This is a genomic window from Actinomadura xylanilytica, from assembly GCF_030283145.1.
Classification (GTDB): domain Bacteria; phylum Actinomycetota; class Actinomycetes; order Streptosporangiales; family Streptosporangiaceae; genus Spirillospora; species Spirillospora xylanilytica.
The window spans coordinates 112,256-1,018,911 of sequence record NZ_JASNWE010000002.1; the positions used below are offsets into that span (position 1 = coordinate 112,256).

The 906,656-nt window shown below is 71.7% G+C and carries 839 protein-coding genes, 13 tRNA genes, 1 other RNA gene, 10 pseudogenes and 2 riboswitches (2 of these 865 running past the window's edge); of the genes and pseudogenes, 380 read left to right on the forward strand and 483 right to left on the reverse strand.

The genetic code is table 11. The features are described from left to right. Window positions 1-230, forward strand: the end of a protein-coding gene (locus QP090_RS11620) for a Pycsar system effector family protein (protein ID WP_285938756.1). Its footprint begins 241 nt before the window's first position; 230 of the gene's 471 nt are visible here — the last part of the coding sequence; its start codon lies off the left edge, out of view; it ends in the stop codon at window positions 228-230. 52 nt (window positions 231-282) lie between these two features. On the opposite strand, the gene QP090_RS11625 is transcribed toward QP090_RS11620, so the two are convergent. After that, complete coding sequence (locus tag QP090_RS11625; protein ID WP_285938757.1) at window positions 283-1,026, reverse strand: Crp/Fnr family transcriptional regulator; 744 nt, start codon at window positions 1,024-1,026, stop codon at window positions 283-285. Window positions 1,027-1,241: 215 nt separating this feature from the next. On the opposite strand from QP090_RS11625, the gene QP090_RS11630 reads away from it, so the two are divergent. Beyond that, a complete protein-coding gene (locus tag QP090_RS11630; protein WP_285938758.1) occupies window positions 1,242-2,258 on the forward strand; it encodes a TerC family protein in 1,017 nt (338 codons plus the stop codon). Between the two features lies 1 nt (window position 2,259). Here QP090_RS11630 and QP090_RS11635 read toward each other — a convergent pair whose 3' ends face one another. The 3 genes from QP090_RS11635 to QP090_RS11645 form a co-directional block, all read right to left on the reverse strand. Beyond that, window positions 2,260-3,639: a purple acid phosphatase family protein gene (locus QP090_RS11635; RefSeq protein ID WP_285938759.1), complete on the reverse strand. Its 1,380-nt coding sequence runs from the start codon at window positions 3,637-3,639 to the stop codon at window positions 2,260-2,262. Between the two features lie 80 nt (window positions 3,640-3,719). Next, complete coding sequence (locus QP090_RS11640) at window positions 3,720-4,214, reverse strand: cupin domain-containing protein (protein ID WP_285938760.1); 495 nt, start codon at window positions 4,212-4,214, stop codon at window positions 3,720-3,722. Between the two features lie 28 nt (window positions 4,215-4,242). Further along, a complete protein-coding gene (locus QP090_RS11645; RefSeq protein ID WP_285938761.1) occupies window positions 4,243-4,614 on the reverse strand; it encodes a DUF4267 domain-containing protein in 372 nt (123 codons plus the stop codon). Window positions 4,615-4,701: 87 nt separating this feature from the next. Here QP090_RS11645 and QP090_RS11650 point away from each other — a divergent pair, with 87 nt between their 5' ends. Continuing rightward, window positions 4,702-5,274 (forward strand): TetR/AcrR family transcriptional regulator, encoded by a 573-nt coding sequence (locus QP090_RS11650; protein ID WP_285938762.1) that lies wholly within the window; start codon window positions 4,702-4,704, stop codon window positions 5,272-5,274. Between the two features lie 145 nt (window positions 5,275-5,419). Here QP090_RS11650 and QP090_RS11655 read toward each other — a convergent pair whose 3' ends face one another. Further along, the gene (locus QP090_RS11655; protein WP_285938763.1) at window positions 5,420-5,959 is read right to left on the reverse strand and encodes a putative immunity protein; all 540 of its coding nucleotides are present in this window, start codon (window positions 5,957-5,959) and stop codon (window positions 5,420-5,422) included. Between the two features lie 319 nt (window positions 5,960-6,278). On the opposite strand from QP090_RS11655, the gene QP090_RS11660 reads away from it, so the two are divergent. Beyond that, entirely contained in the window at window positions 6,279-6,641 is a 363-nt protein-coding gene (locus tag QP090_RS11660) for a hypothetical protein (RefSeq protein WP_285938764.1), read from the forward strand. Between the two features lie 179 nt (window positions 6,642-6,820). Here the strand turns inward: QP090_RS11660 and QP090_RS11665 are convergent, their stop codons facing one another. After that, window positions 6,821-7,555 (reverse strand): type 1 glutamine amidotransferase, encoded by a 735-nt coding sequence (locus tag QP090_RS11665; protein WP_285938765.1) that lies wholly within the window; start codon window positions 7,553-7,555, stop codon window positions 6,821-6,823. Next, the gene (locus QP090_RS11670; RefSeq protein ID WP_285938766.1) at window positions 7,545-8,795 is read right to left on the reverse strand and encodes a MurT ligase domain-containing protein; all 1,251 of its coding nucleotides are present in this window, start codon (window positions 8,793-8,795) and stop codon (window positions 7,545-7,547) included. The genes QP090_RS11665 and QP090_RS11670 overlap by 11 nt, the downstream gene beginning before the upstream one ends. Before the next feature lie 477 nt (window positions 8,796-9,272). Between QP090_RS11670 and QP090_RS11675 the strand changes: the two genes are divergently transcribed. Together QP090_RS11675 and QP090_RS11680 are read left to right on the forward strand one after the other, a co-directional pair. Beyond that, the gene (locus QP090_RS11675) at window positions 9,273-10,757 is read left to right on the forward strand and encodes a hypothetical protein (protein ID WP_285938767.1); all 1,485 of its coding nucleotides are present in this window, start codon (window positions 9,273-9,275) and stop codon (window positions 10,755-10,757) included. Window positions 10,758-10,894: 137 nt separating this feature from the next. After that, the gene (locus QP090_RS11680) at window positions 10,895-11,893 is read left to right on the forward strand and encodes a hypothetical protein (RefSeq protein ID WP_285938768.1); all 999 of its coding nucleotides are present in this window, start codon (window positions 10,895-10,897) and stop codon (window positions 11,891-11,893) included. A gap of 598 nt (window positions 11,894-12,491) precedes the next feature. Here QP090_RS11680 and QP090_RS11685 read toward each other — a convergent pair. Continuing rightward, entirely contained in the window at window positions 12,492-15,494 is a 3,003-nt protein-coding gene (locus tag QP090_RS11685; protein ID WP_285938769.1) for an ATP-binding protein, read from the reverse strand. A 169-nt stretch (window positions 15,495-15,663) separates the two neighbouring features. Beyond that, window positions 15,664-17,931 (reverse strand): hypothetical protein, encoded by a 2,268-nt coding sequence (locus tag QP090_RS11690; protein ID WP_285938770.1) that lies wholly within the window; start codon window positions 17,929-17,931, stop codon window positions 15,664-15,666. 420 nt (window positions 17,932-18,351) lie between these two features. On the opposite strand from QP090_RS11690, the gene QP090_RS11695 reads away from it, so the two are divergent. Together QP090_RS11695 and QP090_RS11700 are read left to right on the forward strand one after the other, a co-directional pair. Further along, window positions 18,352-19,473 carry an alpha/beta hydrolase gene (locus QP090_RS11695; protein ID WP_285938771.1) on the forward strand — a complete coding sequence of 374 codons (1,122 nt, stop codon included), beginning with the start codon at window positions 18,352-18,354 and terminating at the stop codon, window positions 19,471-19,473. Between the two features lie 16 nt (window positions 19,474-19,489). Then, a complete protein-coding gene (locus QP090_RS11700) occupies window positions 19,490-21,163 on the forward strand; it encodes an RICIN domain-containing protein (RefSeq protein WP_285938772.1) in 1,674 nt (557 codons plus the stop codon). Between the two features lie 96 nt (window positions 21,164-21,259). Here QP090_RS11700 and QP090_RS11705 read toward each other — a convergent pair whose 3' ends face one another. From QP090_RS11705 to glf, 7 genes are all read right to left on the reverse strand, one after another. Beyond that, window positions 21,260-22,753 (reverse strand): sulfatase family protein, encoded by a 1,494-nt coding sequence (locus QP090_RS11705; RefSeq protein ID WP_285938773.1) that lies wholly within the window; start codon window positions 22,751-22,753, stop codon window positions 21,260-21,262. A gap of 70 nt (window positions 22,754-22,823) precedes the next feature. Continuing rightward, a complete protein-coding gene (locus tag QP090_RS11710; protein WP_285938774.1) occupies window positions 22,824-23,900 on the reverse strand; it encodes an acyltransferase family protein in 1,077 nt (358 codons plus the stop codon). Window positions 23,901-24,007: 107 nt separating this feature from the next. Continuing rightward, window positions 24,008-25,180, reverse strand: coding sequence for an acyltransferase family protein (locus QP090_RS11715; RefSeq protein ID WP_285938775.1), 1,173 nt, complete (start codon window positions 25,178-25,180; stop codon window positions 24,008-24,010). After that, window positions 25,177-26,067, reverse strand: a complete 891-nt coding sequence (locus QP090_RS11720; RefSeq protein WP_285938776.1) for an ABC transporter ATP-binding protein — start codon at window positions 26,065-26,067, stop codon at window positions 25,177-25,179. The genes QP090_RS11715 and QP090_RS11720 overlap by 4 nt, the downstream gene beginning before the upstream one ends. Before the next feature lie 2 nt (window positions 26,068-26,069). Then, on the reverse strand, window positions 26,070-26,984 hold the full coding sequence (locus QP090_RS11725) for an ABC transporter permease (RefSeq protein WP_285938777.1): 915 nt from the start codon (window positions 26,982-26,984) through the stop codon (window positions 26,070-26,072). Further along, a complete protein-coding gene (locus QP090_RS11730; RefSeq protein WP_285938778.1) occupies window positions 26,981-29,551 on the reverse strand; it encodes a glycosyltransferase in 2,571 nt (856 codons plus the stop codon). Before QP090_RS11730 ends, QP090_RS11725 begins: the two co-directional genes overlap by 4 nt. After that, the gene (gene glf / locus QP090_RS11735; RefSeq protein ID WP_285938779.1) at window positions 29,548-30,741 is read right to left on the reverse strand and encodes a UDP-galactopyranose mutase; all 1,194 of its coding nucleotides are present in this window, start codon (window positions 30,739-30,741) and stop codon (window positions 29,548-29,550) included. Before glf ends, QP090_RS11730 begins: the two co-directional genes overlap by 4 nt. A 229-nt stretch (window positions 30,742-30,970) precedes the next feature. Here glf and QP090_RS11740 point away from each other — a divergent pair, with 229 nt between their 5' ends. From QP090_RS11740 to QP090_RS11750, 3 genes are read left to right on the forward strand one after another with little or no spacing between them, the layout of a single operon-like run. After that, window positions 30,971-32,332 (forward strand): hypothetical protein, encoded by a 1,362-nt coding sequence (locus QP090_RS11740; protein ID WP_285938780.1) that lies wholly within the window; start codon window positions 30,971-30,973, stop codon window positions 32,330-32,332. Further along, the gene (locus tag QP090_RS11745) at window positions 32,329-33,276 is read left to right on the forward strand and encodes a glycosyltransferase (RefSeq protein WP_285938781.1); all 948 of its coding nucleotides are present in this window, start codon (window positions 32,329-32,331) and stop codon (window positions 33,274-33,276) included. The genes QP090_RS11740 and QP090_RS11745 overlap by 4 nt, the downstream gene beginning before the upstream one ends. A gap of 36 nt (window positions 33,277-33,312) precedes the next feature. Further along, complete coding sequence (locus tag QP090_RS11750) at window positions 33,313-36,681, forward strand: sialidase family protein (protein WP_285938782.1); 3,369 nt, start codon at window positions 33,313-33,315, stop codon at window positions 36,679-36,681. Between the two features lie 114 nt (window positions 36,682-36,795). On the opposite strand, the gene QP090_RS11755 is transcribed toward QP090_RS11750, so the two are convergent. Continuing rightward, window positions 36,796-37,788 (reverse strand): glycosyltransferase, encoded by a 993-nt coding sequence (locus QP090_RS11755; protein WP_285938783.1) that lies wholly within the window; start codon window positions 37,786-37,788, stop codon window positions 36,796-36,798. A gap of 286 nt (window positions 37,789-38,074) precedes the next feature. Then, on the reverse strand, window positions 38,075-39,526 hold the full coding sequence (locus QP090_RS11760) for an LCP family protein (RefSeq protein WP_285938784.1): 1,452 nt from the start codon (window positions 39,524-39,526) through the stop codon (window positions 38,075-38,077). Between the two features lie 110 nt (window positions 39,527-39,636). On the opposite strand from QP090_RS11760, the gene QP090_RS11765 reads away from it, so the two are divergent. From QP090_RS11765 to QP090_RS11785, 5 genes are all read left to right on the forward strand, one after another. Further along, entirely contained in the window at window positions 39,637-40,587 is a 951-nt protein-coding gene (locus tag QP090_RS11765) for a DUF6177 family protein (protein WP_285938785.1), read from the forward strand. A gap of 46 nt (window positions 40,588-40,633) precedes the next feature. Next, complete coding sequence (locus QP090_RS11770) at window positions 40,634-42,046, forward strand: DUF1266 domain-containing protein (RefSeq protein WP_285938786.1); 1,413 nt, start codon at window positions 40,634-40,636, stop codon at window positions 42,044-42,046. Between the two features lie 174 nt (window positions 42,047-42,220). Then, window positions 42,221-42,598 carry a hypothetical protein gene (locus tag QP090_RS11775; protein WP_285938787.1) on the forward strand — a complete coding sequence of 126 codons (378 nt, stop codon included), beginning with the start codon at window positions 42,221-42,223 and terminating at the stop codon, window positions 42,596-42,598. Then, a complete protein-coding gene (locus QP090_RS11780) occupies window positions 42,598-43,521 on the forward strand; it encodes a hypothetical protein (RefSeq protein ID WP_285938788.1) in 924 nt (307 codons plus the stop codon). Before QP090_RS11775 ends, QP090_RS11780 begins: the two co-directional genes overlap by 1 nt. Before the next feature lie 19 nt (window positions 43,522-43,540). After that, window positions 43,541-43,978, forward strand: coding sequence for a YbaB/EbfC family nucleoid-associated protein (locus QP090_RS11785; RefSeq protein ID WP_285938789.1), 438 nt, complete (start codon window positions 43,541-43,543; stop codon window positions 43,976-43,978). A gap of 12 nt (window positions 43,979-43,990) precedes the next feature. On the opposite strand, the gene QP090_RS11790 is transcribed toward QP090_RS11785, so the two are convergent. Both QP090_RS11790 and QP090_RS11795 read right to left on the reverse strand, forming a co-directional pair. Continuing rightward, the gene (locus QP090_RS11790; RefSeq protein ID WP_285938790.1) at window positions 43,991-44,497 is read right to left on the reverse strand and encodes a hypothetical protein; all 507 of its coding nucleotides are present in this window, start codon (window positions 44,495-44,497) and stop codon (window positions 43,991-43,993) included. Further along, window positions 44,494-46,095, reverse strand: a complete 1,602-nt coding sequence (locus QP090_RS11795; RefSeq protein ID WP_285938791.1) for a MinD/ParA family ATP-binding protein — start codon at window positions 46,093-46,095, stop codon at window positions 44,494-44,496. The genes QP090_RS11790 and QP090_RS11795 overlap by 4 nt, the downstream gene beginning before the upstream one ends. 491 nt (window positions 46,096-46,586) lie before the next feature. Between QP090_RS11795 and QP090_RS11800 the strand changes: the two genes are divergently transcribed. Both QP090_RS11800 and QP090_RS11805 read left to right on the forward strand, forming a co-directional pair. Beyond that, window positions 46,587-47,255, forward strand: a complete 669-nt coding sequence (locus QP090_RS11800; protein ID WP_285938792.1) for a hypothetical protein — start codon at window positions 46,587-46,589, stop codon at window positions 47,253-47,255. 136 nt (window positions 47,256-47,391) lie between these two features. Further along, window positions 47,392-47,877 carry a WXG100-like domain-containing protein gene (locus tag QP090_RS11805; RefSeq protein ID WP_349666486.1) on the forward strand — a complete coding sequence of 162 codons (486 nt, stop codon included), beginning with the start codon at window positions 47,392-47,394 and terminating at the stop codon, window positions 47,875-47,877. Window positions 47,878-47,922: 45 nt separating this feature from the next. Here QP090_RS11805 and QP090_RS11810 read toward each other — a convergent pair whose 3' ends face one another. The 11 genes from QP090_RS11810 to QP090_RS11860 all read right to left on the reverse strand — a co-directional run bounded on the left by QP090_RS11810 (window position 47,923) and on the right by QP090_RS11860 (window position 57,490). Next, window positions 47,923-48,318, reverse strand: coding sequence for a hypothetical protein (locus QP090_RS11810; protein ID WP_285938794.1), 396 nt, complete (start codon window positions 48,316-48,318; stop codon window positions 47,923-47,925). A gap of 170 nt (window positions 48,319-48,488) precedes the next feature. Beyond that, window positions 48,489-49,796 carry a S8 family serine peptidase gene (locus QP090_RS11815; protein ID WP_285938795.1) on the reverse strand — a complete coding sequence of 436 codons (1,308 nt, stop codon included), beginning with the start codon at window positions 49,794-49,796 and terminating at the stop codon, window positions 48,489-48,491. A gap of 97 nt (window positions 49,797-49,893) precedes the next feature. Further along, window positions 49,894-51,156, reverse strand: coding sequence for a WXG100 family type VII secretion target (locus QP090_RS11820; protein ID WP_285938796.1), 1,263 nt, complete (start codon window positions 51,154-51,156; stop codon window positions 49,894-49,896). 259 nt (window positions 51,157-51,415) lie between these two features. Beyond that, window positions 51,416-51,859 carry a DUF2563 family protein gene (locus tag QP090_RS11825; RefSeq protein WP_285938797.1) on the reverse strand — a complete coding sequence of 148 codons (444 nt, stop codon included), beginning with the start codon at window positions 51,857-51,859 and terminating at the stop codon, window positions 51,416-51,418. 135 nt (window positions 51,860-51,994) lie between these two features. Further along, a complete protein-coding gene (locus tag QP090_RS11830) occupies window positions 51,995-52,282 on the reverse strand; it encodes a WXG100 family type VII secretion target (protein ID WP_285938798.1) in 288 nt (95 codons plus the stop codon). A gap of 40 nt (window positions 52,283-52,322) precedes the next feature. Further along, on the reverse strand, window positions 52,323-52,598 hold the full coding sequence (locus QP090_RS11835; RefSeq protein ID WP_285938799.1) for a WXG100 family type VII secretion target: 276 nt from the start codon (window positions 52,596-52,598) through the stop codon (window positions 52,323-52,325). 318 nt (window positions 52,599-52,916) lie between these two features. Further along, a complete protein-coding gene (locus tag QP090_RS11840; protein ID WP_285938800.1) occupies window positions 52,917-53,207 on the reverse strand; it encodes a WXG100 family type VII secretion target in 291 nt (96 codons plus the stop codon). Between the two features lie 78 nt (window positions 53,208-53,285). Next, a complete protein-coding gene (gene eccB / locus QP090_RS11845) occupies window positions 53,286-54,728 on the reverse strand; it encodes a type VII secretion protein EccB (protein WP_285938801.1) in 1,443 nt (480 codons plus the stop codon). A gap of 33 nt (window positions 54,729-54,761) precedes the next feature. Next, a complete protein-coding gene (gene eccD / locus QP090_RS11850) occupies window positions 54,762-56,159 on the reverse strand; it encodes a type VII secretion integral membrane protein EccD (protein WP_285938802.1) in 1,398 nt (465 codons plus the stop codon). A gap of 555 nt (window positions 56,160-56,714) precedes the next feature. Next, complete coding sequence (locus QP090_RS11855; protein WP_285938803.1) at window positions 56,715-57,047, reverse strand: WXG100 family type VII secretion target; 333 nt, start codon at window positions 57,045-57,047, stop codon at window positions 56,715-56,717. Then, the gene (locus tag QP090_RS11860) at window positions 57,044-57,490 is read right to left on the reverse strand and encodes a YbaB/EbfC family nucleoid-associated protein (RefSeq protein WP_285938804.1); all 447 of its coding nucleotides are present in this window, start codon (window positions 57,488-57,490) and stop codon (window positions 57,044-57,046) included. Before QP090_RS11860 ends, QP090_RS11855 begins: the two co-directional genes overlap by 4 nt. Before the next feature lie 331 nt (window positions 57,491-57,821). Between QP090_RS11860 and eccCa the strand changes: the two genes are divergently transcribed. Both eccCa and QP090_RS11870 read left to right on the forward strand, forming a co-directional pair. Beyond that, window positions 57,822-61,793, forward strand: a complete 3,972-nt coding sequence (gene eccCa, locus QP090_RS11865) for a type VII secretion protein EccCa (RefSeq protein WP_285938805.1) — start codon at window positions 57,822-57,824, stop codon at window positions 61,791-61,793. Window positions 61,794-61,797: 4 nt separating this feature from the next. Next, entirely contained in the window at window positions 61,798-62,277 is a 480-nt protein-coding gene (locus QP090_RS11870) for a YbaB/EbfC family nucleoid-associated protein (protein WP_285938806.1), read from the forward strand. A gap of 52 nt (window positions 62,278-62,329) precedes the next feature. On the opposite strand, the gene QP090_RS11875 is transcribed toward QP090_RS11870, so the two are convergent. From QP090_RS11875 to QP090_RS11890, 4 genes are read right to left on the reverse strand one after another with little or no spacing between them, the layout of a single operon-like run. After that, on the reverse strand, window positions 62,330-62,965 hold the full coding sequence (locus tag QP090_RS11875; protein ID WP_285938807.1) for an LURP-one-related/scramblase family protein: 636 nt from the start codon (window positions 62,963-62,965) through the stop codon (window positions 62,330-62,332). A 3-nt stretch (window positions 62,966-62,968) separates the two neighbouring features. Beyond that, complete coding sequence (locus QP090_RS11880) at window positions 62,969-63,598, reverse strand: hypothetical protein (protein WP_285938808.1); 630 nt, start codon at window positions 63,596-63,598, stop codon at window positions 62,969-62,971. 25 nt (window positions 63,599-63,623) lie between these two features. After that, window positions 63,624-64,862: a hypothetical protein gene (locus QP090_RS11885; protein WP_285938809.1), complete on the reverse strand. Its 1,239-nt coding sequence runs from the start codon at window positions 64,860-64,862 to the stop codon at window positions 63,624-63,626. Window positions 64,863-64,910: 48 nt separating this feature from the next. Further along, entirely contained in the window at window positions 64,911-65,219 is a 309-nt protein-coding gene (locus QP090_RS11890; protein ID WP_285938810.1) for a hypothetical protein, read from the reverse strand. A gap of 189 nt (window positions 65,220-65,408) precedes the next feature. On the opposite strand from QP090_RS11890, the gene QP090_RS11895 reads away from it, so the two are divergent. Further along, window positions 65,409-66,584, forward strand: coding sequence for a S8 family peptidase (locus QP090_RS11895; RefSeq protein WP_285938811.1), 1,176 nt, complete (start codon window positions 65,409-65,411; stop codon window positions 66,582-66,584). Between the two features lie 262 nt (window positions 66,585-66,846). Here the strand turns inward: QP090_RS11895 and QP090_RS11900 are convergent, their stop codons facing one another. Both QP090_RS11900 and QP090_RS11905 read right to left on the reverse strand, forming a co-directional pair. Continuing rightward, window positions 66,847-68,058, reverse strand: a complete 1,212-nt coding sequence (locus QP090_RS11900; protein ID WP_285938812.1) for a hypothetical protein — start codon at window positions 68,056-68,058, stop codon at window positions 66,847-66,849. A gap of 37 nt (window positions 68,059-68,095) precedes the next feature. Beyond that, window positions 68,096-68,398 (reverse strand): hypothetical protein, encoded by a 303-nt coding sequence (locus QP090_RS11905; RefSeq protein ID WP_285938813.1) that lies wholly within the window; start codon window positions 68,396-68,398, stop codon window positions 68,096-68,098. Window positions 68,399-68,622: 224 nt separating this feature from the next. On the opposite strand from QP090_RS11905, the gene QP090_RS11910 reads away from it, so the two are divergent. Further along, the gene (locus tag QP090_RS11910; protein ID WP_285938814.1) at window positions 68,623-68,955 is read left to right on the forward strand and encodes a hypothetical protein; all 333 of its coding nucleotides are present in this window, start codon (window positions 68,623-68,625) and stop codon (window positions 68,953-68,955) included. A 96-nt stretch (window positions 68,956-69,051) separates the two neighbouring features. Here QP090_RS11910 and QP090_RS11915 read toward each other — a convergent pair whose 3' ends face one another. From QP090_RS11915 to QP090_RS11950, 9 genes are all read right to left on the reverse strand, one after another. Beyond that, a complete protein-coding gene (locus tag QP090_RS11915; protein ID WP_285938815.1) occupies window positions 69,052-69,360 on the reverse strand; it encodes a DUF1416 domain-containing protein in 309 nt (102 codons plus the stop codon). 75 nt (window positions 69,361-69,435) lie between these two features. Further along, window positions 69,436-70,275, reverse strand: a complete 840-nt coding sequence (locus QP090_RS11920; RefSeq protein ID WP_285938816.1) for a sulfurtransferase — start codon at window positions 70,273-70,275, stop codon at window positions 69,436-69,438. Next, entirely contained in the window at window positions 70,272-70,709 is a 438-nt protein-coding gene (locus QP090_RS11925; RefSeq protein WP_285938817.1) for a DUF4395 domain-containing protein, read from the reverse strand. The genes QP090_RS11920 and QP090_RS11925 overlap by 4 nt, the downstream gene beginning before the upstream one ends. Window positions 70,710-70,787: 78 nt before the next feature. Continuing rightward, window positions 70,788-70,853 carry a putative leader peptide gene (locus tag QP090_RS37635; protein WP_373293669.1) on the reverse strand — a complete coding sequence of 22 codons (66 nt, stop codon included), beginning with the start codon at window positions 70,851-70,853 and terminating at the stop codon, window positions 70,788-70,790. 116 nt (window positions 70,854-70,969) lie between these two features. Beyond that, window positions 70,970-71,392: a TlpA family protein disulfide reductase gene (locus QP090_RS11930; RefSeq protein WP_285938818.1), complete on the reverse strand. Its 423-nt coding sequence runs from the start codon at window positions 71,390-71,392 to the stop codon at window positions 70,970-70,972. Window positions 71,393-71,439: 47 nt separating this feature from the next. Continuing rightward, on the reverse strand, window positions 71,440-72,186 hold the full coding sequence (locus QP090_RS11935; RefSeq protein WP_285938819.1) for an anti-sigma factor family protein: 747 nt from the start codon (window positions 72,184-72,186) through the stop codon (window positions 71,440-71,442). Continuing rightward, on the reverse strand, window positions 72,183-72,698 hold the full coding sequence (locus QP090_RS11940) for a sigma-70 family RNA polymerase sigma factor (protein ID WP_285938820.1): 516 nt from the start codon (window positions 72,696-72,698) through the stop codon (window positions 72,183-72,185). The genes QP090_RS11935 and QP090_RS11940 overlap by 4 nt, the downstream gene beginning before the upstream one ends. A gap of 93 nt (window positions 72,699-72,791) precedes the next feature. Beyond that, the gene (locus QP090_RS11945) at window positions 72,792-73,493 is read right to left on the reverse strand and encodes an LmeA family phospholipid-binding protein (RefSeq protein ID WP_285938821.1); all 702 of its coding nucleotides are present in this window, start codon (window positions 73,491-73,493) and stop codon (window positions 72,792-72,794) included. Between the two features lie 123 nt (window positions 73,494-73,616). After that, window positions 73,617-73,877 (reverse strand): MoaD/ThiS family protein, encoded by a 261-nt coding sequence (locus QP090_RS11950; RefSeq protein ID WP_285938822.1) that lies wholly within the window; start codon window positions 73,875-73,877, stop codon window positions 73,617-73,619. Between the two features lie 225 nt (window positions 73,878-74,102). Here QP090_RS11950 and QP090_RS11955 point away from each other — a divergent pair, with 225 nt between their 5' ends. Then, window positions 74,103-74,819, forward strand: coding sequence for a winged helix-turn-helix transcriptional regulator (locus QP090_RS11955; RefSeq protein ID WP_285938823.1), 717 nt, complete (start codon window positions 74,103-74,105; stop codon window positions 74,817-74,819). Between the two features lie 553 nt (window positions 74,820-75,372). On the opposite strand, the gene QP090_RS11960 is transcribed toward QP090_RS11955, so the two are convergent. Then, the gene (locus tag QP090_RS11960; protein WP_285938824.1) at window positions 75,373-75,693 is read right to left on the reverse strand and encodes a hypothetical protein; all 321 of its coding nucleotides are present in this window, start codon (window positions 75,691-75,693) and stop codon (window positions 75,373-75,375) included. Window positions 75,694-75,794: 101 nt separating this feature from the next. Between QP090_RS11960 and QP090_RS11965 the strand changes: the two genes are divergently transcribed. The 4 genes from QP090_RS11965 to QP090_RS11980 all read left to right on the forward strand — a co-directional run bounded on the left by QP090_RS11965 (window position 75,795) and on the right by QP090_RS11980 (window position 77,877). Then, a complete protein-coding gene (locus tag QP090_RS11965) occupies window positions 75,795-76,607 on the forward strand; it encodes a helix-turn-helix domain-containing protein (RefSeq protein WP_285938825.1) in 813 nt (270 codons plus the stop codon). Next, window positions 76,604-76,786, forward strand: coding sequence for a DUF397 domain-containing protein (locus QP090_RS11970; RefSeq protein WP_285938826.1), 183 nt, complete (start codon window positions 76,604-76,606; stop codon window positions 76,784-76,786). Before QP090_RS11965 ends, QP090_RS11970 begins: the two co-directional genes overlap by 4 nt. A 357-nt stretch (window positions 76,787-77,143) precedes the next feature. Continuing rightward, complete coding sequence (locus QP090_RS11975; protein ID WP_285938827.1) at window positions 77,144-77,470, forward strand: hypothetical protein; 327 nt, start codon at window positions 77,144-77,146, stop codon at window positions 77,468-77,470. A 110-nt stretch (window positions 77,471-77,580) separates the two neighbouring features. After that, entirely contained in the window at window positions 77,581-77,877 is a 297-nt protein-coding gene (locus tag QP090_RS11980; protein ID WP_285938828.1) for a hypothetical protein, read from the forward strand. A 50-nt stretch (window positions 77,878-77,927) separates the two neighbouring features. Here the strand turns inward: QP090_RS11980 and QP090_RS11985 are convergent, their stop codons facing one another. From QP090_RS11985 to mshD, 8 genes are all read right to left on the reverse strand, one after another. Further along, window positions 77,928-78,977 (reverse strand): CU044_5270 family protein, encoded by a 1,050-nt coding sequence (locus tag QP090_RS11985; RefSeq protein ID WP_285938829.1) that lies wholly within the window; start codon window positions 78,975-78,977, stop codon window positions 77,928-77,930. Next, complete coding sequence (locus QP090_RS11990) at window positions 78,977-79,582, reverse strand: RNA polymerase sigma factor (protein WP_285938830.1); 606 nt, start codon at window positions 79,580-79,582, stop codon at window positions 78,977-78,979. Before QP090_RS11990 ends, QP090_RS11985 begins: the two co-directional genes overlap by 1 nt. Before the next feature lie 247 nt (window positions 79,583-79,829). Then, window positions 79,830-80,285 (reverse strand): hypothetical protein, encoded by a 456-nt coding sequence (locus QP090_RS11995; protein WP_285938831.1) that lies wholly within the window; start codon window positions 80,283-80,285, stop codon window positions 79,830-79,832. Between the two features lie 386 nt (window positions 80,286-80,671). Continuing rightward, the gene (gene pstB, locus QP090_RS12000; RefSeq protein WP_285938832.1) at window positions 80,672-81,448 is read right to left on the reverse strand and encodes a phosphate ABC transporter ATP-binding protein PstB; all 777 of its coding nucleotides are present in this window, start codon (window positions 81,446-81,448) and stop codon (window positions 80,672-80,674) included. Window positions 81,449-81,508: 60 nt separating this feature from the next. Then, window positions 81,509-82,414: a phosphate ABC transporter permease PstA gene (pstA, locus tag QP090_RS12005; RefSeq protein WP_285940063.1), complete on the reverse strand. Its 906-nt coding sequence runs from the start codon at window positions 82,412-82,414 to the stop codon at window positions 81,509-81,511. A gap of 5 nt (window positions 82,415-82,419) precedes the next feature. Further along, window positions 82,420-83,436 (reverse strand): phosphate ABC transporter permease subunit PstC, encoded by a 1,017-nt coding sequence (pstC, locus tag QP090_RS12010; RefSeq protein WP_432763051.1) that lies wholly within the window; start codon window positions 83,434-83,436, stop codon window positions 82,420-82,422. A 56-nt stretch (window positions 83,437-83,492) separates the two neighbouring features. Next, on the reverse strand, window positions 83,493-84,599 hold the full coding sequence (gene pstS, locus QP090_RS12015; protein ID WP_285938833.1) for a phosphate ABC transporter substrate-binding protein PstS: 1,107 nt from the start codon (window positions 84,597-84,599) through the stop codon (window positions 83,493-83,495). Window positions 84,600-85,020: 421 nt separating this feature from the next. Continuing rightward, on the reverse strand, window positions 85,021-85,914 hold the full coding sequence (gene mshD / locus QP090_RS12020; RefSeq protein ID WP_285938834.1) for a mycothiol synthase: 894 nt from the start codon (window positions 85,912-85,914) through the stop codon (window positions 85,021-85,023). A gap of 126 nt (window positions 85,915-86,040) precedes the next feature. Here mshD and QP090_RS12025 point away from each other — a divergent pair, with 126 nt between their 5' ends. Continuing rightward, entirely contained in the window at window positions 86,041-87,717 is a 1,677-nt protein-coding gene (locus QP090_RS12025) for a bifunctional metallophosphatase/5'-nucleotidase (RefSeq protein WP_285938835.1), read from the forward strand. Between the two features lie 103 nt (window positions 87,718-87,820). On the opposite strand, the gene QP090_RS12030 is transcribed toward QP090_RS12025, so the two are convergent. From QP090_RS12030 to QP090_RS12050, 5 genes are all read right to left on the reverse strand, one after another. Next, window positions 87,821-88,987, reverse strand: a complete 1,167-nt coding sequence (locus QP090_RS12030; protein ID WP_432763034.1) for an inorganic phosphate transporter — start codon at window positions 88,985-88,987, stop codon at window positions 87,821-87,823. After that, window positions 88,984-89,601 carry a DUF47 domain-containing protein gene (locus QP090_RS12035; RefSeq protein ID WP_285938836.1) on the reverse strand — a complete coding sequence of 206 codons (618 nt, stop codon included), beginning with the start codon at window positions 89,599-89,601 and terminating at the stop codon, window positions 88,984-88,986. Before QP090_RS12035 ends, QP090_RS12030 begins: the two co-directional genes overlap by 4 nt. A gap of 634 nt (window positions 89,602-90,235) precedes the next feature. Beyond that, entirely contained in the window at window positions 90,236-90,421 is a 186-nt protein-coding gene (locus tag QP090_RS12040; protein ID WP_285938837.1) for a hypothetical protein, read from the reverse strand. 179 nt (window positions 90,422-90,600) lie between these two features. Then, window positions 90,601-94,728 carry a hypothetical protein gene (locus tag QP090_RS12045; RefSeq protein WP_285938838.1) on the reverse strand — a complete coding sequence of 1,376 codons (4,128 nt, stop codon included), beginning with the start codon at window positions 94,726-94,728 and terminating at the stop codon, window positions 90,601-90,603. 202 nt (window positions 94,729-94,930) lie between these two features. Then, window positions 94,931-95,452, reverse strand: a complete 522-nt coding sequence (locus tag QP090_RS12050; protein ID WP_285938839.1) for a gamma carbonic anhydrase family protein — start codon at window positions 95,450-95,452, stop codon at window positions 94,931-94,933. 227 nt (window positions 95,453-95,679) lie between these two features. Here QP090_RS12050 and QP090_RS12055 point away from each other — a divergent pair, with 227 nt between their 5' ends. Together QP090_RS12055 and def are read left to right on the forward strand one after the other, a co-directional pair. After that, a complete protein-coding gene (locus QP090_RS12055) occupies window positions 95,680-96,933 on the forward strand; it encodes a coiled-coil domain-containing protein (RefSeq protein ID WP_285938840.1) in 1,254 nt (417 codons plus the stop codon). A gap of 129 nt (window positions 96,934-97,062) precedes the next feature. Continuing rightward, window positions 97,063-97,614, forward strand: coding sequence for a peptide deformylase (def, locus tag QP090_RS12060; protein WP_285938841.1), 552 nt, complete (start codon window positions 97,063-97,065; stop codon window positions 97,612-97,614). Between the two features lie 15 nt (window positions 97,615-97,629). Here def and arfB read toward each other — a convergent pair whose 3' ends face one another. Next, window positions 97,630-98,058 carry an alternative ribosome rescue aminoacyl-tRNA hydrolase ArfB gene (arfB, locus tag QP090_RS12065; RefSeq protein WP_285938842.1) on the reverse strand — a complete coding sequence of 143 codons (429 nt, stop codon included), beginning with the start codon at window positions 98,056-98,058 and terminating at the stop codon, window positions 97,630-97,632. 150 nt (window positions 98,059-98,208) lie between these two features. On the opposite strand from arfB, the gene QP090_RS12070 reads away from it, so the two are divergent. Both QP090_RS12070 and QP090_RS12075 read left to right on the forward strand, forming a co-directional pair. Then, the gene (locus QP090_RS12070; RefSeq protein WP_285938843.1) at window positions 98,209-99,411 is read left to right on the forward strand and encodes a N(5)-(carboxyethyl)ornithine synthase; all 1,203 of its coding nucleotides are present in this window, start codon (window positions 98,209-98,211) and stop codon (window positions 99,409-99,411) included. 60 nt (window positions 99,412-99,471) lie between these two features. Further along, window positions 99,472-100,329: an oxygenase MpaB family protein gene (locus tag QP090_RS12075; protein WP_285938844.1), complete on the forward strand. Its 858-nt coding sequence runs from the start codon at window positions 99,472-99,474 to the stop codon at window positions 100,327-100,329. A gap of 288 nt (window positions 100,330-100,617) precedes the next feature. On the opposite strand, the gene QP090_RS12080 is transcribed toward QP090_RS12075, so the two are convergent. From QP090_RS12080 to QP090_RS12090, 3 genes are all read right to left on the reverse strand, one after another. Further along, window positions 100,618-101,547, reverse strand: coding sequence for a S1C family serine protease (locus QP090_RS12080; RefSeq protein ID WP_285938845.1), 930 nt, complete (start codon window positions 101,545-101,547; stop codon window positions 100,618-100,620). A 544-nt stretch (window positions 101,548-102,091) separates the two neighbouring features. Then, window positions 102,092-103,579 carry a sensor histidine kinase gene (locus QP090_RS12085; RefSeq protein WP_285938846.1) on the reverse strand — a complete coding sequence of 496 codons (1,488 nt, stop codon included), beginning with the start codon at window positions 103,577-103,579 and terminating at the stop codon, window positions 102,092-102,094. A gap of 11 nt (window positions 103,580-103,590) precedes the next feature. Continuing rightward, entirely contained in the window at window positions 103,591-104,322 is a 732-nt protein-coding gene (locus QP090_RS12090) for a response regulator transcription factor (RefSeq protein ID WP_285938847.1), read from the reverse strand. Between the two features lie 33 nt (window positions 104,323-104,355). On the opposite strand from QP090_RS12090, the gene QP090_RS12095 reads away from it, so the two are divergent. Together QP090_RS12095 and QP090_RS12100 are read left to right on the forward strand one after the other, a co-directional pair. Beyond that, entirely contained in the window at window positions 104,356-104,562 is a 207-nt protein-coding gene (locus QP090_RS12095) for a hypothetical protein (RefSeq protein ID WP_285938848.1), read from the forward strand. Between the two features lie 305 nt (window positions 104,563-104,867). Next, window positions 104,868-105,362 carry a hypothetical protein gene (locus QP090_RS12100; protein ID WP_285938849.1) on the forward strand — a complete coding sequence of 165 codons (495 nt, stop codon included), beginning with the start codon at window positions 104,868-104,870 and terminating at the stop codon, window positions 105,360-105,362. Between the two features lie 83 nt (window positions 105,363-105,445). On the opposite strand, the gene QP090_RS12105 is transcribed toward QP090_RS12100, so the two are convergent. Next, window positions 105,446-106,726, reverse strand: coding sequence for an NsdA family TPR-like regulatory protein (locus QP090_RS12105; RefSeq protein WP_285938850.1), 1,281 nt, complete (start codon window positions 106,724-106,726; stop codon window positions 105,446-105,448). Between the two features lie 153 nt (window positions 106,727-106,879). Between QP090_RS12105 and QP090_RS12110 the strand changes: the two genes are divergently transcribed. Beyond that, the gene (locus QP090_RS12110; RefSeq protein ID WP_285938851.1) at window positions 106,880-107,137 is read left to right on the forward strand and encodes a hypothetical protein; all 258 of its coding nucleotides are present in this window, start codon (window positions 106,880-106,882) and stop codon (window positions 107,135-107,137) included. Between the two features lie 646 nt (window positions 107,138-107,783). Here QP090_RS12110 and QP090_RS12115 read toward each other — a convergent pair. The 5 genes from QP090_RS12115 to QP090_RS12135 form a co-directional block, all read right to left on the reverse strand. Further along, window positions 107,784-109,055, reverse strand: coding sequence for a phage major capsid protein (locus tag QP090_RS12115; RefSeq protein ID WP_285938852.1), 1,272 nt, complete (start codon window positions 109,053-109,055; stop codon window positions 107,784-107,786). 204 nt (window positions 109,056-109,259) lie between these two features. Beyond that, window positions 109,260-109,517, reverse strand: a complete 258-nt coding sequence (locus tag QP090_RS12120; RefSeq protein ID WP_285938853.1) for a hypothetical protein — start codon at window positions 109,515-109,517, stop codon at window positions 109,260-109,262. A 45-nt stretch (window positions 109,518-109,562) separates the two neighbouring features. Beyond that, window positions 109,563-110,873, reverse strand: a complete 1,311-nt coding sequence (locus QP090_RS12125; RefSeq protein WP_285938854.1) for a DUF3631 domain-containing protein — start codon at window positions 110,871-110,873, stop codon at window positions 109,563-109,565. Next, window positions 110,870-111,295: a hypothetical protein gene (locus tag QP090_RS12130; protein WP_285938855.1), complete on the reverse strand. Its 426-nt coding sequence runs from the start codon at window positions 111,293-111,295 to the stop codon at window positions 110,870-110,872. Before QP090_RS12130 ends, QP090_RS12125 begins: the two co-directional genes overlap by 4 nt. Further along, window positions 111,295-111,489 (reverse strand): helix-turn-helix transcriptional regulator, encoded by a 195-nt coding sequence (locus tag QP090_RS12135; RefSeq protein ID WP_285938856.1) that lies wholly within the window; start codon window positions 111,487-111,489, stop codon window positions 111,295-111,297. The genes QP090_RS12130 and QP090_RS12135 overlap by 1 nt, the downstream gene beginning before the upstream one ends. A gap of 106 nt (window positions 111,490-111,595) precedes the next feature. On the opposite strand from QP090_RS12135, the gene QP090_RS12140 reads away from it, so the two are divergent. Continuing rightward, on the forward strand, window positions 111,596-112,219 hold the full coding sequence (locus QP090_RS12140) for a helix-turn-helix domain-containing protein (RefSeq protein WP_285938857.1): 624 nt from the start codon (window positions 111,596-111,598) through the stop codon (window positions 112,217-112,219). Then, complete coding sequence (locus tag QP090_RS12145) at window positions 112,206-113,615, forward strand: tyrosine-type recombinase/integrase (RefSeq protein ID WP_285938858.1); 1,410 nt, start codon at window positions 112,206-112,208, stop codon at window positions 113,613-113,615. The genes QP090_RS12140 and QP090_RS12145 overlap by 14 nt, the downstream gene beginning before the upstream one ends. A gap of 37 nt (window positions 113,616-113,652) precedes the next feature. On the opposite strand, the gene QP090_RS12150 is transcribed toward QP090_RS12145, so the two are convergent. The 6 genes from QP090_RS12150 to QP090_RS12175 all read right to left on the reverse strand — a co-directional run bounded on the left by QP090_RS12150 (window position 113,653) and on the right by QP090_RS12175 (window position 118,865). Then, window positions 113,653-114,726, reverse strand: a complete 1,074-nt coding sequence (locus QP090_RS12150) for a hypothetical protein (RefSeq protein ID WP_285938859.1) — start codon at window positions 114,724-114,726, stop codon at window positions 113,653-113,655. Window positions 114,727-114,876: 150 nt separating this feature from the next. Continuing rightward, window positions 114,877-115,641 carry a crotonase/enoyl-CoA hydratase family protein gene (locus QP090_RS12155; RefSeq protein WP_285938860.1) on the reverse strand — a complete coding sequence of 255 codons (765 nt, stop codon included), beginning with the start codon at window positions 115,639-115,641 and terminating at the stop codon, window positions 114,877-114,879. Window positions 115,642-115,649: 8 nt separating this feature from the next. Next, window positions 115,650-116,423, reverse strand: coding sequence for an SDR family oxidoreductase (locus tag QP090_RS12160; protein ID WP_285938861.1), 774 nt, complete (start codon window positions 116,421-116,423; stop codon window positions 115,650-115,652). Window positions 116,424-116,511: 88 nt separating this feature from the next. Continuing rightward, entirely contained in the window at window positions 116,512-116,823 is a 312-nt protein-coding gene (locus QP090_RS12165) for a DUF6191 domain-containing protein (protein ID WP_285938862.1), read from the reverse strand. Between the two features lie 134 nt (window positions 116,824-116,957). After that, window positions 116,958-117,344 (reverse strand): SCO5389 family protein, encoded by a 387-nt coding sequence (locus tag QP090_RS12170; RefSeq protein ID WP_285938863.1) that lies wholly within the window; start codon window positions 117,342-117,344, stop codon window positions 116,958-116,960. A 96-nt stretch (window positions 117,345-117,440) separates the two neighbouring features. Beyond that, window positions 117,441-118,865: a glycoside hydrolase family 1 protein gene (locus QP090_RS12175; RefSeq protein WP_285938864.1), complete on the reverse strand. Its 1,425-nt coding sequence runs from the start codon at window positions 118,863-118,865 to the stop codon at window positions 117,441-117,443. A 975-nt stretch (window positions 118,866-119,840) separates the two neighbouring features. Between QP090_RS12175 and QP090_RS12180 the strand changes: the two genes are divergently transcribed. Next, on the forward strand, window positions 119,841-120,296 hold the full coding sequence (locus QP090_RS12180; protein WP_285938865.1) for a C40 family peptidase: 456 nt from the start codon (window positions 119,841-119,843) through the stop codon (window positions 120,294-120,296). A 566-nt stretch (window positions 120,297-120,862) separates the two neighbouring features. Further along, entirely contained in the window at window positions 120,863-121,375 is a 513-nt protein-coding gene (locus QP090_RS12185) for a C40 family peptidase (protein ID WP_285938866.1), read from the forward strand. 182 nt (window positions 121,376-121,557) lie between these two features. Here the strand turns inward: QP090_RS12185 and QP090_RS12190 are convergent, their stop codons facing one another. Continuing rightward, the gene (locus QP090_RS12190) at window positions 121,558-122,634 is read right to left on the reverse strand and encodes an alkene reductase (RefSeq protein ID WP_285938867.1); all 1,077 of its coding nucleotides are present in this window, start codon (window positions 122,632-122,634) and stop codon (window positions 121,558-121,560) included. A gap of 101 nt (window positions 122,635-122,735) precedes the next feature. Between QP090_RS12190 and QP090_RS12195 the strand changes: the two genes are divergently transcribed. Both QP090_RS12195 and QP090_RS12200 read left to right on the forward strand, forming a co-directional pair. Then, on the forward strand, window positions 122,736-125,567 hold the full coding sequence (locus QP090_RS12195) for an AAA family ATPase (RefSeq protein ID WP_285938868.1): 2,832 nt from the start codon (window positions 122,736-122,738) through the stop codon (window positions 125,565-125,567). Continuing rightward, window positions 125,545-126,444 carry an ADP-ribosylglycohydrolase family protein gene (locus tag QP090_RS12200; RefSeq protein WP_285938869.1) on the forward strand — a complete coding sequence of 300 codons (900 nt, stop codon included), beginning with the start codon at window positions 125,545-125,547 and terminating at the stop codon, window positions 126,442-126,444. Before QP090_RS12195 ends, QP090_RS12200 begins: the two co-directional genes overlap by 23 nt. Window positions 126,445-126,496: 52 nt before the next feature. Here the strand turns inward: QP090_RS12200 and QP090_RS12205 are convergent, their stop codons facing one another. The 3 genes from QP090_RS12205 to QP090_RS12215 form a co-directional block, all read right to left on the reverse strand. Beyond that, on the reverse strand, window positions 126,497-127,609 hold the full coding sequence (locus QP090_RS12205) for a PP2C family protein-serine/threonine phosphatase (protein ID WP_285938870.1): 1,113 nt from the start codon (window positions 127,607-127,609) through the stop codon (window positions 126,497-126,499). A gap of 346 nt (window positions 127,610-127,955) precedes the next feature. Continuing rightward, a complete protein-coding gene (locus QP090_RS12210; protein ID WP_285938871.1) occupies window positions 127,956-128,666 on the reverse strand; it encodes a dienelactone hydrolase family protein in 711 nt (236 codons plus the stop codon). A gap of 2 nt (window positions 128,667-128,668) precedes the next feature. After that, window positions 128,669-129,082: a PaaI family thioesterase gene (locus tag QP090_RS12215; RefSeq protein WP_285938872.1), complete on the reverse strand. Its 414-nt coding sequence runs from the start codon at window positions 129,080-129,082 to the stop codon at window positions 128,669-128,671. A gap of 24 nt (window positions 129,083-129,106) precedes the next feature. Here QP090_RS12215 and QP090_RS12220 point away from each other — a divergent pair, with 24 nt between their 5' ends. Beyond that, entirely contained in the window at window positions 129,107-130,420 is a 1,314-nt protein-coding gene (locus QP090_RS12220; RefSeq protein WP_285938873.1) for a cytochrome P450, read from the forward strand. On the opposite strand, the gene QP090_RS12225 is transcribed toward QP090_RS12220, so the two are convergent. Beyond that, the gene (locus QP090_RS12225; protein WP_285938874.1) at window positions 130,393-131,415 is read right to left on the reverse strand and encodes a hypothetical protein; all 1,023 of its coding nucleotides are present in this window, start codon (window positions 131,413-131,415) and stop codon (window positions 130,393-130,395) included. The two genes, QP090_RS12220 and QP090_RS12225, sit on opposite strands and share 28 nt — an antisense overlap. A 116-nt stretch (window positions 131,416-131,531) precedes the next feature. Between QP090_RS12225 and QP090_RS12230 the strand changes: the two genes are divergently transcribed. Next, entirely contained in the window at window positions 131,532-132,377 is an 846-nt protein-coding gene (locus QP090_RS12230; protein ID WP_285938875.1) for a hypothetical protein, read from the forward strand. A gap of 131 nt (window positions 132,378-132,508) precedes the next feature. After that, window positions 132,509-132,584, forward strand: a tRNA-Lys gene (locus QP090_RS12235). A gap of 502 nt (window positions 132,585-133,086) precedes the next feature. On the opposite strand, the gene QP090_RS12240 is transcribed toward QP090_RS12235, so the two are convergent. Then, window positions 133,087-133,314, reverse strand: coding sequence for a hypothetical protein (locus tag QP090_RS12240; RefSeq protein ID WP_285938876.1), 228 nt, complete (start codon window positions 133,312-133,314; stop codon window positions 133,087-133,089). Window positions 133,315-134,326: 1,012 nt separating this feature from the next. Here QP090_RS12240 and QP090_RS12245 point away from each other — a divergent pair. The 3 genes from QP090_RS12245 to QP090_RS12255 all read left to right on the forward strand — a co-directional run bounded on the left by QP090_RS12245 (window position 134,327) and on the right by QP090_RS12255 (window position 136,770). Continuing rightward, window positions 134,327-134,740 carry a hypothetical protein gene (locus QP090_RS12245; protein WP_285938877.1) on the forward strand — a complete coding sequence of 138 codons (414 nt, stop codon included), beginning with the start codon at window positions 134,327-134,329 and terminating at the stop codon, window positions 134,738-134,740. A 108-nt stretch (window positions 134,741-134,848) separates the two neighbouring features. Continuing rightward, a complete protein-coding gene (locus QP090_RS12250) occupies window positions 134,849-136,003 on the forward strand; it encodes an MGDG synthase family glycosyltransferase (RefSeq protein WP_285938878.1) in 1,155 nt (384 codons plus the stop codon). After that, window positions 136,000-136,770 carry a polysaccharide deacetylase family protein gene (locus QP090_RS12255; protein ID WP_285938879.1) on the forward strand — a complete coding sequence of 257 codons (771 nt, stop codon included), beginning with the start codon at window positions 136,000-136,002 and terminating at the stop codon, window positions 136,768-136,770. The genes QP090_RS12250 and QP090_RS12255 overlap by 4 nt, the downstream gene beginning before the upstream one ends. Before the next feature lie 95 nt (window positions 136,771-136,865). On the opposite strand, the gene QP090_RS12260 is transcribed toward QP090_RS12255, so the two are convergent. Further along, window positions 136,866-137,045: a hypothetical protein gene (locus QP090_RS12260; protein ID WP_285938880.1), complete on the reverse strand. Its 180-nt coding sequence runs from the start codon at window positions 137,043-137,045 to the stop codon at window positions 136,866-136,868. A 1,177-nt stretch (window positions 137,046-138,222) separates the two neighbouring features. Here QP090_RS12260 and QP090_RS12265 point away from each other — a divergent pair. The 7 genes and pseudogenes from QP090_RS12265 to QP090_RS37525 all read left to right on the forward strand — a co-directional run. Further along, window positions 138,223-138,360 carry a hypothetical protein gene (locus QP090_RS12265; protein WP_285938881.1) on the forward strand — a complete coding sequence of 46 codons (138 nt, stop codon included), beginning with the start codon at window positions 138,223-138,225 and terminating at the stop codon, window positions 138,358-138,360. Between the two features lie 158 nt (window positions 138,361-138,518). Then, the gene (locus QP090_RS37640) at window positions 138,519-138,956 is read left to right on the forward strand and encodes a glutamate ligase domain-containing protein (RefSeq protein WP_285938882.1); all 438 of its coding nucleotides are present in this window, start codon (window positions 138,519-138,521) and stop codon (window positions 138,954-138,956) included. Between the two features lie 164 nt (window positions 138,957-139,120). After that, the gene (locus QP090_RS12275) at window positions 139,121-140,170 is read left to right on the forward strand and encodes a D-isomer specific 2-hydroxyacid dehydrogenase family protein (RefSeq protein ID WP_285938883.1); all 1,050 of its coding nucleotides are present in this window, start codon (window positions 139,121-139,123) and stop codon (window positions 140,168-140,170) included. Then, window positions 140,167-141,207 carry a D-alanine--(R)-lactate ligase VanO gene (gene vanO / locus QP090_RS12280; RefSeq protein WP_285938884.1) on the forward strand — a complete coding sequence of 347 codons (1,041 nt, stop codon included), beginning with the start codon at window positions 140,167-140,169 and terminating at the stop codon, window positions 141,205-141,207. The genes QP090_RS12275 and vanO overlap by 4 nt, the downstream gene beginning before the upstream one ends. After that, window positions 141,204-141,812, forward strand: a complete 609-nt coding sequence (vanX, locus tag QP090_RS12285; RefSeq protein ID WP_285938885.1) for a D-Ala-D-Ala dipeptidase VanX — start codon at window positions 141,204-141,206, stop codon at window positions 141,810-141,812. The genes vanO and vanX overlap by 4 nt, the downstream gene beginning before the upstream one ends. 34 nt (window positions 141,813-141,846) lie before the next feature. After that, entirely contained in the window at window positions 141,847-142,455 is a 609-nt protein-coding gene (locus QP090_RS12290) for a peptidase (protein WP_285938886.1), read from the forward strand. Between the two features lie 483 nt (window positions 142,456-142,938). Then, a pseudogene (locus tag QP090_RS37525) lies at window positions 142,939-143,163 on the forward strand (glycosyltransferase); the annotation flags it as partial. Between the two features lie 135 nt (window positions 143,164-143,298). Here QP090_RS37525 and QP090_RS12295 read toward each other — a convergent pair. The 3 genes from QP090_RS12295 to QP090_RS12305 form a co-directional block, all read right to left on the reverse strand. Then, window positions 143,299-144,381, reverse strand: coding sequence for a sensor histidine kinase (locus QP090_RS12295; RefSeq protein ID WP_285938887.1), 1,083 nt, complete (start codon window positions 144,379-144,381; stop codon window positions 143,299-143,301). 10 nt (window positions 144,382-144,391) lie between these two features. Then, window positions 144,392-145,087 carry a response regulator transcription factor gene (locus tag QP090_RS12300; RefSeq protein ID WP_285938888.1) on the reverse strand — a complete coding sequence of 232 codons (696 nt, stop codon included), beginning with the start codon at window positions 145,085-145,087 and terminating at the stop codon, window positions 144,392-144,394. A 773-nt stretch (window positions 145,088-145,860) separates the two neighbouring features. Continuing rightward, window positions 145,861-147,156: an aspartyl protease family protein gene (locus QP090_RS12305; RefSeq protein ID WP_285938889.1), complete on the reverse strand. Its 1,296-nt coding sequence runs from the start codon at window positions 147,154-147,156 to the stop codon at window positions 145,861-145,863. Window positions 147,157-147,975: 819 nt separating this feature from the next. Between QP090_RS12305 and QP090_RS12310 the strand changes: the two genes are divergently transcribed. Continuing rightward, window positions 147,976-148,146 carry a hypothetical protein gene (locus QP090_RS12310; RefSeq protein WP_285938890.1) on the forward strand — a complete coding sequence of 57 codons (171 nt, stop codon included), beginning with the start codon at window positions 147,976-147,978 and terminating at the stop codon, window positions 148,144-148,146. 97 nt (window positions 148,147-148,243) lie between these two features. Next, complete coding sequence (locus QP090_RS12315) at window positions 148,244-148,741, forward strand: hypothetical protein (RefSeq protein ID WP_285938891.1); 498 nt, start codon at window positions 148,244-148,246, stop codon at window positions 148,739-148,741. 37 nt (window positions 148,742-148,778) lie between these two features. Here the strand turns inward: QP090_RS12315 and QP090_RS12320 are convergent. Continuing rightward, a pseudogene (locus tag QP090_RS12320) lies at window positions 148,779-149,550 on the reverse strand (transposase family protein). 709 nt (window positions 149,551-150,259) lie between these two features. Between QP090_RS12320 and QP090_RS12325 the strand changes: the two are divergent. Beyond that, a complete protein-coding gene (locus QP090_RS12325) occupies window positions 150,260-151,885 on the forward strand; it encodes a serine/threonine-protein kinase (protein WP_285938892.1) in 1,626 nt (541 codons plus the stop codon). Between the two features lie 107 nt (window positions 151,886-151,992). Here the strand turns inward: QP090_RS12325 and QP090_RS12330 are convergent, their stop codons facing one another. Then, complete coding sequence (locus QP090_RS12330; protein WP_285938893.1) at window positions 151,993-152,244, reverse strand: hypothetical protein; 252 nt, start codon at window positions 152,242-152,244, stop codon at window positions 151,993-151,995. Between the two features lie 371 nt (window positions 152,245-152,615). On the opposite strand from QP090_RS12330, the gene QP090_RS12340 reads away from it, so the two are divergent. The 9 genes from QP090_RS12340 (at window position 152,616) to QP090_RS12380 (ending at window position 161,926) form a co-directional block, all read left to right on the forward strand. Further along, complete coding sequence (locus QP090_RS12340) at window positions 152,616-153,350, forward strand: class I SAM-dependent methyltransferase (RefSeq protein ID WP_285938894.1); 735 nt, start codon at window positions 152,616-152,618, stop codon at window positions 153,348-153,350. 909 nt (window positions 153,351-154,259) lie between these two features. Then, complete coding sequence (locus tag QP090_RS12345) at window positions 154,260-154,928, forward strand: hypothetical protein (RefSeq protein ID WP_285938895.1); 669 nt, start codon at window positions 154,260-154,262, stop codon at window positions 154,926-154,928. A gap of 178 nt (window positions 154,929-155,106) precedes the next feature. Next, a complete protein-coding gene (locus QP090_RS12350) occupies window positions 155,107-155,820 on the forward strand; it encodes an SCO family protein (RefSeq protein ID WP_285938896.1) in 714 nt (237 codons plus the stop codon). After that, on the forward strand, window positions 155,817-156,275 hold the full coding sequence (locus QP090_RS12355) for a copper chaperone PCu(A)C (RefSeq protein ID WP_285938897.1): 459 nt from the start codon (window positions 155,817-155,819) through the stop codon (window positions 156,273-156,275). Before QP090_RS12350 ends, QP090_RS12355 begins: the two co-directional genes overlap by 4 nt. A 78-nt stretch (window positions 156,276-156,353) precedes the next feature. Next, entirely contained in the window at window positions 156,354-157,595 is a 1,242-nt protein-coding gene (efeB, locus tag QP090_RS12360) for an iron uptake transporter deferrochelatase/peroxidase subunit (RefSeq protein WP_285938898.1), read from the forward strand. Window positions 157,596-158,105: 510 nt separating this feature from the next. Continuing rightward, window positions 158,106-158,309 carry a hypothetical protein gene (locus QP090_RS12365; RefSeq protein ID WP_285938899.1) on the forward strand — a complete coding sequence of 68 codons (204 nt, stop codon included), beginning with the start codon at window positions 158,106-158,108 and terminating at the stop codon, window positions 158,307-158,309. 71 nt (window positions 158,310-158,380) lie between these two features. Next, window positions 158,381-158,701 (forward strand): hypothetical protein, encoded by a 321-nt coding sequence (locus tag QP090_RS12370; protein ID WP_285938900.1) that lies wholly within the window; start codon window positions 158,381-158,383, stop codon window positions 158,699-158,701. Window positions 158,702-158,777: 76 nt separating this feature from the next. Beyond that, a complete protein-coding gene (locus QP090_RS12375; RefSeq protein WP_285938901.1) occupies window positions 158,778-159,488 on the forward strand; it encodes a hypothetical protein in 711 nt (236 codons plus the stop codon). Between the two features lie 395 nt (window positions 159,489-159,883). Beyond that, window positions 159,884-161,926, forward strand: a complete 2,043-nt coding sequence (locus tag QP090_RS12380) for a sensor histidine kinase (protein WP_285938902.1) — start codon at window positions 159,884-159,886, stop codon at window positions 161,924-161,926. A gap of 26 nt (window positions 161,927-161,952) precedes the next feature. On the opposite strand, the gene QP090_RS12385 is transcribed toward QP090_RS12380, so the two are convergent. Beyond that, entirely contained in the window at window positions 161,953-162,312 is a 360-nt protein-coding gene (locus tag QP090_RS12385) for a response regulator (protein WP_285938903.1), read from the reverse strand. Between the two features lie 246 nt (window positions 162,313-162,558). Between QP090_RS12385 and QP090_RS12390 the strand changes: the two genes are divergently transcribed. Continuing rightward, complete coding sequence (locus QP090_RS12390) at window positions 162,559-163,254, forward strand: response regulator transcription factor (protein ID WP_285938904.1); 696 nt, start codon at window positions 162,559-162,561, stop codon at window positions 163,252-163,254. On the opposite strand, the gene QP090_RS12395 is transcribed toward QP090_RS12390, so the two are convergent. After that, on the reverse strand, window positions 163,226-163,963 hold the full coding sequence (locus tag QP090_RS12395; RefSeq protein WP_285938905.1) for a hypothetical protein: 738 nt from the start codon (window positions 163,961-163,963) through the stop codon (window positions 163,226-163,228). The genes QP090_RS12390 and QP090_RS12395 overlap by 29 nt on opposite strands. Window positions 163,964-165,256: 1,293 nt before the next feature. On the opposite strand from QP090_RS12395, the gene QP090_RS12400 reads away from it, so the two are divergent. Beyond that, entirely contained in the window at window positions 165,257-166,153 is an 897-nt protein-coding gene (locus QP090_RS12400; protein ID WP_285938906.1) for a sigma-70 family RNA polymerase sigma factor, read from the forward strand. Window positions 166,154-166,388: 235 nt separating this feature from the next. On the opposite strand, the gene QP090_RS12405 is transcribed toward QP090_RS12400, so the two are convergent. The 7 genes from QP090_RS12405 to QP090_RS12435 form a co-directional block, all read right to left on the reverse strand. Continuing rightward, window positions 166,389-166,742 (reverse strand): hypothetical protein, encoded by a 354-nt coding sequence (locus QP090_RS12405; protein ID WP_285938907.1) that lies wholly within the window; start codon window positions 166,740-166,742, stop codon window positions 166,389-166,391. 325 nt (window positions 166,743-167,067) lie between these two features. Further along, a complete protein-coding gene (locus QP090_RS12410) occupies window positions 167,068-168,639 on the reverse strand; it encodes an ATP/GTP-binding protein (RefSeq protein ID WP_285938908.1) in 1,572 nt (523 codons plus the stop codon). Further along, window positions 168,636-170,117 carry an SCO6880 family protein gene (locus QP090_RS12415; protein ID WP_285938909.1) on the reverse strand — a complete coding sequence of 494 codons (1,482 nt, stop codon included), beginning with the start codon at window positions 170,115-170,117 and terminating at the stop codon, window positions 168,636-168,638. The genes QP090_RS12410 and QP090_RS12415 overlap by 4 nt, the downstream gene beginning before the upstream one ends. 37 nt (window positions 170,118-170,154) lie before the next feature. Continuing rightward, window positions 170,155-171,537, reverse strand: a complete 1,383-nt coding sequence (locus QP090_RS12420; RefSeq protein ID WP_285938910.1) for a hypothetical protein — start codon at window positions 171,535-171,537, stop codon at window positions 170,155-170,157. 67 nt (window positions 171,538-171,604) lie between these two features. Then, window positions 171,605-172,744, reverse strand: a complete 1,140-nt coding sequence (locus tag QP090_RS12425; RefSeq protein ID WP_285938911.1) for a hypothetical protein — start codon at window positions 172,742-172,744, stop codon at window positions 171,605-171,607. After that, on the reverse strand, window positions 172,744-173,070 hold the full coding sequence (locus tag QP090_RS12430; RefSeq protein WP_285938912.1) for a hypothetical protein: 327 nt from the start codon (window positions 173,068-173,070) through the stop codon (window positions 172,744-172,746). Before QP090_RS12430 ends, QP090_RS12425 begins: the two co-directional genes overlap by 1 nt. Window positions 173,071-173,607: 537 nt before the next feature. Further along, entirely contained in the window at window positions 173,608-174,240 is a 633-nt protein-coding gene (locus QP090_RS12435) for a DUF6668 family protein (protein ID WP_285938913.1), read from the reverse strand. 289 nt (window positions 174,241-174,529) lie between these two features. On the opposite strand from QP090_RS12435, the gene QP090_RS12440 reads away from it, so the two are divergent. From QP090_RS12440 to QP090_RS12460, 5 genes are all read left to right on the forward strand, one after another. Beyond that, window positions 174,530-175,768: a lytic transglycosylase domain-containing protein gene (locus tag QP090_RS12440; RefSeq protein ID WP_285938914.1), complete on the forward strand. Its 1,239-nt coding sequence runs from the start codon at window positions 174,530-174,532 to the stop codon at window positions 175,766-175,768. A 52-nt stretch (window positions 175,769-175,820) separates the two neighbouring features. Further along, window positions 175,821-176,405 carry a hypothetical protein gene (locus QP090_RS12445; RefSeq protein ID WP_285938915.1) on the forward strand — a complete coding sequence of 195 codons (585 nt, stop codon included), beginning with the start codon at window positions 175,821-175,823 and terminating at the stop codon, window positions 176,403-176,405. A gap of 143 nt (window positions 176,406-176,548) precedes the next feature. After that, the gene (locus QP090_RS12450) at window positions 176,549-178,351 is read left to right on the forward strand and encodes a type IV secretory system conjugative DNA transfer family protein (RefSeq protein ID WP_285938916.1); all 1,803 of its coding nucleotides are present in this window, start codon (window positions 176,549-176,551) and stop codon (window positions 178,349-178,351) included. Between the two features lie 171 nt (window positions 178,352-178,522). Further along, on the forward strand, window positions 178,523-179,719 hold the full coding sequence (locus tag QP090_RS12455) for a hypothetical protein (protein ID WP_285938917.1): 1,197 nt from the start codon (window positions 178,523-178,525) through the stop codon (window positions 179,717-179,719). Next, entirely contained in the window at window positions 179,719-181,230 is a 1,512-nt protein-coding gene (locus QP090_RS12460; protein WP_285938918.1) for a hypothetical protein, read from the forward strand. The genes QP090_RS12455 and QP090_RS12460 overlap by 1 nt, the downstream gene beginning before the upstream one ends. Here QP090_RS12460 and QP090_RS12465 read toward each other — a convergent pair. From QP090_RS12465 to QP090_RS12490, 6 genes are all read right to left on the reverse strand, one after another. After that, window positions 181,206-183,422: a transglutaminase domain-containing protein gene (locus QP090_RS12465; protein WP_285938919.1), complete on the reverse strand. Its 2,217-nt coding sequence runs from the start codon at window positions 183,420-183,422 to the stop codon at window positions 181,206-181,208. The two genes, QP090_RS12460 and QP090_RS12465, sit on opposite strands and share 25 nt — an antisense overlap. Next, complete coding sequence (locus QP090_RS12470; RefSeq protein WP_285938920.1) at window positions 183,419-184,558, reverse strand: DUF58 domain-containing protein; 1,140 nt, start codon at window positions 184,556-184,558, stop codon at window positions 183,419-183,421. Before QP090_RS12470 ends, QP090_RS12465 begins: the two co-directional genes overlap by 4 nt. A gap of 4 nt (window positions 184,559-184,562) precedes the next feature. Next, window positions 184,563-185,543, reverse strand: a complete 981-nt coding sequence (locus QP090_RS12475) for an AAA family ATPase (protein ID WP_285940066.1) — start codon at window positions 185,541-185,543, stop codon at window positions 184,563-184,565. Between the two features lie 21 nt (window positions 185,544-185,564). Beyond that, window positions 185,565-187,415: a hypothetical protein gene (locus QP090_RS12480; RefSeq protein WP_285938921.1), complete on the reverse strand. Its 1,851-nt coding sequence runs from the start codon at window positions 187,413-187,415 to the stop codon at window positions 185,565-185,567. A gap of 334 nt (window positions 187,416-187,749) precedes the next feature. Then, window positions 187,750-188,568: a hypothetical protein gene (locus QP090_RS12485; RefSeq protein WP_285938922.1), complete on the reverse strand. Its 819-nt coding sequence runs from the start codon at window positions 188,566-188,568 to the stop codon at window positions 187,750-187,752. Continuing rightward, window positions 188,568-189,116 (reverse strand): RNA polymerase sigma factor, encoded by a 549-nt coding sequence (locus tag QP090_RS12490; RefSeq protein WP_285938923.1) that lies wholly within the window; start codon window positions 189,114-189,116, stop codon window positions 188,568-188,570. Before QP090_RS12490 ends, QP090_RS12485 begins: the two co-directional genes overlap by 1 nt. Window positions 189,117-189,454: 338 nt before the next feature. Here QP090_RS12490 and QP090_RS12495 point away from each other — a divergent pair, with 338 nt between their 5' ends. Continuing rightward, window positions 189,455-192,964, forward strand: a complete 3,510-nt coding sequence (locus QP090_RS12495) for a WD40 repeat domain-containing serine/threonine protein kinase (RefSeq protein ID WP_285938924.1) — start codon at window positions 189,455-189,457, stop codon at window positions 192,962-192,964. Between the two features lie 33 nt (window positions 192,965-192,997). On the opposite strand, the gene QP090_RS12500 is transcribed toward QP090_RS12495, so the two are convergent. The 3 genes from QP090_RS12500 to QP090_RS12510 all read right to left on the reverse strand — a co-directional run bounded on the left by QP090_RS12500 (window position 192,998) and on the right by QP090_RS12510 (window position 195,917). Continuing rightward, a complete protein-coding gene (locus tag QP090_RS12500; protein WP_285938925.1) occupies window positions 192,998-193,408 on the reverse strand; it encodes an RICIN domain-containing protein in 411 nt (136 codons plus the stop codon). Between the two features lie 210 nt (window positions 193,409-193,618). Beyond that, window positions 193,619-194,746 (reverse strand): ROK family protein, encoded by a 1,128-nt coding sequence (locus QP090_RS12505; protein WP_285938926.1) that lies wholly within the window; start codon window positions 194,744-194,746, stop codon window positions 193,619-193,621. Then, on the reverse strand, window positions 194,733-195,917 hold the full coding sequence (locus QP090_RS12510) for an ROK family transcriptional regulator (RefSeq protein WP_285938927.1): 1,185 nt from the start codon (window positions 195,915-195,917) through the stop codon (window positions 194,733-194,735). The genes QP090_RS12505 and QP090_RS12510 overlap by 14 nt, the downstream gene beginning before the upstream one ends. Window positions 195,918-196,172: 255 nt before the next feature. On the opposite strand from QP090_RS12510, the gene QP090_RS12515 reads away from it, so the two are divergent. Together QP090_RS12515 and QP090_RS12520 are read left to right on the forward strand one after the other, a co-directional pair. Then, complete coding sequence (locus QP090_RS12515; RefSeq protein ID WP_285938928.1) at window positions 196,173-197,744, forward strand: carboxylesterase/lipase family protein; 1,572 nt, start codon at window positions 196,173-196,175, stop codon at window positions 197,742-197,744. 26 nt (window positions 197,745-197,770) lie between these two features. Beyond that, window positions 197,771-200,215, forward strand: coding sequence for a glycoside hydrolase family 3 C-terminal domain-containing protein (locus QP090_RS12520; RefSeq protein WP_285938929.1), 2,445 nt, complete (start codon window positions 197,771-197,773; stop codon window positions 200,213-200,215). 78 nt (window positions 200,216-200,293) lie between these two features. On the opposite strand, the gene QP090_RS12525 is transcribed toward QP090_RS12520, so the two are convergent. Genes QP090_RS12525 through QP090_RS12540 form a run of 4 tightly spaced genes read right to left on the reverse strand, consistent with a single transcriptional unit; the run spans window position 200,294 to window position 204,299 of the window. After that, a complete protein-coding gene (locus QP090_RS12525; protein ID WP_285938930.1) occupies window positions 200,294-201,085 on the reverse strand; it encodes an enoyl-CoA hydratase/isomerase family protein in 792 nt (263 codons plus the stop codon). Beyond that, window positions 201,078-202,190, reverse strand: a complete 1,113-nt coding sequence (locus tag QP090_RS12530; protein WP_285938931.1) for a TIGR03617 family F420-dependent LLM class oxidoreductase — start codon at window positions 202,188-202,190, stop codon at window positions 201,078-201,080. Before QP090_RS12530 ends, QP090_RS12525 begins: the two co-directional genes overlap by 8 nt. Then, window positions 202,187-203,182 (reverse strand): phosphotransferase family protein, encoded by a 996-nt coding sequence (locus QP090_RS12535; protein ID WP_285938932.1) that lies wholly within the window; start codon window positions 203,180-203,182, stop codon window positions 202,187-202,189. Before QP090_RS12535 ends, QP090_RS12530 begins: the two co-directional genes overlap by 4 nt. A 1-nt stretch (window position 203,183) precedes the next feature. Next, window positions 203,184-204,299 (reverse strand): Rv3169 family protein, encoded by a 1,116-nt coding sequence (locus QP090_RS12540; protein WP_285938933.1) that lies wholly within the window; start codon window positions 204,297-204,299, stop codon window positions 203,184-203,186. Window positions 204,300-204,392: 93 nt separating this feature from the next. Here QP090_RS12540 and QP090_RS12545 point away from each other — a divergent pair, with 93 nt between their 5' ends. After that, the gene (locus QP090_RS12545; RefSeq protein ID WP_285938934.1) at window positions 204,393-204,986 is read left to right on the forward strand and encodes a TetR/AcrR family transcriptional regulator; all 594 of its coding nucleotides are present in this window, start codon (window positions 204,393-204,395) and stop codon (window positions 204,984-204,986) included. A 161-nt stretch (window positions 204,987-205,147) separates the two neighbouring features. Here the strand turns inward: QP090_RS12545 and QP090_RS12550 are convergent, their stop codons facing one another. The 10 genes from QP090_RS12550 to QP090_RS12595 form a co-directional block, all read right to left on the reverse strand. After that, window positions 205,148-205,270 carry a hypothetical protein gene (locus tag QP090_RS12550; protein ID WP_285938935.1) on the reverse strand — a complete coding sequence of 41 codons (123 nt, stop codon included), beginning with the start codon at window positions 205,268-205,270 and terminating at the stop codon, window positions 205,148-205,150. Window positions 205,271-205,320: 50 nt separating this feature from the next. After that, a complete protein-coding gene (locus QP090_RS12555; RefSeq protein ID WP_285938936.1) occupies window positions 205,321-205,959 on the reverse strand; it encodes a S1 family peptidase in 639 nt (212 codons plus the stop codon). Window positions 205,960-206,139: 180 nt separating this feature from the next. Continuing rightward, window positions 206,140-207,630 (reverse strand): aldehyde dehydrogenase (NADP(+)), encoded by a 1,491-nt coding sequence (locus tag QP090_RS12560; RefSeq protein ID WP_285938937.1) that lies wholly within the window; start codon window positions 207,628-207,630, stop codon window positions 206,140-206,142. Further along, window positions 207,627-208,508, reverse strand: coding sequence for a fumarylacetoacetate hydrolase family protein (locus QP090_RS12565; RefSeq protein ID WP_285938938.1), 882 nt, complete (start codon window positions 208,506-208,508; stop codon window positions 207,627-207,629). Before QP090_RS12565 ends, QP090_RS12560 begins: the two co-directional genes overlap by 4 nt. Continuing rightward, window positions 208,505-209,389, reverse strand: a complete 885-nt coding sequence (locus tag QP090_RS12570; protein WP_285938939.1) for an SMP-30/gluconolactonase/LRE family protein — start codon at window positions 209,387-209,389, stop codon at window positions 208,505-208,507. Before QP090_RS12570 ends, QP090_RS12565 begins: the two co-directional genes overlap by 4 nt. Continuing rightward, window positions 209,386-210,426 (reverse strand): zinc-dependent alcohol dehydrogenase, encoded by a 1,041-nt coding sequence (locus tag QP090_RS12575; protein WP_285938940.1) that lies wholly within the window; start codon window positions 210,424-210,426, stop codon window positions 209,386-209,388. The genes QP090_RS12570 and QP090_RS12575 overlap by 4 nt, the downstream gene beginning before the upstream one ends. Next, window positions 210,423-211,616, reverse strand: coding sequence for a mandelate racemase/muconate lactonizing enzyme family protein (locus QP090_RS12580; protein ID WP_285938941.1), 1,194 nt, complete (start codon window positions 211,614-211,616; stop codon window positions 210,423-210,425). The genes QP090_RS12575 and QP090_RS12580 overlap by 4 nt, the downstream gene beginning before the upstream one ends. Before the next feature lie 31 nt (window positions 211,617-211,647). Then, window positions 211,648-212,682 (reverse strand): substrate-binding domain-containing protein, encoded by a 1,035-nt coding sequence (locus tag QP090_RS12585; protein WP_285938942.1) that lies wholly within the window; start codon window positions 212,680-212,682, stop codon window positions 211,648-211,650. Window positions 212,683-212,715: 33 nt separating this feature from the next. Continuing rightward, entirely contained in the window at window positions 212,716-213,732 is a 1,017-nt protein-coding gene (locus tag QP090_RS12590) for an ABC transporter permease (RefSeq protein ID WP_285938943.1), read from the reverse strand. Further along, the gene (locus QP090_RS12595; RefSeq protein ID WP_285938944.1) at window positions 213,729-214,499 is read right to left on the reverse strand and encodes an ATP-binding cassette domain-containing protein; all 771 of its coding nucleotides are present in this window, start codon (window positions 214,497-214,499) and stop codon (window positions 213,729-213,731) included. The genes QP090_RS12590 and QP090_RS12595 overlap by 4 nt, the downstream gene beginning before the upstream one ends. 186 nt (window positions 214,500-214,685) lie before the next feature. Here QP090_RS12595 and QP090_RS12600 point away from each other — a divergent pair, with 186 nt between their 5' ends. The 5 genes from QP090_RS12600 to QP090_RS12620 all read left to right on the forward strand — a co-directional run bounded on the left by QP090_RS12600 (window position 214,686) and on the right by QP090_RS12620 (window position 219,464). Continuing rightward, window positions 214,686-215,441 carry an SDR family NAD(P)-dependent oxidoreductase gene (locus QP090_RS12600; protein ID WP_285938945.1) on the forward strand — a complete coding sequence of 252 codons (756 nt, stop codon included), beginning with the start codon at window positions 214,686-214,688 and terminating at the stop codon, window positions 215,439-215,441. Between the two features lie 50 nt (window positions 215,442-215,491). Then, entirely contained in the window at window positions 215,492-216,259 is a 768-nt protein-coding gene (locus tag QP090_RS12605) for a FadR/GntR family transcriptional regulator (RefSeq protein WP_285938946.1), read from the forward strand. A gap of 452 nt (window positions 216,260-216,711) precedes the next feature. Beyond that, entirely contained in the window at window positions 216,712-217,554 is an 843-nt protein-coding gene (locus tag QP090_RS12610) for a peptidoglycan-binding domain-containing protein (RefSeq protein WP_285938947.1), read from the forward strand. A 41-nt stretch (window positions 217,555-217,595) separates the two neighbouring features. Beyond that, window positions 217,596-218,483, forward strand: a complete 888-nt coding sequence (locus tag QP090_RS12615) for a peptidase inhibitor family I36 protein (RefSeq protein WP_285938948.1) — start codon at window positions 217,596-217,598, stop codon at window positions 218,481-218,483. Between the two features lie 33 nt (window positions 218,484-218,516). Continuing rightward, complete coding sequence (locus QP090_RS12620; RefSeq protein ID WP_285938949.1) at window positions 218,517-219,464, forward strand: SpoIID/LytB domain-containing protein; 948 nt, start codon at window positions 218,517-218,519, stop codon at window positions 219,462-219,464. A gap of 53 nt (window positions 219,465-219,517) precedes the next feature. Here QP090_RS12620 and QP090_RS12625 read toward each other — a convergent pair whose 3' ends face one another. After that, window positions 219,518-220,069, reverse strand: a complete 552-nt coding sequence (locus QP090_RS12625) for an NBR1-Ig-like domain-containing protein (protein ID WP_285938950.1) — start codon at window positions 220,067-220,069, stop codon at window positions 219,518-219,520. Between the two features lie 43 nt (window positions 220,070-220,112). Between QP090_RS12625 and QP090_RS12630 the strand changes: the two genes are divergently transcribed. Further along, on the forward strand, window positions 220,113-220,580 hold the full coding sequence (locus QP090_RS12630) for a hypothetical protein (RefSeq protein WP_285938951.1): 468 nt from the start codon (window positions 220,113-220,115) through the stop codon (window positions 220,578-220,580). 285 nt (window positions 220,581-220,865) lie between these two features. On the opposite strand, the gene QP090_RS12635 is transcribed toward QP090_RS12630, so the two are convergent. From QP090_RS12635 to QP090_RS12655, 5 genes are all read right to left on the reverse strand, one after another. Beyond that, the gene (locus QP090_RS12635) at window positions 220,866-222,005 is read right to left on the reverse strand and encodes a CU044_5270 family protein (protein WP_285938952.1); all 1,140 of its coding nucleotides are present in this window, start codon (window positions 222,003-222,005) and stop codon (window positions 220,866-220,868) included. Beyond that, on the reverse strand, window positions 221,998-222,555 hold the full coding sequence (locus QP090_RS12640; protein ID WP_285938953.1) for an RNA polymerase sigma factor: 558 nt from the start codon (window positions 222,553-222,555) through the stop codon (window positions 221,998-222,000). The genes QP090_RS12635 and QP090_RS12640 overlap by 8 nt, the downstream gene beginning before the upstream one ends. A 105-nt stretch (window positions 222,556-222,660) precedes the next feature. Continuing rightward, entirely contained in the window at window positions 222,661-222,924 is a 264-nt protein-coding gene (locus QP090_RS12645) for a hypothetical protein (RefSeq protein WP_285938954.1), read from the reverse strand. A 138-nt stretch (window positions 222,925-223,062) separates the two neighbouring features. Further along, window positions 223,063-224,790 carry a S8 family serine peptidase gene (locus QP090_RS12650; protein ID WP_285940067.1) on the reverse strand — a complete coding sequence of 576 codons (1,728 nt, stop codon included), beginning with the start codon at window positions 224,788-224,790 and terminating at the stop codon, window positions 223,063-223,065. Next, complete coding sequence (locus QP090_RS12655; RefSeq protein WP_285938955.1) at window positions 224,790-224,978, reverse strand: hypothetical protein; 189 nt, start codon at window positions 224,976-224,978, stop codon at window positions 224,790-224,792. Before QP090_RS12655 ends, QP090_RS12650 begins: the two co-directional genes overlap by 1 nt. A 536-nt stretch (window positions 224,979-225,514) precedes the next feature. On the opposite strand from QP090_RS12655, the gene QP090_RS12660 reads away from it, so the two are divergent. The 4 genes from QP090_RS12660 to QP090_RS12675 all read left to right on the forward strand — a co-directional run bounded on the left by QP090_RS12660 (window position 225,515) and on the right by QP090_RS12675 (window position 229,452). Next, window positions 225,515-226,120, forward strand: coding sequence for a hypothetical protein (locus QP090_RS12660; RefSeq protein WP_285938956.1), 606 nt, complete (start codon window positions 225,515-225,517; stop codon window positions 226,118-226,120). A 285-nt stretch (window positions 226,121-226,405) separates the two neighbouring features. Next, on the forward strand, window positions 226,406-227,578 hold the full coding sequence (locus QP090_RS12665; RefSeq protein WP_285938957.1) for a Cmx/CmrA family chloramphenicol efflux MFS transporter: 1,173 nt from the start codon (window positions 226,406-226,408) through the stop codon (window positions 227,576-227,578). Between the two features lie 63 nt (window positions 227,579-227,641). Beyond that, complete coding sequence (locus QP090_RS12670; RefSeq protein WP_285938958.1) at window positions 227,642-228,796, forward strand: sensor histidine kinase; 1,155 nt, start codon at window positions 227,642-227,644, stop codon at window positions 228,794-228,796. Further along, a complete protein-coding gene (locus QP090_RS12675; protein WP_285940068.1) occupies window positions 228,793-229,452 on the forward strand; it encodes a response regulator in 660 nt (219 codons plus the stop codon). The genes QP090_RS12670 and QP090_RS12675 overlap by 4 nt, the downstream gene beginning before the upstream one ends. Here QP090_RS12675 and QP090_RS12680 read toward each other — a convergent pair. After that, window positions 229,445-230,935: an MFS transporter gene (locus QP090_RS12680; protein WP_285938959.1), complete on the reverse strand. Its 1,491-nt coding sequence runs from the start codon at window positions 230,933-230,935 to the stop codon at window positions 229,445-229,447. The two genes, QP090_RS12675 and QP090_RS12680, sit on opposite strands and share 8 nt — an antisense overlap. Before the next feature lie 25 nt (window positions 230,936-230,960). Here QP090_RS12680 and QP090_RS12685 point away from each other — a divergent pair, with 25 nt between their 5' ends. Then, a complete protein-coding gene (locus QP090_RS12685) occupies window positions 230,961-231,410 on the forward strand; it encodes a MerR family transcriptional regulator (RefSeq protein WP_285938960.1) in 450 nt (149 codons plus the stop codon). Between the two features lie 46 nt (window positions 231,411-231,456). On the opposite strand, the gene QP090_RS12690 is transcribed toward QP090_RS12685, so the two are convergent. From QP090_RS12690 to QP090_RS12720, 7 genes are all read right to left on the reverse strand, one after another. Continuing rightward, window positions 231,457-233,157, reverse strand: coding sequence for an ABC transporter ATP-binding protein (locus QP090_RS12690; protein ID WP_285938961.1), 1,701 nt, complete (start codon window positions 233,155-233,157; stop codon window positions 231,457-231,459). A 48-nt stretch (window positions 233,158-233,205) separates the two neighbouring features. Next, on the reverse strand, window positions 233,206-234,993 hold the full coding sequence (locus tag QP090_RS12695; protein WP_285938962.1) for an ABC transporter ATP-binding protein: 1,788 nt from the start codon (window positions 234,991-234,993) through the stop codon (window positions 233,206-233,208). Window positions 234,994-234,997: 4 nt separating this feature from the next. Next, window positions 234,998-236,047 (reverse strand): iron-siderophore ABC transporter substrate-binding protein, encoded by a 1,050-nt coding sequence (locus tag QP090_RS12700; protein WP_285938963.1) that lies wholly within the window; start codon window positions 236,045-236,047, stop codon window positions 234,998-235,000. 84 nt (window positions 236,048-236,131) lie between these two features. Next, complete coding sequence (locus QP090_RS12705) at window positions 236,132-237,016, reverse strand: ABC transporter ATP-binding protein (RefSeq protein ID WP_432763035.1); 885 nt, start codon at window positions 237,014-237,016, stop codon at window positions 236,132-236,134. A 31-nt stretch (window positions 237,017-237,047) separates the two neighbouring features. Continuing rightward, window positions 237,048-238,118: a FecCD family ABC transporter permease gene (locus QP090_RS12710; RefSeq protein ID WP_285938964.1), complete on the reverse strand. Its 1,071-nt coding sequence runs from the start codon at window positions 238,116-238,118 to the stop codon at window positions 237,048-237,050. Next, complete coding sequence (locus QP090_RS12715) at window positions 238,115-239,170, reverse strand: FecCD family ABC transporter permease (RefSeq protein WP_285938965.1); 1,056 nt, start codon at window positions 239,168-239,170, stop codon at window positions 238,115-238,117. The genes QP090_RS12710 and QP090_RS12715 overlap by 4 nt, the downstream gene beginning before the upstream one ends. Window positions 239,171-239,423: 253 nt before the next feature. After that, entirely contained in the window at window positions 239,424-240,512 is a 1,089-nt protein-coding gene (locus QP090_RS12720; RefSeq protein ID WP_285938966.1) for an FAD-dependent oxidoreductase, read from the reverse strand. Window positions 240,513-240,562: 50 nt separating this feature from the next. Here QP090_RS12720 and QP090_RS12725 point away from each other — a divergent pair, with 50 nt between their 5' ends. Further along, window positions 240,563-241,126, forward strand: coding sequence for a TetR/AcrR family transcriptional regulator (locus QP090_RS12725; protein WP_285938967.1), 564 nt, complete (start codon window positions 240,563-240,565; stop codon window positions 241,124-241,126). A 12-nt stretch (window positions 241,127-241,138) separates the two neighbouring features. On the opposite strand, the gene QP090_RS12730 is transcribed toward QP090_RS12725, so the two are convergent. Further along, window positions 241,139-242,896, reverse strand: a complete 1,758-nt coding sequence (locus QP090_RS12730) for a serine/threonine-protein kinase (RefSeq protein ID WP_285938968.1) — start codon at window positions 242,894-242,896, stop codon at window positions 241,139-241,141. A 240-nt stretch (window positions 242,897-243,136) separates the two neighbouring features. On the opposite strand from QP090_RS12730, the gene QP090_RS12735 reads away from it, so the two are divergent. After that, window positions 243,137-243,646 carry a hypothetical protein gene (locus QP090_RS12735; protein WP_285938969.1) on the forward strand — a complete coding sequence of 170 codons (510 nt, stop codon included), beginning with the start codon at window positions 243,137-243,139 and terminating at the stop codon, window positions 243,644-243,646. Window positions 243,647-243,670: 24 nt separating this feature from the next. On the opposite strand, the gene QP090_RS12740 is transcribed toward QP090_RS12735, so the two are convergent. Continuing rightward, window positions 243,671-245,308 carry a TerD family protein gene (locus tag QP090_RS12740; protein WP_285938970.1) on the reverse strand — a complete coding sequence of 546 codons (1,638 nt, stop codon included), beginning with the start codon at window positions 245,306-245,308 and terminating at the stop codon, window positions 243,671-243,673. Window positions 245,309-245,314: 6 nt separating this feature from the next. Beyond that, on the reverse strand, window positions 245,315-245,884 hold the full coding sequence (locus QP090_RS12745) for a TerD family protein (protein ID WP_285938971.1): 570 nt from the start codon (window positions 245,882-245,884) through the stop codon (window positions 245,315-245,317). 223 nt (window positions 245,885-246,107) lie between these two features. On the opposite strand from QP090_RS12745, the gene QP090_RS12750 reads away from it, so the two are divergent. After that, window positions 246,108-246,839 carry a TetR/AcrR family transcriptional regulator gene (locus QP090_RS12750; RefSeq protein WP_285938972.1) on the forward strand — a complete coding sequence of 244 codons (732 nt, stop codon included), beginning with the start codon at window positions 246,108-246,110 and terminating at the stop codon, window positions 246,837-246,839. Between the two features lie 18 nt (window positions 246,840-246,857). Here QP090_RS12750 and QP090_RS12755 read toward each other — a convergent pair whose 3' ends face one another. Continuing rightward, window positions 246,858-248,888 (reverse strand): ligand-binding sensor domain-containing protein, encoded by a 2,031-nt coding sequence (locus tag QP090_RS12755; protein ID WP_285938973.1) that lies wholly within the window; start codon window positions 248,886-248,888, stop codon window positions 246,858-246,860. Window positions 248,889-249,075: 187 nt separating this feature from the next. Here QP090_RS12755 and QP090_RS12760 point away from each other — a divergent pair, with 187 nt between their 5' ends. Continuing rightward, entirely contained in the window at window positions 249,076-251,037 is a 1,962-nt protein-coding gene (locus QP090_RS12760) for a hypothetical protein (protein ID WP_285938974.1), read from the forward strand. A gap of 97 nt (window positions 251,038-251,134) precedes the next feature. Here QP090_RS12760 and QP090_RS12765 read toward each other — a convergent pair whose 3' ends face one another. Continuing rightward, window positions 251,135-251,986 carry a nitronate monooxygenase gene (locus QP090_RS12765; protein WP_285938975.1) on the reverse strand — a complete coding sequence of 284 codons (852 nt, stop codon included), beginning with the start codon at window positions 251,984-251,986 and terminating at the stop codon, window positions 251,135-251,137. Window positions 251,987-252,079: 93 nt separating this feature from the next. On the opposite strand from QP090_RS12765, the gene hemC reads away from it, so the two are divergent. Beyond that, window positions 252,080-253,069 (forward strand): hydroxymethylbilane synthase, encoded by a 990-nt coding sequence (hemC, locus tag QP090_RS12770; protein WP_285938976.1) that lies wholly within the window; start codon window positions 252,080-252,082, stop codon window positions 253,067-253,069. Window positions 253,070-253,129: 60 nt separating this feature from the next. Next, window positions 253,130-253,555 carry a VOC family protein gene (locus tag QP090_RS12775; RefSeq protein WP_285940070.1) on the forward strand — a complete coding sequence of 142 codons (426 nt, stop codon included), beginning with the start codon at window positions 253,130-253,132 and terminating at the stop codon, window positions 253,553-253,555. Window positions 253,556-253,603: 48 nt separating this feature from the next. Here QP090_RS12775 and QP090_RS12780 read toward each other — a convergent pair whose 3' ends face one another. Next, window positions 253,604-253,804, reverse strand: coding sequence for a DUF397 domain-containing protein (locus tag QP090_RS12780; protein WP_285938977.1), 201 nt, complete (start codon window positions 253,802-253,804; stop codon window positions 253,604-253,606). Beyond that, entirely contained in the window at window positions 253,801-254,694 is an 894-nt protein-coding gene (locus QP090_RS12785; protein WP_349666487.1) for a helix-turn-helix domain-containing protein, read from the reverse strand. The genes QP090_RS12780 and QP090_RS12785 overlap by 4 nt, the downstream gene beginning before the upstream one ends. Before the next feature lie 682 nt (window positions 254,695-255,376). Between QP090_RS12785 and QP090_RS12790 the strand changes: the two genes are divergently transcribed. Both QP090_RS12790 and QP090_RS12795 read left to right on the forward strand, forming a co-directional pair. Then, window positions 255,377-255,694, forward strand: coding sequence for a hypothetical protein (locus QP090_RS12790; protein WP_285938978.1), 318 nt, complete (start codon window positions 255,377-255,379; stop codon window positions 255,692-255,694). Further along, window positions 255,691-256,017 carry a hypothetical protein gene (locus QP090_RS12795; RefSeq protein WP_285938979.1) on the forward strand — a complete coding sequence of 109 codons (327 nt, stop codon included), beginning with the start codon at window positions 255,691-255,693 and terminating at the stop codon, window positions 256,015-256,017. Before QP090_RS12790 ends, QP090_RS12795 begins: the two co-directional genes overlap by 4 nt. Before the next feature lie 84 nt (window positions 256,018-256,101). Here the strand turns inward: QP090_RS12795 and QP090_RS12800 are convergent, their stop codons facing one another. The 4 genes from QP090_RS12800 to QP090_RS12815 form a co-directional block, all read right to left on the reverse strand. Further along, entirely contained in the window at window positions 256,102-256,479 is a 378-nt protein-coding gene (locus tag QP090_RS12800; protein ID WP_285938980.1) for a VOC family protein, read from the reverse strand. 139 nt (window positions 256,480-256,618) lie between these two features. Beyond that, complete coding sequence (locus QP090_RS12805) at window positions 256,619-257,368, reverse strand: WD40 repeat domain-containing protein (RefSeq protein WP_349666495.1); 750 nt, start codon at window positions 257,366-257,368, stop codon at window positions 256,619-256,621. A gap of 78 nt (window positions 257,369-257,446) precedes the next feature. Then, the gene (locus tag QP090_RS12810) at window positions 257,447-258,229 is read right to left on the reverse strand and encodes an RNA ligase family protein (RefSeq protein ID WP_285938982.1); all 783 of its coding nucleotides are present in this window, start codon (window positions 258,227-258,229) and stop codon (window positions 257,447-257,449) included. A 92-nt stretch (window positions 258,230-258,321) separates the two neighbouring features. Then, complete coding sequence (locus QP090_RS12815) at window positions 258,322-259,071, reverse strand: protein-L-isoaspartate O-methyltransferase family protein (RefSeq protein ID WP_285938983.1); 750 nt, start codon at window positions 259,069-259,071, stop codon at window positions 258,322-258,324. Between the two features lie 312 nt (window positions 259,072-259,383). Between QP090_RS12815 and QP090_RS12820 the strand changes: the two genes are divergently transcribed. Continuing rightward, window positions 259,384-259,812 (forward strand): Fur family transcriptional regulator, encoded by a 429-nt coding sequence (locus QP090_RS12820; protein ID WP_285938984.1) that lies wholly within the window; start codon window positions 259,384-259,386, stop codon window positions 259,810-259,812. Window positions 259,813-259,859: 47 nt separating this feature from the next. Here QP090_RS12820 and katG read toward each other — a convergent pair whose 3' ends face one another. Together katG and QP090_RS12830 are read right to left on the reverse strand one after the other, a co-directional pair. After that, on the reverse strand, window positions 259,860-262,091 hold the full coding sequence (katG, locus tag QP090_RS12825; RefSeq protein WP_285938985.1) for a catalase/peroxidase HPI: 2,232 nt from the start codon (window positions 262,089-262,091) through the stop codon (window positions 259,860-259,862). A gap of 30 nt (window positions 262,092-262,121) precedes the next feature. Next, window positions 262,122-262,553 carry a Fur family transcriptional regulator gene (locus QP090_RS12830; RefSeq protein ID WP_285938986.1) on the reverse strand — a complete coding sequence of 144 codons (432 nt, stop codon included), beginning with the start codon at window positions 262,551-262,553 and terminating at the stop codon, window positions 262,122-262,124. A 234-nt stretch (window positions 262,554-262,787) separates the two neighbouring features. On the opposite strand from QP090_RS12830, the pseudogene QP090_RS37645 reads away from it, so the two are divergent. From QP090_RS37645 to QP090_RS12860, 7 genes and pseudogenes are all read left to right on the forward strand, one after another. Further along, window positions 262,788-262,883 (forward strand): annotated as a pseudogene (locus QP090_RS37645) (hypothetical protein); the annotation flags it as partial. Then, window positions 262,850-262,996 (forward strand): hypothetical protein, encoded by a 147-nt coding sequence (locus QP090_RS12835; RefSeq protein ID WP_285938987.1) that lies wholly within the window; start codon window positions 262,850-262,852, stop codon window positions 262,994-262,996. The pseudogene QP090_RS37645 and the gene QP090_RS12835, both read left to right, overlap by 34 nt. 81 nt (window positions 262,997-263,077) lie before the next feature. After that, the gene (locus QP090_RS12840) at window positions 263,078-264,466 is read left to right on the forward strand and encodes a serine/threonine-protein kinase (protein ID WP_285938988.1); all 1,389 of its coding nucleotides are present in this window, start codon (window positions 263,078-263,080) and stop codon (window positions 264,464-264,466) included. A 162-nt stretch (window positions 264,467-264,628) separates the two neighbouring features. Beyond that, a complete protein-coding gene (locus tag QP090_RS12845; protein ID WP_285938989.1) occupies window positions 264,629-265,093 on the forward strand; it encodes a DUF6069 family protein in 465 nt (154 codons plus the stop codon). A gap of 346 nt (window positions 265,094-265,439) precedes the next feature. After that, window positions 265,440-266,612 carry a cytochrome P450 gene (locus tag QP090_RS12850; RefSeq protein ID WP_285938990.1) on the forward strand — a complete coding sequence of 391 codons (1,173 nt, stop codon included), beginning with the start codon at window positions 265,440-265,442 and terminating at the stop codon, window positions 266,610-266,612. Further along, window positions 266,609-267,343 (forward strand): class I SAM-dependent methyltransferase, encoded by a 735-nt coding sequence (locus QP090_RS12855; RefSeq protein WP_285938991.1) that lies wholly within the window; start codon window positions 266,609-266,611, stop codon window positions 267,341-267,343. Before QP090_RS12850 ends, QP090_RS12855 begins: the two co-directional genes overlap by 4 nt. Before the next feature lie 168 nt (window positions 267,344-267,511). After that, complete coding sequence (locus QP090_RS12860; RefSeq protein ID WP_285938992.1) at window positions 267,512-269,134, forward strand: FAD-dependent oxidoreductase; 1,623 nt, start codon at window positions 267,512-267,514, stop codon at window positions 269,132-269,134. A 21-nt stretch (window positions 269,135-269,155) separates the two neighbouring features. Here QP090_RS12860 and QP090_RS12865 read toward each other — a convergent pair whose 3' ends face one another. Further along, window positions 269,156-270,226 carry a polyprenyl synthetase family protein gene (locus tag QP090_RS12865; RefSeq protein ID WP_285938993.1) on the reverse strand — a complete coding sequence of 357 codons (1,071 nt, stop codon included), beginning with the start codon at window positions 270,224-270,226 and terminating at the stop codon, window positions 269,156-269,158. 319 nt (window positions 270,227-270,545) lie between these two features. Between QP090_RS12865 and QP090_RS12870 the strand changes: the two genes are divergently transcribed. From QP090_RS12870 to QP090_RS12890, 5 genes are all read left to right on the forward strand, one after another. Then, entirely contained in the window at window positions 270,546-271,055 is a 510-nt protein-coding gene (locus QP090_RS12870) for a hypothetical protein (RefSeq protein ID WP_285938994.1), read from the forward strand. Between the two features lie 123 nt (window positions 271,056-271,178). Then, window positions 271,179-271,823, forward strand: coding sequence for a TetR/AcrR family transcriptional regulator (locus tag QP090_RS12875; protein ID WP_285938995.1), 645 nt, complete (start codon window positions 271,179-271,181; stop codon window positions 271,821-271,823). 69 nt (window positions 271,824-271,892) lie between these two features. Further along, on the forward strand, window positions 271,893-272,729 hold the full coding sequence (locus QP090_RS12880; RefSeq protein ID WP_285938996.1) for a patatin-like phospholipase family protein: 837 nt from the start codon (window positions 271,893-271,895) through the stop codon (window positions 272,727-272,729). A 1-nt stretch (window position 272,730) separates the two neighbouring features. After that, entirely contained in the window at window positions 272,731-273,759 is a 1,029-nt protein-coding gene (locus tag QP090_RS12885; protein WP_285938997.1) for a 1-acyl-sn-glycerol-3-phosphate acyltransferase, read from the forward strand. 81 nt (window positions 273,760-273,840) lie between these two features. Then, window positions 273,841-274,653: an SAM-dependent methyltransferase gene (locus tag QP090_RS12890; RefSeq protein ID WP_285938998.1), complete on the forward strand. Its 813-nt coding sequence runs from the start codon at window positions 273,841-273,843 to the stop codon at window positions 274,651-274,653. A 189-nt stretch (window positions 274,654-274,842) separates the two neighbouring features. On the opposite strand, the gene QP090_RS12895 is transcribed toward QP090_RS12890, so the two are convergent. After that, window positions 274,843-275,457, reverse strand: a complete 615-nt coding sequence (locus QP090_RS12895) for a TetR/AcrR family transcriptional regulator (RefSeq protein WP_329519180.1) — start codon at window positions 275,455-275,457, stop codon at window positions 274,843-274,845. A gap of 183 nt (window positions 275,458-275,640) precedes the next feature. Here QP090_RS12895 and QP090_RS12900 point away from each other — a divergent pair, with 183 nt between their 5' ends. Together QP090_RS12900 and fabG are read left to right on the forward strand one after the other, a co-directional pair. Continuing rightward, on the forward strand, window positions 275,641-276,789 hold the full coding sequence (locus QP090_RS12900; protein WP_285938999.1) for an acyl-CoA dehydrogenase family protein: 1,149 nt from the start codon (window positions 275,641-275,643) through the stop codon (window positions 276,787-276,789). A gap of 26 nt (window positions 276,790-276,815) precedes the next feature. Further along, window positions 276,816-277,547 (forward strand): 3-oxoacyl-ACP reductase FabG, encoded by a 732-nt coding sequence (gene fabG / locus QP090_RS12905; protein ID WP_285939000.1) that lies wholly within the window; start codon window positions 276,816-276,818, stop codon window positions 277,545-277,547. Between the two features lie 35 nt (window positions 277,548-277,582). Here the strand turns inward: fabG and QP090_RS12910 are convergent, their stop codons facing one another. From QP090_RS12910 to QP090_RS12920, 3 genes are read right to left on the reverse strand one after another with little or no spacing between them, the layout of a single operon-like run. After that, window positions 277,583-278,560 carry a phosphotransferase family protein gene (locus QP090_RS12910; RefSeq protein ID WP_285940073.1) on the reverse strand — a complete coding sequence of 326 codons (978 nt, stop codon included), beginning with the start codon at window positions 278,558-278,560 and terminating at the stop codon, window positions 277,583-277,585. Beyond that, window positions 278,490-280,175, reverse strand: coding sequence for a glycosyltransferase (locus QP090_RS12915; protein ID WP_285939001.1), 1,686 nt, complete (start codon window positions 280,173-280,175; stop codon window positions 278,490-278,492). Before QP090_RS12915 ends, QP090_RS12910 begins: the two co-directional genes overlap by 71 nt. A 32-nt stretch (window positions 280,176-280,207) precedes the next feature. After that, window positions 280,208-280,411 carry a hypothetical protein gene (locus QP090_RS12920; protein ID WP_285940116.1) on the reverse strand — a complete coding sequence of 68 codons (204 nt, stop codon included), beginning with the start codon at window positions 280,409-280,411 and terminating at the stop codon, window positions 280,208-280,210. On the opposite strand from QP090_RS12920, the gene QP090_RS12925 reads away from it, so the two are divergent. Continuing rightward, complete coding sequence (locus tag QP090_RS12925) at window positions 280,328-281,329, forward strand: UDP-glucuronic acid decarboxylase family protein (RefSeq protein WP_285940074.1); 1,002 nt, start codon at window positions 280,328-280,330, stop codon at window positions 281,327-281,329. The genes QP090_RS12920 and QP090_RS12925 overlap by 84 nt on opposite strands. 50 nt (window positions 281,330-281,379) lie before the next feature. Here the strand turns inward: QP090_RS12925 and QP090_RS12930 are convergent, their stop codons facing one another. After that, window positions 281,380-282,606, reverse strand: a complete 1,227-nt coding sequence (locus QP090_RS12930; RefSeq protein WP_285939002.1) for a sensor histidine kinase — start codon at window positions 282,604-282,606, stop codon at window positions 281,380-281,382. Window positions 282,607-282,813: 207 nt separating this feature from the next. Between QP090_RS12930 and QP090_RS12935 the strand changes: the two genes are divergently transcribed. Then, window positions 282,814-283,545 carry an ABC transporter ATP-binding protein gene (locus tag QP090_RS12935; RefSeq protein ID WP_285939003.1) on the forward strand — a complete coding sequence of 244 codons (732 nt, stop codon included), beginning with the start codon at window positions 282,814-282,816 and terminating at the stop codon, window positions 283,543-283,545. Then, entirely contained in the window at window positions 283,542-285,983 is a 2,442-nt protein-coding gene (locus QP090_RS12940; protein WP_285939004.1) for an ABC transporter permease, read from the forward strand. Before QP090_RS12935 ends, QP090_RS12940 begins: the two co-directional genes overlap by 4 nt. A gap of 75 nt (window positions 285,984-286,058) precedes the next feature. Here QP090_RS12940 and QP090_RS12945 read toward each other — a convergent pair whose 3' ends face one another. Next, window positions 286,059-287,360, reverse strand: a complete 1,302-nt coding sequence (locus QP090_RS12945) for an alpha/beta hydrolase family protein (RefSeq protein WP_285939005.1) — start codon at window positions 287,358-287,360, stop codon at window positions 286,059-286,061. Window positions 287,361-287,739: 379 nt separating this feature from the next. Here QP090_RS12945 and QP090_RS12950 point away from each other — a divergent pair, with 379 nt between their 5' ends. After that, complete coding sequence (locus tag QP090_RS12950) at window positions 287,740-288,432, forward strand: hypothetical protein (RefSeq protein ID WP_285939006.1); 693 nt, start codon at window positions 287,740-287,742, stop codon at window positions 288,430-288,432. A gap of 59 nt (window positions 288,433-288,491) precedes the next feature. On the opposite strand, the gene QP090_RS12955 is transcribed toward QP090_RS12950, so the two are convergent. The 3 genes from QP090_RS12955 to QP090_RS12965 all read right to left on the reverse strand — a co-directional run bounded on the left by QP090_RS12955 (window position 288,492) and on the right by QP090_RS12965 (window position 291,962). Further along, window positions 288,492-289,334 carry an ABC transporter permease gene (locus tag QP090_RS12955; RefSeq protein WP_285939007.1) on the reverse strand — a complete coding sequence of 281 codons (843 nt, stop codon included), beginning with the start codon at window positions 289,332-289,334 and terminating at the stop codon, window positions 288,492-288,494. After that, window positions 289,331-290,260 (reverse strand): ABC transporter ATP-binding protein, encoded by a 930-nt coding sequence (locus tag QP090_RS12960; protein WP_285939008.1) that lies wholly within the window; start codon window positions 290,258-290,260, stop codon window positions 289,331-289,333. The genes QP090_RS12955 and QP090_RS12960 overlap by 4 nt, the downstream gene beginning before the upstream one ends. A gap of 409 nt (window positions 290,261-290,669) precedes the next feature. After that, the gene (locus QP090_RS12965) at window positions 290,670-291,962 is read right to left on the reverse strand and encodes an alpha/beta fold hydrolase (RefSeq protein WP_285939009.1); all 1,293 of its coding nucleotides are present in this window, start codon (window positions 291,960-291,962) and stop codon (window positions 290,670-290,672) included. 406 nt (window positions 291,963-292,368) lie between these two features. On the opposite strand from QP090_RS12965, the gene QP090_RS12970 reads away from it, so the two are divergent. The 4 genes from QP090_RS12970 (at window position 292,369) to QP090_RS12985 (ending at window position 298,643) form a co-directional block, all read left to right on the forward strand. Next, on the forward strand, window positions 292,369-293,628 hold the full coding sequence (locus tag QP090_RS12970) for a sensor histidine kinase (protein ID WP_285939010.1): 1,260 nt from the start codon (window positions 292,369-292,371) through the stop codon (window positions 293,626-293,628). Continuing rightward, window positions 293,613-294,260: a response regulator transcription factor gene (locus tag QP090_RS12975; protein ID WP_285939011.1), complete on the forward strand. Its 648-nt coding sequence runs from the start codon at window positions 293,613-293,615 to the stop codon at window positions 294,258-294,260. Before QP090_RS12970 ends, QP090_RS12975 begins: the two co-directional genes overlap by 16 nt. Window positions 294,261-294,323: 63 nt before the next feature. Further along, complete coding sequence (locus QP090_RS12980; RefSeq protein WP_285939012.1) at window positions 294,324-295,190, forward strand: GbsR/MarR family transcriptional regulator; 867 nt, start codon at window positions 294,324-294,326, stop codon at window positions 295,188-295,190. Between the two features lie 159 nt (window positions 295,191-295,349). Then, window positions 295,350-298,643, forward strand: a complete 3,294-nt coding sequence (locus QP090_RS12985) for a DUF4132 domain-containing protein (RefSeq protein ID WP_285939013.1) — start codon at window positions 295,350-295,352, stop codon at window positions 298,641-298,643. Here the strand turns inward: QP090_RS12985 and QP090_RS12990 are convergent. Further along, complete coding sequence (locus tag QP090_RS12990; RefSeq protein ID WP_285939014.1) at window positions 298,612-299,754, reverse strand: MFS transporter; 1,143 nt, start codon at window positions 299,752-299,754, stop codon at window positions 298,612-298,614. The genes QP090_RS12985 and QP090_RS12990 overlap by 32 nt on opposite strands. Window positions 299,755-300,263: 509 nt before the next feature. On the opposite strand from QP090_RS12990, the gene QP090_RS12995 reads away from it, so the two are divergent. Then, complete coding sequence (locus QP090_RS12995; RefSeq protein WP_285939015.1) at window positions 300,264-302,606, forward strand: MFS transporter; 2,343 nt, start codon at window positions 300,264-300,266, stop codon at window positions 302,604-302,606. A gap of 132 nt (window positions 302,607-302,738) precedes the next feature. Here QP090_RS12995 and QP090_RS13000 read toward each other — a convergent pair whose 3' ends face one another. After that, a complete protein-coding gene (locus tag QP090_RS13000; protein ID WP_285939016.1) occupies window positions 302,739-303,488 on the reverse strand; it encodes an isocitrate lyase/PEP mutase family protein in 750 nt (249 codons plus the stop codon). A 161-nt stretch (window positions 303,489-303,649) separates the two neighbouring features. Here QP090_RS13000 and QP090_RS13005 point away from each other — a divergent pair, with 161 nt between their 5' ends. The 4 genes from QP090_RS13005 to QP090_RS13020 all read left to right on the forward strand — a co-directional run bounded on the left by QP090_RS13005 (window position 303,650) and on the right by QP090_RS13020 (window position 308,069). Then, window positions 303,650-304,687 carry an alpha/beta hydrolase gene (locus QP090_RS13005; RefSeq protein ID WP_285939017.1) on the forward strand — a complete coding sequence of 346 codons (1,038 nt, stop codon included), beginning with the start codon at window positions 303,650-303,652 and terminating at the stop codon, window positions 304,685-304,687. 375 nt (window positions 304,688-305,062) lie between these two features. After that, a complete protein-coding gene (locus QP090_RS13010) occupies window positions 305,063-306,712 on the forward strand; it encodes a M4 family metallopeptidase (protein WP_285939018.1) in 1,650 nt (549 codons plus the stop codon). Between the two features lie 69 nt (window positions 306,713-306,781). Next, entirely contained in the window at window positions 306,782-307,738 is a 957-nt protein-coding gene (locus tag QP090_RS13015; RefSeq protein WP_285939019.1) for a M28 family metallopeptidase, read from the forward strand. A gap of 115 nt (window positions 307,739-307,853) precedes the next feature. After that, window positions 307,854-308,069 (forward strand): DUF2277 domain-containing protein, encoded by a 216-nt coding sequence (locus QP090_RS13020; protein ID WP_285939020.1) that lies wholly within the window; start codon window positions 307,854-307,856, stop codon window positions 308,067-308,069. A gap of 13 nt (window positions 308,070-308,082) precedes the next feature. Here the strand turns inward: QP090_RS13020 and QP090_RS13025 are convergent, their stop codons facing one another. The 3 genes from QP090_RS13025 to QP090_RS13035 all read right to left on the reverse strand — a co-directional run bounded on the left by QP090_RS13025 (window position 308,083) and on the right by QP090_RS13035 (window position 310,884). Further along, window positions 308,083-309,105, reverse strand: a complete 1,023-nt coding sequence (locus tag QP090_RS13025) for a hypothetical protein (protein ID WP_285939021.1) — start codon at window positions 309,103-309,105, stop codon at window positions 308,083-308,085. A gap of 76 nt (window positions 309,106-309,181) precedes the next feature. Next, a complete protein-coding gene (locus QP090_RS13030; protein ID WP_285939022.1) occupies window positions 309,182-309,784 on the reverse strand; it encodes a hypothetical protein in 603 nt (200 codons plus the stop codon). 80 nt (window positions 309,785-309,864) lie between these two features. Continuing rightward, window positions 309,865-310,884: an aspartate-semialdehyde dehydrogenase gene (locus tag QP090_RS13035; RefSeq protein ID WP_285939023.1), complete on the reverse strand. Its 1,020-nt coding sequence runs from the start codon at window positions 310,882-310,884 to the stop codon at window positions 309,865-309,867. A 225-nt stretch (window positions 310,885-311,109) separates the two neighbouring features. Between QP090_RS13035 and QP090_RS13040 the strand changes: the two genes are divergently transcribed. Beyond that, window positions 311,110-311,424, forward strand: coding sequence for a PspC domain-containing protein (locus tag QP090_RS13040; RefSeq protein WP_285939024.1), 315 nt, complete (start codon window positions 311,110-311,112; stop codon window positions 311,422-311,424). Window positions 311,425-311,428: 4 nt separating this feature from the next. Here the strand turns inward: QP090_RS13040 and QP090_RS13045 are convergent, their stop codons facing one another. Together QP090_RS13045 and QP090_RS13050 are read right to left on the reverse strand one after the other, a co-directional pair. Then, window positions 311,429-313,018, reverse strand: coding sequence for an MFS transporter (locus tag QP090_RS13045; RefSeq protein WP_285939025.1), 1,590 nt, complete (start codon window positions 313,016-313,018; stop codon window positions 311,429-311,431). Between the two features lie 193 nt (window positions 313,019-313,211). Next, window positions 313,212-313,553 (reverse strand): metallopeptidase family protein, encoded by a 342-nt coding sequence (locus QP090_RS13050; protein WP_285939026.1) that lies wholly within the window; start codon window positions 313,551-313,553, stop codon window positions 313,212-313,214. Window positions 313,554-313,585: 32 nt separating this feature from the next. Here QP090_RS13050 and QP090_RS13055 point away from each other — a divergent pair, with 32 nt between their 5' ends. The 4 genes from QP090_RS13055 (at window position 313,586) to QP090_RS13070 (ending at window position 316,206) form a co-directional block, all read left to right on the forward strand. Then, window positions 313,586-315,154 (forward strand): metallophosphoesterase family protein, encoded by a 1,569-nt coding sequence (locus tag QP090_RS13055; RefSeq protein WP_285939027.1) that lies wholly within the window; start codon window positions 313,586-313,588, stop codon window positions 315,152-315,154. 70 nt (window positions 315,155-315,224) lie between these two features. Next, window positions 315,225-315,300 (forward strand) — tRNA-Glu (locus QP090_RS13060). 22 nt (window positions 315,301-315,322) lie between these two features. Beyond that, window positions 315,323-315,796 (forward strand): hypothetical protein, encoded by a 474-nt coding sequence (locus tag QP090_RS13065; RefSeq protein WP_285939028.1) that lies wholly within the window; start codon window positions 315,323-315,325, stop codon window positions 315,794-315,796. A 77-nt stretch (window positions 315,797-315,873) separates the two neighbouring features. Continuing rightward, window positions 315,874-316,206 carry a hypothetical protein gene (locus QP090_RS13070; protein WP_285939029.1) on the forward strand — a complete coding sequence of 111 codons (333 nt, stop codon included), beginning with the start codon at window positions 315,874-315,876 and terminating at the stop codon, window positions 316,204-316,206. A 257-nt stretch (window positions 316,207-316,463) separates the two neighbouring features. On the opposite strand, the gene QP090_RS13075 is transcribed toward QP090_RS13070, so the two are convergent. Both QP090_RS13075 and QP090_RS13080 read right to left on the reverse strand, forming a co-directional pair. Then, window positions 316,464-316,994, reverse strand: coding sequence for a pyridoxamine 5'-phosphate oxidase family protein (locus QP090_RS13075; protein WP_285939030.1), 531 nt, complete (start codon window positions 316,992-316,994; stop codon window positions 316,464-316,466). A 609-nt stretch (window positions 316,995-317,603) separates the two neighbouring features. After that, window positions 317,604-317,795 carry a hypothetical protein gene (locus QP090_RS13080; protein WP_285939031.1) on the reverse strand — a complete coding sequence of 64 codons (192 nt, stop codon included), beginning with the start codon at window positions 317,793-317,795 and terminating at the stop codon, window positions 317,604-317,606. A 245-nt stretch (window positions 317,796-318,040) separates the two neighbouring features. On the opposite strand from QP090_RS13080, the gene QP090_RS13085 reads away from it, so the two are divergent. Next, complete coding sequence (locus tag QP090_RS13085; RefSeq protein WP_285939032.1) at window positions 318,041-319,225, forward strand: helix-turn-helix domain-containing protein; 1,185 nt, start codon at window positions 318,041-318,043, stop codon at window positions 319,223-319,225. Window positions 319,226-319,415: 190 nt separating this feature from the next. Here the strand turns inward: QP090_RS13085 and QP090_RS13090 are convergent, their stop codons facing one another. Next, complete coding sequence (locus QP090_RS13090) at window positions 319,416-320,330, reverse strand: SDR family NAD(P)-dependent oxidoreductase (protein WP_285939033.1); 915 nt, start codon at window positions 320,328-320,330, stop codon at window positions 319,416-319,418. A gap of 105 nt (window positions 320,331-320,435) precedes the next feature. On the opposite strand from QP090_RS13090, the gene QP090_RS13095 reads away from it, so the two are divergent. Together QP090_RS13095 and QP090_RS13100 are read left to right on the forward strand one after the other, a co-directional pair. Next, the gene (locus QP090_RS13095; protein WP_285939034.1) at window positions 320,436-321,008 is read left to right on the forward strand and encodes a TetR/AcrR family transcriptional regulator; all 573 of its coding nucleotides are present in this window, start codon (window positions 320,436-320,438) and stop codon (window positions 321,006-321,008) included. 281 nt (window positions 321,009-321,289) lie between these two features. Then, a complete protein-coding gene (locus QP090_RS13100; RefSeq protein WP_285939035.1) occupies window positions 321,290-321,703 on the forward strand; it encodes a hypothetical protein in 414 nt (137 codons plus the stop codon). A 31-nt stretch (window positions 321,704-321,734) separates the two neighbouring features. Here the strand turns inward: QP090_RS13100 and QP090_RS13105 are convergent, their stop codons facing one another. From QP090_RS13105 to QP090_RS13145, 9 genes are all read right to left on the reverse strand, one after another. Continuing rightward, window positions 321,735-322,952, reverse strand: a complete 1,218-nt coding sequence (locus QP090_RS13105; RefSeq protein WP_285939036.1) for a TerD family protein — start codon at window positions 322,950-322,952, stop codon at window positions 321,735-321,737. Next, window positions 322,952-323,077 (reverse strand): hypothetical protein, encoded by a 126-nt coding sequence (locus QP090_RS13110; RefSeq protein WP_285939037.1) that lies wholly within the window; start codon window positions 323,075-323,077, stop codon window positions 322,952-322,954. Before QP090_RS13110 ends, QP090_RS13105 begins: the two co-directional genes overlap by 1 nt. A 22-nt stretch (window positions 323,078-323,099) precedes the next feature. After that, window positions 323,100-324,731 (reverse strand): TRAFAC clade GTPase domain-containing protein, encoded by a 1,632-nt coding sequence (locus tag QP090_RS13115; protein WP_285939038.1) that lies wholly within the window; start codon window positions 324,729-324,731, stop codon window positions 323,100-323,102. A gap of 74 nt (window positions 324,732-324,805) precedes the next feature. Next, window positions 324,806-327,301 carry a GTPase-associated protein 1-related protein gene (locus QP090_RS13120; RefSeq protein WP_285939039.1) on the reverse strand — a complete coding sequence of 832 codons (2,496 nt, stop codon included), beginning with the start codon at window positions 327,299-327,301 and terminating at the stop codon, window positions 324,806-324,808. Window position 327,302: 1 nt separating this feature from the next. Beyond that, a complete protein-coding gene (locus tag QP090_RS13125; protein WP_285939040.1) occupies window positions 327,303-328,508 on the reverse strand; it encodes a TRAFAC clade GTPase domain-containing protein in 1,206 nt (401 codons plus the stop codon). Window positions 328,509-328,514: 6 nt separating this feature from the next. Beyond that, window positions 328,515-331,367: a SaeA-related protein gene (locus QP090_RS13130; RefSeq protein WP_285939041.1), complete on the reverse strand. Its 2,853-nt coding sequence runs from the start codon at window positions 331,365-331,367 to the stop codon at window positions 328,515-328,517. Between the two features lie 28 nt (window positions 331,368-331,395). Next, complete coding sequence (locus QP090_RS13135; protein ID WP_285939042.1) at window positions 331,396-333,027, reverse strand: Hsp70 family protein; 1,632 nt, start codon at window positions 333,025-333,027, stop codon at window positions 331,396-331,398. A gap of 83 nt (window positions 333,028-333,110) precedes the next feature. Further along, the gene (gene grpE, locus QP090_RS13140) at window positions 333,111-333,728 is read right to left on the reverse strand and encodes a nucleotide exchange factor GrpE (RefSeq protein ID WP_285939043.1); all 618 of its coding nucleotides are present in this window, start codon (window positions 333,726-333,728) and stop codon (window positions 333,111-333,113) included. A gap of 249 nt (window positions 333,729-333,977) precedes the next feature. Beyond that, entirely contained in the window at window positions 333,978-337,364 is a 3,387-nt protein-coding gene (locus tag QP090_RS13145) for a DUF4132 domain-containing protein (protein WP_285939044.1), read from the reverse strand. Between the two features lie 129 nt (window positions 337,365-337,493). On the opposite strand from QP090_RS13145, the gene QP090_RS13150 reads away from it, so the two are divergent. Together QP090_RS13150 and QP090_RS13155 are read left to right on the forward strand one after the other, a co-directional pair. Next, window positions 337,494-338,741, forward strand: coding sequence for a DUF6745 domain-containing protein (locus QP090_RS13150; protein ID WP_285939045.1), 1,248 nt, complete (start codon window positions 337,494-337,496; stop codon window positions 338,739-338,741). A gap of 50 nt (window positions 338,742-338,791) precedes the next feature. Further along, a complete protein-coding gene (locus QP090_RS13155) occupies window positions 338,792-339,262 on the forward strand; it encodes a DUF8820 family protein (protein ID WP_285939046.1) in 471 nt (156 codons plus the stop codon). 18 nt (window positions 339,263-339,280) lie between these two features. Here QP090_RS13155 and gad read toward each other — a convergent pair whose 3' ends face one another. The 3 genes from gad to QP090_RS13170 all read right to left on the reverse strand — a co-directional run bounded on the left by gad (window position 339,281) and on the right by QP090_RS13170 (window position 342,703). Beyond that, complete coding sequence (gad, locus tag QP090_RS13160) at window positions 339,281-340,750, reverse strand: glutamate decarboxylase (protein ID WP_285939047.1); 1,470 nt, start codon at window positions 340,748-340,750, stop codon at window positions 339,281-339,283. 117 nt (window positions 340,751-340,867) lie between these two features. Further along, a complete protein-coding gene (locus QP090_RS13165; RefSeq protein WP_285939048.1) occupies window positions 340,868-341,755 on the reverse strand; it encodes a helix-turn-helix domain-containing protein in 888 nt (295 codons plus the stop codon). A gap of 135 nt (window positions 341,756-341,890) precedes the next feature. Continuing rightward, a complete protein-coding gene (locus QP090_RS13170) occupies window positions 341,891-342,703 on the reverse strand; it encodes an SAM-dependent methyltransferase (protein WP_285939049.1) in 813 nt (270 codons plus the stop codon). A gap of 440 nt (window positions 342,704-343,143) precedes the next feature. Here QP090_RS13170 and QP090_RS13175 point away from each other — a divergent pair, with 440 nt between their 5' ends. From QP090_RS13175 to QP090_RS13185, 3 genes are all read left to right on the forward strand, one after another. Beyond that, window positions 343,144-343,812 carry a pentapeptide repeat-containing protein gene (locus tag QP090_RS13175; protein ID WP_285939050.1) on the forward strand — a complete coding sequence of 223 codons (669 nt, stop codon included), beginning with the start codon at window positions 343,144-343,146 and terminating at the stop codon, window positions 343,810-343,812. Window positions 343,813-343,920: 108 nt separating this feature from the next. Next, window positions 343,921-344,544, forward strand: coding sequence for an alpha-ketoglutarate-dependent dioxygenase AlkB (locus QP090_RS13180; RefSeq protein ID WP_285939051.1), 624 nt, complete (start codon window positions 343,921-343,923; stop codon window positions 344,542-344,544). A 276-nt stretch (window positions 344,545-344,820) separates the two neighbouring features. After that, complete coding sequence (locus QP090_RS13185; protein ID WP_285939052.1) at window positions 344,821-345,543, forward strand: maleylpyruvate isomerase family mycothiol-dependent enzyme; 723 nt, start codon at window positions 344,821-344,823, stop codon at window positions 345,541-345,543. A gap of 50 nt (window positions 345,544-345,593) precedes the next feature. Here the strand turns inward: QP090_RS13185 and QP090_RS13190 are convergent, their stop codons facing one another. The 6 genes from QP090_RS13190 to QP090_RS13215 all read right to left on the reverse strand — a co-directional run bounded on the left by QP090_RS13190 (window position 345,594) and on the right by QP090_RS13215 (window position 353,415). Next, window positions 345,594-347,126 carry an alpha/beta hydrolase gene (locus QP090_RS13190; protein ID WP_285939053.1) on the reverse strand — a complete coding sequence of 511 codons (1,533 nt, stop codon included), beginning with the start codon at window positions 347,124-347,126 and terminating at the stop codon, window positions 345,594-345,596. A gap of 355 nt (window positions 347,127-347,481) precedes the next feature. Further along, window positions 347,482-347,985: a GNAT family N-acetyltransferase gene (locus QP090_RS13195; RefSeq protein WP_285939054.1), complete on the reverse strand. Its 504-nt coding sequence runs from the start codon at window positions 347,983-347,985 to the stop codon at window positions 347,482-347,484. Between the two features lie 204 nt (window positions 347,986-348,189). Next, window positions 348,190-351,042 (reverse strand): FAD-binding and (Fe-S)-binding domain-containing protein, encoded by a 2,853-nt coding sequence (locus QP090_RS13200; protein WP_285939055.1) that lies wholly within the window; start codon window positions 351,040-351,042, stop codon window positions 348,190-348,192. 63 nt (window positions 351,043-351,105) lie between these two features. Next, window positions 351,106-351,501, reverse strand: a complete 396-nt coding sequence (locus QP090_RS13205; protein WP_285939056.1) for an esterase/lipase family protein — start codon at window positions 351,499-351,501, stop codon at window positions 351,106-351,108. 456 nt (window positions 351,502-351,957) lie between these two features. Then, on the reverse strand, window positions 351,958-352,170 hold the full coding sequence (locus QP090_RS13210; protein WP_285939057.1) for a DUF397 domain-containing protein: 213 nt from the start codon (window positions 352,168-352,170) through the stop codon (window positions 351,958-351,960). A 396-nt stretch (window positions 352,171-352,566) separates the two neighbouring features. Next, window positions 352,567-353,415, reverse strand: a complete 849-nt coding sequence (locus tag QP090_RS13215; protein ID WP_285939058.1) for a helix-turn-helix domain-containing protein — start codon at window positions 353,413-353,415, stop codon at window positions 352,567-352,569. An 877-nt stretch (window positions 353,416-354,292) separates the two neighbouring features. Between QP090_RS13215 and QP090_RS13220 the strand changes: the two genes are divergently transcribed. Next, window positions 354,293-355,915, forward strand: coding sequence for a cyclic nucleotide-binding domain-containing protein (locus QP090_RS13220; protein WP_285939059.1), 1,623 nt, complete (start codon window positions 354,293-354,295; stop codon window positions 355,913-355,915). Window positions 355,916-355,985: 70 nt separating this feature from the next. Here the strand turns inward: QP090_RS13220 and QP090_RS13225 are convergent, their stop codons facing one another. The 3 genes from QP090_RS13225 to QP090_RS13235 form a co-directional block, all read right to left on the reverse strand. After that, entirely contained in the window at window positions 355,986-357,299 is a 1,314-nt protein-coding gene (locus tag QP090_RS13225; RefSeq protein WP_285940075.1) for a sensor histidine kinase, read from the reverse strand. Between the two features lie 217 nt (window positions 357,300-357,516). Next, the gene (locus tag QP090_RS13230; protein ID WP_285940076.1) at window positions 357,517-358,512 is read right to left on the reverse strand and encodes a glycerophosphodiester phosphodiesterase; all 996 of its coding nucleotides are present in this window, start codon (window positions 358,510-358,512) and stop codon (window positions 357,517-357,519) included. Window positions 358,513-358,647: 135 nt separating this feature from the next. Further along, window positions 358,648-360,435 carry an adenylate/guanylate cyclase domain-containing protein gene (locus QP090_RS13235; protein ID WP_285939060.1) on the reverse strand — a complete coding sequence of 596 codons (1,788 nt, stop codon included), beginning with the start codon at window positions 360,433-360,435 and terminating at the stop codon, window positions 358,648-358,650. Between the two features lie 582 nt (window positions 360,436-361,017). Here QP090_RS13235 and abc-f point away from each other — a divergent pair. Further along, window positions 361,018-362,643, forward strand: coding sequence for a ribosomal protection-like ABC-F family protein (gene abc-f / locus QP090_RS13240; RefSeq protein ID WP_285939061.1), 1,626 nt, complete (start codon window positions 361,018-361,020; stop codon window positions 362,641-362,643). Between the two features lie 52 nt (window positions 362,644-362,695). Here the strand turns inward: abc-f and QP090_RS13245 are convergent, their stop codons facing one another. Then, window positions 362,696-364,117 carry an amino acid permease gene (locus QP090_RS13245; RefSeq protein ID WP_285939062.1) on the reverse strand — a complete coding sequence of 474 codons (1,422 nt, stop codon included), beginning with the start codon at window positions 364,115-364,117 and terminating at the stop codon, window positions 362,696-362,698. 342 nt (window positions 364,118-364,459) lie between these two features. Here QP090_RS13245 and QP090_RS13250 point away from each other — a divergent pair. Further along, a tRNA-Asp gene (locus QP090_RS13250) sits at window positions 364,460-364,537 on the forward strand. A 21-nt stretch (window positions 364,538-364,558) separates the two neighbouring features. Beyond that, window positions 364,559-364,632 (forward strand) — tRNA-Phe (locus QP090_RS13255). 126 nt (window positions 364,633-364,758) lie between these two features. Here the strand turns inward: QP090_RS13255 and QP090_RS13260 are convergent. Continuing rightward, window positions 364,759-364,890: a hypothetical protein gene (locus QP090_RS13260; protein WP_285939063.1), complete on the reverse strand. Its 132-nt coding sequence runs from the start codon at window positions 364,888-364,890 to the stop codon at window positions 364,759-364,761. 923 nt (window positions 364,891-365,813) lie between these two features. Here QP090_RS13260 and QP090_RS13265 point away from each other — a divergent pair. From QP090_RS13265 to QP090_RS13285, 4 genes are all read left to right on the forward strand, one after another. Next, window positions 365,814-366,167, forward strand: a complete 354-nt coding sequence (locus QP090_RS13265; protein ID WP_285939064.1) for a hypothetical protein — start codon at window positions 365,814-365,816, stop codon at window positions 366,165-366,167. 534 nt (window positions 366,168-366,701) lie between these two features. Further along, a complete protein-coding gene (locus QP090_RS13270) occupies window positions 366,702-367,142 on the forward strand; it encodes a hypothetical protein (protein WP_285939065.1) in 441 nt (146 codons plus the stop codon). Window positions 367,143-368,126: 984 nt separating this feature from the next. Beyond that, window positions 368,127-368,294: a hypothetical protein gene (locus QP090_RS13280; RefSeq protein WP_285939067.1), complete on the forward strand. Its 168-nt coding sequence runs from the start codon at window positions 368,127-368,129 to the stop codon at window positions 368,292-368,294. Between the two features lie 59 nt (window positions 368,295-368,353). After that, window positions 368,354-369,136, forward strand: a complete 783-nt coding sequence (locus QP090_RS13285) for a hypothetical protein (protein WP_285939068.1) — start codon at window positions 368,354-368,356, stop codon at window positions 369,134-369,136. Here the strand turns inward: QP090_RS13285 and QP090_RS13290 are convergent. Continuing rightward, the gene (locus tag QP090_RS13290) at window positions 369,071-369,421 is read right to left on the reverse strand and encodes an RNA polymerase sigma factor (RefSeq protein WP_285939069.1); all 351 of its coding nucleotides are present in this window, start codon (window positions 369,419-369,421) and stop codon (window positions 369,071-369,073) included. The genes QP090_RS13285 and QP090_RS13290 overlap by 66 nt on opposite strands. A gap of 147 nt (window positions 369,422-369,568) precedes the next feature. On the opposite strand from QP090_RS13290, the gene QP090_RS13295 reads away from it, so the two are divergent. Further along, window positions 369,569-370,111: an SMI1/KNR4 family protein gene (locus QP090_RS13295; protein WP_285939071.1), complete on the forward strand. Its 543-nt coding sequence runs from the start codon at window positions 369,569-369,571 to the stop codon at window positions 370,109-370,111. Window positions 370,112-370,918: 807 nt separating this feature from the next. Here the strand turns inward: QP090_RS13295 and QP090_RS13300 are convergent. Next, window positions 370,919-371,284 carry a tyrosine-type recombinase/integrase gene (locus tag QP090_RS13300; protein WP_285939072.1) on the reverse strand — a complete coding sequence of 122 codons (366 nt, stop codon included), beginning with the start codon at window positions 371,282-371,284 and terminating at the stop codon, window positions 370,919-370,921. Window positions 371,285-371,781: 497 nt separating this feature from the next. On the opposite strand from QP090_RS13300, the gene QP090_RS13305 reads away from it, so the two are divergent. Continuing rightward, window positions 371,782-372,621: an SDR family NAD(P)-dependent oxidoreductase gene (locus QP090_RS13305; protein WP_285939074.1), complete on the forward strand. Its 840-nt coding sequence runs from the start codon at window positions 371,782-371,784 to the stop codon at window positions 372,619-372,621. A 1,933-nt stretch (window positions 372,622-374,554) separates the two neighbouring features. Here the strand turns inward: QP090_RS13305 and QP090_RS13310 are convergent. Then, complete coding sequence (locus QP090_RS13310) at window positions 374,555-374,932, reverse strand: cupin domain-containing protein (protein WP_285939076.1); 378 nt, start codon at window positions 374,930-374,932, stop codon at window positions 374,555-374,557. A gap of 59 nt (window positions 374,933-374,991) precedes the next feature. On the opposite strand from QP090_RS13310, the gene QP090_RS13315 reads away from it, so the two are divergent. Next, window positions 374,992-375,474 (forward strand): MarR family winged helix-turn-helix transcriptional regulator, encoded by a 483-nt coding sequence (locus QP090_RS13315; RefSeq protein WP_285939078.1) that lies wholly within the window; start codon window positions 374,992-374,994, stop codon window positions 375,472-375,474. A 433-nt stretch (window positions 375,475-375,907) separates the two neighbouring features. Here the strand turns inward: QP090_RS13315 and QP090_RS13320 are convergent, their stop codons facing one another. After that, window positions 375,908-376,486 carry a TetR family transcriptional regulator gene (locus QP090_RS13320; protein WP_285939080.1) on the reverse strand — a complete coding sequence of 193 codons (579 nt, stop codon included), beginning with the start codon at window positions 376,484-376,486 and terminating at the stop codon, window positions 375,908-375,910. Window positions 376,487-376,698: 212 nt separating this feature from the next. On the opposite strand from QP090_RS13320, the gene QP090_RS13325 reads away from it, so the two are divergent. Both QP090_RS13325 and QP090_RS13330 read left to right on the forward strand, forming a co-directional pair. Beyond that, window positions 376,699-377,688: a VOC family protein gene (locus tag QP090_RS13325; protein WP_285939082.1), complete on the forward strand. Its 990-nt coding sequence runs from the start codon at window positions 376,699-376,701 to the stop codon at window positions 377,686-377,688. 122 nt (window positions 377,689-377,810) lie between these two features. Next, window positions 377,811-378,605: an IclR family transcriptional regulator gene (locus QP090_RS13330; protein WP_285939084.1), complete on the forward strand. Its 795-nt coding sequence runs from the start codon at window positions 377,811-377,813 to the stop codon at window positions 378,603-378,605. A gap of 6 nt (window positions 378,606-378,611) precedes the next feature. On the opposite strand, the gene hcaB is transcribed toward QP090_RS13330, so the two are convergent. From hcaB to phtC, 5 genes are read right to left on the reverse strand one after another with little or no spacing between them, the layout of a single operon-like run. After that, complete coding sequence (gene hcaB / locus QP090_RS13335) at window positions 378,612-379,382, reverse strand: 3-(cis-5,6-dihydroxycyclohexa-1,3-dien-1-yl)propanoate dehydrogenase (protein WP_285939085.1); 771 nt, start codon at window positions 379,380-379,382, stop codon at window positions 378,612-378,614. Then, window positions 379,382-379,576: a hypothetical protein gene (locus QP090_RS13340; protein WP_285939087.1), complete on the reverse strand. Its 195-nt coding sequence runs from the start codon at window positions 379,574-379,576 to the stop codon at window positions 379,382-379,384. The genes hcaB and QP090_RS13340 overlap by 1 nt, the downstream gene beginning before the upstream one ends. Before the next feature lie 9 nt (window positions 379,577-379,585). Then, a complete protein-coding gene (locus QP090_RS13345; protein ID WP_285939088.1) occupies window positions 379,586-380,098 on the reverse strand; it encodes a 3-phenylpropionate/cinnamic acid dioxygenase subunit beta in 513 nt (170 codons plus the stop codon). Further along, window positions 380,095-381,459 (reverse strand): Rieske 2Fe-2S domain-containing protein, encoded by a 1,365-nt coding sequence (locus tag QP090_RS13350; RefSeq protein WP_285939090.1) that lies wholly within the window; start codon window positions 381,457-381,459, stop codon window positions 380,095-380,097. Before QP090_RS13350 ends, QP090_RS13345 begins: the two co-directional genes overlap by 4 nt. After that, on the reverse strand, window positions 381,456-382,256 hold the full coding sequence (gene phtC / locus QP090_RS13355; RefSeq protein ID WP_285939091.1) for a 3,4-dihydroxyphthalate decarboxylase: 801 nt from the start codon (window positions 382,254-382,256) through the stop codon (window positions 381,456-381,458). Before phtC ends, QP090_RS13350 begins: the two co-directional genes overlap by 4 nt. A gap of 111 nt (window positions 382,257-382,367) precedes the next feature. Here phtC and QP090_RS13360 point away from each other — a divergent pair, with 111 nt between their 5' ends. Genes QP090_RS13360 through QP090_RS13370 form a run of 3 tightly spaced genes read left to right on the forward strand, consistent with a single transcriptional unit; the run spans window position 382,368 to window position 385,263 of the window. Next, complete coding sequence (locus QP090_RS13360) at window positions 382,368-383,882, forward strand: class I adenylate-forming enzyme family protein (protein WP_285939093.1); 1,515 nt, start codon at window positions 382,368-382,370, stop codon at window positions 383,880-383,882. Continuing rightward, a complete protein-coding gene (locus QP090_RS13365) occupies window positions 383,879-384,865 on the forward strand; it encodes an LLM class flavin-dependent oxidoreductase (protein WP_285939095.1) in 987 nt (328 codons plus the stop codon). The genes QP090_RS13360 and QP090_RS13365 overlap by 4 nt, the downstream gene beginning before the upstream one ends. A 14-nt stretch (window positions 384,866-384,879) precedes the next feature. Next, window positions 384,880-385,263 carry a nuclear transport factor 2 family protein gene (locus tag QP090_RS13370; RefSeq protein ID WP_285939097.1) on the forward strand — a complete coding sequence of 128 codons (384 nt, stop codon included), beginning with the start codon at window positions 384,880-384,882 and terminating at the stop codon, window positions 385,261-385,263. Between the two features lie 497 nt (window positions 385,264-385,760). Here the strand turns inward: QP090_RS13370 and QP090_RS13375 are convergent, their stop codons facing one another. From QP090_RS13375 to QP090_RS13420, 10 genes and pseudogenes are all read right to left on the reverse strand, one after another. Beyond that, window positions 385,761-387,701 (reverse strand): DUF8189 domain-containing protein, encoded by a 1,941-nt coding sequence (locus QP090_RS13375; protein ID WP_349666488.1) that lies wholly within the window; start codon window positions 387,699-387,701, stop codon window positions 385,761-385,763. Between the two features lie 207 nt (window positions 387,702-387,908). Continuing rightward, window positions 387,909-388,781, reverse strand: a complete 873-nt coding sequence (locus QP090_RS13380) for a CU044_5270 family protein (RefSeq protein WP_285939099.1) — start codon at window positions 388,779-388,781, stop codon at window positions 387,909-387,911. Continuing rightward, window positions 388,729-389,259: an RNA polymerase sigma factor gene (locus tag QP090_RS13385; protein ID WP_285939101.1), complete on the reverse strand. Its 531-nt coding sequence runs from the start codon at window positions 389,257-389,259 to the stop codon at window positions 388,729-388,731. The genes QP090_RS13380 and QP090_RS13385 overlap by 53 nt, the downstream gene beginning before the upstream one ends. Before the next feature lie 269 nt (window positions 389,260-389,528). After that, the gene (locus QP090_RS37530; RefSeq protein ID WP_349666489.1) at window positions 389,529-389,765 is read right to left on the reverse strand and encodes a VOC family protein; all 237 of its coding nucleotides are present in this window, start codon (window positions 389,763-389,765) and stop codon (window positions 389,529-389,531) included. A 15-nt stretch (window positions 389,766-389,780) separates the two neighbouring features. Next, entirely contained in the window at window positions 389,781-390,479 is a 699-nt protein-coding gene (locus QP090_RS13395; protein ID WP_285939102.1) for a hypothetical protein, read from the reverse strand. A 79-nt stretch (window positions 390,480-390,558) separates the two neighbouring features. Continuing rightward, window positions 390,559-392,046 carry an SMI1/KNR4 family protein gene (locus QP090_RS13400; protein WP_285939104.1) on the reverse strand — a complete coding sequence of 496 codons (1,488 nt, stop codon included), beginning with the start codon at window positions 392,044-392,046 and terminating at the stop codon, window positions 390,559-390,561. Between the two features lie 77 nt (window positions 392,047-392,123). Beyond that, window positions 392,124-392,672, reverse strand: coding sequence for a YciI family protein (locus QP090_RS13405; protein ID WP_285939106.1), 549 nt, complete (start codon window positions 392,670-392,672; stop codon window positions 392,124-392,126). A gap of 456 nt (window positions 392,673-393,128) precedes the next feature. Further along, a pseudogene (locus tag QP090_RS13410) lies at window positions 393,129-393,278 on the reverse strand (FAD-dependent oxidoreductase); the annotation flags it as partial. A gap of 128 nt (window positions 393,279-393,406) precedes the next feature. Then, on the reverse strand, window positions 393,407-393,856 hold the full coding sequence (locus QP090_RS13415) for a hypothetical protein (protein WP_285939108.1): 450 nt from the start codon (window positions 393,854-393,856) through the stop codon (window positions 393,407-393,409). A 52-nt stretch (window positions 393,857-393,908) separates the two neighbouring features. Next, window positions 393,909-394,859 carry a helix-turn-helix domain-containing protein gene (locus QP090_RS13420; RefSeq protein ID WP_285939109.1) on the reverse strand — a complete coding sequence of 317 codons (951 nt, stop codon included), beginning with the start codon at window positions 394,857-394,859 and terminating at the stop codon, window positions 393,909-393,911. 70 nt (window positions 394,860-394,929) lie between these two features. Here QP090_RS13420 and QP090_RS13425 point away from each other — a divergent pair, with 70 nt between their 5' ends. From QP090_RS13425 to QP090_RS13435, 3 genes are all read left to right on the forward strand, one after another. Next, entirely contained in the window at window positions 394,930-395,262 is a 333-nt protein-coding gene (locus QP090_RS13425) for a cupin domain-containing protein (RefSeq protein WP_285939110.1), read from the forward strand. A 165-nt stretch (window positions 395,263-395,427) separates the two neighbouring features. Then, the gene (locus QP090_RS13430; protein WP_285939111.1) at window positions 395,428-395,793 is read left to right on the forward strand and encodes a peptidase inhibitor family I36 protein; all 366 of its coding nucleotides are present in this window, start codon (window positions 395,428-395,430) and stop codon (window positions 395,791-395,793) included. Between the two features lie 117 nt (window positions 395,794-395,910). Continuing rightward, complete coding sequence (locus QP090_RS13435; RefSeq protein WP_285939113.1) at window positions 395,911-396,525, forward strand: DUF2238 domain-containing protein; 615 nt, start codon at window positions 395,911-395,913, stop codon at window positions 396,523-396,525. 12 nt (window positions 396,526-396,537) lie between these two features. On the opposite strand, the gene QP090_RS13440 is transcribed toward QP090_RS13435, so the two are convergent. Then, window positions 396,538-399,882: a DUF4132 domain-containing protein gene (locus tag QP090_RS13440; protein ID WP_285939114.1), complete on the reverse strand. Its 3,345-nt coding sequence runs from the start codon at window positions 399,880-399,882 to the stop codon at window positions 396,538-396,540. Window positions 399,883-400,112: 230 nt separating this feature from the next. Between QP090_RS13440 and QP090_RS13445 the strand changes: the two genes are divergently transcribed. Then, window positions 400,113-402,164 carry a TerD family protein gene (locus QP090_RS13445; RefSeq protein WP_285939115.1) on the forward strand — a complete coding sequence of 684 codons (2,052 nt, stop codon included), beginning with the start codon at window positions 400,113-400,115 and terminating at the stop codon, window positions 402,162-402,164. A gap of 20 nt (window positions 402,165-402,184) precedes the next feature. Here QP090_RS13445 and QP090_RS13450 read toward each other — a convergent pair whose 3' ends face one another. After that, window positions 402,185-403,051: a hypothetical protein gene (locus tag QP090_RS13450; protein WP_285939117.1), complete on the reverse strand. Its 867-nt coding sequence runs from the start codon at window positions 403,049-403,051 to the stop codon at window positions 402,185-402,187. Window positions 403,052-403,262: 211 nt separating this feature from the next. Between QP090_RS13450 and QP090_RS13455 the strand changes: the two genes are divergently transcribed. From QP090_RS13455 to QP090_RS13475, 5 genes are all read left to right on the forward strand, one after another. Beyond that, window positions 403,263-404,378: a M20 family metallopeptidase gene (locus tag QP090_RS13455; RefSeq protein ID WP_285939118.1), complete on the forward strand. Its 1,116-nt coding sequence runs from the start codon at window positions 403,263-403,265 to the stop codon at window positions 404,376-404,378. After that, window positions 404,375-405,160 (forward strand): GNAT family N-acetyltransferase, encoded by a 786-nt coding sequence (locus QP090_RS13460; protein WP_285939119.1) that lies wholly within the window; start codon window positions 404,375-404,377, stop codon window positions 405,158-405,160. Before QP090_RS13455 ends, QP090_RS13460 begins: the two co-directional genes overlap by 4 nt. Further along, complete coding sequence (menC, locus tag QP090_RS13465; RefSeq protein WP_285939120.1) at window positions 405,157-406,257, forward strand: o-succinylbenzoate synthase; 1,101 nt, start codon at window positions 405,157-405,159, stop codon at window positions 406,255-406,257. The genes QP090_RS13460 and menC overlap by 4 nt, the downstream gene beginning before the upstream one ends. A gap of 269 nt (window positions 406,258-406,526) precedes the next feature. Beyond that, window positions 406,527-407,738: a L,D-transpeptidase gene (locus QP090_RS13470; protein ID WP_285939121.1), complete on the forward strand. Its 1,212-nt coding sequence runs from the start codon at window positions 406,527-406,529 to the stop codon at window positions 407,736-407,738. A gap of 118 nt (window positions 407,739-407,856) precedes the next feature. Beyond that, complete coding sequence (locus QP090_RS13475) at window positions 407,857-408,681, forward strand: acyl-CoA thioesterase (protein ID WP_285939123.1); 825 nt, start codon at window positions 407,857-407,859, stop codon at window positions 408,679-408,681. Between the two features lie 54 nt (window positions 408,682-408,735). Here the strand turns inward: QP090_RS13475 and QP090_RS13480 are convergent, their stop codons facing one another. Then, on the reverse strand, window positions 408,736-410,004 hold the full coding sequence (locus QP090_RS13480; RefSeq protein ID WP_285939125.1) for a YncE family protein: 1,269 nt from the start codon (window positions 410,002-410,004) through the stop codon (window positions 408,736-408,738). 105 nt (window positions 410,005-410,109) lie between these two features. Further along, the gene (locus QP090_RS13485) at window positions 410,110-410,559 is read right to left on the reverse strand and encodes an ATP-binding protein (protein ID WP_349666496.1); all 450 of its coding nucleotides are present in this window, start codon (window positions 410,557-410,559) and stop codon (window positions 410,110-410,112) included. A 108-nt stretch (window positions 410,560-410,667) separates the two neighbouring features. On the opposite strand from QP090_RS13485, the gene QP090_RS13490 reads away from it, so the two are divergent. Together QP090_RS13490 and QP090_RS13495 are read left to right on the forward strand one after the other, a co-directional pair. After that, a complete protein-coding gene (locus QP090_RS13490; protein WP_285939127.1) occupies window positions 410,668-411,477 on the forward strand; it encodes a helix-turn-helix domain-containing protein in 810 nt (269 codons plus the stop codon). Further along, window positions 411,474-411,659, forward strand: coding sequence for a DUF397 domain-containing protein (locus QP090_RS13495; RefSeq protein ID WP_285939128.1), 186 nt, complete (start codon window positions 411,474-411,476; stop codon window positions 411,657-411,659). The genes QP090_RS13490 and QP090_RS13495 overlap by 4 nt, the downstream gene beginning before the upstream one ends. 85 nt (window positions 411,660-411,744) lie before the next feature. On the opposite strand, the gene QP090_RS13500 is transcribed toward QP090_RS13495, so the two are convergent. Further along, complete coding sequence (locus tag QP090_RS13500; RefSeq protein WP_285939129.1) at window positions 411,745-412,644, reverse strand: LysR substrate-binding domain-containing protein; 900 nt, start codon at window positions 412,642-412,644, stop codon at window positions 411,745-411,747. Window positions 412,645-412,783: 139 nt separating this feature from the next. On the opposite strand from QP090_RS13500, the gene QP090_RS13505 reads away from it, so the two are divergent. The 3 genes from QP090_RS13505 (at window position 412,784) to QP090_RS13515 (ending at window position 415,379) form a co-directional block, all read left to right on the forward strand. Further along, window positions 412,784-413,260 (forward strand): hypothetical protein, encoded by a 477-nt coding sequence (locus tag QP090_RS13505; protein ID WP_285939131.1) that lies wholly within the window; start codon window positions 412,784-412,786, stop codon window positions 413,258-413,260. Continuing rightward, window positions 413,253-414,914, forward strand: a complete 1,662-nt coding sequence (locus QP090_RS13510) for a multicopper oxidase family protein (RefSeq protein WP_285939132.1) — start codon at window positions 413,253-413,255, stop codon at window positions 414,912-414,914. Before QP090_RS13505 ends, QP090_RS13510 begins: the two co-directional genes overlap by 8 nt. Window positions 414,915-415,163: 249 nt before the next feature. Next, window positions 415,164-415,379, forward strand: coding sequence for a hypothetical protein (locus tag QP090_RS13515; RefSeq protein WP_285939133.1), 216 nt, complete (start codon window positions 415,164-415,166; stop codon window positions 415,377-415,379). A gap of 108 nt (window positions 415,380-415,487) precedes the next feature. On the opposite strand, the gene QP090_RS13520 is transcribed toward QP090_RS13515, so the two are convergent. The 3 genes from QP090_RS13520 to QP090_RS13530 all read right to left on the reverse strand — a co-directional run bounded on the left by QP090_RS13520 (window position 415,488) and on the right by QP090_RS13530 (window position 417,837). Continuing rightward, window positions 415,488-416,333 carry an LLM class flavin-dependent oxidoreductase gene (locus QP090_RS13520; RefSeq protein WP_285939135.1) on the reverse strand — a complete coding sequence of 282 codons (846 nt, stop codon included), beginning with the start codon at window positions 416,331-416,333 and terminating at the stop codon, window positions 415,488-415,490. A gap of 160 nt (window positions 416,334-416,493) precedes the next feature. Then, on the reverse strand, window positions 416,494-416,892 hold the full coding sequence (locus QP090_RS13525; RefSeq protein ID WP_285939137.1) for a hypothetical protein: 399 nt from the start codon (window positions 416,890-416,892) through the stop codon (window positions 416,494-416,496). 60 nt (window positions 416,893-416,952) lie between these two features. Further along, window positions 416,953-417,837: an SCO6745 family protein gene (locus QP090_RS13530; RefSeq protein ID WP_285939139.1), complete on the reverse strand. Its 885-nt coding sequence runs from the start codon at window positions 417,835-417,837 to the stop codon at window positions 416,953-416,955. Between the two features lie 155 nt (window positions 417,838-417,992). Between QP090_RS13530 and QP090_RS13535 the strand changes: the two genes are divergently transcribed. From QP090_RS13535 to QP090_RS13545, 3 genes are all read left to right on the forward strand, one after another. Beyond that, complete coding sequence (locus QP090_RS13535; RefSeq protein WP_285939141.1) at window positions 417,993-419,408, forward strand: sensor histidine kinase; 1,416 nt, start codon at window positions 417,993-417,995, stop codon at window positions 419,406-419,408. A 111-nt stretch (window positions 419,409-419,519) separates the two neighbouring features. Then, complete coding sequence (locus QP090_RS13540; RefSeq protein ID WP_285939142.1) at window positions 419,520-420,380, forward strand: arylamine N-acetyltransferase family protein; 861 nt, start codon at window positions 419,520-419,522, stop codon at window positions 420,378-420,380. Between the two features lie 132 nt (window positions 420,381-420,512). After that, window positions 420,513-422,147 carry a CYTH and CHAD domain-containing protein gene (locus tag QP090_RS13545; RefSeq protein WP_285939143.1) on the forward strand — a complete coding sequence of 545 codons (1,635 nt, stop codon included), beginning with the start codon at window positions 420,513-420,515 and terminating at the stop codon, window positions 422,145-422,147. An 11-nt stretch (window positions 422,148-422,158) separates the two neighbouring features. On the opposite strand, the gene QP090_RS13550 is transcribed toward QP090_RS13545, so the two are convergent. From QP090_RS13550 to QP090_RS13570, 5 genes are all read right to left on the reverse strand, one after another. After that, entirely contained in the window at window positions 422,159-423,082 is a 924-nt protein-coding gene (locus QP090_RS13550; RefSeq protein WP_285939144.1) for an NUDIX hydrolase, read from the reverse strand. After that, complete coding sequence (locus QP090_RS13555) at window positions 423,075-425,162, reverse strand: RNA degradosome polyphosphate kinase (protein WP_285939145.1); 2,088 nt, start codon at window positions 425,160-425,162, stop codon at window positions 423,075-423,077. The genes QP090_RS13550 and QP090_RS13555 overlap by 8 nt, the downstream gene beginning before the upstream one ends. 120 nt (window positions 425,163-425,282) lie before the next feature. Next, window positions 425,283-425,831, reverse strand: a complete 549-nt coding sequence (locus tag QP090_RS13560) for a TetR/AcrR family transcriptional regulator (RefSeq protein ID WP_285939146.1) — start codon at window positions 425,829-425,831, stop codon at window positions 425,283-425,285. After that, on the reverse strand, window positions 425,831-426,997 hold the full coding sequence (locus tag QP090_RS13565; protein ID WP_285939147.1) for an acyl-CoA dehydrogenase family protein: 1,167 nt from the start codon (window positions 426,995-426,997) through the stop codon (window positions 425,831-425,833). The genes QP090_RS13560 and QP090_RS13565 overlap by 1 nt, the downstream gene beginning before the upstream one ends. Before the next feature lie 72 nt (window positions 426,998-427,069). After that, a complete protein-coding gene (locus QP090_RS13570) occupies window positions 427,070-427,624 on the reverse strand; it encodes a hypothetical protein (protein ID WP_285939148.1) in 555 nt (184 codons plus the stop codon). A gap of 140 nt (window positions 427,625-427,764) precedes the next feature. Here QP090_RS13570 and QP090_RS13575 point away from each other — a divergent pair, with 140 nt between their 5' ends. Next, complete coding sequence (locus tag QP090_RS13575; RefSeq protein WP_285939149.1) at window positions 427,765-429,330, forward strand: pentapeptide repeat-containing protein; 1,566 nt, start codon at window positions 427,765-427,767, stop codon at window positions 429,328-429,330. A 390-nt stretch (window positions 429,331-429,720) separates the two neighbouring features. After that, window positions 429,721-429,918 carry a hypothetical protein gene (locus tag QP090_RS13580; protein WP_285939150.1) on the forward strand — a complete coding sequence of 66 codons (198 nt, stop codon included), beginning with the start codon at window positions 429,721-429,723 and terminating at the stop codon, window positions 429,916-429,918. A gap of 97 nt (window positions 429,919-430,015) precedes the next feature. Here the strand turns inward: QP090_RS13580 and QP090_RS13585 are convergent, their stop codons facing one another. The 3 genes from QP090_RS13585 to QP090_RS13595 all read right to left on the reverse strand — a co-directional run bounded on the left by QP090_RS13585 (window position 430,016) and on the right by QP090_RS13595 (window position 432,319). Further along, a complete protein-coding gene (locus QP090_RS13585; RefSeq protein ID WP_285939151.1) occupies window positions 430,016-431,206 on the reverse strand; it encodes a CU044_5270 family protein in 1,191 nt (396 codons plus the stop codon). Next, entirely contained in the window at window positions 431,203-431,787 is a 585-nt protein-coding gene (locus tag QP090_RS13590) for an RNA polymerase sigma factor (protein ID WP_285939152.1), read from the reverse strand. The genes QP090_RS13585 and QP090_RS13590 overlap by 4 nt, the downstream gene beginning before the upstream one ends. A 112-nt stretch (window positions 431,788-431,899) precedes the next feature. Then, the gene (locus tag QP090_RS13595; RefSeq protein WP_285939153.1) at window positions 431,900-432,319 is read right to left on the reverse strand and encodes an STAS domain-containing protein; all 420 of its coding nucleotides are present in this window, start codon (window positions 432,317-432,319) and stop codon (window positions 431,900-431,902) included. A 309-nt stretch (window positions 432,320-432,628) separates the two neighbouring features. Here QP090_RS13595 and QP090_RS13600 point away from each other — a divergent pair, with 309 nt between their 5' ends. Together QP090_RS13600 and QP090_RS13605 are read left to right on the forward strand one after the other, a co-directional pair. Then, window positions 432,629-433,429 carry a L,D-transpeptidase gene (locus QP090_RS13600; protein WP_285939155.1) on the forward strand — a complete coding sequence of 267 codons (801 nt, stop codon included), beginning with the start codon at window positions 432,629-432,631 and terminating at the stop codon, window positions 433,427-433,429. Between the two features lie 67 nt (window positions 433,430-433,496). After that, entirely contained in the window at window positions 433,497-434,207 is a 711-nt protein-coding gene (locus tag QP090_RS13605) for a choice-of-anchor P family protein (protein WP_285939156.1), read from the forward strand. 77 nt (window positions 434,208-434,284) lie between these two features. On the opposite strand, the gene QP090_RS13610 is transcribed toward QP090_RS13605, so the two are convergent. The 19 genes from QP090_RS13610 to QP090_RS13700 all read right to left on the reverse strand — a co-directional run bounded on the left by QP090_RS13610 (window position 434,285) and on the right by QP090_RS13700 (window position 457,010). Next, window positions 434,285-434,683 carry an ATP-binding protein gene (locus tag QP090_RS13610; RefSeq protein WP_285939158.1) on the reverse strand — a complete coding sequence of 133 codons (399 nt, stop codon included), beginning with the start codon at window positions 434,681-434,683 and terminating at the stop codon, window positions 434,285-434,287. A gap of 395 nt (window positions 434,684-435,078) precedes the next feature. Then, entirely contained in the window at window positions 435,079-435,201 is a 123-nt protein-coding gene (locus tag QP090_RS13615; protein ID WP_285939159.1) for a hypothetical protein, read from the reverse strand. After that, the gene (locus QP090_RS13620) at window positions 435,177-435,374 is read right to left on the reverse strand and encodes a hypothetical protein (RefSeq protein ID WP_285939160.1); all 198 of its coding nucleotides are present in this window, start codon (window positions 435,372-435,374) and stop codon (window positions 435,177-435,179) included. The genes QP090_RS13615 and QP090_RS13620 overlap by 25 nt, the downstream gene beginning before the upstream one ends. Before the next feature lie 36 nt (window positions 435,375-435,410). Continuing rightward, the gene (locus QP090_RS13625) at window positions 435,411-435,986 is read right to left on the reverse strand and encodes a class E sortase (RefSeq protein WP_285939161.1); all 576 of its coding nucleotides are present in this window, start codon (window positions 435,984-435,986) and stop codon (window positions 435,411-435,413) included. A 203-nt stretch (window positions 435,987-436,189) separates the two neighbouring features. Beyond that, on the reverse strand, window positions 436,190-437,224 hold the full coding sequence (locus QP090_RS13630) for a chaplin family protein (protein WP_285939163.1): 1,035 nt from the start codon (window positions 437,222-437,224) through the stop codon (window positions 436,190-436,192). Between the two features lie 230 nt (window positions 437,225-437,454). Then, window positions 437,455-438,408 carry a hypothetical protein gene (locus QP090_RS13635; RefSeq protein WP_285939165.1) on the reverse strand — a complete coding sequence of 318 codons (954 nt, stop codon included), beginning with the start codon at window positions 438,406-438,408 and terminating at the stop codon, window positions 437,455-437,457. A gap of 280 nt (window positions 438,409-438,688) precedes the next feature. Further along, window positions 438,689-439,960: an NAD(P)-binding domain-containing protein gene (locus QP090_RS13640; RefSeq protein ID WP_285939166.1), complete on the reverse strand. Its 1,272-nt coding sequence runs from the start codon at window positions 439,958-439,960 to the stop codon at window positions 438,689-438,691. Next, window positions 439,957-441,375 carry a carboxylate--amine ligase gene (locus QP090_RS13645; RefSeq protein WP_285939167.1) on the reverse strand — a complete coding sequence of 473 codons (1,419 nt, stop codon included), beginning with the start codon at window positions 441,373-441,375 and terminating at the stop codon, window positions 439,957-439,959. The genes QP090_RS13640 and QP090_RS13645 overlap by 4 nt, the downstream gene beginning before the upstream one ends. Before the next feature lie 214 nt (window positions 441,376-441,589). After that, window positions 441,590-442,777 carry a glycosyltransferase gene (locus tag QP090_RS13650; RefSeq protein WP_285939168.1) on the reverse strand — a complete coding sequence of 396 codons (1,188 nt, stop codon included), beginning with the start codon at window positions 442,775-442,777 and terminating at the stop codon, window positions 441,590-441,592. Further along, entirely contained in the window at window positions 442,774-444,069 is a 1,296-nt protein-coding gene (locus tag QP090_RS13655; protein WP_285939169.1) for a GNAT family N-acetyltransferase, read from the reverse strand. Before QP090_RS13655 ends, QP090_RS13650 begins: the two co-directional genes overlap by 4 nt. Then, window positions 444,066-444,662, reverse strand: coding sequence for a hypothetical protein (locus QP090_RS13660; RefSeq protein WP_285939170.1), 597 nt, complete (start codon window positions 444,660-444,662; stop codon window positions 444,066-444,068). Before QP090_RS13660 ends, QP090_RS13655 begins: the two co-directional genes overlap by 4 nt. Continuing rightward, window positions 444,649-445,956 carry a glycosyltransferase gene (locus QP090_RS13665; RefSeq protein WP_285939172.1) on the reverse strand — a complete coding sequence of 436 codons (1,308 nt, stop codon included), beginning with the start codon at window positions 445,954-445,956 and terminating at the stop codon, window positions 444,649-444,651. The genes QP090_RS13660 and QP090_RS13665 overlap by 14 nt, the downstream gene beginning before the upstream one ends. Continuing rightward, window positions 445,953-446,681, reverse strand: coding sequence for a polysaccharide deacetylase family protein (locus tag QP090_RS13670; protein WP_285939173.1), 729 nt, complete (start codon window positions 446,679-446,681; stop codon window positions 445,953-445,955). Before QP090_RS13670 ends, QP090_RS13665 begins: the two co-directional genes overlap by 4 nt. A 5-nt stretch (window positions 446,682-446,686) precedes the next feature. Continuing rightward, a complete protein-coding gene (locus tag QP090_RS13675) occupies window positions 446,687-448,270 on the reverse strand; it encodes a lipid II flippase MurJ (RefSeq protein ID WP_285939174.1) in 1,584 nt (527 codons plus the stop codon). After that, complete coding sequence (locus QP090_RS13680; protein WP_285939175.1) at window positions 448,257-449,786, reverse strand: O-antigen ligase family protein; 1,530 nt, start codon at window positions 449,784-449,786, stop codon at window positions 448,257-448,259. The genes QP090_RS13675 and QP090_RS13680 overlap by 14 nt, the downstream gene beginning before the upstream one ends. Beyond that, entirely contained in the window at window positions 449,783-451,315 is a 1,533-nt protein-coding gene (locus QP090_RS13685) for an exopolysaccharide biosynthesis polyprenyl glycosylphosphotransferase (protein WP_285939176.1), read from the reverse strand. Before QP090_RS13685 ends, QP090_RS13680 begins: the two co-directional genes overlap by 4 nt. 266 nt (window positions 451,316-451,581) lie before the next feature. Next, window positions 451,582-452,034 (reverse strand): hypothetical protein, encoded by a 453-nt coding sequence (locus tag QP090_RS13690; RefSeq protein WP_285939177.1) that lies wholly within the window; start codon window positions 452,032-452,034, stop codon window positions 451,582-451,584. An 82-nt stretch (window positions 452,035-452,116) separates the two neighbouring features. Beyond that, complete coding sequence (locus QP090_RS13695) at window positions 452,117-455,782, reverse strand: bifunctional glycosyltransferase/CDP-glycerol:glycerophosphate glycerophosphotransferase (protein WP_285939178.1); 3,666 nt, start codon at window positions 455,780-455,782, stop codon at window positions 452,117-452,119. Window positions 455,783-455,864: 82 nt separating this feature from the next. Next, window positions 455,865-457,010: a glycosyltransferase gene (locus tag QP090_RS13700; RefSeq protein ID WP_285939180.1), complete on the reverse strand. Its 1,146-nt coding sequence runs from the start codon at window positions 457,008-457,010 to the stop codon at window positions 455,865-455,867. A gap of 245 nt (window positions 457,011-457,255) precedes the next feature. Between QP090_RS13700 and QP090_RS13705 the strand changes: the two genes are divergently transcribed. Then, window positions 457,256-458,182: a hypothetical protein gene (locus tag QP090_RS13705; RefSeq protein ID WP_285939181.1), complete on the forward strand. Its 927-nt coding sequence runs from the start codon at window positions 457,256-457,258 to the stop codon at window positions 458,180-458,182. Continuing rightward, a complete protein-coding gene (locus QP090_RS13710; protein ID WP_285939183.1) occupies window positions 458,179-460,731 on the forward strand; it encodes a stealth conserved region 3 domain-containing protein in 2,553 nt (850 codons plus the stop codon). The genes QP090_RS13705 and QP090_RS13710 overlap by 4 nt, the downstream gene beginning before the upstream one ends. On the opposite strand, the gene QP090_RS13715 is transcribed toward QP090_RS13710, so the two are convergent. The 9 genes from QP090_RS13715 to QP090_RS13755 all read right to left on the reverse strand — a co-directional run bounded on the left by QP090_RS13715 (window position 460,653) and on the right by QP090_RS13755 (window position 472,160). Next, window positions 460,653-462,230 carry a glycosyltransferase family 39 protein gene (locus QP090_RS13715; protein ID WP_285939184.1) on the reverse strand — a complete coding sequence of 526 codons (1,578 nt, stop codon included), beginning with the start codon at window positions 462,228-462,230 and terminating at the stop codon, window positions 460,653-460,655. The two genes, QP090_RS13710 and QP090_RS13715, sit on opposite strands and share 79 nt — an antisense overlap. Beyond that, window positions 462,227-463,933: a bifunctional glycosyltransferase/CDP-glycerol:glycerophosphate glycerophosphotransferase gene (locus QP090_RS13720; protein WP_285939185.1), complete on the reverse strand. Its 1,707-nt coding sequence runs from the start codon at window positions 463,931-463,933 to the stop codon at window positions 462,227-462,229. The genes QP090_RS13715 and QP090_RS13720 overlap by 4 nt, the downstream gene beginning before the upstream one ends. A gap of 171 nt (window positions 463,934-464,104) precedes the next feature. Continuing rightward, entirely contained in the window at window positions 464,105-465,907 is a 1,803-nt protein-coding gene (gene asnB, locus QP090_RS13725; RefSeq protein WP_285939186.1) for an asparagine synthase (glutamine-hydrolyzing), read from the reverse strand. 104 nt (window positions 465,908-466,011) lie between these two features. Further along, window positions 466,012-467,136: a zinc-dependent alcohol dehydrogenase family protein gene (locus QP090_RS13730; RefSeq protein WP_285939187.1), complete on the reverse strand. Its 1,125-nt coding sequence runs from the start codon at window positions 467,134-467,136 to the stop codon at window positions 466,012-466,014. After that, window positions 467,133-467,549, reverse strand: coding sequence for an acyl-CoA thioesterase (locus QP090_RS13735; protein WP_285939188.1), 417 nt, complete (start codon window positions 467,547-467,549; stop codon window positions 467,133-467,135). The genes QP090_RS13730 and QP090_RS13735 overlap by 4 nt, the downstream gene beginning before the upstream one ends. A gap of 150 nt (window positions 467,550-467,699) precedes the next feature. Beyond that, a complete protein-coding gene (locus tag QP090_RS13740; protein ID WP_285939190.1) occupies window positions 467,700-468,311 on the reverse strand; it encodes a superoxide dismutase in 612 nt (203 codons plus the stop codon). A 135-nt stretch (window positions 468,312-468,446) separates the two neighbouring features. After that, a complete protein-coding gene (locus QP090_RS13745) occupies window positions 468,447-468,599 on the reverse strand; it encodes a hypothetical protein (RefSeq protein WP_285939191.1) in 153 nt (50 codons plus the stop codon). A 151-nt stretch (window positions 468,600-468,750) separates the two neighbouring features. Next, window positions 468,751-469,773: a ribonucleotide-diphosphate reductase subunit beta gene (locus QP090_RS13750; protein WP_285939192.1), complete on the reverse strand. Its 1,023-nt coding sequence runs from the start codon at window positions 469,771-469,773 to the stop codon at window positions 468,751-468,753. After that, window positions 469,770-472,160, reverse strand: a complete 2,391-nt coding sequence (locus QP090_RS13755) for a ribonucleoside-diphosphate reductase subunit alpha (RefSeq protein ID WP_285939194.1) — start codon at window positions 472,158-472,160, stop codon at window positions 469,770-469,772. Before QP090_RS13755 ends, QP090_RS13750 begins: the two co-directional genes overlap by 4 nt. A 94-nt stretch (window positions 472,161-472,254) precedes the next feature. Continuing rightward, a riboswitch (cobalamin riboswitch) is annotated at window positions 472,255-472,480 on the reverse strand. A 107-nt stretch (window positions 472,481-472,587) separates the two neighbouring features. Between QP090_RS13755 and QP090_RS13760 the strand changes: the two genes are divergently transcribed. The 10 genes from QP090_RS13760 (at window position 472,588) to QP090_RS13805 (ending at window position 482,458) form a co-directional block, all read left to right on the forward strand. Continuing rightward, window positions 472,588-473,187, forward strand: a complete 600-nt coding sequence (locus tag QP090_RS13760) for an MFS transporter (protein WP_285939195.1) — start codon at window positions 472,588-472,590, stop codon at window positions 473,185-473,187. 79 nt (window positions 473,188-473,266) lie between these two features. Next, the gene (locus QP090_RS13765) at window positions 473,267-474,025 is read left to right on the forward strand and encodes a YcnI family copper-binding membrane protein (RefSeq protein ID WP_285939196.1); all 759 of its coding nucleotides are present in this window, start codon (window positions 473,267-473,269) and stop codon (window positions 474,023-474,025) included. After that, window positions 474,022-474,609, forward strand: a complete 588-nt coding sequence (locus QP090_RS13770) for a copper resistance CopC family protein (RefSeq protein ID WP_285939197.1) — start codon at window positions 474,022-474,024, stop codon at window positions 474,607-474,609. Before QP090_RS13765 ends, QP090_RS13770 begins: the two co-directional genes overlap by 4 nt. A gap of 340 nt (window positions 474,610-474,949) precedes the next feature. Continuing rightward, window positions 474,950-475,834, forward strand: a complete 885-nt coding sequence (locus QP090_RS13775) for an isocitrate lyase/PEP mutase family protein (RefSeq protein ID WP_285939198.1) — start codon at window positions 474,950-474,952, stop codon at window positions 475,832-475,834. 54 nt (window positions 475,835-475,888) lie between these two features. Beyond that, a complete protein-coding gene (locus tag QP090_RS13780) occupies window positions 475,889-476,902 on the forward strand; it encodes a bile acid:sodium symporter family protein (protein ID WP_285939199.1) in 1,014 nt (337 codons plus the stop codon). 38 nt (window positions 476,903-476,940) lie between these two features. Beyond that, entirely contained in the window at window positions 476,941-477,276 is a 336-nt protein-coding gene (locus QP090_RS13785) for a hypothetical protein (RefSeq protein WP_285939200.1), read from the forward strand. A 151-nt stretch (window positions 477,277-477,427) separates the two neighbouring features. After that, complete coding sequence (locus QP090_RS13790) at window positions 477,428-478,039, forward strand: TetR/AcrR family transcriptional regulator (RefSeq protein WP_285939202.1); 612 nt, start codon at window positions 477,428-477,430, stop codon at window positions 478,037-478,039. Window positions 478,040-478,131: 92 nt separating this feature from the next. After that, complete coding sequence (locus QP090_RS13795; protein WP_285939204.1) at window positions 478,132-479,814, forward strand: AMP-binding protein; 1,683 nt, start codon at window positions 478,132-478,134, stop codon at window positions 479,812-479,814. Then, window positions 479,811-481,463, forward strand: a complete 1,653-nt coding sequence (locus tag QP090_RS13800) for an AMP-binding protein (protein WP_285939206.1) — start codon at window positions 479,811-479,813, stop codon at window positions 481,461-481,463. Before QP090_RS13795 ends, QP090_RS13800 begins: the two co-directional genes overlap by 4 nt. A gap of 77 nt (window positions 481,464-481,540) precedes the next feature. Continuing rightward, a complete protein-coding gene (locus tag QP090_RS13805) occupies window positions 481,541-482,458 on the forward strand; it encodes a helix-turn-helix transcriptional regulator (protein WP_285939207.1) in 918 nt (305 codons plus the stop codon). A 79-nt stretch (window positions 482,459-482,537) separates the two neighbouring features. Here QP090_RS13805 and QP090_RS13810 read toward each other — a convergent pair whose 3' ends face one another. The 3 genes from QP090_RS13810 to QP090_RS13820 form a co-directional block, all read right to left on the reverse strand. Beyond that, window positions 482,538-483,965, reverse strand: coding sequence for a GntP family permease (locus QP090_RS13810; protein WP_285939208.1), 1,428 nt, complete (start codon window positions 483,963-483,965; stop codon window positions 482,538-482,540). Between the two features lie 111 nt (window positions 483,966-484,076). Then, window positions 484,077-485,666 (reverse strand): N-acyl-D-amino-acid deacylase family protein, encoded by a 1,590-nt coding sequence (locus QP090_RS13815; protein ID WP_285939209.1) that lies wholly within the window; start codon window positions 485,664-485,666, stop codon window positions 484,077-484,079. Further along, complete coding sequence (locus QP090_RS13820; protein ID WP_285939211.1) at window positions 485,666-486,958, reverse strand: alanine racemase; 1,293 nt, start codon at window positions 486,956-486,958, stop codon at window positions 485,666-485,668. The genes QP090_RS13815 and QP090_RS13820 overlap by 1 nt, the downstream gene beginning before the upstream one ends. Window positions 486,959-487,094: 136 nt before the next feature. On the opposite strand from QP090_RS13820, the gene QP090_RS13825 reads away from it, so the two are divergent. Genes QP090_RS13825 through QP090_RS13835 form a run of 3 tightly spaced genes read left to right on the forward strand, consistent with a single transcriptional unit; the run spans window position 487,095 to window position 489,261 of the window. Next, entirely contained in the window at window positions 487,095-488,108 is a 1,014-nt protein-coding gene (locus QP090_RS13825) for a sugar kinase (RefSeq protein WP_285939212.1), read from the forward strand. Next, complete coding sequence (locus QP090_RS13830; RefSeq protein ID WP_285939214.1) at window positions 488,105-488,848, forward strand: IclR family transcriptional regulator; 744 nt, start codon at window positions 488,105-488,107, stop codon at window positions 488,846-488,848. The genes QP090_RS13825 and QP090_RS13830 overlap by 4 nt, the downstream gene beginning before the upstream one ends. An 8-nt stretch (window positions 488,849-488,856) precedes the next feature. Next, on the forward strand, window positions 488,857-489,261 hold the full coding sequence (locus QP090_RS13835; RefSeq protein ID WP_285939216.1) for a RidA family protein: 405 nt from the start codon (window positions 488,857-488,859) through the stop codon (window positions 489,259-489,261). 85 nt (window positions 489,262-489,346) lie between these two features. Here the strand turns inward: QP090_RS13835 and QP090_RS13840 are convergent, their stop codons facing one another. Then, window positions 489,347-490,090 carry an ABC transporter permease gene (locus tag QP090_RS13840; protein WP_285939218.1) on the reverse strand — a complete coding sequence of 248 codons (744 nt, stop codon included), beginning with the start codon at window positions 490,088-490,090 and terminating at the stop codon, window positions 489,347-489,349. A gap of 95 nt (window positions 490,091-490,185) precedes the next feature. Here QP090_RS13840 and QP090_RS13845 point away from each other — a divergent pair, with 95 nt between their 5' ends. The 4 genes from QP090_RS13845 (at window position 490,186) to QP090_RS13860 (ending at window position 494,107) form a co-directional block, all read left to right on the forward strand. Next, window positions 490,186-491,031, forward strand: coding sequence for a polysaccharide deacetylase family protein (locus QP090_RS13845; protein ID WP_285939220.1), 846 nt, complete (start codon window positions 490,186-490,188; stop codon window positions 491,029-491,031). 130 nt (window positions 491,032-491,161) lie between these two features. Continuing rightward, entirely contained in the window at window positions 491,162-492,475 is a 1,314-nt protein-coding gene (locus tag QP090_RS13850; RefSeq protein WP_285939222.1) for a sensor histidine kinase, read from the forward strand. Further along, the gene (locus QP090_RS13855) at window positions 492,439-493,083 is read left to right on the forward strand and encodes a response regulator transcription factor (protein ID WP_285939224.1); all 645 of its coding nucleotides are present in this window, start codon (window positions 492,439-492,441) and stop codon (window positions 493,081-493,083) included. The genes QP090_RS13850 and QP090_RS13855 overlap by 37 nt, the downstream gene beginning before the upstream one ends. Window positions 493,084-493,159: 76 nt before the next feature. Next, window positions 493,160-494,107, forward strand: coding sequence for a hypothetical protein (locus tag QP090_RS13860; RefSeq protein WP_285939226.1), 948 nt, complete (start codon window positions 493,160-493,162; stop codon window positions 494,105-494,107). A 29-nt stretch (window positions 494,108-494,136) separates the two neighbouring features. On the opposite strand, the gene QP090_RS13865 is transcribed toward QP090_RS13860, so the two are convergent. Then, a complete protein-coding gene (locus QP090_RS13865) occupies window positions 494,137-494,919 on the reverse strand; it encodes an enoyl-CoA hydratase/isomerase family protein (protein ID WP_285939227.1) in 783 nt (260 codons plus the stop codon). A 193-nt stretch (window positions 494,920-495,112) separates the two neighbouring features. Between QP090_RS13865 and QP090_RS13870 the strand changes: the two genes are divergently transcribed. Next, window positions 495,113-495,847, forward strand: coding sequence for a PEP/pyruvate-binding domain-containing protein (locus tag QP090_RS13870; RefSeq protein WP_285939229.1), 735 nt, complete (start codon window positions 495,113-495,115; stop codon window positions 495,845-495,847). Window positions 495,848-496,061: 214 nt separating this feature from the next. Here the strand turns inward: QP090_RS13870 and QP090_RS13875 are convergent, their stop codons facing one another. Further along, on the reverse strand, window positions 496,062-496,292 hold the full coding sequence (locus tag QP090_RS13875; RefSeq protein ID WP_285939231.1) for a hypothetical protein: 231 nt from the start codon (window positions 496,290-496,292) through the stop codon (window positions 496,062-496,064). A gap of 428 nt (window positions 496,293-496,720) precedes the next feature. Here QP090_RS13875 and rho point away from each other — a divergent pair. Then, window positions 496,721-497,887, forward strand: a pseudogene (gene rho, locus QP090_RS13880) (transcription termination factor Rho); the annotation flags it as partial. 4 nt (window positions 497,888-497,891) lie between these two features. On the opposite strand, the gene QP090_RS13885 reads toward rho, so the two are convergent. Further along, window positions 497,892-499,688 carry a serine/threonine-protein kinase gene (locus tag QP090_RS13885; RefSeq protein WP_349666490.1) on the reverse strand — a complete coding sequence of 599 codons (1,797 nt, stop codon included), beginning with the start codon at window positions 499,686-499,688 and terminating at the stop codon, window positions 497,892-497,894. Window positions 499,689-499,736: 48 nt separating this feature from the next. Further along, entirely contained in the window at window positions 499,737-501,317 is a 1,581-nt protein-coding gene (locus tag QP090_RS13890; protein WP_285939234.1) for an acyl-CoA synthetase, read from the reverse strand. A gap of 224 nt (window positions 501,318-501,541) precedes the next feature. On the opposite strand from QP090_RS13890, the gene sigE reads away from it, so the two are divergent. Continuing rightward, window positions 501,542-502,072 carry an RNA polymerase sigma factor SigE gene (sigE, locus tag QP090_RS13895; RefSeq protein ID WP_285940079.1) on the forward strand — a complete coding sequence of 177 codons (531 nt, stop codon included), beginning with the start codon at window positions 501,542-501,544 and terminating at the stop codon, window positions 502,070-502,072. A gap of 53 nt (window positions 502,073-502,125) precedes the next feature. Here the strand turns inward: sigE and QP090_RS13900 are convergent, their stop codons facing one another. Both QP090_RS13900 and QP090_RS13905 read right to left on the reverse strand, forming a co-directional pair. Beyond that, complete coding sequence (locus QP090_RS13900; RefSeq protein WP_285939235.1) at window positions 502,126-502,959, reverse strand: phosphoribosylaminoimidazolesuccinocarboxamide synthase; 834 nt, start codon at window positions 502,957-502,959, stop codon at window positions 502,126-502,128. A 213-nt stretch (window positions 502,960-503,172) separates the two neighbouring features. Beyond that, window positions 503,173-503,772, reverse strand: coding sequence for a TetR/AcrR family transcriptional regulator (locus QP090_RS13905; protein WP_285939237.1), 600 nt, complete (start codon window positions 503,770-503,772; stop codon window positions 503,173-503,175). Window positions 503,773-503,899: 127 nt separating this feature from the next. Between QP090_RS13905 and QP090_RS13910 the strand changes: the two genes are divergently transcribed. After that, window positions 503,900-504,721, forward strand: coding sequence for an SDR family NAD(P)-dependent oxidoreductase (locus tag QP090_RS13910; RefSeq protein ID WP_285939238.1), 822 nt, complete (start codon window positions 503,900-503,902; stop codon window positions 504,719-504,721). A 97-nt stretch (window positions 504,722-504,818) separates the two neighbouring features. Continuing rightward, window positions 504,819-506,918, forward strand: coding sequence for a WD40 repeat domain-containing protein (locus QP090_RS13915; protein ID WP_285939240.1), 2,100 nt, complete (start codon window positions 504,819-504,821; stop codon window positions 506,916-506,918). Here QP090_RS13915 and QP090_RS13920 read toward each other — a convergent pair. Next, window positions 506,897-507,109, reverse strand: coding sequence for a UTRA domain-containing protein (locus QP090_RS13920; protein WP_285939241.1), 213 nt, complete (start codon window positions 507,107-507,109; stop codon window positions 506,897-506,899). The genes QP090_RS13915 and QP090_RS13920 overlap by 22 nt on opposite strands. On the opposite strand from QP090_RS13920, the gene QP090_RS13925 reads away from it, so the two are divergent. Then, entirely contained in the window at window positions 507,092-507,223 is a 132-nt protein-coding gene (locus QP090_RS13925; RefSeq protein WP_285939242.1) for a hypothetical protein, read from the forward strand. The genes QP090_RS13920 and QP090_RS13925 overlap by 18 nt on opposite strands. Here the strand turns inward: QP090_RS13925 and QP090_RS13930 are convergent. Then, the gene (locus QP090_RS13930; protein ID WP_285939243.1) at window positions 507,198-507,563 is read right to left on the reverse strand and encodes a nuclear transport factor 2 family protein; all 366 of its coding nucleotides are present in this window, start codon (window positions 507,561-507,563) and stop codon (window positions 507,198-507,200) included. The two genes, QP090_RS13925 and QP090_RS13930, sit on opposite strands and share 26 nt — an antisense overlap. A gap of 127 nt (window positions 507,564-507,690) precedes the next feature. Here QP090_RS13930 and QP090_RS13935 point away from each other — a divergent pair, with 127 nt between their 5' ends. Continuing rightward, the gene (locus tag QP090_RS13935) at window positions 507,691-508,017 is read left to right on the forward strand and encodes a hypothetical protein (protein ID WP_285939244.1); all 327 of its coding nucleotides are present in this window, start codon (window positions 507,691-507,693) and stop codon (window positions 508,015-508,017) included. Between the two features lie 98 nt (window positions 508,018-508,115). Here the strand turns inward: QP090_RS13935 and QP090_RS13940 are convergent, their stop codons facing one another. Then, window positions 508,116-508,247: a hypothetical protein gene (locus QP090_RS13940; RefSeq protein WP_285939245.1), complete on the reverse strand. Its 132-nt coding sequence runs from the start codon at window positions 508,245-508,247 to the stop codon at window positions 508,116-508,118. On the opposite strand from QP090_RS13940, the gene QP090_RS13945 reads away from it, so the two are divergent. From QP090_RS13945 to QP090_RS13955, 3 genes are all read left to right on the forward strand, one after another. Then, window positions 508,246-508,641 carry a hypothetical protein gene (locus QP090_RS13945; RefSeq protein ID WP_285939246.1) on the forward strand — a complete coding sequence of 132 codons (396 nt, stop codon included), beginning with the start codon at window positions 508,246-508,248 and terminating at the stop codon, window positions 508,639-508,641. The genes QP090_RS13940 and QP090_RS13945 overlap by 2 nt on opposite strands. A 163-nt stretch (window positions 508,642-508,804) precedes the next feature. Beyond that, the gene (locus QP090_RS13950; RefSeq protein WP_285939247.1) at window positions 508,805-509,335 is read left to right on the forward strand and encodes a hypothetical protein; all 531 of its coding nucleotides are present in this window, start codon (window positions 508,805-508,807) and stop codon (window positions 509,333-509,335) included. A gap of 689 nt (window positions 509,336-510,024) precedes the next feature. Further along, window positions 510,025-510,537: a hypothetical protein gene (locus tag QP090_RS13955; RefSeq protein ID WP_285939248.1), complete on the forward strand. Its 513-nt coding sequence runs from the start codon at window positions 510,025-510,027 to the stop codon at window positions 510,535-510,537. A 79-nt stretch (window positions 510,538-510,616) separates the two neighbouring features. On the opposite strand, the gene QP090_RS13960 is transcribed toward QP090_RS13955, so the two are convergent. Then, complete coding sequence (locus QP090_RS13960; RefSeq protein ID WP_285939249.1) at window positions 510,617-512,272, reverse strand: acyl-CoA synthetase; 1,656 nt, start codon at window positions 512,270-512,272, stop codon at window positions 510,617-510,619. A 419-nt stretch (window positions 512,273-512,691) separates the two neighbouring features. Beyond that, complete coding sequence (locus QP090_RS13965; RefSeq protein WP_285939250.1) at window positions 512,692-512,862, reverse strand: DUF397 domain-containing protein; 171 nt, start codon at window positions 512,860-512,862, stop codon at window positions 512,692-512,694. A gap of 8 nt (window positions 512,863-512,870) precedes the next feature. Here QP090_RS13965 and QP090_RS13970 point away from each other — a divergent pair, with 8 nt between their 5' ends. Further along, window positions 512,871-512,993, forward strand: coding sequence for a hypothetical protein (locus tag QP090_RS13970; protein WP_285939251.1), 123 nt, complete (start codon window positions 512,871-512,873; stop codon window positions 512,991-512,993). Window positions 512,994-514,025: 1,032 nt separating this feature from the next. Here QP090_RS13970 and QP090_RS13975 read toward each other — a convergent pair. Both QP090_RS13975 and QP090_RS13980 read right to left on the reverse strand, forming a co-directional pair. Then, window positions 514,026-514,547, reverse strand: a complete 522-nt coding sequence (locus QP090_RS13975) for a recombinase family protein (RefSeq protein WP_285939252.1) — start codon at window positions 514,545-514,547, stop codon at window positions 514,026-514,028. A gap of 458 nt (window positions 514,548-515,005) precedes the next feature. Beyond that, window positions 515,006-515,620, reverse strand: coding sequence for a TetR/AcrR family transcriptional regulator (locus tag QP090_RS13980; RefSeq protein WP_285939254.1), 615 nt, complete (start codon window positions 515,618-515,620; stop codon window positions 515,006-515,008). Window positions 515,621-515,767: 147 nt separating this feature from the next. Here QP090_RS13980 and QP090_RS13985 point away from each other — a divergent pair, with 147 nt between their 5' ends. After that, window positions 515,768-516,316 carry a YceI family protein gene (locus tag QP090_RS13985; RefSeq protein WP_285939256.1) on the forward strand — a complete coding sequence of 183 codons (549 nt, stop codon included), beginning with the start codon at window positions 515,768-515,770 and terminating at the stop codon, window positions 516,314-516,316. Between the two features lie 297 nt (window positions 516,317-516,613). Here QP090_RS13985 and QP090_RS13990 read toward each other — a convergent pair whose 3' ends face one another. After that, window positions 516,614-517,960, reverse strand: a complete 1,347-nt coding sequence (locus QP090_RS13990) for a sensor histidine kinase (protein ID WP_285939258.1) — start codon at window positions 517,958-517,960, stop codon at window positions 516,614-516,616. 229 nt (window positions 517,961-518,189) lie between these two features. Between QP090_RS13990 and QP090_RS13995 the strand changes: the two genes are divergently transcribed. The 4 genes from QP090_RS13995 to QP090_RS14010 all read left to right on the forward strand — a co-directional run bounded on the left by QP090_RS13995 (window position 518,190) and on the right by QP090_RS14010 (window position 523,159). Next, the gene (locus tag QP090_RS13995; protein WP_285939259.1) at window positions 518,190-519,671 is read left to right on the forward strand and encodes a glutamate-cysteine ligase family protein; all 1,482 of its coding nucleotides are present in this window, start codon (window positions 518,190-518,192) and stop codon (window positions 519,669-519,671) included. An 88-nt stretch (window positions 519,672-519,759) separates the two neighbouring features. Next, window positions 519,760-520,446, forward strand: a complete 687-nt coding sequence (locus QP090_RS14000) for a response regulator transcription factor (RefSeq protein WP_285939260.1) — start codon at window positions 519,760-519,762, stop codon at window positions 520,444-520,446. Continuing rightward, on the forward strand, window positions 520,443-521,531 hold the full coding sequence (locus QP090_RS14005) for a sensor histidine kinase (RefSeq protein WP_285939262.1): 1,089 nt from the start codon (window positions 520,443-520,445) through the stop codon (window positions 521,529-521,531). The genes QP090_RS14000 and QP090_RS14005 overlap by 4 nt, the downstream gene beginning before the upstream one ends. After that, window positions 521,528-523,159 (forward strand): DUF4153 domain-containing protein, encoded by a 1,632-nt coding sequence (locus QP090_RS14010; RefSeq protein WP_285939263.1) that lies wholly within the window; start codon window positions 521,528-521,530, stop codon window positions 523,157-523,159. Before QP090_RS14005 ends, QP090_RS14010 begins: the two co-directional genes overlap by 4 nt. 39 nt (window positions 523,160-523,198) lie before the next feature. Here QP090_RS14010 and QP090_RS14015 read toward each other — a convergent pair whose 3' ends face one another. The 5 genes from QP090_RS14015 to QP090_RS14035 form a co-directional block, all read right to left on the reverse strand. Next, window positions 523,199-524,470, reverse strand: a complete 1,272-nt coding sequence (locus QP090_RS14015) for a PucR-like N-terminal domain-containing protein (protein ID WP_285939264.1) — start codon at window positions 524,468-524,470, stop codon at window positions 523,199-523,201. A 534-nt stretch (window positions 524,471-525,004) separates the two neighbouring features. Continuing rightward, entirely contained in the window at window positions 525,005-525,964 is a 960-nt protein-coding gene (locus QP090_RS14020; RefSeq protein ID WP_285939265.1) for a hypothetical protein, read from the reverse strand. After that, a complete protein-coding gene (locus QP090_RS14025; protein ID WP_285939266.1) occupies window positions 525,961-526,299 on the reverse strand; it encodes a PadR family transcriptional regulator in 339 nt (112 codons plus the stop codon). Before QP090_RS14025 ends, QP090_RS14020 begins: the two co-directional genes overlap by 4 nt. Before the next feature lie 150 nt (window positions 526,300-526,449). Next, on the reverse strand, window positions 526,450-527,784 hold the full coding sequence (gene ccrA, locus QP090_RS14030) for a crotonyl-CoA carboxylase/reductase (protein WP_285939267.1): 1,335 nt from the start codon (window positions 527,782-527,784) through the stop codon (window positions 526,450-526,452). Between the two features lie 37 nt (window positions 527,785-527,821). Further along, window positions 527,822-534,529 (reverse strand): type I polyketide synthase, encoded by a 6,708-nt coding sequence (locus QP090_RS14035; protein ID WP_285939268.1) that lies wholly within the window; start codon window positions 534,527-534,529, stop codon window positions 527,822-527,824. A 319-nt stretch (window positions 534,530-534,848) separates the two neighbouring features. On the opposite strand from QP090_RS14035, the gene QP090_RS14040 reads away from it, so the two are divergent. The 3 genes from QP090_RS14040 (at window position 534,849) to QP090_RS14050 (ending at window position 538,749) form a co-directional block, all read left to right on the forward strand. Next, complete coding sequence (locus QP090_RS14040; protein WP_285939269.1) at window positions 534,849-536,540, forward strand: MFS transporter; 1,692 nt, start codon at window positions 534,849-534,851, stop codon at window positions 536,538-536,540. A gap of 28 nt (window positions 536,541-536,568) precedes the next feature. Beyond that, window positions 536,569-537,810 carry a glycosyltransferase gene (locus QP090_RS14045; protein ID WP_285939270.1) on the forward strand — a complete coding sequence of 414 codons (1,242 nt, stop codon included), beginning with the start codon at window positions 536,569-536,571 and terminating at the stop codon, window positions 537,808-537,810. Window positions 537,811-537,873: 63 nt separating this feature from the next. Then, on the forward strand, window positions 537,874-538,749 hold the full coding sequence (locus QP090_RS14050) for an alpha/beta fold hydrolase (protein WP_285939272.1): 876 nt from the start codon (window positions 537,874-537,876) through the stop codon (window positions 538,747-538,749). Between the two features lie 139 nt (window positions 538,750-538,888). On the opposite strand, the gene QP090_RS14055 is transcribed toward QP090_RS14050, so the two are convergent. From QP090_RS14055 to QP090_RS14070, 4 genes are all read right to left on the reverse strand, one after another. Next, a complete protein-coding gene (locus QP090_RS14055) occupies window positions 538,889-539,923 on the reverse strand; it encodes an alpha/beta hydrolase (protein WP_285939273.1) in 1,035 nt (344 codons plus the stop codon). After that, on the reverse strand, window positions 539,913-542,573 hold the full coding sequence (locus tag QP090_RS14060; RefSeq protein WP_285939274.1) for an MMPL family transporter: 2,661 nt from the start codon (window positions 542,571-542,573) through the stop codon (window positions 539,913-539,915). Before QP090_RS14060 ends, QP090_RS14055 begins: the two co-directional genes overlap by 11 nt. 59 nt (window positions 542,574-542,632) lie before the next feature. Beyond that, on the reverse strand, window positions 542,633-544,423 hold the full coding sequence (locus QP090_RS14065) for a fatty acyl-AMP ligase (protein ID WP_285939276.1): 1,791 nt from the start codon (window positions 544,421-544,423) through the stop codon (window positions 542,633-542,635). A 334-nt stretch (window positions 544,424-544,757) separates the two neighbouring features. Then, complete coding sequence (locus tag QP090_RS14070) at window positions 544,758-546,377, reverse strand: hypothetical protein (protein ID WP_285939278.1); 1,620 nt, start codon at window positions 546,375-546,377, stop codon at window positions 544,758-544,760. 191 nt (window positions 546,378-546,568) lie between these two features. Between QP090_RS14070 and QP090_RS14075 the strand changes: the two genes are divergently transcribed. After that, window positions 546,569-547,318, forward strand: a complete 750-nt coding sequence (locus QP090_RS14075) for an IclR family transcriptional regulator (RefSeq protein ID WP_285939280.1) — start codon at window positions 546,569-546,571, stop codon at window positions 547,316-547,318. Between the two features lie 34 nt (window positions 547,319-547,352). Here the strand turns inward: QP090_RS14075 and QP090_RS14080 are convergent, their stop codons facing one another. Further along, window positions 547,353-547,715 carry a YkvA family protein gene (locus tag QP090_RS14080; RefSeq protein WP_285939282.1) on the reverse strand — a complete coding sequence of 121 codons (363 nt, stop codon included), beginning with the start codon at window positions 547,713-547,715 and terminating at the stop codon, window positions 547,353-547,355. A 313-nt stretch (window positions 547,716-548,028) separates the two neighbouring features. Here QP090_RS14080 and QP090_RS14085 point away from each other — a divergent pair, with 313 nt between their 5' ends. Next, the gene (locus tag QP090_RS14085) at window positions 548,029-549,093 is read left to right on the forward strand and encodes an alpha/beta hydrolase family protein (protein ID WP_285939284.1); all 1,065 of its coding nucleotides are present in this window, start codon (window positions 548,029-548,031) and stop codon (window positions 549,091-549,093) included. A 79-nt stretch (window positions 549,094-549,172) separates the two neighbouring features. Here the strand turns inward: QP090_RS14085 and QP090_RS14090 are convergent, their stop codons facing one another. The 3 genes from QP090_RS14090 to QP090_RS14100 all read right to left on the reverse strand — a co-directional run bounded on the left by QP090_RS14090 (window position 549,173) and on the right by QP090_RS14100 (window position 552,306). Continuing rightward, window positions 549,173-549,805, reverse strand: a complete 633-nt coding sequence (locus QP090_RS14090; RefSeq protein ID WP_285939285.1) for a septal ring lytic transglycosylase RlpA family protein — start codon at window positions 549,803-549,805, stop codon at window positions 549,173-549,175. A gap of 556 nt (window positions 549,806-550,361) precedes the next feature. Further along, entirely contained in the window at window positions 550,362-550,733 is a 372-nt protein-coding gene (locus QP090_RS14095; RefSeq protein ID WP_285939286.1) for a hypothetical protein, read from the reverse strand. 460 nt (window positions 550,734-551,193) lie between these two features. Further along, window positions 551,194-552,306 (reverse strand): ferritin-like domain-containing protein, encoded by a 1,113-nt coding sequence (locus QP090_RS14100; RefSeq protein WP_285939287.1) that lies wholly within the window; start codon window positions 552,304-552,306, stop codon window positions 551,194-551,196. 243 nt (window positions 552,307-552,549) lie between these two features. On the opposite strand from QP090_RS14100, the gene QP090_RS14105 reads away from it, so the two are divergent. The 3 genes from QP090_RS14105 to QP090_RS14115 are packed head-to-tail and all read left to right on the forward strand — an operon-like array spanning window position 552,550 to window position 555,367. Next, on the forward strand, window positions 552,550-553,725 hold the full coding sequence (locus tag QP090_RS14105) for a sensor histidine kinase (protein WP_285939288.1): 1,176 nt from the start codon (window positions 552,550-552,552) through the stop codon (window positions 553,723-553,725). Next, window positions 553,722-554,327, forward strand: a complete 606-nt coding sequence (locus QP090_RS14110; RefSeq protein ID WP_285939289.1) for a response regulator transcription factor — start codon at window positions 553,722-553,724, stop codon at window positions 554,325-554,327. Before QP090_RS14105 ends, QP090_RS14110 begins: the two co-directional genes overlap by 4 nt. Further along, window positions 554,324-555,367, forward strand: a complete 1,044-nt coding sequence (locus QP090_RS14115; protein ID WP_285939290.1) for a CE1 family esterase — start codon at window positions 554,324-554,326, stop codon at window positions 555,365-555,367. Before QP090_RS14110 ends, QP090_RS14115 begins: the two co-directional genes overlap by 4 nt. A gap of 28 nt (window positions 555,368-555,395) precedes the next feature. On the opposite strand, the gene QP090_RS14120 is transcribed toward QP090_RS14115, so the two are convergent. After that, window positions 555,396-555,995, reverse strand: coding sequence for an LURP-one-related family protein (locus QP090_RS14120; protein ID WP_285939291.1), 600 nt, complete (start codon window positions 555,993-555,995; stop codon window positions 555,396-555,398). Between the two features lie 77 nt (window positions 555,996-556,072). After that, complete coding sequence (locus tag QP090_RS14125; RefSeq protein WP_285939292.1) at window positions 556,073-556,696, reverse strand: TetR/AcrR family transcriptional regulator; 624 nt, start codon at window positions 556,694-556,696, stop codon at window positions 556,073-556,075. A 120-nt stretch (window positions 556,697-556,816) separates the two neighbouring features. Between QP090_RS14125 and QP090_RS14130 the strand changes: the two genes are divergently transcribed. Then, the gene (locus QP090_RS14130; RefSeq protein ID WP_285939293.1) at window positions 556,817-558,145 is read left to right on the forward strand and encodes a GH1 family beta-glucosidase; all 1,329 of its coding nucleotides are present in this window, start codon (window positions 556,817-556,819) and stop codon (window positions 558,143-558,145) included. 12 nt (window positions 558,146-558,157) lie between these two features. Here the strand turns inward: QP090_RS14130 and QP090_RS14135 are convergent, their stop codons facing one another. Both QP090_RS14135 and QP090_RS14140 read right to left on the reverse strand, forming a co-directional pair. Beyond that, a complete protein-coding gene (locus QP090_RS14135; RefSeq protein ID WP_285939294.1) occupies window positions 558,158-558,823 on the reverse strand; it encodes a response regulator in 666 nt (221 codons plus the stop codon). Between the two features lie 55 nt (window positions 558,824-558,878). Further along, entirely contained in the window at window positions 558,879-561,092 is a 2,214-nt protein-coding gene (locus QP090_RS14140) for an MMPL family transporter (protein ID WP_285939295.1), read from the reverse strand. A 225-nt stretch (window positions 561,093-561,317) separates the two neighbouring features. On the opposite strand from QP090_RS14140, the gene QP090_RS14145 reads away from it, so the two are divergent. The 3 genes from QP090_RS14145 to QP090_RS14155 all read left to right on the forward strand — a co-directional run bounded on the left by QP090_RS14145 (window position 561,318) and on the right by QP090_RS14155 (window position 564,217). Beyond that, window positions 561,318-562,571 carry a lipase family protein gene (locus tag QP090_RS14145; RefSeq protein ID WP_285939297.1) on the forward strand — a complete coding sequence of 418 codons (1,254 nt, stop codon included), beginning with the start codon at window positions 561,318-561,320 and terminating at the stop codon, window positions 562,569-562,571. Window positions 562,572-562,682: 111 nt separating this feature from the next. Further along, window positions 562,683-563,891, forward strand: a complete 1,209-nt coding sequence (locus QP090_RS14150; RefSeq protein WP_285939298.1) for a helix-turn-helix domain-containing protein — start codon at window positions 562,683-562,685, stop codon at window positions 563,889-563,891. Between the two features lie 59 nt (window positions 563,892-563,950). Then, window positions 563,951-564,217: a hypothetical protein gene (locus QP090_RS14155; RefSeq protein WP_285939299.1), complete on the forward strand. Its 267-nt coding sequence runs from the start codon at window positions 563,951-563,953 to the stop codon at window positions 564,215-564,217. A 336-nt stretch (window positions 564,218-564,553) separates the two neighbouring features. Here QP090_RS14155 and QP090_RS14160 read toward each other — a convergent pair whose 3' ends face one another. Further along, complete coding sequence (locus QP090_RS14160; protein WP_285939301.1) at window positions 564,554-565,231, reverse strand: YoaK family protein; 678 nt, start codon at window positions 565,229-565,231, stop codon at window positions 564,554-564,556. A gap of 225 nt (window positions 565,232-565,456) precedes the next feature. Between QP090_RS14160 and QP090_RS14165 the strand changes: the two genes are divergently transcribed. After that, on the forward strand, window positions 565,457-566,005 hold the full coding sequence (locus QP090_RS14165; protein WP_285939302.1) for a GNAT family N-acetyltransferase: 549 nt from the start codon (window positions 565,457-565,459) through the stop codon (window positions 566,003-566,005). A gap of 63 nt (window positions 566,006-566,068) precedes the next feature. Here the strand turns inward: QP090_RS14165 and QP090_RS14170 are convergent, their stop codons facing one another. The 4 genes from QP090_RS14170 to QP090_RS14185 form a co-directional block, all read right to left on the reverse strand. After that, a complete protein-coding gene (locus tag QP090_RS14170) occupies window positions 566,069-566,635 on the reverse strand; it encodes a GNAT family N-acetyltransferase (protein WP_285939303.1) in 567 nt (188 codons plus the stop codon). 85 nt (window positions 566,636-566,720) lie between these two features. Continuing rightward, on the reverse strand, window positions 566,721-567,269 hold the full coding sequence (locus QP090_RS14175) for a GyrI-like domain-containing protein (protein ID WP_285939305.1): 549 nt from the start codon (window positions 567,267-567,269) through the stop codon (window positions 566,721-566,723). Next, window positions 567,266-568,039: a MerR family transcriptional regulator gene (locus tag QP090_RS14180; protein WP_285939306.1), complete on the reverse strand. Its 774-nt coding sequence runs from the start codon at window positions 568,037-568,039 to the stop codon at window positions 567,266-567,268. Before QP090_RS14180 ends, QP090_RS14175 begins: the two co-directional genes overlap by 4 nt. A gap of 38 nt (window positions 568,040-568,077) precedes the next feature. Next, window positions 568,078-569,175, reverse strand: a complete 1,098-nt coding sequence (locus tag QP090_RS14185) for a CapA family protein (protein ID WP_285939308.1) — start codon at window positions 569,173-569,175, stop codon at window positions 568,078-568,080. A 199-nt stretch (window positions 569,176-569,374) separates the two neighbouring features. Here QP090_RS14185 and QP090_RS14190 point away from each other — a divergent pair, with 199 nt between their 5' ends. Together QP090_RS14190 and QP090_RS14195 are read left to right on the forward strand one after the other, a co-directional pair. Beyond that, window positions 569,375-569,821 (forward strand): Fur family transcriptional regulator, encoded by a 447-nt coding sequence (locus QP090_RS14190; RefSeq protein ID WP_285939309.1) that lies wholly within the window; start codon window positions 569,375-569,377, stop codon window positions 569,819-569,821. A 47-nt stretch (window positions 569,822-569,868) separates the two neighbouring features. Next, a complete protein-coding gene (locus tag QP090_RS14195) occupies window positions 569,869-571,323 on the forward strand; it encodes a catalase (protein ID WP_285939310.1) in 1,455 nt (484 codons plus the stop codon). A 46-nt stretch (window positions 571,324-571,369) separates the two neighbouring features. Here QP090_RS14195 and QP090_RS14200 read toward each other — a convergent pair whose 3' ends face one another. The 5 genes from QP090_RS14200 to QP090_RS14220 all read right to left on the reverse strand — a co-directional run bounded on the left by QP090_RS14200 (window position 571,370) and on the right by QP090_RS14220 (window position 577,537). Then, a complete protein-coding gene (locus QP090_RS14200; protein ID WP_285939311.1) occupies window positions 571,370-572,281 on the reverse strand; it encodes an aminoglycoside phosphotransferase family protein in 912 nt (303 codons plus the stop codon). A 12-nt stretch (window positions 572,282-572,293) separates the two neighbouring features. Continuing rightward, window positions 572,294-573,433: an aminotransferase class V-fold PLP-dependent enzyme gene (locus QP090_RS14205; RefSeq protein WP_285939312.1), complete on the reverse strand. Its 1,140-nt coding sequence runs from the start codon at window positions 573,431-573,433 to the stop codon at window positions 572,294-572,296. Between the two features lie 7 nt (window positions 573,434-573,440). Continuing rightward, window positions 573,441-575,846: an ATP-binding protein gene (locus tag QP090_RS14210; protein WP_285939314.1), complete on the reverse strand. Its 2,406-nt coding sequence runs from the start codon at window positions 575,844-575,846 to the stop codon at window positions 573,441-573,443. A gap of 203 nt (window positions 575,847-576,049) precedes the next feature. Beyond that, complete coding sequence (locus tag QP090_RS14215) at window positions 576,050-577,078, reverse strand: SPFH domain-containing protein (RefSeq protein WP_285939317.1); 1,029 nt, start codon at window positions 577,076-577,078, stop codon at window positions 576,050-576,052. 9 nt (window positions 577,079-577,087) lie between these two features. Beyond that, window positions 577,088-577,537: an NfeD family protein gene (locus tag QP090_RS14220; protein WP_285939318.1), complete on the reverse strand. Its 450-nt coding sequence runs from the start codon at window positions 577,535-577,537 to the stop codon at window positions 577,088-577,090. Window positions 577,538-577,697: 160 nt separating this feature from the next. Here QP090_RS14220 and QP090_RS14225 point away from each other — a divergent pair, with 160 nt between their 5' ends. Next, window positions 577,698-580,004, forward strand: a complete 2,307-nt coding sequence (locus QP090_RS14225) for a molybdopterin oxidoreductase family protein (protein WP_285939319.1) — start codon at window positions 577,698-577,700, stop codon at window positions 580,002-580,004. A gap of 103 nt (window positions 580,005-580,107) precedes the next feature. On the opposite strand, the gene QP090_RS14230 is transcribed toward QP090_RS14225, so the two are convergent. Next, entirely contained in the window at window positions 580,108-580,446 is a 339-nt protein-coding gene (locus tag QP090_RS14230; protein WP_285939320.1) for a hypothetical protein, read from the reverse strand. A gap of 295 nt (window positions 580,447-580,741) precedes the next feature. On the opposite strand from QP090_RS14230, the gene QP090_RS14235 reads away from it, so the two are divergent. Then, entirely contained in the window at window positions 580,742-581,662 is a 921-nt protein-coding gene (locus QP090_RS14235) for a Rieske (2Fe-2S) protein (protein WP_285939321.1), read from the forward strand. A 39-nt stretch (window positions 581,663-581,701) separates the two neighbouring features. On the opposite strand, the gene QP090_RS14240 is transcribed toward QP090_RS14235, so the two are convergent. The 3 genes from QP090_RS14240 to QP090_RS14250 form a co-directional block, all read right to left on the reverse strand. Next, the gene (locus tag QP090_RS14240; protein WP_285939322.1) at window positions 581,702-581,962 is read right to left on the reverse strand and encodes a DUF8836 family protein; all 261 of its coding nucleotides are present in this window, start codon (window positions 581,960-581,962) and stop codon (window positions 581,702-581,704) included. Window positions 581,963-582,051: 89 nt separating this feature from the next. After that, window positions 582,052-582,822 (reverse strand): sulfite exporter TauE/SafE family protein, encoded by a 771-nt coding sequence (locus QP090_RS14245; protein WP_285939324.1) that lies wholly within the window; start codon window positions 582,820-582,822, stop codon window positions 582,052-582,054. Window positions 582,823-583,001: 179 nt separating this feature from the next. Further along, window positions 583,002-583,793, reverse strand: a complete 792-nt coding sequence (locus QP090_RS14250) for an ABC transporter ATP-binding protein (RefSeq protein WP_285939326.1) — start codon at window positions 583,791-583,793, stop codon at window positions 583,002-583,004. 162 nt (window positions 583,794-583,955) lie between these two features. Between QP090_RS14250 and QP090_RS14255 the strand changes: the two genes are divergently transcribed. Beyond that, the gene (locus QP090_RS14255) at window positions 583,956-584,747 is read left to right on the forward strand and encodes an Rv1486c family protein (RefSeq protein ID WP_285939327.1); all 792 of its coding nucleotides are present in this window, start codon (window positions 583,956-583,958) and stop codon (window positions 584,745-584,747) included. Between the two features lie 60 nt (window positions 584,748-584,807). On the opposite strand, the gene QP090_RS14260 is transcribed toward QP090_RS14255, so the two are convergent. The 5 genes from QP090_RS14260 to QP090_RS14280 all read right to left on the reverse strand — a co-directional run bounded on the left by QP090_RS14260 (window position 584,808) and on the right by QP090_RS14280 (window position 589,274). Then, a complete protein-coding gene (locus QP090_RS14260) occupies window positions 584,808-585,554 on the reverse strand; it encodes an RDD family protein (RefSeq protein WP_285939328.1) in 747 nt (248 codons plus the stop codon). An 87-nt stretch (window positions 585,555-585,641) separates the two neighbouring features. Then, window positions 585,642-586,091 (reverse strand): DUF2752 domain-containing protein, encoded by a 450-nt coding sequence (locus QP090_RS14265; protein WP_285939330.1) that lies wholly within the window; start codon window positions 586,089-586,091, stop codon window positions 585,642-585,644. Window positions 586,092-586,527: 436 nt separating this feature from the next. After that, window positions 586,528-587,319, reverse strand: coding sequence for a PP2C family protein-serine/threonine phosphatase (locus QP090_RS14270; RefSeq protein WP_285939331.1), 792 nt, complete (start codon window positions 587,317-587,319; stop codon window positions 586,528-586,530). A gap of 36 nt (window positions 587,320-587,355) precedes the next feature. Then, on the reverse strand, window positions 587,356-588,024 hold the full coding sequence (locus QP090_RS14275; RefSeq protein ID WP_285939332.1) for a response regulator: 669 nt from the start codon (window positions 588,022-588,024) through the stop codon (window positions 587,356-587,358). Then, the gene (locus QP090_RS14280) at window positions 588,021-589,274 is read right to left on the reverse strand and encodes a GAF domain-containing sensor histidine kinase (protein ID WP_285939333.1); all 1,254 of its coding nucleotides are present in this window, start codon (window positions 589,272-589,274) and stop codon (window positions 588,021-588,023) included. The genes QP090_RS14275 and QP090_RS14280 overlap by 4 nt, the downstream gene beginning before the upstream one ends. A 214-nt stretch (window positions 589,275-589,488) precedes the next feature. Between QP090_RS14280 and QP090_RS14285 the strand changes: the two genes are divergently transcribed. The 5 genes from QP090_RS14285 (at window position 589,489) to QP090_RS14305 (ending at window position 595,976) form a co-directional block, all read left to right on the forward strand. After that, window positions 589,489-589,704 (forward strand): SDR family NAD(P)-dependent oxidoreductase, encoded by a 216-nt coding sequence (locus QP090_RS14285; protein ID WP_285939334.1) that lies wholly within the window; start codon window positions 589,489-589,491, stop codon window positions 589,702-589,704. After that, on the forward strand, window positions 589,704-591,152 hold the full coding sequence (locus tag QP090_RS14290) for an MFS transporter (RefSeq protein ID WP_285939336.1): 1,449 nt from the start codon (window positions 589,704-589,706) through the stop codon (window positions 591,150-591,152). Before QP090_RS14285 ends, QP090_RS14290 begins: the two co-directional genes overlap by 1 nt. Next, window positions 591,145-592,188, forward strand: a complete 1,044-nt coding sequence (locus QP090_RS14295; RefSeq protein WP_285939337.1) for an S-adenosylmethionine:tRNA ribosyltransferase-isomerase — start codon at window positions 591,145-591,147, stop codon at window positions 592,186-592,188. The genes QP090_RS14290 and QP090_RS14295 overlap by 8 nt, the downstream gene beginning before the upstream one ends. A gap of 160 nt (window positions 592,189-592,348) precedes the next feature. Then, entirely contained in the window at window positions 592,349-593,557 is a 1,209-nt protein-coding gene (gene serB / locus QP090_RS14300) for a phosphoserine phosphatase SerB (protein WP_285939338.1), read from the forward strand. A gap of 169 nt (window positions 593,558-593,726) precedes the next feature. Next, window positions 593,727-595,976 (forward strand): FUSC family protein, encoded by a 2,250-nt coding sequence (locus tag QP090_RS14305; RefSeq protein WP_285939339.1) that lies wholly within the window; start codon window positions 593,727-593,729, stop codon window positions 595,974-595,976. Between the two features lie 41 nt (window positions 595,977-596,017). Here QP090_RS14305 and QP090_RS14310 read toward each other — a convergent pair whose 3' ends face one another. The 5 genes and pseudogenes from QP090_RS14310 to QP090_RS14330 all read right to left on the reverse strand — a co-directional run bounded on the left by QP090_RS14310 (window position 596,018) and on the right by QP090_RS14330 (window position 601,202). Continuing rightward, window positions 596,018-596,497 carry a SixA phosphatase family protein gene (locus QP090_RS14310; protein ID WP_285939340.1) on the reverse strand — a complete coding sequence of 160 codons (480 nt, stop codon included), beginning with the start codon at window positions 596,495-596,497 and terminating at the stop codon, window positions 596,018-596,020. 294 nt (window positions 596,498-596,791) lie between these two features. Next, a complete protein-coding gene (locus tag QP090_RS14315; RefSeq protein ID WP_285939341.1) occupies window positions 596,792-599,320 on the reverse strand; it encodes a sodium-translocating pyrophosphatase in 2,529 nt (842 codons plus the stop codon). Window positions 599,321-600,230: 910 nt separating this feature from the next. Further along, window positions 600,231-600,335 (reverse strand): annotated as a pseudogene (locus tag QP090_RS14320) (daunorubicin/doxorubicin resistance ABC transporter ATP-binding protein DrrA); the annotation flags it as partial. Between the two features lie 58 nt (window positions 600,336-600,393). Beyond that, complete coding sequence (locus QP090_RS14325; RefSeq protein WP_285939342.1) at window positions 600,394-600,834, reverse strand: ATP-binding protein; 441 nt, start codon at window positions 600,832-600,834, stop codon at window positions 600,394-600,396. 14 nt (window positions 600,835-600,848) lie between these two features. Then, the gene (locus QP090_RS14330; RefSeq protein ID WP_285939343.1) at window positions 600,849-601,202 is read right to left on the reverse strand and encodes an STAS domain-containing protein; all 354 of its coding nucleotides are present in this window, start codon (window positions 601,200-601,202) and stop codon (window positions 600,849-600,851) included. 251 nt (window positions 601,203-601,453) lie between these two features. Between QP090_RS14330 and QP090_RS14335 the strand changes: the two genes are divergently transcribed. Beyond that, entirely contained in the window at window positions 601,454-603,772 is a 2,319-nt protein-coding gene (locus QP090_RS14335) for a DEAD/DEAH box helicase (RefSeq protein ID WP_285939344.1), read from the forward strand. Here QP090_RS14335 and QP090_RS14340 read toward each other — a convergent pair whose 3' ends face one another. The 11 genes from QP090_RS14340 to QP090_RS14385 all read right to left on the reverse strand — a co-directional run bounded on the left by QP090_RS14340 (window position 603,773) and on the right by QP090_RS14385 (window position 615,029). Continuing rightward, window positions 603,773-604,147, reverse strand: coding sequence for a hypothetical protein (locus QP090_RS14340; RefSeq protein WP_285939345.1), 375 nt, complete (start codon window positions 604,145-604,147; stop codon window positions 603,773-603,775). Between the two features lie 344 nt (window positions 604,148-604,491). Further along, the gene (locus QP090_RS14345; RefSeq protein ID WP_285939346.1) at window positions 604,492-605,781 is read right to left on the reverse strand and encodes a hypothetical protein; all 1,290 of its coding nucleotides are present in this window, start codon (window positions 605,779-605,781) and stop codon (window positions 604,492-604,494) included. A 245-nt stretch (window positions 605,782-606,026) separates the two neighbouring features. After that, entirely contained in the window at window positions 606,027-606,599 is a 573-nt protein-coding gene (locus tag QP090_RS37650; protein ID WP_432763036.1) for an Rv3654c family TadE-like protein, read from the reverse strand. Then, window positions 606,547-606,921: a TadE family type IV pilus minor pilin gene (locus QP090_RS14350; protein ID WP_285939348.1), complete on the reverse strand. Its 375-nt coding sequence runs from the start codon at window positions 606,919-606,921 to the stop codon at window positions 606,547-606,549. The genes QP090_RS37650 and QP090_RS14350 overlap by 53 nt, the downstream gene beginning before the upstream one ends. Next, complete coding sequence (locus QP090_RS14355; protein WP_285939349.1) at window positions 606,918-607,112, reverse strand: DUF4244 domain-containing protein; 195 nt, start codon at window positions 607,110-607,112, stop codon at window positions 606,918-606,920. The genes QP090_RS14350 and QP090_RS14355 overlap by 4 nt, the downstream gene beginning before the upstream one ends. A gap of 112 nt (window positions 607,113-607,224) precedes the next feature. After that, a complete protein-coding gene (locus QP090_RS14360; protein ID WP_285939350.1) occupies window positions 607,225-607,869 on the reverse strand; it encodes a type II secretion system F family protein in 645 nt (214 codons plus the stop codon). A gap of 920 nt (window positions 607,870-608,789) precedes the next feature. After that, complete coding sequence (locus QP090_RS14365) at window positions 608,790-609,542, reverse strand: type II secretion system F family protein (RefSeq protein ID WP_285939351.1); 753 nt, start codon at window positions 609,540-609,542, stop codon at window positions 608,790-608,792. Next, window positions 609,539-610,717, reverse strand: a complete 1,179-nt coding sequence (locus tag QP090_RS14370) for a TadA family conjugal transfer-associated ATPase (RefSeq protein WP_285939352.1) — start codon at window positions 610,715-610,717, stop codon at window positions 609,539-609,541. Before QP090_RS14370 ends, QP090_RS14365 begins: the two co-directional genes overlap by 4 nt. A 34-nt stretch (window positions 610,718-610,751) precedes the next feature. Then, complete coding sequence (gene ssd / locus QP090_RS14375; protein WP_285939353.1) at window positions 610,752-611,828, reverse strand: septum site-determining protein Ssd; 1,077 nt, start codon at window positions 611,826-611,828, stop codon at window positions 610,752-610,754. A gap of 1,733 nt (window positions 611,829-613,561) precedes the next feature. Continuing rightward, on the reverse strand, window positions 613,562-614,182 hold the full coding sequence (locus QP090_RS14380) for a pentapeptide repeat-containing protein (protein WP_285939354.1): 621 nt from the start codon (window positions 614,180-614,182) through the stop codon (window positions 613,562-613,564). 49 nt (window positions 614,183-614,231) lie between these two features. Next, window positions 614,232-615,029, reverse strand: coding sequence for a Fic family protein (locus QP090_RS14385; RefSeq protein ID WP_285939355.1), 798 nt, complete (start codon window positions 615,027-615,029; stop codon window positions 614,232-614,234). Window positions 615,030-615,618: 589 nt separating this feature from the next. Here QP090_RS14385 and acs point away from each other — a divergent pair. From acs to QP090_RS14410, 5 genes are all read left to right on the forward strand, one after another. Next, entirely contained in the window at window positions 615,619-617,586 is a 1,968-nt protein-coding gene (acs, locus tag QP090_RS14390; protein ID WP_285939357.1) for an acetate--CoA ligase, read from the forward strand. A 320-nt stretch (window positions 617,587-617,906) separates the two neighbouring features. Then, window positions 617,907-619,139 (forward strand): Na+/H+ antiporter NhaA, encoded by a 1,233-nt coding sequence (gene nhaA, locus QP090_RS14395; protein WP_285939358.1) that lies wholly within the window; start codon window positions 617,907-617,909, stop codon window positions 619,137-619,139. A gap of 162 nt (window positions 619,140-619,301) precedes the next feature. Continuing rightward, on the forward strand, window positions 619,302-619,733 hold the full coding sequence (locus QP090_RS14400; RefSeq protein WP_285939359.1) for a phage holin family protein: 432 nt from the start codon (window positions 619,302-619,304) through the stop codon (window positions 619,731-619,733). Between the two features lie 5 nt (window positions 619,734-619,738). Further along, entirely contained in the window at window positions 619,739-620,662 is a 924-nt protein-coding gene (locus tag QP090_RS14405; protein WP_285939360.1) for an alpha/beta fold hydrolase, read from the forward strand. 214 nt (window positions 620,663-620,876) lie between these two features. Continuing rightward, window positions 620,877-621,248 carry a DUF309 domain-containing protein gene (locus QP090_RS14410; protein ID WP_349666491.1) on the forward strand — a complete coding sequence of 124 codons (372 nt, stop codon included), beginning with the start codon at window positions 620,877-620,879 and terminating at the stop codon, window positions 621,246-621,248. Between the two features lie 17 nt (window positions 621,249-621,265). Here the strand turns inward: QP090_RS14410 and QP090_RS14415 are convergent, their stop codons facing one another. From QP090_RS14415 to nth, 3 genes are all read right to left on the reverse strand, one after another. After that, window positions 621,266-622,462 (reverse strand): MarP family serine protease, encoded by a 1,197-nt coding sequence (locus tag QP090_RS14415; protein ID WP_285939362.1) that lies wholly within the window; start codon window positions 622,460-622,462, stop codon window positions 621,266-621,268. A gap of 226 nt (window positions 622,463-622,688) precedes the next feature. Continuing rightward, window positions 622,689-623,285 carry an NUDIX hydrolase gene (locus QP090_RS14420; protein ID WP_285940080.1) on the reverse strand — a complete coding sequence of 199 codons (597 nt, stop codon included), beginning with the start codon at window positions 623,283-623,285 and terminating at the stop codon, window positions 622,689-622,691. 175 nt (window positions 623,286-623,460) lie between these two features. Further along, entirely contained in the window at window positions 623,461-624,207 is a 747-nt protein-coding gene (gene nth / locus QP090_RS14425; protein ID WP_285939363.1) for an endonuclease III, read from the reverse strand. A 112-nt stretch (window positions 624,208-624,319) separates the two neighbouring features. Between nth and QP090_RS14430 the strand changes: the two genes are divergently transcribed. After that, on the forward strand, window positions 624,320-625,006 hold the full coding sequence (locus tag QP090_RS14430) for a Crp/Fnr family transcriptional regulator (protein ID WP_067450375.1): 687 nt from the start codon (window positions 624,320-624,322) through the stop codon (window positions 625,004-625,006). Window positions 625,007-625,100: 94 nt separating this feature from the next. Here the strand turns inward: QP090_RS14430 and QP090_RS14435 are convergent, their stop codons facing one another. From QP090_RS14435 to QP090_RS14460, 6 genes are all read right to left on the reverse strand, one after another. Beyond that, entirely contained in the window at window positions 625,101-626,036 is a 936-nt protein-coding gene (locus tag QP090_RS14435) for an MBL fold metallo-hydrolase (protein WP_285939364.1), read from the reverse strand. A gap of 7 nt (window positions 626,037-626,043) precedes the next feature. Further along, window positions 626,044-626,907: an NUDIX hydrolase gene (locus QP090_RS14440; RefSeq protein ID WP_285939365.1), complete on the reverse strand. Its 864-nt coding sequence runs from the start codon at window positions 626,905-626,907 to the stop codon at window positions 626,044-626,046. A 131-nt stretch (window positions 626,908-627,038) separates the two neighbouring features. Further along, window positions 627,039-627,500 (reverse strand): RidA family protein, encoded by a 462-nt coding sequence (locus QP090_RS14445; RefSeq protein WP_285939367.1) that lies wholly within the window; start codon window positions 627,498-627,500, stop codon window positions 627,039-627,041. A gap of 183 nt (window positions 627,501-627,683) precedes the next feature. After that, window positions 627,684-627,845, reverse strand: coding sequence for a Sp36 family protein (sp36, locus tag QP090_RS14450; RefSeq protein WP_285939368.1), 162 nt, complete (start codon window positions 627,843-627,845; stop codon window positions 627,684-627,686). Between the two features lie 108 nt (window positions 627,846-627,953). Continuing rightward, the gene (locus QP090_RS14455) at window positions 627,954-628,388 is read right to left on the reverse strand and encodes a winged helix-turn-helix transcriptional regulator (protein ID WP_285939369.1); all 435 of its coding nucleotides are present in this window, start codon (window positions 628,386-628,388) and stop codon (window positions 627,954-627,956) included. Between the two features lie 235 nt (window positions 628,389-628,623). After that, a complete protein-coding gene (locus tag QP090_RS14460) occupies window positions 628,624-629,145 on the reverse strand; it encodes a MarR family winged helix-turn-helix transcriptional regulator (protein ID WP_285939370.1) in 522 nt (173 codons plus the stop codon). A gap of 84 nt (window positions 629,146-629,229) precedes the next feature. Here QP090_RS14460 and QP090_RS14465 point away from each other — a divergent pair, with 84 nt between their 5' ends. Continuing rightward, complete coding sequence (locus tag QP090_RS14465; RefSeq protein WP_285939371.1) at window positions 629,230-630,432, forward strand: MFS transporter; 1,203 nt, start codon at window positions 629,230-629,232, stop codon at window positions 630,430-630,432. 166 nt (window positions 630,433-630,598) lie between these two features. Here QP090_RS14465 and QP090_RS14470 read toward each other — a convergent pair whose 3' ends face one another. Beyond that, window positions 630,599-631,666 carry a slipin family protein gene (locus tag QP090_RS14470; protein WP_285939372.1) on the reverse strand — a complete coding sequence of 356 codons (1,068 nt, stop codon included), beginning with the start codon at window positions 631,664-631,666 and terminating at the stop codon, window positions 630,599-630,601. 216 nt (window positions 631,667-631,882) lie between these two features. Here QP090_RS14470 and bagA point away from each other — a divergent pair, with 216 nt between their 5' ends. Beyond that, window positions 631,883-632,878 (forward strand): ATPase BagA, encoded by a 996-nt coding sequence (gene bagA, locus QP090_RS14475; protein ID WP_285939373.1) that lies wholly within the window; start codon window positions 631,883-631,885, stop codon window positions 632,876-632,878. 64 nt (window positions 632,879-632,942) lie between these two features. Then, window positions 632,943-634,100 (forward strand): ATPase BagB, encoded by a 1,158-nt coding sequence (bagB, locus tag QP090_RS14480; protein ID WP_285939374.1) that lies wholly within the window; start codon window positions 632,943-632,945, stop codon window positions 634,098-634,100. 328 nt (window positions 634,101-634,428) lie between these two features. On the opposite strand, the gene QP090_RS14485 is transcribed toward bagB, so the two are convergent. Continuing rightward, the gene (locus tag QP090_RS14485; RefSeq protein ID WP_285939375.1) at window positions 634,429-634,740 is read right to left on the reverse strand and encodes a WhiB family transcriptional regulator; all 312 of its coding nucleotides are present in this window, start codon (window positions 634,738-634,740) and stop codon (window positions 634,429-634,431) included. 470 nt (window positions 634,741-635,210) lie between these two features. On the opposite strand from QP090_RS14485, the gene QP090_RS14490 reads away from it, so the two are divergent. Further along, the gene (locus QP090_RS14490; protein ID WP_285939376.1) at window positions 635,211-637,496 is read left to right on the forward strand and encodes a penicillin-binding protein; all 2,286 of its coding nucleotides are present in this window, start codon (window positions 635,211-635,213) and stop codon (window positions 637,494-637,496) included. A gap of 116 nt (window positions 637,497-637,612) precedes the next feature. On the opposite strand, the gene QP090_RS14495 is transcribed toward QP090_RS14490, so the two are convergent. Next, the gene (locus QP090_RS14495) at window positions 637,613-638,068 is read right to left on the reverse strand and encodes a GatB/YqeY domain-containing protein (protein WP_285939377.1); all 456 of its coding nucleotides are present in this window, start codon (window positions 638,066-638,068) and stop codon (window positions 637,613-637,615) included. Window positions 638,069-638,185: 117 nt separating this feature from the next. Between QP090_RS14495 and QP090_RS14500 the strand changes: the two genes are divergently transcribed. From QP090_RS14500 to QP090_RS14510, 3 genes are all read left to right on the forward strand, one after another. Beyond that, window positions 638,186-639,082: a metallophosphoesterase gene (locus QP090_RS14500; protein WP_285939378.1), complete on the forward strand. Its 897-nt coding sequence runs from the start codon at window positions 638,186-638,188 to the stop codon at window positions 639,080-639,082. Continuing rightward, on the forward strand, window positions 639,079-639,744 hold the full coding sequence (locus QP090_RS14505; RefSeq protein WP_285939379.1) for a class I SAM-dependent methyltransferase: 666 nt from the start codon (window positions 639,079-639,081) through the stop codon (window positions 639,742-639,744). Before QP090_RS14500 ends, QP090_RS14505 begins: the two co-directional genes overlap by 4 nt. Before the next feature lie 47 nt (window positions 639,745-639,791). After that, window positions 639,792-639,865: transfer RNA gene (locus QP090_RS14510), tRNA-Pro, on the forward strand. A 156-nt stretch (window positions 639,866-640,021) separates the two neighbouring features. Here QP090_RS14510 and QP090_RS14515 read toward each other — a convergent pair. Next, entirely contained in the window at window positions 640,022-640,423 is a 402-nt protein-coding gene (locus QP090_RS14515) for a hypothetical protein (protein ID WP_285939380.1), read from the reverse strand. A 138-nt stretch (window positions 640,424-640,561) separates the two neighbouring features. Between QP090_RS14515 and QP090_RS14520 the strand changes: the two genes are divergently transcribed. After that, on the forward strand, window positions 640,562-640,915 hold the full coding sequence (locus QP090_RS14520) for a hypothetical protein (RefSeq protein ID WP_285939382.1): 354 nt from the start codon (window positions 640,562-640,564) through the stop codon (window positions 640,913-640,915). A gap of 236 nt (window positions 640,916-641,151) precedes the next feature. Here the strand turns inward: QP090_RS14520 and QP090_RS14525 are convergent, their stop codons facing one another. Continuing rightward, the gene (locus tag QP090_RS14525) at window positions 641,152-641,325 is read right to left on the reverse strand and encodes an OsmC family protein (RefSeq protein WP_285939383.1); all 174 of its coding nucleotides are present in this window, start codon (window positions 641,323-641,325) and stop codon (window positions 641,152-641,154) included. A 175-nt stretch (window positions 641,326-641,500) separates the two neighbouring features. Here QP090_RS14525 and QP090_RS14530 point away from each other — a divergent pair, with 175 nt between their 5' ends. Then, on the forward strand, window positions 641,501-641,680 hold the full coding sequence (locus QP090_RS14530) for a DUF1737 domain-containing protein (RefSeq protein ID WP_285939384.1): 180 nt from the start codon (window positions 641,501-641,503) through the stop codon (window positions 641,678-641,680). 117 nt (window positions 641,681-641,797) lie between these two features. On the opposite strand, the gene QP090_RS14535 is transcribed toward QP090_RS14530, so the two are convergent. Then, window positions 641,798-642,517, reverse strand: a complete 720-nt coding sequence (locus QP090_RS14535) for a hypothetical protein (RefSeq protein WP_285939385.1) — start codon at window positions 642,515-642,517, stop codon at window positions 641,798-641,800. Window positions 642,518-643,201: 684 nt separating this feature from the next. Between QP090_RS14535 and QP090_RS14540 the strand changes: the two genes are divergently transcribed. The 3 genes from QP090_RS14540 (at window position 643,202) to QP090_RS14550 (ending at window position 646,218) form a co-directional block, all read left to right on the forward strand. Then, window positions 643,202-643,960 (forward strand): ABC transporter ATP-binding protein, encoded by a 759-nt coding sequence (locus QP090_RS14540; protein ID WP_285939386.1) that lies wholly within the window; start codon window positions 643,202-643,204, stop codon window positions 643,958-643,960. An 11-nt stretch (window positions 643,961-643,971) separates the two neighbouring features. Continuing rightward, a complete protein-coding gene (locus QP090_RS14545) occupies window positions 643,972-645,894 on the forward strand; it encodes an FtsX-like permease family protein (protein WP_349666497.1) in 1,923 nt (640 codons plus the stop codon). 159 nt (window positions 645,895-646,053) lie between these two features. Then, a complete protein-coding gene (locus tag QP090_RS14550; RefSeq protein WP_285939389.1) occupies window positions 646,054-646,218 on the forward strand; it encodes a hypothetical protein in 165 nt (54 codons plus the stop codon). A gap of 165 nt (window positions 646,219-646,383) precedes the next feature. Here QP090_RS14550 and QP090_RS14555 read toward each other — a convergent pair whose 3' ends face one another. After that, window positions 646,384-646,605: a hypothetical protein gene (locus QP090_RS14555; RefSeq protein WP_285939390.1), complete on the reverse strand. Its 222-nt coding sequence runs from the start codon at window positions 646,603-646,605 to the stop codon at window positions 646,384-646,386. Between the two features lie 123 nt (window positions 646,606-646,728). Between QP090_RS14555 and QP090_RS14560 the strand changes: the two genes are divergently transcribed. The 3 genes from QP090_RS14560 (at window position 646,729) to QP090_RS14570 (ending at window position 650,220) form a co-directional block, all read left to right on the forward strand. After that, window positions 646,729-647,490 carry a MerR family transcriptional regulator gene (locus tag QP090_RS14560; RefSeq protein WP_285939391.1) on the forward strand — a complete coding sequence of 254 codons (762 nt, stop codon included), beginning with the start codon at window positions 646,729-646,731 and terminating at the stop codon, window positions 647,488-647,490. 64 nt (window positions 647,491-647,554) lie between these two features. Beyond that, a complete protein-coding gene (locus tag QP090_RS14565) occupies window positions 647,555-649,351 on the forward strand; it encodes a prolyl oligopeptidase family serine peptidase (protein WP_285939392.1) in 1,797 nt (598 codons plus the stop codon). Window positions 649,352-649,647: 296 nt separating this feature from the next. After that, window positions 649,648-650,220 carry a hypothetical protein gene (locus tag QP090_RS14570; RefSeq protein WP_285939393.1) on the forward strand — a complete coding sequence of 191 codons (573 nt, stop codon included), beginning with the start codon at window positions 649,648-649,650 and terminating at the stop codon, window positions 650,218-650,220. Window positions 650,221-650,225: 5 nt separating this feature from the next. Here QP090_RS14570 and QP090_RS14575 read toward each other — a convergent pair whose 3' ends face one another. After that, window positions 650,226-650,894: a TetR/AcrR family transcriptional regulator gene (locus tag QP090_RS14575; protein ID WP_285939394.1), complete on the reverse strand. Its 669-nt coding sequence runs from the start codon at window positions 650,892-650,894 to the stop codon at window positions 650,226-650,228. A 98-nt stretch (window positions 650,895-650,992) separates the two neighbouring features. Here QP090_RS14575 and QP090_RS14580 point away from each other — a divergent pair, with 98 nt between their 5' ends. Continuing rightward, window positions 650,993-651,412 (forward strand): nuclear transport factor 2 family protein, encoded by a 420-nt coding sequence (locus QP090_RS14580; RefSeq protein WP_285939395.1) that lies wholly within the window; start codon window positions 650,993-650,995, stop codon window positions 651,410-651,412. A 118-nt stretch (window positions 651,413-651,530) separates the two neighbouring features. Here QP090_RS14580 and QP090_RS14585 read toward each other — a convergent pair whose 3' ends face one another. The 7 genes from QP090_RS14585 to ffs form a co-directional block, all read right to left on the reverse strand. Continuing rightward, on the reverse strand, window positions 651,531-652,805 hold the full coding sequence (locus QP090_RS14585; protein ID WP_285939396.1) for an aspartate kinase: 1,275 nt from the start codon (window positions 652,803-652,805) through the stop codon (window positions 651,531-651,533). Between the two features lie 87 nt (window positions 652,806-652,892). Beyond that, complete coding sequence (locus QP090_RS14590; protein ID WP_285939397.1) at window positions 652,893-654,068, reverse strand: hypothetical protein; 1,176 nt, start codon at window positions 654,066-654,068, stop codon at window positions 652,893-652,895. A gap of 40 nt (window positions 654,069-654,108) precedes the next feature. Continuing rightward, a complete protein-coding gene (locus QP090_RS14595) occupies window positions 654,109-654,660 on the reverse strand; it encodes a DUF5063 domain-containing protein (RefSeq protein ID WP_285939398.1) in 552 nt (183 codons plus the stop codon). After that, complete coding sequence (gene recR, locus QP090_RS14600) at window positions 654,653-655,252, reverse strand: recombination mediator RecR (protein WP_285939399.1); 600 nt, start codon at window positions 655,250-655,252, stop codon at window positions 654,653-654,655. Before recR ends, QP090_RS14595 begins: the two co-directional genes overlap by 8 nt. 349 nt (window positions 655,253-655,601) lie before the next feature. Then, window positions 655,602-655,988, reverse strand: a complete 387-nt coding sequence (locus QP090_RS14605; protein WP_432763052.1) for a YbaB/EbfC family nucleoid-associated protein — start codon at window positions 655,986-655,988, stop codon at window positions 655,602-655,604. 164 nt (window positions 655,989-656,152) lie between these two features. Further along, complete coding sequence (locus QP090_RS14610; protein WP_285939401.1) at window positions 656,153-658,411, reverse strand: DNA polymerase III subunit gamma and tau; 2,259 nt, start codon at window positions 658,409-658,411, stop codon at window positions 656,153-656,155. 38 nt (window positions 658,412-658,449) lie between these two features. Continuing rightward, an RNA gene (ffs, locus tag QP090_RS14615) (signal recognition particle sRNA small type) lies at window positions 658,450-658,545 on the reverse strand. Between the two features lie 58 nt (window positions 658,546-658,603). Here ffs and QP090_RS14620 point away from each other — a divergent pair. The 4 genes from QP090_RS14620 (at window position 658,604) to QP090_RS14635 (ending at window position 659,595) form a co-directional block, all read left to right on the forward strand. Further along, the gene (locus tag QP090_RS14620; RefSeq protein WP_285939402.1) at window positions 658,604-658,960 is read left to right on the forward strand and encodes a DUF952 domain-containing protein; all 357 of its coding nucleotides are present in this window, start codon (window positions 658,604-658,606) and stop codon (window positions 658,958-658,960) included. Between the two features lie 10 nt (window positions 658,961-658,970). Next, window positions 658,971-659,055 (forward strand) — tRNA-Ser (locus QP090_RS14625). A 34-nt stretch (window positions 659,056-659,089) separates the two neighbouring features. Continuing rightward, a complete protein-coding gene (locus QP090_RS14630; protein WP_285940081.1) occupies window positions 659,090-659,269 on the forward strand; it encodes a neutral zinc metallopeptidase in 180 nt (59 codons plus the stop codon). Next, window positions 659,266-659,595 (forward strand): type II toxin-antitoxin system VapB family antitoxin, encoded by a 330-nt coding sequence (locus tag QP090_RS14635; protein WP_285939403.1) that lies wholly within the window; start codon window positions 659,266-659,268, stop codon window positions 659,593-659,595. The genes QP090_RS14630 and QP090_RS14635 overlap by 4 nt, the downstream gene beginning before the upstream one ends. A 3-nt stretch (window positions 659,596-659,598) precedes the next feature. On the opposite strand, the gene QP090_RS14640 is transcribed toward QP090_RS14635, so the two are convergent. From QP090_RS14640 to upp, 7 genes and pseudogenes are all read right to left on the reverse strand, one after another. Beyond that, complete coding sequence (locus tag QP090_RS14640) at window positions 659,599-660,918, reverse strand: CynX/NimT family MFS transporter (protein WP_285939404.1); 1,320 nt, start codon at window positions 660,916-660,918, stop codon at window positions 659,599-659,601. Window positions 660,919-661,193: 275 nt separating this feature from the next. Then, a pseudogene (locus QP090_RS14645) lies at window positions 661,194-661,856 on the reverse strand (FadR/GntR family transcriptional regulator); the annotation flags it as partial. Window positions 661,857-661,995: 139 nt separating this feature from the next. Then, window positions 661,996-663,483, reverse strand: coding sequence for a helix-turn-helix domain-containing protein (locus tag QP090_RS14650; RefSeq protein WP_285939407.1), 1,488 nt, complete (start codon window positions 663,481-663,483; stop codon window positions 661,996-661,998). A 410-nt stretch (window positions 663,484-663,893) separates the two neighbouring features. Beyond that, the gene (locus QP090_RS14655; RefSeq protein ID WP_285939408.1) at window positions 663,894-664,412 is read right to left on the reverse strand and encodes a PH domain-containing protein; all 519 of its coding nucleotides are present in this window, start codon (window positions 664,410-664,412) and stop codon (window positions 663,894-663,896) included. A 7-nt stretch (window positions 664,413-664,419) separates the two neighbouring features. Next, window positions 664,420-664,578 (reverse strand): hypothetical protein, encoded by a 159-nt coding sequence (locus QP090_RS14660; protein ID WP_285939410.1) that lies wholly within the window; start codon window positions 664,576-664,578, stop codon window positions 664,420-664,422. A gap of 82 nt (window positions 664,579-664,660) precedes the next feature. Then, window positions 664,661-664,921, reverse strand: a complete 261-nt coding sequence (locus tag QP090_RS14665) for a hypothetical protein (protein WP_285939411.1) — start codon at window positions 664,919-664,921, stop codon at window positions 664,661-664,663. Between the two features lie 189 nt (window positions 664,922-665,110). After that, window positions 665,111-665,749: a uracil phosphoribosyltransferase gene (gene upp, locus QP090_RS14670; protein ID WP_285939412.1), complete on the reverse strand. Its 639-nt coding sequence runs from the start codon at window positions 665,747-665,749 to the stop codon at window positions 665,111-665,113. 84 nt (window positions 665,750-665,833) lie between these two features. On the opposite strand from upp, the gene QP090_RS14675 reads away from it, so the two are divergent. The 5 genes from QP090_RS14675 to QP090_RS14695 all read left to right on the forward strand — a co-directional run bounded on the left by QP090_RS14675 (window position 665,834) and on the right by QP090_RS14695 (window position 668,058). Beyond that, on the forward strand, window positions 665,834-666,220 hold the full coding sequence (locus tag QP090_RS14675; protein WP_285939413.1) for a hypothetical protein: 387 nt from the start codon (window positions 665,834-665,836) through the stop codon (window positions 666,218-666,220). Window positions 666,221-666,428: 208 nt separating this feature from the next. Further along, entirely contained in the window at window positions 666,429-666,914 is a 486-nt protein-coding gene (locus QP090_RS14680; protein WP_285939414.1) for a tRNA adenosine deaminase-associated protein, read from the forward strand. A gap of 55 nt (window positions 666,915-666,969) precedes the next feature. Next, the gene (locus QP090_RS14685) at window positions 666,970-667,407 is read left to right on the forward strand and encodes a tRNA adenosine deaminase-associated protein (RefSeq protein WP_285939415.1); all 438 of its coding nucleotides are present in this window, start codon (window positions 666,970-666,972) and stop codon (window positions 667,405-667,407) included. A 118-nt stretch (window positions 667,408-667,525) separates the two neighbouring features. Continuing rightward, window positions 667,526-667,963 carry a tRNA adenosine(34) deaminase TadA gene (gene tadA / locus QP090_RS14690; protein WP_285940082.1) on the forward strand — a complete coding sequence of 146 codons (438 nt, stop codon included), beginning with the start codon at window positions 667,526-667,528 and terminating at the stop codon, window positions 667,961-667,963. A gap of 10 nt (window positions 667,964-667,973) precedes the next feature. Then, a tRNA-Ser gene (locus tag QP090_RS14695) sits at window positions 667,974-668,058 on the forward strand. Between the two features lie 86 nt (window positions 668,059-668,144). Here the strand turns inward: QP090_RS14695 and QP090_RS14700 are convergent. Together QP090_RS14700 and QP090_RS14705 are read right to left on the reverse strand one after the other, a co-directional pair. Beyond that, entirely contained in the window at window positions 668,145-669,032 is an 888-nt protein-coding gene (locus tag QP090_RS14700; RefSeq protein ID WP_285939416.1) for an EamA family transporter, read from the reverse strand. After that, on the reverse strand, window positions 669,029-669,700 hold the full coding sequence (locus tag QP090_RS14705; RefSeq protein ID WP_285939417.1) for a B3/B4 domain-containing protein: 672 nt from the start codon (window positions 669,698-669,700) through the stop codon (window positions 669,029-669,031). The genes QP090_RS14700 and QP090_RS14705 overlap by 4 nt, the downstream gene beginning before the upstream one ends. A gap of 182 nt (window positions 669,701-669,882) precedes the next feature. On the opposite strand from QP090_RS14705, the gene QP090_RS14710 reads away from it, so the two are divergent. After that, window positions 669,883-670,446 (forward strand): helix-turn-helix domain-containing protein, encoded by a 564-nt coding sequence (locus QP090_RS14710; RefSeq protein WP_285939419.1) that lies wholly within the window; start codon window positions 669,883-669,885, stop codon window positions 670,444-670,446. Between the two features lie 96 nt (window positions 670,447-670,542). Here QP090_RS14710 and dnaN (QP090_RS14715) read toward each other — a convergent pair whose 3' ends face one another. From dnaN (QP090_RS14715) to QP090_RS14730, 4 genes are all read right to left on the reverse strand, one after another. Next, complete coding sequence (dnaN, locus tag QP090_RS14715; protein WP_285939420.1) at window positions 670,543-671,679, reverse strand: DNA polymerase III subunit beta; 1,137 nt, start codon at window positions 671,677-671,679, stop codon at window positions 670,543-670,545. 152 nt (window positions 671,680-671,831) lie between these two features. Continuing rightward, entirely contained in the window at window positions 671,832-672,377 is a 546-nt protein-coding gene (locus tag QP090_RS14720) for a methylated-DNA--[protein]-cysteine S-methyltransferase (protein WP_285939421.1), read from the reverse strand. Between the two features lie 15 nt (window positions 672,378-672,392). Then, window positions 672,393-673,865, reverse strand: coding sequence for a DNA-3-methyladenine glycosylase 2 family protein (locus QP090_RS14725; protein ID WP_285939422.1), 1,473 nt, complete (start codon window positions 673,863-673,865; stop codon window positions 672,393-672,395). Between the two features lie 50 nt (window positions 673,866-673,915). After that, window positions 673,916-675,055, reverse strand: a complete 1,140-nt coding sequence (locus tag QP090_RS14730) for a DMT family transporter (RefSeq protein WP_285939423.1) — start codon at window positions 675,053-675,055, stop codon at window positions 673,916-673,918. Between the two features lie 200 nt (window positions 675,056-675,255). Between QP090_RS14730 and QP090_RS14735 the strand changes: the two genes are divergently transcribed. Next, window positions 675,256-675,621, forward strand: a complete 366-nt coding sequence (locus QP090_RS14735) for a nuclear transport factor 2 family protein (protein ID WP_285939424.1) — start codon at window positions 675,256-675,258, stop codon at window positions 675,619-675,621. A gap of 135 nt (window positions 675,622-675,756) precedes the next feature. On the opposite strand, the gene QP090_RS14740 is transcribed toward QP090_RS14735, so the two are convergent. After that, window positions 675,757-676,554: an SDR family NAD(P)-dependent oxidoreductase gene (locus QP090_RS14740; RefSeq protein ID WP_285939425.1), complete on the reverse strand. Its 798-nt coding sequence runs from the start codon at window positions 676,552-676,554 to the stop codon at window positions 675,757-675,759. A 24-nt stretch (window positions 676,555-676,578) separates the two neighbouring features. Next, window positions 676,579-678,003 (reverse strand): MFS transporter, encoded by a 1,425-nt coding sequence (locus tag QP090_RS14745; RefSeq protein WP_285939427.1) that lies wholly within the window; start codon window positions 678,001-678,003, stop codon window positions 676,579-676,581. Window positions 678,004-678,119: 116 nt separating this feature from the next. Between QP090_RS14745 and QP090_RS14750 the strand changes: the two genes are divergently transcribed. Then, a complete protein-coding gene (locus QP090_RS14750; protein ID WP_285939429.1) occupies window positions 678,120-679,004 on the forward strand; it encodes a helix-turn-helix domain-containing protein in 885 nt (294 codons plus the stop codon). Between the two features lie 90 nt (window positions 679,005-679,094). Continuing rightward, window positions 679,095-680,249, forward strand: a complete 1,155-nt coding sequence (locus QP090_RS14755; RefSeq protein WP_285939430.1) for a methyltransferase — start codon at window positions 679,095-679,097, stop codon at window positions 680,247-680,249. Between the two features lie 67 nt (window positions 680,250-680,316). On the opposite strand, the gene QP090_RS14760 is transcribed toward QP090_RS14755, so the two are convergent. Further along, the gene (locus QP090_RS14760) at window positions 680,317-680,868 is read right to left on the reverse strand and encodes an Imm21 family immunity protein (protein WP_285939432.1); all 552 of its coding nucleotides are present in this window, start codon (window positions 680,866-680,868) and stop codon (window positions 680,317-680,319) included. Between the two features lie 299 nt (window positions 680,869-681,167). On the opposite strand from QP090_RS14760, the gene QP090_RS14765 reads away from it, so the two are divergent. Continuing rightward, window positions 681,168-681,362 carry a hypothetical protein gene (locus QP090_RS14765; RefSeq protein ID WP_285939433.1) on the forward strand — a complete coding sequence of 65 codons (195 nt, stop codon included), beginning with the start codon at window positions 681,168-681,170 and terminating at the stop codon, window positions 681,360-681,362. A gap of 30 nt (window positions 681,363-681,392) precedes the next feature. Here QP090_RS14765 and QP090_RS14770 read toward each other — a convergent pair whose 3' ends face one another. The 3 genes from QP090_RS14770 to QP090_RS14780 form a co-directional block, all read right to left on the reverse strand. Then, the gene (locus QP090_RS14770; protein WP_285939434.1) at window positions 681,393-683,831 is read right to left on the reverse strand and encodes an FtsX-like permease family protein; all 2,439 of its coding nucleotides are present in this window, start codon (window positions 683,829-683,831) and stop codon (window positions 681,393-681,395) included. After that, entirely contained in the window at window positions 683,825-684,643 is an 819-nt protein-coding gene (locus QP090_RS14775) for an ABC transporter ATP-binding protein (RefSeq protein WP_432763037.1), read from the reverse strand. Before QP090_RS14775 ends, QP090_RS14770 begins: the two co-directional genes overlap by 7 nt. Window positions 684,644-685,086: 443 nt before the next feature. After that, complete coding sequence (locus tag QP090_RS14780; protein WP_285939435.1) at window positions 685,087-688,809, reverse strand: replicative DNA helicase; 3,723 nt, start codon at window positions 688,807-688,809, stop codon at window positions 685,087-685,089. A gap of 352 nt (window positions 688,810-689,161) precedes the next feature. Between QP090_RS14780 and QP090_RS14785 the strand changes: the two genes are divergently transcribed. Then, the gene (locus QP090_RS14785; RefSeq protein ID WP_285939436.1) at window positions 689,162-690,496 is read left to right on the forward strand and encodes an MATE family efflux transporter; all 1,335 of its coding nucleotides are present in this window, start codon (window positions 689,162-689,164) and stop codon (window positions 690,494-690,496) included. Window positions 690,497-690,646: 150 nt separating this feature from the next. Here the strand turns inward: QP090_RS14785 and QP090_RS14790 are convergent, their stop codons facing one another. Next, window positions 690,647-691,210, reverse strand: a complete 564-nt coding sequence (locus QP090_RS14790; RefSeq protein ID WP_285939437.1) for a GNAT family N-acetyltransferase — start codon at window positions 691,208-691,210, stop codon at window positions 690,647-690,649. 58 nt (window positions 691,211-691,268) lie between these two features. On the opposite strand from QP090_RS14790, the gene QP090_RS14795 reads away from it, so the two are divergent. Continuing rightward, window positions 691,269-691,457, forward strand: coding sequence for a hypothetical protein (locus tag QP090_RS14795; protein WP_285939438.1), 189 nt, complete (start codon window positions 691,269-691,271; stop codon window positions 691,455-691,457). A 49-nt stretch (window positions 691,458-691,506) separates the two neighbouring features. Here QP090_RS14795 and QP090_RS14800 read toward each other — a convergent pair whose 3' ends face one another. From QP090_RS14800 to QP090_RS14825, 6 genes are all read right to left on the reverse strand, one after another. Further along, window positions 691,507-692,445, reverse strand: a complete 939-nt coding sequence (locus tag QP090_RS14800) for a peptidoglycan recognition protein family protein (protein ID WP_285939439.1) — start codon at window positions 692,443-692,445, stop codon at window positions 691,507-691,509. Between the two features lie 158 nt (window positions 692,446-692,603). Then, window positions 692,604-693,050 (reverse strand): 50S ribosomal protein L9, encoded by a 447-nt coding sequence (gene rplI / locus QP090_RS14805; protein WP_285939440.1) that lies wholly within the window; start codon window positions 693,048-693,050, stop codon window positions 692,604-692,606. A 14-nt stretch (window positions 693,051-693,064) separates the two neighbouring features. After that, window positions 693,065-693,301: a 30S ribosomal protein S18 gene (gene rpsR / locus QP090_RS14810; RefSeq protein ID WP_019631633.1), complete on the reverse strand. Its 237-nt coding sequence runs from the start codon at window positions 693,299-693,301 to the stop codon at window positions 693,065-693,067. A 67-nt stretch (window positions 693,302-693,368) separates the two neighbouring features. After that, window positions 693,369-693,956 carry a single-stranded DNA-binding protein gene (locus QP090_RS14815; protein ID WP_285939441.1) on the reverse strand — a complete coding sequence of 196 codons (588 nt, stop codon included), beginning with the start codon at window positions 693,954-693,956 and terminating at the stop codon, window positions 693,369-693,371. A gap of 38 nt (window positions 693,957-693,994) precedes the next feature. Then, complete coding sequence (gene rpsF / locus QP090_RS14820; RefSeq protein WP_285939443.1) at window positions 693,995-694,285, reverse strand: 30S ribosomal protein S6; 291 nt, start codon at window positions 694,283-694,285, stop codon at window positions 693,995-693,997. A 208-nt stretch (window positions 694,286-694,493) separates the two neighbouring features. Next, complete coding sequence (locus QP090_RS14825) at window positions 694,494-694,658, reverse strand: hypothetical protein (RefSeq protein WP_285939444.1); 165 nt, start codon at window positions 694,656-694,658, stop codon at window positions 694,494-694,496. Between the two features lie 220 nt (window positions 694,659-694,878). On the opposite strand from QP090_RS14825, the gene QP090_RS14830 reads away from it, so the two are divergent. The 3 genes from QP090_RS14830 (at window position 694,879) to QP090_RS14840 (ending at window position 696,769) form a co-directional block, all read left to right on the forward strand. Then, window positions 694,879-695,184 (forward strand): hypothetical protein, encoded by a 306-nt coding sequence (locus tag QP090_RS14830; RefSeq protein WP_285939445.1) that lies wholly within the window; start codon window positions 694,879-694,881, stop codon window positions 695,182-695,184. Window positions 695,185-695,223: 39 nt separating this feature from the next. Next, entirely contained in the window at window positions 695,224-695,994 is a 771-nt protein-coding gene (locus QP090_RS14835) for a deoxyribonuclease IV (protein WP_285939446.1), read from the forward strand. Between the two features lie 376 nt (window positions 695,995-696,370). After that, window positions 696,371-696,769, forward strand: a complete 399-nt coding sequence (locus QP090_RS14840) for a DUF4190 domain-containing protein (protein WP_285939447.1) — start codon at window positions 696,371-696,373, stop codon at window positions 696,767-696,769. Window positions 696,770-696,774: 5 nt separating this feature from the next. On the opposite strand, the gene QP090_RS14845 is transcribed toward QP090_RS14840, so the two are convergent. The 4 genes from QP090_RS14845 to QP090_RS14860 all read right to left on the reverse strand — a co-directional run bounded on the left by QP090_RS14845 (window position 696,775) and on the right by QP090_RS14860 (window position 704,413). Continuing rightward, window positions 696,775-697,242 carry a barstar family protein gene (locus tag QP090_RS14845; protein ID WP_285939448.1) on the reverse strand — a complete coding sequence of 156 codons (468 nt, stop codon included), beginning with the start codon at window positions 697,240-697,242 and terminating at the stop codon, window positions 696,775-696,777. A 382-nt stretch (window positions 697,243-697,624) separates the two neighbouring features. Continuing rightward, window positions 697,625-699,091: a glycosyltransferase family 87 protein gene (locus QP090_RS14850; protein WP_285939449.1), complete on the reverse strand. Its 1,467-nt coding sequence runs from the start codon at window positions 699,089-699,091 to the stop codon at window positions 697,625-697,627. Between the two features lie 175 nt (window positions 699,092-699,266). After that, complete coding sequence (locus QP090_RS14855; protein WP_285939450.1) at window positions 699,267-701,699, reverse strand: transglycosylase domain-containing protein; 2,433 nt, start codon at window positions 701,697-701,699, stop codon at window positions 699,267-699,269. Between the two features lie 488 nt (window positions 701,700-702,187). After that, entirely contained in the window at window positions 702,188-704,413 is a 2,226-nt protein-coding gene (locus QP090_RS14860) for a transglycosylase domain-containing protein (protein WP_285939451.1), read from the reverse strand. 1,111 nt (window positions 704,414-705,524) lie between these two features. Between QP090_RS14860 and QP090_RS14865 the strand changes: the two genes are divergently transcribed. The 4 genes from QP090_RS14865 to QP090_RS14880 all read left to right on the forward strand — a co-directional run bounded on the left by QP090_RS14865 (window position 705,525) and on the right by QP090_RS14880 (window position 710,560). After that, on the forward strand, window positions 705,525-706,148 hold the full coding sequence (locus QP090_RS14865; RefSeq protein ID WP_285939452.1) for a PadR family transcriptional regulator: 624 nt from the start codon (window positions 705,525-705,527) through the stop codon (window positions 706,146-706,148). Window positions 706,149-706,197: 49 nt separating this feature from the next. After that, window positions 706,198-707,277 (forward strand): inositol-3-phosphate synthase, encoded by a 1,080-nt coding sequence (locus QP090_RS14870; protein WP_285939453.1) that lies wholly within the window; start codon window positions 706,198-706,200, stop codon window positions 707,275-707,277. A 183-nt stretch (window positions 707,278-707,460) separates the two neighbouring features. After that, the gene (locus tag QP090_RS14875) at window positions 707,461-709,233 is read left to right on the forward strand and encodes an ABC transporter substrate-binding protein (RefSeq protein ID WP_285939454.1); all 1,773 of its coding nucleotides are present in this window, start codon (window positions 707,461-707,463) and stop codon (window positions 709,231-709,233) included. Window positions 709,234-709,267: 34 nt separating this feature from the next. Then, window positions 709,268-710,560, forward strand: coding sequence for an MFS transporter (locus QP090_RS14880; protein WP_285939455.1), 1,293 nt, complete (start codon window positions 709,268-709,270; stop codon window positions 710,558-710,560). A 69-nt stretch (window positions 710,561-710,629) separates the two neighbouring features. Here the strand turns inward: QP090_RS14880 and QP090_RS14885 are convergent, their stop codons facing one another. Next, the gene (locus QP090_RS14885; protein ID WP_285939456.1) at window positions 710,630-711,946 is read right to left on the reverse strand and encodes an adenosylmethionine--8-amino-7-oxononanoate transaminase; all 1,317 of its coding nucleotides are present in this window, start codon (window positions 711,944-711,946) and stop codon (window positions 710,630-710,632) included. Beyond that, on the reverse strand, window positions 711,943-713,571 hold the full coding sequence (locus QP090_RS14890) for a CCA tRNA nucleotidyltransferase (protein WP_285939457.1): 1,629 nt from the start codon (window positions 713,569-713,571) through the stop codon (window positions 711,943-711,945). Before QP090_RS14890 ends, QP090_RS14885 begins: the two co-directional genes overlap by 4 nt. A 310-nt stretch (window positions 713,572-713,881) precedes the next feature. On the opposite strand from QP090_RS14890, the gene QP090_RS14895 reads away from it, so the two are divergent. The 6 genes from QP090_RS14895 to QP090_RS14920 all read left to right on the forward strand — a co-directional run bounded on the left by QP090_RS14895 (window position 713,882) and on the right by QP090_RS14920 (window position 722,304). After that, window positions 713,882-714,373, forward strand: a complete 492-nt coding sequence (locus QP090_RS14895) for an aminoacyl-tRNA deacylase (protein ID WP_285939458.1) — start codon at window positions 713,882-713,884, stop codon at window positions 714,371-714,373. 137 nt (window positions 714,374-714,510) lie between these two features. Then, complete coding sequence (locus QP090_RS14900; RefSeq protein ID WP_285939459.1) at window positions 714,511-717,069, forward strand: DUF6049 family protein; 2,559 nt, start codon at window positions 714,511-714,513, stop codon at window positions 717,067-717,069. 124 nt (window positions 717,070-717,193) lie between these two features. Further along, on the forward strand, window positions 717,194-718,786 hold the full coding sequence (gene murJ, locus QP090_RS14905) for a murein biosynthesis integral membrane protein MurJ (protein WP_432763038.1): 1,593 nt from the start codon (window positions 717,194-717,196) through the stop codon (window positions 718,784-718,786). A 243-nt stretch (window positions 718,787-719,029) separates the two neighbouring features. After that, window positions 719,030-720,682, forward strand: coding sequence for a protein kinase family protein (locus QP090_RS14910; RefSeq protein ID WP_285939460.1), 1,653 nt, complete (start codon window positions 719,030-719,032; stop codon window positions 720,680-720,682). A 213-nt stretch (window positions 720,683-720,895) separates the two neighbouring features. After that, window positions 720,896-721,519: an RNA polymerase sigma factor SigM gene (gene sigM, locus QP090_RS14915; RefSeq protein WP_285939461.1), complete on the forward strand. Its 624-nt coding sequence runs from the start codon at window positions 720,896-720,898 to the stop codon at window positions 721,517-721,519. Beyond that, a complete protein-coding gene (locus tag QP090_RS14920; protein ID WP_285939462.1) occupies window positions 721,516-722,304 on the forward strand; it encodes an anti-sigma factor family protein in 789 nt (262 codons plus the stop codon). Before sigM ends, QP090_RS14920 begins: the two co-directional genes overlap by 4 nt. Before the next feature lie 124 nt (window positions 722,305-722,428). Here the strand turns inward: QP090_RS14920 and QP090_RS14925 are convergent, their stop codons facing one another. After that, on the reverse strand, window positions 722,429-722,998 hold the full coding sequence (locus QP090_RS14925) for a dienelactone hydrolase family protein (RefSeq protein WP_285939463.1): 570 nt from the start codon (window positions 722,996-722,998) through the stop codon (window positions 722,429-722,431). Window positions 722,999-723,210: 212 nt separating this feature from the next. Here QP090_RS14925 and trxB point away from each other — a divergent pair, with 212 nt between their 5' ends. Together trxB and trxA are read left to right on the forward strand one after the other, a co-directional pair. Beyond that, window positions 723,211-724,188: a thioredoxin-disulfide reductase gene (gene trxB, locus QP090_RS14930; RefSeq protein WP_285939464.1), complete on the forward strand. Its 978-nt coding sequence runs from the start codon at window positions 723,211-723,213 to the stop codon at window positions 724,186-724,188. Between the two features lie 83 nt (window positions 724,189-724,271). After that, a complete protein-coding gene (trxA, locus tag QP090_RS14935) occupies window positions 724,272-724,586 on the forward strand; it encodes a thioredoxin (protein ID WP_285939465.1) in 315 nt (104 codons plus the stop codon). 134 nt (window positions 724,587-724,720) lie between these two features. On the opposite strand, the gene QP090_RS14940 is transcribed toward trxA, so the two are convergent. Continuing rightward, window positions 724,721-725,338 (reverse strand): GNAT family N-acetyltransferase, encoded by a 618-nt coding sequence (locus QP090_RS14940; RefSeq protein ID WP_285939466.1) that lies wholly within the window; start codon window positions 725,336-725,338, stop codon window positions 724,721-724,723. A gap of 393 nt (window positions 725,339-725,731) precedes the next feature. On the opposite strand from QP090_RS14940, the gene QP090_RS14945 reads away from it, so the two are divergent. Together QP090_RS14945 and QP090_RS14950 are read left to right on the forward strand one after the other, a co-directional pair. Continuing rightward, window positions 725,732-726,964 carry an aminotransferase-like domain-containing protein gene (locus tag QP090_RS14945; RefSeq protein WP_285940085.1) on the forward strand — a complete coding sequence of 411 codons (1,233 nt, stop codon included), beginning with the start codon at window positions 725,732-725,734 and terminating at the stop codon, window positions 726,962-726,964. A gap of 78 nt (window positions 726,965-727,042) precedes the next feature. After that, complete coding sequence (locus tag QP090_RS14950; protein ID WP_285939467.1) at window positions 727,043-727,984, forward strand: D-alanine--D-alanine ligase family protein; 942 nt, start codon at window positions 727,043-727,045, stop codon at window positions 727,982-727,984. Between the two features lie 1,543 nt (window positions 727,985-729,527). Here the strand turns inward: QP090_RS14950 and QP090_RS14955 are convergent. Both QP090_RS14955 and QP090_RS14960 read right to left on the reverse strand, forming a co-directional pair. Continuing rightward, window positions 729,528-730,506 (reverse strand): annotated as a pseudogene (locus QP090_RS14955) (IS481 family transposase). Window positions 730,507-730,593: 87 nt separating this feature from the next. Further along, a complete protein-coding gene (locus QP090_RS14960; RefSeq protein ID WP_285939468.1) occupies window positions 730,594-730,959 on the reverse strand; it encodes a VOC family protein in 366 nt (121 codons plus the stop codon). A 95-nt stretch (window positions 730,960-731,054) separates the two neighbouring features. On the opposite strand from QP090_RS14960, the gene QP090_RS14965 reads away from it, so the two are divergent. Beyond that, window positions 731,055-732,020 carry a helix-turn-helix transcriptional regulator gene (locus QP090_RS14965; protein ID WP_285939469.1) on the forward strand — a complete coding sequence of 322 codons (966 nt, stop codon included), beginning with the start codon at window positions 731,055-731,057 and terminating at the stop codon, window positions 732,018-732,020. A gap of 698 nt (window positions 732,021-732,718) precedes the next feature. On the opposite strand, the gene QP090_RS14970 is transcribed toward QP090_RS14965, so the two are convergent. The 3 genes from QP090_RS14970 to rsmG form a co-directional block, all read right to left on the reverse strand. Next, entirely contained in the window at window positions 732,719-733,741 is a 1,023-nt protein-coding gene (locus tag QP090_RS14970) for a ParB/RepB/Spo0J family partition protein (RefSeq protein ID WP_285939470.1), read from the reverse strand. Continuing rightward, on the reverse strand, window positions 733,738-734,559 hold the full coding sequence (locus QP090_RS14975) for a ParA family protein (RefSeq protein ID WP_285940086.1): 822 nt from the start codon (window positions 734,557-734,559) through the stop codon (window positions 733,738-733,740). The genes QP090_RS14970 and QP090_RS14975 overlap by 4 nt, the downstream gene beginning before the upstream one ends. Before the next feature lie 365 nt (window positions 734,560-734,924). After that, window positions 734,925-735,575: a 16S rRNA (guanine(527)-N(7))-methyltransferase RsmG gene (gene rsmG / locus QP090_RS14980; RefSeq protein ID WP_285939471.1), complete on the reverse strand. Its 651-nt coding sequence runs from the start codon at window positions 735,573-735,575 to the stop codon at window positions 734,925-734,927. 212 nt (window positions 735,576-735,787) lie between these two features. Between rsmG and QP090_RS14985 the strand changes: the two genes are divergently transcribed. Next, entirely contained in the window at window positions 735,788-736,210 is a 423-nt protein-coding gene (locus tag QP090_RS14985) for a DUF6458 family protein (RefSeq protein ID WP_285939472.1), read from the forward strand. 170 nt (window positions 736,211-736,380) lie between these two features. Here the strand turns inward: QP090_RS14985 and QP090_RS14990 are convergent, their stop codons facing one another. From QP090_RS14990 to rpmH, 5 genes are read right to left on the reverse strand one after another with little or no spacing between them, the layout of a single operon-like run. Next, a complete protein-coding gene (locus QP090_RS14990; protein WP_285939473.1) occupies window positions 736,381-736,866 on the reverse strand; it encodes a Jag family protein in 486 nt (161 codons plus the stop codon). 36 nt (window positions 736,867-736,902) lie between these two features. Further along, complete coding sequence (yidC, locus tag QP090_RS14995; protein ID WP_285939474.1) at window positions 736,903-737,853, reverse strand: membrane protein insertase YidC; 951 nt, start codon at window positions 737,851-737,853, stop codon at window positions 736,903-736,905. Continuing rightward, on the reverse strand, window positions 737,846-738,181 hold the full coding sequence (gene yidD, locus QP090_RS15000) for a membrane protein insertion efficiency factor YidD (RefSeq protein WP_285939475.1): 336 nt from the start codon (window positions 738,179-738,181) through the stop codon (window positions 737,846-737,848). Before yidD ends, yidC begins: the two co-directional genes overlap by 8 nt. Before the next feature lie 20 nt (window positions 738,182-738,201). Beyond that, the gene (gene rnpA / locus QP090_RS15005) at window positions 738,202-738,594 is read right to left on the reverse strand and encodes a ribonuclease P protein component (RefSeq protein ID WP_285939476.1); all 393 of its coding nucleotides are present in this window, start codon (window positions 738,592-738,594) and stop codon (window positions 738,202-738,204) included. Window positions 738,595-738,606: 12 nt separating this feature from the next. Beyond that, window positions 738,607-738,744 carry a 50S ribosomal protein L34 gene (gene rpmH / locus QP090_RS15010; RefSeq protein ID WP_285939477.1) on the reverse strand — a complete coding sequence of 46 codons (138 nt, stop codon included), beginning with the start codon at window positions 738,742-738,744 and terminating at the stop codon, window positions 738,607-738,609. Between the two features lie 661 nt (window positions 738,745-739,405). Here rpmH and dnaA point away from each other — a divergent pair. From dnaA to gyrA, 7 genes are all read left to right on the forward strand, one after another. After that, window positions 739,406-741,889, forward strand: a complete 2,484-nt coding sequence (dnaA, locus tag QP090_RS15015; protein WP_285939478.1) for a chromosomal replication initiator protein DnaA — start codon at window positions 739,406-739,408, stop codon at window positions 741,887-741,889. A gap of 682 nt (window positions 741,890-742,571) precedes the next feature. Then, on the forward strand, window positions 742,572-743,705 hold the full coding sequence (dnaN, locus tag QP090_RS15020; protein ID WP_285939479.1) for a DNA polymerase III subunit beta: 1,134 nt from the start codon (window positions 742,572-742,574) through the stop codon (window positions 743,703-743,705). Window positions 743,706-743,827: 122 nt separating this feature from the next. Beyond that, complete coding sequence (gnd, locus tag QP090_RS15025) at window positions 743,828-744,748, forward strand: phosphogluconate dehydrogenase (NAD(+)-dependent, decarboxylating) (protein WP_285939480.1); 921 nt, start codon at window positions 743,828-743,830, stop codon at window positions 744,746-744,748. A gap of 193 nt (window positions 744,749-744,941) precedes the next feature. After that, a complete protein-coding gene (recF, locus tag QP090_RS15030; protein WP_285939481.1) occupies window positions 744,942-746,105 on the forward strand; it encodes a DNA replication/repair protein RecF in 1,164 nt (387 codons plus the stop codon). Between the two features lie 116 nt (window positions 746,106-746,221). Beyond that, window positions 746,222-746,740, forward strand: a complete 519-nt coding sequence (locus QP090_RS15035) for a DciA family protein (protein ID WP_285939482.1) — start codon at window positions 746,222-746,224, stop codon at window positions 746,738-746,740. 457 nt (window positions 746,741-747,197) lie between these two features. Next, on the forward strand, window positions 747,198-749,135 hold the full coding sequence (gene gyrB, locus QP090_RS15040; protein WP_285939483.1) for a DNA topoisomerase (ATP-hydrolyzing) subunit B: 1,938 nt from the start codon (window positions 747,198-747,200) through the stop codon (window positions 749,133-749,135). 52 nt (window positions 749,136-749,187) lie between these two features. Beyond that, window positions 749,188-751,704 carry a DNA gyrase subunit A gene (gene gyrA / locus QP090_RS15045; protein ID WP_285939484.1) on the forward strand — a complete coding sequence of 839 codons (2,517 nt, stop codon included), beginning with the start codon at window positions 749,188-749,190 and terminating at the stop codon, window positions 751,702-751,704. A gap of 14 nt (window positions 751,705-751,718) precedes the next feature. On the opposite strand, the gene QP090_RS15050 is transcribed toward gyrA, so the two are convergent. Next, window positions 751,719-752,528 carry an ICP22 family protein gene (locus QP090_RS15050; protein WP_285939485.1) on the reverse strand — a complete coding sequence of 270 codons (810 nt, stop codon included), beginning with the start codon at window positions 752,526-752,528 and terminating at the stop codon, window positions 751,719-751,721. Here QP090_RS15050 and QP090_RS15055 point away from each other — a divergent pair. Both QP090_RS15055 and QP090_RS15060 read left to right on the forward strand, forming a co-directional pair. Then, the gene (locus QP090_RS15055; RefSeq protein ID WP_329518958.1) at window positions 752,521-753,093 is read left to right on the forward strand and encodes a DUF3566 domain-containing protein; all 573 of its coding nucleotides are present in this window, start codon (window positions 752,521-752,523) and stop codon (window positions 753,091-753,093) included. The genes QP090_RS15050 and QP090_RS15055 overlap by 8 nt on opposite strands. A 91-nt stretch (window positions 753,094-753,184) precedes the next feature. Next, a tRNA-Ile gene (locus QP090_RS15060) sits at window positions 753,185-753,261 on the forward strand. Window positions 753,262-753,414: 153 nt separating this feature from the next. On the opposite strand, the gene QP090_RS15065 is transcribed toward QP090_RS15060, so the two are convergent. Further along, on the reverse strand, window positions 753,415-754,056 hold the full coding sequence (locus QP090_RS15065) for a class I SAM-dependent methyltransferase (RefSeq protein ID WP_285939486.1): 642 nt from the start codon (window positions 754,054-754,056) through the stop codon (window positions 753,415-753,417). Window positions 754,057-754,062: 6 nt separating this feature from the next. Then, window positions 754,063-754,419, reverse strand: a complete 357-nt coding sequence (locus QP090_RS37655) for an SUMF1/EgtB/PvdO family nonheme iron enzyme (RefSeq protein ID WP_432763053.1) — start codon at window positions 754,417-754,419, stop codon at window positions 754,063-754,065. 434 nt (window positions 754,420-754,853) lie between these two features. Between QP090_RS37655 and QP090_RS15070 the strand changes: the two genes are divergently transcribed. The 7 genes from QP090_RS15070 to QP090_RS15100 all read left to right on the forward strand — a co-directional run bounded on the left by QP090_RS15070 (window position 754,854) and on the right by QP090_RS15100 (window position 759,820). Then, window positions 754,854-755,786, forward strand: coding sequence for a Gfo/Idh/MocA family protein (locus QP090_RS15070; protein ID WP_285939487.1), 933 nt, complete (start codon window positions 754,854-754,856; stop codon window positions 755,784-755,786). 161 nt (window positions 755,787-755,947) lie between these two features. Next, complete coding sequence (locus QP090_RS15075) at window positions 755,948-756,187, forward strand: DUF6343 family protein (protein ID WP_285939488.1); 240 nt, start codon at window positions 755,948-755,950, stop codon at window positions 756,185-756,187. Window positions 756,188-756,332: 145 nt separating this feature from the next. After that, window positions 756,333-756,983: a hypothetical protein gene (locus QP090_RS15080; RefSeq protein WP_285939489.1), complete on the forward strand. Its 651-nt coding sequence runs from the start codon at window positions 756,333-756,335 to the stop codon at window positions 756,981-756,983. A 65-nt stretch (window positions 756,984-757,048) separates the two neighbouring features. Then, window positions 757,049-757,756 carry a bleomycin resistance protein gene (locus QP090_RS15085; RefSeq protein WP_285939490.1) on the forward strand — a complete coding sequence of 236 codons (708 nt, stop codon included), beginning with the start codon at window positions 757,049-757,051 and terminating at the stop codon, window positions 757,754-757,756. A gap of 118 nt (window positions 757,757-757,874) precedes the next feature. Next, window positions 757,875-758,441: a hypothetical protein gene (locus QP090_RS15090; RefSeq protein WP_285939491.1), complete on the forward strand. Its 567-nt coding sequence runs from the start codon at window positions 757,875-757,877 to the stop codon at window positions 758,439-758,441. Between the two features lie 97 nt (window positions 758,442-758,538). Next, window positions 758,539-759,126, forward strand: coding sequence for a short chain dehydrogenase (locus QP090_RS15095; protein ID WP_285939492.1), 588 nt, complete (start codon window positions 758,539-758,541; stop codon window positions 759,124-759,126). Window positions 759,127-759,133: 7 nt separating this feature from the next. After that, window positions 759,134-759,820: a TetR/AcrR family transcriptional regulator gene (locus QP090_RS15100; RefSeq protein ID WP_285939493.1), complete on the forward strand. Its 687-nt coding sequence runs from the start codon at window positions 759,134-759,136 to the stop codon at window positions 759,818-759,820. Between the two features lie 567 nt (window positions 759,821-760,387). Here QP090_RS15100 and QP090_RS15105 read toward each other — a convergent pair. Both QP090_RS15105 and QP090_RS15110 read right to left on the reverse strand, forming a co-directional pair. After that, window positions 760,388-760,738, reverse strand: a complete 351-nt coding sequence (locus QP090_RS15105) for a VOC family protein (protein WP_285939494.1) — start codon at window positions 760,736-760,738, stop codon at window positions 760,388-760,390. A gap of 64 nt (window positions 760,739-760,802) precedes the next feature. Next, window positions 760,803-761,282: pseudogene (locus QP090_RS15110) on the reverse strand (methyltransferase domain-containing protein); the annotation flags it as partial. 5 nt (window positions 761,283-761,287) lie between these two features. On the opposite strand from QP090_RS15110, the gene QP090_RS15115 reads away from it, so the two are divergent. Beyond that, the gene (locus QP090_RS15115) at window positions 761,288-761,701 is read left to right on the forward strand and encodes a MerR family transcriptional regulator (RefSeq protein WP_285940087.1); all 414 of its coding nucleotides are present in this window, start codon (window positions 761,288-761,290) and stop codon (window positions 761,699-761,701) included. Window positions 761,702-761,788: 87 nt separating this feature from the next. Further along, a complete protein-coding gene (locus QP090_RS15120; RefSeq protein ID WP_285939495.1) occupies window positions 761,789-762,022 on the forward strand; it encodes a hypothetical protein in 234 nt (77 codons plus the stop codon). Between the two features lie 62 nt (window positions 762,023-762,084). Here the strand turns inward: QP090_RS15120 and QP090_RS15125 are convergent, their stop codons facing one another. The 10 genes from QP090_RS15125 to QP090_RS15170 form a co-directional block, all read right to left on the reverse strand. After that, window positions 762,085-762,561, reverse strand: coding sequence for an HIT family protein (locus tag QP090_RS15125; protein ID WP_285939496.1), 477 nt, complete (start codon window positions 762,559-762,561; stop codon window positions 762,085-762,087). Beyond that, on the reverse strand, window positions 762,558-762,812 hold the full coding sequence (locus tag QP090_RS15130; protein WP_285939497.1) for a hypothetical protein: 255 nt from the start codon (window positions 762,810-762,812) through the stop codon (window positions 762,558-762,560). The genes QP090_RS15125 and QP090_RS15130 overlap by 4 nt, the downstream gene beginning before the upstream one ends. A gap of 518 nt (window positions 762,813-763,330) precedes the next feature. Next, a complete protein-coding gene (locus QP090_RS15135; protein ID WP_285939498.1) occupies window positions 763,331-764,566 on the reverse strand; it encodes an RNA polymerase sigma factor in 1,236 nt (411 codons plus the stop codon). Beyond that, window positions 764,563-764,886 (reverse strand): YciI family protein, encoded by a 324-nt coding sequence (locus tag QP090_RS15140; RefSeq protein ID WP_285939499.1) that lies wholly within the window; start codon window positions 764,884-764,886, stop codon window positions 764,563-764,565. The genes QP090_RS15135 and QP090_RS15140 overlap by 4 nt, the downstream gene beginning before the upstream one ends. Window positions 764,887-764,939: 53 nt before the next feature. Continuing rightward, a complete protein-coding gene (locus QP090_RS15145; RefSeq protein ID WP_285939500.1) occupies window positions 764,940-765,548 on the reverse strand; it encodes a dihydrofolate reductase family protein in 609 nt (202 codons plus the stop codon). Between the two features lie 171 nt (window positions 765,549-765,719). Continuing rightward, window positions 765,720-765,971, reverse strand: a complete 252-nt coding sequence (locus QP090_RS15150) for a hypothetical protein (protein ID WP_285939501.1) — start codon at window positions 765,969-765,971, stop codon at window positions 765,720-765,722. Window positions 765,972-766,465: 494 nt separating this feature from the next. Further along, window positions 766,466-767,044, reverse strand: a complete 579-nt coding sequence (locus QP090_RS15155; RefSeq protein ID WP_285939502.1) for a M64 family metallopeptidase — start codon at window positions 767,042-767,044, stop codon at window positions 766,466-766,468. Between the two features lie 162 nt (window positions 767,045-767,206). After that, window positions 767,207-768,076: an aldo/keto reductase gene (locus QP090_RS15160; RefSeq protein ID WP_285939503.1), complete on the reverse strand. Its 870-nt coding sequence runs from the start codon at window positions 768,074-768,076 to the stop codon at window positions 767,207-767,209. Window positions 768,077-768,130: 54 nt separating this feature from the next. Then, window positions 768,131-768,829, reverse strand: a complete 699-nt coding sequence (locus QP090_RS15165; protein ID WP_432763039.1) for an SDR family NAD(P)-dependent oxidoreductase — start codon at window positions 768,827-768,829, stop codon at window positions 768,131-768,133. 137 nt (window positions 768,830-768,966) lie between these two features. Further along, a complete protein-coding gene (locus QP090_RS15170; RefSeq protein WP_285939504.1) occupies window positions 768,967-769,182 on the reverse strand; it encodes a hypothetical protein in 216 nt (71 codons plus the stop codon). A 215-nt stretch (window positions 769,183-769,397) separates the two neighbouring features. Here QP090_RS15170 and QP090_RS15175 point away from each other — a divergent pair, with 215 nt between their 5' ends. After that, window positions 769,398-769,517 carry a DLW-39 family protein gene (locus QP090_RS15175; RefSeq protein WP_211238580.1) on the forward strand — a complete coding sequence of 40 codons (120 nt, stop codon included), beginning with the start codon at window positions 769,398-769,400 and terminating at the stop codon, window positions 769,515-769,517. Window positions 769,518-769,756: 239 nt separating this feature from the next. Next, window positions 769,757-769,829 (forward strand) — tRNA-Ala (locus QP090_RS15180). 57 nt (window positions 769,830-769,886) lie between these two features. Here the strand turns inward: QP090_RS15180 and QP090_RS15185 are convergent. Beyond that, window positions 769,887-770,843, reverse strand: a complete 957-nt coding sequence (locus tag QP090_RS15185) for a PrsW family intramembrane metalloprotease (RefSeq protein WP_285939505.1) — start codon at window positions 770,841-770,843, stop codon at window positions 769,887-769,889. Between the two features lie 71 nt (window positions 770,844-770,914). Next, entirely contained in the window at window positions 770,915-771,109 is a 195-nt protein-coding gene (locus QP090_RS15190) for a hypothetical protein (protein ID WP_285939506.1), read from the reverse strand. A 312-nt stretch (window positions 771,110-771,421) separates the two neighbouring features. Between QP090_RS15190 and QP090_RS15195 the strand changes: the two genes are divergently transcribed. Beyond that, window positions 771,422-773,005 carry a DEAD/DEAH box helicase gene (locus QP090_RS15195; protein WP_432763040.1) on the forward strand — a complete coding sequence of 528 codons (1,584 nt, stop codon included), beginning with the start codon at window positions 771,422-771,424 and terminating at the stop codon, window positions 773,003-773,005. A 162-nt stretch (window positions 773,006-773,167) separates the two neighbouring features. On the opposite strand, the gene QP090_RS15200 is transcribed toward QP090_RS15195, so the two are convergent. Together QP090_RS15200 and QP090_RS15205 are read right to left on the reverse strand one after the other, a co-directional pair. Continuing rightward, window positions 773,168-774,073: an acyltransferase gene (locus tag QP090_RS15200; protein ID WP_285939507.1), complete on the reverse strand. Its 906-nt coding sequence runs from the start codon at window positions 774,071-774,073 to the stop codon at window positions 773,168-773,170. 105 nt (window positions 774,074-774,178) lie between these two features. Continuing rightward, a complete protein-coding gene (locus tag QP090_RS15205; RefSeq protein WP_285939508.1) occupies window positions 774,179-774,673 on the reverse strand; it encodes a hypothetical protein in 495 nt (164 codons plus the stop codon). A 160-nt stretch (window positions 774,674-774,833) separates the two neighbouring features. Between QP090_RS15205 and QP090_RS15210 the strand changes: the two genes are divergently transcribed. Continuing rightward, window positions 774,834-775,358: a peptidylprolyl isomerase gene (locus tag QP090_RS15210; protein WP_285939509.1), complete on the forward strand. Its 525-nt coding sequence runs from the start codon at window positions 774,834-774,836 to the stop codon at window positions 775,356-775,358. 47 nt (window positions 775,359-775,405) lie between these two features. After that, window positions 775,406-776,383 carry a rhomboid family intramembrane serine protease gene (locus QP090_RS15215; protein ID WP_285939510.1) on the forward strand — a complete coding sequence of 326 codons (978 nt, stop codon included), beginning with the start codon at window positions 775,406-775,408 and terminating at the stop codon, window positions 776,381-776,383. 201 nt (window positions 776,384-776,584) lie between these two features. Here the strand turns inward: QP090_RS15215 and QP090_RS15220 are convergent, their stop codons facing one another. Further along, on the reverse strand, window positions 776,585-776,893 hold the full coding sequence (locus QP090_RS15220; protein WP_432763041.1) for a cell division protein CrgA: 309 nt from the start codon (window positions 776,891-776,893) through the stop codon (window positions 776,585-776,587). Window positions 776,894-776,976: 83 nt separating this feature from the next. On the opposite strand from QP090_RS15220, the gene QP090_RS15225 reads away from it, so the two are divergent. Genes QP090_RS15225 through QP090_RS15235 form a run of 3 tightly spaced genes read left to right on the forward strand, consistent with a single transcriptional unit; the run spans window position 776,977 to window position 778,543 of the window. Continuing rightward, window positions 776,977-777,681, forward strand: coding sequence for a DUF881 domain-containing protein (locus tag QP090_RS15225; protein ID WP_285939512.1), 705 nt, complete (start codon window positions 776,977-776,979; stop codon window positions 777,679-777,681). Window positions 777,682-777,711: 30 nt separating this feature from the next. Then, window positions 777,712-778,338, forward strand: a complete 627-nt coding sequence (locus tag QP090_RS15230; protein ID WP_285940090.1) for a class E sortase — start codon at window positions 777,712-777,714, stop codon at window positions 778,336-778,338. Between the two features lie 10 nt (window positions 778,339-778,348). After that, window positions 778,349-778,543: a hypothetical protein gene (locus tag QP090_RS15235; RefSeq protein ID WP_285939513.1), complete on the forward strand. Its 195-nt coding sequence runs from the start codon at window positions 778,349-778,351 to the stop codon at window positions 778,541-778,543. Between the two features lie 274 nt (window positions 778,544-778,817). On the opposite strand, the gene pknB is transcribed toward QP090_RS15235, so the two are convergent. The 7 genes from pknB to QP090_RS15270 form a co-directional block, all read right to left on the reverse strand. Continuing rightward, complete coding sequence (gene pknB / locus QP090_RS15240) at window positions 778,818-780,620, reverse strand: Stk1 family PASTA domain-containing Ser/Thr kinase (RefSeq protein WP_285939514.1); 1,803 nt, start codon at window positions 780,618-780,620, stop codon at window positions 778,818-778,820. Window positions 780,621-780,642: 22 nt separating this feature from the next. Next, window positions 780,643-782,154: a serine/threonine-protein kinase gene (locus QP090_RS15245; RefSeq protein WP_285939515.1), complete on the reverse strand. Its 1,512-nt coding sequence runs from the start codon at window positions 782,152-782,154 to the stop codon at window positions 780,643-780,645. After that, complete coding sequence (locus tag QP090_RS15250; protein ID WP_285939516.1) at window positions 782,151-783,629, reverse strand: penicillin-binding transpeptidase domain-containing protein; 1,479 nt, start codon at window positions 783,627-783,629, stop codon at window positions 782,151-782,153. Before QP090_RS15250 ends, QP090_RS15245 begins: the two co-directional genes overlap by 4 nt. 158 nt (window positions 783,630-783,787) lie before the next feature. Further along, window positions 783,788-785,446: an FtsW/RodA/SpoVE family cell cycle protein gene (locus QP090_RS15255; protein WP_285939517.1), complete on the reverse strand. Its 1,659-nt coding sequence runs from the start codon at window positions 785,444-785,446 to the stop codon at window positions 783,788-783,790. Continuing rightward, the gene (locus QP090_RS15260) at window positions 785,447-787,045 is read right to left on the reverse strand and encodes a Stp1/IreP family PP2C-type Ser/Thr phosphatase (RefSeq protein ID WP_285939518.1); all 1,599 of its coding nucleotides are present in this window, start codon (window positions 787,043-787,045) and stop codon (window positions 785,447-785,449) included. Continuing rightward, window positions 787,042-787,536 (reverse strand): FHA domain-containing protein FhaB/FipA, encoded by a 495-nt coding sequence (locus QP090_RS15265; RefSeq protein ID WP_285939519.1) that lies wholly within the window; start codon window positions 787,534-787,536, stop codon window positions 787,042-787,044. The genes QP090_RS15260 and QP090_RS15265 overlap by 4 nt, the downstream gene beginning before the upstream one ends. Window positions 787,537-787,547: 11 nt before the next feature. Continuing rightward, window positions 787,548-788,303, reverse strand: a complete 756-nt coding sequence (locus QP090_RS15270) for an FHA domain-containing protein (protein WP_285939520.1) — start codon at window positions 788,301-788,303, stop codon at window positions 787,548-787,550. Window positions 788,304-788,429: 126 nt separating this feature from the next. On the opposite strand from QP090_RS15270, the gene QP090_RS15275 reads away from it, so the two are divergent. After that, window positions 788,430-788,512: transfer RNA gene (locus QP090_RS15275), tRNA-Leu, on the forward strand. 614 nt (window positions 788,513-789,126) lie between these two features. On the opposite strand, the gene QP090_RS15280 is transcribed toward QP090_RS15275, so the two are convergent. The 3 genes from QP090_RS15280 to QP090_RS15290 are packed head-to-tail and all read right to left on the reverse strand — an operon-like array spanning window position 789,127 to window position 791,752. After that, window positions 789,127-789,942 (reverse strand): FAD:protein FMN transferase, encoded by an 816-nt coding sequence (locus QP090_RS15280; protein ID WP_285939521.1) that lies wholly within the window; start codon window positions 789,940-789,942, stop codon window positions 789,127-789,129. Next, the gene (locus QP090_RS15285; RefSeq protein WP_285939522.1) at window positions 789,935-790,369 is read right to left on the reverse strand and encodes an FMN-binding protein; all 435 of its coding nucleotides are present in this window, start codon (window positions 790,367-790,369) and stop codon (window positions 789,935-789,937) included. Before QP090_RS15285 ends, QP090_RS15280 begins: the two co-directional genes overlap by 8 nt. 9 nt (window positions 790,370-790,378) lie before the next feature. Beyond that, entirely contained in the window at window positions 790,379-791,752 is a 1,374-nt protein-coding gene (locus QP090_RS15290; RefSeq protein ID WP_285939523.1) for a ferredoxin reductase family protein, read from the reverse strand. A gap of 164 nt (window positions 791,753-791,916) precedes the next feature. Here QP090_RS15290 and QP090_RS15295 point away from each other — a divergent pair, with 164 nt between their 5' ends. After that, window positions 791,917-792,666, forward strand: coding sequence for a response regulator transcription factor (locus QP090_RS15295; RefSeq protein WP_285939524.1), 750 nt, complete (start codon window positions 791,917-791,919; stop codon window positions 792,664-792,666). Between the two features lie 250 nt (window positions 792,667-792,916). Here QP090_RS15295 and QP090_RS15300 read toward each other — a convergent pair whose 3' ends face one another. From QP090_RS15300 to QP090_RS15315, 4 genes are all read right to left on the reverse strand, one after another. Further along, entirely contained in the window at window positions 792,917-793,402 is a 486-nt protein-coding gene (locus QP090_RS15300) for a hypothetical protein (protein ID WP_285939525.1), read from the reverse strand. Between the two features lie 291 nt (window positions 793,403-793,693). Further along, window positions 793,694-794,467: an ABC transporter permease gene (locus QP090_RS15305; RefSeq protein ID WP_285939526.1), complete on the reverse strand. Its 774-nt coding sequence runs from the start codon at window positions 794,465-794,467 to the stop codon at window positions 793,694-793,696. Further along, complete coding sequence (locus QP090_RS15310; RefSeq protein ID WP_285939527.1) at window positions 794,464-795,411, reverse strand: ATP-binding cassette domain-containing protein; 948 nt, start codon at window positions 795,409-795,411, stop codon at window positions 794,464-794,466. The genes QP090_RS15305 and QP090_RS15310 overlap by 4 nt, the downstream gene beginning before the upstream one ends. 28 nt (window positions 795,412-795,439) lie before the next feature. Further along, entirely contained in the window at window positions 795,440-796,102 is a 663-nt protein-coding gene (locus QP090_RS15315; protein WP_285939528.1) for a DUF4097 family beta strand repeat-containing protein, read from the reverse strand. Between the two features lie 221 nt (window positions 796,103-796,323). Here QP090_RS15315 and QP090_RS15320 point away from each other — a divergent pair, with 221 nt between their 5' ends. Next, entirely contained in the window at window positions 796,324-797,079 is a 756-nt protein-coding gene (locus QP090_RS15320; protein WP_285939529.1) for a GbsR/MarR family transcriptional regulator, read from the forward strand. Window positions 797,080-797,118: 39 nt separating this feature from the next. On the opposite strand, the gene QP090_RS15325 is transcribed toward QP090_RS15320, so the two are convergent. Then, the gene (locus tag QP090_RS15325; protein WP_432763042.1) at window positions 797,119-797,481 is read right to left on the reverse strand and encodes a metalloregulator ArsR/SmtB family transcription factor; all 363 of its coding nucleotides are present in this window, start codon (window positions 797,479-797,481) and stop codon (window positions 797,119-797,121) included. 157 nt (window positions 797,482-797,638) lie between these two features. Between QP090_RS15325 and QP090_RS15330 the strand changes: the two genes are divergently transcribed. From QP090_RS15330 to QP090_RS37535, 9 genes are all read left to right on the forward strand, one after another. Then, window positions 797,639-799,171, forward strand: coding sequence for an FAD-dependent oxidoreductase (locus QP090_RS15330; RefSeq protein WP_285939530.1), 1,533 nt, complete (start codon window positions 797,639-797,641; stop codon window positions 799,169-799,171). A gap of 150 nt (window positions 799,172-799,321) precedes the next feature. Further along, window positions 799,322-799,633, forward strand: coding sequence for an ArsR/SmtB family transcription factor (locus tag QP090_RS15335; RefSeq protein WP_285939531.1), 312 nt, complete (start codon window positions 799,322-799,324; stop codon window positions 799,631-799,633). After that, window positions 799,630-800,736, forward strand: a complete 1,107-nt coding sequence (arsB, locus tag QP090_RS15340; RefSeq protein WP_285939532.1) for an ACR3 family arsenite efflux transporter — start codon at window positions 799,630-799,632, stop codon at window positions 800,734-800,736. The genes QP090_RS15335 and arsB overlap by 4 nt, the downstream gene beginning before the upstream one ends. Window positions 800,737-800,818: 82 nt before the next feature. Then, a complete protein-coding gene (locus QP090_RS15345) occupies window positions 800,819-801,232 on the forward strand; it encodes an arsenate reductase ArsC (protein WP_285939533.1) in 414 nt (137 codons plus the stop codon). A gap of 447 nt (window positions 801,233-801,679) precedes the next feature. After that, window positions 801,680-802,051 (forward strand): DurN family substrate-assisted peptide maturase, encoded by a 372-nt coding sequence (locus tag QP090_RS15350; protein WP_285939534.1) that lies wholly within the window; start codon window positions 801,680-801,682, stop codon window positions 802,049-802,051. 23 nt (window positions 802,052-802,074) lie between these two features. Then, window positions 802,075-802,317 (forward strand): cinnamycin family lantibiotic, encoded by a 243-nt coding sequence (locus QP090_RS15355; protein WP_285939535.1) that lies wholly within the window; start codon window positions 802,075-802,077, stop codon window positions 802,315-802,317. A gap of 111 nt (window positions 802,318-802,428) precedes the next feature. Continuing rightward, a complete protein-coding gene (locus QP090_RS15360) occupies window positions 802,429-805,641 on the forward strand; it encodes a type 2 lanthipeptide synthetase LanM family protein (protein WP_285939536.1) in 3,213 nt (1,070 codons plus the stop codon). 15 nt (window positions 805,642-805,656) lie between these two features. Then, window positions 805,657-806,547, forward strand: coding sequence for a Nif11-like leader peptide family natural product precursor (locus QP090_RS15365; protein WP_285939537.1), 891 nt, complete (start codon window positions 805,657-805,659; stop codon window positions 806,545-806,547). Further along, window positions 806,544-808,433, forward strand: coding sequence for an ATP-binding cassette domain-containing protein (locus QP090_RS37535; RefSeq protein WP_329518910.1), 1,890 nt, complete (start codon window positions 806,544-806,546; stop codon window positions 808,431-808,433). Before QP090_RS15365 ends, QP090_RS37535 begins: the two co-directional genes overlap by 4 nt. A 47-nt stretch (window positions 808,434-808,480) precedes the next feature. On the opposite strand, the gene QP090_RS15380 is transcribed toward QP090_RS37535, so the two are convergent. Next, the gene (locus QP090_RS15380) at window positions 808,481-809,812 is read right to left on the reverse strand and encodes a carotenoid oxygenase family protein (RefSeq protein WP_285939538.1); all 1,332 of its coding nucleotides are present in this window, start codon (window positions 809,810-809,812) and stop codon (window positions 808,481-808,483) included. A gap of 60 nt (window positions 809,813-809,872) precedes the next feature. Between QP090_RS15380 and QP090_RS15385 the strand changes: the two genes are divergently transcribed. Continuing rightward, on the forward strand, window positions 809,873-810,403 hold the full coding sequence (locus tag QP090_RS15385; RefSeq protein ID WP_285939539.1) for a PadR family transcriptional regulator: 531 nt from the start codon (window positions 809,873-809,875) through the stop codon (window positions 810,401-810,403). A gap of 119 nt (window positions 810,404-810,522) precedes the next feature. Here QP090_RS15385 and QP090_RS15390 read toward each other — a convergent pair whose 3' ends face one another. Next, a complete protein-coding gene (locus QP090_RS15390) occupies window positions 810,523-812,076 on the reverse strand; it encodes an MFS transporter (RefSeq protein ID WP_285939540.1) in 1,554 nt (517 codons plus the stop codon). Between QP090_RS15390 and QP090_RS15395 the strand changes: the two genes are divergently transcribed. Then, a complete protein-coding gene (locus tag QP090_RS15395; protein WP_285939541.1) occupies window positions 812,075-812,593 on the forward strand; it encodes a MarR family winged helix-turn-helix transcriptional regulator in 519 nt (172 codons plus the stop codon). The two genes, QP090_RS15390 and QP090_RS15395, sit on opposite strands and share 2 nt — an antisense overlap. Before the next feature lie 39 nt (window positions 812,594-812,632). On the opposite strand, the gene QP090_RS15400 is transcribed toward QP090_RS15395, so the two are convergent. From QP090_RS15400 to QP090_RS15420, 5 genes are all read right to left on the reverse strand, one after another. Beyond that, the gene (locus tag QP090_RS15400; RefSeq protein ID WP_285939542.1) at window positions 812,633-813,280 is read right to left on the reverse strand and encodes a restriction endonuclease; all 648 of its coding nucleotides are present in this window, start codon (window positions 813,278-813,280) and stop codon (window positions 812,633-812,635) included. An 845-nt stretch (window positions 813,281-814,125) separates the two neighbouring features. Further along, entirely contained in the window at window positions 814,126-815,088 is a 963-nt protein-coding gene (locus QP090_RS15405) for an alpha/beta hydrolase (RefSeq protein WP_285940093.1), read from the reverse strand. A gap of 125 nt (window positions 815,089-815,213) precedes the next feature. Then, complete coding sequence (locus tag QP090_RS15410) at window positions 815,214-816,641, reverse strand: WGR domain-containing protein (protein WP_285939543.1); 1,428 nt, start codon at window positions 816,639-816,641, stop codon at window positions 815,214-815,216. Between the two features lie 148 nt (window positions 816,642-816,789). Next, window positions 816,790-817,632 (reverse strand): efflux permease Rv1217c-related protein, encoded by an 843-nt coding sequence (locus tag QP090_RS15415; protein ID WP_285939544.1) that lies wholly within the window; start codon window positions 817,630-817,632, stop codon window positions 816,790-816,792. A 31-nt stretch (window positions 817,633-817,663) separates the two neighbouring features. Then, window positions 817,664-818,557 carry an ABC transporter ATP-binding protein gene (locus QP090_RS15420; protein ID WP_285939545.1) on the reverse strand — a complete coding sequence of 298 codons (894 nt, stop codon included), beginning with the start codon at window positions 818,555-818,557 and terminating at the stop codon, window positions 817,664-817,666. An 85-nt stretch (window positions 818,558-818,642) separates the two neighbouring features. Here QP090_RS15420 and QP090_RS15425 point away from each other — a divergent pair, with 85 nt between their 5' ends. Then, window positions 818,643-819,107, forward strand: a complete 465-nt coding sequence (locus QP090_RS15425; RefSeq protein WP_285939546.1) for a GbsR/MarR family transcriptional regulator — start codon at window positions 818,643-818,645, stop codon at window positions 819,105-819,107. On the opposite strand, the gene QP090_RS15430 is transcribed toward QP090_RS15425, so the two are convergent. Genes QP090_RS15430 through QP090_RS15445 form a run of 4 tightly spaced genes read right to left on the reverse strand, consistent with a single transcriptional unit; the run spans window position 819,104 to window position 822,414 of the window. Continuing rightward, the gene (locus tag QP090_RS15430) at window positions 819,104-819,934 is read right to left on the reverse strand and encodes a class I SAM-dependent methyltransferase (RefSeq protein ID WP_285939547.1); all 831 of its coding nucleotides are present in this window, start codon (window positions 819,932-819,934) and stop codon (window positions 819,104-819,106) included. The two genes, QP090_RS15425 and QP090_RS15430, sit on opposite strands and share 4 nt — an antisense overlap. Further along, complete coding sequence (locus QP090_RS15435) at window positions 819,934-821,013, reverse strand: glycosyltransferase family 4 protein (protein WP_285939548.1); 1,080 nt, start codon at window positions 821,011-821,013, stop codon at window positions 819,934-819,936. Before QP090_RS15435 ends, QP090_RS15430 begins: the two co-directional genes overlap by 1 nt. Then, window positions 821,010-821,408 (reverse strand): 6-pyruvoyl trahydropterin synthase family protein, encoded by a 399-nt coding sequence (locus tag QP090_RS15440; RefSeq protein ID WP_285939549.1) that lies wholly within the window; start codon window positions 821,406-821,408, stop codon window positions 821,010-821,012. The genes QP090_RS15435 and QP090_RS15440 overlap by 4 nt, the downstream gene beginning before the upstream one ends. A gap of 25 nt (window positions 821,409-821,433) precedes the next feature. Then, a complete protein-coding gene (locus tag QP090_RS15445; RefSeq protein ID WP_285939550.1) occupies window positions 821,434-822,414 on the reverse strand; it encodes a zinc-dependent alcohol dehydrogenase in 981 nt (326 codons plus the stop codon). A 272-nt stretch (window positions 822,415-822,686) separates the two neighbouring features. On the opposite strand from QP090_RS15445, the gene QP090_RS15450 reads away from it, so the two are divergent. Continuing rightward, the gene (locus QP090_RS15450) at window positions 822,687-823,493 is read left to right on the forward strand and encodes an SDR family NAD(P)-dependent oxidoreductase (protein ID WP_285939551.1); all 807 of its coding nucleotides are present in this window, start codon (window positions 822,687-822,689) and stop codon (window positions 823,491-823,493) included. Window positions 823,494-823,626: 133 nt separating this feature from the next. Here QP090_RS15450 and QP090_RS15455 read toward each other — a convergent pair whose 3' ends face one another. The 5 genes from QP090_RS15455 to QP090_RS15475 form a co-directional block, all read right to left on the reverse strand. Then, entirely contained in the window at window positions 823,627-824,211 is a 585-nt protein-coding gene (locus QP090_RS15455; RefSeq protein WP_285939552.1) for an NADPH-dependent FMN reductase, read from the reverse strand. 231 nt (window positions 824,212-824,442) lie between these two features. After that, entirely contained in the window at window positions 824,443-825,102 is a 660-nt protein-coding gene (locus QP090_RS15460) for an O-methyltransferase (protein WP_285939553.1), read from the reverse strand. 98 nt (window positions 825,103-825,200) lie between these two features. Further along, window positions 825,201-826,094, reverse strand: coding sequence for a GNAT family N-acetyltransferase (locus QP090_RS15465; protein WP_285939554.1), 894 nt, complete (start codon window positions 826,092-826,094; stop codon window positions 825,201-825,203). Between the two features lie 9 nt (window positions 826,095-826,103). Beyond that, window positions 826,104-826,700 (reverse strand): hypothetical protein, encoded by a 597-nt coding sequence (locus QP090_RS15470; RefSeq protein WP_285939555.1) that lies wholly within the window; start codon window positions 826,698-826,700, stop codon window positions 826,104-826,106. Next, entirely contained in the window at window positions 826,697-827,344 is a 648-nt protein-coding gene (locus tag QP090_RS15475; protein WP_432763043.1) for an RNA polymerase sigma factor, read from the reverse strand. The genes QP090_RS15470 and QP090_RS15475 overlap by 4 nt, the downstream gene beginning before the upstream one ends. A gap of 331 nt (window positions 827,345-827,675) precedes the next feature. Here QP090_RS15475 and QP090_RS15480 point away from each other — a divergent pair, with 331 nt between their 5' ends. Further along, complete coding sequence (locus tag QP090_RS15480) at window positions 827,676-828,287, forward strand: TenA family protein (protein ID WP_285939557.1); 612 nt, start codon at window positions 827,676-827,678, stop codon at window positions 828,285-828,287. 95 nt (window positions 828,288-828,382) lie between these two features. Next, on the forward strand, window positions 828,383-829,513 hold the full coding sequence (locus tag QP090_RS15485) for a hypothetical protein (RefSeq protein ID WP_285939558.1): 1,131 nt from the start codon (window positions 828,383-828,385) through the stop codon (window positions 829,511-829,513). A 184-nt stretch (window positions 829,514-829,697) separates the two neighbouring features. On the opposite strand, the gene QP090_RS15490 is transcribed toward QP090_RS15485, so the two are convergent. The 4 genes from QP090_RS15490 to QP090_RS15505 all read right to left on the reverse strand — a co-directional run bounded on the left by QP090_RS15490 (window position 829,698) and on the right by QP090_RS15505 (window position 834,333). Beyond that, complete coding sequence (locus QP090_RS15490; RefSeq protein ID WP_285939559.1) at window positions 829,698-830,477, reverse strand: DUF8832 domain-containing protein; 780 nt, start codon at window positions 830,475-830,477, stop codon at window positions 829,698-829,700. A 232-nt stretch (window positions 830,478-830,709) separates the two neighbouring features. Continuing rightward, on the reverse strand, window positions 830,710-833,052 hold the full coding sequence (locus QP090_RS15495) for a heavy metal translocating P-type ATPase (protein WP_285939560.1): 2,343 nt from the start codon (window positions 833,050-833,052) through the stop codon (window positions 830,710-830,712). A 95-nt stretch (window positions 833,053-833,147) separates the two neighbouring features. Next, window positions 833,148-834,119 (reverse strand): DUF8832 domain-containing protein, encoded by a 972-nt coding sequence (locus QP090_RS15500; protein WP_285939561.1) that lies wholly within the window; start codon window positions 834,117-834,119, stop codon window positions 833,148-833,150. A gap of 7 nt (window positions 834,120-834,126) precedes the next feature. Then, window positions 834,127-834,333: a heavy-metal-associated domain-containing protein gene (locus QP090_RS15505; protein ID WP_285939562.1), complete on the reverse strand. Its 207-nt coding sequence runs from the start codon at window positions 834,331-834,333 to the stop codon at window positions 834,127-834,129. 200 nt (window positions 834,334-834,533) lie between these two features. On the opposite strand from QP090_RS15505, the gene QP090_RS15510 reads away from it, so the two are divergent. Both QP090_RS15510 and QP090_RS15515 read left to right on the forward strand, forming a co-directional pair. Next, window positions 834,534-835,760: an NAD(P)/FAD-dependent oxidoreductase gene (locus QP090_RS15510; RefSeq protein ID WP_285939563.1), complete on the forward strand. Its 1,227-nt coding sequence runs from the start codon at window positions 834,534-834,536 to the stop codon at window positions 835,758-835,760. A gap of 187 nt (window positions 835,761-835,947) precedes the next feature. Beyond that, window positions 835,948-836,811 (forward strand): Fpg/Nei family DNA glycosylase, encoded by an 864-nt coding sequence (locus tag QP090_RS15515; RefSeq protein ID WP_285939564.1) that lies wholly within the window; start codon window positions 835,948-835,950, stop codon window positions 836,809-836,811. A gap of 145 nt (window positions 836,812-836,956) precedes the next feature. On the opposite strand, the gene QP090_RS15520 is transcribed toward QP090_RS15515, so the two are convergent. Beyond that, entirely contained in the window at window positions 836,957-837,421 is a 465-nt protein-coding gene (locus tag QP090_RS15520) for an SSI family serine proteinase inhibitor (RefSeq protein WP_285939565.1), read from the reverse strand. Window positions 837,422-837,467: 46 nt separating this feature from the next. On the opposite strand from QP090_RS15520, the gene QP090_RS15525 reads away from it, so the two are divergent. The 4 genes from QP090_RS15525 (at window position 837,468) to QP090_RS15540 (ending at window position 842,363) form a co-directional block, all read left to right on the forward strand. Further along, the gene (locus QP090_RS15525; protein ID WP_285939566.1) at window positions 837,468-837,806 is read left to right on the forward strand and encodes a rhodanese-like domain-containing protein; all 339 of its coding nucleotides are present in this window, start codon (window positions 837,468-837,470) and stop codon (window positions 837,804-837,806) included. A gap of 112 nt (window positions 837,807-837,918) precedes the next feature. Further along, a riboswitch (TPP riboswitch) is annotated at window positions 837,919-838,033 on the forward strand. Next, complete coding sequence (locus tag QP090_RS15530; protein ID WP_285939567.1) at window positions 838,026-839,363, forward strand: purine-cytosine permease family protein; 1,338 nt, start codon at window positions 838,026-838,028, stop codon at window positions 839,361-839,363. (Overlaps the previous riboswitch by 8 nt.) 93 nt (window positions 839,364-839,456) lie before the next feature. Continuing rightward, the gene (locus tag QP090_RS15535; protein WP_432763044.1) at window positions 839,457-841,391 is read left to right on the forward strand and encodes a sensor histidine kinase; all 1,935 of its coding nucleotides are present in this window, start codon (window positions 839,457-839,459) and stop codon (window positions 841,389-841,391) included. A 423-nt stretch (window positions 841,392-841,814) separates the two neighbouring features. Continuing rightward, complete coding sequence (locus QP090_RS15540; protein ID WP_285939569.1) at window positions 841,815-842,363, forward strand: ATP-binding protein; 549 nt, start codon at window positions 841,815-841,817, stop codon at window positions 842,361-842,363. A gap of 156 nt (window positions 842,364-842,519) precedes the next feature. Here QP090_RS15540 and QP090_RS15545 read toward each other — a convergent pair whose 3' ends face one another. After that, window positions 842,520-843,731, reverse strand: coding sequence for an arginine deiminase (locus QP090_RS15545; protein ID WP_285939570.1), 1,212 nt, complete (start codon window positions 843,729-843,731; stop codon window positions 842,520-842,522). A 372-nt stretch (window positions 843,732-844,103) separates the two neighbouring features. Here QP090_RS15545 and tuf point away from each other — a divergent pair, with 372 nt between their 5' ends. Both tuf and QP090_RS15555 read left to right on the forward strand, forming a co-directional pair. After that, on the forward strand, window positions 844,104-845,285 hold the full coding sequence (tuf, locus tag QP090_RS15550) for an elongation factor Tu (RefSeq protein ID WP_285939571.1): 1,182 nt from the start codon (window positions 844,104-844,106) through the stop codon (window positions 845,283-845,285). A gap of 201 nt (window positions 845,286-845,486) precedes the next feature. Next, a complete protein-coding gene (locus QP090_RS15555) occupies window positions 845,487-846,419 on the forward strand; it encodes an endonuclease/exonuclease/phosphatase family protein (protein WP_285939572.1) in 933 nt (310 codons plus the stop codon). Window positions 846,420-846,433: 14 nt separating this feature from the next. Here QP090_RS15555 and QP090_RS15560 read toward each other — a convergent pair whose 3' ends face one another. The 3 genes from QP090_RS15560 to QP090_RS15570 form a co-directional block, all read right to left on the reverse strand. Then, window positions 846,434-846,604 carry a hypothetical protein gene (locus tag QP090_RS15560; RefSeq protein WP_285939573.1) on the reverse strand — a complete coding sequence of 57 codons (171 nt, stop codon included), beginning with the start codon at window positions 846,602-846,604 and terminating at the stop codon, window positions 846,434-846,436. Window positions 846,605-846,791: 187 nt separating this feature from the next. Then, window positions 846,792-847,256: a hypothetical protein gene (locus QP090_RS15565; RefSeq protein WP_285939574.1), complete on the reverse strand. Its 465-nt coding sequence runs from the start codon at window positions 847,254-847,256 to the stop codon at window positions 846,792-846,794. 252 nt (window positions 847,257-847,508) lie between these two features. After that, complete coding sequence (locus QP090_RS15570) at window positions 847,509-847,880, reverse strand: hypothetical protein (protein ID WP_285939575.1); 372 nt, start codon at window positions 847,878-847,880, stop codon at window positions 847,509-847,511. 391 nt (window positions 847,881-848,271) lie between these two features. Here QP090_RS15570 and QP090_RS15575 point away from each other — a divergent pair, with 391 nt between their 5' ends. From QP090_RS15575 to mptB, 3 genes are all read left to right on the forward strand, one after another. Beyond that, window positions 848,272-848,607, forward strand: coding sequence for an STAS domain-containing protein (locus tag QP090_RS15575; protein WP_285939576.1), 336 nt, complete (start codon window positions 848,272-848,274; stop codon window positions 848,605-848,607). Window positions 848,608-848,817: 210 nt separating this feature from the next. Then, window positions 848,818-849,552, forward strand: a complete 735-nt coding sequence (locus QP090_RS15580; RefSeq protein WP_285939577.1) for a glycosyltransferase family 2 protein — start codon at window positions 848,818-848,820, stop codon at window positions 849,550-849,552. 98 nt (window positions 849,553-849,650) lie between these two features. Next, window positions 849,651-851,234, forward strand: a complete 1,584-nt coding sequence (mptB, locus tag QP090_RS15585) for a polyprenol phosphomannose-dependent alpha 1,6 mannosyltransferase MptB (protein ID WP_285939578.1) — start codon at window positions 849,651-849,653, stop codon at window positions 851,232-851,234. Here the strand turns inward: mptB and QP090_RS15590 are convergent. After that, entirely contained in the window at window positions 851,116-853,371 is a 2,256-nt protein-coding gene (locus QP090_RS15590) for a hypothetical protein (protein WP_285939579.1), read from the reverse strand. The two genes, mptB and QP090_RS15590, sit on opposite strands and share 119 nt — an antisense overlap. Before the next feature lie 166 nt (window positions 853,372-853,537). Between QP090_RS15590 and QP090_RS15595 the strand changes: the two genes are divergently transcribed. The 5 genes from QP090_RS15595 (at window position 853,538) to serS (ending at window position 858,697) form a co-directional block, all read left to right on the forward strand. Then, complete coding sequence (locus QP090_RS15595) at window positions 853,538-854,947, forward strand: glycosyltransferase 87 family protein (RefSeq protein ID WP_285939580.1); 1,410 nt, start codon at window positions 853,538-853,540, stop codon at window positions 854,945-854,947. Continuing rightward, on the forward strand, window positions 854,947-855,402 hold the full coding sequence (locus QP090_RS15600; protein WP_285940094.1) for a DUF4446 family protein: 456 nt from the start codon (window positions 854,947-854,949) through the stop codon (window positions 855,400-855,402). The genes QP090_RS15595 and QP090_RS15600 overlap by 1 nt, the downstream gene beginning before the upstream one ends. Window positions 855,403-855,539: 137 nt before the next feature. Further along, window positions 855,540-856,478, forward strand: coding sequence for a prephenate dehydratase (pheA, locus tag QP090_RS15605; RefSeq protein WP_285939581.1), 939 nt, complete (start codon window positions 855,540-855,542; stop codon window positions 856,476-856,478). Window positions 856,479-856,551: 73 nt separating this feature from the next. Next, entirely contained in the window at window positions 856,552-857,358 is an 807-nt protein-coding gene (locus QP090_RS15610) for a class I SAM-dependent methyltransferase (protein ID WP_285939582.1), read from the forward strand. Between the two features lie 79 nt (window positions 857,359-857,437). Next, complete coding sequence (serS, locus tag QP090_RS15615; RefSeq protein ID WP_285939583.1) at window positions 857,438-858,697, forward strand: serine--tRNA ligase; 1,260 nt, start codon at window positions 857,438-857,440, stop codon at window positions 858,695-858,697. 81 nt (window positions 858,698-858,778) lie between these two features. On the opposite strand, the gene QP090_RS15620 is transcribed toward serS, so the two are convergent. Continuing rightward, window positions 858,779-859,759, reverse strand: a complete 981-nt coding sequence (locus QP090_RS15620) for a tyrosine-protein phosphatase (RefSeq protein WP_285939584.1) — start codon at window positions 859,757-859,759, stop codon at window positions 858,779-858,781. A gap of 249 nt (window positions 859,760-860,008) precedes the next feature. Here QP090_RS15620 and QP090_RS15625 point away from each other — a divergent pair, with 249 nt between their 5' ends. Beyond that, window positions 860,009-860,815: an HAD family hydrolase gene (locus QP090_RS15625; RefSeq protein WP_285939585.1), complete on the forward strand. Its 807-nt coding sequence runs from the start codon at window positions 860,009-860,011 to the stop codon at window positions 860,813-860,815. A 129-nt stretch (window positions 860,816-860,944) separates the two neighbouring features. Here QP090_RS15625 and QP090_RS15630 read toward each other — a convergent pair whose 3' ends face one another. Continuing rightward, entirely contained in the window at window positions 860,945-861,487 is a 543-nt protein-coding gene (locus QP090_RS15630) for a bacterial proteasome activator family protein (protein ID WP_285939586.1), read from the reverse strand. Between the two features lie 13 nt (window positions 861,488-861,500). Next, entirely contained in the window at window positions 861,501-862,454 is a 954-nt protein-coding gene (locus tag QP090_RS15635) for an NAD(P)H-quinone oxidoreductase (protein WP_285939587.1), read from the reverse strand. A gap of 219 nt (window positions 862,455-862,673) precedes the next feature. Here QP090_RS15635 and QP090_RS15640 point away from each other — a divergent pair, with 219 nt between their 5' ends. The 4 genes from QP090_RS15640 to QP090_RS15655 all read left to right on the forward strand — a co-directional run bounded on the left by QP090_RS15640 (window position 862,674) and on the right by QP090_RS15655 (window position 865,983). Beyond that, the gene (locus tag QP090_RS15640) at window positions 862,674-865,037 is read left to right on the forward strand and encodes a MinD/ParA family ATP-binding protein (RefSeq protein WP_285939588.1); all 2,364 of its coding nucleotides are present in this window, start codon (window positions 862,674-862,676) and stop codon (window positions 865,035-865,037) included. A gap of 73 nt (window positions 865,038-865,110) precedes the next feature. After that, window positions 865,111-865,482: a cupin domain-containing protein gene (locus QP090_RS15645; RefSeq protein WP_285939589.1), complete on the forward strand. Its 372-nt coding sequence runs from the start codon at window positions 865,111-865,113 to the stop codon at window positions 865,480-865,482. Window positions 865,483-865,566: 84 nt separating this feature from the next. Next, window positions 865,567-865,658, forward strand: a tRNA-Ser gene (locus QP090_RS15650). A 157-nt stretch (window positions 865,659-865,815) separates the two neighbouring features. Continuing rightward, a complete protein-coding gene (locus tag QP090_RS15655) occupies window positions 865,816-865,983 on the forward strand; it encodes a hypothetical protein (protein WP_285939590.1) in 168 nt (55 codons plus the stop codon). Between the two features lie 42 nt (window positions 865,984-866,025). On the opposite strand, the gene QP090_RS15660 is transcribed toward QP090_RS15655, so the two are convergent. Beyond that, window positions 866,026-866,793 (reverse strand): M15 family metallopeptidase, encoded by a 768-nt coding sequence (locus tag QP090_RS15660; RefSeq protein ID WP_285939591.1) that lies wholly within the window; start codon window positions 866,791-866,793, stop codon window positions 866,026-866,028. A gap of 161 nt (window positions 866,794-866,954) precedes the next feature. On the opposite strand from QP090_RS15660, the gene QP090_RS15665 reads away from it, so the two are divergent. Beyond that, window positions 866,955-867,383, forward strand: a complete 429-nt coding sequence (locus tag QP090_RS15665) for a hypothetical protein (RefSeq protein ID WP_285939592.1) — start codon at window positions 866,955-866,957, stop codon at window positions 867,381-867,383. Window positions 867,384-867,432: 49 nt separating this feature from the next. Here QP090_RS15665 and QP090_RS15670 read toward each other — a convergent pair whose 3' ends face one another. Further along, window positions 867,433-867,891, reverse strand: coding sequence for a MarR family winged helix-turn-helix transcriptional regulator (locus QP090_RS15670; RefSeq protein ID WP_285939593.1), 459 nt, complete (start codon window positions 867,889-867,891; stop codon window positions 867,433-867,435). Between the two features lie 205 nt (window positions 867,892-868,096). Here QP090_RS15670 and QP090_RS15675 point away from each other — a divergent pair, with 205 nt between their 5' ends. Then, window positions 868,097-869,107, forward strand: a complete 1,011-nt coding sequence (locus QP090_RS15675; RefSeq protein ID WP_285939594.1) for a pirin family protein — start codon at window positions 868,097-868,099, stop codon at window positions 869,105-869,107. Window positions 869,108-869,363: 256 nt separating this feature from the next. Further along, a complete protein-coding gene (locus QP090_RS15680; RefSeq protein WP_285939595.1) occupies window positions 869,364-870,560 on the forward strand; it encodes a DUF8462 domain-containing protein in 1,197 nt (398 codons plus the stop codon). Between the two features lie 255 nt (window positions 870,561-870,815). Here the strand turns inward: QP090_RS15680 and QP090_RS15685 are convergent, their stop codons facing one another. Together QP090_RS15685 and QP090_RS15690 are read right to left on the reverse strand one after the other, a co-directional pair. Beyond that, entirely contained in the window at window positions 870,816-871,766 is a 951-nt protein-coding gene (locus QP090_RS15685) for a MauE/DoxX family redox-associated membrane protein (RefSeq protein ID WP_285939596.1), read from the reverse strand. Between the two features lie 2 nt (window positions 871,767-871,768). Further along, a complete protein-coding gene (locus tag QP090_RS15690; protein ID WP_285939597.1) occupies window positions 871,769-872,788 on the reverse strand; it encodes a hypothetical protein in 1,020 nt (339 codons plus the stop codon). A gap of 306 nt (window positions 872,789-873,094) precedes the next feature. On the opposite strand from QP090_RS15690, the gene QP090_RS15695 reads away from it, so the two are divergent. Then, complete coding sequence (locus tag QP090_RS15695) at window positions 873,095-873,682, forward strand: SigE family RNA polymerase sigma factor (protein WP_285939598.1); 588 nt, start codon at window positions 873,095-873,097, stop codon at window positions 873,680-873,682. Window positions 873,683-873,816: 134 nt separating this feature from the next. Here the strand turns inward: QP090_RS15695 and QP090_RS15700 are convergent, their stop codons facing one another. After that, window positions 873,817-873,966: a hypothetical protein gene (locus QP090_RS15700; RefSeq protein WP_285939599.1), complete on the reverse strand. Its 150-nt coding sequence runs from the start codon at window positions 873,964-873,966 to the stop codon at window positions 873,817-873,819. Between the two features lie 114 nt (window positions 873,967-874,080). Here QP090_RS15700 and QP090_RS15705 point away from each other — a divergent pair, with 114 nt between their 5' ends. After that, window positions 874,081-875,838, forward strand: a complete 1,758-nt coding sequence (locus tag QP090_RS15705; protein ID WP_285939600.1) for an RNA polymerase sigma factor — start codon at window positions 874,081-874,083, stop codon at window positions 875,836-875,838. A 2-nt stretch (window positions 875,839-875,840) separates the two neighbouring features. Here QP090_RS15705 and QP090_RS15710 read toward each other — a convergent pair whose 3' ends face one another. Then, window positions 875,841-876,647 (reverse strand): MerR family transcriptional regulator, encoded by an 807-nt coding sequence (locus QP090_RS15710; protein ID WP_285939601.1) that lies wholly within the window; start codon window positions 876,645-876,647, stop codon window positions 875,841-875,843. 66 nt (window positions 876,648-876,713) lie between these two features. Here QP090_RS15710 and QP090_RS15715 point away from each other — a divergent pair, with 66 nt between their 5' ends. Together QP090_RS15715 and QP090_RS15720 are read left to right on the forward strand one after the other, a co-directional pair. Next, entirely contained in the window at window positions 876,714-877,754 is a 1,041-nt protein-coding gene (locus QP090_RS15715; protein ID WP_285939602.1) for an adenylate/guanylate cyclase domain-containing protein, read from the forward strand. A gap of 123 nt (window positions 877,755-877,877) precedes the next feature. Next, a complete protein-coding gene (locus QP090_RS15720) occupies window positions 877,878-878,282 on the forward strand; it encodes a hypothetical protein (protein WP_285939603.1) in 405 nt (134 codons plus the stop codon). Window positions 878,283-878,842: 560 nt separating this feature from the next. Here QP090_RS15720 and QP090_RS15725 read toward each other — a convergent pair. Beyond that, a tRNA-Ser gene (locus QP090_RS15725) sits at window positions 878,843-878,935 on the reverse strand. 315 nt (window positions 878,936-879,250) lie between these two features. On the opposite strand from QP090_RS15725, the gene QP090_RS15730 reads away from it, so the two are divergent. From QP090_RS15730 to QP090_RS15735, 3 genes and pseudogenes are all read left to right on the forward strand, one after another. Continuing rightward, window positions 879,251-879,326 (forward strand) — tRNA-Arg (locus QP090_RS15730). Window positions 879,327-879,509: 183 nt separating this feature from the next. Then, a pseudogene (locus tag QP090_RS37660) lies at window positions 879,510-879,725 on the forward strand (hypothetical protein); the annotation flags it as partial. A gap of 37 nt (window positions 879,726-879,762) precedes the next feature. Then, window positions 879,763-880,113 (forward strand): tyrosine-type recombinase/integrase, encoded by a 351-nt coding sequence (locus QP090_RS15735; protein ID WP_285940095.1) that lies wholly within the window; start codon window positions 879,763-879,765, stop codon window positions 880,111-880,113. Here the strand turns inward: QP090_RS15735 and QP090_RS15740 are convergent. Both QP090_RS15740 and QP090_RS15745 read right to left on the reverse strand, forming a co-directional pair. Continuing rightward, a complete protein-coding gene (locus QP090_RS15740; protein ID WP_285939604.1) occupies window positions 880,110-880,907 on the reverse strand; it encodes a hypothetical protein in 798 nt (265 codons plus the stop codon). The two genes, QP090_RS15735 and QP090_RS15740, sit on opposite strands and share 4 nt — an antisense overlap. A gap of 44 nt (window positions 880,908-880,951) precedes the next feature. Next, entirely contained in the window at window positions 880,952-881,131 is a 180-nt protein-coding gene (locus QP090_RS15745) for a hypothetical protein (protein ID WP_285939605.1), read from the reverse strand. Window positions 881,132-881,359: 228 nt separating this feature from the next. On the opposite strand from QP090_RS15745, the gene QP090_RS15750 reads away from it, so the two are divergent. Continuing rightward, window positions 881,360-881,653, forward strand: coding sequence for a hypothetical protein (locus QP090_RS15750; protein WP_285939606.1), 294 nt, complete (start codon window positions 881,360-881,362; stop codon window positions 881,651-881,653). Window positions 881,654-881,940: 287 nt separating this feature from the next. Here QP090_RS15750 and QP090_RS15755 read toward each other — a convergent pair whose 3' ends face one another. The 3 genes from QP090_RS15755 to QP090_RS15765 all read right to left on the reverse strand — a co-directional run bounded on the left by QP090_RS15755 (window position 881,941) and on the right by QP090_RS15765 (window position 883,706). Next, entirely contained in the window at window positions 881,941-882,096 is a 156-nt protein-coding gene (locus tag QP090_RS15755; protein ID WP_285939607.1) for a hypothetical protein, read from the reverse strand. 219 nt (window positions 882,097-882,315) lie between these two features. Further along, complete coding sequence (locus QP090_RS15760) at window positions 882,316-883,473, reverse strand: methyltransferase domain-containing protein (RefSeq protein ID WP_285939608.1); 1,158 nt, start codon at window positions 883,471-883,473, stop codon at window positions 882,316-882,318. A 5-nt stretch (window positions 883,474-883,478) separates the two neighbouring features. Then, window positions 883,479-883,706 (reverse strand): SPASM domain-containing protein, encoded by a 228-nt coding sequence (locus QP090_RS15765; RefSeq protein ID WP_285939609.1) that lies wholly within the window; start codon window positions 883,704-883,706, stop codon window positions 883,479-883,481. Between QP090_RS15765 and QP090_RS15770 the strand changes: the two genes are divergently transcribed. From QP090_RS15770 to QP090_RS15780, 3 genes are all read left to right on the forward strand, one after another. Continuing rightward, a complete protein-coding gene (locus QP090_RS15770; protein WP_285939610.1) occupies window positions 883,701-883,877 on the forward strand; it encodes a hypothetical protein in 177 nt (58 codons plus the stop codon). The genes QP090_RS15765 and QP090_RS15770 overlap by 6 nt on opposite strands. Before the next feature lie 491 nt (window positions 883,878-884,368). Continuing rightward, window positions 884,369-884,956, forward strand: a complete 588-nt coding sequence (locus tag QP090_RS15775; RefSeq protein ID WP_285939611.1) for a P-loop nucleotide/nucleoside kinase family protein — start codon at window positions 884,369-884,371, stop codon at window positions 884,954-884,956. Next, window positions 884,953-885,504, forward strand: a complete 552-nt coding sequence (locus QP090_RS15780) for a nucleoside/nucleotide kinase family protein (RefSeq protein ID WP_285939612.1) — start codon at window positions 884,953-884,955, stop codon at window positions 885,502-885,504. Before QP090_RS15775 ends, QP090_RS15780 begins: the two co-directional genes overlap by 4 nt. 13 nt (window positions 885,505-885,517) lie before the next feature. Here the strand turns inward: QP090_RS15780 and QP090_RS15785 are convergent, their stop codons facing one another. Together QP090_RS15785 and QP090_RS15790 are read right to left on the reverse strand one after the other, a co-directional pair. Then, window positions 885,518-885,877 carry a hypothetical protein gene (locus QP090_RS15785; RefSeq protein WP_285939613.1) on the reverse strand — a complete coding sequence of 120 codons (360 nt, stop codon included), beginning with the start codon at window positions 885,875-885,877 and terminating at the stop codon, window positions 885,518-885,520. 76 nt (window positions 885,878-885,953) lie between these two features. Next, the gene (locus QP090_RS15790) at window positions 885,954-886,199 is read right to left on the reverse strand and encodes a hypothetical protein (protein WP_285939614.1); all 246 of its coding nucleotides are present in this window, start codon (window positions 886,197-886,199) and stop codon (window positions 885,954-885,956) included. A 329-nt stretch (window positions 886,200-886,528) separates the two neighbouring features. Here QP090_RS15790 and QP090_RS15795 point away from each other — a divergent pair, with 329 nt between their 5' ends. Then, window positions 886,529-886,876, forward strand: coding sequence for a P-loop nucleotide/nucleoside kinase family protein (locus QP090_RS15795; RefSeq protein WP_285939615.1), 348 nt, complete (start codon window positions 886,529-886,531; stop codon window positions 886,874-886,876). Window positions 886,877-887,150: 274 nt separating this feature from the next. After that, window positions 887,151-888,374: a cation:proton antiporter gene (locus QP090_RS15800; protein WP_285939616.1), complete on the forward strand. Its 1,224-nt coding sequence runs from the start codon at window positions 887,151-887,153 to the stop codon at window positions 888,372-888,374. A gap of 400 nt (window positions 888,375-888,774) precedes the next feature. On the opposite strand, the gene QP090_RS15805 is transcribed toward QP090_RS15800, so the two are convergent. Both QP090_RS15805 and QP090_RS15810 read right to left on the reverse strand, forming a co-directional pair. Next, on the reverse strand, window positions 888,775-889,149 hold the full coding sequence (locus tag QP090_RS15805; protein ID WP_285939617.1) for a hypothetical protein: 375 nt from the start codon (window positions 889,147-889,149) through the stop codon (window positions 888,775-888,777). 332 nt (window positions 889,150-889,481) lie between these two features. Further along, complete coding sequence (locus QP090_RS15810; protein ID WP_285939618.1) at window positions 889,482-890,078, reverse strand: hypothetical protein; 597 nt, start codon at window positions 890,076-890,078, stop codon at window positions 889,482-889,484. Between the two features lie 370 nt (window positions 890,079-890,448). Here QP090_RS15810 and QP090_RS15815 point away from each other — a divergent pair, with 370 nt between their 5' ends. Beyond that, complete coding sequence (locus QP090_RS15815) at window positions 890,449-891,024, forward strand: GNAT family N-acetyltransferase (protein ID WP_285939619.1); 576 nt, start codon at window positions 890,449-890,451, stop codon at window positions 891,022-891,024. Window positions 891,025-891,046: 22 nt separating this feature from the next. Here QP090_RS15815 and QP090_RS15820 read toward each other — a convergent pair whose 3' ends face one another. Further along, window positions 891,047-891,178 carry a hypothetical protein gene (locus tag QP090_RS15820; protein ID WP_285939620.1) on the reverse strand — a complete coding sequence of 44 codons (132 nt, stop codon included), beginning with the start codon at window positions 891,176-891,178 and terminating at the stop codon, window positions 891,047-891,049. 531 nt (window positions 891,179-891,709) lie between these two features. On the opposite strand from QP090_RS15820, the gene QP090_RS15825 reads away from it, so the two are divergent. Further along, window positions 891,710-892,702, forward strand: coding sequence for a WD40 repeat domain-containing protein (locus tag QP090_RS15825; protein WP_285939621.1), 993 nt, complete (start codon window positions 891,710-891,712; stop codon window positions 892,700-892,702). Between the two features lie 144 nt (window positions 892,703-892,846). Further along, complete coding sequence (locus tag QP090_RS15830; protein ID WP_285939622.1) at window positions 892,847-892,993, forward strand: hypothetical protein; 147 nt, start codon at window positions 892,847-892,849, stop codon at window positions 892,991-892,993. Between the two features lie 71 nt (window positions 892,994-893,064). Here the strand turns inward: QP090_RS15830 and QP090_RS15835 are convergent, their stop codons facing one another. The 3 genes from QP090_RS15835 to QP090_RS15845 form a co-directional block, all read right to left on the reverse strand. Beyond that, the gene (locus QP090_RS15835; protein ID WP_285939623.1) at window positions 893,065-893,673 is read right to left on the reverse strand and encodes a hypothetical protein; all 609 of its coding nucleotides are present in this window, start codon (window positions 893,671-893,673) and stop codon (window positions 893,065-893,067) included. A 114-nt stretch (window positions 893,674-893,787) separates the two neighbouring features. After that, complete coding sequence (locus QP090_RS15840; RefSeq protein ID WP_285939624.1) at window positions 893,788-894,432, reverse strand: response regulator transcription factor; 645 nt, start codon at window positions 894,430-894,432, stop codon at window positions 893,788-893,790. After that, on the reverse strand, window positions 894,420-895,574 hold the full coding sequence (locus QP090_RS15845; protein ID WP_285939625.1) for a sensor histidine kinase: 1,155 nt from the start codon (window positions 895,572-895,574) through the stop codon (window positions 894,420-894,422). The genes QP090_RS15840 and QP090_RS15845 overlap by 13 nt, the downstream gene beginning before the upstream one ends. A 211-nt stretch (window positions 895,575-895,785) precedes the next feature. On the opposite strand from QP090_RS15845, the gene QP090_RS15850 reads away from it, so the two are divergent. Next, the gene (locus QP090_RS15850; protein WP_285939626.1) at window positions 895,786-896,913 is read left to right on the forward strand and encodes a serine hydrolase domain-containing protein; all 1,128 of its coding nucleotides are present in this window, start codon (window positions 895,786-895,788) and stop codon (window positions 896,911-896,913) included. A 154-nt stretch (window positions 896,914-897,067) separates the two neighbouring features. Next, a complete protein-coding gene (locus QP090_RS15855) occupies window positions 897,068-897,823 on the forward strand; it encodes a DUF6928 family protein (protein ID WP_285939627.1) in 756 nt (251 codons plus the stop codon). On the opposite strand, the gene QP090_RS15860 is transcribed toward QP090_RS15855, so the two are convergent. The 5 genes from QP090_RS15860 to QP090_RS15880 form a co-directional block, all read right to left on the reverse strand. Further along, window positions 897,797-897,958 (reverse strand): NUDIX hydrolase, encoded by a 162-nt coding sequence (locus QP090_RS15860; protein ID WP_285939628.1) that lies wholly within the window; start codon window positions 897,956-897,958, stop codon window positions 897,797-897,799. The two genes, QP090_RS15855 and QP090_RS15860, sit on opposite strands and share 27 nt — an antisense overlap. Window positions 897,959-898,046: 88 nt before the next feature. Continuing rightward, window positions 898,047-898,688, reverse strand: a complete 642-nt coding sequence (locus QP090_RS15865) for a GNAT family N-acetyltransferase (RefSeq protein WP_285939629.1) — start codon at window positions 898,686-898,688, stop codon at window positions 898,047-898,049. Beyond that, complete coding sequence (locus QP090_RS15870) at window positions 898,685-899,725, reverse strand: TY-Chap domain-containing protein (protein WP_285939630.1); 1,041 nt, start codon at window positions 899,723-899,725, stop codon at window positions 898,685-898,687. Before QP090_RS15870 ends, QP090_RS15865 begins: the two co-directional genes overlap by 4 nt. A 166-nt stretch (window positions 899,726-899,891) precedes the next feature. Further along, window positions 899,892-900,419: a DUF6939 family protein gene (locus QP090_RS15875; protein WP_285939631.1), complete on the reverse strand. Its 528-nt coding sequence runs from the start codon at window positions 900,417-900,419 to the stop codon at window positions 899,892-899,894. 224 nt (window positions 900,420-900,643) lie between these two features. Then, window positions 900,644-901,147 (reverse strand): hypothetical protein, encoded by a 504-nt coding sequence (locus QP090_RS15880; protein WP_285939632.1) that lies wholly within the window; start codon window positions 901,145-901,147, stop codon window positions 900,644-900,646. Between the two features lie 283 nt (window positions 901,148-901,430). Here QP090_RS15880 and QP090_RS15885 point away from each other — a divergent pair, with 283 nt between their 5' ends. From QP090_RS15885 to QP090_RS15895, 3 genes are all read left to right on the forward strand, one after another. After that, a complete protein-coding gene (locus tag QP090_RS15885) occupies window positions 901,431-901,904 on the forward strand; it encodes a carboxymuconolactone decarboxylase family protein (RefSeq protein WP_285939633.1) in 474 nt (157 codons plus the stop codon). A gap of 120 nt (window positions 901,905-902,024) precedes the next feature. Then, on the forward strand, window positions 902,025-902,606 hold the full coding sequence (locus QP090_RS15890; protein WP_285939634.1) for a suppressor of fused domain protein: 582 nt from the start codon (window positions 902,025-902,027) through the stop codon (window positions 902,604-902,606). 56 nt (window positions 902,607-902,662) lie between these two features. After that, the gene (locus tag QP090_RS15895; RefSeq protein WP_285939635.1) at window positions 902,663-903,136 is read left to right on the forward strand and encodes a GNAT family N-acetyltransferase; all 474 of its coding nucleotides are present in this window, start codon (window positions 902,663-902,665) and stop codon (window positions 903,134-903,136) included. 26 nt (window positions 903,137-903,162) lie between these two features. On the opposite strand, the gene QP090_RS15900 is transcribed toward QP090_RS15895, so the two are convergent. Together QP090_RS15900 and QP090_RS15905 are read right to left on the reverse strand one after the other, a co-directional pair. After that, entirely contained in the window at window positions 903,163-904,698 is a 1,536-nt protein-coding gene (locus tag QP090_RS15900) for an SMI1/KNR4 family protein (protein WP_285939636.1), read from the reverse strand. 96 nt (window positions 904,699-904,794) lie between these two features. Continuing rightward, window positions 904,795-905,502 carry a spermidine synthase family protein gene (locus QP090_RS15905; protein ID WP_285939637.1) on the reverse strand — a complete coding sequence of 236 codons (708 nt, stop codon included), beginning with the start codon at window positions 905,500-905,502 and terminating at the stop codon, window positions 904,795-904,797. A 146-nt stretch (window positions 905,503-905,648) separates the two neighbouring features. Between QP090_RS15905 and QP090_RS15910 the strand changes: the two genes are divergently transcribed. Further along, on the forward strand, window positions 905,649-906,221 hold the full coding sequence (locus tag QP090_RS15910; protein ID WP_285939638.1) for a dihydrofolate reductase family protein: 573 nt from the start codon (window positions 905,649-905,651) through the stop codon (window positions 906,219-906,221). A 9-nt stretch (window positions 906,222-906,230) separates the two neighbouring features. Here QP090_RS15910 and QP090_RS15915 read toward each other — a convergent pair whose 3' ends face one another. After that, a protein-coding gene (locus tag QP090_RS15915) for a GNAT family N-acetyltransferase (RefSeq protein ID WP_285939639.1) crosses the window boundary here: on the reverse strand, window positions 906,231-906,656 show its 3' portion. Its footprint extends 216 nt past the window's final position; 426 of the gene's 642 nt are visible here — the last part of the coding sequence; its start codon lies beyond the right edge, outside the window — the gene reads right to left on this strand; its stop codon occupies window positions 906,231-906,233.

Sequence of the window (906,656 nt, forward strand, 5' to 3'; positions counted from 1 at the left end):
GCCCCCGGCTGCACGGGCCGCGGCGGTACAGCCGGTTCGCCATCGCCTGCCTCACCGGCGACGCGGAGCCGCCCGCGTCCGCCGACCCGGCGTCCGAGCGCGCGGAGGCGTGGGCCATGATCCGGCTGCTCGCCGACCTGGCCCGGGCCAAGCACGCGAAGGTGGCCCGGGCCGTCCCCTGGACCGCGGCGATGCTGGTCGCCGGCCTGGGCACGATCATCGTCCGCTGACCGCCCGTCCTCCCGTCCTCCCGTCCTCCCGTCCTGGCCGGGAGGACGGGTGTCAGGAATCGGCGGACGGGTGCCGCGGGGGCAGTTCGGCGAACGCGCGCAGCCGGTCGGGCGTCAGGATCGTGACGGCCCGGTACTTGGACAGCACGTACCCCTCGTCGCGAAACCTGCGCATGGCCTGGCCGACGGCGTCCTCCCCCGCGCCGATCAGCTTGCCGAGCTCGGGCTGGGACAGCCGCACCCCGAGCTCGCGCCCCTCGGCGACGTCGCGGCCGTGCCGGTCGGCGAGCTCCACGATGATCCGGGCCAGCCGGATCGGGACGTCGTACCCCACGAACTCCAGCCGCCGCCGATTGGCCCAGTCGAGCCGGTCGGCCATCATCGCGGCGATCGCCTGCCACGCCTCCGGATGGCGATTGAGGAACGCCAGGAACATCTCCCGCGGAAGCGGATGCGCGAGAATTGGCGTGCAGGTCACCACGGTGGCATTGCGCGGAGTCGCCCGGATCGCGGCGACCTCCCCGATCACGTCGCCGCCGACCCTGATTCCGAGCATGCTCTCGCTGCCGTTCTCCAGCGTCGCGATCACTTTCACGCAGGCGGACGACGCCGGGCCGGTCGAGCGCAGCAGGAACGCCTGCATGCCCGGTTCGCCCTGGCGGACGAGGGTGGTCCCGGCCGGATAGCGCACCGGCGGGACCAGCTCCAGAAGGTCCTTGCGCGGCTTGTCGCCGAGGCTGGCGAAGAAGGTTCCCGAAGACCAGTAGGACGTTCTCTCAGATGCAGGGCCGGCCACGGCTAGACCTCCGTACGACCTCATTTCGCCGGATTCAAACACTAGCGGAGGCGGCCCCTCCGGGGGTTGCCGCGTAATGTCACCGACACGTTTCCCTTGCCCGGACATGATGCTTTCGAAAAGTGCGCGGCGGCCCGTCCCCGACCCCGGTTGATCTTCTATGGAACGGACATGACCAGGACCGACGTCCCGTTCCGGAGAGGGGGCCACCCGGCATGGTCGAGATACCCGTGTGGGCCTGGCCCGCGACGGTCGGCCTGATCCTCGTGCTGTTCGCGTTCGACCTGGTGACCGCGGTGCGGCGCCCGCACGCCGTCGGGATCCGCGAGGCCGCGTTCTGGTCGGTCTTCTACATCGTGGTGGCCCTGCTGTTCGGGCTCGCGGTGCTGTGGCTGATCGGCTCGGAGCCCGGGACGGAGTACTTCGCCGGATGGGTGGTCGAGAAGAGCCTGTCGATCGACAACCTGTTCGTCTTCGTCATCATCATGTCCCGGTTCGAGGTGCCTCGGGAGTACCAGCAGAAGACGCTGCTGTTCGGGATCGCGGCGGCGCTCCTGCTGCGCACGGTCTTCATCGCGGTCGGCGCGGCGGCGATCAACGCGTTCTCCTTCACCTTCCTGTTCTTCGGGCTGGCGCTGCTGTGGACGGCGGTGCAGCTCGTGCGGCACCGCAACGAGCAGCCCGACGTCGAGGACACCTGGCTCGTCCGTCGCGCGCGCAGGATCCTCCCGATGAGCACCGGCTTCCACGGTGGGCGGATGCTCGCGCACGAGGACGGCCGGCGCGTGATGACACCGTTGCTGCTGGTGTTCATCGCCATCGGCAGCACCGACCTGCTCTTCGCGCTCGACTCCATCCCGGCGGTGTTCGGCGTGACCAGCGAGCCGTTCATCGTGTTCTCCGCTAACGCCTTCGCGCTGCTGGGGCTGCGCGCGCTGTTCTTCCTCATCGAGGGCCTGCTGGAACGCCTTGTCTACCTGTCGATCGGGCTCTCCGTCATCCTGGCGTTCATCGGGGTCAAGCTGATCCTGCTGTTCCTGCACAAGGACGTCAGCGCCTCGATCCCCGAGATACCCACGCCGCTGTCACTCCTCGTGATCCTGCTCATCCTGGCCGCCACCACCGTCGCCAGCCTGCTGCGCGTGCGGGCCCACCCGGACGAGCGCGCCCAGGCCGGTTCCCTGCGGAAGTCGCGCCGGGAACGTCCGGAACAGGAAGAGCAGAAGCGGTGAGCTACCCGCCTACGCCCGACAGGTCCCGGACGACCACACTGTTACGGTCGGCCACCCGGTTCCCCAGTGAGAGCTGCGGCCAGAGTCCCGAGAGCTCCTGCCTACTGCGTTCACTCCACTCCCGGGCCGGATCGCTGCGCGTCTTGTAGAAGTTCAGCGCGTACCCGCCCGAGTAGAGGCGCAGCAGCGTGAACCCGCCCGGATACTCCTTGACCGCGCCGACCTCCTGCTGGACGACCCGGGGCGCCGCCGGGAACACCGAACGCTGATTGCGGTGCGTGTGCCCCGCGTGGTGCAGGAACACGCCTGGTGTCCCCCGGTACGCCCCCAGAATCGACAGAGACTGGCCCGCGTCCAGCGACTGCCCACCCGTGACGGCCAGCGGCGCGTTCTCCACGAACAGCGGATGGTGGCCGAACACGACCGTCGGCCGGTCGCGGTCGGCTTTCAGCTCGGCGTCGAACCAGGCGAGCTGCTCCCGCGACAGCCCGCCCGCGTCGCCCCCGTTCCCCGGCTTGTCGTAGGTGTCGAGCCCGATCACGCGCAGTCCGTCCAGGTCGTGCGAGAAGTAGCTGGGCCTGCCGTCGAAGAACGCGTCGCCGAAGCAGTCCCGCCCCTGCCACCGTCCCGGGCTGCACGAGCCGCCCTCGTGCGCCCTGTCGTGGTTGCCGCGCGCCACCAGGTAGTCCTCGCCGTACGTCCCGAACCCGTCGAGCAGGGCCTTGGCGCGTCCCAGATCGTCCACCCCCGCCTCGGCCGCCACGTCGCCCGCCGCGAGCAGCCGGGACGCGCCGCGCCGCCTGGCGTCCGCGACCAGCGCCTCAGCCATGAGCTCCGGGTAGGGCGGATGCCCGGGAACCTGCTCGATCCCCTTGATCCATGGCAGTTGCCCTACGAGTCCCGCCACCGTCTCGCCCAAGTGCAGGTCGTTGCAGAGCGCGACCGAGAACAGGAACCGTCCGGGCGGCGGCTGCGGTGTGGTGAACGCGAACACGCCGTCCCCTAGAGGCGTTCCCGCCGACTGTCCCGCCGCCAGCGCCGTGGCACTGGCGGGCCGCCCCCGCGAGCAAGCCTGGTAGTAGTACGTGCGCCCCGGCTCGAGTCCGGTCAGCTCCGCGTAGTGGTAGGGCGTGCTGCCCCCGAACGCCCGCTGGTCGAGCCGTCCGGGACGCGTCCCGTAGCGGACCTCGCCGTCAGCCGGTACGGGCTTCATCCGTCCCAGCCCGTCATCGGTACCGGCGGCCCCGGTGTACCAGGTGAGGATCGCACTGGTCTCGGTCAGCGTGACCAGCTCCAGATTCACCGGCCGCACCGCCTCGTCCGCGTGCGCGCGATCGGGGAGGACCAGCGCCGCCCCCGCGACCACCGCGCTCCAGCGCATCAGCTCCCGACGGCTGGGCCCGCAACAGATCATGCGCGCAGCGTCCCAGCGGCCGGAGCACTCTGCCAGGCCCAAAGACGTCAGGGCCTGGCGTCGTCCCAAGCGGTGCTGCTGCGGAAGTAGGTGTCATAGAGCTCCTGGACTTCCAGCAGGCTCTCCGGCGGCACCTTCCCGTAGGCGATGCGCTCCAGGTGGCGGAAGTACTCGAACCGCTCCACACCGGGGGTGATGACGATGAGGAGATCGGCGTCCTCACCCGGGGCGGCGGCGAAGGCGTGCGCGAGGCCGGGCGGAACGATGACCAGGTCACCTTGCTCGGCGGTGACGACCTGCTCACCTGACAGCAACTGCGCCATGCCGTCCAGCACGTAGAAGAGCTCCGCCGAATTGGAGTGGTGGTGCGGCTTGGCGCCGTCGGCGCCGTTCACGAGGCTGACCCGCTGGGTGGAGAGCGCGCCCCCGGTCGAACTGCTGTCGGCCAGCAGCCGGATGGTGGTCGGCGCCCGGCCGATCACCTCGGCCTCGGCGGAACGGACGATCACGGACTCGTCGAAATCCGGTGCGATCAAAGACATCTGCGTGGCTCCTTGCTGGTTCGGATTCTCAGACGGCGAAGAGGAGGGCGGCGCTGATGAGCAGCGCCACGGCGGTGGCGAAGTGGATGCCGAAGGCAACGGCCTTGGTGCCCCCGTGGCGCAGGACGATGACGGTGTCGCCAAGCGGGAGGAGGGCGACGACCAGCATGAACCATGCCTCGGCCTGGGCGTCCGCGAAGGCCAGCAGCACCAGGCCGAGGAGGCCGAAGGTCGCGTCGCGCAGGCCCTTGATCGTCAGGTAGGCCGCGTCCCCGTCTTCCTTGGCCGGAACACCGTATCCGGCGGCGGCGGCACGCGGCACCGCAAAGAACCGCAGGCCGATGAAGACGCAGAAGAGGTTGAGCACGATGGCCAGGCCGTAGGCGATGGGGGTGAGCATGGTGTCTCCAGGTGCTAGCGGTGCTAGGAACGAGATCGACACTAACATGCCAACGACAGGAGCGCTAGCGATGCTAGATTCGATGCCATGTCGATTCAGGAGCGCCGGGAGCGCGAGCGGGCGGAACGGGAAAGATCGATCGTCACGGCCGCGATGGAGCTGGCCGAGGCCGAGGGCTGGGACGCGGTGACCACGCGGCGCCTCGCCGCGCGGATCGAGTACAGCCAGCCGGTGCTCTACAGCCACTTCAAGGGCAAGGGCGCCATCATGGCCGCGGTCGCGGTCGAGGGTTGTGCCGACCTCGCCGCCGACCTGCGCGCGGCCCGCACCGCGGCGACCGGCCCGGACCAGACCCTGGCCGGAATCGGCGCCGCCTATGCCACCTTCGCCGCACAGCGCCCCGCCCTGTACGACGCGATGTTCACCCACATCGTCGATCTGCCGTGGGCCACGCCCGAAGCGCCGGCCGCCCTGCACGAGGCGTTCGACGAGCTTCGTCAGGCCATACGCCCGCACACCGGAGACGACGACCTGGAGGTACTGACCGAGACCTTCTGGAGTGGCCTGCACGGGCTCGTCACCCTGATGCACAACGGCAGACTCCGCCAGGAGGATCACGAACGCCGCCTGGCGCTCCTGGTCAGGCGCTTCTCAAGCTGAGCACGGCTTCCCCGGAGCGGTGTCCAGACGGCACCGCCACCGGGTGGCTCTCGGCGGGCCCGGACGTCCGCATCTCCGCCGACCGGCATACGAGGACGCGGGCCCGCACCCGAGTCCTACCAGCACATCAGCGCACCGCCGGGAATCACCGGAGTGCCGCGTCCAGCTGACGGATGAGTTCCCCGACCCGCCCACCGCCAGGCGGGGCGGCCGGGTAGCGCCTCAGGACGTCCACCACGCCAGGATGCGCGAGGACCCGCGACTGCGCGATGTGGTCGGCTCCAACGGTGGGATCGTCGCCGGCGGAGAGTTCGAACGCCCGTGCGGCATGAGCGGCCGATCCGAGGATGTGCTTGACCTGCGTAGCTTTGGCCAAGGGGTGGAGGAACGCCGCGCCGCACGCGCTGGCGGCAGCACGTGCGGCGTCGCTCGCCGCAGCCTGCCCTGCATCGCGGGTCTCCTGAGCCGCCCGGTGTGCCGCCCAGGCACAGTCACGTAGCACCTTGGTCCGCTCGGCTCCGTCCGCGAACGCCTGCGCCGCGTCGATCGCGGCTCGTGGACGCCGGTCGTCGGGACGTTCACGTTCGAAAACCGCCAATGCAGGCCGCGCGCACGCCACCGCATAGCCGGTGACCTCGCGGAGTTCGGACCGGCTGAGCTCGATCGTCGTGGAGTCATCCGCCATAGCATCATCCTTGTCCATAGGGGCGAAGTCGCTTCAACGCTATCGTTGAACCTTCGGTGTAGACTTTGGCGCCGTTTCCAAGGGTTTATAAGGACGCACCTTCAACACGGCCCAACGATGGCGCGCGAGCACGGCCGGTCCGCGCAGGCGGCGCCCAAGGCGGGATCCTGCCGCCGGCCGAGCACCCGCCGCGCGGCCACCCCGTCTACAGCTCGCGATCAACGACCGGGGTTATCCACAGAACGCGATTCTGTAGTGACATCGAGTGAGGCCCCGGCATGCTGGGAACCGCAGACCTCCCCGAGAAAGGCGGCCTCCCATGCTGCGCACCAGCGCCCTCCACCTCCGCGTGAACGCCGTGGAGACCTACGTGGGCATGACCGAGGACTCCACCGGCATGACCGTCGCCGGCAGGCTGGACGCCCACCATCGCCTGCTCCAGGCCATGCAGGCCACCCAAGCCGACCAGCTCCGGCGGCTCACCGCCATCGAGGCGGTCCTCACCCGATCCGAAGACACTCTGGGCAGGCTGCTGGGCGAAGTCACCGAGAGCGGGACACCGCTGCGGCGTCCTCGCCTCTCTCAGCCCAAGGACTCCGGGCTCCCACCCGCTCCACCCGACTCGCCCCCGCGCCCGCAGCGCCGACATACCCCCGCCACCAGCGAAGCCGGTCAGCACTGAGAGGGGCGTCACATGGGTTCGGCTGAGGCGGGCGGCGCGATCGTGCGCCCACGAAGAGGATCCGACCTGCTCGGTGGGGCATGCGCCGTGTCCATCGGCGCGATGCCCCACCGCTCGGCCCGGCGGGTCGTCCGTGAGACGGCCCGTGGGCATGCCGCGAAGAATCGGCGGAGTTCGGATCAGTTCAGGACGGCGGCGAGGCGTTCCTCGCGGAGACGGCCCGCCCAGGAGTCGTCGATGGGCTGGAGCGGGTGGCCCGCGGCCCAGGTGAGGAGGAGGTCGGCCAGGCCGGGGTTCCGGACGAGGGCGGGCCCGTGCATGTAGGTGCCCAGGACATGGCCGCTGTAGGCGCCCTCGTAGCCGTTGCCGTTGCCGATACCGGCGATGACCTGGGCGAACGGGTGCACGTTCTGGCCCAGGTGGGTGACGCCCTGGTGGTTCTCGAAGCCGGTGATCCGGGGGACCCCCAGCTCGCCCGCGACGTCGCCGACGATCTCGCCGACGGCGCGCTGCGCACCGCGATTGCTGTGCATGTCGAGCAGGCCGAGTCCCGGGACGGGCTGGCCCTCCTCGCCGCCGAACTCGTGGCCGAGGATCTGGTAGCCCGCGCAGACGCCGAAGACCACGGCGCCCTGGCGGGCGGCCTGGATTAGGCCGCCGTCGTTGCGGAGGCGCTGCGCGGCGAGGATCTGCGGACGGTCCTCGCCGCCGCCGAGGAGGTAGATGTCGCCGTCGGGCGGCACCGGCTCGTCGGACCGCAGGTTGACGGTCTGGGTCGGGATGCCGCGCAGCGCCGCGCGGCGCTCCAGGACAATGGTGTTGCCCTGGTCGCCGTAGGTGCTGAGCAGGTCCGGGTAGATCCAGACGATCCGCAGCGGACGGCGGGGGGCGGCTTGCGTGGAGTCAGACGACACGGCCGTACCTCGTTCGGATGTTCTGGAAGGCGGTGTAGTTGGCGATCACGTCGAGGTGGCCCGGAGGCACCGCCATCACGGCCTGCTCGATGTCGTCGACCATGGTGAAGGCGACGTCGGCGGCCTCGAGACGGGCCGCGAGGTCGACGCGCCGCTCGCCGGCCACCCAGATCGGGCGGCCTCGCAGGATCCGGTAGTCGACGTCCCACAGCCAGGAGGTGTCGCGGCCGTCGGGGCCCTGCGCGTTGACCGAGAGAGCGACGGGGCCGGGCGCGGGCTGGAGGACGTCGAAGGCCTCCAGCCAGCCCGCGGGGTTCTTGGAGAGCAGCAGCCGGAGCCGGCGGCCCTCGTGCTCGACGGTCGTGTAGCGGCCGGCGACCGACTTGACCTCGCCGAGCAGCGGCAGCGCGTGCTCGGGCGCGACGCCGAACTGAGCGACGACGGCCAGCGCGACGGCGGCGTTCGACCGGTTGGCGCGGCCCGGCAGGGAGAGCTGCCCGAGCGGGAACGAGCGTCCGTCGGGCGCGACGACCTGGTCGCCGTGCAGGATCCAGTCGGGCCGGGGGCGGGCGAAGTGGCACTGGCGGCAGCGCCAGTCGCTGTTCTCCTCGCCGCCCTGCCGGTCGAGCGGGCCGCCGCACTCGGGGCAGCACCAGGAGTCCTCGCGCCAGTGCTGGCCCGCGGCCACCCAGGTCACGCTCTTGGCGGTCGAGGCCCCCCAGGTGACCAGCGGGTCGTCGCAGTTGGCGATGACGTGGCTCTGCGGGGCCGCCTCCAGCGCCTTGCGCCACTTGCCGGCCAGCAGCCAGATCTCACCGGCACGGTCCATCTGGTCGCGGCTCAGGTTCATCAGCGCGACCACGTTGGCGCCGGTCTCGGCCAGGACCATGGGGAGGTACTTCTCGTCACACTCCAGGACGCCGTACCGGGCGGTCCGCGCGGAGGCGAGGGCGGACACGTGCCCGGTGGGCATGTTCGCGCCGAACGCGTTGGTGGCGACCTCTCCGAGCGGGGTCATCGCCGAGGTGATCAGCCGGGTCGTCGTCGTCTTGCCGTTGGTGGCGCTGACGAGGGCGAGGTTGCGATCCCGGGCGAGCCTGGTGAGGAGCTCGGGATCGAGCCGGAGGCCGATCCGCCCTCCGATCACCGAACCGTCACCCTTGCCCGCGATGCGGGACATCCTCGCGGCCGTACGACCGAGCGCGACGGCCAGCTGCGAACGCAGCGGAAGATCGCTCATGGACTCCGTCTTCTCTGGTGTGTGCCTCTGGGCGCCTCGGAAACCGTTCCGAGCCTAGCCGTTGTCCGACCCGTCCCGTCGCGTCCCGGCGCGTTCCGCCCGATCCGCGCCCCGGGGACGGCAGAATGCGACGAGGCTCACACTGATCCAGGTAAACCACCCGGGGCAATCTTGACCGACGGTGACATGTCGTGATTCGGTGCGAGCCCCGAACGCGGTGAGACAGATTCCCATCAAGGCGCCCAAGAAGGACTCCACCCATTACTTTGTCGGGAGCCCGCGGTTACGTGGGAAGGAGCGCCCGCCGCTGGCGGGCCGATGCTCGCAACGTGGGCGAAGCGGCGATAAGGCGAGGTCTGAGCGATGCAGTGTCCGACGTGCGGTACGAACACGCCCGGGACGCTCGGCAGGTGTTCTCACTGCAACGCACCGATCGACCCGGCCCCGGCGAGCGGTGCGGTCCCGCTGGGCGCGCCGGTGACGTCCGCCGAGCCGTCACCGGCCGACAGCACGATGTTCGTGCCGCCGCCGATGCCCGCATGGGCCCCGGCCCCCGCTGACCCCGCGCCCGCGCCCTCGTCTGCGTCGCCGACGTCCGCCGACCCAGAGGCGACCGCGGCGTGGACGATCGAGGACGACCCCGACACCCCTATGGCGGGCAGCCCTGCGCAGCCGTCCGGGAACGCGCCGGCCGGTGGGTTCGGCGCTCCGCCGCCGCCCGCGTGGGCGAACGACCAGCCAGGCCCCGGCGCGCCGCCCGCCGCGTTCGGCACCGAGACGGCGAACGAGTCGATCGTCCCCGACTCGTGGTTCGCGCAACCCCGCAAGCCGGACGTGCAGCCCGACCCGGGACCCGAGATGTGGACGCCCCAGCCGCCGCCCGACCAGGCGTGGGGCGGCGGGCAGGTACCGCAGGCCGTCCCGGGAGGCTCCGGCGAGGCCGACGCGACGATGGTGGTCGGTCCGAGCGCCGACGGCGCGACACAGTTCGTCCCCGGCCCGGCCGAGCAGCCCTCCCCGCTCGACCAGACGCGATTCGACCAGAGCCCGGTGGGTCAGGGCATGCAGATGCCGCCGGTCGGACAGGGCGCCGGAGCCGGCGGGTTCGGCGGCCCGATGGGTCCCGGCCCGATGGGTCCCGGCGGTATGGGGCCTGGCGGTATGGGGCCTGGCGGTATGGGTCCCGGTGCGATGCCGATGGGGCCCGGCGGCGGTATGGGTCCCGGTGACCCGATGGGTCCCGGCGGGTTCGGCGGCCCGATGGGCCAGGGCGGGCCCGGCGGGCAGGGCGGGACGATGGACGGGTTCGGCGGGTATCCGCAGTCCCCTCCCCCGCACTCGGGCGGGCAGGCGAGCAAGCCGCTCATCATCTCGGTGTGCGCGCTGGTCGCGGTGGCGCTCGTCGCCGTGTGCCTGGTGATGTGGCCGGACGGCAAGAACAAGCCGTCGGCCACGCCGAGCGCGTCGAGCTCCAACAAGCAGCAGGTCGCGGAGAAGCAGAAGCTCCCCGGTCCGGCCCGCGCGCAGGCGGGCTCGGTCAACGAGCTGCTCAACGCCAGCTCCGACACCCGCAAGATCCTCACCCGCGCGCTCGGCGCGTCCCGCACGTGCCGGGACCTGCCCCAGGCGATCAACGGGTTCCGGAGCGTCGCGCAGCGGCGGCAGAACCAGCTCCGCCGCACCCAGAGCCTCCAGGTCGACCAGTTGCAGAACGGGGAGAAGCTGCGCGCCTACCTGCGGCAGTCGTTCCAGTCGTCGCTGGAGGTCGACCAGGTGCTGCTGAAGTGGGCCGAGTTCAACCAGCGCAAATGCAAGGGCAGGCCGCGCCCGGACGCCGGGCACGTCCCGGGCCGCGCCGTCGGCGAGAAGCGCGCCACGGCCGCCAAGCAGCACTTCGTCGCGCTGTGGAACCCGGTGGCCAAGAGCACCGGCCAGCCGCAGCGGCGGTGGACCTCGGTGTGACCGCTCGATCACGACCGCGTCTCGACCCGGCGCGGACCGCACCTGTCAGGGGATGTCGCAGTATCTTGTGACCGTTGGACCTCACGTAAGGGGTTTTTATGCGGTGCCCGGGATGCGGTAGCGACACGACCCCGGCGTTGCCCCGGTGCACCCGCTGCAACGCGCTGCTGGGCGAGGCGACCGTGCACGACGAGTCCGGGGAGTCCGACGCGACGTCCCGGGACCCGCTCGGCGGTCGGCCGGGCGGCCTCTCTCCGCAGCCGCCGCCGGTGCCGTGGTCGCAGAACCCGGAGAACCCGCCGGGCTGGGAGATCCCGCCGCAGCCCGATGCGCCGGGCGCCGGGGAGACGTTCGTCTCGCTGTCCCCGGAGCCGTGGCCTCCCGCGCCGCCGCCCGGTGAGTCGACGCTCTCGCTGTCCCCGGAGCCGTGGGCGGCGTCGCCCCTTCCGCCGCAGCCCCCGTCGCCCGGCGAGGCGACCTTCTCGCTGTCGCCGGAGCCGTGGGAGGAACCGGCGATCTGGCAGCCGCCCCCGCCCCGGAAGCGCAGGGGTCCCTACCTGCTGATCGCCGCCGGGGTCATGGTGCTCGCCGCGGTCGCCCTCGGCATCGTCTTCTGGCCCGGCGGCTCCGGCAAGACCGCCGGCGGGGCGGGGACCTCGGGTCCGCCGTCGCAGAGCCAGGGCGGCACCGAGACGGCGAGCGGCTCACCGTCCGACGCCCCGACCACCACGGCGGCCGGGGCCGACCTCACCCAGCAGGCCAGAGCGGTGGACGCGCTGCTGGCGGAGATGAAGGGCACCCGATCCGACCTCGGCTCGGTGGTCACGGGCGGCTGCGAGCGCGCCGGCCTCGAGCGGATCCGCGACGCGCGCCAGGAGCAGCTCGGCAAGGCGCGGGCGCTGGAGGTGGGCGCCCTCACCAGCGGCACCGACCTCAAGGACGCCCTGGTCCGCGCGCTGGACGCCTCGGTCGAGTCCAACCAGCGCTACCTGAACGCGGCCCCCGGCTGCCCGTCCGACGAGGAGGTGGCCGACATCAACCAGCGGGCCAGCGACGCCAAGAACGAGTTCATCGGCTATTGGGGCCCCGTCGCCGAGCAGGCCGGACTCCCCGCCCGCTCCCCCGACACCATCTGACGCCCACCCAGCACACCCGGCCTCAGCCCCCGGCCACCCGCTCGGCACACAGACAGGCGATGTGCGAGCGTCCGGGCGGGCGACACCCGGGCGGGCATCCGGGCGGGCGGACATACAGGCGGACGGGCGGGCGTCCGGACGTGGGGGGTGGGGGTCAGGGGATGGGGAGGCCCAGATGGGTGGCCAAATTGCGGACGGCTTCGGCCAGGACACCAGGAACCCGGCACGGCTCCCGTCCTGCTCGTAGCCGTCCAGCGACTGGGACCGGCCGCCGAGGTCCAGGAACCAGCCGGCGCGATCAGCGCCGCCACGTGGAAGATCACCAGGCCGGCCAGCAGCCGCCACCGCCAGACCAGCCCGTGCCACGGCACGGCGTAGAGGATCGAGGCGGTGAGGGCGAGGAAGAGGTAGGACGCGGTCATGGCGGGGAGCAGGATCCAGGAGGTGAGCCAGACCGCGGCGATGATCAGGTCGCGGTACAGCCGCAGTCGCCGGGCGCGCAGCGCGTGCAGGATGACCGGCCGGAGGTCGAACTCGAACGAGGGGACGACCCCGCGGTGCTCCTCGTCGATGTACTCCCCGCACGCGGGTGGCGGTATCAGCCGGGCGGCGGACGGTCTCCGGCGAGGAAGGGCAGGCCGGCGGACGGGTCCTCGAACGGGGCCACGAAGCGCTCGGGCCAGCTCAGCACCGGTTCGAGCCATCCGGTGACGCGCATGGTCGTGGCGATGTGCGCGATCTGCTCGTCCGGATCGAGGCCGATCGCGACCACGGCGAGGTCGCGGTAGAAGCCCTCGTGGTCGTCGTCGCCGATCAGCGCGGTGAGCGCGAGCGGACGGTTGCGGTCCAGCTCCATCGACAGCGGATGCCGGCGCAGCGCGCGGAGCCGGTGGCCGAGCTTAGGGTCCGGCGGCTGCTTCAGGCCGGGAAGCTGGTAGTCGAGCGGCGGGGCCGGCGCGTGCTTGTCGGGGGCGCCCTCGCCGTAGGGGAACAGCCGGTCGAGCTCGTGCAGCCAGCGCACCTGCGGGATGACCCAGGTGGCGGGCGGCGGCTCCACCGGGTCGGGTGAGCCGTCCAGGAGCCGCTGGGCGACGCCGGCGGCCGTGGCGGTGAGGCCGGACGGCGGGAACGCGGTGCGGAGCGCCCGGGACCTGCGGGTCACCGCCCTCTCCAGCACCGTCGCGAGCGCGCACTCGCGCAGCCGCGGGGTGAGCCGGGACCAGGTGCGGGCCAGCTCGGCCGGGACGGCGGGCAGCGGACGGCCCGCGACGTGCGCGAGCACCAGGGTGTCGGCCCACAGCCGCAGCCAGGCCCGGTCGGGATGCCCGGCGACCAGGTCGGCCTCGCGCAGCTCGTACAGCGTGCAGGCGCGGCCCGAACGGCATTCGCACCCGCACGCGGCGGACCTGCGGCCGTCCACCGGCGGGGGCGGGCCCGGCAGGACGGCCTCGCGGCCCTCACCGAGCGGCACCCGGACGCGCAGCGGGCGGTCCATCCCGTCGGCGAACACGGCGGCGACGCCGGGACGCAGCGACACCACCTCGCGGGACTGGTCCTCGTCGAGGTTCATCGCGGCGCCCACCTGGTGCCGGTCGTCGTGCGCGGGCAGCCGGTGCACGACCTTCAGCGCGGTGTTCTTGATCACGTCCGGGACCAGCTTGGTGGGGATCTGTTCGGCCACGATGATGCCCTCGCCGTAGGCGCGGATCTCGGCCAGCATCCCGGCGAACAGCTCCACCGCGTGCGAGCTGGTGCGCTCGGGGCCGCGGTTGCGCAGCAGCCGGTGCGCCTCCTCGATCACGATGACGTGCCGCAGCCCGGCGGTGCCGCCGCCGCGCCGGGACCGCATCCGCAGGTGCTCGACGATCCGGATGATCAGCGTGCCCATCAGGAACGCCTTGTCCTCGTCGTTGGCGACGTCCTCGATGGCGAGCACGATGTTGTCGCGCAGCATGCCGCCGATGTCGGCCGGGTGCCCGCCCTCGAAGAACCGTCCGGCCGAGCCGATCCGCAGCGACCGGAGCCGCACGTCCACGAAGCCCTGGACGTCGGCCATCAGCTCGCGCCCGTAGCCGACGTCGCCGATCACCTGGAGCGCGGCGTGCTGGAGCTGCTCCAGGGTCGGGACGGCGGGCTCGATGAGCGAGCCGGGGACGCCGCCGCCGGTCACCACGTCCCAGCCGTTGTTCTCGTACACCCGCTGCAACGCCTGCGCCATGATCTGCGGGAACGGCTCCTCGGCGTCGAACGCGGCCTGGAACAGCGCGCGGACCATGTCGATGTGCGCCTGCACCGGGTAGCCGGGCTCGGGCGCGAGCGGGTTGACCGACAGCGGCACCGCGCCGGGGTCGGACGGGTTGACGACGGTGACGGGCCCGCCGAGGTCCTCGATCCGGCCGGCCATCGCCGCGTACTCCGACTTGGCGGGCTCGATCGCCAGCCAGGGGATGCCCGCGCGGGTGAGCTGCTCCAGCAGGTGCCGGACGGTCTGCGACTTGCCCGACCCGGTCGCGCCGGTGACGAACACGTGCCGGTTGATCGTGGACCGCGGGATGGTGAACCGGCCCACCCGCCGGTCCTGGCCGTCCAGGATCGCGCCGAGTTCGATCCGCGGCTCCGGCGCGGCGGCCTCCGCGGCTCCGTCGGTCTCCGACGTCACGTCGAAGTAGCCGGAGTCGAGCACCCGCACCCCGGGGACCTCGCGGCGCGGCAGCCCGGCGAGCGCGGCCATGGCGCCCGCCGTGGCGGTGAACGGGTAGCGCTGCTCGGTCTCGGCCATCGGGCGCAGCGGCTCGGGCGCCGTGCCCGGCCGCAGCATCTCGCCGAACGTGCCGCCGCCCTGCCCGGACCGCAGCCGGTACGGGTGGTGCCCGAGCTCCATCGAGCCGACCAGGACCGGCGCGATCTGGCCCAGCTCGGCCTGCGACGCCGCGCCCGCCAGTACCCGCACCTGCCAGAGTCCGGCCTCGCGGAAGGCGTCCAGCTCGGCCAGCCGCCGGTCGGCGCGGGCGACCGCCAGCCGGGCCTGCTCGTCCTCGCCGCGGCGCAGCATCCGCAGCTCGTGGTGCAGCTCGCGCATCTCGCCTTCGATGAGCCGCTCGTCGCCCGGGTCGGCCACCACGAACCAGCCGAACGGCCGTTCCATCAGGGTGACGAGCGTCGCCTCGAACAGGTTCGGCGCCTCCACGGCGGCCTTCTGCGGCGCGAGCCGTCCGGGGCAGCGGGTCCACGCCATGCGTTCGGCGTGGGCCAGCCACGCGTCGCCGATCGGCACGCCCCGTCCGCCGCTCGGGAACAGCAGCCCGTGCGCCTCACCGTCCGCACCGGCATCGGACGCGCCGCCCCCGTGCGCGGACCCGTGCGCGGGTCCGGGGGCGCTGATCGGGCCGGCGTTGGTGATGAGTTCGAGGGGCGCTCCCCCGCCGCGCGACAGCCAGCCGACCACGAACGGGCGGCGGCTGCGGGCCGCGGACAGCGCGGCGGGCAGCACGCTCACGAAGTCCCACTCGGCGGACGCGGCCCGCTCCGGTGTCGGGATCGCCTGAATCCGATACCAGGGGCCCGGCAGGAGGCCGGGCGCGTCCACCTCGGCGGGACGCATGCTCGGGGGCGGCGGCCCAGGCGGTCCGGGCGGGGGCACCTGCGGGCCCTGCGCTCGTCCCCTCAGGAGGTGGCGTGGCACAGGGGGCTGCATGCCGGGCGGCGGTGTACCTGGGGGCTGGGTCACCCGTGCATCCTTTCCCGGTCGCTCTCAGCGCGCCACCACACGGTCAGGACGGCGGATCCGCGGCGTGCTTCCCGTTCGCCTTGAGCGGCAAGACGATGCGCGGGTTACGCGGGGCCGCGCCGCGCGGCAGCGCGTGCCGCGCCCGGGACCCGGGGGACGGCGCGGCGAACGGCGCGCCGCCCGTTCCCGGCTTCGGGGCGCCTGGTCCGGACGGCCCCTCCGGCGCGGTCGGCGCGGTTGGCACGGTCGGCGCGGTTGGCACGGTCGGCGCGGTTGGCACGGTCGGATCGACCGGCGGCTTGGATGCGGCGGGCTGCTCCGGATAGGCCGCCGCACCGGACGCGTCGGGCTGCTCCGGCGTGCCCGCTTCGCCGGTGGAGGACGGTCCGGGAGCGTCGCGTTCCACCGCGGCCTGCTCCAGTAGCTCCTGCTCGCGCAGATACTCCTCGAACTGCATCGAGTGCGCGGTGGGCAGGGTGATGATGCCGGGGTTGGCGTCGACCAGCAGGATCCGCCGGCCGCTCGCCCCGGAGTGCGTGAAGATCATCGCGGTGGGCGGGAGCTCCTGGAGCTGGGGCGGGCCGATGAGCAGCTCGCGGTGGCGCTGCTTGCCCGCGGCCGGTGCGCCGTCCGCGCCGCCGGCGCCGTCGCGGCGGCGGGGCGACACGGTGCGGGCCCACGCGGTCGCGGAGCTGATCCCCTCGACCAGCGCGGCGTCGTCGGCCGCCGGGGCGGGCAGCGGTGACCAGGCCGGGTCGGTGAGCCCGTCGCCGCGGACCCGGGCGTAGGCGACCGTGCTGGCGTAGCTCTCGCCCGCGACGTCGAGCAGCGTCTCGCCGGCCGAGTCGGTGATCTCGGCGACCAGCAGCGGCTGGTCGGTGCCGATGTGCTCGGCGGCGACCCGGGCGTCCTCGGGGTTGCCGAGCCGCATGAACCCGACCGCGGCGTGCCCGCGGCGGCCGAGCCGCTCGCGGACGTGCTGCGGGAGCGAGCGGTACATCAGGACCAGCCCGGTGCCGGTGGCCTCGCACGCGTCGATCAGCCGGTCGAGGACGTCGCCGCGCAGCTTCTCGGCGCCGCACAGGAACAGCGTGTGGTCCCACGGCCCGCCGGGCGGCGCCTCGCGGATCCGGTGGGTGAGCGCGGTCGCGACGTAGGTGCCGAGCACCCGGTTGGTGAGGACGCCGGCGCGCCGGTCCATCGACACCACGTGCAGCCGGGACGGCGGGAGCCGGACCTGCTCGGCGGCGAGCTTCTCCAACTTGCGGAGCTGGGCCTCCAGCGCCCACGCGCGCCGGACGACGATGCGGTCGGTGGCGTCGCGGCCGAACAGCGTGGCGACCCGTTCGAGCTGCTCGTCGGTGAGCAGCCCCTTGCGCAGGTCGTCGCGGGGGTCGCCGACCTGGGCCAGCACCCGCAGCGCGGCGGTGATCCGCGGGAGGGTCGCCGCGGGCCCGAGCACGTCGATGATCCGTTCCAGGATCGAGTTGTCGAAGGACAGGTCGCGGGTGCTGCCCTGCTCCTCGCCCGCGCTGACCACCAGCGACAGCACGTCGGCGAGCGCCTCGGGGCCGAGGCCGCGGGTGACGTCCAGGCGGGGCAGGTCGTTCGGCAGCACCCACACCAGGGGGTCGTCGCCGCGGTCGGCGGCCAGCCGCAGCAGGTCGTGCGCGACGGCGCCCTCGGACAGGTCGATGACGGTGAGGCGGGCACCGGCGGCGAGGCGGGCGGCGCCCATGGTGGTGACGGTGGCGGACCAGCCGGCGAGCGTGCCGCCGACGACGTCGACCCGGTCGACGCCGGGCGGGACGGCGACCGGGTACCACTCGCGCTGGGCCTCGTACGCGCGGCTGCGGCGCTCCCAGTCGCGGTAGGCGTCGGCGTGCTCGCGCTCGGCGGTCTCGCGTTCCCGGTCGCGGGCGGCGCGGGCCCGCTCGCCGAGGGCGCGCTCGGCGGCCAGCCGGGCCCGGACGGCGCGCTCGTCCTGCCAGAGCAGGTGGCCGGTGATCCCCAGGATGACCGCGCAGGCGAGCAGCGCCACCAGCGCGAACGCCCAGGGGAGCACGCCCGCCAGGCCGCAGGTCAGGAAGAGCACGTCGCCGACGACGCTGCCGAAGGCCGCGATCCACAGCGGCCGGGCGGCCATGTGCTCGCCGGGCCTGCGGACGGGCGGCGGCACGGGGCCGCGTTCAGGGGACGGGGGTGGGGCGGGAGGAGGCGGTCCCGGGTCGGGATGCACCTGTGCGTAGCGCCAGCCGACATAGACGCGGTCGGCCTGGGTGAACCGCGCCATCGCGGACCCGCTCGCCATGTCCGTCACGTCGAGAGACCCCTGGGAGTTGCGGAATGGTGAGGAACGCCTGGGGCTGGGGTTGGGTGGATTCCTACACCGCACAGAGTAAAGAGGTTCCTGGAGCGACGCGGCATGTTCAACCGAACACGAATCCCAATGACCGACTTGACATGCCAATTCGGTCACCAGGTTCACCTGCGGGAAAGATCGGACAGGGCCCAACGCTGAAGTTGGCCGGATCCGGCCAGCGCGTCGGCGGATTCTCGGGACTTCCGACCGATTTTCCCGGTATCGGGTCACCTCCCCGGCGGCGCCCGGAACCGGGCCCGTCCGGGGTTCGGGGCGGACCCGAACCCGGACGCCACCCGCGCCGCAAGGCGGACGAGGGCGGTAATGTCCGGTGTCCACGGATACGTCGAGCTTCCCGAGGAGTTCCGTGTGTCACTGACCGGCCGGCCGCTGCTCTGCCTGCTGATCGTGGTCGTGATCGCTCTGGTGACCGCCACCGTCTGGGGCTGGCGCCGCCTCGCCGGGTCCGGTGCCGGGTTCATCGCCGGCCGCCTCGGGCTGATCGCGGTGTGCCAGGTACTGATCACGCTGTCGGTGCTGGTGGTGATCAACCGGAACTTCGGCTTCTACGAGAGCTGGGGCGAGCTGGCCGGCGCGGGCGGCGCCGGCGACGGCGGGCGGCTCACCCAGCGGCAGGGCCAGGGCGGTGTCGGGGTGAACGCCAAGCTGATCAAGCGCAAGCCGGAGATGTCGATCGGCGGGGTCCCGCAGAAGGACGGCCGGCTCGACACCGTCGACATCCGCGGCGCCCGTTCCGGCCTGCACGCCCGCGCCTACGTCTACCTGCCCCCGCAGTACTTCCAGCCCGGCGGCGAGAAGCGCCGCTTCCCCGTCGCGGTGGCGCTCAGCGGCTACCCGGGCGCGCTACGCAACCTGGTCACGCAGGTCAAGGTGCCGCAGACCGCGCGGGACGAGATCCGGGCCGGACGGGTCCAGCCCACCGTCTACGTGCTGCTGCGCCCCTCGATGGTCCCCGGCCGCGACACCGAGTGCATGGACGTGCCCGGCGGGCCGCAGACGTCGACGTTCTTCACCCAGGACCTGCCCGAGGCGGTCCGCGCCAACTACCGGGTGCCCGACGCGCGCAAGAGCTGGGGTGTCTTCGGCCTGTCGACGGGCGGCTACTGCTCGCTCAAGCTGGCGATGCGCAATTCGGACGTGTTCTCCGCCGCCGCGTCCCTGTCGGGGTACTACGGCGCCATCAAGGACGTCACGACCGGCGACCTGTACGGCGGCAGCCAGACCGTCCGCAATGAGAACGACCTGTTCTGGCGGCTGGGCCATATGCCGCCGCCGCCCGTGTCGGTGCTGGTGACCACCAGCAAGGTCGGCGAGAAGAACAAGGAGGGGACCGAGCGGTTCCTCTCCCTCGTCAAGCCGCCGATGCGGGCGTCGTCGATCACTCTCGACAGCGGCGGCCACAACTTCCAGACCTGGAACCGCGTCCTTCCGCAGGTGCTGCGGTGGATGAGCAGGGGCCTCAGCGTCTGACGGCAGCGGGGAGGGCATGAGGGGCGGCACCGGCCTGAGCGCACGTGCGCCGTCGTCGGCGTCCTTCACCGCGCTCTGCGCCGTGCTCGCCCTCGCCCTCGCAGGCTGCACGGGCGCGCCGGAGAAGTCGGCCGCGGCCCAGAACCGCGAGGGCCCGGCGGGCGCGCCGCGTTCTTCAGGCGGGCCCGCCGCGTTCGCCGCGTTTCCGGAACGGCTCCTGGAGGACCGGACGGCGATGTACCCAAGGGTCGTCCGGCTGCGCGACGGTCGCATCGTCCTGACCGTGGCCACATCCGCGGGTGAGGGCGTCACCGATGTGGCGCGGTTCTACGAGAGCTCCGACGAGGGCCGGTCGTTCCGTCCGATGTCGGAGATCCGCGATCCCGCCGCGGCCGAGGGGCGCGGCGGCTGCTGCGGCAGCCTGCTCGAACTCCCCCGGCAGGCCGGCGCGCAGCCCGCCGGGACGCTGCTGTGGGCGGGCACCGCCGGGATGAAGAACCACGCGCCCGGCCGGCGTCCCGAGCTGCGCGTGTGGCGCAGCGTCGACGGCGGGCGCTCCTGGGCCTACCTGTCGAGCTGCGCCTCCGCGCCGGACGGGACGCCGTGGGACCGCGGCCTCTGGGAGCCGGAACTGACGCTCGACGGCCAGGGACGGCTGGTCTGCTACTTCGCGGACGAGACCCAGCCCGGCTACGACCAGGCGCTCGCGCAGGTGGCGTCCACCGACGGCGGCGCGACCTGGGGCCCCAAGACGACCGTCGTCGCCCCTGGAGAGCACGACCGGCCGGGGATGCCGGTCGTGCGGCGACTGCCCAACGGTTCGTACCTCATGACGTATGAGATGTGCGGTCCGGCGGGGTCGGACTCCTGCAAGGTCTACTACCGGCGGTCCGCAGACGGCTGGACGTGGGGCGACCCACGCGACCGCGGCACGGCGGCCCGTACGTCGGACGGCAAATTCCTCTACCACGCGCCCACGATCGCGTGGGCGCCCGGCGGCGGACCCGATGGACGGCTCCTGCTCGTCGGCGGGCTGCTCCGGGACCACGGCGGGAAGCTCTCTCGTCCGGCGAGCGGCTCGACCCTCCTCGTCAATACCGAAAACGGACACGGACGCTGGTACGAGCAGCCCGCCCCAGTGCACGTGACGTTCTCCTCCCAGCCGGACCACGACGAAGTCGTGTGCTCCAACTACAGCTCCAGCCTGCTTCCCCTGGGGAACGGCTCCGGCGTGCTGGAGGTCGCGACCAAGCGCGGTAGCGACGGACGATGCCAGGCGTACGTGAGCGCGGCCTCCCTAACGACCACGCCCGGCGAACCCAAGGACGGCCCCTACCGGGTGCGCAACGCCCACAGCGGTCTCTGCCTGGACGCCACCGGCCCCGGAGACGCCCTCACCCAGCTTCCCTGCGACGACAGCCGCCCCCGCCAGCGGTGGACGGTCGCGCCCACGGGAGACGGCGCCCAGTGGCTGCGCAACACCCGTACCGGACGGTGCCTCGGCAGTGGCGAGTGCCCTGGGGGCGGCTGGCTACTGAAACGGGTCGCGGGCAACTACTACACCCCGACCCTCAAGGCGGACGGCCGGTGCCTTGAGGTGACGGACGGCGCACAGAGTGAGGGCGCGGTCGTCCGGCAGTCGGCGTGCAACCAGCGCGCCCCGCAGCTATGGCGCTTCGAACCCCGCTGACCGCGGTTGAGCGCGGTTGAGCGCGGTTGAGCGCGGTTGGGTGACGCTGAGCGCCGTCGCGTACCGCGGAGCCGTCGCCCTTGTCCAGTGCGACGGCTAGAGATCGCGGCAGTTGGGTCCGCCGCAGGTGCGGTACGAGGTGATGACCGATTGCAGTTCGGTCTTGCGTGCGCCCGGCGCCTGTCCCCACATGTTGCCCAGCTCGTGGGGGTCGCGCGCGAGGTCGTAGTACTCGCGGTCGCCGTTCTCGTACTCCACGTACAGCTCGTTGGCCGTGCGGACCGCCTGGTACGTCGGCGGGTTCCCGCCGTACTTGCGCGGCAGGTCCGGGTCGTCGTGGCTGTAGTTCGGACCGCGGTGCTCGATGAACGCGGTGGACCGCCACCCGTCGACCCGCTGCCCGCGCAGCAGCGGCACCAGCGAACGCCCGTCCACGGTGTCGGGCGGTTTCACGCCCGCGAGCTCCTCGAACGTCGGGCAGATGTCGGTGTTCTGCGCGAACCTCGCCTCGGTGCGCCCCACCGGCACCCCCGGTCCCGCCACGACGAGCGGAACCCGGATGTCGGTGTCGTAGGCGGTGAGCTTGCCCTCACGGAGCCGGTGCTGACCCAGGTGGTAGCCGTTGTCGGAGTTGAACACGAAGTAGGTGTCGGCGCCCGCCCCGCGCGCGTTCACCGCCGCCTCCAGCTTGCCGATCATCCGGTCGACCGACTGGACCGCGCGGACCCGCTGCCGGAACGCGGCGTCGACCTCGCGGAGCTGCCGGGGCCGCAGCAGCGGGTACCGGCGCAGCCAGCCCGGCTTGTCGCCGGTGTCGGGCTCGTTGAACCCCGGCGGGCGCGGCGCCTTGACGTGCGCGAACGACGCGGCGTCCTCGGGCGCCGGGGTCGCCGGGGAGTGCGGCGTGAACGTCGACATCTGGAGCATGAACGGCTGCTTCTGGTCGGACGAGCGGTTGATGAAGTCGACCGCCTTCCCGCCGAGCACGGTGTTGAGGTAGTCGCCGGGACCGCGGCCGTAGTGCGTGAGCGTCCCGTTCCCGTTCAGGTCGTAGTTGTAGTTGGCGTAACCGAGGCCGGTGACCTGCCACTCCGACCACCCCGGCGGCACGTAGGTGCGCGCGGCCCCCTGGCGCTTGTTGGGCTCGTAGCCGTTGAGGTACTTGCCCATCAGCGCGGTGCGGTAGCCGGCCTTCTGCAAGGCGGTGGCGAACGTGGCCTGCTCGTTGCCCTTGTTGCGGAACACGTCGAATCCGCCGAACGGCGGATCGTTGCTGAGCACGCCGGTGTTGTGCGGGTACTTGCCGGTGAGGATCGTCGCCCGCGACGGGCAGCACAGGGTGTCGGCGACGAAGTAGTTGGAGAACGTCAGCCCCCGCTGCTGGAGCCGCTTGACGTTCGGCATGTAGTCGACCAGGTCCCACGACAGGTCGTCGGTGAGCACGTAGACGATGTTGGGCTTCTTGGCGGGTGCGACGTTCTTCTTGCCGCCCCCGCCCGTGCCCCCGGAGCCGGGGTCGGCGCATCCGGCGAGCAGCAGCGCCCCCGCGGTCAGTGCGGCCAGCCATCGCCGCGGCTTCGCGCCGAGCATCACATGCCTTTCGGATATCGGATATCAAGCAGCGGAAGAGCGGCCAGGGACCCCGCCAAACGGATTCAGATTAGGGCACCGGCGGGGCTCCGTCGCGGCGGATCTGCGCCAGGGCGGACTTCAGTCTCGGCCGCATCATCTTCTGCATCGGCACTTCGACCAGGCGGTACACCAGGTACGCCGACAGCAGCGCGGCGGCGGTGATCACCGGCAGGATGGTCAGCCGGTCGAGCACCGGGTGCGGGAAGAACTGCTTGACGATCGCCCGCGCCACCATCTCGTGCAGCAGGTAGAGCGGATAGGTCAGCGCCCCCAGCACGGTGAAGCCCCGCCAGCCGAGCCAGGACAGCTTCCGCAGCGCGACCAGCATCATGATCAGGTACAGCGCGGTCAGGACGATCGGCACCACGGTCTCGTGCACGCCCGGCCACGTGTTCAGCTCGTTGATGTCCTGGACGCCGTAGTGCACCGACAGCGCCCAACAGGCGGCGGCGATCAGGCCCAGCGCGAGGTTCGGCCCGAACCGGTAGATGAGGAAGAACGCCATCCCCGCGATGAACAGCGGCGCCATCTCCGGGAACAGGAGCTTCTGGAGCAGCTCGTTGTCGGCCTCCTTCGCGTACGCGCCGACGAGCAGCCAGGACACCATGAACGTGACGCAACGCCCGTAGGTGATGCCGCGCCACACCAGCAGCGCGATGAGCACGTAGAAGTGCAGCTCGATCCAGAGCGTCCAGTAGACGACCTCCAGCGGCAGGACCCCGATGCCGTCCTGGAGCATCGTCAGGTTGGGCAGGAACCGTCCGACCGGGTCGGGATTGTCCGGGCGGAACGGGACGGCCGCGCCGGTGACCAGGAAGAGGACCACGCCGAGCAGCACACTGAACCAGTAGGCAGGGAAGATCCGCACGATCCGGGAGACGGCGAAGTCGCCGGGCGCCCGGCCCCAGACGCTCATCAGGATGACGAAGCCGCTGATCAGGAAGAACAGCTCGACGCCGAGGTAGCCGAAGTGCGCGACCGGGGCGAGCTCGGGGAAGATCTTGCGGCCGTCCCGTCCGGCCCAGACTGTGCTGCGCACCCCGGCGAAGTGGTGCAGCATGACGGCGCCGGCCGCGATGAAGCGCAGCAGGTCCAGCTCGCGCAACCGCGAGCCCTGGCCGGAGCCGGGGAGGGGGCTGGGCGGACGGTGGCGGGGAGCGGCGGGAGCGGATGTGGAGGTGGGGGTGGGGGTGGAACTGGGAGCGGGAGCGTTCAACGGGCGACCTCTGCTGGACGTGCGGACGGGCCGTCGACCCGGCGGCGCTCAGGCCGCGATGTCACCGGCGGGTCTCCGGACGGCGTCGTCCGGCCGCCACGGATCTGTGCCAGTGCCCCCTTCAGCCTCGGGCGCATCCATCGCTGCGCCGGCTGCTCGACGAACCGGTATACCAGATAGGCGGAACCGAGGGCGGCGGCGCAGCTCACGCCCAGCAGCCCCCAGTTCCCGAGGTACGGGCCGAGCCACTGCTTCAGCGCCCGGCCGAGCGTCTCGTGCAGCAGGTAGAGCGGATAGGTCAGCCCGCCGAGCACGGTGAAGCCGCGCCAGCGCACCAGGTCCAGCTCGCCCGTCGCGACCATCAGCATGAGCAGGAACAGGAAGGTGATGACGCCGGTGGTCACGGCGTCCCAGACCACCGGCCAGACCAGCTCCTTGTTGACGACCGTCACCCGGTAGTGGACCGTCAGCGCCCAGCAGGCGCCGATGATCAGGCCCAGCACCAGGTTCGCCCCGAACCGGTAGATCAGGTGGAAGCCCATCCCGGCGATGAACAGCGGCGCCCACTGCGGGATGAACAGGGCCGTCAGCAGCGCCGAGTGCGTCTCCTGGGCCAGGACGCCGAGCGCCAGCCAGCCGGCCATGAACGCGACGCAGCGGCCGTAGGTGAGGCCGCGCCAGACGAGCAGCCCGATCAGCGCGTAGAAGTGCAGCTCGGCCCAGAGCGTCCAGTACACGACCTCCAGCGGCTGGACGCCGACGCCGGTGCCGAGCATCGTCAGATTGGGCAGGTACGCGCCGAGCGGGCCGACGCCGCCCGGCTTCGCGCCGAGCGAGGCGATCCCGGTGGCCAGGAACAGCAGGACGGCGAGCGAGGCGCCGAACCAGTACGCCGGGAAGATCCGCACGATCCGCGACACCGCGAAGTCGCCGAGCCCGCGGCCCCACCCGCTCATCAGGATGACGAACCCGCTGATCAGGAAGAACAGGTCGACGCTCAGCGCGCCGAAGTGCGCGATCGGCGCGAGCACCGGCATGGTGCGGTGGTGGGCCACGCCCCAGCCGGAGATGTCGCCCACGTAGTGGTGCAGCATGACCGCCGCCGCCGCGACGAAGCGCAGCAGGTCCAGCTCGCGCAGCCGCGGCCCCGGCGCGGGGCGACCGGTCATCGCCCCGTCCCCGCCTCCGCTCCGGCGGACGGCGCGGGCCCGGCACCCGGGCCCGAGGCGGACGAGCCTGAAGCGGACGAGCCTGAAGCGGGCGGCGCGGCGGTAGGCGGCGCGGCGGCGGGACGGGCCTTGCCGCGGCGCTCCTGGCGCTTCTTCACCAGCAGGTCGGCGGCGGTGTCGATGTCGCCGTCCCACACCACCCGGCCGTTCTCCAGGAAGATCCCGCGCGTGCAGATCTGCCGGAGCAGCTTGGCGTCGTGCGCGACGATCACCATGGTCCGGCCGCTGCGCCGGTACTCGCGCAGCCGTTCGATGCACTTCTCGCGGAACAGCGGGTCGCCGACCGCCAGCACCTCGTCGATGAGGAACACGTCCGGGTCGGTGTGCACGGCGATCGAGAACGCCAGCCGCATGAACATGCCGGACGAGTAGAAGCGGACCGGCTGGTCCAGGAACCGGCCGATGTCGGCGAACTCCACGATCGAGTCGAACTTGCGCAGCGTCTCGGCCCGGTCCATGCCGAGGATCGCGCCGTTCAGGAAGACGTTCTCGCGTCCGGTGAGGTCGGGGTGCAGGCCGGCGCCGACCTCGATCAGCCCGGCGATCCGGCCGCGCACCCGGACCGAGCCGGTGTCGGGCGGCATCACCCCCGAGATGATCTTCAGCAGGGTGGACTTGCCCGACCCGTTCACGCCGAGCAGCGCCACCGACTCGCCGACCGCGATGGTGGCCGAGACGGCGTCGAGCGCGACGAACCGCTCGCGGAGCTTCTCGCCGCGCAGCCTCCGCACGGTCATGTTCTTGATCGAGCGGGCGTGCCGGAGCGTGAACCGCTTGGTCACCGCGTCCACGACGACGGCCGCCCGCGCGTCGGCGGGTCCTGGCATGGTCACAGCTCCTCGGCGAAGCGGCGCTGGAGGCGGGCGAAGACGAGCTGTCCCGCCCCGAGGAGCAGCACGGCCAGCGCGAGCGAGATCAGCCCGTCCCGGGTGAGGTGCGGCGGGAACAGGAACGTCCGGTCGGTGGTGGGCCACCAGAACGCCCGCTCGAACAGCAGCACCGCGTCGGCGACGGGGTTGGCCAGGTACAGGTCCAGGGCCCAGCCGGGCGCGGTGTCGCGCACCACCGTCCACGGGTAGATCATCGGGACCGACCAGGTGACGAACAGCGTGGCGATGTCCACCACCTTGTCGGTGTCGCGGTAGAACACGTGCAGTGCCGAGCACATCAGGCCGAGGCCGATGCCGAGCACCGCGATCAGCGCGAAGCCGAGCAGCGCGGACCCGACCGCCACCACCGACGGCGTCCAGCCCCAGGTGATCGAGACGGTCAGCACGATCGCCAGCCCCGGCAGCAGGTGCACCCCCGACACCAGCAGCGAGGCCACCGGGAACAGCTCGCGCGGCAGGTAGACCTTGCGCACCAGCGGCGCGTTGCCAATCACCGAGTGGGTGGTGTTGATCAATGTCTCGTTGAAGAACGACACCAGGATCAGCCCGGAGAACATGAAGATCGGGAAGTGCTGGACGTTCTTGTTCATCCCGAGGAACACGCCGACCACGAAGAAGAACACCGAGAAGTGCGCGGCGGGGCGCACGTACGACCAGCCGAGGCCGAGCAGCGAGCCCTGGTAGCGGGCGCGCAGCTCGCGCCGGACGATGAGCCTCAGCAGGTAGCGGCGGCGGACCACTTCGGCGAGGCCGCCGCCGCGTCCCGGCTCGACCAGGCCCGGGTCGGCCAGTCCCGGCTCGACCAGGCCCGGGTCGGCGGGTCCCGGGCCGGCGAGCCCGGCGCCCGCGGTCATCGTTCCTGCCGGGCCTTGGCGAAGGTCTCCACCCATTCCTCCTGCGAGGTGAGGGACGGGAGCGCCTCCTTGTACTGGAGGCTCAGCTCCGCCCAGTCCTTGCCGAGCCTGGCGTGCAGCGCGGACGCGCGGCGGATCAGCGACCAGAACCGGTGCGGGTCGCGCTGGTACCAGGAGACCTTGGTGCCGTCCGCCGAGGAGACCAGCGCGCTGTTGAACTTGGTCAGCAGCCACCAGGTCTGGTCGACGTGCGGGACGACCGCCTCGGGGTGCGTCTTCGGGTGCGCCCCGACCGGCTTGATCTGGCGGGCCGCGCCCATCAGCGCGGTCTGGAACATCGCGCGCCGGTTCTTGGGCGGGACGACGTCACGGCCCTTGCGCGGCGGCTTGCTGCGCCGGACCGCGGGGAACTCGTCCAGGTCGGCTTTGGCCTGCGCGTCCACGAACCCGGCGCGGATCTCGCGCAGCTCGCCCATCTTGGTGATGATCGACGGGTGCAGGTCGGCGGGCCCCTTGAGCGCGTCCTCCAGCGCCATCAGCATCAGCTCGGCCGTGGAGTACTGCATGGCCAGCGCGTGCTTGATGGTGATGAACAGGCTCTCCTTGAGCATGTTGCCGCCGCGCTCGTACGGCGAGTACAGCAGCGCGGTGATGACGCGGTTGCGCTCGGTGAAGTACGCCTGCCAGTCGGTCATCACGTCCTTGGAGTGCCACGGGACGTGCCACACCGCGGCGCCCGGCAGCGACACCGTCGGCACCCCGGCGGCCTTGGCGCGCAGGCCGTACTCGATGTCGTCCCACTTGATGAAGAACGGCAGCGACAGGCCGATCTTGCGGATGACGTCCACCGGGATCAGGCACATCCACCACGCGTTGTACTCGACGTCGGCGCGGCGGTGCAGCCAGGGGGTGTGCCGCAGCGGCGCGTGCGCGAGGTCGTGCGACATCTCGGTGTGCGCGGCCGGGACCATCCACCAGCGGTAGCGGGCGATGCTCTCGCCGAACACGTGCAGCACCGACCGGTTGTACAGGTCCAGCATGTGCCCGCCGACGATGACGGGGCCGCGGGCCAGGTCGGCGAAGGTGACCGACCGCAGGATGCCCTCGGGCTCCAGGATGACGTCGTCGTCCAGCAGCAGCGCGTAGGTGCTGCGGCCCGCCTCGACGGTCTCGTGCATGACCCGCGCGAACCCGCCGGAGCCGCCGAGGTTGGCCTGGTCGATGATCCGCAGCCGGTCGCCGAGCGCCTCGGCGGCGGCGGCGAAGTCGGGATGGTCCTCGACCCGCTCGGTGCCCTGGTCGACGACCAGGATCTCGTCCACCACGTCGAGCACGTCGCCGGCGGCGGCGAGCGCGGTGAGCTGCTCGACGCAGAACTTGGGCCGGTTGAAGGTGGTGATGCCGAGCGTCGCGGTGCCGGGCTCGACGCGGCCCGTGACCGCGCACCAGTCGGCGCTGTCCAGGACGGCGGTGCGCCCGTCGGCGATGATGTCGAACCAGTACCAGCCGCCGTCGATGAACGGCGCGAGCGGCAGGTCGACGGTCTCCTCGACGGAGGTGTCGGAGTCGATGTGCAGCGACTTGATCCGCTCCAGGTGGCCCTTGCCGGTGGAGCGGTAGATCAGGATGGTCGCCTCGCCGCGCACCCGGACCCGGAGCCGGACCTGCTCCACCGTGCTCCAGCGGCGCCAGTAGCCGGCCGGGAAGGCGTTGAAGTAGCTACAGAACGAGACCCGCGCGCCGGACGGGACGATGAGGCTGCGGCGCCCGACGATCTCGGCGCTGTCGTCGGTGGAGGCGGGCCGGTAGCCGGCCGCGCGGGCGGCGCGCGCGGCGTCGCCGTCCTGCTCCGACAGCACCTGCTCGGCGGCGCTCTGGAGGTCGGCGGTGCGGCGCCCGAACACCGCGTTGCCGTCGACGTACAGCTTCAGCACGTCGAAGTCGCGCTCGGCGGGCATCACGACCCGGTGCAGGATGCGCAGCCCCTCGCCGTCACCGACCGCGCCGTCGTCCGCGGACGCCGACTCGACCGGGACGGGGTCGGGATCCGGGACGGGGTCGGCGTGCTCGGTGCCGGCGTCGGCGTGCTCGGTGCCGGACCGCTCGACCGCGGCCTGCTCCCCCGACCCGCGCTCGCCGGCCTCCCGCACGGCACCGGCCTCAGCGACCGGCTCGGCGGCCTCCGGGAACTCCGCGGCCTCCGTGGCCTCCGTGGCCTCGTCGGGCTCCGGGGCGGCTGCCTCCTCCGCGGCCGGAGCAGCGGAGGCGGCAGAGACGGCGACGGATTCCTTCGGGGCGGCCTCCGCCGGGGCGGCCTCCGTGGGGACGGCCTCCGTGGGGACGGCCTCGGTGGGGGTGGTCGCCATGGGGGCGGCCTCCGTGGGGACGGCCTCGGTGGAGGCGGTCGCCGTGGGGACGGCCTCCGCCGGAGCGGCCTCAGCAGCGGCGCCCTCGGTGGGGACGGCCTCCTGCGGGCGGGCGGCGGCCTGCTGGATGAGTGTGCGTCCCGCCGCTGCCGCGCTCCGCCGCGGTCCGGTCTGCCGTGGCTGGGTGGCCCGCTCGGTCATCGGTCCGCTCCTCCGCTGATGAGCCGCTCGCCCCGGGTCTGCTCGTTCGACGCAAAGTGGGGCCGCAGCCGGTTGTCGACCATGTTGAGCGCACTGGCGATGGCCATGTGCATGTCGAGGTACTGGTAGGTGCCGAGCCGCCCGCCGAACAGGACGCCGTCCTCGCGCGCGGCCATCTCGCGGTAGCGCAGCAGCCGGTCGCGGTCCTCGGCGGTGTTGATCGGGTAGTACGGCTCGTCGCCGCGGTCCGCGGCCCGGGAGAACTCCCGCATGATCACGGTCTTGTCCGCCGGGTAGTGCGCGCGCTCGGGGTGGAAGTGCCGGAACTCGTGGATCCGGGTGTGCGGGACGTCCTCGTCGGCGTAGTTCATCACCGGGGTGCCCTGGAAGTCGCCGGTCGGCCTGACCTCCAGCTCGAAGTCGAGGGTGCGCCAGCCGAGCTCGCCCTCGGAGTACCCGAAGTAGCGGTCGAGCGGTCCGGTGTAGACGACCGGGACCCTGCCCGCGTACTCGTCCCGGTGGTCGAAGAAGTCGGTCTCCAGCCGCACCTCGATGTTCGGGTGGTCCGCCATCTTCTCCAGCCACGCGGTGTAGCCGTCGACCGGCAGCCCCTCGTGGGTGTCGTTGAAGTACCGGTTGTCGAAGGTGTACCGCACCGGGAGCCGGCCGATGATCTCGGCGGGCAGGTCGAGCGGGTCGGTCTGCCACTGCTTGGCGGTGTAGCCGCGGATGAACGCCTCGTACAGCGGGCGCCCGATCAGCGAGATCGCCTTCTCCTCCAGGTTGCGCGGCTCCCGGCCGGCGGCGATCTCGCCGGCCTGCTCGGCGACCAGGGCGCGGGCCTCGTCCGGGGTGAACGCGCGGCCGAAGTACTCGCAGATGGTGCCCAGGTTGATGGGCATCGAGTAGACGCGGCCCTTGAACGTGGAGTAGACGCGGTGCTGGTAGCCGGTGAACGCGGTGAACCTGTTGGCGTACTCCCACACCCGCTCGTTGGAGGTGTGGAACAGGTGCGCGCCGTACCGGTGGATCTCGATCCCGGTCTCCGGCTCGGCCTCGCTGTAGGCGTTGCCGCCGATGTGGTCGCGGCGCTCCAGCACCAGGACGCGCAGGCCCAGTTCGGCGGCGCAGCGCTCGGCGACGGTGAGGCCGAAGAACCCCGAGCCGGCCACTACAAGATCAACGTTCACGGCCCATCTTCCTCGACGCCCCCGCGGCATCGTGAGAGAGAATCAACGCCTGCTTGGCCAGAAGGCGGTTCTGCGAGCTTTGGGATGATTGATGATGCTGCGCGGCTAAGATACCGGCGCAGTCGCCTCGTTCGGGCCGAAATCGGCCCGGTCGGCCGTCCCCGCCCCCTGCCAGGGATCCGTCTCGGCGATCGACGACGTCCGTACGCGATCCGACAGGAGTGACCAGGTGCCCGCGGACCCGACCGGCGCCCCGCCGACCGTCTACCTGCACATCGGCGCCCCCAAGAGCGGGACGACCTTTCTCCAGGGCCTGCTGTGGCACAACGCGGGGACGCTCCGCGAACACGGCGTGTTGATGCCGGGCGGCTCGTTCGCCGCGCAGGTGCGGGCCACCCGCGACCTGCGCGGGCTGGTCCGCGAGCCGGACGACCCGGCGCCCGACTGGACCGGCGCCTGGGACCTGATCGCGAGCCGGATCAAGGAGTCGGACGCCCGCGTCGCGGTCGTCTCCAACGAGGTCATCTCCGCCGCCGACGCCGAGCAGGCCGGACGGGCGGTGCGGTCGCTCGAACCGGCCGAGGTGCACGTCGTCTACTCGGCGCGCGACCTGGCCGGGCTGCTCCCCTCGGAGTGGCAGGAGTACGTCAAGCACCGCTTCCACTACGACTTCGGGCACTGGCTCGGCGAGGTCGTCGACGGGCCGCCGGACGACGCCGCCGCCGCGTGGTTCTGGCGGGTGCACGACATCCCCGAGGTGTTGGCCCGCTGGTCCGCGCACGTCCCGCCCGAGCGGGTGCACGTGCTCACGATGCCGCGGCCGGGCGCGCCGCGCGAGCTGCTGTGGGAGCGGTTCGCCGGGCTGATCGGCGTCGACCCGGCGATCGCCGACCTGTCGGAGGCCCGCGCCAACGCCGCGCTGAGCTGGACCGAGACCGAGCTGCTCCGCCGGATCAACGGCGCGGCCCGCGAGGACGCCCCGATGTGGCTCTACCACCGGCTGGTCACCGACGTGCTGGCACTGCGGGTGCTGCCCGGCCAGGGCGCCCCGGGGCGGGTGCCGCTGCCCGGCGACCGGCGCGACTGGGCCGCCACGCGGGCCCGCGAGCTGGTCGAGTCGATCCGCTCGGCCGGGTACGACGTCGTCGGCGACCTCGACGAGCTGCTGCCCGGCGACGCCGTCCCGGACGCCGCGCCGCCGGCCGACGGCGCGCTGGTGGACGCCGCAGCGCACACCATCCTCGCCCTGCTCGACCGGATCTCCATGCTGCGCGAGGACGTCGGGGAGCTGCGCCGCCAGCGCGCCGAGCAGGAGCGCACGGCCCTGCCCAAGCTGATGGCCCGGCATCTCAGCGAGCGCAACCAGGCGGTCTGGAAGATGCGGGTGGGCTACTGGCACATGGTCGAGCGCATCAAGGGCATCGAGCCGCCGCCGCTCCCCGAGCCCGCCGCGCCCGCGTCCGCGTCCGGCGGTGAGGCTCCCGCCGACGTCGCCACCGGCACCGACGGCCAGGACGGCGAGGGCGCGGGAGAGGCCCCGGCGGACGAGGCGGCCCGGCCCACGCTGTCCAGCCGGACCACCGTCCGATGAGCCCGCGCGTCACCGCCGTCGTCGTCACCTACGAGCGGCGCGACCTGCTGGTCGAGGCGCTCACCGCGCTGGACGCCCAGACCCGCCGCCCGGACGCGGTGATCGTGGTCGACAACGCCTCCACCGACGGGACGCCCGACCTGGTGCGCGAGCGGTTCGGCCACGCCGACCTGGTCGAGCTGGCCGGCAACACCGGTGGCGCGGGCGGGTTCGCGACCGGCATCGTCCGCGCGCTGGAGCTGGACGCCGAGCTGATCTGGCTGATGGACGACGACACCGTCCCCGAGCCGGGCGCCCTCGCCGCGCTCCTGGACGCCCGCGAGCGCGGGACCGCGCCCGGGGGCGGCGGCGCCGCGTCCGGACGGGCCCCGGCGCTGGTCGCCAGCCGGGTGGTGTGGACCGACGGCCGCGACCATCCGATGAACACGCCCCGCGTGAAACCGGGCGCCTCGCGGGACGAGCTGGCCGCGGCGGCCGTGGCCGGGTGCAAGCCGGTCCGCTCGGCCTCGTTCGTGTCGGTGCTCGTCGACGCCGCCGTCGTCCGGGAACGCGGGCTGCCCGTCGCCGACTACTTCCTGTGGAACGACGACTTCGAGTTCACCACCCGGCTGCTGCGCGGGCGCACCGGCCTGTACTGCCCGGCGAGCGTCGTGGTGCACAAGACCCGGACGTTCGGCGGCACCGACGCCGACCCCGGCGACCGGTTCTACTACGAGGTGCGCAACAAGCTGTGGCTGTTCACCCGCAGCCGCGGGCTCGGCCCGGCCGAGCGGGTCCTGTACGCCGGATCCTCGCTGCGCCGCTGGGCCCGCACCTACGCGCGCTCCGGCGATCGCGGCACGTTGCGGCGCGGTCTGCGCACCGGGATCCGCGACGGGCTGCGGCACGGGCCGAGGCCGACCGACGAGGTCATCAACGCCGCCCGGCGTCGCTATGATCCGTGACGACGCACCGATCGCACGGCCAAGGGGAGGGCGGGTGTGACTCCGACCGGAACGCCTGACGACGAGCCCAAGGGTGGCCGGTCCGAGCCGGAGCGCCCGCAGACCCCGGAGCAGGCTCCCCCGCCGCCCCCGCAGTGGCTGGATCAGGACCGGCCGCCGGGCGCGCACCTGCTGCCCGAGACCGAGCCCCTGCCGGAGTTCGGTTCGCCGCCGCCCGAGCCCGCGGACGAGGGCCTGTCCGACCGCACCGTCACCGATCTCGACATCAGCGGCACGATGCGGACGCAGATCTTCCCGCAGGGCGACCGGCAGGGGCCGCCGCAGGGGCCCCCGTCGTTCAGCGAGGCGTCCTCCCCGTCCGAGCAGGCGCCGCCGTTCCGTAGCGGCCCGTCCATGGACGAGACCATCACCGACCTGTCGGAGTTCATGCCGGCCGGCGCCGAAGCCGCCGGGGCCGCCGACGACGACCTGGACGACGACGAGGACGAGGATCTCGACCGGACCCGCGTCGAGCGCCCGAGCGGCACCGCACCCCCCAAGCGCACGCGGACCCAGGTGTCGCAGCCGTTCGCGGCACCGGAACCGGCCACCCAGCAGATCCCGGCGCCCATGCCGGAGCCCGCAACGGAACAGATCGAGGCTCCCCAGCCGCCCGCGCCGCAGCCACCGGCCCCTCCGGTGCCGCAGCCGCGACCGCAGCCACCGGCCCCCGAGCCGTTCCCTTGGGCGCAGGAGATGCCCGGCCCGCCGCAGCCTCCGGCGCCGCAGCCGCCCGCGCCGTCCGCGCCGTCCGCGCCTGAGCCGTTCCCCTGGGCGCAGGAGATCCCCGCCGCGCCGCAGCCCCCCGCGCCCCAGCCCCCGGCACCGCAGCCGCCGGCACCGTCCGCGCCTGAGCCGTTCCCCTGGGCACAAGAGATCCCCGAGACTCCGCACCAGCACCACCAGCAGCAGGCGCCGCAGCCCGCGCCATTCCCTTGGGCGCAGGAGATCCCTGGTCAGCAGGCCGGCGCGCACCAGCAGGCCGCGCCCGACCTCCGGCACCAGGCGGTCCCGCCGCCCCAGATCAACGAGCCGTGGCGCACCGACGCCCCGTCCAAGCGCGCCAAGCGCAGGCTCAACAAGAAGGTGCTGTTCGGCGCGGTCGGCGGCGTCGCCGCCGTGGCGCTGGTGGCGGCCGGAGCGGTCGTGCTGCTCGGCGGCGACGACGGGTCCGACGGCGGCGACGACGGCGCCCGGCTCGCGGGCAAGCTGTTCCCCGCCGACCCGGCGGCCCGCTCCGACGGCCGCGACCAGGAGCTCACCGGCGTCGCCGCGGTCGGCTCGACCGTGGTCGCCGCGGGCGGCGAGGCCGACCCGGGCAACTACCGCGGCGTGCTGCTGTACTCCACCGACGGCGGCAGGACGTTCAAGTCCGCCGACGTGCAGGGCGCCGACGGCGGGGAGCCCGCCAACGGCGAGGTGCCCCGGCAGGTGGCCGGCGGCCCGCGCGGCTGGGTCGCGATCGGCACCCGTCCCGGCGGCGGCGCCGTGTGGACGAGCACCGACGGCCGCACCTGGCGCCGCCTCCCGGACGCCGCCGGCGACGCGTTCGGCCCCGGCAACCGCGTCCAGCGCGTGATCGGCACCGACGGCGGCTTCCTGGCCGTCGGCGAGAACTCCCGCAAGGGCGACTTCAGTGACTCGGTCCCCGCGGCCTGGCTGTCCCCGGACGGGCAGCGCTGGGAGGCGCTGACCGGCGGGCAGGTCGGCATCCCGGTGCGCGGCAGGGTGTCGCTCATCGAGGCCGCGGCGAGCGGCGGCGCGGTGCTGGTCGAGAGCCAGCACACGCCCGCGCCCGGCAAGCCGACGTTCCGCCGGGTGTGGAAGTCGAGCGACGGCGGCCGTACCTGGGCGCCGGCGAAGGTCCCCGCGCCCAAGGGCACCCGCAACCTGATCATCGGCGGCGGCAGGCCGGGCCTGATGGCGATCCGCGAGGTCAAGTCCGGCTCCTCGGCGTACGGGCAGGTGTTCACCTCCACCGACGGCGAGCGGTGGAAGCAGGGCGGCAGGATCCGGTCGTCCGGCTACCGGCAGGTCGACCGGGTCCTGGCCTCCGACGGCGGCTACGTCGGCGTGGTGTCCCGGGGCCGCGACACCCTGGTCGTGCGTTCCGCGGACGGCGCGTCCTGGCAGGAGGCGGGCACGCTCGCCTCCAACAGCGGCCGGGCACTCCAGGGCGTCGCCGCGTCCGGCGAGCAGACCGTCCTGGTCGGACGCGACACCGGCACCGGCGACCTCAACTCCCTGCTGGCCGTCCGCGACGCGCGCGGCACCGAGGTCCCGGTCGACCCGGCCAAGATCCCCGGCGCGGTCCGTCCCGACCACGCGGTCACCGGGCTGGCCGCCAAGGACGGCCGCGCGGTCGCGGTCGGCAGCAGCGGCGGCGAGGCGACGGTCTGGACCTCGCCCGACGGCGCCGCCTGGAACCGCGCGCAGTTCCCCGGCGGGATGGCCCGCCCGCTGTCCCAGCGGCTGACGGGCGTCGCCGCCGGCGCCAACGGCTGGCTCGCGGTCGGCGACGGCGGCGGGCAGCCGCGCCGCTCGCTGGTGGTCACCTCCGCGGACGGCGCGAGCTGGCAGGCGGCCGACGGCAACCAGGCCTTCGCGCAGAACGGGCAGCAGTCGCTGGCCACGTTCGGCGCCGCGGCGGGACCGTCCGGCTATGTCATCGTCGGTGAGGACGGGCTGTCCGGCGCGACATGGTTCTCCGCCGACCTGAAGAACTGGCAGCGGGGCCGCGGCGTCGGCAGGAACGACCTCACCGCACTGCCGAAGGGCAACCGGTGGCTGCGTTCGGCGGTCGGCGGCGCGTTCGGCTACGTCGCAGCCGGCGGCGTGCAGGACCCGGCCGCGCAGGACGCCCCGGGCCAGCGTCCGGCGGTGTGGAACTCCACCGACGGCAAGCAGTGGAGGCTGCACCAGCTTCCGCTGCCGGCCGGGCTGTCCGAAGGGTCGCTGACGAACGTCACCGCCAAGGGCGACCTGCTCGTCGCGCTGGGCAGTGCGTCCGGCAGCGCCGGTTCGGTGCCGCTCGGGTACGTCTCGTCCGACGGCGGGAAGACCTGGCGGGGGGTCACCCTCCCCGCGCCCGTGCGCGAGCTGCGCGTCACGGCGCTGACCGCGACGCCCAAGGGCTTCGCCGCAGCGGGCGCGAGCACCGAGAAGGGCACCTCCGACGTGGTCTCGTGGACGTCGGCCGACGGCTCGGCCTGGCAGGCCGCGACGCCCGGGGCCGAGGGTCTCGCCGGGCAGGGTGACCAGCAGATCACCGGGCTGGTCGCGCTGGGCGGCAAGCTGCTCGGCGTGGGCCGCAGCGCCGGCGCGGCGGGCGAGGAGCCCGTCCTGTGGACCCGCCCGGTCCCGTAGCCGGAACCGCGCCGGGCACGTCCCGGCCGCCCCGATGGACGCCGCGTCCGGCCCCGGACGCGGCGTCCGCCCGTTCGGCCGCTGTTCGCGCCCGCCCGCGCGGCGCCCGGGGCGTCAGCGTTCGCTGTGGGGCGGCGTCGGCTCGGGCGGCCCGAATCCGCTCGCGGGGCCCTGAGGGGTGCGCGGGGCGGTGGGACGGGCATGGCGCGGCACGTACGCGGTGGACTCGGCGATCTGCGCGTCCGGGATCTCCAGCCGTCCGCGCGACCGGTTGCGGCGCGCCCCGTACGGGGCCACCAGCCACCGGTAGAACGGCCGGCGGATCGGCGTCGGGACCAGCCGGTAGCCGCCGCGCACCAGCACGTTGCGCCAGTACTGCGAGCGCGAGATGAACCCCTCGCGGCGCATCTCGCGCTGGAGGCGCAGCTCGGAGCGGAGCAGCTCGCGCCCGCCGCGCCGCTCGTAGGCGCCGTCGCCGACCCGGTAGTAGACCAGCGGCTCGGCGACGTTGACCACCCGCGCACCGTTGGCGATCATCCGCACGAACAGCCAGTAGTCCTCCATCAGCGGCAGGTCGCCGTACCCGCCCGCCGCGATCACGGCGCTGCGCCGGTAGACCACGGTCGGATGGTTGAAGGGGTCGTGCAGCCGGGAGTAGCGGGCGATGTCGAGCGGGTCGCTCGGCGGGATGCGGCGGCCCACGATGTCGTCGGTGTCGGCGCCGAACTCCAGCAGCCCGGCCCCGACCAGGTCCGCGCCCGACTGCACCAGCGGCACCTGGAGCCGGAAGCGGTGCGGCATCGCCACGTCGTCGGCGTCCATCCGGGCCACGATGTCGCAGCGGCTGGCGTGCAGTCCCGCGTCCAGGGCCGGGCCGAGACCGCGGTTGTGCTCCAGCGGCAGGAAGGTGACCTCGACCGGGCTGGTGGCGACCAGCTCCTTCAGGCAGACCGCGAGCTCGGCCGGCACCGGGCCGTCCTGGACGAGCACCACCTGGCTCGGCCGGAGGATCTGGTCGACGACCGCGCTCCGGAACGCCGCCCGGACATACTCCTCCCGGTCACCGCCGTAGACGGTCATCAACAGGGTGAAGGGTTCGGGCAGCATGCGGTCCATTTCGGAAGTGGGCCGTAGTCGCCCACCGGAGCCCGGGGCGGGGGGTGGCTCCTCAGGGCTGAGGGGGTTGGGGGAGTTCAGGGGGTCGAGGGGGCGGGGCGGGGAGGCGGGGCGGGGAGCAGACTTTACCGACGTCCTAGTTGTGACGCTTTATTGCCATTGATGGTTTGCGCGCCGCCAAGATACCGGTGCGCCCGGACGGACGCCGCCCGAACACCGCGATGCCGGGCGCCTTCTCGCGGCCGTCACCAGCCGGACGCCCCCGGATCACCTAGGTCTACTTACAAATGTCCTGATCTGCACGAATCTCACCGGCGACCTTGGGCAGCCGCTGGTTCAGCCCCGGCAGATTCGCCCCGTCCGTGCCGATGATCAGGTAGACGATCCCGGGCCGCCCCCCGGCCCACGCGCGCGGCGGATGGCCGGGCAGTGCGTTGGCCAGCGTCACCGCCTGCCGCTCGGCGCCCGCCCCGTAGAGGATCTGCGTGCGCCCCGCGGCGGACGCCTTGCGGGTGCCCACCTTGACGACCTTGAAGTTCTCCTCCTGGAGCTGGTCGGCCGTGCGCTGCCCCAGGTTCTGGATCTTGGTCCCGTTGTAGACGGCGACCCGCACCAGCACGTGCCTGACGGGCTGCACCTTGGGGCCGTCCGGCTGCGCGGGCACCGGCGGCGGGGGCGGCTCGGGCGGCGCGTTGTCGCCGCGGACCGACTGGAAGAGCGGTCCCGCCAGCGCCATGTTGAACTGCACGCGGTTCTTGTCCGCCGGGTACGCCTGCACCGGGACGGTCACAAAGCGGATCTTGCCGGCGCTGATCCCGCGCAGGCTCCCGGCCAGCTTCTGCATGACCGACAGCGACAGCCGGTCGTCGGCCTTGAGCGACTTGGTCGTGGCCGACAGGAAGTTGTAGGTGCGGCCCGGGTCGGTGAGCATGCCCTTGTCGGTGGCCTTCTTGACGACCGAGGCCATGAACGCCTGCTGCCGGGTGATCCGCGACAGGTCCGAGCCGTCGCCCAGCCCGCCGGTGCGGGTGCGCACGTAGCCGAGGGCCTGGTCGCCGCGGACGGTCTGCCGGCCGCGCTTGAGATGCAGTTCGGCCTTGGGGTCGTCGACGGCCTTCGGCACGCAGATCTCGACCCCGTCGAGCGCGTTCACCACCCGCTTGAAGCCGGAGAAGTCCACCTCGACGTAGTGGTCGATCCGGATGTTGGTGACGGCCTCGATGGTCTTCCAGGTGCAGGCGGGACCGCCGTAGGCGTACGCCGAGTTGATCATGTCGAGGTGGACCGGCGAGGTGCCCTTCCCCTTCCGCTTCCTGCACGAGGGGATGTTGACCATCGAGTCGCGCGGGAAGCTGATCCCGATGGCCTGCTCGCCGCCGGGAGAGATGTGCAGCAGGATCGTGGTGTCGGACCGCTGCCCCTCCTCGGTGCCGTACCGGGCGTTCTCCCCCTCGCGGGTGTCGGAGCCCATCAGCAGGATGTTCATCGCGTTGTTCAGCTTGGCCGGGCGGTTGTCGCCCAGCTTGTCGTCCACGTGCTCGCGGTCGATCTGCCCGTCGAGCCGCCGCCAGAAGCCGTACGCGGTGATGCTGCCCACCACCAGCAGGGCCGACATCGCGATCGACACCCAGCCGAGCACGCGCCAGCGCCGCCCCCGCTCCGGCGGTCCCGGAGGCGGTGGGGCGGTGTCGGCGTAGTAGACGCGCTGCGGCGGGGCTGTTCGCTGCATCCGTAACATTTCAGCACAGATTGGACACAGGCCACCCGCGTCGCGGGAAAGTCGTCCCGTTCGCGCACCGGGGTTCCGGAGCCCCGGTGCGCGACTAGACTCCGGTCAGGATGAGCACCGTAGACGCACTGACCGATCAGGCCATGGTCGTGTTACAGGACCGGCCCGTGGTCCCGCTCAGCCCGTGGCTGAGCCAGGCCATGGACGACTGCGGCGGCACCGGCCGCACCTTGCAGCTCGTCACCCCCCTCGACTCGCGGCTCTCCCTCCCCCTCCGCACCGCCGCCACCGGCGAGGACGTGCACTGGGTCGTCCGGCACGGCGACGGCTACTACGAGGGCCTCACCGGACGCCCGCTGCGCTGGAGCGGCAGCACGTTCGCGCCGATCCCCGAGGCCCGCGACTACGCGCCCGGCTTCACCACCCGGCCCACCGCCCCGATCGGCGCCCAGCTCACCCTCGTCTACCGCACCAAGCACGGCCCCGCGGGCGGCATCGGCGGCCCGGTCGAACGGCTGCTCCAGCTCCTCACCGGCAAACCGCCGGCCGGCCTCGGCGCCGCCGAGCCGCTCGAACACGTCTGGCGCGGCGACACGCTCACCGAGTACGCGCGCGGACGGTCGGTCTCGCGGCTCCTGGTTGTCGGCGACGGCCCGCGCCCGGCCCAGGCGATCTGCGAGTTCAGCGCCACCGACGGCGGCGGCGTCGCCGAGGTCAGCACCATCACCGTCGGCTACGCGCAGGACGACCCGCCGCCGCTCCAGCACCTGCCCTCGCTGGTCGGCGCGCTCGCCGCCGACCAGCCGGTCGCGTCCCTGTTCGTGCAGCTCACGCCGGGCCGCGCCGACCTCACCACCGAACCGCGCTGGACCGGCGCCGCCGCCCCCGTCGGGCTCGCGGTCAGCGGCCACCTCACCGGCCCCGCCGGCATCCCCGGCCAGCACATCGGCCCCGCGCACTCGCCGCTGACGCTCTTCCCGCTCGGCGACGGCCGCTCCCCCGACGGCTGGCAGCGGCACAGCCTGCTGATGCAGCACCTCCAGTCGATCCCGCAAAGCTGATCTCCCCCCGGGTGGGCGAAAGCCGCATCCGGTACGGTCTGTACACATGGGGGAGGCAGGTCGGTTCGACGCGCTCGAGCGAGCCGTCGAAGGCAGCCTGGCCGAGGGGTCTCTCGGCTTCGACGGCGACGCGGGCGTGCTGTCGGCAGGCGGTGTCCCCCTCGCCGCCACCGGCGCGCTGATCGCCGCCGGCGCCGGCGGCGTCGGCCTGCTGGTCAGCGGGGCACTGCTGTCCCTCACCGGGCTGGACGGCCCGGCCGGCCTCGCGCTCGCGCCCGGTGTCTCCCTGCTCCTGCTCTCCCTCGCCTTCGTCCTCCTGCTGCGCTTCACGCCGCTGCCGCGGCTGTGGCCCCGCCTGGAGCTGCGGTTCACCGAACGGGTCATCGCCCGCCGCGGCGTGCGGGTCCCGTTCGGCGAGCTGCGTCCCGAGCACCTGGTCTGGCGCGACGGACGGTTCTTCCGGCGCCTCTACGTCCGGCATCCGCGGATCCGCGGGCCGCTCGCCGAGTTCTTCGAGAACGAGGGTCGGCAGGCGGACGAGTTCCACCGCAGGCTGTGGGAGCTGATCGGCACGGCCGGGCCGTCCGGCTCGCTCACCCCGGTGCAGCGCTGGATCCTCGGCGCCGCCGCCCAGTACGGCGCGTTCAACGGTTTCCGGCTCGACCGGCTCGGCACCGCGCCCGGCACCGAGGCCGCCGCCGCCGACCGGCGGGCCGCGCACGAGCTGCTCCGCGACCCCTGGGGCGCCTACGACCTGGAGCAGCTACTCGGCGCGGCGAACTGGCTCGTCCAGGACGGGCACCGCGCGGGCTTCGCCCACGACGCCGAGCTGGCCGCCCGGCCCCCGGCCGAGCGGGAGGAGTACGCGAGCCTGCTCCGCGAGATCGACACCCAGATCGCCGGCGACCAGCTCGAACCGCCGTTCATCGAACGGCTCATCGAGCTCGTCCGGATCCGCTACGGCGCCGAGGGCCCCGAGTACGCGCGGCTCGTCCCCTCGCTGCTGCGCGACGAGCCGGGCGCCGACGTCGGCGAGGAGGGCTCGGAGCTGTCGCGGTTCCTGAACGCGCTCTTCAACGACCGCGACCACGCCGCCGAGGAGCTGCACCGGCTGGAGGCCCTCACCGACCCGGAGCTGCGCGCCAACGCCGAGCGCTTCCTGGTCTGGGACTACGGGCGGGCCCTGATGCTCTACCGCTGGGGCCGGATGGTGGGCTGGCTCACCGAGGAGTACTGCTGGGACCGGATGCTCCCGCTCGCCATCGACGTCCAGCGCCGCTACACGTCCTGGCACGACATGGCCACCTGCTACCTCCAGGGCCGGCTGCTGTGGTCGGGCGGCACGGGCGACGGCGACCGGTCCGGGCACGAGGCGCTCGTGGACGAGCTGGCCGCCGACCCGCACAGCCCGTGGAACCTGACCGCCTGGAACCTCGACCTCCGCCGCGACTGGACCTGACGCCCGCCGCCGCGGCCTTCGAGGTCCGACCGGCGGCCCGCCCGCCGCCGAAACCGACGCGCTAAGAAGCCGTCAAACGCGCTAGGAGCGCGTAAAGCCGTCTTGCCGCCCGGCTCCCGATGATCTCCAATTGCTGATCACGCATGCCCGTCCCGCAGCAGTGGAGAAACCATCGTGAACGACATATCGAGACTCCTGAACGGCCCTGCCGCCGCAGAGGGCACCGACCGGCCGCCCTGGGCGCCTCCGGCCGGCCCGCAGCAGGTCCAGGTGGAGATCGACCGCCTGCGCGAGATCCAGGCCGGGCTGCCGAAGGCCGCCGAGCCGCTGGAGCGGGCGGTCAGGGAGCTGGTCGGCCTCGGCGTCTCCGAGGCGTCCTTCACCTCGTTCACCTACTCCCTCGCGATCGCCTACAACGAGGTCGAGGCGTACACGCTCCAGGAGCTGAAGCACCGGGCCGAGGACGCCGTCCGCTACCACGAGATGGTGAAGGCGTCGGCCGACGCCTGGGAGGCCGCCGAGCAGTCGAGCACGGTCGGGCCGGGCGCCTGATGGGCGCCTGGGAGGCGGGCCCGCGGCTCTGCGACCTCACCCTGGAGACCGGCTCCGGCGCGGCGCTCACCCTGTCCGCGATGGGCGTGCCCGGCGGCTGGCCGTTCGTGTCCAAGTTCTACTGCCACCAGTACGACCCGAAGGTGTTCTGGGACGGCGCCACCGCCTGGTGGGAGGTCGCGAAGCACGCCCGCGAGGCGCGGGAGCAGGTGCACCACCTCGTCGACGGCGTCGCCGAGGATGCGTGGCGGAGCGAGGACGGCCGCGCCTTCGCGCAGCGGATGGACCGGTTCCTGGACGATCTGCACGGCATCGAGATCCGGGCCTGCGCCGTCGCCGGGATCCTGATGGCCGCCGCCGGCGTGCTGATCGCGACCATCCTGTTCATGGCGCTACTGGCCGCGGTCCTCGCGGCGCTGGCCGCGTGGGTCGTCATCGCCACCATCACGCCGGTCAGCGCGGCGATGGCACGCGCCACCGCGATCATGACGCTGGCGAACATGTTCGCGAGCGCGAGCGCGGTGGAGACGAATCTGACCGTGTTCGTGCACGCCTGCGCGGGGGCGCTCGGGCTGCTCGTCGCCGGCGACGTGTTCGTCGCGGCCACCAAGGGCGACTTCAGCGGCGTGACCGACTTCGCCAAGGCGACCGTGTCGCGCGGTCCCCTGCTGATCTGGGGAACCGCCAACCGGGTGGAACGCGACGCGACGTCCTACGGGCTCCAGGGCCACTATCCCGCCGAGGGCCTCTACGGCCGTATCGCCGGCGGACGGGCCGGGCAGCCGCTCCCCGCCGGGTTCACCCACGCGGCGGGCGCCAAGACGTTCAACGAGACGCAGTACGGCAACGACAACCAGACCATCACGGGGAACTTCACGCCGAGCCAGAACGAGGACGGCTCGTACCCCTACCCGTGGGACTAGGAAAGGGCGCGAGGACCTCATGGACGATTTCAAGAAACTGCTCGGCTTCGACCCCGAGAAGCTCTCCGCCGACGCCGGCGACTTCTTCGCCAGGATGCGGGACATGCAGGAGGGCGCCGCCAGCCTCACCGCGCGCGCAGAATCCGTCGACCACCGGATCGCGGTCGAGTACTCCAGCGACACCGGCGTCCGCGCCGTCCACATCGACCCGCGCGCCATGCGGATGGGCGCCGCCGAGCTGGGCGAGACCATCCTCGCCCTCATCCAGCAGGCGCAGCGCGACGTCGAAACGCAGGGCCGCGCCTGGCTGACCGAGATGGTGGACGCCGACAACGCGCTGCTCACCGACCGTTCGGCGCTCGGCAAGGAGATGCAGGCCGCCGCCGGGGCCATCGCCGAGAACCTGCGCGGCGCGACCGCGATGGTGAACCGGCTCCAGGCCGACCTGCGCCGCTGACCGACCGCCGCGTCAGCCGCTGTAGCCGGGCCCCGGAACGCCGCCCTGCGCACCGCCGTGCGCACCGCCCGGGACGCCCGGCCCCGCGGCGGACGCGGCGGCGGGTCCCGCCGCGGCGTCGTCGCCCTTGCTCCGGCCGTCCACCACGCGGGCGATCGCGTCGGGGCCGGGCTTCGGCCAGATGTCGCCGCCCTGCCAGTGGACGAGCGCGTCGGCGAACCTGCGCGCGACCCGCACCCCGTCGGGGACGTCGGCGACGGCCCGCACGTCGACCCACCACACCGGCGGGGTCACCCGCGCAGCGTGGTCGGCGCCGAGGAGCCGGCCGACCTCACCTGGCACCGAGACCAGCACCGGCGCCTCGATCGAGGCCAGCAGCCGCCCCTCCGGGTCGTACAGCAGTGTCGGGTCGGGGTCGCCGCCGCGCACCTCCAGGGACTCGCCGAGCGCGACGAGGCCGTCGACGACGGCGTGCACGTCCGGCCGCCGCCGCACCAGGGCGACCAGGTCGCTGCTCACCGCGCCACCCCCGCCGGTCCGAACGAGCGCGCGAACACCTCGGCCACGACCCGGGTCACCGCCGTATGGGTCGCCTCGGAGACCTTGGTGAGATCGAGCGCGCCGCCGACCGCGAGATGCCGGTCGTAGGGGACGTACACCACGGGCAGCCCGCCCGAGCTCAGCATCTGCCCGGCCCGGTCGAGGTCGGCGCCGCCGTGCGGGGCGTGCGTGACCATCGCGATGACCGTGCGGGACAGCAGCGCGGACTGGCCGTTGTTGGAGAACCACTCCAGCGCGCCGCGCGCGCTGAGCGCGCCGTCGACCGTGCCCGGGGTCACCAGTACCTGCGCGTGCGTGGTGGCGAGGATGCCGCGGTGCAGCTCGGTCAGGATGCCCGCGCCGCAGTCGACGACCGCCGCCGAGACGTACCGGCTGAGCGCGCCGACCGCGGCCTGGAAGGTGTCGATCGTGAACTCCCCGGCGATCCGCCCGCCCCGGCTGGACGACAGCACCCACAGGCCCGCGGCGTTGCGGGTCAGGAACTGCGCGGCCTCCTCGAACGAGCGCGGCTGCTGACCGGCCAGGTCGAACAGCGACCGCTCGGCCCGGACGCCGAGCCGCAGCGGCAGCGAGCCGAGCTCGGCGTCGGCGTCGATGGCGATGACCCGGTCGGTGCGGTGCCGGGCGAGCTCGGAGGCCACCAGCGCGGAGATGGTGGTCTTGCCCGCGCCGCCGCGCACGCTCACCACGGCGAGCTGCCGGTAGCTCGGCACCGGGCGGCGCAGCAGCTCGACGATCTCGGCCTGGTCCTTGAACCCCGCGCCGCCCGATCCGCCGACGGCCCGGCGCAGGCCGAGACCCACCCGGCGCATCAGCGGATCGCCGTGCTGGTTCTTCAGCAGGAACTCGTCGGCCGACGGGACGACGGAACCGGGCGGCTGCGGCGGCGCCGGAGCGGGCGGGACCTCGTGCCGGCTCGTGGTGGCGTCGGCGCCGGGCTCCTCCCCGGAACCGCCGCCGAGGTCGGGGGGCGCGCCACCGAGCTCGGGCGGCGCACCGCCGACGATCGGGGCCATCGCCATCTCGGGGCTGAACCCCTCGCGCATGATCGGCTCATTGCCGGTCAGCGCCTGCGGTTGCTGCTGGACGGGCTCCGGCGCGGCCGGCGCGGGCGGCTCGTCACGGACGGGCGGCGGCCCGAACGGATCGGGTCCGGGAGACTCGTCACGCACAGGCGGCGGACCGAACGGGTCAGGCCCGGGAGACTCATCGCGCACAGGCGGCGGCCCGAACGGATCGGGCGGCCCGGACTTCACCGGCTCAGGCGCGGCCGGCTCCGGCGCGGCGGCCTCGTCCTGCCGGACCGGGGGCGGGCCGAACGGATCGGGCCCCGGCGGGACGGGCTGTTCCTGGGCGGGGGGCTGGAGCACCGGCACCGCGGGATGCGGTTCGGCCGGCACCTCGATCGGCTTCGGCTCGGCGACCGGCTGCGGGGCCGCGTCGGCTCCCCACGTCCCGTGCGCCGGGGCGGGCGAGGCGGGTTCGAGCGAGGCGAGCCCCCGTCCGGACGCGCCCAGGTCACGCAGGACGACCTGCTGCCAGCTCGAGTCGGACACCTGCCTCCCTCTCCTCTTCGCAAAGCCTACGAGACTCCGGGTCGTTCGCACAGCGGGTCCCACCCGCAACGCCCGCCTCCGGATACCCGCGCACGGTCGTCCGGAATGCCCCACTGGGCCTGTCACCAAACGATTCGGCGCCGAATATACGGACGATCCTGGCTGACCGGTCGCTACCGACACAGGTACGCTTACCCGACCTTGATGTGAAAACGATATCTTCCCCCGCCTACCAGCATGGAGCCATGATGAACCCCCCTGAATGGCCTGGTCAGGTACCGCCCGGCCAGCCGGGATTCCCGCCACCGGCCCCGTCCGGCCCGCCGTACGGCCAGCCCGCCTACGGACCGGGCGGCCCCGTCGGACCAGGTGGACCGGGCGGCCCCATCGGACCGGGCGGGCCGATGGGCCCCGGCGGACCGATGGGGCCGGGCGGGCCCGGCTTTCCCCCGGGACCGCCCCCGCCTCCCCGCGGCGGCGGCAACGGAGCGGTGATCGGCGTCCTCATCGGCGGGGGGCTGCTGGTCCTGGTCGTGATCGCGGTGGCCGCGTTCGTGATCCTCGGTGACGACGACGGCGACGGCAAGCGGCGCCGCACCATCGCCGTGCCGACCTACTCGGCGGCCCCGAGCGAGCCCGGGTCGCCCTCCGCCGCGCCGGGCGACTCCGGTACCGGCACCGGGATCGGCGGGGTGCTCACCTCGACGATCACGACCGCGGCCGGCAAGACCTTCACCCGCGTCGGCACCCGCACCGCCTCCTGCACCTCCCGCGCCGACGCCGACCTGGCCAAGGCCCTGAGCGGGCGGTCCTGCGTGGAGGACATGCAGTCGGCCGTCTACGCCACCTCCGACCGGACCATCATCACGGTCATCTCCATCCTGAAGTTCTCCGACGCCTCCACCGCCAGCGAGGTCAGCGACGCCACCAGCGAGGGCGCCAACCCCGAGCTGCTCACCCCGTCGACCAACAGCGGCATCCCGCACCTGGACCGCAAGCCGACGTCCTGGGTCCGCAGCTGGACGCAGGGGCAGCACGTCGTCTACGCGCAGTCGTACTACGCCAGGGGCACCGAGCCCGGCAGCCGCACCGGCGTCGTCTACACCACCGCGGGCGAGCTCGGCCTCAAGGTCACCAGCTCGCTGATGAGCGTCAACTGAGCCCGCGCCGCGCCGTGACCGAGCGTCTGATTCGCCACGGATCGAGTGGTAATGCTTCCGACGCTGACGAGAACGGGACGGGGCGCGCGCCGGCGGCGTGGCTCCTCGGCTGAACGGCAGGTGACGAGCGTTGGGGATGCAGCTTCCAGGTGAACTGATCGGCCTTCTGGGGATGCTGGGCTACACCTGGCCCGAGGCCGACGAGACCAAGCTCTTCGAGATCGGCTCGACGTGGCTGGAGTTCGCCGGGACGGTCCAGGGCGTGGCGTCCGAGGCGGGCTCGGCCGCGCAGCAGGTGTGGTCGGGCAACCAGGGCCAGGACATCGACGCCTTCCAGAAGGCGTGGGGCGAAGACGACGCCCCCGCCGGCATCCTCCAGGACGCTGGCACCGGCGCGATGGCGGTCGGGGCGTGCTTCTTCGTGTGCGCCGCGATCGTGCTGGCGCTGAAGATCCAGGTGATCGTCCAGCTGGTGATGCTGGCGATCGAGATCGCCCAGGCCGTCGCCACCGCCGTGGTCACCTTCGGCGCCTCGCTCGCCGAGATCCCGATCTTCAAGGAGATCACCGGGATGATCATCGACCTGCTGATCGACCAGGCCATCGGCGCCCTGCTGGGCTGACCCGCGCCGAACGGCGACGGGATCCGGGCACCCGCACAGGGGGGACTAGCCGCCGCCGTTGGCCTGCTTGGCGCACGCCATCGAGTCCTGGTTGGCCTTGTCGGGGTTGGTCACGTTCTTGGGCGCGACACCGAAGTCGCCGGGCTTCGGGTCGTCGACGGTGTGCCCTTTCTTGCGCATGCACGCCGCCACCTTGACGAGCTTCTGATACGACTTCTTCTGCGCCGGGGTGAGCGATCCCGTTCCCTTGGCGCCGCCCGCGGCGCCATTCCCGCCCGCATTTCCCGGGTTGAGCTGGCTCGGCTGAATGGTCTTCGGAGCAGCAGCGGCGCCGCCACCCGCCGGCTTGGCGGCACCCTTCTTGTCATCCGATCCGCCGCACGCGGTCACGCTGAGCGTGAGCGCGAGAACGGCCGCGGCCAACACCGGGAGCTTCTTCACAGCACTACCTCTCTGGGGGGAAGGTATTACTTCGCGTAGAGCATGGTACTGCGCCACTCTTGTCCATGCTTGCACTCTCGACACACGATCCCACCCGAAGTGATGATCTTTATGACGAAGAAACCCCGCCGTTCTTGTGAAGAACGGCGGGGCACTCACGTCAATTCAACTCAGCGATAGCCGGGCGGCGGACCCTGCCGACCGGGAGGCCCTCCCCATCCCGGCGGCGGCCCGCCCGGCGCCTGCCCGCCCGGATACATCCCCGGCGCCGGTGCGCCCGGTCCCTGGGGCGGCCCGCCCCTGCCCTTCCCCTTCCGGGCGAAGAGCACGACGATGAGGACGATCACGACGAGCAGCGCGGCACCGGCCACCCCGATGATCAGCAGGGTGCCGGAACCGCCCTCCTCCTCCTGCGGGGACGAGGACGCCGCTCCCCCCGGCTTCCGCGCCGTGCCCTGCGCCCCCTTCGGCTGCGTCTTGGCCCACCGGTCGTAGGCGGCGAAGACCGGGTTGGGCGCGCTCGGCGGAACGTTCGCGCTCATCGCGTCGCCCGGGATGACGACGCCGGCGCCCGTCTGGTCGTCCTTCCCGGGCGGCCCCGCGTCCTTGGCCGTCGCGATGAGCCGCTGCGCGACCTCGCGGTTGGACAGCCGCGGGTTCTTCGACCAGACCAGCGCCGCCGCGCCGGAGACCAGTGCCGCCGCCTGGCTCGTCCCCGAGAACCCGGCGTCGAAGGAGCCGTTGGGGCGGACGATGCCGACGTTGGCGCCGGGGCCGGCCACCGCCACGTAGGGCTTGCGCTGCGTCTTGGGCCAGGCCCGCTTCCGGTTGTCGATGGCGCCGACCGTGAGGACGCCCGCGCACATCCCCGGCGACAGGCTGCCGTTGGTCGAGCCGCCCTCGTTCCCGGAGGCGGCCACCACGAGCGAGTCGTGCTGGATCGCGTAGCCGATCGCCTGCTGCACATCGGCCGGGCACCTGTCGAACGGCGCCGGGTCGCCCTGCGAAACGTTGATCACCTTGGCACCGTGGTCCGCCGCGTAGCGGACCGCCTCGGCGGTGGACGGCCCGGACGCGACCACCGGCAGGACCTTCGCCTCCGGTGCGACGCCGACGTACCCCGAGCCGGCGCCCTGGCTGACGATCAGCGCGGCCATCGCCGTGCCGTGGCCCTCGGGGTCGGTGTCGGAGCGGCCGTCCCCGCTACCGCCGGACCAGTCGTCGGCGAGCCGGAAGTCCTTGCCCGGCACCACCGCCGGCCGAAGGTCGGGGAGCCTGGTGTTCACGCCCGAGTCGATGACCGCGACGGTGACGCCTGCTCCCTTGCCGGCCGGCCAGACCTTCTGCTGGATCTGCCAGGCCGCGAACCACCACTGCTCGTTCCGGGGTCCCGGGGTGGCCCCGGCGGGAGCGGCCACGCTCAACGCCAGGATCGAGCTCGCCCCGGTCACCGCCAGGATCCGCGTCAACCGTCGCACTGCAACACACCCTCACAAACGAAAGCGGCGCGAGTGGCCCGGACGGATCCGGGCCACTCGCGCCGACGCGAACATCGTCACGGCATCGACCTCAGGGTCAGCCGATCACAGGCGGGGAGGTGTCGCCGTCGCTTCCGCCCCAGACGTCGTCGTCCTCGTGAAGCCAGGTGCTGCGCTCGTTCTCGTCCTGGCTGCCGCCGCCGCCACCGCCGCCGCCACGGCCGCCGCCCATACCGCCGCCCATACCGCCGGCACCGGCTCGGCCCGCGCCCATGCCGCGGCCCGCGCCCATGCCGCGGCCCGCTCCCATCCCGGCACCGGGCATGCCGCCGGCGAGACCGCCGCCGGGCATGCCACCGCCGGGGCCGCCCCCGCTGGGGGGAGTGCCGCCCAGGCCGGAACGCCCGAAGGGATCGCCCGTGCTGGGCATGGAGGGACCGTCAGAGGGCGGCATGCCGGCCAAGTCGGTGCCGCTGCCGCTGCCGGGAATCCCGCCACCACCGGGGTAGCCGCCCGCGCCGCTGGGGACGCCGCCACCGGGGATACCGCCGCCGGGGATCCCATCGCCCGCGCCACCGGGAATGCCGCCACCGGCACCGCCGCCGGGAATCCCGCCACCGGGAATGCCGCCGCCCGCGCCGCCGCCGGGGATGCCGCCGCCGCCACCGCCACCGGGAATCCCGCCACCGGGTCCGCCGCCGGATCCGCCGCCGGGGTTCTGTTCGAACTTGCCGCCGCCGGGGTTCGGCATGTCGGTGGTGATCTCTTTGGGGATGTAGATGTCGTTGGTCTGGACCGTCCGCTCCTGGAGCCCCTTCATGTGCTCCTTGGCGAGCGTCTTCTCCTCGCTGTCCCACCAGCCGGTGAGGTCGCCGACGACGTCGGAGACCTTCTTGCCGGCGACCGCCATGACCCCGCCGGCAGGGCCGGCGATCGTGGCGCCCGCGGCGAAGACCGTCGCGTCGTTGTAGCTGAAGTTGGGGATGGCGCCGCCGCCGGGGGCGTTCTGCTGGTACCACTCCAGCTTCTCGGCGTGCTGCGTGAGCGCCGTGCCGGTCTCGCCGTAGCGGGCGTTCATCTCCTTGCCGGTGGCGTTCAGGCGCTGCATCTGCTTCTGCGTGGCGTCGGCGTCCGGGCCCTTCCAGGCGTTGGCCAGCCCGATCGCGTGGGTGCGCAGAAGCCCCGCCGTCGTGTCGAACTTCGCGGCGGCGTCGGTGTAGGCCTGGCCTCCCAGACGGACATCCTGGGGCTTGGCCGCCTGGAGGATCCGCTTCATCTCATCGAGGTCGCCGTCCCACTCCGCCGGCTGGCCGGCGGCGACCCGGATCGGTGTCGTCTGGGGCCTGCTGTCAGCAGTCATCGTCCCTATCCCGTTTCGTCATCGCGATTAGTCCGGACGGAGCTCTAGGGCCTGTCTCAAAGTGCCTCGGCCGTAGCGCGAGCGCGTTACCTGGCCGGTGGGGCGAAGCCGGAGGCGAGCCCCACCGGCCAGATCGCGAAGCGATGTCGCGCTCGCCCAAGCCAGGTCGGCGTCCGAGCCCTAGGCGAGGACGCCGGGCCGGGCGTTGGAAACACAGCCGCCAGGCGAGGACGCCGGGCCGGGCGTTTGTAAGCACAGCCTAGAACGCGGTCGTGTTGCCGTTGTTGGAGCTCGAGGTGCCGGAGGTGGAGACGCCGTTGGCGGTGGCGGTGTTGTTGGTCTCCATGTCCTCGTAGTTCTCGACGGCCTTCTCCAGGGCGTCGATGACGGACTTGTAGCTGGTCAGGAACGAGTTGTACTGGGTGTTGAGGTTGCTATAGGCGGCCGAGGTGCTCGCCTGGAGGCTCTGCGCGGCGGGGTAGTCGCCCAGCTGGGCCGTGGTGATGTTCCCGTTGGACTGGATGTCGTTCAGGGTGCCGCTGCCGTCGCTGTAGGCCTCGTAGTCGTCCCGGAGGATCTTGAGGATCTTCTTGACGTCGTCCTTGTCGATATCGAGCTCTTTGCCCGAGGCCAGTCCAGGCCAGGACGGGTCAAGGGAGAAGCCCCCGTATCCGCCGCCTCCACCGCCTTCGTACGCAACCATGTCAGCCTCCTGCGGGCCGAGCCGGCCCGCTGCCTGTTCCCTCTGTCGACAACAACCGGGGGGCCGGACTCCCGGCCCCCGTCGTCTCCCCCGTCCGGCCGTCCGGATCCGCCCGGACGGCCGGTCCCGGCCTCGTCAGCCGATCAGCTGCTGGTTCGTCCGAACCGTGCTCTGCCCGGTCTCGGACGAGGAGTTGATGACCACGCCGAGCTGGTTCATGACCTTGCCGATGTCGGCCGCGGCGTTGTCCCACTCGCGCTTGGCCTGCATGTAGCCGTCCTTGGCGCCGTCACTCCACTGCCCGAGCTTCTGCTCGATCGACTTCTCGAGGTCGTTGAGCTCCGACTCCATGGCGGCGTACTTCTGCTGGAACGCGGCGTATGCCTGCTGCATAGCGCCGAAGTTCATCGAGCTGTAGCTCATAATTCCTCCGTACCTGCGTGTCTGGGCATCGGGTCAGTGGTCAGAGGAGACCGGCGATCCGGTTGACTTCCTGCTCCTGCTGGTCCTCGCTGGCCTGGTAATTGATCTTTACCTGGACGAGCGTCTCGTGGAGGCGGTTCAGCGCCTGGAGGACCTTGTCGAGGTCACCGTCGAACTCGGTGTAGACCTTGGTGAAGGCGCTGGAGGCGGCGCCCTTCCACATGCCCTGGAGCTGCTGGTGCTCATTGCCCAGGTCGCTCTTGATCTTGTTGAGCGTCTGGCCGGCCTCTTCGACGCGCTGCGCCGCCTGAGCCATTTCATGTCTGTCTTGTGAAGACGTCTGACCCATCAGTCACCCTTTCCACATACGTCTGCGATGTTGTGAGATGCGGCGAACGCCACGAAGGTTCCCGGGCAGATGGATCTTTCTCAGGAGCCACATCACACCCGGCGGATGGTCCAGCCACGGCCCGACCACACTAGGCAAAAGCCACATCTATGGTCGATCTACCCAAGGGGTCCAGCCAATCCCGGTCACCGACCCGTGATCGATCCGTGACCGCGGCGTCCACCCGTCACACCGGCCGCCCATGACACTCCGACCCCGCGAGTCACCCCTGGGATACCGAGTGGGTCAGGCCCAGATCTTGGAGTTGGCCTGCTCCGCCTTCTTGTAGTTCTCGCTCGCCGTCCGGATCGCCTCGGAGAACTCCTTGACCGCCTTGGCCTGCTCCTTCGCCGCCGCGTCCCACTTCTTCTTGGAGTCGAAGTAGGCGTCGCGGGCGTCGTCCTCCCACTTGGCCAGGGTGGTCTGGAGATCGCCTTCGAGCTCGTCCAGCAGCTCGACCATCTCGCTGTTCTTGCTCTTGAACATCTCCTCGGCCTTCTGAAGCGCCGAGTAGGTCACGCCGAACGCCTCGCCCACGCTCTCCTCCTCCGTCTCCCCTGCACCAGCCAGGAGAATATCCAGCCGATCAGGACACACCATGATTTTTTTACGCGATTAGTGACGCACGTTCCCGGCCGTGTTGGCCTGAGGCGGGTTCTTCGGATCGAGCACTTCCAGGCCGGGGCCCTGGGGCAGCAGGCGCAGCAGGTCGGCCGGCACCGGTGTCGCGTCGCTGTCCTTGCCCGGCCCGATGGTGTAGCCGAGCGCCTTGGCCGCGTCCGCGTTCTTCAGCGGGTACTTGCGGCCGTCGTCGCCGATGAAGCTGAACGAGTTGGGCGCGCCGGCCTGGCCGTTGCTCGCCAGGGCGCTGGCCACCACCCCGCTGCCGGGCGGCAGGACGACGCTGTCGACACCGATGCCGGTGCCGGCCGCCTGCGTCGTCGGCATCGGCAGGTCGGTGCCGCCGCCGGTGGTCAGACGGGGCGTGACCTTGCCCCCGCCGCTCTCCTTGTAGACCACGCAGAGGGCCTCCTTCGGGTCGTACCGCACCACCGAGACCCTGGTCTCGGGCAGCCCGTTCGCCGGGATGCTCTGCCGCTGGCCACCACCGGTCACCATGCTCGGCTGGATCGCCGACGCCGGCGGCATCGTGGCGTACGCCCGGGTCGACTGGATCAACTGCGCCTGCGCCCAGGTGATGGACGCGAAACCGTTCTGCCGCAGCACGTACCAGTCGTCGTTCTCGCCCTTCTCGACGAAGTTGACCTGCCCGATCCGGCCCTTGACGCCGTTCGGCGTCTGGACCTGCCGGCCGAAGCCGGCGATCTGCGGCGCCGAGTAGTCGGGCCCCTGCGGCAGCGCGTTGACGAAGGTCGGCGAGACCGGGGCCGGGGTCGGGGAGCCCAGCACGGTCATGCCGCCGGGGCTCACCTTCATCCGCAGGTTGTTCCAGATGAGCCAGTTCTCGTTGGCAGCGGCGACCACCACCCCGGCATCGTCGGCCAGCACCCGGCCGCCCACCTCCTTGCCGCCGACCATCGACACGACCGGACGCGGCACCCCGGACGTGCCCGTCGCGGTGCGGACGCAGACCGACCAGGGGCCCTTCACCAGCCGCTTGGCCTCGGGGATGGAGTCGGGCGCCCCGGCGATCCCGATCATCGGACCGCGCGGGAACCTGGCGATCGACTTCGAGGACACCGACTTCTGCTTGCCGCCGCCGCCGACCGCCAGCTTCGCCGAGGCGTAGTTGGCCACCGGGCAGAGCACGTTGTCCTTCTGCCCCTGCGGGATGCACCAGACGAAGCGGGTCCCGGTCTGCTTGTCGATGAGCAGGGTCTGCGGGTCGTCCAGGCCCTTGCCGCCCCCGCCGACCAGGATGCCGGCGATGCCGAAGCCCGCTGCGACCAGGACGGCGACCATGATTCCCGAAAAGGTGCCGATGTTCAGCCGCTTCAGCGGCTGCTCGGGGAAGTCCGGCTCGCCGAGGATCAGGGCCTGCGAGGCGCGCTGGGTCATCAGCCGGTGCGCCTGGAGGAGATCTCGTTTGGTCTGCATCTACCCGTGCCTCTCCCTCACCCGTCCGCGTGGTCAGCCCGTGAGCCCGCGCGCCCACTCGAAGACCCCGGCGACCCCGAGCGCGAGCGGGATCAGCGCGACGACGAAGAGGATCTCGACGATGTCGCCGGCCCGGCCCCAGAACGGTGTCAGCCGGTTCTTCGGCAGCCATATGCCGACGCCGACCGCGATGCCGGAGACGACCAGGGTCGGCAGCAGGATCCCCCCGAGCAGGAAGACCTGCGAGTCGAGGCCGAACGCGGTGCCGACCGCCAGGACGGCCAGGCCGAAGACGCCGGGCACCAGCATCCAGAGCTTCTGCGCGCGCCCGCTGAACATCCGCGCGCGCAGCAGCAGCGCCAGCGCCAGCACCACGCACATGGCCGGGGCGACCCAGCCGCTGGCGAACGCCAGCGGGATCGAGGCGCCCATCGCGGTCAGGCCGAGCCCGGAGACGCCGCCGGTGACGAACCGGTCGGCGGCGGCGGTGCGGTCGAGGACCTGCTTGCCGTCCACCATCAGCGTGTCGCGGCGCAGGTCGTCGGCGCTGTTGGGGACCGGCGGGAGCTTGACCCTGGCCAGCTTGAACGCCACGCCCGGCAGCAGCGGGGTCAGCGCGAGCGCCACCGACACGGTGATCGCGGCGATGCCCGCCGAGTCGAAGTCCAGGACCAGCGACAGCCCGGTGGTGATCGCGCCGAGCAGCGCGGCGACGGACACGCCGTAGAAGACCGGCAGCCCGTCGGCGATGGCGACGCCGCAGATCGTCGCGGCCAGCACGACCGCGCCGAACCCGGCCAGCAGGTTGAGCGAGTCGAGGTCGGTCAGCGCCTTGTCCTGGGCCGGGCCGAGGAACCCGGCGAGGAAGGCGTACGGCAGCGCCGCGTAGCCGAGCGCCGCGCCCGCCCCCGCGTCGCCGGCCGCCCGCGACAGCGCGACGGCCGCGATGAGCAGCAGCACCGCCACACCGCCGGCGGCGATCGCGGGCACCAGCCAGGACGGACCGGTCAGCAGCAGGGTGATCGCGCCGACGACCAGGCCGGTGACGCCCCAGCCGAGCGCGAAGGTGCGGGCGGACTCGGGCCGCCAGCGTCCGGGGCGGTCCTTGACCCCGGTCGCGACGACGTCGGGGACGTCGTCGAAGGCGAGGTCGGGCAGCTGCGCCATCCGCGGGCGCAGGTAGATCAGGTCACCGTCGCGCAGCCCGACCTGGGCCGGTGTGGCCGCGGGCTGGAACGGCGCCTCGTCGATCTTCTGTAAGACCCAGCCGCCGTGCGCGAGGCCCGCGTCCGCGAGATCCTGCCCGGCGTAGTGCAGCATCGTGGGGTAGAGCTCGGCGAAGGTGGCGTCGGCGGGCAGCGCGATGTCGACCCTCCGCTGCGGTCCGACGACCGTGATCCGGCAGAGGTCAGCTCCGGGGGGCGCGCTCACGACTTCCTCGCAAGTAATCCGTTGTGGGGGTAATGAAGCCGCCATGCGCGGTTGCACGCGCGCTGCCTCGTTCACCCTTGTGCTGGTCAAGACCCTAGATAATGCAAATCCCATGAACCCTGGGCAACGTTCACGTGACGGATACGACCGGTTGGGCACTGTTCCATATCGATCGGCCGATCGCACCCTGATCTTCCTGCCGCCGGACGCCGGACGGCGCACCGGCCCGCCCTTTCGGCGATCTCGCCCGGGGTGATAGACGAGCGATCGGCGACCGAAGTTCATGGAGTCCGCGCTCCGATTCGATCTACGTTCGCCGGGGCGGCGCGGATGTCGGTGCGGCCTGCGCCAGGTGCGTTCGGCGAGCACGGCGGCGTTCCGGCCCAGCACATTCCACGCATCGCGATGCGGCCCATTGGCACAGGGACATGACACCCGTGCGGGTGCGGGAGAAAAGGTCCGGCAAGACGCACCGAATGTGCGCCGCCGGCGCGGACCAACGGCCACGGGGCGGGAGCCGGCCGCGCCGGGACGACCCCGCCGGGCCCGTGCCGGTCAGCCGTTGAGGGCGGTGGAGATCGACGTGATCTCGCCGACCATCTCCTCTTCGGCGCGCTCGTGATTGTCGGCCATCTCCATCAACTTCTCGCCGAGCGCCGCCAGGTCCTCGGCCGCACCGCTGAACGACTCTCCGGCCTTGGTCTGCACCGCGGTGTAGGACTCGCCGATCAGCATCCCGATGTCGTCGCCACCCCAGGGGGCGCCCATGCCCTCGACGCCGGACACCAGGTTCCGCCACTCCGCCGCCAGCCGCTCGCCCGCCGAGGCCAGACCGCTCGCGGCGGCCCGCAGCGTCTGCGGCTGGACGGTGTACCCGTCCGCGGTCACCGGCGGCCTCCGATCTTGGAGATCGTGTCGCTGAGCGCCTGCGTGATCATCTCCATCTGCCGCATGCCCTCGTTCTGGACCTGCTCGACCTGCCGGCCGAGGGCCTCGACGTCCGGCGCCCCGGCGGCGGCAGCGGCGGCTCCGGCGGAGTTGGCGCGCAGGTCGTCGAGCGCGGCGTTCACCGCGAGCACGAGCTGCTCGCCGAGCTCGGCGGAGGCCATCCGCATCGCGCGCGGGTCGAGTTCGACGCTCTTGAGCCGGCCGCCGACGGACGCGGTCGCCTTCACCCGGCCCTCGGCCGCCTCGCCGACGCCCTGGACCGCCTCTCCCTCGGCCGCGGGATCCGCCGGGGCTGAGCCGGACCGCATGGACTCGAGCGTCCGGCGCGCCTCGGACAACATGGAGTCGAGATCGGCCGCCGAGAAATCCGCCAAGACGGTCATCCCTCCGTGTGAACAACATGGGTCTTAACGGGATCATAACGAGCCGAAAGCCTTCGGGGCCGGGGAGCTCGGGATCCGCCGGGACGCCGGGGAGACGGCTCTGACCAGCCACTTGGGACCGAAACGACCTCGGAATGCCCGAAATACGGCCCGGGGCGGCAGTAGTGGGGGGCCTCTACCATTTGGTCGATTCGGTGAAGAACACGGGAACAGATGACCCTGGTGCACCGGGGTCACCCCCGGTCAGGGTGACGGTCCGGCCGGGGTGTGAGGTGACCGGCCCAGGCTCTGGCCTGACCTGGCCAACGGGTCCGCATGGGAGGAAGCGAACGTGAGCACGGTTGTCGTCCGGCGCCGGGAGCGACGGAAACCCCCGGCCCTGCCACGGGGTGAGGTTCTGCTGGAGTCCCCGCCAGAGCTGCCCGAGGTCGTCCCGCAAGGTTTCCAGGCGGTGCTGACGTACCTGCCGATGCTCGCCGGCTCGGGTGCGATGGTCTTCATGATGGTCGGCCGCGGGGGCGGCACCATGCAGTACGTCGCGGGCGGCATGTTCGCCGTCTCCATGTTCGGCATGATGCTCGGCCAGGTCGGCCGCGGCAACGGCGAGCGCAAGGTCAAGCTCAACAACGAGCGCCGCGACTACCTGCGGTACCTCGGCCAGGTGCGGCGCCGCGTCCGCGCCGCCGCCAAGCAGCAGCGCGAGGCCCTGGAGTGGGGCAGCCCCGACCCCGAGTCGCTGTGGTCGCTGGTGATGAGCGCGCGGCTGTGGGAGCGGCGCCCGCCGGACGACGACTTCGGCCAGGTCCGCGTCGGCACCGGCGCGCAGAAGCTGGCCGTCCAGCTCGTCTCCCCCGAGACCAAGCCGGTCGAGGACCTCGAGCCGATGAGCGCCGGCGCGCTGCGCCGGTTCATGCGCACCCACGCCAACGTGCCGAACCTGCCGATCTCGGTCTCGCTGCGGTCCTTCTCCCGGATCGTCCCGCACGGCGACCCCGAGGCCGTCTACGGCATGGTCCGCGCGATGATCACGCAGATCGCCGCGTTCCACTCCCCCGACGACGTGCAGATCTCGATCTGCGCCGCGCGCCAGCGGCTGCCCTGGTGGCAGTGGGTCAAGTGGCTGCCGCACAACCTGCACCCGACCGAGCACGACGCGGCCGGCCAGGTCCGGCTGACGAGCGAGAGCATGGCCACGCTGGAGGCGATGTTCGGGCAGGCCGTCAAGGACCGGCCCCGGTTCACCCCCGGCATGTCGCAGGACGACCTGCCCTACCACATCATCATCATGGACGGCGGGCAGGCGTCCTACGACTCCCAGCTCGCCGCCGACGGCATCGAGGGCGTCTGCATCATCGACCTCACCGGGTCGACCGCGCCGACGCACGAGTCGACGATGCTGCGGCTGGAGGTGCAGAAGGAGCAGATCGCGCGGCTCACCAAGGACCGCACCGGCAAGGACGTCTACACCCGGATCGGCAAGCCCGACACGATCACTCTCCAGCAGGCCGAGGCGCTCGCCCGGCAGCTCGCGCCGCTGCGCGCCAGCGGCCTCCAGGGCCCGGAGGAGGACGCGCTGTCCTCCGCGACCACGATGACCTCGCTGCTGGGCATCGAGAACCCCTTCAGCGTCGACCCGGCCGAGGTGTGGCGGCCCCGCGCGCCACGCAACCGGCTGCGCGTCCCGATCGGCATCGACCCGGACGGGCGGCCCGTCTCCCTCGACATCAAGGAGTCGGCGCAGGGCGGCATGGGCCCGCACGGCCTGTGCATCGGCGCCACCGGCTCGGGCAAGTCCGAACTGCTGCGCACGCTGGTGCTCGGGCTCGCGACGACGCACTCGTCCGAGGTGCTCAACTTCGTGCTCGTCGACTTCAAGGGCGGCGCGACGTTCCTCGGCATGGACGAGCTGAACCACGTGTCGGCCGTCATCACCAACCTCGAGGACGAGCTCCCGCTGGTCGACCGCATGTACGCGGCGCTCGAAGGCGAGATGGTCCGGCGGCAGGAGTACCTGCGCTCGTCCGGCAACTACGCCTCGCTGCGCGACTACGAGAAGGCGCGCGAGCAGGGCGCCGCCCTCAAGCCGATGCCGACGCTGTTCCTGGTGCTGGACGAGTTCTCCGAGCTGCTGTCGGCCAAGCCCGAGTTCGCCGACCTGTTCGTCATGATCGGACGGCTCGGCCGGTCCCTCGGCGTGCACATCCTGCTGGCCTCGCAGCGGCTGGAGGAGGGCAAGCTCCGCGGCCTCGACACGCACCTGTCGTACCGGATCGGGCTGCGCACCTTCTCCGCGCAGGAGTCGCGGGTGGTGCTCGGCTCGCCCGACGCCTACGAGCTGCCGTCGGCGCCCGGCCACGGCTACATGAAGTTCGGCACCGAGTCGATGACCCGGTTCCGCGCGGCGTACGTGTCCGGCCCCGCCACCGAGGACCTCCAGCCCGCGCAGAAGAAGGGCAAGCAGCACCTCCGGCAGGTCGTGCCGTACATCCCCGACTACATCCGGCCGCAGGTCATCGACGAGCCCGGCCAGAAGGAGGAGCAGAAGGAGGAGTCGCAGGCGTCGCTGTTCGACGTGGTGGTCAAGCAGCTCGAGGGGCACGGCCCGCCCGCGCACGAGATCTGGCTCCCGCCGCTCGACGTCCCGCCCACGCTGGACGAGCTGCTGCCGACCCTCGCGGTCGTCCCCGGACTCGGGCTGACCTCGCAGAACGACGCCTGGCGCAACCGGCTGCACGCGATCACCGGCATCGTCGACCGGCCGTTCCACCAGCGCCGCGACCCGATGTACACCGACCTGTCCGGCGCGGCCGGCAACGTCGGCATCGCCGGGGCGCCGCAGAGCGGCAAGTCGACGATGCTGCGCACGCTGATCGCCTCGCTCGCCGTGCTGCACACCCCGCAGCAGGTGCAGTTCTACTGCCTCGACTTCGGCGGCGGCACGCTGGCCGCGTTCGAGGAGCTGCCACACGTCGGCGGCATCGCGACCCGCCTCGACGCCGACCGGGTCCGCCGCACCGTCGCCGAGGTCACCTCGCTGCTCGAACAGCGCGAGCGCGAGTTCGCCGAGCGCGGCATCGACGGCATGGCCACCTACCGGCGGATGCGCGCCGCCGGCGAGATCCCCGGCGACGGCTACGGCGACGTGTTCCTCGTCGTGGACGGCTGGATGACGGTCCGCCAGGACTACGAGAACATCGAGCCGGTCATCACCGACCTGACCTCGCGCGGCCTCGGCTACGGCATCCACGTCATCGCCACGGTCAACAAGTGGTCGGAGTTCCGCACCATGATCCGCGACCTGTTCGGCAGCAAGCTGGAGCTGCGGATGGGCGACCCGTACGAGTCCGAGGTCGACCGCAAGCTCGCGCAGAACGTCCCCGAGGGACGGGCCGGGCGCGGCCTCACCCGCGACAAGCTGCACTTCCTGACCGCGCTGCCGCGGCTGGACGGCGACCCGAACGCCGAGAACCTCGCCGACGGCGTCCGCAAGTTCGTCGGCGCCGTCGCCGGCAACTGGCAGGGGCCGGGAGCGCCCAAGGTCCGGATGCTGCCGGCGGTGCTCCAGGCCGCCCAGCTCCCGTCGCCGGCCGAGACCGGGACGCGGATCCCGTTCGCGATCGACGAGGACTCGCTGTCCCCGGTGTACCTGGACTTCTCCCAGGAGTCGCACTTCCTGGTGATCGGCGACACCGAGTGCGGCAAGTCCAACCTGATGAAGACCATCATCGGCGGGCTGCTCGACCGGTACACCCCCGCGCAGGCCAAGCTGGTCTTCCTCGACTACCGGCGGGCGCTGCTCGACACCGCCGACACCGAGCACCGGATCGGCTACGCGGCCTCCTCCACGGCCGCCGCGTCGCTGGTCAAGGACGTCGTCGGCGCGCTGAAGGCCCGGCTCCCACCGGCCGACCTCACCCCCGACCAGCTCCGCGACCGGTCCTGGTGGACGGGCGCCGACCTGTACCTGGTCATCGACGACTACGACCTGGTCGCCACGTCCAGCAACCCGGTGACCCAGCTCGTCGAGCTGCTCCCGCAGGCCCGCGACATCGGCCTGCACGTCATCGTGGCCCGCGCGTTCGGCGGATCGGGCCGCGCGATGTACGACCCGGTCCTCCAGCGAATCAAGGAGATGGGCTCCCCCAGCCTGCTGATGTCCGGCAACAAGGACGAGGGGGTGGTCCTGGGCAACATCAAGGCCCACGCGCTGCCCCCGGGCCGCGGATACTTCATCGACCGCCGCGGCGGCACCCGGCTCGTCCAGACCGCCCACCAGCAGACCGCACCACCCCCGGAAAGGTAGACCAATGCCAGAGTTCAGCCTCGGTCAGGGCTTCGAGCGCTTCCAGCGCGACATGGAGCAGAACGTCGGCGACTTCTCCAAGATGCAGGACCGCATCAAGGAGGCCCTAGGGAAGGGCGAGGCGGCCGACGGCCGGATCGCCGCCGAGTTCCGCAGCGAGGGCGGCCTCACCAAGCTCACCCTGGACCCCCGCGTGTTACGGATGGGGACCGAGGAGCTCAGCGCGGAGGTGTGCAAGGCCGTCAACGCGGCCAGCCAGGACTTCCAGACGCAGGTCCGCGCGGCCGGCTCCGAGATGTTCTCGATGGGCCAGGACTCGGCGAAGGGGATGGACCCCTCCGCCGCCCTCGCCTCCCTCGACAAGATCGCCAACGGCTTCGCCGGCCAGATGAAGGACCTGGCCCGCGAGCTCGGCCTCCAGCAGCAGCGCGCCAAGGAGGCCATGGAGAACTACCAGGGCAAGGGCGACCCCACCGCCCGTTGACCCTTCTGCGCGGAGGCCCCCGGAACGAGCGTTCCGGGGGCCGGCGTGGTGGTCAGACTTGCGGGGTGGAGAGTTCCAGGGCCAGGGGGGCTGCGATGACGAGGGTGCGCAGGGGCTCGGGCAACTGCGTGTAGCGCTGCTTCAGGGTGAGGCTGCGGCGCTTCTGGGAGGTGGCCGAACGGCGGATCTCGATCAGGGCGACCTCGGTGCCCTGCGCGTCGGTGACGGTGCAGTCCTGGCCCTGGGCGCCAGCGCCGCCGGTGACGGTGCAGACGACCTGGTCGTAGCCGTCGTGGACGACGCGTTCCGTGGTCGTGCGACCGCCGCTGGAGAACGCCTTGAACAGGCCCTTCGCGCCGACCGGCCTGGTGGCCATGTGGCCGATCCGGGAGCCGTCGGGGGCGAGGACGGCGGGCCGGGTGAGCTCCGTCATCGGGTTCCCGGCACGGTCGACGAAGAACAGTGGGGTCTCGTCCGGTCCCTCGACACGGACCAGGACCCGCGACTCGTCCACGGCGGCGTGCGGGTCCGCGTACGGGAGCGCGCCGCCGCCCCGCGGTTCGGGCCGCCCGGTCGGGACCCGGACGGCCCTGGCCAGCAGCTCGCCCTGCGGGCCGGTGATGACGTACGCGCGGGGGCCGGCGGGCTCGTCCATCGTCCAGATCGGGGCATCGTACAGACCGGCCATGGGTCAGCTCCGGCTCAGGTCGAAGGCGATCGGCGAGGCGATCACGAGCGTGCGCAGCGGGTCCGGTAGCCGGAAGGGCAGGTGCAGGACGTACCGGTCGCCGGACCACTGGTTCCGGGCCCGCTCCATCCGGGCGAGCTCGGTGCCGTCCGGGTCGGTGTACGCGCAGGCCCGCCCGCCGACCGCGTGGTCGATGACGCCGCCCACGTACGTCGGCTCCCAGGTGATGGAGCACAGCGGCGTGCCGCCGGCGTCGAGAAGCTGCTGCGCCTGGTTGAAGTCGCTGCGACCGCCGGGGAGGCGGCTCCGGCCCTCCAGGTGGCTCCGCGCGAACGCCGCCGCGTCCTCGGCGAAGCGGCCGATGAGCGTGCCGTCCGGCGCGACGATCGCGACCGGCGAGTCGGGGGCGCGGTCGACGAAGAACAGCGGGGCGCCGTCCAGGCCGCTGACCTGGACGACGACGCGGGCGTTCGCCGGGCCCGACCCGAACCGGCCGAGCAGGCCCTTGCGCGGACGCTCCCCGGCCGCCTGGACGCCGCGGGCGAGCGGGTTCTCCCGGGCGTCGCCGATCTCGTACTCCAGCGCGGCCGAGCGCTGCTCGATGACCAGCACCGGAGCGGCGAAGACGCTCAACGGCGGGCCGTCCGCCGCCCGGCGGTCACCGGTCCCACGGCGGCGCCTCGCTCTCGGACTTGGAGTTGCCGAGCACCGACTCGGTCTTGTCGCTCCACGTGGTCTTGCCGTCGCCGTCGACGGCGACGCCGTTGGTCGAGTTGTAGACGTTGCCGGTCTGGTAGGTGGCGCCGTGGTTCTCCTTGACCGACCAGCTGCCGTCGTCGACGCCGTACCTGCCATCGACCCCGCCGGTGGCGCCGTAGCCGTTCTTCTCGTAGCCGCCGTTGATGCCGCCGTACACCGAGTCGTTGCCCTTGGCGTCCTCTTCCCAGCCGACCTTGCCGCCGCCGGTCACGCCGGAGGCGGTGGTGTACTTGCCCTCGCCCTCCACGCCCATCCAGCCGCGGTCGCCGTACTTGGCGTGCGCGCCGACCACGGCCGTGCCGCCGCCGGGGCCCTCGACGGTCGCGCCGGCGCCGACGTTCCAGGTGCTGTCGAAGTTGCGGTCGGCGTCGAGGTCGACGGCCTTGAGCGGCGTGCCCTTGCCGCCGCCCTCGATGTTGACGCCGCCGGTCCGGTTGACGTAGTTGAGGCCGGCGTTCGCCGCGTTCTGCCCGAGGTTGGCGAGCGCGCCGGCCGCGCCGGTGGCCTGCGCCTGCATGAAGTCGCCGAGGGCCTTGTCGTTGCCCTTGACCGTCTCGGCGATCGCGGCCACCATCGACCCGCCCGCCATGGTCGCGGCCCCGAGCTGGCCGACGCCGGCGAGGATGGCCGTGGCGACGTGCGTGACGGTCAGGCAGGTCGCCGCGATCGCCAGCAGCTCCGGGTAGGCCGGGGCGCCGACCACCGAGGCGAGCGCGGCGGCGGCGGCGATGGCCAGCACGCCGAGGAAGCTCCCCATCGCCAGCGCGAAGATCGCGTACGCGAACAGCGCGTAGGCGATCACGGTGAGGGCGATCCCGACCGCCATGCAGAAGACGTAGAGGACCTGGAGCTGGGAGCAGAACTCCTGGACCTTGGCCTCATAGCCCTTGCGGTCGTCGGCCGTCCAGTCCTGCCCGCCGATGGAGGCGACGCTCTGCTGGAGATCCTCGGCGGTCTTCTGGACGAGGCCCGCCGCGTTCTGCCATTCGATTCCGGCCTTCTCCAGGTCGGTGGCCTTGCCGGTGGACGCCTTGAACTCGAAGTTGACCATGATGGCCGGCGCTAACACCAGCCCGGCCGCCATCGCCTCGGTGGTGGCGATGTTCATCATGCCGTCGGACGCCGAAAGCGCACTCATGTTCTGCCGTTCCTTCGCTGTGGTTCAGGGATGAAACAGGGTGCGCCGTCAGACCGTCCTGATCACGTTCGCGTTCTCCGCGCCGGTGTAGTTCTCGGCCGTGGTCGCGATGCCCTTGGCCAAGCCGTCGAGCATCTCCAGATGGGTCTTCAGGTCCTCGAACGCGAACTGGACGGCACCGGGGTAGGCCATCGAGGCCGTCGTGCAGGTAATGCTGAACGAGCCGCCCTCCAGGTTGTAGACATCGATGGTGTTCAGCGTGTCCCCGGCCTTCTGGAGGCTCGGCGCGATCTTGCTTTTGATCTCCTTGCCGTGCTGCTCGATCCGTCCGGGATTGATCTCGATCCGGTCGCCCATACTCGCCCCTCGTTCCGGTCCGCCACGCTCCGGCACACTTCATCCGATTCCGCGCCCCTGCCGCGCGGTCTCCGCGGCAGGATAGGACATATCGCTCTCTTCGTGACGGACTTCAGTTGCCGGATATGCGGCACGCCTGATCCTTTAGAGTCGGTGAGGACCGGAGTGCGGCGGCATGGAGGCTTTCAGATGAGATGGACGGCGGTCGCGGTGGTGACCGGCGGCCTCGCGGCCCTGGTCGCCGTTCCCATGCCGGCGCAGGCCGCGGCGGGCTGCCCGAGCGCGCCCGAGTCCGGCGGGCTGGTCAAGAACCAGATCACCGACACACCGTGGGCGCAGAAGCTGCTCCCCCTCGCCGAGGCGCAGGAGAAGGCCGACGGGCACGGTGTGAAGATCGCTGTGATCGACAGCGGGGTCGACACCACCAGCCCGCAGCTCGCCGGCCAGGCCGTGCCCACCGTCGACCTCACCGGCACCGGCCGGCGCGACTGCGTCGGGCACGGCACCGAGGTCGCCGGCATCATCGCGGCCAAGCCGAAGATGAGCCTGTTCGTGGGCGTCGCGCCCGGCGCCCGGATCATCCCGATCAAGTACGCGGCGACGGCCACCAACAACGACGACCGGCTGCTGGTCAAGGGCATCGACGAGGCGGTCAGGCGCGGCGCGCAGATCATCAACATCTCGTCCGAGACGCACACCGACACCCCCGAGCTCCGGCAGGCGGTCACCCGGGCGCAGAACGCGAACATCCTGATCGTCGCCGCGGCCGGCAACGTCAACCCGAAGAAGGGCGGGTCGCCCACGCCGTCCTACCCGGCGCAGTACAGCGGGGTCCTCTCGGTCGGCGCGATCGCGCAGGACGGCCAGGTCACCCAGTTCTCCAACACCGCCACCCGGGTCTCGGTGATCGCCCCCGGCAAGGACATCCTCACCATCGCCCCCGGCGGCGGCTACATCGTCAAGGGCGAGGGGACCAGCTTCGCGACCCCGTTCGTCGCCGGCGTGGCCGCGCTGGTCAAGCAGACCCATCCGCGGCTGACCGCCGCGCAGCTCAAGCAGCGCATCGAGGCCACCGCCGACGGGCAGAAGGGCGCGGGCAGCGGCTACGGCGTGGTCAACCCGCTCGCCGCCGTCACCGCGGTGATCGACCCCAACACCCCGCTGGCGCCCGCATCCGAGCCCGGCTCGGTCCGGCTCGCGGTGGCCGACAAGCCCGACCCCGCCGTCCGCAACACCGCCCTCGGCATCGGGCTCGGCGGGCTCGGCCTCGCGGCCCTCGTCGTCGCGGGCGGGGTGCTGATCCCCGCGGGCCGGCGGCGCGGCTGGCGTCCGGGCTGGGTCACCCAGCAGCACCGGGCCGACTGAGCGATGTAATACGTTCCGGAGGCGCGGAAACCCCGGCGGAAGGTCGCCGGAACGGCCCGCGACAGGTCCTCGCGCATCCGGCCGAGGCTCGCGACCCGTCCCTCGGGCGGACGGTCACCGAACCCCTGCCCGGCATATCCCAGTGCCGCGCCCGTCGGAGCGGTGCTCTGATAGGTGAGTTGCGCCCGAGGTTCCGCACCGAACACGAAACGGGACCCCGTTCCCACGGGATCCCGTCGCTCGGCTCCGGTTCGCGCTCTGGCTACTTGTCCCAGGGCGGGGTCTCGTCGGTCCCGTCCGGGGTCTCGTGCTTGTAGGTGGTGCTGCCGCCGCCCTGGCCGTCGTACTCGTAGCCGTAGGTCGTCTTGTCGTCGTCCTTGCCCAACTGCTGGGTGCCGCCGTAGCCCTCGATCTTCCCCTGGCCGGTCCCGAAGTCGTGCTCGCCGCTGACGCCGGCGGTGTAGCCGCTGACCGAGCCGGGCGTCGAGACCCCGGCCTTGGCGCCGTAGGTGAGCTGCCCGGCCTCGCCCTGCCCAACGCCGTCGGGATCGGTGTACCCCGCGCTGAGCTCGGCCGACGCCCCGGACGGCTCGTGCTTGCCCGAGAGCGTGACGTCCCCGCCCTGGAAGCCCTCGTCGCCGAACTGGAGGTGCCCGTTCACGGTGCCCTCGAAGTCGCCGGAGGTGAAGGTGGCCCCGCCGCCGACGGTCCACGTGTTGTCGGCGTCCCGGTCGGCGTCGAAGTCGACCTCGCTGAGGGGCGACTCGCCCTTGGCCGCGGAGAGGCTCGCGTTGACCATGTTCTGCCCGAGGTTGGCCAGGGCGGTTGCCGACCCGTTCATCTCGGCCGTCATGAAGTCGTTGAACGCCTGGTCGTTGCCCAGCCGGCTCTCCTGCATCGCGGTGACCAGCGAGCCGCCCTGGAACACCACCGCGGCGAGCCCTGCCGCCGTGACCAGGATGCCGGTGGCGACCAGCGTGATGACCAGGAAGGTAGCGGCGATCTCCTCGCAGACGACGGTCGCCTCGGCGGTGATGACCCCCGCCGCCGCGGCCGCGGCGGTCACGGCGAGGATCGCGATCGCGATCCCCATCGAGACGGCGAAGATCGCGTACACGAACAGCGCCCACGCGTAGACGATCAGCGCCATGCTCACCGCGGTGCAGAAGGTGTGCATGACGTCCAACTGGGCGAGGAACTCCCCGACCTTCGCCTCGTAGAGGCGCCGGTCGTCGGCGTCCCAGTCCTGGGCCGCGATGTTCTCGACCGAGGCCCTGAGCTCGCTCGCGGTCCGCTCGATGGCGGCCACCGCCTCGTCCCATTTCTGGCTGGCCGTCTCCAGATTCGCCGGGCTGCCCTTGGCCAGCCCGAACTGGATGGTGATCGGAATGACCGGCGGGAGAATGTACTCCGCTCCGCTGGTGCAGGTCGTGGCGATTTCCATCATGCTGTCGTACGCGTCGAACGAGGTCATGCCCCTCTTCCCGGAATCGGCGCTGCCCGTGGACCGGTCAGACCTGAGTGATCGTGCTGGCCTCTTCGGCGGCCCGGTAGGTCCTGGCGGTCGCGTCGAGCCCGGAGGCGAACTTGCTCAGCATCTCCAGATGCGTTTCCAGGTCCTCGTAAGCGAACTGGAGCGCCATCGGATAGGCCATCGAGGCCATGGTGCCGTCGACGCTGAAGTCGCCGCCCTCGATGGTGCCGCCGGTGTTCAGCGCGTCCCGGGCACCATTGAGAATGCTCGCGATGGTGGACTTGACGTCCTCACCGTGCTGGGCGATTCGCTCGGGATTGATCTGGATCTGCTGGCCCACGCCAGGGTCCTTCCTACGGTGCGTGCCTGAGACGGGCACCGTATTCGGGAGCGTTATCGGCCGCATATCGATGCGATATCACCAGTTCCCGCGCGAACGCGAGCCCGATTCCGGATCGCCGCGCGGATGTCGTCGTCCGGCTGCGCGAAAGCGTCCGGCCCGTCCCAACTTTTTGTGGCAAACGCCATTGAACCGGCGATCGGGTCACATTACGCTTCGCGGCCATGAGGACTCGCGCACGCAGAACCGCCAACCTCGCCTTCGCGGCGACGCTGGCCTTCGGAGGGATTCTCAGTGCCGCCCCCGGCTGCACCACCAACACCTGCGTCAACGGCTCGTGCACCGTCACCTTCAAGGACGGCGCCCGGGAGACGACGGTCGGGGGGCTGGGCGATCTGAAGGTGTCGCTGACGGGCGTGGACGGCGTTCGGGCGCGGGTGACGATCGGCGGCACGCGGGCGACGCTCACCCGGGGCTCGCGGCAGCCGGTGGGCGCCTACCAGGTGGAGGCGACCGAGGTCACGACGGAGAAGGTCGTCCTGAAGGTCTCGCGGTGAACGCGACGGACCCCGCCGTCGCGGGACGCGAGGCGGGGTCCGGGGCGGGCCTGCGACCGGGCCGGGCGGAGCCGGGCCGGCCGATCGAACCGTAGGTCAGATCGCGACCGCGAGGGCGGCGACCTCACCGGTCTTGGCGGTGACGGTGCTGTCGATGCTCACCCCGCCGGCGGCCAGGACGCGCACGGTCCAGTCGCCGTCGGCGGCGAAGAACCGGAACACGCCCTCGTCGCCGGTCACGACCTCGGCGGTGAACTCGCCGGTCGAGTCGAGCAGGCGGGCATAGGCACTGGACACGGGGGCACCCTCGCGGGTGACCGTGCCCTGGATGACGGCCTCATTGGACAGGTCGACGGTCGCCGGAAGGGACGCCGTCTGCGCGGGCGCTGCGCAACCCTGGGTCATAGCTCCTCCATCTCCACACGGCCCCGCCGGGCGCGGCGGGGAGAACGGCCCGCTCCCTGGGAGCGGGCCGGGGTCCTACTTGGGGTCGCCGAGCTCGATCGGCACGCCGACCAGCGAGCCGTACTCGGTCCAGGAACCGTCGTAGTTCTTGACGTCCGGCAGGCCCAGCAGCTCGCGCAGCGCGAACCACGTGTGCGAGGACCGCTCGCCGATCCGGCAGTAGGCGATGATCGGCTTGTTCAGGTCGACGCCGGCGTCACCGTAGATCTTGCGCAGCTCGTCATCGGACTTGAAGGTGCCGTCGTCGTTGGCCGCCTTGGACCACGGGATGCTGCGCGCGGTCGGCACGTGGCCGGCCCGCTGCGCCTGCTCCTGCGGGAGGTGGGCCGGCGCCAGCAGCTTGCCCGAGAACTCGTCGGGCGAGCGGACGTCGATGAGGCCCTTGCTGCCGATGGAGTCGACGACCTCGTCGCGGAAGGACCGGATCGTCAGGTCCTGGTCCTTGGCCTTGTAACCGGTGGCCGGACGGGAGGGGACGTCGGTGACCAGCTCGCGGGAGTCGAGCTCCCACTTCTTCCGGCCGCCGTCGAGCAGCTTCACGTTCTCGTGCCCGTAGAGCTTGAAGTACCAGTACGCGTAGGCGGCGAACCAGTTGTTGTTGCCGCCGTAGAGGATCACCAGGTCGTCATTGGCGATGCCCTTGGCCGACAGCAGCTCCTCGAAGCCGGTCTTGTCGACGAAGTCGCGGCGGACCGGGTCCTGGAGCTCGGTCTTCCAGTCGATCTTCACGGCGCCACGGATGTGGCCCTTGTCGTAGGCGGACACGTCCTCGTCGACCTCGACGAGAACCAGAGCGGGTGCGTCCAGGTTGGACGCCACCCATTCGGCGTCCACCAGGACGTCGGAGCGGCTCATGCGGGAACCTCCCTGTCGGAGCGAATCTTCGCTGTAATACGTCGGATCAGCACATACATCTCGCAGCCGAGGCAGAACCCGAACACCGCGTTCAGGAACGCCGCCCCCAGCGCGAAGGCGGTGGCACCGATGCCGAGCCAGGTGATCCCCGATCCGTACCCGACCGTTCCCACCAGGGTGAACGCCAGCCCGACGCCCTGCGCGAAGCGGGGCGGGCCGGCGTCCTCGAGTTCCCCCGGCGGGCCGAGACGAGGACGGACGAGCAGTCTGTAGACCAGTCCGTACGGCGCGAACCGCAGGCCGAAGAACGTCGCCATGGCGAAGACCAGGGCCTGGGCCGCGAGCAGCACCCCGTTCCCGTTCACCAGGACCGCGAGGAGGATCACCGTCGTGACGGCCGCGGCGAAACGCTGCCCACGCGGATCAACCTGCATCGGGGTGCTCCTGGCGGAGAAAGAAGAGTGCGTACGAGCGTGATGTCGAAATGCTCGGGGTCGGTCGGGCTCGATGCCTCAGGCCGTGCGACAGAGCGAGGCGGCCAGGCGGCAGAAGTCGACCGCCCGACGCTTCGTGAGCATCTGCTCTGTCCGGGTACGCACGCCCTGATGGTAAGCCGACAACCGCGGCGCTGTCACATCCGTCTCGCCTTTCGAGACAGTGACAAATCCGTTCACGCAGGTCAACCGGCTGCCGCTCACGTGATGGCGGTGCCGAGAGCCGCGATGACGTCGGCCCTGCGGGGCTGCCCGGCGGCCCGGCGGACGATCCGGCCGGCGCCGTCCAGCACCAGCACGGTGGGGGTCCGCAGCACGTTCAGCCTGCGGACCAGATCGAGATGGTCCTCGGCGTCCAGCTCGACGTGGGCGACCCCGTCGAGCATCGTCGCGACCTCGTCCAGCACCCGGCGGGTGGCGCGGCAGGGCGCGCAGAACGCACTGGAGAACTGGACCAGGGTGGCCTTCTCACCGAGCTCGGCACCCAGGTCGCCGGACCCGAGGGTCTCGCTCACGTCGCCATCCCCTCCCCGCGCGCGCAGCACCCCGTCGCGGCGCCGCCGGATCAGCCCGAACACCGTCGCCGCCACGAGCACCGCCGCCGCGACCAGTGCACCTTCCATCGCCCTACAACCCGCCTCACCGCGGACTTCTTCCGCAAGCCCGCAGGTTACGCGGGAATGGTGAGCAGGGGCGGCCCGTCCAGGGAGACGATCTCGAACGAAAAGAGCTGGTCACGCCGGAACATGGTGGACGCGGGGTACTCCCCGTAGCCCTTGTCGTAAGGCACGTACCAGCTTCCGAGCGGCTCGCGGCGGCCGTCCCGGGCGATCACGCTCCACCGGCAGTGCGAGCCCTTCTTCGCTCCCGCCAGGAAGAGCTGGAGGCTCGTCCCCCACTGCCTCTCGTGCAGGAGGACGTAGCCCCTCACCCCGGTCTTCGCGTCCTCCGCGGCCAGCCGTTCGGTCCGGCCCGCCCGGACGCCGGACGCCGAGCCGCCGGGCGCGGGCACCGCGGACGCCGGCGACGGCGGCGCAGCCCGGTGGCCCTGCGCCTTGGCCGTCACGAGGCCGCCGAGCAGCCCGCCGACCACCAGCAGCAGGCAGGCCGCCGCGACCAGCGGCCACCAGGGACGCGCGACACGCAGCCACCGCGCCGGCGCCGGCGCCGGCCGCCGGCCCGCCGCCGCCCGCGCCAGCAGCCCCTCGAGCAGCTCGGGCTCGGGGCCGGCGACCTGGGTGAGCTGCGCCTCGTCGACCCGTCCGAGCAGCGCGGGCAGCCCGGCCAGGCCGGCGAGCTCGTCGCGGCAGACCGGGCAGGTCTCCAGGTGCGCCTCCAGCCGGGACCGCTCGGCCGGGTCGATCGCCCCCAGGACGTAGACGCCGAGCGAGGTACGCGCCTCTGCGCAGTCGGTCATGGAGCCAGCCCCCGCTCCTCCAGTGCGAGTTTGAGCGCCCGCAGGGCGTAGTAGGTCCGGGACTTCACGGTGCCGGGCGGGATGCCGAGCGTCCGGGCGGCCTCGGCCACCGAGCGGCCCCGGTAGAACGTCTCCACCAGGACGGCCCGGTGCGTCGGGCTGAGATCGGCGAGGGCCTCGGCGACCGTCCAGGACTCCAGGGCGCGCTCGATGTCGTCCGACCCGGCCGCCGTCATCAGCGCCTGCTCGTCGATGCCGGTCTCCGGCGGCCTGGACCGTTTGGCCCGGTGCGCGTCCACCACCAGGTTGCGCGCGACGGTGAACAGCCACGGCCGTACGGGACGCGCCACGAGCGCTTCCGGGTGCTTCCAGGCGCGCAGCAGCGTCTCCTGCACGACGTCCTCGGCCTGCGGGCGGTCGCCGCCCGTCAGCCGGAGTACGTAACCGAGGAGGGGACCGCCATGCTCGCTGTACAGGGCGCGGAGCAACCCCTCGTCCGCGGTGGGACCCACACCACTGACACGTACACGCGTCCCGTCCGGTTCACAAGGATCGCGTCCGATCGACGCGCGCCGGCGTGCGGACACTTCTGGCGCGGACGTCCGTCAGGCGTTGGGCAGGTCGTTCAGGCGGACGTTGTCGGCGGTGGCGGCGACGCGCAGCCCCTCGGGGGTGGGCTGGATGGCGGTGATGCGCGAGCCCACCGGCAGGTTCGCCACCGGGACCGTCCAGGTGAGCCGGCGCTGGACCAGGGCCAGCGGGATCTGGCTGCTGCCGTTGGAGCCCACCGACACCGGTGTGATCGAGATGCCCTTCGCCGTCGGCTTGACCTTGACGATCGCCGTTCCGGTGACGGGGAAGCCGAGGACGGCGCCGGTCAGCTCGACCTGGAGGTCGTCGCCCTTCGGCGCGATCCCCTTGACCTCCTTGGGCGCCCGCTCCTTGATCACGCTGTACGGCAGGACGGCCGAGGCGGTGGCGGTGCGCGCGGTGACGCTCTCGGCGTTGCCGGAGGTCACCTGGGAGAGCGGCGCGTTCACCCCGCGCATCTCGATCTTGACGCCGTGCACCGTCACCCCCTGCTCGGTCCAGTCGCCGATGGCCACGTCGATCTTGTCGTAGTCACCGCCGACCGCCTGGGTGAGGAAGGGGATCCCGTGGATGGTCACGTCCGGGCGCTGCGACAGTTGGTACTGCGCGGCGACCTGCTTGCCGATCTCGTTCTGGGCCACCCGCACACCGAGGCGGTCGGCCGCCACCAGCCCGACGGCCAGCAGGATCACCAGGACCAGCAGTACCTTCCGCATCTTCTACCTCCAGGCGATGGCGCGGTCGCCAAACCTTAGTCCGCGCCGGGATCCGGTGCAGTCGCCCCCTGGAGTGAGATCATCCGGGGCCCGATCACCCGGACGAACCGGATCAATGTGACATCAGCCACCGGCGAACGGCGGCAGCACCTCGACCACTCCCCCCTCGGGAAGCGCGATCGCCCCGTGCGGCCGGCCGCCGACGGGGTCGCCGTCGACGAGGAAGGCACTGCGCTCCACGACACGCCGGAAGTGCCCGTCCCGCCCGTCCTGCCGGGCCGCCTCGGCGAGCGCGTCGGCGAGCGTCACCGCGTCGTACGGCTCCTCGCCGACGCCCGCCGCGGCCTTGGCCGCGGCCCAGTACCGGATCGTTCCCTTGGCCATTTCCCCAGGGTCTCATCCCGAGGCTCTCGTCATCCGGACGCGAACCCGCCATTGCCTCGATGGCCACCTCGGATATGCTCTTGGCTGAGGGATCCGGGCGACGAGGCCATGGAGTTCAGCTGACAGCCCTGCGTGGTCACCTCGCCGTCGAGCCGATGGCCGTTGCCGGGCTCGCAGCTGAGCCGCCGCCTGGGTCCTACGTCTTTTTAGACGAGGAGGCGGCACTTGAGCAGCTTGCTCTTGCTGACCAACGCGTTGGAGCCTTCCGACGAAGTCCTGCCCGCGCTCGGGCTCCTGCTGCACTCGGTGCGCGTCGCTCCGGCCGAGGGATCCGCGCTGATCGACGCTCCACCCGCCGACGTGGTGCTCGTCGACGCCCGCCGCGACCTGGTCCAGGCCAAGAGCCTGTCCCGGCTGCTGCGCACCACCGGCCTCGACTGCCCGCTGCTGGGCATCGTCACCGAGGGCGGCCTGGCCGCGCTCAGCCCCGAGTGGGGCCTGGACGACATGCTGCTGCAGACCGCCGGCCCCGCCGAGGTCGAGGCGCGGCTCCGGCTCGCGGTCGGCCGCGCCGCCGCGGTCGCCGAGGCCGACGAGGTGCCCGGCGAGATCCGCAGCGGCGAGCTGACCATCGACGAGGCGACCTACACCGCGCGGCTGCGCGGCCGGGTTCTCGACCTGACGTTCAAGGAGTTCGAGCTTCTGAAGTACCTGGCCCAGCACCCGGGCCGCGTCTTCACCCGCGCCCAGCTCCTCCAGGAGGTCTGGGGCTACGACTACTTCGGCGGCACCCGCACGGTCGACGTGCACGTCCGCCGCCTGCGGGCCAAGCTCGGCGCCGAGTACGAGAGCCTCATCGGCACCGTCCGCAACGTCGGCTACCGCTTCGTCCCGGACCACCGCCCCGGCGAGACCGAAGAGGCCACCGCGCCCGTGGGGTAGCCGGACCGGAGCGAAGCGAGGACCGCCTGCCCCTCGACGGGGGTCTGGGGGTCGCCCCCCAGGAAAAAAAAGGGGTAGCCGGACCGGAGCGAAGCGAGGACCGCCTGCCCCTCGACGGGGGTCTGGGGGCCGCCCCCAGGAAAATGGGGTAGCCGGAAGCGAGGCCCGCCTCCGGCCGGGCCGACCCCGGTCTGGGGGTAGAGCACTCCGCTGAACCACTGTTAGGCGTGGTGTGAGCGAGGTCGGCCCGGAGGAGTGTGAGGCGGTCAGCCCCGGCGGCGTCGGCCACGGTGTGAATCGGGCGAACATGCGATGCAGGGCGTTCCGTCGGGGTGCGGCGCCGGACAGAAGACCTGGGTGCCTACGACACCGCTGGCGGGCCGGGCAACAGTGACGCTCATCGGCCGGTGCGCGTGCCGAGCGACGGGGCGGCGGGTGGGACGCCGGCGAAGAACCAGGACAGTCCACGCGCCGACCAGGAAGCCGACCGCCCCACAACTCAGGCTCGCCGCCAGCATCGACACGAAGACCTGATCGACCAAGGCCGACATCGTCACCACGACCCGCTGATCCGCTGACGGCTGACCTGCGTCCGGGGACGGGTCTTCTCCCGGTCGTCCTGCCAGGCCATCAACTTGCGGACCTCGGCTTCGGACAACCCCGCCACGACCGAGAGAAGACCGTCCTCCCGTTCGGCGCGCGTCAGGGGACGACGTAGATGCGCCTCCCACGTTTGCGTCGTCAGGTTCTTCTCGGGTTCGTACCACCGCCCCGTCGACTCACCGGCCGCCGGTGTCGCGGTGCCCTCGTCGGGGTCGCTCGTGGTGAGTCGGGACCGGTGGGGACCTTCGGCTCTGTGCACTCCCATGATCACGTCCTAGCTGTCCAGGAGATCTCCTCTACGGACTGACAGGATGCGCTCCTCCGGGATATCTTCGCTACGTTCCCGGAACACGCGAAACATTGGGAGTCGCCATGACTGTTAGTGACGAGCTGGACCCGGGCCGTTCACTCTGGCACTACATCGCCGTTGAGGTGCGTCGGCAGCGCACAGCACGAGGGCTGTCCGGCAACAAGCTGGCGGGACTCATCGGCTGCGACCGTTCCTATGTTTCCCGGGTTGAACACGGGAGACTGCATCTCTCATCGCCGTACGCGGCCAAGATCGATGAGCTGTGGGAGACAGAGGATCAGTTCGCGACGCTCGTGCACTTGGCGGAAGCCTCGGATGACGGCGACTGGTTCACGGGCCTCACGGAGTACGAGGAAAGAGCAACGCGTCACCGGATGTGGGAAGCGATGCTTGTGCCTGGACTGCTACAGACTCCCGAGTACGCGCGGGCCGCGCTCACCTCGGGACTCATCGACGGGGTTGAGGAAGCTCTTGCGAAACGACTTGCCCGACAGGCGGCCGTCTTCGAGAAGGCCAAGACCCCGTTGATCTCCGTCGTGCTCAACTGGGTGGTGCTCGCGCAACCCGTGGGCGGCGCTGAGGTCATGCACGGCCAACTGACGCGTCTCCTTGAGATCTCAGAGAACCCGGGCGTCAGGCTTCGAGTCCTTGAGCGTGAGACCGGGGCACACAACGGCCTAGACGGTTCGTTCAAGCTCCTTACGGTGGATGATAGAGATATCGCCTTCGCGGACGCGCCGGAGAAAGGCAGGCTCATGCTCTCCGCGCCGGACGTGCAGCGCTTCGCAGTAAGGTACGACCGAATCAGCGACATTGCCGCACCGATCGGGCCAAGCCGGGACCTGGTTCGCAGAGCTTTGGAGAGTTACACATGATCGTTTGGCGCAAGGCGAGCCGGAGCAACACGACCGGCGGTGACTGCGTGGAGGTTGCGCCGCTTCCGGGAAACGTCGGCGTGAGGGACTCCAAGGACCCCGACGGCCCGCGCCTCGCGCTCTCCCCGGACGACTGGCGCGCCCTGGTCGCGCGGCTCAAGCGCGAGGACACGGTCTAAGCCACAGCACACGAACCCCCGGACGCCACCTCTGGTCGTTGCCGGGGGTTCCGTGCGTTCGTGGGGATGCCACGACAGCGGCGGAGCGGATCGACGCCCCTCTCAGGCACCGGATATATCAGGCTCGTGGTCGCTGAGGGTATGGCGGACGTACCCGCGTTGTGGCTGGCTCGTCGGCGTGAGTGGAGCAAAGATGAACGGCAACGGCTCCCCTCCGACAGAAGGACGATGACCGATGGGCAAGCACGGGAAGACGGTGGACTGCTCCGCATGCAAGGGGACGGGCAAGCAAGAGGTCGGCAACAACGGCACGACGCGTGAGATCACATGCGTGGTTTGCAGCGGTACGGGCAAGGTATGACCGATCGCCTTGAGTGCCCCGATTGCAGCGGTACCGGTGAGCAGAAGTTCGGGCCGCTGACGGTGTCGTGCCTGTTCTGTCGGGGCCTCGGCTATGTGGGCGACGACAACGAACCGGCCACGCGCGATGAGGTCGAGTCCGAAGACGTCCATCCCATGACGGCGACCCCGGCATGGGATCAGCCTGGCGGGGATCGCGTGTCCGGGTGCCCTCAGTGCCTGGGCACCGGGCGCGTGATCAGCCTGGGCGGGGACGTGCGCGGCGGCGTACCGACTCAGATGATCCAGACCGCATGTCCTTCGTGTGGCGGGGAAGCCAACTAACCCGTATTTCAAAGTCCGGCCCGGCGCCCTCGCCTGGCGGCTCGGACGCCGACTGTGCTCGGGCGAGCGCGACATCGCTTCGCGATCTGGCCGATGGGGCTCGCCTCCCGGTGAGCCTTGCGCGCGGCCGGTCCGGCGGCCTCGGCGGCCAGGGCCGCGCTCTGCTGCAGAGCGGCGCGGTGCAGTGCGAGCGTGGCGGTGACGCGGACCGAGTGGCCCTGGCCGCGGCGGATGGTCCGCCCGGCGTCGATGGCCCGGCGAACGGCCTCGTCGCCGGCGGTGCGCAGGTGATCGGCGAGCAGGCCGGGCAGGCCGGGCACTACGTGCAAAGGCGTGACTATGCGCTCGAGTGCCGCCGGTCCCGCCGCGCCCGTTCCTGGGTGTGGGCGCGGCGGGCCGGTGCCTGATGAGGGCCGCGTAGCGCCAGGACCCCCCGCGACCCTCTCCAGCCGATCGGTCAGCCGCCGGATGCGGCCGGGCAGGTGTGGCCGGAGGTGGACACCCCCGCCGGGAGACTGTCGACGACCGACGTCTTGGTCACGGCGACGTCTCCGGTCGTGGTGCCGGAGGGCGGGGTGTCGCCGGCGCCCGTCCACACGCTGCGGTGGCCGAGAAGGCGGTAGGTCTTCGCGTCGAAGATCAGGTCCTCGCGCTCTCCGGGCCGGGCGTCGAATGTCACCGCGAGTCCCGGGCGCCCGGCGGCGTCAGTTGTGCCGCCGGACAGGCGCGCTCCCTTGATCTGGCGGGCGACCGTGAACAACGCCGCTTGGACCTTGGACGGCGTCGGCGCGGAGACCAGCCCCGTGAGGTTGACCCACACGGCCTGGTCCTGGGTGAGTTCCGCCCGCTGCCCTGCGTCCACCCTGGCGGCCAAGGCGCTGCGCAGCGGCGCCGGATCGGTGGGCAGTTTCGCGTGCGCGGCGTACGGCGCGTTCGGCTCGGTGGGCTGAGAGGCACACGGCAGGAACCGCCCGCCCGTATCGATGCGCGCGAGCTGCATTGTCCGGGAGGACACCTTCCCACCCCGCAGTGGCACGACCCCGAGCAACGTGGTCCGGCGATAGACCGGTACCGCGCCATCCGCGCGCTGCCACTGTTGGTAACGCACCTTGCGGAACCAGGGGGCCGTGTCGTTGTCATTGCCCGTCGCCAGCTCCAGCGCGGTCGACTCTTGATACACGAACTGGCCGGGACGCGGCTCGATGTCCCGGCCGTCGCCCGCCGCCGCGGCGGCCCGGGTGAGCAGCTCGGCGGCGTTGGCCGGCGCTGGACCGGGACCGTCCCCGCTCGGCAACACGACGACGCCAGCGGTCGCCGCCGCGACCAGCGTGCCCGCCACCGCCGTCCGGATCGCCCACACACGCCGTGGCCTGCGCACACGGACGCCGTCCGGCTGTTCCCCGGACCGCGTCTCCTCCAGCAGCCGCTCTCGGACCGCGGCTAGCCGAGCGGCGCTGGGCTCGGCGGCCTCGCTCCACAACTCCCGCACCTCATGCAGGTCATTCATCACTTGATGTCTCCCTTCTGGTCATGGACGGAAGTCGGATTCACTCCGCCGAGTGCCCGCTTCACCCTTGTCCGGGCTCGGTGCAGCCGGGACCGGACCGTTCCCACCGGCAGCCCCAGGGCGTCGGCGACCTGCTCATAGGACAGGTCGGCCCACGCCACCAGCAGCAACACGTCCCGGTCGCGGGTCGGCAATTCCGCGATCGCCTGGGCGAGCCGGCGCCCGCTCATCTGGGCGCTCGCCCGCTCGACCGCCCGTTCGGCGACGCCGACGGCCGCGTCCAGCAGCACTCCGGTACGAACGAACGTCCGATAGCGGCTCACCTCGGCGCGTCGATGCCTGCGGATGAGGTTGGAGGCGATCCCGTACAGCCATGGCAACGCCTCAGCGCGACCGAGGTCGTAGCCGGCCCGCTGCCGGAACGCCACCAGGAACGTCTCAGCAACGATGTCGTCGGCCTCGCCGTCCCCGAGCCTGCGCGCCGCGTACCGATGCAATTGCGCGCCGTACCGGTCGAACAGCACGGCGAACCGCTCCGGCTCCCGCCAGGAACGCTCGATCTCCTCGGCGTCACTGCTCGGCAAGACCTCCCCGACAGCGGTCATTGCGTCGCTCTTCACAGACCGGCCCTCCTTGATCGCTGGCAACAACACCTCTCTTTTGCCAGCCGGCCCCAAGAAGGTTCACGCCCACGCTCTCAATCCTGAACAGCCCCTGGTCGTGGCGATCGGCCGCGCGAGAGGTCGGGCGCACGGTGGTTCGCCTTACCGCTGGGACCTTTGCGACTGAACCTCAACATCGTCCGTAACCGGGCATCACACAAAGTCCGCCAGAACCGCTTACCGATGCACGTCACAGCCCGGACCTCGCTACGCGCCCCGATCCGAAAGGTCCCCGGTCGGGGTGCCGACCGGTGTCTGGCGGCTCGCGCGGGTGGGTGCGCATGTGGGAGGGAGCCTCCACCGCCGCCCGAGCCCTCCAGGCCGCCAGCACCTTGGGCGCCACATCGGCGAACAATCCCTCCGGCAACCCGATCGACCGCACCGCTTCCAGCCTGCGGATCTCGGTCATCATCGACTCCAGACTCACGTTGCCCGGAGCCGACTTCACCAGCGCGAGCACGCTGGAGCCGGCGTCATCCGCGGCCATCGACCCTTCGGCCGTGTGCTCCTCCGCCGCGCCGGATTCATCGTCGGCGTGATCGCCGATGCCGACCAGGGCGCAGATGCGCTGCGTGGCCGCCGGACTCAGCCGCGAGGCGATCCGCGCCGACCACGTGACCTCCGCGTTGTGCAGAGCAGAGGCCACGATCCGGGAGACCCGCCCCCGGAGTCGGCGGCTCGATCCGCTCCTTACGCAGATGCTTGAGCAACTCTTCCCGAACCTGCTCCGATCGACGCTCGGCGTGAGCGACGGTCTCGGTCAGCCACACCGTGACCTTCGCCGCGTCCGCGGTCGTGCAGACACGAAAGCCCGGGTGCGTGCGGATCTGACTGCGGTGACTCGATCGTGGAACCGGACCACTCGTAGAATCCGAGCTCCGCGGCAGGCACCTGGGCCTGCTCGGCCACATGCTCGACGACCTCGTCGGCCAGCTCCGAACGTCCTCGCGGGAAGCGCCCGTGCTGCGTGGAGAACTTCAGCAAGATCAACGCCGTTTGGGGCTCACGACGCGGTTCTTACCAGCTCCCCGACTAGCCGAAGCGGCCGGTGATGTAGTCCTCGGTGCCCTTCTGCTCCGGGTTGGTGAAGATCTTGCTGGTGTCGTCGATCTCGATCAGCCGGCCGGGCTCGCCGGTGCCGCCGATGTTGAAGAAGGCGGTGCGGTCGCTGACGCGGGCGGCCTGCTGCATGTTGTGCGTGACGATCACGATCGTGTAGCGGCTCTTCAGCTTGGCGATGAGGTCCTCGATCGCCAGGGTGGAGATGGGGTCCAGCGCCGAGCACGGCTCGTCCATCAGCAGCACCTGGGGCTGGACGGCGATCGCGCGGGCGATGCACAGGCGCTGCTGCTGGCCGCCAGACAGGCCGGCGCCGGGCTTGGCGAGGCGGTCCTTGACCTCGTTCCAGAGGTTGGCGCCCTGGAGCGACTCCTCGACGATCTCGTCGAGGCTGCTCTTCTTGCGGACGCCGTTCAGCTTCAGGCCCGCGGCGACGTTGTCGTAGATCGACATGGTGGGGAACGGGTTGGGCCGCTGGAACACCATGCCGACCACGCGCCGCACCGCGACCGGGTCGACCGACGAGGCGTACAGATCCTCGTCGTCGAGCATCACCTTGCCCTCGACGCGGGCGCCGGGGATGACCTCGTGCATCCGGTTCAGGGTGCGCAGGAAGGTGGACTTGCCGCAGCCCGACGGCCCGATGAACGCCGTCACAGAGCGCGGCTCGACCGTCATCGAGATGTCCTCGATGGCGTGGACGCCGCCGTAGTAGGCGTGCAGTCCGGAGACTTCGATCCGCTTGGCCATGGGGAGGATGCTCCTGTTCGGGTCGTTCGCAGGGGTCGGGGACGGGCTCGGCGGCCCGGGTCAGCGGCCGGCCGGTTTGAAGCGCCGCGCGACGAGCCGGGCGGCGAGGTTGAGCAGCATGATGATCAGGATCAGCACCAGCGCGCCGGCCCAGGCCCGGTCGATGGAGTTCTGGTTCGGGTCGGCGGCCTGGTCCCAGATGAAGGTGGGCAGCGACGCCTGGGGGCCCGCGAACGGGTTGGTGTTGATCGCCTTGGTCACGAAGATGGTCAGCAGCAGCGGCGCGGTCTCCCCCATCACGCGGGCGACGGCCAGCATCACGCCGGTGAGGATGCCGGGCAGCGCGGTCGGGAGCACCACGAAACAGATCGTCCGCCAGCGCGGGACGCCCAGCGCGTAGGACGCCTCGCGCAGGTCGTTCGGCACCAGCTTGAGCATCTCCTCGGTCGCCCGGACCACCGTCGGGATCATCAGGATGGTCAGCGCGAGCGCGCCGGCGAAGCCGGAGAAGGAGAACTGGAGCGCCAGCAGCCACAGGGCCAGCACGAACAGCCCGGCGACGATCGACGGGATGCCGGTCATCACGTCCACGAAGAAGCTGATCACCCGGGCGAGCCGGCCGCCGGCGCCGTACTCCACCAGGTAGACGGCGGTGAGCACGGCGATCGGGACCGCGATGACGGTGCTGATCGCGACCTGTTCGAGGGTACCGACGATGGCGTGGTAGGCGCCGCCGCCGGCGTCCTTGCCCGCGACGCCGTTCATGGAGAACTGGAAGAACGTGGCGTCGAAGCGGCCCAGGCCGTTCTTCAGCACCGTCCACAGCACCGAGACGAGGGGGACGAGCGCGAGCAGGAACGCGAGGTAGACCAGCCCCTGGACGGTCCGGTCCTTGACCTTGCGGCCGAGCGACACCGAGCCGAGCGAGCCGCGCCCGCTCGCGGCGGGCTGCTTCGAAGTGGACAGGGAGGTCACACGAACTCCTTGCGGCGGGCGACGACCGCCCGAGCGGCCATGTTGACGAGCAGGGTGATCACGAAGAGCACCAGGCCGGAGGCGATCAGCGCGCCGCGGCCGGTGACGCTCGCCTCGCCGAAGCTCTTGGCGATGTTGGCGGCGAAGGTGCTGCCGCCGTCCTCCAGGATGTGGATGTTGATGCCGGGCACGAAGGTCAGCACCATCGCGACCGCGATCGTCTCGCCCATCGCGCGGCCGAGGCCGAGCATCGAGGCGCCGATCATGCCGGACCGGCCGTACGGGAGCACCGCGAGCCGGATCGTCTCCCAGCGGGTGGCGCCGATCGCCAGCGCCGCCTCCACGTTGGCCCGCGGCACCTGGACGAACACCTCGCGGGAGATCGAGGAGATGATCGGCAGGATCATGATGGCCAGCACCACCGCCGCGGTGAAGATCGAGTTGCGGCCGGGGCTGTCGCCGCCGAACAGCGGGATCCAGCCGAGCGCGGTGTTGAGGAACGAGCTGACGCCCTCCATGTGCCGCGACAGCAGAAGCAGCCCCCACAGCCCGTACACGATGCTCGGCACCGCGGCCAGCAGGTCGACCACGTAGCTGAGCGGCGCCGACAGCCGGCGCGGCGCGTAGAAGCAGGTGAACAGCGCGATCCCGATCGCGACCGGGGTGGCGATGACCAGCGCGAGCAGCGAGGAGATCACGGTGCCGAAGGCGAGCTGCGCGATGCCGAACCGCGGCGGCAGGGCGTTCGGGTCCCATTCCTCGGCGGTGAGGAAGCTCGCCTCGTTCCGCTGGAGCGCCGGGACGGCCTTCCAGATCAGGAAGATCGCGATGGCCGCCATGATGACCAGCACCAGGATGCCCGAGCCGCGGGCGGCGGAGACGAAGATCTTGTCACCGGCGCGTCCGGTGCTCATGCGCCGGCCGGTGGCGCGATGTCTGGCGCCGACGTGCGTCTCGACGCCGGTGTCGCTGCTCACGGGGGGTCCTCCTCGGGGGCCGTCGGCGGAACCCAGACCGGCCCCGCCGCCGGTTCCTCCGGCGACGGGGCTGCTGGGGTCGTGGTCAAGGGTCAGGACAGGGCCTGCACGGACGCCTGGACCTTGGTCAGCACGCTCTGCGGGAGCGGTGCGTACCCGAGGTCGTTGAGGATCTTCTGGCCGTCCGCGCTCGCGGTGTAGGTGAGGAACGACTTGACGAACTTGGACTGCTCGGCGGGCAGGCCCTTCTCGCAGGCGACCTCGTAGGTCACCAGGACGATCGGGTAGGCGCCCGCCTCCTTGGTCGTGTAGTCGATCTTCAGCGCGACGTCGTTGCCGGTGCCGACCACCTCGGCGCCCGCGACGGCCTTGGACGCGCTGTCCGGCGAGAGCTCGGTGTACTCACCGGCGCCGTTCTTGACCTGCGCGGTCTGGAGCTTGTTGGAGGTGGCGTAGGACATCTCCACGTACGAGATCGCGCCGGCGGTGCTCTTCACCTGCGACGAGACGCCGTCGGACTTGTTGGCGCCCTGGCCGGTGGCGTTCGGCCACTTCTTGGCCTTCTCCCAGGTCCAGATCTTCGGCGCGGTCGTGTGCAGGTAGTCGGTGAAGTTGTCGGTGGTGCCCGACTCGTCCGCACGGTAGACCGGCTTGATCGCGGTGGCGGGGAGCTTGGCGCCCTCGTTCTCCTTGGCGATCGCCGGATCGTTCCAGGTCTTGATCTTGCCCGCGAAGACGCTCGCGATGGTCTCGGGCGAGAGCTTGAGTCCGTCCACCCCGGCCACGTTGTAGACGACCGCGACCGGGCCGACCACCATCGGCAGGTTGAGCGCGTTGCCGCCCTGGCAGCGCTGCTTGGCGGGGGCGACCTCCTCGGGCTTGAGCGCCGAGTCCGAGCCCGCGAAGGCGACCTGCCCCGAGGTGAACGCCTGGATGCCGGCGCCCGATCCGCTCGGGTTGTAGTTGAGGTTGGCCCCCGCGCACTTCTGCGCGTAGATCTTGGTCCATTCCTCGATCGCGTTCTTCTGCGCGCTCGAGCCGGCCGCGTTGACCGTCGCCTTGGCGCAGTCGATGTCGCCGGTCGGGGCGCTGCTCGCGCTCGGGCCGGAGTTGTTGTTGTCGCTCCCGCACGCGGTAAGGGCCAGCGCCCCCGCGACGACCACACCGCCTAGGGCGGCCAGTCGAGAACCGTTCTTCACCGGAGGGTCTCCTCTAAGTTTCGTCGGGCGGCTCCCCGTCCGGTAGCCGGAGCAGTTTGTCCAGGTAATGGGGGGACCGTCGGATGCGACGCTAAGCAGGGGAGATGTCCACTCACCCTGATCCAGGTGAACGGAACATGAACCGAGCCGGGCAGAGCCGCGAAGAGTGCCCCGCCTGGCCGTGGCCACCGGGTTAACACCGCAGTTCAGGCCCTACACAACACCCGATATACCGGACATTTCAGGCGCATGGCGGGTACGCGTCCGGGGGTCTGGAGTGGCCCACTCGGTACGAGCAGATCCTGGAGGGACGGATCTGGGGAGGAGCTGGGGAGGAGCTGCCGCTGGAACTGCCGCTGGGCCGGCGCCTCGGCCCCTGAGGCCGGGTCTCAGAGGGCCGCGGGGCGTGCAGCGGCCCGGATCACCTGTCGCCGGACGGGTCCGTTCCGTACATGACGTCCACGGCGTACCTGGTGAAGCCGAGCGACTCGTACAGCCGAACGGCGGCGATGTTGGACTCGTCCACGTACAGCATGATCTGCGGGACGCCCCGGTCGCGCAGATGGTGCAGGCCCACCAGGGTCAGCGTGCGGCCGAGGCCGAGGCCCTGCGCGGACGGGTCGACGCCGACCACATAGACCTCGCCGGTCCCGTCCGGGTGCGTCTTGGTCCAGTGGAAGCCGACCGTCCGGCCGCCGCGCTCGGCGAGGAAGAAGCCGGCCGGGTCGAACCACTCCTCCCGCTCGCGCCGGTTCAGGTCGTCGAGCGTCCAGGCGCCCTGCTCGGGGTGGTCCGCGAACGCGCGGCGGTTCACCTCCAGCCACGCCTCCTCGTCCCGTCCGGGCTCGAACGCGCGGATCAGCACCCCGTCCGCGACGGTGGCCGCGGGCAGCGGGGCGGCGGCGGGACGGCGCATCTGGAACAGCGCGCGGGCGCGGCCCAGCCCCTCGGCGGCGGCGAGCTTGGCGGCGGCGGGCAGGTCGCCGTGCGCCCACACCCGCAGGGGGCCGCCCGCCTCGGCGCGCAGCGCGCGGAGCAGGGCTCGGCCGTACCCGCGGCGGCGGTGCCGAGGATGGACGACCAACTCGCCCGCGGCGCTCTCCTCCGGGGTCGCCGGATCGAGGCGGGCATAGGCGACGATCGCGCCGTCGAGGTCGATCGTGAGGCCGGGTCCGCCGGAGCGCAGCCCCAGCAGCCCGTGCTCCGACAACGGGCCGACGCCGTCGGCGGAGTCCGCCTCGTCCACCAGCGCCAGCACCTGGGCGATCTCCGGCTTCTCCAGCGCCCCGCGCTCCCGCACCCGCGACTCACTCATGATCGCCAGCCTATGCGGCGGGACGCGCGATCCGTCCGGGCGGTCCCCCCGCCGCTGACCGAACCATCACGGAACCGTCATGATGTCGCGGGGAACCGTATGCCGGAGCCCTCCTATCGTGCCGGAATGACTCGACGACGCCTCACCGCGGCCTGCGCCGCCGGGCTGACGGCCGCGGGCCTGGCCGCGCAGCCGGCCGCCGCCCGGCCCGCCCCCACCGCGTCCGTGCGGCTGCTGTCCCTCAACGACTTCCACGGCAACCTGGAGCCGCCGGCCGGCAGCTCCGGCACCGCCATCGACGAGACCGGCGCGGCGGTCCCGGCGGGCGGCGCCGCCTACATCGCCACGCACCTCAAGCGGCTGGCGGACCGGCGCACCCTCACCGTCGCGCAGGGCGACCTGATCGGCGCGTCCCCGCTGATCTCCGCCGCCTACCACGACGAGCCGTCCGTGCAGTTCATGGGCGACATGGGGGTGACCGCGTCGGCGGTCGGCAACCACGAGTTCGACGAGGGCTACCAGGAGCTCCAGCGGATCCAGAACGGCGGCTGCCACCCCAAGGACGGCTGCACGCCCGCCGGCAGGTGGAAGGGCGCGAAGTACGACTACCTCGCCGCCAACGTCCTGACGGAGAAGGGCGGCGAGCCGATCCTCAAGCCCTGGACGATCCGCCGGGTGAACGGGGTGAGGATCGGGTTCATCGGCGTCGTCACCAAGACCACGCCGTCCATCGTCACCGCCGAGGGCATCAAGGGCCTGCGGTTCGACGACGAGGTCGCCGCCGCCGACCGGTCCGCCCGCGAGCTGAAGAAGCGCGGCGTGCGCGCGATGGTGCTCCTCGTGCACGAGGGCGACCAGGTGAAGGCGGGCCAGCGGCCGGACGCGTGCGGCGTGGAGCCGGGCGCCGGGACCCGCATCGCCAAGGACGCCGACCCTGAGATCGACGTCGTGCTGTCGGGGCACACCCACCAGCAGTACGTGTGCTCGGTCACGGACCCGAAGGGACGGCCGCGACTGTACTCGTCCGGCTCCTCCTTCGGGCGCGTCATCACGCAGGTCGACTTCAAGGTGGACAGGCGGACCGGCGACATCGTCCGGTCCACCCTCAAGGGCGACAACCACGTGGTCACCCGGGACGTCCCGGCGGACCCGAAGACCGAGAGGTTCGTCCAGACCTGGAAGGAGCGGGTCGCCACCATCGCCGACAAGCCGATCGGGAAGATCACCGCCGATCTGACCCGGGCCCCGTCCGCGTCCGGCGAGACCGCCCTCGGCGACGTCGTCGCCGACGCCCAGCTCGCCTCGATGAAGGAGCAGGGCGCCCAGGTCGCGCTGATGAACCCGGGCGGCGTCCGCGCGGACCTGGTCTACAAGGCGAGCGGCTCCGAGGGGGACGGCGTGGTGACCTACGGCGAGGCGTTCGCCGTGCAGCCGTTCAGCAACGTGATGGGTATGACCTCGCTGACCGGCGCGCAGCTCGACGCGCTGCTGGAGCAGCAGTGGACGGCCGCGGGCGAGAAGATCCTCCAGCCGTCGGCGGGCCTGCGCTTCACCATCGACCGGTCCAAGGCGGTCGGCGACCGCGTCTCGACCATCACGGTGGACGGCGCGGCGGTCGACCCGGCCGCCACCTACAAGGTCGCGGCCAACAACTTCCTGCTCGGCGGCGGCGACGGCTTCAGCACCTTCACCGAGGGCAAGGACCAGGTCCTCGGCCCGATCGACCTGGACGGCTTCGTCGCCTACCTGGCCGCCAACCCGTCCATCACCCCGCCGGCCCTGGACCGCATCTCCGGCAAGTGACCCCCGCCCCGCGGATGACCCGCGCCGGCAAGTGCCCCCGCGCCGGTCCCGCGCGTCCCTGCGGCCCGCCGAGGAGGGCGGGCCGCCGGGGCGCGGGGCGGCGTCAGGCGCCGAACATATGGACCAGGTAGTAGACGACGGCGGCCACGGCCGCCGCCATCGGCATGGTCAGCACCCACGCGACGACGATGTTGCCCGCGACGCCCCAGCGCACGGCGGAGAGCCGCTTGGTGGCGCCCACCCCCATGATCGCCGAAGTGATCGTGTGGGTGGTGGAGATTGGAGCGTGCCAGACGTAGGCGGTCACGTAGAGGACCACCGAGGCGGTCGCCTCGGCGGCGAAACCCTTGGGCGGATCCACTTCGATCACCTTGCGGCCCAGCGTCCGCATGATCCGCCAGCCGCCCGCGTAGGTGCCCAGCGACAGCGCGCCGGCACACGCGACGATCACCCACGGCGGCACCGAGCCGCCGTCGGAGTGGCCGGTGGTGACCAGCGCGAGCACGATGATGCCCATGGTCTTCTGCGCGTCCTGAAGACCGTGCCCGAGCGCCAGCGAGGACGCCGACAGGGTCTGCGCGATGCGGAAGCGGCGGCCCACCCGGGCCGGCTGGGACCGCCGGAAGATCCACAGGATCGCCACCATCACCAGGTACGCCAGCACGAAGCCGACGATCGGCGACACCACCATCGGCACCGCGACCTTGTCGACGACGCTGGTCCAGTTGACCTTCGACGCCGAGGCCAGCCCGGCCCCGACGACCCCGCCGATCAGCGCGTGCGAGGACGACGAGGGCAGCCCGAAGTACCAGGTGATCAGGTTCCAGGTGATCGCGCCGAGTACTCCGGCGGCGAGCACGGTGAGCCCGTGCAGCCCGCTCGGCGGCGTGATCACCTCGCTGACCGTCTTGGCCACCTGGACGCCGAGCAGCGCGCCCAGCATGTTCATCACCGCGGCCATCAGCAGCGCCACCCGCGGCGTCAGCGCCCGGGTGGACACCGCCGTCGCGATCGCGTTGGCCGCGTCGTGGAACCCGTTGGTGTAGTCGAACACCAGCGCGATGACCACGACCAGCACCAGCACCGCCGCCTGCGCGTCGGACCGCAGCCCGACCGCGCCGGCCGCCATGACCAGCAGGATGCCGATCAGCAGGCCGAGCCACGCCTTGCCCGGCACCCGCCGGGTGGCCTGCTCGCCCAGCGTCTGGTCGGCGCCGGTCGGCCCGTCCTCGGTCACGGTGGTCACGCCCGGCTCCCCGGACGTGCTCATGATTCCTTGACCGAGATGGTCTCGACGGTGTTGGCCACATGCTCGAAGGCGTCGGCCGCGTCCTCCAGCCGGTCGATGACCTCCTTGAGCTTGAGCACCATCAGCGTGTCGTACTCGCCGCTGAACAGGTGCGCCAGCAGCTTGCGGTAGACCTGGTCGCCCTGGTTCTCCAGTCGGTTGATCTCGATCCAGTACTCGTTGAGCTCCTTCATGGAGCGCAGCCGGGGCATGGCCTCCGCCGTCAGCTCGGCGGCCCGCTCCAGGACCTCCACCATGTGGACGATGCCCTTGGGGAACTCCTCGATCTTGTACAGCACGACGAGGTCGGCGGCCTCTTCCATCTCGTCCATCACGTCGTCGATCGTCGAGGCCAGTCGGTAGATGTCCTCGCGGTCGAACGGGGTGATGAACGTTTCGTTCAGCCGGCGCATGATCGCGTGAGTGCATTCGTCGCCCGCATGTTCGCAGGCGCGCATCTTCTCCGCGATCGCTTCCCGGTCAGCGCCGTCGCTGATGAGCTCCACGAGCAACCTGGCGCCGGTGACCAGGTTGTTCGCCGAATCGGCGAACATGTCGTAGAAGCTGTCCTCACGCGGCGTGAGACGCAAGCGCACGTCGTTCTCCTGATGTGCCGGAACAGTCCGCAGAGGATCGTAGGCGCTACCGGCCGTAAAGAGAACCTTTGCCCCAGCTTCGGCCGGTGTCCCCCATCCTCTCACCTACAAGGTTGCCCTAGATCACCAGGTGCACACCCGCGGCGCGCAGCCCCGTCCAGGCCGCGTGATCGCGCTCCGGTGGACGGGGCGCCCACACGGAGAGTGACCCCTGCCACGGGTGACATTCGTTACATCATCCCGGATCCGGCCGTGCCCGCCACGGCCGCCGCGTCCGCGGTGCACCCAACGGGAGGTCGGACGGGTCGCCGGGGTCCGGGGCGGTCACCAGATCCCGCACGCGACCGGTCACCTTCCGTGACGAGACGTCCGGCGGCGGGCCGCCACCGGCTCCGATCCGCAGGTCCGGGCACGGTCTGGCGGGACGGAAGTGGCGCGGGGCGCGGCCCGGACGCGGCCCGGGAACGATCCGGGAAGAAATTGGTAGGTTTCCGGGCATGCCGACGCTGAGTCGCGTAGTGGTTCCGGACGCCCTAGAATGCGTGACCGGGGACACCCTCACTGAGGGCGCCCCCGGTCGACGGCTGGCATCTTTCGACCGGTCCAGGCGCCGGTGCCTCCCGGCGCCCGCGGACTAGTCCTGCGGCGTCAGCTCGCGACGACCGGCTTCACTGGAACGCACGCCGAGCACCACGTCGATCTCGGTCAGGGTCAGCGGCCTCTCGGCCGCCGCCACCGCACCGAGCATCTCGGCGTAGAGCTCGATCTCGTCCAGCGCAACGCGGTCGTGGACGCGCAGATCGAGATTCTGCTGGCGCACCGCGCCCACCTCCGTTCGTTCCCCGCACCCGCGGTCGAGGCTACGCGTCCCGGCCCGACGGGCACATGACCCAAGAGGGCCATTCGAGGGCCACTCTCCCTGCTGGTCTTCCCGGGTGGGGCCGGCATGATGCAAAACGCCCATGCCCGCCCGCACGGTGACCGCCCGCACGGACGCGGTCAGCCGCCCGGACGGAAGTCGCCCAGGATCTGCTCCAGCGGCGATTCGGGCAGGTCACGGGCGGTGAGACGGGCGACCGTCGCCGCGTTCACGTCGACGCCCGCCAGCCGGGCCGCCTGCCGCGCCACCGTCTGCTCGAAGAGCGTCCGCACGGCGCGGGCGTAGGCGAACGAGGGGTCGGCGCGCTGCCGCTCGAAGTGCGCCAGCAGCTCGACCCGCAGCTCCTCGTCGAGCATGTACAGGTCGCGTTCGGCGTAGTTCTGGAAGAGCCGCACGAGGTCGCGGTCGCCCATGCCCTCGAACTCCAGCACCCGTCCGAACTCGCCGCGGAACCCGGGGTTGCCGGCGAGGAAGCCCTCCATCTCGGCCGCGGGACTGGAGCACACCACCAGGAACCGGGCGCCGCGCTCGTTCATCCGCTCGCGCAGCTCGTCGACCACCGCCGGCGCGCGGTCCAGGAGGTACGCCTCCTGGATCAGCAGCACACCGCCGTGCGCCTGCTCGACCATGGTCGCGACCCGGCTCTCGGTGTCGACCCGGTCGCGGCCGGCCAGGTGCACCGGGCGACACGCCACCACGTGCCCGGACTCCAGCAGCCCGAGCGCCGCGTAGACGCCGCCGACCAGCCCGGCCACCGTGGTCTTGCCGCTGCCCGCCGGGCCGGTGAACACCAGGTGGCGGGCGCCGTCGCCGGCCACCCCGTAGCGGGCCCGGTCGGCCTCCAGCTCGGCCTCCTCGGCCAGCTCCCGGACCGTCGCCTTGACCTCGTCGAGCCCCATGAGCTGGTCGAGCCGGTGCAGGTAGCCGTCGATGTCGCCGGGCGGCCGGAGCGCCGGCTCGATGCCCTCGGCGACCCCGTGCAGATCGTCCGGCGCCAGCACCAGGCGGTCGCGGGACGCGCCGGCGCGTTCGAGGTGCCGCTGGCACGCCTGGTCGAGGTAGGTCTCCACCAGCCGCGCGTTGACCATGTCGCCGGGGCCGCGCAGCCGCTCCAGGTCGGCGCGGGCGACCTCCAGCGCGGACGCCCCCATCGTGACCCGCCGCTCGTCGGAGAGCAGGTGCAGCAGCGTCATCCGGTTGCCGAGGTCGCTGAGGTCGGGCAGCCGGTGCACCCGGAACGCCTCGATCAGCCGGGGATGGTCCTGGACGAGCCGCTTGTACGCGCGCGGCTCGCAGGTGGCGATCAGCGGGGTGGCGTTGGCCGGGTCGCGGCGGGAGCGGCGGACCGCCCCGGCCACCGCCACCGGGTCGAGCGCACCGGTGATCGCGATATCGAGCCGCTCGAACAGGATCGCCGGGCCGGGCCGCGTCAGGAGCCGCCCGATCCGCTCGGCCGGCGCGTCCCGCACGTCCTCGGCGTCGTGCGCGCGGATCGCGCCGTCACCGAGCCCGGCGTCGGCCAACATCAGCGCGATCATCCGGGCCAGCCGGCGCTGCCCGGAGTGCGGGCCCCCGACCAGCAGCACGCCCGGCAGCCCGGCGGAGGCCGACCCCGCGCCGTCCACCCGGGTCTCCTCGCCGTCCACCCGGGTCTCCTCGCCGTCCACCCGGGTCTCCTCCACGTCACCCCCGCCGGTGGCGTTCCACTCCTCGGTCTGCGCGCGCAGCTCGTCGAGCATCTCGCCCGCGTCGTGCGCGCCGGAGACGAAGCCGATGCCGAACCGCTCGAGGGTGCGCCGGTCGCTGCGGTCCTCCGGCGGCGGGATCTCGTTGACGGGGAGGTCGGGCGTCGGGGTGTCCTCCAGGAAGTCGAAGTTGCCGACCATCGTCTCGGACATGACCTGGGTGCCGGGATGGCCCTTGTCCCCTCCCCCCGGACCCCCTTCAAGGTCGCCGGGCCCCAGCACGCGCGTGCCAGGGGGACCTCCCTGGGGGACGGGCGGTGCGGGCGGCGCCTCCTGCTGGGGCACCGCAGGCTGGGGCATCGCCGCGCCGGGGCCCTCCATGCGGGTCGCGTACGGGTTGAACGGCGCCCCCGCCTGTGGCTGCGGTACCTGTGGTGGCTGCGGCTGCTCTGGCGGGCTCACCGCCGCCGGTGGGACTCCCGCCCCCGGAGGCAGCCCCTGCACAGGCGGCGCCCCGGCGGCCTGGTAGCCGAGCTGCGTGTACGGAGGAAGGTGGTTCTCCTCCTTCTCCTCCTCAGGAGGAGACATGCCACCAAGCTGCGGCAGGTCTGGCGACGCGAACTGCCTCTGCGCGGCGTCCTGCCCCGGATAGGGCGGCTGCTGGGGTGCGGCGCCCGGATCGCCGTAAGAGGGCTGACCGTGCGCCTGAGCGCCGTATGGCGGCTGTTCCGGCGGCGGGTAGGGCTGCTCTTGTGCTGAATATGCCGGTTGGGGCTGTTCCGGGGTGGCATAAGGGGGCTGCGCGGACGAGCCCGGACCGCCTGGGCCCGGACCTGGAACGCCTGGGCTCGGGGCGGGGCCGCTCGGGCCGCCGGTGAGCTGGAAGCCGAGTGCGGTGTAGGGCGGGGCGACGTTCTCCTCTTGCTCCTCTTCCGACCGGGAGGCGCTGCCGAACTGCGGGTCGGGCGGGGCGAACGCGGCCTGCTGCCCCGGCGCCTGCATCTGCCCCGGCGCCTGCATCTGGCCGGGCGCCTGCATCTGCATCTGGCCGGGCGGCGGCTGCGCCTGGCCGGGGCCGGGGGCGTCCTCCCAGCCGGGCTGTGCGGGCGGCTGGACGAAGGGCCGGTCGGGCTGGGGCGGCATGCCCAAGTGCGCGGCGGGCGTGCCCGGCGCGACCCCGGGCTGGCTCTGCGAGCTGAGCGGGGACGGCGGCTGGCTGTAGGCCGCGCTCGGCGGCGGCGTGGGCGAGGCGGTCGGCGTGGCGGCCGTGGCGCGGGCCCGGTCCCGGCCGATGATCCCGGCGACGACCGCGGTGGGCACCGGGAAGCCCCGGGGCCGCGCGGGCATGCCGCCCGCCAGCCGGCACCAGGCCAGGTCGAGCTCGTACATCGCGGCCAGGAGCGCCTCGGCGCCCTCGCCCGCACCGGCGGCGGACCCGAGCGGTTCGGGCAGCCGCAGATCGACCGGCCACAGCCGGCGCAGCGGATGGCCCACCTGGTCGGACACCGCCTGCACCGTGTAGCGGATCTCGGGGTCCAGCCAGGGGACCACGCCGCCCACCACGTCCTTGCGGACCACGTCGAGGTCGGCGGCGAGCATCGCGGCGGCCACCAGCCGGGGCTCGATGTAGGCCGGGCCGGCCGGGTCTCCGGCCAGGTCGCCGATCGCGTCGCTGAGGGTGTAGAAGGCGTGCCGGAAGTTGTCGCCGGGCGAACTCTCGTTGCGCAGCGCGGGCACCAGGTGCGGCGGGCAGCGGGTGAGCCACTGCTGGACGAGGGCCTGGTCGCCGTAGGGCAGCGCGCCGTAGTCGACGGTCGGATTGTTGAGCGTCACGCCGAGGATGGACAGCAGCGCGTCGGCCCGGATCTGGAACCGCACGTCCTCGCGCAGCGCGCTCGCGACGGCCCACATCGTCCGCAGGACGACGACGGCCGCGTCGACCCGTCCGGCGCGCAGCCGTTCGGAGTAGAGCCCGATCAGCGTCTCCAGCGGCGGCGGGGTGAGCCAGCGCGGGCCGTCGACATCGGGCAGCGGCCTGGCCCGGTACGGCTTCCAGAGGTCGAGCATCTGCGCGTCGAGACGGGCGTCGAACGCGGGCGCGGACGCGCACCAGAGCATCACGCCCCAGGAGACGGCCACGGTGGACGGCGCCTCGGGGGTGAAGTGCGGCCACCAGTGCGGGTACTCGACGGCGGGCAGCGCGGCGGCGGACTCGACGGTGGCGCGGACCTGGGAGGTCAGCTCGCTCGCGAACCCGTGGCCGACGAACGGCAGCGCGGGGGGCGGGCTGTAGGAGAAGTCGGGACCGGCGGGCACCACGTGCGGCGGTAGCGCCGGGACCCGCATGCCGCCCTGCTGGGCCGACCGGGCGGCCATCCGGACGGCGGGCGAACGGGGCGGCGGGCACAGGTACCACTGGCCGTCGGACGGGTGCAGCCGGTACCAGCGGGCCCACGCGCCGAACAGCCACCATGTGCCGTCGGGCAGGACCAGCAGCCGCCCGCCGATCGCGTGCTGGCGCTGCTGGGGGGGCGCCGACGGCCACCATGCGGCGGCCACCATCGCCCTCGTGTCGCGCTCTGCCGCCGTGAACGGATCCTGCCCCATCTGGGGGCTGGGCGGCGGAGCACTGCCATAACCCGGTCCCCACACCACGTGGTCATCGTAGTCAGCCGCCCGGCCCCCGGGCTCCCCTCCGTACCACCGGAACAGCATCGCCGCAGGTCAGAGGGGCGGCATTCGTACCTATTCGAGGGTTCCGGGGTCAGGCCCAGGTGGCGTCGCGGTGCCGGCGGGCCTTGTCGAGGTACACCTGCGGCGTGTGCTCCAGCGCCAGCCGGTCGTCGTCGGTCAGCTCGCGGACGATCCGTCCGGGGGTGCCCGCGACGAGCACGCCCGAGGGGATCTTCTTGCCCGGGGCCACCAGCGCGCCCGCCGCGATCAGGGTGCCGGCGCCGATCCTGGCCCCGTTCAGCACGATCGCGCCGATGCCGATGAGCGAGCCGGTCTCCACGTGGGCGCCGTGCACCATGGCCTTGTGCCCCAGGCTGACCCGGTCCTCCAGGACGGCCGGCAGCCCCGGGTCGGAGTGCAGGCAGCTCAGGTCCTGGATGTTGCAGCCGTCGCCGACGACGATCTCCTCGTCCTCGGCGCGCAGCACCGACCCGTACCAGACGCTCGAGTCGCGGCCCAGCGTCACCCGGCCGACGACGACGGCACCAGGCGCGATCCATGCCTCGGGGTGGATCCGCGGCGCGATCTCACCCAACGATCCCACGTAGCTCATGCGGCAGATCGTAGGAGGCGGGCCGGCCGGGCCCGGCGGCGCCCTCGGCCTCGCACGGGCTATTCACTAGGATCGGGTGGTTTGTCGATCAGGCGTGATGAAGAAACCGCAGCGAGAACCGTGTTCCGGTTGCGCGAATGGGGTGGACCGGACAAGAGTCGGTCCTGACGTTTATTCATGTGGCGCCCGCTCACCGACGGGTGAGGATCGCATCCGACCCTGACGGGGTGATCACCCCCGCCAACGACCCCCAAGGCACCATGAGCAACGATGCAGAAATCCTGCCGAACCTCCTCCAAGAAGAGTCCTTCGAGATCGTCATGCGCGGCTTCAACCGCCGCCAGGTCGAGGACTACATCACCCGGAACCAGCAGAAGCACCGCGAGCTCGAGGCCAGGCTCGCGCGGGCCCAGGACGACGCCGAGCGGATCCGCCGCGAGATGGCCGAGCTCCGGGAGGCCCGCAAGCCGACCGGCGACGACCTGAGCGACCGGCTCCGGCAGATCATCAACCTGGCCGAGGACGAGGCCCAGGACAAGCTGGCCGAGGCCGAGTCCAAGGGCACCCAGATCCGCGAGGACGCCGAGCACGACTCCAAGCGGATCGTCGACGACGCCCGCGCGCACGCCGAGAAGAACCTCGCCCAGGCCCAGGAGAAGGCCGAGCAGGTGCTCGCGGCGGCCAAGAAGGAGTCCGACAGCGTCGTGTCGGCCGCCAAGCAGGAGGCCGAGCAGACGGTGACCGGCGCCCGGCTGGAGGCCGAGCGCACCCTGACCGCCTCCGAGCGCCGGGCCAGCGTGATCAACGAGGGCGCCACCCAGCGGCTGACCCAGCTCACCAAGAACCACACCCAGGCGTTGCAGCGGCTCACCGAGATCAGCGAGACGCTGCACCGGCTGCTGACGGCCGAGAACGAGGCCGGTCCGCTGGAGAAGATGGTCGAGGACGCCGTCCGGCAGACCCCGCCCCCGCGCAAGCAGCCCGCCCAGGCCCAGCCCGGACCGGGCGCGCACGCCGCGCCGGCGAACGCGGGCCCCGGCGGCAAGCCCGCACCGGCCCAAGGGCCGCCCCAGGGGCAGGCGCAGGGTCAGGCGCCGGGTCAGGCACAGTCACCGGGGCAGGCTCCGGTGCCCGCGGCGGCGAAGCCGGCTCCGGCGCAGGGACCCGCCGCCCCGCAGGCCGCGCCGTCGATCAAGAAGCCCGAACCCGCGGACGCGGGCGAGGCGCAGGGTCCCGGCCAGGGCGCCGGTCCCGGATCCGGGCACGGCCCCGGGCACGGTCCGGTCGCGGGCCAGGGACCGGGACCGCAGATGCCGCCGCAGGCCAAGGCGCAGCGGCCCCCGTCCGACGACCTCGACGGTCCCGGCCCGACGGGCGGCCCGTCCCACGGCCCGGTCGGAGGCCCGTCCGGAGGCCCGTCCGCCAACCCGGGCGGTGTCCTTCCGCCGCACCCGGGACACGGCCCCGGCGAGGCCGGCTGAACGCACCGTCCGGAGCGGGCGGGGGGAGGTTCGGCGGGTCGCACGGCGCGTCCCGTCCCGGTCACGGCCGCGGGCGGTGCGCGCCGTGCTCGCGGTTCAGCCGTCCTCGCAGCTTTATAGGATCTCGGTGTGAGCAAGAGGACCGGCACCCCCGACGGCAGGCGCGGCAACCGGACCGGGACCGCCCGCCCGATCCGCGTTCTCGGCGACCCCGTGCTGCGCACCGGGTGCGATCCGGTCCGGACGTTCGACGCCGCACTGGAGCGCCTCGTCGACGACATGTTCATCACCATGTACGAGGAGGACGGCGCGGGCGTCGCGGCCAACCAGGTCGGCGTCTCCCTGCGGGCGTTCGTGTACGACTGCCGCGACGACCACGACCGCAGGCACGTGGGGCACGTGGTCAACCCGGTGCTCGTCGCCGCGGACGGCGGCACCCTGGTCGAGCGGGAGGGCTGCCTGTCGGTGCCCGGCCTCGGCTTCGCGACCCCGCGCCACGCGCACGCCGTGGTCGAGGGGGTCGACGTCAAGGGCCGGCCGGTCCGGGTCGAGGGCACCGGCTACTTCGCGCGCTGCCTCCAGCACGAGTGCGGCCACCTCGATGGCGGCGTCTACATCGACGTGCTGTCGGGCGAGGCCCGCCGCGAGGCCATGCGCGCCATCCGCTCCGCCCGTCTCTGACGCCCGTCTCTGACCTCAGTCCCAGCGGCGGGACGAGCGCTGGCGCTTGATGTCGGCGCGGCGCTTCTTGTTCTGAAGGCGGCGCTCGTTGAGCCCGCGCGGGATCTTCTTGGGAATCCGCTTCTTGGGCGGTGGCGCGATGGCGTCGGCGAGGAGCGCGACCAGGCGGGCGCGGGCGGCGTCGCGGTTGCGGTGCTGGGAGCGGTACTCCTCCGCGCGGATCGTCAGGACGCCGCGGACGAGGCGTCCCTCCAGGCGTTCGAGCGCACGCGCCTTGAGCGGTTCGGGGAGCGAGGGCGAGCCGGCCACATCGAAGGACAGCTCGGCGGCCGTCGCGCTGGTGTTCACGTGCTGCCCGCCCGGCCCCGAGGAACGGGAGAAACGCCAGCCGAGCTCGGTCTCCGGGATGAAGACCGAACCGCGGACGTGGATCTGCTCGGGCATGCCTCGATTATCCCCGTCCGGACGGATCATGTCGCACCGTTTTCCGGGGGCCTGGGCCCGGGATCGGCGATGGTCACATGGTCATCTCACGTCATGACGCGTAGTGTCCGACGTATCCGTCCACCGCGCCGGCTCTCTGAAGGGCATGTCATGAACAGCCTCCCGAACCGGTTGAGCCTGGGCGTCATCGCCGGTTCACGCAAGGAGAACGAGCGCCGGCTCCCGCTCCACCCGCTGCATCTGGGCCGGCTCGATCCGGCCGTGCGCTCGCGCGTCTACCTCGAGAGCGGCTACGGCGAGCGGTTCGGCCTGCCGGACGAACGACTCGCCCCCCAGGTCGCCGGGATCCTGCCGCGGGCCCGGCTCATCGCCGACTGCGACGTGATCCTGCTGCCCAAGCCCCAGCCGGCCGACCTGGCCGAACTGCGCGACGGCCAGGTCCTGTGGGGCTGGCCGCACTGCGTGCAGGACCGCGAGATCACCCAGCTCGCGATCGACAAGCGGCTGACCCTGATCGCCTTCGAGGCGATGAACCACTGGTCCAGCGACGGCGGGTTCAGCCTGCACGTCTTCCACAAGAACAACGAGCTGGCGGGCTACTCCTCGGTGCTGCACGCGCTGGCGCTGACCGGCACCACCGGCCGGTACGGGCCCCGGCGGCGCGCGGCCATCATCAGCTTCGGGGCGACCGCGCGCGGCGCGGTCACCGCCCTCAACGCGCTCGGCGTGCACGATGTCGACGTCCTCACCCAGCGCGGCCTGACCGCGGTCGCCTCCCCGATCCACTCGGCCCGGATGGTGCACTTCGACCACGAGGTCGGCGCCCCGGGCCGCACGCTCGCGCTCGTCGACGGCGGCGCGGTGCCGATGGCGTCCTTCCTCGCCGAGCACGACATCGTGGTCAACTGCGTGCTCCAGGACACCTCGGCTCCGCTGATGTTCGCCACCAACGACGACCTGGGCGCGTTCGCGCCGGGCACGCTGATCGTCGACGTGTCCTGCGACGAGGGGATGGGCTTCGGCTGGGCGCGGCCGACCTCGTTCGAGGACCCGATGTTCTCGGTGGGCGACAACGTGCACTACTACGGCGTCGACCACAGCCCCTCGTACCTGTGGGACTCGGCCACCTGGGAGATCAGCGAGGCGCTGCTCCCGCATCTGGAGACCGTCCTGTCGGGGCCCGCGGGCTGGGACGCCGATCAGACCATCCAGCGGGCGATCGAGATCCGGGACGGGGTCGTCCAGAACGCGGCCGTCCTGTCGTTCCAGGACCGTGCGCCGCGCTACCCTCATCCGCCCGCGACGTCCGCGGGCGCCCCCGCACCGGCCACGAAGGCCTTCGCGGGTGGATGAGGGGGATTTTCCGGGCGATGCCCCTTGGCGCAAAGCAAGTGCTTACTTACACTGGTCGCCATGACCGAAGGACTGTTCCAGGACGACGACCTGATCCGCGTCATCAGCCGCGAGGGCGCGCTCATCGCGGCGGGAGGGGTCGCCTCCCTGCTCCAGACCGCTCACCCCAAGGTCGCGCAGGGCGTCTACGACCACAGCTACACCGCCGACGACCCGCTGCGCCGCCTCCAGAACACCATGGGCTGGCTCTACACCGTCCAGTTCGGCACCCGCGAGGAGGCCGAGCGGTTCAGCGCCCTGGTGCGCAAGGGGCACGAGAAGGTCACCGGGCCCGGCTACGAGGCCAACGACCCCGAGCTCCAGGTCTGGGTCGCCTCCACCCTGTTCGCCGTGGCCGTGCAGTTCTACCAGCTGCTGTTCCGGCGCGAGTTCGACGCGCGGGAGCTGGCGGACTTCTACCGGCAGGCCAAGATCTACGCGACCATCCTCGGCTGCCCCGAGGACCGGATGCCGGCCACCTACCCCGAGTTCCGCGCCTACTACGCCGAGATGATCGCCACCATCCAGATCACCGACGCCTCGCGGGCCATCGCCGAGCAGGTGCTGAACCCGAGGCTCCCGTTCGGGTTCGCCGCCGCGCCCGGCCTGATGATGATCCGGCTGATCACGGTCGGGCTGATGCCCGAGCCGATCCGGGTGCAGTACGGCTGGACCTGGGACGCGCGCCGCCGGCGCCGCTTCGACCGGCTCGTCCGCACGCTGGCGGTCGTCTACCCGAGGCTGCCGGCGCCCGTGCGCACGCTGCCGCGCACCTATTACCTGCGCACCACGCGCCGGATGCTGGCCAAGGTCGCCGAGCAGCGGCGGCCGGTCATCTCGGTGAAGTCCGACGGCGCCGAGGAGGGGCCGGCGGCCTGACCTGACCCACCGCGGCCGGTGCCGTGCCCCGGGCCCGGGCCCGATGCCCCGCGCCCCGGGCCCGCGCCCCTTGCCCATGCCCGCGCGTGCCCGCGCCGAAGGGCGGCTGAACGCGACACGGCCGCGTGTCCCGGACGTCCGGGACACGCGGCCGTGCCATTTCGCCGGGTCGCCAGGGCCCGGCCCGGCCCCGGCGACCCGTTCACCGGTCGCCGCCGCCCGTCCGTCCGCTCCCCCCAGAGCCGTGTCGGGACGGCGGCCCCCGATGGGTCCCGCCGCGAGCGCCGGTCAGACCGACCCGCTCGCGATGATCTTCTGTGCGGCCTGCCGGGCGTCGTTCACCGGGATCGCGAAGCCGACCCCGATGTTGCCCGAGCTGCTGCCGGAGGTGGCGATCGCCGAGTTGATCCCGATCACCCGTCCGGCGGAGTCGACCAGCGCGCCGCCGGAGTTGCCCGGGTTGATGGCCGCGTCCGTCTGGATCGCGTTCTTGATCACCGCGGTCTCCTGCCGGGAGAGCCGCTGCTCGAGCCCAGGAGGCAGGCCGCCCTGGCCGCCGCTCCCCCCGCTGCCGCCGCCCGAGTCGCCCTCCTGGATCTCGCGGCCGAGCGCGCTGACGATGCCGGAGGTGACCGAGCCGTCCAGGCCGAGCGGGCTGCCCATCGCCAGCACCTGGTCGCCGACCGCCAGCGATCCGCTGTCGCCGAGCGTGGCGGGCTTGAGTCCGGACACCCCGGTCGCCTTGACCACCGCGATGTCGGAGCCGCTCGCGCTGCCGAGCAGCGTGGCCGGCGCGGTCCTGCCGTCGCTGAACTTCACCGCGATCCGCTGCGCGTCCGCGACCACGTGCGCGTTGGTCATGATGACGCCGTCGGACCGCAGGATCACCCCGGACCCGGTTCCGGCGCCGTCCCCCGTCTGGGTCTGCACCGACACCACGCTCGGCTGCACGGCCGCGGCGACCTGCGCGGCCGTGCCGGCCTTGGCGGACGCGCCGGACACCGAGGTGGGGCTCGAGTAGGCGGTCTCGGACCCGGTGAGCAGCGCGGTCACGGCCGCCCCGGCGCCGCCCGCCCCCACGGCCAGCGCCAGCACCGCCCCCATCGCCACGATCTTGCGCCGCACCGTCCGGCGCGGGCCCCCGTCCCCGCCGCCGCCTCCCGGGAACGGCTCCTGAGGCGGCACCCCCATCGGGCCCAGCGGCCCCACCGGGCCCATGGGGCCCATCGGCCCGAACGGCCCACCCGCCGGCGGTCCGCCGGAAGGCGGCCCGCTCATCGGCGGTCCGCCAGGCGCTCCGGCGGACGGCGGGACGGACGGCCCGGTGGGAGATCCGGCGGGCGGTCCCGCTGCGAACCGGGCCTCCGGCAGGCCGTCCGGCGCGGTCGGCCAGACGTCGTGAGGGTGCGGCTGAAGGCCCTGCTCCTGCCACGGCCCCTGGTCCCCGTGCGGAGCGAAGCTCGGCTGATCGGCGCTCATCTGGTCCCCCTGTCGTCTACTCACTCCGAGAGTGCGCGGCGGCCCTGCAACTCCCCTGGACCCGACCTGAAAGTCCGCTGAACGGCGTCCCGGCATGAGAAAGCCGCGACCAGGGGGACGTGCGGCGGCTCGTTCCCCCAGGCCACGGCGGCTGGAAAGGGCTGGGCAGGGCGCGCACCCCCGGACCGTCCGGGCCGGGGGGCGCCCCGCGATTCACAGCCAACCCGGCGGAGCTGAACGCATCCTGAACCACTCCCCAAGCTTGGCTGAGAAGCGCGTGAGGTCAGTCGGGCGCCAGCGGCAGCAGGACGCGGAACACCGCGCCCTCCCCCGGCTGTGAGTCCACCTCGACCAAGCCCTCGTGCGCCGCGACGAGCGCCGCGACGATGGACAGGCCGAGCCCGGTCCCGCCGCCCTCAGGGCTGCGGGACGGGTCGGCGCGGTAGAAGCGCTCGAAGACCCGTTCGGCCTGGTCGGGCGGGAGGCCCGGTCCCTCGTCCACGACCTCGCACACCGCCGCCGGCGCGCCGCGCAGCGTGCCGGGCGAGAGCCGCACCGCGACCGGGGTGCCCTCCGGGGTGTGCACGACCGCGTTGGTCAGCAGGTTGCCCAGCACCTGGCGGAGCCGCGGCTCGTCGCCCAGCACCTGGTAGGCGACGCCGCCCTCGACCGACAGCTCGACGGCGCGGCCGGGCGCGACCACGCGGGTCTCCTGGACGGCGTCGGCGGCGACCGCGAGTAGGTCCACCGGGCGTCGCTCGACCGGGCGCTGCCGGTCGAGCCGGGCGAGCAGGAGGAGGTCCTCGACCAGCAGGCCCATCCGGGCCGCGGTCTGCTCGATCCGGCCGACCAGCCGGTCGATCTCCTCGGGCGTGCGGGCCGCGCCCTGCCGGTAGAACTCGGCGAAGCCGCGGATCGCGGTCAGCGGGGTGCGCAGCTCGTGGCTGGCGTCGGCGACGAAGCGCCGCATCCGCTCCTCGGAGCGGAGCGCGGTCTCCTCCGACCGGCGGGCCGCCGCCTCGGACTCGGCCCGCGCGCCGAACGCCGCCTCGATCTGGGTGAGCATGGAGTTGAGCGACCCGCCGAGCCGGCCCATCTCGGTGCGCGCGTCGCCCTCGGGCACGCGCCGGGACAGGTCGCCGGCCGCGATCGCGCCGGCGGTCTCCTCGATCGCGGCGAGCGGGCGCAGGCTGACCCGGACCACCCAGACCCCCAGGATCACCAGCACGGCCAGCACCAGCAGCCCGACGATCACGTCGATGGCGACCAGCCGGCCCACGGTGCGCTCGATCTCCTCCATGCTGGTCGCGAGCATGAGGGTGAAGCCACCGGGGAGCGGCTCGGCGAGGACCCGCCAGGACGAGCTCCCCTTGCCGCTGCCCGGCACGGTGAACGGCGCGTCGAGCCGTCCGCTCAGGTCGGCGGGCAGCCGCGGGCGGCCGGGCTCGCCCCATGCGGCGCTCTCCGCCCGGATCGTCCCGCTGGGGTCGCGGAGCTGCCCGTACATCTCGCTGGGGATGCGGACGAAGAACTGGTCGCCGCCGTTGCGCAGCTCCGGGACGACCGTGCTGATCGCGCGGCCGACGGTGCTGCGGAGCTGGTCGTCGGCCCGTCCGACCAGGTAGTCGCGCAGGACGGACGCGCCCGCCCCGCTCATCACCGTCATGCCGAGGGTGACCAGCACCAGCATTCCCGCGATCAGCTTGACCCACAGCGGGGTGCGATCGCGCAGCCGCGCGGGCAGGCCCGGCCGGCGGACCGGCGTGGTCACCGGCGGGTTCATCAGCCGGTGTTCTGCGGCTCGCGCAGCACGTAGCCCACCCCGCGCAGGGTGTGGATCAGCCGCGGCTCGGTGTTGTCGACCTTGCGGCGCAGCGCCGAGACGTAGGACTCGACGATGCCGGCGTCGCCGCGGAAGTCGTAGTTCCACACGTGGTCGAGGATCTGCGCCTTGGACAGCACCCGGCCCGCGTTCGCCATGAAGTAGCGCAGGAGCTTGAACTCGGTCGGCGAGAGCTGGACGGCCCGGCCGCCGCGCCACACCTCGTGGCTGTCCTCGTCCAGCTCGACGTCGGCGAAGACCATCCGCGGCGGGGGCTCGGCCGCGCCGCCGCGGAACCGCCGCAGCACCGCGCGGATCCGCGCGATGACCTCCTCCAGGCTGAACGGCTTGGTGACGTAGTCGTCGCCGCCGATGGTCAGTCCCTTGATCCGGTCCTGCACCGCGTCGCGGGCGGTGAGGAACAGCACCGGGGTGTGGTCGCCGCCCGAGCGGAGCCGCCGCGCGACGTCGAACCCGTCGATGTCGGGCAGCATCACGTCCAGGACGATCAGGTCGGGCCGGTGCCGGCGCGCCGCCTGCACGGCGTCGGCGCCGTTGGTCGCGGTCACGACCTCGAAGCCGCTGAACCGGAGGCTGCCGGCGAGCAGCTCCAGGATGTTGGGCTCGTCCTCGACGACGAGGAGCAGCGCCTCAGGCACCCTGCCCCCGCCGTTCACCGTACGCTCAGCCAATGACACGTTCCCCCTCCGCAATCATCGCAGAGGTTGCCATCCGAACCTGAAGGCCCCCTGGACGTCAGCCCAGGATCTCCCGACCTTCGCGGCGTCCGCTACACGACCGGCTTCGTCGCCTGCGCGGCGGTCGCCGGAATCGCCGTCGCCGTCGCGGCCTTCATCCCCGCCCGAAGGCCCGGACGCGGTGCTGTCGACAACGACGAGGACGTGGGAACGGCCGCCGAGGCCCGTCCCTGAGCGAGGGCGGGGCGGTCGTCCTTGATCGGATGCCGTCCTACCCGAAGTACTCGATGAAGGGCACCTTCCCATCCCATGGATTCCGTGACCTGGGGAGATCGCTCAAAGTAGCGCCTGAGCTGCACTCTCTCCCCCGGGCACTTCCGATCAATTCCGGCGCCCTCCGACCCTCTGACGGAACAGAGACGGAACTGAGAGCGCGCGGACCTCCCCCGGTACGTCGGGGGCACGCCAGACATAAGGCGGCCCCGGACGCGGTGTCATCAGCACCGGCCGGGGCCTTGATCGGAACAGAGGTCCGACCCATGAACGAGCGTATCCAGAGCATCACCTTCGCTGCTGGCACTCTCACCGACGCGCAGAGGGACGGTCTCGCGTGCGTCGTGTGCAGCGTCTCCTACCTCACCAGCACCGCGCCGTCCGTCCCCGTGGGCACGGTCGACGGCGCCCAGGTGTTCGCCTGCGAGGCGCACACCGCGGCGGCCGGGAAGTCGTCCACGTGGCCGGACGGCGAGGCCGAGAGCGTCCGCGAGACGGCCGACGACATCGAGGCGTTGCGCGACCTCGCGGAGCGGATCGGCGAGGTGGCCGAAGACCTGTCGAGCTGCCCGGACCGGGCGGAGCTCGTGATCGCGCTCCGAGAGATTCGGACGGGCCTGAGCCGCCTGCGCGAGGCCGTCGAGGCGGGTGCCCGGGAGAAGGCGCCGGAACTCCTTGACCAGGGTCTGGCGACCGCACAGGAGACCGTAAGGGTCGCTATCGCACTGCTGGACGCGACGCAGGCGAAGCACGCCGAGTAGCCCACCGACCGCACCCCCTGGAACGAGACTGGCGCCCCGTCTCCCTCACGCGGAGGGTGGCGGGGCGCCGGTGCATCGCGTGCTCAGAGTAGCGCGAGGCCACCCTCATCCGGCGGTAGTTCGCGCCCCTCGTCGCGGAGCTGCTCGGCGAACTCTGCCACTCGCCGCTCACGCGGATACCGGTCCTCCAGCCGAGAGCGCAGCTCGTTCGCCCTCGGCAGTAGATCACCGGACCGGCGTGCCGGCCCCAGCGCGGCCTGGCCGTGCCGCACGGCGCTCTCCAGATCACCGCGGCGCCCTGCGACCAGACCGAGGTCAAGGTTCACCATCGCGTACCGCATCGGCCAGCGCACCGAGTCATCCGGGCGCCGGGACTGGACGATGACCTCGCGGGCGTGTTCCTCGGCTGCGTCGTTCTCTCCGAGCATGGTGTAGATCGTCGAGCAGTAGAACTCGTACTTGTCGTGGTCGAACACGAAGTGGTGCTCCGGATGGCCGGGCCGCGGTAGCTGATCCATGATGGCCCGGCCGACTCGGAGTGCGTCGATCGCCCGTCGATCGCCCATGCGCGCGTAGCCGCGTCCGGCCTGGAGGGTGAGTTGGACCGCTGCGTTGCTGGCGCCCGCGTGCTGGATACCGGCCTCGGAGTACTCCACCACCTCGTCGTAGCGGCGCTCGACGAGTGCGAACCAGGCGGCGATCTCCCACGACCACCCGACGATCTCGCCATGCCCAGCCTGCTCTCCCAGCCGGCGCGCGGTACTGCGGAGGATCTCCGCGCCGGTCTTGTCGCCGGCGTCGTAGAGCGTGCAGGCCAGCAGGACCGACAGCCACCCCGAACGCACCAGCAGTTCGCGATGCTCGGCGAGGGTGGTCCGGCTGTTCAGCAAGTGGAGGACGTAGGACAGGTGCGCCTTCCCTCGGCGGCTCAGCACTTCGGGTGACACGGTCGGATAGTCGCGGCACAGGCGGTCAACGACGGTGTCCAGCAGGTCAAGCGTGCCTGCGGCGAGATCGGTGGCGCCGGCGTGAGCCGCCAGGTCGAGCAACTCGACTTCCTCGGCGGCCACCGACCGGTCATCGGCTGGCATAGGCGGCTGAGCGTGGGGCGAGCCGAACAGTTCGTCCTCTGTGGTCTTCAGCACGCGGGCGTACAGCGGCCTGTACCGGGGACCTGGAAGCCAAGCGCCCGCTTCCCACTGCTTGATCATGTCGATGAGGCTCTTCACATGGGCGACGTGCTCCAGTTCGCCGGGGGCGGCGGCACGGCGCAGGAGGCGAGCGAGATCTCCCCGCGTCCAGTACGGCGGTTCCTCTCGCGCCGCCCGCAGGCGCGCACCGATGGCCTTGTTATCGGCGGACATGTTACGATGCACCTCTCGCCGGTGACGGGGGAGGGCGGTCACCCTCCTGAACCCTCCCGTTCCCTCCCCCATCCTGCCTCTGGTGCTGTGGCACCCGCCACAACTTCACTAGGTGTGACCGGATCACAACCCGCATCGCACAGGACGGTCACGATGTTCAGATCCCGCTCTTCCGATTCGCCCGAGCTGTTCACGTGGGATGTCGACCACGCGTGCGGCGTCACCGACGACCAGGGGCGTGCGCGCGAACTCGTACGGACCGCACTCGACGCGGCGCCGGCCGGGACGCGCGGTGTGGTCGAGCGGGTGCGTGTCAGCGAGTCCGGCCGGGGCTCCTACGTGCTCCTCGGCGAGATCGCACGGGCACACAGGGACGAGCGGTCCGGTTCAGTGGTCTGGACGACCCTATGAACGCGGGCACGGTGAGGCATGCGCGCGGCGGCCTCACCGTGCCCGTTACCACGTCGTGCGGTCGCCCGCCCGGCCCGCCCGGTTCGAGCCCGGGGACCCGACAGGCGGGGACCGTACGACCTGATGCCCGGCCGGCCGGACTGGGGAATCCGTCCGGCCGGGTGGGGGGATCGCGCGGCCGGTGCTCCACACCCCCACCCCCTGGGGAGTACCGGCCGCGCGGCACAAGCTCCGCGGCCCCGGGTTTGCTGGCGCGCGCCCGGGGCCGCGGTCCAGGCCCGGTGATCACCGGGCCGCTAATCCGGGCAGTCGCCTCGCGAGGGAACAGCGGGGCGCGATCACCGGGAACAGTCACGGTACGTGACGGATCGGCCACCCGCTAATCCGGCCCTCTCGGCTTCAGCGTCATCAGGCGTCGTCACTCTGAGTCACGGAGAGAGAATAGGTCGACGGTGGTTTGGGTCGCCCCAGGTCAGGGGCTCAAAACCCCGGGCATCTCCGCAGGTCAGCGACATCCGTGCAGGTCAGAGCGTTGATCCACTTCACTCACGGATCGTGACCCCTCGTGAGCACTCCCGACCCCGGTCACGTATGGTGACGAGAGCGGGGGGACGCCACGGCGCCCGACGTCCCCCCGGCTCCCGGTCTAGCTGGCACCGCCGGTGAACGCCTTGACCGCTCCGGTGGTGTCGATCAGGTCGCCGTCGGCGCGCCATAGCCCGCGGAAGGTGATCAGGTCACGGTCGAACGCGTACTCGTCGGAGCGCTCGAATCGCAGCGTCCGCACCTGCCGGACCCAGTAGCGGGACATGTCGCCGAACAGCACGGACTTGGCGCCGGTGCCGACCGCGGGGACGTTCGGGTCGACGTACACGGGCCGGCCGAGCAGCGTCCCCACGGCGCCGGAGCCCGGCGGCGGGGTGATGTCGAACAGGAATCCACCGGTCCCGGCGGACGCTCCCGAGTCGTCGCGCAGCTTGCGGACCACACCGAGGGTGCTGTTCCTCATGACCCACGCGGCGGCCCGCGACCGAGCGTACGGCTCGGCGACCGAGTGGTACAGGTCGATCAGGTCTTCGGCCGTGAACGCCCCGCCGGCCCCGGTCGCGCCGGTCTTGCCCGCGGATGCCGCGCCGACGAGCCCGTTGGGCTTGCCGGTCCCGTTGCCTGCCATGAAGTCGGCACCGGCGCCGTTCCCGATCGCCTGGCCGGCCTCTCTGGCGAGGTAGCCGAGCAGGTCGAACGTAGAGTCGTTGGCCAGCTCGTAGGACACCTGCACCATGAAGCCGTACTTGTAGGCGTCCAGGGTGGTGCTCGCGAAGGTGGGATCGCTCTCGCCGATCTGGGCCCCCTCGGCGACGATGGCCGCGGTGCTCATGGCGGTGGTCTTGGGGACCTTGAGCGCCTCGCCGGTGTCGGTGCTGATGAGCGTGGCACCGGCCGCCAGGACTGCCGAGCTGTCCACCAGGTGCTCGACGAGCTGGTGATAGAAGGTGGTGCCCTGCAACCCGCCCCCGGACGAGGTGAGCAGGTCCCGCCGCTCGATGCCGGGCTGGTATCCGGACCGCGGCGACTCCCACGTGACTTCGATCGGGGCGCGCGAGTTGCTGTTGATCCGGTGCCGGAACTCGTCGGCGAGCATGGACTCGACCACGCCCGGGACGCCCCGGACGACCGGCTGCCCCTTGATCGCGGCGAACGTCGCTTCGGACTCGCGGTCGCGTTCCTCGCGCGCCATCTCCCGCTCGAGCCGCTCGTCGAGCGCGTCCAGGTCAGCGTTCGCGCGCAGGTATGCGGCGTCTTCCTCGGTGCTCAGGTTCCGCTTCTCGCGGTCCGCCCGATCCAAGATGGCCTTGGCGATCTCCCAAGTCCGCTTGCGCTGCTCCTGGAGTCGCAGGATCTGAGGCGAGTACTGCATGGTGTCTCCCGAACGCGGGCACGGGCGCTCTGTGACGCCGTGCGATGCCGTACGGGAGTCCTCCGGCGGACCAGGTCCCTCGCCCCTGCGGCCGGTGCGTGTCGCGCTGCCGGCGGTCCGCTGCGTCTCCTCGTGCCGCGCGTCCCGGTGCGTGTCGCGCTGCCGGTCCGCGCCGCCCCGTGCGGGGCAACACCAGCGTAGCGGCTACACCGGTTCGCCCGGTAGTTCGACGAACACCGGCCGCGCGTCCATCAGCACGTCGTCAATGGCAAGTGCCAGCGCGCGACGCTCGTCCCGATGCTCGGCGAGCACGATCGCGTGTGCGGTCCATACGCGCGCGCGGCCCGGGTCACCGGCCGCCTCACAGACTGCGATCTCCCGGCCGAGCACAGCGAACCCCGCGCGGATCTCGGCGTCCGTCCATTCGTTCATCGGCCGGTTGAACACGTTGTCGTCTCTCACGGTCGGTTCTCCTGTCTGGCGAGCTTGGCCGCGGCCGGTCGCCGATCACGGGGCGCACATGGGGTGGGTGGTGTCTCCCGCCGCGGCGTGTGTGGGGTCGAGCGTGGTCCCGCACACCGTGCAGCAGGGGGTATCTGGAACCTGTGGAACCACTGGAACTTGGCTGGTCAGGGGCATGGTGCCAGGTTCCGGTTCCGTTCGGCGTCCGGAACCCGGAACCTCACCCGACCCGTTGACCTGCAAGGTTCCGTTGGTTCCGGCGGTTCCGTCCCCCTCCTGCTCGGAACGCAGGTAGCGACTCCACGCGTCGTGCAGGTGCTCTCGGCGGTAGCCCTGCAACGCCTGCCCGGACACCTTCACCTTTGTCGAGCTGATGCCGTACGGCTTGAGCATCTTGGCCAGATCCCGGGCGTTGAGCGGACGCCCGTACCAGTCTGCCCACGGCGCTTCGTCGAGCTTGTGGAGTCCGTCGAGCAGCGTGGCGCCGTGCAGCGCGTCCGCGTCTCCGAACACCGTCCGCAGGTCGGCCAAGAGCCGCACACCGACGGTGGTGTCCTCGTCGGCCGATGCCGTCAGCACGCGGCACGCGGTCCGGGCACGGGCCGGCCAGTCACCACCCGCCAGGTCTGCGAGCGCGACGAGCGGTTCCCAGTTGTCCGCGGCCCGGTCCTCGACCGGCATCTCGGGCTCGGCATCCGTCAACTTGTCGATCTGCTCGCGCACCCACGCCGTGATCCGGTCCCGAAGGTCGTGCAGCGCGGGACCATCACGCCGGGTCCGGAACGGCTGGACACGCTCACCGGGCGCCCGCCGCCGCATCCGCACCATGACGGCCCGGTCCTCGATCGTGTCGGGCATCGAGCCGATACCAGCGAGGGCGGCCATGGCGAACGTCGGGCAGTTCTCCGGCTTGCGCGCCGCGGCGTCCCACCGGATGTAGGGCCGGCCGCGCTGGTGACCGGCGTTGATCAGCCCCCGGAGATCCTCGTGGTTGTCGGCCGCCTTCTTCCCGAACACCGTGTCGGCCTCGTCGAGCAGCAGCGTCGGGGGATCCTCGCCGATCGAACGGACCAGGGCGGCCGGCGAGATGTTCACCGTGATCAGCGGGTCATGGCACGTCGTCTCCACGATGTCGAGCAAGCGGGACTTCCCGCACCGCTTCTCCGGCGCGGTGATCACGAGCCGCGTCGCGTGCTGCCAGGCCGGCTGGGCGTGCGTCGCAGCGATCCACAACGCGACCGCGTCGCCTGCCTCGCGCGTCGGGAGGATGACGTACCGGGCGAGCGTGTCGCGCAACTCGTCAAGCAGCAGCGCACCCGGCCCATACCCCGGCACGAAGTCGAACGGGTTGCTCACGCTGCCGTCCCCCGTCCCCGCACTGGGCGCCCGGTCTCCCACTCCACCGGCCCACCGAGGTAGTCACCGGGCCGCGGCCGACCGAAGTTCTCACGGCGCCCGTCCCACCGGCGCCGCTCCAGCTCGTCATGCTTCGGCGAGGACGCCAACCCGCGCACCTTCGCCGCGAGGTCGGCCCAGGCCCGGTCCATCTCGGCGTGTGCCCGGCCGTACCCGACATCCTCACCAGCGACGAAGCCCACCCCGAAGCCCGCCGTCCACATCGCGTCCGCGATGGAACGCTCACGCTCGGGCGACTCGGCCAGCATCTCCGCAGCCACGATGTAGGGGTGACGTACGCTGGCAGCGACGTCCCGCCCGCCCGGCTGTTCGTCTTCGGGGCCGCCCTCCACCCGGGGGCGGCCCTTGTCGTTGGTCGACATCAGGCGGCCGTCCCGCCCTGGTCCGCGTAGCGGGTGTTCTCCCACGCGATCACGTCCGCGAGTCGGTACCGCGCACCGCGTCCGACCTTCAGGTACCGGGGGCCGGTGCCTTTGCTGTTCCAGTCATAGACCGTCTTCAGCGGCACGTTCTCCCGCTCGGCGAGGTCCTGGGGGGTGAGGTGCTTCTCAGCCACAGAAGACTCCTTTGTGCTTCTCCAGCACAGATTGTGCGGGAGATCGACTCCGGTAGCTTCCCTTTGCCACTGGACTTTGTCAACTGAGCGACTAGGATGTGCGGCTATGGCACAACAGACACCTACCGAAGTGATCGCAGCACAGGTCCGCGAGTTCCGGGACGCGCGGAAGATGAGCGCCCAGGCGCTTGCGGATCGATGCGCCGAACTGGGGATGCCGGATCTCAAGCGGCAAGCCATCACGAATCTGGAGAACAGTCGGCGCGGCATGGTGACGGTCGATGAGCTGCTCGTTCTCGCCGAAGCGTTGGACGTCCCACCCGCACGGCTGTTTATCCCGCTCGACGGCCGGACCGACCTGGCTGTGACCCCGGAGGTCACCATGTCGTCCTACCGGGCGCTGTTCTGGGTGAGCGGCGAGAACGTCCCACCGCTCCCGGCCGAGAGGCTCGAACGCTGGCGCGAGGCGGTCGGGCCGCTCGACACCTACCGCACGTTCCGGGACACCTTCCGGGCCGCGGCCAAGGCCGAGACCCGCGGCGACGTCGAGGCGTTCCGCGGCCAACTCTCGGCGCTGGCGAAGGTCATCGAATGGGGGATGCTCAACCGCAACATCACCCCGCCAGCGCTCCCGGCCGAGTGGGTCGCCACCATGCGCGACGAAGGATGGCTCGACCGCGCCGATGAGGTGCCCGTGCAGGCCGGGGACGGCAACGATGGCCAGAGTTAAGGATCTCTGGTTCTCCGAGGTCAAGGACCCTGCCGATCCTGAGCGGAAGATCAAGGTCAAGACCAAGCGCCACCCGGACAACGGCGGCAACCGGGACGCGAAGCGCTGGCTCGCGTGCTGGTTCGGGCCGGACGGCAAGGAGAAGACCAAGGCGTTCGCGGTCAAGGAGAAGGCCAAGGCGTACGGCAGCCGGATGGAGGCCGACGTCGAGCGCGACGAGTACATCGAGCCGGACGCTGGCAGGGAACTGCTCGGTCCGTTGGCCACGAAGTGGATGCGCCTGCGGAAGATCAACGGGAGCAGCGCCGTCCGGTACGAATCGGCGAACCGCCTCCACGTCGAGCCGACCTTCGGTGCCCGTCAGGTGAAGTCGGTACGCCCGTCTGAGGTGCTCGAATGGCTGCTCGCGCTCGGGAAGACACACGGCCCGTCTACACAGGCGATCGCCTTCCACGTCGTTCAGGGCACGTTCGACCTGGCGGTGGCGGACGGGATGCGGAAGGACAACCCGGCGCGGTCTCCGATCGTCCCGCGCGTCGAGAGCGAGCCCAAGGAGCGTCAAGCCTGGCACGTTGACCGGGTGTGGGCAGTGGTCGACGAGCACCCGGCGCCCTACCGCGCGGTGCCGATCGTGGCGGCCGGGTGCGGCCTCCGACAGGGCGAGACGTTCGGGCTCGGCGTGGACGACTTCGAGGACGGGAGGTTGCACGTCCGTCGTCAGGTCGTCCGTGTCGGGAAGCAGCTCGTCTTCAAGGCGCCCAAGGGCGGCAAGGAGCGGACGGCCCCCGTGTCTCCCGGCATCGCGCGAGCCGTCGAGGCGCACACGGAGGCGCACCCGCCGGTGACGGTCACGCTGCCGTGGATGAACGAGGACGGCGAGTTGGCCAGGGACCGCGCGGGCGCCCTCGTTCGGGTGACGGTCAAGCTGCTGTTCGTGTGGCGTGGCCAGTTGCTCGCTCCCCCTCTGCCGGAGGGAGCGCGGACACGCGCGCACCGCGGCCGGCAGTCCAGGGCGGAAGGCATGAACCTTCAGGCTTCGACGTACAACGGGCTCGTGTGGAAGGTCGCTCTTGCTCGCGCGGAGGTCATCCCGCCGCCGACCAAGAACAAGCGGGGCGCGCTGATCTACAGCGCGGCACGCGAAGACGGGATGCACGCCCTACGGCACTGGTTCTCAACGACACTGCTCGACGCGGGGGTGTCCCTGGCCGGCGTCATGGAGTTCATGGGGCACAGCAAGAAGGGAGCGCCGGTGACGCTGGGCGTCTACGGCCACGTCACCGAGGAGACGTACGAGGCTGCGCGAAACGCGATCGATCGGTCTCTGTTCCGCCTCCGCCCCGTCAAAGATCAGCTCTCGGACGGAACAGAGACGGAACGGGCGGCCTCGCATTGAGTCTAGGCACGGCTCCTACGCAGGTCAGAGGCCATTTCTACCCGAAGTACTCGATGAAGGGCACCTTCTTGTCCGGGCCGGCGGCGGTGCCGGCACTGACGATGCCGGTCGTGCCGGGGCGCCAGTCGAGGTCGCCGGCCTGGACGGCGCCGGAGCGGGCGGGGCCGCTGAGGGTCGTCCACGCCGAGCCGCTGTAGTGCATGTACTGCGTCGTGGTTCCGGTGGTGACCGGCAGCATCACCACGCCGCCCTGGCCGTCGCCCGACAGGCCGATGCCCGCGGCGTTCAGCGGGGTGCCGACGGTCGTCCAGGACGAGCCGTTCCAGTGCAGCAGCGCGTTGGTGATCTGCGCGTTCTGCCGGACCCTGGAGACGTACACGTTGGTCGGGGAATTGGCCACGATCTTGGTGAGCGTGCCCTGGTAGGCGGGCACGCCCATCGCGCCGGGGACGTCGAGGCGCTTCCAGGACGTCCCGTCGTAGTGCATCACCAGGCCGGTGACGGCGGTGCCGTCGGAGGTGGTGCCGGCCAGCCACACGTCGGACTTGGACTTGACGTCCACCGCGGTGATGCTGGACGAGGCGGGCAGCGGCACGGTGGTGTCGACCCAGGCACTGCCGTTCCAGCGCATGATCGCGCTCAGGCCGCCGCCCGACGCGCCGACCCCGGCGACGGAGTAGGCGGTGCCGTCGGTGCCGGCCGACACCTGGGACGGCATGCCCACCAGCGGGTAGTCGGCCTGGGCCCACTTGGTGCCGTTCCAGTACAGGCCGACGGGCCCGCCGAGGTTGTAGCCGACGATCCAGGCGCGGTTGGCGCCGGCGGCGGCCACGTCGGTCGGGGTGAACCCGACCGGGCTGCTCTGCGCGACCCAGGCCGACCCGTTCCACCGGACGATGTCGGCCGTCGGGGTGAGGAGGGAACCGCTCGCGCCGACGGCCCAGCCGGCGTTCTTGTCGGAGAAGTCGACCCTGTCGAGGCTGCCGTTGTAGCTCAGGGCCGTGCTGCCGATGTTGCGCCAGCCCGCCGCCTGGGCCGGCGCGGCGAGCGCGACCGTCCCGAGGCCGCAGGTGAGGACCATGACCGCCGCCGGCACCGCGTTCCGTCTCAAAGCCACTCCCAAGATCAGGTCAGGTGGGCCCAAGAGTACGGGGATGCTTACTCGCGAGTAAGAGGGGCGTACCGGACGGCCAGAACAGGCCGATCCCGGACACGGGAACGCCCGGGGACCGAGGTCCCCGGGCGTCTCGCGCGGTACGGGTTACTCGCCCTTCCAGTCCGGCCTGCGCTTCTCGGCGAAGGCGGCCGGGCCCTCCTGGGCGTCCTTGGACATGAAGACGGGCAGGGTGATCTCGCCCTGCTTCTTCCATGCCTCCTCGGCGCCCCAGTCGGCGGACTCGACGATGACCTTCTTGGTCGCCGCGAGCGCCAGCGGCGCGTTCTCGGCGACCTTGAGGGCCAGCTCCTTGGCCGCCGCCAGCGCCTGCCCCGGCTCGGTGAGCCGGTTGACCAGGCCCAGCTCGGCCATCCGGCCGGCCGGGTACTTCTCGCCGGTGAGGGCGATCTCCATCGCGATGTGGAACGGGATCCGCTGCGGCAGCCGGAGCAGCCCGCCCCCGGCGGCGACCAGGCCGCGCTTGGGCTCGGGCAGCCCGAACAGGGCCTCGCTGGACGCCACGATCATGTCGCAGGCCAGCGCCACCTCGCAGCCGCCGGCCAGCGCGTAGCCCTCGATCGCGGCGATCAGCGGCTTGGCCGCCGGGCGCTCCACGATCCCGGCGAACCCGCGGCCCTCGATGATCGGGTTGTCCCCGGTCAGGAAGCCCTTGAGGTCCATGCCCGCGCAGAAGGTGCCGCCCGCGCCGGTGAGGACGCCGATGGACAGGTCCTTGCGGGAGTCCAGCTCGTCCAGCGCCGCCGCGATGCCCTGGGCCACGGCGCCGTTGACGGCGTTCCGGGCCTCGGGACGGTTGATCGTGATGACCAGGACGGCGCCGTCTTCTTCAGTGAGAACAGCCTCGGACATTCAGTGCCTCACTTCGGCTGGAAGCGGATGCCGCCGTCGAAACGGATCGTCTCGCCGTTCATGTAGTCGTTCTCGATGAGCGACGTGACCAGGTGCGCGAACTCCGAGGCCTTGCCCATCCGCTTCGGGAACGGCACCGGCGCCGCCAGCTTGGCCTTGAACGCGTCCGCGGCCTCGCCCTCGCCGTAGATCGGGGTGTCGATGATCCCCGGGCAGATGGTGTTGACCCGGACGCCGATCGCGGCGAGGTCGCGGGCGGCCGGCAGGGTCATTCCGACGATGCCGCCCTTGGACGCCGAGTAGGCGATCTGGCCGGTCTGCCCCTCCAGCGCGGCGACGGACGCGGTGTTGATCACTACGCCGCGCAGCCCGTCGGCGTCGGCCGGCTCGGTCTTGGAGATCGCGGCGGCGCCGATCCGCATCAGGTTGAAGGTGCCGATCAGGTTGATCCTGATGACCGTCTCGAACTGGCCGAGGTCGTGCGGGGTGCCGTCGCGGCCGACGGTCCGGGACGCCCAGCCGATGCCGGCGCTGTTGACCACGACGCGCAGCGGGGCGCCGGTGTCGACGGCGGCCTGCACGGCGGCCTGGACCTGCGCCTCGTCGGAGACGTCGGTCTTGACGAAGACGCCGCCGACCTCTTCGGCGAGGGCCTTGCCCTTGTCCTCGTTGAGGTCGGCGACGACCACCTTGGCGCCATCGGCGGCGAGCGCGCGGACGGTGGCCTCACCGAGACCGCTCGCACCACCGGAAACGACGGCGGAAACTCCGTTCAGATCCATAAGCAGCACCTTACGTGAGGGACCGAATGTGGTTCGGGATGATGTTACCCACAGGTCACAGTACGGGGAAGGCGCCGCCCCCCGGCCGTCAGGGGCGGGGTGCGCGGATGATCGCGGTGCCCGCGTCCAGGTCAACCCTGCTCCGCGGCGGCGCCCCGTCGTCCTCCTCGTCGCGCAGGATCAGCGAGCTGCGCTTCTCATCCAGCTCGTAGCGCTTGGTCGGTTGGAAGAGGGCGTCCAGTTCGTCGACGGCGACCGCCGACATCGGGCGGCCGGTCTCGTCGCGCCGCCACGGCAGCCGGAAGCGCCGGTTGGCCCACAGCCCGACCCGGTCGGCCGCGGCGAACACCAGTAACCCGAGCGTCAGGCCGATCACCGACAGGAAGAATGCAGCAACCATGGTCGGAGAACGGCCGGCCTGCGGCGCCGGTTCCCGCCCCTCGTCCACCTGCGCGTCCGCCGTCCGTCCCTGGACGCGCGAAAGGGCGGCACGCCGCGCGTCAGTTGCGGCGTGCCGCCCCGGGGGCGGGCGGGTCAGCAGTCGATCCGGTCCGGCGACTGGTTGAGAAGCTGGGCTCGGGGCGAGACGAAGGCGGCGTGCCGCTTGGTGGCGCCCGGCGCGAACGCCGCCACGCGGTGACAGTTCTGGAACGCGAGCCTGACGCCGAAGTGGCGCTCGAGCGCGCCGCGCATCGCGTCGGAGGCGAGCACCCGCAGGAGCTGCCCCCGCGCCTGCTCGTCCGGCGGCGGCGTCAGGTTGTCGGCGAAGCCGTCGGTGCCCGCGCGCATCCGGTCGACGACGTCGCTGACGACCGTCCAGGCGTACGGCAGCGAGCTCCGCACGCACGCGACGAACGCCTCGTCGTCCACCTCGCCCTGGCGGGCGCGCTCCAGCAGCCGGTCATCGACGGTCAAGGACATGGCCGTTCTCCCCTCGGGTTGGTCGAGGGACCAGAGTGGCATGAAAATGATTATCGTTCCAATAGAACGTTGTGGGAGCGTCCACCCGATATCCGGTCAGGGCGCCACCTTTTGATAGGGGGCGGGCGGGGTGGCGGGCGTGCCGAAACAGGTCGCGATCGGGTCCTCGATCGAGCACCAGCCCGGCTTGCGCTTGGGCACGTACCCGCCCGGCACTCCGCGGTTCGCGATGATCGACCGGTACACCGGGACGCCGTCGGTCGGACGCCGCTTCAGCTCCGGATCGGTGAGCACGTCCACCGTGTACAGGCCGAAGCGCGGCCGGTAGCTCCCCCACTCGTAGTTGTCGGTGAGGCTCCACTGGTTGTAGCCGATCACCTTCACGCCGTCGGCGATGGCGCGCTGCACCCAGTAGAGGTGGTCGCGCATGTGGTCGGCGCGGGTGTAGCCGTCGGCGCGGGGCTTGCCGTCGTCGGTCGGCGTCCCGCTCTCGACGATGTAGAGGGGCAGGTTCGGCAACCGGCGCTGGTAGTTCTTCAGGACGTAGTAGAGCCCCTCCGGCTCCGGGTCGATCTTCCAGTACTCGCCGGTCATCGCGTTGATCGCGCTGAAGTTCTGGAGGTTGGCGCCGTAGTAGTAGTCGATCCCGACGAAGTCGAGCTTGTCGGTCACCTCGTTGAAGGCCGCCGCGTCGAACACCGCGTTGAAGACCGAGCCGTACGCCACGTTGGTCGACACCGGCGCCCCGGGGTCCACCCGGTGGATCAGGTCGTACGCGGCGCGGTGCGTCCTGATCAGCGCGGTGCGCATGGTGGCGAGCTGCATCAGGTTCATCGGCCGCGACAGCAGCTCGTGGTAAAGGTTCTGGCTGATCTCGTTGAAGGTGATCCAGAGGACCCCCTGGCCCTTGTACCGGTCCACCAGGAACTGGGCGTTGCGCAGCCAGTCGTCCTGCGTCCGCGCGTTGTCCCAGGCGCCCTGGTCGGCCACCCAGCCCGGGTACACCCAGTGGTCCAGGGTGATCATCGGGCGCATCCCGGCGGCCCGGATCCGGCGGACCAGGTCGTCGTAGTACGCCAGCGCCGCCGCGCTCCGCACGCCGCGGCGCGGCTCGACCCGAGCCCACTCGATGGACGTGCGGAAGACGTTCACGCCGAGTCCCTGCGCGAGGCGGACGTCGCCGGGGTAGCGGTGCCTGAAGTCCACCGAGTTGTTGTAGGGATCCTTGACGCCGTTCGCCTTCTTGTCGACGTACCGGGTCCAGTTGCTGTCGGGGAACGAGCCCTCCGACTGGAAGCCGGACGAGGACACGCCCCAGAGGAAGTCCGGCGGGAACTTGGCGACCTCGGGCGCCGTGGCGGACGCGGCGAGCGGAGACGGATGACCGGGGGACGAGGGGACGGGGGACGCGAGGGCGGGAGAAGCGAGGGCGGTGACCGCGGCCGTCAGCCAGACGGTCGCGGAGAGGATGAGGACGGATGGTGCGCGAGCGAAGCGTGGTCTGCCGGCCCTGCCGAACACGGGGTCTCCCTCCGGGGTACCGAACATGAATCTGTCTCGGATGACAGGCGCGGACGGTACCGCTGTCAAGATCAGCCGCATGACCGGTACCGGCTACTCCGGGATGCTCACGGTTTCCCCCGTTCCGCACCGGACGACCCTCGCACCCACCACCAAAGAGCACACCGCGCCCGGAAATCGGATCTAGCCCCCCTTCCGGTCCTCCTGCCACTCCTGCCCCCAAAGTGACTCGCGCGCCAGGACTGTGAGCGGCCGGACGGCCGGGGCGGCACGCCCCAAGCACGCCTTTCCGTCGTTCACGGCGGCGCCAAATCAACCCGGACATTCACCTCCCGAAGCGCAGAAAAGGGCACGACAGTACGACACGGGAAGGTCACTGTGATCTGCATCACAGTGGGATAAGCGCATGATCGGCTTGTGTCCTGGCTATCACTCTGAGTAATTGCCTTTTCGATGCGAAAGGCATCGCCGGACGCGAACCTCATCGCGGGCCCCGTGCAATCCACGGAGCTTCCGATCAGCGTCCGGCGGCCACGGAGTCGCCAACAGAAAACGGCAATGGGCGGACCCGGTCAGGCGGCGCACGCGCCGCGTCCGACCGGTCCTGGGCGGCACGCCGATCCTCGGCGCGCACGCCGACCGCCCGCCGAGTCCATGCAGACCAGAAGCATGGAGCCGGGTGAGCGCACCCGTCCTGACGACGTCGGGCGGGATGCCGCCGCCACGCAGCCGGAACTCTTGCCAACACTGTTCTTTCGGCTGCCCGGTCAGGCATGAACGGCGAGGTTAGGAGCAATCCTGAACGCCTTCCGATTCACCTTCATGACACGTACTCCGAGACTTCTCGCAGGCGCTTGCGCAGTGGGCGCGACCGCCGTCGCGGGAGTCCTACCGGCGCCGGCACCGGCGCGAGCGGCCGTATCCGCGGCGGCCACCGAAGCCATTGCGCCCAACGGCGGAGCGTCCGCCGACACCGTGACCAGGGCGTCCACCGCCCGGCACGCGGCGCGGACCGGACAGGCCGCCAGGGCCGCCTCGCGCGCGCGATCCAGAGCGGTCCGGCAGCGGTTCAGAGCCGCGACCGCCGTGGACTACGCGCGCAGGCAGATCGGCGACCCGTACCGCTGGGGCGCCACCGGACCGAGCTCGTGGGACTGCTCGGGACTCGCCGGAGGCTCGTGGCGCAAGGCGGGCGTGACGCTGCCGCGCACCACTCAGCAGATCTATCGCAAGGTCAGGCACAAGGTCAGCTGGAAGGGCGCGGTCAAGGGAGACCTGCTGTTCTTCTACTCCGGCCGGAGCCACATGGGCGTCTACGCCGGACACGGATACATGATCCACGCGCCGGGAACCGGCCGGCGGGTGACCAAGGTGAAGCTGAACGGCTACTACAAGGGCAACTTCAACGGGGCGGTCCGCCCCGGCTACTGAACGTAGCCTGCGGGAGCGGCCATGGCCGAACGCGGTGCGCTTCGGAGACGCCTCCGAAGCGCACCGCGCGCCCCCGATCCCGACCGGACGTGACTCACCTCACAACGCTCCATAACGATCTGGATAAGTGCAGGCAGAACCTTGATCACCAGCCCCGGCCGGACACCTGTCCACCACCGGAATCACGCCGAGATTTGCCAGCAATGCCGAACTCTGGCTACGTTCCTGCCGTTCCATGCGGCGAGACCGCGGCTCAGATAACAGAACACGATCACCGACGCGCGGCAGCGGCGCCCCCGACTTCCCGCCGCCCGAGAGCCCGCCGTCGACCGCCGAGTCCGTGCGGCCAAGAAGCACGGAACCGGAGAGCGGCCCCCGCGAACCTCGCCTCCCGAGGGCACCGCGGGCCCGGCCGCCCGCATCCCGACCCCCAGGCGGAGCCCCCGCCCGCGGTGACGGCTGCCCGGTAGGCACCGCAAGCTAGGTCAGGAGTCGTTCTGCATACCACCCCCCGAACCCGTCTGAAGGCCGGAATCACCCGCACGTCGCTCGTCGGCGGCGCCACCGTGACCGCGGCGGCCCTGGGAGCGACGCTCCTGGTGGCGGCCCCGGCCCACGCGACGGCCGCCGTCCCGCAGGCGGCGCCCCAGACGGCGAACGTGGCGAGCACCGTCGCGGCGGCCCGCATCTCCAAGGCGCGGGCCACCAAGCAGAAGAAGCGCGCCAACTACGCCATCAAGTACGCCTCCAAGCAGATCGGCGACCGCTACCGCTACGGCGGCACCGGCCCCGGCTCGTGGGACTGCTCGGGACTGGCCGGAGGCTCGTGGCGCAAGGCGGGCGTGAAGCTGCCGCGTACCACCCAGCAGATCTACAAGAAGGTCAAGTACCGGGTGTCCTGGAAGGGCGCCGTCAAGGGAGACCTGCTGTTCTTCTACTCCGGCAAGACCCACATGGGCGTCTACATCGGGAAGGGCTACATGATCCACGCGCCCAGCTCGGGCAAGCGGGTCAAGAAGGTCAAGCTCAACCGCTATTACAAGCGCAACTTCGCCGGCGCCGTCCGCCCCGGCTACTGAGCGAGCGGGTTCGACGCGCCGGCTCAGCACGAGCACGGCCCGGGATCGCTCCCGGGAGCATGCGTCAGGTAAGGCGAGGCCCCGTACCGGGTGAGCGGTACGGGGCCTTCGTCGTTCCGCGCGGTCTCCTTGTACAACCTCGCGTCGCGGGGGTTCGTCGTCTCCGGGGCGTCTGCGGATGCTCAGTCCTCAAGGAACGGGTAGTCGGTGTAGCCGCGGTGGTCGCCGCCGTAGAAGCCGGCACGGTCGGCCTCGTTGTACGGGCCGCCGGCCTTGATGCGCGCGGGAAGGTCGGGGTTGGCCAGCCACAGCTCCGCGAACGCGATGGCGTCCGCCACTCCCTCGCGCAGCGCGTCCACCCCGTACTCCGGCTTGGCCGGGAACGACTCGGGCGTGGGGTGCGGGTTGAGGATCAGCGTTCCGGGCCACTGCGCCCTCAGCACGCGGGTCAGGTCCCGGTCCCCCAGTTCCATCACGTGCAGGTACGCGAGCCCGAGCGGAGCGAGTTCGCGCACCAGCGCCGGGTAGAGATCGGCGGTGTCGCTCTCGCTGATGCCGTTGATGGTGGCGCCCGGCGACACGCGGAATCCGACGCGTTCCGGTCCGATCGCCTCGCTGACCGCGCGCGCGACCTCCACCGCGAACCGGATCCGGTTCGCGATCGTGCCGCCGTACTCGTCGGTCCGCCGGTTGCTGCCGTCGGCGAGGAACTGCTGGATCAGGTAGCCGTTGGCCCCGTGCACCTCGACACCGTCGAAACCGGCCGCGACCGCCTTGCGCGCGGACTCCGTGAAGTCCTCCACAGTCTGCGCGATGTCGTCCAGGGTCAGCTCGCGGGGGACGGGGTGGTCGAGCATCCCTTCGGGCGTGTAGAGCTGCCCACCGGACGCGAGCGGCGACGGCCCCACGGGCAGTGCTCCGTCCGGGTAGAGCACGGGATGCCCGATCCGTCCCGCATGCATGATCTGCACGAAGATCCGGCCGTCGCGCTCGTGCACCGCGTCGGTCACCTTCCGCCACGCCTCGGTCTGCTCACCGGAGTGCAGCCCGGGCGTCGACACGTAGCCCTGGCCGATCACGCTCGGCTGGGTGCCCTCGGTGATGATCAGCCCGGCGCCGGCGCGCTGCGCGTAGTACTCGGCCACCAGCTCGTCCACCCGGCCGTCCGCGGTCGCCCGGCTCCGGGTCATCGGGGCCATGACCAGGCGGCTCGGCAGGTCCAGCTTGCCGACGAGTACCGGCTCGAACAGTTCCTTCATGACTTCCTCCTATGGACGTTTTCGCTGGTCATGAAGCTACGAGCAGGCGGGTACGGGGCGAATCCGTAAAGTTTCGGTAGTTCGCCCCGTAGTTTTGAACCGTGCTCTACGGGCGTGAACAGGAACAGGCTCACCTCACCGGCATGCTCAAGGACGCGCGCGACCGACGCCGCAGCAGCGTCCTTCTGCTGCGCGGGGAGGCCGGCATCGGCAAGTCCGCGCTGCTCGGCTGGTTCGCCGAGTCGGCCGAGGCGGTGGGCGACGGCGCGGCGACGCGGGTGCTGCGGCTCGCGGGCGTCGAGGCGGAGGCGTCCATGGCGTTCGCCGGGCTGAACCAGCTGCTGTGGCCGGTACGAGACCGCATCGACGCGCTCCCCGCTCCGCAGGCCGCCGCTCTGCGCGCGGCGCTCCGGCTGCCCGGTCCCGCCGAGGGCGACGCGGCGGACGTCGTGCAGGACCGGTTCACGACCGGGCTGGCGCTGCTGACCCTGCTGGCCGACCTCGCCGACGACGCGGCCGTGCTGTGCCTGGTGGACGACGCTCAGTGGCTCGACACCGCGACGGCCGAGGCGCTCCTGTTCGCCGCCCGGCGGCTCGCCGCGGAGGGCGTGGTGATGGTGTTCGCCACCCGCGACGCGGCCCTCACCGCGACCGGGCTCCCCGAGGCGCAACTGAACCGGCTGGAGGACTGCCAGGCCCGATGGGTGCTGGCCGGGCTGGACCTGCCGCAGCCGATGCGCGACCGGATCGTCCGGGAGGCGGCGGGCAACCCCCTCGCGCTGCTGGAGTTCGGGGCCGGACGCCCGGGAACGCCGGACGGCTCGACGCCGCTCCCGGTCCCCGACCGAGTGGTGGCGGGCTTCCAGAGCCGGATCGGCGCGCTGCCCGAGAGCACCCGGCTGATGCTGCTGATCCTCGCCGCGGAGGGACGCGGGCACATGCCGAGCCTGCTCGGCGCCGCGCGCGCGTTCGGGGTCGGCCTCGCGGATCTGGAGGAGGCCGAGCGGGCCCGGCTGGTCGCCGTGACCGGCACGACGGCCGCGTTCCGCCATCCGCTGATCCGGGCCGCGTCCTACCAGGGTGCGGTCGCCGCGCGGCGGATCGCGGTGCACGAGGCGCTGGCGGCGGCGGCCGAGGACCCCGACTGCCGGGCCCGGCACCGGGCGTCGTCCGCGCTGAGCGCGGACGAGGACGTCGCGGCCGAGCTCCAGCGGGCGGCCGAGCGGGCGCAGGACCGCACCGGGCACGGCGTCGCAGCGGCGCTGTTCCGCCAGGCCGCCGAGCTGACCCCGGGTCGGCACGCCCGCACCGAACGGCTGGCCGCGGCGGCCAGGGCGACGCTCCAGGCCGGCCAGCCCGCCGAGGCGGACGAGCTGGCCGTCCGGGCGGCGGAGCTCACCACGGATCCGGCCGAGCACGCGCGGCTCGGCCTGGTCCGCGCCGCCGTCGAGTTCGAGCGGGGCGATCCGCGGGCCGCGGCGCGCACGCTGGTCGAGCACGCCGCGGGGGCCGCGTCCGCCGATGCCCCCGGCCTGCTCCGCACGGCCGCGGCGTACGCGTGGACGGCCGGTGAGGCGCCCGCCGTCCTCCGGGCCGCCGAACTGCTGCGCGCGTCCGGACGGGACGATGAGACGGTCCAGGGCATGGCCCACCTGGTCGTGGGCGACTACGCGCACGGCCTCCCCCTCCTGGCCGGGCAGGTCGCCAAGGCGCGCAAGGCACTGCGCAGCTCGTCGGCGCTGTCCGGCGGTGCATGGTCGGGCGGCGAAGTGTCCAGTGGCGTCTGGCCGGCCGGCGACCGGATTCTCGCCGCGCGGGTAGGGCTCGTCCTAGGCGACGACGAGGCGGCACTGGAGCTGGCCTCCGCCGAGGCCGTGCGCTGCCGCGCACAGGGACTGGTCGCGGCACTCCCGGACGTCCTACAGGCGCAGGCTCAGGCGCAGATCGCCGTCGGGCTGCACCAGGACGCGGAGGCCGCAGCGGCCGAGGCGATCGCGCTGGCGTGCGACACCGGCTTCGCGTGGCGCCAGGGGCAGCTCGGCACCGTCCTGGCGCGTATCGCCGCGATCGAGGGCGACGAGAACCGGCTTCAGGAGCTGACGGCCGCGACGGGCACAGCATGCGCGGCCGGAGCGGCCAGCGGCGGCACGAGCACGGGCGCGCGCGTGAGCGGCGCCGAGGGGCCGTCATGGCGATGGGACGCGGCGAGCGCACGGGGACTGCTCGACCTTGGGCACGGCCGCTACGACGAGGCGTTGCGCCGGTTCGATGAGGCCGGGCAGCGGCCCCAGTGGTACACCGCGAGCGCCATGCTGTCGTCCGCCGACCATGTAGAGGCAGCCGTACGCGCGGGGCACCCTGAAGAGGCCCGTCCTGTACTGGAGCGGCTCCGGAAGTGGGCGCAGGCGGGTCGGCAGCCGTGGGCGCTCGCTGTGGTGCTGCGCTGCGAGGCGCTGCTCAGCGACGAAGAGGAACCGTACGCGGCGGCTGTACGGCAGCACGAGCAGGCGATGCGTCCGTTCGAGCGGGCCCGTACCGAACTGCTGTACGGCGAGTGGCTCCGCCGCGCCCGCCGCCGTTCGGACGCGCGCGTCCCGCTGCGTTCGGCAGTGGAGGTCTTCGAGCGGTTGCGCGCGGCGCCGTGGGCCGAACGGGCCCGTGCGGAGCTGCGCGCGACGGGCGGGACCGGCACCGCCGCCGAGGCGACCGCGTCCAGCATGCTCGACCGGCTCACGCCGCAGGAGCGCCAGGTGGTCCGGCTGGCCTCCGAGGGAAGCAGCAGCCGGGAGATCGCCGCACACCTGTTCCTCAGCCCCCGGACGGTGGAGTACCACCTCTACAAGGCGTATCCGAAGCTCGGGATCTCGTCCCGTCGTGAACTGCCGCGCCTCCGTGCGACAGTGGCGGGCGATGACCTCCTCCGAACGCGCTGAACGCGCGCACGCCTCACTGCTCGGCCTGGCGCTCGGGGACGCGCTCGGCTCCCAGTTCTTCGTCCCCGCCAACCGCTCCGCCTTCGACGCCCGGACACTGCCGCCAGGGCCGTGGCAGTGGACCGATGACACCGAGATGGCCGCCTCGGTGTTCCTCGTGCTGACCCGCTATGGGACGGTCGACCAGGAGGCCCTGGCGACGAGCTTCGCCGAGCGGCACGACTTCGATCGCGGCTACGGGCCTGGGACGGGCCGGCTGCTTCGGCTCGTCCGGGAGGGCGGCGACTGGCGGACGCTCGCGCGCGAGTCGTTCGACGGTCAAGGCTCCTGGGGGAACGGTGCCGCGATGCGCGTCGCCCCACTCGGCGCCTGGTACGCGGACGACCCTGCCGACGCCGCCCGGCAGGCCGCGCTGTCAGCCGAGGTGACGCACCCGCATCCGGAGGCGATAGCGGGCACGGTCGCCGTGGCCGTCGCCGCCGCCATCGCCGCCGCTTCGTCCACAGCTTCGTCCCCTGCCCCGGGGCCGTTCCTGGATGAGGTGCTAGGGCACGTCCCTGTGGGGAAGGTGCGCGACGGCATCGCCGAGGCACGCCGTCTACTGACGATCGGCGATCCCTCCACGGCCGCCGCGGTGCTTGGCAATGGGCGGCAGGTCGCCGCGCATGACACGGTGCCGTTCACGATGTGGGCGGCGGCGCGCAACCTCGGCGACTACGAGAGGGCCTTCTGGACGACCGCCGCCGCAGGGGGCGACATCGACACGACCTGCGCGATCGTGGGCGGCATCGTCGGCGCCACCGCCGGCCTCCCGTCCCGGTGGACGCGCGACTGCGAACCGCTGCCCGCCTGGTGCAGTCCGCTCTCGGGCCCCTAAGCCGCATCGCCGCGTGACCATGTCCGCCTTAGCGGCGTCCGCTCCAGCGGCGTCAGCGCACCGGCGGCCGGGCCTGCTGGCTGCTTCTGGTCACCGGGGTGTCGGGCACCGCTGCGGGCAGGGTGGTGAGGTCCGGTTGCAGCAGGATCAGGGTCAGGTCGTCGCCCGTCGGGTCGCCGGCATGCTGGTAGAGCAGGTCGAGGAGCTGCTCGAGCCCCTCCTCCAGGTCCGGAGCGGCCAGAGCGGCCCTGACCTGTTCGCGGCACAGGGGGAAGGACGTGCCGTCGGCGTCGCGGGCGTCGGTGAGGCCGTCGGTGTAGAGCAGCAGCCGCTGGTTGCGCCGCAGCCGCACCCGGTGCAGCCGCGGGTCGGGCGACAGCCCCAGCGGCGGGGACGGCTCGGGCGACTCCATCAGCTCCAGCACCCGTCCCACCCGCACGGGCGGAGGGTGCCCGCAGTTGACCAGGCGCACCTCGCCGGGGACGAAGTCGGCCAGCAGCAGGGTGACGAAGTCCTCCGGGCCGAGCTCGGGCTTGATGCGGCCGTCGATGGCGTGCGCGAGGCGGACCAGGTCGGGCTCGGCGGCCGCGGTCTGCCGGAACGCCGACAGCACCGCCGCAGCGAGCTGCACCGCGTCAAGCCCGTGCCCCTTAACGTCGCCGAGGACCAGCCGGGCCCCAGCGGACGTGACGACGGCGTCGTGCAGGTCGCCCCCGACCAGCGCGTGGTCGGACGCCGACCGGCTGCGCATCGCCAGGCGGGTGTCGCCGAGCCGGGACGGCAGCGGGTGGACGATGGCGCGCTGGGCGAGCTCGGCGATGTGGGTCATCCGGGCCAGGGACCCGGCGGCGCGGGAGCGGGAGCGGGCGATCAGCGCCGACCACACCCCGCCGATCGCCACGCCCAGCACCTGCGCGGCGTGATCGAGGTCGAGCAGCGGCCAGGTGCCGCGCAGCCCGGGGAGCGCGACCGCGAGCGTGATCGCCACGGTGGCGATCACGGTGGTAGCGCGTGCGGTCAGCCGCACGGCGGCCAGCAGCGGCCCGACCAGCAGCAGTCCGACCGGGGAGGCCGCGGCGGAGGCGGCGTCGGCCAGCGCGATGGCCGCCTCGACCGTGACCACCATCAGTGACCAGGCGTGGGGCCGGCCTCGGCGTGAGAGCACCCGACCGCCTCCATGACGAGGATTTCCCTGGGATGTACTTCGTGTGAGTAGTCACTTTCTCACTATTGGTGACGCGTCGCGGAGAGATCGGGCAAGCTGCGGTCACGACGGATGGCGGGGTCGAGCCGGACGGTGACGATCATGACGATCGGTGAACGGCGGTGGGGAAACCTGCCCGCGGAACTGACGAGCCTGGTCGGACAGGGGCCGGAGCTGGCCCAACTGCGCCGCTCGTGCGCGCGGTCGCGGGCCGCGGCGCCCTCGGCGAGCCCGCGTTCCAGGCCGCCTTCCACGCCGGCTACGGCACCGGCGTCACCTACGCCCTCAGCGGCCCGGACGGCGCGCCCTAACGTCCGGACGTGGGCAGCTTCTCGGCGAGGTAGGTCTCGGTCAGCGCCCAGGCCCGCTCGGCCGGTCCAGGCTGGTAGAACATCGGGGCCGTGCGGTTGTGGAAGGCGTGCCCGCCGTCCTCCTGGACGTGGATCTCGAAGCCGGGCCGTCCGTCCACCGCGCGCTCGACCTCGGCGACCTGCCCGCGCTCGATGAACGGGTCGGAGCCGCCGAAGTGGAACTGGACCGGGCCTCTGATCCGGTCGAGCAGGTCCAGTCGGCCCGGCACGCCCGAGCCGTAGAACGACACCGTCGCGTCCAGCCTCGTCCGGGCGGCGAGGAGGTAGGCCAACGTGCCGCCGAAGCAGAAGCCCAGCGCGCCGGTGCCGCCGGAGACCTCGGGCAGATCGCGCAGGCGCGCGAGGGACGCCACCAGGTCGTCGACGCCCTTCGCCTCGTCGAAGCGCGACGAGATCCGCATCGACTGCCGCACCGTCTCCTCGGTGGCCTCGACGGCCCAGCCCGGCCGGATGCGCCAGAACATGTCGGGCGCCGCCACCACGTACCCGAGCGCGGCCAGGTCGGCGGCGACCTCCCGCAGGTACTCGCCGACCCCGAAGATCTCCTGGATCAGTAGCAGGCCGGGGCCGGTTCCGGACGCGGGCGTCCGGACGTGCAGCGCGAACCCGCCGTCGTCGACGGTCACGGTCTCGGTTCGGGTCGGCATCGTCATCCCATGAGCGCGTAGACGGCGGTGGCGCGGGCGGCCGGCTCGGACCGCCCGTCGGCGGTCATCGTGACGTCCGCGAACGCCAACGTCCGGCCGAGCTTGGTGATCCGCACCGCGACCAGCACGTCCACGCCGACGACCGGACGCTGGAACGAGGTGCTGAGCTGCACCGTCGTCATCGGCACGTACCCACCCTTGGCCGCCGCCACCGCGACCACCGTCGCGGTGTCGGCCGCCGCCATCAGCGCCTGCCCGGACAGGCCGCCGCCCTCGCGGGCCAGCCGGTCCGACCACGGCAGCCGCAGGGTCGCGCCCCCGTCCCCCACCTCCTCGACCGTCAGGCCGAGCTCCAGCACCCAGGGCGCGACGTTGTCGCGCAGGATCTTCTCGCCGTCCGCGGGCTTCACCGTCACCCCGCCATGATGCACGCTGGAGCCATGCTTGAGGAGATCTTCCTGCCCGGCACCTATGCCGCCGGCGTGCCGTACGCGACGTTCCGGCGGCTGCGCGCCGAGACCCCGGTGGCGTGGGTGCCCGAGCCCGCCGTCGGGCCGTGGCCCGCCGGCACCGGCTACTGGGCGGTGTTCCGGCACGCCGACGTCCGGCACGTGCTGCGCTCGCCGGAACTGTTCTCCTCCCACCTCGGCGCGACGCAGATCCGCGACCCCGACACGCCCGAGGACCTGGAGTTCGTCCAGGCGATGATGCTCAACCAGGACCCGCCGGGCCACTCCCGGCTGCGCCGCATCGTCGCCGCCGCGTTCACCCCCCGCGCCGTCCGCGCGCTGGAGGCGGCCATCGACGACCGGGCCCGCGGCCTGGTCGCGTCCGCCCTGGACGCCGGCGAGGCCGACTTCGTCGAGGTGGCCGCCGACCTGCCGGTCTGGACGCTCGCGCACATCATGGGCGTGCCGGCCGCCGACCGGCGGCTGCTGTACGACTGGGCGTCCCGCGTCATCGGCTACCAGGACGCCGAGTACGCCGGGCTGTCCACCGCCGACACCGCCTCGATGAGCCCGATGGCGCGCGAGGCCGCGGCCCGCCGCCCCGCCACGCTGCGCCATCCGGACGGACGGCCGATGAACCCGCGCTCGTACCCGGCGCTGCTCGACATGTTCGCCTACGCGCACGCGCTCGCCGAGGCGAAGAGCCGCGAGCCGGGCGAGGACGTGATGTCGCGGATGCTCGTGGGCGGCCTCAGCCGCGACGAGTTCGAGAACATGTTCTTCCTCCTCGCCGTCGCGGGGAACGAGACGCTGCGCAACGGCATCCCGGGCGGGCTGCTGAGCCTCCTGGACCACCCCGGCCAGCTCGCCCGCCTCCGCGCCGACCCCGCGCTGCTCGCGCCGGCGGTCGAGGAGATGCTCCGGTTCTGGCCCCCGGTGATGGACTTCCGCCGCACCGCCACCCGCGACCTCGAACTCGGCGGCCAAGAGATCGGGGCCGGCGACAAGGTCGTGGTCTACCACGCGTCGGCCAACCGCGACGAGACCGTGTTCACCGACCCCGACCGCTTCGACGTCACCCGCTCCCCGAACGACCATGTGAGCTTCGGATTCGGGCCGCACGTCTGCCTCGGCGCGCACCTGGCCCGCACCCAGATGCGCGCCGTGTTCCGCGAGCTGCTGCCGCTGGAGATCGAGCTCGCCGGGCCCCCCGACCGCCTGGCGTCCAACTTCCAGAACGGCCTGAAGCACCTGCCGGTCCGGCTCCGGAGGACCGGTCAGCCGTCGCACGTCTCCCAGGAGTAGGGGGAGGCCTGGCCCCTCCTGGAGCCCTGGGGGACGACGGAGATCGTCCCGTCCGGCCGGATCCCCGCCTCCAGCCTGCTGGTGACGATCTCGCACGAGACGGTGATCCGCTTCCGGGGCCCGTCCTCCCTGGCCCCGGTGGCGCGCAGCTCGACCGTCCCGCGCCTGCGGTCGGTGATCGACAGACCGGTGGTCCCGACGGCCACGACCGGATACTCCTTCACCTTCCAGGTGATGTCCTCGATGCCGAGGATGTAGCCGCCCGGCCGCCTGATGTTCTCCCCGACGCCGAACGTGCAGTCGGGCACTTCCACCTCGTTCTTCCCGACACACCCGTCCACATAGGCGTTCACCGCCTGCGACACCGCCCTCTCGCCGCGCGAGGTCAACTCGATCTCCGACGTGTCGGCTGCCGCGATCTCTCCCGGGAGGAGGAGATCGGACTCCTGCGCGACCGTGAACAGGTCCGGCCGGCCCTGGTAGTAGCGGTAGGCCCCCGGGAACAGCAGGTACTTCCCGTCCAGGCGATCGTCCGGGACCCGCACGCCGCCGATCTCCACGTACCAGAGCGCCGTCGACCCGAACTCGACCTCGGCGAACGGTTCCTTGATGCGGAGCCCGCCGTTCTCCTTAACCACCTCGATCTCGGTGCGCCCCCGCACCTTTCCCGAACCGAGCACGGCCGTCACTGTGACGGATTCGGCGCCCTCGTAAGCGGACGTCTCCTCAAGGCCGAGGATCTCCCAGTCGCCGCTCATCGCCGCGGCCTTCAGGAACGACGCCTCCTTCCCAGAGGGCCGCTTCTTCGCGATGCGCAGCGCCTCACCGACCTTCCGCTCTTTGACGGCCGTCAGGTAGCTGCGGACCAGCTTCACCGAGTCCGGGCTCCGGTCCGTCCCCGGCACCAGGCCGCCCGCCACCAGAACCAGCGTCCCGGCCAGGAAGACCACCGCCACCGATGACCACCGGCGCCGGTAAGCGTACTCGCCACTCATACCCACCTCCGTTCAGGTCGGATGAGCGCCCGCCCCGCCAAGATCGCCCCTGACCGCTTCCGGTCACACCGCCAACTCCCGCTGCTGCTGTCACGTCCAAAGGGCGGAGGTAGATCTTGACTGAGCGGCGACTCCTGACCGGCCCCCTGGGCAACCGCGCGTCCCTCGCGGCGGCCCTGGTGTGCGCGGTGCTGATCGGCGTCCTCGCCTGGCCCAGCCAGATGGACGCGCCCCTCCCGGCCCCGCCCCCGCCCCGCGTCCGCCAGATCACCACCGCGAAGGACGACTCCGGTGACGACGGCCGCGCCAGGACCGTCGAGCACGGTTTCACCGCCCTGGAAGACGCCGCCCGCGAGCACCTCGTCTCCTGGGGCGTCATCCTGGAGAACACCAGCCACCGGATGACCGCCAGGCTCATGGTGACCGTCACGATCCTCGATCGCGCCGGAAAGCCCGTGCTCACCGAGCAGCTCGACGCCGACATCGAGCCGGGCAAGCGCTTCGGCCTGGGCGACACCGCCTACGTCAAGCGCCCCGGCGCCCGCACCATGAAGATCGAGCTGAGCCGCCCCGAGTGGTGGCCGACGACCAGCGCGGTCCCGCCCCTCGCACCCGTCACCGCCAGCCAGGTCAAGGGCCGGCTCCGCAAGTACGACGACGATCAGTTCTACCTGGTCTCCGGCCCGAAGGGCCCTCGCGCCGAGGTCCACCGGGAACGCCGCCTGGACCTCGACCTCACCTTCCGCGTCGACTCCGGCCACCGCACCACCCTCGACAACCCGTGGGCCATCGCGATCCTCCGCGACAGGTCCGGCCGCATCCTCGGCGCCACCAAGCGCATCGACAGCGACCCCCAGGCCAAGTACCCGCCCGGCTGGTCCTTCCAGAAGATCCGCGCCAGAGGCGTCCCCGCCGCCACCGCCGTGGAACGGACAGAGGTCTACCCCCAGTCCGTCCGCTAGCCGCTTACCGAGATGCGTCGGGCCGGGACCGCCCTCTAGACTCGTTCCGAGCCCCCGACGGGCTCCGCCGACGTCCTCACCCGCGGTCCCGGAGATCCACCGGCCCCAGGACCCCGAACAGGACCCGGCGAGGGTCGCTAGCTCAATTGGCAGAGCTCCGGACTTTTAATCCGTAGGTTGTGGGTTCGAGTCCCACGCGACCCACCACCTATGACCAGGACAAACGCGAAAACGTCCCACTTTGCCCACTGCCCGCAATGCCCCGCTTTGTTCCCCTGTTAGCTCCATGTTGGCTCGGCGGCTCGATCCGGGCCTCCAGCGCCCCCGACCGACCCTCGTCCCCACGCTTCCCAGCCCCCCTCAACTCCAGCCATCCCACCCACAGGACCGGCATCCGCACCCGACCGCAGCAACCACCTGCGGACTCCATCCGAAGGCATGCCTACTAACGACACATGCCGCTCGTGCGCTCCAGCCACCCCGCAACCTCACCGCAGACCGCTTGGCCCGCAAGGTGTCACGTGATGACGGTGCCCACAACCACCGGACAACCGGGCCGACGCACAAGGCCAGCAACGAACCCGGGGCCTATAGGCCGTCGGAGGATCGCCGCGGCGTCCTTGACGCGGCCGAGGTCGATGCGGTGCCAGGCCAGACCGCCGCTGTCAACGGGCTCTTGCCGTTCGAGGAGAGCGACGGCCTCCTCCGTTCAGCCGGCGTCGGCCAGCAGCTCGGCGATGGCCCAGGCCGTGTACCAGGTGCCCCCCTCGGGATGTGCCATCGACAGCTCGATCGCCTCTTCAGGACGGCCGCACGCGACCATCAACGGCAGCCGCATCCGAAAGAACTCCCATACCTCTTTGCCGCGGCGCTCTTTGAGGGTGTCGAGGTAGGCCAGACCGTCCTCGGGATGGCCTCGGTCGGCTAGCAGGTGCACAGCGTGCCGACGAGCCAGTCCTCTGCGCCGTCGGCGCGTCCGTGAGCGAGCGCGACACCTCCGTCGCCTCCTCGCCCCGCTCGTGCCGCATCGATAGCTCTGCGAGATGCACCCGCCCCCGCGGTAATCCCGGACCGGCGTATCACCTGGCTGCCGGTCCCCCCGCGATCGCCTTCTTCACATCACCGCGTTCCTCCAGCAACTCTGCGAGACATTACGCGGCGCCGCCAATGGACTCGGTCGCCGCGTACGCACGCAGTTCCTCGATCCGGTCGTGCTGGGCCAGCTGGTCCCGCTTGACCGAAGTGATGCAGTTGGCCAAGCAGGGGGCGGGCGCCATCGACGCTCCAGGCATATCGAGGACTGATCCGCTACCACCTGATCGCCCAACTCGGACACGTACGGGTGCAGGCTTTCACTGCTGACCAAGGCGGTTCGACTCGACAGCGTGGCCCTGCGGACGTCCACAGGTCGGCGGGCGGCTCGGGCATGACCAGTCCGGCCATCCATGGACGAAGCGCAAGTTCCTTACCAGCGTCCGAGACACTCCGGGTTGAAGCTCGGCCGCTTCAGACCGCGAACGTGCATCACCAGTTGATGCACTCTCTTTGCCGAGTGATGCACCGTCGCTCGACCCGTCGGACTCGATCTTGATCACTCGATGCCGCGCCCTCGTTCCGCCTCTACGGCTGCGCAGCCGCGCTGCTCGTGGTCATCTGCGCGTGCGGTATGGCCGACCGCAAGGCGGCAGTCGATCAGAGCGCGCCCCCAGCGATCCGGCCGACAACACTGAGCTTCTTCCAGCGTGACATGGTCTCGCGGAGTTGCAGAGTGTGGATGGCCTTGGCGATGCGACCGCGATAGGGGCAGGCGGCGTTCCTGGAGCAGGCGGGATGGCCAATGGTGAACCTAGTGCCACCCGAAGTCGGATGGCAGCGTTACTGTTCTTCGCTCCCGGAACGACGACGCTGATCCCGTGCCCGATGAGGCGGGCACGGAAGGAGATCACCCCATGGCCACCAGCGCGGCGCCCGTCGAGCAGTGCCTGACCGGCACCCCGTGGGCGATTCGGCTCGGCCAGGCCGCTACGGAGCGGCCCGCGCTGGAGATGTACGAGGCAGAGACACTGGTCGACGTCGTCGTGCGGTCATCGGTGGCGCCGGAGATGCTGCGGGGCGCCCGGCGCGGCGTCTCCTGCGGACGCCCGTGCGCCATCGCCTGGGGCCGGCTGCCGGCCGATTCGACCCTCCCGGTGGTGCTGTTCACCGGCGGCCGATGGGCCCGCCGGAAGCAGCGCGCCGAAGTGATCGCGGTCGGCGGCTTCTGCTGGCTGGCCATCGCGTACGGGCGGTTCACCACCGTCGGCGTCGAGCACCGCGGCACCTCGTGCGGACGCCTGCGCATCCGGCGCGGCCGCCGGTCGTGACGGTCGCCGCCGACGCGGAACGCGCGGCGGCGAGCGATCCCTTCCCTGATCCCCCGTCCGGCCGGCGACGGCCGAGTTCCATCGCGTCGAGATAGAAGGCACCAGGTCGTGAACCCCTCCTTGATCCACCCCGGCACGAGACGGCACGTCACGATCGTGTCGGCGAGCGCCGGCGCCGGGCACGACGGCGCAGCGAGCGAGCTGGCCCGCCGGCTCGGCGAAGCCGGATTCACCGTCGACCGCCACGACTTTCTCGACCTCCTCCCAGCCTCGCTCGGCCGCCTCCTGCGGCAGACGTACGCGCTGCAACTACGGGCCGCCCCGGAGAGCTGGGAGCGGTTGTTCACCGCGCTGGACCGGCGCCGGAAACTCGCGGCGGCGGTACGTGCCCTGAGCGGGCTGGCCGCCCGTCGCCTCGCCCGTACGGCGGCGGGCTCCGACATCGTCGTGTCGACCTACCCCCTCGCAAGCCAGGCGTTGGGCCAGCTGCGGCGGCGCGGCGCGCTCCGAGTCCCGGTCGTCACCTACCTCACCGACATGTCCGTGCACCCCCTGTGGATCGCCGAAAGGGCCGACGCCCACCTGGCGCTGCACCCGACGGCGGCGGCGCAGGCGCTGCGGCTCGGCGCGGCCGACGTCCGGGTGTGCGCGCCCGCCGTACGACCCGGGTTTCGGCCCGCCTCGTCCGTCCTCGAACGGCAGCTGGCACGGCTGCACTTCGGCCTGCCGGCCGACGACCGCCTGGCCCTGGTGGTCGCGGGGGCGTGGGGATCCGGGGACGTGGCGGCCACCGTACGGGACGTGGCCGCGTCCCGGCTGGTCACGCCGGTCGTCGTGTGCGGGCGCAATACCGCGCTGCGGGAGGCGCTCGCCCGCTCCGGCGTCGGCGTCACGCTCGGCTGGGTCGAGGACATGCCGGCGTTGATGCGCGCCTGTGACCTCGTGGTTCAGAACGCCGGCGGCCTCAGCTCCCTCGAGGCGCTGGCGTCCGGCCTGCCCGTCATCAGCTACCGCTGCCTTCCGGGACACGGCAGGACCAACGCCGCCGCTTTGGAGGAGGCCGGGTGGGCACCGTGGGCACGCAGACCCGACGAGCTGCCCGAGGCGTTGTTCGCGGCGCTGACGGCACCCCACGCCATGGGGTCCACCGGAGCCGCCGACCCGGCGGCGATCGTCGCCGCCCTGGCGACCGGACGAGACTCCGCGGCCACCGGCCGGCCCGCGCCCATGGAGCTTTCCGAGATGGTGGAGGCGTCCCGATGAGCGCCACGCGTCTCGCCGTGATGGCGGCAGGTGTCCTCGCCACCGCGCATGCCGCGCCGGCTATCACGTCGATCGGGCCGCTGCGCCGGCAGCTGTTCCCCGGGCTGGCCGGCATCGGCGAGCCCGGCCATGTGGCGCTCACGTTCGACGACGGTCCGGACCCGCGCTCGACGCCGGCGTTCCTGGCCGCCTTGCGGGAGTACGAGGTGAAGGCCACCTTCTTCCTGCTCGGCCGAATGCTCAAGGCCGCCCCGGACCTGGGCCGGGAACTCGCCGAGTCCGGACACGAGATCGCCGTCCACGGATGGGAGCACCGCTGCATGCTGCTGCGTGCGCCCGCCGCGACGTACGACGACCTGGCCCGGGCGATGGAGTCGATCGTCCAGGTCACCGGGACGGTGCCGCGATGGTACCGGCCCCCCTACGGTGTGCTGAGCTCCTCGGCCTTGCGGGCGGCCCGCCGCCTGGGCCTCACGCCGGTGCTCTGGACGAACTGGGGCCGGGACTGGACGCGTGCGGCGACCCCCGCCTCCATCCTCGCGACCCTCACGCGCGACCTCGGCGGTGGAGGAACCGTGCTCCTCCACGACTCCGACTGCACATCGGCACCCGGCTCATGGAGGAACACGCTCGACGCGCTGCCGCCGCTCTTGGAGGGGATACGCGACCGCGGCCTGTCGGTCGGTCCCCTACGCGACCACGGGCAGAACGCGCCGCGGCAAGGCCCTCGGCCTGCCCCCGCCCGCCGCAGGCCCAGGACGGGGTGACCGTTGAGCTTCTCACGGAGCGGCTTCCAACGCCGGCGTGAGGAGCGCCGGTCGTCAGAAGGCCTCACGATGACGCGGTCGTAGAGCCCGACATGTCATTTGCTCGGCTGGGGAACCTTGCAGTTGGCGGTGGGGTTGAGACCGATGTAGTTGAGCGGACCGGAGGCCAAGGTGATTCCGATCGTGGCGATTCTGGCGCAGCTGCCGTCAAATTGGGTGTAGTAGTGGCGCTGTCCCGCGGCGAGCCCTCCTATGATCAGCCAGCCGACGAGCATCCACCGTCCGGACCTCATCGCTACCTCCGGTGACCGCTTCGCCGACTCTGGGGTACGACAGTAACGACAAGATCGTCCATAGTTAAGCAAGTCGGGCCGGTTGTGTCATGTCACCAACGTCTCGCGCGGCCGCTGTGTTCTCGACGAGGCTCTGCCCACCAGAAAGTCTCCCGACGATCCGACCGTGCACAACCCCTCGAATCCCCCGACCAGCAGCAGCGTGCGGCCGCCGACGGGCTCGGAACCCGCGCCCGGCTACCCGGTTCTCCATGCACGACGGCACCGCCGGCGAGATCCACTCCTACGACCTCGGCGAACCGCTGCGCCCGGACCGGTGCTCCCGCAGAAACGTCGTCCAGCGCCCAGCCCATTCCGCCGGCCGACCACGCCGCCGGAGCGGTCATCGGCGCCACCCCGGCGATGAACTGGCCCGCCGCACGCACCGCAGGCCAATCCCCCAGGGCAACTACCGCTGCCTCCTCCTTCCACACCGACCGGCCTCTGGCGGCACGCCGAGCGCCGCTGACGGGCCCGGCCGATGCCCGCGCCGTCCACAGGGCATCCACCATCGACGGTGAAGGCTACGCTTGCGGAGGATCACATTCGCGCAGGTCAATCGGCATGCTCATGGTCCGTGACCAGGTCGCCGGCTTGCACCGGCCGAGAACCCATCCGTGTGGGTCAGCAAGCAAGTCCACCGACGAGGCGGACCACAAGATCGTCAACGATCCATGTCGGCTCGTTGTCGGCTCATTGTCGGCTCGGCGGTTCCGAAACGGATCGGCACGCGACGGCATTGGTCGGCCCGAAAATTGGGCTCGATGCGGACAGGCTGACACAGAATGGCACCCAGAGCACCGCGCTGATATGGCGTTGTCGGACTTTTAATCCGTAGGTTGTGGGTTCGAGTCCCACGCGACCCACCCATCTTGACCAGGGCAAACGCGAGAACACCCCGATTTACCCCCTGCCCGCAATGCCCCGCTTCGTTCCCCTGTCAGCTCGATGTCGGCTCGGCGGCCCGTTGCCCACGCCAGCACCGATACCTGGTGCCGCCAGTTCAACCGCGAACTTCGGAGGCATCATGACCGCCCCAGATCACCGCTGACCACAGCATCCGCCCGGCCATCGCAATGCGAGCGGGCAATGCGCTGTCCACCGCGGAGCGGGCGTTCGGATGGCGATCCGACGCGGCGCCCTACTCAGGCTGGTGGTGCTCCGCGCCTCCGTCGAAGGATGCGGAGCCGACGAGGAGTACCTCGCGGCCTGGGAACAGGCCTGGCGACGCATCCGCTTCGGCGACGAACGAGGCTAACACCCGAACACCGCCACGCCCACCACGTGAGTGAACCGTGCACACCAGCCCCGGCACTCCGGCCGGGAATCCGGGCCCCCTCCTCGCGTGGAGGGTCAGATCCGGTCGGTCCCGGGTGCCACTGCACAGGGTCGGCATGCCTGCTGTCCCCTTCACCCATGCTTCCGCCTCCTGCGCCGGCCACTTTCCACCGGACGGCGCCTCCCCCGCCCCCCACCGCCAACCCGCCAGCACAGCGAGCCTGCCTGCGCCCCGCCGGCCTTCAAGCACACGAACTCGCCGGCCTGGACACACTGGCAGCGATCGAGAGCGGACGCCGCATCGCCGTCCTCGGCGAGATGCTCGAACTCGGCGACGACAGCAAGGCCGAACGCCGCGCAATCGGAGAGCACGCCGCCCCCCGCGCAGACGCAGTGATCGCGGTCGGCGATGCCGCGCAGTCAATCGCCGACGGTGCGGGCGAGCGAGCCGTGTCGCTGAACGACGACAAGGCGGCCGCCGATTGGCTGCGCGGCCACCTCGCCGCCGGCGACGTGGTGCTCGTCAAAGCCTCTCGCGCGGCGCGCCTCGACGAGATCGCCGCTGCGCTCACGTAACTCGGCAACGCACGCCGTTCAACGTACCGCGCGAGCGCTGACAACCTGTTGTTGGTCCGTCCGCGCGCAGGCGCGCTTCCGACCGCCATTGCTTGGACGGCATATCGTCCGCATATCGAAAACCTCATACGTCCTGGCAACACCGCGCTGTCTTGACTTGAGGCATGGTCCACAGCGAACTGGGTTTGATCTACAGCGAACTGATCGCAGGCCGCCGCGACCGAACGATAGCCGACCTGTCCCCCTCGGCCGTTCCAACCACGGTGCTCACGGTCTTCGGGTGCGGGCAAGACGAAGCCGCCTTGTTCCAGGAGCTGGGGGCACGCCTCGGAGTGTCGCCGACCATCACCGAGGCAGCCCTCTGTGAAACCAACGCTGAACTGGCACGGGGTAACCGATGCATCAGCGTGAGCCATAAAACTCAGATCACCAACTCCACGCTGCTGACGCTCAGAAAAGCCGGTGTGGAATATATCTCCACCAGAAGCATCGGCTACAACCACATCGACCTGAAATACGCCGAACGCGTCGGCATCTCCGTGGGTAATGTCGCTTACTCACCCGACAGCGTGGCCGACTACACGCTGATGTTGATACTGATGGCGGTGCGCCAGGCGAAATCCACCATCCGTCGCGCCGACTCACATGATTACCGACTGAGTGAGACCCGTGGCAGGGAACTGCGTGATCTGACTGTCGGCGTGGTCGGAACGGGGCGCATCGGCACAGCGGTCATCGACCGGCTGCGAGGCTTCGGCTGCCGCGTGCTGTCCCACGACAGGCGGTCTCGCGCCTCCGCCGACCACGTAGCGCTGGACGAACTGATCGAGCAGAGCGACATCGTCACGCTCCACACCCCGCTCACCGCGGATACACACCATCTTCTCGATCGCCATCGCATCGAGCGGATGAAGCCCGGTGCGTACATCGTCAACACAGGTCGCGGACCGCTGCTCGATACCGAGGCCCTCCTGTCCGTACTGGAGAGCGGCAGGTTGGGCGGCGCGGCGCTGGATGTCCTCGAAGGCGAGGAAGGAATCTTCTACGCCGACTGCCGAAACAGGAATATCGAGAATGAGGCCCTGGTGCGGCTACAGCGCCTGCCGAATGTGCTGATCAGTCCGCACTCCGCCTATGACACGGACCATGCCTTGATAGACATCGTCGAGAACAGTCTCATCAACTGCCTGAGCTTCGAGAGTGGGAAATCATGAGCAGATTGAAGGTCGGAGTCATCTTCGGAGGCGCTTCCGAAGAACATCCCGTCTCCATCAAGTCGGCGCAAGAGGTCGCGAGGAACCTCGACACCGAGAAGTACGAGCCGTTCTGGATCGGCATCACGACCGGCGGCGACTGGAAGCTCTGCGACGGCCCCGACACGGATTGGGAGAATCGCAGCGCCCGGCCGGTCACGCTGTCACCCGACCGAAGCGTGCACGGCCTGCTGGTCATGGAGCAGGAGGGCTATGAAACGATGCGCCTCGACCTCGTCTTCCCGATGCTTCACGGCAAGCTCGGCGAAGACGGCGCGATCCAGGGCCTGTTGGAGCTCTCCGGCATCCCCTACGTCGGCTGCGACATCCAGAGTTCCGCCGTATGCATGGACAAGTCCCTGGCCTACACCGTCGCCAAGAGCGCGGGAATCGCCACGCCGAACTTCTGGGTTGTCACAGAGAACGAGAAAGTCGACCCCGACCGTCTTCCCTATCCCGTCTTCGTGAAGCCGGCGCGATCGGGCTCCTCGTTCGGCGTCAGCAAAGTCACCCGAGAAGACGAGTTGCCGAGCGCGCTGAGCGCGGCGCGACAGTACGACTCGAAGGTCCTGATTGAGGAGGCCGTGGCGGGCAGCGAGATCGGCTGCGCGGTCCTCGGGGAACTGTTCGGCCTGATCACGGGCGAGGTGGACCGCGTCGATCTCTCGCACGGATTCTTCAGGATCCACCAGGAGGACTCACCCGAGACCGGATCGGACAACTCGGCCTTCGTCGTTCCCGCCGACATCTCCGACGAATCGCGACGGCTCGTCCAAGAGACCGCCAAGACCATCTACCGCACCCTGGGCTGCAAGGGACTTGCCCGCGTCGACATGTTCCTCACCGCCGACGGCCGGGTGGTCCTCAACGAGGTCAACACCATGCCCGGCATGACGTCCTACAGCCGGTACCCGCGGATGATGGCCGCCGCAGGGTTGCCGCTCTCCGACGTGATCGACCGGCTCGTTGCGAGGGCACTGCACGGGAAGAAGCGATGAACGACGACTTCGTGTACGTCGACGACTGGGTGCCAGGCGTCCGCTGGGATGCCAAGTACGCCACTTGGGACAACTTCACCGGCAAACCCGTAGACGGCTACTTCGCGAATCGCATCGTCGGCACTCGGGCTTTGTGCGCGGCCCTTGAGCAGGCACGCGAGAAGGCAGCCTCCCTCGGCTTCGGGCTGCTTCTCTGGGACGGGTATCGCCCCCAACGCGCCGTCGACTGCTTCCTACGCTGGTCAGAACAACCAGAGGATGGCCGGACCAAACTGCGACACTACCCGAACATCGACCGACCCCAAATGCTCGAGAACGGGTATGTGGCTGCCCAGTCGGGCCACAGCAGGGGCAGCGCCATCGACCTGACGCTCTATCACCATGCCACCGGTGAACTTGCTCCTATGGGCGGCAGCCACGACCTGATGGACCCGATCTCACGTCATCGAGCCCGAGGAATAACGCCCATCGAGAACCAGAACCGCGAGCATCTTCGTTCCATCATGGAGGACTGCGGGTTTGATCGGTACGACTGCGAGTGGTGGCACTACACACTGAAGCACGAAACTCATCCCAATGTGTACTTCGACTTTCCCATCACATGATCGGAGTCTCCATTGCATCTCGCAGTGGGGACGTTTGGAACGCAACGACGAGGTCGTCATGCGGCGCACCGACATATCGGGACTGGAGGTCTTCTTGGGCGGCACCGATCCATCGCGACTGCACGACTGGGCCTCCGACGGATACCGCTCGGGCGAGGAGTACCTGTTCTGGTCCCGCAAGGTCTGCGGCCTGGCGTGCCTACAGTCGCTGCTCCATGGCTGGACCGACGTCCGTCTGCCGATGGGCGAACTTCTCGAGCTGGCCCTTGACTGGGGCTGCTACGTGGTGGAGCCCTCCAGTTCGGTGCGAGGACTTATTTACCGGCCGTTCATGGCCTGGGTCGGTTCACAGTTCGGATTCAGCTGCCAACTGATCGAGCACACGCCGATCCACATTTCCGCTCAAGAGGTGCGACCTGGGCAGGTCTTGATCGCTTCGGTATCGCCTGAGATTCGCGACCCCAACACCTACGAGCCGCAACGAGGAGGCCATCTCGTGCTGGTCTATGCGGTCGAGGACGGGGTGGTGCAGTTCCACAACCCGTCGGGCTATTCCCACAACTCAGACTCTGCATCGCTACCCATGCATGTATTCGAGCGGTTTCATGCGAACCGAGGAATCTTGATCAGAGGGACATCGTGATGCCAGGCGAACCGGCCGTGCGTCGTTGTCGCGGGCGGCCATTCGGCCGGGCACATCGAGCCCACGATGAACTTCGCCGACGCGCTGTGCCGGCTGGAGCCCGGGGCCGAGATCACCGCCCTCGGCACCGGCCGTGGCCTGGACACCACGCTCATCCCAGCCCGCGGCTACCGGCTCGGACTCATCCCGCCGGTGCCCGCTGCCACGCAAGCTGAACCGGGACCTGCTGCAGACGCCGGGCAGGCTGCGCAACTCGGTACGGGCGGCCGGGGCGGTGCTCGACTGCGTGCGGGCCGAGATCGTGGTGGGCTTCGGCGGCTACATGGCCATGCCCGCCTATCTCGCCGCCCGCCGGCGGGGCCACGGCCGACGACATCGGGCTCGACCGGCCTGCGCTGCGCGACGCCGCCCGGCAGCGGTTCGGCCTGCGACCCGACGGGCCGGTACTGATGGGTCACCGGCGGTTCACCGGGCGCCCGGTCGATCAACGCCGCGGTATCCGGCACGGCCGCAGCGTTACGGGCGACCGGCGTGCAGGTGCTGCACATCACCGGGACGCAGCACGTGGTCGAGGTACCGGACGGCGACCCCGCCGACCCGCCCTATGTGATCGTCCCCTATATCGACGAGATGGAGTACGCCTACGCCGCGGCCGACTTCGTTACCTGCCGCTCGGGGGCGATGACGTGCGCCGAGCCAGCCGCTGTCGGCTTGCCGGCCGTGTACGTCCCGCTGCCGCTGCGCGGCGGTGAGCAACGGCTGAACGCCGATTGCAGCGATGTCGGCACACGCGTCGGCGGCCGGCGCACCGGATGCGGATGTCGTCCTGGCCCCGGCACGTGCTCATGGCGATCGCCGAGCGGCGGGCAGTTGCACCGCGACGCGGAGCCCGCCGGCAGCCCGAGGGCTGAGGGTGAGGGTTCCGTCGTGTGCCTGGACAATGCTCTTGACGATCGCCAGGCCGAGCCCGACACCTGCGTGGTCGGTGCGTAGGCGTTCGGTACCGCGCTGGAACGGTTCGGTGAGTGTCGAGGCCAACTGCGAACTGAGCTTGTCGCCGGTGTTCTCGACCGTGAGCATGACGGACTCGGGGCCGATGGCGGTGCTCACCTGCACGGTGCCGCTCTCGGGGAGGTTGTGGACGATGCCGTTGTGCAGGAGGTTCGTGGTCATCTGCAGCAAGAGTGCGTGCGAGCCGACAGTGGGCGCGATGTCCCCGGAGGTCTCGATGGTGACACCGCGCTTCTCCGCGAAGGGCAGGAGTGTCTCGGTGGCCTCTTCCGCGATGAGGGACAAATCGACGTGCTCTCCGGTGTTGGATCGCTGGCCAGCGCGGCTGAGCAGCAGCAACGCCTCGGTGAGGTCGATCGCTCGGGCGTTAACGGCGCGAAGGCGATCGTCGAGCTCCCCGCTGTCACGGTTCGGATCGTTGCGGGCGACATCGAGAAGGGTCTGCGTGATCGCCAGTGGAGTACGCAACTCGTGGGATGCGTTGGCCGCGAACCGTTGCTGCTCGGCGACGTGCACTTCCAGCCGCGCGAGCATGGCATCGAAGCTGTCGGCAAGCTCGCGGAACTCGTCCTTCGGTCCTTCCAACTCTATCCGGTACGAGAGCGACCCCTTTGCAGCCCTGCGTGTGGCGTCGGTGATGCGGGACAGGGGGGCGAGCACGCGGCCGGCGAGAATCCACCCGCCCACGAGGCCGAACACCAGCAGGAACCCCAGCACCAGGACTGCCGCCGGGACGAAGACGACTGGGCCGAAGCTGTGTGGGTCGAAGACACGTCGGAAGTCGGACAGATCGGGAACAACTAGGGTGTTCGGCGTTCCTCGCATGAGGAACACCCACGCGGCGACGAGCAGCAAGGTGCCCGCGATCATGAGGAACCCGACATAGCTGAGGGTGAGCTTGATGCGGACGCTCAACCCTTGACGCCTATCCACGCTCCGCTCCCCGGTCGTCGGCGTCCGGTCCTGTGTCGATGCGGTAGCCGACACCGGGCACCGTAGCGATCAGCCACGGTTCGCCGAGACGCTTGCGCAGTGCCGAGACGGTGATGCGCACGGCGTTGGTGAACGGGTCGGCGTTCTCGTCCCACGCCCGCTCCAGCAGCTCCTCGGCGCTGACGACACCGCCCTCGGCAGCCACGAGGACCTCGAGCACGGCGAACTGCTTCCGGGTCAGCGCGACGTAGCGGCCGTCGCGGTAGACCTCGCGGCGGAACGGGTCCAGACGCAGGTCAGCGATCTCTCGCACGGGTGGTCTGTTGTGCGCCCGCCTGCGGTCGAGTGCCCGGAGCCTGAGTACGAGTTCTTTGAGTTCGAACGGCTTCGTGAGGTAGTCGTCGGCGCCGAGCTCGAACCCGGAGGCCTTGTCGTCGAGCCGATCTGCGGCAGTGAGCATGAGGATCGGCATGCCGTTACCGGAGGCGACGATGCGTTCGGCGATCTCGTCACCGGAGGGCCCAGGGATGTCGCGGTCGAGGACGGCGATGTCGTAGGCGTTGATGCCCAGCAGCTCCAGAGCGGTGTCGCCGTCACCGGCGATATCGGCCGCGATCGCCTCCAGGCGCAGCCCATCGCGAATGGCCTCTGCCATGTACGGCTCATCCTCGACAACCAACACACGCATGCTCTCCATGCTACGAGCCGCCGCATATCGTCGGCGTATCGGAAACCCCATACGGGCTGACAACACCGCCCTGCCTTGGCCTCGGGTGTATCGCTGAGCGGCCAGACCTCTACAACGCCGTGGGCGACCGCGCATGGCGTCCTGAAGGCCAGGTCCACGGCCTCCTCCAGGCTCGCGGCTTCGATCACTGCGAAGCCGGTCATGGAAGGGAAGAGCGCATGAACGGTCCCTCCGCGGTCTCTGTCCCTGCCGCGTCGTGGCTGCGAACTTGCACCGTCGTGCCCGCCACTCCCATCCGCGCGCCGTTGCGGCATCCGGCTGCGGTGAGCGCGTCGAGCTGCCTGCCGCCCGGTCGGCAGGACCGACACAAGCAGGTGCCCGCTGGCTTCGCTCGGGCTGTGTGCGGCGTGGGCCATCGGGCGCCTCCCGGCTGGGTGCGAAGGCGAGGTTTGGTGAAGCAGGCACACGTCGGCGTGAACCCGGGCGGCCGGAGGCATGGCGCGGGATCGGGTGTCGCGAAGTTACGCGAGGCTGCTGGGGCCGGCCTGGACGAGCAGCGTGCCGTCTTCGACCGGGACCCTGAGCGCGATGACGTGCTGGCTGTAGCGGAACCCCGTCACGCGAGCGTCCCTGCTCGGTACCCGTTCTCGCCCTACTCATGTCAGTTAAGGAACTTTATCCCCTTGTGTCTCATCTGAGCCTGACACAGAGGGCGCGACCGTACGGGCCGGCAGCTCCAGGTAGCTCCCCGGACGCCCGTGCGGTCGCGGCGATCAGGCGGCCTTGCCGCGGGCGATGTAGACGTTCATGTCGGTGAAGTCGAGGGTGATGTTGTAGGGCTTGTAGAAGGAGTGGAAGAAGCCGCCCAGCGAGTCGAACCCGTATTCGTCAGCCTGCATTTGTGGGGCCGAGTTGCAGTAGACCTCCCTGGCGACGGCGTTGCCGAGGCGGATCTCCGTCGGGTAGCAGGGGTAGACGACCGTTGGGTGGCTGTGGCCAAAAGTTTCGAGCGGGCGGTCGTAGTCGGTGCGGATCCGCAACTGCTTGGACACCTCCCCCTTCATGACCGCGACGCACTCGCTGACTCCGCCGATGTTCACGCCCATCACCCGTGGGCCGGAGCCGGCGATGCTGCCCGTGCTGTGCACATACTGCTCACGGGCCAGCCACAGCGGCAGCGGCTTTGCGCCCGCCCGGATGGCGTCGGCGCGTACCTTCCTGGCCACCTCGGGGGTCCGGCGGCGCAGGATCAGCGACCGGCCCGCGTAGTCGAAGGTGGTCAGCAAGTGGTAGAAGACCCACGTGCCGATGAGACCGTCGCTGGGCCCCACGGGCGAAGCCTGGTCCGTCTCCGTCCAGCCCACGGGGATGTTGCGCAGTTCGATGCCGCCCAGCTTGAAGGAATCCAGCACCCCGAAGTACATCCATGCGGTGCCGCCCAAGTAGTCGATCTTTTGCTGGGCCACGGGGCTCAGTCCGGCTTCCTTGGCTACTTCTGCGGACATGTCCAGCCACGGGGCGCCGGTGTAGAACGAGAAGCGCTTCGGTGGTCCGCCGTTGACCGAGGCCTCTATCAGCGGTGACGGGTCCATCTGCTTCCATGGCACCCGCGCGATGTCGCCGTGGATCTGATACGGCTTGCCGCGGACCGCCGCGAACCATTTAGCCTGGGCTTCCTTGCCGGCCGCTTGCCAGCGTGGCGCGGCGAGGGAGAGCTTGTCCTGCCGGGTATAGCAGTCGGCCAGGAACCGGTTGGTCTGCTTGTCGTCGGGCGCCAGTTTGAGGGCCGTCGTGAGGTATTTCTCAGCGTCGGGGAACTTGTTGCCCAGTAGCCCGACGTAACCGCGCTGGCGGGCCGCGTGCAGGTTCGTGGGGTCTTTTTTCAGGATCTCCTCATAGGCGCGGCCGGCCTGCTCGAACTTCCCGGCCTTGAACAGCACATCCGCGTCACTGCTGCCGGCCTGCGCCGAAGCCGCCTCGCCCAGCAGCGGCGCAGACGCGGCGGCACCGGCCACCACGGCGGCACCCCGCAGCAGCGAACGCCGGTCCCATTCTCCGTCATTAGCCACGGTCTTCTCCCTATCGTGATCACCTTCCGAAGCCGAGGCACCATGCCCTCGGCACGGACCGCTGCGGTCCCTGCCTCCACTGAAGCCCGCAGAGTGTTGCGGTGGCGTATGCGATTTTCGATACGCCTGCGATACACCCAACCCCCGACATCCCCGACATCAAGGAACCGGAGCAAGCTGGCAGCGACAAGGTCCCGCCCCCCGGTGGCGTCGAAGAACTTCGAATACCCGATCCGTGGGCTTGCCGAAAACCCCATCCCTGCAGGCCAGACGGGAACCGCCGGGCAGGAAGTCACAAGATCTCCAGCGGCCCGGGTCGGCTCGGTGGTTCCGAAACGGATCGGCGCGCGGCGACACAGGGCAGCATGGAAATCGGGCTCGATGCGGACAGGGCGGCAGAGAATGGCACCGAGAGCGCCGCACTAACACGACAGTTTCGGACTTCTAATCCGTAGGTTGTGGGTTCGAGTCCCACGCGACCCACCCTGCCTGACCAGGGCAAACGCGAGATTGCCCCGGCATGGCCCCCGCCCGCAATGCCCCGCTTCGTTCCCCTGTCTGCTCGATGTCGGCTCGGCGGCCCGATCCGGGCCTCCAATGGCCCCCCGACCGACCCTCGAACCCATGCCTCCCCACCCCCTCAATCCGGTCATCCCACCCAGAAGATCGGCTGGGCGCGGGCCCGGACCGCGAGCCCCGAGGCGTTGTTCGCGCTGGAGCTGAAGTGCTTTCAGAAGATGGCGCGGTTCTGCGGGCTGGAGGAGATCGCGGAGGTGATCGTCGACCACGTGCGGCGGTGTCTGGAGCTGGGTGGGAAGGTTGAGCCTGATCACGGGGCGGGGGCGGACGGCCAAGGCGCATCGCGAGCAGGTGCGGGCGCGGCAGGGCGTGAAGTACGACCAGCGTCGGGCGCGTGCGCTGGCGGCCGGTGCGATCCGCGAGGAGTGGGTGACGGTGATGTCGTCCATCGGGATGCCCAGGTCGGCGTAGATGCGGGTGTGCTACCTAGGTACGCATATCAGGACTCGAACGCCGGCCAACGAGGATCTTGGTGGAAGATGGATGCGTGATCGGTGACCGGTGGGGTGTGAGCGACAGCGAGATCGTGCGTTCCTACCCGTGCGACGACTTCGTCACCGCGCCCGCGCTGCAGGCATGGCGGGGCGTGCACGTCGAGGCGCCAGCCGAAGCGGTGTGGCCGTGGGTCGCACAAGTGAGGCTTGCGCCATACTCGTACGACTGGATCGACAACCTTGGCCGCCGCTCACCTCGCGAGTTGGCAGGCCTTCCCGAGCCTCAAGTCGGAGAAAGATTCACTGCCGCCGGCGGGCGTGAGCTGGGCCGGATCGTCTCGGTTGCCCCAGGGAAACAGCTGACGGGCACCATCCTGGGCGCCTTCATGTCCTACGTCCTCGTGCCCCAGGATCATGACACCACGCGCCTGCTGCTCAAGGTCGTCATGCGAACCAGCCGCTGGGCGGCCCTCGGGCTGTCCGTGGGCGATTTGATCATGGCTCGACGGCAGTTGCTGAACTGGAAGAAACTCGCCGAGCGCCACCACCATCAGGGCACAACCCCGGATTAGCGCACCTGACTCGGTCATTGCAGACAGTGAGCCTTTTTCAACGTGTGTTGAGCTCGCGGTTCTGGAGGACGTGTATGGCCTTGGCCAGGTGACCGGCTCGGTGTGGGCAGCAACGTAGCTTGGTCAGGATCTTCCAGCTTTTGAGCTGGGCGATTGCTCGTTCACCTGGTCCGCGGAGGCGGGCGTGGGAGCGGTTGGCGTCCTTGCAGGACTCGGCCTTGTTCTTGCCCTTGTAGGGCGTCTTGACGTGCGGACCGGCACCGACGTAGCCCTTGTCGCCCAGCACCGGCATCTCCGAGGCCGCCAGCGCGCGGATCAGACCCCAGATCCGGGCGGCCTTGAGGTCGTGGACGGAGCCGGGCAGCGGCCCCGACACCCACACGATGGTCCCGTTCAGGGTGGCGATGACCTGCAGGTTCATACCGTTGCTTCTTGTGTTTGCCCGAGTAGAAGGGCCGGTCGACCTTCACCCGGTCGATCGGGATGAGCGTGCCGTCCACGACCAGGTAGAGCCGGCCGTCCTTCTTGGCCTTGGTCAATGCCCGGCTGAGTTTGGGGGATCGGGTCGACAGCAGCGTCACCGTCTCGTTGACGTAGCGCCAGGCGGTGGTGGTTCCGACGCCGAACCCGGCGCCGAGCTGCGCGAACGTCTCCCCGTTCTTCAGGTACGCCAGGGTCATCAGCGCCTGCATGCCCGCCGGCAGTGCCCGGCCCTTGCTTCGGGTCTGCTTGCGGTGGCGGCCGACCACACCGGTGACGTACTGCAGGGTCTGACGCGACAACGGCAGCGAAGAACGGTAGAAAAGCATGTGAAACCTCTGGTGGGGACGGAGGGTTGTGAGAGATCACCCGCCCTACCAGGGGTTCTTCACGTTCCAGGGCCTGCCACGCCGCCCGCGACCATGCTGTGATCACCCACACAGACGCTGGTGAAAAAGGTTCAGTCGGGGGATGGCTAACGAGTGGTTATGGCGTTTGGTGGCCGTCGCGGGAGTGCGGTGTCACCCCGGTAGGTGGTGACGATGACACCGTCCGGGGAGTGGACGCCCCGCTCGTCGGGCAAGCCGTCGTAGAGCGCCGCCATCTTCTCTCGCAGCAGGTGCATTTCCTCGTCGACTCGGATGACGTCGTCAAGAGTGAGCCGACAGATCCGGGGTGGTAGCCCGCCGGGTGCGGGTCTCCCTGGCAGGGCAAGCGGCTCGGAATTATCCACGACTCGTCCTGGACAATTGAGGGCCCACGATCGGGGAGGCCGAGAAGCTCGCGGAGGTCACCGAGGGCCGATCATCTCGCCATCCGAGAGCGCATCAGCCCTGCATTATGACGGCATGACCGCCGCCAACTTCGAATAAGCTCCGACGAAGATATTTAATTCTGACACTGTGATTTTTATCACACTACTTCTTCGCATCCTTGGGAGTCCCGCATCGCGGGGGTGACATGGTAGGAATTGTAGATCTTGCAGTATCTCGATCATGCGAGGTATTGCTTGGCCAGCTGCCAGGGGGACAGTGGGATATGGAACCGCTGCAACGCTCTGACCCTCCGACGGTCGGCCGGTACCGGCTGCTCGGACGGCTCGGCGCCGGCGGAATGGGCCACGTCTACCTCGGGCGATCTCCCGGTGGGCGGCCCGTGGCAGTCAAGCTCATCAACACCTCGTTCGCCTCCGAGTCTGCCTTCCGCATCCGGTTCCGGCGAGAGGCTGAGGCGGCGCGGCGGGTCGGCGGGTTCCACACCGCGCAGGTGGTGGACGCCGACCCGGACGCGGACCCGCCGTGGATCGTCACCGCCTACATTCCGGGCCCGTCGCTGCGGGACGCGGTGCAGGAGCAAGGGCCGTTGCCGCCCGCCAGCGTGCTGGCCCTGGGCGGTGGGCTCGCCGAGGGGTTGTCGGCGGTACACGCGTGCGGACTGGTGCATCGCGACCTCAAACCAGCCAATGTCATCGTCGCCGCCGACGGGCCGCGCATCATCGACTTCGGGATCGTGCGCGCGGTCGACGCGTCCACGGTGACGACTTCGGGCGCGATGGTCGGGACGCCCGCGTACATGTCGCCTGAGCAGGCGCGTGGGGACGATGTGCTCGGTCCCGCCAGTGATGTGTTCTCCTTCGGAGCCGTCCTGGCGTTCGCGGCGACCGGGCGCAGCCCTTTCGCCGCGGGTTCGATCGCGGTGGCCGTCTACCGGATCCTGCACCAAGATCCTGATCTGACCGGGGTGCCGCACTCGCTGCGGGCCCTGGTGGCCCAATGCCTGGCCAAGGCACCGGAGGAACGTCCCAGTGTGGCGGAACTGATCGAACGCCTGGCTCCGGAGACCGGCAACGAGCACTGGCTGCCCTCGGGCATCGCCGCGATGGTCACCGAACACTCGGCGTCGATACCCGACGCTGTATCCCTGCCAGAGGCCCTCGCGACATCACCCGATCCCGCCCCGGCTCCCGACATCCGGCGGGACGTCCACCAGCCCGACAACTCGCCATCGGCCGTCCCCGCCCTACCGCCCTCGACCTTGCCGGTGGGCCCCGGCAGCGGTGGGCGCGCCAGACGCCACTGGGTGTGGCCGGTGGCGGCCTTCGCCGCAGGGGCACTGATCACGGTGGCTGGGGTGGTCGTGGTGAACAGGCTGACCGGGCCGGATTCGCAGGTGCCACAGGCCGGTCCCGCGGCCACCGCCACAAAACCGACGAGTTCCGTCCCCGCAGGGTACTCGCTACGGAAGGTGTCCGAGGTTCAACTGGCCGTGCCGTCCAACCACACGAGGCGACAGAGCACTGCACGCTGCACCGCCTTCGACAAGCCCCCCGGACCACTGGAAGAACACATCAGCGTCTGCGAGGGCGAAGGCGACATGGTGCCCAAGGAGGCCGCCGCACGCGCCGATTTCTGGAAGAGATATTTTGAGACTAAGCAACCGCTGATCCCGATCACCGTCACTGATGTGACGGTGAACAGCCGACCTGCCACGCAACTCACGGTCTTCCTCAAAGATGACCAGGACCGGGTCATCCGCCAGCAGGAGATGTACTACAGCAGCCCCGAAAAGCTATGGAAGATCGTCGCCGTTACCGAGATGGAGAAACTATCCACGAAGGCCGACAATTCCATCTTCCGAATCGCGATCGAGACATTCCGGGCCTGAGCAACACCCAGAGTTGATGCGTCTGGGCCAGCCCGGAAATTCCGGACAGCTCTGTTTGCGGTTACTCCACGCAGTGAACTGTAGTTCAGTAGTTCCCGATGCTCGGCTTACACCCGGTTCGAGGTCTTGTACCCAAGCCCGCCGGCTAGCCCCGAGTCGGCCAGTGCTGGCGCGGCCTCGATGCGGGGCGGGTCGGCGACCAGCGCGGTGTACAGCCGAGTTCCGGCGGCGCGCAGGCGGTACTGGAGCATCTCCCGCTCGTGCTGGTCGGCGCGTTCGGTGTCGCCCGGCCGGCGGATCAGAATGGTGCCGTGCTGCTTGTCGTTCGGCCCGTCCGCCCGGCCGGAGTCCGCAGCCATGCCGCTGCCTCCTGCGAAATCATCGTGGCGGCCAGCTTCTCCTGCTCAGCGGCTCGTTTGCGCGCCCGATAAGCCCGCATCCCGCACGCCGCCGAGCAGTACTTACGCCGCGGCGACGACTCCCTCGGCAGCCCCGCGCCGCACACCACGCACTTCCGGGCCGGGCCCATGCCGTGAAGCTTCCCCTGGCAGCACGCGAGCGCCAGGTCCATGCACGTGCTCAGCCCGGCGCCCGTCCACACGTCGCCGTCGCGGATGAAGACCGGGTCGGCGTCACCACGGTGTCCGGGTACTCGGCGGCGAGCTGGTCGGCGGTGGACCAGTGCGTCGTAGCCAGCCCCCGAGCGGCCGGTTCGTGGCAGAGTGGCGGAATGTCTGGCGCGCGGTACGGGATGGATGCGCCCTACGGATTCGGCTTCGTGGGCCTGGTCGTGCTGGGGTTCTGGGTGACCGGGCTGGTGATGGCGGTCACCGCCGATCTGGCCGCCGCGCTGCCCGCGCTGGTCTCCGGCACCCTGCTGGCGGGATGCCTGGCCCTGAGCCTGCACGCCACGCTGCGCGGCAAGTTCCTGGTCTGGCGGGACGTGCTGGACGAGCTGGACCTGCGTGGCGACGAACGGCTGCTCGACCTCGGCTGCGGACGCGGCGCCGTCCTGTTGGCCGCCGCCCGGCACCTCCCGCAGGGCCGGGCGGTCGGCGTGGACCTGTGGCGCGGACGGGACCAGTCCGGCAACACCCCGGCGGCGACCCTGCGCAACGCCCGCGCCGAAGGCGTCGCCGACCGCGTCCACGTGCAAGGGGGTGACCTGCGCAGACTCCCGTACGCGGAGGCAAGCTTCGACCTGGTCGTGTCCAGCCTGACGGTGCACACCATCTTCGGCGCGGACGCCCGCGCCCAAGCGATCACCGAGGCGTACCGGGTGCTGCGGCCGGGCGGCCGCCTGCTGATCGCCGACCTGGCGCGGACCCCCCGCGAGTACGCTGCGGTGCTGGCCCGGCTGAACGCCCAGGACATCCGCGTGCGCGGCCTCGGCTGGCGCGCGTGGTGGGGCAGTCCGTGGGTCCCGACCCGCCTGCTCACCGCCCGCAAACCAGCCACCCCCTGAACACCTACCAGCGCGATCCAGGCCCGATGGTCACCTGGCGTCCGACGAGCACCCTCGATTACGGTGAGTAGCCAGACGTGTGTGTTCCACGGCTTCCGGGAGGTCATCCTCCGTCTCACGGCGGTCATGTTCGCTCGTTGTTCGCTCGGCAGCCCCGATACGGGCTGGCACCGCCCGGCACGGCCCGGCACGCAAATCGGCCTCGACATGGACGGAACGGCACGGTCTATCCCCAGGCAGCACCCTCCGGCATGGCATTTCTGGACTTTTAGTCCGTAGGTTGTGGGTTCGAGTCCCACGCGACCCACCCCCCTGACCAGGACAAACAAAGAATGTGCCCGCTTCGCCCCCAGTCGGGTATGCCCACTTCGTCCCCGTGTTGGCTCGATGTTGGCTCGGCGGCTCACGGTGGGTTCAAGACCGGCCGAGCACTCGCCCTCGCAACCCATGGTCCGATCACGTCGAGGCGGCCATCGACACCCACGTCCATGCCACTCTCCCCGCCGCGGCGTCCGCCCGCCTGGAACAGCCGGACCGCTTGCCGCAGCGATTCGTGAGGGGCGGCAGTCGTCGGCCCTCACGCGGGATGGTGGTCGCCGACGAACGTCCGCAACGCGGTAACGCGGCTGCCGTCGAGGCAGGCAGCCGCTCCCACCAGGGCAAGGCGGTAAACCATCCTGTGGCCGCCCGGCCTTCCTGGAGGTGTTCGGCGACTCCACAAAGGGGCTGTGGCCCTCGGCCGCTTCGGGGCGCGGCGTGACCGCGAACGTATGTGTACTACGGTTTGTAGTAGACAGGGGTCGTGAAGGCGGGAGACGTCGTGAGGACGGGTGTCCCGCTGCGGACAAGGGATCATCGGATGCGCCATCTCGTGCTCGATGCCGGTCGGCGTCCGCGCGGGCTCGCGCGATGACGGACGCGATGACCGGCGTGGGGCGCGCGGACCCAGGAATGCGGTCACTGCGAGCGGCGGTGTTCTCGACCGTATGCGTGGCTTTGTCGGCGCTGGCGCACGGCGCCACGTCCGGAGCCGGGCTGCCGTGGTGGTCCCTGGCCGGCGGGTGGCTTCTGCTGCTCGGCATGGCCATGCCGGCGGCCGGCCGGGAGCGTTCGAGGCCGGCGATCACCGCGATGCTGCTCTGCGGGCAGATGTTCTTGCATGCGGTGTTCTCGTTCGGGCAGTGCGGGACCTCTGTCGAAGCGTCGGCCGCTCCGCCCGAGGGGACCCTGTCCGCTCATGCCTCGGCCGGGCACTCCCTTCTCGCGGGCCTGATGCCCGGTCCGGCCATGTTCTTCGCGCACCTGGCCTGTGCCTTCGTTCTCGGGTGGGTCGTGCATCGTGGCGAGCGCACGGTGTGGCGGCTGGTGCGGGTGTCGATGCGGACGGCGGGCGTGGTCACGGCGCCGCTGGCCGCGTTGCTCGCGGCCGTGTTCGCGCCGACTGGCCGCGCTGTGCCGGCCGATCCCCGCTTCCGCGTGTTCGACCGTTCGAGAACCGATCCTCCGAAGAGCGAGACCGTCCTTCTGGACCACGCGGTGATCCGGCGTGGCCCACCAGCCGTGGGCCGCGTGAGCTGACGGATCCGGTACGGCGTGGCCGTACCGGTCCTTCCCAACGCGCGCTCCAACCTGCGGCGACGTCTCGCCGCGGGTCGTCCCTGAGTGACCTCGCCCGGCCGCACCGACGTGTGCCGGCCGGATGCATCCATGCGCCGTCGTGCCTTGCCGCCGCGGCGTCACCTCTTTGGAGGCTTCATTGCGTGCCTTCTCGCGCGCCCCGGTTCGGCCGACCCGCCGACCGGCGCTTTCCACCCGCCGGCTGACCGGCACCGCCGTCCGGCTCGGCGCCGTCGCGGCGCTCTGTCTGACCGCCGCCGCTTGTGCCGGTGGGCAGCCGTCGTCCGGCGAACGCCCCGCCGCCGCCACGAGCCCCTCCTCTTCCGACGGCGCCATCCGGCTCGACCTGCCGCTGCCCAAACCCGCGCTGACGCTCACCGATGACGAGGGCCGCCCCTTCGACTTCGTGGCGCGGACCGCGGGAAGGCCGGTCCTGCTGTACTTCGGCTACACCCACTGCCCGGACGTGTGCCCGACGACGATGGCCGACATCGCCAACGCGGTGAAGACACTGCCGGAGGCCGACGCGGAACGGCTGCGGGTGGTCTTCGTAACGACCGATCCGAAGCGCGACACGTCCGACCGGCTGAACGAGTGGCTCGCCGCATTCGACGCGCGCTTCATCGGCCTGACCGGCGACTTCGACGCCGTTCAGAAGGCGGCGCGCAGCGTCGGCATCGCGGTGGAGAAGCCGGTGGAGGGCGCCGACGGCGACATCACCGCCACCCATGGCGCGCAGGTCCTGGCGTTCTCCCCTGCCGATGGCAAGGCCCACCTCATCTACACCTCGGGCACGCCGTCCCAGCGGTACACCGCGGACCTGCCGAAGATCGTCAAGGGGGAGACGGCATGAGACGGACGATCGCCGCCCTGACGGCGCTCCTGCTCGCCGCCGGGACGTCCGCCTGCGCGTCGGATGACGGGACGTCGGCCGATGATCGGCCGCGCCTCGCGGTGTCGGGCGCCTACGTGCCGGAGCCGCCACTGGCGGACATGGCCGCCGGATACCTCACGGTCGCCAACACCGGAAAGGCCGCCGACGAGCTGGTCTCGGCGACGAGCGACATCGCGACGGACGTGTCGCTGCACACCACGACGTCGGTCGGCGCGATGAAAGAGGTCAAGGGCATGGCCGTCCCCGCGGGCGGCAGGCTCGTGCTCGAGACCGGCGGCGATCACCTGATGCTGATGGGGCTGAAGCGCAAGCCGAAGTCCGGTGAGACGGTCACGTTCGTCCTGCGTTTCGCCACCTCCGCGCCCATCACCGTGCGGGCGCAGGTCGAACCGGCGGGCAATCGAAGGCACTGACCCCGTCCGATCCCGAACACGCCGCGTGCGCCGGGCACCGCGCCCGGCGCACGCGGCGCGTCCCAAAGGAGAACGACGATGAACGAATCGAACGCATGGCGGGGCATCTCCCGCCGGCGGCTGCTCGGCGCGGCGGGCGGAACCGGCGTCGCCGGACTCGCCGCCGGTGGCCTGGCCGGGTTCGCCGGGCAGCGCCTGGCGGGGGACGACGGACCGCCGCTCACCGCCGTCGGCGCCACCGCCGTCCCCTTCCACGGCCGCCACCAGGCGGGGATCACCACCCCGCTCCAGGCGTCCGGATACCTGGTCGCCTTCGACCTGTGCCCGGGAACAGGCCGCGGGGCCGTCGCCGGCCTGATGCGCCGCTGGACGGCCGCGGCCGCGGCGATGACGGCAGGGCAACCGCCCGCGAGGGACGACCACATCGCGCTGGACGCCGGACCGTCCTCCCTCACGGTGACGTTCGGCTTCGGCCGCTCCCTCTTCGCCAGGATCGGACTCGGCGACCGGACGCCCGCCGCGCTGGTGCCCGTCCCGCCTTTCCCCGCGGACGCCCTCGACCCGGCACGGAGCGACGGCGACCTGTGGGTGCAGATCGGTGCCGACGACCCCCTGGTCGCCGCGCACGCGCTGCGCGTCCTGCACCGAGGAGCGTCCGGCACGGCACGGATGCGCTGGCAGATGAGCGGCTTCAACCGGGCCCGGGGCGCCACCGGCCGTCCGATGACGGGCCGCAACCTCATGGGCCAGGTCGACGGCACCGGCAACCCGCGCCCGTCCGACCCCGGTTTCGACACCGCGGTCTTCGTCGCGGGCGGCACGGGCCCGCACGCCTGGATGAACGGCGGGTCCTACGCGGTCGTGCGACGCATCAGGATGCTGCTGGACGTCTGGGAGAAGCTGCCCCTCGACAGGCAGGAACGCGTCATCGGCCGCCGCAAGGCCGACGGCGCACCCCTGTCCGGAGGCACCGAGACGACCCCGGTCGACCTCACCGCCGTCGGGCCGGACGGAGCACTCGCGATCCCCGGCGACGCCCACGTCCGCGCCGCCGCCCCGCAATCGAACAACGGCGCGACGATGCTGCGCCGCAGCTTCTCCTACCACGACGGTCTCCGCCCCGACGGCGCCCCCGACGCCGGCCTGCTGTTCGTCGCCTGGCAGGCGGACCCGACCGCCGGATTCATCCAGGTCCAGCGCAAACTCGACGGCGCCGACGGCCTCACCCGCTTCCTCCGCCACGAGGCCAGCGCGATATTCGCCGTCCCCGGCGGCGCAGCCCCCGGCGAGTACGTCGGCCAGCGCCTGCTGGAGCCTTGAGTGGACGCACCGCGTCTGGTCCTGTCACTTCCGTCCGTTGTGGCGCTGTCCCTGCCGAGAACCTCGTCCGTTCAGGTCAAGCGGCATGCTCGTACTCGTTGAGGGTTCCGCCCAGACATTGCGTTCTTCGGATGAGGTTCCCCCCATAGCACGGCCACCTGGGGTGAGATGGGCAGCGCGTGGGAACACAAGGCCGCGATCGACCGACTACGCGAGCAGGGCCGAGGGCAGGTCGACGAGAACGCCCTGTTTGCGGTGGTGGAGCAGATGCGCCGCCTCACGAGGAAGCCGCCGCCAAGACATGCGGAGCCCGTAAGGTCCGCCGGGATCGGGAACGCCCTCGTCAGACGCCGACCCGCTCGGCCCCGGTCACCGTCCGGTTCCCCCTGCCGAGAGCGGTCCCGAACCGGGGCGATCGTGGCCGAGCCGCTCGAGGTGATCGAACAGTGGTGACGCCGGGCCCGGGCGTGGAGGCGGTGGAGATGGAGCTCGGCGAGACCCAACCTGCTGTTGCTCGGACCGACTACCCGCGTCTACCGGGTCCGCAAGCCGTACAAGGCCGCCAAGAACTCGCGGCTGGTCGAGACGGCCGTGGACGGCGAGGGGACGGTGTATCTCACCACGTACTACGACACGCCCACGGACGAGCCGGCGGCGCCCCTCCGCCCGCGTCGGCGACGTGGTCACGATCCGGGCGGACGGCACCGTAGGTAGACTCGCCCTGCCGGAGCGGACCACCGGGATCCCGAGCAGCCTCGCCTCAATGGACCTTTACACGATGACGAGTGACGGTGCCGGACGGGGTGTACATCTACACCGGCGACAAGCACGCGAGCTATATCGTCCACCTTCACGCGGGTACGGCGGAGGTCGTCGCACGACACCTCGACAGAAACAAAGGCGGATGCCAGGTGCCCTCGCGCCCGGTGGACGCCATGAACCTGTCCTGCGACCTGTCTTGGATCATGGCCGCCTACCGGCCTGGCAGCCTGGTCATGGCGGGAGCCGACTTCATTCTCCAGATCGCCACCAGAGGCCGCTCTCGTTCACGCCAGCGACGCCGGACGGCTCTGCGCCTGCGCTCCACCTGCGGGACCACGAGTTGAGCCTGCGCACCATCGCCGCCCGGCTCGTGGCCGCATGCGCCGGGCTGACCCCGTTCATCCCCGTGAAAGGCGCAGCATGACCGCTCCGAACTCGCGGCAGGAACCACGGTCCGTCAGCCCACGCCCCGAGGGGGCGGGTGACGCCGCCGGGGAGGCTTTCGGGTTCGCTCCCGCGTCCGCGCCCACCCCCGAACGGCCTCGCCGCATCGGACTGTGGGGCGCGCCGACCTGCGGGAAGACCACGTTCCTCGCGGCGCTGCGGATCGCCGCCGAGGAGGGCGAGTACGACGTCCGGCTCATCGGCTGCAACCGCGCGTCCACCGAGTTCCTCGCCGAGAACACCCACAAGCTGAAGATCGAGCGCCGGTTCGTCTCGGCGACCAAGAAGCTGCCGCCGAACCTGGCCTGGCAGCCGCACGGCACGCACATCCAGAAGGTGCCGGGCAAGAGGCTGTGTTGGAAGCGGCGCCGTCCAGTGTCGTACTCGGTGATGCTGGACATGATGGACGCCCCCGGCGGCATGTTCAGCAGCGACCCGGCGGACCGGGCCGCCGCACCAGAGTCGTCCGCATCACCATCACCAGGGTCCGTTGGTGCGGGCGGCCCTGACGGCCTCGCCCGACCGGGTCCACACGGTCCGCCCGGCCACCCCGATTTCAGCGGGCCATTCTCCACCTTTCAGCCGGACACGCCGCCATATTCCGGCAGGACCCCGCACGCCTGCTCCGCCGCCGGGGCGGCCAGGTCGGGGGCTTTACGCGCACCAAGGGGCGCGAGCTCGGCCTGACGACACGGCGCACGGCGTTCCGCCATCCCCGTCCCGGCAAGTGAGCCGGCCCGCAAGCAAGTGAATCCGATTTGTTGCAGCGGCGGACATTGAGCGGACGATCGTCGGTGACGACGTATCAAGAAAGTCTCGTCCGACCTCGCCTCAGCCTCTGCAGAGAAGACGACAAGCAACGTTTCTGGATGCCTCGTGCTCAACTCAGACACCACTCCAACACGCTCCCAGGTGCACACCTTTTCACCCGCATTGATGGATCGGCGAACGAAGGAGCAGAATTTTGTTCGGGAAGAGGCGCGACGACGGGTCGTCTGTGAACCTGATGACCGCCTCCTTTCCGGTGTTGAGGAAATGGAAGCGCCGAACCGGCCGCAGGATGCGTTTTTCCGTATGAGGGCATGATGAGACTCTCCCGACTCACCTCCGGCCGAACCGCGGTCTGGTTCTCCCGGCCGCCCTCGGTGGTCACCTCCCTGGTGGTCTTCATGGCGCCCCTGGGTTACTGCCTCGTCCAGTCCTGGCTCCTGGCGCCGGTGGGCGCCGCGGCCGTCCTGTTCGGCGAGGCCGTGCTGCTGCCCGCGAGGCGGTGGAGAATCGTGCTGGACGCGGCCACGACCCTGCTCACCCTGTTCATCACGGGTCTTGTGACGGTCCAGCCCGCCGGGTTGCCCGGACGGGCACCGAGTGCGACGCAGGTGGTCCTTCTCGTGGTGGCCGCACTGCTGATCGTCGCGATCATGGGCCGGTCCGTGCACGCTCCACTGATCGCGGAAAACCTGGTGGAAGCGGCCTGCGCCGTCGGATTCGCGCTTCTCGTCCTCATGGCCGTCCGGACCGAGGAGGTCGTGTGGGCGTTCCTGGCCCTGATTCCAGCCGCAATATTCTATTCTGAGACCCGTGTCCTGAGGACCCGAGAGACGGCAACCAGTACGGCCGAGCGGCTGCTGCAACTGCCTTACGTCATGCCCCAAGGGCATGCGGAGCCGGCGGACCTAGCCCCATTTGCAGAGGATCTGCGTAAGATCACGAGATCCGGTGTGCTCTGGCTGCACACGTCCCTTCCGGCAGGCGAGATATGGATCAAAGCCTCCGCCGAGGGCATGACCCGATACCGTCAGCGGCCGGAACAGCTGACCTTGTTCGAACAGCAGGCGCCGCACCCACATCCGTGCCTTGTGAACAAGGACGTTCTGCCTGCCGGATGGCGCGTCGGCGTGCATTTCCCGCTGGAAGCCCCGCGGGACCACGTCGCTGGCTACCTGCTGATGGGATGGACGCGGAGCACTGGCCTGTATTTGAGCTTCCGGGTCCTTTCCGGTGTCTTGGACGGAGCGATCAGGGGGGCGGCCCGGGCGCTAGGCGCCTACTGGGCCAACGCCTGGGCGGCCCACGAACTCGAAGCCGAACGGGCACGGCTCAGCGCGGCCATCGATCACTCGGATGTCGCGACCCTCGTGCTCGGCACGTCCGTCGTGGTGTGGAACTCCGCGATGGCCGCACTGACGAACATCCCCGCGGACGAGGCGATCGGCCGTCAGACCAAGGACCTCTTCACCCTGGCCTACGAGGACGGCCGCCCGATCGAACTCGCCCATGGACTGACGGGAACGCCAAGGCTGACCACCCGGGACGGGCGTCTTCTGTGGGTGGAGGTCTCGTGCTCGGCCGCTTCCGGCCCCGAGTCGGGCGAGCTGCTCACGGCCGTGTTCGTGGACAAGTCGGCGAGGCGGCAACTGGACCACATGCGGCACCTGCTACTGGTCTCCGTGCATCATGAGTTGCACGGCCCGCTCACCACGATCCGCGGGCATGCGCAGCTACTCGAGACGGCCGTCACGAACCAGGACGACGCCGAGTCGATCGGCGCGATCCTCGACTCGGTGGAGATGATGCAGCACATCATCGCCGACTTGGTGTTCGTCATCGACGGAGACCCCTCCGCATGGCCTGTCGCGGTGGAGGGGGACATCGAGATGTCGAAACTGCTGCGCCGGACCCTGCAGAGCGTGCCCTCCGTGGCGGCGCGCACGGTGATCAGTGCGCCGTCGCAGGTCGTCGTGCGCGGCGATCCCGTCCGGCTGCGGCAGTGCCTGGTACTCGTCCTCGGTAACGCGGAGAAGTACGCCCCCGAGGGCAAGATCACCGTGGAGGCGCGGGAGGAGTCGGGGCACGGCGTGCTCACGATCTGCGACGAAGGACCGGGCATCCCCGCCGCGGAACTCCGTTCCGCACTCATGCCCTACTACCGGTCGGCCGCCACGCAGGATCTTCCGGGCTCAGGGGTCGGCCTGCACATCGCCAACTTTCTCATGACCTCGATGCGCGGGCGGATCGAACTGGGCACCGCACCGTCGGGCGGGCTCAAGGTCGAACTCTGGCTTCCCCTCGCGTCGACCGGGCATGACCAGGGCGACGAGCCGCGGACCGATTCTTCAGAGTGAGGCGGGCGCCGTCGTGGAGGCGCGCGTCACCCTGATGCCAGTTCGACGAGCACCCGGCGTAGTTCCACGAGTTCGAAGGGCTTGGCGAGGACACGGGTCAGCACACCGTCATCCAGATGCAGTGAGGAGCGAGCGGCCGCGGTCAGGACGAGAACCGGGAGTTCGGCCGTGTGGGCGTGCCGGCGAAGCCGGGCCAGGACTTCGGCGCCGTCCATGTCGGGAAGCATGCGGTCGAGGATCAGCAGGTCCGGCGGGCGGGCCGGGTCCACGAGCAGGCGCCAGCCTTCATGGCCGTTCCCGGCGAGAACCGGTTCGTGACCGTCGCGTTTCAGAATAGTGCGGAGCAACTGCGCGACCCCGGAGTTCTCAATGATGAGCACCCGCACCCGTTGCCTCCGTCCGGACTTCCAAGATGGTCGCGAGTGAGGGTATCAGCGTGGTTACGGAGTGCTCGCACCGAAACGGGGCCACGGATCCACTTATGTCTCCGCACGAAGGCGCCGCGACGGTGCCGGGGGACGAGACTGTACATAAAGCAGCATTCGTTGGCTGTTTCCTCCCTATTCTGCCCCTGACTGCCCCTGACCGCCCCTTCTACCTGGATAGCATGAAGTATGGCGCGGATACTGGTTGTGGACGACGATCCCCGCCTGCTGAAGGTGGTCTCCACCCTCCTGCGTAGGCATCACCACCGGGTCGAGGCGGTCCCCACTGGAGAACTCGCCCGTCAGGCCCTCCGGCGCGGCAACGTCGACATCACACTGCTGGACGTCAACCTGCCGGACGTCAACGGCCTGTCACTGGTCCTCGAGATGCGCCAGGAGGGGAACGACACCCCGGTGATCCTGCTGACGGTGCGCACCGAAGTGCATGACCAGACGCTCGGGCTGCGGCTCGGCGGAGACGACTACATCGCCAAGCCGTTCAACCCGGAGGTGCTGCTCGCCAGGATCGAGGCCGTCCTGCGGCGCTGCTACGGGATGGGCACCGCCCAGCGCGACGACCCGGCGGACGACAACCTGCTGGAGATCCCCCCCATCGTGATCGATTTCGCGGCTCGGCAGGTTCGTAAGGACGGGGAGGTGGTGCGGCTGGCCCCCCTGGAGTACTCCATCCTGGCGTTCCTCGCCGCCAACCGCGGGCGGGCGGTCTCCAAGGAGGAGCTGATGCTGGACGTCTGGGGCACCAGCCGAGGCGTCACCCGGACGCTCGCCGAGCACATCTCCCGGCTGCGCCGCAAGCTCGGCGCCGGCCTGATCGTCACCCAGATCGGGTACGGATACCTCGTCCCGCGGCATGTCAGAGATGACGAAGCCATAAGTCGGTGACGAGGGCGTCGTCGCCCTCCAGCCGGCACCACATCTGGTGACCGCGCAGCTGCATCGCGATGCACCAGCGGGCCAGCCCGAGCTCCTCACCGACGCTCGTGCCCGCCTGGGCCGGCCAGGGCAGCCCGATCCGAGACCGTGCCTCCTCGAGATCGGACCGGGTCATGTCCGCTGAGACGGAGCGCACGCTGTGCACGGTGAACTCGGCCCCGTGCCGCACGGTGACCTGTTGGTCCGCGACCGCTCCGACAAGGGCCAGGTGGGTGCCGACGGCGTCGGCCACGATCCGGTCCGCGGTCTCTTCGGGCGTTTGCGTGTCCTCCAGATCGGCCAGCAGCCGCCCGAGCCCGTCGATGGCGGAGGCGAGCAGCTCCGCGTCCTCGGCGGCCTCCTCCGGTGCGGACACGTCCCGCCCCCCGGCACAGAAGGTGGCGATGGTGAGCTCACCCGCCAGACGGTGGGCAAGCCCGCGGATGAGTCTGTCGTGCCAGTCCTCCCGTGCCGGCTCCTCGCGCGCGACGACAACGGCGCACGTGGCCGACAGCGGTATCGCGGTGCGAGATCCGCTGGTGAACCGCGACCGCCAGGTGAGGGCCTGACCCGCCGCGACGAGGGAGTCCCGGCCGGCGACGAGGCCGTCATCGACGGTCAGATCCTGGACGCCGCGGGGAGGGACCTCCACCCGGGTGTGTACGAGTAGGGGATGCATCAGCCGACAATTCCCCGGCATCCCGTCGGGACGGGCCGATGGGCCGGGATGGCGGGGTGGCCGGCGACAGGCCGGCCCATCGCCGCACGCCGGTCGATGCCTATCAGTGCACGACGGGCCCGAGCCCCACAAAGGAAGGCGGCACGGTCATCTGGATCCTCGGCGACTTCCAACTTCCCCTCCTCGGGCTTCCGGCCCCGGCAGCTCCGTACCTGCCGGTGCGGCGGCAGGAATAGGGACCGTGCTCCCTGAACACTGAGCTGACTCATGTTAATCGTGGCCTGCACGATAGTGGTTAAGGGGCTGGGTGGACAGCGGGCCTTGGGCAAGGTACGCCACTTCCCGAGGGCGGCGCCACGCTCGAGCAGAGGGACGCACCTTGGCGTGATATCGATGGTCTGGACAAACTCGGCAATTGCACCGACTTCGATCCACTACCCGCCGGAGCGTGTACGGAATCCGCTCCTCTGTCGACTCGCTCTGATGACACTTGCCCCGCAGCGCCGACGATACTGCCAGCGGAAAAGCGGAGTCGCGGAGTCGCGGAGTCAGGGACAACACGGTCACCACACATACACGAAGTGCCGACATTCTTGATGTTCGAGATCACCGCGGCCATCCGCCCAGGTCATCGGCCAAGAGAGCAGCCTGTTCGTACACGGACGACACGCACCGCGATGGTGAAATGACATGATGTCGCGGACTTGGCGAAAGCGCCTCAATATTGCGAGAACACGGGGACCGCGCCGCCAATTTAAATGCCAGCCGAAGCGTACGACCGGTTCGGCTCTCACAGGCTGCCGCGAGCTCGGCAAGTTGCACTTTCAACTACACCTGAAGCGACAAGGAGCTGTTCGCTGCGCCGGGGGAATCGTGCTCCGTGACCTGGTTCCGTCGCCGATCGCGAGGAGCGGCCGGACCACGGCGGCCTGACGGCCGTCCGCGAGCACGGCATCACCGTCAGGTCGACACCGACGCTTCTCCTTCGACGACCGCGTGCTTCAGGGCCCCAGCGGGAGCCTTTCCGACACTTCAACGCGGATTCCAGTCGGGATCAACATGGGATCAACAGTGACGCGGCCCATCGCACACCCGTATGACGGCCGCCGGTCGCCGACAACCGTCTCCACCTGGTGGTTCTCTCTCTCAGCCGCCCCGTAGTGCCAGGGTCGCCGGTGCCGTTCCGGCGTGCCCGGCCCTCAACGAGCATGTCAACAACCCTTTTGAGGCCACCTCCTTCTCCGAGATCGTTTCGTCCGATGGCTGCGTAGATCAGGAGATGAGGGAGTGACGATGGAAACCATGCAGCCGGCCAGCGAGGGCTACCGGGCTTCTGACCGGTTCCGGACACGCAACGAGGAGCTGTTCGCCCGCCGGAGGCCACTCCAGTTGAAGATCACCGACCTGCGCGACAGGTCCGGCACCGGCGAAGCCGCCGCGGTCCGGGAAGCCGCGTTGCGCGAAGCCGAGCGCCAACTCGACGACCTCACCTACGAGATAATGACGGCGAACTTCGGTCTGGTGCGCCGTTACGTCGCCGCGTTCACCTCCCGGTCCTCCGAACACAGTGAGGACTACGAGAGCGCCGGCAAGGTGGGGCTGCTGTGGGCGATCTACTCCTATGACCCGGCGCAGGGCCTGTTCGCGAGCTGGGCGTTCAAGCCGATCCAGCGTGAGGTACTGCGGGCCGTCCGGGACGCCGAGCATCCCAATCTCAACCTTGGCGACTTCGAGAAGCGCCCGGCCATCCTCGCCGCGGAGCGATCGCTACTGGAGGAGGCCGACGAGGGCGCCCCGCCTGCCCACGCCGAGATCGCCAGGCGGGCCGGCGTCGCCGAGGCGCAGGTCCGCCGCGTCCTGGACGCCCCCCGGTTGGACAGCCTCCATGCCTCGGTCAGCGGCAAGGGCGACGAGATGATCTCCCTTGAGGAGCGGCTGGTCGATCCGGCCCAGAACCTGGAGGAAAAGGTAGAGTTGCGGTCGCAGCTCCGCGCCCTCGTCAACCAGGGGTTGCCCAGTCTCGATGCCCGCGAACTCCACGTGCTCACCCGCCGGTTCGGCCTGAACGGCGAGCCGGGGCAGTCGCTCCGCGTCATCGGCGAGCAACTCGGCCTCTCCCGCGAGGGCGTGCGGCAGATCCAGCAAAAGGCCCTGGCCAAGCTGGTCGAACCGGTAGCGGGTGCGATCTGAACACCTCTTCAATTCGAGAGCGTGTCTGACGTGGGTGGTCTGGCCGGTACGGGCACCTGCTCCCTCAACTGACGCCATTGGCAGCCAAGGGAGCAGGGAGATCCTTACAAGAGACTGCTGGCGGCAGCCTCAATGACTACTGTCCGGGGCTTGGGCCCGCACGCATCCCTCCGGGCTGAATGATCCAAGTTCCGGCCCGGCTCCTTCTCAACGAAAGGCTCTGGTCCGTACCAGCTCACGGGCTCACCTCCGGCTCCGGGTCCAGTACGCGAGCGATCACTGCGGCGGCACCGCGCACATCGTCCACCTGACCGATCTTCGCGCCCCACTCCCACCAGAAGCAGGGCACATTGCCGGACAGAGGATCCGGGTAGCACTTCACCCGCTCGCTGAACAGTCCGGTCTTCGGGTTGACCACCCGAACCCATGCGCCTTCCGTCGTGCGTTCCATTCGGGCCCGCAATAGCTGTCGAGAGTTCAACTCCGCTGCCAACCGCTCCAGGAACCCATAGGGGTCCTCCTTCGGCCCGTCGAGTTCCTTCCCCGATCGGCCGCCGGTGACCAGGCTCATTTCGGTGGATACCTCCATGTCATGAAGTCGGCCGAAGATTCAACGCCGCAATTCGATCTCGATGCGCTGGACAGAGACGGGTATCCAAACACGCTTTCTCGATCGCGGCGGCCAAGGTCCCGGAAGGCGACTCCCGTTGCCGGTCTCGGTTCATCGCCTTCCCTTTCCCAGGTTGACTCCTCGTATCAGCTACCGTCCGGGCATCGCGGCCGGCCGCAACATTCACTTTCGATCACGCGGGGAGGGATCACCGTCGGGACCGGTGTCGGTCCGCGGCCGTCACCGTCGGGGCCCGTTCGGGACTCAGGGCGGGCCATGGCGGACGGCATCACGACCAGGCTGGTCACCAGCTTCCGGCGGGGCGCCTCGTGGTCGAGTTGGTCCAGCGCTTGTTGGTGTCGTTGACGTTCCTCTCGACGGTGGTCAGCTCCACCTTGAACGGAATGCCGGGACGGCCGCCGACCTTGACCAGGAACCTGCCGCGTCCCGGAGGTTCGCTGTCCTCCTTCAGGTCGGGATTCCAGGAGGACGGCGTCGACCAGTCGATGATCATGCGCTCCTCGATGGACGACAGGCGCACCACTTCGTTCACCATGGGCATCTCGGCCCGCGGCAACCCGCCGCAGATCACCATGCCCGCGCGTTCGGCGAAGCCCTTGGCCTTGAGCCGGTCGGCCTCGTCCGTCAGCGACAGCAGGTCGGCCATGGTGTGCGTGATCATCACCTGGCCGATGCCGCGCTGCCGGTTGAGGCGGGTGAGCGCGTCGACCCGGTCCACCAGGCCGCGCCCGGACCGTAGCACCCGCCACAACTCGTCCAGGACGACGAAGAAGTGCCGCTGGGGTTCCAAGCCCTCGTCGGCCAGCGCGTGCGCGACCTCGATCGAGCCGAATCCGTCCGACCAGCACGCCAGCAGGACAGCGGCCTGGAGTTCGGCGTCGGAGTCGTCGATCCCGCTGATGTCGATGCAGACACCTCCCGGGTTGCCCAACTCGATCCCGGTGGTGGTGTGACCCGCGAACGTCTCGCCCATCGGCCCGTCCAGTACCCCGAGCAGCGAGGCGTGCAAGGGGTCGACGGCCGCCCGGTACCGCGCCTCGTCGCCGCGCGCCAGGGTCACGGCGCGGAGCCGTTCCGGCCCCTCGGCGATCACCTTGATGAGATCGGGCAGGATGGGCACGCCGGGGTGACGCTCGTCCAGCACCCGCAGGGCCGCGTTGAGGACGGTGCGCTCGGTGTCCACGATGGGTCCCCCGCGCAGAAGCGTGAGCAGCGCGGCGACCATGTTCAGCCGACGGCCGTGGGCATCGGCGATCAACTTCCGCCGCGCCTCCTCCGGGAGTCTGGCCGCCGCGGCGGACGTCGAACCGGGGTCGAGCACGTTCAACGTGCCCAACCCGCGGCCGAGCTTGATGATCTGCCCGCCCATGGCCCGGACCAGATCGACGTAGTCGGGCTTGAGATCGCCGAGCACCATGGGGAACACCCCTTGCCCGACCAGTCCCACCACCATCCGGCGGATCAGGGTCGACTTGCCCAGCCCCGGCTTGCCCAGCACCAGGGCGGACGGATTGTGGATCAGGTTGGCGCGCTGGAACCACGAGATCGGATCACAGCACAGCGCGGCGCCGGTGGTCAGCTCCCGGCCGAGTGGCACACCGACCATCGGAGTTCCCGACCCGGCTCCGAACGGCCACAGCCCGCACACCTGGACCGTGGTCCCGCGCCACTCCGGAGGCGCCTCGACGTGGGAGGCCCGGCCCCCGCCCCGGCGGCTGAATCCCCTGGATCCAGGTTTGAGCTCGGGCTTGCCGGTCTTCTTCTTGTCCTTGCCCTTCTTGCCCTTCCGGCCGTCCTCTGCGGCGGGCGGCTCTCCGGCCGTGCCGCCGAGGATCGATCCCAGAGAGTCGTTCACAGTGATTCCCTCACCAGCGAAGGGACCTGAATATGGCTGGGAAGGACGATGCCCAGTGGCAGGCCCGCCGCGAACGCCGACGCCTGCGCACCGTACATCCGCCGCAACCGCAGACGCGCGGGAGCCGAGAGCGTGTCGACGGCCGCCGCCGCGATCGGCAGGTCCGCCGCCGAAGGGACGGTGGCGGTGACGAGAATGGTGAACCGGGTCACCCCCGCCCCTCTGGCCTCTTCGAGGGCCGACTGGTCGCTCTTGATGACGTCGATCTCGTTCCGGGCGGCGCTGGCGCTACCGTCGAGACGGAAGCGCGAGTCCCTGCGGTCCCGTTCCACGATCCGGCTGGCGGAGGCCGGATCATGCGGCCGGTAGAGGAAGGTGACGCGCTTGCGCGCGATGTCGTGATGCGGCGCCACCAGCCCGCTCATCACGTTGGACAGCACCTCGCCGCGAGGCGCCTCCGACATGCCCCAGGTGATCGAATGGCCACTGTCGTGGACGTAGTGATCCCATGATTCCTGCGACGCGACCGGCCCGACGTCCTCCCAACGCATCTTCGTGTCCCCGGCGGCCTCCATGCTCGACTGCGCGTCCGGGTCGTAGGCGATCCGCACGGCGCGGGCGAGTTGATCCGCGGTCATCGGACGAGCGGATCCGGCGCCGGTCATCGCGAGCCCGGAGATCAACCCGGGGATGCGCATCCCGATCTCCCGGACCATGGCCTCCTGGTCTCGGCGCCTGCCCCCGATCTGCGGCAGGGCCGCGTAGGTGACCGCGATACGGGTGGCGACCCGGGCGCTGCCCACCGGGTAGTTCCAGACGATCTCCTCCAGGGCCGCCCGGGCCAACTCCGGAGCATGGGGATCGATGTTGCCGTGGATCTCCTCCCGGAGGCGTGTTCCGCTGTCAGGGGCGGTCTCGATGGTCACGCCCGCAGCGACCAGGCCCGGCTCGTAGCTCAGCGACGCCAGCCACTGCCCCCAGTGGGAGACCCACGTGTCGACCTGGCTCTGGTCGACCAGCGCCGCCCCCTCGGCGTTGCACTCGAACACCACGGTGTAGTGCTTCGCGGCCGGGACGATGATCAGGGCGAACGGGCGCCCGTAGGAGTCGTGGCCCTCCACCAGCCGGGACTGGGCGAGCAGCCCCGGAAGCCGGCACGAGCCGTGCGGGATGACGCTCAGCGGTCCCGAACGGTAGAGATGCCAACCCTGGGAACGGCCCGACCACCAGTTGAACCGGGCCGTGAGCGACTGGAGCGCGGTCCGCCCGTGCTGGTCCTGGATGACCAGCGGCAGCATGACCACCGCCAGGACGACGACGGCGACCAGGCTGGCCTTCACCGACGCCATCGCGACCAGGGTGATGATGATCAGCCCCACCATGAGGATCAGGGTGCCGGCCAGGCCCAGCCGGCCGATCCCCGGAGAGACCGGCTTGCGCCAGTTCCCATACGTCGGTTCGCGATAGTCGGATGCCACGCCAGATCAGCTCATTCCTTGGCTACGAAGTGCCGGACTACCTGGTGCCACTCGGGCCTCCGATACCGGAGAAATCGGGGGGAGGGGGATTGTAAGGAGGAATGTACGGCGCAGGCGGGGGGGTGTAGGGAGCAACCCGCGACGACCCCGTATCTCCGGCAGGGGGTGGATCGCCACCAGGATCACTGGAGGTAGGAGAGGCGCCGGACGGACCACCCGAGGAACCGCCCGAGCTTCCAGCACTGCGCGAACCGCCACGACCACCCGGGTTCGAACCTGCGTTGGGGGCCTGAGGAGCGGTCGGCGCAGAAGTCGATCCACCGCCGCCCGAGCCCCCGGTCGGCCCAGTAGGCGTTCCGCCTCCGCCTCCGCCGCCGCCTCCGCCGCCGCCGCCGCCGCCTCCTCCGCCTCCGCCGCCGCCTCCGCCGCCGCCGCCGCCTCCGCCGCCGTTGTTTCCGCCGCCGCTGTTTCCGTCGTCGCTTCCACTCGGACCGTTGTTTGAGTTAGGAGTCGATCCACCGCCGCCGGGCACGAACGAGCGGAGCCGCTTCCTCATGGCCTGAGAGGTGCCGCCGTACGCGAAATGACCGACCTGGCGGACGCCGAAGGAACTGTAGCCCTCCGTGGCCGCAGGCATCACGGTGCGCAGGACCGCGGGCAGGGCGAATACCGAGCCGGCGACGAGGGCCAGACCGAAAAGACGGTCGGCCTCATACTTGGACGTCATCAGGCCCAGGGCTGAGGCGTAAATCGTCGCAATGACCGGTTTGACGATGATCAACGAGATCACCATGCCGATGCAACTTCTGTAAGCAGCATCTCCGTACTTGGTGAACCTCGATGCCGCCACCGCTGGGAGGATCCCCACCAGAACTATCAGGGCTCCGCTCCGGAAGAGCATCAAGACAAACTGGATGCACGATGAGATCGCCGCACCGAGGGCGAAGAAGGCGAGGATGAACGACTGGCCATTCTTATCACCGCCGAGCAGTTGGAACCCGCTGTTCCAGTTGTCCTTCCAGGCATCGCCCTTCGGCTTCATGTGGTTGATGATCAATTGGGAGTACTGATCTCCGGCGATATTCGCCAGATTGACCAGAGTAGCCAGGGTGAGCATGATCACCGCCAGCTCAAAGAACTGCTGGAGCGCTTCCCTGAAGGGTGCACCCTTGCGCTGGATGGCGATACGGAAGGCCGCAACGAGAAGCCCGGCGAACGCAAACGCAGCAATCAGCCAGTTAGTGTACAGACGGAGATCATAAAGGACACCGCCCGGCCCTTTTTCCCCGGTCAGTTGCACATTGTAAGCGCTACCACCACCGCTGATCCACCAGGTCAGGAACAGATCGAAGGATCCCAGTGCCCATTCCCCCAGCTTCTCGACGAGCCAGGACCATGTATCATTGAGGGCTTCTTTCACCAGGCAGCACCCGGGCGGCACACAAGGATCGCGGAATTGCTTGGTTCAGGCACGTGGACTCCCAATCTCAGAACGGGTCGACCAGGAGAGAGACAAAGGCGATCGCCACCCCGGAGGCTGCGCTGACGGATGCGATCATCACCCAGCCCAGTTCGGTGAAATTCGCGCCGGCCTCGCCTCTCTTGTGCTTGATCGTCATTCTGCCGCCCACCACGACGAAGCCCGCCACACATCCGCCCAGGACGGTCCAGACCAACCAGCGCAGCATTATCGCCACCGGTCGGGTGGCCTTGCCGATGTCAGCCGGGTGGCCACGCGGGAGCGCCAGGTCGGGCCTGGCGTTGATGTCGGGGGGCCTTCCGACGGCAGGCCGGAGTTTCGTTTCCTTCATGAGCTTAGTGGCGTCTTTTTCGCACTGCGGCGGGAACATCCCGCTGATGTGCTGCCATTGGTGGCAGTACTCGTACACTCCCCCGACACAGGTGATCTTCTCCTTGTCGGACATACCGTCTTTCCAGCAGTCGCCGGTCTTTCGCTCTACCACGGGCCATTCTTTGCTATCGCTGGTGTTGCAGTACGCGTCCAGATCCTTGTCGCTGCGGGACAGACATACCTGGAACTTGTACAGCGGCTTCCCCTTCTTGGGCACCTTGTAATTGGGGATAGCAGCCTCGCGACAATGGCCTCCAGAATCGGCGACGCTCAAGAGCTTATTCATTTTTTTCGTACGCAGAATGCGCAGCGTCAGTGGACTTCCGTCGAGGAATACCCTTCCGCGCACGAGATGATCGTCCTCTTCTTTGTCACAGATTTGTATGCGACCGCTTGCGCGATCCCACTTGAGGTAGCCACCAGGATCTGCGTCGATGGTCCTGATCCACTCCGCCGCGCCCCAGTGGGGCTCTGGCAGCGCCACGAGAGCGACGGTCGCCACCTGGCCCGGCGCCTGGGCGGCCGGAAGGGCGCCGATCGAGAGCTGTACCGGGTCGGTGAGAGTCCCACCTGCCGACTGGGATCGTTCCGACGGGTCTGAGATACCCGGGACCTGGCCGAGCGCCTCCGGGGCGGAAGCAGGCAGCAGGCCGAAGATGACCAATGCGGCGCCCAGCGCAAGGAGTGCGACGAGCCAGGGGGATTCTCGCCGAAGCGGCGGCACTCGACGCCGGCGGCGCTTTCCGCTTTCCGCGGGGGCGCGCCGCGGTCTCATCAGCCCGACCCGATGACGGCCGAGACGAAGAAGTACCCACTCACGGCGGTGATGCAGCCGAATCCGACGAGGACCATGCTCTGCACGTGATTCCCCCCTTCGCCCTTCTGGTGCTTGATCGTCATTCTGGCGCCGATGATGACGAACCCTCCCACCCCGCAGAAGAGCGCACCCCATACCCCCCACTTGAGCAAAATCAAGAACGAATTGGCGAACGGTGGTGCTTCGCCCTGACCGGGGTTCGGGATGCCGGGGGCCGCTCTCGAAGCGAGGTATGCCACTTGGTAAACCAGGTTGACCATCCGCGTGGTCATCACATCAAGCATGTGCGTCCTCCGGGTTGATGCGATCGAGATCCTGACCGGACGTGCTGAGGAGAGCGGCGACCTGGCCTGTCCCGAGGGTCACCGAGGCGCGGCGGCCAGTGTCATGGTGCACGCGATGAGAGGCACTCATGCTCGTCCGGCGGGGTCGGGCGCCGGCCGGTACCGTCCGGCGTTCCCGCCGTGGACGATGTGGAGGGCCGAAAAGGCGCCGACTTCCCGTTGGCATGGCAAGAATCGGAGCGCAGTGCCAATGTGATCGGGCTACGTCCGCCACGTGCATGATTGATGACCCCCTCTCAGAAGGGGTCGCGCCGGTCAGAACCGATCCGACGAGACGAACACCTCCCGAGCACAGTTCCGCTCTATGTTCAGGACGGTCCGCGAGCCGGCGCGATCGGCAACCACCGGCAGGCACAAAAATCCGGTGCGAAAATCTGGCGCCGGGCGGGCTGGTCACGGGGCGGCCACCGCTGGGAGCGCGGGGACGGCGAAGTGCCTGCTGAGAGCCTCAACGCGGCGGTGGCGGAGCCCCCTCCCTCACCCTGCGATCATGCCGTCCACGTCGCGGATCAGACGGGAGTAGGCAGGAGGAGGCTTCGCCCTGTCCGGAGGATCACCGAGGCGGAAGGCCTCCACCCACGGGAGCTCCCATAGCCGGGGGACCCCGCCGGCGATCAGACGCACGAGGTCGGACAGCGGTTTCGGACGTTTCCCGGGAGCGTCGGCGATCACCACCAGGCCGAGCAGCTGCACGCTCGGGAGCACGCCCGCGGCCCACTGGCCCACGGCGGCCTGGGCGGCCTGCAACCCGGCCGCGTGGCTACGCGCGACCAGCAGTACCCGGGACCGTCCGGGCGGTAGGGGCGCCGGCCAGTAGCGTCCCGCGCTCGCGCTGTTGGCGACGAAAGCCGCCAGCGTGGACGTGCCGGCCCCACCATGGCAGGAGGAGAGCCAGAGGTCGGGGCCTTGGCCGCTGTAGGTGGCCAACCCGAGCGTGCTCTGCGGCGAGGGGCCCCGATCCGCGGGTATGACCGCCTGCGCGACGAAACCTCCGCTGGGCGCCTCCTCCTGCCGGTATGCCTGCGGTGTCGTGCCCGCCATGGTCGGCGGAGCCTCGTGGCCGGTCCCCTCGTACCCCCGGGCGCCGCTCGGTGGTGGCGGCATCCCCATGGCCCCCTCCAAAAGAGTCACAAGCGGCTTGCGCGTTCGAATTCGACCGTCCGTGGATCGTCGCCATCTTCAACCTCGCGACACGCTCGGATCCGCTGGATCCCGCCCGGCGTGATGGCCCGCTCACCCTCCGGCTCGGTCTGGGGCCGGTCGGGGCCGCCGTCTGGGGCGCCGCCGCCGGAGGCACCTTGCGTATCCGTCCGATGACCACACTGTCTTGATCGCAGGGTCGGTGGGTCGGCGGGAGGTGGCACATGCCCGGAGAACGGGCCGACGGCGGGGGATCCCCATGAAGAACATGCTGAAGAAACTCATCCTGAGAAAGCTCGTCCTGGCATCTCTTACAGTCTGGTCAGGCTGCTTTGGCGTGTTGCTCATGATGGTGATGTTCGTCGCCGTTGCGGCCGTGGCGATCCAGATCATCCATTCATCCTCCGACCTGACCCAATGCGGATCGGCGAACGCCTCCGGCCCGGAGCAGATGAGCGACGCGCCGAAGTCGAGCCCCATGATGACGGGCCCGAGCGTTCTACCCGCCGCCTACACCGTGGGCCTGGTTTCGGGACCGCTCGGCGCCAAGACCGCGCAGAACGTCGCCTTGGAATCCGGCAATGCCGCGAACAGCATCCCCACGAACTATGTCGCTTACTACAAGGCCGCAGGAGCGAAGTACGGCATCCCCTGGTCCGTGCTCGCCGGAGTCGGGAAGCTCGAGACCGACCACGGCCGTTCCAAGCTGCCGGGAGTCACCTCGGGGGAGAACTACGCCGGCGCGGGCGGCCCGATGCAGTTCATACCGGGCACCTGGAAAGCCTACGCAGTCGACGGCCCGGAATACGACCCCAAACTCCCCGGCGACCACATGGGAAAGCCCGACGGGAAGAAGAGCCGCTACGACCCGGCGGACGCCATTCCCGCTGCCGCCAAGTATCTGCGGGCGCTCGGCGCGGCCGCAAATGCCAAAAGAGCACTCTGGACGTACAATGGTTCCGCCGACAGCTCCTGGGGCTACGCGGACAACGTGCTGTCGTGGGCCAAAAAGTACGACCAGGGGTTGTCGCTCGGCCCCGTGAACGCCCCCGCATCCTCCTGCGCCGCCGGATTCGGCGACAGCGGCGGCTCGGCGCCCGGATCAGTCTGCCCCAGCGGCACGGACCTGGACGCGGAACACATGACCAGGCGGATGACCTGCGTCCGCGACCAGATCAAAGCCCAGTTCAGGATCCCTCGCGGGATCGGCTGCTACCGGCCTGACGGCGGCATCGCCGGCGGCGGCGAACACCCCCGCGGCCGCGCCTGCGACTTCATGATCAGCTCAGGGTCGCCCGAACCCGACGAAGTCAAACGCGGCTACAACATCGCCAACTGGGCCAAGGGCAACGCCAAACGCCTCGGCATCGACTACATCATCTACCGCCAGCACATCTGGAACCCCACCCGGGCCAGCGAGGGATGGCGGCCGATGGAAGACCGCGGCGGGCTGACGGCCAACCACTTCGACCACGTCCACATCTCCGTGCTGCCCTGACCGCCCGACCGACCCGCAGCACGACCTCGCGCACCGACTTCAGGAGGATCCCATGGCCGCCCCCGGCCGCCCGCCGCGCGTCGCCTTCCTCGCCGTACTCGGCTGCGCCGTCACCGCCTGCGGGGCGCCCCGAGCCGCACCGGAGGCCCACTCCGCCCCCACTACCGCGACCTCCTCGCCTGCACCCGCGACCGCGTCCCCGGCGGTGCCCGGCGGTCTGCCCGACCTCACCCGGCTCGACCAGCACGACGCCACCGCGGTGTCCGAGACGGCGCTCACCCTGATGTGGACCGTCGACTCCACCACCGACCACGGCCAGCTCGACGCCTACCGGCGAGCGATCCCCCTGCTGGACAGTGTCTACGCGGCGGCCATCACCGGCCAGGCCGGCGGCGGCGTTCCCGGGCGATGGAGCGGCCACCGTGCCTACGCCAGGGTTCGCCTCACCCGGCAGAGTCCCCAAGGCGACGTCGCCGCCGACACTCCCACGCTGGCGCACCGGCAATGGAAGATCGCCGTCACGCCCACCGGCCGGGACGGGTGGAAGGACACCCCCGTCCACGCGACCGCGTTCGTCACTCTCAAGCGCGCGGAGCCGAGCGCCCCGTGGCGCGTGTCGGCGGTGGGGACCACCTGAACCGGCACTTCAACGAGAGACCACCGAACGGGCCCGGCCGTGCGACCCCGTGACCGGGGAGCGGCCGGTCCGCGCCCGGCGGAAACGGCATTCGCCGCAGCCCGAGAACAGACACGTTTGGACCCAACGATTTAGGAGGCTCTGTGGCCGGTAATGACGACGACGACGTGTACATACTCTTCCTCGGCATCGCTCTGTCGGTAGCGCTGCTGGGCGGAGTGGGCAGTTTCCTGACCTGGCTGGCGGGTCAGGTGTCCGGCGTCATCGCAGGCGGTGGATGGCCGGATTCCAGCCCCACGGACTGCTTTGACATCGCCTTCAAGCTCGTCCGTCATCCCAGCGATCCGCAGGGGGCGTGGCCGCCCGCCGCCGCGGCGGCCCTGGGGTCCGGGGCCGTCTTCTTCACCCTGCTCGCCGTGTTCCTCACGGTGGCGGCGGTGGGGACCATCTTCCTGGTGCGAGTGTTCCTGAATGTGCGGCGCCACCGGCCGGTCCGGCGCCTCCGCCTCGGATACGCCTCCGGGTGGGAGGTCCGCAGGCTGCTGAGCGCCCGGGCCGTCCAGAACAAGGCAGGGCAGGTCCGTCCGTCCACGCACGGCCAGCCCGCCCGCACGGTGAAGCCGGAGGATGTCGGCTTCTACCTCGGCAGGGACATCCGGTCCCGGCGGAAGCTGTACGCATCCCTGGAGCACACGGCGGTCATCGTCGCGCCACCGCGGCAGGGAAAGGACGTCCACTTCGTCACGCCGTTCACCATCGACGCGCCGGGCCCCTGCATCGTCACCTCCTCCCGGCGGGAGACGTTCATCAACACCGCCATGATGCGGGCGCAGTACGGCGAGGTGTACGTGTTCGACCCGTACAACTGGACCGGATGGCCGAACCGGATGCGCTGGTCACCGCTCCAGGGATGCGAGGACCCGAACGTGTGCGCGGTCAGGTCCGGGACGCTCGTGCAGTCGAGCGGTTTCGACATCGCGCGGGAAGGGAGCAGCACGCTCAGCGGTGTCGTCACCCTCATCCGCTGCCTGCTGCACGCCGGTGCGATCGGCAAACTCAACTTCCGTGAGGTGATGCGCTGGGTCTACGAGGCCAGCGGGGAGCAGGCTCTCGAGATCCTGCGCCAGGGCGAGCGCGAGGGCCGGGTCGCGGCAGGATACCCGGGGCAACTGGAGTTCAACATGCGGAACGAGCGCCTGTGGTCCGGGGTGATCCAGGCCATGCACTGCTTCTCGCACCCCAACGTCTTGGAGGACTGCTGCCCGGAGCCCGGAGAGGAGTTCGACTTCGTCAACTTCCTCAAGGGCCGGAACACCCTGTACTTCGTCGCCAAGAGGCAGAGCGACTGGGGCGGCATCTACCCCATCGTCACCACGATCCTCGAACAGTACTTCCGATCGGCGCGCGGTACGGCGATGAAGAGCCCGACGGGTCGTCTCGACCCACCGCTGACCTTCGAGCTCAACCAGGTGGCCGACGTCTTCGTTTCGGGCGGCCTGCCCACCTACATGGGCGAGTCCGGCGGCTACTCCATCGCCGTGCACCTCTACCTGACGTCGCTGGCGGAGGCCCGCGCCAAGTTCGGAGCGGACGGCACCGCGGCCCTGCTGGACAACGCCGCCATCAAGATCATCTCAGGGGGCGCCGGTACGGCCAAGGACCTCTCCGACCTCTCCGATCTCGTGGGCAAGCACGATGGAAAGCAGATCCTGACCCCCGACGAGCTGCGGACCATGCCCTTCGGCCGCGCGGTCGTCGTCGCCGACACCGCCCGTCCCGTCGAGATGTGGCTGACCCCCTGGTGGAAGCGCAAGGACCGGGACGCCATCGCCAGCGGCAAGGCGGCGGTCGAAGCGATGATCAGCCAGATGAACGCCCCGTCGGCGCCCGCGGCCACCGTGCCGGTCGACGAGGACGAGGACGAGGATTCATCGATCGTGTGGTGAGGAGGACGTCCGGGGGTTGCGGTGAAGGCCGGTGGCCGGACGGTCCATCTGTGGGCCGTACGTGCAGTGGCCGATCCAGGCGGCCGGTGCCGCACCCGGAGCGCCGGCCGGGCCAGAGAACCTTGCCGCCGGGCCGATCACATGGCCGGCGGCCGGATGTGGAAGGGCACCGTGACTCCCACCTCGCGCATCAAAGAAGAGTTCTACCTGCAGAGGACGGTCGGCGACGATGCCCCGATGTTCGTGGACGCCACCCGGTACGCCCGGGAAGGGGTGCCCTATCCGCTGAGCGCCAAGAGGGCGCTGAAGGCCACCTGCGCCGTGTGGACGGACGACGAGGTGGTCGCGTTCAGCCTGCGCGACTACACCGCGGCACAGGCCGATCGGGAGGTCGAACACCTCGAGCACACCGTGGGCACGACGACGGTGACCCGGAGCAACGTGCTGCGGCCCCGGATGCCCCGCACGACCCTGTACGAGCTGACCGAGGCGGCACGCGCGCTCTCGGCGTCCCTCGGCGACGACGTGATCGTCGAACTGGACGGCGATCTGTACGTTCTGGCGCTCACGCACCGGCACGACGGGGCCGGCCTGGCCCTCGTCGGCAGGCTGGCCGGGACGGCCGGAGGAGGGCGCGCCCGGGTGGGCCTCGCCGACACCGAGGCCGAGTTCAAGATCCCGACCTCGGGGGTCCGGCTGCGCGTCTTCCTGCGCTCCCCGGTGCGGCGGCGTGTCATCGCCTACGCCTTCAGCGGCTACCTCGCCCGCGAGCCCGGCGAGCTCGAGACCCTGACCCGCGCCACCGCGCTGGCCCTCAACAGCGCCCACGAGCTGGCGGTGTTCCGGATGCTGTCCGGGCTCGACCGTTTCGCGGTACGGCCCGAGTCAGGGCACTTCGCGACCGCGCCGAGCCCATCGGCCGGATCCGCCGTGTTCTCGGTTCCGGTCCAGCTGTCCAGCGACGACGGAACCCCGGCGGCCGAGGGCGACGTCGTCGCGGAGATCGATCTGGAACGGCTCGACCCGGTGACCGGCGGGCTGCTCATCCACCTGCGCGACGAGCTGACGTGGAATCCGGCGGTCGTCGGCTCGGTCCGGTTCGAGACCTACCGGCAGGTGCTCGATGAGGCCATCGGTGGATTGGTCGACGGGTCCTTCGGTGCCGAGGCCGTGCGCGACATCGCCTACGACATCGCGCTGGGCGACATCGGGCACGCCGCCGTCGCGGGCCTGCGTGCCGCCACGGCCGGCCTCCCCGGTCTGGAGGCCACGCCCGCCCGGGCCGAGGTGCGGCCCCGGCCGCCGGAAGCCGTCCGGCCCCCCTCATGTACAGACGCCGAAACTGCGGGAGCACTGAGGAAACTGTGATGGTCACTGCGCCCAACGTCATCATGGCAGGGCATCCGAACCTCGCGCGGAAGCTGCGGGCCACCGGACGGTTTCCGGCCGTGGTCGACGTCGCCGCCGCCACCGCGCTTCGGGAGCTGTCCCAGAGCGGCAGGATCGGTTCCCCGGCCACGTTCATGTTCGGGCCGGACTTCGACGAGGACCTCCCCGACGCGGGGGTCGCCGTCCTGGCCAACGGGCTGGCGGCGAGCGGGTTCACCGTGCTCGTGCACTCCGTCTTCACCGCCCGCGGCGACGTCTTCGACCCGCGGGTGGTCGCGGACATGGGGCCGCTGACCATGGCGGAACTGCTGACGATTCTCACCCGGCCGGGCGATCAGCCGTCCCCTCGGCACGAGCCCCCGTCCGAGCCCCCGCCGCCCCCTCGGCACGACCTCCTTATCGAGCCGCCGCCGGGCCCATGGGCGGCTTCCGCGCCGATGCCCACGCAGCCCGCCCCCGCTCCGCCCGGTCCGCAGGCTGCGCCTATGGAGGCTCCGCCCGGCCCACAGGCCGCGCCTGTTGAGGAAGGTCCGCCCGGCCCACAGGCCGCGCCTGTTGAGGAAGGTCCGCCTGGTCCGCAGGTTGCTCTTGTTAAGGAACCACCGCCCGGTCCGCAGGCTGCGCCTGCTGAGGAACCGCCGCCCCATCCCGTCCCCGACCCGGACGGGCTGCCGGAGGAGGGCCACCAGGACATTTCCACACAGCCCGCCGACGCTCAGGACCCGGCGGAGAGCCCCGAGTGGGAAGGCCGGCCAGAACATCAGGACGTTCTCGTGGCCACCGCTGAGAAGCAGGACCTCGCTGAGAAGCAGGACCTCGCTGAAAAGCAGGACCTCCCTGAATGGATGTGGAAGGAGACGGCACCGGAACTCGACCACTACTCCGACTTGCTGCCGGAGCCCCACTGGCAGGGCGATCTCGTCCCGGTACAAGGTGTGGCGCCCCCGCCCCCGCCCCTGCCATCGCCCGCGCCCGCGTCCTCGCGTCGCCGCGGCGGGGTTGTGCTGGTAGCCGCCGCGGCAGGGCTCGTGCTCCTCGCAGGGCTGGCGGCCGTGGCCGTGTTGACGGTCGGGTCGGGGAAGGGCGAGCGGCGCCCTGAGGCGGCGAGCACGTCCGCCAGGCCCTCGCCTACGTCTCCGGCGCCCACCTCTCCGGTGCCCGCGTCGGCGGTCCCCACGTCCTCCCCGACAGCGGTGCGCCCGGCCGAGCAGTACAGGCCGACCGGGGTGCAGATCGTCGACAGCCGGGTCTCGATCGAGGTCAGATGGAAGGACGGCAGCAGGGGCAAGGCCGCGTACTACGTGGTCGGCGGCCCGGCGGGGCAGACACCCTCAACCCTGGCCAGCTCCTCGCCGGGAGCCACGAAGGTCGTGGTCGCCGCCCTGAACCCGAGCGTGGAGTACTGCCTGACGGTCGTCGCCGTGGTGGACGTCGACCGGGTCGCCTATGCCAAGCCCGTCTGCACTCACCGCGGCAAGCGGGAGGGCTGAGCCGCCCACAGCGGCGCGCGCGGGTCCCACCACCAGGACAGGCGGCGCAGGAGCGGCCGGGAGCGCCGCAGCCCGGCGGTCAGGGAACGGACCTCCGCGACCATGAACGCCGCGTCGTCCGGTGTGACCGCCCCGCCGAATCCGGCGGCGTTCACCAGCCCGGCCACCCTGTGCAGCCGTGCGGGCTCGACGCCCGGTAGTTCCCGGGCGAGTCGCTCCGACATCTCGGGGGCGGTGGCGGACGCGGGGACGGGCAGGCCCGCGATGCGCATCGCCACCACCAACTCGGTCCATGCCGCCAGAATCCGGTCGGACGGGGTGCCCTGGCGCAGCCGCCGGAGCCGGATCGCCCGCAACGACGGGACGCCCAGCAGCAGGGCCGACAGGACGATCAGGGCGAGCCCCGTAAGGACGAGCAGGAGCGTCCCGCCCGTGCCCGACCGCGACCGTCCGTGCCGGCCCGCGCCGTCGCCGTCGCCGACGTGGCCGTCGGTACCGGCCGTGTCCGGGTGGGCGCCGTCGCCTTTCGTCTGATCGACGGCGCGAGGCCGCGCGGCCTCCTGCGAACGCGTGCGCGGGTTCGGGTCGAACGGCACCCAGCCCAGGCCCTCGAAATAGATCTCGCCCCAGGCCACCGCGTCGCCGGTGCGGATCACACGGTCGTCACCGCCGCCGCTGCCCGGCCCGAACCCGACCACCACCCGGCTCGGGAGCCCGGCCCCCCGTGCGAGCACCGCGAACGCGCTGGCGAACTGCTCGGACGTCGCGCCGCCGCCCTTCTTGCCCGGTACCACCAGCAGCTTGGCGAGCTCTTCATAGCCGTGCCCGCTCGGGGCGCCCGCCTCGAAGGTGTAGGAGTCGCGCAGGTATTCGGCGAGGCGGGACGCGCGCTGGTATGCGGTGCCGTCCCCGGCGGCCTTGAGGGCGATGCCGGCCAGCTTCGGGGGCGCACCGGGCGGCAACCGGAGGTAGCGCTCGTACCCGGAGCCGGAGGCCGCCGCGGCGCCGGCCGCCGGCCGGCCGGCCCAGTCGGGGACGTTCCCTGTCACCGAGTAGGTCCGCCCGGCCACCGGGCCGTCCGAGGACAGCAGGGTGCCGGATTCCTCGTCGCCGGCGACACCGATCCCGTTCACACGGGTGGCGGTGCCGGGGACCGGTACCCAGTCGCCGGGCAGATCGCGGACCGAGACGCGCTCCGTGGTCGGCACCGTCTTCGGCGGCGTGCCCTTGGCGGGCGGCAGGATGGCCCCGCCGGGGCGGTACGCGCTTTCGGGCAGCCAGACGGGTCCGGTGAACTCGCTGAGGGCGACCCACCGCAGATTCGTCCGCGGGCCTGTCACCTGCATCAGGGGGACGTCGGGTTCGGCAGCCCAGGTCGATAGGTAGGACAGCGGATTGCGCAGTTCGACCGGCGTCTGCGGGGCGGCAGCCCTGCGCGGGTCTGCCGCCCGTGTCGGCCAGCCCTCCAGTGCCCCGGACGCGGCGGCCGCGTAGAGGGCACCGGGTAGCGTCACCACGCAGGCGGCCGCCATGGCCACCGCGCCGATGCGCGCCCGCCACCGGCGCGGTCCGGCCGCGGGTCCGAGGCCCGGAAGCGGCACGGCGAGCCCGGCGTGGGCGGTGTCCGGACGAGCCTGCGGAGCGGCTGCCAGCAGCACGGCCGCGGCGACGGCGATCAGAGCGGCCGACCAGTAGCCCGGCCCGGCCGCCTGCGGGTTGAGCACCGCGGCACCGCACAGGACCAGCGCACCGGGCAGCAGCGCCGGGAGGACGCGGCCGTCGCGGTTCAGCACCGTCGCGATCGCTCCGGCCAGCCAGACCGCCCCCACCGGGAACGCCAGCAGGTCCACGGTCGCCGGGGCGTGCGGCGCGGTGGTCAGGATGCGCGCGCCGGAGTGCAGCAGCGCGTCCACGGCGGCGGGCACCGGGCCCTTGACCGGCCCGGGAGCCCAGGAGGCCAGCGCGATCAGCCAGACCACGGCCACCGGCAACCCGGCCGGAATCGCGGCGGGTCCGATCCCGCGCGTCAGCCGGTGCGCCAGCGACGTCACCGCCACGGCACAGGCCGCGGTGATGACCAGCACGGCGAACACCGGAAACGGCCGGTCGTATCCCGCCGCCAGCAGCGGCGCCGAGGCGGCGGCGGCCAGCGCGACCGCGGCGGACGACACGGCGGTGCGGGCGGGGCTCACCGGGCCCACCAGCGGCTCTCGTTCCACTGCGCGGCGAAACCGGCCGCATCGGGTGCGCGCAGGAGCCGCCCCCTGGCCTGCGGCTCGGGCATCTCGTCGCCGGTGCCGCCGGGGCCGATCAGGCCGACCAGCGAGAGGGTGCGCCGCGCGGCGAGCACCCGCATCGCCGCGGCGACGTCGTCGCCCGCCGCCTTGGTGGACAGCAGCACGACCGCGGGTCCGGACGGGGCGGAACGCAGCCCGGCGCAGGCGGCCGGGAAGTCGGATCCGGGCCGGGCCCCGGCCTCGGCGAGGACGTCCAGGTGCGCGGTCGCCCCCGCGCTCGCGGGCGAACGCACGCCGCCGGCCAGTCGCAACTCGACCGGGACGCCCGGAGCGGATGCCACGATCGAGGCCGCGGCCTCCGCGAGGGCGTCCAGCTCGTCGGGGCCGTACCGGTCGTCGACCAGCACGGTCATCCCCGGGCTCGCGGAGTCCATGTGCTCGCGGACCATCAGGCGCCCGCGGCGCGCCGAGGTGCGCCAGTGGATCTGGCGGACGTCGTCGCCGGGCACGTGCTCGCGCAGCCCGGCGAAGGCCCCTTCGGAGGCGCGGACCGATGCCGACGAGGTGTCCCGGCCGCCGCCACCGGCCGCGGGTACGGCGACGAGCCGGTGGTGGCGCGGATGCACCAGCAGCCGGACCGGCACGTCGTCGGCCGCCCGGACGGCGCGCACCAGGCCCAGCGGGTCGGTGCGGACCAGACTGAGCGGACCGGCCTCGACCGCGCCGCGCCGCGGCGCGGACAACAGGTACCGGATCCGGGTGCGGGCGGGACCGAGCGGCAGGACGACCGCCGGTCCGGGGCCGGCGACGCGTTCGGCGACGGCGCTGCGGGCGTCGTCCCCCGGCACGATGTCCAGGACGACGGTGACGGCCGAGCCGGCGCGGACCCGTGTGGCCGTGGCCCGGCGGTCGACCCGGGCGGCCGGGGGCCGTCCGGCGACGGGCACGGCCAGCGCGACGGCCAGGATGGCGAGGGCGCCCAGCACGCCCGGCGCCAGGTAGCCCAGGCCGACGCCGCCGCCGCACAGCACGGCTCCGGACGCGAGCAGCCCCCAGCCGCGGGCCGTGGGGCGGGGAGTGCTGCCTGCCACGCTCCTAGTGCCCGTTCCCCTGAGGTGCCGGGACGGGGACCTCGGCCAGGATGCCGTCCAGCAGTTCCGCGGCCTCCGCCGCGGTCGTGGCGCCCGACATCGGCACCAGCCGGTGCGCCCACACCGGCCCGACCAGGGCCTTGACGTCATCGGGGGTGACGTACCCGCGGCCGTGGGCCAGCGCGAACATCCGGGCCGCCCGGCACAGCACGATGGACGCCCGCAGCGACACCCCGGCCCGCAGGTGCGGATGCCGCCGGGTGCGCTGGGCCAGCCGCAGAACGTACTCGTAGACCGGATCGGCGAACGCGACGCTTTCGGCGGTCGGGCCGAGCCATGCCATCGCCTCGGTGTCCAGCACCGGGACCAGGTCCTCGGGAACGGTCAGGGCCGAGCCGCGCAGCAGCGACATCTCCGCCTCCTCACCGGGGTATCCCAGCGACAGCCGCATCAGGAAGCGGTCGAGCTGGGCCTCGGGCAGCGGGAAGGTCCCCTCCAGGTCGATCGGGTTCTGCGTCGCCACCACCAGGAACGGGCGCGGCACCGGGTGCGCCTTCCCGTCCACCGTGACCTGCCCTTCCTGCATGACCTCCAGAAGCGCCGACTGCGTCTTGGGAGAGGTCCGGTTGATCTCGTCCACGATGACGACGTTGGCGAACACGGGACCGGGATGGAAGTCGAAGTCCCGGCTCTCCTCGTTGAAGATCGTCACGCCGGTGATGTCGGAGGGCAGCAGGTCCGGGGTGCACTGCACGCGGCCGACCGTCCCGCCGGTCACCGCCGCCAGCGCGCGGGCCAGCGTCGTCTTTCCCATGCCGGGCAGGTCTTCCAGCAGGACGTGCCCGCCCGCGGCGAACGCGGTGAGGATCAGCCGGACCGTGGCGGGATCGCAGCGTGCCGCCGTCTGGAGGTTCTCAGCCATCCGGTCGAAGGCGTCGGCCACCCGCACCGCCCCCTCCGGGGGAATCGCGGGCGTAGCGGTCATGGTGCTCACTGGGTGTCCCTCCTAGCCGCAGTTGGCCCAGCCGGCCGAAGCGCTCGCGCCGGACGTGCCGCCCGAGTAGCGGACGCACACGCCAGGCGCATGGATGAAGACCGGCCCGGCGTAGTACTTGAAGGTGCCGCTGTCGCTCGCGACCTTGCCGCCGGTCTTGCTCTGCAGGCGGACCCAGCCGCTGGTGCCCTTGCCGATGTTCGTGGTCTTCATGGTGACCGCGCAGTTGTTCTTGGTGGTGGCGCTGTAGAGCTGGTAGATCCGCCCGCCCGTGAACGACGTCGACCGCTGGATCTTGTAGTTGCCACCCGAAGCCGAGTTGCAGACCTGCTGCGGCGTGTACGGGTTGCGGGTCTGAGTGGGTGGGGGCTTCGGCTTGGACGGACGCGGTTTACTCGAGGGCGGCTTCGTGCTGGTGGACGGCTTCGTGCCCGTGGACGGCTTCGTGCCTGTGGACGGCTTCGTGCCCGTGGACGGCTTCGTCGTCGGTGACGTCGGGGGCTTCCGTGAGGGCAGTCGAAGCGACGGAGCAGGTCCGCTGGGCTCCGGCGTGGACGAAGACGGTTGCGTGGGCCTGGCCGGAGTGCGCCTTTCGGGGATGGTGGGCCATGCCGCCTTGGGCGTCTTCCGCGGAGGGCTCGGGGCGGACGGGCTCGGGAAGAGTGGATCGGCGATCGGTGCCGGTATCGGGGGCGGACTGCTCTCCCCGCCGGGCGTGTTCGGTTCGTTCCCGCCCCGACCCGGCCCACCCGGGTACTTGCCGATCGTGCGGGCCACACCGTTGTTGCCGACGACCATCGCGTCCGTGCTTCCCGGCGCGTTGACGAACAGGTTGCCCTCGCGGATCTGCACCTCCAGATCACCGCGCCCGGCCGGCATGTTCAGCACGCCGGTCTGCCGCCCCGCCGGCTCGAACACCCGGACCTGCCCGGTCGTCCGCACGGGCAGGTAGACCTTGCCGGCGAACGGCACGGCGGGATCCTGGACGGGATCGCTCAACGGGAACGACCGGACCGGGCCGCCCGTGCGCACGTCGCCCACCGTGACCACCTTGCCCGCGGCGGGTGCGGTGACCGCGGCGAGCATGCCATGGGTGCGCTCCGGCACCATCGCGCCGTCGAGCGACACGGGCGCCTTGATCCGGCGGGTGGCGTCGCTCGTCGCGACCACCAGCTCGCGGCCCCCGCGATCGACCACGAGCGCACCCCGGTCCAGCACGCTCACCGCCAGATCGTGGCCGGGCTCGGAGACCTCGGCCGTGTGGACGACGGTGGCGCCGTGGGCGGTGACCTTCAAGGCGACGACGGTGCCCTGCCCGGGCGCCGCCACCCACAGCAGGCCGGCTGCGTCGAACTCGCCGCCGACCAGCGGTCCGGGCAGCTGCAGGGCCGGGCCCACGGGACGCAGCGTGGACGGGTCCAGCGCGCGTACCGCACCGGCGGTGCGCTCGATCAGCGCGGCGGCGTCGGACCCCATCGCCAGGTGCGGATCGCCGCGGGTGCCGACGTCCAGCCGTCCCGAGAATCCCAGCCCGTTGAGGTTGAGCGACGACACGCGGCCGGTGTCCAGGTCGTGGATAAGCAGGAACCTGTCGTTCTGGGTGATCTGCACCCGGTGGCCGCGGGCGTCGGTCACCTCACGGCGCTGCTCGACCCGGCGGTTGTCGGGGTTGACCCGGTCCACCTCGCCCGCCGACCGGCTCCACAGCCACGCGCTGCCGTCGGAGGCCGCGATGGCGAGACCGGCCCGCCCCCCACCCAGCAGGGTGGCCAGCAGCGCCACGGTGACCAGTAGGGCCGCCGCCCACCAGCCGGCCCGCGCGCGCACCATGACGGCGATCTTCTTCCGCCCCTTCACAGCCATCCCCTCGTCCTGTGGGCTTCACGGAGCGGGCCCGGCCCGCTCACCTCGCGCGGGTGGTGGAGCCCGAACTGGACCAGACCGGGCGGGCGTGGGTGGCACCGGCTCCGCGGCCGTCGCTCCCACCGCCGCGGCACCGGCTCCTCGGAGCGCATGTCGACGGCCATCACGGCAGGTCTTCTCCACAGGTCAGAGGTACGTGCTGAGCCGGTCGGTGGACGGCCGACCGCGCTACATACCACTGTCCGGAGAACGGCGGTTCCGGCAACCGCCGGGGCCGTCGCAGGACGGTGAGGCCCGCCGGCGGGCCTCACCTGAGCGAACGCGCTGGTGTCCCTTAGAAGGAGCCCGCGTACTCCTGAACGGTGGCGATGACGCGCCCCTTGGCATCGAGGGCCGCGAGGTCCACCCGCTCGAAGCCCTCGTCGGGGTTCTCGGGAGGTGTGGTCCAGGTCGGGCGGGCCCCCGGCTTGTGGTCGAGGAACGCCATGAAGAACCCGTCCGGCTTCACGGGGAGGACCCGCTGCTGCCCGTCCTGCAGGGTCACCCGGATCTGCGTGGTGGAGACCGGCGCCCGGCCGAGAAGCCCCATCTCGTTCTCGGACAGTTCCCCGAACCTCGCCTGGAGCGGCGGGCCCTCTGCCTCGGAGCCCGGCTGCGCCCGCTTGGGAAGGACGCCGTCCGCGCCGCACTCCAAGCTGCCGTCCTTCTTGCCGACGGTGCGCAGGTAAGTGCACTCGGAGTCCTTACGGCCGGGCGCCATCCACAGTTGGACGACCACGCCGCGCGAACTACGGGCCTCGATCACCATCTTGGCCTTGGAGGTGTCCACCGTGGACCAGTCGCTGTTCGGGTCCTGCCCGCCCTTGAAGGCGTTGATCACCCCTGTGGGGATGATGCCGGCGGCGTCGGCTCCGGCGCCGAGCGCGCCCAAGGTGAGTGTGGTCGCGAGGACGATCGTCCAGCGACGGCGCCCCCTACCGGACGTGCGCGCCGGTGCGACCGAGTCGCTGACCATGATCCTGGCCAGGACGCGGCGCCCCTGGGCGTCGCCCGCCGCGTCGGCGAACTCGTCCTGGCCCATGGGGTTGCCCTGGCCCATCACCTGCCGGACGTGCGCGACCGTGTCCTCGACCGACGTGTTTTCGTTCTTCATCACTTCGCCTCCTCCGGGGCCATCTGACGGTGAACGCCGGAGACTCTGCCGTCCCGCTCGGCAAGTGCCCGGTCCAGCCGCCGCCGAGCTCGGTGCAGGCGCACCGCGAACGTGCTCGGCGAGCAGCCGACGACCGTGGCCGCGGACGCCGTGTCCAGTTCCTCCCAGCCCACCAGGCGCAGTGCCTCCTGGTCCTCGGGCGACAGGGATGTGAGGGCCTCATGGAGCGCGAGCGACTCCACGACCGTTCCGGCATGGTCGCTTCCGGCTGCTTTCGGTGCCGTCCTGCCGAGCTTGGCTCCCAGCCGCAGCCGGCGCCGGTCGGCGCGCTGCTGGTTGGCCAGGGTGTTGCGGGCGACCGAGTACAGCCAGGGCAGTACCTCCTCCGCCTTGCCGGGCACGTCGTCCATTCGCCGCCAGGCGATCAGGAACGTCTCGGCCGCCACGTCCCGCGCCTGATCAGGATCGATTCTCCGGGCCGCATAGCGCAGGACGTCGGGGTAGTGGTGCTGGAACAAGGCAGTGAACCTTGTCTGATCATCTTCCACACCCGCCTCCTTCGACAGTCGTGGTGGGTACTGAATGCCGTCTTATGTCCGGCAGCGCCCCGCGCATTACCGCCGAACGTCCCTCCTTGCCATCCGCCGGGTCGTCCGACAGCTTCGAGATCGCCGTAGTGCCGGCAGAGGCGGGCGAGGTGCAGGGCACCCTCCTCCGCAGTCCATGTCCATGTCCATGACGGACGGTGACGAATGGAAGAGCCGGCGGCATCCCGAATTCCCGTCTCGGAACTTTTCGGCGGTCGGCCAGAACTTTTCAGAGGACGCGGGCGTCTATCTGGTCCAGGTCAAGATCTTCTTTGTGAGGCGACCCGTGGAGGCTGGATTTGGCCGCACCGCTTCTTCCTGGTGATCCGCGCCAGCTGGGAGCCTTCTATCTTGATGGACGGCTCGGCGCGGGGGGCCAAGGGGTCGTTTACGAGGGCTACGGGCCGGGCGGCGAGCGGGTGGCCGTCAAGGCGCTGCACGGTGTGAGTGCCCGGGACCGCGATCTGCTGCGCAGGGAGGTCTCGGCGTGGCGCAAGGTGGCGCCGTTCTGTACGACCAAGGTGCTCCATGCCGACGTGGACGGTCCGGTCCCGTTCGTGGTCAGCGAGTATGTGGCGGGTCCGGACCTGCGGCAGGCCGTCGGGGGGCCGGAGGGCCGATACGGGCCGGAGCGGCTCCGCCGGTTGGCGATCGGCTTGGCCACGGCCTTGGTGGCGATCCACCGGGCGGGGGTGGTCCACCGGGATGTGAAGCCTGAGAACATCCTGCTCGGCCCCGACGGCCCCCGGGTGATCGATTTCGGCATCGCCGGGGTCGAGGAGCTGTCCACCACCGGCGCGGTGAAGGGCACCCTGCGCTACATGCCGCCCGAGCGCTATCGGGGGCTGCGCGGCGACGCCAAGGTCGATGTGTGGGGCTGGGGTGCCGTCATCCTGTTCGCCGCGACGGGGCGCGCCGTCTTCGACGGTGAGACCGTCCCCGCCATCGCGGATCAGGTCGCCACCCATGAGCCCGACACTTCGGTGCTCGATGAACCGCTACGTCCGCTGGTGGCGGCGGCGCTGTCCAAGGATCCCGCCGACCGGCCGACATCGGAGGACCTGCTGCTGGGTCTGGCCGGTGGGGTGAACCTGGCCGAGGCCGCGGGCAAGGCCGTTCCCGCGCAGGCTCCCGCGCACGCCGAGCGTTCCCGTGCCGAGCTGGCCGAGGCCGTGTTCGCGGCTCTCGCCCCGGCGGCACAGGAGGCGGTCCCGCGGGTGTTCTTGCGCCTGGTCGCCTCGGGCGAGCGCGCCGAGGACACGCTGCGCTCGGCGCGCAGGGGCGAGTTCGCCGACGACCAGACCGGCGTGTATGCCGTGGAAAGGGTCCTGAGCGACTACACCGGTGCCGGGATCCTGGTCTGGGAAGGCGAGTCGGTCACGCTCGCCGGCGCGGCGCTGATCAGAGCCTGGCCCCGGCTGCGCGCGTGGGTGGAGGCCGAACGGGCGGGTCTGGGCGTCCATCAGGACCTCGTCGGCGCCTCTCGGCTCTGGGACGGCCATGGCCGCAAGAACAGCGACCTCTATCAGGGGACGGCGCTGGCCCGGGCGCACTCCTGGGCCGCGACGGGACGCCGTCAGCTCACCCTCAACCTCGTCGAGCGCGCCTTTCTGGACTCGGCGGCGATGCTGACCCGCCGCCGTGGCCGCTTCCGGGCTCTGCTCAGCGCCGTCCTGACCGTTCTGCTGGTCATCGCGGTCGGTGCCGCCGCCATCGCGGTCGACCAGCGGCAGACGGTCGCCGCCCAGCGTGACCGCGCTGCGTCCGCACAGATCGCCGGCCTCGCGATGTCCCTGCGCCGCACCGACCCCGACCTGGCCCGGCGCCTGGCTGTGGCGGCGTGGTCGATCTCCGGCACGACCGAGGCGTGGTCGGCGCTGCTGACGGCACGTCATCAGTGGGAGAACAAGGCCGTCAAGCTCACCGGTTCCGAGGTGTACGTATCGGATCTGGACGGCACAGGGCGGACCATGGTCACCGCGTCCGGCACCCAGGTGGGCCTGTGGCATGTCGGAACGGGCCGACGGCTCGCCTCCTACACGGCCCCCTCCTCCGTCGACCGGCTGGACATCTCCGAAGACGGCCGCACGGTCGCGCTGCGCACCGCGAGGGACCAGCAGACCGTCGTCCTGGACGCGCCAGGGCTGCGGCTCCGCAACGGCCACCGCTACCCGGCCGCGGGCGACATCGACGAAGGCGAGCTGGAGCTCAGCCCGACCGGCGCCTACCTTGCGGTGAGCGGACCCGGCGGCGACGAGAAGGGAGTCGCGGTCTGGGACACCCGTACCGGCCGACGCGTGTTCGAACAGGCCACCGGCGAGTTCCTCAGGCCGTCGTTCTCGCCGCAGGAGAACCTGCTGTCGCTGTCCGGGCAGGACGAGGTCAGCTGGATCGACCTGACCACCGGTGGGAGACCAGCCGTTCCCGATCTCCACCGCGAGGGCCTCGCGCTCGCCCCGGTCCGCTTCAGCCCGGACGGGGTGTGGGCCGTCCGGCAGAACGATCACGGAGGCCGTCTGGTCTCGGTGGGCAAGGGGCCGGACCTCGACCTCAAGGGCTCGCCGGACAATCCGATGGCGGAGATGCGGTTCAGCCCTGACGGGAGGTACGTCATCTCGGGTTTCACCGTTTGGGAGGTGACCGGAATCGGCGACGGCAAGCCCATCATCCGATACCCGATCACATCGGACGAGTGCGCCGGGCGCAGCATCCGGTTCTCCGCGAACGATTCGGAGCTGCGATGCGTCAGCCCCGACGGCGTCCTGCACTCCCTGGACGTCGCACACTTCACCAGACCCGCGATCGCGGCGGACCACGGGTACAGCAGGACCGCCGCCAGCCACGACGGCTCCACCCTCGCGCTCGCCTACGGCGACAAGGTCGAGATCTGGTCCACCGCACCGCTGGCCAAACGCTTCGAACTGCCGGTGCCGGACACCTCGCTCGACGAGGTCGGGCTCAAGCTCAGTCGGGACGGCCGCCTGCTCGCCCTGGGGCACGGCGAGATAGACGATGAGATCGAGATCTGGGACCTGACCAAGAGATCGAAGCTCGGCATCATGCCCAAGTCCGTCCCTCCCACGAGCACGCAGGGGTCGGACTTCGCACAGGGCCTGGACTTCTCCCCGGACAACAGGGCGCTGGTCCTCCGCCGGGTCGAGCGGGGCACCGCGATGCTCAAGTACTGGGACCTGAGCACCATGAAAGTGATCCGCCAGATGCGTGCGGGGCCCGCCTCGGTCGAATTCCACCCGGACGGCAAGACGGTGCTGGCCACTCCGGAGCCCGGTCTGCTGGCGTTCCCCTCCGGCAAGGTCGTCAAAGCGGGACCCAAAAACCTGTGGCAGAGCCGTTTCAGCGCCGACGGAAGAACGCTGTTCCAGGACACCGAGGGCAACTCCAGCCGGATCCTCACCTTCGACGCACAGTCCATGCGGCCCAAGGGAGACGGCCTGCGGATCGGACCGCTCCCGGGCGGAGGCGGCCCCCCTCCCATCGCCCACTCTTCCGACGACCGGCTGATCGCGACCCCGCACGGGAACGGAGACGCCACCCAGATCAAACTCTGGGATCTCCAGACCCGCGCCCAAGTCGGCATCGTGCTGACCGGCCACCTCGACTTCGTCGTCGCGATGACGTTCACCCCCGACGACTCCGCGCTGATCAGTGTCGGTCAGGACGGCAGGTTCGTTCGGTACACCATCGCGCCACGCCTGCTGGCCGACGAGCTCTGCGCCAAGGCGGGCGCCCTGACCGAGGCGGAATGGAAGACGCGTATCCCCGACGTCGCCTACCGCCGGACCTGCTGACCAGACCAGAGAATGCAGGACGGTGGCACCAACTCACCCTGCCGCGGACGTGTCAGGGTCGAACTGGAAGACCTGCCCGCCCCCGGCGGGAGCGCAGGGGAGCTGGTGGACGGCGGTCCCCTCGTCGGTCGAGGCGTCCGGGATTCCCAGGCACAGGCCACTGTGCACCGGGCGCAGCCGGAAACCGCGGGCCGGGGCGGAGACCCGCTCCAGGCGGTAGTCCTCTCCCCCAGCGTTGGCTCCCTGGTCACCACAGTGGTCGTCGAAGACGAAAGCTCCAGGCGCGGTCCGGGCCTCGAGAACGCCCATGCACCCGGGACCGAAGGTCGGATGGTCAGTGGTGATCCGGTAGGTGCCGCCGGTCCGGGCGAGCAGAGTTCTGGCGGGGATGCCCAGCCCGCGCACCGCCTCGACGAACGCGCTGAACGAGGCGCCGTCGCGCATTTGGACAAGGCGGCAAGGACGAACGTGATCCCGATGAGAAACTCGCACCCGATCGAGGCGTAGCCCATCCAAGAACTCCCCAGCGTGATTTTCTGTCATTTCTTGAATCACGATAGCGAGCCCTTATATAAGGCTCATATAGAAGGCCGTACAGCCTCCCATGACAGAAATCAAATGCGATGGCCCGGCCGGTGCGGTGAACCGCATCCGCTACCCGCCACCACCGATGCCGGAGCGGGCCAGGGCGATGCCGCCGATCAGCTCGGCTCTGATGCCCAGCGGCGACGGGACCACCGGCAGGTCGCTCAGAACCGGCAATGCCGCGCGATGGATGCCGTCCCGTATTCCGGCGAGCAGAGTCGGCGGGAGCGGCGTCGTGTCGGTGCTGACGACGACGCGTTCGGGGTCGAGCATGTTGGCCAGCGCACCGAGCTGTTCGCCGAGCAGGGCGCCGATGTGGCGGAGGATGCGGCGCCCGGCCGGGTCTCCGGTGTCGGGGCGCCGGAACAGTTCGGCCAGCGGCGGCAGGCCGTGCCGCCGGCCGGTTCCCTGCCGGGCCGCGATGTGGAGCTCGATCGCCAGGCATCCGCGCGCCCCGCACGCGCAGGGGTGGCCCATGGGGTTGATCTGGACATGGCCGACCTCCCCGGCCAGCCCGGCGGCGCCGCGGTAGAGCCGGCCGCCGAGGATCAGTGCCGCGCCGACCCCCGGGGCCAGCTTGATGTAGATGAAGTCGGCCCCGCCCCGGCCCGCGCCCTGCGTGAGTTCACCAAGGGCGCCGAGGTTGGCGTCGTTCTCCATGACGATCGCGGTGCCGGGCAGCAGACGGCGCAACTGCTCGGCCGGGCGGATCCCGATCCAGTCGGGCAGGATGCCGCGGACCCGCGGGTGTTCCTCTGGGCCGCCGACCGGGCAGGGCAGACCGAGGACGACCCTGGACAGGGCATCGGCGGGGGCGCCCAGCTCGGTCAGGCACTCGCGCAGGAACCGGTGGCCGTGCTCGAACGCCCCCTGGACGTCGAGGCTGACATTGAGCCGCCGCTCCCGCTCGGCGCCGTGCCGGTCATCGCCGCCGACGACGCGCACCCGCACCGCATCGCGGGAGAACGCGACCACCCCGAACATCCCGCGCGGCGGCGGACGCCGCCATCGCTTCGCCGGGCGCCCCAGCCCCGCGGGCGCCGCCGCCGCCTCCTCCACCGCCCCGGACTCGCGCAGCCGCCCGAGGACGTCGGCCACCGTGGGCCGGCTCAGCCCGCTGCCCCGGACGAGATCGCTCATGGTCACCGAGTCGCCGTACGGGACGAGCCTCAGCACTCGCTCGTCATGTGCCGTCATGCGCTCTTCTCCCGCCCTGATCAAAGACCGCGGTGGCACTGTCGGCGGCGCTGATGAGAGCGCCCAGGACACTGGCGCGCTCCCCCAGAGCACCGGGGACCAGGCGGACGGCATCGCCCGCTGCCGGCTGAGCACGGCGGTCCAGGGACTCCCGCAGGCCCGCCAGTACGGGCCCGGCGGCTTCGGCCAGCGGTCCGCCGAGGACGATCACGGCCGGGTTGAGGGTGTTGGCCAGGTCGCCGACCACGCTGCCGATGGCCCGGCCGGCGTCGGTGAGCACCCGGCGGACGATCGGCTCCGTGCCGGCCAGGGCGACCAGCCGGGCCGCCGCGAGGAGGCCGAAGGACGGTTGGAGCGCCTCCAGGACGGCGGTGGTCGAGGCCAGCGTCTCGAGGCAGCGCAGGCCGCCGCACCGGCAGGCCCGGCCGGTTCCGACGACCCCGCCGACCGGGATGTGGCCGATCTCCCCGGCGATGCCGTGCGCGCCGCGGTGCACCCGTCCGTCGAGGATCAGCCCGGCGCCGATGCCGGAGGAGACCTTGAGATAGAGCACGTCCCGCGCACCGCGGCACGCGCCGAGCCGGACTTCGGCGAGGGCACCGAGGTTGGCGTCGTTGTCGATGGCGACGGGCAGCCCGAGCCGGTCGCGGAGTTCGGCGGCCGGGCGGCTGCCGCCCCAGCCGGGCAGGATCGAACCGCTCACCACGCTTTCGTCCGCGGCCAGGATCGGGGCCGGCAGCCCCATCCCGACGGCGACCACGGCCCGGGGTTCGGGCACCTTGGTGAGCGCGGACCGGATCTGTGCCTCGGCCGCCCGCAGCGCCGCGTCCTTGCCGCCGGCCACGTCGAGGGCGGCGGTGTGCGCGGTCAGCACGCGCAGTGACAGGTCGGCGACCGCGACGGACATGTGGCTGCGTCCGAACTCCACGGCGGCGACGAGGCCGGCGGCCTGCGTGAGCGACAGCCCGGCCACCGGACGGCCGGGGCGGCGGTCCCGGGTTCCGGACTCGACGGTGTGCTCGGCGACCAGCCCGGACGACAGCAGCTCTCCCACCGCACCGGACACCGACGACCGGGACAGGCCGGTCCGCTCGATCAGCTCGGCACGGGTGAGCCGCACCTCGCCGCGGAGCTCGTCGAGGATCAGTCGCGCAGCCGTGGGACCGGGCACGGACAAAACCCTATCCCAGACGGCCTTCATTAGGTACAGATCTTTAAGTAATTCACTTTTGCCAAGAAGTCCTCATAATCAGGCCCTCTTTTTTCTCATTGACGGGTCAACGGGCCAATTTTATGCTCCACGAACAGATCTACTTCGGTCCCGCAGGTGGAGGAGGCCGGTCAGGTGGCCGGCCGATTATGTCGCTGAATTACCGAAGGCGGCCTCCCTTCGCGGTACCGAGGACAGTCCAGGAGGTGGATGCGCGTGGTCAGGTACCGTCTGCTCGCCGCCGCCGTCGCATTGGTGCTGCCGATCCTGGCGGTCCCCGCGGCGCAGGCCGATTCCGCCGGCCCGGCCCCGGTCGTCCGGACCGACCACGGCTTCGTGCGGGGCACCACCGTCGACGGGGTCGACACATTCCTCGGCATCCCGTTCGCCGCGCCCCCGATCGGAGACCGGCGGTTCGCCGCACCCGTCCCGGCGTCCCGGTGGAACGGTGTCCGGCAGACCGCCGCGTACGGTCCGGCCTGTGCGCAGTTGCCGAGCGGCAACGGCCCCCGGTCGCAGGCCGAGGACTGTCTGTACGCCAACGTCTTCCGGCCCGCCGGGGCGCGCGGCCGGCTGCCGGTGTTGTTCTACCTTTACGGCGGCGGCCTGCAGAACGGCGGCGCCCAGCAGTACGACGGGGCCAAACTGGCCGCCGACAACAACGTCATAGTGGTCACCGCCAACTACCGGCTCAATGTCTTCGGCCTGCTCGCCCTCGCCGGATCGGGCGGGGACGGCCTCGGCGGCGACTACGCGCTGCTCGATCAGCAGGCCGCGCTGCGCTGGACCCGGGCGAACGCGGCCGGATTCGGCGGCGACCCGCGTGCGGTGACCATCGGCGGCGAGTCGGCCGGGGCCATCTCGGTGTGCGCGCATCTGGCCGCCCCCGGCTCGGCCGGGCTGTTCCGTGCCGCCATCATGGAGAGTGGGAGCTGCGTGTCGGCCCCGCTGCCCGAGGCCGAACCCGCCGGTGCCGCCTTCGCCCGGTCGGTCGGGTGCACCGACCCGGCGACCGTGGTCGCCTGCCTGCGGGCCAAGCCCGCCGGCGACCTGCTGGACGCGAGCGCGCGGACGAACTTCGGCCTTGTGAGCGGCGGGAGCCCGCTGCCGACCGCGCCCGCGGACGCCGTCGCCAAGGGCCACATCCAGCGGGTACCGATGATCTTCGGCGCCAACCACGACGAGGGCCGGACCTTCGCGCTCGGCTTCGGGGACAACACCCCGGCCTTCTACGAGGGCTTCGTCGCCGCCACGTTCGGGGCACGCGCCCCCGAGGTGTTCAAGCGCTATCCGCTCAGCGACTACAGCGGTCCCTACGCCCCCACGTACGCGCTCGCCGCGATCCTCACGGACGCGGGGCTGGTCGCCGGCATCGGCGGCTGCCCGACCCTCGCACTGGCGCGGCGGTTCTCCGCCCTCACCCGCGTCCACATGTACCAGTTCGATGACCGGGACTTCCCCGGCCTCACCCCCGGCAAGCCGCCCGGGTACGACTGGGGCGCCCCGCACGCGGGCGAGCTGCCGTACCTCTTCCCGAGCTTCGACAACGGCACCCCGATCGCGCCGCTCTTCACCGCCGCCCAGCGCAGGCTGGCCGACGACATGAGCCACTACTGGGGATCGTTCGTACGCCGGACCACTCCCGACGCGTCGCACCTCCGCCCGGCCCCCTGGCCGGCCCTGCCGTCCGGCGCGATGCTGTCGCTGCGACCGGGCGGGAAGAGCACCCCCATCTCCCTCGCCGACTACCGCGCCCAGCACCAGTGTGACTTCTGGGACGCGGGCTGACCTCCTGCCTTTGAAAGGTCGTCGCCATGCGGTTTCCTCACAGATCCCTGCGCGTCGCCGCACTCGCCGCCGCGATCGCGCTGACCACCTCGGGTACGGCCGTCGCGGACCGGCCGCCCGACTCGGGCCGGGTCCGGACGCTGATCGGCAAGATGACGCTGGACGAGAAGCTGGGCTTTGTGAGCGGCACCAGCGACCCGCGCGGTCTGGGCGAGGCCGGATACATCCCGGGCGTGCCCCGTCTGGGCATCCCCGAGCTGCGGCTGGCCGACGGTCCGGCCGGGGTCCGGGTGGCGGACCACGCCACCGCGATGCCCGCCCCGGTGGCGCTGGCCTCGACCTTCGACGACCGGATGGCCCGTGAATTCGGCCGGGTCATCGGCCGGGACGGGCGCGCACTCGGCCAGGACGTGCTGCTGGCCCCCATGGTCAACACCATCCGGGTGCCGCAGGCGGGCCGCAACTTCGAGACCTTCAGCGAAGACCCGCTGCTCTCCTCCCGTACGGTCGCCGCCGAGGTGCGCGGGATCCAGTCGCAGGGGCTCATCGCGACCGTCAAGCACTACGCGGAGAACAACCAGGAGACCGACCGCGGCACGTTCAGCGCGGGCGTGAACGTCAACGTCGACGAGCAGACGCTGCACGAGATCGAACTCCAGGGCTTCCAGGCGGCCATCGACGCGGGCGCCGGCGCGGTCATGTGCTCCTACAACCAGGTCAACGGCGCGTACGCCTGCCAGAACGAACAACTGCTGAACGCCATCCTGAAGGAGCGTTGGGGCTTCCGCGGCTGGGTGATGTCGGACTGGGGGGCCAACCGCGGCGCCGAGGCGATCACCAAGGGCCTGGACCAGGAGATGCCCGGTGACTCCTACGGTCCGCTCTTCCCGGCGTACTTCCAGGCGCCGCTGCGCGCGGCGCTGGTGAGCGGCCGGATCCCGATGGCCCGGCTGGACCGGGCGGTCGACAGGATCCTCGGCCAGATGCAGCGGTTCGGCCTGCTCAACGGGCGGCCCAGGCCGACCCGGGACGCCGCGGGCGGTGCTCGCGCGGCCCAGCGGATCGCCGAATCCGGTGCCGTCCTGCTGCGCAACGAGCACGGCGCGCTGCCCCTCACCGGCCGGGCGGGCCGCAGCATCGCGGTGATCGGCCCGACCGCCCGGGTCCCGCTGATCAACGGCGGCGGCAGCTCCCATGTGATCCCGGACTCGGCCGCCGCGCCTCTCGACGCCATCCGGGCCCGGGCCGGCGCCGGCGGCCAGGTCGGCTACGCGGTCGGCACCGACCCCGACGGGGTCGCCGTACCCGCCTCGGCGCTCACCCCCGCGACCCCCATCGACACCTCGGTGCCGGCCGGGAAGACCCTCGACTACACCGGCACCCTCACGGTGCCGGAGACCGGCGACTACCGGCTCGGCCTGGAGACCTCCGGCGGCACCGGCACGCTCACCGTCGATGGCACCCAACTGGTCACCGCGGGCGGCTTCTTCGGCTCCAGCCTCATCCCCACCGGCGACGGGCTCACCAACTGGCCGGCCACCACCCGCCTCACCGCCGGGGCGCACCGGCTGACCGTCACGGCCGCCGCGCCGGCAGGAGCGGCGCAGCGGATCCGGCTCGCCTGGTCGACCCCGCAGATCGTGCGCGACGACATCGCAGCCGCGGCGGTGGCGGCCAAGCGCGCCAGGACGGCCGTCGTGTTCGCCTATGACGAGGGCACCGAGGGCGTCGACCGATCTTCGCTGGCGCTGCCCGCACACCAGGACGCGCTCATCTCCGCGGTCACCGCGGCCAACCCGCGCACCGTGGTGGTGCTCAACACGGGTTCGTCGATCACCATGCCCTGGCTGACCCGCACCGCCGCCGTCCTGGACATGTACTACCCGGGCGAGAAGGGCGCCGAGGCGACCGCACGGCTGCTGTTCGGCGATGCGAGCCCCTCAGGGAAGCTGAGCCAGACCTTCCCCGCCGCGGAGAACCAGACCCCCGTCGCCGGAGATCCCCGCCGGTTCCCCGGCGTGAACCTGCAAGAGGACTACAGCGAGGGCATCTACGTCGGTTACCGCTGGTACGACAAGGAGAACGTCAAGCCGCTGTTCCCCTTCGGATACGGCCTCTCGTACACCACGTTCGCCTATCGGGGCCTGTCGGTACGGCGCGTCCGGGGCGGCCTGGAGGCCACCGTCACCGTGACCAACACCGGGCAGCGAACCGGTGAGGAGGTCGCCCAGGTCTATGTCGGCCCTGCCACCGGCGTCTCCGCGCCCCAGGCGGTCCGGTCGCTGGGCGGCTACCAGAAGGTCGGCCTGCGACCCGGCGAGTCGCGCCGGATCCGCATCAAGGTGGACGCCCGGCAGTTGAGCCACTGGAACACCGCCGGTCACGGCTGGACGGTGGGCACCGGGTGGCGCACCGTCTGGGCGGGCTCCTCAGCCGCCGACCTCCCGCTGCACACCAAGGTCCACGTCTAGATCAGCATGGTGTCCTGGTCCGCGTTCACGTGACCGGTCCCTCCGGCCCGCCCTGGGCAGGAGGGACCGCAGCCGGGTTCAGGCGGGGTCCGTGTGGTCGCCCGCCTTCGACCTCCAGTTCGGCGTCCGGCGCTCCCGCCATGCCGCGGCACCTTCCCGGGCGTCGTCGGTGCCGAGGAGCGCAAGGTGGGCGCGCGTCTCCTCCCGTTCGACGGCGTCGGCGTCGGCGCCTGCCCACAGCAGCCGTTTACTCAGGGCGACCGAGGCGGGGTTGGCCTCGGTCGCCACCTCGCGGGCCAGCGCCAGCGCCGCCGGCAGCACGTCGGCGGACGGCAGGGCACGGCCGGCGATGCCGCGCTCCGCGGCCTCCCGACCGGTCAGCGTCCGACCGGTCAGCAGCAGGTCGGCGGCGACGGCGAGGCCGACCGCATGGCGTAGCGTGAAATGTGACTGGCAGTCGCCGATCATGCCGCGCCGCACCTGGGGGATGGCCAGCTTGGCGTCCTCGGCGACGAACCGGACGTCGCACTGCAGCGCGATGGTGAGGCCGATACCGATCGCGTGACCGTTGACCGCGGCGATCACGAGCTTGCGCACCCGCCAGGCCGGTGGCCGCACGGGCGAGGCGGTGAAGCCGCCCGCCGGCGTGTCGAAGGCGCGCCCCTGCGCGGAGAGGTCGGCGCCGGCGCAGAAGGCCCGGCCGGCACCGGTGAGGACGACGGCGCGCACGCCGTCGTCGGCGTCACAGCGGCGGTAGGCCGCACCGAGGTCGCGAAGGACGGCGCCCGACAGCGTGTTCAGCCGCTCCGCGCCGTCCAGCGTGATCAGGGCCACCCCCGCCGTATCGACCTGGAACCGCAGCTCAGTCACGGATCGCCGCCAGGAGCTCCCCGGTGGTGCCGGGGGACGAGGCGTAGGGCTGGTAGAACGCCAGCCGGGTGGCCACCCCCCGCCAGCGCGCGTGGATCTCGGCGGCCACCTCCTTCGGCGACCCGACCGCGGCCAGGGTGTGGAGCATGGTGTCGTCGATCGCGTCGGGCAGCTCGGCCCACCGGCCGGCCCGGGTCAGCTCCCGCAGCGCGGGCTGGAGATCCCCCCAGCCGTGAACGTCCAGCACGGAGCGGTAGGCGGGGGTCGAGGCGTAGAACGCGAGCAGCCCGCGCACGCCGGTCTTCGCCACGGCCAGTTCCCGCTCGTCCCGGCCGCACCCGACGATGACCTCGGCCACGACCTCGAAGGTGTCCCCTTCGCCGCCCAGCGCGGGACGCCCGGCCGCCGCGAGGCCCCCGGCGAGCGCGGGCAGGACGCGCTCGCCCACGTGCCGGGCGCTGTTGAACGGCATGACCAGGAGCCCGTCGGCCACCTCCCCGGCCGCCGCGGTCATCTTCGGGCCGAGCGCCGCCATCAGCACCGGCGGGACGGGGTGCGGAGAGGGCGCCGGCCGGAACATCGGCGGCATGACGGAGTGGCTGGTGAAGCGGCCCTCGTAGGCCAGCGGCTCCCCGGAGGCCCAGCAGTCCAGCACGGCCTTGGTCGCGCCCACCCACTCGCGCATGCGGCCGACCGGCGGGTCGAACAGGGCCCCGTGCCGGCGGGTGACATGCGTCCTGACCTGGCTGCCGAGGCCCAGCCGGAAGCGACCTCCGGAGAGTTGCTGGAGGTCCCAGGCCGCATGTGCCAGATGCACCGGCGAGCGGGGCAGCGCCACCGCGATATTGGTCATGAGGTCGAGGCCCGCGCGTTCCCGCGCTGCGGTCACCAGCGGAAAGAACACGTCATGTCCGCCCTCGAAGGTGAACGCGCCGTCGAAGCCCTGCTCCTTGAGGCCGCGGGCGGCGGCGCCCTCCTCGCCGAGGGGCGCCACCAACTGGGTGTCGACGGGCAGCCGGGTCGTCGAGGTCTTCTCCGAGGAGGCCGCGGCCCTTGTGTCCGCCTGCTCGGCATCGACCGTCCCGGTCCGGTGAGCGTGGATCACGGCAGCAGTTCCTCGATGCGAGCGATGCAGAAGGCCGTGACGTCGATCTCGGGCGGCAGGTCCAGGTGGGCGGCCATGCGCAGGAGGGGGATGGCGAGCAGGACGGCCGCCAGCACTTCGTGGTAGCGCAGGTGCCGTACCCGCCTTCCGCTGCGTTCCTGGTAGTACTCGATGGTCTGCTCGCGGGTCGGTGTGCCGGGCAGGGGGGCACGTCCCTCGTAGGTGCTGTTGGCCCAGTCCAGGAAGAGCATCCAGGCCAGGTCGGCCTCGTGGTCGCCGAGGTGGGCCAGTTCCCAGTCAAGGACTCCGGCGACGTTCATTCCGGTGTCGTAGAGGATGTTGGACATGCGGGCGTCCCCCCAGCACAGCACGGGGTCGTCCGGGTGGTGGACGTTGGCGTCGAGCCAGTCGACGGCGCGCTTCAGCGCCGGGTGCGGACGAGGGGCCGCCCAGTGCAGCGCGTGGCCGAGATAGCCGACGATTCCGCCGGGGACGGCCAGGAAGTCCAGGCGCAGGCGGTGCCAGTCGAGGCGGTGGATATCGGCGATGGTGTCCACGCAGCCCCACCACATCCTCGACCGCTGCTCGGGCGTGGCGGTGTGGTACAGGCCCTTGGCATGGTAGGAGGGGAAGTCGCCGGGTGCGTCCCCGGCGAGGCGCTGCATGACGTAGTAGGGGCTGCCGAGCGGGCCTCCGTCCCGGTCGAGGAAGTGGACCGCGGGTACGGGGAGGCCGCTCCCGGCGAGGCGGCGCATGACCAGTACCTGGCGCAGCAGGTCGTAGTCGGGGAACAGCGCGTACTGCGGGGGACGCCGGAAGACCAGTGGGATCGTGTCATGCTCGCACCGCAGGTCGAACAGGTAGGTCTCGGTGGCGAACCCGCGAGGGCTGCCGGTCCAATCGTGGACCTGCGCCGAGGCCGCGCCGGCCAGGCGCTCGCGCAGGACGGCCTGGAGCGCGAGGGGCAGGTGTTCCACGGCGAGGCGGGTCACGTCAGTACCCCGCGTAGCCGTAGCGGGCGTTGCGGCCCATGAAGACCATCTCGACGAGGCCGTGGCCCACCTTGTCGCCGTGGCGGACCCGGCAGAAGGTCTCGCTGAGCATGCTCACCGGCCGCAGCCCCTGGACGTCGGTCAGGTCGGCGGTGAAGCCGTCGCTGTAGGAGGGCCCCTTCCAGATGCCCGAGGCGTAGCCGCGGTACAGGTCGTACCCGGCCAGGCCCGGCCAGAAGTCCGACACCGGGTCGATCTCGAACTCCAGTGTGCGGCCGTCGGCGGTGTGTGCGGCGAAGGTGCCTCCGGAGACGATCCGAAAGTCGTCCCGGAAGCGCAGGTCGTGCTCGACCGAGACGATGCGGGTGGTGGATCCGCCCTGCGCCAGGGGTGCCGCGACCGTGCCCTCGAAGTGCCAGCGGTCGCCGTCGGCGGTCTCCCGCTGGGCGAAGTGGACCAGCCGGTCGTCGAACTGGAAGATGCCCATGAAGTACAGGACGCCGTCGGGAATCTCCCCCGGTTGCAGGATGTCGCCCTCGTTCAGGTCGCCCCCGCCCCCGCCGCGGCGGGTGCCCCAGGAATGGTCGCGGCCGAACCACCAGGTGTCGGGGTCGATCTCGATCCGCCCGCCGTCGATCTCCAGCCAGCCGGAGATCCGGCCGTTCTGGTAGTACCGCCGGGCGTCCTCCTGGACCCGGCCCCGGCTGCGGAAGAACGCCGGTTCCTGCTCATACGCCGGGAACCGGCCGTCGAAGTCGAGCGCGAGCCGCACCCCGTGGTCGTTGTCGCCCAGGCCGGCGCGCACCTTGCGGAGTGGCTCGGTGATCTCGTACGAGTACGGCCCCACCCTCCAGTCGGCCACCCCGTCGGCCTGCACCGACAGCTCGCGCGACAGCCGGACGACGCGGGCCCGCTCGCCGGCCACGGTGACCATCGCGTAGGCGTCGATGAGGTTGCGGTTGGGGTAGCGGGCCATGCCGGTCATCACGCTGACCGAGCCGGTGGTGTCGAAGCCGTACAGCACCACCCGCTCGGTCCAGCGCAGGTCGCTCTGCAGCACATGATCGAAGGTGGTGGGGAGTTGGTGGCACAGCAGCTCGTCCTGAGGGGTCAGCACTGAACTTCCCTTCGGAGCCGGGGGTGGAGCTCATTTGTAATACGCGGTGTAGCGTATTTCAATAGGCGCCGGGGGCGGGCTACGCTGATGCGCGTGACTGAGCCGCGCACCGGGCCGGGGCGGCCCCGCGACCATCGACTCGATGCCCGGGTGCTGGAGGCGACCCGAGACCTGCTGGTCGCCGAGGGCTACCAGGCCACGACCATGCGGGCGGTGGCCCGCCGGGCCGGGGTGGTCGTGACCTCGATCTATCGCCGGTGGCCCGACAAGACGGCACTGGTGGAAGACGCGATCTTCAAGCTGGACCTCGGCGCGACCCCCGCCGCCACCGGCGACCTGCGGGCCGACCTGCTCGCCTGGGCCCGGGTGTTCCTGGCCTACGTCGCCCATCCCGCCGCACGCACGGCCATCCCCGGACTCCTGTCGGTGTACCGCGACCAGGAGGGCTACCGGCGCCTGCTGGAACATGGCGAACTACCCGCCCGGCAGGCTCTGCGCGCGGTCATCGACGCCGCCGCCGGCACCGGGCAGGCCCACCCGGACTGCGACCGCGAGGCCATCTTCGATCTGCTCCGCGGCGCGACCATCGTACGAGCGCTCACTCAGGGCACCGACGACGCCGACGCGTTCTGCGAACAGATCACCGACGCGCTGATGGCCGTGGCCCGCGGCCCGTGCGCGAAGTAGCACCGGCCGTACGCAGACCGGCCGCACACGCACGGCGGCGGCCTCGCTGTGGTCTGGCCTCTACCGCGAACCGGCCTCGACCGGACGTTCGTTCGTCGCGCTCAGCGACCAGATGCCCCGGTTCCTCGCCACTGGCAAGGGCCGGGGCAGCTGGAAGCGGATCAGCGGACGTCGACGTAGTCGTCGCGGGAGACCTGCCGGTCGAAATGGCTCGTCCCGGGGAAGTACGAGCGCCAGGTACCGTCCTGGCGGGCGGTGAAGTTCTTGCCGAACCGGCCGATCATGCCGGCATTCGGTGATGTCTTCTACCGTGCTCCGCTGCGCGGGAACCGCCTTATTCGGTCACCAGGGTCAGGCCGTACGGTGCGAGTACCTCGTCGACGGGGAGGAAGAAAGAGGTGCAGCCGCCCGACGTGGCGATGAGGATGCCCTGGGCCTGCCCGTCGGCGATGAGCGGAGCCCCCCGGTCGCCGGGCGCGGCGCAGATGTCGGTTTGGATCAGCCCGTTGAGGACGCCCTCGGGGAAGTTGACGGTCACGTCCCTGGCCTGGATGACGCCGCACTGCCAGCCGCTGACGGCCCCCGACATGCAGGCGGCCGACCCGACCGGCGCCGGCTGGGATCCGCTCACGGTGACGGAGGTGCCGTCCTGCCGGTCGACCAGTCCGCGCGGCTGCCAACTGCTGTTCGTTCGCACCCACGCGCCGCCGTGGCCAGGGAAGGTCGTGCCCTGCACGGTGCCCTGGACGACCCCGTTGTCACCGATGACGGTCTCCCCGGCGCCGGCGCACTCGCCCGAGGTGATGTACCCGCCGCCAACGGAGAAGCCGACCGTGCACCGGCCAGAGGACGACGCGGTGGTGAACGCGTCACCACCGCGAACGTCATAGGTCGCCGCTGCCGCCGCCGGGAGGACCGGCACCGACATCAGGGCGACGAGCGTGCACGCGAGGGCGAGGAGACTCCGGATCATCGACGCTCCCAGAGATCGAGGGTGTCCCCGTCAAAGAAAGCACGAAAGCGGGAGCTGATCCACTGCCGGATCCGGACACTGCGGACCGGCAGGGACCAGAACCCGTCACCTTCCCTATCGACGCGGACGCGCGGGCCGGCGAGGCCGGCGCCGATGTCCGTGGGATTCGCCCGGCGGCTCTCAGGAACGCATGGCCCCGTCCACTCGGCGTGGCACGTTCAGGGGGTTGGCCTCCTGCAACTCGGGCGGGAGCAGCGGGTCGGGGGTGTCCTGGAAGGCGACCGCGCGCAGGAACCGGTCGACGGCCGCGGCCCCGACCGAGGTGTGGGCCGAGTCGGTGGCCGCCGGGTAGGGGCCGGAGTGGTGCATCGCCCAGGTCACGGCCACCCCGGTCGGGTAGCCGTCGCAGACGACGCGGCCCGTCGTGCGGGCGACCGTGCTCAGGATCCGGGCGGGCAGGTCCCGCTCGCCGTCCCCCAGGTGGAGGGTCGTGGTGAGGCTGCCGGGAAGGACTGAAAGCCGCTGTAGCAACTCGTCGGCGGAGTCATAGCGCACCAGGACCGCCACGGGGCCGAAGCACTCCTCCAGCAGCGTCTCGGACAGGGACGCCGCCGGCACCGACAGCAGGGCGGGCGCGGTGCCCTCGCCCCGCGCGAGCACCTCGACGCCGGGCTGCGTCGCCAGCCGCTGCACGCCACTTGTGTAGGCGGCCTGGATCCCGGCGGTCAGCATGGTGCCGCCGGCGGCCTCGCGGGCCAGCCGGGCGGCCGTGTCCACCAGCAGGTCGCCGTCGGGACCGGACGGCACGAACGCCAGCCCCGGCTTGGTGCAGAACTGGCCGAGGCCGAGCGTGAAGGACCCCACGAACCCGGCGGCGATGGCCTCGGCGCGCTCGGCGGCGGCCTGCGGGGTCACCACGAGCGGGTTGACGCTGCCCAGCTCACCGAAGAACGGGATCGGGTCCGGGCGCGACACCGCCAGGTCGAACAGGGCTCGGCCGCCCCGCACGGAGCCGGTGAACCCGACCGCGGTGATCCGCGGATCGGTCACCAGGGCGGCACCGGCCTCCTGGCCGTGCACCAGGCCCACCGCGTCCGGGACGCCGGCGCGTGCGGCGGCCCGACGCACCGCCGCGTGGACCGCGACGGACGTGGCCGGATGCGCCGGATGCGCCTTGACCACCACCGGGCACCCGGCGGCCAGCGCGGAGGCGGTGTCGCCGCCGGCGACGCTGAAGGCCAGCGGGAAGTTGCTCGCACCGAACACCGCGGCCGGGCCGCGCGGCACCCGCATGCGCCGCAGGTCGGGCCGCGGCGGTGCCGCGGCCGGATCCGCGTGGTCGATGACCACGCCCAGGTGGTCGCCGTCGAGGACGACCTCGCCGAGGAAGCGCAGTTGCCCGCAGGTGCGCGCCACCTCGCCGCGCAGGCGCACCTCGCCGAGCGCGGTCTCCCGGTCGGCAAGGGCGACGATCTCCTCACCGTCGGCCTCGATCTCGGCGGCGATGTCGCGCAGGAGGGCGGCGCGGCCGGCGGCGCCGAGCGCCTCCAGCGCGGGGGCGGCGCCCGCCGCTGCGGCGCACGCCGCAGCGGCCTGCTCGACGCTGCTCTCCTCGGCGACGTCCTGCACGGCACGCCCGGTGCGCACGTCGATCGACTGGACGGTCCTCACATCGACTCCTTCATAGTGTCCAGCAGGGGGCGCAGACCGCGGACCACCCGCGTGGCGAGCACCCCGACCTCGTCGATGGCGATCTCCACGGTGTCGCCCGCCGCCAGTGTGAACGGCAGGTCGGGCACCAGGCAGGTGCCGGTCGCCAGCACGGCGCCGTCGGGGAAGACGTCGGCTCTGAACAGGTGGTCGACGAGGTCGTCCAGGCGGCGGTGGAGCTGGTCGGTCCCGGTCTCCCCCGACCAGGCCACCTCGCCGTCGCGCCGGATGGTCATGCGGATGCCCAGCGCGTACGGGTCGGGCACCTGCCACGCCGGACGGATCGCGGGGCCGACGGCGCAGCCGCCGAGGAAGACCTTGGCCTGCGGCAGGTACAGCGGGTTCTCGCCCTCGATGGTGCGCGAGCTGACGTCGTCGCAGACGGTGTAACCGACGATCTCACCGTGCGCGTTGACGACGACGGCGAGCTCGGGCTCGGGGACGTCGACTTCGGAGTCGTCGCGGACCGCGATGGTGCCGCCGTCGCCCACCACCCGCCAGGCCGCCGACTTGAAGAACAGCTCGGGCCGCGGCGCGTCGTACACGCGCTCGTAGACGTCGGCGGCCGTCGCGCTCTCGGTCATCCGCGCCTCGCGGGAGCGGCGGTAGGTGACGCCGGCCGCCCACACCTCCATGCGTCCTTCGACGGGGGCCAGCGTCCGGGCGTGCCCGGACGGGACCGGTGCCCCGGCCGTGGCCTCGTCGAGCGTCCGGCGGAGGTCGGCGAGCGGCAGCCGCAGCAGCTCGGCGAGAGTGCGGTCGAGCGGGTGGAGCCGGTCGTCCTCCTGCACTCCGGTCCGGACGGCGCCGTCCAGTTCGTAGCGGACGAGATGGGTCATCGGGGTCCTCCGGTGAAGGGGGTGGCGGCGGGGCCGGCCACGCCGGCGTCGACGGCGAACAGCGAGCCGGCCAGCGGCTGCTCGGCGAGCTCCGCCTGGCCGAGCCGGTAGGCGGCGGTCGTGACATAGAGGACGTCGCCGCGCTCGCCACCGAAGGCGCAGCTTGTCACCTGGGTCGCGGGGAGCCGGACGATCCGGTCGAGCTCCCCCTCGGGGGTGTAGCGGTGCACGGCTCCGCCGCCCCACAGCCCCACCCACAGGCAGCCGTCCTCGTCGACGGTCATCCCGTCGGGCATCCCTGTGGCGGCCGGGATGTCCACGACGGTGCGCCGGTCGCGGATCTCGCCGGTCGCGTCGTCGTAGACGTAGGCGTCGATCCGCTGGGTGCGGCTGTCGATGTGGTACATGGTGGCGCGGTCCGGGCTCCAGCCCATGCCGTTGGCGAGGGTCAGGCCGGTGAGCACCGTGCTGGCCCGCCGCCCGTCGTACCGGTAGAGCGCGGCGGCTCCCGGCGACTCGTCGTAGGCCATCGTGCCCGCCCACAGGCGTCCGGACGGGTCGCACTTGGCGTCGTTCATCCGGTTGCCGGGGTTGTCGGCCTCCACCCGCGCCTCCATGACGACGCGGTCGTCGCCGGTCAGCCGGGCGATGCCGTCGCGCACCGCCAGGACCAGGCCGCCGCCGTCCGCCGGGACGGCCGCTCCCACGTGCGTGCCCACGTCGACGGCCTCGTCCAGTCCGGACGAGGGGTCGAACCGGTGCACGGTCGAGGCGGTGATGTCGACCCACACCAGCCGCCGGGCGGCGGCGTCCCAGGCGGGCCCCTCGCCGACCTCCGCGCGTGTGCGCAGGACCGGCTCGGCCGTGATCGGGTCGTTCATGCGTCCTCCTGTTCGTCCGGCGGCGCCGAGGCCGCATCGGGGCGGACGGCCGTCTTGAGCACGGCCGGGTCGGGCGCGGCGAGAAGGCGTGGCACCTCCTCCAGCGCGGCCACCCGCATCGGGATGGCGGTGACGTCCACGATGCCGGACTCCAGCAGCCGGACGGCGGCGGTGATGTCCTCGTCCCACACGTGCGCGGCGGTTCCCAGCAGCCGCTTCTCACCCAGCACCAGGGCGTCGACGGGCAGCTCGGCCGGGCCGGAGCCGAAGCCGACCGCGACGACGGTGCCGCCGCGGCGGCACCGTCTCACCGCCTCGCCCAGCAGCCGCGGCACGCCGCTGCACTCGAACACCACGTCGGGGCCGCGTCCGGCGGTGAGGCCGGCCACCGTCGCGGCGGCCTCGGCGGGCTCGACGGCCAGCGCCCCGGCGCGCGCGGCGACGTCGCGGCGGCCGGCGGCCGGCTCGGCCACCACCGCGCACAGGCCCGCCGCCCGCGCCACCTGCGCCAGCAGCACACCGATGGTCCCGGCGCCGTGGATCAGCGCGGTCCCGCCGGTGACGTCGCCGGCCTTGCGCAGGGCGCGCACCGCCACCGAGACCGGTTCGGCGAACACCGCGACCTCGGGCGGCAGGGACGGCACCGGCACGCACGTCGCCGCGTCCGCGACCATCCAGGTCGCCATCCCGCCGTCGACGCCCATCCCCCGGACGAGCTGGCGTTCGCACAGTCCCTCCTGGTGCCGGGCGCACCACCAGCAGGCACCGCAGCCGAGCACGACGTCGGGGATGACGCGGGTCCCGGCCGGGGGCGCGTCATCGGCGGCGCCGGGCCCGTGCGCGGCGACCACGCCCACGACCTCGTGGCCGAGGGTCAGCGGCCCCGCGCCCGGCGCGCCGTCCCGGCTCATCTCCACGTCGGTGCCGCACAGGCCGCACAGTTCGACCTCCACCAGCACCTCGCCGGGGCCCGGTTCGGGAGCGGGGACGTCCACCACCCGCACGTCGCCCGGCCCGTGCCAGCGGGCCGCCCTCACCGGGAGGTCACCCACCGTTCGACGGCGGCGCCGTCGGCGACGCCGTCGCGGAGCCGGACCCCGTGGCCGGGCGCCCGGCCGGGCCGGATCCGGCCGTCCTCGATCACCGGCAGCCCGGTGACCAGCTCGTCGTACCAGGTCCGCAGGAACGCCCGGACGGTCTCCTGGATGAGCCCGTTGGGCTGGGCGCAGGCGAAGTGCACGCAGCTCGCCAGCGTCGCCGGGCCGGTGCAGTCGTGCGGCGCGACCGGGATCCCCCGGGCGTCGGCGAGGGCGGCGACCTTGCGGGCCTCGGTGAGCCCGCCGGTCCACTGGATGTCGAGGGTGAGCACGTCGACGCCGCCGGTGTCGAGCAGCGCCTGGAAGCCGCGCTGCCCGACGCAGGTCTCCCCGGCCGCCACCGGCACGCCGGGCACCCGCGCCAGCTCGGCGTAGGCGGCGGTGGCGTCGGCCCGCAGCGGGTCCTCCACCCAGTACGGCCGGTACGGCGCCAGCCCGTTGATGATCTTCTCCGCGGCGGGCCGGTTCCACAGGCCGTGCAGCTCCACCATCAGCCGCATGTCGAACCCGACCTCCTCGCGGATGGCCCGCACGACCGCCAGTCCGCGCTCCAGGTCGGCCGGTGAGATGTCGTTGCCACCGGTGCGTTCGGCCGCCAGGTCGAACGGCCACACCTTCATGCCGCGCACGCCCTCGTCCCACAGCTCCCGCGCCAGCCGGGCCGGCTCGTTGAGGAAGGCGTCCAGGTCCTCGTACCGGCCCCCGCCCGACAAGCCCCAGTTGCCCGACTCCTGGCGGGTCGAGGTGCTCACATAGCCGGGGCCGGCGCAGGTGTTGTAGATCTCGACGTCCTCCTGGACGGCGCCGCCCAGCAGGTCGACCAGCGGCAGGCCGGACGCCTGCCCGAGCAGGTCCCACAGGGCGATGTCGACGGCGCCGTTGCCCCGGGTCTCGGCCCCCGCGCCCTGGTACCCAAGGTAGCCGGTGAGCTGCCGGGAGATCCGGCCGGGGTTGACCTCGTCCGCCGCCAGCAGCACCGGCGCGGCGGTCTCGTGCAGGTACGCCTCGACGGCGCGGGCGCCGAAGAACGCCTCGCCCAGCCCGATCAGGCCGGTGTCGGTGTGCAGGCGGACGAACAGCAGGTTGGGTTGGACATGGGGCCGGATCGTCTCCAGCGCGGTGATCTTCATGAAGGTCTCTCTGGCGAATGGGCGGGCCGGCTCAGGAGAACCGGGCCTCCCGCTTGGCGACGGCGGCGATGTTGGAGGCGTTGACGACCTCGGCGCCGGTGTCGTAGTAGCGGGCCGGGTAGCCGGGGTCGAACTCCTCGGCCAGCAGGGCGGCGGCGATCCAGCCCTGCGCGTAGGGGTTCTGGCCGAGCGAGAAGTCGATGGCCCCGTCCTTGACGGCGTCCAGGACCGGCTGGACCAGGTCGAACCCGCCGACGCCGAACTTGCCGGTGAGGTTCTTGCCCTTGGCCCAGGTGGCGACGAACTGGTGGTCGAACGCGGCCATCGCCCAGCCGACGATCCCGCCCTTGCGCGAGGTGTACTTGGCGTCGATGGAGGAGACGGCCTTGGACTCGTCGGTGCTGGTGACCAGGACCTCGGTGGTGTAGGAGGTCCCGTTCTCCTTGTTGGAGGCCTCGATCCCCTGCTTGATGCCCTGGACGCGCTGCTCGAGGGCGCTGCTGCCGGGTGCGAAGTTGCCGCACACGATCACGCCGGACGAGCGGCCGGTGCGCTTCTTGGCGTACTCGGCGATCTGCCGCCCGCACACCTGGCCCGCCGAGACGAAGTCCTGGCCGACGAAGCCAATGCCGAACTTCTGGTAGTCGTCGCCGGCGGTGTTGGACAGGATCACCTTGGTCCCACCGGCCAGCGCGTTGCGGATGTTCCCGTCGAACGAGCTGTTGTCGATCCGGGTGAAGATGACGCCGTCCGGCTTGGCGTTGAGGGCGCTCGCCTGAAGTTCGACGGTCTTCTGCACGTCCTGCGCCGGCGGGCCGATGAACTGGGTCTTCCAGCCCATCAGCGCGCCGAAGTCCTCGAATCCGCGCTGGACGGGCGCGAAGAACGGGTTCTTGTCGTGCACGACGAAGATGACCTTCTTGCCCTTCTGCGGGCCGTCGCCCTTGCGGTAGTGCGAGCCGCCGCCACCGCTCTCCTTCTCGCTGGCGCATCCGGCCAGCAGCCCGGCGCCGGCGATCGATCCTCCGCCGATCAGCAGGCCGCGGCGGGACAGGGGGTTCGTCATGACGGTGTCCTTCGGGTGGGGTGGGAAGGGAGATCAGTGCCGGCGGTGCGGTGAGCGCCGGGCGACGAGCTGGTTGAGCATGACGGCCGCCAGGATCAGCGCCCCGGTGGCGACCTGCTGCCAGTTGCCGTCCACGCCGAACAGCACCAGTGCGTTGGTGATCACACCGGTGATCACGGCGCCGAGCAGGGTGCCCAGCAGGCTGCCGGTGCCGCCGGCCAGGCCGGCGCCGCCGACGACGACGGCGGCGATGACGCCGAGCTCGAAGCCGTTTCCGGTGAGCGGGTTGGCACTGCCGAGCCAGCCGACCAGGATGACCGAGGCCACGCCGGTCAGCGCGCCGGTGAGCGCGAAGCAGGAGATCTTCACCCGGTCGGCCGGGATGCCGGCCCCGGCGGCGGCCGACCGGTTGCCGCCGACGCTGTAGACGTCGAATCCGAACTTGGTCTTGGTCAGCACGTACGCGCCGATCGCCACGATCGCGACGAGCCACAGCACCTGCGCGGCCAGGTGCGGCAGCGGGGTGCCGGAGACCAGGCCGATGAAGGCGGAGTCGCGCGAGCCGCGGACCGGGACGCCGTTGGCCAGCAGCAGCGCCGCGCCGCGCAGCACCGACAGCGCCGCGAGCGTCACCACGAACGAGGGAATCTTGAACTTCGTGGTGATCAGGCCGTTCACCAGGCCGACGGCGGCGCCGGTGAGGATGGCCAGCGGGGCCGCCGTCCCGATGGGGACGCCGACCTTGGTCACCAGCCAGGCGAGCTCGACGGCCAGGAAGCCGTGCAGCGAGCCGACCGACAGGTCGATCTCCCCGGCGATGACCAGGAACGTCATGCCGGTCGCGACGATGCCCAGGATGGCGATCTGCTGGGCGATCGACAGCAGGTTGTCGGTGGCCAGGAAGCCGTCCGCGCCGATCGCGCAGACCACGAAGATCACGATGGTGGCTGCAAAGACGCCGAACTCGCGGGCGCCGAGCAGCCGGCGCAGCGGGGTGCCGGCGGAGTCGTCGACCCGGTAGGCCGCGGCGATCTCCTGCTGGAGGGTCATGGTGTTTCTCCCTGGGAGTCCTGGGCGCCGTCGAGCGCGAACGCGGCGGTGTCGCCGAGGATCAGGCCGACGACCTCCGCGGCGGTCGTCTCGGCGACCCGCCGCACGCCCGACACCATTCCGCCGCGCATCACCACGACGCGGTCGGCGACCGCCAGCACGTGGTCAACGTTGTGCGAGACCACGACCACGGCCTTGTCCTGCTTCTTGAGATCCTTGATCAGCGAGAGCACGTTGTCCTGCTGCTGCGGGCCGAGCGCCGCCGTGGGCTCGTCCAGCAGGACCAGGCGCCCGCCCCGGTGGACGGCTCGGGCGATGGCGATGCACTGCCGCTGGCCACCCGACAGGCCGGCGACCGGCATCCGCACCGAGGGGATGCGGATGCGCAACTGGTCCAGCACCTGCCGCGCCTCGGCGCGCATGCGCCGCCCGTCGACCACGCCGAACCGGCGCGGTTCCTGCCCGAGGAAGACGTTGGCCGCGACGGTGCGTTCGTCGACCAGGCCCAGATCCTGGTAGACGACCGCGATGCCGTGGTCGGCGGCGGCGCGGGGACCGGTGAACGCGCACGGTTCGCCGTCCATCCGCAGCTCGCCCTCGTCGGGGCGGTAGGCGCCGGCGATCACCTTCATGAGCGTCGATTTGCCGGCGCCGTTGTCGCCCATCAGCCCGACGACCTCGCCGGGCTCGATGCTGAAGTCGACGCCCCGCAGGGCGTCCACACCTCCGAAGCGCTTGCGCACTCCGACCGCTTCGAACAGAGGCATCCGCCCTCCAAACCCACTCTAGATCATTACGGCCTGACCGGTCTGACCAGTCCGGCCAGCCAAGCGTCATGGAGACGAAAGCGCACGTCAAGAGCCCTTTCATCTCGAATGCGTAACGACGTCTCCGACTCGGGGGGCGTTATATGGTTGACCGGTCTTACCGGTTAACCAAGCGAGGTGGTTCCCTTGTCCGAACTAGCCGGGCGCACCGCGGCGATCACTGGCGGAGCGGGCGACATCGGCGCCGCCATCGCCGCGGAACTGACCCGCAGGGGCGCCCGCGTGACCCTGCTGGACGTCAAGGACCCGGCGGAGGCCGCCGGCTGGATCGAGACGGCGTCGGCGCACGGCCCGGTCGACTACGTGCGGGTCGACGTCCGCGACCACGCCGAGGTCGCCGCCGCCCTCGAGGCCATCGGTACGCCCGACATCGCGATCGCGGGCGCCGGGATCGTCGAATCCAGCCCGTTCCTCGACATCACCGCCGACCAGTGGCGGCGCCACCTGGACATCAACCTCACCGGCTGCTTCAACTTCGCCCAGGCGGCCGCCCGGGGGATGGTGGCGGACGGAAAGCGCGGGCGGATCGTCCTGGTCGGCTCCTGGGTCGGCGAGGTCCCCTGGCTGGAGATCGCGGCTTACAGCGCCTCGAAGGCGGGGGTCGCGATGCTGGCCCGGTCCATGGCCAAGGAACTCGCGCCCCACGGGGTCCTGGTGAACGTCGTCGCCCCCGGGATCGTGGCGGCCGGGCTCGCCAAATGGCAACTGGAGAACGAGCCGGCCTACGCGGAACGGGCGGGCGAGGCCATTCCGCTCGGATACCCGCAGACGGCCGAGCAAGTGGCCCGGGTGACGGCCTTCCTGTGCTCGGCCGACGCCGACTACGTCACCGGCACTACCCTGCTTGCGGACGGCGGCTGCTCCCTGTTCAACCAGAGATGACAGTCCATAATCGGGCTGAATCGACCAGAGAGCGAAGGCGGTGCGACCACGTGGCCGAGGCTGCGGACCAGAGGACACCCGGAGGCCGCGGGGCATCCAAGCAGAGCGTCGCCGAGCGGCTGGAGCTCGAACTGCTGTCCGGCCACCCCGACCCGGGGTCCCAACTGGAGTCCGAGCGCGTCCTGGCCGGCCGGTTCGGGGTGAGCCGGCCGATGATCCGCGAAGTGCTCCGCGGGCTCCAGGAGCGCGGGCTCATCGAGATCCACCCGGGCCGTGGCGCGTTCGTCCGCGACGTGCGGGTGACCGACGCGGTCCGCCCCCTCGACACCCTCTACCGCCAGCACAGGCCCACTCCTCGCGACCTGATCCAGGCCAGGGTGACACTCGAGCGCGAAACCGCCTCGCTGGCGGCCCTCAACGCGACCGAGGCGGACATCGAGGCGCTCCAGGAGTGCCTCGACCGGTTCGACCGCGCCAAGGACCTGCTGGCGAAGGCCAGGGCCGACATCGCCTTCCACGCGGCCGTGGCCCGGGCCTCCCGCAACCCGGTCATCGAGCTGATGTTCGGCTCCATCACCACGCTCACCTTCGAACTCATGCTCCGCAGCCTCGGCGACCCCCTGGTCTCCCGCGAGGGTGTCCCCTACCACCAGCAGATCCTCGACGCGATCCGCGCGGCCGACCCGGAGACCTCGCGCGCAGCGATGATCGGCCACCTCAACGTCGCACTGGAGAACTACGGGGACGACCTCGACGAGAGCCTGGACCTCGTCACCCAGCGCCGCATCGAGCAACTGCTCGACCTTCCCGCCGAATGAGCCCCGCGCAGGGCCCGCGACCCGGACCATCGGCCTGACCGAGCCGCCCCGCGCCCTTGGCGGCGCGGGGCGGGCCGACGATGACCTCGACGAGTTCCGCCGACGGTTCACCCTGTAGGAAGACTCCCCCCCCGTGTCCTGACCGCACACGGCCCTGCGGTGGCCGGGGCGGGATCAGTGGTCCAGACCGGCGAGGTCGATGGCGGCCGGCCCTTCGCGGCCACCGCCTCCTGAGGACGCTCGGAAGTCTTCGCACACCGAGCCCCGTTCCGACCTGCCTGAGCACCACTCCGCCCGTCACCGCGTCACGTGTCAGATCGCGCGTACGCCTGTACGGGAGTGCACGGCGAACAGGCTGACAACAACGATCTTCTTGTGAACGCGTGCGCACATCCGTGACCGTGAACTCGTCGCGGGCTCCGCTCCCCCAGCGCCCGCACTCAGGAGACTCGATGAAAGTACCCTCATGCGCCGCCGCACTCGTCGCGGCCACCCTGCTCGCCTCCCTGACCGGATCGGCCGCGGCGCAGGCGGCGGGCGGCGACGCCAAGGCCCTGCCGAACGTGAACATGGAAGCCACCGTCAAGGCGGCCCAGATCGACCCGCGGCGGGCTGACGACACGCTGACTCCGGGCGCCAAGGCCAGCGTGCTCCTGGTCGAGCAGGCGCTGCGCGACCGGAAGCTGCTCGACGCGCAGTGGGTGGACGGCTACTTCGGCACCACGACGGTCACCGCCTTCGCCAAGTACCAGAAGTCGCTCGGCTACACCGGTCTGGACGCCAGTGGCCTGCCGGGCAAGACGTCACTCACCAAGCTCGGAGCCGACCGCTACACCGTCACCCACGTCATCCAGCCGGGTGACCGGGTGGCCAGCGGCGACGTCGTCATCAACACCCGCACACGGAGCATGCTGGCCGAGGCGAAGCGGCTGCTCGTCCGCGACCTCGTGCTGGAGCAGGGGTCGTACAACCCCGGCGGCGACCCCACGTCCGCGGGCACCCACGACGGCGGCGGCGTCGTCGACATCTCGGTCGAGGGGATGGACGCCGCCACCCGCACCGCGGTCGCCCGCGCGCTGCGCGTCGTCGGCTTCGCGGCCTGGGTGCGCAATCCCGATCAGGACGACTGGCCGTGGCACATCCACGCCGTCGCCATCAACGACACCGACCTGTCCAGCAGCGCCCAGCACCAGACCGGTGACTACTACCTCGGTCTGAACGGGCTCGCCGGCCGCGGCCCGGACGACGGCCCGAAGGTGACCATCCGCACGTGGGAGGAGTACCAGCTCCGCTGACTGATCCGGACCCAGGCTCCGCACCTCAGAAGGAGAACAGCATGAGTAGGCTCACAAGGATCCTCACCGCGACGACCGCCGCGCTCGCACTCAGCGGGGGGGCGGCCGCCCTCACCTCGCCCGCCTCGGCGGCGAGCCGTGACGGCGTGTGCGACGACGGCGAGTTCTGCTACTACTACAACAGCGGCAACGCGGGATCGATCTCGGACTTCACCGGCTCGGTCTCCGACTACGGCACCACTCAGCCGTCCTGTTACGACTTCAAGGGTGCGGGCGCCGGCAAGGGCCTGTGCATCAAGAACCAGGCCGCCTCAGTCTGGAACCGCAGCACCAAGACCGTCCGGGTCTACTTCAACAGCAACTACGGCGGCACCTACCAGGACTTCGCGGCAGGCGCCAAGGGCAACCTGAACTCCAGCCTGAAGAACCAGAACGCCTCGCACGAGTTCAACCCGTCGTCGCGCACGAACATGTCGTACGGGCTGTACGCGCTGAGCGGCGGCAGCATCACCTGCGGCTTCGACGGCTACACCACCACCCCCGGACGGCACGAGGGCATCGACATCGCCCGCGGCATCGGCTCCGACGTCCACGCGCTGGTGGCCGGCGAGGTCATCTACATCGCGCGCGGGGCCAACGGCAGCGGGGGCCTCTCCACGATCTCCGTCTACAACTCCTCGCTGAACAAGACGGTGATCTACCTGCACTCCGCTCCGCGGGCCGCCCTGGCCGTGGGCCAGCAGATCAGCCGCGGCCAGGTCATCGCCGACGAGGCGTGGCACGGGGTGTCGTCCAGCGCGTCCGCGCACACCCACGTCGAGATGCGCCTCGGGAAGCAGACGCACGCGGCCAAGAGCGTCAGCGACCCGACGCTGGACAACCCGAACCCGACCTCGTTCTGGAACTCCCAGGGCTACAACGTCCGCTAACACGCCGCGGCCTCCACGGAAGAGGAGACAACTGTGTCGAAACGGACTGCGCGCCTGATCCCGCGGCTCGCCGCGGCGACCGCCGCGCTCACGCTCGGCGGGACCGCCTTCATCCCGGCATCGCCCGCCTCGGCTGCGAGCCGTGACGGTGTCTGCGACAACGGCGAGTTCTGCTACTACTTCAACAGCGGCAACGCGGGATCGATCTCGGACTTCACCGGCTCGGTCTCCGACTACGGCACCACCCAGCCGTCCTGCTACGACTACAAGGGCACGGGCGCCGGCAAGGGCGAGTGCGTCAAGAACCAGGCCGCCTCGGTCTGGAACCGCAGCACCAAGACCGTCCGCGTCTACTTCAACAGCAACTACGGCGGCACCTACCAGGACTTCAAGGCAGGCGCCAAGGGCAACCTGAACTCCAGCCTGAAGAACCAGAACGCCTCGCACCAGTTCCTGAGTTCGACACCGCCGCCGACCGGGTGCAAGACCGACGGCACCGACAGCACGCTGCCCACCTCGATCCTGGTGTACCGGGTGTCCCTCAACCGCGTGGAGCGGGTGACGTTCGAGACCTACGTCAAGAACGTCCTGCCCAACGAGTGGGTGACGAGCTGGCCGGCGGAGTCGCTCAAGTCCGGGGCGATGGCCGTCAAGAGCTACGGCTGGTACTGGGCGCTGCACTCGACGCGCAAGACCTCGGGCGGCGCGTGCTTCGACGTCTACGACAACACCTCGAGCCAGGTCTACAAGCCCGGCTCCGCGACGGCGTCGACGAACGCCGCGGTGGACGCGACGTGGGGGACCCGGATGACCCGCAGCGGGAAGATCCTTCAGGCCCAGTACTGCGCGACGACCACGGCGTGCGGCGGATGGGTCACCGGCGACTGGATGTCGCAGTACGGCTCTCGCGACAAGGCCAACGCGGGGTCGAGCTACTCCACCATCCTCAAGTCCTACTACAGCGGGATCGCTCTCTCCTGAGCCCCGCGGATCATCGGGCTCTGGTTCCCCGCCGTGCACTCCGCGGCGGGGAATCAGGGTCCTTCGACGATGACCTGGAAGTTGACCGGCCGGTTACCGGGGAACGCGACCTTTCCGGCCGCGTCCACCATCTTGAACCGCACGTAGCACAAACCCGGCTTCCTCGGCGTGGTGATGTCGGTCCGAATGTCGACCGTCTTGCCGGGTGACGTGTCGTTGATCGGAACGTGCGGGATGGTCTGGCATTGGTCGGCCTGCTGTGGGGAGTCGAGGCGCCACAGCGAATATCCCTCCCACGGCACCGTCCCGGCGTTCTTGAGCCGCCATATCTTGGTCACGGTCCTGCCGGCGTGGACGCGGGCGCAGTCGGGCAGCGTGACGTCCGCGATGAACACGGCCGCATCGCCCTCGCGTGTCGGCGGGGCCGCCGCCGGGTTGGACGCGTGCACCGGGCAGTCGGCCGGGGTGAGCGCGGCCTCCGAGGGGCTGCCGGACGGTTCCGGACCGTTCCCTTCCTGCCCGGAGCCGCGGTAGACGGCGACCACGACCACCGTCCCCATACCGACGGCCGCCGCTGCGAGCGCGATCGCAGCCGGGCGGGTCAACCATAATCGCCCTCGACCTCCCGGCCCGGGGAGGCCCGGCTGGGTGACATCCGCGATCGCGGCGGGCGGTGCCGGCGGCATGGGCGCGGATACCGATGCCTCGCCCACGGGCCAAGGCACCGGTGACTCGATGGCGATGTGCACGGCAGGACGTTCCACGGAACCCGTGGTGGTGGCCGCGAGCCCACTCGGCGGACGGTCCACGGCGGTGCCCGGGACGGTCTCGGCCGCCCCGGCGATCGCCGACCTGACCACCCGGTTCGCCTCGTCCCAGCGTTCGCGGTACGCGGCCGGGTCCGCTCCGCACGCCTTGACGAACTCGACCGTGGTCCCCCAACTCGGGAGCCTGTGCCCCTTCGCGGCTTCATGCAACGTCGTGTGCGAGATCGCCCCGGACCTGCCGGACATCTCCCGGAAAGGTGGATTGCCTACCGACTTGCGCAGTTCGCGAAGAATCGCCGCGAAGTCCGCAATCACCGCCGTCTGTGCACGCATGTCGTCCACCGGCTGAAGCTAACAGCGCCGATGGCCTTCGCTCAAGGCTCGAATTGGTATCGGCGGGCGAAGCCTGGCGCGCCGGATACGACCGGGCAAGATCTAGATCATCTATACCCGGATCCGTCGCCTCGAGTGGCGTCCAGGATGCCGGTCGGCAAGGCGCGCTACGTGATCGACCAGTCACCCTTTCCGCCCTCGGGCGACCTCGAGCGAATGGTCGTAGGCGCCTCGTCGCCTTCGGTCGCGGATGGCGGACGAAGACGACGAGGCGCTCGGGCGGCCGTACGCCGGTCGAGGGTCAGTCGAACGGAAGGCCGGCCGGGGGCTGGGGCTTGGCGTCGGTCCATCCCGCCTTGAGGGTGGCCGCGTAGTAGGTGACGAAGCCCGGCTTCATCTCCGCGTACGGTCCACCCGGCTTGGTCAGCTCATCCTGGCTGGACAGCACCGCGCCGGTGCGCTCATCGAAGATGACCACGCTGCGGTAGCGGTAGGTGCCCAGTTCGGCCTTCGGCACGCCGTACTCGTCGGCGTTCGTCACGGCGCGGTCGTCGGAGGCCAGCGCGACGCCCGCACGGCCCAGCGGGTCGGTGGCGCGGCCGATCTCATGGATGCCCGGCTGCGCCGCCAGCGCCCGCATCAGGCCCGCCCGGACCTTCGGCTGGACCGGGGCGTTCCTCAGGAACCCCCCCACCGCTGCGAGCTTGCCATCGATGGTGACTCTCCGCTGGACCTTCTCCGCCCAGATCCTCTGCACCGGATCTTTGGACTTCAGCCTCGGGTGGGTCAGGAACATCTCGGTGAGCTTGGCCTGGTCGGTGGGCAGCCGCTGGATGTCCTCGACCGACCTGCCGTCCAGGAACCTCGTATTCTCGGGGGCTATGCCGCCCGTCTGCCAACTCGTCGCCTTGGTGGTGAAGGTGGTGTAGTGGTCGTTCGACCAGACGCGGAAGCTCGACGGCGACCCGGCCCTGCGCCACTGTGCCGCGTCCCGCTCGGTCAGCGGACGGGTCGGTAGGTCGCGGCTGGAGACCTGCCCGCCCGCCCCGGGCCGCACGTCCGACCAGCTGAACATCTCGCCGAGCGCGCCGGTGACCGCGTAGGTCCCGGTCTTCGGACGCATGATGTAGGACTGGCCCGCGACTTCGCGGGAGTACCAGTACCTGCCCATCGGCTGCTGTTCCGCCTTCGCCGCCGCCGCGAGGACCGTCCCCGTGCCGTTCAGGTTCACCGGACCTGGCACGGGCGTGTTCCCCCCGACGAGGGTGACCGCCACGGTCGCCGCCGCGCCCACCACGACCAGGCCGCCCAGCCCCCACCCCAGCCGCGGCCGGGACCGGCGCGGCGGCTCGGCCAGCAGCGCCTTCAGCCGGCCGACCTCCCCTGCGGGGGCCGCGGCGGGCTCCGGGTAGTACTCCCGGACCATCTGCACCTCATCCATGCTGTTCCTCCAAAGTGAGCATCGGATTCGTCCCGCCCAGCGCTTTGCGCAGCCTGGTCCGGGCCCGGTTCAGCCGGGAGCCGACCGTGCCGTAGGAAATCCCCAGCGCCGTCGCGACCTCCTGGTGGCTGAGGTCGGCCAGGGCCACGAGCAGCAGCACGTCGCGCTGCCCGCGCGGCAGCGCCGCGATCGCCGCGCCGAGCTCGCCGCGCAGGCCCTCGGCGCTGACCCGCGCGTCGACCCGTTCGGTGTGCTCCTCGGCGTCGCGGTCCGGGCTGAGGCGCGCGTACATCCGCAGGGCGCGCGACTCGGACCGGTGATGCCTGCCGACCACCTTGGTCGCGATGCCGTACAGCCAGGTGCGCACGGACCCGCGCTCCGGGTTGTAGCGGCGACGTTGCCGGAACGCCTCCAGGAAGGTCTGCGCCGCGACGTCCGCGGCGGCGTCCGGTCCGAGCCGCTTGGCCCCGTACCGGCGGATCTCGGCGAAATAGAGGTCGGCGACCCCCTCGAAGTCGTCGGCCGGACGGGGTGAGGGCTCCCCTGTCATGTGGTGCCTTTCCCTATCGCGGATGGCGGTCGCATAGGTATCAACCGCAGGCGGCTTCCGCTTTCCCGAAAGGGGCGGCCACGTCGTGACGCCGGCCGGGGGCGTTCAGTACGCACGGTGGATCGTCTGGTCGAGGCCGCTGCCGCCCTTGTCCTGCGCGCTGACGCGGAGCGTCACCTTCCGGCCCGCGCCCGGCTTCGGCAACGTGGCCGAGAACCGGCCGCCGCCCTGCGGTGCGACCGCGACGGGCTGGAACGTCGTGCCGTCGTCCAGCGAGGTCCACGCCTTCAGCCCGGTGACCTCCGCGGGCGCGGTCCCGCCGACGCGCGCCACCGTGAACGTGGCGGGCGCGCCCGTCGGGCGGTTCATCAGGTCCAGCCCAGGTCGTACTGCGCCTGGAGCATCGGCAGATTCGCGACACCGCGGCCCGCGTCGGCGCCGGACGAGCGGAACGTCCACGTGCTGGAGGTCCGGTTCGCGGCCGGCAGCAGCCTGGAGAGGTCGGCGTCATAGGTCAGGCGGTAGGTCGCCGGCTTCTCCCCGACCTTGAACTCGGCGAGGTTCGAGAGCTTCTCGCCGATGCCCCCGGGTGCGGGTGGCGGGCTCGTGGGGAAGGACGCTGAGGGAATCGGCCCCGGCCGCGATGAAGCCCGGGTGCTGCGGCTGCACACCCCAGCTCTTGGTGACCCGGCTGCCGGGCTTGTAGACGACGAGCGGCTCCACCTCCGCCCACGGCGTCTCGCCCTCCCCGGACTCCACCGTCGGGCCGGGGAGCACCGACTCCGCCCAGCGCCTGCCCTCGCCCGTGCTGACGTAGTCGGTGCGGGTCGAACCCGGCTTCACCTCGGAGGAGTCGTCGTTGGCCAGGAATCCTTCGGGGAAGACGCCGTAGCGCGTCGCCACCGGGGCCTTGCCCGTGTCCCCGTTGAACGCGGCGAACCGCTGGTCGATGCGGGCCAGCCGCTGCTGCACCACGGGCGTCACGGTGAAGGCCGGGTCGGCGGGCAGCCCCTGGGCGCCGAGCGGCTCCATCAGATCCCACACGGTGTCTGGCGCGCTGAGCCGGACGGTCAGGTAGGTCTGGAGCAAGCCCGTCGACACCGGTTCGCTGGGCTGGAGGTAGACCTTGCTGTCCGGGGCGTACGCCCACACCACCCGGACCCAGGAGGCGTGGTCGTCGCCCTGCGCGACCACGGCCCGCACCGATCCGGCCGTGGTCGCGCGGCCCTGCACCGACGCGACGGACTGCTTGGCCTTCGTCCCGTCGATCGTGACGGTGACGTCCCGGTCCACCTTCACGTCGGGGTCGCCGCCGAGCGCCATCCGGTTGCCGGCGGCCTCCTGATCGCCGTCCTGGACGGTGCCGAGCACGGAGTACCGGCCCTCGGGCACCCGCATCCGAAGCGGCGTGTCCGGCCCTTCGAGCCGGACCCACTCGTCCATCGGGGCGGTGTCGTCCAGGCTCGTGACGGTCGCGGCCCCGGCGAAGACCCGGGTGTCCGGCAGCGCCTTCCCGACGATCGTCAGCGTGCGGCTCGGGGGCTCGACCTCGAAGGTGACCGGCGTCCGCACCGTGGTGCCCCCGCTCGTGGCGGTGACGTGGGCGATGTAGAGGCCGGGATGCGCCGCGAGCTTGGCGGCGTCGAGCGTGAACACCGTCCTGGCCGCGCCGTTCGCCGGGACGGCCAGCCGCGCCTCGGCGAGGCTCGCGGCACCGGGGTACTCCTTGCCGGCGCGGTCGGTGACCCGAACCGACTGGTCGGCGGTCAGCGCCGGGCCGGCGGAGGCGAAGCCGACCCTGGTCGTCAGCGCCGGACGGCCCGGGTACGCCGAGGTGCCCGCGTGCGGGACGGCGTCGGTGGCGACCAGCGGGGCGGACACGGCGGCGGCCACGTCGAGCCGTCCGGCGCCCTGCCGGTAGACGTCCCCGCCGAGCGGGTGCGACGCGCCGACCAGGGCCGCCTTCAGCTGCGCCCCCGTCCAGTCCGGGTGCTTCTGGAGCAGCAGCGCGGCGGCGCCCGCGACGTGCGAGGCCGCCATCGACGTCCCCGACATGAGCGTGTAGCGGTCGTCGACCGGGCGGCCCCCGATGGTCCGGGCCGCGCGGGCGGCGACGATGTCCACGCCCGGCGCGGTGATCTCCGGCTTGGCCGCGGGCCGGCCGCGCCGGGGCCCTGCGCTGGAGAACGGCGCGACCTTGTCGGCGCCGTCCGGCACGTCGCCGGTCAGCAACATCACCGTCCAGTGCTGCCCGCGGGCAGGGCGGCAGGCCCGCCCCCGGCCGGCGCGGCCCGCGCGACCTGCACCGCCTCCCAGGGGACGGCCGCGCCGCCCGCCGCCAGGACGGCGGCGAGCAGGAGGCCGCAGTGGTTCTTCTCCTCATGACGCTCCTTGGTCGGAGGTGATCGATATGAAGTGATCACCCACAACCCCCGCGCCCTTTCCGTCCTGGGACGGATTCTCTGTGCGCGATGTCCTACGGGCCGTCCGTCGGCCGTTCCGGAACGGGCGTCACCTTCATGCTACGACCGGGCCAGACCTAGATCATCTGTACACAGGGCCATCGCCTCGAGTGGCGTCCAGGAGGCCGGTCCGCAAGGCGCGTTACGTGATCGGCGAGTCACCCTTTCCACCTCGGGGTGATTCCGTCGCGACGGAGGATTCACGGCTTTCGAGTCGGGCCTTCACGCGTCCGCCCGGTCCGTGCGGCCTGGTGCGGGAGCGGTTGACCTGCGTGTGTGACTCAGGCTGGTTCTTCCCTTACCTGGCGTGACGACAATGGGGTTTCGGTCGCCCGGAAAGGCGGCGCCGATCGGATCGGGAGGAGTGTGCGAATGGTCGTGCGTGCCTCGTCGCCTGTGGCCGACAGGGGGGCGGTGCCGTCGGTCGGGTCGCCGCCCGGGTTCGGGTTGACGCTCTATAGTGCTGGGCGTATTCCAGTGGGAGGGGAGCCGCGTCCGTGGATTCGGTGATCGTCAGGGTGGTCGGCGGGCCCTTCATGGGCGTCGAGGGGGAGATGATGCCCGGCCCAGCGGAGGGAATGGTCACCGTTCACACCACGACCAGCCCCTACACGTGGCGGAAGGCCGAGGTCCGCACCGACGCCGTGGAACCGGTGGCAGTGGAAGGTCTGTCACCACGATGCTGGATCGCCTGGGAACACCACGATGCGGGCGAGGCCGAGAAGACGATGTTCTGGGTCGAACGGGTGCACTTCCCCGAGGACGACCTCGCCGCCGAATGGGACGCCTACCTGGCGCACGTGATCGCGGTCGACGCCGCGACGGAGCGGAGCACGGCGGAGGCGCTGGCGCGCTTCGACCGGGAACTGGCCCTGCTGGAGGAGGCCGAAGTGGCCGCCCGGGCGGAGGCCGACATGGCGTACTGGTGGCCCATGTCAGCGAAACTCGAACGCATCGTGCCCTTGCAGGAGCGGGCGGTGCCGGACGACATGACCGATGAGGAGCGCCTGGAACTGGCGATCGCCGGCCTGGTCCGGCGGCACCCCTCCATCTGGGACCTCGCGGAAGAACGCCGGGACGCGGCTCGACCGTCCGGGAACTGACAGGTGGACGGGCCCGCGACGGCGCTGCTACATTTCCGCTCGTGTCCAGCCCAGAGGCGTCAAGAAGGTAGCCACCGGCACCACCGGTGGCGTCTTCGCAGCCGCGTGAGCACCCGCGTCCTGAGTGAGTCATTCCTCTGACCGGGCCCCATCCGCGGCCGATTCGCCATCGTCTGACATCTCTCGCCTGGACCTCCTTCAGGTACCGCCGCCTCCGGCCGCAGCACGCGGCCGGGGCGCGCTGAATCCGATCCCACCTCTTTCGATGAGTCGTGGAGCTTGTTCGTGCCTTTCGCCATCTATGTTCTCGGGCTCGCGGTATTCGCCCAGGGAACTTCGGAATTCATGCTGTCGGGCCTCCTGCCGGACATCGCCGCCGACCTCGGCGTGTCCATCCCCACCGCGGGCTCGCTGACCTCGGCGTTCGCCGTCGGGATGGTCATCGGCGCACCGCTGGTCGCGCTGTTGAGCCGGCGTTGGCCCAGCCGTGCGACGCTGCTGGTCTTCCTCGTCGTCTTCCTGCTGGTGCACGTGCTGGGCGCGGTCACCGGCAGCTTCCCGGTGCTGCTGGCCACCCGGGTGGTCGCCGCGCTCGCCAATGCGGGCTTCCTCGCCGTCGCCCTGACGGCGGCGACGGCGATGGTCGACGCGAACTCCAAGGGCCGCGCCACCTCGGTGCTGCTCGGCGGCGTGACCATCGCCCTCGTCGCCGGCGTGCCGCTCGGCGCGCTGATCGGCGGGCAGTGGGGCTGGCGCTCGGCGTTCTGGGCGGTGGCCGTCATCTCCGTCCCGCCGGCCCTGGCGATCCTGCGGGCCGTGCCCGCCGATGCCGCAGACCCGGGCGCACCCGGCGCGCGCCTTGAGCTGCGCGCACTGGGCAGGCCCCGGCCGGCCGTGACGCTGCTGCTCGGCACCCTGGTCAACGGTGCGACGTTCTGCACGCTCACCTACCTCGCCTCGGTGGTCACGGGCGTGACCGCGCTCGGCGAGAGCTGGGTCCCCGCCGCGCTGGTGGTGTTCGGCGTCGGCGCGTTCGCCGGCGTCGCCGTGGGCGGGCGCCTCGCCGACGGCAGGCCCCTGCATCTGCTGGGGATCGGCATGTCCGCGCTGCCGGTGGGCTGGGTGCTGTTCGCGATGACCGCGGGCAGCCCGATCGCGGCGTTCGCGCTCGTCCTCATCCAGGGCGCGCTCTCGTTCGCGGTCGGTTCCACCCTGGTCTCCCAGGTCCTCTACTCGGCGGCGGACGCACCGACGCTCGCGGGCGGGTTCTCGACCGCCGCGCTCAACATCGGCGCGATGGTCGGCCCCACCCTCGGCGGTCTCGCCATCGGCTCCGGATTCGGCTTCCGCTCGCCGATGCTGGTGAGCGCGGCCCTGGCGGCGGCGGCCCTGCTCCTCGGCGGCATGGCGCTGGCCCGCGGCGGCGCCGTCCGCCGGGCCGACCGGTCCACGGCCTGACCGCCACGCGGGTGTCCGGCCGATCGCGCCGTCCGGACCCGCCGCGACCGTTACGCTCCCCCAGTGATCACACTTCGGCGGATTCCGGACGTGTGGCGGCGGTGTGACGTCGTGGTCCGGGACCTTCCGTTCGCGCTGCTGCTCATCGTGCTGTCGTTCCTGCCGGTGCTGGACGGCCAGGAGACACAGGTCGGCGACCTGCCGGCCCGCCCCTTCGACGCGCTGGCCGCCGTGGTGCTCGCTCTGGAGACCCTCCCGCTCGCCGTCCGCAGGCGGTGGCCCGCCGTCTCTCTCGCCCTGGTGTCGCTCGGCTTCCTCCTCGCCGAGCTCGGCAGCTACCACATGGTCGCGGGCACCGCACTGGCCTTCGCGCTGGTGAGCGCGGGCGCCCATCTGGAACGTCATCGGCGCACCGCCGGGGCCGTCCTGTCCCTGGTGTACGCGGCGCTGGCGGTCGTGCTCGACGGGCTCGGCTCGACCGAGGGACCGGAGGGCTTCCTGGTGTTCTACGTGGAGGTGGTCGCCGCATGGTGCATCGGGGCCTGGTTGCGCTCCACCCGGATCGCCGAGGCCGAACGCCGCCGCCGCGTCGCCGAGTCCACCCGCACCACCGAACGCACCCGCATCGCCCGCGAACTCCACGACGTCGTGACCCACCACGTGACGGCGATGGTCGTGCAGACCGAGGCGGCCCGGTACCTGACCGCCGCACCCGATCGCCTCGAGGAGACCCTGAGCGCCGTCAGCGACACCGGCCGGCGGGCCATCGGCGATCTGCGGCATCTGCTCGACCTGCTCAACCCCGACCACGGCACCGACGCCGTCGTACCGTCGGTCGGCGAACTCCGCACGCTCGTCGAGCAGACGCGCAAGGCCGGCCAGCCGGTCGAGTTCACCCAGGAGGGCGAGCCGGCGGAGTCGGCCGGCAGCGCAGAGTTCGTGGCCTACCGGGTGGTCCAGGAGGCCCTGACGAATGCCCTCAAGTACGCCCACGGCAGTCGCACCGTGGCCCAAGTGCACTACAACGACAGGGAGATCACCGTGCAGGTCGGCACCGACGGCTCCGGCTCCGCGTCCGGGTCCCCGGGCGGCAGCGGACGGGGCCTGACCGGGCTCCGCGACCGGGTCGACGCGCTGGGCGGCGAGTTCAGCGCCGACCGGCGGCCGGGCGGCGGCTTCGTCGTCCGGGCCCGCATCCCCGCGGGGAGCCCGTCATAGGCGCCCCGATCCGGGTCCTGGTCTGCGACGACCAGGCACTGATCCGCACCGGATTCGCCACCATCATCGACGCCCAGCCCGACCTGGAGGTCGTGGGCGAATGCGGGGACGGGCGCGCCGCGGTCGACCTCGCCGCCCAGGTGAACCCCGACATGGTGGTGATGGACGTCCGGATGCCGGTGCTCGACGGCATCGAGGCGACCCGCCTGCTGGCCGGTTCCGGGGTGGCCCACCCCGTCAAGGTCCTCGTGGTCACGACGTTCAACCTGGACGAGTACGTGTACGAGGCACTGCGCGCGGGGGCGAGCGGGTTCCTGCTCAAGGACGCCCCGCCGGCGCAGCTCCTGCACGGCATCCGCACCGTCGCGACCGGCGCCGCCCTGCTGGCACCCGAGGTGACCCGGCAGCTCGTCGGCAGGTACGCGGCACGGATCCGCCCCACCGGCGGCACCCCCGGCGACACCGCGCTGACCCCGCGCGAGCTGGAGGTGCTGCGCCTCATCGCCAACGGCCTGTCCAACCGCGAGATCGCCACCACGCTGGTGATCAGCCAGGAGACCGTCAAGACGTACGTGTCGCGCATCCTCGCCAAGCTCAACCTGCGCGACCGCGTGCAGGCGGTGGTCCACGCCTACCGCAGCGGCCTGGTCACCTGACCCGGCGGGTGCTCGACCGCTCGCCGGCCGGGCCCCGGTCGAGCGCCTCGAACAGTGCCGCCGCCCGCCCGGCGGTGCCCGCGGCCCGGCGGCCGGTGCTGAGCAGCGCCAGGACCAGGATGCCTGCGCCGAGCCCGATGATCAGCCACCACACGCCGTGCTCCGCGCGGGTGAACGCCGTCCCGCCGCGGGCCAGGGCGGATCCCCCGATCGTCCCGGTGATCGCGACGCCCAGGGTGGTGCCGGTCTGCCGGCCGGCGGAGGCCAGCGAGGCGGCGACCCCGGCCATCGAGCGGGGCATTCCGGAGACCGCCGTGTTGGTGATCGGCGGATTGACGGTGCCCAGGAAGACGCCGAAGAGCAGATAGACCGCGAGCACGGCCGGCAGCGGGGTGGCCGGTCCGAGCCAGAACGACGCGCCGCCGCCCAGTGCCAGCGCGGCCCCGGCGACCACCAGCGGCAGCCTGGGACCGCGCGCGCCGACCAGCCGGCCGGTGCGCGGGGAGAGCACCACGGTCAGCATCCCGACCGGGAGCAGGCACAGCCCGGCCGCCAGCGCCGACATGCCGCGCACGTTCTGTAGGTACTGGGTGGTCACGAACAGGAACGCACTGAACCCGCACAAGGCGAACAGCGCCATCAGGATCGCCGCGCTGAACGGCACACTGCGGAAGAGGCGCAGCTCCAGCAGCGGGTCGGCACGGCGCGGTTCGTAGCCGAGGATGCCCAGCGCGCTGAGCACGGCGACGGCCAGCGAGGCGAGGATGGCCGGCGAGGTCCAGCCCAGCGCGCCGGACTCGATGACCGCGTAGACGAGGCCGCCCAGCATGAGGATCATCAGGGTCTGGCCCACCGGGTCGAACCGGCGCGTCCGGGCGGCGCGGGACTCGGGCACCAGCAGCGCGGTGCCCACGATCGCGGCGGCCACGATCGGCACGTTGATCCAGAAGACGGAGCGCCAGCCCAGGCCGTCGACCAGGGCACCGCCCACGATCGGGCCCAGCGCCAGCGCCAGGCCGGACATCGAGCCGAAGACGCCGATGGCCCGGGCCCGCTCGGCCGGTTCGGGGAAGGTGTCGACGGTGATCGCCATCGCCACCGGGTTGAGCATCGTGCCGCCGACGGCCTGGAGCGCGCGCGCCGCGATCAGCCAGCCGATGCCCGGCGCCAGGCTGCACAGCAGCGAGCCGAGCCCGAAGGCGGCGAGACCGATCTGGAAGACGCGCCGGCGGCCGATCCGGTCGGCGGTGGACCCGGCCAGCAGCAGGAAGCCGGCCAGCACCAGGGTGTAGGCGTCGACCGTCCACTGGAGTCCGGACACCGAGGCGTGCAGGTCGCGGTGGATCGCGGGCAGCGCGACGTTGACGATGGAGATGTCCATCACCACGACGATCACGCTCGCGCAGCAGATCGCGAGCACCAGGAATCGGTGGCGCCGGGTGAGCTCACCGGCCGTGGTCGTCGGCGGTATCGAAGCGGTCATGAGCACGGACGCTAGAATTTAGAGCGTGCTCGAAGTCAAGCCGCAGCCAGAGCCCGAGCCCGCCCGCCCCGATCTTCAGGCGGGTCTGAGCATCGCCGAGGCCGCCCGCCGCACCGGGGTCAGCGTGCACACCCTGCGCTACTACGAACGCGCCGGCCTGGTCGTCACCACCGTCGACCGCACCGCCGGCGGCTGGCGGCGCTACCGGAAGCTGGACCTGGACTGGATCACCGTGTGCACCAAGCTGCGGGCCACCGGCATGCCCATCAGGACCATTCGCCGCTACGCCGAACTCGTGTCCGCCGGGCCCGGCAACGAGCAGGAACGGCTCGCCGTGATGGAGGCCCACCGCGCCGAGGTGACCGCCAGGCTCGCCGAGGTGCGGGAGAACCTCAAGGTCATCGACCACAAGATCGACGTCTACCGGGACCGGCTCGCCGCCGGCGGGGCCGACCGGCTGTGGGCGCCCGGATGAGCCGGTGCCGGGCCCCGCTCACCGGCCCCCGCTCACCCGCTCCCGCTCACCGGGCCACCGCCAGGCGGTAGCCGTCGTCGGTGCCGAGGAGGTTCCGGTGCGTGTCCTCCGCGGAGATGGCGCCGTCGTCCAGGACCAGGACCCGGTCGGCGGCGTCCAGGAGGGCCGGGCTGCTGGTGATCACGATGGTGGTGCGGCCCCGGCGCAGCTCGGCGATGTTGCGCGCGATGAGCTGTTCGGTGACCGCGTCGACGGCGGTCGTCGGGTCGTGCAGGACGAGGACGGCGGTGTCGGCGGCGAGGGCGCGGGCCAGGGACAGCCGCTGGCGCTGCCCGCCGGAGAGGTTCGCGCCGCGGTCGCGGACGCCGTGGTCGAGTCCTTCGCGGTGAAGGGCGACGACGTCGGTCAGCATGGACGCCCGGACGGCCTCGGGGACCATCCGGGCGGTGCCCGACGGGTCGATGTTCGTGCGCAGGGTGCCCGCGAAGATCTCCCCGTTGGACGGGTTCACCAGCATGTGCTCGCGGATCGCCTCGATCGACAGGTCCGCCGTCGCCCGCCCGCCGATCCGCACCACCCCCTCGTAGGCGCCCGGCGGGACGTCGGCGGCCAGTACCGAGACCAGGTCGGCCGCCGCGCGCGGCTGGTAGGAGGTGATCGCCACGAACTCCCCCGCGGGCACCTCGAACCTCAGCGTGCGCAGGGTCCCGTACCGGACACGGTCGACCTCGAGGCCGCCGTCCGCGGCCGGGCGCTCCGTCCCCGGGGTCATCACCGGCGGCGCGGCCAGGACGAGCGCCATCCGCTCGGCCGACGCGCGCGCGATCATCACGTACTTCGGCATCTCTGAGAACAGCTTGAGCGGTTCCATGATGAACTGCGCCAGCCCCACGGCCATGACGAGCTCGCCGGTGGTGATCCGGCCCTGGAACGCGAGCCGGCCCGCCATCAGGGTCACGGCGGCGGCGAGGAGCGCGTTGAGGGCCAGTGCGGTGCCCGCGTACGCGCCGTTCGCCTTGGCGACCCTGACCGCCTGGTGCCTCGCCTCCGTGCTGACCTTGCGGTAGGACCGGAACGCGGCGTGGTTGCCGCCGAAGCCGTGCAGCGGGCGCAGGCCCGCGATCAGGTCGGCGACCTTCGCGCCGGCCCGCGCCACCCGGGCCTGCTGCTCGCGGGTGCCGGTGCCGATCCGCCTGGACAGCACGCTCAGGACCGACAGGATCGCGACGGTTCCCACGATCACCAGCAGGCCGAGCCCGACGTTGGCCAGGCCCAGCGCGACCGCCGCGATCAGCACCGCGACCAGCGAGCTGACCAGCAGCGGCACCACCTCGATGATGTCGGCGGTCTGGTCGGCGTCCTCGGTGGCGATGGTCAGCACCTCGCCGGACTTGAGGTCGACGTCCCCGGCCACCGGCTGGAGCCCGCAGGCCGCGACCCGCACCCGCCAGCGGTGCGCCTCGGTCGTGTTGGCCTTCTGTAGGACGCGCATCCCGAACCGCCACGAGAACGACACGGTCGTGATGATCACGGCGAGCGCGGCGATCGACAGGCCGAGCAGGCCGAGGGTCCGGTCCCGCATCGTGTGCTCGACGATCAGGCCGAGCGCGATGGGAAAGGCGGTCTCGCCGGCCTGGTAGAGGCCCATGAGGACGGTGCCGCCGGTCATGGCGCCGAGGTTGCGGCGCAGCGCGATCCGGAGGATCTCCGACCCGGTGCGGGGCCGCCGGCCGTCAGGAGTCGTCATCGGGAGCGTCCCTTCCAGCCGTACCGGCCCGACCTGGACCCGGTTCACCTAACTGCCCGCCCGCCAGGCCGCCCAGAGGCGCGCGTACCGGCCGCCCAGGGCCACCAGCTCCTCGTGGGTTCCCTGCTCCACCACGCGTCCCGCGTCCAGCACGGCGATCCGGTCGGCCGTCATCGCCTGGGTCAGCCGGTGCGCCACGAACAACGTGGTGCGGCCCTTGCACGCGGCCAGCACGGCCCGCTCCAGTTCGGCGGCGCCCTGGCTGCCCGCCTCCGCGGTCGACTCGTCCAGCACCACCACCGGCGACCGGCCCAGCACCAGCCGGGCCAGGGCGAGCTGGGCTCCCTTGGTGACGTCCAGGCGCTCGCCGCCCTCGCCGACCAGGGTGTTCAGCCCGTCGGGCAGCGCGTCGACCCATCCGTCCGCGCCGACCGTGCGCAACGCGTCCATCAGCTCGGCGCCGGTCGCCTCCGGCGCGGCCAGCCGCAGGTCGTCCGCGAGGGAGCCGGAGAACACGTGCGTCTCCTGCGTCAGGATGCTCACCAGGGCCCGCGCCCCGGCCTCGTCCAGACCGGCGAGGTCGGTCGACCCGATGCGCACCGATCCGGCCTGCGGGGTCCCGATGCCCGCGATCAGCGCGGCCAGGGTGGTCTTGCCCGCGCCCGTCGCCCCCACCAGCGCGAGCGAGGCGCCGGCCGGGATCGCCAGGTCGACGTCCCGCAGGACCGGCTCCTCCGAGTCGGGATAGCCGAACGTCAGCCCCTCGACCGTCACCGGGTACGCCGCGGCGTCCGCCGGCGCGAGCGCCGGGCCGCCCACCAGCCGGCCCTCCGCGGCCTCCCCCAGCACCCCGACCAGCCGGGTCAGGCTCGCGCCCGACTTCTGCGCCTCGTCGAAGGTGAACATGATGGAGCCCAGCGGGTTGAACAGCCGGTGGAACAGCAGCGGGGCCGCCGACACCTCGCCCAGGCTGGCGGCGTCCGCCTCCAGCAGGGCGTACCCCACCACGATGATCAGGACCAGCCCGATGAACTCGGCGCGGTTCTCCCGTCCGACGAACCGGCCGAAGAGGCGGAACACCTCGATGCCGAGATCGCGCACCCGCCACGACTCGCCGGCGACCTTCGCGCGGAAGGCGCCCTCGAGGCGGTACGCCCGGACCGTGTCGATCCCGTCCAGGCCGCTGATCAGCTCCTGCGCCCGATCGGCCTGGGCCACCCGCTGCCGCTGGTAGAGCGGCGCGGACCGGGGGAGGTACCAGCGCAGGGCCAGCGCGTACGCGGGCAGCGCGCCGGCGCCCGCCAGCCCGAGCCGCCAGTCGAGGCCGAACATGCCGACGGTGGCGATGACGACCAGCACCCCCGCCGAGAAGACCGTCGGAACGGCCGTCCGGATGCCCTTGGAGAGCACGGCGACGTCGTCGCCGACCCTGGAGAGCACGTCTCCCCGGCCGACCTGCTCGATCCGTGCGCTCGGCATTCCGAGCACCGCCCGGACGGCGCCCTCCCGCAGCCGCGCGAGCAGGTCCGCGCCCAGTCGCCCGATCAGGTACGTCGACGCCGCGGCGGCCACCGCGCCGAGCGGGGCGGCGGCCACCATCAGGGCCCCGATCGTGATCAGGATCGACGGCGGTTCGCCCTTGACCACCGCGTCGACCACCCGGCCGAGCAGGAGCACCGGCAGTACCTGGAACGCCGCCTCGGCCACCGTGGCGAGCACGGCGGCGACCGTCAGCCATGGCGTCCCGCGGCAGTGCGCCACGACCCATCGGGCGGCTTCGCGTCCGGTCGCCGTGCGCAGGGCCGCCGGGGCGACGCGCGTGTCAGTGGTGCTCACCCACCTAGCCGACCGACTTGACGATCTCGTCGATCGCGTACGGCAGGGACAGCAGGGTGCCCTGGGACATGGCCGCGCCGACCGCCGGGCCCTCGCTGTCCAGCAGGTAGGAGACCTTGCCGTTCTTGACCGCGGAGAGGTTGCCGAACAGCTCGAACTTCTTCAGCGCCTCCTGGTCGGCCCGGTCGTTGACGACGAAGATGCGGTCGACGTCGACGAGGTCGATGCGCTCGGGGGACAGCACGGTGTAGAACTTACCGCCCGCGATCTTGTCGATCTCCGGCGCGCCCTTGTAGCCGATGCCCGACACCAGCCGTCCGCGCACGTCGGTCGAGGTGAACGGGGAGACCGAGTTCTTGTACCAGGACAGCACGACGGCGGTCTGGCCCGCGAACTCCGGGTGCGCCTTGCGCGCGGCGTCGAGCTTGCCCTGGATGCCCTGCACCAGCCTGGTGCCCTCGGCCTCCTTGCCGAGCGCCTTGGCGATGTGCACCGCGTTGTCCTGCCACGGCCCGCTGAACGGCTCCTTCTCGGCCTTGGTCCGGCCCACCGTCGGAGCGATCTTGGAGAGCTTGTCGTAGCCGGCCTGGTCGATCTCGGAGTAGACCGCGATGATCAGGTCCGGCCGGAGTGCGGCGATCTTCTCGTAGTTCGGGCCGGAGTCGCCGTTGCTCATGACGACCTCGGGGCGGGTGCCGCCCCACTTGTCCTTCACCCAGGGCCACTGGGTGTTGATGTCGGGGGATGTGCCGGCCGGGTTCGGGTACTGGTCGACCATGCCGACCGGCTTGGTGCCGAGCGCCAGGATGGCCTGGTCGTCGGTGTAGCCGACCGAGACGACCCGCTGGGGGGCCTTGGTGATCTTCGTGGCGCCGAACGCGTGCTCCACGGTGACCGGGAACGCGCCGGCCGCGGCGGCCGGCGCGCCGTCGCCCGGCTCCTCAGCCGCACCGGAACCGCATCCTGCGAGGAGGCCCGCGCCGAGGGTCACGGCGGACAGGATCGCCGCCAGCCGCCGCCAGGACTTCGTCGGTGTCGTTCGGGGGAGGGGCATTCGACATCCTTGCTTTCGTGCGGTCCGCCGCGGTCCCGTCTCCGGGGGGCGAACTTTACCAGGTGGAAGTAAGGGCAGCCTAACCTAACTATTTTCTCCACTCGCCGCCGGGTCCGGTCCGCCGGGCCGGACGTGGGCGCGGCCGATCGGCACGATGAGCGGCCGGTCGCCCACCGGATCGTCGATCACCTGGGCGCGCAGCCCGAACGCCTCGTGCAGCAGCTCGGCGGTGATCACGTCGCGCGGGTGCCCCTGCGCCAGGATCGACCCCGCCCGCATCACGATGAGGTTGTCGCTGTAGCGCGTGGCCAGGTTGAGGTCGTGCAGCACCATGACCACGGTGCGTCCCGACTCGTGCAGGTCGTCCACCAGGTCGAGCACGTCGATCGCGTGCGCCAGGTCCAGGTAGGTGGTCGGCTCGTCCAGCAGCAGCAGGTCGGTGCCCTGGGCCAGGGTCATCGAGATCCAGACGCGCTGGCGCTGCCCGCCCGACAGCGCGTCGACCGGACGGCCGGCCAGGTCCGACACCCCAGTCATGGCCAGCGCGCGCTCCACGACGGAGGCGTCGTCCGACGACCACTGCCGCAGCCAGCCCTGGTGCGGATGGCGGCCCCTGGCGACCAGGTCGGCCACCGTCAGCCCGTCCGGTGCGACCGGCGCCTGCGGCAGCAGGCCGAGCTTCTTCGCCACGTCCCTGGTCTTCAGCTTGACGATGTCGTCACCGTCCAGCACGACCGTGCCCTTGGCCGGCCTGAGCAGCCGTGACAGGGTCCGCAGCAGGGTCGACTTCCCGCAGCCGTTGGGGCCGATGATCGTGGTGATCACCCCTGGCGGGATCGCCACGTCGAGGTCGTCGATGACCATCCGGCCGCCGTACCCGACCGCGACGCCCCTGGCGGCCAGCCGTGCGGCCGTCGCCCCGGTCCCGGCCCCGGCGGCGTCCCGGCCGGTGGCCTCCCGACCGGCCACGAGATCCACTTTGCTCGGCTTCCGTCTCACTTCACGCCACCCGTCTGAGGTTCGCCCGCACTAGCAGATAGACGAGGAAGGGGCCGCCGATCGCGGCGGTGACCACGCCGACCGGGAGGGTGACCGGCAGCGCCGTGCGCGCCACCAGGTCCGAGCCGATGAGCAGCGAGGCGCCCACCAGGCCGGAGGCCACCAGCGGCGGCGTCGGGCACCTCACCAGGCGCATCGCCACCTGCGGCGCCACCAGCGCGACGAACGGGACCGGGCCCGCCGCGCTCACCGCCACACCGGCCAGCAGCACCGCGCACAGCAGCATGACCGCCCGCACCGCCGAGTACCGGACGCCCAGTCCCGCGGCGACCTCGTCGCCGAAGTGCATCGGCCTGAACTGGAACGCGACGCCCGCCACGACGGCGATGAGGACCACCGTGCACCCGAGCGCCACCCCGACCTCGTCCCACGACCGGCCGTCCAGCGAGCCCACCAGCCATGCCTGGGACCGGGCCACGTCCTTGATGTCGGCCGTGACCAGCAGCCAGTTCGTGATCGCCTGCATCGCCGCGCTCACCGCGATGCCGATGAGGATGAGCCGGAAGCCGTCGATCCCGCGCCGCCACGCCAGGAAGTACACCAGCAGGCCCGTGCCGAGACCGCCCGCGAGGGCCGCCGCGGACACGCCCGCCGAACCGGCGATCGCCGCGGCGGTCCCGCCCGACACCGTCAGCAGGAACACCGCGACCGCGCCGGCGCCCTGGGTGATCCCCAGGACGTCCGGGCTGGCCAGCGGGTTGCGTGCGATGGACTGCGTGATCGCCCCGGACGCTCCCAGCGCGATCCCCACGATCAGCCCGGCCAGCGCGCGCGGCATCCGCAGGTCCATGATCACGAACTGGTCGACCCGCTCGCCCCGGCCGAGGATCGTGGCGATCACCCGGGGCAGGGCGATGGGGAAGTCCCCGACGCCGATGGACAGGCAGAACACCAGGAAGGTCGCCGCCGCCAGCAGCAGCGTGACGAGGACGGGCCAGGGGCGCCACACGAACGACACGTGGCCGAGCCGCACGCCCGGCGCCACCGATCGCTGCACGTCCGTTCCGTTCATGCGCTCTTGAACTTTCCGCGCCACACCAGGACCGCGAAGAACGGGGCGCCGAGGAGGGCGACGACGACGCCCGCGTCCAACTCGCCCGGACGTGTGACCACGCGCCCCACGACGTCGCAGACCAGGAGGACGACGGCTCCGAGCAGTCCCGCGTACGGCACCAGCCAGCGGTAGTCCGGCCCGGTCAGGTACCGGGCCACATGGGCCACCATGAGTCCGAGGAACGCGATGGGGCCGCACGCGGCCGTCGCCGCGCCGGCCAGCAGGGTGATGGCGACGATGCCGACCGTCCGGCTCAGCGCGATGTTCACCCCGAGCCCCCGCGCCACGTCGTCGCCCAGGTTGAGCAGGTTGATGGCGGGCAGCGTGGTCAGTGCCAGGACCAGCCCGACCGCGATGAACGCGGTCACCGGCCAGATGACGTCGAATCCGACACCGGCCACCGAGCCCGCGTTCCAGAACCGCAGCGCGTTCAGCGACTTCTGGTCCGACAGCGCGACCGCCGTGGTCACCGCCACCAGGAACACCGTGATCCCCTGCCCGGCCAGCGCGAGTGTCAGCGGGTTGCCGGCCCCCCGCCCGATGCTCGCCAGCCCGAACACGACGACACCGGCGACCGCCGCCCCGAGGAAGGCGAACCAGACGTACTGGAACGGGTTGGCGAACCCGAAGACGGAGACCGCCGCCACCACGGCGAACGAGGCGCCGGAGTTCACCCCCAGCAGGCCCGCGTCGGCGATCGGGTTGCGCGTGCACCCCTGGATCAGCGCCCCGCCGATCCCCAGGGCGACGCCCGCCACGATCGCGAGCACCGTCCGGGGCACCCGGACGGTCTGCACGATCAGCCTGATCTCGGTGAGCCGCTGGTCGGAGTCCGGTGCCGCGGACAGCCCGGACCAGACCTCGCCGGGGCTCAGCGCCCGCGCGCCGACGGCCAGCGACGCCGCCCCCGCGGCCACCAGGACCGCCACGAGCACGCCCAACCCCACGACCCGCCGCCGGCGGGCCACCGCGACCCCGGGTGCGAGCCGCTCCTCCATGACCGCGCTCATCCGCGGCCGTCGACTCCGCCTAGCACCACTTTTCCTCCGAAATCGGCCGCGATTAAGGGGAGCCTAACCTAAGTCGAGTTCGCCGGGCCGTCCGGTGGGGGGGTCGGCCGAGTCGTGGCCGCACACGATTCCGTCTAGCCTTCCGTAGCCGCGCCCCTTGAAGCCCTGCGAGGTCGTACTCCCCGTGCGCCGATCGAGTACCGGTCTCCGGCCCGCGCGGGCCACGCCGTCCCCGCCGCCATGGCGGCCCGCGTCACCGCCGGAGGTAGTCGCTGGCCGAGCGGAGCCAGTTGATGTAGGACCTGGTCGAGAACGCGTCGGAGACGAGACCGGTCAGCGGCCCCTGCCGGCTGGGCATCTCGGTGCCCACCATCCTGGCGACCCGGCGCACGGTCTTGGACCTGGCGCGCTCGTAGCCGCGCAGGTCGTCGGACGAGCCGCACAGTGCCCAGGCGTCCTCGAGTGCCTGGACGGTGCCCATCGCCATCGCCGGCGGCATGGTGTGGGCCGCGTCGCCCACGAGCGTGGTCGGCCCGCGGCCCCAGACCGTCGGCACGCGGTGCCGGTGGTGCGGGTAGAAGTCGGCACCCTGGGCGTGCTCGAGCAGCGTCGGGAACGGCTCCGGCCAGCGACCGAACCGCTCGCGCAGCCGGTCCATCGGGTCGGGTGCGTCGCCCCAGAACTGGCTTCCCGGCTTGGCCCGCAGGTCGAACCACCACAGTGCCTTCCCATGTCCGGCCGGGGCCACGCTGCCGAGCGACCGCCCGTTGGAGACCATCACGACCCGGCCCGATTCGGTGATCTCGGGAGGCGGCGAGGTGAGCGCCTGCCAGGTGGCCCAGCCGTTGAGCCTGCTCGCGTCGCCGTCCCACAGCGCCTGCCTGATGACCGATCTGCGGCCGTCCGCACCGACGAGCAGGTCGCCGCGCGCGGTGCTCCCGTCGGCGAAGGTGATCTCCGCACGGTCGGGGTCGACGGCGGCGACCGCGTGGCCGTAGCGGACCGGCACACCCTCGGCGAGCCGCTCGACGAGTTCGCGCCTGGTGATGTGCAGGGCGGGCAGGCCGCCGAAGTGGCGCTCGACGGCGGTGAGGTCGATCGTGCCGAGCCAGCGCCCGCGCACCGACCGGTTCGTCATCGCCTCCAGGCGGCACCCCGCGCCGTCGAGGTCGACCTTGAACTCGCGGAGGATGCCGGTGGCGGACGGCCAGATCGAGACCGCACCGCCCTCGGTGCGCGGCTCCGGCGCCGCCTCGTACACCTCGACGTCGTGACCCGCCGCGGTCAGCCCGCGCGCCGCGGCCAGTCCCGCGACGCCGGCACCGACGATGAGTACTCTCATGTCCGACCCCAATTCTGAGACCAACAGTCTCTGATACTTGGAGTATCACAATGAAGCCTCGCGGCCGCAAGCCCGATCCCGACGTCGATGCGCGCATCAAGCAGGCGGCGGTCACGTTGCTGGTGAGCAAGGGGCCCTCGTTCACCATGGACGAGGTGGCGTCGGCCGCCGGCGTGGGCCGGGCCAGCGTCTTCCGCCGCTACGCCACCAAGCGCGACATGCTGCTCGACGCGCTCACCCTGGCCATGGACGCCCAGGTCCCCGCGGTCCCCGACACCGGCTCACTGGAGGGCGACCTGCTCGTGATCGTCACCGAGACGCTCGCCGCCTGGAGCTCGCCCGAGATCGCGGAGCGGACCCGGGAGATCTTCGGAGAGGCGGGCCGCGACCCCGCCGTCGCCGAGATCATCCGCACCGCCATGCGCGACCGGATGACGCGGAGCTGGACGATCTACGAGCAGGCGATCGCCAGGGGCGAGCTGTCCGCGGGCACCGACCTGTGGCTGCTGTCGGACATGCTCGTCGGCCTGGTCGTCTACCGCGGCCTCATCAACGTGCCGCAGCCGGACCCGGCCCAGATGCTCAAGGCGCTCATGCGCGGCTTCACCCGATGACCGCCCTCGCCCTCAGACCACCCGGGCGCAGAACACGCCTTCGCGGAAGTCCTCCCATGTCCGCGAGCCGCTGGGACACCTACTCTCGTAATAGCCGGTGAACTTGAGAATGTAGTCGAAGGCCTTGGGGACGGTGGTCTTATCGCAGTCCCATGAGGTCATCAGGCCATGCCCGTTGATGGCCACCAAGCCCTTCTTGCTGCCCTTCTCGCCCAGGAAGCACTCGCCCTCCCTGAACTGCCGCCGCAGGCAGAGGTAGAGATTGTCCCCGTCGTGCGTGGGGGACCTCCACCAGGATTCTCCGTCGAGAGACTTGGAATCGCACGAGCTGCTCGAGCTCCTCACCCCGGTCACCTTCACGTAGGCGTCACTCCGGCCGCAGGAGACCGCGTTGGGCATGTCCTCGGTCCACTCGCTGGAGTCGTAGGGGTCCTTCAGCGCGTCCAGGCAGTCACCGACCGAGATGTCGTCGAACGCCTCCCAGGTCGGGTCGGGGGTCGGGCTCGGCTGCTGGGAACTCCCCCCGTCACCGGTGACATCGGTCATCCGGCTCGGAGTCGCGGTCGGGGTCTCGGTCGAGGTCGGGCTGGACCTGGCACTGCTCGGCCCGGACTCGTCGTTGTTGGCGAGGAAGATGAGCACGGCGACCAGCAGCACTCCCACGACCCCGGCCCCGACCGCGACTCCGCCTGCGTTGGGCTTGACCGGCGGCCTGGCGGGCGGTCTGGCGGGCGGATGGGGCGGCGGATTGGCGGGCGGATGGGGCGCGGAATGCCGCTCCCCTGGAGGACGCCCCTGCGCCGACTCCTGCCGCGGCTGCCAGCGGGGCGGCGGCGGGTCCTGCCGAGGGCGTTCCTCCCGTCCCCCCGTGGTGGCCTTCCCCGCGAAGACCTCGGTCTCGGCCACCCGCGTGGCGATCATCGTGGTGAACGATCTCGGCAGGGACATTCCCTCGCCCGTGGCCAGCGCGGAGCAGCGGTCCAGGAACTCCCCGACAGGGGGACGGTCGCCGGAGTCCTTCTCCAGACCGGCGGCGATCAGAGGCCGCAAAGACTCCGGTGCGCCCGTCAGGTTCGGGTCCTCGTGGCGGACGCGGTAGCCGAGGGCATCGCCCGGCCCCTCCCCGAAGGGATGGCGGCCGGTGGCCGCGAAGGCCAGCACGGCGGCCAGGCAGAACACGTCACTGGCCGGTCCGAGGTCGCCGCCCAGATACTGCTCGGGCGACATGTACCCCGGTGTGCCCACCATGGACACGGTCTGGGTGGGGGCGTCCATCGCGCGGGCGATGCCGAAGTCGATGATCCGCGGCCCGTCCCGCGCCAGCAGCACGTTCCCCGGCTTGAGGTCCCGGTGGATCATGTTCTGGTCGTGGATCGCCCGCAGCCCTTCGGCGAGCCCGGCGCCGAGCGCCGCGACCGCGGCCTCGGGCAGCGCGCCGTTCTCGTCGACGGCGTCCTGCAACGTCGGCCCGGCGATGTACTCCGTCACCAGCCACGGCGGGTCGGCGTCGGTATCGGCGTCCACCACCTGCGCCGTGTAGAAGCCCCCGATGCGCCGTGCCGCCGCGACCTCCTTGGTGAACCGGCGCCGGAACACCGCGCTGTCGGCCAAGTGCGGGTGGACGACCTTGACCGCGACCGATCGCCGCCCCTGCGAGCTGCCCAGGTAGACCTGGCCCATCCCACCGGTTCCCAGCCGTGCCAGTAGTCGGTACGGCCCGACCCGCTCCGGGTCACCGGCCCTGAGCGCCCTGAGTGCTGCGCCGGACATCTCACCTGCTTCACGTTTGTGAACATCGCCGTCTGTTTGACGCTCAGGGTAGCGAGGGTGTTCGTCACGATCTGCGTCTTGAGACGCACTCGCGGCCCCGCGGCGACGTGACGTGCGTGAACTGGGCCCTGCGACATCTTCGGCTCCGGAGTGAGGGCTGGCAGCAAGATCGTTGTCGCCGGTAGCCTCTGGACGGCCGTCCTGCGACGGCCACCCCCTGGCACAACCCGAAGGAACACCATGGGCTTCGCTCGAATCGCACGTCCCCTGCTCGCGACCGCCGTCGTCGCCGCCACCGTCACCACCTTGGCCCCGGCGGCGTCCGCGTCGACCGAACGCTGCATCTACAGCGACGACTCACGGATGAAGAAGACCTTCCCGACGCCGGGCACCGACACCAGCTTCGCCATCAACCTCTGCGTGATCAAGCGCTCCGACGGAAAGCACTACGCCTATGCGGACGTGCACTGGAACAACGGAGGCGACTCCGACACCGACGACAAGCGCAAGTTCGACCGGTTCAACGTCACCGTCCGCCTCGAACGCAACGACGTCGTGAAGACGTTCCGGTTGTGCGACATCCGCCACGCCGTGAACACTCAGAAGAGCGGCATCGAGCTCTGCGTCACCTCCGTCGACGCCTCGACGGCCAACGGCGGCTGGACCGCCGACGGCTGGGCCCAGTACGACCTCGACCGCGACGGCCAGGGCGTGAAGGCCTGGGAATGGTACGGATCACCGTCGGTCTGATCCCCGTCAGTCCACGGGACCGCCCTAGCCGGACGAGCCGATGGTGCGCGCGTGGGCGCCGAGCACGTGCGCGAGCAGCGCCGGGGCGCGCGAGCCGTCGCCGCCGTCCGGGAGCACCTCCGGGGTGAGCGTCCAGTCCATGCCCACCCACGAGTCGCCGACCGCGCCCTGGCTGGACGGAAGGTTGTTGCAGGACTGCCGGATCCGGATGGCGCGGACGGACTCGGCGGCCGGGGTATCGGTCTCCACCAGCAGCACCGGGACCCCGACCAGCGGCCCGTCCTCCACCAGGCGCAGCAGCCCGTGCGCCTCCTCGCCGTCGAGGGCGGCGCCGGCGTCCATGACCACCACCAGCCGCACCGGGGGGCCGCCGTCCGGCCCGGAGGGCGACTCGCCGTCCGGGCCGCCGATCCGGCGCAGGTCGACCAGGTCGAGCAGCCGCCGGAGCCGCTCGGCCGCCGCCGGCCCGGTCGCCACCCCGCCGCCCAGCAGCCGCCCTCCGGACGGGTCGAGCGCGTTCAGCCAGCCGGCCCCCGACAGTCCCGCCGCGTCGATCACCTCCAGCCCGACCAGCCCGGGCGGGACGGCGGCCAGGAACCGGGTCACCAGCGACCAGGCGTAGGCGGCGGCGTCGCCGGGCACCGTGCCCCGCGAGATCCACACGCCGCGCCGCCAGGGCGCCCGCAGGACCAGCGGCACCCGCAGATCGGGCAGCTCCACGGTGGACAGCCGTCCCAGCAGCATCCCCTCGGCCAGATCGGTGCGAGGCCGCCAGGTCAGCCAGGAGGGCGCGTCAAACGGCGCCGCCTCCGCGGTGACGTGCGGCTCCACCCGGGCGAGCTCGCCGCGCAGCTGCTCGGCATCGGCCCGCAGCCGCTGGTCGGCCGCCGCCATGAGCTGGTCGAACCGCCCGCGCGGCACCCGCCCGGTGACCTCGTCGTTGCGGATGTTGAGCGCGTGCTCGGTGGACGAGCGGAACCCGGCCAGCGAGCGGCTCGCGTCCTCCCAGACCAGCCAGCACCGCTCGAGGTAGCCGACCTCCGAGGACGACGGCGCCTGCGGTGCGGACGGCCCCTGCGGGGCAGCCGGGGGGACGGGCCGTCCCGGCGGCGCCCCGACGGCGGGGCCGGGCGGCGCGGCGCCCATGCCGGCCTCCGCCTCGCCCGGGTCGTCCACCTCGACGCCGTGCGCCTCGACCAGCTCGACCAGCCCGCCGGCGTAGCCCTGCCCGACCGCGCGCACCTTCCACCGGTCGGCCCGGCGGTAGAGCTCCAGTCCGATGATCGCCTTCTCCGGGCCCAGCCCCGCGACGGTGAACAGCGCCATCGGGTCGCCGCCGGCCGTGGTGAGCTGGACCTGCGGCGGCGGCACCGCCCCGAACGAGAGCCCGCCGCCGGTCAGACTGACCGCGACGAGCACCGCGTGGACGTCCGCGGGGACGGCGCCGAGGTCGAGGTCGACGCGCTGCCGGCCGCCGTCGCCCGCCCAGCGCACGCCGGGCGCCTCGGGCGCGTTGAAGAACACCAGGTCGGCGTCGGAGCGCACGCGCAGGTCGGCGCCCACCAGCAGGGCGCTGACGTCCACGGGCACGGCGCAGGACACGGTGGCGGTCATCCGCCGGGCGGGCAGCGCGGTGTTGGCGCCGTGCGAGAGTTCGAGCATCGCCGGTCAGGCCAGGCCGGTGATCGTCGGCAGCATGTCCTCGAAGGTGCGGCCGTGGCACGGCTCCCCGATCGCGTTCATCTTCCACGCCTCGCCGTGCCGGTAGAGCCGCGCCATCACCATGGCGGTATGGGCGCCCCCGCCGGTCAGCGTGTACCGGGCCAGCTCGCCGCCGTCCGTCTCGTTGACCAGCCGGCAGAAGGCGTTGTCCACCTCGTTGAAGGTCTGCCCGTTGAACGAGCTGACGGTGAACACCAGCGAGCTGACGTGCACCGGCAGCCGGGCCAGATCGACGACCACCGACTCGTCGTCGCCGTCGCCCGCGCCGGTCAGGTTGTCCCCGGTGTGCCGGACCGAGCCGTCGTCGCTGACCAGCTTGCCGAAGTAGACCACGTCGGCGAGGCGGCCGTCGGCGTAGAGCACGCAGGAGGCGTCGAGGTCGATCTCCCGCTGCCGGGAGCCGAAGAAGCCCTGTTTGCGTACCGCGTCCCAGCCCAGGCCCATCCGGACCATGCGCAGCGCTCCGCCCGGCTTCTCCAGCGAGATCCGCTGGCCCTTCACCATCGAGACGGTCACGTCCGTCGCCTCCTCGTGTCCCCTGTACCGCGTGCCCACCCCATCACCGCACAAGGCGAGCAAGGTGCAACGAAAGCCTCGCAGCCCGGCCACCCGGTTGTCAGCCCTTTCGCGACCGCTATGCGAGGCCGGGGCGGGTATCGAAGGTGCGGGTCGGCTGCTCCGCGGCGGCGCGGGGGCTGCGGGCGAGGGGCATTTTCAGGAAGTGCCGTACGGTCGCCGCATGCCTCCCGACGAATCTGCAACCGGCATGCTGTCGCTGCGCCAGCGCCGCCGGGGCGTCGCCGTCCGCGAGATCCTCACCGCCGCTGAGCGCCATATCGCCGAGCACGGGCCCGCCGCCCTTTCCCTGCGGGCGGTCGCGCGGAGTCTCGGGATGACCGTGCAGGCGCTCTACCATTACTTCTCGAGCCGGGACGACCTCGTCACGGCGCTCGTCGCCAAGGCGCACGACGACCTCGCCGACGCGGTGCAGGCCGCCGTCGACACCGCGCCGGACGACGCCGCCCTGCCGGGGCTGGTGATCGCGGCCGAGGGCTACCGCGTGTGGGCCGTCGCCCATCCCGAGCGGTTCCAGCTCATCTACGGAGCGCCGCTGCGGCATTACGCGGCACCCATGGAGGGCGCCAGCACCCAGGCGGTCCGCCGGATGAGCGCGGTCTTCCAGCGCGAGCTGTTCGGCGGGTTCACCACGGCGCAACTGGCGGCGGCCGAGACCGGCGGGCTCTCGCCTTCACTCCGAACGCATCTGGAGCACCTGCCGGCGGACGGTCTCGGAGCCCTGCCGCCTCCCGCGACGTCCCTCCTCCTGAATGCGTGGGGGCACATGCACGGCCTCGTCGCCCTGGAGGTGTTCGGGCACACCGTGTTCCTCGGCGACCATCAGGCCGAGGTCTTCCGCACGTCGATGCAGAACCTGGTGAAGGACGTCCACAACCGGATCCCGGCCGGTTAAACGAGGGGCGACGGAGGATCAGTGCTGGGGATCGACCCGGTAGAGGTCCGCGCCGTCCGAGAAGAACAGCCGGCCGCCGGGCCCGACCGCCAGGCGCCGGTTCCGGTGCTCCACCACGAGCGTGGGCGTCCGGGGTGACCGGGGATCGATCCGGAAGATCTTGTCGCCGTCGAGACCGGCGTACAGGACGCGGCCGGCGGTGACCAGGTCGCCGCCGGCCGTGCCGGTACCGAGGGCCAGCCGCCGCACGACCGTGCCCCGCCGCGGTTCCACCGCGAAGACGGTCCGCCCCGCGATGCCCCACAGGTTCCCGTCGGAGCCGATGGCGACGGAGCTGACGGTGCCCGCGCCGGGCACCGGCACGGTCTCCCAGAGCTTGCGGCTCCGGGCGGCGTCCCACGCGAAGACCGTCCCCTCCTTGCGGGTCGGCGGCGTCGTGGACAGCCCGCCGGTGATCGAGGTACCGCCGTAGACGACGCCCCGGCGCGCGGCCAGCCCGAACACGCTCTGGTCCTGGACCACGTTCCGCACGACCTCGGACTCTCCCGAGCGCGGATCGTGCAGGACCAGGGCGCCGCCGAGCCGGTCGCCCTCCGGGACGGTGCCGACCGCGATCCGGCCGTCGACCTCCGTCAGCGCCCGGGCGCGCATCTGCACGTGCGGCTTGAGGTTGATCGCGAGCCGGGGGTTGTCGGCGGCGCCGGGCGGCCCCGGTGAGTATTCGGGGCTGCTCCACGGCTGCGCGGGGTCGTGGGCGTAGAGCCGGGCCTCCGGGTAGGCGCCGATCCAGACCTTGCCGCCGGCGGTCTCCATGACCGACTCCACCTGCGAGAACCGGTTGAAGACCGCCTTGCCGGAGTCCGGGTCGACGATGGACAGCCCGCCGTTCAGGAAGCCGCCCGCGTAGACGCTCGTCCTGCCGCCCGCGAGCGAGAGGATCTCGATCGGCTCCCGCTTCACCTCCGTCGGCAGGATCGCGAACTTGCCGGTCTGCGGGTTGTAGCGGAACATCTCGCCACGCCACAGCGTCCCCACGACGCTCCGGCCCGGGTAGTCGGGCAGCCCGAGTTCGGCCCAGCCGATCGAGCGGGCGTTCTGCACCCGTCCCGTGAAGGCCAGGCCGGTGCCGGTGAGCTGCCGGGTCTTCGGGTCGTAGCGCTTCAGCTCGCTCTTCTGGATCAGGTAGACCTCGCCGTCGTCCCCGGCGGGTGAGACGTCCAGGCCGTGCGCGTCGGGGATCTCGTCCGCCCACTGGCCGGCGGCGAGGTCGTAGACGAACATCGGGCTGGGGAAGGCGCTGCCGATCCGGACGTACAGCCGCCCGCCGCGCTCGTTGATGTCGTAGACCTGCTTGTTCCCGATGTCGCCGAGGCCGGGCGGGGCGGGCAGCTCCCGCGCCGCTCCGGTGGCCGCGTCCGTCTCGGCGATGTGGGCCTCGGCGTAGGAGCCGGTGTACACCTTGCCGTTGGCGTAGGCGATGCTCTTGATGTAGCCCTGCCCTGGGACGGGCTGGCCGTAGTCGCGGATGTCGCCGGTGCGGGCGTCGAGGCGGAAGAGCCGTCCGCCCGGTGAGGTGCCGCCGTAGACGTTCCCGTCCGGGTCGGTGGTGAGCCGCCAGATGAACGACTGGTCGGCCAGCGGACGGCCGAGGTCCTCGACGGTGTCGCCCGCGCCCGGACGCCAGCGGTAGAGCCGGCCGCCGTTGTAGGTGCCGGCGTAGATCGTGCCGTCCGGCGCGGCCGTCACGGCCCAGCCGCCCTCGGCCCCCGGCAGCGGCGCGGAGACCAGGCTGGCGCCGGTGGCGGGGTCGACGGCGTTCAGGCGGGCGGGCGTGCCGGTCGAGATGTTCCAGAGCGCGGGCCGCCCGTTCGGCCCGGGGGCGACGGTCCCGCCGATCAGCAGGACGTCGCTAAGCGGGGTGCCGAGCGGGACCACGGCGGGCCGCCCGGCGGACGGAGCCGTCCCGGCCGCCGCGGGACCGGCCGCGGCCGGCGGGACGAGGACGGCGGCGCCGAGCACGGCCGCGGCGAGGATGCGGGTTGAGGGCACTGGGCCTCCCAGAGGTGACAGTTGCGGTCCCGACCGGAATTGAACGCCTCCCGGCCAGGCCCGTCAAGCCTTTGCCGCAAAATACGAATTCTCGGACACACCTCGTCCGTTTTCAGCCATTTCGGCCTTGACCGTTAGTGGGGTGATTGCTATCAAAGGGGCACCCCCTGCGGCGAGGAGCCGATCAATGAGACGAGTCCATGCCCTGCTGGCGGCGGCACTGCTGCTGCTCGCCTCCGCGCTGGCCCTGGCGCCGCCGGCGTCCGCGGCGGCCCTCGAGCCGCTGCCGGCGCTGCCGCTCAGCAGCACCACCACCCCCGGCGGCGTCGTGGTGCACCGCGACGGCGTCGCCTACCTGTACACGGTGTCGACGGTCTCGGCGGGCAGCGCGCTGTTCTCGGTCATCGACACCCGCGACGGGTCCCGCAAGTACGAGCTGCCGCTCCCGGGCGCGCTCGGCACCTGGGCCGTGACCGCCGGGCCCGACGGCACCGCCTTCATCGGCAGCTACTCGTCCGGCAAGGCGTTCCGCTGGGCCTGGGGGGCGGCGGCCGTCACCGACCTCGGCACGCCGCTGCCGGGAGAGACGTTCATCTGGGCGGTCGCCGCCGACTCCGCCGGGCGCTTCTACGGCGGTACCTCTCCCGGCGGCCGGCTCTTCCGCCACGACCCCGCCACCGGCGCGGTCCGCGACTACGGCCGGCTCGTGGAGGGCGAGCAGTTCGTCCGCTCGCTCGACATCGGCCCGGACGGCACCGTGTACGCCGGCCTCGGCGCCCACGCCCACGTCGTCGCCGTCGACCCGGAGACCGGCGCCAAGCGGGAGCTCCCCCTGCCCGCCGGCCTGGACACCGACCAGTTCGCCTACGACGTGCGCGTCGTCGGGCGGTACCTCGCCGTGCGGTTCGCCGCCTCGGCCGCGGCGGGCGAGCTGTGGCTCTACGACCTGGCCCACCGCCGGTGGACCCGGCACGTCCCCGGCGTGTCGGGCATCGGCCTGGTCGCGCAGGGCGACCGGCTCCAGGTCATCCGGGACGGCGACGTGACCGCCGTCGACGTCAGCACCGGGACCACCCGGGTGCTCGCCCACGTCGAGTCGGACGCGCTGCTCCACCTGGTCGGCCGCCTCTCCGGCAGCGAGCTGCTGGTGAAGGCCAACACCGGCGGCGGGCTGTGGCGGGTGAACGTCCGGACCGGGAAGGTCGTCGCGCTCCAGGCCGAGCTGCCCGAGCAGCCGACCGCCGTCGAGTCGCTGGGCATCGGGCCGGACGGGAAGGTCTACGGCAGCGGCTACCTGTCCGGCGGGCTGGCCAGCTACGACCCGGCCACCGGCGCCGTCGTCGGCCGCAAGGGCGTCGGCCAGATGGAGGGCATGGTGACCGTCGGGGACAAGCTCTACCTCGGCGAGTACCCGAAGGCGCTGATCTACGAGTACGACCCGGCGCTGCCCTGGGCCCCGGGCTCCAATCCCCGCAAGATCATGGACCTGTCGAAGCAACAGCAGGACCGGCCCTTCGCGATGATCGACGCCGGGGGCGTGCTCGCCGTCGGCACCGTGCCGACCTCGGGCGTCCTCGGGGGCGTGCTGGCGCTGTACGACCCGAAGACCGGCACCGGCCGGGTGCTCGACGACGTCGTCCCCACCCAGAGCATCGTCGGGCTGACCTACCGCGACGGCGTGGTGTACGGGACCACCTCGGTGTGGGGCGGCAACGGCATCGACGCCAAGGAGCCCGACGCCAAGCTCGTCGCCGTGGACGTCGCCACCGGGGCGGTGCGCTACACCGCCGTCCCGGTCCCGGGCGAGCGGGCGATCAGCGGCCTGACCACCGACGACAAGGGCCACGTGTGGGGCTTCTCCACCTGCACCGTGTTCGAGTTCGACCCGGCGACCCGGCAGACCCTGCGCAGCGCCAAGTACTGCGACTACGCGTGGGACAAGGTGCACCACGTGTGGCGGGACAGCTTCCTCTTCTTCGACGCCCGTGACGGCAACCTCTACGGCAAGGCGCAGGCCAAGGTGTTCAAGATCGACCGCGACACCCTCGCCTACACGCAGCTCGCCCGCCCGATATCCGTCCTGACCCAGGCCCCGTCGGGCGACCTCTACATGACGCGCGAGTCCAACTTCTTCCGTTGGCGGAAGTGAATCACCTCGCAATTCCGGCGGCCTGAACCGTCACGGAATTCCGGGCTCTCAACACAAGACGGCGGCGGGCTCCGATCGAACCGGTCGGAGCCCGCCGTCATGTCGTGCGCGCCTGCGCGAAGACCGGAATCCGGGCGTCCCGTCGTTCTACAGGGCGCTCGCCACCCAGGTCCGCCGCGCCGTCCCGCTCACCGACGAGGAGGCGCTGCGGCCCGTCCGCGAGGACACCCGCCGGGAGCTGCTCGCGCACATCAGCGCCTGCCCGCTCGGGCCAACGCGTCCTCGGCCTGAGCGGCCAGGGTGCCGACGAGTCCGGTGGCGGGCGGCAGGTCGTCGATGAGATCGACGGCCTCGCCGGCCCACACCGGCAGCGCGGGCAGATCGCCCCGTGCGACCTCGTCCTGGTACGCCTGCCGGGCGCGGGGGTCCGCGGCGAGTTCCGCCTCCCGGCCCCGCCAGCGGTCGAGGTAGGGGTGGCCGAGGGTGCGGGCGACGTATTTCGAGGGCCACCGGGAGCCACGGGCGATGTCGAGGACGCTGCTGCGCTCGGTGTCCTGCCCGCGTCCAGCGCCTGCCGTGCCTCTTCGAGGTCGGTGACCTGGACGATCAGCGCCGTGCCCGCCGCGCGGACGAGCCCGGCGAACGGGCGCGGATCACCGAAGGACAGCATCACCGCGCTGGGGCCGTGCGCCAGCACCCGTTCGATCGCGCCGGCGTCGACCGCCCAGGTCAGGAACCCGACACCCCACGGTCTCCCGGTTCCGTCCGCGACCATCGGCAGCTCGCGGGCCAGCCAGTCCGGGTCCCCGCCGCCGGCGCCCAGCATCCCGAGCCCGCCGCCGGCGGAGACCGCCGCCGCCAGCGCCCCACCGGCCGAACCGCCCATCGGCGCCAGCGCGATCGGGTGCTCCACACCGAACATTTCCGTAAAGGCCGTCGACAGTCCCATGGCACCATCATCGCCGCTCCCCACGACGCCATAGACGGCGACTACTCTCGGTGATGCACACGTCCACCGCCCCGACATCCCGGAAGCCCGGCCATGACCACCACGTCTCCCGCCACCGCGCGCTTCGAGCACACGCGGCCCCGCCGCCCGCTGCGGCTGGGCGGGCGCACGTCCCACCTCGCACGCGCCTACGCCCGTCAGGTCATCGGCGGACTCCAGGCGGTCGTGCCCGGCCTGGAGATCGAATACGTCGGGATCGTGACGACCGCGGACCGGCACCAGGGCGACCTGTCCGAGCTGGGCGGCAAGGGCCTGTTCATGAAGGAGATCGACACGGCCCTCACGGCCGGCCGGATCGACGCGGCGTTCCACTGCATGAAGGACGTCCCCGGCGACGTCCCGCTGCCCGAGGGACTGGTGTTCGCCGCCTACCTGGAGCGGGATGACGTCCGCGACGCCGTCGTGTTCCCCACGGGCTCCGAGTACAGCGCCATCAGCGAGTTGCCGCCCGGATCGCGGATCGGCACGTCCGCCGTCCGGCGCAAGGCCCAGCTCCTGCGGCAGCGGCCCGACCTGGACGTGCGGCGCTTCCGGGGGAACGTCGTCCCGCGCTTGACCCGCCTCGACGAGGAACGCGAGATGGACGCCTTGGTGCTGGCGCGCGGCGGTCTGGTCGCGGTCGGCATGGAGCACCGCGTCTCCCAGCTTCTCGGCATGGACGGGATGTGCCCGGCGATCGGGGCCGGTGTCGTCGGCGTCCAGTGCCGCGAGGCCGACGAGGGGACCGTCGAGCTCCTTCAGACGATCGACCACGCCGAGACCCGTACTCACATCCTGGCCGAGCGGACCATGCTCCACGCGCTCCAGGGCCACTGCAACAGCCCCATGGCCGGGCACTGCCACACCACCGAGGACGGGCGGCTCAGCCTGTCGGGCATGGTGTTCAGCCAGGACGGGGCCACGTTCGCCCACGCGCACGAGTGGGACGCCCCCACCCGCGCGTACGAGCTGGGCGCCCACGTCGCCGCCGACCTCATCCGCAAGAACGCCCGGAGCATCATCGCCGGCGCCCGTCCGGACTAAGGCGCGCGAGCCTCGTCCGGCCACCGCGTTCCTATACTCAAAAGCATGACCATTCAGCGGATGGACAACGTCGCCATCGTCGTCGACGACCTGGGCGCGGCCGTCGCGTTCTTCATCGCGCTCGGCATGGAGCTGGAGGGCAAGGCGGAGATCGAGGGCCCTTACGCGGACCGCACCGTCGGACTCGACGGCGTCCGGAGCGACATCGCGATGATGCGGACCCCGGACGGCCACAGCAAGCTGGAGCTGACCAAGTACCAGGCCCCCGCGGCGTCCGCGGCCGAGCCGGAGAACCCGCCGCCCAACACGCTGGGCCTGCATCGCGTCATGTTCGCCGTCGACGACATCGACGGCACCATTGCCCGCCTGCGCGCCCACGGCGCCGAACTCCTCGGCGAGGTGGCGCAGTACGAGAACATCTTCCGGCTCTGCTATCTCCGCGGCCCCGCGGGCATCATCGTCGCCCTGGCCGAACAGATCGGGTGACGCGCGACGGCCCCGGCAGGAACACCTGCCGGAGCCGACACGAACCGGTCAGAGGTCCAGGTCCCCCGCCTTCACCCGGGCGAGCAGCCCACCGAACGCGGCACGACCGAACGCGAGGTGACCGCCCTCAGGGTTCTTGCTGTCCCGAATCCCGACGACGTGCGGCACCCGCGCGACCTCCACGCATGCCTGCTCAGCATTGCTGCGGCTGCTCTTACGCCAGATCCCAGCAGCGAACTCAGCACTCATCGTTCCTCCATCTTCCTTGCCGTCCGCCGGAACAGCGCCGTGCTGTCATCCTTCGACAGTGCGTCGTCCCAGCTCTCCGTGAATGCCTCGGCGTAGCGGTGAATCTCGTGGGGTTTGTCTAGATAGAGGGCCCCTGTGAAGCCTTGCACATACACCGTGGGCGGCTCGTGATCCCGTCCATCTCCACTCGTGGAGAACCGCATGAGGATGAACGGCCCAGTCTCGAACCCACGATGCGCACCTGCCGAGAACGGTGCGACGCGGACGGACACATTGTGTCGCTCGTTCATCCCAGCCAGCCGATCAAGCTGAACCGCCATCACCTCCGGGCCACCCACCAGGCGGCGCACTACGGCCTCGTTCAGGACCACACCCAGCGTCGGCGGCGAGGTCACTCGGGTGACCAAGGACTGACGCTGTGCCCGCAACTGCACGCGGCGGTCTACTTCATCGGGCTGTAGATCGGGCCTGCTCTTATCGAGCAGCGCACGGTGGTAGTCCGGCGTCTGGAGCAGACCGGGGATCAGCTCGGGCGAGTACTCCTCCAGACTCTCGGCAGCCTCCTCCAGTCCGATGTAGAGATCGAAGCCGTCTGGGATGACGTTGCCGTAGGCGTGCCACCAGCCCTTCCCCTTGGTCTCCTTCGCGAGACCCATCAGGGCCTCTCTCAGCTCGTCGGGTGCACCGTACGTCCGGCACATGGCCTCTACGTCGAGCGACCGCAGCGACGTCTGGCCCGTCTCGATCCTCCACATCTTCGCTTCTGACCACTCCAACGCCTTGGCGGCGACGTTGATCGTCATGCGCGCATCGTTGCGAAGCTGACGGAGGTACCGACCGAGTTGTCTTCGGGGGACGGTCGAGCCCGTCGCGGCTTCTGGCATCCGCATCACCTCACTTTACTTCGGGGCGGTCTTTCACCCGGAATGAAAGCACCCATCCACACGATTCGCAATGGGTTCCCGACCTGCGCATATTGGCGGCCGGAAATCATTCCAACGCCTTGCAGGTCGAGTAATCATGGTGCTCTACTCAGATGCATCACGGAAGCGAATCGAAGCTTTCCGCAAGCACTGGACAGGTCGGCAGAACCACGCCCATAGCATCCATCTCACCCGGGCGAGTCCGTCCCCGCAGAGAAGGCAGAGGTCGTCATGAGGCTCGAGGAACACCCCACCAGCAACAGCCGAACCGTCGGGTTGTGAGCCATGGGAATACGCCCGCGTGGCCAGGCGGAGCATCGCACCGCACAGGCATCACCAGCAACGACCCGCAAGCGCGCACCTGAGACGGCCATCCCGCAGAGCGAGCGGATCGCGTCCCTTACTGGTCTCGCCCAGGAGTTCGACCGGACGCCCGGAATCCTCACCACGTTCACCGTGATCAACAACTACGTGGCGCTGGACGTGATCCCGACAAAAGCACCGGAATGGGCCGTAACCATCGGGATCATCTATTTCAAAGGCACGTGGTGGTTCGTCTACCTGCACAACGGCAGGACCATCGGGTCGACAAGTCACCCGAGCATCGCAGCGCATCAGATCAAGACCCAATGGGAGAGGCGGCAACGCGATGAGCCTGATCATTTCGGAATATCCCCGCAGAACACTCGGCCACATCGCGGCGGCCAACGGCATGACCTCCGCTGACGGCCCATGGATCGCCGGGCGCGAGGCGTCCGGTATCACCGGCATCCCGACCAAGGTGCTGGCGCGGTGGGAAGAGGCGGGCGTGATCTCGGCTCTCCAGAACGTCGAGAACGCTCCGCGGCTGTACCTCAGGCCGGAGATGGAGGCGCTCGCCGAACTGGGGACGGCCGGGCCACCGAACCTGCCCGCCGTGCGCCGCTACGTGAAGAAGCGCAAGGAAGCGGGAGTCAGCGCGAGATGACGAGGGAAACGACGGGCGATGCCCAGCAGAACGACGGCCCCGAGCCCGGCACCTCAGAAGGGGCGGCGTTCGTGATCACGCTGGCGGTCATGCTGCGAGGCCGGAAGCTCACATCCGAGAGGGTCGGTGAGCGGCTCGTGCGTGTGACGGCGGGGGCGGGCTCTCGCGGGGTGGAGGTCGGGTGCCGCCGCCGCGCGAGCGACGGCGACCGCTGGTGGTTCACCTGGGGCGACAGCACCGTCTGGTTGTGCGAGGCCGACAACCCGACCGAGGCCGTGCTTCAGGTGAAGAGCGCACTCCGGACGGTGGGGACGACCCCATGACGGCCCGACCCGTGCCGGGGCGGCTCGCGAAGGCGCACGGCATCGAACGGGGCACCTGGATCGGCCCCGAGCGGGCGAAGGCCGTCAGAGTGCGGCGATGCGGGGCTTGAGCAGGCAGAACTCGTTGCCTTCGGGATCGGCGAGGACGTGCCAGGGCTCCTCGCCGGTCTGGCCGACGTCGGCCGGGCGCGCCCCGATCGTCAGGAGGCGTTCGAGCTCGGCGTCCTGATCCCGGTCGGTGGCGTTGACGTCGATGTGCAGCGGGAGATTCCCGTTCTTCGGCTCGTCGGTGCGGCTGAGGATGATCGTCGGTTGCGGGCCGCCGAACCCTTCGCGCGACCCGATCTCGATGCAGTCCTCCTCGCGGTCGAGCACCACGAAGTCCAGGACCTCGCACCAGAACCGCGCCAGCACCTCGGGGTCGCGGCAGTTGAGCACGAGCTCACTGATACGGCATGCCATCGACGAAACCAACTCTCAGCGTGGGAACTGCCGGGGTGGCCGCGCGGGTCCCCGCAGTGAGAACAACTCTCGCGACCGTACCGGGCGAGGCGGGCAGGGGCGAGAAGATTTCAGGCCCTCAAGGCCGTCCCGTCATGACTCACGACAGGTACCAGCCCCGGATGATCCCCTCCCTCCTGTCACCGGCCAGGGCGACCTGGCGGCCACCGAATCGGGTGATCAGGACCTTTGCCTTGCCGCTGACGAGGACCTCGCCGGATTGGCGGCCCTCGGCCAGATCCCAGGTGCGCACGGTTCCGTCCTCGCCGGCGGTGACCGCGATGGTACGGCCATCGACCACAGCGGCGTCCAGGGTCCAGATGCCCACGTCATGGCAGTTCAGGATCGTCACGAGCGAACCGTCGGCGTCCCACACGTACAGGTCGCCGCTCTCGTCGCCGCCGACCACCACTGGACGGCGGCCGAGGGAGGTCAGGGCCAGGCCGCGCACCCCTACGCCTTCCAGGTGGGAGAAGGTGGCGAGCCGCTCGCGCGAACGCAGGTCCCACAGGGCGACCTGGGCATCGAAGCCACCCGCCGCCAGTACCGTGCGATGCCCCAGTCGTCCGCCGACCAGGGAGAGGACGGCGCCCCGGTCGGAGCTGTCCAACTCCACCAGCTCACCGCCGGAAGGCCCCCACAGGCTGACCTGCCAGTTGTAGTCGCCGCCGTAGGCGAACCAGAGTTGCCCGTCCACTTCGAAGGAGGTCACCGACCACAGCGGACGATCGTCCTCCTCAAGGGAGGACGTCAGCAGCACGGCGCCGTTGTCGAGATCCCAGGCCGCCAGGCCATGGTGTTCGCTGCCGCCGGCGAGGATCACCCGGCCCTGGTGAACCCCGGCGGCCACGTAGAACAAGTCGGGCCCGGCGTCCGCGATCTTCCTCGCCCTGGACGTCCGGACCGGCCGACCGTTACGGGGCAGCCCTCAGCCCCGCTTCTCCTTGGAGGCACGGCGCTTCAGAGTGCGCTCATAGTCTTGGAAGCGAGCTTTCGCGATCACTGACCGGGTGGTGGTCCGCACCACGATGCCCTCCGGTCGTCCACCCGCCTCGTCATCCAGCGCCACACGTGTGGTCGGAAGATGCCGCGTGAGGAACTCGCGGGTTTCGTCCAGGCGCGTGGGAAGGTCCGCTGATTCGAGGGCGCCGATCCTTGGCACCAGGGGCACCGTTTCGGTGTCCGCCAGCGCGGCGAGCTCGGCCTCTCCCAGGAAGGCTTGGCCGCCCTCCTCACGCCACGCCGAGATGCGCGGGCGCGGCCACGTGAGCGTCTCCGCGGGGATGTCCGCGGCGTCGAAGAGCCTGTGCCCGACTGTGCGGTGGCCGCTGTACTGGCGGGCGGCGCCACCGACCTTGCCTCCGTAGACCTCCAGGAACAGGACGCGGACACCGCCGGCCGGTGGCGTGAGGCGGTCGGCCAAGGGACGCAGGGCGGCGGCGATTCCCAGAGCCGGGTTGCCGAGCAGGTCACCCTTGGCGTACAGGAGTTCCTCGCGGCTGCCGATGACGTACTCGCCGCTGGGGAAGGTGATGATCCTGGAGTTGGTTCCGTCGACCTTCTCGGTCAGGACCACCTGGGCGTCCTCGTCGGCGAACGCGGTCGGCTCGTCCAGCAGGCTGCCGTTCGAGGAGTCGAGGGGGTGGAAGGTCGGGATGCTCGGATACTTGGTGGCGCTGTTGAGCGCGTCAAGGTCGACACTGCGGAGCATCGAGTTCTGTGCGGGATCGGTCTCTGACAGAGTCACGTCGCGATTGTCCCAGAAGCCCCTATCGGCTGGATAAACACCGTCCGGTCGCGCCCCTATCCGCAAGGCTGGATATGGACGGTCTGGCCGGACGGGTCGACCGTTACTCGGAGGCTCTCCAGGGCGCCGGGCGCCCGCTCGGCCTGCAACACGGCCTGCGGCTGCTTCTGGGCCCGCAGCGGCATGAAGAACGCATCGCCCACGGCCCCGCCGGCCGCGATGCCATCGGCCACGTCCAGGACGAGCAGGGCCCCCGGGCACTCGGCTCCGGTGAACGGCACGACGATCCGGCCGCCCTCGCGGGTCTGGGCGACCCACGCGTAGGGGACGGTGTGGGCCGCCGCCGTCGCGATGACCCGGTCGAAGGGCGCGTGGTCGGGCGCGCCGGCCTCGCCGTCCGCGACGAGCACCCTGACCCGGTCGGCGAACCCCGCGCGTTCCAGCGCGGCGGACGCGGCGGACGCCAGGTCCGGGTCGATCTCCACGGTGGTAACGTCGGCTCCGGCCTCGGCCATGAGCGCGGCGTTGTAGCCGGTGCCGGTGCCGATCTCCAGGACGCTCCGGCCCGCCACCGGCCCGAGCGCGTCGAGCATCTCGCGCATGAGGTAGGGGGCCGACGAGGACGAGGTGGGCCACACCATCCCGTGCGGATCGACGGAGACCTGGGTCACCACCGCCTCGTCCGAGGCGGCCACCCGTTCCCACAGGCCCGGCCGGTCGGCCCGGTCGAGGGGCGTGAGCGGCTCGCCGGGCTCGGCGTGCCAGATCCGATCCGGGATGAAGTCGCGCCGGCTGGCCGGGGTCACGCTTGGCCGGTCCCGTTGCACATCGGGCACGTGATGGACGACTTCTTCCCGTCCTGCCAGGTCTCGGTCTTCCCATTGCCGCCGCAGCCTGAACAGGGCACCGGCTTCCCGTGCTTACCCATCCTTGCCCCCTCGGTCAGACCACTTCACCGCCGACACCCTAGGCACGGCGCCTCGCGCCGAACAAGGACTTGGCCGAGGCCCGCCTCCGCCATGACCTCGTCATGACAAAAGCGCGGTGCCATCGCCGGGGTGGTGCCGCATGGTGCGGGTCGCCGACTCTTCTGCGTCCATGAAGGTAGATTTGGTGCTATGACCGCACCCCTGGCTCCGACCACCGCCGAGGAACTGCGCGGTGCCGGCCTGCGGGTGACGGCGGCCCGCGTCGCGCTGCTCGAGACCGTCCGGGACGGTGACCACCTCGGCGTCGAGGCGATCGCCACCGGGGTGCGCGACCGCGTGGGCCACATCTCGCTCCAGGCCGTGTACGAGGCCCTCCACGCGCTCACCGCGGCGGGACTCGTGCGCCGCATCGAGCCGGCCGGCAGCCCGGCCCGGTTCGAGGGACGCGTCGGCGACAACCACCACCACCTGGTGTGCCGGAACTGCGGAGCGGCCAAGGACGTCGACTGCGCCGTGGGGCATCCGCCCTGCCTGGATCCGGCGGACGACGCCGGCTACCTGGTCGACGAGGCCGACATCACGTTCTGGGGACTGTGCCCGCGGTGCCGTCCGCGCTGAGAGCGTCCGGGCCGGCCGGCGCGCGCCGGCCGGCCCGGACGTCGTGATCAGACGAGGTCGAACCGGTCGAGGTCCATCACCTTGGCCCACGCCGCGACGAAGTCGCGCACGAACTTCTCCTTCGCGTCATCGCTCGCGTAGACCTCCGCGAGCGCGCGCAGCTCGGAGTTCGACCCGAAGACGAGGTCGACCCGGCTGCCGGTCCACCTGACCTCGCCGGTGGCGGCGTCGCGCCCCTCGAAGGTGTTGGCGTCCCCAGCCGTCGCCTTCCACGTCGTGCCCTGGTCGAGCAGGTTGACGAAGAAGTCGTTGGTCAGGGCCCCGGGGGTCGCGGTGAGGACGCCCAGCGGCGACCCCTGGTGGTTGGCGCCCAGCACGCGGAGGCCGCCGACCAGGACGGTCGTCTCGGGGGCGCTCAGGGTCAGCAGGTTCGCCCGGTCGATCAGCAGGTACTCGGCGGGCAGCCGGTCGCCCTTCCCGAGGTAGTTGCGGAACCCGTCGGCGGACGGTTCGAGCGCGGCGAACGACTCCACCTCGGTGTGCTCCAGCGACGCGTCCGCGCGGCCCGGAGTGAAGGGGACCTCGACGTCGACACCGGCGTCCTTGGCGGCCCGCTCGACGGCCGCACCGCCGGCGAGCACGATCAGGTCGGCGAGCGAGACCTGCGCGCCGCCGGTCCGGGCGGCGTTGAAGGTCTCCTGGATCCCCTCCAGGACGCGCAGCACCGCCGCCAGCTCGTCGGGGTCGTTGACCTCCCAGCCGTTCTGCGGTTCGAGGCGGACGCGCGCGCCGTTGGCGCCGCCGCGCTTGTCGCCGCCGCGGAACGTCGAGGCCGACGCCCAGGCGGTGGACACGAGCTGGGACACCGACAGGCCGGAGGCGAGGATCTGCTCCTTGAGGGAGGCGATCTCCGCGGCCCCGACGAGCGCGTGCGTCACCGCGGGCAGGGGGTCCTGCCACAGCAGCGTCTCGGCCGGGACCTCGGGGCCGAGGTAGCGCACCACCGGGCCCATGTCGCGGTGGGTCAGCTTGAACCACGCGCGGGCGAAGGCGTCGGCGAACTCGTCGGGGTTCTGGTGGAAGCGCCGCGAGATCTGCTCGTAGACCGGGTCGAACCGGAGCGAGAGGTCGGTCGTCAGCATCGTCGGAGCGTGGCTCTTCGACGCGTCGTGGGCGTCGGGGACGGTGCCCGCCCCGGCGCCGTCCTTCGGCTGCCACTGCCACGCGCCGGCGGGGCTCTTGGTCCGCTCCCACTCGTAGCCGAACAGGATCTCGAAGAAGCTGTTGTCCCACGTCACCGGGGTGTTCGTCCAGATGCCCTCAAGGCCGCTGGTGATGGCGTCGCCGCCCTTGCCGGTGCCGAAGGTGTTCTTCCAGCCGAGGCCCTGGTCCTCGATCGAGGCGCCCTCGGGGTCGGGGCCGACGTGGTCGGCCGGGCCCGCGCCGTGCGTCTTGCCGAAGGTGTGGCCGCCCGCGATCAGGGCGACCGTCTCCTCGTCGTTCATCGCCATCCGGCGGAACGTCTCCCGGATGTCGCGGGCCGCGGCGACCGGGTCCGGGGTGCCGTTCGGTCCCTCGGGGTTGACGTAGATGAGACCCATCTGGACGGCGGCCAGGGGGTTCTCCAGCTCCCGGTCGCCGGTGTAGCGCTCGTCGTCCAGCCAGGTGGACTCTGGGCCCCAGTAGACGTCGCCGTCGGGCTCCCAGACGTCCTCCCGGCCGCCGGCGAACCCGAAGGTCTCCAAGCCCATCGACTCCAGGGCGACGTTGCCGGTGAGGATCAGCAGGTCGGCCCACGAGAGCTTCTGGCCGTACTTCTTCTTGACCGGCCACAGCAGCCGCCGGGCCTTGTCGAGGTTCCCGTTGTCGGGCCAGCTGTTGAGGGGGGCGAAGCGCTGCTGGCCGGCCCCGGCGCCGCCGCGGCCGTCGCTGATCCGGTAGGTGCCGGCGCTGTGCCAGGCCATCCGGATCATGAACGGGCCGTAGTTCCCGAAGTCGGCCGGCCACCAGTCCTGCGAGGTCGTCAGCACCTGCGCGATGTCCCGCTTCACGGCCGGGAGGTCGAGGCTCCCGAACGCCTCGGCATAGTCGAACTCCTCGCCGAGGGGGTTCGCCACGGCGGGGTTCTTGGCGAGGATCTTCAGGTTGAGCCGTTCCGGCCACCACTGGCGGTTCCCGTCGCCCTGGGTGGGGTGCGGAGTGCGCCCGTGCGCGACCGGGCAGCCGTCTCCGCTCTCCGTCTTCGCGTCTGTGACGATCGCGTCGTTGTTCTCAGACATGGGCATCCTTCCGGACCAGGGGGACCGTGCTCAGGAACTGCGGGCGGTGGAACAGTCGGGGCACAGGCCCCAGTAGATGACCTCGGCCTCGTCGATCGAGAAGCCGCGGTCGTCGGACGCGGTCAGGCAAGGGGCCTCGCCGACCGCGCAGTCGACGTCGGCGACGACACCGCACGCCCGGCACACCACGTGATGGTGGTTGTCCCTGACCCGCGACTCGTAGCGGGCCACCGAGCCCGACGGCTGGAGGCGCCGCACCAGGCCCGCGGCCGTCAGCGTGTGCAGCGAGTCGTACACGGCCTGGTGGGACACCTCGGGGAGGTCCCGGCGCACGGCACGGATGATCGAGTCCGTGTCGGCGTGCGGATGCGCGTACACCGCGCCCAGCACCGCCATCCGAGGACGGGTCACGCGCAAGGCGGCCCCGCGCAGCAACTGCCGCAAGTCCGACGTCGTCGACACGTCCCACAGGCTCGCCCACTTTCTGGAACCAGTCAAGACTTCAGCAGCCGGGACGCCCCGCACGAGGGTGGGCAGCGGGCACGTACCGGCTACGCTCCCTGACCCGCTCCCCCGGACCCGCGGCCCCGGGACACGGCGAGCGGCCGACGGTAGCGTGCGGCGCTATGCCGTTTCCCGACGAACACCGTCCCCGCCCGCACCTGCAACGTCCACCTCCGGGAGGACACCGGGGCCAACGCCCGATTCGCGCTGCTGTTCCGCGACTACCTGCGCGCCGACGAGCGGGCCCGCCGGTCATGGGGGGGGCGTTCAAGCGACGGCTGGCGGTGAGCGTGCCGGACTTCATGGACTACGGGCAGATCAAGGCCCCGGCCACCGACGTCCTGATAGGTGCCGCCGAACGGTGGGCCACCAGCACCGGCTGGACCGTCCCGCCGGGGTGAGCGGCCGTCCGGGCACGCTCTGCCACGTTTTCACTGTTGAAGGAACACCTTTGTCCTTATGATCCTAACGAGGTGGTGAGGGTGAGGGAGACGAGACCGGGCCAGGTGATCGGTGGCCGCTACCGGCTGGACGGGGAACTGGCGTCGGGGGGGTTCGGGCGGGTCTGGCGCGGCTGGGATCTGACCCTCCAGGTGGAGGTCGCGGTCAAGGAGGTGTGGCTGCATCCGGGGATCTCGGCCGCCGCGCGGACCGAGATGATCCAGCGGGCCGGACGCGAGGCCGGCAACGCGGCGAAGGTGCGCGACCATCCCAACATCGTCGCGGTCCACGACGTGGCCGTCGAGGACGGCGTGCCCTGGATGATCATGCAGCTGGTCTCCGGGCGGTCGCTGTACGACGAGGTCGCCGCGCACGGCCGGCTGGACGAGAAGGCCGCGGTGGCGGTGGCCAGGGCGATGCTGAAGGCGCTGAAGGCGGCGCACGGCGCGGGGATCGTGCACCGCGACGTGAAGCCGGCCAACGTCATGCTGACCTCCGACGGCGAGGTCATGCTCACCGATTTCGGGATCGCGGTCCAGCAGGACGACCTTCGACTCACCGGGCCCGGGATGTTCCTCGGCACGCCCGGCTACACCGCGCCGGAGCGCATCCTCGGCAAGCCGGACCAGGGGGCGAGTGACCTGTTCTCGCTCGGGGCGACCCTGTACTACGCGGTCGAGGGCGTCCCGCCGTTCGGCGGGGCCAGCCTGACCGAGATCAACAACGCGATCCTGTCGGACGAGAAGGCGCCCCGTCCCGAGCACGCGGGGCGGCTCGCGCCGCTCATCAAGCGGCTGATGAAGAAGGACCCCCTCAAGCGCCCGACCGTCCACCAGGCGCTGGCCCTGCTCGACGAGCCGCCGGCCAAGGTCACCGGGTCCGGGGGCGCCGGACTGCCGCCGACCAAGAAGCTCCCGGAGAAGAAGCCGCCGGAGAAGAAACCAGTACAGAAGAAACCGGTGCAGAAGAAGCCGGTGGAGCGGCCGAAGAAGCCGCCGGAGACCGTCGGGCGGGCTCCGGCGAAGGAGACCCGGCCGCCGACGCCCAAGACCGAGACGCCGGCGAAGAAGGACGAGAGCTCGGACTGGGAGACCTGGGCCACCCTGCTGGCCGGCGCCGCCATCGTCTGCGGGCTCCTGTACCACGACAACACCTCGTTCGCCGTCTCCGCCACCGAGGGCCTCAAGCTGGCGGGCGACGCATCGTCGGCGAAGTCCGGGAGCTGCCTGCATCACGACACGAAGCGGTCCATGTGGGTCAAGGTCCCCTGCTGGTCCGCCGCCGCCGAACGGATCGTGACCTCACGCAACCCGGGCCTGTTCTTGAGGACGTCGACCAGCTCCTCCCCGTGCATGCTGAAGTCCAACGAGGTCAAGGTCTACAAAGCCACCTACGGCAACAGCGTCACCCTGTGCACCAGACTCAAATGACGGCTTACCAGCCACGTCACTTCCGGTACGTCGACAGGGAGCGGTAAGGGCATCGGAAAGAAGCCGTAAGGGGGGTCGGCCATGGTGGGGACATCGAGCAAGACACCAGGTCAGCGGCCCCGGAGCCTCCGGGACCCGCCCCCGTCGAAGGAGATGTCCCCCATGACGATCACGATGCGGACCACGACGCGCACCGCCCAGCCCACCTCCACCGCGTCCCGGCGCAGGGGCACCCGGGCCGCCGCCATCGGCGGCGCGGTGGTGGCCGCCAGCGCACTGTTCCTGGCCGGCCGCGCGGCGGGGACCGACTTCACGGTCTCCGGCTCCGGTTCCGGCGAGTCCGACCCCTTCACCCTGGCGCAGATCAGCGGGTTCACCTTGCAGTGCGGGCTGCTCGGCTGGGGCGCGCTGGCCGTGCTGGAGCGCTTCACCCGGCGGGCCCGGGCGATCTGGAACACGATGGCCGCCGTGGTGCTGGCCCTGTCGCTGGTGCCGATCTGGCTCGTGCAGGCCACGACCGGCACCCGCGTGATGCTCGTGGTCATTCACGTGACGGTGGCCGTCGCGCTCCTGCCGATGTCGCGGTTCTCGGCCTCCGGCCGCCACGGGGCCGAGAGCGGCACCTGAAACGGGCCGTTCGCACGAGGAACACGGGAAGGGTGGCGGACGCCCCGGGCCGCCATTGTCAAGATCATAAATCGCCAATGGAGCGTGGAGATCATCGGGTGATCCCGCTCTGTGCAGAAGTCGGCCCCGGGGCTGAACGTTAAGGGGTTCAGCGGCCCGCTCCGAAAGGAGGTCGGCCGCGTTCCCCGACCGTATCAGCCGTCCCGCGAGGGGCGACCGGCCGGGATTCCGTTCACCGATATCGAGACTGACCGGCAACCGTGGCGGGGCGGCCACGGCGTGAAGGACCGCCGGTCGGACACCGCTCGGGCCGGGTGGCCCCGGCGGAGGATGAAGGGGACCCACCGTGCCCGAAGCGCTCTCCAGCGACCCGATCATGTCCCTCGCCCGCCCCGAAGTGATCGCCGACCCCTATCCCGCCCTCGCCGTTCTGCGCGCCGAACGGCCCGCGTTCTTCTACGAACGCCTCGGGTCGTGGATGTTCACCCGGCACGCCGACTGCGTGACCGTGCTGCGGGACAGCTCGCGCTTCGCCGCCGACTGGCGGCGCGTGGGCGAGACCCTGCCGCCGCGGACGGTCAACATGATGACGCTGGACCCGCCCGAGCACACCGTCGTCCGGCGGTTCTTCATGGACCTGCTGCGGGAGCAGGACGGCCCGGACATCGAGCGGCTGATCGCGGCGCGTGCGGCCGAGCTGCTGGCCGCGCTGGAGGACCGTCCCTCCTTCGACCTCCTCACCGAGTTCGCCGAGCCGCTGGCGCTGTCGGTCACCGCCGACTACCTGGGCGTGCCGGTGCCGGACGGGGACTGGATCAGCGGCATCGGGCGGGCGGCGGCGGCCGGCATGGACGCCGGGCTCTGGCCCGAGCGCGCGGCGCCCGTCCAGGTCGCCCAGGAGCAGTCCGCCGGGCTCATCGACGGGTGGCTCGCCGACCCGCCGACCGGCGGCATCGTCGGCGCGGTCGCGGCCCGGGCGGCCGGCAGCGGCGTGGACCCGTCGGTCCTGTCCAACACGGTCCGGGGGCTGCTGTTCAGCGGGTACAGCTCGCGCAGCAAGCTGCTGGCCCTGGCCGCAGCGGCGGCCCTGCACGAGCGGGCCGTCAGGCTGGAGGACGTCCGCGACGCCCCCGATCCGGGACGGGCGGTGGAGGAGCTGATCCGCTACACCTCGCCGATCCAGGCGGTGGCGCGGGCGTGCGTGACCGACACCGAGGTGGGCGGCGTGACCGTGCGGGCCGGGGAAGGGGTGACCCTGCTGCTGGGCGCGGCGAACCGCGATCCGGACCGGTTCCCCGACCCGGACGCGATACGGCTGGACCGCCATCCCAATCCGCACCTCGGCTTCGGCCGGGGCCCCAAATCATGCCTCGGCTCCCCGTCCACCACCGTCTTCACCCGGACGGCGCTCGGCGTGCTCGCCGACCGCCACCCGTCCGTCCACGCCGTGGCCGCGCCGGTGTACCACCCGAACCTGACGTTGCGGAGCCTCGACCGCTTCGACGTCACCCTGCGATGACGGGCGGCACCGACCCGTACGGGACGATGGCCGGGTACTACGACCTGCTCCACACCGGTACGGGCTCTCCCGCCCTGATCGCGTTCTTCGCCGGGCTCGTCCCGGAGGGCGGGCACGCGCTGGAGATCGGTCCCGGCACCGGGCGGATGACCCTGGCGGTGGCGCGCCGCGCCGCCACCGTGCACTGCCTGGAGAGCTCGCCCGCGATGCGCGCGCTCCTGCTGGCCAAGCTGGCCGGACGGCCGGAGTTCCGGGACCGGGTGACCGTGCTCGGCGCCACCGCGCCGGACTTCCGGTTCGGCCGCCGCTTCGACTACGTCTACCTGTCCGCGGTGCTGGAACACATCCCGCCGCCGTCCCGCCGGGCGTTCTTCGCCCGCCTGGCGGAGCATCTCGCGCCGGACGGGCTGCTGGCCATGGACATGGTGGACGACGAGCCCGTCCCGGACCAGCCCGAACGCGAGGTGCGGGCCGCGCGGCAGGGGGAGTGCCGCTACACGCGGTCGACGGCGGTGTGGCCCCAGGGCCCCGACCTGGCCGGGATCCGGCACGTCTACCGCACCTACATCGGCGGCATGCTCGCGCTGACCGAGACCGTGGAGGGCGAGCACCACTTCCACCGTCCGCCCGACGTGCTCGCCGACCTGCGCGCGGTGGGCCTCACCGGGACGAGCGGGGCCGAGGCGGGACCTCTCGGCGACAAGGGGACGCTGATCGCCCGGCGGGGCTGATCGGCCAGAGCCGGGGCCGCGCGGTGCGGGCGGCCCGAGGATGCCCGGCGCGAGAGGAGGTGCGCGATGCGTTACTGGTACTAGGAGATGCGGAACCCGATCGGTCGTGGCCCGGCCCGCGTGGCCGGGCCACGGCTCGGGGCGTCGACCGTGGGAGGAGGGGGCCGGATGGGACGGGCCGAGGACTGCGAGGTGCTCGTCGTCGGAGGCGGCCTGACCGGGCTGTCCTGCGCGGTGTTCCTCGCCTGGCACGGGGTGCGCTGCACGCTCGTGGAGCGCCACCCGGACCTGCTGAGCCATCCGCGGCAGCGCAGCCTGGGGCCGCGCACCCTGGAGCTCTACCGGCAGGTCGGGCTGGAGCCGCGGATCCAGGCGGCCCGCGTCGACTTCGCCGCGCCGGACGAATACGTGGCCGTCCGGGCGGAGACGCTGGCCGGCGGGCACCTGCCGGTGGACGCGCAGGGCGACGGCGAGCGGGCCGCGGAGGCCAGCCCCTGCACGGGCACGGCGATCGACCAGGACAGCGTGGAGGCGCTGCTGCGGACCCGGGCGGGCGAGCTGGGCGCCCGGATCAGGTTCGGCATGGAGCTGCGCGACCTGGCCGAACGCGACGGCGCGGTGCACGCGCGGCTGCGCGGCCTCGACGGCGCCGAGCACCGGCTGCGGGCCCGGTACGTCGTCGCGGCGGACGGCGCGGACAGCCCGGTCCGGCACCGGCTGGGCGTGCCGATGGAGGGGCCCGGCGACTTCTACCACCTGCTCACGCTGATGGTCGACGCGGATCTGCGGCCGGCGCTGGCGGGCCGCACCGTGCACATGGCCTTCCTGGAGCGTCCCCGGCCGAAGACCTTCCTGATGGCACTGGACCGGGCCGGTCTCCGCTGGGTGTTCGGGACCTCCGACGACCCGCGTTCCGGCATGCCGGGGCCGGGCCGCTGCGTCGAGCTGGTGCGCGCGGCGGCCGGGCTGCCCGCGGTGCCGGTGCGGCTCCGTCCGCAGATAGCCGGAACGGAGCAGACCGCCCTGCGGTTCCGCGTCGCCGCCGCCGTGGCGGCCTCCTACCGGGCCGGACGGGTGTTCCTGATCGGGGACGCCGCGCACCTGATGCCCCCCACCGGCGGGTTCGGCGGCGCCACCGGGGTGGAAGACGCGCGCAACCTGGCCTGGAAGCTCGCCGCCGTCCTCCGCGGCCACGCCGGTGACCTGCTCCTCGACACCTACCAGGACGAACGGCGTCCGGTCGGCGAGTTCACGATGCGGCAGGCGGTCGCGCGCTCCCAGTTCCGTTTCGGCCCCGGCTCCGGCTCCGGCCCCGGCTCCGAGGGGGGCGGCGACGCGATCGTGGACCGGGTCACGGTGATGATGGGCTACCGCTACCGCTCCGCGGCGGTGACCGGCGGCGGCCGCTCCCCCGCCGGTCCGGTGCAGCCCGGCGACCTGTGCGGAGAGCCCGGCACCCGCGCCCCGCACCTGTCGTTGGGCGAGGGCCCCGGATCGTCCACGATCGACCTGTACGGTTCGCGGTTCGTCCTGCTGACCGGCCCGTCCGGCCGGGGGTGGACGGCGGCGGCCCGCGACCTGCCGGTACCGGTCACCGTGAAGCGGTTCGGAACCGGCCCCGCCCCGGCCGACGCGGCCGTCCGGCATGGGATCGGCCCGGACGGCGCGCTCCTGGTCCGCCCGGACGGCTTCGTCGCGTGGCGCCACCCCGGACCGGCCTCCGCGCCCGCCGCCGAGCTGCGCGCCGCGCTGCACGCCGTCCTGCCCGGCCCGCCGCCCTCCGCCCGCTGATCGCGGAACGGTCGGAACGGATCACCCGGTCCTGCGCACCACGATGTCGGCCATGGCGCGCAGGGCGTCGGCCGCGGCCGGGCGGAAGGGGGCGGCGGCCAGGACGTCGAGCGCCTGGGCGTGGCGCTCGGCGATCATCTGCTCCACCAGGCCGGGCGCTCCGGTCGCGCTGAGGACGCGGCGCACCTCGGCGGCGCCCGCCTCGTCCAGCCGCGGATTCCCGAGCCGGGCGTGCAGGGTGGCGCTCTGCGCCGATCCGGCGCGCCTCAGGGCCAGGGCGATGAGCGGCGTGTGCTTGCCCTCCCGCAGATCGCTCACGACCGGCTTGCCGGTGCGCGACGGATCCCCGAAGACGCCGAGGAGGTCGTCGCGGAGCTGGAACGCCTCGCCCAGCGGGATCCCGAAGGCCGAGCACGCGGCCAGGACGTCCGGGGACGCGCCGGCGAGGGCGGCGCCCGCCTGGAGCGGGCGCTGCACCGTGTAGTGGGCGGTCTTGTAGCGGGCGATGGTCAGCGCCGCCTCAAGGTCGGCGGTGGGCCGCCCGGTCGCGACCAGGTCGAGGAACTGGCCGAGGTTGACCTCCGTGCGCATGGCCTCCAGCACCGGCAGCACGTCCTGGAGCCGGTCCGCCGGCATGCCCGCGGACCGGACGAGCTGGTCGGACCAGGCCAGGGTGAGGTCGCCGAGGATGATGGCCGCGCTCGTCCCGAACCGCAGGTCCGGACCGGCCCGCCGGTGCTCCGCCAGCACGTGGTGGACGGTGGGACGGCCGCGGCGCGTCGGCGACTCGTCGATGACATCGTCGTGCATGAGGACGGCGGCGTGGAACAGCTCCAGCGCGGCGGCCAGGCGCAGCGCCGCGGCGGGCTCGCCCGCGCCGCCGCCGGCGTGCCAGCCGATCATGCACAGCAGCGGGCGGATCCGCTTGCCGCCGGCGCCCAGGAAGGTGCGCACGGTACCGGCCAGCACCGGCAGCGGCCCGTCGTCCCCGGCGGGGCACAGGTCGTCGAGGAAGCCGTACAGGACCGCGTCCACCCCGTCCCGGATCTCGGTGAGATCCAGGGCGGCGGGCCGCAGGGGCGTGGTCGCCACCTCGGTTCCTTTCTGGCCGCCGGACGGGCCCGGCGGCGGTGCTCGCGAGGTCGGCTCGCACCCGGGCCTCGGAATGGTTCCGAGACGAGCCATCCCCACAGATCACGCCCCCTAAAGGCCGGGGGCGACGGCCGTGTGCCCAGCCGTCCGAGGTTCCTCAAAACAATCCCCGCATATCGCCACAAGGGTGTCGGAGCACAAGGTGCGGGAAAGTCCCTGGACATATGCGCCGTGCATCCGGTCCTGGTTGCAGGTCCCCGATCGGGGCCTTCCCGTCGTCGGCGGCGGAGTCCGGCCTGCGCGCCGACTGGAGGCGATGATGGGGACGAAGACGATCGTCAGCCGGACCGGACTCAGGTCGGGCCCGCTGGGCATCTATCTCAACGATCACCTGGCCGGCGCCACCGGCGGGGTCTGGTTGGCGCGCAGGACCGCCGCCTCCCACCGGCGCGGGCCGATGGGGGACGAGCTGAGGCGGCTCGCCGACGAGATCGGCAGTGACCGGGACGCGCTGCTGGAGATCATGGCGCACCTCGATGTCCCGGTCCGCCGCTACAAGATCTACATGGGACGGCTGGCGGAGCTGGCCGGACGGCTGAAGCTGAACGGGCGGATCGCCCGCTCCTCGCCCCTCAGCGGGTTCACCGAGCTGGAGATGCTGCGGCTGGGCGTGGAGGGCAAGGGCGCCGCCTGGGCCGTGCTGCGGAGGCTGGCCGACCGGGACGACCGGCTCGACCGGGCCCGGCTCGACCGGCTGATCTCGCGGGCCCGCCGCCAGTCCGAGGTCCTGGAGGACTTTCGCGTGCGCGTGGCCATGAGGGTGTTCTAGAAGCCGCGGGGTACGGAGAGCGGTCGGTGGTCCAGCCGGCCGCGGTGCTCGGCGATGCCGCCCGCGGCCGATCCGGACTGCACATCGTTGTGAAAAAATGGCGGCCGAAGCGAAGGGACCCCTATGCAGGACGCAGAGCCGGCCACCGGAGCGGGACGGCGCGCCCAGGCCAACCGGCAGCGGATCCTCGCCACCGCGACCGAGGAGCTGATCCGCGAGCCGGACGCGAGCATGGACGACATCGCCCGCGCCGCCGGGGTGGTCCGCCGCACGCTGTACGGCCACTTCCCCAGCCGGGACGCGCTGATCGCGGGCATCGCCGGGCAGGCGCTGGCGGAGATGACCGAGACGTTCGAGCGCGAGGCCGGCAGGCCCGGGTCGCCGGCCGAGACGCTCGCCCGCTTCTTCCTGGCCCTGTGGCAGGTCGGGGACCGGTACCGGCTACTGATCAGCCTCGGCGAGCGCAGCCTGCCCGGTTCGGGGATCAGCGGCCTGCTGGCGCCGGTGCGCGACCGGGTCGCGGTTCTGCTGGCGGAGGGCCAGCGGGACGGCGACTTCGCCCGGCACCTGCCCGCCCCCGTCCTGGCCCAGGCACTGGAAGGGCTGACGCTCGCCCTCCTGCGCGCGGTGAACGAGGAGGTCTGGCGGGAGGAGTCCCCCGCCGCGGGCGCCGCCCGCGCCTGCCTGATCGCCGCCGGGGTCGAGTCCGGGCCCGCCGCCGCGATCGTGGCGGGCCTCACCGGCGCCCTCGCACCGTCCGACCCTTAGGTCGGGAAGCGCCACTGGTTTGCCCTGCTTCCTGGCGGAGAGGCTGGGTTCAGGACCGAGGGGGGGCGCGTGGAGCGGACATCGCGGGTGGCGTTCGTGCTGGGCGGCGGCGGCATGCTCGGCGCGCACGAGGTCGGCATGCTGCGCGCGCTCGACGAGACCGGAGTGCGGCCCGGCCTGGTCGTCGGGACGTCCATCGGGGCGCTGAACGGCGCGCTGGTCGCCGTCGACCCGGGCGCGGCGGTCGAGCGGCTGACCGGCATGTGGTCCGACGCGCGCGCGGGCGAGGCGCTCGGCACGCCGGTCTGGGAACGGCTGTGGACGCTGGCCCGCTCCGGCACCCATCTGCACTCGGCCGAGCCGCTGCGCCGGATGCTGACCGAGCTGCTGCCGGTCGAGACGTTCGACGAGTTGGCCGTCCCGTTCCAGTGCGTCGCCGCGGGCATCGAGACGGCGATGGCGCACTGGTTCTGCACCGGCCCGATCATCCCGGCGGTGCTGGCGTCGTCGGCCGCGCCGGGGCTGCTGCCGCCGGTCCGGATCGGCGACCGGCACTACTTCGACGGCGGGCTGGTGCACAGCATCCCGGTCGGCCGCGCCGTCGAGCTGGGCGCCACCACGATCTACGTGCTGCACGTCGGCCGGATCGAGCGCGACCTGGCGCCGCCCCGGCGCCCCTGGGAGGTCGGCATGGTCGCGTTCGAGATCGCGCGCAGGCACCGCTTCTTCGAGGAGATGTCGGCCCTGCCCGACGGGATCACCGTGCACGTCCTGCCGGCCGGGGGCGAGCCGGGGAGGTCCGGGGTCGATCTGTCCCAGATGCGGTACCGGAACGCCTCGAGTATCGCGACGCACATCGATCGCGCCTACGAGGCATCCTTGGAGTACCTGAGAGAACAGGCATGAGATGCTGCCGCCCCCCTTGGTGCGCCGCGTGCTGTGCACCCCGCTGCTGTTCGCGCTGACCGCCCTGGTCGTGCTGCTGTTCCCGTTCGTGTACACGCCGGCCGCGCTGAAGCGGGCGCTCGTCCGCGGCGGGCGCGACCGGGTGACCCGGCTGCTGTGGTTCGCCCTGGCCTGGGGACTGCTGGAGTCGCGGGCGGTGCTGGCCTGCGGCCTCCTCTGGTGCCGCGCCCCGTCCCGCCGGAGCCGCGGCGCGCGGTACCAGGACCGGCACTACGAGATCATCCGCCGGTACGTCGCCGGGCTGCACCGCGTCGCCCGGCGGCGGTTCGGCCTGCGCATCGAGATCGACGGCGACCGGGGCCCGGGCGCCGCGGCGGGCGACCGGCCGCTGATCGTGCTCAGCCGGCACGCCGGGCCCGGGGACGCGCTGCTGCTCGTCCACCACCTGCTCACCGACTACGGGCGGCGGCCCCGAGTGGTGATGAAGGAGGCGCTCCGGCTCGACCCGTGCATCGACATCGCCGCGAACCGGCTGCCGAACGCGTTCGTCGGCGGCGGGGGCGCGGTCGAGCGGATCGAGGCGCTCGCCACCGGGCTCGGCCCCCGCGACGCGCTGCTCATCTTCCCCGAGGGCGGCAACTTCACCCCCGACCGCCGGCTCCGCGCGATCCGCCGCCTGATGCGGCTGCGGCGGGAGCGCGACGCGGTCCGCGCCGCCCGCATGCGCCACGTCATGCCGCCGCGCGCGGGCGGCAGCCTCGCCGCGATCGCCGCCGCGCCGGACGCCGACGTGGTGTTCGTCGCGCACAGCGGCCTGGAGGACATGGACTCGGCCGGCGACGTCTGGCGCAGCCTCCCGCTCACCGCCCCCGTCCACGCCCACTGGTGGCGGATCGCGGCCGAGAACGTCCCGCGCGATCCCGAGGCCCGCTCCGAGTGGTTCCACGAGCAGTGGGAACGGGTGGACACCTGGATCGACGCCCGGCACACCGCGGCGGACGGCGAGCGCCCGGGTTCACCCGAGGCGTGACTTCCTTGAACCAACGAGTCGGGCCCGGCCGCCGGACTACGCTGGCGCCGCCCACTTGACGATCTTGACTGGAGGCCGCGCGTGCAGGACCTGAGGAGCACCCCCTCACCCGGCATCGATCCCACGACGGCGAGCGTCGCCCGGATGTACGACTACTACCTGCACGGGAAGGACAACTTCCAGATCGACCGGGACGCCGCCGACCGCGTCGCGCAGGCCATGCCCGAGATCGGCCTGCTGGCCCTGGAGAACCGCGCGTTCCTCCGCCGCTCGGTGCGGTACATGGCGCGCCAGGGGATCCGGCAGTTCCTCGACATCGGCTCCGGGCTCCCCACCGCGGGCAACACCCATGAGATCGCCCGGGAGATCACCCCCGACGCCCGCGTCGTCTACGTCGACAGCGACCCGGTGGTGCGCGCGCACGGCAGCGCCCTGCTGGCGGCCGACGACCGCACAACGGTGGCCCTCGCCGACATGCACCGTCCCCGCGAGGTGCTCGACCACCCGGAGACGACCAGGCTGATCGACTTCGACGAGCCCGTCGGGGTACTGATGATCGCCATGATCCACTTCCTCACCCTGGAGGAGCGCGGCTCGGTCCTCGGCACCCTGCGGGACGCGCTGGCGCCGGGCAGCTACCTGTCCTCGACCCACGTCACCACGGAGGGCCACGCGCCGGAGGCCGTCGACCAGATCGAGGGCGTCTACGCGACCACGCCGACGCCGATCTACTTCCGCAGCAAGGCCGAGATCGCGCCCTTCTTCGAGGGCTTCACCCCGGTCGACCCCGGCCTGGTCACCATCGACCAGTGGAACCCCGAGTCGGACGAGGGCGACGCACCCGCCGAGAAAATCGGCACATGGCTCTACGGAGCCGTCGGCCACAAGGCCTGAACGCCCGGCATGTGCCCGCCGCCCGTGGGCGCGCCCGTCGGCGCGCCCTCGAGCTTGGGCCGATCCGACCTCAGGTCAGAGGCGGTACGCGTACGTCGGCGGGGTCAGCGCGGCCGTCACCGACTTGACCCGCTGTAGAAGCGGTGGGCGCGGGCGCCGTCGCGGGTCCAGACGCCGGCGCGCGCCGTTCTAGCGACGGCCGGACGCCGCAAGCGCGGCGAACTGGAGCTCGAGGCCGTCGAGAAGCGCCTTGAGCCCGGCCTCGAAGGCGCCCTCGTCGACCCGCCTGCCGCGTCCGGCGAGCAGGTGCGCCTCGCCCAGGTGCGGGTAGTCGCCCTTATAGAGGTCGGGGTCTGCGGGGAAGCCCCCGGCGAACGATCCCAGGGCCGAGCCGATGATGAAGAAGCGCATCAGCGCGCCGACCCAGGTCGCCTCGCGGCGCGGCCAACCGGCCTCGACCAGCCCGCCGAACACGGCGTCGGCCAGGCGCAGCGCGTTGGGACGGTACCCCGGGCTCTGCGCGAGCGCGGGCACGATCTTGGGGTGGGCCGCGAGCGCCGCGCGGTAGGACCGGGCCCACGCCTCCAGCGCGGGGCGCCAGCCGGCGCCGGAGGGTCCGGCGCCGGGGAACATCGACAGGTCCACCTCGCCGAGGACCGCGTCCACCACCGCGTCGAGCAGCTCGGTTTTGGTGGCGACGTGGTTGTACAGGGACGGCCCGCTCACCCCGAGCTCGGCCGCCAGCCGCCGGGTCGACACCGCGTCCAGGCCCTCGGCGTCGACCAGCGCCAGCGCGGTCGCCACGATGCTTTCCTGACTGAGCAGCGGTCGGCTCGGCCTGGCCACGGTCACCTCCGGGATTCGGGCCGGCCGGCCCGGACGGACGGCCATCGTCCCATCCGCCGGTCCGTCCGCCGAAAAACTTGCATCGCTAGTTTAACCATGGTTACCTGCCGAAAACTTGCACCGCTAGTTTGGAGTGGCCGGATGAACCTGGAGCTGTCCGACGAGCAGGACGCGCTGCGGCGGCTGGCCGCCGAGTTCGCCGACCGGGAGATCGCGCCGCATGCCGGCGACTGGGACCGCGCCGAGTCGGTGGACCGCGCGATCGTCGGCCGCCTCGGCGAGATCGGCTTCCTCGGCATGACGCTGCCCGAGGAGCACGGCGGCTCCGGCGGCGACCACCTGTCGTACTGCCTGGTCCTGGAGGAGCTCGGCCGCGGCGATTCGGCGGTGCGCGGCATCGTGTCGGTGTCGCTCGGCCTGGTCGCCAAGTCGATCAGCGGGTACGGCGACGACGCGCAGAAGCGGGAATGGCTGCCGCGGCTGACCGCCGGCGAGGCGCTCGGCTGCTTCGCGCTCACCGAGCCCGGCACCGGCTCCGACGCCGCCTCGCTCACCACCCGCGCCGTCCGCGACGGCGACGACTGGGTGCTCACCGGCACCAAGACGTTCATCACCAACGGGACCTGGGCCGACGTCGCGCTGGTGTTCGCCCGCACCGGCGAGCCCGGCCACCGCGGGATCACCGCCTTCCTCGTCCCGACCACCGCCGCCGGGTTCACCGCCCGGGAGATCCACGGCAAGCTCGGCCTGCGCGGCCAGGCGACCGCCGAACTCGTCCTGGACGGCGTCCGGGTGCCCGGCACCGCGCGACTCGGCCCCGAGGGCAAGGGCTTCTCCGTCGCGATGGCGGCGCTCGCCAAGGGCCGGATGTCGGTCGCGGCCGGCTGCGTCGGCATCGCGCAGGCGTGCCTGGACGAGGCCGTCCGGTACGCGGGGCAGCGGGAGCAGTTCGGCCGGCCGATCGCGTCCCGGCAGCTCGTCCAGGAGCTGCTGGCCGACATCGCGCTCGACGTCGACGCCGCCCGGCTGCTGGTGTGGCGGGTCGCCGACCTGATCGACCGCGGCCTGCCGTTCGCCACCGAGTCGTCCAAGGCCAAGCTGTTCGCGAGCGAGGCCGCGGTGCGCGCGGCCAACAACGCGCTCCAGGTGTTCGGCGGCTACGGCTACATCGACGAGTACCCGGTCGGCAAGTACCTGCGGGACGCCCGCGTGATGACCCTCTACGAGGGCACCAGCCAGATCCACAAGCTGCTGATCGGCCGCGACCTCACCGGCGTGAACGCGTTCTGACCCCACCGCACACCGAAGGAGCCCCCATGGACAGGTTCACTGGAAAGATCGCCGTCATCACCGGCGCCGCCCGCGGCATCGGCGCGGCGACCGCCGAGCGGCTCGCGGGCGAGGGCGCGCGGGTCGTGCTGCTCGACCTGCACGGCGCGGCGGACACCGCCGCCCGGATCGGCCCCGCCGCGACCTCGATCGCGTGCGACGTCACCGACCAGGCCGCGGTCGAGGCGGCCTTCGCCGGGCTGGACGCGATCGACGTCCTGGTCAACAACGCCGGGATCACCCGCGACAACCTGCTGTTCAAGCTGCCCAAGGCCGACTGGGACGCGGTCCTGGCCGTCAACCTGACCGGCGCCTTCCACTGCTGCCAGGCCGCGCAGCGGCAGATGGTCCGGCAGCGCTCCGGCAAGATCGTCTCGCTGAGCAGCCGGTCCGCCCTCGGCAACCGCGGCCAGGCCAACTACGCCGCCGCCAAGGCCGGGATCCAGGCGCTGACCGCCACCCTCGCGATCGAGCTCGGCCCGTACGGGATCAACGTCAACGCCGTCGCGCCCGGCTACATCGCCACCGAGATGACCGCCGCCACCGCCACCCGCGTCGGCGCGACCCCCGAGGAGCACCAGCGGTCGGCCGCCGGCCGCACCCCCCTCGGCCGGGTCGGACGGCCGGAGGAGGTCGCCGCCGCCATCGCGTTCCTGGCCAGCGACGACGCGTCCTACGTCAGCGGCCAGACCCTCTACATCAACGGAGGCGCCCGCTAGAGGCACGCTCGGCCGCCGTCACCCTGACGCCGGTGTCACAGGCAGGTCGACCGCATGAGGTCCAGGTAGCGGCCCGCCCAGTCGCGGAAGGTCCACGCCTCGGGCCACCAGCGCAGCCCCCGGCGCTGGAAGAACTCCCACAGCAGGGCGCGGTCGAGCAGCAGGTAGGCCGCGGCCCGCTGGGGGAAGCCCGGCCTGGGCGGCCTCCGCGCGAGGTAGGCGGTCAGGAAGGCGCGGGCCGGCTCGGGGCCCTCGTCGAGGTAGGAGCAGAGCGTCCGCGGCAGATCGGACTCGGCGTCGCCGAAGTAGGACTGGGCGAGGTCGAAGACGCCGCCGACCGTCCACCTCCCGCCATCGTGGACGACGACCAGGTTGCCCTCCTTGTAGTCCTCCATGACCAGGCGGGGCTGGAAGGGGACGGCGATCGCCGGGGCGCCGGCCGCCATGACGGACCCGGCCCAGGCCAGGTCGGCGGAGGTGGTCGCGCCCCGGTCGTGCGCGCGTGCGGTGGCGAGCCGGGCTTGGACGCGGTCCGCCGCCCACCTGCCGTACTCGGACGGCCCGGGGTACGTCCGCGCGGGATCCGGCAGCGCCCAGGCGGAGGCGTCGGCCGGCTCCAGGGGGACGACGGCCTGGGCGGCCGGGTGGTAGCGGCCGGGATGGTCCCAGGTGAGCGCGTGCATCTCGGCGAGGTTCTCGCCGAGCGCGCGGGCCACGTCCCTCCTCTGCGCGGGCTCCAGGCGGTCGCGGACCTCCGGGTCGGACAGGTGCAGGCCGGGCATCCGCGGCATGACGGCGTAGCTCCAGCCGAAGATCCCAGTGCCCGTGTCGATCCGGTACGGCCAGGGCACCGGGACCCGGGTGCCCTGGGACAGGGCGCGCGTGTAGAAGTGCTCGGCTTGGAACTGCCCGGGGTAATGGGGGTTTCCGCGCAGCACATGTTCACCGGTGCTGCTCGTCAGGAAGAGATTCTGCCCGAAGTGCCCGTGCGGAATCGGCTCGGCGTGAATCAGGTGGCCAAGCCGGAAGTGGTCGAGAGCCGCCTGGAGCTGGTGCCCGGATATCCGTCCGAGGCGTTCCGAGTAGAGGCGTGCCGACGTGTCCATGCCCTTCCTCTCGCATTCTCCGTCCGGCGCCGAACCAGCTCCGCCGGATGAAGCCGAGGAGCAGGACGCCGTAGTTCACCACCCAGAAGACCGACCCCAGGTCGATTCCGGCGAGCAGCCCACCCGGGTACTTCTGCGCGACGTGGCGGACCAATGCTCCGGCCAGGAGCAGAACCAGGACGATCTGCGGGGCGACCTCCTTCAGGTGCACGCCCGCCAGCGGCACCTTGCGCGTCACGCGGTATTCCGGTTTACGCCGCGGCCCGTAGAGGACGGCGCGCAGGCAGGCGTTGGTGTAGACGAATGCCATGCCCACCCACATCTGTTTGGCCCGCCACACCTCCCTCCAGGACGTTCCATTTCCGAGGACGAACATGTACAGGCTGAGCAGCGTGACATAGAAGAGGGAGTACCCGATGTGCGCGACGACGTCGGCCCGGAACAACCGGACGTCGAAGAGCAGGCAGAACGCCGGCGTCAGGATCAGCATCAGGGTGGGGATGCTGGACAGGTAGAAGAGGCCCATTTCCAGAAACTGGAGCCGCTGCCGGAACGACAGTCCCCGGGCCGTCATCGGCGACTTCCAGAAGAAGATCCTCAGCGTGTCGAGCGCCCACGTGCCGAGCTGTTTGTAGACGTTCGGGACGTCCTCCGGCGCGACTTGGCCGATGGCGCCGTCGATGGGCAGGTACGCCCCGTGCAGGCCGTGTTGGAGGGCCACGTAGCCGGAGTAGAGGTCCTCGACGAGATTCCAGGTGGGGAACCCGCCGATCCGCTCCAGGTGCGTCCTCCGCCACACCAGGCCACTGCCGCACGGGAACACCGAATCGGTGGCGGCGCGCGAAAGCAGGATGCCCCGGTAGAAGAACCTCCGCCGGTTCCCGAACGGGTCGCCGGGGCTCACCACCGCGTCCTTGACCGTCTGCACGAACGCGATCCGCGGCCGGTGGACGAGGTGGCCGACCGTGTACCGCAGGAATTCCGGATCGCCGACCAGGTCGTCGGCGTCGCGCGTCTCGACGAACTCGACGGCCGGATGCGCGCGCACGATGAATTCGAGCATCGAGTTGAGATTGCCGTCCTTGGCGTCGCCCCGCCGCTCGGATGTGCGTTTGAGTGGCGGCGAATGGTAATGGAGAAGGACCGACGGGAACCGTTCACCGAGGTCCTGGACCATGTCGCGCACGGCCGCGCGGTGGCCGTCATCACCGACCACCACGGCGAGCCGGTCGTGCGGCCAATCCTGGGCGAGCACGCTTTCGAGCGTGCGCCGCACCATGTCGACCGGCTCGTTGTAGGTGGGAACGATGACGGCCACCAGCGGCTCAGCGAACGGCGCGGGCGCGGAAACGGCCGGCGGCAGCCGGTGCCAGTTGTTGTGGACGGTGACGAAAAGCAGCAGAACCAGAAATGTGTTCGCCAGCAGAAAAGGAAGGGACAGCCAGAGATCGACGATCGTCATGTCGACGACGATCCACCCGATATACACCAGCGACGCCGCGACCAGGATGGCACCGATCATCCGCCGGACGAGGTCACTTCTCCAGGGATTCCTCACGAAACTTCGGGGAGCGGATTACACTGGCCGGCATGCTGCGGCGTCCCGGCATGCCGGCGGATCTCACCTGAGATGTGACGCTCAGTCGGACGAACCTGGTGGTAAATGTGCACGATCTGCCGCATCGCCCGTTCCAGCGCGCCGTAGTGACCGGCGGCGCCGGATTTCTCGGATCCCACCTCTGCGAGCGCCTCCTGCACCGGGGAATTGAGGTGCTGTGCCTCGACAACTTCATCACCGGATCGCGGTCCAACGTCGCGCACCTCATCGCGGACGAGCGATTCCGGCTCATCCACTGTGACGTCACCACCGCCGTCCAGGTTCACGGCCCGGTCGACCTGGTGCTCCATTTCGCCTCGCCCGCGTCCCCGGCCGACTACCTGCGGCTGCCGATCCACACCCTCAAGGTCGGCAGCATCGGCACCCTGCACGCGCTCGACCTCGCCCGCGAGAAGCGGGCGCGGTTCGTGCTCGCGTCCACCTCGGAGGTGTACGGGGATCCGCTCGAGCACCCGCAGCGGGAGTCGTACTGGGGAAACGTCAATCCGGTCGGCCCGCGCAGCGTCTACGACGAGGCGAAGCGCTTCGCCGAGGCGCTGACCACGGCGTACCGGGCGAGCCACGGCGTCGACACCGCGATCGTCCGGATCTTCAACACCTTCGGCCCGCGGATGCGGCCGGGCGACGGGCGCGCCATCCCCACGTTCATCCGCCAGGCGCTGTCCGGGGAGCCCATCACGGTGACCGGCGACGGCCGCCAGACCCGGTCCATCTGCTACGTCGACGACACCGTCGACGGCGTCCTCGCGCTCGCGGGCGGCCGGCACCCCGGCCCCGTCAACATCGGCGGCACCGAGGAGGTGACGATGCTCGACCTCGCCCTGCACGTCCGCGGGCTCGCCGGGTCCCGCTCACCGATCGACCTGGTCGACAGCCCGGTGGACGACCCACGGATGCGTCGGCCCGACACGGCCGTCGCCCGCGAGGCCCTCGGCTGGGCGCCGAAGGTCCCCTGCTCCGAGGGTCTCCAGCGCACCATCGCCTGGTTCGAGGAGCGGCTCGCGGCCGGGCGGCCCCGGGGAGGGGCGCCGGGCCCGGTTCCCTCGATCGGGGCCTGAGCGACCGTCCCCCAAGACCCGGTCCCCGGCCCGGCCACCGGGCCCGGCGGTCATGATCCGCACGGCAGGTCCACGCGGAGCGTCGTGCCCGCCCCGCGCGGGCTGTCGATGCGGGTGGATCCGTCGAGCGCCGCCACCCGGCGGCGGATGCCCGCCAGGCCGCTGCCCGCCTCCGCCCCCGGCTCGGCGCCGCCCCTGCCGTCGTCCTGCGCGACGATCCGCAGGCGCGCGCCCTCGCGGCGGACCGTGACGCGGGCGTGGCCCGCGCCGCTGTGCTTGGCGATGTTGGTGAGCGCCTCGGCGACGACGAAGTAGGCGGCGGCCTCGACCGCCGCGGGCGCCCGTCCGGTGTCGAACTCGGTCTCGACCGGGATCGGCTGCCCGGCCGCGAGCGCCCGGAGCGCCCCGTCCAGGCCCCGGTCGGCCAGGATGGGCGGGTAGATGCCGCGGATCACCGCCCGCAACTGGGTGAGGGCCTCCTCCACCCCCTCCCGCGCCTCCAGGAAGAGCGCGCGGGCCGCCCCGGGATCGGCCTCGAACCGCCGGTCGGCGAGCCCGAGGCGCAGCGCGACGGCGACGAGCTGGGCCTGGGTGCCGTCGTGCAGGTCCCGTTCGATGCGGCGCAGCTCGGCGCCGTGCGCCTCCAGGGCGTCGGCGCGCGTCTCGGCGAGCTGCTCGACGCGCTCGGCGAGGCTGGTGCCGCGGGTGGGACGCAGCAGCGCCTCCGACATCTGGGCCTGCCAGCGCGCGAACCGCGGCACCAGCCACACCAGCAGGAAAACGTACAGGGCCACCTGGAGGAACGGCAGCGTCAGCGCCTTCGTCCAGCTGTCGAGCGTGACGAACGCGGACTGCGATCCCGCCGGCGCCGCCCACCACCACAGCGGCAGGGAGAGCCCGTAGGGGAGCGCCGGCCACAGCGACACCGCGACGACGGTCATCATCACGCCGGTGAGCCCGTGCGCCGCCATCCAGGCCGCGTCCCGCCACACCACCGGGGACCTGACCAGGACCTTCCCCTGCTCCAGGCCGCCGCCCCGCGACCGCCGGTACGGCTCGGGGATCTCGCGGCCCAGCAGCGCCCCCGCCCGGCGCCGCTCGGCGTTCGCGAGCGCGCGCAGCGGCTTCACGGCGTCCGGCAGCCAGGGCAGCGCGATGACCAGCAGCAGCACGAACGCCGTCAGCGGCACGAGGCCGATCAGCGCGGGCACGGACGTGCGCAGGCTCACGACCAGCCGGCCGGTCGCGTCCGCGCTGCGCCTCAGGGGCTTGTTCATGTCACCTCGCGGATCGCCGGGAAAGGCACAGAGCCCTCACTTCACGTTCACGCTAAGAGCGCACGAGGCCCGGCACACCGGGGCGTGCCCCCCGACCGCTGGTGTAGCGGGCTACACCAGCGGTTCGGGAGTGTGCGCTCATGTGCCCGCCCCCCTCCGAAACCTAGATTCGACCAGGTGAGAGACGCCGCCCACCCGGAGGGAAACATGACCACCACTACAGTCCAGGCGACCGCGGAGGCGGTGCGCCTGGAGTCGGTGACCAAGACCTACGGCGCCGTCCGCGCCCTGGACGGCGTCACGTGGACGTTCCCGCGAGGCGGCTTCACCGCGGTCATGGGGCCGTCCGGGTCGGGCAAGAGCACCTTCCTGCACTGCGCGTCGGGGCTCGACCGGCCCAGCGAGGGCGGCGTCCGGATCGGCGGGGTCGACATCGGCCGGCTCAGCGAGGCCAAGCGGACGCTGCTGCGGCGCAAGCGGATCGGCTTCGTCTTCCAGGACTTCAACCTGATCCCGTCCATGGACGTCGAGCAGAACATCACGCTCCCGCTCCAGCTCGGCGGCCTGGAGGCCGACCCGGCGTGGCTGGCGGAGGTGGTGCGCCGGGTCGGGCTGGCCGACCGGCTGCGGCACCGCCCGTCCGAGCTGTCGGGCGGCCAGCAGCAGCGCGCGGCGCTGGCCCGCGCCCTGGTGACCCGCCCCGAGGTGGTCTTCGCCGACGAGCCGACGGGGGCGCTCGACCCGCGCACGGCCCGCGAGGTCCTCCGGCTCCTGCGCGAGGCGGTCGACACGACCGGCCAGACGCTCGTGCTGGTGACCCACGACCCGCTGGCGGCGGCCTGGGCCGACTCGGCCGTGTTCCTCAGCCGCGGCCGGATCGTCGACGAGATGCTCCGCCCGACCGCCGCCGCCGTGGCGTCCCGCTGGGAGTCGCTGTGACGAGGAACAAGGGCGCGTTCGCCGGGGTGTTCGCGGCGCTGCTGTTCGCCGCCGCGCTGATCGGCGCGTGCGGGGTGCTGGTGGAGTCGGCGGCGCGGGCGCACGCGCCGGTCCAGCGGTTCGGCGCCGCCGAGGCGGTCGTGACGGGGCGGCAGAGCGTCAAGGTGCGGGTGAAGCGGATCGGCGAGGGGCCGGAGGAGCAGAGCCGCCCGCTGGCCGAGCACACCCGGGTCCAGGCCGCCGTGGCGCAGCGGCTGCGGACCGTCCCCGGCGTCCGGGGCGTGGTCGCGGACGTGTCCTTCCCCGTCCTGGCGCCCTCGGGGCAGGTGCTGAACGGCCACGGCTGGGACTCGGCCGCCCTCCGCCCCTACCGGCTGAGCGCCGGGCGGGCCCCGCAGGCACCGGACGAGGTCGTCCTGAGCCGGTCGGCCGGTGTCGCGCCGGGCGGACAGGTCCGGTTGCAGATGAACGGGACGCCCCAGCGGTACCGGGTCACCGGGCTGGTGCCGTCCGGACCGGACGCGGCGTTCTTCACCACCGCGACGGCGGCGGCCCTGTACGGCCACCCCGGCCAGGTCGACGCCCTCGCCGTGCTCGCGGACGCCACGGTCTCCCCCGCCGCCCTCGAGAAGGCCGCGCCCGGCCTCACCGTCGCCACCGGCCCGGCGCGCGGCGACGCCGAGGACGTGGCGGTGTCCGCCGCCCGGCCCGACATCCTCCAACTGGGCGCGTCGATCGGCGGCGTCGCGGTGATGACGGCCCTGGTGGTCGTGGGCGGGCTGATCGCCCTGTCGGTGCGGGAGCGGTCGCGCGAGTTCGCGCTGCTCCGCGCGATCGGCGCGACGCCCTGGCAGGTGCGCCGGCGGCTCCTGCGCGAGACGCTGGCGGCCGGGCTGCCCGCGGCCCTGATCGGCGGCGTCCTCTCACTGGCGCTCGGCGCCGGGATGCACGCCGCGATGGTCCACAAGGGCGTCCTGCCGGACGGCTTCGACCTGTCCCTCAGCCCCCTGCCGGCGCTGGCCGCGTTCGGCGTCACCCTGCTCGCCGCGCTCCTGACCGCGCTGGCGGCCTCGCTGCGGACCTCGCGGATCCGTCCCGTCCAGGCGCTGGGCGAGGCCGCCGTCGACCCCGCCGGGCTGCCGCGCTGGCGCGCCGTCACCGGCGTGGTGTTCCTGATCCTCGGGCTGAGCGCGCTCGGCGCGTCCACCACGACCACCGGGCCCACCGCGAACGCCTCGATCGGCGGCCTGGTCATCTCCCTGATCATCGCGACCGCCCTGCTCGGCCCGGTGGTGGCCGGGTTCGGCAACCGGGTGCTGGGCCGCGCCGTCCGGCTGGTGGCGCCGGTGAGCGGGCGGATGGCCCAGCACGCGAGCGGCGCCGCCGCCCTGCGCGCGGGGTCGGTCATCACCCCGGTCGCGCTGGCCATCGCGTTCGCCGGCACCCAGTTGTTCGCGCAGACCACGGTCGTCCAGGCGACGACCGAGCAGGCCGCAGCGGGCAACCGCGCCGACCAGGTCCTGGTGTCGGCCGGTCCCGGGCTCCCGCAGGGCGCCGCCGACGCCGCCCGCCGGGTGCCCGGCGTCGCCGCCGCCACGCCGGTCAAGAACACCACCGTGGTGATGGCGGTCAAGGAGCTGGGCGAGAAGAACCTGCAATCCCTGACCGCCCGGGGCATCGGCGCCGGGTTCGAGGCGACGATGGACCCGAAGCCGACCGCCGGCCGGATCGGCGACCTGCGCGACGGAACCGTCGCGCTCAACCGGGACGTCGCCGGCGGCCTCCGCGTCGGCTCCACGGCCCCGCTCTGGCTCGGCGACGGAACCCTCATCAAGCCCCGCGTGGTCGCGCTGTACGAGCGCGGTCTCGGCTTCGGCGACGTGCTGCTCCCCCATGCCGTGGTCGCCGCGCACTCCTCCACAAGCCTGGACGACAACGTCCTGGTCAAGGGGAAGGCCGACCTCCGGCCGGTCGGCGCCGCCTACACCGGAGTCCACGCCATGGACCGCGCCGAGTTCGGCGCCAGGTTCTCCCAGCAGCTCCGGCTCCAGGGCTTCGTCGGCTACGTGGTCGTCCTGGCGATCGGCGGGTTCATCGTCATCGGCCTGGTCACCACGCTGGCGCTGGCGACGGCGGCGCGGCGGCGCGAGTTCGCCCTGTTGCGCCTGGTCGGCGGGACGCGTCGGCAGGTGCTGCGGATGCTGCGTCTGGAAGCGGCGATCATCCTCGGCACCGGCGCCGCCACCGGAGTCCTCATCGTCACGGTGACGCTGATGGCGCTCGCCATGGCGGTCACCGGGCTCCCGGTGCCTGCGGTCTCCCCCGTGACGGTCGCGCTGCTCCTCCTCGGCGTCGCCGGCTCCGGCGCCGCCGCGATTCTCCTCCCGGCACACGCGATGCTGCGCCGCCGCACCTCCCCCAAGATCTCCGCCTCCTGAAGCCGCGCAGCCCCGCCCCGCCGCGGAACAGCCGGGCGGGGCGGGGCGGGTTCATAGGTGAGGGGGAGTCGGGGGTCAGGGGATGAACTCGATCTCCGGGTAGCGCGGCGAGGGGCTCTTCAGCAGGTCCCCGTCGCGGTGGCGCAGGTGCAGGTCGAAGAAGGCGCCCAGGTAGGCGCGCTGGGCGGCGACGGCCCGGTCCGCGTCGACGGTCCCGATGGCCGCCTCTATCTTGGCGATCACCTGCGGCGAGAGCGGGCGCGCCTTGGCGATCTGCTGCGACAGCGGGGACAGGTCGGTATAGGTGTGGTGCGCGGAGTCGCGCAGGCGCAGGTCGAGGCGCCACCCGCGCAGGTTGGCCCAGAAATCCTCCCAGGACGAGTCGTTGTCGCGTCCGTGCGTGGCGTTGCCCATCAGCATGAACGGACGGTCGAGGCCGGTGGACTTGACGGGTCCGATGATGCTGCCGTCCAGGTCGACGCCGGCGCGGATCCGGCGGTCCTGCGCCATGACCTCCGCGGCGGTGTCACCGCCGAGCGAATGCCCGAACATGCCGGTCCTGGCCAGGTCGAGGCCGCCCCGCAGCCCCTGCGGCAGGCGGCGGTGCTCGGCGTCGGGGTTCTTCCCCGCGTTCAGCTTCGTGAGCTGGTTCAGGACGAACTTGGTGTCGGCCTCGCGGACCCTTAGGGCCTTGGCGTAGTCCTCCTCGGACGGGTCGGACGGCTGCTTGGCGAACTCGAGCCTGCCGCCGGGGAACTCCACGAACGGGGTCTCGTAGGTGTGGTCGATGGTGACGACCACGTAGCCCCGGCTGGCCAGATCCTCCACCAGCGACGTGTTGAGGGCGCGCTGCCCGCCGTAGCCCGGGGAGAAGAGCACCACCGGGTTGCCGCCGGCGCGGGCCTCGGCCGGAGCGTCCTGGAAGGCGTGCGTCGTCGGGAAGTCGACGTCGTCCATCGGTATCTGAAGGGTCTGGCCGGTCTCCTTCCGGTACAGCTCCAGCGACGCGGGCGGGAGCCAGGCCGCGCGCCGCAGGCCCTGCGTCCGTCCGGCCGGATACCAGACGCTGACCATCAGCTCGCGTGGCGACCGGGACGAGACCCACGGGTCCCGTCGCGACCGGTCGACCAGATGCAGCGAGGTGGTCCCGATCCGCCGCGGGCCGGACGGCGCGGGCAGCTTGAGTTCCACCCGGCCCTTCTGCTCCCCGGCGGCCGTCAGCGCGGCCTTCGCCGCCGACGCGGTGGCGGGGCCGTCGCCGTGGCCGTTCGCCACGGCCACTCCCGCCGTGGCGAGCACCAGCCCCGCCGTCCCGGCCGCGGCCAGTGCCCACCCGCGTGCTGGACGGCGTATCAGGCCGCGTGTCCTTGCGCTCATACAGTTCCCCTGCCGCCAGTCGGTGATTGGAGATCGTCGACTGAGAGTCGCACCGGGGTGAGGGCGGCACCAGGCCGCGAGCACGAGGCCAGGGTAGGACCGGGGACAACCCTGACCCGCCCTCCGGGACCGACCCTGGGCGGCCGGCGTCAACGGCCGGGATGCGCCGGCCCGGCCGTCGAGCCCGCTCGGCTTCGGCGGCAGAAGGTTCACCAACGCCCACAATTCGGGCCCTGTTAGAACGACCATGACCTGCCCGTGGGGTATTGATCTTCCAGTGCCGGGGACGGTGCAGGAACATGGCCGCGTCTCAATGTGCGCCACGACGGCGTGCGACGCGGCAGCGGGGGGGGCCATGAGTTGGACATTCGTACGTCGAGTGGCCGCGTCGGGGGCACTTGCCGGAATATTCGTCGTCGTCCCAGTGGCCCTGCCGCCAGTCCTTGCCGCAGATCGGACCGGGCTTACGCCGTCAGGCGACACCAAGGCCGCGAAGCCCGGCTCGCACGCGCCACGACCACCTCAGCTCCCGCGAAATTTCCGCGGGACCGGCAAATGGATCGTCCGGGATCTGGGCATAACGGTCCCGTTCACCTGGGCGGGCAGAGACGGCGACAGCCAAATGGTCGCGGGCGGCCCGCAGTATCCGATTTGGTTCACGAACCTGATCTACCGGAACTCGCTCTACACGCTGACCTATAAATGGCCCGGCCTCAACGAGCATCAGTGTTCGAGAATCCCAGGATTCAATCTGGGCCTGTTGAACCAGAAACTCAAGACAGCACGGTTCGTCGGGCGGGAGACCCTGCAACGGAATCCGCGGCGGCAGGTGAATCACTGGAGGGTCGGTGCCGTCGTGCCGCAGCTACCTCCAGGGAACCATCTCCGATTCCCGCTCGGGATCGGCGACATCTACGTCGACCAGCACAATCCAGGCACCTTCTGGCAGGTGCTGCAATTCGGTGTCCAGAATCTCTACGACCCCGAGCTGGACGAGTGGCTGGTCATGGATAGGTTCGAGCACCGCCCCGGAAGGGTCGCGCTTCCCCGCCGGTGCCTGCCGCCATCGTGAACTGGCGAGCACTCGCCGCCCCGCTCGTCCGGCTCCGCACCTGATCCAGGAATCCGGCCCTAGCCGACGCGCTGCATGGCCTTCTCGCGGCGCCTGGCCACGCTCGACCCCGACTCCCGGCGGGCCATCCTGCGCAGGACGACCGGCGCCACGGCCATGCCGAGGACGGCCCAGGCGCCCAGTACCCCGACGGTCTCCAGGTGCCGCCAGGAGTCGCCGATCTCGACGCCGGCCGCCGCGTCCGGGAGCAGCGCCGAGCGCATGCCGAGGCCGAGCCAGTAGAACGGGAAGACCTGCGCGATCCCTTGCAGCCAGCCGGGCAGCGACGCGATCGGGTAGAAGATCCCGGAGATCGCGATCATGCCCAGGGTGGGGAGCATCATCAGGCCCTGGGCGCGCGCGTTGGAGAACACCGATCCGAGCACCGCGCCGATCGGCAGGGACGCCGCCAGGCCCAGGACCAGCACCCAGGCCAGGGTCAGCCAGGAGCCCGGGTCGCCGATGGCCAGGCCGTCGATGAGGAGCATCCCGGGGACCATGAAGATCGCGAGGTCGGCGACCAGGCCGCCGGACACCGAGACCATCTTCCCGATCAGGTAGCCGGGCACCCCGTCCGGCACCGCCTTCGCGCGGAGCAGCGTGCCGTCCTCGCGCTCGGCGGTGAGCTGCTGGCTCATGGAGACCATGCCGACCGCGACGTTCATGCCGACGATGCTCGGCAGGACGAGGGTGCCGAGCAGGAACCCCGAGTGCCCGAACGACAGATCGCGCAGGAAGAACATGACGACCAGCATCGACACCGGCCAGAAGAAGTGGTTCCACAGGTCGCCGCCGTTGGTGAACGACTGGCGCAGCTCGATCAGCCCGCGGGACCAGCCCGCACGCAGCGCGACGAGGGTCATCGGGCCGCCTCCCGCGATCCGTCCGCCGCCGCGCGCGGGCCGGACTCGGCCCGGTGCACCAGCGCGAGGTAGGTGTCCTCCAGCGAGGACCGCCTGACCTCCAGTTCGCTGATCGATTCGCCGTACTCGCGGAACAGCTCGAAGACGAACCTGGTGGACTCGGCGGTGGACCGGGTGAACCGCTCCCCGCCGCGGGTCCAGCGCACCTCGTCCCGGCCCGCGATCCGCCGGCCGAGCTCGGCGGCGGTGCCGTCGGCGACGATCCGCCCACCGTTGAGGATCATGATGCGGTCGGCCAGCCGCTCGGCCTCGTCCAGGTCGTGGGTGGTGAGCAGGACCGTGGTCCGGTGCTCCGCGGCGAGGCCGCGCACGAGGTCGTGGAACTCGCGCCGGGCCTCCGGGTCGAACCCGACGGTGGGCTCGTCCAGGAACAGCAGGTCGGGCCGGCCGACGATGCCGATCGCCACGTCGAGCCGGCGCCGCTGCCCGCCGGAGAGCGTCCTGACCCTCTTGTCGGCGTGCTCGGTGAGGCCGACCGCCGCGACGAGCTCGCCCGCGTCCCAGGGGCGCCGGACCAGCTCGGTGGAATGGCCTGCGTAGTAGGAACCGAGATGCGCGAGCAGCTCGCGCACCCGCCATTTGCCGTGGTCGCGCCACGATTGCAGGACGACCCCCACCCGCGCCCGCCACCGCTCGGTGCCGTGCGCCGGATCGGTGCCGAGCACCTCGACCCGTCCGGCCGACCGCATCCGGAATCCCTCCAGGATCTCGATCGTGGTGGTCTTGCCCGCCCCGTTCGGCCCGAGCAGGGCCAGCACCTCGCCATGGCGTGCCCGGAACGTCACGTCATGCAGGACGTCGGCCGTGCCGTAGCGCATGCGCAGCCCGTCGACATCGAGCACGACCTCCTCGCTCGCCGCCGTCATCGCATCTCGCCCTCACCCCGCCCATCGACCTTCAGGAGCAAGTGAAAGCTACGTTGCATTTCAGATCTCGTCAACATATTCATCGCCATAAATCACGTGCTCACAGTGATTATTGCAATGACGTTGGACGTGAATGCAATGACCCTGCCGAGATCTCGTTGCAATGGACTGGCGGTGAACGCGCCGCCCCGGCCCAGGCCCGCGCCATGAGGTAGATCCAGGGCGCGGGTCTGCTTCCGGACGTGAGGGAGGCGGGGACGTTGAGGACGGCGCGATGGGGGGTCTTGGTCCGGAACTTCTACAGGTGCGGCACCGAGCGGGGCAGTCGGTCCAGCCGGGTGACATCAAGGGCCCAGGTGGGTCCGGATTTCGCAACTGGACGGATGCGACTTGCTGGATGAAGCGAGTTTCACGGCGTTTCGCGGATCAGGGCGATGAGGTGATCCAGGACGACTCCGTTGCTCGCACGTAGGCCGTTGTGCTGGTACTCGTTGGTAATCCAGGGCTTCAGGCCGCGGATGGTCTGAGCGGTGGCGATCGACAGGTCGCGATCGAGGTACATGTCGTCGTAGTAGATGGCGGCGGCGACGGGTACGGCGTTGTCGCGCAGGCGGTCGGTGTCATAGAGGGCGGGCCAGGTCCTACGTTCGGCGATCAGGTGTGCCGCCTGGCGGAACGGCCGTAGCGTCGGGTCGGTGTCGAACATCCAGGGGTAGATCATCTCGCCGGTGAACAGGAAGGGCGCGCCCGAGTCGAGAGCCGCGGCGGCGTCGAAGGCGGGGAACTCACTTCGGACGCGTTGAGCCGACCACTGTGTGGCGCCTTCCCCCTGGGCGTAGGTCGCCTCATGCAACAGGGAGTACAGCGGTCCTCCCGCGATCCCGGACAGTTCCCGGTCGACCTCGGACAGAAAGGCGTCTGATGGTTCGGTTCCGCCGGTGAAGGGGTCTTCGAGGAGATAGTGCAGGCACCGGCTGCCGTCGCCACCGCCGAGGATGTTGCCCAAAGACTGAAAGGTCTCCACGGTCAGCGGCCTGCCGCTCGGCAGAACGACCTGATGGTCCCGCAGGTACCGGGCGACGGTGCGGGCTTGCTCGGCGTCGCCCGGGAAGCGGTCGAAGTGTTCGGCGTTCTTGGCGAGGACCCGGGGATACAGCGCGCGGTAGACGTCGTCGGCGGAAGCGCGCACGCCGGGAAGTCCGCCGGTGATGAACGCCTCGGCCAGCCCCTGCGGAGCGAAGGAGAGGTAGGTGACTGTGCACAGGCCACCGAAACTCTGTCCCAGCACGCTCCACGGCCGGTCCCCGATCAGTGACCGGCGGATCATCTCGGCGTCCCGCACGATCGAGTCGGCGCGGAAGTGCGACAGGTAGTGCGCCTGGGCGTCCGGATCGCCGATCTGGGCCAGGAGACGGTGGTCGACGGGGGTGGACCGGCCGGTGCCACGCTGGTCCAGCATCAGCACGCGGTAGTCCTGCATGGCTCGGTGCAGCCAGCCTTCGCCGCCCATCGGGCGGGGGGCGGCCGATCCGGGGCCGCCGCCCAAGAACAACAACCAAGGAAGGTCCTTGCTCGCTTCTCCAGCGGCGCGCACTTCGCGCGCATACACCTGGATCTGCCGGCCATCGGGCCGATCATGATCAAGAGGGACGGTGAAGGTGTGGTCAGTGAGCACGGTGCCGTATCGGCGTGATGTCGACATGTTGCCGATTCTCCTGGTGAGGCCGGGCCGGCGGGAAAGAGAACGCGCGGCTCTGGGTCGAGTCGGGGGATCGGTGTGTGGTCAGGTGAAGTGAGATCACTCGGGGCCGCTGTGGCCGATGAGCTTGCCGCCGAACATCAGCCGATCGGCCGGCTCCCGCGCCGGCGTCACCCGAAAACACCGCGGAGAGGCGGTCCGATCGACCGACGTCGCTCGCACCCCAGAAACGATCGACAGCCCGACAAGGCACATCTTAAATGATCATGGACGGCCCGCGCGGCCCGATTCTGCGGCCCCCTGGGCACACGGGTGGGTGGGGCCAGGCCCACTCCCGGCCCCACCAGGGCCTCGGCGGGCTGCGCGCGGTGCAGAGTGAGAGCATCGAGCGGAGCGTGAAGGAAGAAGCATGAGACTGCTGGGTCCATGGCCGGCGCGGGCCGGTGTGGGGTTCGTACGGGCGTGCGCCGTGACCGTCGTCAGCATGCTGGTTCCGGCCGTGTGGGCCGGCGCTGTAGCGCTGGGGATCTGGTGGGGGGCGGGTAACCCGTGGTCGTGGTTGGCCCCGTTCGTGCTGGTCTGCGTTGGCGCGCTCCTCCTGCCCCGCCCGGTCTGCGGGATGGTCCGCCTCCTCGTCGCGAAGTGGACTGGCACCGTCGTCCCCGCCGGATACCGGCAGGCCGGGCCGGTGACGCAGATGTCCACTGGGTACTGGTGGAACGGCTTCGGCTACGAGCGCACCGACCGCGACGCTCTCCTGGACCAGCGGTGGCGGGTCCGGTGGAACGACCCCGCCAACTGGCGTGACCTGCGGTTCACGGTGATCGCGCCGCTCACCGCGGGCCTGGTCGCGGCCCTCCCGCCGGCCGGAGCGGCCGTGGCGGTCCTCGGCCTCGTCCAGCCGGGACCGGCCGCGCGCGGCGCCGGGGTGCTCGGCCTGGTCGCGGCCGTCGCCGGGGCCCCGTACGCCTGGCGGCCCATCGTGCCGGTGACCGCCCGCTTCCTGCGCCCCTCGCCCGCGATGGCGATGGCGGACCGGGTGGACGAGCTGACGGCCCAGCGCGCGGACACCACGGTCGCGCAGGCCGCCGAGATCCGCCGGATCGAACGGGACCTGCACGACGGGGCACAGGCCCGCCTCGTCGCCCTCGGGCTCTCCCTGGCGACCGCGGACGTGCTGCTGGAGAGCGACCCCGAGCAGGCCAGGGCACTGCTGCGGGACGCGCGGGCCGGCGCCACCGCCTCGCTGGCCGAGCTCCGCGAGCTGGTCCAGGGCATCAGCCCGGCGGTGCTGACCGAGCGCGGGCTCGTCGACGCCGTCCGCGCGCTCGCCCTGGACATCCCCCTCGACGTGGCCGTCAGCGCCGACACCCCGCTGTCCCTGGACGCGCCGATCGAGTCCGCCGTCTACTTCGGCGTCGCCGAGCTGCTGACCAACGCGGTCAGGCACGCCCAGGCGTCCCGGGCGCGCGTCTCCCTCGTCCACGACGGCGCCGGCATCGTCGTCGGGGTCGAGGACGACGGCCGGGGCGGGGCCGGCGACCGGGCGGGCGGCGGGCTCGCCGGACTGCGCCGCCGCCTCGCGGTCTTCGACGGCACCCTGGAGATCACCAGCCCGCGGGGCGGCCCGACCCGTGTGAGGATGGCGCTGCCATGCGAATCGTTGTAGCCGAAGACCTCTACCTCCTGCGCGACGGGATGGTCCGCCTGATCGAGGCGTGCGGGCACCAGGTGGTCGCGACGGCGTCCACCGGGCCCGAGACGCTCGACGCGCTGCGGACGTGGCGCCCGGACGTGTCGGTCATCGACGTCCGCATGCCGCCGACCCAGTCGGACGAGGGCCTGCGGGCGGCCCTCGCCGCCCGCGGCGAGATGCCCGGCCTGCCGGTCCTCATCCTCTCCCAGCACGTCGAGCAGCTCTACGCCCGGGAGCTCCTGGCCGACGGCTCCGGCGGCATCGGCTACCTCCTCAAGGAGAGCGTGTTCGACGCCGACCAGTTCATCGGCGCCCTGGAGCGCGTCGCGGGCGGCGGCACCGCCATGGACCCGGCCGTCATCGCGAAGCTGCTGTCCAGCCGGTCGCCGAACCGGGGTCTCGAGCGGCTCACCGAACGCGAGTACTCCGTGCTGGGCCTCATGGCCGAGGGGCTGTCCAACCAGGCGATCGGCCGCCGCCTCTTCCTCAGCGAGAGCGCCATCAGCAAGTACACGACCTCCATGTTCGGCAAGCTCGGCCTCACCGACGACGATGACGGCAACCGCCGCGTCCTCGCCGTCCTCACCTACCTGAACAGGGCCTAGCCCGGTCCGGGCACGGCACCACTCGTCCGGCACCGGTCCGGCGACCAGCGGAAGGGGGCATGGATGCCGGGAGACAGGCTGACCCGCCAGGAGCGCCGCCACATCGCCTCGGGACTGGCCGGAGGGCTCGGGTACGCCGAGATCGCCAGGCGGCTGGGCCGGCCGACGTCCACCGTCAGCCGCGAGGTGTCCAGGAACGGCGGGCGCGGCGGCTACCGGGCCGACGAGGCGCACCAGGCCACGGGAGGACGCGCCCGGCGCCACAGGCCCGCGGCGCCGCCGGAGCCGTCCGCCGCGGTCGGCGCGTACGGACGCGCCCCGGAGGCGGTGCGCGGGTTCCTGGAGCAGTTCGCGACCCTGATGACCGAGACGGGCGTCCCGCGGATGCCGGCCCGGGTGCTCACCTGCCTGTTCGCCGCCGACACCGGCAGCCTCACCGCGGGCGAGCTGGTCCGGCATCTGCGGGTCAGTCCCGCGTCGGTGTCCAAGGCCATCGGCTACCTGGAGGGGCTGGGCCTCGTCCGGCGCGAACGCGACCTCCGGGTGCGGCGCGAGCGGTACCACGTCGACGACGACGTCTGGATACGGGCGTGGACGGCGAGCGCCCAGAAGAACACCCTGTGGTCGGACGCGGCCCGGCGGGGCGTCGAGATCCTCGGCGCCGGCACGCCCGCCGGAGCCCGGCTGGCGGTCATGGGCCGGTTCTTCGCGCAGCTCGGCGACGACATGGCCGGCACCCCTTCCGCGAGCGTCGTCGACGACGCGCTGACCGTGCTCGCCGCCCTCGTGCACGCCGGCGCTCCGCCCGCCGCGCCCCGGCTGGCCGCCGCGCTGGGCTGGCCCCTGGACCGCGTGACCACCGCGCTGGACGCCACCGCCGACCGGCTCACCCCGGCCCAGCGGAAGGCCCTGGGCCGCCCCGACCGCTGATCGCAGCGGCGGAATGTCCGGGTCCGGGGTTGGGGCGGTGCCGCGCTTGTCAGATGTGGGCGGCATTCCCTAGGTTGTGGGCCCGAGCCGTTCGCGGCTCGACTCCCCCGCATGGCCCTTGACCCGCAGGACGGGCGAGGGCCGTCCTCTTACCCTCATGTGCGCGCCGCGCACGTGACCGATCGGTGGCTGGAGTGGGGAGACGCCGTGCTGAACGTCGACGAGGGCGCGCTCGAAATACCCGGCAAGTGGTCCGTGCTCCCCCGGCGCCGGGACCCGGTGCAGGGGCGGGTGAAGGGCGACTTCGAGACCGCAGCTCGGCAACTGCGGCCGCTGGCCGAAGGGGACGCGGATTGGGGCACCGCGGCGTTGGACGATCCGGGCAGCGAACCGCGGCTCGTCGAGGCGGCGCGGGCGCAGCTCGCAGGCGAGCCGACTCTGTTGGGGACCGCCGCGCTCGTCGCAATCCAAGGCTTTGGGATAGTGCCTGACGGGCTGGCCCTCGAGCACGGGCTGCCGTTCGCGGCGGAGGTCCTCGTGGAGGGGTGCGACATCGAGGTCAGATCGAAGCCCGGCCCCGACGGATGGAAGCCCGGCCCCATCGGCCTCCAAGCTTGGGCACGGCATCCGGGCGGGCGGACCGTCTTCGCCTCGGACTGGTCCTGCGCCGCCAAGCGGCTCCGGACGCTGCTGGCCTTCGCCGACGAGCCGGAGTACCGGGCGGCGGTGGCGGCCCTGGCCGGGCATCGCCGGAGCGCGGAACGGCGGATCGTGGTGTCCTACCTCGTGCCGTCCGAGACCGCCTGGGTGGACGAGTGCTGCGCCGATCTGCCGGCCCTCGAACGCGGGGGCGCCGACCTCCGGACCATGCTGCTCTGCTCGCTCGGCACTCCCGAGCAGGTCGCGGCGCTCGGCGAGCTGGCCGTGATCCCCTGTGTGTCGGGAATCGAAGAGGTCCTGGCCACCATGGCCGACGGGATCGGGCCGGCGGTCGCCCCGCTCCTGACCCGCTTGATCAAGTATCCCGGTTCGCGGTTCGGCAAGCCGGCGGTCGAGCTGCTGGGCCGGGTTCCGTCCGACGAGGCGTTCCAGATGCTGCTGGACGGTCTTGGGAAGGAAGGCGTCCGGCCCGGGGTCGCCGAGTTCATGAGGCGCTTTCCCGCGCGCGCGATGCGGGTGCTGCCGCCGGTCGCGGCGGGTGGTTCGCAGAAGGCGGCGGCTGCACGGCGGCTGTTGGACGGGCACATGCTGGCCCACCCGGATCTGGCCGCCGCCGAAGGGCTCACCGTGGAAGTCGTGGTGGAGGCCGGTTCCCTTCCAGCGGCGCTCGTCACGCCGTCCTGGCTGCGCGCTTCCAAAGAGGCCCCCGACCCGGTCGTCATCCCGGGGCTGAAGGCACCGTCCGGAGAGAACCTCGTCTGGGAGCCCGGGGAACGGGAGAAGTGGGCGGCGACGCGCGGCTACTGGACGAAGCAGACGCTCGACGACCACAAACCGCACCTCCAGAACTACCTGGCGGGCCGGCTGGCCTACCCAGGGCATCAGATCCAGTTGTTCGGCCAGGGGCCCGAGAAGGTCGTCCGGCCCCTGCTGGCCGATTGGAATCTGAAGGAGGCGGTAGACCACAGTGCGGACCTGATGCCCATCGTCGCGCGATACGAACTGGACGCGCGGCCCGCCGCATTTCGGGCGGGCAAGCGTGACGGGGCTGGAAACGGATGGGTCCTGCTCCCCTTTCTTGACGCCGAGGTCACGCGCTTGATGGCCGACCGGCTCGCCCGCGTGAAATCGGCGCGGCGCGTCTCGGACACCTACTTCCGCAGGCACGGCCTCAAGGCGGTGCCCTACCTGGTGCCGGACGCGTTCGGCAAGCGCCGGACCGCCCGCGACGGCGCACTGGAGGCACTGCGGCTCATCGCCTCGATGCACGGCCCCGAGCAGGTCGTCGACGCCGCGCGGGAGCACGGCGACGAGGTCGCCGCGGCGCTGCCGTCCCTGCTGGCCGTCCAGGAAAGCGCGCCGGACGGCGTCCCGGATGCCGAGCCGGTGGCGAAGATCGGCCGCTGGGTGGACGTGGCGCGGCTGCCGCGAGTGCGGCTGCGCGAAGGCGGGACGGTGCTGCCCCTGCCGGCGGCCAGGCACCTCGTCGGCATGCTCTCCCTGTCGGCGTTGCAGGAGCACCCCGATCTGAAGGCGGCGCGCGACGTCTGCGACCCCGCATCGCTGGCCGAGTTCGGCTGGGCCCTTCTCGAGCAGTGGCAGGCGGCGCGGCTGCCCAGCCCGCTGTGGCCGCTGGAGGCGCTCAGGTGGATCGGGGACGACGAGACCGTCCGCAGGCTCGCCCCCGTCATCGCGGCCTGGCCCGGTGAGAGCGGTCATACACGGGCCGTCCGCGGGCTCTGGGTGCTGGCCGGCATCGGCACCGAGGTCGCGCTGCTGAAGCTGGACACCATCGCGCGGCGGAGCACGTTCAAGGGGCTCAAGAAGGCGGCCCAGGAGACGGTCCGGCAGGTCGCGGACAGGCTCGGGCTGAGCGAGGAGCGCCTCGCCGACCGGCTCGTCCCGGGCCTCGGACTGGACGCCGAGGGCACCGCGGTCCTGGACTACGGGCCGCGCCGCTTCACCGTCGGCTTCGACGAGCAGCTCAGGCCGCTGGTCTGGGACGAGAAGGGCAGGCCCCGCAGATCACTGCCCGCCCCCGGCGTGCGGGACGACGCCGTGCTCGCGCCCACCGCCCGCCGGAGCTTCACCGAGCTGAAGAAGGACGTCCGGGCCGTCGCGGGCGACCAGATCCGGCGGCTGGAGTCGGCGATGGTCGCGCAGCGGCGATGGACGGCGGCGGAGTTCCGCAGGTTCCTCGTCGGTCATCCGCTGATGTGGCATCTCGCCCGGCGGCTGGTGTGGGTGAGCGGGACGGCCGGGTTCCGCCTCGCCGAGGACCGCACGTTCGCGGACGTCAACGACGAGGCCATCGCGCTCCCGGACGACGCGGAGGTCGGCATCGTCCACCCGGTGCACCTGCCGGCCGCGGCGCTCGGCGCGTGGTCGGAGCTGTTCGCCGACTACCAGATCCTCCAGCCGTTCCCGCAGCTCGGACGCGCCGTGCACGCGCTCACCGAGGACGAGTGCGCCGGGGGACGGCTGACCCGCTTCGAGGACGTCCCCGTGCCGACCGGCAAGGTCCTGGGCCTGACCCGCGGGGCCTGGGAGCGCGGCACCCCCGAGGACGGCGGCGTCGAGACGCGGATGACCCGGCCCCTGCCCGGCGGCCTGACACTGGTCGCCGACCTGGACCCCGGGATCGTGATCGGGCTGGTGGACCACTTCCCCGAGCAGCGGCTCCGGAGCATCGCCCTCGCCGGACGCGGTGAGACACCGCCGACGTTCGGGGACCTCGATCCGGTGACCGCCTCCGAACTACTCACCGAGCTGACCGGCCTGACCACCCCATGACCGCCGCCGCGACGAGCGCCGTCACACCGCCGAGCACCATGACCGTGGAAAGGGAGGCGCGGTCCACGACGGCGCCACCGGCCAGCGCCCCGGCCGAAAAGGTCGCCTGAAACGACGCGGTGAAGATGACCGACGCCGCCTCCGGCGCGTCCGGGGCCGATTTCGCGAACCAGGTCTTCGAACAGACCGGAACGGCCCCGTACGCGATTCCCCATACCGCGAGGAGCGCTATCGCGCCGATCTCCGCCGTGCCGAGAACGGGGAACAGCAGGGTCGCGGCGGCGAGCATTCCCGCCGCGACCCCGAACGTGGCGCGCGGCCGGCGCTCCGCCATCGAGCCGGCGATGAAAGTGCCCGCGATCCCGGCCGCCCCGTACAGCAGCAGGCACGCCGTGACCGATTCCGGGCCGAGGCGGGTGACCCGTTCGAGAAAGGGGGCCACGTAGGTGTAGGCGCCGAAATGGGCCAGGACGACGAGAAAGGTGACCAGCAGCCCGGACCTGATGCCGGCGGCCCGGAGCAGGCCGCCGAGCACGCCCGGGCGAGTGACCCGCTCGGCGGGCAGCGGTGGCAGCAAGGCGATCAGCGCGACCAGCACTCCGGCGGTCAGCGCGGCCATGACGGCGAACGCCGTCCGCCAGCCGGCGGCGCCGCCGATGAAGGTGCCCGCCGGGACGCCGAGGACCGACCCGAGCGGGACCGCCGAGAAGATCACCGCGGTGGCCCGGCCGGTCGACCCCGGCGGCACCAGGCGGCCCGCGAGCCCCGCGCCGATCGACCAGAACCCGCCGATGACGATCCCCACCAGCACCCGGGAGACCAGCATCATCCAGTAGGCCGGCGCGACCGCGGCGAGGACGTCGGCCACGGCCAGCAGGAGGACGAGGGCGCAGAGCATCGGCCGCCGGTCGAACCGCCCGGTCGCGACGGTGACGGCCGGGGCGGCGAACGCGGCGAGGACCCCCGGCATGGCCATCATCAGGCCGGCGGTCCCGTCGGAAATGGCGAAGCTGGACCCGATCGGGGTCAGCAGGCCGATCGGGAGTATCTCCGTGGTAACGATCGCAAAAATTCCCAGCATCACCGCGATGACCGCGGGCCAGCCTTTCATATGCGCACTTACAGGCGCCTTCGGCGCGTCTTCGGAACTGATTACCGCAGGCATGTCTTCCGTTTCTTTTGATGAGGCACCATTTCAACGGAAGCCGTCGGCGAGCGCTGGCGGATTCGCGACGCCAACGCGACCGGCGTCCGCGGGGCCAATACGCGGCGGGCCCGCGCTTCCCGGCGGGCGTGCGCATGCGGCCGCTTCGGGTACGGGACGCGTCGAACGGGTGACGCGTGACGGGCCATCACGGAGACGAACGGGCGAAGACCGCGGTTCGGCGGACATGTCCCTCGGGATGGGAAATACTCTCCCGCACGGGAGGCCGCCCCGCGCGGCCCCGGGCTTGACCAGGAAATTCACCGGCGCGGACGTATCCCCGGGCGGCGGTGTGACGTAGATCTTGGTCGGCCGGGAAATATCGGGCCCCGGGATCGTCTTGAGGCACTGCGTAGGCGGGCCGGCGCACGGCCCCCCGATCCCCGACGTCCGCACCCCCCTTGGAGTCTTCAGGCATGTCCCAACCTCAGACCGCCGCCCGAACCGCCGGCCGCGTCGCGGCCGGCGACCGTCCGTCCGCCGTGGCCGAACACGGTGGCGGCGGCGACGGCGGCGGCGGAGAGCGCGCCGCCGAGCGCGGACGCGGCGGCGCCATGGTGGCGGTCCTCGCGTTCTCCGGCATCGTCGTGGCGGTCATGCAGACGCTGCTGGTGCCGATCATCGCCGAGCTGCCCCGGCTGCTGTCCACCTCGCCCGCCAACGCGACCTGGGTGATGACCTCGACACTGCTCGCCGGGGCGGTCGCGACCCCGATCATGGGGCGGCTCGGCGACCTGTTCGGCAAGCGCCGGATGCTGCTGACCAGCCTCGCGCTGATGGTGGCCGGATCGCTGGTCGCCGCGCTCTCGTCCGAGCTGGTCCCGGTGGTGGCCGGGCGCGCGCTCCAGGGCTTCGCGATGGGCGCGATCCCGCTCGGCATCAGCATCATGCGCGACGAGCTGCCGCCGCAGCGGCTGGGCTCGGCGATGGGGCTGATGAGCTCGTCCATCGGCATCGGCGGCGCGCTCGGGCTGCCCGGCGCGGCGCTCGTCGCGCAGCACGCCGACTGGCACGCGCTGTTCTACACCTCGGCCGGGCTCGGCGTCCTGTCGATGCTGCTCACGGTGCTGGTGGTGCCCGAGTCGGGGTCGCGCCCGGGGGGACGGTTCGACATCCTCGGGGCGCTCGGCCTGACCGCCGGGCTGATCAGCCTGCTGCTCCCGGTCACCAAGGGCGACCAGTGGGGCTGGGGCAGCCCCCGCACGCTCGGGTTCTTCGCCGGCGCCGCGGTCATCTTCGTGCTGTGGGCGCTGATGGAGCTGCGCGTCGACAGCCCGCTGGTCGACCTGCGCACCACCGCGCGCCGCCAGGTGCTGCTGACCAACCTGGCCTCGGTGATGATCGGCGTGGCGTTCTACGCGATGTCGGTGGTGCTGCCGCAGGTCATGGAGCTGCCCACCGGCACCGGGTACGGCCTCGGCACGTCGCTGGTGGTCGCCGGCCTGGCGATGGCGCCGATGGGTGTGGCGATGATGCTGGTCTCGCCGCTGTCGGCGCGGCTGTCGGCCGCGCGCGGCCCCAAGACCTCGCTGATGCTCGGGCTGGTCATCATCGCCACCGGGTACGGCGCGGGGATCTTCCTGATGGGCGCGCTGTGGCAGATCCTGATCACCGTCACCGTGATCGGCATCGGCATCGGCTTCGCCTACTCCGCGCTGCCCGCGCTGATCATCGCGGCCGTCCCGGTGACGGAGACCGGCGCCGCCAACGGGCTGAACGCGCTGGCGCGCTCGGTCGGCACGTCGGTGTCCAGCGCCGTGGTCGGCATGGTGCTGGCCCGGATGACCACCTCGTTCGGCGGCACCGAGCTGCCCACCATGAACGGGTTCCGGGCGACGTTCCTCATCGCCACGGCGGCCAGCCTGGGCGGCCTGGCGATGACCTTCTTCCTGCCCGCCCGCAAGCGCGCGGCCGCGGCGTCCGCGCAGCAGCCCGCCGCGGGCCGCCCCGACGCGGACCAGCCCGCCGCGGGCCGGTCCGAGACCGTCGCCGTCCGGCCGCACAGCGGCGTCGCCGGACGGGTGCTGAGCGGTGACCGGCCGATCGAGGGCGCGGCGGTGACGCTGATCGACGCGCAGGGCCGGCAGGTCGCGCACACCGTCGGCGACGCCGACGGCCGGTACACGCTGGACGTCCCTGAGACCGGCCGGTTCCTGCTGGTCGGGTCGGCCACCGGGCACCGTCCCGAGGCGGCCCCGCTCACCGTCGGCGCCGGCCCGATCGAGCTCGACCTGGTGCTGACCTGCGCGGCCGGCCTGCACGGGACGGTGCGCGACGCCGCGGCCGGCACCCCCCTCCCGGACGCGACCGTGGTGGTCACCGACGCCGGCGGCGAGGTGGTCGCCTCGGCCGCCAGCGGCGACGGCGGCGGCTTCGAGCTGCCCGAGCTTCCCCCGGGCGGCTACACGCTGGCGGCGCGCGCGGCGCGGCACCGGCCGTCCGCCGTCCCGGTGACGGTGCCCGCCGACACCGGGACCCGCCACGACCTGGCGCTGGAGCCCGCCGGAGCGGTCACCGGCACGGTGCGCGGCAACGACGGCCGGACACTGGACGACATCCGGGTCTCGCTGATGGACCGGACCGGAAACGTGATCGCGGTGTCCTATACCGGACGCGACGGCGCCTACGCGTTCAAGGACGTGGCCGGCGCCGAGTACACACTGGTCGCCAGCGGCTACGCGCCGGTGACCGCCCCCGTGACGCTGACCGGCCACGGCCTCGACTCGGTCGACCTGAAGCTCTCCCACCAGCGAAGCTGACCGGCACGTCCGGGCCCGCGCTCCTGGGAACAGGACCGGGCCCGGACCCCGACCGGACGCCGCCGAACCCCGCCGGCCGGACGCCCGCCGGACCCGCCGGCCGGACGCCCGCCGCTTCGCCGAGCGCTTCGGTCAGGCGCCTCCGGCGTAGGGGTCCTCTCCCGCCTTGAGGCGGGTGGCGAAGTCCTTCAGCGCGGCGAGGGCCACCCGGTACGGCGTCGGGCCGAACGAGATGCGGGCCACGCCGAGCGACGCCAGCCGCGCCACGTCCGTGCCGGGGAGGCAGTTGGCGTTGACCGGGCCGGGCAGCTCCTTGGCGAGGGTGCCCACGGCGTCCGCCGGCGCCAGGATCGGGTACACGCAGTCGGCGCCCGCCTCGAGGTAGCGGCGGCCCCGCGCGATCGCCTCGTCGACGGGGTCGAAGTCCGGATCGGCGACCATGAACGTGTCGGCGCGGGCGTTGATCACCAGGTCCGGTCCGGCGGCGCGGACCGCCGCGAGGAACTCCGCCTGCGCGTCCACGTCGGCGAGGCTCCCGCCGGGGTGGACGGTGTCCTCCAGGTTGCAGCCGACGGCGCCGATGGCGGTGAGGCGCTCGACCAGCTCGCCGGGCGGCAGGCCGTACCCGGCCTCGGCGTCCACGGTGACGGGCACCCTGACGGCGCGGACCACGCGTCCGGCGGCGGCGAACATCTCCTCGGCGGGCGCCCCCTCCTGGTCGGGGTAGCCGAGCATCGCGGAGATCGCGGCGCTGGCGGTGGCGATGGCGGGGTAGCCCGCCTCCTCCACGACGCCGGCGCTCGCCGCGTCCCACACGTTGGGCAGGATCAGCGGATCGCCGGGACGGTGCAGGTCGCGGAGGCGGGCGGCGAGATCGTTCATCGTTGTTCTCCTTCGTCTCGGGCTGTGGACGTGACGGCGGCCCGTTCTGTGACACCCGGCCGCGCTCCCCCAAGATGATCCCCCGGCGGACCCGACCCGGGGCCGTTCCCGCGTGGCGGGTTACGGTCGGGATGATCGTCAACGCCGACGGAGGAGTCCGCATGCTGCCCTGGTCCGCCGAGCTCGCCGGCCGTCTCGACGAGCACGTCATCGACAGCGCGCTGCTGCGCGGCAACCCGCTCGGCGACCCGCACGAGCGGCCGGTGCTGGTGTACGTCCCGCCGGGGTACGACGACGAGCCCGAGCGCCGCTACCCGAGCGTCTACGTCATCCTCGGCTTCACCGGGCACGTCGGCGTCTGGAAGCACCAGAACGCCTTCCGGCCGACGTTCCCGCAGGCCGCCGACCGGGTGTTCGCCGGCGGCGCGGCGCCGCCCGCGATCCTGGTGTTCGTGGACGCGTGGACCGCGCTCGGCGGCAGCCAGTTCGTCGACTCCCCCGGGACCGGCCGCTACCACTCCTACCTCTGCGACGAGGTGGTGCCGTGGGTGGACGCCCGCTACCGCACCCTGGACGCGCCCGAGCACCGCGCGATCAGCGGCAAGTCCAGCGGCGGCTACGGCGCGATGATCACCCCGATGCTGCGGCCGGACCTGTTCGGGGCGCTGGCCACGCACGCGGGCGACGCGCTCTTCGAGTACTGCTACCTGCCCGAGTTCCCGCAGGCGGTCCGGCACCTGCGCGAGTACGGCGGCGACATCGCCCGCTGGCGGGACGACTTCCGGTCGCGGCCCGCGTTCACCAAGCCCGCCGACATGGTGCTCCTCGAGATGTACGCGATGGCGGCCTGCTACTCGGCGGCCGAGGACGGCACGCCCGAGCTGCCGTTCGACCCGGTGACGGGGATCCTGCGCCGCGACGTCTGGGCGCGGTGGCTGGCCTGGGACCCGGTGCGGATGGTGGACGCGGAGCCGCGGTACGCCGAGGCGATGCGGTCGCAGCGGGCGATCTGGATCGACGGCGGCACGCGCGACGAGTTCAACCTCGACGTCGGCGCTGAGGCGTTCCACCGGACGCTGCTCGGCGCCGGGGTGGCGCCGGAAAAGATCCATTTCGAGCTGTTCGACGCCGGGCACGGCGGAATCGACTACCGCTACCCGCAGGCCGTGGCGTGGCTGTGCGGGCGGATCGCGCCCTGAGGGCGGCGGGGCGCGCGCCGCGTCGTCCCAGCTCGACGCCACATTTCAGAGATTTCACTCACTGAGCTACAAATATTGAAAATCCAGTAGCAAATGGAATTCATTGACACCAAGCGACTATCAGGGTGCACTTCTCGACAACTCACCCGGATGAGTCCAGCACCCCCGCTCCCTCACTCCCGGCCCAAAGCGACTCGCGTCCCCGCCGCGAGCGCTCGCGGATGCGGTCACGCCCCCCGCTCAGACCGCATCCGCGCCCTCCCCCCGCGGGCCCCGTCCCTCCCCCCGCCAGGCGGCCCCACGGCCCACGGAACCGTCCCACAAGGACCTCCGCGGGCCCGCCCTCCGCCGGGCTCCTGGAAGGAGCACCCCCCCGTGAGACGCCAGACTGCGCTCGGGACGGCGGCCATCGCCGCCGGACTCGCCGTGGCGATGTCCTCCCCCGCCACAGGTGCGACCACCGCCTCAGGCGCGTCCGCGCCGCCGCCCCCCTCCCCCAAGGCCGCCGCCGCCTCGGCCGACCAGCTCGTCAGCTCCGGCAAGGCTCCGATCCACGCCTCGCCCAAGGACAAGGTCGTCCGGCGCGGCGTCACCGCCGGCGCCGGCGGCCTCCAGTACGTCGCGTACGAGCGCGTCCACGCGGGCCTGCCGGTCCGCGGAGGCGACTTCGTCGTCGCCACCGACGCCGCCGGGACCGTCCTCGGCACCTCGGTCGGCCAGAGCAAGGAGCTGTCGGTGTCGACCACACCGAAGCTCACCGCCGCCAAGGCCGCCGCGATCTCCCGTACCCGGATCACCAAGGCCACCAGGACCGGCGCGGCGACGCTGGCCGTCCTCACCCAGGGCGCCGGACGCCTGGTGTACGAGACGGTCGTCGAAGGCACGAACGGCACCGGACGCACGGCCCGCCCGTCCCGCCTGCACGTCTACGTGGACGCCGTCACCGGCAAGGCCGCCGGGCAGTGGGACGAGGTCCGCGACGCCAACGACGACCAGAGCTTCTACCACGGAGGCAGCAGCCAGCCCACCTCCATCTCCACCACCGCGTCCGGCGGCACCTACAGCCTCCGCGACGCGACCCGCTCCGGCATCAGCTGCGCCAACCAGAGCGGCACCGTCTACAGCGGCTCCGACGACGCCTGGGGCAACGCCAACGGCACCAACCTCGAGACCGCCTGCGTGGACGCGATGAAGGCCGCGCAGTCCGAGTTCGACATGGTGAAGACCTGGCTCGAACGCAACGGGCTCAACGGCAGCGGCAGCGGCTGGCCCATGCGGGTCGGGCTGAACCAGGCCAACGCGTTCTGGAACGGCAGCTACGCCAACTTCGGCCGCAACAGCTCCGGAAGCCGGCAGGCCACCACCACCGACGTCGTGGCGCACGAGCTCGGCCACGGCGTCTTCCAGTACACCCCCGGCGGCTCCGGCTGGAGCAACGAGTCCGGCGGGCTGAACGAGTCGACCGGCGACGTCTTCGGCGCCCTCACCGAGTGGTACCAGAACGAGCCGCGGGTCACCGAGCAGATCTCCGGCAGCAACGCCGTCCTCAACTACGACCCGCCGGACTACCAGGTCGGTGAAGAGGTCGACCTGGTCGGCAGCGGGCCGATCCGCAGCATGTCCAACCCGTCGTCGATCAGCGGCAACCCCAACTGCTACAGCTCCAGCGTCCCCAACATGGAGGTGCACGCGGCGGCCGGCGTCCAGAACCACTGGTTCTACCTGCTCGCCGAGGGCTCCGCGGCCGGCGACCCGTCCCACGGGCGGCCGAACAGCCCGACCTGCAACGGCTCCGCCGTCACCGGGGTCGGCGTCCAGAAGGCCGGACGGATCTTCATGGAGACCCTCAACCTGAAGACCTCCACCTGGACGCACATCACCGCCCGCAAGACCTCCTTGCAGGCCGTCCTCAACCTGGTGCAGGTCGGCAAGGCCACCTGCACCGACTTCACTCGCACGCGGGACGCCTGGAACGCCGTCAGCGTCCCCGCCGCGAGCGGTGAGCCCGCTTCCTGCACGGGCTGACCACCGGCGGCGGCCGTGCGGGGAGACTCTCGGCCCTCCCCGTACGGCCGCCCCTCCAGAGGAGAACGCATGAGATCACGCCTGCTCGCCCTCGCAGCGGCGGTCGCCCTCCCGCTGCTGCTCGCCTCCCCCTCCGGCGCGGCCCCGGCGGTCGCCGCGCCCGACATCCCGCTGGCCAACGTCAAGGCGCACCTCGCCCAGCTCCAGTCGATCGCCACCGCCAACGGCGGCAACCGCGCCCACGGCCGACCCGGCTACCGCGCCTCACTCGACTACATCAAGGCCAAGCTGGACGCGGCCGGCTTCCAGACCACCGTCCAGCAGTTCAGCTACGGCGGCACCGGCTACAACCTGATCGCCGACTGGCCCGGCGGCAACCCCGAGCAGGTCCTGATGACCGGCGCGCACCTCGACAGCGTCTCGGCCGGCGCCGGCATCAACGACAACGGCTCCGGCTCCGCCGCCGTCCTGGAGACCGCCCTGGCCGTCGCCGGATCGCGCTACGAGCCCGTCAAGCACCTGCGCTTCGCCTGGTGGGGCGCCGAAGAGCTCGGCCTGATCGGCTCCGACCGGTACGTCGCCGCCCTGCCCGCCGCCGACCGCTCCAAGATCGCGGGCTACCTCAACTACGACATGGTCGGATCGCCGAACGCGGGCTACTTCGTCTACGACGGCGACGACTCCGACCACTCCGGCTCCGGCCCCGGGCCGAACGGCTCCGCCGAGATCGAGAACGTCATCGAGGGGTACTTCGCCTCGATCCAGGTCCCCACTCAGGGCACCGACTTCGACGGACGCTCCGACTACGGCCCCTTCATCGACGCCGGCATCCCCGCCGGCGGCACCTTCACCGGCGCCGAAGGCCGCAAGACCAGCGCCCAGGCCCAGCTCTGGGGCGGCACCGCCGGCACCGCCTTCGACCCCTGCTACCACGCGTCCTGCGACGGCACCGGCAACATCGACGACACCGCCCTCGACCGCAACGCCGACGCCATCGCGCACTCGGTCTGGACCCTCTCCCAATAGCCCCGCCCCCCGCCCCGGGCCCCCGGCGCCCCGCTCTCGGCGCCGGGGGCCCGCCCACCCCGTCCGGACCTCTGTTCGAGTGCAGGTCAAGGGCGGCGGCGAGCATAATGAAAGTATGTGCCGCAGCATCAAGACGCTCCGCCCGCCGTTCTCCGACGACGTGACCGACGAGGACGTCCGGGCGGCAGCGCTCCAGTACGTCCGCAAGATCTCCGGGTTCCGCGCGCCCGCCGCCCACAACGCCGAGGCGTTCGACCGCGCCGTCGAGGAGATCGCCCGGTCCACCGCCGACCTCCTCGAGTCCTTGCAGGTCAGGGGCGCGCGCACCTGACCTGCGGTGCGCGTCAGCAGCTGTCGTCGACGTCGATCATGACGGTGCGGTCCGGGCCGACCAAGAGCAGGCAGGACCCGTCGCCCGCCAGGTCCGGGGGGAGCCCGGCGCCGTAGGCGAGCAGCGGCGCGGCGCCCAGGCCCTCGACCGCCGCGTGCAGGAGCTCGCGAACGAGCCAGGCGACGAGCTGGTCGCCCGGGATCTCCTCCGGGGCGTCCTGTTCGAGAGCCTGCGCGCACGCCATCTCGACCAGCGCCCGCTCCGACTCGACCAGGGTCGTCCGCGGATCGTCGAGCGGCCGGAGACCGTCCTCATGGACCTCCCAGTCGCCGGCGCCCGCCCAGCCCGCCTCGAACGCGGCGGCGGGGTCGGCGCCGCTCAGGTCGAGGCCGTGGTCGTCGAAGGTCACCGCGAAGCCGAGCGGGTTGTTGTTGTTCACCCAGAGGGTGTCGCCGAGCAGCGTCGTGACCGCCTCGGCCCGGGCGAGCGGATCGCCGTCCGGCGGCGCCGTGGCGGGGGCCAGCGCCAGCCGCAGGGTCCGGCCCCGTCCACCGCGGGCGAGAAGGTGCAGCTCGCCGTCCACGGCGGGGCCGCCCGGCTCGGTCGCGACCTCGATGACCAGGAGGTCGTCGGCATCGCCGGCGAACTCACCGGCGGTGTAGCCCGCGATGGTGCGGGCCCGCCGGCCGAGCGGGCCGGTCCCGGCCTCCAGCGCGCCGAGCACGAGGCCGACCACCTGCTCGGCCCCTTCGTCCGGGGAACCGGACGCCGCCCGGTAGCTTGCGAAGGACTCGTCCGCGGGCTCGCTCTCGAACCACTCGGCCCCCACGGGGTGGCGGTCTCCGCCGGGCCCGCCGAACGTCGCCGGGAACGCCCCGTACTCCGCCACGTCGGCCGGGGCGGGCGCGGACTCCCATGCGCGGACGTGGGCGGGCGGCGCCTGGCCCGTGACGAACTCCAGCCGCCATCCCGGCAGCCACCGTTCGAACACGTAGGCGGCGGCGTCCAGCGGGTCGTCGAGGCACCGTTCCATCATTCGCCCATCGTCGTCTCCGGAAATGATCTCCGGGAGTCTAAGAGCGGGCGACGACAGAACGCCCATGCCGGCGCCGTCAGTTGTGGCAGTCCTGCGTCTGGAGATCGAGGGTGAGGCTCTTCACCCGCCCGCCGGCCATCAGGAACCCGTACGACGCCGCGGGCTTGCCGGGGAGCGGCGCGTAGGACGCGTTGGGGCCCTGCTTGAGCTGCGGGTACGCCTTCTTGACCTTCGCCGCGGACGACCCCACCCTGACGCCCTCCGGGGTGGCGATCCCCCCGGCCGCGAAGATCGACGCGAGGCCGTGCTCGGCGGAGATGTAGCCGCCGACCTCGTCCGCCGGATGCGGGTGCGCCTTCAGGTCGAACGTGCCGCAGCCGGCGCCCGGCTTCGACTTGACCGTGATCAACCCGGTGGCCCTGGCCTGCGCGAGGGTCATGCCCAGCTTGAGCGCGCCGTAGCCGGACGGCCCGAGCGGCTCCGGCTTCGCCGTGGGGGGCGCCGACGGGTGCGGCGGCGGCTCGCCCACGGCTATGGGTGCGGGCGGCGCCGTCCCCGCCTCCCCGGACGAGGCGCCCGCCTTCCCGCCACCGCCGCCGCCACCGCCACTGCCGCCGCCGCCGCATCCCGCGAGCAGCACGGCGCCCGCGGCCAAAGTGATCACTATTCGACGGTTCATCCCGGCCTCCACAACGACGATCGCGTGCCGTCCACTATGACGGGACGGCACGCGATCGCTCCACCGGACGGCCGCGGAGATCAGCTCGCGGCGACGACCTCGGCGATCTGCACCGCGTTGAGCGCGGCGCCCTTGCGGAGGTTGTCACCCGAGCAGAAGAGCGCGAGGCCGTGCTCGACGGTCTCGTCGCGCCGGATCCGCCCGACCAGCGTGGGGTCCTGCCCGGCTGCCTCCAGCGGGGTCGGGACGTCGGTGAGCAGCACGCCGGGAGCGCCGGCCAGCAGCTCGGCCGCGCGCTCCGGCGAGATCGGCCGCTCGAACCGGGCGTTGATCTGGAGCGAGTGGCCGGTGAAGACCGGGACGCGCACGCAGGTGCCCGACACCTTGAGGTCCGGGATCTCCAGGATCTTGCGGCTCTCGTTGCGGAGCTTGTGCTCCTCGTCGGTCTCGGCGAGGCCGTCGTCCACGATCGAACCGGCCATCGGCAGCACGTTGAACGCGATCGGCCGCACGTACACCTGCGGCTCGGGGAACTCGACGGCCGAACCGTCGTGGGTGAGCCGGTCGGCGCCCTCCACCACCTTGCGGGCCTGCTCGTGCAGCTCGGCGACCCCGGCCAGCCCGCTGCCCGACACCGCCTGGTAGGTGGACACGACCAGGCCGTCCAGCCCGGCCTCGGCGTGCAGCGGGCGCAGCACGGGCATCGCGGCCATGGTGGTGCAGTTCGGGTTGGCGATGATCCCCTTGGGCCGGACCGCCGCCGCGTGCGGGTTGACCTCGGCCACCACCAGCGGGACCTCGGGGTCCATCCGCCAGGCCGACGAGTTGTCGATCACGACCGCGCCGGCCGCGGCGACCTTCGGCGCCAGCGCCAGGGAGCTGGTCTTGCCCGCGGAGAACAGCACGATGTCCAGGCCGGAGTAGTCGGCGGTGGCGGCGTCCTCGACGGTCACCTCGCCGCCGCCCCACGGCAGCCTCCGCCCCGCCGAACGCGCGGAGGAGAACAGTCTCAGCTCGTCCACCGGGAATCCGCGCTCAGCCAGGATCCGCAGCATCACGCTCCCGACCTGACCGGTGGCCCCGACGATCCCGATTCTCATGCCGCTCCCTTGCTCGCTACCTTGACCTGGGACGCCAAGTCTGCCCAGGTCATTCATGCCCGTCCAGGAAATTACCCTGCACCCCGACTCTAAGCATCGCTTCACGGTCGCCGGACGGCGGTGGGGCCCGGCCGCCGCCTCGTCCCCGGGTCCAGGGGCCGCCTCAGGGGCGAATCAGGGCGATTCCCGATGCCGCGACGGCCCCGGAGTGGGCATTATCAAGGCATGGACATGGAGAAGAACCCCAACAAGCAGCTCCGCCGCACCCAGGACGGCCGCATGATCGCCGGAGTCTGCTCCGGCGCCGCCCGCTACCTGGGCATCGACGCCAACATCATCCGGCTGGCGCTGGCGGTCTTCACCCTCTTCGGCGGCGCCGGCATCGCGGCCTACGTCATCGCCTGGGTGCTGATCCCCGAGGACGGCGCATCGAAGTCGATCGGCGAGGACCTGTTCCAGAAGGGCAGCGAGTCACCGTTCGTGCAGGACACCGTCCAGAAGACCAAGGACGCCGTCAACAAGAACCGCACCCGCGCCTGACCGCTCAGGGAGCGGGGGCGGACCGCCTGAACCCGCCGGGCGGTGTGCTGCCATCGGACGGCGCGTCAGCACCGGGCATCGCGCCGTCACCGGCCGCCGTCCCATCGCCCGCCGACGCCTCACCCACCCCGTCCATCACCCCCGCCTCGGACGCGAAGGCCACCTCGGACGCGACGGCCGCCTCGGACGGCACGCCCGGCTCAGGCCGGCCGTGCAGCTCAGGCGGCTCGAGCAGCCCGTGCGGCTCAAGCGGCTCGGGCAACCCGTGCGGCTCAGCCGGCTCAAGCGGCTCGGGCAACCCGTGCGGCTCGGGCAGTCCGTGCGGCTCGGGCGGCTCAGGCCGCTCGTGCGGCACGGTCAGCAGGGAGCGTGCGCGCATGTCGGCGATGACGCCGCCGCGGACATGGTTCCAGCTCAGCGTGAGCGTCGCGGCCACCATGAGGCCCAGCACCCCGGCGGACGCGACCACCGTCTCGGGTCCCACGGCCTGCGCGATCGCGCCGCCGATCAGGATGCCCAGCCCCTGGCCGGCCAGGATGCCCGACTGGGCGAGGCCGAACGCCTGCGCGCGGCCCCCCGCCGGCACCGCCGCGACGAACGCCGCGTTGGCCGCGAGCTGGTAGGCGCTGCCGACCCCCGACAGCGCCCACAGCGCCATCACGCCCCACAGCGGCGGATGCGCCGCGGCGCCGATCAGCGGGACGCAGGCGAGCATCGACATCCAGCCCATGGCGCGCAGCCGGTCGGTCGGCCGGACGCAGCGGCTGAACAGGAACGCGCCGACCACCATGCCCGTCGGCATCGCCGACATCAGCAGTCCCACGGTCACCGCGCTGTCGTCGAAGGTCGCCGCGTACGGCGCCGCCAGCCCCTCCGGGATGATGTAGAACGCGCACAGCCAGGCGAACGAGATCAGCGAGCGCAGCGCCGGATCGCCGAAGACCAGCCGGGCACCGTCCCGGGTGGCCCGCCACAGGCCCCCCGGGTCGCGTCGGCCCCGCTTGGGCGCCGGCCGGGCGCGCAGCCCCACCACCAGGATCGCCGCGGACGCCCCGAACGTGAGCGAGTCGAGCGCGAGCGCCTGGCAGGTGCCGACCACCGCCACGATCGCGCCACCGGCCAGGAACCCCAGCATCTGCGTGCCCTGATGGGTGATGTTGTTGATCGCCGAGCCCGCCACGTAGCGGTCGCCGTCCAGCACGTCGGGCAGCACCGCCGCCCGCGCCGCGGTGAACGGCGCACCGAGCAGCACGGTCAGGAACACCAGCGCGCACAGCGTCCAGAACGGCATGGTGTGCAGGGCCATCACCGCCATCAGCGCCACCAGCCCGGCCCGCAGCACGTCGCAGACCACCATCACGGTACGGCGCGGGAACATGTCGGCCAGCCCCGACAGCACCGGCCCGCCGACGATCGGCGGGATGTAGGTCAGCGCGTAGGTGAGCGCGGTCAGCAGGGCCGAGTGGGTGCGCTCGAAGACCAGCACGGCCAGCGCCACCTGGGCGAGCTGGTCGCCGATGAACGACAGGGCCTGGGCGAGCCAGAGCGCACGGAACTCACCTACCGCGAAGACCTCGCGGTAGGTCGCCTGCACCTCTGGCGGCCGACGATGCCGGCCGCCCTGCCTTCCCGCCACGCGCGCTCCAGTTCGGCTGCGCCCGGTCCGGGGCGCACCCTCCTATTAACTCACGCTGCGTGGCAGTTATGTGACCTACCGTGCCCATTTGGTGAAACCGTTCGTCCCCTGAGGGGTGGCATGACCCCTGGGACGGGATGCGCGGATGGGCTCAGTATCCGAGTTCGTGCAGGCGGGCGTCGTCGATGCCGAAATGGTGGGCGATCTCGTGCACCACGGTGATCCGCACCTCCTCCACCACCTCGTGGGGCGTGTCACAGATCCGCAGGATCTCATTGCGGTAGATCGAGATGTGATCGGGCAGTACGCCCGCATACCAGTCACCGCGCTCGGTGAGGGGTACGCCCTGATAGAGACCGAGCAGGCCGCGTTCGGGAGCGTCGTCCTCAACGACGATGACGACGTTGCGCATGTGCGCGACCAGTGCGGGCGGGACGGTGTCGAGGGCCTCGCCCACCAGGTCCTCGAACGCCTCGCGCGATATCTCGATCACACGTTCATTCTGCTCGACCGAAGGAGGAACCGTTGCCCCGGATCGCGAAGGCCGCGCTCGCCAGGGTTCGGCCGCCCGGCGGCCCGCGCACCCGCCGTGCGGGCCGGATCCTCGCGGTGGCCGCCACCGGGCTGGCCGGCGGCTACCTCGGGCTGCTCCTCGGCGGCCACGTCGAGACCGCCGTCGGCCCGACCGACGTCTCGCTGGCCCTGCGCCCGTCCTGGACGGGCGGCACCACGGTCGACATCCCGCCCCTCGGCGCCCTCCACCTCGACACCCACGACGGCCCGCTGGCGCTCCAGGCCGGCGTCACCGAGCTGCGCCCCGGGGAGGCCGGCAAGCTGATCGAGAGCGACGCCCAGCTCGCCCGGGTGACCGACCAGATCACCGACCAGCTCCGGCACGGCGTCACGATCATGCTGCTCCGCGCCGCCGGCCTCGGCCTGCTCCTGGCCTTCCTGGCCGCCCTGGTCGCGTTCCGCTCCTGGCGCCGCGCCCTGCTCGGCACCGGCTCGGCCCTCGCCGGCCTCGTCGTGGTCGCCCTGATCACCTGGCTGACGTTCAACCCGCAGTCGGTCGGCGAACCCCGCTACACCGGCCTGCTCGCCAACGCCCCCCAGGTCGTCGGCGACGCCCGCGGCCTCGTCGCGCGCTTCTCCGCCTACCGCGCCCAGCTCGCCCGCCTCGTCGGCAACGTCTCCAAGCTGTACGCCGCCACCTCGTCCCTCCCCACCTACGAGCCCGACCCGTCCACCCTGCGCGTCCTGAACGTCTCCGACATCCACCTCAACCCCACCGCCTGGAACGTGATCCGCTCGGTCAGCGCCCAGTTCCAGATCAACCTGATCATCGACGCCGGCGACCTGATGGACCACGGCAGCAAGCCCGAGGACAAGTTCGCCGACGAGATCGGGAAGCTGAAGGTCCCCTACGTCTACGTCCGCGGCAACCACGACTCCAAGGGCACCCAGAAGGCCGTCGCCCGGCAGAAGAACGCCGTCGTCCTCGACGACGACACCCGCAAGGTCGAGGGCCTGACCGTCTACGGCGTCGGCGACCCCCGCTACACCCCCGACAAGAGCACCCGCGACGACTCCGTCGGGACCGGGCAACTGCACGCCGCCGGCGCCCAGCTCGCCCACAAGCTCCGCGCCTCCGGCACGACCCCCGACATCGTCGTCGCCCACGACCCGAGCGAAGGCGACGCCTTCTCCGGCGCGACCCCCCTCGTCCTGTCGGGCCACGCCCACCAGCGCTCCACCCGCCTCCTCCCGACCGGCACCCGCCTGTTCGTCCAGGGCTCGACCGGCGGCGCCGGCCTCCGCGGCCTCGAACACGAGCAGCCCACCCCGATCGAGCTCTCCGTCCTCTACCTCTCCCGCTCCACCCACCGCCTCCAGGGCTGGGACGATCTCCGCCTCGGCGGCCTCGGCCTCACCTCCGCCCAGATCGAACGCCACCTCGAACCCGCGCCCGACCGCCCCATCACCCCGCCCACCGCCCCCGTGCCCCCGTCCCCGTCCTCGCCGTTCCCCTCCCTCCCCCAGTCCCAATGGCCCACCACCAGCGCCTCACCGTCCCGTTCACCCGAACGCCCGTAACCATTTATGCGTCCGGCGAGGTTGTCCCCTATGCTGGGCATGCTGTGGCGGCTGCGACCGTCCTGGCAGGGCCCCCTTCGTCTAGCGGCCTAGGACGCCGCCCTTTCAAGGCGGTAGCGCCGGTTCGAATCCGGTAGGGGGTACCACCCGCACGACTGCATGATCCGCGTGGTCGAGATGAACGAGCAGGTCCTGGACAACCTGGACCGGATCATCACCAGCCTGGAGACCGGTCAGGACCCCACCGGCGACACAGGGACGTCCAGTGCGCGCTGGCAACTCCCAGCACCTGATCACAGCAGCCCGACGGCGCAGCCAGCTGACCAGGGAGAAAGCCGTTCGGGCTTCGGCATCCGGACGCGACAGGGCAGCCGATCAGCATCGAATCCGTCGCCCGGCAAGCGGGCGTCTCCCGATCCTGGCTATACGGCCAGCCAGACCTGCGCACCGAGATCGACAAGCTCCGCACCTCAGCCGGCACCACCACCTACCTCGGTGCCCGCCCGACAGCGCGCCTCGGACGCCTCGCTGCGAAGCAGACTCCAAGCGGCCAACGAACGCGTCCGCATCCTCTCCGCAGAGAACAATGAGCTGCGTGAACAACTCGCCCCGGTACTCGGCGAACTGCGCTCACTCAGGTAGTCAGGCCACCTCCGACCAGCAGCCGGGCCCAGCGAACGCCTACTTTTGGCCCAGATCAACCGCGATACGGTTCGAACGTGATCAGCGACGGAGGAGCTCAGCTCGGACGACAAGCCGCGCAGCGCCTGGTCCAACTTGACTGCTGCGTGATCGAGGCAGGCCTGACCGAAGCAGAGTTCACTCGCATCGAGCACGACTACGGATTTGAGTTCGCCGACGACCACCGCGTATTCCTCGCCGCCGGACTGCCAGTCCACGAACCGCGGGAAGAGAAGCCGGGCACTAGCTATGCATGGGAAGGACCATGGCCGGACTGGCGCAACGGCGATCCCGACGAACTCCGCCGGCACCTCGACTGGCCGATCGACTTCCTGCTCCAGGACGTCCAGCGCTGCCGCTCACTCCGGTGAAGGCGACGAGCCGCCCCTTGGGGATGCTCACGGACACGTCCCGCAGATTGTTGGTACGAGCCCCCACCACATCGATGGTCTCGCGCCCCATACTCGCGACGTCCCATGCGAATGCAGTCAACCTTCGTCCACCTTCCGCGACGCAGCAGGGCAGGGGCGGTCAGGCCCCCACCCATGCCCGAACGAACATGGCGCTGAGCGGCCGCTTCACCAGATCTCCCGTCGCATGGCCGGTCCCGATGCGGCCATGCTGCGGATCAGGGCTGGGACGCCGCGGTGAGCTTCGCGATGTCGGCGGCGTAGACGGTCATCCAATGCGGATGCAGCCGGTAGAAGACAACATCGTTGTCCCAGTCGAAGCAGTCGTCGCCGTAGAAGTCCTTGAAGTACGCGAGCAGGTCCGGCCAGTCCGCGGCCGGCTCGCCGTCCTGGGGGTTGAGGATCTCCACCGTGCCATGCGTGAACACGCCCAGGTCCTCACCGCGCATGTGCGCGGCGCTGACGGCGGGCCGGGCGGCGAGGTGGCGGGCCTTGACAGCGTCGCGCGCCGTGCCGAAGTACCACTTTCCGTGGAGGAAGTGCCCGTCCACACCGCTGATCCGCGGTTCGCCCTTGGCCGTCACGGTGGACAGGGCGAGGGTGCACATGCCGGTGAGAACCCGGGCGAGTTGCTCCGCGGTCAGTGTCCTCTCAGTGTTGATGATCGAGCGGAGGTGCGAGGAGGAGCGGGAGAGGGATGCCTCAAGGAGGGCCTGAAGCTCTTTGAGATCTTCCGGAGTTTCGCGCATGGAGGTCCCTGTCTATCCGTATCTATCCGTGGTGCCCGGTCCACGCCCACCATCGACGCCGTCCGGTGAAACCATGCTCACTCCAAAACCTGACACCTTGCGTCATACTTCTTCATCCATCTGCGGACGCCACTCGACACCTTCCTCGTCCGGCCCGTTCTTGTCCCGGCCCTGACCCTGGACACCGGCCGGGCCTTCCGGTGGCCCGGTCACATGGCCGCCCTCGTGTCCGTCCGGCCCTGGCGCCCAGGCGGGCCAGGATGCCGGTAACGAAGCGAGTGCCTTCGCCGAACTCGTCCAGTGCTGATCCTCGGACCGCTGTGCCTCGCACGCGCATAGGTTCACTGACGCTTGACGATCAGCACGATCACCATGGTGAACACCACCCATGCGCCGCATACGGCCCAGATCTCGGTCACTCACCCCACGCTGTCCGTTAGGGCACTTGGACCGCATCAACCTGCTGTTCACCTTTCCAGGCGCCGCCGGTAGACCCTGGTATTAGCCCCACGGGCTGTCGGCACGGCCGCCCGAGGCCGGACCGTGCCGACATCGGGCGTGCGGACCGATCGCCGCTTCAGCCCTGGTGGGAGACACGCCTGCCCACTGTCACAGATGGCCGCCGACCTCACGCGCGATCCTGATCACTGTCCACGCGATGAACAAGGTTGCCCATGCCCCGAACTTCGCCACTTCGAAGGCGGTGCGCAGCCGCCAGTACCTGGCCGCGCGCCGGTCTCGGCCGCCGTTGCCCGCCTCGCTCGTCCGGGCGGTCTCGCCGGTGGTGCCGTGTCGTGCCATCAGTCGTCCTCCTCGCTCCGACCTGAGGCGGCCGGGTGGCCGGCGCCGGGTCTTCTCGACGCAAGACAAGAAGAACTCGCAAGTCAGGGTGTCCGGTAGGGGGCTGGACATTAGGGGACGATCTTCGATCGCATCTGTCCGGAAACGGACGAGCCGCGATCGTCTGCGGACATCCGGCCGCGGCCGTCCCGGAGTCAGCCGTACGCTCGGAAATGCCGTCGGACGATCTGGGACAGGGGGCTTGGGTGCAGATACCACCGGAGACAGGGGATCTAGACCTGGCCGCGGTCACCACAGTGCCGCAGCTTAAAAAACTACTGGGAGTGCTGAGGCTCCGAGCCGGGCTCTCCTTGCGCGCTCTGGAACAGGCCAGTGCTGGGAGGCTGACCAAGACCCGGGCCGCGGAGGCCGTCAATGGTGCCCGGCCGCCCTCCCGTGAAACCGTGGAGGATTTCGTGCGGACGTGCGGCGTCCCCGAAGACCAGATCACACCGTGGGTGCGCGCCTGGGAACGCGCGAACGTCCCCAGGAACGTCGCTCCGCCCGACCGCGACGATTTCCGCGCCGAGGCCGAGCAGATCTTGGATCTCGCCCGTGCCGAGGCCGTGCAGATCGTGGATCAGGCCCGTGCCGAGGCCGAGCACATCGTGGGCCAAGCCCGTACCGAGGCCAGAGCAGATCTCACCCACATCGACGCAGTTATGCCGGTCCCGGACGGCACCGACACCCCACGGGAATACTGGCTGTTCTCCGGTGAACGCTACCTGCGGGTGAGCCTCTCCTCCTTGGGCGACCTGCTGCAAAGGCGCCTGACCGACCATTCTCCCCTCCACGAATGGGCCGGAACTTTCAAGAGGCTTCCGGAATTTCGAACCAAGATAGACATGGTGCTCGGCGTTCCGGACAATCGCCACGAGTATTGGGTCTTCTCTGGAGATCAGTATATTCGGATACACGTCGCCGACACCGAGAACGGGATCCGCGATGAGCTACAGGAGGGGCCAAAGCCGCTCAGTGATTGGGGTAGGACGTTCGGGGCGTTCTCAGACCTCGACCGCATTGACACCGCGATGCCGGTGCCGGAGGCCGGTGGGCAGAATCAATACTGGGTGTTCACAGGCAGCCGGTACCTCCGGACCTGGGTGAAACATGGACTCGATGGCCAGATCAACATTCATCCGACAGGGTTCGACGGATGGTCCGACGATGAAGGACACTCTTTTCTCAAGGGGTGGCCCGGCACCTTCAACAGAGTCAGCCCCTTCAGTGAAGGGATTGACGCGGTGATACCATTGCCACCTGTGAAAAATGGAGAAGAAGAGTACAGAGACTACTGGGTGTTCTCTGACGACCAGTACATGAAGATCCGGGTGATAGCTCACCTGTACAGTGACACGATCATTCAATTCCCAGCAGCGCTGGGTGGCTGATGATGCCCGTCTCCTCGATAAGGGCGGTGGCGGACTGCCATCTCAGTGCGATCACCTGGCCATCCCTCCTTGACCTCCTCCTTGGAACCACTGCGGCGGCACGTGACAACCGGCTCTGACCTCTTCGACGCGGTCGGGTGGTGTCGTCGATGTAGCCCTCGGCCGGGGCCGTGATGGGCGCACCTGGTGCTCAGCCGTCTTTGCGGGCGTGCTCGGCGAAGTCCCAGAGGCGGTGCTCGCGGTCGGGGTCGTAGGACTCCTTGGACGAGGGCACGGCCCGGGAGCGGTCGATGTAGGAGCCGGTGGGTGCGGCGGTTCGGCCGAGGATGGCATCGGCAAGCTTGCGTCCGGCGGCGGGGACCGTGTCGACGATGGGTGTGATGGACAGCGCCGGCAGGACCCGCCGGCTGAGGAAGCGGTCGATGGGGCCGGCGGAACGGACCAGTCCGGTGCCGGGCACGAGGCCGGGGTTGTAAGACACGATGTCGACCCCGTCGGGCAGCCGCCTGGCCCACTCGTGCACGAGGTGAATGGCGGCGAGCTTGCTGGTCGAGTAGGCGGTGCGGCCGGCGGTGACGGTCGCGGGCTTCGGGAAGGCGCCCGGCCGCGCGAGGGTCTCCGGGTCGGACCAGCGCGGCGCCGGGACGAGTCCGCCGGTGTGCCTGAAGTCGCCGAAGTGCGTGTCGCTGACGGTGATCACGATGCGCGCGGGGGCGCTGAACCGCGGCTCGAAGGCGCGCAGCAGCAGATGGTTGGCCAGCACGTTCACCGCGAAGGTGGTCTCGTACCCGTCCGGGGTGGCGTGCAGGGCGTCGACGAACTGTACGCCGGCGTTGCCGGCGAAGGCGCGGAGGGGCGGAAGGTCCCCCTGGTCGAGCATCCGGTTCACGGTCTCGGCGGAGGAGCGGATGCCGTCGATGCTCGCCAGGTCGGTGTCCACCAGGGTGACGTTGTCGCTGATGGCCCGCAGTTCGTCCAGGGTGTTCCGGCCGGATTCTCCTCGCCCGAGCAGCACCAGGTGCGTCTCCTGGTCTTTGCGCAGGACCTCCGTGGCTGCGACCCGGCCGATTCCGCGCGTTGCCCCGGTCATGATCAGCGTGTGCATGGCTCGTTCCGTTCTCTCGTCCGGGACAGGCGTCCGGAGGTTTCAGTTGACGACGTCAACACTGTGGCATTTTTCAGTGGACACCGTCAACTGTAGGGTGGGGCCATGAATGTGCGTGCGGAGACGGCGGCGGCGACACGGCAGGCACTCCTGGACGCCGCGTCGGCGCTCCTGGACGGCGGCGGGGTCGACGCGGTGACGCTGCGAGACGTTGGGAGCGGCGCCGGCGTGTCGCGCTCGGCGGCCTACCGTCATTTCGTCGACAAGGAAGATCTGCTGATGGCGGTGTCCGCGGCGGCGTGGGATTCGCTCGCCACCCGCCTGAGGGGGATCGCGGCCGACGCGACCCTGAGTCCGGATGAGGCGCTGCGCGGAGCGCTGGGGGCACTGGTGCAGGTGGCGCGAACGCGTCCGCACCTGTACCGGCTGATGTTCGCTCGGACGGTGGGCGACGCGACTGCGGCGGTCCAGGCGGCGACCCGCGCGCAGGACGTCTTCCTGGCCATCGTCGGTCGCATCGTCGAAGGAGACGGTATGCCTCAGATGGCGGGCCTGCTGATGGCGGCCACGCACGGCATCGTGGATCTCGACCTCAGCGGGCACCTGACACCGGAGAAGTGGGGCACTGGCATCGACGGGATGGTCGACCTGCTCGTCCGTATCATCCGGCCCCTGTGATGTCACGGCACTGCGACATGGCGCCCGACACCTCCCCGACGAACCCTCGTCACGTCGGCCCTCTCCTCCGAGAAGACGCCCCCGCCTCCGCGATCACGGAGGCGGGGGCGTCCCCCAGCACCGACCGCACGGACCGGTGACGTAGCCCCCCGGGTACGCGTCGAAGCGGAGGCCGTGGTGGGATTTACGCCCGTTTATGGCGAGAAAGGCCGGAACTCGACACTCGACCGGTTTATGATCTTGGCGGGTGCCCTCCGGCGCCCACCAGTCCGAGGAGAGTCATGCGCACACCATCCGCCCGGTCCTTCACCTTCCTCGCCGCCGCCTCGGCCGTCGCCGCCTCGGTGCTCGCCCTCGCCGGACCCGCGTCCGCGGACGTCTCGGTGCAGGGCGTGGACACCTACGCCTCGACGCTGGACGGTGAGGCCGAGGCCCGCTGGTGGCACGACGGTGACAAGCTCGTGGTCCACGACGTGCTGGCCGACGGCTGGGGATCCAGGGCGCAGCTCCAGACCTGGAACTCCGCGCTCAACCAGTGGATGACCGCGTTCACCTGCACCGACTCCAACTCCTCGGACGGCACGAAGACCTGCTCGCAGAACCTGGTGGAGGGGACGCCGGTGCGGATCCACCTGTGGCAGTACAAGGGCACCTCGACCCGCCTGCACACCTACAGCCCGCAGGGGCAGGCGTAGCCCGGCCCTCTCCCCCCGGATCCGGTGCCGGTCACGGGTGCGGGCGGCGGATCTCCAGGCGCTGGCCGGTCATGGCGGCGAAGACCTCTCCGTAGATCAGGCCGAGTTGGTCGGCGTCCCTGAAGCGCCACACCGTCGCGCGGTCGGCCCAGTCGTGCCCCTTCAGCGGGAGGCGCCGGCGGGTCGACCTCGGCACCACCAGGTGGACGGCCCCGTGACCGGCCCGGCGGAGCAGTGCGGACAGGGTGGACGGGGCGTCGAACAGGCTCGCGTCAGTGATCACCATCAGGCTGCACGCGCCGGGCTCGGCCGGACGCTGGGCGCGCAGCTCCAGGAGCAGTTCGAGGGCGGGCGCGAGCAGCGTCCCCTGCCCCACGTCGCCGAGCGCCTTGTCGGTGACCTGGGGCAGCCCGCGCACGTCGGCGGGCGGCACCATAACGGCGGCCCGTCCGGCGAAAGCCACCGAGGTGAGCAGGTCGCCGTCCGCCATCTCCCGGCGCGCGAAGTCGGCCAGCGCGCGGAGCGCCGCCTTGCGCGGCCGGGCGTGGGCGCGCATGGACACCGACAGGTCCACCGCCACCTCCAGGCTGACCGGGCCCCGCGCGCGGCGCTCACCCGCGATGCGGGCGGAGGCGAGGTTCGCCGGGGGCAGCGCCCGCCCCGTCCCGGACGAGGCCGGACGCGTCCCGTCGGCGGACGCGGAGGCGGACGCGGCGCCACCGGTCCCGGCGGAGGCGGCCGTGGCGGCGGCGACTGCGGCGGCGGCTTCGCGGATGCGGTGGTACTCGGCCGCGCCGGCGCCCAGCGTCCGGACGATCGCGGCCGCGTCGGGCAGGCCGTGGCCGATCTCGCGGAACCACCAGCCCGTCCCGCGCCGGTAGCACTCACCAAGCAGGTGCACCGGCTCGGGCGTGGTCTCCCCCGCCGCGGCCCCGGACAGGACGGCCAGGTCGGCCGACGCTCCGTCGCGGAGCGTGCAGCGCAGCCCGCCAAACCGGGACAGCGGCCCGGACGCCGTCTCGGCGGCGAGGACGATCCGGTCGGTCCCGGCGGGCGGCGCGGCCAGGTCGACCATGACCCCGTGGTCGTCGGCGACCGTGGCCAGGCACCCGCCGGAGGCGTCCTGGAACACCGCGATGAGGGAGACGGCCGCGCCGTCCGGGCGGCTCAGCTCGAACGCGGCGATCGCGACCTCCGCGAGCGGGACGTTCAGGGCCTTGCGCAGCGGCCCGGTCCGCGCGCCCGGCATCACAGGCCCGCGGACAGGATCGCGGGCAGGATCGCATAGGCGAGCACGGCAAAGCACACGACGGCGACGCCCAGCACCACCGCGTAGATCACCAGCCGCCACCGACGGTAGGGATCGGGTCCCATCAGGCTCCCTTCGGCTCGGGCGTCACGCCGGGTGGCGGACGCGGAGGCCCTCTCCGGCCAGGATCCAGCCGGCGAGGTCGAGGACGCCGGCGTCGACCTCGCCGCCGTCCAGCCAGGCGGACGTCCGGAAGAAGCGGACCTCGGCGAACGACCGGCGCATGAGGCGGACCATCCCGTCGAACCCGGCCGGGCCCTCCAGCCAGTCACGGATCTCGTCGCTGCCGCCGCCGAGGCCCGCGAGCGCCTCCGAGCCGCGCACCAGGTCGTCCTTGGTCAGCGCCACCGCGAGCCGGGCCCGCCCCGTCTGCGCGCCGAGCCCCTGGATGTTCTCCACAAGCTGGCCGAACACGAAGTCGGGCGGGGCGTCCGAGCGCAGCCGCCCGGACCTGGCCCGCTCGCCGGGGTCCAGCGAGTCCCAGACGGCGTCGATCGACAGCGGGTCCAGGGTGAGCAGGAACGTGCGGGCGGTCTTGATGTACCGCAGCTCGCGCAGCAGCTCCGAGCGTCCGACGAACTCGCCGGGCGCGTCGAAGACGTGCAGCAGCCGGGGCCTCCCCGAGGACGGCCGGACGTGCAGCGAGTAAGCGCGCAGCGGCGCGTCCTTCACCTTGATCGTCTTCCAGGTGTGCACGCCCGCGCGCAGCTTGTCGGCCAGCCCCCGGTACGCCTCGGCCGACTGGTCGTCGGCGAACTCGGCGACGGGGTCGCGCGCGCCGTCCGCGCCGCCGGCGTCCCGGCCGGCTCCGTCCACCAGGCCCATGACCAGCGCGGTCATCAGCCGGGTCTTGCCGGTGGTGGCGGCGCCCAGCACCGGGATCACGATCTCCGGCACCGTGCCCGCGCCCCGCGACATCGGCTCGTCGCAGTGCGGGCAGTGCGCCGTCATCCGGCCGTCGCCGGTGCCGGTGAGCAGCAGGGTCCGCAGCATCGTCCCGCACGCGCAGCGGCGCCGCAGCACGCCGTACCGTCCCGGCCGGACGTCGCGGTGCCGCCTGCCGCACGTCTTGCCGGGACACTCGTAGGACGGGTACGGGACCCGCTGGTGGCAGGAGGGGCAGCTCGTCCGGATGCCCTTGATCCGCCGGACGCCCGAGTCGACGGCGCGCAGTGCCTGCCCCGCCGAGATCACCGCCAGCGCCAGCACCGCCACCACCGCGAACTGCACGACGCACAGCACGCCGATGGCGGCGAGGCCGGTCCCGACGCCCGCCGCCATGCCGAGCCACACCACGATCCCGAACGGCCACAGCAGGAGGCCGCCGTTCCCGAACACCCGCCGGATCTGCGCGTCGTAGGTCACGAAGAGCTTCGCCGGGGCCGGCACCGCCACCCGCGCCGCGTGCCGCAGGTCGATCAGCGCGGGCCCGAACAGATAGTGCGTGTAGGCGGGCTCGGCGCGCCCATCGGCCCGGCCCGGCGGCGGCGGGACGGGCTTCGGGTCGGCCCCGGGCCCGACCCCCATGACCGAGGCGAGCCGCCGCAGGTAGGCGTACAGGCTGTAGGCGACGAAGAACGCGCCGATCAGCATGATCGCGGGCAGCGCGAGCACCGCCACCACCCACAGGACGATCAGGCCGAGGACGCAGCCGCAGCCCATCGGCATCCCGTCGCCGCTGCGGGCGGGAGCGGGCGGCGTCCCGAACCTCGTCGACATCCTCTGCCTTTCCGGTGCGCCCGCTGCGGGGCGGGGGGTCGTGATCGGACGATGCGCCCGGGGAACGGCGCGCGTCAGTCGTGCGGCGCCCGGCCGGGCAGCCAGCGCGGGCGGCGCCGGCAGTGCCGGTGCCGCCAGTGCTTGAACTCCTCGGCCACCGCGCCCGCCCTGCGGCGCACCTCCCGCTCCACCCCGTTGAGGTCGCGTTTGCGCCAGTCCGGCAGGTGGTGCAGCAGCACGCCCTCGATGCCCTCGGCGACGGCCCGCTGCCCACCGGCCGCCGCGCTGCACAGGGTGGCGAACCCGGCGGCGGCGGCGACCACGGCGACCGCCCTGTCGCCTTCGAGGCGTGCGCCGAGCCGGTCCAGGTGCAGCGTGCGGATCTCTGCGGGGGCGCGGCCGAGCAGCGCGGCCAGCGCGTCGTGCGGCAGCGCCGGAAGCAGCACCGCCAGGCGCAGGCGCAGGTAGTCCTTGGCCGCGGCCGTGGCCGGCGTGCCGTACGCGTTCAGCAGCGCCTCACCGGCCGTGCGGCGGGCGGGGTCGTGCCGCGGCTCGCCCGCCGTGACGATGTTCCGCTCGATCCGCCGGATCCGGTCCATCGCCTTGAGCCGGTTCTGAAGGTCGGACGGCATCAGCCCGGCGAGCGGCAGCGCGTTGAGGACGTCGCAGAACGCGCCGTAGGCGTCCAGCTTGGGACGGTCGTCCGGCGCCAGCGGCGCGCGCAGCAGCGGCACCACCCAGGGGACGAGCGCCGGATCGCGGGACGCCCCGTCGGGCAGGCGCGGCAGCAGCGCCGACGCGTCGCCCGTCGACCAGCCGTCCGGCCACAGCGCGGTCAGCAGGTCGCCGTCGAGCCGTCCGGCCGGGCCGCGTCCGGCCAGCACCGTCACGGCCGCGTCCACGCGCCGCGCCGGATCCCTGCGGGCGGCGGCCACGAGGCCGGCGGCGCGCAGCGCGGGCACCGCCTTCAGCTCGGCGGCGGGGACGGCGTCGCCGAACCCGGCGTCGAACACGGCGACGAGCCGGCGGAGGTCGGCCGCCGCCGCCTGGTCGAGGTGGGCGAGCGTGCCCGACCGCAGCGCGGGCCACCGCCGCACGACCGCGTGCAGCTCCGCGTCGGACGGGGCGCGCAGCAACTGCGGCCCGATGACCCGCGCGCCGCAGTTCTGGAGCACCCGCTCGTCGGGCTGGACGTCGTGCGCCTGCGCCAGCCGCAGCAGCCGCGCCACCGTGCCGGAGTCGGCGTCCGCCAGCAACTGCGTGTAGCGGCGCGCGGCGAACTCCCGCGCCTTCGGCGACCGCAGCGCCGCGGCCTCCCCCACCCCGCCGCCCGCCGGTCCGTCCGCGCGACCGCCCGCCGGACCGTCCGCGCGCCCGTCCGCGCGCCCGTCCGCCGGTCGGCCCGCCTGGCCGCTCTCGGCCGCGAGTTGGGCGGTGACCAGGCGTTCCTCCGCCAGCTCCAGCAGCTCGCCGAGCCCGCCGGCCGCCGCCGCGTCGGCCAGCCCGGTCAGGTGCGCGGCGGACGCGGCCTCGTGGCCCAGCGCGGCGGCGCCGATCCGGCCCACGAGATCGCGGCCGAGGCGGGGCGTCTGCCCGGCCAGCCAGGCGCAGACCACGTCGAGATCGTCGGGGCCGACGCCGACGCCGCCGTCCAGCAGCGCCGCCGCGACGACCGGCGCGTGCCAGTCGGCGAGCCGGACCTCGCCGCCCGCCGCGAGCGGCGCCGCGCGCCGCCACAGCGCCCCGGCCGCGACCGTCCCGGCCCCGGCGAGCAGGTGCGCCATCGGCCCGGCGTCGACCTCGGACGCGGCACCGGCGGCGCCCGCGGTGAAGTCGAACAGGAAGAAGCCCTCGAAGGCCCGCTCGTCCGCGACGATCTCGGCGCCCGGGACGGTGCCGATCACGTGGTGCCGGCTGTAGGACGGCCGGAACTGGTAGGTGGCGAACGACATCCGCGCGACCAGCGGCGGCGGGAGCAGGTACGACAGCGCGGCGATCCAGCGCGCGGTCTCGTCGGCGCCCGCGGCGAGGATCACCACCGACCGCTCCTCGTCGAGGACGGCGCGTTCGGCGGCGGCGAGCAGGGCGGGGAGCCGCGCGCGTCCCGCCGCGCCGTCCAGGAAGGCGTCGACCGTCTCGCGTCGCAGCGGACCCGGCGCCAGCGCGCCGCGCACCGGGGGCAGGTCGGGGCCCGCCACCGTCTCGCGCGTCCACAGCCCGGCCCGCCACAGCTCGATGGGCGGCGGCCCCTGCCAGCCCGCGCCGCCGGCGCCGACGAGCGCGTGCGCGAAGTAGTTGCCGAACCGGCCCGAGTAGTCGGTCCCGGTGAACGCGACGTTCGCCACGATCGGCACCGGCCCCGGCGCGAAGCACAGGTTCACCGGGCAGTCGGCGATCTGCGCGGGGGTCGGCGAGTGGCCGAGGGTGCCGGGCGGCTCGTACGAGCTGAGCGCCTCGACGTCGTTCATCACCTCCGGCGTGACCCCCGGCGTCACCGCGTTGAACTGGTAGCCGGCGAATCCGGACAGGCCCGTCCGGCAGGAGGTGTAGTAGAGCTGCTGGAAATCCATGTCACCCCTTCGTCGCGGGCAGGGCGTTGAACCGGCTCAGCAACCACAGGAACGGATCGGCCACCCGGTACGGATGCACTCCCCGGGGATCCACCCGGTTGTCGGCCGTCGGGTCGCCGCCGAGCGCCGACAGCCCGAAGTAGCGGAAGGTCGAGAAGTTCTTGCGCATGATCTGGTCGATCTGCGCGCCGTCCCACTCGTGCAGCAGCGCCCGCACGTGGTCGTGCACCGCCAGGCTGTCGGCCTGGTCGAAGACCGGCTCGGCGTCCGGCGGCTCGCGCAGCAGCGGGCTGCCCGGCGGGAACGCGTGCCGGAGCGCGTCGATCTTGGAGAAGGCGACCGCGACCGGCACGTCGATCCGCCGGTTCGGGCCGCGCCCGGTCGCCTCGTACAGCACCTCGGTCACCCGGGTCAGCACGTTGACGGGGCTGTCGGTCTTGTCGTCCCGGTCTGGCAGCCGGGTGCCGGGCGCCGCGCCCGCCCGCGCGCCGCGCATCTGGAGCGGGTCGAGCAGCAGGATGATCCCATCGGCGCCGCGCAGGTACCGGACGTTGAGGTCGACGCTCTCCTTGGAGATCAGGTCCTCGCCCGCGGTGTCGAAGAACGAGGTGATGGTGTGCCGGTCGCGGGTGCCGAACAGCCCGCTCCGGTCGAGGGTGACCTTGAAGACCAGCGGGCGCCGGACCTCCGCCTGGCCCGGCCTGGTCGTCCCCGGCAGCACGCTCTGCCGGTAGAGCATCTCCTCGTACCGCTTGGAGAACTCGCTGCGGGTGTGGTCGTCGGAGCCGATGACCGCGGCGTCGAACCGCCGTCCGACCGAGTGCATCAGCTCGTGCAGCAGGACGGTCATGTACACCGTCTTGCCGCTGCCCTTGGCCCCGATCAGCGCGATCAGGCGGCTGTCGACCCGGCCGAAGTGCACCGGGAGCTGGCTGTGGCAGTTCGGGCAGAGCCGCTGCGTCGTCTCGCCCTGGCAGCTCGGGCAGCGGGCCCCCGTCCGGCGGCCGTTGACGGCGGTCAGCCGGCCACCGGGGAACACCGGGGGCAGCGCCTCGTTCATCCCGAACCGCCGCGACAGCGCCTGGTCGCGTTCGGGCTTGCACCGCTCGCCGCCCGGCCCGAGCAGCCCGGCGCAGCGGAAGAGCGTCTTGCGTGGGGGGAACGGCTGGTAGCAGTACGGGCACAGCAGGGACGGCATGAGGGGCATCGGCGTTCACCAGGTTCCGGGGAGCGGGATCAGGGTCACCGCGCCCGCGTCCGCGTCAGCGGCGCCGGTCACGGGAAAGCAGGCCAGCCGCGACCCGCCGGACGCGGCCGGGACCGCGATCCGGAGCGTGCGGGGGTGCTCCGGGTCGAGCTCGCCGGCCGGTATCTCATGGATCACCACGCCCTGCTCGGGCCGCAGCGGCAGAACGCCGCCCGCGCGGTGCACGACGACCAGCGGCGGCAGCCGGCAGCGGCGCTCGGTGGTCAGCACCAGGACGGCCGACGACGGACGGCGCCGCAGCGGCAGCCGCGGCCGGCGGAACTCGTACCGGACCTCCGTCGCCGTGGCCGGTACGGCCGCCATCACCGGACGCGACCGCAGCTCTCCGGCGCCGGATCCGGCCCCGCCTCCAGCCCTGCCTCCGGCCCTCCCTTCGGCCCCGGACTTTGTGCCGGTCGCGCCCTCGCCGTCGCGCATCACGGTCCGCACGCCCAGCCGGACGGCGCCGGGCCCGACCTCCACGTGGCAGCCGTCGTCCTCGTACGCGCGGCGGCTGCACTCGACGACGGCCGCCCCCGCCCACGCGGCAGGGTCACCGCCGCCATCGCCGCCGGGGCCCGCCGGAGCGGCGAAGCCGGCGCGGCCGGCCGAAGCCGCCGAAGCCGCCGGGGCCCAGATCACCTCGGCGAGCTCCGCGCCGGACGGCCAGATCCAGCTCAGCTCCACCGTGCCGCCCATCCGGCGGACGGTCAGGTCGCGCACCGGGTCCACCACCATGAGCACGGCCGCGGGTCCCACCACCGCCCTCCCCGTGCCCACGGTCACCGCGACGTAGTAGCGGCGCGAGGCGCCGCCGAACGGCGTGCTCAGCGTCCGCCGCCCACCGGGACCGGGCACGGCCGCACCCGGGACCGCCCGCCCGTACCGGTCGGCCTCGTCCGGCGAGATCCCCGTGCCGGACGGCCACGGCGGCGGCTCGGCGGACGTCCGGATCACCACCCGCCCGCTGGACGGCGGCGTCCAGGTGATCCGCGCGACCGGCGGCCCGCCGTCCCCCGCCAGCTCGGCCGACAGGGCCGGCACCGCCTGCGGCGCCTCCTCCGGCAGGCCGGTGACGACCACGCCGCGGGAGAGGCCGCGGGTGCCGTCCGGACGCTCGTAGACCGCCTGGACCCGGTACCGGCAGGTCCGCCCGGGCGTCACGCCGGTGTCGGCGAAGCCGCCCCGGTCGACGGCCGGGGGCGGTCCGCCCTGCGGATCGAGCCTGGTGACCACGGCCTCGGCCGCGTCCGGCGGGAGCCGCCAGGTCACCACGATCTCCCGCGTCCCCGGCAGCACCGCCAGGTCGTGGACCTCGGGCAGCACCGTCACCGGCGGGCCCGCCGCGGGCGCGGACCAGATCCCCTCGACGCGTCCGGCGAGCACCGTGTAATGCAGGTCCGCGCCGGCCGGTGGGGCCGGGTCGCTCAGCTCGTTGGCGCCGGTCTCGCCGACCACCGTCCCGGCGCCGGCCCCGGCCGCCGCCGCCCCGGCCGTCCGCACCACGCGGTACACCACCGGCCCCACCCGCGCCGGGCTGGGCTCCCACGCGACCGTCACCCGTCCCGCGCCCGCGTCCTCCTGCACCCCGACCCGGACGGCGCCGGGCGGGGGCGGCGGGAGGGCGCGCAGCCGATCGCCGATCGCGTCGTCGTCGACGGCCGTCCGCGCCGCCCGGTGGAGCAGCTCGGCCGCCGACTCGGTGCGTCCGGCCGCCAGCTCGCGCGCGGCCTCCTCGGCCCAGCCCGCCACCTGCCGCAGCCGCTCCTCGACCTGGGCGCGCAGCTCCGGCGGCGCGTCCGCCGGCAGCCCCGGAAGGAGCCGCTCGGCCGCCCGCAGCCGGTCGTCATGGAGGGCCTCCTCCAGCCGCGCCACCGCACCGGCCGGACGGGCACCGGCGGTCAGCATCGCCAGCGCGAGCTCCTCCGCCTCGTCCACGACCAGCCCGAGGGCCACCGCGCGCCCGGCGATCAGCCCCATCGGCATCCCCGCGTCCACCTGGGGCCGCAGCACCTGCATCAGCTCCCACAGCAGCAGCTCGTCGAGCCGCCCCGGCTCGCGCGCCGCCTCGGCCAGCGTCGCCAGCACGGTGTCGCCCGCGGTCTTGCCCTCGTCGTGGGCCCGTCCCGCCGAGCGCCGGACCGCGGCGGCGACCATGTCCTGCGTCAGCGGCCCCGCCGGACCCGCGTCCGACCCGGTGACCAGGCGGAACCCGTCGCGCAGCCGGAACCCCGCGCGGACGGTCGCGGTGCCGACGACCGCCTCGGCCGACAGGCCCAGGCCGAGCAGCCCGAGACCGGCGCGCAGCGTCCGGTACGCGGGCGGCGCCGCGGCGGGCAGCTCCCAGGGCCGGTCGACGACGCCCACCCCGTGGCCCGCCAGCGCCCGGCGCACCTCGTCCTCGGAGCAGGCGCCGCCGGTGTCGGCCACCAGGTGGTCGAACGCGGCCCGGCTGACGCGCGTGGTCGTGCGGGACAGCGCGGTGACCGCCTCGGTCAGCCGGCCGGTCGCCTCGTCCGCCCGCCGCCGCGTCTCGGCGTCGAGGACGTCCCAGGTCAGCCCGCCCCTGCCCGCGCCCGCCCGGGCCAGCTCGCCGTGCCCGATCAGCAGCGCGTCGACGAGCTTGCCGTACGACCTCTTCTGCTGCTTGAGCGTCCGCCAGTACGCGACGACCGACGTGACGTGCCGATCGAACGCCTCGCCCTGCAAGGGCGGCGACCCGTCGAGCCCGTACCGGACGAACAGATCGGCGGGCGGGGTGTTCCCACGGGCACGGGCCGGATCGAGCACGCCGCGGCGGTAGGCGTCCCTGTCGAGCAATGGCGCTCCTCGGCCGGAGGGGGGTCGGTCACTCGGACAGCGTGTACCGCTTGACGGCGGTCTTCGCCTCGGCCACCTGGGCCTCCGACAGCCCCTGGATGCGCACCTCGATCCGCAGCTCCCGCTGAGTCTGCAACTCGACCGCGCGCACGGTGAGCAGGCCGAGCTCGTCCATCGCGAAGCCGATGTCGATCGGCGACCCCTTGCGCAGCCGCGGCAGGTCCTCGATGACCCCCTCGCCGATCTTGGCGTTGTCGGCCGGGTCGGCCGACTCGGCCGCGCCGGCCTGCTCCCAGATCTCCACCTTGATGCCGGTCTGGTCGTCGAAGGCGGTGACGAACCGCTCCGCGTCCGGCGCGGCGGGCAGCGCGGTGTTGGCGCGCAGCACGTGGCTCACCGCGTAGACCTCCGCCCCGTCCGGCGCGAAGTCGATGGTCATCACCCCGAAGGCCCGCGGCACCACCGTGGTCACCCGCTGCCCGGCCAGCTTGCGCACCTTCGCCGTGTCGAGCCCGAGCTGGTCGGCCGCCTGCTCGACCGCCCGGTCGGCCTCGGCGCCGGTCACCGGGACCGAGCCGTCCGCGCCCTCGCCCGGAAGCCGCACCTTGACCGCCTCGATCAGCGCGAACCGCGCCGCGCCCTTGGCCACCGCCAGGTCGGGGTCGTGCAGCTTGGGCGCGAACCCGAAGCGTTCGCGCAGCCCCTCGGCCACCGCGGGCATCCGCACCGAGCCGCCCACCAGCAGCACGTCGTCGAAGGCCGCCACCCCCTGCTCGGCGGCGGCGTCGAGGGTGCGCCGGGTGATCTCGAAGGTGCGGCCGAGCAGGTCCTCGGTGAGGGTCTCGAACGTCTCGCGGGTCAGCTCCACCTTCGCGGTGCCGCCGTCGAACCGCATGTTGTAGCGCCGCGACTGCGCCGAGCTGAGCCCCTTCTTCAGGTCCTCGGCGGCGAGCGCCAGCTCCTGGAGGAAGTCCTCGCTCTCGGCCGCGGACGACCCGGGGTTCTCCGCCAGGAAGCCCTCCAGCAAGTGGTCGGCGATCCGCTCGTCCCAGTCGGCGCCGCCCAGCCGGTGGTCGCCGTCGGTGCACACCACCCGGACGTCGTCGCCCTCCAGCCGGATGACGGTCGTGTCGAAGGTGCCGCCGCCGAGGTCGTACACCAGGATCGTGGACGACTCCTCGCTCGACAGCGCCTCGTAGTGCAGCGCCGCGGCCACCGGCTCGGGGATCAGGTTGAGCACGTTGAGGCCCGCGATCTCGCCCGCGTTGCGGGTGGCCTCGCGCTCGGCGACGCCGAAGTAGGCGGGCACCGTGATCACCACGTCGCGCACCTCCTCGTGGGTGTGCTCGCCGGCGGCGCGGGCCAGCTCCTTCAGCACCAGCGCCGAGATCGACTCGGGGGTGTGCGCGGTGCCGTGGAAGTCGAGCTCGAAGCTCTGCCCCATCTGCCGCTTGATCAGCGACACGACCTGGTCGGGGAACAGCTTGGCCGACCCCTTGGCGTCCTGCCCGACCACCACGTTGTCGGGCGTCTCGAAATACACCACCGACGGCGTGGTCTCCTGGCCGACGGCGTTCTTGGCAATGGCGGGCCGGCCGGTGTCGTCGACATAGGCGACGCACGAGTAAGTGGTACCCAGATCGATACCATAGGTTGCCATTTCGCGGATATCTCCTCGCTCGGAAGCCGGCTCGTCATCGGGGGTCACGCGGTCGGGCACTCGGGCGGTCAGCGGTCAGGCGGTCATGACGTCTCCGGGGCACCAAGCGGCTCGGCCGTCCGAGGTCCGGGCACGGCGCCGGTCTCGACCTCGGTCCCGGTCTCGGTCCCGGTCCCTGCCTCGGTCCCGGTCTCGGCCTCCGCGTGGTCGAAGCGGTGGAAGCGGGCCCGGACGGGACGGCGCACCCGCCCGGTCTCGCGCTCCACGAACCCGACCGCCGTCACCTCGGCCACCGTGTTGTCCAGGGCCGCGTCGGCGGCCGGCACGACCGCCACCGCCGCGTGCCGAGCCGGGTCGAACGGCTCGCCGGGACGCGCGGTGAACTCGTCCAGGCCGGCCCGCTCCAGCGTCAGCAGCACGTCGTCGGCGAAGCTGTCCAGCAGCCGGCCCGGCGCCGGGTCCGCGCCGTCCCCGGACATCCGGGCGGCCTCCTGCGCCAGTGAGTCGTACAGCCGGATCAGGTCGGCGACGATCGGCTCGATCAGCGACCGGTGCAGGCCGCTGCGCAGCCGCTGGTTCTCCTCGTGCAGCCGGTCGATCACCGCCTCGCGGTGCGCCGATCTCCGGTTGAACTCGGCGACCGCGCCCTCGATGGCCGCCAGCCGCCCGTCCACCTCGAACCCGTCGACCCCATCGACCATCGACCCTCCTCCGCCCCGGCGCCCGCGCGGTTACCGGGGCCGATTCCACATACAACAACAAGAATCCCGCCGATGGGAGGCACTCACCCCCCACCAATCCAAGATCGCCTGAATCGCCCCGATTTTCTACCCCGGTCATTCCCTCAGGCCGGCCCGCGCCCCCCGGTCGGCACATTTCGGACGGCAGATATTCGGGGCGCTCCCGCGGCGCCCCGGCGCCTCACCGGGCCCGCCCCCGGAACAAGCCGGTCACGGCACCGTCACCGCGTCGTCACGGACCGGCGCGGTCAGCTCCGTGAGATCGGCCAGGATCTCCGAAACGGCCACCGGGTCGACCTCACCGAAGTGGTGGTGCCCGCCGGACTCGGACGGCGACCCGGCGCGCCCCCAGCCGAGGAACACCTCGACCACCCGGTGCTCGGCGGCCGGACGGCCGCGCCCGCCCCCGGGCCCCGGGCCGAGGACCACCGTGACGCGCCGTCCGCCTGGGACATCCCGCGCGGCCCAGCTCTGGCTCGCCTCGCCCAGCTCCCCGCCGCCGAGCTCCCAGCCGCGCGCCGGCAGCGCCAGCACCCGGTCCAGCGGGACGCCGATCCCCTCGAACCGCTTCAGCCGCGAGCTCGCCCGCTCCTCTTGGAGGAGAAGGTGGTCGACCCGCACGACCTGGGCGAACGGTTGCAGCACCTCGTAGTCGGCGAGCACCTCGGCCCAGTCGTTCAGCCGGTCGCCGAGGTCGACCGGGTGCGCCACGCGGATCCGCGCGGACTCGGGCGGCGTCAGCAGGTCGTCGTCCACGTCGGCGAACGTGCGGTCCTCGGCGAGCCGGAACGCGGTGGTGACGCCGCCGTCATCGCACAGCCACACCAGCCGCCGCACGATGTGCCACAGCAGCGGATGGCCGATCAGGTGCTCCCGGAAGTCGGCGGGCGCCCACCGCCGTCCCGAGGCCATCGCCTCCTTCAGCCGCCCGATCTCGCGGGAGGCGGTGGCGCGCACGTCCTTCTTCAGCAGGGCGTACCGGGCCGCCGCGGCGGGCGCCAGCCGCGCGTCGTCGCGCGCGTTCGGCCTCGGCAGCGCCCGGCGGCGCGTCCCGTCCTCGTCGGCCACGTACGGCCTGAGCTGCTCGTCGAACCCGACCCTGAACCGGCGCGGCCCGTAGTCGAGGGTCATGCTGCCGTCGGCGGCGAGCCCGAAGCCCGGCACCACCCGGTCGGCGAGCTGGTCGGAGGTCAGCCCGAGCGCCGCGGCGACCTCCTCGGCCTTCGCCCGCGCCCGCGCCTTGAGGCCCTTGTACCGCATCCGCTCGGCGATCTTGTGCAGGTGCGTGAGCGCCACGTCCGAGCCTATCTCGGCGAGCACCTCCAGGCCCGCGACGGCCTTGGCGTGCCCGCCGTCGCCCGGCCAGGCCCTGATCAGCGAGGTCAGGCGGCGGACGGTGCCGTCGTCGCCGGTCCGGCCGAGCTGGGCCAGCGCCCAGCCCGACTTGGCGTCGGCCCCGGCGATCCGCCACCGCTGGAACAGCGCCCACCCGAACGCGGCCAGCGACCCCGGCTCGCACAGCTCCCGGACCACCTCGACGCCCGCGTACGCCTCGCCGGGCCTGGTCATCGCCAGCATCGTGACCACGTGCCGGACCGCCTCGTCCGGCAGCGCCAGCCCGGTGTCGCGCAGCAGCACCTGCGGGAGCAGCTCGGGAGCGGCCCAGCCGCGGGCCTTCGGCGGACGGACCGGATAGACCTCCAGCGGGTCGACGGCCAGGAACGCCGCGACCGCGTCGGCGGCCTCGGCGCCGTGCACCCGCGCGGCCTGGACGACCGCGTCCGCGCCGACCCCGGCCGCCACGAACCGCAGCGCGGTCTCGGCGTCGCCGCGCTCCCGGCCCGGCTCGCCGAGCGCGTCCGGGACCAGCAGCGGGACGGCCGCCGCGCCGTGCCGGGAGAACCAGGCCACCGCCGTCGGCCGCGCCGCCTTCGGCGCGGTCAGCCAGCGCGCCATCAGCGCGGCGACCTCGGCGTCAAGGAACGGGAGCAGCCGCCCGCCGTACGCCGCCGGGCTCCCCTCCGCCCGCTTCAGCAGCATCGGCCGCACCTCGCCCTCGAACCGGGCCATGACCGGCCTCAGCCAGTGGTCGATGTCCCAGGAATAGGGGTTCCAGTCCTTCACGAACGGCCGGACCACGTCCTCGGGCCCCTCGCCGAACATCTGCCCGCAGAGCTCCTCGGGGTCGCGGCCCGCCCGGAACGCGGCGATGGTCTTCCGCCAGTCGTGGTCGTCGGAGTGCATCGCGCGGCGGACCGGCGAGGCCCATCTCTCCCGCTCGCCGGGCGCCCAGGCCACCACCTGTTCGGACGGCGGGACGAGGCCCGCGATCACGACCGGCCGCGCCGCCGCCCGCACCGTCCCCGTCCCCTTCCCCTTCCCCTTGCCCTTCCGCGTCCACGGCGGCTCGGTGAGCAGGGCGGGCAGGGAGGACGCGGGCGCCTCGGCGACCCGCTCCAGCGACGTGGCGAGGATCCGCGCCGCCACACGCTCATCGTCGGAGAAGCCGCTCAGCACGCCGGACGAATCAGACGACGCGGCGGCCTCCGCCAGCTCGGGACGCGTGCGCAGGTGGCCGGCGACCAGCTCGGCGATCGGCGACCCCGACGCCGCGTCCAGGCTCACGGCCCGCGGGGCCAGTATCCGGAGCGTCCGCACCGGGAAGTGCTCGGCCGCAGTGGCCATCGCGGGCAGTACGCTCCTCTGGTCGGCCCTGTGCACCAGCATCTCGAACGCCCTGTCATCGGGCAGCGCGCTGAGCGCGTCGAGAATCCCCCTGCGGGCGTCGGGGCCGTTCACGTCGATGTCGAGGTCCCACGCGAGGGTGTAAGTGACGATGTCCCCGAGCCCGTCGACCGCCGTGGCGATGGCCGAGATGTCTCCCTCGAACACGCACGGGTCGAGGTTGGCGACCTGATCGGTCGTGCTCACGACGGACCACCACAGCCAGGTGTTGGTGCGCCGTGAGTTCGGCAGGGCGGCGCAGCACTCGTCCACCCAGTCGACGCGGGTCGGCACGAGGAACGACACCACCAAGCGCCCGACCCGCGTGCCGCGGTGAGCGGCCAGCCCGTCGACCGCCTCCTGGTAGACGCGCTCGTCGGCGACCGCCAGGAGGGAGCGGACCCGCACCGCCCCGTCACGCCACCAAGGGTCCTCGAAATCGTCCAGCTCCACGATCGTGCCGGGCGGACGGAACTCGTGACGGCAGAACTCGACGAACGCGCAGGCGGCGAACGGCAGCCCGTGCTCGGCGGCCCACGCGTCGAGGACCAGCCGCAGCCAGGCGTCGAACTTCAACTCCGAAGGGCTCAGCGCGATCCGCGCGATGGCGGCGGCGCCCACGGGGTCGGGCGCACCGTCCAGATGCCGGCCGATCCGCCCGGCGACCCCGAGCGGGTCGCCGGGCCCGCCGCCCTCCGCCACGACCAGGTCGATGGACGGCCGCACCCGCCGTTCGACCTCGCGCACGGCGGCCACGGCGGAGCCGTCGACCTCGGCGACCGGTACGGCGGCACCGCCCCGGCGCGGATACAGCACGCCCCGCAGGGACTCCGGCAGGATCACCTGATCCTCGTTCGGTGACTGATCGCTCACGGCGCCACTTTAGGAGCCGCCTACGACGAATCGCCTCGAGATCATCCAAAAGAGCGGCTTGCGGGAACGCCGCCCCGGATGTCACCATCGGCCCATGATCGAGAGAAAGGCGGCTCCCGCCTACCAGCGGTGAGCGGGCCCGGCGCCACGCGCGCCTCCGCAAAGCACCGCTCCGCGGAGCGGTGGCAGATCGACCAGCCCCCGGGCGAAGTCCTCGACCGGGCGATCGCACTACGCGACGACTGGCTCGGCCGGGCACTGTGCACCCTGCCCGCCGACCGTCCGGCCGCCGAAGCGGCCATCACCGAGCTGTACCGCCTCGTGGGGCAGCGCGCCCCGCGCTTTGTCTGGGTCGACTCCCCAGGCGCCGCCGCGGACGCCGGGCTGATCCCGAAGATGTCCCTACCGCAGGACTGGACGGCCCCAGGACAATCGACCGTCTGGCCCCTGGCCGCACGGCTGGCCACTCTGGCCTCGACACTCCGCCACACCCTGGACGAGTGCTTCCGGCGTCGCCTGCCCAGATGGCCGCTGGGGTCCTTCCTGGGCTGGCAGGCCGTCCTGACGCTTCCTCCTCGGGAGAGCCTGCGGGAGGGCGCCTCGCTCAGCGAGATCCTCCAGGTCACCGTCCGGGACACCCTGAGAGGAACCGTGCACGAATCGCTGGGCCGGCCCCAGCGCGTCCTGCTGAACCGGCCGGCCATGGCCTGGTACGGGCTGCATGAGGCCCACTGGGTCGCCGAGCACGACATCCTCCGCACCTTGAGCAGGTCCCGCATCGGCGCCGCCACCGGCGCGCAGCTCGACCTGTGGATCGCGCTCGCCCGGTCGTGCGGCTGGTGGTGGCCGGACGAGGACGTGTGCGTGGTGTCCGAACGTCCGGCGGCCGTGCACGCCGAACCCGTCCCCGGCTCCGCGCACGGCGAGCTGCGACTGCACTCCGGCAAGGGCCGGGCGATCCGGTACGCCGACGGCTGGGGCCCGTGCTCCTGGCACGGCACCCTCGTCCCGTCCTGGGTGATCGAGGAGCCCACCGTCGAGCGGATCCTCGCGGAGCCCAACGCCGAGGTGCGCCGCTGCGCCATCGAGCGGATCGGCTGGGACGTCTACATCGACCGGGCCGGCCTGCGCCTGGTCTCGACCGCGCCCGACCCCGGCAACCCCGGCTGCCTGCTCCGCCTCTACGACCTGCCCTTCCAGAGCCTGGGCTCGCGCGCACGCGTGCTGCTCGCCGTCAACGGGTCGGTCGAGCGGGACGGGACCCGCCGCCGGTACGGGCTCAGCGTCCCCGCCGACCTCGACGATCCGGTCGCCGCGGCGGGCTGGTCGTACGGCCTCACCAGAGACCAGTACGCACGCCTGCTCCGCCGCACGTGACCCCGACCGCCCCCTCCCCGCTCCACACGAGACCCCCAAAGGTGATGCGCATGACCACGACCACCGTGACCCTCGCCGACCTGACCCGCCGCACCGGACTCGACGTCCTGGACCACCTCGAGCAGGAGATGGCGATCCCGGTCATCGACGGCCTCCAGGCCCAGGGCGACCTGATCGTCGTCCCGCTGGACCTGGCCCGGGACATGTCGGCCGCCCGCACCGCGCGCTGGCGCCCCGTCCCCGCCGCGGGCGTGGAACTGCTGCGCGGCGCGGCGGGCGGCAACCCGCACACGCTCGTCGCCGACCCGGGAACGTGCCGCTGGACCACCGACGTGATCGACCCGGAGGCGCTCGCCATCGGCGTACTGGAGACCCGCGCCGTCGCCTACCTCATCCACCCCGAGCACGGCGGCACCGGTATCGCGCCGGGCGCCTACGCCGTCCGCAGGCAGCGTGAGCGCGCCACTCAGCGCCCCGGACGGTCCCGCCTGTCCGGTGGTGACCGGCTCGTCGCCGACTGAACCGTCCCCCGGGACGGCTCAGTGATGGAAGCCCGGCTGCGCTGGGGCGCCGGTGGAGCGGTGCCCCAGCCGGTCGAGGCAGCGGCGGATGTCGTCGGCCAGCAGCGAGACCTCATCGCGGCTGACGCCGTGCCTGACCAGGATCCGCTGCACGACGGTGTCGTCCCGGTGCGCGGGCAGCGGATAGGACGGCACCTGCCAGCCCCGCGTGCTGAGCTGCTCGCTCAGGTCGTAGAGGGTGAAGCCGGGATCGGGATCGTCCTTGAGCCGGTACGACACGGCCGGCAGCGCCCCCCGCCCGTCGTACAGGAGCTCGAACGGCCCCATCGCCGCGATCTCCCCGGCGAGGTGGCGGGCGCTGTCGACGCACGCCTGCTGGACGCGCCGGTAGCCCTCGCGGCCCAGCCGCAGCAGCATGTAGTACTGCGCGATGACCTCCCCGCCGGGACGGGAGAAGTTCAGTGCGAACGTCGGCATGTCGCCGCCCAGGTAGTTCACCCGGAAGATCAGTTCCTCCGGCAGCAGCTCGGCCGACCGCCACACCGCCCAGCCCACGCCGAGCGGCGCCAGTCCGTACTTGTGCCCCGAGGCGTTGATGGAGACGACCCGCTCGACCCGGAAGTCCCAGGCCAGCTCCGGCTGGACGAACGGCGCCACGAACCCGCCGCTGGCCGCGTCGACGTGGATCGGGACGTCCACCCCGGTCTCGTCCTGGATCCGGTCGAGCTCGGCGGCGAGCTCGGCGACCGGCTCGTAGTCGCAGGTGTAGGTGACGCCCACGATCGCCACCACGCCGATGGTGTTCCGGTCGACGTGGCCCGCGAGCTGGTGCGGGCGCAGGCCCGTCGCGCCCGGTTCGAGCGGCACCTGGCGCAGCTCGACGTCGAAGTAGCGGGCGAACTTCTCCCAGCAGACCTGCACCGGTCCGCACACCAGATTGGGCCGCTCGGCCGGCGCGCCCGTCCCGGTGCCCGGGGCCGAGCCCGCGCCGACGCCCACGCCGGCCTCGGCCGCGACCCCGGCCTCGGCCCTGGCCTCCGCCTCGGCCTCCGCCGCACGGCGCCGCCGCCACCGCCACTTCATCGCCAGGCCGCCGAGCATCGCCGCCTCGCTGGACCCGGTGGTGGAGCAGCCCATCGTGTCGTGCCCGGCCGGCGCGTTCCACAGATCGGCCAGGATGCGCACGCACCGCGACTCGATCTCGGCGGTCTGCGGGTACTCGTCCTTGTCGATCATGTTCTTGCCGAGGCACTCGTCCATCAGGCGGTGCACCTCGTCGTCGCTCCAGGTGGTGCAGAACGTCGCGAGGTTCTGCGCCGAGTCGCCGTCGAGCTGGAGCTCGGCGTGGAGCATCGCGTACACGGCCCGCGGGTCGGACGGGTGCTCGGGGATCCGGTGCTTGGGCAGCACCCGCTCGCTCAGCGGCCCGGCGAACAGGTCCTGGTCGCCGTCATCGGGCTCGGCCTCCTTCACGACGTGCAACGCCACGGTGAGCCTCCCGCCGTCAGAGAAGTAGCGCTACCCGGCTACCTCTCCGACCCGCACCCCCAAAAACCCACCAAAGCACCCCATATCAACAGCAGCGGGCAAAGCCCGGCGGACCGATCAGTACGTGTCGAGGGTGCGCCGCAGGATCGGCACCGTCTGCTCGGGTGGAGCGGCCTCGGTGACCAGGGTGTTGAAGGTGTGCCAGTGGTGCTCGATCTCGGCCCGCCGGAACGGGTAGACCGCGCTGTTGTGCCGTTCGAGGTACACCATGTCGGGCAGCCCCTGCTGCGGGAAGCGGACCAGGGTGACGGGACCGTCGCCAGCCACCCGCCCGCAGATCCCGTACGGCGCGATCTGCACGGTGACGTTCGGCCGTCCGCAGAGGTCGATGATGTGCTGGAGCTGCGCCCGCATCGTCCGCGGGCCGCCGATGGGCCGCCACAGCGCCGACTCGTCGAGCACCGCCCACAGGTTCAGCGGCCTCGGCCGGCGCCGCAGCACCCGCTGGCGGCCCATCCGCAGGTCGACCCGTCGGTCGACCTCGTGCTCGGGGACGACGCGGCGAATGACCTCGCGGGCGTAGTCCTCGGTCTGCAACAGGCCGGGGACGAACTGCGACTCGAAGCAGCGGACCAGCCGCGCCGTCTGCTCGGCGCTCAGGTAGGGCCGCACCCACTCGGGCACGATGTCGCGATCGGCGTGCCACCACGCCCGCCCGTTGGCCTGGTCGGCGAGCGCCAGCAGCGTGGCGCGCGGGGCCTCGTCGCTCACGCCGTACAGGCTGAGCAGGTCGGCGATGTCGCGCCGCTTGCACCCGATGCGGCCCAGCTCGAGGCGGCTGATCTTCGAGCTCGAACCGCGGATCGCCGCTCCGGCGTCCTCGCGCGAGAGGCCGGCCGCCTCCCGCAGCTCGCGCAGCCGCAGGCCGAGCAGCATCCGCGGGACCAGCGGGTCGCCCTGGACGGACGTGGCATGCCTGCTGCCGGGGATCGTGACGGAGGCCATGGGGGGACTCCTCGTCGGAGACGGCGGTGCAGAACCGGTCTCACTATAGCTTCACGCACCGCGTCGGCCACGGAACCGTGCGCCACACCGGCGGACGGCGCCCCGCCCGCGGCTCCGGCCAGGGCGCCCGTCCCGTCAGGGCTTGCGCGCCACCCCGCACAGGGTGGGCAGGTCCTCGGTGTCGATCCCCTCCACCTCGGGACGCCACCGCGGACTCTGCACGAGTCCCGGCTCGACCGGCTCGAGCCCGTCGAAGTAGCCCGCGATGAACTCCGGGCTGCGCAGCCTGAACGGGATCGCGCCGGTGTCGTCGTACACCTTCTGCGCCGCGTTGAACCCCGCATGGGTGTCGGTGCAGTCGTCCAGGATGAGGAAGCTGCCGGAGGCGAGCGGGCGCAGCAGCCCCCGCGCGACCGCCAGGGCCTCGTCCGGATCGACGATGTGCCCCATCACGTTGACCAGCAGCAGCGCCACCGGCTTGGACAGGTCCAGCACCGCCGCGGCCCGCTCCATGATCGCGTCGGGATCGTGCAGGCTGGCGTCGATGTAGGTGGTGGTGCCCTCGGGCGTGCTGGTCAGCAGTGCACGCGCGTGCGCGAGCACGAGCGGGTCGTTGTCGACGTACACGATGTGCGAGTCGGGGGCCGCGCGCTGGGCCATCTCATGGGTGTTGTCGAGCGTGGGCAGCCCGGTCCCGCAGTCCATGAACTGGCGGATGCCGTGCTCCCCGGCCAGGTACCGGATGGCGCGATCCATGAAGTACCGCCCGGACCGGGCTATCTCCACGATCCCGGGATACAGCGCCACATACTGGTCACCTGCGGCCCGGTCGACCTCATAGTTGTCGGTCCCGCCGAGCCAGTAGTTCCAGATCCGGGCCGATTGCGGAACGTCAGTATTGATCTTCGCTTGCGAACCCTGCGCCGGGTCGGGGGGGCCATCGGTCATGGTCCGGCGTTCCTTCCAGCAGTCCTGCCTCCTGATTCCCCCAACCTAGACCTCGCCCCGAGCACCCCGCCGGGAACGCGGAATTCGGACACTCCCCACTCCCATTCACCGCTTTTACGGATGCACATAATCAAAATCCCCCAAGCCCCAGCCAAGTAGGCAAAACCCCAGACAACCACCCCTCTCTCCCACTCACCACCAGGAACACCAGCACACTCGGACCGCCCACTTCACCACACTGGCCCCATATCTTTACAATCCAGACAGGCCCTGGAGTGCACACCCTCCCTTCGATTCGGGCACCGCAATATCACCATTCAGGAAGACCACCTCCACGCCCAGAGGCCGCCCGAAAAGATCATCAATTCCCCCGGCCCGGATCACCCGCACACCGGCCACCGGGGGCGCGAAGGGGCGCCGGCGCTTGTACGGTCGGGCGCATGCCCTCGCAACGTACGGCGCCGAAAAAGCTCAAGGAGCCCACCGCGCCCAAGCTCCCCACCACCCTCGCCACCACCACCGGCGACCTCGCCGACGACGGCGTCTACCTGTCGACGGCGTTCGGTGCGGTGGACCTGGTGGGAAGCGAGGCGGAGGACACCGAGTTCGAGCGCTGCTCATTCAGCGGGACGCGCCTGTCGGCGACCGCACTACAACGCGCCACCCTCAACGACGTCGTGTTCAGAAGCTGCGACCTGGCCAACGTCCGGCTCGCCAACTGCCGGATCTTCACGACGGCGATCGACGGATCGCGGCTCACCGGCGCCGCCTTCAGCGACTGCGGGTTGCAGGACGTCCTGTTCGAGTCATGCCGGGCCGACCTCGCGGGCTTCCGCTTCAGCACGCTCCGGCGGGTGGTGTTCCGGGACTGCAACCTCGAGGCCGCCACCTTCCAGAACGCCGACCTGCGCGGCGCCCGGTTCGAGGGCTGCCGGCTGAGCGGCGCCCAGTTCAGCGGCGCCGACATGACCGGAACCCGCATCACCGACTGCGACCTGCGCGGCATCGGCGGAGTGCAGAGCCTCCGCGGCGTCACCGTCACCGCCGCCGACGCCCCCGGCCTCCTGTCAAGCCTCACCGCCGAACTAGGCATCACCATCGAGGACTGACGGTGAGGTGAAGCCGCCGGAGCCGAACCAGGCGCGGAGGAGGCGGACGCTTCTGCGACCACCGGCGGCCTTCGAACACACGTTCGCCCAGGGGGTAGCCTGGACGCCATGACAGGCGCATTCCAAGGCTCGCTGCTGGACGATCCGGGCGAGGCCGGCCCGCGGCCCCTGGACGTCCGGCGGACGCACCTCGCCCACGGAGCCTGGATCGACGTCCACCCGGGCTGGATCGCGGGCGCCGACGCCCTCTTCGAGCGGCTGCTCCACACCGTCCCGTGGCACGCCGAGAGCCGCCGGATGTACGACCGGACGGTCGACGTTCCCCGCCTCCTCGCCTTCTACGACGAGGGCGACGCCCTGCCCGACCCCGTCCTGGACGAAGCCAAGCGGGCCCTCGACGCACGCTACGCCCCCGAGCTCGGCGAACCGTTCCGCACCGCCGGCCTCTGCCTCTACCGCGACGGCCGCGACAGCGTCGCCTGGCACGGCGACACCATCGGCCGCGGCAAGACCCACGACACCATGATCGCGATCGTCTCGGTCGGCGCCCCCCGCTCGCTCCTGCTCCGCCCCCGCACCGGTGGCCCCACCCACCGCAACGACCTGGGCCACGGCGACCTCATCGTCATGGGCGGCAGCTGCCAACGCACCTGGGAACACGCCATCCCCAAAAGCGCCCGCGCCCTGGGCCCCCGCATCAGTATCCAGTTCCGCCCCCGCGGCGTGCGCTGAAGAATCGTCCACCCGACTCGATTCCCGCCCGACTACCAGCTCTTCCTCCTGCGAACGATCTCAGAACCGCCGGAAGCAGCGGGGATCTTCTCGGCCTGCTCCCCGCGGGGTTCGCCTTGATGCTCGACCCCGGAACACCGCACGCTTGGGAGTTGCCCGGCCGCAGCACCTGACGGGACTCCTGCTGGAGCGGGCTGCACCACCGAAAACGCGCACATTTGGCGACGGTGCGGCGGTCTGCATGTGCGGTCGGCCGCGAAGGACGAGGATGGACGGATGGACGATGCTCCCTTCGACCCCGCGCCGGTGCTCGGGCAGATCGCCTCGGCGACCGATGACCTGCTCGCCGGCGCCGCCCGGCTGGACGACGCCGACATGCGCGCGCCGTCCCTGCTGCCCGGCTGGACGCGCGGGCACGTGCTGACCCACCTCGCCCGCAACGCCGACGGCGGCACCCGGCTGCTGACCTGGGCGCGTACGGGCGAGGAGTCGCATGAGTACCCCAGCATGGAGGCCAGGGCGGCGGAGATCGAGGCGGGGTCGGGACGCGGCGCCGGCGAGCTGGTCGCCGACGTCCGCGCGGCGGCCGACCGGTTCGCCGCCGCGTACGCGCTCATGCCCGCGGAGGCGTGGGAGCACGTCGTGCAGTGGACGTCCGGGGTCCGCCGTCCCGCCGTGCGCGCCGCCGACGCGCGGCTGACCGAGGTGCTCGTCCACCATGTCGACCTCGGCGGCGGTTTCACCCCGGCGCACTGGCCGCCGGAGTTCACCGCCCGGCTGCTCGGACGGGTCGTCACGTCGTTCGCCCAGCGCGAGGACGCGGAGGCCCTGCGGATACGGCTGCACGCCATCGACACCGGCATCCAGTACGGGGACGGCTCCACCATCGTGCGGGGCCCACAGGCGGCGCTACTGGCGTGGCTGATGGGCCGCTCGAACGGCGACGGTCTCAAGACGGACGACGGGACGCCACTGCCGAGCCCGCCCTTCCTCTTCTAGAGAGGAAGGCTCTTCTAGAGAGGACGGGCGGACTCGGCGGACGGTCCGATTTACGAGCTGACGGCCGGGCAGCGGGCGCCGTTGGCAGGAAGGGTGAGCGACACCAGGTACGCGTCGGTCGCGCTTTCCATGCACGGGCCGCTGCGGGCGCTGCCGTGTCCGGCGCCCTCGTAGGTGAGCAGCCTGCCCGAACGGCCCATCTGCTTGGCGGCGTTCGTCGCCCACGCGTAGCCGCTGGCCGGGTCGTGCAGCCCATTGACCAGCAGGATCGGCGCACTGCCCCGCACCTTCAGCCGGTGCTGCGGGTTGCTGACCGGCTGCGGCGCGCCGAGGCACCCGGCCGCGGCGAGGAGCGGGCGCGTGTACGGCAGGTCCGGCGCGGTCCTGGCCATTACGCGCGCGTTCGCGGCGTACTCCCGGTAGTTCCGCGCCGGCAGGCTCCAGTCCGAGCAGAAGACCGACAGGAACGGGTCCGCCGTGGTGGCCTCCGCCGCCTTCACCGGCTGCTCGGCGGGCGCGCTCGCGGTCCGCCCGGCCGGACGCTCCGCCGGACGGGCGGCGTCGAAGCCCGCCAGGTAGGTCGCGATGGCCTGGTAGTCCGGACCGTAGAGCTTGCGGAACACCTTCTCGACGAGCTGGACCGGCTGCACCTTCTTCGCAGGGTTGGACGGATCGGTCAGCTCGCCCCGTTCCGCCTTGGCGCGCAGGTCCGCCATGAGGGCGCGCACGTCGCGTCCGTGCAGCGCGCACCCGGTGTCGGACGCGCACCACTTCACGAACTCGTCGAACGAGTCCTGCGCCGTGGCCGCCTGGGTCTTCAGGAACTGCCGGGCGTTCGGGAGGCTGTGGTCGACCACGCTCTCCAGCAGCATCGCGCGGATCCGGCCCGGGTACTTCTCGGCGTACTGCTCCCCGAGCAGCGTCCCGTACGAGCTGCCGTGGAAGTTCAGCCTCCCCTCGCCGAGCGCCTTCCGGAGCGCCTCGAGGTCCTGGACCATGCTGAGCGTGTCGACGTGGTCGGCCAGTGGGCCGGTGCGGGCCCGGCAGTCCTTCCGCAGCTCGTTGTTGTAGGCGACGGTGGCCTCGAAGTCGGCCTGCCCGGTCATCAGCGGCGAGGGCCGGGCGGCCAGCAGCGTGGTCGAGCACACGACCGGGTTGCTCTTGCCGACTCCGCGCGGGTCGAGGCCCACGATGTCGAACCGGCGCTGGATCTCTTTGCTGAACCGGTCGGGATTCTCCACGACCCGGCCGGCGCCGACGTCACCCGGACCGCCGGGCCCGAACACGAGCGTGCCGACTCGGGCCTTCGGGTCGGTGGCCTTGCGGCGCGCGAGCGCGAGGCCGAACTTCTGCCCGTCCGGGTGCGCCCAGTCGACCGGCACGGGCAACGTCGCGCACTCGGCGCCGTTCTCGCACGGCTCCCACTTGATCGACGACGCCGACGTGCCGCCGCCGGACGGCGCCGCCGCTCCGCCGGACGACGCGGCCAGGCTGCCGGTCACCGCGGACGGTCCGGTGAGCACCAGGCCGCCGACGGCCGCCATCGTGCCCGCCGCGGCGACGGCGAGGCCCCCGACGGCCAAGCGCCGCAGCCTCCGCCCCCTCGGCGCGCCGGCCACGCGCGGCTCCCCGCCGTGCGGCCCTCCGTCGTCCGGCCGGCCACTGGCCGGGGTGCCTTCACGCATCATGCGAGATCTGTCCCTTCCCTGGAGGAGCGTTCCTGTGAGGTGTCGTCCGCGGCCTGAGGCCGCTCGGCCCTGATGCCGGACCGCCGAGTGGCAGCTCGACGGCCCTGGGACGTGACGATCACCGATCACGTTAGGCCCGTCGAACCCCCAGGAAGGGGACGACCAGGGTCATCTCAGGGTGGGGCCAGGGTCAGCTCAGGGTCGGTGAATCCCGGGCCGGACGCCGTCCGGCCGACCGGAGGCCGGCGCGCTAGAAGAGCAGGCCCATGTGGTACTGGTCGACGGGGCGGCCATCGATCTCCAGCCCCGACCGCCGGAGCCCCTCGACCACGAATCCGCAGGTCAGATAGAGATTCAGGGCGGCATGGTTGTGCGTCATCACGACCAGCTCCAGCCGTCGCAGGCCCCGCCGCCGGGCCGCCTCGGCCGCCGCGCCGAGCAGCGCGCGGCCGATCCCGCGGCGTGCGTGCGACGCCCGGACTCCCATCACGACGTAGCCCGTCCGCCGCGAACGCGCGAGCGGGCTCACGGTCACGCCGACGTACCCGGCGAGCGCCTCGTCCGTTCCCTCCGCGTCCGCGTCCGCGTCCGCGACGACCGTGTAGGACGGGTCGGTGCCGCCCGCCTGGGCTTCGAGCCGGTGCCGGAGGCGGGCCGGGTCATGGTCGCGTTCGTCCGGTTCGAACAGCATGAAGCGCGACTCGTCGTCCAGCGCGTGCTGGAGGCCGAGCAGCGCCGCCGCGTCGCCGGGCACGGCAAACCGCACGGGCCGGGGCACAGCGCGGCGCCCCGTCCCCTGGCCCGAGGCCGACCCCGGCCCGCGGCTCGGCGCCGCCCCCGGGCCCGACCTCGGCCCCGACCTCGGCCCCGGGATCGGACCCGGGATCGGACCCGGGATCGGACCCGGGATCGGACCCGGGGTCGGGGTGGGCTCAGGCATGCGCCCGTGCGCGTTCGGTCATCGTGGCTTCTTTCCTCCCGGTAGGGCTCGGCGCAGGACCTCGGCGAGGTGGACGCCCCGGTTGTCGGTGCCCTGGGCGATCTGCGTGCGGCAGGAGAATCCGTCGGCGAGGACCAGCTCGTCGTCGTCCGCCGCGCGCACCTTCGGGTACAGCTCGCGTTCGGCGCAGCCCTGCGAGACCTCCCAGTGGCCGGTCTCGAAGCCGAAGTTGCCCGCCAGGCCGCAGCATCCGGCGCCAATGACGTCGGGGTCGACGCCGAGCCGCTCCAGCACGGCGAGATCTGGGTCGTAGGACCCCTTGGCCTCCTGGTGGCAGTGCACCTGGGCGATGGCGGGAAGGTCGAGCTTCTCGAACGGCCAGTCGCCCTCGTGCGCGGCGACCAGTTCGGCCAGCGTCACGGTGCTGCCGGCGAGCCGTTCGGCGTACGGTTCGTCCGGCAGCAGCTCGGGCGCCTCGTCCCGCAGCATCACCGTGCAGGACGGCTCCAGCCCGACGATCGGCAGGCCCGCGTCGAGTGCGGGCCGCAGGATGTCGAGGGTCCGCCGCAGCACCTGCCGGGTGACGGTGAGCTGGCCGGTGGAGTGCCAGGTCAGCCCGCAGCAGACGCGGCCCGGCGGGATCAGCACCCGGTAGCCGAGCGCCTCCAGCACCTCGACGGCGGCCTGCCCGGTCTCGGGCGCGTGGTAGTTGGTGAACGTGTCGGGCCAGAGCACGACGGTTCCCGCGCGTCCCGGCTTCGGTCCCTGGTGCGTCTTACGGAACCAGTCGCGCAGCGTCGGCGAGGCGAACCGGATCATCTCCCGGCGCGGCTCGATGCCGCCGGCGCGCTTGACGAGCGAGGCGACCCGGTCCACCGACAGCACCGCGTTCGCCGTCCGGGCCGCACCGGGGACGCTCGCCACCAGCCGGGACCACAGCGGCAGCCAGCCCATCGAGTAGTGCGCCATCGGCCGGAAGCGGCCCGCGTAGTGGCGGTGCAGGAACTCGGCCTTGTAGGTCGCCATGTCGACGTTCACCGGGCAGTCGTTCGCGCACGCCTTGCAGGACAGGCACAGGTCGAGCGCCTCCAGCGCCTCCTCCGACCGGAAGCCGTCCTTGATCGTCTCGCCGCGCAGCATCTCGGCGAGCACCCGGGCCCGGCCGCGGGTCGAGTGCACCTCGTCCCGGGTGACCTTGAACGAGGGGCACATCGAGCCGGTGTCCAGGTTGCGGCAGGCGCCGACGCCGACGCAGCGGTGCACCGCCGCGGCGAACGAGCCGCCGTCGCGGGCGAGCGCGTGCACGGGGGTGATCTTCAGAGCGTCGCGGCCGGGGCCGGGGCGCAGGTCCGCGTCCAGCGGCGCCGGGTCGACGATCACACCGGGGTTGAGCACGCCGTCCGGGTCGAAGGTGTTCTTGAACGCGCGGAAGGCCCCGAGCAGCTCGGGCGAGTACATCTCCTTCAGGAGCTCGGACCGGGCGCGGCCGTCGCCGTGCTCTCCGGCGACCGATCCCCCATGGGACATCACCAGGCGCGCGGCGTCGGTCATGAAGCTCCGGTAGACCGCGAGGCCCTTGGGTTCTTGCAGGTCGAAGTCGAGCCGCAGGTGCAGGCAGCCCTCTCCGAAGTGCCCGTACGGGACGCCGCGCAGCCCGTGCTCGCCCATCAGCCCGTACAGGTCGCGCAGGTATCCGGCGAGCCGGCCGGCGGGGACGGCGGAGTCCTCCCAGCCCGGCCACGCTTCGCTTCCGTCCGGCAGGCGGGTCACGATCCCGGAGCCAGCCTCCCGGATCCACCACAGCGCCCGCATCTCCTTGGGGTCGTCGACGACGACGGAGGTCATGCCGGGCGCCCGTTCGCGGACGACCTCGGCCAGGGCGTGCGCGGCGTCGCGGGCCTCGGCCGCCGTGTCGCCGCCGACCTCGCAGTACAGCCAGCCGCCGCCGGGCGGCAGGTTCGACCCCGCGTCCGCGCGGCCCGGCTGGAGGCGCAGCGCGGTGAGCAGGTCGGAGGCCATCCCCTCCACGGTCAGCGCCCCGGCGGCGGCGGCGAACGGGGCCAGCTCGGCGGCGGTGTACACGTCCTCGAAGCCGAGGACGGCGAGAGCCCGGGCGCCGGGCACCGGGACCAGCCGGACGGTGGCCTCGGTGACCAGCCCGACCGTCCCCTCCGCGCCGACCAGGGCCTTGGCCACGTCGAAGCCGTTCTCCGGCAGCAGGTGGTGCAGCCCGTAGCCGGCCACCTGCCGGCTGAAGCGGCCGAGCTCGGTGCGCAGCGGCCCGAGGTGCGCGTCGCGGAGCGCGGTCAGCTCGGCGTCGACCGCCGCGTCGCCGGACGTCCCCGGGCCGGCCGCCAGCTCCCGGCCGCCGGGCAGCAGCATGCGGACCGCCTCGACGTTCGCGGAGGTGATCCCCCAGGCCACGCTGTGCGACCCGCAGGCGTTGTTGCCGATCATCCCGCCCATCGTGCAGCGCGAATGGCTGGACGGGTCGGGACCGAAGGTCAGCCCGTGCCGCCCGGCGGCGGCGCGCAGGTCGTCGAGCACCACGCCGGGCTCGACGACCGCGGTACGGGAGTCGGGATCGATCGATTTGATGCGGGTCAGATGCCGGGAGGTATCGACGAGGACGCCGGTCCCGACCGCGTTGCCCGCGATCGAGGTGCCACCGCCGCGCATGGTCAGCGGCAGTCCCTCCGCGGCGGTCAGTTCCAGGATCCGGGTCAGATCCTCGGTCGAGCGAGGTTCGGCGACGGCCACCGGCACCTGCCGGAAGATCGAGGCGTCGGACGAGTAGGCGGTACGCGTGGTCAGGTCGGTGCGAAACACCCCAGGGAGCGCAGCGGCCAGCCGGTGAGCATGATCAGACACGCCCCCAGCGTAGGTGCCCGTCCCCCACTCGGTAAGCGCGTAGCCGCAGGAAGAAGCGGTGTTTTACACGGGAAGCCCGAAGCCGGCGCACACCACCAGGAAGCCGGGTTCGTCCGGCCCGAGTGCGTTCAGGACGTTCTGCAGGACGGGACCATCGTTGAACATCCCGACATGCCCGACGAAGTCCTGCGGGCACTGGTCCTGGATCAGGATGTTGCCGGGCGCGAGCGCGACGAACCGGCGGACCTTGGCGGCGCCGGTCGAGGCCAGCACCTGGTCGACGAACGCGCTCATCACCTGCGCCGAGGCGGGGATGTCGGCCATCCCGCCGATCCGGTCGGCCGAAAACGGGGCCATGCCGTAGTTGAAGGCGAAGACGCGGTAGCCCGCGTTGGCGAGCATCGGGGACAGCACCGCCCAGTCGGCGCCCATGTTGACGAAGGTGGCGCGGGCTCGCACGACCAGTCGTTGGCCCCGGCGACCGCGTCCGGATGGGAGAAGAAGTTCTCCAAGGCCACACCCACATCGCCGACCGGATACTTATCGGTATCCGCACCCGCCGGGGCTGGTCCCGCGATCGACGCGGCGCCGAGCCCGAGCGCCAGAGCCGCCGAACCGAACCCGCGCCGCACCGCCCGCACCGCCCGTGCCGGGTCCGCAGCGCTCCGCCTCGCCCGCACCGCAGGTACCGCCGGTGCCGCAGGTACCGCCCGCGTCCAATAGACGGCAGAGGGGCCGACGAGCGCGCCGATCCGTCACCCTACGCGTTCACCGGAACGCATCGAGTGCCGGACGCGGCGTCGTCAACCCCCAACGAGCACCCGCCCCAGCGAGGACGAGCGGTGGATCCCGGTCACTCCCGGACGGCGGCGGCCTGCCCTTCCCGCCCGGCGCGCCGGATCAGAGTCGCCCGGCTCAACCGTCGCCCCGGGCTCCGTCCCGGATGCCGCCCACAAACGCGCGCCACTGCGCCGGATCGAGAACGAGCGTGCCCGCAGAGTGATCATGCGAGTCGCGAATCAGCACCGACGGTCCGAGCGCCGCCACTTCCACGCACTCGTCAGCCGGCGCGCTCGCACTGCTCTTGCGCCAGTTGAGTTCCGGCCCCCGAATTGACTGATAGACCATCCAGCAACCTCCATCCATTGCTGGTGGGCGCGGTCTCGCCAACCGATCGGACAAGAGCACCCGCCCACCCGAAGTCAAGCAGGGCATAACAAACCACGACCTTGTGGAAATTTTCCCGATCACGAGTGTAAACGGTTCTAGTTATCCCGCCTACACCGGGAACACAAGATCACTCTCCGTGCTATGTGGCCCGCTCGCCTTATGGATGTCCGATACGGCGGTCACCTCCGGATGGGTCGGACGGGAAAATGAAGATCGGGTCGTCGAGGACCGGGCCGGCGCCGGACGGCCCGGCACAAGCGCCCGCGGAGCCGAGACCGGCGGGGCCGGCGACACCCGCGGCCCTGGCGGGGGTGCCGGGTTCGCCGCGGGCGCCGGGGTCGTGGGCCGCCCCGGTCAGGCCATCAGCTCCTCGGCCGAATTGCGGATCAGCTCGATCGACTGGTCCGCGGGGAGCGCCTCGTCGAAGAGCGACTCGAAGCTGTCCCGGTACTCGGAGATCCGCGGGTCGTCGCCGGTGATCAGGGAGCTGCTGCCGGGCCTGCCCTCCAGGTAGAGGAGGTCCCCGAGGCCGCCCTCGAACTCCAGGACGGTGAACGGCCCGTGCACCCCCAGGTGCGCGCCGACGCTGAACGGCAGGACCCGGACGGTCAGCTCGTCGAGCCGCTCCGCGGAGTCGGCGATGTGCTTGAGCTGGTTCGGCATGATGACCGGGTCGATCCCGATGCCCACATGCCGGCGGATCACGGCCTCGTCGAGGATGTAGTACTGCCGCGGCGGGCTCTCGCGGGCGGCGAGCTCGCGCTGGCGCTGCATCCGCAGCCTCGCCCCGAACGCCTGCGCCGTCGAGCTGACCATGCCGGTGGCCAGGACCTCGGCGTACTCCTGCGTCTGGAGCAGCCCGGGGACCACCGCCCCGTGGAAGTGCCGGATGAACGAGGCGCCCGCCGAGTAGCCCACGAAGCTCAGGAAGGTGTCCTCGAACTCGCCGCGGTAGGCGTTCCACCACGCGGGCTCGCGCGCCCCGCGGGCCAGGGACTGGAGCCGCTCCTGCCGGCTCTCCGAGGTCACCCCGTAGGTCGTCAGCAGTGCCTGGAGGTCGGTCCTGGTGATGGCGTTCTTGCCGCCCTCGACCCGGATCAGCTTGGACGGCGACCACTCGAGCGACCGCGCGACCTGCTCCTGCGTCATCCCCTTCTCTTTGCGGAGCCGGACGAGCTCGGTTCGCAGCAACGCGCTCTGCACGATGGGTCCCTGGTCACTGGCCATAGATATCGCTCGCTCTGAGTTGTCGGTGCTATGGACTCGCCTGCCACATGGCGTTCGGGGAGCTGGCGAAGTAGAGGGCGCCACACCGGCACGTACCTCCGCCCCACGGGGCCGAGAAGTCCCGGGAACTGCCTGCTCAGGTGCGCCATATCAACATCGCCAGCTTCTACGGTGCTGCATGTCGACGGACTATGTTGTACCGTGCTAGGTAGCAGATTAGCAGGGTTCGCATAGACATAGTGCACCCTGCCTGCTGGAGGCACAGAGATATGACGCTGGGTCAGGGGCCGGCCGGCGCACGGCGGCCCGCGCATCCGGCGAGACGCAGGAGACGCACGACTCAGGAGGTCGAAACGGACGCCGATCATTCGTCATTTCGACACAAATAAATAGAGCCGCCCCCCGCCACCCGCCGATCACAGGTTGCGAGCCGAGAGGATCGGCGGAGCGCGGGGAGCGGCTCCTCGGGACCCTTGGGAGCGCTTTCCCCGGCCCGTCGAACTGCGCCGCGACCATGCCGCTGCACCGTTCTGACCAGGTAAAACAATCCCAACGGCCTCCCCCAGTCTAACCGCGATCACGCGGTTCAGGCCATAGGTGGCACGACTTCCTCCCCCGGACGGTCCCCCTCCGGACACCGCACGACAATGGATCATTTCGGCGGGAGACGTGTTCCGCGACTTGGGGTTCTCGACATGTCAACTGACCGCTTTCGTCCCCTGACCATCAACGGCCACCCCGCAGACCACACGTCAGCAGCAAGGCATGACGCGGCGGTCCCCGCCGTCCGGCCCTCCGCCACCGCGGAGCGGGCCGCGGCGGGCGAGGACGACGCCGCCGAAGGGAGGGCGCGATGATGGCCGGCCCGGTCCATCGGCACGACCCCGACCTGATCACCCGTGCGCCCCGGCACGCTCCGGACGCCGTCCACCCGCCCCAGCTCCTCCGCGACCGCGCACACGCCCAGCAGTGGCCGGCCCAGCCCACCGCACAGTCCGGCACCCAGCCCGCCGCCCGGCACCCCGTCCAGTCCGTCCAGCCCGGACGGCCCGGTCAGCCCGCCGGCCAACCCGCTGAGCCCACCGTCGCCGGCCAGGCCAGTGAACCCGGGCAGGTCGGCCTGCCCGCCGTCCACCCCGGCCAGCACGTCCAGCCCTCGCCGGCCGCCCCGCCCGTCCAGCCCGCTCACTGGGAGCCGCACACCGGGCAGCCCCGTCCCATCCGCTTCTGGTCCGCCCTGACCTCCGTCGAGCAGGCGGCGGTGGCCGCGTCGGCGGCGCTGGAGGCGTTTCCCGCCGGGGACGTGCTGTGGCACGAAGGGCAGTTCGCCGACCATGTCCTGGTGATCCGCGCGGGCTGGGTCAAGATCTGCGTGCGGCGCGCGGACCACGACCAGATCATCGCGATGCGCGGCCCCGGCGACCTGATCGGGGAGCACGCCGCGCTGTCGCTGCCACGGCGCTCCGCCACCGTCATGGCGCTCGACGACGTCCACGCTCTCCGCCTGCCGGCGGCGGAGTTCACCGCGATCCTCCAGGCCCACCTGGGCGTCCTCGCCGTGCTGAAGCGGCAGACGTGCGACCGCCTGATCGAGGACCTCGGCCGTCAGGCGCCGTTCGGCGAACCGCACACGCTCTACGACGGCGCGCAGGCGCTGTACGGGGAGCGCCCCGGCGCCCCCTACGCGCTGCCCTCGTGGGGGCGGGCGAGGGCGCACGTCGCCCTGACCCCAGGGTCCTCGCGCACCGCCGAGGCGCGTCCGGCACCGTCGCCGCCGTGCTCCTACCGCGCCTCGCCGATGCCGTACGTCGACACGGCCTGGCCCGCGCGCGCATCGGCCGCCCCGGTCGCCGCGCGTCCCGAGTGGGACGGGCAGATGTGCTCCGTCCTGTACACCGACATCGCGGGATTCGGAGGCCCGCACCGCAACGACGGCGACCGCCGGACCGTGCGGCGGGTGATGTACGACCAACTGCGCCAGGCGTTCGAGCGCTCCGGGCTGTCCTGGGACGCCTGCCACCGCGAGGACCGCGGCGACGGCGCGCTCATCGTCATCCCACCCAGCATGCCGACCCGGTCGATCGTCGCCCCCATGCTCGCGCTGCTCACCGCGGGACTGCGGCTGCACAACCACCAGGCCGGCGCCGCGGTCCGCATCCAGTTGCGCGCCGCGCTGCACGTCGGCCCGGTCGAGCGCGACGACGAGGGCGTGTCGGGCTCGGCCATCATCCACACCGCGCGGCTGCTGGAGGCGCAGATCTTCAAGGACTGGCTGGCCCTCTCCCAGTCCGACCTCGGATTCATCGCCTCGGCCTTCGTCTACGAGACGGTCGTCGCACAGGCCCCCGGCCAGGTGGATCCGGCCGAGTACCACCCCGTCCGCTGCAAGGTGAAGGAGTCGGACCTGACCGGCTGGATGTACCTCTCCCAGGCCGTCGTCCCGCCTCCGCCACCTGAGATCACCACAACGGTCTGAGCCGTCCGGACGGAGCACGCCCGACGAGAACCACGACGGGGACGGGGACGGGGAGAGAGTCGGGACGGGGTCAGTGGTCGGCGCCGTTGTTCCGAGGGATGCTCAGGACGAAACGGGCGCCGCGGGGGCTGTCCTCGATGGTGAGGCCGCCCCCGTGCGCCTCGGCGATCTGCCGTGCGATCGGGAGGCCGAGGCCGGTGCCGTTCGCGTCCCGTTCGCGTCCCTCCCTGAGCCGGGCGAACCGCTGGAAGACCATCTCGCGGTCGCCCGGCGAGACGCCGACACCGTCGTCGGCCACCTCCAGGACGGCGGTGTCCCCCTCGGCGCGGACGGTGATGTCGATGCGCGAATCGGCGTGCCGTTCGGCGTTGTCGAGCAGGTTGGTGAACAGCCGCACCAGCTTCAGCCGGTCGCCGCGCACGGTCACGTTCTCCTGGACGTGCGTGACGATCCGCTTGCTCCGGTCCGCCCTGGCCAGCTCGATGGAGGCCAGGGCGGCCAGGTCGACCGACTCCTCGCCGGTCCACGCCTCGGCGTCCAGCCGGGCCAGTTCGAGCAGGTCGGTGACGATCGCCTGGAGCCGGTCCAGGCTTTGCAGCACCGACCGTCCGGTCTGCGGCCAGTCCACGTCGTCGGGGTACAGCAGCGCCTCCTCCAGTTGCGCCCGCGCGGCGGTGATCGGACTGCGCAGGTCGTGGGAGGCGTCGGAGGTGAAGCGCCGCTGCCGTTCCAGGGCGGCGTCGAGGCGGTCCAGGGTGGCGTTGGCGGCCTCGGCCAGCAGCCGGATCTCGTCCCGGGTCTCGGGCACCGGCACCCGCCGGCCGGACTTGGTCGCGGTGATCTCGGTCAGCTCGGCCCTGATCGCGTCCACCGGGGCGAGCGTCTGGTCCACGGTCCGCCAGGTCCGCAGCGACACCAGCAGGGTCACCAGCAGCCCGATGCTGATCAGGAACACGCACAAGGGACCGCTGACGTACCAGGGGATCGCCCGGTCGGCGACGTAGACGGTCCAGTCGCCGTCCGGCTCGTACACCCTGAACGCGATCACGTTCATGCAGCCGTCCAGGCCGGTGGGCGGGCAGAGCAGCCGCTGGTCGTACACCCGGTCGGGAGGCGGCTGGAACGAGGCGACCGGCCGGTCGCCCAGCCCGCCGCTGTCGGCGAGCACCCGGCCCTGGGGATCGATCACCTGGAGGGCGGAGACGCCCCTCGGACGCAGGGTCCGCGGCAGCCGTTCGCGCTTGAGCAGGGCGACGACCTCCAGCGCGGCCTCGGTGGCCCGCTCCCGCTTGTAGTCGGCCGCTCGGCCGCGCACCCCGGTGGTGATCAGCACGCTCACGACGACACAGATCACTGCCGTGATCGCGGCGGCCATCAGGGTCATCCGCACCCGTATGGACCATGTGCGCCGTCCGTTCACCCGACCTCCCGAAGGTGAGGTAACCACCCGGGCGGCATCTGTCCGGCCTTTGTGAGGGATCAAGGGGCCCAAGACAGGTCAAAGATATGGTTCGGACGGTCACGGTCCCGGTCGTTCCCTCCCCACCGACCAGCCCGGCCGCCTTCGCGAACCCCGGGCACCACTCCCGGCACGACCTCCGTCAGGCCGCCTCGGCCCGGTGGACCGGCCGACGTCCCGCCTGCCGCGCCGGCTGGAGTCCCGCCTGCCGCGCGGTCGCCCGGGACCCCTCGTCCAGCACGGTGCGGAGGACGTCCGGCTTGTTGCTGATGACGCCGTCCACGCCGAGCCGCAGGACGCCGCGCATGCCGGACGGATCGTCCACGGTCCAGGTGAGGACCTCCATGCCGAGCGCGTGCACGCTCTCCACCAGCGACCCGGTGAGATCGGCGGACGTCGGGTTGATCTGGTCGGCGAACTCCGCCAGGCCGGGCAGCTCGGCCTCCGTGGGCGTGCCGATCAACCCGATCGGGACGGCGGGCAGCAGCGCGTGGAAGCGGCGCATCGAATCCCAGTCGAACGACTGCACCACCAGGCGCCGCCCGAGCGGGTCGGGATCCAGCCAACGGGGATTCCGGCGCAGCTCGGCCGCGATACGCCCTTCGATCCCGGGATAGAGCGCCGGACTCTTGATCTCCAGCAGCAGCCCCGGCCCGGCCTCGGGCATGCCGCGCAGCGTCTCGCCCAGCGTGGGGATCCGCTCGCCCTTGAAGCGCGCGTCGAACCACGACCCCGCGTCCAGTCTCCGGATCTGCGCGAGCGTGAACGAGGACACCGTCCACGGCGCCGCGCCCGGGAAGACCTTCTCCACATCGGTCGTCCGGGCCAGGCCGGTGTCGTGCACGACGACCAGCTCGTGGTCCTTCGTCTCCTGCACGTCGAGCTCGAACATGTCCACGCGCTGGGCAGCGGCCAGCCGGAACGCCGCGATCGTGTTCTCCGGCGCATACGCGGACGCCCCACGGTGCGCGACCCCCGCCACTCCGGCCCACCCCGGCGCGGGCGGCACCGGCACCGGGGTGGGCGCGGGAACGATCGGTCCGGGGCGCGCGACGGCGGCCGTGGCGGTGCCGCTCATGGCGGTGATCGCCGTGGCCGCCACGACAGCGGCGATGGAAGGACCGGCCCATCGGAACATGGTCACCTCTCAAAGCTGGGAGAAAGCCGTCTCTCACCTTTGAGGTGCCCAATGTCCCCAGAGTGACGAACCAGTGGCGGACAGTAAAAATGCGCGATCAGCCGGGCGCCGTCCCGCGGACTCGTCCGGTGACGCTCAACCAGGCGAACCCGAACCGGCGGCCTTCGGGTCTGTGAGGTCGTGATCGGCATCGCCCGAGTCGGCGACGGCGTCGGCCGGGCGGGTGCCCTTGGCCGCGCGGGAGAGCATCAGGGCGCCGACCAGGAGCCTGCGGGCACCGCGGCGCCGGCGGCGGGTGAGCGGCCGGGGAAGGCGGATCCGCCGGGTGGACGGGTCGTCGCCGAGGACCGGCACCGGCTCGGCGTCGGTCGGCGGGCGCGGGACGGCAAGGCGGGTCTGGCGCTTGCGTCCCCGAAGTGTCACCGACTTGCCCAAGTCCCACTCCTCGGCCTCGGCCAGGTGCGCGAGGTCCAGCACGGTGGACGAGGCGAGCACCCGGCCCGGCGCCCCCTTCGCCAGATCGCTGAGCCGGGCCGCCTCGTTCACCGGATCACCGATCACGGTGTACTCGAACCGCTGCTCGGCGCCGATGTACCCGGCGACGACCGGGCCCGCGGACACGCCGATCCCGGCATCCAGCATCGGGACCTCCGCGCGCAGCCGCAGGGCGAGCTCGCGGGCGGCACCGAGCACCGCTCCGGCGGGGTCCTCCAGTTCGGTGGGGGCGCCGAAGATGGCCAGCGCGGCGTCGCCCTCGAACTTGTTGATCCATCCGCCGTGCCGTCCCACCACGTTCACCACCACGCCGAAGAACGCGTTGAGCAGGCCGACCACCTCGTCCGGGCTGCGCGTCTCCGCGAGCGTGGTGGACCCGGTGAGGTCGACGAACAGGACGGCCACCTCGCGGGTCTCGCCGCCCAGCGTGATGTCGCCGTGCTCGAGGGCGAGGCCCGCGACCGGCTCGCCGACGTGCCGGCCGAACAGGTCGCGGAGCCGCGCGTGGTCGCGGAGCCCGGCGACCATGTGGTTGAACCCGGCCTGGAGCTGGCCGACCTCGCTGGCGTCGTAGACCGCGACCTCGGCGCCGAGATCGCCCCGCTCCACCCGCGCCATGCCCGTGCGCACCGACTTGATCGGGTCCGCGATCGCCCGGGTGGCCATGTAGGTGACCTGCACTCCGACCACCAGCGCGGCGCCGCCCAGCCCGAGGACGGTGATCGCGAGCTGGGTGGTCTGGATGTCCGGTGCGGCCAGCGCCGCGATGGCCACGCAGATCAGGCCGAACACCGGGATCGCGGTGCCGAGCGCCCACGCGAGCATCACCCGGGTGGTGACGCCGGGCAGCCGGATCCGGCGCGGCTGGTCGCTGGCCAGCACCAGCGCCGCCGCCGGGCGCAGCAGCCGTTCGGACAGCAGGTACACGATCGTGGACGTCGTCATCGCGCCGAGCAGGCAGGTCAGCCCGGTCTTCACCGCGAGCCGAGCGGTGAACAGGGTCAGGTCGAGCGCCGCCCAGCCGACGGCGCCGACCGCCCACAGCGCACCGACGAGCAGGGTGAGGCGCAGCGGGCCGAGCAGCACGGCACGCCCTTGACCGCGGTCGGGGATGCCGCCCTCCCGGACGAGCCGGACGACCGGCCGCCACAGGCGCAGCCCGAGAGCCAGCGCGACCGGCCCCGCGGCGATCGGGTAGCTGAAGAACGCGATCGCGTTCACCAGATGGACGTGGCCGCGGTCGTCGAGCGGCGGGTCGGGCACCACGAACGTCGCGAACAGCAGCACGACCAGGGATCCGGTGAGGTTGGCGACCACCACCACGACGAGCAGCACCCACCGCACCCGGACCTCGAGCATGGTGCGCGGCACCCCGGGCAGCTGGTCCAGTCGTGCGCCGAGGTTGCGCGCCACCGCCCTGCCGCTCACATGTGCCTCCCGTTCAGGAGGTCCGCGGCCCGCTTCGGCTGCCGGACGACGTCAAGGACATCTCACGATAGATCGCATCAAGGCGCACCGCCCGGATGACGGGTCATTATGTCGACCCCCACAGCACACCACCGCGTCCGCCCCGCCGCCACCGCGGACCGTCCGCCCCGTCCGCCCCGCCCCTCGACGAACCACGTTCTCGGGTAGGATTCCCGTCATGGGATCACCTGGCTGCTACTACCCCATCGAGCTGAGGTACTACATCTAGCCTCCCGCGCTGACGCACGACGTTCCTGACGTCGCCGTCCCGCGGTAGAGGCGTCTCGCGCCGCCGTCGTTCCGAACGGCGCTCAGCGAGTTCCTCTCCTGGCCCGACCCGCTGCCGGGTTGTTCCCCTTCTGTTTCCGTCGTACTGACGCCCACTCCCTTGTCCGCATTCGCGAATGCGTTTCGCGACGCAGGGACGCTGGGCAACGCGTCCGCGCCGTCAGCACGACCCCTGGGCGACTCCCGGTGAGCGGTTCCGTTTCCTCACCGCCCACCCGGTCCCGCGCGGGCCGGGCCTGAACACCTGGAGGTCGCATGACCCGCCATCGGCAGACATCACAGCTCACGCTCAAGGACGTCGCCAAGGGATACGAGGGGCACATCGTGCTCGACCGCGTGTCCCTCACCATCCGGACCGGGGAGAAGGTCGGCGTCATCGGCGAGAACGGCTCAGGGAAGTCGACCCTCCTCCGGCTGATCTCGGGCGCGGAGGAACCCGACGCGGGCGAGGTCACCGTCGCCGCACCGGGCGGGGTCGGGCATCTCGGGCAGACGCTCGGCCTGGCCCCGGACCTCACCGTGTCCGACGCCGTCGACCACGCGCTCGGCGATCTACGCGACCTGGAGCGCCGGATGCGTGAGGCCGAGGCATCGCTGGCGGACGCGTCCCCGGACGAACTCGCCGCCTACGGCGACCTGCTCGCCGCCTACGAGGCGCGCGGCGGCTACGAGGCCGACGCGCGCGTCGAGGCCGCGCTGCACGGCCTCGGCCTCGGGCACATCGCGCTCGACCGTCCGCTCGGGGGACTCTCCGGCGGGGAGCAGTCCCGGCTGGGACTGGCCTGCGTCCTCGCCGCCGCACCCGAGCTCCTGCTGCTCGACGAGCCCACCAACCACCTGGACGAACGGGCCGTGACCTGGCTGGAGGAACGGCTCCGGGCGCACCGCGGCACCGTCGTCACCGTCACCCACGACCGGGCGTTCCTCGACGGGTTCGCGACCGCGATCCTCGAAGTGGACCGCGACCGGCACTCGGTCGTCCGCTACGGCGACGGCTGGGACGGCTACCTGGCGGGCAAGGCCGTCGCCCGGCGCCGCTGGGAGCAGGAGTACGCCGACTGGCTCGCCGAGATCGAGCGGCAGACCGAGCTGGCCGAGTCCAACGCCGCACGGCTCAGCGCGATCGGGCCCGTCGCCCGGGAGCAGCGCGTCACTGGCCACCGCCGTTCGCACGAGGGCGGGGTGTCCGCGCTGATCCGGAACGCGCGGGAGCGGTTGCAGCGGCTGCGCGACGCCCCCGTCCCCCGTCCGCCCGACCCGCTGCGCTTCGCCGCGCGGATCGAGGGCGGCAAGGGGGACGGCCTCACCGCCGAACTCGCCGCGGTACGGGTCGCCGGCCGTCTCGACATCGAGACGTTCACCCTCGCGCCCGGCGAGCGGACGCTCCTGACCGGCCCGAACGGCGCCGGGAAGACGACGTTCCTGCGCGTCCTCGCCGGCGATCTCGCGCAGGACCACGGCAAGGTCAAACGTCCCAAACGGATCGGGTACCTCCGCCAGGAACTCCCGGCCGAACGCTCGCGGGGCAGCGTGCTCGCCGCGTTCGCCGAGGGGCTCCCGGGCCCGCCCGACGACCACGCCGACGCCCTGCTGGCCCTCGGCCTCTTCCGGGAGCGGGACCTCCGGCGGCCCGTCACGGTCCTGTCCGTCGGGCAGCGCAGGCGGCTGGAGCTGGCCCGCCTGGTGACCCGTCCGGCCGACCTGCTGATCCTGGACGAGCCCACCAACCACCTCTCACTGTCCCTCATCGAAGAACTGGAGGCCGCACTGGACTCGTACCGCGGTTCCCTGCTCGTGGTCTCACACGACCGCCGCTTCCGCAGCGGCTTCACCGGCACCCGCGCCGAACTCCGCGACGGACGCCTGGTCGGCGCCGCCTAGCAGCGCGTCGGGGCGCCCCGGTCAGGCCGGGGCGCCCCACTCCGCCTCCGCCTCAGTCGGCGAGGCTCTCGCCGACCGGCTCGGTCGCCGTCGGCACCTCGGCCCGGCCGGGCCTGGTCCCCATCAGGACGGCCCATCCGACCAGGATCACCGCCAGCCAGCCGGCCATCACGTACAGCGCGACCCGGGTGTCGTGCTCCCACGCGATCGTCACGGTGACGAACACGAAGAAGGCCAGCACCATCCAGTTCGTGTACGGCGCGCCCGGCATCCGGTACGACGACTTGGGCAGGAGCCCGGCCGACGACCTGCGCCGATAGACCATGTGAGCGACCAGGATGACCGTCCACACCAGGATCGCGCCGCCGGTGGACACCGAGGTGATGTACTCGAACGCCTTCTCCGGCACCACCGCGTTGACCACGACGCCGATGCCCATCACCAGCGCCGAGATGACCACGGTCAGCACCGGGACCCCGCGGCCGTTCAGCCGCGCGAGCGCCTTCGGCCCGTCCCCGTTCACCCCGGCGGTGCGCAGCATCCGCGACGTCGAGTAGAGCCCGCCGGCGTTGCAGGACGACAGCGCCGCGGTGAGGACCACGAAGTTGACGATGTCCCCGCCGCCCGGGATGCCGATCTTGTCGAAGGCCAGCACGAACGGGCTCGCGCCGCCCTTGAACTCGGTCCAGCTGACCACCGAGAGGATCACCAGCAGCGACCCCAGGTAGAACAGCGCGAACCGGATCGGCAGCGCGTTGATCGCCCGCGGGATGTTCTTCTCCGGGTCCTTGGCCTCGCTCGCGGTCACCCCGACCAGCTCGACGCCCAGGTAGGCGAACATCACCATCTGGAGCGTCATCAGCATCGGGCTGAGGCCCTCGGGGAAGAACCCGCCGTGCGACCACAGGTTGTCCACCGAGGCGGTGTCCCCCGCGTCGCTGAACCCGAAGACCAGCACGCCGATCCCCACCAGGATCATCATCACGATCGCCGCGACCTTGATCATCGCGAACCAGAACTCGAGCTCGCCGAAGAGCTTCACCGAGATCATGTTGACCACGAACAGCACCACCAGCGCGACCAGCGCCGTCTGCCACTGCTCGACACCCGGCCACCACTTCTGGATGTACTTGCCGGCCGCGGTCAGCTCCGCCATGCCCGTCGTCACCCAGATGATCCAGTACGTCCAGGTGGTCGCGTATCCCCAGAACGGCCCGAGGAACTCCCGCGCGTACCCCGCGAACCCCCCCTCCGCCCGCCGGTAGGTGAGCAGTTCACCGAGCGCCCGCATCACGAAGAACAGCATCACCCCGGCGACGGCGTACGTCAGGATCAGGCTCGGCCCCGCCTTGGCGATGTTCTCCCCGGCCCCGAGGAACAGCCCGGTGCCGATCGTCCCGCCGATCGCCAGCATCTGGACCTGCCGGGTCCCGAGCCCCCGCTGATAGCCCTCCGTGGAGGTCGGTTCATCCATATGTCAGGCCTTTCTCACGTCCTCGCCAGCACCGCAGCGCCGTGACGCCGGTCAGGGGGTAGAAACCCGACCACAGAAGCGAAGAAGGTGACGACCGCGCCATAAGACAACGAACTCACCACCGATCCGGTATCGGCCCGGTACCTCTCCGTTATGGCCGGCGCCCCACCCAGGAGCGGACGATCCCCACATTCCCCCATACCCCCTCCCACCAGGACGTTCACCCCCACCGATATCGAGTTGGCGCTCCCCCCGGCCATCGCGTATGCTCTCGGACGTCGCCAAAGACCGGGCCAGCCCGGTCGGGGGACACCTCCAGAGCCGCTAAGCTCGGAGCAGCAAGGTCCTGTGGAGCAGTTAGGAGTGCTCGCCACCCTGTCAAGGTGGAGGCCGCGGGTTCAAATCCCGTCAGGACCGCCAGACGTGCGGATGCGCGTCGTTGGGCAGGTAGCTCAGTCGGTACGAGCGTCCGCCTGAAAAGCGGAAGGTCGGCGGTTCGACCCCGCCCCTGCCCACCTCTCCAAACAGCGAAGAACGGCCCCTGACCAGCGTTTACGCGGTCAGGGGCCGTTCTCGCATGTCCGGCTGTGTCCGGCTGTGATCTACGGTTTGCGGCTGGCCGTGCGGAATACGTGCGGAACTCAGTCGCCGCGTAGCGCCTGCTCAATGCGCCGCTTGGCGGTCTCGTCCTGCCCCTCGATGCACTTGGCGTAGACGCGGAGCAGGACTTCCACACTGTGGCCGGCCCACTCGGCGATGCGGGTCGGTGGCACACCTCCGTTGAGCCACGTGGACACGCACGCGTGCCGAAGGTCGTAGACCCTCTTCACGAGCGGCGAAGCATACTCGGCATCGCTCAGCACCGCCCGACGGGCGGCATCCCACGCGCGCCGGTAGGTGATGCCAGCCAGTTCCCCTCCCCGGACCCCCCAGAACAACCGACCACCGGGCCCGGGACCGATGTCGCGCAGGTGGGCACGCAAGATGCGCGTGAGCGGCGGGGGCGTGGGCACGCGGCGCCATTCGCCCTCGGCGCGACCCTTGAGGCGCCGTTGTTCGCGGTTCGCGCCGTCGTCAGTCCAGTCGGTTCCTACCTCGGGGCTGGCAGTGCTGAAGTGAAGCTCTTCTCCACGTCTTCAAGGGCGCCCGCTCCGCGGCCGCCGGCGGCCGCCCGCCCCGGCGCGCCGGGCATGCGGCCTGTCCCGTCCGGTCCCGCCGCGCCGCGTCGCCCGTCCGCTACACCAATGAAGCGTCCTATCGAGGAAGAGCGGCTCACTCAAGAGCGCTGGCGGGGTACACGGCGGGCGTAGGGTGGCGTACGTTCGAGATGGGCGAGCCGACCCGACAGGATGCCGGGCCGGCTCGGTGGTGGTGGTGGTGGTGCCTGCGCTATCGAGCCAAGCTCACGATGGCTTCGGCCAGCTGTGCAAGAGCTGCCAGAGCCGTCAGAGCCGCAGGCGCTACCACCCACCAAACTCGGCTGATCCGAGTGCGGCGATCCCGCGTCACCTGATCCCACCTCCTCTCGTTAGGTGCCGTGGCCACACGCACCTATGCCGAGGGGGAGATCCGTCGAGCAGGACTCAACGAACCTATCGGCTAAACAGGCCCGAGCCCCACAAGTCCATAAGCCGCTGACCTGCGAAAATCATGAACCTCTGGCGCAACAGAATCGGCGGCGTCAACATATGTTGATGTGGAGATCAATGAGAGGTTCGAGACCTTCCTAGGGCGCGTCGGCCGGAAGCTCGTGACGAGGTTGATCAAGGTCGAGGGGGGCGACCCAGATGACCTAATTGAGCGGATCAAGATGACGTCGCGCATGATTGAGCAGCTAGAGGGGCAGTTAACCTTCCTCATCACCGCAGGGAAGGACGACACTAGCCAAGGAATGGCTCTCCTCAGAGAGATCCTCAGCAGCCCGCCAGCGGACAATCTTCCGACCTGGAAGGAAGTCGGCGAGGCTCTGGGAGTCAGCCCCCAGGCAGCCCACCGAAAGTACGGGGCGATGCGGAGGAGGCTGTCCGGCAAGACTCGCGAGTACGAGTGAACCTGCGACCACAGACGGGCGGGGTACCACGAGCGGGCCAGCGCCAGTCGGTCCTAAAGATCCGAGTGGGACTTGAACGGGGCTGAACCAGGGGGCTCCGCCGCCCCCTGGACCCCCGCGGGCCGGGGCACTCATTCGCGCGAGACTGTCTGTCACACCTTGCGGGCCGTTCGCGCGAACGAGCACCCCGGAGCGTTGCGCGCCCGTACGGCATGTGTCTTCGAGGAGACCAACGGCCCGGTCAAGCACGAGGCGTCGTGCCATTAGCGTGCCATTAGGGGCGGTCAGTGAGGGGTACTCACGGTCACTTGCGGCGTCGATTTCCGTCACCCGCTCCACCGCGCCTAGGTTCCGATGCCACCGCACAGATCAGCATGAGCGGTCTTCCGGTGGCTGTAAGCCCAAGGGCAGGGCACGAGTGTGTGACGCCCCGTCTGTGCTTGCTCCGCGGCAAGTCATTCGCTTATTGGGTTCACCCGAAGACGTCTGCCCTCTACAATCTTCGTACTTTATCGGCGAGTTTGAGGAGTTTTCGTGTCGGCCAACGCCAAGCTCCGGGGTCATTTGAGCCCCCATATGCAGGATGAGGAGACGATCGACGTGGCGGTCGTCGCCCAACTCAAACGCGGGATGAAGCAGCACCTGGCAAAGAATCTGGCAACTGGGCTGGCAACCGGGCTGGCGACGACGGCAGCCACAGGCGGTGTCGGGCTGATCGCGTTCGCCTCTCTGCCGGCGGTGTGGGTCGTAGTGACATCTCAGCGGGTCCTGATGTACGCCAAGACCAGCAGCGCCTCCAAGCCGGGCAAGCTGGTGTTTGAGGCGCCCCGGCAGGCCGTCACCGCCAGTATGAAGTCCCGGCTGTTCACTCAGGTAATCATCGCCGACCGCAGCGATGGCCAATCGCTGGCTCGGCTGAACCTCGGACTCAGGAGAAAGCGCGCCAACAGCATCGTCGTCTCCGTCGAACGCTGAGCCGAATACGGGCCGAGATTCGGAGGCATAGGGAAGAAACGACAGGTCAGGCGCGTATGGCGGTGGGACTGTAAATCCGTCGGCTTAGCCTTCCCAGGTTCGAACCCTGGACCCGCCACACCAGCAGCAACAATCCCTGACCAGGCAGAACCCGGTCAGGGGCTGTTCTCGTCATGTCCGGCTGTCGGTGATCGTTTACGGCTCTCTACGGGTGGCTGGGTGGAATACGGGTTGAAGTCTGGCGCCTCGTTAGACCTCGTCGACCGCGCTCCGCAGGAGATCCTCCGGCGTCCGGTGGACCTGGGTTGCTTGGGAGATCCGGCGCTTGGCTTCCTCTGCCTGCCCGACAACGCACTTGGCGTAGACGCGTAGGAGTACGGCCACGCTGCGGCCGGCCCACTCGGCCACTTGTGCGGGCGGCACTCCCGCGCTGAGCCACGTGGAGACGGCGGCATGCCGGTCGAGAGCCAGCGTTTCAGAAGTGGGGCGCCACCTGGTGACGACGGACGACTGACCACGTGGGGGGCCGGCAGATGCTGGCCCCCACGTGGCTCCTGGTGCTCCCGTGCCTTGCAAGGCGTGTGCTGAATACGTGCCGAAGTTGCATGCCACGGGGGCAAAGCAGCAGGTCACACGGACAATGCTAGTTGGACTGTAAAGCGGAGGGTCGGCGATTCGACCCGCCCCTGCCCACCTTCACACCTCTGACCAGCAGGAACACGGTCAGAGGTGCTCTCATTTCCGGCCTCGAAGCGGCCTCAAGCGGATGCACACCGCTCGAACACCTTCCGCCTATCGCACACACGAAGCCTCCCGCCCCAACTCAGCGAACCGAACTCCACGACCGCCACACCCGTACCCGCAGCCGGCAACGGCACAGCGAACGCCGCTCCGGGGCCCTCAGCGGCAGAAGAGTGCGTCTGGGACGTTGGCGACACCAAATATTCGGTGGCCCTACCCGGCCCACGGTGGTGAAGTGACGGAGTGAAGCAGCAGCGCAAGCGGCGGTCCATGGGGCGCACGACGCCCCTTCCCGTACGCCACCACGCACGCATCGCCGCAGCTCAGAGCGGCGATGCACGAGTGAACGCCTCGATCGGCCCCAGCGGCGAGGTCATCGCACTGTGGACGGCCGCCGCCGACGTGCCGTGAGGTCGACTACGACGCAACCAGGCCGGGCCGTCTTCCCAGACCCTCGGGCTCCTCGCCCGGTGACCACTCGGGTGACGCTGCACTCGCCGACGCTGGCCAACGTAACCACGATCCGCGACTTCCCGCTCGCGCACCCGACCGTCCAGCCGCTGCCGAACGGCCGGGTTCTCGCCGTGGGCGCCAGGGCTCGATGGCGCCGGGACGGTCCAGACCGCAATGCGATCATCTACTCCGCCGACGGAACCACTCTTGCCGCCGAAACGCTCGGGGACGGCATCCAACACGTCTTCACCACCGGCACCGGTCACGTCTGGGTGGGCTACTTCGACGAAGGCGTCTACGGCAACCGCGGCTGGGGCGAGCCCGGCTCCCAGGAACCGATCGGCTCCTGCGGGCTCACACGATTCTCCCCGGATCTGAAGGCCGACTGGCGGTTCCCCTCCCACGTGGACAACCCGTGGGGCGCGATCAGCGACTGCTATGCGCTCAACGTCGACGCGGACACCGCCTGGACGTGCTACTACACGGGCTTCCCCATCATCCGCATTCACGATGGGACTCTCACCAGCTGGCACGGCGACGGCACCGCCGCAAAGGCGCTCATCACCGACGGCTCACGCATCGCCCTGTACGGCGGATACAACACCGACCGCGACCGCCTGTTCGCCGGACAACTCGCCGATGGCCGAATGCGGGGCACCGGGGAATACCGAGTCGTACTCCCGGACGGGCAGAAACTCCCCAGCGACGCGCTTGTCATCGGACGCGGCCCCGACCTACACATCCTCACAGACGCGGACTGTTACCGGCTCGACCTCAGCGACATCCCAGCCGAACCATGACGCCGCCCGCAGGCTACGGCGGTGATTGTTGAGGACGTTGGCGGCGACTCCATAGAGCCAGGGCAGCAGCAAGTCCGTGCTCAGCCGTACCTTGGCCCGCCGCCGCCAGGTCTCCATGAAGATCACGGAGGTGAGGTCCTCGGCCGCCGACCAGTCCGCCGTTCGCCGGAAGCAGTAGTTGTAGATCGTGCGCGAATGCCGATCGAAGAGCTCACCGAAGGCTCGCTCGTCGCCGTCCCGCGCACGGATCCACAACTCCCTGTCCGGAGGGGGTTCGAGGGTCATGGCCTTCTAGTGTCCGCTCCGCCCCTTCGGTTCCCTCCCGGTTCGATCGGCCGCCGAGACCGCAACGGGCGGCAGGCCGGGTTGAGAGGACGCGTCCAAGTGCGTGCGTGGGTCCGGGGGGCGCGGAAGATCTTCTAGCCTGGCCGGATGGCGGAAAACACCGAGGACCTCGCGCTTCCCACCGCGCTCGCCGAAGTCGCCGCGATCGGCTTCACCTGGGAGTGGGACGAGGAGACGGACGAAGGGCGCGGCGTCGACTTCGAGATCTACGAGCGGATCGAGGATCCCGCCCGGACCGCATGGTGGTTCCGGCTGTGGACCGGCAACCCCGAGGTCGATGGCGGTCAGTTCCGGTTCTTCGGCACGACCGGCGCCGGTGACTACGCCGGCTTCTGGCTCGTGCGACCCGGGGCGCCGCTCATCGACCAGCCAGTCGTCTACGTCGGCTCCGAAGGCGAGCACGAGGTGCTCGCCGGCGACCTCGGCGACCTGCTCTGGGTGTTCGCCGCCGGCCTCGGGCCCGCCGAAGCCTCCACCGAATCCGATCCCGCCGCCGAACCCCACGCCGGCTTCCGCGCCATCGCCGAGCGTCACGCGTCCGGCCGGCGGCGTCCGCCCGAGGAGATCGTCGCCGCGGCGCAGGCCGAATTCCCGGACTTCCACGAGCACATCGCCGCTCTGATCCGCTGAGCGGACGGTCGGTCCATGTCATCGGCGGGCGGGCGATCGCTGCCGCGAGGCTTCCGGTGCTCGGGCCCTGGTCGTCCCTGCGCTCCGGTCCGCTTGCCTCCGGAGTCCACGGGTGCTGTCGTCGTTCTGACCAGGCCGAGGATGCGCAGGTCAGCGGCTACAGCGGCGGGCCATTAGCCAGGGTGATCAAGGGGCAGTCACGGTCACTTGCGGTACGGCGCTGCGTCAGGTCAGCGGTGCCAGCAGGCCCGACCGGAACTCTTCCCAAGCTGAAGTCTCATGGGAACGTGGTCTCGGTCGAGCAGGCGCTCGATGTGGCTTAGCAACCATCTCCGCATGCCGAGCGTCTCAGTCAGTGGTCCGTCCGTTGGGCTATGGGGCAGGAAGCCGGTTCGACGCCGGCCGAGGGTGTCTCACTCGGATCTCTAGCCTTGATCTCACTCACGGTCCTGGGTAACTGGCTCCTGGACATGGTCAAGCGCAGGCAGAGTGACGAGCCATGGAGGAACGTTCTGATCTTCTCCAAGTGGTCGTGAGCAGCCTCGCGGGAAGCGTCCTCCTGCCCACAGCCGAGCGGACGGGCGACGGCAACGTTGACGGCAAAGACAGCGACCGAAGCGCACCACGGGCGTCCGTCAGGCACCGCCTGACCTCCGTTGGTGTGTGGGCGCAGGGTGGTTGCTACATCTGAAAAGCGGAAGGTCGGCGGTTCGACCCCGCCCCTGCCCACCTCACCTGAGCAGCAAAAACGCCCCGGAGCCTACATGGCCCGGGGCATTTTTGACGGCAACCTTGACGGCAACGTCCTCAGCCGAGCACATCTCCCAGCTTCCGCAGCGCGGCCCGCTTGTCCTCCAGCGAGGTGTGAGCGTAGATCGTCATCGTCACTTCGATATCGCTGTGCCCGACGATCTCCTTGACGACGTTGGGCGCGACACCGAGGGCGAGCAGCAGCGAGACGCAGGTGTACCGGATGTCGTGGAAACGGACCGAGCCCAGCCCGGCGGCCCCACGGACACGCCCCCAGCTACGACGGAGATTGTCCGTACCGGCCGTGGTCGGCACGAAGACCGCACCCTCGTATCGCCCGTCCTTGCGTTGGTAGATCGTTCCTTCTCCGTTCGCGCGCTTGCGCGAGCGTACGGCCATCAGCGAGCTGGCGGGAATCGCCACCCTCACCCGGAACGAAGTCTCCCGCTGGGAGCGCGGCGAACGCGTCCCGACGACTGGTTGCCCTACATCGCCCGCGCCCACAACATCCGGCTTTCGGTGCTGGAACGCATGGCCGCCCACGCCCGAGGCGACCAGCCCGCCACCGAGGACGCCCCGTCGACCTGTCGGCCCTGTTCCCCGGGGGTCAGCCGCTCAAAACGCGCATCGCCAACGCCTGGCACAGCCGCACGGTCGCCAACGCCGGCGCCGGCCCCGCCCTGGTCCTGGTCCTGGTCGGCGGCTACGCCGGATCAGACCTGTCCGGCTGGGCCGTCCTAGACGAGGACACCCTCACCCGCCGCATGACCGAACGTCTGCTCACCTCACTCGGCGCAGATCCCCACGACCGCCACACCCCGTTCACCGAACCAGACTCTCCAGGCTAATAGACCCCACCGCTAGGACCATACCGATAGGACTGTTAAGTTAGACCCATGAGTCTAGTTAGGGAGACGTCATTGAAGACCATCGTGATCACCGGGGGCACCGACGGCATCGGCAGGGGACTGGGCCTGCACTACCTGGGCCGCGGCGACCGGGTGATCGTCGTCGGCAGCAACCCGGACAAGGGCCGCCGGTTCCTGGAGGAGGCCCAGGCCATCGGCTCGGGCGAGCGCGCCGCATACATTCAGGCCGATCTGAGTCTGGTGGCCGAGAACCGGCGGGTCGTCGCCGAAATTGCGCAGAGCCACCCGGTCGTGGACGCCCTGGTGCTGGCCGCGCGCTACTACCGCTCGACCCGCCGCGAGACCGCCGAGGGCATCGAGCACAACTTCGCGCTGTTCTACCTCAGCCGGTATCTGTTCAGCCACGGCCTGGCCGACCGGCTGGAGGCAGGGGAACAGCCAGTGATCCTCAACCTGGCCGGACCGGGCGGTGACCTGTCGGCAATGAACTGGGACGACCTCCAGTTCACCCGCGACTACCGGCCGGACCGGATCATGGCGCAATGCGGCAAACTCAGCGACCTGGCCGGCGTCGAATTCACCACCGCACACCCCGGCACCAGGATCCGTTACGTCCTGACGCATCCCGGCCTGACCGCCACCGGATTCACCGGTGACTACAACGAGGCCGACGCTGCGCTGGTCGCCGGAATGCACGACCGCGGCCAGCCGGTCGACGCGGCCGTGGACATGCTGCGACGCCACCTCGACAACCCCGACCCAGAACCCTTGAGCGCCTACATGCAGCACACCAAGATCGACGTGGGCGGCGCGCCCTTCGACCCCGCCGCCGCGCGACGGTTGGCGAACATCACCCAGACCGTGCTCTCCGGGAGCGGCCAACCGGCCTAGAAGGCCGTCCTGCGATCCACAACGAGCGCTGTCCCCGATCGCCGTGATCGGCCCCAACGACATCGACGGGCAGGGCATGAATGCGTGGACTCCCGTGCGGGCCTGCCGGTCCCACTGGAGGCGCCCGCCGAACTGCTGACGCGGGCCAGGTAACTCGTTCGGGGAACATGTTCGGGCGGCTTCCGGTGCTCGGGCCGTGGCCAGCCCTGCGCTCCGGGTCCACTTGCCCTCGAACCATGCGGGTGCTGCCGCAGGTCAAAGCAACTGCTGTACAGCACAGAAGTACAGCAATAGCCCCTCACAACGCTTATACGATCTTCCAGCGGCACACGTCGCGAGCCGGGTCAGACCATGTCGGTCCAGGAGCGCCGGTGGTTCGCCAGGTGGTCACGGGCGCGGGGCCTGGCAGGATGCGCGGCGCGCCTAGCGATTGACTTCCCCGGTCAGCGCCGACAAGCGTGACGGAAACCCTGACGGCAACGTCGACCACCAACCCCACCCATCGGCACACGTCCAGCACCGTCCGACCTCGGCAGATGGTGCGGCGGCAGGGGGATCGCTACTTCTGAATAGCGGACGGTCACCCGACCGACCTTGGCTCAGTTGAGCGAGCCTGAAGCGGGGGTCTCGCGACCCCCAGCCCCCCGCGGGCCGGAGGGCCCGCCCGCGCGAAGCTGTCTGTCACACCGTCTCGTCGTTCGCGCGGGCGCACCCTCCGGGACGGGCGTGCGTGCTAACAACGGCGCTACAGCGAGGTTGAATGATCTTGGACGGGTGTGGACGTCCGGGCGGGCGCGGTGCTGGTCAGGGACTCGTGGGGACTGCGCTGGACGACGCTGATCTTGCTACGGATCAGAAGGTTGGGGGTTCGAATCCCTCCGGCTGCACCAGGTCAATGGCCCCTTCCAGACCTGGAAGGGGCCATTGCTGTGCCGTGGGAGCCACGGTGGGAGCCACGCGCCCAGTGCAACCTGAGCACCTCACCGCGCCGCAACCCGTACGCGAGCGCGATCATGACCGCTATCTAGATAGCGATGCCCGGTCACCTCATCAAGGGCGGCGGCGCTCAGGCCGCTGTGCGGCCCCGCGCCAGGCCGCCCGGAGCGTGCGGCGTGGGCGCCAGTCACCGGACGGCCGCGCATCGTGCCACGTCCGTCGGCCTCGCCCCGTCCGCCCGCCGCGGGCCGCACCGCCGCCAAGTCCTAAGCGGCGCCGTTGCGCCGAGGCCCGTTCGTCAATGGGCATCAGGCCGTGACCGTAGTCGAGCGTTGTTGCAACTCATCAGGGTCAGCACGGGGCGTTTCTGGTTGAGCGAATTCGATCAACGGGGCCTTCGCAGCCCCCTTGACCCCCGCGACCCGGAGGGCACTCCCGCGCGAAACGGTCTGTCTGAGACTGGGCGCCGTTCGCGCGGGAGCACCCTCCGGGTTGGCGTGGGCGCTAACGGTGGTGCTGACAACGACCGAGCCCTGGATCTCGCTCATCGACCGCTCCCAACGACGCCGGACCAGGCAACATGAGCGACACGTTCGACGGCTGAAAGCGCGAGGTCAGTATCGCCGAGACCGTCAGCAACAGTGACAGCAACAGCGGCAACCGGCCCCAATCACGGGCGCATACTGGCAGCCGGTCAGCCTCGATCGATGCTCGCGCGGCAGGGGTGTTGCTTAGCTGAAAAGCGGAAGGTCGGCGGTTCGCCCCAGCCCCTGCCCACCTCACACGAGCAGCAAAAACGCCCCGGAGCCAACAGGCCCGGGGCATTTTTGCGTCGACCGCCTCACCTTCGGCGGCACCATCATCGAAACCGGCACCGACTCCCACTGCCTCTCCCGGACCCGCGCAGGACGCCAGCCCTGACTGCTAATGGACACCGAAAGCTGAATCTGATGCCGATTTCGTGATGGATTTACCACCGTGATCACGGGGCTGCCGGTCAGGCGAGCCAGGGGGGTGTGATCTTGTTGTCGGCGTCGCCGGGGGTCCAGGCGTGAGCGTCGGCGGGAGCCGTGACGATGGCCGTGTAGCCCTGGGGGCCGGCGGTGAGCTGGCGGGTGGCGTGGGCGGGCAGGACGGCCGTGTCGCCGGGGCCCGCCGTGGAGGTTTCGCCATCGAGTTCGATGGTTGCCTCCCCTTCGAGGATGGTCCAGATCTGTTCTGCGTCGAAGGTGTGGACGGGGCCCTTCACGTCGGGCGTGACCTCGGTGCGCCAGATAGAGGATCGCGCACCGCCCAGGGTCGGCGAGGCGAGGGTGGTCATGACGGCGTTCGGGGTCTCAGATCGACGGCTTTCGGCATGACGGACGAGGGTCACGGTTCACATCCCTAGTATAGACAATGTCGCTGTCTATATGGTTAACGAGGTTGTCCATCATGTCAAGTGATCTGCGGGGCTTCGAACTGCCGCTGCGGCTGCTGCTGGGGTTCCGGGTGCTCATCGACGAGCTACACGAGGAGCTCGCCCGGCAGGGCCATCCGCAGATGCGGCCCATGCACGGGTTCGTCTTCCAGGCCGTCATGCGAGCCGGCGGCCGGTACGGGACCACGGCCGCTGACCTGGGCCGGGCGCTGGGCGTCTCCAAGCAAGCGGCGGGCAAGACCATCGACATGCTGGAGGGTCTCGGCTATCTGCGGCCCGGGCACGATCCTGGCGATGCGCGCCGTAAGACCTACACGCTGACCCCGCACGCCTACGATGCGCTCGAACGGTCGGAGCAGATCTTCGAGGACCTGCGCGACCAATGGGCCCAGACCATCGGCGAGGACCGGCTGCGGGCCATGGTGGAGGACCTGCGCAAGGTCACGCCACCCGACGCGTTCCGCCTCGACACCCCGCAGTGGTTCAACTCACCGTAACGAGCCCTTTGATCAGCCTAAGTCCGGTCCCCGACCGGGGCTTTCCCTCACCACGACCGACATGGCCAGATCATCCGACCGCGCCCGCCGCCACAGCCCCACGCCCCAGCCTCCGCCTGTCTCACCGCCTACAGGCCACGGGCTCCACCACGACAGACGCAGTGCGGTCACTTCTCACACATTGACCAGAGCTCCGGCCACCCCGTGCGGTCAGAACCCGCGAACAAGCGTGGCCACTCCCGCAAACAGAACCAGGCACAGGTATCCACTCGGGGATGGCTGATGCTCCACCGTCCGGGCCGTGCTGGCCGGGTGGCGGATCCGCACTGCTTCACCGCCCACCCATGACGGCCAACGGTGGTCCAGTGCGCGTACTCTCACAGCACTCCCGCAACAGCTATTCCTATCGCCGTCCCGCAGGCTGGTACGGGGCCTACAGGCTCAAGCCGGACTCCAGATGCGCCAGCGCCCTGTCGATCTCGGCGGGCCCATCCATGTCGGGGTCCTGTGCCCACTGCAGCCAGACCATGGCCACGACCCCGAAGACCGCGCCGACGGCATTGCGTATCCGCGGATCGTCCACGGCACATCGGGCCCTGTCCGCCACGATCCCGTAGACGTCCTGAATCAGATCCGGGCTTCTACGCAGGTTGGCCACCAGTAGCTCCGGCACGGTGGCCGCGAACACCTCTCGCGCATGTCCCGCGGCGATCTCTTCGGCGGACAGGGAGGCGAACGCCGCGTGGAACGCGCCGCGCAGCACGGTGACCGGTGCACCTGGCGGCTGAGCGGCCAAGGCGTCAGCGAGGGGCGGGAAGCGATCGAGCGTGACCAGATGCTCCTTCGTCGGGAAGTAGCGGAAGAAGGTGGCGGGAGAGACTTCGGCGGCCTGGGAGATCTGCTCGATGGCGGTGGCGTTGTAGCCGCGCTCCCGGAAGAGCCTGAACGCCTCGCGCAGGATCGTCTCCCGGGTCCTGGCCTTCTTGCGCTCGCGCAGCCCCCCGTCACCCATGCCCCAAACTCTATCGCACCCACAATTGATAGCAGACTCTCATAAGAGAGTAGGCTCTCAGAAGATCGAGAGAAGCCTTGCCGGTTGCCCACGTTGGGGAGTGGTGTGCCCTGGAGGCTGCGGACCTCACGGGTCTTGCGGCGAATGCCCCCGCAGAAACCGCGTCCACAACATCCGAGCAATTGGCCCATGACACCGGAGGGGGCCCCGTAATGGGCGACGACATCAACGGCCTGCACCATGTGGGACACATCGTGCGAGACATGGACCAGGCAATGGGGCGGTACCGGCAACTCGGCTTCACCGTGCAGGCACCTGCCTATCCCGTTCTTCCCCGTGTTGCGGGAGGCCCCGCCGAGCCGTTCGGGGTGGCCAACACCCACATCTATCTCTCCCGCAACTTCATCGAACTGGTGGCCGTCATCGACGACACCGGCCGCATGCCCGGCGAAGCCCGCCCAATCCCGCTGCAGGTGCCCGACGACAAACTGCCGGGGCTGACGGCCGCCATCCGAGCCACGGCCGCCAACATCACCTCCTTTCTCCAGCGCTTCGAGGGCCTCCACATCGTGATCGCCGATACCCCGCACATCGACAGCGTCGCCGCACGGCTGACCGCGGCCGGCGTCGGCCACGGCGGCGTGCACGCCATCCAGCGGCCCGTCGAGACCCGCACCGGAACCACGATGGAACCCGCCCGCTACCTGGAGATCTCCGATCCCGGTCTGCCCGTCGGGCGCGTGCCGGAAGGCAGGATCGGATTCGCCCAGAACACTCCAGCCGAGGCGCTCGCAGATCAGCAGCACAACGACCATCCCAATGGCGCCACCGAACTGATCGGAGCCGTGCTGTGCGTCGCCGACCCGGCGCTGCCCGAACTGGAGCGCCGCTACAGCACCTACTTCGGCCAAGCCCGAGAGGGCCAGATAGGGCGATTCGAGCGGGCGAACGTCACCGTTGTGGCCGCATCGGCACTTGCCGACCTGCTGCCCGGTGAACGTCCGACGGCCCTGCCTGCGTTCGTCGCCTACGCGGTGTCCGTACGCGACCTCGCCGCCACCGAGCGGACCTTGCGCGACAACGGCGTCCCCATCATCGGCACCAGGCCCGGAGAGATGTTCGTCCCGGCCGACGCCGCGCTGGGTGCCGCGATCATCTTCCGCCAGGATGACCGACGGTCACTGACGCTTTCTTCGTGGTGATCACTTCCGGTTTGTGTTCAGTACAAGGGCTGCGCGGGTGATAGCGCCGGATGGGTGGCCGAGCAGGCCTCCGGGGGTCCCGCGCGCCCGCGCACGACCGTGTCAGGCAGTAGCCTTCCGGTGTGCGGAAAGAGCGCGATGAGGGTTCCGAGGACCAGACCGGCCGGACCAGACCGGCCTATCCCATCTCGTCGGTCGACAACGCGCTCCGGCTCCTCGCGATGTTCGGCGAGCATGAGCGGGTCAGGCTGTCGGACGCCAAGGACTACCTGGGCGTCGCCCACTCCACCGCGCACCGGCTGCTGGCCATGCTCGCCTTCCATGGCTTCGTCAGCCAGGAGCCGGACTCGCGCGGCTATGTGGCCGGACCGGCGCTGGTGGAGATCGGCCTGGCCGCGATCGCGAACATGGATGTCCGCGGGTCGGCCCGGCCGCTTCTGGAGGAGCTGACCGCCACGTTCGGGGAGACGGCGCATCTGGTCACCCTGGAGGGATCCATGGTCCGCTACCTGGACGCGGTGGAGAGCCCGCGCGCGCTCCGCGTCGCGTCCCGGACCGGGACGACCTTCGCCGCGCACTGCACGGCGTCGGGCAAGGCGCTGCTCGCCCAGCTCAGTGACCAGCGGCTCGCCGCGCTGTTCCCCGCCGGAGAGCTGCCGCCCGCGCAGACACCGGAGTCCATCAACGGCCTGGCCGACCTCAGGGACGAGCTGGCTCTGGTCCGCTCACGCGGGTACGCCGTCAACCGGGGCGAGAGCGAGGACGGCGTGGCCTCCGTCGCCGTCGCGGTGCCGGCGTCCCACCGCGCCCCGCGGACGGCCGTCTCCGTCTCCGTCCCGCTCTCCCGGCTCTCCGACGAGCTGATCCACGCTATCGCCGCCCGCATCCAGCAGGCGGTCAAGAGGCTCGGCACCTAGGGTGTCTCAGGCGATGCCGATGCCGCCGTCGGAGTGGACGATGGTGCCGGTGACGCCGCGAGCCCGGTCGGAGGCCAAGAAGACATATCCGCCCGCGTGGTCGGCTCCGGTGAGCGCGACCGCGAGCGGAGTCCGGCCTCGCAGCTCCGCTTCGCGCTCGGGCGTGGCCACGAGTTCACGATCGGCCTGCCCGAGCCCCTCGGCACCGCGCAACCGGGTGCCCAGCGTGCCGCCGGGCGCGACGCCGTTCACCCGGACCTCGGGGGCGAGCTCGTGGGCCAGGGCGGTCACGCAGCCGCGTACGGCGAACTTCGATCCGACGTACAGGATGCCGCCGCGCCCTGGATAGAACCCGGACGTGGACACCGTCAGGACGATCGAGCCGCCGGACGCGCGCAGGTGCGGCAGCGCCGCCTTCACCGACACCAGCTGGCTCTTCACGTTCACCCGGTAGATCTCGTCGAAGCCCTCGTCCAGCTCGGTGTCGCTCAGTTCCGACAGGCCGCGGTAGAAGTCGAAGATCCCCACGCAGTTCACCAGGATGTCCAACCCGCCGAACGCGTCGACGGCGGCCCGGACCGCCTCGCGGGCGTCATCGGCCCGCGTCGAGTCGCCCTGTGTCACGACCTGGCACGGCAGCGCGCCGCATCGGGCCGGATCGAGCTCCAGGGCGCCGACCTGGGCGCCTTCGTCGGTGAAGGCGTCCACCACCGCCCGGCCGATGCCCGATCCCGCGCCGACCACGAGGGCGCGCCGTCCCGCGAGCCAGCCCGCCATCAGTGTTCCGGCCCGTGCGGAGTGGCGAGGAGAGCGGAGAACGCCTCGTGCTCCTGCCAGGTGAGCGCCTCCAGTTCCAGCGGGCAGAGCAGGATCTCCCGGCCGGTGCGGGGCGCGGCGATGCGCAGCCGCATCCCGTTGCGGGTCCGCACCAGGTCCACCTCGACCTCGGCGTATTCGTTGGCAAGTATCATCCCCACCCCTTACAGGAAGATCGCCAGGTTCTGGGTGCGCAGGACGGTCTCGTCGACGAGCACCCTCCTGCGGGCGAGCCGGAGCGCGCCGTCGACGCGCCGCAGCACGTCTTCGCGGCCGGCCGAAAGCAGGTCGGCCTCGCGGTTGTCGCCCCTGCTGCGGAAGAGCAGCAGCGACGACTCGGCGCGCAGTTCGCCCCCGGCCGCGCGGAACGTGCGCACGTTCGTCACGAAGTGCCGGGTCCGGGACGGCGGATCCTCGGTCCAGGCGTGGTCGGTGGCGAAGCGGTCGACGCGTTTGCGCAGCGAATAGAGGTCCTCGTCGAAGTGCCCCATGTCCGGGAGGGTGTCGAAGCCGGCGCCGCGCGCGGTCGCGACCCGGACCGGCATCAGATAGCGGATGTCGTCAGTGAGCAGGTCCAGCCAGCCCGCATGGTCCTGACGGTCCAGGAGGGCCGCCTCCTCCACCAGGAACTGGTGGACGTCCAGGTGGTCCGGGTCGCTGTAGCGCACGAGCGTCATGTCCGGGCCCCCAGGTCGAGTCGTTCGGTGGCCGGCGGCGCGGTCTCCAGGTGGTCGAGCCACATCGACAGCCAGTGCCGCTGGTTGAACTCCCCGAACCCCTGCCTGGCCGTGCCGGGGCCGGAGAACGCGGTCATCGGGGGTGTGATCGGCTCACCGGCCGAGGTCAGGCCCATCCGGCTGTTGAGGTTGAAGCGGTGCGCCATGGAGCCGCCGGCCATCTCGGTGATCGACACCCAGTTCTCCACGTCGTCCTGCTCGAACATGCCCGAGCTGCCGAAGCACATGAGGTAGGCCTTGTAGGAGTCGCGTTTGAACGACTCGGGAGCGGCGCCGTCCACGGCGAACCACGACAGCACCTCGGTCTCGTTCTGCGACACCGGCTGCCACTGGCGGACGGAGATGAACGGCGCCACCGTCCCGGCCTCGTCGATCTGGGGCCAGTTGTGCACGAAGCTGAGGTTGGGGAAGAGTGTGGCGGCCGACACCATGAACCCGTCGTCCTCGACCAGCATCCGCTGCTGGGGCGACCACAGCGCCCCCATCCGCTCGATCATCTCCCCGGGGTAGCCGACGTAGCGGAGCTTCTCGGCGAAGTCGCCGGGTGGGAGCTTGTAGGTGGTCCCGGCTCCGGGTCCGGCGAAGTAGAGGGCGCCTTCCTTGCGCTTGTTCGCCTTGGGCTCCCGGAAGAGCCCGATGTCGACGACGCTCGCGTGCGTGTGGGGCGTGTGGTAGCTGTCGCCCGCGAAGTTCTCCGCGCCGATCTTCCAGTTGGCCTTCACCCGCCAGCGCTGCGGCCCGCGGAACTCCAGCCCGGCGGGGCTCTGGCGGGCGTAGAGGTCCAGGTAGAACGCGAAGTCTCCGAGATACTCCGGCAGGGGCGGCGCGTTCGGGTCGAGGCTGATGAAGACGAAGCCCCGGTAGGTGTCCATGGACGGTGCCGGGAGGAGTCGCTCTCCCCGCTTGGCGAACCCGTCCTCGCCGCCGTAGGCGTCCACGTGGAAGGGCAGCCCGGCCAGCCGGCCGTCGTTGCGGTAGGTCCAGGCGTGGTAGGGGCAGCGGAAGTGGGAGGCGTTGCCCAGCTCGGCCCGGCACACCTGCATGCCGCGGTGCAGGCACATGTTGAACATGACCCGGACGGTGCCCTGCTCGTCCCGGGCGACGATGAAGGAGTCGTCCAGCACCCGCCGCACCACGTAGTCGCCGGGCTCGGGCAGCTCCGACTCGTGCGCCACGAACACCCAGGCGCGTGAGAACAGGCGCTCGCGCTCCAGCCGGAAGACCTCCTCGTCGTTGTAGATGTATGCGGGGATCATGCCTCGCCGCACATCGGCGAGTGCCGTGACCGGATCGAACGTCATCGTGTCTCCTCCAACCGGCCGTACCCGGACCGACCGGTGCCGGACGGCCCCGGGGTGGACGCCCCGGAGCCGGGCAGGCCGAGGCCGGAGGCCTCGAGCCGGGCGAGCCGGTAGCGCCAGATCGACTCCTCGTTCAGCTCGGCGCCCAGGTCGGGCAGCTCCGCCACGTCCTCGTCCGGAAGACTCCGCGGTGCGCCGCCGGGGCGGCTCGCCTGGAGCGTCATCCGGGCCAGTGCCTCCACGTTGAGGGTCCGGACCACCGCCTGCGCGACGGTGGCGCCGGTGACGGTGACGCCGTGGCCGCGAAGCGCGCACACCGGCCGGTCGCCCATCGCCGCGAGCATGTCCCCGGCCAGGTCGGTGGTGCGGATGAGAACGCCCCGCTCGTACACCGGGATCCCCTCCAGCGCGAGCCGCATGGCCGGGATGTTGTACGCGCCGAAGATCGGCCGCAGCGGCAGCCGGGCCAGGTCGGCGGCCACGAGCGCGGGCGGATGCGCATGCACCACCACGGTCGCCTCCGGCCGCCGCCGCAGGGTCTCGGTGTGGATCGGCAGTTCGGCCGGGACGGCGTAGCCGTCGGGAAGCCGGTCGTATGGCCCGTCCAGCGGGACGGGCCGCACGTCCTCCGGCGTGGTGAACAGCAGTCCGCTCTCCTGTGGCCCGCGGCATCTGACCAGCATCCGGTCCGCGCCGATCCGCAGGCTCACATGGCCGAGGACGTCCTCGGCCAACCCGGCGTGCGCGAGCACCCGGCACGCGAGCGCGACCAGCCGCCGTTCCTCCCCGAACTCCATCCACACCCCTCAGAATCTGTACTCAGGAAAATTTTGCTGCCGCAAGTCTGCCCTGGAGAAAGTAGTTCTGCAATGATCCCCCTCACGAGCCGTTCGAGAAGGGGCCACCCGATGCAGAGCTGGATCCATGTACTGGAGTGGCGGGCGAACACCCGGCCCGACGTGCCCGCCCTCGTCGACGACCGCGGCCGCCGGCTCTCCTATTCCGAACTGCTGACCGCGGTCGAACGCGCGGCCGGCGGCTGGGCCGCCCAGGGCGTCGCCGCCGGCGACGTGGTGGCGGTGCTGGCCAAGAACAGCGCGGACTTCCTCGTGCACACCTTCGCCCTGATGCGCGTCGGAGCACTGCCGGCCCTGATCAACTGGCGCCTGTCCCCCGCCGAGCTGGCCGAACTGTTCACCCTGCTGGAGCCGGTGGCGCTGGCCGCCGACGCCGAGTTCGCCGAACGCCCGCTGCCCGGCCCCGCCGTCCGCGTCCGCATCGGCGGGGGCGGCCTCCCGGACGGCTGGACCGACGGCGCCGCACTCGACGCACCGCCCCCGCCCCGTCCGGAACTGTCGGGTGACACACCGATGGTGCTGGTGCACACCAGCGGCACGACCGGCCGCGCCAAGGCCATCCCGCTACGGCACGGCGCGCTGATCCAGAGCGTCGCCGCCTTCGCCCTGGAGATCGGTGACCAGGTCGCCGGCTCGCGGCACCTCCAGATCATGCCGCTGTTCCATCTCGGCGGATTCGGGCAGGCGATGCAGGTCGTGCTGACCGCCGGCACCCTGCACGTGCACACCGTGTTCCGGCCGCCGAGCACGGTCACCGCGATCGAGCGGGACCGGATCGAGTTCTTCACCGCGGGTCCCTCGCTCATCGACATGCTGCTCGCCGAGGTCCGCGCCCGCGACACCGCACCCGACCTGTCCAGTCTCGTGGAGATCGCCTACGGCACCGCGCCGATCACACCGGTCCTGCTCGCGGACGCGCTGGCGACCTTCGACTGCCGGTTCCGGCAGATCTACGGCAACACCGAGAGCCAGAGCATGATCAGTCTGCTCGCCCCCGAGGACCACCGGCTCGACCACCCGCATCTGGCCAGCGCCGGCCGGGTCTCCTTCGGGTGGGAGACCCGGATCGTCGGCCCGGACGGACGGCCCGGCGCGCCCGGCGAAGCCGGTGAGCTGCTGATTCGCGGAGAGTGCCTGTTCCGGGGCTACTGGCGCGCCCCGGAGGCCACGGCGGAGGCGTTCACCACCGACGGCTGGTACCGCACCGGCGATGTGGCACGCCTCGTCGACGGCTACCTCTACATCCTCGACCGCGCCAAGGACATGGTCATCAGCGGCGGCGAGAACATCTATCCGGCCGAGGTCGAGGCCGTGCTCGCCCGCCACCCGGCGGTGGGTGAGGTGGCCGTCATCGGGCGGCCGGACGCGCGCTGGGGCGAAGCGGTCCACGCCGTCGTGGTGCCCGTCGCCGACCTCACCGAGCCGGATCTGATCGCATGGTGCCGCGACCGGCTGGCGCACTTCAAGTGCCCGGTGTCGGTGGAGTTCGCCTCCGAACTCCCACGCACCACGACCGGCAAGGTGCTCAAGCGCGAACTGCGCGCACGCTACGAGATCCCGGCATGAGCGGCGCGGACCTGGGGCTTTCCTTCGCGCCCCACAGCGGCCTCGCCCCCGCGGAGATCGGACGGCTCGCCGCGGAGGCCGAGCGAGCCGGCTTCAACGACATCTTCGTCGCGGAGGGGCACGGCGATGCGCTGGCATCGTGTCACCCGGTCATCACCGCCACCGAGCGGGCGAGGGTCGGCACCGCGGTCGCCAACGCGGCCCTTCGCCCTCCTGTGCTGGCCGCCAAGACCGCCGCGCTGCTCGACGACGTGTCGGGCGGCCGGTTCCAGCTGGGGCTCGGCACCGCCAACGCGTTCATGAACAGCCGGTTCGGGGTCGGCCCCTCGCCTTCGCTCCAGATGATGAGCGAATACGTGCAGGTGGTCCGTGCGGTGCTGGCCGGCAGCCCGGACGGGTTCACCGGCCGCCTCTTCCAGACCGGCCACGTGCCGCTGGACCGCCCGCCCGTCCGCGCGGACCTGCCCATCCTGCTGGCCGCCATCGGTCCCAGGATGCTGGCGCTGGCCGGACGGATCGCCGACGGGGTGATCCTCAACCTCGTCTCGCCCCGCCAGGCCGGCCGCGCCGTGCAGGCCGTCCGGACCGCCGCCGCGAGCGCCGGACGCGACCCCGCCGCGGTCCAGATCGTCTGCGTCGTCCACTGCTGCCCGTCCGACGACGCCGAAGCCGCCGCGGCGGCCGCCCGCGCCGTCGTGCCGCGCTACGTGATGCACCCGGCGCTGGCCACGCCGCACGGCGCCGACCTGTCCAAGGCCCGCGCCCTCACCGCGTCCGGCGACCGCGCCGGCGCCGCGGAACACGTCCCGCAGCAGGTCGCCGACGCGTTCGTCGCGCACGGCGACGCCGGCACCTGCCGGGCACGCATCGCGCAGTACCGGGACGCGGGCGTCGACCTGCCCGTCCTGTTCCCCATGCCCGTCGCCGGCGACTGGACCTACGAACGCGTCATCGCCGATCTCGCCCCGCTCTCCCACCGCTGACCCCGGAGGTCCCCATGCAGCACGAACAGATCGTCGACCGGTTCTTCGCCGCCATCGAGGCCGGCGCGATCGACACCGTCCAGGACATCTACGCGCCGGACGCCGTCATCTGGCACAACGACGACCTCGTCGAGCAGACGGTCGAGGACAACCTCAAGGTCCTGGCCGGCCTGCACCGCGCGGTGTCGGGCATCAGCTACGAGATCGTTCGCCGCGCCGCGCTCGCGGACGGAGTCCTGCAACAGCACGTGCTCCGCGGCCGGCTCCCCGACGGCACCGCCGTCGCCCTGCACTGCGCGATGTACCTGCAGATCCGGGACGGCCACATCACCCGTGTCGACGAGTACCTCGACTCCGCCGCCCGCGGCCCCATCCGCAGGGCCCGCGAGAGCGTCTAAACCGTGGTTCAACGCCCGGCCCGGCGTCCTCGCCTGGCGGCTGTGTTTCCAACGCCCGGCCCGGCGTCCTCGCCTAGGGCTCGGACACCGACCGTGCTTGGGCGAGCGCTGCATCGCTCCGCGATCTGGCCGATGGGGCTCGCCTCCGGCTTCGCCCCACCGGCCAGGCAACGCGCTCGCGCGACGACCGAGGCAATTTGAGACAGACCCTAGGACTCCGGTGCCTCCGGCTGGAGGGCCCCGCCGGGAATCTGCGCCGCGCCTAACTCGACCTGCGGCCTCTACGGTGGTCAAGCCAGACGAAGAGAGCGTTAGAGGCCCTGACCGCGAAGGAAGGGTCGCCGCCACCGCTCAGCGACTGCGTGCTGATGAATTCCGCGTTGGGATTCCGGCGTCGTTCGTACTCGGCGTTGCTCTGCCCAGGAAGGCGCTTCTCGGTTGCGGTCATCGCCCCTCCACGGTGCGCAGACCACATGAGGGCCGCCGTCCCCTGCTGGTCACTGAGATCTGGCCGGGCGAACTCCATTCGGAAGCGGGCGGTGTCTACCCAGATCTTCCCAGTCGGACCAGTCGCCGTCCCGCGCGACCTGCCACACATGCCATAGATGACCGTTCACGCCGCGAACGAAGACCTCGATCCGTCCATCGGCTGAACTGTGCGCAGCGGGGTCGCCAGCCACCAGCAGCAGGTCACCATTCGGAAGCGGACGGTCCCTGCTGAGGTTCTGCCAGCCAGACCAATTACCATTCCGCGCAACCTGCCACACATGCCACAGATGACCATCCGCACCCCGAACGAACACCTCGATCCGCCCATCCGCCGAACCGTGCGCAGCCGGATCGCCAGCCACCACCAGCGGGCCATCATTCGGAAGCGGGCGATATCCGCTCACATCTTCCCAGTTAGACCAGCCGCCGTCCCGCGCGACCTGCCACACATGCCATAGGTGATCGTCCGCGCCGCGAACAAACACCTCGGTCCGCCCATCCGCCGAACTGTGCGCAGCGGGGTCACCGGCCACCTCCAGCACGTCACCATTCGGAAGCGGCCGGTGTCTAACCAGATCTTCCCAATCAGACCAGTCACCGTCCCGCGCGACCTGCCACACATGCCATAGGTGATCGTCCGCGCCGCGAACAAACACCTCGATCCGCCCATCCGCCGAACTGTGCGCAGCGGGGTCACCGGCCACCTCCAGCACGTCACCATTCGGAAGCGGCCGGTGTCTAACCAGATCTTCCCAATCAGACCAGTCACCGTCCCGCGCAACCTGCCACACATGCCACAGACGACCGTCCACACCCCGAACGAACACCTCGATCCGCCCATCCGCCGAACCGTGCGCAGCCGGGTCGCCAGCCACCGCCAGCAGGCCGCTCGGCATGAGCACGGTCGCTTTGGAGGAATCCGCGAAATGGTCCAGAATCTCGGTGAGACCGGGCCGTAGCCTCGGGTCTTTGGCCAGGCAGTCGCCGACCAGACCGGTGAGGTGGGAAGGGAGCCGGGTCAGGTCGGGGGTTTCGTGGACAATCCGGTAGACGATCGTTCCCGCCGGCCCTGTGCCGAAGGGGCCGTGTTCGGTTGCGGCGAATGTGAGTACCGCTCCCAGCGCGAACACGTCGCTGGGCGGCCCGACCTCTCGTCCGTCCGCCTGTTCGGGCGACATGTACCCGGGAGTCCCGAGCATGGTGGTCGAGGTATGGGCGTCATCCAGCGCACGGGCGATACCGAAGTCGATGACGCGGGGACCGTCGGCGGCGAGGATGATATTGCCGGGCTTGAGGTCGCGGTGCACAAGACCCTCATGGTGGATCGCGGCCAGTCCCTCCGCCAGTCCCGCTCCCAACGCGCTGAGCGCATCGTCGGCCAACGGCCCGTGTTCACGGACGGCTTGTTCAAGCGACAGGCCAGGGATGAACGCCGTGGCCAACCACGGGGAGTGCGCTGTGGTATCGGCGTCGACCACTTGGGCAGTGTAGAAACCGCCAACTCGCCGGGCCGCTTCCACCTCCTTGGTGAACCGGCGCCGAAACCCGGTGTCCTCGGCCAGTTCCGGGCGCACCACCTTGACCGCGACCGGCCGCCCACCTTGAGATCGGCCCAGGAACACCAGTCCCATCCCGCCTCCGCCCAGCCTCCCCTCCAGCCGGTATGGGCCCACCATGCCCGGATCACCCGGCCGCAACGGCTCCATCCAGAGACACCTCCCCGAGAAACACCCATCTCTCAAGCAAGTTGAGATCATCTCAAACCGCTCATCTTCGGGAGAAGCATCTCGACGTACCTTGTCGAGATGCGGTGTCATCGCCGTCGTCCAGCGTCCAGTCGGCTCGACAAGCCCTCGTGGATCGGCTCCGAGAGCTGAGGCTGGACGCTGGACCGACGAGACGCGAGCCGTCCCGCGCGTGTGGCCGGCACGAGTCCAGGAGCTCTGCATCGGATGCGTCCGCCGACGAAGCAGAGGGCGCCGCCTACCCCTGCATACGGCGACGGCACGTCTTGCGCGAAGGAGGCCGCCGCTTCGAGTTACGTCCAGGCGTTCGGGGGGCTGTCAGCGATGGCGGTCCGCGGTGTAATGGCGCGGAGTCTCCTGGCCTCGGCGATTGAAGCGCTGAGATTCCGGCTTTAGCGGGCCGAGCCGCGGTCAGGGGAGGGCGGGGACCTTCGGGCCAGCGTCGGTCCATCCGACCTGGAGGTAGACCTGCCCGGCAGGTACGCCGGGAATGCCCGGGACGGTGCGCGACGTCACCAGCACGAGCGAGGACCTCGTGTCGATGATCATCTTGTCGGCGGTGCCGCCCCGGCCCTTGGTGCGCACCTCGACCCCCTTGCGGCCGCGCTCGTCGGTGACCTTGCCGCCGACGGTGACTCCGGGCATGGCGGCGAGCACCCGGTAGGCGGCGGCGCGCACCTTCGGTTGTGCGGGGAGATGGGAGAGCAGGTCGGTCAGGCAGCCCTGCACGAGCTGGTCCCTGGAAAGGGACCCCGGAACGGGCTTCTCGGGCGGAAGCATCCGGCTGAGGGTGTTCTTCAGCGCAGCGGGGTCGGTCGGCAGTGCCTGAACCTGCTTGAGCGACATCCCCTTGTCGCAGAGCAGGAAGGCATCGGTGCCGGAGTCCTTCTCCAGCCGGGCGGGGAGACGCTCCCCGTTCGGCTTGCCGTCCTTCCGCCAGGCGACCCCGTCCTTGGCGGACATGGGCACGCTGTCGAGCCCGCGGGATCCCATCCAGGTCTGGCCGTCCGGCCTGGCCCACTGCTCGTTGACCTGCTGGCTGACCAGCCAGTAGTCCTGCCCGTTCCGCAGCATGTGGATGGCGCGCTTCTGCAGCTTGCGGACGTGCCAGTACTTCCCGGTGGCCGTCGCGGCCTCAGCCTGCTCGGCGGCGGTGAGCAGCACGGTCTGGGCCGACATCGGCTCCACGGTGGTGGGATCGGGCGCGGGGGACACGGTGCGGAGCCCAGCGTCACAACGCCCGCGACGGCGGCAGCCGTGGCGGCCAGGCCGAAGCCGCTCCACAGGACGGGACGCCGCCAGGCGGGGCGGGCGGGGCGTTCCGGCTCCCGCATCCCGTTGACGAGCTCGCGGGCAGGGCCAGCGCGCGAGCGAGCCGCGGCTGCATGTCATCGGAGGCCACCACGTTGAGGACGCGGTCCTCGTGGCCGTCCGTCGGGGGTTCGGCGCCGAGCCGGGCCAGGGCCCGGTAGCGGCGCGTCTCGGTCCGGCGGTGCTGGGCGATGAGGTTGGTCGCGATGCCGAACAGCCAGGGGCGGACCGTCCCGCGGGCCGGATCGAAGGCTGCGCGGCGGCGGAACGCGGTGAGGAACGTCTCGGCGACGACGTCGTCGGCCGCCTGCGTACCGAGGCGTCCCGCGACATAGCGGTGGACATCGGCGAAGTACCGGTCGTAGACGGCGGTGAAGCTGTCACTGTCGCGGACGGACGCGGCGAGCAGCGCCGCGTCGTCCGCCCGGTCGGTCTCGGGCGGGGCGGTCACTCAGCCGCCCCTTGCGTGGGGTCGGGCATCAGGCACCTCCAGGGGGGATCGTCATCCCCTACTCCGCCGGACCCTGGTTTCGCTTTCGCACCCGCCTCGACAAACTTTCGCGGACGCGGCGTCCGGACGCGGCGTCCGGGCGGTGGACGTCCGTTTGACCTCGGGGTGCGTGGGTGCTGAGAGATACCGCTCTTACCGGTACAGAGGCAGACCGGTTCGGTACAGGTCAGCGAAGGCGAGCTCGGCGGGATCCGCGAACCGGGGTGTGATCAGGGCCGCCGGGACGGGAGCACGCAGAACTCGTTGCCCTCCGGGTCGGCGAGGACGACCCAGGGGGCATCGGCGGGCTGGCCGACGTCGGTGCGGGTGGCGCCGAGGTCGATGAGGCGTTCGACCTCGGCTCCCTGGTCGTCGGGGGGGCGGAGTCCACGGTCTTGCTCACGCCAACGTTTACAACGGCCTCGGACGAGGCCGGACCGTGTTGGATGCGCCGTGGACCTACCCAAATGCAGATTCGGCCCTCACATGTCGTACCGACCTTGTAGACGCGCGGCGAGGCGATTCCGGAGCGGCTCGTAGTCGTGCTCGGGGAACAGGGCCGGCAACACTTCGAGCATGTCCTCCAGTCGCCTCCGCACGGACGCGAACTCCTCTTCACCCAGTGGCGCCTGGGTGAAGAGGAGCTGCCACATGAAGGCGCCCTTGGTCGTCTGCAAGGTGTTCAGGTACTCGCGATAGCCGATGTCCAGCTTCCAGTCGCCGTATTGCCGGTCGGTCCACCAGATCTCGGGCTCGCCCCCGCCCGGAAGCAGCCGCAGCCCGACGATCTGGCCCGTTCCCGTGTACGGGTGAACGTCGATGACGCGCAACTGCGAGGCCGGGAATTCCCCGTCATCGTCGCCCCAGGGTTCGATCTCATCGATCGCCGGGGGCCCTGCCCGTCCGATGTGACCCACGAAGAACTCCCCGGCGACCCTGGCTTTCGCGGCCACGGTCTGCCACTGGCGGCCGAGCCCATGGAATCGCAGCTGGCACTGGCCCAGTCCGGCGGGCGCGGTCACCTTCTGGGGGTGCACGAGGGTCTCCCACGCGGCGGCGGCATCGGCGAGCCCGGTGTCGAACTCACCTTCGTGACGCTGAAGGACCTCGATCCCCGGATGGTCGTCCAGGTCTTCGCAGACCTTGCGCCATCCGGCCTCGTACGCCGTCAGTTCCGCCATCACGTACCGCCCGCCATCCCTTGATCAACTGGCTGGGCGGAACGATACAGGGAGACCGCGAGTCCTTCCGGAGCCCAGGTCAGGGGTTCAGGTCGCCGACGTGATGCTCGGCGGCGGCGCCGAACCGGAGTACCCAGGCGTGCGCCTCGTGCGGTGAGGGGTCGCCGCCTAGGGCGATAGCCGCGAATGAGGGCTCCTTGGCGCCTTGCCACAGATCCTGCCACTGCTCGTACCGGAGACAGAGGTAGAGCACCCCGTTCAGCTCGGCGAGCGTCTCGATGCCGCGGACGTCGGCACGGGAGAGGTCGAGCCCTTGGAGCCGGGGAAGGGTGCGCAGGACGTCCAGGTCGACGGGGTGGTCCGAAACGAGCCGGAGGGCCTCGACAGAGGTGTCGCACAGGGCCGCGAGGTCGTGGGCATCGCCGGTCAGCGTCACGTGCCGCATCGCGTCCCTCCCGGGTGCGCCGCCCTCACGCGGCAGCCCGATGTCGATGTGCAGGTAGAGGTCGAGATCCTCGCGTTCGAGGTCTTCTTCGTCCAGGTACCGGTTCAGGACGTCGAGGTCGATGTCCTCCGGGTCGAGATCTTCGAGGGCTTCGAGGTCGGGATCGTGGGTGCGGAGGGTGTAGTCGCCGCGCTCAAGCGCCTCGACGTGGCGTCGCAGCAGCGTGGTGACGGAGTCGGCGACGTACACAGCCCCGTAGCCCTTGCTGATGTGGACGACCTGACCGGGACGTCCGGACGGGCCAGGGTCCAGGTCCACGGCAAGGAAGTCTCCGCCGGTGTTGGTGGCGAACCGGACCCACCCGTCGCGGTGCACCGACTGCCGCACCGCTCCCCGCGGAACAGAGTCGGCGACGCGCCACCAGGGATCGCCCGTCCACGTCAGTGTGGGAGACCAGACGCGGGACCGGTCGAGCGTGTGCTCCAGCGCGAACCAGGTCTGGTTCCCCAAGAGCATGCCTTCGTCGCTCTCGCCGTCGGCCTCGCCGTAGAGGGCCATCAGATCGGACGGCAGCGCGGCGCCGTTCTCCCGCGGGAGCCGTGCCCGGACGGCCGCGTCGAGCGGTGGATGAAGGTCGTGCTCTCGCCCGAGGATCCCGGCGCGAAGGCGGAGGTACTCGCGGAACAGCCGGACGGCCTCGTCCGGATCACCCGCGAACGTCGGGTCGGCGGGCCCTTCCTGCTCATCGCCCGGTTCGGCCGGGAGATTGCCGGGCTCGAGCACCAGCAGCAGCCGATCGGGGCCCGAGACGGGGCGCTCGGCCGCCGGGCTGGTGAAGGCCTCGAACCGGCCGGACGGCTCGACGACCAGGTCGAGGTCGAGCCGGCCCGGCGCCACTTCGCCGAAGTAGAACGTCCAGTTCGGGTCACCGACGATGTCCACGTCCATCCCGGTGGTGCTGCCGTTGGGCCGGTCGTACCAGGCGGCGTGAACGGCCGAGCCGGTTCCGCTCCCCGATGCCCGCACCCGTCCGCGCCGCCATCCCTCCGGTGCGGCCTCGGCGACCTTACGAGCCAGGTGCTCGAGAAGCTGGGCATGGGTGATATCTCGTCGACGCGTCATCCAGGGGTCTTAACAGCCGCCACCGACATCTGGGGCACGGATTCACCACATTCGTCCGTCCGTCTCAGTCGACGGCGTTACCGGCGGCCGCCGAACTCCCACGTGTGGACCTCGATGTCGGCGTACCGGTGCGGGGCCAGGACGGCGCGCGCCGTGTCCGCATCCGGTGCCTTGACCAGCACCGCCGTGCCCAGCCACGTGGTGCCGTCGTCGGACAGCAGCGGCCCGAAGGCGATCAGCTCGTCCTGGTCGGACGGGACGGCGAGATCGGCCCCCTGCTCCGGGCCGAGGCCGAGGACCAGGAACCTGTTGCCGCCCGTCCGGCCACCGGGGAAGTCCCACATGGTGCGCCCCAGCATGTTGCGCCACCGGCGCAGCAGCACGTCCCGGTACGTGCCGGCCTGGTAGCCGGGCTCGTCGAAGGCGAACGCGCGGGCGGCGGCGGGATCGGACAGGTCAACGATGTGCACGCTGCCGGTGGGCGTGTCGCCATCGCCGGCGAGCGTCGGGCCGCGGGCGATCAGCTCCTTCTCGAAGCCGTCCATGTAGGACCAGTGCTCTTCCACCAGCTCCTCGCGTAGCGTCACAGAACCTGGCCGGTCACGGTGGTAGCAGAAGAACTCCATGACCACAGTATGGTCGAGCCGATGAACCCGCCCCAGCCGCAAGCTCTGGCGGAGGGCGCGCTCGGTGTGGCGCTGCTGCACATCGGCGCGGCGACCTCGCCGCTGCGCGGCCCCTACTGACCGAGGCGGTTGCCGGCGGGGTCAGCACCGGCGCGAACGCGTCCCTGTTCCACGGCGCTCCCGCGCTGGAGTTCGTACTCGGCTGCGCTGGCCGCACAGATCGCAATGTCCAGGCCGCCGTCAGCTGCGGGAACGTCCGATACTCACCCAGCAGGTCGACCTCGGCGAAGGTGACGCATCGGTCTTTGCGGGAGCGGCGGAGCGCGACGTCCAGGAGGACGCAGCGGCCGGACTCCCAGCGCAGTGTCTCATCGGCCAGGAGGGGGCGGGCGGCGTCGAGGGACGTCGCGGCGAAGGTGGCCGAGAGCCGTCCGGGGTCGGCCTCGAACAGGGCGGGGCCGAGTAGGGGGCGGCGGTGGAGCGGGCCCGGCCGCCGAGCGTCCGGTGGGCTTCGTACAGAACCACATCGGCGCCCTGTTCGGCGCTGGTGATGGCGGCGGTCAGACCGGCCAGGCCGCCGCCGATCACAGTGACGGTGGGGTTCATACCGTCAAGGACGCAGCACAGGCCCGCCCTGTGACACCACGCCGGCCGGCCTCTCCGGGTTCACGACGAGATGGCAGGTGCTGATCGCGGCCGGTGATCTGTGGGCGATGGGACGGTCGCCGGCGTGATCAGAGAGTCCACCAGCAGTAGAGCCGCTCGCCTTTTTCGACGGCACCATGAGCAAAATCGGAGAACATCTTCAGGAAGTCGCCCAATACTTCTGGAGTGACCACCCCCGACAATTCATCGGTGTCGGCCCACACCTTGGCCACGTCCTGGAGGCGTGGGACGTTCGCCGAGGCCAGCGCGTCGCGGAGCGTGTCGGTGACGGTGACGGCGGACGCCTCCACAACGCCCATCTCTTCCGAGTCGTCCAGGGAGCCGCATTGGCGCGGATCGGCGAGGATCTCGTCGAATGAACGGCCGGTGAGAATGGACTCCAGAGTTCCGAGCGCCACGCACGGATCGATGGACTTGGCGGACAGGGTGTCGAAGCCCTGGCGTTCCGGCCCGCCCATGCCAGGCTCCACACAGGCCGCTTCGGCGTCGTCCTTGGCAATATAGTACTCGATGATCATGAGCGGGATTATTCACGATCCCCGCCGAGCATTCCACGCATTCCGGTTCCCGTCATCGCGGCTTGGCCCGGAACGCCCGGCGGTAGGCGCCCGGCGTGGTTCCCAGGGCGCCGAGGAAGCGCCTGCGGAGATTGGTGGCCGAGGACAGGCCGACGCGGCGGGCGATGGCGTCCAAGGGCAGGTCGGACGACTCCAGCAGGTCCCGGGCCGTGGCGATCCGCCGGGCGAGCAGCCACTTCCCCGGGCTGGTGCCGAGCTGATCGGCGAACCGCCGGGCGAGGGTGCGCGTCGAGACGCCCTCGTGCGCGGCCATGCTCTCGATGGTCACGGGTTCGCCGAGTCGCCCGGTGATCCACTCCAGCAGCGGCGCGAGCGTGCCGTCGATCTGCGCGGGGTGCGGCGGCGCCGAGTACTGCAACTGCCCGCCCTCGCGGTAGGGCGGCATGACCATGGTCCGGGCGATATGTGCGGCGTGCCGGGCGCCCTGGTCGCTGCGGACCAGGTGCATGCACAGGTCGATGCCGGCCCCGGCACCGGCACTGGTGGCCACGTCACCGTGGTCGGCGTACAGCACATCCGGGTCGACCCGGATCTGCGGGAAGCGCACGGCGAACTCGTCCACCAGCGCCCAGTGGGTGGTCGCGTGCCGTCCGTCCAGCAGACCGGCGTGCGCCAGCGCGAAGGCGCCGGAGCAGATGCTGACCACCCGCGCTCCGCGGGAGTGCGCGCGGCGCAGTGCCCGGACGACCGCGGATGAAGGGGGCTCCTTGGTGGGCAGCCAGCCCGGAACGATCACCGTGTCCGCCCGGTCGAGTGCGTCCAGCCCGTCGGTCACGAGCATGTCGTACCCGGCGTGCGTCGCGACCGGGCCAGGGCGCTCCGCGCACACGCTGAAGGCGTACCGCGTCGGAAGTCCCGGCCGCTCGATCCCGAACACCTGGGCGGCGCAGGCGAGTTCGAAGGTCGACTGCGGTGGGCGGACGAGCGCCATCACTCGATGCATGGCAGGAAAGTACCGTGGACTGTCATTCCTGACACTCGGCGGGACGGCGGTGGGCCGCCAGGCTGGTCCCATGACGACAGAACAGAGGACGCCTGCCTGTACGTGGTCCGCCGTCCAGGATGCCCCGATCCGCGAACTCTTCCCAGGCATCCGGCTGCGCCCGCTGTGGAACGGGGACCATGGCGCGAAGGCATCTGTGCTGGAGATGGACGCGAACACCTGCTGGCAGGGGGTCGACGTCCACGAACCGGGTCCCGAGGAGGTCTTCGTGGTCTCCGGCGTCTTCAACGACGGCGACCGGGACTACCCGGCCGGCTCTTTCATCCACGCCCCCGCGGGTTCCTCGCACGTCCCGCAGACGACGACGGGCTGCACGCTGTTCCTCTTCTATCCGGAAGGCTAGATCCCACGGCAGCGCGGATTTCTTCATGGACACGCACCGTCCTGGGCGAGCGCGTCCGACCTGCGAGTGGCGGCGATAACACATCGATAAGGCGACTTGCTAGATTCCTTTCAGGAACCGGGAGGGAATAATCTAATGTCGCGATTCAAGTTTTCGTCTCCGCAGATGGTCGGGGCTCTGGCGGCTGCGGCCGTATTCGTCGGCACGGGAGTCATCGCGCCGACCGCATCTGCCGACAGCAACCCGTCCGGCTGCCCTCAGGGATACTTCTGCGCCTACTCCAAGAGCGACCAGAAGGGGAGTCTCCTACTGAAGGTGGACGGTAAGTGGAGTGGGTCCATCAAGCAGGTCGGGTCCGTCTTCAACAATGGCGTGCAGTATCCGGGTGCCGACCATGCATACGTGACCTACGCGCCGGGGTCCGGCAGCAACATGACGCGGTGCCTCCACTTCAACCCGGGGCCCGGACACAAGGCGAACATCAGTGGGAGCACCCTCAAGAGCGTGACGTGGGGCGGGGAGTGCCCCTGAGCGACGAGCGGCGGGCGCCGCCTCGGGGCGCGCCGCCCGGGTGGAGCGGGGGCACTCAGGCCGGCTTGAGTACGTTCGCTGATGTGGTCTTGGCCTGCGGCCGGTCATCCTGTTCACATGGAGACCTCGCGCTGGCGCCCCTTCGCGCTCTTCCTCAAGGCGGCTCTGGCCGCTCTTCTGGCGCTCGCCCTGATCTTTCCGCATTGGGACCGTTTCGCCGACAAGGCGATGGGCGTCCGTGCGGTCGCCTATCCGGTGGCCGTCATGCTGGTCGTGTCGATCTGGGCGCTGCGGGGGCGTCGGGGTGCTTTTCCTTGGGACATCGACCTGCTGTTGACCGCTCCCTTCTTCGTCGACGTCGCGGGGAACGCCGCCGACCTGTACGACGGCGTCGGTTGGTTCGACGACGCCTGCCATTTCGGGAACTGGGCGCTGCTCAGTGCTGCCGCCGGGCTCGCTCTTCAGCGCTGGAGCCCGCTGCCGCCTTGGGCGCTGGCCCTGTCCTGCGCGGGGATCGGCGCCATCACCGCGATCCTGTGGGAGTTCTCCGAATACTGCATCTTCATCCTCAACACCCCTGAGTCGGTCACGATCTACCGCGACACCATCGGCGATCTCATGCTCGGCCTGCTCGGCGCCACCGCAGCGGGACTCGCTACCGCGGTGCTCGCCCGGCGGCGGATCCGGGCGAGCGACGAAGGGGTGTTGAGCGCGGCTGCGAATGCCCGCTGACCCCCGCCGGGGCTACGGGGATCCGGTCAGGCTGCCGAGGTCGGCGATCACCTCCGAGGCGGTGACCGGGTCGAGGTCGTCGAAGCGCAGGGGCTCGTGCGGGTCGGGCTCGCGGGTGGGGTGGGACGCGATCCAGACCGCCTCGATGGTCTGCTCTTCGCTGATGCCTTCGTAGTAGGAGTAGCGGATTCCGGGACTGAGCCTCGCCACGACGTGCCGCCCGGCGGGGTCGGCGCGCGCGATCCACGCTCCGTCCTGGTCCGAATGCCAGCGGGACTGCGAGATGCCCTTCGCCTTGCCGTACGGGATGGTGAGCCCGTCGAACCGTTCCAGGCGCGCGCTCGCGCCTTCCTTCTCGGTGAGCGCGTGCACGGTGCGGCCGAGCTGCGGGAACGGCTGGAGGATCTCGTAATCGGAGAACAGTTCGGACCACGCGCCGAGCGCCTCGCCCAGATGCACCGGATGCGCGACGCCGATCCGGGCCCCCTCGGGGAGGGAGAACGCGTCGTCGTCCGCGTCGGCGAACGTCCGGTCTTCGGCGATGCGGAACGCGGTGGCGCGGCCGTCGTGCTCGGCCAGCCACACCAGCCGGCGGACGATGTGCCACAGCAGCGGGTGGGCGACGAACAGGCCGGTGAACTCGTCGGCCGTCCAGCGCCGCCCGGCCGTCATGGCCGCCTCCAGCCGCCGGATCTGCTCCACCGCGACGGTCTTGACGTCCTTCTTCAGCCCGGCGAACGCCGCGTGGGCGGTGGGCGCCAGCGCGGGGTCGTCGGTGGCGGCGGGCTTGGGCAGGCTCTTGCGGCGCTTGCCGTCCTCGGTGACCACGTGCGGTACGAGCTGCTCGTCGAAACCGACCTGGAAGCGGCGCGGGCCGTAGTCAAAGGCCATGCCGCCCTCGGCGTCGAGTCCGAAATCGGGCACGGCCCGGTCGGCGAGCTGCTCCTCGCTCAGGCCGCGCGCGGCGGCGAGGGCGGAGATCTTCTCTTGCGCCTTGGTCTTGAGGCCCTTGTACTTGAGCTTCTGCGCGATGCCGTACAGGTGCGTCAGCGCGACGTCGGTGCCGATGGCGGCGAGCACGTCCAGCCCCCGCACGGCCTTGACGTGCCCGCCCTCGCCGGGCAGGGCGCGGATCACCGGGGAAAGGCGCCGCACCGTCCCGTCGTCGCCGAGGACGCCGAGCTGGGAGAACGCCCAGCCGTCCTTGGACGGTGCGCCCCGCCCCTCCCACCTCAGGTACAGCGCCCAGGAGAACTCGGCGAGGGACGCCGGATCGCACAGGTCGCGGACCACGTCGAGCCCCGCGTACTCCTCCCCCGGTTTCGACATCGCCAGCATGGTCAGCAGGTGCCCGACCGCGGACGCGGGCAGGGCGCTCTCGCGTCCGCGCAGCAGGATCTGCGGGAGAGCGTCCAGGTCGGCCCACTCGGGGGGTTTCGGGATGCGGGCGGGGACGATCTCCAGCGGATCCATCGCCAGCATCGTCCGCACGGCCTGTGCCGCCTCGTCACCGTAGACGCCCGCCGCCGCGCAGACCGCCTCGTCGCCCTGATCGGCGGCGAGCAGCCGCAGTGCGCCCTCGGCGTTGCGGCGTTCCCCGCCCGCCTTGCCGAGCGCCGCCGGGACCAGCAGCGGCACCGCGTCCAGGCCGTGCCGCTGGAACCAGCGCCGCGCGCTTTCCCGCGCGCCGCTGAGCCGGGCGAACCAGTCGGCCATGAGCGCGGCGACCGCGGCGTCGCGGTACGGCAGCAGCAGGTCGGCACGGTGCGCCGGGGCGGACATGGCGGCGCGCAGCGCGAACGGCAGCGCGTCGACCTCGAACCGGGCAGTGACGGCCGGCATCACCATCGCGGCATACGTCGTCTCCCTGGGGTGCCAGTCGGCGACCAGCGGGCGGGCCGCGTCCTCGGGCCCGGAGACGAAGATGTGCTTCTCCAGGTAGGGGTTGCCGCATCCGTCCGCATAGTCGGCGATCAGCTTGGCCCACTCCTCCGGGGTTTTCCCCGAGACGGTCCACACGAGCCCTTGGGCCAAACGCAGCCTCCCCTCGCGTTCGCCCGGCGCCCAGGCGATCAGCTGTTCGGCGGGCGGGCGGAGACCGTCGATGACGACCGGTGCGCGCTTCGCCCGCGCGCGCGTCCACGGCGGCTCGGTCAGCAGCCGGGGCAGCTCGTGCGCGGGCGCCTCCGCGTACCGCGCTGACGTGACCGCCAGCGGCTCGACGATCTTGCGGGTCTCTGCCGGGAGAGCGGACAGCACAGCCGCGCCGAGCCCGGGCTCGGACCGCAGCCGTCCGCGGATCAGCTCGGCGACGCCGAGCGAGGTCGTGGACGTACCGGCCGCGATCGGAGCCAGCAGCCGCGCCGCCCGCACGGGGAAGCGCGCCATAGCGGCGAGCAGCGCGGGCCGGGCGGCCTTGTCGCCGATCTGGTCGACCAGGGTCTGGAACGCCTCGTCGGTGGGCAGTTGGGCGATCGCGTCGAGCGACGCCCGGTGTTCCGGTTCATCGGGCCAGATGAAGGATCGGACGAGGATCCCCAGCGCGTCCGGTCCGACTCCGGCGACCAACGTGGCGGCGGTGTCCTGGGCGCCGTCCTCGGGAACGTGCGCCGAGCGGCCGACCAGGCGGGCCTGGCCTGGGGAGCCGAGGGACCGGAGCAGCATCCGTTGCAGGACCTCGACCCGCCAGTACGTGGTGTCGGCGCAGCACTCGTCGACCCAGTCGAGCCGCGTCGGCACCAGGTATCCGGCCAGCAGCCGGCGCAGCGGGGTGCCCCGGTGCGCGGCCAGGCCGTCGACGGCCTCCTGATGGTCGCGGTCGGACGCGGCGGCCATGAAGGTGCGGAACCGGCGGGTGACCGTCTCATCGGACCACCAGTAGGAGCCGATGACGTACGAGCCGTCGGCCCCGCCGTCCCAGCGGAGCCCGCCCTCGCTGAAGTACATCCCGCCGAGTTCGGCGAACGCGCGCGCCGCGAAGGCCAGCCCGTGCGCCGAGATCCAGTGATCGGCGAACCCCGCGCTGACGGCGCCGCGGACCCGGCCCCGGTCGACGATGATGTAAGCGACCGCCGCCGCGCCCACCGGGTCGTCCGCGCCGTCCAGATGGGCCCGCACCCGCGCGCCCAGTTCCGGAGCGGTATCGGACGACGCGAGCACCTCCTCGATCGCGGGAAGCGCCCCCTCGACCAGCCCCCGGACCGCCCGGACGGCGGCGTCGTCGACCTCGATCGCGGGCACCGGCACCCGCCCGTCGCCCCGCCGCGGATGGATCCGCCCGAACCACGCGTCCGGGATCACCAGGGTGTCCTCGTCCGGCAGGAGGGGACTCGGCTCGGGTCGTGACTGCACGCTCATGCCACCCGAACCTAGACACCCCCACCGACAGAATCCCGTGCCCCCCATCAGCGCGCGGGGAGACCGGCGTGACCTCAGAGATCGTGTCGGTTTACCCCATGGCCGCGTCTGGTCAACGGCGCACAGCGGCGGCGCCGATCTGTGTACATGAGAGATGGCGTCACTCGCCGCGCGTCAACACTTCCGATCTTCGGTCGGCATGCACATCTGGAGAGCGCCCTGTGCGAGAAATGATCAAAGGTGCCAATGTCGACCTGGCAGGGCTGACCGATGCCTCGGGGCCGGTCGTCGTCAGCCTCGGCTACACCGATCCGTCGGGCACGGGCGAAGCCGATGTCTCGGTACTGCTGCTCAACGCCTCCGGCAAGGTGCGCAGCGACGCCGACCTCGTCTTCTACAACCAGCCGGCCACCGTGGACGAGTCGGTGCGGCTCCTCGGCAAGACGCCGACCGGCAGCGGGACCGAGGACCGGATCCTGATGGACCTCGGGACGCTCGCATCCGACGTCCACCGCGTCGTCGTGGCGGCCAGCCGTCACGGCGGTGCGACGTTCGGCGCGCTCAACGACCTCCGGCTGGCCCTGTCCGATAGTGCCGGCGAGGCTCTGCTCGCGTTCGACATCACCGACGCGAGCGTGGAGACCGCGTTCATCTTCGGCGAGCTGTACCGGCGGGACGACGGCTGGAGGTTCCGGGCGGTCGGTCAGGGATACGAATCGGGCTTGGCCGGGCTCGCGACCGATTTCGGGATCATCGTCGATGAGAGCGACGACGTTCCCGCGGAGGATGAGGCCCTGGCGGACGGGGCCCTGGGGCAGAACGACCCGCCGACCGGCCCGAAGGAGGCCTCGGGCGAGAGCGACGGTGAGGTCAAGGCCAAGGTCGGCGCCAAGGCCGAGGGCGGAACCGGAGGTACCGGGGACGAGGAACCTGCCGGCCGGTCCGAAGGCCGCCGTCGGCCCGAGCGGGTCCGCACCGCGAAGAAGAAGATCACGCTGCCGCGCACTGCGAGCGTCGACCTCGCCGACGATCCCTCGTGGCAGGCCGCCCGGTTGTTCTCGGTCACCGGGCTCCGCAACGACCAGGAACGCGAGGCCCGCGCGACGTCCACGCTCCTGGCGGTCATGGTGGAGGTACCCGAGTTCGGCAGGCGGGTCACCGGACGGTTCAACGCCCCCGCGGGCACCGTCCAGACCTTCGCGGAGACCACCTTCAAGCACGGCGACGCCAAGGTTCGCCCGGACGGCGTCATCAGGGTGGCCCGCGCGGGCCGCATCTGGACCGCGCTCGTCGAGACCAAGACCGGCGGCAACCCGCTCAAGAAGGAGCAGGTCGAGTCGTACCTGGAGGTCGCGGCCAAACACGGCTACGAGACCGTCATCACCCTGTCCAACGAGCTGGGCATCGACGGCGAGCATCCGCTGAGCGTCGACCGGCGACGCCTGCGCAAGGTCGGCCTCCGCCACCTCTCGTGGGCCGAGGTCGCTCATGAGGCCCACATGCTCTGCCACCACCACGGCGTCGCTAACCCGGCCCACGCATGGCTACTGAAGGAGTTGCTCGACTACCTCGGCCAGGCCAACGCCGGCTGCCACGGATTCCAGGACATGGGCCCCGGATGGGTGCCGGTGCGCAACGCCATCACCGCCGGCACCCTCCGGCTGGGCGACAAACGCGCGATGCAGGTGGCCGAGAGCTGGGAGAAGCTCGTCCGGCAGCTCTGCCTGCACCTCAGCGGGCAGACCGGGTCCACTGTCGCCCCAGTCCTGCGCAGGAAGCGGGACGGTGACTCGGCGGTCCGCCGGTTGCAGACCGTCAGCACACTCGTGGAGTCCGGCCGGATGAGCGCCGAGATCCGGCTCCCGAGCGCCCCCGGTCCCGTGCTCATCGAGGCCGATCTGCGCACGGGGCAGATCGAAACGTCTGTCGAGGTGCCCTCCGCCGTGCGAGCGCGGGCCCTCACCCGCGTGCAGTGGCTGCTCAGGCAGTTGGCTGAGGCTCCGCCAGAGCTGCGCGTCGAGGCTCTCTCGCCAGGAAGCGACACCGGCCCCTGCGATCTCCTCAAGAACCTCAAGGCCGAACCCGGACTCCTCGTCCCCGACGGCAAGGCGGAGATCATTTCGTTCCGGCTGACCCTGCCGACCGGCATGGGAACCAAGCGAGGCACCGAAGAGACCGGTTTCGTCCGCAGCGTGGACGCGGCCATGAGTCGCTTCCACGAGGTCCTCCAGATGCTCAAGCCTGAGGCGGCGTCCGCACCGGAGCGCTCGTCCGGCAGTTGAGCGTTGCCGCGCGGGGTGGGTCAGATGGGTTCTCGGACGGTGATCTCGGTCAGGGGGACGGTGCGGCGGAGCTGGTCGTGGAGTTCGGCGAGGCGCCGGTAGGCGAGGGCGTCGCGGCGGGCGAGGCGGGTGCGGGTCGGTTCGGGGAGCATGAACCAGCAGACGCGGCAGAGGTAGTGGCCCTCCTTCTTGCGTCCCCCGCACGACTGGCAGGTGACGGCCGCCGCGGACTTGCCCGCCGGGCGTGGTGGACGCGTCGCGCCCGCGGGCGGGCGCATCCCGGGGGCGGGCAGGCGTGGGGCGGCCACGGACGGGCGTGGGGCGGCCACGGACGGGCTTGCGGTCGTGGGCCTGCTGGGAGTCGCGGGCGGGCTCGCCGGCGCGGATGGGCTGGGCGATGGGGCGGGGAGGGCCTTGGGGGTGGGGGCCGGGACTTCCTGGGGTCGCTGGGCGTCGAGGCGGGTGATGAGCATCCGGACCGCGTCCGGGGTCCTCATGGTGTCGGGGACGGGACGGCCGGTCCGGTCGGCGACGAGGGCGCGGACGGCGGCGTCGGAATGCCTGAGCTCCCCGGCCTCGTCGCGGACGGCCGTCTCGGCGTCGCCGAGCTGCTCCCACATGCCGGTGATCGCGTTGCACTCGTGCTGGATCCGCGCGACGAAGTCGCGGAACGCCTCGCTGGGCGGGGCGTGGGCGGGACGGTGGACGGAGTCGTAGGCGACGGCGAGGGTGGCGTGGACCTGGGCGGCGGCCAGGCCGTCCCCGCTCGCGGGGTGGTTGAGGAGGGCCTCGGCCACCCGGTAGTGCTCCGGTCCGGTCAGGCCGTCCGACCCGGCCTTGGCGAGCAGACGGTCGAGCTCTGACGGGGTGTCTCCGATGGCGCTCACCACGACCTCCGTTCATTACGCAGCGTTTCACTGGAAACGCTAGACGTAGTCGGGCGCCGCCGCCATGCGCGAGGAGGCGGGTCTCATCCCCAACACCGGCGTGCGGTCTGATTTGCGCAAAACGCCGATGGCGGGGCCGGTGCTGGGAAGGAAACGTGGAGCGGCGTTCTGTCCGTGGTGTCGCTGTTGCACGTCATGGGAAGGTTCATCTGTGTCCGTCGATCTCCCCGCGCTGCTGGCCGATCTGGAAGAGCTCGTGACCTGCGAGTCGTTCTCGGCCGATCACGCCGGGGTGGCGCGCAGCGCCGGGGTCCTCGCGCGCCAGGGCACCCGGCTGCTGGGCGCGGCCCCCGAGACGATCCTGCTGGACGGCGTGACCCATCTGCGGTGGACGTTCGGGACACCGCGGGTCCTGCTGGTGGGGCATCACGACACGGTGTGGCCGCCGGGGTCGCTGAAGACGCATCCGTGGTCGTTGGTGGACGGGATCGCGCGCGGTCCCGGGGTGTTCGACATGAAGGCCGGGCTGGTGCAGCTCTTCCATGGGCTGGCGTCCCTGCCGGGGCTGGACGGGGTGTGCGTCCTCGTCACCGGTGACGAGGAGGTCGGGTCGGTGACCTCGCAGAAGCTGGTCGAGGAGTCGGCGCGCGGCCTGTCCGCCGCGTTCGTGCTGGAGGGGGCCGGGGACGGCGGGGCGCTCAAGACCGGCCGCAAGGGCGTGTCCTGGTACGAGGTGCGGGTGCATGGGAAGGCCGCGCATTCCGGTCTGGAACCGGAGAAGGGGGTCAACGCGGCGGTCGAGGCGGCCGAGCAGATCCTCGCGCTCCGCGACCTGACGACCGCGGCGTCCGGGGCGGCGCCGGCGGGCCTGGACGGGACGACCGTGACGCCGACGCTGCTCACGGCCGGCACCACGAGCAACACCGTGCCGGCGATGGCGACGATGTACGTGGACGTGCGGGCGCCGAGCCGCGCGGCGCAGGAGCGGGTGGACGGGCTGATGCACGGGCTCGTCCCCCGGACGCCGGGGGCGCGGCTGGAGGTCCTCGGCGGGGTCAACCGGCCGCCGCTGGAGACCGCGTCGTCCGCCGGGCTGTACGGGCTGGCGCGGCGCGTCGCGTCCGGCCTCGGGATGGAGCCGCCGCGCGGCGTCGCCGTGGGCGGGGCGTCGGACGGGAACTTCACCGCCGGCGTCGGCTGCCCCACGCTGGACGGGCTCGGCGCGGTGGGCGGCGGCGCGCACGCCGACGACGAGCATGTGGTCACCGCCGAGATGCCCGGACGCGCCCGGCTGCTCGCCGGGCTGGTGGAGGGGGTGCTGCGATGACCGAGGTCCGTGAGCTGCGTGAACTGGACGAGCTGGAGGCGCTCCACCGGCTGATCGGCGACATCTGGCGTCCCGAGCCCGGGGCGGAGCCGATCCAGGTCGAGATGCTGCGCGCCCTGGCGCACGCCGGCAACTACGTCGCCGGGGCGTTCAGCGGGGACGGCCGCATGGTCGGCCTCTCGGTGGCGTTCCTGGCCGATCCGCCGGGCGTCGCGCTGCATTCGCACATCACCGGGGCGGTCGGCGGGCGCGGCGTCGGGCTGGCGCTCAAGCTGCATCAGCGGGAGTGGGCGCTGGCGCGGGGGCTGAGCCGGATCACCTGGACCTACGATCCGCTGGTCCGGCGGAACGCCTACTTCAACCTGGTGAAGCTGGGCGCCCGTCCCGGCGAGTACCTGCCCTCGTTCTACGGGACGATCGAGGACTCGATCAACGCGGGCGACGAGACCGACCGGGTGCTGGCGGTCTGGCCGCTGCCGGACCCGCGGGTGGTGGCCGCCACGCGGGGCGAGCACGTCCCGGTGCCGGTGCCGGACGACGCCGTGACCGCGCTGGGCGAGAAGGACGGGTGGCCGGTGCGCGGCGGGACGGACGCGTCCACCCTGCTGGTCGCCGTGCCGGAGGACATCGAGGGGCTGCGCCGGTCCGCCCCGGAGGCCGCGCGGGCGTGGCGGACGGCCGTCCGGGACGTGCTGGGCGGCCTGCTGGACGACGGCGCGCGGGTCACCGGGTTCCACCGCAGGACCAGCTACGTCGTCGAACGCGCCGAGGGGACCACGTGAGGATCACCGGGATCGAGCTGCGCCGGATCACGCTGCCGCTGGTGGCGCCGTTCCGCACCTCGTTCGGCACCGAGACCGCCCGCGACGTGCTGCTGATCCGGGTGGTGACGCCGGACGCCGAGGGCTGGGGCGAGTGCGTCGCGATGGACGAGCCGCTCTACTCCGCGGAGTACGCCGACGGCGCGGCGGACGTGCTGCACCGGTTCCTGATCCCGGCGCTACCGAGGGACGCGGACGCGCACGCGGTGGAGCGGGCGCTCGAACCGTTCAAGGGGCACCGGATGGCCAAGGCCGCGCTCAGCACCGCCGCCTTGGACGCGCAGCTCCGCGCGGCCGGCGAGCCGCTCGCCCGGTTCCTCGGCGCGTCCCGCGACCGGGTGCCGTGCGGGGTGTCGGTCGGGATCATGGACTCGATCCCCGAGCTGCTGGACGCGGTCGCGGGCTATCTCGGCGAGGGCTACGTCCGGATCAAGCTGAAGATCGAGCCGGGCTGGGAGGTGGAGCCGGTCCGCGCCGTCCGCGAGCGGTTCGGCGACGGGGTGCTGCTCCAGGTCGACGCGAACGCCGCGTTCACGCTGTCCGACGCGCGGCTGCTGGCCCGGCTGGACGACTTCGACCTGCTGCTGATCGAGCAGCCGCTGGCGGAGGACGACCTGGTGCAGCACGCGCGGCTCGCCCGGCTGCTCCGCACGCCGGTCTGCCTGGACGAGTCGATCGAGTCCGCCGCGCACGCCGCCGCCGCGATCTCGCTGGGCGCCGCGTCGATCGTCAACATCAAGCCGGGCCGGGTCGGCGGCTACCTGGAGGCGCGCCGGATCCACGACCTGTGCCGGGCGCACGGCGTGCCGGTGTGGTGCGGCGGGATGCTGGAGACCGGGATCGGCCGCGCGCCCAACGTGGCGCTCGCGGCGCTGCCCGGGTTCACCCTGCCGGGCGACACCTCCGCGTCGCGGCGCTACTACGCCGAGGACGTCACCGAGCCGTTCGTCCTGGACGACGGCCATCTCGACGTGCCGTCCGGTCCGGGCATCGGGGTGGAGCCGGTCGCGGCGCGGCTGGACGAGTTCACCACGTCCACCGAATGGATCCCGCTGTAGGTCCCTGCCGCCCCGGCCCGGTTCTGACCTGGGCTTCGGCGCGCGGCAAAAATTCATTCAACTTCGTACCTCTCAACCGCGAACCTTTCAGGGCCCCCAGACGTCACATGGATCGGACGCCGGGTTCTGCCTGGGCCGCTGCCGGGCGTGTGGGGAATATCCGCCGGAGCGGCCGGGAACAAGATCGCCCCGTTTGCGTTCTTTTAAGCCGACGCGTGTGGCGCTCGGCGGACAGGTGAGGGAGAACGGTGCGACGTACGGCCTTGGTCATGGCACTGGTCCTGGGATTGACGGCGGCTTGCAGCGACGACGGCGGCGGGGGCGCGACCACCAAAGGCGGCGATGACGGCTCCCCCAAGCTGACCATCAGCCCGGCGGACGGCAGCGGCGACGCGCGCCCCGACGCGGGCGTGACGGTGACGGCGGCGGGGGGCACGCTCGGCCAGGTGTCGGTGAAGATGAAGGGCGCCGAGGTGCCCGGACGGCTCTCCCCCGACAAGAGCAGGTGGCAGTCCACCTGGACGCTCGTCCCGGGTGCGAAGTACCAGGTGTCGGCGACGGCGGCGTCCCCCAAGGGCAAGAGCACGACGGCCACCAGCGCGTTCCAGACCGTCCGGAAGACCGCCGCCACGAAGATCACCAACGTGGTGCCGAGCGAGGGTGAGACGGTCGGCACCGGGATGCCGGTCTTCGTGCAGTTCAGCAAGGAGGTCCCGGCCAAGGCGCGGCCGGGCGTCGAGCGCGCCATCGAGATCTCCTCCACCACCCCCACCGAGGGCGCCTGGCGCTGGCTCAGCGCGGGCGAGTCGTTCAACGGGCTCCCGTCGGCGGTGTTCCGGCCGCGGAATCCGTGGAAAGCCCGCCAGCAGGTCTCGCTGACCGTGCACTACGCCGGCCTGAAGATCGGCGACAGCGTGTTCGGCGCCAAGGACGTCACCCGCAAGTTCCGCATCGGCGACTCGCACACCATCACCGTCAACGCCAAGACCGACCGGCTGGTCGTCAAGAAGAACGGCCGGACCGTCCGCAACTGGGGCGTCAGCCTCGGCCAGGGCGGCGACCGGCAGGCCGACGGCGTCGACCACCTGCTCACCACCAGCGGCGTGCACCTGACCATGGACCGCAGCAGGATGGAGCGGATGCGCCCGCCCGGCAAGAAGAAGGGCGACGCCGGCTGGTACGACGAGCAGGTCCCCTGGGCCACCCGCATCTCCAACAGCGGCGAGTACATCCACCAGAACATGGACGACCCGACCTGCCTCGGCGACCGCAACTGCAGCCACGGCTGCGTCCGCTCCCCCGCCGGCGACGCCCAGTGGTTCTTCGGCTGGGCCTACCGCGGCGACATGGTGACCATCACCGGCACCAAGCGCAGCCTCGAATGGACCAACGGCTGGGGCTACTGGCAGATGCCGTTCGAGAAGTGGACCAAGGGCGGCGTCCTCGGCAAGCCCGTCACCACCGCCTCGCTGAACGCCTGACGCACCCCCGCGCGCACCCCGCCGCCCGTGCCGTCCGCCCGCGCCGTCCGACCCGGTCTTCCGGGCGGACGGCGCGGTTGAGAGGATCGGGGCCAGAATCGGATTCGGGAGGACGCGCATGACCGGGACCGCAGCGGACGTGGCGGCGCTGCTCGATCTGACCGCGCTGGACGACGACGTCTTCATCGTCCCCGTTGCACCGGCCCGTCCCGGCGACACGGTCCAGATGCGCGCGTTCGGCGGACAGGTCGCCGGGCAGGCCCTCCGAGCCGCGTGCCGCACGGTCGATCCGGGACGGCCGCCGCACTCGATGCACGCCTACTTCATCCGGCCGGGACGTCCGGAGGAGCCGGTCCGGCTGGACGTGGCCCGGTCCCGGGACGGCCGCACGTTCTCCACCCGGCACGTCACCGCCGCCCAGGGCGGCAAGCCGATCTTCGAGCTGATCGCCTCGTTCCACGACCCCGAGCCCGGCCACGCCTGGCAGTCGGGGACGCGGCCGGACGTGCCGCCGCCGGACCGGCTGGAGCGGTCGGCGCTGCCGTCCTTCTTCCGGTATCCCGGCGGCTTCGACATCCGGCTGGTGAACCCGTCCGAGCCCACCGCGTTCCCGGTGCGGCACCCGTTCTGGATCCGGCTGTCCGAGCCGGTCGGCGACGACCCGGCGCTGCACGCCTCGCTCATCGCCTATCTCACCGACATGGCCGTGGTGAGCAGCGCGATCGCGCCCGATTCGCGGATCACGCTGGGCACCGCGGTCAGCCTCGACCACACCGTGTGGTTCCACCGGCCCGCCCGGGTCGACGCGTGGCTGCTGTACTCCGTCGACCCGGTCATCAACCACGGCGCCCGCGGCCTGGCCCGCGGCCACCTGCACACACTCGACGGCGCGCTCGTCGCCTCGGTGGCGCAGGAGGTCCTGCTGCGCCCGGCGGATGCCTGACGGGCCACACCCCCGGCGCGGAGCCCGGCGAGTGACGCCCGGCCGCCCGCTCCGTTACGGCACCTGCGCAGGGGTGGTCCAGCGCGCCGGAACGTGGCCCAGCCGGACGCGCTGCGGGTGGTCGCCGACCGCCACCGACGCGACCTTCTTCCCCGTCGCGAAGTCGATCGCGGTGACCTGGTCGGCACCGCTCTCGGAGATGACGCACGACTTGCCGTCACCGCTGACGGTCGCCCAGTACGGCTTGACGGCGGGCACCAGCGGCGCCTCCTTGAGGGACGCGCGGTCGACGACGGTCGCGTAGTCGTCCATCGTCCCGGCGATGCACAGCTTGTCGCCCTTCGGGCTCATCGACAGGCCGTGGTGCCGGGAGTCGTTTACCCAGGTGGTGCGGTCGTCGCTGGTCTTGGGGTTCTTCGGCAGCGTCTTCATCCGGGTGATCTTGTCGGTGCCGACGTCGTACTCCAGGAACCCGTTGAAGAACGAGACCTGGAAGTACAGCGTGGACTCGTCCGGCGTGAACGCGACCGGCCGGACGGAGTCCGAGAGGCCCCGCTGCCCGAACGCGTCCAGCCGCTGGCGCATATCGATGACCTTGACCTGCTTGAACGTGGCCGTGTCGACGACGGTGATGCGGCGGTCGCCCTTCCCGAAGTCCATCCACGGGGCGTCGAACTGGTTGTTGACCTCGCCGATCGACATGTTCCAGAGGTACTTGCCGCCGCCGGTGAACACGTTCTCGTGCGGCTTGTCGCCGGTCTTGAACGACCCGGCCTGCGCGCCGGTCGCGATGTCGAGGACGTGGACGGTGTTGGACGTCGAGGCCGACACCGCGACCCGGGCGCCGTCCGGCGAGACTGCCATGTGGTCGGCGCGGAAGCCCGAGACGGGGAACCGCCAGTTGATCTTCCCGGTGGTCACGTCGATCGAGACCACGTCGGCGAAACTCGGCCGGGAGGCGACCACGGCCGACCCGTCGGGTGTGGAGTACATGTCGTCGACGTACTGGTCGTGCCCCTCGCCGGCGGTCTCCCGGACGCCGAGGTAGTAGACGAGCTTGACCGGGTTCGCGTAGATCTCCTTGAGGCGCTCGTCCTTGTCCGGGATGACGTTGAGACGGCCGATCCTGGCGAGGTCGCCGCGGGACTCGATGACGTCGGCGGTGCCCTCCCAGTTGTTGCCGACGAACATGACCTCGCGCAGGGCGGGATCCGCACCCGCCGCTCCGGCGCCGGCGACGGCCATCGCGCACGCCGCGGCGCCGCCGCCGAGGGCCCGCAACCCGAACGTCCGTCGCGTCCGCCTGGTCCTGGACGATGCCATCGCCGCGCTGCCTTCCGTCGAGCCGTGCCGATAACCCGAAAGTTCTTCGGGTTTAGCTACTGGAGAGTAATGAGGACGGCCCGTCCCCACAAGGCCCAATCGCCTTCACGACCCGACCCGCGCCCACACCCACTTGCCTTGCGGAGGCGTCGGCCGCACCCCGCACTCGGACGAGAGCGCCTGGACGATCGGAAGCCCCCACCCGCCCGTGCCGTCGTCGTGCCCGGGATCGAGCGCCTCGGGGTCGGGTGCGATGTCGTCCAGGCACAGCTCGACGACGGGCCCGGCCACCGGCATGGCGTCAGAGGAGTCCCAGACGCAGAGCAGCACCGACGCGGACTCCCGCGCGAGCCTGACCCGGATCTCCCCGTCCGGCGCACACTGGACGGCATTGGCGACCAATTCCCCGGCGACCAGCCGGAGATCGTCCAAGAGCCCCGAGAGACCCCATTCCGCCAGCCGATATTCGATCAGGCTCCGAACCCGCCCGGACGCCGTACGAGCGGCAAGACAGGTCATTTCCATTTCGCCAGAATTGGCGGATTTGACTCCCATTCCCTCCACCCTTCATCCTCTTATTCTCGAGACAAGGGTGCGAATCTCGGGCTACCTTGGCCATGCTTTCGATATCACTGAAAACAAAGGATCTTGGACAGGTGGCCGATGGAAAGCCATGACTCGCTCGATCCGCGCTCGTCGCTGTGGGACCTCGTAGCCGTTCAACTGCGCAATCTCCGACTGAAGCACGGCTGGACCTGTCAGCAGGTCGGCGACGTGGCGAAGGCATCTCGATCACATGTTTCAAACTGGGAGGCGGGTCGCCGCCGTCCGGCCCAAGCAAACCTCGCCCCGCTCGACGAGGCGTGGGACACCGCCGACCTACTGACGAACCTGGCCGAACACGCGAAGGACGGCCTGGACCGTCCGCGCGTCGGCGCCTTCTTGAAGTACGAACACTCAGCTCTGTCGATCAAGAACTACAGCTCTGATGTCGTGTTCGGCCTGTTCCAGACCGAGGACTACGCCCGCGCGTTGTTCAAAAGAGGCGGGGTCGTGGACGACATTGACGATGCGGTCAGAGAGCGCATGGACCGACAGCAGCGGCTGTATGCCCCCGACCCACCCCGCCTATGGGTGGTGCTCGCGCAGCCCGTGCTGTGGTGGCAGGTCGGTGGCATCGAGGTAATGCGCGGCCAACTCGACCACCTGCTGCGGGTATCAGAACTTGATCACGTAAGCCTGCGAGTGCTGCCCGTCTCGGCTGGCTGGCCCGGCGTGAGTGGATCACTGTTCTTCATCACAACACGCAACAGAGAGGTCGCATACCTGGAATCGGGACGCATGGGCAGACTGGTCGAGCGACTGCCCGATATACGTGAGTTGAGCGTAAGCTACGAGCGGATTGGGGCCTCAGCGCTCCCGGAGGACCAGTCACGGAAACTGCTCGAGCACATGCAAGGACTGATGAGATGACCACTTGGCGAAAGTCCAGCCGCAGCGACGAGACCGGAGGGGCCTGCGTGGAACTGGCCGGCCTACCGAATGCCATCGCCCTCCGCGACAGCAAGGCCCCCGACGCCGGGCACCTCACTCTTACCCCCGACACGTTCAGCGAGCTCCTGGCCCGCATGAAGCGCGGCGAGCTCGACCGCTGAAACACCGATGAGCCCCGGCCGTGCGCCGAGGCTCACGCACGCCGGCGGGAGCCCGGTTCGGAGACACCGGCCCGGGGTCTGACGGTTATCCGCGTCCTTCGGGTGGTTCGCCGGTGGCCCAGTTCCAGCCGGTGATCGTGGTGCGCATCAGCCGGGCGGCGATCGACAGGTGGCTGTCGGCGGCCCAGAACAGGGTGAGGGTGCGGCGGCAGCCGGGGTCGTCGACGGCGATCCAGGCCCCAGGGGCGCGGGTGGCGGTGCGCCGCGCGATGGCGGGGACGAGTCCGATGCCGAGGCCCGCGCTGATCAGGTCGGCGATGGCGCTGGGCTCGTCGCCCTCACAGACGATCTTCGGGGTGAGGCCCCTGGCGGCGAAGAGCCGGTCGAGGAGGCGGCGTTGCCAGTGCCCCTTGCCCGCGGTGACGAAGGGCTGATCGGCGATCTCGTCGATGGTCACCGAGGTACGGCCGGCCAGCGGATGATCGAGCGGCGTGACCACCCACACCGCCTCGTCGAACAACTCGACCGACTCCAGGCCCTCGGCGTGGACCGGCTGCGAGGCGACGCACAGGTCCACGTCCTGGGCCCGCAGGCGGCGGGCCATGTCCTCGGCCGGCGTCCAGTGGAGTTCGACCTCGATGGTGGAGTGGGCCCGCTTGTAGGCCGCCAGCGGCCCGGTGAGCGTGAGGAACGTCTCCGACGCCAGTCTCACGGTGCCCACGCCCTCGCTGGTGACCTCGGCGACGGCTCGCCGTCCCGCGTCGAGTTCGCCGAGGGAGCGTTCGACGTAGCCGCGGAAGAGCTTGCCCGTGTCGTTCAGCCGGAGCCGGCCGGACCGGTCGAACAGCGGGGTGCCGAGTTCGTTCTCCAACCGGCCGATGGTGCGGCTCAATGACGGCTGGGCGACGTGAAGCTCGTCCGCCGCGCGGCTGAGGTGTTCCAGCCGCGCCACCACCAGGAACTGCCTGAGCGTGTTCAGATCCATGGCCCTCTTCTCGTTGGGGCGGGACCGGAGTCATGTCCTTAGGTGCATAACCGCATAGCGATATTGATCTTAGACAAGATAACTCAGTGATCATAGTGTCGTGGGCGATCCCGAATCGAGAAGAGTGAGGAGGACGCCCATGGCCACCACAGTCGACAGGTTCCGCCCGGCCGCACCGGTCTCCTCGCATCGGACGAGGCTCGCCGGGCGGGTACTGCGGGCGGTCGTCAGCGCGCACCTGGTCGCGATCTTCGGCCAGCCGGTGTTCGCCGGCGTGTTCCTGAGCGGCGACTACGACGGCCTGCGCTGGCACCTGGCCGGCGCCAACATCACCACCTCCGTCGGCTACCTGCAGCTGATCGCGGCGATCGTGGTCTGGGTCCGGCTGCGTCAGGTCTGGCCGTTCCTCGCCACGTCGGCCGTGGTCGCAGCCGAGACGGTGCAGTACTTCGCCGGGATGGAAGGCGCGCTGTGGCTGCACCTGCCGCTCGGCGTGATCACCATCGTCGCGCTCGTCGTGGTGTTCATCGCCGTGTGGCGCCGTCCACTCCGGTCGCGCCCCCCGCGCGAGCGCGCGCAGACCGTGACGGAGCAGCAGGGGGATGACGATGAGTGAGCGGGACGACGACCGACCCGGTCGCGCTCGGGGAGCGACCAGGCGCAAGGTGCTGGGCATCGGCGGGGCGCTCGGGCTGACGGCGGCCACCGGGCTGTCGACCGCGGCGGCGCTGGCCCGCCACCCGCCGTTCACCGGTGACGAACTGCGCAGCGCAGCGCCGCTGCCACCGGCGTTCCAGGTGCCGCTGCCGCTTCCCTCCGTGCTGGCGCCGATCAGCACCTCGGGCGGTATCGACCGCTACGAGATCACCCAGCGCGAGGCGGCCGTGGAGATCCTGCCCGGTGTCAGGACGCCGATGTGGACGTACGGTGGCACCTTCCCGGGGCCCACGATCGAGTCGCGCCGGGGCAGACCGGTCACCGTGAGGCACCACAACGAGCTGCCCGTGCCGACCGTCGTGCACCTGCACGGCGGACACACCCCGGCAAGCGCCGACGGGTACCCGACCGACCTCGTCCTGCCCGAGGGGTGGCCGGACCCCGCCCGCACCGGCCGGGCCGGGCACGGCATGAGCGGGCACGGCATGAGCGGGCACGGCGCGAGCGGTATGCAGGGCATGCGCGATCCGCGGGCGGTGGTGACCAGGCTGACGCGGGACTACACGTTCCCGCTGGACCAGCGGCCGGCGCTGCTCTGGTACCACGACCACCGGATGGACTTCACCGCCCCCGCGATCTGGCGGGGGCTCGCCGGGATGCACATCGTGCGCGACGAGGCCGAGGACTCGCTCGGCCTGCCCGCGGGACGGCGCGAACTGCCCCTCATGATCGCGGACCGTGTGTTCACCGCCGCCGGAGCCCTGGACTATCCCGCCCTCGACCCCACCCTGCGAGGGCGTCCGGGCGTCCGCGACACCTATCTCGCCGGAGTCCTCGGTGACGTGATCCTGGTCAACGGCGCCCCGTGGCCCGTGCACGAGGTGGACGCGGCCCGGTACCGGCTGCGCGTCCTGAACGCCTCGAACGCCCGGCACTACGAACTCGAAGCGGTCACCGACAACGGGCGCCGGCTCGACCTCGTCCAGGTCGGCGCCGACCAGGGACTGCTCGCCGCGCCGGTCGCCCACCGGCTCCTGCCGATCGCGCCCGCCGAACGCTACGACGTGGTCATCGACTTCGCAGGCGTCCCGGTCGGCGGCCGCGTCAGGGTCGTCAACCGGCTGGGCTCAGGGCGCACCCGCGACGTGATGGCCTTCCGCGTCGCACGCGAGGCCACCGACGAGAGCCGCGTCCCGCGCGTCCTCTCCAGGGACCTGCCGGCCTGGCGGCGGTCGGACGCCGCCAGGGTGCGGGAGCTCTCCTTCCGCGCCGGGCGGATGCACGGCGGTCACGGATGGCTGATCGACGGGAGGCCGTTCGACCCCGCCCGCACCGACGTCACCGTCCCTCTCGGCGATGTCGAGGTGTGGCGGCTGGTGGCCGACGTGCACCATCCCGTCCACCTGCATCTGGTCGGCTTCCGGGTGCTCTCGCGCGGCGGCCGGCCACCGCTGCCCCACGACGCGGGCCTCAAAGACACCGTCTCACTGCGGCCCGGCGAATCGGCGGAGATCATCACCCGTTTCGACGGCTACCGCGGTCGCTACCTCTTCCACTGCCACAACGCCGAACACGAGGACATGGGAATGATGGCCAACCTTGAGGTCGTCTGACGCTCCCGTCCGGGAACAACCCTCCCGGCATCCACGTGGCGTCGAGGATCTGATCGCCGCCGGAGACAAGATCAACGAGAGCTTCATCGCCCGCTTCGCCGACGGCCGGATCACCGACTTCTGGGGGGCGTCGACGAGATCATCCAGGTTCCCGACGTCCAACCCCCCGCCGTCGGCCTCCCGGGCGGCCCGGGGGGCGGACCGAGCGGCAACAAGGGCCTGTTCCGGGCCCTTCAGATCATCGGCGTGATGGTGTGCCTCGTCGGAGTGGTCCTCGGCTGCACGCCGATCGACCACAACAACGGTTCGGGCATCCAGCATGACTGCGGCAGCGGATGGGCCCCGGATGACTACTACCAGTGCCCGACAGAGCAGGCGGCGGCCCGGCAGAAGTCCCTCATATTCTTGCTGCCCGGTGCGGGGATGGTCATCGCCGGTTTCGCGCTCTCCCGCACCAGGCGCTGACGGGGTGACCGCGTTCGACGAAGCCCGTCCGGCGGTGCGCGCGGCCACCGCGCGATCCTCTGCTGTTCTCACGAACACCGGTGATCACGCGATGGCCGTCACGCCTTGCTAGAGGGCTTCGGCGAAGCGGGTGATCTGGTCGGGGTCGTTGCCGTGGCAGTAGAGGACGACCTCGTCAGAGCCCATGTCCTCGAACCGGGCGATGGCGTCGCGGATCTGGGCGGGGGTGGTGAGCATCCCGGCGACCATGTGCCGGGCCTGGTCGGTGAAGCCGTAGTACGCGGCCATCGCGGTGCGGGCCTCGTCGATGACGTGCTGCGGGCCGAGGGCCGCGTTGACCTGGGCGACGATGCGGGGGGCGCCGGTGCGGCCGTGGTCCTTCCAGGTGCGGTGGACGTGGTCGATCAGGCCGCCCGCCCAGCTCGGCGGGGCCGCGCACAGGAAGCCGTCGCCCCAGCGGGCCACGCGCTCGAGCGCGGCGGGCTGGAAAGCGCCGAAGAGGATCTCGGGGCCGCCGGGACGGGCCGGAGCGGGACCGATGGGCCCGGCCTCCTCGCTGAACGGCTCGCCCGCCCAGACGCGGCGCAGGACGGGCATCTGCGCGTCCAGGTAGCGTCCCCGGGTGCGGAGATCGGTGCCGGCCGCGGCGTGGTCGTCCGCCCGTCCGCCGACGCCGAGCCCGAGGACCAGGCGCCCGCCGGAGAGCCGGTCGAGGGTGGCGACCTGCTTGGCGAGCAGGGCGGTCGTGCGCAGCGGGGCGAGGAGCACCTCGGTCTGGATCCGGATCCGGGTGGTGGCTCCGGCGATGGCGGCGAGCGCGACGAGCGGTTCGGGGTTGCCGTAGACGAGCCGGTCGAGCAGGCCGAGGGTGCTGAACGGGCCGGCGTCGGCGCGGCGGGCCCAGTCGAGCAGGGTGTCGGGGTCGGTGACGGGCAGGCCGAGACCGATGTTCATGGGTGCCTCCGAAAAGGGCAGCGGCGTGTAAGGACGTGCCGCCCGCTCCATCACCCGTGCGGGTGGGGGCTCCCGTTCTGCGGCGTACTTCTGGGGAGCACCGGTTCAGAGTGGTCCCAGCGTAACGAACAGTGTTCGTCCCGACAACTCGGAGACGAGGCTATTTGCCCTTTTCACCGGCGAGCCTGCGGGCGGCCTTGAGTTCCTTCTCGTCCAGGCCCCAGTGGCCCGGACGCTGCTCGCCCTGGCCGTCGATCCAGCGGTTGTGGGTCTCCCAGGCGGCCTGCTTGCTGGTGCCGAGGGCCGCGCCGATCTCCGACCACGAGGCCCCGGCCCTGCGGGCCGACCGCACGGTGAGCTGGCGGCCGTAGCCGGCCTTGCGGGCGATCACCTCGCCCAGGCCGAGCAGTTCCAGGGCCTCGTTCCGGGTCAGCCCGGCATCGGGCTCCGACTCGTCACCGCCGTCCGCGGACGCGAGCGCGTCGCGCAGGCGCAGCGTGTCGTAGCGGGCGGCGGCGGTCAGCAGGGTGAATCGTCGTTCCAGCTCGTCAGGAGTCATGGCGCCAGCATCCCGTCAAGGGAGCCTGACGTCAAGACATCCTGACGGACCGGCGGGTCGTCAGCGCGGCGGCGCCTGGATCTTCCCGATGCCGAGGGTGTTGCTGCCCGGCAACAGGCCCGTCTTCAGGACGGCCACCAGCAGCGGCATCGTGAGCTCCGACAGGCGGGCGGCCTTCCCGGCGCCGAGCGCGCGCCACGGCGAGTAGGCGAGGTCGTCGGTGATCCGCTCGATCGAGTCGCGCAGCTCGCGCCCGCCCTCGGTCACGGTCCCGTCGGCGGCGAGCAGGCCGCGGGCGACGAGGCGGTCGCGGCCGGCGTTCCACTCCTCGTCGGTCCAGCCCCGGCTGGCGAACGTCTCGACCGGTGCGGCCCCGGCCGCCGCGAACGACACCAGCGACTCGACCGGATCGAGGCCGGCGGTGAGCAGGGCGGCGATGTGGCCGTCGCCGCGGTGCTCGCGCAGGATCGTGCTGGCCTGCCACAGGACCAGGTGCGGCTCGTCCGGCCAGGGCAGGCCCGCGTTGGCCGCGGCCAACGGGCGACCGGCGAAGTCGGCGGCGTCGACCGCCGCGCGGAGGAGGTCCGCGGCCTCGGCGAGCCCCGGGTCGGCGAGCCCGTCCTCGCCGAGGAGGGCGCGGTACATCCGGTCGACGATCCGGGTCCTGGCCTCCAGGACGCGTTCCGGCGAGGCCACCGCCCAGGCGGCGGGGAAGTGCGCGGCGACCGTCCGGGGGCTGAAGCTGTGGAAGGCGGAGGCGACCTGCGTCGCGCCCACCGGGCCGAGCGGCGCCGCCCGCCAGGCGAAATAGCTCGACCAGCGGTCGTCCGGGGCATATCCGAGCGCCCCGGCCTCGTCGAACATCTCCTTCGAATACCAGAACAGCGCGTTGATCGGTTCGAGCTGGTGCCACATCTGCCGGGCCAGGCCGGGGTCCTCGGTCATGTCCATTCCGTTCGTCGTTCCGGCGGAGTCACAGACTTGGACATTACGCCGACACGAGAAGGGATCGCGGTCCGGCGGGCCGCGTGCGCGGGGCGCCGACCGCCGAGCGTCTACGCTGGGGGTTCGAGAGATCACCGATCGTGACGGACGGGACTGTGGCGACCACGAGGGCGGGCAGGGCGGGGCGGTGGTTCCGGCACTGGCGGTCGAGGCTGCTCTACTCGATCCGCGGCCGGGCGACCGTGGTGACCGTGGTGGTGTCGGCGCTGATCCTGGACGTGTGCCTGGCGTTGGCGGGGATGCTGGCGCAGGACGCGGCGGAGAACGTGGTCGCGGACCGGGTGGAGAAGACCGTCGAGCGGATCGGCTACGACATCGCGCGGACGGACGCGACGGTCCCGATCGTCCCGAGGGAGGACGAGGCGAACCTGGTCCAGATCGTCCGGAACGACCAGACGGTGCTGGCCGCCAGTGCCGACGCGCAGGGGCTGCCGGCGCTGGCGGCGCCGTCCCTCAACCGGAACCAGCTTCTCATCGACCGGAAGACGTGCCCCGCGTTCCTGGACGGCTGTGCGTGGGTGTTCGGCCTGCGGATGCCGGATTCACCGTACGGCCCTCAGGTGATGCTGTACGCGGCGGAGCCGCTGCCGACGCTGGCGGGCACATGGCCGGTGACGCTGTGGGCGCTGCTGATCCTCGCGTTGCTGCTGGGGCTGATCGGGTGGTGGACGTGGCGGACGGTCGGGCGGACGCTCGCGCCGGTGGAGGCGATCCGGGCGGAGATGGCCGGGATCAGCGCCGCCGGGCTCGGCCGCCGGGTGCCGGTGCCGGACACCGGTGGTGAGATCCAGCATCTGGCGGAGACGGTGAACGACACGCTGGAGCGGCTGGAGGAGGCGACGGGGCGGGAGCGCCGGTTCGTGTCCGACGCCTCGCACGACCTGCGCAACCCGATCGCCGGGCTGCACACCCGCCTGGAGGTCGCGCTCGACGAGCCCGAGGGGTACGACTGGCGCGCGATGACCCGCGAGGCGCTGCGCGACACCGAGCGGCTGAACGACATCGTGGCCGACCTGCTCGAACTCTCCCGGCTCGACTCCCGGGCCCCGGCGCCGATGGAGCGGGTCGACCTGGCCGCGCTGGCCCGGCGCGAGATCGACCGGCGGCCGGCCGCGGTGCCGATCACGCCGCGGCTGGGCGAGGGGGCGGTCGTCGAGGCCAACCCCGTCCGGCTGGCGCGGGTGCTCGGCAACCTGCTGGGGAACGCCGAACGCCACGCCGAGTCGGGCATCGGCGTGGCGGTCGGCGTCGAGGAGGGCGAGGCGGTCCTGGAGGTCGTCGACGACGGCGCGGGCGTCCCGGAGGAGGCCCGGGAGCGGGTCTTCGAGCGGTTCGCGCGGCTGCCCGAGTCGCGGCGCCGGGATCCGGCCGGGACGGGGCTGGGCCTGCCGATCGCCCGGGAGATCGCGGAGATCTACGGCGGGACGCTGCGGATCGCCGACAGCCCGGTGGGCGCGCGGTTCGTGCTGCGCCTGCCGCTGGCGCCGCCGGGGGCCACGCTCGTCCGGTGAGGCGGAGTACGCGCGCGGGCGCGAGCTGAGCTCTGCTGACGCCACTGGGGAATGACCAGGGCGAGGGCGTTGTCATCCCTGGTGACGGACGAGGTCCCCCTTGGAGGAAGCATGGCGAACGATCCCGCGCTCGGCTGGCAGGGAGACCTACTGAACCTGGACGCCTACCTGACGCGGATCGGTTTCGCCGGTGATCCCGCCCCCACCGCCCGCACACTCCGCGCCGTGCAACGGGGACACGTCACATCGATCCCGTTCGAGAATCTCGAAATCATGCTCGACCGGCCCATCGTCTTCGGGATCGACAACCTGCAACGGAAGCTGGTGCTGGACCGCCGCGGCGGCTACTGCTTCGAGCAGACCGCGCTGTTCGCCGCCGCCCTGGAACGGCTCGGGTTCGCGTTCACCGCACTGGTCGGACGCGTCACGATGGGCTCCGACAAGCTCCGTCCCACGACGCACGCACTGCTGCTCGTCGAGGCGGACGGAGACCAGTGGATCTGCGACGTCGGGTTCGGGCGCGGCCCGCTGGAGCCGATCCTGTTCGCCGACGGGAACGAGGTCGTGCAGGACGGATGGGGCTTCCGTCTGGAGAAGCGCACCGACGCCAAGAGCGGGATGCCGGGCGTCCAGGAATGGGCACTCGTCCAGCACGGGCCTGACGGCTGGACGGAGCGGCACACCTTCCAGCTCGCCCCCGTGTACCGGCTCGACTTCGAAGTGCTCAGCCACTACGTCTCGACGCACCCGCGGTCGCCGTTCACGACGCGGCCGTTCGCGCAGCGGTTCACGGTCGAGGCGCACTACCAACTCGACGGGACGTCGCTGACGACCACCCGCCCGAACGGCAAGTCCGATATGCGCGTCGTCGGGCCGGCCGAGGTCCCGCCCCTATTGGACGAGACGTTCGGCATCACGCTGGCCCCCGCCGACGCGGCCCGCCTCACAGACGACCTGTCCGACGACCGCTGACCCCACGCCGCCGGAGGGTCCGCCAGGGGCGCGGGGCATCGTTCGGTATCGGTCCTGTCGTCGTTCAACCCGGCGTGGAATGCTGGTCATAGGGGTGTGCTCCCGCGCCGTCGACGATTGAGGAGCCCGATCGTGGCCGAGAAGCATCTGGAGATCGAGCGCAAGTACGACGCCGCCGCCGACTTCGAACTGCCCGATCTGTCCGGTCTCTCCGGGGTCGCCGCGCTCTCCGCCCCCGAGGCCCACCGTCTGCACGCGACCTATTTCGACACCGGGGACCTCCGGCTGGCGGCGCACGGCATCACGCTGCGGCGCCGGCGCGGCGGCGCCGACGCCGGATGGCACCTGAAGACGCCCGTCGGCCCGGACAGCAAGCAGGAGCTGCGGGCGCCGCTCGGCCGGGCGCGGATCGTCCCGTCCCAGCTCGCGTCGGTGGTCGCCGCCTACACGCGCGGCGCGGCGCTGGCCCCGGTGGCGACACTGGAGACCGGGCGGACGGTGATCCGGCTGCTGGACGAGGCGGGCGAGACGCTCGCCGAGATCGCCGACGACACGGTCACGGGCCGGGACCTGCGCGGCACCGTCCGGCCGGGCCCCGAGCCGGGCCCGGCACCGCCTGCCGACCCCCTCGGCACGCCTCCCCGGGCGCCCGCCGAGATGTGGCGTGAGATCGAGGTCGAGCTGGTCGCCGGTCCCCCGGCGCTGCTGAAGGCGGCCGGCAAACGGCTGGCCAAGGCCGGGGCCGGGCGCGCCGGATCGTCCTCGAAGCTGGGCCGGCTGCTCGGCGGGTCGATCGAGCCCAGCGCCGCGGCGCGGGCCCGCGCGGTGGCCCGCGCCCGGGTCCAGGAGGCCGTGCCGAGCGCGGGCGACGCGGTGAACGCCTACCTGGCGGCGCAGGTGGAGGCGGTGCTGAAGCACGATCCGGGGGCGCGGCTGGCCGAGGACGACGCGGTGCACCGGATGCGGGTCGCGGTCCGCCGCATCCGCAGCGCGTTGCAGACCTACCGGCCCGTCCTGGACCGCGGCGTCACCGATCCGCTGCGGCCCGAGCTGAAGTGGCTGGCCGGGGTGCTCGGCGAGGTCCGCGACCTGGAGGTGCTGCGGATGCGGTTCACCCGGCGCCTCGAAGCCCTCCGGAAAGCGGACGGGCCGGACGGGCCGGACGGGCCGGACGGCCCCGGCGAGCCCGACGGACCGGGCGGGGCCGGTGCGGCGGCCCCCCTCGCCTGGATGGAGGACATCGCCCGCCAAGAGCGGAGCGCGTATCGCCGCCTGAACTCCGCGCTGAAGGAACCGCGCTACTTCGCCCTGCTGGACGCCGTGGAATCGCTCGTCACCGACCCGCCGCTCACAAAACGGTCCGGCCGCACCGCCGCCAAGGAGCTGCCAGGACTGGTCACCCGGTCGTGGACGCGGCTGGAGAAGGCGTACTCGACCATCGAGGACGCAGAGGACGCCGCTACGGCACGGCACGAAACCCGCAAGGCGGCCAAGCGCGCCCGCTACGCGGCGGAACTGGCGGCCCCCGTCCTGGGCAAGCCCGCGGAGGAAACGGTCAAGAACGCCAAGCGGATTCAGGAAGTACTCGGCGGCTACCAGGACGGTGTCATCGCGATGGAACGGCTCAGCGCCTCGGTCGGCCGAGCCCGCGGGGCCGCCGAGGCGTTCACCCTCGGTGTCCTGTACGGGCTGGAGCACGGCGAAGCCGAATCCGCGCGCGACCGCTTGGCGAGCACCTGGGCACAGGTCTCCGCCCCGTCCTTCTAGAGCCGCCGGTCTCAGAGGGCGGCAGGCGGCGCGTGGCGTTCGAGGGCGGCGACCCTGCCGTCCTCGAACGCCAGGTGCGCGACCCAGAACTCGCCCTTGCGCAGACCCGGGTCCTCGGGGACCTCCTCGCCCGACTGGCCGCACAGCGCGGTGACGAGCTCGGCGACGATCTCACCGTGGGTGCAGACGAGCGCCGGGGCGCCGTCCGCGACCAGGTCGAGCAGCCGCGCGCGGGCGCGGTCCGGGGCGGTCTCGCCGATGGTGAACGCGCGGTCGGCGACGACGCCGGCGCGGATCAGCCGCGCGTACGGCAGGACGGTGCCGAGGCAGCGCACGGTCGCCGAGCTGATCACCCGCGCCGGGCCGAACGCGGCGAGCACCGCGGCCAGCCCGGACGCCTCGGTGCGGCCCCGCTCGTCGAGCGGGCGGAGCTCGTCGGCGTCCCCCCACCAGGCCTTCTCGCCCGCCGAGCCATGCCGGACGATCACCAGCGGGCGGGTGCGGAGCGGGCCCGCGGCGAACGCGCGCAGCAGGCCGGCGTCGTGCGGGTAGGTGAGCCGTCCGGCGGCGTCCGGGACGGGGAGCCAGGCGAGCTCGTCCACCTCGCTGTTCGGCGTGAACGCGGGCCCTGCGGTGACGGCGCCGCGCGCCGACCAGTAGTCGACCCGCTTGAGCCGGTCGTCCTTCGGATAGGTGCTGGTGGGCAGGCGGCGGCCGAGCCGGGTCGGCACCCCGGTCTCCTCCTCCACCTCGCGCACCGCGGCCAGCACGACGTGCTCGTCCTGCACGAGCTTGCCCTTGGGGAAGGACCAGTCGTCGTACCTGGGACGGTGGACGAGCGCGACCTCGGGCCCCCTGGCGCCGTCCCGCCACAGCACCGCGCCCGCCGCCCGGACGATCGTGTCCGGGGCGCGCGGCGGCGGCGGGTCAGCCATCGACGGTCCGCCAGCGCCGCGTCTTCACCAGGTGGCTCTGGATGTCGCGCGCCGCCCCGTCACCGCCCGCCCGGGGACGGCGCGTCCAGGCTCCGTCGGCGGCCAGGCACCACGCCTGGGTGCCCTCGTCCATGGCCAGGTCGATCAGGTCGATCAGGTCGGCGCGCTGCGCCCGGTCGGTCACGGTGACCAGGGCCTCCACCCGGCGGTCCAGGTTGCGGTGCATCAGGTCGGCGCTGCCGAGCCACACCTCGGGATCGCCGCCGTTCTCGAACGTGAACACCCGGGAGTGCTCCAGGAAGCGGCCGAGGACGCTGCGCACCCGAATCGTCTCCGACAGGCCCGGGACGCCCGGCCGCAGCGCGCAGATCCCGCGGACCCACACGTCCACCGGCACGCCCGCGCGCGACGCGCGGTAGAGCGCGTCGACGACGACCTCGTCGACCAGCGAGTTGCACTTCACCCGGATCCGGGCCGGACGGCCCGCGCGGCGGCCGTCGATCTCGCGCTCGATCCGCTGCACCAGGCCGGAGCGCAGGCTGTTGGGCGCCACCAGCAGCCGCTGGTAGGAGTTCTGCCGGGAGTAGCCGGTCAGGTGGTTGAACAGGGCGCTGACGTCCTCGCCGACCTGGGTGTCGGCGGTGAGCAGGCCGAAGTCCTCGTACTGCCGGGCCGTCTTGGGGTGGTAGTTGCCGGTGCCGATGTGGCAGTAGCGGCGCAGCACGCCGTCGGCGTCCTGCCGGACGACCATGGCGAGCTTGCAGTGCGTCTTGAGCCCCACGAACCCGTACACGACGTGGCAGCCGGCGTGCTCCAGCTTGCGCGCCCACGCGATGTTGGCGCGCTCGTCGAACCGGGCCTTGAGCTCGACCACCACCACGACCTGCTTGCCGGCCTCGGCGGCGTCGATCAGCGCGTCGACGATCGGCGAGTCGCCGCTGGTGCGGTAGAGCGTCTGCTTGATCGCCAGCACCCGCGGGTCGGCGGCGGCGTCCTCGACCAGCCGCTGCACGGTGGTGGTGAAGGAGTCGTAGGGGTGGTGGACGAGCACGTCGCGCTCACGGATCGCCGCGAAGATGCTCGCATCCGCCGGGATCGACTCCTTGGACGGGACGAAAGGGGGGTACTTCAGCTCCGGGCGGTCCAGGTCGGCGATGGCGGTCAGCCCGGCCAGGTCGAGCGGTCCGACCACCCGGTAGATCTGCCGTCCGTCGATGGCGAGCTCGGTGGTGAGCAGCTCCAGGACGCCCGGGGAGATGGAGTCCTCGACCTCCAACCGGACTACCGGGCCGAACCGGCGGCGCAGCAGCTCGCGTTCGAGCGCCTGGAGCAGGCCCTCGCTGATGTCGTCGTCGATCTCCAGGTCCTGGTTGCGGGTGACCCGGAACGCGTGGTGCTCGACCACCTCCATCCCGACGAAGAGCTGGCCGAGGTGCGCCGCGATCACGTCCTCCAGCGGGGTGAACCGGTCGGAGGAGGCCTCGATGAAGCGGGGCAGCAGCGGCGGCACCTTGACCCGGGCGAACATCGTCGCCTCGGTCTCCGGATCGCGGACGATCACCGCGAGGTTGAGCGACAGCCCGGAGATGTAGGGGAAGGGATGCGCGGAGTCGACCACCAGCGGGGTCAGCACCGGGTAGATCCGGTCGCGGAACAGCCGGCGCAGCCGCTCCTGCTCGGTCTCGGCGAGGTCGTCCCAGCGCAGGATGCCGATGCCCTCCTCGGCGAGGGCGGGCAGGACGTCGCCGCGGAAGCAGGCGGCGTGCCCCTGCATCAGCTCGTGCGCGACCTCGGCGGTGCGCTCCAGCACCTCGCGGGGCTGCCGCCCGCTGGCGGACTGGACGGCCAGGCCGGTCGCCATCCGGCGGGCGAGGCCGGCGACGCGCACCATGAAGAACTCGTCGAGGTTGCTCGCGAAGATCGACAGGAACCGGACCCGCTCCAGCAGCGGCAGGCCGGGATCCTCGGCGAGCTCCAGGACGCGCTGGTTGAACCGGAGCCAGCTCTCCTCCCGGTCCAGGAACCGGTCGTCGGGCAGTGCCTCCGCATTGCGAGGGATATGTCCCGGATTGACGGTCATAGTCGCGATATTCCCCGACCGAGATGAACGGACGACCAACGGGCGTGTTCTACCCAAGAGTCAGATACGTCCGATCATGCCCGGGGTTCCTGTTGATCACACGCGGGCCGGGTCGTCCGGTCAGACCGGCCGGGTCGGCTGGAGGAGCAGGCTCAGCACGGCCTCGTGGTCGTCGTCGGCGGCGCCGTCCTGCGCGTCCACCAGGTAGCCGCCCACCCAGACGCGGAGCATGAGGTGCCCGCGCAGCACCGCGTCGGCGGGGCCGAACCCGAGGCCGCCCAGGCACTCCCCGACGTGCCGCAGCAGGCTCCGGTCGGCCCGCCGCACCGCGTCCGCCACCTGCTCGTCGTGCTGGGCCCACAGCCGCATGGCCCGGTCGATCGGCGCGACCTCGCGCGCGAGCGCCTGGATGCGGCGGAGCCGTTCGCGCGGGTCGGCGGTGCTACCGAGCCGCAGCCCCAGCATCTCGTCGGTCCGCTCGTTCCCCCAGCGGTCGAGGATCGCCTGGACGAGGTCGGCCCGATCGTCGAAATGCCAGTAGAAGCTGCCCTTGGTCACGCCGAGCCGGGCGGCCAGCCCGTTGATCGCGATACCGCGCTCGCCGCTCCGCACCAGCTCGTCGTAGGCCGCCTCGACCCAGTCGCGGCGGGTGGTCCGCTTCGTGCTCATCAGACCAATGTTGTCGGATCCGGGTCCACACCGAGGTCGACCTTCCCGAACAGCCCGTAGGTGGCGTCCAGATCGAACACGACGTGGCCCGAGATGGTGTTGATGTCGCGCTGGGCCCGCTGGAGCGGCGAGTCCAGGAACTGGATGCTCGCCCCGCCCGCCGCGCACAGCTCGTTGACGGCCGTCCGGGCGGTGCCGACGACGTGCCCCCCGGTGAGCCGCACCCACGCGCGGTCGGGAAGCCCGAACCGGCCGCCCGACGCGTACGTTCCGTCCAGTCGGGCGACGGCGTCGTCCAGCAGCAGGCGCGCGGCGGCCAGGTCGGCGGTGCTCTTGGCCAGGCGCATCTGGCCGCTCATCAGGTCACGCTGCCGCGCTCCCGTATAGGCGATGACGCGCTCCTGTAGGCGGTCGCGAAACCGGGCGAGCGTCCCTTCGGCCGCCCCCAGCACGGGTGCCGCACCGGCCAGGACCAGGACGGGCACCATCGGCCAGCGCGCCGCCGGCTCGGCGTGGTCGTCCGCCCCAGGGGTCGTCCCCTTGACGAAGTCGCGCAGCGGGACGGACCGGTGCGCGGGGACGAAGCGGTTGGTCACCTCCAGGTCGTTACTGCCGGTGCCGCGCATCCCGCTGGTGTGCCAGACGTCGTGCACCGTGACGTCCTCGCGCGGGATCAGGAAGATCCGCGGCTCGACGGTCTCGCCCGCCGCGACGATGGCGTCGACCATGACCCACTCGGCGTGCGGGGCGCCGCTGCCCCAGGACCAGCGGCCGGTAACCCGGTGGCCGCCGTCCACCGGCTCGGCGGTGCCGGTGGGCGCGAGCGTGCACGGCGCGAACGTGTAGGGACGGTCCGCGAACACCTCGCGGCGCGCCTGCTCGGGGAACAGCGCGAGCATCCAGTTGTGCAGCGCGTAGACGGCCGTGACCCAGCCGGTGGAGGTGCAGCCCCGGCCGATCTCCCGGCAGGCGCCGACGAGGGCGTCCAGGCCGAGCCCGGCACCGCCCAGGGAACGCGGCACCAGGACGTCGAGCAGCCCGGCCCCGGCCAGGTCGGCGACGGTCTCGTCCGGCAGGCGGCGGGCGTCCTCGGCGTTCCTGGCGCGGTCGGCGAGCACCGGCGCGAGGTCCCGGGCGCGGCCCAGCAGGGCCTCTCCATACTCCATGGTACGGAGACAATACCCCTAGGTATGGTCCGTGCCCAGGGGTCCACGGCGGGAAGGGTTCGGAGGGGGAGGCTAGAGGGAGCCGGACCGGCCCGCGACCAGCCGGTGCCCGAGGCAGCCGGCCAGATCCCGCACGAACGCCTCCGACAGCGGCGGCCAGTTCCAGAACCGCAGGCCCAGCTCGGCGAACGCACACGGCACCGGCCAGCGCCACTCGTTGAACCCCGCCCGCCGCGCGCAGCGGGCGCACGCCAGCGCCCCCGGGCCGCCCTCGTCCGCCCAGTCGCCGACCACCGGCGCCACCGCCTCGAACGGCAGCCAGGCGGCACAGTGGGGGCAGGCCACCCGGTCGCCCTCGCCGATCGGCCCGTAGAACGCGGTGCGGCCGACGTCGATCTCCAGCCCGTTCGGCCAGACGTCCGGGAATCCGCCGGGGCCGCCGCAGACGACCGACAGGTGGGCCGGGCCGGGCGCGTACCCGCCGGACACGTCGCCGAGGACGCACTCGGTCGGATCTCCCATCACGATCCCCGCGGCGGTGAGCCGGCCGAGGACCCGCCGGGCGAGGCCCCGGGCCTCCCCCGGATGCGCGTCGACGTCCGCGAGCCACCGGCTGCCGTCCACCATGCGCACACCCTAGGCGAACGCCAGGGAAAGGCCGGGAACGGCCATATACGGCCCGAAACTCCCTGGAATGGCCGCAGGGAGTAACGAACTGACCTCTATGGGGGATTCACGCCGGTACGAGCGGTGGGTACAACGAGACCGTGACCCCACACGAGCGTGCCCCGTCCTCCTCGCCCGCGGTGCTCTGGCCGCGCTGCTCCGTCGTGTACGGCTGCACGGGCCGGACCGCCGGGCCGTACGACGCCTGCCCGGCCCATCTGCGGCCCGAGGAGCTCGAACGGTTCCTCGGCGGGCTGCGGCCGGGGGCCGAGCTGGACCTGCGCGGCGCCACCGTGCCCCCCGGGCTGCTGGCGGCGCTACTGGACGCGGTCACCGGCCCTGACAAGCGCCCCCATCTGGGACGCGCCCGCTTCGACGGCGCCGTCGTGCACGCCGACGCCCCGCTGCGCGCCGCGTGCTTCGAGGGCGACAGCTCGTTCGACGGGGCGTGCTTCATCGGCGGCGCCTCGTTCTTCGACGTGCGCTTCTTCGGCAACGTGTCCTTCCGGGGCGCGCGGTTCGCGGGCAACGCGACGTTCCACGGCGCCCGCTTCCACCAGCACGCCTCGTTCGAGGAGACCGTCTTCGCGGGGGACGCGCTGTTCGGCGAGGCCGCCTGGCACGCCGACGCCTCGTTCGCGCACGCGGTCTTCATGGGCGCGGCCTGCTTCGACAGGGCCCGGTTCGGACGGGACGCGGGGATGCAGGCCGTCTGCTTCGGCGGAGCGGTGTCGTTCCGCCGGGTCCAGGTCACCAGGCACCTGCGGTTCGAACGCACCCGGTTCCGCCACGACCTGTGGCTCGGCCCGCTCGTCGCCCGGCGCATCGACCTGGCGCACGTCCACGCGCACGGCGGCCTCCGCGTCGACGCCGCCGCACTGGAGGTCACCGCGCAGGCCATGACGGTACGGGCCGCTGCGGAGTTCAAGTTGCGCCACACCGAACTCGACCTGGAGAACTCGTCGTTCAAGGGCGCCGTACGAGTCCGTCCGCACACGCACCCCTTCCAGGGGCTCCCCGAACCGGCATCCTGGGACGGCGACGACACCGTACGGGTCAACTCCCTGCGCGGGGTGACGGCGGAACGACTCGACCTCGCAGACGTCGACCTGAGCCGATGCCAATTCATCGGGTTGCAGCGCCCCGACCATCTCCGCATCGTCGAGGGCTGCTCGTTCGCCACCACCCCGCGCACGCGCCGGTGGCTCCCGTGGCGGGCCCCTAAGAGCCGCGCCGTACTGGCGGAGGACCCCGGCACCCGCGTCCCGCTGCACGGCCCTCTGGAAGACCCCGTGGGCGCCGCGCGACTGGAGACCCTCTACCGGCAGCTCGCCCAGGCGACCGCCGATTCCGACGGCGGACTGGCACGCGACTTCCGCTACTGCGCCCTGGAGATGCACCGGCGCGCGGAGCCCGTCCAGTGGCGCCGCTGGGGCCTGCACCTGCTCTGGATCACCTGCGGGTACGGGCTCCGGACGGGACGGCTGTTCGTCTGGCTCGCGGTCGTCGCGGTCCTCGTCTGCGGCACGGTCACCATCGCGCGGAGCGGGCGGAATCCGGTCGCCGCCCACCCCGGGACTCATATGCACACCCATGATCTCGTCCGCGCACATGTCCGCGGCCATGTCCGGGCCCACGCACCCGCACAGGACGGCACCACGCCTTAGAGCCGCTCCGGCGCCACGCCTTAGAGCCGCTCCGGCGCCACGCCTTAGGACGCCCCCGAACCGGCCGGCGAAAAGGCGAGGGTCATTTTGTCAGACCCGCGGGTAATGATCCTTGTTATGAGCAGAGACATCCATCGAGGGTTGCAGTGCCCACACTGCCGCACCCATCTCGCGCTCGTCCCCCTCCCCTCCGCCGCTGCCAATAACGCCGCCGCCACAAACCCACCCGAAGCCCCCACCACGGCCCCCCGCCCAATCCCCGGAACAGACCCGATGCCCCCCGCAAAGGCGACCCCTACTCCGGCCCCCGCCCAATCCCCCGGCCCTGCCCCGACTCCGGCTCCCGCCACGGGCCGCGCCGCGAACCCCGTCGCCACTCCCGCACCGACCATGATCCTCCGCGAGGAATGGACTCCTCCCCCCGTCGCCGAAGTGCTCGCCGTTTACGCGGGCCGTTCCAAGGACACCGCGACCGCCATGCGCGGCGCCGCGCGCGTCCGCGACAGCCTCGACCGTGCCCGCCTTGCCGCGAACCAACGACGTACGGCACAAAACGCCGCCAAGCGCTCCACCCAGCGGAGCGCCTGACTCCATCCATCCGGCCCGCACAAAGGCGGGACGGTCCCCGATCATGCGCGGGGACCGTCCCTTTCCCTCCGCGGCCCCTATTCCGGCCGCCGGCCGCTCATCCGGGCATCGAGTCGGTCCAGTCGTTGGCGATGGTCGCCGCCGAACCCAACAGCGCCCCCGCGGGCAGGTGCGCGTAGACCCCGGCCGGCTTGACCACGATCGTCTCGTGGGCCAGCGCGTTCCCGGTCGCCGGATCGATGATCAGTCGCTGCTCCAGCACCCCGTTGGGCGTGCGCTCGGTGGTGGCGATGGCCGTCCCGGACCGGCCCTGCGCGTCGCGCACCTTGCCGATCGCCCGCACCGAGCCGAGCCCGGCCAGCATCCTGAAGGCCCCTGCCCGCACCCCAGGCGTGACCGGCAGGGATCCGTTGACCAGGCTCCCCGCGACCACGACCAGCCAGGCGTCGGACTTCATCGGCACGCTCGACGACTCGGTGTCGTGCCCGCTGTACCAGCGCAGCAGCTCGGCCTTGAGCCGCGCCGGATCGGTGGGAAGCGCGCGCAACTGCTTCATGCTGACGTTGCGTCCGAGCCAGTACAGCTTGCCGTCGGCGGGCACCGTCGCATTTCTGAGCGACGGCGATCCCTGCGCGACCTTGAACTCCGCCGTTTTCACCGCCTTCAGCTTGGGAGAAACGGGGACGCGCACTTTGAAGGTGCCGGGTGATCCGGCGCGCTTCCACGCGGCCACGTCAGCGGGGCGGGCCGGCTTCGCGCCGAGGTCCTGCTGCCTGACCCGCTGCTTCCCCCCGGGCTTGCCCGGCACCCATTCCTCCTCGCTGCTCAACGCGATGACCGTGTACGGGCCGGAGGGTGCGTCCACCAGGAACGATTGGCGGATGACGGTCTTGTGGTGCCAGAAGGCGCGGGCCTGTTCCGGCTGCCCTTCCGCCTTGTCCGCGGCTGCGAGCAGCACGGTGTTCGCGTTCAGCGTCACGCCGGCCTGGTCGCCGCCCGCCGCCGTCCCGGAGCCGGGGTGCGCGCCTTCCGACCCGCCGCCCGGCGCGACGACGACCGCCGCCGCCACCGCAGCCGCGGTCGCCGCGCCCGCCAAGCTCAGCCCCCATACGGGCCGGAACCGCCGCCGCTCTTGCACGGCGCCCCGGCCACGCTCCCGCTCCGGACCGGAGCCGGCGGCCATCGCCCGCGCCAGTTCGGCCTCACGGATCGCCCCGTCCACCTGCGCGTCGGGGTGCAGTTCCGCCGGACGAGCCTCCGCCAGGATGCGCAGCACGTCACCACTCATGACATCTCCTTACTCGTGATCCCCACCTGGGGGCGGACGGGAGGCGGCGCCACCGCACCGACCGCCACGGGGCCGACCGCGTTCGTCGGGTCCCCCTCCGCGGCCCGCACGAGCCGGCGCCGCGCCCGGTGCAGCCGCACCCGCAGCGCGGCGGGCGAGCATCCGACGACGCGGGCGGCCTGGCGCGGCGTCAGCCCCTGCCAGGCGACGAGGATCAGGATCTCCCTGTCGCCCTCAGGCAGCGCCGCCATGGCGCGCAGCACCGCGAGCCGCTCGGCCACCTCTTCGGCGACGTCGCCCGGGGGCGGCGGCGCCCAGCGGGCCAGCTCCGCCGTGAAGGCCGCCCGTCTCGTCTCGGCCTTGTGGTCGTCGCGCAGCACATTGCGGGCCACGCCGAGCAGCCACGGCAGCGCCGGGTCCGGCACATCGCGCCGCCTCCGCCACGCGACCGCGAAGGTCTCGCTCACCACCTCGTCCGCGACCTGCCGTCCGGCGCGGCTGACGGCATACGCCCACACGCGCTGCCGACAGTCGTCGTAGATCGCGGTGAAGCGCTTCTCATCGGGGGCTTGATCTGCCACCGGCTGCTCCTCCGTCCGTCCCGGTCCATCCATCACCAGGAAGTGGCACGAACAGCCCCATCGTTACCGACGGATCTCACGTACCGGACGGCCGGCCGGCGGCCGGGGGCGATCAGCTACCGGGAACGGCGCCCGGATCGGGGCCGGGACCGGCGGCGGACCCGTCGCCGGGATCCGGGGCCAGCGTCAGCAGGCGTTGCAGCCCGCAGCGCTCGATGAGCGCGCGGACCTGGCTGGACGCGCCGGCCAGCAGCAGCACGCCGCCGCGGCTCCGGACCCGCTTCGCCGCGTAGACCAGGACGGACAGCCCGTACGAGTCGCAGAACGACACGCCGCTGAGATCGAGGGCGATCCGCGGGCGTCCGGGACCGTCCGGCCGGGGCCGTCCCAGCGTCTCGTCGACCATGGCGCGGACCGTCTCGGCCTGGGCGCAGTCGAGCTCGCCGTTCAGGTACAGGATCCGCCACGGCTCCGGGGCGGCGGAGCCGTCGTGGACGGAATCGATCTTCGGGTACAAGGCTTCCCGCAGCATTCAGAGACACTCCCCCCGCGTCGCCCCCACCCCTTCCCTCGATCACTCTGCGTAACCATCGTCGGACCGGCGTCCACCTCCATCCAATACCCGACTAATTCACCACACTTCCCCAGTGATAGCCATTTTCTCGGGTCAATGACAAATAACTCCCCATCGCCCGGGACCAGGCTTCGCCTTTCCCTGCTTTCGCCACATGGCCGACTCCGATCCCGCTAATATCCCGCGAGTTGGAGACCTCAAATGTCCTCACCCGATGTCCCTATCGGGATGACATGACGCCTCTTGGAGGCATTCATGATTCACCCGGTGCGCATCCGCACCGCCGGCGCGCTGCTTCCGGTGGCCGCCGTGCTGCTGCTCGGCGGATGCGGTTCCTCGTCCCCCGACCAGGCCGCCGCCAAGGGGGCCGAGTCCGGCGGCGCGGGCCCGAGCCCGACGTCCGGCACGTCCCGGGCGCCCGAGGCCACCACGTTCGCCAACATCACCGGGGTGCCCAGGGACGACGCTCCGACCGCCGGCACCGACGGCCTGGTCGTGCACCCGGCCAAGGCCGAGCCGGTGCTCGACCGGCCCGACGGCCGCGCCGTCGCCACGCTCCCCGTCCAGCAGCTGCGCGGCCCGACCTGGGTCCCGGTCGTCGACCGCTCCGGCGACTGGCTGCGCGTCCTGCTGCCCAGCAAGCCCAACCAGGCCAGCGGCTGGATCTCCGGCAAGAGCGCGGGGCTGCGCACCGCGCACTCGCCCTACGTGGTCAAGGTCGAGGTGGGCCGGCGCCGGCTGACCCTGCTCAAGTCCGGGCACCAGGTGGGCCGCTGGTCCGTCGCGGTCGGCGGCGGACGCACCCCGACCCCGGCCGGACGGACGTTCCTGCTGGCCAACCTGGCACCGGAGAAGCGGACTCCCAGTCCGCTGGTCCTCCCGCTCGGCACCCATTCAGCGACCCTCGACTCGTTCGGCGGGGGGCCCGGCACCGTGGCCCTGCACGGCTGGCCCGACTCGTCGGTCTTCGGAAGGGCCGTCACGCACGGCTGCGTGCGGGTGCCCCCGGAGGCGCTGCGGGAATTGTCCCGGGTGCCACTCGGAAGCCTCGTATACATCAAGGGCTGAGCGGCACCACGCCGCTCGAATCCCCCATTCTCATCGGGTACACCGATTTCACCAATGGAGTAAACGCATGCGCTCGACGAATGTCTCCAGGCGCGCGGTCAAGGCGGGTCTCATCGCCACCGCCGCCGGCCTGATCGCCACCGGCCTGGCCGCCGCCGTACCGACCGCCGCGGGCGCCGCGCCGCGCCCGCAGGGATCTGCGTGGGGGCTGGCCGCCAGCGGGCTGCTCGACCTGGCGCCGATGCCGGTCGTCTCGTCCGCCGACAAGGAGACCAGCAAGAACCTGCTGCACCTCGGCGACGCCAAGCTGGTCAAGGCCGACGCGGTCGACGTCAAGGCGGCCCCGACCAACGCTCGGTCGACCGTCGCCGGGCTCGGCGTCGCGCCGGCCAAGCTGACCGCCGACGCCGTCGACGCCAAGTGCGAGAACGGCAAGGGCTCGACCCGCCTGGCGCGCGCCGTCCTCGGCGGCCGGACCCTTCAGGCCGCCCCGCCGCCCAACACCACCATCCCGGTCGACATCGACGGCGTCGGCCGTACCTCGCTGACCCTCAACAAGCAGGAGCGGCTGGCCAACGGCAAGCTCGCCGTCACGGGCATGGAGCTCAAGCTGCCGGTCGCCAAGGGCTCGACCGTCCGGGTCTCCTCCGCCACCTGCGGTCAGGCCGCCCGCCACGCGGAGAAGCCGAACAAGCCGGCCGGGCCGTCCGCGCCGAAGCCCGCCGGCGAGGCGCCCGCGCCGACCCCGGTGCGCAACGACCTGCCGGTCACCGGCTGAGCCGGGCACCACGACGACGGCCCGGCCCCGGGGAGACCTTCTCTCCCCGGGGCCGGGCCGTTCCGTCCTCCCGCCGGCTATCCGGCCAGCGACTTCTCGAAATGCACGACCGCGCCGTCCTCGTGCGCGCGGTCGCTGATGTGCAGGCCCTCGGTGTACTCGCGGATCAGCCGCAGGCCCCTGCCGTTCTCGTCGCTCAGCAGCGCCTCGGCGCCGAGCCAGCCGCCCGGATCGCCGTCGACCCGGCCGCCCTGGCCGCCGTCGATGACCTCCACGACACAGCGCACGCCGTCCATGCGCGCCCGCACCTCGTACTGCCGGCTGGCGACCGCGTGCTGGATGACGTTCGCGCACGCCTCGCCCAGCGCGAGAGCGATATCGGCGCGGATCTCGGAGGTCACACCGAGACCACGGAGGGACGCGTCGAGCGTGTGCCGCACCAGCGGCGCGCTCTCGGCGTTCCTGGGCAACGTCATTTCTATGACGACCTCCATGTGACCGCCCCCGTTCCCTCGTTACGGGCAGACTTCCCGGCGCCGCGCGGCGGAAACACTTCAGGCCGGCAATGTGACGAAGTCCCCATACCCGTGTGCCCGGGAACGCGGACGAAACCGGCAGCGTGCGGGCCATTTCACGATGGTGCCGATGTGCGGGACGGCTTCCCCGGAGAACGCCCGCGGGGAGCGAATGGAATGCGATTCCCCGGTGACGGTCCGTGATTCTTCGGCAGTTCCGGGAGCTGGATGGGCGGTGCCCCGGGTCGCGTCCCGCTCGCGCGGCGGCGCGCCGAGCAGGGTGACCGCTATGACCGGTCCCCTCACGGTTGTACCCGCCGCGCGGCGGACTGACGCGGTCCGGGCGGCGAGGCGGGTCAGCGGTAGATCTTGGCGGCGCGGACGGCGAGAGCGGCGAGGGCGGCGAGGGCGGCGGCGTGATGGCCGGCGCTCGCCGGGGCGCCGCGGTCCGCGCTCAGCGGGACTCCTCGGCGCGGCATTCCAGCTGGTCGTCCACGGCGCGCAGCAGCGCGTAGTCCGGGCAGGTCCCGGCCATGAGAGCGCAGCGCAGGGACGCGAGTTCGATCAGGTCCAGCTCCGCCAGCCGCTTCGCCATCCAGACGTGCTGCACACCGGACGGCGCCGCGGCTTGGGTCGGCAGGTCGTAGGTCATGACGCCTTCGGAGCGGATGCGATGCCGGATGTGCGGTCAGCGCCCGGAGCCGCGGCCCGCGGGCGGCTTCAAGGTCGCGAAGACCGCGATGCGGTGCGCGCTCGACCCCTTCGGGTAGCAGCTGATCAGCGTGGCCACGGCCCGTTTCGGGCGGACGCCGCGCTCGAAGGGCACCGGGGCGAGGACGCTGAAGTCCCCCGGCGCGATGATCCGCGAGGCGTACACCCGATAGACGTAGGACCGCGATCCGGACCGGAAGACCACCCGGTCCCCCTTCCGGAGCCGGTCGATGGCGTCGAAGGGCGCGGGGGCGGAGGTGCGGTGCCCGAGGAACACCGCGTTGCCCGTCCGTCCCGGCAGTGCCGTTCCCGGGTAGTGGCCGACGCCGCGGGTGAGCACGCGTGCCGCCACGCCCTCCCGGACAGTCGACGTCAAGCCCATCCTGGCGATGGTCAGCCGGCCGAGCCCGGCACCGGGCGCCACGGCGGCGGTCTCGGCCCTGGCGGGGACGGCGTCCGCCCCGCCGGGCACGGCCAGCGACCAGGCCGTCGTGGCGGCGACACCGGCCGCCATCGCGCGCAGCGCGGTCGAAGACAACGAGATCGGCTTCATCGGTTCCTCTCGGTGAACGAAACGGGGGGCGGCGCACCAAGGCGGTGCGCCGCCCCCTGGGTCACGTGCTGGGACGTGGGGCCGGCCGGAAGTCGGCCCCTGCGGCCCGGCCCGGCCGCTCATCTCCCCCTGCCGCCGACCGGTCGCGTGCAGGACGGCAGGGTGGATCGGGAACGGTCATCTCGGGCCGGTGCCGCGCCCGTTCAGCGGTTGTTCGGGGTCCCCGGCACGTTCACCGGCACGCCCTTGATCAGCGGCGCCTGCGCGCGCGGGCCGGCCGACTTCTGGCCGTCGGCGCCCGGCAGCCCGGCGGACTTGACCAGGTCCGTCATCGTCCTGGTCGGGTTCGTCGCCTGGCCCTTGTCAGCCGGAGCGTTCTGGCCCGCCGGGGCGCTCTGCTTCGCCGGGGCGTTCTGGGTCTCCGGCAGTTCGACGCCCAGCGAACGGAGCAGGTCCGCCACCGCCTTCGAGCTGTCGGACGCGGGAAGGTCACGGCTCTTGGCGGGCGCGCCGGCGGTGGACTTCCGCAGGGTGGACGGCAGGTGGTGGTGGCGGTGACGGGGCTTGCCCTTCTCGCCGGTCACGTTCTTGACGGTCGCGTTGCCCTCGCACTCGCCCTTCGCGGCGCCGAGCACCGCGACGCCGTTGCCGCACAGGTTGATCGGCACGCTGATCGGCAGGTAGATCTGGTTGCCGCCCAGGATGCTGCCGTCACCGGACGTCTCCCAGCCGCCGGACTGCCTGCCGCCGGAGTGGTGCCCGCGCGGCTTGTGGGCGCCGGGCTTGTGCCCGCCCTTGTGCCCGCCGGAGTGGTGCCCGCCGCCCTTCTTGATGTTGGTGACGGTCGCCGACCCCTTGCACTTGCCCTTGGCGGTTCCGGCGACGGCGACGCCGTTCCCGCAGGCGTTGACCGGCACGGAGATCGGGGCCTCGATCTGGTTGCCGCCGAGGATGGAGCCCCGGCCGGACGTCTTCTTCTTGCCGCCGCCCTTCTTGATGTTGGTGACGGTCGCCGATCCCTTGCCCTTCCCCTCGCCCGCGCCGAGTACCCCGACGCCGTTGCCGGTGGCGTTGACCGGCACGGAGATCGGGGCCTCGATCTGGTTGCCGCCGAGGATGGAGCCGTCGCCGTTGGTGGTGTCGGCGGTGGCGATGCCGGAGCCGAAGCCGGCGCCGATCGCGACAAAGCCCGCCGCCAGCAGCGCGGCACGGCCCGTGTTCTTTGCCCAGGTACGCATCTGTATTTCTCCTGTTTTCTCGGAATTCGGTGTGACTTGGATGATCGAAGGCCGCCCGGCGGTTCGCCCGTGCGTGCGGCCCGCAATGGCGTGGATGCCATTGCTGCGAGAAAGGTCATTGGGGTCCGGAGAGATCCGGAGGAGCCGGAAGGCGCGGCTGAAGCCGGGCGGCCTGGACGGCTCGGACGCCGGGGCGGGCCGACGGAGCGGCGCAGGCCCGGCTGAGGGTGCTAGTCGGGGACGATGACCGGCGACGCGGCCGTGGACCTGTCGCGCAGCGCCGTCCGGTAGAAGGCCCGCACGTCCGAGGCGGGAGCGGCGCGGTCCTCTTCGCCGGAGATCACTCCGACAGCGCAGCCGCCGCAGTGGGCGCCCGACAGGAAGGCCGGGTCGGAGTTCGCAGGCCCGTCGGGCAGGCGCGGTTCGCGCGGCCCGGCGGGCAGCCGCTCGGCCTTGGTCTTGGACGGGGGACGGACCGCGGCGTGCGAGCCCTTCCCGTGTGAGGGCCCGGCGACCGGCCCGGCGGCCCGCCGCGCGGAACCCGCCTGGGCGGACGGCACGGTGGGCCCGTCCGCCTGGACGGTGGCGGAGAGATCCCCGCCGTCCGGGACGGCGGTGGAGGCGGCGCCGGCGTCCGGCGCGGGCAGCAAGTGCGGGGAATGCGGGACGAGCGGGGAGACCGTGTCCGCGGTGCGCTCGGGAAGGCCGCCGAGCAGTTCGACCGCCGGACGCGCCGTCCGCGCCACGGCGGGAACGGTCTCGCCGAGCCGCGGCAGGCGGACCCGGTCGCCGGTGAGCCCGCGCGTGACGGACCTGGTCAGGCGGTCGGCGTCGCCGGAGCGGCGGGCAGCCTCGGCCCCCACGCCCTCGGGCACCCGGCCGAGTCCGGCCGAGGCGGCCTTCGCCGGACGGGCGACGCCGTCGGGAACCACGCCCACGTGCGAGAGAAGGCCCCCGGCCGAGCCGCCGGCGCCCGAGCCCTTGCTACCCGCCCCCGGTGCCTCCGGGGACGGCGCGGACGCGGACGCGGTGGACGCGGACTGGGTCAGGGCCGTGGTGATCAGCCACCCGGCCAGCGCCAGGCCGGCGACGGCGGCGACGCGCAGCAGCGCGGCGGCGAGTTCAGGGCAGAAGCGATCCCGTGGACGACATGTCGTCCCCCGCTGGATCGGCTTGGCCCGCATGGGTGGGAACTCCCTGACGATTCGGAAGATCGGAACATCGGAAGATCGGATTCGCCCGCCGGTGGACCGCCGGACCACCCGCTTGCAGGGACATTAGCATCGGCCGCGCCAATTTGCGGGTCCATCATTCACCCTCCGGCGTGTCACCGAAAAAGCTGGGCCGACGCCGCTGGTTCGACACTCCCTATTGGTGCTGTATTCAAAAGAATGGTCCGGTTCCGGGCATTGTCCGGGGACAGTGCATTCGCCCCCGGCGCTCGCCTCGACGCGGCGCCGGACCTCACCTCGACGCGGCGCCGGACCTCTCCTGGCCGGACCGCTCCACGGCGGCCGGGAGCGGCGGCGGGCCCGACCTCCGGTTCCGCGCGATGTGCCGCGCGATGTGCCGGGCGACGCGGCGGCCCGCGAAGCCCGAGCCGTGCACGAACCGCATGACCGGGCCGAACGTCGCCGCCGCGGTGAACCCGGCGAAGTACAGGCCGGGCAGCGAGCTCTGGAAGGCGGTGTCGAGCGCGGGCGAGGCGTGCCGGCGGCGCAGGCCGTGGCGGATCTCCGGCGACAGGATGGCGATCCGGTCCAGGTCGCAGACGAAGCCGGTGGCCGCGATGACATGGTCGGCCTCGAACCGGTGCGTGCTGCCCACCTGGTCGAGCGTGCTGACCACGGCCCGGCCGTCCTGCGCGGACGCGGCGGCGAGGCGGCGGCCGAGGGTGAGGCCGACGCGGTCGTCCAGCCGGTCCCGGAGCCACCAGGAGCCCGCGGGCGGGAGCGTGCCGGCGACGACGCGCTGCCGCGCGCCGTCCGGCAGGAGCCGCGCCGCCCAGGGCCGTTCGGCCCAGACCCAGGTGCGCCAGCCGCGGCCGAGGCCGGACCGGGGGCCGCGCATGAGCAGACCGGTGCGGGACAGGTCGGGCTGGGGCACCGCGTTCCAGGCCAGCTCGCCGGTCCGGGCGAGCAGGTGGGGGCGGGCGCCCGCGTCGGCCAGCAGCACCGCGGTCTCCAGCGCCGACTGGCCCGCGCCGACGACGGCGACGGTCTGGCCGGCGAACCGGTCGAGGTCCCGGTGCGCGACGCTGTGGCTGGCCAGCTCGGCGGGCAGCCCGGCCAGCTCGTCCGGGACGTGCGCGAACCCGCCCACGCCGACGGCGATCACGACGGCGCGCGCGGCGACGGTCTCGCCGGTGGACAGGGTGACGGTGTACCCGGCCCCGCCCGCGTGCTCGACGTCGACCACCTCGGCCGCCTCGGTGTGCGGGACGCGCCGTTCGGCGAACCAGCGGCCGTACGCGACGAACATCCCGTTCGGGATCGGCCGCCCGGAGCGCCAGCCGGGGGCGTAGTCGGTGAACGCCGCGCCGGGCGCCGGGGAGCCGACGTTCGAGGCGAACGGCTCGGACTTCAGGAACATCCCGGCGGGCATGTTGGCGTCCCAGAACCGCATCGGCGTGCCGATGACACGGGTCGGGACGTCCAGTTCCCGCAGGTGGGCCGCCACGGACAGCCCGTACGGCCCCGCGCCGACGATGAGCACGTCGATCATCGAGTCAGTCATGATCCCCTCGCCTGTCTCCGAAAGCGTCGCCCGGTCGCGAGTCGCGCGTCCCGATGTGGTGTGTCCCGATGTGGTGCGTCCCGGTGTGGCCGCATCGGCCCGCGCCGGAGTGTCCCGGCCACCCGCAGGAGGAGTTGCCGGCCGATCGCCAGGCACGGCGCGAGATCGTCCGCGGCGTACCAGGTGAGCTCCGCCGCCCTGGGAGACCATCGGCGCCGCCGTCCGGCACGCTGGGCCGGGCCGTCGGGCGGCGGGCCGGCCGGCCCGCCCGCCGGGCGCGGCTCCGGGCGGGTGGTCGGACGGGGGGCCCTGCGAAGGGCCGGGCGGCGCAGGGCGCGCTGGACGTAGTGGTTCTCGACCAGGAGCGAGCGCCCGTATCCGGGCTGGATCGGCGGCACCGGACGGCCGCTCTGCTCCAGGTGCGCCACGCGGACGAGGTCGAGGCCCTGCCCGTCGGTGAACAGCCGGAACTGCGCGCCGAGCCGCGGGTTGAAGTCGAGAAGGTGGAAGGTCCCGGTGTCGGCGTCGAACCCGAAGTCGAGGTCGACCACGCCCCGGACGCCCAGCATCCGCACGACCTTGCGGGCGAGCTGCTCCAGCTCCGGGGTGAACGTCCACTCGCCGAGGACGGTGTGCCCGGCCTGCGCCGGATAGGACAGGTACTTGCGGCCCGTCCCGCCGTACAGGCAGGTCAGCTCCTGGTCGAAGTAGCCCTGGAAGAACCAGTCGCAGCGCTCGGACTCGATCCGGCGCTGGAGGATCAGCGGCCCGGCCGCGCCGCCGGACTCGGCGAAGAGGCGGTGGACCTCCGCCGCGTCGCCGATCACCATGGTGCTGCGCCGGCCGGGCGGCAGCCGCCAGGGCCGGGCCCACTTGGCGATCAGCGGCAGCCCGAGCCCGGACACCGCCGCGTCGACCTCGGCCGCCGAGCCGGGGATGCGGCTCTCGGGGCAGGCGATGCCCTGGCGGCGGCACTCGGCGAGCAGCATCGACTTGTCGGCGGCCCGCCGGGGCAGCGCGGGCTCCTGCCACGGGAAGACGAACCAGTCGGCCAGCGTGTCGGCGCTCTCGGCGACGAAGATCGCGCCCGCGTCGTCCATCGGGACGAGCAGCGCGGGGCGCCCGATCCGCGCGGCGACGCCGCGCAGGTGCTCCTGGAGTTCGGCCCGCTCGTGCGGCGGCGGGCCCCACGGGTGCCGGTGCAGCAGGTACCGGGAGGACGCGGCAGGAGTGGTGCGCCCCTCCAGCATCGCGTGGACGGGCACGCCGGCCCGCCCGAGCGACCTGATCGCCGCGAGCGTCCCGTGGTGGAGCGGGTTGTGGTCGGTGCGCAGGAGCAGGACGGGCAGGTGCGGGTCCAGCTCCGGCGTCAGCGTCCCGGGTGCGGCGCGCTCGTCGCGCGTGTCATGCGGCATGACGACCCACCGCCGATATTGCCGGACTCACGGACATGGGAGGCTCCTATAGAAAAGGCAAAGAAAGCGTCCACTGAGCGTACGATTATCTCGTTCTCGCACGTCAGAGGGCACACGATACGCATGAGAGCCGGCGATATCCATCGCCGCGAACGGTCGTCACCGCTGAATTCGACGAGCCTTTAATGGGATCGCCGCGCAATTCCGACAAGCGTCACCAGTGATCGTCCGCGCGGCGGTGGGCGGACTCCGCCAGGGAGCGCCGGCCGGCGCGGCGGCCGGTCCTCGGGACGGCGGGACCGGAGGTGAGGCCGGACGTGAGCCCGGCCAGCAGCCCGAAGGTGTCGCCGGCGTCGAAGCACGCCGCCTCGGCCGCCCCGGCCCGTCCCTCGGCCTCGGCGAGTTCGGGGAAGAGCAGCCGGTCGGAGATCGCGCCGGCCAGCGCGGCCGGGTCCTCCACCGGGACCAGCGCCCCGGTGTCGGGGCCCACCACCTCGCCGAGGCCCGGGATCGCGGACGCGACCAGCGAACGGCCGGTGGCCAGCGCCTCCAGCGCCGTCAGCGGCAGCCCCTCCCAGCGCGAGGGCAGCACGACCACGTTGGACGCCGCCAGCCAGCGGCGCGGGTTCGCGACCTCCGGGACGAACCGGACGCCGGGCCCCGACCGCTCGCGCAGCCGCGCGGCGTCCTCGCCGTCGCCGACGATGACCAGGAGCGCGTCCGGGCAGCGCCTGCGGACCCGCGGCCAGGCCGCCACGAGCACGTCCTGGCCCTTCTGCCGCGTCACCCGGCCGACGCAGACCGCGACCGGCGCGTCCGCGGGCACGTTCAGCGCGTCGCGGGCGGCGCGCCGCGCCGGCTCGCCCGCGGGCGTGAACGCGGTGCGGTCCACCCCGTTGCGGACGACCCGGAACCGCGCGGGCACCCCGGCGCTCCGGCCCAGCTCCAGTTCGCCGGCGCCGACGCAGATCAGCAGGTCGGCGCGGGCGGCGGCGGCCCGTTCCCACAACACGCTCATGGACGCCTGCCAGCCGGTCGCGGCCAGCCAGGACCACCCGTGCGGCTGGAAGATCACCCGGGTGCGGCGGGGCGGCCCGAGGAGGCGGCCCGCCAGCCCCGCCTTCGCGGAGTGCAGGTGCACGACCTGCGGGCCGAAACTCCGCACGACGCGGCGCAGCCGGTACGCCTCCGGCAGGACGCTCCGGCCCGGGGAGCGGTCCGCCTCCCAGGCGAAGTGGCGCACGCCGAGGCCGTCCAGCCGCCCGGCCAGGCCGCCGCCCGGCGGGCACGCGACCGCCACGTCCCAGCCCCGGTCGCGCTGGTCGGCGGCGGCCTGCTCGACGTAGCGGGCGACGCCGCCGAGGGTGGGCTGGCACACGTGCAGCACCTTGAGGCCGGTCATCGCTCCTCCAGGTCCAGCCGGACGCGGCGGGCGGCGGCCAGGCGGGCGCGGTTCCGCGCGACGCCCGCGTACAGCCCGGCCGCCGCGGACCGGCCGAGGATGAGCCGGTCGCTGGTCACCGGGATCGGGCGCCACTTCATCTTGTACGCCTCGTCCCCGCGGAGCAGGCTGACCTCGGGCAGGCCCCGGCGGCTGCTGGTGTCGAGGATGTCGCGCAGGAGCAGCAGCGACACGTCCACGCTCTCGCGCAGCGCGGGCGTGGAGCCGTAGAGGTAGGCGCCGACGAACCCGTGGCCGATGAGCACCAGGTCGCTGGCGACCAGCCGGTCCCCCAGCCGGTACTCGACGATCTCCGCCTGGCCGTCCTCGATCATCGCGGTGACCGCGCCGGTCAGGTGCCGGCGGAACCGGCGCCGGATGTGCTCGGGGTTGATCGGCCGGCCCCGCCACTGCTCGGCGTGCAGGTCCAGCAGGGCGGTGATCGCCCGCGCGGCGCGCTCGGGCGGGACGGGCGCGATGGCGAGCTCGCGGGCGTCGATCCTGCGGAGCTTGGCGCGCACCTTGCCGGCGCTGCGCCCCGGGAGCCGTCCGAGGAAGCCGTCGAGGTCCCCGGCGGGCAGGTCGAGGCAGGTCGAGGCGGGCAGCCGCCACCTCTGCCGCGGCCACTGCGCGAGCAGCGCGTGCGCGGCGGAGCCCGGCCTGACCTCGGGGAAGTCCAGGGCGGTCCAGCCGCGTTCGGCGAGCAGCGCCCGGACGAGCTGAGGGAGCGCTCCCTCGGCCATCGGCCCGGCGTCCAGGCCGGTGACCGCGCCCGGGTCGGCGCCGGTGGTGTCGCCGCCGTCCGCGTCGTCCGCATCGCCTGTGCCGTCCCTGCCGTCCGTGGTGTCGCCGCCGTCCGCGGTGTCGCCGCCGTCCGCGGTGTCCGCGCCGTCCGCGGGCGTGTCGTCCCGCGAGACCGGGTCCAGCAGGATGTCGGTGAAGTCGCTCTGCGGCGCCGCGAGCGGCATCAGGACGCGACGGCCCCAGTGTCGCGTCAGCATCAGCGGCGCCGCCGCGACCAGCCGTCCCCGGTCGCGGACCAGGAACAGCCGGAGCCGTCCGGGCGTCCCGTAAGCCGCCCACCACGAGCTCACCCAGGCGTGCGTCTGGAACGGGGTGGCGACGGGGCTGCGCGCGTAGAGGTCCTGCCACTCGTCCTCAAGGTCGATCAGCGCCTGCTCGTCGCGCCGGACGTCGACCGTCCAGCCGGGGGCGAGCCCGGTGCGACGGGTCGTTCCGGCGCGCAGGGTCACTTGCCCACCACCAAGGGCGCGGACTGGCCCAGCTTCCCGCCACCGGTACCCGGGTCCGCACCCGCATCCGGGCCCGCGCCCGGCACGGCGCCCACGCCCGCCGCCCCGGCCACGAAGACCGTGCCGCAGGCCGGGCAGCCGCGGCTCCACAGGCCGGGGCCCGAGGACGTCGGGGCGCCCCTGCGCCTCCCGGTGCGGGCCGCCGCGACGAGCACGGCCAGCAGCACCCCGCAGGCGGTCCCGACCGCGGTGTTCAGCGGGAGGTCGGGCGAGCTCGCCACCCGCGGCGGGTCGGCCTGGTTCATCAGCATCACGCGGACCCCGGTCTCGGACCGGTGCGCGCGGCCGTACTGCACCAGCGCCCCGGCCGCCGCGTTGGCGAACCCCGCCGCGTCCGCCGCGTCGGCCGCGGACCCGGTCAGCCTGATCAGCGGGGTGTCCGGGGACGTGGCGACCTGGATGTGCGGCTGCGCGTGGGCCGCCACCGACACCGGCAGCGAGGACGCCAGGGCGAGCGTCTCGGGCAGCAGGGCGAGCCGTCCGTACGCCTGGGCGTAGTTCCCCGCCCGGGTCCCGTCGTCACCGTCGGCCATCACGATCACGTGCGCGACCGCCGTGTAGCCAGGGGTCTGGACGAGGTACGCCCCGGCCCCCGCCGCCGTCCCCGCCAGCACGATCGACGCGGGCGGCAAGGACCGCCTGGCGAGCTTCCTCAATGAATGCCAATTCTGGGGCATCTGGTTCCCTTTCGTCCCGCTGCCGGGGTCGCCCGGACGGCACCGTGCCCCGCCGGTACAGATCGGCCAGGCGAGCCGCGCCGGTCGCGATGGAGTAGTGCCCGACCACGGGCGGCGGCTCCGCCCGCTCGGAGGGAGACCGCAGGGCCCGGTCGCGGAGCGCGACCTCCCAGACCGGGAGTTGCGCGGGGAGCCGGCACGCGCCGGGGGCCATCTCGGCGGGGACGTCGTCCAGCGCCGGGCAGGTCGAGTACAGCACCGGGAGCCCGGAGGCCAGCGCCTCCAGCACGCCCAGGCCGAACGTCTCCTGCGTGGACGGCGCCGCGAACACGTCCATGGCGGACAGCGCGTCCGCCACGTCGCCCGTCCCGCCCATGAAGACGACCCGCGCGGCGGCGCCCGTGCTGCGGGCGAGGGCCTCCAGCCGCTCCCGCTCCGGGCCCGCCCCGGCGATCAGCAGCCGTCCGGCCGGGAGCCGCGCGAACGCCTCGATCAGCAGGTCGAACCGCTTGGACGGGACCAGTCGCCCGACGGCGCCGGCCACGTGCTCGTCCGGCCCGATGCCGAGCCGCGCGCGGACGCGCGCCCGGCCCGCGGCGTCGAAGGCGAACGCCGCCGCGTCGATGCCGTTGGGGACGACCACGACGCGCGAGCGGGGCACGCCCCAGTCCTCGAGCCTGCGCGCCACGGTCGGCGAGACGGCGACGGTCGCGGTCCCGAGCCGTTCGGTGGCGCGGTACAGCGCCCGCACGCCCGCCGTCGTCGGGCGCCCCTCGATCTGCCCGTCGCCGAGGGAGTGCTCCGTGGCGATGATCCTCGGCACCCCGGCGAGGCGGGCCGCGATCCGCCCGTACACGCAGGACCGGTAGAGGTGGGTGTGGACGACGTCGTACCGGCCCCGGCGGATCAGCCGGACCAGCCTCGGCAGCGCCGACAGGTCGCGGTTGCCGCGCATGCCGACCTCGTGCACCGGGACGCCCGCGGCGCGGACGGCGCCCGCGAGCTCCCCCGCGGGCGTCAGCGTCGCGACCTCGCACGGCACCGGGAGGTGCCGCAGCAGCGCCAGAAGCTGCCGCTCGGCGCCGCCATGGTCGAGGCCGGTGATGATGTGCAGCACCCGGGGCCCGCCCGGCGCGGTTCCGCCCGTCATACCCGGCTTCTCCATTGCAGCTCGTGCCGGACGACCTTCGCCCGCAGGCGGAGCCGGTGGTCGCGCTCGCCGATGTAGGTGCGGGCGAGGGCGTGCCGGGACGCCTCGGGGGGACGGATGGCGCACGCGTAGTCGTATCCGGCGGCCCGCACCGCCTCCACCTCGCGGGCGCCCGCGTCGCCGTACGGGTAGGCGAACCCCGTCACCGGACGGCCGAGGATCGCCTCCAGGTCGGCGCGGCTGCGGCGCAGCTCGTCGTGCAGGACGTCGTCGCCGACGCCCGGCAGCGACACGTGCGCGTGGCCGTGCGAGGCGACCTCCATGCCCGCGTCCGCGACGGCGCGGAGCTGGTCCGCCGTCATCAGCGGCTTGCGCGGGCCCTCGTCCCAGACGTTGGCCGACCCGGCGTGCCCGCTGACCATGAAGACGGTGGCGCCGAAGCCGTGCCGGACCAGCAGCGGGACGGCCCTGGTCACGAAGTCGGCGTAGCCGTCGTCGAAGGTCAGGCCGACCAGCCCGCGGCTGTGGCCGGCGGCGTGCGCCTCCAGGAGCTCCCGCATGCTCACCCCGCGCAGCCCCACCGACCTGAGCCACTCCAGTTGCCGGGCGAAGCGGGCCGGGGACACCGTCACCAGGTGCGGGTCCTCCTCGTACCGGTCCACCGAGTGGTACATCAGGACCAGCGGCATCGGCACCACCGGCTCGATCACGGACACGGGCGTCACGGGTGTCACGGGCGTCCCCCCTGGGGCTCTCGGTCGGAATGGGCAAGCCGGCCGCGGCCGAACGCGGCGAGGGCGGCGGCGAAGACCGAGGCGACCGCACCGCCGCCCGCCGCCAGCAGGACGAGCGGCGCGACCCGTCCGCCGAGGGCGTCCGCGACGAGCAGGCCCACCCCGCACGCCCCGGCCGCCGCCGCCAGGACCTTCGCGATGTCCGCGGCGACGGGGCCGAGCGCGAGCGGCGCGACGCGGGCGCGCACAGCGGCCAGCATGAGCACGGCGGAGACGGTGATCCCGGCGGCGTTGGCCGCGGCGAGCGCGAGCGTGCCCGCGAACCCGACGCCGGCCGCGCCCACCAGGACCGTGACGGCCAGGCCCACGGCGAGCGCGCGCGCCGGCTCCCACATCGGGCGGCCCCGCGCAAAGAACGCCCGCGCCGCGACGCCGACCATCGCCTGGCCCCACAGTCCGAGCGTGTACACGCGCAGGATCAGCGCGGTGCGGTGCGCGTCGTCGGGGGTGAACCGGCCGTGCTCGAACAGCAGCGCGACGATGGCGGGCGCGAACGCGATCAGGTACGCGGCGGCGACCAGCACCACGCCGCTGACGATCACCAGGTCGGCCTCGACCCGGCGGCGGACCCGGTCGGTGTCGCCGCTCGCCGAGCTGCGCGCGAGCCGCGGGAACGTCACCGTCACCACGAGCAGGGACAGCACCATCGGCACCTGCGCGACCTTCTGCGCGTAGTTCAGGCAGGAGATCGAGCCCTCGGCGAGTCCCGCGCCGAGGAACCGCTCGACGAAGACCTGCGCCTGGCGGACGACCGTGTAGACGACGATCGGGGCGATGGCGGCCAGTTCGAGCGCGGGCACCGCCGCCGCCTTGGCCGCCGCGGTGGCCGCGCCCAGCGGCAGGTTCGGCAGCGCCTTCGGCACCGACCGCACGCAGGTGATGAACGCGGGCGTCTGCACGGCCACCATGAACAGGCCGCCGCAGGCCACGCCCAGCGCCGCGGCGGTGACGCCGAGCGTGCTCGCGCAGAGCGTCAGCATGGCCAGGATCCCGGCGTTGTAGGCGAGGTAGATGGCCGCCGGAGGCCCGAACCGGTGGTGCGCCCGGAGCGTCGCGCTCATGAACCCGGCCACCCCGAACGTCAGCACGGTCAGCGCCGTCAGCCGGACGCAGCGGACCGCCGGGCCGGGCTCGGCGAGGCCGGGTGCCAGCGCCCGCACCAGCCACGGCGCGGTCAGTACGGTGAGCACGGTGACCGCGGCCAGCCAGGCGGCGAGGCGCGGCAGCGCCGAGGACACCAGCGGCCTGATCCCGCCGCGGTCCCCCAGCAGCCGGGTGACGGCGGGCACCATCACCAACGCCATCGCGTCCTCGATGAGCAGTGGCGAGACCGTCTCGGGGATCGTCCAGGCGACCAGGAACGCGTCGGTGTCGCCGCTGGCCCCGAACAGGTGCGCCATCACCAGGTCGCGGACGAACCCGAGCCCGGTGCCGCCCGCGATCAGCACGCCGGACAGCAGCGCCGCGCGGCGGATGGACCGTCCCGGCGCCCGCTCCGGGGCCGCCTCAACGCTGGTCATCGGCGCCCCGTCCAGCGTCTCCCGCGGCGCGGCGGGGCTTCGGCAGGACGTACACCGGGCGGCGGGGCTTCGGCAGGACGTACACCGGGCGGCGCGGGACGGGCCGGACGCCCGTCCCGCGGCCGGGCCCCGGCAGGGCACGCGAGGAGGCCAGCCCGAGCATCACCGAGGCGAGGACGCTGCTCGGCCCGCCCAGGTCGGAGTACAGGAAGTCGACGACCATCCAGGTCATGAACCCGACGCCGAGCAGCCACAGCGGGTCGCGGACGGCCCGGCGCCGCCACAGGCCGTACAGGACGGCGGCCGGAAGCACGCAGAAGGCGGCCAGTCCCAGGATCCCCTGCTCGGAGAGGATCAGCAGGTACTGGTTGTGCGGGGAGAGCAGCGGCTGGCGGACGTAGCCGTTCACGTTGTCGGCGGTCTCGCTGCCGGAGGAGAGCTGGAGGGGGGCGTAGCCGTCGCGGAAGCCGGCGAAGTTCTTCACCCCGACCCCGGTCAGCGGATGGTCCCGCCACATCGCGATCGCGGTCTCCCAGAGGCTGTAGCGGTCGCCGACCGACTGGTCCGGGGCGTGCACCGAGGCCGCGATGGACCGCGTCCTGTCGGCGACGGTGTGCGACCCCCAGCCGAGCCCGCCGACCAGCGCCACCGTGAGGGCCGCGGCGCACGCGGCGGTCCGGAGGGCCGTCATCCGGTCGAACAGCAGCGCCATGACCAGCAGCGCGATGCCGACCGCGACCCAGCTCCCGCGGCTCAGCCCGGCCGCGAGGCCCGCGGCCGGCACCGCCGCCGCCGCCACCGCGGCCAGGCGGGCGCGTCCACGCGCGACCAGCGCGAACGCGACCGCGATGACCATCGCATAGCCGGCCACGGTCGACATGGCCATGACGTCGATGGCCCCGAAGGTGCCGACCGCCCGCACCGGGCGGCCCTCGAACGACGCGCCGGTCCCGGTCAGCGCCTGCCACAGCCCGTACCCGGACTCGATCAGCCCGGCGGCGAGCACCGCCCCGCAGACCACCTGGACGTCGCGGCGGTCCCGGACCACGGCCACGACGGCCACCGGCACCAGCACGAAGATCTGCGCGTTCCGCACGAACCCCGGCAGGCTGGCGGCGATGTCCTGCGAGCACAGGGTGGTCAGCCCGAGCGCGACGGTCAGCGGCCCGAACAGCAGCGCCGTCCCGCGCGGCAGCGTGCACCGGCCGGTGACCACGAGCAGGCCGGCGAGCGCCACCAGCAGGGTGCCGGCCACGTCCCCCGCGGTGATGTGGAAGTCCGCGCCGAAGTCCGCGGGGCCCGGCGGCACGCACACCGCCAGCACGGTGGCGGCGGCCGTCCAGCTCGGGCGGAACCCGCGCACGCAGCGGTCGCGGAGGAACCGGGCCGCCCGGAGTCCGGGCCCGGCCGGGCCGTCACCGGCGGGCCCGGCTTCGGGGGCGGGGACGGCACCGTTGGCCGGCACGGCCCCGGGGGCGGGCGCGGGCTCGCGGATGGGGAACGGCGGGCCGCTCACCCGCTCTTCCTCATGAGCACGACTCGGAGGGTCATGAGCAGGACCTTCAGGTCGCCGGTGAAGGTCCAGGTGTCGATGTAGTGGTTGTCGAACCGGGCGCGCAGGTCGATGGAGGTGTCGCCGCGCAGGCCGTGCACCTGCGACCAGCCGGTCATGCCGCCGCGCACCCGGTGCCGCAGGGTGTAGCCGGGGCAGCTCTCGGAGAACGACTGGACGAAGTGGGGCCGTTCGGGACGGGGACCCACCAGGCTCATGTCGCCGCGGACCACGTTCCAGAGCTGCGGCAGCTCGTCCAGGCAGGTGTCGCGCAGGAACTTGCCGATGGCGCCCATCCGCTCGTCGCCGTCCACGTTCCACCGGGTCTCGGCCTCGTGCTCGTCGGCGGGCCGGAGCGTCCGGAACTTCAGGAGCACGAACTCCTTCCCCTTCAGGCCGATGCGGCGCTGCCGGAACAGCACGCCCGGCCCGGTGTCGACCCGGACCGCGACCGCGCAGCCGATCAGGACGGGCAGCAGCAGGACGAGCGCGGCGAGGGCGACGGCCACGTCGAAGACCCGCTTGAGCGGGCGGCCGAGCCCGCCGTGGCCGGGCGCCGGCAGCCAGACGAAGGGGGTGCCGGCGAGGTGGTCTACGCGGGCGCCGGTGACGGCGAGCGAATCCGCCGGGGAGAGGACGAGCAGGGTTTCACAGCACAATCCGGAGCAAATTCGTACGATGGCGTCGACCCAGCGCCGTTCCACCTCTTCGGCGGCGATGACGACCGTCCGGACCCGATGGTCCTGCATGATCCGGTAAATCTCGTCGCACCCGCCGAGCACCGGCATTTCCGCGGGAACGTCCGCGGCCGGGAATCCGGTGTCGATGCACCCCACGGGCTGAAGTCCGAATTCGCCGCGCTGGCGCAGAATTGCGGCCACGTGGGCGGAGACGGGACCATTTCCGATAACGAGGGCGCGGCGGCGCTTCGCCCGTCCCGACCGGACCGCCCCGAGCACCGCATAGGAGAGCGCACGGCCGGAGAGGGCGATCGCGCAGCCGGCGGCGGCGCCCACCAGCCAGAGCAGGGCGGCTCCTGCGGCGCCCGCGTGGCCGGCGATGCGCGGCGCCGTGTCAAGGGCGGCCACGACCAGGGCGAGGACGGCCATCTGAGGCGCCAGCGACCGCAGCTCCTTGAACAGCGACGGGCTCCGCGGCGGCCGGTAGCCGCCGTCCCGGAGGTTGAGGCCGACCACGCCGAGGGCGCCGAGCACCGGACCTGCCGGGCTCTGCACGTCGCTCACCACGACGTACACCGTCGCGGCGGCCACCCCGTCCAGCCCGGCCAGGCCCGCCGGATACCCCCAGCCGTAGGCCAGCCGCACGAGGGCGCGGCGCCGGTGCGGCGGCCGGCGCGGGGAACGGGGGCGGCGAGCGCGCTGCGGGCGGCGGGGGCCGCGCGGGCTCGTGGCCTCGGCCGCCGCCCGGGTCCCGGCGGCTCCGCCCGGCCGCCCGGCCGCGACGGCGGGCTCGCTCAGCCCCTGGGCTCCCACTCGCTGGTCCTTTCGAGGACGGAACCGCCGGCCGATGAGCCCCGCCGGCAAGAGCGGAACTAAAGACCGTCAGGTCAATTCGATATCGACATTTCCGGCCCGGCCGAAGAATCCGCGCACACCGATCAAGTCAGCGCGGAGCGGCCGTGGTCCTCTTACCGCATCTCCAGCATGGCAGAGCACAACCGACGCTCCGTGCGACTTTGACCATCGCCTTGACAAGCTTGATCAAGCGCGGTGAATTAATTAGGACGGAATTGCCGCTGCTACAGGGACAGCCAGCAGTACAGGCGCATTCCGTTCTGATGGGCCCGGCGGGCCAGGCCGCGGAGCTCGCGCAGGAGGAGTTCCAGCTCGACCGGGTCGGCGGCGCCCCAGAACTCGTCGGTGCGCGCCCAGGGCCCGGCCACGGCCGCGAGCCGGTCGTCTCCGGCCGTGGCCAGCGCGGTGGAGAACTCGTCGGTCACGGTCATCACGCCGCGGTCGGGGTGGAGCGCCACCTCACCGGCGTGCAGCGGGCGCCGGGTGATCTCGTCGTAGGACCGCCCGGTCAGCAGCGACTCCAGCCTGCCGAGCTGCGCGCAGACGTCGATCTTGGTCACCACGAAGTCCTTGGCCGGGCACCCGGGCGGCGGGCAGCCCGGACCGCCGGGCCACCCGGCGACCTGCGCGGCCTCGTCGTCGGACACCGCGCTGAAGTAGTCGAACAGGACCCCCATGCGGGGAGACTGCCAGACCCGCGGCCTCGGTTCGTCCTGAACTTGGGATCGGTCGCGCAAACCTTGGCGCGTCCGGGACGGATCATTCGATGCGCTGGTGCCGGCCGGTGAGTTCGAGCAGCCGGTCCACCACGCGCGCGGCGGCGCCGCCGTCGTCGTGGGGGCAGAACGTCTCGGCGAACTCGGTCAGTAGGCCGGACGACTCGGCGCCCGCCCCGTCCAGGTCGGCCAGCGCCTCGACCAGCTCGCCGGACGTCCGCAGGATCGGCCCGGGCGGGGTCGCGGTGAGGTCGAGCTCCAGGCCACGGATCTCGTCGCGGTAGGCGTCCAGGTCGTGGGCGAACAGCAGGATCGGCTTGCCCAGCCCGGCGAAGTCGCACATCGCCGAGGAGTAGTCGGTGACGAGCGCGTCGGCGGCCAGATACAGCTCGGTGACGTCGGGGTAGCGGGTGACGTCCAGGACGAACGACTCGTGCCCGGCGGGGATCGGCGCGTTCAACAGGTGGTGGCTGCGCAGCAGCAGCACCGTGTCCTTACCGAGCGCCGCCGCGGCCTCATCAAGATCGAGGCCGAGGCGGTGCCGGTCCAGCCCGCCGCTCGTGGTCTGCAAGTGGTCGCGCCACGTGGGCGCGTACAGGACGGCGCGTTTGCCGTCGGGCAGGCCGAGCCGCGCGCGGACGCGGGCCCGGATCCGGTCCCGGTCCGGGCCGTGCGCCAGGTCGTTGCGCGGGTAGCCGGTCTCCAGGATCTCGCCCCCGTAGCGGAAGGCGCGGCGCATGGTCTCGGTGCTGAACGGGTTCTGCGTGAGGAGCAGGTCCCAGCGGGCCACGTCGTCGGTCAGCTCGCGGAGCCGCTGGTCGCGGCGCTCCATCCGGGACCAGTTCATGTCGAACCCGACGCTCTTGACCGGCGTCCCGTGCCAGGTCTGCACGTAGAGCTGGCCGATCCGCTTCCGGTAGGTGGTCGGCTGCGCGACGTTGTTGACCACGATCTCGGCCGCGGCGGTCGCCTCGTAGTACTCGCGGCCGTGCCGCTGCACCGTGCGCGCCCCGGAGGGAGGGCGGAAGTGCTGGTCGCCCATCACCCACACCAGCTCGTGGCCGGTGTCACGCCGCCGGAACTCCTCGTACAGCGCCTTGGGATTGCAGGAGTACTGCCAGCCGAAGTAGCTCTCGAAGACGATGAGGTCACGGCGCGGACGCCGCAGGAACACGGGGTACTCGCGCTCGCACAGCAGCCGCTGCGCGTAGGGGCCGCGCTCGTCGTCGGGCCGGGCTACGCGCGCGCTGAGCTGGAGCCCCTCGCCGCCGCGCGCGGGCCACAGCCGGTAGTTGTGCGCGGCGACGTCGCGTCCCGGCGGCAGGCCCGCCAGGCAGCCGCGGCGGACGGTCACGCCGACCTCGGCCCCGGACGCGTCGGCGGCCTGCACGTCCCAGGTGCCGGAGGCCAGCGGCAGCGTCCCGGCGAGCGTGGTGATCGCCGCGAGGTCGAGCCGGGCCTCGAAGCGGGCGTCCCCGGCCCAGCGGAGCGGGAACGCGTGCCGCACCCCGGTGCGGCGCCGCCGCAGCACGAGCCGGTCCGGCACGGCGGACGCCCCCGCAACGGGAGGCGGGGCGATGGGGACCGTCGGGGCGTCTGGAAGGCTCGCGGCGCGTCCCCCCGTGTCGGGCACACCGGCGCCGTGTTCGCCCGTCTCGGGCCCAGCCGGGCCGGGCGTCGCCGTCGGGACGGGGTACTCGCCGGAGATCACCAGGTGGTCGCCGTCCCAGGCCAGGTCACGGACCATGAGCTGCGGGACGCCCTCCAGCAGGGTCAGGTTGCCGTAGCGGGTGCGGGTCAGCATGACCTCCCGGCCCGCCACGGCGTGCGCCGACTCGGCGAGGTCCTCGGAGGCCGCCAGCCGGAGCTTCCGGCCGCGCGCGTGCAGCCACAGGTCCCAGTGCATGCGGTCGTGCGCGTCGTCCATCGGCTCGTCCGGTACCAGTTCCGCCAGAGGCAGCCGGAACCGGAACGTCGTCGCGCCGCCGTCGCCCACGTCGTGGCGCACCGGGATGGTGGTCTTGGTGCCCCGTTCCCTGGACGCGAGCGTGACGGTGTCGTCGCCGGACGTCGCGCCCGTCACCGAACCGGTCAGCTCCAGCACGTCGCCGTCCAGGCGGTGCCCGGTCACCAGGGCCTTCACCTGCCGGAAGCGGAGCACGACCCCATGGTCGTCCGTCTGCACCACCTGCACGCGGACCCGTCCGGACAGCGAGCGGAGGCGCGGCCACTGCGCGGCGGCACCGCACCGCTCGACGGGCGCGGACAGGCGCAGCCGGTCGCGACCCCTGCCGACCCGGACGGCGGCGTGCAGCCGCCAGTCGGCGTTCTTCCAGCCGGGCACCGACTTCAGCGCGGCGGGATCGATGTCGACGGCGAAGCCCGACCCGTCGTAGCAGGCGGCGGGCTGCCCTGAATTGGCGGTCACCTCGGGCCGGACGGCACGGCGCACCCGCAGCCTGTGGCGGCGCCGCGTCCGGGCGTGCTGGAGCCAGACCTCGATGCCGTCGTCCGGGGTCATGTCGAGCCCGCGGATGTAGGCGTGGCCGGTCAGGCACAGCACGCCGTCCGGCCGCCAGGCGATCTCGTCGACCTGGGCGTGCAGCCGCAGTTCGCCGGTGAGGTCGTAGACCGAGTCCGGGATCGCCCGGACGGGGTCGTCGCGGAACGGGTGGCCCGCGTACCGGCGGCGGCGCAGCAGGCCGCCCGTCCGGACGGGCGTCACCGGCAGCCCGGTGCGCTCGTACTCCAGGACGGCCACCAGGTCGGCGGGGCGGTTCTCGCGGGCCAGGTGGTACTTCAGCCGCTTGATCGCCGGCAGCCGGGCCAGGAGCGCCGGCTCCACGTCCTGGAGGTAGCGGCCGACCATGGCGCACAGCCGGTTCCGGTAGTCGGCGTCGCCCTGCTCGGCGACGTCGATGAAGATCGACAGGTCGTCGTCCAGGGTGGTGAGGTCGTAGGCGTCCTTGAGCGCGGGCGCCGCCTCCCGCAGGAAGCCCGACACGCTGCGGATCGAGGCGACCCGGTCCTCAAGGTTGGACGCCTCGGTGCGCCTCTGCGTGATGGACCGTTCACCTGCCTGCCGCTGCCGGTAGTGGTAGACGACCTCGCGCAGCACGTCCACGCTCTCGGCCAGGACGTGGGCGGGCAGGGTGACGGGCGCGTCCTCGTACGCGCCCGCGGGGAACGTGAAGCCGTGCGCGTCCCAGAAGGTCCGGCGGAAGACCTTGTTCCAGGCCGTCCGGTCGTGCAGCAGCTCGCGGTCGCGGGTGACATGCGTGCGCAGCCGGGTAGCGCCGAACGCCTCGCCGTAGAACTTCGCCCGCTTGGAGCGCTCGGCGTTGAACACGCGCACGTCCCCGCTGACCAGATCGGACCCTGTCTCCTTCAGCGAACCGACCATCCGTTCATAGGCGTAGCGCGGGACGACGTCGTCGCTGTCTGCGAACGCCAGGTACTCGCCGGTCGCGTGCAGCGCCCCGGTGTTACGGGCCGGTCCGAGCCCCTGGTTCTCCTGCTGGACGAGGACGAAGCGCGCATCCCGCGCCGCCTGCTCCTCAGCGATCAGCACGCTGCCGTCCGGCGACCCGTCATCGACCATGACGACCTCGATGTCGGTCAGGGTCTGCCCGGCCAGCGACGCCAGGCACTCCTCCAGGTAGTCCTCCACGTTGTAGAACGGGACGACGATGCTGAGCTCGGGTGACATGGGCGCTGCCTCCAGTCGAAGGTGGTTGGGGTCGCGTGCCGACGGCCCCGGGCCGGATGCCGACGGCCCGGGTCGCGGGCCGTCAGCTGAGGAAGGCGAACAGCTCCTCCCAGCGGCCGGCGACGGCGTCCGGGGCGAAGCGCTGCACCGAGGCGCGGGCGGCGCGGCCCATCTTCCGGCGCAGCTCCGCGTCGTCCATGAGCCGGAGCAGGCAGGCGGCGAACTCGGTGGTGTTGCCGGCCGGGACGACCAGCCCGTCCACCCCGTGGGTGATCAGCTCGCCGATGCCCGGGGCGCAGTCGAAGGCCACGCACGGCAGCCCGTACGCCATCGCCTCCAGGATCGCCATCGGGAACCCCTCCTCGCGGGAGGTGAGCGCGAAGACCGACCCGGCGCACAGCGCGGTCTCGATGTCGCGGGTCGGGCCCGGCCACTGCACGCTGCCGGTGAGGCCGAGCTCCTCGGTCATCCTGGCCAGCCGCCGCTCCTCCTTCCCGTCGCACTTGTCGGAGCCGTGCACCCGCAGCGTCCAGCCGGGACGCCGCGGCGCGACCTTCGACCAGGCGTCCAGCAGCAGGTCCTGGCCCTTGTCGTAGTCGAGGCGGCCGAGCCGCACGACGACCGGCGCGTCCAGTTCCGCGTGCCGCGCGGGCACGACGTGCAGCGCGTTGGGGATGAAGTCGGCGTTGGCCATGCCGTCGCGCGCGAACGCGTCGGCGTCGGCGAGGGTGAGGGTCAGGAAGCGGTCGGCGTCCGCGAAGTGCCGCAGGACGCGGTCGTGCCGGCCGGCGAGGCGGCACGCGGCGTGCGACTCGTGCACCATCCCGATCACCTTGAGGTGGCCGGGCGCCGCCCGCCGGACCCATTCCATCGCCCAGACCTCGGCGACGATCACCATGCCGCCCGGCCGCGCCGTCCGCAGCAGCGCCGCGAGGCCCGCCGCCCCGCGCAGCCGTTCGGAGCGGAGCCGGCGGGCGCGCGGGCTCGTCAGGTCGCGGAGCCCTTTCGGCTTCCAGCCTCCGCCGGGGAAGTGCGGGTGCAGGACGGTCGTCGCGTAGGGGAAGTCCGCGCCGTGGTCGTGGGTGCGCTTCGGATGCATGATCCCGACGACGTGGACGCAGTGGCCGCGGCCGGTGAACAGGCGGGCCATGAAGTGCGCCCAGGTCTGCACGCCGCCCAGCACCTCGACGTTGTTGCAGACGAGGAAGAGGTCGCGCCCGCCGTCCATATCGCCCCCTCCTGCCGCACGCCCATCACAGTGGACATGGACTTTTCGAGGGTGAAACTAACCGGGAATAGGCATAACGGAAAAACATTTTAGGCCGCCTTGGAGTGACATACCTCGCACCTTCCGATAAAACCGGAATCACACGGCCACCGGGCGCACAGGTAAAGAAATGGTAAGGAGCGGTGGCGAACACGGTATTCCGGCCCAGCGGTGCCTACGCTCCGGCGGAAGTGATCGGAGTGCTCATGCTGCGTCGCGTTCTCACCCGGGAGTCGCGCCTGGCCGCCAGGGCCGCCACGGCGGCGGCGCGCGAGGCGCGGCGGTTGCGCGCGAGGTGCGCGCGTTCGGCACTGCGCGTCCTGCCGGTGGCGACGATCGAGGAGCTGGTCGTCCAGGACGGTGTGTCGCTGAACGTGCGGGTGCGCCTGCCGCGCTCGGCCGGACCGCGGCCGATCACCGTCCACCTCGTCCTGACCAGGGACGGGCACGAGCACTCCGTCCGGCTGCACCGGGACGGGCCGCGCTCGGCCGCGACCGCCCTGAACCTCGCGACGCTCGCCGGCCCCGGGCCCGGCAGGTGGCTGCTGCACCTGCGGCTGCGGCACGTCGACGGCGGGGCGAGCCGCCATCCGGTCTACGGGCCGCCGCCGCGCCGCCCGTCCGGCGGCCCGACCCGCGCCGCCGCCCGCTGCCCCGACACCGGGACCGGGTACGTCCTCGGCGCCACGACGCGCGGGCGGACGTCGCTGACCCTCACCCCGGCCACGCCGCGCGCCCAGGTCACCAGGGTCGTGACCGGCTGGGACGGGGTGACCGTCTCCGGCCGGCTGATCGCCGCGGGCCGGCCCGGCCCCGCCGTCGTGGAGATGGTCCACCGGGACGGGCGGACCCGGCTGCCCGTCGTGCTGGGCGAGGGCCGCTTCACCTTCACCGTCCCCGGCGAGGCGATCGCGGCGGCGCCCGAATGGCGGTTCACCCTCGCGGTCGACGGCGCGCCCGCGCTGCCGGTCGGCCGCTACCTCGACGGCCTGCGGCGCCCGGACCGGTCGATCCGCTACCCCGCCCGGCTGATCCACACCGCGGCGGGCCGGCCGCCGCTGCGCGTCCGGCCGCGCTACTCCGCCCGTGGCCGGCTGCTGCTCACCCGCTCCGTTCCCGAGGAGACCGCGTGAAGATCACCTACCTCGTCACCTCGGCCGACGCCGCCGGCGAGGCCGAACAGGCCGCGCTGGAGCAGGCCCGGCGGCTCCGCGCCGGCCACGACGTCCGGATCCTCGGCATCGTCGAGGCGCGGGCCGGCGGCGCGGCGGCCGTCGACCCCGGCGTCCTGGTCACGGCCGCCCCCGCCACGCTGGCGCTGGCCGTGCGGATCGCGCCCCCGGCCACCGCGCTGGTGCACCAGACCGGTCTGGCCCCCGAGACGTGGACGGCGCGGGACGAGCCGCTGCTGGCGTCCGCGCCCCGGCTCGACCTGCTGATCACCGCCACCGAGCACGCGGCGCGCTGGTTCACCGCCTCGCTGGGCGCCGCCGCGCCGCTGGTCGAGGCCGTCCCCTGGGCGCTGCCGCCGGGGCCCCGGCTGCGCTCCTCGCTGGCCGCCCGGACGGTCGTGCTCGCCGACCGGCTCACCAAGGACGGGCGCGCGGGCGACGCGATCCGCGCGTTCGCGTCCATCGCGGACCGGTTCCCGGACTGGTCCCTGCGGATCTTCGGGGACGGGCCGGCCCGGCGGAGCCTGGCCCGGCTGGTCGAGTCACTGGATCTCCAGGACCAGGTGCACCTGCTCGGCCCGGCGCCGTGCCTGGCCGACGAGATCGCCAAGTGCAGCGTGCGCGTGGTGACCGGGGCGTCCGCCGGTTCCGGACGGGCCCGGGCCGAGGCGTTCGCCGCCGGGGTGCCGGTGATCGCCTACGCGCACCCGGGCGCCGGGGAGCTGGTCTCCCACGGCGTCAACGGCCACCTGGTCCAGCCCGGCGTCGCCGCGCTGGCCGCCGGGCTGGCCGGGCTGATGGGCGACGAGACGACCCGGTTGCGGCTCGGCATGGACGCGCTCATCACGGCGCGGTCCCTGACCGCCGAGCGCGACACCGCCCGCCGGGCCGAGCTCTTCGCGCGCGCGCTCGCGGCGCACGAGGGGGCCGCGGACCGCCTGGCGGCGCACACCGCCCGGACGGTCGGCGGCTTCGTCCCCGCAGTACATGCCCGCCAGGGCGAACGACTCGTCCAGCTAAGGAACGACCTCGGCCCCCATGACGTCGCCCGCCTCAACCTGGAGACCGTCACGGAAGCTCTGCGCGACGGGAGTGTTCCCTTCCTGGTGCTGCGGGACCGCGGGCTCAGACATCGCGTCGCGGTGACGGAGGACCACAGGGCCGAGGCACTGGCCGTACTGGCCCGCCACTACGGCGAGGAGCCGGTGTACGCGCAGCCGCTCAAGGCGGCGCCGGGCACGCCGCCGTCCGGTCCGGTCGGCGACGTCGAGAGCTGGCCGGTCCCGGGCGGGCTGCGGATCTTCCACGTCATCGCGCCGACCACCCGGACGCTGGAGTTCGGCGAGGACCACGGCTGCGACCTGGAGTTCTGGGCGGTCACGGCCGACGGGGGCCGCGTCCCGCTCCGGCCCACCCTGATCGGGAACACCGTGCCCGCCGAGGCGCTGCGGCCCGCCGACCTCACCGTGGGCGAGCGCGCCTATCCCTCGCTGGAGGCGTTCACCCGGCCGCTCGCCGACGACGTGACCTTCCCCATCGACGCCGTCTACACCTGGGTGGACGGCGCCGACCCCGCCTGGCTGGAGCGCAGGCGGGCCGCGCTCGGCAACGGACCGGAACCCGCCAAGGCCGACGGCGGCGAGAGCCGCTACAGCAGCCGCGACGAGCTGCTGTACTCGCTGCGGTCACTGGCGATGCACGCGCCCTGGATCCGGCGCGTCTGGATCGTCACCGACCGGCAGACACCGCCGTGGCTCGACACGGCCCACCAGGACGTGACCGTCGTCGACCACCGCGACGTCTTCGCCGACCCGGACGCGCTGCCCACCTACAACTCGCACGCGATCGAGACCCGGCTGCACCACATCGAGGGGCTCGCCGAGCATTTCCTCTACCTCAACGACGACTTCTTCCTAGGCCGGCCGCTCACGCCCGCGCACTTCTTCCACTCCAACGGGCTGACCAAGTTCTTCCCGTCCTCGACCACCATTCCCATGAGCCCCCGCACGGGGAAGGACGCGACCTGGCTGGCCGCCGCGAAGAACAACCGCGCCCTGATCGAACGCGAATTCGGCCGTACTCCCGTCCAGGCGCTCAAGCACGCCCCCTACGCCCTGCGGCGCAGCGTGCTGAACGAGATCGAGCGGCGGTTCCCCGAAGAGGTCGCCGCGACGGCGCGCAGCAGGATCCGGTCCACCGAGGACATCTCCCTGGTGTCGTCGCTCTACCACTACTACGCGCTGTGCACCGGGAAGGCGGTGCCCGGATCGCTCTCGGTGGACACCGTCCCGCTCAGCCACAGCACCAGCATGCCCACGCTCACCAGGCTGCTGACGCTGCGCGACCGCGACGCGTTCTGCCTCAACGACATGGCGTCGGGCGACCTGACCGAGACGCAGAAGTGGCGGGCCACGGTCGGCTTCCTGGGGAGCTACTTCCCGATCCCGTGCGGCTTCGAGAAGTCGGCGGACGTGTCGCCGGACGTGTCGGTGGAGTCGGGGCGGACGTAGAGGGTCAGCCGCATCCGCTTGGCGGTCCAGCGTCCGACGCGATGCCTCAGTCCCGCCTTCCGCACCATCGCGACACGCTTGCGCATGAGCGCGACCACGCGACGGTTCCCGTTGATGCGGCGCACCACCCACACGCGGTCGGCGTTCCTCAGGCGGCGGGCCAGTTCCTTTCCGCCCACCTCACGGCCGTGAAGCGTTCCGTCATGGGCACCGGTACTGCGCTGGGCGATGTCCAACAACCCGGCGAACACCTGCGGGTACGCGCTGGAGAGCGACCTCATCCCGGACGGCGCCACCAGAAACGCGTCCCCGGGCCGCGCCTCGTCCTTGAGCACGCGCACGATCGGGGTGACGTCGTGCCACTTGCTGTCGGGCCTGCGAAGGGTCGGCTGGACGACCGCGGTCACCACCAGCAGGGCGAGCCCCACCGGGACCATGACCAGACGGGGCCGGACGGTCAGCCCCGCGCCCACCAGCAGGGCCACCGCCGGGACGCAGAACAGCAGGTATCGCGCCACGAACACGGGCTCGGCCAATGACGCGGCCAGCAACGCTGCCGGAGGGACGACCGCCCACGGCACGGTGACCCTGACCAACTCCCCGGCACGCGCGCGCACGAGCGCCACCGCACACAGCGCCCCCATCAGGACCACGGCCGCGACGCTTCCGGTGACTCCCCACACCGACGCCCATAGATGCGCCACGTCCGGATCGGGAATCCACTCGACCGCCGACCGCTGCCCCGACGCCACCCATGCCAGCGGCACCAGCAGCAGGCCCGCCACGACGACGCTCACCAGCCAGGCGAGCCGCACCCGCCACGTACGGCGGACGGCCACCACCGTGACCAGATGCGCCGCCACCAGGAGGAAGCCGAAAATCTGTAGGGCCCCGACCGCCACGAGCAGCACGCCGTAGACCGCGAACCAGACGATCCCGCCTGAACGGAGCGCGCGCACGAACGCATACGTGGCGAGGACGGCGGCGCATGTCACCAGCGCATAGGAACGGGCCTCCAGGGCGTACTGGCTGACGACCGGCGTGCAGGCGAAGACCAGCCCCGCGAGCAGCCCGGCGGGCGGCCCCGCCAGGGACCGTCCCAGCGCGGCCAGCACCCCGGCCGCGACCACGGTCGCCGCCACCGACGGCAGCCGCACCGCCGTGGACGAGAAGCCGGCCACGTCCACGAACCAGTGCATCAGCAGGTAGTAGGCGCCGTGCACGGCGTCGACGTGCCGGAGCAGATGCAGGATCTGCGGTACCGAACGGCGCGCGACGTCCACCGTGGCGAGCTCGTCCGCCCACAGGGACGGCCGCCCGGTCCCCCACAGCCCCAGGAGCAGTGCGACCAGCGCGGGCACGCCCACCACCGCCCACCGCCGGCCACGCCCGTCCGGCGCCCGCGCATCGTCGCCGGCGACGGCGGCGGCGTCGCCCGGTTCGCGGCCGGTGCGGGAGTGCGGCTCGTCTCGCGGCTCCGGGCCGCTCTGCGTGTTCATCCGCGCTGCGGGGCGAAGAAGCGCTCGACGATCTCCTTGGCCGCGTTGCCCCGCTCGTATCCGCCGAAGCGCTCCGCGAACGCCCTGCGCGCGGGGCCGTACAGCTCGTCGAACGTGCGGTAGTCGCGCACGGCCGCGGCCAAGGCGTCCTGATCCTGGGCCACCGGGCCGGGCGCCTCGTGCGCGAGGTCGAAGTACGTGCCGCGCTGCCGCACGCGCTCCTCTAGTCCCGGCGTGTAGAAGAACATCGGCCGGTTCAGCAGCGCGTAGTCGAACATCACCGGCGCATGGTCGGTGACGAGCACGTCGGCCAGCAGCATCAGCAGGCACAGGTCCTGCACCTCGGAGACGTCGACGACCCGGCTGCCGGGGCCGTGTTTCCGCGCGTCGCGCGTCAGGAGCACGAATCCGTCTCCGAGCTGTTCGGCGAACCGCTCCGGATCGAGCGCCATCGCGTGCCGTCCGTCGACCGGGATGTAGAGGACGAGCGTGTCGGTGCCGTCCACGCCCAGCTCGTCCAGGACGGCGTCCAGGCGCTCCGAGTCGCCGCCCGTGACGAGCGCGTCGTTGCGCGGCTGCCCGACCGGCAGCGGCTCGGCCTTCGTCCGCAGCCCCGGAAGCAGCGTGCGCAGGTCGTGGTCGGAGCCGACGACGACGAAGTCGAACCGGTCGATCGACCGTTGCAGGCGGCGGCGCGCCGCCCGTGAGGCGAGCTTGGTCTCCGGCCGGTCGAACCCGACGAACTCGAACGCCGCGCCGTGCCAGGTCTGGATGTAGGTCGTCTCCGAGCGCTTCGCCAGATGCCCGGGGAGCCCGTGGTCGTCGATCCAGTACTGCGCGCGGGCCAGCGCCCAGTAGTACCCCCATGATGTGCGGCGGACCAGCCTGGCGTCCGTGGGGAAGCCGTCCCGCGAGCCCGCGTACGACCAGATCGCGTGAACGGGATGACCGTCCGCGCGGAGCCGCTCGTAGATGGCGCGCGGGCTGCCGCCGAACACCTGCCCCCGTCCGCTCTCGAAGACGACGCTGCCCTTACGGACCGGAAGCCGCGTGAGCACCTTCCTGTAGGCGAGGCGCTTGGCCCGGGTGCTCGTCCCCGCGCGCGCCAGCCGTCCGGCCTTGGCGCGCAACGCTCCGGACACCGCCAACGGCGGCGCCCGGAGCACACCGTGCGGAACGACCGTGACCTTCTCCGCCGCCGTGCACGCGCGCGCGGCCTCCGCCTCGGTGTCGGGCCACAGGCCGTGCTCCTCCAGGAAGTCGCGCCGGTAGAGCCGTCCGGTCGACGCGCCGTGCTGCGCGACCTTGCTGGTCTCCAGGGGGCCGATGTAGTCGCGGGTCGTGTGGTGGACGTCCAGCGCGCAGCGGCCGAGGGTGCGCTCACCGCATCCGGACACCACCTGCGCACCCGACCGTTCCGCCGTCATGCAGAGCGTCAGGCACGCGTGCCGGTCCAGGGTCTCCCCTGCGGCGAGGAACATGACGTAGGTCCCGGACGCCTCCCGACCGTCCCGCACGACCCGGACACGCTCCGTCCCCGCCAGCCGGTTCAGCACGGGCTCGCCGACCGTCCCGGCCACGACCGCCTCTATGGCGCCCAGGGTCTGGCCCAGCACGGACGCGACCGTGCGCAGCAGCTCCGCCCTCGCCCCGCCCGCTATGACGACCGAAACCGCGGGCGCCCGTCCATCTTGGTCATCCACTCCGCCAGCATCGGGTGCCCGTCATCGGCGGCCCGCCCGCGGCTGGCGGCCATGACCCCGATTTGACCGCCACCTGGCCCGATCGGCGCCCTGAACCGCCGTAGGGGATCGGCCGGTGCGGTGACGTGGTGATGTCCCTCGAGCGCCGGGCGCCGGGCGGGCGGGCGGCCGTCAGATGAGTTCGGGCCGGTAGGCCGCCAGCCAGTCGCTCATCCCCAGGGCCTGTTCGAGGGGCAGGCGATCGCGCTGCATGCTCGCGTGCCCCAGTGGCCGGGCGAGCTGCGTGCGGACGGCGTCCAGGTCGAGGTAGGGGCGGGCGGGCGCGGCGGGATCGGCGGCGACCTCGGCGAGCCGGTCGCGGACGGCCTGCTCGTACCCGGGGTTCTGCGTGGCCGGGTAGGGGCTCTTGCGGCGCCGCACCACCGACTCGGGCAGCACGTCCGCGACGGCGCCGCGCAGCAGGCTCTTCTCCCGGCCGTCGTAGGTCTTGTGCGACCACGGGGTGTTGAAGACGTACTCGACGAGCCGGTGGTCGCAGAACGGGACCCGCACCTCCAGGCCGACCGCCATGCTCATCCGGTCCTTGCGGTCGAGCAGCAGGCGCACCATGCGGGTGAGGTGCAGGTAGCAGATCTCGCGCATGCGGCGCTCGTGCGGATCGGCGTCCGGCAGGTGCGGGACCTCCGTCAGCGCCTCGTGGTAGCGGTCGCGCTGGTACGTCACGGCCAGTTCGCGGAGCCGCGGGGAGAACAGCTCGAACGACTGCCCCAGCCCTGCCTGCGCCCACGGGAACTGGTCGGCCGCCACCGCCTTCGGGTCGTGGAACCAGCGGTATCCGCCGAACACCTCGTCGGCAGACTCCCCCGAGAGGGCGACCGTCGAGTGCCTGCGGATCTCGGCGAACAGCAGGTACAGCGAGGTGTCCATGTCGCCCATCGCCGGCGCGTCCCTCGCGCGCAGCACCGTGGCCATCGCCTCCGGCGAGGCGAGCTGGTCGTTGCCGAGCACGACGTCCGAGTGCTCGCATCCGACGTGCTTGGCCACGTCGTGCACGTACGGCCCGTCGGCGGTGTCGCGCATGTCGTCGGGGACGAAGCCGCCGGTCTCGTCGACGAAGTCGACGGCGAACGACCGCACCCGCTCATGGCCCAGCGCCTGGTCGGCCAGGGCGGTCAGCGCACTGGAGTCCAGCCCGCCGGAGAGCAGCGTGCACAGCGGCACGTCCGAGATGAGCTGGCGCTGGACGATGTCGTCCAGCAGTTCGCGGACGTGCCGGACGGTGGTCGGGATGTCGTCGGTGTGCTCGCGCGCGGTCAGCTCCCAGTAGCGGCGGTCCACCACGCCGCGGCGCGAGACGGTGACGGTGTGCCCCGGCACGACCTCGTGCATCCCGGCGAAGATGCCATGCCCGGGGGTCTTGGTGTTGGTGAGCAGCTCGACCAGGCCCTCCTCGTCGATCCGGGCGGTGAACAGCGGGTTCGCCAGGATCGCCTTGGGCTCCGAGCCGAACAGCACACCGTGCGGGGTCGGCGCGTAGTAGAGCGGCTTGATGCCCATGCGGTCGCGGCCGAGAAGGAGCTCCTCGCGGCGGGTGTCCCAGATGGCGAACGCGAACATGCCGTTGAGCCGCTCGACGAACTCGGCGCCCCATTCCAGGTAGGCGTACAGCACCACCTCGGTGTCGCTGCGCGTCCGGAAGCGGTGCCCCCGCCCTTCGAGGTCGCGGCGCAGCTCGTGGAAGTTGTAGGTCTCGCCGCTGTAGACGATCGTCGCGGGCCCGCGCGTCATCGGCTGGACGCCGCCGGCGATGTCGATGACGGCGAGCCGGCGGTGGCCGAGCGCGACGTGCCGGTCGATCCACAGCCCCTGGTCATCGGGGCCGCGCAGTGTCATGGTCCGTGTCATGTCCAGCGCGGTCGCGCGCTCGGCGGTGAGATCCCGGTCGTAGTCCACCCATCCGGTGATGCCGCACATGGACCCGTCCTCTCAACATATGCGTTCTACAGCTAACTCTCTTCCTTTACCTCGCCCAGCCCCGAAACAAACCTGAAACAAACCTCACCTCCCGGACCGGAGGGTCAGAAGGTGATGACCTGGCGGACGGCCTCGCCGGTGGCGAGGCGGTCGAAACCGGTGTTGACCTCGTCCAGGGTGAGGCGGTGCGACAGGAGGGCGTCGACGGGGAGGGTGCCCGCGCGGTACATGCCGATGAAGCGGGGGATGTCGCGGCGGGGCACCGAGGAGCCCAGGTAGCTGCCGCGCAGCGTGCGCTCCTCGGCGACCAGGCTGAGCGCGGGCAGGGTCAGCGGCTCGCCGGGGGCGGGCAGGCCCACGGTGACGGTGGTGCCGCCCGCGCGGGTCGCGGCGTAGGACTGCTCCAGGACGGGGACGACGCCGGTGGTGTCGAGCACCTTCTCCGCGCCGCCGCCGGTGATCTCGCGGATCGCCTCGACCGCGCCGGGGCCGCCCGCGACGGTGTGGGTGGCGCCGAGCCGTCCGGCCAGCTCGCGCTTGTGCGGGACGACGTCGACCGCGATGAGGGTGGACGCGCCGGCGGCCTTGGCGGCCAGCAGCGCGGCGAGGCCGACCCCGCCGAGGCCGAACACCGCGACGCTGTCGCCCGGGACGACTCGCGCGCTGTAGAACGCGGCGCCGGCGCCGGTGAGGACGGCGCAGCCGAACAGGGCGGCGATCTCGTACGGCAGGTCGGCGTCGACCCGCACGGCCGAACGCGCCGACACCACCGTGTACTCCGAGAAAGCCGAGACGCCCAGGTGGTGGTTGGGCCGGGTGCCGTCGGCGGCGGCGAAGCGCTTGGCGCCCGAGAGCAGGGTGCCCGCGCCGTTCGCCTTCGCGCCGGGGCCGCAGAGGGCCGGACGGCCGCCGACGCAGCGCGCGCAGTGGCCGCAGGCCGGGACGAACGCCATCACGACGCGGTCGCCGGGTGCGAACTCGGTTCCCTCGCCCGTCTCGATCACCTCGCCCGCGGCCTCGTGACCGAGGGCCATGGGGAGCGGGCGGGGGCGGGAGCCGTTGAGCACCGACAGGTCGGAGTGGCAGAGCCCGGCGGCGCCGACCCGGACCAGCATCTCGCCGGGGCCGGGCGGGTCGAGCGACAGTTCGGCGACCTCGACCGGGCGGGAGTCCGCGTAGGGGGCGGGGCGGCCGGATTCGACGAGCACCGCGGACCGGGTCCTGGTCATGGGGTCTCCAGCTTCTCCATCGCGGTCCGGACCGGGCCCGCGATCTGCACCGGGCGGCGGGTGTCGCGGCCGACGAACACGTGCACGAAGTGGCCCTCGGCGATCAGGACGCCGTCCGAGCCGCGGACCAGGCCGATCTCCCAGCGGACGCTGGAGCGGCCCAGCCTGCCGATCCGCAGCCCGACCCGGATCGCGTCCGGGAAGGAGACCTCGGCCTTGTACTCGCAGTGCGACTCCACGCACAGCGCGATCGAGTCGCTGGTGAGCGGGTCGAAACCGGCCGTCCGGATCATCCACTCGTTGATCACGGTGTCCATCAGGGAGTAGTGGACAACGTTGTTGACGTGCCCGTACACGTCGTTGTCCTTCCACCGCGTGGGCACCGTCTCCCAGTGCGCGTAGTCGCTCGTCACGCGGGCCAGTCTAAGTACCGGCCGGTAGCCGGCGGCGGCGCGGGACGAAGGCGCGGCGCCCACCGGGCCGCAAGGGAAAGGTTCTGAGCACGATCCCGGCCTGGTGGACGCCGCGGTCTGTGAGGCGGCACGGTCCTGCCGCCGGATCCGTCAGACGGCGCGGGCGGCGCGGGCGGCGTCGAAACGGGCCGTGACGTCGGTCCAGTCGACCAGCGACCACAGCTTCTGGACGTAGTCCGGGCGGACGTTGCGGTACTGGAGGTAGTACGCGTGCTCCCAGGCGTCGAACACCAGCAGCGGGGTGCTGTTCATCCCGACGTTGCCGTGGTGGTCGTAGATCTGCTCGACGACCAGGCGCTCGCCGAGCGGCTCCCAGGCCAGCACGCCCCAGCCGGATCCCTGGACGAGCGAGGTGGCGCTCGAAAGCTGCTTCTGGAACGCCTCGAACGAGCCGAAGTGCTCGCCGATCGCCGCGGCCAGCTCGCCCTCGGGGCGGTCGCCGCCGTCCGGCGACAGGTTGTCCCAGAAGATCGAGTGCAGCACGTGCCCGGACAGGTTGAACGCGAAGGTCTTCTCCAGGCCGACCAGCCCGCCGAACTGCTCCTTGTCGCGCGCCTCGGCGAGCTTCTCGAGCGTGTCGTTGGCGCCCTTGACGTAGGCCGCGTGGTGCTTGGCGTGGTGCAGCTCCAGGATCTCCCCGGTGATCGCGGGCTCCAGGGCGGCATAGTCATAAGGCAGGTCGGGCAGCGTGTAGTTGGCCATGATCCCCACTATTGCAAACAAGTCGCAGCTACGTCCAACATGCAACAGGGGCCGTGAACCCGGCGGGCCCGCCACACCGCCGGTACGGCGGCGGGACGGGCCCGGTCGGGACGCGGGATCGGACGGCGTGTCGGATCAGTGGCGCCGTCCCCCGCGGAGGCGCGCCAGCAGGCCGCGCGCCTTCGCCCTGGTCCTCGGGTCGCGGGCGACCCGCTCGGCCCGCGCGCGGGCCTGCCGGGCCTGCGGGCTGTTCACGTAGCCCTTGATCCGGTCGATGAGAGAAGCCATCTCGTTCTCCTCGGCCTCACGGTGCGGCGGGGGGTCGCCGCCTCATCAGGTCAACGAGCGCCCCTACCGGAAAGTTTGCGTCCGCGCAGAGGAACCGAGGAACAGAGAACGAAGGAACGGGCGAGAACGGAGAACCGGCGGACCGGACGCCTCAGAACGCCTCGTCGAACGCGACGCTGCCCTCGACGCCGATCTGGTACGCCGACACGCGCCGCTCGAAGAAGTTGGACAGCTCCTGCACGTCCTGCAACTCCATGAACGCGAACGGGTTCGCGGTGCCGTACCGGATCGGCAGGCCGAGCCGCGCCAGCCGCTGGTCGGCGACGTACTCCAGATAGCCGCGCATGTCGTCCGCCGACATCCCCGGCAGGCCGTCGCCGCACAGGTCGCGGGCGAACGCCAGCTCGGCCTCGACGGCCTCCTCCATCATGCGGGTGACCTGCTCGGTCATCGCCGCGTCGAACAGCTCGGGCTCCTCGGCCCGGACGGTGTCGACCACCGAGAACGCGAACTCCATGTGCATGCTCTCGTCGCGGAACACCCAGTTGGTGCCGGACGCCAGGCCGTTCAGCAGGCCCCGGGACCGCAGCCAGTAGACATAGGCGAACGCGCCGTAGAAGAACAGCCCCTCGATGCACGCCGCGAAGCAGATCAGGTTGAGCAGGAACGCGCGCCGGTCGGCGCCCGTGGCCAGCTCGTCCAGCTTGTCGATGGTGCCGATCCAGCGGAAGCAGAACTCGGCCTTGGCCCGGATCGAGGGGATGTGCTCGATCGCCGCGAACGCCTTGGCCCGCTCCTGGTGATCGGGCAGGTAGGTGTCCAGGAGGGTCAGGTAGAACTGGACGTGCACGGCCTCCTCGAAGAGCTGCCGCGACAGGTAGAGCCGCGCCTCGGGCGCGTTCAGGTGCTTGTAGAGGTTGAGCACCAGGTTGTTGGCCACGATCGAGTCGCCGGTGGCGAAGAACGCGACCAGCCGGTTGACCAGGTGCAGCTCGGCGGGCGTCAGCCGGGCCAGGTCGGCGAGGTCGGACCCGAGGTCGACCTCCTCCACCGTCCAGGTGTTGCGGATCGCGGCGCGGTACCGCTCGTAGAAGTCGGGGTAGCGCATGGGCCGCAGCGTCAGGTCCATGCCGGGGTCGAGCAGCATGCCGCGCCCTCCGGTCGACTCGCTCACTGGCACGCCTCACAGGTCTCGGGGTTCTCCAGCGAGCACACGACGGCGTCGGTGTCGGACGCGGCGGCGTCCGACACGGCGGCGCCGGACGCGGCGGCGCCGGCGACGGTGGTCTGCGCGATCCGCGTCGCCGGGCGGGACCGCAGGTAGTAGGTCGTCTTCAGGCCGCTGCGCCACGCGTAGGCGTACATCGAGGACAGCTTGCCGATGGTCGGCGTCTCCATGAACAGGTTGAGCGAGTGGCTCTGGTCGATGTACGGGGTGCGCCCGGCGGCCATGTCGATCAGCGCCTTCTGCGGCAGCTCCCACGCGGTCCGGTAGCGCGACCGCAGATCGTCCGGCAGGTCGGCCAGGCCCTGCACCGAGCCGTTCGCGCGCTTGATCGCCTCGCGCACCGCCGTCGTCCACAGGCCGCGGGCCTTGAGCTCGGCCACCAGGTACCCGTTGATCTGGAGGAACTCCCCCGACAGCGTCTCGCGCTTGAACAGGTTGGACACCTGCGGCTCGACGCACTCGTAGCAGCCCGCGATGGACGCGATCGTCGCGGTCGGCGCGATCGCGACGAGCAGCGAGTTGCGCAGCCCGACCTCGGCGATGCGGGCGCGCAGCGCGTCCCACTCGGCGGCGCGCGCGGGCGTCGCCTCCGGGAAGTGGTCGTGGTGCAGCCGGCCGCGCGCCGTCCGGGTCTGCGCGTAGGCGGGCAGCGGGCCCAGCTCGGCGGCGAGGTCGGCGGACGCGCCGTAGGCGGCGAGCGCGATCTCCTCGGCGATGCGGGTGGACAGCTCGCGGGCCTCGGCGGAGTCGAACGCCAGCCGCAGCGTGAAGAACACGTCGGCCAGGCCCATCGCGCCGAGCCCGACCGGCCGCCACTTGCCGTTGGCGCCCTCGGCCTCGCCGGTCGGGTAGAAGCCGCGGTCGATCGTCCGGTCCAGGAAGCGGACGGCCGTGCGGACCGTCCGGCGCAGGCGCGGCCAGTCCATGCCGTCCGGGCCGACGTGCGCGGCGAGGTTGACCGAGCCGAGGTTGCACACGGCGGTCTCGCCGTCGCTGGTCACCTCGATGATCTCGGTGCACAGGTTGGACAGGTGCACCGTGTTGCCCGGTTCGGCGGTCTGGTTGCAGGACCGGTTGGAGGCGTCCTTGAACGTCATCCAGCCGTTGCCGGTCTCGGCGAGCGTCCGCATCATCCGCGCGTACAGCCGCCGCGCCTGGACCTGCCGGACGTACCGGCCGTCCGCCTCGGCCCGCCGGTACGCGGCGTCGAACTCCTCGCCCCACAGGTCGGCGAGCTCGGGGACCTCCTTGGGGTCGAACAGCGACCACGCCGCGTCGGCCTCGACCCGCCGCATGAACTCGTCCGGGATCCAGTTGGCCAGGTTGAGGTTGTGGGTGCGGCGCGCCTCCTCGCCGGTGTTGTCGCGCAGCTCCAGGAACTCCTCGACGTCGGCGTGCCACGGCTCCAGGTAGACGCACGCCGCGCCCTTGCGGCGGCCCCCCTGGTTGACGGCGGCGACGGACGAGTCGAGCGTGCGCAGCCACGGCACGATGCCGTTGGAGTGCCCGTTGGTGCCCCGGATCAGCGATCCCCGCGAGCGCACCTTCGTCCACGAGATGCCGATGCCGCCCGCGTACTTGCTGAGCCGCGCCACCTGCGCGTACCGCTCGTAGATCGACTCCAGCTCGTCGCGCGGCGAGTCGAGCAGGAAGCAGGACGAGAGCTGCGGGCGGCGCGCGGCGGAGTTGAACAGCGTCGGGGAGCTCGGCAGGTACGACAGCGTGCTGAGCAGCCCGTACAGCTCGGCGGCGTCGTCCACGGTGTCGGACAGCCCGGTCGCCACGCGCAGCAGGAAGTACTGCGGGCGTTCGAGCACCCGCCGGGTCTCGGGGTGCCGCAGCAGGTAGCGGTCGTAGAGCGTGCGCATCCCGAAGTACTCGAAGCGGTCGTCGGCCGTCTCGTCGATCAGGGCGTCCAGCGCGGCGGCGTTGGCGGCGACGAACGCGGCGGGCGCGTCGGCGAGCAGCCCGGCGGCGTGCGAGGCGGCGATCGATCCGGCGAACGTCGCGACCCCCTCGGCGGCGGCCTCGTCGGCGATGTGCGCGCCGAGCAGCCGGGCGGCGACCTTGGAGTAGGCGGGCTCGGCGGCGACCAGCGCGGCGGCCTCGCCGATCGCCAGCTCGCGCAGCCCCGCCGCGCCGACGCCGTTCCCGGACCGGACGGCGGCCAGGACGCGGCGCGGGTCGGCGCCCGGCAGCCCGGCGCAGGCGCCCTCGACCTGCGCGGCCAGCGCCTCGCCCGCCGTCCCGTCCGCGGGTGCGGTCGCGGGCGTGCCCGCCGGTGCGGCGCCGGCGTGGCGCGCCCCAGGCGTCGCGATCATTTCCTGTGTCACGTGCTCAATCCCCTCGCGAGCTCGCTCCACCGGGGCACGCGAACGAGGCGCGGCGGTACGCCGCGCACCCGCCCAGCGGCCCTCCCGCGGAGCCTGGACGTTCAACGTGCGGGCAGGTCTTCGGACTCGCGGGCGACGCGCCTCTGGACGAGACGCGGGCTACTGACCGTCGCTTCCCGGTCCGCCGGGCGGACCAGTGCTCGATGACGGCGGTCGTTCCCGCTCACCGCTGCGGGGCAGTCCCGGATTCACACCGGGTTCCCTCTTGCGACGCCCCCGCCGAACCGCGGCAGGGGCGAACCAGCACGAGGCCCGACCCTACATCTAGTCGGCCACCACTGCGCCACCCCAAGATGTAGGGCGTGTCACACGATCCGCTGGGGGGTGGATGACGACCCGCGGACCAGGGTGGGACGATGGGCACGCCATGTCCCCGCCTCCCCCGCATCCGCTGTTCCGCACCTCCCGGGCGGTCGTCTTCGCCACCGTGTGCGTCACTCTGGCGACCGCCGGGCACGCCCTGGCGTCCCCGGCGGCGGTCCCCGGCTGGGCCGTCGCGTCCGGTTTCGGCGCGGTGCTGGCGGTCACACTGGCGCTGGCCGGGCACGAACGCTCGCTGCCCACGCTCGCGGGCGGGCTGCTCGGCGGACAGTTCGCGCTGCACACGCTCTTCGCGAGCGCCTGCGCGCCCGGGATGGCCGAGCACCATCCCGCGCCCGTGTCCGGCGGCGGCCATGGCTCGGGCGCCGCGATGACGCTGGCGCACGTCGCGGCGGCACTGCTGTCGGCGTGGTGGCTGCGGCGCGGCGAGCGGGCCGCATGGTCGCTGGCCAGGCGGGTCTCGGCGATGGCCGACCGACCTATCCGGCTGCTGCTCGCCCTCCTCGCGGTCGAACCCGCCACCCCTCCGGCGCGTACACCGGTCGCACCCGCGGCGGACGCCCCGCGTCCCACCGTCCGGGTGCTCCGGCATCTCGTCGTCCGGCGGGGGCCGCCCGCCCGTTCGAGAGCGCTCGCCCTCATCTGACCCGCGAGCGCCGTACGTCACCGGACGCCGGTCCCCGGCGCATCCGGCCCTTCCCGTACGTCTCGAACGGAGTTCCGTCATGAGCGCCATCCAGCGCGCCCGCGTCCAGGCCCGCACCCGCACCCGCGTCCACGTCCACGCCCGCCGCCTCGCCGCGGCAGGCGTCCTCACCGCGATCTCGGTCGCCGGCCTCGCGACCGCCGCGTCCGCCCACGTCACCGTCAACCCCGGGACCGCCGAGCAGGGCGGCTACACCAAGGTGTCCTTCCGGGTCCCGAACGAGCGGGACGACGCGGGCACCACCAAGGTGCGGGTGGACCTGCCCGCCGACCACCCGCTCGCCTCGGTGTCGGTCCGGCCGGTGCCCGGCTGGACGGTCAAGGTCGACAAGAGCAGGCTGCCGACGCCGGTGCAGACCGAGGGCGGCGAGCTGACCGAGGCCGTCACCCGGATCACCTGGACCGGCGGCCGGATCGAGGCCGGCCAGTTCCAGGAGTTCGACGTCTCGATGGGGCCGATCCCGACCGGCATCGACCGGCTGGTGTTCAAGACCGAGCAGACCTACTCCGGCGGCGAGGTCGTCAAGTGGGACCAGAACCAGGTCGACGGGCAGGACGAGCCCGAGCACCCGGCCCCGGTGCTCAGGCTGACCCCCAAGGGCGCGACCGCCGTCGCCGAGGCCGGACCGGCCGACAAGGCGAAGGCCGGCGCGCCGTCCGGCGGCGGCGAGGACGACGGGACGGCCCGCCTGCTGGGCGGGCTCGGCCTCGCCGCCGGGGTGATCGGCATCGCGGCCGGCGGCCTCGGCCTCGCGCGGAACCGACGGAGCCGGTCGTGAGGCGGCCCGCCGCCGCACCCCTCCCGGCCGTCACTGCACTGGTCTTCACCGCACTGGCCTCCACGGTGCTGGCCTCCACGGTGCTGACACTCGTCGCCGCGCCTCCGGCGTCGGCGCACACCACGCTCAGGTCGTCCACCCCGGCGCCGGGGTCCACGGCCCGCGCACCGTCCTCCATCGAGCTCACCTATGCCGATCCGGTGATGGTTCCGAAGGTGGTGCTGTCGGACACGAACGGCGGGCAGCACGCAGCGGGGCCCGCGCGTGCGGTCGACAACAAGGTCACGCAGGCGGTGGACGGGACGCTGCCGAACGGCGTCTACACCGTCGGCTGGCGCGTGGTCTCCGTTGACGGCCACCCGGTGACGGGCAGCTACACCTTCACGGTGCGGGGCTCGACATCGGCGACGTCCGCGAAGACCGACGCCCCAACCTCGGCACCGGCCTCCGCTTCCGCCTCTGCCGGTCCCGCCGCGGGCGCTCCGGAGGGGTCCGGCGGCTCGTCGGGGTGGCTGTGGATCGGGCTGGTCGCAGCGGTCGTCGTGCTCGCGGCCGGCGGGGTCGCCCTCGTGCGGAGGCGCTGACCCGGAGGCGCCGACCCGGCCTCGTCCCAGAGCCCTCCGCCCGCACGGCCTCACCGTGCGGGCGGAGGGCTCTGTCATGCCTTTCCGGGTCATGCCGTTCCGGGGACCGCCGCGAGGGGCCCCGCGAAATCGGAAATCAAAGGGCAAAGCGTTTTGCGCGCGCGCGATTTTATCACGGCAAAAGCGAGACCTTGCCGGCGCTGTACATCACATATGAATAACTATTTGTGGCACGGAGAAGTTGCAGATTCCGTGCGCGAATCCAGGTCGGGCCGGACCCGCCGGCGCGAGCCGGGCGGATCCGCCCGCCCGTATGAAACACGACAATAGGAGAGAGAACGTGAATTACGGAGACGAGCTACGACGCGAGATCCTGTCGGACGGAGTCACCCCGCTCATCGGAGTGTTCGACATGTTCTCCGCCTCCGTCGCCGCAAAGCACTATAACGGCCTGTTCGTGTCCGGATTCGGATTCGCGGCGTCCCACTACGGCCTGCCCGACATCGGGTTCATCGCCTGGCCCGACATGGTGGCGTTCGTCCAGCGGCTCCGGCTCGCCTTCCCGGCCCAGCACCTGCTCGTCGACATCGACGACGGCTACGTCGACCCGGAGGTCGCCTGCCACGTCGTCGACCAGCTCGAGCTGACCGGCGCCTCCGGCGTCATCCTGGAGGACCAGCAGCGCCCGCGCCGCTGCGGGCACGTGGACGGCAAGCGGCTCCTCCCGCTGGAGGAGTACCTCGACAAGCTCGACATGGTGCTGCGCACCCGCCGGGACCTGGTGGTGGTGGCCCGCACCGACGCGAGCGACGAGGACGAGATCCTGCGCCGCGCGGCGGCGCTGGCCGAGACCGACGCCGACGTCGTCCTGGTCGACGGCGTCCGCAGCATCGACTGGATCCACAAGGTGCGGGCCGTGATCGGCGACAAGCCGCTGCTGTTCAACCAGATCGCGGGCGGCAGGTCGCCGCGCATCTCGCTGCCGGAGTTGACCGCCCTGGGGGTCGATGTGGCCATTTACAGCACGCCCTGCCTGTTCGCCGCGCAGACCGCGATGGAGGAGGCGATGCGGGGACTCAAGGCCGCCGAGGGCCGGCTTCCCGAAATGACCGGGCGCAGCGTCGGCGTCAAGGAGTCGATCGCACTGCTGGAGCAGAACATCAGCAGAAACCACCCCAAGCCCGAACGGGAACCCGTGCGGGTACTGGCCGATTCCCTGGCGTAGTTCCCTTTCTTCCGGATCGATGGCGGCAGGACGAGGTTGGGAGCAAGAAGAGAAATGCGTGTCGTCTCCGCGGCATTGGCGCGGCTGCACATCGATCCCTACATCGCGGCGATTCTCTGCACCGTGGGAATCGCCGCGATGTGGCCCGCCCGCGGTGGCGTGACCGGGGTCCTGGACCTCGCGGGCACCATCGCGATCACCCTGTTGTTCTTCTTCTACGGCGCGCGGCTGTCGACAACCGAGGCGCTGAGCGGGCTGCGGCACTGGCGGCTGCACGCGGCCATCTCGTTCGTCACCTTCGCGGTGTTCCCGGTGCTGGCCCTCACCTGCGCGGTGCTGGTGCCGGAGGTGCTGGACGAGCCGCTGTACGCGGGCGTGGTGTTCCTGTGCGTGCTGCCGTCCACCGTGCAGTCGTCGATCACGCTCACCTCCATCGCGAAGGGGAACGAGGCGGGCGCGATCTGTAGCGCCTCGCTCTCCAACCTCGTCGGGGTGGTGCTCACGCCGGTGCTGGTCGCGGTGCTGATCTCGGCGGGCGACGGCGGGTTCTCGCTCGCCTCGGTCGGCGACATCATGGTCCGCCTGCTGCTGCCGTTCCTGGCCGGGCAGGCCGCCCAGCGCTGGATCGGCGACCGAGTCCGGGCCCGGCGCGGGCTCCTGGGCCTCTACGACCGGGGCGTCATCCTGCTGGTGGTGTACACGGCCTTCAGCCAGGGCGTCGTCAGCGGGGTGTGGAGCGGGCTGGCGGTCCGGCAGCTCGTGCTGCTCGCCCTGGTCATCGCCGGCCTGCTGGCCCTGGCGCTCGGCATCGCCGCGCTGCTCGCGCGGGCCTTCGGCTTCTCGCGGGCGGACCGCGTCGCGATCCTGTTCTGCGGCTCGCAGAAGAGCCTGGCCAGCGGGCTACCGATGGCGACCGTGCTGTTCGCGGGCGCGGCCGTCAGCACCACCGTCCTGCCCCTAATGCTCTACCACCAGTTCCAGCTACTGGTGTGCTCGTGGCTCGCGCAGCGCTTCGCCAAGCGGCAGGAGCCGCGGCCGGTTCCCGAGCCCGCGCACGCCACCGCCTGACCCATCACCCACGACCGACCGAGAGGACGAGAACAACCATGCGCCTTTTCGCCAAGGCCCTCGTGTACGCCATCGTCACCTGCCTCTGCACGCTCACCTGCGCGGGCACGGCATCGGCGGCATCGGCTCCCGCACCGCTCATCGGCTCCGTCAACGTCGACTTCGGCAACAGCGGCGAGGACTCCGGCAACGACAGCGCCCTGGAGATCGACCGGTCGCTCAACCTCGCCGAGGGGAACGGCAGCCCCGGCAGCGACATCATCAACGAGGTCACCGGCGCCGGGAACGGCAACGGCACCGGCACCGTGACCGGGAAGGGCGTCGGCTCCGGCGACACCGTCGCCACCGCTCCCAACGAGGTGGACGACGAGTGACCGGGTCCTCGGAGAGCTAGCCGGCGGACGCCGGCCGGTCACCGCACCGGCCGGCGTCCCCTTTCCCCGCCGGCGTCCCCCGTCCCGGCCGGCGGCATGCAGAAGAAGCCTCACGCCGCATGCATTTATCGCGACCTGGGACGATGGCGACATGCCCAAGTCGATCGGTGAGCCGCGCAACGCGCGGAGCCGCCGCTCCCGCGCTGCGCTGCTGCGGGCCGTACGCGAGCTGGTCGAGGACGAGGGCGCCGGCGCGGTCACCATGGCCGCCGTCGCACAGCGGGCCGGGGTCAGCCGCCGCGCCGTCTACCTGCACTTCACCTCCCGCAGCGACCTGTTCACCGCGCTGTACGACTACGTCAACGAGGTCGAGGACGTGGAGGGCCGGTTCGCGCCGATCAGCTCCGCGCCCGACGCCGTCACGGCGCTGGAGGAGTTCGCCCGCCTGCACGCCGCGTTCATGCCGCGCGTCCTCGCGGTGTCCCGCGCCGTCGAGCGGGTGGCGCACGCCGACCCCGACGCGGCGCGGCACTGGGAGGCCGCCATGTACTGGCGACTGGAGTCCAACCGGGCGCTGATCCGGCGGCTCGACGACGAGGGGATGCTGGCGCCGCACTGGACGGTCGACAGCGCCACCGACATGCTGCTGGCGCTGATCTCCAACGGGGTCTGCGAGACCCTGCTGGTCGACCGCGACTGGTCGCCCGAGCGGATCGGCGCGCACATGGCGCACGTGCTGCGGGCCGCCTTCGTCGCCGGGTGACACGCGGCCACCCCCGTTCGGGGGTGGTGGACCTCACCCGACTGCCGAACGATCCTGTTTATCCGGGTGGCAGTGCGGCAACAGGAGGAACCATGCCGGCAGTGGAGTTCCGGGCGGCGCGGGATTTCCTGCTCGCCCATCGCGAGGACCTCGCGACGGCGTACGAGAAGTTCCGCTGGCCGGTCCTGACCGGGTTCAACTGGGCCCTGGACTGGTTCGACCGCATCGCGGACGGCAACGACGGCCCGGCCCTGTGGATCGTCGAGGAGGACGGCTCGGAGGCCAGGTACTCGTTCGCCGACCTGTCCCGCCGCTCCAACCAGGTCGCCAACCACCTGCGCGCCGCCGGGGTGCGGCGCGGCGACCGGATCGTCCTGATGCTCGGCAACCAGGTCGAGCTGTGGGAGACGGTGCTCGCCGCGATCAAGCTCGGCGCGGTGCTGATCCCGTGCACGCCGCTGCTCGGCCCGGCCGACCTCCGCGACCGGCTCACGAGGGGACGGGCCCGCCATGTGGTGGCGGGCTCGGCCGACGTCGCGAAGTTCGACGGGCTGGACGGCGACTACACCCGGATCGCCGTCGGCGCTCCGGTCGAGGGATGGCTCCGCTACGACGCGGCGTACGAGGCGGACGAGGCGTTCACCCCGTACGGCGCGACCCGGGCGTCCGACACGCTGCTGCTGTACTTCACCTCGGGGACCACCGCGCGGGCCAAGCTGGTCGAGCACACGCACGCGTCCTACCCGGCGGGACACCTGTCGACGATGTACTGGCTCGGGCTGCGGCCCGGCGACGTGCACCTCAACATCTCCTCGCCCGGCTGGGCCAAGCACGCGTGGAGCAACGTGTTCGCGCCGTGGAACGCCGAGGCGTGCGTGTTCATCTTCAACTACACCCGCTTCGACCCCGACCGGCTCCTCGACACCCTGGACCGCTGCGGCGTGACCAGTTTCTGCGCGCCGCCGACGGTGTGGCGGATGCTGATCCAGGCCGACCTGACCCGGCTGGCGGCGCCGCCGCGCGAGGTGGTCGCGGCGGGCGAGCCGCTCAACCCCGAGGTGATCGAGCGGGTCCGGACGGCCTGGGACCGGACGATCCGCGACGGCTTCGGGCAGACCGAGACGACCGTGCAGATCGCCAACACGCCGGGCCGGCCGGTCAAGCCGGGCTCGATGGGACGGCCCGTCCCCGGCTACCGGGTCGAGCTGATCGACCCGGTGACCGGCGAGCGCGGCGACGAGGGCGAGATCTGCCTCGACCTGGACGACCGCCCGCTCGGGCTGATGACCGGCTACCACGGCGACCCGGACCGCACCGCCGAGGCGATGGCGGGCGGTTTCTACCACACCGGCGACATCGGCTCCCGGGACGCCGACGGCTACATCACCTACGTCGGCCGCTCCGACGACGTGTTCAAGGCGTCCGATTACAAGATCTCCCCGTTCGAACTGGAGAGCGTGCTGATCGAGCACGAGGCGGTGGCCGAGGCCGCGGTGGTGCCCTCGCCCGACCCGCTGCGGCTCGCGGTGCCCAAGGCGTACGTGACGCTCGCCGCGGGCTGGGAGCCGACCGCGGCGACCGCGAAGGCGATCTTCGCGCACAGCCGGGCCGGGCTGTCGGCCTACAAGCGGGTGCGGCTGCTGGAGTTCGGCGAGCTGCCCAAGACCATCTCCGGCAAGATCCGCCGAGTCGAGCTGCGCGCGGGTGAGGTGGACCGGCACCCCGACGCGGACGCCCGGCCCGCCGGCGAGTTCCGTGAGGAGGACCTGCGATGACGGGCCGGACCGCGCCCTCGTACGCCTCCGGCACGTCGGCGGTGCCGCTGCTCGGCGACACGATCGGCGCCAACCTCGACCGCACCGTCGCCGCGTTCGCCGACCGGGACGCGCTGGTCGACCGCCCGTCCGGACGGCGCTGGACCTACGACCGGCTCGCCGCCGACGTGGACGCGGTCGCGCTCGGCCTGCTGGACCTCGGCGTCGGGACCGGCGACCGGGTCGGCGTCTGGGCGCCCAACTGCCCCGAGTGGACGCTGGTGCAGTACGCCACCGCCAAGATCGGCGCGATCCTGGTCACCATCAACCCGTCCTACCGGGTGCACGAGCTGGAGTACGTGCTCAACCAGGCCGGGGTCCGCACGCTGGTGGCCGTGCCGGCGTTCAAGAACTCCGACTACGCCGGGATGATCGAGGAGGTGCGGCCGTCCTGCCCGGCGCTGCGCGAGGTGCTGCTGATCGGGCTGGACGGCTGGGACGCGCTGCTGGCGGCCGGCCGGGCCGGCGACCGTACCCGGCTCGCCGCGATCGGCGCCGGGCTGAGCACCGACGACCCGATCAACATTCAGTACACCAGCGGCACCACGGGGTTCCCGAAGGGCGCGACGCTCTCGCACCACAACATCCTCAACAACGGCTACTTCGTCGGCGAGCTGTGCGGCTACGACGAGGAGGACCGGATCTGCCTGCCGGTGCCGTTCTACCACTGCTTCGGCATGGTGATGGGCAACCTGGCGGCGACCACCCACGGCGCCTGCGTGGTGATCCCGGCGCCCGGCTTCGACCCGGCCGCGACGCTGGAGGCGTGCGCCGCCGAGCGCTGCACCTCGCTGTACGGCGTCCCGACGATGTTCATCGCGATGCTGGCCGAGCCGTCCGCCACCACCCTGGACCTGTCCTGCCTGCGCACCGGGATCATGGCCGGGTCGCCGTGCCCGGTCGAGGTGATGAAGCAGGTCGTCGAGCGGTTCGGGATGGGCGAGGTGGCGATCTGCTACGGCATGACCGAGACCTCCCCGGTGTCCGTCCAGACCCGCGCGGGCGATTCGGCCGAGCTGCGGGTCTCCACGGTCGGAACCGTCCACCCGCACCTGGAGGTCAAGGTCGTCGACCCCGCCACCGGGGTCACCGTGCCGCGCGGCGCGCCGGGCGAGCTGTGCACCCGCGGCTACTCGGTGATGCTCGGCTACTGGGACGAGCCCGACAAGACCGCCGAGGTGATCGACGCGGCCCGCTGGATGCACACCGGCGACCTGGCCGTGATGGACGGCGCGGGCTACCTGAGCATCACCGGCCGGATCAAGGACATGGTGATCCGCGGCGGCGAGAACGTCTACCCGCGGGAGGTCGAGGAGTTCCTCCACACCCACCCCGACATCGTGGACGCGCAGGTCATCGGGGTCCCCGACGCCAAGTACGGGGAGGAGCTGATGGCGTGGGTGCGGCTGCGTCCGGGCGTCTCGGCGCTCACCGCCGCGGACCTGCGCGCGTTCTGCGCCGAGCGGCTGGCGCACTTCAAGATCCCCCGGTACGTGCACGTGGTGGACGAGTTCCCGATGACGATCACCGGGAAGGTCCGCAAGGTGCAGATGCGCGCCGAGGCGGCCGGCATCCTCGGCCTGCCCGCCGCCGACGCGGCGCGAGGCTGAGCCGCGCCATGGCGCACACGGCCGCGCCGGGCCCGAGGCCCTTTTCCCTCCCGGCCTGACCGGGCATGCTTCTGGACATGGGTGACGATGCCGGCGCGGTCCGCTCCGCGGTGCTCTCCCTGCACCGCGCCACCGGGCTGCCCATGGTGTTCGGCGGCGCGCTGAACGGCCGCGACCGGCTGCGCATCACCGAACTGGTGGGGCACACCACCGACTCCCTCGACGGGCTGGTGGTGCGGCAGGGCAACGGCCTCGGGGGCAAGGCGATGGCGATGGGCCGCCCGGTCTGGGTCAGCGACTACCCGCGGGCGACCGCGATCAGCCACGACTACGACCGGCCGGTGGGGCGCGAGGGGCTGCTGTCGATCGTCGCGGTGCCGATCGTGGTGCGGCGGCACGTCCGCGGTGTGCTGTACGGGGCGCTGCGCGAGCCGCTGTCGCTGGCCGACCGGGTGGTCACCGCGGCCATGCAGGCGGCCCGCGACCTGGAGCAGGACCTCGCCGTCCAGGACCGGGCCGACCAGGCGCTGGCCGCCGCGTGGCGCGAGGCCGTCCCGCCCTGCGGGGGCGGGCCCCCGGCCGGGGACGGCCGGGCGGGTTCGCCCGCCGCGCGCTGGGAGGAGGTCCGCGCCGTCCACGCCGACCTGCGCGGGCTGGCCGAGCAGGTGCGCGACCCGCACACGCGGGAACGGCTGCGCGAGGCGTCGGTGCGGCTGGCGGCGGCCGGACGGCTCACCGCCGCCCCGCCGGACCGCGCCGCCGGCCGGCCCGGCCCCGCGGACCCCGGCAGCCCGCCCCGGCCGGTGCTGTCGCCGCGCGAGCTGGACGTGCTGTCGCACGTGGCGGTCGGCTGCACCAACGCCGAGGCCGCGCGGCGGCTCGGGCTGCTGCCCGAGACGGTGAAGAGCTACCTGCGCTCGGCCATGCGCAAGCTCGACAGCCATACCCGGCTGGAGGCCGTCACCACGGCCCGCCGCGCCGGCCTGCTGCCCTGACGCCACCCCGCCATGCCTCGGCCCGCCCCGCGCCGAGGCGGCGGGGCGGGCCGGGACCAGGGGTGGGCCGGGACGGCGCTCAGACGACGGTGCTGAGCAGACCCGCGACGGCGAAGCCGACCAGCGACAGGATGGTCTCCAGCACGGTCCAGGTCTTCAGCGTGTCGCGAACCGACATGTTGAAGTAGCGGGACACGATCCAGAAGCCGCCGTCGTTGACGTGCGAGGCGAAGATCGACCCGGCCGAGATGGCGATCGCGATCAGCGCCAGGTGCGGCTGGGAGTGGTCGCCGCCGGCGACCAGCGGCGCGACGATCCCGCCGGTGGTGACGATCGCGACGGTCGCCGAGCCCTGCGCGAGCCGCAGTCCGCAGCTGATCAGGTAGGCCAGCACGATGGTCGGCAGGCCCGCGTCCGACAGCGTGCCGGCCAGCGCCTTGCCGACGCCGGTGGCGGAGATGACCGCGCCGAAGAACGCGCCCGCGCCGATCACCAGCATGATCATGCCGATCGGGCGGAGCGACCGGGCGGCCAGCTCGGACAGCTCGGTGACCGAGATGCCGCGGCGCACGCCGAGCAGCCACATCGCCAGCAGCACCGCGAGGCTGAGCGCCACCGTGGGGTTGCCGAGCAGGGTCAGCGGCGGCAGCGCGGCGCTGCCCTTCCACCAGACCGTGCCGAAGGTGGCGAGCAGGATCAGCAGCATCGGCACCGCGATGATCAGCAGGACGAGGGACAGCGGCGGCTCGGGACGCGCCGGGGCGGCGGTGCCCTCGCCGCCCGTGCCCGCGCCGCCCGCGGCCTCGCGCTCCTGCTCGGCGATCACGTAGTCGGCGGGGACGCCGACGATGACGCGCTTGCCGATCCAGGCGCCCCAGGCGACGCCGGCGGCGAGGAACGCGGGGATGCCGCAGATCAGGCCCATCACGATGAGCCAGCCGAGGGAGACGCCGAGCAGCCCGGCGGCGGCGACCGGCCCGGGGTGCGGGGGCAGGAACGCGTGCGTCATCGACAGGCCGGCCAGGAGCGGCAGCGCGTACAGCACCAGCGACCGGCCGCCGCGCTTGGCGGTGACGTAGACCAGCGGCGCCAGCACGAAGATGCCGACGTCGAAGAAGACCGGGATGCCCAGGACCAGCCCGGACAGGCCCATCGCGAGGGGCGCGCCGCGCTCGCCGAAGATGCCGAGCAGCCGCCGGGTCAGCACGTCGGCGCCGCCGGAGGCCTCCAGGATCGCGCCGAGGATGGTGCCGAGCCCGACGATCGGCGCGATATGGCCGAGGATGCCGCCGAATCCGGTCTCCAGCAGGGACGTCTTGGAGTTCAGCGCGCTGCCGACGATCTGGTCGACGCTGAGCCCGGCGGCGAGCGCCAGCAGCAGCGAGGCGACCAGCAGCGAGACGAACGGCTCCAGCTTGATCTTGATGATCAGGAAGAGCAGGACCGCGATGGACGCCGCGGACAGCAAGAGCAGCCCGCCCGTCTCGTGTTGCAGCCAATGGATCATCGGGGTGGCCTTCCGGTCGTGAAGGGGGGTGGTGAATCGGACGGGGGCATCGAGATCGGGGGATTCATCGGGTTCGTGGGTGGACGGGGTCGAGGGGGCAGCCGGGCGGGGTCATCGGGTGGAGCCGTCCGGGGCGCGGCGCAGCGACCGGCCGGGCAGGGCCCCGGTCGGACGGCCGTCCTCGATGACGGCGGTGCCGCCGACCAGGACGTGCGGGATGCCCTCGGGCTGTCGCCGGGGGTCGTCGAAGGTGCCGGCGTCGCGGACGGTGGCGGGGTCGAACAGCACCAGGTCGGCGTGGTGGCCGAGCCGGACCAGGCCGCGGCCGGTGAGTCTGAGCCGCCGCGCGGCCCGTCCGGTGAGGTGCGCGACGCACTCCTCCAGGGACAGGACGCCGAGCTCGCGGACGTAGCGGGCGAGGTAGCGCGGGAAGGTCCCCCACGCGCGCGGGTGCGGCTTCGCGGCGGCGAGGAGGCCGTCGCTGCCGCCGGTGTGCGCGGGGTGCCGCATGATCGCCTGGACGTTCTCCTCGTGCCCGACGTGCTGGAGGATCGTGGTGGCGAGGTCGTCGGCGATCAGCCGCTCGCAGTAGACCTCGAACGCGGGCCGCCCGGAGTCGGCGGCGAGCCCGGCGACGGTCCGGCCGACCACGGTGGCGTTCGGGGAGCCGGAGATCTCGATGGTGTCCCACTCGGCCGGGACGCCGTGGCAGCCGTCGGACCCCTCGACCTCCATCGCGTGCCGGATCCGGTCGCGTTCGCGCGGGTCGGCGAGCCGGGCGAGGGTCGCGGCGGGGCCGCCCTCGCTCGCCCAGCTCGGCAGCAGCGCGGCGAGCGTCGTGGAGCCGGGCAGGTAGGGGTAGGTGTCGAGGGTGATGTCGCAGCCGTCCGCGATCGCCTCGTCCAGGAGGCGGAGCAGGTCGGGGGCGCGGCCCTTGTTGACGCCGAAGTTCATCGTCGCGTGGGCCAGGTGCAGGGGGCAGCCGGTGCGCCGCGACAGCTCGACCATCTCGGCGTACGCCTCGAGCGCGCCCGCGCCGTACGAGCGGTGGTGCGGCGCGTAGAAGCCGCCGAGCGCGCCGACGACCCGGCACAGTTCGGCCAGCTCGTCGCCGCCCGCGTACATGCCGGGCACGTAGGTGAGGCCGCTGGACATGCCGACGGCGCCCTCGCGCATCCCGGTGGCGACCAGCTCGCGCATCCGGTCCAGCTCGGCGGGCGTCGGCGGGCGGGCGTCCCAGCCCATCGCGAGCATCCGCACCGTGCCCTGCGGCACCAGGTAGCAGGCGTTGACGGCGATGCCCCGGTCGAGCCGGTCCAGGTACTCGCCGACACCGCGCCACGACCAGTCGAAGCCGGCCGGGTCGCCGTTCCAGCCCGCGATGGTGCGGCGGATCTCGGGGAGGGTCCGGTCGTCGACCGGCGCGTACGACAGCCCGTCCTGCCCGATGACCTCGCAGGTGACGCCCTGCCCGATCTTGGCGAGGTGATCGGGCTCGGCGAGCAGCGCGAGGTCGGAGTGGGCGTGCATGTCGATGAACCCGGGGGCGAGGACGAGGCCGTCGCCGTCGAGCACCCGCCCGCCGGTGAGGCGGCGGCCGATCCCGGTGATCCGGCCGCCGGCCACGGTCACGTCGGCGACCCGGCCGGGGGCGCCGGTGCCGTCCACGACGGTGGCGCCGCGGATCAGCAGGCCGGGCATCAGAACCACGTCCTGACCAGGTCGACCAGCACGGGGCGGTCGGCGTGGGCGTCGTCGACGACCGGGACGAGTGTCCACTTGTCGAGTGCGGTGCACGGGTGCGACAGGCCGAACCGGACGACGTCGCCGACCTCCACGCGGGCGCCCACCAGGAACGTGTGCTGGTCGTTGAGCGCGGTGACGCGGGCGCCCGCGAGCGCCGCGTCCGCGCCGTCCGCGCCCTTCGCGCCGTCCGTGCCTTTCGCGGCGCGGACGAGCTGCGGCTCGGGCAGGCCCTCGTCGAACGGCAGGTCGCGCTTGCCCGCGTCGAGCAGGGCGAGGCCGGGCTCGGGACGGGACAGCACGCGCGCCCAGCCGTGCATCGCCGACCGGAGCCGCGCGCCGTCGCCCGCCCCCCGGCCGAACGGGGAGATCTGCCGGTAGAAGCCGTCGTCGTGCACGATGTAGGCGCCGGGCCGCAGCACCACCTGGCCGGGCAGCCCGCCGAGGACGTCCGCGACCTGGTCGAAGTAGACGCTGCCGCCGGCGGTGACGACCGGGGCGTCGACCTCGTGGTCGAGGCTCCGGTGCAGGCCCGCCAGCCTGCGCAGGTAGTGGTCGACGGCGGCGCGGCCGTCCGCGGAGGCGTCGTGGGCGAGCGCGCCCTCGTACCCGGCGGTCCCGGCGAGCCGGAGGGTCGGCGCCCTGCGGACGGCCTCCGCGACGGCCCGCGCCCCGTCGTCGTCGCGGACCCCGGTGCGGCCGTGCGGGGCGCCGAGCTCGACACAGACGTCGACGGGACGCTGCGCCCGCGCCGCGCGCAGGGCCCGGTCCATCAGCTCGGCCGAGCGCACCGAGTCGACCCAGGACACGAACGCGAACCCGGGGTCGCCGTCCTGCTCGGCGGCCAGCCACGCCAGCCCGGCCGGGTCGAGCAGCGCGCTGGCGAGCATCACGCGGGTGACGCCGAAGGCGCGGGCGACGCGGAGCTGCGGGAGGTTGGCGACCGTGATGCCCCAGGCGCCGGCGTCGAGCTGCCGCCGCCACAGCGCCGGGGCCATCGTGGTCTTGCCGTGCGGCGCGAGCTCGACGCCGGCCGCGGCCGTCCATGCGGCCATCACGCGTACGTTGTGGTCCAGGGCGCCCGCGTCGAGGGTCAGCAGCGGGGTGCCGAAGTCGTCCAGCGGCGGCCGGGACCGCCGGAACTCGGCGACCGTCGCGCCGTGCGCCGCGGCCGGGACCGCCTTGAACCGCCAGTCGAGCCGCTCGTCGCCGAGCGCGTCGACGGCCGCGCCGTCGAGCGTAGCCACCATCAGGACCTCCTTGATTGCACGTACCGCAACGGCCATTGCATTCTGTGCTGCTGCGGTTGTAGCATCGCCGTCGCATGCAGGTCAACGGGCCGGCATCGAATCGTGACCGCGATACCGAGAGGGGCCGATGAAAAGCGTGCCGCTGGCCGTTTGCGTGGGCGAATCATTGGCCGCGCTGCTCCCCGACCGACCCGGCCCCCTGGAGGACGTGGCCGCGTTCCGGCACTCCATCGGCGGCGCCGAGGCCAACGTGGCGCGCGGACTGGTGGCGTTCGGCGTGCCGACCGCGTGGGTCGGGCGGGTCGGCGACGACGGTTTCGGCCGCCGCATCGTCCGCGACCTCGCCGCCGCGGGCATCGACACCCGCGCCGTGACCGTCGACCCCGTCCGGGCCACCGGCCTGTACGTGAAGGAGACCGGTCCGGACGGCAGCGTCCTGCACTACTACCGCGACGGTTCGGCGGGCGCCGCGCTCACCGCCGGGCTCCTGGACGAGCCGCCGCTCAGCGCCGCGCGCCTCGTCCACCTGTCGGGCATCACCGCCGCGCTGTCGGACGGCGCGCTCGACCTGGTCGCCGCCCTCCTGCGGCGGCCCCGGCCCGGCCGGCTGGTGAGCTTCGACCTCAACTGGCGGCCCGCGCTGTGGCGCGACCGCGACACCTCCGTGCTCCGACCGCTGCTGGACGCCGCCGACATCGTCCTGCTCGGCGCCGACGAGGCCGCCGAGGCGCTCGGCACCGGCGACCCCGCCGAGCTGCGCGCGCTGCTCCCCGGGCCCGAGACCATCGTGGTCAAGGACGACGCGCACCGCGCGACCGCGCTGACCCGCTCGGCGCCGCCGGTGGAGGAGCCCGCGCTGTCCGTCGAGGTGGTCGAGCGGGTCGGGGCGGGGGACGCGTTCGCCGCCGGCTACCTGACCGGTACGCTCCGCGGATACGACCAGCGCCGTCGCCTGCGCCTCGGTCACCTCGCCGCCGCGTCCACCCTCGTGGTGCACGGCGATCACGGCCCTCCACCGCCGCCCGCGCTCGTCGACGACCTGCTCGCCGCGACCCCCGGCGAATGGGCCGCGACGACCGTGCGCGCGACCGGCGTCGCGCGCGGGGACCGGGCCCGCGGCGAGGGCGCACCGAACGAGGGGGCGCGATGAGCCAGAGCCTGGCGCGCGGACTGCTGATCCTGAACGATCTGGGCGAGGGGCCGCGGACCCTGGACGAGCTGGCCGCCACGGTCGGCGTGCACAAGACCACCGTGCTGCGGCTGCTGCGCACGATGGAGGAGCAGCGGTTCGTCCACCGCGACGACGCGCACCGCTTCCACCTCGGCTCGGGCCTGTTCGCGCTGTCGGGCGCCGCGCTCGACCAGCGCGGCGTGCGCGGCATCGCCGCCCCGCACCTGGCCCGGCTGAACGAGGCGACCGGGCACACCGTCCACCTCGGCGTCTACGAGGGCGGCGAGGTCGTCTACCTCGACAAGTACGACTCCCGGCACTCGATCCGGATGTACTCCCGGGTCGGGCTGCGGATGCCGCTGCACGCCACCGCGATCGCCAAGGTGCTGCTCGCCGACCTGCCCGAGGCGCGCCGCCGCGAGGTCGCCGCCACGATCGAGTACACCCCCTTCACCGAACACACCATCACCGGTCCCCGCGACCTGCTCGCCGAGCTGGTCCGGGTGGCCGAGCGGGGCTTCGCGATGGACGACGCCGAGCACGAGACGTTCATCCGCTGCCTCGCCGCGCCGGTCCGCGCGGCCGGCGGACGGGTCGTCGCAGCGGCGTCGATCTCCGTCCCGGACATCGTGCTCGACCGCGACCGGACGCTGGAGCTGCTGCCCGAGCTGCTCGCCACCGCCCGCGCCATCTCCGCCGAGTGCGGCCACACCCGATGAGGAACCCGATGACCGACAAGACCCAGATCAGCACCACCGCCGCCCCGGCCGCCGCCTGGGCGTTCTCCCAGGGCGTCCGCAAGGGTCCGATGCTCCAGGTCTCGGGGCAGGGCCCGCAGGACCCGGCGGACGGCGCGTACCTGTACCCCGGCGACGTGAAGGCGCAGACGCGCCGCGTCCTGGAGAACATCAAGGCGATCCTGGACGCGGGCGGCGCGAGCGTCGAGGACGTGCTGATGTTCCGCGTCTACCTGACCACCCGCGACGACTTCGCCGCGATGAACGAGGCGTACACCGAGTTCGTGAAGGAGAACTGCCCGAGCGGCGTCCTCCCCAGCCGCACGACCGTCGCCGTCGGCCTCCCGCATCCCGCGATGCTCGTCGAGATCGACGCCCTGGCCTGCGTCGCCTGACCGGTCCCGTCCGCCGCGCGCGCAGGGCGGTCACCGCGCGGCACCTGCCTTGTGCGGCGCCCGCCGGAAGGCGCCGGCGCGCGGGTCAGCGGTGCGCGACGCCGCCGAGACGGCCGGTCGCGGCGAGTTCGAGGGTGATCAGGACGGCGGCCGACTCGATCGCCAGCAGCCCGATGAGCACCAGGAGCTGGGTCGCGCCGGCCTGGACCGGGTCGGCGCCGCCCAGCAGCACGCCGACGAACGCGCCGGGCAGCGTGACCAGCCCGACGGTGCGGGTCTGGTCGAGCACGGGGACGAGCGCGAGCGCGACGGCGGGTCGGCACACCTCCAGCGCAGCGTCCCGGGGCATCAGGCCGAGCGCGAGACCGCCCTCGTACTCGCCGCGCCGCGTCCGCAGCTCGTCCAGCGCACGGCGCCCGGCCAGCGCGGTCGCGGTCATCGCGCCGCCGATCAGGATGCCCGCGATCGGCAGCACCGCGACCGGGCGCAGCGGGACGAGCGTCGAGCCGAGCAGCAGCGCCAGTACCGGCACGACCCCCGCGACGATCGGCAGCGCCGTCCACCAGGGCGGGGCCGACACGCGGCGGCCCGCGGTGAGGGCGGCGACCCCCACCATCCCGGCGATGAACGCGGCCGTCCAGCCGGCGCTGCCGAGCACCGCCGTGATGAGCAGCGAGACCACCGTGAGCTGCGCGGTCGCGCGCGCCGCGGCGACCACGACCTCGCGGGCCAGGCCGAGCCCGCCGAGCCGCGCCAGCAGCGCCGCGACCGCGGTGAGGGCGAGCAGGACCAGCCCGAGCAGCGGTCCGACCGCAGGTGCCGCGCTCATCGCCCGCCCCCGTTTCTCATCCGCCGTCCCGGTTGAGCCGATTGTGATCCGAATGCTGGCCCATACCTCCCGGAAACCCCGATAGCGTAGGGGTTGTGGCGGAAAGTGAGTCGAAGGAAGCGTCCCGTCGCAAGGCCCTCTGGCTGATGGGCGCGGCGGCCGTCGGGCTGGCGGCCCTGGGTGCGGACGGAGTGCGGCCGGGGTCGCGCCACCGGGCCGCGGCGTCCCCCGCGACGACCGCCAGACCGCGCGCGATCCTCCATCCGTCGCCGAGCCCGACGCCGACCCCCACGCCGACGCCGCGTCCCGCAGCGTGGACGCCGGCCAAGCTGACGGCCACCAAGACCCCGGTGCGCAACCTCTCCGAGCTCACCCCGCCGCCCCCGCCGCAGACGATCGCGCTGACGATCGACGACGGGCCGCAGCCGACCTGGACGCCGCGAGTGCTCGACCTGCTGGCCGAGCACGAAGTGCACGCGACGTTCTTCATCATCGGCGAGCAGGTCAAGGAGCTCCCCAAGCTGACCCGGCGGATCGCCGACGCCGGTCACCAGGTGTGCAACCACACCATGACCCATCCCATCACCATCGCCGGGATGTCGCGCAAGCGGGTGCGCAAGGAGATCGTCGAGTCGCACGACCTCATCGCCGACATCACCGGCGTGGTGCCGCAGTTCTTCCGCTCACCGGGCGGTGCGTGGTCCAAGACCGTGCTGGAGCTGACCGCCGAGCACGGCATGCTGCCGATCGACTGGGCGGTCGACCCGCGCGACTGGTCCCGGCCGGGCGTCGGCCACATCCGGCGGACGCTGCTCGGCAGCGAGGCGGGCAACATCATGCTCTGCCACGACGGCGGCGGCGACCGGTCGCAGACGCTCAAGGCGCTGGGCACCGTCATCCCGAAGCTGAAGAAGCGCGGGCTGTCCTTCGTCGCCCTTTAGCCGCCGTCCGCTTACAGAGGGCCTGGGGTGGACTCAGGTACACCCCATGTCCGGGTTCCGGGCACACTGTGGTCACGGGGGACTCGCCGGAGACTGGTACTCGATACAGCGGCGAGGTACGGAGGACGACGTGAGCACAGAACTGGCAGAGGAGACCCGGCTCGACAGCCATGTCCGGGCTCCCTGGCGCGGGGCCCGGCTGTGGCTGCTCTCGTGGCCGGCGATGCTCCTGTCCTGTGCGCTGATCTCCGCCCTTTCCATGATCGGCCTGGGCGTCGGCATCCTGCTGGTGCCGCCGATCCTGATCGCGATGCGCGGGCTGCTGGACGTCTACCGCGACTGGATCGGCCAGTGGACCGGCCAGCGGATCGAGCGCCCGTACCTGCCCGGGCCCGAGTTCGAGCCGGGCCTGAACGGGCACGTCAAGCGGTGTATGGCGCTGCTCTCGGACCCCGCGTCCTGGCGCGACCTGATGTGGGTGTTCGCCGACCCGGTCGTGTCGGTGTTCACCGCGCTGCTGCCCGCCTTCCTCGTCCTGTACGGGGTGTGGGGACTGCTCCTCGGCGGCTTCGCCGGCGACCTGATCACCTCGTACGGCGGCAACGTCTGGTACGGCTGGATCCACGTGACCAAGGGGTACGGCGCCGACACCGGCACCCGGGTGGAGACGGTGCTCCTCGGCGTGGCCTTTATCGCGCTGGGCCACCTGACCGGGCCGAAGCTGCTGGCCGTCTACGGCCGGTGGGGACGGCTGCTGCTCGGCCCGACCGAGCGGTCCCGCCTCGCGCTGCGCGTCCAGCACCTCACCGAGACCCGCACCGACGCGGTCGACACCTCCGCCGCCGAGCTGCGCCGGATCGAGCGCGACCTGCACGACGGCGCGCAGGCCCGGCTGGTCGCGATGGGGATGAGCCTCGGCGCGATCGAGCACCTGCTGGACCGCGACCCCGAGAAGGCCCGGCTGCTGCTCGCCCAGACCCGCGAGTCGTCCGCCAAGGCCCTGCACGAGCTGCGCGACCTGGTCCGCGGGATCCACCCGCCGGTGCTGGCCGACCGGGGCCTCGGCGACGCGGTGCGGGCCCTCGCGCTCGACCACCCGCTGCGGCCCGAGGTCCAGGTCGACCTGTCCGGACGTCCCGACGCGCCGGTGGAGTCGGCCGCCTACTTCGCGGTCTCGGAGATCCTCACCAACGCGGCCAAGCACTCCGGTGCGGACCGGGTCTGGATCGACATGCGGCACGACGCCGGGATGCTGCGGATCACCGTCACCGACGACGGCCGGGGCGGCGCCACGCTCGGCGGCGGGACGGGGCTGCGCGGGATCGAGCGGCGGATCGGTACATTCGACGGCGTCCTCGCCCTGACCTCGCCTCCGGGCGGCCAGACCATCGTGACGCTGGAGCTGCCGTGCGCGTTGTCCTCGCCGAAGATCTCGCACTCCTGAGGGAGGGCCTGGTCAGCCTCCTGGAGTCGCACGGGTTCGAGATCGCCGCCGCGGTCGACAACGGCCCCTCGCTGCTCAAGGCGCTGCTCGACCACCGCCCGGACGTGGCGGTGGTCGACGTGCGGCTGCCGCCCTCCTTCACCGACGAGGGCCTCCAGGCGGCGCTGGAGGCCCGCCGCCAGGTCCCCGGCCTGCCGGTGCTGGTGCTGTCGCAGTACGTGGAGCAGCTCTACGCCCGCGAGCTGCTCGCCGACGGCAGCGGCGGCATCGGCTACCTGCTGAAGGACCGGGTCTTCGACGCAACGCAGTTCGTCGACGCGATCCGCCGGGTCGCGGCGGGCGGCACCGCGATGGACCCCGAGGTGATCTCCCGGCTGCTGGCCAGCAACACCCGCGACGAGCCGTTCGGGCGGCTCACCCCGCGCGAGCTGGAGGTGCTGGAGCTGATGGCGCAGGGCCGGTCGAACGCGGCGATCGCGCAGGCGCTGGTGGTCACCGAGCGGGCCGTCACCAAGCACACGGCCAACATCTTCCTCAAGCTCGGCCTGGCCGTGGCAGGCGACGACAACCGCCGGGTACTGGCGGTTCTGGCCTACCTGAACCACTGAGCGGTCCCTCCACGCTCTACCGGCCGCGCTCCGGGTGAATTATCTTGCTCGGGCGAGACGGCCCCGGGAGGGCGCGATGACCGTGATCCTGATCCTGCTCTGCCTGGCGATCGCCGGCCGGGAACTGTACCTGGCGTTCGAGCGCAAGAAGCCGGCGAGCGCGCCCGAGATCGCCGACCTCCGGACTCAGCTCGCCGCGCTGCGCGGCACCCGCGACGAGCTGGAGCGGTTCCGCGTCGCGCAGGCCAAGCGCCTCGACCGCCTGGCAGCCGACCAGGAGGAGCGGTTCGAGCTGCTGACCGGCGACCGGTCCCGCGACGACGGGGCGCTGCGCGAGACCGACGCGCGCGTCCGCTCGCTGGTCGCGCAGATCAACGAGCGGATGCTCCCCGACGTCAACGCCCGGCTGTCCAGGCAGCGGGAGATCGCCGACCGGCTCACCGCCGACGTCGGGGCGCTCCGCGCGCATCTGGTCGGACGGCTCGACCAGGCCGTCGCGGCGTCGCTCGGCGCCGACCCGCCCGATCTGGTCACCGGCGCGCTCACCGGAGGGTCGTCCCCGGCGGAGGAGGCCGACGGGCTCACCCTCATCGGCCTGTACGAGGCGTTCGCCGAACGGTACGAGCTGCGCGTGGAGCTGACCCACCCGGTGGAGCAGGACGGGTTCTGGCTGGTCCGCTACTACCTGTCGGGTCGTAGCCCGCGCGGCCTGGAGCGCGACTTCATCGACTTGCTGGGCGGGCTGCGCACCGGACGCACCGGCGGCGGCCCCCCAGCGGACGACGCCGTACGCGACCTGCTCCAGGAGCTGCACGGCATCGACAAGGGCTGTGTCCAGCTCGGCCCCCTGCTCATCGTCCGGACGGCGGAGGCACTGCTGTGCGGAGTGCTGCCACTCGCCGAACTACTCCGGCCGGACGCCGCCGCCCTGGTCGCCGACCCCGCTTTAGCGGCGGACCGCCTGAGGTGCCTTCCGGAGGGGCGCTTCTGCGACGTGTCGGGATGGTCCGCCCTCAGGGAGTAGGCAAGGGAACGGCGGGAGTCAGGGGGTCGTCAGCCCGTCGTGGGGGCCGTCCAGGTGAAGTGCGGCTTGCGGCCCTCCAGGAAGGCGGCGATGCCCTCAGCGCCGTCGCTACTGGCGTTGAACTCGTCCAGCCATCCGCGCGCCTTCTCCTCGACCGGCCCGCCGCTGGAGACGGCGTCCACGATGTCCTTGGTGGCGCGCTGGGTGAGAAGCGACCGTGACGCCATCGTGGCGGTGAACTCCGCGACCCGCGTCCGCAGCGCGTCCGCGGGGACGACCTCGTCCAGCAGTCCGATCCGCAGGGCGTGCTCGGCGCCGATGAGGTCCGCCGAGTAGAGCAGGTACTTGGCGGCGGCCGGTCCGACCAGCCGCACCAGGCGGGCCGTGGCCGCGGCCGGGTACACGATGCCCAGTTTGGCGGGGGTGATCCCGAACCGCGCGCCCTCGGTCGCGAACCGGAGGTCGCACGCGGCGGCGAGCTGGCAGCCGCCGCCCACGCAGAACCCCTCGATCGCGGCCAGGGTCGGCTTGGGGAAGGCGGCGAGGGCCGTCTCCGCGACGGTCGACAGCGCCGTCCCGTTGCCGGTGTGGATATCGGCGAGCTCGGCGATGTCGGCGCCCGCGCAGAAGTTCCCGCCCGCCCCCGTCAGCACCACCGCGCGGACGGCGGGATCGGCGGCGAGCCCGTCCAGCAGGACGGGCAGGTCCCGCCACATGGCCGCGCTCATCGCGTTCCGCTTGGCGGGCCGGTCGATCGTGATCGTCCCGACGCCCTCCGCGACCTCGCAGCGCATCTCCGGCACCTCGGCCATCGGCGTCCCCTCCGGTTCGTCTTCTCCACCGGTCCGGGCCGTTCCCAGGCGTCCGGCACCGTCGCGCCGTAATCGTACGGAGCGTTCTGCCGGGCGCCCCTGCCGGGGGGATGTGTCAAGGAGCCCGGCAGGGGAATTCACCAGGCCCAAAGCTGATTCTTACTAGTGGCGGCCACGGGGAACGGAGGTCGCGGTGGCACAAAGCACAGGCGTCTTCTGGACCATTCATCTGGACGCCCCTCTGGCGACCAAATCGGACCGGGTGGGTGTCAAGGCGGCCTACCTCGCGCGCGCGGGTCAGCACGACCTGCCGGTGCTCCCCGGGTTCGTGGTCCCCGTGCAGTGCGCCGCCGACAGCGCCGTCTACCGGAACACCGGTGAACTGCGAGCCGCCTGGGCCAGGCTCTCCCACAACGGGCAGCGGCCGGTGGTCGTACGGTCCTCGCCCATCCAGAAGGACGGCGCGAGGCCGCCGGGAGCCGGACGGTTCGGGCCGGTGCCGGGCGTCCGCGAGTGGCCGGGATTCCTCGGCGCCGTGAAGAGCGTGGAAGCGTCCGCGGACGGGCCCGGGACGATGGCGGTCCTCGTCCAGCCGCGGCTGGACGCCGTCACGAGCGGCGTGATGCTCGGCGCCGGGCCCCTGGACGGCCGCACCGATCGGGTCATCGTGTCGGCCGTGGAGGGCGGCCCCCAGGCCCTGGCCGGCGGGGAGGTGGGCGGCACCCGCTACGTGCTGACCCACTGGGGCCGGGCCGTCGACGCCGCCGGAGACCGGATCCACGACGAGCACAGCCTGCTGAGCCGGCACCAGCTCCGCTCGCTCGCCCGGCTCGCCTCCCGGGCCTCGCACGTGTTCGGCGGCCCTCAGGACATCGAGTTCGCCTTCGACCGGGACGAGCGGCTCTGGGTGCTCCAGATCCTCCCGTGACCGCTCCCGCGCCGGATTGATCGGAACCTGGGGCCTTCCAGGAGAGTCATAAGGGGCCAAAGGATCGTTCGGGGCACCGGGGGACGCGTGCCCTGAACGCACCATCGGGCTTCCAGGGGACACAGATGAACGACCCACGCTGGGCGACGCGCGTCGTGATCGGGGCCGGTGCGCTCGGGCTCGCCATAATGATGACCGGGTGCGAGGGCACCGCTCACGGCAAGAAACGGCCGCGCTCGCGAGCCACCTCGTCCGCGAGATCCACGACCGAGCAGCCGCTGGTCTGCACCGACCCGCCGGGGGACGTGCTCAGCGCGGGCCAGACCGGCGGAAACGGTGCCGGGGGCGGGGGCGGTGCCTCGGGGCGCGCGCCCGCCTGGAGCGACCTGACGTCGGTCAGGACCCGTACGCCCGCGTCCACCGGCCCGACCAGATCCACCGGCACCCGGACCACCAGGCCGGCGAAGCCGACGAAGACGCGGTGAGTTCCGGGAATGCGAATCGGCCCCCGATTGCTGTACTGTCAAGGAAAGCGCCATGGGATTTCCGTCAATGCCAAGTACGCGGTGACGGCGCCCTTTCCCCGTCCGGGCCATCTGAGTGCCCGGTGATTCCACCTCGAACACGGGCAGGCCCGAGTTCAGTGGCCATCGCACCTAGGGAGCAGACGTCAGCCCGGTGAACCGAGCTGCTTTCCCCTCACACCGCTCGCGTACACGCCGCGGGTTCCCCCGTCGTACGCGGGAACCGACGCCAGGCGACGCGGCGAGTTCCGTACCAGCCTGAGAAGGGACCTTCATGTCCACCAGCACCATCACCACCGAAGCCGAGCCCCCAGCAGCGGGGCGCGCCGCGATGCCGGCGCAGGCCACCCGCCGTACCGCGCAGGGACGCCGCCCGGTCCAGCACCAGCAGCACCAGCAGGCCGCCGACGAGCCGGTCGTCGGCTTCCAGGGCATCCTCGCCGTGCAGGACAAGCACGCGTTCGTCCGGACCGAGGGCTACCTGCCCGGTCCCGCCGACGTGTACGTCTCGCTCGCCCAGGTCAAGACGTTCAACCTGCGTCCCGGCGACGCCGTCGTCGGCACCGCCCGCACCCCGCGCTCGGGCCGGGAGAAGTTCAACGCGCTCGTGCACGTGGAGAGCGTCAACGGCGTCCTCCCGGCCGAGGCCGCCGGGCGCCCCGAGTTCGCCGCGCTGACCCCGCTGTTCCCCGAGGAGCGGCTGCGGCTCGACACCGGCCCGCTCGCGACCCGCGCCATCGACCTGGTAGCGCCGATCGGCAAGGGCCAGCGCGGTCTGATCGTGTCGCCGCCCAAGGTCGGCAAGACCATGGTCCTCCAGGCGCTGGCGAGCGCGATCAGCCAGAACAACCCCGACTGCCACCTGATGGTCGTCCTCATCGACGAGCGCCCCGAAGAGGTCACCGACATGCAGCGCACGGTGCGCGGCGAAGTGATCCACTCGACCTTCGACAAGCCCGCCGAGGAGCACACCGCGCTCGCCGAGCTGGCCGTGGAGCGGGCCAAGCGGCTGGTCGAGCAGGGCCACGACGTGGTCATGCTGCTCGACTCGATCACCCGGCTCGGCCGCGCCTACAACCTGGCCGCCCCGTCCAACAGCCGCATCCTGGCGGGCGGCGTGGCGACCACCGCGATCTACCCGCCCAAGAAGTTCTTCGGCGCCGCGCGCAACATCGAGAACGGCGGCTCGCTGACCATCCTCGCCACCGCGCTGGTCGAGACCGGCTCCCGGATGGACGACGTGTTCTTCGAGGAGTTCAAGGGCACCGGCAACATGGAGCTCAAGCTCGACCGCAGCCTCGCCGACCGCCGGGTGTTCCCCGCCGTCGACATCGACCAGTCCGGCACCCGCCGCGACGAGCTGCTGATGTCCCCCGAGGAGCTGGCGCTGAGCATGCGGCTCCGCCGGGTGCTCCAGGGCCTCGACAAGCAGCAGGCCGTCGAGACGCTCGTGGAGAAGATGAAGGGCACCGGGTCCAACGCCGAGTTCCTGCTGAGAATCCAGCAGACGACCTGATCCGTCAGGACGGCCGCTCCGGCCGGAACGACTTGAGGATCTTGTCGAAGAGCCGCTGGCCCGGCGTCCACGAGGATTCGGGCGCGAAGAAGAAGAACTCGTACCCGGCCGCGCGGCTGCGCAGCCCGTGCCTGCCCTCCGTGCCGCCCGCGCCGTTCGCGCCGCCCGCGCCCTGGACGCCCCGGCCGGTCACGCCGCCCGCGCCGGTCCCGGCGTCGACGGAGAAGCTCCCGCCGGAGCCCGAGGCTCCTTCGGTGCCGCGGGCGACCCCGTCGCCGCGGCCCCCGTCACCGCGGGTCCTCCCATCACCGGCCCCGCCGCCGGCGCCCTCCGCGCCGCGGATGCGGTCCGTGCCGTACGAGGCGTCGATGCCTCCCCGCGAGCGGCCGGTGCCGTCCCACGCGAACTCCCACTCGGCGGCGCCGTCGGCCAGCTCCGGCGCCGGTTCGAGCCGCAGCCGCCGGTATCCCGGGTAGAGGTCGCGCGCCGCGGCGTCGGTCTCGGCGGCGCGCAGCCCGTCCAGTGGATCACCGGGGGCCGGGCCGATGCGCAGCCCCTGCCCGCCGCCCGGCGACCGCCACTCGACCGCCGCGCCGCGCTGCTCGCGCTGCCAGCCCGCCGGGATCTCCACGGTGTAGGCGCCCGCCTCGCGGTAGGGGACGGTGCCGGTGCGCGCCTCGGGGGCCGGGAACAGCGTCACGGCCTCGCTGGTGCCGATCGAGGTCCACCGCGCCGTCCACGTCCCGAAGCCGATCACCAGCACCGCCAGCGTCGCCACGCTGATCACCGCCCCGAACCGGGGCCGGCCGCGGCGCGCGACCCGTGCCGCCGAGCGGGCCCGCAGCGGACCCCGGCGCGCCGCCCGCCGGGCCGCCCGCAGCATCTCCACCGGCAGCGTGGCCGCCGACCTGGACCGGGACCGCGCGGCGGTGCGCAGCAACCGTCCCGCCGCGTCGGCGGACGGCCGTCCGGCCGGGTCGTCGCTCAGCAGCCCGCAGATCAGCGGCGCCAGCGCCCCGGCCCGCACGGGCGCCGCGTACTCCCCCAGCAGCACCGCGAGCATCGAGGCCAGCGCATGGCAGCGCAGGAACGGCGGCTCGCCCTCGACCGCCGCGTAGAGCGTGGCGCCGAGCGCCCACAGGTCGGACGCCTCCAGGCTCGGCCCGCCGCGCACCCGTTCGGGCGGCAGGTAGGCGGGCGAGCCCTCGATCCCGGCGACGAGCGTCTCGGCGATCTCGTCCCCGCCCCGCCCCGTGTGCACGGCGAGGCCGAAGTCGGTGAGCAGGATCCGGCCGTCGTCGCACAGCAGCACGTTGCTCGGCTTGACGTCGCGGTGCAGGATGCCGGCGTCGTGCGCGGCCCGCAGCACCGACAGGACGGCCCGTCCCACCGCGGCGGTGCGCGCCACGCTGAGCGGCCCGTCCTCGGCGACGACCTGGTGCAGCGAGCGGGCCCGCAGCAGCTCCATGACGATCCAGGGGCGGCCGTCCTCGACGACGACGTCGTACACGTCGACCACGCCGGGGTGCCGGAGCGCGGCGGTGGCGCGGGCCTCGCCGATGAGACGTCTGCACAGGGCCCCGCGCTCGCCCTGGGTGATGCCCTCCGGAAGGTGCACCTCTTTGACCGCCACGTCCCGGTCCAGCATCTCGTCGTGGGCACGCCAGACCGTGCCCATTCCGCCGCTGCCGACCACCGATATCAGGCGATACCGGCACGCAAGCGGTATCAGCCGTTCTCCCCCCATGAGGTTGTTATGTGCGCGAACCGCACCAAGCCACGCTCCTCGCCGGTCCATCATTTCTTGGCGAGTGGCGGAAGGGGGGAGAGCCGGGCCCGCGCGGGCCCGTCAGGAGGCGGCGAAGACGCCCTTGGCCCACGTGTAGTCGGACTTGCCCACGGCGGTGCGCCGCACCTCGTCGACGAGGTGGATCTGGCGCGGCAGCTTGAAGCCGGCCAGCCGGTCCCGGCAGTGCTCGGCGAGCTCCTCCAGCGTCGGCGCGGTGCCGGGCCGCGGCGCGATCACCGCGGCGACGCGCTGGCCGAACCGGTCGTCCGGCAGCCCGACGACCACCACGTCGTACACGTCGGGGTGGTCCTTCAGCGCGACCTCGACCTCCTCGGGGTAGACCTTCTCGCCGCCGGTGTTGATCACCAGGGAGCCGCGGCCGAGCAGCACGATCGCGCCGTCCTCCTCCAGCCTCGCGAAGTCGCCCGGGACCGACCAGCGGGTGCCGTCCGCACCGGTGAAGAACGTCGAGGCGGTCTTGGCCGGGTCGTTGTAGTAGCCGAGCGGGATATGCCCGCTGCGCGCCAGCCTGCCGATCCCGCCGGGCCCGACGGTCTCGAGGTCGTCGTCCAGGACGGTGACGCCCGGCTTCATCATGAACCGGGCGGTGCCCTCCTTGCCCCCGACCGACGGCCCGCACGCGCCGGTCTCGGACGCGCCGTAGTTGTCGAGGAACATCACGTTCGGCAGCTGCGCCCTCAGCTCGTCCTTGGCGCCCTCGGTCAGCGGGGCGCCGCCGGACGCGATCGCGAACAGCGAGGAGGCGTCGTGCGTCCCGTCCGCCAGCTCACGGGCGACCGGCCGGGCCATCACGTCCCCGACCAGCATCAGCACGTTGGCCTTCTCCTCGGCCAGCAGGCGCAGGGCGCGGGCCGGGTCGAACCCGTGCCCGGTGTACAGGACGACCTTGGCGCCGCTGAACAGCCCCATGAACGCCACCCACTGCCCCGCGCCGTGCATGACCGGCGCGCAGTCGAGCACGGCCATCGCGGGCTGGCCGGCGTTGCCGGCGATCGCCTCGGGGCTGGTGATCGGGTCGCCGAGCACGTTGCCGCCGCCGAGCGCGGCGAAGAAGATGTCCTCGCAGCGCCACTCGACGCCCTTGGGGTAGCCGGTGGTGCCGCCGGTGTACATGATGTACCGGTCGTCGCCGGACCTCTCGGGGAAGTCGTTGGCGGGCGAGGCGGCGCCCAGCGCCTTCTCGTACTCCACCGCGCCCGGCACGTCGTCCGCGGCGCCGTCCTCCAGCACCACCACGTGCCGCAGCCCCGGCAGCTCGCCGCGGACCTCCTCGACCCGGGCGAGCAGCGACCGCTCGCCGATCAGCGCGACCGCGTCGGAGTCGGCGAGCACGTGCCGCAGCTCGCCCGCGACATAGCGGTAGTTGACCGGGATCGGCACGGCGCGGATCTTGAAGACGCCGAGCATCGACTCGATCCACTCGGCCCGGTTGTAGGCCAGGATCGCCACGTGCTCGCCGGGCGCGACGCCCGCACCGGCCAGATGGTGCCCCACCCGGCTCGCGCGTTCGTCCAGCTCACGGTAGGTTCGCCGCTCGTCCCCCGCCACCAGGGCGGGTCGCTCCGGGCCGGCCTCGGCCAGGATTTCCAGCAGATCGGCCAGGTTGTAGCTGCGCACCATGCCGCGTCCTCGCGTTCCGGGTGGGGGATCGAGAAGTCCTCCGATCATCCTCACGCCGCGGTGGGGACTCAATCCTCCATGTCACCGGGTCCCATGACATGGATCACATCTTCCCCGCCGCATCCGGCCAGCGCGCCGGTTCTTACACGGCTCTTATCCGGGTAGCGGCATGCTAGGCCGTAACGATTACGTATCAGACGGGGGTAGCGGTGAGCGCAGGCGCAATGGCGTGGACGCCTCCGACCTGGGAGGAGATCGTCAGCGAGCACTCCACCCGGGTGTTCCGGCTGGCGTACCGACTGACCGGCAACCGGCACGACGCCGAAGACCTGACCCAGGACGTCTTCATCCGGGTCTTCCGATCCCTGTCCTCCTACAGCCCCGGCACGTTCGAGGGCTGGCTGCACCGCATCACCACCAACCTGTTCCTCGACCGCGCCCGCCGCAAGCAGCGCATCCGGTTCGACGCGCTCGCCGACGACGCGGCCGAGCGGCTCCAGGGCCGCGAGCCGAGCCCGGCGCAGGCCTACGACGAACGCCTCCTCGACGCCGACATCCAGAAGGCGCTCGACGGCCTCGCCCCCGAATACCGCGCCGCCGTCGTGCTGTGCGACATCGAGGGCCTCACCTACGAGGAGATCTCCGCCTCGCTCGGTGTCAAGCTCGGGACCGTCCGGTCCCGCATCCACCGCGGCCGGGCCCAGCTCCGCACCGCCCTCGAGCACCGCCGTCCCGCCGAGGTCCCGACCAGCTGACCCCGCACGCGCCGCGGGCCGCGGGCGGGGCTTCCCCGCGCGGTTCGCGGGGTCTACGCGTCCCAGCGGCGGCCGGTGAGGCGCTCGTAGACCTCGACGTACCGGGCGCGGGTGGCGTCCACGATCTCGGGCGGGATCTCGGGGCCGGGAGGGGTGCGGTCCCAGTCGAGCGTGCTGCTCCAGTCGCGGACGAACTGCTTGTCGAGGGCGTGCTGGGCGCGCCCCGGGGTCCAGTCGTCCGCGGGCCAGAACCGCGAGGAGTCGGAGGTCAGGACCTCGTCGCCGAGGACCAGGGTGCCGTCCGCCGCGCGGCCGAACTCCAGCTTGGTGTCGGCGATGATGATGCCCCGCTCGGCGGCCAGCTCGGCGCCCCGCCGGTAGACGTCCAGCGTGACCTCCTTGAGGCGGGCCGCGGTATCGGCGCCGATCTCGTCCACCACGTCGTCGTAGGTGATGAACTCGTCGTGCCCCTCGGTGGCCTTCGTCGTCGGGGTGAAGATCGGTTCGGGCAGCCTGGACGCCTCCACCAGGCCGTCCGGCAGGGCGACCCCCGAGACCGTGCCCGACTTCTCGTACTCCTTGAGCCCGAGGCCAGCGAGGTAGCCGCGGGCGATCCACTCCACCGGCAGCATGGTGAGCCGCTTGCAGCGGACGGCCCGGCCCTCCCACTCGGCCGGGACGTCGGTCCCGCTGATCACGTGGTTGGGCGTCACGTCCGCGAGCTGCTCGAACCACCACAGCGAGAGCTGCGTGAGGATCTTCCCCTTGTCGGGGACCATCGTGGGCAGCACGACGTCATAGACGCTCACCCGGTCGGACGCCACCAGGATCAGATCGTCCCCGTCGGCGTACACGTCCCGGACCTTGCCGGAGTGCAGCAGTTCCATGTCGTCTCCCCTTCTCACGCCGGGACGAGGTTACTAGCACCCGGCCCACCTGCCGGACCTGCACCCCGCCGCAGAAGTTGCGCGGTTCTCGCCGCCCCCGGACGGGCCCGTCGAGCCCGCGCCCCCGGGTGGACGGACCCCGACCGCGCCGAACTGCACGCCGCCGCGTCTCGCTGGCCGGCCCTTTGAGCCGCGCGGCCCGGGTCACGCGGCTCAGGGGCGGAGCGCCTTGAGCACGTGGTCGACCAGGGCGTCGGCGTACGCGGGGGTGAGCGGTCCGGAGCGGAGCAGCCACCGCTGGTAGAGCGGGGCGTAGAGCAGCTCGAGCGCCAGGTCCAGGTCGGCGTCCGGGCTGATCTGCCCGGCCCGCTGGGCGCTGCGCAGCCGTTCCTTCTTGGCCTCGGTGACGGGACCGTCCACCTTCTCCTGGAACTGGGCGGCGAGGGCGGGATCGTTGATGATCTCGCTGTTGAGCGCCCGGATCGGCGCCTCGAAGCGGGGGTCGGCGAACTCGGCGGCGGTCGCCCGCATGACCGTCCTGAGATCGGCCTTGATGTCGCCCGTGTCGGGCAGCGCGATCCCCTCCCCCGCGGCGCCCTCGCTGAGCGCGAGGAAGGACTCGAAGACCACCGCCCCCTTGGACGGCCACCACCGGTAGATCGTCTGCTTGCCCACGCCGGCCCGCGCGGCGATCGCCTCGATCGAGATCTTCCCGTACTCCGTCTCGGCGACCAGCTCCCGCGCGGCGTCGAGGATCGCCCGCCGCGAGCGCTCGCTGCGGCGGGCCGGGTTCGGCCTCTTCTCGGTGGACACGCGGGCGAGGATAGCAGCTCTGCAAGACGAGACGATCCGTCTTGACTAAGGGGACGGGCGCGGGCAGACTGACGGCACACGAGACGAATCGTCTCGTCTTGCTTACGACCAACGGAGGTGCAGCGCTATGACGACCGCGCGAGCATGGTTCATCACCGGGGCGTCCAGGGGTCTCGGCAGGGCCTTCACCGAGGCCGCCCTGGCCGCCGGGGACCGCGTCGTGGCCGCCGCCCGCGACCTCGGCCCACTCGCCGATCTCGCGGCCGACCACCCCGACGGCCTCGTCCTGCTGCCGCTGGACGTCTCCGACCGCGCGGCCGTGCTGCGCGCGGTCGACCAGGCGGTGGCCGCCCTCGGCAGGCTCGACATCGTGGTCAACAACGCCGGCGGGCTGCTGCTCGGCATGGTGGAGGAGGCCACCGAAGAGCAGATCCGCGCCCATATCGACGTCAACCTCTTCGGCGCAATCTGGGTCTCCCAGGCCGTCGTCCCGATCATGCGGGCGCAGGGCTCCGGGCGCATCCTGAACATCACCTCGATGGCCAGCGGCGGCGGCTTCGCCTCCGTGGGGTTCTACGGGGCCGGCAAGTCCGCCCTCGACTCGGTCACCCAGGCGCTGGCGATGGAGGTCGCGCCCCTCGGCATCAAGGTCACCAGTGTCCGGATGGGCGGGTACGACACCGGCCTGTTCACCACGGGCACCACGGTGACCGAGCCGATGTCGGCCTACGAGCCCCTGCGGACCGAGCTGGCCGAGATGTGGGGCGAGGAGGCCGGCCCCGCGCCGAGCACGGCCGCTCCGGTCATCATGGAGCTGGTCGACCTGCCCGACCCGCCCACGGCGCTGATCGTCGGATCCACCTCCTACGACCTCGTCCAGGAGCTGGAGCAGGCCAACACCGAGCGGTACCGCGCCTGGGAGCACCTCAGTCGCAAGGCCCCGGGCTGACCGGGAGCCGGACGGCGGGCGCGAATCGACTCGTCCCGCCGGATCCTGATCGGTACCGTGTCGCCATCATGATCTTGATATGGGGGGTATGAGGGCGATGGGTGCTGTTCTGACAAGGGTGGGCACGGCGGCGGGACCACTCCCGAGGCCGCTGTCCACCCTGGTGCTGCCCCGCCAGGAGCTGCACAGCGCCGTCGTGCTGCCCGATGGGGACACCTGCGTCGTCAGCGCCGAGAACGACGGCACGCTGTACGTCGCGTCCCTGGGCGAAGAGCGCGTGGTCGACCACCTCTCGGGCCACGAGGGCCCGGTCAACTCCCTCGCCCTCGGAGGTGGCGGGCGGCTGCTGCTGTCGGCCTCCGACGACGCGACGATCCGCGTGTGGGACACCCGGTCATGGCAGGTCACCGCGGTGCTGGAGGGCCACACCGGCTACATCCGGGAGGTCGCGGCCCAGGGGATGACCGCGGTCTCCGGCGGGGAGGACGGAACGTTCCGCGTCTGGGACCTGGACGGGGCGACCTGCCGGGGCGTGTTCGACGACCACGGCGGCTCGGTCGACCGCGTGGCGATCAGCCCGGACGGCCGCCGGGCGGCGAGCGCGTCACGCGCCAACCAGGTGTTCCTGTGGGACCTGGACGAACCGCGCCTGGAACGCGAGCTCTACAGCACCGGGCAGGTCGTCCACCAGATGCCCAATGTGGAATGGCTGGGAGACACCTTCCTCCTCACCGGGGGCAACCAGACCGGTGTGGGGCACGACGACTCCCCCTCCGCGCTGCTGTTCGACCCCACGCGGGACCGGCTCTACACGGCCGCCGACGAGGTCATCTGCTGGGACCTGGCCGACGGCCGTGAACGGACGCGCTTCCCGCGGCAGAAGATGATCAGATCGCTGGCCGTCCATCCCGACCTTCCGCTGCTGGCGGTCGGCTCGCTGCACGGCATCCAGATCACCGACCTGGACGGCGAACACGTGGCCTCCCTCGGGGCGGACAGCTCGTTCAGCGACTCCATCTCCCTGCTCGCGGACGGCCGGATCGCGTCCGTCCACAACCGGGACGGCGGCACGGTGCGGCTGTGGCCGGCCCCTGCGGGCGAGGAACGCCAGGGCGTCCGGCACAACTCAGGGGTCGACGAACTCGTCATCGGCCCCGGGGCCCGCTGGGCCGCGACCGCCGACCAGAACGACGAAGTGTTCCTCTGGGACCTGTCCAGCGGTGCCCGCATCGCCACCGTGACCGGCACGAGGGAGATCGCGTGCAGGCCGTTCTCCATGCCCGGCGGAGACCGTCTCGTGATCCCCGAGGCCGACAGGCTGCACGTCCTGCCCACCACTGGAGGGGACCCCGTCCAGATCCCCGCTGCCGAACCGGAGGACTGGGCCCATATCTGCGCCGCCGCACCGATCGACGACGACTCCGTCCTCGTCGCGCCGTACGACACCCCGCCGGAGGTCTGGAGTCTCGGCGACGGTGAGCGGTGCCCGTTGCGCGGCGACTCCGGTCTCAAGTCCAGGGGCACCCTGGCGGTGACGGGCCACTATGCCCTGGTGCCCGCGGCCCTCAACAAGGAGCATCCGCTCATCGCGCCGATGGCCGACAAGGTCACACCGTTCGGCATCCCCGCGTTGCAGTGCTGGGACCTGTCCAGCGGCGAACTCGCCTGGACTCGGCACGGTCCGATCACCGACGGCCGGACATGGCCGTGCCACAACTGGGTTCTGCCGCTGCGCGACGGTACCGCGGCCACGCTCACCGGATACGGCGAGGAGGCGTCGCTCCTCGTCCTCGACGTTCCTACCGGCGAAGTGCTGCGCCAGGCCCCGGTGGCCGGAGACCAGGGCGAGCCGCCGACCGAGCTGCCCGACGGCACGCTGGTCTTCGTCGCGCGCGAGAAGGAGGCGGTCCAGCTCCGGGAGCTGGCGCCGGGCGCGGACCGGCTCGAACACCGGCTGACCCTGCCACCGGCCGTCTCAGTGCGGCTCGCACCAGGCGCTGACCTGCTCTTCCGTATGCACGAGCACGCGCTGCACCTGCACCGCCTGAGCACGGGCGAACAGCTGGCCACGGAGGAACTCTCGGCCACCGGCGACCATCTGACGATCAGCGGCGACGGCGGCGTGGCCGTGATCGGAGACCGCGAGGGCGGCGTCCACATCTTCCACGTCGGCCCTCAGCCGACGGGCATGGCGTAGGCGAGTTCGAAGCGGTCGACCGGGACGATGATGTCGGCGGTCTCCAACGGGCGTGCGCCCATGTGGGTCCGCCGGATCACCATGACGATCGACCCGAGCGCGTCGCCGAGCTGCTCGCCCTCCGACGCGAGGATGGCGCGGGCCGTGACGATCTCGGTGGCGGACGCGACGTCGTGCCCGATCGCGCGCATCCGGCGACACGGTCGGCGCAGCCCGGGCTGCTCATCGCGGAGATGTGCGCCGACAAGATCGGGCACGACGTCTCCGCGGCCGGGCAGATCACCTGGGCGGAGTTCTGCTGGTGAGGTCGGTGAGGCCCCAGACCTCGGCGACGCGGCCGTCGCGGGTGTGGACGATCTCCAGGATGGTGGGGGGCTCGGGGGTGCCGGTGCCGTGGACAGAGGTGCGGACGGCGGCCCGGTCGTCGTCGACGAGCAGGTCCTCGACGAGGACGCGGGCCCCGGGGTGGACGGTGTGGAGGGCGGTCCAGGCGCGGGTGACGGCCTCGGGACCGGTCGTTCCCAGGGGGTGGCTGTGGAAGTCGGGGGTGAAGACGCCCTCGGCGGCGTGGTCGTGGGCGTTGAAGGCGTCGTGCAGGAGATCGCCGAGACGTTCGGCGTCGGCCGCGTCACCGTCTACCGCCACCTGGACCCCGCCAAGACCACCAAGTCCAACGAGAAGGGAGAGAGCTGATGAACACCCGCACGCTGCCCGGCCTGCTCGCGGTCGCCGCCGGCCACAGTCTGCCCTACCCGAGTGAGGGAACCGAAGCATGAGCGTGAAGCCTGCTCAGATGGTGGAGTTGATCCGACAGGTGACAGACCCGGATCCCCGCCGGCGAGAGCTCAGTGCAGACTCGTCGGTGGACTGGCTACGTTATTACTCGCGATCCGATGTCATGCTGCTGGCGGGAGCGCTGTCGATCGCGGCGGCCTTTGAACAGGATCCGGCCGCCCTCGAATCCCAACTGAACGCTCTGCTGCAGCTGGGTTCCGGCGGAATGCTGGAGGCTGCCTCCCTGGAGCGCCTCCGTGACATCAACAAAGGCTCACTTCCGGGAAACCTGGTCGAATATCTGGACGATCTGCTGGAACTCTAGTCTCGATCACGCGTGCGTGAGAACGCGCGCTTCGTTGTCAGTGATTTGCGCACGAAGTTGTCAGTAGCTCGCTGGGTGCCGAGGCATAAACGGTTCGTTCATGTCGGAGTGACCTTGAATTCTCGGTAGAGAGCGGCGAAGAACTCCCGAAGCAGCTCCTCGGCGGCGTCGGCCTGCTCCAGCTCAGCGGCGCCGGTCTGGCAGGAGTACGCCCGCGCCCGCCAGGCCATGGACTCGCTGTACGAGGAGTTCGCCGACCTGGACGACCAGCGGTGGCGCGCGACGTACCTGCGGCTCACCGACGCCCACGGCGACGCCGCCGTTGACGGTGAGGGTGCACCGGAGGATCTGGAGGGTGAGGATGCCGAAACGGCCGATGACGCAAGCGCCGCCGATCACGTTCTCCATCCGGAGCAGCCTGACTACATCGAAGGGCGACACTTCATGCCCGGGGCGGAGGATTTCCCCGACAAGACCTATTTCACAATTCCTCGCGAGGGCTTGGACGAGGTCACGGCGTTGACTATGGAGCAGGCCCCCCAAGGAATCCCCAATACGTTGGATAGAACGGATACAATCCATCGTGCCGAAATGCCGGAATCCGTTGGGACGAAGGATATATAGGCCGCGCTGGTGCAGCTCACGGAAACTATCCACTCGATCACGTGGAGGTCATTATGAATGACCCGAATGACGTGACTGGTGAACATGGTGTTCGAGACGCATACCCCTGGAATCCGATTTATGGAGCGGAGCAGTCATGAGTGGATCCGTTGTAATTTCTTACGTGCTCGGTGAAGGGCTGGGCGATGTTCCTCCCTCACTTCCGAGTGACCAGTTGGCGATCCTGAACACCGAAGAGTGGGTCGTCCGCGAGCGGTGGTTCCTCGGGTCGGTCGATGTTCAGGTCGGGGGCTCCGTATGGGGTTACAGGAACACTCCGCTGCTCGACTTCGCATTGGCTCTCCGCTATGCGGTCAATATCCTGGCTGCCGACGGCGCCATTGAGTTCGATGCGGAGGGGGGCCCGAACCTTCGCCTAGAGCAGATCGGTGACGCGGTGCGGGTGGTCGATATTCGCAGCGGAACGGAGGGGGAGTGCTCGTTCATCGATCTGGTGGGATCTGCCGGTCGTTTCCTGCGCAGCCTTGTTGACGAGGTCACGAAGGCTCGCCCTGATGTTCTCCTCAATGATGTGGTTCGGACGGCTTTCCGGGAGTCGGGGGCGAGGCAGTTGAATCAGGAGGCGTTCGGGCGCTATTCGCACGCGGGGCAAATTCGCGGGAAACACCTCAAGAGGCAGGCCTCTCAGGGGTGAATTTCTTATTCCGGTCTTCGTCGTCCCGGGTGGTCAGACAGTCGGATGCCTTGATTCTTGGTCTGGTGGACGGGGTGTTCGGGGGCGGGGAGCGGTGGGGGTGGGAGTTCGTGTGCCGGGTGGGGTGGTGGCGCATCCTGATGCGGGGAATCCGCCCGTGTGGGTCGAGCCGTACTTTCCCGAGCTGGCCCGCCTGGAGGAGCGGAGCTCCCTGCGGTTGAGCGCCGGCCAGATCGTGGGGGTGGTGTTTCGCCATCGCCGTGCTCGGGATGATCACCGTCGGCTGGATCTCCCTCATCCTGGCTGGGGGGTTCATCGTCGTCGTGTCCGTCACCCGTCCCGACCGCGCGCGGGACGCCGCGCAGCGGCGGGCCGCCGAGGAGCGGGGGCGCCGGTGGGAGGCGCCCCAGCAGCGGGTCGCCACCTGGCAGCGGATGCTGTACGAGGGGCATGACCCACCGCCCGCAAAAACGGCAAGGCCATCGGTGGCGTCAAGGTCTCCGACGACAACATGCTCGCCACTGCCCTCCGACTGCGCGACCAGGAACACCTGTCCCTGCGCGAGATCGCCCCCCGCCTCGTTATCCGCACCGGCAAGAAGCGCGGCCAGCACCCAGCCCCGGCCACCGTGATGCGCATGCTGCCCCGGTCTTCTCCGTGTCGTATCGCACCCGCAAAGGAACAGCTTGATGACCTTGATCGCCCGGCACGGTCCCGCGTGGACCTACATCGACTACCACCAGTTCTTCCTCATAGAGCCGGACCAGCAGGACTACGTGCCCGAGGAAGCCGGACCGCTCATCTCCACCACCGGCGAGGCGGTCATCGTGCACACCGGAATCGCCAACGGCAACGTCGCGGTGCACATCGAGATCCACGACCACGAGCCGCCCCTGGACGATGCGGACTGGGAAGAGGTCGCCGAGGCCAGCATGCAGGTGGAAGAAGGCCCACTCATGGTGCGCTGTCTGATGGAAGATCCGCCGGACCTGCCGGTGCTCACCCCGGCCGGGCCAGGCCCCTACCGGGTCCGCGCACACGCTCGTGGCCGCGACATCGCATACGACGGATGCGTGTCGCGATCACAAGAGGTCTATCTCTTCCAGATCTGGTCAACTCCCTACCTGCCGCTGCACGTGCTCAAACAGACCGACCTATGCGGCAAGGGCCTGCGCCGCCCCGCGCACCCCGCCGAGGAGTAGCTACGTCATCAAGAGTCTCAGACGTCAAGGGATTTCCCCCTGGGCGGACGAGGCGATCGAGATCAGCGCGACCGTCTGATCACGCCCCGTCCCCGTCCGGGGCGTAGAGGCCGCGGGCCCAGCGGTAGTCGGCCTTGCCGGCCGGCGACCGCTGCACCTCGGCCACGACGCGGATCTCGCGGGGCACCTTGAACCCGGCCAGCACCGCGCGGCAGTGCGCGATCAGCTCGTCCGCGCCGACCCCTCCGGCCGTCGCCCCCGCGGCGGCCTCGCCGGACGGGTCGGACGCGGGCCCGGCCAGCGAGACAGCGGCGGCGACGCGCGCGCCGAGGCGCTCGTCCGGGACGCCGACGACCAGCGCGTCGTACACGGCCGGATGCGTCTTGAGGGTCGCCTCGACCTCCTCCACGAAGACCTTCTCGCCACCGGTGTTGATCACCAGCGAGCCGCGGCCGAGCAGGATGATCGAGCCGTCCGCGTCCACCCTGCCCATGTCGCCCTGGAGCGCCCACCGCTCACCGTCCGCGCCGATGACGAAGGTGCGGGCGGTCTTGGCCTCGTCCTTCCAGTAGCCGAGCGGGATCCGGCCGGTGCGGGCGAGCTGGCCGACGGCTCCGGAGCCGGGCTCGATCCGGCGCAGCGACTCGTCCAGCACCGCCACGTCCGCCCCGCGCGGCATGAAGCGCGGCGAGCCGTCGGCGGCGGGCTCGACCGCCTGGCCGGACGCGCCGGTCTCCGAGCCGCCGAACGCGTCCAGGACCGCCAGCAGCGAGGGGATCAGCTCGTGCAGCCGCCGCTTCACGTCCGGGGACGTCGCGGCGCCGCCGGTGCCGATCACTAGGAGCTGCGACAGGTCGTGCGCGCCGGGCCGGGCGGCGAGCTCGTCGGCGATCGGCCGGGCCATCGCGTCGCCGACCAGCAGCATGCTCTGCGCCTTCTCGGCGACGGCGGCCGACAGCACCGCCCCGGTGTCGAAGGTGCGGCCCGTCCACAGGACCAGCGTCGAACCGGAGGTCAGCGCGATCCAGGCGACCCACATCCCGGCGCCGTGCATCATCGGCGCGCAGACCATCGTGGTCACGCCGCCCTCCAGGGCCTTGCCCGCCATCTCCTCGGGCGCGGCGACCGGGTCGCCCATCAGGTTCCCGCCGAACATCGCCGACATGAAGATGTCCTCGGACCGCCACATGACGCCCTTGGGCATGCCGGTCGTCCCGCCGGTGTAGAGCAGGTAGAGGTCGTCGCCGGACCGCTCGCCGTAGTCGCGCCCGGTGGACGCGGCGGCGAGCGCGTCCTCGTAGCGGACCGCGTCCGGGACGTCCTCGTCCGACCCGTCCTCGACGACCACGACGTGCCGCAGGTGGCCGAGCCCCGCGCGCGCCCCGCCGAGCCGCGCGATCAGCGACCGCTCGCCGATCAGCGCGACCGACTCGGAGTCGGCGATCACATAGGCCAGCTCGTCGGCGGTGTACCGGTAGTTGACGTTGACCGGCACCGCGCGCAGCTTGTACGCGCCGATCTGCGCTTCGATCCACTCGGCCCGGTTGTAGGCCAGGATCGAGACGTGGTCGCCCGGCCCCACCCCGGCCGCGGCGAGATGGTGCGCGACGCGGTCGGCCCGCTCGTCCAGCTCCCGGAAGGTCAGCCGGGTGGCCCCCGCCACCAGGGCGAGGTGCCTGGGCACCGCGTCCACCACGATCTCGAACAGGTCGGCCAGGTTGAACGCGCGAGTCATCCGTCCTCCGGAGGTCTGCGGGTGCGCCGTCAAATTGGAAACATACAAGCTTGACTGTTTCTTAGACAGGGCCTATGTCCCGCGGAAAGGGCGGCGCGCATCACCCCGTGCGCTGCTCGGCCCATCGCCGGGTGAGGCCGGCGTGGAGGTGGACCCAGTCCTGTGCGCCGTCCCGGGTGGCGTGCTGACGCCATCGGGCGGCGAGGGCGCTCGCGAAATCGTCTTCGCGAGGATCTCCAGGTCCGGTGATCCCGGCGTGTAGTCGCCATGCCGCCTTCACGAACACCCGCCCCTGCGGGGTATGGAGGGTGGCCGCGAAGTCGGCGTGGTCGCCGGGTCGACCGCGGTGATCGACCCGGTGCGGGCCTGGACGGCTTCGGCGAGTTCCTCGGGAAGCCGGGTCCGGTCGGCGCGCATGGTCATGGGGTTGGACGCCAGGCGTCTTTGAGGGCTTGGGCGAAGCGCCGGAAGTCGTCTCGGGGGACGAGCAACTTGGGACCGCCGGGATCCTTGCTGTCGCGGAGTGCGATGACCGGCCCCTGCAAGGACGCGACCTCTACACAGTCACCTACAGATGTCGGTGAATACATTTTTCAACATGGAAATATCGTCACGCGCGGGCGAGGTCGACTGCGCCCTCGCGCTCGACTCCGAGAAGATGCAGAAGGGCTCACTCGGCTCCACCTACGAGGACCGCGAGCAGCCGATGCTCAACCACTAGAACATACCCCGATGCAACCTCGCGATCGAGCCCCCTGAACTGCACGAAGAGAGCCCCCGAAGCCTGGGCGGATTCCAGGGGTCGTCGCAACACAGGCGGTTAGCCGGCTCCGGCCAGGAGCTTGGCCAGACGCTCGGCCGAGGTGTCCCAGCCGAGCGTTTTGCGTGGGCGGCCGTTGAGTTCGGCTGCGGCGATGGCCGCGCAGCCCGCGCGCCGTGGGCAACCGAGAAGAGCCGACCTATGACCCAATCCAAGTAATCAATTTCGGACGCCCAAAACTGACGACCGTTATGCAATCGTTGCCGCGAGTGGAATCTATGCCCATGGCACGGTTTCTGGGATTATGGTAGATCTACCATGGGCAAAGCTGGGGCCTCTGCCCGCCTAAAGGGGGTGCCATGGCGACCGGGTCGACCGGGTCGAATCAGAATCCGGACCCTGAGCGGAATCAACGACCGCGCCGTGAATCGATGAAGATCGAGCACAAAATTGCTCTAGTTGGACTCATACTCACGATACTGACGGGGGTCATATTTCCTATTGTCAAATATCTCATGAAGGATGCGAGCACCCAGCCGCCGAAACCCTCTGGCTCCCCTGAACTCAGCGCTTCCCCATCCCCGTCCAGACCTTCTGAGTCTGGAGAGCCGTGGGGGCCGTCGGCTGACCGACGGTGGGAGGTGTACTATTTTTCGGATGTATCCAAGAATGTCAATAAGGGTATTGACGTCGATAACTCGGTCACCCTAAAAGGGGCCACACTGAGGGACTTTGTTGTACTGACAACTTCGAGCGGAAACGTACTCTTCCGCTTGAAGAATGGTTCAGTCATGTCCCAAGCGAATGATTCCTATACTCCTGGACAGTGTCGCAAAACCATGTCCACCACCCCCGCCACCCCCAACCAAGGTGGCAATACTGACATATATTTGAAGATAGACGCCCGCTACTGTCTCCGATCAAATGAAAAGAATATATACCGACTGACAGTGCGCGACTTCAGGCGTGCAATGGAAGGTGGTGAAGGTTGGGCTAATGTCTTCGTGGAGGCGGAATAGCGTAAGTTCGCACAGCACGCAGAGCTTCCCGGACGTACGCGCGCTTCTGGGACATGTCCAAGCGGTCTTCGTCGGTCTTGGAGTACCAAACGGCGCCGGATGTCGGTGATGTCGGTCCGCGCTTCCGCAAGTACGTATGCTCCCGGTGGTCGAGTCGAAGCGTGCCGATCACCTCACCGGTACACGAGTCGCCGTTGATCGTCCTCCAGCCGCACAGACGCGCGTTCCGAAGCGTCACTCTCAAGGTCTGGTTCTTCCACAGGTTGCCGCGCGGAGTAAGGACACCCGCCCGCTGCCAGTCTCGGACGATGGAGTTCACGGAGGCTCCCGCCAGCAGGCGCCGGACGGCCTTGCGAAGTAGCTCGCTCTCGACCGGATCGAGGGTCACCCTGTCGTCCCGCCAGCCGAACGGACGATGTCCCTTCTTCGGGGTTCCCTCCATGGCGCGGGCCTTGTTCCACTGGCGCGCACGGCGGCGCATCTTCTTGATCTCCACTCGGGCGTCATCCCAGGTAGAAGCCACTGCCCGGCCCCGTTTACGAGATGCCTCACCAGGGTTGGACCCTCGCCCGCGCGGTGCGGTACGGGCGGGCCGTCCACGGTCCCGGCCTGCGGTGGACGGGTCCGACCACGCGCAGACCCCCGCGCCGTAGGCGCGGGGGCCCTTGCCCCTGTGATGAACCGCCGTAGCCGGAGCCCGTGAAGGGCGAGGAGTTCAGCCGGGGTGAAGCACATCCAGATCATCCGGCGGGCGTGCTCGGAGATCCGCATCTGTTGATCTGGGTGGCGTAGCGAACGGGCGCGCCATAACTCGGGGCGTGGGCGTTCCACAGAACGGCGGGCATGTAGTCGTAGCAGTCGAGGCAGGTCGAGAACGCGACCGGCGCCGTCCGGCACAACATCGGGCTCGGCGGCGCGGCCGTCGTCACCGTCTACAAGCCGGCCTGCTGACCCTCAGCGCTCGGCCAGCAGGCGGAGCCGGGCCTTCGAGCGCTCCCAGCGCTCCTGGGTCCGCTCCGCCGTCGCCGGGTGGACGAACTGGAGCATCCGCAGCCCCCGGATCGTCTCCAGCACCAGGTAGACGTCGCCGCGGAAGCGCGGATCGTCGACCCGGTCGCCGAACAGCGCGGTGGCGAGCTCGATGATGCTGCCGGTCACCACGCGCTCGAACTCGGCCACGTGCTCGCGCAGCTCGGGATCGGTGCGGGAGGCCACCCACAGCTCCATGGACGCCTCGAACAGCGACCCCTGATGGATCTCCCACACCAGGTCGAGCGTGTCGCCGAACCAGTCGTCGGACCTCTGGAGGGTGCCGAGGCTCCGCTCCATGAACTCGTCGGCCCGCCGCACCGCCAGGTGCTGGACGGCCGCGACGACCAGGTCGTTCTTGGTCGGGAAGTGGTGCACCTGCGCGCCCCGCGACACCCCGGCCCGCTCGACCACCCGCGTCGTGGTGGTGCCGTGGTAGCCGTGCTCGATGAGGCACTCGATGGTCGCGTCGAGCAGCGCCAGCCGGGTCGTGGCGGTGCGCTCCTCCTGCGTGCGGCGGGAACGGGCGGGCGTGGGCATGCGCACAGCGTAGCCAACCAACAAACAGTACGCCCTGTATGTACTCCGGATCCGCCCCCGGGAATACCTGAGGTTTGACACGTGCTTGAACCCTCAACTAACCTCGCCAGAGTCGTTGAAACTTCAAGCAACTCCTTGGGAGACCCCGTGAGCATTGCCACCGTCGCGCCCGGCCTGACCGCCGGCACCTGGAACATCGACCCGACCCACTCCGAGGTCGCGTTCACCATCCGGCACCTGATGACCAAGGTACGGGGCAGCTTCACCGAGTTCACCGGCGCGATCCAGATCGCCGAGGAGACGGCCGCCAGCACCGCCGTCGCCGAGATCAAGATGGCCTCCATCGACACCCGCAACGCCGACCGCGACGCGCACGTCCGCTCGGCCGACGTGCTGGACATCGAGAACCACCCGACGATGACCTTCAAGACCAGCGGCGTCCGCAGCGAGGGCGGCGACCACTTCCTCGACGGCGAGCTCACCGTGCGCGGCGTCACCCGCCCGATCTCGCTCAAGGTCGAGTTCAACGGTGTCGGCGAGGACCCGTGGGGCGGCACCCGCGTCGGCTTCTCCGCCGGCACCACGATCAACCGCCGTGACTGGGGCGTGGAGTTCAACGTCCCCCTCAAGGGCGACAAGGCGATGCTCGGCGACAAGGTCGACATCCAGCTCGAGGTCCAGGCCGTCCGCGCCTGACCCTCACCGCACTTTCGAAGGGCCGTCCACCCAACGTGGACGGCCCTTCGCGTTTCCACCCCAGCCCGCCGCCAGTCCCCCAAGCGAACCGCAGCGGCGCCCGTGCCGCCTGGACTGAGGAGCGAGGAACGAGCGACGAGGGAAGGCGGCACGTAAAGGGCGCCGCGGAGGTGAGCGGCAAACAGAGCACGAGCGACGAGGGAAGGCGGCACGCAAAGGGCGCCGCGGAGGTGAGCGGCAAACAGAGCACGAGCGACGAGGGAAGGCGGCACGTCAGGGCGCCGCGGAGGTGAGCGGCTAACAGGTGAGCGGCAAGCACAGCACGAAGCGGGCGCCGTTGGGGCGGTCTTCGATGCGGAGGGTGCCGCCGTGGGCGTGCGCGATCTCGCGGGCGATGGCGAGGCCGAGGCCGGTGCCGCCGGTGCCGCGGCTGCGGGCGGTGTCGAGGCGGGTGAAGCGTTCGAAGACGCGCTCGTGGTCCTCGGCGGGGATGCCGGCGCCGTCGTCGGTGACGGCGAGGACGGCGCGGTCGCCGTCGCGGGCCACCTCGACGGTGATGTGGCCGCCCGCGTACCGCTCGGCGTTGTCGAGGAGGTTGCCGAGCAGCCGGGCGAGCTGCATGCGGACGCCGCGGACGGTGACGCCGCCGGCCAGGTCGGTGCGGACGCCGACGTCGGAAGAGCGGCGGCCGATCTCGGCGGCGGCGAGGTCGGCGAGGTCGATGGGTTCGTGCGCGGCGGTGCCGCCGGTGCCGATGCGGGCGAGCAGCAGCAGGTCGGTGACGATCGATTCGAGCCGGTCGGTGTCGCGGAGCGCGGAGTCGACGACGGCGGGCAGGTCGGTGTCGCCCGGGTACATCGAGGCGTCCTCGAGGTTGGCGCGCAGCCCGGCGATGGGGGTGCGCAGCTCGTGGGAGGCGTCGGAGGCGAACTGGCGCTGGCGGGCGACCGCGTTCTCCAGCCGGTCGAGGGTGCGGTTGGCGGTGCGGGCGAGCTGGGCGATCTCGTCCTCGCCGGGCGGTTCGGGGACGCGGCGGCTGAGGTCGGTGGCGCTGATCTCGGCGAGCTGGGCGCGGATCGCCTCGACCGGGCCGAGGGTGCGGCCGACGATCCGCCAGGTGACCCAGGCGACGAGCGCGGCCAGGGCCAGCACCACGGCGCCGAACAGCGCCTCCAGGAGGCCGTTGACCAGGTAGGACGGCATCGGTTTGGACGCGTACACCACGACCGAGTCGGGCGCGGTGGTGACCCTGATCACCTCGACCAGGGAGCAGGATCCGCCGGGGCCGCGTCCGCGGCATTCGACGAAGTCGTGGATCCGGACGGCGCTGGAGGGCCAGAGCCGGGCCAGGGGGCCGCGCCCGGCGGCGGCCGGGGTGGCGTCCAGGACGTGCCCGCCGGGGCCGACGACCTGGACCAGGACCCGTCCGCCGGTGTCGTCGGGGATCGGGGTGGCCAGGGTGCCGTCGCGGACGCCGCCGCTGGCCTTGCGGGCGGCGATCTGCGTCTCGCGGAGCAGGTCGCCGTTGACGGTGTCGCGGACGGAGAGGTCGACCGCGGCGGCGATCGCGCCGAACACCAGGGCGGCGAGCACGGCGGCGACGAGCGTGTCGCGAGCCCGGATCGAGCGGGGCCGCATCCGCATCGGGTTCTCCTGCGGTTCGTCGGGGGTTCCGGCGCTTCTTGCGGCGCCGCCGGGCGGGAGGGGCCGCCCATCGCAGAGTGTCACGGCCGGTGGGGCCGCCGCTTCGGATCCGACCTACGCTACCGGCCGGTCACATATCGGCTCGCCCGATAAACGGCTCCGGGTTTCCACCGGCCTCGGACTGGACATCCGTTTTGTGACGGTTCCCTCTAAGTACTGGGATGGACGCATGGGCAGGGACGTGTCCCCGGTGACCATCAGTGGCGAGGACCGGCGCCGCTACCGCGACAAGGTGCGGCGCTGCCTGGACGTGCTGGCCCGCATGCTGGGCGAGTCACAGTTCGAGTTCGACCGCCCGCACATCGGACTGGAGGTCGAGCTCAACCTGATCGACGCGCTGGGCGACCCGCTCATGCGCAACGCCGACGTGCTCAAGGCGATCGCCGATCCGGCCTGGGCCACCGAGCTGGGCCAGTTCAACCTGGAGATCAATATCCCGCCGCGCGAGCTGGGCGGCGAGGGCGCCGGCGAACTGGAGACCGAGGTCGCCGCGCAGCTCGCGCACGCCGACGACCGGGCCCGCGAGGTCGGCGGGCGGCTGGTGATGATCGGCGTGCTGCCGACGCTGCGCCGCACCGACCTCGGTGAGGAGACCCTGTCGTCCAACGCGCGGTACCGGATGCTCAACGACCAGATCGTCGCGGCGCGCGGCGAGGAGCTGCACATCGCGATCGACGGACCCGAACCGCTGCGCCTGCACACCGACTGCATCATGCCCGAGGCGGCGTGCACCAGCGTCCAGTTCCATTTGCAGGTCAGCCCGGAGGAGTTCGCCCCCTACTGGAACGCGGCGCAGGCGATCGCCGGTGCGCAGGTCGCGATGGCGGCCAACTCGCCGTTCCTGTTCGGCCACCGGCTGTGGCACGAGAGCCGGATCACGCTGTTCGAGCAGGCCACCGACACCCGGCCGGACGAGCTGAAGGCGCAGGGCGTGCGGCCCCGGGTGTGGTTCGGGGAACGGTGGATCACCTCGGTGTTCGACCTGTTCGAGGAGAACGCCCGCTACTTCCCGTCGCTGCTGCCGCTGTGCGATGACGAGGATCCGCTGGAGGTTCTGGAGGAGGGCGGCATCCCTGAGCTCGGCGAGCTGTCGCTGCACAACGGCACGGTCTACCGCTGGAACCGTCCGATCTACGCGGTGGTGAACGGGCGTCCCCATCTGCGTGTGGAGAACCGCGTGCTCCCGGCCGGTCCGACCATCGCCGACGTCATCGCCAACGGCGCGTTCTACTACGGCGTCGTCCGGATGCTCGTGGAGGAGGAGCGTCCCGTCTGGAGCCGCCTGTCGTTCGCCACCGCCGAGGAGAACCTGCACCGCGCCGCCCGGAACGGCATGGAGTCCACGCTCTACTGGCCAGGGATGGGCGACGTGCCCGCCGCCGAGCTCATCCTGCGCAGGCTGCTGCCGCTGGCCTACGAGGGGCTCGACCGCTGGGGCGTCGACCCGGCCCGCCGTGACCGGCTGCTCGGCATCATCGAACGGCGCTGCGTGACCGGACGGACCGGCGCGGCCTGGCAGATCGGGACCGTCGACGCGATCGAGAAGTCGTCCGGCGCCGATCGGCACGAGGCGCTGCGGCTGATGACGCGCGGCTACGTCGAGCACATGGACACCAACGAGCCCGTCCACACCTGGCCGATCGGGCCCTGACGCGCGGCCCGCCCGGGGCCCGCGGTCTTCACACAAACCACACAAACCACGCTCGGACCATCCGCACGGCGCTCCTAGAGTCGGGCTCGTGACAGCGAACGAGCAGCGCATCCTGGTCGTCGAGGACGAGCCGACGATCGCGCAGGAGGTCGCGGCCCGGCTCACCGCCGAGGGCTTCGCGGTGCGGGTCGCCGCGGACGGCCCCGCGGCAGTCGAGCTGGCCCGCGAGTACGAGCCGGGCCTCATCGTGCTCGACGTCATGCTGCCGGGCTTCGACGGGCTGGAGGTGTGCCGCCGCGTCCAGGCCGAGCGGCAGGTGCCGGTGCTGATGCTCACCGCCCGGGACGACGAGACCGACATGCTCGTCGGCCTCGGCGTGGGCGCCGACGACTACGTCACCAAGCCGTTCAGCATGCGCGAGCTGGTCGCCCGCATCCGCGCGGTGCTGCGCCGCGTCGACCGTCCGGCCGCGAGCCCCGCCCCCGGCCCGCTGCGCGTCGGCCCGCTGGAGATCGACGCGCGGGCGCGGCGGGTCCGCCGCGACGGCCGGGAGGTGCACCTCACCCCGACCGAGTTCGACCTGCTGGGCTGCCTGGCCCGCAACCGGGGCGCGGTGCTGACCCGGGCGGTGCTGCTCGAACAGGTGTGGGACTGGGCGGACGCGTCCGGCACGCGGGTGGTCGACAGCCATGTCAAGGCGCTGCGCCGCAAGCTCGGCTCCGGCCTGATCCGCACCGTGCACGGCGTCGGCTACTGCCTGGAGACGGCGCCGTGAGGGTCTTCCACGACCTGTGGGCGAAGCTGCCCCGGCCGCTCGACCCGCTGCGCTCGATCAAGGTCAAGTTCGGCGTGGTCGCGGCGGTGACCGCGTGCACCGCGACCCTCATCGTGCTGTGGGGCTACCTGCTCGGCTTCCGGGCGCGGCAGACGCTGCCCGTCGGGATGTTCATCTCGCTCGGCGTGATGCAGCTCATCGCGCACGGCATGACCGCGCCGCTGCGCGAGATGACCGCGGCGGCCAGGGCGATGGCCCGCGGCGACTACAGCCGCCGGGTGCGCGCGACCTCCCGGGACGAGGTGGGCGAGCTGGCCCACGCGTTCAACCGGATGGCCACCGACCTCGCCGAGGTCGACCGGCAGCGGCGCGAGTTCGTCGCCAACGTCTCGCACGAGCTGCGCACCCCGATCAGCGCGCTGCGGGCCGTCCTGGAGAACGTCGCCGACGGCGTCACCCCGGCGACGCCCGAGGTGCTCGAATCGGCCGTCGAGCAGACCGACCGGCTCGGCCGCCTGGTCACCCAGCTCCTGGACCTGTCCCGGGTGGACGCCGGTGCGGTCGCGCTCCAGACCGGCCGGATCGACATCACGGCGTTCGTCGCCGACGTCACCGCCGAGGCCGCCGCCGGGCACCCCGGGGCGCGCTTCGACGTCGACGTGCCCGCCGGGCTGCACGCGCTCGGCGACCGCGACCGGCTGCACCAGGTCCTGGCCAACCTGCTCGACAACGCCGCCCGGCACAGCCCGCCGGACCGTCCCGTCACCGTCACCGCCCGCCCTCTGCCCGACCGGCTCCGCGGAGGCGACGCGCCCGGGGGCGAGCCGCCCGGCGGACTCCGCGGGCTCGTCCTGGAGGTGTCCGACGAAGGGCCGGGCATCCCGCCGAGCGAACGGGACCGCGTCTTCGAACGCTTCTCGCGCGGCGCCGCCGCGCACGCCACCCCGGACGGCGGCACCGGACTGGGCCTCGCCATCGCCCGCTGGGCGGTCGACCTGCACGGCGGCGACATCCACGTCGTCGACACGCCCCGCGGCTGCCGCATCCGGGTCGCCATCCCCCCGACCCCTGGAGAATCGACGTGATCAACACCCCGCACCCCGGCCGTCCCGGCCCGGCGGCGAGCGCGACGCCGCCGCTGCGCCCGAACGGGCTGCCCGAGCCCATCAGGCTCACCCCGGTCCTGGTGGACCGCCTCTTCGAGAAGTGGCACGACCCCGCACGGCCGTTCTCCCCCGCCCTGCTCGGAGGCGTGCTCGCCGCCGGGGCCGTCGGAGTCGTCGCCCTCGGCGGCGGCTGGAGGGACGGCGCCCTCCACAACGGCCTCAACCTCGTCCTCGCCGCCGTGGCGATCGCCTGCGTGGCGCTGCCCGCCGCGTGGTCGGCCGGACGGATCGTGGCCGCCCCCGGCCGCCGCACCGCCCGCGACCCGCGCGGCCGATCCAGGATCAACCGCACCGGGCTGGCCTTCTGCCTGCTGGCGCTGGCACTCGCCGCGCTCGCCGCGTTCCGCGACTCGCCCTGGGTGGTCGGGCTCGGCGTGCTGCTCGCCCTGCCGGTCGCCGCCTACGGGGTCACGGGCGGACGGACCTGGACCGAGGTGATCGGCGGCGGGCTGGTCCTGCCGTTCGTGCTCCCCCACGCGGCGCCGTGGGTCGCGCGGGGCGTCCGCGGCACCGTCACGTCCGGGCGCTTCCGGCTCGGGCCGATCGTCCGCACCGGGCTGATCGCGGGCGCGCTGCTGCTGGTGTTCGGCGGGCTGTTCGCCAACGCCGACGCCGCGTTCGGCGACCTGGCCAAGGGCCTGGTCCCCGACGTCTCCCCCGCCGCGCAAACGTGGCGGATCGTCACGGGCGCGGGCACGGCCTTCCTCGCGCTCGCCCTCACGTCGCTCGCGATGGCCCCGCCGCCGCTGCGCGTCCTCGCTCCGTCCCGGCCGGCCCCGGCGGGCCGCTGGACCTGGGCGGTGCCGATCGCCGCGCTCGACCTGCTCTTCTTCGCGTTCTGCGCGATCCAGGCGAACGTGCTGCTGGCGTCCGACCGGGACGAGGTGCTGCGCTCGACCGGCCTCACCTACGCCGAGTACGCGCGGCAGGGCTTCTTTCAGCTCGTCATCGTGACCGTCCTGGTCCTCGCGGTCGTCGCGTTCGCGGTCCGCTACGCGCCCCTCGGCACCCGCCGCGACCGGGCCCTCGTCCGCACCCTGCTCGGCCTGCTGTGCGCGCTGACGCTGGTCGTCGTCGCGGTCGCGCTCCGCCGCCTCTACCTGTACGAGGAGAACTCCGGCTGGACCCGGCTGCGGCTCTGGGTGCACGCCTTCGAGCTCTGGCTCGGCCTGGTCGTGGTGATGGTCGCGGCGGCCGGCGCCACGTTCAAGGCGTCCTGGCTGCCGCGCGCGGTCGCGGCGAGCGGCGCGGCGGCGTTCATCGGCCTCGCCGTCCTGAACCCCGACGCGTTCATCGCCGAACGCGACGTCTCCCGCTTCGAGCACACCGGCCGGATCGACCTCGGCTACCTGAGCGGGCTGTCGGCCGACGCCGTCCCGGCGCTCGACCGGCTCCCGGAGCCGCAGCGCTCCTGCGCCCTGCGGGAGATCGCCTACCGGCTCACCCGCGACGAGCCCGGCCTGGCCGCCAACCTGGCGCGGCACGACGCCCGCGCCGTGCTGCACCGACGCCCCGTGGCGTCCGCACCGTGCCGGGCGCCCGGCTGAAGGACCTGAGCACCGGCGCCCCGCCGGACGCGCCGGTGCTCAGGAGCGGCGGAAGGAGACGATCTCCGCGGAGTCGCCGACGGCCTCGCGCGCCGGCGGGATCAGGTGCTCGCCCGGGTTGTCGGCCAGCAGCGCGCGGGCGCGGAGCACGATCTCCAGGTCGAAGCGCAGGTCGGGGTCCAGGAGCTGGTCGCCGAACAGCTCCTCGAGCTGGCGGAGGCGGTAGCGGACCGTCTGCGGGTGGACGTGCAGCCGCATCGCGACCTCGTTGGCGTTGCGGCCGGACTGGAGCCAGGCCAGCAGGGTCTCGGCCAGCCGGTCCTGCTGGCTGGCCCGCAGGTGGGCCAGCGGCTCCAGCCGCAGCGCGGCCAGCGAGGTGATCAGATCCTCGTCCTGGAACAGGATCAGCGTGGACATGTGCTCGACGCTGCGGATCACGCCGGTGTCGGCCTCGATCACGCCGCGCCGGACCAGGCCGAGCGTCTTGCGGGCCCACGCGCTGGACCGGCCCGCCTCGGCGAGCGGGACGGTCGGGCCGACGACGGCGAGGGTGCCGCTCAGCGCCCGGTCGACCAGCTTGGCGCGGCCGGGCCCGTCCGGGTCGGGGACGATCAGGCTCGGGGTGCGGCGGGTGAGGTCGGCGAGGATGTCGGGCGGGAACGCCGACTGCCGGGCGTCCTGGCGGCCGAGGGCGACGGCCGCGATGGTCCGCGGGACCGGCCAGTGCGCGGCGGCGGCCAGGTCGGCGATGGCCTCGGGCGCGGCCGGCGGGTCCGACAGCAGCAGTTCGAGCAGCCGCTGGCGGCGGCGCTGCATCTCCCCCGCGACGGCGGCCTTGGCCTGTGCGAACCCCTCGGCCGCGGCGGCGGCCAGCTCGTCCTGGAACATCAGCAGGGCCTCCCCGACCGCGCCGAGCATCCGCGACGACACGTCCTCGTTGGCCGCGCCCTCCGCGATCCGCCGCCAGGCGATCATGCCGCCGACCCGCATCGCGGTCTGCATCGCGTCCAGGCTGCGGCCCTCGCCGGCCTCGCCGCGGCCGATCGCGCGGAAGAAGTCGTTCACCGAGGTCAGCTCGTGGCCGGGGTCGGCCACCCGGTCGACGAAGTAGTGCAGCACGCGCTCGACCGCCAGCCGGAGCGTGCCGGAGTAGGAACCGTCGCCGGGCCGGTCGTACTCGCGCACCCGCGCCTGGATCTCCTGGATCATGTCGTCGGCCACCGCGTCGAGATGGGGCCGCATGTGATCGGCGAGCTCCCGGGGCAGCTCCGCCCAGGGCCGGCCTTGTGAGATGGGTCCCTCGTCCGCCACGTGGCCCTTCCCTTCCCCCTGTGTTGCGCGCCGGACACGAGGGGTAATTACTTACTTATGTTGGGCATGTGGGAAAAATGATGACCCTCACTGGCGTCCGGGCGCAAAGTCCAGGTCGATAGAAGACCAGATTCGGCCGGGGGAATGACGAGATGTTACAGCGCGACCACGCTCCCCCACCTTTTCGGAGCGCTACGGCCGACAGGGGCCTGCCGATCGTTCGGGCAATCTCATACGAGATGCGGCGTCATCCGGCCCCACCCCACACCCCCGCCTACCCGGCCCCTCGAATCGGGGAGGGCGGGGACTCTCGGGGTGGGGGGCGCGTCCCGCACGAGACGGCGGACGTTATGTGGCGGGAGCGTGGGCCCCGTTGGGCGCGACGCCCCCGTACGCCTGTTTGATCTCGGGCTGACCGCGCATCGGCACGATGGAGCCGGTCTTCGATCCAGAAGATCAGGCGCAGCACCGCGGCGAGGAGGGCGAAGGCCGCCACCGTCTGCAGCGCCCCCATCAGCATCTCCATCGCGGGGCTCAGTCGGTGTCGTTGGGCTGGATGGTGCGGCGGCGTCCCACGTGATGCGCCAGAGTGATCGCTCCCGTCACCAGGCCGAGTGCGATGAGACCGGCCCCGGAGAGGACGGCCGCAGTAAACGACCCGGGGCGGGCCCCCGTGCCGAGGGCGAACACCACCCAGGGGAGTCCCACCACGGCGACCGTGAGGGGGAGCCTGCGGTTCAGCCGTAGGCTCAGGACGGAGGCCACAAGCGCGACGACCAGGGAGCACTCGACCATGACTCCCATGGGCCCGGTGGACCCATCGCGATACCAGAGAGGGCGAGCCGCGCCCGAGAACGCCTCTCCGTAGCCGAGGACGAAGATCGTCAGGATCAGGAAGATGGCCGCGGTGCCCGTCGCCAGCGTCTGCCGGTCCCGCGTCGGCCGCCTCAGCGGATCCACCGGCGCCGCCAGCACGATCAACCCGAACAGCGTCAAGGCGCTCAGCAGATACAGCGGCGGCCGATCCACGCCGGTGAACGACGCAAGGGGAACGATCACGAGCGTGGCGACGACCGCCACCGTGGCCAGGAGACGGACCGCGCCTTCGCGGCCACGAAGCGCCGCCAAGGACACGAGCAGCCACATGAAGTAGGCGATGGGACCCAGCGTGTCGAACGGGCCGAGATGGTCGACGGACGGATTGCGTCCGTACGGGTTGGGTTTCCAATCCCATTCCGCGAAAAGAAGGAACAGGCTGGACAGGGCCACGGCCGATGCCGTGGCCAGGGGAGCCACCGAAGCCAGCAGGGCACCCGCAGGGGACGCGGCCGTCAGGCCCGTGCGCTGCCGGAGGCCGTGAGCGGCGAGGTCGGCCAGCTCGCGTGCGGCCGAGGCGCGCCCTTGCTCGGCGAGCGTGTCCTGCAACGTGCTGGTGATCTCGGCGCGATCGACCTTGGGGTGCAGGCGGACGACGAACCGGATGAGCCTTGTCATGCCGTCGCCCCTCCCAGCCGCAACCGCAGGCGGCGGTCCGCCTCCTGGGCCGTGGCCCGCAGCCGTTCCGCCTCCGTGGCCAACGCGTCGGCACCCGCGCCGGTCAGCGCGTAGTAGCGGCGGTGCCGCCCGTCGACGACCTCCTCGCCGGAGACCTGGACCCAGCCTTGCTGCTGGAGGCGGGACAACGCGGCATACAGCGTTCCCGTCCGGAGCTTGACCCGCCCCGAGGAGATCGCGTCGACCTCTTTGATGAGCGCGTATCCATGACGTGGCGCGTCGGCCAGTGCGGTGAGCAGGAGCAACGTGGGCTCCTGCATCGTTGTCGATGCCATGCGCCCACCATAGGTCAATCATCGACATATGGCGACTAAAAACCTATTTCTCGGCGCGCTCCTGGAGGGCCCGTGGAACCCGACCGGGAAGTCCGGGGCATGGCCGGAGTCGACCACGGCGGGCCGGTGCCCTCACCGGCCCGCCGCGGCTCAGGAGCGGTAGAGGTTGAGCTTGTCCTCGCCGATGCGCTCGCGCATCGCCGGGTCGTCGACGCCCTGTCCCTCGGCCGTGGCGCCGCAGAGCACGGCGACCTTGCCGGTGTGCTGGTTGGTCTGCACCGCGCGGGTCGCCTCGGCGGCCCCGTCCAGCGGGAACACCGCCGACAGCGTCGGGTGGATCATGCCGAGGCCGATCAGCCGGTTGACCTCGACGGCCTCGTGGTAGTTGAAGCCGTGCGAGCCGATGATGCTCTTAAGCCGCATCCACAGGAACCGGTTGTCGTACTCGTGCTTGTAGCCGGTGGACGAACCGCAGGTGACGATCTTGCCGCCGCGCTTGGCGACGTACACCGAGGCGCCGAAGGTCTCGCGGCCGAGGTACTCGAAGACGATCCCGGGGTCCTCGCCGACCAGCCGCCGGATCGCCTCGCCGAGCATCCGGCCCGCCTTCGGATGCCGCAGCCCCTGCTCGCCGAGGTCCAGCTCGCTGCGGTTGATGACGTGCTCGCAGCCCTGGGCCCGGACCAGTTCGGCCTTCTCCGCGGAGGAGACCACGCCGACCGGGATGCCGCCGCCGTTCTTGACGAGCTGCGTCGCGTACGAGCCGAGGCCGCCGCTGGCGCCCCAGACCAGCACCACGTCGCCCTGCTTCATCCGGGCGCCGTGCGAGCCGACCAGCATCCGGTACGCGGTGGCGGCGCACAGCGTGTTGGAGCCGGCCTCCTCCCAGGACAGGTGCGCGGGCTTGTGCACGAGCTGGTTGGCCTTGACGATGCAGTACTCGCCGAGCGCGCCGAAGTTGGTCTCGAAACCCCAGGCGAGCTGCGTCTCGCTCATCATCCCGTCGTCGTAGGACCCGTGGTCCTCCTCGTCCACGTAGGACGGGGAGACGACGACCTTGTCGCCGGCCTTCCAGCGCTTCACTCCCGAGCCCGTGCGGACGACGACGCCCGCGGCGTCCGAGCCGAGGACGTGGTAGGGCAGGTCGTGCCGGGCGCCGTGCCAGCCCTGCCGGCCGAACTTCTCCAGGAACGCGAACGTCGGGATCGGCTCGAAGATCGCCGACCAGACGGTGTTGAAGTTGATCGCCGCCGCCATCACCGCGACCACGCACTCGTCCGGGGCGAGCTCGGGCATGTCGACCTCGCCGACGTGCAGGGAGCGGCGCACGTCCTTGTCGGCCTGCCCGTCGAAGATGCCCACCTCGTTCTTCAGCGTGTAGGCGGCGCGGAAGCTGCCGGGCAGATCGATGTCCTGGAGTTCCGGTCCGGTGGCGCCGGACCTGACGGCGTCGAGCAGCTCGTGGGACTGGACGGACGGGGACATGGGACTCCTCCTGCGACGCGGGGACGAGGTCGGGCCCTCAGCGGGCCGGTAGGGGGCGGGAGGCGGGACGGGCCTCGGAGATCGGGACGGAGGAGAGGCCGTTCCTCCTGTGCGCGCCGCCGGCCTCCGACGACCGTCCGCCGGCGGCGAGACTGCCCTCCAGGTGCGCGGCAAGGGCCTCCACGCCCGGCGGGTCGAGCAGGTTGAGGTGGTGCGCCCCGGGGATCGTGACGATCTCCAGGTCGGAGCAGAGCCCGCCGAAGCCGTTGGTCCCGTCGAGCACGTAACGGGCGTCCTTCACCGACCACGGCGTCTCCTCCGGCGCGTGGTAGAGGATGACGCGCCCGGCGTACGGGCCGGGCCGGTACGCCTCCAGGGAGCGGGTGTCCTGGTGCGAGGTGAGCTGGTGGGTGAGCGCGGCCGGCGGGATGTGGTCGGCCAGCGGCGCGGCGCGCTCCATCACCAGCGCGAACTGCGCCTCCTCGTCCAGCCCGGACAGCTCCTCGAAGGTGAGGGTCACGTCCAGGCCGTACGTCTGGTTGACGTAGTCGGCGAACGCGGAGAAGCGGCGGGCGAGGGTGTCGGACTCGTCGTCGACGTCGAGCGGCAGGCCCGCGTCGAACAGCGCGACGAACTCGACCTCGCGTCCGGCGGCGGTGAGCTGCCGGGCCGTCTCGTAGGCGAGCACCCCGCCGAACGACCAGCCGCCGAGCCGGAACGCGCCCTCGGGCTGCGCCCGGAGGAGGTGCTCGACGTAGCGGGCGGCGCGCTCCTCGACCGGCGGCGCGTCCTCGAACCGCTCGAGGCCGTACACCGGCTGGTCGGCGCCGAGCAGGTCGACGAGCTGCCGGTAGCAGGCGGTGGTGCCGCCGGCCGGATGCGCGATGAAGATCGGGCGCCGGCCGCCGGTGTCCTTGAGCGGACGGACGGTCTGCCGCGCGGCCTCCTCGTCGGCCGTGCGCAGGAACTCGGCGACGTGCTCGGCGGTGGCCGTCGCGAACAGCTCGTCGCGGGTGATCCCGACCGGGACGGTGGTCCCGCCGAGTTCGGCGGCGACCGCCGCGAGCACGGCGTCGGCCTGGTGGTCCTGGCCGCCCAGCTCGGCGAAGAAGTCGGCGGTGACGCCGACCCGGTCGAGGCCGAGCACGTCCTCGAAGACGCGGACCGCGAGCCGCTCGGCGTCGTCGCGCGGCATCACGTAGCCGGCCTCGGCGTTGGACACGGCGGCGGCCTCGGGCGCGCGCGCCCCGGCGAGGCCCAGCTCGCCCGCCGCCCACTCCTCGAACACGTTGACGCTGGCGCCCTGGAGCAGCACCGACGCCGGGACGGTCAGCCCGAGGTCGTGCTCGACGCCGCTCTTGATCCGCACCGCGATCAGCGAGTCCAGGCCGAGCTCGGTGAGCGGGACGGCCGGGTCGAGCCGGTCCGGCTCGAAGCCGAGCACGGCGGCGATCCGGTGCCGGACCTGCGCCGCGATCAGTCGCCGCGCGGTGGCGGGGTCGTACTCGCCGAGCGCCTCGGCACCCGGCCAGTCGCCCGCGGTGCCGCCTTCGTCGGGCGCGGCGGCGGCCTCGGTCAGGGCCGCGAAGTAGGGCATCCGGCGGATCTCGGGGAACAGCCCCACCGCGGCGGCGGGGTCGAAGCGCAGCACGCCGGTGGCGGGCCGGTCGTGGGCGAGCAGCGCCTCCAGTGCCTCGGCGCCCTCGGCCGGGCTGATCGGGTCGAGCACCGCGACGCGGAGCTCGGCGGCGCCGCCGACCCGCGACCAGGTGCCCCAGTTGACGGTGCTGCCGGCCCGTCCGCCCGCCCGCCGGTGGGCGGCCAGCCCGTCGAGCGCGGCGTTGGCGGCGGCGTAGGCGGCCTGGCCGGGCGAGCCGAGCAGCGCGGCGGCCGAGGAGTGCAGGACGAACCAGTCGAGATCGAGGTCCCAGGTGGCGGTGCTGAGCCGCCGCGCGCCCTCGACCTTGGCCCGCCACACCCGGTGCAGGTCGTCCGCGCCGAGGTCGCCGATGAGCCGGTCGTCGATCGCGCCCGCGCCGTGCAGCACGCCGCGCAGCCGGAGCCCGCCCTCGCCCGCCGCCCGGACCAGCCGTTCGGCCACGCCCGGGTCGGCGATGTCGCCGAGGACGACGCCGACGTCGACGCCGTCCTCGCGGAGCCGGGCGATGGCCTTCTCGGCGCCCGCGTCCGGGCCGGACCGGCCCGACAGCACGATGCGGCCCGCGCCGCGCTCGGCGAGCAGCCGGGCGGTGACCAGGCCGATCCCGCCGTACCCGCCGGTGATCACGTACGCGGCGCCGCGGCGCACGATCCGGCGCGGCCTCGCGGGGGTGGACGTGGCGGGTCCGCCGCTCGCGGCGGCAGAAGCGGCGGACCCGCCACGGGTCTCGGGCGCGGACGGCGCGAAGGCCGCGGACGGCGCCGCGGTGAGGGACGCCTGGGCGAGGCGCGCGACGTGGCGGACGCCGCCGCGCCAGGCGACCTCGCGGGCGTCGCCGTCGCCGAGCAGCTCGGCGACCAGGTCGGCCGGGCCCTCGACGTCGACCAGGGTGGCGCGCTGCACGGTGCGCTCGAACGCCAGCACGCGGGTGATCGCGCGGACGCAGCCCTGGCCGGGCTCGCCCGCCTCGCCGGCCCGCACCGGCAGCGCGCGGCGGGTCGCCACCCACAGCCGGGGCCCGTCGGGCAGCGACCGGCTGACGCCCGCGACGGCGAGGACCAGCGCCTCGTCGACGAGGTCGGCGGACGGCACCAGCACAACGCCGGCGATCGGTCCGTCCATCTCGGGGTGCCCGTCCGGCGGACGGCCGGTGAGCCGGTGCCGGACGGCGCGGTGCCCGCGCTCCGCCAGGCCCGCCGCGGTGGCGCGGGCGAGGGCGTCGTCGTCGTCGGAGAGCAGCAGCCAGGTGCCGGCCGCGACGGCGGACCCGGGCTCGGCGGTCTCGTCCCAGACCAGCTCGACGAGCTTGTCGGCCAGCGGCACCGGGACGTCGGCGCGCTCGGTGCGGCACAGCACGATGCCGGTGGCCTCGGCGAGGACCTCGCCGTCGCCGTCCAGCAGCCGGATCGAGCCGATCATCTCGCCGTCGTCCTGGACGATCTCGGCGCGGACGTGCCCGCCGCGGTGGGTCGGCCCGTACACGCGCAGGCTGCCGATCGACTCGGCCAGCCACACCGCCGCGCCGCCGCTCCCGGACGCGGCGGGCCCGGCGGGCCCGGCGACCGCCTCGGCCTCGGTCGACAGCAGGGCCAGGCAGCGGCCGATGACCTCGGGGTGCAGCCGGTAGTGCCGGCTGCCGCGCTCGGCGCCCGCGACCTCGGTGGCCGGGCCCTGGAGCGGGACGGCCGGGCCGCGGTGGTCGGCGCCCACATCGGCGCTGGCCAGCCGGGTCCAGGTTCCGGCCGGGGTGCGCGCGTGGATCTCCACCCGCTGCTCGGCCTCGGTGAACGTGGTGGTCACGGTGGTGTGCTCGGCGAGCGCGAGCGGGCGCTCGATCCACAGGCTGTTGACGCGGACGGCCTCGGTGCCGAGCGCCGCGGCCCCGGCGGCGAGCGCCATCTCGGCGAACGCCGCGACGGGCAGCACGGCCAGCCCGTGCACCCTCGCGTCGGCGGGCCACGGCCGCGCGGCGGTGCCGACGTCGGCGCGCCAGGCGTGCCGGTCCTCGCCGGGCAGCTCGACGTGCGCGCCCAGCAGCGGGTGCTCGTCGCGCCCGGCGCCGGACGAGCGCCGGGAGGTGTCGATCCAGTGCCGCTCGTGCCGCCACGGCGACTGCGGCACGTCGGTCACCGCGCCGCCGGCCGGGGCCCGGGCGGCGTGCCCGTGCGCGGCCAGCGCGCCGAGCTGCGCGTGGAAGGTGAGGGTGTCGTCGGTCTCCTGCCCCTTGGGCGCCCGCTTGAGCGTGTGCGTGACCAGCGCGCCGGACCCGTCCAGCGTCTCGCCGACCCCGTGCGCGAGGATCGGGTGCGCGTTGATCTCGACGAACGTCCGGAAGCCGTCCTCGGACGCCGCCGCCACCGCGCCGGTGAGCCGCACCGGGTTGCGCAGGTTCGCGGCCCAGTACGCGGCGCCCAGCGGCGCCCCGCCGGAGCCCGTGCGGCGGAGGAACGCACGGGGGTCGTCGAGGGCGGTGGTGTAGTACTCGATCCCGTCGGCCAGCGGCGTGCCGGGCTCGGCGCCCACGTCGGCGAGCAGCTCGCGCAGGCTCGGCAGCAGCGGATCGACCTGCGGCGAATGGCCCGCGCCCTCGGCCTGCACCATGCGGGCGAGCCGGCCCTCGGCCTCGGCCCGTTCCACGATCCGGGCGATCTGGCCGGCGTCGCCGGTGACGACCGTCTGCTTCGGCGAGGAGTGCACCGCCGCGTACACCTCGGGCAGGTCGCGGGCGAGCCGCTCGACCTCGGCGGCGGACGCGCCGAGTACCGCCATCGAGCCGCCGCCGACGAGCCGGGTCAGCAGCCGGGACCGGCGGCAGATGACCTTGACGCCGTCCTCCAGGCTGAGCGCGCCCGCGACGACCGCGGCGGCGACCTCGCCCATCGAATGGCCGATCACCGCGCCGGGCGTGACGCCGTAGGCTCGCCACATCCGGGCCAGGCCGAGCTGCACGGCGAACAGCACCGGCATCACCTCGGCCGGGCCGCCCTCCAGCTTCTCGCCGGACTCCAGCAGCGCCCACAGCGCGGGGCCGCCCTCCTCGGCGAACAGCGTGTCGATGTCGTCGATGGCCTCGGCGAACGCGGGCTCCTCCTCCAGGAGCCGCCGCGCCATGCCGGGCCGCTGCGCCCCGTACCCGGAGAACACCCAGGCCGGACGGCCGGGGACGCCGAGCGCGGTGCCCGACACCACGCCCTGGTGCGGACGGCCCTCGGCGAGCGCGGTGAGTCCCTCGACCAGCCCGTCGCGGTCGCGCGCGGACACCGAGGCGCGGGCCCGGCCGCGTCCGGCGCGGCGGTGCAGGGTCAGGGCGAGGTCGGCGAGCGCCACGCCGTCGCGCTCGGGAAGCCAGCCGGCCAGCAGCGCGGCATGGTCGCGGATCCGCTCGGCGCTGGTGTCGGCCAGCGGGTAGGTGCGGACGGCGGCCGGTTCAGCGGCGCGCACCAGCGGCGCCGGCGCCTCCTCCAGCAGGACGTGCGCGTTCGTCCCGCCGAATCCGAAACCGGACACGCCCGCCCGCGCCGGGTGGCCCCGGTCGGGCCACGGCGTCTCCTCGCCGACCACGCTCAGCCGCAGCTCGTCGAACGGGATGTGCGGGTTGGGTTCCTTGTAGTGCGCGGTCGGCGGGATCGTCCGGTGGTGCAGGGCCAGCACGGTCTTGATCAGCCCGGCGACACCCGACGCCGACTCCATGTGCCCGAGGTTGGACTTGGCCGAGCCGATCAGCAGCGGCTCGTCGCCGGTGCGGCCCGAGCCTGCGCCCAGCACCTCGCCGACCGCCTTCGCCTCGATCGGGTCGCCGAGGAACGTGCCGGTGCCGTGCGCCTCGATGTAGTCGACCTCGCCCGTGCCGACGCCCGCGGCGGCGTAGACGTCGCGCAGCAGCGCGCGCTGCGCTTCGGAGTTGGGCGCGACCAGGCCGTTGGACCGGCCGTCGGAGTTGACGCCCGACCCCCGCACCACGGCCAGCACCCGGTCGCCGTCGCGCATCGCGTCCGACAGCCGCTTGAGGACCACCGCGCCGCAGCCCTCGGCGCGGACCATGCCGTCTGCGGACGCGTCGAAGGGCTTGCAGCGGCCGTCGGCGGCGGTGCCGCCCGCCAGGTCGAACGTCATCGTCACGGTCGGCGACAGCAGCACGTTCACGCCGCCCGCGAGCGCCACGTCGGCCTCGCCCCGGCGCAGCGCCTGCACCGCCAGGTGCGTGGAGACCAGCGACGACGAGCAGGCGGTGTCGACGATCATGCTCGGGCCGCGCAGGTCGAGCAGGTACGACAGCCGGTTGGCGATGATGCTGAGCGCGGCGCCGGTCGCGGTGAACGGCTCCAGCGCGGCCAGGTCGGACGCGGTGAAGGCCGCGTACTCGGGCGCCGACACCCCGACGAACACGCCGGTGCGGCTGCCGCGCAGCGACACCGGGCCGATGCCCGCGTGCTCAAACGCCTCCCAGGCCACCTCCAGCACCAGCCGCTGCTGCGGGTCCATGACCGCGGCCTCGCGCGGGGTGATGCCGAAGAACCCGGCGTCGAACTCGGCGACGTCGCGCAGGAAGCCGCCGAGCCGCGTCGTCCGGGCGAGCAGGTCGCCGACCTCGGGGGAGCCGTCGTCGAAGGGGTCCCAGCGGCCGTCCGGGACCTCGCGGACCGCGTCGCCGCGACCGGTCAGGAAGCGCCAGTAGTCGTCCGGGCCGGTGAGGTCGCGGTCACCGCCGGGGAAGCGGCAGCCGACGCCGATGACGGCGATGGGCTCGTCAGGAGTGCCCGCCCGCGCGGCGGCGGGGGCCGGCGCCTCGGCCTCGGGGGTGCCGCCCGACAGCGCGACGGAGAGCTTGTTGATCGTCGGGTGCTCCCACACCAGGGTGGCGGGCAGCGCGCGGTTCAGCATCTGCTCGAGGTCGCCGGCGATGGCGACGGCGTCGCGCGAGGCGAGCCCGAACTCTTCGAGGGGCCGGTCGGGGTCGATGGCGGCGACGGCGGTGCGGGAGCGGAGCGCGATCTGCTCGATCAGGTGCCGGCGGATCGCGTCCTCACTGATCCGCGTCCGGTCCTGCGCGTCCTGCGCGGCTCCGGAACGATCGTTGCTCTGCATGCGGTCGGCTCCCCCAGTGAGACCAGGATCGTTCGGCGGAGGGACCACCTTGTCCTACTTTGACCGGCTCACGATGCGCATCCAGACCACTATTCTCGCCGGGCACTTGTCACGGTGATGACAAGACTCGGGAGTGGCCAATGTGGGCTGATGGGATAGTGAGGTACCTCGGCCCTGAGTCGGGAACGTGTAACGGGATACCAACGAATCGTAACAATACCCACTACTTCTTTTAGGGGGAAGCGGTGGATTTCCCTGCGGGGACTTCACCCCGCGCAGTCACGTGACCCGGGGCCGATACCGATGGGCACTGGCGGTCGTGGCCGTCAGCGCGTTCATGATCACCATGGACAACACGGTGGTCGCCAACGCGCTGCCCACCATCATGCGCGACCTCGACATGTCCAACTCGGCCAAGGACTGGGTCGCCACCGGCTACATCCTGATGTTCTCCTGCCTGATGATCGCGGGCGGCCGGCTCACCGACGTCTACGGCTGCCGCGTCACCTTCACCTCGGGCATGGCCGTCTTCACCGCCGCGTCCGCGGTCTGCGGCCTGGCCCCCGACGACTCCGTGCTGATCCTCGCCCGCGTCACCCAGGGCGCGGGCGCCGCGCTGGCGCTGCCCGCCACCCTGGTCATGGTGACCGTCGGCCGCACCGACAAGCAGCGGTCCCTCGGCACCATCGTCTGGGTCGGCGCGGGCTCGGCCGCCACCGCCCTCGGCCCCACCATCGGCGGCCTCATCGTCCAGCAGTGGCACTGGGGCTGGATCTTCCTGATCAACATCGTGCCGGGGATCCTGGTCATCCTGCTCGGCCTGGTCGTGCTGACCGCCAAGGGCGAGAACAGGAACTCCCGGGTCGACCTCCCCGGCGTGCTGATCTCCGCCACCCTGGTCTTCGCCCTGGCCTACGGCCTGGAGGCCGGCCGCAAGTACGGCTGGACCGAGCCGTCGGTGCTCGCCGTCTTCGCCCTGGCCGTGATCGCCCTGGCCTGCTTCCTGGTGGTCGAGACCTGGGCCCCGGACCCGATGATCAACCTGGGCTTCTTCCGCAACCGGGTGTTCGTCGGCGGCCTGCTCTCCCAGATGCTCTACGGCATCGGCTTCAACGGGATGATCTTCTACTCGGCCACCTTCCTGCAACGCTTCCTCGGCTTCTCCCCGCCCGAGGCCGGCCTGGTCATGCTTCCCCCCTCCCTCGCCATCATGGTGATGACCCCGGTCGCGTTCTGGCTGGCCGGCAAGATCGGCCCCCGTCCCGCCATCGGCGGCGGGATGGCGCTGATGGCCCTCGGCATGTTCCTGTTCTCCACCCTCCAGCGCGGCGACGGCTTCGCCGACCTGATGCCCGGCGTCATGATCGTCGGGGTCGGCGCGGCGATGGGCATGCCGCTGGCCATGTACGTCCTCAAGGCCGTCCCCGAGGACCAGGCGGGCGTCGCCAGCGGCATCCTCAACGTCATCCGCGAGGTGTCGGGCGCGTTCGGCATCGCCATCGTCGGGCTGCTGATCCACGACGTCCCCCAGGAGGGCGCCGACGCCAAGGCCCTGGAGGCGTTCCGCCACGGCACCGCGTCCGGCCTGGTGCTCGGCGCCGCCCTGGTCCTGATCGGCGGCCTGATCAGCGGGTTCACCCTGCCCAGCCGGCTCGGCTGGATGGGGCCCAAGCACGGCAGGCAGGCCCGCCGGACCGCCGATCCGCTCCTCACCGCCTCCAGCGTGGGATCCACCCCCTACGACGGCACGCCCATCCTGACCGGCGCGCCGGCCGGCGAACACGGCGGCGAGACCCTCGTCGCGAGGCCGGCCGAGGTGCCCGTCGCCGGGCGCCGCGCGGCCGATCCGCTGGAGGATCTCGAACCGTCCCCGGCCGGGTACGAGGAGGGCTGGCGGCCTCCGCCGCCGCCCGAGGGCTGGTACACGCCGTACGTCCCCGGGGAGGGCCAGGGCGCCGACCTCGGGCGAGAGGCCCCCGGGCGTCCGGGACCGCGGGGCGAGGTCTGGTGAATCGAGCCGCGCACCTGGAGGAGCCCCCGTGAGAATTGTGATCTTCGCCGCGGGGTCGCGCGGCGACGTGCAGCCGTGCGCGGCACTCGGCCGGGGGCTGCGGGCCAGGGGACACGAGGTGCGGCTCGTCGCCAGCGGCCGGTACACCGCCCTGACGCGCGCGGCCGGGCTGGAACTCGCGCCGCTGACCGCCGACCCCACGGAGATCCTCGACTCCGACGCCGGTCAGGAGCTGCTCGCGGGCGGCCGTAACCCGGTGAAGTTCCTTGGCGGGTTCCGGCGCATCCTCGGGCCCATGGCCGAACAGCTACTGGCGGAATGCCTGGACGCCTGCAAGGGCGCCGACCTGATCCTCGGCCCCAGCCTCGGGCTGCTCCAGCGGCACATCGGCGAGCATCTCGGCGTCCCCTGGGGGCTGGTCCATTTCCAGCCGAGCCAGCCGACCGGGGCGTTCCCCCATCCGTTCGTGCCGCAGGCGCGGCTACTGGGACCGCTGGCCAACCGGGCCAGCTTCCTCGCCGTCGACCAGATCGCCTGGCAGCTCGCCCGCCCGTTCATCAACCCGTGGCGCGGCGGCCCGCTCGGCCTACCGCCCGAGCCGGTGCGCGGACCGATGCACGCGGCACGGCGGGACGCCCGGCCGGTGCTGGCGTGTTTCAGCCCCTCGGTGGTGCCGCGCCCGGCCGACTGGCCAGCATATGTGCGGCTGACCGGCTACTGGTTCCTCGACGAACCCGCCTGGGAGCCGCCCGCGCGGCTGGCCGCCTTCCTGGCCGCGGGACCGCCGCCCGTCTACGTGGGATTCGGCAGCATGGTCCCCAAGGACGCGGCGATGACCGACCGGGTCGTCCGTACGGCCCTGCGGCTGGCGGGCGTCCGCGGCATCGTGCAGGGCGACCCGGCCACGTCGGACGACGACGTCCTGGCGGTGCGCGACGTCCCGCACTCGTGGCTGTTCCCCCGGACGGCGGCGGTGATCCACCACGGCGGCGCCGGCACGACCGCGGCGGGCCTGCGCGCGGGCGTCCCGACGATCGTCACCCCGTTCTTCGGCGACCAGCCGTACTGGGGCGAGCGGGTGGCCGCACTGGGCGCCGGGCCCGCCCCGCTGCCGTTCGGCGCCGTGACCGTCCGCCGGCTGGCCGCCAAGGTCCGGCGGACGGTCGCGTCCGGAGAGTTCGCGGAACGCGCCGCCGGGCTCGGCCACCGGCTCCGCGAGGAGGACGGCGTCGCGCGCGCCTGCGACCTGATCGACGCGATGCGCCGCTGATCGTCCGCACGGCCGCGTTCTCCGGTTTTGCAATAGGGTTGTATTGCAAAAAAGGGGGAGCGAATGAGCCGAGGGAAGATCGGGCGCTTCAGGTCGGCCGCGGGACGGAAGGTCTTCGAGGCGGCCTACGACGACGCGATGCGGGTGCTGCCCGTCCCCGAGGTCCACGACGTGCCCACGCCGTACGGGCAGGTCCGGGCCTACCGGTTCGGCGACGGCACGGGCCCCCCGGTCGTGCTGCTGCACGGCCGGGGCGGGACGAGCCTGTCGTGGTACCCCAACGTCGCGCCCCTCGCCGAGCGGCGGACGGTGTACGCACTCGACCTGCTCGGGGAGCCCGGGCACAGCGAGCAGACCGCGCCGATCCACGGCGGGGCCGACCAGGCGGCCTGGCTGGACGCGGCGCTGAAAGGGCTGGGCCTCGGCACAGCGCACCTGGTGGGCTGGTCGTTCGGCGGCTGGACGGCCTGCAACCAGGCGATCCGCAAGCCGGGACGGGTGGCGTCGATCAGCCTGATCGACCCCATCGCCACCTTCGCGCCCTTCCCGCCCGGCGTGCTGCTGCGGAGCATCCCGATCGCCCTGCCGTTCACCGCCAGGCGGGCCCTGCCGCGCTTCCTGCGCTACATCGACGGCCGGGGCGAGATACCGGCCGGCGATCCGGTGGCACGGGTCATCGCCACCGCCCTGGAGCAGTACCGGCCCGCACTGCCGAGCCCCCGGCTCTTCACCGATGACCAGTTGCGCTCCATCGGCGTGCCGGTTCTGGCGCTCATCGCCGGACGGAGCGTCATGCACGATCCCGTCCGCGCCGCGCGGCGGGCCGAGGACCTCCTCAGCGACGCCGAGGTCGAACTGTGGCCGGAGGCCACCCATTCCATCGCGGGACAGTTCGCCAAGGAGGTCAACGCCCGGATTCTGCGCTTCGTCGACCGCTGACCCGCGCGGATCCGCACCACGCCGATCCGCACCACGCCGATCCGCACCACGCCGATCCGCACCGTGCCGATCCGCACTGATCGGACGCGTCCGCTCCGGCCCCGGACGCCGGGGGCGGGGCCGGAGCGGACGTCTGGGGTCACTTGACCGGTTTGGCGCCGATGGTCTTCATCATCTGCGGCCAGGCGGCGTGCATCTCGCGCTGCCAGTACGGCCAGGAGTGCCGGCCGTTGCCGTAGATGTGCGCGGTGATCGGCACGCCCTGCCTCCTCGCCTCGGCGGCGAACGCCTTGACGGTGGGACCGATCGCCTTCTCGCTCAGGTACCCGATGTCCCACGGGGCGGTGCTGGGCGAGTCGAGCGGACCGGCCTTACCGGTGGTGCCGGCCGACACGTAGAAACGGGTCGAGCGCATCTTGGGCAGCAGCTTCACGGGGTCGTGCGCGTCCCAGTTGTTCCGGTCGATCCACGGGATGCCCCAGATGGAGTAGGGATCGGCGCCGTTCCCCATGTTGGTGTACATGAGCAGCGACGGGACGCCCGGCGAGCTCATCGAGAGCGTCCCGCTGAAGCACGCCGCGTACCGGAACATGCCCGGGGCGCGTCCTGGATAGGAGCACGCGCCCTGGGCTCCCGAGGAGACGCCCATCGCGGCCCTGGAACCGCCGGCATGGAAATTGCGTTCGACGAGCTGCCGGACCTCTTTAAGGTGAAAGTCCTCCCATTTCGGATTTCCGCCCCGGCCGCCGTTGTACCAATTGGTGTACGACCCGTTCGCACCTTCCGGCATCACCACCATGACGCCCCACTTACGGGAGAGCGCCTCGATATCAGTGCTTTTCTTTCGGGTCCACGAGGTCCAGTTGTCGCGACCGCCGTGATAGGCGTAGACGACCGGCCAGCTCTGCCGCGAATTGCTCTTCCAGCCCTTGGGCAGCAGCACCCGGACATGTTCGGTGGAGCCGATCGACGGCGACCGCACCTGGAAGTCGAACGCGGTCTTCCCCTTGTTCAGCCATGTGTAGCCGGTGACGCGGGCGCCGGTGTCGGCCTTCGCGAACCCCGCGGCCTCGGCCGGGGCCGGGCTCGCGGGGAGCACGGTCGCGCCCACGACGGCGGCGGCGAGCGGTCCGCCCGCCCATCGGATGACGCGGCGACGTGTCTCAGTTGACATCGTTCTCCTCTACGGTCCTCCAGCGCCATCCCGAACCGTCCGGAGCGCGGACGATCTCACGCCTGGTCCGGACGGGAGGTCTGGGTCTCGGCTGCGGCGGCCCGTTCGCCCAAGGGGCCCAGGGTGCCGCCGGACTATGGGCGGGGGGTGAGGGGACCGGGCGGTCCACCGGAATGGCCGATGCCGGTGACGCCGGAGTCGGCGACGCCGGGGCTGGATTCGGGGACTCCGCGGCCGGAGCCGGGGCCGGGGCCGGGGACTCCGGGGGCGTGGCCGGGGAGGGTTCCCAGTGCAGGGCGTACGGGAACGGCTGGTCCTCGGGCAGCGGGGGCGGCGCCGCCGGTGCGGGAGGCGCCTCCAGGCCGGTGGTCTCGCGCAGGTCCATGCGGGCGTGCAGGCTGGCGAGGGGGCCGGGGAGCCACCAGTTCGCGGCGCCCATGAACCGCATCGTCGCCGGGACGAGCAGCGAGCGCACCAGCGCCGCGTCCACGACGACGGCGACGAACATGCCGACGCCGATCAGCTTGACGACGGTGATGCCGGCCAGGCTGAACGCGGCGATGACCACTAGGAACAGCAGCGCCGCGCTAGTGATGATGCCGCCGGTGTGCTGCATCCCGGTGGCGACGGCAGTGCGGTTGTCGTGGGTGCGGTCCCACTCCTCCCGGATCCGGCTGAGGAGGAAGACCTCGTAGTCCATCGACAGCCCGAACACCACGGCGAGGATGAGGATCATGCTGGTGGCCTCGACGCCGCCGGTGGGGGTGAAGTCGAGCAGCCCGGCCAGGTGCCCGTACTGGAAGCCCCACACGATCGCGCCGAACGAGGCGCCGATCGACAGCACGTTCATCACGATCGCCTTGAGCGGCAGCACGATCGAGCCGAAGAACATGAACAGCAGGACGAAGGTGGCGACGCCGACCGCGAGGGCCATCTTCGGCAGCGTGCGCATCAGGCTGGACATCAGGTCCATCTGCGCGGCGGTGCTGCCGCCGACGTCCACGTGCATGGGGAAGCCGCCCTTGGACAGGCCCATGCCGCGGATCCGGTCGACGAGGGCCTGCGCCTTGGCGTCCATCGGCTCGTACTTGTGGGTGACCGAGATGCGGACGCCGCCGTACGAGCCGGAGTAGCCGGTGAACTTCGCGTCGGTCACGCCCGGCAGCGCGGCCAGGTTCTTGCGGTAGCCCTCCAGGTAGGGCGGGATGTTGTCGCCCTTGCGGACCGGCTTCCAGGCGCGCGGGATCAGGTCGCCGGAGACCACCACGTCGATCGGTTCGGCCGAGCCGTTGGGGAAGTCGGCCTTCACGGTCTCCACCACCGAGCGGGTCGGGCTACTCTTCGGCAGGACGCGCGCGTCGACGCTGCCGAACTGCACGTTCAGGAACGGCACGAACAGCACGCCGAGGATGACCAGCACCATCGCGAAGTACGGCAGCGGGTGCTTCATCACGCTATGCCCGAGCCGGTACCAGAAGCCGCTGTCGGGCTCGCGGGCCGCGCGCTTGGCGCTCGGCCGCCGCCACGGCATCCGGCCGAATTCGACCTTGGGGCCGAGCAGCGCCAGCAGCGTGGGCAGCAGCACGGTCGCGCCGAAGACGGCGACCAGGACGGTGGCGATGCCGGCCAGCCCGATGGTGCGCAGGAACATCTGCGGGAACAGCAGCAGGCCGCCGAGCGCCGCCGACACGGTCACCCCGGAGACCATGATCGTCCGTCCGGCGGTGCACATGGTGGCGGCCAGCGCGGCCTGCCGCAGCGGCGCCAGGTCGCGCGCGTACTCCCGCTTCGCGGCCCGCCGCGCGCTCCGGTCCCCCGCCCGTTTCCACGGCTTCCCCGGCGGTATCCCCTTGCCGTCCATGCCGCGGGCCAGTTCCTCCCGGAACCGGCTGATGATGAACAGCGAGTAGTCGATCGCGAGGCCGACGCCCATCATCGTGACGACCTCGAGGGCGAACGAGGTCACGTCGGCGAGGTAGGTGACCAGGTGCAGCACCGCCAGCCCGCCGACGATGGAGAAGATCGCCACGATCATCGGCAGCACCGAGGCGGTGACCGCGCCGAACAGGATGACCAGCAGCAGGAACAGCGGCACCGCGGTGATCGTCTCGGCCCGCACGATGTCGGCGACGACCTGCTCGCCGAACTCCTGCCCGAGCGGGACGTTGCCGCCGAGCCGCACCTTCAGCCCGGGCGCGGCCAGCCGATCCTTGATCGCCTGGTAGTTCGCCAGCTTGGCCGCGTCGTCGGTGCCCTGCAACTTGATCGCCACGAACGTCTGGCGCTTGTCGCGCGAGGCGAACGACTCGGCGTCCTTCCCGTCGATCGCCCAGTACGAGATCATCTCGGCGACCCGGTCCTTGGGCAGCCGCGCCACCGTGGTGACCACGCTCGCCTGGTACTTCGGGTCGTCCACCGTCAGGCCGTCGCTGCGGTAGAGCGCGATCACGTCGGGGTTGGTGCTGCCGAAGTAGGTCGCGCCGAGCTTGGCGACCAGGGTGGAGGACGACTTGGGGTCGTCGAACCCGCCGGCCTTGAACTTGGCGAACACGCCGAGGCCCCAGGCGCCCGCCACCCCGGTGACCAGCAGGATCAGCACGAGACCGGTCCAGCGCCGCCGGTGGATGAGCCGCCCCAGCCCCGCAAGCATGTTCCTCCTGAATCGTCACGGCCGCCGGGGCGGGAGTGCCCCGGCGGCCCGCCCGTTGCCTACTTCCGGGCGGCGAGCCGTGCCCGTGTGGTCGGCAGCCCGCCGTCCAGGTACCGCTGCCGGGTGGCCGCGCGGGCGACCTTGCCGCTGGAGGTGCGGGACACCCCGCCCGGTTCGATGAGCACGAAGTCGTGCACGCTCATCTCGTGCTCGACGCTGACCGCCGCGCGCACCGCGCCGTGCACCTCGTCGAGGTCGAGCCGGGCGAGCGGCACCCGCCGGTTGCGCTCGGCGACCACGACCAGCCGCTCGGCGCCGCCGTCCTCGACGGCGAACGCCGCGACGAACTCGGGCCGGACCGCCGCGTGCGACTCCTGCGTGGTGACCTCCAGGTCCTGCGGGTAGTGGTTGCGGCCGTCGACGATGATGAGGTCCTTGATGCGTCCGGTGACGTACAGCTCGCCCTCGTGGACCACGCCGTAGTCGCCGGTGCGCATCCACGGGCCTTCGGGGAGCGCGCCCGCCGCGGCCAGCTCGGCGCCGAACGTCGCGCGGGTGCGCTCGGGGTTGCGCCAGTAGCCCGGGGAGTTGTTGGGACCGTGCACCCAGATCTCACCGACCCGCCCGTCGGGCTGCTCGACGCGCGTCTCGGGATCGACGATCGCGACGAACTGCCCGACGGGCCGTCCGCACGAGACGAGCAGGCTCTCCCGTCCGGTCCCGGCCTCGCACTGCTCCAGCCCGCCGAGGGCGAGCGCGTCGCGGTCGACCGTGATGACCTTGGGCGGGACGTCCTCGGCCGCCGCGGTCACGAAGACCGTGGCCTCGGCCAGCCCGAACGCCGGCGCCTGCGCGCCCGCCCGCAGCCCGGCCGGCGCGAACGTCTCGGCGAACGCGGCCATCGTCGAGGCGCGGACCGGCTCGGCCCCGTTCAGGCAGGTGATCAGGCCGCTCAGGTCGAGCTCGGCGACCTTCTCCGGGGTGGCCTGGGACGCCACGTACTCGTAGGCGAAGTTCGGCGCGGCGGTGTAGACGTTCTCGCACTCGGAGATGAGCTGGAGCCAGCGCATCGGCCGCATCAGGAACGACAGCGGGGCGGTGTAGATCACGTGGTCGCCGTACACCAGCGGCAGCCCCATCGCCGACATGAGCCCCATGTCGTGGAACAGCGGCAGCCACGTCACCAGCTCGGGGTTCGGCGTGTCGGGCGCCCACCCGGCCCAGAGCTGGAGCGCGTTCGCGGCGAGCGAGGCGTGGGTGATCTCGACCCCGGCGGGACGGCGGGTGGAGCCCGAGGTGTACTGGAGATAGGCCAGGTCGTCGGGGTCGATCGGCTCGTCGCGCCACTCCGCGGCCAGGGCCGGGTCGATGTCGTCGGCGAACACCACCTCCCGCGGGCGCGGCACGTCGTTGTCGGCGAGGAACTTCTCCACGTGCGGTTCCGCGCTCCGGGTGGTGACGATCACCGTCGGGTCGGCGTCGTTGTACACCCCCACCAGCCGCTCGCCGTGGCCCGGCTGGTCGGGCGAGAACAGCGGCACCGCCACGACGCGCGCGTACATGGCGCCGAGCATCGTCATCATGTACTCGTGGTTCTGCGGCAGCAGCAGCGCGGCCCGCTCGCCCGGCCCGGCCGCCCGCCGCAGCCCGGCCGCCGTCGCCCGGGCGCGCCGGTCCGTCTCCGCCCAGCTCAGGGTGAACTTCACGCCGGACGGGTCGAGGGAGTAGTCGACGAAGGTGAAGGCCGGAGCGTCCGGCTTCTCCCGCGCCCACCGGCCGACCCGCTCGATCAGCGGGGTACGGCCGGAACCGCCGGGCTGGAGTTCGGGAAGCAGCGAGCCCAGTGCCATTGATCAGTCTCCCGGGGGGAAGGGGCGGACGGCGTCAGCGGGGGTGGGGGCCGTCGGCGGGCCGAGCAGCGATGGCCGGACGGCTCTGTGGCGCCCCCCGGCAACCGGCGATGATCGTGCAGCGTGAAGCTACCGGATGGTAGGCGATCGGGGGTATTGGCCCCGGGCCACATTAGTCACAGAGCGCTTTGTCATCGGAGTGACAAGCGCCCGGAAACCGTACCCCCATGCGGACCGGCCCCGTCACGGGCCGTGGCCCACCCCCTCGGCGTCGACGACGCGATCCCCGTTCGGCACGATGCAGGCGGTCGTCATCCATCGATTCGGGTGTCCGCTACCCGCGGCGCGACCTGCCCGGTTCCCCGGACCGCGACCCGATCAGCGCACCCGTGTTCGCGTTCCGCGCCAGGGCCACCCGGCGCCGCCACAGCGCCAGGCACGCCGCCAGCCATACCAGCCCGATCTCGGCCACCAGCGCGATCCCGAGCACCGTCGCCCAGTCCGCGCCGTCGCCCTGGTTCGACCCGCTCGGCGAGACCAGCGTCATCCGGCTCTCTCCCGCCGCCGCCCGCGCCAGCGCGGGAGGCGGCGCGTTCACCGGCGGCAGCACCGGCGGCACGGCCTGCGCCGGAGGCACCACCGGCAGCAACGGAAGCTGCGGCTGCAACCCCCCGGCCCGCGGAAGGCCCGGCCCGGGCAAGGACGGCGGCGGCATCGGGGGCAGCGGCACGTCCGGATCCGAAGGGGGCAGATGCAGCGGCGGCGAAGCGGCCACCGCCCCCGACTCCTGCCCGTCCAGAACGTCCGCTCCACCGGACGAACCCCTAGGCGGCCGGCCCACGCCACCAGGCGACCGCCCCGGCTTCACTCCCGGCCGTCCACCCCCGTGCCCGGCGACGTGGGCCTTCTTCGGCCTACCGTGACCGCCCGCTTTCGGACCGCCCGAGCCTCCCTGGCCGCTCGGGGCCGACACCCACGGCCCTCCATACCCCTCCGCTTCAAGCTCCCCCGGTTCCCCGTGCCCGTGCCCGTGTGCCTTGGGCACGTGCGCCTTGGGCACGTGCGCCTTGGGCACGTGCGCCTTGGGCACGTGCGCCTTGGGCACGTGCGCCTTGGGCACGTGCGCCTTGGGCACGTGCGCCTTGGGCACGTGCGCCTTGGACGCCCGCGGCTTCCCCTGTCCATCCGCCTTGTGCGCCTTCGGTTTGCTGTGCCCATCCGCCTGGGGCAAGCGCGGCTTGCCGTGACCGTACGCCTTAGGCACACGGGGCTTGCCATGGCCGCTCGGCGGCAGCGCCGATGGTTTCCCATGGGTGTCCGGCTTGTGTGCCTGCGGCTTGCCGTGGCCGTCCGCCTTCGGTCGCCCTGGCTTAACGTGACCGGACGGCTCGGAGGGCTCGGACGGCTCGGACGGCTCGGACGGCTCGGGCATCTGATCGTCCGGCTGTGCCGGGCGGTCCTTCGTCATGCTCGGGTCCGGGCTCGGGCTCAGATCGGACGACTCCTCGCTCAAGCAGGTGCAGCGGGGCGGCGGCGGGGTCGCGGTGGCCGACGCGCGCTTGGCGTTGGCGGCGGACACGATGGCGATGATGCTGGGCGGTGTCGCCGTGGACACGCGCGGGATGTCCACGGTGGCGACCCGGCGTTCGGGCGTGGCCAGGTCCCCCAGGTAGCAGCGGATCCTGTGATCGGAGTCCAGCATCGTGCAGCCGGGCTGGTCGTCGATCCACCGCAGCGGAGCTTCGGCGACGAGGAGCAGGTAGGCGTCGTGCGCGACGCCGCCTGCGGCCCGCACCTCGGCGGTGTAGGAGGCCGTCCGTCCAGTGCCCGCGATGCGGCTGAGGTCGGCGGACAGGCGGACCGACTGGGCGTGCGCCGCAGGGTTCGTGAACGCCATGGTCAGTACGCCGCCGAGCAGCACCGTGCCCCAGCGGATCCGTGCCCCCGTGCCCACCGTCCCCCCTCACCGCGCGGTCTCGCGCTGCCGGGGGGACGGCGCCGTCGGACGACGCCGGGCTTAGGGAGTTATAGCCCGGCCGTCACCTCCAGTAACGTCCGTCACTCCGCTTTCCGCATCCCGACCCATTTCGCGTAGTGAAATCGATTCTCCGTAGAATCGGATGACCACGAGGAGAGGGGGCGTCGGTGGCGGAAGCCGTACGGTCGCTGGAGCGCACGTTCGAGCTGCTGGAGCATCTGGCCGACGCGGGCGGGGAGATGGCGCTGTCGGAGCTGACGGAGGTGTCCGGGCTGCCGATGCCGACGATCTACCGGCTGATGCGCACGCTGGTGAACCAGGGGTACGTGCGCCAGGAGCCGTCCAAGCGCTACGCGCTCGGGCCCCGGCTGATCAGGCTGGGCGAGAGCGCGAGCCGGCTGCTCGGCTCGCTGGCGCGCCCGGCGCTCACCCGGCTGGTGGACGAGGTGGGCGAGACGGCCAACATGGCCATCCTGGAGGGCGACGAGGCGATGTACGTGGCGCAGGTGCCGTCACGGCACTCGATGCGAATGTTCACCGAGGTCGGACGGCGCGTGCTGCCGCACTGCACCGGGGTGGGCAAGGCGCTGCTCGCGCAGCTCCCCGAGCAGCGGGTGCGCGCCCTGCTTGACCGTACCGGGATGCCCGCGCGCACCTCGCGCACCTTCACCGCCCCGGGCGCGCTGATGGCCGAGCTGGCCCGGATCCGTGAGCAGGGGTACGCGCTGGACGACGAGGAGCAGGAGATCGGCGTCCGCTGCGTGGCGGTGCCGCTGCCGGGGGCTCCCGCGCTGGCCGCGCTGTCGGTGTCGGGGCCGTCCGCGCGGTTGAGGGCGCAGACCGTCGCGGAGGTCGTCCCGATCCTGCTGAACGTGGCGGAGGGGTTCTCCCGAGAGTTCGGCCCCCAGCCCGGCTGACCCTCCACCGGACCTCGCCCGCGTGGAGGCCGTGTCAGTCGACGATGTCGCCGACGACCGCGGTCGGACGGCCGCCGCGTTCCCAGGTGACGAAGTCGCCCGCGGCCCTGACCAGCATGGTCGCCAGCCACACCGCCACGCCGGCGTCGTCGACGACGCCGAACGGCAGCAGCGGATCGGGGATCACATCGAGCGGGGAGACGATGTAGATCGTGGCGAGCGCCAGCAGGCCGAGCGTCCCGAACGACATGCCCTTGTACCGGCCCCGCAGGACCGACTTGAGCATGCGCGGGACGGCGCGGACCCGCTCCCCCATCCTCGGTGCCTCGGGCTGAAGTGTCTCGCTGTAGATCTGCCAGGCGTGCCCGGCGGCGGCCGTGCTGCGCTTCCTGTCCACAGTCACTCCTCAAGGCGGCGAACCAGGGCGTGCCCCCGCGACGCCCACGACTTACTACGACGCATCGAACATCCGACTTGTTCCCGTCCGGACTCCCTGAAACCAGGAGGACCGACGCGGAAGCCCACAGCATGATCGCTTGCTTCACGTTACCCGGGGTGAGTTCTCCGTCACTCTGCTGTACGGGCTGAGGTGATTCGGCCGCATTCTCCGGCGGGCACTGGAAATATGAGGCTGGGACCTCGGGCCCACATTGAGGGGCGCCGTGTCCCAGGGGGCCTGCCGTCGAGCACCGCAGGAGCTGACGTACGACATGAGCGGCGATCGTCCGACCGAGCGCGACCTCACCCTGCCCGTGCACGGCACGGCCGCGGGGAGCGCCTACCTGGCCCTGCCGCCGACCGCCGTCGACGCCCGGCCCGCCGGTCCGACCGGGCTGATCGTGGCCTGGCCGGGCTTTGACCCGCCGCGCGCCGCGGCGGCGCTGGCCACGGCGATGCCGATGACCGGCGTGCCGGTCTGGCGGGTCTACCTCGAACTGCCCGGCGACGCCGAGGGCGCGGCGGGCGGGCTCGGCTCGGGCGCGATCCTGGAGTCGCGCTTCATCGAGGCCTACGGCGCGGCGGTCGAGGAGGCGTCCGAACGGCTGCCCGACGCGCTCGCCGACATCCGGCGCGACCTCGGGCTGGACGAGGGGCCGGTCGGCCTGGCCGGGTTCTCCGCGGGCGGCTCGGCGGCGCTGCTCGCGGTCGCGCGGGGGGCGGTCCCGATCAGTACCGCGGCGGTCGTGGCACCGGTCATCGCGCCGTCGCGGTCGGCCGGGGCGGTCGAGAAGCGCGCCGCCCGCGACCGCGCCTGGACCGAGGAGGCCCGCGAGCTCGCCGACCGCCTCGACCTCGGCATGCGGGCGGCCGACATCGCCGCGCGCGACACCGCGCTGCTGCTGATCGGCGGCGCCAAGGACCGGGTCGTCCCGCCCGCCGAGATCACCGCGCTGCGCGACCTGCTGCGGCGGTGCGGGGCCGGGGCGGTCGAGTCCGCCACGTTCCGGATGGCGCACGCTCTGGCGGCCGAGCCCGGCACGGCGGCCCGCCCGCCGATCACCGAGGCGGTGCGGGTCGACGGGGTGCTCACCGACTGGTTCCGCGAACGCATCGCCGAGACGGTCCCCGGCGCCGAACCCGCGGCGGGCGGCGAAGCGATCGGCGCCGACCCGCCGGACGACGCGGCCGACGAGACGGCGGCGCCGAACCCGCCCGCACATGCCTGGCCCGCGCCACCGGCCGCGAACGGGACGGCCGCGTCCGAGCCGGCTTCCCCGGACGTCACGGGAACGTGGCTGGAGCCCGCGAGCGGTGGCAGGGGACGCCACTCCTGACCTGCCGTCCGCACCGGACCCCATGGGCGCGCCGGACCTGACGGGCGCGCGCCGGACGGGCCGGCGCGCGCCGTGCGGGTCAGGTGCGGGCGAGCACCTGGTAGCGCACCGGGATCACACCCGATCCGGTGCCGCCCACCTTCGTCATCGCGGCCTTCGACAGGTCCAGGCAGCGACCGCCCGCGTACGGTCCCCGGTCGTTGATGCGCACGGTGACCGACCGGCCGTTGTTCTTGTTGGTCACCCTGACCTTGGAGCCCATCGGCAGCGTCTTGTGCGCCGCCGTCAGCTCGTCCGGGTCGAAGCGCTCGCCGCTGGCGGTCATCTGCCCCTCCCAGTAGAAGGACGCCTCACACGAGCCCGTCCGCAGCACGCGCGGCTTCGGGGCCTGCTTCCTCTTGGGCTTGACCGCCTTCTCGGTCTTGGGCTTGGCCACGGTCTCGGCCTGCGATGGAACCTCGGGCCGCGCGTCGGACGGTGGCTCCGGGGCCCGGGGCCGGCCGCGGTCCGCCCGTTCGGGCACGGTCCGCGGCGGGTCCGCGAGTGGAGTGGTGGACCGCGGTGCGGTCTGGGCCGCCCTCGCGGAGCCGGCCGAGCCGTCTCCGCCGAGGAGGACGATGGCGCCCGCCGCGACGAACGCGACGGCGACGCCGGAGGCGATCAGGATGGTCCGAAGACGGTTCTTGGGGCGATGCTTGCCAGCGCTACCCACAGAGAGTCCTTTGATCGGGGACAGGGCCCCGGACACCGGCGTGCGTCGTCACCGCCGTCAAGGCGCGGCCCGCCCGCGCGGCCGGTCGGCCGCCGGACGGATCACCGCGCGGCCAGCCCGCCGGGTGCAGAACCCCGTGGGCGCCCACCACACGCCTGGATCAGGCGTGTCCGCTCGTCGCGGAACCGGCGTCCGGTCTAGTGCGACGGCGGGTCCGTTCAGCGAGGTCCCTCATGGCGCCGCACACAAATCCTTGACCGTACGTTGCGTGCCCGATGAAACGCGCCGGGGACCCTTGTTTGTGGGCTTTGTCACTCGGAGTTTATCGGAATGAGACCGTCCGGACGCACTGGGTCATCGGCAAAGAAGATCGTCTTTACTGTTCTGTGAAGTTCGATCTCGGCGCTATAACGAGCGTCCGATCCGGGACGGGTGCGAAATGCGGACGGGGCGCCCGAGAGATGCCGGTTCATCCCTGGGGCGCCCCGTCCGGGGTCGGCGTGCCGAGCCGCTCGGCACGCCCGGGGCCGCGGCCCGCGCGGCCCCCGAGGTCTCGTCAGCGCACTCCCGGCCCCCCGCCGGCCACCGGGCGCCCGCCCGCGGACGGGCGGCAGCGGGCCGCGGCGGCCTCCCTGGCCCGGTGTCCCGGCGCGGACGCCACCCGCCCGCCACCTGCGATCATCGGCGGGACGGCCCGGCCGGCGGCCTTCCGGACGATTCCGGTGACGCCGCCCGCGAGGCCGTCGGGACCGCATTCGGTGACGCCGGGGGCGATCCCGTCGCCCCCGCCCTGGATCTGGCCCGACCCGTTCCCGCCCGGCCCGCCGGACGCGCTCGACCCGCTCGCGGGCAGGACCGCGACGATCAGCGCGGCGGCGGCGGGCGCGAGCGCGACGGCCCGTATGACGTTCCCGAAGGATAGGTTCATGTGCTCCCCCTGAGGGTTTCGGTCGGCCTGCTCGGGTCCGTGCCGCGGACTCATGACACCTCTGACCTCCCGTACATCCGCCGCACCATCGTGCGGGGACATTAGTACAGGCGAGGGAAAGGCACGGCGATTTCTCCGGCCGGATGGGGCACGTGACACAGGTCTACCGAAGGGGGTTCTCTACCATTTCCCTCTCATGCCAGAAATGCCAATAGAACCGAAAAACGGGGGCGTTCCGGACGTGATGCGAGTCCGGAACACCCCCGCCGATCGGAACGCGGGGCCTACGGCCTGTTTCAAAACCGCCTCAGCCGTCGCGCGAGCGCGCTACCTGGCCGGCGGGGCGAAGCCGGAGGCGAGCCCCACCGGCCAGATCGCGAAGCGATGTCGCGCTCGCCCCAAGCCAGGTCGGCGTCCGAGCCCTAGGCGAGGACGCCGGGCCGGGCTCTAAGACACAGAGCTATTCGACGGTGCCGCCGCCGAGGGCGATGGCCTCGTCGACCTCGTTCTGGCGCGCGGCAAGCTCGCGCGCGTAGCGCTCCTCGTCGACCTTCTCGGCGATGTCCTCGTCCTGCCGCATCAGCACCTCGAGGTCGGCCTTGGCGTTGTCGAGCACGCCCATGTCGGCGTAGGCGGCCTGCACCTTGTCGCCCCACAGGCCGACGTCGCGCACGCACGGGACGATCCGGCTGAACAGCAGTGACTGGTAGAGCGTGTACATGTCGGAGTTGTCGACGTACTCCATGCACTTGTCGACGGGCATGTCGAGCTGCTCGAAGACCTCGCGCGCCTTGAACCGGTCGCGCATCAGGTAGCAGCCCTCGACCACGAACTCCTCGCGCTCGGCCCGTTCCCTGTCGGTCAGCTCGGCGTAGTAGTCCTTGAGCGCGAGCCGGCCGAACGCGACGTGCCGCGCCTCGTCCTGCATGACGTAGGCGAGGAGCTGCTTGACCAGCGGCGTGGTGGACAGGTCGCGGTAGAGGCCGAACGCGGCGAGCGCGAGCCCCTCGATGAGCACCTGCATGCCGAGGTAGGGCAGGTCCCAGCGGCTGTCCTCCAGCGACTCGGCGAGCAGCTTGGCCAGGTCCTGGTTGACCGGGTAGTACATCCCGACCTTTTCCTTCAGGAACCGGTTGTACAGCTCGACGTGCCGCGCCTCGTCCATCGTCTGGGTGGCGGCGTAGAACTTGGAGTCGAGGTCGGGCACCGACTGCACGATGCGGGCCGAGACGTTCAGCGCGCCCTGCTCGCCGTGCAGGAACTGGCTGAACAGCCACGAGCCCTGGTGGCGGCCGAACTCGTCCCGCTCCTTCTGCGTCATCCGGTCCCAGATCTCCGACCCGAACAGGGGGTTGAAGTTCTCGGGGAGGCCCGCGACGTTGAGCGGGTCGACCTCAAGGTCCCAGTCGATCCGCTTCTGGGCGTCCCACTGCTTGTCCTTGCCCTTCTGGTAGAGGTTCAGCAGCCGATCGCGGCCGTTGTCGTATTCCCAGGTGAAGCGGGCATCGCCCGCCATCGGCACATTCCAGGTGTCGTGGGACACCGGGCTTGTGTAGAGGTCGTAGGAACTCACGGGGAAGCCTCCTCCGGGCGGTGACGCCTGTGCGGACAGGGGGTGGTCCGGGGACGGGGTGCGACCTGCCCCACCGCTTTACATGTCTTCGTAACATGTAAAGCGCACGCTGGCCAGCCCCGGGGCGAGCCAGGACAAAAGTCGTGCCGGACGAAGGCCGCGGGCTCGTCGATCACGCCGGGCGGCGGCCCCGAGCCGGCGACGCCGACGCGGGCCCGGCCGCCGTCGTACGATGCAGTCCTCATGAGCGCGTTCTTCGGCGGCGGGGACCTCGACGGGACGGGCCCCGGCCGGTCCCGTCCGCGGCGCGCCTTCTGGGCCGGGTTCGGCCTCCTCTACCTGGTCCCCCTGGCCCGGACGGTCGCGGGCTACTCCGGCCCGCGCCTGGTCTGGGGGGCGCTCGCCCTGGTGGTGTTCATCGGCCTCTACATGGCCACGCCGCTCTCCATGGAGAGCTGGATCAAGCCGGTCGGCAACCGCACCTGGGTGCTGCTCGGGACGTTCGCCGTGGTCAGCACGGCTCTGCCGTTCGTGTTCGGCGCCGAATGGATCGGGTCGCCGATCTACCTGGCGACGACCTGCGCGATGACGCTGCCGATGCGGTGGGTGCCGTGGGGCGTCGCCGCCGCGGCGCTCATCTCGCTCGCGCAGTGCGCGCTGGTCGACGGCGCCCGGGACGCGCTGCCGGTCCTCGCGGTCACCGCGCTGTCGCTCGGCATGTTCATGTTCGCCTTCCGGCACGCGCGCACGCTCGTCCAGCAGCTCCGCGAGGCGCGCGGCGAGGTGGCCCGGCTCGCGGCGGCCGACGAGCGGCTGCGCATCGCCCGCGACCTGCACGACCTGCTCGGCAACAGCCTGTCGCTCATCGTGCTGAAGAGCGAGCTGGCCCGCCGGGTCGCCGAGCGCGACCCGGCCCGCACCATCACCGAGATCAACGACATCGAGTCGGTGGCCCGGGAGTCGCTGGCCGACGTGCGCGCGGCGATCTCCGGCTACCGGCGGCGCGACCTGACCGGGGAGCTCGACGGGGCCCGCGCCGTCCTCGCCGCCGCCGAGATCGGCACCACCGTGCGGACGTCCGGCACCCCGCTGCCCGGCGCGGTCGACGGGCTGTTCGGCTGGGCGGTGCGCGAGGGCGTCACCAACGTCGTCCGGCACTCCCGCGCCGCGCACGTGCACATCACGGTGACCTGCGCGGACGGCGCCGCGCTGCTGGAGGTCGCCGACGACGGCTGCGCGGGGACCGACGCGGTCGGCCCGTTCGACCCCGGCAACGGCCTCACCGGCCTGACCGAGCGCGTCGCGGCCGCGAACGGCACCCTCGAGGCGGGGCCGGTCCCGGGCGGCGGGTTCCGGTTGGCGGTCCGGGTGCCGCTCGCCCCCGGCGCCGGCCGCGCGCCGGTAGGGTCGCCCTCGTGATCCGGGTGATGCTGGCCGAGGACCAGGGCATGGTCCGCGGCGCCCTCGCGTCGCTGCTCGGGCTGGAGGACGACCTGGAGGTCGTCGGCGAGGCCGGCGACGGCGACGAGGCGGTGCGCGTCGCCGCCCGGGTCCGGCCCGACGTCGCGCTGCTCGACATCGAGATGCCCGGCCGGGACGGGCTGAGCGCCGCACCCGGGATCCGCGCGGCGGCGCCCGGCTGCGAGATCATGATCCTCACCACCTTCGGCCGCCCCGGCCACCTGCGCCGCGCCATGGCGGCCGGGGCGTCGGCGTTCCTGGTCAAGGACGGCCCGGCGCGGGAGCTGGCCGCCGCGATCCGCCGCGTGGTCGCGGGCGAGCGGGTGATCGACCCGGCGCTCGCCGCCGCCGCGCTCGGCGCCGACCCGAACCCGCTGTCGCCGCGCGAGTGCGCGGTGCTCACCGCCGGGGCGGGCGGCGCCACCGTCGCCGACATCTCCGCCGCCCTGCACCTGCCGGAGGGCACCGTCCGCGACCACCTGTCCGCGGCGATCGGCAAGGTCGGCGCGCGCGACCGGAGCGAGGCCGTGCACGCCGCCCGCGACCAGGGCTGGCTGTGAACCCGGCCGCGCCGGCCGTCCTCGCTCTCACCCTGCTGGCCGGCGGTGCGCTGGCCGGCTGCGCGGGCTCCGGAGCACCCGCCCGGCCGTCCCGGGGCGCGGCCGGACCGGCCCCGGCGGGCGGCGCGCCCACGGGACGGACCGGTGGGCAGGCCGCCGCGCAGGCCGGGAAGGCCGCGCCGAGCGCGGGCTGCGGGCGGCAGGCGGCGGCGTCCACCGGACGGCATTCGTTCGGCGGACGGTCCTACCTGCTCACCCTGCCGCAGGGCGGTGACCGCACCCCCGCACCGTTGATCGTCGATCTGCACGGGCTGCGTTCCAACGGATTCCAGCAGGCGCTCTACGGCCGGCTGGCCAACGCCGGGCCCGCCCGCGGGTTCGTCGTGGCCGAGCCGGAGGGCGGACCCGGCCGGCGGGGCTGGAAGCTGCCCGGCATGGCCGACGGCGCCGCCGACATCGCCTACGTCGCGGCGCTGCTCGACCACCTCGAACGGACGCTGTGCGTCGACCGGCGGGGCGAGTTCGCGGCGGGATTCTCCAACGGCGCCGGGCTCTCGGCCGCGCTGGTGTGCGGGCTGCCCGGACGGCTCGCCGGGATCGCGCCGGTGGCCGGCCTCAATCTCGCCCGGCCGTGCGCGGGCGCCCGTCCGGCGACGATCGTCGCCTTCCACGGCACCACCGACCCGATCGTCCCGTACGGCGGCGGCGAGCCGTTCGGCGGCGACCGGCGGCAGGTCCCGGACTGGATGCGCCCGCTGAGCGGGTCGTTCGCCCTGCCGCCGGTGGCCGCGCTCGCAGGCCGGTGGGCGCGGACGTTCGGCTGCCGCGCCACGGCGCGCGACGCCCCGGGTCCGAGCGTCGCGCACCTCGCGCGCACCGGCTGCCGGGGCGGGGCGCGCGTCGAGCTCTACTCGGTGACGGGCGGTGGCCACACCTGGCCGGGCTCGATGCCCATCGGCCTCGGCACAACCACCGGTCAGATCGACGCGACCCGGCTCATCCTGGACGCGTTCTCCCGCACCCGCGCCGTCGGCCGCTGAGCCGTCCGCCGGGGCCGTCCGCCGGGCGTCAGCGGGACTGGAGGGCGTCCAGGCCGATCGCCTGCGCGATGACCAGCCGCCGGTCCAGCCGGGGGTCCTTGACGTCGACGACGTAGCGGTCGCGGAAGCCGAACTTCTTCTCCACCGAGAAGGCGTCCTGGCCACCGACGCGGAAGTCGAAGTGGTACGGCCATGCGAACGGCAGGTTCTCGGCGTACGGGATGACGTTCCACACCCGCCGCAGGATCGCCACGAACTTGTTGCGCTCGCTGCCCGTCGTGACCTCCATGCCCGGCTGCTCAAGATGCCAGGTCGAGGCGAGCAGCGACTTCTTGAAGTCCTTACGGAAGACGCCGATCGGCTGCCCGTCCGCGCCGGTGACGTCGTACGCCGAGGCCAGGTCGATGCGCTTGCGCGCCTTGAAGCCGAGCAGCGGATGCGCCTTGGTGTCGTCGGAGTAGAGGGTGACCTGTTCCTTGAAGGCCATCCGCTTCTGCTGCGCGAACGCGACGAGCGGGCCCTCCGAGCCGTCCGGCGCCTCGACGTGCACCTCGTACTGGTTGACCATCAGCCGCAGCCGCTGCCGTACGAGAAAGCGGGTCTGTGTCTGGAGCTTCGCGATTTCCACCGAGCTCACCTGTTCCGCCATGTTCCGGGGGGATGAATGTGCGGAGTCTGTCACACCCCGATCGCGGTGGCGGCGGGTCAGCTCTCCTGGATGTGCGCGGCCAGATAGCCGTGGATCAGCCGCTCGGCCTCGGCGATGATCTCGGGATCGCCGTCCGGAGAGCGCCGGAAGGCCATCTTGAGCACCGCGTCGCCGGCCTCGACCGAGATCGCCAGCGCGCGGGCCAGCCCGGGGGTGTCCTGGATCGCGAACGTCTCGACGATCATCGTGCGGAGCCGGTCGGCGACCACCGCGTTGTTGTCGGCGTCGTTGTCGAGCAGGTTGACGTCGGCGACGTCGCCGAAGCGCAGCACCCGGAAGCCCGGCACGGCCCGGTGCATGTCGACGAAGATGCCGATGATCGCGCCGACGGTGTCGGACCAGTCGCGGAACGAGCCCTCGGCCAGCCGCAGCGAGATGCGCCGGCCGAACACCTCCAGGTTGCGCAGCGCGAGCGCCTGCGCGACCGCCCGTTTGTCGGGGAAGAACTGGTAGACCGAGCCGATCGCGACCTCGGCGCGCTGCGCGATGCGCGTGGTGGTGAGGCCGTCGTAGCCGTCCTCGTCGAGGATCTCCGCGCACGCGTCGAGCATGCGCTGGACGCGTTCGGCACTGCGGCGCTGGGCGGGACGGCGGCGAAGGGGGGTCCGGATCTCGGTCACGCCGTCCATTGTCCCTCGGATGCGGCGCAACCGCGCAGCCACCACGGGCGGGAGTCTTCCGTCCCATCGGACGAGACCCTAAAATCCGAGGGATATTCGCGTTTTCACGAGAGGGACGGCATGGGTCTTCCAGAGGGTTTCCAGTGGGGCGTCGCGACCGCCGCCTACCAGATCGAGGGCGCCGTCGACGAGGACGGCCGCGGGCCGTCCACCTGGGACACCTTCGCGCACACGCCCGGCCGGATCCGGGACGGCCACACCGGCGACGTCGCCTGCGACCACTACCACCGCTGGGCCGAGGACGCCGACCTGATGGCCGGCCTCGGCGTCGACTCCTACCGGTTCTCGATCGCGTGGCCGCGGGTCCAGCCCGCCGGGTCCGGCGCCGTCAACGCCAAGGGCCTGGACTTCTACGAGCGCCTCGTCGACGGCCTCCTCGAACGCGGCATCGCGCCCGCCGCCACCCTCTACCACTGGGACCTGCCGCAGCCCCTCGAGGACGCCGGCGGCTGGATGCACCGCGACACCGCCTACCGGTTCGCCGAGTTCGCCTACATCGCCGCCGAGCGCCTCGCCGACCGCGTCGACCGGTGGATCACACTGAACGAGCCCGTCGTCGTCACCGCCTACGGCTACGCCTTCGGCGTCTACGCGCCCGGCCAGGCCCTCATGCTGGACGCGCTGCCGACCGCCCACCACCAGCTCCTCGGGCACGGCCTCGCCGTCAACGCGCTGCGCGGACGCGGCGTCCAGGACATCGGCCTGACCAACCACTACTCGCCCGCGTGGCCCGCCGCCGACACCGACCGCGAGGCCGCCGGCGCCTTCGACACGTTCATGAACCGGCTGTACACCGAGCCCGTCCTCACCGGGGCCTACCCCGACCTCGACGCGCTCGGCGGCCCGCCCCTCGCCGGCTTCGTCAAGGACGAGGACCTCAAGGTCATCTCGGCGCCGATCGACTTCCTCGGCGTGAACTACTACCAGCCCACCCGCCTCACGACCCCCGCCGAGCCCGGTCCGCTGCCGTTCGACATGGTCGACGTCACCGAGTACCCCGCCACCGGCATGGGCTGGCCGATCGTCCCGGACGCCCTGCGCTCCCTGCTGCACACCCTCAAGGACCGCTACGGCCCGCTGCTGCCGCCCGTCCACATCACCGAGAACGGCTGCTCGTTCCCCGACGAGGTCGTGGACGGCGCCGTGGACGACACCGCCCGCATCGAGTTCCTGGACGCGCACATCAAGGCCGTCCGCGCCGCCGTCGACGAGGGCGTCGACGTCCGCGGCTACTACACGTGGTCGCTGCTGGACAACTTCGAGTGGTCGGAGGGCTACCACCCCAGGTTCGGGCTCGTCCACGTCGACTACGAGACCCAGAAGCGCACGCCCAAGAAGTCGTACGCCTGGTACCGCGACCTGATCGCCGCGTCCCGTCCCGCCCGATGACCCGCGCCGTACTCAACCCGCGTGAGTAGAAGGCCCTGAGCCCGGACGGGTCAGGAGACCGCGGTCGAGAGCGACGACCACCGCGTGCGTGCGGTCGTTGACGTCGAGCTTGGCGAAGACGCGCAGCAGGTGGGTCTTCACCGTCGCCTCGGCGATGACGAGCCGCCTGCCGATGTCGGCGTTGGAGAGGCCGTCGGCGACCGCGTTCAGCACGTCGACCTCGCGCGCCGTCAGCGCCGCCTGGACGGGCCGCCGCATCCGGGCGACGAGGCGCTCGGCGACCCGCGGGGCGAGGACGGTCTCGCCGCGCGCCGCGGCCCGAATGGCGGCGGCGAGCTGCTCGCGGGTGGTGTCCTTCAGGAGGTAGCCGACGGCGCCGGCCTCGACCGCGCGCTCGATCTCGGCGTCGGTGTCGTAGGTGGTGAGGATCAGCACCCGGGTCCGGACCGGCCCGGCGACGATCTCGGCGGTGGCGGCGACGCCGTCCAGGACGGGCATCCGCAGGTCGACGAGCGCCACGTCGGGGGCGAGGCGCTCGACCAGCTCGACGGCCTCCCGGCCGTCGCCCGCCTCGCCGACGATGTCGATGGACGGCTCGGCGGCCAGGAGGGCGACGACGCCGGCGCGCATCACCGTGTGATCGTCCACCACGATGACGCGCAGCACGGGTTCGGTCATGTCACGCCCGGTCGATCACGGCGAGGACGCGGGGGCGGCCGTTCGCTCATGCCGGTCAGCCTACTTCGAGCGGCCGCCGGTCGGCGGGGGCGGTCTCCCGGGCCCGGCGCACGCCGCGCGACGGCCACCAGTTGGCGTCGCCGAGCAGCAGCATCAGCGATGGCAGGATCACCACGCGGATGACGAACGCGTCCAGCAGCACGGCCGCCGCCAGGCTGAAGCCCATCTGCTTCATCTCCATGATGTGCAGCGGGATGAAGCTGGCGAACACCGTCACCATGACGAACGCGGCGCTGGTCACCACGCCCGCCGAGCTGCCGATGCCGTCCAGGACGGCCTGCCGGGTCGGCACGCCGCGCAGCACCGCCTCCCTGATCCGGCTGATCACGAACACCTGGTAGTCCATGGACAGGCCGAACAGGATCACCAGCAGGAGCAGCGGGATGCGGGAGCCGATCGAGCCGGTGGAGTCGAAGCCGAGCGGCCCCTCGGCCCATTCGCCCTGGAAGACCAGCACCAGCAGGCCGAGCGAGGCGCCGACCGACAGCATGTTGAGCAGCATGCCGATCAGGCCGAGGACCACCGAGCGGAACGCCCAGACCGTCATCGCGAAGGTCGCCAGCAGCAGCGCCCCAATAATGAGGGGCAGCTTCTGCTTCTGGTGCTCGGGATAGTCGGCGTAGCGGGCCACGTCCCCGGTCACCGCGGTCTCGACGCCGGTCAGCCGGCCGACGGTGGCCGGCACGTAGTTCTCGCGGACGTCCTTGAGGGACTGCTGGGCCGCCCTGTCGCTCACGTAGTGCGGCACCGCCAGCTCCAGCATGCTGACCCGGCCGTCCGCCGACGTGCGCAGCTTCGCCGTGCCGGCCATGTTCGCGTCGGATTTCGCGCGCCGGGCGAGGTCGCGGAGCGCGGCGTTCACCTCGCCCGCGCGACCGGCGCCCGCGCGGACGACGACCTGGTTCATGGACTTCAGCTCGGGGAACGCCTTGTTGAGCCGGTCGAAGGTCTGCATGGCGGGCAGCACGCGCGGATGCGTCTCGGTGCCCATGTCGGTCAGATTGAGGTTGAGGAGAGGCGCGGCCAGGGCGAGCATGGCGACGACGCCGGCCGCCAGCGTGGCGGCGGGACGCCTGCTCGTGATGCGCAGCAGGGCGGACGTCACCGGTCCGGCACCGGACCTCGGCCGCCGCGTCCGCAGGGTCGTGCCGCGCCGGGCCGCGCGGGCCTCCTTGCGCTCCTTGCGGCGCTCGGCCCGTGCGCCGAGCTTGGCCAGCAGCGCGGGCAGGACGGTCATCGAGCTGATCACGGCGACCAGCGTGACGATGATCGCGGCGGTGGCGATGGAGGAGAAGATGACGTCGTCGGCCAGGTACATCGTCGCGCTGGAGACGATGACCGCGGCCCCCGAGACCACCACGGCCCGTCCCGAGGTGGCCGCCGCCAGCTCCACCACCGCCTGCGAGCTCAGCCGCCCGCCCGACCTGGCCCGTTCCTCGCGCTCCCGCTTGAGGTAGAAGAGCGTGTAGTCGACGCCGACCGCCATGCCGATCAGCAGGATGATGTTGGTGCTGATGCCGTTGTCGGGGAAGGCGTGCGAGGCCAGCATCGCCAGGCCGATCGACGCGACGATCGAGGAGATCGCCAGCAGCAGCGGCACCAGGGCCATCGCGAGCGAGGCGAAGACCACCAGCATCGTGATCAGGGTGATCGGCAGCGCGATCATCTCGGATCTCGAGAGGTCCTTGCCGCGCAGCTCGTCGACGGCCGTGCCGATGGACGGGCTGCCGGTCTGCTCGATCCAGAGACCGGGATGGGCGGCCTGCGCCCGGCCCGTCTGCGCACGAAGCGGGCCGAGGTGCTTCTCACCGTCGAGCTCGGGGCCCTTCAGGGTCACGTCGACCCGGACCGCCGTGCCGTCCGCCGAGCGCACCGGCGCGCTCACCGATTCCACCTCGGGCAGCGCCTTCATGCGTCCCGCCACGTCGCGGGCGGCGGCATCGGCCGAGGCGGCGTCCAGGCCGCCGCCCGCGCCGGGTTTCGCCGTGATCAGCACCTGCTCCAGGGCCCTCTGCTCCAGGCCGCCGTCGGTCGCCATCGCCTCCCCCCGGCCGGCCTCGCCGATCCAGAAGTCCTCGGTCGTGGCGGCCTTCCCGCCCACCGCCAGCCCGGCGCCCAGGCACAGTGCGACGAGAAGGAACCAGCCGGCGATCGCCCGCCAGGGGTGCCCGGCGCTCCAGCGCGCCATCCGTACAGGGAGATTCGTCATACCGTGAATGCTGGTCGTGGGGCCGCCGCCCCCGACAGCATCGGCCGGTCGAACCTCGCGTCCACCGATCGGTGGACGGCACGCTGCGCACCGGGATGTGTGCCCGGCGTACAAACCCGTCCGGCGGCTTTGTCGGCGCGGATAATTGGACCGTCCGTCCAGTCACCTTAGGGTCGGGTGGCCGTCACCCGGACGGCGCGGGGGACGACGAAGGGCCACCGCTCCATGTCCACCAGTGTCCGCCGGTGCGTGCGCGCCATGCTCGCCTGCTGCACCGGCCTCGCCCTCACCGCGACCGCGCTCCAGGGGAACGCCCTCGCCGCGCCGCAGGAGTCCCAACCGCCCGCCGAGGATCCGTTCTACAAGCCGCCCTCGCCACTACCGGACGGGAAGCCCGGCGACATCATCCGGTCGCGCCCGTCGGTGTTCACCATGGACCCCATCGGGAAGGCGCCGTACGGCGGCGTGAAGTCATGGCAGGTGCTGTACCGGTCGGAGTCGGTGCAGGGCGTCCCCATCGCGGTGTCGGGCTCGGTGCTCGTCCCGGACAAGCCCTGGACCGGCGGCGGCCAACGGCCCCTCGTCTCCTACACCGTCGGCACCCGCGGCCTCGGCGACTCGTGCGCCCCGTCCTACACGCTCACCCAGGGCATCGACTACGAGGAGCTGTTCATCGCCGACGCCCTCGGCAAGGGCTGGGCCGTCACGGTCACCGACATGGAGGGCCTCGGCACCCCCGGGCAGCACACCTACGAGGTCGGCGGATCCCAGGGCAAGGCCGTGCTGAACATGGCCCGCGCCGCGCAGCGCCTGCCCGACGCGGGTCTCGGCGCCGGCCCGGTCGCCGTGTGGGGCTACTCGCAGGGCGGCACGTCCGCCGGGTGGGCCGCCGAACTGGCCGCCTCGTACGCACCTGAGCTCCAGCTCAAGGGCGTCGTCGCCGGAGGCGTCCCCGCCGACCTGCTCGCGGTCGGCAAGAAGCTCGACGGGAGCGCCTTCGTCGCGCTCATGTTCATGGCCGCGGTCGGCTACGACGCCGCCTACCCCGAGCTGAAGCTCGGCGGCTACCTCAACGACCGGGGACGCGAGCTGCTGAAGAAGGCGGAGAACATCTGCCTGCTCAGCCTGGACGGCGCGTCCACACTGATCGACACCTCGTTCAAGAAGATCAGCGACTACACCGCCTCGGACCCGCTGGCGACCCCGGAATGGCAGCGCAGGCTGAACGCCAACAAGCTCGGCTCCACCGCCCCCGGCGTCCCGGTCTTCCAGGGCCAGGCCGCCCTCGACGAGATCATCCCGGCCGAGCAGGCCGAGACCCTGCGGCGGGCCTGGTGCGCCAAGGGCGCCAACGTGACCTGGAAGTCCTACCCGCTCGCCGAGCACGTCCTCGGCATCCTCCAGAGCGAGCCGGACGCCATCGCGTTCCTCACCGACCGCTTCGCCGGCAAGCCCGCCCAGGGCAACTGCGCGGCCTGACCACCACGCGGGCCCGGCGCCCCTCCCGGCCGCCGGGCCCGTCCGCTCCCCTGACGCCGCCCGACTTCGCGCCGTAGCCTGAGGTCGTCGAGACCGGGAGGTGCGAGGCCGATGAACGCTGGGATCACCATCGGGGCCCGCCTGCGGACCCTGCGTCGCTGGCGTGGTCTGACGCTTGAGGAACTGGCGGGACTCGCCGGGTTGTCCAAGTCGTTTCTGTCGCGCGCCGAGCACGGCTACCGGGCGCTGGACCGGCGGTCGCACATCGCCGCGCTCGCCTCCGCCCTGCGGGTGTCCGAAACCGACCTGGTCGGCGGTCCGCACCTGACGGCCGATCCGGTGCAGGCGGAACCGCACGCCACCATTCCCGCGCTCCGGGCGGCGCTGATGGCCAACACCCTGACGGCGCCGGCCGTCGACCGCGCCCGACCCCTGCCGGAGTTGGTCGAGGAGATGGGGCGAATCGAGCGCAGCAAGTACAAGCACGTCACGGTCGGTGAGAAGCTGCCCGCGCTCGTCGGCGAGCTTCACGTCCACGCCTGCGCGCCCACTGACGATGCCGCGTACCGGATCGCATTGGAGACCCTCGTCGACGCATTGCAGACCGCAACCTTCACGGCGAAGGACCTGGGGTACGGCGACCTGGCGAGCATCGCCGCGATGCGCGCAGCCGAGGCGGCGGGCATCCTGGACGATCCCGTCAACACCGGCAAGGCCGCGTCCCTGCGGATCCACACGATGCCCACGAACACCCGCCACCTCACCCTCGCCGCGGCCGAGGAGGCCGCGAACGCCCTACAACCGCACGCCGACAGCGACCTCGGGATCCAGGTGCTGGGGATGCTCGCGCTGGCGGCGTCCCTGACGGCGACCGTCGTGCACGAGTACGGCCGGGCCGAGCATTGGATCGACGAGGCCGCCGAGCTGGCCCGGCACGTTCCCGACACTCCGGGGCGGAACTGGGGCGCGTTCTCGTCCAGCAACGTCGGCGTCTGGCGGGTCGCCTTGGCGACAGAGCGCGGAGAGAGCGGCCAGGCACTGCTGGAGCTGGCCAAGGACGTCAGCGAGGACCGGCTCGAGCCCAGACGGGGGCGGCATTCGGCGTTCCTCGCCGACGTCGGACGGGGCCTGGCACGCGATCCCCGCATGCGGGACGAGGCCGTACGGTGGCTGCGCCGCGCTGAGGACGTGGCCCCGCACAAGATCCGCAACAGCGGCCCCATCCGGGAGACCGTCGCGACGATGCTGACCCGGGCCACCGGCACCACGAGCGGCCGTGAGCTCCGGGGAATGGCCGCCCGCATGGGCGTCCCCCACTGAGGGAGGCGAGTTGCCACCCGGCAACACCAGGTGTCGCCACATCGATACTTTCCGTGGCCATGGATGCGACAACGCAGATCGCGGCCCACCTTGAGCGGTTGAGGTCGGAGTTCACCGAGCGCGGGTGGACGGCGGAGATTCAGCGACGGCCTGGCAAGCGTCCCCGCCTGTACGTGCGGAATCCGCACTCCTCGCGGATGAGCGACGACATCGTCTGTGACGACCGCGTGTTCCGGTGGAGCTGGGGCCAGCCGATCGGTCCGCTCACCGAGGCTCCAGGAGTGGCCGAGCAGATCATGTACGTGCTGCGCGAGGTCGGCTCATGACCACGGGATGCGAGCCGCCCGAGCTGTACTCGTGGGACGTGGATCCAGGCCGCGAGTGCGGTGTGACCGACGACCGGGAGCGTGCGGTCGGGCACGTGCGCCGAGCGTTGGCCGACGCACCGCCCGGGGCGTCCGGTGTGGTTCAGCGCGTCCAGTTGGGTGGGGTTCGCGGCATGAGATACGTGACACTGGGCGTCGTCGGACTGGCCCGCCGCGACGCGGCGTCCGGCGATGTGGTCTGGACGGACCGATGAACGCGAAGGTGCCGACCCGCGCCCCTCCTCACCATCGTCTCGGGGGGGGGGGAGGGTTGGTCGTTCGGCTGCTGGCGCCGGGTCAGCTCCAGGTGGTGGCATTCGGGCGGCGGGTGACGGCGAAGTAGGCCGCCACGGAGCAGGCGGCCAGTGCTGCGGCGGCGGTCCAGAGTGGGGCGTAGGGCTCGACGGTGCGCAGGAGGAAGCCGCCGATCAGGGCGCCCACCAGCATGGACGCGACGGAGGCCAGGCGCCGGAGGCGCTCGGGGGTCTCGGAGTCGTCGGCGATCAGGCCCGTCACGGTCTGGGTGAGCACGGTCGTCTTGAGGTCGGGCACGGCGAGGCGGCGCACCACGGCGTTCTGCGCGCCCATGGCGATACCGAGCAGGACGATCAGGGACGAGCGGGTCCAGGCGTCGGAGACCTCGGCCAGGTTCGCGAACGTCGCCGCGGCGGCGACCAGCACGGCCTGCACCCCGGTCACGCCCGCGAGCAGGAGGCCGCGGTGGGGCGGGTTGCGGGTGGCGGCCCGGCCGCCGAAGGCGGCGCCGACGGCGAACGCGATGATCGCCAGCAGGGAGGTCGTCGCCCGGATGTGGCCCGCGCCGGCCAGCCCGAAGCCGAGGAAGATGATGTTGCCCGTCATGTTCGCGACGAACACCTGGCCGAGCGCGAGGTAGCTGACCGAGTCGACCAGCCCGGTGACCACGGTGAGGACGATCAGCAGGGGCGGCAGCGGGCCGTGCTCACGAGGTTCCATCCGACCATTCTCTGATCCGGACAGTGATCGACCCACCACTCTAGGTGCGCCGGATGCCCATCTTTTCCTGCTAGAGGCGGTCGAGGCCGGGGCGGCCGTCCTCGGAGACGGCCGCGATCCGGCCCCGGACCAGGACGTAGCCGCGGTCGATGTGGGCGCGCATGGCGGCGATGGACGGCTCGGCGACCAGGACCGGGGTGCCCCCCTGCGATAGGTTTGCCCGCCATGACTGAGCTTGGACCCGTCGCCTGGCCGCCTGCCCCGATCAGAACCGAGCGGCTCGTGCTCCGCGAGTCCGAGGCCCGGGACCGTGCGGCGTTCATCGAGCTGTTCGCATCGCCAGAGGTGGGCACCTACATCGGTGGCCCTCGGCCGCGTGATGAGCTCGAACGGGCGGTGCCCGGGGTGCCGGGGCGGCGCCCCGGCCTCTTCGTGATCGATCTCGATGGGGCGATGATCGGCATGATCACGCTCGATCGGCGCGATGCGGAGCATCCGGGTCACGTCCGGCCGGATGCCGGGGAGGCCGCGCTCGGATACCTGTTCCTGCCGGAGGCGTGGGGATACGGGTACGCCGCCGAGGCGTGCGCAGCGGCACTCGACTGGTTCGCCGACGCGCTTCCCGGCGAGCCGGTCGTGCTCTGCACCCAGAGCGCCAACGACCGCGCGATGCGCGTCGCGGCGAAGCTGGGGTTCACCGAGGTGGAGCGGTTCGAGGAGTACGGCGCCGAGCAGTGGTTCGGAGTGTGGTCCTCGGGCGTTCCGTCCGGTTGAGCTCGCACTCGAAAGGGGGCCAAGGCAGAGAAACGGGCGTCGCCAGAACGGGACGAGACGGGATCAGGCAGCTGCGCGCCGTATGTGCAGATGACCATTGAGCGGGAAGGAAGGCGGAGCCGGCGGCAGGATCCTGTCGAACTGGTAGCCGCTCTTCTCAGCGACACGGCAGGATGCCGGGTTGTCGACCTGATGGAGAAGTTCGAGGCATTTCAGACCATCTGCTCGGAAGGCATCGAAGGACCAGGCGGTGAGAGTTTCCAGGACTCGTGAGGCCACGCCCCGCCCACGAGCCTGTGCTGCCGTCCAATAGCCGACTTCGGCGGAAGGCTTGCCGGATGCGACTCCCTTGAGCACAACGTTGCCCACCAACCGCGGCGGCGCCGCATCAAGGACCGTTTCGAGGACGGCGAAGCCGAACCGGTCGCCTGCTGCCCAGCCCCGCTCCTGAGCCCGCACCCACCTCAGCCCATCATCTTCACTCTCCACACGCATGCTCGTCCCACGCCGCAGATCGGGGTCCCGATACACCCCGACCAGCGCGGCAACGTCTTCCGCGCACCAGGGGCGAAGGACGAGAGCGGGAGCGGTCGGCGTCGCGGCGACCTTGAGTGTGACGGGGCCGTTCATCTGCCTGATCATATGCAGCAGCGCCCGACCTGACCCCTGTCGCGGGCGGGACGAGGCGGCAGGGGTCAGGGTCAGGGGTCAGGAGTCAGGTAGCGGCCGGACGGACGGGGCGGCGCAGGATCGTGCGCGCCTTCTCCGGGGCGACCTCGCGCGGGTCGGACAGGTAGATCTCGTGGTGCAGCCCGTTCGGCACCAGCCCCTCAGCCTCCATCAGCGCGTCCATCCGGGCGAGGCTGCGCGGCTCCTCGGAGAACGGGCCGCGGTGCAGCATCTGCACGCACCGTCCCTCGGTGAACGTGACGAACTGGACCCGCGCGGCGGCCGGGATCTGCGGCAACACCGCCTCCCGCGCACGGTCGGCCGCGCTCGGCTCCATACCGTCCGCGGCGTGGAGGAACAGGTGCCACCACCACTCCCCGCGCGGGACGTCGAGCGGTGGGCGCCCGTCCTCCACCCACCAGCGCCCCTCCAGCGGCGGTGGGACGATCCCGGCCGCGCCCGCGACCGCGTACAGCGCGCCGACCGCGGCCGTGAAGGCGGGCCCGCCGGGCTCGCCCCGCCCGGTCACGCCCAGGCCGCCGACCGGCCCGAACTCCGCGAACTCTGGCTCTTCGGCCGCCTCGTACCGGTTCATCCCACGTCCTCCAGCTTGATCATGAGCGGGGTCTCCAGCTCGTCCGGTGCGACCCCGGCGGGGTCGGTGAGGTAGATCTCCCGCAGCGGCCCGCGGGGCGTGTGCCCGTGGTCGGCGCACCACGCCAGCAGCGCGTGCCCGGTGAACGCGATCTGGTCGAACGGGCCGACGTGCACGGCCACGGCGAACGTCCCGCCCGGCAGCACCTCGCCGCCGGACGGGTCCGGGGCGGTGACGCCGACCACGATCTCGTCGGCCAGGTCCAGCGGGAACAGCCCGACCAGCGGGCCCTGCGGCCCGGCGGGACCGAGCCCGTCCAGCAGCCGCGCCACGCACGCCGAGGTCACCGCGCCGAACGTCGTCGGAGTCGCCATGTCCCGAACGGCCCGGACCTGGACGGCCGGCTCGCGGACCACCGTCACCTCGGCGCGCGGCAGCCCGTCCGCCAGCACCCGGTCGAGCGTGGCCAGCGCCCGGCGGCGGCGATCGAGGTCGGCCTCCATCCGGTCGCGGGCCTCGCGCAGCGTCCCGGCGGCGGCACCGCCGTCCGCGAGCACCCGCCCGATCAGCGACAGCGGCAGGTCGAGCGAGCGCAGCAGCCCGATCGACAGCGCGTCCCGCGCCTGGTCACGACGGTAGTAGCGGTAGCCCGAGGCGGGGTCGACGTGCGCCGGGGCCAGCAGGCCCAGCTCGTCGTAGTTCCGCAGTTGCTTGACGCTCAGCCGGCAGAGCCGGGCGAACTGGCCGATCGGCAGGAGTTCTTCGCTCACACCCCGAGCTTGGCCCCTCCCCCGGTGGGAGAGTCCAGTCAGGGACGGGCGGAGAGCCCGGTGCAGCCGCGCAGGCCGTTCCACCGCTCGACCTCGGCCGCCGCCGCGGCGCCCTTGAGCGGGATCGGGAGGCCGCCGCTGATCCGCGCGGGCTTCCACTTGGCGGCGGTGACCTTGCCCTTGTCGACGCGCAGCACCAGCACCCCGGAGTTGGCGGTCTGCCCCGACGCGGACGAGAACACGAAGTTGCCCATGCCGTAGTGGACGTACTTGCCGTCGAGGTAGCCGCCGCCGAGCGGGACGTGCGCGTGCCCGCCGACGACCACGTCGGCGCCGGCCGCGACGAGCTGCTTGGCGAGGTCCTGCTGCCGGGGCAGCGGGCACGCCTTGAGCTCCTGCCCCCAGTGCAGGTGCACGATGACCAGGTCGGAGTCCTTGCGGGCCGCGCGGACCGCCGCCACCATCCGCGGGACGTCCTTGGCGGACGCGAGCCCGCCCTTGCCGCCGGTCGCCGTCCACTGCTGGATCAGGTGGTCGTCGAGCACCTGCGTGGCGCCAACGATCGCCACCCGGTTGCCCTTCACCGTGACGCGGTGGGCACCGTACGCCTCGTCGGCGTTCTTGCCGATGCCGACCGTGGGGAAGCCGCTGGCGCGGATCGCCTTGAGCGAGTCGCGCAGCCCTTCCTCCATGAAGTCCATGCCGTGGTTGTTGGCCATGGACGTGACGTCCACCCCGGCGCCCTTCAGCGCGGCGAACGCCGACGGCGGGGCGCGGAACGCGAACTCCTTGCCGGGCGCGTGGGTGCCGCCCGTGGTGATCGCGGTCTCCAGGTTGACCATCGCGAGGTCGGCCGCGCGGAGCGTCCGCGCGACGGGGCCGAGCGCGGTCGCCGGGTTCGCCAGCCGCCCGCGCAGCATGCCCTCGAAGTGGGTGTCGCCACCGAACGCGATCGTGATCGGCTGCCGGGCCGGCCTCGGCGCGGGCCCGGCCCCCTTGCCCGCGGTGGCCGCGGGCGGCCTGGCCGGGGCCGTCCCGCCCTTGGCCTCGGAGCTCCCCGGGCCGCTGCCGCATGCGGCCGCGACCAGCGCCGTCATCCCGGCCAGGGCCGTCACCACGACCGTACTACCGCGCATGAGACCGCTCCTCCTCAATCGGATCGGCCCAGCATGTCACGCGCCTCCGACGGCCCGGCCCGGCCCGGCGATGATCCACGTGAAACATCCCCTACGGACGGTGATCGGTTCCGGCCCGCTCGAACGTGACCTCACGGGCACTAAAGACGGACGATTCATTGTCTTGAATCATTCGTGTTTAGGGGGGTAGGTTGACGGCATGACCGCGTTCGAGACCCCGGCACCCGCGACCGAGCTGCGCGGCGCCGGCCTGCGGGTCACGGCGGCACGGGTCGCGCTCCTGGAGACGGTGCGGGCCGGCGACCACCTCGGAGTCGAGGCGATCGCCGCGGGCGTGCGCGAGCGCGTCGGCCACATCTCCCTCCAGGCCGTGTACGAGGCCCTGCACGCGATGACCGCCGCGGGCCTGGTCCGCCGGATCGAGCCGGCCGGCGGTCCCGCCCGGTTCGAGGGCCGGGTCGGCGACAACCACCACCACCTGGTCTGCCGGGGCTGCGGAACGGTCGAGGACGTCGACTGCGTCGTGGGGCACCGCCCCTGCCTGGTCCCGGCGAGCGACGCCGGCTTCCTGGTCGACGAGGCCGACGTCACCTTCTGGGGACTGTGCCCGGACTGCCGTCCCGCCGGCGATCCGGCCCCCGCCTGACCCCGGCGGATCCCGAACACCAACGCAGGCAAAGGAGAACCGCGCCCATGTCCGAGAGGCCCACCACCACCACCGACGCCGGAATCGCCGCACCGAGCGACGAGCACTCGCAGTCCATCGGCCCGAACGGCCCGCTGCTGCTTCAGGACCACTACCTCATCCAGAAGATGGCGCACTTCAACCGCGAGCGCGTGCCCGAACGGGTCGTGCACGCCAAGGGCGGCGGCGCGTTCGGCACGCTGGAGATCACCGAGGACGTCAGCCAGTTCACCAAGGCCGGCCTGTTCCAGAAGGGCGCCCGCACCGAGTCGCTGGTCCGCTTCTCCACCGTCGCCGGCGAACTCGGCGCCGCCGACACCAGCCGCGACCCGCGCGGCTTCGCGGTGAAGTTCTACACCGACGAGGGCAACTACGACCTCGTCGGCAACAACACCCCGGTGTTCTTCATCCGCGACCCGCAGAAGTTCTCCGACTTCATCCACTCGCAGAAGCGCCGCGCCGACAACCACCTGCACGACCACAACATGCAGTGGGACTTCTGGACGCAGTCGCCCGAGTCGGCGCACCAGGTCTCGCTGCTGATGTCCGACCGCGGCACCCCGTTCTCGTGGCGGCACATGAACGGATACGGCTCGCACACCTTCCTCTGGTACAACGCGGCCGGCGAGAAGTTCTGGGTCAAGTACCACTTCAAGACCGACCAGGGCGTCAAGAACCTCACCGACGCCGAAGCCGCCGCATGGCAGGCCAAGGACGCCGACCTGCACATCCGCGACCTGTACACCTCCATCAAGAACGGCGACTTCCCGACCTGGACCGTCCAGGTGCAGGTCATGCCGTTCGAGGAGGCCGCCGACTACCGGTTCAACCCGTTCGACCTGACCAAGGTCTGGCCGCACGCCGACTACGAGCCGATCACCATCGGCAGGTGGACGCTGAACCGCAACCCCGACGACTACTTCGCCCAGATCGAGCAGGCCGCGTTCGAGCCCGCCAACCTCGTCCCGGGCATCGGCGCCTCGCCCGACAAGATGCTCCAGGGCCGACTGTTCTCCTACCCCGACACCCACCGGCACCGCATCGGCGCCAACTACCTCCAGCTCCCGGTCAACCGCCCCAGGAACGAGGTGCACACCTACAACAAGGACGGCGCCATGGCGTACACCAACCCGGCGGACCCGGTGTACACCCCGAACACCGTGGGCGGCCCCGTCGCCGACCCCGAACTGTGGAAGGGCGACTCCTACGACGTCGCCGGCGAGATCGTCCGCAGCGCCTACACCCTGCACCGCGACGACGACGACTTCGGCCAGCCCCGCGCCCTGTGGGAGAAGGTCCTGTCCGACACCGACCGCGACAACATGGTGGGCAACATCCTCGGTCACGCCTCCGCCCCCGAGGTGACCCCCGAAATGAAGGTCCGCGTCGCGGAGTACTGGCGCAACATCCAGAAGGACCTCGGCGACCGCGTCGCCAAGGGCCTGGGCGTCAACGGACGCTGACACCAGTAAGGGACCCCGGCCCCCAGGCCGGGGCCCCTTCCACGCGTCAGATCCGGCTGAGCACGTGCTCGGCGTCCACCTCGGCCAGGAAGGCCGCCATACGTTCCGCGGAAGCCGGAAGGTAGGGGCGGTATTCGGCTATGGAGAGGACGAACGTCCACGCCGCGAGCCGCCCTGCGTCGAGCTGCGCGTGCCCGTCCAGTTCGGAGAGCCGCTGCGGAATCGTCGCGGGGCCGTCCTGGATCGCCACCCACAGGGCGGCCTCGGCGTTGAGGTCGCCGACCGCGCCCAGCGGATCGATCGCGAACCACCGCCCGCCCTCGCCCCGCAGCACGTTCTTGGCTTGCAGGTCCGCATGCAGGACGTGCCGTTCCCGGGTGGACCGCAGCAATGCGTCGAGCACGACCTCGGCCTGCTCGATCGACGCGACGTCGTTGGCGTGGCGAGGATCGGCGAACCGCTCCCGTGCCCAGTCGAGCCGCATCTCGGCGACCTCACCGACATCCTTCAGCTCGACCGGCGCGACGGCCGAGTTCAGCTTGGTCAGCAGCTCACCGAACCGGGCGGAGTCGGACGCGCCGCCCGTCGCCCACGCCGTCGTGCCCGGACGGACCCGCGTCATCAGGAACACACCCGAAGCGGCGTCGTCGCGCAGCACGGCCGGGGTGGCGCCCGTACCGGCCCAGCGGTTCAGCATCAGTACCTCGAGCCGCCCGGAGTCCGCGTCCACCGGGACCTTGAGCACGGCCTCGACACCGTCCGCGGTGGCGCACAGCAGGCAGCAAGACATCGCCCCGCCCTCGGCGATCGCCCCGGCCCGCAGCCCCCACCGTTCGGCGTACTCGGCGATCCGGCCGGGCAGCTCCGCCAGCCACGCCCTCCCGTCCTCCTCCCCCCGCAAGAAGATGATCGCGTCCACCAGCCGCCGGGGGATCTCGGGTACCTCAACCTCGGTCATGCGCCGTCCCTCTCATCCCTCGATGATCTCCCGCAACCGCGCGACCAGGACCTCGATGTCGGCGGGTTCGTTGTAGACATGGGTCGAGACGCGGACCAGGCACTCACCGGCGGGCCCGCGCCCGGCCCACGCCCGGATGCCGGACTCCAGCAACGCGGGCTTCACCAGCGCCGCGCTCGTCCCGGGAAGGATGAACGCGCGCAGCCGGGGCGGGCTGAACTCCGGCGCACCGGTGGGGATCCCGCCGATGCCGGTGAGCAGGTCGCCCGCCAGGTCAGCGAGCGCCCGGCAGTCGTCCAGGCACCCGGACGACTCCCATCCTCGCCACTGGTCCAGCGCGGTTCCGGCACCCAGGCGCGGCACGGGATCAAAGGTCCCCGGCCAGGAGAAGCGCTCGACAAGATCGGCCGAGTCCCAGGTCAGCGACACCTCGGCGGGACGCACCTGGTCCGCCGGCATACCTCCCAGCCACAGCAGGCCGACCGGCCGCAGCGTCGGGTACCACTTGTGGACGGTGCCGAACATGGCCGCCGCCCCCCACGCGTCCGGTGCGAGGGGGACGTGGCCGGGGCCGTGGGCCGCGTCGAGGATCACGTGCCCCCCGCGCTCGCGCGCCCAGGCTGCGGCCTCGCCAACGGGCAGCCACAGCGCGGCGGACGAGGAGACCACGCTCATCTGCAAGTAGGCCACATCACCGGGAACGGCGGACTCGAGAGCCGCGATGAGCGACGTGGTGTCCCGCAGCGGCACCGGCACGGGAACCCGGATGAACGCGGCACCGGAACGGGCGCATTTCAGTTCCCACGCCCGCGCGATCGACGAGTACTCCGTGTCGAGGACGACGACGCTCGCATTCTCCGGAACCTCGACCGAGTCGATGACGGCGGCGGCGCCGGAGGTCGCGTTGGCGCAGAACGTGACGACCGCCGGATCGAGCCCGAGGGCCACGGCGAAGGCGTCCGACCGCGCGCGCAGATGAGGAGTGAGTTCGGCACCCAGCCGGCGGATCGGGTCGGCCTCTATCTCGCGGCGGATCGCCTCGGCCGCCGTGGTGACGCGGCGGGTCGTCACCCCGTAGGACGCGTGATTCAGCATGACGATGCCGGGATCCAGAAGGAACTCATCATGCGAGACGTCACGAGTCGAGGTCACGGTGCTCCTAGGGGGCCGGCCGGGAGCGGAGAACGGCGAGATCGCCGACATCGAAGCGGAAGATCGCGTCTGCCGCCGCCGCCTCGTCCGGCCGCGCGCCGAGCGTCTGGACGGCGAAGCCGACGGGGGTCCACCCGTCGTCGCGGCCGGTCAGCAGGCCGGTCCTCTCCTGGAGCAGGACGCACCGGTCCGGGTCGACGATCTCCCGTTCCGCGGCGCGCAGCAGCTCCCGGAGCATCTCGTCCGCCGCCTCCGCACCGAAGAGGACCTCCAGCTCGTGGACCTGGCAGGCCAGCGTCGTGAACGCCCGGTCGAGGGCATGCCGGATGCAGGCGTCGACATATCTGGCGAAGGCGGTGGCCGACCGGTCGAACGATCCCCGCAGGCCGAGGACCCGACTCGAATCGCGCAGGTGGAAGGGGCTCTCGCTGGCCACCCCGGAGACATCGGACGTGCGGGCCAGCTCTTTGAGGAGCTCCCAGGATCGATCCAGTTCGAGACAGGCGATGGTCTTCTTGCTCAGCCAGTGCACGGCCTCGTACTCGGCGTACGGATGCTCCTTGTGCCGCGCCACCTCGATCGCCCGGTTCAGCCACAGATCCGCCGACTGCGCGTCGTACCCGGCCAGGTAGGCGAGACCTCGATGCCCGAGCGCCCGCGCCTGGAGCGCCGGATCGGAGGTCATGTCATAAACCAGCAAGCACAGCCGCACGCACTCCGCGGGATCTTGGACCGGGCCGCAGAGCGCCACCTCGGCCTCCAGCATCCGGACCTCGGCCAGCACCTCGGTCACGTCCGCCGCGCGGCTCTCGGCCTCCAGCCGCGCCAGCCGCTCCAGGCACTCCCGCCAGCGATTGGTCATCCGCAGGCTCCGCGCCCACAGCAGCCCCACCGCGAACCGATCGTCCGCACCCGGCCGCGACCTGCGCTCGGCCTCCTCGCAGGCGGCGACGGTGCCGACGTGATCGCCCTCTGCGGACAGGCATTCGGCGAGCAGGTGGTGCGCCGGCCCGGCGGACGGGCTGTCCGCGCCGTGGTCGATCGCCACCCGCGCGAGCTGCCTCCCCTTCGTCACGGCGCCGAGTTCGAACTGCCGCCACCCGGCCACCAGCGCGAGGTCGCGCGCCTTCGCGTCGTCTCCGGCGCCCACCGCGATGGCGACGGCCCGGACCCTGAGCTCGTCGTCCCAGGCGGCCTCGCCTTCGAGGATCTCCAGCAGCTTGCGGTGCAGCCGGCGCCAGCGCGGCCCGTTCGCCGCCCCGCGCTCGCGCAGCACTTCGGCGAGCAGCGGATGGTGGATCGTGTACTGGTCGTACTCGCCGCGCGGATCGGCGGGACGGACGAGCCCGTGCTCGTTCAGCAGCACGTCGAGCCGTTCGTACACGTCATCGACGTCCATCCTTGCCAGCCCGGCCAGGTAGTCCACCTCGAACGAGTAGCCGATCAGCGCGGCCGACTCCAGCAGCCGCTGGTCGGCAGGGGTGAGGAAGGACAGCCGCTCCTCCAGGATCGCCTTGATCTGGCGTGGCATGTTCGCCGTCGGCCGTCCGGCCGCCGCGCCGTTCCCCACGTGCATCAGCGACTCGGCGAACAGCGGGTTCCCATCACTCTGCGCCACGATCCGGTGGAGCAACCGCGCCGGAACCGGCGAGCGTCCGGCGTTCTGCCTGATAAGCAGCTCGGTGTCGGGCCCGGAGAGCCGTTCGAGGTCGAGTTCGGCGCACTGCCCGCTGTAGCGGCGCAGTCGATACGCGGCGCGGCTGAGCGGATGGTCCTCGGTGGCCTCGGGCGTCTGGAGGTCGTCGGGACGGTAGGCGAGCACGAGCATCAACGGACCCCGCACGCGGAGCGCCAGCGTCACGATGAGGTCGATCGTGGCGGTGTCGGCCCAGTGTAGATCGTCCAGGACGAGCAGGAGCGGGCCGCGGGCGAGCAGCTCCTCCACCAGCCGGACGAGCTGGTCGAGCCTGCTGTCCATGTCGTACGCCGGCCGGCCGGACTCGATCGCGCTCCGCCCCGTCAGCATCCCGGCCGCCAGCAGCTTGCCGACGACCGGCACAGACTCGACCCAGTCGGGTGCGTGCAGCCGGAACGAGTCGGCGACCCGGTTGAGCAGCTCACGGGACCCCGAGCGCTGCGCGCGGAGCGTGAGCGCACGCAGGCAGTCCCGCACGGCCTGGAACGCGTCGGACGCCAGGGAGTTCATCATCGCCTGGCCGTAGCCGGCCAGCAGTCCGATGTCGGCGTGCCGCTCGGCGGCCTGGTCCGCGAAATGCGTCAGCAGGCGCGTCTTGCCGATGCCCGCCTCACCGCGCAGCAGCACGATATTGCTCTCGCCGTCCCGGACGGTCCGGTCAAGGGCGTCGGCCAGGAAGGCCTGCTCACGGCGCCGGTCCACGAGCGTGGCGGTCATCGCCCGCATCCCTCGGCGCACCGGCCACGCAGTCGACTCATCGGGGCAGCCTCCGGATGTGACGGGTGTGACCTGATCAGCCCGGACCCGCAAGCTTCGCGCACCCGTGCACAGCGCGTCAACGAAGTTCGCACACCCGGTGTCAGCCTGGATCCAGGGGGTTGGGCGGGTGATGGGAGTGGAGCGGACGGGGCCGGGTGTGACTACTCGGTGGGCTCACGGTCGCCGGGCGCGAGTTCGTACGGCGGTGACGGCGCGGGGACGTCTCCGGCGCCGAGCTCGCCATGCGGGGCGGCGCCTTGGACGAGCCCGGGGAGTCCCGCGGGCCCGGCGGGGCTCTTGGTCCCCTCGGGGCCGCCACCGAACGCCTCCGACACCGCCTGCAACGCGGAGGTGACCTCGCTCGGGATCACCCAGAACGTGCTGCCCTGGCCCTCGGCGAGCTTCGGCAGCGTCTGGAGGTACTGGTAGGCGAGCAGCTTGGGGTCGGGGTCGGCGGCGTGGACCGCCGAGAAGACCTGCTCGATCGCCACCGCCTGCCCCTCGGCCTCCAGCACCGCGGCCCGCTTGTCGCCTTCGGCGCGCAGGATGGTGGACTGCTTGTCGCCCTCCGCGGTGAGGATCTTGGACTGCCGGCCGCCCTCGGCGGTGAGGATCGCGGCGCGCTTCTCCCGCTCGGCCCGCATCTGCTTCTCCATCGCGTCCTTGATGGACGGCGGCGGCTCGATCGCCTTGATCTCCACCCGGGTGACCCGGATGCCCCACTTGCCGGACGCGTCGTCGATCACGCCGCGCAGCGCGGTGTTGATCCGGTCCCGGGAGGTGAGGCTGGCCTCCAGGTCCAGGGTGCCGATCACGTTCCGCAGCGTGGTGGCGGTGAGCTGCTCGATCGCCTTGATGTAGTCGACGATCTCGTAGTCGGCCGCGCGCGGGTCGGTGACCTGGAAGAACAGCACGGTGTCGATGTGCACCACCACGTTGTCCTCGGTGATCACCGGCTGCGCCTTGAACGCGATCACCTGCTCGCGCAGGTCGATCAGGGTCTTGACCCGGTCCACGAACGGCACCACGAAGCTGATGCCCGGCTGGAGCGTCCGGCTGTAGCGGCCGAGCCGCTCCACGTTGCGCGCCCGCGCCTGCGGGACGATCCACACCGCGCGCAGCATGGCCGTGGCCAGCACGACCACGCCGGCGACCAGGAGGACGAGAACGGTGATGGCGATGTCGGTCATGTTGGCTCCTCAGTCCGGCGCGGCCGGGCCGGCGACGGGATAGAGCAGGGCCGTCGCCCCGTCGATGGCGAGGACGTCGGTGGTGCTGCCCGCCGGGATCACCAGGTCGGGGTCGTACGGCCGGGCGGTCCACTCCTCGCCGCCGATGCGGGCCCGGCCGCCGGCGCGGGTGACCTCGGTGAGCGTGTACGCCTCGCGTCCGACCAGGGCGGCGGTGCCGGACCGCAGGAGCGGCGGCTGCCTGATGTGCCGCCGCGCGATCGGGCGGACGATCACGATGCCGGCCACCGAGCCGAGCGCGAACACCGCCGCCTGCGCGACGGGCGGGAGCCCCAGCGCGCCGGTGGCGCCCGCGGCGAGCGCGGCGACGGCGAGCAGCCCGAGCGCGAGCGTGAGGGTGAGCAGCTCGGCGAGGCCGAGCAACGCGGCGACGAGCAGCCAGGCGACCCACGCCTCCATCTCACATCTCCCTGCGAGGCGGGCGGATGTCCTTTCATTTAAGGTAACTCCGTTTCAGGTGGAAGTTGCGGAACTTTCACGCCGAACCCGGTCCGTGCATGGCGCGTCGCTGTGGATGACGCGATGATTAAGGCGTCCCGGTCACAAGGAGTGAAACCCGATGGGCAGCCGCACGGCCTACCGCACGTGTCCCCTATGCGAAGCCCTCTGCGGGCTCGAACTGACCCTCGACGACGCGGGCGGGGTGACCCACGTGCGCGGCGACCGGCAGGACCCGCTGAGCAAGGGCTTCATCTGCCCGAAGGGCGCCACCCTCGGCCGCCTCGACGGCGACGTCGACCGCCTCGCCGGCCCCGTCCTGCGCGCCGGCACGGCCCACACCCCCTCCACCTGGGAGGACGCCTTCCAGACTGTACGGCGCGGGCTCGACACCGTGGTCCAGCGCTACGGCCGCGACGCGGTGGCCGTCTACATCGGCAACCCGACCGCGCACTCGATCGCCGGGCCGCTCTACACCGGCGCGATCGTCAAGGCCCTCGGCACCCGCAACCTCTACACCGCGAGCACCGCCGACCAGATGCCCAAGCACGTGAGCAGCGGCCACCTGTTCGGGAACCCGCTGGCGATCCCGGTGCCCGACCTCGACCGCACCGACCACCTGCTGATGCTCGGCGCCAACCCGCTGGAGTCCAACGGAAGCCTGTGCTCGGCACCGGACTTCCCCGGCCGGCTCAAGGCCATCTCGGCCCGCGGCGGCAAGATCACCGTGGTCGACCCGCGCCGCACCCGCACCGCGCGGCTCGCCGACGAGCACCTGTTCATCCGGCCCGGCACCGACGCCTACCTGCTGATCGCGCTCGTCCACACCCTGTTCGCCGAGGAGCTGGTGACCGGTCCCACCGCGGCGCACTTGGCCGGGCGGATCAACGGGCTGGACGATCTGCGCGCGCTCGCCGTCGACTTCCCGCCCGAGCGGGTGCAGGGCGTCACCGGCGTCCCCGCGCCCGTCATCCGCCGCACCGCGCGCGAGCTCGCCGCCGCCGAGCGCGCCGCCGTCTACGGCCGCGTCGGCACCTGCACCCAGACGTTCGGGACGCTGAACAACTGGCTGGTGGACGTCCTCAACGTGCTGACCGGCAACCTCGACCGGCCGGGCGGCGCGATGTTCCCCCGTCCCGCGCACACCCCCGTGTACCGGCGGCGCAACCGGCCCTTCCACACCGGACGGTGGCGCAGCCGCGTCCGCGACCTGCCCGAGGTCAACGGGGAACTGCCGGTCGCCACCCTCGCCGACGAGATCCAGACCCCGGGCGAGGGGCAGATCAAGGCGCTGATCACCATCGGCGGGAACCCGGCGCTGTCGGCCCCGAACGCCGCCCGCCTCGACACCGCGCTCGCCGGCCTGGAGTTCATGGTCAGCGTCGACCCGTACCTCAACGAGACCACCCGGCACGCCCACGTGGTGCTGCCGCCGCCCCGTCCGGCGCAGACCCCGCACTACGACCTGGCGCTGCTCGGCCTCGCGGTCCGCGACTACGTGCGCTACTCGCCCGCCGCGGTGCCGCTGCCGGACGGCCGCCCGAGCGAGGCCGAGATCCTCGCCCGGCTCGCCGTGATCGCCGCCGGCCGGGACGGCTCGGGCCACTCGGGCGAGACATCCGAGTGCCGCTCGGAGCACTCCGCGCTGCGCTGCGGCTGCCGCGAACGCGCCCTCGACGAGATGATCATTACCGGCACGCTCGGCAAGGCCGCCGCCCTGCCCGGCTCGCCGGTGCACGGCCGCGAGCCCGGCGAGCTGCGCAAGATGCTCGACCCGGGCAGTCCGGCCGAGCAGCGCCTCGACATGATGCTGCGGCTCGGCCCGTACGGCGACGGATTCGGCGCCGACCCGGACGGGCTGACCCTGACCCGGCTGCGCACCGAGCACCCCCACGGCCTCGATCTCGGCGCCCTCAAGCCGCGGCTGGACGAGGTGCTGAGCACCGCGTCCGGACGGGTCGAGCTGTGCCCGCCGTCGTTCGCCGCCGACGCCGACCGGCTGCGCACCGCGCTCGCCGCCCGCCGTCCCGCCCCGGGCGGCCTGCTGCTGATCGGGCGCCGCCATCTGCGGTCCAACAACAGCTGGCTGCACAACGTCCCCGAGCTCGTCCGCGGCTCCAACACGTGCACCCTGCAACTGAACCCCGCCGACGCCGGGCGCCTCGGCATCGACCCCGGCGACACCGTCCGGATCGTCTCGCGCACCGGCGCGATCGAGGCCGTCGCCGAACCCACCGACACGGTCATGGAGGGCGTGGTCAGCCTCCCGCACGGCTGGGGCCACGACCGTCCGGGGACCCGCACCGGCGTCGCCCACCGCCACCCGGGCGTCAACGCCAACGCCGTCACCGACGAACAGGAGATCGACCCCCTGTCGGGCAACGCCGTCTTCAACGGCGTCCCGGTCACCGTCCACCCCGTCCCCTGACCGAGGCCCGCACCGGACGGCCGTCCGGCGATCAACGTCGGGCGGTCGCCGGCCGGACGCCCGGAACCTCCCGCGAACGGCGGACGGTGGACGGCGACCGGTGTCAGGCGATGGCGCGCTGGGGGGCGTCGGGCTGGTGGGGGGCCTCGGCGTCGTGGACGGATCGGCGGGCGGCGTCGGCGCGGGCGTTCTCGGCGCGGACCGCGGCGCACAGCTCGGCGTGGCTGCCGGCCCGCACGATGAGGCTGCATCCGGCCCGGAGCTGATCGATCGTCAGTGCCGCCGCCGCGGTGCGGAACGCCCACCAGCGGAAGGTGTCGCTGAGCCAGGCCCCCCAGCCGGGGAACCGCGCCTCGATGTCGTCGATCAGGGAGCGCTCGGAAGGAGGAGCCGGCCGCGGCCGTTGCGGCGCGGCGCTCTGCTGCTGGGGGAGTTCGTCCATCGGGCTCGACTCGTCCGGTCACGTAGCGGTCGCGTGCGATCGTCCTCACTGTAAGCGATGGATCCGCTGCGGAGAAGGCACTCCCGCGCTACATCCGGCACCCGCCGGAGCGGGGTTTAGGTCGTCCTACCCACTGGTAGATATTCCTCACCGTGGGTCATCACCGCCACCTCGCCGATCCCCGGGATCTCTTCCCCCGGGTGGCCGCCGGTGAACACGAAGACTAACCTCGCAACAGGCGCCCCATTACGGCCGTCTTTATATCGGCACCGGAGGCACGCACCCGAGGAGGGACATGAACCGACGGGCGAGCAAGATCTTCCGACGCGGTCCGCGCCCAGTGGCCCGGCCCCGGCTGGTGGAGGTGGCCGAGAGCCTCGAACAGGCCCGCGGGCTCGACCGCGCGGTCGGCGCCATCTCGATGGCCGTGCGGCGCACCCTGCACCCCGGACGGGTCAAGGACGTGCTGCACGGCGTCCCCGCGGGGCACCCGGCCCACCCTCCGCTGACCGACGTGCCGGTGGGCTGCTGGGCCTCGGTGGCCGTGCTCGATCTGCTGCCCGGCACCCGCCGGGCCGCCCAGGCGCTGGTGGCCGCGGGCATCGCCGGCGCCATCCCCACGGCGCTCACCGGCTGGGCCGACTGGTCCGCCCTGCACCGCGAGCAGCAGCGTGTCGGACTGGTCCACGCGATGGGCACCTCCACCGCGACCCTGCTCTACACCGCGTCACTGGTGGCCCGCTGGCGCGGCCGTCAGGGCACCGGGCGCGTCCTCGGCTACGCGGGCCTCACCGCGCTGACGGCGGGCGGCTACCTGGGCGGGCACCTGGCGTTCCGCCAGGCCGCGGGCGCCAGCCACGCCGACCCGGTCGCCCATCTGGTCCCGCTCGGCTGGCACGACCTGTGCCCGGCGTCCGAGCTGCCGGACGGGTGGCCGGTGCACCGCCGGCTCGGGTACATCGGCCTGTTCGTCCTGCGCACCGGCGACGACATCCACGTCCTCACCGACCGGTGCAGCCACCTCGCCGGCCCCCTCCACCAGGGCCGCGTCATCACCGACGACAACGCCGACATCTGCGTGGTCTGCCCCTGGCACGGCAGCACGTTCCGGGTCGCCGACGGCTCGGTGGTCCACGGCCCCGCCACCGGCCGCCAGCCCGCGTTCGAGTCGCGCGTCCTGGACAACGGCATCGTCCAGGTCCGTCCGCTCGGCTGAGCGCGGACGGATCCGGCCGGGGGCACGGCGCGGACGGACTCAGCCGGGGGCGAGCACGGGGGCGTGCTCGCCCGGTCCCTCGCCGTCGGCGATGGGGTACTCGACCAGGGCCAGCACCCGGCTGGCCATGAACCGGGCCGTCCGGACGGGCGAGCCCGTCCGGGTGACCTCGCTGACCTCGATCACGCCGCGCCGGGTGGCGATCTCCACCCGGCGGCCGGCCCGGGTGGCGGCGACCTCGTACGTCCGGGTGCCCTCTCCGCCGGCGTCGATCATGATTTCGACCCTGTCGCCCTTCATGCGCGCGAACCTCCGGTTATCGAACGTATATTCGACTTATACCCAGGAGGGGTCACCTCGAACCGTCCCAATACGGTAGGAACCGCTGGTCAGACCAGCAGATTCACGATCGCGACCAGGCCCACGACCACGATCACGCCGCGCAGCACCGGCGGCGGGATCCGCCGGCCGACCTTGGCGCCGAACAGCCCGCCGACCGTCGACCCGGTCGCGATGAGCAGCACCGCCCACCAGTTGATCCGGACGTCGGAGAAGGCCCACAGCAGGATGAAGACCAGGGCCGCCGTGCCGTTCACGATCGCCGACAGCACGTTCTTGGCCGCGTTGACGCGCTGGAGGTCGTCACTGAGCGCGATGCCGAGCATCGCGATCAGCACGATGCCCTGCGCGGCACCGAAGTAGCCGCCGTACACGCCCGCGGCGAGCACGCCCAGCCAGAGCCACGGACCGCCGTGCGCGGGACGGTCCTGCTCGCTCCGGTCCGGCAGCCACGCCTGCAACCGGGGCTGCACGATCACCAGCACCAGCGCGATCATGATCAGCGCCGGGACGATGACCTTGAACGCCCCGGCGGGCAGGCCCAGCAGGAGCAGGGCCCCCGACACCGCGCCGAGCAGCGACGCGCTGCCCAGCCGCAGCAGCCGCGCGCGCTGCCCCTTGAGCTCGTGCCGGTAGCCGTACGCGCCGGTCACGTTGCCCGGAACCAGGCCGATGTTGTTGGAGACGTTGGCGACCACGGGCGGGAAGCCGAGCGCCACCAGCGTCGGGAACGTGATCAGGGACCCGGAGCCCACGACGGCGTTGATCCCCCCGGCGGCGACCCCGGCGGCGAACACCGCCGCCGCGTCGAGCACGTTCAAGTCCGGCCCACCCAAGCTCTACGAGTTCCTACGGCCCAACGATGCTAGAGACCCGCCGGCACCCGCGTCCGGCCAGGGTACGCGGACAGGGCAGCCCGGAGGATTTGGGCCGGGGGGATGCGGGGGATGTCAGCGGGGGCGGGGATGTCAGCGGGGGCGGTGCGATGCGGTGGGGAGTGTCAGCGGGAAGCGGCGCGGGCGTACCAGCGGCCGTTCTGGCGGTCGATGGCGAGGGGAAGGCCGAAGCAATCGGTCAGGTGCTCTTCGGTGAAGACCTCGTCGACCTTGCCCTGGGCGACGACCTCGCCCTTGCGGAGCAGCAGGGCGTGGGTGAAACCGTCCGGGACCTCCTCCACATGGTGCGTGACCATGACCATCGTGGGGGCGGCCGGGTCGTCGGCCAGGCGGGCGAGCCGGGCGACCAGGTCCTCGCGTCCGCCGAGGTCGAGCCCGGCCGCGGGCTCGTCCAGCAGCAGCAGCTCGGGGTCGGGCATCAGCGCGCGGGCGATCTGCACGCGCTTGCGCTCACCCTCGGACAGCGTGGCGAACCGCCGCCGCATCAGGTCGGCGCAGCCGAGCGCGTCGAGCAGCTCGATGGCGCGGGTCACGTCGGTGGAGTCGTACTCCTCCTGCCAGCGGCCGAGGATGGCGTACGAGGCGGTCAGCACGAGATCGATGACGGTCTCGCCGGCCGGGACCTTCTCGGCCAGCGCCGTGCTGGCCAGGCCGATCCGCGGCCTCAGCTCGAACACGTCGGTGCGGCCGAGCTCCTCCTCGAGGATCTCCACCGTCCCGTCGGTGGGGTGCAGCATCGCCGCGGCCACCTGGAGCAGGGTGGTCTTGCCCGCCCCGTTCGGCCCGACGATCACCCACCGCTCGTCCTCGTTCACGGTCCATGTGACATCGCGCAGCAGGTTCGCACCCTCGCGCTTGACCCCGACTCCGCGGAGATGCAGTACCTCGCCGGCCATCGCGCGCCCCAAACCCCAATCCCGCATGCCAGGTGATCCGTCGTCAGGAAAGAACCTATGTGATGCCGGGGCCTGGTGACTCATCCCTCCCCGATGAAGCGAGGCCGCCGGGCGGAGCGCTTATGGTGGTTCGCATGCCCATTCGGGATTCTTGGGGACGGGATGAGTAACGACGTGGCGACCGCGCTGGTCGCGTGGGGCAACGCGTGGCTGACCGGTCACGTGGGGCTCGACGAGTCGGTGGACGCGATGGAGCGGATCGCCGGGCCGCAGATCCTCGGCGGCGTCCCGGCCGCCGCGGCGTTCGGCGGCGCGCCCCCGGGCGGGTCCGAGGTGCCGCTCCGGCGGGGGCTCGGCGATCTGCGGGTGGCCGGGATGGCCGCGCTGCGGCTGGCGCTGCCCGCGCCCGGCGATCCGCTCGGGCTGACCGGGCCGCCGGGGTTCACCATGGCCGCGATCGACGCCGGGGCCGCCGTCGTCGTCGCGATGCCCGACCGGGCGATCGGGCTGGTTCCGGTCGAGGACCGGCGCGGCTCGTCCTACGTCGGGGTGCGCTGGGACGTCCACGACGCCGCGCCCGCGCCGCCTGACGTGCCGTCGCTCGCCGACGCCGACCGCCAGCTCACGCTGGCGATGCGGGACGCGACCGAGGTGCTGCTGACCGTCGACGACGTGTCCGCGGTCCCGCCCGGGATCGCCGAAGCGCTGGTCGACCTGCGCGACCCCGACCGGGCCGACCACCCGCTGGCGCCCGGCTATCCGTCCCGCGCGCACCGCGTCGCCGCGCTCGCCGGCCGGCTCGCGCTGGTGGTCGACCTGGCGCGGAGGTTGGAAGACCGTGGCCTCACCGCCGATCAGGTCCAGCGGCGGAGTGAGGCCTTCCGGCTGCTCGACCGGGCGGTGCGGCGGGCCCTGGTCGCCGCCTGCAACAGCGCGTTCGACCCGGTGCCCTGACCCGGGAACGCCGAACGGGGCACCCCCTGGAAGGGACGCCCCGCTCTCGCTGTCGCCGCGTCAGCCGCGGACGACGAGGGTGTTGCAGATCTTGTCGGCGAAGGTCTGCTTGCGCTCGTCCCACAGCGGCCACAGGTAGCCGATGTAGCACGCGAAACCGTCGGCCATGTGCGCGATCCTGCGCACGAACGCCATGCCGAACCCGATCGGCTGGCCGGTTTGCGCACCGACCAGCTTGATGCCCATCTGGCGCTTGCCGATGGTCTGGCCGGTGGCGCCCTCCTGGTAGATCATCCAGATGCCGACGCCGAGCGCCGCGCCGAACCCCAGCAAGATGATCAGAGCGCCGAACAGCGCGGCGCCGCCGCTGCCGGAACTGGCCAGCAGGAATCCGAGGAAGTAGAGCACGCCGAGGGGGACGCCGAGGAGCAGTCCGTCGATGAAGGTGGCACCGACGCGGGAGCCCCATTCGGCGAGCTGGCCCGTCGAGCCGTAGTGGTGGTGGTGGACGTCCTGGCCGTAGCCGGGCGGGCCCGCCGGGGGCTGCTGACCGTAGCCCGGCTGGGCGACCGGAGGCTGCTGACCGTAGCCGGGCTGGGCGACCGGGGGCTGCTGACCGTAGCCGGGCTGGGCGACCGGGGGCTGCTGACCGTAGCCGGGCTGCGGCGCGGGCGGCTGCTGACCGTATCCGGGCTGGGCCGGCGGCTGACCGTACCCGGGCTGAGCCGGGGGCTGCTGGCCGTAGCCGGGCTGCTGCTGCCCATAGCCCGGCTGCTGCTGCCCGTACGGGTCGTAGGGGTTACCCACACTTGCTCCTTATTGATTGACCCTTGTTATGTGACGCCCGCCGGACCCGGAGGGCTCCGCAAGTCTGGCCGACGATTGCCGACGGCCTCAAACCCATGGGAGACCGAGCCTGGCGAGCTGCCACAGCTCCGACCCGACGAGGGCGGTACCGAGCACCCATGCGCGGGTCCTCGGCTGGAGTGCCCACCACCGTCCTGCGACACCCAGCGGTGCGACGGCGACGCCGATCGCACCGGTGAGGGCCACCGGGTTCGCCAGCACGGCCTGGGCCGGGCGGCCCGAGCCGAGCTCGATGAACACGGTGGTCCCCCCGCACAGGGGACACGGGATCTGGGTGATCGCCCGGAGGGGACAGAGCACGCCGGGGTCGTTGGCACGGTGGATCCACGCCGCGCCGACGGCCGCGATGGCCATCGCCGCGACACGCAGCAGCGTCCCCGTGGGGCCGTGCCGTGCGGCGGTGAGAGTCCGGCTGGTCAGCCCGCCGAGCGCACCCTTCGGTGCACCGGTGACCGCCGCCCCGGGCGCTCCCCCCACGAATCCTCCGCCTCGATGACATTCATCCAGGTGACCCGTATACCGGGTGCACCCCGAGGTAGGTCAAGTCCGGACGACCATCCGCGACCGGACCGTTACCCAGAGCGTGAAAAGAATCCACCTCATGGCAAAGGGTAGGACAAATCACCAGCCGTGTGGGCGGTCTTTCGCATGATGAGCGGTATGAACCCTCCCATTCACCCCGCGAGCGGCGCAAGTGGCGGGAGGCGCCAAAAGCCGCGCGCGTGAGCTGCGCAGGTACGAGGGCCGGGGCGCGACACCGTGTCGAAGGCGCGCTGGAGGGCCTGGGCGCAAGGGCCTGGGCGCAAGGGCCGGAGCGCAAGGGTCGTGGCGCAAGGGCCGGGGCGGGCACGGCTGCGGAACCGGGCGCGGCGGGCGGAGAGTCAGGGCTCGCGCGGTCGGGCGGTGTACGGGATCAGAACTGGGCGGCGGCGCCGACCGTGATGGGGGCGGCCCCGTCCTCGTTCACATGCTCGGCCTCGACCACGTCGGCGATCACCGCGGTGATGTTGTCGGGGCCGCCGTTCTCACGGGCGATCTCGACGAGCCGGCGGACGGCCCGGGCCGGGTCGGCCTCGGCGGTCAGCACCTCGTAGATCCGCTGGGCGTCCACCGGGCCGCTGAGCCCGTCGGAGCACAGCATGTAGCGGTCGCCGAGCCTGGCCTCGCGGAGCTTGAGGACCGGCTCGCGGTCGTCCCGCCCGTCGAGCACCCGGTAGAGGACGTGCGACAGCCGCGAGGTCTCGGCCGGGTCGGCGGTGCCGCCGGCCTGCTCGGCCTCCGCCTTGAGCAGCTCGTCCATGGTGTGGTCCTGGGTCATCTGGAAGAGCTCGCCGTCGCGCAGCAGATAGCCGCGCGAGTCGCCGATGTGGGCCAGCGCCACCGATTGTCCCGACCACAGCATGGCGGTGAGCGTGGTGCCCATCCGGCTAAGGTCGGGCCGCTCCTCGCGGACGATCCGCAACTTCTCGTTGGCCTCGGCGACCGCACGGCCCAGGCGCTCGACCAGATCGTCGACGTGATGGTCGGCGCCGTCCAGCGAGCGCAGTGACCCGATCACGGTCGAGCTGGCCACCTCGCCGCCCGCGTAGCCGCCCATGCCGTCCGCTACCGCGATCAACCGAGCGCCGGCGTAGCCCGAGTCCTCGTTGTTCTCGCGGCTGCATCCGATGTCGCTATCTGCTGCGTACCTGATTGCTACGTTCATACCAACTTCGATGACGATCCGGTCAGAGGAGTTGTTTCAGTCACCGGCGAGCCCGTTCCGAACGGCGAACAGCGCCGCCTGCGTCCGATCCTGCACTCCGAGTTTCATGAGCAGATTACTGACGTGCGTCTTGACCGTCTTCTCGGAGACCAGGAGGGCGCGGGCTATCTCCCGGTTCGATCTGCCCCGCGCGATCTGCACGAGCACCTCCCGTTCCCGTTCGGTCAGCGCGGCCATGCCGCGGTCGTCGTCGGCCTCCGAACCCGCGTGGAGCATCGCCTCGGCGGCGTCGGGCGCGAACAGGACGTGCCCGTCGTTGACGGCCCTGATCGCCTGGACGAGCGCCTGGGGGTCGACATCCTTGTACAGGTACCCAGCCGCACCCGCCTGTACCGCCGGCAGCACATGCCCCCGTTCCGTGACGCTGGTAAGGACGAGCACCCGTGAGGCCACACCGCGAGCCCGCAGTTCGGTCAGCGCGGCCAGGCCGTCGGCGCCCGGCATCTTGAGGTCCATCAGCACGATATCGGGCTTCAGCGATTCGGCCAGTGTCACGGCCGACGTCCCGTCCGCCGCCTCGCCGACCACCTCGATGTCCTCCTGGATGCCGAGGAAGGTCCGCAGCCCCTGGCGGACGACGGGATGGTCGTCGGCGATCAGCACCGTGATCGGCGTGTTCGGCGGCCTCCGCGGGCCCCCGTTCACCGCGGCACCTCGAGCCGGACCGCCGTGCCCGCTCCGGGCGCGGCGTCGATGGTGAGCCTGCCACCGATCGAGCACGCGCGCTCGCGCATCGAGACCAGTCCGAGGCCGGCGGACTGCTGTTCCCCGTTCGCTCCGGCCGCGCCGCCCGCGGTGCCGGCGGCGGTGCCGACCACCGCGCCACCTGCCGTATCGCCGCGCGCAGTGCCGGCAGCCGCGCCGTTCGCGACCCTCTGGGCCGGGCTCAGCGCGAAGCCGGTGCCGTCGTCGGCCACCTCGAGAACGACGTGCCGGCCCTTCGCGAAGAGCGTGACCTCCACGTTGCGCGCGTCGGCGTGTCGCAGCGCGTTGTGCAGGGCCTCCTGCGCGATCCGGAAGACGACCGTCTCGCGCGCCTCGGGGAGCGCGACGACGGTCTCGGAGGTGATCCGCACGGAGGTCTCGTAGGCGCGGTCGAGCACCTCCACGTGCTTGCGCAGCGAGGCGACCAGGCCGTCGGCGAGGTCGGCCGGGCGCAGCTCGAAGATCACGGCGCGGAGCTCGGCGAGGGCCTCGGCGGCGAGCCGCTCGACCTGTTCGAGCTCCTGGACGGTTCGGCGCGGGTCGCGTTCGGCCAGCGCCGCCGCCGCGCGCGCCGTCAGCCGCAGCGAGAACAGCTTCTGCGCCACCGAGTCGTGCAGTTCCCGGGCGAGCCGGTTGCGTTCCGCCACGACGGTCAGCTCGCGGTTGTGCTCGTACAGGCGGGCGTTGGTCATGGCGATGGCGGCGTGCGCGGCGAAGAGTTCGAGGAGTTCCTCGTCCTCCTGGGTGAAACCGCCGGGGGACCGCTTGTTGGCGAGGAAGACGATGCCGAGCATGTTCGCGCCGTCCCGTATGGGGACGCCGAGAAAGTCCTTGAGGATCGGATGCGCCACCGGCCAGCCCTCGAACTCGGGCTCCTTGCGGATGTCGGCCAGCCGCTTGGGCGTGTCGCCGCGCAGCATCGCGGCGAGCATGCCGTGCTGGCGGGGCAGCGGGCCGATCGCGTCGCCCTCCTCGTCCGAGACGCCCTCGACGACGAACTCCGCGAACGAGCCGTCGTCGTCGGGCACGCCCAGCGCCGCGAACCGGGCGTCCAGCAGCTGCGCCGCCGCCCGGACGATCACTTGCAGCACCTCGTGCACCGACAGATGGCTGGTCACGGCGAGCACCGCACTGCTCACGGCGCGCAGGGTCGTCCCTGGGTCGCCGCCGTTCCCGCGCTCAACGTTCATCCCGGTGCATCCGGCCTTTCAGCTCACTTGTGATGACCGTACTCTCTGGCGGGACCCGCTCGAATCAGCCGCCGGGCTGACCCGGGGCGCTCCGGACGCCGCCCTCCGTCGTATCCGGGACCAGTCCTCGTACGCGAGTCCTAGGCCCATTGGAGGACCGGGCGAGGGGCCGTCGGCCGATGCGCCGCGCCGCCTCCGTTTCTAGCGTCGGACCATGACGCAGAAGACCGCACTCATCACCGGAGCCTCACGTGGTCTGGGCCGGGCGCTCGCCCACGAACTCGGCCGCGCCGGCTGGAATCTCATCATCGGCGCCCGCGACGCCCGCGTCCTGGACGACGCCGCGCTGCGCGACCTCGTCACCGGACGGTTGCCGAGCGGCCGGTACCGCGTCGCCGACCTGAGCCGGTCCGCTGCGGCAGGGGCCTGATGGCCGCACTGGCCGCGCCCGGCGACCACACCGACCAGGGCGAGCCCGGCGGACGGGGCGGGACTGGGGATGGAGCCGCGCCGGAGGACGGGCGCATGCGGTTGCTGAGCGGCCCGTACCGGACGGCGACGCTCGGCATCGTCCTGGTCGTCACGCTGGAGGCGTTCGAGTCTTTGGCCGTCGGGACCGTCATGCCGGCGACGGCCCGCGACCTGGACGGATTCTCGCTGTACGCGTGGGGGTTCAGCGCGACGCTGATCGCCGGCCTGCTGTCCACCGTCCTCGCGGGCGGCTGGGTGGACCGCGCCGGTCCGGTCCGGCCGCTGGTGGCCGGGCTGGGCGCGTTCGTGGCCGGGCTCGCCGTGGCCGGCGCCGCGCCGAGCATGGGGATCTTCGTGCTCGGACGGGCGGTGCAGGGCCTCGGCACGGGCATGACGATGGTCGCGATCTACGTGGTGATCGCCCGGGCCTACCCCGAGGCGCTGCGGCCCCGGGTGTTCGCCGCGCTGTCGGCCGCCTGGGTGCTGCCGTCGCTGATCGGCCCGGCGCTGGCCGGCGCGGTCGCCGAGCACCTGGGCTGGCGCTGGGTGTTCCTCGGGCTGGTCCCCCTGGTGATCCCGGCGGGGATCATCCTGATCCCGACGCTGCGCGGTATCACTGCGGTCCCGCGCGATCCGGACGCGCAGGCCGTGTCGGGGGCCCGCCGGTACGTGGCCGCGGTGGCGACGGCGGCGGGCGCCGTGGTCCTGCTGTACGGGCTCGGCGACCCCGGCTGGACGATGGTCCCAGTGGCCGCCGCGGGACTGGCCGCGCTGGCGTTTGGCCTGCCCAGGCTGCTGCCCGCAGGGACACTGCGGATGCGCCGCGGCCTGCCCAGCGTGGTCCTGGTCCGGGGCCTGCTGTCCGGGGCGTTCTTCGCCACAGAGGTGTTCATCCCCCTGGCCCTGACCTCGCTGCACGGATTCAGCGCGACCGAGGCCGGTCTCGCCCTCACGACCGGCGCGCTCGGCTGGTCGGCGGCCTCCCAGTACCAGGGACGGTCGAGCCGCTCGCGCGCGTTCTTCGTCCTGCTGGGCGCCGGGTTCGTCACCGCCGGCATCGTCGCCACGACCCTCGTGTTGCAGCTCTCCGGCTGGGGAGCGGCGCCCGCCTGGGTCCTCGGCGGCACCGGCATGGGCTTCGCGGTCGGCAGCCTCAGCGTGCTGCTGCTGCACCACTCGCCGGAGGCCGAGCAGGGCGTCAACAGTTCCGCCCTCCAGATCAGCGACACCCTCGGCTCGTCCCTCGTGGTCGGTGTCGCGGGCGCGCTGGTCGCCGGCTTCGGCCCCGGCCGGCTCGGAGCGGGCCTGGCCGTCGCCGGGGGGCTCTTCGCCGCGATCGCCCTCCTCGGCGTGATCGCCGCATTCCGCCTGGAATCCCGACCCGGTCCGGAGGCCCGTCGTGGCTGACCGCGCAGACGTCCTCGACTTCGTTCTGCCCCCGGCCCTGAAGGCCCACGAACCCCCCGAGGCCCGCGGCCGGGCCCGCGACGGCGTCCGGCTCCTGGCCGGCCGGCGCGGCACCGGGGAGGTGACCCATCACGCGTTCACCGACCTGCCCGGCCTGCTGCGCCCCGGCGACCTGCTCGTGGTGAACACCTCGGCCACGCTGCCCGCCGCGGTGCGGCTCGACAAGATCAGCGTGCACTTCTCCACCCCGCTGCCCCATGAGGACGGCTCGGACGGGCGGCTCTGGCTGGTCGAGCTGCGCCGCTGGGCGGCGAAGGCGAGCGTCCCGTACGACGGCGGCTTCCCCGGCGAGTGGATCCCGATGCCCGGGAACGCCACCCTCTCCCTCCTCGGACGGCAGACCGGCCGGCTCTGGCGGGCGCGGCTCAGCACCGAGGTCGTCCCGTACCTGCGCCGCCACGGCACGCCGATCCGGTACGGCTACGTGCGGCGCGACTGGCCCGCCTCCGCGTACCAGACCGCGTTCGCCCACGACCCGGACACCGGCGGCGCCGAGATGCCCAGCGCCGCCCGGCCCTTCACGCCCGAGCTGGTGACCCGGCTGGTCTCGGGCGGGGTGCTCATCGCCCCGATCACCCTGCACACCGGCGTGGCCTCTCCCGAGGCGCACGAGCCCCCGGTCGCCGAGCGGTACGAGGTGCCCGCGGCGACCGCCGCGCTCGTCGGCCATGTGCGGGCCGGGGGCGGACGGGTCATCGCGGTCGGCACCACCGCCGTCCGCGCCCTGGAGACCGCCGCCGCACCGGACGGAACCGTCCGGGCGTCCGGCGGCTGGACCGAGCACGTCGTCACGCCCGGACGGGGCGTCCTGGCGGTGGACGGCCTGCTCACCGGCCTGCATGAGCCGAAGTCCTCGCACCTGGTGATGCTCACCGCCATCGCGGGCCGCGACCTGCTCACCGCCGCCTACGAGGCCGCCCTCGCCGGGGGCTACCTGTGGCACGAGTTCGGCGACGCGAACCTTCTGCTGCCCTGACCGGGCACCCCCGGAACGCTCCAAAATCCACCAATGTGCACCAGAATGACCGGCGGTGAACGCTCCTGGCGCCGCAGCGCCCCAGGTCGACGGTCCAGGCGTCCGCATGGTGGACATCACATCCGTCCACTGGTCGCGGCCCGGTAACGTGGTCACCAGAATGGACGGCTCAGATCAGCGCACGCTGCTCATCACCCTCACCGGCCGCGACCGCCCCGGCGTGACATCGCGGCTGTTCGGCACACTCGCCGACTTCCCGATCACCGTCGCCGACGTCGAGCAGGTCGTGATCCGCGGCCGGCTCGTGCTCGGCGTGCTGGTCTCCTACGCGGGCGGCGCCGACATCGGCCGCGTGTGGAACGCCGCCGAACGGGTCGCCACCGATCTCGACATGGAGATCGAGCTGTCGACCGGGCGCAGCAGGTCGATGCCGCGCCGGCGCGGCCGGCTGCACGTCACCGTGCTCGGCGCGCCCCTAAAGCCCGCCGCCATGGCCGGCATCGCGGGCCGGATCGCCGCCAACGGCGCCAACATCGACCGCATCGAGCGGCTCGCCCAGTACCCCGTCACCTGCATCGAGATGCACGTGTCCGGCGCCGACCCCGAGGGGCTGCGCGCCGCCCTCGCGGTCGAGGCCGCCGAGCAGCAGGTCGACGTCGCCGTCCAGCACGGCGGGCTGCACCGCCGCGCCAAGCGGCTCATCGTGATGGACGTCGACTCCACCCTGATCCAGGGCGAGGTGATCGAGCTGCTCGCCGAGCACGCCGGCTGCCTCGACGAGGTCGCCAAGGTCACCGAGTCGGCGATGCGCGGCGAGCTCGACTTCGAGGGCTCCCTGCGCGAGCGGGTCGCGCTGCTGGCCGGGCTCGACGCCGGCGCGATCGACGACGTGCGGCGCGCGGTGCAGCTCGCCGCGGGCGCCCGCACGATGGTGCGCACGCTCAAGCGACTCGACTACGAGTTCGCGATCGTCAGCGGCGGGTTCACCCAGGTCACCGACGCACTGGTGGACGATCTCGGGATCGACTACTCGGCCGCCAACACCCTGGAGATCGAGCACGGCAAGCTCACCGGGCGGCTCATCGGGCCGGTGATCGACCGGGCCGGCAAGGCCACCGCGCTGGAGCGGTTCGCCCGCGAGGCCGGGGTCCCGATCAGCCAGACGGTCGCGATCGGCGACGGCGCCAACGACCTCGACATGCTCCAGGCCGCCGGACTCGGCATCGCCTACAACGCCAAGCCGGTCGTCCGGCAGGCCGCCGACACCGCGGTCAACGTGCCCTACCTCGACACGATCCTGTTCCTGCTCGGCATCTCCCGCGACGAGGTCGAGGCGGCCGACGCCGCCGACGAGCACTCCGGGTCCTGACCCTCCCGTCCGGCCGCGTCCGCGCGTGAGCGGTCGCTCACGCGGTGGCGTCCGGCAGCGATCATGTCGCCCGATCTCGGGTACATGGTGAGCCGAGGGGGCCGAACGGTGTTCCGCGGCGCGGGCGGCGGAGCGGTGCCGGCCCAGCGGAACGGAAGGCACGGGAGCGGTGCTTCAGCGTGCGCGCGAGGCGTACGCCCAGATCAACGGGCGGGCGGCGCCCTTCTATGGGCTGACCGCCGCGCTCGCCATGGCCGTCCCGCTGCTGGCCGGGGCGCTGACCGGATACGCGCCCGAAGGGTCGATGGTCGCGCTCGGCGCGTACCTGGTGGCGTTGCGCGCGCCCGAAGGGCCGTACGGCGCGCGGGCGCGCGACCTGGCGGGCGCCGTCCTGATGGTCGCCCTGGGCGCGACCGTCGGCAGCGTGCTCAGCGGCCACGCGTGGTTGGCGGTGGCGGTCGTCCCGCCGCTGATCGCGCTCGGCGTCGCGCTCCCCGACATCGGGTCGACGGCGGGCATGTCCGTCCTGATGACCGCGATCCGTCCCCCGACGGCCGACGTCGTCTACACCGGCGTGCTGGAGCTGGTCGGCGGCCTGCTCACCACCGCGCTGCTGCTGGCGCCGTGGCCCGCGCGGCGGCTCCGGCCGCTGCGCTCCGCGCTGAGCGAGACCGCCGACGCCGTCGCGGAGGCCCTCGACGCCGTGGCGGAGGACGTGGGCGCCCCGGACGGCGACCCCCTGGACGCCGTTGAGCTGGACGATCCCGGCCTGGCGGAGGTGACCCGCAAGCCGGACTGGGACGAGCGGCGCCGCGCCGCCTCCGAGGCGCTCACCGCCGCCCGCACCACGTACGGCCTCTACCGGTCGGGGCGGCGGGACGACCCGACCCGTCCGGAGCGGTTCATCGAGGCGCTGGCCCGCATCCTGCACGAGACCGTGACGCTCCGGGCGCTGCTGGAGGCGGCGCGCAGCCGGCCGCCGGAGCGCGAATGGGAGCTGGAGGCGCACATCGCGATCTCCGCGCTCGCCGCCCGGCTGCGGCTGCTGTCGGGCGCGGTCGCCACGCAGGGCCCGGCGCCGGTGGCCGCCGACGAGTCCGCCGCCGTCCGCCGGATGGCCCGGCAGACCGAGCAGATCCGGCGCGCCGGGCTGGCCGGCGACGAGGACCTGGTCGCGGCGACGCTGATGGGCCAGATCCGCCGCTCGATCGACCGGATCGCCGGCGAGGCGGGCTCCGCACGCCGGATCATCGCGGGCGGGCTGCGCATCGGGATCGGCCCGCCGCGGCTGCCCGGCACCCCGCACCCGGTCTCGGTGTGGGAGCGGGTGGGCCGCGCGATCCGCACCAGGTCGCCGGCGTTCCGGCAGGTCTCGCGGGTGTTCCTCACCGCCCTGGTGTCGATGGCGCTCGCCGCCGCGCTCAAGCTGCCGCACGGCCACTGGATGACGATCACCGCGATGCTGAGCCTGCGCGGCACCTACGGCGAGACCGTCGAGCGGCTCGTCCAGCGGGCCGGCGGGACGGCGGCCGGATCGGCGGTCGCCGCGGTGGTGCTGACGGTGGCGGCGAGCCCGGCGACCACCTCGCTGATCGTGTTCTGCTTCGCCCTCGGCGGCTTCACGATGCGCTCGGTGAACTTCAGCTACTGGGCGCTGTTCGGGACGCCGCTCGCGATGATGCTGCTGGACTTCTCCACCCCCGCCGACTGGACGACCGCCGGCGAGCGCATCGTGCTCACCCTCGCCGGGACGTTCCTGGCGTTCCTCGCGGTGAGGCTGCTGTGGCCCGCCGGCCACATCGAGCGGCTCCCCGCCGAGCTCGCCCGGCTCGCCAGCGTGCACGCCGACCTGGTCCGGTCGACGGCCACCGTGGTCGGCGGCGACCTGGACGTGCTGCCGCACGACAAGGTGGTGGCGGCCGAGCGGAGCGCGGAGACCGTCGCCGAGACCCGGACCAGGCTCGCCCTCGACCGGGTGCCCGACATCGAGCTGAGTGCCCGCCTCGACGCCGCCGTGGGCGCCGCGCACCGGATCCGGGACCACCTCATCGCGGTCGCCCGGATGGCCCGGGAGGAGGCGGTGGACGCCGGCCCCATCCCCGAGATCCTGGACCGGCTCGCCGACCAGCTCGAGGAGGCCGCCACCGCGCTGGAGGAGGCCGAGGACGGGCCGCCCGGCGACGCTCCGACCCCGGTCGAGGAACTGGAGGAGGAGCTCGCCGCCCTCGACTCGCACCTGTCCACGCTGACCAAGCGGCGCCGCGCCGAGATCACCTCGGGCGTGAACCGGGACGAGGTCACCCCGCTGCGGCAGGCCCTGCGCCAGGTCTCCGGTGCCCGCTACGCCGTCCGGTCGCTGCGCAGCGACGTGGCCGGCGTCATCGACTCCTGCTTCAGCGCGGCGGGCCGCCGCGCCTGAAGGTCAGGGCAGGCAGGGCAGGCAGGGCAGCGTCGCGGACGCTAGTCCTTGGGGGTGCGGAACGTGACGAGTTCGCCGGTGCCCCGCCGGACGCCGGCCCAGTCGCCGGGAAGCTCGACCACGGCGAGCGCGCAGGTGGGGAAGGAGTCCGGGGCGTTCCCGGTCAGATCGTGGACGAGCTGGTGGACCGAGGGATTGTGCCCGATGAGCAGCAGCATCCGCGGTTCGGGCTCGCGGGCGGCGGTCTCGCGGATCAGGGCGAGCAGGTCGTCGGCGTCGTTGCCGTAGATGCGCGGCTCATGGCTCACCTCGGCGTCCAGCGCCAAGAGGCCGAGCGTCTCGCGGGTCCGGACGGCGGTGGAGCACAGCACCAGGCCGGGCACCGTCCGGCCGTCCGCACGCAGCCACTCGCCCGCCGCCGCGGCGTCGCGGCGCCCGCGTTCGGTGAGCGGACGCTCGATGTCCGCGAGCCCGGGCCCGGCGGCGGCTTTGGCGTGGCGGAGCACGATGAGCGTCGGCATCCCGCCAGCCTAGAGGAATGATCAGGGGGCCACGAGGGAGGCCAGGAACCAGAGCACCGCCATGATCCCGAGCATGCCGCCGAGCATCAGGGCGAACCCCTTGGCCCCGGCCACTCCTGTCTTCTCGCTGCTCACAGCCGCGCCTCCTCGCCGTCACCGCACCGGCCGAGTCGGACGGGCTCGTCCCCAGCGTACGACCGGTGCCGCGCGACCCCGACACCACCCGCCCCCAGCGGACGCGCGGAGGGGCCGGCGGCACTCGGCCACCGGCCCCTCCGGGCGGATCGTCGCGGGTCAGGGCGTGGCCGACGACTCCCGTCCGGGCTCCGGCCCCACCTCGGCCGGCTCCGCCTCGCCCTTGGCCGGCTCGGGCACCGCGGCCCCGCCGACCCCGGCCGCGGCCCGGGCCTCGGCCCTGGCCGGGCCGGACGCGCCCGCCCGGCCGGACGCGTCCGAGCCGCCGGACGTGCCGGACCCGACGACGCCGGAGTCGCCGGCGCCGCCCACCGCGGGCTCGGACGGACCCGCGTCGGAGCCGATCGGGTCGGCGCGGCGCTTGGAGATCACGATGGCCACCACCACGACGCCGACCGCGACGACCGTGACGCCCACCCGCAGCGCGACGTTGCCCGCGTAGGTCACCACGGCGTCGGCGATCAGCAGCGCGACCAGGTTCATCACCTTGATCAGCGGGTTGATCGCCGGGCCCGCGGTGTCCTTGAACGGGTCGCCGACCGTGTCGCCGATCACCGTGGCCTCGTGCGCCGGACTGCCCTTGCCGCCGAGATGGCCCTCCTCGACGAGCTTCTTGGCGTTGTCCCAGGCCCCGCCGGAGTTGGACAGGAACACCGCCATCAGCACGCCGCACGCGATCGCGCCGCCGAGGAACGCGCCGAGCGGGGCGTATCCGAAGGCGAAGCCGACCGCGATCGGCGTCATGATCGCCAGCAGGCCGGGGGTGGCCAGCTCGCGCTGCGCGTCCCGGGTGCAGATGTCGACCACCCGGTCGTAGTCGGGCTTCTCGGTGTAGTCCATGATCCCGGGCTTGGTCCGGAACTGCTCGCGGACCTCCACCACCACGCGCCCGGCGGCCCGTCCGACCGCCGCGATCGCCAGCCCGGAGAACAGGAACACCACGGCCGCGCCCACGATCAGCCCGATCAGCACGTTCGGGCTGTCGATCGACAGGCTGAACGTCGAGAACGAGCCGAGCGCGTCCTTGGCGCTCGCGGACGCGTCGGCGAGCGCGCCGACCACCGTGGTGCGGAACGAGCCGAACAGCGCGGTCGCCGCGAGCACCGCCGTCGCGATGGCGATGCCCTTGGTGATCGCCTTGGTGGTGTTGCCGACCGCGTCGAGCCGCTCCAGCACCGCGGCGCCCTCACCCTCGACGTCGCCCGACATCTCCGCGATGCCCTGGGCGTTGTCGGAGACCGGCCCGAAGGTGTCCATCGAGACGATCACGCCGACCGTGGTGAGCAGCCCGGTGCCGGCCATCGCCACCGCGAACAGCGCGACGGTGGTGTTGCCGAAGCCGAGCAGGAACGCCCCGTACACCGCCGCGGCGATGACCAGCGCGGTGTAGACGGCCGACTCCAGGCCGAGCGAGATGCCCGAGAGGATCACCGTCGCCGGCCCGGTGCGGGAGCTGTTGGTGACCTCCTTGACCGGCTTGCGGTTGGTCTCGGTGAAGTAGCCGGTGAGGAGCTGGATCGCGCTGGCGAGCACGATGCCGATCACCACCGCGCCGAGCGCGACCCACCGCGGGTCGGCGTCCAGCCTCTGGATCGCCGGGTCGGTCACGCCGGACAGCTCGGCGAACGAGGCGGGCAGGTAGGCGAACGCGGCGATCGCCACCAGCACCGCCGAGATGATCGCCGAGATGAAGAAGCCCCGGTTGATCGCCGACATCCCGGAACGGTCGCCGTCGCGGGGCGCCACGGCGAAGATCCCGATCACCGCGGTGATCACGCCGATCATCGGCACGATCAGCGGGAACACCAGGCCCTCGGTGCCGAACGCCGCGGTGCCGAGGATCAGCGCCGCGACCAGCATCACCGCGTACGACTCGAAGAGGTCGGCGGCCATGCCCGCGCAGTCGCCGACGTTGTCGCCCACGTTGTCGGCGATGGTCGCGGCGTTGCGCGGGTCGTCCTCGGGGATGCCCTGCTCGACCTTGCCGACCAGGTCGGCGCCCACATCGGCGGCCTTGGTGAAGATGCCGCCGCCGACTCGCATGAACATGGCCAGCAGGGCCGCGCCGAATCCGAAGCCCTCCAGCACCTTGGGCGCGTCGCCCTTGTAGGCGAGGACGACGACGGCCGCGCCGAACAGGCCGAGCCCGACGGTGAACATCCCGGCGACGCCGCCGGTGCGGAAGGCGATGCGCATCGCCTTCTTCTCACCGCCGTCCTCGCGGGCCGCCGCCGCGACCCGGACGTTGCCGCGCACCGCCAGCCACATCCCGGCGAACCCGGTGGTGGCCGAGAACAGGGCGCCGATGACGAAGAAGACCGACCGCCCGATCCGTTCACTCGTGGAGTCGGCGGGGAGCAGCAGCAGTACGAGCGGGATCAGCACCACGAAGACCGCGACCGTGCGGAACTGCCGTTTGAGGTAGGCGCTCGCGCCTTCCTGAACGGCGCGCGCGATCTCTTGCATCTTGTCGGTGCCCTGGCCCGCGGCCAGCACTTCGCGAACCAGTCCCGCGGCGACGGCCAGGGCCAGCAGTGCGATCACTCCGACGACGACGACCAGGGTGAGGTCGCCGCCGCCGAGATCCACTTCCGGGCTGGCCGGGCTTGACAGGGAAAGCCCAGACATCCGTCCTCCTCGACAGGGCGTTGCGATCTTCATCGCCATAAAAGACGATCTTTACCGCGTACCCCGCGAGTGACGATTTGGAACGCCTCGCACGGCGGCGCGGGTGCCGGGAGTCTACGCAGAGCGACCGGCGAAAGAGAAGAGCGTGAAGCCCTTGATCGGGACGTCATGGAAAAGCAATGCGGTTTACTCCGAAATTTGATCTCGAAGTGCTGTTCGTTCGCATTTATGCAGGTCATAGCGAGAGGAAGAGAAATATAACCCGCGACCCTCTTGACGACGCAGCGTGCCGCCCCAGCCGCGATCATCCGGCCGACTTCCTCAAATTAAGCTAAGCATTAATTGAGAATTTGTCCAGGCCCAAATCCGGGCGTTCTTCACTTGATCAGAAAACGATCTCATGGCGGGAATCTCCGCCCTTACTCGGGTCCCTCTCGTCACATCCGTCACTCCGGCACCCCTCCCCCGGCCATGGCAGAGTGACGCCATGCGCGTGAGCGTCCTCGGACCGTTGCAAGTGGAGGCGGGCGGACGGAAGGTCGACATCGGAGGCGCCCGGCTGCGCCCTCCTGATCCGGCTGGCCCTGGACGCCGGACGGCCCGTCGCGATCGCCTCGCTCACCCAGGCGCTGTGGCCGGACGGCGGCCCCTCCCATCCCGCGCACGCGCTCCAGTCGCTGGTGTCGCGCCTACGGCGCGTCCTGCCCGCCCCATCGGCACTGCGTTCGACGGACGGGGGCTACTGCCTCGACGTCCCGCCCGCACGAGCCCCACTCCCACCGTCTCGGCCGGTGACGCATCTACCGGTAACACACGGCTACAACGGCGCGTCCGCGCGGGAACGGGAACCTGAGGGCGCCACTCACCAGCTTCGTCGACCGCACGGAGGAACGGTCGCGCATCGGCGCGCGCTCGCGGTCAGGTCCAGCCGGCGCCGCATCCCGCCCGAGTAGGTGGACACGCGGCGGCTCGCCGCGTCCGCCGGCTCGAACCGGTCGAGCAGCTCGTCCGCGCGGGTGAAATGACGAAGGCCCCGCACTGCGGGGCCTTTGTCGATCTGGTCGGGGGACGGGTCAGACTGACGCCTCCGCCTCCGCGGGCCAGCTCATCCGGATCTGGACCCCCTTGGGCGTGGTCTCGATGTCCACGTGATCGGCCAGGCCGGCGATGACGGCCAGGCCGAGATCGGCGGTGCCGTCGCCCAGGGCGAACTCGAAATCCTCCGCCGCGTGCACCGGGGGGATGCCACCGGCCGGGTCGTCGCCCGGGACGGTGTCACTCACGATCACCTCGAAGCGGCGGTCGGCGGCGTTCAGCTCCAGCCGCACCGGCTCGTCCGGGCAGTGCAGGCGGTGCGCCTCCACAGCCCGTGAGCAGGCTTCGCCGACCGCCAGCCGCACCTCGTCCAGCAGCGCCTCGGCCACACCGCTGCGGCGGGCCACGGCGGTGACGATCAGCCGGGCGGTACGGACATGGACGGGCAGGGCACTGAAGGACAGCTCAACGGTCGCCATCTCAGCCGGGGCGCCTACTTGGCGCCCTTGCGCTTTTCCTCGGCCTCGGCGATCGAGTCGTGGATGCCGAAGACCTTGGTCAGCCCGGTGATCCGGAAGATCTTCAGGATCCGCTCCTGGGTGCACACCAGCTCCAGCGAACCGTCGTGCGCCCGCACCCGCTTCAGCCCGCCCACCAGGACGCCGAGACCGGTCGAGTCGAGGAACTCCACCTTCTCCATGTCCACGAGCAGGTGGAACTTCCCCTTGTTGACCAGATCGATGAGCTTCTCGCGAAGCTTCGGCGCCGTGTAGACGTCGATCTCACCCTCCACGTTGATGACCGTCAGGCCCTCGTCGGTGGTGTAGTCGTTCACCTTCAGGTCCACAGATCCTCCAGCGCCGTGCAGCACACTCTGACTCGCGTCTCCGGGCCCCCGGAACGGTGGGCCGGACAGGCGAGAACTTCGCCGTGATTCAACCACGCTCCGGCGTCGTGTACGCACGTTATCGCCCACTCGGGCGAAAGTTCGCGCCATCCCGTCTGACCTGGTGATCCATCGGTCAGGGCAGGGGGGACGGGCCCACCGGCGCCGGGGCGTTCCCGTTGTTTTGCCCAGGCTGGCACACTGAAAACCTGATGGCCGCCCAAAGATCTTCTTCCCCCCTCGACCGGCTGCTCGCGGGCCCCGCCCGCCGCGACCGCATCACCCATGTGGAGAGCGTCCCGGCGCGGGCCGGCCGCCGCGGGCGGTGGCCGGCGTGGTCTCCCGGGCTCCTGGTCGACCGGCTCGCCGCGGCGGGCGTCCCGGCCCCGTGGGAACACCAGGTCAGCGCGGCCGAGCACGCCCACGCCGGACGATCTGTGATCATCGCCACCGGCACCGCGTCCGGGAAGTCGCTGGCCTACCTGCTGCCGGCCGTCTCGACGATCTACGACGAGAGCGCCGCCCGCGAGGGCACCGTGCTCTACCTCGCGCCGACCAAGGCCCTCGCCGCCGACCAGCTCCGCGCGCTCCGCGCCCTGCGCCTCACCCGGGTGCGCGCCGCCACCTACGACGGCGACACCCCGCGCGACGAGCGCACCTGGGTCCGGCAGCACGCCAACTACGTGCTCACCAACCCCGACATGCTGCACCGCTCGCTGCTGCCCGGCCACGCCCGCTGGTCCGCGTTCCTGCGCCGGCTCCGCTACGTCGTGATCGACGAGGCGCACGGCTACCGGGGCGTCTTCGGTTCGCACGTCGCGCAGATCCTGCGCCGCCTCCGCCGGATCTGCGCGCGGTACGGCGCCGACCCGACGTTCGTCCTCGCGTCCGCCACCACCTCCGAACCGGCCGCCGCCGCCACCCGCCTCACCGGGCTGGACGTCATCGCCGTCGACGACGACGCCTCCCCGCGCGGGGAGGCCACCTTCGCCCTCTGGGAACCGCCCCTCACCGACCTGCGCGGCGAGCACGGCGCCCCGGTCCGGCGCACCGCCACCGCCGAGGCCGGCGACCTGCTCGCCGACCTGGTGGTGGAGGGCGTGCAGACCCTGGCGTTCGTCCGGTCCAGGCGCGGCGCCGAGTCCGTCGCGCTCAGCGCCAAGCGCGCCCTGCACGAGGTCACGCCCGAACTCGCCGGGCAGGTCGCCGCCTACCGCGCGGGCTACCTCCCCGAGGAACGCCGCGCCCTCGAGAGCGCCCTCCGCTCCCGCTCGCTCGTCGGCCTCGCCAGCACCAACGCCCTCGAGCTCGGCGTCGACGTCTCCGGGCTCGACGCGGTCCTCGTCTGCGGCTGGCCCGGCACCCGCGCGTCCCTCTGGCAGCAGGCGGGCCGCGCCGGACGGTCCGGACAGTCCGCCCTCACCGTCCTGATCGCCCGCGACGACCCGCTCGACACCTTCCTCGTCCACCATCCCGAGGCGATCTTCGGGACACCGGTCGAGGCCACCGTGCTCGACCCCGACAACCCCTACGTACTCGGACCGCACCTGTGCGCCGCCGCGTCCGAGCTCCCGCTCACCGAACGCGACGCCGAGCTCTTCGGACCGGCGACGGCCGAACTGCTCCCCGACCTCGTCCGCCGCGGCCTCCTCCGGCGCCGTCCCGCCGGCTGGTACTGGACGCGTCGCGACCGGGCCACCGACCTCGCCGACATCCGCGGCGCGGGCGGCGACCCCGTCCAGGTCGTCGAGGCCGGCACCGGCCGGCTGCTCGGCACCGTGGACGAGTCGTCCGCCCACGGCACCGTGCACGAGGGCGCCGTCTACCTGCACCAGGGCGAGTCGTTCATCGTCCAGACCCTCGACCTCGACGACCCGGTCGCCCTGGTCGAGCCCGCCGACCCCGACTACTCGACCACCGCCCGCGACGTCACCGACATCAGCATCGTCGAACCGCTCCGCTCGGCCACCTGGGGCGAGGCCACCCTCTGCTTCGGCACCGTCGAGGTCACCCAGCAGGTCGTCGCGTACCAGATGCGCCGTCTGCAGACGGGCGAGATGATCGGCGAGAAGCCCCTCGATCTCCCCCCGCGCACCCTCCGAACCCGCGCCGTCTGGTGGACGCTCTCCGCCGACCGCCTGGAGGCCCTGGGCGACATGGACGTCGCGGGTGCGGCGCACGCCGCCGAGCACGCCTCGATCGGGCTGCTCCCCCTCTTCGCGACCTGCGACCGCGGCGACATCGGCGGCGTCTCCACCGCCCTGCACCCCGACACCGGCCTGCTCACCGTCTTCGTGTACGACGGCCACGAGGGCGGCGCCGGCTTCGCCGAACGCGGCTACGCGGACGCCGCCGCATGGCTCCGCGCCACCCGCGACGCCATCGCCTCCTGCGAATGCGCCTCCGGCTGCCCGTCCTGCATCCAGTCGCCCAAATGCGGCAACGGCAACGACCCCCTGGACAAGTCCGGAGCCCTGGCCCTCCTGGCCGCGCTCCTCCACGAAGCCCCAGGGCCGGCGACCGCCCCCTAGCTAGTGCGGCGCCATCCGCTGTGCGGGCACGGTCGGCTGCTGCTCGCCGGCCCCGCGCCGCGCCTGGGCGAGCGCCTGCTGCAACCGCCGCCGCTCCAGCTCCAGCGTCTGGATGGACTCCTCGCGCTCGTCCCGTAGATCGCGCAGCTCACGCCGGACGCCGACCGACCGCTTGAACCCGAGGGCCGCGACCGTCACCCCCGCCATGAAGACGATGGCGACGACGGCGCCGGCCATGAACACCTGCCACTGCGCGTCGACGCCGGGAACCGTGTCGCCGAACGCACTCAGCCCGGCCGCACCGCCGTTGTCCATGACGACGGCCGCCCCGACCACGATGGCGGCGGCTGCGACCACCAGCCCAAGGAAGATCATGCGGAGGGTCTCCTCTCCATTGCTGCCGGGAGAACTCGCTGGAAGGGGAGCCTAGACCTTGGACAATTCGGTCGCCAGTACTTGACGCAGGCGTGGCCGTGAGCGCAGCCGCAGCCGGCGTGGGCATGGGCGCGCCCTGGCCGCAGGCGCGGACGGGGTCGCGGACGGGGTCGCGGACGCGAACGGGGCCGCCAACGGAGGCGCGCAACCGAGGGCGGGCGGAGACTTGCCGGGTCCACGCTCGCGCCATCAGGGTGCTCGGTCTCCACCGCCGTCGGCGCCCCGGCCAGCGTGCCGTGAGCGGCGTGACGGGGCGCCACCGCACATGGCTTGCCGGCGCGGCCTTACTTGCTGCGGCGGCGGCCTCGGCCGCGGGCGTGGGTCGAACGGCCGCTCTTCTTTGTCTCGGGCTGCGTGGCGCTGGACTTCGGTGCGGGCTTGGCGATCCGGACGTTCACGCCGTTGGATCGCTTGCCGAGGGTGGCCGGGCGACGTCCTGGCCGCGTGGTCGATGTGGGGGGCGTGAGCACCGCGGTGTCCCCGGCGCGCGCCGGGGCGGAGTCGGTGGTCTTCTTCAGTTCCACCGGGACGGAACTGGTCTTCGCAATGGCCTCGGCTCGCGCGATCTGCTCGCGTGCCTTGCGGACCCGGCTCCGGCCGGTGCCGCCGTGCGCCAGCCGTGCCGCCATTCCCTGACGGCTCACTCCGGCCTGCGAGACCCGCAGGCTGCGGGTCCACGTTCCCAGGTGCGCCGCCACGACCAGAAGGATCAGGGCGATGCCGACGCTCTTGCCCCATTGCAGGCGGTCGGTCGCCGCGATGTTCTCCGCCTTGGGCGTCATCTGGTTCGCGACCTGCGGCGCGGGATAGGCGAAGCCGGGAGTGGCGCCGTTGGGCTGAACGGAGGGAAGGGTGTACGGGGCCTCGTTGTTGAACGGCGTCAGCGGCGTCGAGGTGCTCGGCGGGACGCTGCCCGAGGGGTAGGCCGGCGGTGGGCTGCCGGGGAGCGGGGCGGTGGTGGAGCCGCCCGCGACCGTGACGTTCGAGGTGACGATGCTCGAGTAGACCGAGCCGCCGCTGCCGTTGGACCGCTTGGCCCGTACCCGGACGGGGATCCTGCCACTGGTGCTGGACGGCAGGCTGAACGTGGTCGAGCAGTTCGTCCCGGCGCACAGGCTGTCGGCGCTGCCGTTCTTCGAGCGGCCGGAACCCCCGGTCACCGTGTAGCCGGTGAGGTCGTTCTCCAACCCCCGGTTCCAGCGCACGGTCAGCTTGCCGCCCGACGCCTTCGCGGTCACCCCGCCGGGCGAGGCCGGAGGAACCCGGGCGTCGAACGTGCGGGTGCTCTTGGTCGCCCAGGTGAACACCTTGTTCTGAAGCCGCACCTCATAGCGGCCGTTGTTGCCGATGGCCGCGTTGCCGCTCAGAGCGTCGTTGTTGACCCCGCTCTTGCCTGCGACGATCTCTTCGCTGCCGCCGGGCGACACGACCACCAGCCGCCAGGAGTTCCACTGGGTCGTCGCCGTGACCCGCACCGGGCCGGCCGAAGTGATCACCGCGCCGTCGGCGGGACTGGTGATCTCGGCGCTGGCCGCGCTCGCGGGCAGGGCACCGCCGAGGATCGGAACGCTCATCGCAAGAGGTGCCGCGAGCATGACCGCACCGATCCTGCGAATCACCGTCACGGTCTCAATCCCTTCATCGGACGACCTGCCGACAGCGTTCCGGCCGGGCCTGCCGGGGCCTCGGGGGGTCGTTGCGGCCGCCGTGCCGAGAGATAACTGAGGGCTTACGGCAGCGTAACGTACCACCTGGTAGTAAAAATCACAGATAGGTGACAAAGAGGTGGCGAGCCATGAGCCGACCCTCTCCGCACACTCTATTGACGTTGAGTACAACGATCATGTGGATGCCAGCGTACGCTCTCCGGCCCGGCCGGACCAGCCCTGGCCCGTGAGACGACCCTCAGACCTCCGATCCCGAACGGCGCTTCCAGCAGCACTGTCACCGAGACCTCGGCGACCATGCCGCACACCCCGCACGCCGAGACGCGCCCTCCCGACCCGGTGGCGATGACGGACGCCTTCCTGCATGCCGCCGCTCCACCGTCGGCGGCATACCGTGCGGCGGCGAGTGCGGCGAGATCCGCCGCGGCATCCGCGCGGTGCCGGGCCGCTCGCACGCCTCCCACCGCCATCGCGGCGGTGGCCGCCGACCAGACGACCGCCCCGAACGCCAGCACCCATATCGACCCCGCTCCTCGGTCGCTCCCCTCACGTCCAGCACGCCCCCTTCTCCACCGCACTCCCCTGAGCCGGCGCGCTCTCACCCTCGTCACCTTCCTGCCCTCTGCCGCGGCCTCTTCATTTCCGCTCCCTTCTCCAGACCTCCGTCGTCGCTCACCTCCCATCGCCCGCCGCCCCCGGTTCTGTCGCGGCGACGGCTCGCGCATGGACCGTCAAAGGAGACAGGCCGGCGGGCGCGGGTGCCTTGACCGGCACGGAGACCTCAACGCGCGCGGTCTCCGCATCTCGCCGGACCTCGACCGTCGCGCCATCCGGCAGCGCCTTGGCGACCAACTCCCGCACGGCCGTGAGGGCTTCGCCGCGAGCCGCCGCACGCGCCCCGGTGCGCGCGGCGTCCGTGCAGGTGAGCTGGACGGACGCGACCGTGACGCCCCACAGCGCGATCGCCGTGATCAGCACCAGGCTGGGCAGTGCCACGGCGATCTCCACCGTGGCCATGCCACCGTCACGGCGCACCCGTGCGCTCACCCCGCCAGGCTCAGCGCCTTTTTGATGATCCCTAAGAGGAGGCCCTTCACCTCCGGACTGCTCACGATCTTGAACAGAACTCCCGCGAACGCCGCCGCGGCGATCGTGCCGACCGCGTACTCCGCGGTCGACATGCCCAGTTCCTTGGCCGATCCGCGCCATCTCCGCACCACCGTCGCCATCACCCGCATCCGGGCCTCCCTTCCGTCCGGGCGCTTGACCGCGCCCGCTCTTCAAGCCTGCGGCGCGTCGAACCCGGACAACAGGCGAACGTCGTTCTGTGGATAACTCCGAGTGGCGGATTCACCAGGGGAGGAGAAGCGAGGAGGCGATCCCTGCGATGGCCGGCACCAGCCCAAGGAGAACGAAGGCGGGCAGGAAGCACAGGCCCAGCGGCACGAGCGCCCGGACGCCCGCGGCACGGGCCCGCGCCGCGGCGTCCGTACGAGCGGTGCGCCGCTGATCTCGAGCGAGCCGGACCAGGGACGGCGCCAGCCCGGAGCCGCTGGAAGCGGCGCGTACCGCAGTCCGTGCCAGCGGCGCCAGCAGGGGCTCGTCGCCGAGAGCCAGCCATGCCGCGGCCGGGTCGGCGCCAAGCTTGATCTGGACGGCCACACCCCTGAACTCGTCGCCAAGGGGGCCGTCGACCGCCTCCGCGACGGCTTCGACCGCCTCACTCCAGGGAGTGCCGCCGCGAAGGCAGGCCGCCAGGAGATCCACGGCGATCGGCAGATCGGCCGCGAGCCGTGCCCGGCGCCGCCGCTGTTCGGCGCGAGCCTGATGCCCGAACGAGCGCCACACCAGCAGCGCGACCGCGACACCGAGCGACCCACCGAGCAGACCGCCCAGCAGGACTGCGCACACGGCCCCGGCCACGATCGGAGCAGCGCGGCGCACCACCATTTCGCGCCGTTCGGACAGCCCAGCCGCCGCACTGCCGCGATCCAACGGGCACCCTCCAGGTTGCGCGCAGTTCCGTCCTGCACGCCCCCGTCGGGCCCAGCGGCTGCCTTCACGCGCCCCAGGCCACCCCAGGCGGCGCGACCAAGCGCCACGGCCGCTCAGCTTCGATGGACGGCGACCGATGTCGACCGCCCTGCCGCCTGTTCTCCGGGGGCCAGGCCGTCCAAGCCGCCCTGACCCGCTGCTCTTGCTCGGCTCGCTCCGACTTCGATGCGCACGGCGTCCAACGCCGGCACGCGGTGGATGCCTCTGTTGATACTCGACGGCGCCCAAGCCACCACGCCACGTTCGACTTCTCCGGAGGGCGGCGCAGCCACCGTCGCCACACATCCGCAGCGTGGCTTGGGCCGGCGCCGAACCGCTGTCCGAAGGGGACGGCAACTGATCCGTCACCACCTGGCCACCACGACGCCAGAATCCCGGTCTTCGGCCGGCCACAGACTCTGGTGACCCTCGGTGCGGAAACCGTCCCGCCAACCTCCGCACAGCGGGCTTGGTCCCGTTCGGCAGGAGAAACCCGCAGGCCGCCATGCACAGGGCGGCTGCCAGCAGCATCATCACGCCTCCTTCGGGCGTCGGTGTTCGGCCGTCCGGCACGTGTTGTGCGGACGGCAGGGCTGGATCGGCCACCCCCGGAACTTGGTCGCGCCGAGCCCTTCGCGGCCGTCCTCGGGGGTGCCGGTTCGGACTGCCGGTCTCGGAACACCGGACTCGGATGTGCGCCCCTGGCCAGGGCTATTCCGATCGCGACAGTCGGGAAGTAGCGCGCGCGTGGTGCTTCTGACTGGCGACGTCTGGGGCAGTGCGGTGACCAGCCGTGACGAGCGTGGTCGAACAACTCGTTCGACCGCCGCCTCCGGAGCGGCTGCGCTAGTTCGGCGTGCTCCAGCAGGTCGAGGTGGGGGTCACCTGGGGGTAGCGGCGGCCTGAGCTAGGCGGCGGGTCCACCAGAGGCCGGTCAGGTCGAGCCCGATGCCCGCTGTCAGGCAGGCAGCACCAGGGAGCGTGCCGAAGAGGAACGTGATGGGGTTCGCGCCCAGTGCCGCGGCCATGGCGAGGCCGAGGGCGGGCAGTATCGCGAGGAAGCGGGCGGTCGAGCGTGGGCCGGCGAGTTGGACGGCTACTTCCTGGCGCTGCGTCTCCTGATCGCGGAGGGCGGCGGCCAGGCTGTCGAGGACCGTGGCGAGAGTGCCGCCTCGTTCGGCTCCGATGCGCCAGCAGGCCGCGAGCAGCCGCAGCCCTTCGGCGCCCGGCCGGCCGGCGAGTCCCGCGAGGCGGTCGGGGATCTCGGGGACGCGGTCCGGGGACGGCGATCGGTCGGTGGCGGTGAGGAACTCGTTCAGCGGCGACACGATGCGCGGGTCGAGCACCGCGGCGGCCGCTGCGAACGCCTCATCGGGGGTTCGGCCGGCGGCGAGTTCGGCGGCCATACCGTCGCAGATCTCGATGACCGCGGTCCGCCACAGGCCCGGCAGCTTCCGCCGGTCACGAACGACGCGCACCCGGGCCGCGAGGAGATCGACGGCTCGTAGCCCCAGTCGGCGGTGCCGGGGCGGTGCGAACATCCGGTCGAGCCGTCGCACGGCGGGGGACGGGGTGAGCAGCAGCCACACCGCGCCTGAGCAGCACAGTGCCGCGAGCCCGATGGCATCGATCACGGTGGCTCCTCTCGCGTTCCCGGATCCCAGCGGTTCTCAAGGCGTTCGACGAGCGCGGCGGCGCCGACGGCCGTCACCATCGCGCCGGCCGCGGTGAACGACACCGCGGGTACGACGCCGACCAGGCCGTCCGCCGCGCGGCGGAGCAGGCACACCTCGGCCACCCGGCGCCGCCCGCCGCCCGGCTCGCGGACCAGGTGAACGACGACGTCGAGGGCGGCGGCGAGCTGGCTGTGCACGGCCTCCCGGCTCAGTCCCGCCGCGCAGCCCAGCGCCTCAAGGCGGGCGGGGACGTCGGCGGCGGCGTTGGCGTGCAGGGTGCCGCATCCCCCCTCATGACCGGTGTTGAGCGAGTTGAGCAGAACAACGACCTCGGAACCCCGGACCTCACCGACGACGAGGCGGTCGGGGCGCATGCGCAGCGCTTGGCGGACGAGTTCGTTGAGGGTGACGCCGCCCGCGCCCTCCACATTGGGCGGACGCGCCTCCAGCCGCACGACGTGACCGTGTTCGGGGCGCAGCTCGGCGGAATCCTCGACGAGGACAAGCCGTTCGGACGGGTCCGCCAGCGACAGCATGCAGCTCAGCAGCGTGGTCTTGCCGGAACCGGTGCCGCCGGAGATCAGGAAGGCCGTGCGGGTCTCGATCAGCGCGGCCAGCAGCGACGCTCCCTCAATCGGTACGGTGCCGGCCGCGACGAGTTCGTCGAGCGTGAACGCGCGCCGGCGGGGCAGGCGCAATGACAGGCAGGTGCCACCGGCGGACACCGGGGGGAGCACGGCGTGCAGCCGCACCCCGCCCGGCAGTCGCGCGTCGGCGTACGGTGCGGCGTCGTCCAGCCGTCGTCCGGCCGCGGCGGTGAGCCGCTGGGCGAGACGCCGCAGGGTGGCTTCGTCTTGGAACCGCAGAGCGGTGCGGAGCAAGCCCTCACCTGTGTCCACCCAGACTTCGTCCGGTCCGTTGACGAGGACGTCGGTGACCTCTGGCGCACGCAGCAGCGGTTCCAGGGGGCCCGCGCCGACGAACTCGGCCTGTAACTCGTCGGCCAGAGCCAGTACCTCTCGATCGCCGAGGAGGCGCTCCTCAGCGCGCAGCGCCGCCGCCACCCGCCCGGCGGTCGGTTCGCCGCCCGTATCGGCGAGCCGGCCACGAACCGCATCGGACAGCCTGGTCATCGTGAACCTCCCTGGAAACCGGCGGGTGTGGCCATCAGGCGGCCTCGTCCAGCTCGTACTCCTGGGGCACCAGGTCGGCGACGAGGCGATGGCAGAGGTCGGTCAGAGGGCCGCGGTGGGTGGCCCGAGCGAGGTTGCCCTCCTCCACCGCCGCCGGGATCTTGCGATCGCTCTCGAAGACGCCCGCGAGGGGCAGGCCGAGCGCCTGGGTGATCATGTCCGGGGCGAGGCCGCCGGGTGACGGGCAGCGCACGACCAGGCGCAGGTCGGTGGTCTCGCGTCGCAGCGCGGCGGACAGGCCGTCGGCGGCCACCGTGGCGCGGACCTCGGCCGGAACGACGAGGAAGGTGAGGTCGGCCGCGCGCAGGGCCGATCGGCCCGTCTCCTCCAGATGGCGCGGCACGTCCACGACCACCAGGTCGAAGCCCCGGACCGCGGCGTCCAGCAGGGAGAGGACCGCTTCCTGGGAGAGCGGGACGGGTTCGCCTCGGCGCCAGGAGAGCATGGAGAGGTCGCCCAGGCGTGGCAGCGACTCGCGCAGGGTCGAAGTGCTCAGCCTGCCGCGCCGCTCGGCGAGGTCGGGCCAGCGCACACCCTCGTGCTCCTCAAGGCCGAGCATGAGGTCGAGACCGCCGCCGAACGGGTCGGCGTCGATCAGCAGCGTGCGGGCGCCCGCACGCGACGCGGCCAGGGCGAGCGCGGCGGAGAGCACGCTCGCCCCGGCTCCGCCCCTCGCCCCGACGACGCAGAGCATGGTGCCCCAGCCGTCGGCGGGCTCGGTGGACGCCGCGAACCCGTCGATCAGCCACGCCTCGTCGGTCGGCAGGACCGCCAGGTCCTGCGCGCCGATCTCCATGGCCAGGCGGTAGACGTCGGTGGTGTCGCCGCCCCGGCTGACGAGGACGACGCCGGGCCGGCGCTGGAGGCCGGTGGCCGCGAGGTCCCGAGCCAGATCGATGCCGACCAGGATCAGGCCCGGCCCCTGCCAGCCGGCCCTGGCCTCGTCGGCGCTCCGTGCCACCTCCGCTTCGGCGTCGGCCGCCGCCGCCAGCCGCAACAGGCCGTCGGCGATGGCCGGGTCGTCGGTCACGATCATTGCTGTACTGGTCATCGCAGTCCTCCTCAGGTCTGGAGGAATCCACGATGCGCCCTGTGGTCACCGCACGGAAGACCTTCCTCGAACTGTGGATAACTCTGCTCGAGCGCCACCACAAACCCCCCTGAGCTGCCCATATGCCTCGAGTCAGCCAGATGCGGGCAGGGGCGTGGCGGAGGTGGTGGTGTCGTGCGTTCCGGTGCCCTGGCTGGGGATGAGTTGGCTGGCGGGTGCGTGGGCGCAGGGCGGAAGGGCGCAGGGCGGAAGGGCGCAGGGCGGAAGGCGAGCCTGTGCAGGCGGCTGAAGGAGTCGACGGCTGCCTCAAGAGCCGGCTGGGCCGTTCGGCCGGGGGTCTTGGGGTGCGCGGTCTCAGCTATCGGGTGGGGGCCTCAGCTCGAGAGCGAGGCCACCCACCCGACCGCTTCACGACTGGGCGACCCCCGCCGGGGGGGGAGAGCGGGGGTCGCCGAACGGTCCGGCTCCGGGGGGGTAGAGCCGGGCCCGTTTCCCAAGAAAGCTCGGGGGGAGATCACGCTGAGCCGTACGCGAGTTCGATCTGTGGGAGCGGCGAACTCGCTGTCTCCAGTCTAGGCAGCCACAACATATGCTGCCCGATCGGCGAGACTTCCGTCGAGTCGCAATCTCCCTCGACGTTGACATTTTTTCTCACCTGGTTGGGATGATCCCACTCACGGGCGCGAAGCGGAGCCACTGCGGAGCCGTTCGCACCCCGCCGGCGTCCCTGCCGGTGAACGACCGGACGAGAGACGGAGCGTACCGGAGAAGCGGCACGCGTCTCCCGAATCAAGGAGATCGACACCCAAAAGAACTCATCACACTGCGTGATCGATTCTTGGTATGCCGACCGGCATCCGGCACTCATGGAATGGTGACCGGCGGGCTCTCCGGAAGGCGGCGGGAACACTCCCGGCAGGGCGGCATCGCGTCCGCGGCTTACCTTCATGAGGTGTCCATTTTATGAACAGGGGCTTGTCATCTGGGCATACGAGGCGTAGACAGGATCTACGGACCAAGTGTCCGAGCACGGCAGCCGAGCACCCACGCGCGACCAGCCGCGGGAGGCGCGTCGAGACGGGCTTGACCCGATCCGACGAATATGAGGTGCACGCTTGGTAACCCGGTGTGACGTGACTGGCGGCGGCGCCCCATAGCGAAGGGGCGCCGTTCGCTGTGGCGGGAACATTTCGCGATCGGATGTCCCATCATCGCCCCGCTCCGAAGAGCGGCTCCGCGCAGAGCGGCACGCCCCCTGCATGCCGGCGAAACCATGCGGGTGATGGACATCGCGTCTCCGGCTGATGACATCGTCACTACTGCACCGCTCTAGACAGTGACCCTCGGGTGACAACGGACGCACCACGCACGAACCCGGCAAATTTGCGGACGAATAACCATCTTTCGGGCAATTCACCCCTACTGTCGCCAATCGCGAGAGACCCCGAACAGGGCGGAGTTCTCACCGCGGCGATCCACCACCGCCGCGGACCGTGCGGATCGCCTGTGGCGCGGCACTCTGTAATGGCCAGTGATACACACACTCACGTCTATTGTCGGCGCATCTGCGGCAAATCGGTATAAGTGAGGCTGACGGGTATGGGCTGATGGCCGTTCGCTTGTGAGTCCAAGCGCGAAGTTCAGCGGCAGCCGGGCCCGCGCCCAGCGCGGGTGGCGGACCGGGCCCGCGCCCAGCGCGGGTGGCGCTCCATCTCCGCTGTGGGGCGGGAGGGCTACTCGGAGCGCACGTCGAGGCCCAGGGACGTGGCGACCACGACGGCCTGATAGGGGTCGATCACGGCGTTCTTCAACTCGACGCTGTGCGGGTCGATGGAGGAGATCTCACTGCCGCGCAGGTCGCAGCCGGTGAAGTCGGCCTTCTGCGTCCAGGCGCCGGAGAGGTCGACCTTACGGAGGGTGCCACCCGCACACCGTGCGCCTGTGAAGTCTGCCTCGCGCATGCGCACGTCGGTGAAGGACGCGCGCCGCAGGTCGGCTCCCGGCAGGCCGGTGAACGACCAGTCGCCACCGCTGACCTTCATCAGGTCGTACGAGCAGTTGTCGAACATGCTGCCCACGAACTTGCATCCGGTGAACGTGGCGTCGAAGAAACGGCACCGGACGAACGTGCAGTTGAGGAACGCGCCATCGGTGTGGGTGGACGCGTTGAACCGGGCCCCACGGAAGGTGCACTCCGTGAACACCGCGCCGACACCGTGGGCCTCGGTCATGTCGATGTCGGTGAACAGAACCCGGACGTGGTTCTCACCGGACAGGTCGCGGGAGTCCCAGTCCTCTGCGACGACGGTGCTGTCAGTAGCGGGCGCGGGTACGCCGTGCTTGCGGTCAGCCACGGACGACCCAGAACGGGCGCGTGTGTCGAGGTTCGTTCCGCAGTATGCGTCAGCCCCTAAGGAGGGCTTCGCAGATCGCCAGGGAGTCCCGGGCGGCTGCGGCGGTAGCGGCGGAACAGTGCCGGAGCCAGGTGGCGACCCCCTCAGGAGTACCTGACGCGTAAGCGCGGAGCGAGGTCGCGTAGTCATCGGCGAGTTCGGCGTGCCCGACCTCGGGGGCGGTCAGCGACTTGGGGTCGAGACCGCGCGAGACGAGGGTGAGGCGCTGCGCCGCGCGCGCGACGATGCCGTCCCCCCAGCCGAAGGGCTGGAGCGTCAGCAGCTCGCCGTGCACGATCGCCGCCACCACCAGTGCGGGGGCCTTGGTCGGCCGGGTGAGCAGTCCGCTGAGCGCGTCCAGGCGTCCCGCGACCTCGGACGGTGATGGGGTGGTGCCGACCTTGAACACGTCCGTCACGGGCTGGTCACCGGTGCGCGGGCGCCCCAGGTCGGCGCTGTCCACGGCGTCCGCGGCGGCCAGCACGTGGAGCCGTGCCAGGGCCTGCCGGGGGGCCTGGCGCCAGGTTTCGGAAAGCGTTCCGAGTTCGGCGGAGACCCGCAGCGCACCCTGCACGATCGGATCGCCAGGGTTCTCCGTGGTCCGCAGTTCGTCCAAGGTGACCGACGCGCCCTCCAGGGCGGCGGAGGCGCGGGCCCCGCGCAACGCGGACTCCGTAGAGACTTCGGCGCTGCGCCGGCGCAGGATGCGATGGCCGAGCAACCGGTCCACCGCTGCGCGTGCCTCAGCGACAGCGTCGGCCACGCCAGGCAGGTTCGCTACATCGGCAAAGGCATCGGCTTCGGTCACGGCCCGACTTTATGCTGTCGCCCCCAGCGTTCGTGCATCACCCCGCCCCCACGCGAGTCGCCGCCTCTATGCGATGCGTTGCCGCCGTAGGCCGCACAGACCGCACAGGCCGCACAGGCAGGCCCCTCTTTGCCTGTGCGCACCGACTAGTGCAGGACGCGCGGTCACTACCGTCCCGCGCTGTACAGAGTCTGTGCGCTGTACAGAGTCTGTGCGGGCCGTACGAGGTCCCGCCCAAGGTTTGTCCCGCGCGAGTGCGGGCTGAGCAGGTGCGGACCACTGGACGGGTGCCGTCCGTGGGGTGTGCGAGATGCGTCTCCTCGCGAGCGGAGCGGACAGGTCGGACGACACTACCTCTGCTGGTCAAAGGCCTATTGCGGCGTGACACCGGACGCAGTGGCGAAGCACTGATTCCCTGCTATCCAGACTGGGCAGGCAGTGCTCTGTGGGGCATCACTAACATCCACCCGGAATAACTAGCGCCAGGTGACCCCCATGCCCGGCTCCCTGGGACGGCTTGTGAAGCAATGCCGTCCCTGGTGGAGTGGGCGAACGGGCGACCCACGCTTTAGCTAGCAAGGAGTACGCGTTGAGCCAGAGCCAAGAGACACTGTCGAACCTGCTTCAGGAGACGCGGCGCTTCCCCCCGCCGGCGGAGCTCGCCGAGTCGGCGAACGTGACCGCCGAAGCTTACGACGAGGCTGCCGCAGACCGACTGGGCTTCTGGGCCCGGCAGGCCGACCGATTGAGCTGGTCGAAGCGCTGGGACGAGGTCCTGGACTGGAGCAATCCGCCGTTCGCCAAGTGGTTCAAGGGCGGCGAGCTGAACGTCGCGTACAACTGCGTGGACCGGCACGTGGAGGCGGGGCGGGGCGCCAAGGTCGCCTTCCACTGGGAGGGCGAGCCGGGGGACAGCCGGACCATCACCTACGCCGACCTCCAGCGTGAGGTGAACAAGGCCGCCAACGCCCTGCTGGAGCTGGGCGTCCGCAAGGGCGACCGGGTGGCGGTCTACCTGCCGATGATCCCGGAGCTGCCGATCTCGATGCTGGCGTGCGCGCGGATCGGCGCCACGCACTCGGTGGTGTTCGGCGGGTTCTCCGCCGACGCGCTGCGGACGCGCATCGACGACGCGCAGGCCAAGGTCGTCATCACCGCCGACGGCGGGTACCGGCGCGGCAAGCCGTCGGCGCTCAAGCCGACCGTGGACGAGGCGGTGGAGTCCACCCCGAGCGTCGAGCACGTGCTGGTGGTGCGCCGCACCGGCGCGGAGGTCGCCGAGAACGATCGCGACGTGTGGTGGCAGGACGTCGTCGAGCGGCAGAGTGAGGAGCACGCCGCCGAGCCGCACGACGCCGAGCACCCCTTGTTCATCCTCTACACCTCGGGGACGACCGGTAACCCCAAGGGCATCCTGCACACCACCGGCGGATACCTGACGCAGATCGCCTACACCCATCACGCGGTGTTCGACCTCAAGCCGGAGACCGACGTCTACTGGTGCTCGGCGGACATCGGCTGGGTGACCGGGCACTCGTACATCGTGTACGGCCCGCTCGCGAACGGCGCGACCAGCGTCCTGTACGAGGGGACGCCGGACACCCCGCACAAGGGCCGCTGGTGGGAGGTCATCCAGAAGTACAAGGTGTCGATCTTCTACACCGCGCCGACCGCGATCCGCACCTGCATGAAGTGGGGCGACGACATCCCGGCGGAGTACGACCTGTCGTCGCTGCGCGTGCTCGGCAGCGTGGGCGAGCCGATCAACCCCGAGGCCTATGTCTGGTACCGCGAGCACATCGGCGCCGGCAAGACCCCGGTGGTCGACACGTGGTGGCAGACCGAGACCGGCGGCATCATGATCAGCCCGCTGCCGGGCGTGACGGCCGGCAAGCCGGGCGCGGCGATGCGGCCGCTGCCGGGGATCGTCGCGGACGTGGTGGACGACCAGGGGCAGCCGGTGCCGAACGGCGGCGGCGGGTTCCTGGTGGTCAAGGAGCCGTGGCCGGCGATGCTGCGCACCATCTGGGGCGACGACGAGCGGTACGTCAAGACGTACTGGTCGCGGTTCGAGGGCCTCTACTTCGCCGGCGACGGCGCCAAGAAGGACGAGGACGGCGACCTCTGGCTGCTCGGCCGGGTCGACGACGTGATGCTGGTGTCGGGCCACAACATCTCCACCACCGAGGTGGAGTCGGCGCTGGTCTCGCACCCGAAGGTCGCCGAGGCGGCCGTGGTCGGCGCGACCGACCCGGTGACCGGGCAGGCGATCGTCTCGTTCGTCATCCCGCTCAGCAGCGCCGGCGCGGAGGTGGAGGGCGAGGACTTCCTCAAGGAGCTGCGCGACCACGTGGCCAGGACGCTGGGGCCGATCGCCAAGCCCCGCCAGATCATGATCGTTCCGGAGCTGCCCAAGACCCGCTCCGGCAAGATCATGCGGCGGCTGCTCCGGGACGTGGCCGAGAACCGCAGCGTCGGTGACGTCACGACGCTGGCCGACAGCACGGTGATGGACCTGATCTCCGAGAAGCAGTCCGACGTCAAGTCCGACGACTGACCGAGACGATGTAGGCGCGCGCCGGCCCGTGACCCGTACGGCCGGCGGACCCCGTCCTCCCCTGACGGCCCGTACCGGGCTGGGAGCCTCACGCTCCCGTCCGGCACGGGCCGTCGCCGTCCCCGACGGCGTGCGCGCCACCGTCGGAGTGTCCAGGCTGGTCAGGCCGGTGGCCTGGGGTGCATAGGTGACGATCATCCGGGTAGTCTCGTCACCAGGTGTGCCGGGAAGTCTGGTCGGCGGGGGCATGACCCATCCCGGTTTACGGCGGGGACGGGACGTGTCCCGTCCAGCTCGCACGCCTGCTTCCCGGGGGACCCATGCCGCGTCGTGTCGCCGCCATCTGGCCGTTCCGTCCCACCGTCCGCTACAGCCGCAACGTCACCGAGGCGCTCCGCGCGGAGACCGTCGGCGGGATGGTCATGCTCGCGGCCACCGTCGCGGCGCTCGTCTGGGCCAACACCCCGTGGGCGGCCACGTACTTCGGCCTCCAGCATCACGAGTTCAGCCCCGCGTGGCTCGGCCTCGGCCACATGGACGTGCAGCACTGGGCGTCCGGTGGGCTGCTGGCGGTGTTCTTCTTCATGGCGGGGCTCGAACTGCGGGAGGAGCTCACCCACGGCGAGCTGCGCAATCCCCGGGACGCGGCGCTACCGGTGATCGCGGCGGGCGCGGGCGTGGTGGTGCCCGCGCTGATCTTCCTCGCGGTGAGCGCGGGGGCACCGGGCGCGGGGCACGGATGGGCGGTGCCGACCGCCACCGACATCGCGTTCGCGCTCGCGGTGCTCGCGGTGACGTTCACCTCGTGCCCGGCGCCGCTGCGCGCGTTCCTGCTGACCCTGGCCGTGGTCGACGACCTGATCGCGATCACGATCATCGCGTTGTTCTACACCGAGAGGCTGAGCTGGGGCCCGCTGCTGGCCGGCGCCGCGCTGATCGCGGTGTACGGGGCGTTGCAGTCCCGGGGCGTCCGGTCCCCCTGGCTGTACGTCCCGCTGGCCGTCCTGGCCTGGTACTTCGTGCAGAGGAGCGGCATCCACGCGACCGTCGCCGGGGTGGCCCTCGGCATGCTGACCAGCCCGCGGGTGAGCGGGGACGACCGTCCGACCAACGCCGAGCGGGCCGACCACGTGCTGCGGCCGTTCTCCGCCGGGTTCTGCGTGCCGGTCTTCGCGTTCCTGTCGGCCGGGGTGGGGCTGAGCGGGTCGCAGCTCGGAGCGGTGTTCGGCGACCGGGTGGCGCTGGGGGTGATCACCGGACTGGTGATCGGTAAGTTCATCGGCGTCTTCGGCGGGGCCTGGACCGCGGTCCGGCTCGGCCTGGCCACGCTCGGCGACGAGCTGTACTGGCGGGAGATCGCCGGAGTGGCGTTGCTCGCCGGGGTCGGTTTCACCGTTTCTCTGCTGATCGGCGGTTTGGCCTATCCCGATCCCGCACAATTCGAGAGAGTGACGACAGCGGTCCTGATCGCGAGCGTGCTCGCCTCGGTGGCCGCCACCATCGTCTTCAGGCGGCGGGTGCGCCGGCGCGCGCTCTTGGACGGCGCCGGGTGACCGTCACCGTGGCCGACCCCCGCCGGTCCTCCCGGGCCGGTGGCGGACGGCGGCCCGGCGGCCCGGGGGCGTCGAGGACGACGCCGGGTGGCCGGGCGGTCCGCCCGGCTGCCAGGCTGGGGCGAGCCCTGGAGGCCGGGGCCCTGGAAGGAGAACTGCGATATGTCCGAGGCATTGCCGGGCGAGCGGACCGAGGACAAGACCCTCGGCGAACTGGTCGCGCTGGCGTCGAGCAACGTGTCGAGCCTGGTCAGGGCGGAGATGGACCTGGCCAAGCTGGAGCTCAAGGACGACGCCAAGAAGGCGGCGCTGGGCTCGGTGATGTTCGCGATCGCGGGGCTGATCGCCGGGCTGATCGTCATCCTGCTGTCGATCGCCGCCGCCTACGGGCTGGTCGCGGCGGGGATCTGGCACTGGGCCGCGTTCCTGATCGTCGCGGGCGTGTACCTGCTGCTGGCGCTGGCGCTGATCGCGATCGGCTACTGGCGGATCAAGAAGATCGACGGGGCCAAGCGGACCCGTTCCACCCTCAAGGCCGACCTGACGATGCTGCGCCACCGCGGCGACTCGGACAAGCCCGCCCTGACGGACTGACCCGCATGGCCGGGCACGACGCGTCGGTGGTCGAGGTCGAGGGCCCGTGGACCCACCGCGCGATCAGCGCGGGCGGCACCCGGTTCCATGTCGCCGAGGCCGGGGAGGGGCCGCTGGTCCTGCTGCTGCACGGCTTCCCGGAGTTCTGGTGGTCCTGGCACAACCAGCTGGTGTCCCTGGCCGCCGCGGGGTTCCGCGCTGCCGCGGTCGACCTGCGCGGGTACGGCGGCAGCGACAAGCCGCCGCGCGGCTACGACCTGGTGACACTCGCCGGGGACGCCGCCGGGCTGGTCCGCGCGCTCGGCGAGGCCAACGCCATCGTCGTCGGGCACGACTGGGGCGGCCTGCTGGGCTGGACGATGGCGGTCTACCACCCCAAGGTCGTCCAGCGGCTCGCCGTGGTCGGCGTCCCGCATCCGCTGCGGCTGCGGCAGGCGATGCGCGGCGACCTGCGCGGCCAGGCGTGGGCGGCCCGGCACACCTTCGGCTTCCAGATGCCGATGTGGCCCGAGCGCCGACTGCTCCGCGACGACGCCGCCCTGGTCGGCCGGCTGCTGCACGAGTGGTCCGGACCCGGATGGCCGGACGAACGCACCGAACACCTCGTCCGGCAGGCCGTGCAGATCCCGGGCGCCGCGCACTCCGCCCTGGAGTACCACCGGTGGCTGATCCGCTCCCAGCCGCGCCCGGACGGCATCCGCTACGCGCACCGCATGCGCGCCCCCATCCACGCGCCCACGCTGCAACTGCACGGGGCTCTGGACCCTTGCATCCTCCCCGGCAGCGCCCAGGGCTCCGGCCGGTACGTCGCCGCGCCCTACCGCTGGAAGCTCATCGAAGGAGCCGGCCACTTCCCACATGAGGAACGCCCCCGCGCGTTCGACTCACAGCTCATCGGCTGGCTCGCCGACCCCGAACCCGAACACTGACCCTGCCCCGCCCCATCTTCCCTCCCCTTTCCCGCCCCTTCCCTCGTCCGCGCGCACGAGTCGGAGGTCACGACACGGGCGAACGGACGCTCCGCCGGAGTGCGCGTACGGTGGGGACATGCGTGATCGCGACGAGGCAGGACGGCCGCGTAACGCACGGCCCAGAGACGCCTACGGGAGACCCCTCCCGCACGGCGCGCCAGGTGTGCCGACCATGCCGGACGACCTGACCCCAGCCCCCGCGGACGGTCTGGCAGAGGCGCAGCGCCTGCTGGACGCGGACCGTCCGTTCCACGCGCACGAGGTACTCGAGGCCGTCTGGAAGGACGCGCCGGATCCCGAACGGGAGTTGTGGCGCGGCCTGGCGCAGGTCGCCGTCGGCATCACCCATCTGCGCCGCGGAAACCGGCGTGGCGCGCGCGCCCTGCTCGAACGGTCGGCCGACCGCCTTGAACCGTACGCCGCCGCCCCGCCGCACGGCATCGACGTCACTGGGATCATCCGCGACACCCGCGTCCTGGCAGCAGAGGCCGACAGCACGCCCCCGGACCGCCTCATAGAACTCCGCCTAACCGCACGCCCTTGACCGCACGCCTAGAAGACTCAGTCGGAGCATCGCTGGGTCTCGACGGGGGCGGTGGCGGTCAGTCCCGCGCGCGCGTCCGGCGCGACCTCTTGGGCGGTGAGGGCATAGCCCGTGGCCGCGGTGTCCAGCGCCGCGGCGAAGATCACACCGTAGACCCTGCCGTCGGACGCGAGCAGCGGGCCGCCGGAGTTGCCGGGCTCGACCGTGCCGCGGATGGCGTAGATCTCACGGGTGACCTGGCCCGAGTGGTAGATGTCGGGGCCCTTGGCGGTCTGCCGGGCGCGGATCCGGGCGGCGCCCGCGGTGAACGGGTGGTTCTTGGGGAACCCGGCGATGATCGCGTCGTCCCGGACCCGGGCGGGCCCGGCGAACTTGAGCGGCGCGGCGCGCAGCCCCGGCACGTGCAGGATGGCGATGTCGCGCTTGGGGTCGTACAGCACGACCCGGCCCCGGTCGGTGGCACCGCTCAGCGACTCGATCTGGGACGTGCCGGTGGCGCCCGCCACGACGTGCGCGTTGGTCATGACGCGCTCGGGCGCGAACACGAACCCGGTCCCCTCGATCTTGCGCTGGCACTGCGGGGCCGTGCTGACCACCTTGACGATGCTGCGTCTGGCCGCGCGGAGCGCCTCGGTGTTGAGGATCCGGTCGTCGGGCGGCGGCACCTGGGTCACCGACTCACCGCCGAGACCGTTGAAGACCTGCGGGAACTCGCTGCTGGAGACGAAGCTCTTGAACGAGGCGAACCAGGTCTGCGCCTGGCCCGGCATCACGTCGTTGACGCCGTTGATGATCGAGGAGCTGCTGACCTGGGTGCGCACCGGTTTGAACTCCGAGTGCGCGACCAGGGTGCCGAAGAACCAGGCGACGATCAGCAGCGATAGCGCGCTCACCACGGCCCCGCCCGCCGCGTCCACCGCCCGCGCGCTGTTGCCGGTGACGTGGTTGCGCAGCACGGCGCCGACCGACGAGGCGATGAGCTGCCCGAGCGTGGCGGCGAGGAAGGCGATCACGATCGCCAGCAGCGCCTGCTGCGCGGCACCGTTGACCGCGGCCTCGGCGATGTGCGGAGCGATGATCACGCCCAGCACGCCGCCGCCGACGAAGCCCACGAAGCTCAGCAGGCTCACGATGAAGCCTTGCCGGTAGCCCGAGACGCCGAACAGCACGATGAGCCCGAGGAGGATCAGGTCGAGATAGTGGTCGGCCAACACCGCTTCACCGTATAGCCCGGAGGGCGCTGTTCACGTCCCCTCGCCGGACCAGATTGGGCGCCGCACGATCGCCGTGTGGGGCGATGCGGACCCGCCACCGTACGTGTCCGGGCATGAGATCATCCGCCGACCACGCCGTACGGGCCGCCGCACCACGCGGACACGGACGCGAACGGGAACGCGGGCGCCGATGCGAAACGCAGACGCGGGGCTCGGACCGGGAGGCTCAGCCGCGGGCGGCGGGTTTCACGGCTTCGGGCGGGAGGCTCTCGACGCGCTCGGTGTCCCAAGGCCGGTTCCAGCCGCCCGCGTCCAGCACCTGGGCGAGCAGACCGGCGGTGAATCCCCACACGAGCATCCCGCGGACCCGAAACGCGGGGCCGAAGCGCACGCCGGACGGGTGCCGGACGGTCAGCCGGTTGGCCGGATCGACCAGTTCGGCGATCGGCACGCGGGCCACGGTCGCGACCTCGCCCGGATGGCCCGGGGCGATGTCGGACGGCTCGCGCCACCAGCCGGCGACCGGGGTGACGCGGTGCTCGCTGTGGGACAGGTACAGCTCCGGGAGCGTGGCCAGGACCTCGACGCCGGACGGTTCGACACCCGCCTCCTCGGACGCCTCGCGCAGCGCGGCGGCCACGGGTCCGGTGTCGCCGGGGTCGATGCGTCCGCCCGGGAACGCGGGCTGGCCCGCATGGTTGCTGAGCGTCGCCGCCCGTTCGGTCAGCAGGACGTCGGGGCCGTTCGCGCCCTCGCCGAAGAGGATCAGCACCGCCGCCGCACGTCCCCCCGACGTCGGCCGCAGCATGGGCGGGACCTGCATCCGCGGCGCCTCGGCGCGGAATCGGTCGAGCCACGAAGGGCAGGACGTTGAAGTGTCGGTCACGCTTCTCCCAACCCTTCGCATGCCCGGAACCTTCCCCGGCGCCTTCCCCGGACCCCCGCCCGAGCCGCCCCCGGAGTCGTTCCCGGACGGTTCCGGGCCTGCTCGGGCCCGTTCAGGAGAACGGTCCTTCCTTCACCAGCGCGCGGGCGGTCGCCTCGTCGGTCGGGCCCTCGCCGAACGCCGGGCACAGCCGGGCGAGCGCGCAGGCGCCGCAGGCGGGGCGGCGGGCGTGGCAGACGCGGCGGCCGTGCCAGATCAGCCGATGCGACAGCATCGTCCAGTCCTTGCGCGGGATCAGCTCAGCGACCTGCTTCTCGACCTTGACCGGGTCGGTGTCGACCGTCCAGCCGAAGCGGCGCACCAGCCGCCCGAAATGGGTGTCGACGGTGATCCCGGGCACATCGAAGGCGTTCCCGAGCACCACGTTGGCGGTCTTGCGGCCCACCCCGGGCAGGGTGACCAGGTCCTTCAGCCGAGGCGGCACGGCACCGCCGTGATGCTCGCTCAGCTCGTGTCCCAGCTTCATGATGCTGTTGGCCTTGTTGCGGAAGAAGCCGGTCGACTGGATCAGCTTCTCGAGTTCTTCCCGGTCGGCGGCGGCGTAGTCCTCGGCCGTCCGATAACGGGCGAAGAGAGCCGGTGTGACGGCATTCACCCGACGGTCCGTACACTGGGCGGACAGGATCGTGGCGACCAGCAGTTCGAGTGGATTCGTGAAGTCCAGCTCGCAGTGGGCGTCGGGGTAGAGCGCGGCGAGCTCGCGATCGATCCGCCGGGCCCGGCGGACGAGGGCGAGCCGCGTCTCGACCCGGGGCTTGCGGGGCGCCGCCGCGGGGGCGGGACTACCGTTGCGAGGCACGAGGGCAAGGGTACGTGCTCGGTCCCCCGTTTCGGCGCGCCGTGACCCTACCTTCACGTACGCGGTGGGACGTACGTCACACTATGCATGTAGGTGTTCGAGGAGGAGAAGCGTGACCGACCGCGACGTGGATGTTCTGAGCAGAGCCCCGCTGTTCGAGGCACTCGACGAGCAGGGCGCCAAGGCGCTGCGCGCCAACGTGACCGAGGTGCGGCTCGCCCGCGGTCAGACGCTCTTCAACGAGGGGGAGACGGGCGACCGGCTGTACGTCGTCCTCGAAGGCAAGATCAAGCTGACCCGGACCGCGCCGGACGGCAGGGAGAACCTGCTGAGCGTGCTCGGCCCGAGCGAGATGTTCGGCGAGCTGTCGCTGTTCGACCCGCGGCCCCGCACCGCCAGCGCGATCGCGGTGACCGAGTGCCGGCTCGCCGGCCTCGGCCACGACGACCTGCGGCCCTGGCTGACCGGGCATCCGGAGGTCGCGGTGCAGCTGCTGCGCGCGCTGGCCCAGCGGCTGCGCAAGACCAACGACGTGATGGCCGACCTGGTCTTCACCGACGTGCCCGGACGGGTCGCCAAGGCCCTGCTCGACCTGGCCGAACGGTTCGGCCAGCCGTCCGAGGCCGGGCTGCACGTCCACCACGACCTCACCCAGGAGGAGCTGGCGCAGCTCGTCGGCGCCTCCCGGGAGACGGTCAACAAGGCCCTGGCCGACTTCGCGCAGCGCAACTGGCTGCGGATCGAGGCGCGGGCCGTGGTCATCCTGGACATCGACCGGCTCCGCAAGCGCTCCAAGTGACGACCGGCCGCACGGTCACGCTCCACCTACCGTGACCGCGCGGCGGGCCGCCGCCGAGGGGCAGTAGCGTCCGTACATCAGCGGCGTCCGCACATCAGCGGCGTTCGTTGAGGTAGTCCAGCTGTGACTGCACGGACCACTCGGCGGCCGGCCACAGGGTCTTGTCGACGTCGGCGTAGACGCTCTCGACCACCTGGCGGGCCGTGCGGGCGCCCGCGGCCACGGCGGCCTCCACCTGGGCCAGGCGCTCGCGGCGGTGGTCGATGTAGTGGTCGAGCGCGGCGAGCGGATCGTCCAGCTTGGGGCCGTGGCCCGGCAGGATCGTGGCCGCGCCGACCTCCGCCGAGAAGGTCCGCAGCCGGTCCAGGGAGCTCATGTAGTCGCCGAGCCTGCCCTCCAGCACGGTGGTGCCGTATCCGAGGACGGTGTCGCCGGTGATTACCGCGCCGTCGGCCGGGAGCCAGAAGGTCAGCGAGTCGTCGGAGTGCCCCGGGGTCTCCATGACCCGCAGTTCGAGGCCCCCGGTGGTGATCACGTCGCCCTCGGCGAGGCCCTCGTCGCCGAGGCGGTACCGGGGGTCCAGCGCGCGCACCCGCACCGGGCCGCCGGCCAGCTCGGCGAACCGCTCCGCGCCCGCCGAATGGTCGGGGTGGCCGTGCGTGAGCAGGACGAGCCCGACCCTCCGGCCCTGGGCCGCGACGAGGTCCGCGACCCGCTTGAGGTGCTTGCCGTCCTTGGGTCCCGGGTCGACGACCACGGCCTCGTCCGAGCCCGGCTCGGCGATGATCCAGGTGTTGGTGCCGTCCAGCGTCATCATGGACGGGTTGGGCGCCAGCACACAGGTCGCCCTTTCCGTCCCCATCCCGTCGATCTCGCTCATTTCACCCATCCTGCCCGAGGCCCGATCGGGGTGCCGGACCGGGTTCCAGCCGAGGCGGTCCAGATGCCGCAGCGCGGACGTTCCCGCCAGCCGACGCACCAGGACCCGGGACAGCGGGTCCGCGTGCCGGGCCAGGCGGCGCAAGGGCATCCGCGGGTCACCCGAGCCGGTAGTGCCGCGCGGCGCTCTCGGGCAGGACGAGGTAGGGCTCGCCGTCGACGATCTCGGTGGTGGGCTCGTGCATCACGATCTCGCGGGGCGCGGCCAGGACCTCGGCCACCGTCTCGTACTCGGCCAGTTCGGCGAGCGTCGCCAGGGTCGGGGGCAGCATGATCCACTCGCCGTCCCGTCCGCGCCGCGCGGCCTCGGCGGGACTGACCCAGGCCACCCGGTCGGCCTCGGTGCTCACGTCGCGGGCGCGCTGCCCCTGCGGCATCGCCGCGACGAAGAACCGGGTGTCGTACCGCTTGGGCTCGACCGCCGGGGTGATCCAGTGCGCCCAAGGGCGCAGCAGGTCGGAACGGAGCACCAGCCCGCGCTGGTCGAGGAACTCGCCGAACGACCGGGACCGGTCCAGCAGCGCCTGCCGGTCGACCTCCCAGTCGTCCCCGCGGGTGTCGCCCACCACCGAGTCGCCGGACGGGCCCGCGAGTAGCACGAGGGTCTCCTCGAACGTCTCACGCACCGCCGCGCACACCAGCTCGCGCGCGAGCGTCTCGTCGGCGTTGAACGCCTTGCCCCAGTCGGACGGCGACGGCCCGGACCAGCCGAGCGCCGCCTCGCCGTCGCGCGGATCGACCGATCCGCCGGGAAAGACGTACGCGCCAGGGGCGAACGCCATCGACGCGACCCGCCGGAGCATGAACGCCTGGAGTCCGTGCTCGGCGTGGTCGCGCAGCACCACGACCGTCGCCGCGTGCCGTGCCGGGGCGGGGGGCAGGGTGCCGGCGTTGATGCCCTCGATCCGCTCCCGCAGCTCGGCGGGGAGCCGCAGCCCGTTCACCATCGCCGGTCCCAGCATGTGATCCTCATGGCTGCCCATTCGGACATACCGAATGCCGTTCCGTCAAGGTACGGCCTCCGCGGACGAACCCGACAACGGCCCCGCGACGGCCCCCGGCCAGGCTCGGGAGACCACGCTCGCGGGCGTGCTCAGGAGACCTCGGCGATGAGCTCCACCTCGACGGACGCGTCAAGCGGCAGCGCCGCGACGCCCACCGCGCTGCGCGCGTGCCGGCCCGCCTCGCCGAAGATGTCGCCGAGCAGGTCGCTGGCCCCGTTGATCACCTGCGGCTGCCCGTGGAAGTCGGGCGCGCTGGCCACGAACCCGACGACCTTGACGATCCGCACCACCCGGGACAGCTCCCCGACCTCGGCCTTGAGCGCGGCGACGGCGTTCAGCGCGCAGATCCGCGCCTGGTCCTTGGCCACCTCGGCGGTGACCTCGGCGCCCACCTTGCCGCTGACGGCCAGCTCGCCCTTGACCATCGGGACCTGCCCGGACGTGTAGACCAGCGACCCTGTACGCGCCGTCGGCACGTACGAGGCCACCGGCGGGACGACGTCCGGCAGTTCCAGGCCGAGCTCAGTGATGCGTTCCTCGGGCGTGCTCATGTCCGTTTTCTCCTTCGACGACCCGCCGGGACGCGCCGCATGAAGAGCGCGTCCAAATACTCGGTTCAGCTTGTCACAGGGGCGCTCACGCCCCGACCACCGTCCGCGCCCACGCCCACGCCCGCGCCTGCGTCGCGGCGCCCGCGTCCGCCCCGAGGACGCGGGGCGGACGCCGCGCATCGCCTACTGGCCGTCGAGCTCGCGCTTGAAGTACGCGACGAGGTTCTCGGGGTTCGGACCGGGCATCACGGTGACGAGCTCCCACCCGTCCTGGCCCCAGTTATCGAGGATCTGCTTGGTCGCGTGCACCAGCAGCGGAACGGTCGCGTATTCGAACTTCTTCATGCGGGTCAGCCTATGACGCCCGCTCCCGCACCATGTTCGGGCTGGCACCGTCCCGACTTCTGGCAGTGGACCTCACGATCCCCTGGACGGACGGACCTCGGGCCCGTGCTAGCTCGCGGCCAGGTCCGGGACGGGCTCGTCGACGCCCTCGTCCGCGTCGTACCGCTCGCGGGCCGCGTGGATCTCGCCGATGTTGTGCTCGGCCCAGTCCTTCACGGCGTTGAGCAGCGGGATGAGCCGTTCGCCGAGCAGCGTGAGCGTGTACTCGGACTGCACCGGCACGGTCGCTGCCACGCCGCGTCCGATGAAGCCGTCCCGCTCCAGGGCGCGCAGCGCTTGGGCGAGCGTCGTCGCGGCGAGGTCGGGCAGCACCCGGCCGAGTTCGGCGTGGCGGAGCGTCCCGCCGGCCAGTGCGAACAGGACCAGCGAGGTCGGCGTGGCCGCGACGCCGGCCAGCAGCCGATGCGCCAGACACGTCCCCGTGAAGGTGTCGTACGCCTCCGCATCGCCCTCGCGGCGCTGTGCCGCGGTCATCATCGTCATGGCTGGCTCACCTCCGGATCTCGTACGCACCCGGAACAACCCCCTCCGGGCCCCTGCTGTTCCGGAACGGGCGGGCGGCACCGGGGAATTCTCCCTGACAACCCACCCCCGTGACCAGGGAGTTCCCCTCATCCGCACGCCGTGTCGGAACGCGGCACGGGAGTTCGTGGTGATGTGGGGTGAGATGCCCGCCGACAACGGGCGGAGATCCGCAACCGCCGCCGGAGGTCCACGGTCACTCGGCGGCGGGCGGCGGACCCTCCGCGCGGAGCAGGACCCGGCGCAGGAGCCCGGCGAGCTGCCTGCGCTCCTCGGCGGTCAGCGCGCCGAGCAGCCGGTTCTCCTCGACCCCGACGACGTCCATCGCCCCGAGCCAGGCGGTCCAGCCTTCGTCGGTGAGCTCGACGTCGACGCGCCGCCGGTCGGTGCCCGAGGGCCGCCGCCGGACGAACCCGCGCCGCTCCAGCGCGTCCAGCCGTCCGGTGACCGAGTTCGCCGCCATGCCGAGATCGGCGGCGATCTCGGACGGGACGGCGCGCCTGCCGCGGCCCGCGAGCACGTGCAGCGTTTCGAACTCGTGCCGTTGCAGGCCGAGGTCAGCGAGCGTCCGCACCTTGACGCGGCGCAGGTGGCCGGCCAGGTACCCGACCCGGGTGACCACGGCCTCGACTTCGGGATCGAGGCCCGGCAGCAGGGGCAGCCAGCGGTCGATGTGCTCGTCCGTCCGGTCGCGCGGCGGCCCCTCGCGGTGCTCCATACACGGATCGTACGGCTCCGGGCAACGTCCATCACCCAAAATAATTCGTTGACGAATAGTTCCTTGGCGAAGTATTTTCTCGACATGGCCCATCCCCTGCGCAGGCGCCGCTTCCGGCTGCTCTTCGCCGCCCGCGTCCTGTCCATGACCGGCGACGCCGCCGTCCCGGCGGCGCTCGCGCTGGCGGTGGTGCGCGCGACCGGCTCCGCCTCGGCCCTCGCCCTGGTCCTCGGCTGCGCAATGGTGCCGAGGCTGGTCCTGCTGCCGATCGGCGGCGTCGTGGCCGACCGGTTCAACGCCCGGACGGTCGCGCTCGGCACCGACCTCATCGGTTGCGGGGCCCAGCTCTTCGCCGGCCTCGAACTGCTCGGCGGGGAACCGCGGCTGTGGCACCTCGCGGTGGCGCAGGTGATCGGCGGCACCGCGTCGGCCTTCCAGACTCCGACCATCTCCCCGCTGGTCAACGGGTCGGTCGCGGCCAGGGACCGGCAGCGGGCCAACGCGCTGCTGAGCATGGCCAACGGCGCCACCCGGCTCGCCGGCCCCGCGCTCGCCGGGACGTTCGTGCTGACCGTCGGACCCGGCTGGACGTTCGTGCTCGACTCGGCCTCGTTCGCCCTGAGCGCCGCCCTGCTGGCGCTGCTCCACGTCCCGCACGTGCCGCTCCCGCGCCGCTCGGTGCGCGCCGACCTCGCCGAGGGATGGGCGGAGGTGCGCGCACGCGACTGGTACTGGTCGAGCCTGATCGCGCACTCGGTGTGGAACGGGGCGGCCGGGGTGCTGCTCACGCTCGGTCCCCTGATCGCGGTCGACCGGCTCGGCGGCGAGGGGGCCTGGATCGCGACCCTCCAGGCCGGCGCGGCGGGCCTGCTGGTCGGCTCGCTGATCGCCGCCCGGATCCGGCCGCGGCACCCCGTGCTGGTCGCGAACCTCGGCCTGGCCACCTACGCGCTGCCGCTCGCCCTGCTGGCCGTCGCCGCGCCCGCCCCGCTGGTCATCGGCGCGTACGGCCTGGCGCTGGCGGGACTCGGCGTCCTCAGCCCGATCTGGGAGACCGTCGTCCAGGCCAGCATCCCCGAGCACGCGCTCGCCCGCGTCACCTCCTACGACTGGCTGCTGTCGCTGGCCGCGGCGCCCCTCGGCTACACCCTGGCCCCCTGGGCCGCCGCCCACTGGGGGCCCGGCGTGCCGCTGACGGTCTCGGCGGTCCTGGTCGGCGGTGCCTGCCTCGGCACCGCCGCGTTCCCCGGCGTGCGCCGGCTCACCCTGCCGGCGCACCCGGGTTGACGCCGCCGCGGGACGGCGCTCAAGCAGCCGGAGGCCGGTCGACGGACGACGGTCTAGCGGACGGAGGCCGGTCAGGCGGACGGAGGCCGGTCAGGCGGACGGAGGCCGGTCAGGCGGACGGAGGCCGGTCAGGCGGACGGAGGCCGGTCAGGCGGACGGAGGCCGGTCAGGCGGACGGAGGCCGATCGTCGGGCTCGTCGGGACGGGTCGTGCCCTCGGTGATGCCGCGCCGCTCGTCTCCCTCCCCGGTCTCCACGCCCGGCGCCTCGGCGGCCTCGTCGAGCCGCCCCCGCGCGGGCTGGTCGAGGCCGATCACCGGCGGGACGTCCTTCGCCGGGTCCAAGGGGCCCTGCTCGCCGGCCGACCTGGCCAGGTCCTCCTCTGCCTTGGCGAGCCGCTCGCCGAGGTCGCTCTTCTTCTCCTTCTTCTGCGTCTGCTCGGCCTCGTTGCCCCCGGCCGCGCGGTCGAAGAACCGCAGGATCTCGACCGGCAGCGGCATGACCAGCGTGCTGTTCTTCTCTCCCGCGACTTCGACCACGGTCTGGAGCAGCCGGAGCTGGAGGGCGGCCGGGTCCTCCGACATGATCTCCGCGGCGGCGGCGAGCCGCTTGGACGCCTGGAACTCGCCGTCCGCGGTGATGATGCGGGCGCGGCGCTCCCGCTCGGCCTCGGCCTGCCGGGCCATCGAGCGCTTCATCCCCTCCGGCAGCGAGACGTCCTTGATCTCCACCCGCTCGATCCGGATGCCCCACGGGCTGTCGGTGATCTCGTCCATGATCCCGCGCAGCCGCGTGTTGATCTTCTCGCGCTCGCCGAGCAGCTCCTGCATGTCGGTCTGGCCGATCACCGACCGCAGCGAGGTCTGCCCGATCTGCGAGACCGCGTACCCGTAGTTCTGCACGTTGACGATCGCCTTCACCGGATCGATGACCCGGAAGTACACGACGGCGTCGACGCGGACGCTCACGTTGTCCTGGGTGATGCCCTCCTGGCCCGGGACGTTCATCGTGACCGTCTGCTGGTTGACTTTTTGCATCCGCTCGGCGATCGGGATGATCCCGGTCAGGCCCGGGGACCGGACCGCGCCCGGCCGGAGCTGCCCGCCCCGCTGCACCTGGCCGAAGCGGAAGACGATGCCGTGCTCGAACTGCTGCACGACCCGGATGGACGCCGCGAGGCCGGTCAGGCCGACCACCACGAGGACCACCACGATGATGAGGATTGCCGCAAGCATCACGGCCACCTTTCGGGTGAGCTGAGCTCGGACCAGCCGGTCCGGGCGATCCGGCCCGTGGACCGGTTCACGTTTCTCACTTAACCTCGCGGGCAGGCCCGAAACAACGGCCCGGCGAGTTGTTTCCCCAGCATGGACGGCACCGTGTCAGGAATCACTTGCATGAGCGCGGGCGCCCTCTGAAGTCCTTGCCGAGTGAACGATATGGTCGATCGGGTGAGCGCGAGAGACACCGACTGGGACGGCGTACGCCTCCATGTCGTCACGGGTAAGGGCGGGACCGGCAAGACCACCGTCGCGGCCGCCCTCGCCCTGGCGCTCGCCGCCGGTGGGCGCAAGGTGCTGCTGGTCGAGGTCGAGGGACGGCAGGGCATCGCGCAGCTCTTCGACTGCCCGCCGCTCCCCTACGAGGAGCGCAGGGTCGCGGTCGCCCCGGACGGCGGCGAGGTCTACGCGCTCGCGATCGACACCGAAGAGGCGCTCATCGAGTACCTCGAGATGTTCTACAACCTCAAACGGGCCGGCAAGGCGATGTCCAAGCTCGGCGTCGTCGACTTCGTGACCACCATCGCGCCGGGCCTGCGCGACGTGATCCTCACCGGCAAGACCAGCGAGTCGGTGCGGCGCAAGGAGAAGGACGGCTCGTTCATCTACGACGCGGTCGTGATGGACGCCCCGCCGACCGGCCGCATCACCAAGTTCCTGAACGTCAACGACGAGGTCTCCGGCCTCGCCAAGGTCGGCCCGGTCCGCAACCACGCCGACACCGTGATGAAGGTCGTGCGCAGCCCCGAGACCGCCGTGCACTTCGTCACGCTGCTGGAGGAGATGCCGGTCCAGGAGACGATGGACGGCGTGCACGACCTCACCGAGGTCGGCCTCCCGGTCGGCGGCGTGATCGTCAACATGGAGCACCGGCCGGTGCTGGACGAGGACGGCCTCGCCGCCGCGGCCGGCGGCACCCTGGACGTCGAGGAGATCGTCCGCGGGGTGAAGGCCGCCGGGCTCGAGCACGGCGCCGACGCGATCGCCGCCCACCTCGCCGTCGAGGCCGCCGAGCACGCCCGCCGCACCGCGCTCCAGCGCCGCGAGAAGGAGCGCCTGGCCGCGGTCGACCGGCCGCGCTACACGCTGCCGATGCTGGCCGACGGCATGGACCTGGCCGGCCTGTACGACCTGGCGGCGGCGCTCCGCGACCAGGGCGCCGCATGACCCCGCGACCCGTCGCCGCCCGGCCCCGCCGGAGCCCGCCCCGGCCCCCGAACGGGAGACTGAGATGAGCCCGACCGGCAAGACCCCGCCCGCCCTGGACGTCGACGCCCTGATCGACGACCCGCGCACCAAGATCATCGTGTGCTGCGGGTCCGGCGGCGTCGGCAAGACCACCACCGCCGCCGCGCTCGGCGTCCGCGCCGCCGAGCGGGGCCGGGACGTGGTGGTGCTGACCGTCGACCCGGCCCGCCGGCTCGCGCAGTCGATGGGGCTGTCGGAGCTCGACAACAATCCGCGCCGGATCGAGGTCGACGGCGACGGCGAGCTGCACGCCATGATGCTCGACATGAAGCGGACCTTCGACGAGATCGTCGAGGCGCACGCCGACCCGGACCGGGCCAAGCAGATCCTGGCCAACCCCTTCTACCAGTCGCTGTCCTCCAGCCTGTCGGGCACGCAGGAGTACATGGCGATGGAGAAGCTCGGGCAGCTGCACCGCTCCGGCGCCTGGGACCTGATCATCGTCGACACCCCGCCGTCCCGGAACGCGCTGGACTTCCTGGACGCGCCCGAGCGGATGGGCCGCTTCCTCGACGGCCGCTTCATGAAGATCCTCGCCGCACCGGCCAAGACCGGCGGCCGGTTCGGGGTGAAGGTGATCAGCGCCGGGTTCGGCATGTTCACCGGCGTCATCAACAAGGTCCTCGGCGTCCAGCTCCTGCGCGACGTGCAGACGTTCGTGGCGGCGTTCGACACGATGTTCGGCGGCTTCCGGGAACGCGCCGACAAGACCTTCCAGCTCCTCCAGACGCCCGGCACCGCGTTCCTGGTGGTGGCCGCCCCCGAGCCCGACGCCCTGCGCGAGGCGTCCTATTTCGTCGAGCGCCTCGCCGACGAGCGGATGCCGCTCGCGGGCCTGGTCGTCAACCGGGTGCACGAATCGGCCGCCGACGGCCTGTCCGCCGCGCGCAGCCAGGCCGCCGCCGAGAACCTGGAGGAGCACGGCGAGCACCCGCTGACCGCTGCCCTGCTGCGCCTGCACACCGGCCGCATGCAGCTCGCCGCGCGCGAGGAACGGCTGCGCGACCACTTCGCGTCCACGCATCCCACGGTCCCGGTGACCGCCGTCCCGGCCCAGGCCGAGGACGTCCACGACCTCGACGGGCTGCGCCGGGTCGGTGCGGACCTCGCCGCCGCCGACCACACCACCGTCGCCGCCTGACCCTGCGTCCCGCACCATCCGAGCGTCGAACCACCCGGGCCCCGGCCGACCGCGCCGAGGGCCCCGTCAGGCGACCGCGTCGTCCGGAGAAATGTCGGACAAGAGATGACTTGCAGCTAAACGGGGGACGCGTGGCCGGATCCGGCCACACCCTATTTCGGACGACGTAAATGACCGTAATGATTCGCCCGAAATAGGCCCCATCCGGCCCCCGGCACGACAGCGGGCCCGCACCCCGGAAGGGGTACGGGCCCACAGTCGCTGTTGCGCTCTTCGAACCTATGCCGGACGGGTCCACCTACGGACCCATGTCCGCCCGGAGCGCCGGTCAGCTGGCGACGAGTTCACTCTCGTCGACGTCGACCGACTTCTCATACTCCTCCTTGGCGGTCTCCAGCAGTTCGCGCCACGATTGCACGTCCGGCCGCCGCCGCAGCAGGGCTCGACGCTCCCGCTCGGTCATCCCGCCCCACACTCCGAACTCGATCCTGTTGTCGAGAGCGTCGGCGAGACACTCGGTCCGCACCGGGCAGCCACGACAGATGAGCTTGGCTCGGTTCTGTGCCGCCCCCTGCACGAACAGGGCATCTGGATCCGCGTTACGGCAGGCGGCGCGGGCGGTCCAATCCGTGATCCACATCTTGGCCCCACTCCCCTAGGGTCTGTGTCGATTTGCGCTCCTTGGCCATGACGGGCGCGGACGTCAGGCCGCCAAACGAAAGCCGTGGGGAAGAACTTACGGAAGCGAGGCACGATTCAACAGCCCCCGTTGGGCCCATTCTCGATATAGCCCACCGGGGCCATACCGCCGGAACGGACTAGTTACCTGTAGTTGACGGCCCAGACACCATGACGGTTGTCGTGAAGGGTACGGATCGGATGAATGTCCGTTCCAAGCACCCGCGGGCGCCGCCCGACCGGGTCCCGGCCGCGCCCCCGCCGTCACCCGATCGTGCCCTGACCTCGGCCGGAGCCGTGCGGACGACGTCCAGGCGACGGCCAGGCGGCATGCGGGCCGCGGTCAGACGGCAGGCCGATCACGGCAACAAGCGGAGGAACTACGACGAACCTGTCCCGAACGCACTGGTCGTCCCGCGTACCCTAGACCCCGTGCGCGATGCGAATGATGATCGGGGTAGGGCCTTCTCCACGCTGTTCCGGCTGCTGGGGGCAGGTGTCGTCGCGGGTGTGCTGGTCGCGTTCATCGCCTTGCCCGGCGTCGGGAGCGCGGGACTGACCGCGCGCGACGCCGCCAACAACTTCGAGAACATGGACAGCCGGATGAGCACCGCGTCGCCGTCCGAGCGGACGGTGGTGTACGACGCGAACGGCAAGCAGGTCGCCTCGTTCTTCGACAAGTACCGCGAGTCGGTGCGCCTCGACCAGATCGCGCCCATCATGCGGCAGGCGATCGTCGACATCGAGGACTCGCGGTTCTACCAGCACGGCGCGCTCGACATGAAGGGCACGGTCCGCGCGCTCGCCTCGAACGTGGAGTCCGAGCAGACGCAGGGCGGCTCGACCCTGACCCAGCAGTACGTGAAGAACATGCTGGTCGACAGCGCCACGACCGAGGCCGAGTACGCCGAGGTCACCGCCCCCACGGTCGGCCGCAAGCTCCGCGAGCTGCGCTACGCGCTCGACGTCGAGCAGCGGATGACCAAGGACGAGATCCTCCAGGGCTACCTCAACGTCGCCTACTTCAGCGCCGGCGCGTACGGCGTGCAGGCCGCCGCCAAGCGCTACTTCAGCAAGCCCGCCAACAAGCTCAACCTGGAGCAGGCCGCGCTGCTGGCCGGCATCACGCAGAACCCGACCGCGTTCGACCCGATCCGCAATCCCAAGGACGCGCGCCACCGCCGCGACGTCGTCATTTACCGGATGCTCCAGCTCGGGCACATCACCAAGAAGCAGGCCGACGACGCCGCCGCCAAGCCCATCGCGCTGAACCGCACCGACCCGGTCGGCGGCTGCGAGACCAGCGACGCGCCGTACTTCTGCGAGTACGTGAAGTACGACCTGCTCAACATCCTGTCCGACGGCAAGTACTGGTCGCTCAAGCCCAAGGAGCGCGAGAACGTCGTCAACAAGCTCAACCGGGGCGGCTACATCGTCCGCACCACGCTCGACATGAAGACCCAGAAGGCCGTCGACAGGTCGCTGCGCGGGCACGTCCCGCCGTCCGGCAACCGCGTCGGCGCCGAGGCGATGGTCGAGCCGGGCACCGGCAAGGTCCGCGCCCTCGGGGTGAGCAAGCGGTTCGGCCCGGGCAAGCGGCAGACCACCATCAACCTCGCCGCCGACTCCGCCCACGGCGGCGGCACGGGCGTGTCCGCGGGCTCGACGTTCAAGGTGTTCACCCTCGCCGCCGCCCTCAACCAGGGCGTCCCGGTCAGCACCTCGATCAACTCGCCGCAGACCATGGGCGTCTCCGGCTACCAGCCGTGCAAGTACACCGGCTTCTTCGACGGCAAGAAGTACGACAACGAGATGGCCGGCGGCGGCTCGTGGCCCTCGGTGTCCAACGCGGGCGACAGCGAGGCCGGCAACTTCAACCTGAAGACCGGCACCTGGCATTCGGTCAACACCTTCTACGCCCAGCTCGAGAAGCGGGTCGGCGTGTGCAACGCGGTGAAGATGGCCGAGAAGTTCGGCATGAAGCGCGCCGACGGCAATGCGCTGGCCCCCATCCCGTCCCAGGTCCTCGGCACCAACGACATCGACATGGTGCACCTGGCCGCCGCCTACGCCGGCTTCGCCGCCCGCGGCAAGTACTGCGCGCCCGTGTCGGTCACCGAGGTCACCGACCCCGACGGCAAGAAGCTCAAGCTGCCCAAGCAGGACTGCCACCAGGCCGTCGACGAGCCGGTCGCCGACAAGGTCAACTCGATCCTCCAGGGCGTGCTCACCCAGGGCACCGCCAAGGGCCGCGGCATCGGCCGCCCCGCCGCCGCCAAGACCGGCACCTGCGAGGAGCACACCTGCGCGGTCTTCGCCGGGCACACCCCCACCATGGCCGCGGCCACCGCCTACTGGGACTTCCGCGGCCCCTGGAAGTACAAGGTCTACGGCGTCTTCGGCGCCGACACCCCCGGCGCCATGTGGCAGCAGAGCATGCAGAGCGCGCTGGCCGGCACGCCCGCGTCCGGCTTCACCCGTCCCACCCAGGACTTCGGCGACACCACCAAGGTCCCCGACGTCAAGGGCAACTCCCTCGGCGCCGCCATGGCCAAGCTCAAGGGCGCCGACCTCCAGGTCAAGGTCTCCCCGCGCCAGGTCCCGTCCGACAAGCCCAAGGGCACGGTCGCGGGCACCTCGCCGGACGCGGGCACCGAGACCGGCCCCGGCACCACCGTGATCATCTTCCTGAGCAACGGGAAGAAGAACGGCGACTGATCCCGGCACCGCCCCTGGGGCGGCCGTCCCGCGGAAAGGGCCCGGCACCGGTTCGTACGAACCGGTGCCGGGCCCTTCTGCGGCCCGACTCGCTCCGGCGTCCGGAGCGGCAGTGCTCAGGCGCCGAGCTGGCGCTTGACCTCGGCGGCGACGCGACCCCCCTCGGCGCGGCCCGCGACCTTCGGGTTGACGGCCTTCATCACCTGGCCCATCGCGCGCGGCCCGGCCGCGCCCGTCTCGGCGATCGCGTCCGTCACCAACGCGGTCAGCTCCGCCTCGCCGAGCTGCGCGGGAAGGTACTCGTCGAGCACCACGCCCTCGTCCTTCTCGGCCTGGGCCTGCTCGGTCCGGCCGGCGTCGGCGAACGCGGTGGCCGCCTCACGGCGCTTCTTGGCCTCGCGCGCGAGCACCTTGACCACGTCGTCGTCGGACAGCTCGCGGGACCGCTTCCCCGAGACCTCCTCGGTCTTCACCGCGGTCAGGACCATGCGCAGCGTGCGGGTCCTCAGCTCGTCCCGGGCCTTCATCGCGGTCGAGAGGTCGGTCTCCAGTCTCTCCTTCAGGGCACTCATGGTCACATCATGCCCCTACGGGCCCTGCGGCCTCACCGGGATTACCCGCGATTCGGCCAGCGGCGCGCTTGTCTGGGAGCATGGGAGGCGTCCGAACAGTGTCCTGAAGGGAGAACCGTGCGGAAGATCTACTCCGTACCACTGGGCCTCGCGGGCGTCGGCGCCGCGACCTTCGGATACGCCTCGGTCATCGAGCGGAACTGGTTCCGGCTGCGCCGCTTCGAGGTGCCCGTGCTGCCCCCGGGGCGGCCGTCGGTGAAGATCCTTCACATCTCCGACGCGCACCTCACCCCGGGCCGGTCGCGCCTGATCCGCTGGGTCCGCTCGCTCGACGCGCTCGAACCCGACCTGGTCGTCAACACCGGCGACTCGCTCTCGCACCGCGACGCGATCGGCCCGTTCCTGGACGCCCTCGGCCCGCTGCTCGACCGTCCCGGCGCGTTCGTCTTCGGGTCCAACGACCTCTACTCGCCGCGCTTCAGGAATCCGCTCCGCTACGTCTGGCGCACCAGCAAGTCCGACTACACCAAGCGGCGCCGCGAGCCCGACCTGCCGTACCGCGAGCTCTCCTCGTCCCTCCAGGCCGCGGGCTGGCTCGACCTCAACAACCGGATCGGCCGCCTCAAGGTCGGCGACCTCGACGTCGAGTTCGGCGGCATCGACGACTCGCACATCAACCGCGACCGCTACGACAAGGTCGCGGGCCCGGTCGACCCGCAGGCCGACGTGCACCTCGGCGTGATGCACTCCCCCGAGCCGCGCAACCTCGACCGCTTCGCCGCCGACGGCTACGACCTCCTCCTCGCCGGCCACACCCACGGCGGCCAGGTCTGCGTGCCGTTCTACGGCGCCCTCGCCACCAACTGCGGCATCGACCGTCCCCGCGTGAAGGGCCTGCACCGCCACCAGGGCTCCTGGCTGCACGTCTCCGCCGGCCTCGGCACGTCCCCCACGGCCCCCATACGCTTCTGCTGCCCGCCCGAGGCGTCCCTGCTCACCCTCGTCCCCCGATGACCTCCCTCCGCGATCGCTGGAAGACCGAGCGGCTGCACGCCGTCTTCTACGATCGCGGAGTCCAGAACCGCCGCATCGCCAAGGCCGCCGGCCGCCTCATGTGGGGTTACGACACCGGCGGCCTGTGGCGGAGCATCGACCTGCTCGCCACCGCCCCCGCCGGCTGCACCGTCCTCGACGTGCCCTGCGGCGGCGGCATAGCCGTCCCCGCCGCCCGCCGCCTGCGGTACGTGGGCGCCGACCTCTCCCCCGTCATGCTGGACCGGGCCCGCCGCCACGGCCCCGTCACGCTCGTCCAGGCCGACGTCAACGCCCTCCCCTTCCCGGACGCGACCTTCGACCTCTGCGTCACCTACAACGGCCTGCACTGCCTCCCCGACCCGCCCGCGGCCGTGGCCGAGATGGCCAGGGTTCTCCGCCCGGGCGGCACCCTGCGAGGCAGCACCGTCACGCGAGGCTCGTCCCGCCGCCACGACGCCCTCATCGCCGTCATGCGCCGCCTCAACATGTTCGGCCCCTCGGGAACCCCCGCCGACCTGGCCGCCTGGCTGACCGGCGCCGGCCTCACCGACGTCCGGGTCACCCTCTCCGGCGCCATCGCCGACTTCACCGCCCGGCGCCCACCGGATATTAGGGACGCACCACTCCCCGGCATCCGCTAAAGTGGTCAAGGCGCCGGGAGCACGTACGACTCCCGGGCAGCCACCACCGGGGTGTAGCGCAGCTTGGTAGCGCGCTTCGTTCGGGACGAAGAGGTCGTGGGTTCGAATCCCGCCACCCCGACACCAGGTCAAAGGGCCCTTTCCTTCGCGGGAAGGGCCCTTTGCCTTGTCCGTACAGCAGCGAAGTACAGCAACGCCTACGAACCGAACTGCTCCCCGAGCTGCTTGAGCGCCCGCCGGGCCGTCTCATCCGAGACTTCGGTGTGGATCTCCATGGTCACACCGATCTCCGCGTGCCGCAGGATGCGCATGGCCACCCGAGGGCGACGTCGAGGGCGACGAGCAGGGTGGCGCAGGTCCGCGGGGTGTCATGGATCTTGACCCGCCGCACACCCGCCCTCTGGCACCGCACCTCGAAGCTCCGGTTGAAGTTGCGCGGGTCGACCGGGCCGCCGTTGTGGGTCGTGATGACGAGCCCCCTGTTGATCCACTTGCCTCCCGCAGCCTCCCTTGCGGCCTTCTGGCGCTCCTGTTGGAGCTGGAGATCGTTGGGGCGGATCCCCGGAAGAGGCAAGGTCGCGTCCGACGCCTCAGTCTTGGTCTGACGGTGCAGGAGTTCGCGCCGAACCCGCTGGAGTTGCCACTCCACATCGAGCGTCTGGCAGTCGAGATCGACCACCGACCGAGGTAGGCCGAGCGCCTTCCCCTTACGCAGCGGGCGGGCCGGCCATTGGAACGAACCTCCAAATGGGCATTGACAAACAATCACGGCCGACAGATGATCGGCTCATCCAGGATCCCCCGAAGGGAGCTCGAAATGCGAATGATGGGCAATCGAGTCCCGTCCATAGCGGCCGCCGCGATTACCGTGGTCGTGGCGCCCGTTGTGGTTGCCATTCCGAGCGCAGCGGCGAATGAGAAGGGCGCCGAAATCATGGCCGGATGCACGAACTGGACGCCGCATATCAGGGGAGTCATCTCCGGCACGGCCAAGGTGCACAGCAGCTATTCGGGGTCATCCCAGGTGATAGCCACGTGGAAGTACGGTCAGCTTTTCCGTGTCGACAAGCGTTGCGTGAACAGTTCCGGAAACCTGTGGTGGCACTCGGACTGCTGCACTGGCGTTAAAGGCTACATCTGGAACGACTATACAAAGGTCGCCGGAACCTGATGAATCAACAGGGCTCGCCTAGCGATCTGTGGCTGTAGGTCGCAGCCGCATTTCGGCTGGTGAGCCCTGGACTGGAGCGCCCGCTCACCGAGACCCGCGCCAACGGCGATAGACCGCGCTCGGCCACCGCTTGGACTGGGGCCTCGTCCACCGGCGGTCCAGTACGAGGTCGTAACGAAATCAGGTGACCGCCTTATGGTGTTCCAGTGTCACCGCGATGCTCACTTCGATGTCACTCACCCCAACTCCGCCAGCTCCATCCGAGCCGAGATGGTCATGCAGGAGGCCAACGCCGCCTCAAGCAGCTCGTGAGGCCGCAGGCCAACCGAGCCGCCCACCTCGTCCTTGACGGTGTCAGCCAACCCCGCGTTCTGCCCCGCGCGGAACTGGACCTGATACGGCGTCGTCAAATGCCTGTGCCTCCACTATGCCGAGCTCCTCTCGATCGTTCGGCAGGGGACGGGGATGGCGACGGCAGAACCCATCAAGGGCGCTTCGCGTTCCTTCGGAATCGGGCAAGCCCGCCCCTTGACGGACCCCGCTTCGCGGTCGGCGGGCGGCTGCGCCCGTCTCTAGACTTGCCGCATGCCCGACGCGAATGATCTCCCCAGGTACCGAGTTCTCACCGGCCCCGACGATGAGACTTTCTGCCGGAGGGTCAGCGAGACGCTGGACCTCGGTTACGAGCTGCACGGCTCGCCTTCGGTGACGTTCAACGGGGATCGCGTGATCGTGGCTCAGGCACTTGTTCGGCCGCAGCCCTGACGGACTCTGGTGTGCGTGCTCGAAGCGGGTGCTTCGTCGGGTGGGCGGTCGGAGCCGGCATGGAGGACGTCCACCGTGCCCCTCGGCGAGTACGGGTCGGCGTGGTGGGTCGCGTGTTCAGTCGGTGGTGGTGTGGTCCTGCACGTTCTCCATTCGGCCGTGCAGGACCTGCTCATTGATCTCCAGGTGGTTGATCAGGCGCAGGGCGGCGGCGACGGCGTTGCCGACGAGCTCGCTGGCGACCTCGCCGTATTCGACCTGGAGGACGCGTTCGTCGTCGGTCGCGTACTGCTGGTCCCGGCCGGCGGTGGCGTGGGCCAGGAAGGCGATGACGTGCAGTTTGGAGCACGGGACGGTGAGGGTCAGCAGTTCGCGTTCGGTGCGGTCGAGGCGCACGCCCTCGTCTTCGCCGCCGAACAGAAGTCCGTAGAGGACGTCCTTGGCCTCGCGGAGCAGGTCCTCGCCGCGCGGGGAGCGGTGGCAGGGGACGATGAGGTCGCCGCCCGGTTGGGGCGGGTCCAGCAGGTGGCCTTCCGCTTGGAGGACGCGACGGTCGTAGGCCCGGTACCGGCGGATGAAGGCCGGCAGGGTCTTCTCGGTGAGGCCGAGGCCGTGCAGACGGGCCGTGCGGGCGGCGCGTTCGCTGCCGGGCCCGGAGGGGCGCGGGACCTGGCAGGGAATCAGCGGTGCGGGATCGTGCTCCGGGAGCAGCGCGGTGAGGAGTTCCTCGACCAGCCAGTCGACGGACTGCTCGCGCAGTCGGCGCCGGACGCGTTCGCGCAGCTCGGCCGCCACCTCCCGCCGGATCTCAGCGACCATCCGTACGGCGTCGCCCATGTGCGCCCCCTCGCCCCCGTCCCCCGCCCGCGATCAAGACGAAGGAAACTCTTCGCAATGAGATGGTAACTCACCGTCAGGGACGGTCGGTTTTGGGCCTGGAGTACGTGATCAGGTCTCGTCGGATCGCACTTCGATCGGGCCATGGGGTTCGGCGCTGTCGGGTTGGTGAATCCGGGGCTTTGCAGGTGCCCTGGTGGACGGGAGGGATCGCCGGCCAGGGCACCCGCGTTCGCTCACGGCCAGCCCAGCCGTGAGCGAGTTCGGTCAGGTCGTGTGCACCGTCACGCCTGTCGATCGAGCTGCCTGAACGATGTTCTGGCCGGGCCGGGAGGGAAGAGGCCCGGCCAGGACATCGCGTTCGTCCACCGTCCTGGGTGCGGACCGCGAACGAGGTGTCCGGGGCGCTCGCCCGGGCCGCCGGCGACAGGGGGGCGAGGCGGCGCGGGCTTGTGGGGGTTCCCCGAACTCCTGAGACGCTATGAGCGGCGGTTATCAGGCGCCTATCGGCTGGATATCGCGTGGCGATGGGCGGCGGGTAGGGCTGGGCATACCCGCAGGATGGGGGGCCGCCGTGATGTCCGGGAGGCGCGGAACGGCTGGGATGGAGGTATGACTTCCACACTCTCTGGCGCCGACGACCGGCGGCCGGCCTTGACGTCCGCCGACCCTCACGGTGGGCCTGTGCCGCTCGTCCCGCGGGCGCGGCCGGAGCCGGTGGCGAACGCGGTGGACCTCGTCGAGGCGACCCGGCGGCACGGGGCGCCGGAGACGGCGGTGCGGGCGCTGGACGGCGTGACGATCAGCTTCCCCGCGGGCTCCTGGACGGCGGTGATGGGGCCGTCCGGCTCGGGCAAGTCGACGCTGCTGCATTGCGCGGCGGGCCTGGACCGGCTGACCTCGGGCCGGGTCCTGCTCGCCGGGCAGGAGATCACCGGGGCGCCCGACGCGGTGCTCACCGCACTCCGCCGCCGGACCATCGGCTTCGTCTTCCAGAGCTTCAACCTGATCGGCTCGCTGACCGCCGAGCAGAACGTCGCGCTGCCGCTCCGGCTGGCGGGACGGCGGCCGTCCCCCGAGGCCGTCCGGGAGGTGCTGACCAGCGTCGGCCTCGGAGAGCGGATGCGGCACCGTCCGCGCGAGATGTCCGGCGGGCAGCAGCAGCGGGTGGCGATCGCCCGCGCGATGGTGACCCGTCCGGCGGTGCTGTTCGCCGACGAGCCGACCGGGGCGCTGGACTCGGCGTCGGCCCGCATGGTCCTCACGCTGCTGCGGGGCATGGTGGACGCGGCGGGGCAGAGCATCGTGATGGTGACGCACGACCCGGCCGTGGCCGCCGGCGCCGACGCGGTGGTCTTCCTGTCCGACGGCCGCGTGGTCGACCGGCTGCTGCGCCCCTCGGCGCGCGAGGTCGCCGACCGGCTCGCCCGGCTGGAGGGCTGACCGTGCTGCTGATGTCGGCGCGGATGCTCCGCGAACGGTGGCGGCTGTTCGCCGGGGCGGTGCTGAGTGTGGCACTGGGCGTCGCGCTGGTGCAGTCGTCGCTGATGACGATGGCGTCCACCGCGGACTCGAAGGTCCCACCGGGCGTGTCCGGCCGCGCCGCGGAGGAGATCCGGGAGGGGTACGCCGGGGCCGCGACGCTGCTCGGGATGACGGTGATGCTGGCGGGGTTCCTCGCGGTCTTCATCGTCGGCTCCACGTTCACGTTCACCGTGGCGCAGCGGCGCCGCGACCTGGCGCTGTTCCGGATGCTCGGCGGGAGCCGGCCGCAGCTCGTCCGGCTGCTGCTGGGCGAGGCGCTGCTCCTCGGGCTGATCGGGACGGGACTCGGCATCGCGCTCGGGGTGCCCGGGACGTGGGCGCAGTCGTGGATGCTGGTCGCCCTCGGGATGCTCCCGGACGGCTTCTCGCCCTCCTGGACGAACGGGATCCTGCCCGTGTCGGCGGGACTCGGCCTCGGGGTGACGCTGGCCGGGGTGCTGGTGGCGTCGCTGCGCGCGGCGCGGGTGCGCCCGCTGGAGGCGCTGCGCGAGACGGGCGGAGCCGCGCGCGCCATGACCGTCACCCGCTGGCTGGTCGGGCTGTGCTTCCTGGTCCCGGCGGTGGTGCTGATCCCGGTGGGCCGGACCTCGGACGTGCTCGGCGCGATGCTGGTCGCGATGGCGGTGTCGATCTGGGGTTCGGTCGCGTTGAGCCAGCTCAGCCCGTTGATCGTCCCGCTGGTGGGGCGGCTGCTCGGGGTGGCGCTGCGGGCGGGCACGCTGGGCGGGCTCGCCGAGGCCAACCTCCGCGACGGGGTCCGGCGCAGCGCGTCCACCGCGGCGCCGCTGATCGTCCTGGTCTCGCTGGTGATCGGCCTGACCGGCACGCTGAGCTCGCTGGCCCGCGCCACCGGGATGGACGTCGAGCGGGTCACCGCGGGCGACCTCGTCGTCGCCTCCACCGGCGCGAACGCCGCGCGGATCGCCGCCGTCCCGGGCGTCGCGACCGCGTCGCCGCAGGTCTCGGTGGACATCTCGGTCACGGTCACGCACCACGCGGAGGGGCGCCAGGGGCGCCGCACGCACCACCTGGGAATCGTCACCGTGGACGGCCCGGCGTACGAGCGGACCCACCGTCCGGCCCCGCGCGCCGGGTCGTTCGACCGGCTGCACGGCCGTACGCTCGCCGTCGGCTCCGGCCTCGCCGCGGAGGGGATCCGGGTCGGTTCCAGGGCGACGGCGAAGATCGGCGGGACACGGCGGACGCTGCGGATCGTCGCGTCCGTCGCCCCGACGCTGGAGAACGGCAGCGAGAGCTTCCTGATCCCGCGCGAGCTGGTGCCGGCGTCGCTGACGGCGGGCGCGCCGGCCGAGACCGTGGTCCAGGTGGCGCCCGGCACGTCCGCCGGGGCGGTCGCGGACCGGATCCGCGCCGCCGGGATCGGCACGGTGCGCACCGTGCCGCAGTGGGCCGGCGACCGGGTCGCCGAGCAGCAGCGCGGCAACGACGGGATCATGATGGTGCTGATGGGGCTGGGCGGCCTCTACGCCGCCGTCGCCGTGATCAACGCGGTGGTGATCGCCGGTGCGGAGCGCCGAGCCGAGTTCGCCACCGCGCGGGTGTCCGGGCTGAGCCGCGCCCAGGTCGTGCGGACGGCGCTGGCCGAGGCGTGGGCGGTGACGACGATCGGGCTGCTGCTCGGCGGGCTGGTCGCGGCGGCGGCGCTGGCCGGGTTCGCCACCGGGCCTGGGCCGAACATCCTCGTCGTCCCGTGGGGCCTGCTCGCGCTCCTGGTCACGGGGTCCTACCTGGTGACCGGGCTGGCCAGTATGTGGACGACCGCGTCCGCGACCCGGACCGCGCCCGTCCTGCTGATCGCCGCCCGCGAATGACCCGCGAGGCCCGAGGACCTCGGCAGCCGGCGGAGACCCGCCTGGTGTAGCTGGCTACACCAGGAGTTCGGGAGAGTACGCCCATCCGCCCGGAGTCCGCCGATGGCACGGTTGAACACAGGTCAGAACGGACCGAGATTCCACCGAAAGGACCCCCTGATGAAGTCCCTCCTCGTCCTCGTCCTCATCGCCGCCATCGCCGTCAACGTCTCCACCAGCTTCGCCTTCGACGGCGCGTTGCAGATCATCGTCAGCGTCGGGACCGGCGTCATCGCGATCGGCTCGGCCGCCGGTCTCTTCCTGCTGCGCAACAAGGCGAGCTGACCGGGGCCGCACCTCAGGGTGCCCTCCTCCGACCCCTCACCTGAGCAAGTGCGCACGGCCATCGGCGAACGGCTCTGCGCGTGCGACGGCGATCACACGGTCTGCGCCGGTTCCGTGGCCCAGGAGGCGGGCGACCACCCCGACGCGTACGCCGCCCGGATGGGGTCAGTGCGACGAGTGGCGCTTGTGCTTCTTGTGCTTCTTCTGCTTCTTGTGCGTACCGGTCTCCCACTCGTAGCCCGGGGTCTTGTTCTTGCAGTACCTGTCGCTCACGACGGTGTCGCTCGCGTCGTGCTCGCACCAGCGTTGCTGCGAACACGCACTCGTTCCGAGCCCTGCGACCAGAACGGCGGACAACGCCAGGCCGACCGAACGCGCCTTGATCATGGGTGCCTCTTTCACGGCCGGGGGGAACCTGTGACCGGCCGAGGGTAGTCCACCGGGCGGCCGGAGCGGCACTTGGCCGGCAGCGATCCCGCCGCGCCGCCGGCGCAAACTATGCTGTCGGCCGTGAGCGATGACCCGGCCGACGAAACGCGGGAGCGCATGGGCGCACCCGGCCGCGAATACCGCATCGGCGAGCTCGCCCGCGCCGCCGACGTCCCGATCCGGACGCTCCGCTACTACCAGGAGCGCAAGCTGCTGCCCCCGCCGCGTCGCACCGGGCGGATCGGGCTGTACTCCGAGGACCATCTCGCCCGGCTGCGCATGATCGGGAACCTGCTGGAGCGCGGCCACACCCTGGAGGGCATCCGCGAGCTGCTGTCGGCGTGGGAGCAGGGCCGCGACATCGAGACGGTGCTCGGGGTGGAGAAGGCCGTCACCACTCCGTGGTCGAACGAGACGCCGGTGACGATGACGCTGGCCGAGCTGGCCGCGCTGTTCCCCGGCGAGGTCGGGCCCGAGTCCGTCGAGCAGGCCGTCGCCATGGGGCACATCGAGGTGGACGGCGACCGCGTGACGCACTGGAGCCGCCGCCAGCTGGAGGCGACGGTGACGCTGGTCCGTGTCGGCGTGCCGCTGACCGAGGTGCTGGCCGCCAGCGTCGAGCTCCAGCGCAGCATGGACGACCTGGCCGCCATGTTCGTCCAGCTCATCACCACGCATGTGGTGGAACGGATCGCCGGTCAGGACCTCGCCGAGCTCACCGACACGCTCGCCCGGCTCCGGCCGGGGGCCGAGGTGTCGGTCGAGGCGGGCTTCGCCCGCGCGATGGACCGCCAGGTCCACGCGGCGATCGACGAGGTGCTCGGCCGCCTCGGCTCCCCGTAGTCCTGCTCCTCCGGGCACTGTGCTCGCACGGGTCGCACGGGCCCCTTTGGGCGATACTGGGGGCATGGTCGACGATGAACGCTGGAAGGCCCGTTTCCGGGCCGCGCGGGTGAGCCTGCCCCGCTGGGCGCGCGACGCCCCGCACCGCAGCACCTACCGGTCGAACGCCACGGGGACGTGGGAGATCTATGCCTGGGACCGGGAGACCGGCGACCGGCGGCAGGTGACCGAGCGTCCGAACGGCACCTGGACGGGGGGCGTCGACCCCGCCGGCGAATGGATCTGGTGGTTCGCCGACACCGACGGCGACGAGTTCGGCGTCTGGAAGCGGACCCCGTTCCAGCCCGCACCGGACGCGGGCGGTGGCGTGGGCGAGAGCGTGCCGGCCGTGCCGGGGCTGGAGCCGTCCTACCCGTCCGGCCTGGTCCTCGGCGCGAGCGGGCTCGCCGTCGTCGGCCGGTCGACCGACAACGGCAACTCCGTGCATCTGTGCGGTCCCGGCGCGGCGCCGGAGCTGCTCTACCGGCATGCCGAGGACGCGCACGTCGCCGCGCTGTCCAGGGACGAGGGCCTGATCGCGATCGGGCACAGCGAGCACGGCGACAGCAGGCACATGGCGCTGCGCGTGCTGCGCCCCGACGGGACGACCGTCGCCGACCTGTGGGACGGGCCGGGCAAGGGCGTGTACGGGACGGCGTTCGCGCCGGTCGCCGGGGACGGCCGGCTGCTGGTCGGGCACGAGCGGCGGGGCCGCGACGAGCTGCTGATCTGGGATCCGGTCGCGGGCACCGAGCGCGAGATCGTCCTCGACCTGCCCGGCGAGATCGGCGCCGAGTGGTACCCGGACGGGTCCGCGCTGCTGATCTCCCACTCCCACCAGGCACGGGACGAGCTCTACCGCTACGACCTGGACGGCGACGGCTCCCTCACCCGGATCGACACCCCGCGCGGCGTGATCGGCGGCGCCGCCGTCCGGCCGGACGGGACGGTCGAGTTCTCGTGGTCGTCGGCCGCCGAGCCGCCGGTGATCCGTTCGACGTCCGGCGCGGTGGTGCTCGCCCCGCCCGGGCCGCCCCCGCCGCCGTCCGTCCCGGTCGAGGACGTGTGGGTGGACGGACCGGGCGGCGCGATCCACGCGCTGGTCAGCAGGCCCGAGGGCGGCGGCGACGGGCCGCTGCCGGCGGTGTTCGAGGTGCACGGCGGCCCGACGGCGCAGGACGACGACTCGTTCGTGGCGACGGCGGCGGCGTGGGTCGACCGCGGTTTCGCGGTCGTCCGGGTCAACTACCGGGGCTCGACCGGGTACGGCTCGCGGTGGCGGGACGCGATCGAGGGCCGGGTGGGCCTGACCGAGCTGGAGGACATCAAGGCGGTCCGCGACTGGGCGGTGTCGTCGGGCCTCGCCGATCCGGAGCGGCTGGTGCTGACCGGCGGCTCGTGGGGCGGCTTCCTCACCCTGCTCGGCATCGGCACCCAGCCAGGCGACTGGACCGTGGCGGTCGCCGCGGTGCCGGTCGCCGACTACGTCGCCGCGTTCGAGGACGAGATGGAGGGCCTCCAGGCGTTCGACCGGTCGTTGTTCGGCGGCTCGCCGGACGAGGTGCCGGAGCGCTACCGGGAGTCCTCACCGATCACCTACGTCGACCGGGTCCGGGCGCCGGTGCTGGTCCTGGCCGGGGAGAACGACCCGCGCTGCCCGATCAGGCAGATCGACAACTACCTGGCCAGGCTGGACGGGCTGGGCCTGCCGCACGAGGTCTACCGCTACGACGCGGGGCACGGCTCCCTGGTCGTCGAGGAGCGGATCATCCAGATGGCCGCGGAGATGGCCTTCGCCGCGAAACATCTGGGTATGTCCTGATATATACCCCGCCGGGCCGGGGTGATCCGGCCCGGCGGGGTTTACCGGTTCGACGCGGAGGGGATTCCTCCGTTCGGCCGCTTATGAGCAAATCCGGTCCGGATGACCGGTGGCCCCCCGGCGCCGCAGCCGACGTTGCGGCGCGACGCTCAGCCGACGCTCTCCACCAGAGGGCCAGCTATCCGGGGGGACACATGAACCAGCACCATGCAGCCGAACCGATCGGCCGTGCCAACCGCGCCGGCCCTACCGGCCAGGCCTGCCACCACCGTCCGACCGGCCGAAAACAGCGGGCGGTGCTCAGGACCGTCCTGCTGACGGGCTTCGCGGTCACGGCCGCGGGCTTCACCGCCAACGGTCCGGCATCCGCCGACACGACGTCCCCAGGGGGGCGCACTTCCGCCGCCGACGCCGCCGGATCCTCCGCCCGCCTGTACAAGGCCCCGCTGCGGGCGGGCTCGCGGCGCATGTCCAGATCGCTGCTCATGGAGCAGCGGTTCGCCGAATGGTCGCTGCGCTCCAACGGCATCCGCTGGCAGTCGAGCGGCGGATGCTCCGACCGCGAGCGGGAGAGCTGCACGTCCTTCGACAAGATCCGCTGGGGATCGGTGGACGGGCTGATCGACTTCAAGAAGGACAGCGGCTGCCCGCTGGTGATCACCGGCGGGACCGAGCGCGGGCACGCTCCGGGCCGCTACAGCCACGGCACCGGCTACAAGATCGACATCGTGCCGACCGCGTGCACCGACGCCCGGATCCACCGCTTCCGTCACCTGGGCACCCGCGGCGACGGCGCCGAGCTCCACCGCTCACCCGCCGACGCGGTCTTCGCCCGGGAGAGCGACCACTGGGACATCACCTTCCGCTGACCGGCTCAGGCGCGGACCTCGCGGATGATGCCCACCAGTTCCCGGGTCACCGACTTGAACCCCGGGATCCGGGACATCGACACCATCCGGTTCACCAGCGGGACGGTCCGCTCCACCAGCAGGTAGGTCTTGCGGCAGCCGGGCGAGTCGTCGTGCACCCAGTAGAGGACGATGCCCATCGAATACAGCCACAGCAGCTCGGGCAGCTCCGCCCGGAACTCCTTGTCGATCTTGAGGCTGGACCCGTCCACGACCTCGCGGTAGATCGCCACCGCCGAGTCCCGGGCGGGGCCCGACTCCGCGCTGAACGGGTTGAGCGGACTGGTCGGCTCGGCGGCGAACTTGAAGAACTTCCCGGCGAACTCGTGGTAGGGCACCATCGTGTCGACCCGCGCCTTCAGCACCCCGAGCAGCCTCGGCGCGAAGTCGCGCTCGGCGCCCAGCACCGCCCGGCAGGCCGCGACGTGCTCGTCCTGCAACTCGTCGTAGTACGCCTGGATCAGCTCCTCCTTGGAGCCGAAGTAGTAGTAGGCGTTGCCGACCGAGACGCCGGCCTCCTTGGCGATGGCCCGCATCGTGGTCGCCTCGAACCCGCGCTCGCGGAACAGCCGCAGCGCGGTCTCGACGATCAGCGCCCGCGTCTGCTCGGACTTCACGGCCTTCGTCTCGGTCACGTACGCCAGCCTAAAGCCCGCCGCCGCTCACCGAACCCGCCTCCGCGGTCACGGTCCGCGCACCGCAACCGAAAGCACGCCGGCGGTGTTGACCGGACATGTCTACCTCTCTAGCAGTTCTCAAACGCTTCTACGCGGCGGAAGCGGAGTACCTGACCTCCGGCGGACCGGGGAAGGCCGACTTCGGCGGCATGGCGAAATGCCTCGACCCCGAGGTGACCCTGCACCAGGCCGCGTCCCTCCCCTACGGCGGGACGTGGCGCGGCCACGCGGGCATGGAGCGGTTCATGGCCACGATGAGCGAACTGTGGGCGTCGCTAGAGTTCGTCGACCAGCGGTTCGCCACCGAGGGCGACACCGTCGTGGCCTACAACCGCGCCATCATGTGCTCGCGCGCGACCGGCCGCTCGCTGGACGCCTCGATCGTCCAATGGATCACGATCAAGGACGGCCTCGTGGCGGAGTTCCGCCCGTACTACCTGGACACCGCCGAGGTCATCGCCACCCTCACGCCCTGACCCGGACGCGAGCCGGGCGGACGAACCGAAAGGCCCGTCCGCCCGATCCGTCCGCCCGATCCGTCCGCCCCGGCCCTTCGGTCCCGCGTTCGGGCCGAGGGACGGTGAAGCGCCGGGCTCAGCGGCCGGTGCCGCCGTAGACGACGGCCTCGACCTGCTCCGACTCCAGGTCGAAGGAGCGGTGCGCGGCGGCGACCGCGGTGTCGATGTCGTCCTGGGCCACCACGACCGAGATCCGGATCTCCGAGGTGGAGATCATCTCGATGTTGACGCCGGCCTCGGCGATGGCCGCGAAGAACGTGGCCGTCACCCCCGGGTGCGAGCGCATGCCCGCGCCGATCAGCGAGACCTTGCCGATCCGGTCGTCGTAGCGCAGCGACTCGAACCCGATCCGCTCCTTGAGCTTGTTGAGCGCGGTCAGCGCGCTCTGCCCGTCGGTGGCCGGCAGGGTGAAGGAGATATCGGTGCGGCCGGTGGAGGCCGCCGACACGTTCTGCACGATCATGTCGATGTTGATCTCGGCGTCGGCCAGCACGGTGAAGATCGTGGCGGCCTCACCGACCTTGTCGGGCACCCCCACCACGGTGATCTTGGCTTCGCTCCGGTCGTGCGCGACGCCGGAGATGATCGCCTGCTCCATGTCGTGCCCCTCGATCTCGCTGCTGTCGACGACCCACGTGCCTTCCTTCTGGCTGAACGAGGACCGTACGTGGATCGGAATGTTGTACCGGCGCGCGTACTCGACGCAGCGCAGATGAAGGATCTTGGCACCGTTGGCGGCCATCTCCAGCATCTCCTCGTAGGAGATGCGCGGGATGTGCCGCGCCGCCGGCACGATGCGCGGGTCCGCGGTGAAGATCCCGTCGACGTCGGTGTAGATCTCGCAGACGTCGCCGTCCAGCGCGGCGGCGAGCGCCACGGCCGTGGTGTCGGAACCGCCGCGGCCGAGCGTGGTGATGTCCTTGGTGCCCTGCGAGACGCCCTGGAAGCCGGCGACGATGCAGATGGACCCCTCGTCCAGCGCGGTCCGGATCCGGCCGGGCGTCACGTCGATGATCTTGGCTTTACCGTGCGTGCCGTCTGTGATCACCCCGGCCTGGGAGCCGGTGAACGAGCGGGCCTCGTGGCCCAGGTTGGCGATGGCCATGGCCAGCAGCGCCATCGAGATGCGCTCTCCGGCGGTGAGCAGCATGTCCAGCTCGCGTGCCGGAGGCAGCGGGCTGACCTGCTTTGCCTTATCGATCAGGTCATCCGTCGTGTCGCCCATGGCGGAGACCACGACGACCACGTCGTTGCCCGCCTTCTTCGTTGCGACGATGCGCTGGGCGACCCGCTTGACGCACTCGGCGTCGGCGACGGAGGAGCCACCGTACTTCTGCACGACAAGAGCCACGGGTGGGCGCTCCTCGGATCGGGGTCGGGCGTACCGGCAAAAGTCTACCGATGCCCACCCGACGCGGTTACGGGGAGGTAACTCCAATCAGCAGTAGTACCGCGGATCGTCGCTGAAGCCGTAGTGGACGGCGTCCGCGCCGAGCGAGAGCCACGCCAGCGCCGGACGCCCCGGCGGCAGCGGCGGGCTCGCCGGCCGCGGCGGGTCGAACGCCGCCCAGTCGACCACCGGCGCCGCGTCCGGCGCGGTCCGCAGATACGGGACGAGGTCGACGTCGGCGACGTGGCGGCCCGCGTCGTAGACCGACAGTGTGAGGCACTCGGGCGGCTGGCCGTCGTCCTGATCGATCTGCCGGAACGGGCTGCCCCGCAGGTGGCCGAGCAGTTTTCCACAGGCCCAGCGCAGTTCCCCCAGGTCGGCGGTGACGACCCGGTCGAACGAGTTCGTGCCGTAGTTGTCGGCCATCTGCCCAAACTCCAGGACGTACCAGCCGTACCGCCCCTCGGACGGGACGCCCTCCCGCGCCGGCGGCGGCTCCGAGTCCGCGTCCATCCATTCCGGGCACAGCACCGCGAAGCGCTGCTCCCACTCCGCGGCGTCCGGTGCTCCGCTCCAGCGCAGTGCGGCGGCGAGCGCGCTGACGGCGAACGCGTCCGACGGGTCCAGGTCGGTCGCGCGCCGGGCGGCCTCGACGAGCGAGGCGAGGAGGGCACGGCCCGCCTCGTCGGACTCGGGCAGCGGGGGGCCGTCCCGTCCGGACTCCTCGACATGGTGGTCCCAGGCCGCCGCGTGCAGCGAGACCAGCCCGACGGCCGCCGCGGCGTCGCCGGGGTCCGCGGCGAGCAGCCCGTCCAGCAGGGCGAACACCTCGTCGTGGCGGCGGGCGATCTCCGCCTCCCACGCCTCCTCGGGGTCGGGCTCCTCGTCCGGGTCGGACTCCGCGTCGTCGGGGTCGATGTCCTGGTCCCAGGGCTCCTGCGGGCGCATCTCCAGCAGCTCGCGGTCAAGGAGCGAGGCGAGCAGCAGGGCCGCCTGCCGATCACCCCGGTCGAGTTCGAGCGCACGGCGCAGCCACAGCTCGGGGTCGCCAGGCGCGTCGCGAGGGAGCCACGGCCGCGGGTTCAGGCACAGCAGGCGTCCCAGCATGGACGCGGCCTTCGCGTGCCCGCCCTCGGCGGCCTCCAGCAGCGGCTCACCCGCCGCGTCGAACTCGCCCGCGTCGAGAAGCGCGGTGGCGCGGTCGAACCGCCGTTGAGGATCCATTCGGCCGGACACTCCGGGAGCTGATGTGTGGAACCGGGGCCTACTGGACCGCGGCGGCCTGTTCGTTGACGACGTCCAGGCGGGCGTTGGCGATGACGGCGTGCAGGGCGCGGAGGGCGGCGCCCGCGTGGTTGCCCCAGTGGTTGAAGTAGGAGTACTGCCACCACCACAGCGCCTCCAGCGGACGGTCCTGCTGGAAGTGCCGCAGGCCGTGCACGAGATCGCTGGCGACGTCGACCAGGTCGTCCGACAGCCGGTAGGACGTGGGCTCGGTGTCCTTGTAGGGGTCGAAGACCTCCACGTACTCGTCCACGGAGGTGAGGCGCTCGGCCAGGCCCTGCCGGACGGCGTCGAGGTCGGGGTCGTCGCCGACCTCCGGCTCCCAGTTGTCCGGGAGGATCACGTCGGCGCTCGCGCCGAGCTGGGCGCCGGCCAGGATGACCTGCGAGACCTCCAGGAGCAGCAGGGGCACGGTGTGCACGCCGCCGTCGCCGCGCGCGACGGCCTCGAGGCCGTTCAGATAGTTGTCCACATGGCGCGCCACGCGTTCGGCGAGGGCGTTCCAGTCCTGCGGGCTGTTGGAGTCAGACATCGAGCAGCCTCCGTCCTTCGAATGCGCGGCCCAGCGTTACCTCGTCGGCGTACTCGAGGTCGCCGCCCACCGGCAGGCCGCTGGCCAGGCGGGTGACGGTGAGTCCCATGGGTTTCACCAGCCGGGCGAGGTAGGTCGCGGTCGCCTCGCCCTCCAGGTTGGGATCGGTGGCGAGGATCAGCTCGGTGACCGTGCCGTCCGCCAGGCGCTGCATCAGCTCACGGATCCGCAGTTCCTCGGGCCCGACGCCCTCGATCGGGCTGATCGCGCCGCCGAGCACGTGGTACCGGCCGCGGAACTCGCGGGTCTTCTCGATCGCGACAACGTCCTTGGACTCCTCGACCACACAGATGGTCTGCGGGTCGCGGCGGACGTCCCGGCAGATGCGGCACTCCTCTTCCTCGGCCACGTTCCCGCACGTCTTGCAGAAGCGGACCTTGTCCTTGACCTCCTTGAGCGCCGTGGACAAGCGCTCGACGTCGACGGGATCGGCGGCGAGGAGGTGGAAGGCGATCCGCTGCGCGCTCTTGGGGCCGACGCCGGGCAGCCTGCCCAGCTCGTCGATGAGGTTCTGGACCACCCCTTCGTACAACGGTCCCTTCCTTTCACGTTCGGTCGGCGTTCCCGACGGACCGGATGCCGTGCCCTTCCGGTACCGGACGCCGGTCTCGGCGGCCGGCCGGTCGGCGGCCTTCGTCAGGTTGTGGCCTGCGGACTTCGACAGCGGCCCCGCGCCGGAGGTTTTGGCCTTTCAGCACGGGCTTTTCGTTCTGACTTTTCGTTCCTGCGCACGTCCCGGCCCGGATGGGCGGCCGTGGACGGGGCCATGGGGCGGATCCGTACGGTGACGGCTCCGCTCCCCATTGAAGACAAGGCTCACATAGACGGTGCGGGTGAGGCCAGGGCTTGATGTGCCAAGGTCCCCGGGGTGCCGGGGCGGTTCAGGCGCCGGGCAGCCCGCCGGGGCCGCCGAGACCGGGGAACCCGCCCGGCAGTCCGCCGGGGCCGCCGAGTCCGGGCACACCGCCTCCGCCGAGTCCCTCGGCGAGCGGGCCCATCTTCTCCTGCTGGAGCTCCTGCGCGACCCGGCCCGCGTCGCGGATCGCCGCGAGCACCAGGTCGGCGATGGTCTCGGCAGTGTCGGCCGGATCATCGATATCGACGGCCTTCGGGTCGATGGTCAGGCCGGTGACCTCGCCCTGTCCGTTGACCGTCGCGGTGACCAGCCCGCCTCCGGCGGTGCCCTTCACCTCGGTCTCCGCGAGCTCGCGCTGCGCGGTGAAAAGCTGCTCCTGCATGCGCTGGGCCTGCTGGAGCAGCTCCTGCATGTTCAACTGACCACCGGGTTCCACGGTGCACTCCGTTCTTCCGGCCCTGGTGAGGGCCCTGTTCTCGGCGACCCGCCGACCACCGGACGTCTGTTCCCCCGAGACTACGGGTTTCGCACGAGATCCGGTAAGCACCGGTGGTGCGTCCCGTTCCGGCGGCCGGTTCAGGAGTTGTCGATCTCCCGGATGACCTGACCGCCGAGTTCGCGCTGGATGAGCGCCATCCCGTTCATCTCCGCCTCGTTGCCGTCCGCGTCGGCGTCGCCCTCGGGGTCGACCTCTTCCCTCTCGTCCACCGGCGAGGGCTCCGAGGGCGGCGGGGGCTCGTCCGGGGGAGGCGGCAGCGGCCCGGGGTCGTCCGCGCCCCGCCGTCCGCCGGAGGACACCGAGCCGGACGGCCCGGGAGGCGTCGCCGACCACGGCCCCTGGCTGGAGGGCGCTTGCGCGGTCGCGACCGCGGCCCCGCCGGCGGACCCCGCGGAAGGAGCGGCGCTCTGGCCGTATCCCTGCCCCGTCCCGCCGGCCCCTGCTCCCTGCCCTTGGCCGCCGCCCTGGCCCTGGCTGTGGCCGTACCCCTGGCCGGCCACGGGCCCGGACCGTCCACCGGGCCCGGCCGAGCGCGTCCCGGTGGACACCGCTCCGGCGAGAACGGTGTCGACCCGCCAGTCGACGCCCATGCGCTCCTTGAGCACCTCGCGGAGAACCACGTCACGGCCGCCGTTGGCGAAGTTGGTGCGGGCTCCCTCGGCCTCGAAGGAAAGGGTGAGCAGGTTCCGGTCGAGCGAGACCGGCCGCACCCCCGACATGATCACCATCCAGGCGACGCGACTCTTCTGCTTGACGGCCTCGACGATGTCCGGCCACAACTGCTGCACGGTCGCGACGTCCCCCTGCGAGGGCGGGGGGCGTTGCCCGGACGGCGCCTGCTGAGCGGGCACCTGCTGAGCGGGCTGCTGCTGACGGGACGGCGGTTGAGCGGGGGGCTGCTGCGGGGACGGTCGCTGTGAGCCGCCTTCCTGCGCCGGGCCTGACCGAGCACCTGCCTGCCCGCCACCAGCCTCCTGCCCCTGCCGTTGGCCCTGGCCCTGCCGTTGGCTCTGGCCTTGCCCCTGCTCCGGCCCTTGCGCTTGCCCTTGCTCCTGTCCCTGCTGGACGGACGGGGGAACGGCCGCGAAGGCGGGCGCGGGAACCGAAGGAGCAGTCCCCCCTGCGCCCGAAGCCCCCTGGGAGCCGCCCGCCGAACCGTTCCCGAGACCGCCGCCTTGCGCCGCCTGGCGTTCGAGCCGATCCAGCCGGGCCAGCATCGACGACTCGTCCTCGTACGCGGCGGGCAGCAGGATGCGCGCGCAGATCAGTTCCAGCAGCAGCCGCGGCGACGTCGCGCCGCGCATCTCGGTGAGTCCGGTGTGCAGCAGGTCCGCCGCGCGCGTCAGTTCCGCCGCCCCCATGGACGCGGCCTGCCGCCGCATCTGCTCCATCTCGTCCGGCGGGACGTTCAGCAGCCCGGAGCCCCCGGCCTCCGGGACGTTCGTGAGGATCACCAGGTCCCGGACGCGCTCCAGCAGGTCGGCGGTGAACCGGCGCGGATCCTGGCCGCTCTCGACCACGCGGTCGATGGCCGCGAACACCGCGGCGCCGTCGCGGGCGGAGAAGGCGGCGACGACGCCGTCCAGGAGCGTCGAGTCGGTGAAGCCGAGCAGCGACACGGCGCGCGCGTACGTGATGCCGTTCTCGTCCGAGCCGGCGAGGAGCTGGTCCAGGATCGACAGCGTGTCGCGCGCCGACCCCGCTCCGGCCCGGACGGCCAGCGGCAGCGCGGACGCCTCGAACGGGACGTCCTCGGCCCGCAGGATCTCCTCGACGAGGTCCTGGAGCACGCCGGGCGGGATCAGCCGGAAGGCGTAGTGGTGGGTCCGGGACCGGATCGTCCCGATGACCTTCTCGGGCTCGGTGGTCGCGAACACGAACTTCAGATGCGGCGGCGGTTCCTCGACGAGCTTCAGCAGCGCGTTGAAGCCCTCCCGGGTGACCATGTGCGCCTCGTCGATGATGTACACCTTGAAGCGCGCCGACACCGGCGCGAAGAACGCGCGTTCGCGCAGGTCACGGGCGTCGTCGACGCCTCCGTGCGAGGCGGCGTCGATCTCGATGACGTCGATGTGGCCGGTCCCGGTCGGCCCGAGCGCGACGCACGAGTCGCACTTCCCGCACGGTTCCGGGGTCGGCCCCTGCTCGCAGTTCAGCGAACGGGCCAGGATGCGGGCACTGGACGTCTTACCGCAGCCGCGGGGGCCGCTGAACAGGTACGCGTGGTTGATCCGCCCGTTGCGCAGCGCCTGTTGCAGCGGATCGGCGACGTGCTCCTGCCCCTTGAGCTCGGCGAACGTCGCTGGCCGGTACTTGCGGTACAGAGCCAGACTCATGGGGTCCGCCCTCCCTCGAGAAGCAGAGCGCCGGGAACGAAAAGGACCCCCCGCACACCCGCCAGAGCCCGCTTATCCTTGCTGCCTTCCGGCCCTGGGGAGGTTCACAGGGTGACGCCGTGCGAGGGGTCTGCCCGAAGTCTATGACATCCCCGGGCCCCGGTTGCACGCTTCCGGCGTAGGCTCGCGCCCATGTCCGCCCCCGACACCGCAACGCCGCAGGAGACACTCCTGCACATCGCCGAACTCCGGCACTGGGAATCCGCGCGCGACGCGGGTGTGTCGTACGCGATGTCCACCCTCGGACGGTCCCTCGCCGACGAGGGCTTCGTCCACTGCTCGACCGACCTCGCGCAGGTGGAGGGCGTGCTCGGCCGCTTCTACTCCCGCGTACCCCGCAGTGGCCTCGTCCTGCTGGTCATCGACCCTGCGCGGCTCGACGCGCCGGTCCGGTACGAGGCCGCCGGCGAGGAGGTCTTCCCGCACGTCTACGGGGAGATTCCGCTCAGGGCGATTATTGATGCCCGCCCACTGCCCGAGACCCGGTAAGCTCGGCGGCGGAGGATTCGCCTAGTGGCCTAGGGCGCACGCTTGGAAAGCGTGTTGCGTGCAAGCGCTCGCGAGTTCGAATCTCGCATCCTCCGCTTGCTGAGAGGCATGACGTCGAGGCCGGTACCCATGGGGTGCCGGCCTCTCGCGTTGGTCAGGGGTGGTGGAGGCCGGGTGAATCCGGACAAATTCCCCCATGGGACGTCCCAGCAGCGGCGCACATGGTTGACGACCGGCCCTCGCTCGGGTGAGCCGGCCGGTTGCGCTACCTTCTCCGACCCCATCCGACCCCGTAGACTCGAAGCGTGATCTTCAAGGCGGTAGGTGACGGAAGGCCCTATCCCGCGCATGGGCTCTCGTCCGGCGACTGGGCCAAGATCCCGCCGCGCCAGGTCCGCCTCGACCAGCTCGTCAGCACCAAACGGGAACTCGACCTCCAGTCCTTGCTGGCCAAGGACTCCACGTTCTACGGCGACCTGTTCCCGCACGTGGTGCAGTGGCGGGGCGAGCTCTACCTGGAGGACGGCCTGCACCGGGCGCTCCGGGCCGCCCTGCATCAGCGGCTCGTTCTGCACGCCCGCGTGCTCGACCTCGACGCCGTCGACGTCAACGCGGTCGACTCCGGCACGTCCTGAGCGTCAGCGGGACCCGACCCGTTCGGCCATCGCGGCGGAGCCGATCTTGGGCTCGATGAGCTGCTCGACGCGGCCCTCCGGGCGGGCGCTCGGCCACAGGAGGCCGGGACGCGCGGCCAGCAGGCCGAACACGGTCTCGGGGACCACCAGCGCGAGCAGCAGGGTCAGCGACACGTCCCAGCCGCCGGTGGCCGAGTGCAGGACTCCGACGGCCAGCGGGCCGAACCCGGCGAGGAGGTAGCCGCCGGTCTGGGCCATGCCCGACAGCCGGGCGGCGACGGACGGGCCGGGCGAGCGCAGGCTGAGCAGCGTGTAGGCGAGCGGGAACGCCGAGCCGGTGCCGAGGCCGAGGACGGCGACCCACACCCAGCCGGCGCCCGGGGCGAGCAGCAGCCCGAGGATGCCGATCACCATCGTGGCGGCGACGCCGGCGACCATCGACCGCTGGTCGCGCATCCGGGCGGCCAGCACCGGCACCAGGAAGCCCAGCGGGATACCGATGATCATCATGACCGAGACCATCATCCCGCCGGTCGCGGCGGAGTACCCGGCGTCCCGCATGATCTCCGGCAGCCACGACATGAGCACGTAGAACATCAGCGAGGCCAGCCCCATGAAGGCCGCCACGTACCAGGCCAGCGGGGCGCGCAGCAGCGACCCCTCGCCGGCCGCGGCCCGCCCGCCCGGGGCGGGCCGGACGTCGGGTCCGGACGCGGCGGACAGGGCGTCCTGGCGCCGGCCGCGCAGTGCGAGCGGCCCCCACGCCAGGGCGGCGATCAGCGACGGGACGGCCCAGACGGCCAGGGCGAGGCGCCATCCGCCCGCGTCGTCCAGCGGGACGGCGAGCCCGGCCGCGATCGCGCCGCTGCTCGCCATGAGCATCATCGCCAGGCCGGTCAGCGATCCGACCCGGTCGGGGAAGACGCGCTTGATGACCGCGGGCATGAGCACGTTGCCCATCGCGATGCCCGCTCCGGCCAGCACGGTCCCGGCGTACAGCGCGGGCTGCACCGGGACGACCCGCAGCACGATCCCCAGCGTGATCATCACCAGCGCGCCGGCGATCGCCGTCTCGGCGCCAACCCGCCGGGCCAGCACCGGGGCGACCGAGGCGAACCCGCCCAGGCACAGCACCGGCAGCGTGGTGAGGACGCTCACCCCCACACCGGACAGCCCGAAGGCGTCCTGGAGCTCGCCGAGCATCGGGGAGATGCCGGCGATCGCGGCCCGCAGGTTGACGGTCAGGAGGACCAGGCCGGTGACGGTCCAGATCGCGGTGGCGCGTGAGACGCGGGGGGCAGGGGTCGTGCTCGTGGTGGTCATGTCGCCTTCGTCATGCGCCGTGGCGCGTCGAACGTGGGGATGATCGGATCGCGGCGGACGGCCTCGGGCCCTTGAGAAGGACCACCGTCCGCGAAATGGGACCGGGCCCGTGGTGCGTTCAGGCCCGGCGAAAGTCGGAAGGTCTGGGGGCGGAAGGGTCAGACGGGCGCCGGCGACTCCGGGCCGTCCGCGGCGGGCGCCTGGCCCCGTGGAACGCCGGCGGCGCCGCCGGACGGCTCGGTCCCCGTGGACGGCGCGGTGCCGCCGGACGGAGCGGTCGAGCGGAGGATCTGGTCGAGACACGAGTGCGTCGCCTCCGCGGCGGCGGTCGCGTCGCCCGCCTCGATGGCGTTGGCGATGGTGTCGTGCGGGATGCCGGAGTACTCCAGCAGGGCGCCGGCCGCTCCGATGCTGGCGCGCAGCACCATGCCGAAGTCGCGGTAGAGCTCGGTCAGCACCTGGTTGTGCGTGGCCTCGACGACCGTCAGGTGGAACTCGAGGTCGGCCTCGACGAACGCGCCGTGGTCACCGGCCGCCCAGGCGGCGTCGCGGCGGGCGAGGGCCGCGCCGATGGCCTCGATGTCGGCGGGGGTGCGGCGGGTGGCGGCGAGGCGCGCGGCCTCCACCTCCAGGCCCCGCCGCACCTCCAGGATCTCGATCAGCTCGGCGGTCTGGAGCCGGCGCCGGACGGCTCCGGAGAGCTCGCTCGTGGCGCGGACGTAGGTTCCGTCGCCCTGCCTGCCCTCCAGGAGTCCCGCGTGCGTCAGCGCGCGGACCGCCTCCCGGACGGTGTTGCGGCCGACCCCGAGGGACTCCGACAGCACCGGCTCCGGCGGGATCTTCGCACCGACGGCCCAGCCGCCCGAGGAGATCTCCTCCCGGAGCTGGTCGATCACCTGCTCGACCAGCGACGCACGGCGGGCGGTGCGGAGTGTCACGGTCCCTCCCGATCGCGGCCCGAACCGGAACCTCCGGTGAGCCAGTCATCCCATGTCTCCATGTTAGGACTACGAGGGCCGTGCTTTTATTCCCGCCCACCGCCGGTCTCCTCGCCGGGCGGCGGGCCCGGCCAGGAGGTCAGACGCGGCCGAGGTCGCGGTCGGCCGCCTGGGAGCGGGCGGAGCAGAGACCGACGGCCTCCAGGCCCCGCCGGTACGCGGCGGCGGCCGAATCGGGGTCGCCGACGAGCTCGAAGAGCTCGCCCTGCTCCCGGAAGAGCCCGGCGGCGGTGCGGCCGGGCGCGAGGCCGGCCAGCTGCTCGGCGGCGATGCCCAGGACGACCTGGGCGGCCGTGCGGTCCCCCTGCGCGATGCGGGCGCGCGCGAGGACGAGGCGCGCGAGGACGGTCTTGTGCGTGCGCGCGGGCAGCCCGGCGTCCGGACGAGGGGTCACCACGGGCTCCGGGACGGCGGTGGGCGACCCGTCGGCGGTGGGCGCCGCGAGCGCCATGCCCGTCTCCAGGAACTCCTCCAGGCCCGCGATGGCCTGCGCGGGGTCGCCCATCAGCACGAGCGCGCGGGCCTTGGCGATGGTGGCCTCGGTGCCCTCCACGCCGTCCAGCGACGTGGTCTGCCGGAGGAGTTCGAACGCTTCCGCCGCGGCTTCGGGAGTCCCCTCCGCGCGCGGGCGCGCGAGCTCGGCGGAACCGGCGACGGCGAACGTGCCACCCATCCCGGTGTCGGCGATGGAGGGCGGGACAGAGAACGGCGGCACGCCCCGGAGCAGGGCCTTGGCCGCCGCGAGGTCGAGGCGGGCGCGGGACTGCGGGGGCGTGCCTTCGGTACGGGCGGCCAGGGCCTTGTCGGCCAGGTGCAGCGAGTCGCCGATCGCGCCGCCTTCGAGCGCCCGGATGCTGGCGCGCTGGTACGCGTCGGCCGGGGACTCGTCGGGGGCGGAGACCAGCAGCCGGCGGCCGAGGGCGTGCGCGCGTTCGGGATCGGAGCGGTCCACGTAGGCCAGGAGGAGGATCCGCCCGACCTCGGCGTGCTCGACGCCGACGTCGAGGCCGAGACCGCGCAGCCGGTCCAGCGCGCGCTCGCCGAGGGCGATGGCCTGGCCGAGGTCGCCGACCGCGTGGTAGCAGCGGGCCAGCGCGATCACCGGCGGCAGCCAGCTCGCCCGGCCGGGGTCGCGCTCGGCCTGCTCGCGCAGCTCCTCGAACAGGGTGATGGCCTGGCCGGTGCGGCCGAGCTCCTCCAGCGCGCGGGCGCGTCCCCAGCGGGCCCGGGAGGTGAGGTCCGGGTCGTCGCTGCGGTCGATCACGTCGTCGAATCCGGCCTCGGCCGTGGCCGGATCGCCGGCCAGCAGCGCCAGATGGGCGTGCCGTTCGCGGACCTCGAGATGGGCGCGCTGCTCCGGCTCGACGCCTTCGGCGAGGTATTCGGGGGTGCAGCCGAGCCGTTCGGCCAGCATGCGCAGAACGGTCGGCGTCGGCGTGCGCTTACCCGACTCGATCAACGAGATGTAGCTGTCGGAAAGGTCGTGACCGGCGAGCTGTGCCTGCGACAAGCGTCTGGTCAGCCGCAGGTTGCGGACACGTTCGCCGACGTTGCCTGGACCCGGCATGTGAACTCACTTAGCGGAAGTAATCAGGCGGCTAGGGTGCCGACATGATTGCACATTGCGGGTTATCGCACATCGCGAGTAACGAAGCGACAAAAGCTGGGATGACCCGGTCGGCCCCGTGCGCCCCTTTGTGGTCGGTGGTACGCGCCCCGCGGGCGGGCCGGTCCGAACCGCCGGGCCGCGTGGAGGCCACCGCCGTCCGCGCCGCCTGAGGGCCGTCCGGTTCGACCGCGGAGCCTGTCGTCTCCGACGGTAGCCGACGGACCAGCCAAGATCACCGCTACCTCGGATATTGATCACTCCACCGCGCCATCGGGCCAGTGGCCCGGACCGGCCGCCGTCCCGGGCGGCGAACGGCGCGCGCCGAGCCCCGTCCGGACGGGGCTCGGCGCGGACGATCACGCGGGCGGTCAGTCGTCGGGGGTGGGGTTCTTGTTCGGAAAGATCATTTCGCAGACCTCGAGGTAGAGCTGCTCGGGATAGGGGAGGAAGGGCACATTGGTCAGCGCCTGGTCCTGGCCCGCGGACTCCAGCACGAACTCGCCGTAGCCGAGCATCCGGCCGGCGATCGTCCGTTTGAAGCTCATGTCGGTGACCTTGGCCAGCGGCATCATCGCGACCTTGCGGGTGATCAGGCCGGTGGTCAGCAGCATCCGCTGGTTGGTGATGACGAAGTAGTCGACCGACCACTCGGCGACCCGCCACACGAACCAGGCGAGCAGGATCAGCCAGCCCCACCAGATCCAGGTGATGACGTTGGTGACGGTATTGCTGAGCACGCCGGCGATGATCAGGCCGCCGAGCACCAGCCCGACCGGCATCATCAGCACGGCCGGGTGCCTGCGCACCGTGATGACCTGCGTCTCGTGCGGGAGAAGGTACTTGTTCACCGATGCCGGGGCGGAGTCACCCGGCGTCACCAGCCTCATGCCGGCCTCAAGCGATCGCGTTGACGAAGGTGGCCAGGGAACCGGCGGCCGATGCCAAGCCGTCCGCAGCGGTGTACACCGACTTTGCCGCCCCCTCGGGTTGGCTGAAGACGTAGAAGGCCACGAAGGCCACCGCGGCCCACGTGAAGTACTTCTTGGCGGGCACGACTGCCTCCCAGAGCACGATGACCCACTGACCCCAAGTCAGTTTTGCACAGCACGCAGCCCCGGCATAGCAAGGGTTACTGCTAGGGCGCGTTGCCGAGGGTCGTGCGCCGCGCCTGGCGCAGCTTTTCGGCCGCCACCGTGGCGAGCACCTCCAGGTGCTTGCGGGCGATCCGCTCGACCAGGACCGGCTGCGCCGACCCCGTGACCTCCAGTGCCCCGTGCCGAGCCGCCGCGACGCACCGGGCGACGGTCTCGGCGGCGTGCACGCCCTCGAACTCCGCGGTGAGACGCTCGCCGATCTCCGTATAGCGCGGCTGGTCGCTGTCCCCTTGGTGAGCCATCACGCTTCCTCGAGCTCGCTCACACCACCCCGGGCCGGTCCCCTGTGCCGGGGCGGCGGAGGGAACGATCATCGACGTTCCGTAGCCCTTTACTACCCACGGTCACACACGATCGAACATGGCGGATATCGCGCTCCGAATGGGGCGTGACGGGCCAGACCGGCGGGACGGGCAGACCGCCTGGACGGGTCAGACCACGCCGTACAGGCGATCCCCGGCGTCGCCGAGACCGGGGAGGATGAATCCCTGGTCGTTGAGGTGCGAGTCGATGGCCGCGGTGACGACGCGGACGGGCGCACCGGTGCCCTCGAACTCCTGCTCCATGTACTTCAGGCCCTCCGGGGCGGCGAGCAGGCACAGTGCCGTGACGTCGTCGGCGCCGCGCTCGAACAGCAGCTTGATGGCCGCGGCGAGCGTGCCGCCGGTGGCGAGCATGGGGTCGAGCACGTAGCACTGCCGGCCGGACAGGTCGTCGGGGAGCCGGGTGGCGTACGTCTGCGCCTGGAGCGTCCCCTCGTCGCGGATCATGCCGAGGAAGCCAACCTCGGAGGTGGGGAGCATCCGGGTCATCCCGTCGAGCATGCCGAGGCCGGCCCGGAGAATCGGCACGACCAGCGGCTTGGGGCTGGCGAGCCGCACGCCCTGAGCGGGGGCCAGCGGCGTCTGCACCGTGGCCTCGGCCACTCGGACATCCCGGGTAGCCTCGTAGGCAAGTAGGGTGACCAGTTCGTCGGCGAGCCGGCGGAACGTGGGCGAATCGGTGCGCACGTCCCGCAGCGTGGTGAGCTTGTGCGCGACGAGGGGGTGGTCGACGGCGAGGGTCTCCATGGCCTCACCGTAGCCCACTTGCCACCCTTGGCCAGACCCTCCTATCGCGTGGATAGGAGCCCCTGAGCTGGGCAGTATGCCGTTATGAGCACAGAGCGCGAGCAGCAGCCGAGACATCTGGGACGGGCCGGCGAGTCCGCGCCGGATCCTCCCGGGCCCGCGCTCGTCCATACCTCTGACCAGGCCCTCGAACGCGAAGGCGGTGCCTCCATCGAGAACCCGCACGAGATGACCACCGAGGCCGCCGGGACGTCCGCGGCGTCCGCCGCGTCCACCGCGGACGGGGACGGGGTCGCGACCGGTCCCGGGGAGCTCTCCTCCGAGGAGGTCCGCGAGCATCTCCGCCGCCGGGCGGCGTTCCTGCGGGAGCTCGCCGAGGCGCGCGAGCTGCGCCGCCGGGTGACCCCGCACCGCTCCCGCCGGGCCCGGATCCATGCGGCGCTGCGCCGCCGCACCTTCCGGATCAACTGACCCGGTCCGGTCCCCCTCCAGCGGGCGGAGGTGCGGCTTCCGCCGTGGTGGACGGGGTACGTCCGATACATTCGTTCCGCGGCGCTGGTGCCAGCGCCGACTTCCCACCGCACAGGCAGGGTGCACCGCCCCGTTCGGTGGTGGGGGACGCGAGGGCGCGCTGCATCTGCGACCATGCCCTGGCGGAAACCGTGCCGGTGGGGTGGAAATGACGGATGTGGACGCGACGGATTTCGCCGTCGTGGTGTACCGGGAAGACGAGCGCTGGGAGGCGGAGATCCTCCCGGTGGCGCTGACCGGCGACCTGACCGGGCTGATCCACGCCCTGCGCCAGCAGCCGAGCCTGGGCGGCACGGTGGGGCTGGTCGCGGTCGGCGACGACTTCTTCGTGGCGATCCGGCTGCTCGGCGACGAGGTGATGGTCTTCCTGTCCGACGTCACCGCCTCGGTCGACTGGCCGCTGGCCGGGCAGGTGCTCGACTACCTCGACATCCCGATCCCCGAGGACGAGGAGCTCGACCAGGTGCTCCCGGTCGGCGACATGTCCATCTTCTCCGACCTGGGGCTGGACGAGATGGAGCTCGGCGCGATCTCCGGCGACCTGGAGCTGTACCCGGACGAGATGCTGCTGAGCGTCGCCGGGCGGCTCGGCTTCGCCGCCGCGTTCGAGCGGGCGCTCGACGGCATCGGCTGACCGTTCGCCGTACGAGGGGTGTGACCTGCGCATCCTTGTGGGTCACAATGGACCGGTGTCCTACTTCGCCGCCGTCTTCGCGCGGACCCCTGAGGGCTGGATCGGTGCCGAGGCCGTGCTGGCCGAGGCCGAGGGAGTCGACGACGTCGCCGACCTGATGCGGGAGGCGGCCGTCGAATCGTACGGCGACCCGGTGGTGCTGCTCATCGAGCAGGACGACGACTGGTTCGCGGTCGTCCGGCTCGACGGCGAGCAGGAGCCGCGGGCGTTCGTGTCCACCGTCCGCGAGGACGGGCTGGGCGGACTGTTCCACCAGCTCGTCGGCGAGGCGCCGACCGGCGATCCGGCCGGCGACCCGGCGCTGCTGGAAGACCTCGGCGTCAACGGCGGTCACCTCGGCGACCTCGGCGAGCGGGCCCTCCCCGGCGACGCGCTGCTGACGGTCGCCGAGCAGGCGGGCTTCGGCGAGGAGTTCGACCGGATCCGTGGCTGAGATCACTCCCGGGCCGGATGGCGGAGCCGGTGACGAGGCGGCCTGGCACGAGACGACCCGGCACAAGGCGACCGGGCACGGCACCACCGGGCACGACACCACCGGGTACGAGGCCGCTATGCGCCGTGCCCTCGGTGAGGCGCGGCTGGCGGGCGCCGCGGGCGACATCCCGGTCGGCGCCGTCGTGCTGGACGAGTCCGGTGAGACCATCGGCACCGGCCGCAACGACCGGGAGCTGACCGCCGACCCCACCGGCCACGCCGAGATCGTCGCGATCCGCGCCGCCGCCGCGTCACGCGGCGCCTGGCGGCTGTCCGGCTGCACGCTGGTGGTCACCCTGGAGCCGTGCACGATGTGCGCCGGGGCGGCCGTTCAGGCCCGTCTGGGCCGTGTCGTCTACGGCGCCGTCGATCTCAAGGCGGGCGCGGCGGGGTCGCTGTGGGACGTCGTCCGGGACCGGCGGCTCAACCACCGGCCCGAGGTCGTCGCCGAGGTCCTCGCCGACGAGTGCGGCGCCTTGCTCACCGAGTTCTTCACCCGCCGCAGAGTCGGGTAGGCTTCCCCGCGGTGGTGTCGCCTAGTGGACGAGGGCGCACGCCTCGAAAGCGTGTGAAGTGCAAGCTTCCGTGGGTTCGAATCCCACCACCACCGCCGTCCAAAAGGGCCGCCGATCTGCGTTCGCAGACGAGCGGCCCTTTTCCGTTCCACCGTTCCCCGAGGACGTTCGGGGCGCCGGGTCAGCCGACCGTCACCAGGGCGACTCCGGCCACCGCCACGGCCATGCCCAGCCGCTGGACCGCGCGGAGCCGCTCGCTGTAGGCGGCCCGGGCCAGCAGGACCGTGATCGCGGGGTAGAGCGAGGTGAGGACGGCGGCGAGGCTGAGCAGCCCGGCCTGCGCGGCGAGGAAGTAGAGGGCGTTCGCGCCGGCGTCGAGGGCGCCGGAGATCAGGGCGAGGCCGATCAGGGTGCGGCCGGAGACCGGCGGGCCGGTGTCCGGGCCGTGCAGTCGGACGGCGATGATCAGGGCGGTGGCGATCACGCAGACGTTCCCGGCCCTGGCCGCGACCAGGGGCCACAGGCCGCTGTCGCCGTCGCCCGAGGTCTTCAGCAGGATGAAGAAGATCCCGAAGCAGGCGCCGGAGATCCCCGCCACGACCGGGCCGTTGTCGAGCAGGCGGCGCACGCCGGACGGGCGGGCGGTGTCCTCGCGGGTGCCGCCGTCCTCCATGCTGACCAGGCCGATCGCGACCAGGCACAGCAGCATTCCGGCCAGCACGCCGGCGCCCAGCCGCTCGCCCCGGGCCACTCCGGCGATCACCGGCAGCACCGCGGCGGCCAGCGCCGACACCGGGGCGACCACGCTCATCGGGCCGCGCGCCAGCGCCCGGTAGAAGGCGATCAGCCCGACGCCGCCGGCCAACCCGGCGGCGAAGCCCCAGCCGAGGCCGGCCCAGGTGGCGTGGCCGCCGGTGAGGAACGCGGCGGCGAGCACGACGACCAGGCCCATCGGGACGCACCACATCAGCGCCTTGAGAGCGGTCGACCGCCGGGACACGGCGCCGCCGAGGAAGTCGGCGACGCCGTAGGCGAGGGCCGCACTCAGGGCGAGCGCGGTCACCATCATTCGCCGCCTATCAGGCGGGTCTCGATCCTGACGTCCGGAGTGATGAGGCGGAGGCGGCCGGCGAGGTCGGTCCCCGCCTCGTGGAGGCGGTCCAGGGAGTAGGGCGCGAGGCGTTCGAGGAGGAACAGGGCGTTCGTGGTGGTCTCGGTGAGGCGGGTGCGGGCGCACTGCCGCCAGTTCCACCGGCGGCAGGTGACGCCGTCGTCGTCGCGCCACACCACTTCGCCCTCAGCGGGATGCTCGGTGATGGTCTCGCCGCCCGAGACGGTGTCGAACGGCTCGTCGCCGCGCGCCCGGACCAGCCGGGCGGGGCCGCGGTAGGCGTCCAGGTCCTCGCCGCCGATGGGGAGCGCGTACTCGAGGCTGACGGCGTTGTAGGCGTCCACGACCTTGTTGACGGCGGGGAGGGCGTCGGCGCGGCGGAGCAGGGCCTCGACGGACGGGCGGGTGCGCTTCGGCTTGGCGCCGAACGCCCGGTACGCCTCGCGCCACGCCTCCACGTGGGGGTCGCCCAGGGACTCGGGCGCGGCTTTGGCGGCCAGGTCCAGCCAGGTCGCCGAGGTCGCGTCGCCCGGTCCGTTGGACAGGCCCGTCGCGGTCATGACGAGCACCGCGAAATCGGGGCGCAGTTCGCGTACGGCCTCGTCGACGACGATCCTGTCGAGCATCCCAGTCTCCTTCCGGGGCCGGTCGGCGCCACGGTTGCGGTCATTTTAATGAACTCTATATATCATCATAACGACCGTGAGGCGCGGCGGTGGTTTGTGGGATCGTTCGTGCCCGGGGTGGGATCCGGCCGCGGGGCGGGCACGGCCGGGACGCCCCGTCCGGCCCAGTGGGAGGAGACCTCGTGAGCGAGCAGGAGGCGATCGGCGGGGCCGTCGCCAGAACCGTCCGGGCCCTGCGGGCGGGGCACGGCTGGAGCCTGGACGAGCTGGCCGGGCGGGCCGGGGTCAGCAAGGGCGTGCTCGTCGGCCTGGAGCAGGGGCGCGGCAACCCCAACCTCGGCACGCTGATCCGGATCTCCGACGCGCTCGGCGTGCCGCTCACCCGGCTCGTCCAGGTCGAGGAGGAGCCGCCGGTGCGGATCTTCCCGCCCGACCGGCACGTGGTGCTCTGGCACGGCGGCTCGGGCGGCACCGGGACGTTGCTCGCCGGGAGCGATCCGCGCCCCTCCCTGGAACTGTGGCACTGGGAGCTGCGGCCCGGCGAGGTCCGCGAGAGCGACGCGCACGTGCCCGGCACCAAGGAGATCGTCTACGTGCAGGACGGCACGCTCACGCTGACCGTGGACGGCGGCACCGACCTCATCACGACGGGAACGGCGGCGGTGTTCGTCGGCGACCGCCCGCACGCCTTCGGCAACGGCGGCGACCGCGACCTGCGCTTCGTGCTGGCGGTCCTGGACCTGTGATCCCCCGGCCACCACCCCGCCCACGGACAGGCGGCGGGCGGATGAGCCCGGCCTCCCAGGCGCCCCGGCCGATCCGAGGATCAGTCGAACCGGATCTCAGCCGCTGAGGCGGACGGGCATCACCAGGTAGCGGTAGCCGGTACCGGCCGTGTCCTCGGTGTCCTCATCGTCGGAGACGGCGCTGAGGAGGGCCGCGCGGATGGGGCCGGCGCATTCCAGGCGGGCGTGCTCGGTGCCGATGCCCGCCAGGCCGTCGAGCAGGTACTGGGGGCTGAACGCGATGTCGACGTCGTCGCCGGTGAGGGTGGTGGCGAGGCTCTCGTTGGCGCGGGCGGCGTCGCCGGACGCGGCGCGGACGCGCACCTCGCCCTCGCTGAACGCCAGCCGGATCGGGGTGCCCCGGTCGGTGACCAGCGCCGCCCGCTTGACGGCCTCGACGAACGCGGCCGTGCGGACGTGCGCGGTGGAGGTCCAGGTGCCCTTGAGCCGCGCGCGGTAGTCGATGTACTGGTCGTCCAGCAGGCGGGTGGTCATACTGCGCCCGCCGCCCGAGACACCGATCAGCGAGCCCGCCCCGCCGTCGAGGCGGAGGGTGACGTCGGCGCCCGGACTGATCGCCTTGGCGGTGTCGGCGAGGGTGCGGGCGGGCACCACGACGCCCGCGGCGAACCCGGGGCCGGACGGGTTCCAGGCGAGCTCGCGGACGGCGATGCGGTAGCGGTCGGTGCAGGCGAGCCACATCGTGTCGCCCTCGAAATCGATCCGCGCGCCCGTCAGCATGGGCAGGGTGTCGTCGCGGCCGGACGCGGGCGTCACCTGGGCGACGGCGGCGGCGAAGACGTCGCCGGGGACGGTGCCGGCGACGGCCGGCGGTTCGGGCAGGGCGGGGTAGTCCTCCACCGGCATGGTCAGCAGCCCGAACTCGGCGCTGCCGCAGCGGAGCACCATCTCGGCGCCTTCCACGGAGATATCCACAGGCTGTGGAGGAAGGCTGCGGACGATCTCGGCGAGCAGCCGTCCGGGGACCAGTACCCGTCCCGGCGCCGCCACGGCGGCCTCGATGCGCGACTGCGCGGACACCTCGTAGTCGAACCCGGCCAGCGACAACGCGCCGTCGGCGGACGTCTCGACGAGCATGCCCGCGAGCACCGGAAGTGCCGGCCGGGCCGGCAGGGACCGCGCCGCCCACGCCACGGCCTCGGCGAGCGTCTGACGGTCGACCCGGAACTCCACTGTGACCTGCCTTTCGCCGGGGGATCCCCCTCCATCGCCCGCACGCTAACCGCCGCCTCGGACAGAATCGCGCGCTCCCCAGTGCGGGGATCCGGACCGACACTCCAGGCGGCTCCATACGGCGCTGTCCTATGAGCCAGTGCGCGTCCTGCTCAGAAGAGCGTCTCCGCCGCACCGGCCGCGCCAGTGCGGTTCCCCCGTTCGAAGTCGAGCAGGAGCCGCTTGCGCTCCAGCCCGCCTCCGTAGCCGGTGAGGCTGCCGGTGGAACCCACGACGCGATGGCACGGGACGATGATGCTGACCGGGTTGCGACCGTTGGCGAGGCCGACCGCGCGAGACGCGCTGGGGTTGCCGATCTCCACTGCGAGTTCTCCGTACGAGATGGTCTCCCCATAGGGGATGTCTTGCAGGGCCGCCCAGACCCGCTGCTGGAACGGCGTGCCGCGCAGGTTGAGCGGCAGGTCGAAGTCGGTGAGCTCGCCCGCGAAGTAGGCGGCCAGTTGCTCGGTGACGGAACGGAACGGTTCCGCGGTCGGGTCGGGGGCGGGGACGCCGAACGTCTCGTCCGGTGGGCGATGCCGTTGCAGGTCCATGTAGAGCCCGGACAGGGCGCCGTCGGTCGCCACCAGGGTGAGGCGGCTGAAGGGGTTGTCCAGCACGGTGTACATGCGGCTCCCGTTGGCGGTGATGGTGCTCATGGGGTGTCCTTTCGTTCAGCCGGTCGGGAGGAGGTTGATGGGGTGGTCACCAGTCGCCCACAGATACTGCACGGCGTAGGCGCGCCATGGGCGCCAGTGCGCGGCGCGGCGGGTGAGGGCGGCGGGCGTCTCGGGAAGGCCGAGGTCACGGGCGGCGGCGCGGACGCCGAGATCGCCGGGAATGAACGCGTCGGGGTCGCCGAGGGCGCGCATCGCGATCGACTCGATCGTCCACGGGCCGAACCCGGGCAGGGCGGTGAGGGCGGCGCGGGCCTCGTCCCAGTCGCTGCCCACGCCGAGGTCGACGTCCCCCTTCACGAGCGCCTCGACCAGCGTGGTCAGGGTGGAGCGGCGGCTCTGCGGGAACGCGAGCGTGCCCGGATCGAGACCGGCGAGCGCCTCCGGGGACGGGAACAGGTGGGTCAGGCCGCCGCCCGGATCGGCGACCGGGTCGCCGTGCGCGAGGACGAGCCGGGACGCGTGGGTGCGTGCGGCGGCGGTCGAGACCTGCTGGCCGAGCACGGCCCGCACGGCGAACTCCGGGCCGTCCACCGTGCGCGGGACGCGGCGCCCGGGGGCCTTGCGGACGAGCGGCGCCAGCACCGGGTCGGTGCCGAGCTGGTCGTCGACCGCGACGGGGTCGGCGTCGAGGTCGAGCATCCAGCGGCAGCGACTGATCGCGATGGTGAGGTCGCGCAGGTCGGTCAGCGTCAGCGCGCAGGCCACGTGGTCGGGCCGGGGACGCAGGGTGACGATTCCATGACCGTTCGGTAGCCGCAGGGTGCGGCGATACGCGCCGTCCCGCCACTCCTCCACTCCGGGCACGGCGGTCGCGGCCAGGTGCCCGAAGAGGTTGTCCGGGCAGAGCGGCGCGCGGAACGGCAGCCGCAGCGACAGCGAGCCGGACACGGCGGCCGGGTGCCCCCGCGCGACGCGGTCGCGCAGTTCGGTGGGCGTGAGCGCGAAGACCTCGCGGACCGTCTCGTTGAACGCGCGGATGCTCGCGAAGCCCGCCGCGAACGCCACGTCCCCCATCGGGATCGCGGTGGTCTCGATCAGCAGCCGCGCGGTCTGGGCGCGCTGCGCCCGCGCGAGGGCGAGCGGGCCCGCGCCGAGCTCGGCGCGGAGCTGCCGCTCGATCTGGCGGGTGCTGTAGCCGAGGCGGCCGGCCAGTCCGGGCACGCCCTCCCGGTCGACCACCCCGTCGGCGATCAGCCGCATCGCGCGGGCCACGGCGTCGGCCCGCTGGTTCCATTCGGGCGAGCCGGGGCTGGAGTCGGGACGGCACCGCTTGCAGGCCCGGAATCCGGCCTGCTGAGCGGCGGCGGCGCTAGGGTAGAAGCGCATGTTCTGCGGCTTGGGCGGCGCCACGGGGCAGCTCGGCCGGCAGTAGATGCCGGTGGTCAGCACCGCGCCGAAGAACCATCCGTCGAAGCGGGCGTCCTTCGACTGGACCGCGCGCAGGCACCGCTCCACGTCTTCATGCATATCTCCAGCATCGCCGATGGTCAGCGGATTCCACTAGCGAGAATCCGACATCATCGTCGAGCCGGATCCCGCTCCCGGGAAGCGTCCGGAGAAGCCTCCCGGGAGGCGTCCGGGGCGCCGCCGCCGCGGCCCGCGAAGGCGTACAGCACCACGCCCGCGCAGATCGCGAGGATGCCCGTCCAGGCCCACGCCCCGGGCGGCGCCGACGAGGCGATCACCGGCTCGGCCAGCGCGACGAAGGCCACCTCGGCCGCCTGCGTCGCCTCCACCGCCGCCAGCCGCAGCGGATGCCGCCGCACCCGGTGCGTCGCGGCGAAGAACAGCGATGTGGCGATCACGCCTGAGCAGACCGCGACCAGAGCCGTCGTGGCGAGCTGCCCGCCGGACGGCGGCCCGGCCCGCAGCCCGCCCGCCAGGGCGACGAGCAGCCAGAACGGCAGGCTCGCGAGCGACATGGCCAGCAGCCGCTGGAAGGTGTCCAGGCCGGCGCCCGCCGGCCCCGTGCCCTCCGGCTCGCCGCCCTCCGGCTCGCCGCCCTCCGCCGCGGTGCCCGCCGGCTCCGCGACCGCGAGCTCCATCGTCCGCCGGTTGCCCACGGGATAGGCGATGGCGGCGACGAGCACAACCACGATCCCGCCGGCCATCTCCCACGACAGGCCGCCGTGGCCGAACTGGGTGAGGAAGACCCCCGCCAGGATCAGCCCGGACAGCACCAGGCCCTGGACCGGGATCCGGCCCCGGTCGTCGTCGTACAGCAGCGGCGCGAGCAGCACCCCGCAGACGATGGTCACCTGCCAGGTCGCCGCGACCGTCCAGCCCGGCGCGAGGTCGGCGGCCAGGCAGATCGGCGCGTAGAAGAGACCGAACCCGACCGTGCTCCACAGGATCCAGGGGCCCGGGTTCGCGCGCAGCGCCCGCAGGACGGGCCGGACACCGCGGCGCGCGGCGACGATGGCCAGGAAGATCGGGAGCGAGTAGAGGAAGCGGAGCGACGCGCTCCACTCCCAGGCCCCGCCGTCCACGGCCATGATCCGGTTGGCGATGAACGAGACCGAGAAGAACAGCGCGCCGAGCACGGCGAGGCCGATCGCCACCGTCGCGCCTCCGGCCCCTCCAGAGCCGTCGCCGCCCGCGGCCCGAGTCCCGCTCGCGCGGCCCGTCCGGGCGTCCGCCGTCGCCGAGTCCGACACTGAAACGCTCCTCCGCGCCGCCGTCTTCCGTCCGCCTCCGGAGCCGATGCCGGAAGCAAGCCGACACTATCCACCTGATCAACGGACGAATCGGGCCGTCCCTCCGGGCATGACCTCCCAGGTAATCGATCTTCCTCGCGGACCCCGGCAAAGTACAGGACACCGGGACGGACCCGGAGGATCAAGACAGGAGCATCGCGATGAACGACGCGCAGCAGTTCGTGGAGCGCTACCTGGCCACCTGGAACGAGACCGACCCCGCCGCCCTGCGCGCCGCCGTCGAGACCCTGTGGACCGAGGACGGCGCGTACACCGACCCGCTGGCCGACGTGGCGGGGCACGACGCCATCGCCGCCACCATCGGCGCGGTGCAGGAGCAGTTCCCCGGCCTGGTCTTCCGGGCCGGCGGCCCCGTGGACGCCCACCACGACCAGGCCCGCTTCACCTGGGAGCTCGGCCCGGAAGGCGGCGAGGCGCTGGTGGTCGGGTTCGACGTGGCGGTGTTCGCGGCGGACGGGCGGCTCGGCAAGGTGTACGGGTTCCTCGACAAGGTCCCGACGGCCTGACGCCGGGTTCCGGGTGCAGCCGAAGCGGGCCCGGCGTACCGGGTGCCGCCAAGGCGTCTCCCGCCGGCCGGACCGGCGGGAGACGGGAGGCGAGGGGGACGGGGTCGCGGCCGGCGCGGGGCGCCGCCGACGGGCTCACAGCTGGCGCAGGGCGCCGCCGTCGACGGCCCACTCGGCGCCGGTGACCTGCCCGGCCGGCGGCGACAGCAGGTACGCGATCACCCGGGCGACGTCGTCCGGGGTGCCGAGCCGGGCGGTGGGCAGCCGCCGCTCCTCCCGGACGAACCGGTCGATCGCCTCGTCCACCGGCAGCCCGTACTGCTCGGCGAGCTGGTCGGCGAACCCGCCGGGCTCGTCCCACAGGCGGGTGCGGGTGGGGCCGGGGGTGACGACGTTCGACCGGATCCCGCAGCGGCCGAACTCGACGGCGAGGGTCTTCGACACCGCCAGCAGCGCGGTCTTGGACGCGGCGTAGTCGACCAGCGGCGTGTCGGGGAACCGGGCCGCCTCGCTGGAGACGTGCACCAGCGCCCCCGCCCCCTGGTCGATCAAGGCGGGCAGCGCGGCGCGGGCCATCCGCACCGCCGAGTGGAAGTTCAGCTCGAACGTGGCGTGCCACTGCGCGTCGGTCACGTCCAGGAAGCCGATGCGGGACTCCAGTCCCCCCGCGTTGTTGACCAGCCCGTCGAGCCGCCCGTGCCGGGCCAGCGCGGTGTCCACGACGCGCTGCGCGGCATCGGGGTCGGTCACGTCGGCGGCGACGGCGCTCACTCGTCCGTCCGCGCCCGCCGCGCCGCCCGGCCGGTCGGCGGGCCTGCGGGAGACGCCGATCACGGACGCGCCCTCGCCCGCCAGGAGCCGCGCGGTCGCCTCCCCGATCCCGGCGGAGGCGCCGGTGACGATGAAGACCTTGCCGGAGAGTTCGAGATCCATGGTTTCGTTCCCTTTCGAAAGCGGTCAGGAGCGGCCGGAACGGGGCGCGCGGAGGAACACCGCGATGAGGGCGGCGCCCGCGAGGGCGAGTCCGGCGTTGACGAGCGTCGCGGTGTGGATGCCGTCCAGCACGCCGGCGCGGGCCGTCGCGACGGCGCTCATCACCGGGATGCCCACGGTGATCGCGACCTGCTGGGTCATCGTGGCGAGCCCGGTGGCCAGGCCCTGCTCCCCGTCCGGAAGACCGGAGGTGGCGGTGCCCATGAAGGCGACGATCGCGACCAGGTTGCCGAACCCGCCGATGGCCGTGGCGGCCAGCATCAGGCCGAGCCCGCCGCGGGACTCGCCGAGGCCGAGCAGCGCGGCGGTCGCGACGGCCTGGAGCACCAGCCCGCCGGCGAGCGTCCACCGGCCGCCGGCCCGCGCCATGATCCGCGGCGCGGCGACGCCGCCCGCGAACGTCCCGGCGCCGAGGACGCCGAGGGCCAGGCCGGTGGTGAGCGGCGAGAAGCCGAGCACCTGCTGGAGGTAGAGCGTCATCAGGAAGACCAGCGAGGTCTCGGTCGCGAATGCGACCAGGCCCCCGATGTTGCCCCAGGTGACGGTCCGCTTGGTCAGCACCCGCAGCGGCGCGAGCGGGGCGGGCGCGCGCCGCTCGACGAGCACGAACGCCACCAGCAGCGCCACCGCGGCGGCCAGCGTGCCAAGCGCGAGGGGACTGCCCCAGCCGCGCTCGCCGGCCGCGGTGATCCCGTACACCAGCGCCAGCAGGCCACCGGTGACGGTCACCGCGCCGGGCACGTCCAGCCGTCCCCTGCGGGCGGCGCGGCTCTCGCCGACCAGGACCGGCGTGACCACCAGGATCAGCACCGCGACCGGCACGTTCACCAGGAACGCCCAGCGCCAGCTCAGCAGGTCGGTGAGCACTCCGCCGAGCACCGCGCCGACGGTGAATCCGGCCGACATCAGCGCGCCGCTGAGGCCGAGCGCCCGGGTCCGCAGCCGGCCCTCGGGAAACGAGGTGGTCAGCAGCGACAGCGCCGCGGGCGTCGCCATCGCGGTGGCCAGGCCCTGCATGACCCGTCCGGCCAGCAGGACCGCCGGGCTGGTCGCCAGCCCGCCGAGCAGCGAGCCGAGGGCCAGCAGCGCCATGCCCGCCAGCAGCATCCGGCGGCGCCCGAACAGGTCGGCGACGCGTCCGAACAGCAGCGTGAAGCCGGCGGCGGGCAGCGCGAACGCGGTGGCGATCCACTGGAGCCCGCCGAGGCCGAAGCCGAGGCCCTCGCCGACGACCGGCATGGCGACGTTGAGGATGGAGAAGTCGATGGCGAGCATGAACTGCGCGCCGAGGAGGAGGGTCAGGATCAGCTTGTGCCGCGAGGTCATCCGCGTCCCGGCGGACGCCGGGACGGCGGGCGCGGGGCCGGGTGCGGTCTCGATGAGGGTCATGGGAGAACGATCACGCGGGCGCGGCGCCGGACCCAGCCCTCCGTTGTTGGTACCACCGGCGGTATCAGGCTCGGCCGGCGGCCGGACCGCCCGGCGCTGCCGCTACCCTCACCCGCATGACCTCCCAGAACGGCGAGTTCGGCGCGTTCCTCAAGTCGCGGCGCGCACGGCTGCGGCCCGAGGACGTCGGTGTCCCCTCGTACGGGACGCGACGCCGCGTTCCGGGGCTGCGCCGTGAGGAGCTCGCACAGCTCGCCGGGGTGAGCGTGGCCTACTACATCCGGCTTGAGCAGGGGCACGGCGACAACGTCTCCGGCGAGGTCCTCGACGCGATCTCCCGCGCGCTGCGGCTGGACACCGACGAGCACGCCCACCTGCACCGCCTCGCGCACCCGCCGCGCCGGGAGCGCCGGGAGGCGCCGCCGCGGCTGCGCGCGCCGCTCCAGCACCTGCTCGACTCGATCACGCACGCCCCCGCGTACGTGGTCGGCCACCACACCGACGTGGTCGCCTGGAACCGGCTCACCGCCGCGGTCTTCGTCGACCTCGCCGAGGTCCCGCCGCAGGAGCGGACCTGGTCGCACCAGATCCACCTGAACGGCGACTACCGGACGCGGCTCGGCGGCAACTGGGGCACCGTGGCCCGCCGCAATGTGGCCTACCTGCGGTTCCGGTCCGCGCAGGAGCCCGGCGACGGACGGCTCCGCGCGGTGATCGACGGGCTGCTGGCGCGAAGCGCCGAGTTCGCGCGGATGTGGTCCGAGCACCACGTGACCGACCTGACGCACGGCGTGGCCCGCATCGTCCACCCGGACGTGGGCCCGCTGGAGCTGCCGTTCGAGACCCTGCACCTGCCCGGCGACCCCGACCTGAGCCGGCTGATGCTGTACGCGGCCGAGCCGGGCTCGCCGTCCGAACGGGCGCTGCGGGAGCTCGCCGCACGCGAGCTGGACGGCCCGTCCGGGCACGCCTCCAGCGCCGACCTCGCCCGCGGGGCGTAGCCCGCCGCGCCGCCGCGGCACGTCCCGCCGCACCGTACGATCAGGGGCGGTGGACCTGCGGCAGCGATGACGAGATCGAGCGGACGGCCGATGGACGAGAGCGACGAACGGCGGGTCCTCACCTGGACCGAGGACGGCGCGGAGCGGTCCGCCCCCTGGCGGTCCGAGAGCGGCGCGGCGCCACCCCGGAGGGTGGTGGTCGCCGACGACGAGACCCGCGCTGACGACGCGTACCGGCTGGCCTGCGAGGGCACCGCGCTGCTGTGGCGCGGCGACTTCCAGAACGCGCGGCAGCTCCTCCAGGCGATGACGCGCCGCGCCGACCGCCCGCCGCGGCGGCGGCGCGCGAAGGCCGAGCCGTCCCAGGTGCAGGCGTTCCACCTGTACCGGCAGGCCAGAGCCCAGCGGGCCCGGACCCTCGGCATGCTGCTGATCGCGTTCGAGCCGGGCCACGTGATCCCGCTGCGCCGGGCGCCGGACGTCCGGCAGTCCTGCACCGAGGCGTACGGCCCCGACGACGAGCCGTACGTCGCGTCGCTGCGGGAGCTGCTCGGCGTGATCGGCGCGCACGAGTGGCGGGAGAAGGGCGTGCGGGTCGAGGCGCTCGGCGGCGACCGGATCCACCCGCACTACGGCGTGTTCTCCCCGGTCAGGGGCGAGTACGTCGACCTGGTCGCCGAAGCGCCGCTGCCCACCGGGGCGGTCGCCTACGACGTCGGCACCGGCACCGGCGTGCTGGCCGCCGTCCTGGCCCGGCGCGGCGTCGGACGCGTCGTCGCCACCGACCAGGACCCGCGCGCGCTCGCCTGCGCCCGCGAGAACCTCGCCCGGCTGGACCTCGCCGACCGGGTGGAGGTCGTCGAGGCCGACCTGTTCCCGCCCGGCCGGGCGGCGTTGATCGTGTGCAATCCGCCATGGGTGCCGGCGCGGCCGAGCTCCCCGCTGGAGCACGCGGTGTTCGATCCGGACGGGCGGATGCTGCTCGGCTTCCTCGGCGGGCTGGCCGAGCACCTGGCGCCCGGAGGCGAGGGCTGGCTGATCCTGTCCGACCTCGCCGAGCATCTCGGGCTGCGCACCAGGGCCGACCTGCTCGCCGCGTTCGCCGCGGCGGGCCTGGACGTCGTCGATCGCCTGGACATCAAGCCGCGGCACCCGCGCGCCTCCGACGCCACCGATCCGCTCCACGCCGCCCGCGCCGCCGAGGTCACCTCCCTGTGGCGCCTCACCCCGGCCCACGCGGACTGATCGGCCGGCGGCCCCGAACAGTCACCCGCCCCCGCCCCTCGCCCCGCCCGCGATCACCCGGACGCGATCACCCAGGCACGGGGATCCCGCGCAGCCGGACGAGGCCGATCCGGGTCCGGAGGTCGGGCTCGGCGTACCCCGCGCGCACCGCGTACCGTCCGGCATCCAGCGGAACACGCACATGGTCTTCGTGGCTCACCGCGATGCCCGGCAACGCCGCGTCGAACAGGACCACAGGGCCGGGCACGTCCCAGTACAGCTCGGGCTCCCAGTCGGCTTCCCGCATCGCGTCCCCCACGCTCCCGAGCAGCCCGTCCTCGGAATCGGCGGCGCACCACCGCACGAACGCGCCGTGCTCGGGAACGAACGACGTGCCGGTAGGGTCGTCGCCGAGGACCAGGCCGGTCGCCTGCCCGACAGGGATCAGGCCGACCCGGCCGCCGACCGCGCAGGCCCTGTCGTAGTCGGTCTCCGTCGCGGGCTCCTCGATCCCGAGCCAGGACGGCAGCTCCGCCTCAGGGAGGACGACCAGTGGCCCGGTGGACTCCACCCACTCGACCACGCCGGGCTCCCCGTACCTGACCAACTCGACCTCCAGAGTTCTCGCCGCTCGCGGCATTCTCCCGCATCCCGCCCGCGGCGCCGCCGTGTGCCGTCGCGGTCGTCGTACGCCCTGGAGGATCTCGCGGCTCGTGTCATCGAGCATCGCGCTGACCTGTGGTTCTGTCGGCCGTCTCACGTCCCGGGCACATCCACGAGTGTGAGCGCGTCCAGGGCCGGTGATCCAGCCGGTCTCACAGCCGATGTCGAATCCGACATCATCCGACAGGAGAAGACCGGTAGGTCCCGCCGCGGCGAACTTTGCTCGGCTCTGTGGCGTCCCAGTGGCTGATGATCAATTGCTGTGGTGACGACGCGGTGGCCAAGCGTTGGGACACCACCACCCAGACCCAGCTCGGCGCGGACCTCACCGGTCACACCGGCTCGGTGGGGGCCCTCGCCTTCGACCACGCCATGAGGTCCCTGATCACCATCGCCGGACGCCCCCTCACCCGCACCGAATGGACCCGGTACGTACCGTCCGGTATCGGCTACCGCGCCATCTGTCCGTGACCATCGCCGTCACTCAGGGGCCACCCGGACTCATCGCGGCAGGCCCGCGGCCTCGATGGCACGGCGGCGGGTCGCGCGCCAGGTCGAGGCCGACGCGGTGGCGACGGCGATGAGGGCGCACAGGGCGATGGCGCCGCCGATCTCGGGCCACGCGACCACGGTCGGCGGACTGGTCGCGAGCTTGGCCAACGACACGTGCTGGGTGATCGCGGCGAGGGCGGTCGCCGCGGCGGCGAGGGCGGTTCCAATGACCACTGCTATGGCCGACTCGGCTGCGCAGACGCGGACGATCTGACCGCGTGCCGAGCCGGCGAGTCCGAGGAGGGCGAACTCGCGGCGGCGGCCGGCCATGGCCATGACCAGGGTGTTGGCAATCGCGATCAAGGCATAGGCGAGAGTGATCCCCAGGATCACCACCGCGGCGTTGTTCGCCTGCCGCTCGGCGCTCGACCGTTCGGCGTCGAGGAAGGCGTCGTAGCGCATGACGCGGGCTCCGGTGCCCGCCAGCGCCCGGTCCACCGCGGCGGTGTCGAGGGGACCGGAGGAATCGAGGTAGACCTGGTTCGCCGTCGTCGTGCCGGTCAGCGCGGACGAGGCGTAGGTGTCGTCCCCGTGCAGGCCGCGCGCGACGACGGCGGGGATGACCATCGGGAGCCGCCGTCCGGACGGCAGCAGCGCGACCACGTGGCCGCCCACCGACAGGTCGTCCGAGTCGGCCGCGTGCTGGTCGATGACCAGGAAATTGTCCGGCAGGGCGGTGAGGGACCCGGAGCGGACGGGCGGCCGGATGGAGCGGCCCAGCGCCTTCGGGGGCACCACGGTCGTGGTCAGCGAATCGATCTGCTCGCCGTGGACGGTGCCGATCCGCACGTTCATCGTGGTGACCGGCGTGATGTCGATCCCGGGCACGGCCCTGAGCCGGGCGAGCGTCCGGGCGTCGATCTCGCCACCGCCGCCGGGCTGGACCACCGCCGTCGCGCGGATCTCCTGCCGCTGCCGGACGAGCGTCGTGGCGTCAGCGGACCTCTGGAGGGTCAGCAGCGTGCCGACCAGTCCGACGGCCAGCACGACGGGTGTCACGATCGCGACCGTCCGGCGCCGGGAGGCGAGGATGTTCTCGCGCACCAGCAGGGGACCGGCCTTGGCGGATCCGCGCAGCGGCCGGATCAGCAGCCGGGTGACGGGAGGCAGGAGGACCGGCGCCAGCAGCGCGACCGCGCCCACGTAGAGCACCGGGACCGCTTCGTACTTGCGGACGGTGGCCGCGAGATAGGGCGTGGTCCGGGAGATCTGGATCCCCGCGATGACCGCGCCGGCCAGCATCCCCGTCCCCAGCAGCAGGCGGACCGGCGTCAGCGCGCGGCGCTCCACCGCGCTGTCCCGCATCACCTCCACCGGGCGGATCAGCGAGACGCGCAGCAGGGTCGCGGCGGCACCGGCCAGCGCGGCGGCCACGCCGACGACGAAGGCGATCAGCAGCGGCACGACGGTGACCGGGATGGCGAACCAGGTAGGGGCCACGTCGTGACCGACCATCCAGGAGCGCAGCGGGACGGTCCCGAACGGCGCGAGCACGCATCCGGTGAAGGCCGCGGCCAGGCCGACGAGCAGCGCCTCGCCGAGCACCATGCGCCGCACCTGCCCAGGAGCGGCGCCCACCAGCCTCAACAGCGCGAGTTCGCGGCGGCGCTGCTCGGCGGCGAAGGCGAACGTCGCGACGACGACGAACACCGCGACGAACACCGCGAGCCCCGTCGTGCTGCCCGCCATGCCCTGTGCGTTGGCCAACTCGGCAGATCCGCCGGTGTCGTCGGGATCGATCTGAGTCCGGGCGTGGCCCGTGAGGACGGTCGCCCGGGCGCCCACGAGCGCGGCGAGCCGGTGCGGATCCTGGTCGGTGGCCAGCGCGTTGACGCCCGGGGACAGGCGCGCCGCCTCCGCGTCGCTGAAGAAGACCGCGTGCTCGAACCACGCCGCGCCGGTGACGCCCACGACGCGGTAGTCGCGGACGCCGTCGGGCGTGGCGACCTCGGCCCGCCGTCCGACGGACGCCGCGGAGCCGCCGCCGACAACGATCTCGTCCGCGGCGCCCGGGCCACGACCGACCACCAGGCGATAGCCCGCGGAGGCGGCCGACGACCAGGGGTGACCGGAGGTCTGCGCCGGGCCGGAGGCGAGCCGGACGGGGAAGGTGCGGTCGGGAGTGGCGCGTCCCGCCGCGGTGACCTTCGCGACCACGTCGGCCGGGAGAACGGCGGGCGCCTTCATCGGCTCACCCTCGAAGCCCAGCGGCACGACCACGGCCGGAGTCGCCGCGAAGCGCTGCGGGCCCGGGTGCGGCGTGCCGAGGGTGGCGGCGAGGGTCAGCGCCATCATGCCGATCATCGTCGTCCCGAGCGCGAGGGCGGCGAAGGCGCCGGCGAAGCCGATCAGGCGGTGGCGCAGGGTGGCAGCAGCGAGCTTCAGCACGGGACCGTCTCGTTCCCGTCGGGCTCCAGCGCCGCCATCCGCAGAGCGACGGACTCGGCCGTCGGGTCGGCCAGTTCGCCGGTGACCCGCCCGTCGGCGAGGAAGACCACGCGCCGCGCGTACGAGGCGGCCACCGGATCGTGCGTCACCATGACGACCGTGTGCCCGTGCTCCTCCACGACGCCGCGCAGCAGCGTCAGGACGTCGCGCGCCGTCCGGGAGTCCAGCGCGCCGGTCGGCTCGTCCGCGAAGAGCACCTGGGGCCCGGTCACCAGCGCCCGGGCGATGGCGACCCGCTGCTGCTGTCCGCCGGAGAGCTCGGCCGGGCGGTGCCTGCCGCGGTCGGCGAGCCCCACCTGCGCCAGCCCCCGGTCGACGGCCACCGGATCGATCCCGCGACCGGCGAGCCGCAGCGGCAGTTCCACGTTCTGCCGGGCCGTCAGCGCCGGGATCAGGTTGAAGGACTGGAACACGAACCCCATCCGCTCGCGCCGCAGCCTGGTCAGCGCCCGCTCGGGGAGCCGGTGCAGCGGCTCCCCGGCCAGCAGGATCCGGCCGGCGTCGACCCGGTCGAGCCCCGCCGCGCACTGCAGCAGCGTCGACTTCCCCGATCCGGAAGGGCCCATGATCGCGGTGAAGGTCCCGGCGCGGAACGACAGGCTGACCCCGTCCAGGGCGGCGATCCGGGCGGCGCCGTCCTTCCCGTAGGACTTGCGGACGTCGGTCAGGCTGACGACCTCGTCGTCGCTCGCCGCCCTGGCGAGGCCGCGTCCGGGCGAGGACGACGTGGGGGGAGTCTTCTTCTTGAGCACGCTTCCGCCTTCAGGGGCTGGGGGGCGGGGCATCCGGCCCCGACGTCAGAAGCTAGGGCCGTCCGCGGCTCCGACGCCTCCGGGCTGACCCCTGATATCGCCCCTAGAAGTCCCTGAGAGATCCCTGACCGGAAGGCGGCGGCGCGCCCGAGCGCCCGCAAGGGCCGTCGCCGGGCGGACGCATCCGGCCACACCGCAGATGACCCGCTACTGGGGTCGAGCACACCGCGGAGTCGAAGCCATCTCGCACGATGGTGATCGATCGGACTCGGGCCCGGGTGATCGCGCGGTTCGGTCCGGGCGAATAGCAGCGCGTCACGCATGCCGGGAAGACAGCGAGGCAGCCGTCCCAGTCTCAGATTCGTGTCAGATATGGCATCGCTTGGCCATCGCTCGTGAGATTTGGCCACGAAATCTGAGACCCTACAACCCGCCCGCGGCCTCTACTGGGCCATGTCGACGAAGCGGCTGTAGTGGCCCTGGAAGGCGACCGTGACCGTGGCCGTCGGGCCGTTGCGGTGCTTGGCCACGATCAGGTCGGCCTCGCCCGCCCGGGGCGACTCCTTCTCGTAGGCGTCCTCGCGGTGCAGCAGGATGACCATGTCGGCGTCCTGCTCAATGCTGTTGTGGGCGAGGACCCCGTCCGCGACGAAGTTGTGCGTCTCTTCCACTGTGGCGTCGAAGACCGGCTGGGGTCCGAGCGGTTCGATGGCCACGATCGTGTCCCAGAAGACGTCGTCATTCCCCGCGTGACGGAGCGCATCGGAGTCGAACGCTTCGGCGCACCGCGGATAGCGGGCCCGGGAAATCCCCACCCGGTGCTGCGTCGATCCGCAGTATCGGGTTCCGGTGGCCGCCTGGAACCGGCGTTCGGACGTGCCGAGCCGGACACGCTCCACTTTCACCGCCCCCCACGATTCGCGGAGGAGCGACCCACTATTCGGGTTGTCGAGATGACCGCTGACCTTGGCGAACAGCACCGGGATGGATTCGCCTCGGCGGCCGTGGACTCCGATTTCCCGGCAGAAGATTCGCAGGTCGGGACCGTCCGCGACGGTGACGTGATAGCTGGGGCGATTTCCCTTCTTGGGTACTTCTCGGATACGGGCGATGATTCCGAACCGGGACAGGAGGTGCGTCACGCCGTCCGCGAGGGTCCTGCTCGTGGTGGCGTAGGACACCTTCGGCGCCGATCCCGCCGACACCGCCCCGCACCCGTCGGTCGCCCACAGGTGTCGCAGGAAGACCGCTAGTTCTGCGCGGTCGGCCCCGTAGAGCACGTCCGGGATCCGCTTCTCGTGCGAACGCAGGTTCTCGATGCCGAGTTCCCCGAACCAGGCATGCAGCGGGTTGCGGCTGCGCGCGCACCGGGAGGGAGCGGGAAGGTAGGAGTGCCACCAGGCGTTCTGCCGGACGCGACGGGGGTGGATGCCGAACTCCGCCGCCGCCCGCTCGACGAAGTCAAGGTTGGCGGGCTCGTTGGAGGTGTAGCGCACCGGCTGCTCGCGGAGAACGCACCCGTCGCCGATGAGATGGGCGAGCAGCCCCAGCCGGTGCTCGGACCAGCCGATCTCCGCCGCCAGCGGTTCGGGGGTCCGGCGGGGAATCGCGATGCGGTCCCCCGGGGTCAGATCGTCCAGGGGCGCCCATCCGTCGAACTTCAGGAAGGGATGGTTCCCCGAAGCCTTGACCTCCCGGCCGGAGGCGAGCCGCAACCGGTAGGTCTCCTTCACTCCGGAAGGGAACACATTGGTCACGGGCCTGGGCACCAGGCGCCGGTTCCGGTCCAGCGACCACACCTGGACGTCCCTGGCCTCACCGTCGAGAAGACTCCCGAGTGTCACGGGGGCGCCGGTGTCGGCCCGCAACAGCGTCGTATCCCTCGTCAAGCACCCGGACTCGCGCAGGTCCGACACCATGGGCTTCTTGTCGGTGCGCTGCTCGGGACCACGGTTGAGCTGCGACAGCGCGATGACGGGCACGCGGAGTTCCTTGGCGAGGAGCTTCAGCGAGCGGGAGAACTCCGACACCTCGACCTGGCGGCTCTCGACCCGCTTCCCCGACGACATCAGCTGCAAGTAGTCGATGATGACCAGCCGCAGGTCGTGCTGCTGCTTGAGCCGCCGGCACTTCGCCCGGATCTCCATCATCGACATGTTGGGCGAGTCGTCGATGAACAGCGGCGCCTCGGCCACCTCGCTCATCCGGCGGGCCAGCCGGGTCCAGTCCTCGTCCTGCATGGTGCCCGACCGCATCGCGTGCAGCGCCACCCGCGCCTCGGCCGACAGCAGCCGCATGGTGATCTCGTTGCGGCCCATCTCCAGGCTGAAGAACGCCGAGGTCAGCCCGTGCTTGATCGACGCGGCGCGGGCGAAGTCGAGCGCGAGCGTCGAGTTGTGCGTCGGGACGCACGACCGCCCGGCCAGGTACATGTGGTCGTCGTTGTCGACCTGGACGCACCGGACCGGCACGCTCTCGACCGGCCGCACGTCGACGATGTGCCGCACCCCGGCCCCGGCCCGGACGACCCGGGTGGTCCCGGCGGCGGCGCGCTGCCGTGCCGCCTTGCCCGGCGTCCGGAACACCGTCTCGGCGGGCGCGAAGCCGACCTGGTGGCGTGCGGCCGTCCCAGCGCCCTCGGGCCGCTCGGCCGTCATCGTGGCCCGGTACCCGAGGGTGAGGATCAGCTCGTGGACCCCTTCGGCCAGCCGCCTGGTGGACGGGGCGAACCGCACCCGGCCCGTCCCGTCGACGAGGCCGCCGGTGTCGAGGAGCCCGGCCAGCAGCGCCCGGCGCTGCGCCCCGGACGCCCGCAGGTAGGCCGCGGGGATGTGCGCGCCGCGTCCGTCGCCGCCGCCCAGCCGGGCGCCGAGCACGTAGGGGTCGACGGGCAGGTCGGCGGACGGCAGATCGAAGGGCTCGGCGACCTCGACCGCGTGGTTGGGGCGGCCGTCGCCCTCGCAACGCAGGGACGCCGCGATCCGCTCGGTGGTCCTGACCGCCGGGCGGGACTCGGCCCCGGCGGGACGCCCGTGCCGCGCGGCGTGGCGCGCCGGGAGCTCGAGCGTCGCGTGACCATGAGGGGAGGACAGGCCGCTCTTGAGGCCGAGGCCGAAGGTGCCGAGCCCGCCGGGCCGTGTGCGGAGCGGGTGGAACGACTCGATTCGGCCCGGCAGCGCGGTCTCCCGGTGCGTGACGCGGTGGCGAGCGCCGGTGCGCCACCCGTTCGCGCGCCGGTCGGCGTGCTCGCGTTCGCCGGCCGGCGCACCACCGCCCGCGCGGGCGGTGGTGCGCCATTCGTGCTGCGCATCGACGACGATCACCTCGCCGTCGGAGAACTCCACCTCGTAGCAGGGACGGCCGCGCATGACCTCGGTCGCGGCGACCACGCGGGTCGGCCTGCCGTCGGCGCCGATCAGGTGGTCGCCGACCCCGACCTCGCCCATCGTGGTCCAGCCCGCAGGGGTCGGGAGGGGCGTGTCCAGGGCGGTGGCCTTGCCCATCGCGGGACGGGCGGCGACGACGATCATCTGCCCCGGGTGCAGGCCGTTGGTCAGCGCGTCCATGTCGGCGAAGCCGGTGGGCACGCCGACCATCGAGCCGCCGCGGCTGCCGATGGCCTCGATCTCGTCGAGGGCGCCCGGCATGATCTCGCTCAGCGGCACGTAGTCCTCGCCGGCGCGCTTCTCGGCGATGGCGAAGACCTCGGCCTGGGCCCGGTCGAGGACGTCGTCGGCGTCGGCGCCGTCAGCGGCGTACCCCATCTGGACGATGCGGGTGCCGGTCTCGACCAGCCGGCGCAGCACCGAGCGCTCGTGCACGATCTTGGCGTAGTAGCCCGCGTTGGCCGCGGTCGGCACCGAGGAGATCAGCGTGTGCAGGTAGGGGGCGCCGCCGATCCGGCTGATCTCGCCGTTCTTGGTGAGCTCGCCGGAGACGGTGACGGCGTCGGCCGGGTCGCCGCGGCCGTACAGATCGAGGATGACGTCGTAGATGATCTGGTGCGCCGGCCGGTAGAAGTCGGCGCTGCCCAGCCCCTCGATGACCTCGGCGATGGCGTCCGGGGAGAGCAGCATGCCGCCGAGCACGCCCTGTTCGGCGGCGATGTCGTGCGGTGGCGTGCGTTCGAACTCCTGCTCATGCGGTCCGAGCTCGGTCACACTCACCCTCGCACCCCCTTCATCCCGGCCGCCGGCGGCCCCGCCCGCCTCGTTGCCGATCGTCCCTCACACGTCTATCTCCGGCCTCGGACATTCTGCGAGTCCGCGTGCCCCTTGGGCAAAGAAGCCTGTGGACGACGATGTGGAGCCCCTGTGCAGACACGCCGCCCAGGTTGTGCACGACCTGTGGACAACCCTGGGGAAAACTTGGAGCAAGATCCCCTAGCAACTCTCTGACCTGCGAAAACTTTATCCACCGGCTGTGCAGAAAAAGAAAGTCGCGAATCGGTCCCAGATCCGGGCTGGTAAGCGACAAATTTCCTAAGAAGATTACAGCTTGGTAGCCTGGTGCACAGACATGATCGGCTCATCCCTGCGGCGGCGCCTGAACGCCCACGACCGCGAGATCCTGCGCCTCGCCGTCCCGGCGTTCGGCGCGCTGATCGCCGAACCGCTCTTCCTGCTGTCGGACTCCGCGATCGTAGGGCACCTCGGCACCGCGCAGCTCGGCGGCCTCGGGGTGGCCGGGCAGGCCCTGTCGACGCTGGTCAACCTGTGCGTCTTCCTCGCCTACGGGACGACCGCCGGAGTGGCCAGGCAGGTCGGCGCCGGCGACCTGCCGTCCGCCGTCCGGCAGGGCATCGACGGCATGTGGCTCGCGGTCGTGATCGGCGCGGTGCTCATCCTCGCGGGCTGGCCGCTGACACCGTGGCTCGTGGACGCGTTCGGCGCCTCGGCGTCCGTCGCCCCGTACGCCGAGACGTATCTGAGGGTCAGCCTGTTCGGCATCCCCGGGATGCTCGTCATCCTCGCCGGCACCGGCGTTCTGCGCGGCCTCCAGGACACCCGCACCCCACTGCTGGTCTCCATCGGCAGCTTCGCGCTGAACCTGGTGCTCAACCTGCTCTTCGTGCTCGGTTTCGGCTGGGGCATCGCCGGATCGGCCTGGGGCACCGTCCTCGCGCAGACGGGCGGCGCCGCCGTCTACGTCGCGGTCGTGCTCCGCGCGGCGCGGCGGCACGGGGCTCCGGTACGGCCCGACGCGGCGGGGCTGCGCACCTCCGCCACGGCGGGCGTGAACCTGCTGCTGCGCACGGCCGCGCTGCGCGTGGTGCTGATCGTGGGCACCTCGCTCGCGGCGCGGATGGGCGACGGCGAGATCGCCGCGTACCAGGTGGGCTTCCAGGTGTGGACGCTGCTGGCGTTCGCGCTGGACGCGCTCGCCATCGCCGGCCAGGCGATCACCGGCCGCCACCTCGGTGCCGCCGACGCCGCCGGGGCGCGGGCGGTGACCCGCCGGATGGTCGGCTGGGGCGTCGGCTGCGGCGTCCTCTTCGCGGTGGCGGTCTTCGCGATGCGGCCCTGGCTGCCCGGCCTGTTCACCTCCGACGGCCAGGTCCGCGACCTGCTGCTCGCCTCGCTGATCATCGTGGCGGTGCTCCAGCCGGTGGCGGGGGTGGTGTTCGTGCTGGACGGCATCCTGATCGGCGCGGGCGACGGGGCGTACCTGGCCGTGACGACGCTGGTCGCGACGCTGGTCTACCTCCCGGTCGCGCTGCTGGTGTACGCGGGGGGCGGCGGGCTGGCCGGGCTGTGGCTGGCGATCGGGCTGTGGATGCTCACCAGGATGGTCACGCTGGGCCTCCGGGCCCGCGGCGACGCCTGGCTGGTCACCGGCGCCGTACGCCGCTGACGGCGCCGTCCCTCACGCTCTCCGGGCGGCGAGCCGGGCCCGCATGCCGTCGATGAGCAGCGCGAGCCCGTACTCGAAGCTCCCCCCGGCGACGACCTCCAGTCCCTGGAGGAGGCCGCGGAACGCTGGTTCGGACCGGCCCGCTGACGGTCAGGGCGAGGCCGGGTGCGTCCAGGTGAGCAGCGCGTGGGTGCGCCCCTTGTCCTCGACCTCGACGGGCTCGGCGCCGCTGAGCGTGTACCCGGCGGCGCGAGCCACCGCCGCGCTGGCGTCGTTGGCGGGCTCGATCTCCAGGGACACCACGGCGAGGCCCGCCCCCTCGTGCGCGTACGCCGTCATCAGCCGGAGCGCCCGCGCCGCCAGCCCCTGCCCCCGGTGCGCGGCGCCGACGGCGTAACCGAGCGTGCCGCGCGTCCGGTCGAGCAGCACCTCGCCCAGGGGGACGCGGCCGTCGGTGGTGATCGCCAGGTGCAGGCGCTCGGCGGACGCCCTCAGCCGGGCCAGGTACGCGCCGGCCGCGGCCAGGTCGAACGGCGCGGCGAGGGGCGTCCAGTAGGCCACCGCGGGGTCGTCGAACAGCTCGGCCATCGCGGCCAGGTCGGCGTCGTCCCACTCGCGGAGCACCAGGCCCTGCCCGCTGAGCCGGATCTGCTGGGTTCGGTCGATGAGCGTCTCCGATCTCGAGGTGGCACGGGTGGGGCCGGTGCGCACCATGGGGGTCGATTCGCGGAACCCTACCCGGACCGGGTGCCCCGCTCGCTACCATTCGAACATGTGTTCCACACACGGCGAGCGGATGGCCCGGCTGACCCAGGCGATCGAGGACCTGGCGGCCGAGGGCCTGGCCGGGCTGCCCACCGAGACCCTGGTGGAACGGGTCGCGGGCATCTGGTCGCTGGTCGAGGGCCTCGACCCCGAGATCGCCCGCAGCCGGACCCGCTACACCACCCCCGACCCCTGACGGCGCGCCGCGCCCCTCATCCGCGCCTCATCGTCCATGGCGCTCGGAGTCAGGGCCGCCGCGTCGGCTCGGAGAATTCCTGACCGGACGGGTGCCCATGGTCGAGGTGGCTCGCCCTGGGCGCCGGACCGTCCCCCGCCCCCGTACCAGGCTCCGTATCCGGATGATGCCCCGGGCTCGGGCTGTGCTCCGCACCCTGATCGTGCTCCGGGACCGGCCCGCCGTCCTCCGGAGGCCCGCCGTCGGCTTGCGCGGGCGGCGGGGAGCCGTTCAGGCGAGCGGCCACAGCGTCGCGCAGCTCCGGCAGGCGTGCGTAGAGGACGTCACCAGGGCAGTCGGTATCGTTGTAGTCGCGGTGGCCGACGATGGCACGCGCCGGGTCGAGCCCGTACGCCTCGCACAGCCAGGCGCAGACCTCCACCAGCGAGGACCAGAGGCGGCCCGGCACCGCGGCCTTCATGTACGTGCCCTCGTTCTCGATCCCGATGGTGTGCCCGTTGTGGTGCAGCACCTGAGCGCCCACCGCGAGCCGGCCGTCGTGGACGGCGCGCAGGCTGCGGTTGCGCCCCTCCATCACGAACCCACCGCGGCTGATGGTGAACTGCTGGCCGATGTCGTCCCAGCCGTTGGAGTCCATGTGCAGCTCCTGGATCTCGCGGGAGATCCGGAAGGCGTGCGCGAGCGTCTCGTCGGCGGAGTTGGGCCACTCGGTGTGGTGGACGATGATGCGGGTCGGCGCGCGGTCGAGCACGGTGGCGGGGTGCCTCGGCGGCGTGGCCTTCCATTCGCGCCGGGTGTAGATCCGTGGCCGCGGCGCCGCCGTGCCGGGCGGGAGGATCGCCGCCGTGCCGGCCGGAAGGGTCGCCGCCATGGCCTCGCGATCGGCCGATGCTCCGGATGCGAGCACCTCCAGCAGGCCCGCGCCGACCACGCCCCCCAGCATCGAACGGCGGGTCAGACCCCGCGGCCCCTCCGAATCGGCGAACATCGCCGCCCCTTCCGTCCAATGATCGATTACTCACGGAACGTAGCGGCCGGGATGTCGATCACCAAGGACAGGGCGGTTCAGGGGCGTTTCACGTGAAACGAAAACGGAACGGCCGGAACCCCCGAAGGGATCCCGGCCGTTCCGGTGCCGGATGCGGATCAGACCTCGACGACGTCCACGTCGATCGTGGCGCTGACCTCGCTGTGCAGCCGGACGCTGACCCGGTGCGAGCCGACGGTCTTGATCGGGTTGCCGATCTCGATCCGCCGCTTGTCCAGGTCGGGTCCGTTGGCGGCCTTGACCGCGTCGGCGATGTCGGCGGCGGTGACCGCGCCGAACAGGCGCCCGTTGCTGCCCGTGCGGGTGCGCAGGGTCACGGTGAGCGCCTGAAGCCGGCCGGCGACCTCCTTGGCGTGCTCGACCGTGGCGATCTCGCGGGCCGAACGGGCCTTCTTGATCGACTCGATCTGCTTCTCCGCGCCCCGGGTCCACTTGATCGCGAACCCGCGCGGCACGAGGTAGTTGCGGCCGTAGCCGTCACGGACCTCGATGACGTCACCGGGCTCGCCGAGCCCGGAGACCTGCTGAGTCAGGATGAGCTTCATGTTTCCCATCCCTCCTAACGCGCGGTGCTGGTGTACGGCAGCAGCGCCATCTCACGAGCGTTCTTGATCGCCGTGGCGACGTCCCGCTGGTGCTGGGTGCAGTTGCCGGTCACCCGACGGGCCCGGATCTTGCCGCGGTCGGAAATGAACTTCCGCAGCAGGCCGGTGTCCTTATAGTCGACGTAGGAGATCTTCTCCTGGCAGAACACGCAAACCTTCTTCTTCGGTTTGCGCGGAGGTGGCTTCGCCATCGTGGTGCTCCTTTTCCAGAGCCCCGCTCACACGGGAATGGACGGGATTATCGGATGAATCGTGTCGTTAGAACGGCGGGTCGTCGGAGAAGCCTCCGCCGCCACCGCCGCCACCGCCGGTCGCCCAGGGGTCGTCGGCCGGGGCGCCGCCCCCACCGGGACCGCCCTGGCCGCCTTGGCCGCCTTGGCCGCCGCCCTGACCGCCGCCGAAGCCGCCGCCCCCACCGGAGCCGCCGCCAAAGCCGCCGCCCTGACCGCCGCCGCCGAACCCGCCGCCTCCGCCGCCCTGCCGCTGGGTCTTGTTGACCTTGGCGGTGGCGTTGCGCAGCGACGGGCCGACCTCGTCGACCTCGATCTCGTAGACGGTGCGCTTCTCACCCTCGCGGGTTTCGTAGGAGCGCTGCTTGAGGCGTCCCTGCACGATCACCCGCATGCCGCGCTGGAGGCTCTCGGCGCAGTTCTCCGCCGCCTGCCGCCAGACGTTGCAGGTCAGGAACAGGGCCTCGCCGTCCTTCCAGTCGTTCGACTGGCGGTCGAAGAACCGCGGCGTCGAGGCCAGGCGGAACGACGCGACCGCCTGGCCGCTGGAGGTGAAGCGCAGATTCGGGTCCTCGACGAGGTTCCCGACGATCGTGATTACGGTGTCGCCTGCCATGGGGCTCGCTCCGGCTGACGTGAGGGCTGAGCCGGGGCTCAGTGCACCTCGGGGCGGATGACCTTGGTACGGAGGATCGACTCGCTCAGGTTGAGCTGACGGTCGAGCTCCTTGACCGTGGCAGGCTCAGCCGACAGGTCGACCACCGCGTAGATGCCTTCGGACTTCTTCTGAATCTCGTACGCCAGGCGCCTGCGGCCCCAGACGTCGACCTTCTCAACGCTGCCGCCGTCGTCCTTGACGACCTTCAGGAACGGGTCGAGGGCCGCGCTGGCGGTGCGCTCGTCGATGGCGGGGTCGAGAATCGTCATGAGTTCGTAACGACGCATGCTGTCCCTACCTCCTCTGGACTGATGCGGTCACGGTCTCTCCGTGACAGGAGGGCTGTTGCGTCTCCCGCGGCGGTGTTGATCCGGATCGCCGGGACTCCGGCCGCGAGACCGATACAGGCTACCAAGAGTTGGCAGCGTGCGAGCCGTATCCACGTGCCGCCGGACCGGCCGGACCAGGCCCGGCCCCGGGCGCGCGGGGGCATTGTCAGCGCCGGGCGCCGGCCGGTGCGGCCTTCGCGCAGCGCCGGCGTTCCAGCTCGGCCATGATGTCGGCCATGCGGGCCCGCATCCTGGCCGCCTGGGTCGTCAGCAACGACAGCTCCTCGACGAGCTCCGCGTCACCGATGACCGCCAGCTCACTCTCCCTCACCGTGTGCACCTCCTGCCTCTCCCCGCTTCCCCTCGGGGCGGACCGAGATCGCTGTTCTCGAATCCGTGTTCGACGGTACCGGCTGCGGCCGACATTATCCGCCCGACCCGAGCCGATTGGCCGCCCGTTCCGCCGGGAATCCCTCTGTGGGCGCGGTTCGCCCGTCCGGCGATCCGCCCCTGGCCCGGAACGCGCACCACGCACCGGAGGGAGCACCCCGATGTCACACCAGGCAGCCGAGGGGGATCGACCGGCCATCGACATCGACGGCGGGGTCCGGCGACATCCGCTGGAGAGCGCGCTGTCGGTCGTCGCGATCACGGTGGGGCTGCTCGCGCTGATCCTCGGCGCCATCCCGCCGACCCACTTCTTCGGCGCGGTCGCCGGCGTGATCGGCCTCCCGATCGCGCTCTACTCGCAGATGGTGTCGGCGACGACCAACGAGCGCTGGCTGAACGTGATCGGCATGGTCGCCTCGTTCGTGGGCACCGGCTTCGCCCTCCGACACGGCGGCTTCGGCATCTGACCGGGCGGGGCACGGCCGGGCGGAGCTAGTCTCGTTGGCATGCGCATCGGAGCCCACGTCGATCAGACCAATCCGCTCGACAGTGCCCGCGCCATCGGGGCCGACGTCGTCCAGTTCTTCCTGGGCGACCCGCAGGGCTGGAAGAAGCCCGTCCTGCCCGAGGGCGTCGAGGCGGTCCGCGACTCCGACGTGGACGTCTTCGTGCACGCCCCGTACACGATCAACGTGGCGACCTCCAACAACCGGATCCGCATCCCCAGCCGCAAGAACCTGACCCAGCAACTGGAGGCGGCGGCCTCGATCGGCGCCAAGGGGCTGATCGTGCACGGCGGCCACGTGCTCAAGGACGACGACCCCGAGACGGGGTTCGAGAACTGGCGCAAGGTGTTCGAGCGGATCGACCTCCCGATCCCGGTCCTGATCGAGAACACCGCCGGCGGCGGCAACGCGATGGCGCGCCGGTTCGACCGGATCGCCCGGCTGTGGGAGGTGCTGTCGGGGGTGCCGGGCCTGGACGGCAAGCTCGGCTTCTGCCTCGACACCTGCCACGCGCACGCGGCGGGCGAGGAGCTGATCGACGCGGTCGACCGGATCAAGGCCATCACCGGCCGCATCGACCTGGTGCACTGCAACGACAGCCGCGACGCGTTCGGCTCGGGCGCCGACCGGCACGCCAACCTCGGCAGCGGCAGCATCGATCCGGAGCTGATCCTCACCGTCGTCCGCGCTGCCGGGGCACCGGTCCTGGTGGAGACGCCGTCCGAGGGACAGGCCGACGACATCGCCTGGCTGCGCGGCAACCTGGCCTGAACCGCCGGCTCGGCGGGAACTCGCGGCGGCTTCGCGGGAACCGGGCGACCTGGGGCTGCATCTAACCGGGAGGAACCAGCCCTCAGTCACATCAGCCCAGCGCGTGCGCCGCTCTTCCCCTGCGGTGGACGCACACCCGGACGGGACGTTCATGCCTCAGCCTGCCCAAGCCCCGCACGGCCGACCAGACAGCCCGTCCACAGCGCCCGTCCGCTGTCGCCCGCTTGGGGACGGTACGGCCGGGAGCGGCCGAGCCGCACCGGGCAAGACGGCGACAAACTCATGGCTGCCCATCAGACTGGCATAATCCGCACTCCAGCCCTCAGCGCACGCGCGAAACTCTCGGCGGCGGGCGCGCGACCCGAATGGGAAGTCCATGGCACAGCCCCCCTACGACCCCTACGGCTACGGGGCCCAGGACCCATACGCACAGCAGCAGCAGTCCTATCCCCAGCAGTCGTCTCAGCCGGTCCAGCATCACTACTACGGTGCCGGACCGGTGATGCCGGCGACCAACGGCATGGCGACCGCGTCGATGGTGCTCGGCCTCGTCGGCTTCTTCTCCTGCGGGTTCACCTCGATCCTGGCGATCATCTTCGGGCACGTCTCGCACAGCCAGATCAAGCGGACCGGTGAGGGCGGCGCGGGGATGGCGACCGCCGGCCTGATCCTCGGCTACATCATGACGGTGGGCTGGATCATCGGCTGGATCTTCTACCTCGGGCTCTGGGCCGTACTCGTCGGCAGCGCGGCCAGCACCGGGTCCACCTACTAGCCCGGTCAGCCGAGACGGGGGACGCCGGCCACCTCCACGCCGACGCTCGACAGGAGCACCGTCATGGGGGTGGGGGTGTCCCGCCAGGTCTCCACCGCCTCGGCGAAGACGTCGAGCGCCGTGCGGAACGCCCCCTGGTCGAGGTCGGCCAGGTCGGCCCACGACTCGTACAGCACCAGGTAGCCCTCCTGGGAGGGCGCCCACGACAGGTCGGCGAGGCAGTCCTCCAGCGCGTCCCAGTTGCCGCCGAACCAGTCCGGGAAGCCGAAGACCTCGGCGCACAGCGCCAGGAACGCGTCCTTGTCCCGCGCGCGGCGGCCGTCCAGATGGAACCCGCGCCAGCCGGCCTCCCCGGCCCGCGCCGTCCAGCCGGTGTCGCCCATCGGGCCCGCGCCGGCGGGCGTCCGCCACTGGTAGACGCCCGGCTTCACCTCTCCCGCGAGCAGCTCGGTCAGTGCTTGGTTCGCGTCCACGTCATCTCCCGGCAGTTCTTCTCTTCGCCTCAGCGGGGCCCGCGATCGCGATGGTGATCCGCCCCTGTGGTGACGTTCCCCGTTCTTCCCGGCGCGGACGCGCCGCACGCCGCGATCCGGCGGGCCCGGACCCGGAATCGTCGCACAGTGCCCGCGCGCGTCCCCCGGACGGCGCGCTGACCTGCGCATTTTGGCCGGACGACCGGCACCGCCCCGGCCACCTCCGCACGATCCCTTGACGGACCGCCACTCGCCCTTTAACCCGAGATGGACTCCACGCGCACCGCCGACACCCGTCGCCGCCCGCGGCTGACCCGCGCGGTGCTGCCTGCTGCTCGGGAGGATCAACGGCCGGCCCGAGCCGCCGCCTCAGGCGCTCGGCTCAGGCGCTCGGCTCAGCCGCGTGCCGCGCCCTGCCACGCCATCTGCGCAGGCTGACCACGTCGGCCGCGCCGTCGAGGAACCCGCCCGCCGGATCGTCGGCGCCGTCCGTCCGGACGAGGTCGCCGGACGGCCGCAGGACGTCCAGCACCACCAGCACGGCCAGCAGCAGGACGGTCAGGAACCGCGCGAGCAGCGCCACGCCGTAGGTCGTGCTGGAGATGCCCTCCGCCGGGACGTCGAAGCCCAGCAGCGTCGAGAGTGTCGCCGACGGACCGGCGCCGGTCGCCTGGTTGGTGACCGACAGCAGGTACCACCAGACGCCGAAGAAGTAGACGATCTCGCCGACCTGCCACAGCACGAACGCCGGCAGCTTCGGCCGCGCCAGCGCGGCCAGGGGCAGCAGCCACAGCACGTACTGCGGCGACCAGACCTTGTTGGGCAGCATGAACGCCACCAGGACCAGAAACATCAGCTGCGGCAGCCGCGGCCGGCGCGGCGCCGCGAGCGCCAGCACCGCGATGCCGAGCGCGAGCACCAGGAACGTTCCCGTGCCGAGCAGGTTGAGCCGGTCCTTGTCGTCCAGCCCGGACATCCCCTGGTCCTGGAGGAAGAAGAAGATCGACCCCCAGTCGACGCCGCGGTGCTGGCTGAAGGTGTAGAACTCCAGCCATCCGTCCCACGCGAAGAGCATCACCGGCAGGTTGACCACCAGCCACGCCGCCGCCGTGCCGGCCAGCATCCGCCCCATCGCGCGCCACTGCCCGGCCCGGACGCACAGCAGGACCAGCGGCCCGAGGAACAGCAGCGGATAGAACTTGGCCGCGATGGCCAGCCCGAGCAGCACTCCCGCCAGCGCGGGACGCCGCCGGGACCACGCGGCCAGCGCCAGCGCCGACAGCGCGACCGCGAGCAGGTCCCAGTTGATGTAGGCGGTGAGGAGCAGCGCCGGGGACAGCGCGACCATCAGCCCGACGCGCAGCGACCGCCGGCCCGCCACGTACGCCGTCGCCAGCACCGCGACGATCGCCAGCAGCGCGAGCAGGAGCGCCGTCACGTTGTAGAACGCCATCCCCCGCGCGTCGACGCCGAACGGCCGCACCAGCAGCGCCACCGCCTGCATGAACGCGCCGCTGAGCACCGGGTACTCGACGTAGTGGAGGTCGGAGCCGGTGAAGGTGTCGAAGTAGGGCAGCTTGCCTTCGCTCAGCCCGCGCCCGAAGTACAGCGGATAGATGTCGGTGTAGCAGCCGCGGGTCGTCGTCTTGACGAAATCGAATCCCGCCGAGGCACAGGGATATTTCTGGAGCCAGCCCAGCAGGCAGACCAGGGCCGTGACGCCCGTGAGCACCGGCGTGAGGCGGGCGAGGCGCCCCCTCGGGGGCCGGTCGCGCCCGCTCTCCTGGTCCACCGCGTCACCGTCGGTCTGGGAGCCGGGCATCCTGAGCCTTTCGGGGGACGACGACATGCCAGCAGACTATTGGGCTCCCGGCCGCCCTCGGACACGCCCGATCGAGCCACGCCCGCATCGCCGGACGGCACCTCCGGGACGTGGTTCCGATCGGCCCCGGACGGCGAACGGCCCGGAGCCGCCGTGGCGGGCTCCGGGCCGTTCGATCTTCGTGCGGTGGTTCAGGTCCGCGTCACGGCTGCGGCCCGGGCCCTGGCCCCGGGGTCTCCGTCTCCTTCCGGCAGGCCGGGTGCTCGCTGTGCGAGATGCACCACCAGCCCGGAGCCGGGACGGTCGGCGGGAGGTCCCGGTTGCAGCCCTCGGGCATCCCGACCTGGTTGCACGGCTGGGTGCCCGGGGGCGGTGTCTCCGGCGCCGAGCTCGTCGGGGGCGGCGTGGTCGCGCAGTTCGGGGCCTCGGGCCGGCCCGGAATCCTCGGCTGGCCGGGCCGGCAGGTGGGCGTCTCGGTCGGCTCCGGCGTCTTGGTCGGCGTCGGCTCCGGCTTCGGCACGCCCCAGGTCGCGATCTCTCCGCCGTTCGCCGGCGGGTCGAACTGCTTGATCTCCTTGCCGTCCAGCGCCATGGTCATGTAGCGCCTGAAGACCTCGGCCGGGACCGTGCCACCGTAGATCCCTTGGGAGTAGCCGCCGACCCCGACCAGCGACTGCTGCACCTTGCCCTTCTGCCGCCACATCGCCACCGACGTCGCGTACTCGGGCGTGTAACCGACGAACCAGGCGGCCTTGTTCGCGGTCGTCGTACCGGTCTTGCCCGCCACGGGCCGGTTCCCGAGACTCGCCTGCTTACCGGTACCAGTCTGGACGACCGCGCGCATCGCGGCGGTGGCGTCGTCGGCGACCGCCTTCGGGAACACCTCGGTGGCGGTCTGCCAGGGCAGCTTCTTGATCACTTTGCCCGCGCTGTTGACGGCGGGCGTGCCGTCGGCCTTGCTGATCTTCTCGATCACGTGCGCCGGGCGGTGCTTGCCCCCGGCCGGGAAGGTCGAGTACGCCTCGGCCATCCTCATCGGGCTGACCTGGATGACGCCGAGCGGGAGGCTGGTGTAGGTGGCGTTGAGGCCCTCGGTCTTCGGCGGGATGCCCATCCTCCCGGCGGTCTCCACCACCTTGTCCAGCCCGACCTTCTGCCCCAGGTCGATGTACGCGGTGTTGATCGACATCTCGGTCATCTGCTTGAGGTTGTAGACGCCGTTCTCACTGGTGCTGTCGTTGGTGAAGCTCGAACCGTTGATGACCCGCTTGTAGCTGCCGTCCATCGTGGTCTGAAGGCTGACGCCCTGGTTCAGCGCGGTGGCGAGCACGATCGGCTTGAACGACGAGCCCGGCTGCACCCTGGCGTCGAAGGAGTCGTCGTACTGCTGCTTCTTGTAGCTCGAACCACCGTAGGCGGCGACCACGCCCCCGGTGTTCGGGTCGATGGTGGTGAGCCCGAAGCGGATCTCGTTGGAGAGGTTCCGCTCCTTCTTGACGGCTCTCACCACCTGGGCGGTGTAGTTCTGCAACCGCTCGTCGAACGTGGTGGTGATCTTCAGGCCGCCACTCTCGATCAGGGTGTTGTCGAAGCCGAGAGCATTCAGCTCCTTGTACACCCGGTCGCGGAGGTAACCGGTCTGGTTGCCCTCCTTGACATCGCTCCACTGGTTCTGGGCCGTGGGGAACTTCTGCTCGGCCTGCTTGTCGGCAGCGAGCCAGCCCTCGCTCACCATCCCGTCGAGCACGTAGTTCCAGCGGTGGATGAGCGCCTTCTTGGCCGGCTGGTTCGGGTCGCCGGTGACCACGAAGTAGCCCGGGCGCTGGATCAGCGCGGCCAGCATCGCCGCCTCGGAGACGTTGATCTCCTTGACGTCCTTGTGGAAGTAGGCGCGCGCCGCGGCCTGGATCCCGTACGCCGACCGGCCGAACGCGACCGTGTTGAGGTAGGTCTCAAGGATGTAGTCCTTGGTCCGCTCGTTCCCCAGCCGGATGGAGATCAGGATCTCCTTGAGCTTGCGGTTGATGCTGCGTTCTTGGCTCAGGCCCTCGAAGTAGTTGCGGGCGAGCTGCTGGGTGATCGTGGAGCCGCCCTCCACGCTGCCACCGGAGGCCGCCTTGAGCAGGGCGCGGCCGACGCCGCTCGGGGACACGCCGGGCTCGTGCTCGAAGCCGCGGTCCTCGGCGGCGAGCACGGCGCGCTGCACATGCTCGGGGACGTCCTTGAGGGCGACGTCCTCGCGGTGCATGCCGACGCGCGCGATCGGCTTCGTCCCGCCCTTGAAGTAGAACACCGACTCCTGACGCAACGCGTCGTGCTTCCCGTTGGGAATCGGGGTGTTGGCGTACGCGATCGCGACGAGCGCGATGCTGCCCAGCATCAGCAACGCGACAACGGCGGCGACGATCTTCCAGGACGGGACGTAGCGCCGCCATCCCGTCTTGCGCGGCTTGCCGGACCGCTTGCCGCGCCGTCCCCTGCCCTCACCGTCGCCGGGGCCGCCGGGACCGCCTGGGCCACCGGGGCCGCCGCGTCCGGGACGGGGCCCGCCGGGTCCGCCTGGGCCGCCAGGACCGCCCCGTCCGGAACCGGGGCCGCCCGGTCCGCCGGGACCACCGCGGCCGGGGGCGCCCATCGGGTTGCCGGCCGGGGCCGGGGGCGCGCCCTGCTGGCCATCGCGTCTGCCGGGAGGCGCGGCACGGCGGCGACCGCCACCGCCGCCGCCGCCGCCCCGAGAAGGGGTAGCACCGCGGTCGGCGGCCCTCCCACCGGCCCGCGAGGGCCGGCCGGACGCCGACGCGCCGCCGGGCGCACCGCGGCCATTGGGCGCGCCTGACCCCCCGGGGCGGGGCGAGCCCCTACCCGGGCTCTCTCCGTATTCCGGTCCGTATTGGCTTGGGTTACTCACGCGACCTCATCAACTGGGTACGGCTGTGCGTCGTCCGAGGGTACTGCGCACATCGGGGCAGGAGGGGCGGGAGAGCCCGCATCCGGACCGTACGGAAACGTTTGCATTATTCGTCATGCGCCGGTCACGACTCATCCCACCTTGGATCCCGGTTCCGGCTTCCGATCGGTTCTCGTGCGGCCTCCGGCTTCCGTTCGACGGACGGACGCCGGAGGCTAGTCCACCGGCCTGCTGGAGAGCTTCCGGGGCTGCTGCTCCTGAGGGTTCGGCCATTCATTGTTGCCGCCGCCGCCACCGTTTCCGCCACCGCGGCGGCACAGCGGGTTGTCCCGGTGCATCTGGCACCACCAGCGGGGCGGGTCGGCGCTCGGCGGCTTGTTCGGGTCGCAGTTGCCGTCGGGCATCGGCGACTGGCAGGGCGGCTTGCCGCCCCCGTCGCCGTCGTCGCCGTCCTGGCAGCGCGGGTCGTACTTACCGATCGGGGTCTTGCACCACGCCGGCTTGCCGTCGTCGTCCTTCGGCTTCTTGGGCTTGTACGGCTCGGCCCACTTCTGCGGGGAGCCGGTCCACGCCGGCTGCGGGAACTGGTCGACCGGGGTGCCCTTGGTGGCCTCGGCCATGTAGGCGTGCCAGATCTTGGCCGGGATGGTGCCGCCCTGGACCTCACCGCCCGCGATGTTCAGCCGCTTCCGCTTCTCGTTGTACATCGTCACCGCGGTCGAGATCTTGGGGGTGTAGCCCACGAACCAGGTCGCGACGTTCTTGTCGGTGGTACCGGTCTTGCCCGCCACCGGACGGTCCGGCAGCGCCGCCGCCTGCGCGGTGCCGCCCGGCTTGACCACCTGCTGGAGCGCGTAGGTGACGTCCGCGGTGACGCCGGCGCTGAAGGTGCCGGCCTTGTGGTCCCAGCTCAGCACCTTGACGGGCTGCTTGTCGGCGTTGTTGACCGCCTTGACCACGTGCGGCTGGTGGTAGGTGCCGCCGTTGGCGAACACCGCGTACCCGGCGGCCTGCTCGATCGGCCGGATGTCGTTGATGCCGAGCGCCAGCCCGGCCTGCTCCTTGAACGGCTCCACCATCGAGGGGTTCACCCCCGCCTTCTCGGCGGTCTTGACCACGTCGCCGATGCCGACCTTCATCGCGAGCTGGAGGTAGGCGGTGTTGGTGGACTCCTTGGTGGCCTGCACCAGGTTGATCGCGCCCTTGCCCGCGTGGCTGTTCGGGATCGGGCCGAGCGCGCCCGGCGTACCGTTCGGCACGACCTTGCCGGTGCCGTCGAAGGACACCCCCGAACGGCCCTCGACCAGGCTCTTGAGCCCGTACCCCTTCTCCAGCGCGGTGGCCAGCACGTACGGCTTCATCGCCGATCCGGCCTGCGCCGACCCCCACCAGACGTTGTCGAACGACTGCTTGAGGTAGCTCGGCCCGCCGTAGATCGCCTCGACCTCGCCGTTGGTGGCGTTGACCGACACCAGCCCGAGCCGCACGTGCTTCTTCAGCAGCTTGGCGGGGTCGATGCCCGGGACGGTGTTCTCCACCGCCTGCTTCGCGGCCTTCATCTTGCGCGGGTCGAAGGTCGTGGTGATCTTCAGACCCTTCTCGATGATCTGCTGCTCGGTGATGCCCTTGCGCTCGAGCTCCTTGATCGCCCGCTTGATCATGTAGCCGCGCTGGCCGCCGAAGGTCACCGGGCCGCCGATCGGCGCGGTCTCGGGGAGCTGCTTGGAGTACTTGTCGAAGTCGGCCTGGCTCAGCGCACCGATCTTGCGCATCCCGTCCAGCACGTACCGGTAGCGCACCAGCGTCTGGGCCTGCGCCTGCTTGTCGTCGCTGCGCGGGTCGAGCCGGCCGGGCTGCTGGATGACCGCGGCGAGCAGCGCGCCCTGGTCCGGGCGCAGCTTGTCGACGGTCACCTTCGGGCCGTAGTAGGCGCGGGACGCCGCCTGGATGCCGTAGGCGTTGCGGCCGAAGAAGATCGTGTTGAGGTAGAGCTCGAGGATCTTGTCCTTGGTGCCGAGCTTGTCCTCCAACTTCAGCGAGATGAACATCTCCTTGAACTTCCGGGACATCGTCCGGTCGTCGCTGAGGTAGTACTTCTTCGCGAGCTGCTGGGTGATCGTGGACCCGCCCTGGGTGTCGCCGCCCGACACGTTGTTCCACACCGCGCGGGTGATGCCGGACGGGGAGAAGCCGTTGTCGCTGCGGAAGCTGCGGTTCTCCGCCGCGATCACCGCCTCCTGCACCGGCTTCGGCACGTCCTGGATGCTGATGGGCTCGCGGTTCTTGCCGATCCGCCCGATCTCGGTGCCGTCGCGGTAGTAGAAGATGGCCGCCGTCTTGACGGCGTCGGAGTTGCCGATGTCCGGCACCGGCGTCTGGGCGTACGCGACACCGACGAGCGTGGCGAGGCCGGTGAAGCCGAGCACGGAGACGCCGGTCACGACCTTCCATGACGGGATGAACCGGCGCCAGCCCGTGCTGCGCGACCTCAGATGCTCGACGATGCCGCGCTTACCGCCACCACCGCCCGTCCCGCCTGGTCCCCCGGGGCCGCCAGGACCACCGGGACCACCAGGACCGCTCGGGCCGCCAGGCACACCGGGCCCTCCGGGGCCGCCTGGTCCGCTGCCGAAGCCTGCGGGAACGCCCGCCCCCCCGAATCCGCCGCCGAATCCGCCGCCGGACCCGCCGGGTCCACCGGGCGCGCCGGGCGCGCCGGGCGCGCCGGGACCGCTGGATCCACCCGGGCCGCTCGGGCCGCTCGGGATGCCCTGGCCGCCGGGGCCACCTGGGCCGCTGGGGCCGCTGGGGCCAGGGGGCGGAGGGCCGGCGGCGTGGCGCGCGTGCGCCCCGCCGGGCGGTGCTCCGGTCGGTGGGAACGGCGGGTTGCCCGGGCCGTTCGGTGGTCCCCCCGCGGGACCTGCGGAGTGGGCGCCGAACGACGCACCGGGACTCGCGGGGCGGGGGACCTGCTGCCCGCCCGGCCACTGCGACCCGGGTCCTGGTCGGGGCTGGCTTGGATTACTCACGCGACCTCATCAACAGGGGGACTACGGCTGTGCGTCGTCCGAAGAGTACTGTGCGGGCTGGTGAGCGGGGGGACCGCTGCGCATGACGGAGCCCGGTCCCGGCGCGGGCACGTCTCCGCAGGCCATCGGGCCGGCGAGCCGTCCTCACTGGTCGTGGGGCTGATTCCCGTGGCCGAGGACGTGCGACATCGCCAGGTGGTTCCAACCGCCAACTTTCGCATACTTCGACCACATAGACCCCGAATTCTCCCTATTCACGGTCCAAGTCGGCGAGCCCGGCGGCGGCCCCGTCGCACCCCGCGTGGCGACCCGGTTCCTCCCGCCCGCCTCGCCCCTCCACGCAGCTCCGGTGCCCTGTTCCGCATCGCCGGGGTACGGCGTCCGGCCGGGTGACTTGCCAGGATGCGCGGCGGTACGTATCTTTGCGATGTATCGAACCGATACATTCGCTCGATACATCGAGTGGAGGCATCCGGGCGATACATCGAGTGGAGACATCGGCGCTGCGGGGAAGGGACCTCGGATGGCGGGCAAGAAGGGCGCGGGCGTGCTGGAGCTCGCCGTGCTCGGTCTGCTGCACGAGTCCCCGATGCACGGCTACGAGCTGCGCAAGCGGCTCAACACCCTGCTGGGCATGTTCCGCGCGTTCTCGTACGGTTCGCTCTACCCGTGCCTCAAGCAGCTCCTCGCCAAGGGGCTCATCGTGGAGGACCGGCCCGAGGAGCCCACCGTCCCGCTGGCGTTGCAGAGCCGCCGCTCGAAGATCGTCTACAAGCTCACCGCCGAGGGCAAGGAGCGTCTCCAGGAGCTCCTCACCGAGGCGGGCCCGGCGTCGTGGGAGGACGAGGGGTTCGGCGTGCACTTCGCCTTCTTCTCGCACACCCGCGCCGACGTCCGGCTGCGGATCCTCGAGGGCCGGCGCAGCCGGCTGGAGGAGCGGCTGGAGAGCGTGCGCGGCGCGCTGGCACGGACCCGGGAGCGGGTCGACAGCTACACCCTCGAGCTCCAGAACCACGGGCTCGAGTCCGTCGAACGCGAGGTCCGGTGGCTCAACGAGCTCATCGGGCGCGAGCGGGCGGAGCAGGAGCAGGCCAGATCTTCGATTTCCAATATGACTCAGGACCAGCCCCGCGAGGACGACCGCTGATCAGCGGCACGCCTTCGGGGCCGGTGAACCAAGGAGAAGGAGCAACCGGATGGGTTCGGTGCGCGTAGCCATCGTCGGTGTGGGGAACTGCGCCGCTTCGCTCGTCCAGGGCGTCGAGTTCTACAAGGACGCCTCCCCCGAGACGCGGGTCCCGGGTCTGATGCACGTCCAGTTCGGCGAGTACCACGTCGGCGACGTCGAGTTCGTCGCCGCGTTCGACGTGGACGCCAAGAAGGTCGGCAACGACCTGTCCGACGCCATCGGCGCGAGCGAGAACAACACGATCAAGTTCGCCGACGTCCCGCCGACCGGTGTCACCGTGCAGCGCGGCCACACCTTCGACGGCCTCGGCGAGTACTACCGCGAGATGGTCGAGGAGTCCGACGCCGAGCCGGTCGACGTGGTCAAGGCGCTCAAGGACGCCGAGGTCGACGTGCTGGTGTCGTACCTGCCGGTGGGCTCCGAGGACGCCGACCGCTTCTACGCGCAGTGCGCGATCGACGCCGGCGTGGCGTTCGTCAACGCGCTCCCGGTGTTCATCGCCTCCGACCCGACCTGGGCCGAGAAGTTCACCAAGGCCGGTGTCCCGATCGTCGGCGACGACATCAAGTCGCAGGTCGGCGCGACCATCACGCACCGCGTGATGGCCAAGCTGTTCGAGGACCGCGGGGTCGAGCTGCTGCGCACGTACCAGCTCAACTTCGGCGGCAACATGGACTTCATGAACATGCTGGAGCGCAAGCGGCTCCAGTCCAAGAAGATCTCCAAGACGCAGTCGGTCACCTCGCAGATCCCGCACGAGATGGCCAAGGCCGACGTGCACATCGGCCCGTCCGACCACGTGCCGTGGCTCGACGACCGCAAGTGGGCCTACGTCCGCCTGGAGGGCAAGTCCTTCGGCGACACCCCGCTCAACCTGGAGTACAAGCTGGAGGTCTGGGACTCCCCCAACTCCGCCGGCGTCATCATCGACGCGGTCCGGGCCGCCAAGATCGCGCTCGACCGCGGCATCGGCGGACCGATCCTGTCGGCCAGCTCCTACTTCATGAAGTCGCCGCCCGAGCAGTACAACGACGACGAGGCGCGCGAGGCCGTGGAGGCCTTCATCCGCGGAGACGTCGAACGCTGAACGCGCCAAGAGGCTGATCACACGGCCTGGTCAAGGACGCCCTGACGGTGGACACCCACCGTCAGGGCGTCCTTACTTTCCATAGGGAAAAGGGTGATGTAGCGACCGTTGTCACGCTCTGGCTCTACTGTGACACCCCCGGTGAGGTGCGCATCGCTTCCAGGAGCCGAGTGGAGGTCACGGATGGCACGAGAGGTACTCAGGGTCACGGCGGGACTGACGGGACTCGCGGTGGGGCTGACCGCCTGCGGCGGCGGAGGCTCGACCAGGCCCACCACGGGCCCACCCAGGGACGGCGGCGTCCTCAGGATCGTCGGCTCGTCCGACGTCGAGCACCTCGACCCGGCCGGCGCGTCCAGCGTCGGCGCCTACGGACTGGTCCGCACCTACGCCCGCACGCTGTTCGGGACACGTGCGTCCAACGACTTCAACGAGACCGTGCCGGTCCGGGCCGACGTCGCCGCGCGGATCCCCACCCGTGAGAACGGCGGCGTCAGTGAGAACGGCACGACCTACACGGTGCGGCTACGGCAGGGCGTCTACTGGAGCACCAGCCCGCCGCGCCCGGTGACCGCGCACGACTTCGTCCGCGGCGTCAAGCGGATGTGCAACCCCGCCTCGCCCTCGGCGGGCCAGCGCTACTACACCCCGACGATCAAGGGGATGGACGGCTTCTGCCACGGCTTCGGCGCGGTCGACGCCAAGGACCCCGAGGCGATCGCCGCCTACCAGAACGCACATGAGATCGGCGGGCTGCGGGCCGAGGACGACCACACCCTGGTCTTCGCCCTGACCCGTCCGGCCAGCGACTTCCTCAACCTGCTCAGCCTCCCCGCCACCGCCGCCGCCCCCGCCGAGTACGACCGGTACCTGCCGGACGGTCCCGAGTTCCGCCAGCACACGGTCTCGGACGGTCCATACCGGATCACCCAGTACAAGCCGGGCGTCTCCTACCTGCTGTCCCGCAACCCGGCGTGGCGGCAGGACACCGACCCGCTGCGCGAGCGGCACGTGGAGAAGATCCGGATCACCCTCGGCCAGGACTCGGCCGACACCGTCCAGCAGCAGATCGAACAGGGCTCCGCCGATCTCGCCTGGGACCAGCCGGTGCCGACCGCCGCGCTGCCCCGGGTGCGCCGCGACCCGCGGTTCGCGATCAGGGACACCCCGTCCAACAGCCCGTACCTGGTGTTCAACACGCTCAGCCCCGGCAACGGCGGCGCCCTCGGCAGGCGCGAGGTCCGGCAGGCGCTGGAGTACGCGATCGACCGGTCCGCGCTCGTCAAGATCGTGGGCGGGCCGGACGTGGCGTCGCCGCTGCACACGGTGATCCCGCCGGGCAACGCCGGCCACGCGCCCACCGACCGCTACCCGACCGCGGGCGAGGCCGGCGACCCGGGGCGCTGCCGGCGGCTCCTCGCCGAGGCCGGGTACACCGGGCTGAAGCTGGAGTTCCCGTACCGCACCAACAGCGTGCACCGGCTGATCGCCCAGTCCATCAAGGACAACCTGGCCGGGTGCGGCGTCACCGCCGAGCTCAGGGCCGACACCGGCGGCGACTTCTACGCCGAGACGATCTCCTCGCCCGCGCGGGCGCGTGAAGGCAAGTGGGACATCGCCGCGCCCGGCTGGACCCCCGACTGGTACGGCAACAACGGCCGCACGCTCGTCCAGCCGCTGTTCGACGGGCGCGGATACGGAAAGAACTCCATCAACTACGGCGGCTACGACAGCGCCGAGGTGAACGGGCTGATCGACGCGGCCCTCACCGCCCCCGACGCGGGGCGCGCGGCGGGCCACTGGCAGCGGGCCGACCAGAAGATCATGGAGGACGCGGCGATCGTGCCGCTGCTGGACCGAGCGCACACGATCTTCCGGTCGAGCCGGGTCGGCGGCGCCGTCTTCCTGCCCACCGCGGCCGGGTACGACTACACCCGGCTGTGGCTGGCCGACTGACTTGTCCCCGTTCGAGGCCGCATAGGGTGATCTGGTGAGGGCGAACGAGCTGCGGAGCATCCTGGCCGGCAGGGACTTCCGGCGGCTGTACGCGACCCGGATCGCCTCTCAGCTGACCGACGGCGTCTTCCAGGTCGCGCTGGCCGGTTACGTGTTCTTCTCCCCCGAACGGCAGACGACGGCCGGCAAGGCCGCCGCCGCATTTGCGGTGACGCTGCTGCCCTACTCCGCGCTCGGCCCGTTCGCCGGGGTGCTCATCGACCGGTGGCGGCGGCGTCAGATCCTGGTGTGGACGCCGATCCTGCGCGCCGTCCTGGTGCTGGCGGTCGCGGGCCTGGTCGCGGCCGGGCAGGACGGCGTGGTGTTCTTCCTCGGCGTGCTGGTCGTCCTCGGCGTCAACCGGTTCTTCCTCGCCGCGCTGTCGGCCGCGCTCCCGCACGTCGTCAGCCGCGAGCAGCTCGTGACGGCGAACGCGTTCGCCGTCACGTCCGGGACGGTCATCGCGTTCACCGGCGCGGGCTTCGGCTACCTGCTGCGGCGCGTCTTCGGCGCCGGCACGGGCGGCACGGCGCTGATCCTGGTGAGCGGAGCCGTGCTGTTCCTGCTCGCCGGGCTCATCGCGACCTCGCTACCGCGACGCCTGCTCGGCCCGCATCTGGAGGACGTGCCGAAGCAGACCAGCGAGGCGCTCGGCAGCGTGCTGCACGGCCTGGTGGACGGCGCCCGGCACATCGCGCGACGGCGGCCGGCCGCGCTCGCGCTGGCCGCGATCTCGTTCCACCGGTGCCTGTACGGCGTCATCCTGATCATGACGCTGCTGCTGTGCCGCAACCACTTCACCAGCGACGCCGATCGGGGGCTGGCGGCGTTCGCGATGATGCTCGGGGTGTCCGGCGCCGGGTACTTCGCCGCCGCGCTGATCACCCCGCCGGTGGTGCGGCGGATCAGCAAGGAGACCTGGGTCGCCTGGCTGCTCGCCGGGGCCGCGGTGTCGCTGCTGGTCCTCGGCCTGCCGTTCGCCGAGCCGGCCTGGGCCGCGGGCGCGTTCGCCCTCGGGGTGGTGTCGCAGGGCGTCAAGCTCTGCGTCGACACCACGCTCCAGGAGTCGATCGAGGACGCCTACCGGGGACGGGTCTTCGCGGTCTACGACATGCTCTTCAACGCGATGTTCGCCGCCGCGGCAGCGGCAGCGGCGGCCTGGCTGCCCACCGACGGCCGCTCCCACCTCACCCTGGCCATCGTGATCGTCACCTACGCGGCCGGCGCGATCGCCTACCGCGCCACCGCCGCCCGCAGCGTGCAGGCCCCGGTCCCCGCCCCGCACTGACCGCCGCACCCGTCTCCACCGCACCCGTCTCCACCGGGTCCGCCGCCTCTGGGCGGGGCGCTCGGCGGGTCAGAGGGCGGACTCGGCGATGGCGTACATGGCGTCGGCGATGTGGCCCGTCTCGTCCTCGGTGCAGACGTACGGGGGCATGGCGTAGATCAGCTTGCCGAACGGCCGCAGCCACACGCCGTAGTCCATCGCGACCTCCTGCACGGCCTCGACGTCGACCGGCTCGCGCGCCTCGATCACCCCGATCGCGCCGAGCACCCGTACCCCGGCGACGCCGGGCAGCTCCGCCGCGCCCTCCAGGCCGGCGGTGAGGACGGCCTCGATCGTGTCGACCTCCTCGCGCCAGTCGCGCGACAGCAGCAGGTCGATGGAGGCGGACGCCACCGCCGCCGCGAGCGGGTTGGCCATGAACGTGGGGCCGTGCATCAGCGCGCCGCCCTCGCCCGAGGAGATCACCTCGGCCACCCGGTCGGTGCACAGGGTCGCCGCCATCGTCAGGTAGCCGCCGGTCAGCGCCTTGCCGAGGCACATGATGTCGGGCGCGACCTCGGCGTGGTCGCAGCCCCACAGCTCGCCGGTGCGGCCGAACCCGGTGGCGATCTCGTCGAGGATCAGCAGCAGCCCGTGCTCGTCGGCGATCTCGCGCAGCGCCCGCAGGTACTCGGGGGCGTAGAAGCGCATGCCCCCCGCGCCCTGGACGATCGGCTCGACGATGATCCCGGCGAGCTCGCCGGCGTGCTCGGCGGCCAGCCCGGCCAGCCCGGCGAGGTACTCCTCATCGGGATCGGCGAGGTAGCCGAGCGGCGGCGGCGGCGCGAACACGTGCCGCGCCAGCACGTCGCCGAACATGTGGTGCATGCCGTTGACCGGGTCGCAGACCGCCATGTCGCCGAACGTGTCGCCGTGGTAGCCGCCGCGCACCGTGAGCAGCCGGTGCCGTTCGGGCCGGCCCCGCGCCCGCCAGAACTGGAGCGCCATCTTGATCGCGACCTCGACCGCGACCGAGCCGGAGTCGGCGAAGAACACCTTGGTCAGCGGCGCCGGGGTGAGGCCGACGAGCCGCTCGGCCAGCCCGATCGCCGCCGGGTGGGTGAGCCCGCCGAACATCACGTGCGCCATCTTGCCGAGCTGCCCGGTGACGGCCGCGTTCAGCTTCGGGTGGTCGTAGCCGTGGATCGCCGCCCACCAGGACGACATGCCGTCGATCAGCTCGGTGCCGTCGGCGAGCGTCAGCCGCACCCCGGACGCCGACACGACGGGATGCGCGGGCGAGGACGCCGGCATCGGCGCGTACGGATGCCAGACGTGCTCGCGGTCGAACTCCATCAGCCGCTCGGCCTCGCGCGGGCTCATCCGTCCGAGCTTGAGGTCGATCACGCCGTGCCCCCTTGCCCTGCCGCACCGGGCTCGTCCCCGGGCGCGTCCTGCTCCATGGCGGACCCGCTCGCCCCGGCAGCCTCGTCGGTCGCCGCCGCTCCGCCCGCCCCGTCCGGCACGTCGAGGCCACCGGCTCCATCGGGCTCGGTCGACCCGGTGGGGACGCCACGGGCGGCGGCCCAGGCGCGCAGCTCGGCGGCGGCGGCGTCCGGGCCGATGATCCCGCGGTCGAGCCGCAGGTCGAGCAGGAACTTGTAGGCCTGGCCGACCAGCGGGCCGGGCTTGATGCCGAGGAGGTCCTGGATCCCGTTCCCGTCGATCTCCGGGCGGATCGCCGCGAGCTCCTCCTCCTCGGCCAGCCGGTCGATGCGGACCTCGAGGTCGTCGTAGGTGCGGCGCAGCCGGTCGGCCTTGCGCTTGTTGCGGGTCGTGCAGTCGGCCCGGGTCAGCTTGTGCAGCCGCGACAGCAGCGGCCCGGCGTCGCGCACGTACCGGCGGACGGCCGAGTCGGTCCACTCGCCGGTGCCGTACCCGTGGAAGCGCAGGTGCAGCTCCACCAGCCGGGACACGTCCTTGACGACGTCCTTGGGGTAGCGCAGCGCGGTCAGCCGCTTGCGGGTCAGCTTCGCGCCGACGACCTCGTGGTGGTGGAACGAGACCCGCCCGGCGGACTCGAACCGCCGGGTCTTCGGCTTGCCGACGTCGTGCAGCAGCGCGGCCAGCCGCAGCACCAGGTCGGGCCCGTCCTCCTCCTGCGCGATCGCCTGTTCGAGGACGATCAGCGAATGCTCGTAGACGTCCTTGTGCCGGTGGTGCTCGTCGATCTCCAGCCGGAGCATCGGCAGCTCGGGCAGGACGTGCGCGGCGAGCCCGGTGTCGACCAGCAGCGCCAGCCCCTCCCGCGGATGCGCCCCGCAGACCAGCTTGGACAGCTCGTCGCGGACCCGCTCGGCCGACACGATCCCGATCCGGTCGGCCATCCGGGTCATCGCCTCGACCACGTCGGGCGCGACGGTGAAGCCGAGCTGGGACGCGAACCGGGCCGCGCGCATCATCCGCAGTGGGTCGTCGCCGAAGGAGTCCTCGGGCAGCCCCGGCGTCCGCATCACCTCGCGCCGCAGGTCGGCGAGGCCGCCGAACGGGTCGACGAACTCGTACCCGGGCAGCCGGGCGGCCATCGCGTTCACGGCGAAGTCGCGCCGCCGCAGGTCCTCGACCAGCGAGGTGCCGTAGGACACCTCGGGCTTGCGGGACCTGGGGTCGTAGGACTCGCTGCGGTAGGTGGTGATCTCCAGCTCGTGGCCGTTCTTGCGGAGGCCGACGGTGCCGAACTCGATGCCGATCGTCCAGACCGCGTCGGCCCAGCCGTCGATGATCTCCAGGACGCGCTGCGGCGGCGCGTCGGTGGTCAGGTCGACGTCCTTGCCGGGGCGGCGCAGCAGCGCGTCGCGGACGGGCCCGCCGACCAGCGCCAGCTCGTACCCGGCGGCCGAGAAGCGGGCGCCGAGCTCGTCGGCGACCGGCGCGGCGCCGCGGAGCAGCTCGGCGATCGCCGTCCGCTGGGTCCGCGACGGCTCCGGGGGCTCGTTCCGGTTGGGCTGGCTGGGGTGGTGGGGCACGGCCATCGAGCGTATTTCCTTGGTATGCGGCTGACAAAGGACTTCGGACGGCCCGGGGTCCTGAACGCGGAACCGTTCCGACCGTCCGAAAGGGAAGGTGACTCTTCACATGACGCGAGCCCCGGGTTACGTTCTGGACACCCCCGACGACGCCCGCGCGACCCCGGTGAGCCTCCCGCACCACCCACGGTAGCGGGATCCGGTGGGAGCGCGGTCCGCCGCGCGCGGCCGAGACCCGGCACGCACACGGCAGGTGGGCGCCGCGGGGCCGGTCCGGAGGTTGAGCGGGGCACACCCCGCAGGGACGGAGCCGAAGATGAAGGACGCTCTCGCCATCCACCGCACGCTTCTGGAGCACGAGACCGTGCATGAGATCGTGCGGCTGCCCATCGCGATCGCGCACGCCGACGAGCTGCCGAGGGCGCTCGGGCTCCCCGCCGAACGGTGCCTGGTGACACGCGTCTACGCCTGCAACGACGTGCACCGGGGGCTGCGCTTCCTCGCCGGAGTGATCGTCGCGGCCGGGGTGCGCCCGCCCGCCGACGCGGTCCGGCACGCGCTCGGCGCCCGGCTGATCCGCCCGGCCCGGCCCGATCTGGTCAACTCCGTGACCGAGTACGCGGCCGGGCTGGTGTGCCCGCTGCTGCTCCCCGAGACGATGCCGCTGCTGATCGACCAGCGGCTGGTGGACGGGCTCCGCGCCGACGAGGTCGCCTACACCGCGACCGGCGAGGCCTCCACGGCCCTCGGCATCCGGGCGCTGGACCTGTCCGCGCTGAGCGGCGCCAAACCCGTGGACCTTCGCTGAATCGGGCGCTCCCGGGGGGCCGGACGGTCTGACCGGCCCGGGGGCGGGGCTACCATCGGGGCCGTGGTGCGGGAATCGGACGCCCGCCGTTCTCAGGCGGCCCTTAGGTCAACAGCCGGCCCTCAGGCGGACATGGCGTGAGAAAGGTCAAACGCGCGGCTGCGCTGGCCGCTGTGCTGTCCTGCATCACGGCGGTCGCGCTCCCAGGCGCCGCGGCGGCACGGACCCGCCCGGCGGCGCCGGCGGCGGTGAGCCCGGCCACGCTACCGGGCGCCGAACGCGGGCAGAGCCGCCCGCAGGTGAACCTCGCGCTGACCACGGTCACCCCGAATCCGGTGACGGCGCAGGCCAAGGTCAGGATCGCCGGGACGGCGGAGAACCGGTCGGGGCACCAGCTCGCCGGTCTCACCGTCCGGCTGCGGTACGGCACCCAGCCGATGACCAGCCGCGGCCAGCTCGACCAGTACGCCACGTGGCAGCCCTCGCAGCTCCCCAACGTCAGCGCCCCGAAGCCGCTGGCCCGGGCGGCTGCGGCCGGCGGCCGGGAGAACTGGGGATTCGGCTTCAGCGCCACCGCGCTCCGGCTGCGCGGCTTCGGCGTCTACCCGATCGGCGTCGAGGTGCTGAACTCCGCCGGGCAGGCCGTCGGCGGCGTGACCACGTTCATCACGTTCATGCCGAAGCAGCGGGTCAAGCCGGTCGCGGTGAGCTGGGTCTGGCCGCTCATCGACCGGCAGCACCGGTCCAACGACCGGACCTTCATCGACGACCGGCTCAGCAAGGACCTGGCCGAGGGCGGGCGGCTGCACGACCTGGTCTCCGCGGCGAAGCAGACCACCACCCCGATCACCTGGTCGATCGACCCCGCCCTGGTGGACGACGTCCAGCAGATGACCCGCTCGTACACGGTCAAGGCACCGCGGGCGAAGCAGGGCGTCGAGAAGAAGCAGAGCCCCGCCGCCGCCTCCTGGCTCGCCGCGCTGAAGGAGGCCGCCAAGACCGACCCCTACGCGGTCGTCCCGTACGGCGACCCCGACGCCATCGCGCTGGTCCGCAACGAGATGACGACCCACCTCGCGATCGCCTCCGACCCGCGCAACACCGGCATCGTGAGCAGCGCCCTCAGCCGGCAGCCGACCACGCAGATGGCCTGGCCGACGTCCGGGGCCGCCGGCCAGCTCACCCTCAACGCGCTCGCCAAGCTCAACCTCAAAGGCGGCGGCTCCTTCCTGATGAGCAGCTCGCAGTTCCAGGAACCGGCGCAGGGCGCACTGGCCAACGCCATGACCACGCTGCCGACCTCCCAGGGCGCCAAGAAGGCCATCGTCTACGACGAGAAGATCAACGAAATCGTCAGCGGCGACACCCGCACGCCCGGCACCGCCGTGCTGACCGAGCAGCGCTTCCTCGCCGAGACCGCGATGATCGCCGCTGAGGCGCCGAACGCGCAGCGCACGCTGGTCGTCGCGCCCAACCGGCACTGGAACCCGACCCCGGGCCTGGCCAAGCGGCTCCTGGACTACACCGCCCGCGCGCCCTGGATGAACGCCACCGCGCTCGACAAGATCGCCCGCACGCAGCCCCAGGCCCGCCAGTTCAACGGCTACCCCGAGGCCTACCAGCAGTACGAGCTCGGGATCAGCTACCTCGACATGGTGCAGGAGATCGCCCGGCGGGCCTCCAGCTTCGCGGCCGTGCTGGTCGACGCCGACAACCTGAACTACCAGCGGTCGGTCCTGCGGCTGGAGTCGGCGGCCTGGCGCGGACGCCCCGGCCGCGCCAAACAGGCCCGGCAGGCGGTGTCGGACGAGCTCAACGCCGACATGGGCCGGGTGCGCGTCATCACCCCGCCGCAGAACCGGGTGGCCTTCGCCGGCAGCTCGGGCAAGTTCCCGGTCACGATCGTCAACGACCTGCCCAACCAGCGGATCAAGGTCCAGCTCGACGCCGTCTCGGAGAACAGCGCCAAGCTCCGGATCGGCACCCTCGACGCCAAGGACCGGGAGATCATCCTCGATCCCGGGCAGAAGGTGGCGAAGTGGATCCCCGCTCAGGCGTCGGGCAACGGGAACTTCCGCGTTCACCTCCAGCTGATGACGTCGGGCCCCAAGAGCAGGAAGTTCGGCGACGGCGAGACCCTCACGGTCCGCACCACGGGCTACGGCCGCCTCGCCCTGCTCATCACCGGCGGCGGACTTGCCGTACTCTTCGTGGGCGTCGGAGTGCGGGCCGTCAGAGCAAGGCGCCGCCGGAACACGGAGGCAGCCGATGAAGGGTCGACGGGAGCGGAACCAGCGGCCACCGGACCCCAGGGAGGCCCCTTCCCCGGCTCCGGAATGGCAGGACCGGGGCTATCCCCCGGCACAGAGCCAGGACTACCCCTCCCAGGGGCCCCCGACGCCCCAGGAGCCACCAGGGCCGCCCCAGACGCCGCGAGCACCTCAGGGGTACCCGGGGCAGCACCCGCAGGCTCCTCAGAGTCATCCGAGTCCCCAGGGCCCTCCGGCACAGCACCCGACGGCCTACCCTCAGACTCCGCCGAATCCGGGGCTGCTAACGGCTCCGCCACAGGTCCCAGGGCAAGGCCCGAATTCTCCCCAGGGCCCGAACTTCCCACGAACGACGCCCCCACCAGGGGCGAGTGGCGCGCCGGTCCCGGCGGGCCCGGCGGGCGTCGCGGCGGAAACGGCGGTTGACCTACCGCTCCCCGGCGGACCGACCCCGCCCCTCCCGGACGGCCCGGACCCCGGCTCCGGCTCCGGCTCCGAGGAGAAGGGCGGACGAGGCGGTGCCGCGGGGATCCTCCACTCCGGCGCGATCATGGCGGTCGGCACGCTGGCGTCCAGGGTCACCGGGTTCCTGCGCACCGCGATGCTCGTCGCCGCGCTCGGCACCGGCGCGCTCGCCAACGCCTACAACACCGCCAACACCATCCCGTTCATCGTCTACGACCTGCTGCTCGGCGGCGTCCTCACCGCCGTCGTCGTCCCGCTGATCGTCCGCGCGCGGGAGCGCGACGAGGCGTACGGCGCGCGGTACGAGCAGCGGCTGTTCACCCTGGCCGTGCTCGGCCTGGCACTGATCACCGCCGTCGCGGTGGCGCTCGGCCCGGTCTTCATCTCCCTCTACGGCGGCGGCATGGAGGGCGCGCAGCGCGACCTCGCGGTGATGTTCGCCCGGCTGTTCGCCGTGCAGATCTTCTTCCTGGGCGTCAGCGCGTTCTCCGGCGCGATCCTCAACACCCGCAAGCGGTTCGCCGCGCCGACGTGGGCGCCGGTGCTCAACAACGTCGTCATCTGCTGCACCGCGGGCGCGTTCCTGCTGTTCGCCAGCGGCGCGGTGACGCCCGGCTCGATCTCCAGCGGGCAGGTCGCGCTGCTGGCGGGCGGCACGATCGGCGGCATGGTGCTCCAGACCCTCGCGCTGTGGCCCTCGCTGCGCGGCACGGGCTTCCGCTGGCGGCCCCGGCTCGACTTCCGCAAGGGCGAGCTCGGCCAGATGGGCCGGATGGCGGTCTGGACGCTCAGCTACGTGGTGATCACCCAGATCGGGTTCGCGGTCACCACCCGGCTGTCCAACCGCGCCGGCGTGCTCGGCCTCAAGGAACACCTCGGCGACGTCGGGTACACCCCGTACTTCAACGCCTACCAGCTCTTCCAGCTCCCGTACGCGATCATCGGCGTCTCGGTGATCACCGCGCTGCTGCCGCGGATGAGCGAGCACGCCGCGGCCGGACGGATGGGCGAGGTCCGCGACGACTTCTCCAGCGGCCTGCGGCTCTGCTCGGTGATCATCCTGCCCGCGGCGGCACTGATGGGCGTGCTGTCGTCCGACATCGCCACCGTGCTGTTCGCGCACGGCCAGACCACCATCGCCAACGCGCAGGTCATCGCGAGCGTGCTCCAGGCGTTCGCGGTCGCGCTGGTGCCGTTCGCCGCCTACCAGCTGATGCTGCGGGTGTTCTACTCCATGCAGGACACCCGCACCCCGGCCTTCGTCAGCGTGGCCGTGGTCATCGCCAACATCACGATGGCGCTGGCCGCCTACAACCTGCTGCCCACCGACAAGATCATCGTGGGCATCGCGGGCGGCTTCGCGCTCGCCCAGACGGTCGGCGCGCTGGTCGGCTGGGCGATCCTGCGCCGCCGGCTCGGCGGGATGGACGGGCGCCGGATCCTGGTCACCTACCTCAAGCTGGCCGTCGCGCTCTGGCCGCTGATCGGCTTCGCCTACGCCGCGCACGCGATCCTGGAGGCCGCGATGGGCAGCGGGCTGGTGCCCGGAATGCTCGCCCTCGTCGTCGGCAGCGCGGGAGGCGGCGGGCTGTACCTGTTCTTCGCCCGCCTGATGCGGGTGAACGAGGTCCAGGCGATGCTCTCGACCATCACCCGGCGGCTGCCCGGCGTCGGCTGATCGCGTCCGGCCGGCCCCGGTCCGGCGCCGCCCGGGTCGCCCCCCGGCACAGTCCGCGCGGGTACAACGTGGCAAAGTACACAGGACGCGCGGCGATAAGGCAGCCACTCAACCAAGTAGCCACTACCATGTGGGGGACCACGGCTTGCGGGGCGACACCCTGGGGAACGCAAAGAGGAGGGTCGGAGGCGTAAGCAGCCACGCCACGAACATGGGATCTGACCACCTGCGCAGGACGGCGCCGTGAGCACCTCAGTCATCGAGCCGGGCACGAAACTGGCCGGCCGCTACCGACTCGAAGAGCGCATCAGCGACTCCGGCGGATCCTCGCTGTGGAAGGCCATCGACGAGATCCTGGCCCGTGCCGTCGCCGTGCGCACCTTCGAGCCCGGCTTTCCCCGCGTCGCCGAGGTGGTCACCTCCGCCCGTGCCGCCAGCCGGCTGACCGACCCCCGCCTCACCCAGGTGTTCGACGCCGACGACAGCGGCGAGAGCGCCTACGTGGTGAGCGAATGGGTGGTCGGCGAGACGCTCGAGCAGATGCTCGCCAAGGCCCCGCTGGAGCCCGGCCGCGCCGCGACGCTGCTGTACGAGGCGTCCGAGGCGATGACCGCCGCGCACGCCGCCGGCCTGGCCCACCTGTGCCTCACCCCCCGTGACCTGGTCTGGACGACCGGCGGCACCGTCAAGCTGCTCGGCATCGCGACCGACGCCGTCCTCGGCGACCGCTACTCCGACGACCCCGCCGGCGAGGACGTCCGCGGCCTGGGCCGGATGCTGTACGCGGCGCTCACCGCGCACTGGCCCGGCGCCCCCGACGAGCCCGAGAGCCGCCGCTCCGACCTGCCCGCCGCCCCCGAGACCGGCGGTGTGTTCCACGCTCCGCGGCAGGTCCAGGCGGGCATCTCCCACGCGATCGACGCGATCGTGTGCCGCTGCCTCGGCATCGGCGACCAGGAGCCGCTCACCACGCCCGCCGACCTGGCCAAGGCCCTGCGCGGCGTGCCGCGCACCCCGCTGCCGCTGTTCGCCGGCCTCGGCAGCGCTCCGCCGCCGGCGCCGCGTCCCGCCCCGCCCACCCGTCCCGCGGCCCGCCCGGCGGCCGACTCGCAGGCGACGCAGCAGCAGCCGCCCGCGTCGCAGCGCCCCCACCGCCGCGAGCGCGCCCCCCAGCCCGCGCGGCAGCCCCACCCCGAGCAGCAGTACCAGCACGGGAACATCCAGCAGGCGCACACGTCCCCGCCCTCCTCGGCCGGCCTGGCCACGCACGCGGCGCCCCGCCGCGGCCCCGGCGGCAACCGCGGCCTCCTGCTCGGCGTCGCCGCCGCCGCGGTCACCGTCATCGTCGGGCTGAGCGCCTGGGCCCTCACCGGCGACGACGATCCCGGCGACAACGACCCCCCGGGGCCCGGCGCGAGCCAGTCGCCTCCACCCGCGCAGCCGTCGGCGACCCAGCTCAAGCCGGTGGGCGCGGTCGCCATGGAAGAAATCACCCAGGGCAGCCACGACAGCCAGATCAACAAGAACCCGCAGGCTGTGATGGACGGCAAGCCCAAGCCCTACTGGGAGACGCAGACCTACACCTCGGGCGAGTTCGGCCGCTACTCCAAGGGCTTCGGCGTCACCCTCGACATGGGCAAGTCGGTCACGGTCAGCAGCGTCAAGATCAACACTCCGGTGAGCGACGTGCCCATCCAGCTCAGGGTCGGCGCCAGCCGCACCCTCGACGCGCTCAAGACCGTCGGCGAGGAGCGCGCGCGGCCGGGCGGCTTCACCATCTCCCCGCCCAAGGGCACTACGGGGCAGTACGTGCTGATCTGGTTCCCCAGCAAGGGGGTGCCCCCGGGCTTCAAGGCGAAGCTCGGCGAGGTCACCGTCTACGGTTCGCCCGGCTGAGCCGCCCCTCCCCGTCCCGCGGGCGAGGTCGCGTCCGCGCACCGGAACAGGTGGTCGCTCATGGGCTGTGACGTGGGGCGGCGCTTGTCGGTATCGTGCCTGTGAGCAGACTGTCCCCTCCCCCCAGGAATCTGTGGTGTCTACACCAGCAGGCGCGAACGGTCGCGGACGCGCGGCGCCCACCGGCCCCGTCACGGGCGAGAGCGGGCGCTCATGGCGTCGGTGAGCACGCGGCGCGTGGACGAGGTTCCCGACAAGGAGCTCCTCGCCCGGCACGCCCAGGGGGATCCGCACGCGTTCGCCGAGCTGGTGCACCGCCACCGCGACCGGATGTGGGCCGTCGCGGTCCGCACGCTGGGAGATCCCGAGGAGGCGTCCGACGCGCTCCAGGACGCCTGCCTGTCGGCGTTCCGGGCGGCCGGCCGGTTCCGCGGCGACGCCGCCGTGACCACCTGGCTGCACCGGATCGTGGTGAACGCCTGCCTCGACCGGATCCGCCGCAAGTCCGTGCGGCCCGCCACGCCCATGGGCGATGACGCCACCTTCGACGCCGTCGCGCCGAAGATGCCCGACCCGACCGACGCGCACGGGGTGTCGCTGGACGTGCGGTCGGCGCTGGAGCGGCTGCCGTTCGAGCAGCGCGCGGCGCTGATCCTGGTCGACATGATGGGCTACTCCGTCGACGACGCCGCGCAGGTCCTGGAGGTGCCGGCCGGGACGATCAAGAGCCGGTGCGCCCGCGGCCGGGCCCGGCTCGCCCCGCTTCTGGTGCACCATCGGAACCGACGGGACTCCAAGAACGTCGGAGGTGTGGAAGGAGGTGGCAAGCCCAGATGAACCCCGCACATCTTGACTACGACATCCTCGCCGATCTGGCCGAGGGGCTGCTCGAAGACGATCAGGCCGCCTCCGTCAACGCGCACCTCGACACCTGCGCCGAATGCCGGGACCGTTCCGCCGACCTCGCGGACGTCTCCCGGATTCTGGCGGAGGCGCCCGTCCCGCCGCTGCCCGCCGAGCTGGCCTCGCGCATCGACACCGCCATCGCGGCCGAGTCGCTGCACAACGCCACCGTGGCGAGCCTGGAGCAGCGGCGCGGAAGGCGGCACTGGCGGGCCCTGTCGGCCGCCGCCGCGGCGGTGGTCGTGCTCGGTGGCGGAGCGATGGTCGGAAAGATCGCCCTGGACGACTCGCACGCGGGCTCCGGCCAGAGCAGCGCCCGGACGCCCGTCCAGGACGCGAGCAGGGGCCGGGACGCCGAGCCCAGGGGAGCGGCCCCGTCCCGCCAGTCCGCGCTCAGCGCGCCCGGTTTCACCGTGGCCCACAGCGGCACCGACTACCGCGCCGGCACGCTCGGTCCGCAGGTCGACCGGCTGATGGGCAAGGGGGGCGAGCTCAAGCTCCAGGGCGCCGCGCCCGACCGGCGGCTCACCGGGTGCGTCTCCGGCGTCACCGGGGGCAGACCGCCCGCTCTGGTCGACGCCGCAAGGTTCGAGGGCCGGGAGGCCACCCTGATCGCGGTGCGCGACGACGCGTCCGGCGGCTGGGAGGTCTGGGCCGTGGGCCCCGACTGCACCGAGCAGAACCCGCACATCCTCAAGCAGGAGCACACCGGCTCCTGAGCGTCCCCGCCCGTCCGGGGCGCGATGGGACCTCACCCGCGCCGGCCTCCGGCGGGCCCGCCGGACACAACGAAGGATCATGGACGTGGCCCGGTCCGTCCATGATCCTTCGTGTCGGCGGGGGTCAGAGCCCGGCGACGAAGTCCAGCGCGATCGCCCAGGCCCGGCCGGCCGACTCGGCGTCGTGATCGGGCAGCTCGGGATCGGTGAACAGGTGCCCGGCGCCCGCGTAGCGGTAGACCTCGACGTCGGCGCCCGCCTTGCGCATCCGCAGGTACCAGGCGTTCAGCCAGTCGACCGGCTCGTAGGTGTCGGGGTCGGCGACGTGGAGCTGCACCGGGATCTCGGTGGACGCGTCGTCGGCCAGATCGGACGTTCCGTGCATCAGCAGCAGCCCGCGGGCCCGCCCGTCGGCGAGCGCCAGGGTCTGCGCCAGGGCGCCGCCGAGCGAGAACCCCGCGTACACCAGCCCGCCGTCCATCAGCGGGGCGGCGGCGGCCACCGCGCGCCTCAGCAGCTCGTCCCGCCCGATCTCCTCCTTGATCTCGATCCCGGCCTCCGGGGTGTCGACCACGCGGCCGTCGTACAGGTCCGGGACGTGCACCTCGTGGCCGGCCGCGCGGAGCCGTTCGGCGGCCTGGTGCACCGCGGGCCGCAGCCCGTACATCGAGTGGAGAAGCAGAATGGGGGCCATGCGGCCAGCCTAGGGCCAGGTGGGCGGACGGCCGGGGCCGCCCGGGAATCTCCGGGCCCTAGGATCGGTTGACGCGACTGGTAGGGCCGGATCGTGCCGGTGGGCGCGGAGCGGACACCGGCACGGAGGCCGAGGGCGCCGTGGCGCCCGTACCGCGGCGGCCACGACGAACCCGTCTGGCACCGAAGGCGAACGAGGAGAGGCGCAGAACTGTGAGCGACGTCCGCAACGTCATCATCATCGGCTCCGGCCCGGCGGGCTACACGGCCGCCATCTACGCGGCGCGCGGCGACCTGAAGCCCCTGCTGTTCGAGGGTTCGGTGACCGCGGGCGGCGCGCTGATGAACACCACAGACGTGGAGAACTTCCCCGGCTTCCCGAACGGGATCATGGGCCCGGACCTGATGGACGACCTGCGCAAGCAGGCCGAGCGCTTCGGTGCCGAGCTGATCACCGACGACGTCACCGAGGTCGACCTGAAGACCGACCCCAAGGTGGTCAAGGTGGGCGACGAGGTCTACCTGGCCAAGTCGGTGATCGTCGCGACCGGCTCGGGCTACCGCGAGCTCGGCCTCGACGACGAGAAGCGGCTCTCCGGCCGGGGCGTCTCGTGGTGCGCGACCTGTGACGGCTTCTTCTTCCGCGACCAGGACATCGTGGTGGTCGGCGGCGGCGACACCGCGATGGAGGAGGCGACCTTCCTCACCAAGTTCGCCAGCACCGTCACCGTGGTGCACCGCCGCGGCGAGCTCCGCGCCAGCAAGATCATGCAGGACCGGGCGTTCGCGAACGAGAAGATCAAGTTCCGCTGGAACTCCGAGGTGGCGCAGATCCACGGCGAGGACAGGGTCAATGGCGTGCAGCTCCGCGACACCGTGACCGGCGAGGAGAGCCGGCTGGACGTCACCGGGCTGTTCATCGCGATCGGCCACGACCCGCGCAGCGAGCTGTTCGACGGCCAGCTCGAGACCGACCCCGACGGCTACCTGCTGGTCGACGCGCCCACCACCAAGACCGCGCTCCCCGGCGTGTTCGCCTGCGGCGACGTGGTCGACCACATCTACCGTCAGGCCATCACCGCGGCCGGCAGCGGCTGCGCCGCCGCGATCGACGCCGAGCGGTGGCTTCAGGACCAGGACGCGGCGGAGACCGTTCCGGCCCCCGCCGCCGAACTGACCCACCAGGGCTGACCGGCGCCCGGCCGGGGCGCAGGGCCGGGCGACCAGGCTCGGCGGCGGAACCACCGCCGCCGGCGCGAACAGAAGGAGACACCATGAAAGCCGTGACCGACGCCGACTTCGAGACCGAGGTCCTCAAAAGCGACAAGCCCGTGCTCGTCGACTTCTGGGCGGAGTGGTGCGGCCCGTGCCGGATGGTGGCGCCGATCCTGGAGGAGATCTCCGCGAAGCACGGCGACAAGATCGAGATCGTCAAGATGAACATCGACGAGAACCCGAAGGTCCCGGCGAAGTACGGGATCCTGCAGATCCCGATGATGAACGTCTACAAGGACGGCGAGGTCGTCCACCAGATCCTGGGCGCCAAGCCCAAGGCCGCCCTGATGCGCGAGCTCGGCGACTTCATCTGACCGTCCCGCACCCCGCCCCTCCCGCGGCGAGCGCGAGAAACGTACGGCCCGTCCCCTGCCAGGGGCGGGCCGTACGGCTTCGACGGTCCCACGCGGGAGCGGCACTGCGGCCCGCCGCCCGTCCTGAGCTCATCTCAGACGGGACGGAGGGCACCCTCGGGGGACATGGACCCGAGGAGGCGTTCCAGAGCCACCTCGACGTCCTCACGCCACGACAGGGCCGACTTGAGCTCCAGCCGGAGCCGCGGATACCGGTGATGCGGCCGGACGGTCTTGAACCCGACCGAGAGCAGGTAGTCGGCGGGCACCATGCACCCGCCCTCCTCGCCCTTCAGGTCGCCGAACGCCTCGATCGCCTTCACCGACCGCCGGGTCAGGTCCTTGGCGACGCCCTGCACCAGCATCCGGCCGAGGCCGCCGCCGGAGAACTCCGACAGGATGTGCCCGGTCATCAGCAGCACGGCGTCGGCGCTGACCGGGCTGGTCGGGAACGCCGCCGACTGCGGCACGTAGAGGGGCGGCGCGAAGAGCACGAACCCGGCCGGCACGTCGTCCACGTAGGCGATCTTGCCGCAGCTTCCCCACTCCAGGAGCGTGGAGGAGATCCACGTCTCCTTCTCCAGCCGGGGCTCGCCCGACTCGACCGCGCGGTCGCGGTGCACCGGGTCCAGTTCCCAGAAGACGCAGCGGCGGCAGCGATGCGGCAGATCATCGAGATTGTCCAGCGTGATGTTGACGAGTCGTCGCGACACCGGGTCGGCACCCCCTGAGGCCTCGTCCGCCCGGCCCGGCAAGGGGCGGCGCGTGAGCGTGGACCGGCGAACGACCGTGCTGATATGGGGATCTCTCGTGCGGAGCGCGCCACTTCGCGGAGATTCCCGGACAACGGTCCGGGACCCTCGGGCATCGTATAGGACGGGGAACGGCCTCCTGTGCGGCTCTGCCGACCTCATTCCGACGGGGTCGCGCTTCCCTCTCGGCGTCCGCGTCGAGGTGGCGCGCGCGTGAAGCATGGGGTTCGTCGTTCCCTCCTCCTGGGCATGCCGTAGTTTGCTGGGAGGCCGGATCGCCCATGGAGGTGCCTCGTGAAACAGCACTCGCGTACAGACGCCTATACCGACCGTTACGCCGCCCGCGCGGCCGGCATGGTGCCCTCGGAGATCCGGGCCCTGTTCTCGGTGGTGTCCCGTCCCGAGATCGTCTCCCTCGCGGGCGGCGCCCCGTACGTGTCGGCGCTGCCCCTCGACGTCATCGGCGACATGATCGGCGAGCTGGTGGCCGGCAAGGGCGCCGAGGTGCTCCAGTACGGGCCCGCGCAGGGTGACGTGCACCTGCGCGAACGCATCTGCGAGGTGATGGCGCTCGAGGGCGTCCAGGCGTCCGCCGACGACGTCGTGGTCACCGTCGGCGCCCAGCAGGCCCTGGACCTCGTCACCAAGATCTTCGTGGACCCGGGCGACGTGGTGCTCGCCGAGGCGCCGTCCTACGTGGGCGCGCTCGGCACGTTCGCCGCCTACCAGGCCGACGTCGTGCACGTGCCGCTGGACGAGGCCGGCCTCGTCCCGGCCGCGCTCCGCGAGACGCTGGAGCGGCTCGGCAAGGAGGGACGCCGGGTCAAGTTCCTCTACACGGTGCCCACCTTCCAGAACCCCGCCGGCGTCACCCTCACCACGGCGCGGCGCGCCCAGATCCTGGAGATCTGCGCCGCGCACGACGTGCTCGTCATCGAGGACAACCCGTACGGGCTGCTCGGTTTCGACCACGAGCCGATGAGGGCGCTGCGCGCCGACGACGCCGACCGGGTGATCTACCTCGGCTCGTTCTCCAAGACCATCGCCTCGGGCCTGCGCGTCGGCTGGGTGCTCGCCCCGCACGCGGTCCGCGCCAAGCTCGTCCTGGCGGCCGAGTCGGCGATCCTGTGCCCCTCGAACTTCTCCCAGCTCGCCGTCCGCGAGTACCTGGCCACGCAGCCGTGGCAGGAGCAGATCAAGGACTTCCGGGAGCTGTACCGCGAACGCCGCGACACCATGCTCGAGGCGCTCGACCAGCTGATGCCCGACGGCTGCACCTGGACCCGTCCCGCGGGCGGCTTCTTCGTCTGGCTGACCCTCCCCGAGGGCCTCGACTCCAAGGCGATGGCGCCCCGCGCGATCGCCGAACGGGTCGCGTACGTCCCCGGCACCGGCTTCTACGCCGACGGCGGCGGACACCGGCAGATGCGGCTGTCCTACTGCTTCCCCGAACCGCACCGCATCCGCGAGGGCGTCCGGCGGCTCGCGGGCGTGATCGAGCAGGAACTCCGCCTGCGCGACACGTTCGGCGGAGTCCGGCCCAGCGACACCGACGGCGTCCACACCCCCGGACCCGACGTCGTCTGAACGACTCCGGTCACCAGGAACACGCCGGCTCCCTCATTCTTGGAGCCGGCGTGTTCCTTTCTTGAAGGGCAGCACATCATGGAACTCGGGCACATCGTCGTTCTCGCCGGGGGACTGTCGTACGAGCGGGAGGTCTCGCTGCGCTCCGGCCGGCGGGTCACCGAGGCGCTGCGCGCCCTCGACATCCCGGTGGAGCTCCGCGACGCCGACTCCACCCTCCTGGACTCGCTGACGAACGACCCCCCGGACGCCGTCTTCCCCGTCCTGCACGGCGCCGCGGGAGAGGACGGCTCCATCCGCGACGTGCTCGAACTCATCGGCGTCCCCTACGTCGGCGCCCGCCCCGACGCCTGCCGGGTCGCCTGGGACAAACCCACCGCCAAGTCCGTCGTCCGCCGCGCCGGCCTCAACACCCCCGCCTCCGTCGCGCTGCCCAAGGAGGTCTTCCACGACCTCGGCGCCGCCTCCGTCCTCGACCAGATCGTGAGCAGCCTCGGTCTGCCGCTCTTCGTGAAGCCGACCCGCGGCGGCTCCGCTCTCGGCGCCTCGCCCGTGCGGGACGCCCGCGAGCTCTCCTCCGCCATGGTCGGCTGCTTCGCCTACGGCGACGCCGCCCTCGTGGAGCAGTACGTGGAGGGCACCGAGGTCTCCGTCAGCGTCATCGAACGCGACGGCGAGCCGTACGCCCTCCCCGCCGTCGAGATCGTCGCCGCCGGGGGACTGTACGACTACACCGCCCGCTACGACGCGGGCGACACCGAGTTCATCACCCCCGCGCGCCTCTCCCCCGAGGCCGCCGAACGCGCGACCGACGCCGCGGTCACCGCCCACCGCGCCCTCGGCCTCCGCGATCTCTCCCGCACCGACCTCATCGTGGACGCCGCCGGCGAGGTCCATTTCCTTGAGGTGAACGTCGCCCCCGGCATGACCGAGACCAGCCTCCTCCCGAGAGCCGTCAGCGTCGCCGGTCTCGACCTCGGTCCCCTGTGCCGCGACCTCATCCTCCGCCGTTTCACGTGAAACCTCCGCGCCCGTTCCACTGGACACTCACCGGCTCGCTCACCATCCGCACGGCCCTTCCTGAGCGACCAAGCGAGAACGGGCTACTCCGGCCTTGGCCCATCGCCACCGTCGCCACCGTCGCCACAGGGACAGCGCCCTGCATTCGTCCGTCCCCAAAGACAAAGACACGCCCAAGGCGATGGGCATGGACGCACCTGAATCCCCTGCCCGCCCCCTACTCTTCCCAAGATCACACTCAGCTCCCACCAACCGTCGACCACTGGCGCTTCTACACGTGCGCCGCCAGCGGCGGGGTGGTCGCCCGTCCCCGGCTACGTCGCCCCGTGTTCACCCTCGCGCGGTTGGGATACATGGCCCGTAAGAACCCCCGGTCGGCGTCGTCACTCCCCCTTCTGAGCGGCTGGATCCCCGACAGGCCCCGAAGGTTTCTCGTGAAACATGGCGACCAACGCCCCGCGCCCGTGGCGTCCGAGGAGCGAAGCACACAGGCCCGGCGCCAACACCGCGGCGCCGGGCACGGGTAGGCAGCGTCCTGGGCCAGGCGGGCGAGCGGGCCAGCGTGGGCCATCTGTGGGCACCGCGACCACAGCGGTCGCTGCGATCGTCACCCCGTCCAGCCGAATGGGAAGGCAACGAACCCAGACTTGTCGGGATCGATGCGGCCGGAGGGCCCGAAGGCGCGGCCCCAGTGACCGCGTCCCGTGGGCGCGTCCCGCGGGCCAGGCCGTGGGCCACGCTTGGGCACGGCGGTACGAGGTCTGCGCCGCGTCCAGGCCGACCGTAGGCCAGCCGGCCAAAAGCGATACGGCAGCGCGGTCCAGCACATGTTTCACGAGAAACCTCGTGCCCGCGCCAACCCACTCATGCTGGGAACAGACGACCGAGCCGACGGCATCGTCCGTCCGCTGTACGCCAGCGTGATGCCTGACGACCCAGTCGGCAGTCCAACGCGGGATCCCAATCTGCCCTAGCTCGTCTCCCCGTGCCCGCCCCCGGGAGGGAAGCAAGGCGCCGTTGGAACTGGTTCTCGTGAGCCACTTGTTCGCCAGCGGTGCCGACTCGGCAACAAGAGAGCGACCAGCGAAACCTATGGGGATGCCCCACCTTGCCGGACGTCAGCCTCTCCGTTGTGCATGTTTCACGAGAAACCTCAGGTCTCAAGGCCGCATCCTGCCTAGCCGCCGGTGGGTCAGCCTCACCAGGGCACCCGGATCGCCTGGGCTGCATCTGACCGCGGTCAGTGCATGCTCGACAGGCTCGTGCGAGCGTCCTCGCCATGTTTCACGAGAAACCTCCCAACGGCCGGCGCGAGCACACGTTAGGACGACTAGGGCCTGTCTCAAAGTGCCTCGGCCGTCGCGCGAGCGCGATATCTGGCCGGTGGGGCGAAGCCGGAGGCGAGCCCCACCGGCCAGATCGCGGAGCGATGTCGCGCTCGCCCAAGCCAGGTCGGTGTCCGAGCCGCCAGGCGAGGACGCCGGGCCGGGCGTTTGGAAACACAGCCGCCAGGCGAGACGCCGGGCCGGTCTTTGAAGCACGGCTAGCTGTACTGGTCGGGGACGTTGATCAATCGTGAGAACGGGGGCTTGTTGCCGCAAGCGGTGTGCGGACGGTGCTGGTTGTACTGGTGCAGCCACGGCAGCAGAGCGTCTCGGCGTTGTTGCTCGCTGGTGTAGCAGCGGGCGTAGGCCCAGCCGTCGGCCAAGGTGCGGTGGAAGCGCTCGACCTTGCCGTTGGTCTGTGGACGGTAAGGGCGCGTGAACTTCGGCGTGATCGAGAGGGCTTCGCACGTGTCGCGCCAGAAGTAGGACCGGTAGGCGCCTCCATTGTCCGAGAGCACCCTCTCGATGGTGACGCATCGCGCGGCGAACCACTCCACCGCGCGATGCAGCACGCTGACTGCGGTCACGGCCGTCTCATCATCATGGACCTCGGTGTAGGCGACGCGGGAGTAGTCATCGATGACGGTGTGCACGAACGCGTACCCGAGCTTCGGGCCGCCGTAGGCGTTGCGTGACTTGCCCGGTGTCGCGACGCGATGCTTCACGCCTTGGCGGCGACCGACGTAGCGCCAGCCGCCGCCGTCAGGGATGTTCCCGAGCTTCTTCACATCCACGTGCACGAGCGATCCCGGGTGGTCGTGCTCGTACCGGCGGACGGGTTCACCGGTCGCGCGATCGACGTAGGCAAGTCGGTTCAGTCGGGCCGATCGCAGGATTCGGTGCACGGTCGACGGGGCGATGCCGAGTCTCGCGGCGAGCTGGACCGGCCCTTCTCTCAAACGCAGTCGCAGGCTGACGCACCGCTTCGTCACGGTCTTGGATGTCTTGGTCGGAGACCTCCGGGGTCGTGAGGATCGGTCCTGCATGGACTCGCCTCCAAGATAGCGGTCGACCCAGCGCTTTACGGTCGGCCAGGACACCTGGAATCGGGCCGCGACTTCGCTGATTGGCCAGCCGTCGTCAACGACGAGTCGAGCGACGGTGGCGCGGGGTGAGGACGGCGTTCGGATGTGACAAGTTTGAACTCCTGGACAGGCTGAAGGGCCGACCATCGTGTGTGGCCGGCCCTTCGACAACTAGAAGTGCGGGTAGGGGGCGTGCAGATCAGTCCACCGGGGAGACCCGGATGAGGTTGCCGTCGGGGTCCGTGATCACGAACGTGCGGCCGAAGACCGCGTCGTGCGGCTCCTCCACGACATGGACTCCCTTCGAGACCCAGCTTGTGAAGATCTCGTCAATCGCAGTCGCTGCTCCTGGGACCATCAGCCCGACTTCGCTCGTTCGAGGGGTGCTCGGGACCGCATGCTCGCTGTAGCCCGTCCACAGCGCGAACAGGACACCGGGGGCAACCTCGAAAGCTACGTAGTGGGGACTGATGAAGGTCGGTTCGATCTCGAACAGGTCGCTGTAGAAGGCGGTAGCGGTCTCGGCGTCGCGGACGCCGATCAGGAACAGGTTGGGTGCGGGCATAGGGCGCTCCTCAGATCGTTGAATTCTCGGTACTGCTCCAGTTGATCGCCTCATCGCGACAGAACCTGTCACCTTTTCTGCGAAGATTGGTCAGCATGAAGGCTTCGAGGCTGTTGCACCTCTTGCTGCTCCTGCAGACCCGTCAGCGCATCACCACCACCGAGCTTGCCGAGCGTCTGGAAGTGTCTCGGCGGACTGTGCTGCGGGATGTCGAGGCGCTCTCGACAGCAGGTGTGCCTCTCTATGCCGAACGCGGGCGGAACGGCGGGATTGTCCTGCTCCCTGGTGCACGGCTCAACGCATCCCATCTGGAACCACCAGAGCTGGAGGCCCTCTCCATAGCCGGTTTGGACAGCGAGCAACTTGAGCGTATGGGCCTGTCTGCGGTGTGGGAGTCGGCCGCGCGCAAGATCGCCGCCCGGCAGGCTGCAGCACCTGGGTCGCCGAGCCTGCTGCAACTGGCGGACCTGGTGCTGGTGGACAGCACCGCGTGGTTTGCTGACTCAGAGGCAGCGGTCGACGTATCGGATCTGGCCTCGGCCCTGCGGCACCGCCGCCGGCTGCGAATCCAGTACCGGCGCAGCGCCGAGAATCAGGCCACAACGCTGGTGGTCGACCCGTACGGGATCGTGGCGAAATCAGGCCGCTGGTATCTCATCGCCGATGACCAGGGGGACGGTCGGCTGTTCGCTCTGGAACGACTCTCGTCCTACGAACAACTCGACGCCCCAGCTGCGCTCCGACCAGGCGAAACCCTCCACACCAGATGGGCCTCGTTGAAGGAACGCACCGAGGGGCAAGGTCGCGTGAGCGTGACCGTCCGCCTGCCAGAAAATGGCCTCGACCTGGCGCGGCGCATCCTCGGCAACCGTATCCACGATGTCTCCGACGCGGAAAACGGCTGGTGCACCGTCGTCGTCCGCTACCCCGACATCGAGTCAGTGCGTCAACTCCTCCAGTTCGGCGACCACATCGCGATACTCACCCCAGACACAGCCCGCGAACGCATCAGTCAGCTCGCCAGAGACCTGGTTGAACGACACTCGACCCCAGCCTCGTGACTGCCGATCGGAACGCCCTGCTCTCAATCAACGTCTCCGGTCAGTACAGCTAGCCGTTGGGGAGCTGTCGCCATCCACCTCCTTGACTCCCGTCCCTGGGGAGCTCTGGGCTTCAGGTGAGCAGCACATGCGCACGACTGCTGGGGCACTTGACCGCGAGGGAGCCTGTTCGGCGCTTCGCCGGCTGGCAGGCGACCGGCCATCACCACACAAGGTCTGGGGGATGTATGCCGCCATACCGTTCCCTGACGCCCCCAACCCAAGAAGGCCGGATGCCGAGGTGAATGTCCCCCATGAGACGGAGAGCAGTCACCACGGAGCGGGCCGCGGGAGCTCACACGGTCAAACGAAGAGGACAGCCGACCGGTGCCGTCGGTGATCTTGGTGATGGTTCGTGGCGCCGCTGCGCGCGTCCGCCGCTCGCCGAGGTTCGCCTGTACGCCAACCCTCTACAGCGCCGGATTCAGGGGACGGTGTCGGGTGCCGTCAGTACGGCCGAAGTCCCGCCGGTCGCCGAAGTCCTGCCGGTCGCTGGTCGCTGGGCTTGGGACGGTGCCCCCAGGAAGCGCGGCGAGGCTTCCAAGGTGGGGGAAGGCTCCGCGGGTACGGGGGAGAGGTTTCCTGTGAAACATGGATGGGCGCACGAACGCCCCGGACCGTCCGGGCTCCGGGGCGTTGGTGGTGGTTGGAGAAGGTGATCAGAGCTCGTCGATGTCGGAGACGCCCTCTTCGTCCGGCGCCATCGACTTGATGATGCGGTCCAGATCCTCCAGGGTGGCGAACTCCACCACGATCTTGCCCTTGTTGCGGCCCAGGTCGACGCGGACCTTGGTGTCGTAGCGGTCGGAGAGCCGGTCCGCGAGCTGGCTGAGGGCGGGCGCGACGCTCTTCTTCGCGCGGCCCTGGCGGGGCGCGGCTGGCCCCTCCTCGACCTCGCGCATCGCGATGATCTCTTCGACCGCGTGGACGGAGAGGCCCTCGGCGACGATGCGCTTGGCGAGGTGCTCCTGCGCCTCGACGCTGTCGAGCGACAGCAGGGCGCGGGCGTGGCCGGCGGACAGCACACCGGCGGCCACCCGGGTCTGAACGGCGGACGGCAGCTTCAGCAGGCGCAGGGTGTTGGTGATGTGCGGCCGGGACCGGCCGATGCGCGTGGCGAGCTGCTCGTGGGTGGCGCCGAAGTCCTCCAGGAGCTGCTGGTAGGCCGCCGCCTCCTCCAGCGGGTTGAGCTGCTGGCGGTGCAGGTTCTCCATGAGCGCGTCACGGAGCATGTCGTTGTCGTCGGTGTCCCGCACGATCGCGGGGATCGTGGACAGCTCGGCGAGCTGGGAGGCGCGCCAGCGGCGCTCGCCCATGATGATCTCGTACTCGAACTCGTCCGACACGATCGCGCGGACGACGATCGGCTGGAGCAGGCCAACGATCCGGATCGAATCGGCCAGCTCTTCGAGCGGACCGTCCTCGAAGTAGTCGCGCGGCTGCCGGGGATTGGCCCGGATGGCCTTCACCGGGACCTCGGCGAAGTGGGCTCCGGTGACCGGTTGCAACTCCGGGCCCGCGGCGGCGGACGGGGCGGCCGAACCATCGGAGCCGGCGCCGTTGGGGCCGCTCGGATATCCCGGTTCGCCGACAATGCCGGGTTCCGGCGCGGGCGGCGCGGGCGGCGCGGGCGGAATGAGCGCGCCGAGTCCCTTGCCCAGGCCGCGTCGCTGCTGGCTCACTTGGCCGCCTCGGTGTTGCGGTGGGCCATCTCGGACGCGGCTTCGCTGTAGGCGAGGGCGCCGCTCGAACCGGGGTCGTACGTCATGACGGACTGTCCATAGCTGGGCGCCTCGGAGACCCGGACACTGCGCGGAATCACGGTGTTCAGCACCACATCGCCGAAGTGGGAGCGGACGTCCTCGGCCACCTGGGCGGCGAGCCTGGTGCGGGCGTCGTACATCGTGAGCAGGATGGTGGACACGTTCAGCCTGGGGTTGAGGTGGGCCTTGACCAGGTCGACGGTGCGGACGAGCTGTCCGAGCCCCTCCAGCGCGTAGTACTCGCACTGGATCGGGATCAGCAGCTCGTCGCCGCCGACCAGGGCGTTCACGGTGAGCAGGCCGAGCGACGGCGGGCAGTCGATCAGCACGTAGTCGAAGTTGTCGGTCTCGTACGCCTCGAGTGCGCGGCGCAGCCGCGACTCCCGCGCCACCTTGGAGACCAGTTCGATCTCTGCGCCGGCCAGGTTGAGGGTCGCCGGAGCGCAGAACAGGTTGGGAATGTCGGTGGCCGCGACGACGGTCTCGGCGAGCGGCATGTCCTCGATCAGCACGTCGTAGATGGACGGGATCTCCGCGTGGTGCTCGACGCCGAGGGCGGTCGAGGCGTTCCCCTGCGGGTCGAGGTCGACCACGAGCACCTGGGCGCCGTGCATCGCGAGCGAGGCGGCGAGGTTCACCGAGCTGGTGGTCTTGCCCACGCCGCCCTTCTGGTTGGCGATCGTGACGATCCGGCAACTGGCGGGCCGGGGCCATTCCTGTTCCCGGCGGCCCGACATCACCTTGAGTGCGGCCCCCGATGTTTCTTGTGAAACCTTGGCGTCCTTGAGCGCCTCGCGCACGAGTTCTGACTCCCCCTGAGATGGTCCCTTACGCGGACCCGGCGGCTGCTGTCTGCCCCCGTTCGTCGGAACGTAGCCGACGTTCTCCGCGGTGCCGGACGTCGTGTTCCCCCACATCGCGTGCCCGGAGGGGGCGGCCCCCGTCCCCGATCCGGTCTCGCCCCGGACGGCCTCGGGTTCGGCCCCGGCGGCCTCGCCCTCGCCCTCGTCTTCCCCCTCGCCTCCGGGCCAGCCCAGGCCGGTCAGCTGGTCGTCGGGGGATTCGTTGGCGCGGTCAGGCCAGCCCAGTCCTGGTCCCGTGCTCATGAAGACCTCTTCCTCGAGCCCTTTGTGCGGCGGGGCGCGCGTTCGGCTACCACACGGACAAGCGTTGTCGGCGGGTCGACCTTACCGCGCCCGACTTGCAGCAGTTCGGCCGTCCGGACCCCGAAACGCTGGAGAACCGGCTGTGCCTCGTCCAGCTCGGCCGCGGCGCGCTCGCCCTTGAGGGCGAGGAGTTCGCCGCCCGGCCGCAGCAGCGGGAGCGCCCATTTGGCAAGGCGTTCCAGTGGCGCCACCGCACGCGCCGTGGCGACGTCCACCGAGAGGTCTTTGGCCGCCTCCTCGGCTCGGGCGCGGCGGACCTCGACGTTCGGCAGCTCCAGCATGCCGACGCATTCGTTGAGGAACGTGGTGCGGCGTAGCAGCGGCTCCAGGAGCGTGATCGACAGATCGGGCCGGACGATCGCCAGCACGATGCCGGGCAGGCCGGCACCCGAACCGATGTCGACGACCGTGGCCCCCTCCGGGATGGCCTCGGCCACCACCGCGCAATTGATCAGATGGCGTTCCCAGAGGCGATCGGCCTCCCGCGGTCCGATCAGCCCACGCTCGACCCCGGCATCGGCGAGAAACGCCGCGTAACGCTCCGCGACAGGCAGCGCGTCACCGAAAACCTCTAGTGCGATCCCCACCGAACGAATCGTTCCACAAAAAACCCACGGCGGCGTACACGCGGCCGTCCGGCCCGCCGCCGAGTGCGGCCCACCGCCGAGGTGCGGCCCGTCACGAGGTCCGGCCCGTCACCGAGGTGTGGCTCGGGCTACAGGCGGGCCCACGCATAATCGCCGTCGCCCGGGTAGAGGAGGACGAGTCTGCCCTCCCTTTGGAAGGAGGCTTCGGAGCCATGGGAATCGGAGTCAGTCTCGCCTTCATCGCCATCGGAGCGATCCTCGCCTTCGCCCTCCGCGTCGACCTCAGCGGCGTCGACATCGAGGTGGTCGGCTGGATCCTCATCCTCGTCGGCGTCGTCAGCCTGGGGTTCACCCTGCTGTACACGCGACCGCGGCGCCGCCGGGCGGGTCAGATCGTCGATGAGGCGCCCGTCCTCGGGGACGAGCCCGAGGGGGTCGTCCCCGAGCGACCCCATGAACGGCAGCCGGTGGTCGAACGTGTGGTCGAGCGCCAGGCGCCCCCGAGGCGCACCACCCGGAACGCCTCCGCACAGGACCCCGCGGTCGCGCAGGATCCGGCGATCGCGCAAGACCCGGCCCACGTCAACCCTCCGCCCATCCAGCCCGACGAACGCCGCGTCCCCCGCCAGCGCTGACGCCGATCCCTCGAACGCTGGCACCGGCACGCCGACGCCGCACATGAACCTCCGGCGTCCACCCGAGCACCGGGCAACGGTGATCTGAGGTCGATCCGGGAAGTCCGGTCACGAGTGGAATGCCGACGGCCCCCGCACCCATCGGGTGCGGGGGCCGTCGGCGTCGTTCGTCAGGCGGGGTAGACGACCACGTAGCGGTCGGGCTCCTCGCCCTCGGACTCGCTGCGCAGGCCGGCCGCGGCGACCGCGTCGTGCACGATCTTGCGTTCGAACGGGGTCATCGGGGCCAGCGGCTTGGGCTCGGAGCCCTGCTTGACCTCGTCGGAGACGTCCTCGCCGAGCTTGGTCAGCTCGGCGCGGCGGCGCTCGCGGTAGCCGCCGACGTCGAGCATCAGCCGGGTCCGGTTGCCGGTCTGCCGGTGCACGGCCAACCGGGTCAGCTCCTGCAAAGCCTCCAGGACCTCACCGCGCTTGCCGACCAGCTCGTCCAGGGCCGCGCCGACGACCGCGACCATCGCACGCTCGCCCTCGACGTCCATGTCGATGTCGCCGTCGTAGTCACCGATGTCGAGCAGACCCTCGATGTAGTCGGCGGCGATCTCGCCTTCGGCCTCGAGCGCCTGGACGTCGACCTCGGTGGTGTCGGTCTGGCTCAACGGGATCTCCTTCTTCGACAAGGGCCGGGGTTCAAACTAGCGCTTCTGGCTGCCGCTGCGCTTGCTGCGCGGCTTACGGGCCGGCTGGTTGCGGACGACCTTGGCCTTCGGCTCGGGCTCGGGCTCCGGCTCCGGCTCCTTCTTCAGCTTCGCCTTCAACCCCGTGGACGGCGTGCCGTCCTTGGCGTTCTTGCCCTTGGCGGCGTCCCCGGCCGGGGCGGCGGCGTTGAGCGGCGGGTACTTGGAGTAGATGTAGTGCTGCTGCGCGAGCGTCCAGCTGTTGGACGTCACCCAGTACATGAGCACGCCCAGCGGGAAGCCCAGCCCGAAGAGGCCGAACAGCGGCGCCAGGAAGACCATCATCTTCTGCGCCTGCATCATCGGGTTGGCATCGTCGCTGACCGGCTGGCGCTTCATGCTCGACCGGACGGTGAAGAACGTCGTGCAGGAGCTGATGACCACCGCGATGCCGGTGATGACGATCGCGCTCCACGTCTTAGGGTCGCTGCCCCAGGCGTTGAGGAAGGTGTCCGGGATGTGCGCGCCGAAGATGTTGGCTTCCTGGGCGCTCTTGACCAGCTCCGGGGTGACGGCGAAGACGCCGTGACCGGGCTTGGCGTCCGAGATCCGCTTGAGGACCTGGAAGAGACCGATGAACACCGGCATCTGCACCAGGATCGGCAGGCAGCCCGAGAGCGGGTTGGCGCCGTTCTCCTGGTAGAGCTTCATGACCTCCTGGTTGAGCCGCTGCTTGTCGTTCTTGTACTTCTTGCGCAGGGCCTGGACCTTGGGGTTCAGCTCCTGCATCTTGCGCGAGGCGTGGATCTGTTTGACGAACAGCGGAACGAGCGCCAGCCGGAGCAGGACGGTGAGCAGAATGATCGAGCCGCCCCAGGCCCATCCGCTGTTCTTGGGGACGACGGTGCTCAGGCCAGTGTGCATCCACACAATGAGCTGAGCGACGATCTGGTACAGCCAATCAAGCACCGGGCAGCTCCTTGGACTCTGCTGGGGCGGGGCCGCTCTCCTCGCGGCCGGAGGTCATCGTGGGCGCTGGCGCGTCCTTCCGCGGCGGCACCGGGTCGTACCCGCCTCGGTTGAAGGGATGGCACCGGCCGATTCGACGGGCCGTCAGCCACGTGCCCCGCAACGCGCCGTGCACCTGGAGGGACTCCAGGCCGTACGCGCTACAGCTGGGCTGGAAGCGGCACTGCTGCCCGAGCAGGGGACTCAAGAAGCGGCGGTAGGCGCGGACGAGGAGAATCAGCGCACCGGCCGCGGGACTGATGCCCCGGGCCGCTTGCTCCAAGGGCATGGCACCCCCTGGCCGACTCGTCATTTCCGCCCCTTGGACGCCGGCCGCAGCAGCCGGTCGAGCGCCGACTCCAGATCCGCGGCCAGTTCGTCGTGGCGCGCCGTTCCCGCGGCGGGGTTGGCGCGCACTACGAGCAGGCTACCCCCCGGGAGTCGGTCGAGGTGCCCGCGCATGAGGTGCCGGAGCCTGCGCCGGACCGAATTGCGGATCACGGCGTTGCCCACGGCGCGGGCCACGATGAAGCCTACGAGCGGCGGGGCCGGTTCCGGTGACCCGGTGGCCTCGGCCCGTTCGCGGGCGTCGTCCCGGCGAAGCAGGTGCACCACGACAGTTGGCCGTCCGGCGCGGCGACCGCGCCGGACGGCCAGCGTGAACTCGTCCCGCCGCCGCATCCGATGTACGGACGGCAGCATGTGAGGGGTCGGTCAGACCGCGATGCGGGCGCGGCCCTTGCCGCGGCGCCCGGAGAGAACGGCGCGCCCTGCACGGGTGCGCATCCGCAGCCGGAAGCCGTGCTTCTTGTGGCGGCGACGGTTGTTCGGCTGGAAAGTACGCTTGCTCACTAGAGGCTCCAGTGCTGCGGTCGGATGTGGCTTGAGGGCGAGTACTCGCATCGAGGGCCGCGTCTGGTCCCCCGCAGCGGGGGCCCACCCGAGCTACCCGTGAGGATCCGATGGCGGGCACGCGTCATTTCCATCGATGCGACTCGACCTCAGAACGTTACGGGCTACGAGCCCATCAGGTCAAACGGAACCGGCATCGCCCAATCCCCCCCACTCCCACCTCGAACCACGCCACAGCGCATCGCCACCACAGGCCCGGCACGCAGGCCCGGCACGCAGGTCCGGCAGCGCGGGTCGGCACGCGAGCCGTCGCATGGGCCTGATCGTGTTGCGGGGGTGGGCCGCAGGGCGTTAGTGTCGCCCGGCGAGCCGATCCACTCTCGTGGTCCTTCAACCGGCTTCCAGATCCTCTAAGGGCCCGCCGCTCGGCGGCTGTGGAAACCTGAGGATTCCCTGACACCACCTGCCCAGCCCCTCCGCTATGGGCTTTTACACAGGCGTCCCGTGTTCGTACACAGCATGTGGACAACTCTGTGGACAACTCATGAGAGAGTGAGTCTCCCGCGGCGCGAGCGTGCCCACAGAGATGGGCCGTACCCGTGGGAAACGCCGGGCGGACAGGCACTCCGGGGCACGGAGTATTGGGGAGGGGACCTTGCGCATGGACGGTCAGGATCTCGGATCGGTCTGGGCCCGGACCCTCACGGCCCTCTCGGAGAGCGATCTCGCCCCGAGCTACCGCGCCTGGCTGCCGATGGTCCGTCCGCTCGCGCTGGTCGAGGGAACGGCGCTCCTAGCCGCGCCGAACGAATTCGCCAAGGACGCCCTGGAAACAAGGCTGCGCAACCTGATCACGCAGGCCCTGTCGCATGAGCTGGGCAGGGAGATCCGCGTTGCGGTGACCGTCCAGCCGGAGCCCCCCGGTGGGACGGGTGAACAGGGCCCCGGCCCAGGGCCGGCCTCCGGACAGGGGCAGGGACACCACGAGTCGGCGCCGTCCTATACAGGAGAGCGTCCATACGACGACCGTGACCGTTCCTATGGGGAGAAGCCGTACGGCGACCCCTCCTATACCGAGCGCGCCTACCCGGAGCAGCCCTACAAGGACCCGGGGTACGGCGACCAGACCGGCTACCCGGAACAGGGTGGTTATCCCGAACAAGGCGGCTTCGGAGACCAGGGCTACCGCCAGCCGCCCGGAGTTACCCACAGCCCTGGGGCGAACGGTGGATATCCCTCGGCCGACGACGACCGCGGGTGGCCGCAGCGTGACAGCGAACACGGCGGCGGCTACCCGGGAGCGGCGACCCGCCCTCCGGCGTACGGCGCGGGCCCCGGCGGACGTTCTCCGTTCGAGGGACAGGGACGGCAGGGCTACCCGGGACGCGGAGGGCAGGGCGTCGGCGGGTCCGAGGGGTACGGAGAGCAGAGCGGCTACAGCGATCAGGGCGGCTATGGCGAGCGTCCAGGACGGCAGCCGCACGCACCCTCACATCTGAACGACCGCACTCTTGGGCCGCTTCGTGGCGGCCGTTCCGAGGGGCAGGGCCGAGAGCCGCAACATGCTCCCGGCGGCCCGGGCAGTCCCGGCGGTTCCGGCGGTCAGGGGGGCTCTGGTGGACCCGGCGGTCCTGGGGCCGGTCCGGGCCTCGGCCAGGGGGATTCCGGCGCTGAGGGGCAGCTCGGCCATGCCGAGGACATGTACCCGAGCCAAGACCAGCAGTACCGCGGTGAGAGCCCCTTCCGAGAGGGCGAGCCGGCCGAGCATCGTGGGCCCGGTGAGTCGCGCGGCCCCGGCGACCTGCGTGAGACACGTCCTCCAGGCGGCGGCGCGGCCGGCGCGGCGGCCGGCCTGGTCGGTCCAGGTGGTCCGGGCGGGCCCGGTGGTCCTGGGGCCCCTGGCGGATCGGGGGAGCCGCGCGATGGGCGGGATCCCCGCGACCGGGACCGCGACCTCGACCGTGATTCTCGTGACCGTGATCCCCGTGACCGTGACGTGCGCGAAGGGCGCGGCCCCGGTGAGCCCCGCGGCGGGCTCGGAACGGGCGCGGCGCCACCCCCGCCTCCGGGCGGCGGTTCCGGCGCGGCTCAGGGCGCAGGGGCCGAGCACGCGAGGCTCAACCCGAAGTACACCTTTGAGACGTTCGTCATCGGGTCGTCCAACAGGTTCGCGCACGCCGCGGCGGTGGCCGTCGCCGAGCAGCCGGCCAAGGCGTACAACCCGCTGTTCATCTACGGCGACTCTGGGCTGGGCAAGACGCACCTGCTGCACGCGATCGGCCATTACGCGCAAAGCCTCTTCAACGGGGCACGCGTCCGTTATGTGAGCTCCGAGGAGTTCACCAACGACTTCATCAACTCCATCCGCGACGGTAAGGCCGACGGATTCCGACGTCGCTACCGGGACGTCGACATTCTCCTCGTCGACGACATCCAGTTCCTAGAGGGCAAGGAGCAGACGCAGGAGGAGTTCTTCCACACGTTCAACACCCTGCACAACGCGAGCAAGCAGATCGTCATCTCCAGCGACCGGCCGCCCAAGGAGCTGGTGACGCTGGAAGACCGGCTGCGCAACCGGTTCGAGTGGGGGCTCACGACCGACGTCCAGCCGCCCGAGCTGGAGACGCGGATCGCGATCCTCCAGAAGAAGGCCCGCCAGGAGGGTCTGGCGGCGCCGCCGGACGTGCTGGAGTTCATCGCCTCCCAGATCGCGACGAACATCCGCGAGCTGGAGGGGGCCCTGATCAGGGTGACGGCGTTCGCCAGCCTCAACCGCCAGTCGGTGGACATGAAGCTGGCGGAGATCGTCCTGAAGGACCTCATCCCCAACGACTCCGGACCCGAGATCACCGCCGCGATGATCATGGCTCAGACTGTGGAGTACTTCGGGACGACGATCGAGGACCTCTGTGGACCGTCGCGGTCCCGGATGCTGGTGACCGCACGGCAGATCGCGATGTACCTGTGCCGGGAGCTCACCGAGCTGTCCCTGCCCAAGATCGGGCAGCAGTTCGGCGGTCGCGACCACACCACGGTGATGCACGCCGAACGCAAGATCCGGTCGCTGATGGCCGAGCGCCGCGCCATCTATAACCAGGTCACAGAGCTGACGGGCCGTATCAAGCATCAGGCGCGCAAGCGCTGACCGGCCCCGCCCGCGCCTCGGGCACGGCCTTGGAACGCCCCTCACACGGGCCCCGGAGGGGGTCGGCGGCGGCGCGCGCCCGGCCAGTGAGAAAGGCCCAGAAAAGCGGCCTTGCGGGCGTATCGCAGGCCATCCGGAAGGGGCTCTGTACACACAGCCTGGGGATAACTCTGGGGATCCCGGTGGATAACCAGGGGAAAACCTGCGGACAACCTGAGGACGACTCGTGGATGGATTGTGGACCGCCTGGGGACGACCACCCGGCATCATGGGGACGAATCCGTGGACAACCTGGGGAAGACCTGGGGACGCCCTGGGGACGACGCCCGCCGCCGGCCCCGGTCGCCGCCGGGTGCCCGCGAGCATCTGGAAAACCTGCGGACAACCTGAGGACAACCGGTGGATGAGGTGAGGACAGACTGTGGGGATGTTCTCGTCATCCTCAGGCGGCGCCGCGCCGTCCACCGGTCATGCACAGCACCGGTGGACGAAGATAGACGGTCTCACCTGGGAAAACGAGGGATATCCACACTGTCCACCGCCCCTATGACTAGTACTGCTCTACTTCTCTATCCAAGAAAAATCTCAACTCAAATTAGGGCCTGGGGATGAAGCGCTCCGAGCGTCCCGACCAGGCCCCGTCCGGCTCACCGTTGTTGAAACCTGCAGGAGGCGGGTCCCCTTGAAGTTCCGCATCGACAGAGACGCCCTGGCCGACGCCGTGGCCTGGACCGCACGCACGCTCCCGGTCCGGCCGCCGGTGCCCGTCCTCGCCGGCATGCACATCGAGGCGAGCGACCGGCTGAAGCTGTCGGCGTTCGACTATGAGGTCTCGGCGCAGGTGTCCACCGACATCGACGTCGAGGAGCCGGGGACCGCGCTGGTGTCCGGCCGCCTCCTCGCCGAGATCTCGCGCAGCCTGCCTCCCCACCCTGTGGAGGTGACGACCGACGGGGCGAAGGTGATGCTCCGCTGTGGCAGCGCGAAGTTCACACTCCTCACCATGCCTGTGGAGGACTACCCGACACTGCCGGAGATGCCGCCGGCCGCCGGCGCTGTGGGCAGCGACGAGTTCGCCGCCGCTGTGGCGCAGGTCGCGATCGCCGCGGGCAAGGACGACACCATCCCGATGCTCACGGGCGTGCGGGTGGAGATCGAGGGCGAGACCGTCACCCTGGCGTCCACCGACCGGTACCGGCTGGCCGTACGGGAGCTGCACTGGAAGCCGGAGCGCCCGGACTTCTCCGCAGTGGCGCTCGTCCCGGCGAAGACCCTCGCCGACACCGCCAAGTCGCTCACCGCGGGCGCGGAGGTGTCCATCGCCCTCGCCGGTACGGACGCGGGCAGCGCGGGCGAGGGGATGATCGGTTTCGAGGGCGGCGGGCGCCGCACGACCTCGCGGCTGCTGGACGGCGACTTCGTCAAGTACCGCTCGCTGCTGCCGAGCGAGTACGCGGGGCTGGCCGAGATCCAGACCGGCTCGTTCATCGAGGCCGTCAAGCGGGTATCGCTGGTGGCCGAGCGGAACACCCCTGTGCGGCTCTCGTTCAGCCAGGGCGAGGTCGTGCTGGAGGCCGGGACCGGGGATGAGGCCCAGGCCGTCGAAGCGCTTGAGGCGACGCTTGAGGGCGACGACATCGACATCGCCTTCAACCCGGGGTTCCTGCTCGACGGGCTGTCGGCGATCGGCTCCGACACGGCCCGGCTCTCGTTCACGACCCCGACCAAGCCCGCCGTGCTCACCGGCAAGCCGCCGCAGGACGGGGAGAACCCCAACTACCGCTACCTGATCATGCCCGTGCGACTGTCCGGGTAGGTGCGACCGTCCGGGTAAGGGACGGTACAAAGGCATATCGGGGGTTTTCGGGGAGATCGGGGGACCCACCCGTGCGGGGGGCCACCCTCGCAGGTCTACGCATACGCACAGGGGAGTCGAGCATGGAGCTGGGGATCATCGGCCTGGGCAAGATGGGCGGCAATATGGCCGAACGTCTGCGCCGCGGCGGTCACACCGTCGTGGGCTACGACCGCGATCCCGGCGTGAGCGACGTCGGGTCGATCGAGGAGTTGGTCGAACGGCTCGCGGCGCCGCGTGCGGTCTGGGTCATGGTGCCGGCCGGTGGTCCGACCCACGACACCGTCCACAGGCTGGGGGAACTGCTCGAATCCGGCGACGTCGTCGTGGACGGCGGCAACTCGCACTATGTGGACGACCAGAAGCACGGCGAGGAGTTGGCGGGCAAGGGCATCGGGTTCGTCGACTGCGGTGTGAGCGGCGGCGTCTGGGGCCTGGAGAACGGTTACGCGCTCATGGTCGGCGGCAGCGACGACGACGTGAAGCGGCTGATGCCGGTCTTCGCGACGCTGAAGCCCGAGGGCGAGTTCGGCTTCGTGCACTCGGGCAAGGTCGGCGCCGGGCACTTCGTGAAGATGGTCCACAACGGCATCGAGTACGCCATGATGCAGGCGTTCGGCGAGGGCTACGAGCTGATCGAGGCCAGCGACGTGGTGACCGACGTGCCGGAGACCTTCCGGAGCTGGCAGGAGGGCACGGTCATCAAGTCGTGGCTGCTCGACCTGATGAACCGGGCGCTCGCCGACGATCCACAGCTCGACGAGCTCCGTGGATACGCCAACGACTCCGGTGAGGGCCGCTGGACCGTCCAGGCCGCCGTCGACCACTCGGTGCCGCTACCCGCGATCACCGCGTCCCTCTTCGCCCGGTTCTCGTCCCGGCAGGACGACTCCCCCGCGATGAAGGTGGTGGCCGCCCTCCGCAACCAGTTCGGAGGGCACGCGGTCGAGTCGGCCAAGGGCGCCGGCGCTCCTGGCACCGACGCGACCCCACCTCCCGCCTAACGCGCTGTCATGCTCGGCGCCGTCCCCGTACAGCGGTGGTCTCGTAGGGCGGTCCGCCTGGCTGTGAGCGGCCTGCGGTCTGGTGGGACGCCTGTACGGGACGGCGTGGCGGAACGTTACGTGCGCCTAAGGGAGGGATGTGCGGGGGACTTGTGGCCGACGTGGCGGCCGGGAGGCTCTACCCTCGTGTCCCGTGCACGTCGCCCACCTCTCGCTCCAGGACTTCCGCTCATACGCGACCGCAGAGGTCGCGCTTGAGCGGGGCGTCACCGCGTTCGTGGGCCCGAACGGGCAGGGCAAGACCAACCTCGTCGAGGCCATCGGCTACGTCGCCAGCCATGGCAGCCACCGGGCCGCGACCGACGCGCCGCTCGTCCGGCAGGGGGCGCCGAGGGCGATCGTCCGGGCCGGAGTGGTCAAGGACGAGCGCAAAGCGCTGATCGAGCTGGAGATCAACCCGGGCAAGGCCAACCGGGCACGGTTGAACCGCTCCCCCGTTCCCAGGCCGCGCGAGATCCTGGGGATGCTGCGCACCGTGCTGTTCGCCCCAGAGGACCTGTCCCTGGTGAAGGGCGACCCGGGAGAGCGCCGCCGGTTCATGGATGAGTTGCTCACCGCGCGCGCGCCGCGGTTCGCGGGCGTACGGTCCGACTATGACCGGGTCCTCAAACAGCGCAACGCCCTGCTGAAGTCCGCGGCAGCACACCGCAGGTCCCCCGGACCCGAGGTCCTGGCCACACTCGACGTGTGGGATTCGCACCTCGCCCGTAACGGCGCCGAGCTGCTCGCCGCTCGGCTGGAGCTGGTCGCGGCGCTACGCCCCCTGGTCGCCCGCGCGTATGAGGCGCTCGCGCCCGGTGGCGGCGACGCCGACCTTCTCTACAAGAGTTCGCTTGGCGACGTCGAGTTGTCCACAGACCGTGCACAGCTTGCCGAGCAGCTGTTGACGGGTGTTTCCGAGTCGCGCAAGCAGGAACTCGAACGCGGTGTCAGCCTGGTCGGCCCGCACCGCGACGAGCTCGTCCTGCGGCTGGGCGAGCTGCCCGCGCGCGGGTACGCGAGCCACGGGGAGTCGTGGTCGTTCGCCCTCGGGCTGCGCCTGGCGGCGTTCGATCTGCTGCGCGCGGACGGCGACGACCCCGTGCTGATCTTGGACGATGTGTTCGCCGAGCTGGACGCGGGCCGCCGCCGCCGCCTCGCCGAGATGGTCGCGCCGGCCGAGCAGGTCCTCATCACCGCGGCTGTCCCCGCCGATGTCCCGGTCGAGTTGACCGGCAACTCCTACACGGTCGCCGACGGCGAGGTCACCCGGGAGCCCGGCCGCGGCACGCCGCCTCCCGAAGGGGAGAGCGCGTGAACGATGATCCACAGGATGTGCATAACTCCCCCGGTCCGGTGAATTCCCCGAATCAAGCGGAATCCCCCGCCCCGTCCGGCAGCGGCGGCGCGGCTGGCGCTGCTGGGACGGCCGGCATGGACAAGACCGACGGCATCGGCGCCGCAGGGGATGCGGCCGGCGGGGTTCCGGCGAAGTCGGGGATCGAGCTTGCTCGGGAGGCACTCGCCCAGGCCAAGGCCGATGCGCTCAAGCGCGGCACGCTGCCCGGGCAGAGCGGCAAGCGCAAGGGAGTGAGGCCCGCGCGCGTGCGCGAGTCGGGGCGGGGCGGCGACCCCAAGGCGTTCAGCGCCGCGATCCGCGAGCTGATGGCGACGCGCGGCTGGGAACAGCGCGCGGCGGTCGGCGGCGTGTTCGGCAACTGGGCCGGCATCGTCGGTCCCGACCTGGCCGAGCACACCAAGCCGGACCGCTTCGAGGACGGCGAGCTCACGGTGGTGGCCGACTCCACCACGTGGGCCACGCAGCTTCGGCTGCTCTCCTCGACGCTGGTCCGCCGGCTGAACGAGGAACTGGGCCACGGGACCGTCCGCCGTGTGAAGGTCGTCGGCCCGTCCACGGGGCCGCGCCGGACGGGCGCCTGGCGCGTTCGCTGAAGATTTTTCACAGAAGTTATCCACAGAACGCCGTTCCACTCCCGTCCCCCGGTGGACCGGGGGCATGATCATGGCGTGCGGCGTTCACGGACGGTGGGCGTCCCGACTCGGGAGGGTGACGTGAATGTCAGTGGCCGGTGGGAACATCTGTTCGGGACGCTCGGCGGCGAGTTCAGCAGCGAGCGCCCCGTAGGCCCGAGGACCCCCCTAGGGCTATGGGGGGATGCATCTCCACATCCGCCCGGCCGCCACACGCGCATACAGCGCCCGTCAGTGCCACTTTTCGCCCCGTGACCCGGTAGAATGAAATCGGGTTCAGGATGCTGCGCCGCCATGGGTCGCCTGGGGCTCTGACCGAACATGACCAGAGCACATTGGGCGCCCTTACGTGTGTTACGGGGCACACCGCGCTCCCTCGGGCGCGGGGCGGTGAGTTTCCCCGGCAGGAGGATCTCCTTTGGCGTACGACGCTAGTTCGATCACTGTCCTTGAAGGTCTCGAGGCGGTTCGCAAGCGACCGGGCATGTACATCGGATCGACCGGGGAACGTGGCCTTCACCACCTCGTTTACGAGATCGTCGACAACTCGGTCGACGAGGCCCTGGCCGGCTATGCCGACGACATCGTGGTGACGCTGCTGGCCGACGGCGGTGTCCGGGTGCTCGACAACGGCCGCGGCATCCCGGTCGGTGAGCATCCGGTCGAGAAGCGGCCCGCCATCGAGCTGGTGCTGACCACCCTGCACGCGGGAGGCAAGTTCGACGGCAAGTCGTACGCGGTCTCCGGCGGCCTGCACGGGGTCGGCTCGGCCGTGGTGAACGCGCTGTCGACCCGGCTCGAGGCCGAGGTCCGGACCGACGGCCACGTGTGGCGGCAGGCCTACAACTGGAAGGGGCCCGTGACGGGCCTGGTCCAGGGCGAGCCGACCGAAGAGACCGGCACGCAGATCACCTTCTGGCCCGACCCTGCCATCTTCGAGACCCTCGAGTGGAACTTCGAGACGCTGTCGCGGCGGATGCAGGAGATGGCCTTCCTCAACCGCGGCCTGGCGATCACGCTGCGCGACGAGCGGCCCGAGCACATCAACGGCGAGCCGAACGTCGTCCGCTACCACTACGAGGGCGGCATCGAGGACTTCGTCCGCTACATCAACGTCAAGAAGGACCCGGCGCACGAGTCGGTGATCTACTTCGGCGACGACACCGAGGGCATGTCGCTCGAGATCGCGATGCAGTGGAACTCCTCGTACGCCGAGTCGGTGCACACCTTCGCCAACACGATCAACACGGCCGAGGGCGGCACCCACGAGGAGGGCTTCCGGGCGGCGCTGACCAGCATCGTCAACCGGTACGCCAAGGAGCAGAAGCTCCTGAAGGACAAGGACGACAACCTCACCGGCGAGGACGTCCGCGAGGGCCTCACCGCGATCATCTCGATCAAGTTGGCCGACCCGCAGTTCGAGGGGCAGACCAAGACCAAGCTCGGCAACACCGAGGCCAAGTCGTTCGTGCAGAAGGCGTGCTTCGAGCACCTGCGCGGCTGGCTGGAGAGCAACCCGGGCGAGGCCAAGGAGGTCATCAACAAGGCCACCCAGGCGGCCCGGGCCCGGGTCGCGGCGCGCCAGGCGCGCGACCTGACCCGGCGCAAGAGCCTGCTGGAGTCGACCTCGCTGCCCGGCAAGCTGTCGGACTGCCAGTCGACCGACCCGTCCCGGTCCGAGCTCTACATCGTCGAGGGCGACTCGGCGGGCGGCTCGGCCAAGGGCGGCCGTGATCCGCACTACCAGGCGATCCTGCCGATCCGCGGCAAGATCCTCAATGTGGAGAAGGCGCGGATCGACCGGATCCTCAAGAACAACGAGGTCCAGGCGATCATCACCGCGCTGGGCACCGGGATCCACGACGAGTTCGACATCGCCAAGCTCCGCTACCACAAGATCATTCTGATGTCGGACGCCGACGTGGACGGCCACCACATCAACACGCTGCTGCTGACCCTGCTGTTCCGGTTCATGAAGCCGCTGATCGAGGCCGGGCACGTCTACCTGTCCCAGCCGCCGCTCTACAAGATCAAGTGGGACGCGCGCGGCACCGACGCCGCCTACGCCTACTCCGACCGCGAGCGCGACGCGATCATCGAGGCGGGCCTCGCGGCCGGCCGCCGCGACCCGCGCCCGCGCGACCAGGTGCAGCGTTTCAAGGGGCTCGGCGAGATGAACGCCAACGAGCTGTGGGACACCACGATGGACCCCGACCACCGGGTCCTGCTCCAGGTGCAGCTCGACGACGCGGCCCAGGCCGACGAGCTGTTCAGCGTCCTGATGGGCGAGGAGGTCGAACCGCGCCGCGAGTTCATCCAGCGCAACGCCAAGGACGTGCGCTTCCTCGACATCTGAGGCTCCGGCAGGCAGTCGAGCTTCGTTCCACGACGTAGAAGAGGTCTAACAGGTGACGGACGTGACCACTGAGGGCGGCGTTCCGATCGGCGGGCGGGTCGAGCCGGTCGACATCCAGGGCGAGATGCAGAAGAGCTATCTCGACTACGCGATGTCGGTCATCGTCGCGCGGGCGCTGCCGGAGGTCCGCGACGGGCTCAAGCCGGTACACCGCCGGGTGCTGTACGCGATGTACGACGGCGGCTACCGCCCCGACCGCGGCTACTTCAAGTGCGCCCGCGTCGTCGGCGACGTGATGGGGAACTACCACCCGCACGGCGACTCGGCGATCTACGACGCTCTGGTCCGGCTCGCGCAGCCGTGGTCGATGCGCTACCCGCTGGTCGACGGCAACGGCAACTTCGGCTCGCGCGGCAACGACCCGGCCGCCGCCATGCGGTACACCGAGTGCCGCATGGCGCCGCTGGCGATGGAGCTGCTGCGCGACATCGACAAGGAGACCGTCGACTTCTCGCCCAACTACGACGGCCGGTCGCAAGAGCCGGACGTCATGCCGTCGCGGTACCCCAACCTTCTGGTGAACGGGTCGGCCGGCATCGCGGTCGGCATGGCGACCAACATCCCGCCGCACAACCTGCGCGAGGTCGCCGAGGGTGTCCGCTGGTTCCTGGAGAACTACGGCGCCGATGACGAGGAGCTCCTCGAGGCGCTCATCCAGCGGGTCAAGGGCCCCGACTTTCCCACGTCCGGCCTGATCGTCGGCCGCAAGGGCATCGAGGAGGCCTACCGCACCGGGCGCGGCTCGATCACCATGCGGGCCGTCGTCGAGGTCGAGGAGATCCAGGGCCGCACCTGCCTGGTCGTCACCGAGCTGCCCTACCAGGTCAACCCGGACAACCTCGCACTGAAGATCGCCGAGCTGGTCAAGGACGGCAAGCTCGACGGCATCGCCGACGTCCGCGACGAGACCTCCGGCCGCACCGGCCAGCGCCTGGTGATCGTCCTCAAGCGGGACGCGGTCGCCAAGGTCGTCCTCAACAACCTGTACAAGCACACCCAGCTCCAGGAGACGTTCGGCGCGAACATGCTCGCGCTGGTCGACGGCGTCCCGCGGACGCTGCGGCTCGACCAGTTCATCCGGTACTGGGTCGCGCACCAGATCGACGTCATCGTCCGCCGTACCCGGTTCCTGCTCCGCAAGGCCGAGGAGCGCGCGCACATCTTGCGCGCCCTGCTCAAGGCGCTCGACCGCATCGACGAGGTCATCGCGCTGATCCGCCGCTCGCCGTCGGCGTCCGAGGCGCAGCAGGGCCTGATGGGCCTGCTGGAGATCGACGAGATCCAGGCGCAGGCCATCCTCGACATGCAGCTGCGCAAGCTCGCCGCCCTGGAGCGCCAGGCGATCACCGACGAGCACGACAAGCTGATGGCCGAGATCGCCGACTACAACGACATCCTGGGCTCGCCCGAGCGGCAGCGCCGGATCGTCGGCGACGAACTCGCCCCGATCGTGGAGAAGTTCGGCGACGACCGGCGCACCGAGATCGTCCCGTTCGACGGCGACGTCTCGTACGAGGACCTCATCGCCGAAGAGGACGTCGTCGTCACCATCACCCGCGGCGGCTACGCCAAGCGCACCAAGACCGACCTGTACCGGGCGCAGCGGCGCGGCGGCAAGGGCGTGCGCGGCGCACAGCTCAAGCAGGACGACATCGTCGACCAGTTCTTCGTGACCACCACGCACCACTGGATCCTGTTCTTCACCAACAAGGGCCGGGTCTACCGGGCCAAGGCCTACGAGCTGCCCGACTCCGGCCGCGACTCGCGCGGGCAGCACGTGGCCAACCTCCTGGCCTTCCAGCCCGACGAGCACATCGCCCAGGTGATGGACCTGCGCGACTACCAGGTGGCGCCCTACCTGGTGCTGGCCACCAAGGGCGGCAAGGTCAAGAAGACCGCGCTCGGCGACTTCGACTCGCCGCGCACCGGCGGCATCATCGCGATCAACCTGGTCGACGACGACGAGGTGATCGCGGCCCGGCTGGTCTCGTCCGACGACGACCTGCTCATGGTCTCCACAGGCGCCCAGGCGATCCGGTTCCGCGCCGACGACGACTCCCTGCGCCCGATGGGCCGCGCCACCTCCGGCGTGATCGGGATGCGGTTCGAGGAGGACCAGGAGGTCCTCAACATGCTGGTCGTGCACGACCACGCCGACGACGTCCTGATCGCCACCGAGGGCGGCTACGCCAAGCGCACCCCGGTCGACCAGTACCCGCTCCAAGGACGTGGGGGGAAGGGCGTTCTCACCGCTAAGATCGTTCAGACTCGCGGCAGGCTGGTGGGGGCTCTGACGGTCGGCCCGGACGACGAGGTGTTCGCGATGACGTCCAACGCCGGCGTCATCCGCACCACGGCGGCGGAGATCAAGCAGTCCGGCCGGCAGACCATGGGTGTCCGCCTGATGAACCTCGCCGAAGGGGACAGCGTGGTCGCCATCGCGAGGAACGTAGAGTCCATGGAGGACTCAGACGACGCCGAGGCGGGCGATGGGGGCGACGGTGAGTGACGCCCCCCACCCCGTCACCGAGCCGCTAGGCCAGGAGGACACGTGAGCACGGAGCCCGGCAAGAGCAAGGGCCGGTCCGGCGCCGGCCGCACCAAGAAGGCGGCCGGCTCCGGCGCCACACCCAAGAAGAGAACGGTGGCCGCCGCCGCATCCAAGCCGGGCCGCGACGAGACGACCATCGACATCCAGTCCGCCGACGAGACGCGGACCGACCTGGCGAAGGTCACCGACTCCGACGACCCCCCGGCGGCCGACGACAAGCCCGCGGAGATCGCCCCCCTCGACGACACGGCCACCGACCTCCCGACCGACCTCCCGACCGACCTTCCGTCCGGTTCCAAGCCGTCGAAGGCGTCGAAGCCCGAGCCGTCGAGCACGACCTCCACCAAGGAGACCTCCTCCCCGTCCTCGTCCCCGTCTGCGGGCTCCGGCTCGGGCTCGTCGACGACGTCGGGCAAGAGCCCGGCGTCCTCGGGGACGGGCACGTCCTCTCCCTCGGGGCGGAGCACCTCGTCCGGCTCGTCCTCGTTCTCGTCCTCGAGTTCGTCTCCGGCGTCGGGGAAGGGGTCGGCGTCGGGAACGACCCCGGGTTCGGGCTCGTCGAGCGCGACCTTCTCCGGTTCGACGTCGCCGAGCGCGAGCGCCTCGAACTCGAGCAGCCCGCGGAGCACGAGCCCCAGCAGCTCCGGGTCGAGCGGTTCGCGCCCGGCCGGGTCGGGACCGGGGTCCACGACGTCCGCCACTTCGAGCTCGAACTCGTCCGGGCCGAACTCCTCCGCCGGGGGCTGGACGAAGCCGGCCGAACCGGCCGGATCGGTGTCCACCGGACGCACGGAGAAGCCGCGCAAGCCCTTCGGCCGCCGTGAGGCGTCCGGATCCGGCTCCTCGGGTTCTGGGGCCGGAGCCGCGGGCTCGGGCTTCGCCGGCACCGTCCTGAAGGACAGGCCCGCCCCCTCGGTCAACGCCGCTCCCGCGGCCCCCGCGAGCAGCGACGGTCCGGCCGGACCCAAGTCGGCGCGCAAGGCGCAGCTCCAGCTGGCCCGGCTGGAGCCGTGGTCGGTGATGAAGTTCAGCTTCGTGATGTCGCTGGTCTGCTTCGTGGTGCTGCTGGTCGCCGTCGTCGTCCTGTACATGATCCTTTCCGGGCTCGGCGTCTTCGACGCGATCAGCGACACGATCAACAGCCTCACCCGGCAGCAGGGCGAGACCACCGGCGGCATCGACGCCGGAAACTGGTTCTCGTTCATCCGCGTCTTCGGCTACACGGTCCTGGTGGGTGCGCTCAACGTGCTGCTCATCACGGCCCTGTCCACGGTCGGCTCGGTCATCTACAATCTCGCCGCCGACCTGGTCGGCGGCGTCGAGGTGACCCTCAAGGAGGCCGAGTAGCATCGTCCCGCCGCCGCCCGGCCGAATCGATTTCCGGTTGCCCAGCGAGATGCGGTAATCTCTCGTTGCGCCGCCAGGGCGGCGGCACTGCGGGCCTGTAGCTCAGTCGGTTAGAGCGCATCCCTGATAAGGATGAGGCCGGAGGTTCAAGTCCTCCCAGGCCCACCAGCTCAAAAGCCCCCACCGGATATCCGGTGGGGGCTTTTTGGGCAGTAGCCCTCGACTCTCCGGATCTCTGAACAGCTCGCCGGCCGCCTTGCCGAGCCCCGACCGGTGATCTTCTTATCGAAGACGCGCGCCGGGTCGCCCCGGAGGGCACATCTACCGTCGGTGCATCAGCAGTCGGCCCTGGCGGAACTGCCGCTCCTGCTGATGAGGCTCGCGCGACACCCGGCCGACTTCGATGAAGCCGGCCTCGCGTGCCAGCGCGGCCAGGTCATCGATCGGCCACCGGTAGGCCTGCGCGACCTTGTGGTCGAAGGGCGTCACCAGCTCGCCCTCGGACTCGAAGAAGGCGAGCAGGAGGTGGCCACCCGGCGCCAGCACCCGCCTGAACTCTTTGAAGTACGCCGGTAGCTCCTGCGGCGGCGTATGGATGACGGAGTACCAGGACATGACGCCGTCCAGCGTCTCGTCGGCAAGGTCCAAGGCATCCATCGAACCGACCTCGAAGCGCAGGTCGGGAAATGCCTCGCGGGCAATGTCGATCATCACCGGCGACAGGTCGAGACCGAAGACGTCCAGTCCCAGGCTTTGCAGGTGCGCCGTCATGTGCCCGGGGCCACATCCGAGTTCGGCGACGCGTCCACCACTGGCAGCCCGTACGACCTCGGCGAACACGGACAGCGCCGCACGGTCCAGTGGCTGGTCATCGAGCACACCCTGGACGAGCTCGGCGTAAAGGGGGGCGACAGCGTCGTAAGCCTCCGCTGTCGCACTCAGATAGGAGGAACTCACCGTCATGACGGGCTACCTTAGCCCCCGCCTCGACCCGCTGCGGGGCCGTCGAGTTCCGCGGGTTGTCACCACGGGCGGTGGCCGTTGCCGTTGGCATGATGACGGGCCCTGCTCGGACTGGTCCGCTCTTCGGCGTGGGTGCATCGGCGGCGCCACCGGCGGGTTGCCGGTGAGCCCGCCGCGGGCGGCGTACTTCCATTCGGGCTCGGCGGAGAGAAGGTCGCCGGACCAGGCACAGAAGGCCATGGCGTCGTTCCAGGAGACGTGGACGACGGGGTGGTCCCAGCGGTCCTCCAGGGACGATCCAGGGCCTTCTGGGACGTGCCAGGCGGCGCCCTCGACGTCGCACCAGCAGGGGGCGCGGTCGATGCGGGGGGGAGACGCGGCGGAGCGGGCCTGGGAGGAACGCGGCGAACACGTGGGACCAGCCGTAGCGTCCGACGTCGGTGCGGTAGCCGGTCGCTTCGGTGAACGTGGCGAACTCGGTGTTGGTCACCGCGCACGCAGAGATCTCGAACGCGGCGACGGTATCCGGCGCTCCGCCCGTCCGCCAGATCTCCCGCGCTCGGTCCACCGGGCCGCCGCCCTGTGGAGAGTTGTTGTCCACAGGTTGTGGATAAAAGGCCTCGGATGTGGGTGAAGGTGCAGCCCGCGGCGTTTTCCGTGGTCAGGATAACGAAGATCATATTGGGGACGGCCGGTGGACGACGGCTGGCGGCGCCGGTTCGGGGCCGGGTCCGACGATCATCCACAGGCCCGGTGGGGCGAGAACGGGGCGGGCGCGGGCGCTAAGGTCCACGATCATGGGATCGAACAGCGACGCCGTCCTCAAGGTCGGCGTGATCGGGCTCGGGGATATCGCACAGAAGGCGTACATGCCCGTCCTGTCGGCACAGCCGGGCCTGGAACTGCACCTGCACACCCGCACCCCCGCCACGCTCGACCGGGTCGGTGACGCGTACCGGCTGCCGCATCGTCACCGGACGCTCGACGGACTGCTGGAGCAGGGGCTCGACGCCGCGTTCGTGCACGCCCCGACCGACCGGCACCCGGAGCTCACCGAGCGGCTGATTGAGGCCGGGGTGCCCGCGTACGTCGACAAGCCGCTGGCGTTCCGGTACGCCGACGCCGCGCGCCTCGCCGGGCTCGCCGAGCGCGCGGGGGTCGGCCTGACGGTCGGCTTCAACCGGCGGCACGCCCCCGTCCACACGGCGCTGCTCGACCGTCCGCGCGATCTGGTCGTGATGCAGAAGAACCGTGCGGGGCTGGCCGCGCCGACGCGCGTGGTGGTGTTCGAGGACTTCATCCACGTCGTGGACACCCTGCGCTTCCTGGTGCCGGGCCCGGTCGAGCACACCGGGGTGAGCGCCCGCGTCCGGGACGGGCTGCTGCACCACGTGGTGCTCCGGCTCTCCGGGGACGGGTTCACCGCGCTCGGGATCATGAACCGGTCGAGCGGGTCGGCCGAGGAGATCGTGGAGGTCTCGGGCGGCGACGCCAAGCGCCAGGTGCTGAACCTCGCCGAGGTCGTCGATCACCAGGGCGCGGTGACGGCGCGGCGGCGCGGCGACTGGGAGCCGGTCTCGCGGCAGCGCGGCATCGAGCAGGCCGCGCTGGCGTTCCTCGACGCGGTGCGGGCCGGCGGGCCGTTCCACACCGAGGACGCCCTGCGCACCCATGAGCTGTGCGAGCGTGTCGTGGAGGAGATCGAGGCGATCGAGGGCCGCAGCATCTGACCAGGGCCGACGGTTTTCCACATCCTGTGGAAAACATGCGGCCATCCCCGCCCAAACCTTCGGTCTGCGGACGGGCCGTCCGCCGCGTGCGGGCGTGTCCGCGCCGCGTTCCCGGGCACGAGGATCTCATCGGCCCGAGCTGAAGGACCAGGAGGCGCGCGATGCCCGCCAAGGACCACCGCCGGCAACCGGCGGGAGACGAGCCGCTGACCGCGCGCAGCCCGCTGCGGACGCGCGCGGTGATGTCCGGCGTCACGCTGGTCGCCGCGGTGGTCGTCGCGATCCTCTTCCTCCTGCTCGGCTCGCCGCCCGCGAACCGGGTCGTGGCGGGCATCTGCGCCGCGTTCGGCCTGGTGGCCGTGATCGACCTCGCGGTCATCGGCTGGCGCCTGCACCGCTGACCGGACGCCCGTCCGCCATCGCTCCACCGCGAACAGGGCCGCCGCCGTCCGTCCTGTTCGCGGTGGCCGGGGTGGGGTTGGCCCCACTTGAAGAGTGGGGCGTGCCCCGCTGCCTCGTGGGCGGAATCGAGGTGGGATTCGGTACATGGACCTCGCCACGCCCGGTGCCCGCGCCGCCAAGCTCTTCATCGGCGGGCTGGCGGGCGTCGCCCTGATCGCCGGGATCGTGGAGAGGTCCGCGTCGCCGTGGACGAGCGCCTGGAGCACCGCGGTCCAGCGCCCGGTGGGCGGTGACGGCGAGGACGACGGCGCGGGGGGCGATTGGTCGCGGAAGGGATTCTCCGACCAGTCCGTACGGCAGATCGTGCGCGCGAGCGCAGGGGGCGAGAGGGTCCGGATCCGGCTCTCCAACGTGTACGGGACCAGGCCGCTTCGTGTGGCGGCGGCGACGGTCGGCCGGGCTGGGGGCGGCGCCGCGGTGTGGCCGGAGAGCATCCGGGACGTGACGTTCGGCCGGACGGCGTCCGCGGTGGTCCCGGCCGGGCGGGAGGCCGTCAGCGATCCCGTGCCCGTGCCGGTCTCGCCGCTGGAACGGCTCGCGGTGACGCTGCGCTTCACGGACCCGACCGGACCGGCGACGTTCCACCGGTTCGCGGCGGCCACCTCGTACCGGGCGCCAGGTGATCATCTAGCCGACACCGCCGCCGGGGCGTTCTCCGAATCATCCGGTTCCTGGTACTACCTCAGCGGCGTCGAGGTGGCGGGCCGACCTCCCGCCGATCTCCCGGACCTCTGAGACCGTCCGCGCATCCGTATTAGTCAAGTTTGACTAGAAGCCCGGTGGCGACCTACGCTCCCGGCATGGACGAGAAGACGATCCCGATCTTTCCGTGCCGGTCCATCGACGAGACCTGGGGGTTCTACCGGGCTCTCGGCTTCGAGCAGACCTCGTACCAGAAGAGCCCCAACCCCTTCCTCACCGTCAGGCGAGGCGACATCGACCTCCAGTTCTTCGGCTGGAAGCAGCACGACCCGGCCGGGTCGCTGCACATGTGCTACATCTCCACCCCGGGCGTCGATGCGCTGTACGAGTCGTTCCGCGGCGGGCTCAGGACGGCGCTCGGCCGCGTCCCGACCCGCGGGCTGCCCCGGATCGGGGCGCTGAAGGACATGACCTACGGCGTGCGGCAGTTCCTGGTCACCGACCCCGACGGCAACCAGCTCCGCATCGGCCAGCCGATCTCCGACGACTTCGAGCACTCCCCCGTGCCCAGGGATCCGGTGGCCAAGGCCCTGCACATGGCCGTGCTGCTGGGTGACTCCAAGGAGGATCCGCGGGCCGCCGCCCGGATCCTCGACCACCTTCTGGCGTCCGGCGAGTCCCGTACCGTGCCGCAGCAGGTCAAGGCGGCGGTGCTGCGCGCCGACATGGCCGTCCGGTTGGACGACCCGTCCCGCGCCCGCGAGCTGCTCGCCGAGGTGCGCGCGACCGATCTCACCGACCCGGACCGCGCCGCCCTGCGCGACGAGCTGAGCCGTCTCGAAGACCTGGAGACCGCCCTCGGCTGAGCCGTCCGGCCGCTGTCCTGGGAAGCGTCAAGTCCGGAGCGTCGGCTGGTACCCGCGATACCCCCGGGGGTATGGACGGAGGTGGTCATGCAATCCGCCACATCGCAAGGAGATGCTCGTGAAGGTTCGTCACCTCGTGCCCGCGGCCGGGGCGGCACTGGCCGTCGCCGCCGGTACCGTCGCGGTCCTGCCCCCGACCGCGTCCATGGCCGCACCGGCGTCGTCGACGAGGGGTGATCGGGTCGAGGTCCGGGTCTGGGAGACCTTCCTGCCCGCCGCCAAGGCCACCCGCGCGTTCAGCTACGACGCCAAGCGGGTGCCGGCCGGGTCGCGGGCGTCGGTGCGGTCGCTGAGCGCGGCCGGCCGCAGCCGCGTGACGCTCAGGGTGCACGGCCTCGAACCCGGCAGCGCCTACAACGCCCATGTGCACGTCAAACCCTGTGCGGCCGATCCCGCCGCGTCCGGCGCGCACTACAAGAACGACCCCAAGGGCCCGGAGAACCCGCAGAACGAGATCTGGTTCAGCTTCCGCACCGACGGCGAGGGGGACGCGACCGCGACGGCCTGGCACCCATGGACGTTCGCCAACGACCGGAAGCCCGGCTCGGTCGTCATCCACAACCCGGCGCTGCCCGACGGCACGCAGCCGAGGGCCGGCTGCCTCAGCGTCCCGTTCGCCCCGTGACCGGCCGGGCGATTCTCCCGATTTGACCAGACAGGTCTGTCTGTCTACTCTGCACTAGACAGACCTGTCTGTCTTGGTCGACTTCTGGAGTATCCCCTTGAAGATCATCGTAATCGGCGCGACCGGCACCATCGGCTCGGCGGTGGCCGCCGCCCTGGAGCCGGCGCACGAGGTCGTCCGCGCGTCGCGCCGCGGTCCGGTGCGCGTCGACATGCACGACCTCGCCTCGATCGACGCACTGTTCGAGACGGTCCCCGACGCCGATGCCGTCGTCTGCTGCGCGGCGAGCGGCGTGCTCAGCCCGCTGGACTCCGACGACGACGCCGTCCTCCCCGGCGTCGAGGGCAAGCTGTACGGCCAGGTGCACCTCGTCCGGACCGCGCTCCGGCACCTGCCGGACGGCGGATCGGTCACCCTCACCAGCGGCGTGATCCCGCTGTCCCTGAAGGGCGCCTCGTTCGGCGCCCTGGCCAACGCGGGCCTCGACGCGTTCGTCCGCTTCGCCGCGACCGAGCTGCCGCGCGGCCTCAGGGTGAACGCCGTCAGCCCCGGCTGGGTGGCCGAGACCCTGGAGAGCATGGGCCTGGACGCCGCCGAGGGCACGCCCGCCAAGGAGGTGGCGGACGCCTTCGTCCAGGCGGCCGAGGGCACCGCGAGCGGCCACACCTTCACCTTCGGCGGATAGCCGCCCGATGACACGCATCGACAAGGGCCCGGCCGCAGACCGGAGTGCCGCGAGTGCCGGAGCCGCGCCGCGCGATCCCGCCCGCGGATCCGCCCGTGAACCCGCTCGCGATCGGATCCTGCGAACCGCGACCGACCTCTTCTACGCGCACGGCATCCGGGGCGTCGGGATCGACAGGATCATCGCCGACTCGGGGGTGGCGAAGGCGACCCTCTACGCGCACTTCCGGTCCAAGGACGAGCTGGTGCTGGCCTATCTGCGGCAGGCCGACGAGAAATGGCGCCGGATGCTGCGAGAGGCCGCCGCCGCGGCGGCGGCCTCCGGGAATGATCCGCGCGAGGCGCTGACCGGCATGTTCGACGCGATCAAGGTGACGGACGGCGGAGAGGGAGGGGAGGAGGGAACGGAAAGGGGCGAGGGCGGTTTCCGCGGCTGCGCCTTCATCAACACCGCCAGCGAGTCCCGGCCCGGCACCGCGGTGCACGAGGCCACGATCGCGCACAAGCGGGCGGTCCTGGCCTGGACGCGCGACCTCGCCGAGGCCGCGGGCGCCGCAGATCCCGCGCTGCTGGCCCGCGAACTGACGATCCTTCTCGACGGCGCCATGTCGGCCGCCTCGCTCGAACCGGTTCCCGAGGTGGTGCGGGCCGCCCGCCGCGCCGCCCGCGCGGTCGTCGACCGCTCCTGCCCCTGACCGGCGGGCCGCGCCGGCCCGCCCATTCGTGATCACTGCCGCGCCGACGGTGTGTCGGCTGGAGGACGGCCGTGCACAGCCGGGATCGTGCTGTGCACGGTCCCCGCCGCCCTGGGGATCGAGCTGGGGATTTCCGGTGGGTAGTGCAATCCACCGCTGGCGGGGGCCTGTGGAGGCACTTTACCCACAGGCTGTGAACAGCCTGTGTGCGACCATGCGCGCAACGTGTTCTTCTGCCTGGTCATCGGCTTTTCCACGGAGTGGACAACTTCTCCAGGGGGTTGGGGGCAACCTGGGGATGGGCGGTGGACAGACGCCGCACCCACAATTCCCAGGCTGTGCACAGTAGTTATCCACAGGCTGTGGAAATCGCCGTGGACAGCGGGCGTGGGCGGCGGCCCGTGCATCCCCGGGGCCGGGAGGTGCACAACTGGTGGAAAGCCCCCGCCGCCTGGGGATATCGCTGTGGAATAAGAGCCCCAAAAGCACTGCCCGCGCAGGCTGGAGGGTGTGTGAAAAGTTTCCCCCAGCCTGTGGACGACGGGGGTTTGATCCGGACGGCGCCGGTCACACGGAGCGGGCCAGCGGATGCCGCGGCTCGTAGATCGGCAGATCGGCCCCGCTGGGCAGCCGGATCGCCGCGAGCAGTCCCCAGCCCTCGTCGCTGACCGGCTTGGCGATCACCACGTCCCGCGCGACCAGCCCGGCGAGTGTGGCCTCGATGTCGTCGCACATCAGCGAGAACTCGTACCGCGGCGGGCCGTCGGTCGGATGCGCCGCGAGTTCGGCCGGCGGCAGCTTGAAGATCAGCCAGCCCTGGCCCGCGTCGACGCCCGCGAACCCGAGCACGTCGCGGATGAACGCCCGGTCGGCGTCCGCGTCGCGGCTGTAGACGATGACATGCGCCCCATTGATCATGGCTCCCCCTTCGCGCACCCGTGGTCGTACCCGCCGCCCGGACCCGCGACCCGCGCGTCGGCCGCTACGGGCGGCGGGAGGCAGCGGCGAGGAAGATCGGGAGCGCGAGGAAGCACCGGTCCGCGCGGGCGCGTTCGCGCTGGTCGGCGAGCCAGCGGTCCGCCTCGGCCCGGCTGATCGCGCCCGCGCCCCGGGCGGCCTCGGCGAAGCCGGAGACCATCGGGACCATCGCCTCGCCGGTGAAGACGCCGGTGAGCACCTCGACGGTCACGTCCTGGAAGCCCGCGTCCAGCAGCAGGCGGCGGTGCCCGCGCGCGGCGCGCGGGGACCTGACCAGGTCCGCGCGGGCGTGCACGATCGTCCGGGTGAGGACCGGGTCGCCGGAGTCGATCACGATGGTGTCCCAGTCCTGGCCGATCAGGACGGCGCGTCCGCCCGGGGCGAGGACGCGCCGCGCCTCGGCGAGCGCGCGCTCCGGGACCAGGTCGTGCAGCACCTTGTCGGCGCGGTACCCGGCCGCCTCCCCGTCCTCGAACGGGAGCGCGCGTCCTGCGGCACTGGGAGTCCATGGGGCTGCTCGCGCCGGCGCGCGGGTCCGGAGAACGGCGCCGCTACGGGAGGGACGACCTCGCCCGGGTGGCGATGATCCTGCGCGCGAAGGAGGCGGGCTTCAAGCTGGAGGACATCCACGAGATGTTCGCGGCCAGGGCGCCGGACGCCCGCCGCGAGGTCCTGCGCCGCCATCGGGCCGGCCTCGTCCGGCGGATCGCCGAGGCGCGGGCGTCGCTCGCGCTCATCGACTGCGCGCTCGGCTGCGAGCATGAGGACCTCACCACCTGTGGACGGTTCCAGGCGCTGATCGCCGATCGCGTCGACGCCGGCGCGAGCAGCGATGCCCGCCTGGACGGCCCGGTCGCGCCACGCCCGGCCGACGGGATCCGGTGCCGATCCGAGGGGGCGTGAGGGGCGTGGACAGGGGCCTTGCGAAGGGGCCCGGACCTGCCGCGACCTGCGAACACCAGTTCGAAGTGGTGCTAGGGTCGGGGACCTATGGGGCACCTTCTGAACGAGCCGATCCGCGCCGAGCGAGACGCGTCCGGCCGGCTCACCGCGTACGTGTGGCGGGGGTCGCGCTACTCGGTGGACGAGATCCTGAAGACCTACGGATCGTCCGCCGAGGCCCAGGTCTACCGGGTCCGGGTGACCGGCGCCGACGGCGTCGCCGTCGCGGAACTCGGCCGTGACACCGACCGGTGGCGGCTCCGGCACATCTTCTCCGCCTGACCCGTCCGGCGCGACGGCCCGCACCGAGCACGCCGGGCCGGGCCTTGAACACAGCCCAGTGCTCAGCTTGTGCGCGCCATGACGGCTCGGACGCGGTCGCAGACGGCCTCGACGGCCGATGGGTCCGGTGGCGTCCCGTCCCGGAACATCGTCATCTGGAGGTCCGGCCCGTACGTCCCGGTGCGTTCCATGTCGGCCTTCGTGACCGGCTGCACCACGAAGTGGATGTGTACGGGTTCGCCGCCCGAGTGCGACCACAGGCAGGCGTACACCTGGTCAGGCCGGACGGCCTCCGTGACCGCCGACGCGGTCCGGGCCAGCAGCGGTCCCAGGACCGCGCTCTCCGCCGCGTCCAGGTCGGCCAGGTGGACGACGTGGCGGACGGGCTTGACCACGAGGGTGCCGACGCCGAGCGGGCCGATGCAGTGCTCCACCACCCACCCCGGCGCCTCGGCGATCCGGCCGCCGGGGAGGGGGAGCGCTCCGGACGCGAGGTCGCAGGCGACGCAGCCGGCGGTCACCACGGGCACTCCCGTCAACGCAGGGTCACGATGAACTTCTTCGCCTGCCCGATGTTCCCGGACGGGTCGATGGCGCGGTACTCGATGGTGTGCCGCCCCTTGGCGAGCTTGCCATAGGTGAGGTGGTCGATGACCGTTCCGGTCTCGGAGAAGCGGAAGGGGGCGCGCGAGTCGGTCGGCCAGCCGAAGTAGCTGAACCAGCCGTCCCCGTCCACCCGGAACTCCGGTACGACCACGCCCGCGCGGTCGTCGGTGCCGGTGAGCCGCATGGTGAACGGGCCGTCGAAGACGTATTCGGGGGCTTTCCCCGCAGCCTGGGTGCTCTGCGCGGCCCTCGACAGCCTCAGGCCGCCTCTGAGGGGTGAGCGTGCTGGACGTCGTCGGACGTTAGCGCGGCTGACCGTCGGTCCACGCCACGGGAAGGCAGACCTGGCCAGTTCGGACAACTCGGAACACCCAGCCAGGACGCGCGTCGCCGTTCGAATAGGAGCCGCTTCCCCCCCCGGAGGAGCCGGCCCCCTCCGATACAGCGCGAACGTTCCAAACCCGCCCCGTCCGCTGACACCACCCCACCCGGCACCGCGGACTGCCCTGAGGCCCACCCCGCTTGCGGCTCGCCCAGCTTCAGGATCTCTGGGCCTACGCCTCGTCATCACAGCAGGTCGCGGCCATATCCGACCGAAACTTCGTCAGTGCTACCGGCACCCCGACAGGTTGCGGAATGCATCGGCAGGGAGCCCCGGGGTCGGCCGCCGCTGCGCGGGGTTTTGGTCGGGATCGGCGGGTGCTATCGCAGTTGGTCGCGGCGGCGGGTCAGGTAGGCGGTCTCGGCGGTGTTGCCGGCCAGTTCGATGGCTTTGTCGTAGGCGGCGCGTGACTGCTGGCTTTGGCCGAGCCGGCGTAGCAGGTCGGCGCGGGTGGCGTGGTAGGCGTGATAGTCGGCCAGGTTGTCCTGGAGGCGGTCGATGGCTGCCAGTGCCACCTGCGGGCCGTCGAGCTCGGCGACCGCGATGGCCCGGTTGAGGGCGATGATCGGCGAGGGGTCGAGGCGGGCGAGCTGGTCGTAGAGGGCGAGGATCTGCGACCAGTCGGTGTCGCGCATGTCGCGGGCGGAGGTGTGGACGGCGTTGATCGCGGCGAGGATCTGGTAGCGGCCCGGAGCCGCCCCGGCGGCGGCAGCGGCGAGGCGCTCGCGCACCAGCCGGTGACCTTCGGCGATCAGCGTCGCGTCCCAGGCCCCGCGGTCCTGCTCGTCCAGGGGGACCAGTTCGCCGCTGGCCGAGACCCGGGCGGGGCGGCGGGCCTCGGTGAGGAGCATCAGCGCCAGCAGCCCGGTCACCTCACCGTCGCCGGGCAGGAGGGTACGGATCAGGCGGGTGAGCCGGATCGCCTCGGCGGTCAAGTCGTGACGTAGGGGATCGGTGTCGGGGCCGGTGGCCAGGTAGCCCTCGTTGAACACCAGGTACAGGACGGCGAGCACGCCAGACACGCGTGCCGGGAGATCCTCCACAGCCGGCACGCGATAGGGGATGCGAGCCGCCTTGATCTTGGCCTTCGCGCGGGTGATGCGCTGCTCCATGGTGGTCCCCTGCACCAGGTAGGCGCGGGCGATCTCGGGCACGGTCAGACCGCCGACCATGCGCAGGGTCAGCGTCACGCGGGTCTGCATCGCCAGCGCCGGGTGACAGCAGGTGAAGATCAGCCGGAGCCGGTCGTCGTCGATGGCGCCGACAGGCTCGGGTGGGGTGTTGTCGTACACCATCTGAGCCTCCTTGTGCTTGTCGTCGCGCTTGTTCTCGCGCCGGATCCGGTCGATGGCCTTGCGGTTGGCGGTGGTGGTCAGCCAGGCGCCGGGGTTGGGCGGTACGCCGTCGGTAGGCCACCGCTCGACGGCGGTCGCGAACGCCTCGGCCGCGGCCTCCTCGGCGATGTCGAGATCACCGAAGCGCCTGGTCAGGGAGGCGATCACCCGCGCCCACTCCGCGTGGTGGGCCCGGGTGATCGCCTCCTCGACGTCGCTCACTGGAACGGCCGCACCTCGATCTTCCGATCGCAGATCCTCGACGCCTCGGCGGCGAGCTTGAGCGCCACATCCAGATCGAGGGCCTCCCACACCCAGACGCCGGCGAGGTACTCCTTCGACTCCACGAAAGGCCCGTCGCTGAACACCGCCTGCTCGCCCCGGTTGTCGATGACGGTGGCCGTGTCGGGCGAGGCGAGTCCGCCCGCGAAGACCCAGTGGCCCTCGGCGATCAGTCGTTCGTTGAACGCGCTGATGGCAGGCCGCCTGTCCGTGCTGCCGGGATCGCTCTTGTCATCGATCACGGAAACCAGGTACTGCATCTAAAGATCATCTCCTGCGGTGTCAAGACAGCGTGGTTCGGTGGTCAGGGACCTCAAGCCGTTGCATACCGCGGGCGACCGGCCGGCCGGTAGACCTGGATCGTCACGCCCCTGGAGTCGACCCGCGACTCGACCAGGTCGAGCGCAAGATCCGGACCGGTCTCCGGGAACAGTCTCGCGCCCAGGCCAACGATCACCGGGATCACGATCAGAGTCATCTCATCGACCAGATCGTTGGCCAGCAGCCACCGGACCAGGGCGCCGCTCCCGTGCACCTGCAGCTCACCCCCGGGCTTGGCCTTCAGCTCGCCGATGGCCGCCGCGAGGTCACCGCGGAGAACGGTCGTGTCCTCCCAACGCGGCGCGGTGAGCGTGGTCGAGGCAACGTACTTGGGGGCCTTGTTCAAGGCCACGCCGATGGGATGTGCGCGCATCTGGTCGATTGATCCCCAGGAGCCGGCGAACAACTCATAGGTGCGCCGGCCGAACAGGAACGCCTCGGCGCGCTGGTAGGCCTGCGTGATGAACGTCCTGGTCCCGTCGTCGCCCTTCCCCAGGGCCCATCCGCCGCGCTCGAACCCATTCGGGTGGTCGTCCGTGGGGGCGCCGTTGTTCTGCATGACTCCATCAATGGAGATCTGGGTCATGGTCGTCAGCTTCATGATCGCGGTTCCTTTGCCTTGGCGCCGCTCCTTGCTGGCGGCCTCACCCCTGCTACGAACACCACCGCCCCGATCCGACACCGCCTCCCGGACTTCTTTGAAGAATCTTCCGGGACGCCGGTCGTCAGCGACCCGACAACACGACAGTTTCGGCGACAGCGCTCCACCACCTCAAACGCGCCCAGTGCGGACAAGCTCTTGGACCAGATCGATCACGAAGATCCACCAGTGGTGGCGGGCGTCGAACGGCTCGGGCGCGAGGGCAACCTCGTCGTTGGCGTAGCCGGCTGCAAGGCCATCAACGCCGGCCAGACCATCCGCTCGGTCCGCCTCACTGCCCCGCTCACGCTGCACCATGCCGCACCGCAACAGAGCGCCGCCCTGGCCGACCACGCCGCCGGACCGACCGTCCGCAAGGCGCACCGGGTGTACTCCACCCGCATCGCCGCCGTCGATCAGCCACTGCCGCCAGGCAATCGACCAACACCCCAGCCAGTGCCGTCCCCTACATCACCCTCACCGCCATCGCCGGCTCGCTGCGCTACGCACGGCAGGGGTGCACGCGCACTTGCCTGATGTGGCTCAACAGTCCTCAAGCGGTGACCAGCTAAGCTAGGGCGGCTGAAATCACCGCGTTCCGCGCTACCCCACTTTGCACGCATCCGTGATCCGGGATGAGGACCTGACGGCGCCCCCGAACAGGACGCTGTGCTGGCCGCCCGCTAGGCCACCAAGTGGAACCGCGAAGACCGCCGCACTGCCTGAGCTCTCCGCAACCCGGTCCTGACGTGGCCGTCCCGGGCCTCATCGATGCTCGGCGTCATTGACTGTGCATCCCTTCCGGCGAGATGGCTGCTGGAGTCTCCTGCGGCGCCGGCGTTGGATTGTCGGGGAGTGGGGTGAGGCCACTTGAGCGCTCAAGCTGCTGACGAAGGCGCCCGTTGTCTTCCTTGAGGTCGTGGGCGTGCAGGGTCAGGGCCTGGATCTGGGTTGCCTGCGCCGGTGCCCTTGACGAGGTCGGCGTAGGTCTTGGCGGCGTCGGAGTCCATGACCAGCAGCCGCTGGAGCCCGTCCTGCTCGCAACCGCTCCGGAATGCCATGCTCAGCGGCGTCGTCCGGTGCGGGGCGGACAGCTCCGGATCGCAGCTCACCCCGGACTCGGGTGAGGTGATCTCCACGGCGTACACGTTGACGTAGCTGCGGTAGGACTTGAACGGCTCAAGGGCCCACAGGTCGTTCAGGTGCCGGTCGAGGTCGGCGCGGAACGCGGGCATGTCCGCGGCGGTGTACCCGTCGCCCATGACCACCAGGTTGAACCGCTTGGCCGGATCGCCGGTCACCTGGATCGGCACCACCATCGCCGGGGCGGTGCCGGCCGCGGCCGGCGGCGGCGCGGCGAGCATCGTCAGCGGCACGGCGGCGGACAGCACCGCCGCTGTGATCTTCCTGACCTTCGGGTCGGCCCCCCGACCGGTCCTCGACTCCGCTCTCGGCACGCGCGAACCTCCTCGGGGCGCGCACGGTGGACGAGATCGGTCCAGGGGGACGGCGTGCCCGCTTCGTCCGCCGATCGGGCGGGTTGAGCGGATTATTGAGAGAAGATCCGATTTTGTCGTCACCTCCCCGGAGGAGAAGTCGCCCTCGGGCGAGGACCGCCGTCAGCCGAGCGCGGTCAGCCGGCCGACCTCGTCGCCCGTCAGCGTCACCGACGCCGCGGCGAGGTTGTCCTCCAGATGCGCGACCTTGGACGTGCCGGGGATGGGCAGTACCACCGGCGACCGGTGCAGCAGCCACGCCAGCGCGAGCTGCGCCGGGGAGGCGCCGTGCCGGGCCGCCGCCTCGTCCAGGACGCCGCCCGGCCCGGCCAGCTTGCCGGTGGCCAGCGGGAACCAGGGGATGAACGCGATGCCCTGCTCGGCGCAGTGGGCCAGCACGTCCTCGGACTTGCGCGAGGCGAGGTTGTAGAGGTTCTGCACCGAGACGATCTCGACGTGCTCGCGCGCCGCCGCCACCTCCTCCACCGTCACCTCGGAGAGTCCGATGTGGCGGATCTTGCCCTCGTCCCGCAGATCGCGCAGCGCGCCGAGCTGCTCGTCCAGCGGGACCTTCGCGTCGATGCGGTGCAGCTGGTAGAGGTCGATGCGCTCCAGCCTCAGCCGCCGCAGGCTCATCTCCACGCACTGCCGCAGGTACTCGGGACGGCCCACCGGCTGCCACTGGCCCGGGCCCTGCCGGGTGAACCCGCCCTTGGTCGCGATGACCAGGTCGGCGGGGTACGGGTGCAGCGCTTCGGCGATCAGGTCCTCGCTGACGAACGGACCGTAGGAATCGGCCGTGTCGATCAGGTTCACGCCCAGCTCGACGGCCCGGCGCAGCACCCGGACCGCCTCCGGCCTGTCAGCGGGCTCGCCCCAGGCGCCCTTGCCGGTGAGGCGCATCGCGCCGTACCCGAGCCGGTGCACGGGAAGGTCTCCACCGAGGGAGAAGGTGCCGCTCGCCGCGACGGGCCGATCGGTCGATTCGGTCATGACGATCCCCTTTGTCTCCCTCTCATTTGATCACCCGCGCCGGACGGCCGGAGATCAGCGCTTGCCCTGCTGCCCGTCGGCCAGCCCCCGGGCGACCCGGTCGCCGCCCGTGCGGCGCAGCACCGCGGCGGACAGCGCGGGCGCGGCCCCGCCGAGCAGCGCGCCCAGCCGCAGGCCGAGCGGCGCCACGTCGATCTCGCCGACGTTCCGCTCGACGGCCCGGACGGTGGCCCGCGCGACGTCCTGCGGGGTGCGGGTCCCGACGCCGCGCGGCAGCCGTACCCGCGCGTCGGCGAACATGCCCGCGTCCCGGATGAACCCCGGGAACACCGTCGACACGCCGACGCCGTGAGGGCGCATGTCCTCGCGCAGCGCCAGCGCGAAGCCGCGCATCCCGAACTTGGTGGCGTTGTAGAGCGACGCGTGCCCGGACGCGGTCTTGCCGGACAGCGACGACACGAAGACCAGGTGCCCGCGGCCACGGCCGGCCATCTGCGCGCCGGCCAGCTTGGCCATCACGATCGGGGCCCGCAGGTTCACCTCCAGCGCACGGTCGATCTCCTCGACCGAGTAGCCGTCGAGCAGCCCGGACGCGGGCAGCGCGGCGTTGGCCACCAGCACGTCCACCCGGCCCGCCGCGGCCAGCAGCTCCTCGGCCGCGCCGCGTTCGGCGAGGTCGGCGGCGATGGCCGTCCCGCCGAGCCGTTCGGCCAGCGGTTCGAGCACGTCGGCCCGCCGCCCGGTGAGTACCACCTTGCCGCCCCGCGCGGCGAGCGCGGTGGCGAGGACCCGCCCGATGCCGCCGACGCGCCTGTCAGCAGAACGTTCGCACCGCGAAGATCCATGGCGGAAATGATCGCACCGACGGCCCGGCCCGCAAAGGGGATGGCTCACATGCCGAGCCGCCAGAGCAGCAGGATGAGCGACGAGAGGACGAGCCCGGCGGAGCCGAGCGGCACCTCACCGAGCGCGATCAGCGCCGCGCAGCCCAGCGCCGTGGCGGTGGCGACCAGCAGCATGCCGCGTCCCCCGGGCTCGCCCGGCTCCCGGACGAGCCGCGGCTCCAGTTCGCGCTCCCAGAGCCCGAAGTCGTCCTCTGCCCTCATCAGGACTCCCTGACCGTCGTCGCCCACCCCGCCCTCGCCGCGCCCCGGCAGCCCGACGGCACCGATCCCGGTTGGACGATCAGTCCGATAACGGCGAGTGGGTGCGGAGCGCCCGGGATCGGTTGCTAGGCTGCGGAGAGCCCTGGGGGAGTACTCACTGAACCGATTGATTCCCCGGGAATGGCTTTCATAGTCGAGGTGAAGGGGTCCCCACCGTGAAGAAGCTGCTGATTCTCGCCGTTGTCGCTCTTGGCGGCTTCGCTGTCTGGCGCCGGCTCCAGCAGGACCGCGCCGAACTGGACCTGTGGACCGAGGCCACGTCCTCCGACAGCTGACCCACCGGCGGTAGCCGGTCGAAGACATGATCTCGACGCGGGCCCCGGCGTGAGCGGAGCAGAGCGGATCACCCTCGCCTGCCCCGATCTCGCCGGGACCACTGTCGCCGCCCGCCGGTGCCATCCACGTGCCGCCCGGCGCGATGGAGGTCCCGGCCCGGCGGAGTGCCTCGATCTCGTCCCGTGGTGCACGATGAGGGCCGCACCCGGGTAGGCTTGGCGCGCCCGCGAGGGCCTCTGGGGCCATAGCTCAGTTGGCAGAGCACTGGCTTTGCAAGCCAGGTGTCCGGGGTTCGAATCCCCGTGGCTCCACCCCAACGAAAGCCCAGGTAGGGAAGCATCTTCCCGTCCTGGGCTTTCGTCGTTGAGTCACGGGTGCCCGGGAGGTCCGGGAGTCGGGGTGGTTCTCTCCGGGGGCCGGGGCGCTTCCGGAGGTGCCGGGGGTTCGGCGCGGCGGGAGTGGGTGGCTTCGGCGCGCAGCCAGGACAGGGCGATGATCGAGATGACGATGAGGCCCAGCCAGTTGATGAGGGTGATCAGGTGGCCCTGCGTGTCGGTGGCGCGGGGCAGGTAGCCGCGCTCCAGGAGCTCGTACTGCCAGGGGGTGCCGGTCAGGAAGAGGGACAGCCCGATCGCGATGCCGTGCATGGAGTCCCACAGCGCGTGCAGCAGGGCCACGCCGAGGTAGGCCAGCAGCAGCCCGCCGGTGATGCGCCAGCGGCGGCCGGCGACGGCGAACAGGACGCCGCCGAGGATCGACGTCCACAGGCCGTGGCCGAGCGGGGCCAGCACGCCGCGCAGGATCTCGGTCTCGACCATCGAGCGGACGCTGATCCCCTGCGTGGTGAACAGTGAGTTGAGGGCGTACCCCGAGCTCTCGAACGAGGCGAAGCCGAAGCCGACGGTGGCGCCGAGGACCAGGCCGTCGCGGGTGGTGCGCGGGTGCACGTGGCGGGCGACGAACATCAGCGCGAGGAGCTTGACGCCCTCCTCGATCAGCCCGACGCCGAAGTACATCCACAGCGACGGGTGCAGCAGGTAGGTCTCCAGGACGGACGCGCCGAGCACACCGAGCACACCGCCGATCACGAACGCCGAGAAGAGCAGCGGAACGGTGATCTCGCCCGCCCTGCCGTGCTCGTACGCCCAGACCACGAACGTGACCGGCACCAGGAAGCTGCCGAGCAGCACCACGGTGGGCAGGAGGTTGGTGTTCGCGGTGGCCACGGTGACCACGACCGAGGCCGCCCACAGCGCCAGCCCGGTCCAGAAGACCCGCAGCCAGCGCCGTCGCGGCTTCGTCTGTCCGCGCGTGGTCGCCACCATCGCCGTCCCCCCAACCACGATCGGTAGCGGGAACGTACCCATGGGTGATCGTCACTGAACCTGCGTCCTGGTCACAGGAAGTAGCGGACGGCGATGTACCCCCAGGCCATCAGCGTGCTCAGGAACGTGACGATGATGCCGTACCGGGTGAACTGCCACAACGAGATGCGGTGCCGCCGCCGCGCCGTCCCCGCGCCCGCGGAGCCACGGGACGTGCGGGTACCGGACGGGGAAGAGCCCCGCGTCGAGACCGGAGTGGGCGACATCACGCGGCCTTCTCCGGGACCGGCCGACCGGGCCCGTCTTCGGCATCGTCCTCGACCGCTGATCTGCCCGCTCGGCGCGCGCGGCGGGCCGCGCCGAGCGGGTTCGGCGGCCGGTGCCGACGAAACGGAAAGACGGCGCCGGGGGGCGTGTGGAAGAGTGATCCGACCGGTGCGGGGCATAAGGAGGTACCCCGACGACGTTAGACTGAGCAAATCACTCTTACGACGCCCAAGGCGTCTGGCTCGTCCTTGCAGCCCACTGATCTGATCGTGGTGCCTCCCGAGACGTGCCCCCCTCTCGGAAGGTACTGCGTGTCAACAGCTGCTGCTGCTCATAACCTGCCCGCCGACTCGACGCCCGACGCGGGCGCCGACGAGGCACAGGTCCCCAGCTTCGCCGAGCTCGGAATGCCGTCCGAGCTCGTGTCGGCCCTCGTGCGCCAGGGCATCACCGCGCCGTTCCCGATCCAGGCCGCCGCGATCCCCGACATCATGGGCGGCCACGACGTGCTCGGGCGCGGCAAGACCGGCTCCGGCAAGACCCTGGCCTTCGGCCTCCCGATGCTCGCCCGCCTGGCCGGCCGCCGCGCCGCGCCGAAGCGCCCGCTGGCGCTCGTCCTGGTGCCGACCCGCGAGCTCGCCCAGCAGGTCCAGACCAACCTGGAGCCGCTCGGCCGCGGCCTCGGGCTGCACTTCAAGACCGTCATCGGGCAGACCTCGATGTTCAAGCAGATCGACGCGCTGCGCCGCGGCGTCGAGGTGCTGGTCGCCACGCCCGGCCGGCTCAAGGACCTGATGCGGCAGGGCGCCTGCGACCTGTCCGACATCGAGATCGCGGTGCTCGACGAGGCCGACCACATGGCCGACATGGGCTTCCTGCCCGACGTCACCGACATCCTCGACCAGGCCCGTCCCGGCGGGCAGCGGCTGCTGTTCTCGGCCACCCTCGACCGCGACGTCGACGTCCTGGTCAAGCGCTACCTGAACGACCCGGTGACGCACGCGATCGGCCCGGTCGACGAGTCCGTCGACACGATGGAGCACCACCTCCTGCTGGTGGCGCCCAAGGACAAGAGCGCGATCACCGCCGAGATCGCCAACCGCGAGGGCCGGACGATCCTGTTCGCCCGCACCAAGCACGGCGTCGACCGGCTCGCCAAGCAGCTCACCCAGGCTGGGGTGCGCGCCGCCGGCCTGCACGGCGGCAAGAGCCAGGGCCTGCGCACCCGCACCCTCGCCGAGTTCCGCGAGGGCACGATCAGCGTGCTGGTCGCCACCGACGTCGCCGCCCGCGGCATCCACGTCGACGACGTCACCCTGGTCATGCACGTCGACCCGCCGGCCGACTCCAAGGACTACATGCACCGCGCCGGCCGTACGGCGCGCGCGGGCGAGCGCGGCACCGTCGTCACCCTCGTCCTGCCGCACCAGGTCCGGTCCACCTCCGCGATGACCCGCCGCGCCGGCATCAACGCCCCGCGCGTCCGGGTCGCCACCGGCGACGAGGAGCTGGCCCGGCTCACCGGGGCCCGGCAGCCCTCCGGCATCCCGATCGAAGAGCCGATCATCCCCGAGCGTCCCCGCCGTGAGGGCGGGCGCGGCGGCCGTCCCGGCGGACGCCGCGGTGGCGGCGGCGGGCGCGGCTACGGCGGCGGCGGCGGTGGCCGCGGCCGTTCGTACGACCGCCAGGACGGCGACAACCGCGGCGAGCGCCGCGAGGGCGCCGTCGGCGGCGAGCACCGCGGTTCGTACGGCGGCGGTGAGCGTCGTGCCACCGGCCCCCGCGGAGGCACCGGCGCGACCTCCCACGGCCAGCGTCGCAGCAGCGGCCCGTACACCGGCGGCGGCAAGCGCCGTGAAGGCGGCGCCGAGCGCAGCGCGGCCCGCTACACCTGATCGATGAACCGAGGGCCCCGTCCATTGGGCGGGGCCCTCGGCATGTCCGCTCCGCTCACGCTGCCAGATGGCGACGCCACGAGAGCAGCGCCCTCCGGCGGGGGACGGCGATGGAGCAGCCGGGAGACCGCGGGGATGGCGGGGATGGCGGGGGACGCCGGGTCAGCCGGCCTCTTCCCGCAGCCGCTCCTCTTCCCGGGGCAGCGCCGCGTCCAGGGGGCGCTCGTCGCTTCGGCGCGGGCCGGCCTCGTCGCGGGCGGTGGTGTCGCCGTCGCCGTTCCTGGCGCTGCGGGCCCGGTCCTCCTCACGCAGCTTGTCCTGGAGGATCTGGAGGCCCTCCAGACCGTCCACCGACAGTGCGGCCAGCTCGTCCAGGGAGATCAGCGACTGGCCGCGCAGCGGCGGCTGCCAGCCCGCCTCGGCGTCGTGGGTGCGCAGCACCTTGGCGGGGACGCCGCCGATGACCGAGTGGTCGGGGAACTCGCCGCGGACGACGGCGCCGCCCGCCACCGCCACGTTCCGGCCGAGCCGGGTGCCCGGCAGGATGATCGCGCCGGTGCCGATCCAGCAGCCGTCGCCGATCACCACCGGGTTGTTCTCCGGCCACTGCCGCCCGATCGGGGTGTCGAGGTCGCCATAGGTGTGGTTCTGGTCGGTGATGTAGACGTTGGGACCGGTGAACACGTCGTCGCCGATCTCGATCGACTGGTGGCCCACGATGTGCGTGCCGCGCCCGAGTGAGCAGCCGCCGCCGATCGTGACCACGATGTCGGGGCCGAGATCGAGGCCCGGGACGAACCCGGCGGAGATCGTGACGTGCGTCCCGACCAGGGTGTGGTCGCCGATCGAGATCCACGGCTCGCCGTAGATGGCGCCCACCGGGAAGCCGATGCAGGCGCCCTCGCCCAGGTAGGCGAACTTGCGCCGGCCGGGCGTGTGCGGGGTGATCTGGCCCTGCCGCTGGAGCCACTCCCAGCCGTGCTGCACGGCGAGGTGCACGCCCTGCCGGGCCCGGATCCTGAGCCGGGCGGCCACGGGCGGCCGGGTCGAGCGCGCTTTCGGCGACATGGCGTTTACCGTACCGGTTAGTAGAATGTCCCGGAATCGCCCCACCGTCCTGGCCGCAGGGGAAGGGCCCGGCCGAACCGGCCGGGCCCCGCCTCGGGCGATCTCCTACCGTGGAGCGCGGACCTGCCCATCGACCTCGGACTCGGCCAGGACGGCCTTGTCGTCGAGGTCAGTGGCGGGGTCGGCGAACTCCCGGTCGTTGCCGCGCCTGGTCAGCACCGCACCGGCGACGCCGATGGCGGCGACCGCGGCCAGCAGCATCAAGGCGGTGTTCCGCCTCCGCCGCCGGGGCCGGGGCGGTTCGATCCGTCCGGCGGCCTCCTTCATGACCGACCCCATGCGGGGAGCCAGGTCGGACTCCACGTACCGGGCGGCCCGTTCGAGCCGCGGTGCGCTCCAGCCGCGAGCGACCAGGACGCGGTCGGCCGCGACGTCACGCGTACGCTGCGCCGCCGGCCCGATCCGTACCGCGGCGGTCGAGGCGCCCTGCCGGGCCGCCTCCGCGCCGTACCGGGCCGCGTCCGCGCCTTGGCGGGTCGCTTCCTGAACGCGCTCGAACCGCGAGAGCACCGCGCGCTGCGGCTTCCGGCGGCTACTCATCTTTAGGGACACGCTAACCTCCCTGTTTGCGAGGTCCTGCCAAGCAGCCTTCCCTGAGAACGGGGGGTAAACCCTGAAAGCGCGATCACACGGTCACGCACAGTAGGTGGGGGTCGGCAGGCCCGACATCGAAATCAGCCACTTCACGAGGAGGCCAGCCGTGGCCAACGAGATCTTCGCGACGCTCAACACGTCGCTCGGCAAGATCGTGATCCAGCTCTACCCGGAGCAGGCGCCCGAGACCGTCGACAACTTCGTCGGCCTGTCCGAGGGCACCAGGACCTGGACCGACCCGAGGACCGGGGAGAAGTCCACCGCGCCGCTCTACAGCGGGATCATCTTCCACCGGATCATCCCGGACTTCATGATCCAGGGCGGTGACCCGCTGGGCACCGGCACCGGCGGTCCGGGCTACGAGTTCAAGGACGAGTTCCACCCCGACCTGAAGTTCAACAAGCCCTACCTGCTGGCGATGGCCAACGCCGGGGCCGGTACCAACGGCTCGCAGTTCTTCATCACCACCAACGTCGCGGCGACCGCCCACCTGACCGGCCGGCACACCATCTTCGGCAAGGTCATCGAGGGCACCAACGTGGTGGACGCCATCAGCGCCGTGCCCACCGGACGCAACAACCGCCCGGTCGACGACGTCGTGCTGGAGTCGGTGACGATCGAGCGTCGTTAGACGTCGTACATGGTGAGACCCCGCACCGCCCCTGACGGAGCCCAGAGATGAGCACTGAATCCAGCCCCGCGCCCGAGACCTCGGTGCCGACCTGCTACCGGCATCCGGGCCGGGAGACCTACGTGCGGTGCACCCGCTGCGACCGCTACATCTGCCCGGAGTGCATGCGGGACGCGGCGGTGGGGCACCAGTGCGTGGACTGCGTGGCCGAGGGGCACCGGTCGGTGCGCCGGCCCAGTGCGCCACTGGGCGCCCGGCGGGGCGGGGCGGCGGCGGTACCGGTGGTGACGTACACGCTCATCGGGCTGTGCGTGCTCGCCTACCTCGCCGAGATGGCCTCGTCCGCGGTGGTGCGCGACTTCATGATGGTCGGCCAGGGCGTGGACGCGGGCGGCCGGATCGTCGGCGTCGCCGAGGGCCAGTGGTACCGGCTGTTCACCTCGCTGTTCCTGCACCAGCAGAACGGCGGGCTCGGCATCACCCACATCCTGTTCAACATGTGGGCGCTGTGGGCGGTCGGCCCGGCCCTGGAGCAGGCGCTCGGCCGCTGGCGCTTCCTGACCCTGTACCTGCTGTCCGGGCTGGGCGGGTCGGTGCTGCTCTACCTGGTCGAGCCGAACGGCGCGGCGGTCGGCGCCTCGGGTGCGATCTTCGGCCTGTTCGGCGCGTTCTTCGTGATCGGCCGGCGGATGGGCGGGCCGGTCGGCCCGATCGTGGTGCTGCTGGTGATCAACCTGGTGATCACCTTCTCGGTGCCGGGGATCTCCTGGCAGGGCCATGTCGGCGGGCTGGCCACCGGCGCGCTGCTCGGGGTGGCCTTCGCCTACGCGCCGGCCGCGAGCCGGCACATCGTGCACATCGCGGCGCCGGTGGCGGTGCTGGTGGTGTTCGCGGCGCTGGTGATGGTCAAGACGGCCGATCTGCACGCCGCCATGGGCGCCCTGGGCGGCCTGCCCGGCGCTGCGGAGCCGGGGGTGGCGGAACAGGCGTCAGGGGCGCTGTCCGGCCCGTCCGGGCAGGACTGAACGCGCGGATGCCGCCGCGCCCGAGGGGGCGGCGGCATCCGCTTCACCCGGCGGCGTCCGCCCTGCCGGGCGGCGGCCGCTTTCGCATCGTGCACGGCGGTGATCGACCTGTGGAAAACCCGGCGGAAACCGGTCGGTCATCCCCAGCCTGTGGATAACTCTGGTGGATTCAGGCGACCCGGAAGCGGGTAGCGCCGTCGCTCAGCGCCACCGGGTCGACAGGATCACGCCCAGGATGATCGCGGTGAAGCCGATTCCCAGGTTCCAGTTGTGCAGGTCGCTCATGACCGGGACGTCGGTGCCGGTGCTCGCCGTCACGTAGAAGACCGCGATCCAGACCAGTCCGATCAGCCAGAGGGTGACCATCGTCGGCACCAGCCAACGGGGGCTGACCTCGGGCGCCTTGGACTTCTGCGGCGGCGTGTAGACGGCCTTCTTGCGCACTTTGGACTTGGCCACGTGGGATCGATCTCCTCGGGCGGCTGGCGGCCGGAGCGCCGGTCCGCGCATGGGTGGTTTGTCGGTTAGCGTAGTCGCTGGTGAGCAGCGTACGGCGTCGAACGTGGGGAAGCATCATCCCAGCCCTCACGCTTGTGGCGGGAACCTTGTTCGCGGCGAGCGCGAGCACGGCCCGCGGCACCAGCCTGCGCGATGAGGGACGCACCCGGATCACCGAGCTGATCACCGCCGAGCAGCGCCGCACCCGGCACGAGCGCGATGACTACCAGCGGCTTCGCCGCGAGGTCGACGGGATCTCCCGGCAGGCCGGCCGGCACGACGCCCGGGTCAAACGGGCCCAGGCTGAGGCCGACAGGCTCGCGGCCCGGTCCGGATTCGGCCCCCTGGACGGTCCGGCGATTCGCGTCGCGCTGGACGACGCGCCGCAGCCCAAGACCGGCGAACTGCCCCGCGGTGTCGGCCCGGACGATCTGGTGGTGCACCAGGCCGACGTGCAGGCGGTGGTGAACGCCCTGTGGGCCGGCGGGGCCGAGGGGTTGCAGATCATGGACCAGCGGCTGATCTCGACCAGCGCGGTGCGGTGCGTGGGCAATACCCTGATCCTTCAGGGGGTGGTCTACTCGCCGCCGTTCCGGATCACCGCCGTCGGTGACCCGTACCGGTTGCGGGCGGCACTGGACGCCTCCCCCGAGATCTCGATCTACCAGAAGTACGTACGCGAGTACGGGCTCGGCTACTCGGTCCGCACTGTGCGCAAGGCCCGTCTGCCCGCGTACACCGGGAACGTGACCATGAAGCACGCGACGGTTCCGGACCGGCCGCCGGCGGGCGGCGGCTGAGACGACGTCGAAGGGGGACGCGCGGTGCGGATGGTGATCCGTGGCCTCGGCGAGTTGTGCATCACCGCCGGACTGATCCTGCTCCTGTTCGTCACCTACGAGCTGTGGGGGACCGGACGGTACACCGAGCAGCAGCAGAGCCGGCTGGGCGACGAGCTCGCGAAGTCGTGGCGGTCGCCCCGGGTCACCACCGAGAAGGTGAAGCTCGGCAAGGGGCTGGCGATGATCCGCATCCCCCGGCTCGGGCCGAAGTACCGGTTCGTGGTGATCGAGGGCGTCGACGTGGCCGACCTGCGCAAGGGGCCCGGCCACTACCCCGGGACCGCGCTGCCGGGCCAGGTCGGCAACTTCGTCGTCTCCGGCCACCGGACGACCTACTCGGCCCCGTTCAACCGGGTCGGCGAGCTGCGCGCCGGCGACGAGATCCTCATCGACACCCGGGCGGAGCAGTTCCGGTACCGGGTCACCGGCCGGAAGATCGTCAAGCCGACCGCGGTCGACGTGACCGCGCCCGTCCCCGAGCACCCCGGGCGCAAGCCCACCGAGCGGCTCCTCACGCTCACCACCTGCCATCCGAAGTACTCCGCCGCCGAGCGGATGATCATCTTCGCCGAGCTGGCCGCGGAGACCCGCCGGGCCGCCGCCACCGGGAAGTAGGAGGCCACCGATGTACGCCTGGATCTGGCGGCGGCTGCCGGGAGGGTGGCGGACCAGGGCCGGGATCGCCCTGGCCCTCGTCCTCGTGTTCGCGGCCGTCCTCTGGTACGCGGTCTTCCCCTGGCTGGAGCCGAAGGCGCAGTTCGACCACGGCGTGGTCAACGGGACCCCGGCCTCCCCCACCGCCCCCGCTTCACCGGGCTGATCCACCCTCATTCGCGCGGTTCGCCGGTATGTGGCGAAAAAATCTACTGAAACCCGTAACGTCCGGGGTTGCTGGAACGAAGACCCTATTGAGGGCTTCCGCCATTGCCCCCGAGTGGCGGAAGCCCTCTTTGACGTCCAGGCCCGGGTCCGGTTCGTCCAGACCCGCCCGGTCCGGTTCGATGTGGCGGCCGGCGGTCTCGGCCGGAGCAAGCGAAGGGCCCCGCACCCGTTCCCGGGTGCGGGGCCCTCGGCGTTCGCGGGCTCGCTCAGCCTCAGCCGAGCGGGCCGGTGGCGGGCGGCGTCTCGACGGGCGGGCTCGCCGGCGGGGTCGTCGGCTCCTGCGCCACGAAGATCGTCACCGTCTCGCCCGGAGCGACCGTCGCGTCCGGGGTGGGCACCTGGTCGTACACCAGGCCCGGGGAGACCTGCTTGTCGGGCGGCGGCACGCCCGGCGTCACCTTGCACTTGAGCCCGAGCGCGGAGAGCTTGGCGCAGGCGGCCCGCTGGCTGCTGTTGAACAGCGTCGGGACCTTGATCTGGCTCGGCCCGGCCGACACGTACACGGTGATCTTCGTCCGCTTGGGCTGCTTGCCGCCGGCGGGCGGGTCGGTCCTGATCACGTCGAGCCGCTTGACGGTGTCGTTGGTCTGGATCTCCCGCCTCACCTCGAAGCCCTTGGCCTCCAGGATGCTCTCGGCCATCGCGTACGACTTGCCGGTCACATCGGGGATCTCGACCTCCTCGGGCGGCTTCCGGCCCTTGGAGACGACCAGGTTCACCGCGGTGCCCTCGTTGACCCGCTTGCCCGGCTCGGGATTGGAGCTGATCACGAAGCCGTCGTCGACCTCGGTGCTGAACTCCTCCTCGGTGCTGCCGATCTTGAGCCCGACCTTCTGCAACCGGGCGGTGGCGTCCTCCTGCTTGACGTTGACCACGCCGGGCACCGCGACCTGCTTGACCTCGTTGCCCTTGCCGCTGGTCAGCAACCAGCCGATCAGCGCCATGCCGCCGATCACCAGGACGGCGAGGCCGAGCCACAGCGCGACCTTCCGGCCCGCTCCGTCGCGTTCGGGACCCCGGTCGTCGTAGTGCGCCGGGGGCAGGTCGTAGCCGTTGCCGCCGCCCTGGGGCTGCGCCTGCGTGCGCTGCATCCCGTCCGGGACGGCGCCCATCACCTGGGTGCCCTGCGGCTGCCCGGCCATCATCATGGTCGAGGCCGCCGTGGACGACACCGGCTGCCCCTGGAGGACCCGCTGGATCTCCTGCCGGAACTCGTTGGCGTTCTGGTACCGGTGGTCGGCGTTCTTCGCCATCGCCTTCAGCACCATCGCGTCGGCCCACTGCGGGATGCTCGGGTCGACCTGCGACGGCGGGACCGGCTCCTCCCGCACGTGCTGGTAGGCGATCGCGACCGGGGAGTCGCCGGTGAACGGCGGCTGCCCGGTGAGCAGCTCGTACAGCACGCAGCCGGTGGAGTAGATGTCGCTGCGCGCGTCGACCCGCTCGCCGCGGGCCTGCTCGGGGGACAGGTACTGGGCGGTGCCGATCACCTGGGCGGTCTGGGTCATGGTGGAGGCCGAGTCGGCCATCGCGCGGGCGATGCCGAAGTCCATGACCTTGACCTCGTGCCCGCGGGTCAGCATCACGTTCGCGGGCTTGATGTCGCGGTGCACGATGCCGCCGCGGTGGCTGTAGTCGAGCGCCCGCAGGATCCCGTCGGTGATCTCGAGGGCCTTGTCGGGCATCAGCGCGCGGTTCTCGTGCAGCAGATCGCGCAGCGTGCTGCCGTCGACGTACTCCATCACGATGTACGGGATCGAGGTCTCGCCGATGGTGTCCTCGCCGGTGTCGTACACGGCGATGACGGAGGGGTGGTTGAGGGACGCCGCCGACTGCGCCTCGCGGCGGAAGCGGGCCTGGAAGGTCGGATCCCGGGCCAGGTCGGAGCGCAGCGTCTTGACCGCGACCACGCGATCGAGGCGTAGGTCCCGGGCCCGGTACACCTCGGCCATGCCGCCGCGCCCGGCCACGCTCTCGAGCTCGTAGCGACCGCCGAGCAGCCGAGGTTGACTCATGTGTGCACTTTCCCTCGTACGTCTACACCCTGTCCTCCGAACCTAGTCCCCCACTGTCGGTGGGCGAGGGATCAGGGCTCGGAGTTGACGGAGTCGTTGTGCTCCCCGTCGGTACGGGTGTTGGATCTGGGGCGCTGGGAGTCGCCCTGGACGGTTTCCTTGTCGGCTTCGGTGAAGGGGACGTGCCGGTCGGTCTCGGCGTTGTCGTGCGGCTCTTGCCCGCCGGGGACCTCCTGGTCGGGTGGCCCGGCCGCACGACGGTGTGCAGGGGCGGAGTGGCCGGTCTGACCGTGGTCTCGCTGTCGTTCACACCGGCCGGCGCGGACGGGAGTGGATCGCGTTCGTCCCGGACGAGGCCGGCGGGCACCAGCCCCCGCCACATCGAGCCGACCACGATGGCGCCGACCAGCAGGATCCCGGCGGCGACCGAGGTGTAGACGAGCGCCGTGCGCCGTTGCCCGGTCACGCCTCCGGAGGTGAGGCTATCCTCCGCGCCGCCCGCGTCCAACCCCGGCGCCTCGCTCTGGCGGGCAGAAGCGACCTTAGCGGAGGTCTTGACCGGCTTCTTCGCGGCCCTCTTCGGCGACCGCCCGTCACCGGACGCGGCGGCACCCGAGACCGGATGGGCGCCCGAGACCGGATGGGCACCGGACGCGGTGCCGGCCGCAGTGCCGGACGACCGCCGCGCGGCCGAGCGCGGCGGCGGGCTGACACCGGCCACCAGCGCCTCGCGGATCTCCAGCGCCCGGTCAGCCACCAGGCCCGCGCTCCCGGGACGCTCGGCCGGCGCCTTCTCCAGCAGATCGGCGACCAGCTCGCACAGCGCCGCCGGGACCTCCGAGGGCAGCGCCGGCGGCGCGTCCCGGACGTGCTTGAGAGCGATCTCGACCGGGGTGTCGCCCTCGAACGGCGGCCCGCCGGTCAGGCACTCGTAGGCCACCACGCCCAGCGAGTACAGGTCGGCGGCCGGCGTGATCTCCTGCCCGGACGCCTGCTCGGGCGAGATGTAGTGCGCGGTGCCCATGACCATCCCGGTCTGGGTCTGCGAGGCCATCGCCAGCCGCCGCGCGATCCCGAAATCGGTGATCTTCACGGTGCCGTCCGCGGTGACCATGAGGTTGGCCGGCTTGACGTCGCGGTGCACGATGTCGGCGGCGTGCGCCGCCGACAGGGCCTCCGCGACCTGCGCGATCAGGTCGAGCACCGCCGGCGGGGCCAGCCCGCCGGTGCGCTCCAGGATCTCGGCGAGCGGATCGCCGGGCACCAGCTCCATCACCAGGTAGGCGCGGTCGTCGTGCTCGCCGAAGTCGTAGACCTGCGCGATCCCGCCGTGCCGCAGCGCCGCGGCGAACCGGGCCTCGGACCGGAACCGGCCCTGCACCGACCGGTCCTCCATCAGCTCCTGGCGCAGCAGCTTGATCGCCACGTCCCGGGCCAGCGCCTGGTCGACGGCGTGCCAGACCTCGCCCATCCCGCCGGTGGCCAGCCGCTCGAGCAGCCGGTACCGGTCGTTCAGGACGAGGCCGGCGTTCACTTCTTCAACACCTGAGCCATGATCGACGCGGCGATCGGGCCGGCCCCGGAGGCGCCGTCGCCGACGCCCTCGGTGACGACGGCGAAGGCGTACCGCGGCTTCTCGATCGGGGAGAACCCGACGAACCACCGGGAGTTGGGATTCCCGGCGCCCTGCTCGGCGGTACCGGTCTTACCGGCGATGTGCTGCCCGGCCAGTTTTTTGGCGGTGCCCTCGCTGACCACCGCGCGCATCATGTCGGCGAGCTGGTCGGCGGTGTCGGCCTTCATCGCCTGCGAGAACATCGAGGGCGAGGCGTTGTAGATCTCGCTCTGGTCCGTGGCCCGCGCCTTCTGCACCAGGTACGGCTTCATGATCTTGCCCTTGTTGGCGACGGCCGAGGCGACCATCGCCATCTGGAGCGGGGTGGCCCGCACGTTCTCCTGGCCGATGCCCGAACGGGCGGTGCCGTCCTTGCCGGTCGGGATGTCCTTCTGCGTGCGCGGGTCGAACACCGAGACCGGCACGTCGCTCTCGGCGGCCGCCACGTCCGGCTCGACCATGACCTTGCGGTTGAAGCCGAACTTGGTCGCGCCCTGGTTGAGCTGCTCGATGCCGAGCTTCAGTGCCAGTTCGCCGAAGGTGCTGTTGCAGGACTCGGCGAAGGCGCCCCTCAGCGGGGCCTGGCTGCCGCAGTTGCCGGTGTCGTGCGAGTTCGGCAGCGGCTTGCCCGACTCCGGCAGGATGAGCTGCCCGGTGTTGACCACGCTGGAGCTGGAGAGGCCGAGCTGCTCCATCGCGACCGCCGCGGTCACCGTCTTGAAGGACGAGCCGGGCGGGAACGTCTGGCTCATCGCGTTGTCGATCAGCGGCTTGATCACGCCCGGCGCGCGGTCGAGCTCGGCCAGCCGCTTGCCGCCCTTGGTCTTCTGCTGCGGCGCCACCTCGTTCGGGTCGAACGAGGGGTAGGAGGCCAGCACCTGCACCGCCCCGGTCTTGATGTCGACCACCGCTGCGCCGGCCCGCCGGGACGTGCCGGCCTTCAGCCGCTGGTACGCGGTCTGCTGCGCGGCGGTGTTGAGCGACAGCTCCAGGTTGGCGCCGTCGGGCTTCTTGCCGATGAAGGTGTCGAACCACCGCTGGTGGGTGATCCGCTTGTCCTTGCCGGTCAGCATCGAGTTGTAGGCCAGCTCGACCTTGGTCGGGGAGCCGTTGAAGTACCCGGTCACCGGCGCCCAGACCGGGCCGTTCTTGTACGTGCGCCCGTACTTGGGGGAGTCCTCGTGGGTTTCTGGCGAGTCGACGAGCACCTGCCCGTCTGCGATGATCCTGCCCCGCGGCGTCTTGAACACGTCCGCGTACTTGCGCGAGTTGAGACTGTCGCTCTGGAGGTCCTCGGCCTGGCTGCCCTGGACGTAGTTGACCTGCGCCATCAATCCGAAGAGCAGCAGCAATCCGAAGATCGCCACGCGCCGGATCGGCTTGTCCATGTTCATCGGGCCTCGCTCCGCTCGTCACCGAGCACGTCGGTGCTCATCCGGCCTCGCCCCGCTCGTCGCCGAGCGGGTCCGGGAGGGCGCGGGCTCATTCGGTCCCGCTCCGCTCGGCGCCGAGCGGGCTCGGGAGGGCGCTGCTCGTGTTCATGGGCGGGAAGTCACCTCGTACTCACGATCTGGGTCATGCCCTCGTCCTGGATCGCCTGAGGGGCGGGCTTGCGGGCGTCGTGGCTCATCCGGACCAGGATCGCGATCACGATCCAGTTGGCCATCAGGGACGAGCCGCCCTGGGACAGGAACGGCGTCGTCAAGCCGGTGAGCGGGATGAGCCGGGTGACGCCGCCGACGATCACGAAGACCTGGAGGGCCACCACGAACGACATGCCGCCCGCGAACAGCTTCAGGAAGGGGTCGCGCGCGGCGACGGCGGTCTTCATGCCGCGCTGCACGATCAGGGAGTAGATCAGCAGGATCACCATCAGGCCGGTGAGGCCGAGTTCCTCGCCCATCGAGTCGAAGATGAAGTCGCTGAACGACAGCGGCGTCCGCCAGGGTTCGCCCTGGCCGAGGCCGGTGCCGAGGACGCCGCCCTGGCCGAGCGCGAACAGGCCGTTCATCAGCTGCGCGCTGTCGGAGTACTCGCCGCCGAGCTGGTCACAGGCGTAGTAGCCGGGAGCGATCTGCCCGGTCTGCCTGGCCTTCTCGGTCTCGCCGGCCTTCTGGTAGTCGGCGACCTTCTGGTCGAGGACCTGCTTGTACTTGATGAAGGTCTCGGAGCCGGGCTTGACCGTCTCGACCTTGCCGCTCTCCAGCAGGCAGCCGCCGTCGTAGTACGGCTTGGGGTTCTGCCAGATGTCGATGCGCTGGTTGACGTGGCCCATGAAGGGCAGCAGCGTCGCGACGAACACCCCGACCGCCAGCAGCCCGACACCGATCATTACCCAGGACGCCCGCTGCGTGGCGATGTAGAGCATCGACACGAACAGGCCGAAGTACAGCAGCGCGGTGCCGAGGTCCTTCTGCATGAACAGCACGCCCAGGCAGAAGATCCAGATGACCACGATCGGGCCGAGGTCGCGGCCCCGGGGGAGGCTGAACGGGCCGACCTTCTTGCCGATCAGCGACATCGCCTGCCGCTTGTTCACCAGGTAGCCGGCGAAGAACACCACCAGCAGCAGCTTGGCGAACTCGCCCGGCTGCACCGAGAAGCCCGCGACGTTGATCCAGACCCGGGCGCCGTTGATCTCGGCGCCGATGCCCGGCACGATCGGCAGCAGCAGCAGGATGACCGCGCCGAGGCCGATCAGGTACGTGTAGCGCTGCGCGGTCTTGGGGGTGAAGGAGAGCGGCGCGTCGCTCTTCTCGGTGTCCCGCATGATCAGCAGGGCGATCACGAACAGCGCGATGCCGATGAACGTCCACATGAGCTGCGTAGGCGCGTTGGCCTCGTCCTCGAGCAGCTTCTTGCCGGTGATGGCCGCGTTGGCGACGGCCTTCCTCTTGTCGAAGCTGGTGTCCAGGTCGAGGCGGTAGATCATCGCCAGGCCGAGGCCGTTCAGCGCGACGGCGAGCGGCAGCAGCAGCGGGTCGGCGTACGGCGCGAACTTGGACTGCACCAGGAACGCGGCGAACGCCAGCACCACAAGGCCGCCGCCGTACAAGAACATGCCGGCCGGGAGTTCGCCGTCACGGGCGAGGCCGACCTCGGCGAAGGCCGACAGCGTCAGCACCATCGCGAAGACCAGCAGGGCCAGCGAGGCCGCGCTGCGGCGCTGGTAGGGCAGGTGCGCCCGGATCTGCTCCCCGATCGAAGCCATCTACTCGCCCCCTCCGGAGGACGGACAGCCCTGCGGCGTGGAGGTCTTGTTGGACTTGCAGGCGGTGCGGTGCTCGCCCAGCTCGGTCAGCTTGGCCTCCGCCGCGGCCCGGGTGGGGAAGACCAGAGCGCCCTTGGTGATCTGCTCGCGGTCGCCGTTGGGCAGGTCGGCGACCGGGATGGAACTGTCCTTGATCTTGGTCTCGCCGCAGTTCTTCTGTCCCTTGCCCTTGGTGATGACGACGTTGCCGTTGCTGCCGGGCTCGACCGTCAGGGCGTACTTGCAGACCATGTTCTTGAGGTCCTGGACCGCGCCGGGCCCCTTCACCCTGAAGGTGTTCTTGACCTCTTGCTGCTTGTCCTCGGGGAGGTCGGCGACCAGGATCGGCGGCTTGGGCTGGTCCTTGGGGTCGGCCTCGCGCGACAGGCTCAGCCCCGGAATCTTGTCGGTGGTGCCCCGGTAGAGGACGACCTTGCCGCCCTCCTCGCCGATGTAGTAGCCGCCGCGCACGTACTGGAGGGCCACGACACCGACCGCGACGATGCCCACCACGGCCACGCCGGCGACGACGATGAGCCACGTCCACTTGCGCCCGGAGCCGCGCTTGGCCCTGCGGCCGGACTGCGGCTGCGCCATGGCGCCCTGCGGCGGGGCGCCCGGCATCGGATCGTTCAGCGGGGCGGGCGCGGGCGGCGGCATCTCGTCGACCGCCACCGGCGGTTGCGGCATCGTGTCGCGCAACTGCGCCGCGCGGCCCGCCGGGGTGTCGGCCGAGCCGCCCGAGGAACCGGGCCCTCCGCCGGACGAATCCGGCGGCGCGGCGTTGGCCGCCGCGCCGACCGAGTGCCCGGGGCCGCTGGTCGGCTGCTGCCGGCTCAGGTCGACGACGTCGGCCACGACACAGGTGATGTTGTCGGGGCCGCCGCCGCGGTTGGCCAGGTCGATGAGCTGGCGCACCGCCTGGTCGGGCTCGTCGACGTCGGTCAGCACCTGGAAGATCGTCTCGGCGGTGACCACGCCGGACAGGCCGTCCGAGCACAGCAGGTAGCGGTCGCCCTCCTTGGCCTCGCGCAGCGAGAGGTCGGGGTCGACCTCGCCGCGGCCGTCGAGCGCGCGCAGCAGCAGCGACCGCTGCGGGTGCGTGGCCGCCTCGTCGGGGCTGATCCGGCCCTCGTCCACCAGCGACTGCACCAGCGTGTGGTCGTGGGTGATCTGGAACAGGCTGCCGTCGCGCAGCAGGTACGCGCGGGAGTCCCCGATGTGCACCAGCGCGATCTGGTCGTCGGCCCACAGCATCGCGGTCAGCGTCGTGCCCATGCCCTGGAGCTTGGGCTCGGTCTCGACGATGCGGTGCAGGTTGTCGTTGGCCGTCTTGACCGTCTGCTCCAGCGCGGCCAGCAGCTCGTTCGCGGGCAGATCCTGGTCGAGCTTGCGCAGCGCGTCGATGGCGGCGGCACTGGCGATCTCGCCACCGACGTGCCCGCCCATCCCGTCGGCGACCGCGAGCAGGTGCGAGCCCGCGTACGCCGAGTCCTCGTTGCCCTCGCGCAGCATGCCGACATCGGAGCGCGCGGCGTATCGGATTCCCAGAGTGGTCATTTGCGCAGCTCGATCACGGTCTTGCCGATACGGACCGGTACGCCCGGCGGCACCGGCATCGGCCGGCTCACCTTCGTGCGTCCGAGGTACGTCCCATTGGTCGAGCCGAGATCTTCCACGATCCACTGACCGTCCTGCGCATAAAGTCGGGCATGCCGGCTCGAAGCGTAGTCGTCGGTCACCACGAGCGTGGCGTCATTGGCCCTACCGATCGTGATGGGCACGTCAGTGAGATCGATGACCATACCCGTCCGTTCGCCCTGGACGACGACCAGCTTGGTCGGGGCGCCCCCGCGCGCCGGCTGGGCGCGTGGTGGCTTGGGCTGTCTCGCCGCCTTCGCGGGCCGCGGCTGAGCCGCCCGCGTGGCGGCCTTCGTGGCGGCCTTCGAGCCGAACAGGTCGGCCCGGATCACGCCGACGGCCGCGATGACGAAGAGCCACAGCACCGCGAGGAACGCCAGCTTGATCAGCGTAAGGGTGAATTCGGACATCGGAGTCGGGGTTACTCCCTATCGCGGCGGAACACAAGGGTTGTCCGGCCCATCGTGACGCGGGAGCCGTCGACGAGAGTGACCCGTCTGATCGGCTGTCCGTTCACGAATGAGCCGTTGGTCGACCCTAGATCCACGAGGACGATTTCGGGACCTTCTACGCGGATCTCGGCATGGTGCCGGGACACGCCTGGATCGACGAGTCGCAGGTCGCAGTCGGTGCCGCGACCCAGCAGAGTGACCGGGGTGTTGACCTCGTACGTGCGTTGAGTCGCGTCGGCCCCCTCCAGCGCCGTGGTGACCAGCAGCCGGGGATGTCCGCCGAAGACGCCTCCCCGCCCCCCCTGGGGCACGTCGCTCACCGGCTGGCGGATCTCTCCGCCCTCCACGGTCGAACCGCGGATCACGCCGGATCGGATGCGGAACATGCCCGTGGCGAGATCGCCGGCGTTCTCGAATCTGACCCGCACCGGACCGACGAAGGAGTACCCCTGCTCCTTCGCGTACTCGCGTGCGAGGTTGGCCAGCTCCTGGCTCAGGCTGTCGGCGTACACCTGCAGCCGCTGCCCGTCCTGCTGGGAGATCTCGACGACGAAGTCGTTCGGGACCAGCGTGCGGCCCTGTGCCACGATCGCCGCCCGATCATCCATCTCGCGCTGAACAGCGCTGGCCACCTCGACCGGCTGTAGCTCGGACTTGAAGGCCCGGGCGAAGGCTCCTTCGACCATGCCCTCGAGCCGTCGCTCGAAGCGCTGAATGACGCCCACGGGCACCTCCCTTCCCCACTCCTAGACGATCGTATCGGTGTGAAGGTTCGCTCGAAGTATCTGGATACCTAACCACTGCTCGGACCGTGCTAGCCTTTTTGAGCACCCGAGAGGGGCGCGGCACCCGGGCGGGTGGCGGAACGGCAGACGCGCACGGTTCAGGTCCGTGTGTCCGAAAGGACGTGAGGGTTCAAATCCCTCCTCGCCCACTCGAGGGGTACCGACGAAAGTTGGTCCCTCAGAGTGACGTAACAGGCCCTGGAGCGGCAAGCTCCGGGGCCTTTGCTGTTGTGGGCGGTTCCCGCTTGGTGCTTGGGGTGTGTTCGGACGTGCCAGGGCCGGGCGGCTGCGGTAGCCGCCCGGCCCTGACGCTTGAATGCACCGCCATTGCGCGACTCTCCGCAGGCCCGAGCCACAGCCGCATCCCCGTGGCCACAGAGACCATAGGGTGAGCCCGCCGCCGTAGGCGAGATCGTCGACGCGGCCGGCATGGAACGCTCAGCGGTCTCCCACCAGCTGCGTCGGCCTGGCCTGGTCGTCGGCGACCGGGGCGGGCAGCGCATGTCCACCGGCTCCACGACCACCACGTCACCGCCCTGCTGGACGAAGCCGTTCAGCACAGCGAGCACTCGCCGGCCGACCGGCGGCCGATCGAGGACCTGATGGCCAAGGGTCCCCTGGGCCGCCGTCTCGTCTTCGTGACCGACGACGGCGACGCCGCCTTCGAGCACATCCGATCCGCGGCCCGAAGGCGGCACCCTCCTGCGCTGGAGTGTCCCGGTCGATCAGGGCCGCGCGGAATAGAGCGCTCGGCTCCGCCCGCTCAGCCGGGAAGGAGATCCAGACCGTCGCGCGTGGTGAAGCGTTCGAAACCCGACGTCCGCCAGGCGGAATGGTCTCGGGTGACGGCGAGCGCCTCGATGCCCGGCCACGCCTCCGCCCAGGCGCGCGCGTCCGCGCCCATGACGAACGCCGCCGTGGCGAGGGCGTCCACGTCGGTGAGATGCCGCCCGACCAGAGTGATCGACGCCAGGGCGGTGGCGGCCCGCCCGGTGCGGGCGTCGATGATGTGGCGGCCCCGTTCGGCCGTCCCGGACGTGGCGACGGCCAGATCGCGGCCGGAGACCACCGTGATCAGTTCGCCGGGCTCCAGCGGGTCGGCGAGTCCCACCCGCCAGGGTTCCCCGGGCGCGGGTCCACCGCACAACTGGACGTCGCCGCCGCCGTTGATGTGGTGGTCGGGCAGCCCCGCCTCGGTGAGCAGGGCGGACGCCCGCTCGATGGCCCACCCCTTGACCAGTCCGCTCGGGTCGAGCCGGCCCCGAGGCGCGACGGAGAACCTGCCCGCGGTGGCGGCGGCCATGGTCTCGCACCGGTCGAGCACCTCGGCGACTTCGGGGTCGCAGCCGGCCACGGTGATCTCGCCGCGGGCGAGGCGGCTGATCTGGCTGCCCGGCCGGTAGGTGGAGAAGACCGCGTCGACGTGGTGCAGCCAGCCGGTGGCGCGCTCCAGCGCGGCGGTGACCGCCGGGGCGTGCGCCGCGGGTGCGGCGCCGTCCTGGCCGGGGACGCGGATGTCGAACGAGAACACCGTGCCCATGACGCGCTCGACATGGCGGATCGCCGGCCGTTCACACATGCGCCTTGTCCAGCGCGCTCTGGAGGGACGCGGTGTAGCCCTCGCTGGTGTACGTGGCGCCCGAGACGGTGTGGATGCGGGCGTTGCCCGTCGCCAGCGCCTCCCGGGTGAGCTTGGGCACCGCATTGGCCGCGAGCTTCCGGTCCTTGCTGTTCTCCGATGGGAGCCGCAGCGTGCGGACCGCCGTCAGATGGCCTTGGGACACGGTGATCTCGACCTGGACCGGCCCGTACTCCGTTTCGATGCTCTGCCCCCGGAACACGCCGTGCGCAGGCTTTCCCTGCGCTGCTCCGCCTCCTGGGGTCGGTGGGGCGGGCGGCGGGGCGGGTGGCGGCGCCGCGACCGGGCTGTGATGCGGTTTCAACGACAGGAGCAGGGCGATGCCCGCGGCGGAGGTGCAGGTGATCAGAGCGGCTCGGCCCAGCATCGGTCCTCCTCAGAACTCGAACGTCTCGTGGCGGATGTCGCGCCGCCGCACTCCGGCCGCCTTCAGTGCGTGCTTGGCCGCCGCCGTCATCCCGGGCGGACCGCACAGGTAGACGTCGCGTTGTAGGAGATCCGGGACGAGTGCGCGGAGCTTCTCCGCGGTCAGAGAGAGTGAGTGGGCGGCGGGCTCGTCCACGAAGTAGTGCGCGCGGGTCCCGCGGTCCGCGGCGATCGCGTCCAGTTCGCCGCGCAGCGCCAGGTTCTCCGGGCGGCGGGCGAGGTAGACCAGGATCACGTCGCCGGGCAGCGTCTCGAACAACGCCCGCAGCGGAGTGATCCCGACGCCGCCCGCGAGCAGCAGCGACTTGTCGTGGTGGGGACGGGCCCCGGTGAAGGCGCCGTAGGGCCCCTCGGCCCACACGCGGGTCCCCGGCCGAAGCGCGGCCAGCGCGCGGCTGTGGCCCCCGGCGTCCTTGACCGTGATCCGCAGATGGTCCTCGCCCACCGGCGCCGACAGCGAGTACGGGTTGGCCGACCAGCGCAGGCCGGGGGCAAGGAAGCGCCAGCGGAAGAACTGTCCGGGCTTGGCCCCCATGTCTTCCAGATGCTGTCCGGACATGTACACCGACACCACCTCGGGCGCCTCAGTGCGCACGCCGGTCACCCGCAGGTCGTGCCGAAGCCCGCGCCGGATCGGGACGACGAACCGGAACCAGACGAGCGCCAGGGCGACCGAGATGTACAGCGCGTACCAGACTGCCCGGGCCCAGGCCGAGTCCACGAACTGGGCACCGGTCGCGAGCTGGTGGAAGAACACCAGGAAGACCGCGATGTAGGTGGAGAAATGCACAAAGTGCCAGATCTCGTACCGCAGCCGGCTGCGCGCCACCCTGGCCGAGGTGATCCCGACGACGAGCAGCAGCAAGAACCCGACCGTCGCCTTCAGCATGTCGGGATAGTCGAAGAGGATCGTGCCCGCCTGCTCGATGACGCCGGTGCCCGCGGTGATCGCATACCCCCAGATGATCAGGAGCGCGTGCACGATGATCAGCGAGATCGTGTACCGGCCGCCCAGCGCGTGCCAGCGTGCCAGCCGGTCGGTGCCGACGCCGTGTTCCAGCGCCGGGATCCGGCTCATCAGCGCCAGCAGCACCGCGCATCCGTACCCGGCCAGCAACCCGGTGATCCGGCCGGCGTTGGTGAGCCAGCCGTCCAGGCCGGCGACGGCGGGAGTGCTCTGCCACCACAGGACGAGTACCAGCGCCGCGCCACCGAAGATCAAGATCAGCGGCCAGGAGGACGGCAGCCGCCGCATTCGGCGCAGAAGGATCGCCCCGAGGCTGGAAACACGCTCGCCCGCTCTGATCGAACCGGTCGCGGTCATCGCAAGCCTCCACATTCCCGATGGCCGGATGGCGCTGGGCGAGCCCGAGCCCCGGCGATGCGACCACCCTGCCAAGGCGACCTCTGTAATCCCTCTGAGACGATGGCCCTGGCACCCCTTGGACCGATTTCGGAGGAAACGCAGAGGTCGGAGGCTGGAGCACGATGAGAAACGCCGACGATCACGCTCGCGCGCTCGGGGAGTTGCGGAGGACCGACGGCGGACTGGTCCGCGCCCTCGTCGTCGACGACGAACCGGACCTGGCCGAGGTGCTGTCGCGGATGCTGACCCAGGAGGGCTGGGCGGTACGCACCGCCGTCGCCGGTGTCCGCGCCCTGGAGATCGCCGCCGAGTTCCGGCCTGACGCCGTCGTCCTGGACGTGATGCTGCCCGACCTCGACGGCTTCGAGGTCCTCCGGCGGCTGCGTTCCGAGGCGCCTGAGGTGTGCGTGCTGTTCCTCACCGCGCGGGACGCCGTCGAGGACCGGATCGCCGGGATCACCGCGGGTGGCGACGACTACGTGACCAAGCCGTTCAGCCTGGAAGAGGTTCTCGCCCGGTTGCGCGGCCTGCTGCGCCGCGCGGGCATGGCACGCCGGGTCGGCGACGCGGACCTGCTCACCGTCGGCGCGCTGACCATGGACGAGGACGCCCGGGAGGTCACCCGGGACGGCACCGTCGTCGAGCTGACCCCGACCGAGTTCGAGCTTCTGCGCTTCCTCATGCGCAACCCGCGCCGGGTGCTGAGCAAGGCCCAGATCATGGACCGGGTGTGGAGCAACGACTTCGGCGGGCAGGCCCACGTGGTCGAGCTCTACATCAGCTACCTGCGCAAGAAGATCGACGCGGGCCGGCAGCCGATGATCCACACCGTGCGCGGGATCGGATACGTGCTCAAACCGGCGGCGGGATGAGGATCGGCGCGGCGGCGCGGGACGCGCTCGTCGCCCGGCTCACCGGCGGCACGATGTTCCGGACCGCCATGGCACGCACCGAGGCGGAGCGGGCCGTGCCGTTCACCACCGGCGACCGGGCTCGCCCGGCCGCCGTCGAGCCCGACGGCGGGGCGAGTGCTGGGCGGGCGGCTCGCCGACCTGATCGGGACCGAGCGGGTGGTGCTCGCCGGCCGGCCTGCGGCCGATGACCGAACCGGGCCGCGGGCCGCTACTGGGTCTCCTGGACGAGGGTGGCGGCCTGGCCGGAGAAGCGCACGTTGACGTTGTGCGGCGAGGTCTTCGCCCAGTCGTCGAATCCGTCGATGCCGCACCTGGAGGACTCGGCGGGCGGGGCGGAGCCGTCCGGGCACTGGCCCCCGGCGACGATCACGGTGGTGCTGTCGGCGGTGAAGAAGACGACGTCGCCGACGGTGAACTTGCCCGGCGCGAGGTAGCGCAGCCGTCCCCACTTCGACCCGATCTGCTGGCCGCCTTGCGCGACGGGAGTGTGCTGGGCTGTCGGGGCGCCCGAACCGCCCGAGTCCCCAGGGGCGGAGGTTTCGCCCGGAGCGGAGGTGCCGCCCGGCGCGGGCGCGGAGTCGGTGGGCGACGAGGGCGCCGCCGCGGAGTTGCCGCCGCCATCGCCGATGCCGCCGCAGGCCGTCAGGCCGAGCGCCAGTGCCGCCGTCACCCCGGTGATCGCGATCTTCCGCATGGGGCCTCGCTCCCGTCCTCGGTGCGCGATCTTCTTGATCGCGCTGTGCTGGGTGAGATGCCGGCGCGGGCCGGCGGGTTGGCGCGTCGGGATGTGATCAATCCGACCCGGTGCGTTCCGAACCTGCGGGCCGGTACGGGCGTCAGGATGTCCCGGCGGCTAGAGAAGTCGCGCAGTCCCGGATCCTTCTCGCGCGGCCTGTGCGGCCTGGGCGGGGGGAACGCAGCCGCGCCGAAGACGCTCAGGGCCGTCAGACCTGTTGGTCTGACGGCCCTGTCGGCCGGTTCATGGTCACGCCTTGTTGAAGGTGTTCTTGGCCCAGAGGTAGGAGACGACGGCGATGCCGGCGCACCAGGCGGTGGCGATGGCGGCGCTGTTGCCGATCGGGGTGCCGAGGAGGAGGCCGCGGACGGTTTCCATGATCGGGGTGAAGGGCTGGTACTCGGCGAACCAGCGCAGGGCGGTGGGCATGGAGTCGGTGGGGACGAAGCCGCTGCCGAGGAAGGGGAGCAGGATCAGGGGCATGGGGGCGTTGCTGGCGGACTCGGGGGTCTGGGCCTTCAGGCCGAGGGCGACCGCCAGCCAGGTGATGGCCACGACGAACAGGGTGAGCAGGCCGGCGGTGGCGAGCCACTCGACGGCGGTGGCCTTCGGGTCGAAGCCCATGACCAGGGCGACGCCGATCAGGACGGCCATGCCGAGGAGCTGCTGGATCACGGCGCCGACGACGTGGCCGGTCAGGATCGACGGCCGCCAGATCCGCATGGTCCGCAAGCGGGCGATGATGCCTTCGGTCATGTCGCTGGCGACCATGACCGCGGTTCCGGTCGCGGCTGTCGCCACGGCCATGAGCAGGATGCCGGGGACGACGTAGTCGACGTAGGCCCCGCGGCCGCCGCCCAGGCCGGCGCCGAGGGTGCCGCCGAAGACGTAGACGAACACGAGCAGGAGGATGACGGGGGTGGCGACCAGCTGGATGGTCATGGAGGGGTAGCGGATGAGGCGTTTGAGCTGGCGCCGGATCATGGTGGACGAGTCGCGTGCGGCGAGGGCGAGGGTGCTCATCGGTTGGTCTCCTGCTTCTGGCCGGTGAGGGTGAGGAAGACGTCGTCGAGGTCGGGGGTGTGCACGCTGAGATCGGCCGGTTCGATGCCCGCCGCGTCCAGTCGGGTGAGCAGTTCGCGCAGTGCGGCGACACCGCCGTCGGAGGGGACCTGGAGCGTGAGCCGGTCGTCGTCGGACGGGTCCACGAAGCCGCGGCCGAGCGTGCCGAGCGCGTCCTTGAGCGTGTCGTCGTCGGTGAACCGCAGCGACACGTGGCCGCCGGGGATGAGCCGCTTGAGCTCTTCGGCGGTGCCTTCGGCGATCAGCCGTCCGTGGTCGAGGAGGGCGATGCGGTCGGCGAGCTCGTCGGCCTCCTCGAGGTACTGGGTGGTGAGGAAGATGGTGACGCCGCTCGCGACGAGTTCGCGCACGATCTGCCACATGGAGCGCCGGCTGCGCGGGTCGAGGCCGGTGGTGGGCTCGTCCAGGAAGATCAGGCGGGGGTCGCCGACCAGGGTCATCGCCAGGTCGAGCCGGCGCTGCATGCCGCCGGAGTAGGTCGCGGCGGTCTTGCCCGCGGCGTCGACCAGGTCGAAGCGCTCCAGCAGCTCGGCGGCCTTGCGCTTGCCGTCCTTGCGGGACAGGTGGTGCAGGTCGGCCATGAGGAGCAGGTTCTCCTCGCCGGTGAGCAGCTTGTCGACGGCCGAGTACTGGCCGGTGACGCCGATCGCGCCGCGCACGTCGTCGGGCTGCCGGGCCAGGTCGAACCCCGCGATCTGGACGGTGCCGCCGTCGGCCGCGATCAGGGTGGACAGGATCTGGACGGTGGTGGTCTTGCCTGCCCCGTTCGGGCCGAGCAGGGCGAAGACGGTGCCTTGCGGGACGGTCAGGTCGATGCCGTCGAGCACGACCTTGTCGCGGTAGGACTTGCGCAGCCCGTTCGCCGCGATGGCCAGGTCTTTCATGGGGGGCTCCTAGGAGAAGGGGTGCGGGTCAGAGACTGCGGGCGGTGATGTCGCCGTAGGCGGTGGTCGCGCGGATGTCGAGCTGGGCGGAGCCGTCGTTCTTGAGCGCGTTGCTGACGCGGCCGTAGGAGGTGCCGGCGTCCAGCGAGGCCGAGACGCCGGGGGCGGCGCCGACCGAGATCGCGCCGTGCCCGGTGCGCAGGGTGACCGTGCCGCTCACGGCCTCGGTGATCCGGATGTCGCCCTTGCTGGAACTGATGTCCGCGGGGCCGCCCAGGCGGCCGACCTCGACATCGCCCGCCTCGATGGTGAGGCGGACGCTCGCGGCCTCGTCGATCTTGATCTGGCCGTGCGCGCCCTTGAAGGCGATGTCGCCGAGCCGTCCGACGACCCGGAACTCGGCGCTGGCGGCCTTGGCCTCGATGTGCGACCCGGCGGGCAGTTGGACGGCCACCTCGACGGATCCGGAGGCGCCGAACAGCTGGTTGGTCTCCGGGGCGTGGATCCGCAGGACGCCGTCGCCGTACTCGACCGTGATCTGCTCCGCGGCCTTCACGTCGCGGCCCTTGGAGGCGTTCGCGGGCCGGACGTCGACCGCGGTGTCGGCGCGGTCGGCGGCGATGAACTGCACGCGCCCGGCGGGGATGTTCAGGACGGCGGAGATCGGTGCTGTGGTGTCGAACTTCTGCATCGTGCTCTCCCTGCGGCTCTTCGTTTCGAACAACGCAAAAGCTACGTTGCTTTCCAAATTCGTTCAAGCAACTCGTTGCGACTCAACTTCATTCATGCAGGTCAGAGCCATGGAATCGTTGCAGTGGAGGTGAAGGCTAACGCAATTCCGAGAGTCGTCGTTGCGATGAGATGCCGGTGAACGCTAAGGTGAAGACCTCAGGGAGCATGAAGGAGAACGCGATGCCCGCAGGCAGGCTCACCCAGCAGGACCGCCAGCAGATCGCCGTGGGGCTGGCCGACGGCCTCGCCTATGCGGAGATCGCCAGACGGCTCGATCGTCCGACCTCGACGATCACGCGTGAGGTGATGCGCAACGGCGGTCCCACCGCCTACCGCGCCGACCTGGCCCACCGCGCCACCGAGCGCCGCACTCAGCGGCGCAGGCAGGCCGCGCCCCGGGGGGCGGAAGCGCCCCCGCAGGTCCACGGACGCGACGCCGAGGCCGTGCGCGAATTCGAGGAGACGTTCACCACCGTCATGATGGCCTCCGGCCTGCCCAAGATGATGGCCCGGGTGCTGGTCTGCCTCTACACCATCGACTCCGGCAGCCTCACCGCGTCCGAGCTCGCCCAGCGCCTCCAGGTCAGCCCGGCGACCATCTCCAAAGCGATCGCGTTCCTGGACGGTCAGAACCTCGTCCGCCGGGAACCCGGCGAACGCCGCCGTGAGCGCTACTTCGTCGACGACGACCTCTGGTACCAGGCGATGGTGGCCAGCGCCCGGTCCAACACTCAGCTCGTCGAGACCGCGCGCCAAGGCGCCGGCATCCTCGGCCCTGGCACCCCGGCCGCCGTCCGCCTCGAGAACGTCGCCCGCTTCCTCGACTTCGTCGGCGAGAGCATGACCCGCGCCTCGGAGCAGGCCCGCGAAGTCCTCTACACCAACACCGAAGCGACCTCGGACGGCACTGCCGACCCAAGTTCGGACCGCGGATAGACGGCCGACGCGAGAGCGCGGAGCCGGACGGCGAGCTGGTCAGGCGGGAGTGAGTTCAGGCAGGGCGAAGAGGCCCGACAGGCGGCTCAGCGCCTCGGGCACGGCCCGGTAGTACACCCACGTCCCGCGTCGCTCGCCTTCGATCAGCCCGGCCTGGCGCAGCACCTTCAAATGGTGGGAGATCGTCGGGCCGGTCAGCTCGAACGGGCCGGTCAGGTCGCACACGCACGCCTCGCCGCCCTCGTGCGAGGCGATCAGGTTCAGCAGCCGGAGCCGGACCGGGTCGGCCAGCGCCTTGAACACCCGGGACAACTCCACCGCCTCGGCCTCGGCCATGACCTCCCCGGTCAGCGGCGCGCAGCAGCCCGGCGCGGTCTCGTCCTCAAGCTCCGACTCGGACATGGCTCTAATTTGACATCTATCTATCCAGCGGGGCAAACTCGCGGCTACTTAGACAAGTATCAAAACAGCGGGTCGGATGAAGAGGCCGCGCACCCGGATCACCAGCCCCGCCCCGAGCGAAGCGGCCGGGTCCAGGTGCAGGGATGAGGAGATCTTCGTGAGTGAGAACGAGCAGTCCGGCTCCCAGGACGATGCCGCCGGCGGTGGGCTTCCGGTCGTGGTGATCGGGGCCGGGCCGATCGGGCTGGCCGCCGCGTCGCACCTGGCCGAGCGCGGCCGGGACTTCATCGTGCTGGAGGCCGGGGACACCGCCGGTGCGGCGGTCTCGCAGTGGGGACACGTCCGGCTGTTCTCACCGTGGCGATACGACACCGACGCCGCCGCCCGTCGCCTGCTGGAGCCCACCGGATGGGCCCTGCCCGCCCCCGAGGCACTGCCGACGGGCGCCGAGCTGGTCCGCGACTACCTCGCGCCGCTCGCCGCGGTCCCCGCCCTCGCGAGCCGGATCCGCACCGGCACCCGCGTGGTCGCCGTATCCCGGCGAGGCGTGGACGCCACCCGCACCATCGGCCGCGACGAGCATCCGCTGCTGGTGCGCACCCTCGATGCGGCCGGACGGGTCCGCGACATCACCGCCCGTGCGGTCATCGACGCCTCGGGCACCTGGGGCCGTTCCAACCCGCTCGGCCATTCGGGGCTGCCCGCGCCGGGCGAGGAGCAGGCGGCGCCCTACCTCACGGGGCCGCTCCCCGACGTCCTGGGCCGCGACCGTGACCGCTTCGCGGGCAGGCACAGCCTGGTCGTCGGCATGGGCCATTCGGCCGCCAACACCCTGCTCGCCCTCGCCGAACTCGCCGAGGCCGAGCCCGGGACCCGCATCACCTGGGCGGTGCGCGGCGATTCGGTCGCCCGGCTGTACGGCGGCGGCGACGCCGACGGACTGCCCGCGCGCGGCGCGCTCGGCTCCCGGCTGAAGAAGGCCGTCGACGCCGGTGCGATCGAGCTGATCCGTGCCTTCACCATCACCGGCTTCGCCGCCCTCGCGGGAGGCCCGGCGGCCGGGTCGCTCACCGTCTCCGGCACGACCTCCGCGGGTGAGCGCCTGATCTCGACCGACACTGTGGTGGCCGCGACCGGATTCCGGCCCGACCTGGACATGCTGCGCGAAGTCCGCGTCGAGCTCGATCCCGCGACCGAGGCGCCGGTCCGGCTCGCGCCGATGATCGATCCCGACTTCCACTCCTGCGGGACCGTCCCGCCGCATGGCGAGCGCGACCTGGCCCACCCCGAGTCCGGTTTCTACATCGCCGGGATGAAGAGCTATGGCCGCGCCCCGACGTTCTTGATGGCCACCGGATACGAGCAGGTCCGTTCCATCGTCGCCGCCCTGGCCGGGGACCGGGCCGCCGCCGACGCCGTCGAACTCGACCTGCCCGAGACCGGTGTGTGCTCCACCGACCTGCCGGGTGAGGACGAGGCCGGCGGCGGCTGCGGCAGCTCCTGCGGCACCGAGCCCGCGACCCTGGCCGAACCTGTGGACGAAGTGGCGGACGGCCTCACGGCCGAGTCCCCGTGTTGTGGCTCCACTCCGCAGCCGGTCTCCATCGGCGCCCCCGCCGATGCCGAACTGGGGTTCGCCACCGGACGCCTTCATGGCCGCTCCGGTGACACTGGACGCACTGAAGCCTGATCCGGCCGTCCGCCCGGAGTTCACGTGAACCGCGCTTCCCGCGCCTCGGCGGTGACCTCGGCCGCCTGGGCGGGGTGGGGCAGGTCGCCGGGCGCCTCGGCTACGCCGCACTTGTCCCGTGACTCAGCCCGTCGACGATATCATTTTGTGATGATGTCAGTCGAGAATGATGTGTTGCGCCTGCTGGCCGATCCCCTGCGCGCGCGGATCGTGTCGCTGCTGGCGACCGAGGCGTTGTGCACCTGCCACCTGGTGGAGGAGACCGGCGCCAAGCAGACCAACATCTCCAACCACCTGCGCGCCCTGCGCCAGGCCGGACTGGTCGACACCGAACCCTGTGGCCGCTTCACCTACTACCGGCTGCGCCCGGAAGCGATCGACGCACTGGCCGCGAGGCTGACGGGCCTGGCCGATGCCGCCCGCCAGGTCCAGACCCACCAGCGGAAGAGGCCCTGTACGTGACCGGCACCCAGACCGCGGCCGGCCCGGCGGAGACCGGGTCCGCCGTCGTGGCGGGCCTGTCCAGGCTGGACCGCTTCCTGCCGGTGTGGATCATCGTCGCGATGGCGGCCGGACTCGGCCTGGGCCGGGCCGTCCCCGGCCTGGACGAGGCGCTGTCGAAGGTCGAGGCCGGCGGGATCTCGCTCCCGATCGGGCTGGGCCTGCTGGTGATGATGTACCCGGTGCTGGCCAAGGTCCGCTACGACCGGCTGGACGCAGTCACCGGCGACCGCCGCCTGATGGCCTCCTCGCTGGTGCTCAACTGGATCGTCGGGCCCGCCGTCATGTTCGCGCTGGCGTGGATCTTCCTGCCGGACCTGCCCGAGTACCGCACCGGCCTGATCATCGTCGGCCTCGCCCGCTGCATCGCCATGGTCATCATCTGGAACGACCTGGCCTGCGGCGACCGCGAGGCCGCCGCCGTCCTGGTCGCGCTCAACTCGGTGTTCCAGGTCGTCGCGTTCGGTGCGCTCGGCTGGTTCTACCTCGACGTCCTGCCCGGATGGCTCGGCCTGGCCACCGACGACCTGCACTTCTCCGTCGGCAAGATCGTCGTCAACGTCCTGGTCTTCCTCGGCGTCCCGCTGCTGGCCGGCTACCTCACCCGCCGGTTCGGGGAGAAGGCCCGCGGACGGCAGTGGTACGAGGAGCGCTTCCTGCCCCGCATCGGGCCGGTCGCCCTCTACGGGCTGCTGTTCACCATCGTCATCCTGTTCGCGCTCCAGGGCGACAACATCACCGACCGGCCCGCCGACGTCGCCCGCATCGCGCTTCCGCTGCTGGTCTACTTCGCACTGATGTGGGGCGGGTCGTTCGCCCTCGGCCGCGCCATCGGCCTCCCCTACGACCGCACCGCCACCCTGGCCTTCACCGCGGCGGGCAACAACTTCGAACTGGCCATCGCCGTCGCCATCGGCACCTTCGGAGTCACCTCCGGCCAAGCCCTCTCCGGCGTCGTCGGCCCGCTGATCGAGGTCCCCGTCCTCGTCGCCCTTGTCTACGTCTCCCTCTGGCTCCGCCGCCGCTATGCCGGACAGGCGGACAAGGAGGCCGGCCGGTCATGATCTGCCTCGACCGCGGGGAACCAAGGCCGCCGCCGAACTCGAACCCGGCCATCGTCCGCCACGTTCACCCCGAGGGAACCCGATGACCGACAAGCCCAGCGTCCTGTTCGTCTGCGTCCACAATGCCGGACGTTCGCAGATGGCCGCCGCCTACCTCACCCACCTGACCAGCGGCGCCGTCGAAGTCCGCTCCGCCGGGACGGCCCCAGGCGACCAGGTCGACCCCGCCGTGGTGGAGGTGATGGCCGAAGAGGGCATCGACATCTCCACCGAGATCCCCAAGGTCCTCACCGTCGACGCCGTCCAGGCCAGCGACGTCGTCATCACCATGGGCTGCGGCGACACCTGCCCGGTCTTCTCCGGCAAGCGCTACCTCGACTGGCGACTGGACGACCCCGCCGGCCAAGGCGTCGAAGCCGTGCGCCCCATCCGCGACCAGATCCGAGCCCGCATCGAGGAACTCGCCACCGAACTCACCAGCAGCCTCGAAGCGTGACCGCGGAACCGCCGACGCGGGCAGCCGCGATCACGAAGACCTGACGGACTTCTCCCCTGCGGCTGTCGTGGCCAAGGACAGACACCCTCATCGGTCTGGTGGCCCAGGTGGACGGGCGGGCTGACACGGAGTGCCGGGAGGCTGGGAAAACGCTGCCCGATTCGGAACAGAATCCCAGCGTTCCCGTGCGAGCAGGTCTTCGCAAAATAGGTCACAAGGTTCTTCTCGGCCATCGATATGTTCATTTTGCCGGTATTGGCGGATCGGGTCACTTTACCGTCGCGCCATTGACCCACTCGGACCTCCTTGTTATGGTCACTCCGAGTAAAGAAACATCCACGCGGAGTCTTTGCGATGCCCATCACCTGGGCTGTCGCGCAGCCGGTTCTTCGACCTCAATGGAGGAGAACAAGCCGGTCGAGCACGCAAATACAAGGAGGGTAAGCCATGAGATCTGGCCCCAAGCCGCCCAGTGACCTGACGAAGCACAAGGGCATCGAGACCGTCCGCCAGATTCAGGGCCTGATGCTCCTGTGCTCGGTACTGCCGCCGGACGGAAAGATGCGCGAGATGCTCAAACTCGCGCTCGAGGTCCGCAATGAGGAGTTCCCGGCCGACATCGAGCCGATCAGCGACCTTCACCCGCAGGCCACCAAGACCTGGCTCGAGTTCTTCTGGACTCGGGTCGGCATATCCGCCAAGGAAAGGGAGTTGATCGACTGGCAGAACGACAAGCCGAAAATGGATATCGCCGTCGAAGAGCTACAGAAGGCCGAGCGGCAGCTCGGCATAAAGCTGGCCCCCCAGACGGTCCAGTGAACAGCACCAGACCAGGAGGAAAAATGTCACCGAGCACCATTCTTCGCCACGCCGCCGCCGACGCGGACTTCCGCGCCGAACTCCTCACCGGAGCGGGACACTTCGGCGTCCCCGCCGCCGCCGTCCCCACCGCGGTCGAGCAGCAGGACACCGCGTCGCTGGGCTACTGGACCGAGGGCGTCGCCGCCGTCGACGCCTACGCCTGCGCCTCGACCTGTAGCTCGGGTCCGTTCACCTTCGCGTGCGACGGAAGCACCAAGAACTAACCAGCTCCACCGAAGTGCCCCGGCCTAGCGCCGGGGCGAGCGGAAGCACGGATGGGCCGAAGCCATCGGCCCATCACCCGCCCTTTCGACGCAGCCGAGGAGCCCGCCCGCGTGAAGCCGACCTACCCCGTGGACCTCGCGGCCCGGGCCGCCAACCTGTCCGAGCGGATGCGGATCGTGTCCGCTCTGGGCTCGCCCGACGCCGCGGAGCCGCTGGAACCCTTCGACGTCTGGAAGATCGACCGGCTGGCCGCCAAGCTGGCCGCCAAGTTCGGCGCGGAGACCAGCCCGCGGCCGGGGCGGACGCGGCACACCGAGCAGTCGCTGGGCGAGACACTGCGGGCCTACCGCGGGCACGAGCTCGGCCTCACCGATCCCGACGGCCGGCTGGGCCGGATGCTGGCGGAGCTCCACGACGGCTGGCTGCCCGCCTACCGGGCCGCGCTGGACGGGTTCGACTCCGCCGGCGACGCGTCCGCGGCGGCGGACTGGCGCGAGGACGACGTCTACTACGGCCGGCTCGCCACCGCCTGCGAGCCCTTCCTGGTCGACCTCGGCCGCCGGCTGGCCCGGGCGATCGACGACGGCGCCGCGTCCGCGGTCCGCGTCGATCCCCGGCTGATCGCCGACTTCCAGACCTACCTGCTCGACCGGTTCGAGCTGGCGCTGGCCTGGGCGGTGGAAGCCGACGCGAAGGTGCACTGCCGGCTGCACGGCATCGACCCGGCGAGCGCGACCCGCGAGGACTACCTCGCCTACCTCGACAAGACGTTCGCCGACGCCGACGCCTACCACCGCTTCTACCTGGAGTTCCCCCTCCTGGGCCGCTGGCTCGCCCAGGCCACCGGGCTGCTCGCCGAGCACGGCGCCCAGATGATCGCCCGGCTCCGGGACGACGCCGCCGAGCTGTCCGGGGCGCTCTTCGGCGGGCGGCCGATCGCAGCGGTGCGCACCGCGCAGCTCGGCCGCTCGGACCACCACGCCGGGGGCCGCAGCGTCGCGATCGTCGAGGTCGAGCTCGCGGACGGCGCGTCCGGGACCGTGGTCTACAAGCCCCGCGGCCTCGAGGGCGAGGTCGGGTTGCAGGGGCTGCTGGCGCGGCTGCGCGACGACGGCGTCCTCGGCTACGCCGAGCGGGCCGTGCTCCCCAAGGACGGCTACGGCTTCGAGGCGCTGATCCCGTCAGGCCGCAACCGGGTCGCCACCCGGGAGCAGGCCGAGCACGTCTACGCCGAGCTCGGCGGCTACCTGGCGATCTTCTACGTGCTGGGCGGCGGCGACCTGCACTTCGAGAACGTCCTCGTCGCGGACGGCCACGCCTTCATCTGCGACTGCGAGACGGTGCTCGGGGCCCTGCCCAAGGGGCATCCGCGCCCGTCGGGCACCCTGATGGACTCGGTCTTCAAGACCGGCCTGATCGAGTGGCCGAGGGGCGGCGCGGCGCCCGAGGGCGAGATGCGGATCAGCGGCTACACCGGCGGCGGCGGCTACGAGATGCCGATGCCGGTGCCCCAGGTCGACCGGCGGCAGTCCTTCGAGTCGTCGGTCACGCACCGCGAAGGGGTGCGGGTCGAGCCGGGGGCCGCCAACCGGGTGTTCATCGGCGACGAGCTGACGCACGCCGAGGACTACGCCGAGGCCATCGGATCCGGCTTCGACCGGGTCTACCAGTGGTTCCAGCGGCAGCCCGACGAGGCGATCGCGTGCGTCTCCGAGCTGTTCGCCGGTTCCAGCGTCCGCTTCATCAACTGGAGCACCCAGGTCTACTCGCAGCTGCTGGCGGCGGCCCGGCATCCCCGGTGCCTCCTGGAGCCGCTGGAGGTCGACCTGCTGGTCAACACCGTGCGCACCTTCCCGCGCAAGTGGGACCAGGACGCGGCCCTCCCGGACTGGGAGCTGGTGTCGATGTGGCGGCAGGACGTCCCGCTGTTCACCGTCGAGGCGGGCAGCACCGGGCTCGTCCACGACCACGAGTCCGACGTGCAGGCGGAGCTGGAGGTGAGCCCGCTCGGCCACGCCGCCTCCCGGATCAGGGGGTTGTCCTCGCAGAACCGCGGCCAGCAGCGCCAGTACATCGCCGCCGGGCTGTCCGGCGGCGACGTCGCGAGCCCCGAGTTCGCCGCCACGTGCGTCGAGCAGGCGGCCGGGCTCGGCGAACTGCTCTGCGAGATGCTCCGCGAGCCGGGCGCGCCCGCCCCGTGGACGTCCTTCGTGATCACCGGCGAGGGGCGGAACGAGGTCGACATCGAGGGCGACCTCTACAACGGTTCGGGCGGCATCGCCCTGTTCCTGGCCTACCTCGACGCCCTCGATCCGCGCCCGGAGTTCCGCGCCGCCGCGCGGCGGGCCCTCGACCACGCCGCCGCCACGGTCGACCGGGGGCGCATCGGTGCCTTCACCGGGCTCGGCGGGATGATCTACCTGCTCACGCACCTGCACCACCTGTGGGGCGAGCGCGCCCTGCTCGACCGCGCCCTCGAACTGGGCGACGAGCTGGCCGGGCGCATCGATGCGGACGAGCAGTTGGACGTCTTCCACGGCGTGGCCGGGCTCATCCCGGTGCTGATGGGGCTGGCGGGCGCGGCGGACGGCCGGGGCCTGGAGCAGGCGCACCGGTGCGCCGGGCATCTGCTGCGCCGCGCGGAGGCCGACGGCGACGTCCTCTCCTGGCCCGGCTCCGACCTCGGTGCCGCCGGGGGCAACCTGACCGGGCTGTCCCACGGGGCCGGCGGCGTCGGCTGGGCGCTGATCGCGCTGGGCCGGCTCACCGACCGGCCCGAGTACGTCTCGGCCGGGCGGCGGGCCTTCGCCTACGAGGCCCGCCACTTCGACGAGAGCGCGCAGGACTGGTACGACCTGCGCGAGTTCCCCGGCGGGACGCTGTGGCGGGGACGCCACTACGCCAACGCCTGGTGCAACGGCTCCTCGGGCATCGGGCTGACCCGCATCCGGAGCTGGGCCCTGCTCGGCAAGGACGACGACGCGCTGTTGACCGAGGCGCGCCAGGCGCTGACGGCGACGATGCGCAACTTCCCGCGCTTGATGAACGATTCGCTGTGCCATGGCCGGTCGGGCAACGCCGAACTGTTCCTGCGGTTCGCGCTGCTGGCGGACGAGCCGGCGTTCCGCCTGGAGGCCAACGTCCAGGTGCAGGCGCAGTGGCGCAACCTTGAGGACGCCCCGCCGGGATCCGCCAGCGGGTTCTTCCCCGGGCTGATGCTCGGCATGTCCGGTTTCGGGATGCACTTCCTGCGGTTGGCCCATCCCGAGCGGGTCCCCTCGGCGCTGCTCCTGGACGCCCCGCCGGCACCCGCGTCAATCTGAGGAGTGATGTGACACATGTCCGTTGAGTCCTGCGCGGCCTTCCTACGGGTCGCCCTCCGTGACACCCGGTTCAGGCAGCAGATGAAGGCCATGACCGCGGTCGCGGAGATGATCCGCCTCGGCCGCGCCCACGGCTACCTCTTCGACGAGCGGGATCTGGCGGTGGCGTCCTCTTCGCCGGACCTCGCCGAGGCCGCGCCCGTGGTGCGGTCGGCGCCCTCGGAGACCGGGCCGACCGCGTTCTACCACCATGAGTACGACATGGACCAGATCCCCGGGTTCGCGGCCGTCATCGACCAGCTGCCGGCGTTGAAGATCAAACCGTCCACGGTCGACCTCGCGCGTTTCGACGAGGGGTTCCGGGCCGAGGACCTGCGCTCCACCTCGATGGTGCCGGGCGGCAGGGAGCACCGCCGGTGGCGTGCCGGGCTGGGCGCCCAGGCGGGCCCGCGGGACAGGCGCGACTTCCACCTCGTCAACCTGGACGAACACGTCGAGCACGAGGAGTACGACGCCTACTATGCGGCCAAGACCCGGCTGGTCGACGCGCTGGAGAAGGTCTTCGGCGGTGAGGTCCGGCTGTCGGGCAGCATGTGGTACCCGCCGTCGAGCTACCGGTTGTGGCACACCAACGAGGAGCAGCCCGGCTGGCGGATGTACCTGATCGACTTCGACGAGGACTTCGCCGACCCCGAGCAGACCTCCTTCTTCCGCTACCAGCACCCCGAGACCCGCGAGCTGGTCACCCTGTCGGAACGGCCCCGGATGGCCCGGTTCTTCAAGGTGGAGCAGGATCCCGACCGGCTGTTCTGGCACTGCATCGTCAACCCGACGCAACGGCATCGGTGGAGCTTCGGCTGCAACGTCCCCGACACCTGGTTCGACGACATCGCGGGCCGGTCGTGAGCGTGCGGCCGGACGCCTCCGCCATGGACGCGTCCCCCACGGACGCCGCTCTCGCCGATGGGCCCGCCGGGTCCGCTCGGGTGACGCCCGCGATCCGGGCCACCGGCCTGCGCAAGCGGTACCCAGGCGTCGACGCGGTGGACGGCGTCGACCTGACGATCGCCCCCGGCGAGAGCTTCGGGTTCCTCGGGCCCAACGGGGCGGGCAAGACCACCACGATCGCGATGCTGTGCACGCTGGCGGTGCCCACGTCCGGCCGGGTCGAGATCGCCGGCCATGACACCCGGACGGACGCCGCGGCGGCGCGCCGCCGGATCGGGTTGATCTTCCAGGAGACCACCCTGGACGGCGAGCTGACCGCGGCCGAGAACCTGAGGTTCCACGCCGACCTGTACAACGTCCCGGTGGCGCAGGTCCCGGCGCGGATCGAGGAGACGCTCGCGCTGGTCGGGCTGACCGGCTGCCGCGACCAGGTGGTGCACACCTTCTCCGGTGGCATGCGCCGCCGCCTGGAGATCGCGCGGGCGCTGCTGCACCGCCCGCAGATCCTCTTCCTGGACGAGCCCACGATCGGGCTGGACCCGAACGCGCGCGCCCAGGTCTGGCGCTACCTGCGGCACGTGTGCGAGAACGAGGCGGTCACCCTCTTCCTGACCACGCACCACCTCGAAGAGGCCGAGCAGTGCGACCGCATCGCGATCATCGACGCGGGCCGGATCGTCGCGCAGGGCAGCCCCGCCGAACTGAAGTCGGTGCTCGGCGCCGACCGGGTGGACCTGCGCACCGGCGACGACGCGGCGGCGGCGCTGCTGATCGGCGAGCGCCTCGGCCTCGACGTGACCCGGGGCCGCCAGGGGCTGTCCTTCCAGGTGCCGGGCGGGGCGCGGGTGCTGCCGCGGCTGCTCACCGAGCTCGACGTCCCCGTGTACGAGGCGCGGGTCACCTCGCCCAGCCTGGACGACGTCTTCCTGCACCACACCGGGCACCGGATCCGCGACGAGGCGCCGCCGGAACCGTCCGGCGTGCCGGACGCCGCGTCCCGCGCGGTGCGGGTCCCCGCGGCGTCCGAGGTCGGCAGGGGCGGGCCGCGGGCGGAGCTGCGCGCCATGGGGATGGTGTGGCGGCGCGAGATGCTGCACTTCAGGCGGGACCACCTCGGAGCCGCCATCTCCCTGGTCCAGCCGCTGGTGTTCCTGTTCATCCTCGGCGTCGGCCTGGCGAAACTGATGCCCGGCTCCAACGGGGACGCCTACCAGCTCTTCCTCTTCTCGGGGGCGCTGGTGACGGCCGCGCAGGGGCCCGCGCTCGCCACCGGGACCTCGATCATGTGGGACCGGCAGGGCGGCTTCCTGCGCGAGATGCTCGCGGGCCCCGTCAGCCGGAGCTCGCTGCTGGTCGGGAAGTGCCTGGGCGGGACGACGGTGGCCACCTGCCAGGCCGGCATCCTGCTCGCCACCGCGGGCCTGGTCGGAGTCCCCTTCGACGGCGTCCTGATCGCGCTGCTGCTGGGCGAGCTGGTGCTGGTCTCGCTGACCATGACCATCCTGAGCGTGCTGCTGTCCACCCTCATCCGGCGCCCGCAGACCTTCGGCACGGTGCTGACCGTCATCATGGCGCCGTTGGTGTTCCTGTCCGGCTCGTTCTTCCCGCTCAGTGCGATGCCCCCGTGGATGGCGGGGGTGGCGCTGGCCAACCCGCTCACCTACGCGGTGGACGTGATGCGCCGCACCGTCACGGCCTACCTGCCCGACACCCCGTCCCAGCTTTTCCGGCCGCTGAGCGTGGGTTCGTGGCATCCGCCGGTGCTGCTCGAATGCGGCCTGATGGTTGCGCTCACGGCCGGCGGCCTGATCTGGGCCGCCCGCCGCTTCTCCCGCATCGACTGACCTGCCGCATCGACCGGCCGGCCGCATCGACCGGCCGGCCGCGCTGATCACGCCGGGGGCGCGGTCGCGCCGCCGTCCGCGGTGATCCAGCTGCCGTGGAAGCCGGTCGGGACCCGGCGGGGAAGCCGTACCCGGGCGACCTCGGTGAGGTCGGAGGCGGCCAGGACCAGCAGCTCGGATCCGGCGCACGCGCGGTCCGACACGATGGACAGCAGCCAGCCGTCGTCTTCGTCCCGGCCGCCGGAGGCCGGGACGAAGACGGCCTCGCCGGCGTCGGCTCCCAGCTCACGCGCGAGGGTGGTGCCGGAGGCGGTGTCGTACTTGAGGATCGCGTCGTCTCCGACCGTGTAGAGGTAGCGGCCGTCGCGTCCGACGAAGGCGTCGTTGAGCGTCGGGAACTCCATACTGCGGTCGTCGAGCGGTTCCTCTTTCACCGTCCCCGTTCCCGGGTCGAGCGTCCATCGGTGGAGCTGCGGGAGGCCGGTCTTGGAGGCGGCCTGTACCGGATCGACCGCGCCCCCGATATCGCCCCAGATGGCGTTGAAGGCCGCCGCGCCGTACCGCACGGCATCGAGCACGACCCGGCCGGAGGCGTCCTCGTGGGCGTTGCCGACGTGGAACACGTAGCAGGGGTCGATCTCGAACCACCGGACGGCGCCGCCGCGGTCCATCACGCCCAGCCGGGCGCCGTAGGAGTCGTCCCACCTGATCGGCATGCCCTTGCCCAGCAGGGACAGGTCGAAGACGGCGGGGAGGTCGAGCCAGACCACGTGGTTCTCGGTGATGGCGAAGTCGTGCATCATGGTCGGCCCGGGTACGGCGACCTCCCGGCTCTCGACGAGTTCTCCCGCTGCGGAGAGCCGGTGGTAGGTGAGGTACGGCGGACGGATGTCGTACCCGAAGAAGTGGAGTTCCCCGGTGATCGGGTCCTGCTTGGGGTGGGCGGTCATCGCCGTGGTGAGCCGGCCGTCGAAGTCGTGCGGACCGGTCGTGTCCAGCTCGGGGGTCATCTCGTAGGGGAGCCCGCCCTCCTCCAGGGCCAGGATCCGGCCGGCGTGCCGGATGACGTGGGTGTTGGCCCCGGACACGGCGAGGTCGACCGATCCGTCCGCGCGCCGGCGGGGGGCGCCTTCGAGCTCGCGGGTCCTGACCCAGCGGTTGCGATACCACTCGGCCCGGCCGCCGCGCAGCCGGATCCCGTGGATCATTCCGGCGCCCGCGAACCAGTGGCCCGGGTCCCGGCCGGGGAGCGGGTTGGGGCCGTTGCGGACGTACCGGCCGTCCAGCTCGGGCGGCAGGGAGCCGGTGACGGGCAGGTCATGGGCGTCGATCTCGTCGGGCACGGGCGCGAGGAGCCCGCTGAGGTAGCTCGAAGTCATGCCGAGGAGGCTGACGTGTACACATAGGACATGTCAATATTGGACATGTAGACTCGGTGCATGTCACTGCGCCACGCGCTGCTGGGGATGCTGGCCTACGAGCCGTCCAGCGGGTACGACCTGAAGAAGGCGTTCACGAGGGAACTGGGCGAGTACGCGTGGCACGCGCCGCACACCCGGATCTACCCCGAGCTGAACGCCCTCGCCGATGAACACCTGATCGAGGTCGTCGACGAGGGCGCGCGCGGACGCCGCGTCTACGCGACCACCGACGCCGGACGCGAGGAACTGCGCCGCTGGCTGTTCCTCCCCACCGAGCACGGCAAGGCGCGCAACACCGACACGCTCAAGCTCTTCCTGCTGACGTCGCTGGATTCTGAGGACATGCGCGCGCTGCTCCGCCAGCACGCCGACGAGAGCGCGCGTGAAGTGGAGAAGCTGACCGCCGTCGTGGTGGAGCTCGACGCCGGCCTCAAGCCCGGCGAACGCCCGCAACTCGGCCGCATGGCCGCCGAGTTCGGCCTGCGGCTCCACCAGGCCAGGCGGGACTGGGCGCTGTGGGCCCTCGACCGGGTCGCCGCGTCCCGCTGAACCGCCGGTGGCCTCAACGGATCCGCCGTGGGTCGACCTGGCAGAGCACCGGGCGGCCCTTTATGCGTCCGGCGTGGAGCGCGGACTCGACAGTGTGCGAGTGAAGGCGTCGGCGGCGGTCACGGAGCGGTCGGCTCCAGCACGTCGATCTGCTGGTCGGTGGGCTTTCGGGCGGGGCGCAGGGCGATCACCAGCACGGCCGCTCCGGAGAGTGCGATCAGCATCGTCCAGACCGTGCCGACGTGCATGGCGTGGATGAACGCGTCATCGGCAGCGTGCGCCAGGCCGGGCCGATCGATCGCGGCGGCGGCGTGCCGGGCCTGCTCCGCGGAGATCCGGGCCTGGTCCCGCGCCGGGCCGGGCAGATCGTGCAGCGAGGCTTCGATCGCGCGCCGGTACGTGATCGACATGATCGTGCCGCCGATGGCGATCCCGAGCACGCTGCCGGTCTGCCGGACGGTGTTGGTGACGGCCGATCCGGCGCCGGCCCGCTCCAGCGGCAGGGTGCTCATCAGCGCCGCCGTCACCGTGCCGATCACCACGCCGATCGCGAGGCCCTGGACCAACAGCTCGATCTCGATCCAGACGAGCGGGGTGTGCAGCCCGAAGAGCCCGACGGTGCCCATCGCCAGTGCCGCCGTGGTCAGTGCCGTCGAGGCGACGGGGCGCAGCGACCAGCGGCGGGCCAGGCGGATGCCGAGCGGCCCTCCCGCGATCGCGCCGAGCGCGGCCGGGGAGGCGGCCAGGCCCGCCTCCAGTGCCGAGAAGCCCCGTGCGCCTTGCAGGTAGAAGGCGCTGTAGAAGCCGGCGGCGGTCATGGCGAAGAGCAGCAGCCCGATCGCCGCGTTGCCGCCGCCGAACGTCCGCCGCGCGAGCAGCCGGGGATCGAAGCTGGGCTGCCGGACGCGCAGCTCGACGAGCACGAAGGCGGTCAGCAGGACCAGTCCGGCGGTGATCGGTGCCCAGACGTCCGCGGGGCTCCAGGAGGCCACCTGCCCCGCGCGGATCAGCCCGTAGGCCAGCGCGCCGAGCCCGCTGATCGACAGCAGCGGCCCGGCCGGGTCCAGTGGGCGCGGGGCGGGACTGCGGAAGTCCGGGACCAGCGTGAAGATCCCCACCAGGGTGAGCGTCACGGCCGGGACGTTGACGAGAAAGATCGAGCCCCACCAGAAGTGGTCGAGCAGGACGCCCGCGAGCAGGGGGCCCGCCGCCAGGCCGACCCCGGCGGACGCCGAGGAGACGCCGATCGCGGTCGCCCGCGCGGGGCCGGTGAAGGTCCAGGTGAGGATGGCCATGGCGGCGGGCATGATCAGCGCGCTGCCGAGGCCCATCGCGGCGCGGGCGGCGATCAGCTGGCCGGCGTCGCCGGCGTAGGCGGCCCCTACCGACGAGCCTGCGAAGGCCGCCAGTCCGGTGGCGAGCACGGTCCGGTGGCCGAAGCGGTCGCCCAGCGCGCCCGCGGTGAACATCAGGGCGGCGAAGACCAGGGTGTAGGAGCCGGTCGCCCATTGCAGCTGGGCGGGGCGGGCGCCCAGGCCGCGGGCGGGGTCGGTGAGGGTCTCGAAGGCGGTGTTGAGGATGGTGTTGTCCATCCAGATCAGCAGGGAGGACGACAGGAGCACGGCGAGGATCAACCGCTGCCTGGACTTCGGCAGCGTCGGGGACGCGGGCATGGAGACCTTCGGTATGATTGGCAGGAACCTGACGATTATCCTGGAGGATCGTCAGGAACCTGTCAATCTGAGAAGGGGCTGGGCGTTGGGTTCCCACCGGCACGAGGGCGGGGCGTTGACCTTCATGGTCCGCCGGGTCTGGTTGAACATGCGGTCGGCGATCGGGGAGGAGCTCAAGGCGTTCGGGCTGTCGACGTCGCAGTACGCCACCCTGCTGATGGCCGAGGCGCAGCCCGGGATGTCGGTCGCGGACATCGCCCGGGAGGTGGCGAGTTCCCGGCAGGCCGCCAACGAGATGCTCGGCGGTCTCGAAGCGGCGGGCCTGATCGAACGGCGGCCGAACCCGTCCGATCGGCGTACCCACCGGATCCACGTCACCGAGCCCGGGCAGGCGCGCCTGGCCGAGGCACGCATCGCCGTCGAGCGCCGAGAGGCCGAGCTGGAGGCCGGGTTCACGGCCGGGCAGCGGGCGGCGATCCGCGACTGGCTCGACGGCATCTCCGAAGCCTGCGGCTGACCCGCGCGAGGGAGGCCGCCGAGGCGGTGGCCTCCGGGGTCATCCCGTGGCCGAGAACGCCTCGGGGAGTTCGCAGACGAGGGGGGTGCCGTCCATCCAGCGGGCCAGCCGGTCGCGGTCGAGGAGGACGAGCAGGCTGCCCGCCTCGTTCACCGCCGGTTTGGTGAAATGGTTGCTGGTGACGAACACGCCGACGTGGTCGCGGTAGGTGGCGTTCACCGCGCCGACCATCTCGCGGACGTGCCGGACGCCGATGGTGCTGCTGTAGCGCTTGCACTGGACGGCGATCCGCCGGCCGTCGGGCGCCACCGCGAGGACGTCCGCGCCGCCGTCGCCCGCCTTGCCGACGATCTCGACGCGGCGGTAGCCGTCCCGGTGGAGCAGGGCGGCCGTCAGTTCCTCGAACTCCCGGCCGGTCATCTGGTCGACCCTTTCCAGGTGGGCCATCTCGCGGAGCCGTTCCGCCCGCTGCCGCGCGTCCCACCGGCGTTTCACGATGCAGACGGCGAGAACGGCGGCCAGGACCGCGGCCGTTGCGAGGATGAGGGCGATCGAGCGCCAGTGCGCCAGCACGAATCCGATCAGGAAGTAGAGGCCGACGCAGGTGACGGCGCCTGTGGCCAAGGCGAGGGCGGCCAGGAGCACGGCGTGGGGGCCGCGCCGGACGGGCGGGGAGGGTTCGTCCACGGACACCTCCGGTAACGGTCGGTTTCCCGCAGGATGACCCGCGCCTCTGACAATTCGCCCCGGAATTTCAAGATCATCGAATATTGGCCTGTTACGGGTGCTCCACGTGCGGATTTCGGTCCGGACGGGACGTCGCCCTGCGCGCCGCCGGGCTCATCGACGCGTTTCGTGAGATCACCCTGCCCGGCGCGGAGGCCATGCGCGTCCTCGACGAGCGAGCCCCCGTCCACCTGGAGGACGGGGGCTCCGGCACCTGCCCGAAGGTCGACCGCGGGCGGCTGCGCGACCTCCTGCTCGGCTTGCTGCCCGCCGGGACCATCGCTGGGGGGCCAAGGTCGCGGCGGTGCGCCCCCTCGGCGGGCGGGCGGCGCGACCCCCGCCTACACCCGGGTGTCCATGGGCGAGACCACCCTGCTGGACGCCGATGCCCGTCATCCCGGGGCCGCGGCCGTCGGCGGCGGTGGGGTGCTCTTCGCGCTCGGCGCGGGCAAGGGCTTCCTCGCCCACCGCGAATCCGGCGGGACGCTGCACACCTACGTCACCCTTACCGTCCCCGAGGGGCTGGAGGTCGGGGATCGACTTCGCGGACACCGACGGCGCCAAGGCGACCCTGCTGGAGAACTTCGCCGGCTGGGACCCCGCCCTGACGGAGTTGATCAACGATGTCGAGGGTGCCCTGGTCCCGCGTCCGATCTACGCGCTGCGCGTCGGCCACGGTTGGGCGGGCACCCCCGGTATCACCCTGCTGGCGACGCCGCCTACCTGATGTCCCCGGTCGTGGGCGAGGGCGCCAACCTCGCCATGATCGACGGGGCGGATCTCGGCCGGCCTCGTCGCCGGGCCGGTCAGGCGCCGTTCAGGACCTCGTGCAGGGCGGTGGTCGCCAGCTCCATGGCGGCCTTGTTGGCGTGGGTGTCGCGCAGCAGGTCGATCATGGCGAAGTCGTGCACCATGCCCGCCAGTCGGACGGCGGTGACCTCCACTCCCGCCTCGCGCAGCTTGGCCGCGTACGCCTCACCCTCGTCGCGCAGCACGTCGGCCTCGCCGTTGAGGACCATCGCCGGAGGCAGGCCGCGCAACTGGTCGACGCTCGCGCGCAGGGGCGAGGCGTAGACCTCGGCGCGCTGCTCGGGGGCGGTGGTGTACTGGTCCCAGAACCACTTCATGCCGTCGCGGTTGAGGTAGTAGCCCGTGGCGAACTGGTGATAGGACTCGGTGTCGAAGTCGGCGTCGGTGACCGGGTAGAACAGCACCTGGCCGACCACGTTCACGTCGCCGCGGTCCTTGGCCATGAGCGCCAGGACCGTCGCCATGTTCCCGCCGACCGAGTCGCCCGCCACCGCCATCCGGGTGGGGTCCAGCCCCTTCTCGGCGCCGTGCCGCATGACCCAGCGGGCGGCGGCGTAGCTCTGCTCGACCGCGGTCGGGTACTTGGCCTCGGGCGAGCGGTCGTACTCGGGGAAGACCACCGCGGCGTCGGAGCGGATCGCCAGCTCCCGCACCAGCCGGTCGTGCGTGTGGGCCGATCCGAAGACCCAGCCCGCGCCGTGGGTGTAGAAGATCACCGGGAGCGTCCCGGTCGCGTCCCTGGGCTTGACGATCCGCACCGGCACCACGCCGGTCGGGCCGCCGTGCACCTGGATCCACTCCTCGTCGATCTCGGGCATGGGCACGCTCGGATCGGATTGCAGCTTCTCCAGCACCTCCCGTCCCTCCTGGGGCGGAAGCTCGTAGATGTAGGGCCGCCGGGCGTTGGCGTCGGCGAACTCCTGTGCCGCCCGCTCCAGCACCACCCTGTTCTTGACGATCGTGTCGGTCACGACGTTCCCCCTCACGTGTCGGGTCCGCGCACACCTGGAGTCGTGCGCCGAACCGGGCAAGGGAAAACGCCATAAAGTTCACATACGTTACAAATGGGGCGAGTTGGGAGTGGTCACCGGATCCGCTTGATCTCACCGAAGGCCCGGTAGAAGCCCCCGCGCTCGGAGGCGCGCACGCCCTCGACCAGGTAGCGGGCACCCGGCTCCCGGATGTCCTTGGGGAACTGCACCCGCCAGCCCGCGTCGTACCCGGGGCTGGACACCCGGACGCGGAGGCGGGGGCCGTCCTCGTAGCACTCCACCACGATGCCGTCCCCGGTCTCGGAGGTGGTCTCCAAGGTGAGGCCGGGCTCCACGGCCACGAGCGACGCGGCGGCCTTGACGTCGAGCGGCTCGGGGACCGTACCCCGCTCGGCCGCCCGGATCGCCTCCTCCCCCGCGTCGATGCAGGCGAGCGTCCCGTCGGTGGTGACGATGTAGAGGCGGTCGTCGATGAACTGCATGGAGAACGCCGAGCCGCAGCCTGTGCCGAGCTTCCACAGGCGCTCGCCGTGCTGGTCGAAGCAGTACACCGACGAGTGGTTGTCGCCCGCGAACACGTACCGTCCGCTGGGGGCCGTCGCGCAGGAGAACACCGGTGCGTCGCACTTGTAGACGGCTTCGACGGAGCCGTCCTCCTTGGCCAGGCGGTAGACGCGGCTGCGGCCGGTGCCGGCGTAGACCGCTTCCCTCTCCTGCCAGCCGAACAGGACGTTCCCGTCGACCTGGGTCTGCCATCGCGGCGTGCCGTCGGAGCTGTCGTAGCGGGCCACGCCGCGCGAGTGGCCGTGGTAGATGGCGCCGGTGTCGCAGCGGACCATCCAGGCGGAGTCGCCGGTGACGTCGCGCGCCCACTGGAACTCGTCCTCGTGGTCGATCGCGGTGACCCGGCCGTTCCGGTCGGAGACGCCGAGGATCGCGTCGTCGATGTCGAGCCAGTAGATGTCGACGTCGGCGGAGATCTCGTAGGCGACCCGGGGGACCTTGCCGCTGAGGTCGTAGACCTTGCCGTCGTCGCAGCCCGCGTAGATCCAGAAGTCGTCGGCGACGATGCACTTGACCCCGTCGGGCAGCCTGAACCGGCTGGTGACCGTGCCGTCGTGGGCCACCGTGTACACGTCGCCGTGCTGGTTGCCGACCCAGCATCCGGTGCCGTCCACGAAGATGCCGAACGCCGCCGCGCCGCTGGCGAACCGCCACAGCACCGGCGCCTGGCTGGCCGTGGACCTGCTGCTGGCGATGGCGCGCCGGGTGACCGCGCGGCGCTGCCGGACGCCCCGAACGGCGGGGGCGTAGCCCTTGCGCACCTTCTCGCCGATCTTCTTCTGCGCCGCCGCGTCCGCCGCCTGCGCGGTGGGGAACGCCGTCGTCCTGGCCTGTCCGGGAGTGCCGATACGGCCGTAGGTGATGGTGACCTGGACGCCGGACCTCATGACCTCGTAGAACTTGTGGGCCGTCCCGCTGTCGTCCGACAGTTCCAGGTACGTGGTCTGCGCTGGCATCAGGTCACCCTCCGGTTCACGGCTGATGCGGCGAGCGTAGAAGGCGGGTCCGACAGGAGGACGTCCATGCGGACGTTCAGCGGAGCCCCAGGCGGTCCGTCCAGGGGGCGATCGCGGCGGCGATCTCCCCCTGGCCGTGGGCCCCGGGTCAGCGGGCCACGTCGCGGCAGGTGAAGCGCCAGGCGCCGGCGGCGATGAGGACGATCGTGACGGCGGCCAGGACGGCGGCGTCGGCGGGCTGGAAGCCGTTCTTGAGGGGTTCCCCACCGATGTAGTAGTCGAACGGCGTGAGGTGGCGCAGCCAGTCCGCGCCGACCTGGGGGGCGAAGCCGCGCAGGGCGTAGGCGGCCACGCCCAGGCCGGCGGTGACGCCGAAGACGGTGGCGCGGCCCTTGCCCGTGGCTGCGCCGATGGCGGTCGCCAGCGCGCCGAACAGGATGGCGAGCAGCGCCAGGTTGACGGTCTGGGCGGCGAAGCCGCCGATGGTGATGGAGTCGAGCTTCGCGCTGGTGCGGACCGCGAGCATGGCGGCCAGGACGGCGGCGGAGATCAGGACGGCTCCGGCGGCGAGCGCGGCGAACCGGTGCAGCAGGAGCCGGACGCGGCCGAGGGGGTGGGCCAGCAGCAGGTCCAGGTAGCCCGACTCCTCGTCCGCGGAGATCATGCGGGCGCCGGTGGCGGCACCGTAGAAGACGACGAGCAGCGGAACGAGCAGACCGAACACCGCGCCCTGGAGGTAGCCGGCGGCGGACGTGGCGTCGTCCAGGCCGAACCCGCGCATGGCCTCGGGGACGCTCGCCAGGGAGTCGGCGGAGATCTGCGGGTAGAACGCGGCGTACATCATCGCCAGCAGGCCGGTGGCGAGGGCCCAGGCGATGAGGACGCGCCGGTTGTCGAACAGGGTCTTGGCGAACAGTGAGCCGCCGAAGGCGCGGGCGAGCGCCGAGGTGCCCAGGGACGGGGTGCTGGAGGGTGCCGAAGGAGTCGTCATTGCGCTGCCGTTCGTGGTGGTGGTCGGCGGGTCAGGCGGCATGGCCGGTGTAGTAGGCGTGGAAGAGCTCTTCCAGGTCCTGGGTATCGGCGCGCAGGCCGGTGAGGGTGTGCCGGGCGGCGGCCTTGACCAGCGGGTCGGGGCTGCCGTCGACGCGGCAGGTGAGGGTCGTCCCGTCGAGGACCAGGTCGGTGACGCCGGGCAGGACGCTGAACTCCTCTGGCCGGACCGGGTCGGCGAAGGTGAGCCGCACCTGGAGGAACGAGCGGGACCGCAGGTCGGTGACGGTGTCGGTGGCGACCAGGCGGCCCTCGCGGATGATGGCGACGCGGTCGGCGACGGCTTCGACCTCGCTCATGATGTGGCTGGACATGAACACCGTCTGCCCGGCAGTCCTGGCCTCGGTGACCAGGTCGAGGAAGGTCTGCTGGACCAGCGGGTCGAGCCCGGAGGTGGGCTCGTCCAGGATGAGCAGCTCGGGGTCGTGCATGAACGCCTGGATGATCCCGACCTTCTGCCGGTTTCCCTTGGAAAGGCTCTTGATCCGCGCGGTCAGGTCCAGTTCCAGCCGGGCCGCGAGCTCGGTGATCCGCGCTACCGGGACGCCGCCGCGCAGACCGCCCAGGAACGCCAGGCATTCGCCCGCGCGCTGGCGGCCGTCGACGACGAAGTCGCCGGCCAGGTAGCCGATGCGGCGGTGCAGCTCGACCGCGTCGGCCCGCGGGTCCAGGCCGAGCACGCGGGCGGTTCCGGAGGTCGGGCGGATCAGGTCCAGCAGCAGCCGGATGGTGGTCGACTTCCCGGCGCCGTTCGGGCCGAGGTAGCCGAACACCTCGCCCGCGCGCACCTGGAGGGTCAGGCCGTCCAGGCCGCGCCGCTGGCCATAGGTCTTGGTGAGCTCGTTCAGCTCGATCGCCGTACGCATGGTCCGAACCGTATCAGAGTGTTCAGAGATTACTGAAAGCTTTGAGCTGTTAGAATCGCGTTGAGTACTTCGAGGGGGGATGACCTTGGCGGATACCACGGAGGCTGCCGAGCGGATGGCGCTGGCCCTGGCCCAGGGCGGTCTGCAGAAGGCGACCGCACGGGTGATGGCGGCGTTCCTGTTCGCCGACGCCGACAGCGTCACCGCGCCCGAGCTGGCCGGGCAACTGGCGATCAGTTCCGGCTCGGTGTCGGGCGCGATCAAGATGCTGTCGACGGTCGGGCTGATCGAACGCGTGCCCGCGCCGGGCAGCCGCCGCGAGCACTACCGGCTGCGTGAGGGTGCCTGGGCCACGCTGATGTCGACGCAGAACGGCCTCGTCCAGACCATGTTCGAGGCCGCCGACCAGGGCATCCAGGCCGCCGGAGCGGACAGCCCGGCCGCGCGGCGGCTGGCCGAGATGCGCGACTTCTACGGTTTCATGTTCCGCGAACTCCCGGCCCTGGTCGACCGTTGGCGCGCCGAGCGGGCTGGGGGCCGGCCCGTTTAGGCGGGCCGTTCCGGGAGGGCGAGCAGGTCGGTGTGCTCGATGGTCACATGCAGCTCGCCCGCGGTGCAGGTGCCCAGCCGGCGCGGCAGGTAGGAGTCGTTCGCGAGTTCCGGGCGCTGTTCGCGGGCGGCCCCGGCCCAGCCCCGGAGCCACTCCGCCGTCAGTTGCGCCTGCGCCGCGTCGAGCCGCCAAGGGCTCGGACGGGTCCGGACGGCCGCGCCGTGGCGTTCGAACGCCAGCGCGGCGGTGGCGGCGGCGTCGGGGCCGAGCAGGCGGCGGCCGTGATGCGTGCGGCGCTGGTGGGCGTTGAACGCGGCGGTGTACTCGGCGTCGAGCGGGTCGTCGGGCGACAGTGCGACCCGGCCGTCGACGGAGAGGGTCAGGAGCGCGGGGATGCCGGCCCCGGTGGACGCCATGGCGAGCTGGTCGACCTCGGTGGCGGTGAGCAGGTCCAGCAGGGCGGAACCGGTGATGAGCGAGGTGCCGGTGAGGTCGGCGGCGCTCAGCCCGGCCAGGTCCCCCTGGTGCGTCTCCACCGTGACGCGGCTTCCGTCGGACGCCGCCATGCCGGTCATGCCTGTGGTGGCCCGGACGAGCAGCGCGGGATCGTGGTCGTGCAGGATCCAGTGCTGCGGACCGGGGAGCTGCGGCGCAAGCCAGCGGCCCATGGAACCGGTGCCACAGCCGAGGTCGCGGATGACCAGCCGTCCCGCAGGCAGGTGCTCCTTGAGCAGGGTGACGAGTTCTGGGGCGCGGGCGGCGGCGTCGGCGTTCTCGCGCAGTGCTAGCCAGTCAGGACTGAAACCGGATGTGTGAGACAGGCTCATCAGGGCTCTCCATGCAATTGGTCCAGTACGGCACCCATGCGTTGTGACGTCGTTTCCCAACCGTCCAGGACGTCACGGCGAAGCCGCGCCGCGCTCCTGAGGGTCTGCCGTAGTTCGTGGTCAGTGAGCCAGCGGCGCAGGGCTGCGGCGAGTGCCTCGGGGTCGTCCGGCGGGACGAGGATCCCGGGCACGGTCCCATGAGGAGCCGGAGCCTGGCTCATAGCTTCCGGTACGCCGCCCACGTTCGTCGCCAGAACGGGGATTCCTCTGGACAAGGATTCGGTGATGACCATGCCGTACGTCTCGGCCAGGGACGGGAGCACCGCGAGGTCGGTGGCGGCGTAAGAGGCGCTCAGCTCCTCCCCGTGTTGGGGACCCGTCATCCAAACGCGGTCGCTCAGGCCCTCCTCGTCGATCTGCTGCCTGAGCCGCGCCACGTATACGGGGTCGGTGTGCAGCGGACCGACGCAGTCGCATGTCCACGAGAGGTCCGAGACGGAGGCGAGAGCCGTGACGAGACGGTCGAGCCCTTTGCGTGGTGTGACCGAGGCGACGCACAGCAGCCGGGACGCGCCATCGGTGCCAGGCGCGAGCGGCGCAGGATCGACGCCTGGGGGAACGACGTGGACGGCAGTGAGCCCGTGATGCTCGGTCAACCGGCGTGCCGCCCAGGAACTGGTCGCGATGACCGCGTCCACGGCGTGCAGGGTCTCTCGTTCCAGGGCGTCCAGCTCTGCGGCCGGGCCGGAGGACAGCCCGGACTCGTCTCCTAGGGGCAGATGCACCAGGACCGCGATCCGCAAACGGTTCGCCTGGGGGATGACGACATCTGGAACGCCGCACCCGACCAGACCGTCCAGAAGGACGGCGGTGCCATCGGGCAATGCGGAGAGCGACTGCGCTAGCCCGGACCTCGCGACGATGTCCGGCCGTGGCCACGTCCCCGGGACGGCCATCTCGCGCACCGGCCACCCTGCCGCCATGAGGCCCTGACGGACGCGGTGGTCGTAGGTGTTGCCGCCGCTGGGTCTGGACAGGTCGCCGATGTCGCCGGGCACGACGAAGCAGGTGGTGGTCACAATGTGCGCTCGTAGCTCGCCCAGGCGACGTGCGACTCGTGCAGCGTGACCGCGATCCCGGTCAGGCCGCGGGCGCCCTCGCCGAGCTCGCCCGCCCGCACCCGGTCCGCGAGCCGGTCGGCGATCACCTTGGCGAGGAACTCGGTGGAGGTGTTGATCCCGGTGAACGCGGGCTCGTCGTCCAGGTTGCGGTAGGTGAGCTCGCCGGTCACCGCGCCGAGCGCCCGGGTGGCGAGCCCGATGTCGACCACGATGTTGTCGGCGTCGAGCTCGGCGCGGCGGAACGCGGCGTCCACCAGGAACGTCGCGCCGTGCGTGCGCTGCGCGGGGCCGAAGACCTCGCCGCGGAAGCTGTGGGCGATCATGATGTGGTCGCGGACGGTGATGCTGAACACGGTGCTGGCCTCCGGTGCCGCCCGCCTAGGCGGGATCGTGGACGATGCGGTGGCAGAGGGCGGGGAGCTCGCCGCTCGCGAGGCGGGGCAGCACCCCGGGCAGGTCGGCGAAGCCGCTCTCGCCGGTGACCAGCACGTCGAACGCCGGATCGGCGAGCAGCGCCAGCGCCAGCGCCAGCCGGTCGGCGAACGTGCGGCGGGACCGGCGGGCCGGCGACACCGCGCCGACCTGGCTGCCGCGCACGACCAGGCGGCGCGAGTGGAACGCCTCGCCCAGCGGCAGGGCGACCCGCCGGTCTCCGTACCAGCTCAGCTCGACCACCTCGCCCTCCGGCGCGAGCAGTTCCAGGGACCGGGTGAGGCCGGACTCGGTGGCGCTGGCGTGCACGACGAGGTCGCACTCGCCCTCGGCCCGCTCGGGCAGCGCGAAGCCGACGCCGAACGCCTCGGCGACGTCCGCGCGGGCCGGGTCGGTGTCGACGAGCTGGACGCGGGCGCCGGGCAGCCCGGCCAGGACGCCCGCGACGCAGCCGCCCACCATCCCGGCGCCGACCACGGCGATCCGGTCGCCGACCAGCGGCGCCGCGTCCCACAGGGCGTTCACGGCGGTCTCGACCGTCCCGGCGAGCACCGCCCGGGACGGGGGCACGTTCTCCGGCACGGGCGTCACGGCCTGGGCCGGGACGACGTACCGGGTCTGGTGCGGGTAGAGGCAGAAGACGGCGCGTCCCAGCAGACCCGGCGGGCCGTGCTCGACGACCCCCACGTTGAGGTAGCCGTACTTGACCGGTCCGGGGAAGTCGCCTTCTTGGAACGGCGCCCGCATCACCTCGTACTGGCTCTCGGGCACCCCGCCGCGGAAGACCAGCGTCTCGGTGCCACGGCTCACCCCCGAGTACAGGGTGCGGACCAGCACCTCGTCCGGGCCGGGCTCCGGCAGGGTGACGGCCCTGATCTCCCCCTCACCGGGCGAACGGACCCAGAAGGCGTGTGCTTGGCGCTCCATCGGCGTCCTCCAAGGCTGCGGGATGCTTCGTGCGGTCGCACCAGAGCCATCCGATGTCGCGGCCGAAGGACCAGACAAGCAGTCCGAGCGCCGCTGAGAGGGCGATGGCTGCGGCGGGTCGCGGAATGGCGGCGGCGGTGGTGGTGGCGAGGGCGGTTCCCGAGCCTGCCCGCGGGCGGCCGGCCCGGGTGACCGGCGCGTGCAACCGAGTCCGGCCGGGCGGGGTTCTAGGGGGTGAACGAACCGACACCACCCTGATCGAAGGATTCGACATGGACCTCAAGCTCACCGGCCGCGTCGCCCTCGTCACCGGGGCCTCCAAGGGCATCGGCCTGGCGATCACCCGTACCCTGCTGGACGAGGGCGCCCGCGTGGTGGCCGCGTCCCGGACGAGCGGCGCCGGGCTGGACGCGCTCGCCGGGCCGAACCTGGTGCACGTCCCAGTCGACCTGATGGACGCCGCGGCGCCGGCCCGGGTGGTGGAGCGCGCCGTCGAGGTGTTCGGCGGGCTGGACATCCTGGTGAACAACGCCGGCGGGCCGCCGCCCGGCGTGACCCTGCCGCGCTTCTCGTTCCTCGCCCCGAACGACGACGACTGGCGCGCGATGTTCGAGTTCAACCTCTTCTCGGTGGTCCGGACCATCCGCGCCGCGATCCCGCACCTGCTGAAGAGCGAGGCGGGGGCGATCGTCAACGTGTCCTCGGCCAACGCCACGCAGCCGGCCCCGATGAACGTCGACTACAACGCCTCGAAGGCGGCGCTGAACAACCTGACCAAGGCGCTGTCGGAGGAGTACGCCCCGCAGGGCGTCCGGGTGAACACCGTCACTCCCGGGCCGGTCCGCACCGACTGGTGGACCAAGGACGGCGGCGCGGCCGACGTCCTGGCCGCCCAGATGGGCGCCGACCGCGACACCGTGATCGACAAGGCGGCGCCGGAGATGATGGGCCTCGCCACCGGCCGGCTCGCCGACCCCCAGGAGATCGCCGACGTCGTCGCGCTGCTCGTCTCGCCGCGTTCGGGCAGCACGACCGGTTCGGACGTCGCGGTCGACTCCGGCTTCCTCAAGGCCGTCTGACCGGACGCGACCGGCGGGGCCGGTGCGACCGGTGCGACCGGCGGGGCCGTGACGCGCGGCCCCGCCGGTCGATCGGCGCGGCCGTCACGTGGTCGCCCGCTCCTTGAGGGTGCTTCCGGACGGAGGCGCGTTCTCAGCCTCCGTAGGGACGGACGGCGCGGGCGGAGCGCAGGGCCTCGGCCCACCAGGCGAGCTGGTCGAGCATGACCTTGGCGGCGGTGCCGGACGCCTGGAGGTCGTCCGGGCGGCCCTGCTCGTCGAAGTACTCCCACGGGTTGTGCAGGCTCACCGTGTCGCGGACGGTGACCGCGTGCAGCTCGGCGAAGACCTGCCGGAGGTGCTCGACCGCCCGCAGCCCTCCGGACATTCCGCCGTACGAGACGAACGAGACCGGCTTGGCCCGCCACTGGGTGAAGTGCGTGTCGATCAGGTTCTTCAGGGTGCCGGGGAAGCTGTGGTTGTACTCGGGGGTCACGATCACGAACGCGTCGGCCGCGTCCAGCGTCCCGGTCACCGCGTTGAACGCCTCGGCGGCGGCCCCGCCGAGCGCGGAGCCGAGCGCCGCCGGGGGCAGGGTGTCGGCGAGGTCGATCACGTCGATCGCCAGGCCCTGGTGCCGGCGGGCCTCCTCGATGAACCAGCCGGCCACGGTCGGTCCGAAGCGGCCCTCCCGGGTGCTGCCGATAATGATCGCCACACGCAGCGGGTTCTCGGTCATTCTTCTTCTCCTCGGTGCAGGTCAGGGGCTTCTCTCCGGCTGACCGCGACGCTACGGAGCACGCTGGGCCCGGGAATCTGTCAGATGACCGGCCCCGCCCGCCGGCGTCCCGGTCAACCGCAGGCTCTGACATCAACCAAACTTGAGGTCAACCCGTCGCCGCGAATACGTCCGAGAGGAGGTGAAGACATGGCGCGATGGTGACGAACATCCATCCCCAGAAGAGACGCCCTACTTCTTGCGGGCGACCGTCAGGCCGTCGCCTATGGGGACGATGACGAGTTCGACCCTGGTGTCCGCGGCCGCGTGGTCGTCGAACGAGCGGATCGCGTCCAGCGCCTCGCCCTGGGCGGACGGATCGGTGACCTGGCCCGCCCACAGGGTGTTGTCGACGAGGAGGAGCCCGCCGGGCCGGACGCGGGGCACCAGGGCGTCCCAGTAGTCGACGTAGGACGGCTTGTCGGCGTCGATGAAGGCCAGGTCGAAGGCGGTGTCGGCGGGGAGCGCCCGCAGGGTCTCCAGGGCCGGGGCCAGCTTGAGCTCGATGCGGTCGCTGAGGCCCGCCCGGTCCCAGTAGCGGCGGGCGAGCGTCGTCCATTCGTCGCTGATGTCGCAGCACAGCAGGTGCCCGTCCGGTGCCAGGCCGCGGGCCAGGCAGATCGACGAGTAGCCGGTGAACGTGCCGACCTCGACGGCGTCCCGGGCCCCGGACAGGCGTGCCAGGAGGGTCATGAGCATGCCCTGGTCGGGCCCGATCTGCATGCCCGCGCTGCGCGCGAACCGCTCGGCGGTCTCGGTCGCCAGTTCCAGCAACAGCGGGTCCGGACCGGTGCTGTGGGCGTTGATGTACGCGTGCAGTTCTGGGGGCAGTAGCCCGGTGCGCGATGCCATGACCTCAGCGTTGGGGCGGACGGTGCCGAAGTCCAGCGTCGCGGTCGGCGTTGCCCGTGCCGATCGAGGGCGACCGGCTGACGCGGGTGCCGGCCTTCTCAGCGTTCGCGGGTGAAGGGCAGGTTGCGGGCATAGGGCTGGAAACCCACCGACATGTAGGTGGCGCGGGCGGACGGGTGGCCCGCGTCGCCGCGCGCGGCGACGCGGGCCTGGGTCGCCCCGAGCCGCCGCGCGGCGCGGAGGGCGGCGAGTATCGCGGCGCTCGCGAGACCGAGGCGGCGGTGGCCCGGGTCGGTGCCGACCGGTTCGAGGACGGCGGCCCGGTTCAGGTCGTCCACCCAGACCAGGCAGAACGCGGCGGGCGTGCCGTCGGGGGCCTCGACGAGCCAGTCGAGCTCGGGCCGGTACGGCCAGGCCCGCATGATCCGTCGGTAGCTCTCGGTGACGACCCGGGAGGGCTCGCCGGGCAGGGAGAACGCCGCCCGGTGCACGGCGGCGCGGGCCTCGGCGTCCTCCTCGCCGCGCACGGGACGCAGCGTGTAGCCCTCCGGGACGGACGGCTCGGGAAGGTCGTCCAGGTCGTGCCGGAGGTGGATGAAGAACGGGCCGGTGGTTCGCTCGCGGTAGCCGTGCCTCAGCAGGGAGTCCTGGAGCGCCGCCGGTTCGGTGTCGAGGACCGTGACGACGCGGGCCGCCCCGGGGGTCAGCTCGTTGAACCAGCGCAGGATCTCGTCCATCAGGCCGGGGTGTGCCGGGTCGAGGTGCAGGTCGAGACGGCCCGGCGGCTGCGCCCAGGCCCACGCGACGGGCCGTCCGCGGTGCTCCCAGAGGGAGATGTGCCATTCGTGCTCGCGGCCGAGGTGCTGGAGCCGATGCCAGACGAGCTCGCCCATGTGCCAGCGGGAGGTGTCCGGCGACCACAGGCGTTGCGTCAGCCCCTGCATGGCGCGGAGGCCGGCGGAGTCCCGCCGCCTGTAATGCGTCGTTGCCATTGGCGGACCCTACCTTCGAGCCCTTCCGGCGGGCGAGCGGTTCGGGCCGCCGTGCCGCGACTTCGGCTTCCTGGCCTTCTTCGCCTTCTTCCTCTTCTTCGATTTCTCGGCCCTCTCCGGCTTGCCGTTCTTCTTCCGCTTCGATGGCTTCGACGGCCGGTGCGTCGGATTCCGGGGGCCGGGACTCGACGCGTGCCGCCCCTGGGACGGTGACGGCGGCGACGGCGGCGACGGGACGGCGGGCAGCGTGGCGCGATCGGACGACTCGTCCGGCGGGGTGCCGATCCGCGGCGGGCGCGGACCCGGGTGCGGTCCCTGGTGTCCGGGGAGGTGGCCGCTGCCCCCGGCGAGGGCCGCGCCGCCCCCGAGCGCGAGCACGGCCAGGAGCGCCTTGACGGTGAGCAGCCTGGTCAGCGTCCGGTGCTGGATGCGCGGGCGCGGTTCGCGGCGGGTCCGGAACGCGGCGACGGCGGCGTCCTCCCCGGCGAGCTCGGCCGGCCGCGCGGGACCGGCCGCACCCGCGAGCATCTCGGCGAGCGCGGGGTGTGCGGCGGCGTCGCCGCGCAGGAGGCGCTCGGCGGTCCGCCGGTCGGGTGGATCGTTCATCTCACCTCTTCAGCGCCGGAGCCGATCACACCGTCACGCCCGGGCACCGGCAGGGTCCCGCTGCCCGCCGGGGGCGCGGTCTCGGCCAGGCGGGCGGCCAGGCGGCGCAGGCCGCGGTGCGCCGCGGTCCGGACGGCCCCGGCGCGCTTGCCGAGGACGAGGCCGGCCCGCTTGGCGTCCAGGCCCAGGACGGCGCGGAGCAGCACCGCCTCGGCCTGGTCCCGGGGCAGCTCGGCGATCAGCCGGAGGGCCGCCTCGGTCGACAGGCCGTCCAGGGCCAGGTCCGCGGTGTCGAACTCGGCGGCCGTCCCGATCAGGTCGTCCATCGGCAGGTCGGCGACGGGCCGCCGCTTCCGGCGGCGCAGCAGGTCCAGCGTGCGGTGCCGGGTGATCGTCGCGCACCAGCCGCGGAACCCGTCGATGTCGCCGCGGAAGGAGGGCAGGTCGCGGGCGATCTGCAACCACGCCTCGGACGTGACGTCCTCGGCGTCGGAGTCGTCGGCGATGAGGGCGCGGGCGTAGCGCAGCAGCCGGGGCTGCACGTCCCGGTACAGCAGGCGGAAGGACTCCTCGTCGCCCGCCTGCGCCGCCCGGACGGCGCGATTGAGGTCGTCCCCCCGCGCCCCATCGCTCACTCGCGCCATTGTGCAGGCATCGCGTCCCATGCGTGAGGGGTATCGCTCCCATGATGGGGAACGCCCGATTCGCGGGGCGGGGCGTCCCCCGGAGAAGGATCCGGGGGAGGACGGGAACAATCGCCGCCGCTCGTCGGTTGGACAGGACAAGCCGATGTGCCTGGTGTCCCCGGGCCTCACCTATTGCCTTCGCGGAATACCGTTCGGCTGGAGCCGCGTTGTGCCTTCCGCCGAGAGGCGACCCGCACATCGGCCTGGACCGGTTCCCCGCCGGGCTGCGAAAGTCCGGCGGGGATCGGTCTTTTTTACGCACTTTGTCCTTGATGGGAGACTTGCGGGCATGAAGCTGTCGGCCCATCTGGAGAAGCTCGGCCTGCCGCTGCTCGAGGAGCAGCTCAGGCATCCGACGGTGGCGGGCATCGCCCGCGGCGACCTCGACGAGGCCGTGTTCCGCTCGTGGCTGGAGCAGGACCACCTCTACCTGCTCGACTACGTGCGGGTGTTCTCGCGGCTGGCCTGGCAGGCGCCCCCGACGCATCTGGGCGATCTCGTCGACCTCGCCCACTCGACCTTCCACGACGAACTGGAACTGCACCGGTCGCTGTCGGCGGAGTTCGGCGCCGACCTGGAGGGCGCGAAGACCGGCCCGGCCTGCGCCGCGTACACCCGGTTCCTGCTCGACAGCGCCGCCGACTACGGCGACGGCCTGGCCGCGCTCTACCCCTGCATGTGGGGCTACTCCACGCTGGGACGGCGCCTCGCCGCGAACCCGCCGGCCGAACCCCGCTACCGCCGCTGGGTCGACACCTACGCTGACCCCGCGTTCGCCGGGCTGACCCGGCGCTGCGCCCAGATGATCGACGAGGCCGGCATCGACCGGGACCGCGCCGAGCGGTTCTTCCTGGAGGGCATGCGGCACGAGCTCGCCTTCTGGGACGTGCCCGTCCTCTAGCCGGACGCCTTCGGCGCCGGGCGGGGCACCGGGATTGACCGAAACATGGGGTGGCGCGGGTCTCAGCGGGGTTGAAATGCGGGTATATGCCCCATATGACGTCAATCGGCCAACTCTCGCGGGCCCGGCTGGCCGGCCGGCCCGCCGACTACGCGGCGCTCGGCCTCGGCCGGGCGGTGGCGGTCTGGGAGGACGGGTTCCGCACCGCGCCCGGCGGTCCCGGCACCTGGGAGTGGTGGTACTTCGAGGCGCGGCTCGACGACGGCTCCACCCTCGTGATCGTCTTCTACACCAAGGACTTCACCGAGGGGGGAGCCGGTCCGCCCCGCCCGTTCGTCACGCTGGAGCTCGACCGTCCCGACGGCACCCGGGTCAGCGAGCGCGCCACGGCGCACTGCGGCGACCACGACTTCGCCACCGGCCGGTGCGCCGTGCGGATCGGCGCCAGCACGTTCACCGGCGACCACCGCGGCTACCGCGTCCACGCCGAGCTGGACGGGGTGACCGCCGACGTCGTGCTGACCCCGCGGACCGAGCCCTGGCGCCCCGAGACCGGCCACATCTACTTCGGTGAGGACGACGAGCGGTTCTTCGCCTGGCTGCCCTCGGTGCCGAGCGGCTCGGCGGAGGTCACGCTCGCCGTCGGCGGGCGCGCCGAGCGACGCGCGGGCACCGGCTACCACGACCACAACTGGGGGGACACCCCGGTGACCGGGCTGATCGACCACTGGTACTGGGCCCGCGCCGCCGCCGGCCCCTACAACGTGATCGCCTCGCACATCACCTCGGAGGAGCGGTACGACCGCGCCGAGTTCCCCATTTTCATGCTGGCGCGCGGGAACCGGATCGTCGCCGACGACTGCACGCTCGTGCGGTTCGCCGCGTACGACGAGGACGACGACCCGGGCACCGGGCGGCCGGTCGCGGGCACCCTGGTCTTCGAGTACCGGGCCGCCGACCCCGGCGACGACGGCTACCGCGTCACGTTCACGCGGGAGGACACGACGCCGGGCGCGCCACGGGCCGCCGACCTCGGCGAGCTGGACGAGATCGGCGGGTTCCGGAACGCGCTGGCGAAGATCGCCGGATTCGACGGCTCCTACCTGCGCTTCACCGGCGAGGTGCAGATCGAGCGGATGCACGGCGGCCAGCCCGCGGAGACCCACACCGCCGCCGCCCTGTGGGAGTTGGTCTACCCGGGCCGGACGCCAGGCTCAATTTCTTAAGCCCGGCCCGGCATTCTCGCCTGGCGGCTCGGATGCCGACCTGGCTTTGGCGAGCGCGGCATCGCTTGCGATCTGGCCGGTGCGGCTCGCCTCCGGCATCGCCCACCGGCCAGGTAGCGCGCTCGTGCTACGGCTGGGGCACTGTGAGACAGGCCCAAGCCCGCGCCGGTCGTGCGGGACGGGGTCAGTGTCCGGCGACGAGGGTGAAGGCCGCGGTGCGGACCGTGTCGCCGTGCTTGAAGTCGAGGAACGCCCGGTAGGTGCCGGGTCCGGGGACCGCGGCGTGGAAGGTGATGCCGGGACCGGGCGCGGTGACCCCGTCGCCGGGCTCGCCGTCCGGGTGGACGTGCACGTACGCGAGGTCGCCGGCGCGCAGTACCACCAGGTGCCCGTACGCCGCCAGGTAGGGCTGGAGGTCGGTGACGGGCGCGCCGTCCCGGTGGACGGTGAGGGTGATCTCGCGGGCCTCGCCGGGCACCAGGTCGCCGGCCAGCGTGACCTCGTAGCCGTCCACGACGTCCACGGTGGCGGGCGCGGGCACCGGGAGCGGCTCGTACGGCCCGCTCACGGCCAGGTCGGCGCCGAGCGTGACGGTCCTGCCGAGGGCCTCGGGGGCGATGTCGGCGAACACCCGGTAGGCGCCCGCGCCGGGCAGGTCGAGCCGGACCGACCAGGTGCCGTCGTCGCCGAGTTCCGGGTGCACGTGCCAGAAGCCGGTCAGTTCCCGCCGGGCGACGATCAGGTGCAGGTCGCGGTCGTGGAGCGGGGTGTAGGCGGTGACCGGGGCGCCGTCCGGGCCGAGGATCCGGAACCGCAGGCGGGTCGCGCCCGGACGGATGATCGAGCGGTCCAGGTCGAGGGTGTACCCGTCCTGCGAGATCTGGAGACCACCGGGGAGGCCGCCCGCGTCGTGGTGCCCGGCGTGGTGCCCCTGGGCCGGGCCGGAGTGCGTCGTGGTGGTCATGGTGCCCATCCTCTCCGTGTGCGTCGCCGTGTTTCGCCGACTCCTGGTCGCATATACGGGTGGGGGGTATATGGCCAGCGAGAACGAGGTGAGTCGGGTCACCCGGACGGCGGGACGGCCCGGTCCGGCAGGTGCGCGCGGACGCCGGTCCGGACGACGAAAGGATCGCGCGCGGCCCTGTGTCAGGGGCCGCGCGCGATCCGCAGGGGGCTCGGAGCCCCGGCCGGGGGCCTCAGCGACCGGCCGGGACCTCCGGCCGGGCCGGGGTGCGGGCGTCCGCTCCGGCGGCGGCCGGCGCGGCATCGTCGCTGAGTGCCTTGAAGCGCTTCAGCCGCAGGCTGTTGCTCACCACGAACACCGAGGAGAAGGCCATCGCCCCGCCCGCGATCATCGGGTTGAGCAGGCCCGTCGCGGCCAGCGGCAGGGCGGCCACGTTGTAGGCGAACGCCCAGAACAGGTTGCCCTTGATCGTGCCGAGCGTGCGGCGGGACAGCCGGATCGCGTCGGCCGCGGACCGCAGGTCGCCGCGGACCAGGGTCAGGTCGGACGCCTCGATCGCCACGTCGGTGCCGGTGCCCATCGCCAGGCCCAGGTCGGCCTGGGCGAGCGCGGCGGCGTCGTTGACACCGTCGCCGACCATCGCGACCGTCCGGCCCTCGCCCTGGAGCCGCTTGACCACATCGACCTTGTCCTGCGGCAGGACCTCGGCGATGACCTCCTCGATCCCGACCGCGTCCGCCACCGTGCGGGCGACGGTCTCGTTGTCCCCGGTGAGCAGGACCGGCCGCAGGCCGAGCTCGCGCAGCCGGGTGATCGCCTCGGCGGACGTCGGCTTGACCTGGTCGGCGACGGTGATCACGGCGCGGGCGGCGCCGTCGTAGCCGACCGCGACGGCGGTGTGGCCGAGCTTCTGCGCGTCCGCCATCGCCTTCTCCAGCTCGGGCGGCAGGTGCTGGGACCACTCGGCGAGCAGCCGCGGCCGTCCGACCAGGACGCCGTGGCCGTCCACCATGCCCTGCACGCCGAGGCCCTCGACGTTGGCGAAGTCCTCCACGGCGGGGAGGGCACCGGTGCGCTCGGTGGCGCCCTTGGCGATGGCCTGCGCGATCGGGTGCTCGGAGGCGTCCTCCAGCGCGCCGGCCAGCCGGAGCGCCTCGGCGGCGTCCCCGCCGTCGGCGGTGATCACATCGACCAGGGCCATCCGGCCGGTGGTGACGGTGCCGGTCTTGTCCAGTACCACGGTGTCGACGGAGCGGGTGGACTCCAGCACCTCCGGGCCCTTGATCAGGATGCCGAGCTGGGCGCCGCGCCCGGTCCCGACCATCAGTGCGGTCGGGGTGGCCAGGCCGAGGGCGCAGGGGCACGCGATGATCAGCACGGCGACCGCGGCGGTGAACGCGCCGGCCAGCCCGGTGCCGGTGCCGATCCAGAAGCCGAGGGTGGCCAGCGCCAGCATGATCACGATCGGGACGAAGATCCCGGAGATCCGGTCGGCGAGCCGCTGCACCTGCGCCTTGCCGGTCTGCGCCTCCTCCACCAGCCGGGCCATCTGGGCGAGCTGGGTGTCGGCGCCGACCCGGGTGGCGCGGACCAGCAGCCGTCCGCCCGCGTTGACCGTCGCGCCGGCCACGGCGTCGCCGGGACCGACCTCGACCGGGACGGACTCGCCGGTGAGCAGCGAGGCGTCCACGGCGGACGAGCCGTCCTCGACCACGCCGTCGGTGGCGATCTTCTCGCCGGGACGGACCACGAAGACGTCCCCGGTGGCGAGGTCGTCGACCGCGATCCGCTCCTCGCGGCCGTCCCGGACGACCGAGACCTCCTTGGCGCCCAGCTCCAGCAGCGCCTTCAGCGCCGCGCCGGCGCTCCGCTTGGAGCGCGCCTCGAAGTAGCGCCCGGCCAGGATGAACGCGATCACCCCGGCGGCGGCCTCCAGGTAGATGTTCATCGACCCGTCGGAGCGGGTCATCGAGAACTCGAAGCCGTGCTTCATGCCGGGCTCGCCGGCGGTGCCGAGGAACAGCGCCCAGAGCGACCAGCCGAACGCGGCGATGGTGCCGACCGAGACCAGCGTGTCCATCGTCGCCGCGCCGTGCCGCAGGTTGGTCCAGGCGGCCCGGTGGAACGGCCAGCCCGCGTACGTCACCACGGGCGCGGCGAGCACCAGCGACAGCCACTGCCAGTACTCGAACTGGAGCGGCGGGATCATCGCCATCAGGATCACCGGGACGGCGAGCACGACCGCGGTGGTCAGCCGCTGGCGCAGCGGGCGGAGCCCGTCGTCGGGCTCGCCCTCGGCCTCCGCGGCGCCCGCCCCGGTCCCGGCCGCCTTGGGCGGCGGCGGCAGTTCGGCGCGGTAGCCGGCCTTCTCGACCGAGGCGATCAGCTCCTCGGGCGACACGCCCTCGGGGTATTCGACCTTGGCCTTCTCGGTGGCGTAGTTGACCGTGGCGGTCACGCCTTCGATCTTGTTCAGCCGCTTCTCGATGCGGGCGGCGCACGACGCGCAGGTCATCCCGCCGATGGCGAGCTCGAGCTTGCCGGATCCCCTCTCGGGGACGGTGCCGGTGGTCATCACTCCTCCTCAGAGGGATTGCCGCACTGGCGCTGCCGGTTCCGGCGGCGGATCAGCGGGTGGGTCGGTCTGCGGGTCAGCGGTCGATGGGTCGGTCAGTGCTCGTGGTCGCCGTGCTCCGGTTCCCCGGCGGGCGGGGAGGACGGAGCGGGCGAAGTGGACTGGGGGGACGGCGCCGGCGCTCCGGCGACCGCCGTGAACTCGGCGGTGCGGACCGTGTCGCCGTGCTTGAAGTCCAGGTAGAGCCGGTAGGAGCCGGCCGCGGGCACCTCGGCGTAGAAGGTGATCGCGGGCCCGGGGGCGGTCCTGCCGTCTCCGGGCTCCCCGTCCGGGTGGACGTGCAGGTAGGCCAGGTCGCGGTCGCGGAGCGCGACCAGGTGGCCGTACGCCTCGAGGTAGGGCTGGAGGTCGGTGACCGGCTTCCCGTCCTTGCTCACCGTCAGGGTCAGCTTGCTGGACCTGCCCGGGACCAGATCGCCCGCGAGCGCGACCTCGTACCCGTCGACCTCGGCGACCCGCTCGGCGGCGGGCAGCGGCTCGGGCCGGAAGTCGCCCGGGGCCGAGACGTCGGTGCCGAGGGTGAGCTGCCGCTTCGCGCCCTCGGGCCGGACGTCGGTGAAGAACCGGTAGGTGCCCGCGTCCGGCAGGATCAGCGGCATCGACCAGACGCCGCCGCCGACCTGCGCGGGGTGCACGTGCTGGAAGCCGGACAGGTCCCGCCGGGCGATGATCAGGTGCAGCTTCTCGCCGTGCAGCGGGGTGTAGCGGGTGACGGGCGCGCCGTCCGGGCCGGTCACGGTGAACCGGAAGTCGGTCTGCTTCCCGGGGGTCACCGTGGTCGTCTCGGGGTTCAGCGTGTAGCCGTCCTGGACGGTCTGGAGCCCGCCCGGCGCGGGGGTGCCGGTCTCCTCGGCGGTGCCGCCGGAGTGGCCGGAGTGCGCCGACCCGTGGTCGCCGGACTCGGCGGTGGCGCCGACGGGACCGACGATGGTGCCGATCCCGGCGGCGCTGCCGAAGGCGGCGGCCAGGCCCAGGGCGTAGGCCCCCAGCTTGGTCGCGGTGTTCATGGTCGCCTCACACCTTCACTTCGTAGCCGGCCTCTTCGACGGCGTCCCGGATCAGGGCGTCGTCGACGGCCGTGTCGCTGGTCACGGTCACCGCTCCGGTCTTGAGGTCGACGTCCACGGCGGTGACGCCCGCGACCTGCCCGACCTCCTCCTTGACCGATCCGACGCAGTGTCCGCAGGTCATCCCGGTGACGGTGTAGGTGGCGGTGCTCATGTGCGGATCCCTCTCTCTGGTTACCCCTGGGGGGTATCTCGTGGTCCTCATGCTGCCATAGCGCTTCAGTCTCTGCAACCCGTACCCCCTAGGGGTTGTTCCGAGATCCGGGTCACGTTCGAGAAAATACCCTCGGGGGGTAGGGTGTGCCGTTCCTGCCTTCCGGGCAGGCCCGCACCCGAAGCTGAGAGGAACCCCCCATGCGCACCCATCGGAGGATCGTGATCGCCGGCGCCTCGCTCGCCGGACTGCGCGCCGCGCAGACCCTGCGGGACGAGGGCTTCGCCGGAGAGCTGGACCTGATCGGCGCCGAACCGCACCTGCCCTACAACCGGCCGCCGCTGTCCAAGAGCGTGCTGACCGGGGACGACGACGTCGCCCTGCCGGGAGCCGACGAGATCGACGCGCGCTGGCTGGGCGGGCGCCGCGCCGTCCGGCTCGACGGCGACGCCCGCGCCGTCACGCTCGACGACGGGACCCGCCTGCCCTACGACGGCCTCGTCATCGCGACCGGCGCCCGCCCCCGCCTGCCGGCCGGCGGCTGGACGGACCTGCCCGGCGTCCACGTCCTGCGCACCATCGACGACGCGCTCGCCCTGCGGGCGGCCCTCGCCGGAGGCCCGCGCCGGGTGGTGGTGATCGGCGGCGGCTTCATCGGCGGTGAGATCGCCTCGACGGTACGGGCCCAGGGTATCGAGACCGTTCTCGTGGACGCCGCGCCGTTCCCCATGGCCGGCGTGATCGGCGAGACCGCGGCGGGCTGGCTCGCCGGCCACCACCGGCGGAACGGCGTCGACCTGGTCTCCGGAACCCGGGTGACGACCGTGGAGCGGACGCCCGTGGACGGCGCGCCTGTGGACGGCGGGTCCGGTCATGAGGGGACGGCCCTGCGGGTGCGGCTGGACGACGGCCGCTCGCTCCCCGCCGACCTGGTCGTCGTCGGCATGGGCGTCCTGCCCAACACCGAATGGCTGGAGGGCGGCGGTGTCCGCGTCGACGACGGCGTGCTCACCGACGCGGCGCTCTTCGCCGCCGACGGCGTCGTGGCGGCGGGCGACGTCGCCCGCTGGCCGCACGGGCTCTTCGGCGGGGAGGCGGTGCGGGTCGAGCACTGGGCCAACGCCAACGAGCAGGGGGCCGTCGCCGCTCGCAACCTGCTGCGCGGGCCCGCCGAGGCCGAGCCGTTCACCGAGGTTCCCTCACTAGGCACGCGCGTGCACGGCGTCCGGGTCCAGTGGGCGGGCTTCCCACGCCTCGCCGATACCTCGCGGGTCGTCGCCGGGGATCCGGCGGACGGACGGTTCGCGGTGGCGTTCGGCCGCTCCGGCGTCCTGGTCGGCGGGGCCGCCGTCGGCCTGCCCAAGGAGCTGATCCGGCTGCGCCGCGCCATCGCCGCCGGGGAGCCCGTTCCGGCCCTGGCGGGCTGATGTTGCGCGGAAGTTATCCACACCCTGCGTGACGTCCCGGACCGGCCCCGCTCCGGGGTTCTGTCGATATTTGTAGAGGTATAGCCCTCGCCAGGCCCGGCGGGGCCGGGCCTGGCGGAGTTGTACACAGGGTTTTCCACAGCTTTCCACAGGGTTGTGGACGGAAATCATCGCCGATACTGGGGACATGCCAGAGCTACCTGAGGTGGAGGCCCTGACCGGGTTTCTGCGGGAGCGCGCGGTGGGTCGCGTCGTCACCCGGATCGATGTTCTCGCCATCTCGGCGCTGAAGACCTACGACCCGCCGGTGACCGGCCTCGGCGGACTGACCGTCACCGGCGTCGCCCGGCACGGCAAGTTCCTCGACCTCGACGTCGACGGGCTGCACCTGGTGATCCACCTGGCCCGCGCGGGCTGGCTGCGGTGGCGCGAGGAGGTCCCGGTCAAGCCCGCCCGGCCGGGCGGCAAGAACCCGCTCGCCCTGCGCGTCCACCTCGACGACGGGTCCGGCTTCGACCTGACCGAGGCGGGCACCAAGAAGGGCCTGGCGGTCTACGTCGCCCGCGATCCCGCCGATGTCCCGGGGGTGGCGGCGCTCGGTCCCGATCCGCTCGCCGAGTCGTTCACGCCGGCCGCGCTGGGCGCGATCCTGGGCGGCAACCGCACCCGGGTCAAGGGGCTGCTGCGCGATCAGAAGGTGATCGCGGGCATCGGCAACGCCTACTCCGACGAGGTGCTGCACGTCGCAAAGATGTCCCCGTTCAAGATCGCGTCATCGCTCACCGAGGAGGACGTAGCGGTCCTGCACGAGGCGATCGTCGGCACGCTCCGCGACGCGGTCGCGCGCTCCGAGGGGCTCGCGGCGCACGACCTGAAGGGCGAGAAGAAGACCGGCCTGCGCGTGCACGGCCGGGCGGGCGAGAAGTGCCCCGTCTGCGGCGACGTCATCCGCGAGGTGGCGTTCGCCGACTCGTCGTTGCAGTACTGCCCGACCTGCCAGACCGGCGGGAAGCCCCTCGCCGACCGCCGCATGTCGCGTCTCCTCAAGTAGCCGCCCTCCTGAGGCGGCCCGCGCAGGGATGACGGGCCGGCGAGGGGCGCCGTCGGGACGGCGACAGGGCGGCGACGGAAGAGGGTCCCGGCCGTCCATGACCGAGACCCTCTGGTTGAAACGAACCGAAACGGGGACGGCTCGTTCAGCGGACCTTGGGGACGCCGCCGAACAGCGGGGCCAGCCCGCTCCAGCGATGCAGTTCACAGCCGTCGGCCCGGGTGAACTTGGCGTCGACCGGCTTGCCCTGCCACGTGCCCTTCACCGTGGCGGTCTCCGGGCCGCCGTAGATCTTCGTGCACATCTGGTTCTTCGGCGGCGCCGCGAACGGGGCCTTCGCCTTGGCGAGGACCGCGCACGCCTGGTCCGCCTTCGGATGGTCGCCGCCCGCCGGGGCGCAGCCGAGGGTCCAGGTCTTGGCGGGCGCCTCCGCGGAGGCCCTGACCTGGACGGTCAGCTTGTTCTCGGCCGCCGGGCTCTCCGACGGCCGGACGGACGTGGTGGCCGAGGGCCGGTCGGCTGGACCGGCGGCCTGTTCGTCGCCGCAGGCCGCCAATGACATGATCATGGCCAGGCCGGGCGTGGTGAAAAGGAGCGTCCGATACCGCATAAGTGATTCGACGCGGCAGGGGTCCGCGCGGTTCCATGGGGGTGTGATGAATTTCGGGGACGACGTGCCGGCGGTGGACGCCGCGGACGTTCCGCAGGACGCCTACCTGCTGGATGTGCGCGAGCAGGAGGAATGGGACGCGGGCCACGCGCCCGGGGCGGTCCACATCCCGATGAGCAGGCTCGGCGACCGCGCCGCCGAGGTGCCGCAGGACCGGGAGGTCTACGTGATCTGCCGCTCGGGGGCACGGTCGGCGCAGGTGACGGTGGCGCTGAACCAGGCCGGCTGGCTGGCCAAGAACGTCGACGGCGGCATGAAGCGATGGGCCGAGCTCGGCCGTCCGGTGGAGAACGGCGGCGACGGCCCGCCCCCCTTCATCGCCTGACGTCCGGCGAGGCGGGGCCGGCGGGCCGGACGTCCGCCGCAGCGGGGCCGGCGGGCCGGGTGCCGACCGCGGCCAGGCCGCGATTTGCCGTGCGTTGTACGATCGGTGCCGACCGACTATCCGCGGGAGCTCGTGCCGAACGGGCTGAGAGGGCGATCTTCAAGGCGTCGCCGACCGCATGAACCTGTCCGGGTAATGCCGGCGTAGGGAGTGTGTCCCATGTCGTCCGCTGTGAAGCCGCGCCCTCAGGACGAGGTCCCCTACACCCTCGACGAGCCCGCACCGAAGGTGCTCGGCTTCTGGGACCAGGGGGCGTTCTGGGCCAATCTCGGGGTCAGCCTGTTCGCGTTCTCCGGCGCCTACACCGTGCTGGCGCCGGACGGCGCGGGCCGGCCGACGCTGTCGATCGCCGCCGGGATCGTCGCGATGGCCGTCGGCACCGTGCTCGGCGGGCTGATGCTGGGGCTGGCCGCCGCGCCCGGCGCGCGCACCGGGCAGCCCGCGATGGTGCTGCTGCGCGGGCTGTTCGGCGCGCGGCTGTCGTACGTGCCGACCGTGTTCAACATCGCGCAGCTCATCGGCTGGGGGACGTTCGAGCTGATCGTCATCGCCGACGCGGCCCGCGCGCTGTGGGACGGCGTCCCGCGCTGGTCGTACGTGGTCGCGGCCGGGGTGCTCACCACCGTGCTGACGATCTGGCCGCTCGGCTCGGTCCGGATGCTGCGCCGGTACGTGACGGTGGCGGTGATGATCGCGCTGGTCTACTTCTACGTGCAGCTCCTGCGTGAGCCGCTGCCCGACCTGACCGAGGGCTCGTGGGGCGGGTTCTGGCTCGGCGCCGACGCCGCGCTCGCGGTGTCGATCTCGTGGGTGCCGGTCGCCGCCGACTACACCCGGCACGCGCGCAGCGCCCGCGGGGCGTTCGGCGCCGCCGCGATCGGCTACTCGGTCACCCAGATCGTCGCCTATGTCCTCGGGCTGCTGGCGCTGGCGCTGGTGGCGGGCGACAGCGGCCGGATCTACGATCCGTTCCTGCACGTCGCGCTCGGCGCGGCGTTGTTCGCGGTGTTCGTGCTGCGCGAGGCCGACCAGTCGTTCGCCAACGTCTACTCGACCGCCGTCTCGATCCAGAACCTGTTCCCGCGCGCCGACCGCCGGGTGCTGTCGATCGGGCTCGGCACGGGGATCACCGTGCTGGCGCTGCTGCTCGACATCGGCGACTACGCCGGGTTCCTGTCGCTCATCGGATCGGTGTTCGTGCCGATGCTGGGCGTGCTGGCCGCCGACTTCTTCCTCGGCCGGGGGCGGGACGGGCGCTGGGACAGCTCGCGCGCCGCGCCGTCCCGGTGGGGGATGATCATCGCCTGGGTGATCGGTGTGGTCGCCTACCAGTTGATCAACCCGGGCACGGTGAGCCGGTGGGCGGGGTTCTGGACCGGCGTCCAGGACGCGCTGCGGTTCACCCCGCAGAGCTGGATGAGCGCCTCGCTGCTGTCGTTCCTGGTCGCGGGGCTGGCTGCCGTCCTGATCGGCCGGGTGCGGGGCGCCGCGCGCTGATGTGGCGTTCCTCCGGCGGCGGGCGCCGCGCGGTGGAAACCTTTCGGTGGCCGTTGACCAGCGCCGTTCGGGATGCGATGGCACGATTGCCTCGTGCAGTACCACGCCCACGACCCGATCGCCCGCGCCGTCATCCAGAGCGCGGCCGACGCGATCGTGGCCGTCGACCACCACTACCGCGTCACCGTGTGGAACCCGGCGGCCGAGCGGATGTTCGGCTGGACGGCCGCCGAGATGCTGGGCCGGGTGCCGCCGATCGTGCCGGACGAGCTCCAGGCCGAGCACAACGCGGTGCAGGAACGGCTGCTCACTCGCCGTCCGGGTGAGGGCGGCGAAGCGGCCGAGGGCACCGGGACCGGTACGGGCGGCGCGGGCGGTACGGGCGACGGCGGGCAGATCTCGATCGCGACCCGCCGGTTCCACCGCGACGGGCGCCTCATCGACGTGCGCATCGACACCAGCCTGCTGAAGGATCCGGGCGGCGCGCTGCTCGGCTGGGTCGGGGTCTACCACCCGGTCGAGGAGGACGAGGGCGTCCAGCACCACATGGCCGAGCGGGCCCGCCTGGTGCGCCGCCTCAACGACATCATCGCCGACCTCAACGCCGAGCTCGACCTGGCCGTCGTGCTCGACCGGATCACCGGCGCGCTGATCGAGCTGACCGGCGCCGACGCGGCCGGGTTCGTTCGGATCGAGGGCGACCGGCTCCGCCTGGTCAGCATGACGGGACTGCCCGAGCACATGCGCGGCAGCAGCGCCGAGCTGCGCCCGAGCCTGGTCGGGGAGCTGCTGCGGTCCGGGAAGACAGTGAAGCTCGCCACCGGCGAGCGGCGGCTGGGCGACCTGATCTGGTCCGAGCTGCCCGGCCTGCACACCGTCGCGCTCGGCCTGTCCTACTTGCAGAACAGGCCGTACGGCGCGCTCTACGCGCTGTTCTCGGGCCGCCGGATCGGGCACACCGAGCTCGAACTGCTGGAACTGCTCGCCGGGCACGCCGGGGTCGCGGTCGGCAACGCCGTCGCGTACGCCGAGGTCGTCCGGCAGCGCGCGCACGAGCGCGCTGTGATCGACTCCAGCGCGGACGGCATCGCGGTGCTGGGCCGCGACCGGGTCGTCCTCCAGTGGAACCCCGCCGCGCACGCGCTCACCGGGGTCCCGGCGGAGGAGGCGATCGGGCGCGAGCTGCCGTTCGACATGCCCGCGCTCGGCGAGATGCTCACCGTCGAGCTGCCGTCCGGGATCTGGCTGAACGTGCTGGCCGCCGAGATCGAGGAGACCGGCGAGCTGGTGGTCGACTTCCGCGACGTGTCCGAGGCCAAGGCGCTGGAGGAGGCCAAGGACCTGTTCCTGGCCACCACCAGCCACGAGCTGCGCACCCCGATCACCGTGGTGCAGGGTTTCGCGAGCACGCTGGTCAACCGGTGGGACGAGCTGGCCGACGGCGACCGCCGCGCCGCCGTGGCCACCATCGCCGAGCGGGCCCAGTCGCTCGGCCGGCTCGTCGAGCACCTGCTGCTGGGCTCGCGCGCCGGCGCCGACGAACTGGCCGTGACGGTCGAGACGTTCGACCTGGCCCGGCTGCTGGAGGGCGTGGTCGGCGGGTTCCGGTCGCTGTCGCCGGTGCACCGGGTCGAGCTGGAGATCGCGCCGGGCCTGCCGCCCGCGCGCGGTGACGCGATGGCCACCGACATCGTGCTCGGGCAGCTCCTGGAGAACGCGTTCAAGTACTCGCCGGACGGCGGGACGGTCCGCGTGCGCGCCTGCCTCGAGGGCCGCGACCTGGTGGTCACGGTGGTGGACGAGGGCGTCGGGATCGCCCCCGGTGACCACGAGCGGATCTTCGAGCGGTTCGTCCAGGGCGAGGCCGGCGACCGGCGCCGCTTCGGCGGCATCGGGCTCGGGCTCTACATCGTCAAGCGGCTGACCGAGGCGCAGGGCGGCAGCATCAGCGCCCGCCCGGCGGACCCCCCGTCCGCCCGCGCGGGCGGCGGAACCTGCATGCGGCTGGTCCTCGAACGCGCGAGCTGAGACCGTCCGGCCGTTTCTGGACGGGATGGGGCGGGTGATGCGGCGGGGACGCGGGGTGACCGTCCCGGGCCGAGGCCGGAACCGGCCAAACCGAGGGCCGGTACGGTGTGTTTACGTGATCTTGACAGGAGTGCGGGCGTGACCCTGCGGAAAAGTACGGTGCCGCGGGGGTGTGACGGACGAAACGTGCGCGTGAGGAGTAATCCGCCGTTGGCTGGATAGATCCTTTGTTGTTCGCCGTTGGTGACGAGGTTCCGTTACGGGCCACGGGCAGGGGGTGACCGCCGTGACCGGAGGGTCGGTCGCTCGTTGTGCGAGTGGCAAACTGTTTTGTCCAGGTTTCCGGATGGCTCCTTCAGGGCATTTCGGTCGTACCGGAACAACGGTGACGGGACTCGGTCGAGCAGCCGGGAGCATGAGGAGGTGAGGGCGTCGAGCGTCGTACTGCTGCCACACGCACCGTCCAGCGTCGCGGTCGCCCGCAAGCGCCTCAGCTCGGAGCTGGTCGCCTCCGGGGTGTTCGAATCCGTCGTCGACGACGCCAGCGTCATCATCAGCGAGCTCCTCAGCAACGCCCTGCGGCACGCCAGGCCGCTGCCCTCCGGGCAGATCCGGGTGTCCTGGACGCGCCGCGACGACCTGCTCGAGGTCGAGGTCAGTGACGGCGGCGCGATGACCGAGCCGCGCCGCGGGCCGGGCACCCTGTCGTCCCTCGGCGGACGCGGGCTCGGCATCGTCGAGGCGCTCTCCGAGGGCTGGGGGGTCCGGCACGACAACGGCTCCACCACGGTCTGGGCCGTGCTGCGCGCCCCGCACCTCGCGGGCGCGAACGGGTCGATGCCGCCGAGCGCTGCGCACGCCGTGCTGCCGGAGGCGGGCGGGCCGACCGGTCCGGCCGAGGTGCCCGACGCCGACCTCTGCGGCGGCACCCGGCGCGGAGCCGCCTCCTCGACCCGGGCCTACCCCGCCTAGATTCAGCACCGTCCGACCTTGTATGGTCCTCCTCAAGCTCGGGCGCTGTCGTGCCCCCGTCGACACCGCCCGAGCTATCCACTTCGCGGCCCCCGGGCGCCCAAAAGCGCCCGGGGGCTTTCGCGTTCCCGGCTCTTGGAAGAGTGTTTTCGCAGGTCAGGACGGTGGTGCGTCGCGGAGGACGGGGCAGGACATGCAGCGGGGACCGCCGCGGCCGGTGCCGAGCTCGCTGCCGCTGATCCGGATGACCTCGATGCCGGCCGCCTCGAGCTGCGCGTTGGTCTCGATGTTGCGCTCGTAGGCCACGGCCAGGCGGGGCGCGACCGCGAGGGTGTTGTTGCCGTCGTCCCACTGCTCGCGCTCGGCGGTGACCGGGTCCAGGCCGGTGTCGATGACCTTCAGCCGGTCCAGGCCCATCGCCTCGGCGGCGGCCTCCAGGAACGGGCGGGGCTCGGCCACCCGCAGGTCGCCGCCGGCGGACGTGACCGTGCTCGCGGTCAGCGAATGGGCCACCGGCGGGTACATGACGACGGTGTCGACGTCGACCATCGTGCACACGGTGTCGAGGTGCATCGTGGCCCGCTCCTGCGCGATCGGCACGGCGAGGACGGTGTGCGCCAGCCCGGCCGCGAACACCTGCCGGGCGAGCCGCTCGACCCCGGCGGGCGTGGTGCGCTCCCCGGTGCCGACGGCGATCACGCCGGGGCTGAGCAGCATGACGTCGCCGCCCTCGACGGGTTCGAGGGACGGGCCGTACACCGGCCGCACCCCCGCGAACCGCGGATGGTGGGCGTAGATCAGCCCGGTCAGCGCCGACTCGCGGCGCCGCGCCGGCATGGCCAGGCTCGTCACCGCGACGCGGTCGCCGATCCAGGCGCTGCTGTCGCGGGTGAACAGCAGGCCGGGCAGCGGGTCGATGATGAAGTCGAGCCGGTCCATCAGCCGGTAGACCAGCCCGTGCCCGGCCTTCAGCTCCTCGTGTGCCAGTCCCGCGATCAGCGTGTGCGAGAGGTTCTCGGGGTCGAGGTCGCGCAGATGGCCGTCCACCACCCGGCGGAGCTGGTCGCCGAGGCGCGGGTCGCCGACGACCTGGGCGATGGCCTCGTCGCGGGTCTCCTCGTACTCCAGCGCCTCCTGGAGCAGCTCGGTCACGTAGAGGACCTCGACGCCGCGTTCCCGCAGCGCCTCGGCGAACGCGTCGTGCTCCTCCTGGGCGCGTCCCGCCCACGGGATCGCGTCGAACAGGAGCTGGTCGCTGTTGCGCGGGGTGAGCCGCTTGAGCTCCGCTCCCGGACGGTGCAGCAGGACGGTGCGGAGTCGTCCGACCTCGCTGGTCACCCGATGCGTGCGCCCCGCCGTTTCCGTCACAGTCGCGAGTCTAGGTGCCCGTTGATCGACCAGAACCCCCATGACCGGACCTATGCCACCATTTGGGAAAGGGGTGCCGGTCGGAAAATCCGTGGACTTCGGGTGGGGCGGCTCGTACCCTCAGGACCATGTTCCTCGCAGCCGGCACCCGTACGCTCGCAGACCTCGGTCTGCTGAGCGCGGTGCCGGCTGCCTCCCACGTGGCGGCAGCGGCGGCAGGCGCGACCGTCGTCGACGGCGCACGAAGCTGACCCCTCTCCGTCCCACCTCCGGAGAACCAGCGGAGGGGGGTGGTCGGGAACCGCGGGCGCGTGAGCGCGCTCGCGGGCGGGTTCTCACCTTCCAGCCGGAACCGCGTGAGGACGCAGAACCATGGCCAAGCAGCTTTACGAGCGCGACAAGCCCCACCTGAACATCGGGACGATGGGCCACGTCGACCACGGCAAGACCACCCTGACCGCGGCGATCACCAAGGTGCTCGCCGGGCGGGGGCTGGCCTCCGCGGTGCCGTTCGAGGGCATCGACCGCGCCCCCGAGGAGCGCGACCGCGGCATCACCATCAACATCGCGCACGTGCACTACGCGACCGCGACCAGGCACTACGCCCACGTGGACATGCCCGGTCACGCCGACTACGTGAAGAACATGATCACGGGTGCGGCGCAGGTGGACGGCGCGGTGCTGGTGGTCTCGGCGCAGGACGGCGCCATGCCGCAGACCCGTGAGCACATCGTGCTGGCCCACCAGGTCGGCGTCCGGCACATCGTGGTGGCGCTCAACAAGGCCGACATGGCCGCGGACCCCGAGCTGCTCGACCTGGTCGAGCTGGAGGTCCGCGAGCTGCTGTCGGAGTACGGGTTCCCCGGTGACGAGGTGCCGGTGATCCGGGTGTCCGGGCTGCGGGCGCTGGAGGGCGACCCGTACTGGACGGCGCGGATCGTCGACTTGCTCGACGCGATCGACGCGTACGTGCCGGTGCCGGAGCGGGTGCTCGACCGGCCGTTCCTGATGCCGGTGGAGAACGTGCTCACCATCACCGGGCGCGGCACCGTGGTGACCGGTGTGGTCGCGCAGGGCTCCGTCCGGACCGGTGACGCGGTCGAGGTGGTCGGCCTCGGCGACACCTTCGGCAGCGTCGCGACCGGGCTGGAGACGTTCGGGCAGTCGATGGAGCACGCCGAGGCGGGCGACAACACCGCGATGCTGCTGCGCGGGGTGAAGCGGGACCAGGTCCGGCGCGGCCAGGTGATCAGCGCGCCGGGCGCGGTCCGGCCGCACACCCGGTTCCGTGCGCGGGTGCGGGTGCTCACCGCGGCGGAGGGCGGCCGGAGCAGGCCGTTCTTCCACGGGTACCGGCCGCAGTTCCACTTCCGCACCACCGATGTGGTCGGCGACGTGGACCTCGGTGAGGGCGGCATGGCGCTGCCCGGCGACGGCGTCGACATGGCCGTCGAGCTGGGCAAGCCGGTCGCGATGACCGAGGGGCTCGGCTTCGCGATCCGCGAGGGCGGCCGGACGGTCGGCGCCGGCACGGTGGTCGCCTTGCTCGACTGACCGGCCTCAGGGCCCGGTGGAGACGGGGATCGGTTCCCGCTCCACCGGGCTCGAGGCGGGGAGTGGCCGATATTCGCGAGCTGTCCGGTCTGAAATACTTCGGCCTAGAGTGACCGGTCAGTCGCGAACGGCTGGCGGATGCGATCCCCATGTGGTGAGATTTCGGGGATCATCCCCGCTGATCCCATCCATGGAGAACGTGTGCGAGCCCCCCGCGCCCTGATCCCCTTGCTCGCCGTCTGCGGCGCCGCCGCGGTGGTGGCTGTCGCCGGTGCCGGCGCGGCGATCGAGGGCCTGCCCGACGTCGGACCGGCGCATGCCGACGGAGCGCGCAAGAAGGTGGCCGCCGCCACGGTCACCACGATGACCTGGAACGTCTGCGGGGACGCCGAGCCGGGCTGCCCGCTCGGCTCCAAGCCGGCCGAGCTGGTCAAGCGGATCCCCGCGCAGATCGACGCCAACGAGGTCGGCGGGCGCCGGGTCAAGGCCAACGCCGTCCTCCTCCAGGAGGTGTGCGCCGGGCACGTGACCGCGCTCAAGCACGCCGCGTCGCTGCGCGCGTGGAGCTGGACCTTCGCGCCGTCCGGGAAGTCGCGGACCTGCGCGAACGGCGAGGGCCGGCCGGGGGTGGCGATCGGCACCAAGGCGGCGCTCACCGGGGTCAAGATCGTCCCGCTGCCCGCGCCGTCCCGCCAGGAGCGCGTCGCGGTCTGCGGCGACGTCGAGTCGTGGAGCACCCGGCTGTGCAGCACCCAGTTCAGCTCCTCGAGCTGGGACGACGATCCAAGCGGCGACTGGCGGCGCAAGCAGGTGCACCGCCTGACCACCGCGCTGGAAGGGGCCCGCAGGGTGATCGTCGGCGGCGATCTCGCGGACCGGCCCGACGGGACGACGCTCGACCCCCTCTACCGGGCCTACGCCGAGTGCGACCAGGGTCCCGGGACGGCCCGCGCGGGCGCGGGCACCGCGCAGAACTGGCGGGGCGAGGCGACCGAGAAGACCGACTACCTCTTCACGACCAAGGCCGCCGGCATTTCCTGCGGCGTCCCGGCCGTCGCCACGCACGCCTCGGACCACCGGCCCGTGACCGCCGTCATCCGCTTCCGCCCGCCGTCGGCCCCCTCGTCCCGCTGACCCGCGCCTGTGACCTAGCCCTTCTTGGCGGACTTGGTGATCAGCGACACGACCAGCACGACCACCACGGCCACCAGGCCGACGAAGAAGAAGAGCTTGAGCATCGAGAAGATCGCGCCGATGACCGAGACGACCAGCCACAACGCGAGGATTACACCGACGATTGTCAGGATTGTCCGAGCCATGTCCCCAACCTATGCGGTCGCCCGTCCGGCGTCATCACACTCCGGGAGGACTCTGGAGCGGGCCGGACCCGCCTAGCGGCGGAGATCGACCCTGAGGGCGTCCCTGATGTCCACCCCCGCGCGGGTCCCCTGGTCGAACGGGGCGGAGCCCTGCCCGAAGCCCGTTCCTCCGGGGAAACGGCTGGGACTACTGGGACTGGGACGCGCCGCGTCCACCGGATGCCGCGATCGCGAACCGCAGGCCGACCAGCACGCCGGCCGTGCCGACCGCGACGAGGTCCCAGGCGTAGAAGTGCAGATCGGCCGCCGACTTGATGATCCACTCCGGTGGCAGGTCGCGGTGCATGAGCAGCACGTAGCCGGCGCTGCCGATCCGCTCGCCCACGCCCAGCGCGACGTATGCCGCCACGGCCGCGGCGATCGGCACGGCGGCGCGCGGCCGGGTGAACAGCACCCCGACCGCGGTGAACAGGCCGACCAGCGCGCACTCGGCCACGTAGTACCCGGTGGAGGACCGCAGGCCCAGCGCGATCGGCGACTGGTAGACGCGGAAGAACGTCATCACGATGGACAGGCCGGTGGCGACGGCGCCGCCGAACAGCAGGAGCGCGATCACCGCGCCCATCGGGGAGGCCGGTCGGGATCTGGGCATCAGCCCATTTAACAGACCATCGCGGAATTTCGGCGGACGACCTTGCCCGCGTGTTCGACGCGGCCTTCGTGGCGAGACCGCCCGCACCCCGGCGGCGGCGCCGGGCTGCCGCTTCGAGGTCTGTCTCCCGGTGATGGTCTGACCTGCGCCGATGGCCTGACGGCAGGTCGGCGGCGGTGTCCGTGGCGACCCGAAAGAGTGACCTTTATCTCTTCTCGGGGTGGCCGCTGGGGCCGGGTCGCCCGGCGGCGGTCAGCGCTCGAAGGACTCGTCGATGGCGCGGAACGTGGGGCAGGGCCAGCGCCACATGCACGCGCGGCAGCGCCGGATCGGCTGGTCGGGGTCGCTGGAGATGCCGCCCGACTCCTGCGGCCGGTGCAGGTCGAGCAGCCGGATGCCGAGGTCGGCGAACGTGATCACCTCGTCCCGGGCGCCCGCGAGGAAGGTCAGGTCCTCCCGGGACAGCCGGGTCCTGATCGGCACGAACCCGGTCCGGTTCACCAGCCGGGACAGGTACTGGGTGGACGCGCGCCACGAGTTGGACTTCTCCGAGCGCGCCCGGATCGTCTGGAGGCGCTCGCGCAGCCGGGTCTCCCGCGGATCGGTCCGCCGTTCGGCCTTCACACGCGCCGCACCTCCCGTTGCCCGATCGCCGGCCGCGCGTCGCTCGCGGTCTGGCCGTGCCGCCGTCGCACTCGCTCAGCTTCTCTCACTCGGTGCCCCGGCGCGGGGAAACACGCAGATCGTGAGGGGGCCTCGTGGAGGCGGGCGCCAGGGGCGGGCGGGGCGTCGCCGGGCGGCCCGGCCCGGACGTCCGGCGGTCCCTGCCGGACGCCCGGCGGCCCCATCGGGACGCCGAGCGGCCGGCCGGTGCGATGTGTGCGCGACATAACCGTACGTAGTACACAAAGCGTGCAAGGGGTGCGGAGCGGTGGCACGGTCCGGACACGACCGCGCCACACGGACCGTGGCGGCAGCCTGGCCCGGCCGCCGCCGGGCCGGTAGTGTGCCGGACGTGGAGCTAAATGTCACGACCGCGTCTCAGGGAGGTCACGCCGTCGTCACAGCGACCGGCGAGCTGGACCTGTACACCGCGCCCCGGCTACAGGCCGCGCTCGCGGGATTGCTGCGCGATCAGGTCGTCCGCATCGTGGTCGACCTGAGCGGTGTCGAGTTCTGCGACTCGACCGGCATGAACGTGCTGCTGGCCGCGATGAAGCGGCTCAAGGAGCAGGGCGGCGCGCTCGAACTCGCCGCGCCGCGTCCGGCCGTGAAGCGCATCCTTCAGGTCACCGGGCTCGACTCGGTCTTCACCGTGTGCGACGCCGTGCCGGCCCTGGACGCGGGCTGATCCGTCCGAGCGCGACGCCCTGACGGGCCGCCCTCGGAGCCGAGCCGACCCACCGTACCCACCGCAACCGTCCGCCACCGTCCGCAACCGACCGGCGACCCGTGGGGCAGCGCCCCCGCGGGTCGCCGTTGCGTCCGTCCCCGCGCGTCCCGCGCGCCGGGGGACGGCGGGTCACCGGCGGCATCGGGCCGCGCGCACTACGATCGCGATATGCAGGACGTAGCCGTGATCATCCCGGCCAAGGACGAAGCCGACCGTATCGGGGACACCGTGCGGGCCGCACTGGAACTGCCGGGCGCCGGCCTCGTCGTGGTCGTCGACGACGGCTCGGCCGACGGCACCGGCCGCGCCGCGCAGCAGGCCGGGGCACGGGTCGTCCGGCACAGCCGCAACCGGGGCAAGGGCGCCGCGATGGAGAGCGGCGCCGAGGCCGTCCGGCTCCTCGGCGCCGAGGACGACCGGCAGCGCCACCTGCTCTTCCTCGACGCCGACCTGGCCGAGACGGCCGGCGCCGCGGCGCCGCTGGTCGAGCCGGTGCGCAGCGGCGAGGCCGACATGACGATCGCGGCCTTCTCCAGCACGGTGAAGCTCGGCGGCCACGGCTTCGTCGTGCGGCTGTCCCGCGACGGCATCCGCCGCGCCACCGGCTGGGAGGCCACCCAGCCGCTGAACGGGCAGCGCTGCCTGACCCGCGAGGCGTTCGAGGCCGCCCGCCCGCTCGCCGCCGGGTTCGGCGTCGAGACCGCCCTCACCATCGACCTGCTGCGCAAGGGCTTCCGGGTGAGAGAGGTGGAGGTGCCGCTGGCGCACCGCGCCACCGGCACCGACTGGCGGGCGCAGGCGCACCGGGCCCGGCAGTTCCGCGACGTCACCAGAGCCCTGGCCACGCGCGAGCCCGCCGTCGCCGGAGGACTGGCCCGACTGCGCGGCCTCCGCCTCCGGTGATTCGGTCCCGGGCCGCCCGCGCCGGTTCCGCGCGCCCCGCTCCGGGGCCCGCGGGGAAGGACGGCGACGGCACCGACGGCGTAGAGGTCGACGACGTCGTGGAAGCCGGCGCGGATGTCACGGGCGGCACGGGACCGGTGGCGGGCGCGCGGCAGGGGACCGCCGGACTGATCGCGATCGGGTCGGGGCTCGCGTGCTTCCTGCTCACCGCGTTCCTCGGGCCGTCGGTCTTCGAGCCGGCGCTGTCCGGCGACCGCGCGCACCCGCCGTACTCGCTGACCGTCCACCCGTCGCCGTTCCTGGTGGTCGCGCTGGTCGTGGCCGGGGTGATCGCCGGCACGGCCGGGCTCGGGCTGTGCCTCGACGCGGTGCGCCGCGGCTGGCGGTGCCGGCCGGTCCCGCTGGTGGCCGCGGGGCTGCTGGTCGCGGCCCTGTTCGCGTTCATGCCGCCGATCGGATCGTCCGACCACCTCAACTACGCCGCCTACGGCCGGATGGTGGTGACCGGGCACGACCCGTACGCCACCCGGGCCGTGGACGTGCCCGGCGACCCGGTGATCGGCGCACCGGAGGAGTGGCGCAGGACACCGTCGGTGTACGGGCCGATCACCACGGGCGGCCAGGCGCTCGCCTCCTGGCTCGGCGACGGGTCGGTCCGGCTGACGGTGTTCGTGCTCTCGATCCTCAACACGCTCGCGTTCGCGCTGACCGCGCTGATCCTCTACCGGACGTCCCGCACGGGCGAGCGGCGGCTGCGCACGGCGCTGCTGTGGACGTGCAACCCGCTGGTGCTGCTCCACCTCGTCGCGGGGGCGCACAACGACGTCCTGGCGATCGCCCCGATGGTCGCGGCCGTGGCGCTCTTCGCGGCCCGTCCCCGCGCGAGCGGCTGGCGGGCCCTGGCCACCGGCGCGGTGGTCGGCGCCGCGACGGCGGTCAAGCTCCCGGCCGCGCTGGTGGGCGGCGGGCCCGCCTGGGCGCTGCTGCGCCGGGCCCGCACCGACCGCGGCGCGCTGCTGCGGCTGGCCGGGCTGTTCGGCGGGGCGGCGGCGGTCGCGGCGATCGCGTTCGCGCTGGGCGGCCCCAACTCCCTCGACCAGGTCAACCAGTCGAGCAACATGGTCTCGCTCGCCACCCCCTGGCGGCTGGTCGACCGGGCGCTCGGCGTGGGCGGCCAGCGCGACCTGATCAAGCTCTGCTCGGTGGCCCTGGCGGTGGTGCTGACCGTGCTGCTGGCCCGCGCGCTGCCCCGCGAGCCCGGTGCCGCCGCGTCCGGACGCGGCGCGCTCACCGGCGGTCCGGCAGGCGAGGACGAGGCGGGGGAGAGCCGGCGGATCGCGGCGGCGCTGGTGCTCGCCTGGCTGTTCGCCGCGCCGTACGAGCTCCCCTGGTACGACGGTTTCGCCTGGGCGATGCTGGCGCTGCTCCCCTGGTCGCGGATCGACTGGCCGCTGCTCGCCCACACCGGCGTGCTGAGCCTGGCCTACCTGCCCGCGCGGGCGCCGCACCGGATCGGGATGCCGGACTCGCTGTCGTGGCTGTTCACCGTGGTGCGGCCGTGGGTCATTCCGCTGGCACTGACGGCGGTTCTGGGCGCTCTGATCGCGATCTGCCTTCGGCGTCGAGATCGAGTTCCAGCGACCGGACGCTCGCCGCGAGCATCAGCGGGATCGCCAGGCTGAACGCGACCGACAGGATCACCACGCCGGAGTCGTTCGCCAGCGTGCCGACCACCCCCACGGTCAGCGCGCCCAGCATCGCGGGACGCATCGTCTCGCTGTGCTCGTAGGCCTTGTGCAGCAGCGAGACCCGCCACCGGGCCGGCCGTGCCAGCACGAAGAACAGGAAGCCGACCGCCCCGGCGAGCGCGATCGTGAACGGCCAGTAGCCCAGGCTGCTGATCATCGCCGTGAACTTGCGCGCCACGACGTCGCCGGCGTCGCCGGACATCAGGTCGCGCCAGAACCGGCCCAGGTGCGTCGGGTTGGCGCTGTGCGAGTTCTGGTACGAGATCGCCAGCACCAGCGCGGCGCCGGCCAGGCAGAACAGCCCGAGCTTCCACAGCGAGACCCGCTTGCCCGCGACCATCATGCCGAGTATCGCGAAGGCGGGCACCATCGCCAGCACGCCGCCGAAGTCGGCGCCCCAGGGGGGCAGCCCGTCGACCGCGACCGCGAACACGCCGATCGCCGCGACGGCCGCGACGGCGAGCCCGCGGCGGCCCGCCCGCAGCGGGTACTCCGACAGCCACGCCGCGGTGAGGACCGCCGCGACCGCGAACAGCGCGAACGCCTGGTTGCCGAACCCGTAGAAGCGGCCCGCGATCAGCGCCGTGTAGCCCATCAGCGAGTTGAGCTGGAGGCTGGACCCGCTCATCACGTCCAGCGCGAGGACCAGTGCAGTCACCCCGGTGATCACCAGTCCGGGCGCGATCGGGGAGCGGCGCCACGGCCCGATCAGCGCGCTCCCGGCCAGCAGCGCGCTGAACCCGAGCACGGTGCCGATCAGCACCGGCGTGGGGTGCAGGGCCTGCCACCACGGCAGCAGCCCGGCGAGGAACGAGGCGCCCGGCGCCGCTCCCCCGATCAGCGCGATCACCCGCGTCCAGCCGAGGATGCGGGCCCGCGACTGCGGACGGTCGTTCAGCCGGCGCAGCGCCAGCGCGGCGATGCCGTACAGCAGGAGCTGGGTGCCGAACAGCACCCAGTAGAACGATCCCTGGACGGCGCGGATCGCCTGCGCGGCGACGTCCTCCTCCACCAGCGAGTCGACCCGGTCGGCGGTCGGGGCCTCGTCGGCCTCGGACCGCCAGGGCGACCCGACGGCCTGCTTGGGGTCGGCGAGGCCGAGCAGCTTCAGCGTGGTCGCGGTGACGTCGGTGAGGGTGACCATGCCGGGCTGCCGGGTGGCGCTGGAGGTGAGGAAGCCCGGCCCGTACTTCAGGCCCGGGTCTCCCCCGCCGGCGCCGCGCGCGATGGCCACCCGCAGGTGCGGCTGGACGCTGGTGTCGGACAGTCCCGCGACGAGCACCGTGGTGTCGGCCGGGATCCCGGCCAGCACCTGCCCGACGCGGCGGTCGACGGCGGACGCGGCGGCGGCGCGCTTGGCGTGCTCCAGCGGGACCTGGTCGCCGTGCGGGTCGACGCCCGCGTCCAGGTAGGCGCGGAACATGTCGTCGATGTCGACGGCGGCGAGCCGGCAGCGCGACCAGTCCTCGGCGGTCGCCTTGTCGGGGGAGGCGAGGTAGCGGTCGACGCGGCCCGCGCCGTCGGCGAGCCCGAACACGGCGCCCGGCCCGACCGCCAGCGTGCAGCCGCCCGCGGTGTGGACCGCGTCGCCGAGCAGCCCGCTCTGGGCGTGGTAGGTGGTGCGCGCGTTGTCGTCCTTGATGGCGGGCCAGCCGGGCGCGACGGCGCCGCCCGCGGGCGGCGGGCCGGTCGGGGAGGGCTGGCCGGCGACGATCGGGGACGAGGGGAGCGCGCAGTCGCCGTGCGCGAGCCTGGACCGCTGCCCGGCCGACACCGTCAGCCAGCCGTCGGTCGGGCAGGTGTTCACCCTGGTGGTGCGGATGCTCAGCCCGGCGCCCGACCCCTGCCCGGTCAGCCTCCACAGCTCGGGGGTGTCGCCGGCGGTGACGTCGCTCCACATCAGCCCGGGAATCCCGATGATCACCGTGCGGCCCTCGATGCCCGCGGCGCCGGGTGTCCGGCCTGCCGCGGCGGGGTTTTCGGCGGCGAGCGCGGGGGTGATCGAGACGCAGGTGAAAAGTGTGATGAGGGTGGCGATGAACATGCCAATGCCTGCCCCCCGCCGCGTCATGGGGTTCAGGTTACACAGGGTGCACCACTGCCGCCGAAGATCTCCAGTGGCCCGGAATCGGTGCGATGTCCGTTCTCGCGGTGCCTATCCTGCTTCCCGACCAGTGGCCCCGGTGAGTATGCGGGCTCAGAAGGCCATAGCGGCCCGCTTACGCGAGGATGAGGGCATGCGTGGAGGCAGCGAGGCCGGCGGGGACCCCGGTTCCCCGCGGTCGGGACGGTGGGGGAGGCCGGCGGATCTGCTGATTCTGCTGGCCGGGATCGCTCTCGCGGTGGCGGCGGTGTCGCCGATCGTCGTCCGGTGGCTCGGCAACCCGCCCGACCAGCGGCTGGTCGACCTGGAGGTCTACCGCGACGGCGGCGCCGCGGCGCTGCGCGGCGCCCCGCTCTACGACGTGCTCACCCAGCCGCCGCAGTTCCTGCCGTTCACCTACCCGCCGTTCGCCGCGCTGCTGGCGGTGCCGTTCACGCTGCTCCCCTGGCAGGCGTCGCAGTGGGGATGGACGCTGCTGCTGTACGGGGCGCTGCTGATCGTCATCGGGTACTCGTTCCGGGACCTGATCCGCCGTGCCGGGCGCTGGGCGCCGCTCGCCATGGGAGTGCTGGCGGGCGCGGGCGCATGGCTGGTGCCGGTGTTCGACCAGGTCAGGTTCGGGCAGGTCGGGCTGATCCTGATGGCGCTGTGCCTGGCCGACTGCTGCACTCGCTCGCCGCGGTGGCCGCGCGGGCTGCTCATCGGCCTCGCCATCGCGATCAAGCTGGTGCCGGGCGTCTTCCTCATCTACTTCCTGATCACCGGCCGCCGGGACGCCGCCCGCAACGCGGTGTTCACGGCCGCGGCGGCGTCGCTGGGCGCGTTCGCGGTGCTGCCGTCCGACTCGGTCGACTACTGGTTCGGGGCGCTGCTGGAGGGCGGCGACCGCACCGGCGCGGTCAACGGCACCACCAACCAGGCGATCAACGGCATCGTCGCGCGGATCCTGCCGGAGGGCCCGTTCAGGTCGCTGGTGTGGCTGATCCTCGCGCTCCTCATGGCGTACTACGGCTTCAAGCTGGCCCGCCGCGCCACCTTGGCCGCCGACCGCCTCGCCGGCAAGGACGGCCGCGCAGGGACGGGCCGCGCAGGGACGGGCCGCGCGGAGGGGACCGACTACCTCGCCGCGGCCGATCGGCTGTCCGGCCCGGACGCCTACAGCCTGCTCCTCGCCGGGACCGCGATCGTGGGGCTGCTCTCGGTCCTGCTGTCCCCTGTGGGATGGATTCACCATCTTGTCTGGATGATTGCGGTCATCGGGGCTTTGGTGGGAGATGGTCGAGACACGCGAAGATGTCTGCTGGGGGCGGGCGTCTGGCTCTACTTTCTCTTCCCGCTGCCCTGGTGGGGGACCCGGCTGCTCGGCCCGGACCACGGCTTGATCTCAATGTTCATCGGGCGTGTGGTCCAGGATCTGTTCGGCGCCGCGGCGATCATCCTGATCCTGGTGCTGGGCAACTGGCTGGTGAACCGGCTGGCCGCCGCCGATGATCGGGAGGATGCCGGGCGTCGCGGGGCCGAGGTGGGTACGCTCGCCCCGTGATGCTTGTCGCGGTGGCCGTCGCCGGTCTGGTGGCCGGGGTGGCCGGGCTGTCCATCGCGGTGGTGGCCCACAACCGGGCCAACCAGGTCGTCGAGGAGTGCGCCGAGGTGCTCCGCCGGCAGTTGCAGGTCGCCAGCGGTGCCATCGACGGTCGGGCGCTGCGCGACCTGGCCATCGTGCACTACGACGCCCTCAAGGAGATGTCGGGCAACCGCTCGTTCTCGCTCGCCCTGGTCAACGCCGGGGGCACCGGCGTGGTGATCAGCTCGATCAACGGGCGCACCGAGACCCGGACCTACGCCAAGGTGGTCCGCGACGGGCATCCGATCGAGCTGCTCTCCCCCGAGGAGAACCAGGCGCTGCGCGCCGCGCGGCTCGGCAAGGGCCCGGTGGTCACCATGGACGACCCGCTGCCCGACTTCGGGGGCGCCCGCACGCCCTCCACAAGCGCCTGAACGGGCCCGGAGCCGTCCTCCGGGCCCACCTGAATTGCGGCGGGCCGTAAACTCGTTCACTAGACGTGTTCACGTCTCGTCCCGCCCTTGCGCGCCTTGCGCGGGCGGCCCGTCCGACACGAACCCCGGGGGATCTTGTGACCGGTGACAGCCGTTCCAGGAACTACGCCTATCTGGGCCCCCAGGGCACCTTCACCGAGGCCGCGCTCCAGTCCCTGCCCGACTCCGCCGGAGGCGTGCACCTGCCGTACGCGACCGTCCCGGCCGTGCTCGACGCGCTGCGCCGCGACGAGGTCGAGGCCGCCGTCGTCGCGCTGGAGAACTCCGTCGAGGGCTCGGTGCCGACCACCCTCGACGAGTTGTCCACCGGCGAGCCGCTCCAGATCGTCGGCGAGGTGCACCTGCCGGTGTCGTTCGCGCTGCTCGTCCGGCCCGGCACCGCGCTCGCCGACGTCAAGACCGTCGCCTCGCACCCGCACGCGCAGCCGCAGTGCCGCCGCTGGCTGGGCGAGCACACCCCGCATGCCGAGTGGCGCGCCGCGACGTCCAACGCCGAGGCCGCCCAGCACGTCGCCGACGGCCACTACGATGCCGCGCTCGCCGGGGCGTTCGCCGCCGCCCGCTACGGCCTCACCGTCCTGGCCGAGGACATCCACGACGTCGCCGACGCCGTCACCCGGTTCGTCGCGCTGCGTCGCCCCGGTCCCTCTCCCCTGCCGACCGGCGCCGACCGCACCACCGTGGTCGCCTTCATCGGCGAGGACCACCCGGGGGCGCTGCTGGAGATCCTCACCGAGTTCTCCGTCCGGGGCATCAACCTCACCCTGATCCAGTCGCGCCCGACCGGCGCGGGCCTCGGCTCGTACCTGTTCTGGATGGACTTCGAGGGCCACATCGACGACGCCCGCGTGGGAGAGGCGCTGATGGGACTGCGCCGCATCTGCGCCGACGTGCGCTTCCTGGGGTCCTACCCGCGTGCCGACCAGGCCCGCCCCGAGATCCGCCGGGGCACCCATGACGCCGACTTCACCGAGGCGGGCGCCTGGCTGGAAGCCGTCCGCACCGGCCACGCCTGACACTCCGGGCACCGGTACCAGGCGGCCCGGCGGGGTCCGCGCCGCATCGGCCCGCGCGCCATATGCTGCCGGGATGGCCACCGATTTCGATGTCTATGAGCGCGAGCTGTGGGCGGGACGCGCGCCCGCGTACGAGCGCGGGTTCGCCCGGCTGACCGACCACATCGCCGGTCCGCTGCTGGACGCGGCGGGCGTCGGAGCGGGGACGCGGGTCCTGGACGTCGGCACGGGGCCCGGCGTGGTCTCGGCGCGGGCGGCCGGGCGCGGCGCCGAGGTGTCGGCGATGGACGCCGACCCGCTGATGGCCGAGACGGCGGCGCGCAACGTCCCGGGGCTCGACGCCCGGGTCGCGATCCTGCCGGACGTGCCGTTCGCCGACGGGTCCTTCGACGCGGTCGCGGGCAACTTCGTGATCAACCATGTGGGCGATCCGGGCGCGGCCCTCACCGCGCTGCGCCGGGTGCTGCGGCCCGCCGGGCGGCTGGCGCTGACCTGCTGGGTGATGCCGGGCGTGGGAGCGCTCGCAGTGGTCCGCGACGCCCTCGACGAGGCCGGGGTGCCGTGGCCGGACGACATCCCGCCGGCCCCGTTCCTGGAGCACGGCGAGCGCGCGGCGTTCGGGCGGCTCGTCGCGGCGGCGGGCTACAGCGCCGTCGAGGTCGAGGACGTGCTCTGGGAGCACGCCGTCGATCCGGACGAGTGGTGGGAGACCTGCGCCCTGGGCGGGGTCGGCAGCAACGGCGTCGTCGTCGGGCGGCAGGACGAGCCGACCCTCGCCCGCGTCAAGGCCGCCTACGACGGGATCGTCGCCCGGTTCGTCCGGCCCGACGGAAAGGTCTCCCTGCCCGCCCACGCCCTGCTGGCCCGCGCGACCCGCTGACCACCGCCTTCCCGGGCCCGCCGGTGCGGGGGGCGATACTCGCGCGCGAAGCGGGCCCGGCACCGGTAGCCTCGGGTCTGTGATTGACCTGCGAGCTCTTCGAGAGGATCCCGAGCGGTTGCGCGTCTCCCAGCGCGCCCGCGGTGAGGATGAGGCCGTCGTCGACACCCTGCTCGACCTGGACGGACGGCGGCGTTCCGCGCTGACGTCGTTCGAGCAGATGCGTGCCGAGCAGAAGAGTTTCGGCAAGTCGGTGTCCCGGGCGCAAGGCGACGAGCGGCAGGAGCTGCTGGCGCGCGCCAAGGAGCTCGCGCAGCAGGTCAAGGCGGCCGAGGCCGAGGCCGACCGGCTCGGCGGCGAGCTCGACGCGCTGCTCAGGGCCGTCCCCAACCTCATCGAGGAGGGCGCCCCCGCCGGCGGTGAGCAGGACTTCGTCGTCCTCGAACACGTCGGCGAGCCGCCCGCGTTCGACTTCACCCCCAAGGACCACCTGGAACTCGGCGAGAGCCTCGGCGCGATCGACATGGAGCGCGGCGCCAAGGTCGCGGGGGCGCGCTTCTACTACCTGACCGGCGTGGGCGCGCGGCTCCAGTACGCCCTGCTCAACCTGGCGATGGAGCAGGCCGTCGAGGCGGGCTTCGTGCCCATGTACCCGCCGGTGCTGGTCAAGCCCGAGGCGATGGAGGGCACCGGGTTCCTCGGCGCGCACGCCGCCGAGGTCTACCAGCTCGCCCAGGAGGAGCTGTACCTGGTCGGCACCTCCGAGGTGCCGCTCGCCGCGTACCACATGAACGAGATCATCGACGCGCTGCCGCGGCGGTACGCGGCGTGGTCGTCCTGCTTCCGGCGCGAGGCCGGGTCGTACGGCAAGGACACCCGCGGCATCATCCGGGTGCACCAGTTCGACAAGATCGAGATGTTCTCCTACTGCGACCCGGCGGACGCCCACCAGGAGCATCTGCGGCTGCTGGAGTGGGAGAAGGAGATGCTCGCCAAGGTCGAGCTCCCGTACCGGGTGATCGACGTGGCGGCCGGCGACCTCGGCGCGAGCGCGGCGCGCAAGTACGACTGCGAGGCGTGGGTGCCGACGCAGGAGACCTACCGCGAGGTGACCTCGACCTCGAACTGCACCGAGTTCCAGGCGCGGCGGCTGTCGGTGCGGCACCGCGACGCCGACGGCAGGAACCAGCCGGTCGCGACGCTGAACGGCACGCTCGCCACCACCCGCTGGATGGTCGCGATCCTGGAGAACCACCAGCAGGCCGACGGTTCGGTGCGGGTGCCGAAGGCCCTCCAGAAGTTCCTGGGCCTGGAGGTCCTGGAGCCCGTCAAGCGCTGAGCACTCTGTTGAGCACTCCGCGGGGGCGTCGCCGGTGGGCGGCGCCCCCTTGGCGTCCGGACGGGCCGTGAGGGTGCCGCCTCAGCGCAGCAGGCGGCTGCGCAGGGCGCCCTTCGTGGCGGCGTCGATCCCGAGCCCCTTGGTGAGGAACGCGTCGAAGGTCCCGTAGTCCTGCTCGATCTGGTCGAACGCGGCGTCCAGGTAGGCGGCCCGTACGGTCAGCAGCGGCTCGACCAGGGACGGGTCGAGGCCGTACTTCTTCAGCTCGGCGAGCGTGGCAGCGTTCTGCTCGGCGAGCTCCCGGTTGGAGCGCAGGTAGTCGGCGTACACCCGGGCGCGGTCCACGCCCAGCGCGGTCAGCAGGATCGCGGTCATCGTGCCGGTCCGGTCCTTGCCCGCGGAGCAGTGGTAGAGCACCGGGCCCCGGCCGGCCGCGATGCGCCGCAGCGCGGCGGCGAACCGCCGCCGCGAGTCCGGATCGTGGACGAACCCCCGGTACGACAGCGCCACGAGTGCCGCGGGCTTGTCCTCGGCCAGGATCGCCTTGAGCAGTTCGGGCCCAAGATCCAGTAGCGCCGGTGAGGCGGGGTTGATCGGCGCGGCGATGGCGGCGACGCCCGCGGGCAGCCGGTCGGGGCCGCTCCCGAACGCCTCGATCTCGGCCCGGAAGTCCACGGCGGCGGTCAGCCCGAGGCGGCCGAGCGCGGCGACGCCCGCGGGGGTGACGCCGCTGAGCGACGCCGACCGGTAGACCAGCCCCTGCCGCACGTGCCGTCCGCCGCGCACCGGATAGCCGCCCACGTCCCGCACGTTCACCGCCCCGTCGACCTGGATCACCCTGACCGCGGCCGGGACGGTCGAGGACGCCGAGGCAAGGCCGGCCGCGTTGGCCGTGCCAGTCGTGCCAGTCGTGCCAGTCGTGCCAGTCGCGGCGGACGCGAGTGCGGCAGGCGCGGGCGCGGCGGGGGCCGGCGCGGCGGAGGCGGTGGCGGGTACGGCGAGGACGAGCGCGACGACGGCGGTGAGGGCGGCCGTCAGTGATCGGGGAGTGGGCGAGGGCATCCGTAAACGACCTTCCGCTCAGCGCGATGAACGTGAAGCAGTTTCCAGTACTCGCGCCCGCGGCCGGGGTCCTCCCGGATGCGCCCCACGGTAGACCGCCGGGTAGATGGTGGAAAGACCCCCTTCGAGATCTATGTGGGCATCGGTGGCCAGCGGTCGCCTAAGGTGTGTCTGAGCTGCCTACGACGCCCGTGCCCGCCCCGCGGCGGACGCGATCGGGATCACGACGCGGCGAGACTGGAAGGTGACATGTCCGAGCCCACGCCGCCGCGCTTGATCGCCACGGACCTCGACGGCACGATCGTGCGGTCCGACGGCACCATCTCGGCCCGCACCGTCGCCGCCCTGGCCCAGGTCGAGCGCGCCGGGGCCCTACTGGTCATGGTGACCGGACGGCCGCCCCGCTGGATGACCGAGATCGCCGCCGCCGTCGACCACCGCGGCATCGCGATCTGCGCCAACGGCGCCGTCGTCTACGACCTGCACACCGAGACCGTGCTGCGGGCCCGCATGATCGAGCCGGACGTGATCGCGGAGGCGGTGGAGCGGCTGCGCGCCGCCGATCCCGAGCTGCGCTTCGCGGTGGAGTACCCGACCGGATTCGTCTTCGAGGCCCGCTACAACCTGGGCCGCTGGGACGCCGGCGCGCTCGGCGGGCGCCCGGTCGACGGCGAGACGCTGGTCAGCCGCGGCGGCACCAAGCTGCTGGCCTTCCACCCGAGCGCCGACCCCGACACCCTCGCGGAGCGGGCCGAGAAGGCCGTCGGCGAGCTGGTCACCGTGACCCACTCGTCCGGACGGGGCCTGCTGGAGATGAGCGCCCAGGGCGTTACCAAGGCCAGCGCGCTGGCCGAGTTCTGCGCCGAGCGGGGCATCCCCGCCTCCGCCGTCACCGCGTTCGGTGACATGCCCAACGACCTGCCGATGCTCACCTGGGCCGGCACCTCGTACGGCGTCGCCAACGCCCATCCGGCCGTCAAGGCGGCGGTCACCCACGCCACGGCCCGCAACGACGACGACGGCGTGGCCCAGGTCCTCGAACGCCTCTTCGTCTGACGGGGCCCTGGACGGACCGGCCCTTCTCAGGGTCGGTCCGACCGGCAGGGCGGGAGCCATGGCGGACGGGCGGGCCGAGAACGTGACGGCCCGCGCCCGCCTACAGGTGACCGCCTAACAGGTGTCCGCCTACAGATAGGGGCCGCTGGACTGCCGCGGGCCCTGTCCCTCCTCCTCGGCACCCGGCGGGATCATCCCGGCGGGAAGCGCCCGGCGCATCTGCTCGAGCTGGGCCCGCGCGGCCATCTGCTGCGCGAACAGCGTGGTCTGTATGCCGTGGAACAGCCCCTCCAGCCAGCCGACGAGCTGGGCCTGGGCGATGCGCAGTTCGGACTCGCTCGGCACGGTGCCCTCGGTGAACGGCAGCGAGAGCCGTTCGAGCTCCTCCACCAGCTCGGGCGCCAGGCCGTCCTCCAGCTCCTTGATGGAAGAGCTGTGGATCTCGCCCAGCCGGGCGCGGCTGGCCTCGTCCAGTGGCGCGGCCTTGACCTCGTCCAGGAGCTGCCGGATCATGCCGCCGATGCGCATCACCTTGGCGGGCTGCTCGACCATCTCGGCGACGGACTTCTCGTCCTTGCCGGAGTCGGTGGCGCCCTCCATCGCGATGCCGTTCGGGCCGACCACCAGGACCTGGGGCTCCTGGCCGGACTGGTTCTTCGAAGGCTCGTTCATAATCCCCTAATCCTCACGTGAGCAGGATCTTGCCGACATGACCGCTCTCCTCCAGGATCCGGTGCGCACGGGCCGCCTCGGCCATCGGGACGGTCTGGTCGATCACCGGCCGCACCGTCCCCGACTCCAGCAGCGGCCACACGTGCTCGCGGACCGCGGCGACGATCTCCGCCTTCTCCTCCAACGGCCGGGCGCGCAGTCCGGTGCCGTGGACCGCCGCCCGCTTGCCCAACAGCTTGCCCAGATCGAGCTCGGCCCGCGCGCCGCCCTGCAATCCGATCACCATCAGCCGGCCGCCGGCGGCGAGGGCGTCGACATTGCGCGCCAGGTACTTGGCGCCCATGTTGTCAAGGATCACGTCGAACGGGCCGTGCTCGACGAAATCCTCGGTGCGGTAGTCGATGACGCCGTCCGCACCGAGCTCCCGGCAGCGGGCCGCCTTGTCAGGGCCGCCCACCGTGCACAGCACCCGGGCCCCGCGCGCGCGGGCGAGCTGGATCGCCATCGTGCCGATACCGCTCCCGCCGCCGTGTGCGAGGAGCGTCTCCCCGGCCTTCAACCCGGCCAGCATGAAGACGTTCGACCACACCGTGCACACGACCTCGGGCAACCCGGCCGCCGCGGCGAGGCCGACTCCGCGCGGGACGGGCAGCAGTTGCGAGGCCGGCGCGGCGACCCGTTCGGCGTAGCCGCCGCCGCTGAGCAGCGCGCACACCTCGTCGCCCACCCGCCACCCGGACACGTCCTCGCCGAGTTCGGCGATCCGTCCGGACACCTCCAGGCCCGGGTACGGAGGGGCGCCGGGCGGCGGCGGGTAGAAACCGCGCCGCTGCATGACGTCGGCGCGGTTGACGGCGCTCGCCGCCACCTCGATGACGACCTCGCCCGGCTTCGCGACCGGGTCCGGCACCTCGGTCCATGCGAGGACGTCGGCGTCCCCCGGCTCGCGAATCACGATGGCATGCATACCGATCACGCTACCGGGCACCGCGGGACGGGAGGCGGGCCGTCCCCGGCGACGGCCCCGGACGGCCCCGGACGGCCCCGGACGGCCCGGCGGGTGAGGGGAGGGTGGTGGCGAGGAACGTCAGGGATGCGTGGTATTGGCGCACAGGTATCCTGCCCTGGGGCCAATGCCGACCTGCTCCGCAATTGATCATTTGAGGCATGGCCGAGGGGAGAAACGGTGGCGAGGAACGAGCACGACGGGCGTTCCCTGGAGGAGCGGTTGGCCTCTTTGGACGCGATGAGCGGCGAGGCGACAGGGCCGCCCTCCGCCGTCCCGCCCTCGTCCGAAGCCGAACCGTCAGCGCCCGCCGAGCAGCAGCCCCCCTCCGGCGCGCCCGCGGCGCAGCCCGGGCCCGTGCCGGAACCCGTGCCCGAACCCGAACCCGAGGCCGGGCAGCCCCCGGCGCCCGAGCCCGCCAACCCGTGGCTCGCAGGGCCGCCCCCGTTCCAGGGGCAGCCAGAGATTTTCGGCGCGCCCCCGCCGCCGCTCCAGCAGGACGGGTTCGTCCAGCCGCACCAGCCGGCGCCGCTGCCCCCCGATGCGTTCGGCCAGCCCGCCCCGGCTCCGGACTACGGCCGGCCCGCCCCGGCCACGGATTTCGGTCAGCCCGCCCCGGCCACGGATTTCGGCCAGCCCGCCCCGGCCACGGATTTCGGCCAGCCGGGCCCGCCGCCGGACTACGGTCAGCCCGCGCCGCCGCCTCAGGATTTCGGTCAGCCCCCGCCACCCCAGGATTTCGGCCCGCCGCCACAGCCCGACTACGGCCAGGCCCCACAGTCCGACTACGGCCCGCCGCCGCAGCAGCCTCTGGCCGGGGAGGGAGGCGAGTACGCTCCTCCTCCGCCTCCCGGATTCCCGTCCTACGGCGCTCCCGGCGGTGCTCCCGGGTACGTGACCCCGCCTCCGTTCGACGGTGGCCAGGCCGCTCAGCAGCAGCAGTACGAGGGCGGGCCGATGCCCCAGTCGTTCGACGGGGGGATGCTGCCGCCCCCGTATGCGGGAGGCGGCTACCAGCCGTACGACCCGGGGCAGATGCCTTCCTACGAAGGTGGGGGGCCGGCCCCGCAGCAGCCGCCGTACGAGGGCGTCCCGCAGCCGCAGCCGCCGTACGAGGGCGGACCCGCGCCGCAGCAGCCGTCGTTCGACCAGCAGCAGCCCTGGGAGACCGGTCCGGCGCCGCAGCAGCCGTACGACGCCTCCGGTGGCGGCCAGGGGGCGCCGCCGCTCGACCAGCTCCCGCCGTACCCGTCCGAGCAGTACGCCCCGCAGGACCCGGCACAGGGCGCGCAGCCGTACCCCTACGGGCCGGTCGACCCCGCCCAGAGCCCGCCCGCCGGAGGCCACTACAACCCGGTGCCTGGATTCGGGCCTGAGGAACAGCAGCCTGCCGGAGGCCACTACAACCCGGTGCCCGGATTCGGGCCTGAGGAACAGCAGCCCGCCGAGGGCTACGCACAGCCCGCCGGATACCCGCAGATGCCCCCCGGTGCGCCCCAGGGACCGTACCCGGGTCAGCCGGGTCCTGCCGGGTATCCCGGGCAGGCTGGGCATCCCGGGCCGGGCCAGCCGGGGTACCCGCAGGGCAACGAGGCGCCGCCGCCCGGGAGCTCCGAGAGCCTCAGCTCCGAGAACCTGCTCGGCGAGCGGCGCATCGCCCCGTCCGCCGGCTGGCGCAAGGCCGTCTACAAGGCGTCCGGCGGGAACATCCACCCGGGCGAGTCGCAGAACGAGCTGCGCCGCAAGGACCTGATCGGACGGGCGCGCACCACCGTGGCCGGCGGCCACCACCGGGTCGCGGTCATGTCGCTCAAGGGCGGGGTGGGCAAGACGACCACCACGACCGGACTCGGCGCGATGCTGTCGTCGATCCGCGGCGACCGGGTCATCGCGGTCGACGCCAACCCCGACCGCGGCACGCTGTCCGACAAGGTGAAGCTGGAGACGGCGGCGACCGTCCGAGACCTGCTCAACGACCGCGACAGGGTGCACCGGTACGCCGACGTGCGGGCCTTCACCTCGCAGAACGGGGCGCGCCTGGAGGTGCTGGCCTCCGACCGCGACCCGGCCGTCAGCGAGGCGTTCAGCGCCGAGGACTACGCCGCCGTGGCCGTGGTGCTGGAGCAGTTCTACTCGATCTGCATCACCGACTGCGGCACCGGGCTCCTGCACTCGGCGATGGCGGGCGTGCTCAGCCTCGCCGACCAGCTCGTCCTGGTCAGCTCCCCGTCGGTGGACGGTGCCCGCTCGGCGAGCGCGACCCTCGACTGGCTGGAGGCGCACGACCACGGCCACCTGGTCCGCAACGGCGTGGTCGTGCTGTCGATGGTGCGCAACCGCACCCGCAGCCAGGTCGATCTCGACAAGCTCCAGGCGCACTTCGAGAGCCGCTGCCGTGCCGTCGTGCGGATCCCGTACGACGACCACCTGGAGGAGGGGGCCGAGGTCGAGCTGGAGCAGCTCGCCCCGGCCACCCGCGAGGCGTACCTCAACCTGGCGGCCGTCGTCGGCGACGGCTTCGCCTTCCAGCGCCCGCCCGCCTGACCCACGACGCGAGGTGCGGCCCCGCCGGTGGCGGGGCCGCCGTGGGCACCGGAGGGCGTTAGAGTCGCCGTCCGTGGTCGAGAACGTGTACGTGGGCAAGGCGCCGGTCGACGCCGCGGGTGACCGCGGTTGGCTGCTGGGCCATTTCAAGGCGGACGACGACCTCCGGCACAGCGAGGACGTCGAGATCAAATGGGGCGTGCACCCGCGCGGTGAACGCCGTGGGCAGTGGACCAGCGGCGAGCAGCGCGTCGCGCTGCTCGTGTTGATCAGCGGCCGGTTCCGGATGGAGTTCCCCGGACGGGACGTGCTGCTGACCGAGCAGGGCGACTACGTGGTGTGGGGACGCGGCGTCGACCATTCCTGGTGCGCCGAGGAGGAGTCGGTGGTGATGACCGTCCGCTGGCCGTCCGTCCCCGGCTACCGCGTCCCGGACCCCGCCTAGCCCGCCGCCGGACGGTGTCGCGGGGGAGGGCGCAATGCGGTCGATCGCAGCGTCCGCCGACCGCTATCGTGGGCTGTGGCCGTTGGAGGGTTCGCATAGTGGACTAGTGCAGGCGCCTTGAAAGCGCCCAGGGCTGGGGACAGTCCTCGTGGGTTCGAATCCCACACTCTCCGCCAACGAAATAGCCGCCGACCTGCGACTTCAGGTCGGCGGCGTGGGCAGGACGCGGTGGCGTAACGGGACGAGGCGTGCGCCGCCGCGGGGGCGCTCAGGCCCGGCACACCGGGCGCGGGGTCATGAATCCGGACGAAGTGATCAGTTACCCTCTTCGGCATGTCTGAAACACCGAACGATCCGGCCGGTTCGACCACCCAGTTCCAGTACTTCGCTCAGCAGGGGCAGCCCGAGAAGTCCTCCGGCCCGAACATGGGCCTCATCATCGGCGTCGTCGCCGTCGTGGTCGTCGTCGCGATCCTGGCGGTCGCGTTCATGATGCTCTGACCGAACCCGCTCGTCCGGGGCTGAGGCTGGGGCTGAGGGTCGTCACCGGCCGTTGCTGGAGAAGTGCTGGTAGTCCTTGGTGCCGTTCCACTCGCCGCCCCAGCCCCAGCCGATCGAGGCGAACGCCCGGACGACCTTGTCGCCAGCGTGGATCACGCCCGGGGCGCGGCTCTTGCGGTTCTTGAACTTCACGCAGTCCTTGTGGTCGACCTCGCCGCTCGCGGTGACGTACGGGTTCTCGCACGGGTTGAGGTCGACCGCGAGGCCGAAGGCGTGCTGCGACCAGGTGGACGACCCGGTCGCGGGGCGGCAGTTGAAGGCCGAGGTGTTGTCGGCCTCGATCGACTGCCAGTCGCTGCCCTTGTAGGCGTCCACCGGCTCCATGCGCTTGATCGGATAGTGCATGTCGTAGAGCTTCCGGAAGACCTTGACCAGCTTCTCGGCGGCCTTGGCGTTGACGACCAGGCGCCCGTCCGGGTGCGGCTTGTCGTCCATGCCCCAGTAGGTCATCTGGATCATCCGCAGGCCGGACACCGGTACCGGGCAGCCCTTCTTCCAGGAGTACTTCAGCGTCGAGGCGGGGTCGGTGATCTTCTTGATCTCCGACTGGAACGCCGCCGGGCTCGGCTTCGCGGGTGAGGAGCCGGACGGCGCCGACGAGCCCCCGCTCGCGGTGGGCGGACTGGCCGATGTCGGTGATCCGGACTTGCCGTAACCGGGCGAGCCGTTGCCGCATCCGGACGTCACGATGGTCGCCGCCGTGACCGCGGTCAGGAAGGTTGCGCCACGGAGTGGCCGTCTGCCTGGCATCCCAGCAGGATCGCACGTCACGCGCACTTCGCGTGGGACCCCGGATTCGCTACGGTGCGTTGAGAGCGTGCTCGCCGAACAGGCGCCGGGGGGCGGGCGCGCCGCATCCATCTCTTGTCCCCGGGTGTGTTCCCGGGGTCTCCCCCGGCCAGGGAGCCGGCATGGCGGATCCTCAGGAGAAGGGCGTCCCGAGCCTCGAAGACGAGATCTTCGCCGTGGCGCACGCCGTGGAGGTCGAGCCCGCGGCGCGGGCCGCGCCGCGGCTGCGGCTGCGCTGGGCGCGCGCCGAGGAGCTCGGAGTGCGGGCCCAGCGGCTCGGCGGCCGTGACATCGGCGCCGTCGCCGCCGGGTTCGGGACGTTCGTGTTCGTCGACGCGATGATGATGTGGGCGCCGCTGATGTCCAGCGACCGGTCGAATCTGTGGCCCCAGCTGGTGGCGCTGCTGGTGCTGGCGTTCGGTCTCGGCGGGCTGCTGGTGTGGAAGGTCGGCGGCACCTGGCGGCAGTTCGGCGCGGGGATGATGCTGGCCTGGGTGTTCCTGACCCTGGTCTCGGTCGGATTCCTCACCGGCGTTTCGGTGACGCTCTAGGTGGACGTCCGCGACGCTCTAGGTGGACGTCCGCGACGTTCTGGGCGGGTCAGCCGGCGTCGATGCGCTTCATCACGGCGGTGAAGACCCGTCCGACGGCCTCGAGGTCGGCCGGGTCGATGATGTCGACGAGGAACGCGCGGACGGTCTCGACGTGGTCGCGGGAGGCCCGGTCGAGGGCGTCGAAGCCCGCGTCGGTGAGGTGCGCGTACACCCCGCGCTTGTCGCCGGGGCAGCTTCCCCGGCTGACCAGGCCCTTGGACTCCAGGCGGGAGCAGGTGTGGGAGAGGCGGCTGCGCGACTGGCTGGCGTTGTCGGCCAGCTCGGCCATGCGCAGGCGCCGCTCGGGCGCCTCGGAGAGGCGGACCAGGATCTCGTACTCGGAGACCGAGAGCCCGTGCCGGGTCTTCAGGTCGCGGTCCATGACCTCGGTGAGCCGGACGCTGCCGTCCACGTAGGCTCGCCAGTCACGCTGCTGGGTGGCATCGAGCCAGCGCGGTTCGCTCATGAGCGCGAGTATAGAGCATAAATTGAAGATTCAACTAATCTTCGGTACGATCGGCCGCGTCCGGGGTCGCCGCGCCCCGGAATAGTTTATCTTTCAACTACGTTGCGGAAGGTAGCGCACCCCCGCCGGGGCGCGCGAGACGTTCACCGTCCCCGCCGCGGCGCCGGCCTCGGGAGGGGCGGCCACCGACCGATCGGAGAATCCCATGCCTGCCGTGACCGCGGACCCGCTGAGCCTGCCGCGCCTGCCCCTGCTGCCGGACGCCCGGACCGACTGGCGCCGCGTCGCCAAGGTCGTCACCGCCCAGCGCCACCTGGAGGGCGAGGGCTTCCAGGTCCGGCGGCCGTTCCCGGGTGTCGACCTCCCGCTCGCCGACCCGTTCCTGCTGCTCGACCACATGGGCGCGGTGGAGTACGCGCCGGGCGAGGCGATGGGGACGCCCTGGCACCCGCACCGCGGCTTCGAGACCGTCACCTACATCATCGACGGCGCGTTCGAGCACCAGGACACCACCGGGGGCGGCGGCCTGATCGCCGACGGCGGGACCCAGTGGATGACGGCCGCGTCCGGCATCCAGCACATCGAGCAGCCGCCGCCCGAGCTGGTCACCAAGGGCGGGCTGTTCCACGGCGTCCAGCTCTGGGTGAACCTGCCCCGTGCCGAGAAGTGGGCCAAGCCGCGCTACCAGGACATCGGGGCGCGCGACGTCACGCTGCTCGCGGCGGGCGACGGCTCCTCGCTCGTCCGGGTGATCGCCGGCTCGGTCGGCGGGCACGACGGGCCGGGCGTCACCCACACCCCGATCAACTACCTGCACGCGACCGTGGCCCCGGGCGCGCGGCTGGCCCTGCCGTGGCCGCGCGACTTCAACGCGCTGGTGTACGTGCTCTCTGGGCGCGGCACCGCCGGTGTCGAGGAGATCGGGCTGGACGAGGGGCAGCTCGCGGTGTTCGCGGGCTCGCACCACAAGGGCGACGGTGACGGCCTGGTCGTCCGGGCCGCCGACGTGCAGCCGCAGGCGAGCGCGAACGGCTGGGAGATCCTGATCCTGGGCGGCCTGCCGATCCGCGAGCCGGTCGCGCGGTACGGGCCGTTCGTCATGAACACCCGGGAGGAGATCGTGCAGGCGTTCGAGGACTTCCAGGCGGGCCGGATGGGGACCGTCCCGGCGGAGAAGGTGCCGCACCTGTCCAGCCGGGACGAGCCGCTCAACTGACCGCGGGTTCCGGGGGGTCGGCTGACGGCGCCGACCCCATGCGCTACTGTGTTCGAATAGTCGAACAGAAGTTCGACTAGCTCGTTCGTGTGCGCTCGCCTGGGGAGGCGGCATGATGGCGACGGTGGCCGCGGGGGGGCCGGACGCGGCGGCGCGCCGCCGCGAACCGCGGGCGCACGCGACACGCCGTACGAGTTTCTACGCAAATCTACGGCCACAGCTATACCGCCTCATAGAGTCCGAGACCGTGGACCCCGTGCGCAATCCCTATGCCCCGGGCGCCGGGCAGCGCCCTCCGGAACTCGCCGGCCGCGACCGCGAACTCCAGCAGTTCGAGGTGGTGCTCGAACGGGTGGCCCGCGACCGGCCCGAGCGCAGCATGATCATCACTGGGCTGCGCGGCGTCGGCAAGACCGTCCTGCTCAACGCGTTCCGCTCAATGGCGATCCAGCGGCTGTGGGGCACCGGCAAGATCGAGGCCCGGCCCGATCAGTCGATCCGCCGCCCGGTCGCCTCCGCGCTGCACATGGCCGTCCGCGAGCTGGCGCCCAGGCACCGCGCGCCCGACCGCATCGAGGGCTTCCTCGGCGTGCTCAAGGCGTTCGCGCAGGCGGGCGAGGAGCCGTCCGGCGGCCGGGCCAAGGCCAGGGCGCACCGCTGGCAGCCGGGCATCGACGTCCCCGCCAGCCGGGGCCGCGCCGACTCCGGCGACCTGGAGATCGACCTCACCGAGCTGTTCGTGGACGCCGCCTCGGTCGCCACCGACGTCGGCGCCGGCATCGCGCTGTTCGTCGACGAGATGCAGGACATCCCCGCAGACGACGTCTCCGCGCTCTGCGCCGCCTGCCATGAGCTGTCGCAGACCGGCGGGCCGCTGATCGTGGTCGGCGCCGGCCTGCCGCACCTGCCGGCCGTCCTGTCGGCCAGCAAGTCCTACTCCGAGCGGCTGTTCCGCTACGCGCGGATCGACCGGCTCGACCGCGACTCGGCCGACGTCGCCCTGCTGGCGCCCGCCGAGCGCGAGGAGGTCACCTTCACCAAGGACGCCCTGGACGCGCTCTACGGGGCGGCCGACGGCTACCCCTACTTCGTCCAGGCGTACGCCAAGGTGGTCTGGGACGTCGCGCCGGACACCCCGATCACCGTCGACGACATCAAGGTCGCGGCGCCCGAGGCCGAGAGCGAGCTCGCGGTGGGCTTCTTCGGCAGCCGCTACGAACGCGCCACCCCGGCCGAACGCGACTACATGCGCGCGATGGCGATGCTCGGCGAGGAGGGCGACGCCCCGGTGGCGACCTCGTCGGTCGCCGACGAGCTCGGCCGCAAGCCGTCCAGCCTGTCGCCCGCCCGTGACGGCCTGATCAAGAAGGGGCTCATCTACAGCGCCGAACGCGGCCTGGTCGCGTTCACCGTCCCGCACTTCGGCAAGTTCCTCCGAGCCCAGCCCGCCTGACGACGCTCGGCCGGTCCGACGAGCGCCACCTCTCTCTTACGCTCTCTCGGCGAAAGGCTAGAGGGCCGTATACCGTCGCATGCTCGCGTTTCAGTCCTTTGACCAGGTGAAACGTGGTGCTAGCGATGTATAGCCCTGTCTAGCCCTCCACCGAGATGGACGTAGAGAGTCGTATCGAGTGCGCCGCCCGGCCTGCCAAGGGTTCTCTTCGGCGTTCTAGCAGAATCGGTAGACAGTCGTAGAGAGCCGCAGAGGTCAGGACGGCCGGCCGGAAGGCGCCGCGCCGGCCGGCCGTTCCGCGGAGCCGGGCCCGACCAGGGCGGCGCGGACGGTCCGGTCGTACTGCGAGGTCGACACGGCGAACACGGCCTCCAGGTCGCGCCCGTCCGCCCGCGCCTGGAAGACCACGAACCGCCAGCAGCCCTCCCGCCACACATCCAGCGGCACCGCGCTCGCGATCGTGTTCTCGTGCGCCGCCCAGGCGGGGCTGTCGTACAGGGTCGCGTACGTCTCGGCCAGCGGGCTCCGGCGCCGCGCGCACGGCACCACCGGACGATGCCGGACGCCGCGCCGTGCGCCACGCGGCACGTCCTGCCGCTCGCCCTGCCCTGCGCCTCGATGCCCGCTCCCGCCTCCGCCGCGACGCAGGGCGCGCGGCAGGCCGCGTGGCAGGAGCAGCGCAGACAGCTCCGGCGAGAGTGCCGCGAACAACGCCAGCTCCACCACCAGGACCAGTCCCATGCGCGCGTGACCGGTACGGAGCACGTCCAGGCCGGCGTGCGGCGCCCCGAGCGAGGCGATCGCCGCGGCGGTGAACAGCATCGCCCGCAGCACGCTGCGGCGGCCGGCGGGCTTGGAGCTCAGCCCGCCGAAGCAGCCGCACCCCGCGTCCGGGCGCCGTACCCGCAGCTCACCGACCACCCAGGTGGCCGCCGCGAACGCCACCATCGTCGCGATCCGCACCGACAGGTGCGAGGTGACCAGCAGCGCCAGCCCGAGCACGCCCTCGCCGAGGCCGAGTCCGACGCTCATCCCCCGGATCGACCGTCCCGCCGTCGCCCGCCGCAGCCCGGCCGGGACCGGGACGCCGTGCACGTGCTCGGGCACCGCCGCCCGCGGATTGCGGATCGTCAGCTTGGCCAGGCAGGCCGCCAGCAGGACGGCGGCCAGCAGCAGGACCTGGGTGTTCTGGAAGACCATCACCATCGTCAGCGCCCCAGCCCGTCCTCATCGGGAGCCCCGTGGCGCACGACCGTGTTGAAGCACCCCGCCTCCAGTTCGCCGCCCAGCCCGACGAACGCGGCGGGCGTCAGCTCGACCACCCGGCCGCGCGGCGACGTCCCGCACTCGACGCAGCGGTCGCAGAACAGGGCCGCCGCGCAACCGCACTCGACCACCGGAACGACCCCGGTGCGGCCGGTGCACTCGTTCCTGACGGCCAGCTCGCTGCCGAGCGACAGGAACGGGAGCGGAACGCATCCGGCGGGTGCGTCGGCGCACCCGCCCGCCTCGCCCTCGGCGTCCACCGCCGGGTAGGCGGCCCCGCCGATCCGGGACTCGGCGCCGCCGCGCGTGCCCCAGCCGGAGCGGGCCTCCTCGGCGTCCTGCCCGGCGTCGAACCAGGTGGCGGTGCCGTGCAGGGCGTCGGGGACCGGGGCCGTCGGGGGTGGCGCGGCGAGGTCGTCCGCGCGGTAGCCGGGTTGCGAGGTGCCGGGACGCACCGCCTGGGGGCCGCCGGGGGACCGCACGCAGATCGCGTCGAAGAGGTAGCCGGGTTCCAGGCGCGGATGCCGGACCAGGACGCGGCCGAGGGCCTGCGGGGGGAGCAGCACGTGGACGCGCCCCCGGTGCGGGCCCATGTCGACCTCCACGGTGTCCCGCCCGCGCGTCAGGATGGTGCCGGAGACCCGGCGGACGTCGACCCAGATCCGGTCGGCGCCGAGTCCGTCGGCGGCCTCCCGGACGATCGCCTCGCGGCCCGGCCGCAGCGCGGCGAGGCCCCCGGGCCCGCCGCGCCAGACCTTGGTGGCCGGGGTCAGCGGCAACCGCTGCTCACGCCCCTCCGCGTGCAGGACGAGCAGATGCGGGCTCGCGTCGAGCACGGTTCCGGTCAGGACCCGCAGGGGACGGTCGTCGTCGGCGGAGCCGCCGCGCGGGGCCGGCGAGGCCCCGAGAACGGCCTCGCGACGGCGGCGGCGGCCGGCTCCACGACGGCGGGGGACTGGCATGGCGGCACTCCAGTATCGGTCTTCACATGCTGTCACGGCAGTTAGGACGGCGAGTCAAGGGTCGTGCCAGGCCACTCAACTGTCGACGGATTTGTCGCGATAAGTCGACGGCCGGTTGCAGTTTGTTATTCCCGGTGGAAGATTTATCCTCCGGCTTACCCGAATATGCCATTTTGGTTGGCCCGGAATTACGATCTCCGTGCGATCGTCGAAGGCGCCGGGACCTGCCCGCGACCTGCCCGCGACCGAGATCCACGACAGGATCCGGACCTGGCGGGCCCGGCGCGACCCTGGCCCGGTGGTGACGTGAGCGACACGCGGCACGAGGAGTTCCGCGAGTACGTCCAGGCCCGCGGCCCCGCGCTGCTGCGCGCCGCGACCAGGCTGACCGGCGACGGGGTCGAGGCCGAGGACCTGCTCCAGGCCGCGCTGGCCAAGACCTACCTCGCCTGGGACCGGATCCACGACCGCGCCGCGATGGACGGATACGTGCGCCGCGCCATGGTCAACACGCAGATCTCCTGGTGGCGCCGCCGCAAGCTGGACATCTACCCCACCGACGAGCTCCCCGAGCGGCCCGTGGACGACGACACCCGGCGCAGCGACATGCACGACGCGCTCGGCCGCGCCCTCGACCGGCTGCCCGAACGGCAGCGCCTCGCCGTGATGCTCCGCTACTACGAGGACATGCCGGAGGCCGAGATCGCCGAGGTGCTCGGAATCAGCGTGGGCACGGTCAAGAGCACGGTCTCGCGGGCGGTGGCCAAGCTCCGGGACGACGCCGGCCTGGAGGACGACTTCCCCGGCATCCCTCCCCAGGCCCCCGATCCCCCCGCACCTGATCCCTCCGCACCTGATCCCTCCGCTCCCGAACGAGCGAATCCGGGAGAGTGACGACAAAACGCCCCGTCCTCGCCGCCGGAGCGGGAGAGCGGGGCGTTTCGTGCCGGCCGGGCTTCCCCACCCGCCGACGTGGTCAGGCTACAGCGGGGCGGGCCTCGGCACCGGTTCATTTCACGTGTTCGACGTCAGGTGAGCCGGGGGTCGAGGAGGGTCTCCATGTTGCGGGCCATCGCGGAGCGCAGCCGCTCGTTGGCGAGTTCGGCGTGCAGGAGGCCGAGATGGCGGTCGCTCGGCGTGTCCGGACGATCACCGCACGGGCCTTCATGATCACGCACCGCTGGGGTGTTCCCACCCTTGGGTCACCGCGTCCGGTCATTTCAGGGGATCAAGTGGTGCGGATGGGGCGTACGGGTGTATGCAGGACTTCCATGCCGGTGCCGGGAGCGTGCATGTCCAGGTGGTCCTCCCACGAAGCCAGGGCCGACCGCCGGTTGGTCCAGGGCCTCAACGAGGGTGACGAGACCGTCCTGGGCGAGCTGTACGACGCGTACTCTGAGCATCTCTTCGACTACGTGTCGTCGATGACCGGGGACGTCAAGACCACCGCCGACATCGTGCACGACACGTTCATCGACGCCTACCGGCGCGCGCCGCGCATGCGCGACCATCTGCATCTGAGCTCGTGGCTGTTCGGCGCGGCCCGCCGCAGGTGCGTCCAGCGCGGGCATCCCGCGGAGCTGTACTGGGACCGCGACGCCGAGTTCTCCGAGGCCCCTGCCCGGTCCGGTGGCCCGGAGGCGCGGCCCCTGGAGTCGGACGAGCTGCACGATCTGCTGCGCGCGACCCTCGCACGAATGGAGCCCGGCGACCAGGAAGCGATCCTGCTGGCCGGACGCCACCGGCTGCGTCCGTCCAGGCTCGGCGCGGCGCTCGGGCTGTCTCCCCGGCGTGCCGCGATGCGGGTGCGGAAGGCCCGGCTGAGCATGGAGGACGCGCTCAAAGCCGAGGCGCTCCTGGTCGCGCAGGACTGCGCCACCGGGCGACGCTCCGTCCGGGGCGGACGGGCCGCCGACGCAGAGACCGAACTCCATGAGCCGACCGGCCCCCCTGCTGATGGCGATGCGTTCGCTGAATCCTCAGGGGACGCGCCCGACGGCGCCAAGGAGAAGCGCGGGGCTCGCAGTACGACGGGACGGTCGTTCCGTAGCGCCGCCGTCGTGGTGCTCGCGGCACGTAGTCCCGGCCCCAGGCAGACGCCTCCGCCGAGCCACAATCGGGCGCTCGCCGGTGGCTGCGCCCCACGGGGTGAGGCCGGCCCCCCTGAGGACGACTCCGAATCCAACGAACCAGACCTCGAACAGCACATCGCCGCCTGCGAGTCCTGCACCCGGCTGGACGGGCTGCGGGCCGTCGCGCTCCTGACGCGCGCGCCGTCGCCCGTCCTGCCCGCAGCGCTACGCCACCGGGTGATGCACACCGCGACGGACCCCGAGCTGGCCGGATACCGGGCCGACATCGCGGCGCGCGGCGGGGCGCTCACCCCGGAGGGGCTCCCCAGCCAGCCGGACGTGCCGTCCCCGTTCACCCGGCGGTGGCTGTTCACCGGCGGCGGCATGGCCGGGGCCCTGGTCAGTGCGCTGCTGGCCGTGATGGTCATGGGACCGGGGCTGGGCCCGGCCACGCTGTCCTGGCCGCCGTTCGGGACCCGCCCGCAGCCGTCGATCACCCACACCTCCCCGTCCAACGGGAGCGGTGCGGAGCACGGGAAGCGCAGGTCGGGGGAGCGGTCGCAGCCCCCGCAGGCGGTCGGCCCGGCGCTGCGCCCCCAGACCGACGGGAGGGAGCCGCACGTCCCGACCTCGCCCCCGCACCGCTCGCCCGCTCCCCCGTCGAGTTCGCCGCAGCGACCGGCGAAGCCGGGGGACCTGGTGATCGCGCCGGGCCAGGTGGAGATGTACGGGACCAAGACCGCCACGCTGCGACTCAAGGCGTCGGGCGGCCGGGTGACCTGGACCGCGATGGTGTCGGACGGGCAGATCGTGCTGTCCCAGATGCAGGGCGCGATGGCCAAGGGCCGGTCGGACGAGCTGACAGTGACGCTGCGGACGGCGCTGATCGGCCTTCCGGGCAGGGGGACGATCACCTTCACCGATTCCGAGGGCGCCGTCCGGGCCATCACCGTGGTCTGGGGCGCCAGCCTCCTCTGACGTCAGGTCTCGGTGGGACGCGCGGCGATCTGGTCGCGGACGAGTTCGAGGTGCCCCCCGAGCGCCGCCTGCACCCTGGCCTCCATCGCACGGGCGATGAACGGGTCGACGACCATCTTCACCAGCGGACGCATCCGGCGCACGACCGCGGCGACCTCGGTGAGCTCGTCGCCGCCGGGGACGGGGTCGTCCTCCAGCCGGTGGAACACGTGCTCCCGCACCAGGTTCACGAACCGCCCGGCGATGACGTCGCAGTCGTCGCGGATCTGCTGGGCGATGTCGAGCACCGATTCGAGCGGCACCCCGGCGGCGACGAGTTCGGCGCCGACGTGCAGCAGCCGCGGGCTCGGCACCCGGAAGTGGTCCCCCTCGGGCTCGACCAGGCCCAGCTCGACGGTCCGCGCGAGCAGCCGCTCGGACTCGTCCTCGCCCAGCCCCCCGGCGAAGATGCCGATCAGCTCGTCATGGCTCGCGGTGCCGGGGATCTCGTCCGACCAGGGATCGGTGAGGACCTTCTCCAGCCCGAGGACGTCGCCGACGTCCTTGCCGGTCTCCCACGCCGACACCAGGTCCTTGATGATCGCGAAGGTGTAGCCGCGGCCGAGCAGCTTGCCGATCAGCCGCAGCCGGGCCAGATGGGAGTCGCCGTACAGGCCGACCCGGCCCTCCAGCCGGGGCGGCGGCAGCAGCCCCCGGTCCTGGTAGGCGCGGATGTTCCGCACGGTGCTCCCGGCCGCCTGGGCCAGCTCGTCGATTCGGTACTCGGCCATGCCCCGCCCGCCGGACTGCTCGTCCCCTCGACCGTTCATCCTTGACGGCAGTGATCTTACCCCGCCACTATTGTTACATCAGTCGATGAGACATAGAGGTGGCCGGTGGCGGACCCCCAGGACATCGAAGAGACCCTCCTCGGCGGACCCGTGCGCTACACGCGCGAGGAGATCGAGGTGCTGGCCGGGGTCACCGAGGACCAGGCCCGCCGGATCTGGCAGGCGCTCGGCTTCCCGGCGCCCGCGGGCGACGAGCGCGCCTTCACCGACGGCGACGTGGCCGCGCTCGGCGAGATCCGGGAGCTGCTCGGCAACGACCTGATCGACGAGGACATGGTCGTGCAGCTCGTCCGCGCGGTCGGCCAGACGATGGGACGCCTGGCGAGCTGGCTCAGCGACGTCTGGCTGCGCCGCCTCTCCGAGCAGATCCCGCCGGACGAGCCGGTCACCGAGGACATCGTGACCGCGGCGCTGGCCGCGACCGAGGAGCTGCGTCCCGCGTTCGAACGGCTGCTGCTGCACGGCTGGCGCCGCCAGCTCGCCGCCGCCGGGATGCGCGCTGCCGCGTCCACCGCCACCGCGAGCGCCGACCCGGCCGCCGGCGTCGCCAACCTCGCGGTCGGGTTCGCCGACGTGGTGTCGTTCACCCGGCTGAGCCGCCGGATGGACGGCGACGCGCTCGCGGCGTTCATCGAGCGATTCGAGTCCGCCACCACCGAGGCCGTCGCCGACCAGGGCGGACGGGTGGTCAAGACGCTCGGCGACGAGATCCTCTTCGTCGTCTCCGACCCGGCCGCAGCGGCCGAGACGGGCCTGCGCATCTCCGAGCGCTTCGAGGCCGATCCCGACTTCCCGCGCGTCCGGGTGGGGATGGCGTACGGCGAGGTCATCATGCGCCTCGGCGACGTGTTCGGCACCCCGGTCAACCTGGCCGCCCGCCTCACCGCGACCGCCTACCCGGGCGCGGTCCTGGTCGACGGCGCACTCGCCGCCGCCCTCAACGACGCCGGCCCGTACGACACGTCCTCCCTGCGGCCCCGTCCGCTCCAGGGCCTGGGCCGCGTCCGCCCCCGCCTCCTCCGCCGTCCGCACCGACCGGACCACACCCCCGGCTCCCTCCGGCTGGACAAGCCCGCGCGACATTGACCCCGACCGCTTCTACGATAAGCACCTCCGAGGTGCATATTCACAAATAAGGAATCAATAGCGTATCGATAGGAACCTGGCTTAATTTCGACCCGTCAGCCAAACTACGGAAAGGAGAGACGCGTGCGTGTCAAGCGAACGCTCGCCCTGATGGGAGCCGGTGCCGCCGCGATGGCCTCGATCGCGATGACGGCGCCCCCGGCGAGCGCGTCGGACGGGCAGGAGTATGCCAAGAAGGGCTCTCCGAGTCATGACTACTGGCTCCGCTGCACCACCCGTGACGGCGCGTTCGGCTGCTTTCAGCCGTACGGCGAGTACTTCTACATCAAGGACATCGAAAAGGAGGGCGAGTCCCCCTTTGTCCAGTGGAAGTCCAGCACCGGCCGGAGCGGGACTATCACGGCAAAAGTCGGCTACATGAACTGGGGCTACGTCAACAAGAGCTTCGACGAGTCCACCACGATCACCTTCCGCTCGTGCGTGCTGGTCTGCTCGAAGTGGACCTCCGTGAGCGCGGGCTACGAATAACCACACCGCGAGACCGACGCCGGGGCTTCGTCAGAGCGCTGCGGGCGGCGAACGCCACGGTGGGGAGGCCGGCAGCTCGACGAGGCCGGCCGACCGGGAAACATGGTGGTGCCCATGGCATCCTCGATGAACCGACCCTGGCGGCGCTTCAGGCCGACTTCCTCGCGCCTCGGTGAAGCAAATGGTCGACCCACGCCGAACCTGGGCACAGGAGCGCTCGGCGCCGTCAAGACCGCCGGCTCGCATCGGCAGGCCGCACTGGACCGGAATCCCGTCCAAACACTGGCACACCGGTACCGCCTCAGACCTGATCCTCTTCTAACGCGACCTGCGCCACATGGGGATGTACATCGGCGGCGGAAGGATGGTCCAAGCCCCTCCGACCGCTGAGCGCACCCACCGGCGTCCCCCGCGCTTCGCAACGCCTCGCCCCAAGCCCGCCCGCGCGGACATGCCGAGCCGGTCAGACCCAGTTGTACATGCCCATTGGTCGAGGTGGGCCCCCACACAGGAAGCCCAAACGCCCCCGCTGACGTGTTGCTCAGCGGGGGCGTTGCTGGTGGCGGAGGATCGGGGATTTGAACCCCGGATGGGCGGTAAACCCAAACCGCATTAGCAGTGCGGCGCCATAGACCGGACTAGGCGAATCCTCCAGAAGCCCTGAGGCTCGGCACAGACTACCGGTTCGGCGTACCAACCAGCAAAGTCCGGCCTGGGGTCAGGGAGCCCAGTCTAGCCCCGTCGTGCGGGTCGCGCCTCCGATGCCGCGAAAGCCGGCGTCCGGACGGCCAACACCGTCGACCCGCGTCCTTCCATCAGCGCGCGATGCTACGGCGCCTGCCCAAGGTCGCGAGCCGATCCGAGGCACTCTCCCCCGAGAGCACGCACACCCGTCCCCCCAGGTCGACGCGAGCCTGGCAACCGATTCGCGAACCTCCCCCCGGAGCCGGTACAGTTAACCCCGGCTGGCAGCCGTAGCTCAACGGATAGAGCATCTGACTACGGATCAGAAGGTTGGGGGTTCGAATCCCTCCGGCTGCACCAGACAGGCCCTGACCTCCCGATACTGCGGGGGCCAGGGCCTTCGTCGTTGAGGGACATTGCTCCAACACCTTCTGATTTGGTCATAGTGGGTGCTTACTATCTCGCCATGAACCACGCCGATCTACTGACCTGGCGGGAGTTCGAGCGCGACCTGCGCACCGCCAAGCGGATCCCCCCCGAACCATCCAGTCCTACAACGAGGCCGCCGAGCAGCTCGCCGAGTTCACCGCCGGCAGTTGGTGCGAAGCTGGCTGCGACCACGCCACCCATGACGGCGCCACGTTCGAGGACATGACCAAGGCGCACGTTCAGGACTACCTCCTCACCGTCCTGGACCGGCACTCCACCACGACCGCCGCGAACCGGTTCCGCTCCCTGCGCCGGTTCTTCAACTGGATGGTTCGGCGCGAAGACCGGCAAGGCGCTGTCGAAGTACCTGCGTGCCCGTCCCCGGCATCCGCTCGTCCTCGCGGCTCGGGCCAAGGACCCCGACTCCGACGGCCCCGCGCTGCTGTGGCTTGGCTGGTGCGGCAAGCCGCTCGATGCCTCCGGCATCTATCAAATGATCGAGCGGCGTTGTGACGAGGCTGGCATCCCTCGCATTCACCCGCACCAACTCCGGCACTTTGCTGTGGACGCCTGGTACGAGGATGGCGGCAGCATCCAGGACGCGATGACGCTGTTCGGCTGGTCGTCGCCCGCGATGGCCCACCACTATGCGAAGGCCACCGCGGGCAAGCGCGCGGTGGCCGCGTCACGGCGCGCGTCGCTGGGCGACCGGCTCTAGCAGAGCACCCGGGTCCCGATGGGGAGTGGCAGCTCCGGGCCGGCCACGCACAACCCGGACATGCCGGCCCGGCCGGGCGGCTCGGTCATGGATGGTGGGCTGACCTGGCTGACCTGGCTGGCCGGGCTGGCCGGGTCGCTCGGTCCCTGGGAGTCTCCGCCGGTGCTTTCGTCGACCGGCGGCGGACTGGTCGACGGGGTCGACGGGCCGGAGTCGGACGACGGGGCGGGTGGGCGGGCCGTCGAGGGCGGGCTGGAGGTGGGCCGACTCGGTGCGGGCGACGGGGTGCCGGACGGACTTGGAGAAGGACTCGGAGTCGAGCTGGAGCTCGGTGTGCGGGACGGGCGAACGGGCGTCGGCTCGGGGGGCGGGTCGGCGGGGTCGATCGGCCGAGGGGCCGCGGGTTCGCCGCGGTTGTTCCGGGGCAGGTCGACGGCGAGCGGCGCGACGAGGGGCGCGACGGCGATGCTGCCAGCGGCGGCCGTGCCGGCGGCGACGAGTGCGGCGGCTTGGACGGAGTGTCCATGGCTCCAGCGGACGAGGGTCAGGACGACGACGCCGAGTGCGCCGAGTCGTGCCAGCCAGATCCGATTGGCACGTTCCTGTGCGGGCGGGGCCGGCGGGCTGGGCGGCAGACCGCGCGCCGTGGCCTCCTCTTCGATGAGCCGGTCGACGAGGGCGAGGTTGGCCTGTGCCTTGCTGGCGTTGATCTGGGCGCAGACGCGTGCTCGTCGGAGGGTGGCGAGGCGGTCGGTGTTGGTGGTGGGCTCCCTGTGCGGGTCCTGCATGTGCAAACTCGGCTCCCTGATCTCGTTCGTGATCAGGGAGCCGCCGCTTGTCAGCGGTCGATCAGGTAGCCGTCGTAGACTCCGCCTACGCAGGTCCCGAAGTAACCCGTGACATGACCTCCGCCTTGTATGCATTGCTCGGCGGTGATCGACGGTGCCGCACTGGCCGGAACCGCAGTGATCATGGTCGCCACCGCGACCGTGATCGAGGCGATGAGGATACGTTTCATGATCAACCCTCCCCTTGATGACAATCAGTAGTTTAAGGATGACTTAGAGTCGCCATGACTTGCGGTTCGGCAAGATTCACCTAGCCTCCGCCGAGGCGACCGACCGACGTGGTCGACAGGCAGGAGCTCGACCGGCCGAACCGAACTTCGGTGACTCACTGTTAATGTTCCAATACTGTTTGTGATGGTTGGTGGATTGCCGGCCGCTTCGGATCTTCAGGAGTCACCATGAAACGAGTCGCGACCACGCTCGGAACCCTCGCCGTAGCCGGAACGCTCACCCTCGCCGCGCCCGGCACGGCCTCCGCCGCGCACGGAGAACTCGTCTTCGGCGGCGGCCAGGTGGTCCATAACCCGAGCGGCTGCATCAAGGCCCAGACCCGGCCGCTCATCCTCCAGAACCGGACCAACGAGTATGCCCTGATCTTCAGTAGCCCGAACTGCACCCGCGAGATGCTGGCCGTGGTTCCTCCCGGAGGCCGCACCGTCCAGGAGCGCGGCTCCAGCGTCTACGTCGCGTAGTCCCCAACCCAACCCGGTGCGGACAACGCACTACCGGGAGAGAAGCCGACCGACAGGAAGCGCCACATCCCTGCGGGGGTGTGGCGCTTTTCGTCATTCCTGGACTGCGGGTATCGCGCGGGGTTACCGTCCCGACGCCGGCGCAGTTCTCGGCCGCCTGGCCCCGTGGGCGGCGACGCTCCCCGCGCGGGCGCCCCCGTCCTCTCGCTTCGACGGGAGGGCGGGGCCGGTGGCGGTCCGCCGCCGGCCCTGGCGGGTCGGGGCGGACCGCCGTGTTCGCCGGTCGGTCAGGCCTGGGTGCTGAAGTCGTCGCACATAGCGGTCAGGCCCCAGTGGCAGATGGTGCAGCTACCCGCCTGGTAGTTCGGCGCTTCCGAGGGCACCAGGTTCAGGGCGGTGACGTCGATGGCACCGGCGTCGCGGGGCTCGAGGGACTTCGGCATTTCGCCTCCAGTGATTTCGGAGAGTGATTGAGCATATGTATTGAGTCATAGTCCGGAGGCGTGCGCCACCACCGCCACGGTCATGTCCCCCGCGGCCATCCCCCAGTGCTGACCACCCTCAAGAACACCCTCGTGCCCCTCGCCTTGCTGGCCAACTGCTCGCGGCGTTGCCTGACGTCATGGCCCCGGGGCGGTCATGCGCCCCGGGGCCGTGACGGATCAGGTGAGGGTGACCGTCCAGGACCCCCGGCGCAGGTGGATCACGCCGTCCGGAGTGATGGTGGCGCGGGCTCCGTGCACGGGCAGCGACCCGTCTCGGAGCCACCGGGCGCGGATGTCGTCGAGGACATCCCACAGTCGGCGCGGACCGCCCTGGTGAACTGTCACCGGGCCGTCGGGGTGGCCGGTCGCGCGGGCCCACGACCCGTCATCGTGGACCAGGACCGCGGTACGGTCGCCGCCCTTGGTCTCTCGGTAGTCGCAGTTGATTCCGGGCGCGGTGACGCCCAGCATCGACCACAGCCCCCACGCCTCCATCACGTTCACCACCGGGTACCGGCCCGCCGCGACGTCCTCGTCCTCGGCGGTGTGCGCCGCGGCGATCGCCGCGACCACGTCGGGCGGGTAGTCGGGGCCGTTGCGCGAGGTCATGAAGCCTGCGCGGTCCCATTCGATTCGCCCTTCGGCGCCGCCGTCGGGGGTGGAGTCGGCAGTGAGGATGAGGGAGGTTCCGGCCAGGGTGGTGACCAGCCGGCCGCCGGGCCGAAGCCCGGCCAGCCACGACGCAGGGACCGGGCGGACCGACACCGTCGCGATGATCCGGTCGAACGTGCCCGGTACCGGCTCGGTCGCGTCGACCGTGCACGCCTGCGGCCGGAGCCCGGTCCGGTCGAGCCGTTCGGCGGCGGCCTGGACGAGGTAGGGATCCACGTCCACGGAGGTGACGTGCCGGTCGCCGAGGCGCGTGGCCAGTAGCGCGGTCCCGTACCCCGACCCGGTCCCCACGTCCAGGACGTCCAGGCCGTCGGCCAGGCGGGCGTGCCGGAACATGTGCACCAGCAACCCTGGCAGCGTCGCCGACGAGGTCGGAGACCCGGCCGTCTGCTCGCCCGGTTTGGCGTCGTCGGCGTGGCGGGTGCCGACGCGGGTGACACGGGAACGGTCGGTGAAGGCGGCCGTCAGCCAGCCGCCCTCGTCGGCCGGGCCGTCGACCAGGTCCCAGGTCGCCGCTCCGTACAGACCCGGCGCGGGCGCGGCCCACGCCCACCAGCGCGGAACGAACTCGTGCCGCGGAACCGAGGCGATGACGGGACGCCACCGGGACGTGGCGTGCGTGACCTGCTCGGCGAGGCGCGCGGCGTGCGGTTTCCAGTCCATGGCCGTCAGATTGCCGGGTCGCAGTCGTTGCTGTCCGCCGGACCGCACCGACCGGCCTTCCCCGGGATCGACGCGACCACCTCACTCCACCGGTCGGCGGCCAGCAGTTCGGCGAGCGGGGCGTCGCGGACGTTCCCGGCATCGAACGCACGGCCGAGGACGCACGGCATCAGCCGCCCGCTCGTGTCGATCGCCGCCCGGCCGCGCCCGCACGACCCGCACAGGTCATGCACCGACGTGGCCGCACCACGGCCGAGGGCCCGGCCGACCGGACGGGCGTCGTCGACGTTGTGGTCGGTGATGCCGAGTCGATGGCGGGGTGGGCGGCGGCCTGCTCGATCACCCGCGTCCAGTCCGCGGGCGTCATGGTCCCGGTGCCGCCCGCGGGCCCGGAGTTGCTATAGCAGTGCAAGCACGCGGCCGTGCACCGCCGGGTGATCTCCAGTTCGAGGAACGCGACGGGCTCGATCCGCGTCGGTGCGGGGATGTCGGTCGTGATGGTCATGCGAACCACCTTCGGCGCGCTGCATCGGTTGGTGCCGCGGCCCCGGGCGCGCGCCAGCAAACCCGGGGCCGCGGGGTCTCATGGGCCGATCAGCCGTTCGGCCGCGATCAGCCGAGGGTCGCCGTCCTCGTCGGGGGCGATGAAGAACTTGCGGACCCGGCCGTCGGGGGCGACGCCGCGCCACCACCCGTCCGCTTCGCGCAGCAGCGTCCCGGCGATCTGGCCGTCTCAAGAGTCAGCCCGTGCGCCTCGCGTAGCTCACGGAGCCTGAGGGGCTGCCGGCCGGGGCGCTGCTTTGTCACAGTCATCTGACGACCCTTTCGATTTACTTGTAAAGCGGCTCATATCGGGCGCTCGACCAGTTCGAATGGGGGATGTGAAGGTGGATGTATGACGGACGGCAGCCAGGCCCGCGACGCAGACGCCGGAAGCGTTCTCAAGAACCGGGTGGTCGACGCGTGGCGGGGACGAGTCCTCGCCGACGGGACCGACAGCCCGGTTCTCGTCCTGGTCGGCGGTTACGCCGGTGAAAAAGTCCTCGCGACGCTCGGAGGTGATCAGCACGACCGCCATAGCGATCTCTATCTCAACGAAGTGAGGCCGCTGGAGTGCAAATGCCCTATGGACACCGCATTCGATAATATCGACTGCGGAATCTCCACGATCCTCACCGCGCCGTTCATCACAGAATTGAACGACCCCGCATGGCTCAACCGGCTCACCAACCGGTGCAAGGCCAAGGGCATGGGCGTGGCCGCGATCTGGGTCCGCTGCGACATCGATTCGATGCGCGAGTACATCGAGTTCCGCGACGCCCCCCGCGACGCGTGGAAGCTTGAGCACTGGGACGACTACGCCCGCGGCATCGACACAGCGACCAGCCCGCCCAGCGTCCACCTCACCATCGACAACCGCCAGGGCGCGGCCATCAGCATCGCCGACCAGACGCGGGAGGCCCTGCGTAAGATCCTCGGGTGACCAGGCAAGGCGTGATCCTCTACGGCCCACCCACCAGCGGCAAGGACACGGTCACGGCCGCACTGGCCCGCCAGGACGAACGCCTCACGCTGTTGACCAAGCTCAAGCTCGGAGCCGGCCGCAGCACCGGCTACCGCTACGTCTCCCCGGACGACCTCAACACCCTCCGCACGGCGGGCCGCCTTCTGGTCGAGACCCACCGCTACGGCAACCGCTACGCCGTGGACCGCGACGACGTCGACGCGCTCACCACAACCGGCCGCATCCCCGTCGCCCACATGGGCAACGTCGCCGACCTGCAACGTCTACGCGCAGCGGTCCCGCTGGCATGGACGGCCGTCCTCCTATGGATACCTCGCGAGGTGTGCGCCGAACGGTCCCGCCTACGGGGCGACGCAGACCGCCCCAAACGCCTACAGGCGTGGGACGAGACGTACGCCGATCTCCAGACCGCAGGCGAGACCAAGCCGTTCGACCTCACCATCAATACCGACGAGTCCGAGCCTGCCGAGGCGGCCCGGAGAATCATCGAGACCATCAAGCCGTAAGACGAGGCCCAGGTCAGCGCCAGCCCCCATACCCCCGGGGCTCGATTCCCCACATGGCCAGCAGCGCGGTAGCAGAATCGGCCGCGCGCCACGATTCAGAGCACGGCCCCAGCCACGCCCCCGTGCTCGACAGGTACCACCAGTACAGCGCCCCCCGAACGACCGTGACGCTGTCGCCCACGATCGGCGCATCAGGCGCGAACACATGAAGCACCGGCGGCATCTGCTCGTATCGCCGCTCCGTCCCCCACCCCAAAAGGCCCAGGTCACGCGCCAACTTGTCGAGGCGACGGCAGGCCCAGCGGAAGCGCCAACGTTCAGCGAACGAGCCGGTTGGAGACAGCACGGCCGACGAACCCGAGGGGTCGTTCATCGACCGCGCTGTCTCCTCCACCCACGAGGTCGCCCCTTCCCTTGCGGCCCCGTCCGGTGGCGGGACGGGTGCACCATTAAGCCCCGTCACCGGATTCCTTGATCTTCCGAACTCGCTCGCGCTCTTCCGTGAGCGCTTCACGCAGCGCATCCGGGCCGCCCCGGATCACCGTCGGGTCGATTCCGGCGTCCGGGTCGTGCAGGGAGGCGACCCAGTCGCCGAGCCGTCCGTCCTGACGGACCGACCGCCAGATCCGGTGACCGACGAAGTCGGTTCGGAGCCGGGCCAGATCCTCGTCTTGAGAGCGTGTGCGCATGTCCATCGCGGATGACCTCACATCGGCTGCACGGATCCGGACAGTGATCACCAGACCCGTTGTGCAGTGTGGAAACGACATCACCCAAGGTCGCGCGTCACCGCATTCGGCAAAGGAGCCCGAGAGGGGGCCAGGAAGGGGCCAGACTGTGAGACGGAGGTAGCCGGATGAGCACCGAGCGACGACGAGAGTTCGGCGCGTACGTTGCGCGCCTACGTGGCACCAAGAGCCAACGCGCCCACGCGGCCCTCCTGTGCGAGCTGGCGGGAACCGCCACCCTCACCCGCAACGAGGTGTCCCGCTGAGAACGCGGCGAACGCGTCCCGGACGACTGGTTGCCCTACATCGCCCGCGCCCACAACATCCAACTGTCGGTCCTGGAACGCATGGCCGCCCACGCCCGAGGCGACCAGCCCGCCACCGATGACGCCCCGTTCGACCTTTCGGGCCTGTTCCCCGGAGGCGACGCGCTCAAGACCCGCATCGCCAACGCCCGGCACAGCCGCGCCGTCGCCAACGCAGGCGCCGGCCCCGTCCTGATCCTGGTCGGCGGCTACGCCGGATCAGGCAAAAGCGAGTTCGCCCGCTTCCTGGCCGACCTATCCGGCTGGGCCGTCCTGGACAAAGACCAGGTCATGGTGTGTCCGCGCCAACCTGGCGATACTCCGTCCAGTAGCGTCTAAGTTTCGGAGCGTTGCCAATATTGGCGTGGTCACCGGTCATCTGAGTGGCCAGGTCCGCGGCAGGATTCGCGCCCGGGGCGGGGTCGGGTGGGGGCTCCTGCTCGGTGCGCAGCATGCTGGCGGGCTCAGTTGGGGGCTGGGAGGGGTTCGGCGTCGGCGGCCAGCAGGTCGCCCACGATCTTTGAGCGTGCGCGATTCGTCGTTGTGATCGGCTGACGCCGTTCCGATGAGCCGCGTCCGCAAGGGCCGGTGAACGCGGGGCCAGGGGGGCGCTATGACAACCGATCAGATCCTTTTTGGGCTGGGGCTGACCGTCGCACTCGCGGTCGCCTCTCAGCTCCTGGCGGACCGCTTGCGCATCCCCGCATTGATCGTCCTGCTGCCGACCGGTTTCGTCGCGGGTGCGCTGATCGATGACATCGATCCGCACCGGCTGCTGGGGGCGGCCTTCGAGCCCCTGGTGTCACTGTCGGTCGCGCTGATCCTCTACGACTCCGGTCTCGGACTGGATCTGCGGAAGCTGAAGGGAGATACCCGCCGCATCGTGGTCAGGCTGATCGTATTCGGCGTGCCGGGCACGATGGCGGCCGCTGCGCTGCTGGCCGCGCCGCTGCTCGGCCTGTCGGCGGGCGCGGCGGTGATGCTGGGGGCCATTCTGGTCGTCTCCGGCCCAACGGTGGTGAGCCCGCTGCTCGGCTTCGTCCGACCCGTCGAGCGGGTGCGGCGCATCCTGGTCTGGGAGGGCTCACTGGTCGATCCGATCGGCGGCATCCTGGGCGCGGTGGTGTTCGGCGCCGTCCTCCAGAAGGCCCGCATAGGCTCCGGCGCCCACGTGCTGGAGTTCGTCCTCAGCATCGGAGTCGGCCTGGCTGGCGGCGTCATCGGGACAGGACTGCTGTGGCTGCTGATGCGATCGCTCCGGTTCGGCGAGGTGCTCGCCACCACCACACAGATCGCCACCGTGATCGGCGTGGCGGCCGCATGTGACATCGCCCGCGAGGACACCGGCCTGCTGGCGGCGATCATCATGGGACTGGCCGTGGCCAACCTGAAGAGGTTCGACCTCCCCGCACGCAGGCCGGTCTCCGAGACGCTCGTCCAGCTGATCATCGGCCTCCTGTTCATCTCCATCTCGGCCACGATCACGCCACAGTCGGTCGCCAATGTGGCGCTCCCGACCCTGGGACTGGTCGCCGCCTTGGTCCTGCTCGTCAGACCGCTCCTGGCCTACCTGGCAACGCGCGGGACGGGCCTGACGACCGGCGAGTGGTGCTTCATCGGGTGGATGGACCCGCGCGGCATCGTCGCCGCCGCCACCGCCTCGACGTTCTCCGTCCAGCTCGCCGCGCAGGGAATCGGTGGTGCCTCCAAGATCCTGCCCGTCACGTTCCTGGTGATCGTCGTGACGGTGACGTTGTACGGGCTGACCGCGACCCCGGTGGCCCGCCGTCTGGGCGTCGTCCGCGCCGCGGACCAAAGCACTCATCCGCGCGGATGATCAGCGTCAGGAGGCTTGGCAGCGCAGTGCGCGGAGGACGACACACGGGAAGCTCAGGCAGAGCGAAAGGTGAGGGTCTCCGCGCTCACGTCGGCTCAACTACGGCGAGGGGGAGACTACCCGGGTGAAAGCGCTGCCGTCGGGTCTGCTGTACAGCAGAAAAGTACAGCAGCACAGGCACACAACGGCTTACGCACCCGATCATTGACACACAGCTTTAGCTGGGGTGGAGCGGCCCAGCGCGGTCCTGCCAGTGGCTACGGATCAGAAGGTTGGGGGTTCGAATCCCTCCGGCTGCACCACAGGTCAAAGGCCCCTTCCAGAGATGGAAGGGGCCTTTTTCTGTGCCGTGGGAGCCACGGTGGGAGCCACGCGCCCGGATCAGTCTCCGAACAGGGCGCTACTCATCCCCACGGCCGCCGCACGCTTGTCGTCCACGAACAGACGCCCGTACACGTCCCTGGTGATCAAGGGCGGCGCTCGCGCCGTTGGCGCGGCCCGCCGCCTGCGCCGCCTCAGCCAGCGTTGTCTCGAGCAGTCCCATGTTCTCGGGGAACGTCTCCAAAAACTCCCTGGCCCCCGGCCTCTGTTCTTTGGCTGCCATCTCGCGGACGACCGTGAGGATCAATGCTCGGTCGTCTCGGTTCTGCTGGCCGAGCACGTGAGCGATCCACTCCATCTGCCGAACCGCGCCGTCAGAGTTCAGGTCTCCGTCGTCGCAGGACTCAAAGAACCAGGTGAGTTCGACCGCCAGGGCGATCAGGTCCTTGACCAAGTTGGGAGAGGCTGGCATCGCCGCATCATTCCGCACGCTGGTTGAACGAGCGTGACTCGGGGCGCGCTGCCTCCCACGGTCCCGCCGGTCCGGCCAGGCGTCCGCCCGCTCGACCCGTTGACGCACCCTGTGCTCGCACAACGCCGCCACGCACAGGTCAGGCAGCGGAACCGCACGCGTCGAGTTCTTGGCCTTGGGCCGCCGAGCAGGTCAGCGGACGAGGCCGGCCGGGTGCGGATCTGCTTGTGAGACTCGTAATGAATCGCTTGTCGATGTGCTGCACTGGCCTGCGTCGGAGTTCCGCGTTGGGTGACGTCGTCCGGTCGGACGGGTCAGGACGCTGTCGCGATCGAAACGAGTGCCAGTGCCATGGCTGCGGCGCACACGATGCCGGCGACCGCGAAGGCGATCCGGTAGGGATGCTGCTCAGCCCACGACACAAGGCCCGGATTCGTCTTGGCGAATTCCTTGGCGTCGACGGGACCGTCGGGCCCGCTGCACGGCACGCCGAGCGCGTTCACCAACCGGGCGAAATCCTCGTGCGTGTAAAGACCGCCCTGCACCCTGATGAGCAGGTTGCGTTGTGCGTCGAGCACGAACAGGCTCTCGCCTGCCCCTCCGCGAGGCGCGGTGATGCTCGCGCGCACCACCTCCGCGACGCGTGAGCGTGGCTGGCACTTTCGGGTGAACAATCCCTGGACGACGAGTTCGTGAGCCGTCAGGGTGATCCGGGCGCTGAGGAGGGCCCCGAGCGCCAGGGGGATCAGCACGGCGAACAGGCCGCCCACGATCAGGGCGAACACGGTCGGGGCGTCGCCGATCAGGATCGCGGCGACGATGCCCGCGGTGGCCACTGCCATGACGGCCAGAACGATCAGCCCTGTCCGGAGGTCCGGCCGAACCACGAGATCATCCTGAACATCGCTCACGCCGACATCGCCCTTTCTTCGGCCTCTAAGAGCTTGCCGCATCGGTGGCAGTGCTTCGGCCGCGCGGAACCGGTCAGGGACTCCGAGCTCCGATGGGCGACATTTGGCCAGGTCTCCACTGTGGGAGGCCAGGAGCCGGGCCTACCTTGACCTGTGACTGCGCCGACCAGTCACCAAGCCGTGTGCCAGGTCTGTGCCCAATACGGGCGGTCGCGGTGCCGGTCCTAGGTGATCGCCAGACCGGAGATGAGGATCGAGGCGGGCACCGCGGTTGCGGAGATGGTGATGGCGATCGCCGCGTCGTTGTGGGGAGATCGCCCGCAGTAGTCCGTTTTGTGTGTCACCACGGCTCTCTGTCAGCATGAAGCCCATGCGTCACCCTCTTGACACGCTGGACTGGCCGATTTCCACCGACCGACTGCTGTTGCGCCGGGCCGCCCCTGACGACCTGGACGCGACCTGGGCCTACCGGCAGCTGCCGGAGATTCACGAATGGGTCGGGGCCGCCACGGCGACGTACGACGACTACCGTGAGCGTTTTCTCCATGAGGAGCGGCTCGCGGACCTGCTCATCGTCGAACTGGACGGCCGGGTGATCGGCGATCTGACGCTGCAGGTCCAGGACGCTTGGGCCCAGGAGGAGGTCGCTGACCAGGCGAAGAGCGTCCAAGGAGGGCTTGGGTGGACGTTGGCTCCCTCCTACGGCGGCAAGGGCTACGCCACCGAAGCGGTACGCGCCCTCATCGACGTCTCCTTCGGGAGTCTTGGCCTGCGCCGCCTGCACGCGGACTGTTTCTACGACAACGAACCTTCGTGGCGGCTGATGGAGCGGGTTGGGATGCGCCGCGAACAGCACACGGTGAGAGACTCTCTCCACCGCACCAAGGGATGGCTCGACGGTCTCTCATACGCGCTCCTGGCCGAGGAATGGCCCGCTCCCGAGTGATGGACCGCCCCGCTGTCCGGTCTCAGTAGAGTTGGCACAGTCTCATCGACCTGACGCACTGCAGGCCGGGCGGCAGTGCCCGGCCCTTGCTGCCGATCTCCTTGCGGTGCCGGCGGACGACGCCGGTGGCGTGGGTCAGGGTCTGGCGCGGCACGGCAGCGAAGCACGATACAGAAGCATGCGGAGCCTCTGATGCAGACGAGCGATTGTGAGAGATCAACCGTCCTACCAGGGGCTCCTTGACGTTCCGGGGCAGCCACACAGACCGCGACCATCACGTGGTCAGCAGTCCCCGCACCGCCGCTGAAAAAGGCTCAGTGGGGGAGTGACACCGGAATCCCTGGCGCACTGTAAATCCGTCGGCCGTGCCCGTTGCGTGCCTGTTGGCAAGGTGATCAACGGGGACTCGCGGTCGTTTGCGGGGCTATCGCCGAGGAGGCCCAGGTCAGGGGGTCGCCAGGTCGGGCACTGGGCTCATGACCGGCTTTGCAAACCGGTGGTCGAGGTGGCTCCTTGGGAGCCACAGTGGGAGCCACACGGACGGATGATCTCGAACCGCGGTGGACGGGTTCGGGACCCGGGACCTCGGTCGATCTTGGCCGTTATGGTCACCGGAGCTTGATCGTCGGCGGGCGCCGGCCGGCTCAGCGATCGGCGTGTTGGCAACGACCCTGGGGAGCGGGCCGTGATCGAAGTTCTGGAACCACGTCGCACGATCAAGGTAGAGCGGGCGCACATCCCCGAGGCGCGTGCGGTTCTCCCTGATGGGGATACCTGCGTGGTCGTCGACGGCTATGGCCGGCTGTTCACCGTGTCGCTGTCGACCGGCGAGCAGGTCACAGGCGGACGCGGGCGCCCCGGGGGGATCGATCTGACGTCGTTGACGCCGGATGGTGGGCTGATGGCCACCACGAGGCGCGCCTTCGGGGACCACGGCATCCGGATCTTGGACACGGCCGACTGGAGGGTGGTGACGGAGCTGCCCGGGCACGCCTGCCCGATCCAGGCCATCTCGGCGGCTGGTCAGGTCGTGGTCACGGCGGCCAGGGACGGCACACGGGTGTGGGATCTGGTCACCGGCTCTTGCAGGTTCGTGCTGCCGGGCACCGAAGAGGTGAAGTGGATCGCGGTGGCCCCCGACCAACGCCGGTTGGTCACGATGGCCTGGGATCGTTCGGTCGTGGTGTGGGACCTGCACCAAGGCACACCGATCCGGACGCTGCGGGACGCCGACCGCGAGGTTCCCGCCCTGAGGTCGCCCGCAAGTGACCGCGGGGTCTGGATCCGAACCGTGCTGGTGGACTCCGCACGCGATCGCGTGCTGGCGGCCGACGGCCACCTCTGCGCGGGCGGTCTTGAGGGCGATTGCCGCCTTGCGCGCTGGGGATCGCTACCGCGGCGCGAAGGAGTGACCATGATTCCGGGCAAGGACCTGGTGCACACCTGCCTGGCAGCGGTGAACCCGGCGGACGGGACGGTCGCCGTCGACTACGGCGGACGCGCATTCATCCTGGATCAGGGCGGGCGACCTCTCGCGGTGATGGGACCGGAGCCAGGGCCGGGCTGGATACCGATGAGCACGATGACCTTCGCCCCGGACGGCCGACTGGTGTCCTCCCTTCCCGGCGCCTTCGCGGCCGTGGAGGTGTGGCCGGCGCTCTCAGAACTCACCGGATAGGACAGCCGCACCGGCCGGCGAGACCACTTCGGAGCGCTCCGACCCGCAGCCGGGGAACACCCTGAGAACGAGAGAACAGTCTTCACCAGCCGGACCAGCACATCCGTGATCAGACGAAGCAGCCCTCACCACGTGCATGCTCGCGTGCGGTTCAAGCGATTGGACGCCTCCGGCGGGACCAACGGACTTGTCGAGATTGTGCAGGAACTGAGCGAGATCGACCCCGTGGCGCATGTAAGGCAGAACGCGAAGACCTTGCTGGAGGGAATCCGCCTCCACGGTGCCGAGTGACATGAGCGGGTATGAATTCTCGTGGGAGTTGCATAGGGGACTCCCATGCGGGCCGTAAGATATCCGCCGGATCAATCGGCCAGTTCGTGAGCGCGGATATTGATCGCCGTTTCCAGGCGGTCCAACTTGGTCAAGTTTCGCTTAGCCTGGACCAGTCCAAGAGTCATGAGGACAAACAACATCCCCACAAGCCACCAGTAGTTGGCGGATGAGTTCAGTGCGTTCACGAAACTATACATTATGCCGAATCCGAGGATCAGTGGGAGGGAGACCAGTGATCTTTGGTTCTGTCTTTGCCTGCGCTCTATGAGAGCGAGCATCGGATGGTCCAAGATCCGATCTGGCGGAAGTTCGCCGGTCCGGGACGCTCGCGCCATCTTCAGCATTTCGGCTTTCTGGATGCCGCCGGTCGCATCCGCATCCCTGCGCCGCATTACAGCCATCCACCACGTCATAATGCCGGCGAAGGAAAGGCTCCCGAACATCGCCATCAAGAGCACAGCGGAAGTAGGGGCGTCTGTGAAGAGCAGAGAAGCGCCTCCAGTCAGAGGACCAAAGAGCATAAAATACAGGAAGTAGGCCCACAGTGGGCCTGACTGGATTCGGTCTCTCCAGCTTGGCGTCTGCATGTTCTGCTCCAGGAAGCCTTCGACAGCGGCGCTATAGCCCAAAAACAGCACGAACCCAGGCAGTGTGCCATATTGATCACCGCCATGGTTCGCGCTGCGTCACGCCGGGGCGCGCCCGGTGTTCGTGGGCACGGGGCCGGACTGGGCGCCCCTCGCCGGGCGTCCTTACCGGCTGCTGAGGTAGGTGAGGACGGCGAGGACGCGGCGATGGCCGCTGTCGGCCGGCGAGAGGCCGAGCTTGGCGAAGATGTTGCCGATGTGTTTGTGGACGGCGTTCTCGGTGATGACGAGCCGGGCCGCGAGTGTGGCGTTGTCCTTTCCTTCGGCCATCAGGGCGAGCACTTGGCATTCGCGTGCTGTGAGGCCGGCGATCGGGTCGCGGGCGTGACGGGTGAGGAGTTGCGCGATCACCTCGGGGTCCATGACGGTGCCGCCGGCGGCGACCTGCCGCAGGGCGTCGATGAACTCGCTCACCCGGCTCACCCGGTCCTTGAGGAGGTAGCCGACGCCGCCGCGTCTGTCGGAGATCAGTTCGCCGGCATACTGCTGCTCGACGTACTGGGAGAGTACGAGCACTGGCAGGCCGGGGTACTGGCGGCGGACGTGGAGGGCGGCGTGGATGCCCTCGTCGCGGAACGTCGGCGGCAGCCGTACGTCGACGATGGTGATGTCGGGTCGGTGTTCGGTGACGGCGGTGATGAAGCCGGGGGCGTCCTGGGCGATCGCGGCGACGTCGAAGCCCTTGCTGGTCAGCAGGAGTTCCAGCCCGCTGGAAAGCAGGACGTTGTCCTCGGCGATCACGACCCGCACGGCAGGCTCACGGTGATCGTGGTCGGGCCGCCGGCGGGGCTGTGAACGCGGACGGTGCCGTCGAGCGCCAGGACGCGGTGGCGGATTCCGGCGATGCCGGTGCCCAGCGTCTCGTCGGCGCCGCCGATCCCGTCATCGGTGACCTCGACCGACAGCCGGTCACCGGCGCGTGCGACGCGGACGGTGGTCCGGGTGGCCCGGCTGTGCTTGGCGGCGTTGGTGAGCGCCTCGGCGATCGTGAAGTAGGCCACGGCCTCGACCGCGGCGGGAACGGTCCCGAGGTCGCCGATCTCAAGCCTCGGGGCGATCGCCGATTGGGTCCCGAGTGCCGCCAGCGCTCCGGCGAGGCCGCGGTCGGCGAGGATCGGCGGGTAGATGGTCCGGATCACCTCTCGAAGCTCTGCCATGGCCTCCTCGGTACCCTCGTGCGCCTCCCGCAGGAGTCTGGCCACCGTCTCAGGGACCTCGTCCAGTGACTCACGGACCGTGCCCAGCCGCATCGCGATGGCCACGAGCCGGGCTTGGGTGCCGTCGTGCAGGTCGCGTTCGATCCGGCGGAGTTCCGCCCCGTGCGCGTTCATGGCGCCGGACCGCGTCTCGGTCAGGGTGTCCACACGCTGTGCCAACCGCTCCGCAGCCGTGGGGGACAGCAACGCGACACAGATCCGGGCGTGGAGGCGCGCCAGTGGCGGAACCATCCAGTAGGTCAGCGCCGCGAACACGAGGAAGTTGATCGTCCCCAAGGTCAATGCCGTGCCCCATCCGGACAGCGGCACGCCGGTGAAGAGGAAGCGCAGGCGCGTGTCGGCGGGAAACGCCCACCACAAGGGCACCGTGATGGCTGTGGCCACCGCGTTGCCGGCGGACAGCAGCACGACGAGCCCGAACGTCAGACTGGTCACGATGCTTGCGCACAGCCACCCGAGCACGCGCCACATACCGACACGGACGGGACCAGAACGCGGAGAAAGCAGCAACCGGTCTGCGCGGCGACGGTGCCGGGACGCCCAGGCGCGGGCCATCATCGGGACGATCAGCACGGGCAGCGCGAACAGGGCTGCCGCAGTGGTGAACAGGCTTCCCAGCAGATAGCCCAGGCCGCGCCACATCGCTGAAAGCCGACCGGCCCCTTGGTGATTCATCTGCACGAGTCTGGGCCACGGCGATCGGGCCTGACACTACAGCCCACCACCCCTTTTTCCCACTGGTGAGTGGTATCGTCCGCTTCCCCCGGCCGGACCTAGCGTCAACGCCATGACGAGTTCACCGATACGTTCACCCCGGCGGCGCGGCCGATCCATCCGACGGAACCTGGCCCTGGCCGCCATCGTGGCCGGCACCCTCTCTGCCGGCGTGCCCGCCGCGAGCGCCGCCGGACACCACGACGACCGGGCCGGGCTTCGGCGCAACGCCGCCGCGCTCACCGCGCTCGGCGCGACGGGCGTCCAGGCCCGCTTGAGCGGCCCTGACGGCCGGAACCAGATCGCCACCAGCGGCGTCGCCGACCTGACGACCCGGCGGCAGGTCTCTCCGGACGGCTACTTCCGGATCGCCAGCGTCACCAAGACGTTCGTGGCCACCGTGATCCTGCAACTGGTCGGCGACGGGGAACTCTCCCTGGACGACACGGTCGAGCGATGGCTTCCCGGCGTGGTGTCCGGGAACGGCAACGATGGCCGCGCGATCACTGTCCGCCAACTGCTCCAGCACACCAGCGGCATCCACGACGACTACCCGGACTACACCTCGGCGGAGGACTTCTACCAGCACCGATACGACACCTACACGGCCGAGCAGACCGTCGCGCGGGCGATGCGCCACCGTCCGGACTTCCGGCCCGGCAAGGACTGGAGCTACTCCAACACCGGCTACGCCCTGCTCGGCATGGTCATCCAGCGGGTCACCGGGCACCCCTGGCATGAGCAGGTACGTGATCGGATCGCCCGGCCGCTCGGCCTCGAGCACACCTTCTGGCCGGGTACTTCGCCCACGCTGCCCCAGCCGCACGCCAAGACCTACCAGAGGTTCCAGCGCGGCGAACCACTCGTGGACGTCACCGAGCAGGCCGGCCTGGTCAACAACGGAGAGGCCGGACTCGTCTCCACCACCGCCGATCTCAACCGGTTCTTCCGCACCCTGCTCGGTGGCCGACTCCTGCCCTCGACGCAGCTGGCGCAGATGAAGCACACCATTCCCGTCGGCAAGGAGTTCGAACCGCTCATGCCGGGCGCCCGGGACGGGCTGGGGCTCTTCTCCCGCCCGCTGTCGTGCGGCGGCACGTACTGGGGTCATGAGGGCGGTGATTCTGGCTGGATCAGCGCCGCCGGTGTCACCGCCGACGGCCGGCGCAGCGTCACGCTCTCGATGTCGGGTGTGCAGGCCGAATCGGCGGACCACGTCCTGCGCGTGACACAGGCCGAGAGCAAGCTGGTCGACGACGCGCTGTGCGCGACCCCGAACGCCGGCCACACGCGACGTTGAGATGGTCGGAGTCCGGAGTTGATGCGTGTCGCTCACAGCTCGACCATCACGGGACGGTCTTGAGTGCCGGTCGCCGCCACTTCAGCACTGCTCGGACTGTCCCAGCGGACCGATACGCTCTCCGCCGCCGCGGATATGGAACAAGGAGCGGGATATGGGCGCCAAGACTGGGCTACTGGTATACGCCGACAGGGATATCAAGGAGGCCCTTCGTGCGGCATCCGTAGCGGATCCGGAGCAGACCGCGGTCCTGATCGAGGACCTCTATCCCGGTTGGGCGGTCCGAGAGGCCGAACCGTCATCTCTTGGCGACGGTTGTTACCCGCGCTACGGGACGACCTACGCCGCGAGGCTTCCGGGAGTCGACATCATCTGCGACCAGCGGGTGATGTCCGACCGCCCTTCGCAGCTCGCGCCCCATCTGGTCGAGGCGAGCATAGGGCGCAGGCTGGTCCTGCACGCGATGCACAGCGTCGTCGACTGGCTGGCCTTCGCCGTGTGGGAGGACGGACATCTGATCCGTTCACTCAGCCTGTCCCCCGACAGCGGGGTCATGGAGAACATCGGCGAGCCGCTTCCCTTCGAAGCGGCCTACTGGGCCGGGGAACATCCGGTCCCGCACGATCCTGACTGGTCGGACGAGCCGTACCCGCTGCCGTTCCACCCCCTGGACCTCGGCGAAGATGCGCTGCGCGCGCTGTTGGGCTTCATCCTGGAGGGCATGCCCGAGCCGGACGACGCCGACCCGAACGATGTCGGACTCCTCGGATTCCGGCTCACCGATCCATCCGACCCGGACGAGGTGTCCGAGCGCGATGCCACCATCAACGAAGCCGTCCGGACCATGGGGCCGCCACGACTTTTCACGTTCGCCCCTGACGGCTCACCGACCGAGATCGACAGCCTCTGAGCAGCGCTGCTGTCCTGTGCCAGGGATCTGAATCCCGACTTCTTCGTAGCTGTGGTCGGTGTGCCGGAAGACCAGCGACCGTCCGTCCCGAGCGATGTAGCACAGCACTTTGTCTTTGATGGTCTTGTCTGTCATCGTTTCCCCTCCCTTCGAGAGTTGAGCCTTGCCGCGGGGAGGGCGAGGGCGTCGGGATAGATGGCTGCGTGCGTGTGGGCGCCTCACATTAGAGGCCGAAGTGCGGAAGGCATAGTTCGAGGCCGCCGATCTGAACGGAAACGGTTCGGTGTTGCTGCCAGCGGTCGCGGTCGAGTTTGAATCGCTGCTCGTAGCCGAGGGTGTCGCGCACTCGAGTGCGGACCATCCCGTTGGGTTGGTATCCGAGCTTTCTGGAGACTGTGTTGGAGGCGGTGTTGTCGCTTAACGCCGCGGTGACCGCGGATTCGGCGCCGAGCCCGGAGAAGGCCAGTTCTAGTGCGGCGGCCCGCATCTCGGTGCCGATGCCCTGGCTCTGGTAGCGCTGCCCCAGCCAAGAGCCGGTGCCAACTTCACGCAGGATCATGAAGTCTCTAGCGATGATGCCTTGCACTCCGACGATGTGGTCGTCGAGGAAGACCCCGAGTTGCAGGTTCCAGTCCTGGGGAGTCCAGTTGGCCATCTGCCTCCAGTGGAACTGCATGAGGCCCCGGGCTCGCTCGGCGGGCGGTTGGTCTGTCCACGGGACGGCGAACGGCATCTGGTCCGGGTCGTGGACGCCCTCTGTGGACAGTTGGGCGAGCGCGTCAAGTTCTTCGATCGTGGGGAGTCGTAACTCCAGCCGTGGCGTGCGCACCCGTAGTTGGAACAACGGCCAGTGGGTCACGGTCATCTTGTTCCTTGTTCGGCGGCCTGGACACCCAGCTCTTTGGCGACATGCTCTGGGTCGCCTTTGTCGGCGCCATTGCGGAAGGCCTCAACCGTGAGCTCCGACGGGTCGCGGATGCCGAGTGCCTGTAGCGCCTTTATCGCCTGTTCGGCCAGCGGGCCGGTGTCCGCCCAGATCACGGGTTCACCGAGTGTCCAGTCAGCGAAGTCCGGTGCGTGGCCTTTAGGCCTCCAGCCGATCTCGTACATCTGTCGTGCCCGGTCGGTCATGGCCTTTCCCGGCTCCGGGAGATCGGCTGGGTCGAGTTCCGGGTCGATGGCGCTGGTGACCACACACCCGCGGAAATCAGTCATGAACTGCACTCCCGAATCCGCTGCGGTCAGGATCACGGCGGCATCGGTCGGGAGGGTCAGTAGTACCCAGTCAAGCCGTCGTCGAAGGTCCTCCCAGTCGGTACATTGTTCGGCAGCCCCAAACGTCGTGGGGCGCGCATCACGGCTCCTTAGCATGTGCGGCACGTCGAGTGGGCCGCTCTCGCCCCATGACCAGCACCGCAGTCGCTCTGCCGGCACATTCAGCACCTCGCGGAGCGCGCTGAGGACGGCCTCGCCGCAACTGGTGAGGAATGCCTCGTCTTCGTACCATTTCCACTCCAAGGACCATGTAGGGGAAATCGGGGAAGTTCCGGTGACTGTCAGGCTCCAGCCCAATGAACCGAGCCGCTCCTGCTGGACGTCTGAAAGTTCGCGCGCTTCAAATATTTCTGCCACGACATAATCATCCATGAACCTGCTCAAGATGATATATGTCCGGGTTGTTGGGTCGCCCAGTCTGATCCGATCACCGTCTGAATTCGTGTCGTCCAGAAAATGGACCAGCCATGAAGCCGACCCGGCCGGTGCGAAAGAGTACGGCTGGGCGAGAACATCCCAAATAGCATCCGGGGTATCGCCGATTTCATTCACGTGGTGCTCCAACCCGACCTTGCGTTCAAGGCCAGTTCGCGCCGCAGCTCCGGCGCGTTCTCGTGTTCTCTTCATTGGTCCACTCCATCGCCATGCATCCAATCGGAACCTACGGGCGCGCGGGAGGGCTGTGCGGCAGATCGGTGGACAGGGCTGGACGGGCGTGGGCCTTGTTCGTCAGGAACAGCTTCGCTGCCGAACCCGGGCGGTGCGCTCAGGTCGTTGGCCGAGTGCGCACAGGTCAGGACTCTCGGATGTGTTGCGCGATGAGGGCCGCGTGTGAAAGCGGCGTCGAAAGGTCCGCCACATCGCCGTTGATCGTGTAGTCGAGCAGTACAACGGTTCGGTGCTCGCTGAGTTCGCGAAGCTCGGCGACGAGTTCGGGGGCTCGGTGATCGGACATCCAGCGATAGGTCGGGAGATAGACCAGGCGCCTGGCCTGCTCGTAGCCGAGCAGACGGCCGCCAAGCCGGTGGCCGAGCGGCGGACCGAGTCGTCGGACCGTTCGCTTGAGCCCCTTCATCGTCGTGACGTCCAGCTTGGTGAAGTCCTCCTGCTCGTCGGCGAACACCTTCAACGCCTGCCAGACGCCTTCGACGGACTGTGAGGTTCGATCCGGATGGCCGGGCACCGGGATGCCGCCGTGTGGGTAGAACGGGCTGAGCCGGACCCAGGGCTCTGCTCCCCGCGAAGTCACATCGAGGATCAGCGCATCAGGGAAGTCCCGGCCGAGGGTGGTGCGGCGACGGCTCGCGACGTGTAGAGGCATGGGGAGAATCTGTCACGTGGGTCTGACAGTTCAGCTCGAAGTGAGAATTACGTCGCCTGAGCGGCGCCGTCCGTCGCCTGTGTGCTCGCCACCAACCCGACCGACATGCCCTCATGACCGCCGACAGCACACCGGCCAGCCCCCTCGCCCACATCCAACTCGCCGGGCCCGTCCGCCTGCGACGGCGCCCGGCATAGCGGCCAAGCTGCCGCGCGGTTGCTGGGTCAAGCCCCGCGACCGCTCCGGCGCAGGCTTCGAACGGCCGAGATGACTCCGAGAACAGTCATGACGAGCGCAGTTGAGACGGCGGCGTACCACCCTGATGACGGGCTGAACTCCGACCGTGCAATATCCAAGACCAGGTCACCGGTCGCCGTAAGCTTCTCGTTCGCGCTCTGCAAGGTAAACCAGAAGAAGACCAGTACGCCGCTTACAGCGAGGCCGCCGGCACCTGCCAGCACCGCGGCCCGCTGGTCTACGAACAGCGCCAGCACTGCCGCAAGGATGCCGACTGCGGCACACCCGATGACGAGTACCGAAGTCGTGGTCGGATCGGCCTGCCCGAACTCGGAAGCCTGCTTGTACGGGGCCATGGACATCCCGAGCACCTCATGGGTCCAGACACCCCATGTGGTGACCAGCGAGGTCACGACCAAAGCGCCTCCCGCCAGGACGGTGCCGACGTTGAGCATCAGATCAACCGGTCGGTGTATCGCCTTGGGAGCCATCTGCCACCCCAACCATTAGGAACATGAATCAGCGTCGTCCCATCGCTGCTGAGCCTGAAGTTCTGTTGTCGTGGTGGGTCCATGGGTGATGAGTGTCGCATTGCGAACGGTCCGGGCGGTCAAGGGCGGCAGTGGCACCTCACAACCTGGAGTCGCTGCGCGGGACGGTGTCGTGCGGTTGGAGGCTCTGGGGGCGCGGGGCGCTCATGCTCGTCTGGCTGTCACATTCTGCCGGGCTGCTCCGTCAGTGAGGGGTAGCAGCCAACACGGCAAGGAGATCACCATGGACATCCGTCTCGACTACTTCGGCAACTCCGCCACGGCCAAGTACATGAAGTACCTCCAATCGGCGGGCAAGGTCCTGTTGGACTCGACGCTGCCGATCGCGACGCAGCACCTGGTGGAGATCCGCGCCAGCCAGATCAACGGCTGCGGCTTCTGCCTCGACATGCACACCAAGGAGGCCGCGCACGCTGGGGAGACCTCGCTGCGCCTCAACCTGGTGGCGGCCTGGCGTGAGGCCACGGTCTTCACCGAGGCCGAGCGGGCCGCCCTGGAACTGACCGAGCAGGGCACCCGCCTCGCCGACGCCGCCGGCGGTGTCACCGACGAGGCCTGGGCCGATGCCGCCAAGCACCACGACGAGGACCAGCTCGCCGCCCTGGTGTCCCTTATCGCCCTCATCAACACCTGGAACCGGCTGAACGTCATCACCCGGCAGCCCGCCGGCGGATACGAGCCCGGTCAGTGGGCGTGACCGGCTGCCCCAACCGTCGCTGAACTCGACCTTCCACCTGGTCGGTCCAGCGGCCCGTCCTCCTTGGGCTCAAGGAGGACGGGCCGCCGGAACGTCGGCGCTGGATGTGATCATCTGGGGATGAACCTGATCGATCATCTTGAGGACCGCCTCGGACGCATCATGCACGGATGGAGCCGCCACCCGAACGGCCGTCCCATGCCGTTCAAGGTGGCCGAGTGCGGCGGGGGCAGGCTCCCCGGCATCAACACCTACGTCACGGTCGGGCTGAGCGAGACGCACCTCCCGTCCCGCGTCTCGGACAAGGGCGTCCACCAGGAACTGATGATCGCCGTGCCGGCCGAGCTGGCGGACGGGCCGTATCCGGTGATCCTTCAAGAGATCGGGCTGGATCTGATCCGGGAGGAGACGGCCCTCCTGCGCGGCGATGTGGTCGGGCCTTTCGGCCCGATGGCGGAGGGCAGCGGGCTGGAGTCGTTCTACGCCTCGATTCCCGTTCACCACGATGACGGCTTCGCCGAGGTGGAGCCGGGGGCGGACGGGCGGGAGTTTCCGATCGTCCTCACCTGGCTGATCCCGATCAGCCGATCGGAATCCGATTTCGTGTCCCGGCATGGATGGGACGATTTCGAATCCGAGATGGAGAAGCAGGATCCCGACCTCTTCGACCTCCACCGCGCAGATCTGGTGCTGAAGCCCTGAAGGGGTGCGGTCTGCGGGCTTCCATCGGCTTCCGGGGGCACCGGTAGCGTGCATCCATGGATGTGACGATCACCCCTGAACCCCTCCTCGGCGCCGATGCCAGAGCCTTGATCGCCCAGCTCGACGCCGAGCTGGCCGACCGCTACCACGACCCGGAGGACATCCACATCGAGCTGGCGGACGAGGAGGTCGCGGGCGGGCGCGGCACCTTCCTGGTCGCCCGGCTGGACGGGGAGCCGGTCGGCCGCGCGGCCCTCCGAACGCTCGATCCGTCCACGGGTGAGATCAAGTGCGTGTACGTCGCGCCGTCCGCCCGCGGTGCCCGCGTCGGTTCCCGGCTCCTGGCCGAACTGGAAGGACGCGCCGTCCGGCTTGGCCTGGAGCGTCTCGTCCTGGAGACCGGACCGCGCCAGCCGGAGGCGCTGCGTCTCTACGAGCGCGCCGGATTCGTCCGCATCCCGTGCTTCGGCGAGTACGCGGGTGCCAGCGTCTGCATGGGCAAGGAGCTCGGGGGCTCACGGCGCGCATGAAGCGCAGGTTCTCGCGACGCCGCAGGTCAACGGGGGTAGGAGCCTGCGTATGTGCGGGGAGGGGCATCGAGGAGGCTGGTCTTCCAGGCGGTCCGGCCCGCGTCCAGGCGGGTGGACTCCTTGATGGCCAGGACGTCGACCTCAAGGCCGTCCAGCTCGTCCCATTGGTCGAGGCGGAGGCAGAGGTAGCTGAGACTTTCCAGGTCGGCGATGGCCCGGATGTTCTCCACGGGGGCGCTGGAGATGTCGAGGGCCCAGAGCCCGGGGAACTCCCGCAGGGGCGCGAGGTCGACGGCCGTCTGGGAGAAGAGGGTCAGGGAGCGGAGGCTTCGCCGGCCGGTCAGCGGGCGCAGGTCGATCGACGGCGCTTCGAGGGTGAGGATCTCCAACGGGACGCCGAGCAGCGGCGCCAGGTCGACCTCGGCCGGGGCCGACAGCTCCACCGCGCGGAGGGCGGGCATCTCGCGGACGAAGCCCAGGTCGTCCAGCCCGGTCGCGCTGATCTTCTGGACCAGCGGGCGTGGTCCGGGGGAGGGGGCCTCGCTCAGGTTCAGGATGGCGTCGTCCTCAGCCTCCAGGTGGCTTGGCAGCTCGTCCTCGTACCTCAGGTCGCCGCGCTCGTAGGTGTGGTCGCCGCGTTCGAGCGCCTCCACCAGCCGGCGCACCAGGGTGGTGACGGAGTCGGCGATGTACACCGGACCATGCGCGTGGTGGGTGCCGATGGAGATGACCTGCCCCGGGCGCCCGGCCGGCCCGGGGTCCATGTCGACGGCGTAGAAGTCGCCGCCGGTGCTGTGCGCGAACGGGATCCAGCCCGGACGCATGATCGACCGGCGTACGGCCCCGGCGGGAACGGGGTCGAGCAGGATCCTGCGGTGCTGGTCGTACTCCCACTCGCGCGAGATCATGGCCCACTCGTCGTCGTGGTCGGCGAGCTCGCCGGCGGTCAGCCAGCCGTACCGGAAGAGCAGCCCGAGGTCGTCGTCGCCGTCGCAGACGCGGTACAGGGCGCGCAGGTCGGCGGGGAGTGGGAACCCGAGCTCCTCCTCCGCCGCGTCGAGGTCCTCCTCATCGGCGGGAGGGGGAAGTTCCTCCTCGGTCCCGATGATCTCCGCGCGCTTCCGCAGGTACTCGCGGAACAGCCGCACGGCCTCCTCCGGATCGCCCGCGGGGGCCGGGGCGGCGGGGCCGTCCTGCTCGTCGCCCGGCTCGGCCGGAACCGCGTCGGGATCGAGGAGGTACAAGGTGGGGCCGTGCTCGTCCCCGCCGACGGTGGCCGTGAACCGGCCCTCGGGCGCGACCTCGAGTGTGATCCTCAGCTTCCCGCCGGAGGCCCCGGCCAGCCGGCGCACCTTGCCGGGGACGTCGGTGAGGTCCAGCTTGCGGCCCTTGCGGGTCGCGCCCTCGGGCATGGCGTACGACAAGGTCATGGGCCCCTGGCCGTCGTCGCCGACGTCGTGCCGCAGCCGCGCCCCCACCCACCCTTCGGGCGCCGCTCCGGCCACGGCCGCGGCCATCTCGCTCAGCAGGGCGGAGGTCTCGGACCCGGATCTGTCAGCCATGCCGGGCAACCTAGTCCCCCCCACCGACATTCGGAGCGGAGATGCCGGGGGAAAGATGCGGGACGGAGCCTCCGGCGGCGGGCTTGAGGTGCTCGCTCAGGCGGCGGGGGTCCTGGCGGTGTAGACGGTGTTGGCCGCCGAGATCGCGTGGAGCGGATTGGGGACGTCCACGGTGTGGGTCCGGACATCGCTGAAGACACCGGACAGGACCTTGGTGAACTCCGCGTCCGGCGGGTCGTTCGACCAAAGGGCGAAGGTGCCGCCGGGGTGCAGATGTTCGGCCAGGGCCGTGAGGCCGTTCGCTTCGTAGAGGGACGCGTGGCTCGGGTGCAGGACGTGGCGCGGTGAATGGTCGATGTCGAGCAGGATGGCGTGGAAGCGGCCGGTGAATTCGGGGGCGGGGGTGGCCAGCGAGAAGAAGTCGGCCTTGACGAGCCGGCATTTCGGGTCCGCGGACAGGCGTTCCCCGAGTGGGACGAGCTTCCGCTCATGCCACTCGATCACTTCGGCGAGCGTGTCGAGCACGACCAGGGAGCGCACCCGGGGATCGTCCAGCGCCGTGTGGGCGGTGTAACCGAGTCCGAGGCCGCCGACCAGGACGTCCAGGCCGGTTCCGGGGGTGGCCGCCAGGCCGATGCGGGCGAGTTCGACCTCACCGGCCGTGAACAGGCTCGACATGAGGAAGTCGTCGTCGAGCTTGACCTCGTACACGTCGACGTCCAGGGCGGGATCGCGCCGCCGGCGCAGGCTGATCGCCCCCATCGGGGTCTGCCGCCAGTCGAGTTCCTCGAACCGTGCGCTCATCGTCTCTTTCCCTCGCGTCGTGCTCCCAGAGACACCGGCTGCGTCACCCGTCCGGGCAGGGTATCTCCCGATGAGGGGCGGCAGGCCGGTGAGTTCGCGGAGTGCCGCCGGTCTCTATCGGTACGACCGGATCAGAGGAGCGCATCATGGGCAGGATCGTGTCGAACTTCTTCATCTCGCTCGACGGTGTCGTCGAGTCCCCGGACAAGTGGCACTTCCCCTACTTCAACGACGAGATGGGGTCGGCGGTGGGCCGGGGGATGGTGTCGGCCGAGGCCTTCTTGATGGGACGGGTGCTGTACGACGAGTGGTCGGCGTACTGGCCGGGACGCGGCGAGGGGGTGCCCGGCGAGCCGCAGGAGACGGCCGACGCGTTCGCCTCGTTCATCAACAACGTGCCCAAATACGTGGTGTCGAGCACGCTCGAGGAGGCGACGTGGAGCAACACGACGCTCGTCTCGGGCGACGTCGCCGGGCGGCTGCGCGAGGTCAGGGACCGGACGGAGGGCGACATCGCCATGTCCGGGAGCGCCACGCTCGTCCGGTGGCTGCTGGCCAACGGCCTCCTCGACGAGCTCGCCCTGATGATCCATCCGATCGCCGTCGGTCATGGCCAGAGGCTGTTCGAGGACGTCCCGACGCAGCCGCTGAGGCTCGTCCGCGAGGAGAGGTTCGAGACCGGCGTGCTCAACGTGGCCTACGCCCCCGTGGCGGGCTGAGGTTCGCGGTCACAGTCCGAACTGCGGCAGGCACGGTTCGAGGCCGTCGATCTCGACGGGCACGGTGCGGTGCGCCTCCCAGGCGTCCCGGTCGAGGGCGAAGTGCTGCTTGTACCGGAGGGTGCCGCCGACGACCGTCCGGACGAGCCCGTTCCGCCGATAGCCGATCTTGTTCGACACGGTGATCGACGCCGGGTTGTCGGTCATCGCCGCGGTGACCGCGGACTCGGCGTTCAGGCCGGCGAACGCCAGGTGCACGGCGGCGGCGCGCATCTCGGTGCCGATCCCCTGCCCCTGGTGGCGCAGGCCCAGCCAGGAGCCGGTCTCGACCTCGCGCATGATCGGGAAGGCGCGGCCGGTCAGGCTCTGCGATCCGACGACCGTTCCGTCGAGGAGGATGACGAGCGGGAGGGTCCAGTCCTGCGGGGTCCATTC

What these genes read in the sequence shown, in the direction of transcription:
- QP090_RS11630 (WP_285938758.1), top strand. Translation starts at nt 1,242, where the DNA reads ATGGTCGAGATACCCGTGTGGGCCTGGCCCGCGACGGTCGGCCTGATC.
- QP090_RS11635 (WP_285938759.1), bottom strand. Translation starts at nt 3,639, where the DNA reads ATGCGCTGGAGCGCGGTGGTCGCGGGGGCGGCGCTGGTCCTCCCCGAT.
- QP090_RS11640 (WP_285938760.1), bottom strand. Translation starts at nt 4,214, where the DNA reads ATGTCTTTGATCGCACCGGATTTCGACGAGTCCGTGATCGTCCGTTCC.
- QP090_RS11645 (WP_285938761.1), bottom strand. Translation starts at nt 4,614, where the DNA reads ATGCTCACCCCCATCGCCTACGGCCTGGCCATCGTGCTCAACCTCTTC.
- QP090_RS11650 (WP_285938762.1), top strand. Translation starts at nt 4,702, where the DNA reads ATGTCGATTCAGGAGCGCCGGGAGCGCGAGCGGGCGGAACGGGAAAGA.
- QP090_RS11655 (WP_285938763.1), bottom strand. Translation starts at nt 5,959, where the DNA reads ATGGCGGATGACTCCACGACGATCGAGCTCAGCCGGTCCGAACTCCGC.
- QP090_RS11660 (WP_285938764.1), top strand. Translation starts at nt 6,279, where the DNA reads ATGCTGCGCACCAGCGCCCTCCACCTCCGCGTGAACGCCGTGGAGACC.
- QP090_RS11670 (WP_285938766.1), bottom strand. Translation starts at nt 8,795, where the DNA reads ATGAGCGATCTTCCGCTGCGTTCGCAGCTGGCCGTCGCGCTCGGTCGT.
- QP090_RS11685 (WP_285938769.1), bottom strand. Translation starts at nt 15,494, where the DNA reads ATGCGTCCCGCCGAGGTGGACGCGCCCGGCCTCCTGCCGGGCCCCTGG.
- QP090_RS11690 (WP_285938770.1), bottom strand. Translation starts at nt 17,931, where the DNA reads ATGGCGAGCGGGTCCGCGATGGCGCGGTTCACCCAGGCCGACCGCGTC.
- QP090_RS11700 (WP_285938772.1), top strand. Translation starts at nt 19,490, where the DNA reads ATGAGGGGCGGCACCGGCCTGAGCGCACGTGCGCCGTCGTCGGCGTCC.
- QP090_RS11705 (WP_285938773.1), bottom strand. Translation starts at nt 22,753, where the DNA reads ATGCTCGGCGCGAAGCCGCGGCGATGGCTGGCCGCACTGACCGCGGGG.
- QP090_RS11715 (WP_285938775.1), bottom strand. Translation starts at nt 25,180, where the DNA reads ATGACCGGTCGCCCCGCGCCGGGGCCGCGGCTGCGCGAGCTGGACCTG.
- QP090_RS11720 (WP_285938776.1), bottom strand. Translation starts at nt 26,067, where the DNA reads ATGCCAGGACCCGCCGACGCGCGGGCGGCCGTCGTCGTGGACGCGGTG.
- QP090_RS11725 (WP_285938777.1), bottom strand. Translation starts at nt 26,984, where the DNA reads ATGACCGCGGGCGCCGGGCTCGCCGGCCCGGGACCCGCCGACCCGGGC.
- QP090_RS11730 (WP_285938778.1), bottom strand. Translation starts at nt 29,551, where the DNA reads ATGACCGAGCGGGCCACCCAGCCACGGCAGACCGGACCGCGGCGGAGC.
- QP090_RS11745 (WP_285938781.1), top strand. Translation starts at nt 32,329, where the DNA reads ATGAGCCCGCGCGTCACCGCCGTCGTCGTCACCTACGAGCGGCGCGAC.
- QP090_RS11755 (WP_285938783.1), bottom strand. Translation starts at nt 37,788, where the DNA reads ATGCTGCCCGAACCCTTCACCCTGTTGATGACCGTCTACGGCGGTGAC.
- QP090_RS11760 (WP_285938784.1), bottom strand. Translation starts at nt 39,526, where the DNA reads ATGCAGCGAACAGCCCCGCCGCAGCGCGTCTACTACGCCGACACCGCC.
- QP090_RS11765 (WP_285938785.1), top strand. Translation starts at nt 39,637, where the DNA reads ATGAGCACCGTAGACGCACTGACCGATCAGGCCATGGTCGTGTTACAG.
- QP090_RS11770 (WP_285938786.1), top strand. Translation starts at nt 40,634, where the DNA reads ATGGGGGAGGCAGGTCGGTTCGACGCGCTCGAGCGAGCCGTCGAAGGC.
- QP090_RS11780 (WP_285938788.1), top strand. Translation starts at nt 42,598, where the DNA reads ATGGGCGCCTGGGAGGCGGGCCCGCGGCTCTGCGACCTCACCCTGGAG.
- QP090_RS11785 (WP_285938789.1), top strand. Translation starts at nt 43,541, where the DNA reads ATGGACGATTTCAAGAAACTGCTCGGCTTCGACCCCGAGAAGCTCTCC.
- QP090_RS11805 (WP_349666486.1), top strand. Translation starts at nt 47,392, where the DNA reads ATGCAGCTTCCAGGTGAACTGATCGGCCTTCTGGGGATGCTGGGCTAC.
- QP090_RS11820 (WP_285938796.1), bottom strand. Translation starts at nt 51,156, where the DNA reads ATGACTGCTGACAGCAGGCCCCAGACGACACCGATCCGGGTCGCCGCC.
- QP090_RS11825 (WP_285938797.1), bottom strand. Translation starts at nt 51,859, where the DNA reads ATGGTTGCGTACGAAGGCGGTGGAGGCGGCGGATACGGGGGCTTCTCC.
- QP090_RS11830 (WP_285938798.1), bottom strand. Translation starts at nt 52,282, where the DNA reads ATGAGCTACAGCTCGATGAACTTCGGCGCTATGCAGCAGGCATACGCC.
- QP090_RS11835 (WP_285938799.1), bottom strand. Translation starts at nt 52,598, where the DNA reads ATGGCTCAGGCGGCGCAGCGCGTCGAAGAGGCCGGCCAGACGCTCAAC.
- eccB (WP_285938801.1), bottom strand. Translation starts at nt 54,728, where the DNA reads ATGCAGACCAAACGAGATCTCCTCCAGGCGCACCGGCTGATGACCCAG.
- QP090_RS11860 (WP_285938804.1), bottom strand. Translation starts at nt 57,490, where the DNA reads ATGACCGTCTTGGCGGATTTCTCGGCGGCCGATCTCGACTCCATGTTG.
- QP090_RS11870 (WP_285938806.1), top strand. Translation starts at nt 61,798, where the DNA reads ATGCCAGAGTTCAGCCTCGGTCAGGGCTTCGAGCGCTTCCAGCGCGAC.
- QP090_RS11875 (WP_285938807.1), bottom strand. Translation starts at nt 62,965, where the DNA reads ATGGCCGGTCTGTACGATGCCCCGATCTGGACGATGGACGAGCCCGCC.
- QP090_RS11885 (WP_285938809.1), bottom strand. Translation starts at nt 64,862, where the DNA reads ATGAGTGCGCTTTCGGCGTCCGACGGCATGATGAACATCGCCACCACC.
- QP090_RS11890 (WP_285938810.1), bottom strand. Translation starts at nt 65,219, where the DNA reads ATGGGCGACCGGATCGAGATCAATCCCGGACGGATCGAGCAGCACGGC.
- QP090_RS11895 (WP_285938811.1), top strand. Translation starts at nt 65,409, where the DNA reads ATGAGATGGACGGCGGTCGCGGTGGTGACCGGCGGCCTCGCGGCCCTG.
- QP090_RS11900 (WP_285938812.1), bottom strand. Translation starts at nt 68,058, where the DNA reads ATGACCTCGTTCGACGCGTACGACAGCATGATGGAAATCGCCACGACC.
- QP090_RS11910 (WP_285938814.1), top strand. Translation starts at nt 68,623, where the DNA reads ATGAGGACTCGCGCACGCAGAACCGCCAACCTCGCCTTCGCGGCGACG.
- QP090_RS11915 (WP_285938815.1), bottom strand. Translation starts at nt 69,360, where the DNA reads ATGACCCAGGGTTGCGCAGCGCCCGCGCAGACGGCGTCCCTTCCGGCG.
- QP090_RS11920 (WP_285938816.1), bottom strand. Translation starts at nt 70,275, where the DNA reads ATGAGCCGCTCCGACGTCCTGGTGGACGCCGAATGGGTGGCGTCCAAC.
- QP090_RS11925 (WP_285938817.1), bottom strand. Translation starts at nt 70,709, where the DNA reads ATGCAGGTTGATCCGCGTGGGCAGCGTTTCGCCGCGGCCGTCACGACG.
- QP090_RS11930 (WP_285938818.1), bottom strand. Translation starts at nt 71,392, where the DNA reads ATGGAAGGTGCACTGGTCGCGGCGGCGGTGCTCGTGGCGGCGACGGTG.
- QP090_RS11935 (WP_285938819.1), bottom strand. Translation starts at nt 72,186, where the DNA reads ATGACCGACTGCGCAGAGGCGCGTACCTCGCTCGGCGTCTACGTCCTG.
- QP090_RS11945 (WP_285938821.1), bottom strand. Translation starts at nt 73,493, where the DNA reads ATGCGGAAGGTACTGCTGGTCCTGGTGATCCTGCTGGCCGTCGGGCTG.
- QP090_RS11950 (WP_285938822.1), bottom strand. Translation starts at nt 73,877, where the DNA reads ATGGCCAAGGGAACGATCCGGTACTGGGCCGCGGCCAAGGCCGCGGCG.
- QP090_RS11965 (WP_285938825.1), top strand. Translation starts at nt 75,795, where the DNA reads ATGACTGTTAGTGACGAGCTGGACCCGGGCCGTTCACTCTGGCACTAC.
- QP090_RS11970 (WP_285938826.1), top strand. Translation starts at nt 76,604, where the DNA reads ATGATCGTTTGGCGCAAGGCGAGCCGGAGCAACACGACCGGCGGTGAC.
- QP090_RS11975 (WP_285938827.1), top strand. Translation starts at nt 77,144, where the DNA reads ATGACCGATCGCCTTGAGTGCCCCGATTGCAGCGGTACCGGTGAGCAG.
- QP090_RS11985 (WP_285938829.1), bottom strand. Translation starts at nt 78,977, where the DNA reads ATGAATGACCTGCATGAGGTGCGGGAGTTGTGGAGCGAGGCCGCCGAG.
- QP090_RS11990 (WP_285938830.1), bottom strand. Translation starts at nt 79,582, where the DNA reads ATGACCGCTGTCGGGGAGGTCTTGCCGAGCAGTGACGCCGAGGAGATC.
- pstB (WP_285938832.1), bottom strand. Translation starts at nt 81,448, where the DNA reads ATGGCCAAGCGGATCGAAGTCTCCGGACTGCACGCCTACTACGGCGGC.
- mshD (WP_285938834.1), bottom strand. Translation starts at nt 85,914, where the DNA reads ATGAGTGAGTCGCGGGTGCGGGAGCGCGGGGCGCTGGAGAAGCCGGAG.
- QP090_RS12025 (WP_285938835.1), top strand. Translation starts at nt 86,041, where the DNA reads ATGACTCGACGACGCCTCACCGCGGCCTGCGCCGCCGGGCTGACGGCC.
- QP090_RS12030 (WP_432763034.1), bottom strand. Translation starts at nt 88,987, where the DNA reads ATGAGCACGTCCGGGGAGCCGGGCGTGACCACCGTGACCGAGGACGGG.
- QP090_RS12045 (WP_285938838.1), bottom strand. Translation starts at nt 94,728, where the DNA reads ATGGTGGCCGCCGCATGGTGGCCGTCGGCGCCCCCCCAGCAGCGCCAG.
- QP090_RS12050 (WP_285938839.1), bottom strand. Translation starts at nt 95,452, where the DNA reads ATGAGCTACGTGGGATCGTTGGGTGAGATCGCGCCGCGGATCCACCCC.
- arfB (WP_285938842.1), bottom strand. Translation starts at nt 98,058, where the DNA reads ATGCCCGAGCAGATCCACGTCCGCGGTTCGGTCTTCATCCCGGAGACC.
- QP090_RS12070 (WP_285938843.1), top strand. Translation starts at nt 98,209, where the DNA reads ATGAACAGCCTCCCGAACCGGTTGAGCCTGGGCGTCATCGCCGGTTCA.
- QP090_RS12075 (WP_285938844.1), top strand. Translation starts at nt 99,472, where the DNA reads ATGACCGAAGGACTGTTCCAGGACGACGACCTGATCCGCGTCATCAGC.
- QP090_RS12080 (WP_285938845.1), bottom strand. Translation starts at nt 101,547, where the DNA reads ATGGGCCCGGTGGGGCCGCTGGGCCCGATGGGGGTGCCGCCTCAGGAG.
- QP090_RS12100 (WP_285938849.1), top strand. Translation starts at nt 104,868, where the DNA reads ATGAACGAGCGTATCCAGAGCATCACCTTCGCTGCTGGCACTCTCACC.
- QP090_RS12105 (WP_285938850.1), bottom strand. Translation starts at nt 106,726, where the DNA reads ATGTCCGCCGATAACAAGGCCATCGGTGCGCGCCTGCGGGCGGCGCGA.
- QP090_RS12110 (WP_285938851.1), top strand. Translation starts at nt 106,880, where the DNA reads ATGTTCAGATCCCGCTCTTCCGATTCGCCCGAGCTGTTCACGTGGGAT.
- QP090_RS12115 (WP_285938852.1), bottom strand. Translation starts at nt 109,055, where the DNA reads ATGCAGTACTCGCCTCAGATCCTGCGACTCCAGGAGCAGCGCAAGCGG.
- QP090_RS12130 (WP_285938855.1), bottom strand. Translation starts at nt 111,295, where the DNA reads ATGTCGACCAACGACAAGGGCCGCCCCCGGGTGGAGGGCGGCCCCGAA.
- QP090_RS12140 (WP_285938857.1), top strand. Translation starts at nt 111,596, where the DNA reads ATGGCACAACAGACACCTACCGAAGTGATCGCAGCACAGGTCCGCGAG.
- QP090_RS12145 (WP_285938858.1), top strand. Translation starts at nt 112,206, where the DNA reads ATGGCCAGAGTTAAGGATCTCTGGTTCTCCGAGGTCAAGGACCCTGCC.
- QP090_RS12155 (WP_285938860.1), bottom strand. Translation starts at nt 115,641, where the DNA reads ATGTCCGAGGCTGTTCTCACTGAAGAAGACGGCGCCGTCCTGGTCATC.
- QP090_RS12160 (WP_285938861.1), bottom strand. Translation starts at nt 116,423, where the DNA reads ATGGATCTGAACGGAGTTTCCGCCGTCGTTTCCGGTGGTGCGAGCGGT.
- QP090_RS12165 (WP_285938862.1), bottom strand. Translation starts at nt 116,823, where the DNA reads ATGGTTGCTGCATTCTTCCTGTCGGTGATCGGCCTGACGCTCGGGTTA.
- QP090_RS12170 (WP_285938863.1), bottom strand. Translation starts at nt 117,344, where the DNA reads ATGTCCTTGACCGTCGATGACCGGCTGCTGGAGCGCGCCCGCCAGGGC.
- QP090_RS12190 (WP_285938867.1), bottom strand. Translation starts at nt 122,634, where the DNA reads ATGAAGGAACTGTTCGAGCCGGTACTCGTCGGCAAGCTGGACCTGCCG.
- QP090_RS12200 (WP_285938869.1), top strand. Translation starts at nt 125,545, where the DNA reads ATGACCTCCTCCGAACGCGCTGAACGCGCGCACGCCTCACTGCTCGGC.
- QP090_RS12210 (WP_285938871.1), bottom strand. Translation starts at nt 128,666, where the DNA reads ATGCCGACCCGAACCGAGACCGTGACCGTCGACGACGGCGGGTTCGCG.
- QP090_RS12220 (WP_285938873.1), top strand. Translation starts at nt 129,107, where the DNA reads ATGCTTGAGGAGATCTTCCTGCCCGGCACCTATGCCGCCGGCGTGCCG.
- QP090_RS12225 (WP_285938874.1), bottom strand. Translation starts at nt 131,415, where the DNA reads ATGAGTGGCGAGTACGCTTACCGGCGCCGGTGGTCATCGGTGGCGGTG.
- QP090_RS12245 (WP_285938877.1), top strand. Translation starts at nt 134,327, where the DNA reads ATGGCCACCAGCGCGGCGCCCGTCGAGCAGTGCCTGACCGGCACCCCG.
- QP090_RS12255 (WP_285938879.1), top strand. Translation starts at nt 136,000, where the DNA reads ATGAGCGCCACGCGTCTCGCCGTGATGGCGGCAGGTGTCCTCGCCACC.
- QP090_RS12260 (WP_285938880.1), bottom strand. Translation starts at nt 137,045, where the DNA reads ATGCTCGTCGGCTGGCTGATCATAGGAGGGCTCGCCGCGGGACAGCGC.
- QP090_RS12265 (WP_285938881.1), top strand. Translation starts at nt 138,223, where the DNA reads ATGGCGATCCGACGCGGCGCCCTACTCAGGCTGGTGGTGCTCCGCGCC.
- QP090_RS37640 (WP_285938882.1), top strand. Translation starts at nt 138,519, where the DNA reads ATGCTTCCGCCTCCTGCGCCGGCCACTTTCCACCGGACGGCGCCTCCC.
- QP090_RS12275 (WP_285938883.1), top strand. Translation starts at nt 139,121, where the DNA reads ATGGTCCACAGCGAACTGGGTTTGATCTACAGCGAACTGATCGCAGGC.
- vanO (WP_285938884.1), top strand. Translation starts at nt 140,167, where the DNA reads ATGAGCAGATTGAAGGTCGGAGTCATCTTCGGAGGCGCTTCCGAAGAA.
- vanX (WP_285938885.1), top strand. Translation starts at nt 141,204, where the DNA reads ATGAACGACGACTTCGTGTACGTCGACGACTGGGTGCCAGGCGTCCGC.
- QP090_RS12300 (WP_285938888.1), bottom strand. Translation starts at nt 145,087, where the DNA reads ATGCGTGTGTTGGTTGTCGAGGATGAGCCGTACATGGCAGAGGCCATT.
- QP090_RS12325 (WP_285938892.1), top strand. Translation starts at nt 150,260, where the DNA reads ATGGAACCGCTGCAACGCTCTGACCCTCCGACGGTCGGCCGGTACCGG.
- QP090_RS12330 (WP_285938893.1), bottom strand. Translation starts at nt 152,244, where the DNA reads ATGGCTGCGGACTCCGGCCGGGCGGACGGGCCGAACGACAAGCAGCAC.
- QP090_RS12340 (WP_285938894.1), top strand. Translation starts at nt 152,616, where the DNA reads ATGTCTGGCGCGCGGTACGGGATGGATGCGCCCTACGGATTCGGCTTC.
- QP090_RS12345 (WP_285938895.1), top strand. Translation starts at nt 154,260, where the DNA reads ATGACGGACGCGATGACCGGCGTGGGGCGCGCGGACCCAGGAATGCGG.
- QP090_RS12355 (WP_285938897.1), top strand. Translation starts at nt 155,817, where the DNA reads ATGAGACGGACGATCGCCGCCCTGACGGCGCTCCTGCTCGCCGCCGGG.
- efeB (WP_285938898.1), top strand. Translation starts at nt 156,354, where the DNA reads ATGAACGAATCGAACGCATGGCGGGGCATCTCCCGCCGGCGGCTGCTC.
- QP090_RS12375 (WP_285938901.1), top strand. Translation starts at nt 158,778, where the DNA reads ATGACCGCTCCGAACTCGCGGCAGGAACCACGGTCCGTCAGCCCACGC.
- QP090_RS12380 (WP_285938902.1), top strand. Translation starts at nt 159,884, where the DNA reads ATGATGAGACTCTCCCGACTCACCTCCGGCCGAACCGCGGTCTGGTTC.
- QP090_RS12395 (WP_285938905.1), bottom strand. Translation starts at nt 163,963, where the DNA reads ATGCATCCCCTACTCGTACACACCCGGGTGGAGGTCCCTCCCCGCGGC.
- QP090_RS12400 (WP_285938906.1), top strand. Translation starts at nt 165,257, where the DNA reads ATGGAAACCATGCAGCCGGCCAGCGAGGGCTACCGGGCTTCTGACCGG.
- QP090_RS12405 (WP_285938907.1), bottom strand. Translation starts at nt 166,742, where the DNA reads ATGGAGGTATCCACCGAAATGAGCCTGGTCACCGGCGGCCGATCGGGG.
- QP090_RS12425 (WP_285938911.1), bottom strand. Translation starts at nt 172,744, where the DNA reads ATGAGACCGCGGCGCGCCCCCGCGGAAAGCGGAAAGCGCCGCCGGCGT.
- QP090_RS12430 (WP_285938912.1), bottom strand. Translation starts at nt 173,070, where the DNA reads ATGCTTGATGTGATGACCACGCGGATGGTCAACCTGGTTTACCAAGTG.
- QP090_RS12435 (WP_285938913.1), bottom strand. Translation starts at nt 174,240, where the DNA reads ATGGGGATGCCGCCACCACCGAGCGGCGCCCGGGGGTACGAGGGGACC.
- QP090_RS12440 (WP_285938914.1), top strand. Translation starts at nt 174,530, where the DNA reads ATGAAGAACATGCTGAAGAAACTCATCCTGAGAAAGCTCGTCCTGGCA.
- QP090_RS12445 (WP_285938915.1), top strand. Translation starts at nt 175,821, where the DNA reads ATGGCCGCCCCCGGCCGCCCGCCGCGCGTCGCCTTCCTCGCCGTACTC.
- QP090_RS12460 (WP_285938918.1), top strand. Translation starts at nt 179,719, where the DNA reads ATGGTCACTGCGCCCAACGTCATCATGGCAGGGCATCCGAACCTCGCG.
- QP090_RS12475 (WP_285940066.1), bottom strand. Translation starts at nt 185,543, where the DNA reads ATGACCGCTACGCCCGCGATTCCCCCGGAGGGGGCGGTGCGGGTGGCC.
- QP090_RS12480 (WP_285938921.1), bottom strand. Translation starts at nt 187,415, where the DNA reads ATGGCTGTGAAGGGGCGGAAGAAGATCGCCGTCATGGTGCGCGCGCGG.
- QP090_RS12485 (WP_285938922.1), bottom strand. Translation starts at nt 188,568, where the DNA reads ATGAAGAACGAAAACACGTCGGTCGAGGACACGGTCGCGCACGTCCGG.
- QP090_RS12500 (WP_285938925.1), bottom strand. Translation starts at nt 193,408, where the DNA reads ATGCGCGACGGCGCCTCGTTCAGCGCGTTCGTCGAGGCGGTGCGCGGG.
- QP090_RS12505 (WP_285938926.1), bottom strand. Translation starts at nt 194,746, where the DNA reads ATGACGGCACATGACGAGCGAGTGCTGAGGCTCGTCCCGTACGGCGAC.
- QP090_RS12520 (WP_285938929.1), top strand. Translation starts at nt 197,771, where the DNA reads ATGCGGTTTCCTCACAGATCCCTGCGCGTCGCCGCACTCGCCGCCGCG.
- QP090_RS12550 (WP_285938935.1), bottom strand. Translation starts at nt 205,270, where the DNA reads ATGATCGGCCGGTTCGGCAAGAACTTCACCGCCCGCCAGGACGGTACC.
- QP090_RS12555 (WP_285938936.1), bottom strand. Translation starts at nt 205,959, where the DNA reads ATGATCCGGAGTCTCCTCGCCCTCGCGTGCACGCTCGTCGCCCTGATG.
- QP090_RS12565 (WP_285938938.1), bottom strand. Translation starts at nt 208,508, where the DNA reads ATGACCCATCTCGTCCGCTACGAACTGGACGGCGCCGTCCGGACCGGA.
- QP090_RS12570 (WP_285938939.1), bottom strand. Translation starts at nt 209,389, where the DNA reads ATGAACGACCCGATCACGGCCGAGCCGGTCCTGCGCACACGCGCGGAG.
- QP090_RS12580 (WP_285938941.1), bottom strand. Translation starts at nt 211,616, where the DNA reads ATGAAGATCACCGCGCTGGAGACGATCCGGCCCCATGTCCAACCCAAC.
- QP090_RS12585 (WP_285938942.1), bottom strand. Translation starts at nt 212,682, where the DNA reads ATGACGAACCCCCTGTCCCGCCGCGGCCTGCTGATCGGCGGAGGATCG.
- QP090_RS12590 (WP_285938943.1), bottom strand. Translation starts at nt 213,732, where the DNA reads ATGACCCTCCAGCAGGAGATCGCCGCGGCCTACCGGGTCGACGACTCC.
- QP090_RS12595 (WP_285938944.1), bottom strand. Translation starts at nt 214,499, where the DNA reads ATGCCTCTGTTCGAAGCGGTCGGAGTGCGCAAGCGCTTCGGAGGTGTG.
- QP090_RS12610 (WP_285938947.1), top strand. Translation starts at nt 216,712, where the DNA reads ATGAAAGTACCCTCATGCGCCGCCGCACTCGTCGCGGCCACCCTGCTC.
- QP090_RS12615 (WP_285938948.1), top strand. Translation starts at nt 217,596, where the DNA reads ATGAGTAGGCTCACAAGGATCCTCACCGCGACGACCGCCGCGCTCGCA.
- QP090_RS12635 (WP_285938952.1), bottom strand. Translation starts at nt 222,005, where the DNA reads ATGGATGAGGTGCAGATGGTCCGGGAGTACTACCCGGAGCCCGCCGCG.
- QP090_RS12640 (WP_285938953.1), bottom strand. Translation starts at nt 222,555, where the DNA reads ATGACAGGGGAGCCCTCACCCCGTCCGGCCGACGACTTCGAGGGGGTC.
- QP090_RS12645 (WP_285938954.1), bottom strand. Translation starts at nt 222,924, where the DNA reads ATGAACCGCCCGACGGGCGCGCCCGCCACGTTCACGGTGGCGCGCGTC.
- QP090_RS12650 (WP_285940067.1), bottom strand. Translation starts at nt 224,790, where the DNA reads ATGTTGCTGACCGGCGACGTGCCGGACGGCGCCGACAAGGTCGCGCCG.
- QP090_RS12680 (WP_285938959.1), bottom strand. Translation starts at nt 230,935, where the DNA reads ATGACCGCTTCGATACCGCCGACGACCACGGCCGGTGAGCTCACCCGG.
- QP090_RS12690 (WP_285938961.1), bottom strand. Translation starts at nt 233,157, where the DNA reads ATGACGACTCCTGACGGCCGGCGGCCCCGCACCGGGTCGGAGATCCTC.
- QP090_RS12700 (WP_285938963.1), bottom strand. Translation starts at nt 236,047, where the DNA reads ATGCCCCTCCCCCGAACGACACCGACGAAGTCCTGGCGGCGGCTGGCG.
- QP090_RS12710 (WP_285938964.1), bottom strand. Translation starts at nt 238,118, where the DNA reads ATGAACGGAACGGACGTGCAGCGATCGGTGGCGCCGGGCGTGCGGCTC.
- QP090_RS12715 (WP_285938965.1), bottom strand. Translation starts at nt 239,170, where the DNA reads ATGAGCGCGGTCATGGAGGAGCGGCTCGCACCCGGGGTCGCGGTGGCC.
- QP090_RS12720 (WP_285938966.1), bottom strand. Translation starts at nt 240,512, where the DNA reads ATGAGAGTACTCATCGTCGGTGCCGGCGTCGCGGGACTGGCCGCGGCG.
- QP090_RS12725 (WP_285938967.1), top strand. Translation starts at nt 240,563, where the DNA reads ATGAAGCCTCGCGGCCGCAAGCCCGATCCCGACGTCGATGCGCGCATC.
- QP090_RS12730 (WP_285938968.1), bottom strand. Translation starts at nt 242,896, where the DNA reads ATGTCCGGCGCAGCACTCAGGGCGCTCAGGGCCGGTGACCCGGAGCGG.
- QP090_RS12735 (WP_285938969.1), top strand. Translation starts at nt 243,137, where the DNA reads ATGGGCTTCGCTCGAATCGCACGTCCCCTGCTCGCGACCGCCGTCGTC.
- QP090_RS12740 (WP_285938970.1), bottom strand. Translation starts at nt 245,308, where the DNA reads ATGCTCGAACTCTCGCACGGCGCCAACACCGCGCTGCCCGCCCGGCGG.
- QP090_RS12750 (WP_285938972.1), top strand. Translation starts at nt 246,108, where the DNA reads ATGCCTCCCGACGAATCTGCAACCGGCATGCTGTCGCTGCGCCAGCGC.
- QP090_RS12760 (WP_285938974.1), top strand. Translation starts at nt 249,076, where the DNA reads ATGAGACGAGTCCATGCCCTGCTGGCGGCGGCACTGCTGCTGCTCGCC.
- QP090_RS12765 (WP_285938975.1), bottom strand. Translation starts at nt 251,986, where the DNA reads ATGGGACTGTCGACGGCCTTTACGGAAATGTTCGGTGTGGAGCACCCG.
- hemC (WP_285938976.1), top strand. Translation starts at nt 252,080, where the DNA reads ATGACCACCACGTCTCCCGCCACCGCGCGCTTCGAGCACACGCGGCCC.
- QP090_RS12775 (WP_285940070.1), top strand. Translation starts at nt 253,130, where the DNA reads ATGGACAACGTCGCCATCGTCGTCGACGACCTGGGCGCGGCCGTCGCG.
- QP090_RS12780 (WP_285938977.1), bottom strand. Translation starts at nt 253,804, where the DNA reads ATGAGTGCTGAGTTCGCTGCTGGGATCTGGCGTAAGAGCAGCCGCAGC.
- QP090_RS12785 (WP_349666487.1), bottom strand. Translation starts at nt 254,694, where the DNA reads ATGCGGATGCCAGAAGCCGCGACGGGCTCGACCGTCCCCCGAAGACAA.
- QP090_RS12790 (WP_285938978.1), top strand. Translation starts at nt 255,377, where the DNA reads ATGAGCCTGATCATTTCGGAATATCCCCGCAGAACACTCGGCCACATC.
- QP090_RS12795 (WP_285938979.1), top strand. Translation starts at nt 255,691, where the DNA reads ATGACGAGGGAAACGACGGGCGATGCCCAGCAGAACGACGGCCCCGAG.
- QP090_RS12800 (WP_285938980.1), bottom strand. Translation starts at nt 256,479, where the DNA reads ATGGCATGCCGTATCAGTGAGCTCGTGCTCAACTGCCGCGACCCCGAG.
- QP090_RS12810 (WP_285938982.1), bottom strand. Translation starts at nt 258,229, where the DNA reads ATGCTCCGCAGTGTCGACCTTGACGCGCTCAACAGCGCCACCAAGTAT.
- QP090_RS12820 (WP_285938984.1), top strand. Translation starts at nt 259,384, where the DNA reads ATGACCGCACCCCTGGCTCCGACCACCGCCGAGGAACTGCGCGGTGCC.
- katG (WP_285938985.1), bottom strand. Translation starts at nt 262,091, where the DNA reads ATGTCTGAGAACAACGACGCGATCGTCACAGACGCGAAGACGGAGAGC.
- QP090_RS12835 (WP_285938987.1), top strand. Translation starts at nt 262,850, where the DNA reads ATGGGGGGGGCGTTCAAGCGACGGCTGGCGGTGAGCGTGCCGGACTTC.
- QP090_RS12845 (WP_285938989.1), top strand. Translation starts at nt 264,629, where the DNA reads ATGACGATCACGATGCGGACCACGACGCGCACCGCCCAGCCCACCTCC.
- QP090_RS12855 (WP_285938991.1), top strand. Translation starts at nt 266,609, where the DNA reads ATGACGGGCGGCACCGACCCGTACGGGACGATGGCCGGGTACTACGAC.
- QP090_RS12860 (WP_285938992.1), top strand. Translation starts at nt 267,512, where the DNA reads ATGGGACGGGCCGAGGACTGCGAGGTGCTCGTCGTCGGAGGCGGCCTG.
- QP090_RS12870 (WP_285938994.1), top strand. Translation starts at nt 270,546, where the DNA reads ATGGGGACGAAGACGATCGTCAGCCGGACCGGACTCAGGTCGGGCCCG.
- QP090_RS12875 (WP_285938995.1), top strand. Translation starts at nt 271,179, where the DNA reads ATGCAGGACGCAGAGCCGGCCACCGGAGCGGGACGGCGCGCCCAGGCC.
- QP090_RS12885 (WP_285938997.1), top strand. Translation starts at nt 272,731, where the DNA reads ATGCTGCCGCCCCCCTTGGTGCGCCGCGTGCTGTGCACCCCGCTGCTG.
- QP090_RS12900 (WP_285938999.1), top strand. Translation starts at nt 275,641, where the DNA reads ATGAACCTGGAGCTGTCCGACGAGCAGGACGCGCTGCGGCGGCTGGCC.
- fabG (WP_285939000.1), top strand. Translation starts at nt 276,816, where the DNA reads ATGGACAGGTTCACTGGAAAGATCGCCGTCATCACCGGCGCCGCCCGC.
- QP090_RS12915 (WP_285939001.1), bottom strand. Translation starts at nt 280,175, where the DNA reads ATGATCGGTGCCATCCTGGTCGCGGCGTCGCTGGTGTATATCGGGTGG.
- QP090_RS12930 (WP_285939002.1), bottom strand. Translation starts at nt 282,606, where the DNA reads ATGAACAAGCCCCTGAGGCGCAGCGCGGACGCGACCGGCCGGCTGGTC.
- QP090_RS12935 (WP_285939003.1), top strand. Translation starts at nt 282,814, where the DNA reads ATGACCACCACTACAGTCCAGGCGACCGCGGAGGCGGTGCGCCTGGAG.
- QP090_RS12945 (WP_285939005.1), bottom strand. Translation starts at nt 287,360, where the DNA reads ATGAGCGCAAGGACACGCGGCCTGATACGCCGTCCAGCACGCGGGTGG.
- QP090_RS12955 (WP_285939007.1), bottom strand. Translation starts at nt 289,334, where the DNA reads ATGACCCTCGTCGCGCTGCGTGCGGGCTGGTCCCGCGGGCTGATCGAG.
- QP090_RS12960 (WP_285939008.1), bottom strand. Translation starts at nt 290,260, where the DNA reads ATGACGGCGGCGAGCGAGGAGGTCGTGCTCGATGTCGACGGGCTGCGC.
- QP090_RS12965 (WP_285939009.1), bottom strand. Translation starts at nt 291,962, where the DNA reads ATGTCGACATCACGCCGATACGGCACCGTGCTCACTGACCACACCTTC.
- QP090_RS12970 (WP_285939010.1), top strand. Translation starts at nt 292,369, where the DNA reads ATGAGACTGCTGGGTCCATGGCCGGCGCGGGCCGGTGTGGGGTTCGTA.
- QP090_RS12975 (WP_285939011.1), top strand. Translation starts at nt 293,613, where the DNA reads ATGCGAATCGTTGTAGCCGAAGACCTCTACCTCCTGCGCGACGGGATG.
- QP090_RS12980 (WP_285939012.1), top strand. Translation starts at nt 294,324, where the DNA reads ATGCCGGGAGACAGGCTGACCCGCCAGGAGCGCCGCCACATCGCCTCG.
- QP090_RS12990 (WP_285939014.1), bottom strand. Translation starts at nt 299,754, where the DNA reads ATGAAAGGCTGGCCCGCGGTCATCGCGGTGATGCTGGGAATTTTTGCG.
- QP090_RS12995 (WP_285939015.1), top strand. Translation starts at nt 300,264, where the DNA reads ATGTCCCAACCTCAGACCGCCGCCCGAACCGCCGGCCGCGTCGCGGCC.
- QP090_RS13000 (WP_285939016.1), bottom strand. Translation starts at nt 303,488, where the DNA reads ATGAACGATCTCGCCGCCCGCCTCCGCGACCTGCACCGTCCCGGCGAT.
- QP090_RS13005 (WP_285939017.1), top strand. Translation starts at nt 303,650, where the DNA reads ATGCTGCCCTGGTCCGCCGAGCTCGCCGGCCGTCTCGACGAGCACGTC.
- QP090_RS13015 (WP_285939019.1), top strand. Translation starts at nt 306,782, where the DNA reads ATGAGATCACGCCTGCTCGCCCTCGCAGCGGCGGTCGCCCTCCCGCTG.
- QP090_RS13020 (WP_285939020.1), top strand. Translation starts at nt 307,854, where the DNA reads ATGTGCCGCAGCATCAAGACGCTCCGCCCGCCGTTCTCCGACGACGTG.
- QP090_RS13025 (WP_285939021.1), bottom strand. Translation starts at nt 309,105, where the DNA reads ATGATGGAACGGTGCCTCGACGACCCGCTGGACGCCGCCGCCTACGTG.
- QP090_RS13030 (WP_285939022.1), bottom strand. Translation starts at nt 309,784, where the DNA reads ATGAACCGTCGAATAGTGATCACTTTGGCCGCGGGCGCCGTGCTGCTC.
- QP090_RS13035 (WP_285939023.1), bottom strand. Translation starts at nt 310,884, where the DNA reads ATGAGAATCGGGATCGTCGGGGCCACCGGTCAGGTCGGGAGCGTGATG.
- QP090_RS13040 (WP_285939024.1), top strand. Translation starts at nt 311,110, where the DNA reads ATGGACATGGAGAAGAACCCCAACAAGCAGCTCCGCCGCACCCAGGAC.
- QP090_RS13075 (WP_285939030.1), bottom strand. Translation starts at nt 316,994, where the DNA reads ATGCGCGAAACTCCGGAAGATCTCAAAGAGCTTCAGGCCCTCCTTGAG.
- QP090_RS13080 (WP_285939031.1), bottom strand. Translation starts at nt 317,795, where the DNA reads ATGGCACGACACGGCACCACCGGCGAGACCGCCCGGACGAGCGAGGCG.
- QP090_RS13090 (WP_285939033.1), bottom strand. Translation starts at nt 320,330, where the DNA reads ATGCACACGCTGATCATGACCGGGGCAACGCGCGGAATCGGCCGGGTC.
- QP090_RS13095 (WP_285939034.1), top strand. Translation starts at nt 320,436, where the DNA reads ATGAATGTGCGTGCGGAGACGGCGGCGGCGACACGGCAGGCACTCCTG.
- QP090_RS13100 (WP_285939035.1), top strand. Translation starts at nt 321,290, where the DNA reads ATGCGCACACCATCCGCCCGGTCCTTCACCTTCCTCGCCGCCGCCTCG.
- QP090_RS13105 (WP_285939036.1), bottom strand. Translation starts at nt 322,952, where the DNA reads ATGCCGGGCGCGCGGACCGGGCCGCTGCGCAAGGCCCTGAACGTCCCG.
- QP090_RS13110 (WP_285939037.1), bottom strand. Translation starts at nt 323,077, where the DNA reads ATGGGACCCGATCCCTACCGTCGGTGGCGGCTGGTGATCTACGCGGTG.
- QP090_RS13115 (WP_285939038.1), bottom strand. Translation starts at nt 324,731, where the DNA reads ATGTCGACGAGGTTCGGGACGCCGCCCGCTCCCGCCCGCAGCGGCGAC.
- QP090_RS13120 (WP_285939039.1), bottom strand. Translation starts at nt 327,301, where the DNA reads ATGGATTTCCAGCAGCTCTACTACACCTCCTGCCGGACGGGCCTGTCC.
- QP090_RS13125 (WP_285939040.1), bottom strand. Translation starts at nt 328,508, where the DNA reads ATGCCCCTCATGCCGTCCCTGCTGTGCCCGTACTGCTACCAGCCGTTC.
- QP090_RS13135 (WP_285939042.1), bottom strand. Translation starts at nt 333,027, where the DNA reads ATGGCAACCTATGGTATCGATCTGGGTACCACTTACTCGTGCGTCGCC.
- grpE (WP_285939043.1), bottom strand. Translation starts at nt 333,728, where the DNA reads ATGGTCGATGGGGTCGACGGGTTCGAGGTGGACGGGCGGCTGGCGGCC.
- QP090_RS13155 (WP_285939046.1), top strand. Translation starts at nt 338,792, where the DNA reads ATGACCACGACCACCGTGACCCTCGCCGACCTGACCCGCCGCACCGGA.
- QP090_RS13165 (WP_285939048.1), bottom strand. Translation starts at nt 341,755, where the DNA reads ATGGCCTCCGTCACGATCCCCGGCAGCAGGCATGCCACGTCCGTCCAG.
- QP090_RS13170 (WP_285939049.1), bottom strand. Translation starts at nt 342,703, where the DNA reads ATGACCGATGGCCCCCCCGACCCGGCGCAGGGTTCGCAAGCGAAGATC.
- QP090_RS13175 (WP_285939050.1), top strand. Translation starts at nt 343,144, where the DNA reads ATGCCCTCGCAACGTACGGCGCCGAAAAAGCTCAAGGAGCCCACCGCG.
- QP090_RS13180 (WP_285939051.1), top strand. Translation starts at nt 343,921, where the DNA reads ATGACAGGCGCATTCCAAGGCTCGCTGCTGGACGATCCGGGCGAGGCC.
- QP090_RS13185 (WP_285939052.1), top strand. Translation starts at nt 344,821, where the DNA reads ATGGACGATGCTCCCTTCGACCCCGCGCCGGTGCTCGGGCAGATCGCC.
- QP090_RS13210 (WP_285939057.1), bottom strand. Translation starts at nt 352,170, where the DNA reads ATGGTCTATCAGTCAATTCGGGGGCCGGAACTCAACTGGCGCAAGAGC.
- QP090_RS13220 (WP_285939059.1), top strand. Translation starts at nt 354,293, where the DNA reads ATGATGGCCGGCCCGGTCCATCGGCACGACCCCGACCTGATCACCCGT.
- QP090_RS13225 (WP_285940075.1), bottom strand. Translation starts at nt 357,299, where the DNA reads ATGACCCTGATGGCCGCCGCGATCACGGCAGTGATCTGTGTCGTCGTG.
- QP090_RS13230 (WP_285940076.1), bottom strand. Translation starts at nt 358,512, where the DNA reads ATGTTCCGATGGGCCGGTCCTTCCATCGCCGCTGTCGTGGCGGCCACG.
- abc-f (WP_285939061.1), top strand. Translation starts at nt 361,018, where the DNA reads ATGACCCGCCATCGGCAGACATCACAGCTCACGCTCAAGGACGTCGCC.
- QP090_RS13245 (WP_285939062.1), bottom strand. Translation starts at nt 364,117, where the DNA reads ATGGATGAACCGACCTCCACGGAGGGCTATCAGCGGGGGCTCGGGACC.
- QP090_RS13290 (WP_285939069.1), bottom strand. Translation starts at nt 369,421, where the DNA reads ATGACCCTCGAACCCCCTCCGGACAGGGAGTTGTGGATCCGTGCGCGG.
- QP090_RS13295 (WP_285939071.1), top strand. Translation starts at nt 369,569, where the DNA reads ATGGCGGAAAACACCGAGGACCTCGCGCTTCCCACCGCGCTCGCCGAA.
- QP090_RS13315 (WP_285939078.1), top strand. Translation starts at nt 374,992, where the DNA reads ATGTCAAGTGATCTGCGGGGCTTCGAACTGCCGCTGCGGCTGCTGCTG.
- QP090_RS13320 (WP_285939080.1), bottom strand. Translation starts at nt 376,486, where the DNA reads ATGGGTGACGGGGGGCTGCGCGAGCGCAAGAAGGCCAGGACCCGGGAG.
- QP090_RS13325 (WP_285939082.1), top strand. Translation starts at nt 376,699, where the DNA reads ATGGGCGACGACATCAACGGCCTGCACCATGTGGGACACATCGTGCGA.
- hcaB (WP_285939085.1), bottom strand. Translation starts at nt 379,382, where the DNA reads ATGGCGGGCTGGCTCGCGGGACGGCGCGCCCTCGTGGTCGGCGCGGGA.
- QP090_RS13340 (WP_285939087.1), bottom strand. Translation starts at nt 379,576, where the DNA reads ATGATACTTGCCAACGAATACGCCGAGGTCGAGGTGGACCTGGTGCGG.
- QP090_RS13345 (WP_285939088.1), bottom strand. Translation starts at nt 380,098, where the DNA reads ATGACGCTCGTGCGCTACAGCGACCCGGACCACCTGGACGTCCACCAG.
- QP090_RS13350 (WP_285939090.1), bottom strand. Translation starts at nt 381,459, where the DNA reads ATGACGTTCGATCCGGTCACGGCACTCGCCGATGTGCGGCGAGGCATG.
- phtC (WP_285939091.1), bottom strand. Translation starts at nt 382,256, where the DNA reads ATGGAGTTCGGGGAGGAACGGCGGCTGGTCGCGCTCGCGTGCCGGGTG.
- QP090_RS13360 (WP_285939093.1), top strand. Translation starts at nt 382,368, where the DNA reads ATGCAGAGCTGGATCCATGTACTGGAGTGGCGGGCGAACACCCGGCCC.
- QP090_RS13365 (WP_285939095.1), top strand. Translation starts at nt 383,879, where the DNA reads ATGAGCGGCGCGGACCTGGGGCTTTCCTTCGCGCCCCACAGCGGCCTC.
- QP090_RS13370 (WP_285939097.1), top strand. Translation starts at nt 384,880, where the DNA reads ATGCAGCACGAACAGATCGTCGACCGGTTCTTCGCCGCCATCGAGGCC.
- QP090_RS13375 (WP_349666488.1), bottom strand. Translation starts at nt 387,701, where the DNA reads ATGCAGAGCTCCTGGACTCGTGCCGGCCACACGCGCGGGACGGCTCGC.
- QP090_RS13395 (WP_285939102.1), bottom strand. Translation starts at nt 390,479, where the DNA reads ATGGCGGAACTGACGGCGTACGAGGCCGGATGGCGCAAGGTCTGCGAA.
- QP090_RS13400 (WP_285939104.1), bottom strand. Translation starts at nt 392,046, where the DNA reads ATGACGCGTCGACGAGATATCACCCATGCCCAGCTTCTCGAGCACCTG.
- QP090_RS13405 (WP_285939106.1), bottom strand. Translation starts at nt 392,672, where the DNA reads ATGGAGTTCTTCTGCTACCACCGTGACCGGCCAGGTTCTGTGACGCTA.
- QP090_RS13415 (WP_285939108.1), bottom strand. Translation starts at nt 393,856, where the DNA reads ATGATCATCGAGTACTATATTGCCAAGGACGACGCCGAAGCGGCCTGT.
- QP090_RS13420 (WP_285939109.1), bottom strand. Translation starts at nt 394,859, where the DNA reads ATGCATCGAGTGATGGCGCTCGTCCGCCCACCGCAGTCGACCTTCGAA.
- QP090_RS13425 (WP_285939110.1), top strand. Translation starts at nt 394,930, where the DNA reads ATGACGACAGAACAGAGGACGCCTGCCTGTACGTGGTCCGCCGTCCAG.
- QP090_RS13430 (WP_285939111.1), top strand. Translation starts at nt 395,428, where the DNA reads ATGGTCGGGGCTCTGGCGGCTGCGGCCGTATTCGTCGGCACGGGAGTC.
- QP090_RS13435 (WP_285939113.1), top strand. Translation starts at nt 395,911, where the DNA reads ATGGAGACCTCGCGCTGGCGCCCCTTCGCGCTCTTCCTCAAGGCGGCT.
- QP090_RS13440 (WP_285939114.1), bottom strand. Translation starts at nt 399,882, where the DNA reads ATGAGCGTGCAGTCACGACCCGAGCCGAGTCCCCTCCTGCCGGACGAG.
- QP090_RS13445 (WP_285939115.1), top strand. Translation starts at nt 400,113, where the DNA reads ATGATCAAAGGTGCCAATGTCGACCTGGCAGGGCTGACCGATGCCTCG.
- QP090_RS13460 (WP_285939119.1), top strand. Translation starts at nt 404,375, where the DNA reads ATGACCGAGGTCCGTGAGCTGCGTGAACTGGACGAGCTGGAGGCGCTC.
- QP090_RS13470 (WP_285939121.1), top strand. Translation starts at nt 406,527, where the DNA reads ATGGCACTGGTCCTGGGATTGACGGCGGCTTGCAGCGACGACGGCGGC.
- QP090_RS13475 (WP_285939123.1), top strand. Translation starts at nt 407,857, where the DNA reads ATGACCGGGACCGCAGCGGACGTGGCGGCGCTGCTCGATCTGACCGCG.
- QP090_RS13480 (WP_285939125.1), bottom strand. Translation starts at nt 410,004, where the DNA reads ATGGCATCGTCCAGGACCAGGCGGACGCGACGGACGTTCGGGTTGCGG.
- QP090_RS13485 (WP_349666496.1), bottom strand. Translation starts at nt 410,559, where the DNA reads ATGGGAGTCAAATCCGCCAATTCTGGCGAAATGGAAATGACCTGTCTT.
- QP090_RS13490 (WP_285939127.1), top strand. Translation starts at nt 410,668, where the DNA reads ATGGAAAGCCATGACTCGCTCGATCCGCGCTCGTCGCTGTGGGACCTC.
- QP090_RS13495 (WP_285939128.1), top strand. Translation starts at nt 411,474, where the DNA reads ATGACCACTTGGCGAAAGTCCAGCCGCAGCGACGAGACCGGAGGGGCC.
- QP090_RS13500 (WP_285939129.1), bottom strand. Translation starts at nt 412,644, where the DNA reads ATGGATCTGAACACGCTCAGGCAGTTCCTGGTGGTGGCGCGGCTGGAA.
- QP090_RS13505 (WP_285939131.1), top strand. Translation starts at nt 412,784, where the DNA reads ATGGCCACCACAGTCGACAGGTTCCGCCCGGCCGCACCGGTCTCCTCG.
- QP090_RS13510 (WP_285939132.1), top strand. Translation starts at nt 413,253, where the DNA reads ATGAGTGAGCGGGACGACGACCGACCCGGTCGCGCTCGGGGAGCGACC.
- QP090_RS13515 (WP_285939133.1), top strand. Translation starts at nt 415,164, where the DNA reads ATGGTGTGCCTCGTCGGAGTGGTCCTCGGCTGCACGCCGATCGACCAC.
- QP090_RS13520 (WP_285939135.1), bottom strand. Translation starts at nt 416,333, where the DNA reads ATGAACATCGGTCTCGGCCTGCCCGTCACCGACCCCGACACCCTGCTC.
- QP090_RS13525 (WP_285939137.1), bottom strand. Translation starts at nt 416,892, where the DNA reads ATGACTCCTGACGAGCTGGAACGACGATTCACCCTGCTGACCGCCGCC.
- QP090_RS13530 (WP_285939139.1), bottom strand. Translation starts at nt 417,837, where the DNA reads ATGACCGAGGACCCCGGCCTGGCCCGGCAGATGTGGCACCAGCTCGAA.
- QP090_RS13540 (WP_285939142.1), top strand. Translation starts at nt 419,520, where the DNA reads ATGGCGAACGATCCCGCGCTCGGCTGGCAGGGAGACCTACTGAACCTG.
- QP090_RS13550 (WP_285939144.1), bottom strand. Translation starts at nt 423,082, where the DNA reads ATGGCTGACCCGCCGCCGCCGCGCGCCCCGGACACGATCGTCCGGGCG.
- QP090_RS13555 (WP_285939145.1), bottom strand. Translation starts at nt 425,162, where the DNA reads ATGACCGTCAATCCGGGACATATCCCTCGCAATGCGGAGGCACTGCCC.
- QP090_RS13560 (WP_285939146.1), bottom strand. Translation starts at nt 425,831, where the DNA reads ATGAGCACGAAGCGGACCACCCGCCGCGACTGGGTCGAGGCGGCCTAC.
- QP090_RS13565 (WP_285939147.1), bottom strand. Translation starts at nt 426,997, where the DNA reads ATGGAGTATGGAGAGGCCCTGCTGGGCCGCGCCCGGGACCTCGCGCCG.
- QP090_RS13570 (WP_285939148.1), bottom strand. Translation starts at nt 427,624, where the DNA reads ATGGTGGACGGCAGCCGGTGGCTCGCGGACGTCGACGCGCATCCGGGG.
- QP090_RS13580 (WP_285939150.1), top strand. Translation starts at nt 429,721, where the DNA reads ATGATCCTCCGCGAGGAATGGACTCCTCCCCCCGTCGCCGAAGTGCTC.
- QP090_RS13585 (WP_285939151.1), bottom strand. Translation starts at nt 431,206, where the DNA reads ATGAGTGGTGACGTGCTGCGCATCCTGGCGGAGGCTCGTCCGGCGGAA.
- QP090_RS13595 (WP_285939153.1), bottom strand. Translation starts at nt 432,319, where the DNA reads ATGCTGCGGGAAGCCTTGTACCCGAAGATCGATTCCGTCCACGACGGC.
- QP090_RS13605 (WP_285939156.1), top strand. Translation starts at nt 433,497, where the DNA reads ATGCGCTCGACGAATGTCTCCAGGCGCGCGGTCAAGGCGGGTCTCATC.
- QP090_RS13610 (WP_285939158.1), bottom strand. Translation starts at nt 434,683, where the DNA reads ATGACGTTGCCCAGGAACGCCGAGAGCGCGCCGCTGGTGCGGCACACG.
- QP090_RS13615 (WP_285939159.1), bottom strand. Translation starts at nt 435,201, where the DNA reads ATGCCGCGCCGAGGAGTCCCGCTGAGCGCGGACCGCGGCGCCCCGGCG.
- QP090_RS13620 (WP_285939160.1), bottom strand. Translation starts at nt 435,374, where the DNA reads ATGACCTACGACCTGCCGACCCAAGCCGCGGCGCCGTCCGGTGTGCAG.
- QP090_RS13625 (WP_285939161.1), bottom strand. Translation starts at nt 435,986, where the DNA reads ATGAAGCCGATCTCGTTGTCTTCGACCGCGCTGCGCGCGATGGCGGCC.
- QP090_RS13630 (WP_285939163.1), bottom strand. Translation starts at nt 437,224, where the DNA reads ATGCGTACCTGGGCAAAGAACACGGGCCGTGCCGCGCTGCTGGCGGCG.
- QP090_RS13635 (WP_285939165.1), bottom strand. Translation starts at nt 438,408, where the DNA reads ATGCGGGCCAAGCCGATCCAGCGGGGGACGACATGTCGTCCACGGGAT.
- QP090_RS13640 (WP_285939166.1), bottom strand. Translation starts at nt 439,960, where the DNA reads ATGACTGACTCGATGATCGACGTGCTCATCGTCGGCGCGGGGCCGTAC.
- QP090_RS13645 (WP_285939167.1), bottom strand. Translation starts at nt 441,375, where the DNA reads ATGCCGCATGACACGCGCGACGAGCGCGCCGCACCCGGGACGCTGACG.
- QP090_RS13650 (WP_285939168.1), bottom strand. Translation starts at nt 442,777, where the DNA reads ATGACCGGCCTCAAGGTGCTGCACGTGTGCCAGCCCACCCTCGGCGGC.
- QP090_RS13660 (WP_285939170.1), bottom strand. Translation starts at nt 444,662, where the DNA reads ATGGCCGACGGTGACGACGGGACCCGGGCGGGGAACTACGCCCAGGCG.
- QP090_RS13665 (WP_285939172.1), bottom strand. Translation starts at nt 445,956, where the DNA reads ATGACGGGCGGAACCGCGCCGGGCGGGCCCCGGGTGCTGCACATCATC.
- QP090_RS13675 (WP_285939174.1), bottom strand. Translation starts at nt 448,270, where the DNA reads ATGACCAGCGTTGAGGCGGCCCCGGAGCGGGCGCCGGGACGGTCCATC.
- QP090_RS13690 (WP_285939177.1), bottom strand. Translation starts at nt 452,034, where the DNA reads ATGGGGGTCCTGTTCGACTACTTCAGCGCGGTGTCCGACGACGAGGCC.
- QP090_RS13695 (WP_285939178.1), bottom strand. Translation starts at nt 455,782, where the DNA reads ATGTCACCCGAGCTCAGCATCGTCGTCCCGTTCTACAACGTGGAGGAC.
- QP090_RS13700 (WP_285939180.1), bottom strand. Translation starts at nt 457,010, where the DNA reads ATGGACGGCGGGCGCGACCTCTTCCTCGTCTGCAACAACGTCGAGGTG.
- QP090_RS13705 (WP_285939181.1), top strand. Translation starts at nt 457,256, where the DNA reads ATGCTGCGTCGCGTTCTCACCCGGGAGTCGCGCCTGGCCGCCAGGGCC.
- QP090_RS13715 (WP_285939184.1), bottom strand. Translation starts at nt 462,230, where the DNA reads ATGAACACGCAGAGCGGCCCGGAGCCGCGAGACGAGCCGCACTCCCGC.
- asnB (WP_285939186.1), bottom strand. Translation starts at nt 465,907, where the DNA reads ATGTGCGGCATCACCGGATGGGTGGACTACGACCGGGATCTCACCGCC.
- QP090_RS13730 (WP_285939187.1), bottom strand. Translation starts at nt 467,136, where the DNA reads ATGACCAGGACCCGGTCCGCGGTGCTCGTCGAATCCGGCCGCCCCGCC.
- QP090_RS13740 (WP_285939190.1), bottom strand. Translation starts at nt 468,311, where the DNA reads ATGGCCAACTACACGCTGCCCGACCTGCCTTATGACTATGCCGCCCTG.
- QP090_RS13745 (WP_285939191.1), bottom strand. Translation starts at nt 468,599, where the DNA reads ATGGCTTCTCTCATCGACCGGATCAAGGGCTACGTGAACAGCCCGCAG.
- QP090_RS13760 (WP_285939195.1), top strand. Translation starts at nt 472,588, where the DNA reads ATGTCCCCGCCTCCCCCGCATCCGCTGTTCCGCACCTCCCGGGCGGTC.
- QP090_RS13765 (WP_285939196.1), top strand. Translation starts at nt 473,267, where the DNA reads ATGAGCGCCATCCAGCGCGCCCGCGTCCAGGCCCGCACCCGCACCCGC.
- QP090_RS13780 (WP_285939199.1), top strand. Translation starts at nt 475,889, where the DNA reads ATGCGTGTCGTCTCCGCGGCATTGGCGCGGCTGCACATCGATCCCTAC.
- QP090_RS13785 (WP_285939200.1), top strand. Translation starts at nt 476,941, where the DNA reads ATGCGCCTTTTCGCCAAGGCCCTCGTGTACGCCATCGTCACCTGCCTC.
- QP090_RS13790 (WP_285939202.1), top strand. Translation starts at nt 477,428, where the DNA reads ATGCCCAAGTCGATCGGTGAGCCGCGCAACGCGCGGAGCCGCCGCTCC.
- QP090_RS13795 (WP_285939204.1), top strand. Translation starts at nt 478,132, where the DNA reads ATGCCGGCAGTGGAGTTCCGGGCGGCGCGGGATTTCCTGCTCGCCCAT.
- QP090_RS13800 (WP_285939206.1), top strand. Translation starts at nt 479,811, where the DNA reads ATGACGGGCCGGACCGCGCCCTCGTACGCCTCCGGCACGTCGGCGGTG.
- QP090_RS13805 (WP_285939207.1), top strand. Translation starts at nt 481,541, where the DNA reads ATGGGTGACGATGCCGGCGCGGTCCGCTCCGCGGTGCTCTCCCTGCAC.
- QP090_RS13810 (WP_285939208.1), bottom strand. Translation starts at nt 483,965, where the DNA reads ATGATCCATTGGCTGCAACACGAGACGGGCGGGCTGCTCTTGCTGTCC.
- QP090_RS13815 (WP_285939209.1), bottom strand. Translation starts at nt 485,666, where the DNA reads ATGCCCGGCCTGCTGATCCGCGGCGCCACCGTCGTGGACGGCACCGGC.
- QP090_RS13820 (WP_285939211.1), bottom strand. Translation starts at nt 486,958, where the DNA reads ATGGTGGCTACGCTCGACGGCGCGGCCGTCGACGCGCTCGGCGACGAG.
- QP090_RS13830 (WP_285939214.1), top strand. Translation starts at nt 488,105, where the DNA reads ATGAGCCAGAGCCTGGCGCGCGGACTGCTGATCCTGAACGATCTGGGC.
- QP090_RS13835 (WP_285939216.1), top strand. Translation starts at nt 488,857, where the DNA reads ATGACCGACAAGACCCAGATCAGCACCACCGCCGCCCCGGCCGCCGCC.
- QP090_RS13840 (WP_285939218.1), bottom strand. Translation starts at nt 490,090, where the DNA reads ATGAGCGCGGCACCTGCGGTCGGACCGCTGCTCGGGCTGGTCCTGCTC.
- QP090_RS13860 (WP_285939226.1), top strand. Translation starts at nt 493,160, where the DNA reads ATGACCGTGATCCTGATCCTGCTCTGCCTGGCGATCGCCGGCCGGGAA.
- QP090_RS13865 (WP_285939227.1), bottom strand. Translation starts at nt 494,919, where the DNA reads ATGGCCGAGGTGCCGGAGATGCGCTGCGAGGTCGCGGAGGGCGTCGGG.
- QP090_RS13885 (WP_349666490.1), bottom strand. Translation starts at nt 499,688, where the DNA reads ATGATGGACCGGCGAGGAGCGTGGCTTGGTGCGGTTCGCGCACATAAC.
- QP090_RS13890 (WP_285939234.1), bottom strand. Translation starts at nt 501,317, where the DNA reads ATGGTGCGCAGCTACAACCTGGCCGATCTGCTGGAAATCCTGGCCGAG.
- sigE (WP_285940079.1), top strand. Translation starts at nt 501,542, where the DNA reads ATGGCGTGGACGCCTCCGACCTGGGAGGAGATCGTCAGCGAGCACTCC.
- QP090_RS13900 (WP_285939235.1), bottom strand. Translation starts at nt 502,959, where the DNA reads ATGGAACTGCTGCACTCCGGCAAGGTCCGGGACGTGTACGCCGACGGG.
- QP090_RS13910 (WP_285939238.1), top strand. Translation starts at nt 503,900, where the DNA reads ATGACGACCGCGCGAGCATGGTTCATCACCGGGGCGTCCAGGGGTCTC.
- QP090_RS13915 (WP_285939240.1), top strand. Translation starts at nt 504,819, where the DNA reads ATGGGTGCTGTTCTGACAAGGGTGGGCACGGCGGCGGGACCACTCCCG.
- QP090_RS13920 (WP_285939241.1), bottom strand. Translation starts at nt 507,109, where the DNA reads ATGCGCGCGATCGGGCACGACGTCGCGTCCGCCACCGAGATCGTCACG.
- QP090_RS13935 (WP_285939244.1), top strand. Translation starts at nt 507,691, where the DNA reads ATGAGCGTGAAGCCTGCTCAGATGGTGGAGTTGATCCGACAGGTGACA.
- QP090_RS13945 (WP_285939246.1), top strand. Translation starts at nt 508,246, where the DNA reads ATGGACTCGCTGTACGAGGAGTTCGCCGACCTGGACGACCAGCGGTGG.
- QP090_RS13940 (WP_285939245.1), bottom strand. Translation starts at nt 508,247, where the DNA reads ATGGCCTGGCGGGCGCGGGCGTACTCCTGCCAGACCGGCGCCGCTGAG.
- QP090_RS13955 (WP_285939248.1), top strand. Translation starts at nt 510,025, where the DNA reads ATGACCTTGATCGCCCGGCACGGTCCCGCGTGGACCTACATCGACTAC.
- QP090_RS13960 (WP_285939249.1), bottom strand. Translation starts at nt 512,272, where the DNA reads ATGACTCGCGCGTTCAACCTGGCCGACCTGTTCGAGATCGTGGTGGAC.
- QP090_RS13965 (WP_285939250.1), bottom strand. Translation starts at nt 512,862, where the DNA reads ATGTATTCACCGACATCTGTAGGTGACTGTGTAGAGGTCGCGTCCTTG.
- QP090_RS13970 (WP_285939251.1), top strand. Translation starts at nt 512,871, where the DNA reads ATGGAAATATCGTCACGCGCGGGCGAGGTCGACTGCGCCCTCGCGCTC.
- QP090_RS13980 (WP_285939254.1), bottom strand. Translation starts at nt 515,620, where the DNA reads ATGCCCACGCCCGCCCGTTCCCGCCGCACGCAGGAGGAGCGCACCGCC.
- QP090_RS13990 (WP_285939258.1), bottom strand. Translation starts at nt 517,960, where the DNA reads ATGCGGATGCGGCCCCGCTCGATCCGGGCTCGCGACACGCTCGTCGCC.
- QP090_RS13995 (WP_285939259.1), top strand. Translation starts at nt 518,190, where the DNA reads ATGGGCAGGGACGTGTCCCCGGTGACCATCAGTGGCGAGGACCGGCGC.
- QP090_RS14020 (WP_285939265.1), bottom strand. Translation starts at nt 525,964, where the DNA reads ATGACAAGGCTCATCCGGTTCGTCGTCCGCCTGCACCCCAAGGTCGAT.
- QP090_RS14025 (WP_285939266.1), bottom strand. Translation starts at nt 526,299, where the DNA reads ATGGCATCGACAACGATGCAGGAGCCCACGTTGCTCCTGCTCACCGCA.
- ccrA (WP_285939267.1), bottom strand. Translation starts at nt 527,784, where the DNA reads ATGTCCCCGTCCGTCCAGTCCCACGAGCTGCTCGACGCCGTCAGGTCC.
- QP090_RS14035 (WP_285939268.1), bottom strand. Translation starts at nt 534,529, where the DNA reads ATGCAGAGCAACGATCGTTCCGGAGCCGCGCAGGACGCGCAGGACCGG.
- QP090_RS14050 (WP_285939272.1), top strand. Translation starts at nt 537,874, where the DNA reads ATGAGCCGAGGGAAGATCGGGCGCTTCAGGTCGGCCGCGGGACGGAAG.
- QP090_RS14055 (WP_285939273.1), bottom strand. Translation starts at nt 539,923, where the DNA reads ATGTCAACTGAGACACGTCGCCGCGTCATCCGATGGGCGGGCGGACCG.
- QP090_RS14060 (WP_285939274.1), bottom strand. Translation starts at nt 542,573, where the DNA reads ATGCTTGCGGGGCTGGGGCGGCTCATCCACCGGCGGCGCTGGACCGGT.
- QP090_RS14065 (WP_285939276.1), bottom strand. Translation starts at nt 544,423, where the DNA reads ATGGCACTGGGCTCGCTGCTTCCCGAACTCCAGCCCGGCGGTTCCGGC.
- QP090_RS14085 (WP_285939284.1), top strand. Translation starts at nt 548,029, where the DNA reads ATGAGCGGCGATCGTCCGACCGAGCGCGACCTCACCCTGCCCGTGCAC.
- QP090_RS14095 (WP_285939286.1), bottom strand. Translation starts at nt 550,733, where the DNA reads ATGAACCTATCCTTCGGGAACGTCATACGGGCCGTCGCGCTCGCGCCC.
- QP090_RS14105 (WP_285939288.1), top strand. Translation starts at nt 552,550, where the DNA reads ATGAGCGCGTTCTTCGGCGGCGGGGACCTCGACGGGACGGGCCCCGGC.
- QP090_RS14130 (WP_285939293.1), top strand. Translation starts at nt 556,817, where the DNA reads ATGGGTCTTCCAGAGGGTTTCCAGTGGGGCGTCGCGACCGCCGCCTAC.
- QP090_RS14135 (WP_285939294.1), bottom strand. Translation starts at nt 558,823, where the DNA reads ATGACCGAACCCGTGCTGCGCGTCATCGTGGTGGACGATCACACGGTG.
- QP090_RS14140 (WP_285939295.1), bottom strand. Translation starts at nt 561,092, where the DNA reads ATGACGAATCTCCCTGTACGGATGGCGCGCTGGAGCGCCGGGCACCCC.
- QP090_RS14145 (WP_285939297.1), top strand. Translation starts at nt 561,318, where the DNA reads ATGTCCACCAGTGTCCGCCGGTGCGTGCGCGCCATGCTCGCCTGCTGC.
- QP090_RS14150 (WP_285939298.1), top strand. Translation starts at nt 562,683, where the DNA reads ATGAACGCTGGGATCACCATCGGGGCCCGCCTGCGGACCCTGCGTCGC.
- QP090_RS14155 (WP_285939299.1), top strand. Translation starts at nt 563,951, where the DNA reads ATGGATGCGACAACGCAGATCGCGGCCCACCTTGAGCGGTTGAGGTCG.
- QP090_RS14160 (WP_285939301.1), bottom strand. Translation starts at nt 565,231, where the DNA reads ATGGAACCTCGTGAGCACGGCCCGCTGCCGCCCCTGCTGATCGTCCTC.
- QP090_RS14165 (WP_285939302.1), top strand. Translation starts at nt 565,457, where the DNA reads ATGACTGAGCTTGGACCCGTCGCCTGGCCGCCTGCCCCGATCAGAACC.
- QP090_RS14170 (WP_285939303.1), bottom strand. Translation starts at nt 566,635, where the DNA reads ATGAACGGCCCCGTCACACTCAAGGTCGCCGCGACGCCGACCGCTCCC.
- QP090_RS14175 (WP_285939305.1), bottom strand. Translation starts at nt 567,269, where the DNA reads ATGAACCGGTACGAGGCGGCCGAAGAGCCAGAGTTCGCGGAGTTCGGG.
- QP090_RS14185 (WP_285939308.1), bottom strand. Translation starts at nt 569,175, where the DNA reads ATGCGCGGTAGTACGGTCGTGGTGACGGCCCTGGCCGGGATGACGGCG.
- QP090_RS14190 (WP_285939309.1), top strand. Translation starts at nt 569,375, where the DNA reads ATGACCGCGTTCGAGACCCCGGCACCCGCGACCGAGCTGCGCGGCGCC.
- QP090_RS14195 (WP_285939310.1), top strand. Translation starts at nt 569,869, where the DNA reads ATGTCCGAGAGGCCCACCACCACCACCGACGCCGGAATCGCCGCACCG.
- QP090_RS14200 (WP_285939311.1), bottom strand. Translation starts at nt 572,281, where the DNA reads ATGACCGAGGTTGAGGTACCCGAGATCCCCCGGCGGCTGGTGGACGCG.
- QP090_RS14210 (WP_285939314.1), bottom strand. Translation starts at nt 575,846, where the DNA reads ATGACCGCCACGCTCGTGGACCGGCGCCGTGAGCAGGCCTTCCTGGCC.
- QP090_RS14215 (WP_285939317.1), bottom strand. Translation starts at nt 577,078, where the DNA reads ATGACCGACATCGCCATCACCGTTCTCGTCCTCCTGGTCGCCGGCGTG.
- QP090_RS14220 (WP_285939318.1), bottom strand. Translation starts at nt 577,537, where the DNA reads ATGGAGGCGTGGGTCGCCTGGCTGCTCGTCGCCGCGTTGCTCGGCCTC.
- QP090_RS14225 (WP_285939319.1), top strand. Translation starts at nt 577,698, where the DNA reads ATGGGCAGCCGCACGGCCTACCGCACGTGTCCCCTATGCGAAGCCCTC.
- QP090_RS14230 (WP_285939320.1), bottom strand. Translation starts at nt 580,446, where the DNA reads ATGGACGAACTCCCCCAGCAGCAGAGCGCCGCGCCGCAACGGCCGCGG.
- QP090_RS14235 (WP_285939321.1), top strand. Translation starts at nt 580,742, where the DNA reads ATGAACCGACGGGCGAGCAAGATCTTCCGACGCGGTCCGCGCCCAGTG.
- QP090_RS14240 (WP_285939322.1), bottom strand. Translation starts at nt 581,962, where the DNA reads ATGAAGGGCGACAGGGTCGAAATCATGATCGACGCCGGCGGAGAGGGC.
- QP090_RS14250 (WP_285939326.1), bottom strand. Translation starts at nt 583,793, where the DNA reads ATGGCCGGCGAGGTACTGCATCTCCGCGGAGTCGGGGTCAAGCGCGAG.
- QP090_RS14255 (WP_285939327.1), top strand. Translation starts at nt 583,956, where the DNA reads ATGAGTAACGACGTGGCGACCGCGCTGGTCGCGTGGGGCAACGCGTGG.
- QP090_RS14270 (WP_285939331.1), bottom strand. Translation starts at nt 587,319, where the DNA reads ATGAACGTAGCAATCAGGTACGCAGCAGATAGCGACATCGGATGCAGC.
- QP090_RS14280 (WP_285939333.1), bottom strand. Translation starts at nt 589,274, where the DNA reads ATGAACGTTGAGCGCGGGAACGGCGGCGACCCAGGGACGACCCTGCGC.
- QP090_RS14285 (WP_285939334.1), top strand. Translation starts at nt 589,489, where the DNA reads ATGACGCAGAAGACCGCACTCATCACCGGAGCCTCACGTGGTCTGGGC.
- QP090_RS14290 (WP_285939336.1), top strand. Translation starts at nt 589,704, where the DNA reads ATGGCCGCACTGGCCGCGCCCGGCGACCACACCGACCAGGGCGAGCCC.
- serB (WP_285939338.1), top strand. Translation starts at nt 592,349, where the DNA reads ATGGACGGCTCAGATCAGCGCACGCTGCTCATCACCCTCACCGGCCGC.
- QP090_RS14310 (WP_285939340.1), bottom strand. Translation starts at nt 596,497, where the DNA reads ATGCCGACGCTCATCGTGCTCCGCCACGCCAAAGCCGCCGCCGGGCCC.
- QP090_RS14315 (WP_285939341.1), bottom strand. Translation starts at nt 599,320, where the DNA reads ATGTCTGGGCTTTCCCTGTCAAGCCCGGCCAGCCCGGAAGTGGATCTC.
- QP090_RS14325 (WP_285939342.1), bottom strand. Translation starts at nt 600,834, where the DNA reads ATGGCGACCGTTGAGCTGTCCTTCAGTGCCCTGCCCGTCCATGTCCGT.
- QP090_RS14335 (WP_285939344.1), top strand. Translation starts at nt 601,454, where the DNA reads ATGGCCGCCCAAAGATCTTCTTCCCCCCTCGACCGGCTGCTCGCGGGC.
- QP090_RS14340 (WP_285939345.1), bottom strand. Translation starts at nt 604,147, where the DNA reads ATGATCTTCCTTGGGCTGGTGGTCGCAGCCGCCGCCATCGTGGTCGGG.
- QP090_RS14345 (WP_285939346.1), bottom strand. Translation starts at nt 605,781, where the DNA reads ATGAGCGTTCCGATCCTCGGCGGTGCCCTGCCCGCGAGCGCGGCCAGC.
- QP090_RS37650 (WP_432763036.1), bottom strand. Translation starts at nt 606,599, where the DNA reads ATGCGCGAGCCGTCGCCGCGACAGAACCGGGGGCGGCGGGCGATGGGA.
- QP090_RS14355 (WP_285939349.1), bottom strand. Translation starts at nt 607,112, where the DNA reads ATGCGGGTGATGGCGACGGTGGTGCGGAGATGGCGCGGATCGGCCAAG.
- QP090_RS14370 (WP_285939352.1), bottom strand. Translation starts at nt 610,717, where the DNA reads ATGACCAGGCTGTCCGATGCGGTTCGTGGCCGGCTCGCCGATACGGGC.
- ssd (WP_285939353.1), bottom strand. Translation starts at nt 611,828, where the DNA reads ATGACCAGTACAGCAATGATCGTGACCGACGACCCGGCCATCGCCGAC.
- nhaA (WP_285939358.1), top strand. Translation starts at nt 617,907, where the DNA reads ATGCCGCGTCGTGTCGCCGCCATCTGGCCGTTCCGTCCCACCGTCCGC.
- QP090_RS14400 (WP_285939359.1), top strand. Translation starts at nt 619,302, where the DNA reads ATGTCCGAGGCATTGCCGGGCGAGCGGACCGAGGACAAGACCCTCGGC.
- QP090_RS14405 (WP_285939360.1), top strand. Translation starts at nt 619,739, where the DNA reads ATGGCCGGGCACGACGCGTCGGTGGTCGAGGTCGAGGGCCCGTGGACC.
- QP090_RS14410 (WP_349666491.1), top strand. Translation starts at nt 620,877, where the DNA reads ATGCCGGACGACCTGACCCCAGCCCCCGCGGACGGTCTGGCAGAGGCG.
- QP090_RS14420 (WP_285940080.1), bottom strand. Translation starts at nt 623,285, where the DNA reads ATGCAGGTCCCGCCCATGCTGCGGCCGACGTCGGGGGGACGTGCGGCG.
- QP090_RS14435 (WP_285939364.1), bottom strand. Translation starts at nt 626,036, where the DNA reads ATGCCCTTGCGCCGCCTGGCCCGGCACGCGGACCCGCTGTCCCGGGTC.
- QP090_RS14440 (WP_285939365.1), bottom strand. Translation starts at nt 626,907, where the DNA reads ATGCTGGGACCGGCGATGGTGAACGGGCTGCGGCTCCCCGCCGAGCTG.
- QP090_RS14445 (WP_285939367.1), bottom strand. Translation starts at nt 627,500, where the DNA reads ATGAGCACGCCCGAGGAACGCATCACTGAGCTCGGCCTGGAACTGCCG.
- sp36 (WP_285939368.1), bottom strand. Translation starts at nt 627,845, where the DNA reads ATGAAGAAGTTCGAATACGCGACCGTTCCGCTGCTGGTGCACGCGACC.
- QP090_RS14455 (WP_285939369.1), bottom strand. Translation starts at nt 628,388, where the DNA reads ATGACGATGATGACCGCGGCACAGCGCCGCGAGGGCGATGCGGAGGCG.
- QP090_RS14460 (WP_285939370.1), bottom strand. Translation starts at nt 629,145, where the DNA reads ATGGAGCACCGCGAGGGGCCGCCGCGCGACCGGACGGACGAGCACATC.
- QP090_RS14465 (WP_285939371.1), top strand. Translation starts at nt 629,230, where the DNA reads ATGGCCCATCCCCTGCGCAGGCGCCGCTTCCGGCTGCTCTTCGCCGCC.
- QP090_RS14470 (WP_285939372.1), bottom strand. Translation starts at nt 631,666, where the DNA reads ATGCTTGCGGCAATCCTCATCATCGTGGTGGTCCTCGTGGTGGTCGGC.
- bagB (WP_285939374.1), top strand. Translation starts at nt 632,943, where the DNA reads ATGAGCCCGACCGGCAAGACCCCGCCCGCCCTGGACGTCGACGCCCTG.
- QP090_RS14485 (WP_285939375.1), bottom strand. Translation starts at nt 634,740, where the DNA reads ATGTGGATCACGGATTGGACCGCCCGCGCCGCCTGCCGTAACGCGGAT.
- QP090_RS14495 (WP_285939377.1), bottom strand. Translation starts at nt 638,068, where the DNA reads ATGAGTGCCCTGAAGGAGAGACTGGAGACCGACCTCTCGACCGCGATG.
- QP090_RS14505 (WP_285939379.1), top strand. Translation starts at nt 639,079, where the DNA reads ATGACCTCCCTCCGCGATCGCTGGAAGACCGAGCGGCTGCACGCCGTC.
- QP090_RS14520 (WP_285939382.1), top strand. Translation starts at nt 640,562, where the DNA reads ATGCGAATGATGGGCAATCGAGTCCCGTCCATAGCGGCCGCCGCGATT.
- QP090_RS14530 (WP_285939384.1), top strand. Translation starts at nt 641,501, where the DNA reads ATGCCCGACGCGAATGATCTCCCCAGGTACCGAGTTCTCACCGGCCCC.
- QP090_RS14535 (WP_285939385.1), bottom strand. Translation starts at nt 642,517, where the DNA reads ATGGGCGACGCCGTACGGATGGTCGCTGAGATCCGGCGGGAGGTGGCG.
- QP090_RS14545 (WP_349666497.1), top strand. Translation starts at nt 643,972, where the DNA reads ATGTCGGCGCGGATGCTCCGCGAACGGTGGCGGCTGTTCGCCGGGGCG.
- QP090_RS14550 (WP_285939389.1), top strand. Translation starts at nt 646,054, where the DNA reads ATGAAGTCCCTCCTCGTCCTCGTCCTCATCGCCGCCATCGCCGTCAAC.
- QP090_RS14555 (WP_285939390.1), bottom strand. Translation starts at nt 646,605, where the DNA reads ATGATCAAGGCGCGTTCGGTCGGCCTGGCGTTGTCCGCCGTTCTGGTC.
- QP090_RS14565 (WP_285939392.1), top strand. Translation starts at nt 647,555, where the DNA reads ATGGTCGACGATGAACGCTGGAAGGCCCGTTTCCGGGCCGCGCGGGTG.
- QP090_RS14580 (WP_285939395.1), top strand. Translation starts at nt 650,993, where the DNA reads ATGTCTACCTCTCTAGCAGTTCTCAAACGCTTCTACGCGGCGGAAGCG.
- QP090_RS14590 (WP_285939397.1), bottom strand. Translation starts at nt 654,068, where the DNA reads ATGGATCCTCAACGGCGGTTCGACCGCGCCACCGCGCTTCTCGACGCG.
- QP090_RS14595 (WP_285939398.1), bottom strand. Translation starts at nt 654,660, where the DNA reads ATGTCTGACTCCAACAGCCCGCAGGACTGGAACGCCCTCGCCGAACGC.
- QP090_RS14605 (WP_432763052.1), bottom strand. Translation starts at nt 655,988, where the DNA reads ATGCAGGAGCTGCTCCAGCAGGCCCAGCGCATGCAGGAGCAGCTTTTC.
- QP090_RS14610 (WP_285939401.1), bottom strand. Translation starts at nt 658,411, where the DNA reads ATGAGTCTGGCTCTGTACCGCAAGTACCGGCCAGCGACGTTCGCCGAG.
- QP090_RS14620 (WP_285939402.1), top strand. Translation starts at nt 658,604, where the DNA reads ATGTCCGCCCCCGACACCGCAACGCCGCAGGAGACACTCCTGCACATC.
- QP090_RS14630 (WP_285940081.1), top strand. Translation starts at nt 659,090, where the DNA reads ATGGGGTGCCGGCCTCTCGCGTTGGTCAGGGGTGGTGGAGGCCGGGTG.
- QP090_RS14640 (WP_285939404.1), bottom strand. Translation starts at nt 660,918, where the DNA reads ATGACCACCACGAGCACGACCCCTGCCCCCCGCGTCTCACGCGCCACC.
- QP090_RS14650 (WP_285939407.1), bottom strand. Translation starts at nt 663,483, where the DNA reads ATGCCGGGTCCAGGCAACGTCGGCGAACGTGTCCGCAACCTGCGGCTG.
- QP090_RS14655 (WP_285939408.1), bottom strand. Translation starts at nt 664,412, where the DNA reads ATGAGGCTGGTGACGCCGGGTGACTCCGCCCCGGCATCGGTGAACAAG.
- QP090_RS14665 (WP_285939411.1), bottom strand. Translation starts at nt 664,921, where the DNA reads ATGGCTCACCAAGGGGACAGCGACCAGCCGCGCTATACGGAGATCGGC.
- upp (WP_285939412.1), bottom strand. Translation starts at nt 665,749, where the DNA reads ATGGAGACCCTCGCCGTCGACCACCCCCTCGTCGCGCACAAGCTCACC.
- QP090_RS14675 (WP_285939413.1), top strand. Translation starts at nt 665,834, where the DNA reads ATGAGCACAGAGCGCGAGCAGCAGCCGAGACATCTGGGACGGGCCGGC.
- QP090_RS14680 (WP_285939414.1), top strand. Translation starts at nt 666,429, where the DNA reads ATGACGGATGTGGACGCGACGGATTTCGCCGTCGTGGTGTACCGGGAA.
- tadA (WP_285940082.1), top strand. Translation starts at nt 667,526, where the DNA reads ATGCGCCGTGCCCTCGGTGAGGCGCGGCTGGCGGGCGCCGCGGGCGAC.
- QP090_RS14700 (WP_285939416.1), bottom strand. Translation starts at nt 669,032, where the DNA reads ATGATGGTGACCGCGCTCGCCCTGAGTGCGGCCCTCGCCTACGGCGTC.
- QP090_RS14705 (WP_285939417.1), bottom strand. Translation starts at nt 669,700, where the DNA reads ATGCTCGACAGGATCGTCGTCGACGAGGCCGTACGCGAACTGCGCCCC.
- QP090_RS14720 (WP_285939421.1), bottom strand. Translation starts at nt 672,377, where the DNA reads ATGAGCACCATCACCGCCAACGGGAGCCGCATGTACACCGTGCTGGAC.
- QP090_RS14725 (WP_285939422.1), bottom strand. Translation starts at nt 673,865, where the DNA reads ATGCATGAAGACGTGGAGCGGTGCCTGCGCGCGGTCCAGTCGAAGGAC.
- QP090_RS14735 (WP_285939424.1), top strand. Translation starts at nt 675,256, where the DNA reads ATGAACGACGCGCAGCAGTTCGTGGAGCGCTACCTGGCCACCTGGAAC.
- QP090_RS14740 (WP_285939425.1), bottom strand. Translation starts at nt 676,554, where the DNA reads ATGGATCTCGAACTCTCCGGCAAGGTCTTCATCGTCACCGGCGCCTCC.
- QP090_RS14745 (WP_285939427.1), bottom strand. Translation starts at nt 678,003, where the DNA reads ATGACCCTCATCGAGACCGCACCCGGCCCCGCGCCCGCCGTCCCGGCG.
- QP090_RS14750 (WP_285939429.1), top strand. Translation starts at nt 678,120, where the DNA reads ATGACCTCCCAGAACGGCGAGTTCGGCGCGTTCCTCAAGTCGCGGCGC.
- QP090_RS14755 (WP_285939430.1), top strand. Translation starts at nt 679,095, where the DNA reads ATGGACGAGAGCGACGAACGGCGGGTCCTCACCTGGACCGAGGACGGC.
- QP090_RS14760 (WP_285939432.1), bottom strand. Translation starts at nt 680,868, where the DNA reads ATGCCGCGAGCGGCGAGAACTCTGGAGGTCGAGTTGGTCAGGTACGGG.
- QP090_RS14785 (WP_285939436.1), top strand. Translation starts at nt 689,162, where the DNA reads ATGATCGGCTCATCCCTGCGGCGGCGCCTGAACGCCCACGACCGCGAG.
- QP090_RS14790 (WP_285939437.1), bottom strand. Translation starts at nt 691,210, where the DNA reads ATGGTGCGCACCGGCCCCACCCGTGCCACCTCGAGATCGGAGACGCTC.
- QP090_RS14795 (WP_285939438.1), top strand. Translation starts at nt 691,269, where the DNA reads ATGTGTTCCACACACGGCGAGCGGATGGCCCGGCTGACCCAGGCGATC.
- QP090_RS14800 (WP_285939439.1), bottom strand. Translation starts at nt 692,445, where the DNA reads ATGTTCGCCGATTCGGAGGGGCCGCGGGGTCTGACCCGCCGTTCGATG.
- rplI (WP_285939440.1), bottom strand. Translation starts at nt 693,050, where the DNA reads ATGAAGCTCATCCTGACTCAGCAGGTCTCCGGGCTCGGCGAGCCCGGT.
- rpsR (WP_019631633.1), bottom strand. Translation starts at nt 693,301, where the DNA reads ATGGCGAAGCCACCTCCGCGCAAACCGAAGAAGAAGGTTTGCGTGTTC.
- QP090_RS14815 (WP_285939441.1), bottom strand. Translation starts at nt 693,956, where the DNA reads ATGGCAGGCGACACCGTAATCACGATCGTCGGGAACCTCGTCGAGGAC.
- rpsF (WP_285939443.1), bottom strand. Translation starts at nt 694,285, where the DNA reads ATGCGTCGTTACGAACTCATGACGATTCTCGACCCCGCCATCGACGAG.
- QP090_RS14830 (WP_285939445.1), top strand. Translation starts at nt 694,879, where the DNA reads ATGTCACACCAGGCAGCCGAGGGGGATCGACCGGCCATCGACATCGAC.
- QP090_RS14835 (WP_285939446.1), top strand. Translation starts at nt 695,224, where the DNA reads ATGCGCATCGGAGCCCACGTCGATCAGACCAATCCGCTCGACAGTGCC.
- QP090_RS14840 (WP_285939447.1), top strand. Translation starts at nt 696,371, where the DNA reads ATGGCACAGCCCCCCTACGACCCCTACGGCTACGGGGCCCAGGACCCA.
- QP090_RS14850 (WP_285939449.1), bottom strand. Translation starts at nt 699,091, where the DNA reads ATGTCGTCGTCCCCCGAAAGGCTCAGGATGCCCGGCTCCCAGACCGAC.
- QP090_RS14855 (WP_285939450.1), bottom strand. Translation starts at nt 701,699, where the DNA reads ATGGGCGCCCCCGGCCGCGGTGGTCCCGGCGGACCGGGCGGCCCCGGT.
- QP090_RS14865 (WP_285939452.1), top strand. Translation starts at nt 705,525, where the DNA reads ATGGCGGGCAAGAAGGGCGCGGGCGTGCTGGAGCTCGCCGTGCTCGGT.
- QP090_RS14870 (WP_285939453.1), top strand. Translation starts at nt 706,198, where the DNA reads ATGGGTTCGGTGCGCGTAGCCATCGTCGGTGTGGGGAACTGCGCCGCT.
- QP090_RS14875 (WP_285939454.1), top strand. Translation starts at nt 707,461, where the DNA reads ATGGCACGAGAGGTACTCAGGGTCACGGCGGGACTGACGGGACTCGCG.
- QP090_RS14890 (WP_285939457.1), bottom strand. Translation starts at nt 713,571, where the DNA reads ATGGCCGTGCCCCACCACCCCAGCCAGCCCAACCGGAACGAGCCCCCG.
- QP090_RS14895 (WP_285939458.1), top strand. Translation starts at nt 713,882, where the DNA reads ATGAAGGACGCTCTCGCCATCCACCGCACGCTTCTGGAGCACGAGACC.
- murJ (WP_432763038.1), top strand. Translation starts at nt 717,194, where the DNA reads ATGGCGGTCGGCACGCTGGCGTCCAGGGTCACCGGGTTCCTGCGCACC.
- sigM (WP_285939461.1), top strand. Translation starts at nt 720,896, where the DNA reads ATGGCGTCGGTGAGCACGCGGCGCGTGGACGAGGTTCCCGACAAGGAG.
- QP090_RS14920 (WP_285939462.1), top strand. Translation starts at nt 721,516, where the DNA reads ATGAACCCCGCACATCTTGACTACGACATCCTCGCCGATCTGGCCGAG.
- QP090_RS14925 (WP_285939463.1), bottom strand. Translation starts at nt 722,998, where the DNA reads ATGGCCCCCATTCTGCTTCTCCACTCGATGTACGGGCTGCGGCCCGCG.
- trxA (WP_285939465.1), top strand. Translation starts at nt 724,272, where the DNA reads ATGAAAGCCGTGACCGACGCCGACTTCGAGACCGAGGTCCTCAAAAGC.
- QP090_RS14945 (WP_285940085.1), top strand. Translation starts at nt 725,732, where the DNA reads ATGGTGCCCTCGGAGATCCGGGCCCTGTTCTCGGTGGTGTCCCGTCCC.
- QP090_RS14950 (WP_285939467.1), top strand. Translation starts at nt 727,043, where the DNA reads ATGGAACTCGGGCACATCGTCGTTCTCGCCGGGGGACTGTCGTACGAG.
- QP090_RS14960 (WP_285939468.1), bottom strand. Translation starts at nt 730,959, where the DNA reads ATGCCCGCACCCAACCTGTTCCTGATCGGCGTCCGCGACGCCGAGACC.
- QP090_RS14965 (WP_285939469.1), top strand. Translation starts at nt 731,055, where the DNA reads ATGAAGGCTTCGAGGCTGTTGCACCTCTTGCTGCTCCTGCAGACCCGT.
- QP090_RS14975 (WP_285940086.1), bottom strand. Translation starts at nt 734,559, where the DNA reads ATGTCGGGCCGCCGGGAACAGGAATGGCCCCGGCCCGCCAGTTGCCGG.
- QP090_RS14985 (WP_285939472.1), top strand. Translation starts at nt 735,788, where the DNA reads ATGGGAATCGGAGTCAGTCTCGCCTTCATCGCCATCGGAGCGATCCTC.
- yidD (WP_285939475.1), bottom strand. Translation starts at nt 738,181, where the DNA reads ATGCCCTTGGAGCAAGCGGCCCGGGGCATCAGTCCCGCGGCCGGTGCG.
- rnpA (WP_285939476.1), bottom strand. Translation starts at nt 738,594, where the DNA reads ATGCTGCCGTCCGTACATCGGATGCGGCGGCGGGACGAGTTCACGCTG.
- dnaA (WP_285939478.1), top strand. Translation starts at nt 739,406, where the DNA reads ATGGACGGTCAGGATCTCGGATCGGTCTGGGCCCGGACCCTCACGGCC.
- gnd (WP_285939480.1), top strand. Translation starts at nt 743,828, where the DNA reads ATGGAGCTGGGGATCATCGGCCTGGGCAAGATGGGCGGCAATATGGCC.
- QP090_RS15035 (WP_285939482.1), top strand. Translation starts at nt 746,222, where the DNA reads ATGGACAAGACCGACGGCATCGGCGCCGCAGGGGATGCGGCCGGCGGG.
- QP090_RS15065 (WP_285939486.1), bottom strand. Translation starts at nt 754,056, where the DNA reads ATGACGGTGAGTTCCTCCTATCTGAGTGCGACAGCGGAGGCTTACGAC.
- QP090_RS15070 (WP_285939487.1), top strand. Translation starts at nt 754,854, where the DNA reads ATGGGATCGAACAGCGACGCCGTCCTCAAGGTCGGCGTGATCGGGCTC.
- QP090_RS15075 (WP_285939488.1), top strand. Translation starts at nt 755,948, where the DNA reads ATGCCCGCCAAGGACCACCGCCGGCAACCGGCGGGAGACGAGCCGCTG.
- QP090_RS15080 (WP_285939489.1), top strand. Translation starts at nt 756,333, where the DNA reads ATGGACCTCGCCACGCCCGGTGCCCGCGCCGCCAAGCTCTTCATCGGC.
- QP090_RS15085 (WP_285939490.1), top strand. Translation starts at nt 757,049, where the DNA reads ATGGACGAGAAGACGATCCCGATCTTTCCGTGCCGGTCCATCGACGAG.
- QP090_RS15100 (WP_285939493.1), top strand. Translation starts at nt 759,134, where the DNA reads ATGACACGCATCGACAAGGGCCCGGCCGCAGACCGGAGTGCCGCGAGT.
- QP090_RS15105 (WP_285939494.1), bottom strand. Translation starts at nt 760,738, where the DNA reads ATGATCAATGGGGCGCATGTCATCGTCTACAGCCGCGACGCGGACGCC.
- QP090_RS15120 (WP_285939495.1), top strand. Translation starts at nt 761,789, where the DNA reads ATGGGGCACCTTCTGAACGAGCCGATCCGCGCCGAGCGAGACGCGTCC.
- QP090_RS15130 (WP_285939497.1), bottom strand. Translation starts at nt 762,812, where the DNA reads ATGCGGCTCACCGGCACCGACGACCGCGCGGGCGTGGTCGTACCGGAG.
- QP090_RS15140 (WP_285939499.1), bottom strand. Translation starts at nt 764,886, where the DNA reads ATGCAGTACCTGGTTTCCGTGATCGATGACAAGAGCGATCCCGGCAGC.
- QP090_RS15145 (WP_285939500.1), bottom strand. Translation starts at nt 765,548, where the DNA reads ATGAAGCTGACGACCATGACCCAGATCTCCATTGATGGAGTCATGCAG.
- QP090_RS15160 (WP_285939503.1), bottom strand. Translation starts at nt 768,076, where the DNA reads ATGACCGAATCGACCGATCGGCCCGTCGCGGCGAGCGGCACCTTCTCC.
- QP090_RS15170 (WP_285939504.1), bottom strand. Translation starts at nt 769,182, where the DNA reads ATGAGGGCAGAGGACGACTTCGGGCTCTGGGAGCGCGAACTGGAGCCG.
- QP090_RS15185 (WP_285939505.1), bottom strand. Translation starts at nt 770,843, where the DNA reads ATGGTGGCGACCACGCGCGGACAGACGAAGCCGCGACGGCGCTGGCTG.
- QP090_RS15190 (WP_285939506.1), bottom strand. Translation starts at nt 771,109, where the DNA reads ATGTCGCCCACTCCGGTCTCGACGCGGGGCTCTTCCCCGTCCGGTACC.
- QP090_RS15200 (WP_285939507.1), bottom strand. Translation starts at nt 774,073, where the DNA reads ATGTCGCCGAAAGCGCGCTCGACCCGGCCGCCCGTGGCCGCCCGGCTC.
- QP090_RS15205 (WP_285939508.1), bottom strand. Translation starts at nt 774,673, where the DNA reads ATGAGTAGCCGCCGGAAGCCGCAGCGCGCGGTGCTCTCGCGGTTCGAG.
- QP090_RS15215 (WP_285939510.1), top strand. Translation starts at nt 775,406, where the DNA reads ATGAGCACTGAATCCAGCCCCGCGCCCGAGACCTCGGTGCCGACCTGC.
- QP090_RS15220 (WP_432763041.1), bottom strand. Translation starts at nt 776,893, where the DNA reads ATGCGCGGACCGGCGCTCCGGCCGCCAGCCGCCCGAGGAGATCGATCC.
- QP090_RS15230 (WP_285940090.1), top strand. Translation starts at nt 777,712, where the DNA reads ATGGTGATCCGTGGCCTCGGCGAGTTGTGCATCACCGCCGGACTGATC.
- QP090_RS15235 (WP_285939513.1), top strand. Translation starts at nt 778,349, where the DNA reads ATGTACGCCTGGATCTGGCGGCGGCTGCCGGGAGGGTGGCGGACCAGG.
- pknB (WP_285939514.1), bottom strand. Translation starts at nt 780,620, where the DNA reads ATGAGTCAACCTCGGCTGCTCGGCGGTCGCTACGAGCTCGAGAGCGTG.
- QP090_RS15250 (WP_285939516.1), bottom strand. Translation starts at nt 783,629, where the DNA reads ATGAACATGGACAAGCCGATCCGGCGCGTGGCGATCTTCGGATTGCTG.
- QP090_RS15255 (WP_285939517.1), bottom strand. Translation starts at nt 785,446, where the DNA reads ATGGCTTCGATCGGGGAGCAGATCCGGGCGCACCTGCCCTACCAGCGC.
- QP090_RS15260 (WP_285939518.1), bottom strand. Translation starts at nt 787,045, where the DNA reads ATGACCACTCTGGGAATCCGATACGCCGCGCGCTCCGATGTCGGCATG.
- QP090_RS15265 (WP_285939519.1), bottom strand. Translation starts at nt 787,536, where the DNA reads ATGTCCGAATTCACCCTTACGCTGATCAAGCTGGCGTTCCTCGCGGTG.
- QP090_RS15280 (WP_285939521.1), bottom strand. Translation starts at nt 789,942, where the DNA reads ATGTGTGAACGGCCGGCGATCCGCCATGTCGAGCGCGTCATGGGCACG.
- QP090_RS15285 (WP_285939522.1), bottom strand. Translation starts at nt 790,369, where the DNA reads ATGCTGGGCCGAGCCGCTCTGATCACCTGCACCTCCGCCGCGGGCATC.
- QP090_RS15290 (WP_285939523.1), bottom strand. Translation starts at nt 791,752, where the DNA reads ATGACCGCGACCGGTTCGATCAGAGCGGGCGAGCGTGTTTCCAGCCTC.
- QP090_RS15295 (WP_285939524.1), top strand. Translation starts at nt 791,917, where the DNA reads ATGAGAAACGCCGACGATCACGCTCGCGCGCTCGGGGAGTTGCGGAGG.
- QP090_RS15300 (WP_285939525.1), bottom strand. Translation starts at nt 793,402, where the DNA reads ATGCGGAAGATCGCGATCACCGGGGTGACGGCGGCACTGGCGCTCGGC.
- QP090_RS15305 (WP_285939526.1), bottom strand. Translation starts at nt 794,467, where the DNA reads ATGAGCACCCTCGCCCTCGCCGCACGCGACTCGTCCACCATGATCCGG.
- QP090_RS15310 (WP_285939527.1), bottom strand. Translation starts at nt 795,411, where the DNA reads ATGAAAGACCTGGCCATCGCGGCGAACGGGCTGCGCAAGTCCTACCGC.
- QP090_RS15315 (WP_285939528.1), bottom strand. Translation starts at nt 796,102, where the DNA reads ATGCAGAAGTTCGACACCACAGCACCGATCTCCGCCGTCCTGAACATC.
- QP090_RS15320 (WP_285939529.1), top strand. Translation starts at nt 796,324, where the DNA reads ATGCCCGCAGGCAGGCTCACCCAGCAGGACCGCCAGCAGATCGCCGTG.
- QP090_RS15325 (WP_432763042.1), bottom strand. Translation starts at nt 797,481, where the DNA reads ATGTCCGAGTCGGAGCTTGAGGACGAGACCGCGCCGGGCTGCTGCGCG.
- QP090_RS15335 (WP_285939531.1), top strand. Translation starts at nt 799,322, where the DNA reads ATGATGTCAGTCGAGAATGATGTGTTGCGCCTGCTGGCCGATCCCCTG.
- QP090_RS15345 (WP_285939533.1), top strand. Translation starts at nt 800,819, where the DNA reads ATGACCGACAAGCCCAGCGTCCTGTTCGTCTGCGTCCACAATGCCGGA.
- QP090_RS15350 (WP_285939534.1), top strand. Translation starts at nt 801,680, where the DNA reads ATGAGATCTGGCCCCAAGCCGCCCAGTGACCTGACGAAGCACAAGGGC.
- QP090_RS15355 (WP_285939535.1), top strand. Translation starts at nt 802,075, where the DNA reads ATGTCACCGAGCACCATTCTTCGCCACGCCGCCGCCGACGCGGACTTC.
- QP090_RS15365 (WP_285939537.1), top strand. Translation starts at nt 805,657, where the DNA reads ATGTCCGTTGAGTCCTGCGCGGCCTTCCTACGGGTCGCCCTCCGTGAC.
- QP090_RS15380 (WP_285939538.1), bottom strand. Translation starts at nt 809,812, where the DNA reads ATGACTTCGAGCTACCTCAGCGGGCTCCTCGCGCCCGTGCCCGACGAG.
- QP090_RS15385 (WP_285939539.1), top strand. Translation starts at nt 809,873, where the DNA reads ATGTCACTGCGCCACGCGCTGCTGGGGATGCTGGCCTACGAGCCGTCC.
- QP090_RS15395 (WP_285939541.1), top strand. Translation starts at nt 812,075, where the DNA reads ATGGAGACCTTCGGTATGATTGGCAGGAACCTGACGATTATCCTGGAG.
- QP090_RS15390 (WP_285939540.1), bottom strand. Translation starts at nt 812,076, where the DNA reads ATGCCCGCGTCCCCGACGCTGCCGAAGTCCAGGCAGCGGTTGATCCTC.
- QP090_RS15410 (WP_285939543.1), bottom strand. Translation starts at nt 816,641, where the DNA reads ATGCCAGCGCAGACCACGTACCTGGAACTGTCGGACGACAGCGGGACG.
- QP090_RS15415 (WP_285939544.1), bottom strand. Translation starts at nt 817,632, where the DNA reads ATGACGACTCCTTCGGCACCCTCCAGCACCCCGTCCCTGGGCACCTCG.
- QP090_RS15420 (WP_285939545.1), bottom strand. Translation starts at nt 818,557, where the DNA reads ATGCGTACGGCGATCGAGCTGAACGAGCTCACCAAGACCTATGGCCAG.
- QP090_RS15430 (WP_285939547.1), bottom strand. Translation starts at nt 819,934, where the DNA reads ATGAGCCTGTCTCACACATCCGGTTTCAGTCCTGACTGGCTAGCACTG.
- QP090_RS15445 (WP_285939550.1), bottom strand. Translation starts at nt 822,414, where the DNA reads ATGGAGCGCCAAGCACACGCCTTCTGGGTCCGTTCGCCCGGTGAGGGG.
- QP090_RS15450 (WP_285939551.1), top strand. Translation starts at nt 822,687, where the DNA reads ATGGACCTCAAGCTCACCGGCCGCGTCGCCCTCGTCACCGGGGCCTCC.
- QP090_RS15455 (WP_285939552.1), bottom strand. Translation starts at nt 824,211, where the DNA reads ATGACCGAGAACCCGCTGCGTGTGGCGATCATTATCGGCAGCACCCGG.
- QP090_RS15460 (WP_285939553.1), bottom strand. Translation starts at nt 825,102, where the DNA reads ATGGCATCGCGCACCGGGCTACTGCCCCCAGAACTGCACGCGTACATC.
- QP090_RS15465 (WP_285939554.1), bottom strand. Translation starts at nt 826,094, where the DNA reads ATGGCAACGACGCATTACAGGCGGCGGGACTCCGCCGGCCTCCGCGCC.
- QP090_RS15470 (WP_285939555.1), bottom strand. Translation starts at nt 826,700, where the DNA reads ATGAACGATCCACCCGACCGGCGGACCGCCGAGCGCCTCCTGCGCGGC.
- QP090_RS15475 (WP_432763043.1), bottom strand. Translation starts at nt 827,344, where the DNA reads ATGGCGCGAGTGAGCGATGGGGCGCGGGGGGACGACCTCAATCGCGCC.
- QP090_RS15480 (WP_285939557.1), top strand. Translation starts at nt 827,676, where the DNA reads ATGAAGCTGTCGGCCCATCTGGAGAAGCTCGGCCTGCCGCTGCTCGAG.
- QP090_RS15485 (WP_285939558.1), top strand. Translation starts at nt 828,383, where the DNA reads ATGACGTCAATCGGCCAACTCTCGCGGGCCCGGCTGGCCGGCCGGCCC.
- QP090_RS15490 (WP_285939559.1), bottom strand. Translation starts at nt 830,477, where the DNA reads ATGACCACCACGACGCACTCCGGCCCGGCCCAGGGGCACCACGCCGGG.
- QP090_RS15495 (WP_285939560.1), bottom strand. Translation starts at nt 833,052, where the DNA reads ATGACCACCGGCACCGTCCCCGAGAGGGGATCCGGCAAGCTCGAGCTC.
- QP090_RS15500 (WP_285939561.1), bottom strand. Translation starts at nt 834,119, where the DNA reads ATGAACACCGCGACCAAGCTGGGGGCCTACGCCCTGGGCCTGGCCGCC.
- QP090_RS15505 (WP_285939562.1), bottom strand. Translation starts at nt 834,333, where the DNA reads ATGAGCACCGCCACCTACACCGTCACCGGGATGACCTGCGGACACTGC.
- QP090_RS15510 (WP_285939563.1), top strand. Translation starts at nt 834,534, where the DNA reads ATGCGCACCCATCGGAGGATCGTGATCGCCGGCGCCTCGCTCGCCGGA.
- QP090_RS15515 (WP_285939564.1), top strand. Translation starts at nt 835,948, where the DNA reads ATGCCAGAGCTACCTGAGGTGGAGGCCCTGACCGGGTTTCTGCGGGAG.
- QP090_RS15520 (WP_285939565.1), bottom strand. Translation starts at nt 837,421, where the DNA reads ATGCGGTATCGGACGCTCCTTTTCACCACGCCCGGCCTGGCCATGATC.
- QP090_RS15525 (WP_285939566.1), top strand. Translation starts at nt 837,468, where the DNA reads ATGAATTTCGGGGACGACGTGCCGGCGGTGGACGCCGCGGACGTTCCG.
- QP090_RS15530 (WP_285939567.1), top strand. Translation starts at nt 838,026, where the DNA reads ATGTCGTCCGCTGTGAAGCCGCGCCCTCAGGACGAGGTCCCCTACACC.
- tuf (WP_285939571.1), top strand. Translation starts at nt 844,104, where the DNA reads ATGGCCAAGCAGCTTTACGAGCGCGACAAGCCCCACCTGAACATCGGG.
- QP090_RS15560 (WP_285939573.1), bottom strand. Translation starts at nt 846,604, where the DNA reads ATGGCTCGGACAATCCTGACAATCGTCGGTGTAATCCTCGCGTTGTGG.
- QP090_RS15565 (WP_285939574.1), bottom strand. Translation starts at nt 847,256, where the DNA reads ATGCCCAGATCCCGACCGGCCTCCCCGATGGGCGCGGTGATCGCGCTC.
- QP090_RS15580 (WP_285939577.1), top strand. Translation starts at nt 848,818, where the DNA reads ATGCAGGACGTAGCCGTGATCATCCCGGCCAAGGACGAAGCCGACCGT.
- QP090_RS15590 (WP_285939579.1), bottom strand. Translation starts at nt 853,371, where the DNA reads ATGACGCGGCGGGGGGCAGGCATTGGCATGTTCATCGCCACCCTCATC.
- QP090_RS15595 (WP_285939580.1), top strand. Translation starts at nt 853,538, where the DNA reads ATGCGTGGAGGCAGCGAGGCCGGCGGGGACCCCGGTTCCCCGCGGTCG.
- QP090_RS15600 (WP_285940094.1), top strand. Translation starts at nt 854,947, where the DNA reads ATGCTTGTCGCGGTGGCCGTCGCCGGTCTGGTGGCCGGGGTGGCCGGG.
- QP090_RS15610 (WP_285939582.1), top strand. Translation starts at nt 856,552, where the DNA reads ATGGCCACCGATTTCGATGTCTATGAGCGCGAGCTGTGGGCGGGACGC.
- QP090_RS15620 (WP_285939584.1), bottom strand. Translation starts at nt 859,759, where the DNA reads ATGCCCTCGCCCACTCCCCGATCACTGACGGCCGCCCTCACCGCCGTC.
- QP090_RS15625 (WP_285939585.1), top strand. Translation starts at nt 860,009, where the DNA reads ATGTCCGAGCCCACGCCGCCGCGCTTGATCGCCACGGACCTCGACGGC.
- QP090_RS15630 (WP_285939586.1), bottom strand. Translation starts at nt 861,487, where the DNA reads ATGAACGAGCCTTCGAAGAACCAGTCCGGCCAGGAGCCCCAGGTCCTG.
- QP090_RS15635 (WP_285939587.1), bottom strand. Translation starts at nt 862,454, where the DNA reads ATGCATGCCATCGTGATTCGCGAGCCGGGGGACGCCGACGTCCTCGCA.
- QP090_RS15655 (WP_285939590.1), top strand. Translation starts at nt 865,816, where the DNA reads ATGTCTGAAACACCGAACGATCCGGCCGGTTCGACCACCCAGTTCCAG.
- QP090_RS15660 (WP_285939591.1), bottom strand. Translation starts at nt 866,793, where the DNA reads ATGCCAGGCAGACGGCCACTCCGTGGCGCAACCTTCCTGACCGCGGTC.
- QP090_RS15665 (WP_285939592.1), top strand. Translation starts at nt 866,955, where the DNA reads ATGGCGGATCCTCAGGAGAAGGGCGTCCCGAGCCTCGAAGACGAGATC.
- QP090_RS15670 (WP_285939593.1), bottom strand. Translation starts at nt 867,891, where the DNA reads ATGAGCGAACCGCGCTGGCTCGATGCCACCCAGCAGCGTGACTGGCGA.
- QP090_RS15675 (WP_285939594.1), top strand. Translation starts at nt 868,097, where the DNA reads ATGCCTGCCGTGACCGCGGACCCGCTGAGCCTGCCGCGCCTGCCCCTG.
- QP090_RS15685 (WP_285939596.1), bottom strand. Translation starts at nt 871,766, where the DNA reads ATGGTGATGGTCTTCCAGAACACCCAGGTCCTGCTGCTGGCCGCCGTC.
- QP090_RS15690 (WP_285939597.1), bottom strand. Translation starts at nt 872,788, where the DNA reads ATGCCAGTCCCCCGCCGTCGTGGAGCCGGCCGCCGCCGCCGTCGCGAG.
- QP090_RS15705 (WP_285939600.1), top strand. Translation starts at nt 874,081, where the DNA reads ATGTCCAGGTGGTCCTCCCACGAAGCCAGGGCCGACCGCCGGTTGGTC.
- QP090_RS15710 (WP_285939601.1), bottom strand. Translation starts at nt 876,647, where the DNA reads ATGAACGGTCGAGGGGACGAGCAGTCCGGCGGGCGGGGCATGGCCGAG.
- QP090_RS15745 (WP_285939605.1), bottom strand. Translation starts at nt 881,131, where the DNA reads ATGAAACGTATCCTCATCGCCTCGATCACGGTCGCGGTGGCGACCATG.
- QP090_RS15750 (WP_285939606.1), top strand. Translation starts at nt 881,360, where the DNA reads ATGAAACGAGTCGCGACCACGCTCGGAACCCTCGCCGTAGCCGGAACG.
- QP090_RS15755 (WP_285939607.1), bottom strand. Translation starts at nt 882,096, where the DNA reads ATGCCGAAGTCCCTCGAGCCCCGCGACGCCGGTGCCATCGACGTCACC.
- QP090_RS15760 (WP_285939608.1), bottom strand. Translation starts at nt 883,473, where the DNA reads ATGGACTGGAAACCGCACGCCGCGCGCCTCGCCGAGCAGGTCACGCAC.
- QP090_RS15770 (WP_285939610.1), top strand. Translation starts at nt 883,701, where the DNA reads ATGCACCGACGTGGCCGCACCACGGCCGAGGGCCCGGCCGACCGGACG.
- QP090_RS15775 (WP_285939611.1), top strand. Translation starts at nt 884,369, where the DNA reads ATGACGGACGGCAGCCAGGCCCGCGACGCAGACGCCGGAAGCGTTCTC.
- QP090_RS15785 (WP_285939613.1), bottom strand. Translation starts at nt 885,877, where the DNA reads ATGAACGACCCCTCGGGTTCGTCGGCCGTGCTGTCTCCAACCGGCTCG.
- QP090_RS15790 (WP_285939614.1), bottom strand. Translation starts at nt 886,199, where the DNA reads ATGGACATGCGCACACGCTCTCAAGACGAGGATCTGGCCCGGCTCCGA.
- QP090_RS15800 (WP_285939616.1), top strand. Translation starts at nt 887,151, where the DNA reads ATGACAACCGATCAGATCCTTTTTGGGCTGGGGCTGACCGTCGCACTC.
- QP090_RS15815 (WP_285939619.1), top strand. Translation starts at nt 890,449, where the DNA reads ATGCGTCACCCTCTTGACACGCTGGACTGGCCGATTTCCACCGACCGA.
- QP090_RS15845 (WP_285939625.1), bottom strand. Translation starts at nt 895,574, where the DNA reads ATGAATCACCAAGGGGCCGGTCGGCTTTCAGCGATGTGGCGCGGCCTG.
- QP090_RS15855 (WP_285939627.1), top strand. Translation starts at nt 897,068, where the DNA reads ATGGGCGCCAAGACTGGGCTACTGGTATACGCCGACAGGGATATCAAG.
- QP090_RS15860 (WP_285939628.1), bottom strand. Translation starts at nt 897,958, where the DNA reads ATGACAGACAAGACCATCAAAGACAAAGTGCTGTGCTACATCGCTCGG.
- QP090_RS15865 (WP_285939629.1), bottom strand. Translation starts at nt 898,688, where the DNA reads ATGACCGTGACCCACTGGCCGTTGTTCCAACTACGGGTGCGCACGCCA.
- QP090_RS15870 (WP_285939630.1), bottom strand. Translation starts at nt 899,725, where the DNA reads ATGAAGAGAACACGAGAACGCGCCGGAGCTGCGGCGCGAACTGGCCTT.
- QP090_RS15875 (WP_285939631.1), bottom strand. Translation starts at nt 900,419, where the DNA reads ATGCCTCTACACGTCGCGAGCCGTCGCCGCACCACCCTCGGCCGGGAC.
- QP090_RS15880 (WP_285939632.1), bottom strand. Translation starts at nt 901,147, where the DNA reads ATGGCTCCCAAGGCGATACACCGACCGGTTGATCTGATGCTCAACGTC.
- QP090_RS15885 (WP_285939633.1), top strand. Translation starts at nt 901,431, where the DNA reads ATGGACATCCGTCTCGACTACTTCGGCAACTCCGCCACGGCCAAGTAC.
- QP090_RS15890 (WP_285939634.1), top strand. Translation starts at nt 902,025, where the DNA reads ATGAACCTGATCGATCATCTTGAGGACCGCCTCGGACGCATCATGCAC.
- QP090_RS15895 (WP_285939635.1), top strand. Translation starts at nt 902,663, where the DNA reads ATGGATGTGACGATCACCCCTGAACCCCTCCTCGGCGCCGATGCCAGA.
- QP090_RS15900 (WP_285939636.1), bottom strand. Translation starts at nt 904,698, where the DNA reads ATGGCTGACAGATCCGGGTCCGAGACCTCCGCCCTGCTGAGCGAGATG.
- QP090_RS15905 (WP_285939637.1), bottom strand. Translation starts at nt 905,502, where the DNA reads ATGAGCGCACGGTTCGAGGAACTCGACTGGCGGCAGACCCCGATGGGG.
- QP090_RS15910 (WP_285939638.1), top strand. Translation starts at nt 905,649, where the DNA reads ATGGGCAGGATCGTGTCGAACTTCTTCATCTCGCTCGACGGTGTCGTC.